The organism is Streptomyces sp. NPDC050806 (assembly GCF_055586425.1).
Genome location: NZ_JBVJIF010000005.1, coordinates 1 through 691,196, shown reverse-complemented (window position 1 = coordinate 691,196; position 691,196 = coordinate 1). Strand labels below are relative to the sequence as shown.

Below are 691,196 nucleotides of genomic sequence, written 5' to 3'. Positions count from 1 at the left end.
CACTCAGCCCACGACCCTTCTGCTGAACTCCCGTACGCAGTAGCTGGGTGAAGAATCGCGAGGAAGGCCACCTCACACCCCGCGATCACTCCAAAGAGTGACGATTCGACCGGGTCAAAAGTTAAGGAACAAGCTCAGGGCGTGTCGCCGGAGTAGTAGAAGCGGCAGCTCACTCCAGGGCCCAGTGTGCGCGGTTCGCCGGGGCGCGGGTCGTACAGGGCGCGGCCGCCGGACCACCGCGACAGCTCGGTGGACAGGGCGGCGCCGTCGTCGACTTCCTCCGGCCGCCAGCCGGTGATGTCCAGCAGGAGCCCATCCAGCGGCCCTCCGATCAGCGCCGCGTACGTCTGGTGCGGCAGCGGGCCAGGGCCGGGGTCGTCGTGGTCGTGGCCGTAGACCCGGCCACGCAACAGCTGCTCATCGCCGTTCATCCCCCCAGCCTTGCAGCCACCACCGACAACGCGGGCCGGACGACAGCGGGCCCAGCCTGGGCGGAGGCCGGACCCGCCGTGCTCAGCGTGGCTTCGGCGGCGCGGCCAGGGCCCGGCGGTCCTCGCCGTGGCCGACGACCCACCACACTGCACGACCGGGCCCCCGTCGGGTCAGCAGCGACAGGGTCGTAGTCGCCACGGTGATCCGGTAGTTCACGCTCCAGAGACGGCGGGCGCGGTCGCAGAAGGCGGCCTCCCTCGTTGCCGGGGCCGCGCGCTGCGGGGCGTGGGCGAAGACGAACAGCACCGGCGGGAGGGGGCGCTGCAGGGTCGGGCCGGCGTAGGTCTCCTGCCAGTGGCTGCGCGGGGCACGGGCGGCATTGCCTCGTCCGCTCGGTGGCGCGCCTCGGTAGGCGTCGGAGCGTTCCAGCTTGGCGACCAGGCGGGCGTAGGACATCGTGCGGTCGATCTCCACGAACGCGCTGGAGCCGTTGTTCAGGAGCACCACGCCGTCGGGCACCAGGGAGACGGCCGGCGTGGGGTGGGCGACTTCCACTCGCCAGTCGGCATGGTGGGCCGCCTGCGCCTGGTGGAAGGCGATGACGGTGTCGACCAGGGCGAGGGCGTGCTCACGCAATCCGGTCCTCGCGGCCGCGCACCGCCCGGTGGCCCGGCCGGCCTTCGGCGGCAGTTCGCCGGAGGCGGCGGCTTCGGCCAGGCCCGCCGGGGTGCAGTACCAGTAGCTGTGCTGGGCGCGGTGGGTCCGGGCGACCAGGGCGTCCGCGCGGAGGTTGCGCAGCGCGCGGCGGAGGTAGTCCGTGTCCTGGTGGTCGGGCAGCAGCAGCATCTTGAGCTGGCGGGGTGTGGCCAGGCGCAACTGAGCGAGGGTGAGGAGGACTTCGCCCCGGATCTGCGCTCCGGCCTTCGGCATGGTCCTGGGACGGGGCCGGGGCACTTCTCCAGGCACATCAGTGCTGGGAGAAGAGGAGTTGCAACCGGCCGAGACGGCTGAAAAAAGGGGTCTGATCAGCAACAATCGCCAGACGACGAGTTGCGGCTGCGGGGCTGGGGGTGTGGCTCGCTGCGGGGCTTGCTGCCGCTGTCGTGTCCGCCGACGTCGGCGGGGTGGGGGCGGTGGTCATCGCGTCCTCGGGATTCTCCGGCCGTACGCGGCCGGATCGGTGACAGGTCCGGCCCGCACGCGCGAGGCGTGAGGGCCGGGACCACCGTGCGGAAGCACCCCTTTGTCCGCGGTCTGACAGCCACCGGCGATGGGCGTCCGTTTTCGCCTTGACCGGGCCTGAACCGGGTGGATTTGTCCGTGGCAGGAGACTGCCCGGCACCGGATCAGCAAGCAGGGCGGGTGCTGGCACGAATCCCCTGCGACTGGACATCCGGTTTAAGCGGGGAGCAGTCCTTCATACGAGTGGAGAGCCCCGCCCCCTTCTAGCGCGTCACTCAGAGTTTCTGCGTGAATACTGCTCGTCACATTAGCGGCCCGTTTGGGCTCATCCTGTGGGAGTACACCATGCTTCAGAACAAGGCCCGTCGTTACGCCGTCCTGGGGGCCGCCGGCCTGGTGCTGGCAGCCGGCGGAGCGGGCGTGGCTGCGGCCGTGGCGGACACGGCCAAGGCACCGCACGTCCAAGCAGCTGCGTTTGTCGACAAGGATGGAACGCTGCTCCGGGGCAAGGGCATCGACTCCGTAACCAAGCCCAGCACGGGCCGGTACTGCATCAAGCTGGCCGACTCCGACATCGACGTCACCAAGATCGTCCCCAACGTCTCCACAGCCGGCGGCGGCACCTGGGACGCAGCCGTATTCGTGAGCAGGGGAACGACCAGCACGTGCGGCGACGACCGGAATACCGTGCAGGTGAGCACCGGCAAGACCGCTGGCTCATTGCATGACCAGCCCTTCACCATCACCATCCCCTGATCCGGGACGAACGTAGCCCAGGCAGCGCAGAAGACACCTCCGGGGCTACGCCCCCCACATCGGCGCGACCCCGAAGGGGCTGAACGGGCGCACCTGCCCACGCCCGCGAGGTGCAGCACGGGTCGCCCCACAGATGTCGGGCATGCGACAGATCTCAAGGACAGGTCCTCTACGCGGCACGCGTAGAGGACCTGCAGTGCGCCGGCTGCGGCCGGAACGCGGTGTGGGCGTTCCGGCCATGAGCAGGTCAATGTCCGCTCGGCCGCTCTCCGGTCGGCGCAGGCGCGGTACTCCGGGTGGGCATTTCGCCTGTTGCCTGGCTGTTCGCGGGTGCGAGCAGGACGACCAGTACGGCGACGGTGGCTGCGGCCGCTGTGACGGCTGCAGCCACGTCTCCCGATGGCCGGGGAGTATTCAAGTTGTTCACGGTGCGGCGGTACACGACATAGCCAACGAGACAGCCGATCACGAAGATCAAGCCGTTCACGGGGGCGATCTGCAGGTTCACCTCAGGCCCTTCGGGGTCTGGGGCCCGTTCGCGCTTCGCAAGGAAGGTTCGTCGTCAGCGGGCCCCGAGCGCATTCGGTAAGCCCCGGCTCACGCGCAGTCTTGCTGCCTATGCGTTAAAACGGACATTCAGGGCTTTTTTAAGCCCGCTGGCGAACCAGTCTGCCGCGGCTCCATGGCGCTTCAGCACCTGTGGATACGGCAGGACAACTATAGAGGCCGGCTGCACCGTGAACGCGCATCAGTCGGCAATTCGAGGTGGCTGATTACACGACACAGATGATGTCTAGAACGGACAGGTGCCGCGCGGGGAAGTTGATCCAGTAAACGAGGGACAGTGGTCCGATCGCTGCGCAGCGGGTGTCTTCGCCTTCGGCGTCGCTGCGGTTCTGCTGCGGCAGGCGTGGCTACCAGGGCTCCGGACCGGGTTCGTCGGGGCGCATGAGGTCCTGGGCGGCAGCAAGATTGGCGACGATCGCGACCAGCTTCCAGCTCTGTCCGTCCCACCGCAGGACCGCGCGGGGCGCGTCGGGGGCGAGGTGGGCGGCGCGCGGCGGGCCGGGGGTGAGGGTGACGGCGCGCATGCGGCCGGGTTGGTAGGTGCGCTTCAGCAGGCGCCGGCCGAAGATGTCCCATCCGGATTCGGGTTCACTCATCATCGCCGTCCTGGGCATGGTCGTCGCCGGGGTCCTGGATGGGCATTCCGCCGATGTTGGCGGCCTCTTCTTCGGTGAGTGCGCCGTTGTTCTCGGCATCTTCCCGCCCCATGGGAGCAGTGTCCTGCGGGTTGTGCGGCGTGCCAACCCTGGTCCGCGCCATGGTGGACGTGCCAGGACGTGGTACGTGTAGAAAGCGCCTGTCCCCGGCAGCTCCAATGCCGGGGACAGACGCTTTCTCGGTTCTTGTTCGCCTTTTCTCTTCACGGAAAAGGTCGGTGGTTATTTGAACCGCATGTCGATGTAGTCGATGTCGGTGAGGACGACATCGAGGCTCTGGGCGCGGCGTCCGCCGTCGCGGAAATACACGTCGGCAAGTCCTTCGGCGATGATTTCGCGGAGCTCTTGGTCGCTGTCGCCGCGTTGGGCGGTGAAGATGCGGTTCGCGTAGTGGGCGGGAAGGTCGACGCGGATGATCCTCTCGCGGGCTTCGTCGGTGGTGCCGGCGGGCGCCTCGTAGCCGAAGGTGGCGCGGGTCTCGATGGCAAGTCCCCCGGTGGTCGAGGCGTGCTTGCGGGCCCGCTGACGGACTCGGGGCTGCCAGGACTTGGCGACCTCCCGCTCCAGCGCCTCCCGAAGGGCCGCTCGCGGCTTCTTGCGCTGGCCTGCGAGATAGCGCTCCACTGTGCGCTGGGAGACGCCCAGCCGCCGGGCCACGGCTTTCGTGGAGCCCTTCTCCGCCTTGACCAGCAGCCGCATGCGCGCCTGGGCGGATTTGGGCGGCGCCTTGGTGACGGTCTCGTAGGAGGCACGTTCGACCGCGTCGTCGATGGCGGTATCGATGGCACGGGCCGCGGAGGCGCTGACGTGGATACGGGTGCCTGGCGGGCTGGTGGTCATCGGTCACTCCCCCGTGTCGACGGTGTCGCCCTTGATGTGGCGGGCCGGGTTGTAGCCCTGCTTCATCAGGTCGGTGGCCCAGGTCAGGGTCTGGGTGCCTTCGTGCTTGGCCAGGCCCGGAGTGACGCCCAGCCGGAAGGTGCCCGAGGGCCGGCCGGTTTCCGGGTTGGTGGCCGGCGGCAGCAGGTCGGCGGGGAACGGGCTGGCGGCGGGGTAGGCGGCGCAGTCGGAGAGCACACCGAGCGGGTAGGCGCCGGTGAGCTCGGCGAGCTTGACCATCTTGCGGTGCATGTTGATGCGCGCCTTGGAGATGACCATCGCACGGATGTCCGGGCGCCAGGTGGGGCGCTCCAGGGCCGGCCAGCGCTCCCCCATCTCGTAGTGGAGGCCGCGGGGCCCTTCGCGCAGCTTGCCGATACCGTCCTTGGCGGTCTGCTTGATGGCAGAGAAGCCCATCGCGGTGCGCTGGTGGCGATCGATCAGGTCCAGGAGTTCGTCGTCGTCCGCGGCGGCCAGGCGGTCCAGGACGCCTGGGTCGGCCAGCAGCAGCTGCATCGGCTGCTGGCCGCGGGTGGCGAGGGCTTCGGTCAGCTCCGGCGGGCCGGCCAGGGCCTCCCGCGCGGCGGCCAGGTCCCGCACCGCGGCCAAGTCGTCGGCGTCGGCGTTCTTCAGGAGCTGGTGCAGGGCCATCGGGGCCAGGAACGCGCCTGCGTCCAGGTCCTTGGTGATGCCGACGTCGGCCATGGTCGCCACGTACGCGGCGCTGAGCCGGTCATACCAGGGCTTGAGGTAGGGGCCGGTGCGCGTCCGCAGGTACGCCTCGATCGGCTCCACGGTGTGGCCGAGCTGGACGGCGTACTCCACGGTCGGCGTGGCGTACCAGGCCGGCCCTGTGGGGCGCCGGCCGGTCTTGGTGAAGGGGTTGGGCAGGCGCGGGTCCAGCTCGATGTGGGAGAGGTCGACCAGCCAGCAACCCACCGCCTTCTTCTCGAACCGTGGCCGGAGGTGATGGACGGGCTCGCTCAAGCCGACGGTCAGGGAGGCGGCGGCGGCGAGGAAGGCCGCGTTGATGTCCAGGCCGACCGTCCACGGCAGCGACCGCTCCGCCTGTGAGAGCAGGGCCGGATCACGTACCCAGTCAAAGGCCTCTTCCTCCAGGAAGCCGCCCTCCCAGCCCTGGGCCAGGGGGTGTTCGGGGCGTGCCTCGGGCGGGGCCGGGTCGACCGGCTCGCTCAGGCCCTCGGGGTTGGGGGCGGAGACCCACGCGCCGTTCTCGTCCTTGACCGCGCGGGTTGCGGGGCGCAGACGCGTCATCAGCTCCAGCCCGCACACGCCTGTCGACCCGAGGGGGGTGATGACGCGGTCGGCGTAGGTGCCCAGGACGTCGGCCAGGTCCGGCGGCGGCAGCTGGTCGGCCGCACCCCACGCCCGCGCGGCCAGGGCTCCCCAGGGGAGGATCGCCAGCTGAACGCACTGCCGCTTCTCCCCCTTGGCTGTGATCGGCCGGTAGATCCGCGCCCACGGACCGAACCCCCGTCCCGTCAGCTTCCACCCCGACTTGGTGATCTGCTTGACCACACTGTGGTTCTCTGCAAGGCGCTTGGTGCGCTTGGCCTCGAAGGAATCCAGCGCCGGCGGCAGACCGAAATGGTCGGCGGCCGCCGCCGTCAGGAGGAGAAGCGGATCAGTGTCCCTACCGAACTCGCCGGTGAGCGGCGGGGCGCCCAGACCTGCCTCGGTCAGCGTCCACTCCGCCAGCGCCGGGATGGTCTTCGCCGGGCAGTCCAGCAGTACGCCGCCCACGCCGTAAGCGGTCAGCGCACCGTCCTCCGCAACGTCCACAACCGCCAACGGGCCGCCTGGAAACCGTTCCTCGCTCCTGCGGGGCGCCCGCTTGGTCGCCGACGGACGGCGGGATGCCGAACGCCACGCGGCCGCGGTCTTCTTCGGTGTCTGCGCGGGGGGCGGAGCGGGGGCAGTTTCTGTGACCTCCGGGGCCGGAGAGGTCGCGGCGGAGGGGACCGCGGTGGGCCGGGGGGCGGTGCGTGCCTCCGGCTCGGCAGACTCGGCTTGTGGTGCGGTGGCCGGGTACTTTTCCGCCCAGCCCTCCAACAGCCGCCGGTACGCCTGCAGCCGCGGCGGCCGCGGCTCGGACCGGCCCGCCTCCCAGTTCTTGATCGTCTGCGTCGACGACTTCAGCACCTGCGCCAGACGCGCCTGCGTGACCCCCGCCGCCTCGCGCAGCCGGGCCCGCTCTCCCGGCGGCGGCAACCGCGGCTCCCCGGCCAACAGCGCCTCCACCGCCTCGAACAGCTCTTCCTCGCTGGGCATGCTCCACCTCCAGCGCAGACACTAGCGCAAAATTAGCCATCAAATTAGCTCCCACATTACCCCTCCAGCGTGATGCACGAACGCTCAATCGTTGCCACAAGGCGCAGCGCCTGCCTTGCGGAACAAGGCAGGGGCGGATGTCAACACGGCCGTAGCGCACCGCCGATTCGCCCCAGGCGCGGACGCTCCCTCGAGCCCTCCCCGGCACACGAAGAGCGGAACTGCCGCACGACCAGGCGAAGGGCGCGGCCGACTCTTCAACGCCACGCACTGCCGAATGCGCCCCGGCCAAGGCGCCCATGTGCGACGCGCACCTCTGCGGCTCAGGGATCGACGCGGTAGGCCTTCTCCCCCAGCATCAGCGGAGCGTCGGCCGGGCCTTTGATGCAGGGGCCGCGCCGGATGACGCGGTGTTCCCGGCGGCTGGGGTACCACTGCCGCACCTTGTGCATCCGCACCGGCCACCGGTGGTGATAGCTCCTGACGCTCTTCTCCTCCGCGCTGCTTACCGAGCGCGGAGAGGGGCGCCTGAGGCGGATGACACGGACTTCGGGGGTGCACCGGCCGGTGCCCTCCTCGCCGGGTGCCGCGGCCGCAGCCGGGAGGCCGCTCTGCAGATTCTGGGTGTACTTCTTTGCCGTCTGCTGGCTGCAGCCTTGCATTCGAAGACGCCAGGCCGCGGAAACGCCTTTGAATTGTGTACTTCAGAGGCGCGCCCGGCGCGAGCACGGTTCGCATGAGCCCGCGCGCCTGTCGAGACCCGCGCTTCCCGTGCCAGAGCGCAGCACGCAAGGCGGCCTCGGCAGGGGCCGCGCAGTCATCGCCAGATGCTCAGGACGAGCCAGCTCACCAGGGCGATGGCAAGGACGAGCCCGGCAGCCAGGGTGGTGGCATGGGGCGAGGGCCGGCACAGCAGACGGATACCCTCCGGTGCGGGAAAGGCGTAGTACACCCGGTAACGGTCTCCGTGCAGGGCTGCCCGGACCATCGGCAGCCACCGCACCTCCATGCGCTGGGCGACCTCATCCGTCCGGTGGACACGGAAAGCCTCTGCGGCCTTGCGGTGCCCGGGCTCCAGGTCCTCGGGGAGCGGTTCGTCCGCGCCCAGGTGGGCGGAGTTCCAGTCGCCGGCGGTGCGGGCCACGGAGCGGACGAAGGGCGGCAGGGACTCGGGGCGGCGGAGTTGCTCGGTGGCGGGGGTGCGGGTGATGACGCCTTCGGTCCAGGTGACCGTCCGGCCCTGGCCGCCGCATGCCGCGTGCTCGGTGGTGCCCTGGCCGTGGCAGGCCGGGCATGTGATCTTTGCGGTGCCGGTGCAGCGGGGGCAGGTGGTGCGGCCGCGGCCACGGCAGCCGGTGCAGGCCTTGCCCGCCGCACCGCACCGGACGCAGTCGGCCGAGGCTTCCTGGGGTGCGGCAAGGGCGGCGCGGGGTCGGTCCCACTGCCCGGTGCCGCCGCAGGCCCGGCAGGAGGTCGTATCCCGGCATTCGCCGCACGGCACGTCCGGCTCGCACGTCAGATGGCCGCGGCCGGTGCACCGTGCGCAGCTCACGGTGCCGTTGCCGCAGGCGCATAAGCGTTCCTCCACCGAGTCCTGCCGGACGAGCACGAGCCTGCGGGACTTGCCGGGATCGGCGGACGGAGCGAGACGGTAGTCGCTCAAGACGGTGTAGACGGGGCGGGCGGAGAGGTCGATGTCGCCGTGGTGTTCGCGGCGGGCTTCGGTGCGGGACTCCAGGGACCGGGTGATACAGCACTCCAGCAGTGAGCACCCACTGAAGGTGATCTCTCCCGAAGGCATCGGCCGTCGGCGAGTGATGTACTGCCGCAACGCCTCGGTCACCTGGTGGGCCGTCAATCGGTCCTCCACTGCCGTGTCCTCCCTCTCCGTGCCGGACGCCCGCCGCCCGCACAGACACCGACTCGGGCCCGACGCCTGGTACGGGGGAAGCTAACAAGCCGTACTGACATCCGACCCCGGAATGCTCACCTCCACTCCCCCGCCGGCGTCGCCGCAGCGGAGCTCCCTCACCATGCGGCCAACGCGCTGCGCCCGGGAAAAGCCACGTACGCCCAAGACTCCGCCCCGGCCATACAGTGCCGTGCACTACTGGAACGACCTCGCAAGCGGCTCCGAGGCGGACCCGGCTCGCTTGCCTGCAGCCTCCGAGGGGCATGTGCTCGGCAGCCGCACGCCTCATATAAGTCAGCCCGGTCAACGCGCCGAACCCCTTCTTCTCGGCCTCGCCGCACTCGCCGTCAAAGGCCGCGTCACACGAGGGCGCGCCTGATACGCCGGACTGGTCGATCTCAGGTTGGCGGCCACCGGCGTAGTCCCCGCTCCACTGGAACCCGGCCTGAACCACCTGCACGAGCGCACCTGGAAATCAGGACCGGCGACCAGGCGGATGACCGGAACACCGCGCTGAAACCGTCCAGCACCGCCATCGGCGGCCCGACCGACCACCACCCCACCATCCTCGCCGTGCCCCTCCTCCAGCTCAACAACCACCCCACCCAAGACACCACCATCCACCAGCGCACCAACGAAACCTGCCAGCGGAACTCCGTCCGCCAACCCGGCCCACGCCGAACACAGACAAAACCGCTCACGTCGGCCGGAGCATAGGCTGTTGCTATGAGCCTTGGTCTGGATGATGAGATCCGCAGCCCTGAGGAACTGGCCGCGTTTGTTCGCGGCCTGCACCAGGAGTACTTGAGCCGAGGGCAGGAGTGGGAGAACGGCACTCTGGAGAGTTTTCTTGAGGCTCTTGCTGCGTGGATTGACGGCGCGGGCGGCTTCTACCGCAACTTCGGCCAAGACCTCCCGCCCGAGGGCGACTGGACGTTCTTCGCGCGAAGTCTCCAGGCAGCCACAGTATTCGAGTGACCGGTGGACGTATTCGCGGCCAGCTGGACCGTGCGTTTGGTCGTCGAACAGGACTGGTACTTGAGGTGAGTCCTCAAGTACCGCGTCAACGTCAGCGGTCAGACCGGCACCGGCACCCTGACCTGGACCAGCAACGTCAAGACGGAGAAGTCACCATGGTTCTCTCACGCGACCTCGTCCAAGGCTGGGCCGAGGCGATCCTGGCGCAGCTCCAGGCTCCGGCCGAGCACACCCTGAGCGTCACCGGCCCGGGGTGTGCCACCGATGCCGGCGCCGGGGCACATACGGGTGCTGCGGGCGGCGCGGCGGAGGAGTTCGGTTCCTCGCTGTCCCTCGTCCTGGACGGCGGCCGGAATGGCAGTGACTCCGGCAGCGACATCGCCGGATTGCTGGTCACGCTCGCCTTCGCCGACGGCTCCTCGGTCTCCGTCCACTTCGAAGAGCCGATGCCGGAGGCCGAAGCCCTCACCCTCCTGACCGACCAGCTCCAGGACGCGGTGCTGGAAGAAACCGGCGGCGCCCCGAACCCGCCCTGCCCCGGCCACGGTCACCCCGCGGTGGCCCGAGTGGTGAACGGCGTTGCCAGTTGGGCCTGCCCGTCCGGCACCGCAGCGCGGCCCATCCTCCCCCAGCCTTTGACCTGACCGTTCCGGTCTCCCCGGCCCCGTAGGCCGGAGCGGGCTCCGTAGGCCGGAGCGGGCTCCGTAGGCCGGAGCGGGCTCCGGTGCGATGTCCGGCGAGGGAGCGGACGTCGCCCAGTCGATGCTCGTCACGATCTTCAACCTCGCCGTGGCCGGCGGCGGCGTGGCCGGCGGCTTCCTCCTGGAATCCGCCGGAGTCGCCTCCTTCCCCTGGGTGGTGCTGCTCCTGGCCCTCTGCGCCCTCGTAGTCGTCGGCACCGCCAGGTCACACGGCTTCACCCCCGGCCGACGCGCCTGGACCGGATAACCCTGCTGCGCGACACACAGCCGCCTTCTCATCAGCCCCACGCCCCTCAACGAGACGTCCCGCCCACGCCCTCACCTGCATACACGCCCGAAACACCGTGATCTATGGTGGAGGTGGGACTCCGGAGCAGCACCGCTTCGGAGACGGTTGCCATGCAGGTGATGCGGTCCAGTGACCGAGGAGCGGACACATGAGAGTCGACACGAACAGCATCGGCTTAGTCACCCTTGTTCGGGCAGCCCGTATGCCCTGTGGTGAGCCGCCTGCCGGCTCGGCGCAGTATCTGTTGCGCGCGCAGCGCAGCCTCCTCGCCTGCCGCTTCTCCTCCCCCGGCCGGACGGCCGGGGCCGTGTCATGACCAGGGACGTCATCGCCCTCACTCCGCAGCTGCCCGATGCGCGGACCCTCGCGGCCGCTCTGCTCTCAGGCGGGCCGGACCTGCGGTTGCAGACCCTCGGCGAGGGGGCTGTGGTGCAGCTGACCGACGAGGAAGGGCATCCGCTGGTCTCCCTCGAGACCCCGATGCTGCTGGCCGTGCCCCACGAGGCGCAGCGTCTTCTGGGCGTGCCGGCGGATGAGTTGGGCGAGGCGGTGTGGTGGACCGAGGTCCGGGCGACGGTCGGCACCGAGCAGGCGCAGCGTCTTGCCGCGGTCGCCGCCGGGCGGCTGGTCGCCGTTTCGGGCGGCGTGCTGTGGCCGCCGGACGCCGCGGAGGAGGGCATCGGCGTCGTGGACACCCGCGGCGTTCGGGCCTCTCCCCCACCGCACCCCGAGCAGCCCGCGGTGGATGTCCTGACCGACACCGCCACCGTCCTGTTTCAGGATCGTCCGGTGCTCGCGCTGTCCTCCTGGCTCGGCAATGCTCTGCTCGCCGCTGCGTCGGAGGGGCGCGAGATTCAGATGGTCACCCCGCCGCAGACGCTGCTGACGCTCCCTGCCCGCCTCGCCCTGACCGAAGCCCAGGGGCGCTGGGTGGTACGGGAGGAGACCGGCGGCTACTACGACGCTCTGACCGGAGCGGTGCTGCGCTGGCAGGACGACGCCTTCGCGCCGGTGCCGGCCGACTCCCGTGAGGAGGGCAGGGCTGGTACGGCGGCAGCTTTCGCGCCGGTGCCCAACCCAGAGGAGCAGCAGCTGCTGTCCCTGCGCACCTGCCACAGGGCCGAGGAACGCCTGGTGCTCGGCGGGGGGCGCTGGAGGCCGCCTGGCAGCACCTGACCGGAGCCGCTCCGGCCGCCTGGGGCACCGCCGAGCCAGCCGGTCTGCCCTGGTCCCGGCAGAACCTCACCGCCTTCGCCCGCGAACGCGCCCCCCGGCCCACCCGCCTGGTGGTTGCCGGCGCACCGGAGCGCCCGGCGATGGCGACCGTGCACGTGCTGCGTACCGCGGACGGGGTGGAGGAGGACATCAGCCTCGGCATCGGCTACGGCAGCGGCGAGACGCCACCGTACGACGCCCTGGCCGGCCTCGCCGATGACCTGGCCGCCCATCACCCTCTGCGGTCGGCTCTGTTCCAGGTGCGCACCGGGCGGCGGGATGTGCTGGAAGGACGACGACAAAAAGATCGCCGAGCACGCCGACCCGCTGCACGCGTTGAACGCCGCGGTTGCCGCCTTCCAGGCCGCCGAACGCCGCGCACCCAACACAATCGGCACCCGCTTCTTCGGCTCCACCCACTACCGCGCCGATGACGGCTCCGGCAAGAAGGGCATGTACGGCTACCGGGCCGGCGACCTGGACAAGGCCAAAGACCTGCCCTGGGGCACCCCGGAGGAGGAAACCCACCGCGCCTGGGAGCTGGATTACTGGGGCGCCCAGGCGGCCGAGGGCTTCGCCGTCGACGACCTGGGCGGCGACTCAACGACGCCCCCCAGGACATCACCCGCCGCGGGCAGTCCACGCCCGACGCCCCCTCCGCCCACGAAAAAGCCCCCGAGCGCGAAAAAGTCACCGTCGGCGCCGACCACCAGCCACCCCGCGCCCACGCCCACACCGGCGACGGCCCCTCCGCCCACCACGAGTTCGCCACCGGCGGACACAGTCGCAATCCCGACTCGGGCGGGCACCACAGCCCTCCGTCCGGCGGACACGGCGACGGCACTGGCGGCGGCCACGGCGGCACTGCGGGTGCGGGCGGGCACCACGCCCCCTCGGCCGGCGGTCATGGCGATTCCCCCTCCGGCGGCCACGGTGACGGGCGTCCGGGCGGGCACGAAGGTCCGCCGGGTCATGACAGCGGCCCCGGCGCCCCTGAACACGAAGGATCAGGTGGTGGTCATGGCGGCGGTCCCGACGAAGGGGGCGGGCCCGATAGCCGTGGCCCCGACGACCCCGATGACTGGCAGCGCCAGCCGGAGGACTCCGGCCCGTACCAGCGTGGCGGTGAGACGGAGAAGCAGCTCCTCAGGCACGTGCGGGCAGCAGCCAAACAGGGCGATGTGCCCACCATCATGGACAACTTCGGGACGCGGACGGAAACGTTCATGGCTATCAGCACAAGCGCGTCAGTAATCCGAAAAAGCTCCTCAACAAGGTCTTCAGTAACATGAATCAACTGGAGTTCTCCGGAGCAGACCTTAAGACCTTCGTGGTAGACACCAAGGGGACGTTGGCTGATCATGTGCGTCTTCGTACACAGCAGTGTCTTATGGATGTCTACGGTGACAAGGGCATCCAATTCGTCATTCGCGTTGAGGACGGGGTCCTGAGGATTCCGCCGAAGGGTACGTTGATGCCGGAAGGAACACTGTGATCGCCACCTCTCCCGTTGCCCGCTGGACCTGGGGGCGGTTCGACCAAGCCGGAGACAAGGTCGTCGCATGTCTGAACGACCTCCTGCGCGCCTACGGCGATCACCTGCTCCCGGACGACCAGCGGGGCGTTGCCGGCGGCCAGCAGCGCCACGCCCTGGCCGTTGGCGACCCCCTCGTGGGTCTCCTCGGCGCTGCCCACGACCCCGCCGATGCGCGGCGCGCGACCGTCCCGGGCGTCCAGGGCCAGCCAGTAGTCCCGCAGCGCGCCGGCCTCGGGCGGGAGGGCGAGGAACGGTTCCTCCAGCAGATCGGTGAAGTCCACCGCTCCCTCGCGGTCGGCTGCGGCCCGTACCGCCAGGGGGTGTTCCTGCGGCAGTGCCACCAGGCGTGGCTCCTGAGCCACCACCGCATACCGGTAGCGGTCGCCGTCCGGCAGCGGCAGCCAGACGAAGGCGACATCGCTGGAACCATCCGCCAACCCGGCCGTGGGATCGCCCCAGTTGACCTGCCGCAGGACGGGCCGTGCGGCCGGGTACCGGGAGACCAGTCGGGTACGCAGGGCGGGCAGCAGTCCGCGGCCCGGGCTGGTGGACATGCCGATCACCAGGGTGTGCAGCTCGGCGGCCCTCGCCTCGTCCATCGCCGTCTCGGCAGTCTCCCAGGCCGCCAGCATCCCGCGGGCATGGGGCAGCAGCGCTTGTCCCACCGCAGTCAGCCGCACCGCGCGCCGGTTGCGGTGGAACAGGGGCGCGCCGACCTGCTTCTCCAGCATCCGTATCTGTTTGCTGAGCGCGGGCTGGGAGACGAAGAGACGCTCGGCGGCGCGAGTGAAGTTCAACTCCTCGGCGACCGCGGTGAAGTAGCGCAGATCGCGTCCATGGACGTCCATAACTCATGGCTATCACAACAAGTCTTGGACGTGGCACCGGATTTTGACCAAGGATGGGGGTTGTCGGCGGGGAGGTCCCGAACGGCAGTTGACCGGGGAGACGAAGAAATGACCGAGAACAGCAAGGTCTGGCTGGTCACTGGCGCGAGCAGCGGTTTCGGGCGGGCCATCGCCGAGGCCGCGGTCGCCGCCGGTGACACGGTGATCGGCACGGCCCGACGGGCCGAGGGACTCGCCGACCTGGTCGCCGCGCACCCCGACCGGGTGGAGGCCATCGGCCTGGACGTCACCGACGGCGAGCGGATCGACGCGGTGGCCGCCGACATCCTGGAGCGCTACGGCCGGGTGGACGTACTGGTGAACAACGCCGGGCGTACGCAGGTCGGGGCGTTTGAGGAAACCACCGACCAGGAGCTGCGCGACCTGTTCGAGCTGCACGTCTTCGGCCCGGCGCGGCTGACCCGGGCGCTGCTTCCGCAGATGCGGGAGCGGGGCAGCGGATCCATCGTGAACATCAGCAGCTTCGGCGGACAGCTGTCCTTCGCCGGGTTCTCCGCCTACAGCGCCACCAAGGCGGCGCTGGAGCAGCTGTCGGAGGGGCTGGCCGACGAAGTGGCACCGTTCGGCATCAAGGTGCTGATCGTGGAGCCCGGCGCGTTCCGCACCAACCTGTTCGGCAAGGGCGCCGCCCACCTCTCCCAGGAGCACCCGGCGTACGCGGAGAAGGTCGGCGCCACCCGCAAGGCGGTACTGGGCGGTGACGGAACGCAGCCCGGGGACCCGGAAAAGGCCGCAGCCGCGATCCGGCTGGCCCTGGATGACGAGAACACCCCCTTGCGACTCGCCCTCGGCGGCGACGCCGTGGACGCCCTCACCGGCCACCTGGACTCGATGCGCGCTGAACTCGCCGCCTGGGAGAAGGTCTCTCGCGGGACGGACTTCGACACGCAGTGACCCTCCAACCCTCCGCGGCGGCGCGCGGCCGACCGCCGCAGTCAGCCGACCGGCCGGCCGACTGACTGGCACCTACCGCCGTGCCGGGCGGCGCACTCCCGCCGCCCGGCGTCCGCCCGCTGCACCGCACCAGCGTGCTCCCGCCACCAGCCGACCCCACAGCGATCGCTCCTGCCTCACCTCCCGACCGCACCCCTGCAGGCTCGGCTGCGCACCTTCAAGAAGGTCTCAGGAGCGCCCTGCCGACCTCCCTGCTCGCCGCCTCCCCCGCCTCCGGCGCCCCGGCCCATGCGCCGGCACGGGCCGGGGCGGATCCCCAGGAGGTGCCCGGTGCCGCCCTGCTGGGCTTCTTCCTCATCTCGCTGGACCTGCGTTGATCGTCACCGTCGCGCTGCCCGACATCGGCCGCAGCCTCGGCGGCAGCATGCCCGGCCTGCAGTGGGTGGTGGACGGATACACCCTGCTCTTCGCGGCCCTGACGCTCTTCCGCGGCCCGGATGCTCTCCGCGGGCGCCCGGTGCGACCGCATCGAGGCCCGGCGAGCCTACGGAGCGGCCCCGCGCTCTTCACGCCGGCCGCCCGCCACAGCCTCGCCGCAGCCACGTGCGGATCCGCGCCCGGGCGCGGCGCTGTGGTGACCGCGCGGCCGGTACAGAGGCCGCGGCAGCGGCGGCCGGCTGGTACGGAGGCGCCACAGCGGTGATGATGCCGACGTCGTCGCCGCCGGCCCGACACGCCTTACCCGACCCGGCGCAGCGGGCACGAGCCATCGCCCTCCCACCGTGGCCCGCACGCTCGCGGTGACAGCCGGACCGGCGCCCGGCGGAGCGCTCACCGCCTCCGCGGGATGACGGTGAATCCTCGTCGCCAACCTGCCCGCCGGACTGCTCGCCCCCCCTGCTCGCCCGGGTACCAACCTCCCCGCGCCTCCCCGCGCCCGCCCGCCTCGGCCCGGTCGAGCAGATGACAGCAGTGACCGCGACGAGTGCGCTGACCTACGGCTCAACAAAGGCGGCGCCGCCGAGGCCTCGGCCACCCACTGGTGGCGGTCTCGCTGCTGGTGGCCGCGGCAGCGGCGGCCACTCTCCTGACCGCCCAGGCCACAGGCACACACCTAACACTCCCACCGGCACCGCTCCGCTCACAACTGGCGGCGGCCTCCATGACCGTCGGCCTCATACTCAATGCCGCCCACCACGGCGGAGCCTTCACCTTCAGCCTCTACCAGCAGCAACAACACGGCCAATCCGCAATACACACGGACCCGCTGCTCATTCCCAAGACGACACTGATCGCAGCTGTGAACCTGGCATCGGCCAAGCCGGCCGGACTGTACGGCCCACGAGCACCGATGCCTGCACAACAACTACCGGATACGGCGAGGCTGTTGGCGCTGTACACAGTCGGCACGCACACCCACGCAGGGATGGCAGCAGCACCCAGATGCCGGCCGACCTCGAGGGGACACTGACGGTGCCGACACTGACCACGATACTGCTCGACACGGTGCCGACAGACCGGACGGGGACCGCCACCACCGCGCCCAGCACCGGCCGCCAGGACGACGCAGCAATCGCGGTGGCAGTCTTCGGAACACTCCTCACGGGAACGCATACCTTTCCGGCCGGGATAGGGTGCAGCACGCCGCTCGCAGCAGCCGGACTCACACTCACGACGGGTACAACGCCGACGCCACCCCACAAGGAACACCGAGCCGCCGCAACGTGAAACCCGCCGCAGGCGAGACGACCTCGTCATACCGCCCGCACATCATCTAATTCGACGCGAACTTCCGGCAGTTCGCCGGCTCACCGAGCCCAGGCCGTCCGGGCGTGGCAGGGGGCGTGCAGAAAGCAAGGACCTGGCCGTCTCACGCGAGGGTGGATTCGACGGGGCCTTGCGAACTGCCGGCCGTAAACGTGCTGGAAGGCGGCCAGCCAGTGGCCGACGGGGTGTCAGAAGTCGTACAGCTTGGTCGTGCTCCAGTTCAGCACATCTGCCTCCATCCAGCTGAACTGCGGCTTCCCGCCCTTGATGGCGACAGAGTAGGAGGGGCCGTCCTGGCCGTCCTGGCCGTCCGCGCAGCGCAGCGCGAGGGCGAACGACTGCGCCGTGTAATTCTTCGAACCGTAGTCGAAGAGATTCAACGCGCTGTATACCTTGCCGCCAGGCTGGAGCGTGAGGTGCTCCGTCCCGCCCGGCTTGTCCTTCTTCGAGTGCGGCAGGACGGGGTCAACGTCACCGAGCTTCACCGCCGGACAGGAGGTGACCCAGCACGCTTGCTGCCCTTGTTGGAGACAGTGGCCTGCTCCACGCCGCCCTTACCTTCCCCGCCCGCCGCGGACCGGCTCTGCGTCGTACTGGGGGCATTGTCGCTGCCGGCCGCCGTCGAGCCGTCGGCGCCGCCGCAGGCCGTCAGCCCCAGCGCCAGCGCGGCGGTGACGGCGGCCAGGACGGCGGTACGAATCCGGGCAGTACGCATGATCGGGTTCTCGTGCATGCCGTGCGGGAGCCTTCCATCGTCGTTCCCGCGATGTGCACACCACCCTTCCCGCAACCACAGACATCCCGGAAACGCCTCACCCACGCCCCGCCAACACACCGCACGCGAACCGGCGCAGCCGAGCCGCGGACAGCCAGCGGCTGTGCCGGTGCGCCCGCCGTCCGTCACGGGAGAGGACACGCTTAGATGGTGGCAACGGCCTCGCACCCGATCGAGGTCGGCATACGCGTACGCGAAAGGATGTAACTCATGGCCAGGGCTTCCGCACGACACATTCTCGTACCCTCTGAAGACAAGGCGAACGAGCTGAAGACACAGCTTGAAGCCGGAGCGGACTTCGCCGAGCTCGCCAAGGCGAACTCCACCTGCCCCTCCGGCCGCCAAGGCGGTGAGCTCGGTTCGTTCGGCCCGGGGCAGATGGTCCCCGAGTTCGACACCGTCGTCTTCTCCGCCCCCATCAACACAGTCCAGGGACCGGTCAAGACCCAGTTCGGATTCCACCTCATCGAGGTGACCAACCGCCAGGACTGACGCCACCGCTGCCCATGCGGTAGAACTACCGACGCCGCCGTGCGACTGCCCCCTCAGAAGAGTGCCTGTGTTCAAACCCTTGACCGGTGACTCTCTGCGGCGGGTCGGCATGTTCGTATACCGGCAGGCACGGAGGAGCGATTGGTCATGGGCGGTGTGGTTCCGGTGCGTGCGTGGGGTGTTCCCAGGCGCGTTCCCGGGGAGCCGGCGCCTCGCCGACCGGCCGGGAGGGACACGGTCGGTCGGCGAGGGTGAGAGTGGACTACTTGACGGTGATGTCGTCGAAGGCGATGCCGATGGTGTCGGCTTCGTTGTCGTCGTCGCTGTCGAAGCTCCACGTCGCCCAGGCGTTGGTCAGGCGGATGCGTCGCGCCTGGGGGCTGGCGGGGTCGCCGGCGATGATGACAACGTCCTGGTGGGTGCTGGTGTCCTCCACGGCGTCGACCCACGCACAGGTCGCCGGGTGCTGATTGGCCCCGCGCACGAGAACCAGGTCACCGGAGCGGGGTCGGCTGGCGCCGGTGTCGGAGGTGAGGAAGTCTTCGAGTTCGACGGGTTCCTCACCGAGGGTCAGGTTGAGGATGTCCGCGAGCTCCTCGGTCTGCGCCTCGCCGAGGTCGAGATGGTAGCTGGTCATGCTGGTTCTCCCGGTGGTGAGGCCGTCAGTACAGCTCGGGCGAGGTGCGGGCCATCATCCTGACCTTGAAGACTTTGCCGTCGGAGAGGAAGAAGATGAACCGCCCGTTGTCGCCCGGCTTGATGAGGTGGGTGGGCTTTTCGCACATCAGGTGGTACTTGCCCGGGACGAGCGCGAACTCCCCCTTGGCGGGGATGGTGAACTTGTCGACCTTCACCATCTTGCTGGACTCGGGCTCGATGACGGTCTTGTAGACCGTGATCTTCTTGTAGTCGGGGCTCTTGATCTTTGTGACGTCGAGAGGCGTGTCCGACGAACTCTTCAAGGTGATGTAGCCGGCGGCCGGCAGTTCGTTCGGAAGCCAGCGCAGCCAGACAGACTTCTCCGCAGCTACCACATCGACGCTGACGGGCATCTTCATGTTGCCTCCCTTTCCCTGGGGGCCTTCACCCCCACCCTGATCACGCTACGTGCCCCATCAGATGCAAGAAGTGATGCAATCGAAGTTGGCTGAACCGCTACGAACATGACGCAATCCATCCGTACAGGTGCGAACAGACAAGCGCATGACTCAGTGGCGGACTCACCGAGGAGCGCTGGGCTCTGCCCTAGAAGTGCTGTCGAGCTGCGGATCCGCTGTCGAGCACGAGCTCAACCGGCCGTCGTGACCGGGGGCCGTATGCCGAGCCACTGTTCGGCTCCCCATGCCTGGAACCGCTCTGCCTCGGTGAACCCCAGCTTCGCCGCGAGACGCATCGAGCCGGCGTTGGCGGTCTGGGTGCCACTCACGACCGGAAGCAGGGGGAAGGGCTTCGGAGCCACTCCGAGGAGCAGTGGGCCTCGGGTGAGGCGTACAACTACGCGATCACCTCGGGTGGAGTGGTCATCGGCAGCTGCGGGTTGCATCGCCGGATCGGACCTGGCGGTCTGGAAATCGGGTATTGGCTCCATCGCGCATGGACGGGGAAGGGACTGGCCACTATGGCCGCGACTGCCCTCGTGCAGGCTGGACGGGAGCTGCCGGGCATCGACCGCATCGAAATCCACCACGACGAGGCCAATTCCGCGAGTGGCTCCGTCGCTCGCCGCTTGGACTTCACTGAGGTTGAGCGCGTGCGGACGCCGAATGGGCCGCAAGCCCCCGGCGAGACGGGCGTCCTTGTGGTGTGGCGCCTTCAGATACGGGCCGACAGTCGTGCTGGGGGAACGCCCCGTAGGCGGTGCCGCCTTTGGCCGCAGCCACTGTGGGAGTGAGGAGCCCGCCGGACGCCGTGACCGGACCGCCTGCTGGTGCGGCATCGGTCATGAGTGTCCGGCGAGGAGCGCATCGATCACGCCCGAATCGGTCACCGCAGAACCGGTCACCTCTCGGCCGGTCCCGGAATCGGTCATGGCCCGCCCACACTGGCGACGCAGTCGAGCACAGCGGCACGCATGTCGGCGCTGCTGCGGAACCACGGCCTTCTGGAGCCGAGCCGCGTGGAATGGCTCTGGTTCGTCTACGACGTCGGCGGCATCGGCATCGGCATCGGCATCGGCATCAAGACGACACTCCCCGTGAGGGGCCGGCTCGACCCCGCCGACCTCGCCCAGCGCCTCGAACCCAGCCGGCCCTCGGTCTTCGTAGGTACAGGCGAAGGGGACTCGTCGCCTTCACGGCACACGTCGCGCACGTCGAGGCCCTGCCGGAGAGCTGGGACGGCGACGGCGGCGCAGCCACCGAGGCCCGACCAGGCGCATTTAACTCGAATACGAAGGCGAGGCGCGCCAAGCTCAGCGACGACAAGCTGCCCGGCTCGCCGAACACGGGCTGGACTGGGCACAGGGGCCGCACGCACGAATAGGCGCGGCCGCCTCTGCGGTGGTCATCTCGGGTTCCGGTCGACCACAGGCATGTCAGGCATATCAGGCAAATGCTTTGTCCAGGGGCGTGCCTGACAGATGCCTGAGGGGCGTTCAGGCATGTTGGATGTATACGGCGCGCAGGCCTCCACCTCACTTCGCCAACCAAGGTTGGATCACCGCGAGCATGACGCGCGCGACAGCCGGGCTCAAGGTGCCCCGCGGTCCCGCGGTCCCACGGGCCCGCGGGCCTGCAGCTCGCACTCGCCGAGCACCCGCGTCGCCGGGCCGTGGCCACGGGAAGGGCGCCCCGCCCGGGACGCCCCTTGCCGTAGCCGCAACCGACCTACGGCTTGGTGTAGGAGAACACCACCGCACCGTCGTGACCACGCTCGCCGGCCTGACCGGGCCGGCCCATCTCGCCGTCCGCGCCGTCGCACCCGGCGCAGTCGCCGCCGATGCCGCCGTCGCCTCCTCGACCGCCGTCGCCGCCCTTGCCGCCCTGGCCGTAGCCCTGGGCGCTCGTGCTCCCGCCTGCTCCCCCGAGGCCGCCGGGCCCACCCAGCTCACCGATGTTCGCGTCCGGGTCGCCATCACGTCCGGCAGATCCCACGCGGCCGTCCATGCCGGGGGCGACCTCCAGCGCCGTCCGTGTGCCGCCTACGCAGCCATAGGTGAACGGGTTCACAGGGGCGTCCCCGCCCCAGCCGCCCTGTCCGCCGGCCGCGCCGCCGTTGCCATGGCCGCCGGGAATGGCGAGCTTGCCTCCTCCCGCCCAGCCGCCTCCGCGCGCTGATCCCACCGCGCCCCGCGTGCGCTGTGAGTCACCGCCGCCGGCGCTGACCCTCGCGCGAAGGCCCGAGAATTTCACGAAGCTCAGGGCGCCCGGCTTCCCTGCTTCGGTGGTGGATACCGCGTCGGGGGCGTCGTGGCCACCGCCGGCGAAGACACCGGAAGTGCCTCGGGCCCCTCCGGCGGAGCCCGAAGTGCCGGGCGTCCCGTCGCCGCCGGCTGCGACCTCCAAAGTGACCTTTGACCCAGGCTTGGTCTTGACCACGCAGGTGACGTGTCCGCCGCCCTGGCCTCCGCCGCCGCCGTTACCACCGGCCCCGCCGCCGCCCGTGCCGCCGCGGCCAATGCCGGTGGCCGGCTTGCCGCCCGCTCCGCCACCTCCGCCGCCGCCCGCGCCTCCGGTACCGCCCGAGCCACCGGTCCCGGAGCCCCACACGTCCACGGTGACCGAGGTGACACCCTCGGGCACCGTCCACGCATGTTTTCCGGCGGTGGCGAAGGTCTCGGTGACCGGCACCGGTTCGGCGTGCGCGGTCGGAGTCAGCGACAGGGCGAGGGCAGCAGGAACGGCGAACGCACCCAGAGCGCGCCATTTGGTGAGCATCAATTCCCCTTCTAAGCGGTCAGAGATCACCGTACGGAGCGGTTCCGCTTCTCTGAGCGAGATCCCGTGTGCAGCGTCCGGAGCTCGACGGTGCGGGACCGAAACACGATCACCGGTGCAGCGACCACCACAACGACAGAGATACGAGCACCCCTTAGCACTGAGCTTGTCGTTCCGTTCCGGCCTGACCGTCCACCGCGCCGCGGCCGACTACCGGGGCCAGGGCAAGACCGACACCAAAGACGCACACGTCATCGCCAACCAGGCCCGGATGCGCCAGGACCCGGATCCGCTGCGGTCCGGCGACGAAATCGCCCTGAGCAGGAAGAGTGTGCGGCCTGCGGCAGCTGGGCACTGGGGTTCTTACTCATTGCTGCCCATTCATCGCACTCAGTGGCATGATCCGGCGTGTGGATTACCAAATGTGCGTCGACATGCTCGCAAAGGTGCAGGAGAACCCCAACGGGCTTCCCCGGGAGGTACGACAGGCGAACGTCTCCGGCCTGTTGGAGGCGCTGGGCCGTCCTGAGCAGGGACTGCGCGGGATGCTGGTGGTCGGGACGAACGGCAAGGGGTCGACGTGTGCGTTCGCGGTGTCGGCGGTGGCCGCGACCGGTGCACACGTGGGCAGCATGCCCAGCCCGCACCTGCAAGAGCCCAGGGAGCGGATCCGGATCGACGGGGTTCCGGTGACGCGCGCCGAATACGCTGCGGCATTCACCGAGGTCTGGCAGGCGATCGAGCGGCACGGCCTGCCTGTCCTGGCCCAGGGCATCTTCGCGACCACCGCGGCCGTGCACTTCCGACGGGCGGGGGTCGCGCTGACCGTGGCCGAGGCAGGCATCGGCGGGCGCCGGGCGGCGGCTGCGGAACTCGGCCTGGACGTGAAGGTCGTCACCGGCATCGGGCTCGACCACACCCGGCTGCTCGGCGCCTCCCTGTCCCAGATCACTCAGGCCAAGGTCGCAGCCGCCAAGGACGGGGACCATGTCGTCCTCGGGCGCCTGGCCCCCGAGGCAGCCACTGCCGCTGAGCGGGTCCTCAAAGAGCGGACGGGACTGTCCGTGTGGCGCATGGACCACGAGATCCATTACACCGCCCGCGCCGCCGATCACGCCGGCCCTCACGGCTCGGCGACACTGGTCGATGTATCCACTCCCCGCGCCGTGCACCGCGATCTGCCGTGCCCGCTCTCCGGAGCACACCAGCACCACAACCTCGCGGTCGCCATCGCCGCAGTGGACGCCATGGCCGAACGCGGCCACATCCGCGAGCCGGACGGGGAACAGCTCCGCTCACGACTGGCAGCCACACGCTGGCCCGGACGCCTTGAACTGGTCGAGACCCGGCTGGACAACTGGACGGGCCGTGTCCTGCTGGAAGGCGCCACCAATCCCCAAGGGGTCGCGACCGTAGCCCCGGAGATCCTGCTCCATGCCCGTGGCAACGGACACTCGGGACCACCCGTGCTGGTCTTCGCCTCGATGGGCGACAAGGACGTCTCCGGCATGCTCGCCCCACTCCCCTCCCACTGGCCCTTGGTCCTCACCCGCACCGACGCACCCCAGGCGGCGAGTCCCACCGCCTTGCGCACTCGGCTCGCACCCAGTCGCCGAGGACCGTGCCTGACCGCCGAAGACACTCCCTCGGCGCTGCGCCGGGCCGCCGAACTCGCCGGACCCGGCGGCCTGATCGTCGTCTTCGGTTCGCTGCGCCTGGTAGGGGAATCCCGCACCGCACTCGGTCTGCAGCCCGCGTGAAGGGTGCGCGGCTCTTCGCCCGGGCGACGCGGGCGAAGAGCCGCGCACCGGCCGGAGGACTCACCGTGTCCGTGCGGTGCCGCACACCCTCACCGGGCCGGCCGGCTCACAGGCACCGGCCGTTGGACGGGGCGCGGCCGGAGTCAACGCGCGCCGATGGGCTAAGGATGCTTTCTGTGGCGTATCGGCCGGGCTCGGCGCAGAAGGCGACGCCGCCGTTCATGGGGGGGGCGCATGTCGTTGATGTGGTGGTACACCGGCAGGCGCTCCGGCAGGGGGTATGCCAGCCCGTCGAGGAAACCGGGGATGCCGGCCGGGCGCCAACGCCGCCGCAGGTCAGCGAAGGCGAGGCGGACGCGACCATAATTCCCAACATGAGACCGGAACTCAGGGCCGCACCGATGTCTCCAGTCCAAAATCGACCACGACGGACAGCACATCGGCGTACCGCCCCCGTAGAGCCGCTGCTCACGGCTCCATAGGTCTCAATTTTCGTGTCGGAATCTCACGGCTGATGCCGGATGCAAGTCGGATCCGATGTCGCGCTGGGACGTGCAGGTCTCGCCTGTACCCCGGTCGCGTTGAAACGCCGACGCCTGGAGAACCACGGCCACGCCGGGAACATCTGGCCCGGCCGGCACGGTTGCATCGACCGAGGGACCGGCGCCGCACGGGCGGGAAACACGGAGGCCACAAGGTCGTCCGCCCCACCAGGGCCCGGGCCCCAGGTTCGCGGTGCGCCCGCCGTGCACTCGGAACACGACGGATTTCTGCAGGAGGACTGTTTCATGACTGACCGGCCCTTGACGCTCATGGCCGTACACGCCCACCCCGACGACGAGGCCACCTCCACCGGAGGGGTCCTCGCGCAGTACGCGGCGGAGGGCATCCGCACGGTTCTCGTGACGTGTACCGACGGCGGCTGCGGTGACGGACCGGGAGGTGTCAAGCCGGGCGACCCCGAGCACGATCCGGCGGCCGTCGCCCTGATGCGCCGCCAAGAACTTCAGGAGAGCTGTGACGCCCTGAAGATCAGCGATCTGGAGATGCTGAACTACGCCGACTCCGGAATGATCGGCTGGCCGAGCAACGACGCCCCCGGGTCCTTCTGGCAGACCCCGGTGGAGGAAGGTGCCGCCCGACTCGCGGAACTCATGCGGCACTACCGGCCCGATGTGGTTGTCACCTACGACGAGAACGGCTTCTACGGCCACCCCGACCACATCCAGGCCCACCGCATCACGATGGCGGCGCTGGAGATGACCGAGCTGACACCGAAGGTGTACTGGACGACGATGCCCCGCTCGGGGATGCAGCGGTTCGGTGAGATCATGCGCGAGCTTCATCCGGACATGCCGGAGCCGGACCCTGCCGAGGCCGCCGCGATGGCCGAGATCGGACTCCCCGACGATGAGATCACCACGTGGGTGGACGCCACCGCATTCAGCGGTCAGAAGTTCGATGCGCTGGCCGCCCACGCCAGTCAGGGCGAGAACATCATCTTCCTCAAGATGGGCAAGGAGCGGTTCGGCGAGTTGATGGGCATGGAGACCTTCGTACGTGTCAAGGACGCCACCGGCGCGGCCGTACCCGAGACCGACCTCTTCGCCGGACTGCGCTGATCTGGACGTCAGCCAGCCGAAGCCCGGGAAGGCTCATTGGACGCACGGCGCGATCGTGCGGGTCGCATCACCCAGAGGCTTGTCCACGCGAGTTCCGCTCGGGCAGCCCGCGTCCAGACTCGTGCCAGTGGCGTCACGCGTGCCGGCACTGCCGACACCTCGTTGACCTCCTTGACCACGGCGTCGGCCAGGCCCTCGGACGTGGCCAGGCGGTGGGCCGAGCGGCACGGCATCACGCCGTGCCGCTCGGCCCACCGCTCTGTCAGTACCTGGCGCTCGTCCTTCGGCAGATCCAGGCCGGAGCATCGCCGGTAGCTGCCCGTTAACGACGGTTTCACCGAAGTTGCGCTGCTGCTTGGGTGAGGAAGCTGAGCGCCGCGTCCTTACCTGACGCTCCGTCAGCCCATATTCGCCACCCCGCCTCTTCCGGACTCTCGAAGACCTCGGCAAACGTGAGCGAGGCATGGAGGCGGAAGCCGTCCCGCTCCCACCACGCTTCGGTGAATCCCGACGCGGCCTCCAACAGCGGGAGCCGCATGCGCTCGGCAGCGGCCCAGACGGTGGTCGCGCCCAACCCCTGGGGGCCATCGACGCGAGTCCAAGTAGTGCACTCCTGGTGCAGAGCATCCGCCTCGATCAGCGCATCGCCGCTGCGGAAGACCGGCACGGCCTTGCCGACGTGCGGTCCCGGAAAGCAGTAGGCGATCACGCCGTCCGCGAGCATCCACACTGCCAACGGGCTCGCGACGGCGTGGTCGATGAACCACGCGATGGGCTCTCCGTCCTCAGCGTCGTACTCCGGGCAAGGCTCGAACACCACATGGTGTCCGAACGACCTGCTGTAGTAGCGCAATCCCCCGTACCGCTTCTGCGCTGCCCGCAGCCGGGCCAGAGCCGCGTCGTCGGTGAGGCCGAAGTACTCGCTCAGCTGGGCTCGCAGTTCCTCGTCGGACTGGCCCGTTGGATCAGCAAAGGGCACCTTGGAAGCGTGCCTCCGTAGAAAGCACCGCGCTCGATCCGACAGACCGTGAGGATCATCGAGTACATGCATCACAGAAGAGAACTCCCGGAACCGATCCACCTCCCAAGCCTCATTACGCCACCATGCCCCTGAACAGGCGGAAACGGAAGAAACGGCAGAGCTGACGAAGCATTACTGAGAGGAACACTACTGGTGGGAGGCCGACGGGGACGCGGAGGAGACGGTAACCACGGCGGGCGAGGCATGGCCCGTTGCCCGCAGAGCATCGCCAGCTGCTTCAGTCAGCCACGCTGCGACCTCCGGTGACCACTCACGCGCGCGGATCACAAACTGCGCCATCGGCCGGGTTCCCTGCAGCAGCTCGCCACTCGTCCCGCGGCGCACCAGACGCGCCGCGTCGGACCTGGACAGCGTACGCGCCTCGGCCACTGTGCCAAGGCGCTCCTGCACAGCGGTGAGCACGCGCGCCGGCTCCTTCGGGGCGTTCCATGCCGCGGTGGGGACCGCGGAGACCGCTACATGGACATCGACGGGCGCGGACGGGGAGGCCAGGGAAAACCACTCCCGCATGTCGTCCAAGTCTTCGGACGCGTCCCCGGCGGTGATCTGGAGCGGAAGGTAAGTGCACAGCGCGGTGAAAGCGACGTCTCCCACCCGCCCGAGCGCGTCGAACAACATCCGGGTCATCGGCAGCACAGGCAGACGCGGGTGGCGGACGTCCTCAGGAATGTCGGCCCGCATCCAAGCGAGCTCGCGGACCTCATCGCCGCCGGCCCAGTCACCGCCCTTGTCACACTCCAGCCAGCGCTCCGGGTCGTGGAACAGCTTCTTGCCCTGCGGCGTGCGCCAGCCGTAGGGCGCGTGCCACCCATAGGCCTCCGCACGCACCAGGGCAAGATCCATCACCTGCTCGCGGAACTCCTCCGCGTCGCCGCTCTCCAGCCAGGGATGCCGGTTGAGGACCCCGTGCGCTCCCACAGTCATTCCACAGTGCATGACAGACAGCTCCCCAACCGGCTTCCCAGTGCTCACATCACACGCCGCAGCGCAGCTTCACGGTCTTGGTGTACGCCTTCTCCGGCGAGTCGTTGACACCGATGATGTCGACATCGATCAAGCTACGCCACTGACGCGTCTTGTGGTTGTTGCACTTCTTTCGAGCAGTGGTGCTCGGCTTCCGGCTCCGCGGCTTGGCCGGCTTGATGGTCTTCACGCCCTTGGCGACCGTGTGCCAGCGGCTGCCCTTCTTGGCCCGCGTCTGCAGCCACACGGTGACCTTGGCCTTGCTGCCGTCGCCGCTGAACTTCCGCCACCAGCCGTGCGCCGAGGCAGTACGCGGCGCGGAGCTGGAAACGTGCACCCTGTCCCCGTAGGTGCGGAAGACTCCGGCCCCTTGAGTGTGGACGTCACCGCTGATGCGGGCCGCGCCTGCTCCGTCGGAGTCCGCGTAGGCCGGGACGGCTGCACCGGTGGTCAATCCGGTGGTCAACAGTACGGCCATGGTGGTGGCTATGGCACCTCTGCGAATGTGCACGAAGAGTTCCCCCTACTCCGTAGTACATGTTGCGGTCGTGCTTGATCCAAGCGTGCGTGACTCGTGCGCCGCAAGCGTTTAAAGATCAACTTGCGGTGCGAGTGCGCGCACGACGGCACGTGGCCCCCAGCGCCGTTCTCACAGCGCAGCGAAGTACTGCGGCGGGCACAGGGGCACTGCACGAAGAGAGGAACGCACGGAACACGGAACAGGGGTGCCGGACGGCCGCCCGGCGGAGCCGACCCCGCCGCCGGCCGGCCCTCGACACCAGCCTCATGCGACGGACGATCATCGCGCCTCGTCACGCTGCGCCCCGGACGCTGCGCCCCAGAGCGTGTCCGTCGATGGAGCTTCTCCGTAACGGGGTCAGGTGCACGCCCAACGTGGCACCCACACATCAGCAGATGTCTCAGGTGCCGCCGAGCGCAGATAGTCGCGCAGCTCGGTCAGTACCGGGTGCTTGTCTCCGGTGCGGAACAGCAGGGTGTGCGGGTAGGCCGGTGTCGGGTCGTGCAGGGGGATGCGTCGCAGGTCGTGGGTTTGGGGCCACAGGTAGCGGTCCCCGGCACCGACGAGGGTGGCCAGGGAGGCCGAGTCCGCCAAGGCGTCCATGAGGGCCTCGTCGCCGAAGTTGGCGGTGCCCTGCAAGGTCGGCAGGTCGGATCGCGGGAGCTTTCGCCAGCGGGTGGGCGGGCCCGACCAACAGTTGCAGGGGCGCGTCCAAGAGCCGTTCGACGCTGATTCCGGCAGGGACCTGGTCGGCTGGTAGCGCGCGGAAGGAGGCGTCGGCCGTTCCTTCCAGTACGGCCTGGGCCGCCTGGGCCGCGTTCTCCTGGCTCAGGGTGACTGCGTCCAGGTTGGGCTCGGGGCGGGAGCGGTAGAACCGGTAGACGGCCTGGGCCGGCGCGATGCGCCGGTTGAGGACGTCGACCCGTAGGGGCCTGCTTCCCGGGCGCACGGCTTGCTCGGCCTGCTCCACGGCAGCCAGGACCTTCTTGGCATGGGGCAGGAAGACTTGGCCATCCAAGCTCAGCCGGGATCCGTGAGAGGTCCGCACCAGGAGTGACACAGCGAGGTGTCTCTCGAGGGACGCGATCCGCTTGGACACCGCCTGCTGGCTGATTCCCAGCTCGTCGGCTGCCGCCTGAAATTGCCCGCCGTCGGCTACCGCCACGAACGTACGAACCGCTTTGACATCCACCCCATGATCGTAGCGACACAACCAATGGTTGTGCCCAGCGCTCCAGCAGGTTGTTTGCCCGCAGAGCTGCAGCGTTGGTTCACTCGCCGCCATCACACGATGGTTGTCACATGATGGTTGTTGCTGGGGAAGGATGACATGGACTTTGCACAGAAGGTGCAGCGGGCGATCGCCATGGCCGAGCAGATCAACACGCTCGCGTATGCCCAGCAGGAGGAGATCCACGAGCGGTGGAGCGAGCTCACTGGGCAGGCGGTGGACGAGGCCTTCAACCTGATCCCGCCCGTCTACACCGACCACGGTGTGAATATCCGGGTAGGCCGCAACGTCTTCGTCAACCAGGGCTGCCGCTTCAACGACATCGGTGGCATCCAGATCGATGACGAGGTGATGCTCGGCCCGAACGTCAGCCTGATCACCTCGGGGCACCCGCTGGACCCGGCACAGCGGCGTACCGGGGTCACGTCGGCCCCGATCCGTATCGAACGCAACGCCTGGATCGGGGCTTCCGCTGTGATCCTGGAGGGAGTGACCATCGGCGCTGACGCCGTGGTGGCAGCCGGTGCGGTCGTGACCCGCGATGTTCCCGTCCGGAGCGTTGTCGCGGGGGTACCGGCGACGGTGATCAAGAAGATCGATTGATTGACCGGGGCCCGGCGATCTCGGTGACGCTGATGCCGACATGGCTGAGGTCGCGCAAGCCGTCCTCGCCTGGACCCAGCCAGCTCAGAGTGAGGACGGAAAGGTGAGGCTGCCGGCGGTCAGATCTGGTTGAGGCCGCCGTCGACGAAGAGTTCGGTGCCGGTGACGAAACTGCTCTGGTCGCTGGCGAGGAAGAGCGCCGCGGCGGCTGCCTCATCCGGGCGGCCCATGCGCCCCAGGGGGGTTTGGCTCGCGAAGAAGTCCCAGAGCTTGGCTGCCTCATCCGGATGGGGGGCGAGGCCGGCGTTGCCGGGTGTTTCGATGGGCCCGGGGACGAGGGTGTTGACACGGATCTTGCGATGCTTGAGCTCATTGGCCCAGGTGCGGGAAAAGGAACGGATGGCTGCCTTGGACGCGGCATAGACGCCGAACGCTTCGCCACCGGAACCCGCCGCGGTGGAGCCGGTGAGGATCACTGAGGCCCCGTCATTCAGGAGGGGAAGCGCCTTTTGGACGGTGAAGAGCATGCCCCTCACATTGGTGCCGAATATGGTGTCGAAGTGCTCTTCGGTGACCTGTTCCAGAGTGGAGAATTCGCCACCGCCGGCGTTGGCGAAGAGCACGTCCACGCGCCGCCCCTGCTCGGCGACGGCGGCGTAGAGCCGGTCGATGTCGGCGAGATCGGACACGTCACCCCGGACTCCGGTGGCGTTCGGGCCGATCTCGGAAAGTGCCGTATCAAGTGCCTCCTGCCGTCGCCCAGTAATGAACACATGCGCGCCCTCGGCGGCGAATCGCTTGGCGCTGGCCAATCCGATTCCGCTGTTGCCACCGGTGATGAGGGCGGTCTTTCCGTCAAGTTGCCCCATGGCGGATCAATGCTCCAGTTCTGTGGGGTCGGAGGGGTCGGAGCCGGCCAAGACGTCCCTGAGCACGTCGGCCAGCGTGATGTGTGCCAATTCGGCGCGAACGGCTTCCTCGACGCGCGCGTACGCGAGACGCATCACGGGCCGGATGCCGGAACCGATCGGACAGTCGGGATTGGGCTCAGAGCGGTGTACGGCGAACAGCGGCGCCGGCTCGATCGCCTCATACACGTCCCGCAGGGTCATCTCTTCCAGCGGCCTGGCGAGTACCCACCCCGCTTCAGCACCCCGTCGAGAATGCACCAGCCCCGCATCGCGCATCCGGCCGAGCAGTCGCCGGATCACGACGGGGTTGGTATTGACGCTGCCCGCGATCCGCTCGGATGTCGCGATGCCACCCTCGCGTCGACGGTGCAGTTCGATCCACGTCAGAGCGTGCGCTGCCACGGTGAGCTGACTATTGCCCGCCACGAGATCATCACCTCCTTCAAAGTAACCATAATAGTTACATCGGGTACCGTCAAAGAGTCACCGGCCGAAGGTACGAGCGGGGACTTTGAGGGCCCGAGCAGCAGGGGCAACCGCCGTATGAGCAGGTCGCCCGGCCGATGGGCGGGCAGGAGCAGGCCGCGGAGGAAGGACGAACGAGAGCCGAGTAGGGCGCTGGCGCCGTCAGCTCGGCGGGGCCGGGCGTCGTCAGCCCGGCGGGCCCGAGCGCCGTCAGCCCGGCGGGGCCGGCTGCTCGACCACGAGAACGCCGCGCGGCTTCACCACTTCACCAGCCCAACCGCCAAGCTCGTCTCGACGACGCCCCTTCAGCGCATAGGGGGCTTGGCATTGTTGGAGGTAGGCGTGAGTAGACGTGAGCCGTGGACGCGACGAAACAAGCGGAGGAGCAGGACGAACGCGCTGTCCCCTCCGGTTGCCCGTCAGGCTGGCTTACTCCGCGTTGCTTCGGCGAAGGCCAGCCCTTGCAGTGCAAGTCGTTGGGTTTCGTGTCGGCCTTCGGCCGTGGCCTCCACGTCGAACCCGTGCGCGACCTGCGGTGGGTAGCCGATGAGTTCGAGCGCCCGGCTGGGCAGCGCCTGCTGGGACGCCTCTTCCGACTCCCACAACAGAACGGCTCCCCACCGGTTGGTGTCCGGATCGGAGAGCCACATCTTGAAGCGAAGCCCGGGCACCTCGGAGAACGCGGCGACGGATTCCTCACGCAGGTATTCACGCATGGACTCGATGGTCTGCCCGGAAGCGGACAGGTCCCACCACACGATGTCGGCACGCATAGCGCTCCTTTCTTTCAAGAACGGAATCCGGCCGTCGACCGGCCGCGGGCACGCGCGGCTGCGGCGTCATGCCGGCAATTCCTGCCGCCGTCCGGGCCGAAATCGGCGCGCCCCACACCCTGCCCGCCCGCCTCGTGGCGACGTCACAGGCGGTCCAGGCGCTGTGGAGGGTGGGGCGGCCAGGGCCCGAGAGCAGGCAGCTCCTCCGCCGCCACCGGTGGGACCACGGGCGTACGTCCGGCCAGCCAAGCCGCCAGGTCGCGCACGCCTCCGGTAACCACCGTGCCCGGCGGCACGTCACCGGCGGACCACTGGCGGCCCACATCCTCGGCATGAACGCGGGTGCCTGCCGGAAGACGGCCGAGGAGGAAGTCGATGGCGTGTGCGGCCAGCTCCTCGGGCCAGTCGTCCGGCCGCACACCGAGTTCCAGATCGACCATGTGGATCCATGCCTCGCGCCAGCGTGCGAAGACGGTGGCGGCGAGGTCCGCGTTGCGGAATGTGACGGGCCGACTCCAGTCCACATCGGCGGCGCGCGCCCAGGATGCCTCCAGCCCGGCCGTGTGCGCGGCGAGTTGCGCGCGGTGATCGGCTGCGCTGCGGCCCGCCGTCGCCTCGATGATCGCGTTGCGTTCGTCGACCCCGCCCTCGTAACCCACTACGAGTTCACCGCGCAGGGCGTGTTCCGCGAGGCGCGCGAACATTCTCGCATTGTCGGCGAGATGGGCGAGGACGTGGCCGCGTGACCAGCCCGGAAGGGCAGACGCCTCGGCGACCTGCTGGTCGCTCAGCCCGGCCACCACCCTTTCCAGTGTCCGGTGGGCTTCGATCACAGCCGCGACAGGAGGTTGCATGACCCTACGCCCTACAGGGCCGGGGTCTGGTTGAGGTCTGCCGGGGCCTGGGCAGCGAGTTCCTTGAGTGGTTCCCCGCTCAGCCGGCATACCGTCCACTCGTTCAGCAGCTCCACGCCCAGCGACTTGTAGAAGTCGATCGTCGGTTCGTTCCAAGCCAGAACCCACCATTCGAAGCGCTCGTAGCCGTTGTGCTGACAGACCGCGGCCAGGGAGGCGAGCAGAGCCTTACCGTGTCCTCCCCCTCGTGCGTGCGACCGTACGTAGAGGTCCTCCAGGTGCATGCCGCGCGTGCCGGTCCAGGTCGAGAAACGGGGGAACCACAGGGCATAGCCCACGGTCTGCCTCGTCTCGTCGTCCTCAGCGATCAGTACGGAAGCAGCCGGAGATTCTCCGAACAGCGCGTCGCGGAGCTGCTCCTCGGTCGCTCGGGCTTGCTCAGCAGCTCGTTCGTACTCGGCGAGTTCACGGATCATCGCGCGGATCTCCGCGATGTCGTTCACAGTGGCGGCCCGGATCATGCCGGAGATCATCGGCCACCGCACCCAGCCGTGTCCATCGAATTCCGTGTCTGCTTCGCGGCAGGCACCCGACCGCGGTCTTCCTCTCGACGGACGATCCGCGGAACACGTCCGCAACTGGGCCGACAATGGGCCGGTGACGCACCGGCACACTGGGCGCTGCTGCCTCGATGATGACTTCCATTCGGCCAGTGGTGCTTCGTTAGGTTCGGTTGAGAGGTCGGCCGCAAGCGGTGCACGTTCCGGTCCAGCACCGCAGGAGGCCCTGAAGACGTCAAGGACCTGGTAGAGCGTCGGGTCGAGGTGTGGGCTTTGGGTCAAGGCGCCGGAGGGTGAGGAAGGCCTGGGCGGCGGTGACCATGGTGACGTGGCGGTGCCGGCCGCGCCAGGTGCGCCCTTCGAAGCGATCCAGGCCGTGGCCACGAGGTCTACCGGGACAAGTTCCACCGCTTCCAGATCACCACGCCCATCGCCCGGCACGGCACCGGGCACTGCTCCGGTCCGGGCAGGTACCGCTGGGTCGTAGAGGAAGCGATCGCGCTGCTGCGCTGGTTCCACTGCCTGCGCATCCGCTGGAGATCCGCGACGACAATCACCACGCGTTCGTCACCCGCGGCTGCGCCGTCATCTGCTGCTAACGACTCCGCACCGCCCTTTAGCGGGAGTTGGGCAAACAGTACGTACCAGGAGATGGCCTGCCCGATGCATCAGAACGCACTCACTGCAGTCGGGCCCATCTCGCCTCACATCCGGGATCTCAGCACATCGACTTCACAGCCCGGCGCGAACGGGTCGAAGTCATGCTCGACCAGCCAGCGAACCCCCAGCAGACTTCGCAACGACCACCACGCGCGGATCACGTCGAGGTCGACTTCGGTGCCATAGCCGGTGGCGACGTCTTCGAGGCGCTCCTCGTGTCCGAGCGTCAAGGTAGCGAGGTCGTACAGGGCATCACCCTGGCCCGCCTCGGACCAGTCGATGATGCCCGTGACCTCGTTGCCCTCGACAAACACGTGAGCTACCTGCAGGTCGCCGTGGGTGAACGCCGGAGTCCACGGCCGGAGCGCGGCCTCGGCGACCTGGCGGTTACAGGTGACCAAGTCGGCGGGGAGGACGCCGTTCGTCACGAGCCACTCGCACTCGCCGTCGAGCTCCGCCGCCAACTCGTCCAGGTCCCGACCGGCCCGGCCGGGCCGGGGTGGCAAGGGCGCGTCGTGCAGTTTCCGGATGGCGGCACCCGCCGCGGCCCATGCCGCCGGGGACGCGGTCGACGGCTCGCCGAGGCGGGCGAGCGCCGCCCCCGGGACCGCAGCGATCGCGAGCACGGGCGGCTTGCGCCACAGGACCTTCGGCGTCGGGACCGGCACCAAGGCCATCGCCTCGACCTCGACGTCGATGCGCGCTTGATCGGCGTCCACCTTCAGGAACACGTCACCGACGCGCAGGGTCGCGCGCTCGGAATGGGCGACGATGACCTTGACCTCATCCATGACCACCAGGATCCCGGATGACTGTCCACCTCGCCGGGATTATCGCGTCGGCTGCGCGGCCGGCCGCGTCCCGCTTCCCGCCCGACGATCTCATGCGGGACACCGCTGGCCAGGTCAAGGCAACCATGGCCGTAGCGACCATCGTCTGCTCGGGCATGTCGTGATCAACGCCGCCTTCGGTGTCGCGATCTGCTCGACACGCGAGGAGATCGGTCCACATCGGCATCGGCTACCCGAGCATCAACTGGTGAGTGCCTCGTGCGGGAAGGACGAGATGACGACGCGACTGGCGAACTTCCAACGGCCCGCGGTTCGGACGCAGCGATCGTCGTACGTGATGTGGGCTCGAACGTAGCGATCGTCGTACGTGATGTGGGCTCGGGCGCAGGGCGGCGAGCATCGCACTGACCGCCTTGCCCGGTCGGCAGCGTACGTGCCGACGGCCCTCAGCTACCCCTGCGCCCCTGCGGCTCACATTCGGCATCCGCCATCGGCGCCACATCCGGCGTCACTGCCTCACTTCGCCCTGGTCCCGATGGCGCGCCGGCCGCGGTTCGCACGTCCCCCGTCGTGCGTCCCGCGGCCCGGCCATCACCCATTCCAGGCGCTGCGGAATTGTTCGGCAGGCCCTCTGAGCTGCCCTGAGCAATCCGGCTTCCGCTCCGTCCGCCCTTGGTCGGAGCCGTCCGCCCGACCTGCGGTTCGCCATGTGTCATCGACGTCCCACAGCCCGAACACCACCAGGACATCGAAGCCGCCGAAAGCGGCCGGCGAGTCGCCTGGCGAGTACCTGCCTCTTGGGCCGGCAGGTGCCTCCAGACTGCCCCGTTGCCGCTGAGAGATCGTTAGCAGGCAATGTCCAGGACTTAGCAATGCGTCTCAGCCTGCATGCCGAGCGCACTGTGCCGGTATTCCCTGGGTGGCATGCCGAAGCGCGCGCGGAAGGCGCGGGTGAAGTCGGCAGCGCGGACAAAACCCCAGCGGGTGGCGATCTGATGGATGGTGTGGTGGCGCAGCGTGGGGTCGGCCAGGTCGCGGCGGGCACGTTCCAGGCGCTGGTGCCGGATCCAGGCAGCGACGGTCAGGTCCTGCTCCTTGAAGAGGCGGTGCAGGTGGCTGAGGGAGATGTGGTGCGCGGCGGCGATCTGACGAGGCGTGAGCTGGGGGTCGGCCAGGTGCTGCTGGATGAAGGAGTGGATGCGCATGGTCAGTGTCCGTCGGCGGGTCTCCGGGGTGAGGGCGGCCTCGGCCTGGAGTTCGTGAGCCAAGAGCCCGGAGACCAAATCGAGCACGATGGCCCCCAATCGGGGACTGTCGGAGGGCTGGAAGGAGCCGTTGTCCGTGGTGATGCCGGTCAGGAACTGCGACAGCAGGCCGCCGAACCCTTCCCGCGCCGATATGCGACGTCCGAGCAGCTTGCCTACCCCATTGCCGGGCAGCGCCAGCAGCTGCTTGGGGACCTCGATCCCCACTCCCTTCACCGGGCCTGCGTGGGAGTCGAAAGGCTGCGAGAAGTCGGCCACGCACAGTTCACCGGGGCCCGGGGTGGTCTCCTGCCCGGCCTGGACCATACCGATGGTCCCGCTCGCGACGATCGTCAGGTGGAGCATCTCGGGATCGGCCTGCCGGATCAGCTTGGGGGTGCGGTGAAAGGTCACCGACTGGAAGGCCGTCGGCCACACGGACACGGCCCCGAGCTCCATCACCCGCATGGATGCCCCGAAGTCGTCCGCATGGTCACTGCTCATGTCCATCGGCGCGACGGTCTGGATCATTAGCTCACGCCAGTAGTCGAACCGCTCCTGGGCAGGTACGTCCTCGCTGCGGAACACCGTCTCGTACACCGTCTTCGCTCCCCTGCCGATTGCGTTCCTGGTCCACTCGCCCGGCCCTCGAGCGAGCACGACAACATCATCTGCCACAGGTGGAAGTGCGTCCTGTCGGGAGATCTTCAGCGGCCGCCCGGGACGAGATGGTGGGGTGGTGGGGTGGTGGGGTGGTGCCGAGGCAGCTCAAGCACAGGGCCCAGCGACACCGTCCGCGGCGAGGATCCGCGATCGGGGCAGCGCGAGCGCCTGGAACAACCGGGCATCGCCGCGCCACTGCCACCGCAGGAGGCGCCGGCAACCATCAGCGGCCTGTGACGCCCTCGAAGAGCGGCCTGTTGAAAGGGTGTTGCAGTGTTGCAGACCCTGTGTCGGCCGCAGGCACCGAGAGGCGTTTGCGGACCGGCGACCGGCACGCATTGCTCATCGGCTCGTCGGATCGTCGATACCGGGCCCGTCCCCCGTAGCCGTCCCTGTCGACAACATGCCCCGACACGCAGGGAGATGGGTAACTGGCTGCCTGCTATGGTGCGCCGATGTCATCGATCAGGCAGGTCCAGGTCACGTTCGACTGCGCGGAACCTGAGCGCCTGGCGCGCTTCTGGTGCGAGGTGTTGGGGTACGTCGTGCCGCCGCCACCGGAGGGGTTTGCCACGTGGGAGGACTTCAAGCGCGCGCAGCCACCCGAGCAGCAGGACGCATGGTTTGCCTGTATTGACCCTTCAGGCGTGGGTCCGCGACTGTACTTTCAGCGTGTTCCCGAAGGCAAGGCCGTCAAGAACCGGGTACATCTTGATGTGCGGGTCGGCACCGGCCTTGTGGGGAAGGAGCGACTCGCCGCGCTTGAGGCCGAGTGCGCACGACTGATCCCGCTCGGCGCTGTACACGTACAAACGCTGTACGACGGCAATGATTCTTGCATCCCGATGCTGGACATCGAGGGCAACGAGTTCTGCATCGACTGAGGGGGCCGCGCAGGCGCCGGTGTCGCTCCCCTCTCCAACAGCCCGCACACAATCCCACCTACCGCCGCCCCACACAAACACTTCCGGGAGTTCTGCGATGCACCGCCGCCAGCCGCTGCCGGAGCCGGTGGCGTGGCACCCCACCCGTTCTGCCTCGGATGCACGGGGTGGCCTTCACGAGCCCAAGGCGCTCGCCCCGGCCAAGACCGATGCGCAACTCTGGGTGATGGCCAGCGTCACCTCGTAGGAGGAGAGTCGGGGCCACAACGCCTGCGGTGGTCGCTCTCGGCGCCTGTCTGTCAGCGCAGTGCGACCGCCGGGCCAGTTCGTTCGGTGGCGATTTTGATGGCGAAGCCCGCCAGCGCGGTGCCCATCGCATAGCGGTGCAGGCGCTGCCAGAGAGGGTGCCGGGCGAAGAACCCGGCAACGGAGCCGGCCGTCACGATGAAGAACGCATTGCCCGCGACCCCCACTGCGATCTGGGTCAGCCCCAACAGCAGCCCCTGCAGGCCGACATGTCCCCGCTCGGGGTCGACGAACTGCGGCAGCAGCGAGATGTAGAGGATGGCCACCTTGGGATTGAGCAGGCAGGTGAGGAAGCCCATCAGGAAGAGCTTGCGGGTTCCGTCCTGCGCCAACTCCTGTGTCGCGACAGCGGATCGGCCGCCCGGCCGGATGGCCTTCCAGGCCAGCCAGAGCAGGTACCCCGCTCCAGCCAGCTTGATCGCCAGGTAGATCTCCGGCACCAGCGCGAAGACCGTGGCGATACCGGCGGATACGGCGAAGAGGTAGGCGAGGAAGCCGAGGGCGACCCCGGCCAGCGAGATCAGTCCCGCCCGGCGACCCTGGCTGATCGAGCGGGATACCAGGTAGATCATGTTCGGCCCTGGCGTCAGCACCATGCCGAACTCCACCAACGCGATTCCCGCTATTGCGCCCAGCCCGATCACAGCACTACCTCCGTACACACGTTCGCCTATGGGCAACCTAGCAGCCCACGGCCATGTGCGGCGCAGAGTGCCGAGCCGAGAGGCCTGTCACCTCGCCACACGAACTGTCAACAAAGAGCGGAGTCGCGGCACCAGTTGGCCCTCGCGCACTGGAAGACGTGGCAACGTAAAACCGGGAATACAGAGGAAGGGACGTCGCGGCTTGTGTCAGACGACCGGTGGGGCCAGGTTGGGCCGTTGCTGCCGGTGTGGCTGCAACGACTTCGCAAACTCAGCGTTCACCACTCGATGACCGGCGATGCCCACAGGGAATCCTGTTCGTGCTGCACGCGGGGTCCGTGGAGGTGGCTGCCGCGTGAACTCGACCTCGGCTGGGGCGTCACCTGCTGGCGCCGACTGCGGGACTGGCACAAGGCCAGGTCGCATCAAGCGCCGCTCAGAGCAGCCCGGAACCCCGGACGACCGCACACCGGCCCACACCGAGGCATCCAGAAATGCAGAAACCGGTCCACGAGACTCCGCCGGAGCCCGTGGACCGGTCATCGTCAGGCATGCTCAGGCGAGGGTGATGTTCTCCGCCTGGGGGCCCTTCTGGCCCTGGGTGACCTCGAAGGTCACGGCCTGGCCCTCCTGCAACTCACGGAAGCCGGTGGCGTTGATGTTGGAGTAGTGCGCAAAGACGTCCGGACCCCCGCCGTCCTGCGCGATGAAACCGAAGCCCTTTTCAGAGTTGAACCACTTCACGGTTCCGCTTGCCATGCTCGTGCCTCTCCATCGTTGTCGGGTCCGCACCGCGCGGCCCGGAGGTGATCGCCCTGGTCCGGCACCACACACCAAGAAGCCCGCGCCGGAGCACGGGCAGGACCACGACAGCTGACGTCGACGCTACACGCCGAAACCGCCTACCACCAGAGAGCAATGATCTTCAGCCAACATCAACCTCCAACATCAACCACCGCTACTCACCCGCGCGCCACGCCCGGCGCCCTGACCACGCGTGATGCGCTTGATGCGTCGACCGTGTGCCGGTACGGGCCCGGACAGGAGGGTTGGAGGGGTGTAGGCGTGACGTCGACGGCGTCCTCGCGAGCGAGGTTCGGAGTTGCTGAGCCACCTGGGCAGTCAGGCGCAGTCGGGCAGTGAGATCAGGGGTGGCGGCCCTTCGGCGTCAGAAACTGAGTGTTCGCCTCTACCCGTCACAACAAGCCGCAGATCGAGGGTTCCGGCATAGCCACGAGGTGGAACCGGTTCGCCCTGCTGCATCGCCATACCGCCGCACCGCTTCCACGCTGCGTACTGACAACTCTGATACCGCGATCCGCCACACGCTGCAGCGGGCATGTTCAATCAAACGGGCATGTTCAATCATGGGTGGATGGCTGGCTTCTATCATGTGTGTTTCGTCGCCCCGGACATCGAACGGGCGATGCAGGACTTTCGGCGTTCCACTGGGGTCGAGTGGAGTGACCCGGTGTCCGACCGGATGGGTGAGTGGGACTACCGCATCGTCTTCAGCAAGGGCGGGCCACCGTTCATCGAGCTCATCACGGGGCCCGCGGGCAGCCCCTGGGACGCGTCCCAGGGGGCCAGGTTCGATCATGTCGGCTTCTGGTCCAGCGATGTCGGGGAATCGTCCCGGCGCTTGGAGAAGGAAGGCATGCCCGTGGACTTCTCGGGCTGCCCCTACGGCCGGCCCTTCGCCTATCACCGTATGGACAGCATCGGAGCGCGCATCGAGTTCGTCGACGCCGGCCGGCAGGCCGCCTTCCTCGACGCCTGGCACCCGGGCGGTGAGGCCATGCCCGTATGTGAGGAGAACCCCACGGGCTGAGCCGGCGCGCAGCGTGCGCGGTCAGGCGGCCGCAGGCTCGTTGCGCCGGCCGCACTGTTGCATCTCGCCGACCCGCGGTCGTTCCCACCCCCGCCGCGTCGCTGCGTACGACGAGTACGCCGCAGTCGACGTCGGGTCGGGTCAGGTCGGAATGGCGAATTGCCGCCTCTTGACGCACGTACTCTCTGCGGCTAGCTTTCCGTAGGAACTGCGTCATGATCACCAGGAACTGCATCATGATCACCGAAAGGAGGCGACCGGCAGATGTACACCAGCTCTGATCTGGGTCGCCTCGCCCAGTGCACGGTCTGGGTTCCGGGCCGCATCGCGCACGGCTGCTGACTACGCCGTCCTCACGTGCCTTCTGACGGCACTTTCCGGGTGTCCCGCCACCTCTTCTCCGGGTACCCGTCTCCCTCCTTTCCGCATGCCGACACTGTCGCTGCGTGCGTCTAGCTTCCGCTTCTCTCGTGTGGCGGGCCCGACACAGAAAGCTGCCTTGAATTGGCGAACATAATGAATCGACCGGTCGTGTGCCGAAGGGAAGGCCTGGCATGGTAGGGGCGCAGATCACGGTCAATGGAGAAGAAACACCGATTTCACCTGCCGCCCCTCACACCACGGTGTTGGATTTCCTGCGCGAGCGTGGCCTCACAGGTACCAAGGAGGGCTGCGCCGAAGGTGAATGCGGCGCGTGTTCGGTCCTGGTGGCGCGTCCCGGGGTGGACAAGCCCACCGACTGGGTGGCGGTCAACGCCTGCCTCGTCCCGGTCGCGGCGCTGGACGGCCAGGAAGTCATCACTTCCGAAGGCCTCGCAACGGACGGCGAGCCCGGTACCCCGCCTACTCTGCACCCGGTTCAGGAGGAGATGGCCGTCCGCGGCGGCTCCCAGTGCGGCTACTGCACGCCAGGGTTCATCTGCAGCATGGCAGCCGAGTACTACCGGCCGGGCCGCTGCGCACACGCGGGGCAGGAACAGCAGCAGGGGCAGGGGCAGGCCGAGAACGTCGACGCCGAGCACGGTCCGAACGGCTTTGATCTGCACTCGCTGAGTGGAAACCTTTGCCGCTGCACCGGCTACCGGCCGATCCGCGATGCCGCGTACGCGGTCGGCCTGCCCAGCGACGAAGACCCGCTGGCACAGCGTCGTGAGCAGTCCCCGCCAGTGCCGGTCGCCACCGAGTACGCGCGGGACGACAGGGTTTTCCTGCGCCGGAACACGCTCGCCGAGACACTGGACGTGCTGCGCGAACGGCCGGACGCCATCGTGGTCGCCGGGTCCACCGACTGGGGTGTGGAGGTCAACATCCGTGCCCGCAGGGCGGATTGCGTGATCGCCGTCGACCGGCTTGCCGAAATGCGCGAGCTGCGCGTCGAACCGGATCGCATCGAGATCGGCGCGGCGCTCACCCTCACCGAGATCGAACGCCGCCTGGACGGTGACGTCCCTCTGCTGGCGGAGCTGTTCCCGCAGTTCGCGTCCCGGCTGATCCGCAACGGAGCGACCCTCGGCGGCAACCTGGGGACCGGGTCCCCCATCGGCGACAGCCCGCCGGCGCTGCTCGCACTTGAGGCGTCGCTGGTGCTCGCTGACGCCGACGGCGAGCGCGTGGTCCCGCTGGCGGACTACTTCACCGGTTATCGGCAGAGCGTGCGGCGTCGCGATGAGCTGATCCGGGCGGTACGCATCCCGCTGCCGCTGTCACCCGTCGTGGCCTTCCACAAGATTGCCAAGCGGCGCTTTGACGACATCTCCAGCGTGGCGGTCGCCTTCGCGCTGGACATCGAGGGCGGAGTCGTCCGCAAGGCGCGCATCGGGCTGGGCGGCGTGGCCGCCACTCCGATCCGCGCCCTCACCACCGAGGCGGCCCTGGAGGGCAAGCCGTGGACGGAGGAGACTGTGGCGGGCGCGGCCAGTGTGCTCCAGGCAGAGGGCACACCGATGAATGACCATCGCGCCAGTGCCGACTACCGCTCCGCGATGCTCGGCCAGAGCATGCTCAAGCTGTACGCGCAGACCACCGAGGCGGTGCCGTCATGAGCCATCTGTCCGAGCGTCCCGAGAAGCCCGTCGTCGGCGTTCCCATGCCGCACGAGAGCGCCAGCCTGCACGTCACCGGCACCGCGCTCTACACCGACGACCTGGTCCAGCGCACCAAGGACGTGCTGCACGCCTACCCGGTGCAGGTCATGAAGGCCCACGGCAGGATCACCGCGCTGCGCACCGAGCCCGCGCTCGCCGTGCCCGGGGTGGTACGCGTACTCACCGGGGCCGACGTGCCCGGCGTCAACGACGCCGGCATGAAGCACGACGAACCGCTCTTCCCCGACGAGGTCATGTTCCACGGCCACGCCGTCGCCTGGGTGCTCGGCGAGACCCTGGAAGCGGCCCGGCTCGGAGCGGCGGCCGTCGAGGTGGAACTCGATGAACTCCCGTCCCTGGTAACGCTGCAGGAAGCAATCGCGGCGGGCAGCTATCACGGCGCACAGCCCTTGATGGTGCACGGCGACACCGACGCGGGCTTCGCCGAATCCGCCCACGTGTTCACCGGCGAGTTCCAGTTCTCCGGGCAGGAGCACTTCTACCTCGAAACGCACGCCGCGCTGGCCCAGATCGACGAGAACGGGCAGGTGTTCATCCAGAGCAGCACCCAGCACCCCTCCGAGACTCAGGAGATCGTGGCGCACGTGCTCGGCGTGGCCAGCCACGAGGTGACGGTGCAGTGTCTGCGGATGGGCGGCGGCTTCGGCGGCAAGGAGATGCAGCCGCACGGGTTCGCCGCTGTCGCCGCGCTCGGCGCCAAGCTGACCGGCCGGCCGGTCCGGTTCCGGCTCAACCGGACCCAGGACCTGACCATGTCGGGTAAGCGCCATGGTTTCCACTCCACGTGGAAGATCGGCTTCGACGCGGACGGCCGTATTCAGGCCCTGGACGCCACTCTGACCGCGGACGGCGGCTGGAGCCTGGACCTGTCCGAGCCGGTCCTGGCCCGCGCGTTGTGCCACATCGACAACACCTACTGGATCCCCAACGCACGCGTCGCAGGCCGTATCGCCAGGACCAACACGGTCTCCAACACCGCTTTCCGCGGCTTCGGCGGACCGCAGGGCATGCTGGTGATCGAGGACATCCTGGGCCGTGTCGCACCGCAGCTCGGCCTGGACCCCATGGAACTGCGGGAACGCAACTTCTACCAGCCCGGCCAAGGCCAGACGACGCCGTACGGACAGCCGGTCACGCAGCCCGAACGCATCTCCACCGTCTGGCGCCAGGTGCAGAACGAGGCCGGCATCGCCGATCGCAAGCGCGAGATCGCCGCCTTCAATGCCGCACACCCGCACACCAAGCGAGCCCTTGCGCTCACCGGTATCAAGTTCGGCATCTCGTTCAACCTCACCGCCTTCAACCAGGGCGGCGCACTGGTACTGATCTACAAGGACGGCTCCGTCCTGATCAACCACGGCGGCACCGAGATGGGCCAGGGCCTGCACACCAAGATGTTGCAGGTGGCCGCAACCACACTGGGCATCCCGCTGCACAAGGTCCGGCTGGCCCCCACACGCACCGACAAGGTGCCCAACACCTCGGCCACCGCCGCGAGTGCCGGTGCCGACCTCAACGGTGGAGCGGTGAAGAACGCCTGCGAGCAGTTGCGCGAGCGGTTGCAGCAGGTGGCCGCCACTCAACTGGGCGCGAACGCTTCGGACGTACGCATCGTCGAGGGCGTCGCGCGAGCCCTGGGCAATGACACGGAGCTGGCCTGGGACGACCTGGTGCGTACCGCGTACTTCCAGCGCGTTCAGCTGTCGGCGGCCGGCTTCTACCGGACCGAGGGGCTGCACTGGGACGCCAAGACCTTCCAGGGCTCACCGTTCAAGTACTTCGCTCATGGCGCTGCCGCGACGGAGGTGGAGGTGGACGGCTTCACCGGCGGATACCGGATCCGCCGCGTGGACATCGTGCACGATGTCGGCGACAGCCTGTCCCCGATGATCGACATCGGTCAGGTGGAGGGTGGCTTCGTACAGGGTGCGGGCTGGCTGACCCTTGAGGACCTGCGCTGGGACACCGGTGAGGGCCCGAACCGTGGACGGCTGCTCACCCAGGCCGCGAGCACCTACAAGCTGCCGAGCTTCTCGGAGATGCCCGAGGAATTCAACGTCACGCTCCTGGAGAACGCCACCGAAGACGGTGCCGTCTACGGGTCCAAGGCCGTGGGAGAGCCTCCGCTGATGCTGGCGTTCTCGGTGCGCGAAGCACTGCGGCAGGCCGCTGCCGCGTTCGGGCCGAGCGGGGCCAGTATCGAGTTGGCATCGCCCGCAACTCCGGAAGCCGTGTACTGGGCGATCCAGACTGCTCGTCGGGCTGCTCGCCGAGCTGGAGCCTCTCAGGAGGGGGTTGCCACCAGCGGGCGGGCCGCCGGCCGCCGAGCAGGAATCGGCGCAGAAGAGTTGAGCGGTGCCTGACATGGCCTGGGTCGCTGCGGTCGCGCGGTTGCGGGCACGCCGGGAGTCCGGCGTACTCGTGACCGTGGCGACCGTGCGCGGCCACGCCCCGCGCGACGCCGGTGCGAAACTCGTCGTGGGCCGGAGTGAGACGTGGGGGTCGATCGGCGGGGGCAATGTCGAGGCCGTTGCCATCGACCGCGCCCGGGAGATGCTCGCCGCGTCCAAGCCGGAGCCGGAGCTGCTTGATTTCGCCCTCAATGACAAGGTGGTCAACCGGCACGGCGTGCAGTGCTGCGGTGGCACGGTTTCGATCCTGCTGGAGCCGCTGCCGGCCGTGCAGGCGGTGGCGATCTTCGGCCTCGGGCACGTCGGACTGGAACTGGCGCGCATCCTGTCGCGCCAGGATCTCGACCTCCATCTGATCGACACGCGCTCCGACATGCTCACCAAGGAACGGCTCGGCCCGCTGTCGGACGCGGTGGCGCAGGTCCATGTGCATCACACGCCGTTGCTGCCCGAGGAAGTGCTGGCGGAGCTGCCGCACGGCGCCCACGTCCTGATCATGACCCACGATCACGCCGAGGACGCGGCGTTGTGCGACGCCGCTCTGCGCAGGCCGCAACTCGGCTCCATCGGACTGATCGGGTCGGCGGCCAAGTGGGGCCGGTTCCGCAAGCGTCTCGCCACGGAGGGCGGTCACGACGAAGCAACCATAGATCGCATCAAGACCCCGATCGGGATGGCAGACATCACCGGCAAGGAACCAGCGACCATCGCCGTGAGCGTAGCTGCCGATCTGCTGCGCACTTTCGAAACCGAGGGGGCCTGAACTCGGGCTCGTGGCGGTGCTCTCGGCCGCAGACAAGACCTCATCGCTCATTGACTCAGAATCTCTCATTGACTCAGAGTTCTGGCGGCTCAGAATCCTGGCGTCCGGACGGCGGGAACCGTCCTGACGGCAGGACCGGCTCTCATGGGCAACCGAGTTCCCCACGGCATACTTAGCTTATGGATCATCTGACGGCGCAAAGCTTCGTTGGCTCCTGGGTAACGGCGTGGAACGCGCACGACCTGGACGCTCTGCTGACACACTTCACCGACGACGTGACTTTCCACTCGCCGGTGGCCGCACAGTTGCTCGGCGGTGACGGGATCATCCGCGGCAAAGAGGCGCTGCGCGCCTACTGGGCGGCAGGGCTGCGACGCATACCCGACCTGCGGTTCGAGGTGGTCGGCAGCTACGTCGGCGTGAACAGCCTGGTCATCAACTACCGCAACCAAAAGGGCGGCCTCGTCAACGAGGTACTGCTCTTCGACGGTCCGCTGGTGAATGAGGGGTACGGCACCTACCTCGGCGAGGACGCCAATCCTGCCGGCGCCCGGTGAGTCGGGGCTGCGCCCAGTAGGCCCCGGCGGGTCACCGCTTGGGGCAAACCGGGCGCAGCGGAAGCATTCCCACGTTCCATGCTCCCCCGCCCCCGCCCTCAAGGCCTACGGACTGGGGTCCGGGGCGGCTGCCCGGATCTCGTCGAAACGGCGTCCCATCGCCTCGCTGAAGGCTGCCGCTTTGTCGATGTCATCCATGGATTTGTTGAATTCCGGCTCGTCGCCCTGGGCGAAGCTGTGCGAGCAGGACTTTGCCGCTTTCCGTACGAGGGTGTTGTGTTTCTGCCACTGCGCGTCGGCCCGGGCGTCCGGGATCGGGAAGTACTTTCCCGCGTCCTTGGCGATCCGGCCGAATTTTCGGCAGATCGGGTCGAAAGCGGATTCTTCGATGATTCCCCCTGCGTCGGCGCCTTTGGTGAACGCATCGCCGAGGGCTTGATGGGCCTCACCGAAGCGGTTCAGGAGGTCTCCCCCGCCGAATTTCAGCCAGTACTCCAGTTGCGCTCTTCGGATCACCGGGGTACTGGCCGCGGCGCGGGGTACCTGCGCATAGGCGCGGTTCCGCTTCTTCAGCCCCTCACCCGATGTTCCCTCCGGTCCGGTCTCCGCCGCAGCCGCCACCGTGGCGGACGTGACGACGGCACACATGGCGGCCACGGCAGTCCGCCGGACGTAGAGCCTTCGCCGGCTCTCCGGCTGCCGAGCAGCCGTACCAGCAGGCACCGCCCGCTGCCGGCCGCCGTACGAACGTCCCTGGTCGCGGCCTCGGAGTCGTTGAAACGCCAGCACTGCCGTAGCGGCGACGGTGACGGCGAGTGCGGTGGATACGAGCACAGGTGCCAGGAGTGGCCGAATGACGGTCCATGCGGGAGACGGCACCCAATGGCAATGGGAGGCGAGGGTGCTGAGCGGCTCGATGCATCCGTCGACCGACATCAGGAGGTAGGCCCCCAAAAGGCCGGTCAGCGCGGTGATTTCGGCGGTCAGCAGGGTGCTGTAGAGCGGGTAGCGGCCCAGCCGGTTGGCGAGGAGTGCACCGGTCGTCGCCGAGAAGGCCACCAGGACGACGAGCATCCAGGCGCTCAGGCTCACGGAGTACAGGCCGCCGCGCTCTCCCGACGGCGGCTGCCAGGTGTGCATGTATGCCTTGGCGACAGCGATCCCGCCCCAGCAGACCAGACCGCCCAGCATCGCGGCCAGCAGCACGGGCCGCAGCGGCGGTAGGGCCGGCCTGGGCTCTTCCGTCGTGCTCTCTCCCGAAGCCAGCCCCTCTCGGTAGCTCCGTCCTGTCGTCCAGGCCAGCAGCGGGACCACGCACAGCGCGCAGACAGCGGCCAGAACGAGGGGCTGGACGAATCCGGTGAACACTTCGAACCACACGGAAAGCGCAAGCACCATGCCCTGGTGCTCAGCGACCGGCCCGGGGAAGGTCAGTTCCGTCTCCCGGCGGGCCGCATCCATGTCGAACCATCCGCCGACCAGATTTATCCCGAACGTGGCCCACCAGACCATCCATGCCGTCAGCAGCAGACACCCCACCGCCATGACCAGCAGCATCGCCGGCCCTCTCACCCGCCGGGGCCATGCCCTCAGCCACAGCTGCGACGCCTCCGCAGTCCACCAGGCGAAAAGCACACCCGCGGCCACCACCGCGGCAAGGACTTCGGCATGGGGCGGAAACCAGCGCGTAGTCGATATCTGCTGCGTCGCCACTGCCCCGATCACCATTCCCGCACCCAGCCACAATCCAGCACGCACGCCGGACAGCACACGCCTTTCGGTGAGCACGGCATGGGCCACAGCACGCCACAGCGCAATCCCCGCGACACCGGTGACCGCGGCGGCCCCCAGCAGCGGCACCAGGTACTCACGCCATCCACTACCGCCGCCCAGCACGGTCCCTGCCTGATTGGTGATCACCGGCGCGGCGATGCCGGTCAGGAGCATCGGCAGTGCCTGCACGCCGAACAGCATCGCGGGATCCTCCAGCGCGCCCCGCCGCAGGTCCCAGCGGGGATGGGTCCGCCACACCTCGGCAAAGCGGGCCCAGCCGCGCCTGAGCCGGCCTTCGGGCCCGGGAGGCATCGGAACCGCCCAGCCGCCCGAGTCCGCGCCCCCGCTCACCGCCGCCAGGTCGGCGTACACCTCGCGCATCCGCAGTACGTCGGCGCGGGCCAGGTACACCAGCACGGTCAGGAACACGCAGAGGATGAGCGCCCGCCACACGGTCATCTGCTCGGCATGCCGGATGGGCGACTGGAACGACGTGGCGAGGGCCGCCGCGCACCACACCAGGTACGGCAGCAGGACCAGGGCGAGAAACACCCGCCACAGGGCGACGGTGGCGTACGTCAACGTGACGTCACCGTTGCGCACATGGGCGAACTCGTGCAGCAGCACCGCGCGGAAGCCCTCCGGGTCGCCGGACCTGCGGGCCAGCAGACCGGCGTGGAGGCAGACGGTCGGACGCCGGTTGCTTCCGTAGACCGCCGCGCCGGCCGACAGCGCGGTGGGCGCGACGACGAACCGCGGCGTGCGGGCCAGCCCGGCCTGGGCCGCCACTTCACGCAACGCACCGCGGATCTCCCCCGTACGGTCGACGTCCTCCAGCGGAACGTGCCGGCCGCGCCACATCTTCCAGGCCGGCAGGGCCCGGAACACCAGCGCGGACGCTACAAGTACCAGGACGGGCCACAGGAGGCCGAGGAGGTCCGGCGCCGGCTCCGGGGCGTACCGGGCCTGGCAGGCCTCAAGGGCGTCGGCGTGCAGGAGCATGCCGATGCTGCTGGCCATGTCGTCGATCCGGTTCAGGTCGACGCCTGCGGCGAGCATGCAGCCGAACGAGTTCGCGTCCGTCTCGCTGAGGCGACGGGAGAGCGAGACGCTGATCATCATCGAGCCGCTGCTCACCAGCAGCAGGATCACCAGCAGCACGAAGCGCGGGGTGGTGCCGGCGCCGATCGCCCGCTCGTCGAACCGGCGCCGTAGGTCCGGCGTGGTCATCGCGGCTGGTCCTCGCCCGCGGCGTCGTTCGCCGCATCGTCGGCGGGCCCGTCCTGCCCGTCCCCCTGCCCGTCCTGTGCGGTGAGCGTGAGTCTGACCACCACCGCGTCGGCGATCGTCTCCGCGCGCCGCTCGCTCAGACCACGCTCAGCACCCACCTTGATTACCAACTCACGAACTTCGCGCAGCTGTTCACGGCTCAAGGCCGGGATCACCGCTGGCTCCGCCGACCTGCGGAAGATCCGCCGGCCGACCGCCTTCACGCCCCTGGTGGCGCCGATCGCGGCCTGGCCGCCGAGCTGACGCGCCGCTTCGTGCACCGCGAGCCACACCACGGGCGTGACCAGTACGGCCACCTCGTCCAGCCCGAACCCGAGCGGATCCTGCTCGCTGCGCCCGCGGCCCATCCGCCGGGCCACGACCTCCTCGTCCAGCGCCGCCAGCCCGTCCACCACGGGCAATTCCTCCGCGGCGACCTCCGCCACCACGTCCCTGACCACATCGCCGGCCCGCACCCCACCAGAGGTCATGTCCCCCGCCCTCCGTACCACCGCCCGAAAACCGAAGCCTCAGGATGCACTCCCACAACACATTCGCCAACAGCCGTGCATGGCAGCGGACATCGCGACGGGGGGCTGCCAGCGGCCGCCCTCACGATCGATGGTGAGACACCGGCCCAAGGTCTGCGGTGAGGGGAAGGAACAGAGCCGCCAGGGACAAGGCAGCAGTCAGTAAGCCGGTGGAAGCCCTACATGCCCACCACCGTTGCGCCATCCAGCGCAACTGCGCCTTGTCAGTCATCGACACAAAGCCCTGCGTCTCCATCAAAGAGCCGTCCTCATCAAAGAACCGTCTGCGGGCGCCGCAAAACGGCGACAAGTCGCTGAATCACATCTGTCCCTGCTTCATCGCCAGTGGCAAGCTTCTCGCCCAGGCAGCTCTTACGGCAGGGGGAACGAGTGAGAGACGAACGATTAGAACCGGAAGGCATTACCGAGGTGGCCGCGTTCATGGCGGGGCTGCGTCGGATGCGCGCGCAGTCCGGGCTGACGTTCCGGGAACTGGCCCGCCGGGCCGAAGCAGAGGGGCGCGCCCTGCCCGCCAGCACGCTCGCTGCCGCTCTTGGCCGGGAGAAGCTGCCGAGGGCGGAAGTCGTGGAGGGGCTCGTGCGGGCCTGCGGCTGTCCCCCGGACACCGTCGCCGCCTGGCTGGCGGCGCGCAGCCGGCTTGCCTGTCCCGGCCCGGAAACCCCTGCGAGCACCGCGTCGGCCACAGCTCCTGACCAGGGCATCCCGGCCGATGCGGCGACTGCGGTACGGCGCAGGCGTGCGGGCCTGCGCCGGCGGACGGGACCGTACATCGCTGCGGCGGGTGTCGCCACCGCTGTCGCCCTGGGGCTGATCCTGCACGCGCAGACCGGCTCCGCAGCCGATGGGACCGGTGGGACCGATAGCACCGGGCCGGGGCGGGTCGCTGCTCTGGGTGAGACCACCGCGCCACCGGCCCGTTCGGCGTCCGTGCCGGAGGGCAAGTACCTTATCCGCGCCGCGCATTCGGGGCTCTGTCTCTCCGAACGCGTCGGCGAGGGGTCGGGGCAGGTCCATCAGGACGAATGCGCCGATGCCATTCCGGATTACGCCCTGGAACGCTTCCCGGACGGCACGTATCAGATCCTCTCCCAGCACCCCGAGTTCGGGCCGGGATGCATGGGCGTGACGGACCGGCGTACCGCCGACCTCGCCCCGGTCGCCGACGACTTCTGCGGACGCCGGGGTCCTGCCGAGCGCTTCGTACTGGAACGGGTGGACGACGACGCCGTCACCGGCGCGGCAAAGGCCGGCCTCGGCGCCTCAGCCGACAGCGACTTGTACCGGCTGCGCCCACGCCATTCGCAGAAGTGCCTGGGGTTCACACCGTCGGCGACGTCCAGCGGGCGCGAAGGGCAGCCGCTGCTCCAGTTGTCGTGCGACCCGAAAGCCGAGGGGCAGTTGTTCGCCTTCGACCCGGTGACGTGACGAGGATGACCGCACCGGTGGCGCCGTTCCCGGCAGTGGCGCTGTTCCCGGCGGTCGCGCTGTTCCCGGCGGTGGCGCGGCGGCCCCGTCGATGGTGCCGTTCCTGGCGGTGGCGCTAGCCCGGCCGGCCGTGATGTCCGTGAAGTTCCTGGTGTCGGTGACGACGGTCCTGGCGGGAGCGCCGGGCGGCTCGGCCGAGCGGTCGTACGACGACACCGAGTACCTCCGCGGTCGGGTAGTAGCCGAAGCGGCGTGAGTCGAAGCTCTGTGCCTGGTTGTCCCCGAGGAGTACGAGCCTGCCTGGCGGAACAGTGGTCTCGGGAACGTCCGCCAGGGACGGGACACGGTCGCGCGGTACCGCGTCACCAGGCAGCGCGGCGACCCGCTTGATGATCCACTCGAAGTAATCGGGGTCGTCGGGGCCCATCACAGCGCGCCCGAGCACCGCGAGCTCCCCCACCGCCCGGACGGGGCCGCGTCGGACGAGGACGCGGTCCCCGCCCAGGAGCGTGGGCTGCATGCTCGCGCCCCGGACCGTCACCACCACCCATCGGCCGCGCAGCAGCGCACGACCGACGGCCAGGGCGACCCAGGGGGCGGGCGCCAGGACGAGCAGCCACACCGGAGGTGTGGGCCGGCGCAGCACCGCCAGCAGTGCGGCCGCGGTCAGCAAGGTCAGTCCGATGAGCAGTGGGCCGCGTACGGGGCGGGCGAAGTCTTCGCCCCGGCGGTGCGCAGGAGGCGCGGCAGGTGCAGGAGGCGGGGAAGGCGCAGGAATGATCACGGTCGTGGGTCCTCAGTCGCGCGTGGCAGTCCGGTAGCCGGATGCCTGGAGTGTGAACAGCCGTGCGTACGTCCCGTCGAGTTCGAGGAGTTCCTTGTGGCTGCCCGCCTCCGCGACGCGGCCGTCCTCCAGAACGACGATCCGGTCGGCGCCCCGTAGTGCCCCGAGGCGGTGCGAGATGAGCAGATTGGTTCGGCCGGTGCGCGTACGCTGCAGGGAAGTGTGGATCTCGGCCTCGGCCTCGGCGTCGAGACCGGAGGACGGCTCGTCGAGGATCAGAAGTTCGCTGGCATCGCGCAGCAACGCCCTTGCCAGCGCGAGCCGTTGGAACTGCCCACCGGACAGCACCACACCCGTCTCCGGGTCGTTCTTGTCGCCTTCCATCATGAATGTGCGGGAGAGCAGGGTGTCATAGCCGTACGGAAGACGGCTGAGGGTGTCGTGGATGCCTGCCTCTTGTGCGGCGCTGGTCAGGCGCTCGCGGTCGTCCAGCGCGCTGAGGTCACCCAGGGCGATGCTCTCGGCGGCGGTGAGGTCGTAGTTCATGTAGTCCTGGAACACGACCCCGATCCTGCGGCGCAGTTCCACCGGGTCCACCTCGCGCAGGTCCACGCCGTTCCACCGGATCGCACCTCTCACCGGGTCGTAGAGCCGGCAGACCAGTTTCACCAGGGTGGTCTTGCCCGCGCCGTTCAGGCCGACCAGCGCAACGGACTGTCCGTACGGGATGCGGAGGCTGACGCCCCGCAGGATCCACGGGTGGTCCGCCGAGTAACGGAACCACACGTCGTCGAACTCGATCTCCCCGCTCAAGGGCGGCAGCTCGCGGGGCTTCTCGGCGACCGGCAGGTCCTCCGCCGCGGTGGTGACGGCGATGAAGTGGCCGAGCATCAGCAGCGAATGGTGGGTTCCGGCGAGCGCCCCCGCCAGACCCACCAGCGCGGACTGCACGGCGACGACGGCGGTGAGGAACATCGCCACATCCCCCAGGGACAGTGCGCCCCGGCTCGTTGCCGCCACCGCCCAGATCAGGCCGCCGCCCGAGACGAGGGCGCCCAGTACTCCCAGCCCCGCCTGCCAGGCGACTTCCCTGCGGTCCACGATCCGCCGTTCGGCGTTGGCGGCGCGGCGCTCTGCCAGCATCCGGCTCCGCAGGTGGGAGGCGGTTCCGAACAGCCGGATCTCCTTGGCTGCCGCCACACTCGACAGCAGGTGGCTGAAGAACATCTCGCGGCGTTCGATGGGACCGACCGTGGCCGATACCCGTGCGCGCTGCCGGGACAGTGCCACCTCCGCGATCAGGGTGGGGATGCCGGCGAAGAGCACCAGGACCGTCATGCCCGGATTCAGGGTCCACAACGACATCAGGAACCCTGCGAGCACAAGCGCCGACTGGCCCAGACGCAGCAGGCCGTCCACCGCCTGGAGGGGCATCGTCCCGCCTGCCTGTTCGGCCAGGCGCAGCCGGTCGAGGAAAGCGGGGTCCTCGAAGCGGGCGAGACCCACGAACCGCTCGACCGCACGGAACAGCTGGTCCTGTGCCCGCAGACCGACCGAGCGGTCGAGTTCGGTACGCAGGTACTCGGCGCCCTGGGGCCCGACAGCGAGGAGGACTCCCGCAAGGCCGAACCCCACCGCCGACCACATCGGATCGAAGGCAGGGGTACGGCCCGACAGGCCGTCGAGGATCAGCTTTGTCAGCCAGGCAGCCGCGACCGGGAGGACGCCGCCCACCAGGGTCATGATCACGTAGAGGGAGAAGGTTCCGGGCGCCGCGGCGCAGGCCAGGCGGCAGGCCGTCCGCAGCGCTTCCGGCCCTCCGCCCTCCCTCGGGGCCGCCTCCGGGGCCTCCGGGGCGCCGCCCTTTCCCGGGGTGTTCCCGGAAGCGCCCGGCGTGCCGTCGGCTGCGGAGGCGGCGATCGCAGGCTCGGCCATCAGATGAGAGCACCCACCGGCTGGTCCAGGTCGACGCTGTTGGCACTGACCCGTACCTGGCCGAGCTCGTCCCGTGCGACGCGCAACATCGTCGGGAAGGCCGATACCTTGAACGCTCCGGCGACGGGGCCCATGCCATTGGTCACCACGACGCGCGCGACCGGAGCCAGCGCCGCGGCGAACTCTTTTTCCTTGCCGCCGTCCTCGTCCACCACCACGAGTGTCTGGTTCCGGCCGCCGGGCAGCTTCTTGGCGTACTCGACGAATCGCGGCATCTTCTCCCGGCAGGGCGAACAGTCGTGCATGAAGAAGGCCACGAGGCAGTCGTCGGCGAGGTCGTCGCGTCCGACTTCCTCACCGTCGAGCGTGACAGCGGCGAACTCACCGACCTCCAGCCCGACGGGTACGTCCGACTCGCTCGGGCCACCCCGCTGGGCCAGCATGTCGCTGTGCGCGCGCAGCCGCTTGACCACACCGATCGTCAGCAGGATGTTCAGGCAGCACAGCAGCCCCAGGACCACAACGAGGGCTATGAACAGCGCATTCATCGTTTCACTCCATTTCGGATGCGCGGACGCATCGGATGCATCGGATGCTTCAGGGATGACGAGCGGGGGCGGAGGGAGCCGAGCGCCCCGAGCGGGAACGGTCACGGGCCGGGACGGGGACAACTGGCCGGTCACGGGCCGGGACGGGTACGACGGGCCGGTCACGGGCCGGGACGGTTACGGCGCCACCCGGCCGGAACAACGAGACGATCTCATCGAGCACGGTGACCAGGCCACCCAACGCGACTCCGGCACAGACAGCGACCAGCACCCCGGCCCACACAAGCGGCCCGTGGGCCGCGGTCGATGCGAAGGCACCGGTGACTGCTGCCGCGGCGAGCAGCACATTGCGCAGTACGTGGTGCGGTGCGAGCGTCGCCGAAGACGCACCGAAACAGCGGCACGGGCTGCTGTTGCCACGCCGCAGCAGTACCGCGATCGCGCCGGAGAAGACGATCAGGAGCAGGCCCGCCAGAGCGAAGCCCGCGCCGACGAGGAGGCGCGAGGGGGCGGCGAGGCAGACCACCAGGCCGAGTTCACCCGACACGACGCAGACGGCGGCCGGCGCCGTCAGACGGTCCGGTAGCAGTCTCATGGCCCGCAGGGACGCCCGGAATTCCCGGTGCGACGATGGGCCCAGCTTGCTCAGGGACGAGATCAGGAACACGACGCCGACGAAGCAGCGCAGGCCGATGGCCAGGTAGTGCATGACAGACATCCACCTCTGCTGGGAAGGGCGGCTCTGCTGGGAAGAGCGGCGCCACGTGGGCGCCGCCCCGTTTCAGGTCCGGTCAGCAGGAGCGCGCGCCGCACCAGGTGCTCTTGACGACACAGCCCTGTCCGTCGCAGCAGTACGCCTTGCACTGCTGATTGCTCGGGCACTGCCAGCACGCCTTGAACCACTTGCAGCCGCATTGCGCCGCAGACGCCTCGATGCTGGGCACGAACCGCTCCAGCAGACCTGCTCCGATGGCTTCCAGCTTCTTCAGCACGGGAATGTTCCTCTCTTCCGGGTCGCTCAGCCCTTCGTGGGCCGAGCCGGAACGAGATTCGCCAACCCCGAAGCGCCTGGGCAATCGCTCCGGCGAACCGGGACAGTACGGAACGGTTCCGTCCCTGTCCGATAGCGAACATGCAGGTCAGAGTGGCGTTCCGGACTGTCCCGAACAGTCCGGTACACCGCCGTACGGCCATGCGCCCGCCCGCCTGGCCGGCCAGGCGGGCGGCGTGATCGGTGGCTAGCTCAGATGCCGGGTGAAGAACCGGGCCGCGGCTTCCCCCGCGAACTGCGGGACGCCGGTGTGTCCGCCCAGATTGGCGTGGAGCGTCTTCTCCTTGGAGCCGAAGGCGTCGAACAGATCCAGGGCAGACTGCCGGTCGTTCCCTTCGTCATCCCACTGCAACAGGACATGCAACGGAATGGTGACCTGGCGGGCCTCCTCGAACATGGCGCGAGGCACAAAGCTCCCGGCGAACAGAACGGCGGCCGCGATGCGCGGCTCGACGACCGCCAGCCGGGTCCCGATGGCGATCACTCCCCCCGAGTACCCGACCGGTCCGCCGATCTCGGGCAGCGAAAGGAGGGCGTCCAGGGCGGCCTGCCATTCCGGGACCGCCCTTTCGACCAGCGGGAGAATGAGGGCGTCGATGATCTGGTCGCTGACCGGCTCGCCGGCCTCCAGCGCCCGGCGCAGGTCCGCACGGGCCTGCTCCGCATCGGTGGAACGGGGTCGGTCACCGCTTCCGGGGAGCTCGATGGTGGCCGTGGCGAAGCCGTCGGCCGCGGAGTGCCGGGCCCGGGCCACCAGTCGCGGGTACATCTTGTGCAGCCCGCCGGGGTGGCCGAGCAGGATCAGCGGCGCCGGTGCGGATGCGGATCCGGATCCGGGCGTCCACAGGACGCCAGGGATCTCGCCGAGGGTGAATTCGCGTTCGAGGAGGCCGTCGTCGAGGCGTCGCTCGGAAGTGAATCGCATGGTCGTGCCTTTCGGGAGTGCTCTGGAACGGCGCTCCCGGACGACCTGCCTATCGCCCGACCGTGACCCCGGAGGGGAGCACCCATGTCAATACTGCGTTCACGGGTACCACCTCCTCGATCTCTCGCACGGCCTCCGGAAAAGTAGCAGTGGTCGGCGTGGTCCGCCAACGGATTTCCGCATCGCCCCCGTGGCCCGCCGCGAAGGCTGCATGTGGGCGTTCTAGCCGAACAGCCTGTTCAGGTGTTGGTCCACGGCCGTGAGCACCTCCTGGGGATCGATCACGTCCAGTTCGATCAAGGTGGCGAATCCAGTAAGGGCGAGGAGCAGGTTGGTCTCGGTCGTCGGGTCACGGTCGGAACCGATGTGCCCGTTCGTGATCGCCTCGCGGATCAACTGCTCTACTTGTAGGCGCGCTTGGAGCCTGCCATCACGCGTGCGTGCGAGAAGCTTCTCGTCGTGCAGCGCCTCCAGAACGTACGCGGCGTTCATCCGACTGGTCGTGCGGGCGTCGGCGTGCAACGGCAGCATCTCCGTGAGTGTCAGTCGCAGCACGTCGCCCGGGTGCGGCGAGCCCCCCAGTTCTTCCAGTCACCGGCTGACACGCAGCGAGGTCTGTTCAGCGGCGAAGTCCATGGCGAAGGAGAGCAAGGCCCCGGAAGAACTGATGGAGACGGTGTACTCCGACGCCACTTTCCGCATGCCGTCGCTGCTGCTGGCCGAGGCGAACGCCGCGGCGGGCGGCAGTTCGTTCCTCCTCGAACTGCAACTCACCTCACCGGCCTTCGGCGGCGCCTGCCACAGCCTCGACGTCCCCCTGGCGTTCGGCACGATGGAGAGCCCCACCGGCAAACAACTCTTCGGCGACGAACCTGCGCCCGAGGCCGTCGCGGTATCGCGTGAACTCCAGGAGGCATGGGCCGTGTTTGCCACCACCGGTGAACCCGGGTGGCCCTCCTACGATCCCGACCAGCAGCTCATCCGCGTATTGGCCACCGAATCGAGGACCGTTCGCTACCCCGAGCAGACGTCCCGCCAGATTCGGCGCGGCGGAGCTCCCCTGCCCCCCTTCGACCTCACGTAGAGCCGGCCCCGCGTCCGCACCGGCGTGCGCCGCGTACGGGCACCGCGTACGGATGCCGCCTACGGACACCGCGTACGGATGCAGGGCCGGGGGCCCGAAACGTGCAGCGGTGAGCGGTCGCCGCCGTTACACCTCGGGCGCGTCGCCGAAGTCCGGGATCGGCAGCCGCTCGCCGCCCTGCCGTGCGGACTCGTGGGCGATGATGCCCGGCAGGGTGTAGCGGGCGGCCACCCAGGCGTTCACGGTCGGCAGGGTGCGGTCGTTGACGGCGGTGACGAAGTCGTCGACGAGGAAGTGATGGCTGCCTTCATGGCCGTTGTGCAGGGTGTCGAACTCCCGCGGCAGCCGGCCCCTGTCGTGCACGGGCGCCGAGCCGGAGGTGAAGGCGTCGCGCAGGGCGGGTGCCACGTTGCGCAGCATCGGGTCGTCGGGCGACAGGGTGGGCTTGGGCTGGAGCAGGTCGGAGACGTCGGTGACCCCCTTCTTGTCCTGCCACGTGCTGAAGGTGGCCAGCTGCTCGAAGCTGCCGTCGGTACCGAAGAACCGGAAGCGTGATTCGCGGATGTGTGACGGGTAGCCGACCCGGCGGAACTCGTTGGTGCGGAACGAACCGCCGCCCGCGACCTCGAACAGCGCGGTGGCGTTCGAGATGTCGTTGCCGAACTGGCTGACGTCCTTGTCGAAGACGCCGTCCCCACGTTCGTCGGTGACCCCGATGGCGGAGACGCTCACCGCGTGCGTCCGCCAGGCCCCCAGGACACCGCCGATGGCGTGGGTCGGGTAGAGCAGCGGCGGGTAGCTGGCGGTGGCTTTCCAGTTCTCACCGCCGCTGTACTGGTACGCCTCGTAGAAGCCGAGGTCCATGTCGTGGACGTAGTCGCCCTCGGCGTAGAAGAGGCGGCCGAAGGCGCCGTCGGCGATCTGGTTGCGAGCGTAGACCGTCGCCGGGTTGTACTGGCTGGTCTCGCCCATCATGTACGTCAGGCCGGTCTCGTGTACCGCGTCGATGATGGCCGCGATCTCCTCCTGGGTGACGGCCATCGGCACCGCCGAGTACACATGCTTGCCGGCCCGCAGGGCCTGCACGACGAGCGGTCCGTGGGTCCAGCGCTGGGTGAAGACCGCCACCGCGTCCAGGTCCGAGTCGAGCATCGCCTCGAACGAGGGGAACGTCCCGGCCAGCCCCTGGTCGGCGACCAGCCGCTCGGCGCGCTCCGGCAGCAGGTCGGTGACGTGCACCTCGCTGACTCCGGGGTGGGCCTGGAACAGCGTGGCGAACGCTCCGGAGAACTGCCCGGCGCCGACGATGCCGAGGGAGAAAGTCATCTGCATTCCTTCACTGGGGTGGTCGCTGACGTGATCGGTGAAGTGGTCGCTGACGCGAGCCGTGAGGTGATCGGTGAAGTGGTCGCTGTCGCGAGTCGTGAGGTGATGGGTGAGCTGGTCGGTGAGGCGAGCCGTGACGTGATGGGTGAGCTGGCCGGTGATAGCTTGCGGCGTCACTGGGACAGCAGGTGGTTGATCCGGTCGTTGGTCCCGTCAAGGCTGCCGACCGGGGCCCCGTTGGCATAGATGTCCTGCATGGCGGGGCGCATCAGCGCGTACACATCCGCGGCGTGCTGCGTGACGGGGAAGGAGAACGTCTCCTTGTCGGCCACCGGCCGCGTGAAGGCCGTGACGTCGATGCCCTTGTTCTTGTACGCGGCGACGGCGGTGTCCGTGGCTTCGGGCCGCGCGGGGAAGACGACGCCGTGTTGCCCGACGGTCTTCTGGCAGGCCGCGGAGGACATGTAGGCCACCCACTTTTCGGCGCCCTTCTTGTTCCGCGCGTCCTTGGTGATGGAGTCGGCGAGGCCGTTCATCATCGTGGCGCGCTTCCCGGACGGCCCGACCGGGGTCCGCGCGGTGCCGATGTCGATGCCCTTGAAGTCGTGGAAGGTGGTGAGCATCCACGAGCCGTGCAGGGCCGTCGCCGCCCGGCCCGCGCCGACCTGCGCCTCGGGCCCGTTGGTGTCGGAGAAGTCGGTGAAGGGCGCGAGGTAGCCCTTCTTCGCCAGGCCGAAGTACCACTCGATGGCCGACTGGAACGTCCGCTGGTCGTAGTTGTAGTGGGTGCCCCACACCTTCTTGTCCGTGTAGTGCCAGCCGGCCGAGGCGGCGAAGCTGCTCCACTGGGTCTGGCCGTCACCGTCGCCCGCGTCGTTCGTGGCCAGGCCGTAGACCTTGACGTGTTTCCGGTCGAAGCCCGGCTCGTCGCCGCGGACGCCGTTGACGTCCACGGTGAGGTGGGCGATGGCCTTCTCGAATGTGCCGCCGTCCTTCGGGTTCCAGGTCAGATGGTCCAGCTCCGCGGCGGAGAGGCCGGCGTCCGCGGCCATCTTCTTGTTGTAGAAGAGGGCGACGGTGTCCCAGTCCTTGGGGGCTCCGTAGCGGTGGCCGTCCCGGCCCTTCCACGCCGCACCGAGCCCGGGCTGGTAGTCGGAGTCCTTGATACGGTTGGTCAGCGGCAGCTCGTCCAGCGGTGCGAGCACCTGCAGGTCCGCGAACTGGGCGAACTTCTGCACGTGGTCGGTGAAGACGTCCGGCTGGGTGCCCGCGATGAACGCGGCGGCGAGTTTGGTCCAGTAGTCGTCCCATCCCACCTGACTGATCTTGACGTCGAGCCCGGGGTTCTCCTTCTCGAAGTCCCGCGCGCACGCCTCGTAGGACGGCAGCTGATTGGCGTCCCACAGCCAGTACGTGACGGTGTTGCGCGCGGTGGTGTCCGCACGGGCGTCCGCCGCGCACCCGGAGGCGAGCAGGGCCAGTGCGGCGGTCCCGGCGAGCGCGGCGGTGCACCGTTGTCGCTGCCTGCCGGCCCGGGTCCGTCTAAGGGATCTCGCACGAAGTCTCGTACCGAAGCGCATGCGTTCCCCTTACTTGATTCCGTTACCTGGTTCCGTTGCTTGATTCCGCACTTGTTACTTGATTCCGCTGAAGCCGATGGAGTTGACGATGCGCCGGGCGCAGGCCGCGAAGAGGACGAGCATCGGGAGCGCGGCGATGAGCGTCGCCGCCATCAGCCCAGACCAGTCCGTCCCGGTCTGCGGTGTCTGGGCCCGGAAGACGGCGAGCGCGACGGTCAGCACGCGGGAGTCGTCGCTGTAGGACACCATCAGGGGCCAGAAGTAGTCGTTCCAGGCGGTGATGTACGTCAGGACGCTGAGCGTGACGACGGGCGTGGACGCCATCGGCAGCAGCAGCCGGAAGAAGATACGGATCTTTCCCGCGCCGTCGAGCAAGGCCGCCTCCTCGACCTCGCGGGGCAGGTTCATGAAGAACTGCCGCAGGAAGAAGACGGCGAACGGCGTCATGAAGAGGCTGGGCAGGGCGATGCCGAACAGGGTGTCCACCAGGCCGAGCTGTTTGATGAGCACGAAGTTCGGCAGCAGGGTGAAGATCGTGGGAACCATCAGCCCGGCGAGGAAGAGCCCGAACACCCGGTCTCTGCCGCGCCACCGCAGCCGGGAGAAGGCGTAGGCGGCCATGGCGGAGAAGAAGATCTGGCAGCCGGTGACCGCCGTCGCGACGATCACCGAGTTGAGCAGGTAGCGCCAGAAGTCGATCGAACCGCCCGCGCCGCCCTGGGCCAGCGCCTCTTCCGTGCTCTGCAGGCCGAGTACGCGGGCGAAACCACCGCCGGTGAGGCCGACCGGCAGCGGGGAGGCGGGGTCGGCGGTGAGCGCGGCGTTGGAGGAGAGCGCGGTGCGCAGGATCCAGTAGAAGGGCACCAGGGTGATCGCGACGATCGCGGCCATCACGGCCCAGGCGAGGATCCGTCCGGGCGAGGGCCTGCGCCGGGCACGTACGCGGGGCGGTGCGGTGCGCGGGTCGCCCGGCGCGTCGGCAGGCGTGGTGGCGGTGGTGTCGGCGGCCATGAGGCGGCTCCTTACTGGCCGGGGCGGTCCGGGTCTCACTGGCCGAGGTCGGTCCGGCCGGCCCGGGTGAGCCGGTACTGGACGACGGTGATCACGCTCAGGACGGCCAGCAGCGCGACGGACATGGCCGAGGCGTAGCCGAACTGGAAGCGGCCGAAGGCGGAGTTGTAGATGTAGAGCTGCAGGACGTTGCTGGCGTTGGCGGGGCCGCCGAGCGTCGTCACCGCGACCGTGTCGAACACCTGGAACGACCCGATGACGGTCATGATCAGGACGACGGCGAGTACGGGCCGCAGCAGCGGCAACGTGACCCGCCAGAACATCCGCCACTCGTTCGCCCCGTCCACCTTCGCCGCCTCGTAGACATCGTTGGGGATCGCCTGCAGTCCCGCGAAGAGCAGCAGGGCCGTGTAGCCGACGTGCCGCCAGACGTTGATGAGCGCGATCGTCGGGATCGCCCAGGTACCGTCCGCCAGAAAGGGGATGTGGCCGACGCCGAGAGCGCCGATGACGCGGTTGGCGATGCCGAGCTGCGTGTCGAGCATCCACAGCCACACGATGCCGGCGACGACGTTGGACACCAGATAGGGCGTCAGCACGATCCCGCGCAGCACGGCCGACTGCGTGAGCCGCTGCATGAGCACGGCGATGGCCAGCGCCGCCACCGTCTGCACCCCGATGTTGATCACTACGTACTCGACAGTGACCCACAAGGACTCCCAGAAGAGCGGGTCGTTGACCATACGGACGTAGTTGTCCAGGCCGACCCACTCGGCGGGCGTCAGCAGGTTGAAGCGGGTGAAGCTGAGCCACACGCCGCGCAGGGCGGGCCACAGCAGGAACACCAGGAAGCCCAGCATGGCGGGGGCGATGAAGACCGCGGCGAGAGCGCCGTCCCCTCGCCCGCCGCCATCCCGTTCGTGGGCGCGGCGCTTCTTCGCCGTACGGGTCCCGCTGCGTACGCCGACGGCGGTACGCCTGCGCAGGCGCCACGGCGGGCTGTTGGAGGCGACGGTCATCCGGACTCCCTCGTCTGCGGCTCATCTCGCGACATTACTTTTGGTGCGGAACTATCCAAGCGTCAAGAGGTGCGTAAGAAGAGGCTCTGGACGACCCCAGCGACGATCCCACCCCATCAACCCCCTTGCCCTTACTTCCGCCTCAAAATTAATCTACGAGTACGCTGACGCTGTCACTTCACCCTTCGCGCGAGGTACCCATGAGCACACGTACCGCCAGCTGGCTCCCGCTGAGTCCCGGGGAACGGGCGGTGGCGCTGGAGGTGCTGACTCATGGACCGCTGTCCCGCACGGAGATCGCCAGACGTCTCGACCTGTCGGCCGGCAGCCTCACGCGGCTCACCAAGCCGCTGATCGAGTCGGGTCTGCTGGTCGAGACCGAACCGTCGGCCGAAGAGTCCGCGCAGGCCGCGGCGGCGCGGCAGGGCCGCCCCTCGCAGCCGCTGGACGTCATCGCCGACTCGCGCCACTTCGTCGGCTTCAAGGTCACGGCGGACACGGTCTACGGCGTCGTGACGACCCTGCGCAGCGACATCGTCGCCGAGCAGTCCCACCCGGTCACCAGCCACGATCCGGGCGAGATCGCGGACATCCTGCACGACATGACGAACGCCTTCGCCGCCGACTTCCCGCGTCTGGCCGGCATCGGCATCGGCGTGGGCGGCCGGGTCCACGGGCGTTCGGTGGTGGCCGAATCCGCCTTCCTGGGCTGGACGGACGTGCCCCTCGCCGAGCTGATCGAAGAACGCACCGGCCTGCCTGTGGTGGCCGAGAACGACGTCGCCGCGCTGATCGAGGCCGAGGCGTGGTTCGGCGCGGGCCGCGGCCTGGCCCGCTTCGCCGTGCTCACCATCGGCGCCGGCCTCGGATACGGGCTGGTGCTGGACGGCAGGATGATCCGCTCGGCCGACGAGGGACGGGGCGTCGGCAAGCACTGGATCATTGATCCCAACGGCCCGCTCACTCCGGACGGCGAGCGCGGCAGCGCCATCTCACTGCTGACCATCCCGAACATCTGCTACCAGGTACGGGCCGCCCTCGGGCGCGACGTCACGTACGAAGAGGTGCTCGCACTGGCCGCCGCCGGGGACCCCGCTGCGGCGCGTGTGATCGGCGAGGCGGCCCGCGCCCTCGGCACCCTGGTGGCCCAGATCGCCAACTTCGCCATGCCGCAGAAGATCCTGCTGGCCGGTGAGGGGGTCGGCCTCGCGGATGTGGCGGGCCCGGCCGTCCAGGAAGCCATCGCGGCGAACCGCCACCCGCAGGCCGACCCGGTCGTCCTGGAGGCAAAGGTCTCCGACTTCCACCAGTGGGCGCGAGGCGCGGCCGTACTGGCCATCCAGGTCCTGGTCCTGGGCGCGGCAGAAGGGTGAGGCCGCACGGAATTCATGGTGATCGATACGTTCAATAAGCGAACGTTATACGTTGCGGCCGCCCGCCCATCGGCTGGAGGGGCGGCGTTGTGCCCGAGGGGGCGCCACACCGGACCGCACAGCCGGTGTCGCGCCCCCCTTGGGCCGTGGTGAGGCGTTCAGGTGGCCTGGAACTCGACCTTGCCCAGGCCGTCGAACTCTGCCGTGACGACGGCCGGGCGCTTCAGTGGTACCGCCTCCAGGCAGCTGCCGGGCAGGATGACCTGGCCGGGTTCGAAGGCGATGCCGTACTGGGAGAGCTCGTTGGCCACCCAGGCGATGGCGGCGATCGGGTTGCCGAGGACGGCGGAGGCCGGGCCGGAGCCGACACGCTCGCCGTCGTAGCGCAGTTCGCCCGTCATCGTCGAGAAGTCGATCTGCCCCAGGGTCTTGGGCGTGGTGCCGAGGACGATGCCGCCGACGGAGCCGTTGTCGGCGAGGGTGTCGCCGATCTGGATGCGCCAGTCGGTGAAGCGGGAGTCGATGATCTCGATGGCGGGAACGACGTACTCGGTGGCGCGGAGGACGTCCGCGACCGTGACGTGGGGTCCTTCGAGCCGGTCCTTGAGGAGGAACGCGGGCTCGACCTCGGCGTACGGCTCGATGAACCGGTCGAGGCAGACCGGCATGTTCTCGAAGTGGAAGTCGCTCGCGAGCAGGTGGCCGTAGTCGGGTTGGCCGACGCCGAAGGCCTCCTGCATGACTTTGGCGATGTTGCCGAGTTTGTAGCCGACGAGGCGGTCGCCGGCCTCCGTCCGCCTCTGCACGTTGTGCTTCTGCACTGCCATCGCGTCGGCGAGGGCGAGGTCGGGGCGGGTGTCGGTGATCGGCTCGATCGCCTTGTGGTCCTGGCGGGCGGCCTCGATGGCGTCGGCGATTTCGATGAGGTCGTGCTGCATGGGCTCGCTTTCTGAAATGCGCGCGGACGGGAGCTGCGGGGAGGTGTCCGCTGCTTCTGGTGGTGCGGAAGGCGGTGGGGCCGTCAGCGTTTGGTGCGCGGTGCCGACGTCACGGTGAGCGGCTTGCCCTTCGTTTCGGGGGCGGTGAGCTGGGTGACGACAGCGCCGACGGCGCACAGCCCGGCAGCGACGAGCATGGTCGAGCCCACGCCGATGGTGTCCAGGGCGACGGGCACGAGGAAGGTGCCGGCCGCCGCGCCGATGCGGCTGGTGGCGGTGGCGAGGCCGATGCCGGCGCCGCGGATGTCGGTGGAGAAGACCTCGTTCGGGTAGACGCCGGTGACCGCTGTCGACATCGCGTTGGTGTACGAGAAGAGCAGGAAGCAGACGAGGATCAGCAGCGGGGACGCGGCCGGGAAGAAGCCGACCAGCGCGAGCGCCGCGGCACCCATCCAGAACTGCGGGATGACCAGCAGCCGGCGCCCGACCCGCTCGATCAGGACGAAGGTGGTCGCGGCGCCCGCGAGGGCGAGGCCGTTCACCCAGAGCGCGCCGAGGAATCCGTCTCCCATGCCGAAGCCCGACAGGACGGTGGGCGCGAAGGAGGCGATGGCGAAGTAGGGGGTGACAGTGCAGAACCAGAAGACGCAGACGAAAGCCGTGGCCTTGCGGTATTCGGCGGAGAAGAGACGCCAGAAGTTCGCCTTGCGGGTCTCTTCGCCGGCCAGGTCGGCGATCTCCTGGGCGTCCTCGAAGTACTCCTCGGCGATCTTCTGGGCCTCTTCGGTGCGGCCCTTGCTCATCAGCCAGCGCGGCGACTCGGGGGTGCCGATGCGGGCGATCAGGAGGAGGACGGCCGGCACGGCGCTGGTGCCGAGGATGATGCGCCAGTCCAGGTCCAGGGCGTGGCCGACGCCGTAGCCCACGGCGTACGCCGCCAGATAGCCCAGGTACCAGGCGAATTCCTGGAAGGCGAGCAGCTTGCCGCGCAGGCGGGTCGGGGAGAATTCGGCGAGCAGCGGCCAGCCGATCGAGTACTCGGCGCCGATGCCGATGCCCATGAGGAGACGTACGGCGAGCAGCTGCCAGCCGTTGTCGACGAAGAACTGCAGCACCGAGCTGGCGACGAACACCACCAGGTCCAGGGTGAACATGCGGGCGCGGCCGAACCTGTCGGAGAGATAGCCGCCGAGCGGGCCGCCGAAGAAGATGCCGATGAGGGCGGAGGCGGCCACCAGGCCCTGCCAGGTCAGGGAGAGCCCCAGGTCTTTGCTGATGGCGGCGTTGACGGCGCCGATACCGCCGAGTACGTAGCCGTCCAGGAACATCCCGCCGGAGGAGACGCCGGCCAGCCGGCGCAGGAATCTCTTCCGTTTGCGGTCGCTGGTCGGGCTGTGCGGCGGGCTCACGGTGATGGCCGTCATCGGCGACTCCAACTTCGGTGGAACGAGTGGAACGAGGGGCCGTTGCGTGGCGGGCGGTCAGGGACGCTGCTGCGGGACTCCGTCGGGCAGGGGCGCGCCGAGGGCCGGCCGGACAGCCGCTGAAGGTGCGCGGCGCCGGAAGGCCCCAAGCCCGGTGCTGCGGGAACGTCGGTACGCGCACGCCGAGGCAAGAGGGCGGCGTGGCCGGCTGCACCATCCGTCCCGAACGCTGCGTTCACAAATCACCGGCCGCACTGCCGACCGAAAACTTCCATGGGCCCCGGGGCGTGTCAAGAGGTGTGCGCGAGGTTGCCCACGGCAGCGGCGACCGAACGCCAGGCTCGCTCAAGTCGCCTTCCACCTGTACGAAGGCGGCGTCGCAGGCAGTCGATCAGGCCCTGTGGGGGCGGGCGCGAGGAGGGCTTGAATTTTCCTTCTCCGACGCCTTGACGGACTCGCCAGTCACTCTCAATATGAACGTGGCGTTCGGAAAATGAACGTCCACACGGCCTCGCAGTAGAGCGAGGAGCCGTGGGAGAGCTCCTCGCTCGCGCTCCGGGAGGGACACCATGAGCACACAGCCCCTGAAGCTTTTCGCCTTCGACGTCTGCGCCCCCGCCCACCTGACGGCCGGATCCTGGCGGGACGCCGCCGACCAGGGTTTCCGCTACACGGACCTGAGCTACTGGACGGACACGGCGAAGATGCTGGAGGAGGCCCGGTTCGACGGGCTCTTCTTCGCGGACAACGTCGGCTACCACGACGTCTACGGGGGCAGCCCGGACGCGGCGTTCCGTGACGCGGCCCAGTTCCCGATCAACGACCCGACGCTGCTGATCTCGGCGATGGCCTCGCACACCCGCCACCTGGGCTTCGGCGTCACCGCCTCGCTCACCTACGAGGCGCCGTACTCACTGGCCCGCCGTTTCTCCACCCTGGACCACCTCACCGACGGCCGGGTCGGCTGGAACATCGTCACCTCGTACAGCGACGCCGCGGCCCGCAACTTCGGTCTCTCGCAGCAGATACCGCACGACCAGCGCTACGACATGGCCGACGAATACATGGAGGTCGCCTACAAGCTGTGGGAGGGCTCCTGGCAGGACGACGCCGTCATCCGCGACGCCGCGAACGCCGGCTACATCGACCCGGCCCGCATCCACTCCATCCGGCACAAGGGCCAGTACTTCGACGTACCCGGCATCCACCTGTGCGAGCCGTCCCCGCAGCGCACCCCGATGCTTTTCCAGGCAGGCACCTCCTCGCGCGGCATGAAGTTCGCCGCCACCAATGCCGAGGCCGTCTTCGTCAACACGATGACGCCCGAGATGACCCGCCGCAGCGTCGACAAGATCCGTGCCGCGGTCGCCGAGGCGGGCCGTGACCCGCGCTCGGTCAAGGTTCTCGCGCTGCTCACCGTCATCGTCGCGCCGACGGACGCCGAGGCGCAGGCCAAGTACGAGCAGCACGTCCGCAACGTCTCCTACGACGGCGCGCTCGCCCGCTTCGCCGGCTGGACAGGCATCGACCTCTCCGGCGCCGACCCGGACATGCCGCTGGAGTACGTGAACGTCGAGGCCTCCCGGTCGATAGTCGAGATGTTCACCAAGGCCGACCCGAACCGGAAGTGGACCACCCGCCAGGTCGCCGAGTTCATCGGCATCGGCGGCACCGGCGCCGTGATCGTCGGTTCGCCGGAGACGGTCGCCGCTGAGATGCGCAAGTGGCACGAGGCCGCCGACGTCGACGGCTTCAACCTCTCCTACGCCAGCAAGCCCGGCAGCTGGGAGGACTTCATCGAGCTGGCGCTCCCCGTCCTGCGCAACGAGGGTCTGGTCCGCACCGAGTACGACAAGGACGCCGCCACCCTGCGCGAGTCCTTCTACGGTGCCGGCCGGCGCTACACGCTCGACGGCCACCCGGCCACGAAGATCCGCGCCGCCGCGCCCGGCACCGGCGCCGACTTCGCGCACTGATCCCCTCGGTCCGTCCCGCACGGGCCGCCACCCGCACACCTCATTTCCGCCCCGCACGATGACGTCGAAGGGACCGCTGTCATGACCGCCACCTCCATGGCCACCGCCGCCTCCGCCCCGGCCGCCTCTTCCCCCTCGGCCTCCGCCGAGAACGCCGTCGACCAGCGGGCTTTCCGCGACGTGATGGGACACCTGCCGACCGGCGTAGTCGCGATCACGGGCGTCGAGGCGGAGACCTCGCAGCCCGCCGGGATGATCGTCGGCACCTTCCAGTCGCTCTCGCTCACCCCGGCCCTGGTGACCTTCAGCGTCGACCGGTCCTCCACCAGCTGGCCCAAGATCCGCACCGGCGGCCGGTTCAGCGCCAGTGTCCTGGCCGAGCACCAGACGGACGTCTGCAAGGCGCTCTCGCGCAAGTCCGGCGACAAGTTCGAGGGCGTGGAGTGGGTCCGCTCGCCGGAGGGCTCCCCGCAGTTCCTCGGCGCCTCGGCCTGGATCGACTGCGAGATCGAGCAGGAGCTGGACGGCGGCGACCACGTCATCGTCATCGGCCGCGTCCTGCGCATGGACCGCGGATTCACCGATCCGCTCATCTTCCACAAGGGCAAGCTCGGCGGATACCGCGCTCCGGTCGCTGCCTGAGCCCACGCACGCGCCGGACAGGCACCCCCCGCGGCCACACCGTTGCCGCACAACCGCACACCCCGCACAGGCCCCGGGCCGTTCCGACGACCCGGGCCCCCGCACCCGCGAAGGACTCCCGTGAACCACCCCCAGTCCGCCGAACCCGAGACCCCGGCAGGCGAACTCGACCACCTGCTCGGCCTGGCCGCCAAGGCAGCCCCCGTCTGGGCCGCCTTCACCCCGCGTGAGCGGGCCACGGTCCTCGCCACCGTCGCAGACGCCCTTGAGGCGAACGCCGATCACCTGGTGACACTCGCCGACCAGGAGACCGGACTCGGCCACGCCCGGCTCTCCGGCGAGGTCAAGCGCGCCACGGGCCAGCTGCGCTCGTACGGCGAGTACACCGTCAGCGGCGCCCCGTTCGGCGTCACCATCGACCACGCCGATCCCGACGCCATCCCGCCGCGCCCTGAACTCCGCCGCCATCTGGTCCCCCTGGGCCCGGTCGAGGTGTTCGCGGGCGGCAACTTCCCCTTCGCCTTCTCGGTCGCCGGGACGGACACCGCCGCCGCGCTCGCGGCCGGCTGTCCGGTCCTGCTCAAGGCACACCCCGGCCACCCACAGACCTCCGCGACGACGGCCGCCCTGGTGCGCGAGGCGCTCGCCGAGGCGGGAGCACCGCTGGGCACCTTCGGGATGTTCACCGGCCGCGAGGCAGGTGTGACCGTGCTGCGCGACGAACGCGTCCAGGCCGCCGCCTTCACGGGGTCGGTCCGCGGCGGCCGCGCCCTGTTCGACATCGCCTCCTCCCGTCCCCGTCCCATCCCCTTCCACGGCGAACTCGGCAGTGTGAATCCGGTCGTCGTCACGGCGGGTGCGCTCGCCGAGCGCCGCTCCGAGATCGCCTCCGGGTTCGTCGCCTCCTTCACGCTGGGCACGGGCCAGTTCTGCACCAAGCCCGGCGTCCTGCTGATGCCCCGCGACCCGGAGGCCGTCCAGTACATCGCCGCCCAGGTGCGGACGGCACACGCGCTCCCGATGCTGTCGCCGCAGATCGCGGAGGGCTACCGGCGCCGCCGCGACGAGGTCGCCACCGCTCAGCAGGCCCGCACGCTGGTCGACGGCACCCTCACCACCGACGCGGACGGCCGCCCCCAGGCCTCCCCCAGCCTTTTCGTCGTGCCCTCCGTCGAGCGCTTCCTCCGAGAGGCGGACAACCTGCTGGAGGAGTGCTTCGGACCGGCGGCCGTGATCGTCCCGTACGACACCGAGGACGAGGCCGCGCAGGTGCTGGACGCGCTGGAGGGCAGCCTCACCCTCACCTTCCACACTGCGCCCGATGACCGGCCGGCCGGCCTGGTCACGCTGGCTCAGCGCAAGGCGGGCCGGGTGCTGTTCAACGGCTGGCCCACCGGCGTCGCCGTCACCGCCGCCCAGCAGCACGGCGGCCCGTACCCGTCCGCCACCTCGGCGCACACCTCGGTCGGCCCCTACGCCATCGACCGCTTCCTGCGCCCCGTCGCCTACCAGGACGCTCCGGCGGACCTCCTCCCGCCCGCCCTGCGTGACGACAACCCGCTCCGGTTCCTCCGCACCGTCGACGGAAAGCCCGAGACGGCCGCCCCTTGAGCAGCTGAGCAGCAGGACGCCTCTAAGGGAGCGGAGGAGGTGGGGTGCGTGTTTTTGGCAGTCGCCCACTGGAACCTGCGCCCCGAAACGCATTGACGGCACACCGAACGACCCGGAAGGGGACCCCATGGGAACGGAATCGCACGAGCAGGTCGACGTCGCGGTCATCGGAGCCGGCGTTGCCGGCCTGGTCGCGGCCCGCGAGCTCGGCCGCCAGGGGCTGAAGACCGTCGTCCTGGAGGCGCGGGACCGCCTCGGCGGCCGCACCTGGACCGACCACCGCCTCGGCCGCGACCTGGAGATCGGCGGCACGTGGCTGCACTGGACCCAGCCGCACGCCTGGGCCGAGGTCAACCGCTACGGCCTGGAGGTCACCCGTGGACCGCGCTCCGAGGAGACGTTCTGGCTCGCCGGCGACGAGGTCCGGCGCGGCACCCTCGACGACTTCATGAACCTGATCGACCCGGGCATGACGCGTCTTCTCGAAGAGACCATGACCTGGATCCCGCGCCCGGACGACCCGCTGCGCAACCCCGACCTGGTCAAGGCCGACGCGTGGACCGTCCAGGAGAAGCTCGACGAGCTGAACCTGCCGGTGGCGGAGAAGAACGCCAACGAATCGGCCTGGGTCGGCCACTTCAACGCCCCGCTCGACCAGTGCTCCTTCGTCAACGCGCTGCGCTGGACGGCCGCTTCGGCCGGTGCCTGGCACCTGATGCACGAGTCCTCGGCAATCTTCCGCCTGGCCGGCGGCACCAAGGGCCTGGTCGCGGCGATCGCGGCGGACGCCGAGGCCTCCGGCAACGTCGAGATCAGGCTTTCGTCGCCGGTGACGTCCCTTGCCCACGACGCCGACGGGGCGACCGTCTCGTACGGTGAAGGGCACACCGTCCGCGCCCGCCGCGTGATCGTCACCCTCGGCCAGAACCTCCTCGACGGCCTCGACGTCACTCCGGCCCTGCCCGAGGAGAAGCTCGTCCCCGCCCGTGAGAAGGCCGCCTCCCAGGGCGCCAAGGCGTGGATCCGCGTCCGCGGCCCGATCAAGCCGTTCTTCGCGTACTCCTCGCAGCATCACCCGCTCACGGTCGTCCGCACCGAGTTTCTCGGCGAGGACGACGCCGTACTGGTCGCCTTCGGCGCCGACGCCACCCGTATCGACGTCAACGACCGCGACGCGATCGACGCCGCGCTGAAGGTATGGCGTGACGACCTGGAGGTACTGGAGGTCGGCGGCCACGACTGGATGGCCGACGAGCACTCCCGCGAGACCTGGCTGATCCAGCGCCCCGGCCAGTTCACCGGCCACCACGCCGCGCTGCAGGCACCGTCCGGCGTGCTGCACTTCGCGAGCGGCGACATCGCCAACATCTGGGCAGGCTTCATCGACGGTGCCGTCGAGAGCGCCACCCGCGTCTCCCGGCAGGTCCGCGAGAGCCTCGCCTGACCGGCATCACCGGACTCCGGATCGGTACAAGGGGGCCGGTCCGGGCCGTCCGCGGCGCTTACCCGGTACAGCCGCCGCGGACGTGACGCGGCCCCGCCGGGCCTTCCTCCCGGCGGGGCCCCTCGGTGCTCCGCACGGAGGCACCGCACTGTACGGACGGCGGTACTCCCGCACGGGGTGCCGTCGAGCACGGAAGGAGGGCGCGCGTGCGAGGCGAGCCCATGGAAGAGCAGCGCGCTTACGCGTCCGAACCGGGCGGCCTTCCGCCCTGGGCACTGCGACGAGCCGCGTCCGTCCTGTCCGTCGAGGCGGCCCGCGCGGGGGACGCACTGCCCGCGGGGACAGCGACGGCGAGGCTGACCGTGGCCGAGCTGGCCCGCCGCACCGGGCTCAGCCGCAGCCTCGCCCGCCGCTGCCTGCACCGGCTGCGATCGGATGCGCAGGCTCGCTGAAGCTCGTACGTCCTTAGTCCGTCTCGTCCCACAGCACCGCCGCGAGCCGCTCCACCGTGGTCCGCATCAGCTCCAGCGTGCTGGGGATCTGCTCCCGGGTGAAGCGGTAGCGGGGGCCGTTCACGGTCAGGATCGCGATCAGCTCGCCCGCCGGGTCACGCACCGGTCGTGACAACGACAGCAGGCCCTCCTCCAGCTCGTTGTCGATGATCCCGTAACCCTGCTCCCGGACCTGGTCCAGCTCCCGCAACAGCTGAGTCCGGTCCGTGATCGTCTCCTCCGTGAACGCCTCCAGCCGCTCCGGCAGCAGCGCCGACACCCGCTCCCGTCCCAGCTCGGCCAGCAGCACCTTCCCCGTCGAGCTGGCGTGCATCGGGTAGTGCTGACCGCGCATGTCCTTGTTCATCACGCTGACGACGTGTGAGCCGTACGCCTCGGCGATCAGCTCAAGGCCGTCGTTCGGCGTGGCGACGGACAGGGTGACCGACTCGTTGAGGTGGTCCGCCAGCTCCTGCAACAGCGGCTGCGCGCGCTGGGCCACACCGGAGTGCGGGTCCGCGTACCGGCCGAGCCGGGCCAGCTCCCAGCCGAGCACGTAGTTGTTGTCGATGCGGTCCACGAGACCGGTCTGCTCAAGGCTGAGCAGCAGCCGGAAGGCGGTCGGCCGGGAGATCCCCACGGCTTTCGCCAACGTGGTGACGGTGGCGCCGGTACGCGGTTGGGCCGCCAGTTCACGCAACAATCGCGCCGCCTTGACCACGGACTTGTTGGTCAGCTCTGCGGGGGCGGCGGAGTCGTCGCTCATGGGAACCTCTCGACGGCTGGACAATCACGGACTGTGCGGCAGCGGACCACCTTCACTCTACTGACCACTCGTTCGCATTTTGAACGCACTGGTAAACATGGCGCTGGTCACACCTCCGGAGCTGGGGTGACAGAGCGCGGCCACGGCACTCAGGCGTCGATCACCAAGTCGTCCAGCGGTGTCGAGCAGCACAGCAGGATCTTGTTGTCGGCGATCTCGCGGGGGCGGATGCCGCCGTTGTGCTGCATGTCGACCGAGCCCGCGAGCAGTGTGGTCTTGCAGGTGCCGCACATGCCCTGCGCGCACGAGGCCGGCAGGGTGATGCCGGCGCGGGACGCGGCGGCCAGTACGGGGGTGCCCCGGTCGCAGTCGATCGTGCGCCCGCTGCGGGTGAGCTCGATCTTGAAGGACTGCCCGGTGTCGTGCTCGGGGACGGCCGGTGCGTCGAAGGTGAAGCTCTCCTCGTGATACCGGGCCATGTCGAAACCCGTCGTGCTGAGCATGCGCCGCACTGCTTCCATGTAGCCGGCCGGACCGCAGGTGAAGACCTCACGTTCGAGAAAGTCCGGGGCCATGTCCCGGAGCAGCTCCGCGTTCAGCTGCTTCCCGCGGTCGTCGAGGAGATGGGTCACCCGGAAGTTGGGTGCGGTGGCCGCGAGGAAGTCGAGTTCGCGACGGAAGATGATGTCGTCGAAGGTGCGGGCGCTGTGAATGAACACCACGTCCACGGGGTGGGTCAGGTCGTACAGCGTCCGCGTCATCGACATCACGGGGGTGACGCCGCTGCCCGCCGAGAGGAAGAGGTATTTCGGCGCCGGATGGCGGGCGCAGGAGAACCGACCGTGCGGGCCCCGCGCCCGCACGGTGGTGCCCGGGGTCAGGTGGTCGTGGAGCCAGTTGGAGACCAGGCCGTCCGGGACCCGCTTCACCGTGATCGCCACGAGATCGGGGCGGGTCGGCGGGGACGAGATGGTGTAGCAGCGCTCGACGGGGCGGTGGTCGATGTCGAGGAGGAGGGTGAGGAACTGGCCGGGGTCGTGCCGGAACAACCGGGGCTCGGTGGGTGCGAAGACGAAGGTCCGGACGTCGGCGGTGACGTCGTGGCGGTGTTTGCACACCAGCAGCCCGTCGCTCCAGGCCGGCGGGGGATTCCCGGTCGTCATGGCCGCTGTTGTCATCGCTCCCCCAGGTGTGCCTTCAGCCGGCCGATGTACCAGTTGATGAAGTCCTCGACCTGCGATTCGGTCGGGCTGTAGGGGCCGGGTACGTAGGCGGGGCTGCTGATGCCCCGGTGGGCGCGGGCGATGAAGGCCGCGTCCTGTTCGTTCGTGGCGGCCCATACGTGCGTCAGGGTGTCGAGGTCGTAGTCGACGCCCTCCACGGCCTCGGCGTGTACCAGCCAGGTGGTGCGTACGAGGGTCCGGTCCGGCGCGAGTGGGATAACGGAGAACGTGACGGCGTGGTCCGCCGCGAAGTGGAACCAGGCGTTGGGCTGCAGGTGAAAGGCGAGGCGGCCGAGGCGGGCCGTGGGGAAGTCGGACAGCAGGCGCTTGACCGCGGCCTTCCCGTCCATGGTGAAGGACTCGCCGGCGAGGTCGAGCGGTTCGCGCTGGATGCGGAAGCCGGTGGGGCGGCTGTCCAGTTCCTCGATCGTGGCGTAGGGCAGGCCCAGCGATGCGTAGGTCGCGTGTACCTCGGCTTCGGCCTTCACGAAGCGCTCGTAGGTCGGGCGGAGTGCCGGCGGGACGTTCTCCTCCGTGAAGTTGTAGAGGGGGAAGTAGCAGCGCTGCAGCTCGGGGTGGCCGGTGCAGTGGTAGCACTCCCGGTTGTTCTCCATGGTGAGCTTCCAGTTGCCGTGCTCGACGAGGTCGATCTGCTTGGCCACCTTCGCGTGCCGCAGGTGGTGCGGCGCGATGTAGGGCTCGATGCGGTGGGCGACCTCGTCGAAGTCGGCGGGTGGCTGCGCGGCGAGGCTGATGAAGACGAGGCCTGCGAGGGTGCGGACGTGGACGGGCTTGAGGCCGAAGCACGAGGGGTCGAATCCGGGCGGCTGCGACTCGGCGTGGAGCAGCGTTCCGTCCACGCCGTATGTCCAGTGGTGGTAGCCGCAGACGATGTTGCCGACGGTGCCGCGGTCCTGGTCGAGGATGCGTGCGCCTCGGTGCCTGCAGACGTTGTGGAAGGCCCGTACCGCCTCGTCGTCGTCGCGGACGAGGAGGACGGAGTACGGGCCGACGGTGACGGTGACGTAGTCGCCGGGTTCGGGAAGTTCGGCCTCCGCGGCGGCGAAGATCCAGCTGCGGGCGAAGACGGCTTCGATGTCGAGGCCGAAGAACTCGTCGCTGAGGTAGAAGGGGGCTTCGAGGCTCTGGCCGGCGGTGCGTCGGGCGACGAGGCCGGCGGCACTGGTGACGGAAGCTGGTGCGCTCATCTCAGGTCTCCCCTTGCTCGTCAGAGGGGCAGGCACAGTCGCAGGGCGTCGTAGACGGCGGCGTGGATATTGCGGCTGGTGACGGCGTCACCGATGCGGAACAGCTGGTACCGGCCCGTGCCGTTGCGGACGACCGCCTGCTCCTCGTGCGCCAGCAGGGCACGGTGGTCGACCTCGCCGAAGTTGCGGGAGCCGGGCAGCAGGTCGGTGTACAGCTCGTCGTTGGGCAGGGTGCCGTGCTCGACCACCACGTGGTCGACGGTCCGTTCGGTCTCGGTCTCGGTGTACTCGCTGTAGAGGGTCGCGATGAGCCGCCCTTCGCCGGTGCGGCGCACGCAACGCAGCCGTTGGGCGAGGGTGGTGCTGACGCCGTGTGCGGTGAAGGCCTTGAGGTATGCCGGCGAGTTCATGCTGCCGACGTCCGGTGCCAGCATGCGTTCCGGAGTCACGTAGGAGAGCCGGGCGCCGGACGGCGCCAGCAGCTCCACGGCGTCCATCGCCGGATAGCCGCCATGGTCGTCGTAGACGAGTACGTCGCTGCCGCTTCGCGGGCGGAGGGACCCCGACATCACGTCCCAGGCGTCGGCCACCAGGTCTTCGCCGTCGGTGAGGAAGGACCGGTCGGGCATGCCGCCGGTGGCCACGACGACGAGGTCGGGGTCTTCCGCGAGCACGTCCCGGGCCTCGGCATACGCGCCCAGGCGCAGGTCAACGCCGAGGTGTTTGCACTCGGCGATCCGCCAGTCGACGATGCCGAGCAGGTCGCGGCGGCGCGGGTTCGACGCGGCGAGCCGGACCTGGCCGCCGGGCTCGTCGCTCGCCTCGAACAACACGGCGTCGTGGCCGCGTTCGCCCAGGACGCGAGCGGCTTCGAGCCCGGCCGGGCCGGCCCCGACGATCACTGCCTTCCTACGCCGGCCGGTGGTCGGGGGAATGAGGTGGGGCAGCTGCAGTTCGCGGCCGGTGGCCGGGTTGTGAATGCACTTGGTGTCCCCGGAGTCGTAGATCGCGTCCAAGCAGTAACTCGCGCCGACGCAGGGCCGGATGCGGTCCTCCTGACCCGAGGCGACCTTCGCCACCAGATGCGGATCGGCGATCTGCGCCCGGGTCATTCCGACCAGGTCCAGCAGCCCTTCACGAACGGCGTACCGAGCGGTGGCCACGTCTGCGATGCGGGCCGCGTGCATCACGGGGATGTCCAGGCGCCGCTTCACCTCGCCGGTGAAGTCCAGGTACGGCGCCGACGGCGTGCCCATGGACGGGATCGTCTTCGCGAGAGAGGCGTCGCTCTCGATGGTGCCCCGGATGGCACTGACGAAGTCGATACCGTCGTCGCTGAACTGCTCCGCCGCGACCAGCGCCTCGTCGAACGTCAGGCCGCCGGGATGGCGCTCGTCGAGCGCCATCCGGATACCGACGACGAAGTGCGGGCCGACGGCCTCGCGCACGGCGCGGATCACCCGGCGGGGGAAGACCGTACGGTGCTCCAGGCTGCCACCGAACTCGTCGTCACGGTGGTTCGTCGCGGGCGACAGGAAGCCGTCGAGGAAGTGGCCGTAGGACTGGAGCTCGATGCCGTCCAGCCCGCCCGCCTGGCAGCGCAGCGCGGCGGCGACGTAGTCGGCGACGATGCGGTCGAGGTCCCATGGCTCGGCAGCCTTGGGGAACGCGCGGTGCGCGGGCTCCCGCAACGGCGAAGCGGCTACCACGGGCAGCCAGTCGCCGGCGTAGTTGCTGGTACGGCGCCCGAGGTGGGTGACCTGGCACATGACGGCCGCTCCCGCGCCGTGCACGTCGTCGGCGAGCCTGCGCAGCCAGGGCACGATCTCGTCCCGGTACAGCAGCAGGTTGCCGAACGCGGGCGGGCTGTTCGGGGAGACGACCGCGGAGCCGCCGATCATCGTCAGCCCCACACCGCCGCGGGCCTTTTCCAGGTGGTAGGCCCGGTAGCGGTCCTTGGGCAGACCGTCTTCCCCGAAGGCGGGTTCGTGGGACGTGCTGACCACGCGGTTGCGCAGGGTGAGGTGCTTCAGCCGGAAGGGCTGGAGCAGTGGATCCGTGTTCATGGGCTGTGCGCGCACAATCGCTCCTGAGGAAGCTCTGACCGACTGACGACGGGGCCTTGGACCTGCCGCACTCGAAGGACTCACGAGGTGTCGCCACCGCACTATCCTTTGTCTCGCATTGCGAAACAGTGACGCTATGCGAGACAACGGTGAGGCCTGGGCATCCCGCCGTCAAGGCCTTCCGCCGTGCGCTCAGCCGCGCCGGATGTAGCCCTTACGCCAGGAGATCCTGTCGCCGGCCGCGATGACCTGCTCGGCGAGCCGGGGAATCGTATGGTCGTTGATGCGGAACGTCGGACCGGAGATGGTCACGGCAGCGACTACCTGCCCGTTCAGCGACCTGATGGGGGCCGAGAGGGCGGCGAGTCCGATGTCGTGCTCCTCGCTCACGACTCCGTACCCCAGTTCACGTACGGTCTGCAGCTCCTCCTTGAGGCGCGCCGGCTCCGTCACGGTGTGCGGCGTGAACTTCTCCAGCGGCTGCGCGAGGATCTCGGCGGCTTCCTCCTGGGGCATGTGCGCCAGGAAGACCTTGCCCGCCGAGGTCGCATGTACGGGCGTGCGCTTGCCGACCCAGTCAATGCTGGTGATGGCCGCGCTGCTGATCACCTGGTCGATGCTGACGACCGCCTGCCCGTCGTACACCGCGAGATTCACCGTTTCCCCGACGGCCGCGGCAAGCTCCTGACAGATCGGGCGGCTCAACAGCGACAGGTCGCTCCCCTTGGTGGCCCCGCCCGCGAGTTCGACGACGGTGTACCCGATGCGGTATCGCCCGCGTTCGCCGCCCTGCTCGACGAGTCCCCGGGCCTCCAGGGTGGCGAGCAGTCGGAACACGGTCGACTTGTGGACCCCCAGCGCCTCAGCGATCTCCGTGACGCCGGACGGGCCTTGCGAGGCCAGCACTTGGAGGATCGACACCGCCCGGTCCACCGACTGCACCGACGTGTCCCGCGCCCGCCCCTTGCCATCCATGACGGAAGCCTAGCCGAGCCCCCTCGTCGGCCGTAGGGCGTGACCAGGCATGACACCAGCACGGGGCGTGGCCGGTGCCAACAGCGGTCGCACTCGACCGGCAGAACGCTTCCGCCCTCGGCGGTTGTGTGTCCGTATCTGTGGGATATATGGCGCTGCGGACATGGCGGTCGCACCGCCGTGTCGAGAAGACTCGACCCTGCCGGAGAGCCGGCAGACCCGAGCAGAACCTGGCGCGGGCGGGCCGAACGATGAGGAAGACGGGTGAGTGGTCATGACGACGAACGCTGACGCGGACAGCACGGCCGAGGTGCGCGTGCCGGACACCAAGTTGGCACGGGAAGCGACCCAACTGGTCCGCGAGAGCACCAGCGAACTGATCTACCACCACTCACGACGGGTGTACTTCTTCGGCAGCCTCCAGGGCCGCAACCGCGACCTGAGCTTCGACCCCGAGCTGCTGTACATCGGCGCGATGTTCCACGACCTGGGGCTCAACGAGCGGTTTCACACCAGCGGACGCCGTTTCGAGGTCGACGGTGCCGACGAGGCGCGCCGCTTCCTGCAGGCGCACGGAGTACCGGAGGACAGCGTGCGCCGGGTGTGGACGGCCATCGCCCTGCACACCACCCCCGGCATCCCCGAGTTCATGGAGCCGGAAGTCGCCCTGGTCACGGCCGGTGTGGAGTACGACGTCCTGGGCATCGGCTACCCGGACATCCCCACCGCGGAGCGCGAGAGGATCGTGGCACTGCACCCTCGCCCCGACTTCAAAAAGCGCATCCTCGGCGCGTTCACCGACGGCATCCGCCACAAGCCCGAGACGACCTTCGGCAACGTCAAAGCCGATGTGCTCCAGCACTACGTGCCCGGCTTCGAGCGCGGCGACTTCGTACGCACCATCCTGGACTCCCCGTGGGCGGAGTAGCGCCCGTCGCACCGGGCACGGCCCGGGTCGTCGTCATCGTGGCCTTCGACCAGGTCCAGCTGCTCGATGTCAGCGGACCACTGGAGGTCCTCGCCACCGCCAATCGCTACGGCGCCCGCTATGACGTGCACGTGGTGTCCCCTGCCGGGCTCGACGTACCCACTTCCTGCGGGCTGCGGATCGGGGTGACCACGCGCACCGAGCAGCTTCCCCACAACGTGCACACGGTGCTGGTGCCCGGGCGCAGAGACTGGCGGCGCGCCACCGCCGACGACGCACTGATGTCACTCGTCAGCACTCTCGCCGCGCGGGCACGGCGGGTGGCGTCGGTCTGTGCCGGCGCGCTTCTGCTGGCTCAGGCCGGGCTCCTGGACGGACGGCGCGCCGCCACCCACTGGGAGCTGGCACCGCAGCTGGCGGCCGCCTTCCCGCGCGTACGGGTGGCGGCGGACCCGGTGTTCGTACGCGACGGCCACGTCGTCACCTCCGCCGGGGTCACCGCGGGGATCGACCTGGCCCTCGCCCTGGTCGAGGAGGATTACGGAGCGGACATCGCGCGGGAGGCGGCGCGCCAGTTGGTGGTCTTCATGGCCCGGCCGGGCGGGCAGTCCCAGTTCAGCATCCGAATGACGCCACAGCGGACGAAGCATCCCCTGGTACGCCGGGTGATGGACGAGATCACCGCGGGTCCCTCGCTCCCACGCGGCATCGACGCGCTCGCAGCGGAGCTGGACATCAGCGGTCGGCACCTGTCCCGCCTGTTCCGCCAGGAGACGGGCATGACACCTGGGCAGTACGTCGACGCCGTCCGCGTGGAGGCCGCCCAGGCCCTGCTGTCCTCCGGCACCGCCTCGGTGGAGGAGGTCGCGCAGCAGGCCGGCTTCGGCTCATCGGAAACCATGCGCCGGGTGTTCCAGCACACCCTCGGCGTCTCCCCCACCGTCTACCGGGCTCGCTTCCGCACCACCACCGCTCCCCCGGCTTGACCCACCGCCGCTTCCTTGCACTTGTACCGCTGCGCAGGGCGAACCGGAGCGTCCAGCGTCCTCCGCACCGCTCCCCTGATTACCCGACCGAGCGCCTGGTGGCGAACCCGATCGCGGCGGCGACGGCGGCCAGGGCGGCGACGCTGGCGAGAGCGGTCGGCAGGGAGAGCCAGTCGGCTATGAAGCCGATCGCGGGAGGGCCGAGGAGCATGCCGCCGTAGCCGAAGGTGGACGCGATCGCGACACCGCTGGGGCCGGCGACGGCACCGGCGCGTTCCACGGCTATGGGAAAGAGGTTGGCCAGCCCGAGGCCGGTGACGGCGAAACCGAGGAGCGCGGCCCACACCGACGGTGCGAAACACCCGAGCAGCATGCCGGCCGTGGCGGTGCAGCCGCCGGCAACGATGGTGCGGGTACGGCCCAGCCGTTCGATGAGGGTGGTCCCCGTCAGCCGCCCGATCGTCATCGCCAGCGCGAAGCACGAGTAGCCGGCCGCCGCGACACCCGGGGAAGCAGCCAGGTCCTGCTGGAAGTGCAACGCGCCCCAGTCGGCCATGGCGCCCTCGCCGTATGCCGTGCACAGGGCGACCAGCCCCAGGACGGCGACCACGCCACGGGTGCGGGCGTTCAGGCCTCGCGCTTCGCGCTCGGCGGCGGGCGGCGCCTTCGGGCAGCCTCGGTCCGCCGGTGCCGGGCGCTCGTGCCGGAGCAGCGTACGACCGCAGACAGCGGTGACCAGCAGGCCGATCGCTGTCAGGCACAGCAGGTGGTGGGCCGGGGTCAGATATCCGGCCACGGTTCCGCCGAGACCGGCCCCCACCATGCCGCCGAGGCTGAAGGCCGCGTGGAACGTGGGCATGACCGGCCGCTGCAGAGCGGCGACCAGATCGACCGCCGCGCTGTTGAAGGCGACATTGATGCCTCCGTAGGCGGCACCGAAGATCATCAGGACAGCGCCCAGTGCCGGGGCGGAGTGGGTCAGCGGCGGCAGGGCGACGCTGAGCGAGAGCAGCACGGCGCAGACGACGGTGACCAGGTGACTGCCGTAACGGCGGCACAGGCGTCCGGTGAGGGTCATCGTCACGACAGCACCTGCCGAGACACCGAGGAGGGCCAGGCCGAGCGCTCCGGTGGAGGCATGGGTCTGGTGCTTGATGTCGGGGATGCGCACCACCCATCCGGCGAAGACAAAGCCGTCGAGGGCGAAGAAAGCGGTGACGGCGACGCGAAGACGCGTGAGCGCGTTGTCCCGCACAGCGGTACGCAGGTGCATTTTGTTCATCAGGGGCACAAATTCAGGCTAGGAGGGCGCTCCCAGCAAGACAAGAGGCACCCTCCTGCTCCCCGTCCTTACCGTCGCTCAGGGCCGCACACGCCGAGCAGTCCTCACCGGCGGTGGACGCTGACGGCATAGCCGCCGCCCTCGTAAGGGTCAGCGTCCCAGGTGGCGAAGCGGTCAACGAGGGTGAGACCGGCTGCGGCGCAGCAGTCGTCGTACTCCGACAGCGTGATGCTGGGCGGCACCGGCAGGTGGGCCGCGTCCAAGCCGAAGCCGGCAACCATCAGACCGCCCGGCCCCAGGGCCGCGGCCAGGCGCTTGACCACCGTGGCCTCGGTGCCTGGAGCGAGCAACGGGAAGATGTTGCCCGCAGCGACGACGAGGTCGAAGTCCGCCGCGATGCCGAGCCGGTCCGGCTCGAACCCGGCCAGGTCGGCTTGGAACCAGGGCAGGTCCGGCGCCTGTTCCCGCGCTACCGCCAGCATCGACCCGTCGAGATCCACGCCGACACAGTCGTAGCCGAGTTCCGCCAGTCGGATCATGACCCGGCCGGTACCGCATCCGGCGTCCAGTACCCGCGCTCCGGCAGGCACGAGAGCCGCACAGAACCGCGCCTCACCGTGCACGTCCTTCCCACTGCGGGCCAGCGCCGCGAACCGTGCGGCGTAGTCATTTCCGGACGTCTCCCCGGTCAGCTCATCCCAACGGCTCATGAGATCAACAATAGATCCACTGCGAGACAAACGGAGCCGAGGTGGCGTACGGCTTCACCACTACAAGTAGCCGGTGTGACCGGACCCTGGGGTCGGCTCACACCGGCACTGTTACCGCGGTTGCGCCTTCATGGCACCGGCGGCAGGAAGACGAGACAGAGTCCGTCGTAACCGGCGACTTGAATGTCGACCGAGCGCAGGTCGTTGACCACGTTGACGTCCTTGCCCGTCAGGGCGTCATGGGCCGTCCAGCCCGGCTCGAAGTACTCCGAGGCCACGGAGCCGGCGGCCGGTTCGGACCCGAAGTTGAGTACGGTCGCCTGGATCCTCCCGGCCTCGTCCAGACGGTGCACCATGACGAGCAGCGCGGGGTGCACCACCGACGGGATCTCGATCTGATCGGCCGTGGAAACGCCTGTCTCCTCCCGCACCCGCAGCAGGTGTTTGAGGCGTGCGGCGAAGGAATCGGAGTCGGCGAGTTGCGCGGGGAGGCTGCCGTAGAGGCTGCGGGCCTTGGGCATGCCCGAACCGGATGCGGTTGCTTCGGGCCGGTAACCCATCAGATCGTAGGCGCCCCGGTGGATCCATCGGGTGTCGCCGGTCGCGAGCAGGGGCGCGACGGCCTCCCGGTCCAGGGTGAGCAGGCCGCACAGGTCCCAGCCGGAGAGCGCGAAGACGCCGGGCTGCAGGGCATTGAACATCGCCAGCAGCAGGTGTGCGCGCTTGATGCCCTCCACGTCTTCCTGAGTGAGGCGGTCGAGCGTCGTGTGCCCGAGAGCAGCCGCGATGACGCTGACCGTCGTGGAGGCGATGCCATTGGTGGTGAAGACCGCGTTGTACGGAGCATCGGGCCCGACCAGTTTCTGCACCAGCTCGCCGCGCACGTGCTCGGCGAGCTGATCGCCTGTCACCTCGACACCGTGATAGGCGAACAGCTCGTCCTTCGACGTGGTGAAGTGCACCAGTTCGTAGGTGAGTTCGTCGTGGTTCTGCAGTGCGTGGACGAGGCCGGCGGCCGCCACCCCCTTCTCCAGGGAAAGGTTCAGCGTCAGGCGCAGGAACTCGGTGTCCCCGGTGGCCAGCGCGTGGTGGTAGGCCGGACGGTTGACGAAGTCGTACGAGAGGTCCGCGCCCGCCTCAGAGGTGACCTTGATGTCGTCGATCGTCAGGTTGAGCTCCTGGAAGGTGAAGCCGCCCAGCTTGCGCACCATGCTGGCGATCAGCTGATTGGCGGCCTCCGACAGCGGGTGCCCTTCCGACCAGGCCGGCAGACCCTCGGCGCTCTTCTCCACGCCCAGGAAGCCGTTGGCGTCCAGGCGGAGTGCGCCGGAGCCCAGGTCGCCGAGGGAGTGAAGGGCGTCCCCGATGACGAGCCTTATACCGGCGAAGGTGGGGTCGAGCCAGTTGATGGAGGGCTGCCCCTCCTTGAAGTAGTGCAGGTAGACCCAGCGCCGGCTGACGCCGTCCGGCCCGATGACCGCGCGCGTGGCGCTCCAGTTGGTGTCCTTCACGCCGGGGTCGTGGAAGATGACCCGCTGGAGGCGGCCGATGATGTAGCCCGCCTTCTCCAGCGCCTCCTCGGCCTCGACGTCGAGGTTGACCGAGTCGCGTTCCGGCGGCACTTCGGGCAGCAGGTACCAGTCCTCGGGCTCGATCTGGACCATGTGGTAGATGCCCGGGTAGTCGTCGACGTTCATCTCGGCCAGCCGGAAGTCCGGGCCCTTGCCGGTGTGCCCCGGCACGATGTCGTCGATGACCGTGCCGCCCTGTTCCGCCGCGGCCTCGCACATCCGCCGGAAGTCGTCCTCCGTGCCGAACGCCTCGTCGATGGCCGTACTGATGCGGTCGAAGTGCCCGTCGACGGTGGGCGTGGCGTCCCATCCCGAGATGCCGCCGGCCCGCTTCACCGGACCGGTGTGGACGGCCCGCACACCGAGGTCGGAGAAGGCACGCCACAGCTCGGGGTCGGCCAGGGTGCCCAGGAAGCTGTCGCCGGGGCGGGTGATGAAGGAGATGGGGTACGCCGTGAACCACACCGGGGCGGCTTCGACGGCTGCCTTGGGATTGGGCCGTGCGAAGGGGTTCTGCCACATGATGCCCTGGCCGGTGAGCTGTACGGACAGGTCTCTGGCGTCCTGCAGCATGGAGTGCCGGCGCAGCCAGGCCACGTATTCGGGGTTGGTACCGACCGGGTCCTGCCGGCGTTCGGGAGGCTGCGGCTGTTGCTGCTGCCGCAGCCGCGCGCGCGGCCGCAGCGACCGGGGCCGTGCCGGGTAGAACTGCTCCGAGTAGGTGATCTCTGTCGGTTCGTGCCGGGTCTCGTGCGGATCGCCGGCCGTCGCCTGCTCGTCGGTCATTGACACCTTCTTTCTGCCGCTCAGCTCGTTTGCATGCGTTTCCGACCTGCGGATATGAGGGGGTCGGACGAGGTGGACGACCCGCGCAGCAGCGATCGCCGCGCAAGCTGCACGTGTCGTCGAGCGCATGCCGGCGGCAGGGGGCACGTGAGCGACCGGTTCACGAGACCTTCTTGTGGAGAGATGAGGGACTGGCGGGCGGGTGCCGTTGCCCGTTGCTCAGCGGGCAGGGCGAGCTGACGCTCTGCCGCGTCGAGAACGGCGACGATGTTGCGGGCGTAGGCCGCGTCGAGCGGATGAGCTCGTCCGTCGCGACCGGCCACTGCTTCCTGAGACTGGCCCACCGCTCGGTGGCAGGCTTCCCGCAACATGCCGGTCGGCAGTTTCAGGGATTCGCGGCCCGCCGGGCCCCAGACGGTGATGACCGGCTGTCGGGCCCTGCTCGGGTGCGGTGACAGTCAGGGTCATTGAACTGACGGGTCCACCGGTATGTTCATTGCCCATATGTACCGTATCGCGCATTCCTCGTACTGCAGCGACTCGTTCCTCCTGGAACAGGAAGGTCATGAAGCCGAGGCTGGTGGCGCCGTCGCACCCCCAGAATCCGATGAGGTCCGCATCAGGGCGTTCGGCCGGCACCGTGCCGTGAGACCACCGGGCCCAGCAGCCGGTACCGCGGACGGCGGACCGGGGCGGGGAGCCGGGCGGCTGCCACCCTACGGCCGGGGCCGTGGCCGGCGCCTGGTCGGGACCCGTCATGGTGTTCTCCCGTGGAACGTTCGGGGGGAGAGCCTACGGTACGTCAGGAGGTTCGCGGAAAACCGAGGTTGAGGCTGCATGAGCTCGGATCGAGCCAACTGAGGTGATGGCCTTGCCGCGGGTGAGGCAGCTGACTTCCTCCTCCAGCAAGCGTGAGCGTCGCGGTCATGCCTGGAGATGACCCGAACGGCCACCGTGCGGGCGCGGGCGCGGGTGGGGCCCGGCTGTGCCGTCGGACCCCACCCGCTTACGGACGCGGCGTCAGATCATGCGCCGGTCAGGAGCCGCCGACGTAGTCGTGCTGCCAGCTGGTGGCCTTGAAGCGGTGCTTGTCGCCGGGCTTGAAGGCGAACTTCACCTTCTTGCCCTTCGAGCACGACGGCTTGGACTGGTCGGTGTCCTTGAGCCGGCCGTTCTTGTACCACCACACGACGGCCTTGTAGCAGCCGGAACTGGTGTTTTTCCTGATCCAGCCCGAGGCGCCCTTGCTGTTGAGCTTGTTGAACTTGACCGTGGCGATCCTGTCCTTGGCGTCCACGGTCCGGTGCTGCGCCGGCGCAGCCGGCGTTTCGGCAGTGGTGGCGGCGGTGGCCGTCCCGGCAGGACCGAGCAGCATGATTCCCACCGAGGCCACACCGACGGCGGCCTTGGTCCGTGCGTACATCTGTCGCTCTCCTTGCTGCGCCGTTTTCCCCCGGGACGGCGCCTTCCCCGGTTGCTGCATGGAGCGCTCCAGCCACGACCGTAAGGGTGAACACTGCTGATCCCGCAATGCTTTCCGTCAACGTCATCACTTCGGCACAACAGGTGCCTTTCGTTCCGCCGGCACCCCTGACTGCGGGATCGCCCCTGGTGCCCACCTGGAGCGTCGCGTACCGCGTCACCCCGTGATGGCCGCCACCACGACCGCGATGTCCTTACGGCTCGTGGGCTCCTCGTCCACAGAGTTATGGATGATGAGCCCCTCGATCAGGGCGTCCAGCGCGCGGGCCGTCCGGGCGTCGAAGTGGCGGCTGAGCGCGGCACGGCTCGCCTGCATCCAGGACCGCATCACCGACCGCAGCTCGGGGTTGCGGGAAGCGAAGGCGTAGAGCTCATAACTGAGGAGCAGCTCTCTCTCGCTGCCCACCTGCTGCCCGCAAATGATCTCCACGACGGCTTCCCGCGCCTCCTGCGGCGTACGGGCACGTTCGAGCAACGCCCCGTACCGCGAGGACTCGGACTCGGCAAGCCGCGTGAACGCCTCACCGAGCAGCTGCTGCAGGGAGTCGAAGTAATACGTCACCGAGCCCAGCGGCACCGCCGCGGCCTGCGCGACGCTCCGGTACGTCACGCTGACGACGCCGCGCTCCGCGACCAGCTCCAAGGCCGCGTCGATGATCCGGTCCCTACGACCGGGATCATTGGGGCCACGCGAGGACCCTGTCATACCACTGTGCTCCTTCCGGCCACCCACACATCAATGTACATTCGTACACACTTCTTCGAGACTCTCGAACTTTGAACACGGCCCCGCCTCCTCGCCTTCACGGAGCTGTCGCTATGGACCTCGCCACTCGCCGATGGCGCCGATCCCTCTTCCTCTTCTTCTTCCTGACCGGCCTGTCGATCTCCTCCTGGGTGACGCGCACTCCTGACATCCGCGACCGGCTGGGAGCGTCGACCGCCGAGATGGGCATCATCCTCTTCGGCCTCTCAGCGGGCTCGATGGTCGGGATTCTGTCCTCCGGCCCACTCGTGAGCAGGTTCGGTACCAGGCCCGTCATCGGCGTCGGCAACTTTCTCATCGTCGTCAGCGTGTCGCTCATCGGCTGCGGCAGCCTGGCCTCCTGGGCACCCGCCGTGTTCGTGGGACTGTTCATCTTCGGTGCGGGCATGGGCTCGGCCGAGATCGCGACCAACGTGGACGGGGTCGAGATCGAGCGGACCACAGGCACCACCGCGATGACGACCCTGCACGGTTGCTTCAGTCTCGGCACCGTCGTCGGCGCGGTGTGCGGCATTGCCGCCACCACGCAGCAACTGCCCACGTACTGGCATCTCCTGGCGGTCACCGGCCTTTCCCTCGCGATGTTCCTGTACGCCCTCAGGGCCGTCCCCTCGGGCACCGGGGTACGCACGCGCACGACCACAACGCACGAGGAATCGGCCGTGGCCGCGCCGAAGGTGTGGCGGGACCCCCGTCTGGTCCTGATCGGAGTGATCGTGCTGGCGATGGCGCTGGCGGAAGGCGCCGCGAACGACTGGCTGCCGCTGCTCATGGTGGACGGTCACGGACTCGACGCCGCACAGGGCTCACTGGTGTACGCCGGCTTCGCCGCGGCGATGACCACCGGGCGCTTTTGCGGCAGCTTCTTCCTCGACCGCTTCGGACGGGCCATGGTGGTCCGGGCGGGCGCGGTGTCAGGCGCTGTCGGCGTCGCCCTGGTGATCTTCGCCGACAACGCCCTGCTCGCCGGCGCCGCCGTGCTCTTCTGGGGACTGGGCGCCAGCCTCGGCTTCCCTGTCGCCCTGTCGGCCGCCGGCGACTCCGGCCCCAACTCCACGGCACGCGTGAGCCTGGTGGCCACCATTGGGTACGTCGCGTTCCTCGTCGGGCCCCCGAGCCTCGGGTTCCTAGGTGAACACTACGGACTGCGCACGGCCATGATCGTCGTACTCGCCTGCGTCACCCTGGCGATCTTCATCGCCCCGGCAGCCGGCGGTCGCGCCTTCTCCACACAGGCCGGCGGATCGGTCCGTGAAGCGACGACGTGCTCGGAGCGTCCGTCCCAGCATCGGAGGTGAACGGGGAATAGCGGCCCGGACCGGCCGGTTACCGGAAGCGCAAGATCGATACGGCAGTTCGGGAGGGGTCATGGCAGTTCACGGCACGGTGGTCACCGGTTTCGAGGGAGTACGGGAGGAGTTCGCCACCTTCCTCGCGGGCGAGGAGCACGCGCCGGGCGCGCAGCTGGTGGTGCTCCGGGACGGCGAACGAGTGGTGGACCTGTGGTCGGACGGAGTGACCGGGGAGTCGCTGCTCGGCGTGTTCTCGTCCACCAAGGGCGCGGCGTACCTGGTGACCGCGCTTCTGGTCCAGGAGGGTGTCCTGGACCTGGACCGCACCGTGGCCTCGTACTGGCCGGACTTCGCCGCCGAGGGCAAGGACGGGATCACCCTGCGCGACCTGCTCGCGCACCGGGCCGGAGTGATCGGCCTCGATGCCGGCTTCACCCCGGAGGAGCTGGCCGACGACCGGGCGATCGCGGCACGCCTGGCCGGGCAGCGCCCGTTATGGCAGCCGGGGAAGTTCTTCGGCTACCACGCGTTCGTGATAGGCGCGCTGATCGGCGAGGTGGTGTTCCGGGCCACCGGGCGCACCCTGCAGGAGTGGTACGAGGAGCGGATTCGCGCCCCGTACGGCCTCGGCCTGTGGCTGGGCCTCCCAGCGGCCGAGGAGTCGCGTTTCCTCACCACCCTGCCGATGCTGCCGACGCCGGAGCAGGCGGCCGAGATCGAGGCCGCCGCGCACAGCCCGTACAGCCTGGGCGGCATCGCCTTCAACGAGCACGCGCCGGGCAACCGCGAGCTGTACGACTTCCCGAACTCCCGCACCGTCCGCGCGAACGGCCAGGCGTCGGCGGGCGGCATCGGCACCGCACGCGGCCTGGCCGGCATGTACGCGGCGGCCGCGTTCGGCCTGGACGGCCGAGGTCCGCTCCTGAAGCCGGACACGGCCGCCGAGTTCGCCCGGATCCACTCCGAGGGCAAGGACCTGGTGAGCGGCGAACCGCAGGCGTTCGGCCTGGGCTTCCAGACCTACGGCCCCGACTTCCCCTCCGTCGGCGCCGGCACCTTCGGCCACAGCGGCGCCGCGGGCTCCCTCGCCCTCGCCGACCCGCGGCAGGGCTTCGCCTACGCGTACACCCGCCGCCGGTTCGCCTTCCCGGGCGGCGCGGCCCCCGAGAACGAGCGCCTGCTGTGGTCGGTGGTCCGGGCGCTCGGATGACGAAGGCGGGGCGCGGCCCCGTTGGGGCCGGCCGCGCAGAGACCGGGGCAGCGGCGTTGACCGGGATGTTCGTGTCGAGGTGGCCCGTGCAGGGCCCTGCCTCGCGTGGAGTCCGGAGCCTGTGACCGGACGCCACGGCGTCGTGCCCCTCTCTCGCGCCCGCCGGGGTGCATGCTCGCCCTATGAGCGACCTCTCCGCACCCGGCACAGTACGGATGGCCACCGCCCAGGGCCGCTGGGTCCTGCTCGCGGCCGTCCTCGGCTCGGGCATGGCAATGCTCGACAGTACCGTCGTCAACGTCGCCCTGCCCCGCATCGGTACCGACCTGAACGCCTCACTGGCGACCCTCCAGTGGACCGTCAACGCCTACCTGCTCACCCTGGCCGCCCTGCTCCTGCTCGGCGGCGCGCTCGGCGACCGCTACGGCCGGCGCCGGATCTTCCTCATCGGCATGGTGTGGTTCGCCGCCTCCTCACTGCTGTGCGGACTGGCACCCAACGCCGCGGTGCTCCTCACCGCGCGCGCTCTCCAGGGCGTCGGCGGCGCCCTGCTCACCCCTGGCTCGCTCGCCCTCATCCAGGCCGTCTTCCACCCCGACGAGCGGTCCCGTGCGGTCGGCGCCTGGTCCGGCCTGGGCGGCGTGGCCACCGCGGCCGGCCCCTTCCTCGGCGGCTGGCTCGTGGACGGCCCCGGCTGGCGATGGGTGTTCTTCCTCAACGTGCCCGTGGCGGCAGTGTGCGTACCCCTCGCCGCCCGCCACGTGCCCGAGACCCGGGACCCCACCGCGCACGGCCGGTTCGACTTCAGAGGCGCCGTGCTCGGCGCACTCGCGCTGGGTTCGGTGACCTACGCCCTGATTGCCGCACCCGGCCGGGGCACGGCACCCGACGTACTGCTCGCCGCGATCGCCGGCGTGCTGCTCGCCGTGGCCTTCCTCCTCGTCGAACGCAGGGCCCCCGATCCCATGCTGCCCCCTTGGCTCTTCGGGCTGCGGCAGTTCACCGCGGTCAACGCGGTCACTGTGTGCGTGTACGCGGCCTTCGGCGGGTTCTTCTTCCTCACCGTGGTGTATCTGCAGGTGGGCGCGGGGTATTCCGCGTTCGTCGCAGGGACCGCTCTGCTGCCCACCACCGTGTTGATGCTGCTGCTCTCCGCCCGCTCCGGCGAACTGGCCCAGCGCATCGGGCCCCGCATCCCGCTCACGCTCGGCCCGCTGGTGTGCGCCACCGGGATGCTTCTGATGACACGGGCGGGCACCGACGCCTCGTACCGCACCGAAGTCCTGCCCGCCGTGACCGTTCTGGGCCTTGGCATGGTCCTCCTGGTCGCACCGCTCACCGCCACCGTGCTGGCCTCCGTCGACGTCACACGCGCGGGACTGGCCAGCGGAGTCAACAACGCGGCGGCACGCGCGTCCGGCCTGCTCGCCGTTGCGGCCCTGCCCCTGCTGGCCGGCATGGGACCGGAGGCCTACCGCTCGGCCACCGCGTTCGCGGCCGGCTACCGGCGGTCCCTCTTCCTCTGCGCGGCCCTCCTCGTCATCGGCGCGGCCCTCGCCTGGTTCACCCTGCGTTCCCGCGACCAGGACCGCGCCAGGGAGGAGACGGCACGGACGGCCCGGAAGAGCCAAGCACAGGAACAGGAGAGCAACGTCCAGGAACAGCACTGCCGCCCTCAGTGCACCTACCACTGCGGCGTATCGGCACCGCCCCTCGACCCCGGCACCCCCCGATCGGCCCCACCACGTACGAGCGACGACTGACTTCCCCGGCTGCCCGGGGTCATCGAGTACGCGCCCATGGCCCGTAGGTGAGCCTACGTGCACGTACTCCGGGCCCCTGTGGACCCGGAGTACGTGCACGGCGTCATCAGGCGCTCTCCGTTTCTCCACGGAGAGGACGCTCAGAGGCCCATGGAGGCCCGGAACTCCTCGAACGAGACCTTGCGGTCACCGTCGGTGTCGATGGCGTCGATGAGTGCCTGCGCGGCCTCGTCGGTGACGCCCTGCTCGCCGAGGTCCTCGACGACCTTCCGGTACTCCTCTGCGGTCAGCTGACCGTCACCGTCGAGGTCGTAACGCTCGAAGACCTTCTGCGCTGCGGCTGTCATGTCCACCACGTGGGCGCCTTTCTCTCGCTGTTCCAAGACCGGGCCCACCCTAGTAGGCGTGGTCAGGTGCGTTCTCCGGTGGTGCGTCCGGATGATCGCCTGTCCCGGTCGAGTGCGACGGCTGAGCAGCCGGCCGTTTTCCGGCCGATGCGTGGCGAGCGGTGGGCGCCGCAGGAAGCCGGCTGTCAGACGACGATGTCGCCGGGCCGTGGCGGGACGGCGGCCAGGGCGGCGAGAGTTTCCTCGTCGAGTGTGATGGCGCCGACGGCGACGTTGGCTTCAAGGTGTTCGGCGTTGGCGGTACCGGGGATGAGCAGCACGTTCGGGGCGTGGTGGAGCAGCCAGGCCAGTGCGACCTGGGCAGGTGTGACGCCGAGGGCACGCGCGGCGGTGATGACGGCGGGCTCGTCGGTCACTTTCGGCATGCCCGCGAAGGCGCTGCCGAGGGGGAAGTAGGGAACCCAGGCGATGCCTTCCTCGACGCACAGGCGGAGCATGTCCTCGTCGTCGCGGGCCACGAGGCTGTAGGCGTTCTGGACGCATGCGATGCCCGCCGGCAGGGCGGCGCGCAGGACGTCCAGGGAGACGCTGCTGAGGCCGATCGCGCCGATCTTGCCTTCGTCGCGCAGGGCGGTCATCACGGCGAGCTGGTCGTCGAGGGGTACGACCTGGTCCCCTTCGGCGCGCAGGCCGGGGCCGGTGTCCGTACGGCGGAGGTTGACCAGGGGGATCTGTTCCATCCCCAGCGTCGCCAGGTTGTCCTCGACGGCGGCGCGCAGCTGCTCGGGGCGCTGGGCGAGGCGGAGGGGAAGCGGGCCCTCGGTGTCGGGCTCGGCGCCGACCTTGCTCACCACTATGACGTCGTCCTCCGGCCGGACGGCTTCGCGGATCACCTCGTTCACGAAGCCGTGGCCGTAGAACTGTGCGGTGTCGATGTGGTCGATGCCGAGTTCGACGCAGCGGCGCAGTATCGCGACCGCTGCCTTGCGGTCGTTGCGCAGGCGCTCCAGCTGCATCGCGCCGAAGCCGATCCGGGAGACGGTACGGCCTGCGAGGTCCCCGGGGCCGCCGGCGCGCCGCGCGCCGGTCGCGGTGACGGGAAGAGATCGGGCGGGGGAAGCCATGGGCTGTCTCCTTCGCGTGGGATCATAGGCGAAACGGAGTCACTCCGTTTCGCTCACCGCTTCACCGTACCACTAACCGGAGGTCCTCCGTTTTGCCTGAGACCGAGCCCCCGAGCAGCGGCAGCAGCGCGTCGGCGCCCGGCCGGCCGGCGCGCGCCGACGCGCGGCGCAACCGCGACAAGCTCCTCGCCGCAGCCCGTGACGCCTTCGCCGCAACGCCGGACGCCGTTCCACTGGACGCCGTCGCCCGCGCGGCCGGCGTCGGGATCGGCACGCTCTACCGGCACTTCCCCACCCGCGAGGCACTCGTGGAGGCCGTGTACGCCGCGGAACTCGACAAGGTCGTCGCCGGCGCACCGCCACTCCTCGACGAGCTGGAGCCCGCGGCCGCACTGCGCGCATGGCTGACGCAATACGCGGCGTTCTTCAAAATAAAGCGCGGCATGTCCGACACACTGCGTGCCGGCTGGGCATCGGGCACCATCGCCACACCCGCGACCCGGGAACGCATCACCGCCACCATCGCCATGATCCTGAGCCGCGGCGCAGAGGCCGGTTCGCTGCGCTCGGACGTCGACCCGGAGGACGTCACGATCATGCTCCTCGGCGTCTTCCTCTCCACCACGGCGACCGACTCGACGGAGCGGACCGACCAACTCCTCGACCTGATCGTCGACGCACTCCGCCCGCTGGATCAGACGACGCTCGCTTGATCACCGGCACCAAGGTCGACGTACACCGGCGGGGTCAGCCTGTAGCGACCTCCGTCCTCACCGGCCGGCCAGCGCGACGAGGACGGTGGCGGCCAGCGCCGCTCGCGCGAGCATGCCGGATACGTACGTGCTCTCCGAACGGGCGTGCGCGCCATGGCCGACCGCGCCGATGCCGTCGAGTACCGGTACACCGGCGGCGGCGAGGAAGTTGCCGTCGCTCGCTCCGCCGACCGAGGCCTCGGGCAGGTCGTACCCGAGCAGTCGTGCGCAGGCCTTCGCCAGGTGCGCGAGTGCGGCGACTTGCTCACTTCGTTCGAAAACGGGGCGGTTCCAGTCCCCCGTGATCTGCAATTGGGTGCGGGGGTCAACGGGTTGGAGGTCGGCGAGCGCCTGCGTGATGCGCTGCTGTTCGGTGGCGGATGCCACGCGCACGTCGAGGTGAGCGGTGGCTCTGCCCGCCGTCACATTGCTGCGTGTGCCGCCCTCGATCACCCCGACGTTGAGGGAGGTGCCGGCCTCGTGGTCGCGCAGGTGCGTCAAGTGCAGGATCTGGTGGGCGAGTTCATCTACGGCGCTGGCTCCGGCGGTGGGGTCCAGCCCGGCGTGGGCCTCGGTGCCGGTGACGGTGAGGGCGAACAGGCCGACGCCTTTGCGGGCGGTCTTGATGGCGCCGTCGGCTGCGCCTTCGAAGACCATGGCGAGCCGGGCACCGCGGGCTTCCGACACGATCGCCTCGTGCGAAGCGAGACTTCCGGTCTCCTCGTCGCCGTTGAGAATGAGGGTGAGGGCCGGGCGGGGCAGGTCGAGGGCGTCGAGCGCGCACAGCGCCCATACGGCCTGGACGAGGCCGGCCTTCATGTCGAAGACGCCGGGCCCGGTGAGGAGGTCGCCCTCCCGGCGGAAGGGCCAGGTGTCCAGGGTGCCGGTCGGCCACACGGTGTCGTAGTGCCCCACCAGCACGACGGTCCGGTCATCGGCCGCGGTCGCCCCGCGCGCCGGATAGCGGCGTATCAGGATGTCTCCGGCCTCGTCACGCGGGAGGATCTCCTCCGTCTCCGGTACGCCCAGACGCCGGTCCAGCCAGTCGCGCAGCCAAGCGAGACAGGTGTCCAAGGCGTCCAGGTCGTCGCTGGCACTGCCTTGCGCGGTGTACGCCGCGAGGTCGGCGACCAGGTCTTCGCGGTGGTGCTCCAGCCAGCCCTGCACTGCCACGGCTCGGTCACTGTCGGCCAGGCGGTCGGCAGCCGACTGTGTGGCGAGCCTGTCGAGTGCGGCGATCCGGTCCTCGGTCATCTTCTGGGGTGCGCCTTCGAGTTCGTGCAGTCCGTCCATGACGGCCTGCAGCAGGGTCGTGGGCAGGCCCTCGTGTGCGGCGTGCGCGATGATGCCGGTGTAGTGCGTGGTGACTTCGACGGGCCGGTGGCGTACGGCCAGGTCGCGCCAGATGCCGCTGCGGTCCTTGGTCTGGGTGCGCAGCCAGGCGGTGAGGCGGTCGAAGGCGGCGTCGCGTGCCGCGGCGTCACTTGTCTGCCGGAAGGGGTGGGGGTCGAAGGCGTCGAACGGCTCCAGTTCGACGCCGCGTTGGTCGGCCACGGCGAAGATCTCCCCCGTCAGCCCGGCCATGGCCGGACGGTGGCGGTCGATGAGGTCCGCCATGGGTGCGTCGGCGAGCGCTGTGGCCGCGAGCATGGCGCCGAATCCGGCCTTGGCCCACAGGTAGCCCTCGACGTTGTCGCTGGCCTGGGCAGGGCCCCAGCTCTGCAGGTCGGCGACCAGCTCACGGACGCGGTCGCTGACGGGCGCGCCGTTGGGTTCGCCGATGACCAGGGCTCCGGCGCCACCGTCCTGGATCACGCCCGGTTCGATGACGTCGGCGAAGATGTTGACGAAGGCGGCGATGGTGCGGTGGGCGCCGATGCGGCGGGCGATCAGGTCCTCGTTGAAGCCGTTCTGTACGGAGACGACGTACCCGTTCGGAGCCAGGCGAGGGGCGATCCAGTCGATGGCACTCTGGGTGGCCTGCGCCTTCACGGCCAGGAGGACACGCTCCAGGGGACGGGTGAGCTCCTCCGATCCGGCGACCGTCTCCGATCCGGCAACCTTCTCCGCCCCGGCGACCGTCTCCGGTCCGGTGAACTCCTCTGGCGTGGCGGCAGTGACCGGGATGCTGGTTCGGCCCTCGCCCCGGGCGAGTACGAGTCCGTGCGTACGTATGGCGTCGATGTGGGTGCCGTCGGTGTCGACGACGGTGACCGGGTGGCCCGCGCGGGCGAGGGCGAACGCGAGGGTGCCGCCGATCGCTCCCGCACCGACGATGGTGTAGGCGGCGCGTTCACGACTGCGGGCCACTTGTTCGACATTGCCGGCGGCTCGTTCAGGGCTGTGGTCGCTCATCGGGCGTGTTCCTCGTGTTCCTCTGTCGTGGTGGCGGCCGCAACGGGCTCGGCGGCCGCGGTGGCGCGGGCGTCGTGGGACTGCCAGATGCGGGGCAGGTGAAGGGCTCCCGCGCTCGACCCGCCGTCGACACGGAGGATCTCTCCGGTGATCCAGGAGGAATCGGGTCCCGCCAGCCAGCACACGGCTCGCGCGATGTCCTGCGGCGTACCGGGACGGCCGAGCGGGTTGGCGCTGATGGCGTTGGCGTACTCGGCGGAGACCGGGTTGCAGTCGCTGTCGACCAGGACGAAGCCGGGGCTGACCGCGTTGACGCGAATGGCATGGCTGCCCAGTTCCAGTGCGGCGGCCCGGGTGGCCATGTCCAGGGCCGCCTTGGAGCTGGCGTACGGTCCGCCGCCCGGCCGTGAGCGCAGGGCCGCGCCGGACGAGATGTTGATGACGGAACCGGGCCGGCCCGCCGATATGGCGAGGCGGGCGAAGGCGGCGGTCGCCAGCACGGGAGCGCGGAGGTTGACCGCGAACAGCCGGTCCCAGGCAGCTGCGTCGACGTCGGCCATGTCCAGGGAGGGGTAGCGGCCCGCGGCGTTGACCAGGACGTCCACCGGGCCGTGAGCGGCCCAGGCCTGTTCGACCAGGGCGGCGGGGGCGTCGGGGTCGGTCAGGTCCGCCACCCGGGCCGCCGTGCTCGCGCCGAAGCGGGAGGCCGTGGCGTGGAGTGCGTCGTGGTCGCGGTCGGCGAGCGTCAGGGAAGCACCCCGTACGGCGAATTCCTCGGCAATCGCGCTGCCGATGCCGCCCGCAGCGCCGGTGATGAGTACGTGCGGCGGCATCAGTGGAATTCCTTGTCCTTGGTCTCGGGCATCGTGAGATAGACGACGAGGGAGATCAGCGCGGCGGCGGCCACGTAGATCCACAACATGTCGCTGTGCCCGCTCTCGTGCAGCCACGTGGTGATGTAGGGGGCCGTTCCGCCGAAGACGGCGACGGCGAGCGCGTAGGGCAGGGCGATGCCGGTGGCGCGCACTTCCGCCGGGAACTGCTCGGCCATGATGACGGCGCAGTTGGCGGAGTAGCCGAGGATCATCAGCATGCCCACGAGCTGGACCAGGAAGAGGCTGAGGAAGCTGTTGTGGAGCAGGTGCAACAGCGGCCAGGCCAGGACGACGAAGCCGCCGGCGAATCCGGCCATCGTCGGCTTGCGCCCGATGCGGTCCGAGAGCAGTCCGGCGAACGGAAGCGCGATCACAAAGATGATCAGGCACAGGGTCTGCGAGAGCAGGGCCGTCTTCAGCGGGATACCGGTGGTCACATTCGCGTACGTGGGAAGGTAGTTGACCCAGATGTAGTAGGTGAGGGTGCCCGCGATCGTGATGCCGACGACGCGGAGGGTGGCTGCCGGGTGCTCGACGAACATGGCCTTGACGGGGTTGGTACGGGTGCGGCCGCTCCCCTGGGCCTGCGTGAAGGACTCGGTGTCCTCGACGGAGATCCGCAGCCACAGGCCCACCAGCCCCAGCAGTCCTCCGAAGATGAACGCCACGCGCCAGCCCCAGGAGTGCAGCGTTTCGTCGCTCAGCACCGAGGTGGTGAGGGTGCCCAGGAGCGAGGCGATCAGGACGCCGCCGGCGACCGAGACCTGCTGCCAGGACCCGGCGAAGGCGCGGCGGCCCCGGGCCGCGGATTCGACGAGGAAGGCGGAGGACGAGCCGAATTCGCCACCGGCGGAGAAGCCCTGCACAAGGCGGGCGATGAGCAGCAGCAGCGGCGAGAGCACGCCGATGGCCTCGTAGGACGGGGTGATGGCGATGATGAATCCGGCGCCCGCCATGAGGGCGACGGTGAGTGTCATGCCCTTCTTGCGGCCATGGCGGTCCGCGTAGGCGCCGAGTACCGCGGCACCGACCGGGCGCATGACGAACCCGACCGCGAACACCGCGAGGGTCGACAGCAGTGCGACGGCGCCGTTTCCCTTGGGGAAGAACTCATCAGCGATGATCTTCGCGAAGATCGAGTAGAGCGCCCAGTCCACCCACTCGACGGTGTTGCCGATGGTGCCCGCGACGATGGCCTTGCGCTGGGCGCCACTCAGTTTCCCGGTAGGTACGCCGCCGCTGTTCTCTCTTCGGGAACCGGCGGGCACGACAGATCCGGTGTTCATGGCGTGTGCTCCGGGGCGTCGGGGGCGGGACGGGAAGGGGTGGAGCTGTGCAGCATGCCGCGGGCGGCGTCGGCCAGTTGGGCGTGGGTGGCGAACCAGACGTCGCGGTGTGCGGTGATGTGGTCGAGCAGTTCCCGCAGCACCACCAGGCGTGAGCGGTGGCCGATGACATGTGGGTGCAGCGTGAGCTGGAAGACGCCGCCGTCACGGTAGGCGGCGTCGAACTCGTCCCGCCAGATCTCCCCGACGTCACGGGGCCGGCTGTAGGGGCGGGCGGATCCGTAGCGGTCCATGGTGAAGTACGGCGCGTCGTCCCGGATCCAGTCGACGGGGATCTCGACCAGTCCGGTGGGCCGCCCGCCGGCGACGATCTCGTACGGCTCGTCGTCGGCCATGAGCGAGGAGTCGTAGGCGAATCCGAGTTCGAGCATGATGTCGAGGGTGGATTCCGAGAAGTCCCAGGAGGGGGTCCGGATCCCGACCGGGCGCTGCCCGGTCAGCGTCGTGAGGGTGTCCAGGGCGCGTGCGGTCAGCTCCCGCTCATCGTTGTGGTCCAGGAGCATGTTCCGCTCGTGGATCCACCCGTGGACGGCCAGTTCGTGCCCGTCCCGGGTGTAGGCGCGGGCTTCCTCCGGGTGGAGGAGCGCCGAGACGGCCGGCATGAAGAACGTCGCGGGTACTCCGTAGTGCGCCAGCAGCCGCAGGATCCGCGGGGCGCCGGCGCGCGCACCGTACTCGCCCTGGGCCAGCCGGCCGGGGCTGGTCTCGCCGTCGCGCAGGGGGATCGTCTCGTGGTCGGAGTCGAAGGAGAGGGCGACTGCGACGCGAGCACCATCGGGCCAGCTGTCGGGAAGCAGACACCGGCCGGCGCGTACGGCATCGACGTGACCGCGCCATGTGCTCTCGGACCAGCGCCAGCTCTCTGCGGGCAGGCTGAAGCCTTCTGGGGGCATGATGACTCCACGGTGTTGATACGGGAGGGGTAGAGGGCCGGAGAGAAACGGGTGATTCGGCCGCTGCGGGCGGCAGCGACGTGTCGTGCGGAACCGGCGGGGCCGGCGGAGCCGGCGGCTCAGGTGGTCGGCCGGATGGTCAGGTGGTCACTCGCATGGTCGGGTCGTCACTCGCGTCGTCAGGTGGCCACTCCCATGGTCAGGTGGCCACTCGCACGGTCAGGTGGTGCGGTCCATCCGGTGCCACGAGTACTTCATCGTGACGAGGTGCAGCGTCACGTCGGAGGCGATGAGGCCGGGCAACGTCCCGATGACGTCGCTGGTGTAGTGCAAGAGGTCGGCACGCCGAGGCAGCACCATGTGCCCGGCGAGGTTGAAGCGCCCGGTCGCCGCTCCCAGGAATTTCGTTCCCGGGTGCCTGGCGAGTTGCCTGCCCGCGACATCCAGCTGGTCGGGCTTGATGGAGAGCCACACCATGAACTCCGCGTCGTAGCCGAGGAGGGATGGTTCGACGAGCGTGCGGAACTGGAGGATGCCGCGGGAGATGAGCCGGTCGAGAGCGCGCGCGACACTGGACTCGGCACGGTCCAGGCGCCGGGCCAGCACGCTGATCTGTGTCCGGCCGTCCTCCCTCAGCGCTGTGATGATTTCCTGCTCCAGCGGGGTGAGCGCTTGTGGCGCGCGGTCCCGGTCGGTGCGGTCGCAGGAGGCCGAAGACGAGGCCGGTCTCAGATCGGCGGCTGCCGCGGGGGGAAGCAGCCCGGTGTCCCACATCGCCGCCGAGGTGAACGCCCGGATGACGGGGACCGCCTCGGTGCTGGTGATGAGGTCCGCCGCGGGCAGATCGGTGAAGAGCATCCGCATCATCTCCTCGTTGTCGCGGGCGACGAAGTCGACGATGAGATCGGCCGACCCGGTGACGACGGCCACGAAGCGGACGTCGGGGCTCGCGGCGAAGCGGTCCGCGACCTCCAGTCCGCGCCCCGGGCGGGCCTGTACCCGGACCAGCATGGAGGAGCCCTCCCGTGTCCGGTCCAGTTCCAGGGTGCCGATGACTCGTAGCAGCCCTCGCTCACGCAGGGCCGTGTAGCGGCGCTGGGCGGTGGTCTCGCTGGCACCCACCCAACGCGCTACCGCGCTCCACGGGGCACGACCGTTGAGCTGGAGGGCTGCGATGACGCGGCGGTCCAGCTCGTCGATGGAGTCCGCGAGGGCTTCCTGGGGCATGCGCTGAAGCTAACCAGCGGCTTTCCGCCAGTCAATGGCGGAATCCTGCATCAATGCTGGTCAACGCGCTGATATCCGGCATCGCGAACTCCGGACGGAAGCAAAAGCGCAGATCCGGCCCGCTCAGGCGGGTGCACGCGGCATGAAGGATTTCCCCACGACTGCCGCAGGAAAACTCCACCGGCCGGCCCACAAGGGGTGTCAGCCCGGACTGGCGCCAGCCGGGACTGGTGCCAGCCGGGACTGGTGCCAGCCGAGACTGGCGTCAGTCCGGAATGATGTGAAAGCATCAGCCCATGATGACGTCAGTCGACACTGACCTGATCCGGGTACTGGCCGACCCGCTCAGGCTCCAGATCGTGAACCTGCTCGCCAAAGAGACTCTGTGCACCACCCACCTGGTGGAGGAGACCGGTGCCCGGCAGACCAACCTCTCCAACCATCTGAGGGTGCTGCGCGAGGCAGGGGTCGTGGACACCGAGCCGTGCGGACGCTTCACCTACTACCGGCTCCGTCCGGACGTCATCGCCCGTCTCGCCGGCCGGCTCGCCGAGCTGGCCGAGACCGCCCGTTCCACCGCCGATAACAAGAGGGCCTGTCCTTGAGCCGCACCGACGCCCCCACGACGCCCACGACACCCACAACGGCCGAGGACTCCTCGGTCGTCGCCAAGCTGTCCACCCTCGACCGGTTCCTCGCCGTCTGGATCCTCACCGCGATGGCCATCGGCCTCGGGCTCGGCCGGCTCGTCCCCGGCCTGAACGACGCCCTGGCGAAGGTCGAGATCGGCGGCATCTCCCTGCCGATCGCGCTGGGCCTGCTGGTCATGATGTACCCGGTCCTCGCCAAGGTCCGCTACGACAGGCTGGACGCGGTCACCGGCGACAAGCGACTGATGGCCTCCTCACTGGTCATCAACTGGATCCTCGGCCCCGCGGTGATGTTCGCGCTGGCCTGGATCTTCCTGCCGGACCTGCCCGAGTACCGCACCGGTCTGATCATCGTCGGGCTCGCCCGCTGCATCGCCATGGTCATCATCTGGAACGACCTGGCCTGCGGCGACCGCGAGGCCGCCGCCGTCCTCGTCGCGCTGAATTCCGTCTTCCAGGTCATCGCCTTCGGCCTGCTGGGCTGGTTCTACCTCGACCTGCTGCCCCAGTGGCTGGGCCTGGGCGACGGGCAGGGCCTGGACGTCCCCGTCTGGCACATCGCCCTGAACGTCATCGTCTTCCTCGGCGTCCCGCTGCTCGCCGGCTTCCTCACCCGCCGTATCGGCGAGAACAAGCTCGGCCGCGAGAAGTACGAGTCCCACTTCCTGCCGAAGATCGGGCCATGGGCACTGTACGGCCTGCTCTTCACGATCGTCGTGCTCTTCGCCCTGCAGGGGAAGACCATCACTTCGCAGCCGCTGGACGTGGTCCGGATCGCGCTGCCGCTGCTGGTGTACTTCGCGCTGATGTGGTTCGGCACGTTCGCCCTCGGCAAGGGGATCGGTCTGCGCTACGACCGCACCGCGACCCTCGCCTTCACCGCGGCGGGCAACAACTTCGAGCTGGCCATCGCGGTGGCCATCGCCACCTTCGGCGTCACCTCCGGCCAAGCCCTCTCCGGCGTCGTCGGCCCCCTCATCGAGGTCCCGGTCCTGGTCGCCCTGGTCTACGTCTCCCTGGCCTGGCGCAAGAAGTTCGCAGCCGCACACGAGAGTTGATGACGCAAGCCGTCCGGCAGCCCTCTCATCCGGGCGCCCTGAGCCGCACGAACCGCTGGCGGGGCCTGCTGCCGGCGCTACGGGAGGACTCCTTGTACGGCTGACGGGAGGTTGCGGGCGGTGCTCGGCGGCCTGGGTGATGGCTGCCCCGCAGTGAACTGCCCGCCCCGCCTCCCCTGTTCAGGTGGTCATCGCGTTGTAGTGCGCGGCGATGCGGTCGCCCGGGAGTTCGTACGAGTAGACCGCCACCTTGCCGATGCCACCGGGGAAGAAGGAGCGGAGACCCGCGGTGGCGATGCGCAGGGGGGACGTGGTGTTCGCGGGCTCGATCTTGAGCTTGGCGAGGGAGTCCTGGTCCCTCCGGTCGCCGTTCTTGTAGATCTTGGTGTATCCCATGGGGTACGGCGCATCGCGCACGACGGTGTTGATGACCAGCACGTAGTGGATCCACTCCCCCACCTGCACCGGGTCCTGGAAGTAGGAGCCCACGCCCTCCCCGCCTCCACGGTTGAAGGCATAGCCGGAGATGCGGTTGGCACGGTCCTCCGTGTTGTCCAGGGAGTACATGCGAGCGGCCCACTCCACGTTGTTGCCACCGCCGTAGGTGATCTTTCCCAGCCAGTGGACGTAACCACTGCTCTCCACGTTCGGCGGGGTGAGATCGTCCGGGCGCATCCAGGCCTCGATGGTGAGGATGCCGGTGGTGGGTACGGACAGCGAGTCGTCGTCGGGCACCTCGACGTACTCCGCCGGCGTGCCGTCGAAGACCGAGGCGGTGTCCCCGTTGGGGAGGGGGCCGGTACCCGGGGTTCCGTGGTACGCGGCGGTGAGGTGACCCGCCAGGGATGTTTCCTTTTCCCGGCCGCCCAGCGGGAGATAGAGGACGGGGGTGTCGGAGAGGACGATGTCGTCATAGGCGCTCATGAGCACGTCCTTGGAAGAGCGCTGACATTCCGGAAGTCACGGCCGGGAGCCGTGGCGCCGCTGTGAACAGCGGTGATGGCACAGACAGCTTGCCTGCGCACCTCCATGGTCGTACGAGGACTGTTCTTCGTCAGGCGCCGCTTTCGGCCAACTCCTCGATTGCTGGGCCGTGTGCAGTCGCGGACCGACGCCGACGGCGCACCGGCGGCGACGAGCATCGTTGGGTGTCCCTGGCAGTCACCTCAGGGAGAACCCTGAACCGGGCCCTGGCGCCCTTTCTCCCTGTGCCGCGTACGTTCGCGGCACCGCCGGCTTCTGGCTGGTCGACGGCTGATGCACGAGGGCCGAAGGAGTCGATGAGCATGTCACAGTACGGGCTCATGCCGAGCGAAAGTGATGGCTACGAAACTGAGTTCGCCACCGAGATGCAGAACCCCGGTGAATTCGAACTTCAAGGCGCTGAGGCCGAGTTCGGCATCGCGTCCGAGCAGTGGGAAATCCCGCAGGAGGGCAGTGAGCCCGCTGAGAGCAGCCTGCCGTCCATGGAGAGCCCGCTCGGCGAGACGGACGAGGTCCAGCTGGCCGCGGAGCTGATGGAGGTGACGACCGAGGCCGAACTCGAGCAGTTCCTCGGGAAGCTTTTCAAGAACGTGTCACGTGGGGTGGGCGGCTTTCTGCGGTCCCCCGTAGGGCGCTCGCTGGGCGGCATCTTCAAGAACGTGGCGAAGGCCGCACTCCCCATCGCCGGCAGGGCATTGGGGTCGTTCGTCGCACCGGGCGTCGGCACGCTCATCGGCGGCAAGCTGGGTTCGATGGCGAGCAACCTCTTCGAGGTGGACACAGAAGGCGCCGACCGCGAGGAGCAGGAGTTCGAGATCGCCCGCCGCTTCGTACGGCTGGCAGCCACCGCAGCGGGCAACGCCGCACTCGATCCCCGACGGGTCGCGCCCCAGATGCTGGCGCGGGACGCCGTCCTGTCGGCCGCCCGCCGTTATGCTCCCGGCCTGGCCCGGAGCTTCCGTGCCTTCGCGGCCCCGGCCGCCTGGTACTGGCCGGCGCCGGTGCCCACCTGCTCCTGTGGGCATGGCCAAGCCGGCTACTCGCCCCAGAGCGCGGGCCAGGAGATGCCGGTGAGCGAAGCGACCAGCCCGGATGGGATGGTCGCCGACGGTCAGGCAGCTGCCCGGGCACGGTCCGGTCGCTGGATACGCCAGGGGCGCAAGATCGTCATCCTGGGGGCCTGAGCACCATGGAGGCGTACGCGGACGCGGGCTCGTATCTGTCGGGAGAGGCGCGTGCCCTGCTGGCCCGGCTCGACCGGGTGCGTCCCTTCACGTTGTACGAGACGATGGTGCCCGCCGCCGCCCTGTCGCCGGCCGCCCAGACAGCCATCGAGCACTTCCTGGCCCGAGGCCAGGCGGATCTCCGACGCCGGGTCCAGGCATTTCTCGCCTGGCTCGACAGTACGGGCCGGGCGGCACCGCCCGGAGTGGCACAGCGCCGCTTCGTTGCGCTGCGCGGTGCTTTCCATGACGTCCTGGGCCAGTTCGATCTGTTCCAGGAAGTCATCACCCAGCGCAGCGAACGGGAGACCGGTGTCTGGCTCTCCGGGCTGGACGTCGCCGCGGCTGAAGCGCTCACCGTGCCGGGTACGGCCCTCGACACGCCGGTGCCGGTCGCCTGTTACCTGGACCGGGGGCCGGGTGGCGCGATCCGCCGGATCAACACCCGCGTACCCGGCCGCGCCCGCAGCCCCCTCGCACTGATCAGAATCCCCCGCGAACGCATGATCGGCCATGGGATAGGAGCTTCCCTCCTGCACGAGGTCGGTCATCAGGTGGCGGCGTTGCTCGATCTCGTCGGTTCGCTGCGCGCCGCACTGTACGTCGCGGAGCGCCGGTGCCGGGACGCGGCTTCCCGCACCGCCTTCGCATACTGGGGCCGTACGGTCTCGGAGATCGTGGCCGACTTCTTCGCGGTGGGAAAGCTCGGGATCGCCGCAACGCTCGGGCTGATGTCGGTCGTGAGTCTTCCCCGGCGTTTTGTCTTCGTTCCCGTACCGGGTGACCCCCACCCGTTCCCGTACATCCGGGTGAGACTGAGTTGCGCCATGGGTGACGCACTGCATCCACACCCGCAGTGGCGCAGGCTCAGCAATCTGTGGGGGACGCTCTATCCCCTGCCTCAGGTGCCCGATGAGCTGCGCATTCTCGTTCGGGCCCTGGAGAGCTCGATGCCGCGCTTCGTCGATCTGCTGCTGCGGCACCGCCCGCCCTCATTGAGCGGCGCGCGGCTGGCCGAGCTGGTCCCGCAGTCCGCGCGTACGCCACAGCTCCTTGCGGCCAGGTACCGGAGTTGGGTCCTGGAGCCGTTGTTGATGCGCGCCGCACCACCGTCCGTCGTCTTCGCGGTGCTGGGCCAGGCCAGGAGCACCGCACTGATCACCCCTGAGGAGGAGAGCCGCCTCCTGGGTGACCTGATCACGCATTGGGCGCTGTCCAGCACCCTCGGTACTGCCACGAGGTGTGCGGCGCTGCCCGGCAAGGCATTCAGCGAGAGTTGAGGGGGCCGGTCATGCCCGTAACCATCGAACCTTCTTCTGCAACCGTCGAGCAAGGCGGACGCATCGAGTTCATCACGAAGGAGCAACCCCCCAACCTCCCCGTCGATTGGGAAGTCCTCGGAGTGCAGGACTCTCCGGTGAAGGACCGCCGTAACCCGTACCGTGCATGGTGGAATGTGTCGCCGGAGCAGTCTCCGGGTGACTACATCGTCCGCGTGGTCATCACCCTCAAACCAGGCCAGACGGTCGGCACCACCGACCCCAACGCCCGTGCCAACGCGTTGACGGCTCTGAACGACGTCGACGTTGGAGAGATCACCATCCAAGTGGTCCCCGCCATTCGGCCTCCTTTCTCCTCAGGGGACAACGTCCAGGTCCAGATGAACCCCGCGGCGACCTTCCCCGAGGACGACCAGGCGCTGTGGAGCCTCATCCGCAACAGCACGGACCGCATCTCGTTCGAGGAGTACGACGCCTGGCTGGAGCCGATCATGTGCAACCCCGGGCTCCTCAACGCCGCACTCAGTAGGATCGTTCCACCGCGGGAGAAGCCCGACTTGGGAGCGCTGCCGTTCCCCGGTGTCGACGCCTACCAGTTGCTCAAGAGGGCCACCGAGGTCTTCCTGCTCGTCGAGTCCGGTGTCTTCGTCTCGTCCAACAAGGACGTCATCGACAAACTGATCGGCCGACTCGACCTGCGGGAAGAACGGGAGCGGTACGGCGAACGGGTTCTGCCGGACGACCCGTTCAGGCAGGCCATAATGAACCGCTGGCGGAGGTACATCTCCGCCGATCCCAAGGCATCAGCGGGCCATAACGATCCCGCGGTACTGCCCTACTTGGGGGTGATCCAGCGAAACCTCCCAGGGGTGCTTCTCCGGAGCGCCCACAGCTTCGGCACCGACACCTGCTACGGCATCCTTGAGGACAAGCTGCGCTACCCCTTCCTCCTGGAGTACATCTGGTCCTACTGGCATGAAGAGGGCATGCTGTGCTCCTCCCTGGACGCGGTGGCCAACCGCTTCCAGAACCTGCGGGGCACACTGGGGCCCGACCCCTTGGCCCAGCTGGAGACCGATCCGCTGCGCGCGCTCGGTCAGCTGCTCTGGGGCTACGTGCAGGACGAACAGCACCGGCTGACGGCGGTACGGCGGGCCTACGAGTACGACCACCAGTACGGCATCACCCAGCTTCCGCTCGGTGCACCGGCACTGCGACCGGCGGACAGCAGGCCTCGCTTCCTGGAAGCCCTCCACACCCTGCTGAATCTCACCTCGGCGTTCTTCCGGGAGGACGACGACACCACCGTGCTCGCCGACGGTTTCCCCGTGCTCAACGCTCTCAAAGACGTGCATCTGCTGCTCACTGAAGGCCAGCACAATCAGTACGGAGACCTGCCGTGGACAGCACGGCAGGAGATGCTGATCCAGGAGTGGCTGCTCTCGCGGCCGGAGATGCGTGAGTTCCTCCCCACGCGGACGATGGTGGCCTACCCGGAGCGGTGGATGGGGCAGGTCGACTGCATGAAGCGCCTGCAGGGCTGGTCAGCGGACAGTGTCATCCACTTCCGTGACCTGGGGCGGTTCGGTGAACAGCTGCTGCTGTCGGTACGGTTCGGCAACTGGAACGCCGTGATCGACCGGTCACAGGCTGCCCAGTGGGCCCGCTACTGGCGTACGGAGATTCAGGGATACGTGCACGCGTACCGCTCGGTCACCGGTGTCGACCTCGGTGTCGAACGGGCCGATGCACGCATCGACGTGACCATGCCCGCCGTCCATCTGCGCCGCCGGCTGGCCGACCAGTCCGGCAGGCGGGCCGTTACCGGTGCCGCGTCCGCCACCGCACCGCCCGTTGCGTACACACCGCGAGCCCGGCTTTCTCCGCAGTCCGTGCGGCAACTACCCGCCGCTCAGCCCCGTGCCGCCTTTCCCGGCCGGCCGTCCTCCGGTGCGCCCGCTCAGCTTCCGCCGGGCGCACCGAGGCGGCCCCTGCCCGGGCGACCGGAAGGCAGGTAGGGACATGACAGCTGTGCCTCCGATCGCACCGGAGCAGAGCGCCGAAGAGGTCGCGTCGCCCGCCCTCGCCCGCAAGGTGGAACGGAACCGGCAGTACGCGGCATCCCTGGGGTGGGGAGCACACCTGCCCGCACTCCGGCGCGCGCTCAACCCGAAGCGCACTGGATGGGACGAGGCCGCTCTGGTGGCCGAGGCAGCCAAGTGGCAGGCCAGGACCGGCCTCGCCGCTGATGGCCTGGTCGGCCCTGCCACCTGGTCCTTGCTGCGAGTCGCCGCGGGGCTGGGCAAGGACCCGGCGCTATCTGCTCAGCTGCCGGACAACGGCCCCGGCTTCTACGCCACGGCCCCGGCCGACCGACGCTACGGGAGGACGGAGACGGTACGGGCCCTGCAAGCAGTGGCAGCGGCCTGGCAGCAGGCGCGCCCCCGCGGCCCGAGGATCGGGGTCGGTGACATCGGTCTGCGTGGTGGCGGTCCGATCACGGGGCATGGATCACACCGGCTCGGCCTGGACGTCGACATCCGGCCGCTGCGGGACGACGGTCGGGAAACACCGGTCGTGCAGGGGCGCCCCGGCTATTCTCGGGCACTCACTCAGGAGCTCGTCGACCGGGTGCGCACCAACGGTGTACTCCGCGTGCACTTCATCCTGTTCAACGACCCGGGTGTGCGGGGCGTACAGCGGTGGGACAACCACGACAACCACTTGCACGTGCGCTTCGCTCCCCCGAAAGCACCACCGGCGGCACAGACCGCCGCGCCGGCCACCTCGGTACCGGTCCGGCAGCAGGCCGGCGGTGCGGCGGTCCGGCCGGCCGCGCCGGGCACCATGACTCTCGGCACTCTGACGACACTGGCGCCCGGCCCAGCGGGTACGGCGCCTCCCTACCGGTTCACCCCGGAGGACCTGCTGTGGACGGCACGCTTCATCATCGGGGAAAGCGGCGGCCGTGACGACTTGGAGACCCATGCGGTCCTGTACGCCATGTTCAACCGCTACGCACTGCTGACCCGCCGACGCTACGCCACCTTCGAGGCATTCCTCAGGGCCTATTCGACACCTCTGCAACCGGTCCTCAAGGACTGGCGCGCTGCCCGTCGCCATATGCACCGCCCCGACTACGTCCGTACCGGTGACACCTACAAAGCACCCGCCCCGCCGGGAATCCCCCGTGGCCAGCTGCGAGGGTTCCACCGACTGCAGCAGTCGCGGTGGGACCAGCTGCCCGACGCCGCCCGTACCGTTGCCTTTCGCGCCCTCACCGGGGCGATTCCCAACCCCATCGGCAACGCGACCGAGTTCGGCAGCACCTGGCAGTACTTCCGCGACGCACACCGCCGAAGCCCGAACCTCACGGAATGGCAGCAGTACACAGCGGCGCTCGCGCAGCGGAAGGGCTGGTCGTGGATCGGCCCGGTCCCCGGCATCGACCAGACGAGGAACGCTTTCTTCACCGACCGCAGGCTCGCCGGGCTCCCCCGCGGAGCCGTCCGCATCCTGCCGCCCTGACGGGAGAGCGGTAATGATCGTGGACTGCCATTGTCATGCGGGGCGAGGATCCGGCCTCAGCGGCCCCTGGGACACCGTCCCGTCGCTCGCCGACTACGAGTCCCGCGCCCGTGGAGCCGGCATCCGCCGTACCGTGCTGCTGCCCGTCTTCCACGAGGACTACGCGGTGGCCAACCATGACCTGGCCCGGATCGTGAGCGAGCGGCCTGAGCGCTACATCGGCTTCGCCATGGTGCACCCGGCACGGGACGCCGGCCGGGTGCACGCCCTGGTGTCGGAAGCCCTCGACCGCTGGGGATTCCGCGGTATCAAGGTGCACCGCCGGGACGGACGGATCACCCGCGAGGTGTGCGAAACGGCGCGCTGCTTCCGGCTTCCCGTGATCTACGACGTCATGGGTGAGACAGCACCCCTGGAACTGCTGGCCCGGGCCTTTCCCGACGTCAGCTTCGTCATCCCGCATCTGGGCAGCTTCGCCGACGACTGGAGTGCGCAGCTCTCCCTCATCGATCACTTGGTCCGCCACCCCAACATCCATGCCGACACCTCGGGGGTGCGCCGCTTCGATGTGCTTCGCCAGGCGGTGCTCAGGGCAGGCCCGGAGAAGATACTCTTCGGCTCCGACGGCCCGTGGCTGCACCCTGGTCTGGAGCTGGAGAAGATCCGCGCTCTGCGCCTCCCCCGCGCTGCCCAGGACCGGATCACCGGCGGCAATCTCCTGCGGCTGCTTCACGGCACGCCGGCGCTCGGGCATTCCCGCAGCTGGGAGGAGCCGTGCGATTCGTCATCGAGCTGTATTACCGAGCGGACGAGGTGTACGGCCGACTGCTCGCCGAGGGAGCGGCCGCACCCGTACCCTTCCGCACCTGGCTGGAACTACTGAGGCTGCTGGAGCGGCCCACCGGGCGCGATGAGCAGCCCGGCGATGCCGGGCGCGGACCACCACAGGACGGTGGGCACGATGCGACTTGAATCGCCACGCCGGGGCCGCCACCGTGGTGAGTAGAGCAGAGCCCACTGACACACGTCAGGGCAGGGGGTGGCCATGCCGAATGCTGATCCACTGCGTACGCCTGATGATGCCGCCTCCGACATCCCCTTCTTCGGCAGGGAGGAGGAACTTGCCGCCCTGGACTCGTGTCTGAGGGCCGCCGCGAACGGCACCGGCCGACTGGTCCTCGTCGAGGGCCGGCCGGGTATCGGGAAGACGGCGCTGGTCCGGCACTTCCTTCGACTGGCGGACCACGTGACGACACTGGCCGCCGGCGGTGTCGAGGACGAATCGGCTCTCGCCTACGGGGTACTGGGACGCTTCCTCTCGCCCGCTCCGGCCTCCGCGAGTGTGGCCACCACCGAAGCCCTCCGCGAGAGGGCGGATGTCTTCGCTGCGGGATCCTGTCTACTGGACCGGGTGAGCTGTCTTGAGAACGGCCGTACTGCTGTCCTGGTTCTGGACGACGCCCACTGGGCCGACACACCGTCCCTGCGAGCACTCGCCTTCGCCCTGCGCCGGCTGGACACCGACCGGGTCATGGCGGTGCTGACCGTACCGGACCTGGGTGACGCCCGGCTCCCGGAGGGACTGCATCGCCTGCTCGACGACGACAGCACGCTGCGACTGCTGCTGGGCGGCCTGACCGTGACCCAGCTCGCGGCGCTCAGCGAGAAGCTCCTCACCGAGCCCCTGCCCTTGTCCGCTGTCAAGCGACTGCACGAACACACGCATGGCAACCCCCTGCACGCGTGTGCCCTGCTGCGTCAGGTTCCCCCGGCGCTGCTGGCATCCCCCGACACGGACCTGCCTGCGCCCCGCTCCTTCGGGCTGCTCGTCGTGGCGCGCCTGGCACGCTGTGCCCACCCCACTCAGCAACTCGTCGCGGCGGCCAGCGTGCTCGGCATGACCAGCCCTCTCCCGCTGGCCGCCCGCCTCGCAGCCGTCGAGGACCCTTTACCTGCGATGGAGGAGGCAGCGGCCCAGGACCTTCTCCACCTGCCCCTCACCGTCGGCGCCCCGAGCCTCGTCTTTCCCCACCCCCTGATACGTGCCGCCGTGTATCACCACATCGGCCCCGCATGCCGGGCCGCCTTGCACACCCGGGCGGCGCTACTTGCGGAGGACGACTTCAGCACCCTGAAGCACCGCGTGCTGGCTGCTGCCTTTCCCGATCCGCCGCTCGCCGCCGACCTGGCCGCAGGCGCCCGCAGGGCGATGCACGCGGGTTCCGGAGACACTGCCGCGTTGCTGGCCGGCCACGCTGCCCGGCTGGCGGCGACGGACACCGCACGCGTCCGGCTCGCCGTCGAGGCAACGGACGCCCTGCTGCATGGCGGACGAGTCCCGGAAGCCACCGAGGCGGTCGGCACACTGCCGGGCGATTCCTCGTCCGCGTCGCACCGCTACGCCCGAGGACGTATCGCACTCGTACGAGGCGAGGCACGCGACGCCCGTGCCCTGCTCGAAGACGCATGGAACCGGTGCACCGAACCCGCCTTGGCCCGCCGGATCGCGGAACAGCTCACCTGCACCTGTCTCATCCAGTGCAGCTCGGCGTCCGTGCTGCACTGGGCGGGCCTTGCGCAGACCCTGCCACCGACCGCATTCGGTAGTGGGATGCTGCGGTTCGCGCAGGTGGCTGCCCTCGGTATGGCCGGCGCCACGACCGAGGGTCTCGCCCACGTGCAGGGGCTTCCGGACCGCGTCCTGGTCCAGGAGGACGACGCCGAGCTGCTGATCGGCCGGGGCGCGCTGTGCCTCTGGTCGGACGATGTCAAAGGAGGCCATGCCGATCTACGAGCGGCCCTCCCGCTCTGCCGGCGTGGTCCCGCCGCACTTCAAGTGCTGGCCGGTGTGCTCCTGGGCGAGGCCGAATTCCGGCTCGGCCGGTGGGACGATGCACTCCTCCACCTTGAGTCGGCATCCTCCACCTGCACCGACACCGGACAGCTGTGGCTGGAACCCATGGCATACGGGCAGACCGCCGTCGTACTGGCCGCCCGGGGAGAGCAGGGGCGCTCCGCCCGGTACCTCCTTCCCCTGCACTCCGGCAACGGACGGTGTCACAACGAGCTGGGCAGGCTCCATAGCGCCAGGGCGCAGGCACAACTCGCAGCGTTACGCGGCGCTCCTGAGCAGGCGGTGAGTGCCCTGCGCCCGCTGCTTGGGGAAGCTGCCGACGTGGATCCCGGCGTAGTGCCCTGGACAGAGCTCCTCGCGGAATCCCTTGTCGAGCTCGGGGAGTACCAGGAAGCGGAGGATGTCCTGGGGCGTCTGGAGGATGCGGCCTCCGCGCCCCGCCGCCACTCGGCGCTGGCATCCGTCGGCCGCATCAGAGGCACTCTTCTCGCCGCCCGGCACGACAAGGAAGCCGCGGAGCGTGCGTACCTCGACGGTCTCGGGCACGCGGACGAGGTGAGGAACCCTTTCGAGCGCGCTCGTGCTGCCCTGGACTTCGGTGCCTTCCTCCGCCGTTCCGGACGCCGTTCCGAAGCCGCGGTCCATCTCCGCCGCTCCATGGCAGCCTTCACGGAACTGGGTTCCGCACCGTACCTCGCCCGCTGCGAGAGGGAGTTCGCCGCCTGCGGGTACCGTGCCAGGTCCATCTCCACCCGGATGCCTCCGCTGACCCCTCAGGAGTTGACCATCGCCCGGCTGGTCACCACCGGCCGGACCAACCGCCAGATCGCCCGTGAACTGATGCTCAGCATCAAGACCGTCGAATGCCACCTCAGCCATATCTATGCCAAGCTCGACAACAGCTCACGCGTGGCCCTCATCAACCGGCTCTCTGCTGAGTGGTGAATAAGTGGCAGGCCCGCCGCCGAGTTTCATGTCGGCAGTGCTCGCGCTGTCTCTTCGCCGGCGAGCCGTTCTTGCAGGAGACCGTGGCGGAATAGGTGAACGCCACCGCTCTGGCGCAGTACGCCGTGATCACGGGCGTCATCGAGGAACCGCATGACGCCGAACGGCAGTCGTCGGCGGAGCGCCAGCCAGACGCGAGTGAAGACGAACTGGCACCACGCACTGCTCACCAGCGAGATTTCAGCGGTCATCAAGGAGCAACCGGCGAGCACGGCCAACGCCACCCTCAACCCTGTTCGTGCGCCCTGATCCGAAGCAACCAGCGCACCCATGGTCGCGGCCAGGACCGAACCGTAGATGATGCCGGCGATCAGTGAGGTGCCAAGCGCGTAGGCACGGTCACGGCGCAACACCGCAGCCGGGCTGGGCTGTTCGGCGCCGACGAGGGGAGGCACGTCCCAGAGCCACAGCAGGGCCAGTCCGCTCAGACCGCCCGCCACGGCGATGGCGCCTGCAGACGTGGCGGCGAGCAGCATCCCCGCGCCGGGCTCTCCCCCGGCCCAGCCACCCAGCAGGGCAAGCGCACCGAGGACGCCCGCCGGTCCGAGCCCGATCGTCAGCACCCCCACACTGAAGCGACGATGCAGGGGCGTACGGCGCTCGGCGGAGCGCCACTGAGCGACAGCGGGCGGGGGCGGCGTCGTCCTGCTGGTGCAAGCGCCACCCATGATCAGGCCGACGATCCCGAAACCCGGGCCGAAGAGGGTACCGAGACTCACCATGCCCAGAGAGGCTGCCGCCACTACGGTCATCCCCCGCAGCACCTGGCTCGGCACTGCCCGGTGCAGCTCCCACCAGGCCAGCTCCTGCGTGTGAAGGCGGGACAGATGCCGGGCGAGGAAACACAGCCGTTCCGGGGTATCGGGCGGCAGGGTACGGCCGTACGCGGTGCGGATGAACGCATCCAGTAGGTGATTCTCGATCTGCTCACGGACGGCAAACCGGCGGTCGTCGACCAGCTCTGACGGGGTGGCGTCCGCCTCGCTGTACGTGGTCCGGACCAGCGTGACCATCAACGGGGAAGAGAGCGCCTGCGCCAGCCGGCCGTGCGGTTGGTCGGCCAGTCGGTCGAACACCGGCTGCCAGATATCGGTGTGCTGCCGGCGGGTGGACAGGCGGAGGTGGTCACAGATCTCGGCAGTGGACAGAGGTTGAAGTTCCACGACAGCCGCGCCGGTGAGTACCCGGTTGGTCAGGGCAGTTTCGTACTCGTGCGGCCGACTGGTGAGGACAAGGGGTTCTCCTTCCGTCAGGCTGCTGTTGAGCTCTCTGATGGCAGCGGTGCGCAGGGGCGGTGACAGCTCGTCCAGTCCGTCCAGCAGCGGCATGATGCGGTGGGCGTCCACCAGCCGCCGGGCCAGCGTCGGTGCGCTCTCCGCCTGCACGCGCAGGTACGGGTAGTCGCGGCTCAATTGCTCGGCGATCCACTCACGGAACCCGGTACGCACCGGATTCCAGGAGTGCAGCGGTACCACGACCGGAATGGGGCTGCCGGGCTGCCATCGCTCCAGCAGACGCCTGGCAAGGCGGGTGACCAGGACCGTTTTGCCGGCCCCTGCCTCACCGAGCAGGACGAGCCGTCGCGACGGGATGCGTGCGAAGACTTCAGGGGCGTCCCGCAAGGGATCGTCCAGCGCACCTGAGAGGTCCAGTGGGCCGGCCGCATCGGGAGAGCGCCGCACGACTTCCCAGTGGTCGGTCACCGGTCGGTGAGTGTTGAACCAGCGCACCGGCAAGGGCAGTGGATCCTGCAAGCGGCGGTCCGCCTCGTCCGCCAAGTAGCGCTGCAGCAAGTCCTCGTGGATCTGCTCTTCGGAGTCCCGGCCCGGTCCGTTGTGCTGTCGGCGATGCAACGCCCAGGCGAAGAGGGGGCTGAGAAGGGCCGCCATCGAGCCCGCGACCGCAAGTACGTCCTTGAGGCCACCCAGCGAGTAGGCGGACCACACCCAGGTCGCCATGGTGAGGAGGACCGCGGTGGCCGAACCCGCCGCGGCCCATCGCAGGTATGTCGCCCTCCTGTGGCCCATGCCCCATGGTCCTGCGTCGGCCAGAGGTCGCATAGAGAGGACGCGGCGAAGGGGCTCTGCAGCCCCCGGCCCGGTGCAGCCGGTCCGCTCTGCAGCCGGCTCTGGAGCCGGTCCGGAGCCGGTCTGGGAGCCAAGATCGATTGTCAGTGGTGGGTGAGAAGGTAGGGGTACCGAGTGGGAAGAGGGGGACCAGTCATGTCAGCAGTGATGTCCGGAAGCCAGAACTACATCAACCACGTTGCTCTTGTGTTGGATGCCAGTTCGTCCATGTCGCACCTGAGCCGCAAGGTCGTCGACGTCGCCGACCAGCAGATTGCCTATCTTGCCCGCCGATCGAAGGAACTGGACCAGGAAACCCGCGTCACGGTGTACGTCTTCGCTGACAAGGTGGAGTGCGTCATCTACGACAAGGACGTGCTGCGGATGCCGTCCTTGAAGCAGCTCTACCGGGTCGGCGGCATGACGGCTCTGCTGGCGGCCACACTGAAGTCGCAGCAGGAGCTGGCACAGACCGCTCAGCTGTACGGCGACCACAGCTTCCTCACCTTCGTACTGACCGACGGACAGGAAAACGCAAGCCACCGCTGCCCGGATGCGCCCGCCGGGAATCCGCATGATCTGGTGCAGTCAGTAGCCAAGTTGATGGCGACACAGGAGGACAACTGGACGCTGGCCGTCCTGGTGCCGGACCAGATGGGCAAGCGCGAGGCCATGCAGTGCGGCTTCCCGAAGGACAACATCGCCATCTGGGACGCCACCAGCACCCAGGGCCTGGAGGAGGCAGGGCAGGTCATCCAGCAGGCCACCGAGAACTTCATGGTGGGCCGGGCCAACGGCATCCGGGGATCGCGGGCGGTGTTCTCCACGGGCGCGGAGGCAGTCAACAAGGACACCATCAAGAAGGCCGGCCTCACCCCGGTCAACCCGTCGGAGTACCAGCTGATTCCGGTGGCTCGCGCGGCGGCGATACGGGAGTGGGTCATCGAGTGCGGCCACACTTACCGCACGGGTTGCGCGTTCTACCAGCTGAGTAAGTCCGAGAAGATCCAGGCACGGAAGCAGATCGCGGTGCTGGAGAAGAAGACGGACCGGGTGTACACGGGGCCGCAGGCCCGATCGCTGCTCGGCCTGCCGGACACGGAAGTCCGCATCACCCCGGACCACAACGACGACTTCACGATATTCGTGCAGAGCACCAGCGTGAACCGCAAGCTCGTACCGCACACACGACTCCTGCTGATGATCTGAGCCTGAGGCATCGGAGGGGCTCCGCCGGTCCGGCCGGCGGAGCCCCTCCGCGTTCAGTGGTGCAGTGGTGCAGTGGTGCACAAGCTACGCCTAAGCAGGCCCGGCGTCACAGCGGCAATGATCTGACCCTGTAGTTCTCACCGCCGTAGAGGGACTCGTAACGAATGTCGATGAGCATTCTCCGGGCAATGAGGTCCCAGAACCAACCGTGCTCGTCTCCATCGAAATCGTCGATGTGCATAAGGAAAACCTTCTGCCCTACGAGGACGGCTCCTCCCCCGACCAAAGTGGAGACCTTGGGTTGCATCGGGAACGACCGGATCACCGTGCGGTACGTCTCCAGGTCCCACTGCCCGATGACCTCCCCGTCGAACGTCACTACGGTCTCGATCACGATTGCCGGTCCGAGTCCGGCGTTGATGACCTCAAGACGCGCAATGTTGTCCTTGAATTCCTTCACCCTTCGGATCTGCAGCAGGGGCCGCACGGACTGCCGGTTGTGTTCCCGGACCACCTTGGTTTGAGCAAAGCTGATCGCGAGTGAACCCAGCGCTATCACGGCCGCGCAGACAGCAATGCCCGTATCGGTGTCCACCGTCGCCCCCACTCCCTTGCAGCTTTCGGTGGAGGACGAGCTCGACGTACACGCGGTTCCGCTCATGAGGCGTTCTCCGCACCTGGCACACCAGCAGGGACGCGGCGAAGCCTTCGAATACTCGCCCAGCGTGGAATTCAGCGGGGCGCTTCTCCACGACGTACGCGAGTCGTGCCGCCGGGCCCCGCCCCCGCAAGACCGCGCTCGGACGCGAAGAAATGCACCAGCGCCATGGCCGTCTCCTCCGGCTGATCCTCGGCGATGAAGTGGCCGGCGTCGGCGATCGTGACACGTTGGGCGCCGGGGATGGCGGCGGCGAGCCGGTCACCCGTGGCGGGTGGCAGCCACTGGTCCTCCGCGCCCCACAAAACGAGGGTGGGGGCGCCGACTTCGCCCAAGCGGGCCACGGCCTCGCGGGTGTCCTCGAAACTGACGGCGCAGACCTGATCGATCCAGCGCTGCTGCCCTTCGGCACCCGCCCAGGGGGCACGGTAGGCCTCTGCGACTTCTTCGGACATCGGGCGGTGGACGGCGGTGCCGAGGCGGGCGGTGACGAGGTCGTCGAAGATATGGAGCGGCATTGTTCGGTACGCCTCGGCATACCGCTGCTGATGTTCGGTGAAGGGGGTGTTCCAGGGACCGAGGACGGCGGCGTCGAGGAGCGCGATCCGGGAGGCCGGTACGCCTTCGAGCAGGTGGGCGCGCATGACGACACCACCGCCGATGTCGTGTCCGACGAGTGCGGGAGCTGCGAGGCCCCAGTGCTCGACGAGTTCGGCGAGGGTGCGGGCCTGTTGAGCGATGGAGGGAGTGACTTCGGGATTGAGGTCGCGATCGAGGCGGGAGGCGCCGAAGCCGAGAAGGTCCCAGACGTAGACGGTGTGGTGGCGGGCGAGAGTGGGGACGACGTTCCGCCATAGGTAGGAGGAGGCAGGCGTGCCGTGGACGAGGACGACGGGTGGGCCGGCGCCGAAGACGCCGGTGGCTACGGCGCCTGCGGTGACCGGTACGTACTGGTGGAGTTGCCACGGGCGGGAGTGGGAGTACGTGGTGTGGGAGTACGTGGTCATGCCGACCTCTCCATAGCGGTAATGGGTATACTCGCCTTTCTTCGGTTACCGTAACATGGAGTAAGGCTTGAAGTTTCTTTTTTCCGATTACGCGCTCGGGGCGGGCGTCGCCACCGGCCTGGTCAACACCTCCGCCCTGGTTCGCAGAAGCACCGGCGAAACACTCACGGAACCGGCCGCGCTCGGCCGGTTCCTCAGCGAGCACCGAGCCCCCGTGGACGCCACGGTCTCCGGTGATCATCCGACCCAGCAGGACCTGGATGACGTGCTGGCACTCCGTCATGAGCTGCGCACCCTCTTGGAGTCCGACAGCGAGGACCGTGTCGCCGAAGGCGCGAACGCAATGGTCACCGCGGCAGGGGCGGGACCGCTCCTGGAGCGGGACGCGGACGGCCACTGGCAGTGGTACATCGCCACCAAGCCGCAGGCCTCACTCGCCGAAGGGCTCGCCGCAATGATCGGCACCGGCCTCCTCGGGGTGTTGCGCACCCTGTCCCACGACCGCATCCGCCACTGCGCCTCGCCCGTGTGCGACGGGATGTTCGTCGACACCAGTAAGGCAGGTCGGCGCCGGTACTGCATGCCCGACCTGTGCGGCAATCGCCTCAACGTCGCCAAGCACCGCGCCCGCCGACAAGCCGGCACGAGCCAGAGCAGCGAGTAACGCCACGACCTGGAGAGACGAGGGCCCATCACGTCGGCCGGCTGAAAGAACCACGCGCGGGCGACCCTGCATCAGTGCAGCCTGCGATGCGCGGCCCGCATGTGAAATTCCCTCCTCCCGGTCCAACCAGAAGGGAGTTGAGCGGTGTCAACTCCTGCGTTACGCGGGATAGTTGAGCTTCACATCGTGCTCATGCTCCCCACCGGACAAAGGAGAAGAAGAGATGATCACACCGAGACGACTGTTACGCACAAGAGCCATCCTGTTCAAAGGCGCAGCCGTCATCCTCGCCGCACTCGCCGTGCTGGCCGTGCAGGCGGGTCCGGCTGCCGCCGATGAAGCGGCCTGCAAGCAGTATCAGGTCGGCGGCGCCATCTTGGCGAAGTACGTCGAGATGGGCGGGGAGGGCTCGCCTCTGGGGTGCCCGACATCCGATGAGCTGACCACCCCGAACGGGCGCGGCAAGTACAACACTTTCACCGGCGGTTCGATCTACTGGACCGCCACGACCGGCGCCCACCCCGTCTGGGGCGCCATCCGCGACAAGTGGGGAGCCTTGGGCTGGGAGGCGGGCAAGCTGGGATTTCCGCTCAGTGACGAGCTGACCAACCCGGACGGCCAGGGCAAGCGCCAGCAGTTCGAGGGCGGCACCGTCTACTGGCATCCGACACTGTCCAACGGCGCGCACCCCGTGTGGGGAAGAATCGGGGAGCTGTGGGGAGAGTACGGATGGGAGGGCGGGGCGTTCGGCTACCCCACGTCCGACGAAGGATGGGACGAGGCCTACAAGTCGGTTTACCAGACATTCTCCTCCGACAACCTGACCCTCTTCTGGAGCGCCGGCGGCGGCGTGGAAGGGTGCGTCAATGAGTGCGTGGGCTACTCGGGCACCACAGGAACCGACTGGTTCAAGGAAACCCGGGTGGAAATTCCCGTCGGAACCGGCGACGTCGTCGTCCGCGCGTACCCCACGGAGGACGGTTTCCTCAACGCCCGCACCGATTTCGTCGGGGCCTGGGAGCAGGCGTGGAGCCTGGCGCCCTACCCGAACGGAGTCAGCGAAACGAAGCACCGGTCCCTCTACGAACAGTTCGCCTGCCATGCGGTCTTCGCGGACAAGGACGCGCCCGGACACTGGAACACCGGGCCGAGCTGGGACCTGGAATCCTGGCGCAGCGACGTCAGCATGGACTATGCGACAAGCCCGCTCTACGTCCTGAAACATCGGTGCAACTGGGAATGACTAACAGCGGCTCGTAGACGGACTGTCTTCGATGCCGCCCGACACACCTCGCCTGGCCCCGTCACACCTCACGTGGCCTTGAAGGTGCCCATCGGGCCTCCCCACGCTCGGGCATGTCACTTGAGGAGCAGCCGGCGCGGTGCGTGGGCGGTCAGGAAGCCGGTCAGGAGAGCCTTGCCCCCGTGTCTCATAAGAGTCCTTTGGAGGTAATGACGCGATTCTGACTGACGTGACGGCCGGTCGGCAGGAAGGATCAAGCGCGGCCAGGGGGTCGAGCCGCTGAGCGCCGGCCCCGTCCTGCGTCTACCCACTGAGGAGCATTTGTTGATCACGCGCCGTTCGGCCACGCTCGCCGCGCTGGCCGTTGCTGCCGCAACGCTCACAGCACCCAGCGCACATGCTGCCGACACCCCCGGCACATCCGCGCCCGCCGCCGCAGCCTCCATCACCCGCGACGAAGTGCTGGCCCGTACGAAGTTCTGGTTCGACCGCCAGGTGCCCTACAGCCAGAAGCGCACCGCCCCCGACCCGCAGGGCAGGGGGTACCGCACCGATTCCAGCGGCTACGCCTCCATGGTTCTGAAGCTGCCCGCGCCGGGACGCAACACCCAGGGGCTGGCCGACCCCGCCATCACCCAGAAGATCACCAAGGCTCAGCTCCAGGTCGGCGACCTGCTCCTCAACAAGACCAGGCACGTCGTGATCTTCGCCGGCTGGGCCAACGCGGCCAAGACCAAGTACTGGACGTACGAGCAGACCCCGCCGAAGGTCCAGAACCGCATCGCCCCGTACCCGTACTACGCCAACAACGGCAAGTTCGAGCCCTACCGCTACAGGTACATCAAGTAGCACTCGAAGCCGGCGGTCCCCCGCCCGCCTGCCTCAAGGCGGGTGACAGCGCCGTTATCGCTCAGCGCCGGCCATCGGCTTCGGCTGTCGCTGATATCGGCGTTATCACCCGCCTCAGCTGGATGTTCAACTGCCGGAGGCCGCCCGTCCGGCGAGCTCAACGCCTGGGCTTCACGACGTACCCCAGACGTACCCGAGTGACGCACCCCACTGACGCACCCCCAGTGCGGTGACGCCGACTCCGATGGCGCGGGAGCAACAACGAAAGTGCGGGGGAAACGATGACTTTCGTCGATGCCGCGCGGGGTACCGCGCTTTCTAATCTCCTGCCATGCGAACAACAACCGACCGCCGACACCGGCTCAGCAGGACCGCCCGGACGACCGCCATAGCCGTCGCCTCCGCTGCACTGCTCGTGCCCGTAGCCACCACGAGTGCCGCCACCGCCGCACCGCCCGCTGCCGGGTCCGGGGCTGGGGCCGGAGCCGGATCCGGAACCGAGCAACACGCAGCCACCCAGCAGGCGTTGAAGGCTGTGGTGGAGGAGGGCCTGCCGGGAGTGGCCGCCGAAGCCCGGACAGGGAAGGACACGTGGTTCGGGACGGCCGGGTACGCGGACACCACAACGCACCGCAAGCGTTCCCGCGCGGACCACTTCCGGGCCGCGAGTATCACGAAGGTCTTCATCGCCACCGTCCTGCTGCAGCTCCAGCAGGAGCGGCGGCTCGACCTCGACGACACCGTGGATGCCTGGTTGCCGGGGGTCGTACGCGGCAACGGTAACGACGGCCGGAAGATCCGACTGCGGCAGTTGCTGAACCACACCAGCGGCCTGGGCAACTACACCGACGACCCCGAATTCGCGCACCGCACCGCCGGCCCCGGATTCCCTGAACACCGCTACGACACTTACCGTCCCGAAGACCTGGTCGCACTCGCGATGAAGAGTCCCCCGTACGACACGCCGGGCGCGGCCCACTACAGCAACACCAACTACATACTTGCGGGAATGATCATCGAGAAGGCGACCGGGCACTCCTACGCGTACGAGGCCGAACGCCGCATCGTGCGCCCGCTGGGGCTGCGTGAGACCACCTTCCCGGGCCTGCGGGCGACCATGCCGCGCCCGCACCCGGTCGGCTACTCGCGGCTGCACAGCAAGGAACCCGATGCCCCGATCGTCGACGCCACCGAACAGAACATGTCGTGGCTCGGCGCGGCGGGCGAGGTGATCTCCACGACCGGCGACCTGAACACCCTCCTTCACGCCCTGCTGCGCGGCAGGCTTCTGGCTCCGGAAGCCATGCGGGAAATGCTCACCACCGTGCACTCCGAGGAGGACGGCTTCGACTACGGACTCGGTGTGGAGTCCGTGACCCTCTCCTGCGGAGTGCGGATCTACGGCAAGACCGGCCGCACCAACGGCTCCCTGTCCGGACTGGCCGCCACCAAGGACGGCAAGCATCAGCTGGCCTTCAACATCAACGGTGACTGGCCCAAGAACGCCACGACGTACGTCGGCGTCGTCGACGCCGAATTCTGCGCTACCCGTACGCCCTGACCCGACCCGCGCCAAGCCCCCGGAGCAGGGCCCGGGGGCCAAGGGATTGAGCCCCTACCGCACCGGATAGTTCATAGGCACGTACTGTGCGCCTCTCACGATCCACGCGATCCCTGCGACCCCAGCGACCGCCCGACCCCACGATCCCCACGACCCTCACAATCCCCAAGATCCCTACGAGAAGAAGAGTCCTGCATGACCGACGGCCCGTCCGCACCCGCGTTCCTCAGCTATGCCGGCGCCCTCCTCGACCTGCTGTCCGCCACGCCCGCCCGCCCCGTCGTCACGGCTGCCGACGGACGGCAGATCACCGGCGGCGAGCTGCGCGACAGCACCTACCGGCTGGCCTGGGAACTGGCCGAACGGGGCTTCGGCCCGGGGACGACCGTTTCCCTCCTCACGGGCAATACTCCGGAAGCCCTCACAGCGCGCTATGCGGCACACCTCGCCGGCGCCCGGGTCGTCCACCTCCACAACGGCCTGGCCCCCGCCGTGCTCGCCCGCATCGCCGAGAGCACCGAGACGACACTGCTGCTCATCGACTCGACCCGGCGCACATCGGCGAAGGAACTGCTGCCCCTGCTCGACGGACCCGCTGTACTGGGACTGGGCCCCGGCCCCTTCGGTGAGGACGTACTGGAGGACGTACTGGCGGCCGCTGCTCGGCGCGAGGCCCGCGCTTTCACCTCGCCGGTCGGACCGGAAGACGACCTGTACATCCAGCACACGGGTGGAACTACGGGTATTCCCAAGGGAATTCGTACGACTCACGGTCCGTACGGGAGGGGGGTGGGGTTCCCACTGCCCGATGCGGGGGATCCGCCGCGTTACCTCGCCTGCACGGCTCTCGCCCGGCTCGCCGGCTTCCTCACGGACAAGACACTGATGCAAGGCGGCTCCGTCGTCCTGCAGCACCCCTTCGAGCCCGGTGCCGTACTCGCCGCGATCGCGCGCGAACGCATCACCCACCTGTGGCTCCTGCCGGCCCAGCTGCACCAGCTCCTCGACCACCCGGACCTGCCCGGGACGGACCTTTCCAGCCTCACCCGGATCACCTACGGCGGCTCGCCCTCCTCCGCCACCCGCTTGCGTCGGGCTGCCGAGGTCTTCGGCCCGATCCTGTACGGCTGGTACGCCCAGAGCGAGGTGCCCGCCATCAGCGAAGCGCGGCCGCACGAGCACACCGTCACCGGTCCGGGCGGCCGTATCACCGTCGGCCGCCCCGTACCGGGCGTCGACGTCGCCATCCGCGACGAAGCGGGCAGAACTCTGCCGCCGGGTGCGGAAGGCGAGATCCAGGTACGGTCCCCCATCGTCATGTCCGGCTACTGGAAGCAGCCCGAACTCACCGCCGAAGTCCTTCGGGACGGCTGGCTGCGCACCGGAGACATCGGTTCCCTCGACGAGGACGGCTACCTCTTCGTCGCCGGCCGGCGGGACAACGTCATCATCGTGGTGGGCGGCCACGTCCATCCCACCGAGGTCGAGGACCTCCTCCTCTCCCATCCGGCCGTCGCCCAGTGCGCGGTGTTCGGCGTCCGCGACGTCGACGAGACGGAACGTATCCACGCGGCCGTCGTCCCGGTGCCCGGGCACAACCCCGACCTGGAGGAGATCCACGCCTTCGTCAGCGCCCACAAGGGGCCCCTGTACGCGCCCGATGCACTTCACCTGCTGACCGAGATTCCGCTCACCTCGGCGGACAAGCCCGATATCGGGCTGCTGCGCACGACGCTGGCAGCAAGTCCCGTACCCGACGCGAAAGACTGAGCCGCCGCACCACTGGAGGGCACTTCCCCGGCGGACACGCAGGCACGTAGGCACGTAGGCACGTACGCCGTCCTCACCGAGAAACGGGGGCGGACGTCGCACCGGCGCCCGCCCCCGCACGTCAGCCCGCGGTGTTCGTGTGCCAGATCGCCCGGCCGTTGGCGTAGATGACGACATTGCCATCGTCCTGCACCGAGAGCTGGGCACCGTCGTTTCCACCGGTGTCGGAGTGCCACAGCCGACTGCCGGAAGCGTCGTACACGGCGAAGTCGCCGCTCGTTTCCAGCGCGGCCGTGTCCCCGTTCGGGTACACGTTCTCGGCCTGCCAGGCCGCCTTGCCGTTGCGGTAGAGGACGAAGTTGCCGTCCTCCTGAAGGCGCAGAAGGGTGTTGCCGTCACCGGATGTCCAGGCCTGGTTGCGACAGATCAGCGTCCTGGGCCGGAAGTCCGCATTCGCCATGTCTTCCCCCTCGCATCGGTCCGGGGCCGTTCCCCGGGCCGCCCGTCACAGTAACTTCGCGAAACCGAGGTATCGCGGGGGAAATAAGCCGACTTATTCGGTCGGTACGGACACCACGAATACCGCCACCTGCCATGTCGCGACATGCCCGTACCCGGCGGGCGATGGCCGTACGAAGGCAGGCATGCATGTAGGCATGCAGCAAACGGCCCCGCCGCTCGCAACACGAGGACGGGGCCGACATGGAGCGCTGGGCAGGCCTTGCACCTGCATCTCCCCACAGGAAGTGGGGCGCCTTTCCTTGGACCACCAACGCTGGACACTCCGCCAGACATCTGGCGGCGCGCTCAAGATCAACTATACCCCGTCCGCGGCCAACAAGGAAACCGGCCGCGGACGAAAGGGGGCCCACGGCCGCCCCGACCACCTCCGACCACCTCCGACCACCTGGTCGGCACTCCCCCGCCACTCCGACGGCGTAACGAGCCACAGCCTCCCGCTTCCCACTGGGCACCGACGCCAAGCACCGACGGGCTCACCGTCCTGCCGGGCGACTCCCGCGCAGCGGTGATAGCAAGGGGACAGGATTGCGGCTCGACGAGCAGGGAGCGACGGATGAGCACGGAGAGAGTCGCATCCGCATCCGCATCTGCATCCGATGTCATCGAGGTCGTCCTCGCACCGGAGGACCCGTCCGACGGTGCAGAGGACGAATTGCGGGCCGCCCTCGCCGAAAGCCCGCGGCGGATCCCGCACCGCTATGGGTACGACGCGACCGGTTCACAGCTGTTCGAGGAAATCCGGCGGCTGCCCGCGTACTACCCTCCCCGTTCGGAGGACAGGCTGCTCCGAGACCATGCGGATGAGGTGGTGCGCCTGTCCGGGGCCACCGAACTCGTCGACCTCGGAGCCGGCAGCGCGGAGAAGTCGGAGCTCCTCCTGTCAGCCATGGCTGCGCACGGCCTTCTCCGCGCGTACACGGGGATCGATGTGAGCCCGGGGCCGATGAAGGCCGCGGGTCGACGGTTCGCAACCCGGTGGCCGGCCGTGCGGGTCACGACGGTGCACGGAGATTTCAGCGCTGCCCTGCCGTGGCTCCGGGGCCGCGGGACCGGCCGCCTCGTGGCAATGCTCGGCAATACCTTTGGCTGCCTGACGCCGCCCGAGCGGTCCCGCTTCCTGCGGTCGCTGCGGGACTGTTGCGGGCCGCACGACCACGTACTGCTCTGCGTTGACCTCTACCAGCCCGTCGAGGCCGTACGGCGGGCGTACGGAGCGGGGTTCGACGGGGAGCGGCCGGTGCGCCGGTTGTTCGCGCTCAACACGCTGGCTCACCTCAACAACGAGTACGGCGCCGACTTCGAGCTCGCCTCCTACGAGCCGACCGTGGTCTACGACGTCCCCCTCAAGCAGGTGAGGGGCGAGATCCGCAGTGTGGCGCAGCAGCGTGTGTCGCTCCCCCGGCTCAACATCTCGCTCGACTTCGCAAAGGACGAGACGTTCTTCCACGACGTGATCCAGAAGTTCGAACTCAGCGTATTGGAAGCAGAGTTGGCTGCATTTGGTTTCGAGTGCCGGCGGCACTGGGTGGAGGAGGAGTACCAGTACGGGGCTCTTCTGCTGCGCTGAAGCAGCGGCGCACTTCCACCTGTAGGGGGCTTCCGGGTGGAGGTGGCGAGGGCCAGTCCCCTACGGCCGTCGTGAAGGCAGTGCCCGAAGCTCGGGCCAGCGGGTGAGCATGCTTGTACGCATAGCTGCGGTGAGCCGGCCGAAGTCCTCCAATTCACCGTCCTCGGATGTCATCCGGCCGACTACCTGAAGGCGGTGCGCCAGCCGTTGACGGGCGGTCGCAGTGCCCCATTTCCAGTCGCGGCTCGGGACTTTGCCCAGGTGGTCGATGGTTCCGCGCTGGGCCCGCTGGACCAGCGCGTCGCCGCGCAGCAGCCAGCCGGCGCACGCGTCGGTGAGATTGCCGTCGGCCTCGGTGCCCGTCGCGTCGCGCCATGCCGTGCGGTACGCGCTCTCCGCCGCGTCCAGCAGTGCCGGCGTCGGGGCGGTGACGCACCAGCAGGTGGGGAAGCCGATGCGGAGGTAGGCGAGTTCCACGATTCCGTTGCCCAGCGCGGCCTGTTCGAAGTCGATGAATCTGACACCACTGCTGGTGTGCAGGTCGTTGCCGGGGCAGGGATCGCCGTGCAGCAACGCGCTACGGCCGGGAGCCCGGTTCAGGCGCTCCAGCAGGCCGTCGAGCCCGGTTCGTACGCCGGGCGGCACCGCGACATCCAGCGCCCGCGCCAGCGCCAGGAACGAGTCGATGTCGTACCCGCTCGGGCCCGACCAAGCGGGCAGGCCGTCCGCCGCGTCGGTGGTGGGGATCGCGTGGAGCCGGGCCAGTGCCGTCGCGTAGTCGACCACCCAGTCCTCGCGCGGCGCTCGCTCGTCGACGTACTCCAGGACCAGCAGCCGCTCGCCGGGATCGTTGGCGAGAAGCAGCGGCACCACGGGCGGGTCGGCCCTGGACGCGAGCCGCAACGCCGCCGCTTCGCGGGTGTAGCCCTCGGTGGCTTCCGGGCCGCCGATGAGCTGCTTGATGACCACACGGGTGCCGGACAACTCGGCTCGCCATACCCGTGATCGCGGACTGCTGGCCAGCTTGCGGACCCGCCGGGGCGCACCCAGCTCGGCCCTGAGCCTTTCCCCGAACGGCGGTCGTGACCACATGGAGTCATCCTTCCATGCACTTGGGCAAGCCTGGCCGATGATCCTCCGGTTGACGGGGACCTCAATGGCAGACCGACGACACCGGCCAAGGGCCTGGCCGGAGGAGCTACCGAAGGTCGCGGCGGCCGGAGCAGTCGGCCGTGGCACACGCGTGCGACGCCACCCGCGCGACGGCCCTGGCGCTCACTGCCGCAGAGGCTGCCCGGCCGGTCGGGTGAGGATCCCGGCGAGCCGGTCGGTCATCTCCGGCAGCAGCCAGTAGTACACCCATGTTCCGCGCCGTTCGCAGTCGATCAGACCGGCCTGCCGCAGCAGCTTGAGGTGGTGGGAGATCGTCGGCTGGGACAGGTCGAAGGCCGACGTCAGGTCGCAGACGCATATCTCTCCCCCGGCGCGGGAGGCGATCATCGACAGCAGCCGCAGCCTGATCGGGTCACCCAGGGCCTTGAACACCCTCGCGAGTTCCACGGCCTGGTCCGCGTCCAGCGGGGCGGTCAGCAGACCTGGGCAGCAGGCTCCGGCCTCGCCGAGTACCTCAAGCTCCTGTTTCGACATACCTCTATATTGACGAACCTCAATACAAGGCGCAAGCTTGTTGCATCGAAGGATGTCAATTCAGCAGGATGCCCGTTCAGCAGGGTCAGGAGGCCCCCATGTCCCGCGTTCAGCTCGCCCTCAATGTCGCCGACCTCGAAGCGTCGGTGGAGTTCTACTCCAAGCTGTTCGGCGTCGAGCCGGCCAAGCGCCGCTCCGGGTACGCGAACTTCGCGATCACCGAGCCGCCGCTGAAACTCGTATTGATCGAGGGACAGGCGGGCCAGGACACCCGCCTCGACCACCTCGGCGTCGAGGTCGAGTCCACCGACCAGGTCGCCGCTGCCACCGCCCGCCTCAAAGACGCGGGGCTGGCGACCTTCGAGGAGAACGACACCTCCTGCTGCTACGCCCTCCAGGACAAGGTCTGGGCGACCGGCCCCGGCAAGGAACCCTGGGAGGTCTACGTCGTCAAGGCCGACGCCGACCAACTGGGCAAGAGCCCCGCCCTGGACGACGACGCATGCTGCGGCAACGAGACCAAGACCGCCGTTCCCACCGAGGCCGCTTCAGGCTGCGCCTGTAAGGGCTGAGATGTGAGGCGGAGCCTGCGGAGGACGGCGGGCCGGCCACGTACGACAGCCCGCTCGATGCCGTCGTCACGGCTGCACCCCAGAAACATGCACGCCCCCGCCCGCCCCGCTTCATCGACGCGACTGACCGTCACCCGGCTCGGTGTCGGTGAACATGTCGACGAGGCTGTACGGGGCGTTCTCGTTGAGGTAGAGCGGGAGCAGATGATCGGCCTCTGCGGCGGCTTCGGCACTGCGAGGGAACAGGGAGTTCTCGTACTCGGTGAGTGCGGCCTCGACGTCGTCGGGGTGAGCGGCGATGGCGCTGCCGAGTTCCGCGCCGTCGAACATGGCGAGGTTGGCGCCTTCACCGGAAGGAATCATCAGGTGGGCGGCGTCTCCGAGCAGGGTGACGCCCGGGACACGGTCCCACCGGTGTCCGCTCGGGAGCGCGTGGATGGTTCGCAGGACCGGCGTGGTCTCACCGTCGGTGAGGAGCGCAGTGATTTCCGGCGCCCAGCCGTCGAACTCCTCGGCGATGCGGGCCGTGGCAGCGCCAGCGTCGGCGAAGTCGATGCCGTCGATCCACCGCTGGTCCTTGTTGAGCTGGACGTAGGTGTGCAGCACTCCACCCGGTTCCCGGTGGGCGACGATGCCCTTGCCGGGCGCGAGCGCGAACATGGAACCGCCGCCGACCGCCTTCGCGCTCGCGGGATGGCGCTCGTCGCTGTCGAACAGGTACGTCTCGATGAAAACCGTGCCGACGTACTCGGGCTTCGCCTCCGACAGCAAGGGGCGCACGCGCGACCACGCACCGTCCGCACCGACCAGGAGGCCGGTCGTCAGGGTCGAGCCGTCGGCGAAGGTGAGTTCGTGCCGACCGTCACCGAGGCTCCGGATCGCGGTGACTTTCCGCCCCCATTCGACGGTGCCGGCGGGCAGCGAATCAAGCAGGAGCTGCCGCAGCCTGCCGCGGAGCACCTCAGGCCGTCCACCGTCGCCGTCGTCAGGCTGGTCGAACAGCACGGTGCCGTGTCTGTCGAGCACCCGCACCGCCTCACCGCCCTCGTGGATGAGGTCGATGAATTGGTCGAACAGACCGGCATCCTTGAGGGCGAGCTGCCCGTTGTGATCGTGGATGTCGAGCATGCCGCCCTGGGCACGGGCGGTCGGCGAGTTCTCCGCCTCGTAGACGGTCGCCGGGATGCCGTGTACGTGGAGGACGCGGGCGAGCGTGAGCCCTCCGAGTCCCGCGCCGATGATCGTGATTTCAGTGGTCATGGTGCTGCCCTTCTACGCGCGGACCGGCCGAGCGGATGCCCGGCAGGCCACCTCCGGAACCTCTGAGCCTGCGATGAGCCCCTGATGAGCCCTTGAACCTCTGGAACGACGTTCCAGCAGCTCCAGAGTGGAACGGCATTCCATGCATTGTCAAGGTGGAACGATGTTCCAGAGCGTCTAGACTGGAGGCATGGCAACCAGGGCACACCGTCCGGAACGACGGCAGGAACCGCTCTCCCGGGAGCGCATCGTCAGTGCCGCCGTGGACCTGCTCGACACGGTGGGTGAGCGTGGACTCACGTTCCGGGCACTGGGCGAGCGCCTCGCGACCGGGCCCGGAGCGATCTACTGGCACATCGACGGCAAAACCGAACTGCTCGACGCCGCCACCGACGCTGTCGTCGCCGCCACGATCGTCGGCGACGACACCGACATCGACACAACACCGCAGGATTCGATCCGCGCCCTCGCACTCGGCGTGTTCGATGCGATCGAGGCCCACCCGTGGGTCGGCACGCACCTTGCCCGCACGTCGTGGCACTCGCCGATGCTGCGGATCTTCGAACACATCGGACGCCAGGTCCAGGCGCTCCGGGTGCCCGAAGCCGCCCAGTTCACCGCGGCGTCCACGCTGAGGGACTACATCCTCGGGGTGGCGGGCCAGAACGCCGCCAACACCCGAGCGGTCCAGCCGGGCACGGACCGGGCCGAGTTCCTCGATGCGGTGGCGACCGCATGGACAGAACTCGACCCCGACCAGTACGCATTCACCCGAAGCGTCGCCGGGCAGCTGCGCCGGCATGACGACCGGGCGGAGTTCCTCGCCGGAGTCGATCTCATCCTCACCGGAATCACGGCACGCCAGTAACGGAACAGGGGGCAGACGACGGCCCAGATATCCGCCCAGCCGCGCATGCGCACATGGCAGGCTGTTGCTGTCCGGCGCGGACAGCGCTTCCACTCATCGGGTGCCGCGGAGGCCAACCGCGCCGGAGAGGGGCGGAAATGGGTAACGGGGAATGAGTAAGTGGTCAGCTGGTACGGCCCTGCCCGGCCTTGTGGTGGAGGTGGCGAAACGGCTGCGGGATGAGGCCGTGGAGGAACTGCCGTCGCTGCAATGGGCGGCGGAGCAATGCCGGACGGTGTTCGAGGTCCGGGCGGCCGGGGTGCTACTGGCGGATCGGGGCGGCGGGTTGCGGGTGGCGGCCGCGACCAGCCCGCCGGTGCGGGCGCTGCAGCGGCTGGCGACGGCCAGAGACCAAGGGCCGGGACCGGCGTGCTTTCGCCGCGGTGTGCTGGTGCTCGTACCCGAATTGCCGGCCGTACGAAGCAGGTGACCGCAGTACGCGAGTGCGGCGCGAGGTGCCGGGATTTGCTCGGTGGGCTCGTTCCCACTGCATGACCGGCGGGCCGGCGGCGGGCTGCTGGGCGTGTTGAACTTGTTCGACGTACTGCCCGGCCCGCTGCGTAGCCCGCCGGCGGCGGTGCAGGTCGTCGCGGGTGCTGCCGCTCTGGCCCTGACGCAGCGACGAGTTGCGAATCAACCCCCGCTCGGGGAGAGGAAGATGGGCCAGGACGTGCCCGGCCGGCTGCTGATCGAGCAGGCCGCGGGGGTCTTGGCCGAACGATGGCAGAGCGACGTAACCATCGCTCTTGAGGCACTGCGCAAGCATGCCCGAAGGCAGCAGATGCCGCTCGCCGTGGCTGCCAGGGCAGTCCTGGAGGGAGGGCCCGGCACCGTCCCGCCGGCTTGATCGCTCAGCCCTGCCGCGATGGGTTCCGTGCTGACCGCGAGATGGGTTCCGTGCTGCCATGCAATGGGTTCCGTGCTGCCACGACGGGCAAGGAACAGCGTCGGCCCCTTGATCTTTACCGACGTCGCGGGGCACCCTTGCCTGCTTGGCGGGCCACCCCCTGCCTGCTTGCCTGCTTTCGTACCGGGGCCCGAGGTCGCAGGCCCCCAGGCCTGGAGGACACTGGGCCCACGCCTTCACGCCGCATCCCGCACCTTCCGCTGCCGCCACCGTCGGCAGGCAGCACTGGCCGAGAGAGTGACCGTGACAGACAAGCACCGCAGGGCAGACCCGATGGCGGATTGCCTGGAGCAGATCACCGCCGACGCCCTGCCACTGGACCAGTGTGCCCGCGCCCTGGGGCTGGACGGCCTGGCACTTCTCCTGAGCCATACGGAGGGCATGGTGCCCGAGCCGGTGCTGATCCACGGCCGGCTGACCGAGCTGCTGGAGGACGTTCAACTGGTCTACGGCCAGGGCCCCGGCGACGACGCCGTGCGGTACGGCCGCCGCGTGCTGGTTCCCGACCTTGCCGCCCTGCCGCCGGGCCCATGGCCAGGCCTCGTAACAAGCATCCAACAACTCGGCATCAGCGCGGTCTTCGCCTTCCCGCTGCTCCTGGGCGGCATGGCCATCGGAGCACTCACCGGCCACCGCACCACAGCAGGGCCCATGTCCCGCCGTCAGCTGACCGACGCCCGCACCCTGGCCGAGGGCGCCGCCCGGGCCACCTCACGCGAGCCCCACTGGCTCACCGAATCGCCCCTCCCCTTCGCCGCAGCCCACCAGGCAGCCGGGGCGCTCGCCCAACGCCACGGACTCTCACCCGACCATGCCTGGCTGCTCCTGCGCAGTCAGGCCCTGGCCCACGACCAGACCTTGCTGGAAACCTCCCATGCCGTCCTCCGCGGCCACCTTCTCTGAGCGGTCGCTTCGCGATCAGGCAGGGGTCTCCGGCTGCGGGCCGGTGGCGCGGGCGCGCAGCTCTTCGTTGATGCGCTGGGCCTCTTCGAGCTGGTCTTCCAGGATGATGATGCGACAGGCCGCTTCGATCTGGGTGCCGGTATCGACGAGTTCGCGAGCGCGGGCAGCGATACGCAGCTGGTAGCGGGAGTAACGGCGGTGGCCGCCTTCGGAACGCAACGGCGTGATCAGGCGGTGCTCGCCGAGGATGCGGAGGAAGGCGGGGGTGGTGCCGAGCATCTCGGCGGCCCGGCCCATGGTGTAGGCGGGATAATCATCGTCGTCGAACTTGTCGGCGACGTGGGTACTGCGAGGGGGCATAGACCTCTTCTTTCGGGGACACGTACGGGGGGCCAGGGCGCCATGGCGGCACCTTGGCCCCGAGCGTTCAACACCATCTGCCACTCCGCGGCCCGCGACACCCGGTGGGTGCCTCCTTGCGGCTCCCGCTCCGCTTCGCTGCCGTGCGCTCTTCACGTTCTGGAGTATGAACTGGAGTATGAAACTCTCTGAAGTACGGAACGGACGCTACACCTGGCGAACGCTCATGTCTACTGTGAACACGGCAGGTTTTCTACAGGCATCAGCGCTGATTTTCTGTCTCCGCCGGGTCGCGAAGATGCCCCTGCGGTGAAAAACCAACGCACTGAGGGCTCGACCGGCGTGGCCGGTCGAGCCCTCAGTGCTGCGTAAACCGCGTCAGTGCGTCATCCGCGTGATGTCGACTTGCGGCTCTCATGCCTCCGGCGCGCGGGGGATCCCGAGCATCGCCGAAGCCCGCTGGATCGGACTCGTGGTGTCCTCGCGGAGTTCCGCCTGGGCAATGCTGGAGCAGGTGAAGCCGAGCCGGGTCATGGCCCGGACCACTTCGCCGGCGCTGAAATCACGGCGGTCCTGCTTGGTGATCACCGCACCCACCTGCTTGACGGGGTAGGTGCGGCGGCCGATGATCACGGTCTCGCCGGTTGCCGGTTCGGGCTCAATGCCCTTCATCGACTCCAGCACACCGTTCTTGGTGAGGTCGAAGGGGAAGCGGGCGATGATGCAGCGCATGTTGCCTCACAGAGAAGAGGAAGCGGTCCGAACAGGAGAGGCGGTGCAGCGGGAAGAGGCGCGTGTACCCCGTTCCTGAATCAGCATCAAAGAAGCTCCTGCGGTGGTGGTGAGCTTGCTGATCACGAAGGATTCAGGCCGCCACGCCGGTGGTGGAGGACGCCGAAGGGCCGCGCCGGGTCTGCGAAGCGGGGCGGCGCCGGCCACGGGAGGCGGACCCGCGCTTGGGGCGTTCGGCCACGGGTGCGGCGATGACGACCGGGACTCCGGAGGGCGACTGAGCGCCGGTGATGCGGTTCAGCGCCGCTCCGCCCGAGCGGACCTGTGTGGTCTGCGGGGTGATGCCGGCGGCCGCCATCAGACGGCTCATGGTGCGGCGCTGCTTCGAGGTGACCAACGTGACCACGCTGCCGGACTCACCGGCGCGGGCGGTGCGCCCACCGCGGTGCAGATAGTCCTTGTGGTCGGCCGGCGGGTCGACGTTGACGACGAGGTCGAGGTTGTCGACGTGGATGCCGCGTGCCGCGACGTTCGTTGCCACAAGCACGGTGACGTGGCCGGTCTTGAACTGTTCCAGCGTGCGAGTGCGCTGGGACTGGGACTTTCCGGCGTGCAGGGCGGCGGCACGTACACCGCTGTTGAGAAGGTGCTTGGTCAGGCGGTCGACGGTGTGCCTGGTGTCCAGGAACATGATCACCCGGCCGTCGCGGGCGGCGATCTCGGTGGTGACCGCGTGCTTGTCGGCGCCGTCGATGTGCAGCACATGGTGCTCCATCGTGGTGACAGCACCGGCGGAGGGGTCGACGGAGTGGACGACGGGGTCGTCCAGGTAGCGGCGGACCAGCAGGTCGACGTTGCGGTCCAGGGTGGCGGAGAACAGCATCCGCTGGCCATCGTGGCGCACCTGGTCGAGCAGCGCGGTGACCTGCGGCATGAAGCCCATATCGGCCATCTGGTCGGCCTCGTCCAGCACCGTGATGCCCACCTGGCTCAGCCGGCAGTCGCCGCGCTCGATGAGGTCCTTCAGCCGCCCGGGGGTCGCAACGATGATCTCCGCGCCACCGTGCAGTGCACGGGCCTGCTTGCCGATCGACATACCACCGACGATGGTGGCCAGCCGCAGCTTCACCGCGCGGGCGTACGGGGCGAGCGCGCTCGTCACCTGCTGTGCCAGCTCACGCGTCGGTACGAGAATCAGCCCCAGCGGCTGGCGGGGCTCGGCGCGCTGTCCGGCCGTGCGCGCCAGCAGCGCCAGTCCAAAGGCGAGAGTCTTGCCGGAGCCGGTACGTCCGCGGCCCAGTACATCGCGACCCGCAAGAGAGTTCGGCAGCGTCGCCCCCTGGATCGGGAACGGTACGGACACTCCCTCCGAGCCGAGTGCGGCGAGCAGCTGCTTGGGCATGTCCAGCTCAGCGAAGCCGTTCACGGCAGGCAGCGCCGGGGTCACGGTCTTGGGGAGTGCGAACTCTCCCTGGCTCGCGACGGGCCGGCGGCTCTGACCGCCGGAACGATTCGACCCGCCGGAACGGCCTCCTCCCGACGTACCGAATCGACTGCCGCCCCTCCTGGGATCGGCGCCGCCGTTGCGGGAGCGAGCAAAACGGTCGTTCGTGCGTGTGCGGTTCATGAGGAACCTTCCTCGATACGGCACACATCAAGAAATCTCGCAGCGGTGGAGCGGCGTGGAGAATTGCAAGAATGAGCCGAGTGGAACGCGAAAGCGAATCTCGCCGACGGAAATGCCGCAGGAGCGTAAGTTTTTCTTCGGTGGCGTGTCCCGAATGCGACGGCGGCGCGGAAAAAGCCTTGCAGCTGGGGCCCGCACCCCGAAGGATGCGGGCCCCAGCTGCAAATATACGCCGTCAGCGTCAGGCGGAAACGATGTTCTCCGCCGTCGGGCCCTTCTGGCCCTGCGCGATGTCGAAGGTCACCTTCTGGCCTTCGCGCAGCTCACGGAAGCCCTGGGCAACGATGTTCGAGTAGTGGGCGAACACGTCGGCGCCACCGTCCTCCTGCTCGATGAACCCGAAACCCTTTTCGGCGTTGAACCACTTCACGGTACCAGCGGCCATGTCATTTCTCCTTTGGGGCAGTGCACCGGCATCCACAGTGCGCGAATGCCATGTCGCCGCGATGATCACCCCGACCGGAAAAGACCGGAAGTACAAAAGTGCTCTCCGCCGGCCGACAGCCGACTGGAGGGCACTTGAAGTTTTGGGAACCACAACTGCAACTGACACCAACAGTAGCACGCTGCGATCGTCCCGGTACGTCGGCGAAAACCGCTCCGCCTGTTACGGCAAAAATGCTGCTCGCGCAGGCAGCCAAATTCTCATCCGGCGAGCACAGATATTGATTGCCCGGAGGCCCATGTTCGGGAAGAGGTCGCCGGTACGTCCGGCGCCGGGAGTCGGCGTGGTGGCAGCCCCGGCACCGGTGCACAGCGTTGACCAGCGTCTGTGCGCCGATGAACACCGTCTATCCCTGCTGCCGGCGCACCATCTCGGTGATCCAAGTGGGCGCGAACGGCGACGTGCAGCCCGGGGAGGTCGGGTAGTCCTTGAGCACCTCCAGGCGCTCGCCAATGCCGATGGCACGGGTGCGGTGCTCGGGGTGCGCGATACCGATCTGCGCCAGGCAATGGTTCATCGCCCACTGCAGGCGGTCCGGGGCGTCCTTCATCTCCGCCTCGATCACGTCGAGCAGTCCGGAGAGGTCGGGGCCCTCGGATTTCTTCGCCACGCGTTCGGTGGTCAGCGCCCAGCCGGCACTCGCGACCACGGGATCCGGATCGCCGAACCAGGCCAGGCGCAGCTCTTCCGCGTGCGGGCTCTTCTTCACCACGTAATTCACGAGCCAGTCGTGCACTTTGGGTGTGCGCGCCTCGCGCACCATGGTGTCCAGCTCGTCACGCGCGAACGCCTTCGGGCGGCAGATCAGAAGCGCCAGCAGCCTCGCCGCGGTGTCGTCCGTCTCCCAGAGCCGGCACGCGAGCTCCTGCTGCGTCTTCAGCCGCTTCGCGAGCGCACGCAGTTTGGTGAGGTTCACACCGTGGTCGTCACCGTGCTTTTCGTTCACCGCACGGACCTTCGGGTCCTCGAGCGCGGCCAGCTCGGCCATCACCTCAGCGACCGTTGTCCCGGTCGACGCCGCCTCGGCCACCTCAGCCTCCCGTCTCTCACATGCGGGATTCACCCACGTGCGGGGGTTCACCCTACGACGGAAGCCGACCGCCGGTCGTACACACCGCTTCGGCTCGCGCATCATCACCGGAGGCTCAGAGGTCTCGGCGCCCAGAGGTCTCGGCGCCCAGAGGTCTCGGTGCTCAGATGCGCCAGGCCCGGATCCGCTCGGCTGCCGTGAAGACGTCGCAGCCGCCGGTGAGCAGGTCTTGCGCAAGGGTGACGAGGTCGCCGTAGGGCGGGTCGATGCCCTCCCCCGAGGCGTGCATGTACGCGAGTGTGATCGCACAGGCGTAGCGGACGTTGTACGCCGGCAACGCCTTGAGGAGCAGCAACGTCTGGAAGAGGGCGGCCGCGCGCCAGGCGGGGTCGGAGTCGATGCCGAGCCGGGGTGGGTCGACGCGGTGGCGGGCGACGGCGGCCACCAAAGCGGAGAAGTCGGAGACCGTGGTCTGCTCGGGCAGGGCGGCTTCGTACTGCTGGAGCAGCCAGCGGACATCTATGTGGAGTACAGGCGCCATGGGGTTAGGCGGCCCGGCCCTTCGGGCCCGCGGTCGGGCCGTCGTCGATACCGGCGGCCGCGATGGCCTCGGCCAGCGCGGGGTCCGCAAAGCGACGCTGGAATTCCTGCGCGGCGGTCTTGCGGGCGCGGTGCTGGGCGATCGCGTCGGCCGTGGCGGAGCGTACGAACGCCTTCATCGGCACGCCGGTCTCCTGAGCGATCTCCCGCAGGTCCGCGAGGTCCTGCTCGGGGAAATCCACGTTGAGAGCAGACATGCCCCAACGGTAGAGCTCCGGTACCCCGACGGCAAGGCCCCCAGCTCAGAGGCCATGGCCAGCGGTACCTGAACCAGTACCTCATGCCCTGGGTCCGGTCAGGCGGGCCACGACCGGTGGCCCGGTGAGGCATCGGCTCCCTCAGCGCTCATTCAGCCCCTGGGGAGCAGGCTCAGCAGGGCCTCGTATGCCCGCTGGATCAGGTGGTTGCCGTGGCCCGGGGCGCAGTTGGCGAGTGCTACCAGTGCGGTGTCGTGTGCGGGGCTGAAGCCGGCGAATGCCGTGCAGCCGCGGGTGCCTCCGGAGTGGTGGTACAGGAGGGAGCCGTCGGGACGAGTGCGGGTGTTCCACAGCAGGGCGAGGCCGGTGCCGTTCGGCAGCGTGAGGCGGGGGCGGGTGACGTCAGCGAGCGCCGTCCGCAGAGGTGCCGGAGTGGCAGTGGGTACGGCGTCACCGTGAGAGAGCAGCAGTGCCCTGGTGAGGGTGAGGAGGTCGCGCGCGCTGGAGCGGACGGCTCCGGCGGCCGGCAGGCCCGGGATGTCGAACGGCGGGCGGGGGCGGCCCCGCCAATAGCCCGTGGCTGCGGCGCGGGGAGTCGGACCGGGCGTGCAGTTCGTGTGGTGCAGGGCGAGCGGCCCGAGGATCCGCGCGGCCAGTAGTTCCTCGTACGGCAGGCCACCGGCGGCGGCACACATCGCGTGGCCGAGGAGGCCGACACCGAAGTTGGAGTACCGCACACGTGTGCCCGGCCGGGACCGCAGCCGGGTACGGGCGAGGGCGTCGAGGAGGTCCGCGCGGGTGAAGTCGGCGTAGGGGTTGCTCAGGAGCCGGGGCAGGGCGGTGCGCAGCAGTCCGGGTGGCAGGCGGGGCAGACCGGAGGTGTGGGTGGCCAGGTGAAGCAGCGTGATGGCGGTGCCGCCGGCGGGGAGGTGCGTGCCTGCGGGCAGGTAGTGGGCAGCGGCATCCCGGAAGGCCACTTCGCCGCGGGCCTTCTGCTCGGCCAGGAGCAGGGCGGTGAAGGTCTTGGTGAGCGAGCCGACTTCGAAACGGGTGTCCGCCGTTGCGGGGTGGTCGCCGTGGTGTGTGGTGGTTCCTGTCGCCACGACCGCCTGCTGCCCGGCGCGGTGGATGCCCACGGTGACGGCGCCGGCGTCCGGCGCGGCGGACAGCAGTGCGCGTACCGCGTCCTGCCCGACGGGGGACGGCCCTACGAGCGACTGCCCGCCGAGTGGGTCCCCGGCGGGGCCTTCGGACGTCACGCGCGACGGGTCGTGCGTATCCGGTGGCGTGCGCGGCGCTGCCGTCATGAGGACGGGTGGTGCGGCTCGTCCAGTACGCGGGTGAGGGCGAGCGTGCCGGCGATGACGGCCACGATGGTGGGGTGCTGGTGCGCATCGAAGCGCTGAGCGGGATCGTCCTCGACGGCCTTGTCGTCGCGGGGCACCATGCCGTCCTCGTACTGGACGTCGGCCAGCCGCTGCCAGTCGTCGGGATCGGTGTGCGGCGTGGGCAGGCAGTTTTCGACGATCATCAGCTCGGCCATCAGGTCCCACTGGCCGGTCTCCGCCCAGATGTCTATCCACACGGGCAGCCAGTTGGCCAGGTAGCCGGCTATGGGGGTGGGCAACGCGCCGGGTATTCGTCCCCAGTCACTGAGGTGAAAGGCGGTGTGGGTCACCGAGTAGCCGGTCATCCAGTCGATGTGCCAGGGCTCGGGGGTGTGGCCGAGCCAGGTGGCCTCGGTCATGGCGGTCCAGTCGCTCCCCTGGTTCCCTTCACCGTCGTGGGTCAAGCCGGCGACGCGGGCGGAGTTGGCGACTCCCAGGCGCCGGTTGGGCACCAGTTCACCGGCGCGTGTGGAGCGGAGCGCCATGGTGTGGGCGGCAAGCTGTTCCAGCTGCGCGTTTCGGTACCCGCCTCGTACGAAGTGGGCGTAGGTCTCCAGCGGGTCGGTCATCAGGGGGTGGCGCAGCAGCCGCTCGTACAGCAGCCGCCCCTCCCCCAGCTGCTCCCAGCAGAATTCCAGGAGTTCGCGCGCGAGGGCGAGCTGCGAGGATCCGGCCGCGCCGCTGCGCAGGACGAGCGAGGTGGCGAGTGCTGTCTCGCCGACGGCCTTGTAGGCATCGGCGTCATCGATGAGGTCGGGGCCGGGCAGGTCGGTGAGCGCGCCGTACTGTCGATTGGCGTGCAACCAGCCCAGGGCCCGGGAACTGACGGCGTGCGCCGTCTGCGTCACATCGGTGGTCACAGCGGTTCCTCCCTCAGCAGTTCCCGCGCGATCGCGGTGTCGAGTGCGAGGCGTCCGCCCACGCCCAGCAGCGTGAGGTGCTGGGTGAACGGCACGGGGTCGAGCGGCAGGGGTACGCCCTCGTGGTGCAGCCAGGCGAGCCAGCGGGCGAGGCGTGCGGCGGTGGGGAAGTCGCGTCGCAGCATCGAGCGGCAGGCGCCGCGGGCCAGGCCCGTCACGCCGGCCCGGGCGGACGCATGCACCGGTCCGTCCAGCCCGGGCAGAGCCAGCGGTGCCAGTGCGGCCATCCGTACCGCCCAGGGCACCCAGCCCTCGCGGGCGGTCTCATCGGGGTCGGTGTCTTCCGGACCGGCGACTGCGGGGTGCCGGCGCGGAAGGGCGTCGTCGCAGGCAGGAGGCGCTTCGGGGAGCGGAGCGGTGTGCGCCGAGGAGTGGCCGGGGGCCACCCGGGCAAGCGCGGCGACCAGACCCCAGTCGGTCCACGCCCGCAACCACGGTGCTTCGGGGCCTCCCGGCGGTGGGGGCGGCGCCGGACGGGCCGGGGGCAGCGCCGAGAGGGCGAGATCGATGACGTACGACTCCTCGTCCGGCAGCGCCCACTGCCGCAGTACGTACGGTGCGAGCACGTCGGCGCCGAGAATGCGCACTGCCCCGAGGGCGACCGCTGTATCTCCTTCGGACTCCGCTGCCGCTTCCTCCACATAACCCGCGGCCACGCCCGTGCTCTCGACGCCCTCCAGGGCGTCGAGAGCACGAAGCGCCAAACGGTCGGCGGATTCGCGGTGCGCAGTCCGTGACCGCTGGGGAATCACCGGCGGTTCGGGTCCTTCGGCTCCTTGGGCGAAAGAAGCAGCCCGAGCAGCAGCAGGCCGATGCCGCCACCTTCCGGCGAGGGGACAGGAGCGTCGCTCAGCGGCGCCTCAGGCTGCGCCGCGACCGCCTCCAGGGTTTCCCCATCGAGGGTCAGACCGGTTGTGCGAACGGTTTGGGAAAGCATCTCGGCTCCCTCCAACAGACTCCATCACCCGTCTGGGCAACAGTTCGACTGTATGCACACAAACACGCCCATTCAGGGTTGAAGTAGGCCGGACGAGTGAACAGGGCGGCGGTGACCAGGGACGGAGGGGGCAGTGGGGCCGGTGGAGGCCCATCGCAGTCGGACGACCACTTGCCATTGCCCGGCCATGACGGCTGGTGGTCGCTACCTCCTCACCCCGCGGTGGGCGCCGGCCGGCTGCCGGCCGCTGGAGGCAGGGGGTCGCCGACGAGGGGCGAGGGTTCGGTGAGGCGGGTACCGATCAGGACCATGCGGAGGGCCTGTTCAGCGGCATCGGCAAGGAGCGCGGCGGTACTGTCCATGGCTTCGCGTCGGGACATGGGACCGGAGAGGATGCAGGCGTAGGCGTCGATGCCGACCGGGTGGGTCTGCGCGGCGCCGTGGCCGATGATGCCGGCCAGCGCGATGACCTGCTTGCCCAGCCGTTTGGCGCGGCGGGCGACTTCGGCCGGGATCTTGCCGCGCGGAGTCTGATGGTCGAGCGCTCCCTCCGCGGTGATGACCAGGTCGGCCAGGGCAAGTTGGGCGTCCAGTTCCGCGTAGCCCGGGAGGACGTCGAAGCGGGGCAGCAGCCGGGCGCCGAGGACGGCCGCCAAGCCCGCGCCGAGCCCACCGGAGGCCCCTCCGCCCGGCATTTCTCGTACGTCCGTACCGCATCGGCGTGCCAGCAGCGCGGCCCAGTGGTCCATGGCCGAGGCCAGTTCTTCGACCTGGGCCGCCGTAGCGCCCTTTTGCGGCCCGAAAGTCCGGGCGACGCCGGCTTCACCGGTGAGGAGGTTGTACGGATTGCAGGCGACGAAGATCTCCGTACCGGTCAAACGTACGTCCAGGCCGTCGAGTTCCAGCGTCGAGGCGCGGAGCAGCCCGCTGCCGCCCGCAGGAACCTGGTGGCCGTCGGCGTCGAGCACGCGGGCGCCCAGGGCGGTCAGGGCGCCCGCGCCGCCGTCGCAGGTTCCCGAATCTCCACAGCCCACCACGATCCGTTCGCAGCGCTGGTCGAGGGCGGCACGGATCAGCTCCCCGACCCCGAAGGTGGTGGTGCGGCCGGGGTCGCGGGCGTCGGCGGGGACGAGCGCAAGCCCGGCCGCGGCGGCCATTTCGACGACAGCGGTCAGCGGACCCGCGCCGCCCAGGACGGCGATGTGCGAGGAGACGGCCTCCCCGGTGGGTCCGGTGACCGTCACCGGTACCAGCTTCCCGCCACTGGCGGCGGCCAGCGTACGGGCGGTGCCCTCGCCGCCATCGACCAGAGGGACTGCCGAGACGCAGGCGCCGGGCAGCACGCGCTGGATACCGGCGCTGATCGCCGCACCGACCGCTTCGACGGCCAGGGATTCCTTGAAGCCGCTGGGAGCGACCAGAACTCGCAAGAACATGAGTCTTCCCGTTTCCTCAGCGGCGGTCCCGGTCAGGGCCGCCATCCTGTACGCGCGCCTTGTACACGCGCCGCGGTGTGTTCAGCGCATGTGTTCAGCGCAGGGGCAGGCCCAGCCAGGGCCAGATGGTCAGGGCACAGCCGACGGTCACCGCGGCGGTGGCGGGGCCGAGCCAGGCCGACAGACGCAGCAGATCCCGCTCGCCGAAGACCGAAGGGACGCCGCTTTGGGCGAACAGGGCAAGGGGCTTGGCCGAAGCGATCGTGGTGTGACAGAACCCGGCAGCGGCGGTGGAGGCGAAGGCCAGTGCGGCTGGTTGCAGGCCCGCGGTCGAGGCCAGTGGGATGACCAGCGGCACCAGCACCGACGACCGCGCCGAGCGCGACTGGAGCATCAGATGAGAGGCCGCGCTGACCACGACGACAACCACCAAAACCATGCCCGGGCCTGCGGCAGCGGGGAAGAACAGCGAGGTGAGCCAGTCCGCCGCTCCCGAAGAGGCCAGTGCGCCCCCCAGCACGGTGGTGGTCACCATGAACAGCAGCAATGACCACGGAACCGCGTCGAGGGCCGCCGACATACCGATGGTGCCCCACTTGGGCGCGGTGATCATGACCGCGCCGGCCAGTGCCGTGACGGCGGGCGGGATGCCGTGCAGGTACTCGGTGCACCACAGGGCCATGACCACGAGCAGAATCGCGGCGGCGCGGGCCTGGTCGCGTCCGAGCCGTCCCCATCGGCCCAGCCGTCCGGGGGGCCGCGACTGCTGTTCGCCCCCTGCTTCGCCGACCGTTTCGCCGGACGAGTCACCGGACGATTCACCGGCCGCCGAAGAGTCATCACGCAGACGTACCAACGGGGCGCGGCGCTCCTCCCGGTCGGTCATCGTCCGCAAGAGTCCCTCCGTGGCCAGGTGAGAGCAGATCAGTGCGAACGGCAGTCCCAGCACCAGCCACCGCACGTAGCTGATGCCGCCGCCCGTCGTGCCGGCCAGTAGCTGGCTGGTGATCAGATGGGCGCCCGCGCCGGTCAGGGTGGCCATGGCCGACAGCAGCACCACCGTGGGGAACAACAGGGACAGCGCGCGTACGACGGTGACGCGCTCCTGCACGGAGGCGGCCAGCGCCACGAAGACGGGGAGCACCAGGGCCGCCCGGCCCGCGGTGGCCGGAAGAGCGAAGGCCGTCAGCACCAGCACTGCCGCCACCAGGTGGAACAGCTGCCGCACCGTACGGGCGCGGGAGCACAGGGCCAGCGCCACGCGGGCCGGTAGGCCCGTTGCGCCGATACCCGCCGCCAGGACGAAGGCGGCGATCAGCAACCACACAGTCTCGTTCCCGAGCCCGGCGAAGAGCCGCGCCGGCGCCACGACACCGGCGACCACGAGCATCAGTACGGCGACCAGTCCGACGAAAGTGGTATCGCCCCGGCCCGACACCCACGCCACGGTGGCCCCGGCGAAGACCGTCAGCGCGATCGCCGCCGGCGCGGGCGGTCCCGCGCCCGACCAGACGATGACCAGTGCGGCGGCCACTGCCAGCAGGACGCCCGCCCACACGATGGCGGGCAACTGCCTGCAGAGTCCGGCCAGCGCTGTGGTCGCCCTGCCGGCGGCCCCGGGGGCCTGCAACAGCAGACACATTCGCTTGTACAGCTCTTGCACGATGGGTTTCCCTGGTCGGTCCCGGTGTGATGCCGAGCAGCGGCCAGCGATACGGACCCCGTCATGACAGGCGTGGCAGCAGAGCCGACGAGCCGGCCCCTGCGGTAGCGCCTGGCAAGCGGGCCGACCGGCCGGAGCCGAGCACGGCGCGTACGCCATGGCGGAGGCCGGCACAGTGCCGGTGACCGGCACCGGCGCGAGAACGACCGCACGCCGGTCCTGTCCATCTGACCTCCCACAACAACCGGTATCACAATCCGACAATTACGACATCAGTGATCGTGGGCATCGTTCCCGCTCCGCTCCCCGATGCCTCCCCGGTTCACCCAACCGCCACCGATTGACACGAGGCAGCAGCCCTGCAGCGCCCCCTGCAGCAGCCTTGGCCTGCGTCAACGGACGTCGTTGAGACGGCCGGTCACCACCAGGCCGCCGTCGGGGGTGCGCCGCGCGAGCCGACCGGTACGGAGGTAGCCGTCGGCGGTGAAGGCGCGTGCGTTCTTGTCGTGCGCCCGGTAATAGCCTCGCGGGGTGTACGGCCCACGGGCGAGGAGTTCGCCGGGCTCCCCCTCGGGCACGTCCTTGCCGTCGACGTCGACAAGGCGGATCTCATCGTCGGGCGAGAGCGGGCGGCCGTGCGCGGCGAGCACGGTCTCGTCCGGGTCGGTCGGCAGGGTGAAGGTGAGCAGGCCCTCCGCCATGCCGAAGACCTGTTGCAGACGGCAGCCGCCCAATCCTGGACCGATCCGTTGGGCGGTCGCCGGGGGCAAGGGCGCGCCACCGGCCTGTACGAGCCGCAGGCTGCTCAAGTCGCGCACGTCGGCCTGGACGGTGGGCAGTGCGTCGAGCCAGAGCTGAGCGACGGCCGGCACCACCGATGTGAGGGTGACCCGCTCGCGCTCGATGACCGCGAAGCATTCGGTGGGATCCGGGCTCTCGACGAGTACAACGGTGCCGCCGGCGGAGAGAGTGCCGACGATGCCGGGGCAGCCTAGGGCGAAGTTGGACTCGGCGGGCAGCGCGGCGAGGTACACGTCACTCCCGGCGAGCGACACCAGTCCGGCGGCGGCCCGCGCCTGGTAGGCGTAGTCGTTGTGGGTACGAGGAATGAGCCTGGGCGCCGCGGTGGTATCGCCGGAGAGCAGGAAGAAGGCCACCTGGTCGGCAGTCTGCGCGAGTCCCCGCTCGGGCGGGGCGTCGACGGATTCCAGCGGGAAGTAGTGGCAGCCCGACGTGTCGACCGCCATCCCGCCGTACGGCGACGAGGCTCCCGGCGGCTCGTAGGTGAACACCCTTCGCAGGAAGGGACCTTGGGTCGCAATGTCCGCCGCCATGGCCGTGTGGTCGAAGCCATGCCGTGTCGAGGGGCCGACGTAGCCGGCGGCCTCGGCGGTCCGCACGAGGTGGGACACCTCGGCGGCGCGGTGCGAGACCGGACAGAGCACGGGGATCGCGCCGGTGCGCATCAGCGCGAACACGGTGATGACGAACTCGGGAACGTTCGGCAGCTGGACGACGACCCGTTGCCCGGGCCTGAGGCCGCGCAGCCGGAATCCGGCAGCCATGCGGTCCACGCGCCGGTTCAGGTTCGCGTACGTGACGCGGGTGCCGCCGTGTACGAGCGCGGTCCGCGGTCCGTACTCCAGGGCCCAGTCGCGCAGCAGGTTGTCCAGCGTACAGCCACGCCAGTGCCCGGCCGCCCAGTAACGGTCGACGAACTCCTCCGGCCAGGGCGTACAACCGTCGAGCATGGATGCCATTCGCTTACCTCTGCGCCGGTTCCCGAACCGGAAACCGTGCGGGTCGTGATGCGCCGCGGCGGGGCAGGGCGGCGATCTCGACACATGACCCCGCTCCCAGAACCGGGGAGCAGCCCGCCGTCGTGATCCTTGGCAGTCCAGACCCTCAACGCCCCCATGCGCAATGCGCTTTCCCCACCATGGACCCCGGCTACGCTCAGCAGAACATCCAACGAGCACGATCGTTCAGTTGGCACGCGGTCGATCGGTACGCAATCGGTCACCCGGCGCGTGGATGTCCGGTGGGTTGTAGCCGTCGTGGTCCTTGAGGGCGTGCGCACGTCCGTCTGCATGGGAGGAGGGGTACGGGCTGCCGCCCGTGTGCCGAGTGAGAAGCTGGGGGCATGACCTCATCCGATCCCGGCGTCCGGGCCGTACCCGATGCGCTCGCCTACCTCGCAGGCAACTGGAGCGTGGAGCGTGAGCTGTACGCCGGTGAACACGTCGGCCACTTCTCCGGACGGGCCGAGTTCCGCACCGACGACGCCGATGACGTCGACGACGGGTGGCTGCACGTGGAGGAAGGCGTCATGGAATGGGACGGCGCACGGCGGGACGCCAGCCGAACCCTCCGGATGACGCCGCTCCCGGACGGCTCCGCCGAGGTGTCCTTCGCGGACGGCCGTCCCTTCCACACGCTGGACCTGCGCCGCGGCCACTGGACGGCCGTGCACCAGTGCGCCGCGGATCGCTACGAAGGCACCTTCACCGTCCTGTCACCGGACGAATGGCACCTGCGCTGGGAAGTCCACGGCCCCGCCAAGGACCAGCTCCTCGTCTCGGTCTACCGCCGCGCCGGTACGTGAGGGCCCCTCGCAAGCCGCTCACGTCACACCGGTCCGCTCCCCCACCTCCTCATCCCCGTCACCCCCTCGCCCCCGACTCGCTCGCGGTCACACGTGGGTCACACGTCCCAGGTGACCGGGAGGCTCTTCACCCCGTAGATGTCCGCGGCCTCCGGGCGCAGGCTGACTTCTTCCGCCGGTACGGCCAGGCGCAGCGTGGGGAAGCGGCTCAGCAGCGCGGAGAACGCGACCCGCATCTCGACGCGGGCGAGCTGCTGCCCCAGACACTGGTGGACGCCGTGACCGAAGGCCAGGTGCCCGCCTTCCTGCCGCTGCAGGTCGAGCGCATGGGGATCCGTGAAGCGCTCCGGGTCGCGGTTGGCGGTGTTGTACGACAGGACGACCGTCGTGCCGGCCTTGATGGTCTGGCCGCCCAGCTCGACGTCTTCCAGGGCCGTCCGCCAGAACTGCTTGGCGACGCTCAGGTACCGCAGCAGTTCCTCCACGGCCCGGTCGGCGAGCGCAGGGTCTGAGCGCAGTGCGGCCAGCTGGTCCGGGTGCTGGAGCAGCGCGAAGGTGCCCAGCGCCAGCATGTTCGCGGTGGTGTCGAACCCGGCCGACAGCAGAATCAGGCCGATCCCCTTCAGCTCCTCATCGGTCAGGTCGCTGTCCGTGAGGTCGCTGAGCACGTCGTCGGTGGGGTTCGCACGCTTGGCGACCACCAGCTCCGCGAGGTAGTTCTGGACCGCGGCGTAGGCCGCCATCAGGTCCTCGTCACTCGTCTCTCCGTTCATGAACGAGTCGATCTGCTCCTGGAAGGAGCCCCGGTCCTCGTACGGCACGCCCAACAGCTCGCATATGACGATGGCGGGGATGGGCTTGGCGAATGCGGTCACCAGGTCCGCCGGCGGCCCGGTCTTCTCCATGGCGTCCAGACAGTCGGCGGTGACCTGCTCCACGCGCTCGGTGAGCAGGCGCATGCGCCGTACGGTGAACTTGCCCATCAGCGGCTTGCGGTAGCGCCGATGCTGCGGGTCGTCCATGAGGAGGAACTCGCCGGGCGGCGCCGGCGGAATCTCGAAGTCGACCACGTTCAGCAGCTCCTTGCGCGCACTGAACCGAGGGTCGGCAAGGACCGACCTGACCATGTCGTATCCGGTGACCAGCCAGCCGGGCTTCCCACCGGGGTGGGTGAAGCGGCTGATGGGACCGTGTCGGCGGGCATCGAGCAGTTCCGCCGGCGGGTCGAAGGGGCAGCCGGACTGACGCACCGTCGGCATCGTCGGGACGGTGTGGACGGATTCACCCATGACCATTCCTCATTTCGCGATAGTACGCGTTTGGGATTACTTGAAAGCTACGTTGCGTTCGGAGGGCCGTCAATCCACTAAAGACCCTTATCCCAGCTAGCAGGCGGTAAATTGATGCAATGACGCTGAGCTCGAATGCAATGATGCGTTGCAATGGATGGCGGCGAAGGCAATACTGACGGCATGCCAGGAGGACGGTTGACCCAGCAGGAACGCCAGCGCATCGCGGCCGGGCTCGCCGACGGACTCTCGTACGCCGAGATCGCCAGGCGGCTCGACCGGCCGACCTCGACGATCAGCCGGGAGGTCGGACGCAACGGCGGCGCCGGTGGCTACCGGCCCCAGCATGCGCACCGGGCGACGGTTCAGCGGGCCCGGCGTGGCACGCCCACTCCCCCACGCGGTGCCGGGCCGCCGGCCGGCGCGGTGGAAGAGGAGATCATTGAGCTGGCGGTCAGGTCGGGACTGCCGAGAATGACAGCGCGGGTGCATGTCGACCTGTTGCTGTCCGAGGACGGCAGGCGCACCGCGGCCGAGCTGACCCGCAGGCTGCAGGTGAGCCCGGCCTCCGTCTCCGTGGCTGTCAACTCCCTGGTGGAGCAGGGTTATGTCCGGCGCGAGCACGATCCGCAGCGGCGCCGCGACATCTACGTCATCGACGACAACGCCTGGTACAACTCGATCGTCATCAGCGCGCGGCACACGCTCGAATCGGCGCAGGCCGCGCTGGCGGCGGCGGAGACGTTCGGGCTCGGCACGCCCGTGGGACAACGGATGGCCAAGGCGGGGACATTCCTGGAGCGGGTCATCACGGACATGCTGGAGTCCGCCGACCGCTGGCGCCCTCTCCTGGCCTGACGGGCCCGCCTGGCCTGACGGGCCCGCCTGGCCTGACGGGCCCGCCTGGCCTGACGGGCCTCGCCTTGCCCGTCCGTCAACCGCTGAACACCGCTTTGATGAGCCTGTCCAACGCCTCCTGGATCACCACTGCCGGGTTGGACTCGGCATCGCCGGTCGTCAGCCCCGCGGTCAGGGTCTTGCTGCCATCGGGCGTGCTGATCATCAGCGCGCCGTAGCCCCCTGGGGCGCCGCCGTTGTGGTGGACGATGGTGCCGCCGTGGTCCGGACCCAGTTCCTGTACGAACAGCCCCAGACCGTAACCGAGTTCACCATGCGGCTTGAGCATCTCGGCCAGCAGCCGGTCGGGCAGCAGCTTGCCGCCCAGCAGCGCGGAGAAGAACGTGTGGAGGTCCTGGGTGCTGGAGATCATGTCACCCGCGCCGGCCAGCAGGGAGGAGTTCTGCCGGCTGACGTCGACCACCTTCCATTCGTCGCCGTCCTGGTAGCGGTAGTAACCGTGGGCGTGCGGCCCGGGGAGCTCCGGCGAGGTGCCCGGCACCACGGTGTCCCGCAGCCCGAGCGGCCGCAGGATCCCCCGTTGCATCTCCTCGGCGTACGAGCGGCCGGTGACCTGCTCGATCAGCAGCACGGCCAGCGTGTAGTTGGTGTTGGAGTAGCTCTGACCCGCCCCCGGCTCGAACCGCACCGGCTTGGAGAGCGCGAACCGCACGAGCTCCTCCGGCCGATGGGTGCGGAGCCGGTTCTCCACCCACTCCTTGCCCATCGAGGGGATACCCGGCACGAACGTCCCGTCGGCGTCGAGCTCGCCGGTGTAGCTGTACAACCCGCTGGTGTGCTGCAGCAGCATCCGCACCGTGATCCGCCGGTCCAGCCCGAGCCGGGGCAGATGGTCGGCCACCGGATCATCCAGTCCGATCGCGCCGTCGGCGACCAGTCGCAGCACCAGGGTCGCGGTGAAGGTCTTGGTGGAACTGCCCACCCAGAAAAGCCCGTTCGTCTGCGGCTTGGCGTCCTCGCCCAGCTTGCGCACCCCGGCGCTGCCGACCCACTCGCCCCGCTCGTCGTGCACCCGCATCTGCATGCCGGCGAACCCGGCATCGACGAACTCCTGGATGGCCTTCTGCAGCTCCGGACGGTCCTGCCCGCTGCCGTTCTCGACGGTGTGAAGGGCTTCACTCATGGTCTTTCCTCATCTCTCAAAGGGACGTATTCGGTGCGGATGGAGAGCGCAACGGCGGCCACCGCGACTCCCCACGGCCTTGTTGCCGTGGGACTTCTGTTTTCGGGCTTGGGGCTTGGGGCTTGGGAGTTGCGCAGCCCGTTCACCGTGATGGCCGGGGTTGGGTATCGGTCGTGAGGGTGTTTCTCAGAGGCTGCGGGCGGTGATGTCGCCGTGGGCGGTGGTCGCGTGGATGTTCAGTCCGGCGGCGGCGCCGTCGGTGTTCTTGAGCGTGTTGTGGATCCGGCCGTAGGAGGTGCCGGCGTCGAGCGCGGCGGAGACACAGCGGGCGGCGCCGACCGAGATGTCGCCGGCCTCGGTGCGCAGGGTGACCGCGCCGCTCACGGCCTCGGCGATGCGGATGTCGCCCTTTGCTGTGGTGACCTCCGCGGGCCCGCCCAGGCGGCCGACCGAGATGTCGCCCGCGAGGAGGGCGAGGCGGACACTCTTGGTCTCATCGAGCTTGACCGAGCCGTGCGCGCCTTCGAAGGTGACGTCGCCGAGCCGTCCCACGCCCCGGAATTCGGCGCTGGCCGCCTTCGCCTCGACGCGGGAGCCGGCGGGCAGTTGGACGGTCACCTCGATGGATCCGGAGGGGCCGAGGATCCGGTTCTTCGGCGCCGGGGCCTCGATCCGCAGGACGCCTTCGCGGTACGCGACCTCGATCTGCTCCGCCGCCTTCACGTCGCGGCTCTTCGAGGCGTCCGCCGGCAGGACCTCGACCGTGGTGTCGGCCCGGTCGGCGGCGATGAACCGGACGCGCCCCGCGGGGATGTCCAGGACGGCGGCCACCGGGGCCGGAGTGTCGAACTTCTGGATCGTGCTCTGCTTCGTCTGCATCGTGTGCTCCTTCGGCTCCTGTTTCCGACCTGTTTCTGATATTGGAAACGCTACGTTGCATTCACAGATCAAGCAATACTGTTATTGCGAACAACCGCTATTTACGCAGCTCATCGCCCGTATTTCGTTGCAACAGCACGGAGGGTAACGCAATAGCCACCACCCATTCGTTGCAATGAATGAGAAGTGAACGCTATGCTGCACAGCCGGCGCTCCTGAGACACCAGGAGCCACTAAGGGCGACGAAGGAGACGGCGATGCCGGGAGGCAGGCTCAGCCAGCAGGAACGCCAGCAGATTGCCCTGGGGCTGGCCGATGGCCTCGCCTATGCGGAGGTCGCCAGACGTCTCGACCGCCCCACCTCGACCATCACACGCGAGGTGATGCGCAACGGCGGCCCCACCGCCTACCGCGCCGATCTCGCCCACCGCGCCACCCAACACCGCGCCCACCGGCGCAGGCAGGCCGCACCCCGGGGCGCCAAGGTTCCCGAACAGGCCCATGGCCGCGATGCCGAGGCGGTGCGCGAGTACGAGGAGGCCTTCACCACCGTCCTCATACAGACGGGCTCGCCCAAGATGATGGCCCGGGTGCTGGCCTGCCTCTGCATCAGCGACGCGGGGAGCCTCACCGCATCCGAACTCGCCCAGCGCCTGCAGGTCAGCCCGGCGTCCATCTCCAAAGCGATCGCATACCTCGAGAACCAGGGTCTCGTCCGCCGGGAACGCGATGACAGCCGCCGCGAGCGCTACGTAGTCGATGACGACGTCTGGTACCAATCCATGCTGGCCAGCGCCCGCGGCACCGCCCACGTCGCCGAAACCGCACGACAGGGCGTCAGCATTCTCGGCTCCGGCACCCCGGCGGCCGTCCGCCTCGAAAACATCGCCCGCTTCGTCGACTTCGTCTCCGAGAGCATCATCAGCGCCGCGGACCAGGCCCGCGACGTCCTGCACACAAAGCCCGAAACGGCCTCGGACAGCGCGACCAGCGCCACTTGAGCGCCGTTCAGGCCGTCACTCCTCCAGGTCCGGCACCGGCGAGACCGTCGCGCCGGCCGACAGCAGTTTCTCCGCCAGCACACGGCAGCGCCTCCCCAGTTCCGGAGGGTCGAGTACCTCGAAGTCATGCCCCAGCAGGAGCACGTGCATGAGCACGGCATCAAGGCTGCCGCCCCCGCTGAGTACCTCGCAGCGCTCGCTCCCCCGCCCTCGTACGACGGCTGCCGACGCCGGAATCTGTGCGCGTACCGTGTCGGCCGACGCGTGCACGAGAAAGCGCGCCTGGTGCGGGTAGACCCGGCTGGCCACCCCCTCCTGCACGTACGCCGCCGCGTCCGGCGCCGCGCGCGGGCGGAAGCGCCAGGTCCGTGCGGACACCTCGGTCATCCGGTCGAGACGGAAGCTGCGCCAGTCGTCGCGTTCGAGGTCGTAGGCGAGGAGGTACCAGCGCCGGTCGGAGGCGACCAGGCGATAAGGCTCCACCCGCCGCTGTCGCACCTCGCCCCCGGAGGGATAGCCAAAACCGGCCTCGGTCTCGTCGCGGCAGGCTCTGGCCAGCGTCATCAGCACCTCGGGGTCGACCGGCGCGCGGCCGGTACCGAAGAACTCCACCGAGCCGGAGAGCGTGCGCACCTCGTGCCGCAGCCTGGTGGGCAGCACCCGGTCGAGCTTGGTCAGTGCGCGGAGCGCGGCGTCACCGGCGGCCGCACCGCCCGCATGGGCGAGCAGCGAGACCGCGGTGGCGATCGCCTCTTCGTCATCGAGCAACAGCGGCGGCAGGTCCTGCCCGGGACCTGGCTGATAACCGCCGCCGACCCCCTGGCTGGCCTGCACCGGATAGCCGAGGGCACGCAACCGCTCGACATCACGCAGTACCGTGCGCGGCGTGACCCCGAGCCGCTCGGCGAGTTCGGGACCCGTCCAGACCTGGCGCTGCTGCAGCAGCCCGAGCAGAGCGAGCACCCGCTCCGTCGTCCCCCGCTCCTCACCACTCCCCACATCCATGCCCGTCACCCTGCCAGAAATAGCGGACCGATCCTGTCCGCTAGAGGTGTCACAGTGGGCCCTGCCCGTGGCTTTCCGCTGCGCGGCCTCTCCTTGCACGCGCCCCCCGCTACGAACGGAGCATCCCCATGAGCCGCCACATCCAGATCACCTTCGACGCTCACGACCCGCGGGCCCTGTCGAACTTCTGGCGCGACGCGCTGGGCTATGTCCATCCCTGCCCGCCCGGGGTGGATCTGCCCGAGGGCACCGACCCGCTGGCCGCATGGGACGACTTTCTCGCGCGGCTCGGCGTGCCGGAGGACCAACGCAACACGAAGTCGGCCATCGAGGACCCGGACGGGCACGGCCCGCGACTGTTCTTCCAGCAGGTACCGGAGGGGAAGATCGCCAAGAACCGCGTCCACCTCGACGTTCGTGCGGCTCCCGGATTGCAGGGAGAGGAACGGATGGCGGCGCTGGAGGCCGAGTGCGACCGGCTCATCGCGCTGGGAGCGAAGCGGGTACGCCGCGATGAGCCGGCTCCCCCGATGAGCGCCGGACTCATCGTGATGACCGACCCCGAAGGCAACGAATTCTGCCTGGACTGACGCATACCTCAGCGGGGGCCAGGCCACGAACTCGGCTCTCTCAGTGAGTGGGAGGCGGAGGCAGACAGCCGCTCTCCAGGTAGTGGCCGTTGACGTTCGCCCACACGCGGTCCTTGCTGACGGTCCCCGTGACGCAGGCGGTTTTCCCGATCCAGATGCCGTAAGAGCTCCCTCCGGCCTTGTCCGACCAAAGGCTGCGCAACCCTGTTACCGAGAGGGGATCAGAGGCGGCCAGCTTGTCGAGTACGGGCTGAACCTCTGCGGGGCTGATCTTGCCCCATCGGCGCAGCTCTTCAAGAGCCCGTTTGACCTCGGTGGCCCTCTGCCCTGCTCGCTTCTCGTCCTGCGGGCTCATCTCGCCGGGTATCCGGACGCGGTTGTTGTCCGCGTAGTTCGGCGGTGCGTCGGACCGTGGCGCTCCCGTCTCGGAGGTGCCGGTGTTATCGGAGGTATCGGTGGCCTGCGACTGGGAGGCGCCGGTGCCGTTGAGGTTGGAGAACAGCTCGTCCCCGCTGAGCCCGCATCCCGCCAGGAGGAGAACGCCGGCTGCTGCGGTGACCACCGCGGCAGTGTGTTTGCGCAGAGGCATAGGTACGGGCATGGGGCAATGCTCACTGCCCGGCCCTTGAGGCACATGAGTACCGGTACTCATGTGCGTCCGATGGTGGCTCGGCAAATGGCACGCTGGCCCACCGGCTGTGGGCCCGGGTTACTGTGCCCATGGCGAGCGCGCCGCGGAAGCGACGCTGGTGCGGCTCCAGGGGCCGGCCCGGGTGAGCCGGTCCTCGATGTCGCCGACCGTCTCCTCCAACCATTGCTCGACGAGGTGGGCCAGCTCGGGATCCACTACACCGGCACTGTACGGTGCGCTGGGTCGGGCCCGGCCCAGCGGCGCCGGCCCGGTTGCAGCCGCTCATGCGAACGCGGGAAGTCGAACGAATCGGGACCGCGATCCCCGCACGGCGGGACCGCGGACCGTACACGGCATGGCAGCGGCCCGTACGCGGCATGATGGGATCATGCGAACTCTGCCTGTGCTGGTCTATGACGGAGACTGCGGCTTCTGTACGTCCGCGGTAGGGCTTGCCGAGCGGTACGTTCGGCCCCGTTGCGAAGCCACCCCGTGGCAGCGGGCTCCCCTGGCCTCCTTCGGTGTTTCGCAGCAACGGGCCGAGTACGAGGCGCTCTGGGTGACGCCGACGAATGCGGTCCACGGTGGCGCGCAGGCAGTGGCCAAGCTGCTGTTGAGCGCAGGCAGCGGGTGGGCCGTTCTCGGAGCGGTGCTCACCTTGCCGCCCATGCGCTGGATCGCCCATGGCGTCTACCGGCTCATCTCGAACAACCGCCAACGCCTCCCAGGAGGCACTCCGGCCTGCGCTCTACCCGCCAGCCGGCAGTGATCCTGCACCACTCATCCGCTCACAACGGCGCCGGCTTCCAATGGCTGGGCGACGGAGCGCCGGATCTGGAACGAAGAGGACACCAGCTGGGGCCGCATGCCTCTCCAAACAGCAGCCTCTCCCCGGTGCCGCGAGCGCACGCGGTCACAGCACTAGCCTTGGCTGCGCATCATCGACATCAGCAGCCCGTGGGTCTCGTCGTCGGCGGCGGCCACGAGCCCACGGCCTGTCTCACCGATCGGGGCACCGTCGATCCCGGTGACTACGCAGCCGGCAGCCCGGCACAGAGCGATGCCGGCCGCGAAATGCACGCTGCTGGAGAGGTCTCCGCCGTCGGTGACGTACGCGGCGCGCTTACCGGCGGCGACCCAGGCAAGCGCCAGCGTCGTGGATACGACGCGGGGCCGGAATCGTTCGACGAACTCGGGGTGGGCGAGGAGATCCACTGCCCGGAATCCGGGTGCACTCGGGAACGGCGGATCCAGGTTGACGTCCACCAATCGGGTAGCGGACGTGGGCGTCAGTAGTGCGTCGTCGGCCCCGTCATGGCGCACCCGGGCGGTTTCCCCGTCGGTGAAGAAGACCTCGCCGCTGAACGGGTCGGCCACCGCCGCCGCCCCATCGCGCAGCGCCACGTTGACGGCCACCAGCATGTTGCCGACGGCGTAGTTCAGCGTGCCGCACAGGGGATCCACCAACCACTGGCGCACAGCGGCGGCGGTGCCCTGCTGCCCGCCTTCCTCGCCGAGCACCGCGTCATCGGGCCGTGCGGCACGGATGACACCGAGGATCGCCCCCTCGGCCGCCACATCGGCGGCAGTGGCAAAGTCCCCTGCCCCCTTGTCGATGCGGTGGAGCCGCTGACCGTACATGCTGCGGACCACGTCCGCGCCGGCCCGCGCCCCGGCTATCGCGACCGCAGCGTCGTCGGAGCTCGTGTATGAGTTGATCACGCCGTGCAGACTATCGAGGCGAGGCCACCACCTCTGTCGCCCCTGTCGCGCCTGCCGCCCCGGCGAACCTCCTTGTTTGGAGGGCGAGTTGGTCAGCGTCTCTTGCCGAGTGGTCTCGGTGCCCGTCCGAGACAGCCGGCGAGGTGGTCCAAGGCCGGTGCGTCATCAGGCACCGGCTGCGGCGGGCCGAAGGAACCACCGGCGGTACGGGGCAGGTCGCCGTAGATCTCGCGTACGACCGGCAGTGCGGCTCGTGCGAGGTCCGGCAGCAGGTCGCGGTCGCGGCCGAGCGCGGCGGCCAGGTCCCATCCGTGCACGAGCAGTTCGATGACGAGTTGCTCGACCAGGCGACGTCCGGGGGCAGGGCCGAAGGCGCGCGTCAGCATGCCCGGCTGCCGGAAGGCGGTGAGGGCTTCCTCCGCAGCGGTCTCGAAGGCGGCTACGTGGTCGGTGCCGAGGTGGTCGTCGGTATGTCCGCCGGCAGGGGGCATGCCCTGGGCCAGACCACCCCACAGGATGTTCTCCCACACCAGGTGGTCCAGGAGGTCACGTACCGTCCAGCCCCCGCAGGGAGTCGGCAGGTCGAAGTCGGCCGATGGCGTATCGCGGACGAGTGCGGCGACGGTGTACTGAACGCGGGCGCAGGCGTCCAGGACACCGCGCGGCCAGGGGTCGGAGTCGTCCCGGTACAGGGCATTGAGCTGCGTGTCGCGTGCGCCCGGCGTGGGGTTGGCGCGCAGGGCGGTGGTCAGCCAGTCGCCGGCTCGGGCGAGGCTCGGTGGTGCCGGGCGGCCGCCCAGTACGCACAGCAGCTGCCAGAAGCGTTCTACGGCCGGCTCGGAGGCGGCGGTGAGTTGTTCGCGGAGGAGGCCGCGGGCCTCGGCACCGTCGGCGGTCACCGTCGGGTCGGTGTTCGCGCGGCTGGGCAGCCAGGCGGCGACGATGTCGGCCACGACGGGGTCGGCGGCCGGCGAATCCGGTGCGGTGCCCGCGTCGATCGCTTCCCGTACTCGCGCGGTCCAGGTGTCGGTCAGTCGGCGCATCTCCTCCGCCGCCGCGAGGTCGTCCTCGCCCCGTCCCTGGTCGGCGCCCCGTCCCTGGTCGGCGGCGTGCTGCGCCATGCGCCGCATCGCCGGCTGCAGCTGTCCTCCGGCGATCAGCTCGCCCAGCTCCAGCCATGCCTCGATCTGGTCGTCGGTAGGGTTCTCCGGGAGGTCGGCGCCGGCTGCCAGCAGCCCTTCCCGGAAGTGGGGCACGTCCAGGTCACCGAGGGTCTCGGTGAGGAAGTGATGGATCAGCGCGCGGCGCTCGTCAGGTGACATGTGGGCGGTACGGGTCATGAGAGCGAGCCCTTCGCGGGTGGTGCGGTGGGTGACGGTGCGCAGGACGGCCTGATGCGTACGGAGCCGGCGGATCTGCGACTCCAATGCCTCCACGTGTGCGGCGGCCACCTCCGCGAGACCGTCCTCGCGATCCAGGACGGCACGGATCTCGCCGAGCCCCATACCCAGATCTCGCAACGTCCGGGCCAGCTGCAGGCGTGCCACGGCTGTGGCGTCGTAACACCGGTATCCGGCGGCGGTCCGTCCCGCCGGCGGTACCACTCCCAGGTCCGACCAGTGCCGGATCACCTTCACCGGCAGGCCGGTCTTACGCGCGACGGTCCCGATGCTCCACATGAGCCGCTGTTCGTCGTTGTGCATGGCGCCCACCTTCGACTCTCCCACGATGGGAGAGTCAAGCAGCGTCATCGGACGACATCACCATCACCGCACATCACACACGGCGTGCCGCACCGCACCTCCCGGCCCTATCGCCCACCGAAGCGCCCCTCACCTCACCTCCCACCGGAGGTCCCACACCTCTCACCGGAGCCCCGCTCCTCTCACTGGAACCTCGCTCCTCACCTCCCGCAGAAGGCCCCCACACTTCATCTCCGCTTGCCCTGAGCCGCGATCGACGAGAGCGACCGACCCGCGCTACACCGCACCATCCCGTCGCTGCTCGCGGCTTTCAAGACGCCTGATGACCACGTTGGCCAGGGCCACGACGAGTGTGGCCAGCAGGGCGGGGAGCCAGGGGTGCTGCACGTGCAGTCCGGGCGTGAAGGACTCGACGAACAGCACGGCAAGGAAGGTCGCCCCTGCCGACAAGCCCATCTCCACGCTTCGCTTGGCCGCTGCGGAGAGCGGGAGGAGACGCGCGGCTAGGCGAAGCGGGTAGACGAAGATGCCGGCGAGCAGCCCACAGGGCAAGCACAGCAACGCACCCCAGAACAGGGGCGCGACTCCCTCGGATTCGATGAGACTGCGGGAGAGCAGCGCGACGAGGAGGACGCCCATCAGGACGACAAGGGCCACGACGGCCGCGATGCCGAGCCCCAGCCCGGTCATGCCGAAGGCGGCGAGTACTTTCTCGCGAGGGGACAGGGAAGCCCAGGTGGGTTCTTCCTCTTCTTGCTGATGGTCTTTCACTGTGCACTCCTTGCTGCACCCGGACGGTGGTGCGGGCGGCACCTCGACGAATTGCCGGGGTGCCGCCCGCATGGTCGGTTCCTCAGAGGGCGACCATCATGATGGCCTTGGCGATGTCATGGGCGACGTCGGTGGGAACGCCTGCCTTCACCATGGCGATGGAAAGGGCGGTCTCGCTCCAGCCCTCGACATCCTCGATCGCGTCGGCGATCTTGTTGCCATTGCGGGAGATGAAGGCGCCGCTCTTCTTGCTGACCTTTCCGACGATCTTGCCTGCCCAGCTGCCGCCGTGGCGCAGACCGGCGACGATCAGCTTGCGCACGATGGTGCCCATGCCCAGGGCACGCTTCGTACGCTTGTGGGCATCGGGGTTCTCCAGCTGCTTGGCGTACTCCTCGAACTCCCGGATCCGGTGGGCATCGGCGCCGTCGGCACGCATACGGGAGATGAGGTCACGGACGTCCTCAGCGGTCGGCTGCAGCGGCTCGGCAGCCTGCGCCGCGACTGCCCGGCCACGGTGTGCCTCGACCGCGCTCGCGGCGGGGGCGGCAACGCCGATGGTGACGGCGGTCAGGGCGGTGGCCGCGGCTATGCGGATGTGATTGTTCTTCACGTACACTTTCCTTGCAGGGCAGGGGGAAGAGGGCGACGGATACGCCGCTTGGCGTGGAAACTGAACGGCCCCCGTTTTCTTCTTCCCCCTGGTCTTCTTTCTTTTGCCTCCCCCGACCCTTCCCCTCCTGTTCCAGTCCTGTTCCGGTCCTACTCCAGTTCCGTTCCAGCAGGTCAGGCCGGGCGAGGCATTGACGGTAACTCACTTTTTTCGATGATCCAAAACGGATAACCGGCAGCCGTCGACGCGCCCCCCCCAGCGAAACGTCGTTCAACATTGCACAAATCTCAACGCATCAATTCAAAGATGCCGGGAAAAGCGCCATGGTTGCTCGTGAGAGCAAAATCCACGATGACGGGGACACTCGAAAATCCGTTACCGGAGATGCCGGAGATGCCGACGGACCGAGGCCGTAGGAACTGAAATCCCCTGCCATGCCCACGAATCCGCGCATCGCGGGGGTCCCGCCAACGGGGCTCCAGATGGCGAACCGGGCGGCGACCACGCGTTAGCCGGATGTTAGCGGAGCGGCAGCCACACGTCAGCGGCCCAGGTCAGAGTGGGTGGCGTACCGAGGAAACAACGGCACCGACTCCCCCGGGGGACCTGAAATGAGCTCCAACACCACTGCCCGCACCGCCCGTCGCCGCACCGTGCGCATTGCCGCCGCGGCCGTGATCGCAGCTGCCGGCCTCTCCCTGACCGCCTGCTCCGGCTCGGATGCCGCTGGCACGAAGCCCGCGGCCCACACGGAAACGGGTACCGCGGCCCAGTCCGGCGGCGCGAGCTCCTCCGCCGGATCGCAGGGCTCCGATGCTCAGGCGGACTCTGGTGACAAGGTCGACTCCAAGGCGGGTGCCGCGGGCAAGCAGTCGGGCAGCGCGCACGCCGCCACATCCAAGTCGAAGTCCCCGGTCCGCACGGTGACCCTGGTGGACGGCAGCAAGGCCGAGGTCTACCGGCTCAGCGAGCAGCACTACCGCGCCAAGATCGTCAACGACGGTTCGGTCCTGGCCACGCTGGAGACGGGCGAGCACGATGCCGGGCTCGACGCCAACGACATGTTCGTCGTGCTCACGCTGGGCGGCGAAGTCCACTCGTGGATGGGCGGCGGGCACCAGGGGCCGGGCACGTTCAAGCTCGCGGGCGGTTGGACGGCCAAGGTCACGAAGGTCGGCGAACTCCGGTACCGCGCGGAGATCCTCGGCACGGACGGCGCGGTGTACGGCACGATGGAGGCGAACGAGCAGGACACCGGCCTCGACGCCAACGGCGTGTACATCGTGCTCAGCGCCGGCGGTGTGATCAGCGCCCACGCGTAACCACCGGACCGGCTGCCGCCACGGCCCGGGACCCCTTGGGTGCGTTGACAAGCCGCTCGATCTCGTTCATCTGGGCATATCGATCCAGTCGAACCATCGGACCCAACAGACCCAACGGGCCGACCGCCTCCGCTACCACGCGGAGGCGGTCGGCGCGCTCATCCCGAAGGACCCGCCACCACTCCCCTCAGCCGCGAGGGCTGCTGATCCGTTCGGGCTGGATCACATAGATCACTCTGACCTGGTCGCGACCGCCGAACCACGGGTACGGCCCACCGAGGTACTTCTGCGCGAGCGCTTCGATGTGGTCGACCGCCCCCTCCTTGGTCACGCGCACCACCCGTCCGCGGATCTGGACGTAGGAGCTCGGGTCCGAGGGGTCGGCGACTGCGACGGCCACCCGCGGGTCACGGGCGATGTTCCGGGTCTTCTGGTGTGACTCGACACTGTTGATCAAAACGTGCTCGCCGTCGGTGTCGACCCATGTCTGGGTGAGCTGGGGCGAGCCGTCGGGCATCGATGTCGCGATGTAGCAGGTGCTGGGACGGCGCAGGAGCGCCACCACCTCATCGCCGAGGGGCACAGGCACAAGTTCTCCAGTGATGGTCCATTGGGGTACTGGAACAACGCTAGCCCTGGCAGAAGACCCTTCCCGCACGCCCCGCCCGTGAGCCGGCCGCGGTGCGCAACCCGCGGAAGCTGACACGGCTCGACGTCGCCGCCGTCCTGGCCGGGTGAGCCGCTGCGGATGTTCCGGTTCTGTGTGTTCGGGCGAGGGGAATCGCCCGGGCACGCACGGCCGGACAGTGGTCGGAAGTCGGAGGTCGGACGTCGAGGTACGCCGGTGCTCGGGCGCTCGTGGCCGTGTCAGTCGACCAGCAGCACAAGTTTTCCGCGTACGTGCCCGTCCTCGCTGACGCGGTGTGCCTCCGCGATCTCGGCAAGCGGGAAGGTCCCCGCGACCCGGAGCGAGAAGCGCCCGGTCTCGATCAGTTCGCCGATGTCGTCGAGCGCGTGGAGCGCCCGGCCGGTGTCCCCGCGACTGAACGTCACAGCGTGCTCCTGGGCGCCGGCGAAGTCGGCGACCGTCACGACATGCTCGGCGCCGCCGGCGAGTTCAATGAGCTCGGGCAGCACGCCGCTCCCGGCGACGTCGAGCGCGAGGTCTACGCCGCCTGGCGGGGAGTCGATGTCACTGGGGGCGGAGTCGACGCCACCGGGCGCGGAGTCAACGCCGCCACCGGGCGCAAGCGCGCGAACCCGCTCGACGAGGCCTGCGCCATAGGCGACGGGCTCGGCTCCCAGCGTGCGCAGGTAGTCGTGGTTTGACGGGCTGGCAGTGCCGATCACGCGTGCGCCGCGCACCACGGCCAGCTGCACCGCGGCGCTGCCGACGCTTCCGGAGGCGCCATTGACGAGCAGTGTGCTGCCGCTGCCGACGCCGAGCTGGTCGAGCGCGCGCGTGGCCGTTTCGATGGCGGCCGGCAGCGCGGCAGCGCCGGCGAAGTCGAGCGACGGCGGGATCGGTGCGTAGTAGGACAGCACAGCCAGCTCGGCCTGGGCCGTCGCATCGGCGGAGAAGCCGAAAACCCGGTCGCCGACGGCCACGTCCGCAACGCCCTCGCCCAGCTCGTCGACGACGCCTGCCGCCTCGTGGCCCATGGTCTGCGGGAGCTCCTCATCCATCAGGCCCCTGCGCTTCTTCCAGTCGCTCGGGTTGATGCCGGCCGCGCGCACCGCGATCCGGATCTGACCGGGGCCCGGGTGCGGATCAGGGAGATCCACAATTTCGAGTACCTCCGGGCCCCCGAACCGGTTGAAACGGGCTGCCCTCATCATTCGCTCCGATCCTGACCAGGCGACCAGGCGACCCGTTCTCCAGTGCACACTGCTCGCTGGTCGCCGATTCGTCGACTCGCTGACTCGCTGACTCGCTGAGAACAACGTACGTCACGGTTGATGGTCTCCTTGCGGGGCATCCCATGCGGCGGGTCATCCCATGTGGTGGGTCGTTCGCCTCCGCTTAAATCGCAGGCGTTGCCGGCGTTCTGCGCAGTACGGTCCGAGCATGGACGACGAAGACGGCTACTTCCCCGCAAGTGTTGCGGCGACGTACGACGAGTCGACAGCTGAGATGTCCGAGCCGGGAGTCGTGGCCACCACGGTCGATGTGCTCGCGAATCTCGCAGGTGACGGCCGCGCCCTGGAGCTCGGCATCGGAACGGGACGCATTGCGTTGCCGCTTGCCGACAGAGGAGTTCCGGTCCATGGCATCGACTTGTCGCGGGCGATGGTTGACCGGCTCCGTGCGAAGCCGGGCGGTGACGCCATCGGTGTGACGATCGGCGACTTCGCGACGACAAAGGTGGACGGCTCGTTCTCCGTCGCGTACCTGGCCTTCAACACGATCATGAACCTGACGACGCAGGCGGAACAGGTGGCCTGTTTCCGCAACGTTGCGGCTCACCTCGCTCCTGGCGGCTGTTTCGTCATCGAAGTCATCGTTCCCGAACTCCGAAAGCTGCCGGCCGGGCAGAACGTCGTGCCCTTCCATGTGAGCCCGACCCGTTGGGCCTTCGACATCTACGATGTTGCCACCCAAGCGACGAGTTCGAATTATGTCGAGGTCGTCGACGGGCGCGGCACGTACAGGTCGATTCCCTTCCGGTATGTGTGGCCGTCGGAACTCGACCTGATGGCTCAGCTCGCCGGCCTGCGGCTGCGTGAGCGGTGGGGCGGCTGGGCGAGGGAGCCCTTCACGAGCGAGAGCGGCCAGCACGTCTCAGTATGGGAGAAGCCGGTGGGATGATGGCTGGTGGTCGGCGTCCGCTGGGCAGTGTCCGCTGGGCGGCGTCAGCTTCCCTCAGCGGCACCTTCATCGAGACGAGATACCAAGGGAGCGTGCCGTGGACCAGGAGAACGTGAGCGCCACCCTGACCGTCGCCGGGTCCGTTGCGAGGGTGTTCGCGGTGCTGGCGGACCCGACGACCCATGCTGCGATCGATGGCACCGGCTGGGTTCAGGAATCCGTCGACCGGGCTCCACTGACCGAGGTGGGGCAGGTTTTCCGGATGGACATGTATCACGCCGACCATCCGAATGGTGACTACCGGGTGGCGAACAAGGTCCATGTGCTCGATCCGCCGCGCGCCATTGGCTGGCTGACGGGGCAGGAGAAGGACGACGGTCGCCTGGAGTTCGGCGGCTGGTTCTGGCGTTATGACCTCGCGCCGCTCGGTTCGTCCGAGACTGAGGTCACGCTCACCTACGACTGGTCGGCGGTGCCGCAGTCCATCCGGGAGTACCTCCAGTTCCCGCCGTTCGGCCCGGAACATCTCACCAACTCGCTGCGCCACCTGGCCGAGCTGGTCTCCGGTGAGTGATCAGGCCCCGTCCTCTCAGTGATCAGGCCCCGTCCTCCTGGTCAACCCGGTGGTCAACCCGGTCCGCAGAGCTCGGACGATGCACTGCCGTGTTGTCGCCGGACAGCCCCGTACGGCGGGTCATTGCCCACAGGAGCAGGGCAGCGAGGCTGAACGACGTGCCGAGGGCCGTCACCGCCGGCCAGCCCGCCGCCGCGTAGGCGAGGGAGGAGCCCAGGGCGCCGAGACCGCTGCCCGCGGAGTAGAAGACCATGTAGCCGCCGATGATCCTGCTGCCCGCGTCGGGTCGGACGGCGTGGATCAGGGTCTGGTTGGTGACGTGGACGGCCTGCACGGCGAAGTCCAGCAGGACAGCGCCGATCGCCAGCGCCCACAGCGAGTGCCGGGTCAGGGCGATCGGGAGCCAGGAAAGCGCCAGGACGGCGAGGCCGATGCCGGTCGTACGGTGGGCGAAGCCCTGGTCGTTCCAGCGTCCGGCCACTCCGGCGGCTATGGCTCCGGCCGCCCCGGCGAGCCCGAACGCGCCGATCGCGGTGTGCGACAGCGACCACGGCGGCTCGCTCAGGGGCTGTGCCATGCCGCTCCACAGCGTGCTGAAGGCCGCGAAGACCAGCAGGGCGAGCGCACCCCGGATCCGCAGCACCGGATGGCGCACGAACAGGGCGACGGTCGAGGCTACCAACCGTAGGTACGACGTCTTCCCTACGCCAAGGGTCGGCGCGCCTGCCGAAGGAGCACTTGCGGAAGGGATGCTTGCGGAAGGGATGCTTGCAGAAGACGCGCCTGCGGAAGTCACGCCTGCGGGCAGTACGCGGAGCAGTAGTACGGCGAGTACGGCGGTGACGCACGCGGATGCCAGGTAGACCGCCCGCCAGCCGGCGAGGTCGGCGAGGATGCCGGCGGCGGCGCGGGCCAGGAGGATTCCGGTGACGATGCCGCCGGTGACAGTTCCGACGGCGCGGCCGCGCCGGGCACGTGGCGTCAGGGCGGCAGCCGCAGCGACCATCGTCTGGGCGACGACGGCGAGCAGTCCGACCATGGCGAGGGCGCCGAGGAGTGCCGCAACGCCCGGCGCCAGCCCGGCGGCCAGCAGGGCGAGCGCCAGCAGCCCGAGCTGACCGGTGATCAGCCGCCGATGGCCGAGCAGGTCGCCGAGTGGCACGAGCGTGAGCAGGCCCGCCGCGTAACCGAGTTGAGTCACGGTGACGATCGCACCGAGCTGCCCTGAACCGAACCCGAACCGTTCGCCGAGTGTCACCAGCAGGGGCTGGGCGAAGTAGACGGTGGCGACGGAGCTGCCGCAGGCGAGGGCGAGCAGGGGCACGAGCCGGGCGGGCGACGGCGACGCATCCGGGACCGACGCCACGAATGGGACTTCGCAGGATGGAACTGGAACTTCGCGGAGTGGGGCCTCGTGGCATGGGGCCCCATGGGATGGGCGGGACCGTGCCTGGTGGCCGCCGGTCCCGCCGCACCCGTCGACCGCACCGGAGCACTGCATCGCCATACCGACAGACCTTCCGCTCGGTTACTCGGTTACTCGGTTGCATCTTGCTACCAGCGTGACGTTAGCCGTGCGAGGTAGCATGTTGCAACCACTCCTGGAGAAGGTCCGGGGAGCTGGAGGTGAGGAGCCGCGAATGGTCGCCCGTACCCGTTTCGACGCCGACCCCTGCCCGGTCGCCCGGTCGGTGAATGCCATTGGCGACTGGTGGTCGCTGCTGATCGTGCGGGACGCCTTCGACGGCAGCCGCCGCTTCGGTGAGTTCCATCGCAGCCTCGGCATCGCCAAGAACATCCTGGCGGCGCGGCTACGCGCGCTGGAGGAGGCCGGGGTGCTGCGCAGTGCGCCCGCGGCAGATGGCGGGTCCCACCGCGAGTACCTCCTCACCGACAAGGGCCGCGCCCTGTTCCCGGTGATCGTCGCCCTGCGCCAGTGGGGCGAGGAGCAGTGCTTCACCACCGGCGAGGACCACTCCCGCCTGCTGGACCGCCGGACCGGCCGGCCGTTGCGCTCGTTGCAGATCCAAGCGGCGGACGGGCGACAGGTAGGGCCGGACGACACCGTTGTGGAGAAGGTGCACGAGACGGAGGGCGCCGAAGAAGACCTTTCGGCGGAGGCGGGCGGAGCCCACTGAGCGGGGTGTCAGCCACGAGGCGGCGCGTCGATTAGGCGTGCGGTCCGGGACCGCGTACAGTTGCGTTCACCGACGCGGGGTGGAGCAGCTCGGTAGCTCGCTGGGCTCATAACCCAGAGGTCGCAGGTTCAAATCCTGTCCCCGCTACTCGCCCTTGGGCCCGCCGGAGCATCTCCGGCGGGCCCAAGGTGTCTTCCGAGCCGCAGGCGGCGGCCTTCCGAGGTGATGGCCATGCCGCCGTGCCGCTTGTCGAGGATCAGGTGCGCTGCCGGATGTCGGAGGATGTCCACCCGCGGTAGGGCTGCAGCGCTTCCTCTGCCAGACCCTTCTTGATGACCTGTGCGCGGACCAGGTTGTTCACCGCTTCCATGATGGATTCGGTGATGGGTGTCGCGTCACCACCCGCGATGATGCCCGGGTCGAAGTGTTCCTTGATGGTGGAGTTGTCGCGGGAGTGGCCCGCTCGCAGGTTCCGGCCGTTGTTCGAGGTCGCACCGACGACGCCTTCGAAGCCGGCGTTCGCCGAAGCGAACTGGCGGAAGTCGTTCATGATGCCCTGCACCATGCCGGAGGGGGCGCACGCGGTGATGAACTGCTGCACAGCGGTGTCGATCTGCACCACGCGCATTCCGTTGGCGCCGGCGGCGCGTCGGGCTTCGGCAGCATGCTCGATGATGTGACCGACGTAGTGATCGGACAGCCGGTGGTTCCGCGAGATGGGGACGGGGTTGGCGCCACTGGTGCTGCCGGTGCGCTGGTTCTGTTCCCAGTTGGTGGCGAGATCGCGGTCGAAGTGGTTTTCGCCCTGAAGGCCGTCCATGCGCTGCTGCGCTCGCGGCGAGTTCGGGCGGTCGCCCACGCCCTGGTAGCTCAGCATCTCCTCGGTGGCCGCGTTGGAGATGCCCGGGCGGTTGTAGCCCTGCATGTGCTGCCCCTTCGGCCACCGCTGTACGGCGTGCTCGGCGGAGGGGCCGGATGATGCCTGCGTCTGCTCGGCCCGCTGGACGGCAGGCGCTGTCGCCTCCGCGGGCGGGGCCGACATCACCTTGGCGGCCGTCTCCTCGGCTTCGCGTTCGAAGCGGTCGGAGGGATCGCTGACACTCAGCCCCGCGCCGTTGTCCGTCCCGGCGACCGGACCCTTTCGCTGCTGGATGACGTGCGTCAGCTCGTGGGCCAGGGTGTGTCGATCGCTGCCCCCGTCCCCGACCACGATGTGGCTGCCGGAGGTGTAGGCCCGGGCACCGATCTCGTTCGCCGAGGCGGCTGCTGCCGGACCGGTGTGCAGCCGTACGTCTGAGAAGTCCGCCCCGAGCCGCGCTTCCATGTCGGTTCGGGTGCTTTCGTCCAGCGGGCTACCGGGGGCGCGCAGCACTTCGTGGACGGCCGAACGCTGGACCGGCGCCTCCTGCTCGTGGTGGCCGCAGCCCGGACCGTGGGCGTGCCGTTCCTGTTCGATCGCTCGGGCGACTGCCGCGTTGCCGGCACTGCGCTGCAGCGCTCGGAGGGCCTCCGGGCTGTGCGTGCCGGCGGCGATGGCAGATGTGGCCGGGGTACGCGTGGCGGCGGCCTTCCGCTGCGCCTCTCCCGGCTTCCGGTCCTGTGCGTGCATCAATACCCTCTCCCTGCAGAACATTCAGCCTCGATCGCCGTAGGCGGGCAGAGCAAGGTCCGTCGGGGCACTGGTTGCCGCAGAAGGGCAGACCGGGACGGTGCGTTCGGGCAACGGTGCTTTCGGCGCGCTTTCCCCGGCGGCCTTCAGCCGAGTTGCTCGGCCAGTCCGACGATGATGCCCTCGGGGCCACGGACGTAGCAGAGCCGATAGCTGTCCTCGTACCGAGCCACTTCGCCGACGAGTTCAGCGCCGTGTGTGCGCAGCCGGGCAACGGCCTCATCGATGTCGTCGACCGCGAACATGATGCGACGAATCCCCAGCGTGTTCGCCGGGGAGTCCTCTGGCTCGTTCCTGATCGCCTTCGGCGTGTGGAACATCGCCAGCTCGATTTTGCCGTGCCCGTCCGGGGTCCGCAGCATCGCGACGTCCTGCCGGACGTCATCGAGCCCGATGACACGCTCCACCCAACGTCCCTCGACCGGCCCCTTGCCCTCCAGCTCCATGCCGAGTTCGACGAAGAACGCAATGACGGCGTCAAGGTCGTCGACAACGATGAGGACGTTGTCCATCCGCTGGATCGTCATGCCGGATCTCCTTGTGTGAGGTGTGCGTCCACGGTGGGCGCATCCATACCGGGGACGGAGTCGCCACGCCGTTCTCGACACCCTCCGCTGCTCCGCTTCGAGATCCTCCGGAGGCGTCAGTTGTTGGTCGTCGCAAGCTGAAAGCCGAGACCGACGAAGGCGGCGGCGAAGCTGCGACGCATCCAGGTGAGGACCTTCGGGCGGGAGATCACGTGATCGCGAACCGCTGCGGCGAATGCCCCGTAGACGGCGAAGACGACGAAGGTCATCGCCATGAAGACCGCGCTCAGTTCGAGCATGTGGGGAAGGGAGTTCCTCGCGTCCACCGGAACGAACTGAGGGAGGAAGGCCAGGAAGAAGATGGACAGCTTGGGATTCAGGACGTTGATGAGAATGGCGGTACCGGTGATCCTGGCGGCTGACGTGCTGCCGGAACGGGTGTCATCGACCTTCAATGTGCCGTGTTCGCGCAGCGTGTTCCAGGCCATGTACAGGAGGTAGGCCACGCCCGCGTATTTGAAGGCCTCGAAGACGACGGCGCTGGTGTGGAGGATGGCCGCGAGCCCCGCGATCGCGGCCGCCAGGTGCGGGACGATCCCGAGCGTGCATCCGAAGGCCGCGATGACGCTCTTGCGGAACCCCTGGGAGAGCCCCGTTGCGATGGTGTACAGGGCGCCCGTACCGGGCGAGACGACGATGATTAACGAGGTGATCAGGAACTCGATGCTCACGGGATCGCTCCTTGGTCCATGCCGCGCCCGGCGTAGTCAACGACCGGAACGGTACCCGTTGTTGAGGCAAGGAGTTCAGGAGTTACGGATGAGGAGGGCGGCATGCCGCACGTCTGGTGTCGTCGCCGGCAGAACGGGCTGAGGTGCGCCACCGCACCGCGTCGGTACGTACGCCGCCGCACCGCACGGATGCGCCGCCGCACCGCGTTAGCCGTCCGTTAGCGGAACGCCAACGCGATCTTCGAGGCTGATTGCCGTCAGAGCGTGTGCCTGGCGCTGTGAACGGTGAAGCAGTCCGATCTACGGGGGAGCACCCATGCGCAAGAACCTCATCCGCACCACCAGCCTGGCCGCTGTGGCGGCCGCCGCCGTCCTCTCGCTGAGCGCTTGCGAGGAGGGGGCCGATTCCGCCGGTGCTTCGCCCGTGCCCAGCGCGGCGCAGACGCAGTCCGGAGACAAGGGGCAGGAAGCCGACGGCGGCACGGGCGGCAGCGCCGAGGACACCGGCTCCAAGGGCAGCTCGGCAGGGTCGGGCAGTGGGGGTTCGACGAGCGGCAATGGGGCTGGCGACGGCGGCAGCGCGTCCGACGGCGGGGGCAGTGGGGGCACCGACAAGGGCGGATACGGGCAGGTCTGCGGCGCCAACGACCTGACGTGGAACGCCAAGTCCGAGACCCAGGCCGGCGGGTACATTCTCATCTCGGTGAAGGCCAAGTCGGGTATCACCTGCACCCTCCCGGCTGCGCTTCCGGTGGTGGCCTTCGGGTCCGACGGCACCGAAGCAGGCCCGGCCGAGCAGGCCGTCGGAGAGCCGGTGAAGCTCAGCGGCGGCACCGTCGCCTACGCGGGGGTGAACCCCAAGACCACGAACAACGATTACGGCAAGGAACTGACCGAGATCATCGCCGCGGTGAGCAAGGACGACAAGACCGACCCGGTCAGCCTGTCCACCGGCAGCATCACCGTCGACCGGCCGATCGTCACCAACTGGCACACCGCGCCCCGGGACGCCGTTCCCGGTGACGGCTTGGACAGCCACTGACGACACCACACGGTGCGCGGAACAGGGACAGCGCCCCCATACGCGTTGCGGGGGGGCGCTGTACGCGGTGAGGCCGGAGACGACGGCGGCGGCTATGGCGGACGCTCCCCCGGCCCGTTCCTCCCAACCCCCGGGCTGCGGCTGCGGCCGCTCGGGTGAATCTCCGGAGGTACCGCGTCATCGTCACATCGGAGGGAAATATACCGGCTGACCGCTGAGAGCGAACGCCGGAAGAAGCGTAGAACCATGCGTGCCCGCACCGCACACGTCACCGCGCTACCGCGAATTACCGATGTCTTGAGCAGTGACAGCCGCAGCGCGGGATTCCTGCCGCTTGGACGACCGTCAGCGGGCTCGGAGGAGCGTTTTCGTTGACCACAGCGACCGAGGTATTCGCCGTCCGGCCGTACACCCGCCACTGCCAGGTCATTCATGACGAAGGAGCACACGCCGTCATCGGCGTCTCCCCCGGGAACTCCTACTTCTCACATCAGCGAGTCATCGACCTCGCATCCTGGGGCCTGCGCCACTTCGATCAGGTCGACCTGATCTACACGGACCTGCACGTCGCCGACATGTATGAAGCGCTGGGGTACGGTCCGGTCGAAGCTCGCCGCAAGGCTGTCAAGAACCTGCGTGGCGTGCGCGCCAAGGTCGACGCCGCCGGCGCCGCAACCGATCCCGACGGGACTCGGTTGCGGGGCAGGCCGCTGTCCGCACTGTTGGACCTGCCCGCCTATCAGCAGCTCCGTACGGGCATCGGCGGCCTCCTGACGTCGGATCCAGAATTCCGCACCGCATGCTTCCGGCTCGCCGACGCGTTTCTCCACAGCAGGACGCCGGACGGCCAGGCAGCCACCGACGGACAGCGAGAGGCGTGCCCGGCCTACATCTGCGCCGAGGCACCGCTGTTCCTCGATACCCCGGCGATCCTCGGGGTGCAGTCATCGCTCAACTGCTACCACCAGCTTCTCCCCATGGCTGAACTGCTGTACGCGCGCGGGCCCGGTCTGCGTGCCTCCCGTAACCAAGGGCACGGCATCGTCACTCCCCTCGCAACAGGAGATCGTCATGACCACCACCACTGACAGCCTGCCGCGGTTTCCCTTCGACGCCCGCGGCGACCGGCTGCCTGCCCAGCTCGACGGTCTTTGGCGCGATGCACCGGTCATCAAGGTGCGCACCATCGCTGGAGACGAAGCCTGGCTGGTGTCCTCGCACGCACTGTGCAAGCAGGTGCTGGAAGACGAGCGCTTCAGCCTCAAAGACACATCGGCACCGGGAGTACCGCGTCAGTACGCACTGACCATTCCGCCCGAGGTCGTCAACAACATGGGCAACATCACCGGCGCTGGGCCGCGCAAGGCGGTGATGAAGGCCCTCAATCCCAAGGCTCCCGGCGTGGAGGAATGGCTGCCGGCCACGCTCGTAAGCTGCTCGACGGGCTCCTCGTGGAGGGAGCGCCGGGCGACCTCCGCGCCCAGTTCACGGTGCCGTACTCCACCGGCCTCCACTGTCACATTCTCGGGATTCCGCAGTCCGACGCGGCTCGGCTCTACCGCAGCCTGCACATCGCCTTCATGAACTCGGCCACGCCGATCGTCGGGGCGAGGATGAACTGGGACCGCGACCTCGCCCACATGACCGCGCGTCTGAACGATCCGGACACCCGCGGCCTGATGGGGGACTTGGCGGCGCTGCGTCATGACCCCGACTACGGGCACCTGACGGATGACATGCTGGCGACGGTCGGTGTCACGATGTTCGGGGCCGGAACGATCTCCACCATGGGGTTTCTGACCATGGCACTGGTCTCCCTCATGCAGCGCCCGGACCTGAAGAAACTGCTCGTGGACGACCCTTCGCTGATCCCGGCCGGAGTGGAGGAACTGCTGCGCGTCAACCTCTCGATCGGTGACGGGCTGCCTCGCCTGGCTCTGGACACCGTGCGGCTCGGCGACGTCGAGGTGAAGAAGGGCGAACTTGTCCTGGTCCTGGTCGAGGGCGCCAACCATGACCCGTCCGCATTCCCGGACCCGCACGCAGCGGACCTGGGGCGCCCCAACGCGGGTGCACACCTGTCGTTCGGTGGCGGGCAGCACTACTGCCCGGCGTCCGCACTGGCCAAGCGGCACGCCCAGATCGCCTTGGAGGTCCTGCTCGACCGGATGCCGAAGCTGGAACTCGCGGTACCGATCGAGCAGTTGGTGTGGCGCACCGGCTTCATGAAGCGCATCCCGGAAAGACTGCCCATGACCTGGTGAGCCGGCAGCGAGCATCGGCGATTCGGCGCGTGGCCGCGGGGGCCGCACATGGCATGAGCCGACCCGCACCGCGTTCGGCCGGTCGGAAACCGGGTGCGGGCCGCCAGTGCGATGGTGTGTCATCGGGGACATGGCGATGGTGTTGGGCAAGCCGGAAGTCGAGGGGCTGAGCGAGGTTGTGAGCGTGCTGCGGGACTGGCAGTACGACACGGCGCCGATGCAACTGCATCCGGGGGACCTGGGCTGGTTCTGGCGGTCGGGTGCGGAAGCGACCGCCGCGGCGGTCAGGACGTGGAGCCGGGGCGGACGGATTCTCGCCGTCGGGCTGCTGGACGGTCCCGGGATGTTACGGCTGACGATCGCGCCGGACGCTCAGCGGGAGGAGGAGCTGGCGCGGCAGTTGGTCGATGACGTGACCGAGCCGGACCGCGGCGTGCTGCCGAGGGGAAGGGTGAGCATCGAGGCGCCGATGGGTGCCCTGGTCCAAGATCTGCTGTTGGAGGAAGGCTGGAGCCCCGACGAACCGTGGACGCCGCTGCGCCGCGACCTCTCGGATCCGGTGGAGGACCCAGGTGTGCGGGTCGAGGTGGCGGGGCCGGAGCTGGCGCACGTGTTCGCCGCCGTACATCGGTCAGCGTTCACCGGGTCGAGGTTCGCTGAGGAACGCTGGCACGCGATGGCGGCCGGATTGCCGTACGCCGACGCCGGATGTCTGGTCGCGTACGACGACCAGGGCAATGCGGTGGCGGCAGTGGCGGTGTGGTCGGCTGGCCCGGGAAGGCCCGGGCTGCTCGAACCGATGGGCGTACACCGGGAGCATCGCCGTCACGGCTACGGCGCGGCGATCACCGTCGCCGCGGCGGCCGCACTCCAGGAGCTGGGGTCGTCGAGCGCGATCGTGTGCACCCCGAGCGTCAATTTCGGCGCCATCGCCACCTACCAGGCAGCCGGCTTCCAGCAACGCCCCGAGGTCCGGGACCGATCCCGGGACGTCTGAGTCCCGAGGGGAAGAACGACCGCTGAACGCCGTGGGCGACGTCCAGCGGTCGTCGTTCGAAAACTTCGGAAATGACTTACTGATCGCTGCCGGAGGACTGAGTGGTGTTGGTGGCGCACTGCTGGTTCTGCGGGGAGGAGAGAACGTTGACGTCCTGTACCGCGACCGGCACCAGGATGCCCACCAGCGCTCCGACATTGGCCTTCGCCGGCACCCCGACGCACAGCTCGTTCAACGTGCCCTGGACAGCGCCGAACTGCCCGCTCAGGCTGCCATGAGTCGTCGAGTTGCCGAACGCGGTCTGTGCGCCGTTGCCGCTGAGGTTCGTCGGACCGTCGTCGATCGCGACGGCGGTTCCGGCTCCGCCGGCGATCGCAGCGGCGGCGAGGCTGCAGGCGGTCATGGTGCTACGGATGTACATGGCTCTCTCCACAGAATGACGACGTGTCCAAAGCCAGGAGTACATCCTGCGGCGCGGCGCGTTCACATCCATTCACCTGATCGTCGGCGTGCCCAAGACAAGCCTTCAATCGCCTTGTCCGGCAAGCCAGTACCACCCGGCGATCCCGATGGGAACAACGTCGAAGCGTTCTGCCATCGGCCTGGCTGAGCGCACCTACCGCGAGGGCCGCTGCATGGAAGGCGTCCACCGTGGCGCGGTCGGCCGCGGCGAACGCGATGTGCAGTTCACGCGCGGGCGCGGAGTCGGTCGCGGGGACCAGCTCCCGGCCACTCCCCCGGTCGGGGCCGGCCGCTGGCACGGGTGGGCGCCCTGTCATCCGCCCTCAAGCCTGAAACTGAAGAGCGCTTCAGGGTTTCAGGTTGTGTTCAGGTTCGGTTCGGCACTGTGGTGAATGTCGGAAGGGCGCGACAGGGCCCGCCGGCGGAACCACACCGCACCACGATCCGGAGGAACGTCCCCATGAAGGCCACCGCCAAGCGCACGCTCACCCCCCGCGCCATCGTCCTCGGCACGGCCGCTGCCGTCGCACTGATCGGTGGCACGGGTGCCGTGACCGCCTTCGCCGACGACGACGCCCCGGCCCCGCACTCCTCGGTCCAGCTCTCCCAGAAGGAGCGCCACCTGGACGACACCGCCAAGGACCGCGCGCAGGTCAAGGCCGACAAGGTCAGCCAGTCCGAGGCCACCGCCAAGGCCCTCAAGGCCGTCCCCGGCACCGCGACCTCCGCCGAACTCGACACCGCGGACCGTAACGGCTCCCTCATCTGGGAGGTCGATGTCCTGGGCAAGGACCACAAGAACCATGACGTCACCATCGACGCCGGCAACGGCAAGGTCCTCAACCAGCACACCGACCGCGACGACGACGCCGCCCAGGACGCCGCCGAGACCCAGGCCCAGGTCAAGGCCGACAAGATCGGCCACGACAAGGCCACCGACAAGGCCCTGAAGGCCGTCCCCGGCACCGTCACCTCCTACAGCCTCGACGACAACGACCGCAACGGTGCCACCGTCTGGGAGGTCGACGTCCTCGGCAAGGACCACAAGAGCCACGACGTCACCATCGACGCGGCCAGCGGCAAGGTCCTCAACCAGCACGTCGACCAGGACGACCACGGCAACAACAACGACGACGACTGATCAGGCATTCGGTCAGGCACCAGACCACCTGCCTGGCGCCTTCCGATAATCCGAAGGGGCCGTGCCCGCCAACGTCCGGCGGACACGGCCCCTTCATCGGGTTCCGGCATTTCCGTACGAAAAGGAATCTTTCGATCCGGGTGCGCGGCGATGAGCGCACAGCTACTGTGACCGTGCACGGCCTGGTGCGCGGTGCATCCCCCGTCGTCGCGCACCAGGCCTGTTTGCGGACATGCCCCTACGCCCAGGGGCGCGCCAGGCGCGCTCGATTCCGTGAAACCCGGAGGCAGTCGAATCCGCGGACTGGGCTGCCGTTATTGAACTGGGCTGCCGCTATTGAGATGCGAGCCTCTTGAGCCAGTGCCCGACGGGGACGACATCCGCCCACTGCGGAAAAAGCCGCTCGACGAGGACCCGGTGCACCTCTGGATCGGGGTCCAGGCAGGCGTCGGGCAGAACAGCGAGGCCGAAGTCCAGGTCGTTCGCCTGGCACAGGGTGGACAGCACCACAGCGCTGGTGGCGATGCCGGTGAGCACAAGGCTGTCGATACCGCGCGCCCGCAACACCACGTCGAGATCGCTGCCCGAGAACGCGCTCGCCCGCCTCTTGGTGACCACCACGTCGCCCGGCCGGGGCGCGACCTCGGGGTGGATCTCGGTACCCGGGGCACCCTCGACGTACAGGCCGGCCTGGGCGATGGCAGCGAGAGCCCTATTTCGGGTCCCGACCTCGGGGAAACCGGGACGTAGTCCGATGACCACGTAGATCACGGGCATGTTCGCCGCCCGGGCTCCGTCGATCGCCCCGCGCAGGCGTGGCAGGTACCCGGAGTCGTCGTCCACCGCGTCCACGATGGCCCGTTGGACGTCCATCACGAGTAAGGCGCTGCTGCTCATGTCGTCTCCAGGCGGCGTTGAAACGGGCCGGGTGCTGATGTGACGCTCGGATCCTACGCGGCGTGGGCATGGTGGTGGCGCGCCCGCCGGGCTGGGTTCGAGCATTCAGCGCGAGGGGAAACGACGTTTGCCTCGCGTCACGGGCAAGTGACGCGGACGACGGTCAGGTGCCCCTCCCCCTGTACGCCCGGTACGGCAGCACGGGCGCTGAGTGGGCGGTCTCCCTGCGGGGTCCGGGCGGGGAGACCGTTGGGGGGATGGGTACAGCAAAGCGCATATATGCGTCTGAGGGAACGGTCCTGCACCGCATCACTCATATGGAGCACGCGAGAGCTTCGACCCGTTCGACCTGTCGGGATTGGCGGCATCGGCCTCGATCTTCGGCGCCGTCCCCATCCGCTGCCACGTGCCACTCCCCGACCAGCGATGATGCTTCGCGCGTGGGGCGGCGGTCGCCCGGCAGTCGTCTCAGTGCTGGATCAGGCCGCCGACCGGGACGGGCGGGACATGGCCGGTTGCCGGAAGGGTCTGCGCCAGGGCGAGGCCGATGTCGACGAGCGATGATCTGCGCAGGCCGGCGACGTCGGGGAGCGGAGTCCAGACCGACTCTGCGACCTCGCCGTTCGGCTCGGGCCGGAGTTGGCCGCCGGTGATGCGGACCTGGTAGAAGATGCCGACATTCTGGTGTTCCGGTCCGCCGGGGACGGCGCGCTCGGCGGCGGGAATGATCCTTGAGTCCACGCCCAGCAGGCGTTCGACGACGGCGTCGCAGCCGGTCTCCTCGGCGACCTCCCGGATCACCGCGTCGTACGGATCCTCCCCGTGCTCGACCCTGCCGCCCGGAAGAGTCCAGTTGGGACCGCCCCTCGGTGGTACATGACAGGCGAGCAGCACTCGGCCGTCTTCGATGCACACGGCGTACGCCGCCAGGCGGAAACTCATCTTCTAGCTCCGGTGCTAGCAAGCGCGGTTCGCTTTACGTGCTGGAACGGGTCGCCCAGTTCTCATCGATGCGGCCCAACCAGGCGTCTTGGTCGTCGGCCAAGGGGGTGGTCAGGGGAAGGGGGAGGAAGCGGCAGGAGAAGACCATGCCGGCATCGCTGTCCTGGCCCTCAACGCGATGGATCCAGGCATCGGGGCTCGCCGCCGGCGCTGCGAGATGGAAGAAGGTCGTCCGGCGGGGCTGCCCCGTGTCGGGATGCGGCTTGTCCTCAACGGTGACCTGTCCCATGACTGTCGCCGTCAGCAGGCCTGTCTCTTCACGGACCTCGCGGAGCACGGCGTCCTCCAGCGCCTCCCCCGGCCGTACACCGCCCGCAGGGACCTGGGTGCCGGCCCCGGGTGCGTCGACATGGTCAAAGACCAGCAGCTCCGGCAGGTCGCGGTGTCGGATCACGTATGCGGCGACGCGGACGCGTGGACGGGCCGTCCTCACGGTTGAACAATCCGGTCGAGCAGCCAGGTCTCGATGTCGCTGAGCGCGGTCCGGGCCACTGCTGTGGGGTGCCCTGTGAAGCCGTGGGGTGACTCCGGGTAGATACGGAGTTCGACGTCGTTTCCAGCGGCGGAGAGCCGGCCCGCCATCGCGAGGTTGTCCTCCAGCAGTACGTCCGCGCTGCCGATGACCAGCAGCGCAGGGGGAAGGTCGCGCAGGTCGCCGTAGAGGGGAGAGATGTCCGGGAGGGTGCGGTCCACGACATGGCCGGCGTAGGCCTGGAGGAAGTACTCGTCCGCGATCCTGCGTCCGGCCGGCGTCCGTGCGCTCAAGTCGTAGGTGCCGAACTGGAGCGCGGCGCCTACGAATCTGTCGACGGTCCCCTTGTCCCTCAGCCGGAGCAGGGTCGTCAGTGCGAGTGTCGCTCCCGCCGAGCTTCCACCGATCATCAGTCGAGTAGTTCCGAACCGGTCACCCGCTTGTTCGACGAGCCAGCGTGCCGCCGCTTCGCAGTCGTCAGGTGCGGCCGGCCAGGGATGCTCAGGGGCCAGCCGATAGTCGACACTGACGACCGCGAGGTGCAGGGCTTCGGCCAGCTCACGGTTCCGTACGTCTCCTCGCGCGGCGGAATCCATGTAGAAGCCGCCGCCGTGGATGTCCAGGTAGACGCCTCGTGCCCGCTTGCCGGCGGGGGTGAAGATCCGTACCGGGACACGCACTCCCCCGGCTTCGACCGTCTCTTCGATGGCCGGTGGATCGGCCGGGAGCGGCGTGGACCGCTTCGCTCGTACCTCCTGCAGCTCCTCCGGAGTGCTGGGACCACGACCGGCTGCCCTCGATCCGTAGAAGTCCCGGGCTTCCTCGACCTGCTCCGCCGGTAGGTCGGCCAATAGATCGTCCAGCGAGAATCGCACGCGGCCCTCCACATCACCCAGGGGTCTTGCCGTCCTGCCCCAGGCTATTGCAGGCCCCAGCACCAGCCTCGGCCGACGTCCAGTGCTACGGACGTCGCCCGAGGATGCGCTCGCCGTCAGGGACTGCGCTCGCCGTCAGTGGTTCTGGCCGGCTACCGCCTTGGAGCGGTCGGTGTCGGTCGGCGCCTGGTGGGAGCCGCCGGCCGTGTCACTCGTCCAGAGGGGCTTGAGCCGGTACGTCAGCAGATAGACCAGCGAGGCCGCGACGGCGGCGACGAGCATGCTCAGGTCGCCGGCTTCCGGGAACGCCTTCGCGAACGCGCCGGTGTAGAGGTGGGACTGCCAGAACGGCACCGACGCGGCGACACCGCCCACCCATGCCACGAAGCCCCAGTTCAGCACGCGGGAGCGGTCGTAGAGCTCCGAGATGCGGCGGATGTCGGCCCGGCCGCCCAGGTAGTAGTCGAGGAGGAGCACGGCGGCGAAGGGGGCGATGAAGTATGCCGTCAGGTTGAGGAAGACCTTGAACTTGTCCTCCGTCCCGGACGCACCCCACAGGCTGACGACGTACGCCACCGCGCAGATGCCGATGACCGCCTGGGAGCGGGTGACGGGCACCTTCAGGGTCTGGACGGAGATGGCACCGCCGTAGACGTTGAGGAAGTTCTGTGCCAGTGCCGAGAGGCCGACCGCCAGCAGGGCGGGGACGGCGAACGGGCCTGCCAGCTGGTGGAGGGCGGTGATGGTGTCCGAGCTGCTGGCGCTGCCGCCGACGACCACTCCCAGGATGCCGAGCCAGCAGAGGGTGACGAAGTTGCCGAGGCCGGTGTACCAGGCGGTGCGCTTGACGACCTGCGGGGTGTCGGGCAGGTAGCGGGAGTAGTCCGAGGCGAAGGGTGCCCAGGCGACGAGGAAGGCGAAGAACCAGCCGCCGAAAGTGATCAGGCCGCCGGTGTTGCCGATGAAGCCCGGTGCTTGCGGGTTGGCCTCGAAGACGTTGCCGCCGCGGACGAGGGCGACCACGGTGATCAGTGCGAACAGCGGGGTCAGAACGTAGGTCAGCGCCTTCTGAAGGAAGTTGATCATGTTGTAGCCGTAGACGGCCACCACCATCTCGATCAACGTCAGCAGCGCCGCGCAGAGCCAGTACGGCAGATGTGTCAGCTCGGCGAAGGCCTTGCCGCCGAGGATCACCGTCACGGCCGCCCAGCCGACGCCGGCGAAGACGTTGATGTAGGCGACGGGCAGGAAGTTGCCGAAGAAGCCGAGCGGTCCGCGGGCCTGGATCTGCTGCGGTACGCCGAGCCGGACGCCCATCCGGGACATGACGGCCATGAGCAGGCAGCCGAGCCCGGACCCGACGACGATGGCGGCGACGGCGGCGGGAAAACTCAGCCCGAACGAGGCCGCGTTGAACCCGAGCAAAATGATCGGGAAGTTGAGGCCGGCGGCGAACCAGACGAAGAACTGCGAACTGGGCTTCCCATGCCGCTCGTTGGCGGGAATGTGATCGACCCCGAAGGGTTCGACCTTGGTGACCGAGCTGCCGTAGACCGGTGCGGCGGCTTCCGGCGGCGGGGAGTCATGGGTCATGCCGTACTCCTGACTGGGCGGAGTTGAAAAACGGGCGTCACGGCACGGGGCCGTGTGCGGGGACGCGGCGGATGCGGTCTGCAGGAGTGACGGTGCGTTCAAGGCTGCGGCTCATCACAGTCCCCTCAGTGAAACTCTTGCATGGCAGAGGACCGTAGGTACGCGGCCAGGCAGTGTCAACACTGGAGGCCGAATCACTTATGAAGCGACTCCTTGACCTGGGCATTGCCACATAAGCAAGGGGTGCGGAGGTCGAGGAATGGCATGTCTTGACGAGCCACGCTCGGCGAACTTAGCCTCTCTTGCATGGCACAGCCAGAACGGAAGGACTGCGTATGAGGTTCTCGATCTTTCACAATCTGGGAGCCCCAGGGCGCCTGGGTGAGTACGCCCAGGTCATGAACGAGGCCCGGGAGTTCGCAAGCGCCGCCGACCAGGGAGGCTTCTGGTCCACCTGGTACACCGAGCACCACTTCGGGCACGAGGCGATCGAGATCACCCCGAATCCGGTCCTGATGGGCGCCGACATCGCCGCACGCACGGAGCGCATCCGCATCGGCCAGGCAGCGAACATCGCCACCTTCTGGCACCCCCTGCGCCTCGCCGAAGACATCGCCATGCTGGATCAGCTCTCCGGCGGCCGCGTCGAGGTCGGCCTCGGCCGCGGGCTGTACGGCCGCGAGGCGCTCAACCTCAATGCGCTCGCCGACCCGCGTGACCAGGAACAGAACCGGTCACTGTACGACGAGACGGTAGAGGTGCTGCGCAAGGCGTGGAGCGGCGACTTCTTCTCGCACAAGGGCCGCTGCTACGAGTTCCCGGCGCCCGGTGTGCGGTGGAACCATCCCCTGTCACCCGCGACCGATGACTACACCTCCGCCGGTGTGATCACGAAGATGCAGGTCACGCCCGCTCCCCTGCAGCGTCCCCACCCGCCGCTGTGGCAGGTCATCGACAGTCCCCGGTCGATCAAGGCCGCCGCCACCGATGGCGTCCAGGGCATGTTCTGGCTGCCGCCGGTTTCGGCGCTCAAGGAGCGTTTCGAGCTGTACCGCGACACCGCCAGTGCGGCATCGGGCCGGGAGTACGCGCTCGGCGAGGGCATCGGCCTGGTCCGCGATGTCTACGTCGCGGACACCATGGAGCAGGCCCGCGCCGACTTCGAGGAGGCACTGATGACGACGTACCGCTGGATCACGCACTGGCGCGGGCTGGGCAACCTGATGGAGGCCGGCGAGGAGCTGACCGACGCCCACCGGCTCTCGTTCGAGTTCCTGCACAGCCGCAATCTGCTGGTCGGCACCCCCGAGTACGTCACCGAGAAGATCGCGGAACTCCGCGCCGAGGTGGGCCTGGAGCACCTGCTGCTGTGGACCACCCACCCCGGACTGGAACACCGCAAGGCGATGCGCAGCCTGGAACTGTTCACGGAGAAGGTCATGCCGGAGTTCACCTCATGAGCGGCCTGGTGCGGAAGGTGGTGACGGTCGTCGACGAGGTCCTGCTGGAGCTCGGACGCCCGGTCGCCACACCGGTGCGGCGCGTCGCGGCCGCCGCGGTCATCCGCAACCCCTGGGCCGGACGCGGCTTCGTAGCCGATCTGCAGCCGGCGGTCGAAGAAGTGGCCCCGGAATTGGGCCAGTTGCTCACCGGCAAGCTGATCGAGACGCTGGGCGGTGTCGACCGGATCGAAGCCTTCGGCAAGGCGGCCATGGTCGGCCTGGACGGGGAGATCGAACACGGCGGTGCGCTGATCCATACGCCCTACTTCGGCAATGTCCTGCGGGAACTGACCGAAGGCACCTCGATCATCGTCTTCAACGACGACCGGCTGCCCGCCGGCGAGCCCCTCACCGTGCCGCTGTGGCACAAGACGGCCGCCGCGACCCGTACGCACTACCAGACCGTTCAGATCCGGATCCCGGACGCTCCTCGTGCCGACGAGATCGTTGTGATCGCCGGCGCCTCGTCCGGACCGCGCCCCAACGCCCGGATCGGGGACCGCCGCACCGACCCCGTCGTCCGCCTCGCCGACCTGGACAACGCGGCCCGATGACCGTACGCAAGATCATCACCTGCACCGAGGACAGGCCGCGGCCGGCGCGGTATTCGACATCCCGCTCAAGCACATCACTGACGCCACCGTTCGTCCGCACCACCAGACGATCGAGGCCCGCGTGCCGGACGGCCCCCGGGCGAACGAGATCGTGATCGGACTCGCGGCGGCCTCCCGGGGGCGCCCGCAGGCCCGGCTGGCGCCCTTGTCCACCGAGCAATGACTGGTCCAGGCCCTCGGTAGGAGCCCACTACGGCCGTCGGCCGGGAAAGCGCCCGGGGAGAGACGCCCACGATGCATGCGGGTCTCTCCCCGGGCGCTTGTCGCTGGGTACGCCCTGGCCGGCCCACCCGTACACGCCATCACCGGTACTGGTACTTGTATGGCACCAGCACTGTGTCGCGTGAGTTGACGTGCAAAGCGGGGGCCCACTAGCGTCTTGTGCCATGCAAGGATCAACGGGGACTGCCAAGCGCCTGCCACGCACGAGCATGCAGGCGCGAGTGGCTGACGAGCTCCGCCAGATGATTATCAGCGGCGAGCTGCAGCCGGGGGCCAGCCTTTCCGAGATGACTCTGTCGGAGAACTTCGGCGTCAGTCGCACTCCGATCCGCGAGGCACTCAAGCAGCTGCAGATCGAGGGCCTGGTGCAGGTGCGGCCGCGGGTCGGCACCTTCGTGGCCGTGCCGTCGCGGCGCGAGGTCACCGAGCTGTTCCAGATGAAGGAACTGCTGGAGGGCGCTGCGGCCCGGCTGCTGGCCCTCCGCGGTCGGGTACCGGAAGTGGACCGGCTCCAGGCCACCATGCAGGAGGCCGACGAGGCGGTCCGAGCGGGTGACGCCGAGCGGTACGCGGAGCTGGTGCACGAATTCCACGAACTGATCGTCATCGGCGCCGACAACAGCAAGCTCGTCGCGCACTATCGCACGCTCATGAACCAGTTGGCCTACACCCGTCTGGTCCGCACATCACTGGCACAGCCCGGCCGGCTGAGCGAATCCGATCACGAGCACCATCGCGTCCTCGATCTCATCCTCGCCAAGGACGGCGACGGCGCCGAACGCGTGATGCGTGAGCACGTGCGCCGAAGCCATCAGGCGGTCATGGCCGGCATCGACGAACAGGAACGCGGCTGAGCGCAGAAGCGCCCCGGCCGGTCATGCCCTTGCGAGCATGACCGGCCGGGGCATGAGGCACCGGCGCTTCCCCCGGTAACCGGCGCCTCACTGGAAGGCCGGCACGACTTCCTTGATGAACATCTCCAGGGACTCGCGCTTCTCCTCGTGCGACATGCTGTTGTCGATCCAGAAGCTGTACTCGTCGACGCCCAGCTCCTCGTAATGACGCAGCCGCTCGATGACCTCGGCCGGGGTGCCGACCATGGCGGTCTTGTGCAGCGACTCCGGGTCGAACTCGGGCCGCTCCTCGAACTTCGACTCCGGGCTGGGCTCCAGGAACCCGTTCTCCGGGGTGGTCTTGTTGCCGAACCAGGCATCGAAGGTCCGGTAGTACCGGTTGATCGCCTCAGCGGCCGGGCGCCAGCCGTCGGGCTCCTCGGGCGAATGGACGTGCGTGTGGCGCAGCACCATCAGCTCGGGACGCGGCACCTCGGGGTGGTTCGCCACCGCGGTGTCGAACTTCTCCTTCAGGGCGACGACCTCCTCATCACCCTTCATCAGCGGGGTGACCATGACGTTGCAGCCCTGGGCCACCGCGAAGTCGTGGGAGGCGGGGTCGCGGGCGGCTATCCACATGGGCGGAGTGGGCTGCTGCACCGGCTTGGGCACGCTGGTCGAGGTCGGGAACTGCCAGATCTCGCCGTCGTGGGCGTAGTCGCCCTGCCAGAGGGCCCGGACGGCGGGCACCAGCTCGCGCAGGTGCTTCCCGCCTTCGGCGGCCGGCAGCCCGCCCGCCATGCGGTCGAACTCGAATTGGTGGGCACCGCGGGCGAGTCCCACCTCCATGCGGCCATTGCTGATGACGTCGAGCAGCGCGGTTTCGCCGGCGACCCGGAGCGGGTGCCAGAACGGGGCGACGATGGTCCCCGCGCCCAGCCGGATGGTCGAGGTCTGCGCGGCCAGGTGTGCCAGCAGTGGCATCGGGCTCGGGGAGATCACGTACTCCATCGCGTGATGCTCGCCGATCCACACGGTGCTGAACCCGCCGGCCTCGGCCATCAGGGTCAGCTCGGAGAGATTCTCGAAGAGCTGCCGGTGGCTGTCCTTCTCGTCCCAGCGCTCCATGTGCACGAAGAGTGAAAATCGCATGGCTGATCCTCGTCAGTGTCTACGGAAGCGACCCGGCGCCCGGCGCGGCGTCCTGATCGCTGTGGTCTTCGGCCGTCGCAGCGGTGTGCCGCGCAGCCGCGGCGTCAAGCTCGGTGAGGGTGAGGTCTCCGGTGGCCCAGTACGTCCGGGGCACCTCGTGGACGACGACCCGGATGTGCTCGGGGCGGGTGTTCACGGTACGGAGGACCGCGGCATGCACCTCGTGCATCATGCTCCGGAGCTGCTCCGGTGTGCGGCCCTCGGCAATGGTGATCGCGATCTGGGGCATGTCAGCTCCGCATCGTGAACGGGTCGGCCACGGGCTCCTCGCTCGTGTTGATCCACACGCTCTTGAGCCGGGTGTATTCCTTGATCGTCTCGGTACCGTGCTCGACGCCGACGCCACTGGTCTTGAAGCCCTGCCGCGGGGACATCGGCGACATGGCCCGGTAGGTGTTCACCCAGACCGTTCCGGCATCCAGCCGCGCCGCCATCCGGTGGGCCCGCGAGAGGTTCTGCGTCCAGACGCCGGCCGCGAGGCCGTACTCGGTGTCGTTCGCCAGCCGGACGACTTCCTCCTCGGAGTCGAACGGCATGACCGCCAGGACGGGCCCGAAGATCTCCTCACGCACGACGCGCATGCTGTTGTCGACGTCCACCAGCACGGTGGGCTCGTAGAAGTAGCCGCCGAGGCCGCCGTCGGTGGGGTTGCCGCCGGTCAGCACGCGGGCACCCTCGCTGCGCCCGAGGTCGACGTACCCTGCGACCTTGTTCCGCTGCTCGGCGAAGGCGAGCGGGCCCAGTTCGGTCTTCTCGTCCAGCGGGTCGCCGATACGGATGGTCTTCGCCCGCTCGCACACCCGCTCAAGGAGTTCGCCGTAGACGGACCGGTGGGCGAACACCCGGCTGCCGGCGATGCAGGTCTGTCCGGCGGCCGCGAAGATACCGGCGACCACGCCCATCGCGGCGTTCGCGATGTTCGCGTCCTCGAACACGATGTTGGGTGACTTGCCGCCGAGTTCCAGGGTCGAGCCGATGAAACGGCTCGCGGTCGCCGCGGCGATTCGCGACCCGGTGGCGGTGCTGCCCGTGAAGGAGATCTTCCCGAGGCCGGGGTGATCGACCAGCGCCTGGCCGGCCTCCGCGCCGAATCCGGTGACGACGTTCACCGCGCCCGGCGGGAACCCGGCCTCCAGCGCCAGCTCGGCGAGCTTGAGCACCGTGGCCGAGGTGTACTCCGACGGCTTGATCACCACGGTGTTGCCGGCGCAGAGCGCAGGTGCCAGCTTGCTGCTGGTCAACGTGAGGGGGGAGTTCCAGGGCGTGATCGCACCGACGACGCCCAGCGGCTCGCGCGCCGTGTAGTTCAGTACCTGACGGTCGGAGGTGGGGATGAAATCGCCATGGATCTTGTCCGCCAGGCCGGCGTAGTAGTGGTAGTACTCCGGCAGGGTGGCCAGCTGCCCACGCATCTCGCGCAACAGCTTGCCGTTGTCCTCCGACTCCATCCGTGCCAGTTCTTCGGCGTTCTCCGCGATCAGGTCGCCGAGACGGCGCAGCAGCTGTCCACGGCGGGTCTGGCTGAGGTCCCGCCAGCGCGGGTCCTCGAACGCGGCCTGCGCGGCGGCCACGGCCCGTTCCATGTCAGCGGCGTTCCCGCGGGCTGCCCGGTAGAGCGTCTGGCGGGTGGCCGGGTTGGTGCTCTCGAAGTACTCGCCGGACGCGGGCTCGACCCACGTGCCGCCGATGAAGTGCTGCAGCGTGGTGAGGTCAGGCATGTGCGCACTCTCCGATGAAGGTGGTGAGGCAGTCGACGAAGGTCTCGGGGCGCTCGACGGGCAGCATGTGACGCGCTTCGGGGACGACCACCGCTCGGCAGTGCGGAAGTGCCGAGGCGAGCCGGTGGGTCATCTCGGGGGTGGAGCCGGGATCGTTCTCCCCCGTGACCGCCAGCGCTCGCGTGGTGATGCTCGCCAGGTCAGGGCCGAGTTCGGCATCTGCCGTGGCGAACACGCGGTAGCAGTTGAGGAAGGACCGGACGTCACTGCCCCGCAGCGTTGCCTCGGTACGCGCAACCCAGTGGGGGTCGACGCCGGTGCCGGCGTACCACCGCTCCAGGGATGCGGCGGTACTCGCCGTGAAGTCCGACTCCGCCCGGCCGAGCCGGGCGAGGACGGCATCCCGCTCCTCGGGGGTCCGCCGGCACACCGAACTGACCGAGGTCAGCGTGGCTGCCAGCTCCGGCCGGTGCAGCGCCAGGTGCTGGGCGACGAGCGCGCCCAGGGAGAAACCGACGAGGTGTGAGCCGGCCGGGATCCGGTCGGCGACCCCGTCCGCCAGGTCAGCGAGTGTCACCTTGTCGTCCGCCGGAGGGCGGGTTCCGTGGCCCGGCAGATCGGGGGTGAGTACGGTGAATCGGTCGGCAAGCAGTGTGGCGGCGGGCTCCCACATGGTGTGGTCGAGCCCGACCCCGTGCAGCAGTACGACGGTGGGCTTGCTCATGCGCGCCTACTGTTCGGTCGAGAGCGACGCCAGGCGCTGCTGGGGGCGTCCCTGGGCAGCGGCGGCAAGCGCGACGAGGATTTCGTCGCGGTGGGGAGCGTCGGCGACCCGGGCTTCGACGGTCTGATGGTGCGAGCGGATGGTCGCGTCGGTGATGTGCTTCAGCGGGATGTCGAAGACGGCACCGGCATCCGCACGCTTCTCGACTGCCGGCAGCAGGGTCGTGGCGTTGGCGGCCTTGCGGAAGTGGTCGCCGAACTTGAGCGTGTGAATAAGAGCCGAGCCGTGCTCGATTTCGCCGTTCAGGCCGACGATGGCCGCCTTGCCGTAGGCCTCGGCAGGTTCGCCAAGCGCGTCGAGCACCGCCGGGGCCAGCAGCGCACCGAGGTCGGAAGCGGTGGCCTCGATGCCGGGAGCAAGATCCTCGACAAAGCCCTGACCGGCCCATGGGTTCTCGATCACCGCTGCGACGACGGCGACCCGGGCGGCGGGGGTGACCTGGCGGCCTCCTTCTGTGCGGATCTCCTCGACAGTGGTCACGATCTTGCGAACGTTCATGGCAGGACTTCCTTCAAGGTTGCAACGATGATGGCGGCGCCGGTTTGCGGTGGCCGAGGCGCCGGTTTGCGGTGCCCGATAAGGCTTGCGGTGCGCGGGAATGCTTGCGGTGCCCCTGTGCCTGGGCCGGGCAACGCTCGCTCGGTACAGCGCTGACGAGGGCGTTCCGCCCGTACGCGAGATGCCGGACAGCGGTGCTGAGTACGGGCGGGCCGGTGCGAGACGCTGCGTCCCACGAACCCCGGTGCGCGTGCCGGATGGGGGGCCGTGCCCGGATGAGAGGCCGTGCCCGCCGGTGTCCCGTGCTACCGCAGTGGCACTTGCTCGCCGCGTGGCTGTGCGGGTCGCGCACGCCCGTCGCGGTAGAGCACCAGCGTACGGAGACCGACGCTCCCGTCAGACCGATCCGCGATGGGCTCTTGCATGGCACAGACGGTAGGCATCCCACTTGCATGGGTCAAGAGGGCAAGACCAAAGACTTCTCCATGCCAGCACCTGGACCGCTTCGCCGACACCAAGAGGGCCGCCTGAACTGCCCACTGTCCAATATGCACCTGCGCTGAGGCGATCCGTCCCCACAGGACCCTTGACACTGAATCTTCGAGCCGTCTTACTACTTCTTGTATGCCAGACCGGCGCCCCTCCGGACACCGGGACGCAAGGAGCCGCATCCCAACTCCCCCACTCCGTTCGGTGCGTCCCTGCGCACCGAGCTCTGGCCGCCCCGCCCTTCCTCAAGCGCCCGCGGGCCCCGGCCCTGGCGGCGGCCTGCCCGGAAAGAGCCGGGCGCGCACCGAAAGGAGAAGAGAATGTCGACCACTGAAGCACGTCGAAAGCTCATCGAGCAGGTGTGGGCCGCGGCCTGGGGCCAGGGGGATGTCGACGCCCTCGACCAGCTGCTCGGCCCCTCCTACCTCCGCCACGGCGGAGACGGACACGCCCAGAACCTGAGCGCCTTCAAAGCGTCCATCGTCTCCACCAGGTCGGCATTTCCCGACCTGGTCACCGCCCTCGACGACGTCGTGGTCGACGGCGACAAGGCGGCGATCCGCTGGCACAGCAGCGGAACCCACGAGAACGCGCTTCTCGGTGTGCCCGCCACCAAGCGGCACGTCGAGGTGAGCGGCGCCACGTTCGCCCGATTCGAAGGAGATCGCATCGTCGAGGAGTTCGTGACATGGGACCCCCGAGCGCTGCTCTCGGCGCTCGGCATCATCCGAGTGGGACAGGACTGACGACCGCAATGACCAGGAGCACTTCCATGACCACGCTTTCCGCGCAGCCCGACATCGACCTGATGAAGCAGGTCAACCGGCAGTTCGTCACCGGCGTCACGGTCGTGACCGCGATGGACGAGGACACCCCCAGGGGGCTGGCGGTCAACGCGTTCTCCAGCATCTCGCTCGACCCCGCCACGGTGATGGTGTGCGTACAGCACACCTCCTCCACGCACGACTGCCTCTTCCGGGCCAACCACCTTGCGATCAACATTCTCTCCACTGACCAGCTGGACGTCGTCAACACGTTCGCAAGGAAGTCCGACAACAAGTTCAGGGACCTGGAGTGGGAGGCCGGCCCGTTCGGAAGCCCGTTGATCTCTCGCAGCAGCGCAGAGATGGAAGTCGAGATCCGGGAGCGGCTCCAGGCCAGTACCCACACCGTCTTCATCTGCCGTGTGGTGCACGCCGCGGTCACGGAGACGCCCCCGATGGTCTACAGCGCGGGCACGTTCTTCGACGGTGGCGCCCTCGCGCCGCTGGGATGACCGGCGGATGATGCCAACGACGGGGGCCGGCCCGGTGAACTGCGGCACCGACGGAGCGAAAAGCGGTTCCATGCAGGTCAGGGTCACCGCCGAGATGCGGCGCCGCATCATCATGGGCGACATCGAGCCCGGCGCTCCACTCTCGGAGATCGCACTGGCCGAGGAGTTCGGTGTGAGCCGTACGCCGGCCCGCGAGGCCCTCAAGCAGCTCCAGGCCGAAGGGTTGGTCGAGGTGCGGCCGCGCGTCGGCACCTTCGTCACCACCCCGTCCCGCCGCGAAATCACCGAGCTCTTCGAAATGAAGGAACTCATCGAGGGGGCGGCCGCCCGCCTCCTCGCCCGACGCGGCCGGGTGCCGGAGATCGACATGCTGGAGCGGAACCTGCGCGAGGCCGATGAAGCGGTGGCGCAGGACGACCGGGAACGGCACGCCCAACTGGTTCAGGAATTTCATGACTTGCTCATCGTCGGAGCCGACAACAGCAAGCTGGAGGCCCACTACCGGATGCTGATGAACCAATTGGCCTACTCCCGACTGGTCAAAACATCACTGAGCCAGCCAGGGCGTGCCCTGGAATCCGACCGCGAGCACCATCTCGTCCTGGAGCTGATCCTTGAGAAGGACGTCGACAGCGTCGAACACATCATGCGCGAGCACGTCAGGGCCAGTCGCCGCGCGCTACTGGCAGGACTGCCCATCGGCAATGCGAGCGTGAGCACGAACAGGAGGTGACCAAGGGCGTGGGCCGGTGTCGGCCTACCCCTCCGGTGCGTAGGGCAAGGTGTGCAGTACGGCCTCGGGCCGGCAGACGGGGCAGGGCCGGGTGCGCTCGGGATCACTCAGCCGTGTCAGAGCATCCTGGTCCGAGATCCAGGTGTCACCGGCCTGAGCGCAGTCGGAGCGGTGCACCCACTCCACTCCATCGCGGTCGATCGAGATGCGCCAGCGTCCCGGCGGCCCCGACGACTGCCGGGCCGGGTCCAGAACGCTGTAGTCCTGCCCCTCGATCGGCTCCACCGTGGGGTAGCCGGCCGTGAAGCTGATGACGCGGCCCTGCTGGACAGGGCCGCCGACGGCAGGCAACCGATCCGGGACGACGATCTCCAGCGTGTACCACCAGGCGCCGGTCGGGTCCTGCTCGCGACTGCGGACGGTCGCGTGGATGTCCTGGCCGTCCGGCAGGTGCACGCGCGCGTACGGCCCATCCGGCCCGTCGTCGTCCACTTCCCCAGCCATTTCTTCCTCCGCCATGGCCCGGATCATAGGACGGTCACGTGCGTGCTCACGTGAGTCACTCGCCCACAGGTCGAGGAAGCCAAGGCACCCGCGGTCTATTTCTTGAAGCTCTTCGCCCACTTGCGGGACTGGAAGAAGCCCATCGCCAGGAATACCAGTCCGAAGCAGAACCACATACCGGATTCCAGGACCGCTCCGACACCGACCTCCCTGAACCGCCACTCGCTGCTCCAGGCCTCGGCCACAGCAAGCTTCGTACCGGCCCGGTAGTCGTCCGCGTTCTCCAGCTTTCCGCTCCACCCGTCGTCGGCGCTCCCGCCACGAGGGGCGAAGTCACCTCCGCACTCGTAATCGGAATTCTTCCGGCTGGGATCGGTGTCGACGCAGTAGTCGACCGTGAACGTGCCGCGTGTGCCGACCAGTCCCGTGCCCCGCACCCCCTGGACACCGTTGACGACGACAGTTCCGGCGCCGACGAGGAGGATCGCGAGACCGAGCAGCAACCCGATGGCGCGCCAACCCCACGCCGGTTTCGGCTCCCGCTTCGGCTCTCTCGCCGGCTCGCTCTGCTGCCCCTTGCTCGCCTCACGCGATATCCCACTGCCCACCGGAGCACCCTAGTACGATCACGGCGCCGCCGATGCTCAGGGGCAACGCGCTGTCGGGCGCCCTGAGTGCTGCCGCACCAACCCTGACGGCCGCTACGCCACCGCAGTCAAAGGGGGCGGCGGCCACGGCCACGGCCACGGCCACGGCCACTGACGGTATACCTGCCCAGCGTCGGACCCCGCGCCCTCGTCGTGACGCCGTACAGCCCGCGCCCCGTGCCAGTGGTACGGGGCGCGGGTGCGTCGTACGGGATCACCACACCGTGGTCCGTCGTGCGGGCCGACCGGCGCCGTGCAAGGGACTGATGGCCCATGGCCTCCTGGGCGGCGGTGGCGACACGCTGATGGCGGGATTGCAGGAGGGGCTGCGACGAAGAGGAGTACCCGGCACTTTGCCCAGCACCATGCGTGGCACTTTGCGGGAGCGTGAATCATGAACTTCATACCGGGGCCCGATGACGGTGAACGTAAACCCATCAAGGTCTTCCTGTTGGACGATCACGAAGTCGTCCGCCGTGGCTTGCGCGATCTCCTCGACACCGAGCCGGACATGGCGGTGGTGGGCGACGCGGCGGACGCCCGTCAGGCGCTTGCCCGTGTCCCGGCGCTCCGGCCCGATGTTGCCGTACTCGACGTCCGGCTGGGCTCCTCCGAAGAGCACGGCGATGACGAAGGCATCATGGTCTGCCGGGAGTTACGTGCCCGGCTGCCCGGACTCGCCTGTCTGATGCTGACCTCCTTCGACGACGACGAAGCGCTCTTCGACGCCATCATGGCCGGTGCCGCTGGTTACGCCCTCAAGCAGATCAAGGGGTCGGACCTGGTGGCCGCCGTGCGGACGGTGGCTTCCGGTAAATCCATGCTCTCCCCCGAAGTGACGGCCCGCGTCCTGACTCGTGTCCGAGGCCCGGCGACGCCCACCGGACCTCCTGAGCTCGCCCGTCTGACCCCGCGGGAGCGGGAGATCCTGGACCTGGTCGGCGATGGCCTCACCAACCGTCAGATCGCCGACCGGCTCTACCTCGCCGAGAAGAGCGTGAAGAACCGGATATCCACCATCCTGTCGAAGCTCAAGGTGGAGCGACGCATCCAGGCCGCGGTGATCGCGGAGCGTGTGCGCGACCGGGAGGATCCACCGCGCCACCCTCCTGACCAGCACACATGATCACGCTGTGGTCAGCGGAACCTGCCATACGATCCGCGTTCCACCATCGGCCGGTGTCTCCAGAACCATACTGCCGCCCAGCAGGTCCGCGCGGCCCCGCATGTTGGCCAGGCCGTTTCCGCCCCTCGACACGCATTCCAGTCCCACTCCGTCATCCGTGACGGTGAGTACCACCTCGTCGGCCACGGACAGCGTCACGTCCGCACGACGAGCGCGCGCGTGCCGGGCCGTGTTGCTCAGCGCCTCGGTCAGTACGGCGAGGATGTGTTCGGCGACCTCGGCGGGGATGTCGGTGTCGACCGGGCCGTCCATCCTCAGCGAGGGGGTGAATCCGAGGGCCTCGCCGGCCTTGGCGACCACGTCGAGGGTGCGTCGCCGCAGTCCCGCCTCCTCCCGTGGCTGGGCCGAGGTGCGCAGGCCGAAGATGGTGGAGCGGATGATCTTTATCGTCTCGTCGAGGTCGTCAACGGCCCGCCCGACGCGCAGTGCCGCTTCCGGCCGCTCGATCAGACGGGTGGCGCTCTGCAGCGTCATCCCGGTGGCGAACAGCCGTTGCACGGCGAGGTCGTGCAGGTCACGGGCGATACGGTCGCGCTCCCGTAGCGCGTCCAGCTGCTCCGACTCCCGCCGCCTGCGGTCCAGCTCAAGAGCGAGCGCGGCCTGCTCGGCGAAGCCGGAGAGCAAGGTGACGTCATGTTCCGTGAAGGCCGGGCGCCCCCGCACGCGGCTCAACCGGATCGAGCCCGCCTCCTGCTGGTCCCTCAACAGCGGTACCGCCACTGCCGGGCCGGTGACCTGTGACCCGGCAGGCGCGGTGCAATCGCGGGAGTCGGCGCTCAGGTCGCCGGTGACCGCCGGCTCTCCGGTGCGGGCCGCCAGCCCCACGAGTGAGCCGTTGCGCGGCACGACGGCGTCGGCAAGATGAGCGGCATCCGCGCCGTGCACCACCACTGCCCGCAGCCCTCCCGTATCCGCGTCCGGCAGGAAGACGGCCACACAGTCCGCGTCGGCGAGCTCCCCGCTGTGGCGGGCGATCAGGTTCAGCGCTTCCTTGGTGTCGGCTCCGGACAGCAGGGCCCTGGTGATCTCGCCGAGCACCTCCAGCCACCGTTCGCGCGTCCGGCTCTCGTGGTACAGCCGTGCGTTGTCGATGGCCACTCCGGCGGCCACCGCGAGCATCGTCAGCACTGCCTCGTCATCGGCGTCGAACTGCGCCCCGCCCCGTTTCTCGGTGAGGTAGAGGTTGCCGAAGATCTCGTCACGGACGCGAATCGGTACGCCGAGGAAGGTACGCATCGGTGGGTGGTTCGGAGGGAATCCGTAGCTGCTGGGGTGCTCGGCGAGATCGGTGAGCCGCAGCGGCTCGGGGTGGCGGATCAGCTCCCCGAGGATGCCGTGCCCCGAGGGTAATGCCCCTATTTTGGCCGCAAGTGGTTCCGATATTCCCACCGGAAGGAACCGGGAGAGCCGTTGGCCGTTCTCGACGACGCCCAGCGCGCCGTACTCGGCGTCGGCGAGCACGACGCCCGCCTCGATGATGTGCTTCAGCACTTGTTCGACGTCCAGGTCGCTGCCGACGCTGAGCACCGCCTCCAGCAGGCTCTGCATGCGCTCGTGCGTGGCACGGGCGCTGTCCAGGCGGGACTGCAACTCGTCAAGCAACTGGTCCAGACGCAACTGCGGCAACACAGAGTGGCGCTCGTGGCCCCCCGAGTTCGGCATGGAGCGCGCCTCCCCGCTCCCTCGCGACCGATTCGCTCCCCTCTCCGCAGAGTAGCCCGTCGGCGGCGTTTTGCCTCCTGCGGGCACAGGGCCCTTCGAGTCGGCGAGTGGACGGTCGGACACAGCTCAGCTCTCCGGTACGACCGCTACCGGGCACTGCGCGTGATGCAGCACCGTATGGTTCACCGGCCCGAGCTGCAGCCCGGCGCGGCCTTGGCGTCGGCGGGCACCCACCACGAGCAGGTCGGCGCTCTCCGACGCCGCCACCAAGGATGCGCCCGCAGGCCCCTCGACGGTGCGGCGCTCCACCGTCACCTGGCGGTGTTCGGCCGGCTGTTCCGTCAGCACCTCCTCGAACAGGAGCTCCGCCTGTCGCTCATGGTCTGCCCGGCACTCACTGTGCGGTGCCCGGTGCTCGGGCACCTCCCCGATGCCGCATCGCCACGCGTGCACGGCTTCGACCGCACACCTGCGCGCCGCGGCCTCGCGCAACGCGAAGGCCACGGCTGCCGCCTCGCGACGCCCCTCCCCGATACCCAACACCACCTTGCGCATCGCGCCGCGCACACGGTTGGTGCGGCCGCGCACGACCACCACAGGACAGCTCGCTCGCGCCGCCACGACAAGTCCGACCGAACCGAGCAGCAACGACGCCAGCCGACCGCGGCCTCGGTGCCCGACGACCACGGCCCTCGCACGGTGAGCTTCCGCCAGCAACGCCATCGTGGGGTCGTCCGGCAGAAGATGCGTGGTGACCTTGAGCCCTGGCACGCGGCGGTTGGCTCGCTCCGCGGCGACACCGATGACCTGTTCCTCCATGACCCGTTCGGCCGAGGGTTCGGTCGACAGGTCGAGGAGCTGTCCCTCGTACCTCTCCCATCGGGAGGCGTACACAATGCGCAGTGGGCAGTCGTACCGGGCGGCCGCACCCGCTGCCCAGTCCACTGCCTCCAGACTCGGGTCGGATCCGTCGCATCCCACTACCAGCGGCTGCTCCATGGCTGTGCCCTTCTCCAGAACCGGCCACTCGGCATCAGCTTCGGCCGGCCGGCGCCCCGGAGGCAGGGGCCGATGCGGGTCCGCCCGAGGGACATTCGGCCCCACCGGTGTGGCCGGTTCGCCTGCACTTCGAGCACCGCCGGCGTTTTGGCACAGTGACCGGACGTGCCCTCTCCCACTGCCGATCGGCACGGCGTCCCGGGCCGTTCAGCCGCCGCCGGGGCCCGCCGGCCCCCTGCGGACGATGCCGGAGGCACCGGACGATGAAGGCACAAGCAAGCCGACGATGCACGATGCAGGTGACGACGGAGGACGGCGGTGGAACGCCATGACCGGGGAGATGCACGCGGGACGGCCCGGCCTACGGGGCCTTGCTCGCGCTCGTCCACGAGCAGCTTGTCGGCACCGCGAGGTTCCCGCCCACCGTGCTGGTGCCCCCCACAATCGCCGCGGCGACCGGTGAGGATGCCGTACGGGCCCTTCTCGGGTCCACCGGCTCCCAGGGTCTGCCGGTCGCCGCGGTGCTGCGGGACCGGGTCGCCCGCGTCCACCTGCTGCACCGGCTCCCCCGTACCGCACACGATCCGTACCTGCGCCGCCCGCGAGCGCGTTGCCCGGGCCCGCCGCGCGGCGCAGCTGAGATCCACCGTCTCGCGCGACCGGAAGGAAGGGAGAGGCAGGATGCACAACCGACCGATCAGCGATGTCATGAGCCGCGACGTGGTCGCCGTACCGCCCAACGCCCCGTTCAAGCAGGTCGCGGCGCTGCTCGCCCAACACGGCATCAGCGGAGTACCGGTCGTCGATGGTGACGACAGGGTCCTCGGTGTGGTGTCCGAGGCCGACCTGATGGCACGGCAAGCAGCTCCGCTCAACGAGGCCAAGCCCCGACTCGGGCGCCTGCCCCTGCGCGGCAGGCGCATGGTCCGGGCCGAGAGCCGCGCGGTCACGGCCGGCGACCTCATGACCAAACCTGCCATCACCGTCGGCCCGCGCCAGTCCCTCACCGAAGCAGCCGGTCTCATGGCCCGCCACCACTGCAATCGCCTGCCCGTCATCGACGTGGAGGGGCGCCTGATGGGCATCGTCACGCGCGGCGATCTGGTGAGTGTGTTCCTGCGCCCCGACGACGACATCCGCACGGAAATCATCGAAGAGGTGCTGGTGCGCACCCTGTGGCTGAAGCCGCACACCGTGGAGGTCACCGTGCACAACGGCGTGGTCACCCTGACCGGCACCCTGCAACGCAGCAGCGAAATCCCGCTTGCTGTCCGGTTCGCCTCCCGTGTCGACGGGGTCGTCGACGTCATCGACCGCCTCGGCTACCAGGAGGACGACTCCCACCTGCGCCCGAGCGAACAGGCTCTGCACGGCATAGCGGAGGAGTGGCTGCGACGGACCTGACGACCCACTGGTCAGTCATGCGAGTCATGTGCGGGGAGACGAGGAGATTCCCCCGGCGCACCATGGGCCGGTCGCTGTGATGCGGAAGATGTGGAAGACCCCGAACCCGCCCTCGACGCCCGGATCTGCACGTGGTGATGTGCTGTGCGATGTGCACTGTCACCTGTACGCGGTGCTGAGCTGCACTGTTGATGGGGAATCGAACCCCCGCGTTGCTCTTCACGCGCCAGGAGGGGCCGGAAAACCGCCGGCCCTCGGTGTGTGCACGCCTCCGGAACGCCTACCTGCTCCACACCCCGACCTGCCGGGACTGCTCAGTCCAGCAGATCGGCCTCCCAGTTCTTGCGCTGAATCCGCACGTCGATCTCCCGGATCGCTCGTGCCAAATCGTCTGCCTGTCCGCGCAGCTCGGCGACCGGGAGCGCGGAGAGCATCTTCAGCTCGGACCGAAGCTGCCGGCCGTACCCCCGCTCGCCCGTACCCGCTGCCGCGTCCGCCGCCGCGGTGATCACCGAGTGACGCAGCCGCAGTACGTCCCGGCGGGCGAGCGCGTCGGTGAGCGTACCGTCCTCCCCCATGTACACCGCGGCGTTGGTCCGGTTGATGCGCCGGATCAACGTCTCGAGGGAGTCCATCACCTCACCGGCCTCGGCCAGCAGCAGAGCCGCTTCTTCCGCAGGTGTCTCACCCTCCTGGTAGCGCGCGCTGCTGACAACGCGCGCTCGCAGCTGTTCTACGCGCCGCGTCGCTTCCGCCCGTTCTGCCAGCGCCTCGGCAAGCTTCACTGTCTCCACCTCCCGTCCGTCGTGATCTTGCTTGAGCATACGACCGCGAGCAGCGCGAACGCACCGGGTTTTCGTGCGCAGAACTCATGGAGGGGGCAGAGGGAGATCAGCCGCAGTGGCCGCGGCCGTTGGCACCCACGCCGGCGATCGCGGCGTTCCACAGGATGCACTGGCCACGGGCGTCCAGGTACACCGGCCCCGCATAGGACGTGTAGTTGCCGCTGTCCACCACGTACGGCGCGTCGCGCCCGGCGTCGATGGCGAGCGAGACGGCCATCCACACCGGCGGATTGCCGGGCGTGTTCCGGATGGTGACGGCGCAGTTCTTGCCCGTCGACTCGTTCCAGGTCACGAAGACCGTGCCGGCGTCGCCGACCGGCGTCGAGTCGATGACCTGGTAACCGCTTCCGCAGGCGCCGTTGTACACCGCCTGCGCCGAGGCCGGAGAGGCGACGGCCTCGGTGGTCGTCCGGGGCGCCGCGGACGCCGGCGTCGCGAAGGCGGCCACCGCGCCGACCGTGACAGTGGTCAGCGCGGCTGTCGTGGCAGCGCGACGGAAGAGATTCATGGTGTTCCCCCAGTTCGTCATGTGTGGCGCTCCCTGCGCCTGCCACATCAGACAAGGCTGCCCGCGGGATCGTTGTGCTCCGTGTGTCACCGTTCTGTCACTGTGCAGGGAGCGTCCAGCAATTTCGCCAGGCTCCGCAACCGACCGGCAACGGCAACCGGCAACCGGCAACAACACGAACGGCCGCCGGTGTGGGGTCGGCGGCCGTTCGCTGCGGGGGGTGGTGTGAGAGGGGCGTCGTGCGGGTGAGCGTGCTGGGACCGTCTACGGGTAATCCACCACGTACGCCTCCTGGTTGCCCGTGTTCGCGGGACCGCCCTGATCGTTGATGACGTGGTTGATCGTGCCGGTACCACCGAGCGAGACCGCCACCATGTGGTGGAACTTCACGCCGTCCGCCTTGGGCACCTGGAAGGCGCGGTCGGCGGCCACCGATTTGTTGACGTTGAAGTAGCAGTAGCTGCCCAGCCCGTACGCCTGGTGGTCGGTGACGCCGTCGGCCACCTTGTACGCGGCGTAGCCCTTCGTGCCGCCGTCCATCCAGGCCGCCTGGTCCGGCGGGTCGTACGGCATCTCGTTCTGGAAGAAGTACGTCCGGCCGCCGTCGCCGTTCCAGACCACCTGGTCCTTCTGGTAGTGCTCGACGAACAGGCCGTACATCGTGACGTCGTCACCGTTGACGGTCAGGCCGTTGTCCGCGGTGTTCTGCGTCCAGCCGACTCCGTCGCCATGGTCGGCCCGCCAGATCCAGGTGTGGTCGCCGATGACGTCCGAGCTGTTGACGACGAGGCTCTTGGCCGCCTTGCCGACGCCCGCGCCGCCGACGCGGAAGTAGACGTCGTGGAGGGAGGAAGGGTTGGCGGAGTGGTCCGCCGAAGCGCCCTTCTGGCCCATCTCCATCAACGTGTCGGAGCTTTCCTTGCCGGCGTCGATCAGCACGCCGGCGATCTTCGCGCCGTCCACGTCGGCCACCGAGAGGGCGGTGACCCCGCCGTCCGGGACGAGCGTGGCGAGGCCGAGGCCGAGTACCACGGTGTCCGGCTTCGTCACCTTGATCGTGTCGTCCAGGTGGTAGACCCCGGGCGTGAACAGCAGTTGCTTGCCCTCGTCCAGCGCGGCGTTGATCTCGGATGTCTGCACGCCGGGCTTGGCGATGAAGAAGTCGCCGATCGGGAGGGACTTGCCCTTCGGCGCGCCGCCGGACCACGTGGTGCCCTGGGTGTTTGTGGCGACGTCGGGGACGAAGACCTGGTAGGCGCCCGCGTCGTCGACGTAGAGGAACGGCTTCTCGCGGGACTTCGGGGTCTTGTCCACCGTGGTGTACGGCGGCTCGGGGAAGGCGCCGGCCGGTGGGTTGGTCGCACCGACGAACACCATGTTCCAGTTGGAGCCTTCCCAGCCGCTCCACTCGGTGTTGCGCGACAGGTACTGCTGCTGCGACCCGGAGGAGACCGTACCGTCGACCTTGGTGTCGGCGAGCAGGCCACCGCTGGACCAGCCGTGGTTGCGCGGGTCCAGCTGAAGGTTGCCCTTCACGTGCATGCGGCGGAACGGCGCGGCCTGTGAGACGGCCCATCGGTCGGTGCCGTTGGCCGGGGTGACGGCCAGGTTCTCGGCGCCGCGCCAGAAGTTCTGCGTGGCGTTGTCGTCGAACCAGTCGGCCTCGGCGTGCACATCACCGTTGATGTCGGTGTCGTCGGGCGACAGGCCGAGCCCGGCGATCTGCGTGTAGAAGCCGATATTGGCGTCCACGTCGTACTTACCCGGCTTGAACAGCAGCGCGTGCCGTTCCTGGCCGAACTGGTTCTTCTCCTGCTCCTTGAAGACGGTGTCGAGCCGGGACTGGATCTCGTCCTTGGACATCGAGGGGTCGAAGACATCGACGTTGGGGCCGAGGTCGGGAGCGTCCGCCGCGGTGAGGTGCTTCTGCTTTTGCGTCTGCGTCTGCGTCGTGGAGTGTTCGGGACCGGCGCTCGCGCTCTGCGTGGTGACGAGGGTTGCGGTGCCGGTCGCGAGGAGCAGCGCGGTGGCAGCTGCGGGGAGGGCGCGGCGCCGTCGGTGGCGTGGCCGCTCCGCTCCAGTGGATCCCTTGCGGTTCATGTTCAGCTTCACGGTGTCTCCCCGCCCCGTCAGCCCGTGTATCCGGCGAATATCCTGGTGAACTCCCAGGGCTCCTGGTCCACTCCGGAGCAGGTGTCGTCGTTGGGATAGGCGCCGGGGCACGGACGGTCGCGGTTGGCCGACCAGTAGGTGAGCCGGGCGAGGTGGTGTTCCTGGGCGTAGGCGCGGATGGCCTCGAAGTTCTCCGGGGTGACCCGCTCGTTGACGTCGGTGATGCCGTTCATCGACGAGACGCCGCTGTGCCGGTAGGCCTCGTCGTCGCTGTAGCCGTAGGCGTCCTTGACGGTGTTCTTCAGGCCCTCGGCGGCCTTCTTGGTCAGCTCGCCCATGTCCTGGTCGCCGGCGTCGCCGAAGTCGAACGGCATGATCGTCCAGCCGTCCACCTCCAGACCGGCGTCGGCGGCCCGCTTGATCATGCTGTCGTCCGGGCCGTCCTGGGCACTGGGGAACGTGACGTACGTCGTCAGGCCGGCGTTGTCGGCCTTCACCTGCTTCAGCGCGTCGATCGTCTTCTGCTGCACCTGGGGGTCGTTGTAGGCGTCGCCCTCGATGTCGATGTCGATCGCCTTCAGGTCGTAGGCGTCGATCACCTTCTGGTAAGCGCCGGCCAGCGCAGCGGCGTCCTGGCAGCTCTGCTCCAGCTTGCTGCCACTGGCCCCGCCGAAGGAGGGGATGACGTCACCGCCCTTGGCGCGGATCGCGTCCACGGTCTTCGCGTCGACGCCGCCGGTGAGGGGGCGGCTGCCGTCCCACCGCGGATCGCACGCGCCGCTGCTGAGAACGAAGGCCAGCGTGAACCACTTGACGCCGGTCGCGTCCATCACCGTCGCGGGATCGGGCGTATCGCCCCAACCGTTGTACAGATACGGGGCCACGGCCTGCGGTGCGTCGGCGGCCTCGGGGCCGTCGGCCGGTACGGCGTCGGCTGCCGCCATGGTCGCGCCGCCGATGACCGCAGCGGCGGCCACGGCGATCGCGCTCCGGCGGGCGAGGCGACGCGGTGACACGGAACGCAGGCGCCGGGTACTGCTGCCGTGACTGCCGTCTTGCCTGCTTCTGTGCCTGGTTCCGTGCCGTGCTGCTGAACTCATAGCGGCTCCTGTGCGGTGTGGGGGGAGCGGGCGTCGGCCCGTGACGGCCGCACTGCCGTCGGACGTACGTGTGCCACAAAGTCGTGCGTGTGCACCAAAGTCGTGCGTGTGCCACGAAGTGTTGAAGACCTGGACACTCAGGAGAGGGTTGGCTGCCCCTCCATACGCAGCGCACATCGGCCCGGCCGACCGGCAATGACGCCATGGCCGGCCCAACTCGACCTGGTCCAGACCTTGTTCACGCCTTGAGTTAACTCGTCACAAGAAGGGTCGTCAAGGGATTCGGAATCATCCGCTTCACTTCAAGAGATGAAGGAAACCGCGGCCTGGGAGAACGGCGCAGCCCAGTGCCGGGACAGCCGCGGTGCAAGGGCACATCACGGCCGCCCCGGCCCCCGTTCACGCGAGGTGATGGACCTCCTGGAGGCCGTAGACCGGGGTGGGGAGGCCCTCGTAGCGGGCCTTCAGCTGGAGCGCGAGGTACAGCGAGTAGTGGCGGGACTGGTGCAGGTTTCCGCCGTGGAACCACAGACCCGGTTGTTGGGTGGGCTTCCACATGTTGCGTTGTTCGCCTTCCCACGGGCCGGGGTCCTTGGTCGTGTCCGAGCCCAGCCCCCAGCACTTGCCGACCCGGTCCGCCATCTCCTGGCCGCACAGGTCGGCGACCCAGCCGTTCATGGAGCCGTAGCCGGTCGCGTAGACGATGAGGTCGGCGTCCAGTTCCGTGCCGTCGGCGAGCACGACGCCGGTACGGGTGAGGTGGTCGACCTGGCCGCGGGCGAGCTTGATCCTGCCGTCGGCCACGAGTTCGGCCGCGCCCACATCGATGTAGTAGCCGGAGCCGCGGCGCAGGTACTTCATGAACAGTCCCGACCCGTCGTCGCCCCAATCGTGCTCGAAGCCGGCCTTGGCGAGGCGCTCGTAGAAGTCGGCATCCCGTTCGCGGATCTGGTCGTAGACCGGGATCTGGAACTCATGCATGATCCGGTAGGGCAGCGATGCGAACACCATGTCGGCCTTCTCGGTGGTCACCCCGGCCCGTACCGCGCGTTCGGAGTAGAGGTCCCCGAGCCCCAGTTCCATCAGGGAATCCGACCGCACGACGTGCGTCGAGGAACGCTGCACCATCGTCACGTCGGCGCCGTGTTCCCACAGCGCCGCGCAGATGTCGTGCGCGGAGTTGTTCGACCCGATGACGACCGCCTTCTTGCCCGCGTACCGGTCCGGGCCCGGGTGCTGCGACGAGTGGTGCTGATCGCCCACGAAAAGGTCCATGCCGGGGAACGACGGGAGATTGGGCTTGCCCGACATGCCGGTGGCGAAGACGAGGTGGCGAGGGGTGAGCACGGTCTCTGCGCCGTCCCGGTCCACCACGACCCGCCAGGTCCCGGTCGCCTCGTCGAAGGCGGCCGAGGTGACCTCCGACCGCGTCCAGTACGGCACGTCCATCACACGGGTGTACATCTCCAGCCAGTCCGCGATCTTGTCCTTCGGCGCGAACACCGGCCAGTTGTCCGGGAAGGGCAGGTAGGGAAGGTGGTCGTACCAGACGGGGTCGTGCAGACACAGGCTCTTGTACCGCTTGCGCCAGGAGTCGCCCGGCCGGTCGTTGCGCTCCACGACCAGGGCGGGCACGCCGAGCTGACGCAGCCGGGCACCGAGCGCGATGCCGCCCTGGCCACCGCCGATCACCACCACGTACGGCTGCCGGCCGTAGCCCAGCCGGCCCTGCTCCAGCTCCCGTTCCTCGGCCCAGGAGCGGCGCTGGGCGATCGCACCGTGCAGCGTGCCCTTGGGACGCAGGTCACCGCGCGGTTCCGGGAAGTCCTTGAGCTCGCGAAGGCTGGTCAGCAACGTCCACGCGCCCTCGTCCGTCAGCCGCAGATGCCCCTTCGCCTGCCCCACCGCGGTCTCGAACTCGATCCACGCCTCGGTGACGCCGTCGGCTTCCGCCGGCGCTTCGGTGGTGCGGAATCCGGACGGGTCGGTGCTGTCGAGGCATGCGGTGAGCAGGTCCGCTACGCCGGCCCGGCCCTCCACGGTCTTGATGTTCCAGGTGAAGGCCACCAGGTCTCGCCAGTAGCTGGTGGTGGCGAACAGTGAGGCCGCGGCCGCCAGGTCCCGGGCCGTGAGTGCGGCCTCGAACCGGGCGAGCCAGTCGTCCACGCGTGCCTGGGGAGAACGGCCCTGTTGCACCGCGTCCAGCGTCTGTGCCATCGGAACTCCCTTCGACCGGAGGTTCATAACGTAACGCCGATCACACCGCGGCCGGAGTACCGGCGGCAACGGTTGCGCGGAGTTGCACGCGCGCAGGACCGTGGTCATCGCGCCGGGCCGGCTCACCTCCGCCGGGCGGAGGTGAGCCGGCTCCGCCGACTCCTCGGAGCCGTCGTGGGGGTGAGCGTTCAGCTGCGGGCCCGGCGGGCCCGTCGCACCAGGAACCCGCCACCGAGAAGTGCGACTGCGCTGCCGGCAGCCGTCAGGCCGAGCCACTCGGCCCCGGTCTCGGCCAAGGTGGCGTGCGCGGGGGCCGGCGCATGAGGAGTCGTTTCGCCTGAGGCAGGCTCGTCGGTCGACGGCTCGTGCGGGCGCGGTGCCTGCGGCTTGGCCGGAGGCGTTGCCTTCTCCGGAGGAGTTTCCTTCTCCGGGGGCGTGGGCGGCTTGTGGTCGGTGGGCGGCTGGTGCGGGTGTTCCGTCGGCGGCCGGTGGTGGGGCGGACGCTGCGCCGGGCCGTCGTTCGAGCACGTGTTGCCGGTGACCGGGTTGAGTACGCCGACGACATCGATGGTGTTGCCACAGGCGTTGACCGGCAGGTCGACCGGCACCTGGATGCCGTTGCCCGAGCCCACCCCCGGCGAGTCGCCGGTCGTGCCATGGGCCTCAGCGCCGCCTTGCTGGTGTCCGCCGTGCTGGTGCCCCTCGTGCTGGCCGGCGTTGTCCTGCCGGCCGTTTGCACAGGTGTTGCCTGCCGCCGGATTCAGCAGGCCGACGACGTTCACGGTGTTTCCGCACAGATTGACCGGGACGTGTACCGGCAGCTGGGCCAGGGTGCCCGCCAGCACGCCCGGTGAACCGGAGGCCGCGCCTGTCGCTCCGGCGTCCGCGTGGGCGGTGCCGCCGACCGCTGCGAAAAGTCCCGCTGCGGTTGCCGCGACGAGCGCGACGCTCTGCAATGTCTGTCGCATTGATTCTTCTCTTGTCTTGAGTTGTGTCACACGGGCGAGGACCTGTGTGCGCTCTTGCAAGGGATGCCACGCGCGGCGTATTGGGTGGCCGGCCTCATGGCCGGCTGCTGACGGCACAGCAGCGATCGGCGAAGGCGACGCTGGGCAGCGCCGAATCCGCCGAACCGGTATCTGTCTGTGCAGGAACCCCCTCCCCCACCTCAATAAATGCTGCTGTTGCACGCATGCTCTTCACACATATGTCAGCTGCATTCCTCTATCGCCACGCGTACGAGCGATGATTGATATCGCTAACGACACTCCCTGGAAGAGGAAACGCGGGAAGGCGTGAATCTCTCGTGAATCACTCGTATGCCGCAATCACTCGGGCCCCCGGCCACGTGATGTGGCCGGGGGAAGCGGGTCAGTTCACGTAGACCTCGGCGCGGTCGACGCTCACGAAGGACGCCTGGGAGTCGGTGTTGTGCCCGCCGGTCACGCGGACGCGGAGAGTGTGGTTGCCGTTCGCGAGGCGGGGGCTCATGTACTGCAGCGCCTCACCGACCCGGGGTGAGCCGTGGAAGTCCACCTGCTGCTCCGGACCGCCGTCGATGCTGATCGCCGCGTACCCGTTGCCGACGTCCTTGACGGACAGCAGCGCGATACGGGTGCCGGTGAAGGAGAAGGTGGCCGTGGCGTCGGCCTGGTCGCTCCAGTGGTCGTCGCTCCAGAAGCACTGCGTGCCGCAGCCCGTACCGGAGTTCCAGGAACCGCTGTAGGTCAGTTTGCCCGGCCCGCTGGACCGGCCGTCGTCATTGATCCAGTAGTTGCCCGACCCGGGGTCGCCCGAGGGCAGATCCTGCGTGGCTCCGAGCGCGAGCGGCCGGCCGAGGTCGGGGCTGCCGTCCGCGCGCCAGGTGATCTTCTGAGCCCGGGTCGTACGGTTGCCGTACGTGTACGCTGAGGTGGTCTTGGCGTGGTAGACGATCCAGTCTTCCGTGCCGTCAGGGGACTGGAAGAAGGCGTGGTGGCCGGGGCCGAACACGCCGCGGTCGTCGGCCCGGGAGAAGGCCGCGCCCTGATGCTGCCGCCAGTTGCCGGGGACGAGCGGATCGGCGTCCGAGGGCAGCGACATCATCCAGACCTGGTAGTCGGGCTTGCCGGTGTCGCAGGTGGAGTACGTCATCCACGTACGGCCGTTGCGGTAGAGGAACTCGGGGCCCTCCCGCACCTCGGGGCAGCCGCCGGCCCCGTTGAGGGCGACGGCGTCACCGGAGACCGTGTAGGGGTTGGACATCGGGGCGATGTTGAGTCCGTTGTGCTGGTACTGATTGAGGCCGCTGTAGGCCAGATACAGGCGGCCGTTGTGCTGCAGGATGCCCGCGTCGATGGCGAAGTCGTTCGCGTGGTTGGGCGGCGCGAGCTTGGCCTTGAAGTGGTACGGCCCGGTGGGGTCGTCGCGTTCGGACTCCAGGACGTACAGGCGGTGGTGCTCGTCCACGCCGTCGTCGGCCGTGTAGTACATGTACCAGCGGTCACCGAACCGGTAGAACTCCGGGGCCCAGATGTTGCGGTTGCGGGAGGAGTCCGAGTCGGTCCAGACGGTGACGGGATCGGACGAGAGCAGGTTGCCGAGGGAGGACGAGCGCCACATCCGGATGCTGTCGCCCTGCGTCGTGGTCAGGTAGTAGGACCCTTTCCAGTGGGTCATAAACGGGTCGGGTCCCGTGTTGAGCGGATTGCGGAACGTACCGGCCGCCGCGGCCCCCGCGCGCTCGGCGGCCGGTGCGGCCGAGGCCGGAAGCAACCCCGCGACCAGCGCGAGCAGGGCGACGGCGAGCAGCCCCGCACGGGCGAGCAGGGCGCGGAGTGGTCTCTTGGGCATGCGGACACCTTTCGGGGAGCATCAGCCGCACCCGGCGCTGAAGCCGCCTGCCGTCAGGCAGCGGCATAAGTGGGTGCGGGCATCGGGGTGGGGAGCGGTCATCGTCCCGGTCTCGAAGGTGATCACCTTCTTGCCGTGGTCCTGGGCGAACGTCATCACTCTTGAAGATGTGGCTGCCGTGGCCCCAGTTGCTCCAGAACGCCTCTGGGTTGCCGGTCTGGGTTTTACATCGATGAAAGGACGCTGTAAACCCCTCGTGCGCGGCACCCTGAGGGACGCGAGGGGACCAGCGCTGCTGCGGGTGCCGCCTCAGCCTCCCGAGCTCTCCCGTACGACCAGTCGGTGTCCCGCCACCTTCTCGACGGCGGCGTCGCCGGTATTTCCGCTGTCGGTATGTCCGCTGTCGATGCGGTCCAGCAGCATGCCCACCGCGTCCTGTGCGATGCCGGGCTTGTCCGGGGCCACGGTGGTGAGGGTGGGGATGCTGTAGCGGGCGGCCTCGATGTCGTCAAAGCCCACGACGTCCAGGTCCTTCGGCACCGACCAGCCGTCCTCGTGCAGGGCGCGTACGGCACCGAGCGCCAGATGGTCGTTGAGGCAGAGCAGCGCGTCCGGCCGCTCCGGCCCCCGCATGAGGGCGCGGGCGGCGCTCGCCCCGTCCGCCCAGCGGTAGGCGGGCACCGGCACCACGAGGTCGTCCGGCACCGGGACGTCCGCGGCATCCAGCGCCTTCTGGTACCCCATCGTGCGCAGCCGGCCGGTGTTCCGCGGGCCGCGCAGCGCGCCGCCGATCACCGCGATCCGGCGGCGGCCGCGCGACAGCAGGTGTTCGGTCGCCTCGCGGGCCGCCGCCACGTTGTCGATGGCGACGTGGTCGGCGCTGCCGGGCGGATTGCACTCGCCGAGCAGCACCAGTGGCAGCCGGGTGTCGCGCCGGGCGAGGTCGCGGGGCTGCAGGGCGAGCGGGCTGAGGATGACGCCGTCGGTGAACTCCGCGTCAAATCCCTGTACGGCGGCGATCTCGCGCTCCCGCCGGCCGCCGGTCTCCAGGATGAGGAGGGTGCCGCCGCGCCGCTCGGCCTCCAGCATGATGTGGTGCGCGAGTTCCGCGAAGTAGGCGATGTCCAGGTCGGGGACGGCGAGGGCGATCATGCCCGTGCGCCCGCGGCGCAACTGGCGGCCCGCGATGTTGACCCGGTAACCGAGGGCGTCGATGGCCTCCCGGACCACGGTCCGGGTTCGGTCGGAGACGTGCTCGTAGTCGTTGAGGACGTTCGACACCGTCTTCGGGGAGACGCCGGCGTACTCCGCGACGTCCTTGATCCTTGGCCTGCCCATATGCCCTGCTTCCTTCCGCCACCGGGGATCGTATCCGGCCGTCGCGGGCGGGCCGCCGGGCGGATGCGGCAGGCGTGTCCGTACGAAAACTTTGCCGATCGCCAGTATTTACATCGATGTAAGTGCATGGTGGCATGAGCTCGATCCGAGTGCACCGGCACGAGCGAGGAGCAGTATGAGCAGGCCCCTGCCCACGGACGTCCCGCGTCCCGAGTATCCGCGCCCCCAGTTCGCCCGGGCCGCATGGCTGAACCTCAACGGCCGCTGGCAGTTCGAGGTGGACCGGGCGGACAGCGGGCTGGAGCGTGGGCTGCGCGACCGTGACCTCTCGGGCGAGATCACGGTGCCGTTCTGCCCCGAGTCCGCGCTGTCCGGTATCGGCGACACCGACTTCATGGAGGCCGTCTGGTACCGACGCACCGTGACGGTCCCGGCCGAGTGGGCCGGATCCGATGTGCTGTTGCACTTCGGAGCGGTGGACCAGGACGCCACGGTCTGGGTCAACGGCATCGAGGTGGCACGCCATCGCGGCGGATTCACCCCGTTCAGCGCGGAGCTGCGCGGCGTGGCCGCGCCCGGCGAGGACGCGGTGATCGTGGTGCGGGCGCGGGACAGCCGGCACGGTCCGCAGGCCCGGGGCAAACAGGCCACCTGGTACGCCAACACGCACTGCCACTACACCCGGACCACCGGCATCTGGCAGACGGTGTGGCTGGAGCCGGTCCCGGCCCGCACCCGCTTCAAGCGCCCCCGCATCACCCCCGACCTGGGCTCGGGCTCCTTCCATCTGGAGCTGCCGGTCACCGCCAATCTGCCGGGGCACCGGGTGCGTGCTGTGCTGTCCGACGAGCGGGGCGAAGTGGTGCGCGCCGAGGCCCGCGCGAACTCGACCTGTGCCCGCGGCTGGTGCTGACGGTGCCGCAGGACCGGGTGCGGACCTGGTCGCCGGCCGACCCGCACCTGTACGACCTGCGGCTCCAGCTGCTCGACACCGAGGGCGCCGTCGTCGACGAGGCCACGTCGTACGCGGGGCTGCGGTCGGTCGCCCTGCACGGCAAGCGGGTCCTGCTCAACGGCGAGCCCGTGTTCCAGCGGCTCGTGCTCGACCAGGGCTACTACCCGGACGGGCTGATGACCGCACCCAGCGACGCCGACCTGGTGCGCGACATCGAGCTGGGTTTGCGGGCCGGATTCAACGGAGCCCGGTTGCACCAGAAGGTGTTCGAGGAGCGGTACCTCTTCCACGCCGACCGGCTGGGCTATCTGGTGTGGGGCGAGTTCGGCGACTGGGGCTGCGAGACCGGCGTCCGTGACGACAATCAGCGCCCTGACGCCAGTTATGTCACGCAGTGGCTGGAGGCGCTGGAGCGGGACCACTCGCACCCCTCGATCATCGGCTGGTGCCCGCTGAACGAGACGTACCAGCATCTGCACGACCGGATCACCGGGCTCGACGACGTCACACGGGCGATGTTCCTGGCCACGAAGCAGGCCGATCCCAGCCGGCCGGTCATCGACGCCTCCGGCTACGCGCACCGGGTGCCGGAGACCGACGTCTACGACTCGCACTGCTACGAGCAGAACGTCGAGGCGTTCGCCAAGACGATGTCGGGGCTCGCCGAGGACCGTCCGTACATCAACACCGGCCCCGACGGACGCACTTGGTCGGTCCCCTATCGCGGGCAGCCGTACTTCTGCAGTGAGTTCGGCGGCATCTGGTGGGACCCCGCCGCGGCGGACACCGCTGCCGGCGACGAGACCGGCACGTCCTGGGGATACGGCGAACGGCCGCGCAGCGCCGAGGAGGTCATCACGCGCTTCACCGGCCTAATGGACGTGCTGCTCGACGACCCGGACATGTTCGGCTACTGCTACACGCAGCTCACCGACGTCTTCCAGGAACGCAACGGCGTCTACGGGTTCGACCGCAGCGAGAAGTTCGACGCGGCCGCACTGCGCCGCGTCCAGCAGCGCGCGGCGGCCTGCGAGACCACCGGCTGAGCACCACCACCTTGCCGTACACCGATGCAGAGAGAGGCAGCTCCATGGTCGACCTGTCCCGACGGGACGTGCTGCGGGCTTCGCTGGCCTCGGCCGCCGCGCTGGCCGCCGGCGGGACCCTCGCCGGCTGCGGTACGGCCGCGGCCGCCGGTGACCCGCGTACCGTGCACCTGTGGGACCTGTTCAGCGGCGCCGACGGGGTCCTGCTGAACGATCTGTTGCGTACCGCCCGGCCGGACATGCCCGGTACCCGCGTCGAGCGCACCGTGCTGGAGTGGGGCACGCCGTACTACACCAAACTCGCGATGGCCTCGGCCGGCGGGCGCGGGCCGGACGTCGCCATCGCGCACATGTCGCGCCTGGCGGGTTACGCGCCCACGGGGCTGGTCGATCCATGGGACACCGATCTGCTCGCCGAATTCGGTATTCGCGAGGAGGACTTCGCCGACGCGGTGTGGCGCCGCACGCAGCACCGCGGCCGGACGTACGCCGTGCCACTGGACACCCACCCCTTCATCGTCTTCTTCCATCCCGCCGTCGCACGCAAGGCCGGGCTGGTGACGGGCGACGGATCGCTGGACCAGGAGGCGTTCTCCTCTCCGGCGCGCTTCCTGGAGGCGGGCAGGGAGCTGGCGAGGGCGTCCGGCAAGCAGGGCGTTTCCTTCGGATACGTCAATGACACGGCTCAGGGCTGGCGGCTGTTCTACGGGCTGTACCGGCAGACCGGGAACGACTTCGCACTGCCCGAAGGCGGCCCCGTGACGGCCGACGCGGACGCCATGGCCGAGGTCATCGCGTTCATGGCGAAGCTGGTCGACGGGCGCGCCAACCCCCGCCGCCTGGACTACCCGGCGGCGCTGGCCTCCTTCACCAACGGGCGGACGGCCATGACGCTGACCGGAGAGTGGGAGCTCGGCACCTTCCGTGCCGCCGACCCGAGAGTCGGTGCCGCGCCCTTTCCCACGGTGTTCGGCAGCCCCGCGGTCTACGCCGATTCCCACTCCTTCGTACTGCCCCGGCACCCCGGTCGCGACGAGGCACACCGCAGGCGGGCGCACCAGGCGGTGGCGGCGATCCTCAAGGCGGGCCAGACCTGGGCGAAGGCCGGTCACATCCCCGCTTACGAGCCGGTGACACGCACCCGGGCGTACGAGCGGCTCGAACCGCAGTCGCGGTACGCGCGCGCCGCCGACCACGTGGTGCTCGACCCGGCGGTCTGGTTCACCGGTGCCGGGTCCGACTTCCAGAACGCCATGTCACAGGTGCTGCAGCAGGCGCTGCTCGACGGCCTGGCGCCCGACCGGGCGGCCCGCGCCATGATCAAGCGCATCAATACGGCCCTGTCCCGGCCGAGCCCCGCCTGAGCCGCCGCGAAGGAGCCATCGATGTCCACCCAGTACGCCTCGCCCGGCCGGCCGCGGGCCGCCGCCGGTTCCTCCGAAGAGCCCGGCACCAGAGCCGAGGGGCTCGGCACCGGACTGCGCCGAGCCGTCCCTCCTGGTCTGCTCTTCGCCCTGCCCTTCCTTCTCCTGTTCGCCGTCTTCATGCTCTGGCCGCTGGCGGACGGCCTCTGGATGAGCCTCACCGACGCCTCGCTGTCCGCCCACTCCCCCTCGTTCGTCGGCCTGGACAACTACGGGGAGGCCCTGGGCGACGCGGAGATGTGGCGCTCGGTGTGGCACACCGTGTGGTTCACCGCGGTCTCCACGGTGCCGCTGGTGACGGTGGCGCTCGGCATGGCGCTACTGGTGCACACCGGACTGCCCGGCCAGTGGGTGTGGCGGCTGGCGTTCTTCGCCCCCTACCTGCTGCCGGTGGGCGTCATCAGCCTGCTGTGGACGTGGCTCTACCAGCCGGACCTCGGCCTCTACAACCACCTGCTCGGCGCGGTCGGCCTGGACGGCCTCAGCTGGCTGAGCGACGAGTCGACCGCCCTGTACGCGATCGTGCTCGCCACGTTGTGGTGGACGGTCGGCTTCAACTTCCTGCTCTTCCTCGCGGCGCTGCAGTCGGTGCCGGACCATCTGTACGAGGCGGCGGCGCTGGACGGAGCCGGCGCGTGGCGGCGGCTGTGGCATGTGACGCTTCCTCAGCTGCGGCGCATCACCTCCGTGATCGCCGTGCTCCAGGTGCTCGCCTCGCTGAAGGTCTTCGACCAGGTGTACCTGCTGACCAAGGGCGGACCCAACGGCTCCACCCGCCCGGTCGTCGAGTACCTCTACGACATGGGCTTCACCGGCTACCGGCTCGGCTACGCCTCCGCCATCAGCTATGTCTTCTTCGCCCTCGTCGTCCTGGCCTCCGCCGCGCAGTTCCTCGCCTTCCGCCGCAGGGAGAAGTGACATGACCGCCACCGAAGCCCGGGTGCGCCCGGGGCGCCGCGCCCTCTCCCCCGTTCCCGCCGTGCCCCGGGCCGGGCGGACGCGGCGGCCGGCACCGCAGCGCGGCCCCAACCTCACCCTGGGAGCGAGCAGGCTCTCGCGGACGCTCGCGCTGGCCACCCTCTCGGTACTGGCCCTCACCTGGCTGCTGCCGATGGCCTGGGCGGTGTTCACCTCGGTCAAGTCCGAGCGGGACGCCAGCGACCCGCTGCACTGGATATGGCCGCAGGCCGGCTTCACCCTGGACGGCTTCCGTACCGTGATCGAGCGCGGTGACCTGCCGCTGTGGATGCTGAACAGCTTCGTCATCTCCGCGGCGGTCACCCTCGTCACCGTGGTGGTGTCGGCGATGGCCGGCTACGCCTTCTCCCGGACCCTGTTCCGGGGCCGCCGGTGGCTCTTCACGATCTCCACGGCGGCGATCCTCGTGCCGCCGCAGCTGCTGATGGTCCCGTGGTTCCAGCAGATGCTCACCCTGAACCTGGTCGACACCTACGCGGCCGTGATCCTGCCGCAGACGGTCGCCCCGGTGATGGTCTTCATCCTGAAGAAGCACTTCGACACCATCCCCCGTGAACTGGAGGAGGCGGCCCGGCTCGACGGCGCGGGGCACGCCCGGATCTTCTGGTCGGTGATGCTGCCCCTGTCCCGCCCGATGCTCGCGGCCGTCGCCATCTTCGTGTTCATCGGCGCATGGAACAACTTCATGTGGCCGTTCATCTCCACATCCGACCCGGCACTGATGACACTGCCCGTCGGCATCACCTCGGTGAAGGACGCCTACGGCGTCAACTACGCGCAGACCATGGCGTCGGCGGTGCTGGCCGCACTGCCGCTGGTACTGGTCTTCGTCTTCTTCCAGCGGCACATCGTGAAGTCGGTGGCCACCACGGGCCTGGGAGGCCAGTGACCAAACCCATTGCGTGCACCGTTCGTTCAGCGACGAAAGGGAGAACTCATGAGCTCAGGAATACGGCGTCGGAGCGTTCTGTCCGCGGCCGCGCTGGGTGGCGTGGTCGGTTCCCTCGGCCTGTCGGGGCCGGCGTCGGCGCAGCCGGCCGTCGGTACCGGGCCGTCGGCGACAACGTTGTCCGCCGAGGACGGCTACGACCTCTGGCTGCGTTACCGGCAGGTGGCGGACCCCGGACAGCTCAAGCGCTACCGAGCCGCCCTGGGGACCCTCGTCCGGCAGGGGGGCGGCCCGCTCCAGCGATCGGCGGTGGACGAGTTGGCCCGCGGGCTGACCGGGCTGCTCGGCACGCGGGTGAAGCCACGCTCCCACGCCCCGTCCGACGCGGCACTCGTGGTGGGTACGCCGACGAGTTCCCCCCTGATCAGGGAGCTCGTCCCGGCGGCGGAGCTGGCCGAGCTGGGCGATGAGGGCTACGTCATCCGCCGCGTCACCAAGCGCGGCAGGATCCGCACCGTGGTGGCGGCCCACACCGACCGGGGCGTGCTCTACGGCGCTTTCCACCTGCTGCGGCTCGTGCAGACCCGACGACCGCTGGAGCACGTCGATCTCACGGAGCGGCCCGCCGCACCGTTGCGCGTGGCCGACCACTGGGACAACATCGACGGTTCGATCGAGCGCGGCTATGCGGGCCTGTCCTTCTTCGACTGGGAAAGACTGCCGCAACTCGACGCCCGGTACACGGACTACGCGCGCGTCCTCGCCTCGCTCGGCATCAACGGCGCCGTGATCAACAACGTCAACACGCCCGCGGACTATCTAGCCGAGCCGTTCCTGACCAAGCTGGCCGCACTGGCCGGCGTACTGCGCCGCTACGGCGTGACGCTGTACGTCACGGCGAACTTCGCCGCCCCCATCGACCTGGGCGGGCTGGAAACGGCCGACCCCTTCGACCCGGGCGTACGCAGTTGGTGGCAGCAGAAGGCCAAGGAGATCTACGGCAAGATCGAGGATTTCGGCGGCTTCCTCGTGAAGGCCAACTCCGAGGGGCGTCCCGGACCGCTGGACTACGGACGCACCCACGCCGACGGGGCCAACCTGCTGGCAGGCGCTCTCGCACCGCACGGCGGCATCGTGATGTGGCGGTCGTTCGTCCACGACGGCGACGAACAGTGGGACCGGCAGGCCTACCAGGACTTCACACCGCTGGACGGGAAGTTCGCGGACAACGCCATCGTGCAGATCAAGAACGGCCCCATCGACTTCCAGGTCCGCGAACCCGCCCATCCCCTCTTCGGTTCGCTGCCGCGTACGAACTCGATGATCGAGCTCCAGGTGACGCAGGAGTACACCGGGCACTCCACCCACCTGTGCTATCTGGTGCCGCAATGGAAGGAAGTCCTGGACTTCGACACGCGCAAGGGCGGCGAGGGCAGCACCGTGGCGCGTGTCGTGACCGGCCGAGTGCACTCCTACACGCACTTCGGTTTCGCCGGTGTGATGAATTTCGGCGACGCCAGGAACTGGACCGGCTCCCACCTCGCCGCCGCCAACACCCACGGCTACGGACGGCTCGCCTGGAACCCGGAGCTGTCGGTTGAGGACCTGGCCGACGAATGGATCCGGATGACGTTCGGCAACGACCCCCACGTCATCACCACGGTCTCCGCCCTGCTGCTGGGCTCCTGGCACACGTACGAGGACTACACCTCACCGCTGGGCACCGGCTACATCACGCATCCGCCGGACGGCTCGGTGACGGGGCACTTCGACCCCAGCCCGACCACGACCACCCAGTTCCACAAGTCCAACCGCGAGGGCATCGGCTATGACCGTACGGCCGCCACCGGCAACGGCTACACCGAGCTGTACGCACCGGCGATACGGGACACCTACGAGTCGCTGGAGAACTGCCCCGAGGAGCTGCTCCTCTTCCTCCACCACGTCCCCTACACCCACCGGCTGGACAACGGCACAACCGTCATCCAGCACATCTACGACACGCACTTCGACGGTGCGGCACGGGTCGCCGGCATGCGCAAGGACTGGGAAGGACTGCGCCGCCGCATCGACCACCAACGCTTCACCGACGTACTCCGCCAGTTCGACCGGCAGCTGACCGAGGCCACGAAGTGGCGGGACACCCTGGTCGCCTACTGGTTCGAACTCAGCCGGATCCGCGACGAGCGGCGCAGCTGGCTCCAAGCGGTCATCGCCCCGGCCGACACGGTACTGCTGGGCGGCGAACGCAACGACCTGCCGGTGCAGCTGGTCAATGCGACCGGCTCCGGCCTGCGCACGACGGTGTCGCTGGACGTCCCCGAGGGCTGGCAATCGGAGCAGGCAACGAGCTACGTCGCCGCTGAGGGCGACACCACGGTGAAGATGACCGTCGTGCCGTCGCCGGCACCCGCACTCGCCACACTGCACGCGCGCCCGAGATCGGGCTCCGTGCCGGTCCTCGACTCCTCGCTGCGCAGCCTGGCCAGGACCGTCGTCGTGCCACCCGCCGCCCGATGCGTACACGCTCTGGACGCCGGTCCCGGCTCGGCGCCGGTACTGAAGGAGTACACCCGCCTTGCGCCCGACAGCACCTGGCACGAGGGCGCGGACTTCGGCTGGGTGGGCAACACGCCGGACGCCACCGACACCGGGCTCTTCGACGTCGTGCGCCGGGACTACGTACGCGACAGCGCACCGACCGTGCTGCGACTGAAGCTGCCCGCAGGGCGCTGCACGGCGTATCTGCTCACCGGCGATCCGAACACCTTCAACAGGCCGCTGATCGTCCGCGTGGACGGCGAGGAGCAGGCCCGCAGCGAGCAGCTCGACGGCCGGGAATTCACCTGGCTCCGCATCCCTCTGGACGGCGGCCCCTTCGGGCGCGACGTGGACCTGGAGATCTCCGCGAAGGAGGACCAGACCTGGCATCTCAGCGCCTGCGTGGTAGTGGCCGACGACCGGGAGTGAGCGTGCCCGCACGGCCGGCAGCCCACCAAAAACCAGAGGCCGGGTCGGGGCGCGCTCACTACGATCCGGATCATGAGTACTCACCATGCCGGTCCTACGTTCGTCCTGGTGCACGGGGCCTGCTCCAGTTCGTTCATGTGGGCACCGGTACAACGGGAGTTGGCGCTGCACGGTCACCGCAGCTTCGCCGTCGACCTGCCGGGCCATGGGTTCGACGCCCAGTACCCGGTGGCCTACCAGGCCCCGCAGGACCTCGACGCCTGGGCGGTCGAGCCCTCGAAGCTGGCCGAGGTCACCTTGCAGGACAACGTGGACATGGTCGTCGACGTGGTCCGCAAGGTGGCCCGGCACGGGCCTGTGGTGCTGGTGGGCGCCAGTCTCGGCGGAACCACCGTCACGCAAGTGGGCAACACGATCCCCGACCTGGTGGACAGGCTCGTCACCAGCTGATGGCAATGAGGGGCCGTCCGCACGCCCCCAATGGGGCCTTTTGCGCCGACCGTTCCCACCAATGACGCAGGCGATCGAGGCGCCCTTGCGCCAGGGTGCGGCCGTATAGTCGGCTACCTCTCATGAGGAGCATGAGAAACAGGAGCATGGGGACACTGGCAGCCGTCACCCTGGTCGCGGGAACCCTGTGTGCCGCCGTGCCGCATTCGTATGCGGAGGGCGCGAGTACCGGTGCCGGCCATCAGCAGGCACCGGCCGGTTCGCCTCCCGAGCTGGGCGTCGACCTGGACACGGTCACGATCCCGCAGTTGCAGACACGTATGGCCCGCGGATCGCTCACCTCGTCGGCGCTGATCAGCGCCTACCTGTGGCGGATCAAGACCGTCGACCCCAAGATCCACGCGGTGCTGCGTACCGACCCGACGGCTCTGCGCCAGGCTGCCGCCAGCGATGCCCGGCATCGGCACGGACGCGCTCTCGGCCCGCTCGACGGCATCCCCGTCCTGCTCAAGGACAACGTGGACACCCGCGGTATGCCGACGACGGCCGGGTCGCTCGCGCTGGCCGGCAGCCCACCGCGCACCGACGCGCTCCTGGTGAAGCGGCTGCGGGAAGCGGGGGCGGTGATCCTCGGCAAGACCAACCTCTCCGAGTGGGCCAACTTCCGTGCGGAGAAGCCGACATCGGGCTGGTCGGCGGTGGGCGGGCAGACCCATAACCCGTACGTGCTCGACAGGAATCCGTGCGGGTCCTCCGCCGGTTCGGGTGCCGCGCTCGCCGCGTCCCTGGCGCAGGTGGCGATCGGCACCGAGACGGACGGCTCCATCGTCTGCCCGGCCGGCATGAACGGGGCGGTCGGCCACAAGCCCAGCCTCGGCCTGGTCAGCCAGGACGGCGTGGTACCGATCTCCGCCGAGCAGGACACCGCGGGGCCCATGGCGCGCAACGTGACCGACACCGCGCTCACCCTGTCGGTGCTCAGCGGCGACCGTACCGCTTCGCGTCCCGGTGGTTCCTTCGGCCTCGCGAACGGGTCGGCGCGCTCGGGCGACCTGCGCGGCAAGCGGATCGGCCTGTGGCGGCTGCCCTCGCTCGGGCCGGAGGTGGACGCGCTGATGACCCGTACCGCGAAGAAGCTGCGTGCGGCGGGGGCCGAGGTCGTCGAGGTGACGCCCCCGTACCAGAAGCGACTCGCCGAGCTCGAATTCCCGGCTCTGCTCAGCGAGTTCCACCGGGACATCGATGCCTACCTCGCCACCCGCAAGGGGCCGCAGAGCCTCGCCGAACTCATCGAATTCAACCGCACCCACCCCGCGGAGCAGACCTGCTTCGCCGGCCAGCAGCTGTTCGAGCAGGCCCTCGCCGCGCCTCCCACCACCGACCCCTCGTACCGGGCCAAGCGCGCCGAGCTGAAGGATCTCTCGCGGCGCTCCATCGACGAGACCATGGCCGCCCATCGGCTGGACGCCATCGCCTCGCCGACGAATCCGCCGGCCTGGACGACCGACTGCGCGCGGGGCGACAACGACGTGATCCCGTCCTCCACCCCGGCGGCCGTCGCCGGCTACCCGTCCTTGTCGGTACCCGCCGGTTTCGTGAACGAGCTGCCTGTCGGAGTGCTGCTGATGGCCGGTGACCAGCAGGACGCCAGGCTGCTGTCGCTGGGGGCCGCGGTGGAGCACAGGCTGTCCGCCTGGCGAGCTCCGCAGTACCTGCCGTCGGTGGGCCCCGACGCCACTCCGCCGTCGTCATAGCCGGAAGGCCCGGAAGGAAGGCGGCAGGGCTCGCACTTCCTTCCGAGCCGGGTTCGGCCGGGGGCCAACCGCTCCACCTCACTGATCAGGCGTTCCGCCAGAGCGTCAGCTCGGTCGAGACGTCCGGCAGGTCGCTCTCCGCGCTGGACGTGATCCTGGTGACCCTGAGCATGGCGAGGTTTCCCTCGCTGGTCTCGGTGCACAGCACGGTCCCCACCCGGATCGTCCGCTGCCTGCTCAGGTCCTCGGCGTCGATACGCGAGGGCAGCGCATTGCCCTGGAGGCCCTGACGGCACTGCTCGAAGGTCGTACCCGCGCTGATACCGGTGGTGGTCCTGAACTCCCAATCGCCGCCGCTCACTTCGCTCAGCTGCAGCTCGTCGTCGCTGGTGGTGAACTCGTCCGGGTCGTTGACCTTCGGCTCGTCGAGGTCGACTCCGACGACATCGGGTTCCGCCGGTGCCCGCAGCGCGAACGGCTGTGCGTCGATGAGCTTTTCCCGGCTCTCCACCGAGGACGGCGACTGGTTCGGCGACGGCTCCTCCGTGCTCCTGGAGGGCGACTCCGTCGGCTCGGAGGACTCGGAACCGACACTCGGACTCGGCGTCGGCTCGTGCCCGCCGCCTCCGTCCGGCAGCGCCGCCTTGATCACGAGGCCGGCCACGGCCAGCACTGCCACGGTCGCCACTGCTGCCAGGAGCACCGCGCGCGGGCTTCGGCCCGCGCCCGGAACGCCCGGCGGTCGATCGGGCTGCGGCGGAATGCCGTAATAGGCGTTGTTGATGACCGTCTGATCCCGGCCCGCCTGATGGTTGACACCGTGATCACGCGCGGTCGCGCCCATACGGACCCGCGGCTGATCACCGTGTTCACCGGCTCCAGTGGCTTCACCGGATCCGCTGGATTCGCCTGCACCGGACGACCGACCGTCCCCTGCTTGGTCGTTGACCACCGTTGTTCAACGCCCCCCGTACCGCGCCACGCCGATCACCTCTGTCACACAGAGATTACCCACGATGGGCGACGGGACGAAGCCGGTTACGCTCCCCCGGCAGGCTCCACCATGCGCAGCAGATAGGTGTCCATGATCCACCCGTGTCGTTCACGGGCCTCGGCGCGCAGTTGCCGGATGCGGCCGGCCACTTCACTCAGCGGGCCGGCGACCAGAAGCTCGTCCGGCGTGCCGAGGTACGCCCCCCAGTAGATCCAGACGTCCGCACCGTCGAACCGGGTGAACGACTCGTGTGCGTCGAGCATGACGACGATGTCTCCGTCGTCGTTCTGGGCCACGTCGGAGAGCCTGCGGGCCGGGGTGATGTGCACCGGTCGCCCCACCTGGTTCAGCGGAATGCGGTGGCGTGCGGCCAGCGACGACACACTGCTGATGCCGGGAATGACCTCCACATCGAAGGCGACGGAGCCCCGGGCCTCGATGGTGGAGAGAATGCCGAGTGTGCTGTCGTACAGCGATGGGTCACCCCACACCAAAAAGGCCGCGGTCTCCCCCGCCGTCATCTCCTCGCGCATCAGCCGCTCGAAGAGGTCCGCCCGCCGGGTGCGCCAGCCCTCGACCGCCGAGGTGTAGTCCGAGCGGTCCATGGGATGCCGGTCCCGGCTGGGGTCCGCCACCTCCACGACTCTGTACTCGGCCTGGGCGTGCTCCTCCAGCATGCTGTGGCGCAGGTCGGTCAGTGCGGTTGTGTCCGGTCCCTTGCCGACGATGAAGAAGACGTCGGCCCGGCGGATCGCCTTGACCGCCCCGAGGGTCAGGTGGTCCGGGTCGCCCGCTCCGATGCCGATGACGAGAATCCGGCGTTGCTCCGTGGTCATGGGCGCAGTCTCGCAGGTCCGGAGGCCGACCATGGTGCTCGCCGAGCGACGCCCTTGATGGTGGCCCTGCGGTGACTCGGCGCAGCCGCTCAACGCCGCTGCCGCCCGAGAGCGTGCGGCTCCCGGGCGGCAGGTCGCGTTGCGCACCGGCCAGGGCGTCAGCCGCGGGCGAGGTCCGCGATCTCGGTCGGCGTCAGTGTCCTGCCGTATACGCGGAAGTCGTCGACCGCCGCTTCGAGGTACGGGTCGGGGTACTGGGACCGGCCGATGAAGGCGGAGCGTATGTGGTTGCCGAATCCGTCGGGCTGGGCGGTGACCTGCTCGTTTCGGCCTACCTCGGTGCCGTTGACGTACAGGACCGCCGTCCCCTTGCCATACGCCACCGCGAGGTGTGTCCAGGTGTCCGTCGGCAGCGGATCGGCATCGATGCGCTGTTCGGCTCCGCCGCCGGCCACGGTGACCGCGAACCGCAGGGTGCCCGTGTCGCTGCGCGGGGTCAGGAACATGTTGGCGGTCACGCCGGTGCCGATGTCGAAGATCCGGGTCCAGGTCTCCGGCGTGCCGTCGAGTCTGACCCAGGTCGCGAGGGAGTACGCGGCTGCTCCCGCGAGGACGTCCTCCGCGAGTTGCACGTGGCCGCCCGATCCGTCCAGCGCGACGGCGCCGCCGGTCCTGCCGGTGGTGATCCAGGAGGCGCCGCCTGCCAGGTGTGCGGTCATGCTGTTGCCGGTGGCGTCCGCTGCGGTGGTGCCGGAGGTCTCGTCGAAGCGGTGCCAGGCGGCGAACTCCGGTGGCGGCGGCGGTGGTTCGCCGGTCAGCCAGTAGACGTTGTAGTGCTCGTGGTGGGTGCGCGCGACAGGCAGGAGGGTGACGTCCGCGTCGTCGGCCCGTGCGGTGAACCGCATCGGGGCCGCCGCCTTCTTCCGCACGGACCGGGTGTCGAGGCGCGGCATCCGCAGCGCGTCACGGTCGCCGTACAGTCCGGCGAGTACCACCGGTCCGTACAGCACGGCCCGCACATCGGGATCGTCGGGTGTCGGCTCGATCGTGAGCCGCATCGGGAGGGCGACCTCCACCCGGTCCCCGGGCTGCCAGCGGCGGTCCAGGACGAACCAGCTGCCCGGCTTCGGGCGGTCCGCCAGGGATCGGCCGTTGAGTCTGATCCGGGCCTTCGACGCCCAGGAGGGGATACGGATGCGCAGTGCGTGCTTCGTCCGGCCGGCGGTGACGGTGAGGACCGTGGAGTCCTGGTCCGGGAACCCTGTGGTCTGTCGCCAGGTGATGCCCTTGTCCCGCCACGTCACCTCGGAGGGGACGAAGAGGTTGACGAGCAGGCTGTCGTCACCGTGCGTGTAGACGCTCTCCGCGAACTTCGCCTGGGTCTCCATGCCACTTCCGTGGTCGCAGGAGAAGTTGTCGTAGTCCGTGGAGTAGGCGTCCGGATCGGTGCCCATGAAGGACGGCTGCTGTTTGAAGGCTCCCGGCGCCAGGCCGGTGTAGTAGATGTTGAAGCCGTGGGCCGAGTCGGGGTCCTGCTCTCCGAGCATCTGGTTGAACAGGGTGCGCTCGTAGTAGTCGAGCAGGTCGATGCGCTCGGGTGCGTGGAAGTGCATCAGCCGGGTGAGCTTGAGCATGTTGTAGCTGTTGCAGTTCTCGCAGCAGTTGTTGGACAGCTGCGAGGCAATGGCGTCCGGCTCGTGAAAGGCCTCGCCGTTGCTGTTGCCGCCGATGACATACGTGTGGTGGTCGGTGACGATCTGCCAGAAGTTCTCGGCGATCGTGCGGTACCGGGCGTCGAGGCCCTCCTCCCAGAGCCTGAACGCGCCGACCATCTTCGGTATCTGCGTGTTGGCGTGCAGTCCGGCGAGCCGGTCCTCGTCCTTCGCGAGCGGGTCGAAGACGACTTCGTGCGTGAACCGCTCGGCGACCTTCAGCCAGGCCGCATCGCCGGTGACCTCGTGCAGATCGGCGAACACATCGTTCATCCCGCCGAACTCGGTCTGCAGGACCCGCTGCATCTGACCGTGGCTGAGCTTCGCCGTCCGGGCGTCCACCCAGGCGGCCTGGCGCAGCACCACATCGCGGGCCTGCTCGTTGCCCGCGAGGCGGTACTGGTCGACGAGTCCCGCCATGATCTTGTGGATCGTGTAGTACGGCGCCCAGACACTGGTACCGGCTTCGAGGCGGTCGAAGAAGCTCTCCGGGAAGGCCGACAAGTACCCCTTGCCGTAACCGGCCTTGACCGACGCGGCCTGGCACTGGGCGAGTGCGGCGACCAGCTTGCGGCCCTTGTCGCGTACCGCTTCGTCCCCGGTGTTGGCGTACGTCAGGGCCAGCCCGGACAGCAGGTGCCCGGTGGTGTGGCCGCGCAGCTCGACGTCCGGGGCCTCCCAGCCACCACAGGGCTGCGCGTCGCTCGGCAGTCCGACGTTGCGGCGGAAGGTGTGCAGTAGCCGGTCGATGTCGACGAAGTGCAGGTAGGCGGTGTTGCGCGCCTGGTTGTCACGGAAGGCGCCGGGGAGAAGGCGCACGGCGTCGAGCGGAAACGGCCGGACCCTGCCGGTGCCGGTGCCGATCGCGTGTCCGTGGCCGGCGACGGTACGGGGGGTGCTCGCGTACGCCGGACCGGTACCGGCCGAGGCGAGCATGACGGCAGCGGCCCCGGCGGCGGTCGCGACGAAATGCCGTCTGCCGAGGGGACCGGGCGAAACACCCTCCGTCATCGCACACTCCCTCTCAGGACCGGTGAATCACCTACAGGGGCGGGGCGTTGGCGGGGCGCTCTGTCGGGGGTACGGGCGCGGGTCGGCTCTTCGGTGCAGCTCACGTGGCTCTCCTCGCACAGCTCGCTGTTCGGGATTTCGAACGATGATCGCGACTTCGGACGTGAAGATAGAGTCGGCGCGCATGGTCGTCAACACCCCGTGCGGGCCTCCGTCGGCAGGCCCGCGGGAGACCGGTACGTACAACGGGGCCGAGGTATTGAACGGTCGTCCAAATCGCCCTATGTTCCTCGGCATGGCTCCTCTCACCGCAGATCTCACCGCAGCAGAGGCCGAGGCGATCGCCTCCGGCTATGACCGGGATCCCGCGAACTCCATGTCCCTACGGGCGGATGCCTATACCGACCCCAAGTGGCACGACGTGGACCTCAAGGCCATCTTCAGCCGCACGTGGCAGTGGGTCTGCCACGTCGAGAAGCTGACGCGTCCGGGCAGTTACGTCACCACCACCATCGCCGGCATGCCGCTGGTCGTCGTCCGCGACCGGTCGATGCGGCTGCGCGCCTTCTACAACGTCTGCAAGCACCGCGCGCACGAACTCCTGTCGGGCGAAGGAACCACACGCGCCATCGTGTGCCCCTACCACGCGTGGACGTACGACCTCGGCGGCGCCCTGGTCGGGGCCCGGCAGACAGGCAGGATGGACACCTTCGACAAGTCGGGGATCTGCCTCGACCGGGTCCAGGTCGAGGAGTTCTGCGGCTTCGTCTACGTCAATCTCGACCCGGCCGCACCGCCGCTGGCGCAGCAGGCTCCCGACCTCGCCGCCGAGATCACCCGGCGGGCACCGGACATCGCCGGACTCACACACGCCAAGCGGCTGAACTACGAGGTCAAGACCAACTGGAAGAACGTCATCGACAACTTCCTGGAGTGCTACCACTGCCACGTCGCGCACAAGGAGTTCGTGTCCCTCGTGGACATGGACACCTATGACGTGCAGACCCACAACATCTGGTCGAGCCACTTCGCGGACGCGGGCAAGTCCGAGAACATCGCGTACGACGTGTCCGACGCGACCGTCACGGAGCACGCGGTGTGGTGGCTGTGGCCCAACACCTGCCTGCTGCGCTACCCCGGGCGGGGCAACTTCATGGTCTTCCAGGTGCTGCCGGCCGGACCCGACCGAACCGTGGAGACCTGGGACTTCTTCCTGGAGAGCCCGGATCTCGACGCGGCGGAACAGCAGTCGGTGCAGTACATCGACGAGGTGCTGCAAGTACAGGACATCAACCTGGTCGAGAGCGTCCAGCGCGGCATGGGCACGCCCGCCTTCGACCAGGGCCGGATCGTCTACGACCCCGAACGGGCGCCCGGACTCTCCGAGCACGGCGTGCATCACTTCCACGGTCTCGTCCTCGACGCCTACCGCACGCCGGCGAACGGCCGCAGCGCGCCCTGACCGCGAGAGCCACGCGCCCCTCGCACCCGCACGCGGGACGGCCTCGTCTGTGGCTCGGTGCGGTGCAGCGGCTAGTCTCGTGCGGGTGAGTGAGACGTCTGCGGAGCTCGAGAAGAAGGCCGGCCGGGAGGAGCGCATCCTCGACGCCGTCCTGACCCTCTTGTCGCGGCAGGGGATCTCGGGCGTCAGCATGCGTGCGGTATCGCGGCAGGCCGGCGTCTCCCTCGGGCTGGTCAACTACTACTACGACGACAAGGTCACTCTCATCTGCGCGGCGCTGCGCCACATCGAGAGACAGGACATGGCCATCGTCGCCGCCGACCCCACGCGCACCCCGCAGGAGAATCTCCGCGCCATCCTGCGTCGTGTCGCCAACCCCGAATTCCTGACGACGGAGTACCTCTCCCTGCGCCTGCAGCTGTGGTCACTCGGGCAGGCCGACCCGGTCTTCGGGCAGATCAACACGGCCGCCCAGAAGCGTTACCGCAAGGCCGTCGCCACCCTCATCCGATCCGCCCGGCCGGAGCTGTCCAGGGCAGAGGCCAACAAGCGGGCCGCGGACATCGACGTCGTCCAGAACGGCATGTGGCTCACTGCCCTGCTCGGTCTCGACCGGGCGTCCATCCGTCGCAGCGTCACCCGATGCGAAGAGATCGCCTTCGAGTGATTGCCGTGGCTGTCCGGCGCTCCCGATCACTACGGTTCACGGTTCGTCTTCCGTTCTGCCCGGGCTCGGGCACCGTGCGGCTGGGCTCCGCCGAGGCCGTGCGGGTCGGGCTCGGCCGCCACGCTTCGCAGCAGCGGATCGGGGAGGCCGGTGGCCGCCAGACGTTCCAGTGCCTGACGGCGTTCGGTGATCGGTGCTCTGCGGTCGCCGCGGTCGTCGGTGGTGGCGGCGAGCAGGCGGTCGAAGAGGGCGTGCAGGCGTCGGACGATCTGCGGGTTGGCGGAGCCGTAGAGAAGTGTCTCGTCCAGGGCGAGCGAGAGCAGGTCGGGCCACTCGGGTGCGAGGCTGTGGACGCGCGGCCGGCCGTGCTTGTCCAGCAGCCACGCGGGGCCGAGAGGGCGGTCGGCCAGACGTACAAGGACGTCCTCGATCTGGTCCAGTGCCTGGACCGCCGTGGTCGGGTCGTTCACGGCGGGTGACAGCGCCCTGATGGCGATGTCGGCGAGGAGACGGAAGCCGTACGCGGGGTCCTGCTCCACGGTGCGGCTGGGTCCGAAGCGGATATGGGCGGCCACCTGGCGGGTCAGCCGCCGGTACCGCGCCGTGTCCGTGCCGGTGCCGATGCCGGCTCCGATGTCGGTGTCGGTGCCCGTGGCGGCGTCGGCAGCGAGGGCATCGAAGGGCTCCAGGTGGGCGACCGTTGTGCCGGTGCCGACGAATTCACCCACCGCGTGCGCGAAGCGCACGCGGATGTTGTGCCTGGCAGCGAGGCGGATCAGGTGGGGTTCGTCCAGCGCGAAGATCATCAATGGCCGCCCGCCGTACACGATGGGCACCTCCGAGGGCAGCGCACGGCTCTCCGCCGACGATGCCCCCGCGCTCGGCCCGAGGACCGCGGACCGCCCAGCCGGGGACCGCCCGGCCACGGACCGTCCGGCCACGGACGGCCGCTCGTCGGTGGAAAACAGCCGCGCCTCCGTGGGGTACGACCCCGCCTCGGGCGGATAGACCTGGTCGACGACGGTGCGCAGCCGTGCCCCGACGGCTCGCGCGAGTCCACCGCCGGTCACGGCGTGCCGCAGGGAGGAGAGCAGGGACAGTACGGTCACGGCGTCGACCAGGACGAGGCCGACGGCGAGCGTCACCGTCAGCCGGGGGACGTTCTCGCCGCGGATCTGGCTCAGCGCCACCAGCGCGTACAGAGCGGTGCCGATCAGCAGGCCGAACAGGACGAGGTACCGGCTGAAGTGGCCGAGGGCCGCGACGAGGCGGGGCGACATGGCCTGCACGGTCTGGACGACGAGCGTGATGGCCGTGACGACGAAGCCGGCCAGGGTGATCATGCCGCCGGCGATCGCGGCGAGCGTTGCCTGCGCCGTGGAGGCGTCGAAGGTCAGCCCGGCCGCGGGCAGCCGGCGTTCCCAGAGAGGCAGCGTCCAGCCCAGCAGGGCGCCCGCCATGACCAGGAGGAGCGCGAGGGCATGGCTCCGCGTGCGGCGGACGCGGTGCGTCCCCCGGCTGCCGTGCGCGAACCGCGTGCGCAGGGGGTATGTCATCGGCGGCCGGGGGTGGTGGGGAACAGCTCGCTCATCGACTCCCTCGGTTCTCGGCGCGGGACATCGGACTTCGAGCATCGGACGGCGACGGCGGCCGCGCCAGCCCACGGGTCTGCTCGCGTGGGCCCGCTCGGACGGCTGCACACGCGTACCGTCCTTCCGACGGCGTACATGCGGTTGTCCGGGCCGGACTGCCAGGGAAGAGTGACACTGCCGCGCGCGTCGTCGAGTCACCGGCCTCCGCACAGCCTGTCGGGTCGTTGTGCCACTGGCCTCCGCACAGCCCGCGAAGGAGCTGCGATGCCTGGAAACACCGAGCCCAAGTCCGCGGAACCGGTCATCGCGGAAGCCAACCGGGCGGTTCGGCAGCGCTTTGCCTTCGATGACGAGCAGGACCTTCAGGACGCGCGCCGCGGCTTCATGGGGACCGCGTCCGACAACCTGATCCGCTCCCCCGACGGCCGCACCGTCTGGGACCTCGACGCGTACGGCTTCTTGGATCAGGACTGCCCGGACACGGCCAACCCGAGCCTGTGGCGGCAGAGCCGGCTGACTGCCGACCACGGTCTGTTCGAAGTCGTCGCGGGCATCTACCAGGTACGCGGCTTCGATCTGTCGAACATGACCCTGGTGGAGGGCGAGCGGGGCGTCTTCGTGATCGACCCGCTGCTGTGTGCCGAGACCGCCGCCGCGGCCCTCGCGCTGTACCGCGCTCATCGCGGAGACCGGCCCGTCACCGGCGTGCTGTACACGCACAGTCACGCCGACCACTTCGGCGGGGTGCGTGGCGTCATCCCCGGCGGGGAGGCGGCGAGGGGTCTTCCGGTGCTCGCGCCCGAGGGCTTCCTCGACCACGCTGTCAGCGAGAACGTCTACGCCGGTACGGCGATGAACCGCCGTGCCACCTACATGTACGGTGCCGCGCTTCCCAAGGGCGAGCGCGGCCAGATCGGCACGGGCCTGGGCCAGACCATCTCCACCGGGGCGGTCGGCCTGATCCCGCCCACCCTGTACCTCGCCCGCACCGGGCAGACGGAGACGATCGACGGCATCCGGATGGTTTTCCAGCTCACTCCCGGCACCGAAGCCCCAGCGGAGCTGAACATCCACTTTCCGGACCACGCGGCGCTGTGCATGGCGGAGAACGCCACCCACAACCTGCACAACCTGCTCACCCTGCGCGGCGCGCAGGTCCGTGATCCGCGTCATTGGGCCCGCTACCTCACCGAGGCCATCGGCCTCTTCGTGGACGGCTCGGACGTCGCGTTCGCCTCGCACCACTGGCCGGTGTGGGGTCGCGAGCGTGTCCTGACGTACCTGTCGGAACAGCGAGACCTGTACGCCTACCTGCACGATCAGACGCTGCGCATGCTCAACCAGGGTCTGACGGCTCCGGAGGTCGCCGAGGTGATCGAGATGCCTCCGGCTCTGGAGCGGGCCTGGCACACGCACGGTTACTACGGTTCGGTCAGCCACAACACCAAGGCCGTCTACCAGCGCTATCTGGGCTGGTTCGACGGCAATCCGGGGCGCCTGTGGCAGCACCCACCGGTCGAGGCGGCGCGGCGGTACGTGGAGTTCATGGGCGGTGCGGACGAGGTTCTGCGACGCGCCCGGCAGTGCTACGCCGACGGCGACTTCCGGTGGGTGGTCCAGGTCGTCGATCATGTGCTCTTCGCGGACCCGGACAATGCATCGGCCCGCGAGCTGCAGGCCAACGCCCTGGAGCAGCTCGGCTACGGCAGTGAGAACGGTACGTGGCGCAACTTCTTCCTCACCGGGGCCCTGGAACTGCGCAAGGGACCGGTCGGCACCCCCACCTCGACCGTCGCCCCCGACCTGCTGGCGGCCCTGACGCTGGAACAGCTCTTCGACTCCCTCGCCATCCGGGTGAACGGCCCACGCAGCTGGGAAACGGAGATCACCATCCGCTGGAACGTCAAGGCCGCCGACCCCATCACCCTCCAACTGCGCAACGGCGTCCTCACCCAGGTCACCGGCACCGGTCCTGCCGCGGCCGATCCGGACGTGGAGATCGCCCTCGACGAAGCGGTCCTGCGCGCGGTGCTCGTCGGCGCCCTCACCCCCGACGAACTGGCCGAACGCGCAGGCGTCGAGATCACCGGCGACCTGGGGAAGCTGACGGAACTCCTCGGCTTCCTCACCGACCCCGACCCCGACTTCGCCATCGTCACCCCCTGACGCGGCGACACGGCAGCAGCCCATGACGCATCCCGGTACCCTCGTCCTGATCATGACCGTCGCCGTACTGGCGCCGCTGCTGGTGTACGCCACACAACGCCGGCTCTCCGTACCCCTGGTCATCTTCGAGATCGCCCTGGGCATCCTCATCGGCCCGGACGTCCTCGGCTGGGCACACCCCGACAAGGTCACCGACACGCTCGCCCACCTCGGACTGGCCATGCTGATCTTCCTGGCCGGTTACGAGATCGAGTTCGCCGATGTACGCGGTGACACACTGCGACGCGCGTTGTGGGCCTGGCTGCTCTCCCTGGTCGTCGGCATCGGACTGGCACTCCTGATCAGCGGCGGGGAGTTGTTCAAGGCGTTCGTCATCGGTACGGCACTGACCAGTACGGCGCTAGGTACGGTCCTGCCGATGCTGCGCGACCGCGGGGAGCTGCGGGGCCGGTTCGGCACGGTGATGTCGGCGTTCGGGGCGGTCGGCGAGTTCGGTCCCGTGGTCGCCGTGGCGCTGTTGCTCAGCGGGCGCCGGCCGGCCGAGTCGGCAGCGCTGCTGGCAGCGTTCGGTGTGCTCACGGCCGGCGCCGTCTTCTGGGCGCTGCGTCCCCGGTCACGCTGGTTCGTCCGGCTCACCGAGCGGACATTGCACAGCAGCGGCCAGTTCGCGGTCCGGTTCGTCATGCTCCTGCTGGCCTGCATGCTGGGCCTGGCCGAGGTGTTCGGCCTCGACGTGCTGCTGGGCGCCTTCGCCGCCGGGGTGCTCACCCGCCTGGTACTGCACCGGGCCGCGCCCGAGAGCAGTGCGGAGGTGCTCGGCAAGGTGGAGGCGATGGGGTTCGGCTTCCTGGTACCACTGTTCTACGTCGTCACCGGCATCGAGTTCGACCTGGACGCCCTGCTGCACAACCCCGGCACCCTCCTGCTGGTACCGCTCTTCCTGCTGCTGTTCCTGCTGGTGCGCGGTGGGCCGGTGTACCTGTTCGCTCCCCGGGACCTGAGCCGTCGGGACCGGGTGGCCCTGCCCTTGTTCGCCTCGACGTGCCTGCCGCTCGTCGTCGCGATCACCACCATCGGCCTGGACCAGAAGCTTCTCGGCTCGGACCAGGCCGCAGCACTGGTCGGCGCGGCGATGCTCTCCGTACTGCTGCTGCCCCTGCTCGCGATGCGCCTGCGCTCACCGGCCGATGGAGGGGGCCGAACCGGGCGTTCCTCGGCGGCGGCGAAGGAGTCGGAGGCGTGGTGACCGAGCACAACGCCGCCACCCGGCTGTCTCGCTCGCCTCATGCCACTGGCCTCCCACACGCCTATCACCCGTTCGGAGCATGCTCTGTGGCGACCGGCGGGCGGGGTGGACAAGGTCGAAGGAGGCTGCGGCGTTCCATGCCGCCGGACGGAAGGGCACGACCATGAGCGATCAGCCGTCCTCAGCACACCCCCCGCCCGGCTACGGCCAGGGCCGGACCCCGGGGTCGTCCGAGGCCGCCCCCGGCCTGCGGGACAACAGCGGCTGGGTGACCGGTGGCGTCACCTTCGCGGGCGTCCTCATGCTGGTCAACGGCGTACTGTTCATCCTTCAGGGCATCGCCGCGATCGCCAAGGACAACCTGTACGTCAGCCTCGACAGCTACATCTACCGGATCAACCTCACCGGCTGGGGCTGGATCCTCCTGATCCTGGGCGTGGTCGCGGTCCTCGTCGGGTGCGGCATCCTCGGTGGCCAGATCTGGGCCCGCATGACCGGCATCATGCTGGCCTCGCTGAGCCTGGTGGCCCAGTTCCTCTTCCTGCCGTACGCCCCCATCTGGTCCGTCATCATGATGGCGCTCGACGTCTTCGTGATCTGGGCCCTCGCGGTCTACCACCCCGCCCGCGCGGAGACGTGACAGGCCGTCCCCCGCCACCCTGATGTGCTACTCGCCCGTCTCCCCATCGATGAGCTCACGGGCGATGTCGAGGTGGCCGACGTGGCGGGCGTACTCCTGAAGCAGGTGGAACAGGATTCGTCCGAGGGACGGAGCCTGGTCGGGTGTGGGGAGCCGCCCTCCGACGCGTGCCTTTTCGGTCAGAGCGGCGGCCGCGATCAGCGAGCTCGCCGCGTTCACCTCGTCGCGGTAAGCGGTGATGACCGTGCCGGCGGGCGTGGGAGCAGTTCACGGGCATCGGAGACGTCGACCGCCGGACCGTCGAGCGGCGCGGGAGGTTGTTCCGGACGATTCTGCATGCCCCGAACGTAGCGCAGGACGCACCCTCGCCCGACGCTGTCACAGGCACGCAGGCAGCAGCGGTCGGCGGGCCTTCTCCCCCGGTCGCGCGACGGTGGCGTGGGGCATCCCGCACCCCTTGGTCTCCCCATCGGGTTCTGTCCGTACGGTCATCAGCGGAGCCATCCACTCGGGCCGCCGGGCGCGATGCGGGGAACTGCACCCGTCGCGACGAGGGTCCACTCGATGGAGGTCGCCGACGGGCATCACCTGGGATCCCCTGCCCTCCCCCAGAGCGGCACCGGCTGCGAGCGCCCCCGCGCACATGACGTACGGTTCCGGCCCGGCGGCGTCCACCAGGGCTGAACACGCCTCCGGCAAGGCGTGCTGGCCGGCCGGCGTCCGACGGGTACGACCGCGGCGTAAGCCAATGTCGGGCAGGCGCCGCGCAGAAGTGTGCCGCTCTCCGGCACGCTGCCGGTCGAGTCCGGCGCGATTACCAGGACTTTGCGACTCCAGCACCGCTCGGCCCGCCTTCAACGACCTTCAGCAGCTAGCAACACCGCAGCCCCCGCCTACGGTTGGCCCCCGGGAAGACGTGCATCCCGAACTCGTGAGGGCTCGCGCTCGATGCTCTGATCGCGAGTACGAGGAACTCCCTCGGGACGGCGCCGATGCACGCGAGCCGTAGAGCGAGACGACGCGTTTCGCTCAGGACGGAACACTGTGGAACGGGACCGGGGGCGAAATTCCGCGATGACTCGACAGCTGACAGAACGATTACCGGAGCACCCGCCAAGCGGAGCGGCGACCACACCCGACGTGCTCCCCGTCGCCCACCTCGGACTGCTCGGGGGCTTCCGGCTTCAGTACGGTGGTGAAGCCGCCGAGGCGGCCGAGGTCAGCACAAGCGGCCAGCGGCTGCTGGCATACCTGGGGTTGCGGCAGCGGGCGGCCCGCACCGTCCTCGCCGGCACACTGTGGCCGGACGTCACAGAAGATCACGCGCTGGGCAGCCTGCGCACCACACTGTGGCGACTGCGTCAGCAGCGGCCGTCAGTGGTCCGCAGTCACCAGGACACCCTTGCGCTGGAGGACTCGGTGCGCGTTGACGTACGCGACCTGTGCTGGTGCGCCCAGCACGCCGTGCAGTCGGAGGCGAGGGCGGACGGGCGGCCGAACGTCGCCTCGCTCCTCGCCGGAGACCTGCTGCCCGGCTGGGACGAGGACTGGGTCGTGCTGGAGCGCGAACGGCTCCAGCAGATGCGCTTGCACGCTCTCGAAACACTGGCCGGCCACCTCATCGAACGCGGCGGGTACGCACTGGCGCTGGAGGCAGCCTTGGAGTGCGTACGGACGGACCCGCTGCGTGAGAGTGCGCACCGCGCTGTGGTGACCGTGCATCTGGCCGAACGCAACCTCGGTGATGCGGTCCGGCACTACCAGGCCTTCCGCCGTCTCCTGCGCCGGGAGCTCGGGGTCGAGCCCTCGGACCGGTTCCGTGCGCTGATGCGGCGGGCACCGACCTGACGCGCTGCGGTGCACCGCCCCGCTCACCTGCGGTGTGACGGCGAAGTGACGCATCCGGGGCAGTCTGTCCGGCAACCACAACCGAACGTCGGCAGCGGAGAGAGAGGGGGTGCGCAATGCGTTGCTCGGCCTATGAGCCTCCCATGCTGGTGAAGGTCGGTTCGTTCGCAGACCTGACCCGCGGTCGGAAGGGGAAACACCGCGACTGTCGGGGCTGGTACTGCCCCTACCACTGATGCGCTAGGAGTGGCATGACCCACTTACCCGGGTCGGTGCACGGCGAGGCGTGGTTCGTGGTCCTGCCCGACCACGCGGCCGCTCTCGCCGTGTCCCACACCCCGGCACTCGCCGGACTCCGGCGTATCGACCACGGCCCGGGGCGCCCCTGGCTGCTCGGGCAGTGGCGCGACGGAGCCATCACCCTTGCCGAAGCCGGCCCGCTCCGGGTGGCCCTGATCGGATACTGCTCCATGACGGAGGCGGAGCTGACCGCGGCGATCCGGCCGTTGCGCACCGTCCATGACGTGGACCGCCTACTGCCTCAGCTGTCCGGCACCTTCCACCTGGTGGCGGCCGACCCGGACGGCGTACGAGTACAGGGCACGCTCTCCGGCACCCGCCGCGTCTTCCGTGCCCGCGCCGGGCATCACCACCTTGCCGCCAGTCGCAGCGACGTGCTCGCCCGGGTGCTCGGCACGGGAATCGACGACCGGCAGATCGCCGTGCGTCTGCTGTCACCCGCCGCTCCGCACCCGCTGCAGGGCCAGTCCGTATGGTCCGATGTGCAGGCCGTGCCGGAGGACGCGTACCTTCACCTGAGGGCCGACCGGCCCGCCACGACGACAACATGCCGGCGGCCCCCTGAGGCCGGCCTCTCCCTCTCCGAGGGAGCGCCACGGCTGCGCGACGCCCTCAGCGCCGCGGTGGCCGCTGCGGTCCGAGGCGGTGGGGCCCGCAGCTGTGACCTCTCCGGCGGCCTGGACAGTACCCCGATCTGCTTCCTGGCGGCACGCCTGGCCGACCGTCTCACCACCTTCACCTTCCCGGCCGCCGGGGCCGCCGACGATGACCCGTACTGGGTGAAGACGGCGCTGGCAGCGCTGCCGGATGTCGAAGCGGTCTTCGTCCCCGAGGAGGAGGCGCCCTTGCCGTTCGCGGGCGTGAGCACACCGGGCACGGTGCTGGACGAGCCCCACCTGGGGCTGGAGGATCGTGCACTTCTGCTGGACGTCACACGCCGCCTGCCCCACCACTCCGCCGGTCTCCACCTGACCGGACACGGCGGTGACGAGGTGCTCGAATGCATGCTGAGTTACCTGCACGACCTCGCACACACACGTCCACGCCTCGCATGGGCCCACCTCCGGGGATACCGTGCACGCCACCGGTGGCCACTGCGCGACTCACTGGCCGCACTGGCCGATCAGCGCAGCTACCGTCAGTGGCTCGCCGCCGCCCTCCCCCGCCTCACCGAACCACCGCCGCGGCCGACGCCGGCCGAACACCTGGGCTGGGGCCAAGCCCCTCGGCTCCCGTCATGGGCCACCGCCAGGGCCGCCGACGCGGTCCGCTCCGTCGCCGAGGAGTCACCGTGGACACCGCTCGCGGCGCCCCGGGGGCGGCACTCGACGCTGGAGGCCGTGCGCTTCAGCGGCCGGGCCACCCGGCTGGACGGCTGGCTGATGGCGGACAACGGCCTGCCGATGGCCGCTCCCCTGCTGGACGACCGGGTCGTCGAAGCATGCCTGGCCGTCCGGCCGCACGAACGCACCACGCCCTGGCACTACAAACCACTCATGACGGAGGCCATGCGCGGACTGCTCCCCCACGAACTGCTGCGCCGCACGACGAAGGGCGGCGGCGGCGCGGAGGAGCTGGAGTACGAGGGCCTGCGTCGCTACCGCGACGAACTGCTCGCCCTCACCGAGGACTCCAGGCTGGCCGCCCGAGGACTCATCGATGCGGTGGCACTGCGCCGGATGTGCGCGAGTTCCTTCATGCCCGGCCTGAGCCCTCACATGCTGGCGCTGGCTCTCGCCTGCGAGGCGTGGCTGCGCGATGTGGAGTTCGCCGCCGGCCGCCGTGACCATGCCTGAGGAGGACGTATGACCATGCGCCTGTCTCCGCACGTGTCCCTCACGAAGAACGACGACGGAGCCGTGCTGCTCGACGAACGCCGCGGCGACTACTGGCAGCTCAACCGTACCGGCACCGCGGTCCTGGACACCCTCCTGGCGGGTGGTACGCCTGCCGACGCGGCACGCGTGCTGGCTGATGATCACCTGGTCCCGGCAGGCCGGGCACGCGACGATGTCACGGCCCTGATCGACTCGCTGCGCACCGCCCGTCTCGTGGAGACCTCATGAGTGAACCGGAAGGCACCGTCCTCACCACCGCCAGGACCACGGTGCATCCGGCCGAACGGCGGCGCGCTCGCCGGCACATGACGCTACTGCGCAGGGCAACGGCAGGCGTCGCCGTCGGCACGGCGCGGCTTCTGGCACGACAGCCACCGGCGCGCATCCGTACCGTCCTCGCCGTACTGAGCAGGGGAGCCGCTCCCGCCTCGTACGAGCAGGCGGAGCAAGCCCGACGGGACGTGGTCGCGGTGAGCGGCATGTGTGCGGGGCAGGCATGCGTGGCGCGCTCGCTCGCCACCGTGCTGCTCTGCCGGACGACCGGCGTATGGCCCACGTGGTGCACCGGAGCCCGGACGTTCCCTTTCCGGGCACACGCCTGGGTCGAGGCCGACGGCCGGCCCGTGGCAGAGCCGGCCGAGGTCGGCCGGTACCGGACCCTGATACGCATCGGACCACGCCCGTCGGAACGATGTCCACTGCCGACGGGTGCCGGGACGGGTGATGTTCCTGCGTGACGCGTCCGCCGGCGTGTCCCTGCGGACCCTCCTCGCCACCGCTCGCGGTCACGGCAGGGGCGTTCTCCTGGCTCTGCTCCTCACCATCGTCTCCTCCGCACTGAGCCTGGCTCAGCCGCTTCTGGCCATGCGCGCCGTCGAAGCCACCCGCAGCGGGCCGGGTCTCGTCCCCCTTCTGATCCTGCTCGCCTTCGTGTTCGTGGCGGAGGCGGTGGCCGGCGGCGGCGCGCACTACCTCCTGCAACGCGTCGGCGAGAGCATCGTTCTGGGGCTGCGTACCGGGCTCGTCTCGCGATTGCTGCGGCTGCCGATGCGCACGTACGACAACCACCGCATGGCCGACCTCATCTCCCGTGTCAACGCGGACACCACCCTGCTGCGTGACGTGGTCGCCTTCGGATCGGTCGACGTACTCTCCGGGCTGCTCTTCGTCATCGGGGCGACCGTGATGATGGTGTGGATCGATGCGTTCCTCTTCGTTCTCGTCTGCGTCACCATCGGCGTCTGCAGCGGCCTCACCACATTGCTGGTGCGAGGCATCAGGACAGCCACCGAACGCACCCAGGAAAGCGTGGGCCGGATGGCAGCGGACCTCGACCGGGCGCTGTCCGCCATCCGCACCGTCAAGATCAACCATGCCGAGGAGCGCGAGGCCCGACGCGTCACCGAGCAAGCGCGTGCCGCGTGGCGCGCAGGGGTGCACGTCGTCAAACTCGACTCGGTCATCGATCCCCTGGTCGGGCTGTCCACCAACGGTACGTTCATCCTCGTTCTGGTCGTCGGCAGTGTGCGGGTCTCGCACGGGAGTCTCGAACTGGCCCAACTCGTCGCGTTCCTGCTCTACCTCACCTACCTGGACGCACCGCTCTCCGCCCTCTTCGAGACCGCCGGCCTGATACAGAGGGGCCGCGGCGCCCTGAAGCGCATCGACGGCATGGCCCGCCTGCCGGTCGAGGACCTGTTCCCAGCCAACGGCCACCATGCCGCGCGTCCCGGCTGCCGCACGGCGACGCCCGTACTGGAGCTGCGCGACGTCCACTTCGCCTACGGCGACCGTCCTGTCCTGCGGGGCGTCTCCCTCAGCGTGCCGCAGTGCTCCCGTACTGCCCTTGTCGGCCCCTCCGGTGCCGGTAAGTCGACCGTCTTCGCCCTCGTTGCCCGCTTCTACGACCCCGACCGGGGAGATATCCTCCTGGACGGCCTGGACACCCGCCGACAGCTCGCCCTCGGCACCTGCCGGGCCCGCATCGGCCTGGTCGAGCAGGACTCTCCCGTTCTCCACGGCACCCTGCGCGACAACCTCTGCTACGGGGCTCCGCACGCCACCGAGGCCGAGCTGCTCCGCGCCGTGGAGCTGGCCAACCTCGACGATCTGCTGCGTCGGCTGCCGGCCGGCCTCGACACCCCGGTCGGCGACCGCGGCACACTCCTCTCCGGCGGCGAGCGCCAACGCGTCGCCATCGCCCGGGCGCTGCTGCCCCGCCCCTCCCTGCTTCTCCTGGACGAACCCACCTCGCAGATGGACGCGCTGAACGAGGCCGCGCTGACCGACACGCTGGAACAGGTGACGGCGGAGGCGACGCTTCTCATCATCGCCCACCGCCTCTCCACGGTCCGCTCCGCCGACCACATCGCCGTACTCGACGCCGGCCGAATCCGCGCCACCGGCACGCACGACGAACTCCTACGGTCCGACCGTCTCTACCGCACGCTGGCACAGAGCCAGTTGCTCACGCCGGGTCAGCGTAGGCTGTAAGGGATTGCTCGGTGCACGGGGACAGCCGGCCACGGGGACTGCGATGAGTGATCAGCAGACAGCGCCTGCACGGTCTTACGAACTGCTCGGTCCGCTACGTGTGCGGCTCGACACCGCACCGCTGCAACTCGGCGAGGCCCAGCAGCGCGTGGTACTCGCGGTGCTCCTGCTGCACGCCAACCAACCGGTGCCGACGGATCGGCTCATGGAAGCGGTGTGGGGACTCGCGCCCCCGGCACGCGCGCTGAATCTGCTGCAGCGGCATGTCTCCGCACTGCGCCGGGTGCTCGAACCGGGCCGCCGGCCTCGCGGGCCCTCCTCCCTTCTCACCTGGACCGACGCCGGATACCTGCTGACCGTGCCCGCCGACGCACTGGACCTGCACGCCTTCGGCCGGGAAGTGGCACGTGCGCACACCGCTCGTGCCACGGGCGATACGGCTGTAGCGGCCGATGCACTGCATGGTGCGCTGCGGCTCTGGCGGGGCCGGCTGTGTGAGGGACTGACCGCACCGTTGCTGGACATCGAGCGGGACCGGCTGGAGGAGCAACGACTCACCGTGCTGGAGGAGCGTATCGAGGTGGACCTGGCACTGGGCCGGCACGCGGAGCTGGTGGCCGAGCTGACCGGACTGGTCCGGCGTCACCCGTTGCGGGAACGGTTGCACGCACACCTCATGATCGCCCTGTACCGCTCCGGCCGCCAGGCCGAGGCACTGTCCGTGTACCGCGACGCCCGGCTGTTGCTGATCGACGAACTGGGCGTCGACCCCGGCCCCGAGCTGCGGCGTCTGGAGCAGGCGGTGCTCGCCGCCGACCCCGCTCTGGACCCACCGCCGATGGTGCGCGCCGAAACGGCACGGGCGCCTCGCATGCTGCCTGGTGACGTCATGGGCTTCACCGGGCGGCAGGAGCAGTTGGCTGAGCTCGATGCGCTGGCGCATCCGGGCTCGGACACTCCCGCGGTGGCGATCGGTGCGGTCACCGGTGCGGCCGGGGTGGGCAAGACGGCCTTGGTGGTGCACTGGGCCCACCGAGTGCAAGAAGCATTTCCCGATGGGCAGTTGTACGTCGACCTGCGCGGGTACGACCCCGAACAGCCGGTGACTCCAGGCGATGCGCTGGCCCGGTTCTTGACCGCACTCGGACTCGACGGGCAGAGCATCCCTTTGACGATGGAGGACCGGGCGGCCCGTTACCGCAGCGAGTTGGCCGGGCGGCGCATCCTGGTGCTCCTGGACAACGCTTCCTCCGGAGAACACGTCAAGCCGCTGTTGCCCGGGACCCCGACGTGTGCAGTGCTCGTGACCAGCCGGGATTCCCTCGCCGACCTGGTCGCCTTGCACGGTGCCCGACGGCTCACCCTCGACACACTGCCCACGACCGACGCCCACACGCTGCTGCGCCGGCTGATCGGCGCCCGCGTACAGGCTGCTCCCCTGGCCGCGGCACAGCTGGCCGCCTTGTGCGTACGGCTGCCGCTGGCTCTCCGCATCGCCGCCGAACTTGCCGGCTCACGTCCACACGACGACCTGTCCGTCCTGGTCACCGAGCTGACCGACCAGCAACGGCGACTGGACTTCCTGGACTCCGGCGGTGACCCCCGCGCCACCGTACGCGCCGTCTTCTCCTGGTCCTACCAGCAGCTGCCCGCCCCCGCTGCCCGCACCTTCCGCCTCCTCGGCCTGCACCCCGGCCCCGACATCGATCCCACGGCGGCGGCCGCCCTCACCGGCGCCGGTCCGGAGGAGACCCGCCGTTCGCTCGGCGTGCTGGTTCGCGCGCACCTCCTCCACCACACCGGAAGCACCCGCTACGGCATGCATGATCTACTGCGCGCCTACTCCGCCGAACTCGCCATCCGCGCAGACTCGGATGGCGACAGGAACGCCTGCCTGACCCGTCTGTTCGATCACTACCTGTCCAGCGCCACCGGTGCCATGGCCGCCTTCCATCCGGCAGCCCCACACCATCGCCCACCACCGGATTCCCTGCCCGCCCCACTGCCGCCGGTCACCGGCCCGGACACGGCCCGGGACTGGCTGGAGGCCGAACGCGACAACCTGGTCTCCGTGTGCCTCCACGCCGCGCGTACCGGCCGACACCCACATGCCCTTGGCCTGGCCGACACGCTCTCCCGTTACCTCGACGTCAGCAGCCGGTATGCCGAAGCACACGCCGTGCACACCCACGCGCATCAGGCCGCCCGCCGGGCCGGCGACCGGACGGCTGAAGCCCGCGCGGTGTACCGGCTCGGAATGGTCTGCTTCTGGCAGGGCCACTACCACCAGGCAAGTGATCACCTGGCCCAGGCCCTCGCCCTGTTCCGGCAGACCGGCAACACCGTCGGCGAAGGCGACGCACTGAGCCATCTTGGTCTCGTCCGCTGGCGGCAGGGCCACTACCAGGAGGCCACCGATCACCAGCAGCGCGCCATCGCTCTCTTCCGACAGGCCGGCGACAGCGACGGAGAGGCCCTGGCACTGCTCTTTCTCGGCCTGTCCGCCTGGAAGCAGGGCGAGTGCGGCCCTGCCGTCGACCGGCTTCAACAGGCACTGACCCTGTGCCGCCGGCTCGGTAACCGTTCCGGGGAGGCCTATGCCCTCACGGCCCAAGGCCGGCTCCGCTGTTCTCAGGGCGACCATGATCGAGCTACCGAGCTGCGCGACCAAGCCCTGCGCCTCTTCCGGCAGCTCGGTAACCGTTCCGGCGAGGCAGCGGCGCTCAACGGCCTCGGCGAGAGCCTGCATGCCGGCGGCCGCACGGCCGGGGCCCGCGCCCGGCACACCGCCGCTCTGACTGTGGCGACTGCCATCGGCGCTCGGTTCGAGCAGGCCCGCGCCCACGACGGCCTTGCCGCCACCCACCGGGCCACCGGCGACCGGGCCAAGGCCCATTGTCATTGGGAAGACGCCCTGGCCCTCTACACCACTCTCGGCGTTCCCGAGGCCGGCACCGTTCTCGACCGGCTGGCCTCACTGGAGCCCAAGGACGCCGGTGAGGGCTCGACACTGACGATGCCCGGGCAGTAGGGGGCCCAAGAGGACCCCGGGAGCCCCTGGTGGGATGTTCACCGAACCGGACATCAGCGTTCGGGCATCCGACGTGGTTGTCTCCGATCAGCGCCGCCACCAGGGACGCAATCGCTCCGCATCGGCGATCGCCGCCGCCACCGCCCGGCCGACCTCGCGCGTCGCCCTCAGGACCTCGTCCAAGGTCTCCGCGCGGTTCGCCGCGGCTGTCAGCTCAGCCAGCAACGCTTCCCGGCCCCGGTACGGAGGAAGCGCCTCGGCTGCGTCCGCGATCAGGCCTCGCAGGCGCAGTCCCGCCCAACGCTCTGCCGCGGCTGAATCGAGCCGCAGCTCCGGCAGGTCGCGGAGCTGCTCGGGGACATCCGGTTCCGCATGCGTTCCTGACGTGGCCCGCAGGCCGTGCGAAGGGCCGTCCTTGATATCGGTCACGCTGCCTCTTCCCGCCGAGGAACGATCATGAACCTGTCGCCGCGGGCGCTGTAGACGACCTGTACGTCCTCACCTGCCGCGTTGCGGCCTGCGGCCTCCGCATCGAGCCTCGGCAACGACCGCGGGTCGCCCGCAGGTAACCATCGGCACTCCGCGCTTCGTCCCGGAACGTACTCGCCCCTCAACATCCTGGCGTTCCCCAGCGAAGCGGTTGCCCAAGAATTCGTCGAGTGCTTCATGATGTGCCCACTGTCCCTGTCGTCCAAGCAATTCTGCCGGGCCGGCCAACGGACTGGCCTCTTCGAAGGCCCGTGGCTTCATGGTTCCTGACCGAGTTGCAGAACTCGTTGCACCGGCCGCTGCAGCGGCCCGCGGACTGTGGAGCGCCGCACGGCAGGAAACCGGTCCGGACGTCACGGTCGAGCTCCGGCCGTCTGCCCGGCGGGGGCCGCCGCACGGCGGGGGCGGGCGACGAGTTCACCGCCGCAGTTGGGGCACGTGTTCCGCATGGCGTCGCTGCAGGACACGCAGAACGTGCACTCATACGAGCATATGCGGGCCGGTGAGGTCTGCGACAGCGCCGTGTCACATCGTTCGCAGCGGTCGCGCATTTCCAGTGCCATGGCTCTCCTGACGAGTTCGCGTATCCGTTGCCTGGTGCGCCGGCAGCGGAGGAAGTCGGGTGGCCATTCTCGGAACAGGGATATTGATGTGAAAGCGGCGGCAGGGACAGCTTTGCGGAAGATCGGGCCACTGGCGGAGCACCCGACGGCCGCGCGAAGGAATCGCCGTACGGGTCGGCCCCGCGTCCACGCCGCGAGGTGGCACGGCGAGAATCAGCCATGTTCCGCCGGGGAGACGTGAACTTCCGTACTGGAAGGTCAAGTTCGGAGGGGCGCCGGTACGGTTTGGCTGACACAGGGCGGTTCACCGGGTGCGATGCGGCCGGGTCAGGAATCCCGCTCGAATGGACGGGGGTCCGATGCTTTCGTGGGCCGAGGGCGCGCTGTACGGCGCCGGCGGCGGGCTGATCGTCGAGGCGGTCGTGACCTTCGGGCGGCTGCACGCATGGCAGCAGGCGCGGCATGCGGCGAGGGTGGCCACCGAGGCGCTGCCACAGCTCAGTACGTACATCGACCCGCCCGCTGATGCACTCGCCGCGCTCTTCCGCATCGTGCTGGGCGGCGCGGCCGGCTGGCTGCTTCACGGCGAGCTGGCCGGGGTGTACGCGGCCATCGCCGTGGGCGCTTCCGCGCCTGCCGTACTCGCCCAGATGGGCAGCGCCACCACCATGGCCGAAGCGCTCCAGACCGGGGCCGCTCCCGGGAGCGCGTCCGGAGTCCCGTCAGGGACCGTCCCCGGGCCCGGAGTCGCCGCACCCACCGCCCCGGCCCCGTCCATCGCCCCGGCTTCTTCCGCCGCCCCGGCTCCTTCGGCCGTCCCAGCGCAGCCCGAGCCACCGGAGCCCGACCGGACACGAGGGGAGGCCGCCCCGTGAGTCGTGGATCGGTCGCCCGGCGCTCCTGGTCCTCGTTCACCGGCGGACGCGGCACCAGCACCGGCCCCCGGAGGGCAGCGGAACGCGGACGTGGCGGGTACAGCATCTGGCAGCGCGCCTGGGCGTCGTTCACCGGCGTCAACCTTCCCCCACGTCGCCCCGTCCAGGGCCCCACCTCCGCCGCTGCCTCCGCCCTCGCTTCGCCACAGCCGCTCGCGCACCGGCCCCCGGCCCGCCCCCTTGCGCCGGGATGGTTCACGCTGCCGTCGCTTCCCGCAGTCGGCGCGCTGACCGCCTCCGGGAGTGACGCCGTGGTCCTTGACACCTCCTCCCCCGACGGCCGTACGAGGTTCCTGCTGCGCCGTACCGACGGCGACTCAGCCGAGTACCGACTTGAGGTGGTCGTGCGCGACGGCGCCGACGAGGACCGGCCGCTGCTGGCCACAGTCGCCTACGCGCAGCCGGGCGGGGACGAGCACATCCTTCTCGTGCCCGTGGTGCGGGGGCGCTTCGGACCCGCGGCCTCGTACGTCCGCCTCAGCGGCTTCGGACCGGACACCACGTGGGCCGCGACCGGCCCGTACCCCGTTCCGCCGGCGGCGGACTGGGCCCCGGCCACCGTCACGGACTCCATCGGCGCGGCGCTCAACGAGACGACCCGGGACGCCTGGCGTCGCGTGCGGGAGTTCGTGGACGGAGACATGAGCGACGTCATCGGTGGTGCGCTGCAATGACGTCCAAGAAGGCGGCATCACAGGTGTCCGAGAAGACAGCGGCAGGGCCGTTCAAGAAGGCGGTGTCCGGCGCCGCCGGGCGGCAGCGCGCCGCGCTCGACGCCGTACTCCGGGAGGCAGCGAGTTCGCAGGCCGCCGTGCACGAACTGCTCGGAGAGCGGCAGTTGTGGTGGAAGGCCTGCAGTGAGGCGGTCCGCGCGGACCCCGACTGGCTGCGCTCCGGACCGGCCGAGGAGCTTGCCGCCTGGATCGACGCGACAGCCCCGGACCGGTCGGCCGACGGGATGACACCCGCCGGCCACGCCCATCTGCTGGCCCTCGCGCTGAGCGCACCGGAGGGCGGGGCGGCGCGGCACGACGAGGCCCTGGCCCGCGTGCGGAGCATGTGGGCAGGCAGCGGCCTGTTGTCCGGCCACGCCGCGCCCGGCCCCGCGCAGCCGTCCGGCCGCGGGGTCGACGGCCTTCCGGCGGACACCGCCGAGCGGCTGAACGCCGTACTCGAACGCGTCCCGCAGCTGCCCGGCGGCGAAGCCGAGCGAGCCCCCGCGCCGGACGGCACGCTGATCACCGCCGCGCTGCTGATGGCGGGCTGCGAGCCGCGCAGACGGCCGCTCGTACAAGTACCGGTGGTGTTCGGCGAGACGGATCCCGAGGACGGCGAGGAGCCCGGCGCCACGGGCGTACTGCAGCTCTGCGAGTTCCCCGCCGGGCCTCCGGGTCTGTACCCCGACCCTCGCTCCATGACGGGGCTGCGCAGCTCCGACGGCCAGTTCGCGACCGCCCTCGGCCGGGCGTGGGCACTGGCCGGGCCCGGCCGCGGCTCGCGGTGTGTGCTGTGGCGCCTCGTCATCACGGACCGTCCTGCCCTCCCCCCACGGATCGAGGGCCCCTCCCTCGGCGTCGCCTTCGCCCTGGGCCTACGGGAACTCCTGCGACATCCCCGGACCCGGCGGCCCAGCGTGGCCGGGCTGCGCGGCATCTTCTACGGTCTGCGTCCGCGCACCGCGGTGACGGGGGCGCTGGGCAACGGTGAGCGTCTCACCGGCGTCAGCGGTATGGAGAGCAAGCTGCTGGCCGCACGGCGCAAGGGGCTGCGGCTGGTCGCCCCCGCCGCGAACCGGACCGACGCCGCGAACGCGCCCGAGCCCGCGGATGTGAAGTTCGCCGAAACGCTCCGGCAGGCCGACCGGTACGCCCGCCGCTTCCGCACCGCCCGCCTGGTCACCGCGATGGCCCTGGTCGCGGCGGCCGTGACGTCCGGGGTGGTGGTGGAGCACCGGGAGTCCGCGGCCAGGGACCGGCTGACCACCGCACACCGGCTGGCCGATGTGTCGGAGGACCTGCTGCGCAGCGACGTGGGGCTCGCCGGGCTGTTCGCCGAGCGGGCCTACCGGCAGCACGCCGATACGCTGACCCGCCGCGCCCTCTTCCGCGCGGTCACCGAGAGCCCTCATCTGACCGGAAGCGTGCGGGCCGCCGGGACGGTCTCGGCAGTGGCGGCCTCGGGAGGCGGTCAGCGTGCCGTCTCCGGGACGCGGGACGGAGACGTAGAGGTGTGGGCGCTCGACAACGGGCGGTTCGGCGACTACCACGAGCGCCTGGGCCGCTTCCCCGGCCCGGTGGAGACGGTCGCCTCCGACGCCGTCGGCGAGATCGTCGTGGCGGCCGACCGTCGCACGGTCAAGGTGTGGGCGAACGGGACGACCTCCACCGCCCCCCGCCTGCCCGACGGGCAACGGCCCACGGCGCTCGCGGTCTCCCCGTCGGGACGCTTCGTCGCGGTCACCACCACGACCTCGGAATTCGAGCTCCCGACGACTCTCTCGGTCATGGACCGGACCTCGGGGCGGACGAGGCACCTGCGGCTCGACGACATGACTTCGGGCCCGACGGCGCTCGCCTTCGACGGGGAGGCGGAGCTGGTGATCCTTGAGGACGCCTACGGTAAATGGAGCCGGATCTCCATGAAGCGGCTCACCCGCACCGCCGGAAGCTCCCTCAGCTTCGGCACTTACAACGTGGCCTCCGCACTCGCACCCGACGGCAGCCACATCAGCTACAGCAACAAGGGCTCCCCGCTGCCGGTCTGGCCGACCCGGGGCAAACCCGACGCCTTCAAACCGGATCTGGAGGCGAAGACGGAACCGGGCCTCACGACAGCCCTGGCCGTCAGCCCCGGCGGCTCCCACGTGGCCACGGCCATCGGTTCCACCCTGCGCGTGAGCCGAACGCACGCGCCTGGCGGGAAGGCGTCCGATCCGCTCGCCCTCACGGGCGCCGGCACGGTCCCCCGGGGCGGCCTCGGCTTCGTCGGCTCCGGCAGCAGCAGGCTCGTCTCGGCGTCCCGCGACCTGCTCAACCTGTGGGACCTGAACCAGCGCACACGTATCGCGCGAGCCACCGAAGTCCCGATCCCGGGCTCCTGCCTGGCCTGTGATGCACCCCGCGTGTCCGTGTCGCCGGACGGGCGCGACGCGGCGGTCATGGACAGCGAAGGAACGCGGCTGTCCACGCTGAGGCTCGATGTTCCCGCCGCGAAAGAGCGGCAGCGGATGCTGCCACCCAAGGCGAGGATCCCCGGGTTCGCGGAGCTGCTGTGGCGGCCCGACAGCCAACGTCTGACCGTGGTGGCACCGGACGGCAGCGCGGAGATCCTCGCCCGCGGACGCACCTGGCGGTCTGTCGGCACCTGGCCCGCCCTGCCGAACCCGCTCCAGCTCTCCGACCCTCCCACGCTGCTGCGGTTGCTGCCCGGCGGCCGGCAGGTGGCCGAGGTGCACGCCTCCGGCACGGTCCGCTTCAGAGACCCGGAGTCCGGCAAGGTGCTGCGCGAGGTCCCGGGCCCGAGATCCATGGCGCCGACGGCCAACTCCAGCGTCGAGCTGGGCCGCACCTACGTGGCACTGGACGCGCGGGCCGCGTATGCCGCGGTGATCGACCGGTCGGGCGAGACCGACAGCGCCCGGATCCGCGTCATCAGCACCGAGTCCGGCCGCATCCGTACGATCCCCCTGGCCGATGTCCGGGGCATCACTTACGCCGGCGACCGCCTGCTCGTCCAGCGCGGCGGCAGCGCCCTGGAGTTGTGGACCGCGTCCGGCAGCCGGCGCCTCGGCACGGTCGAGGGCGCGGCCGACCCCGCGATCGGCCCGGTCACCGGCGGGAACCTCGTCGCCGGGACGACGTCGGAGGACCACACCGTCCGCCTTCTCGACCTGCCGTCCGAGAGCGCCCTCGGAACGCTCCCGCTGCCCGAGGGCAACAAGGCGGAGTCGACGGGCCTCACCCTCACGGCGGACGGCACGAAGCTCATCACCGCCACGGAGGCCGACTTCTCGGAGAGCGATGCCCCCGAACCCGACGGCCCCACCACCAACGACATGGGGCAGCTCATCGAATGGAGGCTCGATCCGCGTGTCTGGATCCGCACCGTCTGCTCGTCGGCCGGCAGACACCTCCGGCCGGCGGACTGGGAGCAGCACATGGGCACGGAGGCACCGTCATCGCTGCGCTGCAGGGAGTGACGCACGGCGGAGGACCGCCGCGGCGCTCGCGCTGACGGCGGCGCTCGCGGTGGCCGGCTGCGGGCCGGATTCCCACGGCCGCGCGGACGAGGGCACTCGAACTCCCTCCCCCTCTGCTCCTGCCGTGCTCCTCCTGCCGGGCAACGCCTCCCCCAGCGACATGATCCGGACCGACGACGGGACGCTGTGGGTCACCGAGTCGGCGCTCGCCGCGATCGCGGAGGTCGCCCCGTCGGGGAAGATCACCCAGCACCCCCTGCCCCGCGACGGCGGCTTGCCGCCCTCCCCGGCCGACCTCCAGGAGTCCCCGGACGGCGGGATCTGGTACACGGCCGGCGACCAGATCGGACGCCTCGGCCCGTCCGGCGAGTTCACCTGGTGGAACGACAGTGCCGACGCCCCCGGCAATGGACCCGGTGCCGACGGCAAGGGTCCCGGCTTCCCCGAGGCCCTGACACTCGGCCCCGACGACACCATCTGGTTCGAGCACTCCGACCGCGGCTCGAAGGTCTTCAGCCGCGCGGACGCGAAGCGGGGGCTGGACCGCATCGCGCGGCTGAACACCCAGTTCGACGTCGGCGCTGGCGGCATGGCCCTGGGGCCGGACGGTGCGGTGTGGTTCTCCCAGAAGAGCGAGTACAGCGCGAAGCGGCACGAGAGCATCGGACGGCTCACCGCCGAGGGTGACTACAAGAAGTGGCCGCTGCCCAAGAACTCGGTCCCCAACGACATCGTCGCCGGCCCCGATGAAGCGCTGTGGTTCACCGACCGGCGCAGCATCGGGCGCATCGACACCGACGGCGGCCGCACCCGGTTCCCGGTACGCGCCTCCACCCACCCGAGTGACATCGTCCTCGGGCCGGACAAGGCCCTCTGGTTCACGACGGACCACCGAGTCGGGCGCATCATCACCAAGGGCAAACTCAAGGGCAAGGTCACCCTCTGGCCCGTACGAGGAGCGAAGGACCTGAGCGCCATCGTCCCCGCCCCCGACGACGGCTTCTGGCTGGCGGACCGCGACACCGCCACGCTCCTCCGCTTCACACCGCCCCGCTGAACCAGCAACATCTATGGGGTAGTTGAATGGCCCTTATCGAGTTGACCATGAGAAGCGGCGGCTTCGTGCGGAGGAGACGGGGGTTTCGCGTGTTGATAGCGGAGGAGGACACGTTTGATCCCGAGGAGATGCTCAACCTCTACGACTCGGTGGGCTGGGAGGGCTGTACCAGCGATGTCGACAGGCTCTGTCGCGGCCTGAGGAACTCGCACCTCGTCATCACGGCACGAAGTGCTGACGGAACGCTCCTCGGCCTGGCCCGGACGGTCTCCGACGACGAGCACATCTGTTATGTCCAGGACGTCGTGGTCAACCCTGCCTTCCACAGACAGGGCATCGGCCGTGGTCTGGTCGGGCACCTGATGCGGCGCTATGCGCACTGCCGCTTCTTCCTCCTGTCCACCGACCATGAGTCGTCGCCGGAGGGCAAGCGCAACCATGCGTTCTACCGGAGCCTGGGTTTCCTGTCCTACGAGGAGAAGGAGCTGGCGGGCTTTGGGTTGCCCAGGAACCGGAGCCGTGCTGACCGGCATGAAACGGATTCATGAGGGCCATCGTGCGACAGGTCACGGCGCCGGCTGCCGGACAGGACGGTCAGGGCGATCGGGGCGGTCAGGTCGTCTCCCGTATCGCGCGAGCCAGGACGTGCAGGCCCTCGTCGAGTTCGTCGGGGGTCACCGTGAGGGGCGGCAGGAGTTTGAGCACCTCGCTGTCCGGGCCGGAGGTTTCGACCAGCAGGCCGAGTTCGAAGGCCCGCGCGGCGGCCCGCGCCGCGCGATGCGTGTCGTGGAACTCCAGGCCCCACACCAATCCCCGGCCGCGTACCCCCTTCACCTCTTCGAGGTGCTCGGCACTGACCGTTGCCAGCTCCTGCGCGACCTGCTCGCCACGGAGCAGCGTCTGCTTCTCCAGCTGGTCGTCCCTCCAGTAGGTGTTGAGCGCGGCGGTGGCGGTGACGAAGGCTGGGTTGTTGCCGCGGAAGGTTCCGTTGTGTTCGCCCGGTTCCCAGATGTCGAGTTCCGGCTTGAAGAGGCACAACGCCATGGGCAGTCCGTAACCGCTGATGGACTTGGACACGGTGACGATGTCGGGGACGATGCCCGATTCCTCGAAGGAGAAGAACGCGCCGGTGCGGCCACAGCCCATCTGGACGTCATCCACGATCAGCAGCATGTCGTGGTGCCGGCACAGCTCGGCGAGTTCGCGAAGCCACCCGGGCCCGGCCACGTTGATGCCGCCCTCGCCCTGCACCGTCTCGACGATCACAGCGGCGGGACGGTCCAGTCCGGAGCCCTTGTCCGCCAGGAGCCGCTCGAACCAGGCGAAGGAAGAGACGTCGTCGAGATAGCCGTCGTAGGGCAGCGGGGTGCTGTGTACCAGCGGTACGCCCGCGCCCGCCCGTTTGAAGGCGTTGCCGGTGACGGCGAGCGCGCCGAGGGTCATACCGTGGAAGGCGTTCGTGAACGACACGACCGTCTCGCGCCCCTTGACCTTGCGGGCCAGCTTGAGCGCTGCCTCGACGGCGTTGGCGCCGGTCGGGCCCGGGAACATCACCTTGTACGGCAGTTCGCGGGGGTGCAGGATCACGTCCTGGAAGGTCTGCAGGAACGCGCGTTTGGCCGTGGTCGACATGTCCAGGCCGTGGGTGACACCGTCACGCTGAAGGTAGTCGAGCAACGCGCCCTTGAGGATGGGGTTGTTGTGGCCGTAGTTCAGCGAACCCGCCCCGGTGAAGAAGTCGACGTAGACACGGCCCCGCTCGTCGTACAGGTACGAGCCGCGGGCACGTTCGAAGACGGTCGGCCAGCCGCGGCAGTAGCTGCGGACTTCCGACTCCAGGGTCTCGAAGACGTCAGGACCGGGGTGGGTGACGGTGCGAGGAAGGGTCATTGCACATCCTTGAGGGGCAGAGGAGTGGACAGGCGAGTCCGGGCGGGCCGGGGAACTCGGCTGCGGCCGGCCAGAATCTCCTGCAGCAGCGCTTCCCTCTGGTGCGGCGCACCCGGGGGGCCGGTGAGGGTCCGCTGCCACCTGCGGGTGGATTCGTGCGGACTCTGGTAGGGGTCCGCGTACGGACCGAGGTCGTCGGAGCGGCAGGAGGCCCGGCAGTCGAGTACGACGCCGGATTCTTCGGGAAGCGGTCGGGACAGGCCGATACGGACGGACGCCTCGGGGAAGTCCACCGTCACGGCGTCGTGGTCGCACACGATCCGGAGCGCCTCGGTCAGTCGCTCGTCACCGATGATCAGGATGAACCGGAGGGCGAGGCCCTGCCGCTCCACGGCAGTCCACGGCCGGCGCCGCTGCGCCTGGCGGACCGGTACTGCACGAAGTGAGACGCCTGGGTCGGACATGGTGAGCTGTCTCCTGCCTACAGCCCGCCATGCGCTGTCCAGCGACGGACGAGGGGCTGCTGGTGGGGTGCGGGGCGTGCCGTGTCACGCCTGTCGTTCGTGAGGGGTAACGGGAACGGCGAGCACTGGGCTGCTTGTTACGCAAAGCGCTCTCTGTCAATCCGGCGTTCGCCACCCTGGGCTCCTTCGGCACGGGCTCGGCCGAAGGCGGAGTCGATGGGACATCGGAAGAGTTGCAAAGGGCGTTCAAGAAACGGTTAAAGAGAATGTCGAATCGCAGCTCGGACGGGTGCCCGGCAGTGATCGCCGCGGTCATGCGCGGATGCTGTACAAGCATTGCCACTGTGTAACGCGGGAGTTTCCGCCAACGCCCGCGAGCCATCGGAGCGGCTTGAAACCACGGTGCAGATTGCGCCATTTCAGCGCGCCACAACGAGACTCGGACACCCATGAAGGCGGCATGGGAACCAAGAGGTGACTGCGGGTAGCGACCCCCTGCTCCCCCGCATAATTCCACGCCTGGAATGGTCCGCCGCCCCTGCGCCAGCCGTCACAAAAGGAGCGAAACGGGAGTTCACCTTTCGCCACCAGAAGCGTTGTATGCAAAGTCCAGTCGTAGCTTTAACGCCACGGGAGGCCGGATCCGTCTGGTTGACCTGTGAAGCGCTGTGTATGTTCGTGTTGGCTTCTGTGAATTTCGATGGGTCACCGGCATCTGGCACGCAAAGAGATTGGTGGGCACTGGTGTATCGCTCGAAGCTTATGGACGAACTGGATCCTGGACCGTTAGCAAGAACCCGCCCGCTGAACGAGGATGTTGGAGTCGCGGTTCACAGTGGAGTCCTCGGCCCACTGCGCCTGGGTGTCTCCGCTTCGGCCGAAGGCGTCTCGATCGCACCAAAGATTCGCACGGTTATGGCCATGCTGCTGGTCCACGCGGACCAGGTGGTTCCGTTGTCCGCCTTCAAGCGCGAGCTCTGGCGGGAGCGACCGCCCGCCACCGGACTCCGTACCCTGCAGACCTACATCCTGAACTGCAGGAAAACGTTGTCTCAACTCACCGGGTGCCCGTCCTCCCAAGTCGCCCGGGAGATCCTGGTGACCGGGGCGGGCGGCTACGGAATGAAGAGCACCCATATCCGGCTGGACTGGCTGGATTTCCAGCGGATGCGGAACCTGGGAACCAGAGCGCTGGAGCGGGGCGAGACCCAGGCCGGCATCGCACTGCTCGATGACGCGCTGGAGCTGTGGCGGGGCGACGCCCTGGTCGACACCCCGGCGGGCCCGGTACTCGATTCGAAGCGACGGTTCTTCGAGGAGTCCCGGCTCGATGCCATAGCGATACGGGCAGAAGCGCAGATCAAGGCCGGCCTGCACCAGCGAGCCATCACCCAGCTCGCCGCGGTGACCACCATGCACCCTCTCCATGAGGGACTGCACGCCCAGTACGTCCGCGCGCTCGCCCTGGTCGGACGCCGGGCCGAGGCACTCGAAGTGCTGCGGGCGCTGCGCACCCGGCTGGTGAGCGAGATCGGCATCGAGCCCGGCACGCCGCTCAAGGACCTCCAACTGGCCATCCTGTCATCGGAGCCCAGCGCCGTGTGAGCGAGAGGTGCGTGGCCGCGGGGCGGTGCACCACCGCGCCCGGCCACGTTCCGCCGGCCCTCGGCCACCTCGATGCGGGTGCTCGCCGCTGTCGTGGCTCTCACCGCCGGGCCACGTCCCTGACCGCGCCGACCTGCCGCATCAAGGACTTCACGGGTACGTCCGTCGCGGTCAGCGCATGCACGTCCTCCCACGGGCAGAAGCCGGACCGGCTGTCGCCCAGTGAAACGATCAGGTCGCCTGCGCAACGCGCGACGCGGTCGCGCAGTTGCCGCCTCACCGGCCCACTCCGGGCCCCTCGGCCGGCCCTCCCCATCCGGTACGTCTCTCCGGCCTTCGCGGGCCCGTGATGGCAGCCACGGCGCCTCGCCGCCCCGCCTCCCCCTCACCGCTTCCGGGCGCTCCCGGGGCCCCCGCTGCCCCTCTGGCCTGCTTCTTTGCCGTGTTCATGCGCGTTCGTTGAGCGCTTGTGGGGCTCGCTTTCGACAAGACCTCGACAGGGGCTTGCAAGGCTGACAACGCGATCGGCCCCCGCGACGAAGTTCGGTTGCGGCGGCACTCCGCGATGGCCCCCCCGCACCGCCGACTGCCCCACACAGCGCACCTCGTCCTCGCGGCACCCAGCTGACCGATCACCACTCGCCACCCCCGATGGATCCAGGAGAGACCTTGGACAGCCAGGCCTCGGCCCCGCCTCTCACCGCAACCGCAGACCCCGATCCACAGGTCCGCCCCGAACTGCCCCTGGCGCCGGGTGCGGTCACCCGGGCACGGGAACTGGTACTGCGCAACCCCGCGGACCTCGACTCGGCGACCGCCCTCCTCGACCACGTCGCCCGGCACGCCCGGACCCGACCGGACGCCTGCGCGGTCCAGGACCGCGAACGCACGCTGACCTACACCGAGTTGGTCGCCCGGGTCGCCGCGGCGCGGGACGCGATGCGTATCCGGGGGGTGCGCGCCGGCGATGTCGTCGCCTGCGTCGGGCCGCGCAGTGCGCACACGCCGGTGGCCTTCCTCGCGCTGGAGAGCCTCGGGGCGTCGTATCTGCCGATCGACCTGGGCTGGCCGGAGGGCCGCGTCCGGGACGTGCTCGACCGCAGCCGGCCGGCCCTGCTGCTGGACTACTCCGACGGAACCGCCTCCGCCGCCCACTCGGCCGCCGTCGCCGAAGGGATCGGCACCCTCAGCCTGCCGACCGAGGGCAGGCCCGGCGGCCTGGGCGAGGGTCCGTACGGCGACCGTAGCGGCGAGGCCCGCTACACGATCTTCACCTCCGGCACCACCGGTCGCCCGAAGGGCGCCACCATCGAACACCGGGGCCTGCTCAACCACCTGTGGTCCAAGGTGGCCGACCTGGCCCTGGGGCCCGAGGACGCCATCGCCTTCTCCGCACCGCTGGTGTTCGACATCTCCATCTGGCAGATGCTCTGCCCCTTCCTGGTCGGCGGCAGGGTCGTCGTGCTCGACGACGCGGCGATGCGTATGCCGCGCTGGCTGCTCGGTGCCCTCGACACCACGGGCGTGACCGTCGTGGAGCTGGTACCCACCGTCATCGGCCGGCTGATCGACGAGATACGGCGCAAGGACGGACCGGCGCTGCCGGGCCTGCGGTGGCTGCTGTCCACCGGCGAAGAGGTCTACCCCGCCCTCGCGGAGCAGGTGCTCGACACGCTCCCGCACGTGTCCCTGGTCAACGCCTACGGGCCGGCGGAGTGCTCCGACGACGTCACCCTGCACGTGGTGACCCGCGCGGACCTGGCCCGGCCCCGGCTCCCGGTCGGCACGCCCGTGGCCAACTGCACCCTCCACGTCCTGCTCCAGGACGGCGACGGCACCTGGCGGCCGGCCGAACCGGGGGAAAGCGGCGAGCTGTTCGTCGGCGGCACCTGCGTCGGGCTCGGCTACCTCAACGACCCCGCCACCACCGAACGCGCCTTCTTCCGCGACCCCTTCGACCCGGACTCGGCGACCGGACGGATCTACCGCACCGGCGACCTCGCCCGCGTCGAGGACGGGCTCGTGCACTACCTGGGCCGCGACGACCGGCAGGTGAAGGTCGGCGGCGTACGGATGGAACTGGGTGAGATCGAAGCCACCCTCAGCCGGCACCCCGCCGTCGAGAGCTGCGCCGTCACCGTCTCCGACGAGGGGCCCGTCAGCGAACTCGTCGCCCACTACACCCTGCGCAAGGAGGTGCCGCAGCAGGAACTGAAGCAGGCGCTCAGCGCGGCCCTGCCCCCGGTGATGGTGCCGCGGCACTGGCGGAAATGGGACGCGCTCCCCCTGAGCCGCAACGGAAAGATCGACTACCGGTCGCTCACGGCGACCCCCGCCGGACCCCGGAAAGAGGCACGATGACCACGGCAACATCAACGGCCACGGCAACAGCGACGACATTCGAGGGTGCGGGCCGGACCGGCGTCCCCGACCTCGCGGAACGCCTCGCGGCGGTGACCCAGGTCGCCGAGCAGCACCTGGACCGGACCGACCGGGACGCGACGTTCCCCGATGAGGCGCTGGCGCAGCTGCGCGACACCCGCCTGCTGGGCCTGCTGGTGCCCAAGGAGGAGGGCGGCCTCGGCGGCACCCTCGGCGACCTCATCGAGGCCGGCCTGGTGCTCGGGCGTACCGACATGTCGCTGGCCATGATTTTCGTGATGCACTGTCAGCAGGCCGAAGCGGTGGTCCGGCACGCCGCGTCGCCGCTGCGCGAGGAGCTGATCCCGCTCCTCGCCGCCGGCAAGCTGTACCTGGCCTCCGTGACCACCGAGAGCGGCAAGGGCGCGGACCTCTTCAAGTCCGAGGAGCCGCTGCACGAGACGGACGGCACGCTGGAGGTCGACCGGGCGGTCCCCATCTCCACCGGCGGCACGTCCGCCGACGGGTTCCTGATCACCATGCGCAGCCCGTACGCCACGGCCGATCACCATGTCTCCCTCGTCTACGCCCACCGCCACCAGCTGGACGTGCAGGTGGTCGGAGGATGGAGCCCCTTGGGCATGCGGGCCACCCACAGCCTGCCGCTCAAGCTCAGCGGCCGGATCCCCGGCCATCAGGTGATCGGCGAGCACGGTGCCTTCCACCGCATCGTGCAGTCCGTCTTCGGCCCGCTCGCCCACCTCGGCTGGTCGGCCGCCTGGCTGGGCACCGCCTCCGGGGCGCTGTCCCGGGTGCTGCGCCTGCTGCGCGACCCGGCCGGCCGCAAGCGCTTCGACCTCACCTCCGAGTTGCTGCTCACCCGGCTCTCCCGGGCCCGGCAGCGGCTGGAGACCGTGCACGCGCTGCTGCGCCGGACCCAGGAGCTGGCCGAGTCCGGTACGGACTGGTCGGTCACCAGCCACCAGCTGCTGCTGAACAACCTGAAGATCACGGCGGCCGAGGAGTGCCACGCCGCCGTGGAGGAACTCATCGACGCGGTCGGCCTCAAGCACGGCTACCTCCAGGACTCGCCGACCCGCCTGGAAAAGGCCCTGCGCGACCTGCGCTCGGCCGTCCTCAACTTCAGCAACGACCGGCTGCACCTCGCCGACGGGCGGCTGTGCCTGCTGGACCCGGACGTCAGGTTCCACTGAGCGACCGGTCCCTTCGCGGTCACCTCACCCACATCCCACCCGCACCCCACCCTCCGAGGATTCGCCATGCCCGAGAACACCGCCGGAGCCCCGACCCAGAACTGGAACACCGCCCTGAAGTACATCGCGGGGCGCAAGGCAGCCGAGGAGTCCCTGGGATTCGTCGCGCACGTCAGCACCACCGTCCGCGACACCGAGGACGCAACCGGCGTCCTCCCGGCCGTCGCCCGCGCCTGCGCGCCCTTCTTCGCCACCGCGGTCTCGCTGGACGCCGGGCCCACCCACGGGCAGGCCGTCGTCCAGGGCCCGGACGAGCTGACCGCCGTCCTCAAGACGCTGCGCGATCTCGCCGTGGAGGCGGGGCAGCGGCAGCTCGTCATCAGCGAGCACGAGAAGCTCGCCGGCAAGACCGACCCGCGCCACCTGGAGCTGCTGCGGGAGGGGGGCGGTGACTCGGCGGTGGTGGTCTCGCTGGACTACCGCGGGCTGTCCGGCGGCCACGTCGTCTTCGTCCGGGAGGCGAAGCACCGCCGTGGGGTCTACGGCCCCTCGGATCTCGCCCTGGCAAACGAAGTGGCGGACCGCGTAGGGGCGTTCAACGCGCTCATCGGCCTGACCACCCCCGCCGGGCAGTGACCCCACCGGACCGAACGCCGCACGGCACATGGAGGGCTGATGACAGCGACCTGGACGGACGTACGCGACTGGATTCTCGAACGGAATCCGGACCTGACGGACCTGGCGCCCGAGACCGACATCATCGACTCGCGCCTCGTCGACTCCCTGCAGTTCGTCGAGCTCGTCCTGTACATCGAGGACCTGCGCGGAACGGCACTGGACGCGGACGCCGTCAGTCTCGATTCCTTTCGCACCCTCAAGGAGATCGAGCAGAACTTCCTCCAATGACACTGACCGCCGACCTCCGTGCGGGGAGCGACGATGGGCGCTAGTACCCAACGATCCATAGTCTTCCAGGGCGATGCGGACAGGGCCGACGACCTCGTCGTCTTCCTGCCGCCGGCGGGCAGCGTCACCTCGCCGTACTTCCCGATCGGTGATCTTCTCGCGGACACCCTGCCCTCCGTGCACTGCGAGACGCCGGGACGTGGCCGGCTGGCCGCCGAGGAGCCGCCCGGCTCCGTGCACGGCGCGGCCGACCGCTGGGCCACGGAACTGGCCGAGGCCCTGCCGGGGCGCCGGCTGCACTTCTTCGGACACAGCCTGGGCGCGCTGTACGCCTACGAACTGACGCTGCGTTTCGAGGCCCGGCCCGTCTGCGAGGCCGCCAGCCTGTCCGCGTCGGGCGCCCGCGAGCCGGGCAGCACGCCCCGCTCGCTGCTGACCACCGCGTTCGCCGCCCTCCGGGCACCGGACCGGCAGGAGGGCGCCGGGGAGCAGTGGATGGACCGGGACCTGCGGATGCGGGGTGAGTACCGGACCGCTCACCAGGCGGTGCGGGCACCTCTGGCCCTGCTGTGCGGCACCTCGGACCCCTTCGCCCGCCCGGCCGAGATGGAGCGGTGGCAACGCTTCACGAGCGGCCCGTACCTGGGGCTGTCCACCTTCCGCGGCGGCCACGACTACTACCTGTCCGACCCGCGGGCGATCGCGGAGGCCATCGCGCGGACCGTCCACCACAGCCGGCACCCGGAAGGCAGCACGCACCGGAGTGACTGACCGGCCCACCGAACCCTGTCCCCTCACACCGGCACGCCGGAAGCAATCCCTCGTACCTCAACACACCGTAACCAGTACCTCACCTCAGCACCCCGAACGAATGGAGTCAGCAATGCCGAACGACCAGCGGCCCTCGGTCGACCAGCTGATCGATGTCATCGCGAACAGCTCGGTGGGCATCACGGTCACCGACCGCTCCGGCGCCGTCGTCCTGCACAACCGGGCCCAGTCCGTGCTGATGGGCGGGGAGGCCGACCACCTCGGCGGCCGCATCCTGCTCGACGGCTCGGCGGACGGCCTCCAGGAGCTGATCCAGCGCCTGGAGAAGGACCAGCGCGTGGAGAACGTCCAGGTCACCTACCGTGGCATCGACGGCGGGCACGAGCAGACCGCCCGCCTGAACGCCGTGCTGACCGGCAGCGGCGCCGACACCCACATCCACTGGGTGAGCCGGCCGGAGCTGGGCGAGCGGCTCCCGGTCTCCAACAACACCGTCGAGGACGTCACCTCCGACGCCGCCACCTGGATCCGCGCCGTCAACGCGCGCCCGCTGCCCACCCTGGCCCCCGCCAAGGACCAGGAGGACGTGCTGCGCGAGTTCTACGAGGTCGCCCCGGTGGCGATCCACCTGATCGGCGTCAACGGCCAGGTCATGCACGCCAACCCGGCGGACGTCGCCCTCGTCGGATACACCCCCTCGCCGAACGAGTACGTCGGTCAGCACATCCGCACCATCTACGAGGACCAGGGGCTGCTCGACGACTTCCTCGGCCGCTGGGACGAGGACTCGCCGATCATCAACTTCCGGGCCAACTTCCTCACCAGGGAAGGCGCCCCGCAGCCCGTACTGATCTTCTCGACCGCCCAGGCCGAGGGCGGCAGCGTCACCAACACGCGCTGCTTCGTCTTCAGCGACCCGGAGCCGCAGCGCGAGCGGGACACCATCAGCGCCTTCGGCTGGCCGGCCTGACGCGTGGCGGGCGGGCGCGGTCACGTACCGCGCCCGCCCGCCGGTTCCGCACCCGCCAGGTTTCCCGACCGGACCACACGACACCAGGGGTGGCTGTGTCCCACGTATTGGTCATATCCGGCAGCCCGTCAGCGACCTCCAAGACCGAAGCCATCGGCGACCACGTGGCGCGGCGCCTCGCCGAGTCCGAGTGGCACGTCGGGCACCTGAAGGTCCGCACCCTGCCGGCCGCACCGCTGATGAACGCCGACACCACGGATCCCGCGATCGCCGAGGCCCTCGAACAGGTCGCCCGGGCCGATGGCATCGTCCTCGCCACACCGACGTACAAAGCGAGCTTCTCGGGCCTGCTCAAGACCTTCCTGGACCTGCTGCCCCAGTACGGGTTCCGGCAGAAGGCCGTGCTGCCACTGGCCACCGGCGGCAGCATCGCCCATCTCCTCGTCCTCGACTACGCCCTGCGGCCCGTGGCCGTCTCGCTGGGCGCACGGCACGTGGTGCAGAGCTTCTTCCTCCTCAACGAGCACCTCACCTTCCACGAGGGCGAGCCGCAGCTGGCTCCGGACGGCACACGCCTCCTCGACGAGGTGATCGAGCAGTTCCGCAAGTCCCTGATCGCACCGACCTGAACCGGCCGGCCCCGCGACTCTAGGCGGGATCGGCGGCCGCGAAGGCCGCCACCTCGCCCTCGTGGAGCAGCACCACCGCCGCACAGGTGCACCGGCAGTACTCGACGCTGCCGGCCGACGTGGCGTGACTGGACATCAGCTGCCAGTCGGGCTGCTCCAGCCCGGTACGGCACCCCCAGGCGGCCAGCGGGCAGGACTCCTGGGCCGGTGGCCGGGCAGCCTCGGCCGGTGCGGTCGAGGAGGGCGTCACGTGGCGGCTCGCTGGGTCCCGGTCTCCTGGGTGCCGGCCTCCGGCGCGGCTTCCTCACCACTGTCTCCCAACAGGGGCTTGGGCACGGCGGGTTCGGGCAAGGTGCGGAACAGCAGCCAGCTCAGCGCCGGCATCACGATAAGGGGCATCAGGGCCGTACGCAGCGACGTGGCGTCGGCGATGCTGCCGATGATCGGGCTGGTCAGACCGCCGACGCTGACCATGAGGCCGAGGGTGATGCCGCTGGCCGTTCCGACGCGGGTGGGCAGATAGTCCTGGGCGAGGGTGACCTGCAGCGAGAACGGCACGTACAGGCCGATCGAGGTCAGCGCCACGAACAGGTAGATCGCCGGGCCCGGCACGAACACCACGCCGGCGACGGCGGCGGCCGTGACCAGGTACGCCGTGCTCACCACCGTGACCCGGTCCCAGCGGTGCGCCAGGTTGCTGCCGACGACCGTGCCGACGGCACCTCCGAGGTAGAGCACGAACAGGGCGGCCGACCCGGCGACCGTACCGCCGCCCGTCTGCTCCCGGACGTGGAACGCGATGAAGGTGCTCAGCCCGACGAACGCGATCGACCGGCACACCACGGCCAGTGACAGCCGCACGAACGAGTTCCAGTCGTCCCGGCCCTCCGCGGCCCCCTTGCCGCCGGCGGCCTGCGGCACCTTCGCCAGCGCCCGCAGCACCGGCAGCGTCAGCACGCTGCCGACCAGCGCGGGCAGGATCAGCAGCGGGGACAGCCGCAGTCCGCCGGTGGCGATCACAGCGGTGACCAGGAGCGGAGCAGCGGAGAAGCCGACGTTGCCGCCCAGGGAGAACCACCCCATGGAGCTGTGGCGGCCCTTGCTGGCGACCCGCGCGAGGCGTGCGGATTCCGGATGGTAGGCGGCGACTCCGATGCCGGACAGCGCCACGAACACCAGCGTGAGCGCGTACGAGCCGGTGATCCCGCTCAGCGCCACACCGAGTCCGCCGAGCAGCGTGCTCACCGGCAGCAGCCAGGGGATGGGGTGCCGGTCGGTGAGCGCTCCGAAGAAGGGCTGCGCCACCGAGGACAGGAGGCTGGCGGCGAGCACGATGCCCGAGGCCGCGGCGTACGTGTAGGCGCGCTCGGCGACGAAGAACGGGACCAGGGCGGCCACGGCGCCCTGGTAGACGTCCACACAGGCATGTCCCACCGACAGCAGCACGATCGACTTGTTCCTTGGCATAGCGCCATGGTCGGCCGTGGCCGCCATGCCGTACTTCCGATATTCTGCCAATCAATGAGGGAAATCCGCCATGAGTCGGTGGCACCCACCAACGCCCGCTGGCTGGCCCCCGGCGCAGGCATCGACGCCCATCGCCACGACGACCACCAGATCGTCTACGCGGGCCGGGGCGTACTCGCCGTCACCACCGGCGCGGGCTCATGGACGGCCCCGGCCACCCGGGCGATCTGGGTACCGGCCGGCACCGTGCACTCCCACCAGGCACAGGGCGAGCTCGAACTGCACCTGATCGGCCTGCCCGCCGACACCAACCCGCTCGGCCTGGACGAGCCCACCGTGCTGACCGTCGGCCCACTGCTGCGCGAGCTGATCCTCGCCTGCACCCGCGATCCCGCGGACGACAGCCCGGAACAGCGCCGCCTGCGTGCCGTCCTCTGCGACCAGCTGCGGGTCTCCCCCCAGCAGCCCCTCCACGTGCCGACACCCACCGCGCCACAGCTCAAGGCGCTCTGCGCGATCCTGCACGCCGACCCGGCCGACAACCGCACTCTGGCGGCCCTGGGCAGGCAGGTCGGCGCCAGCGAGCGGACGCTGTCCCGCCTGTTCAAGGCCGACCTGGGCATGACGTTCCCGCAGTGGCGCACCCAGCTGCGGCTCGGCCACGCCCTGGCGCTGCTCGCCCAGGACACGCCGGTGACGGTCGTGGCGCACCAGTGCGGCTGGTCCTCGGCCAGCGCGTTCATCGACATCTTCCGCCGTACCTTCGGTCACACACCGGGCCGCGCCGCGACCACGGCCCGCCGTGATCGCTGAGGGTGAAGACGCGCGCACCGTACGCGGTCATCAAGGGGCATCGGCGCGCCCGGAACGGCGATCCCGGGCCGGAAAGGATCACCGAACGGGGAGGCAGGTGTGCGGGCGATTCGGGCGCAGGAGTACCGTCGGGGGCGCCCCCGGGCCGCGAAGTGAGGAGTTCGTTCACACCATGCCGTCATCCCCGACGCCGTTGCCGATGCCGTCCCCCGTGCCGTCCCGCCGGGCCCCGTCCCCCCAGCAGGACCTGCAGGGACACCCGAACCGGACCGCCCTGGTCGAGGACCTGATGCAGCGCTTCCCGCACATCCCGCGCGAAGCGGTGATCAAGGAGGACCTGCTCCGGGGCGGAATGGCCTTCGACGACTCGGCGCTCAGCGACACGACCGACGAAGCGACCGGCGAGGTCAAGCCGAAGTCCTACTTCATCTTCTCCTTCGACCACCGCACGCTCCCCGAGCTGGGTGAGGCCGCGCTGCGGCGGCCTCCGGAGGAGGTCGTGCTCACCGGCGGCCCGTACGACCTGCGCCGTACCGTCGTCTCGGTGCGCGTGAACCCGGACTCGCCCTACCGGGTGCGGGCCGGCGAGGACGGCGCCCTCGGGCTCTACCTCGACGGGAAGCGGATCTCGGACGTCGGCCTGCCGCCGATGCCGGACTACTACCGGCACACGCTGGCCAACGGCAAGTCGGTGATGGAGGTGGCACCCACCATCCAGTGGGGCTACCTGATCTATCTGACGGTCTTCCGGGTGTGCCAGTACTTCGGCGCCAAGGAGGAGTGCCAGTACTGCGACATCAACCACAACTGGCGCCAGCACAAGGCCGCAGGCCGCCCGTACACGGGAGTCAAGCCCGTCGAGGAGGTGCTGGAGGCGCTCCAGATCATCTCCGACCACGACACCCTCGGCGCCTCCAGCGCCTACACCCTCACCGGTGGCTCGATCACCTCGAAGGTGCAGGGCATGGACGAGGCGGACTTCTACGGGATGTACGCCAAGGCCATCGAGGAGCGGTTCCCCGGCCGCTGGACCGGCAAGGTCGTCGCGCAGGCGCTGCCCAAGGACGACGTCAAGCGCTTCCACGACTACGGCATCCGCATCTACCACCCGAACTTCGAGGTCTGGGACAAGCGCCTCTTCGAGCTGTACTGCCCCGGCAAGGAGCGGTACGTCGGCCGCGAGGAGTGGCACCGCCGCATCCTGGACTCGGCGGACGTGTTCGGACCGCGCAACGTCATCCCGAACTTCGTCGCCGGCGTCGAGATGGCGGCGCCGTACGGCTTCAACACCGTGGACGAGGCCGTCGCCTCCACCACCGAGGGCCTGGACTTCTTCATGTCCAACGGCATCACCCCGCGGTTCACCACCTGGTGCCCGGAGCCGACGACGCCGCTGGGCCGGAGCAACCCGCAGGGCGCGCCGCTGGAGTACCACATCCGGCTGCTGGACGCGTACCGCTCGGCGATGCAGCGGCACGGCCTGTCCTCGCCTCCCGGCTACGGTCCGGCGGGCGCCGGCCGGGCGGTGTTCTCGGTCAGCTCCTTCATGGACACGCTGCCCGCCGAGGAAGGCGCTCCCGTCTCCGGCGAGTGACCGCGCGACGGATCACGCTCGGGCAGCAGCCCCTCATGCGCTCCGGCTGCCTCAGGGCTGCCGGAGCGCCTTCGCGGGCGCAGCCCCACGAATGACCGGCCCGGTGTGCCGCCACGCACCGGGCCGGCCGCTGTCGCCGGACGGTCGCTACGCGCCCGTCACGGTGCCCACGGGGCCTCCACCGTCCAGGTGGTGTCCTCGGTGAACAGGGTGGGGGTGTCCCAGGCGTGGGTGCCGCCCGGGGTGGCCAGCCGCAGTTCGCTGTCGTAGTGGCGCAGGTACTGGTCGGGGAAGTTGTACGCGGACAGCCGCACTCCCCCGTTGGCGCCCCGGACGGGGCAGAACGTGGCGTCGGCCCGGTACAGATCGCCGCTGCCCGCCTCCTTGTAGACGCGGTACTCGCGGTGGCGCAGATATTCGCCGGGGTAGTTGCGCGATTCGAAGGAGTAGCAGGTGCTGTTGGCGAGGCCGGGGACGATCTTCCACGTGGCGTCGTTCTTCAGCAGCCCGTCGCTGCCACTGCCCACGACCTCCGTGAAGACGGCGCCGTCCTTGTGCCGCACGTACCGGTCGGTGAGGCCCGCTGTCGTCACGCGGAGCGACTTGTACTGGCCGTTGGGCAGGGTGACGGGTGCCGAGGGTGAGCGGGAGGCGTTGATGAGGGCCTGGTTGGCGGCCCGGACCCGGGCCTCGTCGACCTTGACGACCTGCCGGTCATAGGTGAGCAGGCCGTTCGCCTCGTTCTCCACGTCGGTGATCTCGGTGTAGACCGCGGCGGACAGTCCGCGTGGCATGCGGACCTCGCGGATGGCGTCGAGCAGCCCGATGAACCGGTTGTTGAGGTGGGCGGGGTCGGGCTGGTCCTCGTAGCTGAAGCCGCCGCCCGGGTACCACTCGTGGCCCGCCACCTTGTAGCCGAGGCCGCCGTACTCGCCGAGGACGGCGGCGCGGGTGGCGCTGGGCACGGTGGTGCCGGGGCCGACGTAGACGTGGTGGTCGACGACGTCGCCGTTGCCGCCGTCGACGGAGCCGCAGCAGTTGACGCCGCTCATGTTGTCGACCAGCCGGGAGGGGTCGTACGCCTTGACGTGGTCGGCGATGCGGGCCTGGTCGTACTGGCCCCAGCCCTCGTTCTCGTTGACCCACAGCACGAGCGACGGGGAGCTGCGGTGCTGGTCGATGATTCGGTCGTACTCCGCCTCCCACTGGGTGCGGGCGGCCGAGTCCGGGGTGCGCAGGTCCATGGCGGGCATGTCCTGCCAGACCAGCAGGCCCAGCTTGTCCGCCCAGTAGAACCACCGTTGCGGTTCCACCTTGATGTGCTTGCGGACCATGTTGAATCCCAGGTCCTTGTGCTTCTGGAGGTCGTACTTGAGCGCGGCGTCCGTGGGTGCGGTGTAGATGCCGTCCGGCCAGTAGCCCTGGTCCAGGGGGCCGGTCTGGAAGACGAACTTGCCGTTGAGTACGGGGCGCAGCACTCCGTCGACCTTCGCCACGCCGATCGAGCGCATGCCGGCGTAGCCGCCGACCGAGTCGACGGTCGACGTGCCGGAGAGCAGGTCGGCCTTGACGTCGTAGAGGAAGGGGTCCTCCGGCGTCCACAGGTGCGGGTCGGGAACCGGCACGGTGAACTCACTGCCGACCGGCCCGGTGGCGGTGCCCACCGTGCGCCCGCCCGTGGAGACCGTGACGCGGGCCCGGTGGCCGTTGGTTCCGGCGCCGCGGACGGTGACCTTCAGGCGGTTGTCGGCGAGGTCGGGGACCATGTCGACGCGGGTGACGTGCGCGGCGGAGGTGGGCTCCAGCCAGACCGTCTGCCAGATGCCGGAAGCGGCGGTGTAGAAGATGCCGCCGCCGGGGTGCGGGGTGACGTCGTTGATGCGCTGCTTGCCGACGGCCTGGCCTCCGGTCTGGGTGGGGTCCCAGACGGAGACGACGACGGTGTTGGTGCCGCCGTTCAGGAGGTCGGTGATGTCGTAGGAGAAGGCGTCGTAGCCGCCGCTGTGCGTGGCGCCGGCCTGCCGGCCGTTGACCCAGACGGTCGTACGCCAGTCGCTGGCACCGAAGTTGAGCTGGACGCGGCGGCCATTCCAGTCCGACGGCACGGTGAAGGTGCGCTTGTACCAGAGCTTGTCGTTCTGCGTGATCTTCCGCTGGATGCCGGAGAGCGCCGACTCGGCAACGAACGGGACCCGGATCTGCTCGGACCAGGTCGTGGGCTGCCCCGCGTCCTTGCCGGTCACCGCGAAGTCCCAGATGCCGTTGAGGTTGGCCCAGTCGGGGCGGGTGAGCTGGGGGCGCGGGTACTCCGGCAGCGGCTTGTCGGTGGGGACCTGGTTCGTCCACGGGGTGGTCATGGGCGAGGGCTTGGGGGTCCAGGCCCGGGGTGCGGCGGCCGCGGTGCCGGAGGCCGCCAGGGCCGTGCCCAGCAGGGTCAGCGCGGCCAGTGCGGTGGTGGCCCGTTGGGCCCACCGTCTGAGCCGGGGCGCGGGGGAACGACGTGCGGGTGAGCGACGCATCGTGACTCCTTGAGGGGTGGGGGTGGGAGACGTGCGCGTACGGGCCTTCACATCAGCTGCCGCCTGCGGCCGAGCCAGGTCTGGGCGATGACCACGACGGCCAGGAACGCGCCGCTGACGACCTGCTGGTAGGAGGAGTCCAGCGAGCCGATCTGATTGATGACGTTCTGGATCACCTTCAGCAGCAGAACGCCGACCAGCGAGCCGCTGATGTAGCCGAGGCCGCCGGTCAGCAGGGTGCCGCCGATGACGACGGCGGAGATGGCGTCCAGCTCCATGCCGTTGCCGAGGATGGTCACGCCGGAGGCGAGCCAGGCGGCGTTGAGCGCGCCGGCCAGCCCGGCCAGCACACCGGACAGGGCGTAGACAATGATCTTGGTGCGGGCCACCGGGGCACCCATCAGGGCCGCCGCGTCCTCGTTGCCGCCCACCGCGTACACGTGCTGGCCGAACCCGGTACGGCGCAGCACGACGGCGCCCGCTACGAACAGGGCCAGCATGATCCATACGGGGTTGCCGAGGCCGAGGGTGGTGCCCTGGCCCAGTTCGGCGAGGAACGATCCCTTGCCGATGAGGTAGGTGTCGGCACCCTCGTCCGTGAGGGCCAGCAGCAGACCGCGCGCTCCGAGCATGGCGGCCAGGGTGACGATGAAGGGCGCCAGCCGGGAGCGCGCCACCAGCAGACCGTTGACGAGGCCGATCGCACCGCAGACCACCAGCGGCAGCAACAGGGCGAGCAGGGAGCCGTTGCGTGCGCCCCAGGCGGCCAGCACACCGCCGAGGGCGAACAGGGAGCCGACGGACAGGTCGATGCCGCCAGTGATGATCACGAAGGTCATGCCCAGGGCGACGACGGCGAGGAACGCCGAGCTGGTCGCCATGTTCGCGATGTTGTCGCCGGTGGCGAAGGAGTCGAGACCGAACGACGCCACCAGGAAGACGATCACCAGGACGGCCAGCGCACCGTGCTGCTGGCCCAGCGCGCTCAGCCGCTCGGAGCGGGCGTGTCCGACCGGTTCGGAAGCGGCCGTCGGTTCGTTGCTCGCCGTGGTCACGGGAGTGCCGGTCTCCGTGGCGGTCATCGCTTCCCCCGTCCCCGTGCCGCGTAGACCGCGCACACGATCACTATGGCCTGGGCGATCTGTGTCCACGAGGGGGGCAGATCGTGCTTGATGAGGGTGGCGGTGAGCAACTGGATGAGGACGGCTCCCGCCACGGTGCCGCCGATGTTGACCCGGCCGCCGCTCAGCGGGGTGCCACCGACCACGACGGCGGTGATGGCGGAGAGTTCCATCAGGTTGCCGAGGGAGGTCGGGTCGCTGGCCTGGAGCCGGGCGGTGGCGAGGACGCCGGCCACGGCCGCGAGCAGCGCGGAGAGTACGTACACCACGATCAGCACGCGACGTACCGGCAGGCCGGCGAGCTGGGCCGCGGGGCGGCTGTCGCCGATGGCGAGGAGACGGCGTCCGAAGGTGGTGCGGCGCACCACGAAGGCCACCAGCAGCGCCAGGACGGCGGCGATCAGGATGAGGTAGGGAATGCCCACGATGTCGGCGGAGCCCAGGGAGGCCAGGGCGGGGTTGTGGAGGTCCTTCAGCTGCGGCAGCAGCACCAGGGCGAGGCCCCGGCCGCCGACCATGAGGGCCAGAGTGGCCACGATGGGCTGTACTCCCACCAAGGCGACCAGCGCCCCGTTGGCGAGGCCGGCTCCGGCGGCGAACAGTGCCACCACCAACAGGGCCGGCAGCAGGCCGTAGCCGAGGTAGAGCGCCGTCACCGAGGCCGCCAGTGCCATCACGGCACCGACCGACAGGTCGACGCCCTCGGTGCCGATGACCAGGGCCATGCCCAGCGCGACGATGATGACCGGGGCGACCTGCACGGCCTGCGTACGGAAGTTCTCCGCTGACAGGAAGTGCGGTGTGATGACGATGTTGACGACCAGCAGCAGTGCCACTCCGACGTACACGCCGTAGGTCTGCAGCCACTGCAGGACGCGGGCCTTGTCCAGCGGGGCGATCCGCAGGGTGGCTTCAGCCATCGGTGGCCGCCTTCCCGGCCGCGTCCGGCGCCGGAGCGTCCCCGGCGATGGTCCGCATCAGCTTGTCCTCGGTGACGTCGTCGCCGGTCAGTTCGCCGACGACCGCACCGTCCTTCAGTACGACCACGCGGTCGGACCCTTCGATCAGTTCCTCCAGGTCGGAGGAGATGAGCAGGACGCCCAGGCCGTCGGCGGCCAGTTCGTCCACAAGTTTCTGCACCTCGGCCTTGGCGCCGACGTCGATGCCCCGGGTGGGCTCGTCGAGCAGCAGCACCTTGGGGTTCATCGCCAGCCAACGGGCCAGGAGCACCTTCTGCTGATTGCCGCCGGAGAGTTCGCCGACCTTCTGGTACGGCGAGGACGCCTTGATCCGCAGCCGTTCGACGAACGTGTCGACGACGCTGTCCAGGCGGGCCTCGGAGACCAGTCCGAAGCGCGAGAGACGGGGCAGGGCGGCCAGTGCGATGTTCTCGCGGACGGAGAGGCCGGGGACGATGCCTTCACTCTTGCGGTCCTCGGGCAGCAGGCTGATGCCCGCCCGGATGGCGGCAGGGGTGGAACCGCCCCGCAGCGGGACGCCGGCCACCATGACGTTCCCCGAACGCACCGGCAGGGCGCCGGAGATGGCCTTCGCCGTCTCGGTGCGTCCGGAGCCGAGCAGCCCGCCCAGTCCGACGACCTCGCCCGGCCGGATGCGTACGGATACGTCGTGCAGCTTGTGCGCGACCGTCAGGCCGTCCGCTTCCAGCACGGGCCGGGCGTCGGCGACCTGGTGATCGCCGGCGAACTTCGTCAGCCCCTCCTTGCGCACCTCGCCCAGCTCCCGGCCGAGCATGGTCGACACCAGCGCCAGCCGGTCCAGGCCGGCCAGGGGGCCGTGGTGGACGCGACGGCCGTCGCGCAGCACGGTGACCGTGTCGCACACCGCGTACAGCTCATCGAGGCGGTGGCTGACGTAGACCACCGCGATGCCGTCGTCACGCAGCCGCCGGATCACCGAGAAGAGGGTCTCCACCTCGCGCGGTTCGAGGGAGGAGGTCGGTTCGTCCATGATGACGATCCGCGCGTCGGTCGCCACCGCACGGGCCAGCGCCACCATCTGCTGAGCGCCGACGCCGAGGGTACGCAGCGGCTGCCGGACGTCCACCCGCACGCCGTAGGTGCGCAGCGTTTCCCCGGCCACCCGGTGCATCCGGGCGAAGTCCAGCAGGCCCAGCCGGGTGCGTGGCTCGCGGCCCAGGAAGAGGTTGCGGGCCACGCTCAGCAGCGGGATGAGGTTGACCTCTTGGTAGATGGTCGAGATGCCGGCCTTCTGGGCCTCCAGTGGGGTGGCGAAGGAGACCTTGCGGCCCTGGAAGGTGATGTCCCCCGCGTCGGGCCGGTGGACGCCGGTGAGGAGCTTGATGAGAGTCGACTTGCCGGCGCCGTTCTCGCCGATCAGGGCGTGGACCTCACCGGGACGCAGGGTGAGGTCCACGTCGTCCAGGGCCCGGACGCCGGGGAAGGACTTGCTCAGTCCGCGGACGGCGAGGACTTCGGCCGGGGCAGACACCTGTGCCTCCTGAAAGGGTGGTGAGGCGAGTGGGAGGGGAAGGGGCGGGACCGAGCAGGGCCATGAGCGACCGCCCGTGTCATGGCGTCAGTACGCCTTGCCGATGTCCTGCTTGGCGTTGTCCGCGGTGTAGGCGCTGTCCTGGATGACGACGTCCTGGGGCACCTTCTCGCCCTTGGTGAAGGTGTCCAGCGTCTGGAACGCCAGCGGGCCGAACCGCGGGTTGGACTCGACGACACCGCTGATCCAGCCGTCCACCACCCCCTGGACCGCGCTGCGGGTACCGTCGACCGTGACGATCTTGATGTCCCCGGACTTCTTGCCCGCTCCCTTGAGCGCGGCCATCGCGCCCAGGCCCATCTCGTCGTTCTCCGCGTAGATGCCCTTGATCCCCGGCTTGGACTGGATGAGCTGCTCGGTGACCTGCTGGCCCTTCTCGCGGGTGAAGTCACCGGTCTGCTCGAAGACGACCTTCAGGCCCGGGGCCTTCTTCTCGATCTGCTCCTTGAACCCCTTGGTGCGCTCGGTGGTGACGTTGTTCCCCGCGGAGCCGAGCAGGATCGCGACCTCTCCCTTGCCGCCGGTCGCCTCGATCATCTGATCGGCGGCGCGCCGGCCCTGCTCGACGAAGTCGGAGGCGATGAAGGAGACGTAGTCCTTGCAGGCAGTCGCATTGATCTTGCGGTCGATCGTGACGATCGGGACCTTCTTGGCGGCGGCCGCCTTCAGCACCGGGTCCCAGCCGTCGGAGTTGAGCGGTGCGATGACCAGCAGGTCGACGCCCTTGGCGAGCAGGTCCTGCACATCGCTGATCTGCTTGGAGAACTGCGACTGGGCGTTGGCCGTCAGCAGCTTGACGCCGCGTCTGGAGGCCTCGTCCTTGATGGACTTCGTCTCGGCGATGCGGAACGGGTTGGCCTCCTTCTCCGACTGGGAGAAGCCGACGGTCGCGCCCTTCAGGTCCAGCTTCTCGGCGCCGTAGGCGTCGATGGTGCAGCTCTTGCTGCCGGGCTTCGGCGTGACGACCTTCTGCCCGGCATCGGCGGCCGACGAGGACTTTTTGCCGTCCGACACGTCGTCCTCCGACTTCGCGCAGCCGGTGGCGGCCAAGGCCACCGCGGCGGCGGCGACCACGAGCGCAGGACGGGCGAGGAGGTGCGGGCGGTGAGTGGTGTGCTGCATGAAGACCCCGTTCCGGGTGGAGCCGAGAGGAATTGGGGAAGCCGAACGACGAGCGGAAGTGGCGCTTCTCCCCCAGGCGTTGGACGTTTTAGGTCCGTCGCAAGGGGTTTTTACATCGTTGGAAGGATGCTGTAAACCCTTCGTGCACGACAGGAGGACTTCGGCAGGCAAGTCGCCGACCTTCGAAGGCCGTTGGCGCGGCACTCAAGCATGTCGGCCGCCGCTCGCCGTACGGCGCCCCAGCGTGCTCTCCCGCTCGACGAGGCGGTGGCTCGCCCGGATGCGCCTGTGCTCGGGCGTCCTGCCGCTGAGCCGTGCGAGCACCGACTCCACCGCGAGCCGGCCGATGGCCCCCTTGTCCGGCGACACGGACGTGAGCGTCACCGTGCCGAAGCGCCCCTCGACCACGTCGTCGAACCCGGCCACCGCGACGTCCTCGGGCACGCGCAGCCCCCACTCGTGGAGCACCCGCATCGCGCCGATGGCCATCGGGTCGTTGTAGGCGAAGACCGCGTCGGGACGTCGCCCGGCCCGCAGAATGCCGGTCATGGCCGCGGCGCCGGCCGCGAACCCCCAGCCTTCGGTGACGGCCACGAGCCCGTCGTCGTCGGGCAGGCCCGCGGCGGTCAGCTCCTCGCGCCAGCCGCGGACCCGCAGTTCGGCGGGCTCACTGCGGCCGCGCCGGGCGCCGATGAACGCCACCTCCCGGCGTCCCAGGGCGACCATGTGGCGGACGGCGGCGCGGGCCGCCGCGACGTTGTCGATGGCGATGTGGTCGTACGGCAGGTCGTACTCGCGCTCGCCGAGCAGCACCAGCGGCGCGTCCTCCGCGCGGTCGCACAGGTCGTCGGCCTCCAGCTCGATGGGGCTGAGGATCAGTCCGTCGATGACCCGCGCCCGGAAGGCCTGGCTGACGAGGATCTCCTGCTCGCGGCGGCCACCGGTGTGGTCCAGCAGCACGATGTAGTCGTGCTCGGCCGCCGCGTCGATGACCGCGGCGGCAAGCTCGGCGAAGTAGGGGTTGCCGAACTCGGGCAGCGCGAGGGCGATGATGCCCGTACGCCCCTTGCGGAGGTGCCTGGCCGCGAGGTTGGGCCGGTAACCGAGCGCGTCGATGGACCGCTGGACGCGCTCTCGCATCGCCGGTGTCACGTGCGGGTAATCGTTCACCACGTTCGAGACGGTCTTGATGGAGACCCCCGCGTGCGCGGCGACGTCCTTGAGGCTGACCCGCACGTCGATCCCTTCCCGAACGGCCCGGCTCCGGTGGCCGGTGCGGGTCCCGTGTCAGTCACCATCGTGAGCCGTGCGCCAAGCCTTGGTGTGCAATTTTACAACGTTATACGGCGCGCGTGCCGCGCTGACAAGACGAGGCACCAGGTCCGTGTGGTGCCGCTGTCCGGTGCCGGTGTGTGCCCGCTGCCGGCCGGCCGGGGAAGAAGCCGGCAGCGGGCGCTGCGTCCAAGGACAGACCGCCTACTCGAAGAACTTGATGCTCCAGCCGGTGTCCGAGTTCGGCCCCGGCACGTTGGCGCGGCTGTAAGTGGCGTTGCCCCACCAGGTGAACGTGCCGGTGTACCAGTACCGGTTCTCCCACGAGTACGGCGTTCCCTTCGGAACGGCGTGGAACATCAGGGGGAACTTCGGGCCCGCGGGCGGGCTGGTGTTGATGTCGCCGTTGAGCAGGACGAAGCTGTGGTGGCCGGGGCCGTTGACGTACAGGGTCGGGTCCCAGCCGGACATCATCGTCGCGCGGTTGGAGCCGAAGAGGCAGCCGTTCGACTTGTACCAGTCCCACACGTAGGTCGGGTCGCCGCCGGCCCGCAGACGCAGGTCGGCGAGGCAGTACTGCTCACTCCAGCTGCCGTTGGCGGAGTACACGATGTGCAACTGCCCGCTCGGGTCCTTGATGGCTTCGGGCGCTTCGTTGATGAACGGGTTGCCGACCACTCGCTCCCAGCTCTCCCGCGGCTGCGAGATGACGTACCGGGCGCCGGTGGGTACGGTGGGGCTGCTCATCCGGGCGATGTAGAGGTTCTGCTCGACGTTGGTGTCACCGGCCCAGCCCGACCAGACGAACCAGCGCTGTCCGTTGAAGGTGAACAGGGTCCCGTCGATGGCCCACTTGTCGTCCGGCAGCGCCAGCTTCGTCTCGGCGCTGTAGCCACTGTCCGCGGCGGCGGAGCTGATGACGTACATCCGGTGCGCCGCACCTCGGCCGGCCGAGAAGTAGATGTAGTAGCGGCCGCCGTCCCGCACGATCTCGGGAGCCCAGACCTCTCCGAGGCTCCGGGTGTCCGACCAGACCTGCCGGGCGGGCGCCGAGGCGAGATCGGCCGTCGACGGAGCTTGGCGCACGGCGATGCCGCCGCCGGTCGACTGCACCGAGATGTAGGTGCTGTCGACCCGGATCACGCTCGGGTCGGCGGCCCGAAGACCGGTCTGGTCCGCCCGGGCCGGCTCGGCGGACGACAAGGACATCACGGTGGCGAGGGCGCCGGCCAGCACGAATGCGGCGGCGCCGGATAGACAACGAGAAAGCTTCATGGTCCCGTCCCATCGATTCCGCCTCTCCCAGGCCGCTTTACATCGATAGAAGAGGGCTCCGACAGCATTGCGACTAGCGCTGGACATGTCAACGCGTCGGCGAATGCGGGGCGTTGGGTCATTCACCCGCTACGGGGGATGCCGCCCGGCGCCATCTGCTGCTCAATGACGTGCACCCCCTATCGAGGGAGGCATACGATGACCGAGACCGGGCCCATACAGCTGTTGGTGATCACCTTCGGCCCGGATGCGGCGTTCGAGGGGCGAATCCTCGACGAGCTGACGGAACTCACGGCTGCGGGCCAGATACTCGTCCTGGACCTGCTGGTCGTACGGAAGGACACCAACGACGACCTCGTCGCCCTCGGCTATCAGGCCGAGGGGATGGGTGACACGATCAGCGCGCTGCTCGGACTCGGACCGGGCAGCATGCGGGAGGCGGAGAAGGCGTTTCCTTCACTGGCCCCGGGGCGAGCCTTCGGGCTGGCCGCGGATGACATCCGAGAGGTGGCGGATGCGCTGACTCCGGGTGCCACAGCGGGTTTCCTCCTCCTGGAACACCGGTGGGCGAGGAAGCTGAAAGCTGCGATCCGCGAGCAGGGCGGCGTTCCGCTCGCGGAGGGCTTCCTCACCGAGGAGGCGATGGCCCCCGTAGCCGCTGAACTGCTCGCCGCCGCCGCGCGCCTCGACGAAGGGGCGGCAGAGGAACCAACGGAACGGACGACCGAACCGGCGACCGAACGGACGACGGGTGAATCCGCGGGCGGGCTCACCGTCGACACCCCCGACGAAACGCACAGGGCCGGTGCCCGGCCCGTTGCCCAGGAGGTTCCCATGACCGGACTGGTGGTGCTCGGCTTCTCCGACAAGGAACAGGCCGAAGCCGTCATGCGTCTCAGCAGCCAGCTCTCCCGTGAAGAACTGCTCGACCTGGAGGACGCCGCGCTGGCCTGGCGCAGCCAGGACGGCAAGGTGCACGTCCAGCAGTCCCACAACACCACCGCCAAGGGAGCGGGCACGGGTGCCCTGTGGGGAACGCTGTTCGGGATGCTCTTCCTGATGCCGGTCTTCGGCGCGGCGGCGGGCGCGGCGACCGGCGCCGTCGCGGGCAAGCTCCGGGACGTCGGTCTGAACGACGCGTTCATCAAGGAGACGGCCGGCGCCCTGGAGCCCGGACGTGCCGCGGTCTTCGCACTCGTACGGAAGTCCACTCCCGACCGGGTGCGGGAAGCCCTCCGGCCCTTCAACCCCACGGTTCTGCACACCTCGCTCACCAAGGAACGCGAAGACGAACTCATCGCCGCACTCCACGGCGTATGACCGCCGGCAGGCGAAAGGAAGGAGAAGTCCATGAGCGGTTCCGTCACCCTCGCGTACGACTATCCGCTCCTCGGGGTTTTCTGGACCACGTTCGTGCTGTTCATGTGGGTGCTGTGGTTCTTCCTGCTCTTCCGCGTCATCGGCGATGTCTTCCGTGACGACGGGCTGAACGGGTGGGCCAAGGCGGCCTGGATCATCTTCGTGGTCGTGCTGCCGTTCATCGGTGTCCTGGTCTACGTTCTCGCCCGGGGCCGCGGCATGGGCCGGCGTGAAGTGAACAGGGCACAGGCGCAGCAGGAAGCCTTCGACAACTACGTCCGCCGGACTGCGGCGACCGGCACGCCCCGGACCAGCCAGGCCGACGAGCTGGCGAAGCTCTCCCGGATCAGGGAACGCGGCGACATCTCGGACGACGAGTTCCAGCGGGCGAAGGACAGGATCCTGCACTGACCTCGGTCATGCACTGACATCGGTCACACCGGTCGCTGCTCTGTCCTGGTGCGGCCTTCCGGACGGAGGGTAGCCATGGCGGAAAACACTCCAGGGCCACCGGCCGGCCCGTCCCGGAGGGCGGATGCCGCGGCGGCGGACGGCCCACGCCCGTCGCCGGGGTCCCGCAAACGCCGGGAGGCGCTGTCCGTCACCCTCCCCGGTTGTTGGGGAGCGCTCCTGTTCGCCTGTCTCTCCTACACCCCGTCACTGCTCCCGCGCGGCGGCATCCTGCAGGGCCTGATATGCGGCATCAACGCCGCCCTCGGGTACGGCGCCGGCGTGCTCGCCGCGTGGGTGTGGCGCGCGTTCGCCGATCGCGGGCCACGGCCCCCGCAGCCCAGGTCCTGGGCCGCCTTCTTCGTCAGTGCGGCCATCCTGTTCGGTCTCTTCTTCGGCTTCGGGCAGTACTGGCAGCACGAAATCCGCCGGCTGATGGGGGTCACCCACTACAACATCCCGCTCGCCGTGATCTCCCCCCTCATCGCGGCCCTGGTCTTCGCCCTGCTCCTGCTGACCGCACGCGGCATCCGCGGCCTGTACCGCAGGCTGAAGGGGCTGCTGAGGCGCTGGATCGGGCCGCGCGCTGCGACCGCGGTCGGCTGGATCCTGGTCGCCGGACTCGTCTGGGCGGTCGTCACCGGCCTGCTGCTCAACGGCTTCGTCGGCGTTGCCAACAAGGCGTTCTCGCTGCGCGACACCACGACCGAGGAGGGGGTGCACCAGCCCTCGTCGAACCTGCGCTCGGGCGGACCCGGCTCGCTCGTACCGTGGGACTCGCTGGGCCGGCAAGGGCGGAACTTCACCGCCACCGGCCCTTCGGCGAAGGACATCGCGAGGTTCACCGGCGGCCCCGCAAGGCAACCGATCCGGTCCTATGCCGGGCTGGCATCGGCCGGCAGTGCGGAGTCCCGGGCCGCCGAAGCGGTCGCGGACCTGACCCGGCAGGGCGGCTTCCGGCGCGCGAACCTGCTCGTGGTGACGACGACCGGGAGCGGCTGGGTCGATCCCGCGGCGGTGGACACGTTCGAGTACCTCAGCGGCGGCGACTCGGCCACCGTGGCGATCCAGTACTCCTACCTCCCGTCCTGGCTCTCCTATCTGGTCGACCAGACCAAGGCACGCGAGGCGGGCCGCGCCCTCTTCGACGCCGTCTACGACGACTGGTCGAAGCTGCCGCCGGGTGACCGCCCCCGGCTGTTCGTCGCCGGGGAGAGCCTGGGGTCGTTCGGCGGCGAGACCGCGTTCAGCGGCGAGTACGACCTGCGCAACCGCACGAACGGCACACTCTTCGCCGGCCCTCCCGCCTTCAACACACTGTTCCGGGAATTCAGCGACCGTCGTGACGCCGGCAGCCCCGAGGTCCTCCCCGTCTACAAGGACGGACGCACCGTACGGTTCGCCAACGATCCGGCGACCGGGATCCCCCCGGCGAACCGGCCCTGGAAGGACAGCCGGGTCCTCTACCTCATGCACCCGTCCGACCCGATCGTCTGGTGGAGCCCGCGCCTCATCCACAGCGAACCGGACTGGATCGGCCAGCACCCGGGCGACGACGTACTCAAGCAGATGGTGTGGCTTCCCCTCGTGACCTTCTGGCAGGTCACCGCGGACCTTCCGTTCTCCACCGATGTCCCGGGCGGCCACGGTCACGCGTACACCACCGAGTACGTCGACGCGTGGAACGCCGTCCTGCGGCCGGCGGACGTCACCGCCCAGGACCTCGACCGTCTCAAGGACATCATCGCGGCCGGGAAGTGACAGCGTGGCGGTGCACGCCGCCGCCATACGGCGCGTGCCTGCCACAGGCAGGTCAGCGCAGCAGCAGGAAGCCCGCCAGATAGCCGAAGGCGTTGACCGCCCAATGCAGGCCCATGGGCGCCAGCAGGCTGCCACTGCGGCGGCGCAGCTCGCAGAAGAGCACGCCCGCGGCCCCGGTGAACAGCACCGCGGCCACGACGGCGGCCACCGCACCGAGCGCGGACCGTCCGAACACCGGCGCCAGCGCGGGCTTCACGCTCGCCAGTTGCAGCGACGGCAGGACGTGCCACAACCCGAACAGCACACTCGACACCGCCGTCGCCCACACCGCACCCCGGGCCCGGCGCACCAGTCCGTACAGCACGCCCCGGAAGGCGACCTCCTCCAGCAGCACCGTTCCGAGGGGCACGGTGACGAGGACACGCATCGCCACCTGACCGCCGGTCAGCGTGCTGTACCGCTCGTCCGCGAACAGGGCACGGGTGGCCGGCAGCAGCGCCGCCGCCGCGTAAACCACGCCGACCAGCCCGATCAGCACCGCGGCCCAGCGCGCGCCACGTCCCAGCGTGGCAGGGTCCAGCCCCGCATCCGCCCAGGTGCCTCCGGCTCGGAAGAGCACCCCCAGCAGCAGCGCGCCGGCGACGAGGGCGGTCAGCCACCCCCACGCGGGCAGCCAGTGGTTGTTGGCCAGATTGGCGGCCACCAGCACCGCCACGGTGACAGCCACGGCCGTGCCGGTGCCCATCGGCCGCGGTGTGCGGGAGGGACGGGGACCCCTCCCCTTCGCCCCGCGCCGGAAGTCACGCATGCCGCCGCCGGTCCCGTGCGGGAGCCGGATTCCGTGCGGCCCGAGGCAGCCGTGCCGCCAGTGCGGCGCCGGACAGGGCGAACACCCCCATGGCGGCCATGGCCGCGGTCAGGCCGTCCTCACGGGCCAGTGCGTTGATGCGTACCAGCTCGTCGGCGGGCGGCCCGGTGATGCCCCGCTGGTCCAGCTCGGCTCGCAGCTGCTGGTCGCTCACCGCGGTCGCCTGGACGCTGTGCTCCAGTGCGTGCTCCACGGTGGCCTTCTGGCTGCTGGTGAGGGCGGTGCTGGTCCGGGCCGAGGCCAGCACGGTACTGAGCAGAACGCCGATCATCAGCGCGCCGGCCAGTGCGATGCCCAGCGACTGGCCCAGGTAGGAGAAGCTGCGGGAGAGTCCGGCGACATCGCTGACCCGGTCCTCGGCCGCGGAGGACTGCACGAGATCCGGGAGCAGCGTGCACAGGCCGAGTCCGAGACCGGTGACCGCCAGCCCGGGAGCGATCTTCAGGCCGGAGCTGACCGGCTCGAACGCGAAGACGATCATTGCGGCACCGGCGGCGATCAGCAGGAAACCGACGATGATGAGCGGCTTGCGTGTCGTGCGTCCCCTGCCGACGGCACGGGTGCCGGCCGCCGCGCCCAGGACGAGCATCACGGTCGCCGGGAGCAGCGTCAGTCCGCTCTCCAGGGCGTCGTAGTCCAGCGTCGTCTGCACGAAGACGGGGACGAGGAAGAACACCCCCGCCAGCACGAGGAACTGCAGGCCCAGGGACAACGACCCCACGCGTGTGGTCCGGTTGCGCAGGACGGCGGGACGGACGAGCGGATCCCGTCCGGTGCGTATGCGGTGGCCCTCCCACCAGGCGAACAGCGCGAGCACGACGAGGCCGGACAGTCCGAGCACCAGCGTGGGCGAGACCTGGCCTTCGTCGAGTACGGTGCGGCCGGACACGACGACGTCGGTGCGTGCGGTGAGCAGCCCGTACCGGCTGGCCAGCAGGGTGCCGAGCACGATCAGTCCGAAGCCCAGCGCCGACAGAACGGCGCCCAGGATGTCGAAGGACGGCTGCCTGACGGCTTTCGAGGGCGGTGTCCGGTGCCGGCTGATGAGGACGACAGCGACCGCCGTCACGACGGTCTCCAGGAGGAACGAGACCCGCCAGCTCAGATAGCGCGTGATCACGCCGCCGAGAAGGGGGCCGAGCGCGGCGCCCACTCCTGCCGCCGCGCCGACGAGGGTGAGGGCGCGGGTACGCGCGGCGCCGGTGAAGGCCAGGGTGGCGATGGACAGGATCGCCGGGAAGACCAGGGCCGCGCCGATGCCTTCGAGCAGCGACCAGCCCAGGAGCATGACCGGCAGCCCCGGGCTCAGCGCGGTGACCAGGGCGCCGCATCCGTAGAGGGTGGCGCCGAGGGTGAACATGCGCAGGTGCCCGACCCGGCTGCCGAGTTTGCTGCCGGTGATCATCAGCGCGGCCATGACCAGGGCGTAGAGCGAGATCGCGGACTGCACTCCGGTCAGTGTGGTGTCGAGGTCGGTGACGATGTCGGAGACGGCGACGTTCATGGCGGTCGAGTCGTACGCCATGAGCAGCTGCTGGGTCGCGATGACGGCAAGGACGACCCGGGCGGCGCCCGCTCCCTCCCCGGTCCCCCGCCGAGCGGCCTCCCCGGCCCCCGCGGATTCCCGACGGTCAGCCACGGCCCGGCTCGACCGCGAAGAGATGCACGCCCCAGGCGTCCAGGTCGACGAAGAGTCCGGGGCCGGTCACTTCGCGACCGGAACGTTCGTACCGGGAGTCGTCCAGCAGACCGGCCAACCGCACCTGACTGTCTGCCAGTTCGGCCCACGGCAGCCGTACCCTGGCCTGGGAGCGATGTCCGGCGAAGTTGACGACGCTCACGAACCGGCCGGTCTCCCCGGTCCAGCACCAGGCGAGCAGAGCACGGTGGGAGGCGTTGTCCGGCCAGCCCTCGCACTCCAGGAGGCGCCAGTGGCCGTTGCGCATTCCGGTGTTGCGGACGGCTGCCAGGAGCCGCTCGTGGAAGGCCCGCAGCCCGGCGTCGGGCGGCTCCTCGGGGCGCCGGGTCAGGAAGACCGGAAGGTGCGTGCGGCGGCCGGTGAACTGGCCCTCGTGCCACAGCGTCGCGCCGGGGAGGGTGGCCGTCATGACGGCCGCGGCGCGTTCCTCCGGCGGGCCGAGGTGCGCTGCCACCCTCGGCTCGTCGTGGTTCTCCAGGAAGCGTACGAGGCGGCGCTGGTAGTCCTCGCCCGCTCGCAGGTGCGCGCGCACGGCATCCGCGCTCCCGTGCAGGATCCGGTCGTACAGGCGCTTGTCGTAGCAGAAGTCGAACCCCTGCTGCTGCAGGGCCCATTCGAGGTCCCAGTACGCCTCGGCGACGAAGGTCATGCCGGGGCGTCGCTGCCGCACGCCGGACAGGACGGCGGGCCAGAAGTCCTCCTCGGGCGGCGGGCCGGCATGGCGTTGCCAGGTCCTGGCGAAGACGTCGTTCATCAGCAGCATGGCCATGTCGCAGCGGACGCCGTCGCAGAGCTCACCGATCCGGGCGAGCACGTCCGTGGTGGCCGCGCGCAGCTCCGGCGCGAACGCGTTGAGCTGGACCACGTCCGGCCAGGGCGGGAAGAACGGGTCCCGGCCACGGGCGAGGATCCGGCCGCCGGCCTCCAGGTAGGCGGCCGGGTCGCGGCGCAGATCCTCGGCGGTGCCCTGGACGAAGTACTCGGGGTGCTCGCTCACCCAGGGGCTGTCGGGCGCGAGGTGGTTCGGTACGTAGTCGAGGATCAGACCGATGCCCCGGCGGGCCAGCTCGGCGCGTGCCGAGGCGAGCCCCGCGTTGCCGCCCAGCGTCTCGTCGACGACATAGCGGCGGATGCAGTACGGCGATCCGGCGATGTCCTCCTCCGTCACATCCGGCAGTGCCTGCTTGAAGGCACTGCGCAGCGCCGGGTCGCGCAGGGCGATGTCCCGGCCCACGTCGCTGCGTTCCCACACCCCCATGAGCCAGACGGCGTCGACGCCCTGCGGGGTGATCTCGTCCCAGGCGTCCTTGGGCACGTCGCCGAGGCCGGCCGGGCGGCCGGGACGGGCCTGGAGTTCGCGGAGCCACACTCGGGTGTTGACCTCGTGGATGACCGGCTGCGCCGGGAGTTTGGTCATGGTGTCCGCCTCCGGGCGGGGTCGGCCTGGAAGTCCTCGGGCGTGAGGTTCCCGAAGGTGCTCATCAAGGTGGCGACCAGGCCCGTCCAGCCGGTCTGGTGGGCAGCGCCGATGCCCGCGCCGTTGTCGCCGTGGAAGTACTCGTGGAAGGAGATCAGGTCGCGCCAGTGCGGATCGTTCCGGAACTTTTCCTGACCGCCGTACACGGGCCTGTGGCCGTCGGCGTCGCGCAGGAAGAGCCGGGTGAGCCGCGCCGAGATCTCCTCGGCGACCTCGTAGAGGTTCATCCGGACGCCGGATCCGGTGGGGCATTCGACGGTGAAGTCGTCTCCGTGGAACGCGTACAGGTTGAGCAGCCCGCGGATGATGAGGGCGTTCATGGGGAACCACACGGGCCCGCGCCAGTTCGAGTTGCCGCCGAACATCCCGGAGTCCGATTCGGCGGGCAGATAGCCGACCCGGTATTCCTCGCCGTGCACCCAGAAGGTGTAAGGGTGCTCGGCGTGGTGGCGGGAGAGGGACCTGATGCCGTACGGGCTCAGGAACTCGTCCTCGGAGAGCAGGTACGCCAGGACTCGCAGCAGCTTCTTCTCGTCGACGACGGAGAGCAGCCGGGGGCCGCCGGGGACGCCGCTCCGAGCCGAGGCCAGGGTGGCGGTGAGCGAGGGATGCCGGTCGGCGAAGCGGCGCAGCCGGTCGCCCAGTCCGCGTACCTTGGCCAGCTGGGCGGGCCGGAACACGGTGGCGGCGCACAGCGGGAGCAGGCCCACCATCGAACGGACCTTCAGCCGGACCGCCTGCCCGTCCGGCAGCCGCAGGACGTCGTAGAAGAAGCCGTCCTCCTCGTCCCACAGATCGTCCGGCAGGTCACCGGTGCGGTCCATGGCGCCCGAGATCCACATGAAGTGCTCGGCGAACTTGAGCACGTGCTCCTCGTAGACGGCCGGGTTGTGCTCGACCAGTTCCGCGGCGATCTGCAGCATGTTCTGGCAGTACAGGGCCATCCACGCGGTGCCGTCGGCCTGTTCCAGCTGCCCTCCGGTGGGCAGTGGCGCACTGCGGTCGAACACGCCGATGTTGTCCAGGCCGAGGAAGCCGCCCTGGAACACATTGCGGCCCGCGGGGTCCTTGCGGTTGACCCACCAGGTGAAATTGGTGAGCAGTTTCTGGAAGACGCGCTCAAGGAAGTCCCGGTCGGCCAGGCCGGTACGGCGCTGTTCCAGGACGTAGAGGAAGTAGGCGGCCCAGGCGTGGACCGGCGGATTGACGTCGGTGAAGTTCCATTCGTACGCCGGGATCTGACCGTTGGGGTGCAGATGCGTGCCGCGCAGCAGCAGTTCGAGCTGCTCCTTCGCGAAGTCCGCGTCCACCACCGCCAGCGCGAGGGTGTGGAAGGCCAGGTCCCAGGCGGCGAACCACGGGTACTCCCACTTGTCCGGCATGGCCACGATGTCGTCGCTGACCATGTGGAACCACTCGTGATTACGCATCGCCCGGGGCGGCATGTGCCACGGCTCCAGGCCGTGGTCGGCGAGCCAGGCCTCCACATCGAAGTGGTAGTACTGCTTGCTCCACAGCATCCCGGCCAGCGCCTGGCGCATGACACGCGCCTCGTCCTCGGTCGCGCCGTCCGGGAGCAGCGTGCGGTAGAAGGCGTCCGCCTCGGCCCGCCGGTCGCGGAAGACGCGGTCGAAGTCACGGGCCAGGGGCATCGGAGAGCCGGTGGGCGCCAGGCGCAGCCGTACGGTCTCGCTGCCGCCCGCCGCGATGGTCAGGGTGTAGTGCGCCGCGGCCTTGGTGCCTTCGCGCGCGGGGTTGACCGCCTCGGTCTCGCCGCCCACGACGTACCGCCCGATGCCGTCCTTGACGTAGGGCGAGGCGTTGGGCGATCCGAAGAGCCGTTCGTTGTTGGTCTCGTTCTCGGTGCACAGCAGCGGTACCTGGCCGCCGCACCTCAGCTCGTAGCTGCCCAGGCCGGGGTGGTCCGCCCGGAGCGCGGTCGTGCCGCGCGGGCTCTCGACGGCGGCCAGCCGGGGCTTGCCGGCCCCCTCCCGCCAGGACCAGGTGTTGCGGAACCAGAGCGTCGGCAGCAGGTGCAGTGCGGCCTCGTCCGGTCCGCGGTTCTCGGCGGTGATCCGGATCAGGATGTCGTCCGGCGCGGCCTTGGCGTACTCCACGGTGACGTCGAAGTACCGGTCGTCGTCGAAGATCCCGGTGTCCAGCAGTTCGTACTCGAACTCCTGCCGGCCGCGGGCCCGGTTGGTGGCCACCAGGTCGTTGTACGGGAACTCGCCCTGCGGGTACTTGTACAGGTACCGCAGGTAGGAATGGCTGGGCGTGCTGTCGAGATAGAAGTAGTACTCCTTCACGTCCTCGCCGTGATTGCCCTCGCTGTTGGTCAGCCCGAACGCCCGCTCCTTGAGGATCGGATCGCGCCCGTTCCACAGCGTGACCGCGAAGCACAGCCGCTGCTTCTCGTCGCAGATGCCGCCGAGGCCGTCCTCGCCCCACCGGTAGGCGCGCGACCGTGCGTGCTCGTGCGGGAAGGAGGACCAGGCGTCCCCCGACTCGCTGTAGTCCTCCCGGACCGTGCCCCACTGCCTTTCGCTGAGGTACGGCCCCCACAACCGCCACTTCCCGCCGGTCTCGGCGGCCGCTCCGGTCCGCTGCGTCTGCGCCTTCGTCGTCATCCGCGTACTCCCTCACCGCACGGTGGGACTCCGGGACGGCGTCAGTCTGGCGAGGGTTATCCGGTCGTGCATCACCTGATGCGGGTGAGCGTCCCGGCCCGGCGGCCGGCTCGCGCGCGTCAGCGCAGCAGCAGCTGCAGCCCGCCGAGCACCGTCGCTCCGATCACCAGGCGCTCGAAGAGCCGCTGGTTGATGCGGTTCACGCACCGCTTGCCGAGGTAGGCACCGGGGAGCACGAAGAGCACGAGGGCCGCGTCCAGGAGCAGTGACCGGGCGTCGATCAGGCCGAGGCCGGCGCTGAAGGGCAGCTTGGAGGTGTTGACGATCAGGAAGAACCAGGCCGAGGTGCCGAGGAAGCCGAGCTTCTTGAAGCCGGTGGAGATCAGATAGAGGGACATCACCGGGCCGCCCGCGTTGGCCACCATGGTGGTGAATCCCCCGAGCACACCGTACGAGCGGGTCTTGAGGCGGCCACCGCCCGCCGCGCCCTCGTCCTCCCGCTCCCCCGCTGTGCTCGCGGCGCGTCTGCGCCATACCGTGACCGCGGCCATGAACAGCAGGATCGCGCCGATCGAGATACGCACCACCGCATCGTCCGCCCACAGCATGAACAGCGTCCCCAGCACCACGCCCCCGGCAACCGCGGGGAACATCCGCCACAGCGTGGGCCAGTGGGCATGGCGCCGGTAGGTGAGCACCGCCAGCACATCCCCGACGATCAGCAGCGGCAGCAGCACTCCGGTGGATGCGCGGGCGGGCAGTACGGCCGCGAACACGGCGAGGCTGATCGTATTGGCCCCGCTGACGGCGGTCTTGGAGAAGCCGACGAGGGCTGCGGCAGCAGCGAGCGCGAGGAATTCCCAGAGGGTGACAGTGAGCATAGGGAGACCGATGCTATGCCCATCGATTCCGGGGCCGCATGACCGGGGACACATGCATGACCGGGGTCGGGTGCGCGGAAGCGGAGTCGTCGCCGTCCGTACCGGTCATGGGCGCAGTCGCCGCTGTGCTTCGTACAGATTCTGCGGCCGGACCGCTTCGGGGCTGCCGTAGGCCGCCAGCCTGCCGTGCAGGTCACCGGCGAAGTCCGGGACGTCGATCTGGTCGAATTCACGGACCGGGGAGATGCCGACGGTGGCGCTGTACGGGGCCAGTCCGTCGATCTTCACCAGGCCGGCCCGTCCATTGGTGACGCGGATGTTCCAGTGGGTGAACCGTGCGCCGAAGAGGGGGCCCGCGCTGGCGTCCCCGCCGTGCCGGCCGTTGTTGTCCAGCGTGATGTCGGTACGGACGTTCGCGAAGGGCATCCCGCGGTGGCTGTCGAACGTACCCATCTCCATCCGGCCGCGTGACCAGACGTTGTAGCTGGACAGGCCCTCGACGTTGATGCCGTGCAGCTGGGTGCCCGGCGGCGCGGGGACGGTGCGCTCCTCGATGGTGAAGTCCTCGACGAGGTTGTCGTGCGAGCCCTCGCGGCAGAAGTACGGATGGTGTGCGCCGCGGCCCGTCACCCGGGTGGTGCGCAGGGTGCAGGCGGAGGCCGCGACGAATCCGAAGCCGTTGTCGACGTGGCGGACGGTCACGTCCTGCGCCCAGCAGTCGTACGCGCACTGGAGGACGACACCGTTGTAGCCCTTGTCGAGCAGGTGCGGCGATTGCGGCGTCTCGACGGCTTCGAGGGTGAGCCCTTCGACGCCGGCACCCGTCAGTGCCCGGACGTGGGTGGTGAGCTGCGGGTGCCACTCCGGGCGTATGTCGAGCGGGATCGGACGCTCGAAGGTCACCGTGCGCGCGTTGACGTGTGCGATGCGCACCGGCCACTCGTAGGGGACATAGCTGGTGAGCTTGGTCTTGTCGTCCCAGACGTACGCCTCGGGGCCGGGGCCGCCCCCGGCCATGTGCTCCAGGAGGGTGTGGTCCGGATCGTCGGCCAGGCGCAGCAGGACCAGGTCGCCGCGGGAGAGGCGGGCCGTGTCGTCGACCGTCACCGTCCAGGAACCGCGGCGGGCGGGGTGCACGGCGGTGAGCGGGCGCCACTCGTCACGCCGGTTGCCCGTCCAGCCCTCGAACGGCCACTCCTGCTTCTTGACCGCCGTGACCAGCGAGTCCCAACGGGCGGTCGGGCAGAGCCAGATGAGGCCGCCCGCCCAGGACCAGCTGGACTTGTCACCGCCGTACCGGCTGCCGTACGGGCCGATCAGCTCGGTCAGGTTCTTGGTGGCGTGGAGTGTGGTGCGGCCGCTGCCCGCGCCGCGCAGGACGACGCCGTCGTGGCCGATGCGGATGACGTCGTCGATGCGGTAGGTGCCGGGCGGGAGGGTGACGGTGCCGCCCCCGCGCCGGCCCACCGTCTCGATCGCGCGATTGATGGCGGGAGCGGCGTCGGCCGAGCCGTCGGCGGCCGCACCGAGATCGCGTACGACATCGATGTCCCGCACGCCGGCGCTCCGGGCGGCGACGGGGCGGCCGTCCGGTCCCGCACCGGCCCGGCAGCCCGCCCGGCCCACGTACGGAATCTGCGGGTGCGTGAAGGGCCGATCGCTGAACTCGCCCCAGAGGTCCGCACGGTGACCGGCCGCCGTGGCCGCGGCGGTGGGCAGTGCGGCCGACGCGGCGACGCCGATCGCACTGCCCAGCAGGGTGCGTCTACTGATCTCCATGAGCCCGCCTTCCATGGATATGAACGATGTTCATAAGAGCGACGAGCGTGAGGATGCCACGGGCGCACCGGAAGGCGGAAGGGGCACGCGAGGGGCTGTTGGTGAGAAGGACTCAGCGGACCTGCTCGTGCCGGTGCGCGGGTTTGTTCGGCGGGCGGGTGGGCGCCTTGTCGGGACGCCGCTGAGTCGGCTGCTGGGCCGGCCGCCGGGTCACGGACGCCGCGATGCGGGGGGTGAGCGGTGAGTTCGTGGTGCGGGACGCGAAGGGCATGGTCCGGGCTCCTGCCTGGTCGAAACAGTCGATCGTGGATCGTCGATTCCCAGGAGAAGCGCGTTCCGGAAGGCACACCCGGGTGGATACACACCACTTCCCAAGGGCATGCCTCCGTTCCGAAGCATGTTCGACGCGTGCCCGTCCTCTCCCCCGGCAAACGTTGAGCTCTACCGCCGGGGCACCGCGGAAGGACCGGTGTCGCGGGGTGCGCCGGCCGGTACGTGGGTGCCGAATCGGCGGCGGTGGTAGGTGAGCGGCCCGGCGTCTTCGCTGACGCGCGCCTCGGTGACCAGGCCCGCTGCGATGATGTGGTCGCCGCCCGGGAGGAATTGGTCCACGGCGCAGGCGAGCCAGATGCTGACATCGGCGAGCCGTGGCAGCCCGGATTCCTCGTACCAACGGACCCCGGCGAACCTGTCGGAGCCCTTGCGGGCGAAGGCGCCCGCAAGGTTTTCCTGGCCTGCGCCGAGGACGTTGAGGGCGAAGCGGTGTGTGCGGCGCAGCACGGCCAGCAGGCTGGAGTTCTCGTCCAGTGCGACCATCGCCATCGGCGGGTTCCTGGACAGGGAGGCGAACGCGCTCACGGTGGTGCCGTACGGCGTGCCTCCCTCGGCGGTGGTGACGACGGAGACGGGCGTGGCGACCTCGGCTATGGCCTGCCGGAAGAGCGTGTCGGAGACGAGGTCGGCGCCGGGGCTGCGGGTGGTGGGTGCGGTGTCGTGTTGAGGCATGTCGGTTGCTTTCGGGGGCCGGCGGGGCTGGGCAGGGGGCCCGGCGAGGCGGCCGGGCCGGGACCGGTGCTCAGAGGCGGATGATCGTGGACAGCGGCGGGAGGCGGTTGCCGAGCTCGTAGCCGCCGATGTAAACGTTCTTCGCGTCGGTGGGGTCGTGGGAGGCGAAGGTGCGGGCGTTGCGCCAGTAGCGGTCGAGCCGGTAGGCGTGGGAAGTGCTGCGGGCGCCCGTGACCTCGTGAATCCCGGCGGCTGCTTCGAGGGAGGCATCGACGGCGGCGACCTTGGCCCGGAAGCAGTCGATGGCGACGGCGTCCATGTCCGCGCCGTCCTCGGATGTCTCCAGTTGGTCCGCCGCGGTGTGCAGCAGTGCGCGGGAGGCGGCCAGCCTGCTGGAGAGGGCGCCGATGCGGCGCAGGATCAGTGGGTCATCGGCCGGGGTGGCGAACTGGGGCAGCGAGCCGCGCTTCATGGTGCGCGTGTGCTGGACGAGGGCGTCCAGGGCGCCCTCGCCGATGCCTTGCATCAGTGCCGCGTGCAGCAGCATGGCCGCGCCCAGGAAGACCGAGGTCGGCTGCCCGTCGGCCGGCTGGTGCCAGCCGTCGGGCACGAAGACGTCCCGGTAGGTGATCGTCTGGCTGCGGGTGCCGCGCTGCCCCATGTTGTCCCAGTCGTCGTGCAACTGCACCGAGGGGTCGTTGAGGTCCACCAGGACCTGGTGACGCGCGGGCCGTTCCCCTTCCATCAGGCAGCTGACCATGGCCATGCCCAGGCCACCGCTGTTGGAATTGAAGGACTTGGAACCGCTGAGCACCACACCGCCATCGGCGAGGCGCGCGGTCACCTTGCCCGTCACGCCCGTTTCGGCAGCCGAGGAGACGAGCCGCAGGCCGTCGTCGAGTATCCGGCGTGCCAGTTCCCCGCGGGTCGGCTTGGGAAGGCCGTTGTCGGGGCCGAGCAGTTCGCGGGCCACCAGGACAGTGGTGAGCCAGTTCTGTCCGGTGGGGCCGTCACCCGCGCTGACCTCCCGTACCGCCCGGATGACCGCACCCCACCCGCCGCGTTCCGTACCGTCCCAGAGCCCGCCGTACTCGGTGGGAACGGCCAGCCGCGCCGCCCCGATCCCGGCCAGCAGCGCCAGGTTGGCGGTGGGGTCCGCGTTGTCACGGTCGCTGGCGAAACCGCCCTCGGCCAATTCGCCGCGGCGCTCGCGGATGGCGGTGATCAGGGCATGGGCCTGCGCGGCGCTCTCCGACTGCAGAGGCATGGGTGGCATCGGTGGCTCCTCGTCGTGGACTGAAATGCGAACGAGAACTCGCATTCGCATTTACGATACTAGCGACGAGAGCGCGTCACCTGTCAAGAACGATCGCCCGAGCCACCGCCGATACGATGCCGACCATGAGTGATGAGCCGAAGCACCGAGCGCACTACCGGGAACCCCGGCAGGCGCGCAGCGCCGCGACCCTGGCCCGGGTGCTGCAGGCGGCCGAGGAGCTCGTCACCTCGGTGGGCCTGGAGGAGATGACGATCACCGGCGTCGCGGCACGCGCCGGCGTCTCGGTCGGCTCGATCTACCGCCGCTTCGAAGGCAAGGAGCAGTTGGTCACCGCGCTGACGGAGCGGATGCTCGAACGGCGCGAAGAGCATGTGGCCGAGCAACTGCGCACGGCCGAGCCCTCCCTGCCCGGGGTCATGGACGCGTACACACACGCGCTGCTGCAGTCCTTCGCCGACACCAGCGGCCTCTTCCCCGACCTGCTGCGCGTCCGGGGAACCTACGCACTGGACCGCGGCGCCCGCACCATCACCGAGGTCCACCGCCTCCTGCTCGAAGCCGCGGCTCCCTACGCCGGCCAGATCCGGCGCTCGGACCCGCAGGCAGCACTGGACACCGTGGCCCGCGCCCTCCTCGGCGCCTGCTTCCACAACTCCGTACGCCCCGACCGTCCGGCGGACGAGACGGCCCAGAACGCCTACGCGGACGAACTCAGCGACATGGCGCTCGCCTACCTGCTCACCCCCGACCGCCGCCGCGCCGGACAGTCGCCCGCTCGCGCCTGATCCCCCAACCTGCCGACAGAGCGAGGGAGTTGGGAACGGATTGTGCGGTACGCGTCAGCCTTGGAGCCATTCCAGTGTCTCGGCGTAGAAGGCCGCCGTGCGGTCGGGCCGGTCGTCGCCGAGCAGGTCGGAGGCCACGTCGTAGCCGCGCCGGGCCAGGTGCCAGGCGAGGATCGCGTACGGCGCGCGGTAGGCGGCAAGGTCCTGCGGGGCGATGGCGATGTGCCGGCCGGGGACGGCGGGAGAGAGCGTGTCGCGCTCGTACACGCAGTCCAGCGCGGTGATGCCCCAGCGGCCGTCGCGTCGCTCGAGGCGGTAGATGATGCGGGTGAAGGAAACGAGGTCGGCGGCGACGTCGTCGACGACCGTCCGCACCTCGATGCAGGCCGGTACCTCGACGAAGGCCCGGTCGCCCACGATCCGGACGGCCGGCGGGGACAGGCGGTGCACGCTGGCGTCTCCCCTGCCGGACATGGCCTCGGAAGCGGCTGCGAACCCTGGGCCGTCGCCCCGGTACCAGCTGAGGAACACCGTGGAATCGGGCCAGTAGCAGGCCAGCATCCGGTCCCACCAGCCGCGGTCGCGTGCTTGGCGTTCCAGCAGCACGGTCTGGGTGACGACGTCGATGTCCGACATGGAGTTCTCCGTACGGTGCGTCGGGTGCGGTGTGGGGTATTCGGCCGGTCGCTTGGGGGGGCGGGCCCGGTCAGTCGACGGTTCGCTCTGCCGCGAGCCGGTCCTTGGCCGCCGTGAGGTCCGCTTCGGAGTAGTGCGTACCGGCGCGCACCACGCCGACGACGCGGTGCAGGTTGGCCGTGTCCTCGACGGGGTTGGCGTCGAGGAGGACGAGGTCGGCGTTCCTGCCGGTCTCGACGGTGCCCATCGTGTCCGTGGTGCCGAGGAACTCCGCAGCGGACAGGGTGAGCATCTGCAGCATCCGCAGCGGCGGGATTCCCGCCTCCGCGAGCAGGTCGATCTCGTCGTGGAGCGCGGCGCCGGGGACGACCCAGACGGCTCCGGAGGAGTCGGTGCCGACGAGCATCCTGACACCCTCGGCGTCGAAGACCCGCGCCATGTCGTACTCGTAGCGGTGGGACGCGGCGAAGGTGGCACGCTGCTCGGGCGTGAACTGCTTGCGGAACCTGGCGACCACGCCGTCCCAGGTCTTCAGGGTGGCGCGGGACATGTACCGCAGGTCGGGGTCGGTGGCGAAGGCGTCGTCGTCGCAGAGCTTGCTGGTCTTCTGGCGGATCAGGGTGGGCACGTGCCAGGTCCCGTCCGCGGCGAAGCGCGCGGCGAGTTCGCGTGTACGGTCCTCGTCGTACGTCCGGACGGCCCGGTCCACCAGGGCGACGTCTTCGGGCCGGTTGAGGTTGACGGGATTGAGTACCACCCGCTTCATGAGGGCGTTCACGGCCTTGTCCATGAACGGCAGTTTGATCTTCGGCAGGCTCAGCCGCTGCCGTGCGCCCGCGGCCTTCTGGAGGGTGTGTTCCTCGGTGGAGCAGCACGCCAGAACGCCGAGCCCGGAGCCGAAGTGCTCGATCGATTTCATCCCGAGCCGTGAGGCGCGCAGGACGTCGATGCCGCCGGGCAGGTGGCCGACGATCGGCACTCCGAGCCGCAGCGCCTCGGCCTGGGCGTCAAAGAAACGCTCCTTGGTCATGGCGGCGGATTTGATGAAGTCCGCGCCCGCCGCGACCTGCTCGCGCACGGTCGCGACGGCCTGCTCGGGCGTTGCGGTGTTCAGCATGGTCAGGAGCGGGCCGGGCATGGCGAGCAGTGCCGGCGATGCCGGGGGGAAGCTCAGCGTGCCCGACGCGCGGGCGTGCAGCAGGTCGAGGTCGCCGGACATCTGGCGGTAGCCGGTGATGCCGTGGACCAGCATGAGTTCGAGGGTGGCGGCCACGTCACCGCCACGGCCCAGCGGATGGGCGTGCATGTCGTTGTACCCCGGGACGAGGTACCGGCCGTGGGCGTCGACGGCCGTCGTGTGGTCGGGTGCGGTGAGGCCGCGTCCTACGGCGGTGATGACACCACCCTGGATCAGCACGTCGGTCTCGGGATGGAGCGAGCCGTCGCGGGTGTCGACGACGGTCGCGGAGCGCAGGAGAAGAGGGGTGGGAGGCACGGGCTGCCGGTCCTTCGCGTCTCGGGCGGTCATCGGGCGTCCGCGGCGAACAGGCGGCGCGCGTTGCGTGTGGTGAGGTCCCGCCAGGTGTCGGTGGCGGACGGCTGTACCGCGGAGTCGACGGACGCGACCTGGGCGAACACCAGGTCGGCAGGGGTCCAGCAGGAGTCACTGCCGTACAGAAGGCGTTCGGTGCCGAAGGCCGCGTCGAAGGCCGGGATCTGGCGCGGGAAGGGCGTACCGGCCATGTCGTACCAGAGGCGGCCCAGCTGTTCCACGGTGCTCGGTGCGGCCGCGGGTCCGTCGCCCTCGGAACCGACGCCCGCCAGGGTGCGGAACAGCTCCATGCGGTCGGCGAGCAGGGGCAGGACTCCGCCGCCGTGGGTCAGGATCCAACGGATCCGCGGGTAACGGGCCAGGACACCGCTGAAGAGCAGGTCGCTCGCGGTGCGGGCGGTGTCGAAGAGGAACTCCAACATGGGCCGCGGCCGGCCCAGGGAGAGGTCGTCGGCGTGGGGCGGTGAGGTGGGGTGGACGAAGACGAGGGCGCCGCGCCGGTCGAGGTCCGCCCAGAGCGGCTCGAACCGGGGATTCCCGAGGTAGCGGCCGTGGTGGTTGCTTTCCACGGTTACGCCGTCCGCACCCAGTACGTCGAGTGCGTGGGCGGCCTCGGCGAGCGAACCTTCGACGTCGGGCAGGGGCAGGGAGGCGAAGTGACCGAACCGCTGAGGGTGCTCGGTACGGACCCGGGCACCGAACTCGTTGACCTCGCGCGCGAGGGAGCGGGCCGCGCCGTCGTCCCCGAAGTGCACGCCCGGGGAGGACACCGACAGGTAGGACTTCTCGATCCCTGCGCGCTCCATCATGGCGAGCTGCCCTTCGACGCTCCATGTGGGCCAGCCGGGCATTCCGTCGGGGTGCTCGATACCGGCGGAGCGGGCAGCGTCGACGTAACCGTCGGTGACGAAGTGGGCGTGGACATCAATGAGCCCGGTCGGGGTCATGGGGGTCTCCTCGTGGTGGATTCCGTACTCGTGCCACGCTAGAAACGAGGCCGTAGATTGGCATGAGTGATGCCGATGAATGAAACACCGATTTCCGATGGTGGTGGCCGGCCCCGGCGCGGAGGCCGGCCGGCTCAGGGGCAACCGGTGATCGACCGGGCATTCGCCCTGCTCAGCGCCTTTGACAGCAACCATCGTGCGCAGACTCTCGCCGAGCTCGCACAGCGCAGCGGCATCCCCCGCAGCAGTGCCCTGCGGCTCGCCCGCTCCCTCATCCAGGTGGGTGCGCTGGAACGTCTCGACGACGGCCGCTTCGTCGTGGGGCTGCGCTTGCTGGAGACCGCTTCCCTGGCTCCGCGTGGTCACGGGCTGCGGTCGGTGGCGATGCCCTTCATGGAGGACCTCTTCCACGTCACCCGGCAGCACGTACTGCTCGCCGTGCGGGACGGGAACGAGGCGCTGCTCGTCGAGCGGCTGTCGGCGCTCGACGCCGGCCCCGTGCGGTACCGCGTGGGCGGCCGCCTTCCTCTGACGTGCACCGGTGTCGGGCTGGTGCTGCTCGCCTTCGCGCCGCCGTCCGTCCAGGAGCACGCCATCGCCACGTACGAGCCGGGGCAGGGTCACGACGACATCGACACCCCCGCCGAACTGCGTCGCGTGCTGGCGGAGGTACGCCGCGGTGATCATGCCTTCGGGCACCAGAGCCGCCCCTGGCGGGTGAGTACGGTAGCCGCGCCGGTGCGGGACGGCGCGGAGGTGGTGGCGGCGTTGTCGGTCGTCGCACCGAGCACCGGTTTCGCGGATTCGGGCTACGGCCCGGCCGTCCGGGCGACGGCCCGCGCGATCTCCCGCCGGCTCTCGGAGGACAGTCATCGGGCGTCTGCTCCCGGGGGTGCGGACGCGGCGCTGTGACAGCCGGGGGTGGACCCGTGCCTGGCCGCCGACCGGCACGGCGCTCGGTTCGCGGGTGGCGCGCCGCCCGGTTCGGTTGCGGCACCGCACTCGGGCACGGAGATTCAGCTGCCCCACCAGTCGAAGGACCGGGTGGCCATGTGCCCCTCGCCGGCGCGGTCCAGGCGGACCAGCCGGCCGCGGTGGAAGATCAGGGGGCCGCGGGTCCCGCCGGCCGCGGCCAGGCGCTGTACCCGGCCCACCACCGCCACGTGGTCACCTGCGGGGAAGCTGTCCTCGACAGCGCACTCGATCCAGGCCGCCGCCCCGCCGAGGCGCGGTGCCGCACGCGCGGCGAGCTGCCAGTCGCCGGTGGCGAACCGGTCCGCCGTGCGGCCGGCAAAGGCCGCGCAGACCTGCTGCTGGTCTTCGGCCAGTACGTTCACGCAGAAGGCCCCGGACGCGACGATCGCCTCCGCACTGGCCGAGTGCCGGCCGCAGTAGAAGGCCACCAGTGGGGGTTCGAGGGAGACGGAGGTGAAGCTGCCCACCGTGACACCCACCGGGCCCTGCGGTGTCGTGGCGGTCACCACGCTCACCGAGGTCGGTACCTGGCCGAGCACGTGACGGAACGCCGTGGGGTCGGCCGTAGTGGCGGGCAGGTCAGGCGCGGCAAGGGCGGATGCGGACACAACGACCTCCAGGGATGCGGGGACCGGACCGTGCGCCGCCAGCGGTGACACGCGGGATCGGCGGCGCGGATGCCACTCCAGTGAATCCACCGCTGCCTCCGCAGGGCATTGGGCCGGGCGGCCAAGCCGGGCTGGTGATCCTGGGCGCCGGGCGCAACCCGCCGCCGGACTGGTCCCCCGGCCCAACCGACGCGACGGACTCTGCGGTCCCGGCCACAGGACAGCGACGCGTAGCCGGCGTGGAATCCCGGCAACGGCGCCTCGCCTCATGAGGTGCCACCCGAGCCGCGAAACACAGGAGGATCCCATGGCCACGACCACAGCCGGACCGCGTACCACGGCGGCGCCCACCGCGGCGCTGACGGAGAGCGCGGCAGCACTGGTGCCGCTGTTGCGGGAGAACGCCGCCCGTACGGAGGCGGACCGTATGGTCGCCGAGGAGAACATCGCGGCCCTGTCCGAGGCCGGGCTGTTCCGCCTGACCGTGCCGCGGCGGTTCGGCGGCCACGAGGCGGATTTCCGTACCTTTCTGGAGGTCACCGCCGAGCTCGCGCGCGGCTGCGGGTCCACGGCCTGGGTGACCACGCTGATCAACGTCTGCAACTGGATGGTCGGCCTCTACCCCGAGCGGGCGCAGCGGGATGTCTGGGGCGAGAATCCCGACGCGCGGGTGTGCGGGGTGCTCGCTCCCAGCGCCACCAGCCGGGCGGTCGACGGCGGGCTGATCGTGAGCGGCCGCTGGGGTTTCGCCTCCGGCAGCTTGCACTCGCAGTGGGCGTCGCTCGGCATTCCCGTGGTGGACGGCTCCGGACAGCAGATCGACCAGGGCGCCGCCCTCATCCCGCTGGACGAGCTGACGATCGAGGACACCTGGTACGTGGCCGGCATGCGGGGCACCGGCAGCAACACCCTCGTCGCCCAGGACGTCTTCGTCCCCACGCACCGCATCCTGTCGGTGACCCGGAGCGTGCAGGGCGGCTACCCCACCGAGCACAAGGACGAGGCGCTGTACCGGTCGGCGTTGGTTCCGGTGCTCGCGCTGGTGCTGGCGGGGCCGCAGGTGGGTCTGGCGCAGGCCGGGCTGGACCTGGTCACGGCCTCCCTCGCCAAGGGCAGGGGGATCTCCTACACCTTCTACGAGCGCGCCGGCGAGGCTCCTTCGACCCAGATCCAGCTGGCCGAGGCGGCCCAGTTGGTCGACACCGCCCGTCTGCATCTGATGCGGGCCGCCGACGACATCGACAGCTGGGCGGCCCGGGACGCGTACATGCCGTTCGAGACGCGGGCGCGGGTGCGGATGGACACCGGTTACGTGGCCCGGCGTTCCCGTGAGGCGCTCGATCTGCTGCTGAGCATCCAGGGCGCCGGCAGCTTCGCCGAGGCCAATCCGCTGCAGCGGATCTGGCGTGACCAGGAGACGGGCAGCCGGCACGCGGTGATCAACCCGGCTATCGCGAGCGAGCTGTACGGGCGCGCGCTCCTGGGCGTCGAAGAGCAGGTCACTCCCCTGATCTGAGCTGCTCATGAGGGCTCGTCAGGAGCGGCGACGGCCTCAGGAGCGGTGGTGACCGTCCCCGTCATGGGCGCTGTTGCCCGCCGGCCGGAGCACTGCGGGGCCGAGCGTCCGGGCGGCCTCCAGGGCCGACATGACCTCGGGCAGCCGGGGCGTGAGGTCGTGGCCGAGCAGTTGCTGGGCGCGCTTGACCCGGTAGGTGACGGTGTTGCGCGCGATGTGCAGCTGCGCGGCGGCGACCGTCAGGCTGCGTTCGTTGCGCAAGTACAGGTGCAGCGTCCGGCGCAGCTGGTCCGCCTGGCGGCTGTCCGCTGCCAGGTCCCCCAGTTCGTCGCTCACGAAGCGGCGCAGGGCGGACAGGTCGGCGGAGAGCAGTGCCGCCAGCTGGATGTCCGGGTGGTCGACGACGGGAGCCGTGCCATGGGGGTTGAGCTGCATGACCCGGACGGTGTGCCGGGCGTCTTCGTGCGACTGGCGGAACCCCGGCAGTCCGTTCCGCACCGAGCCGCAGGCGAAGCGGATGCCTTCCGGGGCCGGAAACCCACCGGGCGTCGGGGCGGCGGATGCGGCCTGCGGGGTGCCCCACGCCCACACGGTGGTCCGGCCGGTGGGGAGCACCAGTGTCGACGCACAACCGCGCGAATGCAGCAGTTCGGCCGCCGCCCGTTGCAGATCGCCGGCGGCGTCCGCGGCCGGGCTGTCGCACCATGCGATGACGGCCAGGTGGCGGCCCTCCAGCCGGTAGGTGAGCAGCTCGCTCGCGGCTGCTTGCCGTACCGGTTGCCCGTCGAGGATCGTACGGACGGTTTCCTCGCGGGCCGCGGCACCGCTGGTCAGCCACCGGTCGTGCTCGGACAGGTACTCGGCGGTCATCCGCGAGGAGAACTCGTCGACGAAGCCGAAGAGCAGCTCGGAGACGCGGCGGAACTGCTCCGCACGTTCGGCGGGCGGGGTGAGTTCCTGGCATGCGGTCATCAGGGCGTGTGTCAGGGCCGCGTGTGCGACGCGGATGCCGCGCAACACCTTGTCCAGGCCGAGGCGCCGCCGGGCGAACTCACGGTCCCCCAGCAGGGACTCCTCGGGAATCCTCCGCTCCACCGCGGGGTCGGCCAGCAGGAGCAGCGCGTAGAGTGTCGCGGCTTCGGTGCCCATCCGCAGCGTTTCGAAGGGGGCCGGCCCGCCCCCGAGTTCGGGGACCTCACGGATGATGACGCGGGCCAGCTCGTCGCCGACGTCGATGGCCCAGGCCACGGGCCGAGGACCGAGGCGGTCGGTCGCCTCGGCGATGCCGTGCGCCGAGCTGGCGGGAGAGTGCGGTGCGTCCGCGCGGCCGGGGGCGAGGCGGTGGATCCAGCCGGCGGGGCCGGGTGCGGGGTGAGCCGTCATGACGCCGTCCTTGCCGTCGTGCGAGCAGCGTGGCGCGTACCGGGTACGGCACGGCATGGACCTGCCGGGCTACGCCACCGTGGCGGGGTTGTTCTCGATCACCGTACGCAGTGCCTGCGAGGTGCGGTCGATGTGCCGCGCCAGCAGTTCGACCGCATCGTCGGCGTCCCTGCGCAATACGGCGTCGACGATCGCTTGGTGCTCGCCCGCGACATCGCGCTCGGTGTCGTGGCCCACGGGCAGCGACCAGCGGCGGTACAGCGTGGCCGCGTCCCGCAGGCTGAGGGCCGCGGCCAGCAGCCGGGCATTGCCGCACGCTTGGAGCAGCGTCTGGTGGAACTGCTCGTGGACGGCGAACCAGTCGCTGTTCATGGTGCCGTCCGGCCGCACGCCGCTGACTCCGGTCAGGTGATGGTGTGCGGCGACCACGGTCGCCTCCCACTTGAGGTCGCCGCGTTCGATGGCCCGGCGCAGCACCAGCGTTTCGAGCTCGATCCGGGCCTCGGTGAGTTCATTGAGGTCCTCCAGGGACACCGTGACCACACGGAAGCCCTGCTGGGGAGCGGCGTGCACGAGGCCCTGCTCCGACAGGCGCGTGAGGGCTTCACGCACGACCGACTGGCTGACGGAGAAGTGCTGCGCCAGTTCCACCAGGCGCAGCCGCTGCCCGGGCTGGAACACCCCTTGGAAGATGTCCTCGCGGATCCGCGCGTAGACGATGCCGCCTCTAGTTGCCTTCTCACCAGCCATGACCGCACACCGTAGCAGCAAAACGACAACGTGAAAAAATATCGTTAATCTATTGCCTCAGCGAGATTGCCGGAGAAGACTGCCGCTGCAGACACCCGTACGGCATGGAGGACCGCATGCGCCTGGCACACATCAACGGACGACTCGTCATCAAGGGCCCGGAGCGCTACGTCGACGCCGCGGAGGCCAGCGGAGGACGCTTCGGCCCCGACGCACAGACCGCACTGGCCGACTGGGACGCCTTCGCCACCTGGGCGCGGGAGTTCCTGGCGTCACCGGACGCGGCGACGGCACCCGGGGTCGGCACGGACGCCGACACGGTGTGGGGACCTCCCGTCCCCCGGCCGGCCCAGATCTTCGCGGTCGGCCTGAACTACCGCGACCACATCGCGGAGTCGAAGCTGGAGGTACCGGCCGAACCCGCCGTCTTCACCAAGTTCCCCACGTCCCTGACCGGCCACGAGACGGCCGTCGCCCTCCCCGACGGGCTGGTCGACTGGGAGGCGGAACTCGTCGTCGTCATCGGCCGCCACTGCCATCGCGCGACCCGCGAGACCGCATGGTCCCACGTGGCGGGAATGACAGTGGGTCAGGACCTCTCCGAGCGGCGCCTGCAACTCACTGGACCCGCACCGCAGTTCTCGCTCGGCAAGTCCTACCCCGGCTTCGCCCCGCTCGGCCCCGAACTCGTCAGCACCGACGAGTTCGCCGACCCCGACGACCTGGAGCTGGGCTGCCGGCTCGAAGGCGGCGAAGTCCTGCAGAAGAGCCGCACCTCCGAGATGGTCTTCGACGTCCCGGAGCTGGTCACCCGACTGTCGGCCGTGTGCCCCCTGCTGCCGGGCGACCTGATCTTCACCGGTACCCCGGCCGGCGTCGGCGGTGCCCGCACCCCGCAGAAGTTCCTCGCTCCGGGAGACGTGCTGGTCACCTGGCTCGAAGGGGTCGGGACCCTGCGCAACCCGATGGTCGCCCGCTGACCTCCCGTACGAGCTCTCGCAGGTCCGCACCACCGTTCCGCCTCGCCGATCCGAAGGAGCCGCAACCATGTCACTGCACCGACTGACCCAGATCCTCATGGGCGTGCCGAACGTCGAGCAGGCGACCGCCTACTACGAGGAGTTCGGCCTCTCCCCCACCACCGACGCCCCCGCCGACGCGAGGACGCCGAAGCCGTCCCACGTGCTGGCGACCGTCGACGGCGGCGAGCAGCTGCGCATCGTCCACTCCCCGCGCCGCCGCCTGATCGAGCTCGGCGTGGGCGCCGACGACCCCGACGACCTCGACCGGGTCGCCGCCTCACTCGCCCGGCTGGACGTGCCGGTGCACCGCACGGCCGGGTCCGTGACGGCCGCGGACCCGGGCACCGAGGTCCTCGTACGCGTGGAACTCGCCCCACGCCTTCGGCAGGCCCCCGCCCCGGCACCCACGTACAACGCGCCCGGCACCACCGACCGCCTGCACGAGCGCGCCCCGGGCATCCTGCGCGAGGGGCCGGTCCGGCCGCGCAAGCTCGGCCATGTCGTCCTCGGCTCCACGGACCAGGAGGCCTCGCAGCGCTTCTTCCAGCAGGGCCTCGGCTTCAAGGTCAGCGACACCGTCAAGGGCCTGGCCGCCTTCATGCGCTGCTCCACCGACCACCACAACGTGCTCGTGCAGCAGGCGCCCGTCGCCTTCCTGCACCACACCTCCTGGCAGGTCGACGACGTCGACGAGATCGGCCGCGGTGCCACCGCCATGCTGGCGGCGGACCCCGACCGCCACACCTGGGGGCCCGGCCGCCACTACATCGGCTCGAACTTCTTCTGGTACCTCAAGGACCCGGCCGGCACCTTCTCCGAGTACTACTCCGACCTCGACTGCATCGTCGACGACGCCCTGTGGAAGCCAGGCGTCTTCGAAGGCGCGAAATCCCTGTACGCCTGGGGTCCGCCCCCGCCCCCGTCGTTCCTCGCCCCCGAGGACCTGGCGGCCCTGATGACCGGCGCCCACGCGCCGGCGCAGTGAGGACGGCCGCCATGCAGCAGCACACCGATTGCCGGGCCCGCAGCGACGTCCTCGTCATCGGAGCCGGCCCCACCGGCCTCACCACGGCCCTGTTCCTGGCCCGCGACGGGTGGCGGGTCACCGTCCTGGAACGGTGGCCCACCCCCTACGCCCTGCCGCGCGCCGTGCACTTCGACGACGAGGTCGCCCGGCTGCTCGCCGACGCCGGGCTCGGCGAACGGCTGGGCGCACTGTCCGAACCCGCCGACACCTACGAGTGGCGCAACGCGGACGGCGCAGCCCTGCTCCGCTTCGACTGGTCGGGCACCGGCCCGTCCGGCTGGCCACGCGCTTCGATGACGTACCAGCCGGACTTGGAACGGGCCCTGGCCGAGGCGGTCGAGGCGTGTCCGAACGTGACGGTCCTCCGCGGCCACGAGGCGGTCGGCCTGGCCGAGAGCGAGCAGGAGGTCACCGTCACCGCGCGGGACGGCGACGGCCGGCAGCGCGAGCTGACCGCCGACTGGGTCGTGGGCGCGGACGGCGCCAACAGCTTCGTCCGCGGCCACATGCCCACTCAGGTGACGGATCTCGGCTTCTTCTACGACTGGCTCATCGTCGACGTATGCCCCCGCACCCACCGCACATGGGACCCCGTCAACCTGCAGATCTGCGACCCGGCGCGGCCCACGACCCTGGTGTCGGGCGGGCCGGGCCGCCGGCGCTGGGAATTCATGCGCATGCCCGGCGAGACGGTGGCGGAACTCGACACCGAGGCCACGGCCTGGCGGCTGCTCGCCCCCTTCGGCATGACCCCGGACACCTGCGCCCTGGAGCGGCACGCCGTCTACACCTTCCAGGCGCAGTGGGCCGACCGCTGGCGCTCCGGACGCCTGCTGCTGGCCGGGGACGCCGCCCACCTGATGCCGCCGTTCGCGGGCCAGGGAATGTGCTCCGGCCTGCGGGACGCGGCCAACCTCTCCTTCAAACTCGACCTGGTCCTGCGGGGCGCCGCCGACCCGGCCGTGCTGGACACGTACGGCACCGAGCGCAGCGCCCACGTCCAGCACGCCATCGGCATGTCGGTGGAACTGGGCAAGGTGATCTGTGTCACGGACCCCGGGGTCGCGGCACAACGCGACGCGTACCTGATCGGCAACGGCGCCGACCCGTCGAGGGCCCTGCCGCCACTGCCCACGACGCGTCTGACCGACGGCCTCATCGCCCGGGGAGAGCCCGGTGCCGCCGGGAAACTGACCCGGCAGGCACGCATCTCCTACCGGGGACGCACCGGCCTGCTCAATGAAGTGGCCGGCCGCGGCTTCGTCGTCGCCTCCACCACCGACCCGCGCACCGTGCTGCCCGCGCACCAACTGGCGTTCCTCGACCGGATCGGGGCGAGTCTGCTGCACCTCGCTCCGCCCGGGGAGAGTCCCGACGAGGAGGTGGCCGCCATCGATGTGGACGGCTTCTACCTTCCCCATCTCGCCGAGGAAGGCCGGGCGGGAGTGGTGATCCGCCCCGATCACTACCTCTTCGGCACCACCACGACGGCGGACGGTCTTCCCCGGCTCATCGACGAGCTCACAGATCAGCTGACCGCCCCGCGCACCTCCACGGGTGACGTCCCGGTCCCGACACCCCCCGCACTCACCACCGGAGGTGAGTGGTGAGCACGTCCCCGATACCCGCCTCCGGCGAGCCGATCTGGCTGCCCGATCCGTCCGAGGCAGCCCGCTCCCGCCTCGCGCGCTTCACCGACTTCGTCGCCCGGCGCACCGGCATCACCCACGCCGACTACGAGTCCCTGTGGACCTGGTCGGTCCAGGATCTGCCCGGCTTCTGGGCGGCCGTCGCCGAGTTCTTCGACCTCCGCTTCGGCGGAGCGTGGGAGTGCGTCCTCGACGACGCCCCGATGCCGGCCACGCGCTGGTTCCCCGGCGCCCGGCTGAACTACGCCCGGCACGCACTGCGCACCGGCGAGCCCCACGCCACCGCGGTGATCTCGGTGGGTGAGGACGGCACCACCACGTACACCACCTGGGCCGACCTGCGCGCCCAGGTCGGCGCGCTGGCCGCCTGGCTTCGCCGGCAAGGCGTCACAGCCGGTGACCGCGTGGTGGGCTACCTGCCCAACGCCCTGCACACCGTGGTCGCGTTCCTGGCCACGGCCGCCATCGGTGCCGTGTGGTCGGCCTGCGGCCAGGACTACGGTGCCGACGGCGCGGCGAACCGCTTCGCGCAGCTCGAACCGGTCGTCCTCTTCGCCGCTGACGGCTACCGGTGGAACGGCAGGCAGCACGACCGCCGCGCGGAATCCGCCGCACTGCGCGCCGCGCTGCCGTCCGTCCGCGTCACCGTGCAGGTGCCGAACCTCGGTCTGCCCTCCGCGACGGACGCGGCCACGAACGCAGATACAAGGACGGAAGCGGAAGCGGGCACAGGTACGGTTCGCTGGGAGGACGCTCTCGCCGCCCCCGCGGAGTGCGCATTCGAGGACGTGCCCTTCGACGCGCCGCTGTGGGTGCTGTTCTCCTCCGGCACCACCGGCACCCCCAAGGGCATCGTCCACGGCCACGGCGGAGTCCTGATCGACCACCACAAACTCCTGGGCCTCCACCTCGACCTCGGCCCCGGCGACCGGTTCCTGTGGTACACCACCACCAACTGGATGATGTGGAACATGGTCGTCTCCGGCCTGCTCGTCGGTGCCACCCTCGTGCTGTACGACGGAAGCCCGGCCCACCCGGATCCGGGCCGCCTGTGGGAACTGGCCGCCGAGCACCGCACCTCCGTCCTGGGCGTCAGCCCCGGCCATCTCCAGGGCTCCGCCAAGGCCGGCCTCGAACCCGGGCGCGACCTCGATCTTTCCGCGCTGCGCGTCCTCGGCTCCACCGGCGCCCCCCTGCCCGCCCAGTCGTACCACTGGGTGCACGATCACGTGGGTCCCCGCGTCCAGGTCGCCTCCACCAGCGGCGGCACCGACGTCGTCAGCGGCTTCACCGGCAGCGCCCCCACCACCCCCGTGTGGCCGGGCGAGATGTCGGCCCCACTGCTCGGCGTCGCGCTGCAGTCCTTCGACGCACACGGGCGGCCCGTCACCGGAGAGGTGGGCGAGCTGGTGATCACCCGGCCCATGCCCTCGATGCCGCTCCGCTTCTGGAACGACCCCGACGGCTCCCGCTACCACCGGGCGTACTTCGGCTCCTACCCCGGCGTGTGGCGGCACGGCGACTGGATCACCCGCACCGCACACGGCAGTGTCATCGTCTCCGGCCGCTCCGACTCCACCCTCAACCGGCATGGAGTACGACTGGGCAGTGCCGATATCTACGCCGTCGTGGACGAGCTGCCCGGCATCCGCGAAAGCCTCGTCATCGGCGCCGAACTCGCCGCCGGGGGCTACTGGATGCCCCTGTTCGTCGTCCTGGAACCGGGCCACGAACTCACCGCGGACCTGCGCGACACCCTCACTGCCGCGATCCGCACCCACGCCTCACCACGGCACGTCCCCGACACGGTCATCGAGGTGCCGGCGCTGCCGCACACCCGTACCGGAAAGAAGCTGGAAGTCCCCGTCAAACGCCTGCTGCAGGGCGCGCCCCTCGACCAGGTCGCCGGCCGTGAGGCCGTCGACGACATCTCGGCACTGGAGTACTTCACACGGTTCGTGCCATCCGCCGCGGCCGTCGGGCCGACGCCGGGAGCCCCGCGTCAGCAGACCGGCGACTGATCTATCTTGGCGTTCATGCAGTCATACACGATCGGCCAGGCGGCACGGCTGCTCGGCGTGAGTCCGGACACCGCGCGGCGGTGGGCGGACTCGGGCCGGGTGGCGACCCATCGCGACGAGGGCGGAAAGCGGCTCATCGACGGCAAGGACCTGGCCGTCTTCTCCGTGGAACTCGCCAAGGGCGGCAGTGGTGAGGAGGACGCCTCCTACACCTCGGTACGGAACGCCTTCCCCGGCATCGTCACCGCGATCAAACTGGGCGACGTCGCCGCGCAGGTGGAGATCCAGGCCGGTCCGCACCGGCTGGTGTCGCTGCTCACGCGGGAGGCCGTGGAGGAGCTGGGGCTGGAGGTCGGCATGGAGGCCACCGCGCGGGTGAAGTCGACGAACGTCCACATCGACCGCGTCTGAGCGAGCCGCGCCGAGCCGACGGCCGGGGGCACGGTCACCGCGCGGGTGACGTCGACGCGCGTGCGCGTCGTGGGGGCGGGGCGGACGTGGTGCTCGGTTCCGGCGTCCGGCACAGCAGGGCCGCCCACAGGTCGAGGCGGTCCCGGAGACTGGAGAGGTTCCGGCCGGTGAAGTGCTCAATGCGCTGGATCCGGTAATGCACGGTGTTGACGTGCAGGTGCAGCGCCTCGGCCGTACGGGCCCAGGAGCCGTCGTGCGTGAGGAACACCTCCAGGGTGTGCAGCAGCGCGGCGGAGGAATTCGCCGTAGTGAGCAGCGGCCCGAGGACGGTGCGGCTGTAGGAGGTGCGGACCTCGGCCGGTATGCCGGTGAGCAGCGCGTCCAGCGTGGTGAGGGCGGTGGCGTCGGTCAGGGACGAGGTGGTGGGGCCGGTCGTCCGTGCGGAGGTCAGGGCGTAGCGGGCCTCGGCCAGCGCGCCGGACAGTCCGGACACTTCGGTGGCCCGTGAGGCCAGGCCGCCGTGCAGGAGGACGTCCGGCTCGCAGGCCGCCACCAGTGGCCAGGTGTCCGCCAGGCCGGCGGCGGCTTCCTCGGACAGCACCGCGAACGCGGTCCCGTCGGGCAGTCGTCCCACCGTGGCGAACGCCGGGGCCGTCTGCGCGACCGCTTCCGCCAGGGCCCCTTCCGCCAGTCCCTTGTTGCGGGTGCCGGTGTCGGCCACGACCACGCGGTACGGGCCCTCCGCCGGCAGCCCGCAGGCCCGCGCCGCGCCGGCCACGTCGCCCGCTTCGGGGGCGGTGAGCAGCCTGCCCAGTGCGTCCGCCGTCCGGTGCTCGGCGGCTCGGCGACGGGCCCACGCTTCCTGGCAGCGGCGCAGGACGGTGGCGATCTCGTGCACCAGCCGCAGCGGTGCGACGGTGGCCTCGGGAAGGTGCAGCGACCAGCGCTCGTACGGGGTGACCGCGTCGGCCTCCACGGGCACGGTCACACCGCTGTCGCCGCCGGGCAGTGCCGCGGCCTCCCGCGCCGGAAGCGGGGCGGCGCCCGGGGTGGCGGCGACGGTCCGGCCTGTCGAGGACAGCAGGTAGGCCGCGGTCCGGTCGAGGTGCGCGAAGGCGGCGGTGAGGATCAGGCCGGGGTCGGCGTCCTGGGCGACGAGCCGGTTCAGCCGGCCGCGCACGTGCTCGGGCAGGGCGTGGTGGCGGCTCAGTTCGCCCCACTGCCGCAGGTACACGGTGTCCGTGATCGCCCGGAACATCACATGGGCGGGCACGCTCGCCACCGGTACTCCGTGCCGTTCGCACGCCTCGATCAGTTCGTCGGGCACCGAGCCGTGGGTCTCCTCACCGGCGAGCAACGCGGCGGCTCCCGCGTGCTTCAGGCCGGAGACGAAGCGTTCGGCCTTGTCCCTTCCCCCGTCCGCGCTCCACCAGACGAGCCCGCTGAGCACGACCTCGTCGGGCCGGACGAAGCGAGCGGGGTCCTCCAGGTCGGTGACGGTGACTCCGCTGATCTCCCGGCGCAGCGGCTCGTCCTCGGCCCAGAGGAGTCGCAGACCGAGGGAGTCGTCCTGCAGGAGGTGTTCGACGTGCATGTGCTCCGGCTCCTCGTACGGCTGCCGGGTGGCGTCGCCTGACACCCGGTATCTCACATTCACCACGTGTATGCGAGTCATTGCATCGTAAATGCAAGGCGATGTGAGCGGTATTCCTCTTGGTTGATTCACCAGGAGCCGGCCTGAAAAACCTGTCGTTTCCGTGCTGTGAACCAGTCGTCCCGGCCCGGTCCGCGTTGCTTCACTGACGGCCATGGACCTGAACACGGTGGTGGAGATCCGGGACTCGCGGCGCCCGGCGCCCTGGCGGCCGGGCGACGCCTGGCTCGGCGGCGGCACGTACTTGTTCTCGGAACCGCAGCCGCACCTGCGCCGCCTGATCGACCTCGGCCGCACCGGCTGGACGCCCGTGCAACAGCACCCCGACGGCACGCTGGAGATCGCCGCCACCTGCACCATCGCCCAGCTGTCCGAGTTCGCGAAGGGTTACACCGCCGAGGCGGCACCGCTGTTCGAGCAGTGCTGCCGCGCGTTCCTCGCCTCGTTCAAGATCTGGAACATGGCCACCGTCGGCGGCAACCTCTGCAACGCCCTCCCGGCCGGCCCCATGACCTCCCTCACCGCCGCGCTGGACGGCGAGTGCCTGCTGCTCGCGCAGGACGGCGTGCGGCGCCGGGTACGCGTCGCCGACTTCGTCACCGGCGCGGGACGCAAGGTACTGGCGGACGGCGAACTGCTGCGGTCCGTCACCCTGCCCGCCCGGACGCTGGCCTGCCGTACCGCGTTCCGCCAGGCGTCGCTGTACGGGCTGGGACGCTCCGGCGCACTGATCATCGGCGCGCTGGACCCACTGGACGGCTCGCTCGCCATCACACTCACCGCGTCGACGGTCCGGCCCGTGCGGCTGTGGTTCCCGCTGCCGCCGACCGCCGAGGCGCTGCGGGCCGCGATCGGCTCGGCCGTCGCCGACGACGAGTGGTTCGACGACATCCACGGACTGCCCGAGTGGCGGCGGCACATGACATTCCGCTACGCGGAGGAGATCCGCCGGGAACTGGGAGGAACGGCACGATGAGGATCGAGGTCAACGGACGGACCCACGAGGAAGAACCGCGCGCGGGCCAGTGCCTGCGCACCTACCTGCGCGCAGGCGGCTGGTTCGGTGTGAAGAAGGGCTGCGACGCGGGCGACTGCGGCGCCTGCACGGTCCATGTGGACGGCAAGCCGGTGCACAGCTGCCTGTACCCGGCCTTCCGCGCCGACGGCCGCACCGTCACCACGGTCGAGGGCCTGGCCTCCCCGGAAGGCGATCTCCACCCCGTCCAGCAGAAGTTTCTGGACGCCCAGGGATTCCAGTGCGGCTTCTGCACGGCCGGCTTCCTGATGACCACGGCAGCGCTGGACGAGGACAAGCGGGACGACCTGCCACGGGCGTTCAAGGGAAACCTGTGCCGCTGCACCGGCTACCGGGCCATCGAGGACGCCGTACGCGGGGTCAAGAACGTCGAGGCTCCGGCGCCCGGCGAGTCCGTCGGCCGCAGCCTGCCCGCCCCGGCCGGCCCGCAGGTCGTCACCGGCACCGCCCGCTACACCTTCGACCTCGACGTGCCCGGCCTGCTGCACATGAAGCTGCTGCGCTCCCCGCACGCCCACGCCCGCATCGTCGCCATCGACACCGCCGCCGCCCTGCGCGTACCCGGCGTCCAGGCCGTGTTCACCCACCACGACGCCCCGGAACGGCATTTCTCCACAGCCCGCCACGAGCACCCCGAGGAGGACCCGGACGACACCCGCGTCCTGGACGACACGGTCCGCTACGTCGGCCAGCGCGTCGCCGCCGTGGTCGCCGACAGCGAGGCCGCCGCCGAGGAGGGCTGCCGCCGGATCGAGGTGACGTACGAGGTACTGTCGGCCGTCCTGGACCCGGAGGACGCGATGCGGCCGGGCGCCCCCGTCGTGCACGACAAGGACGCCGGGTCGGCGCGTATCGCACGCCCCCGGAACAATGTCGTCGGCGAGGCGCACGGCGAGACCGGCGACGTCGCGGCCGGATTCGCCGCGGCCGACATCGTGTACGAGGACACCTTCCGCACGCAGCGCGCGCAGCACGCCAGCCTGGAGACGCACGGGGCCGTGGCCTGGTTCGACGAGGACGGCCGGCTCACCGTGCGCACCAGCTCCCAGACGCCGTTCCTCACCCGCCGTGCCCTGTGCGCGCTCTACGACCTGCCACTGGAGCAGGTGCGGGTGGTCGCGGGCCGGGTCGGCGGCGGGTTCGGCGGCAAGCAGGAGATGCTCGTCGAGGACATCGTGGCGCTGGCCGTGCTCGCACTGCGCCGCCCGGTGAAGCTGGAGTACACCCGCGCCGAGCAGTTCTTCGGCGCCACCACCCGGCATCCCTTCACCATTCGGGTCAAGGCGGGTGCCCGCCGCGACGGCACCCTCACCGCACTCCAGCTGCGGGTCGTCGCCAACACGGGCGCCTACGGAAACCACGGCCCGGCGGTGATGTTCCACAGCGTCGGCGAGTCCATGGCCGTCTACCGGTCCCCCCACAAGAAGGTCGACGCCTACTCCGTCTACACCCACACCGTCCCGGCCGGCGCCTTCCGCGGCTACGGTCTCGGCCAGGTGATGTTCGCCGTCGAGTCCGCCTTCGACGAACTGGCCCGACGACTCGATCTGGACCCGCTGGAGTTCAGGGCCCGCAACGTCATCGGGGCCGACGAGCCGATGGTCACCCCCGGCGGCCACGAAGAGGACCTGCACATCGCCAGCTACGGCCTCGACCAGTGCGTCGCCATCGTGCGCCGTGCCCAGGCGGAGACCGACGCCGGAACGCCGGCGCCGGACGGCTGGCTGGTCGGCGAGGGAGCGGCGCTCGCGATGATCGCCACCGGGCCGCCCGGCGGCCACATCGCCGACGCCAAGGCAGCCCTGCTCCCCGACGGCACCTTCGACCTGGCCTTCGGCACCGCCGAATTCGGCAACGGCACGACCACCGTCCACAAACAGATCGCGGCCGGGGAACTCGCCACCACCGTCGACCGCATCACCATCCGCCAGTCCGACACCGACGTCGTACGCCACGACACCGGCGCCTTCGCCTCCACCGGCACCGTCGTCGCCGGCAAGGCCACCCTGCGCGCCTCCCGCGCCCTCGCCGACATGCTCCTCGACTTCGCCGCCGCCCAGCTGCGCGTCCCGCGCGCCGACTGCCGGCTCGCGGAGGAGGCCGTGCTGTACAGCGGCGGGCGCCTGCCGCTGAAGGAGCTGTACGCGGCGGCCCGCGCGGTCGGCGTCGAGTTCACCGCCGACGGGCACTTCGGCGGCACCCCGCGCTCGGTCGCCTTCAACGCCCAGTGGTTCAAGATCGCCGTCGACCCCGGCACCGGCGAGATACGCATCCTGCGCAGCGTGCACGCCGCCGACGCGGGCAAGGTCATGAACCCGATGCAGTGCCGCGGCCAGGTCGAAGGGGGCGTCGCCCAGGCACTGGGCGCCACGCTCTTCGAAAACGTCCGCATCGACGAGCACGGCAAGGTCGACACGGCCGCCTTCCGCCGCTACCGGCTGCCCCAGTACGCCGACATCCCGCGCACCGAGGTCCACTTCATGGAAACCGCCGACGCCATCGGCCCGTTGGGCGCAAAGTCGATGAGCGAGAGCCCCTTCAACCCGGTCGCCCCGGCCTTCGCCAACGCACTGCGCGACGCCACCGGCGTCCGCTTCACCGAACTGCCGCTGACCCGCGACCGGGTATGGCTGGCGCTGCGCGACGCGGGAGTGACGGACCAGGACAAGGACGCGACGGCTCGGAGGCGTAGCGGGTCAGCGGCGTAACGAAGGGAGCGTACCGATCAGAGCGTGAGCAGCTCCTCGTAGAACCCGCCGAAGCCCCGCTCCCGGTCGATGAGATGGATCTCCTGGATCCACTGGCAGCGGCGCCCGGCCTTGTCGGTACGCCGCAGCGGGGTGTCGTTCCCGGGCGTGACGTACGACTCGACGTCCGCGCCGTCGATCTTCTCGTGCGGGAACTCGCCCACCAGGTGCCCGGCGTGCCAGCCGCCCAGCTCCCACCCGGCCTCGGCGGCGAGCCGGGCGACCTCGGCGTGCAGCGCGGCACCGGTGATCTCCGGGTCGGCCTCGAAGAACCGCTTGCCGGCCTTGAAGACCTCGGGCAGGTCAGCGCGCAGCCGGTGCTTGACCGGGTCGTCGCCGAAGACGAAGGTCCGGCCGAAGTCCGCCTCGTACTCCTCGAAGATCGGCCCGAAGTCGGCGAACACGATGTCGTCCGCGCCGATCACCCGGTCCGGCGGGTTCTCCTTGTACGGCAGGAGGGTGTTCGGCCCGGACCGCACGATCCGCTTGTGCCAGTGCCGGGTCGTGCCGAACATGTCATTCGCCAGATCCCTGATCCGGTCGCTGACCGCCCGCTCCCCCCGGCCCGGCGCCACCAGCCCGCGCTCCTCGATCTCCGCGAAGAGCCGTACGGCCTTCGCCTGGGCATCCAGCAGGCGCGCGGCGCGCGCGGCTTCGTCGTCCGACATGCAACCGAACGTAACCGCCCGGTTCCTCTTCCCGCAATGCACACGGATCATCGCCCGCACGCGGCGCCGGCGTGCCGGTCCACGGCCCGACGGCCGCGTTCCTCACGGCTGCAGCCGCTCCCACGACCAGCCCTCGTCGGGCGCTCGGTCATAGCGAAGCCTGCGGTGCAGCCGGTCCGGGCTGCCGTACCAGAACTCGATTTTCTCCGGGACCAGGCGGTAGCCGACCCATCCCTCCGGACGCGGCACCGGCCCGCCGGCGGTGAGCAGGTCCCGAGCACGGGCCCGCAGAGCGTCGTCATCGATGAGCGGGCGGCTCTGCTCCGATACGGCCGAGGCGGCTCGGGCAGCCTCGGGTCGTGCGGCGAACAGGGCGTCGGAGGCGGCAGGAGAGAGCATTTCGACGGGGCCGGCCACCGCGAGCTGCTGCAGTGTCTCCCGCCAGTAGAAGGACAACAAAGCCCAGGGCCGCTCGGCCAGTTCACGCCCCTTGCGACTGCCCCGGGCGCTCCCGAAGACCAGACCGCGACCGTCGAACTCCTTGATCAGCAGCACCCGGACCGAAGGCCGCCCGCTGTCGTCGGCGGTGGCCAGCACCGCCGCGTTCGGCTCCCGCACGCCCCGCTGCACGGCGCTGTCCAGCCATGTACTGAGCAGGGCGAGCGGTTCGGCGGGCGGGGCGTCGAACTCAGGAAGGGCCAGAGCGTTGTCCCCGCTCAGGGTAGTGGGCCGTCCGATGCTCTCGATCATGCTCCGCCGTCCCCTGGATCGTGTCGATGCCGCTCGCGGCGACCTGTGTCCGGTACCGGGGCCGGCCGAGAAGGTCCGAAACCGGCACACGGGCCGCCACCTCCCGGAGGACCGTACCCGCACAGCCGGCACGTACAAACGCACATGCCATGCCATCTGCAGGAAGCTTCGGCTCATGCGAAGTGACAGGAGACTTTTGCCTCGCATCTGCGGCAGTATGATCGCGCCGAAAGACCGAAAGTGAGTCCGTTCAGGACCAGAGGGAGTGGACCCGTGATGACCCGTTCCGCGCGTCGGACCCGCCGGATGCTTCAGGTGACCGGCGTGGGCGCCGCCGCCCTGCTGGCCCTGAGTGCCTGCTCGTCGTCCGGCTCGGACTCCGCCAAGAAGTCGGACTCCTCCTCGGACAAGCTGTCCGGCGAGGTGACGGTCTTCGCCGCCGCGTCGCTGAAGGAGAGCTTCACGACGCTGAAGAAGGAGTTCGAGAAGGAGCACCCGGGGACGAAGGTCACCTTCAGCTTCGGCGGCAGCGACAGCCTCGCGGCGGGCATCACCAGCGGTGCCCCGGCAGACGTGTTCGCCGCTGCCAGCCCCAAGACGATGAAGACCGTGACGGACAAGGGCGACGCGGACGGCAAGCCGGCCACCTTCGTACGGAACCAGCTGGAGATCGCCACCCTGCCGGGCAACCCCGACAAGGTCTCCTCCCTGAAGGACCTCACCAAGTCCGGCCGGAAGGTCGTCCTGTGCGACAAGACGGTGCCGTGCGGTTCCGCCGCGCAGAAGGCGCTGGACGCCAGCCACCTCAAGCTCACCCCCGTCTCCTACGAGCAGGACGTCAAGTCCGCCCTGAACAAGGTCGTGCTCAAGGAGGCCGACGCCGCGGTGGTCTACAAGACCGATGTGAAGGCCGCGGGTGACAAGGTGGAGGGCGTGGAGTTCCCCGAGTCCGCCAAGGCCATCAACGACTACCCCATCGCCCTGCTCAAGAACTCGAAGAACGCCGAGGCCGCCAAGGCGTTCATCGCGCTCGTACAGTCCGACAAGGGCCAGCAGGTCCTGAACAAGGCCGGGTTCCTCAAGCCGTGACCTCGCTCGACAAGACCGGCGCCGCGGCCGACCCCCGCACGGGTGGGCCGCGGCGTCGCCGCGCCCGCGGGGGTGCCCCGCTCCCCCTCCTCGTGCCCGCACTGATCGGCCTCGCGTTCCTGACCCTCCCGCTCGTCGCCCTGCTGGTCAGGGCTCCTTGGCGGGGCATGCCGGACCTGCTGACCAGCGCCGAGGTGTGGCAGGCGCTCAAGCTCTCCCTCATCTGCGCGACGGCGGCCACCGCGGTGAGCCTGGTGATCGGCGTACCGCTGGCCTGGCTGCTCGCGCGGGTCGAGTTCCCGGGGCGTGGCTTCGTCCGGGCCCTGGTGACGCTGCCGCTCGTCCTGCCACCGGTGGTGGGCGGTGTGGCCCTGCTGATGGCCCTCGGCCGCAACGGGATCATGGGGCAGTGGCTGGACGACACCTTCGGCATCACCCTGCCGTTCACCACTGCCGGAGTGGTGCTCGCCGAAGCGTTCGTGGCCATGCCGTTCCTGGTCATCAGCGTGGAGGGCACCTTGCGCGCCGCCGACCCGCGCTACGAGGAGGCGGCCACCACGCTCGGCGCCTCGCGCTTCACCGCATTCCGCCGGGTCACCCTGCCGCTCATCGCTCCCGGCATCGCCGCGGGTGCGGTGCTGGCCTGGGCCCGCGCGCTCGGCGAGTTCGGCGCGACGATCACCTTCGCCGGCAACTTCCCCGACCGTACGCAGACCATGCCGCTGGCCGTCTATCTCGCCCTGCAGAACGACCCGGACGCGGCCATCGCGCTCAGCCTGGTCCTGCTGGCCGTGTCGATCGCGGTGCTGGCGGGGCTGCGGGACCGCTGGATGACCGCCTCATGACCGACACCCACGACACCCACGAATCCCGCGACACTCATGGCACATCCGCGGAGAACGCCGTCGGCTTCCCCGGGCCGGCCGCCGAGGGGCTGGACGCCCGGCTGGTGGTCGAACGCGGTGCCTTCCGCCTCGATGTGACACTGACGGCCGCGCCCGGTGACGTCGTCGCGCTCCTCGGCCCGAACGGCGCCGGCAAGACGACCGCCCTGCGCGCACTCGCCGGTCTCGTACCGCTCTCCGAAGGCCATCTCCGCCTGGACGGCGCCGAGTTGGACCGTACACCGCCGGAGTCCCGGCCGGTCGGCGTCGTCTTCCAGGACTACCTGCTCTTCCCCCACCTCAGCGCGCTGGACAACGTGGCCTTCGGGCCGCGCTGCCACGGCGCGTCCAAGGCGGCGGCCCGTACCCAGGCCGCCGCCTGGCTGGACCGCATGGGCCTCGCCCAGCACGCCTCCGTCAAACCGCGACGGCTCTCCGGCGGCCAGGCCCAGCGCGTCGCACTGGCCCGCGCGCTGGCCACCCGCCCCAGGCTGCTGCTCCTCGACGAGCCGCTCGCCGCCCTCGACGCCCGCACCCGGCTCGACGTCCGCGCCAAGCTCCGCCATCACCTCGCCGACTTCGAAGCGGTCGCCGTACTCGTCACCCACGACCCGCTGGACGCCATGGTCCTGGCCGACCATCTCGTCGTCGTGGAGGACGGCCGCATCGTCCAGGAGGGCACCCCCTCCGACATCGCCCGCCACCCGCGCACCGACTACATCGCCCACCTGGTCGGCCTGAACCTCTACCGGGGACAGGCCCAGGGGCACACGGTGCGGGTGGACGGCGGCCCGGAGATCACCACGACGGAGGACCTCACCGGCTCGGTGTGCGTCGCCTTCCCGCCCAGCGCGGTGACCCTGTACCGGGACCGCCCCGCCGGCTCCAGCGCCCGCAACCTCTGGCGCTGCGAGGTGGCCGGCCTGGAGACCCACGGCGACCAGATTCGCGCCGACCTCACCGGCGAGCTGCCCCTGGCAGCCGCGCTGACCACGGCCGCCGCCGCCGAACTCGACCTGCGCGCCGGCGCCACGGTGTGGGCCACGGTCAAGGCGGCGCAGACCCACGCGTACCCGGCCTGAGACGTCTACTGACAAGGCGTCCTCGCCACGGTGACCGCGGCGCAGTGAGCTTCGCCGCGGTCACCGGGTGCCCCTCTTCAGAGGGTGCCGTCGTTAAAGGGTGCCGTCTTTAGAGGGTGCCCGACGCCTTGATGGCAATCTTGGCGCTGGTGGCGCCGGTGCGGGAGCCCAGGGCCTCGACCTGCTTGACGATGTCCTGGCCCTCGACGACCTCGCCGAAGACGACGTGCTTGCCGTCCAGCCAGTCGGTGATGACGGTCGTGATGAAGAACTGCGAGCCGTTGCTGTTGGGGCCCGCGTTGGCCATGCTCAGCAGGAACGGGCGGTCGTGCTTGAGCTGGAAGTTCTCGTCCGCGAACTTCTCGCCGTAGATGCTCTTGCCACCGGTGCCATTGTGGTTGGTGAAGTCACCGCCCTGGAGCATGAACGCGGGTATGACGCGGTGGAAGGTCGACTCGGCGTAACCGTAGCCGTTCTCGCCCGTGGCAAGCTCACGGAAGTTCCGCGCGGTCTTCGGCACGACATCGTCGAAAAGCCGGAAGACGATCCGGCCGATGAAGTCGTCGTTGACGGTGACGTCGAAGTAGACGTTGGCTCCGTTGTCAGCCATAACTGTGCTCCTTATGAATATCGGAATGAGGCGATCCGGGAGAGCTTAACCTCCCGGCATGCGCCTTTCGCGACGCGCCCGCAGCACCCGGCATGTTCAGGACAAATGCCCCAGGTTTTGCCGGTGCCCACCGCCCGACCAGCCAGTATCGTGAGGCCCACCGAGCCCCGGGAGGGTGAGCATGACAGCACTCAAGAGGCGACTCGTCGTTCTCCTCACGGCCGCCCTGCTGCTGGCCGGCTGCGGTGAGTCCGCCGCGTCTGAGGACTCACCCCCGTCCAAGGACGTGAGCCTCGTCATCACCGGTGGCATCGCCGGGGTCAGCCAGGGCATCGAGGTGCACCCCGCCGGCTCGGTCGTCCTCACCGGCCGCAAGGGCGACCACGCGGCCCCTGACCTGACGCGCGCCGAGCACAGAAAGCTCGACTCACTCCTGACCGCCGTCGACTTCGCCGACCTGCCCGCCCGCAGCATCTCCGCGACCTCCCAGGACCGCTTCGAGTACCGGCTGAGGTACGACGGCCACAGCCTGGTCACCGACCGCAGCACCGACCTGGGCCCGGCCGACGACCTCATCCGTCATCTGGCGGCCTGCATGCGGGCGCGCCAGTAGCGACGCCATCGCCGCTGTTTCGCCTGCTGTTGCCGAATCGGCAAGAACGCTCGATCGGGCAGTGCGGGCTCCCGCAGGATCGGTGACGAGCCCGGCAGAAACGTACGGAGCCGGCCGGGTTCACCACTGACCTACGGTCCTGGAGGAGATGCATGTCGCAGCACGTCGCGGAGGTCACCCACCGGTCGGTCGCCGCACCGGCGGGCCGGATTCACCTCGCGGAGCAGGGCAGCGGGCCGCTGGTGCTGCTCGTGCACGGCTTCCCGGAATGCTGGTACTCCTGGCGCCACCAGCTGCCTGCCCTCGCGGCGGCGGGATACCGCGCGGTGGCCATCGACGTACGCGGCTACGGCCGCTCCGCCCGGCCGGCCGCGACCGACGCGTACCGGATGGTCGACCTGGTGGCGGACAACGTGGCGGTGGTGCGCGCCCTGGGCGAGGAGTCGGCGGTCGTCATCGGCCACGACTGGGGTGCGACCATCGCCGCGAACTCCGCGCTGCTCCATCCGGAGGTCTTCACGGCGGCAGGGCTGCTGAGCGTTCCCTACACCCCGCGCGGCGGGCCCCGCCCCAGCGAGGTCTTCGCCCGGACGGGCGGGGAGGAGGAGTTCTACGTCTCCTACTTCCAGCAGCCCGGCCGCGCCGAGGCCGAGATCGAACCCGACGTACGCGGCTGGCTCGCCGGCTTCTACGCGGCCCTGTCCGCCGACACCATGCCCGGCCCGGGCGCCCCCGATCCCCACTTCGTCAGCCCGGCGGGGACACTGCGGGACCGTTTCCCCACCGGCGTCCTGCCCGCCTGGCTCAGCGCGAGCGACCTGGACGTGTATGCCGGGGAATTCGAGCGCACCGGCCTGACCGGCGCGCTCAACCGCTACCGCAACATGGACCGCGACTGGGAGGACCTCGCCGCCTACGACGGTGCTCCCGTGCTCCAGCCGTCGCTGTTCCTCGGCGGCGGCCTGGACGCCTCCACCACCTGGCTGGCCGACGCGATCGCGGCGTACCCGGTCACCCTGCCGGGCCTGGTCGCCTCCCACCTCCTCGAAGGCTGCGGCCACTGGATCCAGCAAGAACGCCCGGCCGAGGTCAACCGTCTGCTGACCCACTGGCTCGCCGCCCTGCCCTCCTGACACGCCCGCGGCCACCGGGGCTGAGCGCTCGCGCGCGGTCAGCCCCGGTTCCGTCGGCCGACGGGTCCGGTCATCCGAACTGGCCGGGCTGGTAGTCACCGGCCGGCATCTGGAGCATGACGTTGCCGCGGTTGAAGGCATTGATGACGGCGACCACACCCACCAGTGCGGCCAGCTGGTCCTCGTCGTAGTGCTTGGCGGCATTCGCCCACACCGCGTCCGAGACGCCCCCGGCCGCATCGGCGATACGGGTGGCCTCCTCCGCCAGCTCCAGCGCGGCCCGCTCGGCCTCGGTGAACACCGTGGCCTCCCGCCAGGCCGCGACCAGGTTCAGGCGCTCAGCGGACTCCCCGGCGTGCACGGCGTCCTTGAAGTGCATGTCGGTGCAGAAACCGCAGCCGTTGATCTGGCTCGCGCGGAGCTTCACCAGCTCCTGCGTCGAGGCGGGCAGCGTCGACTCCTCCAGCGCCTTGCCCGCGGCGATCAGATGCTTGAAGACCTTGCCCAGGACCGGGCTGGTGAAGGGGTTCAGACGTGCTTCCATGATCGACTCCCACGCATCGTTCCGACGGTTGCACACCTATGACGGGGCGGCCCGGCCCGCTGTGACATGCCTCTGTGTGACGTGGGCCACTCCCCCACTCCCGCCGGCACGCACCCGCGCACCGGCCCCCTCACACCGTCACCCCACCGTCACACCGTGGCGGCCACCACTGGAGAGGTCGACCCGCTGCGTGCGCCACAGCACCGGCTCCCTACCCTTTTGCCGAGCACGAACGAAGGAGCACTGTGGTGGGGACCATCGAAACCCAGGTGGCCATCGTCGGCGCCGGTCCTTCCGGCCTGACCCTGGCGGCGCTGTTGCGCGAGTGGGGCGTCGCCTGCGTGGTGATCGACAAGTTCGACCGCGATCAGCTGGTGGCCAGGGCCCGCGCCGGTTTCCTGGAGCGCCGCACCGTACAGCTCCTGGACCGGCTCGGCTGCTCGAAGCGGCTGCGCACCGAGGGCCTGCCGCACACCGCGTGCGAGTTCCGCTGCGACGGCGAGGTCATCCGGCTGGACTACGCGGACCTGTGCGGCGACACCCCGAGCTTCGTCTACCCGCAGCAGGAAGTGGTGGCCGATCTGCTCGACGGGTACGAGTCGGCGGGCGGAGCCGCTCTGCTGGGCCGTCCGGTCGTCGGCCTCGGCACCGAGCGGGAGCTGCCGGTGGTGCGGTGCGCGGACGGCACGGTGGTACGCGCCGAGGTAGTGGTGGAGGCAGCCGGTCAGTACGGTCCCGTGCGTGCCGCCCTGCCCACCGATGCCTTCACCGAGTACGACGTCCGGCACGGCGTACGGCTCCTGGGCGTCCTGGCGCGGACGCCGCCCTTCGCGCCGCACACCGTCTACGGCCAGCACACCGACGGGTTCGCGGGGCAGATGCTGCGGTCGCCGGAGGTGACGCGCCTGTACCTGGAGGTGACGGAGGAAGAGAACCTGGAGGACTGGCCCGAGGAACGCATCTGGCGGGAGCTGGACGACCGGCTGTCGCTGCCGCCCGGGGCGCTGCGGCGGGGGCCGGTGCTGGAGCGGTCCGTCGTGGAGATGCGGACGTGGGTACTGGAGCCCATGCACCTGGGCCGGGTGGCGCTGGTGGGCGACGCGGCGCACATCGTGCCGCCCTCCGGGGGCAAGGGAATGAACCTGGCCATGGCCGACGCCGCCGATCTCGCGGGGGCCCTGAGTCGTCACTTCCGTGCGGACGCCGCCGGGGACGCCCCCGGGGACATCAGCGAGGTGCTGGCGGCCTACTCGCGGCGGCGCCTGGCCGACGTGTGGCAGGTGCAGGAGTTCAGCCACTTCATGCTCCACCTGCAGCACGGTCCGCGGCCCGGCACCCCGGACGCGGGTTACGTCGAAGCGCTGCGGCGGGCCCGGCTGTTCCGGCTGCGGGACGACCCGGCCTACGCGCGCGCCTTCCTGGACCGCTACATGGGCCCGGAACTCGACCCGGCACTCTGAACCGCACGGCAGCGTCGGAGCTCGCTTTCTCCGCGGTGACGTCGTGCGACTTCCCGTGGAATCGGGATATCCGCACTGTGGAATCGGGATATCCCCGCCGGTGTTGGCGCAAGCTACTGGGGCAGGCCATCGGCCGGCCCGCTGGAGGCCGAGCGCGATGCTGACGTGACGAGGAGCAGGCGGGCGTATGACGGACGGCATGGGTGCGGTGGAGGCGGCGAACCAGCCGCGGGAGCAAGCCGGTTCGGGTCCGGGTTCCGGGCTGAGGGCGCGTCATGCGGTGGTGATCGGGGGTGGCCTGGCGGGCCTGCTGTCCGCGCATGTCCTCGCGGGCCACGCGGGACAGGTCACCTTGATCGAGCGCGATCGCTTCCCGAAGCAGGAGCGGGAGCTGAAGCGTGACCAGGAGCGGGGCGAGGAACTGGCGGAGGGCCGCCCCGGTGTGCCGCAGGGCCGGCACCCGCACATCCTCCTGGAGAGCGGCCAGCAGGCAATGGACAGCCTCCTGCCCGGCTTCACCGAGCAGTTGGAGGCCGCCGGATCGCCCCGGGTGGGGCTGCCCGCTGACATGGTCCAGTGGCAGGAGCGCTGGTTCGCGCGACTGCCCGCCACCCAGTCCATCTTCACCGGATCGCGCGCCCAGTTGGAGCAGTTGGTGCGGGAGCGGGTGTTCGCCAACCCCGCGATCCGGTTGGTCGACGGCACCGACGTCGTCGGATTGACGGGCGACGCCGAGCGGGTCCGGGGCGTGAAGCTGCGCGAACGCGACCGCAACACTCGGCGCGAACTGGCCGCCGACCTGGTCGTGGACGCCTCCGGACGCGGCTCGCACGCCGACCGCTGGCTGACGGACATCGGGGCCGAGCCTCCCCATGAGGAACGACTGGACACCGGACTCGCCTACGCCTCCCGCCTCTACCGCGACACCCGCGGCGAACTCACCCGCAACGGGGCAGGCTCGGGGACAGGGACGGGGACGAGCCAGGGGAACGGGCGCCGCACCGACGCGCTGGCCTACTACGTCTTCCCGACCCCGACCCACCCCAACGGCGGAGGCATTCTGCCCGTAGAAGGCGGCCGCCACCTCGCCATCCTCTTCGGCCTGCGTGGCGACGAACCACCCACCGACGAAAAGGAGTTCACCCAGTACGCCGCAACGCGCCTGCCGCACCCCTTCATTCACGACTGGCTGACGCATTCCGAACCGCTCTCCCCCGTCCACGGCTTCCGCAAGACCGCCAACGTCCGGCGCCGCTACGACCTTCCGGGCCGTCGCCCTGCCGGGTTCCTCGCCGTGGGGGACGCGCTGTGCACCTTCAACCCGATCTACGGGCAGGGCATGGCCGTTGCTGCCATGACCGCCGTGGCCCTGCGCGACGCCCTGGCGGACCCCCGCCGCACACCCACGACGCTGCGCGTCCAGCGAGCGCTCCTGGACACCTCGCGACAGGCCTGGGAGATCTCGGCCGGCGCCGACAAGACGATGCCGGGAGCGGTCGGGGACGAGGCCATGACCCGGACGCCGCTGGCGCAGCGCCCGGCGAACTGGTACCTCAAGCGAGTTCAGGAGCACTACGCCACCGAACCCACGGTCGCGGCCGCCTTCCGCTCCGTACTCGACCTGTCGTCCCCCTTCACCGCACTGTTCGCACCGAAGGTCGCCCGCGCGGTGCTCCTGCGCCCGGCCCCGCCCGCACCGGTGGACCCGCCCCTGCACCGCCCTTCCCGGGACGGAGGCAGCGAGTGAGTGACGCCGTCGCGCTCGGCACGTGTTCGACGAATCCGCCGAGTCCACGCTCGTCGCGTCGCTTGCCGACCGCCCGTGGGATGTCGTGGTCGTCGGTGGTGGGATCCGTAAGACGGAGCAGCTGCTGAGATCGGTCGCCATCGCACATGTCACAGTTCGCCGGGCTGTCTCGTCCAAGAGGGTGCACCCCCGCACCGACACCCACACAGGAGTGAGTGCACCATGGAAGCTCGGTTGAACCTCATGGCCCACCCGGTCTCGGCAAAGGTCATGAAACACCTCATCGCCGCGGGCCAGTCACTCATGGAGACGACGCTGCCGGCCGCGACGCGCCAATTGGTGATGCTCCGCGCCAGCCAGATCAACGGCTGCGCCGGGTGCATCGACATGCACACCAAGGAAGCCGTCGCGGCCGGGGAGACCGCGGTACGCCTCAACCTGGTCGCCGCGTGGCGCGAGGCCACGGTCTTCACCGAGGCCGAGCGCACCGCGCTGGAGCTGACGGAGCAGGGTACTCGCCTTGCCGATGCCGCGGGTGGCGTCAGCGAGGCGGTCTGGGCGAACGCCGCCAAGCACTACGACGAGGACCAACTCGCCGCCCTGGTGGCCCAGATCGCCGTCATCAACGCCTTCAACCGCGGAAATGTCATCACTCAGCAGCCGGCCGGTGACTACCAGGTGGGCCAGTACCACTGACGGGACCTGCTGGGCTTACGGGCGAGGCTGCCTGGGTGGCCGTTGGACCTTTTTCCAGCCCTCGGGGGTCACCCAGTAGAAGTCGCCACCGTCGGCGTCCATGCGCGAGTGGGCGTGGACCTCCAGATGGCTCAGATCAAGGCGGTAGGTGAAGCCGCCCAGCATGCCGACCACCTTGAAGGCGATCTCCACGGCCGGCCCCTCCGTCAGGGGAGACAACGGCGGCAGCAGGTGTTCGATCTCTTCGAAGCAGCTGCCGGTGGTCTCGCGCAGCAGTGAGTGGAAGTGGTGCTCCAGCGTCTCCGCCGGCTCGGGCAGCTTGCGCACCGCGACCGGTTCCAGCAGCTCCAGCAGTTGCGTGTGCCCCTGCTCGCGCGCGATGTCCACGGCGCGCCGCCCGTCCCGGGTGCGCTGGGTGCGCCAGGCACCGTGCGCGAGCAGCCGGGAGACGACGGCGATGCTCGCACCGTGCCAGGCCGCCTGGTGCAGCGGGGCGAAGCCGCTGTGGTTCCCCGGCCGGGGCAGGTTGACTCGCCGCGGGTGCCTCTCCAGCTCCTCGAACACGGTGTTCCAGTCGGCGTCCCGGGCAGCGTCGGCGAACCCGTCCCGTTCGGTCAGGTACCAGTCGTTGAAGCGCTCACGGTCGGTGAGGCCATCCCACTCCATGCTGATCACGCGGACACGCTAACCGACCCCGCCGAGGCCGCGTGGGCCGCCCCAGGAGCGGTCCCGGCCGTGTGAGTCCCGTCCCTGGGGACCGTCCGTGGGTTCAGCCGGCGTCAAGGCCGTCGATGAGGCGGTTGAGGAAGCGGGTGAAGGTGGCTTCGGGCGTGACAGGGCGTTCGGAGGCGGCGAGCGCTTCGGCGAGTTCCGGGTGGTGGCCGTCGGCGGCGACGGCGGCGAGGTAACGGGCTTCGGCGGCGCTCCGGTCCGGCGAGCGCGCGGCCGCGGCCTGGGTGATCTCGTGGCTGACGTGCCCGGACACGAAGGCGGTGAGCTGAGCGAATGCCTCCATCCTCGCCGCACCGTCGAGTCCGGTGGGCCGCAGGGCGGCGAGAACGCGCTCCAGAAACGCCAGGCCGTTGGGGCCGAGCGTACGGCGGCTGGTCAGGGCCGCGGGCAGCCAGGGGTGCCGCAGCATGAGGGCGCGCTGAAGGTGGGCGATGTTCTTCAGGTCGGCTCGCCAGTCACCGGTGGGTGCTGCCACGTGCGGCGATTCGCCGCTGACGTGGTCGACCATGAGTTCCAGCAGGGTCTCCTTGTCGGGGGCGTAGCTGTAGAGCGACATGACACCGGCTCCGACCTTGGCGGCGACCCGCCGCATGGTGACCGCGTCGAGTCCCTCCGCGTCCGCCAGGGCGACGGCCGCCGCCGTGATCTGTTCGCGGCTGAAGGAGGGCTTGCGGCCCCTGCGGGGCTCGGAGGAGCGCAGCCAGAGCTGCTGCGGATCGATACCTGTGGCGCTGCGTTCTCCGTCCTGGGGCACGGTCTCGCGCTCCTTTCCCCTGGTCATTGCGGCTGGTCGCGGCAGCCGGCCGTTGCGGCGGCACTTGCGGAGGACATCCAAGCATCCTCTATTCTCGTACACTGTACGGAATAATGGAGGAGGGGAACGATGTCAGCACGCAATCCCGACGCCGTGGCCAGCTCGCCCTGGGTGCCGCCTGCCGCCAAGCCACCGCTGTCCGCACGGATGATGCGGGCGACCTGGCGAGGGCTCCCGGCGAAACGGCACGAGGTGGGTTGGGAGCCGGGGCTGGCGGTGCCGTCCGCCGAGGGCGGCCCGCTCCTCACCGACCACTACTTCCCGCGCGCCGAGGGCGACTTCCCCACCCTCCTGGTCCGCTCGCCCTACGGACGGGGCCTGCCGTGGGCTCCGCTGTACGGCCTGCTCTTCGCCGAACAGGGATTCCACGTGGTCCTGCAGAGCTGTCGCGGTACCGGTGGTTCGGCAGGGGCGTTCGACCTCTGGCGCAACGAGGCCGCCGACGGCCGGGCGACGGTGGCCTGGCTCCGCGAGCAGCCCTGGTTCAACGGAAGCCTGGGCACGGTGGGCGCAAGCTATCTGGGCCATGTGCAGTGGGCCCTCGCCCTGGACCCGCCGCCGGAGCTGAAGGCGATGGTGGTGCAGGTGGGGCTGCACGATCCGCATGCCTTTTTCCACGGCGGGGGCGTCCGCCACCTGGAGAACGCGCTCGTGTCCGGCGTCGGCATGACCTACCAGCACCGAGGCACCCGCGCCTTCCTCAACTCACTGCTGCGCCTACGGCGCCGGATCCGCGAGATATCCACCGCGCGGCCGCCGTACGAGCCGTACGCCTCCGGCCTGGGGGCCGAAACGGCCTGGCTGGAGGAGGCGTTGGCCCGCTCGGACGCCGACGACCCGTTCTGGCAGGGTACGTCCGTCGGGGAGGCGGCGGAGCGGCTTCGCGTGCCCACCGGCCTGATCACCGGGTGGTACGACGCGCTGGCCGACCAGACCTTCGAGCAGTACGGCCGGCTGCGTGCGGCCGGCTGCGAGACGAATCTGCTCGTCGGCCCCTGGACACACACGTCCGCGTTCCAGCAGGGCCTGCCCGTCGTGTTCGGCGAGAGCCTCGCCTGGCTGCGTGCGCACCTGGAAGGCGACGCGTCCGGCCTGCGCCCGACACGAGTGCGCGTACGCGTCGGCGGCGAAGACGCCTGGCGGGACCTCGACGACTGGCCGTCCGAACCGGCCGCCACCTCCTGGTACCCCGCCCCGGAAGGGCGTCTCGTACAGCAGGCTTCCACGGACTCCGCACCACTGGAGTCGTTCCGCTACGACCCGGCCGACCCCACCCCCTCCCTCGGCGGCCCGCTGCTCTCCCGCACCGCCGGCCCTCGCGACAACAGCACCCTGGAGGCCCGGGATGACGTCCTGACCTTCACCACTCCCCCGTTGACCAAAGCCGTCGACATCCTCGGCCCGGTCACCGCGCGGCTGACCGTCTCCACCGACACCGGCCATCCCCACGTTTTCGCCCGCCTGTGCGACGTGGACCCGCAAGGACGCTCCGTCAACCTCTGCGACGGACTGGGGGTCCTCCCGGCAGCTCCGCAGGAGTCCGCGCAGGTCGGCGTGGAGATGGGCGCCACGGCCCATCGCTTCGCCGTCGGCCACCGCATCCGCTGGCAGGTCAGCGGCGGCGCCCACCCGCGCTATGCCTCAGCGGGCGCCATCGCACAGGCACCGGTGCGCATCACGCTTCACACCGACTCGGAGCTGTTGCTCCCCCACGGCACCGAGGTCACCTGATGGCGCTCAGACCGCAGAGCGGCGCTTACGTCGCAGAAAAACGCTCACGTCGTAGGAACCGTAGCCCCGCCTCCTGCGCGCGCCGCCTCGACGGCCGCCTGGTGGAGCTCCCGGGACTCGGCCTCCGAGGAGCAGTGGGCGGGTCCGCCGACCATCGTGAACCAGTCCGAGGCACCGGTGTACTGAACCGCGACCAGCGCGAGACCGTCATCGGCGGACCAGGTGGTGTGCACGGTGACGTCGCCGGTGACAGCGCCGTTTTCCACTGTGGCGACACCACCCGGTCCGGCGATCACCCCGGTCGTTGTCCACGAGCTCCACTCCGTCACTGCTCTCCTCGTCGTCCGGGCGCACCGCTCCGCCGCCGGAAAGTGTCTCCTTCTTGATAGCCGCAATGAGCCTCGGAAAGACGAGGGCGCGCAGCTCAGCACCCGACTGGCGGAGCCACGAGGAAAGGCGCCGTCGCTCGCGCCGCGCCTGCAAGAGCCGCTATCTTGTCGCGCGTCCTGGGCCGAGGGCAGGGTACCCGCGGACTACACAGTGATCTGACGAGGTGAGAACCGTGCATCCGGTGCTCCGGACCACGTGCGAGAGTCAGTTGTTCGAGGCGACCGCGGCCCCGTACGTGGTGCTCGACAAGAACCTGCACATCCAGGGCGTCAATTCGGCCTATCTGCGCGCTACCAGGCGGTCGCGCGACGAGTTGATCGGTACGTTCATGTTCGACGCGTTCCCGGACAACCCCGAGGACGCCACCGCGACCGGCGTACGCAACCTCACCCGCTCGCTGGAACGCGTACTGCGCGGCGGCGCTCCGGACGAGATGGGGGTGCAGCGCTACGACATCCCCGACCGCGACCGTCCCGGCACGTTCCGCGTCAAGACGTGGAGCCCGATCAATTCGCCGCTGACGGACGCCGACGGGAACGTCATCGGTGCGCTGCACCACGTCGAGGACATCACCGCCGCGCACGACGCCCTGCGCGAGGGCCGCGGAACCGATCTGTGGGACGGCGGGCGGCAGCCGCCGGCGATGCTGCGGCGCGCCATGCTGGCCCTCGCCCAGTACGAGCGGACCCTCGCCGCGCTGAGGGCCCCGCATGCCGCGTCCGGTGACCTGTCCGGCGGCATGCGCGGTGACCTGCCGGCCGGCGTCTCCCACGACTCGCCGGACGAGGACTCCGGCGCTCCGGCACATCACGTCGCCAGTACCCCGTCGCACCGCGCGCCCGGTGGTCCGCCGCACGGCACGGCGTCTCGTGACGCGTTATGGCACAGCATCGTCCACGCCGCACGCCAGGAATCGCGCAGGAACTGCGCGGCGGCGGTGTGCTCCGCGGCGGTGCGGGAACTGCCCACGATCGACGCCGCGGCGATCACACTGCACGGCAGGGGCCCGGTGCCGTTCCACCTCGCCGTCAGTTCCTTCTTGGCGCAGCGCGTCGAGGAGATCCAGTGGGTGACCAGCGAAGGTCCGTCGTTGACCGCGTTCGAGACCGGCGAACCCGTCCTGGTGGCCGATGTGGAGTTGCTCGGCTCTTCGTGGCCTCTGTTCACCGACGCAGCGTGCGGCGCCGGCGTCACGGCGGCCTTCGCGTACCCCCTGCGCTCGACGTCCGCCACGCTGGGCACCCTCACCCTCTACCGCAAGGGCCGCACCGAACCCACGGGCCCGCCCGCTCAAGCGGAAACCTTCGCCGAGATCGCCACTGTCGTGCTGCTCGCCGACCTGGACACCGAGATCGCCGAGGAGCTACGGGCCACCAGTGATGCCGACGACATCAACACCGCGATCGGCGTCCTGGCTGCGGTCCACGGCATCAGCATGCGCGACGCGGCGGTGATGCTGCGGGCCACAGCACAGTCCAGGCGGCTCCCCCTCGCCGACATCGCCCGCGCGGCCCTCGTCCGGCATCTGCCGGGCGGCCCCGGGAATCGTCCGTGACCGGTCGCCCCGGACGGTCTTACGCGTCGGCGTCGGTGAACTTTCTACGGGGTCGCAGCCCCCTGTCGATCACGTCGGCGGCGACGTCGGTCAGGGGCCGGCGGCTGCTGCGGGCGTGGCGGCGGATGGCTTCGAATGCTTCGGGCATCGAACAGTGCAGATGGACGCTGAGGACGCCCTTGGCCTGCTCGATGAGGACGCGGCTGTGCAGGGCGGTGTACAGCTGACTGTTGAGGGTGGTCTCGGCCTCGAACCGGTAGCGGTGGACCAGCCCGACGGCCGCTTGATCGGTGAGCGCCCGCGCCAGGCACAGCTCCTTCCCGGCCGGCGCACTGGTGTGGAGGGTGAGCAGAGCCCCCAGCGCACGCTCGCGCAGCCGCAGTGGCAGGGCGGCGGCATGGGAGTAGCCCGCTCTTCGGGCCTCGTGAGCGAAGTCGGACTGCGGCCCGGAAACACGGGCCAGGTCCACGGCGAGCACGGTCTCCGCGGTGTGGTGAGCGCGCGTCATCGGGCTGTCGGTGGCGGCGGTGAACAGGAGGTCCGCCGTGTGCGGCGGTACGGGGGTCCAGGCGCACGGGTGCAGGAAGTCGTCGCTGGGCCGGGTGAGGAACAGGACGGCGCTGGCGATGTCGAGGAGCTCGACACACCGGTCGGTCAGCGTCTGGAAGAACTCGACCAGGTCGAAGTCGTCGGACAACGTGTCAGAGAGCAGGATGAAGGTCTCCGCCAATCTTTGTTCACGGTCAGTGCTCACTTCTTACTCCGGTGAGGACGCTTCGGGGTTAGATTTGCCGCCCTCCGAACCGCTGTGGGCGGCAAGCCGCAGCTCACGGTGGATCACGGCGTGGGCGATGTCGTTGATGTCGCGGTTCGCGGCGAAGGCCTCGGCTCGCAGCCGGGCCAGGGCGGCAGGCATGGAGATGTCCAGCAGCGTGGCGATCATGCCGGTGGCCTGGTGCACCTCGGCCCGGTGCAGGGCCATGAGTCCGGCCGGGCCCGGCCGGGTGTCCGCCGCGCCGGGATCGGGATGGGTCAGGTGCAGGCGGAGGACGAACTCGGTCAGGGCGTCGCAGAGGATCAGTGCGTCATCGACCAGCTCCCGGCTGATCATGCCTGGCGTGGCCCGGTAGCCGGTGAAGGCACCTACCCGTAACGCGCCCAGACGCAGGGGGAACGCGAACACGGCACGTACCGGGAGGCCGGCGATGGCCGGCAGAAAGGCCGCCCACCGGTCACCGGGCGTCTCCCGGACATCGGCCAGCAGGCACATCGCACCGTCACGCGCCGCGTCGAGCCCTGGCCCCTCCCCCAGTGTGAACTGGGTGTTCTCCAGCTGCTCGCTGACCTCGTCGCTGAAGCACACCAGCTCCGCGCCGTCGGTCACCAGCGTCGCCGCCACTCCGTCCAGCTCCAGAGCCTCGGCCGCCTGCCCCGCCCACTGCGGCGCAAGAGTGTCCTCGTCGCTGTGTGCCAGCGCTTCCACCAACCTGCAGATGACGACACCGATCACGACGCAGCGACCCTTCCCCAGTCCTACGCTGCCTGCCAGCAGGATGCGAAAAGCACGAGGGAAGACACAACGGTGGCGTCGCATCATTTGCGAACAAAACGGCTCCGGGTCCATCAGCGACGACGCCACTCGCCGGCACCGCCCCTGTGACGCGATTTGGTGGTGGCGGCCTGGCGCACCGTCGTCCGCTCACCCCGCTCCGTGACACCATCTGCGGCGGGCATCGATTCATCGCTGTGAGCGCCGCGTTGACAAGCATGCGCACCGGCGCGGCCGGCCGCCCCACGTCCGTGTGGTCTTCCCGGGAGGATGCCGTGATCCGCCTCATCGTCGCCAACGGCGACAGCTACACCCAGGGCGTGGGCCTGGACGATCCGTCGCGTGAGACGTGGCCGGTGGTCCTTGCCGGAATGCTCGGCACCGGCCATGTCAACCTCGCCCGGTTCGCGTCGCCGAACCGGCGTACCGTCCGGAGCACGGTGCACCGGCTCGACGCGTTGCGCACCGAGCGGGGGCTGGCCCCGCCCGAGGTGCTGGCCATCATCGCCTGGACGGAACTCCGCCGTCACGACTACTACTCGGCGACGGAACGTGTGGACCACCGCGACCATGCGACCGACCGGGGCTGGCACCGCATGGGCATGTGGCGCCGCGGCGCACATCGGCCCACCGACGCCTTCTTCGACCACCTCTGGTCGGAGGAGGGTGCGATCGCGGAATTCCTGCTGGACTGGGTCCTGTTCGACCACTACCTCCGTGAGCGCGGCTACCACCGGCGGTACGTCTTCACGTTCCCCTTCAGCGGCCCGGTTCCGGACATCGCGACGGAGTTCGCCGGCCAGTTGCCGGCGGACACCGTGCTGGGCGGCCTGCCACCGCGGCCCGGCACGTCCTTCGACGAGGCAGTGGCGGGACTCCCCCGCGCCGACGACGGGCACCCGCTGTCCGAAGGACACGCGTGGTTCGCCCGGCAACTCGCCGACTGGCTCACGGCGACACCGCCGGATACCCGGCCGGAGCGCCGGCTCTTCCCCGTATCGGCAGCGCGCGGACCTGGCGACCGCACGCTGTGATCACCGCTGCTCCCAGTGCCCGGGCCATGGCCTCGCGGGCGGGCTTGGGACGGTAGGCGTCGTCGTACAGGGTGGGGGTCCCGTAGCGGCTGCGGCTGCCTTGCGGCACCCAGGAGTCCGCGTCACCGACGCCCCAGACGGTGAGGCCTGTGCAGGCCGGCACGGCGAGGCATTCCTCGACGACGGCTCGGTAGGTTGCGGCCTGTGCGGCGAGCTTCGCGGGGGTGACCGGCGGCAGCATACGCACACTGAGTTCGGTGACGGCGACCTCCAGACCGAGGTCGGCGAAGCTGTTGAGCGTGCGGGCCAGGCCGGGCACCTCCTGCCCCAGGAGCAGATGGCACTGGAAGCCGACGCCGTGCAGGGGGATGCCCCGGTCGAGGAGTGACGCGGCGAGGTCGTGCAGCCCCTTGGCCTTGGGGCCTTCCGCCAAGGCGTTGAACTCGTTGACGTAGAGCCGGGCTGCGGGGTCCGTGGCATGCGCCCAGGTGAGGGCGTGGGCGACGTAGTCGGGTCCGAGCGCCTCGTACCAGAGGGTGCGGCGCGGGGAGCCGTCGTCCTCGATGGGTTCGTTGACGACGTCCCAGGCGGTGACGGTGCCGGCGTAGCGCCGGGTGAGGGTGGTGACGTGGGTACGGAGGAGGGTGGCGAGCTCTGCCGGTGTGAAGTGGCCCTCCGTGAGCCAGTGCGGCAGCTGGTCGTGCCAGACCAGCGGGTGGCCGCGCAGCTCCTGGCCGTGCTGTGCGGCGAAGCGGGCGATGGCGTCGGCCCGGGCCCAGGTGCGGGTGTGCCGATCCCGCTCCAGGTGGTCCCACTTCATGGCGTTCTCGGGTGTGACGCTGCTGAACTCCGTTGCTGCGAGCTCCCGGTAGCGGGGTACGGCGAGGCCGCGTTCGGTGAGGGCGGCGCCCAGGCTGAGGCCGTGCCGGGCGGCAAGGTCGCGGAGGGGCAAGACGAGCGTCAAGACAGGGCCGACGCCGACGCTGCCGTGGCTCCGGCCTCGGATCCGGACGCCGATGCAGATCCTGATGCCGCCGAACGGAACCAGGAGATGGTGCGGAGCAGCCCCGCCGTCAGGTCGGTCGTCGGCTTCCAGCCGAGTTCCTGCCGTGCCCGGGTGATGTCGGGGCGGCGCAGCGACGGGTCGTCCTGAGGGCGTTCGGTGAACACGATCGGTGAGGCGGAGCCCGTCATCCGGACCACCCGGGTGGCGAGGTCGAGCATGGAGATCTCGTACGGATTGCCGAGGTTGACCGGGCCGGGAATCGCCGCGGTGGACAGCAGCAGGAGTCCTTCGACAAGGTCGTCGACATAGCAGAGGGAACGGGTCTGCAGGCCGTCGCCCGCGACGGTGACCGGGTCGTCGCGCAACGCCTGGGTGACGAAGGCGGGCACGGCGCGGCCGTCGGCGGATCGCATGCGCGGCCCGTAGGTGTTGAAGATGCGGGCGATTCCTGTGCTGGTTCCGCAGGTGCGGCGGTGGGCTTCCGTCAGCGCTTCCGCGAAGCGTTTGGCCTCGTCGTAGACGCTGCGCTGGCCGATGGGGTTGACGTTGCCCCAGTACGTCTCGGGCTGCGGGTGGACGAGCGGGTCGCCGTAGACCTCGGATGTCGAGGCGAGAACGAAGCGGGCGCACTTCTCCCGGGCGAGGCGCAGGAGGTTGTCCGTACCGGTGGAGCCGGTCGCGAGGGTGGCGAGGGGATGGCGGAGGTAGTCGAGGGGCGAGGCGGGTGAGGCGAGGTGGAAGACCACGTCGACGGCCTCGGGCAGACCGGTGCTGTGGGTGATGTCGTGGCGCTGAAAACGGAACGGGCCGCGCTCCTCCAGCCCGGAGATGTTGCGGAGGTCGCCGGTGAGGAGGTTGTCGAGACAGATGACCTCGTGTCCCCCGTCGAGCAGGTGCCGGCACAGGTGGGAGCCCACGAAGCCGGCCCCGCCGGCGACGACCACCGTACTGCGGCGGCTCATGCCCGGCTCCCGGGAAGCCGCCGCCCCAACAGATACGCCTCCAGGACGCGGCCCCCTTCCCGAAAGCACTGTCCGGCTCCGCGCAGCACCGCGTCGGCCTCGTCCGTGTCCCGCGGCGCGCCATCGGGGCAGGCGACCCAGGCCCGGTGAAGCTCCTCGGCGGTGGGGGCGGGGGCGGCAGCGGGGTGCGGGGACCGCATAAAGGCGGCGAGGTCATGTTCGTACGCCCTGTCGTTGCCGTCGCCGTCACGCGCGCTGTCGTCGCGCCCGCGAAGGCTTGCGTGAGTCCGCAGGAGGTCGCCGTGCCACTCGGGCACCCGGAGCCGCTCACCCGGGGCAACACCGAACCGGTGATAGTCGGGCACCACGTCCGGCGCGGAAGAGGCCCCGGAGGAGACCAGGGCCTCCTGCGACATCGCCGCCCGCTCCCACCCCGCGGTGAGTTTGTCGTGGTCCACCGTGATCAGGGGGCGGCCCCACTCGTTGCCGAGCTCTTCGAGGTAGCCGATGAGGAAGGAGGCGCCCAGGATGAGGTCGTACGCCGTGAACGCCTCGCGCAGAGCGGGGTCGGCCAGCTCGCTGAAGCAGCGGTGGATGCGCTCGGGCTCGTCGCACATGGCCGCGTACCAGCGGCGCACGCCGCCGAGCGCCGTACCCGGGTGCCGTTTGCGGGTGCACAGGCGGACATGGGCCCGGCCGTAGCGGAGCCACCTGCGCGAGATCTCCTCCACGGCACCGGACAGCCGGTGGGCGACCGGCGGCGCCCCGGCCAGCCACCGTATGGTGCGACCGGCGGCGCGCAGCCTGATCCCGAAGTCGGCGTCCTCGGCGGCATTGTTGAAGTTCGCGTCGTCGAACCGCATGCCGAGCGGGAGCCGGTCGCGCCGCACGCCGCAGTTGGCCGTCACCACGTACCCGGCACCGCCCGCGCCGTCCGGTGGCGCGTCGAAGAGACGCTGGTGGTTCATGTACGCGAGCAACGGGCCCGGCCCTTCGGCACGGACCGGCGCGGCCACGGCGACCTCGCCGGGAGCAACCAGCGCCGTGGCGAGATCCGTACACCAGGTGGACGGCAGCCGGCAGTCGTCGTCGGTGAAGAGCACCGTGTCGTGGAGCGCCGCGCTCAGGGCGCCGTTACGTGCGGCGGGCGCGCTGCGGCGGGCCAACCGGACCACCCGTACCTGTGGGGAGCCGAGGTGGGCCAGCTGGTCGGGGGACGGGGGCGTGCCGTTGACCACGACCAGCACTTCGGCATGCGGACCGCACGATGTCGCGGCGGCCAGCGCGGACTCGACGGTGGCACGCACGGAGGGGCGTTCGAGGGTGGTCGGGATGGCGACGGTGACGCTCAAGGGTGGCTCCATGGAGGGGTGGATGCGGCTCATGGCGTTGCTATCGATGGCGCAGCAGTTCGGTCAGAAGCTGCTGGTCCTTGCCACCGATCCACAGCTCGTCTCCGATGAACCGGCCGGCGGGGTACGTCTCCAGTGCGCAGTGGTAGTACGGGCGGCCCGCGTCGTGGAGCAGGACGGCCGTGCGGTCCCCGAGGAACTGCCGGGCGGCCAGCAGGCAGCGACGGCGCTTGCGCCCGTCCACCAGAACGACGTCGTACTCCCCCGGGCCCCTGGAGACCTTGGTGGGGTGGTCGACGTAGTCGTCGAGGTCGGCCTCGCGGTCCGCGTGGTGGCTGATTCCGAAGTGCGGGTGCACCGGCCCCCTGTCCCAGCACAGCACCTCGATGCGGATGTCGTGGGTACGGATGTCGTCGGTCTCGCCGGCGATGGCCGTCCCGTCGTCCATGTACCGCACGGCGGCTCCCGGCCGGGCTGCCAGGTGCGGGAGCAGCTCGGTGTCGAAGTAGCCCCGGTGGTGTTCCAGGCTGGTCCAGTGGCACGCCATACCGGCGTCGGCGAGCAGCTGCGGGAGGGCCAGGGTGCTGCGTCCCGAGCCCCATTCCAGGACTCGCAGGGGTTGTCCGTCCCTGAGTGCGGCGGCGTTGAGCAGCACGGTCCTGATCAGTTCGCCGTCGGTCTCGCTGGTCAGGCCGTACGGGCTCGCGTGGTCGGCGGAGGCGGTCGCGGGGCCGGACACGGTCATGGTGAAGTCGTCGATGTGGAAGGGCGCGGTGCCGTGGACCGTTTCGGCGTAGAGGATGAGCCGGGTGGCCTCGTGGGTGAGGGTGTAGGTGCCGCTGAGCCGGGTCCAGCCGCCAGCCGTGACCGGCGTCTCCGGGACGACGGTGTCGTACCGGACGGTGTCGGAGGTGTGCCGCTCGATGGTGAGCTTGAGCGCGGCGGGTGCCTCGCCGGGGGCGAGCCGGGCCCACAGCCGGAAGGTGTAGGTGGAGCCGGGTGTCGGCGGGGCGGGGAGCGCCAGCCGGGGGCCTTCCCAGGGCTCGGTGCGGCTGCCGCACCGCAGGCTGTGGGTTCCGCTGTGTGCCAAGGTGTCGCCGGCCTGCACTCGCGCGCTGCCGACGCGGCAGGACCAGCCCTGTGTCGTGCCGTCATCGAAGGAACAGGTGATCGGTGCGTCGGTGGCTGCCGGCACCTCGGCAGTAGGTGCGGCGGGGGTGCCCGGAGCAGGTGGTCCAGCGTGAGCATCCGAGACGGCGCCATCACGGTACGCCTCCCACAGTGCGTGGTTGACGAGGGGCGCCGCCGCCTGCTTCAGCGAACCGGACCAGTGCAGGAAGAAGGGCTGCCGGCCGTCCGGCCAGGCCACTCGGCCGTCCTCGACGGCACCGACCGGATGGCCGCCCCACCACTCCAGGGGAAGGTCCGTCGCGCCGGCCCACGTCAGACCGCTGAGGCTGCTGAAGCGATAACCGGACGTCACCATGAGGTAGTTCAGCACCGGCTGGTCGTTGAGACCGGGACACATGTGTGGCACGAGCTCACGTATCTCCGGCAACCGCTCGACGACGTCCGCGAGAGACAGGCACTCCTTGCGGGAGGCGAGGAAGCCGGTGGCCCCGGCGAAGGAGATCTGCTCCTCGGTCAGCCTTCCGGTGGCCTCGATCGAGTCGTTCCATACGAACCGGCGTGTCGTGGGGTCGTTGCCGTGGGCGGTGAGAAAGCCGTAGTCGGCGAGGAGGTCGAAGACGAAGTCGGCGCTGTGCAGCACGACGGTGTCGGAGTCGAAGTAGGCGAACTCGTCGAACGGCCCCTCCCACATGGCCAGTTTCCGGAAGTGTCCGCGGGGCGTGCCACGGATGGCGGTACCGACCGTGTCACACGCTTCGAGTACTGCGCGATTTTCCAACACCGAGAAGTCATGGCTCGACCGCAGTGCGCGCAGTGCGGCGATGTCGTCGGCGAAGGGAATGAGGCACAGCGGAAGGGTCGGGTTGAAGCGCCGGAAGCTGTTGAGGAAGGCGGTGGCGTAGTCCAGGAAACCGTCGTTCGCCAGAAAATACACACCGCGGCGGTGGGCCATGGGGCTACCTTCCCAGGTCATCGGCTGGTGCCGGCGGAACAGCACCGCAGAGCCCGAACGTCGCCCCACGGGTGGGGAGTTCGAGCACGCCCCAAACAGTAGGTGAGCCCACTGAAGCGGGTGAGGCGCCGATCGGCCGAACTGCCGTGGCCGATTCGCACGGCGGCAGACCGAGCGGCGCCGCAGAGCGGAGGAACGCCCTCGCAGGGCTATGGTGGCCACGTAGCGACCCAAAGACAGACAAATCTCCACACTCTGCGAGGCGTCCCGTCATGAGCCTGAGCATCCGCAATCAGATCCCCGGCACCGTCACCTCCGTCACTCCGGGCGAAGCCATGGCCACGGTCAGGGTGCGCCTCGACGGCGGCCAGGACATCACCGCCGCCATCACCCTCGACGCCGTGAAGGACCTCGGTCTCGCCGAAGGCGCCGCGGTGCACACCCTCGTCAAGGCCACGGAGGTCGCACTGGCCACCGGTCCGGTGGAGGGCCTGTCCATCCGCAACCGGCTGTCCGGCACCGTGCGCGAGGTTTCGACCGGCGCCGCCATGGCCTCGGTCAGGGTCTCGGTCGGCAGCGCCGAACTGACCGCCGCGATCACCAAGGACGCGGTCACCGACCTCGCCCTCACCCAGGGCTCCGCCGTCACCGTCCTGTTCAAGTCGACGGAGGTCTCGCTCTCCGCCGGATGACGCGGCGGGGAAACCACGGGCGCGGCGTACAGGACAGTGGTCAGTACACGTCCCGTACGTAGCGTTTGTCGGCGGCGAGCTGTCTGACGTACGTCGCCGCCTCGGCCTCCGTCAGGCCGCCATGGACAGTGGCGATCTCCCGCAGGGCCCGGTCGACGTCCCTGGCCATGCGGGAGGCGTCGCCGCAGACGTAGAAGTGTGCGCCGTCGCGCAGCCAGGACCACAGCAGCGGACCGTGTTCGCGCATCCGGTCCTGGACGTAGACCTTGGCGCGCTCGTCCCGGGAAAAGGCGGTGTCCAGGCGGGTGAGTGTGCCCTCGGCGAGGAACGCGCTCAGCTCCTGCTCGTAATAGAAGTCCGTCGCACGGTGCTGCTCGCCGAAGAACAGCCAGTTCGGGGCGCGGTGGCCGCGGGCCCGGCGCTCCTCCAGAAAGCCGATGAAGGGCGCTACACCGGTGCCGGGGCCCACCATCACCGCCGGCGTGCCGGGGTCGGCAGGCGGGCGGAAGTGCGGCGCCGGCCGCACACTGACCGGCACCGGGGCGCCGCGCTCGGCGTCGGCGAGGAAGGGCGAACACACACCGTGGCGGGGGTGGCCGCTCAGATTCTCGTAGCGGACGACGGAGACCGTCAGCGACACCAGGTGGGGGCCGGTGAGCGGGCTGGAGGATATGGAGTACAGGCGAGGCTGCAGGCGTCCCAGCACGTCGGCCCACTCCTGTGCACCGGCCCTGACACCGAACTCGGCGACGACGTCGACTGCCTGTCGTCCCCAGGACCACTTCGCCAGCTCGCCCTTGTTGCCGGGCCGCAGCAGCTTCCGCAACTCGCGTGGGTTGCGTACCCGGTCCGCCGCGAAGCGCAGCAGGCCGGGCGTGATGCGGGTGATGTCGGCATGCCGCAGCAGCGCCTCGGCGAAGGGCACGTCTCCGACACTCTTGACCTCGACGGTCGCCTCCGCGTCCAGCCCGGTGACGGCCAGCCACTCCGTCACGAGTTCCGCCCGGTTGAGCGCGTGCACCGCCAGCGCGTCCCCGGCTTCATAGATCAGCGGGGTGTCACTGTCACGGGTGTCGAAGGTGAAGCGCCGCACCTCCTTGCCCGCACCGGGCAGGCTCAGCAGACGGTTGCCGGCGAGACGAGCGGTGACAAGGGCAGGGCGGCGGCCGCCCGGCCGGAAAACCACCGGGGCGGAAGGGGCTGCTTCCGCCCCGGAAACCGGCGGCCGAGTCGCCTGCAGCGCGTCGAGTACCCCGTCGAGCCAGGCATCGGCTGCGCTCTCGTAGTCCGGTTCGCAGTCGGTGCGCGGGGCCAGCCGTACCGCGCCCAGTTCCGTCATACGAGCGTCGAGGCGGCGGCCGTGGCCGCAGAAGTCGTCGTAGGAGGAGTCGCCGAAGGCCAGGACCGCGTAGCGGCTGCCCGTCAGGCGCGGCGCGTCGGGCGAGGCGAGAGTGTCCCAGAACGCCACACCGTTGTCCGGGGCCTCGCCGTCGCCGAAGGTGCTCGTGACCAGCAGCAGGTCGCCATCGGACGGCAGTGTGGCGGGGTCGGCCTCCGCCATGGACAGCAGGGCGGCGGAATGGCCGGCGGCGGTGAGCCGGTCGGCCGTGTTGATCGCGAACTTCTCCGCGTTGCCGGTCTGCGACGCCCACAGGATCACGACCTGTCGGCGCGGGACGTCCGCGGACGGTCCGGAGGATCGCGGCACGGAGGCCGGCTCCCTTCTCCCCGTCCCCGCGCCCGCCAGGGCCGGTGGCCGCACCGTCACCGGGGCGGCCACCCTGGTCAGCGACACCGCGCACACCTTCAGTTCGGGCTGGAAGGACAGCGGGTCGACGGCGTCGCTGGTCACCGCGTTGATGCTCAGGTACTCCCCGAACAGGTCGTTCCAGTGGAACGGCGCGAAGCAGCAGCCCGGCCGTACTCGATCGGTGACCACAGCGGGCAGCACGGCCCGTCCGCGCCGCGAGGCGACCTCCACCGAATCGCCCTCGGCCAGTCCGAGCCCGGCCGCGTCCCGCGGGTGCACCTCCACGAACGGGCCCGGGTCGAGCTTGTTCAGCTTGGCCACCTTGCCCGTCTTGGTCAGTGTGTGCCACTGGTGCGGCAGACGGCCGGTGTTCAGCACGTACGGATAGTCGTCGTCGGGCATCTCCGCCGCCGGGATGTGCGGGCGCGCGTAGAAGGCCGCCCGGCCGCTCTCGGTCGGGAAGACCGGCGAGCCGTCCGCACCGACGTACCGGACCGGGTTGCGGTCGGGCCCCTCCGCGCTCGCCGCCGGCCACTGCACCGGTGTGGCGCGCAGCCGCTCGTAGCTCACTCCGCGCAGGTCCCAGCCGGTCGCCGGGTTCCAGGCGCGCTTGATCTCCTCGAAGACCTCCTCGGCGCTGTCGTACGCGAAGCCCTTCTCGTACCCCATCGCGCGGGCCACAGCGGCGATGATCCGCCAGTCGGCCATCGCCTCGCCGGGCGGATCGGTGGCCGGCCGGGCGAGGGTGAGGTTGCGCTCGCTGTTGATCAGGACGCCTTCGGCCTCGGTCCATAACGCGGCCGGCAGTACGACATCGGCGTACGCGTTGGTCTCCGTCTCGGCGAACGCGTCCTGGGTGATGACGAGTTCGGCGGCCTCCAGGCCCGCGATGACCGTCTTGCGGTTGGCGACGGAGGCGACCGGGTTGGTGCAGATGATCCAGCAGGCTTTGATGTCGCCGTCGGCCAGCCGCTGGAACATCTCGACGGTGCCCCGGCCCACGCCGTCGGCCCGCAGTGTGCCCGGCGCCAGCTCCCACAGTTCCTCGGCGAAAGCGCGGTCCGCGTCTACAAGTACCGACCGCTGTCCGGGCAGCCCCGGTCCCATGTATCCCATCTCCCGGCCGCCCATGGCGTTGGGCTGGCCGGTGAGGGAGAAGGGCCCGCTGCCGGGACGGCAGATCCTGCCGGTCGCGAGATGGAGGTTCACCAGCGCGTTGGTGTTCCAGGTGCCGTGCGTGGACTGGTTGAGGCCCATCGTCCAGCAGCTCATCCACTCCCCCGCCGCACCGATCAGTCGCGCCGCCCGGCGGAGGTCGTCCTCCGCGATGCCGGTGATCCCGGCGACGGTGGCGGGCGGGTAATCGGCGAGGAAGTCGGGCATCGCCTCCCAGCCCTCGGTGTGCGCGGCGATGAACTCGGCGTCGGTGTCACCGTTGATGTGCAGCAGGTGCAGCAGTCCGTTGAGGAGTGCGAGATCCGTACCCGGCTCGATCTGCAGGAACAGGTCGGCCTTGGCCGCGGTGGCGGTGCGCCGCGGGTCGACAACGATCAGCTTGGCGCCCGCCGACTTCACTCGGTCCATCATCCGCAGGAAGAGGATGGGATGGCAGTCGGCCATGTTGGAACCGATGACGAAGAACACGTCGGCCCGGTCGAAGTCCTCGTACGAGCCGGGCGGCCCGTCCGCGCCCAGCGACAGCTTGTAACCGGTACCGGCGCTTGCCATGCACAGCCGGGAGTTGGACTCGATCCGGTTGGTCCCCAGGAAGCCCTTGGCCAGCTTGTTCGCCAGGTACTGCGCCTCCAGGCCCAGCTGCCCGGAGACGTACAGGGCGACGGCATCCGGGCCGTGTTCGTCGACGATCGCACGCAGGCGGCGGGCGGTCTCGGCGACGGCGACCGCCACCGGCGCGGGCCGCGGCTCCCTCCCGCGGTCCGGCCGGACGAGGGCCGTGGTCAGGCGCCCCGGTGCGGCGAGCATGTCTGCGGTGGTCGCGCCCTTGGTGCACAGCCGGCCGAAGTTCGCCGGGTGCTCCTTGTCCCCCGTCGCCTTCAGGACCGTACGCCGCCCGTCCGGTCCCCGGCCGACTTCGAGGACCATGCCGCAGCCCACCCCGCAGTACGAGCAGACCGTCCGCACCGTCGTCGTGCCCTCACTCCGCGAACCCGGCGTGGCCACGGGCGCCTCCCTTGCTCTGCTCGGCCCGATGTCACTCCTGGCGACATTCGGACCGAGCATCACACGGGCCTCTCCACACCCGATCAAGAAACGTTCAAGGCCGCCGTACAGGCACTCGACACGACGGTGCTCGTCCTCTCCCTCCCCGGGCCCCGGCTCCCCGGGCAGTCACCCCGTGACCACCTCACCGCCCTGCACGACGTGGCGGATGTGCTTGGGGTCGGCCAGGACGCCGATGTCGGTGAGCGGGTCGCCGTCGAGTACGAGGAGGTCGGCGTGGGCTCCCGGTTCGAGGGTCCCGATCCGGCCGGTCATATTGACGAGTTCGGCCGCGTTCGCCGTGGCCGCCCGGATGATGTCGATCGGGTCCTGCACCTGCGCGCGCAGCCGGAACTCCTCGTTCTGGTGCCGGTGCATGCCGCCGAGCAGGTCGGTGCCATAGACCAGGTTCACCCCGCCCCGCGCGGCACGCTCCAGGGCGGCGAGGCCGGCGCCCAGTACCTCGTCCACCTTGCGCCAGCTGGACTCCGGCAATCCGTGCTCCCTGCCCTCCTCCTTCAGCGCCCAGTACGTGACCAGCGTCGGCACCAGGTACGCGTCGTGCGCCACGAACAGTTCCACACTGCGGTCGTCGAGCAGGTTGCCGTGCTCGATGGACCGGATGCCCGCCTCCAGGGCACGGTTGATGGCGCGCGCGGTGTAGGCGTGGGCGGCCACGTAGCGGTTGGCGGCCCGTGCCTCTTCGACGATGGCCCGCAGTTCGTCGTCGGAGTACTGGGTGGAGTCGATGCGATCGGTCGGCGAGGCGACACCGCCGGAGGCCATCACCTTGATGTGGTGCGCGCCTTTGCGGAGCTCGTCGCGTGCGGCGGCCCGTACCGCGTCGACGCCGTCGGCGACCCGGCCGAGCCCCGCGCAGCAGGGGTGGTCGTCGCTCCGGTGCGTACCGCGGCCCCGTACGTCACCGTGCCCGCCGGTCTGGCTCAACGCCCGTCCGCAGAAAAGCAGTCGGGGTCCGCGGATGAGGCCCTCCGCCTGTGCGTCGGCCAAGCCGTAGTCGGCGCCGGAGGCATCCCGGACCGTGGTGAAGCCGCGGTCCAGCATCTGCCCCATGATCCGTGCGCTGTGCGCGGCCACGTAGGACGGCGACAGGGAGGGCAGCTCGCCCAGCCCCGCGGTGAGTGCGGTGACGTGCACATGGGCGTCGATCAGGCCGGGCATGACGACAGCCCCGCCCAGATCGAGGGTCCGGGCATCGGGCGCCTTCAGCCCCGCCCCCGTCTCCACGATCCGCCCGTCGGCGCAGCGGAGGTCGCCCTCGGTGTACGCACCGTTGACGACATCGAGCAGAGTGGCGTTGCGCAGCAGCAGGGAATCGGTCATGTCCGGCCTCCGGCCTGGTCGACAAGGGCGCGCGGGGCAGGCACCACCAGTGGAGCCAGCATGCCGTGCGCGACGGAATCGGATACTTCGCCACAGCTGCCCGAGGAGCAGCAGCACAACTCGCCCGCCGGCGGGATGAGTCGATGGGCCCTCACTTCACCATGTCCTTCGCCGTCGCGGTGGGTTCGCCGCCTTCGGTGAGGTCCTCCAGCGACCGGCCGGCCGTGGACAGGCCGAAGACCACCACGCACACGACCCCGAGTACGAGCACAGCGGTGGTCAGGCCGAACACGCCGGCGAAGCCGAGGGACGCGGCGGACAGACCGATGATGGTCGGGGCGAGGATGCTGCCGATCCGGCCGAAGGCGCTGGACAGGCCGGTGCCGCTGGCCCGGATCCAGGTCGGGAAGACCTCGGGGGTGTAGGAGTACACGCCCGCGTAGGTGCCGTTGAGGAAGAACGACAGCACCGCGCCGGCCAGCGTGATCATCACGGGATCGTCCATCTGGCTCAGCCAGAACGCGCTGAGGGCCGAGCCTGCCAGGTACAGCGCGATGGTGTTCTTGCGGTCCAGCCGTTCGGACAGCCACGCGGCCGAGAAGTAGCCGGGCACTTGGGCCAGGTAGATGATGATCGAGAACTCGAAGCTCTTGGTCACGGTGATTCCGCGCTGCACGAGCAGTGTGGGGATCCAGGAGAAGAACCCGTAGTACGAGAACGTGACCACGAACCAGATCAGCCAGATGATCGCCGTACGACGGGCCATCGCCGGGCTCCACAGGAATTTCAGCGCGCTGAGCAGATTGACCTTGGGTGTGACCGTTGCGGGCCCGGCCGCGGCCTCGGCCACCGGGGGCAGCGGCCGGCCGGTGGCTGCCTCGACTCGTCGTTCCAGATCAGCGACGATCTCCTCGGCCTCGGTGTGACGGCCGTTGGCCACCAGGAACCGGGGTGACTCGGGCAGGGACCGGCGCCACCACAGCAGCATCACGATGGGCAACGCGGTGATGAGCTGCGCAACTCGCCACCCCTCGGGCAGGGTGGGGACGACGAACCGGCCGAGCAGCGCGGCGGCGACGAAGCCGAAGGAGAAGAACCCGGCCAGCGCGCCGACGAACCACCCTCGCCGGTTCGCAGGAACGAACTCGGACAGGAACGGGGCGATGATCGCGCTCTCCGCACCCGCGCCGGCGCCGGCGAGCACCCGAGCGGGCAGGAAGATCTCGTACGTCGGTGCGACCGCGGCGACGACGGAGAAGGCCACGTAGAAGGCCAGGGCGTACATCATGACCTTCTTGCGGCCGATGCGGTCGCCGAGCAGCCCGGCGGCCACCGCGCCGAACAGGAACCCGAAGGGCGCCGCCGAGCCGATCAGCCCGAGCTGGCCGTTGTCCAGGCTCCAGGCCGCCTGCGCGCTCGGGAGCAGGAAGGCGACCACGGCCGAGTCCATGCCGTCGAAGGTGTAGCCCAGGCCGCCGATCAACAGCAGGTAGTAGTGCGGGCGGCTCAGCGGGAGCCGATCCAGTCGTGCCAGCAGCGACATGCCACACCTTCCGGCGATCAGCAGCGATGAGACGGCGAGCAAAGTAACCTGCGTATTCCGCCATACGCAATACTCTTTGCACAGCCACGAAGAAGCACACGTCACCCCGGGGCCCCCGAGGGGACCCTGGCGAGATCGCGCTAGCGTGAGCATGGAGCCCGAGTCATGGGGAGGGTCATGTGACAGAGCCGGCGACCACCGGAGCCGCCGCCGCGCACCAGGCCCCGGCCGCGGACGGTTTCGACGACTGGCTGCGGGCGCACCTTCCCGACCGGGGGCTGAGCCCCAAGGCCGCCGCGGTCGTCGAGGTGCTGTTGTCGCAGCCGCGCCGGGCCTCGTACGCCTCGACCGTGGAGCTCGCACAGCTGGCGGGCGTCAACGTCGCCACCGTGACCAGAACCGCGCAGGCCCTGGGCTTCGCCGGCTGGCCGGCCCTCCAGCAGGAGCTGCGGGCCCGGTACCTGTCCTCGCTCAGCGCCCCCCAGGTGGCGGCGGAACACCGCGGCGTCACCGCACCGTCCGCGGCCTCACTGCGACGCGACCTGGACAGCCTCGCGCTGCTCAACCGGCGCTTCGACGAGGAGGCGATCCGCACCGTCGCCGAGGCCGTCGCCGCGGCCCGCCGGACCGTGGTGATCGCGGACGGCAGCTACGCCGCCGTGGGCATGGCACTGTCCCACAACGCCCGGATCGCCGGGTACGAGGTGATGTCGGTGACCCACGGGGACGCCGAACTCGCCAACACCGTGGCGACATTGCGCGCCGACGACGTACTGATCGCCATCAGCTTCTGGCGGCTCTACGAGAGCACCATCCTCGCCGCCGACGAGGCGCGCTCCAAGGGGGCCCGGGTGTTCGCGGTCACCGACGCGGCGAGCCCGGCCCTGGCCGAGGCGGCCGAACGCGTGCTGATGGTGCCGGCCGAGGGCGTGGCCTTCTTCCCCTCCCTCACCGCGGGGATGGCAGTGGTACAGGCCCTGGTCGCCCAGCTCGCCGCGGTCGACCCGGCCCGCACCAGCGCATCGGTCGAACAGGCCGAAGCAGCCTGGGCCCGCTTCGCCCTCCTCCACCGCCGCCCAACCCCACCGGACCCGACACCACAACGCCCGGCGAGGGACGCCTGAGGAGGCGCCGTTGACGACGGTGCGGGGTGCGGTCCTGCACGTGCTCGAAGGGGGCCAAGTGGTGTCGGGGGGGGGGCGAGACAGGCCGAGGTCAGGAGGCGGGCAGCCGCCACAGCTGCGTACGCGCTCTTGCTTGTTCGGCGGGCCTCTCGCGGACGAGGTGGCAGAGGTTCTCGAAGTATTCCAGCCAGCGGTTGGGGTCCGGCAGAGCGCTCTGCGCGCGTCTGGCCCGTTCCACCGCCACCAGCGGCTCCATGTGCTCCCACACCGAGATCACCGACCCTCCCAGGTAACCCGATACGGGCTCGACCTCGACCACACCGTGCGCCACGAGTGCGCCCAAGTTGTCGTAGTACCAGCCCAGTTCCCGTACCAGGTCTCGCCCTTCCTCCGGCAGGCCGGCCAAGCCGAGGGACAGGTCACAGGCGGGCAGCTCCTCATGCACGAACGACCTCGCCCGGGCCAGCCGTAGAGTCCGGTGCTCCCGAAACAGGTCCACGACCACCGGCAGTGTGTTGGCGTGCTGCGAAAGCCGTAACTGCCGCCAGGACACCGCTCCGGACACGCCGAGCGCCACCAACGACACGATCAACGCCGCAACCTCCACCGAGCCTCCACGTCATCACTATCAGTGCTTGCGCGTCGGCCGAATTTACCTTCCAGCGACCGGGGCCAGGCTGGCGGCATCGGCCGGCGGTCACTCGTGGAGGGAGCGGGCTCCTGGGCTGGTGGCGTTGAAGCGTTGGCCCGCGGCGATCTCTTCGCCGATCACCGACCAGGCGGTGTCGTCGTCCTGGAAGGGAAGCGGGTCCATGCCGCTCGTCTCCTGACGGATACGCTCGACCTCGCGCTCCAGGCGCTCGAAGCCGGCTTCCTCGTCGCCGTCGTCGCCGCTGAAGGTGAACTCCTCCAGCAGGCGCTGGAACCGGAGGGTGACCTGGAGGAGGGAGGAGGCGTCCGTGTGGAGTTCCTGCGCGGTCCCCTCGTCGGCGTCAAAGGCATGCACCTTGCCGGAACCGGGGTCGAGGGCGAGGTGGGCGTTGAGCAGCCAGCCGATGACGGGCCATTCGCCCACGTTCTGCGGGGCGTCCTCGAAGTCCTCGAAGTCCTCGATGCAGATGACGTCCTGGACGAGGGGCAGCCGGCCGTTGTTCTCGTCGGGCTCACGCAGGAGAAGTGTCCCGGTGGGGACGCCGACGGTCTGCAGGAGACGGGCGCCCTCGGTGTCCGCGGTGGAGGGCGGGAACGCGGTGGCGGGCAGGGTCACGAGCCGGTCCTCGCCGAAGATGTCGGCGAGTTCGCCGGGGGTGACGTCGAAAAGCACTGCCGGAACTCCGAACTGGGCGGCGGCACGGGCGCCGAAGGGGGATGATGAGCGGGGACGACGGGCGGGGACGCTGAGCGGGGCTGGGGCTTGACCGGGCCCCGGGCCCTCGAAGAGTATCTTGACCGGCCGTGGCGCCCCCGCGCCCTCCGGAAGCCGGGCGTACACGCTTCCGTGACTGGGCGCCCTGATTGGCCCGGCTGGTCCACCAGGGCGCCCGAAGAAGCCCGGCGCCCGGTCAGCGGGTGGCGAGGTACTCCAGCGTGTCGATCACACGGTTCGAGAAGCCCCACTCGTTGTCGTACCACGCGACCACCTTGACGTGGCGGCCGTCGACGCGGGTGAGGGCCGAGTCAAAGATCGACGAGGCGGGATTGCCCGTGATGTCGGACGACACGAGCGGGTCGTCCGAGTACTCGAGGATGCCGGCGAGCGGCCCCTGCGCCGCGTCGCGGTACGCCGCCAGCACGTCGTCGCGGGTCACGTCGCGGGCGACGGTCGTGTTGAGTTCGACGATCGAGCCCACCGGCACCGGTACGCGGATCGAGTCGCCCGACAGCTTGCCGTCGAGGTTCGGCAGCACCAGGCCGATCGCCTTGGCGGCGCCGGTCGTGGTCGGCACGATGTTGACGCCGGCGGCCCGGGCTCGGCGGGCATCGCGGTGCGGACCGTCCTGCAGGTTCTGCTCCTGCGTGTAGGCGTGCACCGTCGTCATGAATCCGTGCTCGATACCGGCGAGATCGTCCAGCACCTTGGCCAGCGGAGCCAGCGCGTTGGTGGTGCAGGAGGCGTTCGAGACGATCGCGTGCACCTCCGGGTCGTAAGCATCGGTGTTCACCCCGAACGCGAGCGTGACGTCGGCGCCGTCCGACGGCGCGCTGACGAGTACCTTCCTCGCCCCCGCGTCGAGGTGGGCGCGGGCGGCCTTGGCCGAGGTGAAGCGGCCGGTTGCCTCCAGGACGATGTCGACGCCGAGTTCGGCCCACGGCAGCTTCGCGGGTTCGCGCTCGGCCAGCACCGTGATCCGACGGCCGTCGACGACGAGGGTGTCCCCGTCGACGGTGACCGGGCGACCGAGCCGGCCGGCCGTGCTGTCGTAGGCGAGCAGCCGGGCGAGCGTGGCGGGCTCCGTCAGGTCGTTGACGGCGACGATTTCAAGGGTGCTGTCGCGTTCCAGCAGTGCGCGCAGCACGTTGCGTCCGATGCGGCCGAATCCGTTGATGGCGATGCGAGTCATGAGTGAGGTCCCTTCCCTTCCTCCTCAGGCTCGCCCGCGGCCGGCGCCGCTGACAGTGGCGGGATCGCCAGGGTTCAAAAGGATCCCGCCACGGACGGTGCAAAAGGATCCCGCGCCACGGCTCCCGCCATGCGGTGCCGGGCGGCGCAGGGTGGGTTACTCGCCGCGGGTGAAGGTGCGCCGGTACTCGCTCGGTGTGGTGCCGAGGATGCGCTGGAAGTGCAGGCGCAGGTTCGCGCCGGTGCCGAGCCCGATGTCGGCGGCGATCTGTTCGACACTGCGCTGCGAGCGTTCGAGCAGTTCGCGGGCCAGGTCGATGCGGGCGCGCATCACCCACTGCATCGGCGTGCAGCCGGTCTCCTCGACGAAGCGCCGGGAGAACGTGCGGGGTGAGACCCCCGCCTGCCGCGCCAGCGTGTCGAGGGTGAGGGGCTCGCCGAGCCGGTGCAGCGCCCACTCGCGGGTGGCGGCGAACCGTTCGCCGAGCGGCTCGGGGACGCTGCGCGGCACGTACTGGGCCTGGCCGCCGCTGCGGTAGGGGGCCGCGACCAGACGCCGGGCCGCGTGGTTGGACGCGGCCACTCCGAGGTCGCCGCGCAGGATGTGCAGGCAGAGGTCGATGCCGGAGGCGGCGCCGGCCGAGGTGAGCACGCTGCCCTCGTCGACGAACAGCACGTTCTCGTCGACCTGGACGAGCGGATGCCTGGCCATGAGCGCCCGCGTGTAGTGCCAGTGCGTCGTGGCGCGTCTGCCGTCGAGCAGGCCCGTGGCGGCGAGCGCGAAGGCGCCGGTCGAGATGGCGGCGAGCCGCGCGCCCCGGTCGTGGGCGGCGATCAGCGCGTCGACGACGGCCTGCGGCGGGTCGTCGCGGTCCGGGAACCGGTAGCCGGGGACGAAGACGATGTCCGCCCACGCCAGCGCGTCGAGTCCGTGGGCGACGGCGTACGCAAGGCCGTCACCACCGGTCACGGGACCGGGTGTCGCCCCGCACACCCGCACCTCGTACGGCATGCTCGCGCGGGTCGTGAAAACCTGCGCGGGAATTCCGACGTCGAGCGGCTTCGCGCCTTCGAGCACAAGGACGGCGACGCGATGCAGGCGGGAGGCTGGCACAGGAAGAGGTTACGTTCATTGCAGTCCACCCTTCGCATCTCGATGACCGCACGCTTCACGAACGCCGCCCTCAGACCGTACGGAAGCCCTGAACCGCGCGGGCTCCCCGGGTGCCGAGCGGAGGGCCAGCGGCAGTGGATTGCTCGGGGGCATGCGGGAAGTGCAAGGATGGCGGGCATGGACTTCCTGCGCAGGAACAACGTCACCGTTACGGGCAATCCGGAGGGGCCGGCGGTGGTGCTGGCTCACGGATTCGGCTGTGACCAGAACATGTGGCGTCTGACGGTGCCGGCCCTGGCGGACGACTACCGCGTGGTGCTGTTCGACTACGTGGGCTCCGGCCGGTCCGACCTGTCGGCTTTCCGGGAGGACCGTTACGCGGACCTGGACGGCTACGCGCAGGACGTCGTGGAGATCTGCGAGGCACTTGACCTGCGCGGAGCGGCGTTCGTGGGGCACTCGGTCAGCGCCATGACCGGTGTGCTGGCCGCCGCCAAGGCTCCGGAACGCATCGGCTCCCTGGTCATGGTCGCGCCCTCGCCCCGCTACATCGACGATGACGGCTACCGCGGCGGGTTCAGCGCCGAGGACATCGAGGAACTGCTGGTGTCGCTGGAGTCCAACTATCTGGGCTGGTCGGCCACCATGGCCCCGCTCATCATGGGCAACCCGGACCGCCCCGAGCTGGGCGAGGAGCTGACCAACAGCTTCTGTGCCACCGATCCGGACATGGCCCGCGTCTTCGCGCGCACCACCTTCCTGTCCGACTCCCGCGACGAGCTGACAACGGTCGGTGTGCCGACGCTGGTACTGGAATGCACCCAGGACGTCATCGCCCCTCGCGAGGTCGGCGCCTTCGTCCACACGCAGATCCCCGGCTCGACACTGATGACGCTCGACGCCACCGGCCACTGCCCGCACCTGTCCGCGCCCGACGCCACCAACCAGGCAATCACCGGCTTCCTCGCGGGCCTGCGGTGGTGAGCCGAACCGGGCAACAGCCGGACCCGTCCGAGGCCGGCGACGAGGAAAGCGCCGAAGCTTCTGGCCACGAGGGGGCGGCCGAGTCCGCGGCCGGGGGTCCGGGAGACGGCGCAGCCGACAACGCGACGTTCGCCGCGCTCCTGGAAGACAGCGCGGAGGAGCTCTACGAGACCGCTCCGTGCGGCTACCTCTCCACGCTGATGGACGGCACCATCGCGAAGATCAACACAACGCTGCTGGACTGGCTCGGGCTGGACCGGCAGGCCGTGGTGGGGCGGTTGCGGTTCCCCGACCTGCTCACCGTGGGCGGCAAGCTGTACCACGAGACACACTTCGCCCCGCTGCTGCGCATGCAGGGCGAACTCAGCGGCATCGCGCTGGAGATCAAGGCCACCGACGGCACACGGATGCCCGTCCTGGTCTCCTCGGCGGTGAAGTTCAGCAGCGAGGGCGAACCGCTGCTCATCCGTACCACCCTCTTCGACGCCCGCGACCGCCGCGCCTACGAACAGGAACTCCTGCGCCGCCAGCAGGAAGCGGAGGCGGCCCGCAAACAGGCGGAGGCCGACCGGGCACGGCTGCAGGAGGCGCTCGCCGCGCTCCAGCAGAGCCTGCTGCCCGCCTCGCTCCCCGCGGTGCCCGGGATGGCGTCGGCCTCGTACTACCACACCGCCTCCCCCGACCAGCTCGGCGGCGACTTCTACGACCTGTTCCCCCTCGACGGCAAGCGCTGGGCGTTCTTCCTGGGCGACGTGAGCGGCAAGGGCCCCGGGGCCGCCGCCCTCACCTCGCTGACCCGCTACACCCTGCGCGCCGCCGCCCTGCACGATCCCGACCCGGCCGCCGCGCTGACCACGCTCAACACCGTGCTGCACGAGCGGTACACCGGCAGTGACGCGCGCTACTGCACCACCATCTTCGGCGTCCTCGAACCCGACGACGTCAGCGGCCACGTCACCGTACGGCTCGCCTCCGGCGGCCACCCGCCGGCCCTGGTCCTGCGCGCCGACGGCGAGTGCGACTACCTGCCCACTCCCGGCGGGCTGCTCGTCGGCGTCCTGCCGGACCCGCACTTCACCGCCGCCACGGCAGTGCTCGGTCGCGGCGACACCATGCTGCTGTACACCGACGGTCTGACCGAGGCCCGTACCGGCCCCGACCGCGAGCTGTACGGAGACGAAGCCCTGCGCACGTTCGCCGCCGGCCACGCCGGGGCATCGCCGCAGGCCCTGATCAAGGCCCTGACGGAGCTGCTGGACAGCTTCGATGAGGGCCTGGACGACGACACCGCCCTGCTCGCCCTGGGCATTCCCCACGCACCCCGGCCGGCTTCCACTCCTGGCCCGGCCCCGACGACGAACGCCTGAAATGAGCTCACTGCGAATCGCTGTCCGAGAAGCCACCGCCGGTCCCGTAGTGGAGATCGACGGCGAACTGGACCACGTCACCTCCGATGAACTGCGTACGCGCGTCAGCGGCCTCACCTTGAAGGCGGAGGGGCGCCTGACGATCCACCTGGCGGGGATGGAGTTCTGCGACTCCAGCGGCATCACCGCTTTGCTGGCCGCCCGCAACCACGCCCTCGCGGCCGGTGCGGACATAGTCCTGACCGCCGTGCCCGCCAACACCATGCGGATCCTCCGCATCGCCGGCCTCGACCAGGTCTTCCGCATCGAGACCGCCGACAGTACCGACACCGACACGGCCGGCGCGCTCTGACCGTTTCACGACGCGGCCGGGGCGAGCCGGGAACCCGAACGGGCGGCCGTTGACGGTACATCGAAGAGGCGGAGACCCGGCCGACACACCGTAGAGGTCAGTCGACCGGCACCGGTGCCTGCATGCGGCTCCACACAATGCCTTCGACACCTCGCAAGAAGGTCTCGGAGATCAGCGCAGGGTCGAAGAGGCAGCCCGCCGCCATGGCGCCGTCCCGCAACATGGCCAGGTGACGCGCATCGGCGTCCGCGGGAGTGTCACCGATGCGCGCCAACAGGTCTGTGACGGTGTCGAGGAACCACTGCCGGTGCCGCAGAACGGCCTGGTGGACCGGGTGGGCCGGGTCGGGATACTCGGCCACCGCGTTGAGGAAGGCACATCCCCGGAACCCCTGGGACCGGATGCCGTCGGTGATGGCCCTGGCGACGGCGCGCACGGCGTCGGCGGCCGGCCCGGTGTCTGCCCGGGCGGCGGCGAGCTGCCCGCGCATCATCCGGTCGGCCTGGTCGAGGTAGGCCAGGACAAGGTCTTCCTTGCCCGAGAAGTGCCGGTAGAGCGTTGCGCGGGTCACCTGCGCCTCGGCGATGATCCTGTCGATACCGACGGAGTGGATGCCCTCCGCGTAGAAGATCCGGGTCGCCGTGTTCAGCAGTCGCGTGCGCGCTTCCGATGTCTTGCCACTGCCGTCGTTGCTGGTCCGCGTCATGCGCACAGTCTACGCACCGCGAGGGAGAACGTTCGGTCTTGACTCCGAGGCGCATCCCCGCGCATCATCTCGCACAAGAAGACAGAACGTTCTCCCTCGCGAACGTTCTCCCTTGCAGGCGTTTTCCCTCACAGGGGAATGTCCGCGCTCCGGCCACGCCCCGTCGCCCCGCCCCAGGAAGGCACTCCCATGGACACCCTCGTCGGCCCCGCCTCCGCCCCTCCCAGCGCTTCTGCGGCCCTGCGCAAGCTGTACTTCCTGCGCTTCGCGTTCGCCGCGGCGTGGGCCGGGCTGCTGTTCGCGACCGCCTCGAAGCTGGGCCCGCTGACCGCGGCCCTACTGGTGATCTATCCCCTGTTCGACGTGGCGGCCGCGGTCGTCGACGTACGGTCCGCCAAGGCGAACGGCGGTCCTGTCCGAGGCCTGTACGTCAACATCGCGCTGAGCACGCTGACCGGCATCGGCCTGGCCCTCGCCGCCACGTCCGGCATACCCGCCGTCCTGCGGGTCTGGGGCGTCTGGGCCATCACCGCAGGACTCGTCCAGCTCGTCGTCGGCGCCCGTCGACGACGGCTGGGAGGTCAATGGGCGATGATCGTCAGCGGCGCCATCTCCACCCTCGCCGGCGCGTCGTTCTTCGCACAGGCCGGCACCGATGGCGCCTCGCTGAGCAGCCTCGCCGGCTACGCCTTCCTCGGCGGCGTCTTCTTCCTCGTCTCCGCGCTCCGCATGACACGCGCCGACAAGGTCAACGCGACAGCCTGACGCGCACCACCACGCACCGCGGCCCGATCGGCACTTCCACCGATCGGGCCGTACTCGCCGGACGGCTTCACGGTACGCAGACCGACACCACCCAGGCCAACACGCAAACTACCGCTCGCGCCCTCGGCGGGCCCGACGGGCGAACGCCGATCAACGCGCGAGCCCGATGGCGAATCTCCACCGGAGGGCATGGCAGGCGTGGCCCGCGTGCATAAGAAATCGAACACGTGGTCTAATTCGAGCCATGGCGCGAAGCACCCCTTTTCCTCAGGACCTGATCGACGCGCAGCGCGACTGGAACCGCACGTATGCCGCCCTCGCCGCGCGGCCGGCTCATACGACGGCGCTGCGCCGGCGGCTGCAGCTGCTCTCCGCCCGGATCGCGGCGCATCCGTTCTGGACGGCGACCGAGCGACGCTCGGCGGCTACCCGGGCGGAGCTGCGCAGGCAGGCCCGTGCACTTGAGGAGCGGGAGGCGGAGTCGTGCGGGAGGAGCTGAGCGAGCGGCAGGAGCGCATGCTGGCCTGCATCCGGGAGTGGATCGCCGAGCACGGCGAGGCTCCGACGGTGCGGGAGATCGGCCGTCGGGTGGGGCTGTCGAGCCCGTCGTCGGCGCTGTACCAGCTGCGGCAGCTGGAGGAGCGCGGCCTGATAGTGCGTACCGGAGAGCGCACGCGTTCCTATCGGCTGCGCTGAGCGGTCCGCGCCTGCCCCCCGGCTCCTGCGTGGTTCAGTAACCGGCTACAGGCGCGCTCGCGTGGCTGACCGGGACGGTGTGGGTGACCCACGACGTTCCGGTGTGGACGTGCAGCAGGAAGGACGTGGGCTCGGCGAGGTAGTGGAACGAGGAATCGCTCAGGGTCAGTCCGGTCTGGAGGTGGGTGCTGGGCGCGATGGCCAGCGTGCTGCCGGCGAAGGCGGCGGTGATGGGCCGGTGGATATGGCCCGCCAGGACGCGTACGACACGCGGATGGCGGCTCACGACCTCGGCCAGCTCGGCACCGTCCTCCAGCCGGAAGCCGTCCATGAAGGGGAGGCCGACCGGGACCGGCGGGTGATGCAGACACACCAGCGCCGGGACGTCGGCCCGACGCGCCAGCACCTCCTCCAGCCAGGCCAGCTGGTCGCCGCCCAGGCGGCCGCCGGCAGCCCCGGGAACGTGGGAGTCCAGGACGACGACGGTGAATCCCGGGTGTTCCACGGCGTAGTGCGTCTGCTTCGCACCGCCGAGGAAGTCGGTGCCACCGAAGGCGTCCCGCAGGGCCTCGGGATCGTCGTGATTGCCCGCGACCAGATGCAGCGGCAGCGGGAAGTTGCGGATGACCTCGTGCAGGGCCGCGTACTCCTGCGGGCGGCCTCCGTCGACCAGGTCCCCCGTGATCACCACGGCGTCCGGCAGCGGATCGAGCGCCAGCACACGGCCGAGCGCACGGTTCAGTCCCGCGGCCGGCGCACCGCCCAGCACGCCGGCCGTGAGGTGTGGATCGCTGAGGTGAGCAATCATCAGTGTCATGCCCGCACGTTTCACCGTGCGGTCAGCCTCCGGCTACCGATCACGCTCAGGGCGAAACGCGAGAACGCGAGGAGCACGAGTGCACGGGAGCGTGAGAATACGAGAACAACCCGTACTGGGCGCGCACTTGGGGGCGGCCGCCCCGTGAAAGTCATTCCTCCAGCGCTGCCGCGATGTGGTCGAGGTCGGCGAGCAGGGCGGCCATGCGGTCCTGCGGGATCGCGTCGACCATGCGTTGCTCGACGGCGTAGACGGCGGTTTGCACCGCGGCCAGCCGCGTACGCCCTTCCTCGGTGAGCCGAGCGGGCCGGGCGCGGCCGTGGTCGGCGGCGTCGGGACGGGCGATCAGCCCCGCTTCCTGCAAGCCCCGCAGGACGACGTTTCCGGACTGCCGCGTGACGAAGGTCGCGCGGGCGAGGTCGGCGTTGGACATGCCGGGGCGCAGGGCCAGGAGTTCGAGGGTGGAGTACTGCGGCACGGTCAGTCCGTGCTCACGCAGGACCTTGTCCATGGCGCCACGCAGGGCGGACTGGGCGCGTTTCAGCAGGTATCCCACGTGCTGGGTGACGTCCTCCGCGCGGTGGGGCGGCTCGGGCGGCATGCTCTCTTTCATGTCAGCATTTTGACATAGGTCGATCCGTCGCCCTAGTCTCACTCATGTCAAAGTCCTGACATGCGGCAGCGGCATCGCCATCTGGTGCGCGTGGTGGCGTTGTGCGCGTTCCGGCACACGGACATACGGATCGAGAAAAGGAATCCCATGACTGTCAGCATCGACGGCCCCGACTTCGTCGCCCTCCAGGTCCGCGACCTGGAGGCGGCCGCCACCTTCTGCGAGCGACACCTGGGGCTGCGCCGGGCCGCGTTCTCGCCGCCGCACGCGGTCGTGTTCGACACCAAACCGACCCCGTTCGCCGTGCGCGAGCCGCTCCCGGGCGTCGACCTCGCCGAAACCGTACGGCCCGGCCTCGGCGTGGCGCTCTGGTTCCGAACCTCGGACGCCCACGCGCTCCACGATCAGCTCACCGCCGCCGGAGTCAAGATCCTGACCCCCGTCACCGACAGCCCCTTCGGGCCGATGTTCTCCTTCGAGGGCCCCGAGGGGTACGCACTCACCGCACACGGAGGCTGACCGCAACTTCCGACCGTCCCGGCCACAGCGCTCAGCCGGTCACAGCGCTCAGCCGGACACGGCACTCAGGGGGCAGCGCTCAGGCCGACTCGCCGGGCCGCAGGTACCGGTAGTCGGTGGTGGTCGCCTCGGCGAGCCAGCCGTTGACACTGCTGAGGCCGCGGTCGTTGAGCTGTGCGTCGTGCATCGCGATCGCCCGCCGCGGCGCGATCGCCTTGACGAAGTCGATCGCTTCCGCCGTCTTCACCCACGAGCCGTGGACCGGGACCAGCAGCGTGTCGATCGGCTGGTCCGGCACGTGCAGAGAGTCGCCGGGGTGGTGGACCGCCTCGTCGATGACGTAGCCGAGGTTCGCGCAGCCCGGTTGACCGTCGTACACGGACGCGTGGCGGCCGCCGACCGCCTGCACACGGAAGCCGGCGGCCAGGAACTCCGCACCGGGCGACACCCGGGTCACCTCCAGCCCCCGTATGTCCGACTCGGCAGGGGCGTGGACCGGGACGCCGAGGCCGGCCAGCCGCAGGACATCGATGTGGTCGGCGTGTTCGTGCGTCACCAGCACGGCGTCCGCGCCCGTGAGCGCCGCCGGCTCGCTCCACGTTCCGGGATCGACGACCAGCACGCGGCCATCCCTCGCCAGCCGTACACAGGCGTGGGTGTACTTGGTTACCCGCATGGCAAGCGAACCTACTGCGGTGCGCCCAACGGCGGCAGGCACACAGCCGGCTGACGCATTAACAGTCCGCGTCAACAGTCAGCGTGGAGCGCCGCCGAATCCGATCTCGTTTCCGTCCGGGTCCCGATAGGTGACCTTGCGTACGCCGTTGGAGTAGGTCTCGCGGTCGGTGGGCTCCAGCCCCCGGTCGGCGATGCCTGCCACGCGTGCGTCGAGGTCGTCGACGAAGAGCGTGTGCATGGCGTGGCCCGCGTGCCCGGGCCGGTGCTCGACGTACACATACCGGTGTTCCGCCAGCTCCCATACGGCTTCGGAGTCGTTCGGGAGGAACGCCGGCGGGGCGCCGAGCAGCCGCTCGTACCAGGCCAGCGCTGCCGCGTAGTCACTCACTGGGATGCCTGCGAAGAGGTCGACGGCCATGCCCGCCATGCTAGGTCCACCGGCGCCCCGCATCGCGGCCCGACTCGCCCCGTCGGCATGAGGCCGGCTTCGAGGCACCGGCCGCCGCGGAAATTCAGATGTCTGCGGCCGCACGGAGGAGTAATGTGCCACCTCGGCTAGTGACCATTACTCAGTAGGTGATGCAGGTGCTGTAGGTGATGACCGCTCAGCAGGTGAACCACCGAGTGAACTCTTGCTCCGGCCGTCGATACGGCCGCCACGGCTTCGGGAGGGCATGATGGTTGCGGACATTGTCAGAACCTGGGTGGCGGGCTGGGCCGTGTCCCGAAGGACGCCTCCGCCGGTCGAGATGCCCTGGGGGTTCTACATCTCGGTGGCCGACAGCCCCTCCGAGGTGGGACGCCATGTCCTGCCCAGAACCGAGGAGCCGTTGGTCCGCGACGCCGCCGCCTCGGTGTCCGAGCCGCGGACCTGGATGAAGATGCCGGCGGAGCCGGAGGAGATCGAGCCGTGGATGTCCCGGGGGTGGGTGGTGGCCTGGGAGTGCACGGGACATCTGATGGCCGTTGACCTGGTCGCCACGCGTCCGGTCGCGCCCGAGGGGTACACCGCGTCCGTGGATACCGTCGGCGGCGTCACCTGCGTCCGGGTGCTGGACGCGGCCGGCAGGCCGGCGGCCCAGGGGCAGCTGGCGGCCTTGGGGGAAGCGGTGGTCGTCGACCGCGTGCTGACCGAGAAGACCCACCGGCGGCACGGGCTGGGCGCCTTCGTGATGCGTACGCTCGCCGACCGTGCCGTGGCGGACGGCGCGACGCTGGGCGTGCTCGGCGCGACCGATGCCGGGCGCGCACTGTACGAGTCGCTGGGCTGGAAGAAGCACGCGACGCTGGCGGAGTGCGTCTACCGGCCCTGAGTCCGGGCGCGAGCCCACCGTACGCGCAGGTGGTGAGCGGTGCGGTTGGCCCACCCCGTGGTGTGGGCCCCCGTGGTGTGGGCCTTCCCATGATGTGCGTCCCCCCGTCGTGTGGGTCATCCCGCGGTGTCCGACACCGGATACGGCACGAATGTGGTGCTGTTCTGGTCGATCTCCAGGGGACGGCCGAGGGGCGGGGCCGCGCGTTGGGGGCAGTCGAGGCGTTCGCAGACGCGGCAGCCCATGCCGATGGGGGTGGCGGCCGAGGCGTTGGCGAGGTCCAGCCCCGCTGAATAGACGAGACGGTGGGCGTGCCGGATCTCGCAGCCCAGGCCGATGGCGTAGGTCTTGCCCGGTTCGCCCCAGCCGCCGCGGTGCCGGGTGACGGCACGCGCCGTCCAGAGGTAGCGCTGGCCGTCCGGCATCTCCGCGACCTGGACGTGGATGCGGCCGGGCGCCGCGAACGCCTCGTAGACGTTCCACAGCGGGCAGGTGCCGCCCGCCCGGGAGAAGTGGAAGCCGGTCGCGGACTGCCGCTTGGACATGTTGCCGGCCCGGTCGACGCGGACGAAGGAGAAGGGCACGCCGCGCAGCCGCGGGCGCTGGAGCGTGCTCAGGCGGTGGCAGACGGTCTCGTAGCCGAGACCGTAGCGATCGGTGAGGCGCTCGATGTCGTAGCGCACCTCCTCGGCCGCCGCGTGGAAGGCGGAGTACGGGAGGATCAGCGCGGCGGCGAAGTAGTTGGCGATGCCGATGCGGGCCAGTGCGTGGGCGGGTGAGCCGGGCGGGAAGTCCTCGGCCGCCTGCCGGTCCAGCCCGTCGTCGTACTCCAGCAGGGCCAGTTGGGTCGCGAGGCGGAAGGCGCGCTGCCCGGGGCGCAGCCGGGGCGACAGGTGCAGGGTGCGGGTCGCCTCGTCGTAGTGGTGCAGGTGGCGGGCGGTGCCGGACGCGGCGAGGCGGACGCCGTGCGTGTCGGCCAGCCGCGCCGTGAGCGCGCGGACGACGTCGCCGGGCCGGATGCCGATCTCCTCGGCGAGCCGCTCGGCCGCGAGGTCGGTGTCGTGCAGGTAGTTCTGGCGGCGGTAGAAGAAGTCCCGGATCTCTTCGTGCGGTGAGTGCGGCAGCGCGCGGCCGGTGTCGCGGCCGTCGGCGGCACCCGCCAGCCGTTCGGCCAGCGCCTGATTGCGGCGCCCCAGGTCAACCAGTACCTGTGCCACCGAGGGCATGCGCGAGGCCAGGTCGGCGAGGTCGGACGGGGACACCCGGGAGTCGGCGACCTCACCGGCCAACGCCTCGCGCAGGTCCGCCAGCAGCCGGCTCGTGTCGCGCTCGGAGAAGAAGCCGGGGTCGATGCCGAAGGTCTCGGTGAGCCGCAGCAGTACCGGGACGGTGAGCGGGCGGGAGTCGTGCTCCATCTGGTTCAGGTAGCTCGGGGAGATGCTCAGTGTGCGGGCGAGTTCCGCCTGGCTCATCCGGCGTTCCTCGCGCAGTCTCCGCAGCCGCGCCCCCGCGTAGGTCTTGCTCACCAGCGCTCCTCCTCCGTGTGCGGAACGGTCACAGCGTACGGGGAAAGGCGCACGGTGGAGCCTTCGCAATGTTGGCAAAAAACGGTGAGAAGATTCGCAAAGGTTGGCATGGGTCCACACTTGTTGGCACTCAGTGCCAGTGCGAGAGTCGCAGTGTGGCCCACCGGAACCGACCGGCACCGCCCGCAACCGGGACCCGATTCCTGCTCTGACGTCGGCAATCCCGGCACTGTTGGCAGCCTGGACCGGCAGCATTGCTCACCAGCACCTCCCCCGGTGACGGTGGGCCGCAATCCGCTTCGAGACACGCAGTGCCGCTCGTACGAGAAGAACGTACGGGATTGGCAGACACAACAGACCGCAGACACAACACACCGCACACAACAGACCGAGGAGACGGTGACAGTCATGGCAGAGGCGAGGACGCAGGCGGCCGGGGAACTCGCGCGGCGCTGGGCCACCGACCCCCGGTGGCAAAGCATCGAGCGCACCTACACCGCCGAGGACGTGGTCCGGCTCGCCGGCAGCGTCCGCGAGGAGCACACTCTCGCGCGGCGCGGTGCCGAGCGGCTGTGGCGGCAGCTGCACGAGAGCGACTACGTCCACGCCCTGGGCGCGCTGACGGGCGGTCAGGCCGTGCAGCAGGTGAAGGCCGGCCTCCAGGCGATCTATCTGTCCGGCTGGCAGGTCGCCGCCGACGCCAACCTGGCCGGCCAGACCTACCCCGACCAGAGCCTCTACCCGGCGAACTCGGTGCCGCAGGTGGTGCGCCGGATCAACAACGCACTGCTGCGCGCCGACCAGATCGCCACCGCCGAGAACACCGGGGACACGACGGACTGGCTCGCCCCGATCGTCGCCGACGCAGAGGCCGGCTTCGGCGGCCCGCTGAACGCCTTCGAGCTGACCAAGGCCATGATCGCGGCGGGTGCGGCCGGCATCCACTACGAGGACCAGCTCGCCTCCGAGAAGAAGTGCGGCCACCTCGGCGGCAAGGTCCTGGTGCCCACCTCCCAGCACGTCCGCACCCTCAACGCGGCCCGGCTGGCCGCCGACCTCTCCGACGTACCCACCGTCATCGTCGCCCGCACCGACGCACTCGCCGCCAACCTCATCACCAGCGACGTCGACGAGCGCGACGCCGAATTCCTGACGGGCGAGCGGACCGCCGAGGGCTTCCACCGGGTCCGCAACGGCATGGCTCCCGTCATCGCCCGCGGGCTCGCCTACGCCCCGTACGCCGACCTGATCTGGGTCGAGACCGGTACCCCGGACCTGGCGCAGGCCCGCGAGTTCGCCGAGGCGATCCACGCGCGGTACCCGGACCAGATGCTGGCCTACAACTGCTCGCCGTCCTTCAACTGGAAGGCCGCGCTGGACGACGACCAGATCGCCAAGTTCCAGCGGGAGCTGGGCGCGATGGGCTATAAGTTCCAGTTCATCACGCTGGCCGGCTTCCACTCGCTCAACCACGGCATGTTCGACCTGGCCCGCGGCTACGCCGAGCACGGCATGACCGCCTATGTCGACCTGCAGGAAAAGGAGTTCGCCGCGCAGGAGCACGGCTTCACCGCCGTCAAGCACCAGCGCGAGGTCGGCACCGGCTACTTCGACCTGGTCTCCACCGCCGTCAACCCCACCTCCTCCACCACCGCGCTGGCCGGCTCCACGGAGGCGGAGCAGTTCCACTAGGCCGCCCCTCCGAGGTCGCCGCCCGGTCCGCCCGGCCGAGCGGGGGTCGGACGACCGTCCCCGTCCGCCCCCGCTCCCTCCCTCCCGCAGGAGAACCCGATGACCATCACCGCACCGCCCGCCCACCGTGTCCGCGTCCTCGCCGCGCCCGGCGACCGCCACGACGAGATCCTCACGCCCGCCGCCCTGGACTTCGTCGGCCGGCTGGCCGCGGCGTTCGGCGGACGCCGCCGGGAGCTGATGAAGGAACGCCGCCGACAGGCGCTCCGCCTCGCCAGCGGCTCCCCGCTCGACTTCCCCCTGGTCACGTCCGCCGTCCGGGCCGACCCCGACTGGCGGGTCGCACCGCCGGCACCCGGCCTGACCGACCGCCGCGTCGAGATCACCGGCCCGCCCGAGCCCCGGATGGCGGTCAACGCGCTGAAGTCGGGCGCCCGGGTGTGGATGGCCGACTTCGAGGACGCCACCTCACCCAACTGGGAAAACATCATCGGCGGCCAGATCGCTCTGCTCGACGCGGTCCAGCGGCGTATCGACTTCACCACCCCCGACGGCAGGGAGTACCGGCTCGCCGGCCACGACCGGCTCGCCACCCTCGTGGTCCGGCCGCGCGGCTGGCACCTGGACGAGGCGCACCTGGAGTACGACGGAGCGCCGGTGCCCGCCGCACTCGTCGACTTCGGGCTGTACTTCTTCCACTGCGCACAACACCGGATCGACGCCGGCCAGGGCCCGTACTTCTACCTGCCGAAGCTGGAGAACCGCCACGAGGCCCGGCTGTGGAACGACATCTTCGTCACGGCCCAGGAACTCCTGGGCATTCCGCGGGGCACGGTCCGCGCCACCGTGCTCATCGAGACGATCACCGCCGCGTTCGAGATGGAGGAGATCCTCTACGAACTGCGCGAGCACAGCTCGGGCCTCAACGCGGGCCGCTGGGACTACCTGTTCAGCATCGTCAAGACCTTCGGACACCGCACCGACTTCCTGCTGCCGGACCGCGCGAAGGTGACGATGACCGCTCCGTTCATGCGCGCGTACACGGAGCTGCTGGTACGCACCTGCCACAAACGGGGCGCCCACGCGATCGGGGGCATGGCGGCCCAGGTGCCGAGCAAGGACCCGGCCACTCACGAAGCGGCGCTCGCCAAGGTGCGGCTGGACAAGGAACGCGAGGCGGAGGACGGTTTCGACGGCTCCTGGGTCGCCCATCCCGGCCTCGTGCCGGTGTGCCGCGAGGCGTACGACGGTGTGCTGGGTGACCGGCCCCACCAGATCGACCGGACGCGGGACGACGTGGAGGTGACGGCGGCGCAGCTGCTGTCCGTGCGCCGGATCAGCGAGCGGCCCACCGCGGAAGGCGTGCGTACCAACATCGCGGTCGCCCTGCGGTACTTCGCCGCCTGGCTGCACGGCCGCGGTGCGGTCGCCCTGGACGGTCTCATGGAGGACGCGGCCACCGCCGAGATCGCCCGCGTCCAGATCTGGCAGTGGCTGCGGCACCGGGTCCTGGACCGGGAGACGGTCCTGCGGCTGCTCGACGAGGAAGTCGAGTCGCTCGGCGCCGAGTACCCGTGGGCGCCCGTCGACGAGGTGCGGGAGCTGTTCGAACGCAACGCGCTGGCAAGCCAGTTGCCGCTCTTCTTCACTCCGGACGCCTACACCGCCCACCTCGTGCGCCACGTGGAGCAGCCGTGAGCGCGGGCATCCGGCGCGTCGGGGCCGTCGGCGGCGGGCCGCTGGGCGCGGGCATCGCGGAGGTGTACGCGGGCAGTTCGACCGGACCCGAGCCCCGCCTCGACCAGTCCGGCCGGGGTTTCCCCATGTACGGCCGGGACCGAGATCCCGGCACGTCCGGGCGGAGGGTGCCCGGACCACCGGGCTGAGGGGCCCGGAAGGCACCGCCGGCCGAGGGAACCGGCGAGTGCGCGGGGAACGGGCGGGAAGTGCGCGTGCGGCGCTTCCCGCCCGCTGCCCGTGTCCAGCACCGTGCCCGTGTGTCTCAGCTCACCATCCGAATGACGGACGTGATCCGCCGGGGAGCGGGGGCGGCCCGTAGGGTGTCCGGTGCAGTTGGTTCGCCCCGTCCGCCAGGCGGGATGCGTCGCAAGAGGGAACCCGGTGGAAATCCGGGACTGCCCCGCAGCGGTGTGTGGGAACGACCGCCGTCATACGCACTGGGCCCGAGTGGGCCTGGGAAGCGACGGCCAGTAGATGTCCTCCTCGGTGAGGACGCGCCCATGAGTCCGAAGACCTGCCAGCTGCCCGCGTACGGACGATTCGTACGCGGACATCCCGGTGACCTCGTGGGCGGGTCGGCGTTTCTTACCAGGCGAATGGCCGCGCACTGCCGCGCGAGGCCGTACCGCCCGGTGGGTCACCCCTTCGCGTTCTCGTCCCGTTGCCGGGATCTCAGGGATTCATCTCGCGAAGGAGATCTCCGTGACAGCGAAGTCCGCAGCCGCGGCAGCACGGGCCACCGTGTACGGCTACCCGCGCCAGGGCCAGAACCGGGAACTGAAGAAGGCGATCGAGGGGTACTGGAAGGGCCGCGTCACCGCCGCCGAGCTCCGCGCCACCGCCGCCGAGCTGCGCCGCACCAACTGGCGGCAGCTGGCCGACGCCGGCATCGACGAGGTCCCGACCGGCGACTTCTCGTACTACGACCACGTGCTGGACATCACCGTCATGGTGGGTGCCGTACCCGACCGCCACCGCGACGCCGTCGCAGCGGACCGCCTCGACGGCTACTTCGCGATGGCGCGCGGTACGCGGGACGTCGCACCGCTGGAGATGACCAAGTGGTTCGACACCAACTACCACTACCTGGTCCCCGAGCTGGGTCCGGACACGGTGTTCTCCGCCGACTCCGCCAAGCAGGTCGCCGAGCTGAAGGAAGCCGTCGCCCTGGGCCTGACGGCCCGTCCGGTCCTGGTCGGCCCGGTCACCTATCTGCTCCTCGCCAAGCCGGCGCCCGGTGTGGCCGCCGGCTTCGATCCGCTGACGCTGCTGGACCGGCTGCTCCCCGTCTACGCCGAGGTCCTCGCCGACCTGCGTGCCGCCGGCGCCGAGTGGGTACAGCTGGACGAGCCCGCCCTGGTACAGGACCGCACCCCGGCCGAGCTGAACGCCGCCGAGCGTGCCTACCGTGACCTGGGCGCCCTCACCGACCGCCCGAAGCTGCTGATCGCCACGTACTTCGACCGCCTCGGCAACGCGCTGCCGGTGCTCGCGAAGACGCCCGTCGAGGGCCTCGCCCTGGACTTCACCGGGGCGGCCGCCGCCAACCTGGACGCCCTCGCCGCCGTCGGCGGGCTGCCGGGCAAGCGGCTGGTCGCCGGTGTGGTCAACGGCCGCAACATCTGGGTCAACGACCTGGAGAACTCGCTCGCCACGCTCGGCACGCTCCTCGGCCTCGCCGACCGCGTCGACGTGTCGGCCTCCTGCTCCCTGCTGCACGTCCCCCTCGACACGGGCGCCGAGCGGGACATCGCACCGCAGATCCTGCGCTGGCTCGCCTTCGCCCGCCAGAAGACCACCGAGATCGTCACCCTCGCCAAGGGCCTCGCCCAGGGTACGGACACGATCGCGGCCGAACTCGCCGCCAACCGCGCCGACCTGGCCTCCCGCGCCGGCTCCCCCATCACCCGCGACCCGGCCGTACGCTCCCGTACCGCGGCCGTCACGGCGGCCGACGGCCGGCGCTCCCAGCCGTACGCCCGACGGGCCGCTGCCCAGCGCGCCCACCTCGGCCTGCCCCTGCTGCCGACGACCACCATCGGCTCCTTCCCTCAGACCGGCGAGGTGCGCACCGCCCGCGCCGACCTGCGTGCGGGCCGCATCGACACGGCCGGCTACGAGGAGCGCATCAAGGCGGAGATCCAGGAGGTCATCTCCTTCCAGGAGAAGGCAGGGCTGGATGTGCTGGTGCACGGCGAGGCCGAGCGCAACGACATGGTCCAGTACTTCGCGGAGCAGCTCACCGGCTACCTCGCGACGCAGCACGGCTGGGTCCAGTCGTACGGCACCCGCTACGTCCGCCCGCCGATCCTGGCCGGTGACATCTCCCGTCCCGAGCCCATGACGGTGCGCTGGACGGAGTACGCCCGGTCCCTCACCGACCGCCCGGTCAAGGGCATGCTCACCGGCCCGGTCACCATGCTCGCCTGGTCCTTCGTCCGAGACGACCAGTCCCTCGCCGACACCGCCCGGCAGGTTGCGCTCGCGCTGCGCGACGAGGTGGGCGACCTGGAGACGGCGGGCACCTCCGTCATCCAGGTGGACGAACCGGCACTGCGCGAGACCCTGCCACTGCGCGCCGCCGACCATCCCGCCTACCTGGCGTGGGCGACCGAGGCGTTCCGGCTCACCACCAGTGGTGTGCGCCCTGACACGCAGATCCACACGCACATGTGCTACGCGGAGTTCGGCGACATCGTCCAGGCCATCGACGACCTCGACGCCGATGTCATCAGCCTGGAGGCCGCCCGCTCGCACATGCAGGTCGCGCGCGAGCTGGCCGCCCACGGCTACCCGCGCGAGGCCGGGCCCGGTGTGTACGACATCCACTCCCCGCGCGTGCCCAGCGCCGAGGAGTCGGCCGCGCTGCTCCGCACCGGCCTGGAGGCGATCCCCGCCGAACGGCTGTGGGTCAACCCCGACTGCGGCCTGAAGACCCGCGGCTGGTCCGAGACCCGCGCCTCGCTGGAGAACCTGGTCGCCGCGGCCCGCACCGTCCGCGGCGAGCTGCCCGCGCGCTGATTCCGGTGAACCGCTGACGGTCCTCCCGGACCGGCGTACTTCGGTACGCGCGTCCGGGAGGACCTGAGGAAGCGTCAGCGGTGGCGGAACTCCGGTGGCCGTTTGTCGGCGAAGGCGCTCATGCCCTCCTTCTGGTCGGCGGTGGCGAACACCGCGTGGAAGAGACGGCGTTCGAAGCGGACACCCTCGGCGAGGGTCGTCTCGAAGGCCCGGCCGACTGCCTCCTTCGCCATCATCGCCACCGGCAGCGACATGCCGGCGACGGTCTCGGCGACCGCGAGGGCCTCGCCGAGCAGGTCGGCGGCGGGCACGACACGGGAGACGAGCCCGGCGCGCTCGGCCTCGGCCGCGTCCATGGTGCGCCCGGTCAGGCACATCTCCATGGCCTTGGCCTTGCCGACGGCCCGGGTCAGCCGCTGGGAGCCGCCGATGCCCGGAATCACACCGAGCTTGATCTCCGGCTGGCCGAAGACCGCGGTGTCGGCGGCGAGCAGGATGTCGCAGAGCATGGCGAGCTCGCAGCCGCCACCGAGCGCGTAGCCGGAGACGGCCGCGACGGTCGGTGTGCGCAGCTGTCCGAGCCGGTCCCAGGCGGCGAACCAGTCGGCGAGGTACATGTCCAGGTAGTCGTGGGGCCGCATCTCCTTGATGTCGGCGCCGGCCGCGAACGCCTTCTCGGAGCCGGTGATCACCACGCAGCCGCAGTCCGGGTCGCGGTCGAGGGCCTCGGTGGCGGCCACGACCTCGTTCATGACCTGGAGGTTCAGTGCGTTGAGTGCCTTCGGCCGGTTGAGGGTGAGCAGGGCGGTACGGCCCTTGCGTTCGACGCGGATCGCCTCGTGCTCCGCGGGCGGGTGCGTGGTCACGGCTGCCCTCCGTCGTGTTCCCTTATCGTGCGGACGATGCCGGAGAAGTCCTCCGTGTTTCCGGCGCGCTCCGCGTAGGACGCGTACAACTCCGCCGCGCGCAAACCCAGTTCGGCGTTGACGCCGCCCGCTCGTACCGCGTTGGCGGCCAGGCCCAGGTCCTTGGCCATCAGGGCGGCGGCGAAGCCGGGCCGGTAGTCCCGGTTGGCCGGGCTCGTCGGTACGGGGCCGGGGACCGGGCAGTTGACGCTGAGCGCCCAGCACTGGCCGGATGCCGTCGACGCCACGTCGTACAGGGCCTGGTGGGAGAGGCCGAGGCGCTCGCCCAGGACGAATGCCTCACTCACGGCGATCATGGAGACGCCGAGAATCATGTTGTTGCAGATCTTGGCGGCCTGGCCGGCGCCCGCGCCACCGCAGTGGACGGCCTTCTTGCCCATGGCCTCCAGCAGCGGACGCGCCTCGGCGAATTCCTCTCCTCCCCCACCGGCCATGAAGGTCAGCGTGGCGGCCTCGGCGCCGACCACCCCGCCGGACACCGGGGCGTCCAGGGCCCGCATGCCGGATGCGGCAGCCCGCTGGTGGGCCGCGCGGGCGTCGGCGACATCGATGGTCGAGCAGTCGACGAAGAGGGTGCCGGGTCGGGCGGCGGTGAGGGTGTCGTCGTAGAGGCCGAGGACGTGACGGCCGGCGGGCAGCATCGTGAGAACCACGTCCGCCGCCGCTACCGCCCCGGCCGCGGACGCCGCCGGTACCACTCCTGCCGCCGCTGCGCTGTCCAGTGCGGCGGCGTCCAGGTCGTGCCCGAGCACCCGGTGGCCGGAATTCACGAGACCGGCCGCCATGGGGCCACCCATGTGGCCGAGTCCGATGAACGCGACGGTCCTGCCCACCGGGCCACCTCCGGCACGGTCCGCCGGTGCACGTCCGGTCGGGTTCACCAGATCACCTCCGTCGTGGTGCCGTCTCCCGCGGCGAGTCCGAGTTCGCGCGCGCCGAGTGTGACGAAGAAGCGCTCGACGTCGGCGTCGGTGACCTCGGCGAGAGTGGCCGGTGACCAGCGCGGATTCCGGTCCTTGTCGATGACCTGGGCACGGATGCCCTCCACCAGGTCGGGGGTGGCCAAGGCCGCGCAGGAGACCCGGTACTCCTGGTCGAGGACCCGCTCCAGCGGGCCGAGCCGACGGGCCCTGCGCAGTGCCGCGAGAGTGACCTTCAGCGCGGTGGGCGACCTGCCGATCAGGGTTTCGGCGGCTTCCTTCGCGGCCGGGTCGCCGTGGTCGAGCAGCCGTCCGACGATCTCCTCGACCGTGTCGGCGGCGTAGCAGGTGTCGATCCACTCCTGCCGCTCGGGCAGGTCCCCCTGCGGCGGGGTCTGTACGTGGCGGCCCAGCGCCTCCCGTACGGGCAGTCGGGACAGGTCGTCGACGAACCGTCCGAGGGCGGCGGACGGTACGTAGTGGTCGGCGAGTCCGCACAGCAGGGCGTCCCCGGCGCCGACCTGCGTGCCCGTCAGGGCGAGGTGGGTGCCCAGTTCGCCGGGGGCCAGGGCGAGCAGGTAGGTGCCGCCGACGTCCGGTACGAAGCCGATGCCGGTCTCGGGCATCGCGATCCGGGACCGTTCGGTGACGAGGCGGACGCTGCCGTGTGCGGAGATGCCGACGCCGCCGCCCATGACGATGCCGTCCATGACGGCGACGTACGGCTTGGGGTAGCGGGCGATGCGGGCGTTGAGGCGGTACTCGTCGCGCCAGAACGCGGCGGAGGCGCTGCCGTCGCCGTGGCGTGCGTCGTCGTGGATCGCACGGATGTCGCCGCCCGCGCACAGGCCCCGCTCCCCCGCGCCGGTGACCACCACCGTCTCGACGGCCGGGTCGTCCTCCCAGGCGGTGAGTGCCCGGTCGATGCGGCGGACCATGGTGTGGGTCAGGGCGTTGAGGGCCTTGGGACGGTTGAGGGTGAGGTGGGCGGCCCGTCCGGCGGTGTGCAGCAGGACGGGTGCTTCGGTGCCGGTCGCGTCGGTCATCCGAACGCCTCCGTCAGGCCGCGGGCCACAATGACGCGCATGATCTCGTTGGTTCCTTCCAGGATCCGGTGGACCCGCAGGTCTCGGACGATCTTCTCAATGCCGTACTCGCTGAGGTATCCGTAACCGCCGTGCAGCTGCAGCGCCCGGTCCGCAACGGAGTAGCCGGTGTCGGTGGCGAACCTCTTCGCCATCGCGCACAGGTACGGGGCCTGTGGGTCACCGCGGTCGAGCGCCTGGGCGGCCTGCTGGACGAGGGCGCGCGCCGCGGTGAGTTCGGTCGCCATGTCGGCGAGGCGGAAGCGCAGCGCCTGAGCGTCGAGGAGCCGCTGCCCGAATGCCTCGCGGTCGGCGAGGTGGGCGAGGGCCGCGTTGAGGGCGCTGCGGGCGCCGCCGAGGGAGCAGGCGGCGATGCCGAGGCGCCCGCCGTTGAGGCCGTTCATGGCGATGCGGAAGCCCTGGCCCTCGCCGCCCAGGAGGCGGTCGGCGGGCAGCCGGACGGCGTCCAGCACGACCTGCCGGGTGGGCTGGGCGTTCCAGCCCATCTTCCGCTCGTTCGGGCCGAAGGAGACGCCGGGGTCGTCCTTGTCGACGACGAACGCGGACACCCCGTCGGCGCCGTCGCCACCGGTGCGGGCCATCACCACGTACAGCTGGGCGGCTCCCGCACCCGAGATGAACTGCTTGACCCCGCTGAGCAGCCAGTGTTCTCCGTCCCGCACGGCCCGGGTGGTGAGGGCCGCGGCGTCCGATCCGGCGCCCGGTTCGGTCAGGCAGTAGCCGGCCAGGTCGTCCATGGCGCACAGCCGGGGAAGCCATCGCTCGCGCTGTGCGGCGTCACCGTAGTGGTCGATCATCCAGGCGACCATGTTGTGGATGGACAGGTAGCCGGCGACGGACGGGCAGCCGGAGGCGAGGGCTTCGAAGACGAGGACGCCGTCGGCACGGCCGAGGCCGGAGCCGCCGGACTGCTCGCGGACGTGGACACCGCCGAGGCCGAGTCCGGCGGCCTTGCGGAGGACGTCGACGGGGAAGTGCTTGTCGCGGTCCCATTCGAGGGCGTGCGGGGCGAGGTGGTCCTGGGTGAAGTCGAGGGTGGTCTCGACGAGGGCCTGTTGGTCCTCGGTGAGCAGAGTGCTGGTCATTGCGGGTCAGCCCATCGTCGGGATCGTGAAGCTGGCGCCTTCGCGGAGGCCGGCGGGCCAGCGCGAGGTGACCGTCTTGGTACGGGTGTAGAAGCGGATGGCGTCGGGGCCGTGCTGGTTGAGGTCGCCGAAGCCGGACCGCTTCCAGCCGCCGAAGGTGTGGTACGCGACGGGCACCGGGATGGGGACGTTGACGCCGACCATGCCGGTGTCGACGCGCCTGGCGAAGTCGCGGGCGGTGTCGCCGTCGCGGGTGAAGACGGCCACGCCGTTGCCGTACTCGTGCTCGCTGGGCAGGCGCAGGGCCTCTTCGTAGTCGGCGGCGCGTACGACGGTCAGGACGGGACCAAAGATCTCCTCCTGGTGGATGCGCATCGCGGGGGTGACCCGGTCGAACAGGGAGGCCCCGGCGAAGAAGCCGTTCTCGTGTCCGGGCAGGGTGAAGTCCCTTCCGTCGACGACCAGTTCGGCGCCTTCCTCGACACCGAGGTCGACGTACGAACGGACCCGGTCGACGGCGTCCCTGCCGACGAGCGGTCCGAAGTCGGAGTCGGGGTCGTCGCTGCGGCCGATGCGGAGCCCGGCGATGCGTTCCCTCAGGCGGGCGACCAACGCGTCGGCGGTCTCCTCCCCCACGGGGACGGCCACGGAGATGGCCATGCAGCGCTCACCGGCGGAGCCGTATCCGGCGCCGATCAGCGCGTCCACGGCCTGGTCGAGGTCGGCGTCCGGCATCACGACCATGTGGTTCTTGGCGCCGCCGAAGCACTGGGCGCGCTTGCCGTGGGCGGCGGCGGTGGCATAGACGTGCGCGGCGACGGGTGTGGAGCCGACGAAGCCGAGGGCGGCGACGCGGGGGTCTTCGAGGAGGGTGTCGACGGCTTCCCGGCCGCCGTTGACGACGTTGAGCACGCCGGGTGGCAGGCCGGCCTCCAGGAAGAGTTCGGCGAGGCGCAGCGGGACGGACGGATCCCGCTCGGAAGGCTTGAGGATGAAGGCGTTGCCGCAGGCCAGGGCCGGTGCGGCCTTCCAGAGCGGAATCATCGCCGGGAAGTTGAACGGGGTGATGCCGGCGACCACCCCGAGGGGTGCGCGCAGCGAGTGGACGTCGATGCCGGTGCCGGCGTTGTCGGTGAACTCGCCCTTCATCAGGTGGGGAATGCCTGCCGCGAACTCCACCACCTCCAGTCCCCGTTGAATGTCACCGTGGGCGTCGGCGACCGTCTTGCCGTGTTCGGAGGACAGCAGCCGGGCCAGCGCGTCCTTCTCCTGCTCGACGAGCTGGAGGAACCGCATGAGGACGCGGGCGCGGCGCTGGGGGTTCCAGCCGCCCCACTCCCGCTGTGCCCGCGCGGCATCGGTGATCGCCGCTTCGGTCTCGGCCCTGCTCGCGAGGGGCACGCGGGCCTGGACCTCGCCGGTGTTGGGGTCGTGCACGTCGCCGTAGGACCCCGAGGTTCCCGGGATGTGCTTGCCGCCGACGTAGTGGGTCAGCTCGCGCACGGAGGCGCGGTCGGTTGCGCGGATCATGGGTGCCTGCTCTCGTCAGGTGATCCGGGATGGCGCGCGGTGCCGTCGCACGCGGACGCGGTGGCGTACGCGGGCGGGGCTGCGCGAGATCGCGTATGGCGGAGGGGCCGTCAGGCCGTGGCGGCCGTGTGCGGTGGGGCTCCTCGGTGAATCACGGTGGGCCGGGTGGGACCGCCGGGATCGTGAACGCGCACCGATGCCATGCGTGTCAGCTCCATCCTCGTGGACAACACGGAACATCCCGCGGCCGGTATCCTGACTCCCGGATCAGCGCGCGCCGCCCGCCTTCCCGACGTCTCTCTCGTCAGTGGCGTGCTGCTCGACGGCGTACTCCCCGGTCACAGTGGCGGGACCGCGCCGGAATCGCACCGGCTTCCCTGCACCGCGGGCCTTGGCGGCGACTATATAGTTGGACGTCCTGGTAATTCCACCCCCGCCGGCCCGTCCGCCGCTTCTCGACGAGGGCCCGGTCCCCTACCCCGGCAGGGCGGCGGTTCATGCCACCCGGCGGAAGAGAACAAGGTCACAGCCCTGCCCTCTGCCGCTCCATTGTTAACGTGGCCTAACATCCGAGCATGACGGTCCTGCCTGACGACGGGCTTTCCCTGGCGGCCGAGTTCCCTGACGCGACACATGAGCAGTGGCAGCACCTGGTAGCGGGTGTGCTGCGCAAGTCGGGCAAGGAAGTCTCTGGCGCCGAGGCGGAGTACGCCCTGTCCACCGCGCTGGAGGACGGGCTTCGCACCCGCCCCCTCTACACCGCGCGCGACCACGCGCCCGACCCCGGCCTGCCCGGCTTCGCACCCTTCGTACGCGGCGGCCGGGCCGAGGGCAACACGGCCGGCGGCTGGGACGTACGCCAGCGCCACACGGCCGCGGAGGGCGAAGCCGTCCTGACCGACCTGGAGAACGGCGTCACCTCCCTGTGGCTGACCGTCGGCGGGTCCGGCATTCCCGTTGCCTCGTTGGGCCGCGTCCTCGACGGCGTGTACCTCGACCTGGCGCCCGTCGTCCTGGACGCGGGCGACGAGGTCGCACCGGCCGCGCGGGAGCTGCTGCGGCTGTACGAGAACCGTGGCGTCGCCGCCGACGCCGCGCGGGGCAACCTGGGCGGTGACCCGCTGGGCCACGAGGCCCGCACCGGACGCTCGTACGACATCGCCCCGGTGACCGAACTGGCCCGATCGTGTGCCGCGCGGTACCCCGGGCTACGGGCGCTGACCGTCGACGCCCTGCCGTACCACGAGGCAGGCGGATCGGCGGCGCAGGAACTGGGCTGCTCCCTGGCGACGGGCGTCGCGTACCTGCGCGAGCTGACCGACGCCGGGCTGAGCACGGAAGAGGCCTGCGCGCAGCTGGAGTTCCGGTACGCCGCGACCGCCGACCAGTTCCTGACCGTCGCCAAGCTGCGCGCGGCGCGCCGGCTGTGGGCCCGGGTGGCCGAGGCCTGCGGGGCGCCGCAGGCGGGCGCGCAGCTCCAGCACGTGGTGACCTCGCCGGTGATGATGACGCGTCGCGACCCGTGGGTGAACATGCTGCGCGCCACGGTCGCCACCCTCGCCGCCGGAGTGGCGGGCGCCGACGCCGTGACCGTACTGCCCTTCGACCACGCGCTCGGGCTGCCGGACGCGTTCGCGCGCCGTATCGCCCGCAACACCTCCACCATCCTCATCGAGGAGTCGCACCTCGCCAGGGTGATCGACCCGGCGGGCGGCTCCTGGTACGTGGAACGGCTCACGGACGAACTCGCGCACGCGGCCTGGGACTTCTTCCAGGAGATCGAGCGGTCCGGCGGGCAGGCGGCGGCGCTGCGCTCCGGCATGGTCGGCGAACGGCTGGCCGAGACCTGGTCGCAGCGCTCCGCCAAGCTCGCCGCGCGACGCGAACCCCTCACCGGAGTCAGCGAGTTCCCGCACCTGGCGGAGAAGCCGGTCGTCCGCGAACCCGCGCCCGAGCCGCCCGCCGGGGGCCTGCCCCGGGTACGGCGGGACGAGGCGTACGAGGCGCTGCGGGCACGCTCCGACGCCCACCTCGCCGCCACCGGCACGCGGCCCCGCGTCTTCCTCGCCGCGCTCGGCCCGGCCGCCGCCCACACCGCCCGGCTGACCTTCGCCGCCAACCTCTTCCAGGCGGGCGGCATCGAGCCCGTCACCGAAGGCACCTTCGAGGAGAGCGGAGCCCGGGAAGTGTGCCTGTGCTCCAGCGACACGCTCTACGAGGAGCAGGCCGAAGCCACCGCACGGACGCTCCGGGAAGCGGGCGCGCACCACGTGTTCCTCGCGGGCCGCCCCGGCACGTACGCGGGTGTCGACACCTACGTGTCCGCCGGCGGCGACGCCGTTGCCGTGCTCTCCGCCACGCTCGACCGCATGGGAGTGTCCTGATGTCCATCCCCGACTTCTCCGCGATCGAGCTGGGGACACCCGCCACCGGGAGCGCGGCCACCGACGAGTGGCGCGCGGCCTTCAAGAAGGCCGCCGACGGCGACGACCGGCTCTGGGAAACGCCGGAAGGCATCCCGGTGAAGCCGCTCTACACCGGGCAGGACCTGGAGGGCCTGGACTTCCTGGCCACCTTCCCGGGCACCGCCCCGTACCTGCGCGGCCCGTACCCGACGATGTACGTCAACCAGCCCTGGACCATCCGCCAGTACGCGGGCTTCTCCACGGCCGAGGAGTCCAACGCCTTCTACCGGCGGAACCTGGCGGCAGGTCAGAAGGGCCTGTCGGTCGCCTTCGACCTGCCCACGCACCGCGGGTACGACAGCGACCACCCGCGGGTGACCGGTGACGTCGGCATGGCGGGCGTGGCCATCGACTCCATCTACGACATGCGCCAGCTCTTCGACGGCATCCCGCTCGACAGGATGACGGTGTCGATGACGATGAACGGCGCGGTGCTGCCGGTCCTCGCGCTGTACATCGTCGCCGCCGAGGAGCAGGGCGTACCGCCGGAGAAGCTGGCGGGGACCATTCAGAACGACATCCTCAAGGAGTTCATGGTCCGCAACACCTACATCTATCCGCCCAAGCCCTCGATGCGGATCATCTCCGACATCTTCGCGTACACCTCGCAGCGGATGCCCCGCTACAACTCCATCTCCATCTCCGGCTACCACATCCAGGAGGCCGGCGCGACGGCCGACCTGGAACTGGCCTACACCCTCGCCGACGGCGTGGAGTACATCCGGGCCGGCCGGGACGCGGGCCTGGACGTGGACGCCTTCGCACCCCGGCTCTCCTTCTTCTGGGCGATCGGCATGAACTTCTTCATGGAGATCGCCAAGCTGCGCGCGGCCCGCCTGCTCTGGGCCAAGCTGGTCAAGCAGTTCGACCCGAAGAACACCAAGTCCCTCTCCCTCCGCACCCACTCCCAGACCTCAGGCTGGTCGCTCACCGCCCAGGACGTCTTCAACAACGTCACGCGCACCTGTGTGGAGGCCATGGCCGCCACACAGGGCCACACGCAGTCGCTGCACACCAACGCGCTCGACGAGGCGCTCGCGCTGCCCACCGACTTCTCGGCGCGCATCGCCCGCAACACCCAGCTGCTGATCCAGCAGGAGTCCGGTACGACCCGCGTGATCGACCCGTGGGGCGGCAGCGCGTACGTCGAGAAGCTGACGTACGACCTCGCCCGCCGCGCCTGGCAGCACATCCAGGAGGTCGAGCAGGCGGGCGGCATGGCACAGGCCATCGACGCGGGCATCCCCAAGCTGCGCGTCGAGGAGGCCGCGGCCCGCACCCAGGCCCGCATCGACTCCGGCCGCCAGCCGGTGATCGGTGTGAACAAGTACCGCGTCGAGGCCGACGAGCAGATCGAGGTCCTGAAGGTCGACAACTCCTCCGTCCGCACCCAGCAGATCGAGAAGCTGCGGCGGCTGCGCGCGGAGCGCGACGAGCGGGCCTGCCAGGACGCGCTGGACGCGCTCACCCGGGCGGCCGGCGGCGAGGGCAACCTGCTGGAGCTGGCGGTGAACGCGGCCCGCGCGAAGGCGACCGTCGGCGAGATCAGTGACGCCCTGGAGAAGGTGTACGGGCGGCACGCGGGCCAGATCCGTACGATCTCCGGTGTGTACCGCAACGAAGCAGGCGAGTCCCCGAACGTGGAGCGCACCCGGGCCCTGGTGGACACCTTCGCCGACGACGAGGGCCGCCGGCCGCGCATCCTGGTGGCCAAGATGGGCCAGGACGGCCACGACCGCGGCCAGAAGGTCATCGCCACGGCCTTCGCCGACCTCGGCTTCGACGTGGATGTCGGCCCGCTGTTCCAGACCCCGGCCGAGGTGGCCCGCCAGGCCGTCGAGGCGGACGTGCACATCGTCGGGGTGTCCTCCCTGGCCGCCGGCCACCTCACGCTCGTCCCCGCGCTTCGCGAAGCGCTCGCCGAGGAGGGCCGCGACGACATCATGATCGTCGTCGGCGGGGTGATCCCGCCGCAGGACGTGTCGACGCTGCTGGAGATGGGAGCCGCGGCGGTGTTCCCGCCCGGCACGGTGATTCCCGACGCGGCGTACGACCTGGTGACGCGGCTCGCGGCCGCCCTCGGCCACGGCGACCTGTGAGCCGGTGAGTCCATGGCCATCGATCTCGACACGTACGTCAAGGGCGTCCTCGACGGCAAGCGGGCGATCGTCGCCCGCGCCATCACCCTGGTCGAGTCCACCCGCCCCCAACACCGCGCCCTGGCACAGGAGTTGCTGACCGAACTGCTGCCGCACAGCGGGCAGGCCCGGCGGATCGGCATCAGTGGCGTACCGGGCGTCGGCAAGTCGACGTTCATCGACGCCTTCGGCACGATGCTGACCGGCCTGGGGCACCGGGTGGCCGTACTCGCCGTCGACCCGTCCTCCAGCCGCACCGGCGGCTCGATCCTCGGCGACAAGACCCGGATGGAGCGCCTGGCCGTCGACCCGGCGGCCTACGTCCGCCCCTCCCCCACCGCCGGCACGCTCGGCGGCGTCGCCAAGGCGACACGCGAATCCATCGTGGTGATGGAAGCGGCCGGTTACGACGTCGTACTGGTCGAAACGGTCGGCGTCGGCCAGTCCGAAACGGCCGTCGCCAACATGGTCGACTCCTTCCTCCTCCTCACCCTCGCCCGCACCGGCGACCAGCTCCAGGGCATCAAGAAGGGCGTCCTGGAGCTGGCCGACGTCATCGCCGTCAACAAGGCGGACGGCCCCCACGAACGCGACGCCCGCGCCGCCGCGCGGGAACTGGCGGGCGCGCTCAGACTCATGCACGGGAAGGACGCTGCCTGGACACCCCCCGTGCTCAGTTGCAGCGCACGCGAATCGACCGGCCTCGACACCGTCTGGGACCGCCTGCAACAACACCGCACGCTCCTGGACTCCACCGGCCGATTGACCGCCAGACGCCGCGACCAGCAGATCGACTGGACCTGGACGATGGTCCGCGACGAACTCCTCACCCGCCTCCACACCCACCCCGCCGTACAAACCCTCGCCCCCGACTTGGAACAACAAGTCCGAAACGGCGAACTGACGGCCACACTGGCGGCTGAACGAATCCTGGGGGCGTTTGGGGGGAGGGAGGGCTGAGGGGGCTGAGGGGTGGTCACCGAGGCCCGGACCTGCATGGTGTTCAGGCCGGTTCTCCTGTCCCCGGCTCCGAACGGATGACGGTGGGGGCAGTCGTAGCATGGCTTGCCGCTGCTTGGCCGGGCGGCACGACAGACTGAGAAGGGTCGCCCATTGCCGCGTATCCCGGAGTCCGTCCATGTCCCAGCCCGCCGCCGAGCCGGCCGAAGCCGAGACCTTCCCGGCCTCGTGCGGTCACACGCATCTGTTTCCGGGCGCCCGCTGTCGCCTGCAGGGACTTCCCGACCCGCAGGCATTCACCGCCCGCCCCTGGCCCCTCGACGTGGACCTGCGTTTCTCCGACGCGGTGGCCGTCGACGCGGAGCTGCGTATCGATGACCGGACCGATGACCGGGCAGGGCCCGTACTCGTCGTTCCGGCCTACACCACCGGCGCAGGCACGCGCATCGACGGACGCAGCTGGCTGGTCCGGAAACTCACCCCGGCCGGTGACGAGGCAGAGCTGACGATCGGCGCCCGCGTCCCGGGGTGAACACACACAGCCCGGGCGCGACAGGGCCGGTTGGTCTCACTGCACGCGGACCTCGATCGGGACGCGTCGCTCGTCGGTTCGCTTGTCGGCTTCGCTCGTTCAGGACGGAAGCTGACCGCAACGGTTTCTAGTGTGGCCCTGGCCGACGCAGCAGGAAACAAGGAAGCGAGAGAGGCAGCGACATGACGACCGGTAATGAACCCAACGCCAACGCCCACGCCCACGAGCTGGACGAGGAAGCATCCGTCACCGGTGAGCGCGCCGAGTGGCTTGAGGCACTGGCCAAGCAGCGGCATTTCCTGCGGTTCACGACCCGTGACCTCACCGACGAGCAGGCCGGGCTGCGGACCACCGCCAGTGCGTTGTGTCTGGGCGGCCTGATCAAGCACGTCACCGAAGTCGAGCGGAACTGGGCGGACTTCATCCTCAAGGGTCCATCGGCAATGCCGGACTTCACGGCGATGACCGAGTCCGACTGGGCCCGTCGCGACGAGGGGTTCCGATTGCTGCCCGGTGAAACGCTGGCCGGCGTACTGGACGAGTACGCGGAAGTGGCTCGCCGCACCGACGATCTGGTGGTCACCCTGCCCGACTTGAGCGTGGCCTGGCCGCTCCCGAAGGCCCCGTGGTTCGAGCCCGGTGCGCAGTGGTCGGCCCGCCGGGTGCTGATGCACATCATCGCCGAGACCGCTCAGCACGCGGGCCACGCCGACATCATCCGCGAGACGCTGGACGGCGCCAAGAGCATGGGATGACGACCGGGGCGGTAATCGGCAGGCGATGCTGCCGGCGAATGCCTAGGCTGCGGGGATGTCCGACTCCCACACTGACGCGTTGCTGCTCGGACCGCGGGGCCGTCGGCTGTGCATGGCACTCGCACAGCGGCACGGCGCTGTCCGGGAGGCCCTCTTCCACGCGGCTCATGACCCTGCCGACCAGGCGAAGCGCGGCGAGCTGACCCGGCTGTCGGGCGAGCTGGACCCGGCCGGGACGGTCGCGGAGGCGGGCGCGTCCGGGCTGATGAGCGCGTTGGGCGACAGCACGGCCACGGCGATGTACTGGCAGGAGCCGGACGAGGAGGACCGTCTGCTCGCGGACCCGGGCATCGCCGAGGCGCTGCGACCGCTCGCGCGGGCGATCGGTGGTGCACCGTGGACCGACTGGTGGTCGGAGGCCGTCGCACTGCATGACCAGGCATACGTGCAGTGGATGGAACAGGGCCGCGACAAGGACCGCCCGCCGCCCACCCGTGGCACGGGCCAGGCGCTGCGAAAGTGGAAGGCGGCGGCGGTCGAGGACGAGCGGCGGGCGCAGTCGCTTCCCGAGGACCCGACGGCCGCCTACAGCGGCTGCTGGTGGTCGCTTCCTTCGGATGCCGGGATCACCGTGTCCTCGCGTGCGCTGCCCCGGCTGGGCGCCGTACAGCTCATGGCGGTCGAGGACGGGGCCGGCTGGACGCGGGCGCGGGTGTGGCCCGTACGCACCTCGGACGACAGCCGGATCTACGAGGTCACCGGGCCGCAGTCGTGGACGGAGCTGGTCGAGAGGTACCCCCTTCCGGTGCCCCGCTCCCGACGGCACGACTGGTGGCGGACCACGGGCCGTGCGGCCGAGTGGTACATCCCCGACTGGGCGGCGGTCGCCGACGACTTCGACGCGGTGCACCTCACGGTGCTGGGGTATCTGGCCACGGCGGGGCGGGCGCTGGATCTGAGGCTGCCCGGCGACACCGGAGAGCCCAGTGCCACCGTGCTCGCGGGTGGGGGCCCGGATACGACGTACTGGCTCACCGACTCCACAGCGGTCGACCGCGACGGTGCCTCGACCGACTGGGTGCTGCGTGACCCCTATGACGTTGACGATGGCGATGGGGATGGGGACGGCGACGGAAACGGCAGCGGCAGCGGCAGCGGCAATGCCGACGGCGACGGCGACACCGACTGCGATGAGGATCCGGTCTGGGAGCCTCTCTCCGCGCCGCGGGGCTGACGTCCCCCGCTCGCTCCGGCCAAGCGGCTCAGGCGCTCCAGGCCGGGCCCCGTACCGCAAGGCTCGCAGGCGCCTGAAGGTGATCTGTTGGGCGGCTTCAGAAATTCTCGATGGACGTCGGTCGCACCAGGCGGCAGATTGAGTGCCGCCGCTGATCAGCCGTATCTCCCGCCCTCCTCGATGCCTGGAGTCGTGCCATGAAGGCACTCGTCAAACAACACGCCGAACCCGGCCTGTGGCTCACGGACGTACCCGAGCCCGAGACCGGTCCCGGTGACGTACTGATCAAGGTGCTGCGTACCGGCATCTGCGGTACGGATCTGCACATCCGTTCCTGGGACGGCTGGGCCCAGCAGGCCGTGTCGACGCCCCTGGTGGTCGGTCACGAGTTCGTGGGCGAGGTGGCGGCCGTGGGCGCGGACGTCACCGACATCGCCATCGGAGATCTGGTCAGCGGCGAGGGTCATCTGGTCTGCGGCAGGTGCCGCAACTGTCTGGCCGGGCGCCGTCACCTGTGCCGGTCGACCCTCGGCCTCGGGGTGGGGCGTGACGGCGCGTTCGCCGAGTACGTCGCGCTGCCCGCGTCCAACGTGTGGGTGCATCGCACGAAGGTCGATCTCGATGTCGCCGCCATCTTCGACCCGTTCGGCAACGCCGTGCACACCGCGCTGTCCTTCCCGCTGGTCGGCGAGGACGTACTGATCACCGGCGCGGGCCCGATCGGCATCATGGCCGCCGCCGTCGCCCGGCACGCCGGCGCCCGCAACGTCGTGATCACCGACGTCAGCGAGCCACGCCTGGAGCTGGCCCGCAAGGTGGGCGCGACCCTCGCCCTCAACGTCGGCAGGACCGACCTCTCCGAGGCCCAGCGACGGCTCGGGCTGCGGGAGGGCTTCGACATCGGCCTGGAGATGTCCGGCCGCCCCGAGGCGCTGCGGGAGATGGTCGCCAACATGACGCACGGTGGCCGCATCGCGATGCTGGGTCTGCCCGCCGAGGAGTTCCCCGTCGACTGGTCGAAGATCGTCACCTCGATGATCACCGTCAAGGGCATCTACGGCCGCGAGATGTACGAGACCTGGTACGCCATGACCGTACTGCTCGAAGGCGGTCTCGACCTCACCCCCGTGATCACCGGCTCCTACGCCTACCAGGACTTCGAGGCCGCCTTCGACGAGGCCGCCACCGCGCGCAGCGGAAAGATCATCCTCGACTGGACCGCCTGAGCCGCACCCGAACAGCCACCCCCGCCTCCCCTCCCCTCGCCGCCTCGCCTCGCCTCGCCAAGGAGAACCCCTCATGTACGCGTCCGTCCGTGACGACCTGCGCGCCACCCTCGACGACATCCGTGCCGCGGGCCTGGAAAAGCCCGAACGTGTCATCGGCACCCCGCAGTCGGCCTCCGTCGCCGTCACCGGGTCCACCGGCGACGTGCTGAACTTCTGCGCCAACAACTACCTCGGCCTGGCCGACCACCCCGAGGTGGTCGCCGCCGCCAAGGACGCGCTGGACCGCTGGGGCTACGGCATGGCCTCCGTACGCTTCATCTGCGGCACTCAGGACGTGCACAAGGAGCTGGAGGCCCGGCTCTCGGCGTTCCTCGGGCAGGAGGACACGATCCTCTACTCCTCCTGCTTCGACGCGAACGGCGGCGTCTTCGAGACCCTGCTGGGCGCCGAGGACGCCGTCATCTCCGACGCCCTCAACCACGCCTCCATCATCGACGGCATCCGGCTCTCCAAGGCGCGCCGCTACCGCTACGCCAACCGCGACATGGCGGAGCTGGAGGCCAGGCTGAAGGAGGCGTCGGACGCCCGCCGCCGTCTCATCGTCACCGACGGTGTGTTCTCCATGGACGGCTACGTCGCCCCGCTGCAGGAGATCTGCGACCTGGCCGACCGCTACGACGCCATGGTCATGGTCGACGACTCCCACGCCGTCGGCTTCACCGGCCCCGGCGGCGCCGGCACCCCGGCCCTGCACGGAGTCACCGACCGGGTGGACATCATCACCGGCACCCTCGGCAAGGCACTCGGCGGCGCCTCCGGCGGTTACGTCGCCGCGCGCGCCGAGATCGTCGCCCTGCTGCGTCAGCGCTCGCGGCCGTACCTGTTCTCCAACTCCCTCGCCCCGGTCATCGCCGCCGCCTCGCTGAAGGTCCTGGACCTGCTGGAATCGGCGGGTGACCTGCGCGAGAAGCTGGCCGCGAACACCCAGCTCTTCCGTACGAGGATGACCGAGGCGGGCTTCGAGATCCTGCCCGGCGACCACCCCATCGCGCCCGTCATGATCGGCGACGCGGGCCGGGCGGCCCGCTTGGCCGAGCTGCTGCTGGAGCGCGGCGTGTACGTCATCGGCTTCTCGTACCCCGTCGTCCCGATGGACCAGGCGCGTATCCGGGTCCAGCTCTCGGCCGCGCACTCGACCGAAGACATCGAGCGGGCGGTGGCGGCGTTCGCCGACGCCTGGGCGACGATGGACCGGTGATCGACCCGCGCAGACTGAGAATCCTCCGGGCCGCGGCGGACCACCGTACGGTGACCGCCACGGCCGCGGCCCTCTACCTCACCCCCTCGGCCGTCTCCCAGCAGCTCGCAGCGCTGGAGCAGGAGAGCGGCCACACGCTGCTCACCCGCAGCGGCAAGGGGGTGCGGCTGACGGCGGCCGGGGAAATCCTGCTCACCCACGCCAACGCCGTCCTCAACCAGCTCGAACAGGCCGAATCGGAGCTGGCCGCCTACGCGGGCGGTACGGCCGGGGAGGTGACGGTGGCGGCCTTCGCCACCGGCATCGCCGAGGTGCTGGCCCCGGCCATCGCCCGGCTCCGCACCGACCACCCCGGCATCCGGCTGCGGGTACGGGACGCCGAGGGCGATGAAGCCCTGCCCATGCTGCTCGACGGCGAGGCCGACCTCGCACTGGCGGTCGAATACCGCGGCGCGCCCCGCGAGGACGACCAGCGCCTGTCGCGCGTAGCGCTCTACGCCGAGCCCTTCGACGCCGTACTCCCCGCCTCGCACCCGCTCGCCCAGCACCCGGACGTGCCGCTCTCGGCGCTCGCCGACGACGAGTGGATCGGGCCCTACCCCGGCAACCCCTGCCACGAGGTGATGCTGCTCGCCTGCGAGCTCGCCGGGTTCCCGCTCGCGCTGACACACTCCTCGGACGACTTCCGGGCGGTGGCGGCGCTGGTGGGCGCGGGGGCCGGCGTGGCGCTCGTACCCCGTTCCGCACTGCGCGGTATCGAGCTGAAGGGCGCCGTCTCACGCCCGGTGACCGGCCCCGCAGCCACCCGCCGCGTCTTCGCCGCGGTACGCCGGGGCGCCGAGGCACACCCACTGTTCCGCCCCGTACTGGAAGCCTTGGCCGGCGCGGCGGACGGCCTCTCCACCTGCTGAGCCCAGGCGGTCGGGGCGGAGCCCGGTCTCGTCACTCCCGGTCTCGTCACTCCTGGTCTCGCTTCGCGTGGTCCGCGCCGTCTTCCGGGTGCGGCAGCAGGGGGAACAGCCGGGTGATGAGTGCCACCGGCAGAGCGTCGTCGGGCCGGGCCAGGGGGCGTTGCTCGCGGTCTTGGTAGGGCGCGAGCGCCCGCCGGATCGTATCGGCGACCCGGCTCATCTCCTCAGGCGTCAGGTAGGCGATGGCGCTGAAGGCTTCGTCATGGCGCCACTCCGGCGGCGCGTCCTCGCGCTGAGTCAGCCATCGCTGCCAGCTCTCGTCCTCCAGCCCCCGGGCCAAGTCGCCGAACGGCTCAGCTCCAGGTGCGGCCCCGTCGGCAGCGTCGACGCGCTGCCGCAGACGCCACGGACGGGCACGGCCGCCACTGTGCGGGGCCTCTTCAATGCGCCCATGACGTGCGAGTTGCCGCAGATGGAACGAGCAGAGACCGGAGCTGTGGCCGAGCCGGGACGCGGCCTCGGTCGCCGTGACGGTGCCGACCTCGGCGAGCAGATCCAGCAGGGCCGTACGGACCTCGTGCTCGGGCAACCCTGCCTGCGCACGCGGCCCTTCGCACCCACGCAGCCCCTTCCGCTCACCCGATTTTTCGCGCTCACCCGATTCTTCGCCGGTGCTGCCGCCTGTCCGGTCCCGCGGGGCGTTGACGTCATCTTCAGTCACTTTGCAAAGAATGCTACTTTGCAAAGCGCTTCGCAAGCCCGCCCCTTGCGGCATCCGCGACGCACCCAGAAGAGGAGAAACAGGCATGTCTGTTCATCACGAGTGGTCCCGTCCTCCCGCCGCCGACCGGCGAGTCCGCGTACAGGGCCGGCCGGTCGACACCTTTCCGGCGCTTCCCCCGGAGGCGGAGCGGGGGTCGGTTCGGAGGATCACGGTGGTGGGCGAGGAGGTGCTGAGCCGTCCTTGCCGGGAGGTGACCGAGTTCGGGACCGCGGAACTGTCGGCCCTGATCGACGACATGTTCCTGACCATGTACGTGGCCGACGGCGCCGGGCTGGCCGCCAACCAAGTCGGCCTCGGGCTGCGGCTTTTCGTGTACGACTGCCCGGACGACCACGGGGTCCGGCACGTCGGCCACATCATCAACCCCGCTCTGGAACTGCCCGATCCGGGCAGCCGGCGACTTGTCGACGACTCCGAGGGCTGCCTGTCCGTACCGGGCGCCACCATGACGGTTCCCCGTACCGACCATGCTGTTGTCCGCGGTTTCGACAAGGAAGGCGAGCCACTCGTCATCGAAGGAACGGGCTATTTCGCCCGGTGCCTGCAGCACGAGGCCGACCACCTCGTCGGACACACATACCTGGACCGTCTCTCCAAGCGGGACCGCAAAGACGCACTGCACCAGATGACGGACCGCAGCGAGGACGTCTTCGCACGACGTGCGACCAAGGCCGCCGACTTGAACCATGCCCTGCACGGCTGAGCCTGGTCGGCATGTCCGTCCGGTCCGGCCCAGTCGGCCCAGTCGGCCTAGTCCGTCTGGTCGGACAGTTCCTTGAGGAAGTACACGTCCTCATGGCCGCCCGGGACGCCGGGGAGGCGGCCGGTCTCGCGATAGCCGTGGCGCGCGTAGAAGTCCGGGGCCTGGAAGGAGTACGAGGAGACGGTCATTCGCGCGCAGCCACGCCGACGGGCCTCGGCCTCGGCTGCCTGGAGCAGCCGGGTTCCCCAGCCGGCGTGGCGGTGGTCCTCATGAACCCACAGCAGTTCAATGCCGCCCAGGTCGCCCCAGGTCCAGCCGGTGAGCCCGCCGATGGTTGCGCCGTCCGCGCCGGTGACCCGAACGCTGAAGTCCGTCTCCTCATCCACCCCTGTCGCAGCGTTGTTGAACTCAGTCAGTCGGTCCCCGAGCAGTTCCTCAAGCTCTTTGTCGGAATCGCCGGTTCGCAGGACGGGCTCATCGTTGGTCATTCCGCCAGTGTGAACCATGGCGTGGGCAGAGGACGGGCGGGCCACGGAAGGCGGCGGGAGCACGACGGCCAGGGGCCGGTTCCCGGCAGTCCTGTCCGCCTCACTCCGCCCAGCCGATCCGCTCCACCTCGTTCCGCGGCCAGAAGGGACGCCGGCCGCGCGCAACCGGGAAACGACGGAGGTCCCGACGGTACTGCCCGTGCCCTCTCCGTCCTCGTTCCGGATCAGCCAGTAGTACCGGGCAGCGGCAGACTACGAGAATGAACGCTGCAATCCGCATTCTTCCCCCGAGAGATACACGCTCATAGTAGAACTCCTGCGCTATGTAAGGGAGTTACTGTCCTCGGTTACGCGTACTACTCCTGAGGTGCCGGCAGACGTCAGGCGGTGATCGAGCGTCGGCACCCGGCCGCGTTCACCGATGAGCGGCCAGCACTGCCGCGAGGCCCTCTTGCAGATCTTTGACGAAGTACTCGGGAACCTCCAGCGACGGGAAATGTCCCCCGATTTCGGGCTCCCTCCAGCGGACGATCCGCCGGTACCGCTCCTGCGCCCAGGGGCGCGGACACTTCTCGACGTCGCGGGGATAGGCGGTGATTGCCGACGGGACGTCGACCCGAAGTCCGGGGTCCAGCGAATTGTGGCTTTCGTAGTAGATGCGGGCCGACGATGCGCCGGTCCGCGTCAGCCAGTACAGGGTGACGTCGTCAAGAACACGGTCTCTGGAAATCCTCTCGAACGGACTGTCTCCGGTGTCCGACCACTCGGCGAACTTGTCAAGGATCCAGGCAAGAAGCCCGACCGGTGAGTCGACGAGCGAGTAGCCGATGGTCTGCGGCCGGGTCGCCTGCTGCTTCGCGTACGCCGCGCGATGGCGCCAGAAATCGCGGGTATCCTCGACCCATTTGCGCTCGACCGCCGTCAGCCCGTCCATCGTCAAACCGGGCGGTCCCTCCGCGAACGTGGTGTGGATGCCGAGAACGTGCGCCGGGAACCTGCCGCCGAGGACCGTGGTGATATTTCCTCCCCAGTCGCCGCCGTGGGCTGCGAACTTGCCGTAGCCGAGCCTTCCCATCAGTTCCACCCAGGCGGCCGCGATCTTTTCGGTTCCCCACCCGGTGGTGGCCGGCTTGTCGCTGTAACCAAAGCCTGGCAGCGACGGGACCACGACGTGGAACGCCGGCGCGTCTGCGTCTGTCGGATCCGCCAGCTCGTCCACTACGTCGATGAACCGGGCAATGCTGTCCGGCCAGCCGTGCGTCAAGATCAGAGGAGTGGCATCCGCGCGCGCGGACCGTCGGTGCAGGAAGTGGATTCCCAGATCATCAATGGTCGTGCGGAACTGACCTATCCGGTTGAGGCGCGCTTCAAATGACCGCCAGTCGTACCCGGTGCGCCAGTAGTCCACGACATCGACGAGGTCGGCGAGAGGAACGCCCTGTTCCCATCGGCGAGGGCCGGGCTCGGCGCGATGGACCGTCTCGGCCTCCGGCAGCCGCGCCGCGGCCAGTCGCGCGCGCAGATCGTCGAGGTCGGCGTCGGTTGCGTGGGCTTCAAACGCTTGCACGTCGCTGGTTGGACGGGGCATGAGACCTCCTGGCCATCGTGGAACCGGCTACGACCCACCGCGAACCGGCTAAGGCGGTTCTAGCAGTTCTCCGAGCCACCCCGCAACCGGCTAAGGTGGTTCCATGCGTGCTGCGTTTCCTGACTTCCGCCTCGGCAATGTGCTGGCGACCAGCTTCACGGGGACCCTGTCGGAGCGTCATGGCGACGCCGTGGAGCGCATCCCCACGCCGCACCGGCTCATCGACTGGCTGGCGGTGAACGGCCTCGCCGTGGACTCATGCACCACTGCCCAGCTGGGCCTCGCCCGGGAACTGAGGGAAGCGATCCACGCCGCCGCGACAGCGGCCGCGATCCAGGACGCTCTCCCTGCGTCTGCTGTCCAAGTCATCAATGACTGCAGCGCTCAGGGTCGAGCCGCGGCGATCCTGACACCAGAGGGCGATCGCCGTTGGCGGCTCAGCTCGGCTTCGTGCGTGGAAGACGCCCTCAGTGTGATCGCCGCTGACGCGATCAGCATCATCGCGGGCGAACGAGACGGAAAATTGGCCTTGTGTGCCTCACCGACGTGCCAGGCCGCCTTCTTCGACACGAGCCAGAGCCGCACACGCAAATGGTGCGACATGAACACATGCGGAAATCGCCAGAAGAAGGCGCGCTTCAATGCCAACCAGCGTAAGAAGACCAGATCAGCGGAGTGACCGTAATCGGTCCCTCCAACTAGGTCCCACCCCGTCCTGCTGCGGAACCGGCCCGCCATGGCCGACCTCGTGCCCCACCTGCACCCCTGCACCCATAAATGCGATGAGCCGCGATGCTGTCAGTGCTTTGCGGCCAGGAGAATCAGTCCAGCGTCGGTGGAACGGAATCCGCAGGCGTCGAAGTAGAAGCGTCGCAGTTCCGGGTCGAAATCGACGTGGAGCCACTGGCAGCCCGCCGCGCGCATGCTCCGCCGCGAGCCGCACGACTGCGGTTCCAATGCCTCGGCGCTGATGCGAGCCTCGTGTCTTTGTGTCGATCAGAAACGCGTGGTCTCCGCCGTCCCATGCCACGTTCACGAATCCGACCAGGAGACCGTCGCTGTCACGGGCACCCACCCAGCCGAGACTGTGCTGCCTGATCCGGTCCCACCAGCCGGAAACTGCATTGCCGCCGTGCGACCGGACGAGGTCGGCCATCTCCTCGTCGGTGAGGGCATCGCGCCATGTGTAAGAGATCGCTTCGCCTTCGCTCATCCGGTCAGCATCGCTCACGGTGCTCCGCCTGCGCTTCCCATTTGATGGTCGACGGATACGTCGATGGACGCGTCGATTGACGCTCAGTACTCCAGCCGTAGATCGTGATGTGCCTTGCTCGGTGCTGTCTGCCGCTGGAGAAAATCAGGTGGCCTCGACGCTCCATCTGGATAGAGTCGGGCAATGCCCGAGTTGCAGCGGCTGCGTGCCGGCCATGCCACGGCGGTCCTGGCCTTCGAGCTGGCGAACCGCGCCTACTTCGCTGCCTCGGTCCCCGACCGCGGCGACGAATTCTTCGACCAGTTCACCGACCGGTACAGCGCTTTGTTGGCCGAACAGGAAGCCGGCATCTGCGCCTTCCACGTGCTCGTCGGCGAGGACGGCTCGGTACTCGGCAGGTTCAACCTGGTCGACATCGAAGACCACACTGCGGAACTCGGCTACCGGGTCGCGCAGCACGCAGCCGGGCGAGGCGTGGCGACCACAACCGTCCTGGAGCTGTGCCAACTGGCTGCAAGCCAGTACCGGTTGCGCACACTGCGAGCGGCCACCGTCCGCCAGAATGCCGCATCCCAAAAGGTGCTGACCAAAGCCGGGTTCGTCCCCGTCGGCCCCGCCGACCCGGCCCACCTCGGTGGCAAGCCAGGCACCTGGTATCAGCGCGACCTGGTGCACGCGATCCTGCCGGGAGACCGGCTGCGGGAAGGCCGTGGCCACCGCTGATCATCAGTGTGCGAAGACTGACGATCGTGCGGTGGCCGCTGGGCGCAGCGCAGCCCCTTTGGCTCGCCGGATCTCCATCTCATGCGCGCCGACGGTGAGTTCGTCTCTGCACGCGTCCAGGAACGCGGCGTCGTAGCCCCAGTGTGCCTTGGATCGTAGCGCCAAGTCGCTGAGCGTCTCGGCTTCCGTCGCCAATGCCGGTCTGATCAGTACGCCCATCCACTCCCCCGTACCAGTGGCTCTGTGATCTGCAGTTGAGGACACCGAGGCAGGGAGGCCGCAGCCGCTGCCCGTTACTGGCCCACCCTTCCGTCGATGCGCTCGCGCAGCAGGTCGGCGTGTCCGCAGTGCCGGGCGTACTCCTCGATCCGGTGGACCATCAACTCCCGTACTGCGATGCCGTCCTTCCCCAGGCGCACGCCCAGGTCCGGGTGCTCGGCCAGCGCGGCGTCGGTCGCGGCCTGCTCGCGGGCCAGCGCTTCGTACGCAGCGTCGACCTCGGCCTGCTCGGCGACGGCCCCGTCGAAATCGCCATCGGGATCGCCGTAGAGCTTCGGGAGTGGTTCACCGGCGCTGATCCAGTTGAGCCAGTCCCGTTCCGTCTCCGCGAGGTGGCGGAGGAGGCCGAGCAGCGACAACGTCGACGGCGGAACCGACCGTCGGGCCAGTTGCTCCGGGTTCAGTCCCTCGCACTTCATCCGCAGGGTGATGCGGTAGTTCTTGAGGAAGTCCTGCAGCGTCGCAAGCTCGCCGTCAGGGCTGACACTGTCGCTGTCGCGGGGGTCGTCGTCGGGGTCGAGCCACATGTCGGGGTAGACGGTTGCCTGGCTCCATCGCGCGGGTTGATCGCTCATGCGGTCCATGTTCGGCGGTGAGGGCCCGAGCTCGCTAGTGTCCCGCGTTCGAAGTGTGAGGCGGGGGTGTTGGTTTCGTGGCTGCCTTTGTCGTGGCTGCCTCTGTCGTGGTTGCCAGTGTTGTGGCTGCCAGTGTTGTGGTTGCCAGTGGGTGCCGCGGGGTGGCGTCGTCAGGTGGGTGATGTTGGTGGGCAGGGTCCGGTGCTCATCGTGGTCGTCGTGGGCGTGAGCGTGGGCTGTTCGCTCGGCACGCTTGTGCCGCTTGTGCCGCTTGTCCGGGGCCTGAGCAGGTGGCGGGTCAGTGCGAGTGCGGCCAGCAGCGCGACCAGTGCGCATACGGCGGGCCAGCCGGCCCGGGTCCAGGCGCGGACGCCGAGCCAGGAACCGGCGCTGCCGCCCAGGTAGGCGCAGGTCATGTACGCGGTGTTGAGTCTGCTGCGTGCATCGGGACGGACGGCGTAGACACGGGCCTGGTTGGCGACCATGCCGGACTGCATGGCGACGTCCAGGAGCAGTGTGCCAAGGGTCAATGCCGCCAGTCCCAGCGCGCCTCCCCAGGTGCCTGCGGCGAGGATCGCGGCTGCGAGCAGGAAACCGAGCGCGCAGATGAGGTTGACCGGGTCGGGCCCTCGACGGTCCACCAGGCGGCCGACGATCGGGGTACAGCACATGGTTGCCGCGCCGACCAGGGCGAGCAGCCCGACGGTCTGGGCGCCCAGACCGTACGCCGGGCCGGTGAGCAGGAGCGCCAGGCAGGTCCACACGGCGGAGAAGCCGCCGAAGACCGTGGCCTGGTACAGGCAGGAACGGCGCAGCTCCGGTTCGGTACGCAGCAGACACAGCGGTTCGCGCAGCAGCGCGTGGTAGGGCTGGCGGACGGTGGAGGTGGGAGGCGTGGCGGGGAGGGTGAGTGCGAGGGCGAGGGAGAGGAGGAGGGTCAGGACCGCCGCTACGAGGTAGGGGGCACGCCAGCCCAGCCACTCGCCGAGCGTGCCGCTGAACGTACGGGCCAGCAGCATGCCGCCGGTGGAGCCGCTGAGCAGGGTGCCGATGACCGCGCCTTGGCGGTCGGCGGCCACCAGGCCGACCGCCAGCGGGCCCACGATTTGCGCGGCCACGGTGGTGAGACCGACGAGCGCGCCGGCGGCGACGAGGGGCGGCAGAGCGGGTGCGCAGCCCGCCGCGAGCAGGCCCAGGCCGGTGAGGACGAGCAGGGTGACGAGGTACTTGCGGTGGGGAATCCGGTCGCCGAGCGGTACCAGCAAAACGATCCCGGCGGTGTAGCCGACCTGGGTGGCGGTCACCGCGACAGCGGCCGCATCGGGTGACACCTGCAGCCCGGTGACGAGGAGCGGGGTGACGGCCTGCGGAAAGTAGATGTTGCCGACCGCCATGGCACAGGTGACGGACAGGAGCAGCAGCAGACGACGGCTCACGTCAGGCCACCGGCCCGTCCACCGGCCGGTGCGGCGGCCCATGCGTCGGTCCGTGCACCGGCCCGTGCGTCGGGCCATCCGTCGGGCCATCCGGTGGTCCGTCGAACCGTCCGTCGGCGGCCTCGGTGGGTGACGTCGGTAGGCGTCGCGATGGTGGGGGTGTCATGGAGTGAAGTGCACGGCATCGGGGTTCTGCCGCCAATGGATGTAGCGTATGGCTTAATGATCAGCTTCGTGCTCGGTGTCGAGGACCTCGCGGACACCCGGTTCGCCCTCTCTCCCCTGCACGAAACGCTGCTCAGCCTGCGGGTACTGCGGGATCCCGGCCTCTCCGCGCTGCACCTCCCCTGGCGCAGGTCCGTCATCGGCAGGCTCGGCGCACTCGACACCGGTCTGCTGATGTCGTTGGTGGCTCAGCGGCGTACCATTCCCGACTTCCTGACGCCACAGCCCGCCGGCCTAGCACCGCGCTTCGAGGAACAACTCGCCGTCGTCCGCCAGGCGCCGCCCGCTCAGGTACGCCATGACCTGCTGCTCGCGCACGCACCGGACCCGCTCCCCGAGGCCCTGCGCGCCGCCACCGCTGCGGACGATGCCGCTGTCACCGGACTCCGCGACACCATCTGCGGGCTTCTGCGCCGGTACTGGGAGGTCGCCATCGAGCCGATGTGGCCCCAGATGCGGCTGGTGCTGGAGGCCGACATGACGTACCGCGCCCGGCAACTCGCGCTGGGCGGTGCGCGGTTGCTGTTCGCGGACATGCACCCGAACCTGCGGTGGGAGGGCGGGGCACTGCACATCGACAAGATGATCAGCGAGCATCGCGTCGCGGCCTCCGGGCAGGGGCTGCTCCTCGTACCGTCCGTATTCGCACACAAGCCCGCGCCGCCGGTCAGCCCGGAGGTGCCACCGCGGCTGGTGTACCCGAGCCGCGGGGTGGCCACCCTGTGGGAGCCGGCACCGGCCGCCGACATGACCGCCCTTGTGTCCCTGCTCGGCGCGCCCCGGGCGCGGCTGCTCGGCCTGCTGGAGGAGCCGCTGGCGACGGTGGAGATCGCCCGCCGCCTCAGGGTGACGCCCAGCGCCGTCTCCCAGCATCTGCGCGTGCTGCACGCCACGGGGCTGGTCAACCGGGCTCGCGACGGACGGCAGGTCCTGTACCGGCGCAGCACGCTCGGCGACCAGCTCGCCGCCCGCGCAAGCACCACCACTCCGTAGCTACGCGAGCGCCACCACTCCGTAGCTCGACGAGCACCGCCACTCCGTAGCTCGGCGAATTGCTTGGCGGTCGGGCGTACGCCATACAGCTCTCGCCCGTGCGCGGAATTTCTGTGCGAAACGGAGAATGAGCGCGGAGTCGGCTGGTACCCGTACGTCGTCAGGGCACCTGCGAAGGAGCGAGGACACGAGATGGCACACGGCGGAAACGTCATCGATGAGCTGACCACCGACCACCGGGAGGTCGAGGAGTTCTTCTCCCGGATCGAGGCACTGCCGCCCGGTGACCCGCAGCGCAAGGAACTGGCGGACCAGGCCACCATCGAATTGGTACGTCACTCCATCGCCGAGGAAATGCACCTCTACCCGATGGTGCGCCACTGCCTCGCGAATGGCGACGGCATCGCCGACAAGGAACTCGAGGACCATGCGGCGGCCGAGCACATCATGAAGCAGCTGGAGAGCTGTCAGGCCGACGAACCGGCATTCGACCGGCTCATGAGCTTCCTGATGAGCGAGATCCGCAACCACATCGAGGACGAGGAGCACAATCTCTTCCCGCAGTTGCGGCAGGCGGCGAGCGCGGAAGAGCTCGACGAACTGGGCGACAAGATCCGCCGGGCGAAGAAGACCGCGCCGACCCGCCCGCATCCCGCGACGCCGTCCACTCCCCCGGTCAACAAGATCCTCGCCCCCGGTACGGGGCTGGTCGACCGGGCCCGCGACGCCCTCTCCGGGCGCGGGAAGACCCACTGAGCTCGACCACGCGTCGCACTCTCGGGTGACTTTCGGATGACGGTGGACCACAGATCCGAGAAGAGCAGGAAGGTCTATCGCACCGACCCGTACGAGCAGGACGAATGGCGTCGCACAGTCCGCGGTCCGCGGTCTGCGGTCCGCCCATGCCACACGGGGAATTCCGCGTGAGCACGGCCGCGTGGGGAAGCCCACGTCCTCGCCGTGACTCGCGTCATTTCCGGGGGATGACCGGAGAGATAGCGTGTGAGGGCCCGGCACCCTCTGCACTCGGACGGCTCAGCAGTGCTCGCAGATCTCTCTCCGGTCATAGCGGCGACGGCTCAGTGGCTGACACGCGCGTATCCGTCGGGCGGCGGCCCCCTTAGCTCGGCCCTCGCGGAAGCCCAGGCGCGGCAGGCCGTGACGGTAGCGGCCTGGCTGCGGTACCCCACGCCGATGGACATCGCGCTGGTGAGCGTCACCGGACCGGGCGGTTCCGCTCGGCTCGACTGGCTCGCCGGCACGGACGCCCCCGGCCCGTACGGCGCGGACGACGCCTGGCGCACCTGGGTGGACGAGGTGGTCGCGAGCTGGGCGGTGTGCCTGCTCAGCGCTCCGGAACTGGCCGCGGCCGCGGTGACCTCCCTCGCGGACTCCTGGCACCTGAACGGGGCGCCGGTCGAGTTCCGGCGCCTGACCGAACCTGATGAGAACGACCGGCGAGCCGCCTCCCTGCTGCGCCATCCGGACCTGCACGCTCCTGTGGCGGACTTGCACCGTCGCCGGCTCCTCGATCTTCTGGGGCAGGGGCCGGGCCAAGAGGCCGGCCAGGGGGCGGAACCACCCAGCAGTTGACGGCAGGGGCACACGGAGGAGGACCCGGTGGAGTTGGACGCTGTCGCCGACGAGCTGTACGGGCTGCCGCCGGAGGAGTTCACCGCTGCCCGCAACGAGCGGGCCCAGGCCGCTCGGCAGTCCGGTGACCGCCGGCTGGCCGACGACATCCGCCGGTTGCGGCGGCCGACCCTTGCCGCTTGGGCCTCGAACCTGTTCGTCCGGGAGCAGCCGGACGAGGTGGAGCCACTGTTGCGGCTCGGTGAGGAACTGCGGCGCGCACACCAGAACCTGGACGGCAAGCGGCTGCGGGAGCTGTCCGCGCAACAGCGGGAGCTGGTCTCCGCGCTCGGCCGGCAAGCGCGGCAGCTGGCCACGCGAGCCGGGCAGCGCCTCGGCGAAGCGGCTCAGCGCGAGGTCGAGGGAACCCTGCACGCGGCGATGGCCGACCCCGAAGCCGCACGGGAGTGGTCCGAGGGGCGGCTGACCCGGTCACTGACCCCGCCGACCGGCTTCCCCACCGTCGGCGTCATCGCAGCACCCACTGAGCAGCCCACCGGCAAGACCTCCCGCAAGCCGACGACTGGCGCGGGCGGTGAGCCGACGACCGGCTCGCGCAGTAAGCCGACGGCCAAGGCGGAGCGCGGCTCGGAAGGCAGACCGGCGAAGACCGGGCGGGGCTCGCACGGTAAACCGGCGGCCAAGGCCGGCGGCGGGTCCGCGAGCAAGTCCGGTCCAGAGGCCACCGGCAGCCGAGTCGTGGACCTCAGCGCCGCCCGCGCCCGCCGCGAGCAGAAGGAGGAGCTCCGGCGCGCCCGGAAGGACGCGAAGGACGCCGCGCGTGAGGCCCACGCACAGGAGGTAGAACTCACCGCCGCGCAGGACGTGTTGGAGTCCGCCGAGGACCGGCGGCAGCGGGCCGAGGAGCGGATTACGGAACTGCGGCAGCAGATCCAAGAGGCCGAGCACGAGGCGAAGGAAGCCCGCGCCGCGCGCAAGGAAGCCGACCAGCGGCTGCGCAAGGCCGATCGCGCGGCCGGCGCGGCGCGGCGTACCGCCGAGGACGCCGCCTCCCGCGCCGACCGGCCGGCCGAGGAGACGACGCAGGAGGCGAAGCGGCAGACGGCGCGGGAAGCGAAGCGGGAGACAACGCGTACCGGTCGCTGAACGGCTCCCCGACCGGCAGGCGTATCAGCCGGTCAGTTCGCCGTCGCGGGCCACCACGCGGCCTCCGTGCACCACCATGTCCCGGTTCGGTGTGTCCACGACGATCTGCGGCAGGCATTCGCCGCGTACGAGGATGAAGTCGGCCGGGGAGCCGGGCTTGAGGTCCGCGTGCGGCAGATGCATGACGTCCGAGCCGCCGTCGGTGCCTACCCGGTAGCAGTCGTTGAGTTCCTCGTCGAGGCGGATGTCGGTGATCAGGCCGAGCTGGTGTGCGCGGTCGAGCATGTCCCCGTTGCCGAACGGGCTCCACGCGTCGCGCACCCCGTCGGTGCCGAGGCCGACCGCGACGCCGTGCTCGCGCAGCCGCGCGATCGGCAGCACCGTCGATTCCGAGTACGCCACCGTCGTCAGCGAGATGTCCAGGTCGGCCAGGTCACCCGCGAGGGAACCGAGTTCGCGGTCGCTGAGGCTCGGCAGGCAGAAGACATGGCTGACCGTGACCTTGCCCCGCAGCGACAGCGCGCGGGTGCGGTCGATGATGCCGCGCAGCGGCTTGAGGCCGTTCTCGCCGCGGTCGTGCAGATGGATGTCCAGGCCGGTACCGTGCCGGTCGGCGATGCCGAAGACCAGGTCGAGCTGCTCGTCGAGGGCGTCGTCGAAGCCGATCGGGTCGATGCCGCCGAGCATGTCCACCAGGCCCGTACGGGCGGCCTCCTCCAGCAGCTTCGCGGTCCCGGGCTTGCGGATGACGCCGTGCTGCGGGAACGCCACGATCTGTACGTCGAGAGCGCCCTTCAGCCGGTCGCGGGCCGTTGCCACGCCTTCCGCGCAGGCCAGGTCGTACTCCGGCGCCACGTCCGCATGGGCCCGCATCGCGCGGGTGCCGGTGGCGACCGCGCGCGCCATCAGTCCGTAGGCGCGTTCCCCGACGGGGCGGCTCTGGGTGCGGAACAGCTCCGCGTCCTGGTCGGCGTAGTCGGCGATCCCGTCCGCCGGCTTGCGGGACACCCACGCCCCGCCCCATGTCGTCTTGTCGGGGTGCACGTGGGCGTTCACGAGCGACGGGAGCGCGATCCGGCCGCCACCGTCGACGACCTGGGCCCCGGCCGGTGCCGGACGATCGGTGATCTTGCCGTTGACGACCGTGAGGTCTACCGCCTTGGCCGACCCGAAGGGCCGTACGTTGCGGAAGACCACCGGTCGGCCGTGCCGGTCACCGTGCTCACCCGGGGCGGCGTACGCGGCCGCTGAGGGGGAGGTGACCGCGGCGGTGCCGGCCAGTGCGGCCGCTCCGGCGATCATGCTGCGCCGGGACACTCCGCCGGAGGTAGGGATGATCGACGTCATGAAGGCAGGGCTCCTTGGGCCGAGGGCGGGATGGAGACGTGCGGGGGAAGGGAAGGCGAGGGGTTGTGCGAGGGATTACGGACGCGGACGTGTCAGACCGTGACGCCCGCGTGGACGACGCGTGCCGGGCGCTTGAGCACCGTCACATCGGCGAGGGGGTCGCCGTCGAGAAGGACCGCGTCACCGGCGAAGCCGGGGGCGAGACGGCCGGCCGTGGCTTGCATGCCGAGCAGCCGGGCCGCGCTCGTCGTGGCCGTGCGGATGGCGTCGAGAGCGGACAGGCCCGCTTCGCGCATCAGCTCCACCTCGCGGCCGATGGGCGTGACCTCGCCGCCCGAGGAGTCCGTGCCCGCGGCCAGCGGTACCCCCATCTCGTGCGCGGCCAGAACGGCACGCTTCAGTACGGGCAGGTACGTCCGGCCGCGCTCGTCCAGCACCGGGTCCGACGAGCCGATCATGCCGGCGATCGCGGTGAGGGTGGGTGTGAAGTAGGTACCCCTGCGGTGCATTTCGTGCAGGGTGTGCTCGCCGACGAACACGCCGTGCTCCAGCGAGCGGATGCCTGCCGTCACCGCGTCGTGGCAGCCCTTCTTGCTGTAGCTGTGGCAGAGCACGCCCTTGCCGCCGCGCCGGGCGGCGGTGACGATCTCGGAGAGCTGCTCGTACGAGTACACCTGGGTCAGCGGGTCCTGTTCGGGCAGGCCCGCCCGCTCGTTGACGCGGGTCTTGATGACGTCGGCGCCGCGCTTGAGGTTCACCGCGACGACCCGGCGCAGGGCCTCGGCCGACCGTACGCCGTCCTTGAGGCGCGCCAGCTCGGTGAGGTCCGGGTCGGCCAGTACGGTGTCGCCGAGGTCGGGCGTGACGAAGATGCCCGCGGCCTGGAGACGCGGGGCCTGCGCGGGCACCTGCCGGGCCAGCTCGCGTACGGCGATGTCCTGGTAGAAGTTGGTCGAACCGCTGCGGGCGCTGGTGGCGCCGGCCCGGATCGCGTCCCGCGCCTCGGCGGCGGTGTTGAGATGGATGTGCGCCTCGACCAGGCCCGGCAGGATCCACTTCCCGTCCGCTTCGAGGACCTCCGCCCCCTCCGGCACCTTGACGGCCTTCCGGGTACCGGCCGCACGGACGACCCCGCCCTTGATGACGACGACGGCGTCCTCGGTGACCTCACCGGTCGCCGGGTCCAGCAGTGTGCCGCCCCGCAGGACGAGGTCACCGCCGCGCGAGCGGCCGCGCCGGGGAGCCGCCGAGGCGGACGTGGTGAGCGCCGCGGTACCCGCGAGCGCGGCGGCCCCCGCGAGGACGCCTCGTCGGGTGAGCCTGCTGGACGGAGGCGGCAGGGGTGCAACACACATGGGGGCTCCTTGGCGAGCGAGCGATCTTCGGACGGCCAGCGAATTTGTATACCAAGGGGATGGAGGGCGACAAGGGATTCACGGCCTCGGACCAGCAGGAGGCACAGGAATGCCCCAGTTGAAGCAGATATCGGAGTGCCGGAGGGCCGATGAATAACTCGCGACCATCCGGAAGGGGGATTGCGAATTGATCATCGGTATACAAAACATCTGCGGCGCTTGGAGGCAGCGCCGCTGCGAGGACCGAGGACCTCGGCCTACCCAGTCCTCTTCGTCGACCAGGCTGTTTAGGATGCAGTCGTGGATATGTCCAAGCGCCTCGAACCGTCCCCCTCCATGGCCGACCGTGTGTACGCGGTGCTGCACGAGGCGATCATGAGTGGCGAGTATCCCGTCGGCTACCGCCTGCGCATCCGCGATCTCGCCGCCGAGGTGGGTACGAGCGAGATGCCGGTGCGCGAGGCGATCCGGCGCCTTGAGGAAGCCGGCTTTGCCGAGCGCGTCCCGCACAAGGGGTCCGTGGTGAAGGGCCTGGACCTCACCGAACTGGTCCACGTCTACGACGTAAGGCGCCTCTTGGAGGTCGAGGCCGCGCGCGGTGGTACCGAGCGGATCGATGCGGCGCACATCGCGCGCATGCGTGAGGAGTTGAAGCGGATGCGGCGTGCCGTCACCGAGGGCGACGTCATACCGTACCTGGACCACGACGAGGCGGTGCTCGCCGTCCTCTACGAGGCGTCCGGCAACCCCGTGCTCGTCAACACCATCCGTACGATGTGGCAGCACTGCCGCGCCTACAAGACGGTCGGCGCCCGGGCGAGTCTCGCCACGCCCGGTGACGACGCGTTGTGGCGTTACCAGGAGCGGCTGGTCGACGCCGTCGAGGCGCATGACGTCGAGGCGGCTGCCGCCATCACCAACGAGTCGCTGGTCAATGCCACCGATCGCATCCGGGCGCAGCTGAAGACACCGGAGTAGCCGGACGACGGCCGGTCGGGAAGCCGACCGGAGGCCAAACGAGGCGTCCCGCCTGCCTGGCGGGCAAGCCCCGGCTGCGCCGGGGCTGAGTCGCGGCCGCACCCGCCAGCCCCTCTTGACCTGTCCCCAGCCCCTCTTGACCTGTCCAGTCTGCTCCCCTACCTTTTTCGCGAGGTTGATATATCAGCCGCATATTAGATGGCTCCCAGAACGGTGCGCAGATGGCAACGAACCTGTCGATCACCACCTCGGTCACCGCCCCTGCCCCCCTCCCGGCCCGCCGCCCGGAGGTGTCCTGATGGCCCTGAGCGCATTCGATCTGTACTCGGTCGGCATCGGCCCTTCCTCGTCCCACACGGTGGGGCCGATGCGGGCTGCCCGGCGCTTCGTGGAACTCCTGGACGGTGCGGGGCTGCTGCCGTCCGTCGGCCGCGTACGGGCTGAACTGTTCGGGTCGCTGGGCGCCACCGGCCACGGGCACGGCTCCGACAAGGCGGTCCTGCTCGGGCTGGAGGGCGAGGACCCCGCCACCGTGGACACCGACCGGGCCGACAGCCGGGTCGCGCAGGTGCGGGACAGCGGCGCCCTGCTCCTGGCCGGCAAGCACCGGATCGGCTTCGACAGCGACGCGGACCTGGTGCTGCACCGGCGCAAGTCCCTGCCCGCGCACCCCAACGGCATGGTGTTCCGCGCCCTCGCCGGGGACGGCCGGGTGCTGGACGAGCGGACCTACTACTCCGTGGGCGGCGGCTTCGTCGTCGACGAGGACGCCACCGGCGCCGACCGTGTCGTGGAGGACACCACCGCGGTGCGCTTCCCCTTCGGCTCGGCAGCCGAACTGCTCGCCCACTGCGCTCGGGAAGGCCTCGCCGTCAGCGACATCATGCTCGCCAACGAGCAGGCCTGGCGCCCCGAGTCCGAGGTGCGCGCCGGCCTGCTGCACCTGTGGTCGGTCATGCGCGCGTGCGTGGACCGGGGCTGCCGCAACGAAGGGGTGCTGCCGGGCGGCCTGCGCGTACCACGCCGGGCACCGGCGCTGTACCAGGAGCTGAACTCCGGCGCCGGCGGCCGGGATCCGCTGCACGTGATGGACTGGGTGAACCTGTACGCCCTGGCCGTCAACGAAGAGAACGCCTCCGGCGGCCGCATCGTGACGGCCCCCACCAACGGCGCGGCCGGCATCCTCCCCGCCGTACTGCACTACTACGTACGGTTCGTGCCCGGCGCCGACGACGAGGGCGTGGTGCGCTTCCTGCTGACGGCGGCCGCGATCGGCATCCTGTTCAAGCAGAACGCCTCCATCTCGGGCGCCGAGGTGGGCTGTCAGGGCGAGGTCGGCTCGGCCTGCTCGATGGCGGCCGGGGCACTGTGCGAGGTACTCGGCGGGACGCCCACCCAGGTGGAGAACGCCGCCGAGGTCGGCATCGAGCACAACCTGGGGCTCACCTGCGATCCCGTCGGCGGTCTGGTGCAGATCCCCTGCATCGAACGCAACGCCGTGGCCAGTATGAAGGCCATCAACGCGGCGCGGCTCGCCCTGGCCGGCGACGGCACCCACCGGGTCAGCCTCGACAAGGCCATCAAGACCATGCGCGACACCGGCCGAGACATGAAGGCCAAGTACAAGGAAACCGCCCGCGGCGGCCTCGCCGTCAACGTCATCGAATGCTGACACCATGACTCCTTCTCCGGCTTCCGCCCTGTCCCCCGCCCCTGCGCCGACCGGCTCCGAAACGGCGGTCGAGCACGTCCTCACCCTCGACTGCCCCGAGAGCCCCGGCATCGTCCATGCCGTCTCCCGGTTCCTGGTCGAGCACGACAGCGACATCATCGACAACCAGCAGTTCGGCGACCGCCGCGACGGCCACTTCTACATGCGGGTGCACTTCGCCACGCTGGGCGGCGAGCACAGCACGGAGACCCTGCGCCGGGAATTCGCCACCGTGGCCCCGCCCTTCGCGATGCGGTGGCGCCTCGAACCCCACGGCGCCCGGCGCCGCGTACTGCTCATGGTGTCCCGCTACGGACACTGCCTGAACGACCTGCTCTTCCGTGCGCGCAGCGGCGACCTGCCCCTGGACGTGGTCGCGGTGGTCTCCCGCCCACTACGTCACCCGCCGACCTCGACGAAGGCCCGATCATCGCCCAGGAAGTCATCGACGTCGACCACAGTCACACCCCCGACGACCTCGCCGCCATCGGCCGCGACGCGGAGTCGGCGGCCCTGGCCCGGGCGGTCCGATGGCACTGCGAGGGCAGGGTGTTCGTCCAGGGCAGACGCACGGTGGTACTCCGCTGACCGCGGCGGGCCCGTGGTCCCGGTACGGGACGGGCTGCGCTCGATGCGGAATGTGCGCAGTGCCGCGGGGTGCCCGGGCCAGGTGTTCGTGGTCGCTGGCCGGCCGTACCACCGTTCGCCCAGCGCTGGGGCACCCGCTACACCTCGCGGGGCAAGGTCATCTGGACCGAACAGGACTTGAATGACGGCGCGTTGACGCCGCGAGCGGAGACGTCGACGGAGGATCTCCTCGATCAGTACGACGATCCGTTCGACGACCCGAACTCATGACGCGAGGCGTCGCCGGCTCTGATCACCCGGCTTCGGCCGCGGCGCGCAGCATGTTGGCCGTCTCCGCATCGAGGTGCACCACGTCGGGCAGAGCGGCTCTTTCGAGCGCGGGCAGGCGCACCGCGTGTTCGTCGCGGAGCCTGCTGAGGTGAGCGGCGGTGCGGTCGGGCGCGCCGCCGAACGCCCCGGGGTTCAGGCACAGGATGAAGACGCCGATGCCCGGGGGCTGTGTGCCGCTGTCGAAGGGCGGTGCGTCCACCGAGAACGTCCCGCCGGCGAGCGTCGCGAGGAGTTCCACCAGGAGGGCGACGTTCCCACCGCGGTGGCCGCCGAACGGGAGGAGCGCCCCCGCCAGTGCCGCAGACGCGTCGGTGGTCGCCGTGCCGTCGGGTCCCACGGCCCATCCGGCGGGGATCGGTTCGCCGGCCTCGGCGGCCCGCCTGACGTTCACGTACGCGGTCTGCGCGGAGGCCTGGTCGATGACCAGCGGGGGTTCGCCGGCGCGTGGAAAGGCGTAGGCGAGCGGGTTCGTGCCGAGCACCGCGCTGCCGGATCCGCCCAGCGTCATGAGGGCCGGGCTGTTCGCGCAGGCCACGGCGGCCAGTCCGCGCTCGGCGGCCCGGCGGCCGTAGTGCCCGAGTTCGCCGCAGGTGTAGGAGCGCCGGATCCACAACGCGGCGATGCCGGCTTCCTCGGCGGCGTCGAACAGGGCGGGCGCCGCGGCCTCGAAGGCGACCTGGGCCAGGCCGTCCCGTGCGTCGGCGACCAGGCAGGACGGTGTCACGCGTAAGACGTCCGGGGTGGCGCCGGGCGCGATGCGGCCGGCGCGGTACGACTCCAGGTAGTCGAAGAGATGCGTCACACCGACGGCCGGGTTCCCCGCGCGTTCGGCGTCGACCACGGCCCGGGCCAGGATCCGGGCGGCTTCGGGCTCCTCCCCCGCTGCCCGCAGCGCCCGGGTGCAGAGCGTGACGAGTTCGTCCTGGGTGACAGTGGTGGTCGCGGTCATGCGTTCTCCGGTGAGAGCGGGGGTGGGCGGGCGCGGCGTCCGGTGAAGGGTCGCCGCGCGACGGCGTGGGTGTCCGGGCGCGCCGTGCGGAGGGGTGGCGGCTGCCGACGGCATCGCCGGTGCGGTACGGGAAGTGGCGGTCGTCCGCGGGTGGTTGGGGAGACCGTCGGTGGATGGTGCGGTGTGCGGGGACGCCGGATCGGCCGATGCCGAGCACGGCCGAGCGCTTGCACCGGTGCGTCCGTACGACGCGGTGGGGTGCGGCGCGAGTGGAGAGTATGCGAGAGCGCGTAGAGCGTTGACAAGGGCGTTGCTGAGGTTTTCCGCGCCACTGCCGACTTCCGGATGTCCGAGGGAAGAACTCTCCGCAATCTCTTGTGTGATCTGTGATCACAACCTAGGGTTCCGCAGAAGCCGAGCGGCAGCCACCAGGGTGGCTCCCTCAGGCCGCCCCGCGAGTACCCCTAGCCCGCCTTCCCGCGTCCCTGGGCACCGCCACGGGCCAACCCCCCTCGACCGGCTGCGGGGCGGCGAATCTCGCCCCCGGCCCCAAGCCCTCGCGCCCTCCGGACGACCGAACTGCTGGAGTCTTCGACATGGAAATGCTCTCCACCATCAGCGGGTGGATCTGGAACCCCATGGCCTATTTCGCCTTGGGTCTCGGCGTCTTCTTCACCCTGCTCACCAGGGGCGTGCAGTTCCGTCGCCTGCCGGACATGATCAAACAGTTGCGGTCCAGCGAGTCCGGCGAGGGCGAGCTGTCCTCGCTCCAGACACTGGCGCTGAGCCTGTCGAGCCGGGTCGGCGTCGGCAGCATCGCGGGCGTCGCCACGGCCGTGGCCTCCGGCGGGCCCGGCGCCATCCTGTGGATGGTGATCACGGCGCTCTTCGGCTCCACCTGCGCCTACGCCGAGTCCGTCCTGGCCCAGGTCTACAAGCGCCGGATCCAGGGCGAGGACCGCGGCGGCATGCCGTACTACATCAAGTACGGGCTGCGCGCGCCGGCGCTGGCCGCGGTCGTGGCCGTGGCGACGCTGGCCGGCTACGGCTTCGTCTTCCCCGGCATCCAGGCCAACAACATCGGCTCCAGCGCCGAGCTGGCCTTCGGCATCGAGCCGTGGATGACCGGTCTCCTCGTCACCGCCGTGCTCGGCGTCGTCGTCGTGGGCGGCACCCGCCGCATCGTGAACGTCGCCCAGGCGGTCGTCCCCTTCATGTCGCTGGGCTACGTCCTGACGGCCGTCGTCGTCATCGCGCTGAACCTGGAGCGGGTACCGGAGGCGGCGCTGCTCATCGTCCGCAGCGCGATGGGGACCGACCAGCTCTTCGGCGGCCTGATCGGCTACGCGGTGGCCTGGGGTGTGCGCCGGGCGGTGTTCGCCTCGGCGCTCGGTCTCGGTGAGGGCACCTTCGCCTCCGCTGCCGCCAGCGCCTCGCACCCGGGCAAGCAGGGCATCATCCAGGCGTTCAGCATCTACGTCGACATCCTGCTGATCTGTATGGCGAGCGGCCTGCTGATCGTCATCACCGGTGCCTACAACGTGACGGACCCGGCCGGCGGCTTCGTCGTCAACAACCTCCCCGGTGCCGTCGCCGGGCCGAACTTCCTCCAGGAGGCGATCGATACCGGCCTGCCGGGCTGGGGCTCGGTCTTCGTCGCGGTGGCGATCCTGATGTTCGCCTTCACCTCGATGGTGTTCTTCTACTACGTCGCCTCCACCAGCGTGGCGTTCCTCTTCGGCGAGAAGGGCAACCGGTTCGTGGAGACCTTGCTGAAGGTCGGCACACTAGCGATCAGCTTCTTCGGCACGGTGATCAACGCCGACACCATGTGGGCGGCCGGGGACATCGGGTACGGACTCATCGGCTGGCTGAACATGGGCTGCGTGCTCCTGCTGACCCCGGTCGTGCGCAAGGTGATCCGGGACTACGACCAGCAGCGGCGGGACGGCCTGGACCCCGTCTTCGACCCTGAGCGGCTCGGCATCAGCGGTGCGTCGTTCTGGGTCCAGGAGAAGCCGCAGGCGCGGGAGACGGAGCCGGCCTGACAAAAGCGGGCGCGTACGGGCGGACGACCCCCCGCTCGTACCGCCCCGACCAGGGGGTGTCCGGTGGGAGGCCGGGCACCCCCTGCTGGCGTTTTCGCAGTTCGGCGCGGGTTTCTGCGGTGCCGTGCGGACCACCCCGGCGAGCCCCCGCGGGCCACCCCGGCGGGGCCGGAAATCACCCCGCGGAAACTTGCCCGCAATCCATTGTGTGATCTGTGATCACATCTTAGTGTGAGGGCAGTCGCGCACGGGAGTACGCAGGTGCTCCACGGCGGCGGCCCCCTCATCTTCTGCCCATCCGGCACTCCCCCTCCGCCCCTGTCGGGCCCCCTGCCCCCGCGCGCGGCCCCAGCGTTGAGAAAGAGGAATCCCATGAAGGACGTGGTCATCGTCGGCGGCGGTATCGCCGGCCTCTCCGCCGCGTGGCGTCTGCGGCACTGGGACACGCTGCTGCTGGAGTCCGAGAGCCGCATCGGCGGCCGGATCCGCTCCGAGCGGCGCGGACAGTACTTCCTCAACTGGGGCGGCCACGTCTACGCCGGTGGCAACTCCGCGACGGGGTGGCTGCTGAACAACACCGGCGTCGAGGCCGTCGACGTGCCCGGCTCACTGTCGGGCCTCTCCATGAACGGCAAGACGATCATCAAGGGGCGGGTGGAGACCTACCCGTTCCGCATCCCGATGCCCCTCTCGGCGCGAGTCGGCATGGTCAGGACCGGCGCCAAGGTCGCGCTCTCGGTGGCCCGGTACGCCCGCATCGTGGGCCGTCGCCCCGGCGAGAGCGAGGCCACCCGCCAGCAGCGCATCTACGACTTCCGCAACGAGCGCTCCTTCAAGGACTTCATCGGCGACGTACCGGCCGACACCCAGGCCCTGTTCGAGCCGACGGTCACCCGTTCCGCCGCCGACATCGACCAGCTCTCCGCCGGTGCCGGCATCGGCTACTTCAGCCTGGTGTGGGGCATCGGCGGCGGCCTCACGCAGAGCATCGTCGGCGGCCCCTCCACCCTCACCGAGGCGATCGCCGCCTCCCTCGGGGCGAACCTGCGGCTGAACTCCGCCGTCGACGAGATCGTGCACAAGAAGGACTCCGTCGTCGTCCGCTACCGGGAGAACGGCGTCGAGCAGGAGGTGGAGGCCCGTACCGTCGTCCTGGCCACCCCCGCGACGGTCGCCCACCGCATCGCCGTCGACCTGGACAAGGACGTCCGCGAGGCCCTTTCCAAGGTGGTCTACGGCCCCTACGTCAGCGCCGCGTTCCTCTCGAACGAGACCGGCCGGCAGCAGTGGGACGACGCCTACGCCATCGCCACCCCGAAGCGCTCCTTCAACGTGGCGCTCAACATGTCCAACATCGTCCGCGGCCACGAGCGCGAACGGCAGCCCGGCAGCAGCCTGATGACCTTCTCCCCCGGCACCCTGGCGCGCAACCTGCTCGAACACGACGACGAGACCATCCGGCGCACCTACCTCGACGACCTCGACCAGGTGCTGCCCGGCTTCGCCGACCACGTCGTCGAGGCCCACGTACAGCGCTTCCCCACCGGCGCCCCGTACTGCTTCCCCGGCCGCGCCAAGCTCCAGCCCGCCCTCACCCGGCGCGGCAGCCGCGTACTTCTGGCCGGCGACTACCTCGGGACCCTCTACACCGAGACCGCCATCTCCTCCGGCCTCTCCGCCGCGCACGAGGCCCGCAGCATCCTCGCCACCGACCGGCAGACCGCGCACCACGCCCTCGCCGGCGCCCTCTGACCCCAGCAACGCCACTGATTTTCCGGCTACTCACGCACCAAGGAGACTCCTCATGACCGAGCAACTGACCGGCATCCTCACCGCACTGGCCACCCCCTTCGCCGCCGACGGATCCCTCGACGAGCAGCTGCTGCGCCGCCTGGTCGACCGCAGTGTGGACGGCGGCGTCGACGGCGTCGTCGCCTGCGGCTCCACCGGTGAGTTCGCGGCGATGACCGGCGACGAGCGGCGCCTGCTCGTCGAGACCGTGATCAGCCAGGCGGACGGCCGCACCCCGGTCGTCGCGCAAACCGGCGCAGTCGGCACCCGCGAGGCCGTCGCGCTCTCGCGGCACGCGGAGACCGCCGGAGCCGACGTCCTGATGGTCGTCACCCCCTACTACGAGCCGCTGACCATGGACGAGACGCTGCACTACCTGCGCACCGTCGCCGACTCCGTGCAGATCCCGATCATGCTCTACAACCTGCCGGGCGCCACCGGCGTGAACCTGGACCCCGACACGGTCGGCGCGCTCGCCCGCAAGCACCAGAACATCCAGTACATCAAGGACACCACCGGCGACATGTCGCAGGCGGGCAAGCTCATCCACCACCACGGCGACGTGATCTCCACGTTCATCGGCTGGGACGCCCTGCTGCTCACCGCCGTGGCCGAGGGCGCGGCCGGCATCATGGCCGGCACCGCGAACGTCATGCCCGCCGAACTGGTCGCGGTCCACCGTGCGTTGCGCGACGGCGACCTGCCCCGCGCCCGTGAGCAGTGGGACGCGATCTACCCGCTGATGGACACCCTGATGTCCGCCCCCTTCATTCCCGCGGTCAAGGCCGCGCTGGAGGAGCTCGGCCTGCCGGTCGGCCCGCCCCGCGAGCCGATGCTCCCCGTGGACGGTGCGACCCGCGCGCGGATCGCCGAGGCGCTCAAGGCGCTCCCCGGCCGCACGGCCGCACGGTAAAGGCCGGCCCGGCCGCCGCACGCCCCACCTCCGACCGGCTCACGACGTAAGGAAGCCACTCCCATGACCGCACACGTCCGCCGCAACGCCGAGGCAGCGCGCCTCATCAGCGCGGCCGACCTGCCTCCGGCCCGCCACTACATCGACGGCTCCTTCAGCGACGCGCCGTGCGAGCAGTTCACCGACGTGGTCGACCCGTGTTCCGAGGAGGTGATCACCCGCATCCCCGAGGGCAGTGCCGCCGACGTCGACCGTGCGGTCGCCGCCGCCCTCGGCGCTCAGGAGCAGTGGGCCCGTATGGTGCCCGGCGACCGCTCCGCGCTGCTGCACCGGATCGCCGACCGGATCGCCGAGCACTCCGACGTGCTCGTACGGCTGGAGATGGCGAACGCGGGCAAGCCCCTCGCCGTGGCGCGCGACGACGTCGACGGCACGATCGACACCTTCCGGTTCATGGCGGGTGCCCTGCGTGCGACCACGTCGATGGCCGCCGGGGAGTACGCCGCCGACCACCTGTCGGTCATCCTCCGCGAGCCGCTGGGTGTCGTCGGGGTCGTCACGCCGTGGAACTACCCGCTGATGATGGCGGCGTGGAAGCTCGCGCCGTCGCTGGCCGCGGGCAACAGTGTGGTGATCAAGCCGTCCGAGCAGACGCCGCTGACCACCCTGAAGTTCGCCGAGCTGGTCGGCGACCTGCTGCCGGCGGGCGTCGTCAACGTCGTGACCGGTCTGGGCCCGACGGTCGGTGCCCGGCTGGCGGAGCACCCGGACATCGCGATGGTGGCGCTGACCGGTTCGGTCGGCAGCGGGCGGGCCGTCGCCCGCGCGGCCGCCGACACGCTCAAGCGGGTGCACCTGGAGCTCGGCGGCAAGGCGCCCGTCGTGGTCTTCGAGGACGCCGACCTCAAGGCCGCCGCTTCGGCCCTGCGGGTCGCCGGGTACTGGAACTCCGGCCAGGAGTGCGGGGCCGGCTGCCGGGTCCTGGTCCATGAGTCGGTCGCCGACCGCTTCGTGGAGCACCTCGTGCGCGAGGCGGGCGACATCACCGTCGGCGATCCGCGCGCCGGCGAGGACGTGGAAATGGGCTCGCTGGTCTCCAAGGCCCACTTCGACCGGGTGCTGGCCCACCTGGAGCGGGCCGTCGACAAGGGCGCCGAGGTCGCGGTGGGCGGCGGCGCGCTGGAGGGCCCCGGCTACTTCATCGCCCCGACCGTCCTCACCGGTCTCCCGGCGGACGCGGAGATCACCCGCGAGGAGGTCTTCGGCCCCGTCGTCACCGTGGAGACCTTCACCGACGAGGACGAGGCCGTACGCCGTGCGAACGACGTCCCCTTCGGCCTCGCCGCCTCGGTGTGGACGGAGAACGCCCGCCGCAGCCACGGCGTCGCCGGCCGCCTGGACTTCGGCACCGTCTGGGTCAACTCGCACCTGACCCTGGCCAACGAGGTCCCCTGGGGCGGCTTCAAGGGCTCCGGCTACGGCCGCGATCTGTCGCTGTACGCCCTGGACGACTACTCCCGCACCAAGCACGTGATGCACCACCACGGCCGCTGAACCACCCGACAGCGCCGCCGGGCCCCGCCGCCGGAACGCGGGGCCCGGCGGCGCTGTGTCGTAGCGTCCCCGCATCGCTAAGCGAGGGCGATGATGGCGAGGCTGGTCAGGGCCATGGGGCCGATCATGTGGACGAAGTAGTCGCCGGCGTTCAGGTGGAGGGCGCTGATGCCTCGGGTGACGGCGCCGCCCCAGGGAGTGGTGCCGGAGATGGTGCCCAGCGCCATGGTGGCGAGGGTGGCGAGGACGAGCGGGCTGATGCCGAGCCGGCGGTAGATCGGCAGGAAGGCCGAGCAGACGATCATGTAGCTGGTGGTGCCGTCGCCGTCGAGGGCGACGACGAGCGCGAGCACGGCGGTGCCGACGAGGATACGGGCCGGGTCTCCCTTGGACGCGCGGATGATGAAGGCCGATATCGGGTCGAAGAGCTTGGCCTCCATCATCAGGCCGAAGTAGAGGACCGCGAAGAGGAGCAGGGCCGCGGTGGGGGCGACGGTGTCCAGGCCGTTCATGATCATGTCACCGAGTTGTGCGCCCTTGCCGGCGATCACGGCGGCGGCGATCGGCGTGAGCATGATGGCGGTGAAGGCGGAGAGGTGCTTGCGCATCACGAGCAGCATGAAGCTGCCCAGGGCGGCGAAGCCGACGGCCTCGGCGCCGCCCTGTGGACCTCCGACCTGGACCGGGCCCGCGAGCTGGCCCGCGTCCTCGACGCGGGCGCCGTCTTCATCAACGGCATGGTCGCCTCCGACCCGCGGCTGCCCTTCGGCGGCATCAAGCGGTCCGGCTACGGCCGGGAGCTGGGCGCCGAGGGCATCCGCGAATTCGTCAACCTCAAGACCGTCTGGATCGGCCCCGCCGCACCGGCCGCCTGAGGCCCTTCCCCGAAAACGCAGCAGACACCATGAGTTCCACCCCCGCCACCGACCAGCCCTGCTGCGGCTCCTTCCCGCCCGCCGTCCTGCGCCCGGCCGAGCTGCCCTCCTTCGGCCGCGGCGGCTGCGCCCGTACGATCCCCCTGGTCACCCGGGCGGTCGGCGCGGAGGTCTTCCTCACCGGCCAGACGCTCCTCGAGGGCGGCGCCGGCATCCCGCTGCACACCCACAACTGCCCCGAGAGCGTCACCATCCTCGAAGGCGACGCCGTCGTGGAGATCGACGGCGCCGAACACCACGTGACCCGCTTCGACACCACGTACGTCGCCGCCGGCACGCCCCACCGCTTCCGCAACGCCTCCGCAACGCCTCCGCAACGCCTCCGCCACCAAGCCCATGCGCATCCTGTGGATCTACGCCTCGGTCGACGCCACCCGCACTCTCGTCGAAACCGGCGTCATCGCGCGCGTCGACGCCGAGCACACCGAGCCTTCCACGCCCCGCGCCTGACACCCCAGCGCTCCATCCCTCCAACACGCCATCGTCCCCGCACCCCAACACCCCGGCGCCCCGGCGCCTCAACGGACCCCAACGCCCCAGGAAAAGGAGCCCGCGCACCATGGTCACCGAGATCGCCCGGATCGAGATCCGCCCCGGCCAGGAGAAGGCCTTCGAGGAGGCAGTGGCCGAGGCCGTACCCGTCTTCCTCGCGGCCGACGGCTGCGGGGAATCGACCTGCACCGCAGCGCCGAGCACCCCACGCGCTACCGGCTCGTGGTCCAGTGGGAAACGGTCGAACACCACACCGTCACCTTCCGCGGCTCCGAGGGCTTCGCCCGGTGGCGGGCGCTCGCCGGCCCCCATTTCGCCGCTCCGCCCGAGGTGGAACACGTCCACTCCGTCCTCACCCCGTGACGTTGCCCTCTTGCCGACCGCCTCCCCGGGCGCCAGGATGCGGAGTCCCGGTGAGCCCTCGGGCCACTCGCCGACCGCCCGCATCGGAGGCCACATGCGTCTGCGCCGCGCCGTCCCGCCCCTGCTCGCCTTCCTCCTCGCCGTCGGTACGGCCCTGGTCCCGGATACTCCGGCATCGGCCGAGGCAGCAGCGGGGAAGGCCGAGTCGACGGCGGTCGCCGCGCCCGCCGGCACGGTCACCACACCGGACGGCCGCACCCGGCTCACCGACCGGCAGGGCCGCATCCTCGCGCTGCGGGGCCTGAACCTCGGCAAGACCGACACCATCACGGAAAAGCGCGTCGCCCGCCTGGCCGCCGAAGGGTTCACGCTGCAGCGGCTCAACATCCAGTGGGAGAAGGTGGAGCCGGCACGGGGCCGGTACGACACCGCCTACCTGCGCTACCTCGACCGCGTACTGGGCTGGGCCGACCGGCACGGAGTGCTGGTGCTCGTGGACTGGCACCAGGACGTGTTCGGCCCGGCCTTCGGGCACAACGGCATCCCCGACTGGGCCACACGCACCGACGGACTCCCCTTCGAACCCAACCCCGACGACTGGTTCTCCGACTACTTCCAGCCCGCCGTCCAGGCCGCCTTCACCCACCTCTACGACGATCCCGACCTGCGTGCCGCGCAGGCCAGGGCGTACGCCCGGGTCGCCGCGACGCTGCGCGGCCACCGCTCGCTCCTGGGCTACGACCTGTTCAACGAGCCCTTCGGTCCGGTCCCCGGCGACCCGACCGACCCCGCGAACCAGCTGGCCGCCTCCGTCGCCCTCGAACAGGACCGGCTCCCGGCGATGTACCGCCGCCTGATCCGGGCCGTACGGGCCGTCGACCACCAGGCGTGGCTGTTCGTCGAGCCGACCGTCCTGGTCGGCCAGGGCGTCCCGACCAGCCTGCCCGGCTTCACCGATCCGCGGCCCGGGGCCGACCGCATCGGCTACGCGCCGCACTTCTACGACATGGCGGTGGAGTCCGGGCAGGACTGGGATCCGTCCGGCGGATTCATCGAGAAGTACGAGGCGGCCATCGCCGCCTACCCGGCCGCGCACCGGCTGCCCGTGCTGGTGGGCGAGTGGGGCCCGCCCCGGGCCACCACGCCCGGCAACGCGGAACTGATCCAACGTCAGGTCGCCTCGATGCCGGGCTTCGCCTCCGGCTGGGCCATGTGGTACGACTGCGACGCCGCCGAAGGAGGCGGCTACTGCGTACGCGACGCCGACGGCCGCCCGGCACCGGGCAAGGAGCCGGCGTCCGCACCGTACGCCCGGGCCGTCGCGGGAACTCCGGGCCAGGAGTCGTACGCCCCGGCAACCGGCACGTACCGCCTCCACCTCACCGCCGGCCGGACGACGCACCGCGCATGGACCGAAATCACCCTGCCCGCCACGGCCTACCCGCACGGTGCCCGGGTCTCCGTCGAGGACGCACCGGACGCCGTGGTGCGTATCGCGGACGGCATCGCCCGCGTACGGCTGCCCTCCACTCGCCCCGGCACGACGGTCACGGTGACGGTGACCGCCCGCTAGCCCGCGACCGGGGCCCCGTACCGGGCTCTCGGGCTACCCCGTGATGTCCCACGTCTCCCGGTAGACCGGGTCCGTGTGGTCCTGGATCCTGCGGTACACCTCGCCCAGGCGGGTGTAGAGGGCGTGGTTCGCGGGGTCGGGGGTGAAGACCGCTCCGGCGCGTACCATCGCGTCCCTCGCGTCGTCGAACGTGGCGTGGGCGCCCGTGCCGACGGCCGCGCACATCGCGGCGCCGAGGCCGGCCGCGTTGTGCACCTCGGCGCGGTGGGCCGGGACGCCGAACACGTCGGCGAAGATCTGCATCATCAGGTCGGAGCTCGATCCGCCGCCGGAGAGCAAGGTGTGCGTCCAGGCCGTGCCCAGCTCGCCGGCCATACGGCCGGCCGTGCCGTGGAGGGTGAGGGCGAGGCCCTCCAGGATCGAGCGGTACATGTGGTAGCGGCCCTGCCGGCCGTCGAAGCCCAGGACGGTGCCCTTGCGGTAGGGGGCTTCGGTGGGGGCGAGCCAGTCCAGGACGGTCAGCAGGCCGTCGCAGCCGGGCGGCACCTCGGCGGCCCTGGCGTTCAGATGTTCCTCGACCGACAGGCCCGCCGCGCGGGCGCCGGCCGCCGCCTCCTCGCCGAGGAGGTCACGGAACCAGCTGACCGTCCACATGCCCCGTCGTACGCCGAAGGACTCGTAGAGGTAGGAGTGCGGTACGGAGGCGTAGTTGGTCCAGAAGCCGGTGGCGTCGGGAAGGTTGCGGGGGCCGGTCGTCATGCCGGCCACATAGGTGCCGAGGGAGACGAGCAGGGTGCCGGAGTCGTGCAGGCCGCAGCCCAGCGCCTCGACCGCCTTGTCGTTGGCGGTGGCGACGACGGGCAGCCCTTCGGGGATGCCGGTGTGCCGGGCCGCGGCGGCGGTCAAGGTGCCGAGGACGTCGCCCGGCATGACGAGGTCGAAGAGCATGTCGCGCTGCATGCCGGTCTTGGCCCACGGCTCCTCGTCGTCGCTCCACTGCCAGGTGTCGGAGTCCAGTGGCCACATGCCGGCGTAGTTGGCGGCGGTGTCCCGGAAGACGCCGGTCAGGCGGTGCCCCACGTAGCCGGAGGAGGTCGTCACCCAGCGCGCGTCGGGCACGGTGTGCTCGTACGGGCGGGACACACGGTCGTCCATCCAGCTCATGACGGGCTGGGCCAGGGTGCCGTCCGCCCTCAGGACGGCACGGCAGAAGCGGATGGTGCACAGGCCCACGCCGGCGATGGCGGCGGTGTCCCCGGGGAAGGCGGCCATGGCGCGGCGGGCCGCCGCACCGATCGACGTCCACAGGTCGTCGTCCGGGTGTTCCACGATGCCGGGGCCCGGGGTGTCGTAGGGGCGCAGGGCCTGCCGGCCCTCGGACACCACGCGGCCGCGCTCGTCGAAGACGGTCACTTTGGAGCTCTGCGAGCCGTTGTCGATGCCGATGAAGTAGCGCGTCATGCTCACTTCCGGGAGGTGCGCGGGCCCGGGGCCGCCGGACGGCGGCCCCGGGCGGGGTGGTCAGGAGTCGAGCGGGAAGATGGTGCCGCGGTTCATCACGCCGTTGGGGTCGAAGGCCGCCTTGAGCTTGGTGAGCATGTGGTACGCGGTGCCGTGCTCCTGCTCCGTCCAGGGCGCCCGGTACTTGCCGATGCCATGGTGGTGCACCATCGAGCCGCCCACCTTCAGCGCCTCCTCCACGATGATGGCGTTGAGGGGCTTGTGGTACTTCTCGATCTCCTCGCGGGGCTCGCAGTTGATCCGGTAGTCGTAGACGAAGTACAGGTTGGTGCCGGTCTGGTAGCTGTGCGAGGAGTGCGCGCCCAGCATGGTGAGGTCGTCGGCGTCGGGGAACTCCGTGCGGATGCGGCCGATGACGTTCTCGTACAGCTCGACGGTGCGGGACCAGTCCACCGAGACCTCGGTGGTGTAGCCCAGCTCACCCCGCTCGCGCATGGTCTGCTTCTCGGCCTCGATCTTGTCGGGGCCCCAGTTGAGGTGGTCGAACCAGTTCTCGATGAGGGCGGGGTCGACCGTCTCGTGCGCGTAGTGCGCGGCGACCCGCTCGATCTCCTCGCTGGTGGCCCGCACGATGCCCTTGGGGCCCTCGGCGACGAAGACGACGACGCACTTGCCGTGGTAGAAGTGCGCGAAGTGCTGGCGGGCGTCCTCGGGCGAGTACACGCGCACCACCGAGGGGTGGAAGCCGTTGGTGACCACCTCACGGATGATGGAGATGCCGGTGGCCAGGTCGTCGACGAGGAAGCCGTGGAACTCGTTGTTCTCGGGCGTGTACTTGAAGATCTTGACGGTGACCTCGGTGATGTAGCACAGCGCGCCCTCATTGCCGATGACGATGTGCCGGATGTCCGGGCCCGCGGCGCGGCGCGGGACGTTCTTGATGCGGGTGACCGTGCCGTCGGGGAAGACCGCCTCCAGGCCGACGACCATGTCCTCGATGGCGCCGTACAGCGTGGAGAACTGTCCGATGGACCGGGTCGACACCAGGCCGCCGTACTGCGCGAGCGGCTTGGACTGCGGGGAGTGACCGGTGGTGTAGCCCTGCTCCCGGAGGGTGTCCTCCAGGACCTGGAGCGGTACGCCGCACTCGACCGTGGCCTGCATGTTCTCGGTGTCGATCGCGACGATGGCGTTCATGGCGGAGCCGTCGAGGACGATGGTGTCCTCCACTGCGGTCTCCAGGCCGCCTTCGGTGCCGGTGCGGCCGGTGCGCGCCACGACGTTGATGCGGTTCTCGTCGGCGAAGGCGAGGACCCGTGCGACGTCCTCGGTGCGGGTGGCATTGACGATGGCCGCGGGGAACGGGCCGTCGTAGATGCCGTGCACGGAGGTGTACTTCTTGAAGCGGTCCACGCTCGCCTCGCGCAGCTGCTGCTGGTCGGTGACGACGTGGTCCTCGCCGACCATCTCCTGGAGACGGGCGACGATGTCCTCGCGCCCCAGCTTCGACAGGGACTTGGCCATGGGATTCTTCCTCTGGGTTGCAGGGTGGTGCGGTGTGGGGGCAGGGGTGCCGGTGGTGACCGGGCGGCCGTTCGGGGTGGGCAGGGTCAGCGGACCAGGTAGCCGCCGTCGACGGGCAGCACGTGCCCGTTGACGTAGTCGGAGGCGCGGCTCGCCAGGAAGACGGTGGTGCCCATCAGGTCGGCGACGTCACCCCAGCGGCCGGCGGGGATGTGGTCGAGCACGCGCTGGTTGGTCTCCGGGTTCGACCGGGTGTCCTCGGTGATCTTCGTGGCGAAGTAGCCCGGCGCGATCGCGTTGACCTGGATGTTGTGCTGGGCCAGCTCATCGCAGTACGCCTTGGTGAGTCCGGCGATGGCGTGCTTGGTGGCGGCGTAGGCGGGCGACCACTGGCCGCCGAGGAACGAGAACATCGACGCGATGTTGATGATCTTCCCGGAGCCCTGCGGGATCATGTGGCGCATCGCTTCGCGGGTCAGGTCGAAGGGGGCCGTGAGGTTCACCCCGACCATGGGGTCCCACTCCCGGCGGCCGAACTCCTCCACGGGTGCGTTCCGGCAGATGCCGGCGCAGTTCACGAGGATGTCGACAGAGCCGAGGGAGGACACACAGGCGTCCACGACCTGCCTGGGCACGCCGTCCCGCGTGATGTCGCACTCCATGAACTCCATCCGGCGGCCCGCTCCCTCGATGAGCTTGCGGGTGGTGCCGTCGTCCTCGGTGATGCTCGGTACGAAGACGTCGGCACCGGCCTTCGCCAGGGCGAGGGAGAAGGCCTGCCCGAGGCCCGAATTGCCGCCGGTGACAATGGCGTTGCGGCCTGCCAGGGAGAAGAAGTCCGTGGAGAACTCGGTGATGTCCATGGTTGTTGCCTGTCGTTCGGTGTTCACGGGGAAGCAGCGGTGGGGAGCGCGGGTCAGGTGGTCACGGGTACCGCGTCGTCCACGGCGGCGGGCTGCGCGGCCGCCGCGGCGCGGCGTACCCGGGCGCGCTCGGTGAAGGTCGTCAGCAGGGTGCCGAGCAGCGCCACGGCGAGGAGGAAGACGAACAGCGCGGTGAAGCCGCCGCCGTGCTCCGGTATCGCGGGACGTGCGGAGGGGTCGCCGATCCACCAGGCACACAGCGTCGGGAGGAACGCGTCGGGGAGGTAGGCGAGGCCCGACGCGAGGCCGATGACGCCGCCGCGCTCCGTCTCCGGCACCTCGGCCTCGCCGACCTGCGCCCAGTACACCCCGCGGCTGGCGAAGACGAGCAGGCACAGGACGAACATCAGGGCCAGCGCCGGCCACATGAACGTGGTGGAGCGGGGCATGACGAGGAAGAGCAGCGCGATCACGGCGCAGCCGACGAACATCCAGCGCAGGAAGCGCGGCGTCGAGCGGGTGACCTTGTCCACCACCACTCCCCCGGCCGGGCCGGCGACGAACTGGAAGACGTAGGTCCGTACGACACCGATCACGCCGATCAGTCCGGCGGCGACGCCGTAGCGGTACTCCAGCAGCGGGGAGAAGTACCCCAGCGTGGTGTAGAAGCAGTACATCAGCATGACGCTGCTGCCGATGAGCCAGGTGAAGGGGTTCTTGGCGGCCCGCCACAGCTGACGCAGGGTCACCGCGCTGCGGCCCAGTTCCGCCAGCCGTTCCTCGTCGGCCCGTACCAGGAAGTGCACGAGGAGCGCGAAGACGAAGCAGAGGACGCCGTAGATGCGGATGAGCCACAGGACGCCCGCCGACTCCGCCACGGAGACGGCCACGATGCCCGTCCCGGCGAGGCCGACGACCGTGGAGGTGACCCCGCGGATTCCCTCCAGGAAACCGAAGAGGCGGCCCTGCTCGGTGGTGTCCCCGAGCATTCCGATCGCCTTCACCAGGGCCGCCCAGTAAAGCCCCATTCCCATGACGGCCATGAACACGTGGGCGGCCAGCGTTCCCCAGTATCCGGGCACCGTACCGAGAAACAGATCGGCAAGTCCGGTACCGGCCAGCGCGGTGATGATGAGCTTTTTCGGCGCGAACCGGTCCGCGAACCAGCCACCGAAGAAGTACATGACCATCGCCGTGACGCCGAAAATCGAGACGACATTGCCGTAGTCCTGCGCCGACAGTTCCAGCGCCTGCGCTGTGGGGCCGAGGAAGACGAATCGGATGTAGGCGACCTGGAAGATGACTCCGCAGGTCATGGAGAGGGTCAGAAAACTGATCCATTTCTGTGCCCCGGTCATCGCCGCACCTTTGGGACCCTGAGACGGGCGCTTTCGCGCTGGGTTCACGGTGGCCACCTCTTTGTGGAACGGTCCCGGCAGCTCCGCTTCCGGGCACAAAAAAAGAACAGTAATCCCCACCGGGTGAGGAGTTACTGTTCTCTGGTCTCTAGTAACTGCCCCGGACACGTCCGGGGCCGATATGCGATTGTGTGGCGACTGCCCTCTTCGGAAGTCGCAGGTTGAACGCTAAGTCGGCTCAACCGGGGGTGTCAACCCCCAATTTCCGTGGTGTTCACATGACCCATACGTCATGGTTCGAGGAGGCCACGGCGGCCGCGCCGGCCTTGAGGGCGGCGAAGACGTCGTCACGGTCGCACACGAGCCCGCCCGCGATGAGCGGCACGTCGATGTCGCCCACCACCCAGCCGATGACCCGGGGCATGCAGCCCGGCAGGATCTCCACACAGTCCGCCTTGGAGAGCCGTACCTGCCGGGCGAGGTTGCGGTACGACAGGGAGTCGATGAGGAAGAAGCGGTGCACGGCGAAGAGGCCCGCCTCGCGGGCGGCCCGGACCATGTGCGCCTTGGAGCTGAGCACGCCGTCGGCGGCGGTCCGCTCCTTGACGTAGGTCACCACGATCTCCTTGCCGCCGAACCCCTCCAGCAGGTCGACGTTGACCAGGACGGTCTTCCCGTGTTCCTTGAGAGTCGCCACCAGCTCGGGCAGATTCATGAGCGAGCCGTAGAGCAGGAAGACGACGGCGCAGTCGGACCGCAGGACGGCGCGGAAATCCGCTTCGTCCTTCACGCTGGCGACGACCGGGTGGTCCTCCAGCACGCGGGACATCGGTTCTTGCATGACGACCTCTTCCGTGCGGCGGCGGCCCGCAGTGCGGGTGCCTGGTGGGCGGGGTGACGGTGCGCCACGTGGCCCCGGCCGTCATCCCCGGAGCAGGGTAACGGGCGGGCGCGGGATGTCACGGACGGGGCGGACGGCCCGGTGAAAAGCCCGGTCAACTCCGCGGCACTGCACCCCTTGACACGGCGGAAGTGCCCGTCACAGACTCCCGGTACGCACTTCTGGGACAGGTTCCATATGTGGAACCGTCATCCCCTGCAGGCCACCCTCGCCTGCCCGTTGCGCACCTTCTCTTCTTCTCTCTTCTCCCCCGGCCCCGAGGGCCGCGTGCGACACAAGGAGCTGTCCCATGGAGATCACCGCTGCCGTGCTCGGTGAGCTGAACGCGCCCCACGACTTCTGCCGGATCACCCTCGATCCCCCGAAGCAGGGCGAGGTCCTCGTCAAGATCGCGGCCACCGGCGTCTGCGCCAGCGACGCCCACACCCGCAGCGGCCACACCCCCTCGCCGCTCCCGACTGTGCTCGGACACGAAGGCGCCGGGGTGGTCGTCGAGACCGGCGCCGGCGTCACGCACGTGGCACCCGGCGACCACGTCGCACTGTCCTGGATGCCCAGCTGCGGAGCGTGCCGCTTCTGCCAGGCCGGCCGCCCCGTCCTCTGCTCGGCCAGCGCCCCGGCGCTCCTGGCCGGCACCCTGCTGGACGGCACCGTACGCATGCACGACGGCGACCAGGACATCCACCACTACTCCTTCCTCTCCACCTTCGCCGACCACACCGTCGTACCGGCGGCCAGCGCCATCAAGATTCCCGAAGCGGTGCCCTTCGAGGTCGCGGCGCTCGCCGGATGCGGAGTCCTCACCGGATACGGGGCCGTCGTCAACCGCGCCCGGGTCGCCCCCGGAGATGCCGTACTGGTCTACGGCGCCGGCGGCGTAGGACTCAGCGCCATCATGGCCGCGCAGCTCTCCGGCGCCGACCAGATCATCGTGGTCGACCCCGACCCGGAGAAGCGCGAGGGCGCCATGATCTTCGGCGCCACCCGCACCCTCGCCCCGTCCGACCCCGTCGTCACCACCGTCCGCGCCCTCACCGGCGGCGCCGGCTCCGATGTCACCATCGACGCGGTGGGCAAGGAGGGGCTGCTGGAGCAGGCCTTCGACGCCACCGCTCCCGGCGGCACCGTGGTCTGCGTCGGCGTGCCCTCCGCCGACGCCTACGCCAGCGTCCCCGGCGCCCGCTTCGTCCGCGAGGAGAAGTACCTGACCGGCAGCCTCTACGGGTCGAGCCGCCCCACCCAGGACATCCCCAAGCTCCTCTCGCTCTTCCAGAGCGGCCGGCTGCCCATCGACAAGCTCGTCTCGCAGACCTACCGCTTCGAGGAGCTGGACACCGCCTTCGCCGACATGGCCGGCGGCCGGAACCGGCGCGGTGTGGTCGTCGTCGACGAGCGGCTCGCCCGGTAACACGGGCCCACCGCAGCGCACCGGCAGCACGAGAGGGAAAGGTGGACCCCATGACCAACCTGGAGAACACCGGAAACACCCCCTCCCCATACCGGGCCCCCGCCGTGGCCCAGGCATTCGCCCTGCTGGACGAGCTGGCCGGCCGGAGCGAAGGGCTGCGCCTGAGCGACCTCGTACGGGAGCTGGACCTGCCCAAGAGCACCGTCCACCGGGTCCTCGCCACCCTCCACGACCTGGGTGTCGTGGCCAAGGAGGACGACGGCCGGTACGTCCTGGGCGCCCGGCTGGCGGCGTACGCACGACCCGCCCAGTACGTCTACACCGGGCTGATCGCACCGTTCTACGCCGTCGCCGAACGCATCAGGGACAAGCACGACGAGACCATCCAGCTCGGCGTCCTCACGGGCGCGGAGGTCACCTTCGTCGCGTTCGTCGAGACGACCCAGCCGGTCCGGCTCTTCACCCGGGTCGGGCGGCGACTGCCCGCATACGCCTCCGCCTGCGGAAAAGCGATCCTCGCCTTCCGCGACGAGGCCGCGCTGCGCCCGGTGCTCGACGCCGGCCTGCACCCGATCACCCCCTCCACCGTCCACGACGAGAAGCAGCTGCGGGCCGAACTGACGGCGGCCAGGCACAACGGCTGGGCCAGCGAGGTCGAGGAGACCTCCCGCAACCTCTCCTGCTTCTCCGTCCCCGTACTCGACCATGACGACGCCGCGGTCGCCGCCGTCACCGCGTGCGTCCCGACCAACTCCGTGGACCCCGCATACGCGGAACGCCTGCTCACCGACCTCCGCGCGGGGGCCGAGGAGCTACGGCGCTACCTCTGACCGGGGGTGGCGGCCCCGCTGCCACCCCCTACGCACCATCACACCGGAAGGCCCACCTCATGACCGACTCCGCCCGCACGGCGGTCGCCGCCATCGACACCCGGCTCCACATCGCCGGCAAGTGGCGTGCGACGGACGCCCGCTTCACCGTCGAGGACCCCGCCGACGGCACCGCCCTGGCCCAGGTCTGCGATGCCACCGTGGACGACGGCCGGGCGGCACTGGACGCCGCCGTCGCCGCGCAGCCCGAACTCGCCGCCGCTTCCCCGCGGCAGCGCGCCGAGTGGCTGCGTACGGCGTTCGACGCGGTGACCGCGCGGGCCGACGAATTCGCCGCGGTCATCACGGCGGAGATGGGCAAGCCGCTGGCCGAAGCGCGCGGCGAAGTGGCGTACGGGGCCGAGTTCCTGCGCTGGTTCTCCGAGCAGGCGCCCGCCGTGCACGGCGACTTCGGACCCAACCCGGCAGGCACCGGACGCATCGTCACCACCCGCCGTCCCGTCGGCCCCTCGCTGCTGGTCACACCGTGGAACTTCCCGCTGGCCATGCTCACCCGCAAGGTCGGCGCCGCCCTGGCCGCCGGCTGCACCACGATCCTCAAGCCGGCCGCGCAGACCCCGCTGACGGCCGCGTTGTTCGTCGAGGTCCTGGCCGGTCTCGGGATGCCCGACGGAGCGGTCAACCTGCTGCCCACCACCGACCCGGCGGCGCTGTCCGCCGCGCTGATGGCCGACCCGCGGCTGCGCAAGGTCTCCTTCACCGGCTCCACCGCCGTCGGCTCCACCCTCATCGGGCAGTCGGCGGCGCACGTCCAGCGCACGTCGATGGAGCTGGGCGGCAACGGCCCGTTCCTGGTCTTCGCCGACGCCGACGTGGACGCCGCGGTCGCGGGCGCCATGACCGCCAAGTTCCGCAACGGCGGGATGTCCTGCGTCGCCGCCAACCGCTTCCTCGTCCACCGCGACGTCGCCGAGGAGTTCACCGAGAAGTTCACCGCGCGCGTCGCGGAGCTGCGGCCCGGCGGCGGCTTCGACACCGCCGCCACCCTCGGCCCGCTCATCGACGCACGGCAGCGGGACAAGGTCGCCGCGCTCGTACGCGACGCCGTCGACTCCGGCGCCACCGTACTCACCGGCGGCGCCCCGATCGAGGGCGAGGGCTACTTCTTCCGGCCCACCGTCCTCACCGATGTCGCGGCGGACGCGCGCATCGCCCAGGAGGAGATCTTCGGGCCCGTCGCCCCGGTCTCCGTCTTCGACACCGACGACGAGGCCGTGGCCTGGGCGAACGCCACCCCGTACGGCCTGTCGGCCTACCTGTACACCCGTGACCTCACGCGCGCCCTCAAGGTCGGCGAGGCCCTGGAGGCCGGCATGGTCGGCGTCAACACCGGTGTCGTCTCGGAGGCCGGCGCTCCCTTCGGCGGTGTGAAGGCCTCCGGTCTCGGCCGCGAGGGCGGCCATGTGGGGATCGAGGAGTACCTCGAGACCCAGTACCTGGCCGTGGCCCTCTGAAGGAAGCAGCAGACCGTGACCTCGATGTCGCCCGCGGCCTCCCGCGGCGGAATCGCACCGCAGCCCGCAGACGGCCGTCGCCGCCGTTTCCTGCGCCGGCTGACCGTCGCCACCGGCGGCGGCATGTTCCTCGACGGATTCGTCTTCGCCTGCATCGCCGTGGTGGTCGCCGGTCCGGCGTTCCGCCGGGACCTGGGCACCACTCCCCTGTGGCTGAGCATGATCTCCGCCTCCACGCTCGTCGGCACCATCGCCGGCGGGCCGGTCATCGGGCACCTCACCGACCGGATCGGCCGGCGGCGGATGTTCACCGTCGACCTGTCGCTGTTCCTCGTCGCGTCGGTGCTGATGTACTTCGTCACAGCGCCGTGGCAGATCGTCGCGCTCGGCGTCGTCCTGGGCTTCGCTGTGGGCGGTGACTACGCGATCGGCTCCCCGCTGCTGGGGGAGTTCACGCCGGCGGAGAGCCGCGGGAGCTACCTCGGCGTCCTGGAGATCCTCTGGAACGTGGGATACGTCGCCGCGTTCTCCCTCGGCTTCCTGATCACCAGGTCCGATCCGGACGCCTGGCGGTGGGCGCTCGGCCTGAGCGCCGTCCCCGCGGCGGCGGTGCTGGCCCTGCGGCACGGCCTGCCCGAGTCCCCCCGGTGGTTGATCGCCCGCGGCCGCCACGAGGAAGCCGCGGAGATCCTCACCGAGCACCTCGGCATGGCCCCGGACGACGCGGAGTTCGCCGACGAGCCGACGGAGGAGGCCGGCGCGGGCGCCTTCCGCGCCCTGTTCCAGCCGGACTACATCGCCCGTACGCTCTTCTGCTGCGTGTTCTGGATCTGCATCGTCCTGCCGTACTTCGCGCTGACGTTCTTCCAGGCCGACGTGCTCGCCACCCTCGGCATCTCCGACCCCCTGCTCACGGCCCTGTTCGGCACCTGCGTGGCGCTGGTCGGAGCGGCGCTGGGCTGGTGGCTCATCGACCGGGTCGGGCGGCGCGCCATCCTCATCACGCCGATGTTCGTCACGGCGGCGGCGCTGGCGGCCATGGCGTTCCACGGGCACCTGCCGCACGCGGTCACGGTCTGCTGCTTCTTCCTGTACCTGTTCGTCTACGGGGTGATGAGCATCCTCCCCGGCGTCTATCCGCTGGAGGTCTTCCCGACCTCCGTCCGCACCACGGGAATGGGGGTGTCCGCCGCGGCTTCCCGCATCGGCGCCGCGGTGGGCACGTTCCTGCTCCCCCTCTCCCTCACCGCCCTCGGCACCACGCCGACGCTGCTCATGACCGCCGGCGTCTGCCTGGCCGGCGGTCTCACCTCGACGGTCCTCGCTCCGGAGACCAACGGCCGCTCCCTCGCCCGCACGGGCGGGCGCCAAGGCCACGAGGCAACCACGGAACCCCACACCACCCGCACGGCCGACACACCGGCCGCGCACCCCGTACGAAAGGCCTGACACCGTGACCGTAACCGATCTCGACGGACGCATCGCCCAGGGCTGGGGCGGCACCAACCCCGACGGCGTGCACGTCAACGTGCTGCTGGCGGAGCGTGGTTCGGCGACCGCCGCGTCCATGACGTCCACCTTCGCCGGGCCCACCACCGGCTTCACACCGATCCTCGTCTGCGTCGGCCCGGACCAGCCGTCCTACGAGACCGTCAACCCGCCCACCATCATGCTGTCGAAGACCGCTCCGGAGACCGAACTGCTCTCCTCCCTGGTCTCGGGCGCCTGCCAGGTCGGCACAGCCCAGGCCGTCCTCGACACGGTGGCCGCCGACCTCCTCCCCGCGGACCAGAGCGTGCTCGTGTTCGTCTCCCTCTGGCTCAACCCGGAGGCGAAGTCCCACGAGAAGGTACGGGACGCGGCCCGCCGGGCGACCGCAGCGGCCCTGCGGGAAACCGTCCTGGGCCGGGCGCCCGAGGACGCGGCCCGCCTGGTGGCCGACCGCGACCGGCTCACGCACCCGTTCTACGGCGTCGTCTGAGCGGCCCAGCGAGATTCCCGCGAGGTCGGCAACCTCGGCGTCCGCTGCGACGACTACGGCGTACGGCACCACCACTCAGCACGCCTGGACGAGCGGAGACACGAGGATGAGACGACCAGTCGCACGGCGGCGACTCCACGCGGCACTGGCCACGATGGCCCTGGCGGCCGCGTCCGGCGCGGTTCTGCCGGTACCCGAAGCGTCGGCCGCGGCCGGCGGCGCCACCGGCTACGCCACCCAGAACGGCGGTACCACCGGAGGCGCGGGCGGGCAGACCGTACGGGCCACCACGGGGACCGCGATCCACGCGGCACTGTGCAACCGGGCCGACAGCAGCACCCCGATCACCATCGAGGTCGAGGGCACCATCAACCACGGCAACACCGCCAAGGTGTCGGGCGACAGCTGCAACACCGCGGCGGGCGTGATCGAGCTCAAGCAGATCAGCAACGTCACGCTGGTCGGAGTCGGCAAAGGAGCCGTCTTCGACCAGCTGGGCATCCATATCCGCGAGGCCGGCAACATCATCATCCGGAACGTGACCGTCAAGAACGTCAAGAAGTCGGGCTCCCCCACGTCCAACGGCGGCGACGCCATCGGCATGGAGAAGGACGTCCGCAACGTCTGGGTCGATCACAGCACTCTGGAGGCATCGGGCGGCGAGTCGGAGGGGTACGACGGCCTCTTCGACATGAAGGACAACACCCAGTACGTCACCCTGTCCTACAGCATCCTGCGCAACTCGGGCCGCGGCGGCCTCATCGGGTCCAGCGAGAGCGACGTCTCCAACGGCTACGTCACGTACCACCACAACCTGTACGAGAACATCGACTCCCGCGCGCCCCTGCTCCGCGGCGGCATCGCGCACCTCTACAACAACCACTACGTGAGCCTCAACGAGTCCGGCATCAACTCCCGGGCCGGGGCACGCGCCAAGGTGGACAACAACTACTTCGAGGACTCCAAGGACGTCCTCGGCACCTTCTACACCGACGCCGCCGGCTACTGGCAGGTCAGCGGCAACACCTTCGACAACGTGACCTGGTCCAGCCCCGGCGAGGACAACAACCCCGCCGGCCCGAACCCGCAGTCCAACACCTCGGTCGCCATCCCCTACTCCTACCGCCTCGACGACACCGCGTGCGTACCCGGCATCGTGGAACGCACCGCGGGAGCCGGCAAGAACCTCCAGGAGTCCGACGGCACCTGCTGACGGCACTCACCAGCTGCCACTCCCCGGCACACCACAGCCCCCACTCGTGGCCCACTGTCGGCTACGGGTGGGGCGCGCCCCGTTCTCGCACGAGGACTCTCCTCTCCCGACGCGGCGTGCCGCCGGCCAATTGCGTGGGATCGACGGGACTCTGTGCGTACGTTGGGAGTCGTTTGCGTACGTGGCGAGTCGTTGAGGAGATGCCGTGGCGTTGAGTCGTGAAGAGCGTGAGCAGTTCCTGGCCGAGCCGTATGTCGGTGCTCTTTCCGTGACGGCCGAGGAGGGGCGGGCGCCGCTCACCGTGCCGATCTGGTACCACTACGAGCCGGGCGGCGAGCTCTGGATCCTGACCGGGAGGGATTCGCGCAAGGCCCGGCTCATCGACGTTGCCGGCCGTTTCACCATGATGGTGGACCGGGTGGAGCCCACCGTCCGGTACGTCTCCGTCGAAGGCCCCGTCACGGCGGTGGATCCCGGCACCCGTGAGGACCACCTCACGCTTGCCTCCCGGTACCTGCCCACGGAGAAGGCCGAGGCGTTCGTGGACTTCGCGGAGCGGGAGCTGGGGCCGCAGGTGCTCATCCGCATGCGTCCGCAGCGCTGGGTCAGCTCCGACATGGGCGCTGCCTGAGACGGCCGGCGAGCCGTCTACAGCCATCCGCGTTCGCGGGCGAGGCGCGCGGCCATGTGGCGGTTCTCGGCGCCGATCTTGGTGACGGCGGCGGAGAGGTGGTTGCGGACGGTGCCGACGGACAGCATGGCGCGGGCGGCGATGTCGGCAACGGGGGTACCCTCCTCGGCCATCGCGAGGAGTTCGGCTTCGCGGGGCGTGAGGGGGGAATCGCCGGCGGCGATGGCGTCGGCGGCCAGCTCCTGGTCGACGTAGCGGCCGCCGGTGTGCACGGTACGGATGATCTGCGCCAGCTGCTGCGCGGAGACGGTCTTGGGCACGAACCCGCGGACGCCGGCGCTGAGGGCGCGTTTGAGGGCATGGGCTCCCGCGTGGCTGGTGACGATCATCGTGGCGCAGTCGGGCAGGTTCTCGCGCAGCCGGTCGGCGACGGTGATGCCGTCGCCGCGGGGCATCTGCAGGTCCAGTACGGCGACGTCGGGCCGGTGGGCCCGGGCCATGGCCAGCGCCTCGTCGCCCGAGCCCGCCTCGGCCACCACCGCGATGTCGTCCTCCAGGGCGAGCAGGGAGGCGAGGGCGCCCCGGATGAGGTGCTCGTCCTCGGCGAGCAACACCCTGATCATGCTTCTTCCTCCCACGGGACGGTCGCGGGTACGGTCACGGTCAGGCGGAAGACGCCTCCGGGGCGCGCCTGCGTCGTGAGTGTGCCGTTCAGTTCCACCAGTCGCTCCCTGAGCCCCGCGAGCCCGCTGCCGGCGCCCTGACCGGCCGCATCGCCTTCATCCGTACCGTCGTTCTCGATGACCAGCACGATCGTGCCGTCTGCGCTGTCGCGCAAGGACACTTCGCACCGCGTGGCGCCCTGCGCGTGGCGCAGCACATTGGTGGTCGCCTCGCGCACCACCCATCCGAGCGCCGACTGGATCTCGGCCGGCAGCCGCGCGGCGGGCCCGTCCTCGATGCGGCAGGGAATCCCTGCCGCATCGAGGACGGAGCGGGCGCCGGCGAGTTCGGTGTGCAGGTCGACCATGCGATATCCGCGTACGACCGAACGGATCTCGCGCTGGGAGTCCTGGGCGATGCGCTGCACCTCGACCATCTGGTCGACGGCCTCGGGCTTGCCGCGCCGCGCGAGCTGCACCGCCAGTTCGCTCTTGAGCGCGACCACGGCGAGGTTGCGGCCGAGTACGTCGTGCAGGTCCCGGCCAAAACGCAGCCGCTCCTCGGCCACCGCCAGGCGCGCCTGCGTCACGCGGGCGGCGGCCAGCTCGTCCACCAGATGCACGCTCCAGCCGGTGGTCCGGTACGCCAGCGCCGTGAAGGGCACCATGAACGCGGAGGCGCCCACCGCGAGGGCCAGCGATTCGCCCCGCACCCCGATCGCGGCCACCGCGATCAGCGTCGCTGCCGCCACGGTCGCCACCAGGAGCGCCCCGCCGCGCAAGCTGAGCGCCAACAGGGGCGGCCCGGAGTAGAACATCAGCAGCCACAGCACGTACGGAGCCAGGTCTCCGCCGTCGATCCGGCCGCTCGCCTCCAGCCGGCACCCCACGGCGACCGTCACCACTGTCACGCCCGTGTACAGGCCGACCAACGGATACGGGCGCCGGACGAGTCCGAGGTAGTGGCGCATGCCCACCCTGCACAACACGATCTGGAGCCAGACGTGCGCAGCGGCCAGGACCGCCACCACGGTCAGCGACAGTCCGTCGGCCTCCGACCCGACGAGCCAGAACACCCACAGCGCGGCTTCGAAGACGGCGAAGGAGGTGATGGAGCCCAGCGCGTAGCGGCGGTAGCGGGCGGGGCCGTTCGCCCCGCCGAAACGCTCCACCCAGTGCTGCACGCTGGTCACGGCCGGGCCCGTCGGCGCGGGGCGCTGGGAACTCAACGCCGCGGCTCCCAGCGGAAGAAGCGGCGCACGCCCAGGGCCGCCACGCCGATCCAGGCCAGGGCGCTCAGGATGAGTCGGAGCTGGTCCATGCCGCCAAGATCTCCTGTCCAGCCGCCGCGCAGCAAGTCCATCACCGGAGTGAACGGCAGCCACGCGCCGATCTGCGCGGCGATGTCGGGCAGCACGTCGCGCGGCAGGAACAACCCCGACCCGGCCATGCTGACCAGCATGAACGGCAGGAACGTCAGCTGGGCGCTCTCGGCCGTACGGGTGAAGGCGGCGGTGAGTGCGGCGCCGACCACGAGCAGGACGATGCCGAGGACCAGGCCGAGGACCGCCAGGTGCCAGGCGGCCGGGGCGGGCGCGTCCAGCAGCACGGTGAGTCCGACACCGAGCAGCACACACTGCACCAGAGCCAGCAGAACGGCGGGGAGCGCGCCACCGGTGAGGATCTCCGCGTCACGGACCTCCCCGGTACGCAGGCGTTTGAGGACCAGGCCCTCGCGGCGGGTGACGTACACGCCGACGAGGTTGGTGTAGAGGGCGAAGAACAGCGCCATGCCGAGCGTGCCGGGCAGCAGCACGGTCGCGATCGACAGGCCGGTGTCGTCGAGGTTGAGGCTCTTGACCATGCCGCGCATCGAGAACGCTAGGGTGCCGGGCAGGATCAGCGCGGTGACCAGGGAGGCCCTGCTGCGCAGCAGCAGTGTCAGTTCGCCGCGGCCCAGCGCGGCCATCCGGGCCGCGGTGCCGCGGCGCGGACCTCGTGCGGTGGTGTCCGGGGGCGGGCTCGTGGCGGGGGCCGTCGGCGTCAGGGTGCCGGAGGTGTGGGTCATCGGCTCGTCTCCTCGTCGTTCAGGCCCTTGGCGATCTCCATGAAGGCTTCCTCCAGCGACGCGGAGCGCGCGTCGAGGCCGTACAGTTCCACGCCCTGCTCGCGGGCCCAGCACAGCAGCTCCGTCGTGGTGCGCTGCAGATCGAACGTCTCCAGGCGCATGCGCTGCCCGGAGATGTCGTGGGCCGTGACGCCGATGGTGTCGAGCGGCGGCAGATCGCCCGGGAAGCGGCCCCACGGCAGCTCGAAGCTGATCCGGGAGGGCCGCTGTGACACTACGTCAGCGACCCGGCCGGTGGTGGCGATCCGGCCCGCGTGCATGATCGCCAGCCGGTCGGCCAGCTGCTCGGCCTCCTCCAGGTAGTGCGTGGTCAGCAGCACGGTGGTGCCCTGGCGCTTCAGTTCGCCGATCAGGTTCCAGGTGTCGTGGCGGGACTGGGCATCGAGGCCGGTGGTCGGCTCGTCGAGGAAGAGCACCTCGGGCCGCCCCAGCAGCGCCAGCGCGAGGTCGAGGCGCCGGCGTTCGCCGCCGGAGAGCTGCTTGACGCGTACCGTGCGCCGCTCGCCCAGGCGGGTCAGTGCCAGCGCCTCGTCCACCGGGCGGGCGCCACTGGTGCACCCCGCCCACATGCGCAGGGTCTCCGCGACGGTCAGTTCGGTGGGAAACCCGCCCTCCTGGAGCATCACCCCGATCCGTGGCCGCACCGCGGCACGGTCGGCATGCGGGTCGCGGCCCAGCACCCGTACGGTCCCCGCGGTGGGCGCGGCCTGGCCCTCAAGGACCTCCAGGGTCGAGGTCTTCCCCGCCCCATTGGTCCCCAGCAGGGCGAACAGCTCGCCGCGCGCGACCGAGACGTCGATGCCGCGCACCGCGTCGAAGCCCTGGTAGCTCCGCCGCAGGCCGACTGTTTCGATGACTGTGTCCATGCCTCAACCTTGGCGGCGATCCGCCGCCCCGCCCCGTGCGGTCTGTCACGACCGTGCATGACAGATGTCATGCACGGCCGCCCTCGGCCCCCCGCGGGCGCTGACGTATCCGAGCGGGAGGTCAGGGTGCACGTCGTCGACCGGGCATCGACTCAGGACGCGGCGATGAGCAGGTCGGAGGCCTTCTCGCCAACCATGATCGTCGGTGCGTTGGTGTTGCCGGACGGGACGGACGGCATGACCGAGGCGTCCGCCACCCGGAGCCCCTCGACGCCGCGGACGCGCAGCTCGGGGTCGACCACGGCGAGGGAGTCCTGGCCCATCCGGCAGGTGCCGACCTGATGGTGGTACGTGCCGACCGCCCGCCGCACGAACTCCCGCAGATCGTCCCGCGTACGTGCCTCCGGCCCCGGGGCCAGCTCCGCCTTGCGCCAGGCGTCGAACGCGCGCTGACCGCCGATCTCCCGGCACAGCTCCACCGCGTCGACCATCGCTTCGAGGTCGTACCGCTCGGCGAGGACGTTCGGATCGACCAGCGGGGCGGTTTCCGGATCGGGCGAAGCCAGCCGCAGCGTGCCGCGGGACAGCGGCCGGACGATGCCCGGGGCGAGGGTGTACCCGTGTTCCGGTACGGGGTACGACTCGGCCGGGTAGACCAGGTGCAGGAACACCGGCTGCAGGTCGGGGCCCGGGCGGCGCGGGTCGGTGGCGGTGAACAGCTGGCTCTCCAGCAGGTTCGCCTGTCCCGGCGGCAGCGGGCGGGACGCCTCGTACACATTGCTGACGAGGAGATGGTCGTGCAGGTTCTCGCCGACGCCCGGCAGGTCGACGGCGACGTCGATGCCGACCTCGCGCAGGTGCGCTGCGGGGCCGATGCCGGACAGCAGCAGGGTCTGCGCCGAACCGATGACTCCGCCGCTGAGTACGACCTCGGCGGTGGCGTACGCCCGGTGCAGGTCTCCCCCGGCGGCGTACTCGACACCGATCGCACGGCCGCCCTCCAACAACACGCGGTGCACGTGGGCGCCGGTGGTGACGGTCAGCCGGGGATTGTCCCGCACCGGTACGGCGAAGCTCTGCCAGGCGCTCATGCGGCGGCCGTCGCGGATGGTCGCGTGGTTGAACCCGACGCCGGCCATCGTGTCGCCGTTGAAGTCGTCCGTCCGCTCGTGCCCGAGGGCGACGGCGGCCTCGACGAACGCTGCCGCGGTGGGGTGCGGTTCGGCGATCCTGCTGACGGGCAGCGGGCCGCCCTTGCCGTGCCAGGCGCTCTCGCCGTCGACGTGGTCCTCGGACCGCTTGAACAGGGGCAGCACGCTGTCCCAGTCCCAGCCGGGGCAGCCCTCGTAGGCCCAGGCGTCGTAGTCACTGCGGTGTCCGCGGATGTAGATCATGCCGTTGAGCGAACTCGACCCGCCGAGCACCTTGCCGCGGGGCCAGTACAGCGGCCGGTTGTTCGCGTGCTTCTGGGGCACGGTCATCACCGCCCAGTCCAGCGGCGACTGGAGCAACTGCGGCCAGCCCTGCGGACTGTGCACCCGCTCGTCACTGTCGACCGGCCCGGCCTCCAGTACGTGAACCGAGTGGCCGGCGTCCAGCAGCCGCCGGACGATCACACTGCCGGCCGACCCGGCCCCCACCACCACGAAGTCGTGCTCAGTACGTGGCTCCACCATGACGGTCTCCTCCCGCAACATCACACACACTGCGGGAAAACCGTACGAGCCCAGGAACCACACGGCTAGCCGCCAAGCGCACGGGCAGTCCCCAACGCACGCCCTCACCCGGTCAATTCCGTCTGCCCCACCACCGAGGTACCGGTGAAAGCGGTGTGCCGGATATACCACTCGGTACCCAACAGCCTCTCCTGCTCGCCCGGTTGAAGACCGGCGATCACGCCCGGCGCGGCTCCCCGCTCCACCTCGGAACGGTGCGCCAGCACAGCGGCGACCTTCCGTTCCAGCCAGGGGCCGACATCCACGGTCGCGGTGATCTGTTCGTCCGGGACGCTGTACATCACCTCGCCGCCACCGATCGCGTCTCGCAGCGCGGGCACGGCGGAGTGCGGGTGCGTGGCCAGGTACAGGGCACGCGGCTGCCAGGGGGCGCCGGCGTCCGGGTACAGCTGCTCAAGCCCGGCGGCCTGGGTGGCGAGCGCGGTCACCCGATGGGTGTGCACGTGATCCGGGTGGCCGGGCAGCCCGCCGTAGGCATCGTGCGTGACCACGATGTCCGGGCGGAATTCCCGGATGTGCACCACCAACCGCCGCACGGCCTCGTCCAGCGGCGCATCGCAGAAACGCACGCATCCCGGGGCCGACGGCGGGAATCGCGCATCGGCATAGCCGAGCATCCGCGGCTCACCCGCGCCGAGAATCCGCAGCGCCTCGGCCAGCTCCCCGGCCCGCCAGGTGTCCGCGGCCCAGGTAGCCGTGACCACACCGGTACGCGCCCCCGCGGCCGCATGCCGGGCCAGCACCCCGCCCGCCGACAACGACTCGTCATCCGGATGAGCAAAAACCCCCAACAGACTCGGCACGGGCTCGGGCTGGGCCATAAGCAGATCACCTTCCGATGCACGGGGAGCCCGATGGTACGCCCCGGAAGGGGGCAGCTACTGACCGCAGCCCGGACCGGCTCGGCGGCCGGTTCGGCTGCGGGCGCCTGGGCCGGAGAGGCCGCCCCGGCGGTGACGCGCTGGGGCGGCCCCGTGGTGGGTTACTCCCGGGTGATCTTGAAGGTGCTGGTGGTGTTCTTCACGTCCTGTACGTTGTCCGTCAGGCGCAGGTTGCGGAAGACGGCCTCGCCGACGGCCGGGCCCTGGCCCGGCTCCGGCATTTCGTTGGCCCAGATGCCGACGCCGGACTTGTCGTCGAACTCGTCACCGCTCTTGTGGGCCCCGGAGATCGAGACGTCGGTCAGGATGGTGTCCTTGACCGGGAACTGCGGCTGTCCTCCTACGTAGTTGGTCTGGAACATGATGCCGTGGTACGTCGGGTCGACGATGTCCACGTCGGTGACCCGGATGCCCTGGAAGACCTTCGAGGCGGAGAAGAGCCAGATGCCGGGGAACGTCTGCCGGCCCCAGAAGTGGCCGCCGGCCCGCTCGATCGTGATGTTCTCCAGGTTGGTGGGGTCGGTGCCGAAGCCGTTCATCGGGTAGCCGAAGTCCAGTGAGGAGATCGTGATGCCCGAGTAGACGAGGGTGTCGGCGATCCGGATGTTGCGGAAGGTGTTGTGGTAGCCGCCGTAGACGGCGATGCCCGCGGCGCGCCAGGTCAGCAGCGAGGTGAGGTTCTCGTAGACGTTGTTCTTCTCGTCCGCGCCACCGGCGTCGATGGCCGAGAAGAGCGCGAAGCTGTCGTCACCGGTGGCTCGCGCCTCGCTGTTCGACACGACGTTGTCGGTGCTGCCGTTGGTCATGTTGACGCCGTCCGCGAAGGTGTTGCGGATACGGGCGTTCTTGATGGTCATGTGGTCGGTGTTGGCGCCCCAGTAGAGGCAGACCATGTGCTCGGCCCAGATGTTGTCGATGGTGATGTCGGAGACGTTCGAGAAGTCGAAGACCTTGCCGGGGCCGTCGATCCGCGAGGTGTAGTTCCCGAAGTACGCGAAGCCGGAGAAGACGGAGCCCTTCGCGGTGGCGTCGGCGCGGAAGCCGATGTCGGTGTTGGCCTGCGAGGAGGGCGCACGGAAGCGGGTGAACCACGGGCCCGCGCCGACGACCTTCACCGCCTTGCCGTACACCTGGAACTTGCTGGACGTCTCGTAGTCGCCGGGCGGCAGGTAGACGCCGACCAGCTTGCCGGTGGTGTCCATGCGTACCTTGTCCAGGGCGTTCTGCACGTCCTGGTGGGTGAAGCCGGCCGGGGCCGTGTAAGCCGCCGGGTCGGGGTTGGGGGCCGCGGTGACCTGCTCCAGGTCGACGAAGTCGATGGCGTACCGGGAGGTGTTGGCGGCGTCCTTCTGGAGCCTGATCTTGGCGCCGGCCGGGACGGTCTCGCCCAGCAGGAGCTGCGCCTCGTCGTAGATGTGCCGCGGGCCGCCGGCGCCGGGGTCGTTGCCGGGGCCGGTCTCCGCGCCGTACAGCCAGGCGTACCTGGACGTCAGCGAGATGGCCTTGCGGAAGGCGCCGTTGACGTAGACGTTCAGCGTCGCGTCGGTGCCGCCGCCGCCCGGTGCGTCCGGGATGGAGAAGCGGGTGACGAGGCTGTTGGTGGCGGCCTTGGTGGTGAACTCGACGTACTCACCGGTGTTGTTCAGGGTCACCGCCTTGCGCCCGGACGCCTCACCCGCGAGGTCGCCGACCTTGCGGTTGGGGCCGACGGACTTGGCCCCGCCGCCGAGCACGCCGTCCTCGGCCTCGTACGTCTCGTACGGCATCGAGGCGCCGCGGCCGACGAACAGGGGTCTGGTGCTGGTGTTGTTCTCCCGCTTGGCCGGGATCTCGTTGGCGTCATCGGCCACCGTGACCTTGACGGTGTACTTGCCGTTCGCGGCCGTCCAGGTGCCGAGCTTGACGGGGGCGGTGGTGCTGCCTGCCGCGATCGTGCCGGTGTAGGCGCCGGTCAGCGTCTTGACGGTGGTGCCGGAGGCGTTGACCACGGACAGGGTGATGCCGTGGCTCCCATCGGCCGAGGGCTGGGTGCCCTGGTTCTTCAGGGCGACGGAGAAGGCGACGTTGTCGTCGGCGGACGGGGCGCCGGGCGACCAGGTCACCGCGGAGGCGGCCAGGTCGGAGCTGGCGACCGGCTTGACCGTGAGCGGGGAGGAGCTGGTGTAGCCGTTGTTTCCCTCGTTCTCCTCGATGACGGTGTTGGCCGGGTCGACGGAGGCGCTGAGGGGGTAGGTGCCCGCCGCGCGCGTACCGATGTTCTTGGTGACCGTCTTCGTCTCGCCCGCGGCCAGCGCGCCGACGGAGGCGGTTCCGGCCTTGTCCCCACCGAGCTGGAAGGCGACGTCGGTGGCGGTGGAGGCCTGCGTCCCGCGGTTGCGTACGGTGGCGCCGAGCGTGATCGCGTCCGACTCGACCGGGGACTGCGGTGACGTGGTCAGCTGGGTGACCTCCAGGTCCGGGTTGGGCGCGGGGACGCCCATGACCTGGAACTCCGCCACCTGGCCACCCGGGGCACCGGAGTTGGCGGTGAACTTCAGCTGCACATCGGCGATCCTCGCGGTCACCGGGATGGTGATGCTGTTGCCGCCACTGGCCGGGTTGAAGGTGTAGTCCTTCGCGGCGACCAGGCTGGTGAAGCCACTGGCCTTCTGCTCGCGGCCCAGCACCTCGATGCGCTGGGTGCGGGTGGACCAGATGCTGTCCGGGTTGAGCCTGACGACGACGGAGCTGACGTCGGCGTTGGCCCCGAGCTTCACTCCGAGGGTGGTCGGGTAGCTGCCCGGCGCGCCTTCCCAGTACGTACTCGTCCGGCCGTCGTTGGCGTTCTTCGCGACGTAGGTCTGGGTGTAGGAGGAGGCGGTGACCTCCTTGCCGACGGCGAGGTTGGTGGCCTCGGCGGCGCGAGTGCCGTTCTTCCGTGCTCCGCCCTTCCGCGCCTGGTCGTCCCGGCGTTCCGGCGCTGCCGGTGCCGTGGCGACTCCGGTGCGGCCCTTCTTGCGGGTCACGGCCCGGCTGTCGGGCGACTGGTTGCCGGCGGCGTCGCGGGCACGGACGGTGTACGTCACGGCGACGCCGGCCGTGTCCGTATCGGTGTACGTGGTCACCGTGCCCGGCAGGCTGGTGCGCAGCCGGCCGTCGGCGTACACGTCGTACGCGGTGACCTTCTTGTCGTCCGTCGCCCGTGGCCAGGCGAGCGCGGTGTGGCCGGGGCGCGAGGCGGCGGCCAGGGAGAGTCCACCGGGTGCGGACGGGGGCCGGTTGTCGCCGCCCGCCGGGCCGCGCACTTCGAGTTCCGCGAGCCTCCCGCCGCTGGGCAGCAGGACACGGACGTAGCGCGTCGCGGTGGTGCCGAGGGTGAACGTGACGGAGCGCTTGCCACTGCCGCCGAGTCGGTGTCGCTGTACTTGGGTCAGGTCGGTGAAGTCCTTGCCGTTGGTGCTGCCCTGCAGCGTGAAGGCCTGGGCCGGGGCCGGCCCGCCGCCGGGCAGCCGCAGGGTCACCTGGTCGATGCGCCGGGTGACGCCGAGGTCGGCCTGCACCCACTGCGGGCGCTTGCCCTTCGCGCTCTGCCAGTACGTCGACGGATCGCCGTCGAGGGCCTGCGCGGCGCCGTGGCCCCGCTGCGCGCTGCTCGCCTTGGCCTTCGCGCCTTCCGCGACGTTCGGTGCGGGGGCCGCGGTGGCCGCCGGCAACGGCAGGACGGTCACCAGCAGTCCGGTGGCGAGGAGGGCGACGGCGCGCCGTCTGCCCCGGTGTGGTCGTGGCAGCTGTGGTCGTGACATGGATCCCCGATCTTCTGCCTCGCACGCGCCCGGCGGCGAGGGAGCGGCTCTGGTGGGGGCTCCGGTACGGAGGTACGGAGCCGGGTCTTGCAGAAGCGTCAAGCGATCAAGTTGCTCAGATCTTGCGTTCAGCGGCTGGAGAATCCCAGAGAATTGTCGAGTGGTCTACGTCTCTGCCTGACTTTCTTTCCGTTGCACACACGGTTCGGCGCGGTACGGAACCAGCGTTCACACCAACTTCCCTGGCCAGGGCGGGATTGGTACGGACCGATGTCTCGACGCAACTCAGCTGCCCCTCGGGACGCGGACTTTCATCTCCTTGCGTACAGGCAGCAATCCGCTTGCATGGCTTGCGATAGCGTTGCGGTCATGACGCGACGACTTGCTCAGGTTGCCAAGAAGGTCGGGGTCAGCGAGGCCACTGTCAGCCGGGTCCTGAACGGCAAGCCCGGGGTCTCCGAAGCCACCCGCCAATCGGTGCTTTCCGCCCTCGACGTACTGGGTTACGAGCGGCCGACCCAGCTGCGCGGCGAGCGGGCCCGGCTGGTCGGGCTGGTCCTGCCGGAACTGCAGAACCCGATCTTCCCGGCGTTCGCCGAGGTGATCGGCGGGGCGCTGGCGCAGCAGGGCCTGACACCGGTGCTGTGCACGCAGACCAAGGGCGGCGTCTCCGAGGCGGACTACGTCGACCTGCTGCTGCAACAGCAGGTGTCCGGCGTGGTCTTCGCCGGCGGGCTCTACGCCCAGGCCAACGCGCCGCACGAGCACTACGAGCAGCTCGCCGAGCGCAGGATTCCGGTGGTGCTGGTCAACGCGGCCATCGACGACCTGGGCTTCCCGTGCGTCTCCTGCGACGACGCGGTCGCCGTGGAGCAGGCCTGGCGGCACCTCGACTCCCTGGGGCACGAGCGCATCGGGCTGGTGCTGGGCCCCGACGACCACATGCCCTCGCGCCGCAAGCTGGCGATGGCACGGGCGGCGGCCGCAGCAGCCGGGCGGGCCCTCCCCGACGAGTACGTGGCACGGGCGATGTTCTCCCTGGAGGGCGGCCAGGCCGCGGCCAACCGCCTGCTGGAGCGCGGCGTCACCGGCATCGTCTGCGCCAGCGACCCGCTCGCCCTCGGGGCGGTGCGCGCCGCCCGGCGCCGCAAGCTCGACGTACCGGCGGATGTGTCCGTGGTCGGTTACGACGACTCGGCGTTCATGAGCTGCACCGAGCCCCCGTTGACCACGGTGCGCCAGCCCATCGAGGCGATGGGCCGGGCCGCGGTGGACCTGCTGTGCGCGCAGATCCAGGGCGGTGCCGTGTCGCAGGAGGAGCTGCTGTTCGAGCCCGAGTTGGTCGTCCGCGGGTCCACGGGACAGGCCGCGCGGAAGCGCACCGCATAACCACAACGGCGGGCCCGCGCCGGTCACTTCGGAAGCGGACCCGGCGTCTGTCAATTTTTTACAGAGTCTGCTCGACATATTGCGGCCCACCGTCGGCGGTGATTGAGTGTGCGCGCCGCACAGCCCTCTGCTGTGCGCTTCCCGCACTCCTGCCGTAAGGGGTCCACCGATGAGACGTTCCGGGTTCCGTCGTGCCTGCACTGCCGCAACTGCCACCGCGCTCGCGCTCACCGGGGTCGCCGCCTGCGGCTCCGGCGGTGCCGAGGCCACGGACGGCCGGACGCGCATCACGGTGAACTGCTGGCCGCAGCCGAGCGCGAAGATCGACCACAAGCGCTTCGCCGAGGACGTGAAGACCTTCGAGAAGCAGCACCCGGACATCGATGTCGTCGCCCACGACGCGTTCCCGTGCCAGGACCCCAAGACCTTCGACGCCAAGCTGGCCGGCGGCCAGATGGAAGACGTCTTCTACACCTACTTCACCGACACCCGGCACGTCGTCGGCATCAACCAGGCCGCCGACCTCACGCCCTACCTCAAGGACCTCAAGGGCTACGAGGACATCCAGCAGGCGCTGCGCGACGCGTACACCGTGGACGGCAAGGTGTACGGCATCCCGCGCACCAACTACTCGATGGGCCTGCTCTACAACCGCACGCTGTTCAAGAAGGCCGGCCTGGACCCGGACAAGCCGCCGACCACCTGGGCGGAGGTCCGCACCGCCGCAAAGAGGATCGCCGGACTCGGCGGCGGCACGGTCGGCTACGCCGACTACAGCGCGCAGAACCAGGGCGGCTGGCACTTCACCGCCGAGATCTACTCCCAGGGCGGCAACGTCGTCTCCCCCGACGGCAAGAAATCCGCCGTCGACTCCCCCGAGGGCCGGGCGGTACTCCAGAACCTCCAGGACATGCGCTGGAAGGACCGCTCCATGGGGTCCAAGCAGCTGCTCATCATCAACGACACGCTGCAGATGATGGGTTCGGGCAAGCTCGGGATGTACCTCGCGGCGCCCGACAACGTACCGCGCATCGTCAAGGAAGCGGGCGGCGACTACAAGGACCTCGCCTTCGCGCCGATGCCGGGCGGCAAGGGCACACTCATCGGCGGCGACGGCTACATGTTCCACAAGAAGGCCACTCCGGCCCAGATCAAGGCCGGTCTGAAGTGGCTGGAGTGGACCTTCCTCACGCCCGGCAACGGCTTCGTCAACAACTACGAGCGACTGGCTAAGGACGGCTCCCCGGTGGGCCTGCCCGAACCGCGGCTGTTCACCGGCGCCACCGACGCCACGGACCAGAAGCTGAAGAAGAAGTCCGCCAACGTCCCGGTCGGGAACTACACGAGCTTCGTGGCCGGCAACCAGAAGCTCGACATGAAGCTGGAGCCGCCGAAGGCACAGCAGATCTACACCGTGCTGGACGGCGCCGTCTCCGCGGTCCTCACCAAGGAGGACGCCGACATCGACCAGCTGCTCAAGGACGCCCAGTCGAAGATCGACGGCATTCTGGCCCGAGGCTGACACCGCCATGTCGACCGCATCTCCCCGCACGGCCCGCCTGCCTGCCGCCCCGCCACCCGCACGGAGCACCGCGCCCACACCGCGGAAGGCGCCCGCCGGCCCCCGGCGCCCGCTCCGCCGCCGGCTCGCCGACCAGGCCACGGCGTACGCCTTCCTCCTCGGCGGCCTGCTCTGCTTCGCGCTGTTCTCCTGGTACCCGGCGCTCCGCTCGGTGGTCATCGCCTTCCAGAAGTACACCCCGGGCGCCGATCCGGAGTGGGTGGGCACCGCCAACTTCACCCGGGTGTTCCAGGACCCGGAGTTCGGCGCGGCCTGGCGCAACACCGCCACGTTCACCGTGCTCGCACTGCTCATCGGCTTCGCGGTGCCCTTCGTCATGGCACTGGTCATCAACGAACTCCGGCACGCCCGCGCCTTCTTCCGGGTCGTCGTCTATCTCCCGGTGATGATCCCGCCGGTGGTCAGCTCCCTGCTGTGGAAGTGGTTCTACGACCCCGGCGCCGGCCTGGCCAACGAAGCGCTGCGTTTTCTGCACCTGCCCACCTCGAACTGGTCCAACGGCGCCGACACCGCGCTCGTCTCCCTGGTGCTCGTCGCCACCTGGGCCAACCTCGGCGGCACGGTGCTCATCTACCTGGCCGCACTGCAGAACATCCCCGGTGAGCTGTACGAGGCGGCGGAGCTGGACGGCGCGAGCGTGTGGCAGCGGGTCCGCCACGTCACCGTCCCGCAGACCCGCTTCGTCATCCTCATGCTGATGCTGCTCCAGATCATCGCCACGATGCAGGTCTTCACGGAGCCCTTCGTCATCACCGGCGGCGGCCCGGAGAACTCCACCGTCACCATCCTCTACCTCATCTACAAGTACGCCTTCCTCTACAACGACTTCGGCGGCGCCTGCGCGCTCAGCGTCATGCTGCTGCTCCTCCTCGGCGCGTTCTCCGCCCTCTACCTGCGGTTCACCCGCACCGACGACCGATAAGGAGGGCGCCCCATGAGGCAGACCGACCAGCGTGCCGTGCGCACCCTCGTCTCCCCGCTCACCCTGGCCTCACCACGCGGCAGGACTTTGTACTGGACCGTGTTCGCCGGCGTGGTCCTGGCCTTCGCGCTGGCGTTCCTCTTCCCCGTGTACTGGATGGTCACCGGCGCCATGAAGTCGCCGGACGAACTGGTACGCACCCCGCCCACACTCGTCCCCGAGTCCTGGCACCTCTCGGGCTACACCGACGCCTGGGAGCTGATGTCGCTCCCCCGGCACCTCTGGAACACCGTCGTCCAGGCCTCGGGCGCCTGGCTGCTGCAGATCGTCCTGTGCACCGCGGCCGCGTTCGCGCTCTCCAAGCTCCGCCCCGCGTTCGGCAAGGTGGTGCTGGGCGGCATCCTCGCCACCTTGATGGTTCCGGTGCAGGCGCTGGTCGTACCGAAGTACCTCACCGTCGCCGACCTGCCGCTGCTGCACATCAGCCTGCTCAACGACCCCCTGGCGGTCTGGCTGCCCGCCGTCGCCAACGCCTTCAACCTCTACCTGCTCAAGCGCTTCTTCGACCAGATACCGCGCGACGTGCTGGAGGCCGCGGAGATCGACGGGGCGGGGAAGCTGCGTACGCTGTGGTCGATCCTGCTGCCCATGTCCCGCCCGGTGCTCGGCGTGGTGTCCATCTTCGCGCTGGTCGCGGTCTGGCAGGACTTCCTCTGGCCGCTGATGGTCTTCTCCGACACCGGCGAGCAGCCGATCAGCGTGGCGCTCGTCCAGCTCTCCCAGAACGTACCGCTGACCGTCCTCATCGGCGCGATGGTCATCGCCGCGCTGCCGATGATCGTGATGTTCCTGGTGTTCCAGCGGCACATCATCGCCGGCATCGGCGCCGGCAGCACCAAGGGCTGACGCCCGCACCCCGTTTCGCCCGGCGGGCGGTACGGAATCCGACCTCTCGCCGCCCCTCCCCCGCATCCTTGTGAATGCGCCCTGTCCGAAAGGAAACCCCCTTATGGAAGGCAGCCGGTCCTGCGACGACTGGTGGCGGTCCGCCGTCATCTACCAGGTGTACGTCCGCAGCTTCGCGGACGGTGACGGCGACGGCACCGGCGACCTGGCAGGCGTACGGGCCCGGCTGCCGTACCTCGCCGAACTGGGCGTCGACGCGCTGTGGTTCACACCGTGGTACGTCTCGCCGCTGGCCGACGGCGGGTACGACGTCGCCGACTACCGGGCCATCGACCCGGCCTTCGGCACCCTCGCCGAAGCCGAGAAGCTGATCGCGGAAGCGCGGGACCTGGGCATCCGCTCCATCGTCGACATCGTGCCCAACCACGTCTCCGACCAGCACCCGTGGTTCCGGGCCGCGCTGGCAGCGGGCCCCGGCAGCCCCGAACGCCGGCTCTTCCACTTCCGGCCCGGCCGCGGCGCGCACGGAGAGCTGCCGCCCAACAACTGGACCAGCGAGTTCGGCGGCGTGCCGTGGACCCGGCTGGACGACGGCGAGTGGTACCTCCACCTCTTCGCCACCCAGCAGCCCGACCTCAACTGGGCACACCCCGCCGTCCGCCAGGAGCACGAGGACGTCCTGCGCTTCTGGTTCGAGCGGGGCGTTGCGGGGGTGCGCATCGACTCGGCGGCGCTGCTCGCCAAGGACCCCGAGCTGCCCGACATCACACCGGACCGCACCCCGCACCCGTACGTGGACCGGGACGAGCTGCACGACATCTACCGCTCCTGGCGTGCGGTCGCCGACGCCTACGGCGGGATCTTCGTCGGCGAGGTCTGGCTGCCGGACTCCGAGCGCTTCGCCCGCTACCTGCGCCCCGGAGAACTGCACACCGCCTTCAACTTCACTTTTCTCACCGCGCCTTGGGACGCGACGAGCCTGCGTGCCGCCATCGACAACACCCTGGCGGAACACGCGCCCGTGGGCGCGCCCGCCACCTGGGTGCTGTGCAACCACGACGTGACCCGTACGGTCACCCGCTACGGCCGCGCCGACACCGGTTTCGCCTTCGCCGACAAAACCTTCGGCACCCCCACCGACCTGCGCCTGGGCACTCGCCGCGCCCGGGCCGCCGCGCTGCTCTCGCTCGCCCTGCCCGGCGCCGTCTACCTCTACCAGGGCGAGGAACTGGGCCTTCCCGAGGCGGACATCCCGCTCGACCGGATCCAGGACCCCATGCACGCACGCTCCGGCGGCACCGATCCGGGCCGGGACGGCTGCCGGGTGCCACTGCCGTGGGCGGCCGGCGAGCCGTACGCGGGGTTCGGCTCGGCGGGCGAGCCCTGGCTTCCCCAGCCGCCGGGCTGGTCCGCGTACGCCGCCGACGTCCAGGCCGCCGACCCCGGATCGATGCTCTCCCTCTACCGGGAAGCACTCCGCCTGCGCCGTACGGAGACGGGTTTCGGCGACGGCGCACTGCACTGGCTGCCGTCGGCGGAAGGCGTCCTCGCCTTCGCCCGCCCCACCGGCCTGACCTGCGTCGTCAACCTCTCCCCCGAACCGGCCGCCCTTCCCCGCCACCGTGAGGTGCTCCTCACCAGCGGCCCCTTGGACGCCGAGGGCCGGCTACCGCAGGACACCGCGGTGTGGCTGCGAGGCTGAGGAGGCTCCGGCCGGGCCGGCGGAGTGGACACCGATCTCGTCCAGCTCGCGGTCGCGCCGGTCGGGGGCGAAGGCGATCGCCACCATCGCGATGAGCGTGGTGACGATGGCGAACGCGATCACCATCCACAGGCTGCCGTCGGCCCACAGGACCATCGCGCTCGCCAGCGCCGGGGTGAAGCTGGCGAGCAGGACCGAGGCCATCTGGTACCCGATCGAGATGCCCGAGTACCGCACCGCGGTGGGGAACATCTCGCAGTACAGCGCGGGCAGCGGCGCGTAGACCATGGCGTGCCCGAGCGCCAGGAACAGCACCACACCGGCGACGATGGCCCACAGTTGGCCGGTGTGGACGAGCGCGAAGACCGGCCAGGTGGTGATCACGATCAGTGCCCCGCCGACGAGGAAGGTCCGCACCCGTCCGAAGCGGTCGGACAGCGCTCCGAAGACCGGAATCATCACGATGTTCACCGCCGCGCCGATCATCGACGCCGTCAGGCCGTAGCTCTTGGGCACGCCGAGTGTGGTGGTGACGTACGACAGGATGAAGGTGGTGAACAGGTAGTAGTTCCCGGCCTCGGCGAACCGGCCGAACACCGTGATCAGCAGCGGCTTGCGGTGGTCGCGGAACACGACAGCGGCGGGCGCCTTGCGGCGTTCCAGCTCGGCGTCCATCTTGGCCTTCTCGGCGAGGAAGGCCGGGCTCTCGGCGGCGCGCAGCCGGATGAAGAACCCGACGGTCGCGAGGATGGCGCTGAGCAGGAACGGCACTCGCCAGCCCCACTCGCCGAAGGCGTCGCCGGAGATCCACGACGCGAACGACACCGCCGCCGTCCCCAGCAGGAGCCCCGCCGAGACACCGATCTGCGGCCAGGAGCCGAAGTACCCGCGCCGGGCCCGCGGTGCGTTCTCCACGGCGACGATCGCCGCCCCGCCCCACTCGCCGCCGACCGCGAAGCCCTGGGCCAGCCGCAGTACGCACAGCAGCAACGGCGCCGCCACGCCGACCTGGTCATAGGTCGGCATGACGCCGATCGCCGTGGTGGCCACCGTCATGATGGAGAACGTGAGGATCAGCGTGGACTTGCGTCCGAGCCGGTCCCCGAGATGCCCGGCGACGAACGCACCGATCGGACGGGCCAGGAACCCCACGCCGAACGAGGCAAGAGACACGATCTGACCGATGCCGGGCGAGAGGTTCGGGAAGAACAACTGCCCGAACACCAGCGCGGCGGTGACACCGTAGACCGTGTACTCGTACCACTCGACGATCGCGCCGATGGTGCCGGACTGCAGTGAGCGACGGCGGACCTGCTCCGGCGTCAGATGGGCGGCGGTGGCCATGGGATCTCCGTTGATCGGGGGCGTGCGGCGGGGCGGAGGCGTCAGACGCCGGCGCCTTCGAAGTGGCCGGTCCAGGACAGCGGGGCACCGGCGTACTTGGCGGCCCGGACGTCACCGGAGCGGGCGTGGCCCTCGAACAGCTCGACGCGGGCCGCGCGACCGCACAGCACCCCGAGGTCGGCCGACGCCTGCTGGTCGCGCACCTCCTGGTAGGTGACGGTGCGGAGGTACATGCCCACCCACAGACCGCCGGTGTAACGCGCGGCGCCGCGCGTCGGCAGCACGTGGTTGGTGCCGATCACCTTGTCCCCGTAGGAGACGCAGGTGCCCTCGCCGAGGAACAGGGCTCCGTAGGCGTGCATCTTGTCGAGCGCTTCGCGCGGGTTCTCGGTGAGGACCTGCACGTGCTCGTAGGCGAAGCCGTCGGCGACGCGGTAGGCCTCGTCGAGGTCGTCGGCGAGGATGATCTGACCGTGGTCCCGCCAGGCCGGGCCGGCGATGTCACCGGTCGGCATGTCGGGCAGGATCTCGTTGATGTGCCGCCCGGTCTCGCTCGCGACGCGCTCGCTGGTGGTCACCAGCACGGCGGGCGAGTCGGGGCCGTGCTCGGCCTGCGAGAGCAGGTCGACGGCGACGACGAACGGATCGGCGGTGTCGTCGGCCACGACGAGGATCTCGGTGGGGCCCGCGAACAGGTCGATGCCGACCTCGCCGAACAGCTGGCGCTTGGCCTCCGCCACGTAGGCGTTGCCCGGGCCGGCCAGCATGTCGACGGGCGAGACCGTCTCGGTGCCCACGCTCATCGCGGCGATGGCCTGGACGCCACCCAGGATGTAGATCTCGTCCGCCCCGGCGAAGTGCATCGCGGCGACGGTGGCGGCGGGGATCTCGCCGCGGATCGGCGGGGTGCAGGCGACCACACGGGGCACACCGGCGGCCTTGGCGGTCACGATGGTCATGTGCGCGGAGGCGGTCAGGGGGTACCGGCCGCCGGGGATGTACGCGCCGACGGACTGGATCGGCACGTGCCGGTGGCCGAGGAACACGCCCGGGGAGGTCTCGACCTCGATCTCCGACATCGACTCGCGCTGTGCCTCGGCGAAGCGGCGGACGTTGGCCTGGACCGTCTTGATGTCCTCGATGACCTGGTCGTCGAGCGTGCCGATGATCTCGGCGAGCTGCTCCTCACCGAGCCGGAAGGACTCCGGCTCCCAGCGGTCGAAGCGCGCCGACAGCTCCCGGACGGCCTCGTCACCGCGCTTCCGGACGTCGGCGATCAGCTCTCGTACGGCCTGTCCGACGGTGTCGTCGCCCGACGGCGCGGTGGACGAGGTGGTGGCGGCCTTGATGGTGCGGGACACGCCCAGCTCCTTTGCTCGCGGTGTGGATACGTATCCAATGGATGCGTATCCACAGAATGCGAGACGGATGGCGGAGCGGTCAAGGGGTGTCCGGGAAGCGAACGAAAGCGAGCCCCTCGGGCGGGGCCGCGCACCGGGGGCTCAGGGCGCCCGGCGGGACGTACGTACGGCGGCGCGGCGCGCCTCAGGTCCTCACACCGGGGCGGTGGTGGAACGCCCGACGAACTCCACCGGCAGGACCTCGTGCCGGTGCGGTGCGTCCGGATTCGCCAGCCGGTCCAGCAGCAACTCCACGCCGACCTGCGCGATCCGCTCCAGCGGCTGACGCACCGTCGTCAGGTCGATGCGTTCCCACGACGACAGCGGCACGTCGTCACAGCCCACCACACTCAGCTCGCGCGGTACCGCAACGCCCGCCGCCGCGGCCGCGTTCAGCGCCGCGTACGCCATGACATCGTTGTGGCAGAACAGCGCGGTGGGCGGCTCGGCACCGGCCAGCAGCGCACGCACCGCGTCATAGGCGGTGTCGTAGTCGTAAGCGCCGTCCAGTTCGGTCAGGGCGACCTCCCCGCGGTCCCGCACGCTCTCCCGGAACCCGCGGCCGCGCTGCTCCGCCGTGCTCGCCCCGGCCAGGCCGCACACCATCCCGATACGGCGATGCCCCAGGTCCAGCAGGTGCTCGGCCGCCAGCCGGCCGGCGGTGACGTTGTCGGCCTCCACCTGGTCGGCTTCGAAGGCTTCGAGGGTGCGGTGACACAGCACAACCGGTATGCCATGGCCCCGGAGGCGGTGCGCCAGCGGGTCGTCCCGCACGGCCGAGGTGAACACCACACCGTCCACGCCCTCACGCCGCAGCAGCGCCAGGCCCTCGTCGGCGGTCATCACATCCGTCACCAGCGACAGCCGCAGCCCCCGCCCGTGCAGCACCCGCTCCATCGCCTTGACCATCACCGGATAGAACGGGTTCGTCAGGTCGCGGATGACCACGCCGATGAGCCCCGAGCGGGCCCCCACGAGACTGCGTGCGGCCTGACTGGGCTGGAAGTCGTACTTGGCCACGACGTCGAGCACCCGCTGCCGGGTCTCGGGAGCCACACTTCCGCCGTTGAGGACGCGGGACACGGTCGACTGCGCCACACCCGCCTCACGGGCGATCTGCACGCTCGTGACGGTCGGCCGCCGTGCCATGGGTCCCCTCACCTCCAGCTGGTATCGGAGCCACCCTACCGCCCCCCTCTGTGGCGGTACGGGGCTTCGCACGCGGCGGGCCCGGGCTTCGCACCTGCGGAAATTCCCCGCCCGCCGCAACGCGGCATTCCCTCACAGGAGTTGATCCTCGCACGGGACTGGCTGCGGCCCCACCCGACTGCGACCTCTGGCGTCTGCAGAAGGGTGGGGCCGGCGGAGTGTGCCCGGCCGCTACGCATCAACGGCGGGATATGGGCCGCGCACCCGCGCCTCCAGCACAGTGCCCGGCCCGCCTCCGCGCACGGCCAGCCAGGCATTCGCGTGAACGCTCCGCGGCAGCGAGGGTCCCGCACCCCACGCCGGAGCTCGCGCCGCCGGCGGTCAGGCGCCCGTGACGACCCGTACGAAGACGGCCGGTTCAGCGCCCTCGTTCCGGTAGGCGTACTCCTGGTCGGTGGGGATGACCGCGCTCTGCCCGGACCCCAGCTCCTGGGGGCCGGCCGCGAGGGCGAGGGTCAGGCGGCCGGACAGGACGTGGTGGACCTCCTGGGCACCGGGACGGTCGGGCTCGGCGTCGTAGTGTCCCCCGGGCGCCAGGGTCCAGCGCCACAGCTCGGCCCGCGGTTCTTCGGTCGCGCCGAGCAGGAGCGCCTGACTGCCGTCCGGGGCCTGCCACACGAGCGTCCCCTCGACCTCCGCACTCGCCGCACCGTCCGCGGGCAGGGCCAGGGCGGCGAAATCGGTGTCCAGGGCGCGTGCGACCCGGTCGACGGTGGCGAGGCTCGGGTTGGCCTGACCCAGCTCCATCTGAGTGAGCATCCGCCGGCTGACCCCGCTGGCCTCCGCCAGCCGCTGCACACTCCAGCCGCGCTGCTTGCGCAGCGCGCGGATGCGCCCGCCGATCCGGGTGACGAACTCCTGCGTGGCACTGCTGCCGACGGCGACCCCACTCCTCATGGCGAGCAGTATAGTGCGCAAAAAGTTGCCAAGATCCACACGTGGGCAATATATTGCCCACCATGCCCCCTCCACCAACACGTCCGGAGCGCGCGTGATTCCGCCCGCGGGGCCCGCCTCGGCCACCTGCCGGAGCAACGACAACGACACGACGGAGGAGCAGTCGCGGTGAAGATCCGTGAGTTCGCGGTCGAGCAGTGGATGAACGCGTACGAGGAGACCTGCCGGTACAACCTGGCCGAGACCTGCGTCCGCTCCCTCACCACCGGTGAGCTGCTGGACCTGTCCGGCCGACGCGAGGAGGTGCTGGCCGAACTGGCAGCCACCCCACTCACCTACGGGCCGATCCCGGGCAGCCCGCGCCTGCGCGCCCTCGTCGCGGACCTGTACGCGGCCCAGGCCCCGGACAACGTGCTGATCACCCATGGCGCCATCGGCGCCAACGCGCTCATACACACCGCTCTCGTCGGTCCCGGCGATCACGTCGTCGCCGTGGTCCCCACCTACCAGCAGCACTACTCCATCCCGGACAGCTACGGCGCTCGCGTCGACCTCTTGCCGCTGCGCGAGGAACACGGCTGGCTGCCCGACCTCGACACACTCGACCACCTGGTCACCCCCCACACCCGGCTCATCGCGGTCAACAACCCGAACAACCCCACCGGCGCACTGATCGACGAAGCAGGGCTGACCCGCATCGCCGAGATCGCCGGCCGCGTCGGCGCGTGGGTGCTGTGCGACGAGGTGTACCGGGGTGTGGACCAGCACGGTGACGGCTTCACCGCCTCGATCGCCGACCTGTACGCACGCGGCATCTCCACCGGCAGTATGTCCAAGCCGTACTCCCTGGCCGGCCTGCGCCTGGGCTGGATCGTCGGCCCCACCGGGCTGCTCGCCGATGTCGCCACGCACCGGGACTACACCACCATCAGCGTCGGACGCATCGACGACCTGCTGGCGTGCGTCGCGCTGGAGAACAAGGACGCGATCCTCGCCCGCTCGCACCGCATCACCCGCACCAACCTGGCGATCCTCGACGAGTGGGTCAACGGCCGCGACGACATCGGCTACGTACGGCCGGCCTCGGGCACCACCGCCCTGCTCCGCTACGACGCCCCGCTCGGCTCCTACGAGTTCTGCACCCGCCTGCTGAAGGACACCGGGGTCATGTTCACCCCCGGCGCGGCATTCGACATCGAACACACCGTACGCATCGGCTTCGCCGACGACACCGAGACCCTGCGCACCGGCCTGCGACTGGTCGCGCAGTTCCTCGACGGGCTCACGCCCGTGGGGTGAGCGACGGACGATGTGCCGTCGCCGGCGGGCCGTACTCCCGGACCGTACGCCGACGCCGCAGCGTACGCGGCGGTGTGCTGCCGGCCGGGCCGCCATGTGGGCGAAAGGGGGCGTCCGGACGTTCGGTACGGGGGTGCGGTGCGGGATGTCACCGGAGGAGAAGCCTGCGGTGCAACGGCGAAAGGTCCGGCAATGGTGAGACAGGTGGACAGTGGCGCGGGCCCGGGTGGGCTGTGCATCGGTGCGGTCGTGCCGCGGACGGGCCGGCTGGCCAAGCTGGGCGATCCACTGTCCTTTGTACTCGACCGCCTGGCACCGCGGCTGTCGCAGCCGGCCGGCGGCTCACGCCGGAGGCCGATCCGGCTCGCGTGGCGTGACAGCCTCTCCGATCCCGAGGCGGCGCGGCGGGCGGTATCGGAGCTGGTGCACCGGGAGCAGGTACAGCTGGTGGTGACCATGGCGGGCACGAAGGTACTGCCGGCCGTGGCCGACGCCTGCGAGGAAGCGGGCGTGGCATGTGTGACCACCACTTTCCCCTGGCAGGCATTCGTCTACGGACGCGGCGGCGATCCGCGACGGCCGTTCTCCTGGACGTACCACTTCGCCTGGGGGCTGGACGACATCGCGGCCGTCTTCGCCGAGATGTGGGAACAGCTGGGTACGCGGCACACCGTCGGCTGCCTGTGGAACGACGACCTTCAGGGGCGGCTGCTGCGCCACGCGGAGCACGGATTCGTACCGGTGGCGGCCGGCCGGGGCCACCGCCTGGTCGACCCGGGCGGCTATCAGGAACCGGCGCGCGACTTCACACCGTCCCTCGATTCCTTCCACGAGCAGGGCGCCGACATCGTCACCAGCGCGGCCACCGCCGAGGATCTCGCGCTGTTCCACCGTCAGGCGCGCGAGCGCGGGGCGCGGCCGCGCCTGATCACCTGCTCGCGCTGGCTGGCCTACCCGCGCGGCTCGACGCTCGCCGAGCTCGACCGGGCGGGCGTCGCCACCCTCGTGTACTGGTCACCCCGGCACTCCTACCGGTCCTCCCTGGACGGCACCACCGCGGCCCGGCTGGCCGAGGAGTACGAACAGCGCACCGGCAACCGGTGGCTCCAGCCGCTGGGGCTGGCCCACGCCCTGCTGGAAGTGGCTGCCCACGCCCTGGCGACCGCCGACGATCCCCACGACCGACGCTCGGTCGCCGAGGCGGTGGGGCGCACCCGCCTGTCCACCACCGCCGGGCTGCTGGACTGGACGAGCGGGCCCACTCCCAACGTCGCGCTGGTACCGCTGGCCGGCGGGCAGTGGAAAGCGGGAGGCCACCACGGCCATGAACTCGCCGTGGTGGCCAACTCCCGCTGCCCCGACGTTCCGGTGGAGGCCGACCTCACCCCCGCGTACTGAGCGCCGTACGGCCGCCGTTGTTCAGCAGCTGAGGTTGCCGCCCGCTTCGACGCCGAGGACCTGGGTGAAGCGCTGGTAGTTGTCGATGCGGCTCTGCACCTGGCCCGGGTTGCCGCCGTTGCATTCCAGGCTGCCGTTGATGGCGCGGATCGTCTCGCCGAAGCCGGCGCCGTTGACCATGGCGTCGTGCGGCGTCATGGTGCCGGGACCCTTCTGGGTGTTCCAGTACCACAGGCCGGTCTTCCAGGCGACGGCCGCGTCGTTCTGCACCAGGTCCGGGTTGTTGAGCAGGTCGATGCCGAGCGCGTCACCCGCGGCCTTGTAGTTGAAGTTCCAGCTGAGCTGGATGGGCCCGCGGCCGTAGTACTTGTCGTTACCGGCCGGGCAGCCGTAGGGCTGGGTGGTGTCGCAGTAGTGCGGGTAGTTGGCCTCGTTCTGCTCGACGACGTGGACCAGCCCGCCGGTCTCGTGGCTGACGTTGGCGAGGAAGGCGGCGGCCTCCTGCTTCTTCACCGTTTCGCTGCCGGTGTTGGAGAAGCCCGGGTAGGCACTGAGCGCGGCGGTGAGGCCGTTGTACGTGTAGAACTGGTTCCGGTTCGGGAACATCTGATTGAACTGGGCCTCGCTGACCACGAATTCGGCAGCAGCGATGTTCTTGTCGGCCTTCTGGGCGGAGGCCGTGGGGGCCAGCGTCAGGGTGCAGAGAGCGGCGGCCGCACCGGTGGCGGTCAGCAGTCCGAGTATGCGACGGTGCACGGTGTCGACTCCTGAGGGGTGGGGGGTGTGGGGCGGGCGGGCCGGCCCCACGCGGGACCGGCCCCGAACTGCCTGTCAGCCGCCGACGTTGACGTCGATGCAGGCGTAGAAGGCGTTGTCGGTGTCGGCCACGTTCCAGACGGCCAGGACCTTCTGCTTGCCGCTGAGGTTGCCGAAGTCGACCTGGTGGTTCACGACCTCGCCCGGCTTGGCGCCGCCGTCGTCGAACAGGGCGATCCGCTGGCCGCCGACGTAGTACTCCCAGGTGCTGGTGGAGTGGCGCGCGGTGAGCTTCCACGAGAACGTGGTGTTCTTCGACACCGGCGTGACGGTCCAGCCCTTGCTGTCGTCGTCCAGCTCGGCGAACCGGCTGTTGCCGCCACTGCAGCTGGACAGGCCCTTGGGGCCCTCGACGCTCTGCGGCTCGTACGTGATGTCCCCGCAGGACACCGTGCCGGCGGCGCACTGCGCCTGGCGGCTGGGCGGGTCGGAGATGTAGCCGTGGGCGCTCGCCGAGCCGGCGGGGAGGCTCAGGGCGATGACGGGGGCGAGAGCGGCGCCGATCAGGGCAGCCGTCTTCCGGGTGGTGCGCATGGGGGAACTCCTTCACATCAGGCTCTGCTCCGGACGCACGCGGTCGTGTGGGGTGCCGCGTGCGGTGGGGCAGGCCTCTCGTGGGTGGGGCCAAGAGGCGCGAAGGTGACGCGCTCTCACCGTCCGCGCAGGGAGAAGTTGCGTCCCGTACGGGACCAACTCCCGGCTCGAAGCGGCGAGTTCTTTGGACTAGACCATACAAGCGGCGGTCATCACCGTGTCAAGGGTGTGACACAGAGGTATCCGTGGGGCGTCCGGGCACGCGTCAGGGCGGCGGGGCGGGCCGCACCGCCCCCGCCAGGATCAGTCTTCTCACTCCCCCTCGCCCCCGCCCTCCCTCCTGTCGACGGCGACGAGACCATCCAGGATCCGCAGTGCCTGGCTCAGTCCGCCCGGGCGGTGGATGCCCGGAGTCGGGCGCGCCGGCCAGCCGGGACCGGCGGCGAGGACGGCCGGGTGGAAGCGCGATCCCTTCAGGCCGCGGCCGGGGCCGTGCGCCAGCGGGAACAGTGCGGGGTCGGCGGTGGAGCGGGTCTGCGACCACAACACAACGGCGCACGGCCCGGCCCTCCGTACCGCCTCGGCCAGCGCGCCTGCCGGTACCGCGCAGCCGAACATGCGTACAGGGACGCCACGATCCCCCAGCGCCGCGGTCAGCGCTTCCAGCCCCAGGGTGTGACCTTCCCTCGGGACACAGGCCAGCACCACCGGCCGCCCGCCCGGCGCCGTCGCGGCGAATCCGGTGGACCGGCGCAGCGCCGTGGAAAGATGCCAGGACAGCAGGTGTTCCGCCTCCACGTACCGTTCGCCGTGCGGGTCGCCGGAACAGGCCCACTTGCGGCCGATGGACCGCAGGGCCGGGGACATGACGCGTTCCCAGGCACCGACCAGGCCGTACTCGGCGAGCGTGTCGGTCAGCAGTTCGTCCAGCAACTGGGCGTCGAGACGGACGGCGGCGCGGCCGAGGCCTCGCACCCGGCGCCGGGCATCCGCGTCGTCGTGCGTCGTCGCCGTTCCGGCGGTGGAAGTGCTCCCGGCCCCGGAGAACGTGGAGCGGCTCCGGGAGCGGCCCTGCTGGGGCAGGGCCAACGTCTCCTCCGACGCCCTCCGCGGTACGTCTCCAGCGGCACGGGCCAGTTCGGCGGCCTCCGCCGTCGGCACACCGCGGGCGGTCAGCTCGCACAGCCGCTCCAGCACCGCGATGTCCCGCTCGGTCCAGCGCCGGTGTCTGCCGCCCTGGTGACCGGAGGGGCCCAGGCCGTAGCGCCGGTCCCACGAACGCAGCGTGGCCGGGGCGACACCCAGCCGGAGGGCGACATCTCCGGTGGTCAATCTCGCCTGGCGCGTTTGAGGTGGTGCGGTCTCCATGACGGAACGGTAGGGCTTCAGGGCGTGGCGTGCCGCCCACTCGGCCCATCACACACCGAGCAGGCGGCACAAGTGCCACACTCCCACGCCCAAGCGTGAAGGGCGGCTACCGCGGCACGAGCGGGGACCGGGCCCGTGCCACTCCGCCGCGTGCGGCGTCACCGGCCGGGGACTCGGTGCCGGACCGGTGACGCCTGGACGCGGGGTTGCGGTGTCCTTGTACTCCTTGCGCTGGCATGGTGCGCCCGGCGGGCGGCAGGCGCCAGCTGCATCGTTCGTGCCACGCTTCCGCGCTCGCGGCGTGCCTTGACGGCTCACGACGACCGCTGAAGATGACCGCTGAAGATGGCGGCCAGGGATGGCCGCTAGGGGTGGCCGCTGACGAAGCAGAACTCGTTGCCCTCAGGGTCGGTCAGTACCTGGAACTGCCCATAGGGGTTGGTCACCGGCTCGCCGACGGCCACCGCGCCCACCTCGACCGCTTCGGCCGTCGCCGTGGGGATGTCGCCCGCCAGCAGGTCCAGATGTACGCGGTTCTTCGTGTCCTTCGGCTCCGGTACCCGTTGGAAGGCCAGGCGCGGCATTCCGGGCGGATCCACATAGCTCCAGTCCGCGTTCCGCCGCACCGGTTCGCCGCCCAGCAGCCGGGCCCAGAACGTGGCCAGCTCCTGCGGAGCGTGACAGTCAAAAACAATCTCGTCCAGTCGTGCGCGCATCCCCGCACTCTAGGCGTGGCCCGGTGTGTCAGAGCGGCTCGTCCAGCAGCGTTTCCAGTGTGACCGTGGTTCCGGCGTCGCAGGCGACGACGTCGAACCAGTCCGCGAGCGCACGAGCCACCCACAGACCACGGCCGTGCTCGGCACCGCCCTTGTCGAAGGCCTCGGCGCTCGGAGCGGAAGGCGCCGCGCCCGGCCCCTTGTCGGCGATGACGCACCGCAGTCCGGTGCCGGTGTGGGTCAGGACGATGCGTGCCCTACCGCCGCCATGGACGATGGCGTTGGCCGCGATCTCGTTCACGGCGAGGATGAAGTCGCTGGTCCGGTGCGGCGTGAGCCCCATCTCCGTGGCACACTGCCGCACGCGGTGACGCAGCCCGGCCAAGTCGGTGGCCGCTTCGAAAGTCAGGTCGAGCACAGTGGCAGGCATAGTGGCTCCCTCGACGGGTACGGCCCGTGGAGCCGGACGGCCGTCACCGTCCTGGCCGTCGCTGTCGCAGTTGAGGGTCACTGCGAGGAACTCCTCTCGTCGATGACGAGTTGAGGAACGCGGGCGCTCCCGCACAGTCGGATCACCGTGCTCTGCTCCGGCCGGCAGCGCACTTCCAGGGCCTGGCCGTCAAGGTGCCGGCTCGCCAATTGCACCAGTGCCGAAGCACTGCGGACGTCCATGAAGCACAGCTCGGTGAGGTCGAGTACGGTGACCCGCTCCGGCCCGGAGAATGCGTCGGCCAGGGCCGCCATGAGCTGCTCGCGCGTATTCAGGTCGGCCTCCCCGGCGACCCGCAGCTCGCTTCCCGAGCGCGTGGCGTCCAGGGCGCCCAGCCGCGGCAGTACGTTGTGGGAGTGGGCGCGCAGGACGCGGTCCAGCAGGTCGTGGCCGAACTTCCGCCGGTCGTACTCGCAGATGGCCGTGAAGCCGATGTCGGCGAAGAGGGGTGAGAGCCCGGCTTCGTACTCGACCAGCAGATCGTGGTCGCAGCCCGGTGCGGCCGCCCATCCCATGTCGCCCATGATCCGGATGCCGGAGTAACCCTGGTTCCGGGCCTGCATGGTCAGTTCCATCCAGAGGCGGACCCGCTCCGCCGGAGCAAAACCGCCACTGTCGCCGGGGCTCGCCCCTGGCACCTCGTTGCACACGACCAGTTGTCCGTTCGTGAGCGCGGCTCCATGGTGAAAGCCATGGGCATGCAGCTGCTCGGCCGCGATGTCGGGAGTGGTTGCCGGATCCGTGAAGAGGACGACGTTCTCGTCGCGGGATACGCCGATGTCGGCGTAGGCCGCCCGGATCTCCCACAAGGATTCGTCATCGTCAAAACCCAGGCATGCGTGATCCCCGGAGACCATACGGGTGACCGAGACTGCCCCGACTGCAGAGCTCACGTCCATACACAGAGACTCTAAAACCTGGATCGGGGTCGAGGTGAGCGGTGACCGCAGTTGCCCGAACCCACCCCCTTCGCGACCAGGTCGGTCTGTACCGGCATGCCGCGTGATCAGCGATGCCACCGACACGTCACGTTCCCTCGTTGTCGCAGGCACGAGCGGGCAGGACGAAGGCCCGCACCCTGCGGGGTACGGGCCTTCCGTTGCGCATGGTGGTCAGGAGGAGCGGCGCAGCCAGTCCTCGAAACGGGTCTCCGCCAGACGGGCGCGGCCTTCGACGGGGACGAGGCTGCGCTCCCTCAGCTCGGACCCGAAGTAGCGGGCGTGCGGGTCGGCGACGACCTTGCGCGGGTCCTTCCACGTACGCAGCGCCTCGGCGATCAGCTCGTCGAATCGGACCACCTCGGGCCCGGCCACCTCGGTGATGCCGTTCAGCGGAGCGTCTACGGCAGTCCTGGCCACCGCTTCGGCGACGTCGTCCGCCGCCATGGGCTGCAAGAGCACATGCGGGAGGCGTACGGTGCCGCCCTCGGTGGCGGTGTCCGCGATGCCCCTGACGAACTCGAAGAACTGCGTCGCCCGGACGATCGAGTAGGGGATCGGCCCCTGCTTGAGCAGCTGCTCCTGGGCCACCTTCGCCCGGAAGTATCCGTTGCCCGGCAGGTCGTCGATGCCGACGATCGAGAGTGCCACATGGTGGGCCACGCCTGCCTTGCCTTCGGCGGAGAGCAGGTTGCGGGTGGAGGTGGTGAAGAACTCCAGCACCGCCGACTCCTCGAAGGAGGGTGAGTTGGACACGTCCACGACCACCTGGGCTCCGGTCAGCGCCTCGGCGAGCCCTTCGCCGGTGAGGGTGTTGACGCCCGTGCTGGGCGCGGCGGCCACCGCCTCGTGTCCACGGTCAGTGAGCTTGGCGATCACTTTGCTGCCGATGAGGCCGGTGCCTCCGATGACCACGATCTTCACGGTGCGTGCTCCCTGGGTGATGGCGATCCGTGTGGCGGCGAGTTGCTCGGTGGCCTGTTGGCGGTACTCGTCAGGTCTACGGAGGACTACTACGACGCGCGCAGGTGTGCTCGTTGCTTCAGTTCGTCGTCGTCGACCAGGACGAGCATGGGCTCTCCCGGCACGCAGAACATCGTGACGAGGAAGCGCAGACGTGTGTCGTTGCGGTTGTTGCCGTCCTGGTAGTGGATGACGTCTCCGCCGGGCTCCCAGAACGTCTCCCCTGCCCGGACGATCCGTTCCGGCTCACCCTCCAGCTCGAAGCGCATCTCGCCCTCCAGTACGTAACCGAAGGCCGGGCCGGAGTGGCGGTGCGGCGGGGTGCCGGGGTCGCCGGGCGGGAACTCGATCTGCACGGTCATCGCATGCGCGCCCGCCGGCACGGCGGGCGGGGTGACCTCCTGCAGCACGGTCAGCGCGGTCTTCCACGCCTCGGAGCGCGGCTGCCGCTCACCGGTGTCGGACATGGCGGATCTCCTCCTGCTGTCTTGCCGGCGGGTTCGCGGGACACGTGCCCGAGGAGGCACCATTCTTCAGAGCCCCGGCAGGCTCGGTGAGCGCTGATCCGGACACATCCCGGGCACCGCGTCACGCCACACCGCCCTTCGGGAGCACGCGGCAGCCCTTCGGGCGTACATGGCCGCTCTTCGGGCGTACGTGCCGTGGCGGACCGTACGTGCCGTGGCGGACGGCGCGGGGGAACTTACGATGGTCGTCATGGTTGCCGAGTCGCGGGGTGAGAGTGTGGGCAAGAGGGGGACGGCCGGCGGCCCGTCGATGGATGCCGAGCTCACCGCGCAGACACTCGAACGTGCCGCTCTGGAACTGCTGGAGCGCGACGGTGTACTCGGCGGTCTGAACCTGCGCGAGGTCGCCGATCACGCGGGCGTCAACCGCGGTCTGGTCTACCACTACTTCGGCTCCCGCCGGGACTTGCTGCGCTCGGCGCTGCGGCGGAACCTCCGTGAACGCATCCTCGCCATCCGCCTCCTGGACCGCCCCGCGCGTTTTGGTGCCCGTGCCCGGCATGCCCTGAAGGGCACCGTACGTTACGCCTCCGCCCTCCGGCTGGCGGTCCTGCTGCTTCTCGACAACGACACGCAGCTCAGGCTGATGCCGGATCTGTCGCGTACCCAGGAACTGCTCCGGCGGGACCAGGACGCGGGGCTGATCGAGGGGGATGTCGACCTGGTGGCCCTGCATGCCACGCTCAACTCCCTCACGATGGGGTACTCCCTCTCGCGCGCACGGCTGGCGAAGGAGTTCGGGGTGGGTGTCCGCGAGCTCGACGAGCGGGTCTTCACCCTCGTGGAGCGACTCTCCAGTGCCGTGGACGGCCCTTCCGAAGACCCCGGCAAGAGCTGACCGCTCCCCTCAACCAGCCCGTTTCCGCAGCTCATCACGGTATCCAGTGCTGCGGTCACGGCTGCCGGCGTTTAGCGCTTCGCTAAAAACTCTCGTCCCTCCCGTTGACGAAACGCTAAAGACCCGGGTTTTATCGGTGGCGTTGGACATACCGCTCGGTATGCCCAGACGCCCATCGACGTCCATAGGAGGCGGGTGGCCATGGCGGCTCCGCAGGTGGTCGGACGGCACGCTAGGAGCGGCACGCACAGGACCGGGCCGCGCAACATGCGGGGCTGGGCGGTCACGGCGATGGTGATCGCGCTGATGGTCATCAACTTCGCGGACAAGGCGGTGCTCGGGCTCGCCGCCGGGCCGATCATGCGGGAGTTCCACCTCACCTCCGGTGAGTACGGCGCGATCGCCAGCAGCTTCTATCTGCTGTTCAGCCTGTCGGCGGTGATCGTGGGGTTCGTCTCCAACCGGGTGCGTACGACCTGGATCCTGGCATCGCTCGCGGTGCTGTGGTCGCTGACCGCGCTCCCGGTACTGCTGGCCGCCGGTGTGCCCGCGCTGTACGCCAGCCGCATCGCCCTGGGCGCCGCCGAAGGGCCGACGGCGCCGATGGCGGTGCACGCGGTGCAGAAGTGGTTCCCCGAGCGCTCCCGGTCGGTCCCGACGGCGCTGATCAATATGGGCGGAGCGCTGGGACTGATCGTCGCCACTCCCCTCCTGGTGCACTTCATCACGCACCACGGCTGGCGGTCGGCCTTCGCCGTGCTCGCCGCGGCCGGACTGGTCTGGGTCGTGGTGTGGGCGTTCGTCGGCCGCGAAGGCCCGTTGGCCACCTACGGCGCCGCGGCGCACGGCACCGGAGACGAGGCCACCGCCCAGGACGCGGCTGCCGCCCGGGAGGAGCCGCACGTCTCCTACCGGCGGCTCTTCCTCAACGGCACCTGGCTCGGGACTCTGGCCGCGGGGATCGGCGCCTACTGGACGCTGGCGCTCGGGGTGGCGTGGCTTCCGGCGTACCTGGAGAGAGGCCTCGGGTACAACGCGGCAGCGGCCGGGAACCTCGTGGTCATCCCGCACATCGTCAGCGCGGTCGTACTGCTGGGCATCCCCTGGATCACGGGACGGTGGATGCGCAACGGTGCCTCCGGACGGATCGCGCGGGGCATCACCGGCGGGCTGGTGGTGAGCACCGCCGGGGTGTGCATGCTCGCCCTGCCGCACACGGAGGGCGGTGTCGCCGTACTCCTGATGGCCGTGGCATTCGGCCTGCCCAGCGCCTTGTTCCCGTTGAACTTCCTCATCGGGGCGCAGGTCGTACCCGTCCGCCGCCGGGGCGCGGTGCTGTCCACCGGCACCGCGCTGGTGACCCTGGCCGGGGTCGTCGCCCCTGCCGTCACCGGCCGGATCATCGACGCGACGGCCTCGGCGGGCGCGGGCTTCCAGGGCGCCTTCACCATCTGCGCCGGGCTGCTGATCGCCGGCGGCCTGATCGGCGCACTGTGCATCAACCCCGAGCGCGAAGCCCGCCGCTTCGGGCTGACCGGCTGATCCCCGTACCCCGCACGGAGGTGACCGATGTCCGATCCACTGGACGCACTCTTCTTCCCCGCCCGCATCGGTGTGATCGGGCTGTCGTCCCGGCCCGGTACCTGGGGCCGCCGCGTCGTCGAACTGCTGCAGGCCGGCGGCTACGCGGGGGAGCTCTACGCCGTCGAGCCGCGGGACCCGAACCCCGGGCTCCCCGTCATCGACGACCTGATGGCCGAGGGACACACCCTGGACCTGCTCGTCGTCACCGTACCTGCGGAGTCCGCCGTCGACGTGGTCGGCCGGGCCCGGCGCGGAGGCGTGGGCGCGGTGGTCCTGTTCTCCGCCGGTTTCGCCGAGGCCGGTACGGAAGGCCGTGCGCGGCAGGAACGGCTGCGGGCCGCCGCGGACGGCATGCCGCTGCTCGGGCCGAACTGTCTCGGCCTGATCAGCAAGCCCGCCGCGGCCGAGGTGACCGCGAGTGCCTACGTGGAACGCCCGGCGCCGGCGCCGGGGCCGCTGGCCATCGTCACCCAGAGCGGCGCGATGGGGTTCGTGCTGGCCGCTCTCCTCAACCAGCGGGGCACCGGGTACTCCTACTACGCGAGTGTGGGCAACGAAGCGTGCCTGCACCTCAACGATGTCGGTTCCTACCTCCTGGAACGGCCCGACGTGCGGGTCCTCGGCCTGTATGTGGAGCAGATCCGGGACCCTGCCGCGCTGGCCCGGCTCGGGCAGCGGGCCACCGAACTCGACAAGCGTGTCGTGGTCCTCAAGGCCGGTGCGAGCGCGGCCGGCAGCCGGGCCACGCTCTCGCACACCGCCGCGGTGGCGGGTGACCACCTGCTCTTCGGCGCGTTGTGCCGCGACGCGGGGATCGTCATGGCCGAGGACGACGAGTCGTTCGCCGACCTGATGGCGGCGGCACAACTCCCCGTGGCGCTGCCTCCGAAACCCCGGTTCGCCGTGCTGTCCATGTCCGGTGGTGCCGGTGCGGTGCTCGCCGACCGGCTGACCGCGCTCGGCGCCGAGGTGCCCGAACTAGGACCGCGCACGCGCGCCGCGGTGGCATCCCTGGAGCTTGCGGGCGTGGCCGCGATCGACAATCCCATCGACCTGGGCGGGCAGTTCTACCGGAGCGCGGACTCGTTCGACGCGCTGCTCGCGACGCTGGACCAGGACCCTTCGCTGGACGGCATCGTCTGCTACTTCACCTTCGGCGACCACTTCCTGGCGGAGTACCGCAAGCTCGCCGACACCCTCGCCGGCCTGCGCACCCCCGGCTGGCTGATCTGGGCGAGCCCACCCGCCGGCGCGCTGGACGGAACGCCTACAGGAGTCGTGCACTCCAGCATCGCGAGCTTCACGCGAGCGCTCCCCGGCCTCGTCCGCGACCACGCCCCCAGTCCCCTCGACCAAGGCCCGGCAGCGGATACCGCGGACGCGGCAGCAAGGGCCGCCTCCCGGCTGCCGCGCGAGCCCGGTGTGGTGACCGAGATCCTGGCCGGTGAAATCCTGGGCGAGTTGGGGGTTCCGTACGTGGACTCGGTCGACGCCGGGGCCCCGGAGTGCACGGACCTCTCGGCAGCCGGTGGCCCTGCCGCCGCCACCGGTAGGGGCACGGCTTCTTCCCCGTACGAGGGTGGCCCCTTCGTCGTCAAGGTCGACTCCCCCGATGCCCCGCACCGTGCCCGACTCGGCCTCGTACGCCTCGGGACCCCGCAGGCCGACGTCACCGAGGTGGCCGCAACGCTGCTGAAACGGGCCGATGAGCTGGGCCTGCGCGACGCACGGGCGGTGGTGCAGCCGCAGCTCTCCCACTGCGGCGAACTGTCCGTGGGGGCGATCCGTGACCCGCAGTACGGGCCGGCCCTCGTCGTCGGGCCGGGTGGCGACCGGGCGGAGGCCACGGGCGAGCAACGGCACGTCATCCGGCTGCCCGCGACACCTCGGACCGTACGCCGGGTGACCGCGGCACTGGCCGGGCGGCATCCGGGACTGGACACCGCCGCCTTCGCTGAGGTGCTGTCACTGGTCGCGGAGTTCGTGGTGCGCGCACCGGCGGTGGCCGAACTCGACATCAACCCACTGCTCGTACGCCATGACGGCTCCCCCATCGCCGTCGACTCACTCATCGTGCTCTCCGCCGACGCGGCGGCGAACCCCCTCACGTAACGACGAACGGCCAACGCCTCGCGCACCCACCGAAGACAGAAGGGCAACACAGCCATGCCTGCGACCGCACCCCACCGGACGACATCGACAGTGGAGCACCGCACGCCGACCTTCGCCCCGCGCGCCACGGACGCCTTCACGACCGCATTCGAGGCATACCTGTGGGGCTACCCACTGGTCCTCATGGAACGCACCCGGAAGCTGCTGACACACCGGGAGCACCGCCGCGGCGCCCCGGCCAACACCTTCCAGCACCGCTCCAAGCCGGCGACCCCGCGCGATCGTGAAATCGTCAAGCCGAACAATGACACGCTGTACTCCTCCGCCTGGCTCGACCTCTCGCACGGACCACTGATCCTGGAGGTCCCCGACGTCAACGGGCGGTACTACAGCTTCCAGTTCCTGGACGCCTATACCAACACATGGGCGTACGTGGGCCGACGCGTCACCGGCACCGAAGCGAGCCGCCATCTCATCGTCGGACCGCAAGGCCACGAAAGCCTCCCCGGCCTGCCGGACCTCCCCGTCCTGGAGGCCCCGACCAACACGGTGTGGCTGCTCGGGCGCACGATCGTCGACGGCGAGCCGGACCTCGAGACCGCAACCGATCTCATCACCCGGTACCGGCTCACCCCGGTCGCCGGCGAGGGCGACGCGGCGGCCGAATGGTCCACGGGGCCGATACCCTCGCCCCACGACATCGGCGCCGCGGGCATCTCCTTCTTCGACGAGCTCGGCTCCGCTCTCCTTCTCAATCCCCCGCCCGCCTCGGAAACCGGCCTCCTGGACCGGTTCGCCTCCCTCGGCATCGGCCCCGGGCTCCGCCCCTCCGAGACCGCTGACGACCTGACCCGGCCGGCGCTGGAACAGGCGGTCCGCTTCGCCGACCGCCTCCTCGAAGCCCGGGAGTCGATGCGAGGAGGGAAGGCAACAAAGGGAACGGATGGTGAGCGGGGCGACAAGAGCGGGGCCGCACGGACCGGCTGGTCCTACGACCTCGGCATCGGGACCTACGGGCAGAACTACCTGCTCCGCGCCCTCATCGCCCGCCACGGCCTCGGCGCGCTCACCGCGGAGGAGGCGGTCTACGCCAGTACCCGCAGGGACGCCGCCGGCCACCGGCTCAGCGGTCAGCACGCCTACCGCCTTCACTTCCCGGCCGACCGGCTCCCGCCCGTGGCCGCCTTCTGGTCCCTCACCGCCTACGACCAGGACAATTTCCTCGTCGAGAACGCCATCGACCGGTACGCGATCGGCGACCGCACGCCCGGCCTCGCCCACGGCGACGACGGGTCCCTCGACATCCTCGTCCAGCACCACGAACCCGCCGAGGGCACCTCGAACTGGCTGCCCGCGCCGCCCGGAGACTTCGAGCTGACTCTGCGCTTCTATCAGCCGCGGCAGGAGATGCTGCAGGGCCGATACGTGCTGCCCCCGATCCAGCGGCGCTGACGCACGCCGCACGCACCGCGTACTCAAGTACCGGCGTACGCCACGTACACCGCTCGCACCGCGCCTCGACGCGCACCGTTACGTACTCAAGGAGCTCGCTTCATGCTGGCCACGAATGAGGAGTCGAACCCACTGCTCGGACACCGTGACGTGCGGGCCATCGCGCCCGGCGTCCACACCATCGGGCTCCAGGGCAACAGCCTGGCCGTGGAGACCGACGAAGGGCTGCTGATCGTCGACTCCGGGCCGTCGCCCCACCTCGTCCGCCCCGTGGTCGACCGGCTCCGCGAACTGACCGGCAAGCCGGTCCGCTGGATCGCCTACAGCCACGGCCACCTCGGCTACAACTACGGCGTGCCCGGGTTCGTCGAGGCCGCCGAGGAACGGGGCGAGCCGCGTCCGACAGTGATCGCGCACGCCAACGTCGTTCGCCGGTACCGCCGTTACCAGGAAACCGCGGGACTGCAGAACCACATCAACGCACGCCAGTTCCGTCGCCCCATCGAGGACTTCCCCTCGTCTCCCCCACTGACGTTCCCCGACCGGACCTTCACCGAATCGCTCACCCTGGACGCCACGGGACGCGCGGTCCGGCTGCTGTGGGCACCGTCGGAGACGGACGACGCGTTGGCGGTGTGGCTGCCGGAGGAGCGGATCCTGTACGCCGGCGCCGCAGTGATCAACGGCATTCCCAACATCGGCACCCCCATGCGGACGATGCGCGACACCATCCGCTGGGCCGACACCCTCGACCGGCTCGCCGCTCTCGATCCGGCGCTCGTGATCCCCGAATTCGGCCCGGCCATCCGCGACGGCGCCGTCGAGCAACTGACCGCGACCGCCGCCGCGTTGCGCTGGCTGCGCCGCGCAGTGGTGGACCGCCTCAACCAGGGCATGGGCGTCGACGACATCCTGCACGACATCGACTACCCGGCCGAACTCTTCGACGTGCCCTGGATGCGGGAGAACTACGGCCACCGAGAGTTCATCGCGCGCGACATCGTCCGCTCGGAAACCGGCTGGTGGGACGGCAACCCCACCCATCTGCACCCCTGCCGGCCCGCGACGGCCGCCGCCGTACGCGCCGACGCCATCGCCGACAAACAGGCGGTACTCGACCATGCCGCCCGGCTCCGTGACTCCGGGCGGGTGCAGGAGGCGCTGCACGTCATCGACCTGCTGGCACTCGCTCCCGGCGACGACCCCCACGTCGCCCTGGCCCGCAAGCTCAAGGCCGATCTCTGCGCCCTGCGCAAGGAGGACGCCACGAGCTACGTCTCCCGGAGCTGCTACACCGCTTCCTCCTGAACCGCGCGGGCGACGGCGATCCACCACCACGGGGACGCCACGGGACACCACAAGGAAAGCGGCCCGCCGCTCCGGGAAGAGCGACGGGCCGCGGTGCTGCGAGATGCTCACATGCCGGGGTGCTGCGGCGTCGGCACGGCGTCGGCGCGGACGACGATCACGCTGGCGATCTTGTCGGCGAACGTCTGGCTCCTGGCGTCCCAGATGGCCCACCACCAGCCCAGCCCGAACACCACGTTGTTGAGGAACTGGAGCAGGCGGCGGCCGAAGGCCAGGCCCACGCCGAGCATCCGGCCGTCGGCGGCGCGGATGGCCCGGATGCCGAGGACCTTCTTGCCCACGGTCTGTCCGGTGCGGCCTTCGAGCCGCAGCTGGAGGACCACGGCGACGATCATCGCCAGGACGCCGACCCAGCCGAGGACGACCGCCAGTGCGTCCCCGCTCTCGCCGGTGCTCTCCTCGATCGCGGTGCTGATGCCGACCATTACCCACAGCGGGCCGAAGTTGATCAGAACATCGAGCAGGAACGCGCCCGCGCGCTGGAACCAGCCCGCGTACGGCGGCTGCTGCTGCGGCCCGGTCGGGGCCCACGGCTGCTGCTGCGGCGGGTACGGCGCCCCGGCCTGCTGCGGATACCCGTACGGCTGTTGCGGCGGGTATCCGTACGCCGGCTGCTGGGGCGGGTAGCCGTACGACGCCTGCGGCGGCGGCCCGGGGTGACTCACTGCTCGTACTCCTTCGGTTCACTGCTGACCCATGAGGGACTTGCAGGACACAGCGTATGGGGCGTCAGTGACAACGATCATCCGGCGGGGTGCAGGGCGACGGCCCGGAGGAGCGCGTCCCGGCAGGCGAGGATGGCGGGGTGCCCGCTGCGGCCCCGGCGTACCACGGTGAAGACGCGGCGGGCGCGCTGGCCGCGCGGGAGGCGCCGGAGGGGGACGGCCGGCGGGTGGCCGCGCCAGAGGAGGTCGGGAAGGAAGGCGGCGGCGTGCTTCTGCTCGACGAGGCGGAGGTGGAGCAGGAGGTCCGTGGTCTCGAACCGCACATCGGGCTCGAATCCGGCGTTGCGGCACAACGTCATGGCCCAGTGCCGGGCGGCGGTGCCTTCGGGCTCCATCACCCAGGGGTGGTCCGCGAGTGAGCGCAAGGCCGCCGGCGGACTGTCGGCGGTGCCCGGCCCGTCGGCCGCTGCGGGCAACGCGAGATGGAGCGGGTCCTCGAAGAGGTCTTGCTGTTCGAGGTCGGCGGGCCGCGGATTGGGGTTGCCGGGGTACTCCTCGGCGAGGACCAGGTCGAAATCGCGGGCCTGGAGGGCGGGCAGCGCCCTTTCCGGTTCCATGTGCGTGACGTGGACGCGCAGGTGCGGGTGGAGGTCGCGCAGCAGGTCGAGCGTGGTCGGCACCAGGGCGAGGGCAGCCGTCTGGAACGACGCGATGCGCAGCGTGCCGGTCAGGGCGGCGAGGGAGGTGGCGATGTCCGCCTCCGCGCGCTCCAGACGTTCCAGGACCGCATCGGTGTGGGCGACGAGGATCTCGGCCTGCTCGGTCAGCCGTACCCGCCGCCCGACCGGTTCCAGCAGCCGGACGCCGACCTCGGCTTCCAGCTGGGCGAGCTGCTGGGAGACGGAGGACGGGGCGTAGGACAGGGCCGCGGCGACGGCCGCGAGCGTGCCGCGCTGCTTGAGTTCGCGCAGCAGGCGCAGTCGGTGCAGGTCGAACATCGGCAGACCGGTCTCCTTGCCGTCGCGCAGTGCAGCCACTGGTCGGCTTTTCCGAAGAGTATCCGTCGGAAACATTCGCTGGACCGATCGGAGGGGCGTACCGGACCCTGATCATGTGACTGATCACGTGGCGAGAAACGCGTCCCCTCTCCGTACGCTGCCGTGGTACGAGCGGCCCAGCGCCCGTACGTGGCGGTGTGCCCCCGCACCCGCCGAAGTGCGGAGCTTCCACTCCTCCCTGCCCGACTACTCCCCCACTCCGCTGACCGACCTCCCGCCCCTCGCGGCGGAGCTGGGGGTCGGCCGGGTCTTCGTCAAGGACGAGTCGTCCCGGCTGGGACTGCCCGCATTCAAAGCGCTCGGCGCGTCCTGGGCGGTCCACCGCACACTCGCCGAGCGGGCCTCGAACGGCGCGGAAGCGGGCCCGGTGACGCTGGTGACCGCCACCGACGGCAACCACGGCCGGGCGGTGGCCCGTACGGCGCGCCTGCTCGGGCAGCGCGCCCATGCCTTCGTTCCGCAGGGCGTGCATCCGCGGGCCGTGGCGGCCATCGCCGCCGAGCAGGCGCAGGTCACGGAGGTCCCGGGGCCGTACGACGAGGCAGTACGGCTGGCGGCCAGGGCGGCTGCCGCATCGGACGCGGTCCTGGTCCAGGACACCGCCTGGCCGGGGTACGAACGGATCCCGGGCTGGATCGTCGAGGGCTACAGCACCCTCTGCACCGAGATCGACGAGCAGCTGGCGGCCGCGGGAATCGCCCAGGGGCCCGGCCTCGTCGCCGTACCGGTGGGTGTGGGTTCGCTGGGCCAGGCGGTGGTCACCCATTACCGCAGCCGCCCGTCCGAGCGTGCGCCTGCGCTGCTGTCCGTGGAGCCGGAAGCCGCGGCCTGCGTCCTGGAAAGCCTCGTCCTCGGTGAACCCGTCAGTGTCACCACCGGCGAGACCATCATGGCCGGGCTGAACTGCGGCACACCCTCCAGCATCGCCTGGCCCTGCCTGCACGGCGGACTGGACGCCGCCGTCGCCGTCCCCGACGCCGACAGCGCCCGCGCGGCCGCCGACCTCGCCGCGCTCGGCGTCTCCTCGGGCCCCTGCGGGGCCGCGGCGCTCGCCGGCCTGCGTGCCGCACTCACCGGCGTGGGCGCCGACGTACGCCGCGCGGCACTGGGCCTCGACCCGCGCTCAGTGGTCGTACTCCTGAGCACCGAGGGCACCGCCGCCAACCCGCACTCCCCGGTTGATCCATGCTGACCCCACTCATGGCCGCACTCGGCGTCCTCGGCCTGCTGACCATCGTGCCGGGCCCGGACATGGCGGTCGTCACCCGCCGCGCCGTCGTGGCCGGGCCCCGGGACGGGCTGCGGACGGTCGGCGGCATCGCGACCGGGCTGCTGGTCTGGGGCGCGCTGACCGTCGCCGGGCTCGCTGCCGTACTGGCCGCCTCGCCTGCCGCATACCTCGTACTCAAGCTCCTGGGCGCCGGTTACCTGGTCTTCCTGGGCGCGCAGACGCTGTGGCAGCACCGCCGCGCCGCCCTCTCCTCTCCCGCCACACCGGATGCCGACGCCCGGGCCACCACCGGCAGTCCATGGCGGACCGGCCTGATCAGCAACGTCCTCAACCCGAAGATCGCGGTCTTCTACACCGGGCTTCTGCCCACCCTGGCACCTGCCGGGCTCCCCACCGCCTGGGCCATGACGCTCCTGGTCCTCCTCCACGCCGGTCTCACCCTGGCCTGGCTGAGCGGCTATGTGCTCCTGCTGTCCAAGGCCGGGCCCGTACTCCACAGGCCGCGGGTCCGCCGTGCTCTCGAACGGACCACGGGCGTCGTACTGATCGGCTTCGGCCTCGCGGTCGCCGCGGCCTCCGGCTGACCGCGGAACCTGGAAGGATGCGGTTCACGCAGGCCACCGGGGACTGACAGAGCATCATGAAGAGAAAGTGACTCTGCCGATGTACACCACTTCACTCAACGGCACCGTGCTCGCCTACGGTGTCCAGGGACCCACCGACGGCACGCCCGTGCTGCTCATTCACGGGCATCCCTTCAACCGGACGCTGTGGGATCCGCAGGCCGACGCCCTTGCCTCGGCCGGTTACCGGGTGATCACCCCGGACCTGCGAGGTTATGGGCAGAGTCCCGTGAGCGGCGACCTCGTGTACCTGTCCGACTTCGCCGACGACCTCGCCGCTCTCCTCGACCATCTGGGCATACCCACGGCAGTGGTCGGCGGCGTCTCCATGGGCGGCCAGATCACGATGGAGATGCAGGCCCGCCATCCCGACCGTGTCGCCGCCATGGTGCTCTCCGACAGCTCGGCGCCGGCGGAGACGCCGGACGGGAAGCTGTTCCGCAATCACCTGGCCGACCGCCTCCTCGCCGAGGGCATGGACGGGTACGCCGGTGAAGTCATCGACAAGATGCTCGCCGCGTACAACGTCTCCGCCCTCCCCCAGGTCGCCGACCGGGTGCTGACGATGATGCGCGCGACCGATCCGCGCGGCGCGGCGGCAGCGTTGCGGGGCAGGGCCGAACGCCCCGACTACCGACCCGGCTTGAGCGGTGTCGACGTACCGGTGCTGCTCCTCGTGGGGGCCGATGACGTCTACACCCCGCTGGCGGACGCCGAAGAGATCCGAAGCCATGTGCCGCACGCCCGGCTCGCGGTCATCGACCGAGCGGGCCACCTGCCCGGGGCCGAACAGCCGGAGGTCTTCAACCGGCACCTGCTCGCCTTCCTGGCCCGGGAGGTACCCGGCGTCCCGCGGTAGGCCCCTCCTACGGGGCCCGTTCAGCCGAGGATGAGGGGGAGGCGCGTGGCCATCTCGCCGAGTGCTGCCGTCTCCCTCTCGGCCGGCGTGCGTCGGCCGGTGCCGACCAGCAGCGCGTCCCTGTCGGAGAGCGCGGCCGGAAAGTCGGCGCCGGCAATCCTCTCCAGTGCTGTGCGTGCCGCCGCGAGGGTCTCGGCGGGCGGCCCGGCGGCCGAGGGCAGGTGGGCGATCAGGTCGAGGTGGTGCAGCGTCCATTCGAGTACGTACGCGGACAGGTAGTCGCCGACGGTCAGTACCTTGTCCTGCGTGCTGACGCGGGCGGTGGTGTCGGCGAGTCCGGCGGCGCGCCCGGCGGCCGAACCGACGTCGTCGAGGTGGAACTTGAGCCACCTCGGCTCGCCGTACGCGGCGGCCAGCCGGGGGATCAGCGCGTCGAGCGGGTCCTCGCCGGTCGGGGGTGCGTCGGCGAGGTCCCAGTAGGTGGCCGCGTCCACGGTCGGTTCGGTGTCGGCGGGTGTGACCAGGGTGATCAGGACGTCCTGGGCATCGATGACCAGGTGGCACACCAGGTCCCGGACGAGCCAGCCGGTACAGCCGGACGGCCGCTCGAAGTCCTCGTCCGGGGTGTCGGCGACGGCCGTGAGCAACGCCGTCCACGCGCGTGAGAAGAGATCCACGGCGGCACGGTAAGGCCGGACCGGAGCGGTGGACAAGCGATTCGGGCGGGCGGTTCGCCACCCGGCGAGAGGTTCGGCTCGCGCACCCACCTCTCCGTAATTTCGTAATAGCGTAATATCGAGCCATGGCTGACCCTCGCCCGGCGGGAGGTGCTGTTCACCGGTGCGCCGGAACTGCCCACGGGCGAACACTACGCAGGGCAGCAAGGCGCGGTCGCCGAGGAGTTGCTCGAAGCTGCTCGTGCTGATGTCCGCGGTGGTTCCGGCACCGAAATCAACGACGGAGGGGTAGTTGATGAACCGACGGAAGCTTCTGGGCATGGCGACGGCCGCGGCCGGTGTTTCGCTGTTGCCGGGCACGGCCATGGCCGCCCAGGGCGATCTGGCCGCGCGGGTGCGGCGTTACCTGGATCGCGCGTTGGAGAAGGACAGCCCGAGCGTGGTGTGCGGCGTCATCCGCGGCACACAGGAGTACATAGCGGGGGCGTCCCGGAACGGGCGCGACGCGGCACCGGACCGCAGAACGGTGTTCCAGCTCGGCTCGATCGGCAAGACGCTCACCGCCACGGCTCTCGCGCGCGCGGTGAGTGCGGGCACGGTCCGTCTCGACGCGCCGCTCACCCTTCCCCCCGAATTCCACATCCCGGCCCGGGGCCCTCGTCGGATCACCCTGGCCGACCTGGCGACCCACTCCTCCGGCCTGCCCCAGCTGCCGCCGAATCTGCTGACGGAAGCGGACCCGTACGACCCGTACGCGCACTACACACTGGACGACCTGGCCGCCGGTCTGGCCAGAACGACCCTGCTCACCGACCCGGGCACCGCCTACCAGTACTCGAACCTCGGCTTCGGGCTGCTCGGCCAGGCCCTCGCCTTCGACGACGTGGACGCGATGGTGCGGCGCCGCGTGACCGGACCGCTGCGCCTGTCCGACACGACGACGGAGCTGCGGCCGGACATGGCGGCACGCAAGGCCGTGGGCCATCTCGCGGGTGAACCCGTCCCCGACTGGCACGATCACGTTCTCAGCGGTGCGGGCACCTCCCTCTACAGCACCGCCGGCGACATGGTCCGCTTCCTGCGCGCACAGCTGCGGCCGGAGCGCTCGCCGTTCGGAGAGGCCATCGAACTGACCCAGCGTCCGCACTTCACCGCGACCGAGCACCTGCGGCTCGGGCTCGGCTGGCACATCGGCTCGCTGTCCAACGGCCGGGCCATGACCTGGCACAACGGCGGCACGGGCGGCTTCAGCACCTGTACCGCGTTCAGCAGGCGGAGCGGCACGGCAGTGGTGATGATGGTGAACACCTTCAGCGAGGGGAGCGAGGCCGACGGCGGGCTCCGCCCCGTCGACTCGCTGACCTTCGGCCTCCTCTCCGAGCTCGACGGGAGCTGACCTTCCCAAGGCTCGGTCGGTTGGGTAGGCCGGTCGGTGTGTGGGCCGATAGGCAGGTGGACCGGTAGATGTGAGCCGGCAGGCGGGTGGGTCGTTCAGGTGCGGGGAGCGGCGCCCTCCGGCCCCGGAAGGGCGGGGGGCAGGCCGGGCTCGCCCCCGGCCAGGGCCCGGGCGACGCCGGTGTCCAGATCGGCGTGCAGGCCGGTGTCGAAAGCCCGTTGGTAGGCGTGGGCACCGAGCGCCTGCCGGGCGCGCTGTTCGCAGGCCCGGCGGTCGGCCTCCCATGCGGGGATGCCCAGCTGCGGCCGGCCGAGGGTGCCCCAGATCTGCTGGGCGAGGCCGAGCAGATAGGCGGCGTGCTTATTCCGGCCGAGGCCGGCCGTGGCCTGGGCCAGCACCTCGATGGCCATGCCCCTGCCCACGCCTTCGTGCAGCCGGTGCTTCACCTGGAGGGCAGACCTGGCGTATGCCTCCGCGGTCAGGTGCCGGCCCAGGGCCAGCTCGGCCTGGGCGTAGTTGATCTCGACCCAGGAGCGCAGACAGCACTCGTCGTGCGAGGCGCAGTAGGCGTGCAGCCCGTCCAGTACGGCTACGGCCCGCTCGATGCGGCCGGTGGAAATGTACGCGTGGCCGCTGGCGGCCATCGTCATCACGACGGGGTAGTCGACCTCGTCCATGCGCTGACGCGGGACCGGCAGCGACTCGCTCAGGGTCACCAGTTCCCTGTAGTCACTCCGCAGGATCGCCAGGAGAACGGCGGTGGCGGTCGCGGTGGCGGCTTCGGCCTCGCCGAACCGGCCTGCCTGATCGGCGCACTGGGCGGCCCAGATCTCGGCAGCGGCTCGGTCACCCAACTGGAACAAGAGCATGCAACAGCCGAACAGTGCCCTGACGCGCGTACGACTCGGAGCCGTGTCCGCGGTCAGTGCCCTGCTCAGGTAGTACTGACCCTCCGTGACGAACCCGCAGCCGTACCAGAAGAACCACAGCGCGCCGGCCAGTTCCAGCGCGGTGTGGTGGTCCGCGGGCCGGGACAGGCAGAACTCCAGCGCGGCACGGAGGTTGCCGTGCTCGGCGGTCATCCGGTCGCACCAGGCGAACTGGTCGGGACCGAACCAGGCGGCGTCCCCGGCCCGTGCCAGCCGCACGTAGTGGTCGCGGTGCCTGCGGTGCAGCGCGTCCTCCTCGCCCAGCCGGCTCAACCAGCTGCCGCCGTACTCGCGGAGGGTGTCGAGCATCCGGTACCGCTCCCCCGCCTCGGCCGGGTGCCAGGTCAGGATCGACTTCTCCACCAGGGAGCCGAGCAGGGCCGGAATGTCCGCTGCCGGCAGCCGGGTGTCGGCACACACCTGCTCGGCCGCCTCGGCGTCGAAGCTCCCGGCGAACACCGACAGCCGGGCCCACAGCAGCCGCTCGGCCGGGGTGCACAGCTGATGGCTCCAGCCGATCGCGGTACGCAGCGCCTGGTGCCAGGGAGGAATGGTGTCCTGCACCGCGTGCTCGGTCTCGCCGAGGAGTGCGTACCGCTCCTCCTCCAGCCGCCGGTTCAGCTCCGCCAGCGGCAGATGGCGCAGCCGCGCCGCGGCCAGCTCGATCGCCAGCGGCAGTCCCTCCAGCCGCCGGCAGAGGGTCACGAGCTCGGCCCGGTTGGCGGGGGTGAGCACGAAGCCGGGCACCGCGCGGGCGGCACGGTCGGCGAGCAGTACGAGCGCGTCGGCCTCGGCGCCGTCGGCGGCGGTGCCGTCTGCTGCCGGATCAGCCGGGCCCGCGGGGTCCGCTCGATACTCCAGGCCCGTCGGGTCCACCGGGCCCGCAGGGTCGACGCCTCCGCCCTCCCGCTTCGCCGGCGCCGGGAGCGGGAGTGGTTCGAGTGTGAACACCTCTTCGGTGAGCAGGTTGAGGGGGCGGCGGCTGGTGGCCAGGATCCGCAGTCCCGGTGCGGCGTGCAGCAGCGCCTCGGTGACCATCTGGCACTCCTCGACCAGATGCTCGCACGTGTCCAGCACCAGCAGCAGCTGACGGCCCGCCAGGTGGTCGGCCAGCATGTCGATCACCGATCGGGGGGAGTGGTCGGCGAGCGGCAACGCCTCGGCGATGGTGTGCGGCAGCAGTTTTCCCTGGCGCAGCGGTGACAGCTCGACCCACCACGCCCCGTCGGCGAACAACGGCTGGAGCGTCGCCGCGGTACGCAGCGCCAGCCGGGTCTTGCCCACCCCGCCCACACCGGTCACCGTCATCAGCCGGGAGCGCCCGACCCGCCGCGCCACCTGCCTCAGCTCCGCCCGGCGCCCGACCAAGGGGCTCGCCTCGACCGGCAGATTCCCCACCCGCTGTTCCGTGACCAACCGGCCATCCCCTCGTCCGGCCCCGGTGCGTTCCGCGGCCTCGTGCGTCCCAGGTGCGCGTTCCGCTCGCCCCGTGTGCTGTTCCCGGTGCTAACAGAATGCCGTGGTGGGGTGCGGCACTTCTCCGGAACCAGCACGGGCTCCCCGACGGGGTGAAAGGGTGCGGCCCAACATCCCAGCAAAGGGTGCGGACCAACACCCGACCGTCGCCGTCGGCGGTCCCCGAGAGTGACTACAGCTGGTAGATCCGGAGTGACTACAACTGGTAGATCCGGCCGGTCTGCGCGCCCTCCACCGAGCGTACGTACGCCTGGGCGACACGCTCCAGCGGTACCGAGCCCATGCCCGGGAAGAAGTCGCCGTAGGTGTCCGGGGGCTCGGTGAAGACGGTCGGGGAGACCGCGTTCACCCGACGCGGGGCGATCTCGATGGCGGCGGCGCGTACGAAGGCCTCGACGGCGCCGTTGGCGAGGGAGGCGGCGGCGCCGGTGCGGATCGGTTCGTGGGCGAGGACGCCGGTGATCAGGGTGAAGGAGCCACGCGCGGCGACGTGCGTCAGGCCCTGGCGGACCAGCTCGGCCTGGGAGAGCACCTTGCCGGTGAAGGCGGCCTGCCAGTCGTCCGGGCCGAGTTCGGCCAGCGGCTCGTACGGCACCGAGCCGGCCGCGCTGACCACGGCGTCCAGCGGTCCGGCCGCCTCGTAGAGGGCGGTGACCTGCGCCGGGTCGGTGATGTCGAAGCGGAGGTCGCCCGAGGAGCGGCCGACGGTGCGGACCTTGTGGCCACGGTCTGCGAGGGTCTGGTGCACGGCGCGGCCGAGGGTGCCGCTCGCGCCGATCATGCGCCTGACCGAGCCCGGCACACGGTTGTGCGAGAGCGCGCACCGAATCCTCGGCCAGCTCGACGACGCCCTCGCCGACGCGGCCGGGCACGGTACACCGCGTCCCCTGCGGCTGGCTTTCGCGTGGGCGGCGCTGGGCAGCCACACCGTGCCGCTGCTCCGCGCCTGGCGCGAGCGGCATCCCGAGGTTCCGGTCCACATCAGGCGGGCCGACGATCCGGCGGCACTGCTCCGCCGCGGCGACGCGGACCTGGCGTTCCTACGGCTGCGCCCGGAGCCGGACGACTCGTACGTGGTCCACAGCGCGCTGATCCGTGAGCGCCGGATGGCCGCCGTGCCTGTGGGGCATCCGCTCGCGGACCGCACGGACGTGGCGTTGGCCGAACTGTGCGAGGAGACGGTGGCCCTGTGCGCAACGGCCGCGACGACCAGCGCCGAGCTGTGGCCGGCGGGACGGCGACCGCGCACCGTGACCGTGCCGGGCGTGGACGAGTGGCTGACCACGATCGCCACCGGCGCGGCGGTCGGCGTCACGGCCGAGGGCACCGTGCACCAGCACCCTCATCCGGGAGTGTGCTACCTGCCGGTGCGCGACGCGGACCCGGTCACCGTCCTCCTCGCATGGCCAGCGCGCCCCGCCCACCCGGCGACGGACGCCTTCCGCCGCCATGTGCGACGGACGCCTTCCGCCGCCATGTGGAACGGCAGGTGACGGAAGCCGGCCGGCCCGACTGACATGAGCCCTGCCTACGAGCCCTCCTACCGCCCGCCCTCCGGATACAGCGTCTGCAGCAGGTCGTCGACGAAGCGATCGAGGTCGTCCAGGCCGGCGGCGGCCAGCGTGTCGGGGCCGTCCGCGAGAAGGTGGAGCACGGCGGCGTGCACCGCGATCCTCGACGCCGAGGCGCTGACGCGGATCATCGCGGAGCACCGCCTGAGCGACCTGCCGTCCGCCCTGCGCGCCTACGACACCGAGCGCCGCCGCGGCGCCCAGCGCGTCGCCTTCGCCTCCCGGTCCCTCCACCGCCTCATAACCACCCGCCACACGGGTCTCCGGGACACACTGATGCGCGTGCTGCCCGGCTAGGGCTGCCACAAGGGTCAGCGCACCAGTGGCGCGGCGTGCGCGACGAATGCCTCGATGGCCTGCTTGGCCTCGGCGTCCCGGCTGTTCCGGTCCGCTTGGTCCACCGCGTTGGACACCTCCCGGGTGCACTCGTACGCCCGCTCGGCCGCGCGGATCACCTCGGTGTCATCAGTGAGCAGTTTGACCCGGTAGAGGGCTTGCCGGGCCTCGGTTCTCAGGCGGTGTGCCTCGTCCCGCGCCGCGAGAAACGCCTCCCCTTCCGGCTCCTTCTTCTTGCGGTACCAGCGGTCCGCCTGGCCATGGCGGTACTGCTCCGCCGCCTCGGCGAACGCGCTGTAGGTGGCCATGCGCTCCTGCCGCAACGCCTCGGACCGGGTGAACAGCTCACTGCGCCGCGACGCCCGCCGCTGGAACGCATGCGTGATGACGGACCCCAGCAACGTGCCCACAACCGCTACGACAGTCGTCCAGATGGCTTCCACGACACCAGTCGATCACAACAACTCCGGCACGGGACAAGGGGCAAGGGGCAAGCGGTGTGCCGCTCTTCCGTGTTGGCCCGCCTTCGCCCGTCTTCTTCCGTCACACAACGGGCACCTCGTCGGCGCCCCCGCGCGCTCAGGCGGCGAGTCGCTGGGCCTGGGGCCGGGCCACCGCGCGTGCGGGAGCGGTCGGCAGACGCACCGGGGTGGGCGCGATGCGGGCGGGCTCCGTCGGGGTGTGGGTGGTCAGGACCCGGTACGTCGTCTTGGTCGGGTCCTCCAGCGGCTCACCCAGGGACAGCCGGCCCGCGGAATACAGCTCGTCGCAGACGGCGGTCGGCAGCGCCACGTAGCAGCCCCCCTTGTTGGTACGGGAGTCGTACGGCTGCCAGTAGCCGTACCGGCGCCGTCCACCGGCCCGTACGGTGACGAACACCGGGGTACGGGAGTCGGCGATGGTGCGCAGGACGTCGGCGGTGGCAGCGCCGGACGGGCCGGCGGAGCGGGAGCGCGGGGCGGGGTGCGAGGAAGGACGGGAGACGGCCCGGGCGGGGCGCTGGGGCCGGGACGGGGGCCGGTACGGAGACTGGTGCTGGGCCTGGAACATGATCACCCTCCCGTGACCGCAGTGCGCAGAACACCGAGTCGTCCGGCCGGGGCAGGCCGCCTCGACAGCGGTCTGCCGCTGGATATGGCAGATATGACAGATGCGGCGGGTTCGACAGGTGCTGCCCGGCCACGCGTGAGCATGAGCTTCCCGGTCGGTACCCGGCAGAGGTCGGGAGACATCAGGGCGCACCTTTCCGAGGACGGAGACTCATGATCACGTACCCCCATTCAATCAGGTGTTGATCATTCCACCCAACTTCCTTATGGGTGCGTGTCTTTATGTGCTCCGTACTTTTCGGGGCCCGCTCGGCCCCGGTGGGCCTTCACCGCCCTTTCGCCGACCCCTGCACCATCACTGGCGTTGGAGGCTGCGGGCCGCGCCGGCGGCGACGGTCGTGGCGAACACCCAGCCCACGGCGGTCAGGAAGAAGGCCGGCCATTGCCAGGGTCCGGTCGGCGCGAAGGCCTTTTCCTGGCCGAAGTCGACGACCGGGAGCAGCAGGTCGGCCGCGTACACGAAGGCATTGAATTCCGGGCCCTTGCCCGGCTCCAAGGGCGCCGGCGGATTCAGTCCGTAGGTGACGGTGCCGAGCAGCAGCAGCGCGACCAGCCAGGCCACCGCCCGGGCGGGCCGGAAGCCGTAGCCCACGGTCACGTCCTGGAGGTACCCCCACAGCCGTCCGGGCCAGGACCGGCTCCGGCGGTGCCGGCGGTGTCCGGCGAGCAGCACGGTCCGTGCTTCGCCGTCCTCGCCGGTATCGCGGTAGACCCGGGCGAGCTGCTCGTAACCGTGCCGGACAAAACCGTCCTCGTCGCGCTCCAGCAGCGGCAGCCGGCGGGCGGCCGGCAACCGGGGCGTGAGCGCCTGGTAGGTCAGTCCTTCCAGGCGTACGATGCCGGGCCACACCGCGGGGTCCGCCTCGATCGCCTTGAAGGTGGAGTCGTGCAGCTTGACGGCGCCCTCGATGGGCCGGGCGTCGCGGAAGGTGAGCTGACGGGCCTCACAGCTGCTGAGCCCCAGTGCGACTCCCCCGGGGTTGTGCAGCCGCGCCTCGATGAAGGAGATCCAGCCGCCGGCCCTGGTGCCGGTGAGTCTGACCCGGCCCTCGGCGACCAGACCGCCGGCGTTCAGGAGGGTGCCCAGGCTGAGGCCGGGCGCGTCCAGCGCGGTGCTCCCCGGGTTGTGCAGCCGCGCGTCCTCCAGGTCCAGGGCACACGCCACCTGCGCCGCCTCCAGTACGACGGCGCCGTGTGCCACCAGGCGCGGGGCGCTGATGTCGCCCTCGACGTGGGCGCGCCCGAGCCGCAAGGGGCCGGTGACGTGGCAGCCGGCGAGCAGGAGATCGCCCTCGACGCGCAGTCCGGTCGCGGTGAGCCCGGGGAGCCGTGAGCCACGGAGGTCGAGTTGGCGCAGGCGGGTGCCGCGCAGGTCGGGTGCGTGCGTGAACTGGCAGTTCGTCAGCCGCACCAGATACGGGATCTCGGCGAACGCGAGGTCGAGCCGGCCGGTGACGGTGACACCGTCGAGCACCAGCGCGGGTATCCCGCCCTCCGTGTCCGGGGCGGAGAGGAGCAGTGCGCGCAGGACGGCAGCTCGTACCGTTCCGGCTCGTACCGCTGTTCCGGCCGGCTCCCCACGGGCGAAGGCGCGCTGGATACGGGTTTCCAAGGGAGTCAGGTCTATGAGGGCCACGCGGCGACGTTACCGAGACGGAGGAGGCCGTAGGCGTTCATCGACTACGTACGAGTTCGTCGATTCCGGAGGTGTTCGGCGATCGCTTTTGGGGCATTCGGGAGTCAGGTGGACGTCCGGGTCTGCAGGCCGGACCCCTGCCAGGGTATGTCAGTTCGGACCAGGAGCAGGTGTGCCCGCCGGGCTCCATGGCCAGTCACCAGCTGGCCATGGAGCGCAGTCCCCCGCTGCGGAACAGCCCCTCGTCACTTCCCCGCTGCGAGTTCGCCGCTGAGCCGGCCGTGCAGATGCGCACTGGGGTCGTTCAGGCCGGTGATCTCGACGGTCTTGCCGCGCTGGGCGTACTTGGTCTCGATCGCATCCAGCGCGGCCACGGATGAGGCGTCCCAGACATGGGCGGCGGACAGGTCGATGACGACGTTGTCCGGGTCACCGGCGTAGTCGAACCGGCCGACGAGGTCGTTGGAAGAGGCGAAGAACAGTTCGCCGGTGACCCGGTAGACGGCGGTGCTGCCGTCGGGGTCGGTCACGGCGGTGACCTCGGCGAGGTGGGCGACCCGCTTGGCGAAGACGACCATCGCGGTGATCGAGCCGACGACGACGCCGATGGAGAGGTTGCTGGTCGCGACCACGACGACGACCGTGATCACCATGACGGTGGTCTCGCCGACGGGCATCCGCTTGAGCGTGGCGGGCTTGATCGAATGCCAGTCGAAGGTGCCGACCGAGACCAGGACCATCACGGCGACCAGCGCGGCCATGGGGATCTCGGACACGACCGGCCCGAGGACGATGCAGAGGATCAGCAGGAAGAAGCCGGCGAGGAAGGTGGAGAGCCGGGTACGCGCCCCGTTCTTGACGTTGATCATCGTCTGGCCGATCATCGCGCAGCCGCCCATGCCGCCGAAGAACCCGGTGACGATGTTGGCGATGCCCTGGCCGATGGATTCGCGGGTCTTGTTGGAGCGGGTGTCGGTCAGCTCGTCCACCAGCTTCGCCGTCATCAGCGACTCCATCAGTCCGACCAGCGCCATCGCGAGGGCGTACGGGGCGATGACGGTCAGGGTGTGGAGGCTGAAGGGGACGTCGGGCAGCCCCGGAACGGGCAGGGACGACGGCAGCTTGCCCTTGTCGCCGACGGTGGGCACGGCGATGCCGGCCGCCACGGTGATCACGGTGAGGATGACGATGGAGACCAGCGGCGCGGGCACGGCCTTGGTGAGCCGGGGGAAGAACAACATGAGGAGCAGACCGGCGACCACCAGCGGGTAGACCGCCCACGGCACGTCTCGCAGGTTCGGTATCTGGGCGGTGAACAGCAGGATGCCCAGTGCGTTGACGAAGCCGACCATCACCGAGCGCGGTACGAACCGCATCAGCTTGGCGACGCCCAGCGTGCCGAGGACGATCTGGAAGACACCGGCCAGGATGACGGTCGCGATCAGGTGGCCGAGGCCGTGCTCGCGGGCTACCGGGGCCACCACCAGGGCCACGGCGCCGGTGGAGGCAGAGATCATCGCGGGTCGGCCGCCGACGAAGGCGATCACCATCGCCATGGTGCAGGCCGCGAACAGTCCCACCCTCGGATCCACCCCGGCGATCACCGAGAACGAGATCGCCTCCGGAATCAGCGCCAGGCCGACGACCAGCCCGGCCAGCACCTCGGTACGGAAGACCTTGGGCGAGGCCGGCCAGACGGGGCGGCCGGCCGCCTGCAGCCGCCCACGGGCGGAGGCGAGAGAAGACAACAACGCAGTACCTGTCATGCTCGGGCACGCGCGCTCGGCGGGCCGGTGCGGCGTGCGGAAAGGCGGGGCAGCCCGGACGGCACCCTGGCAGGAGACGCACGTGCGCGAGCCCATGGCTGCCGACGCCGCAGCATGCCCGGATCGTTCTTCCGGGGTCGACACCGGCCCCGAAACGGCAACGGAGAGCAGCAGCACTCACCGCTCTCCGGCCACAATTCTACCCAGGGCGGCTCCCGCCTTTACACCGGCCTTACGGCCGTCACGTGCCCAGGGGCACGTCCGCGCCGGTCAGGGTGGCCCGTATGCCGTCCTTCGTCACGGAGATGCCGCGCAGCCGGAGGTCGCCCGGCAGGTCGTCCGGCAGCTGGGCCGAGAACTCCATGTCCTTGGCGACCTTCGGCTCCCGCACCTTCTGCAGGCCGCGGATGAGCGACGGATCGATGCCGGCGGGTGCGAGGACCGAGGGATGCTCGGCGAGGGCGTCCAGCGCCCGGCCCTTCATCAGCTGGTCCGGGCGGAGGCGCTGCCCGGTCGCCTGCTGGAGGTCGCGCTGGTCCATCCTGTCGGCAGCGGGCGTGGTCAGCTGCAGGCCGCCGCCCTCGCCCGGGGTGTACGTGAGCAGGCCGGGCACCACCACTCGTGCGTTCGCCACGGTCAGGGTCAGGCCGTGATCCCCGGTACGCCGCAGGTGTGCCCGCGCCCGGATCTCCGCCTGCTTGCCCGCCACCGGCAGATCGCCGTTGACCTGCACGCTGTTCTTCTGAGGACCGGGGGCCAGCTGAACCTGCGAGGCGCCGACCTCGCGGTTCAGGTCGTCGAAGTCGAGGAAGACGTCGCCGCGCACCCGGCTGAGGACCGCGCCCTTGACCGAGGTCGGGAGGCTGCCGACGATCCGTATGTCGTCCACCGTCCCCTTCACCTGTGCGACGGAGACCCGCCCGGCGGGTACGTCGGGCACATTGACCTCGACGTGGTCGAGGTGCTTGGTGGCAAGCTGGCCGAGGAACGGGAAGCTGTCGATGTGCACCTCGGGCTCGGCACGCAGCTTCAGGGCGTCCTGCACCTTCTCCGCTGCCAGGTTCTCCGCGTAGAGCACGGCCCAGCGATCGCCGAGGGCCAGGAACGCGAGCACGACGGCCAGGGCGACGACCGTTTTCACGGTCCTCCGCACGATGCGACGGCCGCGGGACGGCCGGCCTCCGGCAACCGGAGGTGTCTCAGGAGGAGTCGCTCTGTACGTATCCGCGGTTTCCCTCGGTGTTGTCTCGGTCTGTGGCATCGCGTGTTCGGGAGATCCGTTCGAGGTCACCGCCACATGCGATCACAGGGCGGATGCGTTCGTCCAAGTCCCGTACGACTGCACGCAAGTCGGACTCATCCCGGGAGCATGGCGCGCCGGCTGATCCCCCGGGTCGGCGACCACGGTGGCGGGGGCGTCCCGACGCCGCATCAGAGCCTCGCCCTGCGCCGAGTGTCGGCCGGAGGCCGTTGGCCGGAACCGTCCGGACGGGTATGCGATCCCTAGTGCCAGGTCACAGGGGTTGGGCACAATCGACCGGGCCGGACGCGCCGACCGCATCCCTCAGTGCTCGCGGTCGTTAACCGGCCGAATCCCCGACGAGAGGAAGCCCGTTGGCATCGCTGTCCCAGCCCCGTCTGCGCCTCGCGGTCCTGGCAGTGTCCACCATCCTGCTCGGTACCGCCGCGACCGCCTCGGCCTCGGCCCCCGCGGTCACCTCCGCTCCCCCGGCCGGCGGCGAGCCGGCGGGCGGCCGCCCGTACATCGAGACCAGCCTGTTCTTCGGTACCGCCCATCCGGACGGCAGCCCGCCCGTCACCGACAAGCAGTTCCAGGGCTTCGTGGACGAATTCGTCACGCCGCGCTTCCCGGACGGGCTGACCGTCCAGGAAGGCGAAGGCCAGTACCGGGACGCGCACGGAACCATCGAGCGTGAGCGCTCCTACGAGCTGATCCTCTTCTACCCCACGGGCCAGGCGGGACCCAGCGGCCGCAAGATCGAGGAGATCCGCTCCGCGTACGAGAAGAAGTTCGCCCAGGAGTCGGTGGCTCGCGTCGACGACCGCACGACAGTCGACTTCTGACCCGGGGACGCGGGCCGCGCCGCCTGGCCCGGCGCCCGGACCGTACCGGCCCTTGGTGGGCGCAGCCCGGCCCGGCATCCGCCGTTCGAGTGAGGAGGCGAACGGCGGATGCCGGGTCGGGCGCGCTCCGTGCGTCTACTGGGAGGAGTCCTGGCCCCGGTCCTTGCCCATCTGGTCCTTCATCTTGTCCTGGGCGGTGTCGACGTGCCGGCTGTACTTGCCCTGGGTCCTCTCGTCGAGGAGGTCACCGCCCTTGTCGACGCCCCGTCCGGCTTGGTCCTCGTGGCCCTTCAGCATCTGCTTGAGCTTGTCGATCATCGACATTGTGGCCCTCCTTCGGTTTCCCGTCCCTTTCAGGGTCGTGGACCATCGCCCGGGCCGCATCTTCTGGTCCTGACCTGCGGGTCATCGGCGGGAGTGAGCCATCCGGAGGCCTGCGGAGCGCATGGCGCGGAGCCGCGCCCGGACGCGGGGCGGCCGCGTGACGTGACCGAATCCGGACACCGCGGCGCGCGGCGCGCTCCCGCTGGACAGGGCGGCGCCGCGCGGTGCCGTGGTCACTTCGGTCAGGCAGTGGCGTGACGCCGCTTGCTGCCGTCGGAGGACGTGGTGCGGTCGGCTTCGTCCTGGACCAGCAAGGAGAGCAGAGCGGCCACCGTCAGGCCGGATTCGGCCGGGTGGCGAAGTACCTTGCTCGGGTCGATCTGGTACGTGTTGGCGCGTCCCTCCCGGGTGTGGGAGAGGTAACCGTCCTGCTCAAGGTCGGCAATGATCTTCTGGACGGCACGTTCGGTGAGCCGGCAGTGAGCCGCGATGTCGCGGATACGAGCGTTGTGATTGTCGGCAATCGCTGCCAGCACCCGCGCGTGATTGGTGAGAAACGTCCATCCGGTGTGTGGCTCGGGCACTCCATCCATGCTCCAACTCTAGCGACTAGGTATACACGCATTCAAAAGCACGTACTTGGTTTCCGGTATTAGTTGACGTGCATAGGCCGCGAACGGCAGCCTGGGGGCGGCGGTAGGCACTATGAGGGAGAGAGGCCATGCCGGAGCCTGCGTACTCTGAGCAGCCCCTCATCGGGGAGAACACCGGCAGCGCGCATGGTCGCCACAAGCCCGCGGACAGCCCGCCCTTCCCGGCGACGATCGACGTCGTGCCCGACGGCGACCGGATGACCGTGACGGTGCGCGGCGAGCTCGATCTCGACGCTTGCCGGCAGCTCCTGCCCGACCTGAACCGGGCCCTCAGCCGCTCGGTCAGCGGCCTCGACCTGGACCTGACCGGGGTGGGCTGCTGCGACTGCTCCGGCCTCAACCTCCTGCTCGCCCTGCGCGAGCGCGCACTGGACGACGGGAAGACGGTCGTCATCACCGCCGGCAGTCCCGCGGTCGAGCGAGTGTTCCGCCTGGCCGGCTCCTGGCACCACTTCACACCCCCTACCTCGAACGACAAGCACATGACTGAGTGCGCCGACCACGACGCAGACCCGCAGCGGAACGCCGATCAGGATCCGCACGCACTGGTCGCCCAATTGCGGCGAGCGATGCAGACCCGGCCGACCATCGACCTGGCCCGCGGCATCCTGATGGCCTCCTTCCGCCTGAGCCCGGAGGCGGCCTGGGACGTACTGGTCACCGCCTCGCAGAACACCAACACCAAGCTGCACCGGCTGGCCGGTGACCTGGTGAGCACCGTCCAGGGGCCGGAGCTGCCCGAGTGGGTACGCACACACCTGGCGGCCGCGGTCGCCAAGGCGAACGCCGCGGGCCCGAACCCGTCGGCGGAACCGACCCCGCCCGCCGCGCCCGCGACCGCATGCCTCGAGTCCGGCCCGCTGCCGGACAGTTGACCGCCGTATGACGACGTCTGCATCACGCCCCCCGGTATGACGACGCCCCGCTGATCGGCGTGATCAGCGGGGCGAGCCGGTCGGGCACCTCGGCCGGGCCCGGTCTCAGGATCAGAAGTCGTACGGTTTGTCGGTGTTCCAGTTCAGCACGTCGGCGTCGGACCAGGTGAACTTCGACGGCGCGCCCTTGCTGTTGAGCGCCTTCAGCTCCGCGGCCGGGCCGGTGTCACCGGTCTGGTCGCGCAGGGCAAGGGAGAGCTTCGACGAGGTGTGGGTCTTGGCGCTGTCAGCGAAGAGGGCCACGGCCGAGTAGACCTTGCCGCCGGGACGCACCGTGATCCGGGCGCTGCCGCCCGGGGCGTCCTTCTTCGAGTGCGGCAGGACGTTCGAGGTGTCACCGAGCATGACGGACGGGTAGGACGTGACCCAGCAGGCCTTGGAGCCGGTGTTCCGCGCCGTGATCAGCAGGTGCTCGCCCAACTGCTTCGGGAAGCGGTGCAGTACGTCGTAGGACAGCTCGCTGCCGCTGCACTGACGGGTGGCGGCGGTGGCCTTGGTGATCTGGTCGGCGGCCGGGACGGCGGTGTCGGTGGCGGAACGGGTGCCGACGTCGGCGGAGCTCTTCGCGGGGTACGCCTCCGCTGAGGTCTTCTCCTTCGCGCCGCTGTCCTTGGCGCTGTCCGAGCCGCCACAGGCGGTCACGCTCAGGGCCAGGGCGGCGGTGACGGCGGCCAGCCCGGCGACGCGGAGTCGGTTGGTACGCATGTGGGTCCCCCCGTGCAATGGTGTGCTGGTGGTGGCGGTGTGGTCGAGGCGCGTGGGCGTGGGACGGGCTTCATGAAGCCTTTCCCGCTCTGAGAACCAGCCTGGCGCCGGCCGCTGACGTTTCACTCACGCGAGGCTGTTGTTCCGCTAACGCGCCGGTCGGAGGCGGTAACACCGCTTGGTAGAGGCTGTGGCGCGTGAGGCTGCGGCCGCCGGCCGGGAGAGGCGGGCACGGGGTTCTGGGTAGTGTCTCCCGCGGGCACCGCGTCGTCGCCACGGGCCGTCGGGGCGGTGTGTCAGCAGCCGGAGATTCGAGGGGGAACCGATGACCGACTCGACCAGTCGCCGAGACCCGGCGGCGCCCGCGCCGGTACACGTCACCGTATGGGGCGAAGAGAACGCCGACCGCCCGCCCGTCGTCTTTGTGCACGGGATCCTGACCTGGGGCGACGACGACCGGTACGGCTTCGCGGCCCAGCGGCCCCTGGCCGGCCGGCATCGCCTGCTCCTGATGGACCGCAGAGGATACGGGCGCAGTCCGGACATCGAGCGCAGCGACTGGGCGGTGGACGCCGAGGACGTCATCGGCCTGCTCGGGGCCGGTGGTACCGGCGCTCACCTGGTCGGGCACGCGTACGGCGGTGTCGGCGCCCTGGCCGCCGCCGTACGCCGCCCGGACCTGGTCCGCTCGCTCACGCTGATCCAGCCCGGCGCCCTGCGGCCCGCCGAGCGCCACCCGGTCGTCGCCGAGGCGCTGGCGCGCGCCCGGGCGGCCACCGCGGCGCTCCCCGCCGGCCTCACGCCGGAGGAGTTCCTGCGGGGCGCCACCGAGTCGGTCGGCATGGCGACACCCGAGGCGACACCGGCGCGGCTGCGCGCCGCCGCCGCCACGATGGCCGAACTCCCCTGCTGGGACGCGGACATCGCGCTCGGACCGGTGGCCGCGGCGGCGTTCCCGAAGCTGCTGGTCTCCGGCGACTGGGAAGGGGCGCCCGAGCAGTACCGCAAGTACGCGGGCGAGCCGCTGATCGCCTGCGCCGCGTACCTCGCCGAAGCCCTCGCGGCCGACCACCTGGTCGTGCCCGGCTACTACCCGCACACCCAGCAGCCGGAGCGCGTGAACACCGCGCTGCAAGAGCTGTGGGACCGGGCCGAGCGGACGTGACCGGCGAAGCGGGGCGGCACACTTGAAGCTCGTATGAACGGCGGACCATTTTTCAGACGTACACCAGACATTTACTCCTCTTCCTTAGATTTCCGGCTGTCACGGATTCCGGTCGGCAACTGCGCGCCGGCCGCCCGGCCTGGGGGAGGAACGTGGACAAGGTCTTCGACAGCACGGCATTCGCGGCACGGGACGCGCTCGCCGCGTGGGCGGAGGTCACCCGGAGCACGGTGATGCCGACGGCCTTCCGGCTGGTCGACGTCGAGGTGTTCAGCGGCTGGTTCAAGGCGATGCCGCTGGGACCGGTGCAGCTCTCGGGAATGGCGTACACCTCCTTCTGCTCGAACCGCACCCCGAAGCTGATCCGCGTCTCCGACCCGGAAACCCTCCAGATCGCCCTCGTGCGCTCCGGCCCCCATGTGATCGAGCAGAACCGCCGCCGTGCCCCGGGCCGGCCGGGAGAGCTGCTGGTCTTTGACAGCTCGCGTCCATTCGACTCCTACGCCGACGGCGAGGCGCTCCTCATACAGTTCCCGCGCGAGCTGCTCCCCCTGCGCGCCGACCATCTCGCTCCGCTCATCGCGTCCCCCCTCCCGGGCGACCAGGGACTCGGCCGGCTGCTTGCGGACTTCCTGGTCCGGCTGGCGGAGGACGGCGCCGACTACACACCGCAGGACACGGCCCGACTCGGCGCCGTGGGGCTCGACCTGGCGACCGCGTTCCTCGCGCACCACACGGACCGCGAACGCGACGTGCCGCCGTCCTGCCGGCAACGCGCCCTCTATCTGCGCATCACCTCCTTCGTCCAGCACCGGCTGGGCGATCCCACCCTCGCCGCGAGCGACATCGCGGCGGCCCACCACATCTCGGTCCGCTCTCTGCACCGGCTGTTCCAGCAACACGGCACGAGCATCCGTACCTGGATACGCGGCCAGCGCCTGGAGCACTGCCGACGCGATCTGGCCGACCCGCTGAAGCGGCACGTACCGATCCAGGCCGTGGCGGCCCGCTGGGGATTCCCCCGCCCCGCGGACTTCACCCGCGCCTTCCGCGCGCACTACGGCACCACGCCCAGCGACTACCGGAATCGCGCGCACCGCTGCGGCGGCACCGAACCCGGCACACCGAACCCGGCACACCGGGCCGAGGCGAACCCGGCACCCCGACCCAGCCCGAACCTGGCACACCCGGCCAAGGCCCTGGCGCACAGCGCTAAGGCGCCGGAGGCGGCAACCGGCGAAGCTGTTCCTCGCGTGCATGACATGCCACGGCATACGGCACGCGGATGAACACTCCAAACACTCCATCACACGGAACTCACAGGGGGAATTCCCGTGCGAATGCGCACTCGTATCGCTCCGTTCGCGATGACCGCCGTACTGCTCGGAGGGGTGGCTGCTGCGGCGACGACCGGCCCGGCAAGCGCCTCGGAGCCGAAGGCGAACGCGGCGATCCAGTCCTGCTACGGCACCGCGAAGAACTACACCAGCACGCCGGGCAGCAGCGGCCGCAACGCGCACTGGCCCGCCACGGGCACGTACGCGTACACCACCAAGAACTGCGCCGACATCAACCTGAAGGTCAAGGCCACCCGCCAGGTCACGACCTGCTTCAAGGCGACCGGCAAGTGCAACGGCTGGAAGACGGCCACGGCGGGCAAGTGGATGCAGGCCGCCACGGACGTGAAGGACGGCTCCGGCTTCTACATCCAGTTCAAGGGGGCGGCCCGCAGCGCCGGGCAGATCGCCTACTGAGAACATGCGGAGGGCCCGCACTCTGCGGGCCCTCCGGGGTATCCGTGGGGGACGGATAGTTGATCGTGTCGTACCCGTCCGCTGGGCGGTGATGCGCCGTCGGTGGTGTCAGGTGGCTGTGGCGGGCGATGTCCACCCGGTTGGCGCAGCGGGTGGCTCAGCCGTTGCGGCCCTGGCCCAGGGCGCGGGCACACCAGCCGATGATCACGGCGTTCACCAGCGCACCGACGATGACGGGGAGAAAGAACATCGAGAAGTCGTCGGGCAGCGCGAGCATCACCAGGCTCACCGGGGCGGTGGCGATCGTCGGCACCACTCCGGCGAAGGAGGCGTCGGGGTTGTCGCCGTAGCTCACCACGACGGCCCAGACGAGCAGGGCCGCGCACACGGCGAGGTAGAGCCGGGCGACAAGGCTGCCCAGCGCCTGGCGTACGGTCCGCAGGACGGGGTGGGTGGCAGCGGGATCGTTCATGGTGACGGTCTGCTCCTTGTGCGCGGTGTTCACGGTGGTGGTGTTCCCGGTGGTGGTGTCGACTGTGTGGGTATTCATGGCGGCGGTGTTCCGCTGTAAGTGATGGCGGGCGTCAGGGATGCGTTCCCGGTGGGATCGCACGGACGAGGCCCAGGTCGTACGCGAGGATCGTCGCCTGCACCCGGTCGCGTACCTGGAGCTTGCGCAGCAGTGCGTTCACATGGGACTTGACGGTGCCGACGGTGATGCCGAGTTCGGCGGCGATCTCGGCGTTGTTCAGGCCGGAGGCGACCAGGGTGAGGACGCGGCGTTCGCGTGCGGTCAGCTGCGCCAGGGCGGCCGTGTCGTGCCCGGCCCGCGACCCGGTGGGCGGGCCGGACGCGTAGTGCCCGATGAGCCGGCGGGTGGCGGAAGGGGCGAGCACGCTCTCCCCGCCGGCCACGACGCGGATGCCCTGCAGCAGTTCGGCTGCCTGCACGTCCTTGAGAAGGAAGCCGGAGGCACCGGCGCGCAGTGCGTCGAAGACGTAGGCGTCGAGGTCGAAGGTGGTCAGTACGAGGACGCGCGGCGGATTGTCGCGCCCGGTGAGGATCCGGGTGGCGGTGATGCCGTCGAGGCCGGGCATCCGTACGTCCATGACGACCACGTCCGGCGTGAGCTGTTCGGCGAGGCTCACCGCGGCGGCGCCGTCCCCGGCCTCTCCGACGACCGTCATGTCCTCCTCGGCGTCGATGACGGCGGCGAAGCCGGCCCGGACCACCGCCTGGTCGTCGACGACCAACACGTCGATGGTCATCGGGATGCCTCCTGGTCTCCGTTGCCGTCCCCGGCTCCGTCCTTGCCGGCCCCGGCTCCGTTCTTGCCGTCCCCGGTTGCGTGTTCGTCGTCCGAGGTGGTGGTCAAGGGCAGCCGCAGGACGACCGTGCCCGGCCGTTCGGTGGTCAGGGTGCCGCCGAGGGCGGCGGCCCGCGTCGCCAGCCGGTGCCGCGCGGCGGCGCGGGTGGCGCCGGACACGCCGGTCGCCGTGAGGGTCAGGGCGTCGTCGTCGGCGTCGAGGACGAGCACGGCGGGCTCGTCCCCGCCTGCCTCCAGAACGGCTGACCCCGGCCCGCCCGCCTCCAGAACGGTCTCGGCGGCACGGTAGGCCGCGATGTCCACCGCTGCCGGCAGCCGCGCCGGCACCCGGTCGCCGATCCGTACCTCCACCCGGCGGCCGGTGGCCCGGCACTGGCCGACGAGGAGGTCGAGGGCCTGGAGCGTGGGCTGCGGCCGGAGTTCGGCGTGCTGCTCCCCGTCCCGAACCGTTTCGAGCAGGGCCCGCATGGCGGCCAGGGCCTCGCGGGCACGCTCCGCCGTCGCGGCCAGTCGTCCCGCTTCCGCCTCCGCGACCACCTCGGCGGTGCGTGCCAGCACGGTGGTCTCCAGCCCGGTGGTGATGCGGCGGCGTTCGGCCCAAGCGTCGCGTACGGCCTCCTCGGTCCACGCGGCGAGACGCTGCTCGTGGGTGTCGCGGGCGGCTCCTCGGCGCGTGCCGTACCGGGTGCCGGCAGCCCAGGCGGCGGCCGCCACCACGGCGGTTGCGGCCCCTGCGACCGCCCAAGCGGGCGCGGTGCCGCCGCGCGCGAGTACGGCGGCGATCATCGTGGCCGCGTGTACGGCAGCGGCCACGACCGGTACCGCGAAGCGCCGCGCCCCCGCACTCCGGCTCAGGCAATCGTCCGACGCAACGTCAGCTGCCACCACGACGAGTGCCACGCAGGTGGCGACCATGCTCAGCGCGGGCGGCACGGCCGCCGGCCCCGCGTACCCGCTCACGGCCATCGCCGCCGGCCACAGCCCGGCGAGGACCAGCAGTACACCCCACGCGGCGCGCGGAGCCCGGCGCAGCCACAGCAGCGTGACCGCCTGCGCGGCGGCGAGCAGCGCGAAGAGCGCGCCGGCGGAGACGCCGGGCCCGGCAGGCGTCGCGCTCTCCCGGATGACGAGGAACGGCAGCAGCGGCTGGAAACACAGCCCGGCGGCCGCGACGAACTGCGCGAGGCGGTACGTACGCGGAACCGACGGCACCGGTGACGTCCCCTTTCCCTCCGGCAGCACCGCCCGTACCTCCCACCCGCCGTCCGGAGTCGGCCCGCTGGTGAGCGTGCCGCCCGCTTCCCGTGCCCGGCCGCGGAGGAAGTTCTGGCCGCGCCCGCCGCCGAGGCGCTTGCCGTGTGTGGTGGCGGGGCCGGTGGCCTCCGGCGGCGCGTTGCGCACCACGATCTCCGTCCCCGCATCGTCGTGCGTGCAGCGCACGGTGGTGGGGGCTCCCGAGGCGTGGCGCACCACGTTGGTGAGCGCCTCGCGCACGATGCCGTACACGGTGTCGCCGCGGGAGCCGTCAGGGAGCGCCTCGATGTCGCAGGTCACCGGCTGGCCGAGGGCGCGGAAGCCGGCCACCAGTTCCCGCAGCCGCTCCCCCGGCGCCGGGCCGTCCTGCGGCGCCAGGGCCGGGGCGCGCACCGCGCTCAGCGCCCGCGTCACCTCGCGGCCGGCCTCGGCGGCGAACTCCACTGCCTGGTCCGCCAGTTCGGGACGTCGGTCGCGCAGCCCGAGCGCCGCTTCCACCGTCACCACGACTGCCGTCAGGTGATGGGCGCTGACGTCGTGCAACTCCCGCTCCATGCGGCTGCGTTCGGCCGCGGGGAGCCGGTGTCGCTCGGCCTCCGCCCGATGCAGGCGCCGCTCGGCGGCCTGCCGCGCGGTGCGCAGCCGCCGCGCGTACAGGCCCGTGCCGGTGGCCGCCGCGTAGAGCAGCGTGGTGAGTACGAGGTCGAGCCCCTGGCCGCCACCGCCGATCCCGTGCAGGGTGAGGCCGTGCACGAGCTGCCAGAGGGCGAGCGTCACGACGCACAACAGTGCGGTGGTGGTGTCCCGCTCGGTGGCCACCGCGAACAGGGCCAGCGCGACACCGGCGGTGCCGTACACGGCCACCGCGCCGGCGGGCAGTGGCTCGGCGGTGAGCGCGCAGGCGGCGGCGACCAGGACGAGGACGGGCACCGGGCGCGTACGGCGGGCCGTGAGCGCGACGGTCACCAGCCCGCCCGCCAGGACGGCCGCGAGGAACTCCGCGGCCGTCGGCGTGGCCCCGCGCACCAGCGCGGCACCGGGCCACACCACCGCCTGGGCACCGAGCAGCAGGACCGGAAGCAGCCGGTCGTCAGTTCGTTTCATGATGTGCCCAGGCTAGGGTCGCGTGCGGCCCGTCGGCATCGGGCCGCAGGACGATCACGGTCTCTGACCAGAGATAGAGACCGGGCCGCGGCATCCACCCTCGGGGCGGCCCGAAGGCGGGTGGCACCTTCCCGGGGAAACGGGTGGCACTTTCCCGGGGAAAGGTGTCACTCATGCCACTGGGAGACGGATCGGCTGCTGGATAGCTTCGGACGCGTTCCCGGAAAGTGCTGGGACTTACGTATCGAAGGACCCCGCATGCACGCTCAGATCGTCCTCTTCGACGGCTTCGATCCGCTCGATGTCATCGCGCCCTACGAGGTGCTGTACGCCGGTGGCGCCGCTTCCGGCGGCGGGGTGAGCGTGGAGCTGGTCTCCGCCGAAGGCCCGCGCGAGGTGGTCAGCGGCACCGGCGGGCTGACGTTGCGCGCCACCGCCGCCCTCGACCCCGCGCGAGCGGGCCTGATCCTGGTGCCCGGTGCCGCGGGCCGCGTCGGAGAGCCCGGCGAGGCCCCGGACCAGGACGCCGGGGCCGGGGAACGGCGGCAGGACGAACTCATCCCCGTACTGCTGGGCCGCACCCTGACCACCGAGCTGCCCACGCTGTTGCGGGCGGCGATGGAGAACCCGGAGGTAACGGTCGGCGCGGTGTGCGGCGGCTCGCTCGTACTGGCCATGGCCGGCCTGATCGAAGGCCGCCACGCCACGTCGCACCACATGGGCCTGGACCTGCTCGACGCCACCGGTGTCCACGCGGTGGAAGCCCGCGTCGTCGACGACGGCGACCTGGTCACCGGTGCGGGTGTCACCTCCGGACTCGACCTGGGCCTGTACCTCCTGGAACGGGAAGTGGGCCCGCGGATCGCGCACGCCGTCGAAGAACTCTTCGCACACGAACGCCGCGGCACCGTATGGCGCGCCCAGGGCCCGATACCCGCCGGCTTCTGACCGCCCGGCTGCTCGCCCCACACCCCACAACACCCCCGCACCCCATATGCCCCTATCCGCATCGCGGCCTCACACTCCCGCATCGACCCCCGTATCGACCCCCGTATCGCAGCCTCACCGCCCGCACATCGCACCGTAAGGAACCACTGCGGCATGTCCGTCGAAGGCATCTGGGACCTGTCCCTCTCCACCCCCATCGGCAAGATCGAGGCCGAGGTCGAACTCCGCCGGGAAGGCGGTGTGCTGACCGGCACCGCGCGCGGCGCGGGAGAGGAGACCCCGCTCAGCGACGTCGTCCTCGACGGCGACCGGCTCACCTGGAAGCAGGCCATCACCAAGCCCATGCGGCTCAACCTGAACTTCGCCGTCACCGTCGACGGCAACACCCTGTCGGGGACCTCCCGGGCCGGGCACCTCCCGGCCTCGAAGGTCACCGGCGAGCGCCGCGCCACCCGCGCCGGGACGGGCCGCTGACCGGTGGTCCTGATGGTCATCCGCCCCGGCTCCACCGCAGGAGCTCGGCCACGCGACATCCGGCCGGTAGGCCGTGCTCGCCGAAGCCGGGCCGCGCGAGTCGGCAGTCCACAGCCGACGCGCGGGGGCGCAAGTGCCGGAGCTCGCGGCGGTCGCCGAGAATCCGCTCACTCTGGCACATCGTCCGAATTCGCTCCGGCGCCCCCGGCCGCGCTCCTCCCGCGGCTAGGCTGAGCCGGACAGCCCCGCGTACACCACGCGACCTCCAACGCGTAGCGACCGCGCAGAGCAAGCGATCGTGGGCAGGCAGGTGCAGCATGTCCTGGTCCGAGCCGGCGCACCACGCGCGCTTCAGCGTCACCATGTCCACCGAGCGGACTCTCATACGTATCGCGGGCGAACTGGACAGCCCCTCCGTGGCGGCACTGATCCACCGGCTGCCGGGCCCGGAGGAGTGTGCCGCACAGGTCGTACTGGACCTGAGCCGGGTGACGTTCTGCGGACTGGCGGGGGTGGACCTGCTGCTGGAGCTGTACTACCGAGCGACGGACGCGTCCCGCCAATTGGTGCTGCAGGCGGCGAACAGCAGCGTACTGCGCACCGTCCGGCTCAGCCGGGACCCGATGGCCGCACAGATCGTACGGGCCTGTGCGGCCGGGCACCGGCTGAACCACCACCCCGACCACGCGGTCCTGGTCGAGGCGCTGGCACTCGCCTTACGGATCACCGAGGCGCCGCTGGGCAACGCCCAGGCGTGCGACCGCGGGAGCGGCGCGCTGCGCATCATCGGGCAGCGTGGCTTCGCCCGCCCCTTCCTCAGCTTCTTCGAGTCGGTGTCCGACCGCGAAAGCGCGTGCGGCGTGGCCGCCCAGAACCGCTCCCCCGTCTACGTCGAGGAGGTCTCCAACTCGCCCCTCTTCGCGGGCACGGCCGCCGTGGACGTGCTCGGCGAGGTACCCGTCGGCGCCGTGGCCTCACTACCGGTCCTGGGACCGACCAGCACCGTGATCGGGATCGTCTCCCTCCATCACTCCAAGCCCAGCCGCTGGCCGTACGAGCAACGCCGCATGCTTGCCTCCCTGGCCCGCTCGGCCGGCCGGCTCTGCACGCGTCCCGGGGCCTGATCCCCGCCGGACGGGCTATGCCCTGCTGAGTTGAGTGGCGAGGTCGGCCAAGTCATCGGCGTACAGGTCGAATCGGTCCGAGGGGGCGGGCGGGTCACCGACGGGGCGGGAGACGTAGGCGGTGCGCAGGCCGTGGTGTTGCGCCGCGCGCAGGTCCCAGGCGTGGGTGGCGACCATCAGCAGCCGCTCCGGCGGCCGCCCGGAGACGGTGACGGCCAGTTGGTACACCGCCGGATCCGGCTTGTACGTACGGGCGTCCTCGGCGGACAGCGCCTGGTGCCAGCGCAGTCCGGCGTGCGCGTTGAGCGCCAGCAACGCCTTCCGGCTCGCGTTGGAGAGTCCGATCAGCGGGAACTGTTCGGCGAGCCGGGCGAGCCCCGGCACGGTGTCGGGCCACGGCGGGAGCCGACGCCCCGCCAGCGCGAGCGCAGCCACGGCGCCACCTCCCTGATCACCGTCTCCCTCGGCATCGGCGACGAGTTGCGCGGCTTCCCGGTCGAGTGTGTCGCTGGTGACGTAGGGCCGTTCGCCGTCGACGATGCGACGCTGCTCGCGCTCGATGTGCCGCTGCCACAGCGACAGCAGCCGCTCGGTCCCGGCGTCGTCGAGAGACCGGTCGAGCGCACTGATGCCCGCGCGAAGACCGGCGGGTTCGTCGACGAGCGTGCCGAGCACGTCGAACACAACGGCATCGATCTCCAGCTCTGACATGGCGAGGACTCCCGAAGCAGCAGCGAGGTGGACCGTCAGCCACGGTAACGGGGCAACGGTAAGTGGCGCAAGCGTAATTTAGCGCTTACATTCCTGCGGCTGACTCACTTAGCTATTTGCCTAATACATTTAGGCAACTGCATAATCGATGACGACGAAGGAGAGGATCACCATGGTGCGGGTCGGGCTGACCGCGGAGCGGCTTGCGCAGGCAGGGGCGGAGCTGGCCGATGAGGTCGGGTTTGAACAGGTGACCGTCTCGGCGCTCGCCAGGCGGTTCGACGTCAAGGTCGCGAGTCTCTACTCGCATGTGAAGGGCTCCCAGGACCTCAAGACCAGGATCGCGTTGCTCGCCCTGGAAGAACTCGCCGATCAGGCCGCCGACGCCTTGGCCGGACGGGCGGGGAAGGACGCGCTGACCGCCCTGGCGAACGTCTACCGCGACTACGCACGCGAGCACCCCGGGCGCTACGCCGCGGCCCAGCTCAGGCTCGACCCGGCGGTCGCCGCCGCAAGCGCGGGCGTCCGGCACGCCCAGATGACGCGGGCGATCCTGCGCGGTTACGACTTGACGGAGCCCGATCAGACACATGCGGTCCGGCTGCTGGGCAGCGTCTTCCACGGCTACGTCAGCCTGGAGCTGGGCGGCGGGTTCGATCACAGCGCCCCCGACACTCAGGAGACCTGGACCCGGATCCTGGACGCGCTCGACGCCACTCTGCGGCACTGGCCCACGGCCTGACCAGCGCGTACACCACCACATACGCACATAGAGGTCCACCACACACGCACATCGAGGTTGAGGTCATGCACACCGAGGACAACTGGTTCAGTACCCCCGTGACCGGGGATCTGCTGCGCGGCGCCGTGGAGGTGGAGCGCACCGAACACGGCGTGCTGCCGCACCGGCTGCCTGCCTGGGCCCGCGCCCAGAACTCCGACGGCCAGCTGGCCATGGCAGAGGCCCAGCCCTCCGGCGTACGGCTGGTCTTCCGTACCCGGGCCACCGCCATCGAACTGGAGGCACTGCCCACCAAGCGCGTCTACGTGGGCGTGCCGCCCCGCCCGGACGGCGTGTACGAGCTGCTCGTGGACGGCAGCCCGGCCGGCGCGGGCAGTGTGGCGGGCGGCTCCACCCTGACCATCGACATGACGGCCGGCACCTTCGAGCACAGCCCGGGGCAGCCCGGTACCGTCCGCTTCACCGGGCTGCCCGACCGCGTCAAGGACATCGAGATCTGGCTGCCGCACAACGAGTCAGCCGAGCTCATCGCGGTGCGTACCGACGCGCCCGTCGAGCCCGCACGGGACCCGGGCCGCAGGGTGTGGCTGCACCACGGCAGCTCGATCAGCCATGGCTCCGACGCCGCCGGGCCCACCACCACGTGGCCGGCGCTCGCCGCCCGCCTCGGCGGCGTAGAGCTGATCAATCTGGGGCTGGGCGGCAGCGCCCTGCTCGACCCGTTCACCGCGCGTACGCTGCGGGACACCGCCGCCGACCTGATCAGCGTCAAGCTCGGCATCAACGTGGTCAACGCCGACCTGATGCGACTGCGTGCCTTCGCGCCGGCGGTGCACGGCTTCCTCGACACCATCCGCGAAGGCCACCCGACCACACCGCTGCTGGTCGTATCGCCGATTCTGTGCCCGATCCACGAGGACACGCCTGGCCCCAGCGTCCCGGACTTCAGCAGGATCAGCACGGGCCGGCTCCTGTTCCGGGCCACGGGCGATCCTGCCGAGCGGTCGGCCGGCAAGCTGACGCTCAATGTCATCCGGGACGAACTGGCCCGCATCGTGAAGCAGCGGGCGGCCGACGACCCGAACCTGCACTACCTCGACGGCCGCGAGCTCTACGGCGAGGCGGACTTCGCCGAACTGCCACTGCCCGACCAGCTTCACCCCGACGCCGCCAGCCACCGCCGCATCGGCGAACGCTTCACCGAGCTGGCCTTCGCCCCCGATGGCGCGTTCGCGTCGGCTGACGTCCGCACGTCCGGTGACACCCGCACATCCAGCAACACCCGCGCATCCGGTGACACCGACACGGGCCGCGGCCTCTGACCGTCACCGGGGCAAGTCGCCGTCCAGCGTCCGGAAGTGGCCCGCACGGGCAAGGGTCTCCAACTGGTCCAGTGAGCGGCGGGCCTCGGCCGCGGTGTCCGGATCGCGCTGCTCGATACCGCTCGCCGCGAACTCGTCCTCGTCCAGCCGCAGTACGGTCGTACCGTCCGCCGACAGCCACAGGTCGAGGTCCAGGTCCTCGACCACGATGCCGTCCGACCCGACGGCCGCGGGCCGGGTGACATCGCAGTACCAGCCCTTCACCGTGCCGTCGGCGCTCCGCACCTCCTTGACGGCGTACCAGCGGTCGCGCCAGTAGTGCTCGGTGAACACGTCACCCGGCTCGAAGCGTACGAACCCGAAGTCGCGGACCCCGTCCCCCGCCCAGGGCGCGCGCACGACGACATGGGTGCCGTCATCGCTCAGCACGGCCGCCGGGTAGCGCACCTTGGTCCGCTCCCCCTTCACCAGTCCGACCAGCACCTCGCCACCCACCGGCAGCATTCCGTCGTCCCGCATGTCCGCGACCGTACATCCCCGCCGCTGCGGCCCCGCCCTGGTTTTCCGTGCCCATGGTTCCTCCCGGCGGCAAAACCCGCCACCGCCACGCGCAGGATCGCCGAAACGCGCGCCCTCGCCGCGCCGCGGCGATAATCGGGCGGGGGATCCAGACGGCGGGCGGACGTGGAAGGGAGTCGGCCGTGCAGACGGGCGCACCGCAGGACACCGGCGGATTGCACTGCCTGGTGACCGGGGCCACCGGGTACATCGGCGGGCGGCTGGTCCCCGAACTGCTGAAGGCCGGCCACCGGGTGCGGTGCCTGGCCCGCACTCCGGGCAAGCTGCGTGACCATCCGTGGGCGGACTCCGCCGAGGTGGAGGTGGTCAAGGGCGATGTCACCGACGCCGACTCGGTCGCCGCGGCGATGGACGGTATCGACGTCGCCTACTACCTGGTGCATTCGCTCGGCACCGGACCCGAGTTCGAGGAGAAGGACCGCCGTGCGGCGGAGATCTTCGCCGAGCAGGCCCGTGCCGCGGGCGTGCGGCGCATCGTCTACCTGGGCGGTCTGACCCCGCGCGACGTCCCGGAGCAGGAGCTGTCCCGGCACCTGCGTTCCCGGGCCCAGGTGGGACACATCTTCCTCGACGCGTCGGTGCCCGCCACGGTGCTGCGTGCCGCGGTGATCATCGGATCCGGCTCCGCGTCCTTCGAAATGCTGCGGTACCTGACCGAGCGACTGCCGGTCATGGTCACACCGAGCTGGGTGCGTACCCGCATCCAGCCGATCGGCGTCCGGGATGTGCTGCGCTACCTGGTGGGTTCGGCCCGCATGCCGTCCGAGGTGAACCGTGCGTTCGACATCGGCGGCCCGGACGTCGTGACGTACCGCGAGATGATGAGCCGGTACGCCACCGTCGCCGGGCTCCGCCGACGGCTGATCATGCCCGTTCCGATGCTCACCCCGCGGCTGTCCAGCCTGTGGGTGGGCGTCGTGACCCCCGTACCCACCTCCCTCGCGCGCCCGCTCACCGAGTCGCTGCGCCACGAGGTGGTGTGCCGCGAGCACGACATCGCCCAGTACGTCCCCGACCGCGCCGGACAGCCGCTGCCGTCACCACTGCCGTTCGACGAATCGCTGGCGCTCGCGCTGCGGCGGGTGCGGGAGGCGGACGTCGTCACGCGCTGGTCGTCGGCCTCGGTGCCCGGTGCGCCGAGCGACCCGCTGCCCACCGACCCCGACTGGGCCGGCGGCAGCCTGTACGAGGACGAACGGCAGCTGACCGTGGACGCTCCGCCCGAAGCGCTGTGGCGGGTGATCGAGGGCATCGGCGGTGACAACGGCTGGTACTCCTTCCCCCTCGCCTGGGCGGTACGCGGCTGGCTGGACCGGTCCGTCGGCGGTGTCGGGCTGCGCCGTGGGCGCCGGGACGCCGAACGGTTGCGGATCGGTGACTCCCTCGACTTCTGGCGGGTGGAGGAGATCGAACCCGGCCACCTGCTGCGGCTCCGCGCCGAGATGCGCTTGCCGGGACTGGCCTGGCTGGAGATGTACGCCGAGCGCGACGACGACGGCCGCACCCGCTACCGGCAGCGCGCCCTGTTCCATCCGCGCGGACTGTCCGGACACGCCTACTGGTGGAGCGTGGCGCCCTTCCACTCCCTTGTCTTCGGCGGGATGGCGCGCAACATCTCCCAGGCCGCCGCCAAGGGCATGAGCGCACACTAGGCGTGCACGGCGTTGGCTGTTCGCGGTTTCAGCCGTTCACGGTTTCCGCTGTTCACGCCCGTGGTCGTTCACGCCCGTGGTCGTTCACGCCCGTCAGTTGCGGTTGAGTACGCGTGACACGCCCGCCACGACGGCGGTGGTCAGCAGCCAGCCGACCGCGATCAGCGCGTAGGCGAAGAACTGCTGGGGGGCGGTGGTCCAGTACCAGGCGTTGCGCTGACCCAGGGCTCCGATGGGAACGAGCAGGTCGAGGGTGTAGACGAGGGGCTGGAAGGGCGCGCCCTCGCCCTGTTTGACGGGGGTCGGCTCGGCGACGCTGAAGACCGCCGTGCCCAACAGGGTGAGAGCGGTGAGCCAGAGGCCCGCCAGCCAGGGCCGGTACCCGTAACCGACCGTGGCATCGAGCAACTGCCCCCATGCCCGCCCAGCGAGGCGCAGGGTGCTGCGGCGGTGGCGTTGCTTGGCGAGCAGGACGGTGCGCGCGTCGTGGTCGTGCCCGAGCGACTGGTACACGGCGGCCAGCTGCTGGTACGGCTGCGGCCGGTATCCGTCGGGGTCCCGTGCGATGAGGGGCAGACGCGCGCCGGCCGGCAGCTGCGGCCGCAGGGACCGGTACTCCAGTCCGTCGAGGTGGAGGGGGCATATGACGTCCTCGACGGGCAGGTGCAGGACACCGACCTGGGCGTGCTGCAGGTCGACCGTGCCGTGCAGGCGTGCGGCGGACAGGTCGAGTTCGGCGGCCTGCAGGTGACGGTACGTCACCCCGCGGCAGTCCGCCTCCCTGGGGTCGGTTCCCCGGGGGCCGGAGCCCCGGGCACCGGTTCCCCCAACGGTCGCGGTGTGGAAGCTGACGCGGCCGCCCGTGGTCGCGCCGGTCAGGTCGATCGCACCGTCCGCGTGGAACCCGTCGGTGAAGGCCGCATCGGAGCCGACGTGGATGCCCGGGGCGTACAACGCGTCCCCGCCGGGGTGGTGCAGTCGCGCGCCCTGTAAGTGGAGTCCCTCGCCCACGCGCGCCGCGGACAGCCGCATCTCGCCCTCGGCCCGGTAGCCGCTGTGACAGACGATGCCGCCGCCGGTCTCCAGCCACGAACCGTCGAGCACCACGGCTCCGGGGTGGGCCAGGAGTGCGCCTTGCAGGAGCAGACTGCCGTCGATGCGGGCGTTGGTCAGACGGAGGGCGCCGCTGATGCGGGTGTGCATCAGATCGAGGTGCCCGCCCACCGTGATGCTGTTGGCGCCGAGCCCGGGGAGGTGCGAGCGGGCGAAGCCGGTGACGTGCAGCTTCGCTCCGTACAGCTGCGGTGCCTGCTCGAACCGGCACTCCTCCAGCCGCAGCACGCAGCGGGCCTCGCAGAACACGAGGTCCAGCCGGCCCGCTATCCGCGCCCCGACCAGATGCACCACGGGAGTCTCGCCCGCCCGGGGTTCGACACTGCCGAGCAGCAGCGCACGGATCACCGACGCGCGTACGGTGCGCTCCGGCCCCCACCCGGAACCGTCCCCTTCGGCATCGGCCCCGTCGGCCGCCCCGTCCCGCAGATCGACCTTGGTGCCCGTCGCGAACGCCTGCCACAGACGACGTTCCGGATCCGTCAGGTCCTCTTCGCGCATGGGTGCCGGCTCCCTCTCCCGGGACAGGGGTCCGTTCATCTTGGACGCCGGGCAACACCGGATCAAGGTGCCGGCCGAGCGGGCCCGGCGAACAGGGCCGCCACGCGCTCCTCCGCCACCGCGGCAGCCCCGCCCTCCGGCTCAGCTCAGCCGGGTGGTGGCGTACGCCTCGATGACGTCCCGCTGGTAGGCGGCCAGGCCCGGCGCGATCGCCTCGTACGCCGCGCGCCACTGCGCGTTCTCCACGCAGGCGCGCCCGATGGCGCGGTACTCCTCGGCGCCGACCGTCCGCAGCTCGGCCAGCGCCCGGTACTGGGCGTCGGCCTCGGCCTGCACCGGGGCGGCATCGGCGGGCAGGCCGGCGGCCAGCAGTTCGGCGAACCGGATCATCTGTGCCGTGCGCGCACGGTGCCCCGCCTCGATCTCGTCCTGGCTCATCGTCGCGGTGTGCCGCGCGACGGCCTCGGCCAGCCCGGGGAAGTCCCGCAGGTTCTCCCCGTACTGGCTGGGCCTGATGCCTTCGAAGAGGTTCTCCGGCCTGTTGATGCTCGTCATGGGACTGCCGTCCTTCCTGGACTGCTCCAGTTCCGTGATCGTGCGGGAGACGGTGCCGGCCAGGGCGTCCAGCCGGTCCCGCTCGGCGAGCAGCCGACGGTGGTGGTCACGCAGCGCCTCCACCTCGTCCACCTGCGCGGCGAGGACCCGGCCGATCTCGGGCAGCCCCAGTCCCAGCGCTCGCAGTACGAGGATCTGCTGCAGCCGCAGCAACTCGTACTCGCCGTAGTACCGGTGACCGTTGCTGCCGGTCCGGGCGGGCGGCAGCAGACCGATCTCGTCGTAGTGCCGCAGCGTCCGAGCCGTCACGCCCGACATCCGGGCAACCTCCGCGATCGGCCAGGCCATCGCCGGCTCCCTCCCGCGTGCTCACAAGGCCGGTCGTTCCGACCCTGGTCAGGACGGTAGAAGCTACCGCTGCGGCAACTTCAAGCCCCGTGCCGGGTCTGCGGCGGAGTGCGGCTGTGCGGCTACGCGGCGCAGAACTCGTTGCCCTCCGGGTCGCGCATGACCCACCAGTGTCCCGCGGGCCCCATGTCCACCTCGCTGACGCGGCTCGCGCCCAGGCCCTCCAGCCGTACCACCAGCTCTTCGAGACCGTTGGGTGTGCCCGGGACGGCGCTGTGGACGTCGACGTGCAGACGGTTCTTTCCCGCCTTGTCCTCGGGCACGTCCTGGAAGAGCAGCCGACGCCCGTGCCCGACACCGCTGCTCTCGTCGAACGGGTCGTCGGGGTGACGGATCCCGGCATAGCCGCGGAAAATCCTGTGGCCGCGGTGCTCGGCGACCGCCTCCGCGCCGAGCAGGCCACCGGCCAGCAGCTCATCGATCAGGGGGCTGGGGTCCTCCACCTCGTACCGCAGCGCCGCGGCCCAGAAATCCGCCAGTACGGGCGCGTTCCCGCTGTCGACGACCAACGTCCAGTTCAGTGCCATACGCCCAGTTATATGCGGTGGTACGTGGCCACGACCGCACGCCATCCACAGACACGGCCGACGCGTCGCGTAGTTCCTTCGTCATGGGCTCTGGCATGACTGACGTGATGTCAGGCGCGCGTGGATCGACGTACTCTCCGACCGCCGGCTCGGCCCCGCACTGGAGTCCGGAAGGCGCGGATGTGAGGGTACGGACTATGAAAACTCGTACTGCCGTGCGGTCTTTGGCGCTCTGCGCCGCCTGTGTCGTCCTCGCACCGCTCACCGGGTGCGGCAGTGGTTCCGCCGACCGCCGGCCGGCCGCCACCGACAGTGGCGGCGCGGCCGCCGCGGTGCCCACCGCGCCCGCCGCGAGCCGGGCACCGGCAGCGGGCAAGGGCTCGAAGGACCCCGACGACCTCAACGGGGACGGCCACCGCGACCTGGTCGTGCCCATGTCGCTCACTGCCGACCCCGGGCGCACCCGGTCCGAGGAACGGGTCGGTGTGGTCTACGGCTCGGCCGACGGACTCGACCCCACGACCCGCACCGTGTACGGGCGCCACGACCTCGGCCTGCCCGAGCAGGAGGTGAGTACGGCCGGGCCCGACAGCATCCCGGCCGAGGCGGTGGTCACCGCCGACCTGGACGGTGACGGCTTCTCCGACGTCGTCACCGACATCGATGGCGCGCGCGTGACGGACGGGCACGTGTCAGCGCCGCGCAGTGTTCCGTACGTGGCCTGGGGCGGCCCCGGTGGGCCCACGGGGAAGTTCCCGGCCACCCCACTGCGGCTCCCGGCCGGCGCGTCGAAGCTCGGCGTGGGCTCCCTCGTACGCGGCGACTTCGACGGGGACGGGCATCACGACCTCGCGGCACTCGCGGCGAACCAGTCCTCCGTCGTGCTGCTGTACGGCCCGTTCACCCGCTCCGGCGCGCCCGCGCGCACCGACACCCGGCTGCCGTGGGCGGACGGCGACCTCGTCGCGGACGACATCGACCCCACCGGCAAGCCGCGCGCGACCTCCCTGCTGCTCCACACCATCAGCGACGGCGAGCAGTCCGCGAACATCCTGTATGCGGCCCGCCGAGGCACCGGCCCCTCGCCCGAAGGCCAACGGCTGCGCCGCGGCAACGCCCACGCGTTCGGTGACTTCGACGGCGACGGGCAGCGCGATGTGGCGGTCGGGGACGACGGCAGCCGCAACGACGAACCCGGTTCCGGGGCCGAGGCTCCGGAGGTCGACGGGTCGCTCGCCGTGTACCCCGGCGCGGGCGGCTCTCCGGTCACCCACCGGCTGCCCACCGCGCCCGAAGGCGCCGCCACCGATTACGGGCCCGGTGGTTTCGTGGCCGCCGATCCGGACGGTGACGGCCGTGACGGCGTCCTCGTCGCCACCTACGAGGGCGCCACACTGATCGACGGGGACCGGCGGATCCCCGTACGGCGGCAGGGCCCCGCCCGGCCCGGCGGCAAGAAGACACCCGCCGAGCGGCGGCACGCCAGGCCCGCCGGCGCCGCCGACTTCGACGGTGACGGCAAGGACGAGCTGATCCTGCACTGGGCCGCCGACCCGGTCTTCGGCCTCTACGGAGAACACCCCACCCACTGGTGGATCACCCGCGGCACGACCGCCGGCAACCAGACGACGTTCGCCACGGTCCAATGCTTCGGCCAGGGCATCGACGCGAAGGGATCCGACCGGCGCGACTGCGCGAAGAGCTGATGCCAGTGCGATGCCAGTGCGATGTCCATGCGACGCCCGTGTGATCTCAGTGGGGCGCTCTGCACTGCGCGTGAACCGGCTGCGATACAACGCCTGGCGGTCGGCTCGATGGCGCGTGCGGTGGGGCGTGAGGGGGCCCCGGGCTGATTGCGGTGTGTGTGGGTGGTCGTGGGGCGGCCCGGTGGTTGGCGTGCGAGGATTCGGGGAGCTTTGGTGGTCGGGGTGGAGGGTGAGATGTTCGCGATTTCTCTGGGGGACGGGGCCGAGCTGGGACCGTTGGAGCCGTGGCAGGCCGCGGAGTTCCTCGCGCACATGGACCGCGGGCGCGAGTACATCGGCCGGCACATCGGGCTCCCCGATGTCGCGGCCGACCTCGACTCCGCCCGGCGTTGGCTCCAGTTCTACGCGGACAAGGCCGCGGCCGACACCGGCCGCCTGTACGGCATCCGGCTGGACGGGCTGCTCGTCGGCGGTGTGCTCTTCCGGGTCTTCGACGCGGAGGCGGGCACCTGTGAGGCCGGTTGCTGGCTGGAGCCGGATGCCGCCGGGCGGGGCCTGGTCACTCGCGCGGTGCGCGTCATCATTGACTGGGCGGTTCACGAACGGGGGATGCACCGCGTCGAGTGGCACGCGTCCGCGGCGAACACACCGAGCATCAACGTGGCCAAGCGGCTCGGTATGAGCCGTGACGGAGTGCTGCGCGAGAACCACCCCTACCGGGGCGTCCGGCAGGACACCGAGGTGTGGTCGGTGCTGGCTCCCGAGTGGTGTGCCGCGACAAACAGCCACTGAAGGACGCTTTTCTGCCGTCCTTCTGCGCAGCTGAGATGCCACGCGAGCGGCGTCGATGCCCGTTCTTCCGAGCCTTTTGAGCGTTGCTGCCGCCCCTGTTCGCGGTGGGCTTCCGGCGGGCCGTACATGTGTTGTGCTGGGGCCGCGTCCGCGACGGGGCCGTTGGCATCGCACACTTTTCCGCGCGTTGCGGTGGCCCGGTCACGCGTTCCCCAATTCGGGGCGGATGCGCATCGACTGCGCCCGCGCAGGTGCATTGATGCGTACTCTCTCGGGAACCCGACAACGTCACAGCGGCACACAACACCACGACAGCCCCGTAGGCTGCTCGCAGCACCATCGCGAAATAGCCATGGTGGCCGGAAACAGAAAGGCAGCATCATGACTTCCACCGTCAGCACGCCTGGCAGCATCCAAGACACAACGGCTCTGCTGGAGTCCGAACTCCCTCGCCTCGAGGCCCAGCAGCAGTCCCTGGAGCAGGAACTCGCCGCCGTCACCACGCGGTTGGACTCGGTGCGTACCGCGCTGCAGGCCCTCCAGTCCCTGTCGGCCAACGGTGGCGCGCAGGCGCCGGCCACGGCCGCCGCCACGGTGCCCGCCCCGGCTGCGGCGCCGAAGGCGGAGACGGAAGCGCCCGCCGAGCCGACGAGCACCGCATCGGAGAAGGCGGCCGCCGCGCCGGCGAAGGAGGAGAAGACCACGGCCCCGGCCCCCACCGTGCCCAAGGCCCGTAAGGCGCCCGCCGGCACCGGCCGGAAGAAGGCGGCGAAGGCCCCGGCAGCCGCGCAGGGCCGCAAGCGCAGCACGGCCGGCAAGGCCGCCGCGGCGCAGACCGTGAAGGCCGCCAAGTCCTCGACCACCGCGAAGGCCGGCAGCACCGCCAAGGCGGCCAAGGCCACCAAGTCCGTGAAGGACACGAAGGACGCCAAGGCCCAGGACAGCACGGCGAAGGACGCCAAGGGCAAGGACGCCGCCGCCAAGCCCGCCGCCGCGGCGAAGAAGGCGCCGGCCGCGGCCGGCGCCGCCAAGGACGGTCTGACCGAGCAGGTCGTCAGCGCCCTCACCGAGAGCGGTACGACCCCCGTGCGCGCCCGGGACATCGCTCAGGCCGTGGGTCGCGCCGACTCCCCGGCCGGTGTCAACGCCGTACGCAGCACCCTGGACCGGCTGGTCGCCACCTCCCGTGCCCAGCGTGCCGGGCGCGGCCTCTACCGGGCGTCCGCCGGCTGAGAGCGGTCGCTCCCCCGCCCCGTCGCCTCAGGGCGAGCCGAGCCGGCCACTCGCAGGACGGGCCGCGCCGGTCACTCGGCCTCGGGGCGGGAGGCCGCCCGTTGGCGGACGCCCGAGCGGACCGCCCAGAAGAACACCGCCGTGGCCATCACGGCGACGGCGAGCGAGTCGTACGGGGCGGGGAGCAGAGCGGAGCCCTCGAAGGTGCCGAGCCCGGAGAGCACCGTGAGGGCGACGAGGTAGGCCACCAACCATGCGCCGGCACGCAGTTCGGCGGTGAGTGGGCGGTGGCGCGGGCCGGCGTCGGCGCTCTCCCCCGCTCCCGGGCGGCGCATGGCGAGGAAGATCAGCAGGCCGCCCAGCACCAGGGGCAGTGCCAGGCGGAGGTCGTCCCAGCCCGACCAGTAGACGAACTCACTGGCCACGACGAAGCTGAGCGGTGCGATCCAGCGCAGCCCCGGGACCCAGCCGGCGGTGCGGCCGCCCGGTTCGGCGCGGAAGACGGCGACGGCCACCGCGGACGCGGCGTAGATCAGCAGATACATGTCGCCCATCACACTGACGATGTCCTGCCAGCCGCCGAACGGCAGGAGGAACACCATGATGACGACCAGGTTGACCACCAGGGCGCGGCGCGGGACACCGAACCGCTCGTTGACCTTCATGAAGTACCGCGGAATCGTGCCGTTCTTCGCCAGTGCGTAGGTGTGCCGCGCGTTGAGCGCCACGCCCACGTACGCCGAGCCGCCGGGCGAGATCACCGCGTCCGCGTAGAGCAGGCTGGACAGCCGGTGCAGGTTGAGGACCAGCGCGAGCTGACCGAACGGCGAGTCGAAGGACACACCCTGCCAGCCGTTGCCGAGCAGATGCTCGGGGACGGTGAAGAGGAAGGCCACCTGGAGGGCCAGGTACATCAGCACGGCGAGGCCGATGCTGGTGAGCACCGCTGCCGGGATGGTGCGGCGGGGGTTGCGGGTCTCGCCGGAGAAGTCCAGTGGGGCCTGGAAGCCGTTGACGGAGTAGACGATGCCGCCGCCGGCCAGTGCGGTCAGGCAGGCGACGTAGCCGTACGGCGCGAAGCCGCCGTGGTCGGTGAGGCGGCCGGAGTGCCAGCCCGAGGCGACCAGTGCGAGCACGGTGAGGATCGGTACGACGATCTTGAACACCGAGACGAGGTTGTTGAGGCGCGCGAACAGCCGGACGGCGAACCAGTTCCCCGCCGTCAGCAGGATGCTGAGAGCGGCGGCCAGGGCCACCCCGGAGAGGGTGAGGGTGTGGCCGTTGTAGATGCCCGGGAGGTAGTGGGCGGCGTACTGCATGATCGCGCTGATCTCGGCGGCGGTGGCGCCGACGGACAGCAGGACGGACCAGCCGACGAGGGTGCCGACGAGGCGTCCGCTGGCGAACAGCGGCCAGCGGACGGTTCCGCCGCCCTCCGGCCGGGACGCGCCGAGTTCGATCATGACCATCGCGACCAGGCCGCACAGCAGTCCGGCCCCCACCCAGGACAGCAGCGCCGCGGGACCGGCGACCTGCGCCGCGTACATCGCGGCGAACAGCCAGCCGGAGCCGACGATATTGGAGAAGCCGATGCCGGTCAGCCCCCAGAAGCCCAGGTCACGGCGCAAACGGCGCTCCTCGGCCTGGACCCCCTGCGGTCCGGCGGCCACGGCCCCGCCGCCCCCGTCCGCCGGCACCTGATGCCCCGTCACAACACTCTCCTCCTTGATCAGCACTGCTCGCTCGCCGGACCCTACTCGACGGACAAGGGCGCGGAAGACTTCATTCCGACGAGTCCGCGCCGCGGCCGGGCGAGGCACGGCCTACGGAGGAGGCACGGCCGGTGCGTGGCGGGTCACGGTGTGGAGGGTCAAGGCGCGGCGGGTCACGGTGTGGCGGCGGCGCGTACGGGTTCGTAGGCTCGGCCCATGCTCAGACTTGGATTTCCGGTCATCGGTGTGGTGGATGTGCCCCGCGCCGTGGAGTTCTGGACGGCAGCGCTGGACCTGGTGGCGACCGAGGAGTGGCGGAGCGAGAACTGGCGGACGCTGAACCACGCCGACGGGTCCGGGCGCGCGCTGGCGCTGATGCGCAGTGGCTCACCGGCCGAGCCGTATCCGCGCCTCCACCTGGACCTGTTCGTCGACACCACCGCCGAACAGGAAGCCGAGGTCGAACGGCTCGTCGCGCTGGGGGCGAGCAGGGTGGACTGGGACCAGTACCCACCCGCCCCCGACTTCGTCGTCCTCGCGGACCCGGACGGCAACGCCTTCTGCGTCGTCGACCTGAGCAAGGCACCGAGCGGCAGTCACCTGCCGGACGAGTAGCCGGCCCGGACCGCGAACTGCAGGGTCAGCGCCCCGGCCAGCGACGCGCCCGAGAGTGTGGCGGAGGTGAAGAACGCCGCCGTGACCCACCCGGCGTTGGCCCCGGTGACCGTCCCGTCGCCGGCCACGCATGTCTTCTCCGGCGGAAAACTCTGCGTGTGCAGGTCGGCGCAGTAGTTCTGCAGGTCCTCGTTCACCACGTTCGCGTTGAACCAGCAGAGGGCCCAGGTGAGGAGGAAGAGCGCGAACGCGACGGCGAACGCACCCCACGGCCACATGGGACGAGCGGGACGCGCCGGCCGGCCGGGCGACCCCGCCGGCAACGAGTGTGTGTTCGACATGACCGGGGAGCGTAGCGCTACGACACGCTCCGCGTACTCAGTACGGCAACGCAGTGCCGGTGGGTGCTGCCGGGCGCGTGGTGCGGGTGACGATCTGCAGTCGTACCAGGGCGACGCCCAGCGCCAGGAGGAGCAGAACCAGCAGGCAGACCGGCCGGAAGGCGACCATCTGGAAGTTCAGGGCCGCGGCGAGTGCGACGCCGGCGGCGGTGGCCACGAGGCCGATGACGGGGATCGCGACGGCGAAGGCCCGTACGGTCTGGCGGCGGTGGGAGTCGCCGGAGCGGCGCAGCACGGCGGAGACCGCGGCCAGCGACCCGGCGTAGGCGATGCAGCCGCTCAGGACGTACAGGGTGAGGATGACGGGAGACGACACGTACAGCGACGGCTCCGCGCTCGTGGGGCTCGGCGAGAGGGCCCGCACCACCCAGTTGTCCCCCGAGGAAGCGCGTGCGAAGGCGAAGGCGGGGAGGCTCGACGAAGGGGCGAAGACGAAGAACAGGGCGGTGAAGCCGCCCGGCAGCGCGCCGAGGAGCGCCGCCGCCAGCACGCGCCCGAGGTGCCGTCTGGGCCGGATCAGGCCCCGTTCGGCGGCCCATGTGCGGGCCAGGGCGGCGACGTCGCCGCCCACGTACTCCTCGGCGGTGCGGCCGTCGGCCACGGCTTCCGCGAGATCGGCGCTCAGTTCCTCGGCCATCTCCCGCGCGGCCTCCTCCGGCACGCCCAGTCGCCGCCACACCCGCCGGGCCTGTGCCACTGCGTCACGCTTCATCGTCCCCACCCTCATGCCCCTGATCGTCCTGTCCGGTTGTGTGCGTGGTTTCTGTTGTGTGCGTCGTTGCGGGCAGTACGCGGTCCACGCCGGCGGCGAAGTCGGCCCACTGGGCACTCCACTCCGCCAGTTCACGGCGGCCGTCGGCGGCGAGGTGGTAGTAGGTGCGCACCGGTCCGCCCTCCCCCGGCTGCCGCGTGACGTCCACCAGTCCCCGTGACCGGAGCCGGGCCAGGGCCGGGTAGATCGACCCGCTGGCCACCTCCAGGCCGTGCTCGGCCAGACGCACCGTCATCTCGTATCCGTATGTCGGGCGTTGGGCGATCACGGCGAGCAGGCACATGTCCAGCACGCCACGCAACCACTGCTGCCGAAGCCCCTCGTTGACTGCCACGGCGAGTATCTTGCTCCACAAGTATCCTGCAGAGCAAGGTAGCTGCGCCGGATCGGTCACGGTGAAGGGCGGAACGGGCGGTTCAGGTCTCGTCGGTGGGCGGTGGGAGGAAGTCGTCGACGAAGTCCTCGCCGGACAGTGCCGCGTCCACCCGTGAATTGATGTACGCGCCGGTCATCGGGCACTCCAGCGCGCGGTCGGTCCGGCAGCCCAGCATGTGCTCCAGCACCGCGGCGGCCCGGGTCAGGCTGCGGATGCGGGCGAGCATGACCTCGCGTTGCGCACTGATCAGCGTACGGCGGTCCGCCACGCTGTCACTGCCCACGACGGCAGCGGTGTCGGCGACCGACATCAGGCCGTCGTCGCGCCACAGTTGCACATACGCGAGCTGTTCCAGGGCCGCCCGGTCGTAGCACCGCACGCGGCCGCGCCGCTCGGTGGAGCGGACCAGGCCGCACTCCTCGTAGTAGCGCAGCGCCGACACCGACAGGCCGAAGGCCCGGGCCACCTCGCTGATCGACCACAGTTCGGGCATCGCTCCTCGCCACCCTCCGGGTTGCACTCAAGTGCGCTTGAGCGTGAACACTACCGTTGCCGTCTCCCGGGACCCACCGCTCAAGGGGCTGTCATGACCGTTTCCTCCGCCGCCGCAGCCGCCACTGGCGCCGCCTCTCCGACCGCACCGCCACCTGGCGGCGCACGGGCCTCCGGCGCCCTGCTCGTCGTCGGCTTCGTACTGCTCAGCCTGAACACACGGGTCGCCTTCGGGCAGGTCGGCCCCCTCGCGCCGGTCGCCGGGTTCAGCAGTGGGACCGTCACCCTGCTCGGCCTGCTGCCGCCGCTGTGCATGGGACTCTTCGCCCCGCTGGGCGCGTTCGCGCGCCGGCGTTACGGTGCGGAGCGCGGGCTCTTCCTGGCCAGTGCCGTCCTGGTCGTCGGGGCGGTGGTGCGCATGGCGGGTCCGGTCGGGCTGGTCGCCGGTACGGTGCTGGTCAGCCTCGCCACCGCCGTGGTGAACGTCCTGATTCCGGTGTGGGTGCACGCGCGGTTCGCCCCGCGGCGGGTCGGCACGATGATGGGCGTCTACGCGCTGTCGATGGGGATCGGCTCGGCGGTCGTCGCCGCCCTCGTCGTCCCGGTCGCGCGGGCCGGCGGGGGCGCCTGGCAGCCGGCGATCGGCATCGCCGTGGTGCCCGCGCTGCTCGCCCTGATCGGGATCGCCCCGCAGGCGGCCCGGCGCCACACCCCACCGGCCACCACCACCTCCGGCAGCGCCGGTGAAACCACCTCCACCAGCACCGATGGAGCCGCCTCCGGTACCGCCGGGCGGCGCCCGGTGGCCCGTACCGCGCTCGGCTGGAGCCTGACGGCGTTCTTCGGGCTCCAGACGCTGATGTTCTACACCACGCTCGCCTGGCTGCCGTCCGTCCTCGTGGCATCGGGCGCGAGCCGGACGGCGGCCGGTACGTACCAGGCACTCTTCATCCTCGGCATCGCGGCGGGCGGGTTCGCGGCACCCGCGCTGGCCGGCCGGCGCACGGACCAGCGGCCGCACATCGCGGCCGCCCTCGCCGTCCCGATGGTGGGTTTCGCCGGCCTGCTGCTGGCCCCGGCCGCCGCGCCCGCCCTGTGGGCGGCCGTTCTCGGTGCCGGACTGGGCGCGGCGCAGTCCCTCGCGGGCGTGCTCTACGTACGCCGGGGCACCGACCCGCAGCATGTCACCGCGCTGTCGGCCATGGCGCAGACCTGCGGGTACCTCGTGGCGGCCACCGGACCGGCGCTCGCCGCCTGGCTGCACGCCACCATGGGTTCCTGGCAGCCGCTGCTCCTCGCCTTCCTCGGTGTGCTGCCGGTGAACGCCGTCCTCAGCATGCGCGCCGGACACGATCCGCGGTGACCGGGCCCCAAGGCGGCCGGAGCCCGGTCACCGTCCCGGTCGTCCGTCAGCGGTAGCCGTAGGACGCCCAGTTGTCGAGGACGTGCTGTTGCAGCTCAGCGGGGAACGAGGTGCGGAAGGAGGCCGTGGTGCCGCGCGCGGCGCCGCGGAACTGCTCCGGCTGCAGGCAGCTGATGACCGCCTTGCCGCCCCGGCCCGAGGCGGCTTCCTCGGGGGTGAGGTAGGGCACCATCGGGATGCCGGGGGCCTCGGGGAAGCAGTGCTCGTTCTCGCCGGGGCGGTAGCGGGTGGCCATCGCCCACACCACCTGGTCGATGTCGGTGATGTCGATGTCGTCGCCGACCAGGATCACCTTGGGGACCAGCCAGCCCGCGTGGGAGCCGAACAGCACCTCGGCCACCCTGCCGACCAGTTCGTGTTCGCCGATGTCCGGGCGCGCCAGTCGCCCGGTGTCGACGGAGAGGACGATCCAGCAGGTGGCGGCCTCGTACGAGCACCAGGCCAGGTCGATGGGGAGGCCGGCGGAGCGGAGCACGTCCAGGCTCGCGGCGGAGATCATCGTCCCCCAGATGGTGTGGTTCTCCTCCGGGGGCAGGCCCGCAGCGCAGATGGGCAGGACCGGGTCGTCCCGGTGGGTGACCGCCTCGACATGGAAGACCGGCTGCGGCTTGCTGTGGCCGAAGGAGTAGCCGTGGTACTCCTTCGGCCCCTCGGGCGCCGTCTCGTCGTGGCTGATCCAGCCCTCCAGGACGATCTCGGCGTTGGCCGGTACGTACAGGTCGTGGGTCTCGGTCTCGACGACCTCCACGGGGCTGCCGGTCAGCGCGCCGACGTAACCGTCCTCGTCGACCCGGGCCGGCAGCGGCATCCCGGCGGCGGCGAGGGCCGCGGGCGGTGCGCCGAGGACCATGGCCCACGGCGTGGGCCGGCCCCGCTCCCGCCACATGTCGTGGATCATGCCGATGTGCTGCTGCGGCATCGCCGGGCCGACCAGGGTGTTGCGGCCGTTCAGCATGGTGCGGGCGACCGACCAGCTCGTCCATGTCCCGTCCGGGCTGCGGACGACGTGGAAGCCGTAGGTGCCGAAGTACCGTCCGCCGTCCTCCTGGTGCAGCAGCGGTACCGGGAACGCCGCCAGGTCGACGGCGTCGCCGGTACGGATGTTCTCCTTGCACGGGCCGTCCGCCACGACGACCGGCGGCAGCGGGTCCGCGTGCATCGCCGCGATCAGCCGCTCCAGGATGTCGCGCGGTGTGCTGTCGCGCGCCAGGCCGAAGTGGGCCGCGAGCCGGCCGTACGCGCCCTTGCCGGTTCCGTCGGCGGTGTTCAGGCCGGCCGGTGCGCCGAGGATGCGGAAGCCGGGCGCGGCACCGGTGAGGCGGTTGAACAAGGGGGCTGGGGCCTTGGTCTCGTAGACCCGCCGGGTCACCGCGCCCACCTCCAGCTCCGGGTCGACCGGCTGGTCGATGGCTACGGCGTCGCCGTCCGCCAGCAGTGTGCCGAGGAAGTCGCGGAAGTTGAGCGCCGGGCCGTGTTGTGTCATGGACGGTGCCTTTCACCTGGGCGAGCGCGTGCGATTCCGACGTTAGGTACGGAAAATGCACTGGTCGGCACGGACTGAGGACAGGACATGAGCAGAAGCGGACACCTTGCCATCACGGAGGCCCGGTTCCCGGCCACCCCGGGCGGCCCGCCGGGCGTGGAGGTGGTCGACTTCGCCGGGCTGGCCGCCGCGGCGCGCGGGCGCGGCGAGGACGAGTACGCGCCGCTCAGGCCCGTCTTCCATCAGCTGATCACGGTGAAGTCCGGTGTGCTGCTCTGCTCCGTGGACTTCGCGGAGTACGTGGTGGAGGAGGGCGGCTGGGTCTGGGTGCGGCCGGGGCAGGTGCTCCGGTTCCGGTCCGACCTCACGGCGGCGGAGGGAACGGTCGTCCTCTTCCAGCCCGGTTTCCTCAGCACGGCCACCGCCGGCGCCGCCCACGTGGACCAGCGTCCCCGGCAGCTTCCGCTGGTCCCCACGGGCACCGCGCGCGGTCCCGTACGGCACACCCTGGAGATGCTGGAGAGCGAATACCACCGGCTGACGGACCTGCCGCTGGAAGTGCATGTCGAGGTGGTGCGGCACCTGCTGTCGATCCTCGTGCTGCGCCTGTCCCACCTGCCCGGTGACCGGTCGGACCCGACGGCGGCCGGCACGGCGTTCCGCCGCTTCCAGCAGGCCGTGGAGCGTGACTTCACCCGCAGCCATCACGTCGCGGACTACGCGGCCGCGCTGGGCTACAGCGTCCGCACCCTGACCCGCGCCACCCGCGCCGCCGTCGGGTGCGGCGCGAAGCGGTTCATCGACGACCGCATCGTCCTCGAAGCCAAGCGGCTGCTGCTGCACACCGACCTGTCGGCCGCGGCGGTCGGCGAGCGCCTGGGGTTTCCGGGGGCCACGGTGTTCAACCGGTTCTTCCGCGAGCGCGCGGGCGAAACCCCGGCCGCCTTCCGGCTGCGGGCCACCGGTACGCGGCCGCCCGCCCGTTGACGCCGGATCCGCGGGCCGCGGCGCCGGTCAGGCGCCGAGGGCCATGCGGTGGAGGTGTTCCAGGGCGTCGCGGACGACGGTGCGCTGGTGCCAGGCCAGCCAGCGGCCCGCCTGGTCGCCGATGCGGTCCAGGGCGCGGGCCTGGGCCGGGCGCAGGAGCTGGACGGGCCGCTCGTGGTGGCTGGAGACCATGCCGAGGCAGATGCCGCGCCCGGTGGTCAGCGGCGTGCTGTGGGCGGCGCGGCTGCCGGCCTGGAGGATCTTGTAGCGGGCCTCTTCGTCGAAGATCGGATCGGTGGCCACGTCGGTGACGGTGACCCGGGTGACGTTGCGTGCCGCCAGTGAGCAGGAGGTGCCGTCCTTGCCCACGACGTCGAAGTAGTCGACGAACTCCTCGTTCAGGCCCGCGTGCTTCTCGATCCGCAGCCCGCCGGCGTGGCGGTCGGCGAGCTGCACGTTGCCCATCGGGGTGTCCGAGATCAGCAGGGTCTGGTGGAGTACGGCCGAGATGACGGCGCTGCGGTTGGCGGACTCGGAGTTCACCTGGGGCAGTGCCGCCAGTTTTGGTGCGCGGGTGCGGACACCGTCGGCGAACCAGCGCGTCGCGCCGCTCTCGGGGCGGGGCGCGTTGAGCACCGCGGAGGCCAGGGACCGCAGCTTGACGTTGTGCCGCTGGGAGGCCGCCTGCAGCAGTGTGAAAGCGGCCTGGCCGTCGCGCAGCCGGTACCGCTCCTGGAGGATGCCCTGGGCCTGCGCGATGAGGGGGTGCGTGCGGACCTTGGCCTGGAGGTCGCGTACCTTGCCGCGCAGCCGGTCGAACTCCTGCTGGGGAAGGTCGTCCAGTGCCACGGCCGGGACGGGGACCTCCGCACTCGCGCCGCCGTTCCACAGGGCGTCCGGCAGGTCGGGCACGCAGGCGGTCATGAGGTCGTGGATCGCCGGCAGCACGACCACACCGGAGTCGGCGACCTCGTCGACGTCGAGGGCCCGGGCGGCTTCTTCGGACGGAGCGGCCACCATGAGGTGAATGTCCCGGCGGCTCAGTTCCTCCGCGCACTTGGCCAGGGCGCAGGCGGCGGCGAAGGTCATCTCCTGTACGCCGGACAGGTCGACCGCGACCGCCTGCGGCTGTCCTTCGGTATCCAGGATGGCCGGGAAGAGCGGGTGGTCACCGGATTCGAGCACTCCGTCGGCACCGAGCATCCGGAGCCATCCGGCCGCGGCAGGCAGACGAACCACACCGGACCAGATATCCCGTGCTCCCTTGTCGTTCATCACGCCTCCACATGCAACCGCACACCTCGTGCACGGCCCCGGAGGGGCCGCCGGTCCCAGTGGAACATCTTTCCCGGCGTACGTCGTCGACGGACCGTACCCGGCAGTCGGCCGAGACACTTGTCACCATCCGGCGGCCGGGCACAGACTGTCCGTCCGGCTCGTAGGCACACGCCCCCGACCAGCAAAAACGGCAAAGGCAGCGAGACCCGTAAGAACAGCAGGAACCGCACCGGCGGCATGAGGAAGCGGAGCACCGTGACGACGTCGATCACCGAAATTGAGACCTACGGCGTGGAACGGATACCTGACGAGGACCGCTCAGCGCGTCCCCTCGACCTCTTCAGGCTGGCCTTCGGCGGGGCCAACACCTTCGCCACGTGCGTCCTCGGCGCCTTCCCCGTCCTCTTCGGGCTGTCGTTCGTGCAGGGGCTCGCGGCGACCGTCCTCGGACTGGTCGCCGGGGCGGCGCTGCTGGCTCCGATGGCGCTGTTCGGCCCGGCCAACGGGACCAACAACGCCGTCTCCTCCTCCGCCCACCTCGGGGTGCACGGCCGGATCGTCGGGTCCTTCCTCTCCCTCCTCACCGCCGTGGCGTTCTTCTCCATTTCGGTGTGGTCCTCCGGTGACGCGCTCGTCGGCGGCGCGCACCGGCTCGCCGGGGTCCCGGAGTCGGGCGTGATGTACGGCCTCGCCTACGCGCTGTTCGGCGGGCTCGTCCTCGTGGTGTGCCTGTACGGCTTCCGTTTCATGCTGCTGGTCAACAAGGTCGCCGTGGTGGCGGCGTCGGCGATGTTCGTCCTCGGCGCCTTCGCGTTCGCCGGGGACTTCGATCCCGGTTACGCGGGTTCCTTCGCCTCGACCGCCGATCCGCTGTTCTGGCCGTCGTTCATCGGCGCGGCGCTGATCGTGCTCTCCAACCCGGTGTCCTTCGGTGCTTTCCTCGGCGACTGGTCCCGTTACATCCCCGCGCGCACCCCGCGCCGCCGGGTCATGGGCGCGGCGTTCCTCGCCCAGCTGGCCACGCTGCTGCCGTTCGTCTTCGGGCTGGCCACCGCATCGGTCATCGCCGAGAAGGGCGCGCGGTACCTCGATCCGGCCGCGCCGAACTACGTGGGCGGTCTGCTCGCCGTGTCGCCGGGCTGGTACTTCCTGCCGCTCTGTCTGATCGCGCTGATCGGCGGCCTGTCCACGGGAACCACCGCGCTCTACGGGACCGGGCTGGACTTCTCCAGTGTCTTTCCGCGCTTCAGCCGGGTGCAGGCCACGCTGTTCATCGGGGCGCTGTCGATCGCGTTCATCTTCGCGGGGCGCTTCGCGCTGAATCTCACCCAGTCCATCTCGACGTTCGCCACGCTGATCATCACCTGCACCGCACCGTGGATGGTCGTCATGATCCTCGGCTATGTCACCCGCCGCGGCTGGTACGACGCGGACGCCATCCAGGTCTTCAACCGCCGCCAGCGGGGCGGCCGTTACTGGTTCACGCACGGCTGGAACTGGCGCGCCATGTCCGTCTGGCTGGTGTCGGCCGCGGTGGGGCTGCTGTTCACCAATCTGCCCGGTCAGTTCGTCGGCCCGCTCGGGGACCTCGCGGGCGGTGCCGACATCTCCCTGCCGGTCGGGCTCGTCCTCGCGGCGGTGATGTACCTCGCGCTGCTCGCCGTCTTCCCCGAGCCGCGCGAGGTGTACGGTCCGGCCGGGCCCCGGTTCGCCCGGGCTTCGGCCGCCGGGGTGCCGCCGATCACCGGCGGCCCGGAGACGCCCGCCGACGTACCGGCAACTGCCCACTGAGCGGCCGCAGTACGGGTTCGCCGCGGGCCGTGCCGGCGCACGGCCCGGCACCTACACTCGACGACCATGATCACCACTACGACCACCTCCCCCGCCACTCCTTCCGCCGGTCAACCGGCGCTGTTCGACACGATGTCGACCATGCGCGCGATGCGCCGGCTGAAGCCCGACCCGGTGCCCGACGAGCTGCTGGACCAGCTCATACAGGCGGCGGTCTGGGGGCCCAGCGGCGGCAACATGCAGCGGTACGAGTACGTCGTCGTCACCGACCCTGCGGTCATGGCGCGGCTGGCGCCGCTGTGGAAGCGGTGCGTCGACGCCTATCTGGCCACCACCGGCAAGCACGGCCCCGAGGGGATGCCGGAGGCGGCGTACGCGCGGATGGTCGCGGCCATCGAGTACCAGCGCGACCACTTCGCGGAGACGCCCGCGCTGGTCATCCCCTGCTACCGCATGCCCGAGCTGCAGACGGACGACGAGGGGGTACAGGCGTACGTGGCGGCGCTGGGCCCGACCGCGGCGGCGGACCTGGCACAGACACAGGAGCGCTTCACGGCACTCGCTGAGGGTTCGTGCGTTTATCCGGGTGTGCAGAACCTGCTGCTCGCCGCGCGTGGCCTCGGCCTGGCCGCCAACATCACCATCTGGCACCTGATGCTGGAGGCCGAGTGGAAGGACGCGCTGGGCATCCCCGCCGACATGCGGACCTTCGCCGCGATTCCGGTGGGGTGGCCGCTGGGCAATTTCGGTCCGGTGCGGCGTCGCCCCGTCTCGGAGGTCGTGCACCGCGACGGCTGGTGAGCCCGGCCGGGCGGCTCCGCGAGGCGGGCCACCCGGTGCCGTCGTACTGACGGTGCCACCGGGTGGCCCGTCTCACCCGGCGCCGGCTCGCCTCACCCGCTTTATTAGGTGTAGTATGCATCTATATGAGTGAGGTAAAGGCATGGGGTTCCGCCCTCCGGCGCAGCTTCCGAGCGGCGCTGAAGGTGGAACGCGTATTCTCCGATCCCTGGGCGATCGGCCGGGCCGTGCTCGCCGTCGCCGCCGCTTCCGTCATCGGCTCGCTGCTGCACGACCCGCTGGCCTGGGCGATGATGACCGTGGGCACCTTCATCTGCGGCATCGGCACACTGCTGGCCCCCGTCCGGCACCGTGCGGTGAACGCCCTCGCACTCGGCGCGGGCTTCACCCTCGCCACACTGATCGGAGTGTTCCTCCACCCGATGGGCTGGTGGTTCCTGATCGTCCTCGCGGTCGCCTCCTACGTCGCCGGCCTGTGGCGCGCCCTGGGCGTGGCCCCCGGCATCCGGGCCTGCCTCGTCACCATCGGGCTCATGATCACCGCGGACCTCTCCCCCGGCATCTCCGCCGGGCTGACGATGGTCCAGTGGATCGCGGCCGGTGCCGGACTGGTGGTCCTCGTCCAGCTGCTGCCGCCGTACGGCCGGCGCCACCCGGCGCAGCGCAAGGCGGTGGCGGCCGTGTACCGGACGCTGGCGGACACCGCCCGGGCCGGCGAGCCCGCGCCGTACCTCTCGTCCGCGCCCTTCACCGCGGCCCGGTCGGCCCTCGACCTGCTCCCGGCCTTCGCCCGCCCCGCCGCCGCCCCGCTCTACGGGCTGCTCGCGGAGGCGGAGAACATCCGGCGCGCGCTGCTCTTCCTGCCGCGTTCGGGGCGTGCGGCGCGCCTGCCGCGGCCGGCCGTCGCCGAGGCGCTCGACGCGGTCGCCCGTACGGTGCAGACCGCACAGCGCCAGGACGCCGACGCCGAGACCGCGCGGCTGCTGGACTCCTGGACCGGGCCGGAGGCCGAGGCGCTGCGCCCCCGCCTCCGGGAGGCGGCCCGGCTGGCCGACCACTGGCTGGAGTCGCGCGGCCCCGAGGGGCTGGACCAGGTCCTGGACGCCTTTCCCGCCGAGAACGCGCTGCGTTCCGGGTGGCGCCGGCTGCGCGCCGAGCTGCGTCCGGGCGCCCCGCTGTTCCTGCACGCCATCCGCATCGCGGTCGGTACCACGGCCGGTGAGGCGGTGGGCCGCGCGTTCGGCGACTTCTGGGGGCACGCCCTGCCCGACCACGGCTTCTGGGCGGCGCTCACCACGATGCTGGTGCTCTTCCCCGACTACGGGCACACCTTCGCCCGCGGCTGGGCCCGGCCGATCGGCTCGATCCTCGGCGGGCTCGTCGCCTGGGTCGTCCTGCTGCCCGGCGGCTGGCACGCCGGCTGGCTGGTGGCCGCGGCGACCGTCCTCGCCGCGTGCGTCTTCCTCACCCTCCGTGTCGGACAGCTCGTACTGAACTTCTTCATCACGGCCTGGATCGTCTTCCTCATCACCCGCCTCGGCTCGGCCGCCCACCTGATCGAGTGGGGCCGCCCCGCCGACACCCTGGTCGGCGCGCTGCTCGGCCTGGTGGTCTTCGTGGCGATCCCGACCTACCACCACCACCGCACGCACGAGCTGCTGGCCGACTGGCTGCGGGTGCAGCGGCGGCTGCTGCCCGCGCTGGTCACCGGGTACGCCGAGGCCGGTGCCGTGGACTCCGCGGAGATCGACGTCCTGCGGCGGCAGGCCCGGCAGGCCCGCGAGCGCCTGGACGCGGCGGTGGCCAGCCTGGGCCACGAGCCGCGCCGGCACCGCTCCCGCTGGTCCGCCACCGAGCTGACCGCGATCCAGCACGCGGTCTACGAGATCGGCCAGTGCGCCTCGGTCCTCTACGACCGGCAGCCGGGCAGCGCCGCGGACGCCGTACCGGAGACCGCCGAGTTCGCCGCGGTCCTCGATCACCACTTGGCGGAGCTGGCCGCCGTGGTCGCCGCGAAGGGCCGCCCGGCCGAGGGCGCGCTGCGCGCCGCCTTCGACGCGACGGCCACCCGCAGCGGCCTCGCCGACCTGGTCGACGCCACCGCGCCGGACGGTGTGGCGCACGCCCGCGGCCGCGCCCTCACCCTGTGCCTGCGCACCGTGACCGCCGTCGAGGAGCTGGTCTCCCGGCTGGCGTCCGGCCCGCGGGACCAGGCGCCCGCCTCGTCCACCGGTCCGGCGGCCCGCCGGACCGCCACCACCCTCGCAGGGAGCTGACCCACCGATGACCACCGGCCACGCACAGACGCTCACCCGGCGGATCGAGGCCGCCGTCGCCGCACCGGCGACCGGCGACGCGTTCGACGTCGGGGCCGCCCTCGCCGAGGTCCTCGCGGGCATCGGCATGAGCCCGCTGGACACCGGGGGCGACATCACCTTCCACGGCGCCGACCCCGTCGTACCGAGCACCCTGCGCCTCGGCGCGGCGGCCGGCATCGCGCTGGCGGCCAAGTCCGCCGCGATCGCCAAGCTCTGGCGGCTGCGCGGCGGTGCCGGGCAGGACATCTCCGTCGACCTGCGCAGCGCCCCGCACCGGCTGTGCCCGTTCTACGACCGCCGCTGGGAGCTGCTGAACGGCTATCCGCCGGCCTCCACCTCCATTGTGAACCAGGCGCTCGGCTTCTCCTTCTACCCCACCGCCGACGGGCGCTGGGTGATGCCGCTGAACCCCTACCCCGGCATCAAGACGGCCGCCCAGAAGCTGCTGGGCACCCCGGACGACCCGGAGGCGGTGGCCGCCGCCATCGCCAAGTGGAACGCCGACGACCTGGAGCGGGCCGGCGTCGGGGCGGGGGTCGTGATGCCGGTGCTGCGCTCCCCGCTGGAGATCCTGGACGAGCCGCAGTACCGCGACCACCTCGCGCACATGCCGCTGATCGAGATCGAGAAGATCGGCGACAGCCCGGCCCGCCCCCTGCCGGAGGGCGTCGAGCAGCCGCTGTCGGGCATCCGGGCGCTGGGCATGGGCCATGTGATCGCCGGTGCGGGCGCGGGGCGTGCGCTGGCGCTGCACGGCGCCGACGTACTGAACATCTGGCGTCCGGGCGAGCACGAGCACGACGCGACGTACGCCACGGCCAACGTCGGCGTCCGCTCCGCCACGCTCGACCCGCGCTCCGCCGACGGCTCGGCGCGGCTGCGCGAACTGCTGGGCGGGGCCGATGTGTTCTACGCCAACCGCCGCCCCGGCTACCTGGAGAGCATCGGGCTGGGCCCGGAGCAGGCCGCGGCCGTCCGGCCCGGGATCGTGCACGCGACGGCCACCCTCAACGGCCCCACCGGTCCCTGGGCCGACCGGGTCGGCTTCGACCAGACGGCCGGCAGCCTGGTCGGCATGATGAACCTGGAGGGCGACGGCGAACGCCCCGGCCTGCCGCCGATCCTGGTGGTCAATGACTACATCGTCTCCTGGCTGATGGCCGCCGGGGTCAGCGAGGCACTGGCCCGCCGGGCGCGCGAGGGCGGCAGCTACCGGGTGCACGTCTCGCTGACCCGTGCCGCGCTGTGGATCCTCAGCCTCGGCGTCTTCGACAAGGCGTACGCGACGGAGGTCGCCGGCACCGGGGAGCGCCACGCCTACCTCGACCCCGAGACATTCACCGCCGACACCCCGCTCGGCGCGTACCAGGGCGTCACGGACCAGGTGCGGATGTCCGGTACGCCGGGCCGTTACCCGTTCACACTGGTCGCCCGGGGCTCGTGCCGGCCGGAGTGGCTCGCGGGCTGAGCGCTTCGGGCCCCGTCTCAAGGGGACGCACGCCCTTGGCAAGAACTGTGCCAAGCCGGAACGCACCGTGGTTCGCTCACCTCCTTATCGACGAGCGGGGACCGGGCCGCCTGCCGTAAAGGCGTCGCCGGCGGCCCGGCCCCGGACGTCTCGACGGGTGGGAGTGATGGGTGCATGGGTCCGACCAGCCGGTCGCTCGGTTACGCGGTGGCGGTGGCCGCCGTGGTGTGTGTGGTCCTCACGGTGTGGCTGTGGCCGCGGCTGGCCGGGCGCGGGCTGCGGCCCGTACTGGGCCGGTTCGCCGCCATCGCCGTCACCCAGCTCGCGCTCGTCTGCGCGCTGGCGCTGGGCGTCAACTCCGCTTTCGAGTTCTACGGCTCGTGGGACGAGCTGCTGGGACGCAACGAGAAGGCGCCGGCTCCGGCCATCCAGCACGGCGGCCGGGACGTGGCCGCCGGGGTGCGCGGCGGGCTGGTGCAGGCCGCCGGTCCGCAGGGGCTGGACCGGGTGACGGGGCTGCCCGCCGGCTCGCCGGAGAAGGTGGGCCGGGTGGAGTCCGTACGGGTCATGGGGCGCCGCACGCGGGTGGTGAATCCGGCCTTCGTCTACCTGCCGCCGCAGTACTTCCAACGGCAGTTCCAGCGGCAGCGGTTCCCCGTCGTCGTCGCCATCAGCGGCTACCCGGGCGGCATCATGAACCTCGCGCAGTACCTCCGGGTGCCGCAGACCGCGGGGCGGCTGATCGCCCGGGACGCGATGCCGCCGACCGTCGTCGTGATGATCCGGCCGACCGTCGCGCCGCCGCGGGACACCCAGTGCGTGGACGTGCCGGGCGGCCCGCAGGCCGAGACGTTCTTCACCAAGGACCTGCCGGACGCGCTGAAATCGGCCTATCGCGTCGGCCACGACCCGAGCGCGTGGGGCGCCCTCGGCTACTCCTCCGGCGGCAGCTGCGCCCTCCAGCTCGCCATGCGCCACCCCGGCGTCTACACCGCGGCCGCCGCGCTCTCCGCCGACTACCGGATCCGGGACGACCTGACCACCGGCAGCCTCTTCGGCTCCGGTCAGCGCGCGGCCCAGCGGCAGCGCGAGCACGACCTGCTGTGGCGGCTGGACCGGCTGCCGGCGCCCCGGATCTCCGTACTGGTGGCCAGCAGCCGGCAGGGCGAGCCGGGATACGCCGACACGATGCGGTTCGTGCGCGCGGCGAAGCCGCCGATGACCGTGGACTCCCTCGTCCTGCCGCGGGGCAGTCACCACTTCACGACCTGGCGGCGCGAGATCACACCGGCGATGCGGTGGATGGGCTCCATGCTGACCTTCCCGCAGGACGTGGCGCCGCGGCCGCGGAAGAGCGGCCGTCCCTCGTCATGACCCTTGACAACGGCATTGGTCTGAACCATTTTTAGCGCAGACACGGTGGCCGCCGTCTCGTACGTGCAGTGACCCGCACGACTTCCTGGTCCGCTTCCTTCGCACCGGAGACAGCCATGCCCCGTACCGCAGATGTCCGACCCGGCCGACACAGACGCCGGTTCACCACTCTCCTCGCCGCCGTCGCGGCCGCCGTGTGCGCGGCGGGCGGCACACAGGCGGTCGCCGCTCCACAGGCGGACGTCAACGTCGCCAAGAACGCCGGCTACGAGTCCGGGCTGTCCGACTGGACCTGCTCGAACGGCAGCGGCACGACCGTCGCGAGCCCCGTGCACGGCGGCACGAGCGCGCTGAAGGCCACCCCCGCCGGCTCCGACAACGCCAAGTGCACGCAGACGGTCGCGGTGAAGCCCGGCGCGACGTACCGGCTCAGCGCGTACGTCCAGGGCGCCTACGTCTACCTCGGCGCTTCTGGCACCGGCACCACCGACGTCTCGACCTGGACGACGGGCGGTTCGTCCTGGCAGCAGCTCCAGACCAGCTTCACCGCCGGCCCGAACACCACGTCCGTCACCGTCTACACACACGGCTGGTACGGGCAGGCCCCCTACTTCGCCGACGACATCAGCGTCTTCGGGCCCGACGGCGGAGGCGGCACCGACCCGGTGCCCGGCATACCGGCCACGCCCAGCGGCCTCAGCGTCGGCGCCGTGACCAAGTCCTCCGTCGCGCTCTCCTGGAACGCCGCCAAGGACGCCACCGGCTACACCGTCTACCGCGACGGCGCCAAGGCGCAGACCGTCAGCGGCACCTCCGCGACCATCACGGGGCTGAGCCCGGCCACCGCGTACCGCTTCCAGGTCGCGGCGACCAACGCGACCGGTGAATCCGCCAAGTCGGCCGAGGTCACCGGCACCACCGCGCCCGACGGCGGCTCCGGCGGCAACCCGGCGGTGCCCAAGCACGCCGTCACGGGCTACTGGCAGAACTTCAACAACGGCGCCGCCGTCCAGAAGATCAGCGACGTGCCGGCCCAGTACGACATCATCGCGGTCTCCTTCGCCGACGCCACCGGCACGCCCGGCGCGGTCACCTTCAACCTCGACACCGCGGGCCTGAACGGCTACACCGTCGACCAGTTCAAGGCCGACATCAAGGCCAAGCAGGCGGCCGGCAAGTCGGTCATCATCTCGGTGGGCGGCGAGAAGGGCACGATCTCGGTCAACGACGCCACCTCCGCTGCGAACTTCGCCAACAGCGTGTACGCGCTGATGCAGGAGTACGGCTTCAACGGCGTCGACATCGACCTGGAGAACGGCCTGAACCCCACCTACATGTCGCAGGCCCTGCGCTCCCTGTCACAGAAGGCGGGCAGCGGGCTCGTCCTCACGATGGCGCCGCAGACCATCGACATGCAGTCGACGTCCGGCAGCTACTTCAAGACGGCGCTGAACATCAAGGACATCCTGACCGTCGTCAACATGCAGTACTACAACAGCGGTTCGATGCTGGGGTGTGACGGCAAGGTCTACAGCCAGGGCTCGGTGGACTTCCTGACCGCGCTGGCCTGCATCCAGCTCGAAGGCGGCCTGGACCCCTCGCAGGTCGGGATCGGCGTGCCGGCCTCCACGCGCGGCGCGGGCAGCGGCTATGTCGCCCCGAGCGTCGTCAACGCCGCGCTGGACTGCCTCACCAAGGGCACCGGCTGCGGTACCTTCAAGCCCGCGAAGACCTACCCCGCCCTGCGCGGCGCGATGACCTGGTCCACCAACTGGGACGCGACCAGCGGCAACGCCTGGTCCAACGCGGTCGGCCCGCACGTGCACGCGCTGCCGTAACGCCGGCCCGCACGTCCCCACGTACGCGGACGGGTCGCAGTTCACCTGACCGTGACCCAGACATCACCTTCCGTTCGCCCGCATGACACGCACCCCATACGAAAGATCGGCGAGCATTCATGCTCAGTTCGTTGTGTCGAGTGAATGTGGCGCCGTGAGGGGAACAAGAGTGCAAAGCCGACGTCCGGTCCGTACGGGACGCACGAGTCGATGGAGCACTCTGCTCGCCGGGGCCTGCGCGAGCACCCTGCTGCTCGCCGGGTGCGGGGCGCAGGCCACCGGTGGGGCGGACGGGAACGGCCGGGCCGCCGAGCCGGTGCCCGCGGGGGTCGACTGCACCGGCGACGGCCGGCTGCGCGGCTCCGGCTCGACGGCGCAGCAGAGCGCGATGGAGCACTGGATCGACGAGTACCAGCGGGCCTGCCGCGGTGCCCGCATCGCGTACAACCCGCTGGGCTCGGGGGCCGGCGTCGCGCAGTTCCAGCGGCGGGCGACCGCGTTCGGCGGCACCGACGGCGTGCTCAGCAAGCAGGAGATCGCCTGGTCGCGGGAGACCTGCCGGGGCGGCCGGGCCATTCACCTCCCGATGGTCGGCGGCCCCGTCGCCATCGGCTTCAACCTGCCGGGCGTGGACCATCTGGTGCTGGACGCCCCGACGCTCGCCAAGATCTTCGACTCCCGCATCACCACCTGGGACGCGCCGGCCATCCGGAAGCTGAACCCCGACACGGAGCTGCCGTCGCTGCCCATCCGGCCGATGCACCGCTCGGACGACTCCGGCACCACACAGAACTTCCAGGACTACCTGGCCGGTGCGGCGCCCGACGCCTGGCCGCACTCCGGCGCCAAGTCCTGGCAGGGCAAGGGCGGCGGGGCCGGCAGCGGGTCCTCGCGCATCGCCTCGGAGGTGGCGTCCTCCCCCGGCACCATCGGCTACTTCGAGCTGTCCTTCGCCGCCTCGCGCGGCATCACCACGGTCAGCATCGACACGGGCGCCGGCGAGCCGGTGGCGCCCACCACGAAGACCGCCTCGGCCGGGATCGGCGCCGCTGAGATCGTCGGCGAGGGCAACGACAAGACCCTCGCCTTCGACTACGACGCACCGAAGCCCGGCGCGTACCCGATCGTCCTGATGACCTACGAGGTCGTCTGCGACAAGGGCAACCAGGCCGGTTCGCTGCCGGTCCTGAAGTCGTTCCTGGGCTACACCGCCGGCGCCGAGGGCCAGAAGCACCTCGCCGCGCTGCACTACGCCCCGCTCCCGGACGCCGTCGCCAAGGAGGTCCGCCGGGCGGTGCGCACCCTGTCCTGAGCGCCTGGCGGTGCGGCCGTCAGGCGCTTTTCCGCTGGTCCCGGGGGTGGCGCCACAGTGGGTACGGGAGCCCGGCCAGGCGGTTGATGAGGAAGCCCTGGGCGGTGAGCACGAGCACCGCGAGCATGATGGTGGCCAGTTCGGCGGGGCTGCGGAGCAGGCCGAGGGCGACGATGAGGGTGGTGGCGCCGGCGGGCGGGTGGTCGGCGCGGAAGACCGGCATGAGGGTGCAGGTCAGGCCGAGGGCGATGACGGCGGCCAGCACCCGCCGCCAGTCGACGTGCATCAGGTCGGGGCCGGTGTCCAGCAGCCCGGTGACGGCCAGTGCGAACCAGCCCGCGAGGACGCCGATGAGGTGGCCGTACACGGTGTTGCGCGGCGAGGCCGCCGGCGCCTCGGGCGTGCGGAACAGCAGGAAGGCGGTCGGGCCGAGGGAGGGGAAGAGGAACGGCTGCCCGGTGACCAGCGCGATGACGGCCATCAGCAGCAGTGCGACGAAGGCGTTCACACCGCAGTACGCCGCGCGCAGCCACCGGGAGGGGTAGCGCCGCTCCAGCACGTCGAGGTGGAGCGCGTCGAGGTGCAGGCCCTCGATGCGTGATGCGGCGCCGGACAGACGCTTTCCTGGGCGGGTCACGATCCGGTGCGCTCCCATCCGCGGCGCGGCCGGGCCGTCCCGGGCCCCCGGGCCACGTCCCGCGAGCGGTAGACGATGTACGGGCGGAAGAGGTACGCCACCGGCGCGGTGAACGCGTGCACCAGGCGGGTGAACGGCAGCAGCGCGAAGAGCAGCAGGGCGACGGTGACGTGGATGTGGTACTCCGTCGGCGCCTCGGCCATCAGCGCGGTGTCGGGCAGGAAGGTGAACAGGCTGCGCAGCCAGGGCGAGACGGTGGTGCGGTAGTCGTAGGTGTCGCCGAAGGCGTTGATCAGGGTGGTGGCGAGCCCGGTGCCCAGGGCCGCGACGAGGAAGACGTACATGACCTTGTCGTTGCGGGTGGTGGCGAGGAAGACCGGGCCCGTGGTCCGGCGCCGCCAGATGAGCAGCACCAGCCCGCCGAAGGTGAGCACTCCGGCCACGACACCGAGGGCGAGGGCCAGGGCGTGGTAGGTGGCTTCGTCCACGCCGACGGCGGCCGTCCAGCTCTCGGGGATCAGCAGCCCGATGACATGGCCGGCGACGACGAAGAACAGGCCGATGTGGAAGACCGGGCTGCCGATCCGCAGCAGCCGGGACTCGTACAGCTCCGAGGAACGGGTGGTCCAGCCGAACCGGTCGTAGCGGTACCGCCAGACGGTGCCGGAGATCAGCAGTCCGACGGCGAGGTAGGGCAGTGCGCCCCACAGGAAGGTGGTCAGGGCAGCCATCGATGGCCTCCGGGGCTGTCGTAGGGCTGGAGGCCGACCAGTTCCGGGCCTGCGAGGTCGGCGGGGACACGGTCGGCGGGTGACCGCGCGGACAGTGCGCGCGCCTCTTGTTCGGTACGGGGCGAAGGCCCCGGGAGGGTGGCGCACACGGCCCGGAGGAGGAGGGCGTACGGGGTGCCCGCCTTGGTGAGGGCGAGCCGCAGCAGTTCGAGGCCGGTGCGGTGTTCCTGGAGGAGGGCCGTGCCGTCCGCCGGTTCGTGGGCGGCGTACTCCAGGACGACGGGGAGGTGGTCGGGGAGTTCGGCCCCGCCCGGGTTCAGGCCGTGTGCCCGGTAGCGCGCCTTGAGGGCCGCGAGGGAGTGGCCGCGGCGGCGGGTGTCGCCGTCGCTCCACCACGTGAGGTGCAGGGAGCGGCGGTTACGGGTGTCGAAGACGGCGACGTAGTGTTCGCCGGCCCGGAGGGGGTCCTGGTCCGCCAGCTGCGCGACGAAGGTGCGGACGTCCGTCGCCGCGTCCGAGGGGGCCGTCGCGTCCAGGGCCGCCCGCACGAGCGGCAGGCGGTCCAGGACGGTGCGGTCGGGGTAGTCCAGGCAGAGGCCGGCGGCGCGGCGGAGCACGGCGTGGTCGCGGCCGTCCGTGTGCTCGGGGGCCGGTGCGGCACGGCGGCGGAGGGCGGCGCCGATGCGCGGTGTCTTCATCGCTCCTCCGTGCCGGTGTCGCCGTCGGCGGTGCCGCGCTCCTGCTGCGGCGGGAAGAGCCCCTCGGGCCGGCCGTTGCCGTCCCAGTTCAGGAGGTTGACCCGGGCGCCGGGCCCGGCGGCGTCGGCGGGCCGGTCGTCGGTGGCGCGGGAGCGCAGCGCGTGGAAGTTCTCCACGGCGGCGGGCGCCGGCCGCCCGGACGCCTCGCCGAACGGGCCCGAACCGTGGCCGCCGCCCATGCCGGGGCCGCCCTCGAAGTCCAGGCTGCAGCCGCCGAGGGCCGACTCCTCCAGGGCGTGGGCCTCCCCCACCGCGGCGGTCGGGATGACGTACCGGTCCTCGTACTTGGCCAGGGCGAGGAGCCGGTACATGTCGTCGAGCTGCTCGGTGCTCATGCCGACCGATGCGGCGATGGCCGGGTCCGGCGCGTCGCCGAGGTTGAGGCGGCGCCGGTGCGCCCGCATGGCGGCCAGTCTGCGCAGGGCGGCGTCGACCGGCGCGGTGTCGCCGGCGGTGAACAGTTCGGCGAGGTAGCTGACGGGGATGCGGAGCGTGTCGATGGCACCGAAGAGGTTCTGTTCGTCCTCGCCGTCGTGGCCGGAGGCGGTCAGCGACTCCACCACCGGCGAGAGCGGCGGCACGTACCAGACCATCGGCATGGTGCGGTATTCGGGATGGAGCGGCAGCGCGACGCGGTGGGTGGCGATCAGGTCGTACACCGGGGAGCGGCGGGCGGCGTCCAGCCAGGCGAGCGGGAGTCCCGCGCGCTCGGCGGCGTCGGCGACGGCGGGGTCGTGCGGGTCGAGGAAGAGGTCCAACTGGGCTTCGTACAGATCCTGTTCACGCGGTGTGGCGGCGGCCTCGCGCACCCGGTCGGCGTCGTAGAGCAGCACGCCGAGATTGCGCAGCCGGCCGACGCAGGTCTCGGAGCAGACGGTGGGCAGCCCGGCCTCGACACGCGGATAGCAGAAGGTGCACTTCTCGGCCTTGCCGGTGCGGTGGTTGAAGTAGATCTTCTTGTACGGGCAGCCGGTCACGCACATCCGCCAGCCGCGGCAGCGGTCCTGGTCGACGAGGACGATGCCGTCCTCCTCGCGCTTGTAGAGCGCGCCGGAGGGGCAGGTCGCCACGCACGAGGGGTTCAGGCAGTGCTCGCAGATGCGCGGCAGGTAGAACATGAAGGCCTGCTCGAACTCCAGCCGCACCTTCTCGGACATCCGCGCCAGTACCGGGTCGTCCGGGCCGTGCTGGGGCATGCCGCCGAGGTTGTCGTCCCAGTTCGCCGACCACGGGACGGTGTCCATCCGCTCGCCGCTGATCAGGGAGCGGGGCGCCGCCACGGGGAAGTCGTCGCCGGCCGGTGCCTCGGTGAGGGTGCGGTAGTCGTACGTCCACGGCTCGTAGTAGTCGCGGATGCTGGGCAGTACGGGGTTGGCGAAGATCGAGACGAGGCGGCGCAGCCGGCCGCCGGAGCGGGGCCGCAGCCGGCCGCGGCGGGTCAGTTCCCAGCCGCCGCGCCACCGCTCCTGGTCCTCGTGGCGGCGGGGGTAGCCCTGGCCCGGGCGGGTCTCGACGTTGTTGAACCAGGCGTACTCCACGCCGGCCCGGTTGGTCCAGGTCTGTTTGCAGGTCACCGAGCAGGTGTGGCAGCCGATGCACTTGTCGAGGTTCATCACCATGGCGATCTGGGCCATGACCCGCATCAGTAGCGCACCTCCTGGGAGCGGCGGCGGATCACGGTGACCTCGTCGCGCTGGTTGCCGGTGGGTCCGAAGTAGTTGAACGCGAAGGTGAGCTGGGCGTATCCGCCGATGAGGTGGGTGGGTTTGAGGAGCACCCGGGTCAGGGAGTTGTGGGTGCCGCCGCGCCGGCCGGTGGCTTCGCTGCGGGGGACGGCGACGGTGCGGTCCTGGGCGTGGTGGACGTAGACGGTGCCGGTGGGCATGCGGTGGGAGACGACGGCGCGGGCGACGAGGACGCCGTTGCGGTTGACGGCCTCGATCCAGTCGTTGTCGGCCACGCCGATGGCCTCGGCGTCGGCGGGGCTGATCCAGAGGAGCTGGCCGCCGCGGGAGAGGGCCTGCATGAGCAGGTTGTCCTGGTACTCGGAGTGGATGGACCACTTGTTGTGCGGGGTGAGGTAACGCACCGTCACCTCGTGCTCGCCGTCGGGTCCCAGCCGTGGTTCGCCGAACAGGCGGTGGATGTCCAGCGGCGGCCGGTACAGCGGCAGCGCCTCGCCCAGTTCGTGGATCCAGTCGTGGTCGAGGTAGAAGTGCTGACGGCCGGTGAGGGTGTGCCAGGGCTTGCCGTACTCGGTGTTGATGGTGAACGGGCTGTACCGCCGGCCGCCGGATTCCACGCCGGACCACTCGGGGCTGGTGAGGCTCTGCTGCGGCTGCGCTCCGGTGTCGGCGAAGCGGATCCGGCGCTCCCGCTCGCCCTGCCCCAGTTCCGCGATCCCGGGGCTGCCCACACGCCGTGCGAGGGTACGGAAGCCCTGGTCGGCGAGGCGGCCGTTGGTGGTGGCGGAGAGGGCGAGGACCGCCTCGCACATCTTCTCCGCGGTGTCGAGGAGGGGGCGGCCGTCGGCGGATCCGCCGCGCGCCGTGCCGCACCGCCGGGCCAGTTCGGCCAGCTCCTCGCCGACGTCGTACGTGAGGCCCTTGGCGGTCAGCCCTTTGGCGTCCGCGAGCGGCCCGAGGGCGCGCATCCGGTCGGCGACGGCACCGTAGTCGCGCTCGACGACGGTGAGCGCCGGCATCGTCCGGCCCGGTACCGGCGCGGTGCCCTCGGCCCGCCAGTCGTGGGCGGCGCCCATCGGGTCGCCCAGTTCGGCGGGTGTGTCGTGCTGGTGCGGGGTGGCGACCACGTCGTGGCGTACGCCGAGGTGGCGGGCGGCGAGCCCGGAGAACGCCTCGGCCAGGGCCTGGAAGGTGTCGTGGTCGGTGCGGGCCTGCCACGGCGGGTCGATGGCCGGGTTGAAGGAGTGCACGAAGGGGTGCATGTCGGTGGTGGACAGGTCGTGCTTCTCGTACCAGGTGGCGGCGGGAAACACCACGTCGGACAGCAGGGCCGTCGACGTCATCCGGAAGTCCAGGTTGACCAGCAGGTCGAGCTTGCCCTCAGGGGCTTCCGGGCGCCACCGTACGTCGCGCGGACGGGCGTCCTCGGGCGCCTGCTCCGCACGGAGGTTGGCGTGCGTGCCGAGCAGATGGCGCTGGAAGTACTCGGCGCCCTTGGCGGAGGAGCCGAGCAGGTTGGACCGCCAAGTCAGCAGGATGCGCGGCCAGTTGGCGGGGTGATCGGGGTCCTCGCAGGCGAAGCCGAGGCGTCCGGCGGCCAGCTCGGCGGCGATGTGCGCGCCCGGATCGCCGCCCGCGGCGGCGGCTTCGTCGGCCAGGTCGAGGGGGTTGCGGTCGAAGGTGGGGTACGAGGGCATCCAGCCCAGCCGTGCCGAGCGGGCCAGCACGTCCACCGCCGACATCCCCGCGAACCGCCCCTCGCCCAGCGGCGACGCCAGCACATCGGCGCGGAACGGGTCGTAGCGCCACTGGTCGGTGTGGAGGAAGAAGAAGCCGGTGCCGATCATCTGGCGGGGCGGGCGCTGCCAGTCGCCGGCACCGGCCAGCGCGGTCCAGCCGGTGAGCGGCCGGCACTTCTCCTGGCCGACGTAGTGCGCCCAGCCGCCGCCGTTGCGGCCCTGGCAGCCGGTGAGCAGCAGCAGGGTCAGGAAGGTGCGGTAGATGGTCTCGGAGTGGAACCAGTGGTTGGTCCCCGCGCCCATGAGGATCATGCAGCGGCCGCGGGTGCGTTCCGCGGTCCGCGCGAACTCCCGGGCGATGCGCACCACCGCGGCCGCCGGTACGGAGGTCAGCGCCTCCTGCCAGGCCGGGGTGCCCGGGCTCGCCGCGTCCTCGTACCCCGTCGGCCACTCCCCCGGCAGTCCGTCCCGGCCCACCCCGTACCCGGCCAGCAGCAGGTCGAAGACCGTGGTGACCAGCGGTCCGTCCGGAGTGAGGCGGCGCGCCGGTACACCGCGCCGCAGCACGTCCCCCGAGCCGTCCGTCGTGTCGAAGCGCGGCAGCAGCACCTCGACACCGTCCGCCGCCGGGTCATCGTGCAGGCTCAGCCGGGGCACCACGTCGCCCAGTTCCAGGTTCCACCGGCCCTCCTCCCCCGACCAGCGGTCGGCCACCGTCCCGTCCGGGACGACGGGGCGGCCGGTGGCGTCGTCCAGCAGCACCGTGCGCCACGCGGCACGCTCGGCCGCAGCCTGCTCGCCGCCCAGTTCCGAGGCGCGCAGGAAGCGGGAAGGTACGTACGCACCGTCCCGTTCCCGCAGTGTCACCAGGAACGGGAGGTCGGTGAAGCGGCGGACGTAGTCGGTGAAGTACGGCACCTGCCGCTCGACGAAGCACTCGCGGAGGATGACCTGGCCCATCGCGAAGGCCAGCGCGCCGTCGGTGCCGGGGTGCGGGTGCAGCCACTCGTCGGCGAACTTGGCGTTGTCCGCGAAGTCCGGCGCGACGACCACGACCTTCTGGCCGTTGTAGCGGGCCTCGGCCATCCAGTGGGCGTCCGGCGTGCGGGTGACCGGCACGTTCGAGCCCCACATCAGCAGGTACGCCGCGTCCCACCAGTCACCCGACTCCGGTACGTCGGTCTGGTCGCCGAACACCTGCGGCGAGGCCACCGGAAGGTCCGCGTACCAGTCGTAGAACGACAGCATCTGACCGCCGATCAGCGACACGAACCGGGCGCCCGCCGCGTGCGAGACGATCGACATCGCCGGGATCGGCGAGAACCCCGCGATCCGGTCCGGACCGTGCTCGCGGATGGTGTGCACATGGGCGGCGGCGACCATCTCCAGCGTCTCCGCCCAGGTCGTCCGTACCATCCCGCCCTTGCCGCGGGCCTGCTGGTATCGGCGCCGCCGCTCCGGGTCGCCGACCACGTCCGCCCAGGCCAGCACCGGATCGCCGAGCCGCTGCCGGGCCTCCCGGTACATCTCCGCCAGCACTCCGCGGACGTAGGGGTAGCGCACGCGGGTGGGTGAGTAGGTGTACCAGGAGAAGGCGGCACCCCGGGGGCAGCCGCGGGGCTCGTACTCGGGGCGGTCGGGGCCGGCGGTGGGGTAATCGGTCTCCTGGGTCTCCCAGGTGATGATCCCGTCCTTGACGTACACCCGCCAGCTGCACGAGCCGGTGCAGTTCACGCCGTGCGTGGACCGCACCACCTTGTCGTGCGCCCAGCGGTCCCGGTAGAAGACGTCACCGTCCCGGCCACCCTTGAGATGCACCGCGCCCAGGTCACGCGTGTACTCGCCACGGGTGAAGAAGCCGCCGAGCCGCAGCAGCGCGTCGGCCGCTCCGCCCGTCGGCGCTGACCCCTCCGCGGCCACCTCGCTCATCGCATCTCCTCGGCGCCGGGTGGCACCACCCGGCCGGCAGACATCTACGGGCATACTGCTTCAACGACGCAATCGCCGCACAAGGTAGTCCGTACAACGCCCGCCCGCGCGCAGGCCACGCCGCGCGTATCCGCCACAAAGGGGGACCGGCCCCGAGGAGTGCGCCGAGGGGTTCAGCAGCCGGTGCGGATCGGGGTGAACCGCAGGTGCGCGTGCTCGTCCTTGCCGAGGGCCGTGTGGTACGTCGCCGGTGTGACCCCGTACCAGACGTGGTCCTTGCCGGCCCGTCCGTTGACGTCGTCGAGCCGTACGCACCACCGCTCGTGGCGGACCACCCGCCGGTAGGACTCGGTGCCCTGACGGACCTTCCGGCAGTCCTGGTGGCGCTCGGTGGTGTACCAGGTCTTCTTCTTGCCGCGGCTGCTGCGCTTGGTGTGCTTGACCCGCTCGGTGGCGGAGTCGCACTTCTTCACCAAGTGCGGCCGCTCGGCCTTGACCGTCTTCTTCTGCACATGGCGGACACCGGCCCGCAGTCCGGAGACGCCGTCCTGCTGCGGCCGGGCGTCCCCGGCGCTCTCCCCCGCACTGTGGCTGCCGGCCGTACCGTGGCCGCCGCTTCCCCCTTGACCTCCCGTGCCGCAGGCGCCGAGCCCGGCCACCAGAAACACCGTCACACCGGCACGTATCAGTCGCTGCTTGCTGAGCATGTCTCCCTCTGGATCTTCGCGGCAGCGCTCAGAGTATCCGTCGCGGCAGGTCAGCCATGGTGTGCGCAGCCGCTCCAGGTTCGCCGTACATTTATTGAGCTATGCTGAAGAAATGTCCTCCGGCGAAATGCCCTCCGGTGAAGAGCTCGATCACGCGGCCGTTGAACTGCGCAACAGCCTGATGCGCATCACGCGGCGCCTCCGGGCGCAGCGTCCGCCCGGTGAACTGACGCTCGGCGCGATGGCCGTACTGGGCCGGCTGGAGCGCGACGGGCCGGCCACCGCGAGCGAGCTGGCCGCAGCGGAGCGCGTCACCCCGCAGACGATGGCGCGCCCGGTGGCAAGGCTCGTGGACATGGCGCTGGTCGAGCGGCGCCCCGACCCGGCCGACGGGCGACAGACCCTGCTGCACCCCACCGAACAGGGCCTGGAGTTCGTCCGGGCCGACCGGGAGCGCCGGGACGTCTGGCTGGCCCGCGCGATGGCGACGCACCTCAACGACGTCGAACGCGACCTGCTCCGGCTCACCACCCGCCTGCTGGACCGGCTGGCCACCGCCCCCGACGAGACCGGCCCCGCGCCCTCGGACGGGACGGCGGCCCCCGTGACCCCCACCCCCACGCGCCCGTAGAAGGACCGCTCCGGTGCCCCCCTCTTGTGAGAACTCCCCCGCTCCCCGTACCTCGGGCGAAGAGATAGCCAGCACTGCTGAAGATCAGCCCGGCCGGGACGGTGACAGCACCGCGCCCGAGGCCCGGCCGCAGCTGCCGCAGCGCATGGTCGGCCCCATCGCCTTCGGCACGATCCTCCAGCCGCTGAACTCCTCGATGATCGCCGTGGCGCTGGTCGGCATCCAGGCGCACTTCGGCGCCGGACCCGCCACCGCGTGGCTGGTCTCCGGGCTCTACCTCGCCACCGCCGTGGCCGCCCCCGCCGCGGGCCGGCTGGCCGACACCCTCGGGCCGCGCAAGGTATCCCTCGCCGGGCTCGCGCTGGTCGCGCTCGCCTCGGTCGCCGCGCCCTTCGCGCCGTCCGTCGGCGTACTGGTGGCCTGCCGCGTCGTCATCGGCATCGGCACCGCGGCGCAGTACCCGTGCGGGCTCGCGATGGTCCGCCGCGCCGCCGACCGGATGCGGGCCGATTCGCACAACGCGCTGGCGGCGCTGACGGTCTGCTCACAGGTCATGGTCGCGCTCGGCCCGACGCTGGGCGGTGTACTGGTGGGCGGGTTCGGCTGGTCCGGCATCTTCTGGGCCAACGTGCCGCTCACGGTGATCGGCGCGACCGCCATCCTGCTGTGGGCCCCCGCCGACCCGGTACGCGAGTCGAGTGCGCTGCGGCGGACCCTGGCCGAGCTGGACCTGCCGGGGATGCTGCTCTTCGTGGCCGCCATGGGCATGCTGATGTACTGGCTGCTGTCCCTCGCGCAGACGCCGCTCTGGTGGGCGCTGGGCGGTGCGGTGGCCGCCGGGCTGTGCACCGTGTGGCGCTCGCTGCGGGCGCCGGTGCCGTTCCTGGACCTGCGGCTGCTCTCGAACCGCGACCTGTCCTTCACCTACGTACGGACGATCGCCACCTACACCGCGTACTACGGCATCTTCTACGGCCTGCCGCAGTGGCTGGAGGAATCCCGGGACCTGGGCGCCTCCGGGGCCGGCCTGGTCATGCTGCCGCTGGCGCTGATGGGCATCGTCTCCACGGTCACCGCCACGCGGGTGCAGAAGCGGCGCGGGCCCGGCCCGCTGCTGCTCATCGGTTCGGCAGTGCTCACGGTGGGCGGTCTGCTGCTGACGCTGCCCACGCACGCCTCCCCGGTCTGGCTGCTGGTCCTGCTGTGCCTGGTGCTCGGCATCCCCAACGGCTACAACTCGATGGCCAACCAGAACGCCGTGTACGAGGCCGCGCCCGCCGCCCAGGCCGGTGCCGCGGGCGGGCTGTACCGTACGGCGCAGTACGTCGGCGCCAACCTCGCCGCCGCAATGCTCGCCCTGCTGATCGGCACCCACTCCACCGACGGCGGCCTGCACCACACCGGTCTGGCCATCGCCGCGATCAGCGGCTGCCTCGCCGTCGCCGCGCTGGGGCGCCTGCGGCGCGGCCGGGCGCGGGGCCTCAGCGCAGCGGCAGGCGCATGATCGTCAGGTCCAGCCAGCGGCCGAACTTGGTGCCGACCTCGCGCACCGTGCCGACGGTCTCGAAACCGAAGCGTTCGTGCAGACGGATCGAGGCGGTGTTGCCGGCCTCGATGTCGGCGATCATGACGTGGTAGCCGGCCTGTCGCGCTCCGTCGATGAGGACGGTCAGCAGCCCGGTCCCGATGCCCAGGCCGTGCCGGTCCCCGCGGACGTAGACGGAGTTCTCCGCCGAGTGCCGGTAGCCTTCCAGCGCCCGCCAGGGGCAGTAGACCGCGAACCCCACGACCTCGCCCGCGTACTCGGCGACGAACGCGGCGTCCTTCTCCAGGTACGCGGCGAACCAGGCGGCGCCCTCGGCGGGGGTCTGGGGCGTCTCGGTCCACAGCGCGGTCGAGGTGGCGACGGCGTCGTTGCGGATGGCGAGCACGGCCGCCAGGTCGTCGGGCCGGGCCGCGCGGACCCGTACCGCGTCCGGTGCCGCTCCCGCCTCCGCGAGCGCCACTCCGTTCTCATATATTGGATCCATGTCCAATATGATAGATCCACTGGTGGCGCGCATCGGTGCGCGGGTCCGTGACGAGCGCGAACGGCGCCGGTGGACCCTGGCCCAGCTGGCCGAGGCCTCGGGCGTCTCCCGAGCGATGATCAACCGGATCGAGCGCGGCGAGAGCAGCCCGACGGCCGTCGTCCTCGGCAAGCTGTCCGGCGCCTTCCGGATCAGCGTGTCCGCGCTGATGGCCCTGGCCGAGGGCACGCCGGAGCACCCGGCGGACGGACCGGACGACAGCGCCGGGGCGAACACCGGCGCCATGGCCGAGTGGCGCGACCCGGCGACCGGGTACAGCCGGCGCCAGATCTCCGGGCCGCGGTTCCCGGCGGACATCGCGGAGGTACGGCTGCCCGCCGGCGCGCGCATCCCGTATCCGGCCGAGACCTTCGCCTTCGTACGGCAGATCGTCTGGGTGCTGGACGGCCGGCTGACCTTCCACGAGGGCGACGCGGTGCACGCGCTGGAAGCCGGGCAGCGGCTCGAACTCGGCGCTCCGGCCGCCTGCGCCTTCGTCAACGACAGCGCGGAGGAGTGCCGGTACGCGGTGATCCGCGTACGGTCCGAGGCGCCCTGAGGCGGAGCCGTCCCGCGCCCGCTCAGCGAGCGGCGTGCGGCACGGTCCCGGCGGCCGGTTCCGCCCGAGCGGCTCCGCCGTCTTCGCCCTCCCGGCCCGCTCCCGGCGTCGCGCCCGGTTCCTCCCGGCCCTCCTCCGGCGTCGCGTCCCGCTTCCCCCGGCGCTTGCCGCCCGCGGAGAGGAGCACGCTGGTCAGGACCCCCGCGAGCAGGCCCCAGAACGCCGAGCCGATGCCCAGCAGGGTCACCCCGGACGCGGTGGCGAGGAAGGTGACCACGGCCGCTTCCCGGGCGCCGGGCTCGGAGACGGCGGCGGTCAGCGAGCTGGTGACGGTGCCGAGCAGGCCGATGCCGGCGATGCCGAGCACCAGCGCGTGCGGCATGGCGGCGAGCAGGGACGCCACCGTGGCGCCGAGGAGGCCGACGCAGAGGTAGAAGACGCCGGCCCAGACACCGGCGACGTAGCGCCGCCGGCGGTCGGGGTGGGCCTCCTCGCTCGTGCAGATGGCGGCGGTGATCGCCGCGAGGTTGAGGCCGTACGCGCCGAACGGCGCCAGCAGGAAGTTCGCGGTGCCGGTCCAGGTCATGAGCGGCGAGACCGGTACGTCGTAGCCCGCGCCCCGGAGGACCGCGACGCCGGGCAGATTCTGCGAGGCCATGGTGACCACGAACAGCGGGACACCGACGCTGACCAGGACCTTCCAGTCGAATTCCGGGGCCACGAACACGGGCGCGGCGACGGAGAGCCGTACCCGGTCGGTGTGCCAGCCGCCGGTGAACACCGTGGCGACGACGCCCGCCGCGAGGGCGAGCAGTACGGCGTAGCGCGGCAGCAGCCGGCGGCCCAGCAGGTAGGCCAGGAACATCGGGAAGGCCACGGCGAAGCTGGTGTGCATGGTGGTGAAGAGGCCGGTACCGAACTGGAAGAGGACGCCGGCCAGGAGCGCGGCGGCCAGCGGTACGGGGATGCGGTTCATGGCGCGCGCGAACCAGCCGGTCACTCCGCTGACGAGGATGAGCAGCGCGGAGAAGAGGAACGCGCCGACGGCCTGCGCCATGGAGACCCCGCTGAGGCCGGTGGTCAGCAGGGCGGCGCCCGGCGTCGACCAGGCGGTCACCACGGGCGCCCGGTAGCGCACCGACAGACCGATACAGGTGCAGGCCAGGCCCACGCCGAGGGCGAGCATCCAGGAGGAGATCTCGCGGGAGTCGGCGCCGGCCGCCTTGGCCGCGGTGAAGACGAGGGCGGCCGAACTGGTGACGCCCACCAGCACGGCGATCAGTCCGGCGACCACCGCCGAGGGCGGGGCGGCAGCGCGTATTCGAGCCATCAGGGACATCGTTTCCAGGGTTCTGTGCTGACCGGTGCGACTGTTGTGGCCGGTCCGGCTGTTCCGGCGGTCCGGTCATCTCGACCGTCCGGGTGTTCTGTTTACGGAACGTTCTGTTCACGGAACAGTAGAGAGTAGGCTGGGCGCCCGTCAACGACCTCCCGGCAGGGGCGAGGACAAGGGCGAAGAGGAGCGGACGCGCACGGTATGGGCCTGAACGACGAGGTGGGGCGCCGGCTGCGGGAGCTCCGACAGCAGCAGCGACTGTCCCTGTCCGAACTGGCCCGGCGCTCCGGCGTGGGCAAGGGCACACTCTCGGAGCTGGAGGGCGGGCAGCGCAACCCCACGCTGGAGACCCTGTACGCGCTCACCACCGCACTCAACAGCCCGCTCAGCGCCGTCCTCGGCGACCCTCCGCGGCACGCCTTCGAGGCGCGGACCGAGGGCGTCTCGGGCAGTGCGGTCACCGCGGTGCTCGTCGAACGCTTCGAGGAGCCCCCGGCCGTCACCGACATCTTCCGCATCCGCATCGCCGCCGGCAGCGTCCAGGAGTCGGCCGCCCACATCGCGGACACCTCGGAGAGCCTGATGGTGCTGACCGGTACGGCCGTGGTGGGCGATCCGTCGGAACCGCAGACGGCGGGGCCCGGCGAGTACGCGCACTGGCGCGCCGACAGCCCGCACCTCTACAGCGCCCCGGACGGCGACGTGCACGGCATCCTCTTCGTCCGCTACCCGCGGGCGACGCCGTCCCACTGACGCCACTCCCTCGCATCACACGCAGCCGCGCCCCCCTCGATCCACCCTCCACCATTTTTAGTAAGGAGGGTTGCCCAAAGTTCGCCCCGAGGTTACGTTGCTGCACAGATGGTCAGTAAGGGGCCCTCACCAAAACCCCACCCAAAGGAGTCCGGCCGTGACCGACGTGCGCACCTCCCCCTCCGACGAGCGGGACCGGGGGCTGCCCGACCTGCCCCACTGGGAGACGGTCCCCGACGACCTCCCCGCGGCGATCCGCCGGCTCAAGCCGGCCCTGCGCGCCCGCATCGAGGCCTCCGGCCGCGGCGTCGAGGAGGTCTTCGCCGCCGTGGAGCGCCGGGTCGCCGCCCGGGTGGCCGAGATCAAGGACGCGAAGGAGCGTGGCGAGGAGGTGTGGCCGGTCATCGAGTACGCCGACATCGCGGACGGCACCGTGTCCGCCGACCGGCTCGCCCGGCTCAAGGAACGCGGCTGCCTGGTCGTCCGGGGCCACTTCGACCGCGACCAAGCTTTGGCGTGGGACGCCGGCATCGTCGACTACGTCGAGCGGAACGAGTTCTTCGCGCACTACACCGGCCCCGGTGACGACTTCTTCGGCAGCGTCGGCTCCAAGCCCGAGATCTACCCGATCTACTGGTCGCAGGCGCAGATGGAGGCCCGGCAGAGCGATCGCATGGCCCGCGTGCAGACCTTCCTCAACTCCCTCTGGAAGCACGAGTCCGAGGGCGTGCGGTGGTTCGAGCCGGACCGCGACGCGCTGTACCCCGACCGCATCCGGCGCCGCCCGCCGGGCACCGACTCCGCCGGGCTCGGCACCCACTGCGACCCCGGGACCCTCGACCTGTGGATGACCCGGGCGTACCAGCAGGCCTTCCGCCACCTCTTCGACGGCAGCGTCGAGGAGTACGACCCGTGGGACGCCGCGCACCGCACCGCCGGGCCGCAGTACCCCGGCTCCACGATGTGTTCGGCGTTCCGTACCTTCCAGGGCTGGACCGCCCTGTCGGACATGGACCACGATCAGGGCGTACTGCACACCGTCCCGATCCCGGAGGCGATGGCGTACCTGATGCTGCGTCCGCTGCTGCCGGACGTGCCGGAGGACGACATGTGCGGGGTCACCACCAACCAGGTCTTCCCCGCGACCGAGAAGTGGCACCCGCTGCTGATGGAGGCCCTCACCGGCATCCCGGACGTCCGGGCGGGCGACTCCGTGTGGTGGCACTGCGACATGATCCACAGTGTCGCCCCGGTCACCGCCCAGCAGGGCTGGGGCAACGTCATGTACATCCCCGCCGCCCCCTGGTGCCCCCGCAACGAGCGGTACGCGGCCGAGGTCCGGCAGGCCTTCCGCACCGGCTCCAGCCCCGCCGACTTCCCCGAAGAACACTACGAACGCACCTGGCACGGCCGCTTCACCCCGGACCGGCTCAACGCGACGGGCCGCCGCGGGCTGGCACTCGACAGTGCTGCTCGCTGACAGCGCGAGCCGCATCGCGCTGCGGCCCGTGCGGTACCAGTTCCCGGGAGGACTCGCCATCGGACCTGGCTGAAGGCGAGGACCGGTTCGAGGAAGGCCAGTCCCGGTTCGAGGCCGCCGTCCGGGTCCGGCACCAGGTCCGTGTCCGCGACCCGGCCGTCGGCGAGGACGGCCAAGGCCTCCTCCGGGTCCACCTGTCGCTGGCGGCCGTGCCGCCGTGGCGGCGGGACGACGAGGACCTGGAGGTGTACCGGTACGGGATCGAGATCGCGACGGACCGGGCGGCGGTGCTCCGGGCGGCGGCGGAGTGGGAGCGGCTGCTCCTCCCCTTCCCCAAGCGGTAGGCGCGCCGGTCCGTGCAGGCGTGGGTCCCGGTCAGCTGTTCGCCCGGGACCAGAGGTCGGTGCGCGCGCGGTGGATCGCTTGTGTGAGGGCGCCCTGGAGGGAGGCGTGTTCGGCGAGGGTGCCGGTGCGGACGTGCGGGGGCAGGGGGGCGAGGTCGGTGACGGTGTCGCGGACCGGTTCGAGGAGCGCGGGGTGGGCGCCGATGGGGCCGCCGAGGAGGACCAGCTCGGGGTCGACGACCGCGCAGACGGCGGCGACGGCCTCACCGATGGTGCGGCCCTCGCGGGCCACCACGGCCCGGGCCGCCGCGTCGCCCCCGGCCGCCCGGTCCAGGATCGTGCGGGCCGCCTCGACGGCCGCCGCACCGCCGATGCCCGGCTCTCCGGCGGTGGCGAAACCCTCGGCGACCGCGCGGGCGAAGCCGTGGCGATCACCGGCACGATCGGGGCTTCCGCCGAGGTAGCCGATCTCGCCGGCCATGCCCCGGGCCCCGCGCACCAGCTCGTCCCCGATCACCAGCCCCATGCCCATCCCGGCGCCGATGTGGACGTACGCACAGCTGGCGGCTTCCCGTGCCGCGCCGTGCCAACGCTCCGCGAGGGCCGCGAGGTTGACGTCGTTCTCGACCAGCAGCGGCGCGTCGGTGACGCCGGCCAGCGCCGACCGAGGCCGGAACAGCCCCGCGGGATGCGGTGTCTCCGGCAGTGCGACCACCGCGGAGGTCTCCGGGTCGACCGGGTTCGCCAGGGAGAGCCCCACCGCGAGCAGCGGGCCGCGCGCCTCGCCACCGCGGGCCAGCGCCTCGCGCACCATCGTGCGCAGTTGCTCGGCCGCGTCCTCCGGCCGGCCCGATCCGGCCGGCGGCGCCGCGGTCTCGTGGAAGGGCGTGCCGAACAGGTCGGCGGCGGTCAGCCGTACCTCGGTGGAGTTCAGTGCGACGGCGAGGACGAAACCGGCGTCGGCGGCCACCTTGTAGTACGTACCGACCCGGCCCTGCCGGCCCGTCTGGGCGCCGGCCGGCAGCAGCAGGCCCGCGCCCTCCAGCCGGCGCACCGCCTCGGAGACGGTCGGCTTGGAGATGCCGGTCGCCTGGGCGATCTCGGCGCGGGTGATGGGCGCCCGCTCGAACACCGTGTCCAGGACGATCCGGTCGGTGAGTTCGCGCAGCAGCGTCATGCTCGGCAGTGCGGCGCGGCCGAGCCCGCCGAACCCTCTGCGGTATGTCATGCCACCCTCGTCCGCCGCGCGTCGATACTGCCGCCGCTCAGCCTATCGGCAGCGCGTCGCCGAGGGTGCGCGCCTGACCTGGGACGGACCCGCGTTCCCCGGTGCTTCCAGGGCCCGCCGCCCCACCGCCGGGCCGTGTGACAGCTGCGGATACCGTGGCGCTATGGAACTCATAGGTGAGATAGCCGCCGACCGTCCCCTGCTCGTCGTCGCCGTCAAGGAAGAGGCGCAGTTCCTCGGGGCCGATCTGCCGGTTCTGCTCACCGGCATGGGGAAGGTCAACGCGGCGACCGCGCTCGCCACCGTACTGGCGCGCGGCACCCACCCCTCGGGCATCGTCAACCTCGGCACCGCGGGCGCGCTCCGCCCCGGCCTGCGCGGCACCCATGTCATCGGCTCCGTGATCCAGCACGACCTGGACAGCGAACTGCTGGCCACGCTGACCGGCGAGGTCACCGGTCCGCCGCTGGGCCTGGCCGACGCCGGCGGACCCGTGCTGGCCACCGGCGACTCCTTCATCGCCGACGACGCGGCCCGCGACCGGCTGGCGGCCCGGGCCGCACTGGTGGACATGGAGGGGTATGCGCTGGCGCACGTCGCGCAGGAGGCGGGCGTGCCGGTACGGCTCGTCAAGCACGTCAGCGACGAGGCGGGGGACGGCGCCGATCGCACCTGGCAGGAGACGCTGACGGCCTGCGCCCGCGAGCTGGCCGCCTGGGTCGCGGCGAACGTGCCCGCACGGGCCTGAGGCAGCCGCACCCTTCCGGGGCGCCACGGCGGCCGACCGCGGGCCGAGCCTACGGGCTTCGAGTGTGACGAAGGCTACACCGGAAAACGGATGGTGACTCCGGTTCGCGGTGTTCGGAACAGCGGAACGTCCGCCCGTCCGCGGCGTTCGCACCGCTTTCCGACCGAGGAGAACCACGTGACATCCAGCGACCCCACCGCCCGTGCGGCTCAGGTACTCTCCCGCCCCTTCTCCCTGGGCGGGCTCACCGTGCCCAACCGCATCGCCATGGCGCCGATGACCCGTGAGTTCTCCCCCGGCGGCGTGCCCGGCACCGATGTCGCGGACTACTACGCCCGCCGGGCCGCCGGCGGCGTCGGCCTGATCATCACCGAGGGCACGTACGTCGACCACCCGGCCGCCGGTTCCAGCGGCAAGGTCCCCCGCTTCCACGGCGACGACGCGCTCGACGGCTGGCAGCGCGTCGTGGCGGACGTGCACGCGGCGGGCGGCACGATCATGCCGCAGCTGTGGCACGTGGGCATGGCCAGGGAAGCGGGCGCGCCGCCCTTCCCGGACGCCCCGCCGTCCGGCCCCTCGGGGCTGGCCATCGACGGCACGCCGTCCGGGCACGCCATGACGCTGCAGGACCTGGACGACGTCATCGCGGCGTTCGCCAAGGCCGCGGCCGAGGCCGAGCGCATCGGCTTCGACGGGATCGAGCTGCACGGCGCGCACGGTTACCTCATCGACCAGTTCCTGTGGGCACAGACCAACCAGCGCACCGACGCCTACGGCGGCGACGCGGTGGCGCGCACCCGCTTCGCGGCCGAGATCGTCGCGGCCTGCCGGGCGGCCGTCTCGGCGGACTTCCCGATCCTCTTCCGGATGTCGCAGTGGAAGATGAACAACTACCAGGCGCGGCTCGCCGAGACCCCGGAGGAGCTGGACGCCGTCCTCACGCCGCTCACCGCGGCCGGCGTGAGTTCCTTCCACGCCTCGACGCGCCGCTACTGGCTGCCGGAGTTCGAGGACTCGGACCTCAACCTCGCGGGCTGGGTGAAGAAGCTCTCCGGCCTGCCGACGGTCAGCGTCGGATCCGTCGGCCTCGACAACGAGTTCATCCAGGCGTTCCAGGGCAAGCAGGCCGGTGTCGCCGGCATCGAGCGGCTGCTGGACCGCATGGAGCGCGACGAGTTCGACCTCATCGCCGTGGGCCGGGCGCTGCTCGGCGACCCGGAGTGGGCCGCCAAGATCTTCGAGGGCCGCACCGGCGAACTCGTCCCGTTCGACGCCTCGATGCTGCGCACGCTCAGCTGACGGTACGTCCGCCCGCCGGTTCCCCGCCTCACGAGTGGGGACCCGGCGGGCGCCCGCGACCGGCCGTTCCCGCGCGCGATAGCGTCGGGCCCGGACAGAAGGGCTGGTGGTGGGCGTGACGACGCTTTCCGTGACAGGGCATATGGATCTCACCGAGGCGAGCGCCGGGCTGGTGCGGGAGGCGCTGCGCGCGCTGCTCCTGCGGCACGGCGGGGACGGGCTGATCGGGGTGTCCTGCATCGCGGAGGGGGCGGACTCGCTCTTCGCCGATGAGGTGCTGCGGGCCGGCGGGCGGCTCGTCGTCGTCCTGCCCTCCCGCGACTACCGGCGGTCCGTGGTGTCCTCCGCCCACGCCCCGTTCTTCGACCGGCTGCTGGCGGCGGCCGGTGAGGTGTGCGTGATGCCGTACGAGACGGCGGGCCGCGCCGCGTACGAGGCGGCGAACGCGGCCGTACTGGACCGGGCGGACCGGCTGGTGGCCGTGTGGAACGGCGAGCCGCCCACCGGCAAGGGCGGCGGAACCGCCGATGTCGTCCAGGAGGCCCGCGCCCGCGGGATCGCGGTGGACGTCGTCTGGCCGGCCGGCGCGGCGCGCGAGGGCTGAGGTCCGCCTCCTCCGGTCGCGGCCGGGGTCACGCCTCCGGGGCGGGCGGCCGGTAGTCCGCGGCCAGCCCCATCCTGGCCATCAATTCCTGCATCAGCAGCTCGAACATCGGCTCCTGGTCGCCCGGTACGAGGGGCGTGAAGTGGTCGAACACCTCCAGCGCCACCTGGCCGTAGATCGACCGCCAGCAGGAGAGCATCACGACCAGGGCGCCCAGCGGCATGTCGACGCCGGTGGCGGCGCGGTAGGCCGCCATCTGCCGCCGCAGTTCCGGGGCGAGTTCGCCGTCGGCGAGGATCGGGTAGGGGCGGGCGGCCCAGAACTGCAGGAACACCCGCCCCCACACACCGGCGAGTTCCCGTACCCACTCACTGGTCAGATCGCCGTGCACGTCCCCGGCGGCCGTCGTCGGCGTGCCGAACAGCAGGCTGAATTCCTGGCGATGGGCCAGGGACCACCGCCGGAACACCCGGGACGGGGCGATCATCCGGGCCGCGTGGTCGGTCTGTTCCTCGGCGTCCACCGCGGCCCGCAGTTCACGCGTCAGCTCGGTGACGATGTCGCGGGCGGTGTGCCGGACGATGTCCGTCAGGTCGTCGAAGTGCCGGTACAGCGCGGCGGGCGTGACGCCGACGCGGCGGGCGATCTCGGCGAGCGAGAGGGCCTCCACCCCGTCCTTGGTGATGATCTCGCGCGCGACGGCCCGTACGTCCTCGGACATCTGCGCGCGAAGTCGGTCGCGTCGGGTGGGGGTGCGCAACGGGCCGTGCCTTCCTCTGCCGCGGGTCTCCTCGAAGGGCGTCTCGGGGGCGACGATATGCGGTACGGCGCGGGCGGGGTGGGCCCTGGATCGCCATCCGGCCCACCCCACGGGCGCATACCGGCGGAGCTCCGTCACGTCGCCGCGGGGACCCCGTCGAGGTCGCCGTCGTCGGCGGCGGGATCATCGGCCACCACGTCCGGCACCTCGGCCAGATCCCGCACCTTCACCTCGTGGAACGGCGGGTTCTTGCGCGAGGGATGCACCTGGATCACCTCGACCGGGAGCGTGTCCCCCTCGGCGAGCAGCCGGGAATTCATCCGCGTACGCAATTCCGGCGTCATACGGGAGCAGTGCAGGAACGCGGCGAGCGGAAGGTTCGGCCAGTCCTGGAGCGTCATGAGGACGTAGCCGCCGCCCCCACCGGGCTGTTCGGGAACGACCCGGGTCACGGTTCCGAGCTGCCGGTCGCCGTGGCGCGGGTAGGTGTCGGCGGCGGGCCGGCCGGCGGCCGGTGCGGGCTGCCGCGAGAGCGCGAGGTGAATGCGCTGGCGGTCCGCGTCGACCCCGGTGACCACCGCTTCGACCTCCATGCCCAGTTGCAGATCCGCGGCGCGGGTCTGGGCACCGGGCAGCAGCCCGTTCACGCCGTGCGCGACCGCGATATAGGCGCCGGCCAGTTTGATGTCCACCACGCGCCCGACGAACACATTTCCCTTCGGATAGGAATTCTGCAGATCCGGCCAGGGATTACGCTGGTTCACCCGCTGGGAGAAGCGCGGCCGGCCGTCCGCCTCCGTGACGAACGTGCCCGAGAATTCGCGCCCGACCGGATACCGCTTCGCCATGTCCACGGGCACGTCCCGCAGATAGTCGACGTCCTGCTTGTGCATTTCGGCGATCCGGCCGGTGCGGGCGCCCTTGACGATGACGTAGTCCCGGTCCGCGATGAGCACTTCGGCCCGGTCCTGTTCGGCGTGCCCCTCCAGCGGCTTGAGGGTCATCTCCGTGCCGACCGGCTCCGCCAGCGCCTGCCGGATGTGCGCCTTGAGATCCTGCATCATCCGCGGAATTCCGGTGCCGTCGAACGAGTACTGAATGGGCCGCAGCAGACCCGTCACGTCCGTCGGCACGTCCCGCTCGATGTCCTGGGCGAGGACGATCATCCGCTTGTGCAGACACATCGCCCAGCCGAATTCCAGTGCCACGTCGGCGGAGCGGGTCGAGAAGTCGATGACGACGACGCCCGCCTGCTGGATTCCCCGCCAGGCCGACTCCAGTACGCCCTGGCTCGTGCCGAAAATGCTGTCCGCACGGCACGGGGTGAGATCGAGATCGCGGACCGCCGCGGCGTAGGCGTTGTCGTACAGGTCGTCGTAGTCCCGTTCCGGGCCGCCGGCGGCCGATTTGCGGCCGTAAGGCATCGCGAAGAAAACGATGTTGTCGTCGGGTCGGTCCGTTCTCTCGATCTTGATTTTGTCCACCGTGCGTCCCCCTTGGCGCAGTAACCGTGAACAACAAAGTAATGTTGCTTTACCTTCACGGGAATACTCGCGCCTGACGTCTTTTCAGGGGCGCACGGTGGACACGGCGATCGTCAGCTCTTCCCGGCGACGGACCCGTCCGCTTGCGTGTCCTCCGGGAGGGTCACCAGCCAGTGGGTTTCCTGCCGGGGGCGGAGGTAGCAGAGCCAGTACAGGGTGGCGGCGGCCATGATGCCGCCGGTCCACAGCAGGTACTGCGTCTCCTGCTGCGTGAGGATGTAGACCAGGACCACGATCAGCAGCAGCGGCACCACCGGCCACAGCGGCATCCGCCACGCGGCCGTCTTCTTGTGCGCGCCGCGCCGGGCCGCCAGCGCCGCGATCGCGACGAGCAGGTACATGCCCGAGACGGAGACGCCGGTGACGCCGTAGAGGGTGTCGAGGTCGACGAAGCACAGGGCCGCGCCGGGCAGGCCGACGACCAGGGTCGCCACCCACGGGGAGCCGAAGCGGCCGAGCTTGGACAGCGCGTTGTTGACCGGCTGGGGCCAGGCCTTGTCACGGGCCGAGGCGAACAGCACCCGGGAGTTCTGGATGACCATGACAATCCCGGCGTTGATGATCGCCAGGGCGACACAGAGGCTGACGAAGGTGCCGACGGCCGAGTTGCTCCACGCGATGACCATGGTGCTGATGTCACCGGAGGTCAGCGCCTGGAGGCTCGGCGCACCGAGGGTGATGGCGATGACCGGTACGAGGATGACGGCGGCGGAGATCGCCAGCGTGGCCAGCACGGTGCGGGCGACGTTGCGACGCGGGTCCTCCAGCTCCTCGGAGAGGTAGACCGCGGTGGAGAAGCCCTGGGTGACGAAGAGGGCGATGGCCAGTCCGGAGACGACGAGCAGGCCGGTGACCGGGCCGGGCACGCCGCCGGGCCCGGCGACCGCGCCGTGCAGGAGCGCGGAGCCGCCGCGCTCGGTGTGCGCGAAGCCGAGCACCGCGACGACTCCCGCGGCGATGACCTCCAGGACCAGGAAGATGCCGGTGATCCAGGCGTTGGCACGCAGGTCCAGCAGGCCGGCGAGGGTGGCCAGGAGCATCACGGCGGCGCCGGCGACGGGTGCGGGGACGTGCACCACGGGGGCGAGGTAGTCGGCGGTGCCCATGGCGATCACCGGCGGCACGATCATCACGACCAGCAGCGACAGGACGAACACGAGCCAGCCCGCCAGCCGCCCGGTCAGCGTCGAGACCATGGCGTACTCGCCACCGGCGCTCGGGATCAGGGTGCCCAGCTCCGAGTAGCAGAAGGCCACCGCGATGCAGAGCACGGAGCCGATCGCGATGGTCAGGGCCGTGGCGGTGCCGAGGTCGGCGAAGAGGTCCGGCACCACGACGAAGAGCGTGGAGGCGGGCGTGACGCAGGACAGCGTCAGCAGGGTGCCACCGATGACGCCGATCGAGCGCTTGAGGGTGCGCGCCCCGTCGGGGGCGGGACCGTCGGCGGGGCGTGCGTCGACGCCGGGAGCGTCGAGGGTGCCGGTGGCGGCGGTGTCGTCCGCGGGTGGCTGGCTGAGGGTGTCGGTCATGGAGCGGTTCCGATCGACTGGGTGCGGCAGGTGCTGTGCGGGAGCGGTATCGCCTCCGTGGACGGCTGTGTCGTGCTTCGAGTGCTCCCGGCGCACATGGAAGCCCGACTAGATCCGGAGCGTCAAGGCTTGATTGCCTACGGAATTCGTCGCCAATTGCCTCTGTGGATACGCTTTCCACACATCGCGACAGCGACTGACGCTTGAGCCGTCCACACCGGAACCGCACGGGAACCTTTGAATGGCTGGTTGAATCGACAAGAACTCCTGGGATGCGCAGGAGATACGCGCTCCTCGCCAGCCCTGTCACACGCGTCAGCCCAGCACTACGGGAACCGCAGAGCGGCCGCCTCGATCATTTTCCCTGGTCAGGGACGTTCCCCGCGCATGGCCATGACCGCGCCGTCCGGACGGCGCGGTCATGGTGGCGGCGTGCGTCAGGAGATGCCGCTCAGCTTGGCGCGGACCTTCTCCATGATCTTGGCGGGGAGAGTGGCGTACCCCTGGAAGGAGAGGTCCCGCTGACCCTCCAGGCCGGCGGTGTAGGTGAGGAACGCCTTGGTGGCCGGCCAGGTCGCCGCCTTGTTGCCCTTGTCGCAGACGATCTCGTACGTGACCATCGCGATCGGGTAGGCGCCGGCGGCCTTGGTCGTGTGGTCGAGACGGAGGACCAGGTCGCCCTGGGACCCCTCGGTCCGCGCGCCGGCGAGCGCCTTGGAGGCGTTGACGACGGTGGCTTCGACCGGCGCGGCGGCCCCGGTGTCGATCGCGGCGGTGGGGAGCGACCGCTGGATCGCGTAGGCGAGTTCGACGTACCCGATGGCGCCGCGGGTCTGGTTGACCTCGTCGGCCAGCTCCGACGACCCCCCGGCGGCGGTGCCGCCCTCGGCCGGCCACCGCTGGCCCGGCGCGTGGGGCCAGGCGCTCGGCGCCGCGGCGCGCAGATAGGCGGTGAAGTTGTCGGTCGTGCCGGACTCACCGGAGCGGTGCACCGTCTTGATGGCGGTGGCGGGCAGGTCGGCCTTCGGGTTCAGCCGGGCGATCGCCGAGTCGTTCCACTTCGTGATCCGCCCGTCGAAGATCCGGGCGAGGGTGCCGGCGTCCAGTACGAGCCGGTCGACGCCCGGCAGGTTGTACCCGAGCGCGATGGGGCCGCCGAGCATCGGCAGGTGGACGGCGCGGCCGCCGTCCTCGCACGCCTTCTTCGAACTGGCCACCTGTGCGGGTCGCAGCGCGGCGTCCGAGCCGGCGAAGGCGGTACGGCCCTGCAGGAAGTCCGTCTGCCCCGCGCCCGAGCCGGAGTCCTCGTAGTCGATCCGCGTGCCCCGGCACGCCTTCTGGTAGCTCTTGGCCCAGGACCGCATCGCGTTGTGCTGCGCGGTCGAGCCGGAGGCCTTCACCGTCGCCTTCTTGCCGCACCGCACCCCTCCCCCGGGCGACGCGGTGCGGGAGCCGGAGGCGGTCGCCTTTCCGGAGGCACTGGAGGACCCGCCGGACTCCGGCGAGCCGTCCGACCCGCAGGACGTGAGGGCGAGTACGCCCGAAAGCGCCACCACTCCGGCGGCCAGGGGGCGCAGGCCCCGGTGTCGCTGTGCGGGCACGGTCGACCACTCCTCAGGGTTTCGGCACGAGGGCACACGCAGGACCTCTGTACCCCGACGCGACGCCGGTGCCCGGCGGGTGGCGCAGGCTTCACCCGCACGCCATGCTCCTTGAGGAGGCCGTGCCCGGATCTTGACATTCGCGGGGGCCGGAAGCAGCATTTCCGGTATAAGTGAACAACAGTTCACTATACGAACATGCGACCGCTCGGGGGGGCCTTCTCCCCTTGGCCCTCCCCACCTCCGCCTCCCGCCCGCGACAAAGGATCATTGACCCCATGGCCACCACGCGTGAACTGTTCATCGGCGGCAAGGACGTGCCCGCCGCCTCCGGACGCACCGCCGAGGACATCAGCCCCTTCACCGGCGAGGTGTACGCCACCGTCGCCGCCGGCGGGCCCGAGGACATCACGCGGGCCGTGGACGCCGCGGACGCCGCCTTCCCCGAGTGGGCCGCGCTCGCCCCGTTCGCCCGCCGCGCCATCTTCCTCAAGGCCGCCGACCTGCTCGACGCCAAGGGGGAGCAGGCCGCGGAGCTGATGGCACTGGAGGTCGGCGGGACGGCGCCCTGGGCACACTTCAACGTCGCGCTCGCGGCCAACGTGCTGCGCGAGGCCGCCGCCGCGATCACCGCGCCGCGCGGTGAGGTGCTCAGCACCCAGGAGACCGGCGCGCTGGGCATGGCGATCCGCGAACCGCTCGGCGTCGTCGCGGCGTTCGCGCCCTGGAACGCGCCGCTGATCCTCGGCGTACGCGCCGTCGCCGCGCCGCTCGCCGCCGGCAACACCGTCGTGGTGAAGCCGAGCGAGGACGCGCCGCTGGCCTGCGGGCTGTTCGTCGCCGACGTGCTGCGCGAGGCGGGGCTCCCGGACGGTGTGCTGAACGTGGTCACCAACGCGCCGGAGGACGCCGCCGAGGTCGCCGAGGCGCTGATCGCCGACGCGCGCGTACGGGCCGTCAACTTCACCGGCTCGACCGGCGTCGGCCGCATCATCGGTACCCAGGCGGCGCGCCACCTCAAGCCCGCCGTGCTGGAGCTGGGCGGCAAGAACGCCATCCTCGTGCTGGACGACGCGGACGTGGACTACGCGGTCGACGCGGTCACGTTCGGAGTCTTCATGAACGCGGGGCAGATCTGCATGTCCGGCGACCGGATCCTGGTGCACGAGAGCCTGGCCGAGGAGTTCACCCGCAAGTTCACGGCGAAGGTCGCCGAGCTGCCGGCGGGCGACCCCCGCGACCCGCGCACGGTCGTCGGCCCGCTGGTCCGCGCCACCGCCGCGCAGCGGGTCGCTGCGCTGGTGAAGGACGCGGTGGACAAGGGCGCCACGGTGCTGACGGGTGGCGGGGCGCCGGACGGCGCGGTGCACCCGGCGACCGTGCTGACCGGCGTCACCAAGGACATGGACCTCTACTACGGCGAGGCGTTCGGGCCGGTCTGCGTGGTCGAGACGTTCGCCGACGACGCGGCCGCCATCGCCCTCGCCAACGACACCGAGAACGGCCTGACCTGCGGGGTGATCACCGAGAACGCCACCCACGGGCTGGCCGTCGCGCGCCGCATCCGTACCGGCATCGTGCACGTCAACGACCAGTCCGTCGGCGACGAGCCGCAGGCGCCGTTCGGCGGCGTCAAGGACTCCGGGTACGGCCGGTTCGGCGGCCGCTGGGGCATCGAGGCGTTCTCCAGCACCCGCTGGGTCACGGTGGCGACCCAGCAGGCGCACTACCCGTTCTGAGCGGGCGGCCGGCATCAGCGGGGCTCAGCTCCGCAGGTGCCGGTCCAGGAACGACACCACCGTGCCCCAGGTCGGGGTGGCCGGGCGGGGCTTCGTGCTGTGCCCCGCCCGTGTGCTCTCCTCCCGGGCGCCCCGCCGGGTGGCCGGGTCGCTCAGCATTTCCAGGTACGTGCCGTGCGCGGCGTGCGGGAAGGTCAGGAAGCGGGCCTCGGCGCCCGCTGCCGCCAGCGCGTCGTACAGCAGCCTGGACTGGTGGTACGGCACGAAGGTGTCCTGCTCACCGTGGAGGATCAGGAAGGGCGGGACGGCCCGCCGGCCGCTGACGTAGGTGAGCGGGTCGGCCGCCGCGGCCTTCCCGGGGGCGCACTCGGGCAGCGGGCAGCCGAGCAGCAGGGATTCCGGGGACTTCGGGTCGGCGTGACAGGCGGTCAGGCCGAACGCCGCGTTGAACGGTGCGCAGCCGTCCAGCATGTGCGCGTCCATCTGCAGCAGATCGCTCGGCGCGTAGAACGGTACGGCCGCCTGTACCGCGCTGGACGGCCCGGTCACGCCCACGTCGCCCTCCAGTTCCGGTACGTCGCCGGTCACGGCGGCCATCGTGGTGGCCCAGCCGCCGGAGGACTCCCCCATGATGGCGATGCGGGCCGGGTCCAGGTGGTACTCGGCGGCGTGCGCGCGCAGCCAGCGGATCGCCGCCTTGATGTCGTGGAGCTGGGCCGGGAAGCGGGCCTGGGCGCTGGAGCGGACGGCGACGCCGGCCACGGCGTAGCCGTGCGGGTTCAGCCGGGCGGCGACCCGGTCGGCGCCGTCGCGGCCGTTGTCGGCGAGCCAGCCCGAGCCGTGTGTGAAGACGACCAGCGGTGCCGGACGCCCGGTCCGGGGGACGTAAAGGTCGAGCAGGTGCCCCTGGGTGCCGGCGGGTTCGGCGGGCGCGTAGGCCAGGTCCTTGGTGACGTGGACGGGGCGGCCGGGGCCGGCCGCCGCCGCGGGCGGCCCGGCGGCGGCCGCCAGGACGGCGAGCCCTGCCGTGAGGAGCGCGAGCTGTCGGAGCACGGTGCATTCCTTTCCGGTGACGGGGCGTCGGGCTGCCGGTCCGGGGCCGGCCTCAGACTTCGGGGGCGGCGGCCGGCCGGGCGGCCTTCGGGGTGGTGCCGTCGAGGGGCGCGCTTCCAGGGGTTCCCCGGCGGCGGGCGAGCGGGACCAGGGCGATGGCCGCGGCGCCGGCCAGGCCGGCCAGTGCGAAGGCGGTGAAGCCCCAGGACTGGCTGCCGGTGGCGGCGAGGGCGCCGATGAGCCAGGGGCCGAAGGCGGCGCCCGTCCGGCCGACGCCGGTGACCATGCCGAGCCCGGCGGCGCGCTCGCTGTCGCGGTAGACGGTGTCGGTGACGGCGTAGACCATGACCTGGGCGCTGAAGAGCCAGACACCGGTGAGGGCGACGACGGCGTAGGTGACGCCGAGCGGCAGCTGGGACTTGAGGAGCAGCGCACCGGCCGCGGTGAGCGCGAACCAGAGTGCGGAGATCCGTACGGCGCCGAAGCGGTCGGCGGCGCGGCCCGCGACGAACATGCCGACGATGCCACCGCCGTTGATGACCATCAGGAAGGTGACGGAGGAGCTGAGGCCGTAGCCGGAGGCGCGCATCATCTCGGGCAGCCAGGTGGACACGCCGTACACCAGGAGCAGCCCGCAGAAGGAGGCCAGCCACAGCAGGAGGGTGGCCCAGCGGGACTCGGGGGCGAAGAGGGCGCGGACGGCAGCCAGTCGGCCCCTGGCACCGGCGGCCGGCGCCCGGACGGGGGTGGGGCGGGGCAGGCCGTAGCGGTCGGCGACGGCGTCGGCGCGGGTGCGGTCACCGCGTGCGAGGAGCACGCCGGGCGATTCGGGGAGGTACTTCAGCAGCAGGGGCACGGCGATGACGGCTGGGAGGACGCCGGCCCAGAAGACGGCGCGCCAGCCGGCGGCGGGGGCGAGGCCGAGCCCGATACCGGTCGCCGCCATGCCGCCCGCGTGGTACGAGGACATCAGCAGGCCGGTGGTGAGCGCGGCACGGCCGGGCGGCGCGAACTCCAGCACCATCGCGAGGGCGAGCGGGGTGAGGCCGCCGAGGCCGAGGCCCGCGACGAAGCGGCCGGCGCCGAAGATGTCCGGGCCCGTGGCGACGGCGCAGACGGCGGAGCCGAGGGAGAAGAGCAGGACGCTGGCGACGAGGGTGGCGCGGCGGCCGAGCCAGTCGGTGATGTTGCCGGCGGCGAGCGCGCCGAAGAACATGCCGAAGGCGGTCCAGCTGCCGATCGTGCCCGCGCTCGCCGGGGTGAGGCCGAGGCCGGGGTCGTCGAGCATGTGCGGCATGACGGCGCCGTAGACGTTGACGTCCATCCCGTCGAAGAAGACCGCCAGCCAGCACAGGGCCAGGACCGGGAAGACCGTGCGGAAGGTGTGCGGCGGGCGGTCGCCGGCCGGGCGGCCCGGCGTGCCGGAGGAAGTCATGGATGTCCCTGGAGTCTGTGGGGGTGCAGCTCATGCAGGTGTTGTTCGCCTGGTGAAACCTGATTCACCAGGTGAGTGGCATGAGTGTCAGGGCCCGCCCGGCGGCTGTCAATGGCTGGACGTGAGCAGTCCGGTGACCGTGGCGCGCAGCCACTCCACCGCCGGCGCGGGAAGCGTCCTGCGGTACGTGTGGAGCGCGACCTCGACGGGGGGAATGTCGAAGGGCAGCGTGAAGGTACGCACCGGGGCGGCGCGGGTGAAGGCCCGTACGGCCCGGCTCGGCACGACCGCCACGTACCCGGTACGCGCGACCAGTTCGGGCAGCACGGCGAAGTGCGGTACGCGGGCCACGATGTCGCGCGGGTGACCGAGCCGGGCCAGCACCTGGTCGGCGTCGACGTGGCCGGCCGCGGCGGCGACGGCGATGTGCCGCTCCGCCAGGTACTCCCCCAGCCCGGGCCGGTCGCCGATCCGCGGGTGGTCCGTGGCGCAGAGGCCGACGTACCGCTCCTGGAAGAGCGGGTCGCGGCGGATGTCCGGCGCGTCGATGCGGGGCGTGCAGATCACGGCGTCGGCCCGGCCCCGGCGCAGTTCCTCGGCGGCGCCGGCCGAGTCCAGCGGGGTGACCTCGATGCGGCAGTGCGGCGACCGGGTCTCCAGCTCCGCGAGCACGGCCGGGAGCAGGATCAGTTCGCCGAGGTCGGTGGCGCTGAGCCGGAACGTGCGCTGCGAGGTCGCCGGGTCGAAGCCGCCCGCGTCGGCGACCGTCTCCGTGATGACCTCCAGCGCCTGGCGGAGCCGCGGGTACATCCGCTCCGCGGCCTCCGTCGGCCGGAGCCCTTCGGCGGAGCGGACGAACAGCTCGTCGCCGAAGTGGCGCCGCAGCCGCCGCAGGGCGTGGCTGGCCGAGGGCTGGGTGATGAACAGCGCCTCCGCGGTCCGCGTGACGCTCCGGGTCTCGTAGAGCAGCACGAAGGTGTTCACGAGATTGAGGTCCAGGTCCGGCACGCCGCCGACACTAGGGCACGGCACTGCATAGACACGGTCTATGCGGCCATCGATGACAGTCATTGGACCTATGGGGTGCGGCCTTCCTACCGTGCGCAGGTCACTGCCGCAGGAGGGGAGAGCCGATGGCCACCGTGAGCGAAGCGTCGTACGACCTGTTGAGGGCGCACGGTCTGACGACGGTCTTCGGCAATCCGGGCTCCAACGAGCTGCCGTTCCTCGCCGGCCTGCCGGAGGACTTCCGTTACGTCCTCGGGCTGCACGAGGGAGCGGTGCTGGCGATGGCCGACGGGTACGCGCAGGCGCGCGGCGGCGCGGCGTTCGTGAACCTGCACGCGGCGGCCGGTACCGGCAACGCGATGGGCATGCTCACCAACGCGGTGTACGCGCACAGCCCGCTGGTGATCACCGCGGGCCAGCAGGTCCGCTCGACGGTCGGCCAGGAGGTCATGCTGGCCAACGTGGACGCGGCGGCGCTGCCCAAGCCGCTGGTGAAGTGGGCGTGCGAGCCCTCCTGCGCGGCGGATGTGCCGCGCGCGCTGAGTCAGGCGATCCAGCTGGCGAACCTGCCGGCCAAGGGGCCGGTGTACGTGTCGGTGCCGTACGACGACTGGGCACGCGAGGCGCCGGAAGGGGCCCGCCATCTGACGGTGCGTCGGACGGCCGCGGCCGGTTCGCTGAGCGGTGCGCAGCTCGACGGGCTCGTCGCGGCCCTCGACGGGGCCGCGAACCCGGTGCTGGTGCTGGGCCCCGAGGTCGACGCCGAGGAGGCCAACGCCGACGCCGTGCGGCTGGCGGAGCAGCTGAGCGCGCCCGTGTGGATCGCGCCCTCGGCGTCCCGCTGCCCGTTCCCCACCCGGCACCCCGCCTTCCGTGGCGTACTGCCGGCCGCCGTGCGGGGCGTGAGCGACGCGCTGGCGGGGCACGACGTGATCCTGGTGGCCGGGGCGCCGGTGTTCCGGTACCACCAGTTCGCGCCCGGCCCGTACCTCCCCGAGGGCGCGCGGCTGATCCAGCTCACCAGCGACCCGGGCGAGGCCGCGCGGGCGCCGATGGGCGAGGCGCTGGTGGGCGGGGTGCGGGACGCGCTTTCGCGGCTGGCCGGCGCGGTGACCGGCGGGCTGCGCCCGGCGCTGCCGCCGCTGCCGGACTTCCGGCCCGCGCCCGCGGCCGTGTCCGGCGACCGGCTGCATCCGGAGGAACTGTTCGCGCTGTTGCGCCGGACCGCACCCGAGGACGCGGTGTACGTGAAGGAGTCCACCTCCACCACCGGCGCCTTCTGGGCACAGATGGACCTCTCCCGGCCGGGCAGCTACTTCTTCCCCGCCTCCGGCGGCCTGGGTTTCGGGCTCCCGGCCGCTGTCGGCGCGCAGCTCGCGCACGCCGACCGGCAGGTGATCGGGCTGATCGGGGACGGGTCGGCAAACTACGGCATCACGGCACTGTGGACCGCGGCCCGGTACGGCATCCCGGTCATCATCGTGATCCTCAACAACGGTACGTACGGAGCGCTGCGCTGGTTCTCCAAGGTGCTGGACTCCGGCGAGACGCCGGGCATGGACGTGCCCGGCATCGACTTCGTCCAGCTCGCCGGGGGTTACGGGGTTGCCGCGACCGCCGTGCGGACCGGCGACGCCTTCGTACGCGCCCTCAAGGACGCGCTCGGCAGCCGCCGGCCCGCGGTGATCGAGGTGGCGACGGAGCTCACCGAGCCGTGAGCCCCGGCACCTCGGGCGGACTCACGCCGTGACCGGCTCCGGGGCCGGCTCCTCCTTCCCGTGGGAGGGCTCCGCGGCCGGCTCCTCCTTCTTCCGGGAGGCCAGCGCCTCCATGCGGGTGATCAGCGGCGGGAGCAGCGACGAGCCCGCCGTCGCCGCGCCGGCCGCGGACAGCGCGATCGTCCAGGCGACCGGGCCGAGCGGGGTGCAGCCGAAGAAGTGGCTGAGCCCCGGGGTCTGGACGACGGCCGCGAGCGCCGCCATCGAACCCGCGGCCGACGCCACCACCGACCGGTCCCGGCCGCCGATCACCAGTGTCTGACCGAGCTGGGTGGCGACCAGCGCGGTGAGCGCGACCGTACGGGCGCGGGCGGGGCGGCCGGTGAGGCGTGCCGCGAGCCAGCCGGCGGCGGCGCCGGTCGCCGTGGCGAGCGCCCGCTGCGCCGTCTCGTCGGTCAGCGCCGCGCCCAGCGACGCCTCCGGCCCCTCGCGCAGGAGACGGACGGCGGCTTCGGGATGGGGTGCGCGTACGGCGAGGGCGATGGCCGGGAGCAGGTCGGTGAAGAGGTTCACCAGCAGCAGTTGACGTGCCGTCAGTGGCGAGGCGCCGGAGACGGTGGCGCCGAGGACGGTGAAGGCGATCTCACCGAGGTTGCCGCCGACGAGCATGGCGAGCGCCTGGCGCACCGAGGCCCACATCGCACGGCCCTCGATGAGCACGGCGAGGATGGTCTCCAGCCGGTCGTCGGTGACCACCAGGTCGGCGGCGGCGCGCGCCGCCGGGGTACCCCGGCCGCCGAGCGCGATGCCGACGTCGGCGATCCGGATGGCGGGCGCGTCGTTGGCGCCGTCGCCGGTCATGGCGACCGTCCGGCCCAGCCGCTGGAAGGCCTGGACGACGCGCACCTTGTGCACCGGCGTGCTGCGGGCGACGACGCCGACGTCCGGCAGCGCCTTGTCCAGCGCCGCGTCGTCCAGTGCGTCCAGTTCGGCCCCTGTGACGACACGGTGGCCGTTGATGAGACCGAGTTCCTTGGCGATCGACTCGGCGGTCTGCGGATGGTCGCCGGTGATCATGACGATGTGCACGCCGGCGTCCGCGAGTTCGCGCACGGAGTCGCCCGCTGTGCTGCGTACCTGGTCGGAGAAGGCCAGGAAGCCGAGGAAGCCGAGCTTGCCGACCGCCTCGTCGGTGAGCTTCTCCTCGTCCGCCGACTCCTTGCGCACGCGGCGCTCGGCGACCGCGAGGACGCGGTGGCCCTCGGCGGCCAGCTTCTCGCCCTCGGCGAGGAGTTCCTCACGGTCGACGGGCTCCAGCTTGCGGCCCGCCTGGCTCGTACACCGCTGGATCACCTCCTCGGGCGCGCCCTTCACCGACAGCACCCACTCCTTGCCGCTCCGGCCGGCCGCCGCGTGGAAGCCGCGGCTCGGCTCGAACGGCAGCTGCGCGGAGCGCTTCCAGCCCGGGGCGGAACGGGTGCGGTGCACGCCGGCCTCCTCGGCGCCCGCGACCACCGCGTTGTCGGTGACGTGGGCCAGCGGCTGCTTGCGGCGCCGCCGCGGGGTGGCACGCAGCCCGGCCGCCAGGACGTCCTGCTGCTCGGCACCGAGGCGTTCCAGCGCGAGGCTGCGGCCGGCGGCCGAGACGGCGGTGAGCGAGATCTGCCCGTGAGTGAGGGTGCCGGTCTTGTCGAAACACAACACGTCCGTCCGGCCTACCGCCTCGATGGTGCGGGGGTCGCGGACGAGGACTCCCTGGGTCGAAAGCCGCCGGGCCGCCGCTAGTTGGGCGGCCGAGACCAGGAAGGGCAGCCCCTCGGGCACGCTGGCCACCGCGAGGCCGACACCGGCACCGACGGTCTCCCGGGCGGGGCGGCCGCGCATCAGACCCACGGCCATCAGGGTGCCGGCCGCGCCGAGCGCCACCGGCATCGTGGTACGGGTGATCTGCGCGAGGCGGCGCTCCACGCCGACCGGTGCGGCGGCGCCCCGCCCGGCCTGCGCGCCGCGGCCCGCTTCGGTGGCCGCACCGGTGGCGACGACCACGGCCCGCGCCCGCCCCGCCGCCACGGTGGTCCCCTCGTACGCCATCGACGTACGGTCGGCCAGGTCGGCGGCGAGGACGGGAGCGACGTCCTTGGCCACCGGCAGCGACTCGCCGGTCAGCGCCGACTCGTCCGCCTCCAGGCCGCGGGCGGTGAGGAGCCGGCAGTCTGCGGGTACGACATCGCCCGCGGTCAGTGCGACCACGTCGCCCGACACCAGTTCCTCGGAGGGGAGTTGACGCTCCTCGCCGTCCCGGAGCGCGGTGGCCATGACGGCGGAGCGGCGGTGCAGATCGGCGACGGCCCGGTCGGCCAGGTGCCGCTGGACGCCGCCGATGCAGCCGGACAGCAGGGTGACGCCGATGATGATGTACGCGTCCAGCAGCGCACCGACGCCGGCCGACAGGGCGGCACCGCCGAGCAGCACCGGGGTGAGCGGGTTGGCCGTTTCGGTGGCGACCGCCCGCAGCAGCGAGGGCTGCTGGGCCTGATCGTCCGCCGTCCGCGTACGACTGCGGGCCTGACGGTTGGTCAGCCCGTCCTCGGTGCCGCCGGTCATGCCCAGTACGGTGTCCGCGGTCATCGCGTGCCAGGGGCGGCGCGCCGGTATGGGGGCGCCGTTGGCGCGCAGCGCCTGCGCCGCCGACCACACGCCTTGCGCCATGCTCAGCGCGGCGGCCGTGTTGACGGCGAAGAGGCTGCGCTCGGTCATCCCGCGCTTCCGGCGTCCGGCGAGCGTCGTCACCGTGCCGACCACGGCCGCCGCCTGGGCCAGCCGTACGCCGCGCTGCGATACCGGGCGCGCTGCGCCGCACGCCGCCACCAGCACGCCGATCTGCGCGAGGTCCTCCCCCACGTACACATCGGCACCCCACGGGAGCACCCCGTCCCGGCCGATGACACCGGCACCCACGTCGGCGGCGGCCAGCGCGGTGCGGTCCCCGGAGGCCAGCAGGACGCCTGAGCCGTCGCGTTGCAGGTCGCGGACGGAGGCGGCCAACCGGTCACCGCCGGGCACCGTGCCGTGCGCGTCGGACAGCGCGACGTGGGAGGCATGGCGGCCGGCGGTCAGGAGGGTGAGGCCGTGCCGGCGGGCCGCCGTGACGAGCCCTTCGGCGGACTCGTGCAGTTCGGGCACCACGGCGACCAGTGCGCACGGCCGGCCCCGGTGGGCGAGCGCCAGGATGTGTTCGGCGCCGCCACGGCGCAGCCGTTGCTCCGCCTCCCGCATCGCCGCCGTGTCCGGCCGGTCCTTCCCTTCCCGGTCCCCCGGCCGGTGGGGCGCCAGCGTCCAGTCGTCGGTCTCGTGCGCCGCCGTGGGCCGGCGGCCGTCGAACAGGCGGTACGCGGTCGCCGCGAGCTCGCCCGTGGAGCGCTCCTCGTCCAGCGGTAGGAGATCGGCGAGGAGGTGATTGCCCGTCAGCAGCGCGTCGGTGTCCAGGACGACGGTGCGCACCCGGTCCAGGCGCCGCAGCGCGCCGGGGTCGGCCACCAGCGTGCCGCTCCGGGACAGGCCCCGGCCGAGGGTGCCGGCGAAGGCCTCCCGGGCGGTCCAGGGCGGCTTGGGCAGGGCGGCCACGGCCGCGCTCGCCGCGGGCGTCGCCTTCCGGGTCACCGCGAGGGTGCCGGTGAAGACCGCGCCCGCCACCCATCCGGACCGCCGCGCGTACCGCTCGACCGGTCCCTCCCGGAGCGGCGTCTCGCGCGGCAGGTCGGGCACTCCGGCGGCGCGGGCGTGCTGCTCGGTCTCGGTGACGCGCGGCTCCGCCGCTTCCCACGCCTCGCGGTGGGCGACCGTCTCGGCCAGCCGCAGGGAGTGCCGTACGGTGTCCACGCCCAGCCCCGCGAAGCCTCCGGAGCCGGCCTGGGCGAGCGCGCTCAGCCCGGCGAGCACCACGTCGACGTTGCGGGGGCCCACGACGGCCGTCACCCTGCGGCGCAGCGCCGGCTGGGTGTCGACGAGGCTGACCAGCGCGGAGAGCCCGGCCGGCAGCGGGGTGTGCTGCGAGAGCCGGGCGGCGGTGGCGACCGGCACCGCGACTGCCTGCAGAGCGAGGGAGAGGGCGGCGCGCTGGATGTCTCCGGACGCCGCCGGGTGTTCGGGCAGCGGGCCGGTCAGCCCCTGCTCCTCCTCGACCGCCTCGACCGCCTCGGTCAGCGCCTGTGCCGTGGTGAGGTCGGCGGCGCTCCCCGCCTCCAGCGCCACCACGGCGTGCCCCAGTACGGCGTTGACCGCGGCCCACCGGACGGCGGGCAGGGCGGCGAGCCGCTGTTCGAGGGCGGCCGTCGCCGCCGGTGCCGTTGTCCCGTCCGCCTCCCGCAGTCCGCGTACCGCGATGTGTGCCCGCTCGCCGATGATCCTCGTGCGTGGTCGCGCCGGCGCGCCGAGCGCGCCCACCGCGCTCCGCGCCACCGTCCGCGCGATGCCGATCCCCGGAACCTTCACCGTCCGCCACCCGCCTCCTGGCACCCGGTCCCCCGAAGCCAGTGCCCGCCCGCTTCGTTCCGATGCCCCGTCGCGTCCTCGACGCGCGAGAATGGAGTACGCACAGCACACCGTACTCGGGCCAAACAAGGAGTTGGGATGCCCAGTACAGCTGAAAGCACGCGGAAAACCGCTGCGAAACGGACGGCACCGCAAGAGCCCACCGAGGAAACGCACATTCACCGCAGCAAGCAGGGCCTGAGCGTGCACACCCTCGATGTCCGCGCACCGCTGCACGTCCCGTACTTCACGCCCGGGGACGTGGTGAACAACGCGCGGACGGCGACCGAATGGCTGCCGCCCCTGCCGCCTGCCAGGGAACTCTGGTACTACGGCGGCCTGGGCGCACTCGCCGTCGCGGGGGCGCTGGAGTGGCCGGTCGCGCTCGCCGTCGGCGGTGCCACCGTCCTGTTGCGGCGCTCCGGACAGCAGGAATCGGCCGAACGGCGCGAGCCGGCGGAGGAAAGCGGCTCCGCGCAGGCCACACCACCCGCCAAGAAGCGGGACTGACGACCGGGAAGGGGAGGGAAGAGCCGCCGGGCAGACCGGCGCCGGGCCCGGTTCCGTCAGGAGCCGGGCCCGGCACCGTCTTGCGGCCTAGGGGGCCCCGCGCGGGGTGCGTAGCGGCCGGCCGCCTCACATGTCGCGGGTGTCGCGCGGTTCGGCGTACGGCTCCTCGTCCCGCGGATGACCGGCTTCCATGGCGCGGCTCCGCTCCATCTCGGCGTTGAACTCCAGGCCGAGCAGGATGGCCAGGTTGGAGATCCACAGCCAGACGAGGAAGATGATGATCCCGGCCAGGCTGCCGTAGGTCTTGTTGTAGCTGCTGAAGTTGGCGACGTAGAGGGCGAAGAGGCCCGAGGCGACGAGCCAGAGCACGACGGCGAGCAGGCTGCCGGGGGTGACCCAGCGGAACCGCCGGCGGACGTTGGGCGCGGCCCAGTACAGCAGCGCGATGATGAAGCTGATCAGGATCACCATCACGGGCCACTTGGCGATGTTCCAGACCGTGACCGCCGTGCTGCCGAGCCCCAGCGCGTCCCCCGTCTTCCGCGCCAGCGAGCCCGTGAAGACCACGGCCATGCTGATGAGCGCGAGCAGGACGACGGTCACGACGGTGGTCAGGAAGCGGGTCAGCAGGACCTTCCAGGTCGGCCGGCCCTCCTCGATGTCGTAGACGGTGTTCGAGGCGCGGATGAAGGCGGCAATGTACCCGGAGGCCGACCACAGGGCCACCACGATGCCGATGACCAGGGCGATGCCGGCCTTGCCGCCGCTGCCCTGCATCTGCTTGAGCACGTTCGTGACGACGTCGCGGGTGGAGCCCGGGGCGAACTCCCCGACGTTGTCGATCAGCTGCTGGATCGTCCCGCTGCCCAGCAGGCCCAGGATCGACACCAGCGCCAGCGCGGCCGGGAAGATGGCGAGCACGCCGTAGTACGTGAGGGCGGCGGCCAGATCGGTGAGGTTGTCCTTCTGGAACTCCTTCGCGGTGCGTTTCAGCACTGCCTTCCACGACTGTTTGGGCAGGTCGCCGGGGCCCTTGGGGATGCCGGCGCTCGATCCGCCGCCGTCGTTCTCGTCCTGCTGATGCCCTTGCATGGGTACGGGACCTTCCGCATCGGGTGACCGGAACTCCAGCCTCACCCGCCCGGCGGACGCCCGCCCGCCGGGCTGGTCCGTATGGAGTGACCGCGGCCGGAGCCCCCGCGCCTGGTCAGGGCAGGATGGAGTCGACGTAGCCGCCGTCCACCCGGAGCGCGCCGCCGGTCGTCGCCGACGCCTGCTCCGAGCTGAGGTAGACGACCATGTGCGCGATCTCCTCGGGCTCGATCAGCCGCTGGAGGAGCGACTGCGGGCGGTGCTCGCGCATGAAGACCCGCTGTGCCTCGTCCCACGGGAGGTCGCGGTCCACCAGCTCGTACACGAAGTCCGCCACGCCGCCGGTGTGCGTCGGCCCGGCGATGACGGAGTTGACCGTGACGCCGGTGCCCGCCGCCTGCTTGGCGAAGCCGCGGCTCACCGCGAGGAGCGCGGTCTTCGACATGCCGTAGTGGATCATCTCGGCGGGGATCACCACGGCCGAGTCGCTGGCGATGTTCTGGATCCGGCCCCAGCCGCGCCCGGTCATGCCGGGCAGGTACATGCGGGTGAGCCGGACCGCCGCCAGCACGTTCACCTCGAAGTAGCGCCGCCACTCCGCGTCGCTGATCTCCAGCGGGTCCTGCGCGCCGAAGACGCCGAGGTTGTTGACGAGGATGTCCACATCCGGCAGCGTGTCCGCCAGCCGGGCGGTGCCCTCTTCCGTGGTCACGTCGGAAGCCGCCGCGACGAACCGGCCGCCGGGCACTTCGTCACCCAGCCGGGCCACGGCCTCGTCGACCCGGGCGGCGTTCCGCCCGTTGATCCCGACCCGGGCGCCCGAGCGGGCCAGCCCCGCGGCGATCGCCGCGCCGATGCCCTGGGTCGAGCCGGTGACCAGCGCCGTCCGTCCTGACAGGTCGAGCTGCATGGCATTGACTCCGTTTCCTGGCTCGTCTCTCCGCCTGCCGCCCCCGGCCAGCAGGCTGCCACGTCACACCCCCGTCCACCCCCAACGGCACGAAAGGCACCCCGCATGTCCTCGTCCTTCACCCCCGTGTCCGCGCACTCCGACCGCTTCGTCGTGGTCACCGGCGGGCCCGGCGCCGGCAAGAGCACCCTCATCGACCGGCTGGCGGCGGCCGGGTACGCCCGGACGGAGGAGGCCGGCCGGGGAGTGATCCGGGATCAGGCGGCCATCGGCGGGCGCGGCCTGCCGTGGACCGACCCGGCGCTCTTCGCCGAGCTGATGCTGAGCTGGGAGCTGCGCTCCTACCGGCTCGCCACGGCGCACGGGGCGCCGCCCGCCGGGCCCGTCTTCTTCGACCGCGGAGTGCCCGACATCGTCGGCTACCTGCGGCTCCAGGACCTCCCCGTACCCGACCACGTGCACGCCGCCGCGCGGGAGTACCGGTACCACCGCCGGGTGTTCGTCGCGCCCTTCTGGCCGGAGATCTACGCGGCGGACACGGAGCGCAAGCAGTCCCCGGCGGAGGCCGAACGGACGTACCTGGCCATGGTCGAGACCTACCGGGAGTACGGCTACGAGCCGGTCGAACTGGAGCGGGCACCGGTCGAGGAGCGAGTGCGGTCCGTGCTGCGCCGGGTGGCAGGGGCCCGGAACGGCGCGTGACGGAGGACCGCGGCCGGGAACCGGTACGGGGACCGGGACGGCGGAGCCCGGCGCCGACCAGGAAGGAGCGAGGCCATGGCCACCACGGGCGAGGTGCGGGCAGGCCCCGCGCCGAGGAATCTCCGGCTGCCGGGGATCGTACTGGGCGTGGGCCTCGGCGGATTCGTCGACGGCATCCTGCTGCATCAGCTCCTGCAGTGGCACCACATGCTGACCAGCACCAACACCGACCGCATCGGCCTGCGGTACTACTCGCCGCACACGGTGTCCGGGCTGCGGATGAACACCGTGTGGGACGGCGTCTTCCACACCGTCTGCTGGCTCGCGGTGCTCATCGGCCTGGCCGTGCTGTACTCCCGGGTCACCCACGGCCGGCGGCGCGTGTGGGCGTCCCGGGTGCTGTGGGGCTGGATCCTGGCGGGCTGGGGGATCTTCAACGTGGTCGAGGGGCTGCTGGACCACCAGATCCTCGGCATCCACCATGTGCACGGCGGCCCGTACCAGCTCTGGTGGGACGTCGGCTTCCTGGTGCTGGGAGCGCTGCTCTGGCTCGGGGGCTGGGCGCTGCAGCGCAGCGGCCGCTCCTACGACCCCGAATGGGGCGTCTGATGGGCGGTCACACGCACCACACCGGAGGTGCGCACCCGCTGCCCGGCGGCCCGCTCCCGACCGCCGTCGCGGTGGCTCTGCTGCTCCTGCTCGCCGCCGGCTACCTGCTGCTCGTACGGCGGGCCGGCCGGCTGCGCCCCGGCGGGAGCCGGCACCCCTGGCGCACCGCCAGCTTCCTGACCGGGTGCGCCCTGGCGGCGGGGGCGCTGCTGCCGCCGCTGGGCCCGTTCGCGCACGGCGACTTCCGCGGCCACATGGCCCAGCACCTGCTGATCGGAATGTACGCGCCGCTCGCACTGGTCCTCGGCGCGCCCGTCACGCTGCTGCTGCGGACTCTGCCGCCCGCCCGCGCCCGGCGGCTGACCGGGCTGCTGCACAGCCGCCCGGCCCGGTGCGTCGCCCACCCGGTCGTCGCGCTGCTGCTGAGCACCGGCTCGCTCGCGGTCCTGTACGGCACTCCGCTGTACGACGTGACCGCGGCCCACCCCGCGCTGCACTGGCTGGTGCACGCGCACTTCCTGCTCTCCGGCTGCCTCTTCGCCTGGGTGGTGGCGGGGCCCGACCCGGCTCCGGCGCGGCCGGGCGTACCGGCCCGGCTGGTCCTGCTCGGCGTGGCGGTCGCCCTGCACGCGACGTTCTCGCAGCTCCTGTACGGCGGCTTCCTCATCGGCGTGCACGCACCGGTCGACCAGGTGCGGGGCGGCGCCGAGCTGATGTACTACGGCGGCGACCTCGCCGAGCTGCTGCTGGCGTGCGCCCTGGTCGCCACCTGGCGCCCGGCACGCGGCGAGCGGCGCCCCGCCGCTCCGCGGCTTAGCCCGACCGAGTCACTTTCCTCGCCCTAGCCGGGGTCCTTCGGTGCGCCCCGCCGTCCGCCGCCGTGGACTCTGGACCATGGTGCGGGTCCAGAGTCCAGGCGTAGCGGCACGGCCCGGGAGCGAGGAGATCAGCAGATGGCTGACCTGTACATCGACGGTGAGTGGACCGGGGCGGCGGCGGGCGGCCGGCGAGACGTGGTCAATCCGTTCGACGCGTCCGTGGTGCGCACCGTCGACGACGCGGACGGTACGGACGTCGACCGGGCGGTGCGGGCCGCGCGGCGCGCGTTCGACGACGGGGAGTGGTCGGACTCCCCGACCCGGCGCCGCGCCGACGTGCTGCACCGCGTGTACGAGCTGCTGCTGCGCGACCTGGAGGACATCGCCCGCACCGAGACCCAGGACACCGGCAAGACGATCGCGGAGTCCCGGCTCGACATCGAGGACATCGCGAACGCCTTCCGCTACTTCGCCGAGATCGCCGACAAGGACGGCGGCCGGGTGGTGGACGTCGGCCCCGACGTGCTCAGCCGGGTGGTGTACCAGCCGGTCGGCGTGTGCGCGCTGATCGCGCCGTGGAACTACCCCCTGCTCCAGGCGACCTGGAAGGTCGCGCCGGCGCTCGCGGCCGGCAACACCTTCGTACTGAAGCCGAGCGAGACGACGCCGCTGACGACCATCATCCTGTTCCGGCTGCTGGCGGAGGCGGGGGCGCCGCCCGGGGTGGCCAACCTCGTCCTCGGGCCCGGCTCGACGGTCGGCGCCGCGATGACCCAGCACCCGGACGTGGACCTGGTCTCCTTCACCGGCGGGCTGTCCACCGGCCGCACGATCATGGCGGGCGCCGCGGCCGACGTGAAGAACGTCGCGCTGGAGCTGGGCGGCAAGAACCCCAATGTGATCTTCGAGGACGCCGACTTCGACGCTGCGCTGGACTACGCGCTGGACGCCGCGTTCCTCCACTCCGGCCAGGTCTGCTCGGCCGGCTCGCGCCTCATCGTGCAGGAAGGGCTGTACGACCGGTTCGTCGAGGCACTGGCCGACCGGGCCCGGCGCATCCGGCTCGGCAACGGCATGAACGAGGACACCGAGAGCGGACCGCTCAGCTCCCCCGAGCACCGCGCAAAGGTCGAGAACTATCTGGAGGTCGCGCGCTCCGAGGGCGCGCGGCTGGTGTGCGGCGGCGGCCGTCCGGACGACCCCGAGCTCTCCCGCGGGTTCTTCGTACTGCCCACGATCTACGCCGACTGCGACCGGTCGATGCGGATCGTGCAGGAGGAGGTGTTCGGCCCGGTGGTGACGGTCGAGCGGTTCCGGGACGAGGAGGACGCGGTACGCCTCGCCAACGACACCAAGTACGGGCTGGCGGGCGCGGTGTGGACCAGCGACGCGAGCCGGGCGCAGCGGGTGGCGCAGCGGCTGCGGCACGGCACGGTCTGGATCAACGACTTCCATCCGTACGTGCCGCAGGCCGAGTGGGGCGGGTTCGGCCACTCCGGTGTCGGCCGCGAGCTGGGGCCGACCGGGCTGCGCGAGTACCAGGAGGCGAAGCACATCTACCAGAACCTCCGGCCGGCCCCCTCCGGCTGGTTCAAGGGCTGAGGGCGGCGCGGTGACCGGAAGGACCGAGGAGCGGAACATGGGTGACGGTACGGAGTTCGACTACGTCATCGTGGGCGGCGGAACGGCGGGCTGTGTGCTCGCGGCACGGCTGACGGAGGACCCGGACTGCCGGGTGTGCGTGGTCGAGGGCGGGCCCAGCGACGTGGGCGACGAGAAGATCCTGCGGCTGCGCAACTGGATCAACCTGCTGGACTCGGAGTACGACTACGGCTACACCACCGAGGAACAGCCGCGCGGCAACTCCCACATCCTGCACTCGCGGGCGCGCGTGCTGGGCGGCTGCTCCTCGCACAACACCCTGATCAGCTTTCTGCCGCTGCCCGAGGACATGGACGAGTGGGCGGCGCTGGGCTGTACGGGCTGGGACGCCGCGACGGTCCTGCCGTACCGCGACCGGCTGCGGAACAACATCGTCCCGGTGGCGGAGCAGGACCGCAATCCGATCGCGAAGGACTTCGTGACGGCCGCTTCCGCGTCGCTGGGCGTGCCGGTCGTGGACGACTTCAACGCCCGGCCGTTCGCCGACGGAGTGGGGTTCTTCTCGCTGGCGTACGAGCCGGAGGAGAACAAGCGCTCGTCGGCGTCGGTGGCGTACCTCCACCCGGTCATGGACCGGCCGAACCTGACGCTGAAGCTGGAGACCTGGGCGTACGAAGTGGTGCCGGACGGCGACGGCCGGCTGACGTGCGTACGCGTGCGGGCGGCGGACGGCACGGAGTCGACACTGCGGGCTCGGCGGGAACTGCTGCTGTGCGCGGGCGCCATCGACACACCGCGGCTGCTGATGCTCTCCGGCATCGGCCCCGCGGACCGGCTGCGGGAGCTGGGCATCGGGGTACGGGCCGATCTGCCGGGGGTGGGCGAGAACCTGCTCGACCATCCGGAGTCGGTGATCATCTGGGAGACGGACGGGCCGCTGCCGCCGAACTCGGCGATGGACTCCGACGCCGGGCTGTTCCTGCGCCGCGATCCGGCGGGCGGGCCGCGCCCGGACCTGATGTTCCACTTCTACCAGGTGCCGTTCAGCGTCAACACGGAGCGGCTGGGCTATCCGCCGGTGGAGCACGGCGTGTGCATGACGCCGAACGTGCCGCGGGCCCGGTCGGTGGGCCGGATGTGGCTGCGCAGCGCGGACCCGGCGGAGAAGCCGGCCCTGGACTTCCGGTACTTCACCGACCCGGAGGGCCACGACGAGAAGACGATCGTGGACGGGCTGAAGGTGGCGCGGGAGGTGGCGGCGACGGCACCGCTGCGGGACTGGCTGAAGCGGGAGGTCTCACCGGGCCCTGACGTGACGTCGGACGAGGCGCTGTCGGAGTACGGGCGGCGCGCCGCGCACACCGTCTACCACCCGGCGGGCACCTGCAGGATGGGCGGCGACGGCGATCCGATGGCGGTACTCGATCCACAGCTGCGGGTCCGTGGCACGGACGGCCTCCGGGTCGTCGACGCCTCGCTGTTCCCCACCATGCCGACGATCAACCCGATGGTGACGGTGCTGCTGGCGGCCGAGCGGGCGGCCGACCTGATCCGTGGCGGCGCGGGCGGGGGGCGGCACTGATGGCATCGGCGAGCACACCGGCGGACGACGCACACGGCAAGGGAACCCCGGACGCGGTGGCGGACGGGACGCCGGACGACGGCTCCGTACCCGATTCCGAATTCCGCAAGGACATGGGGCCGTGGGCGAACTTCGCGCTCGGCTTCACCTACCTCTCCCCCGTCGTCAGCACGTACACCCTCTTCGCCACCGCGCTCGGCGAGGGCGGCCCGCCGATGGTGTGGGCGTTCGTGCTGGCCGGCTGCGGGCAGTTCCTCGTCGCGCTGGTCTTCGGCGAGGTCGTCGCGCAGTTCCCCATCGCGGGCGGGGTCTATCCCTGGGCCCGGCATCTGTGGGGCAAGCGCTGGGCGTGGATGACCGGCTGGGTCTACATGTGGGCGCTGCTGGTGACCATCACCTCGGTCGCGTACGGGGCAGGGCCGTACATCGCGATCCTGATCGGTTTTGAACCGACCGTGCACACCACGGTGTTGTGCACGGTGGTGCTCATCATCATCGCCGTACTGATCAACTACGCGGGCACCCGGTGGCTTTCGTGGGCGGCCATGATCGGCTTCGCCGCGGAGCTGATCGGTGCGCTGATCGTCGGCATCTATCTGCTCGTCACGCACCGCGAGCACAACCTGGGCGTGCTCTTCGACACCTACGGCACGGAGGGCGACGGCAGCTATCTGCCGGTCTTCCTGGCGGCCGCGATCATCGGCTTCTACCAGTACTACGGCTTCGAGGCGTGCGGTGACACCGCCGAGGAGGTCGCCCACCCGGGCAAGGTGATCCCCAAGGCGATGCGCCGCACCATCTACGTGGGCGGCGCCGCGGCCACCTTCACCTGCCTGTCCCTCCTGCTCTCCGTCACCGACTACCGCGCGGTCATCGACGGCAAGGACACCGACCCGGTCGTGCACCTGCTGTACGACGCGCTCGGTGAGTTCGGGGCCCGCCTGGTGATGGCCGTCGTCCTGATCTCCTTCCTCTCCTGCACGATCAGCCTGCAGGCGGCGGCCGGGCGACTGATCTACTCCTACGCGCGCGACCAGATGATCGTCGGTCACCGGCTGCTGCGGAAGTTCTCCCCCGCCAGGGCAGTACCGGGCTGGGCGCTGCTGGTGTCGGCCGTCATCCCGGCGATCATCGCCTTCGGCTCACTGGTGTCGGCGGACGCCCTCACCAAGATCGTGTCGTTCGCGATCCTGGGCATCTACGGGGCGTTCCAGATGGTGGTGCTGGCCGCCCTGCGGGCCCGCCTGAAGGGCTGGAAGCCGGCCGGCGAGTACCGGCTCGGCCGCTGGGGCCTGCTGGTGAACGCCGGTGCCCTGGTCTACGGCGTCTTCGCCATCGTCAACATCTGCTGGGCCCGCACCCCCGAGGCGCCCTGGTACGACAACTACATCGTGCTCCTCTGCGGCGGCGTCGTCGTCCTGGCCGGCGTCCTCTACATGTTCACCACCCACCACTACGGCCGCAGCGACGCCCCCTGCGGCGACGCGATCCCCGAAGAACGCCGCTGAGCAGCCGTCACCGCCGATCTGTCACCGCCGGGCCGGGGCCGGGTCGGTACCGGGCAGCCCGGCGCTGTAGTCGGGCAGCTCTACCGTGCTGCTGACCTGCTGCCCGGCCTTGAGCATCCGATCCAGCAGGAAGCGCCGGGACAGCAGGGTGTTGCGCAGCCACAGCCCGGTGGCAGTGCGCGGCGCGAGGAACGGCCCGGTGCGGTCGCCGCCCTTCTGGCAGCCCTCGGCGTACGGCCGGATCCGCCGCTCGTACCGGGCGAAGGCGGCGCGGTGGTCGCCGTCGGCCCGGGCCAGCTCGCCGGCCAGGACGTACGCGGCGACCAGTGCGGTGCCCGTTCCCATGCCGCCGAGCGTGGCACCGCACGCGGCGTCCCCGACGAGCGCGACGCGCCCCTGGGACCAGGCCGGCACATCGGCCCGGCTGATGGCGTCGAAGTACAGCTCGGGCGCGGCACGCAGGGACTCCAGCAGCCGCGGCACGTGCCATCCGAGGCCGGCGAAGGCGTCGGCGACCAGAGCCTTCTGCTGCTCGACGGAGCGCCGGTCGTACGAGAGCGCGGGCGAGGCGAAGACGAACATCGCACCGGCCCGTGCCGGGTCCCGGTGGTCGGCGCCGACGGAGGCGAGCCGCCCCGGTGCGTTGTGGCCGACCGCTCCCTCCCCCGCCGTCAGCCCGAGGTCGTTGGGGAGTTGCCAGGTGGCGGCGTAGTGACCGAGGTGGCGTACGTACCGTTCCTCGGGGCCGAAGGCGAGCCGCCGGACGGTCGAGTGCAGCCCGTCGGCGCCGATCACCAGGTCGAACTCGCGGGCCGGACCGTCGCGGAAGGCGACGTGCACGCCCGAGGCGGTCTCGGTGAGCCCGGTGATGGTGTCGCCGAAGACGTACTCCGTGGCGGGGGCGCTGCGCTCGTACAGCACCCGGGACAGATCCCCGCGCAGCACCTCCAGCTCGCCGCCCATGAACTCGGCCGGCAGCCGCAGCAGTTGACGCCCCTGCGCGTCGACGAAGCGGATTGCGCTGCCGCCCGTCCGCAGCCGCCGCAGCTCCGGCAGCAGCCCCATGCGGCGGAGCACGGTCAGGTGCGTCTCCCCGCGGAAGTCCACGGCGTGACCGCCCGTGCGCAGGGCGGGGGCCATCTCGACGACGGTGGGCCGGAAGCCGTGGCGCGCCAGCCAGTGGGCGAGCGCGGGCCCGGCGACGCTCGCGCCGGAGATCAGGACGGTTCCGCGGTGCGGTGTCGATGACATGGCTCTCCCCGTTCGTCCGCAATCCGTGTCCGATGGACACAGTTATTACTGTGTACCATGGACACGGTTTTCAGGGAACGGCCTGCGGGAAAGCCGCGAGACGAATCGCACGGGAACGGGGACGCGCATGACCGAGGGCACACCTGACGGCGATGACGGAGCGGCCCGGCACACCGCGACCGTGCGGCTGTTGTGGGGGCCGCAGCCGCAGCCCGCGCGGGGACCGCGGCGGACGCTGGACCTGGCGGGGATCGCGCGGGCCGGCGTCGCGGTCGCCGACGCCGAGGGCCTGACCGCCGTGTCCATGCAACGGGTCGCCGCGCAGCTGGCCGTGACGAAGATGGCGCTGTACCGGTACGTGCCGGGCAAGGCCGAACTGGTCGCGCTGATGGTCGACGCCGCGCTCGCGCCGCTACCACCCGAGGACGAACCGCGCCCCGACTGGCGGGGGCAGCTGACCGCGTGGGCGCAGCACCTGCTGCACGGCTTCGCCCGGCACCCCTGGCTGCTGGACGCGACAGTGGGGCCACGCGTGCTGGGCCCGGTCGAGCTGGCGTGGATGGAGCGGGCCGTCGCCGCGCTGGACGGCACCCCGCTCACCGGCGCCGAACGCCTGGATGCCGCCGTCCTGCTCACCGGCCACGTCCGCACCATCGCCCAACACGGCGGCGCGGCGGGCCCGGACGGCGACGCCGAGGCGCAACTGCACGCACTGCTGGGCGAGGTGCTCCGCGACCACGGCGACCGGTTCCCCGCCGTGACCGCGGCCCTCGGCGCCGCGTCGGCCCACGGGGCCGCGGACCGGGACCAGGCCTGGGAGTTCGGCCTCCGGCGCATCCTGGACGGCCTGGCAGCGCTGATCACCGAGCGGTCGCCGGACTGAGACCGGCGCGGGGCCTCTGCGGTCTCCGCGGCAGCTCCGGGCGCAGCCCCACGCAGCGGGGCACGGGCACACGCTTCCGTACGCCGGTCAGTCCCGTCCGCAAGCCCGTCCGCGGGCGCACGGGACTCGCCCGCCGCACGTCGACCTCAGCGCCACGTAGGCCGCGCCCGCGGCCAGCGCCGCCGTGGCCAGGCGGCGGCCGGCCGTGCGGCGGGTGCCGTGCCAGCCGCCGTGGACGGAGCCGCCCGGGAGGGCGTGCGGGACGGTGCCCGCGGTGTCGGGGGCCTGCTCGGTGCGGGAGAGGTGGGACCGGTTCATCTGGTACGCCACGGCCTTCTCCGTCGGACCGGGAAAGAGTTTGGTCCAGCAGGCCAGCGCCGCGGCGGCGGGGCCCACGTAGACCTCGCGGCGCGGGGAGCGGACCAGGCGGAGGATCGCGCGGGCCGCCCGTTCGGGGGTGTAGACGGGGGCCATCGGCGTGACCTTGCGGCCGGAGTAGTTGGCGGCGCTCCGGAAGAACGGCGTGTCCATGGTGGCGGGCAGGACCGTACAGACGTGGACGTCGCGGTGGCCCTCCAGCCACAGCTCCTGGCGGAGGCTGGTGCTCAGCGCCCGGACGGCGGCCTTCGCCAGCGCGTACGGCGCGTTGTAGGGGACCGGGGAGACGCCGACGACGGAGGAGACGTTGATCAGGGTGCCGCTGCCCTGGCGGCGCATCGCGGTGAGCGCGGCGCGCGCCCCGTAGACGTAGCCCAGTACATCGGTGTCGATCACCTTGCGGCAGACGTCCGCCGGGATCTCGTCGAGCGCGCCGAAGGCGGCTACCGCGGCGTTGTTGAGCCAGACGTCGATCCGCCCGAAGGCGGCCACGGCCTCCTGCGCCAGCCGGTCCACCGCGGCGGCGTCGGTCACGTCGGTGGGTACGGGGAGCGCGCGGCCCCGGCCACGCCGGCGGCACCGGCGGGCGACCTCGTTCAGCTCCTCGGCACGCCGGGCGGCCAGGACGACGTGCCAGCCGCGGGCGGCGAACGCCTCGGCGCAGGCCCGTCCGACCCCGCTGGAGGCCCCGGTGATCACCACGACGCCGCCCTCACCCTCGGCCCCCATGGCCGCCTCCTCCATCTGTACGGCCGCGGACCGGTCCGCGGTGCTTGTCGAGGCCATCAAGTACCCGGATCGTCATAATGCACACATAACGGATCACCTGTCAGTGTGATGACGAAGCAGGCTGTCACCGCCGGCCCGGCCGGCCGACCCGGATGGAGCATCCATGGCCGTACGGCACCAGCTCATCGCCCGGAAGCCGGCCGCCGTATGGGAGGTGCTGGCGGACAGCCGCCGCTACGGCGACTGGGTCGTCGGCCCCACGGACTCCGGCCCGCTGGACGACACCTGGCCGGAGGTCGGCTCGACCATCGCCTACAAGCTCCGGCTGGGCGTCCTGGAGATGACCGGCCGTACCGTCGTCCGCCGCCACGAGCCGCCCCGGTGGCTGGAGCTGGAGGCGCACTGCGACCCGCTCGGCTCGGCCCGGATCGCGCTGGACATCCGCCCCTGGGGCGAGGAGACGCTGGTCATCCTCGACGAACACCCACTGCGCGGTTTCGGCGGGCTGGTGCACAACTTCGCGCTGGACGCGCTGCTGCAACTGCGCCACCGCAACATGCTCAAGCGGCTGGCGAAGGTGGTCGAGGGGCTGCCGCCGGAGGCGGACCACAGCGGTGCCGGGCGGGGCCCGGCCGCCGAGCGCCCGGCGGGGCGGTGACATGGCCGACGCGGTGGTGATCGGGGCCGGACCCAACGGTCTGGTGGCGGCCAACCTCCTTGCCGACGCGGGCTGGAGCGTCACGGTGCTGGAGGCGCAGCCCGAGCCCGGCGGCGCCGTCCGCAGCGACCGCGGCGTCCACCCGGACTACATCAGCGACGTCTTCAGCGCCTTCTACCCGCTGGCCGCCGCCTCGCCCGTCCTGCGCGGGCTGGAGCTGCACCGGGACGGCCTGCGCTGGAGCCACGCCCCGCACGTCCTCGCCCATCCGCTGCCCGACGGCCGGTGCGCCGTCCTCGACCGCAACCGCGCGGTGACGGCGGGCGGGCTGGAGGAGTTCGGGGCCGGGGACGGCGAGGCCTGGGTCCGCCTGTGCCACCTGTGGGACCGGCTGGGCCAGGACATCCTGCACGCGCTGTTCACCCCGTTCCCGCCGGTCCGTGCCACCGCCCGGCTCGCGGTGCGGCTGCGCGGCGCCGGCGGGCTGCGGCTGGCCCGCAGCCTGGTGCTGCCGGTACGCCGGCTGGGCGAGGAGGAGTTCCGGGGCGAGGGCGGCCGGCTGCTGCTGGCGGGCAACGCGCTCCACGCGGACCTGGCTCCGGAGGCGGCGGGCAGCGGCGGATACGGCTGGCTGCTGACGATGCTCGGGCAGGCGGTCGGCTTCCCGGTGCCGGTCGGCGGGGCGGGCGCGCTGACGGCGGCGCTGGTCCGGCGGCTGGCCCGACGGGGTGTCACGGTGCGCTGCGGCGAGCCGGTCACCGAGGTGGTGGTGCGCGGCGGGCGGGCGGTCGGGGTGCGGACCGCAGGCGGTGACCGGGTCCCGGCGGAACGGGCGGTGCTGGCGGACGTGCCCGCGCCGGTGCTCTACCGCGAACTGGTCGGCGCGGGGCACCTGCCGCCCCGGATCTTCGACGATCTGCGCCGCTTCCAGTGGGACTTCGCGACGTTCAAGGTCGACTGGGCGCTGAACGGCCCGGTGCCGTGGTCGGCGCCAGGCTGCGCGCTGGCCGGCACGGTGCATGTGGCGGACGGCGTGGACGACCTGACGCGGTTCGCCGCGCAGCTCGCCATGGGCCTGGTGCCGGACCGGCCGTTCGCGCTGTTCGGGCAGATGACGACGGCGGACGCCGCCCGTTCGCCGGCCGGTACGGAGTCGGCGTGGGCGTACACCCACGTCCCGCAGACGGTGAAGGGGGACGCCGGGCCTGACGGGCTGACGGGCGACTGGAACGCGGGCGAACAGGAGCGGATGGCCGACCGCATCGAGGCGCAGGTGGAACGGTTCGCGCCGGGCTTCCGCGACCGGATCCGGGCCCGCCGCATCCTCGCGCCGCCCACGCTCCAGGCGGCGAACAACAATCTGCGCGGCGGCGCGATCAACGGCGGTACGGCCGGCATGCACCAGCAGCTCTTCTTCCGCCCGCTGCCCGGCACCGGCCGCCCGGAGACCCCGGTGCCCGGCCTCTACCTGGCCTCCGCCTCCGCCCACCCCGGCGGCGGAGTGCACGGCGCCCCCGGCGCCAACGCCGCCCACGCCGCCCTCCACGCAGGCCCCCGCCCCCGCCTCCTCGCAGCCGCACAGAACGCCCTCTCCAGACGCGGCCGCGGGGGCGAGAGGGGACGGACTTAGAGATTCCGCGGGTAAGGGCGCCGTCGCGAGCGCTGCGTTCCCCCCCCCGCCCGGGCCAGCGGATCATGCCCACGCCTCCGAGTTTGTGTTAGAGCGCACTCCAAGTCCTAGGTTCCGAGGCATGCGATACATCAAACTCGGAACGACCGGGCTGGAAGTCTCCGCCATCACCCTCGGGTGCATGAGCTTCGGCGAGCCGGACCGGGGCGGCGAGCCCTGGTCGCTGGGCGCGGACGCCAGCCGGGACATCATCAAGCAGGCCCTCGAGGGCGGCGTCAACTTCCTCGACACGGCCAATGGGTACAGCGCCGGAAGCAGCGAGGAGATCGTCGGCCAGGCGGTCAGGGACTTCACCCGGCGCGAGGAGGTCGTTCTCTCCACCAAGGTCTGGATGCGGATGCGCCCCGGCCCGAACGGCGCCGGGCTCTCCCGCAAGGCGATCTTCGCCGAGCTCGACGCCTCCCTGAAGCGGCTGGGGACCGACTACATCGACCTGTACCAGATCCACCGCTGGGACTACGGCACCCCGATCGAGGAAACCCTCGAGGCGCTGCACGACGCGGTCAAGTCCGGGAAGGTCCGCTACATCGGAGCCTCTTCCATGTACGCCTGGCAGTTCGCCAAGGCCCTTTACCTGGCCGACCTGAACGGCTGGACCCGGTTCGTGTCGATGCAGGACCACTACAACCTCATCCACCGAGAAGCAGAGCGGGAGATGCTCCCGCTCTGCGCCGACCAGGGCATCGGCGTGATCCCGTGGAGCCCGCTGGCACGGGGCAGGCTGACGCGGGTCCGGGACACCGCCACGGCGCGTGCCGAGACCGACGAGGGCGGCAAGATCCTCTACCGCGACGGGGACCAGGCAGTGGCCGAGCGCGTCCACGAGATCGCGGGCAAGCGGGGTCTGTCCCCGGCCCAGGTCGCCCTGGCCTGGGTCATGCGCAACCCGGCGGTGACCTCGCCCATCGTCGGGGTCACCAAGCCGGCCCAGCTCGCCGACGCGCTCGCCGCGGTGGACGTCGAACTCGACGAAGACGAGGCCGCCTACTTGGAGGAGCCCTACCAGCCGCACGAGGCTGCCTACCTGGAGGAGTCCTTCTACAAGTCGCGCCCTGTGGCGGGCTCCCGGTAGTCCGGGCTACCGCCGTGCCTTCGACGAGTCCTTGGCCTCGGCCTTCACAGCCCTGTGGTGGGCCCGGCGGTGCTTGCGGGCGGTCGCGCGCAACTGCATGATCCGCGCGCTGCCCGCCGGCGCGGTGTGCAGGATGCCCGCCACCGCGGCCGGCAGCAGGGCCACGCACAGCGGAACGTGCCCGTGGGCACCGAAGCATCTGACGTCCACCGACTGCTCCTGAGTTTGGTCAATTGGCAAGAGGTCTCGCGGGCAGGGGCGTCAGGCTGATGTGACGCGGGCACCGGGACCCGTTTTGACGTCGGACTTCTCCATCTCTACATCTGAAAACGGAGCACCGGTGCCCGCCGTCGAAGCATGGGCGATCGAGCCCTTGTGGGTCCAGTTCGAGGCCCTCCTGCCACCGCATCTCGAGAAACATCCGTGGGGCCGTCACCACCCACGGATCCCGGACCGGATCGTGTTCGACCGGGGAAAACTCGGGATCAAGTGGTCGCGGATGACCGACGGAAGCGGGATCCCGCTGGGCTGTGTCGTGGCCGGCGCGAACCGGCACGACTCCCCGTTGCTGTGCTCGACGCCAGAGAAGCTCGGGCGTTTCGAGCTCGCGTTGCCTGAGCAGATCACGGTGCACCTTGACGCGGGCTACGACTCCACGGTCACCCGCAAACTGCTGACCGATCTCGGCTGCGAGTGGCTGATCCAGCCCAAGGGCGTCGTGATCCCGATCAATCACACTCGCCGCTGGGCCGTCGAGCGCACCAACTCCTGGTACAGCCGCGGCTTCAACTTCACCCTGTCCTGCACGGAACGTCGAACGGTCGTCATCAACGCGCTGCTCGCGTTGATGACCGCGATCATCGTGATCCGACGCCTCATCCGCGAAGCCCGGACCGGCCGACGCTGGGACACACGGCCGGCCCGCCGACCATGACGCCTTGTCCTCTACCCGCGGAATCTCTTAGCCGCCGCAGCCAAAGGGCGGACGTCGGCGCCGGCTTCGGCGCTGGTCGCGGGGCGGCCCCGGGTGCCGGACGGACAGTCGCTGTGCGGGGCGTCGGTCATTTCGTACAGCGCATGCGCTCGTCGGGGCAGGCGGCCGTAGCCAGGATGGCCGTATCACTTCATGACATGGCGCAGAGGATCCAGGCTTCCGCCTCTTCGAAACGGCCGGCCTCTCTCAGCAGGACAACGAGGTTGCGCAGGGCCACGGTGTCTCCTGATTCGACGGCTCTACGGCACCACGCTTCGGCCTCCTTCACCCGGCCCGCCCCCTTCAGCAGAAAGACGAGGTTGCGCATGGCCACGGTGTCCCCGGATTCGGCCGCTCGGCGGCACCGGGCTTCGGCCTCCTCGCCCCTGTCCGCCTCTTCCAGTAGGACCCCGATGCCGGCTCCGAGGTCTGGTTCTTCGGCGACTCGGCGGTACCAGGCTTCGGCCTCCTCAACCCGGTCCGCCCTTTTCAGTAGAGCTCCGAGGTCGGTGTCGGCGTCTTCTGCTGCGGCGACTTCGCGGTACCAGGTGTCGGCCTGCTCCAGCCGGTCCGCCTCGTCCAGCAGGACACCGAGGTCGGTGTCGGCGTTCTCCGTTTCGGCGACTTGCCGATACCAGACATCGGCCTCCTCGACCCGGCCTTCATCGTCCAGCACGACACCGAGGTGGAACATGGCGCGGGTGTCCCCGGCTTCGGCGGCTCCGCGGTACCAGGGCTCCGCCTCCCCGACCCGGCCCTCCTCGTCCAGCAAGACACCGAGGTGGAACATGGCGCGTGTGTTCCCGGCTGCGGCCGCTTGCCGGTACCAAGCCTCCGCTTCCTCAACCCGTTTCGCCTTGTCCCACATGAGGTCGAGGTTGACCGCACTCCGGCCGTCCTCGTCCAGGAAGGCCCCGAGGTCGACCATGGCATCGGTGTCCCCGGCCTCGGCGGCTCGGCGGTACCAGGCTTCCGCCCCCTTCTGCCGGCCGTCCTCGTCCAGTAGGACACCGAGGTGGAACATGGCGTCCACGTCACCGGCCTTTGCGGCTCGGTGGAACCGGGCTTCCGCCGCTTCCTTCCGGCCTGTCTCCTCCGGCTGGGCCGGGAGGTTGGCCATGGCGTCGGTGTTGCCGGCTTCGGCGGCTCGGCGGAACCAGGCTTCCGCCACTTTGTTCCGGCCCGTCTCCTGCAGTAAGGCCCCGAGGCTGACCATGGCGTGCGTGCTCCCGGCCTCGACGGCTCGGCGGAACCAGGCTTCCGCCCCCTTGTTCCGGCCCGTCTCCTTCAGCAGGACCCCGAGCTTGACCATCGCATCGGTGTCACCGGCCTCGGCCGCTCGGCGGAACCGGACTTCATCGGGCATGTTGTTCCCGACAACGTCCGGTCCATTGATCACGCTGCCTTGCCGGCCACCCGAAGTGGTGTGGTGCGTGGCCTCCCGCCGTGTCGGCTGCGCAGGCGATCCCGGCCGCAACCCTTCGCCGATGGTGCGGCCGGCGGTGTGACGCCGATGTTGAGGTCGTGGTACCCGCCCCTGGGCCGGGTCAGGAGGGGAAGGCAAGGCGGGCGGCTGCAGGTGGGTGGCCGGCTGTTGCCCCGCAAGAGGGTTTACGGTCGACGGGCCGGGGCTGGGGGGAAGTGGTACACGCGGGACCGACGGTTGGGCAGCGCGGTTGCGAGCGAGAGCGATGCGTGCTCCAGCGTCGCGGCTGGTTTGCTGCGGCACGGGTCGGGACTTCTCCTCCAAGTTGCGACGGAGGTGCTCCCACAGGCTGATCATGTCGATCGGGTCCGGTGCTCCGGGAATGCCCTCGGCCAATGCGGTGATCAGCTCACCGGTGAAGGCTGTGTACGTCTCTTCCGGTGGGGCGAGCGCCGTGTGGTTCGCGGACGAAGCGGTGAGCACACAGGTGCCCGCGACCCTTGCATGGCCGGCGATGTCGTCACTCGCGCTCATGCGGCCGGCCAGTGCGCGTCCGCTGTAGCAGCAGTCGAGGATCACCACGGTGCGCCGGGCACGAGCCTCCCGGACCGCACGTCGCAAGAACTCGAATCGCAGCGCCTTGTCCGGGCGTTCGGGGTCCGACTTCGGCAGGGCCAGCAGCAGTTCGTCGCTGTGCGGATCGATCAGACCATGCCCTGCGTAGTAGACGAGCAATGTATCCGTGGCTCGGCGTTCGGTTTCTTGCACCGCGTCCAGAATCTGCTCGCCGTGGCCCGGCTGGGCGAGCACGGTGCAACGGTCGGAGGGCAGGCCCCACACCGCGGGGTCGGTCAAAACCTCACGCAGGCCGACCAAATTACTGGCAACTGCCGGTAAGTCGTCCAGGACGTCGTATTCGGGCACACCCACCAGTAGCGCTGCTGAGCTGGCCGTGTCCGCGAGGGCGGGCACCGGTTACTCCAGGTTCTCGGGGTTCGAGTCCTGATTGTCTTCGGGCCCGGCTGTATCCCAGGTCCTGAGGATCTGTTCGACGACCTCTGGCGATGAGCCCTGTACGGTGACGACTACGCCGTCTCGTTCCATCCGCACCTCGGGTGGGCGCGGACGTGATCCGCGCCAAGCGGCGACGGCGACCAGCAGGCTGCCCAGGGCGATGGTGTTGCTGACGACGACATTGACGACCTCCAGAGGCCCGCCCATGTGCCCCTGGCCTGGTTGCGCAGGCGCTATGGATGCCTTGGCCCGCCCCCGCAGTTCGGGGTCCATCAGCAGCCAGCGGTACAGCGACGTCGTATGGTCGGCGAGATCAGTGCCCCGCGTGTCTTTGTCGTTTGCACCCTCTACAAACGTAAGACGAACCTCCACCGGCCCGGCTCCCCCTCGCTCGCGCTGATCAACAACGATGCACCATAGTAAAGATGATTGCCCCGCGCAGGTGGCCCTCTCAGCCGCCGCAGCCGGCGGCCGGCAGCCGGCGCCGGCTGCCCCACGCGGCCAGGCCGAAGAGCAGGCCGCCGAGCGCGAACCATGGGTTCCACAGCGCCAGGGTCCAGAAGCGTTGGCCCGCGCTGACGGTGGCGTCGAGCTGCGGGGAGTCGGTGAGCAGCAGGAACTCGATCACGGCTGCGCGGACGACGAGCAGCGCGGCCGCGCCCCGGCCCAGCCACCTCACCGCCGGCCCGACGCGCCGGTGCAGCCGCGGGCGGCTGAGCAGCCATCCCAGCGCGCCACCGGCCAGGCACAGCATGCCCACGCCCCACAGACCGGCCGCGACGAACCACAACGGGCGTTGGGTGGCCAGTGCCTGCCCGGCGGAGACGCTCAGCCCCCGCTCTCCGCCGAGGGCCCAGTAGAAGTGCAGGCCCGCGAAGAGCACCGCCCATGAGCACGCGAGGCGGCCCCACAGGCCGGCTGTTCTCGTGCCCGCCCGCATCCGGATTCCCCCGTCATGGCCACCGCTGCCCGTAACTTCCAGGAGCGTATCGCCCTGTACAGACGGGGTGCGTCCCGCATGCCGGACGCCGTTCGTCCCGTAGAACTCCGTTGCTGCACGGGTCTTGTGGCGGCATGCGGCGCGGGCCTAGTGTCGCCAGCCGGTAAGCGCTTTCTATCCGAGGGAGCTTCACGGCATGCCCGTTGCGGAACCGGCCGCCGAGCCGTCACCCACCGGCACCATCCCCTCCTTTCCCCTCCGGGCCGCGGTCGTCGGCACCGGCGGCATCGTCACCGGGAGCCACCTCCCGGCCCTGCGTGAACTGGGGGACCGCGTACGGCTGGTGGCCGCCGTCGACACCGACCCGGCACGGCTCGCGGCCTTCCGCGACCTGGCGGGCGAGGAAGTCAACGGCTACGGCGGCCTCGACGAGATGCTCGCCGCCGAACGCCCCGCGCTCGTCCTCCTCGGCACCCCGCCCGCGCTCCACGCCGAACAGGCCCGCGCCGCGCTGCGTGCGGGCGCCTGGGTGCTGTGCGAGAAGCCGCTGTGCCTGTCGCTCGCGGAGTACGACACGATCGCCGCAGCGGAGGGCACAGCGGAGGACGGTCCCGGCGGCCCGTACGCCTCCGTCGTCTTCCAGCACCGGTACGGCTCCGGCGCGGTGCACGCGCGCGAACTGCTGCGCTCCGGGGAGCTGGGACGACCGCTGGTCGCGCACTGCCAGACCACCTGGTACCGGGACCGGGCGTACTACGCCGTGCCCTGGCGCGGCCGGTGGGCCACCGAGGGCGGCGGGCCGACCATGGGACACGGCATCCACCAGATGGACCTGCTGCTGCACCTGCTCGGCGACTGGACCGAGGTCCGCGCGATGGCGGGCCGGCTGGTGCACGAGGTGGAGAGCGAGGACGTCTCCACCGCGCTCGTCCGGTTCGCCGACGGGACGATGGCCACCGTCGTCAACAGCGTGCTGAGCCCGGACGAGGTGAGCCGCATCCGCATCGACTGCGCGGACGCCACGGTCGAGCTGACGCACCTGTACGGGCACTCCAACGACGACTGGGCGTACACCCCGGCCGTGCACCGCCGCGACGACGCGCGGCGCACGGCCCACTGGCGCACCCCCGCCGCCGACGTACCCAGCTCGCACGCCGCGCAGCTCGACGGCTTCCTCGACGCCATGGAGAAGGGCGTCCGGCCGCCCGGCAGCGGCGCCGAGGCGCGCCGCACCCTGGAGTTCCTCGCCGCGCTCTACAAGTCGGCCTTCACCGGCCGGCCGGTCCACGCGGGCGAGATCGGCCCGGACGACCCGTACTACCACGCCATGCACGGCAACCACCCCGACTGGGCACCGAAGGAGCAGTGACCGCAGCATGAGCGCAGCACCGATCCCGAACACCGGCACCGCGACGCCGATCACCGTCACCCACACCCACGGCGAGCGCATCCGTGTGGCCGCCGGCGGCACCGAGCTGCTGTCGTACGTCTACGCCCCGGACCCGGAGGCCTTCGAGTCCCGCAAGCCGTACGTGCATCCGCTGCGCACCCTCGCCGGAAACCTGGTCAGCGGCTACCGGCCGCACGACCACCGCTGGCACAAGGGCCTGCAGATGACCGCCAGCCATCTGTCCGGGCAGAACTTCTGGGGCGGCAACTCCTATGTCCACGGCGAGGGTTACCTGCCGCTCCACGAGCGCGTGGGCTCGATGCGCCACGACGGCTTCGACGCGTTCGACGTCGCCGGGGACCGGCTGGCCTTCACCGAGTCGCTGACCTGGGTGGAGAACGGTGGCGACGAGTGGGCACGGGAGCGGCGTACGGTCGCGGTGCACTCGGCCGACGCGGAGGCGGGCGCGTACGCGATCGACTGGTCGATCCGGCTGACCAACATCCGTGACGAGCCGCTGCGCTTCGGGTCGCCGACGACGGCGGGCCGCGAGATGGCGGGCTACACCGGGCTGCACTGGCGCGGGCCGCGCGACTTCACGGGCGGGCAGGTGCTGACGCCGGCCGGCTCCGGCACGGACGAGGAGACGATGGGCACGCCGGCCGCGGAACAGCCGTGGCTCGCGCTGGTCGGCACGCACGACGACGTGGACGCGCGGTCCACGCTGGTCTTCGCGCACGCGCCGGAGAACACCGAGGGAGTGCACGCCTCGCACTGGTTCGTCCGCTCCGAGCCGGTGCCCACGGTGGCGTTCTCCTGGGCGTTCTTCGAGGAGTTCGCACTGGCGCCGGGCGAGTCCTTCGCGTACCGGTACCGGGTGCTGGTCGCCGACGGGGCGTGGGAACCCGACCGCATCGAAGCACACCTGAAGTCGCTGGCCTGGTGAGCGGGGAGGAGCCGGAGATGGTCATGGACGCACCGCTGCCGGGCGGCATCGGGCTGTCGCACATCGGCGCCTACGAGTGGGAGGCGGCCGACGGTGTGTGCGGGGGCAGTCCGCACCTCCACCTGGCCTGCACGGAGGCGTACGTCGTCACCGGCGGGCGGGGTGCCGTGCAGACGCTGAGCGTGGTGGACGGGTACCGCGAGACGCCGCTGGAGCCGGGCGTGATCGCCTGGTTCACGCCCGGGACCGTGCACCGCATGGTCAACGGTGCCGGCCTGCGGGTGACGGTGCTGATGCAGAACGGCGGGCTGCCGGAGGCCGGCGACGCGGTCTTCACCTTCCCCACCGAGGTACTGGCCGACCCCGCGGCTTACGCGGCGGCCGCCGCACTGCCCGCGAAGGAGGGACCCGAGGCGGAGGCCGCGGCACGCAAGCGCCGGGACCTGGCCGTCGAGGGGTACCGGGCGCTGCGCACGGCGCTGGCGGACGGTGACGACGAGCCGCTGCGCGCGTTCCACGAGGCGGCGGCCCGGCTCGTCGCGCCCAAGGTGGCGGACTGGCGGGCGCGGTGGCGCGAGGGGGCGCTGGCCGCGGCCGAACGCACCGGAACGCACCTGGACGCGCTCGGGGCGGGAGACGCGGCGCATCTGGCCGAGGACGGGGTGCGTGCCGCGAGTCCGACCCGGCGCGGCGGGTACGGCATGTGCGGCCGCCGCGACGAGTACGAACTGCCCGGCACCACGCTCCCCTACTACGGCGAGTGACCATGCGGCGGATCAGAACGGCCGCGGCCGCGGTCCTCGTCCTGTGCCTGGCCCTCGCGGGCTGCGGCGGCGGTGGCGCGTCCACCGCCGCCGGCGGCAAGGTCACGCTGCGCTTCACCTGGTGGGGCAACGCGGACCGGGCAGCCCGCACCGAGCAGGCGGTCGCCGCCTTCGAGAAGGCGCACCCGGACATCGACATCCAGACCTCGTACTCCACCTACGAGTCCTACAAGCAGAAGCTGGCCACGCAGGCGGCCGGCGGCGACGTGCCCGACCTCATCCAGCTGGACTACCGGCAGATCAGCCAGTACGCGGGCTCCGAGATCCTGCTGGACCTCGGCACCCAGCGCAAGACGCTGCCCACCAAGGAGATGGACTCCGGCCTGCTGAAGACCGGGCAGGTCGGCGGCGTGCAGTACGCGCTGCCCATGGGCGTCGGTACGCAGGCCATGGCGTACGACAGGACGGCCTGGCGGAAGGCCGGGCTCGCCACCCCGAAACCGGGCTGGACCTGGGACGACTGGGTGAGCGCTGTGCGGAAGCTGAAGGCCGCCGGATACGAGCGCCCCATGACGGACCCCGGTCAGATGGAGGACTGGTTCGAGGTCTGGCTGCGGGGACACGGGAAGCGGCTGTACGGCGCGGACGGGCAGGCCGCTTTCAGCGCGGCGGACCTGGCCCGGTTCTGGACCCTCACGTCCAAGCTGCGCAAGGAAGGGCTGGTCAGCAGCGCCGAGGACACCACGCAGATGGCAGGGGGCTCGGTCGAGGACTCCCCGATGGGCCGCAAGCGGGCCGTGGCGGAGTTCAACTGGGATGCCCCGTCGGCCGGTTACGAGGCGCTGTACGGGGACCGGCTGGCGCTCGCACCGATGCCGGCGGGCCCGGACGGAACGCCCGGTCAGTACTACAAGCCGTCGATGCTCCTCGGGATCGCCGCCGACAGCGCGCACCCGCGCGAGGCGGCGCTCTTCATCGACTTCCTGCTCAACTCCGACAAGGCCGCCGACATCCTCGGCGTGGACCGCGGCACCCCGGTCAACGACCGCCAGCGAACCCGGATCCTGCCCAAGGTCACCGGCTTCCAGCGGCAGGTCGCCGGGCTCCAGGAGTCCCTCCAGGGCAAGCTCGAGGACCCGCCGGCCGCACCGCCGCGCGGCGACAACGGCCTGCAGTCGACCTTCGGGCGCGACTACGACCAGGTCTCCTTCGAGCAGGCGTCACCCCGGGAGGTCGCCGAGGACTTCCTGACCGAGGCACGGACGGAGCTGAGGCCGTGAGCACACGAGCGATGGACCAGGGGGCCGCACTCCCCCGGCAGCGCCCGGCCACCGGAAGACCTGCCGGACCTCCGGGCCGCCCGGGAAAACGGCGGCCGAAGCGGGAACGGGAGGGCGCCGCCTGGGTGTTCCTCTCCCCCTGGGTGCTGGGCGCCACCGTCCTCACCCTCCTCCCCATGGCGGTCTCCCTCTACCTCTCCTTCACCGACTACGACCTCTTCGACCCGCCGTCCTGGGTGGGCCTGCGCAACTACACGCAGATGTTCACCGAGGACCCGCGGCTGCTGCGTTCGGTCGGCAACACCCTGCTGTACGTCGTGGTGGCCGTGCCGTTGCAGCTCGGGCTGGCGCTGGCCGTGGCGCTGGCGCTCAAGTCGATGAAGCGCGGCAAGGGCTTCTACCGGTCGGCGTTCTACGCCCCGTCGCTGCTCGGCGCGTCGATGAGCATCGCGCTGGTGTGGCGGGCGCTGTTCAACGACGGCGGCACCGTCGACAACGTGCTCGGCTCGCTCGGTCTGCACACCGGCGGCTGGATCAACCGGCCCGGCTGGGCGCTGCTGTCCGTGGCGCTGCTGACGGTGTGGCAGTTCGGCGCGCCGATGGTCATCTTCCTGGCGGGGCTGCAGCAGATACCGAAGGAACTGTACGAGGCGGCGTCGGTGGACGGCGCGGGCCGGTGGCGGCAGTTCGTCTCGATCACCCTGCCGATGCTGTCCCCGGTCCTCTTCTTCAACCTGGTCCTGCAGACCATCCAGGCGTTCCAGGTGTTCACCCCGGCGTTCGCGGTGAGCGGCGGCCGGGGCGGTCCCGCCGACTCCACGCTCTTCTACACGCTGTACCTGTACGACCGCGGCTTCACCGCCTCGCACATGGGTTACGCCTCCGCGATGGCGTGGGTGCTGCTGATCGCCATCGGCATCGTCACCGCGGTGCTCTTCCGCACCTCCCGGTCCTGGGTCTTCTACGCGAACGAGGAGGGCGGCCGATGACCGTCAACCGGCCCCGCGCCGCCCTGCACGCGGGCTGTCTCGTGGTCCTGGCCGTCATGCTGTACCCGCTGGGCTGGCTGGTCGCGACGTCGTTCAAACCGGCCGACGAGGTGCTCGCCAGTCTCGCGCTGCTGCCGTCCCGGCTCGCCACCGAGAACTACACGACGGCCGCCGCCGGCATCCAGGGCGTCAGCCTGCTGAAGCTGTTCGGCAATTCGCTGACCATCTCCGTCGGCGCCGTGCTGGGCAACGTCCTCAGCTGCTCGCTCGCCGCGTACGCCTTCGCGCGGCTGCGGTTCAAGCTGCGCGGGCCGCTGTTCGCCTTCATGATCGCCACGATCATGCTGCCGCACCACGCGGTGCTCATCCCGCAGTACATCGTCTTCAACCAGCTCGGCATGGTGAACACCTTCTGGCCGATGGTGCTGCCGAAGTTCCTGGCCACCGACGCGTTCTTCGTCTTCCTCATCGTGCAGTTCATGCGCGGCCTGCCACGCGAGCTGGAGGAGGCCGCGAAGATCGACGGCTGCGGTCCGTTCCGTACGTTCGCGCGGGTGGTGCTGCCGCTCACCCGGCCCGCGCTGATCACCACCGCGATCTTCACCTTCATCTGGACCTGGAACGACTTCTTCACCCAGCTCATCTACCTCTTCGAGCCCAGCAAGTACACGCTCACGCTCGCGCTGCGCACCTTCGTGGACACCTCCAGCCAGTCCGCGTACGGCCCGATGTTCGCGATGTCGGTCTTCGCGCTGCTCCCGATCGTGCTGTTCTTCCTCGCCTTCCAGCGGTTCCTGGTCGAGGGCATGGCGAACTCGGGGGTCAAGGGATGAGCACCGCGTCGGATCAGGCGTCCGGGCGGCGGGAGCCCGGCGAGCTGTTCGGCCCGCGCTTCGAGCTGTTCGCCGACGTGCTCGCCATCGGCCTGGTCACGGCGGTGGCCTGCCTGCCGCTGGTGACCGTACCGGCCGCGCTGGCGACGGCCTGCACACTGCTGCGGCGGCGCCAGCGGTACGCCGAACCGTGTACGGCCGGCCACTACGTCCGGGCGCTTCGGGCCCGGCGGTGGCGCGCCGACCTGGCCGCCGGCGGACTGCTGCTCGCGTTCGGCGCGCTGTTCGCTGCGGACGCGGCGCTGGCGGCCGCCGGGCTGCCGGGGGCCGTGCCGTTCGCGCTGTTCCTGGCGGCGGTGGGCACGGTCCTGGCGGTGCTCGCGCTCCGTGCCTGCGCGCGGGAGGAGGCGGCCGACAGCTGGCCGGCGGCACTGCGCGCGGCCGCCCGGAGCACCGTACGTGACCTGCCCGGCTCCGCTCTGGTCCTCCTCGCGCTGGCCACCGCCGCGGTCTGCGCCTGGGTGCTGCCGCCGCTGCTCTTCCTCGTGCCGGGGCCGCTCGCGGCGGCGCTGACGGCGGTGGAACGCCGCGGAGGGGAGTGACCGGGCGAGCGGACCACCGTGAACGTCAAGCGAAGAGCGGCGTTCACCGGTTCGGTCGGTACGGGGCACCGGCGGGAGGATTCCCGGCGTACCCGGGCAGATCCCGTGCACCGGGGCAGCCGCGCCGGGAGATCCCCAGCGAGGAGCGCACATGGCGGACGGCCGGACGGTCAATGCCTTCTTCAGCCTGCAGATCCCGACCCAGCTGGTGGAGGGCGTCATCGCCCTGCAGCAGCAACGCGAGGCGGTCCAGCCGCAGGAACGCGAGGAGATCCACATCACGCTGGCGTTCCTCCACGACGCCGACGCGGCGAAGCTGGCCGACGCGGCGGCGCTGACCAGCGGCCAGGCGTGGCCGGTCCCCCGCATCCGCTTCACCGGCGAGGTGCGGCACGGCAGCTGGGACCTGCAGAAGAACCCCGACTACCACTACGACGAGGCCACCGTCCAGAAGGGGGAGCAGATCCGCCTGGGCGTCGAACCGGTGCAGGAACTCCTCGACCTCTACGCCGACCTGACGGGCAACCTGGGCGGCGCGGAGGACTCCTACTGGCCGCATGTCACGCTCGGCGTGGCGCGCGTGGACATCCCCACCTCCGAGCTGGCCGACCTGGACATCCCGACCGCCAGCGGTCCCGCCAGGAGCCTGGACCTGCGGCAGGCGGGCAGCGCCACGCACTTCAGGATCCTGGTGCGCAGGGACCTCTCCTAGCCGGCCGTCACCCGGCCCGGTACCGGCACGTGCTCCGGCAGCAGGCCGTCCGCCCGCAGTGCGTTCCACACGTCGGACGGCACAGGGCGGCGCGACAGCGTGGCCGCGTCGGTGATTTCGGCCGGCGAGCGGGCGCCGACGAGGACGCTTGCGACGGCCGGGTGGCCGAAGGGGAAGTGCAGGGCGGCGGCGCGGAGCGGTACATCGTGCCGTTCCGCGACGGCCTTCATGCGCAGCGCACGGTCCAGTACGGGCCGTGCGGCGGGCGCGTAGTCGTAGGTGGCGCCGGGGCGCGGGTCGGCGAGCAGGCCGGAGTTGAAGACACCGCCGATGACGACGGAGCGGTGGCGCGCGGACGCTTCCGGGAGCACCTCGGCCAGGCCCGAGGGGTCGAGCAGGGTGTAGCGGCCGGCCAGCAGCACGGCGTCGACGTCGGTGTCACGGAGGAAGCGGGCGAGCATGGCGGTCTGGTTCATGCCCGCACCGATGGCACCGACGACGCCCTCGGCGCGGAGGCGTTCGAGGGCCGGGTACGCCTCCCCGAACGCCTGCTCCGCGTGGTCGTCCGGGTCGTGCAGGTAGGCGATGTCGACCCGTTCCAGGCCGAGGCGGTGCAGGCTCTCCTCGATGCTGCGCCGGACGCCGTCGGCGCTGAAGTCCCAGACCCGGTGGTGGGTGGCGGGCACGGCGAACCCGTGGGCCAGATCGTCACCGCCCGGGCCGCCGGGCCGCAGCAGCCGGCCTACCTTCGTGGAGACCACGTACGCGGCACGGGGCCGGTCGCGCAGGGCCGCACCGAGCCGCCGTTCGGCGAGCCCGAGTCCGTAGTGCGGCGCGGTGTCGAAGGCCCGGACGCCGGCGTCCCAGGCGGCGTCCACGGTGGCGGCGGCCTGCTCGGGGGCGACGCGGGTGTAGAGGTTCCCGAGGGGCGCGGCGCCGAGCGACAGCGCGGTGACGGGGACCCCGCTGCGCCCGAGGGTGCGGCGGGGCTGCGGAATCCCGGCCGGCCGCGACGCGGTCACGCAAGGCTCCGCCCCCGGCCCGGCGCCGGGCCGGTCGCCCTCCGGTACGCCCCGGCGCTCGTCGCTCACCGCTGCGTCTCCGGGCGCAGCCGCAGGCCCGCCATGCCGCCGTCGACGGCGAGCGCGGTGCCGGTGACCGAGGCGGCGGCGGGGGAGGCCAAGTAGACGATGGCGGCGGCCACTTCGTCGGCGGTGACGAGGCGGCCCATGGGCTGCCGGGCGTTGAGCGCGGCGCGTTCGGCCTCGGGGTCGTCGGCCGCGTCCAGCAGCCGCCCGACCCACGGGGTGTCGGCGGTGCCGGGGTTGACGCAGTTGACGCGTATCCCCTCGCGGACATGGTCGGCGGCCATGGCGAGGGTGAGCGAGAGGACGGCGCCCTTGGAGGCCGAGTACAGGGCGCGCTGCGGCAGCCCCGCGGTGGCGGCGATGGAGCAGGTGTTGACGATGGCGGCGTGTGCCGACTCCCGGAGGTACGGGAGGGCCGCGCGGCTGGTGCGCACGATTCCGAGCACGTTGACGTCCAGGACCCGGTGCCACTCGGCGTCGCTATTGTCCTCGACGGTGCCGGCCGCGCCGATGCCGGCGTTGTTGACCAGGATGTCGAGGCCGCCCAGGTCGCTCACCGCGGCCCGGACCGCCGCACGTACGGAGTCGTCGTCGCCGACGTCGGCGCGGTGGCCGGTCAGCGGTTCCTCGACCTTGTCGGCGGCGAGGTCCAGTACGGCGACGCGGGCACCGCGCGCGGCGAGCAGCCGGGCGGTGGCCAGGCCGATGCCCGAGGCCCCGCCGGTGACCAGTGCGGTGCGGCCGCTCATGTCGTTCATGCCTGCTCCTTTTCGTGTGGCGCCGGATGTGCCGTGGTGCGTGCCGCGCGGTCGGCCGTCCAGAACGTGCCGTCGGGGTAGCTGTACGTGGTGAGCGTGCCGGGGTGCAGGTCGGCGGAGAAGCCGGGTGCGGTGGGCGCCGTGTAGCGCGCGTCCCGGATCTCCACGGGGGTCACGAAGTGTTCGTGGAGGTGGTCGACGTACTCGATGGCGCGGTCCTCGGTGGTGCCGGAGAGCGCGAGGTAGTCGAACATCGAGAGGTGCTGGACCAGTTCGCACAGGCCGACGCCGCCGGCGTGCGGGCAGACCGGCACCTCGTACTTCGCGGCCAGCAGCAGCACCGCCAGGTTCTCGTTGACGCCGCCGACGCGGGCCGCGTCGATCTGCAGCACGTCGAGCGCGCCGGCCTGGAGGAGCTGTTTGAAGACGATGCGGTTCTGGACGTGTTCGCCGGTGGCGACGCGGACGGGCGCGACCGCCCGGCGGACGGCGGCGTGTCCGAGGACGTCGTCGGGGCTGGTGGGCTCCTCGATCCAGTACGGGTCGATCTCGGCCAGCGCGTGGGTCCAGGCGATGGCCTCGGCCACGTCCCAGCGCTGATTGGCGTCGATCGCGATGCGGATGTCCGGGCCGACGGCGGCACGCGCGGTGCGGCAGCGGCGCAGGTCGTCGGCGAGGTCGGCACCGACCTTCAGCTTGATCTGGGTGAAGCCGGCCGCGACGGCCTCCTCGGCGAGCCGGGTGAGCTTGGCGTCGGAGTAGCCGAGCCAGCCCGGTGAGGTGGTGTAGGCGGGGTAGCCGCGCTCGCGCAGGTCGGCCTCGCGGGCGGCCATGCCCTCCCGGCCGGTCCGTAGCAACGCCAGCGCCTCGCCGGGGGTGAGGGCGTCGGTGAGGTAGCGGAAGTCGACCTGGGAGACGAGCCATTCGGGCTCGGCGTGGGCGAGGAACCGCCAGAGCGGCTCGCCCCGGCGCTTGGCGGCCAGGTCCCACACGGCGTTGACCACCGCGCCGATCGCCATGTGCATCACGCCCTTCTCCGGGCCGAGCCAGCGCAGCTGGCTGTCGCCGACGAGGTCGCGGCTGAGCGATCCGGGGTCGGCGCACAGCTCTGCCACGGAACGGCCGACGAGGTACGGGCGGAGCGCGGCGATGGCCACGGCCTGGACGTCGTTGCCACGGCCGATGGTGAAGGCGAAGCCGTGGCCCGCCAGGCCGTCGGGCGCGTCGGTGCCGAGGACGACGTACGCGGCTGAGTAGTCGGGGTCGGGGTTCATGGCGTCCGAGCCGTCCAGTTCCCGGGAGGTGGGGAAGCGGACGTCGTGGACGGTGAGGGAGGTGATCCGCGGGGTGGCGGTGGGCGCGCCGGCGGGTGCGGTGGCCCGGATTTCCGCGTCCGGCGGGCCGAGGCGGGTCGGTCTCATCGGTGGCGTCCCTTCCGTCGGCCGCACTGCCGAAATACATCGGATGTCTGTACCGGCGACGCGAACATACGGCCACGCCGAGCCGCGGCACAAGAGGTCATCCGATGTCCAGGCCGTAGACGCGCCGGGCGGTGCCGCCGAGCACGGCCGCGCGCTCCGTCACGGTGCAGCCGCCGAGCAGCTCGTCGGTGAGGGCGCGTACCGCGCCGTAGCCGCCGGCGAGTTCGCACACCGGCCAGTCCGATCCGAACAGCACCCGGTCGGCGCCGAACTCCGCCAGCACGTGCTCGGCGTACGGCCGCAGCAGTGCGGTCGTCCAGGTGTGCCACGGCGCCTCGGTGACCAGCCCGGACAGCTTGCACACGGTGTTCGGGCAGGCGGCGGTCCCGGTGATCCAGGCGGCCCAGGGCCGCCACTCCCCCGCCGTGATGCCCGGCTTCCCGGCATGGTCGAGCACGAACCGCACCTCGTCCAGCGCGCGCACGCAGTCCAGTGCCGCCTGCCGCTGCGGCGCCCGAACCAGGACGTCGTAGGCCAGGCCGCGGGCGCCGAGCGTCGCGAGCGAGCGCCGGACGTCGGCGCGCTCCAGCCAGCGCGGGTCGGGCTCGTCCTCGACCTGGTGCCGCACGCCGACCAGCAATGGGTCGTCGGGCAGGGCGAGTTCGGGTACCGCGAGGTCGGCCCAGCCGACGACGCCCGCGACGAGTCCGTCCGACGCACGGGCCGTGGCGAGGAAGTCGTCGGTCTCCTCGACGGTGGCCACGGTCTGGACGAGGACGGTGCCGGTCACCTCGTGTGCCGCGGTCCGGTCGCGGAGGTCGTCGAGGGTGTAGGGGCGGTGGATCGGCGCGTGCGCGTCCGGGTCCAGCCAGGGGTAGGCACGTGCGGCCGGGTCCCAGAGGTGGTGATGTCCGTCGATCACGTGGTGTGCGTCGGTCACGTGGTGCCCGTCGGTCACGGCAGCTCCCAGACCAGGTCGAGGCCGTGGTCGTCGCCCGCGTAGCTGTCCTGGACGTCGAGGAGGTCCGCCATCCTGGCCTGCCAGGGCACGTTGGCCGGATCGTCGGCCAGCGCGTGGCGCATCGCGCGGTAGTCCTCGACCTCCACGAGGTGGAACAGATCGAGCCCGTCGCGCCAGATCCGCCAGGCGTGCACGCCGGCCGCGCGCAGCGCGTCGTCCAGGTCGGCGGGGATGGTCGCGTGCACCCGCTCGTACTCGGCTTCCTTGCCCGGCTTGAGCCGGGTGTGCAGGGCGATCTGCTCCATGGTTCCGGTCCCGGTCCTTTCCACGGTGGGTGGCGACTCGACGGATACATCGGAGGGATACATCGGAGGAATGAGTCAGGCAAGAGGTCGGATCTCTTGGCGATGCATTCGGTGCAACCCATTGCCGTGACCCGGTTCACAGGCTAGCTTTCGTCGCCGAGCCTGACACCCCCTCCGGATAGATCCCATGTATGGCGTACGGAAGGACGATCTTGTGAGCCAGGTCCAGTCCCCGGCCGGAACCGCCCCGCACAGCGGCGAGAAGGTGCCCCGGCGGGTGCACTGGATCTCCGTACTCGGCGGCCTCTCCGGCCTGTTGTACGGCTACGACTCCGGGGCCATATCCGGGGCGCTGCAACCGCTGACCGACCGCTTCGGCCTGGACGCCACCGGGCAGGGCCTGGTCACCAGCCTGCTGCTGCTCGGCGCGCTGCCCGCCATCGTCGGCGGCTCGCTCGCCGCCCGCCGCTGGGACCGCCGCCATCTGCTGATCCTGGCGGGCGTCATCTTCGTCGCCGGCTCCGTCGCCTGCGGTGTGGCCCCCAACGCGGGCACGCTGATGGTCTCCCGGTTCGTCCTCGGCTTCGCCGTCGGACTGGCCAATATGTTCGGCCTCATCTACCTCAGCGAGCTGGCGCCCAAGCATCTGCGAGGCCGCATCACCGCGCTGTACCAGCTGGCCGTCAACGTCGGCATCCTGCTCGCCTACGGAGTCGGGGACGCCCTGTCGGCGGCCGGCGCGTGGGAGTGGATGCTCGGCCTGGGAGCCGTGCCCGCGGTGGTCTTCCTGGTCGGCATGTTCCTCAGCCCGGCCGGGCCGCGCTGGCTGATGACGCACGGGCGCGAGGAGGAGGCGCGCGGTGTGCTGCGGCGGCTGCGCGCGACGCCGGAGACCGCGGAGTCCGAGGTCACCGAGATCCGCGAGAGCCTGGCCCAGCAGCACGCCGGGCTGCGGGAGTTGGCCGGCACCTACCGTCCGGCGCTCCGCATCACCCTGGTCCTGACCTTCTTCCAGGTCTTCACCGGCATCAACGCGGTCGTCTACTACGCGCCCGTCATCTTCTCCCACCTCACCGACGGCAACGGCGGGCAGGCCGGCACGATCGCCAACTACGGCGTCGGCGCCGCGCTGGTGCTGTCCACCGCGGCGTCGCTGCCCTTCATCGAACGGCTGGGCAGGGTGAAGCTGCTGACCATCTCGCTGGCGGCGCAGGTGCCGCCGATGGTGGCGCTCGCCCTCTTCCCCGACGTGTCCGTGCTCGCCGTGATCTGCGTCTTCGTCTACACCTTCGCGTTCGGGTTCGGGCTCGGACCGGTGTTCTGGCTCTACTGCCCCGAGGTGCTGCCGCTGCGGGCCCGCGCGCTCGGCATGGGTGTGATCACCTTCACCCAGTACCTGCTCAACTTCGCCTTCGCGCTGGCCTTCCCCGACGTGCTCAAGGCCATCGGCAGCACGGTCTTCGGCGTCTTCGCCGTGCTGTCCGCGCTCGCCGCGTGGTACGTCGCCCGGCGCGTCCCGGAGACCGCGGGGCGCTCCCTGGAGGAGATCGAACAGTACTGGCAGCGCCGCCCGGCCTGACTCCGTACCGCCCGTTCGGCCACCACACCCCACGGAGGACCACGATGAGCCCGTCCCGGAGAACGATCCTCGCCATGGGCGCCGCGCTGCCCGCTGCCGCGTTCCTCTCCCGGACCGCAGCGGCGGCCGGCGCCCCGCGCCCCGCCGGCGGCATCACCCCGGCGCCCGTCATCCCCGTCTCCCCCGGTGACACCGCCGAACGGATCGTCGCCAAGGCCGCGCACGTGGTGCCCACCCCCCACCAGCTCGCCTGGCAGCGCAACGAGCTCACCGTCTTCACGCACTACGGCATGAACACCTTCACCGGCCGCGAGTGGGGGTCGGGGTGCGAGGACCCGGCGTGGTTCGCGCCGGAACGGGTGGACGTGGCGCAGTGGATGCGTGCGTACCGCGCGGCGGGCGCGAAGCTCGTGATGCTCACCGCCAAGCACCACGACGGCTTCGTCCTCTACCCGACGCGCTACACCCGGCACTCCGTCGCGGCCAGTGCCTGGAAGGGCGATGTGCTCGGCGCGTACGTACGGGCCGCCCGGGCCGCCGGCCTCAAGGTCGGCGTCTACCTCTCCCCCGCCGACGGCGCCGAGCTGCCGCACGCCTGGCACGCCGACTGGGTGACGAGGATCCGCGCCAAGCAGCAGGCCGGCGAGCCGCTCAGCATCGAGGAACAGGCCACCCTGGAGGACGCCGACCGCACCCCGGGCGGCCACGGCCGGTACGGCAACGGCAGCGCGCGCACCCCGCGCACCCTTCCCGCCCTCGTCGACGGCGACGACCGCGCCGGCGCGGTCGCCAGGGGCGAACTCCCGACGTTCGACATCACGGTCAACGACTACGACGCGTACTACCTGAACCAGGTCTACGAACTCTTCACCCAGTACGGCCCCATCGACGAACTCTGGCTGGACGGGGCCAATCCGTGGACCGACGCCGGCATCAGCCAGGAGTACGACTTCGCCACCTTCTACGACATCATCGGCAAGCTGTCCCCGAAGACGGTGGTCTTCAAGGCGCCGTGCGGCATCCGCTGGATCGGCAACGAGAAGGGCATCGCCCGGGAGTCCGAGTGGAGCGTGCTGCCCGTCACCGGCGACGGCGTCGGCATGCAGGTCCCCGGCGGCGAGTCCGGCGCCGACCTCGGCTCCCGGGAACGGCTCACCGGCAACCCGGACGTGACATCGCTGCGCTGGTTCCCCGGCGAGGCGGACGTCTCCCTCCGCCCGGGCTGGTACCACCACCCCGGCCAGCGCCCGAAGACCGCCGCCGAACTGGTCGCCCTGTACGAGAAGTCCGTCGGACGCAACGCCGTCCTGCTGCTCAACGTCCCGCCGGCGAAGGACGGGCGGGTGGACCCCGCCGACATCGCCGAGCTGACGGCGTTCCGCAGCGCGCTGGACCGTACGTACGGCACCAACCTGCTCTCCGGGGCGCGCGGCCGGACCGCCACCGCGCTCACCGGCCCCGGCCTCACCACCGGCTGGTCGCCGGCCGGGGGCGCGGTCACCGGCACGCTGGAGCTGACGCTCCCGGAGGCCGTCGCGTTCGACCGGGTCCGCCTGGGCGAGGACATCACCCGCGGGCAGCGGGTCGAGGAGTTCGCCGTGGACGCGTGGGAGGGATCGGGCTGGCGGCAGGCGGCGGCCGCCACGACGATCGGGTACAGCCGCATTCTTGTCCTGTCCTCGCCGGTGACGGCCCGCCGCATACGGGTACGCATCACGGCGGCACGGGCCACTCCCCGGCTGGCGTTCCTGGGCCTCTTCCGGAGCGCGGGGCCGGCCTGACGGCCCGGCACACGACGACAGGAGGGGCAGGGATGGCCGAGCCGACACCCGCCGAACTCGCCGAGCACTACGGACTGCGGCCGCTCCCCACCGAGGGCGGACTGTTCCGCAGTACGTGGGCGGGGCCTGCGGACGCCACCGGGCGGCCCGCCGGCACGGCCATCCTCGTGCTGCTCACCACCGCCGACGAGGGCTTCTCCGCCCTGCACCGCCTCCCCATCGACGAGATCTGGCACTTCTACCGGGGCGACGCCGTCGAACTGCTGCTCCTCGGGCCGGAGGGCGCCGAACGGGTGGTGCGGCTCGGCGGGGACGAGGGCGAGGTGCAGACCGTGGTGCCCGCGGGTACATGGATGGGCGCCCGGGTCCTCCCGGGCGGGCGCTGGTCCTTGTGCGGTACGACGATGGCGCCCGGCTTCCTGCCCAGCGACTACGAAGGCGGCGACGTGGACGACCTCACCAGGCAGTACCCCCGGCAGGCGGAACGGATCCGGGCCCTGTGCCGGCCCGGCGCCCCGCTGCGGATGCCGGACGGCGCGCCGGGCGAGGCCGGCGATGCCTGACACGGAGACAACAGGCAGCCTGGCCGGCCGGGTCGCCCTGGTCACCGGCGCCGGCGGGCTGATCGGCGGCGGCATCGCCCGGCGGCTCGCGCAGGCCGGCGCGGCCGTGGTGGTCCACTGGCACCACAGCGAACAGCAGGCCGGGGCGATCGTCGAGGAGATCAGCGCAGCGGGCGGCAGCGCTCGTGCCGTACGGGCGGACCTGACGCGGGAGGAGGAGTGCCGGCGGCTGGTCGACACGGCGGCGTCCTGGCGCGGCCAACTGGACGTCCTGGTGAACAACGCCGGGATCCAGCCGGTGCAGCCGCTCGCGGAGATGACGGCGGAGGACTGGCGGCGGATCTCCGAGACCAACGTGACCAGCGCCTTCTGCTGCACCCAGGCCGCGGTGCGGGCCATGACGCGCAAGGGCGGGGGCGGCGGTTCGATCGTCCACATCGCCTCGATCGAGGGGTCGAGTCCGGCGCCGGGGCATGCGCACTACAGCGCGTCGAAGGCCGCCCTCATCATGTTCGCCCGCTCCGCCGCGCTGGAGTACGGCCATCTCGGCGTCCGCGTCAACACCGTCTCCCCCGGCCTGATCGGCCGTCCGGGGCTGGCCGACGACTGGCCGGACGGGGTCGAACGGTGGACCCGCGCGGCGCCGCTCACCCGGCTCGGCCGGCCCGAGGACATCGGCGACGCCTGCGTGTTCCTCGCCTCGAACGCGGCCTCCTGGATCACCGGCACCGACCTGGTCGTGGACGGCGGGGTCAGCGCCCGTCCGGCGTGGTGACGCGCTCCTCGGGTGCGCTGTGGCCGGTGTCGTGCTCGTCCGGCTCGTCCAGGTCACAGCCGTGATCGCAGATCAGGTCGATGACGGAGCGCAGCAGTTCGGAGGAGTCGTCCGAGCGCCAGACCAGGTGGAAGCGGTGCTCCGGGCCGGGCTCGGCCAGCGGCAGCACCGCGATGCCGGGGCAGGCGATGTTGGCGGGGTCGTCGATGTCGGCGGGGTGGGCGTGCACCAGGCCCGATGCCGTGCCGGCCGCCACCAGGGAGAGCCGTTGCTCCTGTTCGCGGAGCCGGTGGTGCTGCCACAGCGGGGCCACGCCGCGGTCGGCGAAGAAGCGTACGGTCGCGTCGTGCACGCCGGGTGCCGTGTCGCGCTCGTTGATCAGGAAGGGCATGCCCTCGAACGCCGTGAGCGGTACCGGCACCTGCCGGGTCAGCGGGCCGGGCGCGGGGACGGCCACATGGTCGTCGCGGTACCTGCCGACGATCAGGGACGAGGTGCCCCGCGGCGGCAGCGGGTCGCGGACCAGGGCAAGACCGAGGTCGCCCCGTACGACCGCGTCCAGGGCCTCCAGGCTCCACAGGGGGACGGACACCACGGCCACATCGGCGTGTTCCCGCGCCACCTTGCCGATGAGCGCGTCCACGAGCCGGGCCGTGCCCGGTGCGCAGCCGATGCGCAGTTCGCCGAGGCGGGCGGCGCGCAGGGCCCGCGCGGCGTCCGTGACCCCGGCCGCCGCGGAGAGCGCACGGCGGGCCGTGGGCAGCAGTTCACCGCCTGCCGCGGCGAGCGACACCCGGCCGCTCGTCCGGTCGAACAGGATCAGGCCGAGCTCGCGCTCCAGGTCCCGGATCCGCCGGCGTACGGCGGCGGGTGAGACGTGCAGCCGGGCCGCGGCCCTGCCGTAGTGCAACTCGTCGGCCACCAGGGCGAAATACTCCAGGTCACGCAGTTCCACGTGTCGCTCCCCACCTCGCTCGGCCGACGGGTACCCGCGCCGGCCCGGTCTGCACCGGGCCGGCGCGGGTCACCGACTGGAAGCGCCTGTCAGTCGTCGTCCTTGTCGTCGCCCATGTCGTGGCCCATGTGGTGGCCACCGTCGTGGTCCCAGTCGCCGGTCTGGACGAGCGAGGTGTGCGTCCCGGCACCGGTGCTCTGGGAGCCGTGGTGGCCCGCCGTCGCGTTCGAGTAACCCGAGTCGGTGGACGCAATCTTGCTGTTCAGGAACTCGTCGCTGTCGGCGGCGGCGGTGCCACCGGCCATCAGCACGAGTGCGGCGACCGGGCCGACGACGGCGGCCATGCGCTTCACAGTGCGGTTCATGTTCGATGCCTCCATTGGGTTAAGCACGGAAAGACGGCCCCTTGCGCCGCCTCGCGATCGATGAGTAACCGTGCGTACGCGGCAGCACACGTGGCATCACCTGAATGGAACGGACCAGTTCCCGGAGGCACTCCTTTGTGCTAATCGCCCTGCTGCATGCTGTGCAGCGAAGCGACCAGGGTGTCCACCTCCCGGGGTGTGTTGTAGAGGGCGAGTGAGGCGCGTGCCGCGCTGTCCAGGCCGTAGTGGCGCAGCGCGGGCTGGGCGCAGTGGTGGCCGGCGCGGACGGCGATGCCGTCCCGGTCCAGCCACTCGGCGACCGTCGCCGGGTCGTACCCGGCGACGGTGAAGGTGAGGACGGAGATCCGCTCCGGCGCCGAACCCAGCAGTTCCAGCCCGGGGACGGTGGCCAGGGCCTGTACGGCGTACTCCGTCAGGGCCTGCTCGTACGCCGTGACGGCGGTGCGGTCCTGGGTCGTGAGCCAGTCGATGGCGGCGTGGAGGCCGAGGGCGCCGGCGATGTTGCCGGTGCCGGCCTCCAGGAGGTGCGGCACGGCGGCGAAGGTCGTCCGGCCGAACCCGACCGACTCGATCATGTTGCCGCCGCCCTGCCACGGCCGCATCGCCGCCAGCACCTCCGGCTTGCCGTACAGCGCGCCGATGCCGGTGGGGCCGAACAGCTTGTGGCCCGAGAAGACGTAGAAGTCGGCGTCCAGCGCCTGGACGTCCACCGGGAAGTGGGCGACCGACTGGGCGCCGTCCACCAGCACCTTGGCACCGTACCGGTGTGCCAGTGCGGTCATCTCCCGCACGGGCGGGACGGTGCCGAGCACGTTGGACGCGTGGCTGAGCGCGACCAGTTGGGTGCGGTAGGAGAGCAGATCGGCGAAGGCGTCCTGGTCGATCTGCCCGTCCGGCAGCAGCGGTACGGGCACCACCCGGGCCCGCCGCTCCTTGGCGATCAGCTGCCACGGCACGATGTTGGAGTGGTGCTCCAGGACCGGGACGAGGATCTCGTCGCCGGCGCCGAGGTTCGCCCGCCCCCAGGTCTGGGCGACCAGGTTCACCGCCTCGGTCGTGCCGCGGGTGAAGACGATGTCGTCCGGGGACGCCGCGCCGAGGAACGACGCGACGGCCGCGCGGCTCCCCTCGTACGCCTCGGTCGCCTCGCGGGCCATGGTGTGGGCGCCGCGGTGGATGTTGGAGTTGGCGGTGGCGTAGAAGCCGGCGAGCGTCTCGATGACCTGGCGCGGTTTCTGGGTGGTGGCGCCGTTGTCGAGCCAGACCAGCGGGTGGCCGTTGACCGTACGGTGCAGTACCGGGAAGTCGCGCCGCACGGACTCGGGGTCGAAGCCGGGCCCGGTGGGCGCCTTCGGCGCGCCGGGGGCCTCGGGAGCGGTCGCCTCAGGAGTAGTCATGGTACTTGGACACCTCGACGTTCTGGAGCACGGCGATGGCGTCCTCGACGAGGACCGCGGTGTTGAAGTACGCGGTCATCAGGTAGGAGGTGATCGCCCTCTTGTCGGTGCCCATGTTCCGCATGGCCAGGCCGGGTTCGACCTCGTCGGGCACCTCCGAGGGGCGCAGCCCCACCACCCCCTGCTCGGCCTCGCCGGTCCTGATGAGCAGGATCTCGGTGGTGCCGGCGGCGGCGCCGGACCCGTTGCTGAAGCCGACCTTGTCGGAGGGCAGCAGCGGCACGCCCCGCCAGGTCAGCAGCGGGCTGCCGAAGCGCGTGTCCATCACCGGGGGCACGCCCCGGCGCGTACACTCCCGGCCGAACGCCGCGATGGCCCGGGGGTGGGCGATGAAGTAACCCGGCTGCTTCCAGACCTTGGTGAGCAGTTCGTCCAGGTCGTCGGGGGTCGGCGCGCCAGTGCGGGTCTGAACGCGCTGGCCGGGGCTGACCTGGTGGAACAGGCCGAATTCGGGGTGGTTCAGCAGCATGGCTTCCTGGCGCTCGCGCAGCGCCTGGATGGTCAGGTCGGCCTGGGCCCGCACCTGGTCGTTGGGGTCGTTGTAGAGGTCGGAGACGCGGGTGTGGACGCGCAGCACGGTCTGGGCGACGGTCATGTGGTACTCGCGCGGCGTGTCCTCGTACTCGACGTAGGTGCCCGGCAGTTCGGGCTCGCCCACGTGGCCGCCGGCCAGCTCGATGGGGGCTTCCCGGCCCGCGAGCCGCTCGCCGCCGTCGCGGTACGTGTCGAGCGCGGCGCACAGCCCCTCGTCGCGGTCCGCCAGGCGGGCCAGCACGGAGCGTTCGACGCACAGCGCGACGCCGGGGGTGAGGGCCTTGACCTGGTACGGCATGGGCTCTTCGCGGGTCCACGCATCGAGGTCGAAGAACTGGCCGTCGCCGATCACCTCCAGGACGGTCTCATCGCCGTAGCGGGTGGTCACCCGCTTCTCGGCGCGGCCCATGACCAGCACCCAGAGGCGGTCGCAGCTGTCGCCCTCGTTCCGCAGTAACTGCCCCGCGTCGAAGGTGACTTCGGTGAATCCGCGGGCCAGCTCGTCGAGCAGGGCCGGGTCGGCCTCGCGCAGGAAGGGTATTTCCCGCAGGTCCTCGCTGATCACCCGGCGGTTGCCGTCGTTGTCCGTGTCGACGGTGATCCGGTCGTCGCCGAGCAGGAAGGTGCGGCGCCGGTTGACGCGGAAGACACCGGAGTCGACGTCCACCCAGGGCAGCGCGCGGAGCAGGTAGCGCGGGGTCCTGCCGCGCATCTGCGGCCGGGTCTTGGTGGTCGTGGCGAGTTGCCGTGCGGCGTCCGGGCTGAGGCTGAGGCGGTGGTCGTTCATGGGGACTCCTGGAAGTCGGTGGGGGGTCGCCCCGTGCGAAGTCCCGGTCTCCGATGCGCTCCGACCGGGACGGGGCGATCGTCACGTTGGACACTCGCCGCCCACAAGAAGGCACCGCACCCACGCGGTCCGGAAATGATCGGCCAGCCCTTTGTGCCGATTGGTCCCGAATGCAACTATTATTCGGAGAGTGTGCCGTGACCAGCGCACCAGCCCCGTACCGGCACGAACCGCACCTCGTCGGCGCACCGCGCGCCCACGCCGACAGCCGTGCGGGAACGGCTTGATGCCGTCCGTACCCCCGTCACCAGTCGGCGTCGTCCAGCACCAGCCGGCCCGCCTTGCGGTACTCGCGGCGCGCGCCGTCCAGCAGGTCGGCGTTGCGCACCGGGCCGCTCCGGTCGGCCGCCGCGTAGGCCGCGGTGACCACGGCGCTGCGGATGGCACCACCGGCCAGCTCGAACTCCCGGGCGCACGGGCCCGGATCGATGTCCTCGGCGCAGGGGACGTGCGAGAGGCTGTGCCGCCACAGGGCGAGGCGCTGGTCGGGGGCGGGGAACGGGAAGTCGACGATCAGGTCCAGCCGGCGGGTGAACGCCTCGTCGATGTTGGCGCGCAGGTTGGTGGTGAGCAGCGCGATGCCGTCGAAGGACTCCAGCCGCTGGAGGAGGTAGGCGCTCTCCATGTTCGCGTACCGGTCGCCGGCCTCCTTGACCTCCGACCGCTTGCCGAACACGGCGTCGGCCTCGTCGAAGAGCAGCACGGCGTCGGTGCGGTCGGCCTCGGCGAAGATCCGTTCCAGGTTCTTCTCGGTCTCCCCCACGTACTTGTCGACGACGGAGGAGAGCTGGACGACGTAGAGGTCCAGCCCCAGGTCGGCTGCGACCACCTCGGCGGAGAGCGTCTTGCCGGTACCGGAGTCGCCCGCGAACAGCCCCAGTACACCGCGTCCCCGCCCGCCGCCGGCGTTCAGCCGCCAGTCGCCGAGGACCCGGTCGCGGTGACGGGCCCGCCGGGTCAGCTCGCGCAGCGCGGTCAACTGGGTGTCCGGCAGCACCAGGTCGTCCCAGCCGACCTCGGGGCGGATCCGGCGGGCGTGCCGCTCCAGGCCGGAGGCGGACTGCCGGCGCGCCGCGAGCCGCAGGTGCGCGGCGGTCAGCGGGGAGCCGTCGAACTCCGCCAGCGCCACCGCGGCCCGGGCGGCCCTGCGGACACCTGCTTCCCCGAGCCGGTAGGCGGCGACGACCGGCGCGAGGTCGAACTCCGGCTCCACGGCGGGGTTTTCGGCGCCTTCGGAGGGGGCCACCGGCCCGCCGGCGGCTTCGAGGGCCGCGGTCCAGGCCGCCACGTCGCCCGCGCGCTGCCGGGGCACGTCCAGGACGAGCGGGTCGCGGCCGTCGTCGGACCACCGGGGGTCGTACGGGCGGGTGTCGGCCAGGAGCACGGTGACGTCGTCCGCCGCGAGCGCGCGCAGCAGGGTACGCGGCTGTTCGGGCAGGGCGGGCACGACGATCGCGCGGCCGGTCAGCCGCGCCTCCCGCAGCAGTTCCGTGTACGGCGTCTCGTCCTCCGGTGTGACGTGGAGGGCGCCGAGCCCGGCGGTGTGCAGTGCGGCGGTGGCGCAGGCCGGGCCGTCGCCGGCGCGGTGTTCGCGCAGGTAGACGGTGAGCGGCCCGCGCGCCAGCCGCTCGGCCAGCGCGCGGGCGAGCGGGCCGGGGTCGGGCGCCGCGGCCGGTGCCCGGACGCTGCCGGCGAGTTCCGCGTCCGGTGTGTCGTCGCCCAGGAGGTGGGCCAGGACCCGGTCGGGGACGCGCAGGCCGCGGCTGAGGAAGGGGCGCTCCGGCTCCTCGACGCTGAGCAGGCCCAGGGCCCGCAGCGGCGCGGTGGGGTGAAGCCGGGCGCGCGCCGCCGCGGCGTGCGGGGGCACCCCGCACAGGTCCAGCGCCAGCCCCGTGGTCGCCCGGCGGCGGGACACGTCGTCGTTGAGGTAGCCGTAGAGCGGCTCGAAACCGCGGTCGAGGTCGGGGGCGAGGGCGACGAGCAGGATGCGGGTGTCCAGCTCGGTCAGGCCCAGGCGGCCGGCGAGCAGGTGCAGCCGGTCGTCCGCCGCGGCCGCCGGCGGTTCCGGTGCGGCCGCCGGAGCGGGCGCGTCCGGCCCGGCGGCCCGGTCCGCTGCCGGGCCCTCACCGGTGCGCAGCAGGTGGAGCACCGCGTCCTCGGAGAGGTACAGCCCGCGCAGCGGGTCGTCGGCGGTCGGGTCGGTGGCGCGGCGCCGGTCGACGAGCAGCGCCACGCGTTCGCGCAGCCGGGCGAGGCGGGCGAGCAGCGGATCGGCGGAGCGGGCGTCGGCGGACAGGGGGTCGGACGCGGGGGCGGGCGTGCTCACTGCGCGGCCCCTCCTGCGGCCAGGTGGCCGGGCCGGTGCCGGCGTTCGGCGTTGTCGTCGAGCGAGCCGTCGATGTTGCGGACGCGCACCGCAGCGCCTTCGGTGACCGGCGGTCCCGCGTCGTATTCCGGGTACGCGGGGAACGGCACGGTGAGGACGACGTCCAGCGACGGCTTCAGCTCACCGCCGAGCGCGGTCCAGACGTCGGACATGGAACGGGCATCGCTCTGCGGGGTGCCGACGGTCAGCGGGACGGTCAGACCCAGTTCCGCGAGCGGGCCGGTCAGCCGGTCCGGGGACAGGGTCTCGTGCGGCATCAGGGTGGCGAGCACCGCGGAGAGCAGGCGGTGCTCGTCCTGTGGGCGCTTGGTCCAGGCGGTGACGAGGTAGGCGAGCCGGAACCAGCGCGGCGGCTGCCGCCGGGACCGCACCGCTCCCTGGTCGTCACGGACGGGTACGGTGCCGCGCTGACGCCGCTGGACGTCCTCGCGGATGTCGTAGAGGTAGGCGTCGATCACCGGGCCGTTGCGCCGGGCCGCCCAGTCCCGGGTGGGCGCTTCGAAGGCGATCTCGACGCCGGAGCCTGCCAGCGCACCGCCGGTCAGCAGCCCCTTGAGTACCTCGTCCACCTCGTGGATCACGGTCGTGCCCTTCACTTGCCGCGTGTCTCGTGCTCACCCCATCGTCACCGCGCGGGGCCGGTACCGGCAGCCGTTCCGGGGCCGCGCACGGGGCACCCAACGATGCCCCGGGGGCCCTTGACGGACGTCCGATCCGTCAGATGTAGCCTTCTCGGAGAGCAAACGCCACGGCATGGGCCCGATTGCGAAGGTGCAACCGGGTTGTCAGGCCGTGCATCACGTTTTTGACGGTGCGTTCGGAGTACGAGAGCTTGCCAGCGATCTCACCGGTGCCCAGGCCCTCGGCGACCAGGCGCAGCACGTCGACCTCGCGTGCGGTGAGCCCGGAAGCGGGAAAGTCGGCCGGTCCGGCCGCGTTCCGCTGCATGCTGCCTATCTGGCTTATCAGCCGTCCGAGCAGGTCAGACGGCAGATCACCGTCCCCGCGGGCCGCGGCGAGGATCGCCTTCAGGAGCCGGTTCCCGGTGGCCTCGCGCCGCCAGACGATGGTGCCGACGCCGCACTCAATCACCTGCAGCAACTCGGCTTCCCTGATCAGCTCGGTAACCAAAACGGCCCGGGAACCGTCTGTCCGTACGAGCCTGCGCAGCCGCGCCAGCGCAGTTTCGTCCAGTTTCTCGGTGAGCAGTACCGCTACCGAGCCCTCCGGAAGGGGTGTCGTCGTGTCGTCGACGAGTTCGACCTCCGGCTGCGCGCGCAGCTGGCTGACGGCCCCCGCGTGGGAGAGCGGATCCGAAGCGTGGACGACGACCGGGACCCTGGTCCGAACGTGCACAGACATTCCCTTACATACTTGCCCTGCGGTACGTACTCTGCAGTGGGTACGAGCTTCTCTGCGTCCGTGCGCCCGGCGGTCGGGTGCCCTTTCGGACAGGCCCCGTTCCGCGAGCGGCACGCACGTGATCAAGCCTGCGGCCGACGCCGCGCGAGCCGCAATCGTGGCCGACCACGAGACGAACCACGAGATCAGCGGCGGTCGGTGCCGGTGACCGCGCTCATCGAACGCGAGACCGCGCTCGGCCTGGTGTCCGCCGAGGCCGCCCGCGCCCGCGCCGGTACGGGGCGGCTGCTGCTGTTCCGGGGGCCCACAGGGGCCGGCCGAAGTGCCCTTCTGGACGCCGCGGCCCGGCACGGAGAGGACCACGGGATGCGGGTCCTGCGGACCGATTGTTCCGCCGAGAGCGCCGACACCGCGTTCGGGCCCGTACTGCACCTGCTGGAGCCGCCGCCGTGCGCGGGGCTGGACGAGGACGCGCAGCGGCCCTCGCGCCACGACGGGCTGCCCGCCCGGCTGTGGCGGCTGCTGCGCTCGTACGCGTCCGCCTCGCCGCTGCTGCTCACCGTGGACAACGTGCACCTCGCCGACTCCGCTTCACGGCGCTGGCTGGCCGAGGCCGCCCGGCGGCTCGACGGACTGCCCGTGCTGCTGGTGGCGAGCGAGCGTGTCCAGTACGACATCGCGCCGCCCGGCCACGGCCTGGCGCATGCCCTGTCGCCCTCGCAGCTGCGGGCGCACGCGCCTGCCCCGCTGTCCCCGAAGGCCTCGGCGGAACTGGTACGCGCGGCCTTCGGCGCGGACGCGGCGGACGCCTGGGTGGACGGCTGCGTCCGTGCGGGGGCCGGCCTCCCGTTGCTGCTGCGGGCTTTGCTGGACGACCTGCGTGCGGTGGTGCCCGACGGCGGCCGGGACGGGGTGGCGCTGCCCGCCAGCTGCGCCGACCTCTACCCGGGGGCCTACGCGGCCGCCGTGCTGTGGTGGCTGGACAGCGCCGGGCCGGAGACCGCCGCCGTGGCCCGCGCCCTGGCCGAACTGGAGGAGACCGGCGGCGGCATCGCCCAGGTCACCGACGGGCTGCTGGCCGAGGTGAGCGGGGCGGGCGCGGCCCGGGTGGCGGGCTGGCTCACCGCCATGACCCGGCTGGGCCTGCTGCGCCGCGACCCCGGGCACGGCGGCCCCCTCTTCGCCCACCCCCTGCTGCGCGGCGCGGTGTTGGACGGCTGGCCGGAGGAGGACCGGCTCGACGTGCACCGGCGGGCCGCCGCGTACCGGTACCGCCGGGGCGACCGCGCCGAGGCGGTGGCCTGGCACCTGCTGCGGGCGCACCCGGAAGGCGTGGGCTGGGTGACCGAGATGCTGCTGGACGCGGCGACGGAGGCCTCGCGCGCCGGCCGGGACGCCGACGCCGCCGCGTACCTGCGGGGCGCGCTGGACACCCCGATGTCGCGCGAGCGCCGCGCCGAAGTGCTCACGCGTCTCGGCGCGCTGGAGTTCTCCACCGTGCGGTCGGCGGGGGTGCCCCGGCTCACCGAGGCACTGCGTCTTCAGCAGGCGCCCAGGGAACGGGTGCTGACGGCGGTCACGCTGGGCACCGCGCTCGTCCACCGGGGCGAGGCACGCGCCGCCTTCGATGTCCTGCGGGGCATCGACGACCAGGACGATCCGGTGCTGGCCCGTACGGTGCAGACGGCGGCCGCGCTGCTCTCCGACCACGACCGGGACATCCGGCGCGAGGTGCACCAGCGGCTGCGGGAGACCGCGAAGCGGCGGCCCACCGCGCTCAGTCCGGCCGTGCACACCCTGCTGGTGCGGTACGAGGCCGCCGCCGGCATGCTGTCGGCCGAGGATGCGATGCGGCGGATACGGCAGTTCGTCGCGGCACCCGAGGACCGGCTGCTGCTGCCGTACCGCATGAGCGCGGCCTCCACCGTGGCCCAGTGGGCGGATGCGCTGGAGGAAGCGGACCGCTACGTGCAGGACGGGCTGACCCAGCGCCTCTCGCCCCTGCACCCGGCCCACCACGCCCTCGTCAACACGCGTGCGGACACCGAGGCGGCGCGCGGCGCATTCTCGGCGGAGGACTACCCCGAGGGGCGGCCGTCGGGTGTGGCCCCGGGGCGCGCGGTGCCCACCAACATCCGGGCGCACTCCGTCATCTCGCTGGTCCGGTCCGGCCGGCTGGCGGACGCCCGCCGGATCGCGGCGGATGTACATGTCGACGAATCGACCGACGGCTGGCAGCTCAACCGCTTCCTCTACGCGCGTGGCGTGCTGCGCGCGGCAGAGGGGGACCAGGTGGGCGCCCTGGACGACTTCCTCGACTGCGGCCGGCGCCAGTCGGCCCGGGACATCCTCAGCCCGGCCGTCTCTCCCTGGCGTTCGGCCGCCGCCGAATGTCACCTGGCGCTCGGCCGGCCGCAGGCGGCGCTGCCGCTCGCCGAGGAGGAGTACCGGCTGGCGGCCGTCTGGGACACCCCGCGCGTGGTGGGCCGGGCACTGCGTGTCCTGGGCGCCGCCACGGGCGGACGGCACGGCCTGGAGCTCACCGAACAGGCCGTCACCGTCCTGCGGGACGGCGCTCCGACGCCGGTGCCGGACGCCGAGGGCGGTGCGGCGGACGCCGGGCCGCCGCAGGGCCTGCACCTCGAACTGGTTCCGGCGCTGATCACGCACGGCCGTCAGCTCGCCGCCGCCGGGCATCCGCGCCGGGCCCGCCCCCTGCTGCGGGAGGCCGCGGCCACCGCCGACCACATGGGCGCCGCGCCGCTCCTCGCCCGGGCCGAGCGGGCGCTGCGCGACAGCGGCGCCCGGCGCGGGCCCGCCCGGCACACCGGCGCGGGCGCCCTCACCGACAGCGAGCGCCGGATCGCCGCGCTCGCCGCCGACGGCCGCACGAACGACGAGATCGCCGGCCTGCTGCACCTCGCCCGCCGCACCGTCGAAACCCACCTGACGAGCACCTATCGCAAACTGGGCATACGGCGCCGCACCGCGCTCCGGGACGCGCTGGCCGACGACGACGCCGGGGAGAACGGCGGCCGGCACGCGGGGTGAGGCCCCCGCGGTCCACGCCTCCCCGGCCGGGGCGGGCCGTCCGGCCGGGGAGCGCCGCCGCCCGGTCAGTCGCCGTACCTCACGACGTCGACGACTGGGAGCGTGCGAAGAACTCGATCTCGGCAAGCGAGACCTGCTTCTTGGACCCGGTTCCGTAGGAGGAGGCCACGGTGAACCGTACGGAGCTGATCTCGCCGACGCGGAAGGGGATGCGCTGCGCGCCGCTGGCCTGGTCGAGGTTGAGGGTCCGGGTGAAGTGCTTCCCTTCCGCCGTGGTCACGCGGGCTTCGAGCCGGTGCGGGAGGGCCGCCTTGGTGAGGTCCGCGGGACGGGTCGAGATGCCGGGAGTGATCATCAGGTCGAGCAGCCGGACCGGATCGTGGAACCGCGCCTCGACCCACTCCCCCTCCCCCGACTGCGAGACGCCCGGCCCCCACCAGGTGTTGTTGAACTTGTCGCCGACCAGCTCCGGGCCGTGATCGGGGAAGGACCTGGACGCCGCCCAGTCCTCCGGGGAGACCTGCGCCCGCTTGGCGAAGTGGTCGCGTACGGCGTCCACCGCGGTGCCGATGTTGAACAGGCCGTAGACCACCAGGCCGACCACGATCAGACGCAGGGCCCAGGTGAGGATGGCCCCCAGGTCCCGGCGGAGGCGCGGCCGGGAACCGGCCCACGGCGCCGGCCGGTTGCGGCGGTCCAGTATCCGGCGCCACCACGGGAGCCGGACCGGTGCGTCCGGGCGCGCGGCGAGCGACATGGCGCAGCGCCGGCAGAAGTGGCGGTCGGGGCGGTTGCCGGTGGAGCACCACGGGCAGGGCGGGCCGCCGTCCTCACCGGGGTCCATGGCGGGCCCCTGCGCGACCGGGCGGGCCGCTTCGGGGCGGCCGGGCAGCACCGGCGCCGCGACCGGCGTCGCCGCCACCCGCTCCTCGGGGTCGGCCACCGGGATGAGCAGCGCCCTGGCCCGCTCGTCGGCGGCCGCCTGGTCGTGCGGGGGCTGCGCGCGGTCGGCGGGGGCGGCAGCTCCGGGGTACGGAGAGGCAGCCGCCGCCGGGCCTTCGGGCGTGGCGGTGGTGTCGGGCCGCGCGGGCTCCGGGGACGCGGCGGCGTACGGTGCAGCGGCGGCGCTCCGGGGATCGGCGGCGTACGGTGCCGGGCCGGCACTCCGGGGGTCGGCGGCGCCCTGGGGCGCGGCGGTGCCGGCGCCGCCGACGGCGTCCTGACGGAGCGTCGTCTCCTCGGGCCCGACGGTGTCGGGGGACGGGGCGGCGGGGCCGCCGCTCCCGGCGGGCGTGCCCGGGGCGCCGGGACGGCCCTCGTCCAGCTTCGGCGGCTTCCAGCCCAGTACCGTGCCGCAGCCGTCGCAGAACGACTGGCCCGGTGCCGTACGGGTGCCGCACTCGGGGCAGTCCGCCGGCCCGCCGGCGGCGGAGGAGGCAGAGTTGTGCTCGGTCACCTGTCGGATGTCCTTTCGGCTGCGGTCACCTGGACCGTGTAGGGCATGTGCGCGGGGCGGGCAGCGGCGACGAGCCGCTCCAGCCGGTGTTCGTCGTGCGGTCCCGGGTCGGGGAGCTGGAGCTTGACGTGCAGGCTCGGGCGGCGCCCGCCGGGGAACGGGCCGAGGGGCCGGGCGTCCCAGGTGGCACCGCCGCTCTCGGCGATCTGCGGTGTCACGCCGAACGTGAGCCGGACCGCCTCCTCCAGACCGCGCCGGGTGCCGCGGATGCGGTGCAGGCGTACGGCGGCGGCGACGGCGGCGCGCAGCTGCGCCGGGTCCTCGGGCAGGTCCGGTCCGCCGTCGGGCGCGGCACCGACCCACTCGCCGAGCCAGCGGGCGAAGTCGACCGGCGCGAGCGAGGGGGTGAAGTAGGAGTCCAGGCAGTCCAGGACGTTGTGGATGGGCGCGAGTACCTCGTCGAGGCCGGCGACGAAGCGCTGGGCCAGGTCGTCCTCGGCGAAGACGGCGGGCAGCATGTCGCTCAGCGGCGCTGACGAGCCGAGCCCGTCGACGGAGCCCCTCATGAGGCGTCCCCGATCACCCGGACGCGGTGGTCGAAGGAGAAGACCAGCGCGGAGGGCTCCAGGGTGATCCGGTCGGTGGGGTCGCCGCGCTTGCCGGTGAGCGGGTCGGCGGGGTGCAGCAGCACCTGGTCGACGAGTTCCACACCGGGCACCCGCTGCAGGACCGCGAAGACCTCGCCGGCCTGCACCGGCCGCCCGAAGGGCCAGCCGGTGCCGTGCGCGCCGCCGGTCAGCGGGTCCAGGTGGCGGTAGAGCGCGTCGTGGGCATCGCGGCGGACCCGGTCGGTGTCGGTGCCGCGGAAGGCGTGCAGCGTCGCGACGACGGTGACGCCCTGGTAGTACGGCGGGCCCACGGCGAGCCGGGTGCCGATCAGCCGCCGGTCGTCGAGGTACCGGGTGATCCGGCCGAGCAGCGCGTCGTTGGGGACGAGCTGCTCGAAGCGGAGCCGGCCGCCCGGGTCCGGCACCGCCTGCGGGATGACCAGGACGCGTACGGCGTGCGCGCCGTGCTCGTCCGGTTCGGCGGCCAGGCAGGTGATGCGGGCGGTCTCGGGAGCCGCGCGGCGGGCGAGCTCCTCGTAGTCGCGCAGGGTGACGGCGCGGTCCTGGGCGCTCAGCGCGATGGGCGCGCGGACCTTCGCCTCCTCCACGGTCTCGCCGTCCACGCCGCCGCTCGCGGCCTCGCGGTTGGTGACCTCGGCGACGTACGGGACGGAGTCGCGCAGCACCTGGATGGCGCCGCGGGCGACGTTGCCCGACTTGCCGCCGCCGGTGCGGTACTGGCGGGCGCGGACGACGGCGCCCTTGGGCGGTACGGCACCGTACTGGCGCAGCGTGCCGTCCGGTTCGCGTACGGCGGGGCCGAAGGCGATCTCACCGGTGGCGGCGTCGAGGGTGACGTGCCGGTCCTCGGGGCCGGAAGCGGCGAAGTGGCCGACGACCTGCCAGTCGGTCCAGCCGTCGCGCTCGGCGACCTGGAGGTGCAGCGGCGGCACGTCACCGACGACGGGCGCGTGGGCGAGCCGCATCCGCTGGGCGGGCAGCCCGGCGGCCTCGCCGAGGAGTTCGTCGCGGACGGTGTCGGCGTGCACGGCGGACGTGGTGCCGCCGATGGTGAACGCCTCGGCCACCCGGACGGTGGGCGAGACGGTGTAGAAGGGCTGGCCCGCGACGGGGTCGGTGACCCGGCAGCGCAGCCAGCCGGCCTCCCGCCGGCCGGCCCGGGACAGCACGTGCCCGCCGGGTACGTGCAGGACCACTTCACCGGGTCGGTTCAGGCCGCCGGTGGTGTCCCGCTCGACCTCGCAGGGCGCCCAGCCGTCCGCGGTCCACGCCTCCCAGACCAGCGGGGGCTGCCGGGGGTCCACACCGACACCGTCGACGCGGCTCTCCAGGGTCAGCACGACGGCGCAGTGCGGTACGGCGGCGCTCAGCCCGAACAGCATCCGGTCGCCGGGGCGCGGGGCCTCGGCGAAGCAGTTCACGTCCTTGCCCTCGACGAGGTCGGTGGTCCGCTCGGTGACCTCACCGTCCTGCGGGTGGACCACGAGGTGCGACAACTCGCTCGGCACGATGACCAGTTCATGCTCGGTGGCGAAGACGGACGCCTCCTCGCTCTCGGTGCGCGCGGTGGCGACCTCGGTCCCGAGGGCGAGCCGTACGGGCTGCTCCTGGGGCGCGGAGAGCCAGAACGTCACGTCCGCCCGTGCCGCGGCGGGCGGGAAGAGGGTGATGCCGAGCAGGTCCAGGAAGGCCAAGTGGTTCTTCTCGGGCACCCGGTTGAGCCGGTAGACGATCTGGTCGGCCATGTGCGCGACCGTCTCCACGAGCGTCACTCCGGGGTCGGAGACGTTGTGGTCGGTCCACTCCGGGGCGCGCTGCTGGATGTAGCGCTTGGCGTCGTCGACGAACTGCTGGAAGCGCCGGTCGTCGAGGTTCGGGGAGGGCAGGGCCATCAGCGGTCGCTTCCAATGTGCTCGTCGGACTTGCGGAGGGAGATACCGGTCGCGCCGGCCGGGTCGGTGGAGCCGGAAGCGGCCGGCTCGTCGTGCGAGGGGATGACGTAGAACGGGAAGACCAGGCTGCGCGGGTTGTTGGTGCCGCGGATCGAGTAGCGCACGTCGATGAAGAGCACCCCCTGGTCGTCGCCGGCGGTCACGGTGACGTCGTCCACCTCGATGCGCGGCTCCCAGCGGTCGAGGCTGGCGTACACCTCGTGCTGGATGCGGCCCGCGGTCGCCTCGTTGACCGGTGCGAAGACCATGTCGTGGATGGCGCAGCCGAATTCGGGGCGCATCGGGCGCTCCCCCGGCGCGGTGGCCAGTACGAGCCGCATGGCCTCCTCGACCTCGCGCTCCCCGCTGACCAGGGCGATGCCGCCCGTGGGGCTGATGCGCAGGGGGAACGACCAGCCGGAACCTACGAACTGTCCGGACATCAGTGGGCCACCTGCCTTCTCTGTTCCATGACCTTCCCGGTGCTGCGCTCGGCCGTCACGGGATCGGGTACGGCTTGTTGTTGACCAGCACGACGCCCTGGAGCATGAGCGTGGCGGCGCGGATGCCGACGTTGGCGACGGAGTTGACCTGGATGGTGCCGCCGGCGCTGACCGTCGCCGCGCCCAGCGCCTTCAGGCTCAGCGCGCCCATCGCGTCCACGTTGACCGCGCCGGCGAGGGACTTGAGGTTGACCAGCCCCCGGCCCTGGATGTTGAGCATGCCGCCGCTCTTGATGGTCAGATTGCGGCGGGCGCTCAGGTCCAGGTCCGTGCCCGCCTCCACCGACACCGACCGGCTGCCCTTGATGGTGACGCTGCCGGAGCTGTCGATGGCGATCTCGGTGCCCGTACGGTCCAGGTTGACCGTCAGCTTGTTGTCCCCGGTGCTCAGCCGCACGCCGCGCTTGCCGCCGGTGCGCTGGTCGAGCAGGTCGACGCGGTTGCCGCTGCGGTCGGCCAGCGTGCGCCGGCTGACGGTGCCGCGCGTCGCGTCGTACAGCGGTACGTCGACGGGGTCCGGCTTGTCCTTGCCGTTGTAGAGCCCCCCGATGACGTACGGATGGTCCAGGGCTCCCCGGTCGAACGCGACCAGCACCTCGTCACCGACGTCCGGGCCGATCACCCCGCCGCCCTTGGTGCCGCCGAACTGCACGGTCCGCGTCCAGTCGCTGGTGTACTTGTCGTCCAGCCAGGGGAACTGCAGCTTGACCCGCCCCTGCTTCAGCGGGTCCTTGATGTCGGTGACCAGCGCGTTGGCGACGCTCGGCAGCTTCGGCTGCGTGCTCGTGCCGCCCGAGGCCAGGCCGTACAGGGACCGCCACTGACGGCCGCTGACGGTCAGCACGGTCTCGTAGTGCCGGCCGTCCCCGAAGGAGTGGCGGGCCGCGGTCACCGTGTACTTGCCCTCGAAGGGTTCCCCCACGTCGGCGAGCGCGACGGGCACGCCGGGCCGCAGCTTCGGGTTGCCGCGCACCGTCACCTCCAGCTCCGCGAAGGCCCCGGTCACGTCGTCGGCCACGGCCTGCGCCGCGTACCGGACCTGGGCCTGGGTGTCGAGCGGGGTGTCGGTCTCCACCAGGGTGGCGGCGCCGAACGCCGAGGAGGCCCGGCCCGGGGTGGTCCCGATCGACACGCCGGGGGTGGTGCTGGCGGGCGCCCGGCCGACCAGGTCCCGCTTGGTCGTCACGTCCCAGCCCCGCGCCTCCACCCGGCTCACCTGGTCGGCGGAGGTCACCGCTGCCCGGCAGCGCAGGATGTCCACGCCCGCCTCCAGGACGAACGGGCTCTTCTCGCTCGGCGTGCTCACCGGGGGCGCGCCGGACGCCGGATCGGCCTTGACGAACTGCAGCTTGCCCTTGGAGCTCAGCGACAGCACCCGCTCGCTCTCGTCGGCCAGCCGGCACGCGAAGTCCCAGTCGGTGACGTTGGCCTGGGTGAGGAACTCGTACTTGGCGGTGGTGCCGTCGATCCGGCCGACCGGCACCCGGTCCTGGCCGGCCAGCTTGCGGACGATGTCGGAGGCGGTCATGGACCGGTAACCCATCACCCGGCGCTGCCGCAGCATCCGGTGGCCCAGATCGTAACCGCGTACGACCGTGAAGGTGCCGGTCCCGTCGTAGTCCGTCTCCAGCCCCGTGACCTCGCCGGTGAGCAGCACGGACTGCGCGCCCTGGCCGTCGGCCACCGGCGCCAGCTCGGCCTTGGCCCCGATCTTGATGCCCGCCTCGCCGAGCAGCTTCCGCTTCGGGTCCCGGAAGGTGAGCTCGAAGGCACCGGGCACCCCGGCCCCGAAGTCGACCCAGCCCGCGACGAGGAGCCGGGCGTGCTGCGGCTTCAGCGGCGCGCCGCCGACCTTGACGTGGAAGACGTTGGAGTAACCGATCTGGGTCATCAGGAGCCGACCTCTTCAGCGGCGGGAAGCATCAGTTCGGTCCCCGGCCGCAGCTGTGCGGGATTGTCGATGTCGTTGGCCTCGGCGATGGTGCGCCAGGCGGTGGCGTCGCCGTACTCACGGAAGGCGAGGAACTGCAGCGAGTCGCCGGCCACCACGCGGTGCACCCGGCGCGCGGTGAGCGCGCCGGAGGTGGGGTTCTGGCCCGCGGTCTGGCTCGGGATCTCGTGCAGCTGCACCTGGCAGGTGGCGCGGATCGGCACACCGGTGGTGCCGAACAGGGTGTATTGCGCCTCCACGGCACTGACGTACGCGGTGAACCGGGCCGTCGAGAACGACCCCCACTCGAACACCACCCACGGCGTCGACGGCTGCTTCGCCGCGATGCTGGCCGAGGTCACCTCACAGCACGAGAACAGCGCCTCGACGTTCTTGCGGACCTCGTTGCTGTCCGGCTCACCGGACTTGTCCAGGAACACCTCGACCGTCATCTCGCGCGGCGCGGCCCCCATGAACTCCGGGAGCGCGCCGTCCCGCACGGCGGCGGTCGGCGTGGTCTTCCACTCGGCGCGCCGGCTCAGCGCGAGCTGCGCCGGGTTGAAGTCGAAGTGGAACGTGCTGATCAGACCGCCCGGCTTGGTGCTGTAGCCGAGCGGCGGCTGATGGATGGCGAGCGTCGCCCGTACCAGGCTCTTGCCCGCGCCGCCCTTTCCCTTGCCCGCCATCTACGCCGCCCCCGCATCCGTGAAGCCGTGGTGTGCGATCTCCAGCGTCTCGGTCGCCACGGCCGGGCTGGCCGGGTCCAGGGACGGCCCGCGCCAGCTGACCGGCAGTACGTCGAGGAGCCCCCAGCGGGCGACGACCGAGCCGTCCGCGCGCAACGCGGCGATCTGCGCGGTCGGCCGCACCACACCGCTGGTGACGGAGGAGACCCAGGCGGCCACCTTCGCGGTGTCCGGCGTGAGCGGCCGGGTGAGCGTGATGTGCGAGAAGCTCACGCGGGACGGCAGTTGCCAGACGAAGCCGTTGTTGCCGCCCTCCTGCCGCTGCTCGATCTCCACCTCGGAGGACAGGCCCTCGCACCCGTTGAAGTCGCCCAGGCTCTCACCGTCGATGGTCAGATTGAAGAAGATCGTGGAACCGGGGTCCTGGTCCTGCGGCATCGAGCTGGGCCTTCCTGGTGCGGCTCATGGGTTGTGCGGGTCGGTGGCTGTCGGGGCGGCGGCGGTGGGCGGGGGCGGGGGAAACCCGGTCAACGACGGGGATCGCGCAGCCTCCCGATCCGCTCGCGGTCGAGCCGCAGCTCGGTACGGAGGAGCCGGGTCAGCGGCCCGATGAGACGGTGCGTCAGCTCATCGACCTGCCCGTCCGTCAGCGCCCGTGCGTCGAACCCACCGGCGTCCGGCGTTCCCGCGCCACCGTTCTGCCGCGACGTGTTGGCCGCGCGGTGCGACGCCCCGCCGACCGGCCGCGACGTGCTCCGCGACTGCCGCGCGCCCTTCCCGGCCCGCTGCACGGCGGTGGGGCCGGACGCGGACGAGGACGAGGACGCGGCTTCGGATGCGGCCGGTGCCGCGGGCGCGGGGGCCGCCGTGGGCATCGGCGAAGGCTTCGCCGGCTGCCGGGGCGGGGCCGCGGGGGCCGCGGTCGGAGTCGAGGTGGGGGTGCTCACTGACGCTTTCTGTACCGGGAGTACGGCGGGGGGCGCGGGGGGTGCACCGGCCGGCGTCGCGGCCGGGGGTGTCGTGCCCGGCCGCACCACTGCCTGCGGCGCTGCTCCCTGCGGTGCTGCTGCCCGCAGCGGCACCGCCGGTGGTGCCGCTGCCAGTGGTGCCGATGCCACCGGTGTCGGCGCCGGTCCTGTCGTGGGGCGGGCCGTGATGGGTGCCACGGGTGGTGTTGCCACCGGAGGTGTCGCGGTGGTCCGCTGCACCGGGCGCTGCATGGGCAGTGTCGGCGCCGGCCGGACCAGCGGGACTGCCCGGCCGGCCCCCTGCGATGCCGCAGGCGCGTGGGACGCCTGCGCGGACGGCACGCCCGGCTGCCCCACCGGACCGGGGGACACCGGAGAGGCGGGGTGCGCCGGGACCGCGCCCGGCGCGGCCGGACCGGCCGCGACCGCCGGCTGACGTGTCGTCAGGCGCTGGACCGGAGGCCGCTGGGACGCGGGGGCGGCCGGGCCGGGAGCGGCACCGGCCGCAAGGCCGGGGGCCATTCCGGGGGCCATACCGAGGGCCGGGCCGGGGGCCGACGCGGAGACGGACGGGGAAGCCGGCGCGGGGGCTGCCGCGGGGCTCTGGACCGTACGCTGGACCGGTGCCCCGGTGCCACCCGCGGCGGACTGGCCGCCCACTGCCCGTACGGACTTCCTCGGCTCGCTCCCGCGGCCCGCTGCCGTGCCCCCTTCGGGGAGGCGGCGCAGCGCAACGGGTGCGACGGGTGCCCCCGACGCGGCCGGTGTCGCCGGAGCGGCCGGGGCGGCCGACGGGCCGGAAGGAAGCACCGGCCGGGAAGCGGACAGCGGCTTCGCCGCCGCCACCCCGAGGAGCGGCGCGTCGGCCTGCCGCCGCTGAACGGGACGCTCCACGGGAGCGTCCCGTCCCGGCTCCGACTGTTGCGTACGTTCCGTCGCGGGCGCGGCAGCGGGCACGGCAGCGCGCTGCACGACCGGGACGGGGCCGGCCTCTGCCGGGTGACCGGCTGTCGGCCCGGTGGGCGGCTTCGGCGCCGGGTTCGTCTCGCTCACCGGGGCACCGAGGCCCGGGCGGCGTACGGGTACGTCCGACGAGGCCGCGGCAGCACGCGGCACGGCGACCGGTGCGCTCGGCATGCCACCGGAGGTACCGGCCGCCGGAGCCTCCTTCCGCGCCCGCTGCACCGGGCTGCCGAGCCCGACGCCCCGGGTCGGCCGGGCCGCCGAGGTCGGAGGAGTCGGCGGGGCCGACGGGGTCGACGGGGTCCGGGACGTCGAAGGAGCCTGCGCGTCCCGCTGTACGGGGGCGACGACCGGCTCCGGCCCGCTCTTCGAAGCAGCACGGTCCGCACCGGACGCCCGCGTCGCGCCAGGGGCGGCCGCGCCGGAAGCACCCGGCTGCGCCTCGGCCACGGGCGCCGCGTCCTTCGCAGGCCCGCTCGCGGACGCCGCCGACGACCGCTGTACCGCGGCCGTGTTTGTCGCGTTGTCCGCCACGGTGTTCGTCGCGTCGTTCGTCGCGTTGTTCGTCGCGGACGGCCGCTCGGCACGCGGCGGCGTCGCCGGCGTCGAGGGTCGTACGGAGGTGTGCTCGGGCACCGACCGTCGGACCGGCTCGCCCAGGGGCGCCGGCCGTCGGGCCGTGCCACTCGCCGGAGTCGGCCGCCGGGCAGGTCCGCTCTCCGCAGCCGACGGCCGTGCCGGGCCGGAACCCGGAGTCGCCGCAGGCCGCGTACCGGCGGCGGGCGTCGGCCGAGGGGCCGCCCCGCTGTCCGGTACGGCCCGCTGCACCGCCGGGCGCTCCGCCGGAACGGCAGGCGCCGGACGGTCCGGCGACTTCGCCACCGCCCGGTCCGAGGACTTCGCCACCGGCCGCTCCGACGGCTGCGCTGCCGGATGTTCTTGCGGCTGGGGTGCCGGACGGCTCGACGATGCCACCGGCGGCAGCGCAGGACCGCTGTCCGACACCGACGCCCTCTGCACAACGGGCCCCGGGGCCGACTGGCTCAGGCCCTCGGCCGCAGCAGGAGCCGGCTCCGACGGAACGGCAGGCGCCGGAGCCGCAGGCACCTGGGCCGTACGGCTCGCCCCCTCAGAGGCCGACCCCCCAGAGGCCGCCCCCCCGGAGGCAGGAGCCTCGGGGGCATGAGCCTCGGGGGCATGAGCTTCAGCAGCCGAAGTCGCACGGCTCGAAGTCGCACGGTTCGCAGCCGTACGGCTCGGCTCCGTACGGCTCGGCTTGGTGGACGGCAGCACGCGTCGCTGCACCGGGCCGGGCGTCGACGCCCTGATCAACGACGGCGTGCCGGGGGCCGGTACGCGCCCCGGCGTCGGCGGCGCGACCGGTGCCACTCGCGGCCCCCTGGCCCGCTGCACCGACGGCGCTGCCTCGGCCGGCCGGGGCCGAGAGGCCGGAGGGGGCGAGGAGTTCGCGGACGTCCGAGGGGTCGCGGAGGTCTCGGGGGACGGCAGGGCGAAGCCCGGGGTGGCGCTCTGCGGGGCCGGGTTCGCCTCCTCCGGCTCGGGGTGCGCGACCGGGAAGGACAGGGCGGGGTTGCCCAGGCCCGGGACAGGCGTCACGGCCGGGGTCAGGGCGCCCTGGACCAGGCCGGTCGGCGCACTGTCCAGGACGGCGTGCGAGAGCGTGCCCATGAAGGCGGGGTTCTGCCAGGACGCCAGCGAGCCGGCGAAGTCCGGCGCCGACACCGTGTGTCCGCCCGGGTTCCCCAGCGCACGCTGGATCGGCGGCAGGCCGACGGGCCCCGTCGGCCCACCGGTCCCGCCGACGGCAGCCGGCCCCGTGGCCCGGCCGTCGGCGACGGCCGGGCCGGTACGTACGTCCTCGGCCGCGGCCGGCGCGCTGCCGGCCGTCGCCGCTCCCCCGTCCGGCACGTCACCCGTGGTGGCGCCGGCGTTCTCCCGGCCCCGCCGGAACCGGTCGAGCATTCCCATCAGCGTTCCGCCTCCGCGCGCGTCACCAGCGTGGCGATCTGCTCCACGTAACGGCGGCGGTCCCGGTGTTCAAGGTCCAGGATCTCCGCCAGACTCCAGTGGAAGTGGTACGCGACGTACGCGATCTCCTCATGCATGCGGTCGGTCGCGTACGTCACGATTCCCCCAGGCGGCTCCCGCCGAGTTCGACCTCGAACGGCTGCTCACAGTGCGGGCACGACACCCCGGCCCGCGTGTGGCCCTCGGCGTTGATCTGCCGGTAGAAGTCCTGGAGGAAGGCGAGGTCGGAGGCGAACATGTTCTCCACCACCCCGTCGTGCACCAGCGGCAGCGTCCCCAGCCGGGTGATGACCCGGCCGAGCAGCACCACCGAGAGGTAGGCGGGGTTCTCCTGCACCCGCAGGTCCCGCAGCGGTACGAGTTCGTCCTTGGCGGTGGCCAGGCGCATCACCCCGTGCCGGTGCACGGTCCCCGACTCGTCGACGTAGCCGCGCGGCAGCTCGAAAGCGAACTCGGTGCTCAGGGTGGGCTGCGGCGCCGCCGCCGGAGCGGCGGCCGGGGCCGCGGGGGCGGCGGCCGCGGCCCCGGTCTCCGCCCCGGCTTCCGGCGCGGTTTCGGCGCCGGAAGCCGCCGGTGCCGGCGAGGCCGGCGTCCTGGGAGCGGTACGGCGCATTACTCGATGACCAGTTCTTCGAACGTGATGGTTACGGTCTCGGTGAGGGCCGACGCCTCACCGGCCTTCACGGTGCTGGTGTCGACCTTGCTGCACCAGGCGTTGCGCATGTTGTAACGCTTGACCGGGTTGTTCTGGTAGTCCATCACCATGATGGTGGCGTTCTTACGGGCCGTGGCCATGACGCCCGCCACCGACTCGGTGATCCACTGGTTGAACGCCGCCGACTGGGTCATACCGCGTACGACCGTGCAGGTGCCGGCCTTCTTCACGCCGGGCAGCTTCTTCGTGACGGGCTTGCCCTGCGCGGAGACCTGCTGGTACTCGATGACGTCCTGCTCGATGGTGAGGCCGTTGACCTCCTGGAGGTACTCGACCATCACACCGTCGATCTGCAGGCCGAAATTGTGTGAAGTGAGCGCGTCACCTGGCTGGAGACTCATGAACTGTCGGGTGTCCTTTGCTGATTACTGACCGACGGGAGAGAAAGGCGAGGGAGGGGAGGGCGGCCGGTGGGCCGCCCTCGCCGCTACTCCTCCAGTTCGCCGCTGCCGCTGGAGAACTGGGCCAGGCGGAAGATCACGAATTCCGCCGGCTTGACGGGCGCGATGCCGATCTCGCAGATGACCCGGCCGAGGTCGACCGACTCCTGCGGGTTGGTCTCGGCGTCACACTTGACGTAGAAGGCCTCCTCCGGCCGGGAGCCGAAGAGGGCGCCCTCGCGCCACTCCGTGACGAGGAAGGCGGAGACGTTGCGCCGGATCCGGGCCCACAGCTGCTGGTCGTTCGGCTCGAACACCACCCACTGGGTGCCGATCAGGATCGACTCCTCCAGGTAGTTGAAGTACCGGCGGATGTTCAGGTAGCGCCAGGCCGGGTCGGAGGCGAGGGTGCGGGCGCCCCAGACGCGGATGCCGCGGCCGGGGAAGGCACGGATGCAGTTGACGCCGATCGGGTTGAGCAGGTCCTGCTCACCGCGGGTGATCTGCATCTCCAGGTCCACGGCGCCGCGGACGATCTCGTTGGCGGGCGCCTTGTGCACGCCGCGCTCGGAGTCGTTGCGGGCCCAGATGCCGGAGATGTGACCGCTCGGCGGGACGACCTTCGACTCGCCGGTAGCGGGGTCGAAGACCTTGATCCAGGGGTAGTAGAGCGCCGCGTACTTGGAGTCGTAGCCGGCGGTCTCCTGACGCCAGACGCGGATGCCGCGGGCGTTCAGGCCGGGGGGCGGGTCGATGACCGCGACGCGGTCGCCCATCAGCTCGCAGTGCGCGATCAGGCCGAGCTGAACGGCCTTGACGGCCTCCAGGTCGATCGCACCGCGCTGGTAGGCGGCCATCAGGTCGGGCACGGCCACCATCGAGATCTCGTCGACCGCTTCCAGGCCACCGAAGCCGGTGCGGTCGGCGGAGTCGCCGAGGTACTGGGCCGGGCCGGGGTGGCCGGCGGTCGCGGCGGCGGGCGCCGGAGCGGCGGCGGGCGCGGGGGCCGGCGCGGGCAGGGCCACGGTCTGGTTCTCGGGCCGGGCCAGCTGTGCGGCGGGCGCCGCCTCCTGCACGGAGATCAGCTTGGAGCGGTCCTTGACCTGCGTGACGACGTAGTTGCGGCCGCCCTTCTTGGCGGTGACGTCGAAGGTCTCGGCGGCCTTGCCGCCGTCCTTGACGACCAGCCGGAAGCGTTCGGCCGGCCCCTCGCCCTCGGCGTCCGTGACCTCGACGGAGAGGCCGTCGCCGCTGCCGGGCGTGAGGGCCATGACCTTGAACGTGCCGAGCTGCTGCGGCTCGCCGGACGGCAGCGCCGCCGGGGCCGTGCCCTGCTCGACCGCGGCGGGCGCCTGGCCGTTGTCGCCGCCCGGGGCACCGCCGACGCGCACGATGTACGCGGCGGAGCCGCCGTTGTTGAAGAAGCCGTAGACGGAGTGCGCGAGGTAGTACCCGTCGGTGAATTCACCGAACTCCGCGACGTACTGGGTCCAGTTGGTGACCAGGGTCGGCTGGTTCAGTGGTCCACTCGGCGCGAGTCCGACGAAGGCGGCGACGGAGGTGCCCACCCCCTCGATCGGGCGCGAGCCGCCGGCCACCTCCTCGACGTAGACGCCCGGCGACAGGTACGACGACATGCTTTGGCTCTCCTCGGGGTACTGGACACAGGATCCGGAATTCACCCTCCGGGACCAGCAGTGGGAGAGGAAACGTCCTTCGGTACCTAACTGGGGGCACCACGCGTGCCCGAGCGGGCAGCCGCACACATCCCCGCGGTGCGCCGTCGGCCACCCACCGGCGCACCGGAGCGCCCGGCGGCCGGGCCAACGGGGCAGCCGGTCGCGCGCGTTCGGGCATCAGGCGTGCCCTGTGGCCTCATGACCCCACACACGCCCCTGCCGTAGCGTCGCGGGCGTGAGCATCTGGACCTCCCTCGAACCTTCGTCCGCCACCGTGGATCCCGGCAGCACCGCATCCGTACGACTGAGACTCCGCAACACCGGAGACGTCGTCGATGAGTACCGCTTCGTGCCGGTCGGTGACATCGCGCCGTACACGACGGTGGAACCCGCATCGGTACGGCTGTACCCGGGGACGACGGGGACGGTGGAGCTGACGTTCGCACCGCCGCGCACCCCCGACGCCACGGCCGGCCCGCATCCCTTCGGCGTCCAGGTCGTCCCCACCGAACACCCGGAAGCCACCACCGTCATCGAGGGCAACGTCACGGTCACGCCCTTCACGGAGGTGCGTGCCGAGCTGGTCCCGCACACCGTCAAGGGCCGGTTCCGTGGCCGCCCGAAGCTGGCCGTGGACAACCTCGGCAACACCAAGCTCACCGCGTCGATCGCGGGCGCCGACCGCAGCGACGAGCTGTCGTACGACATCCGGCCGGCCAATGTGCAGGTCGAGCCGGGCCGCGCCGCGTTCGTGGACGCGATACTCAAGCCCCGCCAGATCACCTGGGCGGGGACGAAGCAGCAGCGGCCCTTCAGCCTGGCGGTGCGGCGCTCGGGCAGCGAGCCGGTGTCGGTCGACGGCACGTACGTGCAGCGCAGTGTCTTTCCGTACTGGCTGATGACGGTGCTGGGCCTGCTGCTCGCGCTCACCATCACCGGGCTCATCCTGTGGTTCTCCTTCCAGCCGAACGTCAACAGCCTCGCCCAGGAGAAGCCGACGGACGACGCGGCCGTCACGCTCCCGAAGCAGCCCCCCGCCCAGCCCACGCAGGACCCCCAGCCGGAGAAGACGCAGGAGCAGCCCCAGACGCCGGAGAAGCCGGCCGACGACAAGCCGGCCGACAACGGCGGCGGGGGCGGGGGCGGCGCGCCGGATGACGGCATGCCGGTGAACCGCTCGAAGATCCTCATCAAGAACTGGACCAACGGGACCTGCGCCGACCTCCCCACGTTCGAGGCCAAGGACGGCGGCCCGGTGCACCAGTCGGGCTGTAACAACAGCCCGGACGACAACCAGCTGTGGACCCTGGACAAGAAGTTCGACAACGGCGGGCCGAACGGCGCGGCGCTCTTCGTCATCCGCAACGAGAAGGACAACCTCTGCATGGACCTGCCCGGCAAGGGCGGGGCCCCCGCCGCCTCGCGGGTGGATGAGTGGCGGTGCGACGGCTCGAAGGACGACAACCAGCTGTGGTGGGTGGAGAAGCGGACGGAGAACCGCTGGTGGATCCACAACTTCGCCAGCGGCAACATGTGCCTGGACTCGCAGGACAAGGACAACGAGGACCGCAACCTCAGCGTCTGGCACTGCCAGACGGAGGACAAGAACAACCACCAGTGGCTCTTCACGCCCCACTAGTCGGCCCTGCGCCCGGTACCCGCGGCTACGCGTGGTGCCGGGCGTAGTGCTGTGCGATCTCATCACTCGTCGTGAGCCACACTTCGGGGTGCCCGGCGACGTATTCGAGCGCCTGGTCCAGGTACGTGCTCCGGAACGGCTGCCCGACGACGAACGGATGCAGGGCCGGCGCCATCACCCGGCCACTGTCCGCCGAGTCCTCGTACAGCTGGTCCAGCTGGTCCTTCACGATCCGCGCGAAGTCCGGACCGCTGAGGCTCTTCCCGACGAACTGGCTGGAAGGCGGAGTTGTTCTTCCCGTGCGCGAGCCAGGCCCACGCCGGTCCAGACTCTTCAGCATCCGCCAGAACCCCACCCGGGAGGCGCTCGGGTCGCGTTCTGCGTGGGGATGAACGTCGAGCACTATCAGGTGGACTGCCCGTCGACGAGTAGGTCTCCCCCTTCGCTCCGCGACGTCCCGTAACCCGTGGCTACGCTCAGACCTTCACATTGATGTGAAGGTCAATGCGGGCACATGCGGATCGGTGAGCTGTCGGAGCGGACGGGTACGCCGCGTCGGCTGCTGCGTTACTACGAGGAGCAGGGGCTGATCGTCGCGGACCGCTGTGCCAACGGCTACCGCACGTACGACGAGCGCTTCGTGGACCGGGTCCGCCAGATCAGAGGGCTGCTGGACGCCGGGCTGCCCACCCGGATCATCAAACAGGTCCTCCCCTGCCTGGACCAGCCGCGGACCATCCACTTCTCCGACGCCACACCGGAGATGCTCGCCACGCTGGAGCGGGAGAAGGACCGCATGACCGACCGCATCAGGTGCCTGACGCGCAATCGGGACGCGCTGGCCGAGTACCTCGACGCGGTGCGGGGCGGGGGTCCTCCGTAGCGCTCAGAAAGGAATTAGCGCACCGCGACCAGGACGTGGTCCGTGCTGCACTGCCAGACGGTGTCCGCGTCCCGGAAGCCTGCCGTGCGGAGCAGGGCGAGGTGGCGGGCCAGGGTGAGGCCGTTGTGGGGGCTGTGCGGCGGGTGGTGCTGACGGCGGCGGGCGGCGAGGAGGTCCGTGAGGGCCGGGTCGCGCGCCGCCGCCGCCCACCACGACTCCCAGTCCTCGTGGGACGGCGTGCCCAGCCGTTCGGCCCGGCGGCGGCGCACATGCTGGGCGATCCGGGCGGTGGTGCCGTGGTCCGCGCCGGCCGTGTCGCTGTTGACGAGGACGCCGCCGGGCCGCAGCAGCGCGGCGAGGTCCTCGTACGTGCGTCGCAGCGCGTCCTCGGGGAGGCAGTGCAGCGCGGTGGTGGAGACGGCGGCGTCCAGCGGCCCGGGGAGTGCCAGCGCCGCGGTCCAGCCCGGTTCTCCGATGGCCGCGCGGACGAACCGGGCGGCGTCCGCGTGGTGCGTGCGGCCCAGTTCCAGCAGCAGCGGGTCGCTGTCCACGGCCACGATGCCGGCGTGCGGCAGCCGCCGGGCCAGCCGGGCGGCCAGCGATCCCGGGCCGCAGCCGAGGTCGGCGACGAGCGGCCGGGCGCGCCCGGCGAGTACGTGCTCGACCACGTCGGCGACCACCGTGAACCGCTCCTCGCGGTCGATCGCGTACCGCTGCTGCTGGCGCTCCCAGCGCTCCACCCACCGCTCGGCCGTCGCCGTGCCCAGTCCCATCGGGGCCGCGCCACCTTCACCGTCTCGCACCGTCTTCCGGACCAGCCCGAAGATACAGGTGAAAATGGTTCCCCTTGGCGCAATTCACTGGAGCGTCGTCAGGACGGCGAGCAGCCGGTCGACCTCCTCCGGGGTGTTGTAGACGTGCAGGCTCACCCGCACCGCGTGCTCGCGCTCGCCCGCGCTGCCCTGGCAGAGCCCGTCGGAGCGGACCATGAAGCCGTGGCTGAAGAGGACGAAGCCCAGGTCGCCGGAGTCCACGGCGCGGTGCCGGAAGGTGACGATGCCCTGGCGCCGCTGGACGTCGGAGTCCGCGGCCAGGCTGCGCCGGCAACCGAGCACGTCGTACGCCGGCAGCCGGCGCAGCCCGTCGGTCAGCCGGGCGGCCAGGGCGAGGGTCCAGCGCTCGACACGGTGCTGGCCCGCCGCGTCGAGCCAGTCCAGTGCCGCCCGCAGGCTCACGGCACCGGTGGTGTCGGGGCTGCCGTCCCAGCCGCCGGGCGCGAAGCGGGGACCGCGCGCGTTGCGGGCCCAGAGGGCTCCCGAGCCGGGCAGGGCCAGGGCCTTGTGACCGGAGAAGGCCAGGAAGTCCACGTCCAGTTCGGCGAGGGAGACGGGGAGGTGGCCGACGCTCTGCGCGGCGTCCAGGCAGATCACCACGTCCGGGCCGACGGCCCGGCGGATCCGGTGCACGTTCATGTTACCGCCGTAGACGTGGTGGACGTGGGTGGCCGCGACGAACCGGGTGCGCGGGGTGACCGAGCGGGCCAGCGCCGCGGGGTCGTAGTCGCCGGATTCCGGCTGGTAGGGCATCGGCCGGACATGGATGCGGATGCCCTGCCGGGCCAGCAGGTCGCGAGCCTCCAGCCAGGGCGCGAGGTTGGCCCGGTGGTCGGCGAACGGTACGACGATCTCGTCCTGGTCGGCGAGGTACCCGGTGAGCCAGTCCCGGGCCACGGTGCGCAGCGCGTCGGTGGTGCCGCCGGTCAGGTGCACGCCGGAGCGGTCCGGATCCGGGTCGGCCAGGAACTCCTTGATACGGTCCCGGGTCTCGCGCACGATCGCGGTCGTGCGATTGGCCCAGGTGTAGGTCCCCCGCCCGGCGTTGGCGTTGCTGGTGGTGAGGTAGGTGTGGACGGCGTCCAGCACGGCTCGCGGTTTCTGCGCGGTGGCCGCGCTGTCCAAGTAGGCCAGTTCCGGGTGCCCGGTGACGATGGGGAACTGGGCACGGAGCGCGGCCTGCCACTCCCCCAGCTCGGCCAGGGCGGCGGTGCCCGTGGCGCCGGCGGTCACGGCGGCCTCACTCCCGTACGAGCGGGGCACCCGCGTCGCGCCAGGCGATGATGCCGCCGGTCAGACTGCGGACGTCGGGGTGGCCCATGCGGGTCAGCAGCGCGGCGTACCGGGCCGACTGCTCGCCCACCGGGCAGGCGAGCAGGACGGCGCGCCGCTTGCTGAACGGCAGCCCGCCGTGCAGGAGTTCCGCGAAGAGTTCGTCGACGATGTTCACCGAGCCCTCGATGTGCAGCGCCGCGTACGAGAAGGGGCTGCGCAGGTCGATGACGAGGGGGTCGTCCCGGGCGATCCAGCGCTCGGCGGCCGCCGCGTCGATGCCGGTGGCGGCCGCGGCCTCGGCGTCGGTGAGGGTGGCGAGCGAGTTGCGGTGGGCCGGCCTTCCCAGGAGGTCGGGCCGCCGGTGGCGCACGTAGCTCAGGTAACTCTCGATGCGGTCGCAGACGATGAAGACCGCTGTCCGGCGCTCCGTCAGCTCCGCGTCGAGGGTGCGGAGGTGGCGTACGGCTCCGGCGTAGGCGGCGCCGCCGGTCGGTCCGGCCGGCATCGCGCACCGCCGGGCCAGCGTCACCATGCCGTCGATGGCCTCGTCCGCGGTGACGGTCGCGATCGTGTCGTACACGTCCGGATCGAAGAGACCGACGCTCTGCACCTCGTCGATGGTGCGGATGCCGGGGATGAAGTCGGCCTTGTGCGCGACGAGGCCGAGGACGTGGACGCCGGGGTCGTACGCGCGCAGCACGCGGGCGACGCCGGTGGAGGAGCCGGCGGTGCCCACACACGCGACGAAGTGGTCGGGGGCCCGGCCGTCCAGGTCGGCGACGATCTCCGGGCCGGTGCCCGTCGCGTGCGCCTCGGTGTTGCGGGCGTTGTAGTACTGGTCGGTGTAGACGTAGCCGTCGGGCGAGCCGGTGAGCTCCTGGTGGAAGCGGGTGAGCGGGTCGTCCGTACTGGAGGGGTCCAGGCACTCCGTCTGCCCCGGCAGCTCCTCGACCTCGGCGCCGAGCAACAGCAGCAGGTCCCGCATTTCCGGGACCCGGATCCGGTTGGTGACGGTCTTGAACGGCACGCCGTGCAGCCCCGCGAGCAGGGACAGGGCCTTGGCGGTGTTGCCGCTCGACAGCTCGACGACCGTGCGGTGGCCGTCCGCCGCCGCCGTCAGACCGGGCCGGACCATGTGCCAGGCGGCCCGGTCCTTGACCGAGCCGAAGGGGTTCAGCATCTCCAGCTTGGCGTACAGGTCGATGTGGCGCAGGCCGTGCACGGCCGGGTCCACACGGACCAGCGGGGTGTCGCCGATGGCGTCGGTGATGCTGTCGAGTCTCATGCGCCTCCTCCTGCGTGCCCGCCCGGCCGGGCGGCGGTGTGGTGCGGTGCGTCCTGGGCGACCGGCCAGTACTCCTCGTCGAGGCACCAGCGCCACGGAGCCTCGCCGGACCCGTGCCGACCGTCCTCTTCGCGGCCGTCCCCGTTGTCCTGCCAGGCGGCGACCTTGCGGGCCACGGGCTGGCGCTGTGCCTCGCCGGCCCGGAAGTCCATGCAGTATCCGGCGGTGTTCGCGAAGGCCAGCAGGTCACCGGGGTGCGGCAGGCGCGGCAGGAAGACCGTCCGCCGCGTGATCATGTCGGCCTCCAGACACAGGTTGCCGGCGAGCAGGACCCCGACCGGCCCGTCGGCGGCCGGCGGCCGCCCGCCCTCCGCCGGTACGAGGACGGGGTCCATCAGCACCCCGTGTTCCTCCAGCGCCACGTCGTCGGCGTTGGCCGCGAGCCGCACCAGCCGCTCGCCGGTCTCCGTACGCCGCACCTCAAGGACCCGCGCCAGGGTGACCCCGCACTGGTCGGCGAGGGCGCGCCCCGGTTCGGTGTAGAGGTCGTACAGCCCCTCCAGGAGGAGCGTGGCGAGCGGCCGGCCCAGGGTCGGCGCCGGCCGGGACAGCAGCGCGTCGAGGTACTGCTCGGCGGCGACGGGGCGGTGTGCCGGGTAGAGGGCGAGGGAGCCGCGCAGCGTCCCGGCTTCGTGCCGCAGGCCGTAGCCGTGCCGGCGCCAGGTCAGGGCCGGGCGCCGGCCCATGACCGCCCGGGTCAGCTCCGTCGTGTACCGCTCCCACTGCTCGCCGTCGGCGAGGTAGCTGACCCCGAAGCCGCCTCCGATGTCGATGATCCGGGGGTCCAGCCCGCGGCTGCGGCACTCGTCCATCGCCCGTACGCACCCTTCGAGAGCGACGGCCTTCTCGTCGAGGCTGGTGGTGTCGAGGTGGTACCCGATGCCGACCGGGCGCAGCTCGACCGGGTACCGCTCCAGCGCGGCCAGCGCTTCGCCCAGTTCACCGGCCGGCGTGCCGAACCGGCTGGGGCGGGTGAGGAGCCGACTGCCCTCGGAGGCGAACCCCGAGAGCCGGAGCAGCACTCTGGCGGGCGGGAGTGCGTACCGTCGTACCAGGGCGGCGAGTTCGTCCAGTTCCGCGCGCCCGTCGACGTGCACGAGGACGCCGGTGCGGGCCGCGAGCCAGAGGAATTCCGGGTTCTTGGGGCCGGTGGCCATGATCCGGTCCGGGGTGAAGCCGGCGCCGAGGGCGTGCCGCAGTTCGCCGAGCGAGGCGACGTCGAGTCCGGCGTCGGTGGCGGCGAGCCGCCGTACGAGGGCGCTGGAGCGGTTGGCCTTGTGGGCGAAGAAGATCTGGCCGGACAGCCGGTGGGTACGGTAGACGGAGCGGAAGCGGGCGAGGTTGCCGGCGATCCGGTCCGGGAGCACCACGTTGAGCGGCGAGCCGAGCCCGGCGACGAGGGTGTGCAGGAACCGGCCGGACGCCAGCAGCGACACGAGCCGGGGCGTCAGCCGTGGCTCCAGGTACAAGGGGACGCCCATCCCAGGCTCCTCCTGATGCGGACCGCAGTGCGGCTGCCCCGTTCGGCGGCGCCGGGCCGCAGGCGGCGACCGCGACAGTTTCCGCGGGTCCCTTTTCCCTGCCGCCGTCGCGCTACGCCCGATGCCGCGCCGGGCCCGGCGCACGACTAAGGCGTCCACACCGCGCGGGCCGCCGCCCGGTACGCGGCCGGCGCCGCCACCCGCCCTGGAAGCGCCGCGCCGGCCGGCCTCCGCCGCGGCGCCGCGGGCCGGCGGGACGGTCGCCCCGGTCTCATGCGCAGCCTGGACACGGCAGGTCCGTCCGGCGTACAGCGCCTACCGCCGTCCGCCGACGGCCGCTCCCCCGCACCGGGCATCCGCGGCCGGTCCCGGCCGCCACGCACTCCGGGAGGGGCCGACATCAGCGGTAAAATGGGACGACTGATCTAGCATTCGGACGGATTGCAGGCATTTCCGGAAAAGCACGCAATGGTCATTTCACTGCGCGGCAGATCAGGAGGAAGTCATGACGACGGCCACGCACACCACCCACCAGAGCCACACCCATGAGCACGGAGCCGGCTGCGGGCATGTCGCCGTCCCGCACGGCGACCACGTCGACTACGTGCACGACGGCTGTCTGCACCGCCCCCACCAGGACCACGTCGACGAGTGCGAGCCCGCCGGGCACGCCGAGCACCAGGGCCACACCCATCAGCACGGCGAGGGCTGCGGCCACGTCGCGGTCCCGCACGGCGACCACGTGGACTACATCCACGACGGCCACCGGCACGCTCCGCACAACGGCCACTGGGACGACCACTGACCGGAGCGCCCGGCCCGGGAGCCGGGCGCGTGCGGTGCCGGGCGGTCAGGTGACCGTCAGCGTGACCTTCTCCTTCGCGGTCGAGCCGGTGCCGACGTACAGGTCGAAGGCGCCCGGCTCCAGGGTGAAACGGCCCCGGGTGTCGTTGGTCCAGAAGCCGAGGTCCGCGGCGCCGAGGCGGAAGCGCACCGTGGTCCGCCCGCCCGGTTCGAGGGTCACCCGGCGGAAGCCGCGGAGCCTGCGGACCGGCTGGGTGAGCGAGGCCGCCCTGTCGTGGACGTAAAGCTGCACGACCTCGTCACCGGCCCGCTTCCCGGTGTTGCGTACGGAGACCGAGACCTCCAGCGTGTCGCCCTTGTCCAGGGCCTGCGCGGTGACGCGCGGGCGGCTGAGCTCCGGCGCGCCGAGGGCGAACTCGGTGTAGCTGAGCCCGTGGCCGAAGGCGAACTGCGGTCCTTCGGGGAGGTCCAGGTACTTGGACGTGTACTTGTTGTCCGGGTCGTACGGACGCCCCGTGGACTCGTGGTTGTAGTGGATCGGGATCTGGCCGACCGTGCGGGGGAAGGAGACCGGGAGCTTTCCGCCGGGGTTCACGGTGCCGAAGAGGACGTCCGCTACGGCGTGCCCGGCCTCGGTACCCGGGTGCCAGGCCTCCAGTACGGCCGGAGCCTTGTCCAGCCAGCCGCCCACGGTCAGCGGGCGGCCGTTGACGAGTACCACGACGAACGGCTTACCGGTGGCGGCGACCGCCTCGATCAGCTTCTCCTGTGCGCCCGGCAGTGAGATGTCGCTGCGCGCCGCGGCCTCGCCGCTGATCGACGGGGGCTCGCCGACGACCACCACGGTCACGTCGGCGGCCTTGGCGGCGGCCACCGCCGCGGGGATGCCGGAGGTGTCCTCGCCCGCGGCGTCCACCCCCTTGGCGTACGTGACCTTCGCCTTCGGCGCGGCCTTCCTGACCGCGTCCACCACCTTCACCGCGGGGAACTTCTCCTGGGAGGCCGGGATCACCCAGGTACCGAGGAGGTCACCGGAGTCGCCGAACGGGCCGACCACCGCGATGGAGGAGGCCCCGGAGGACAGCGGCAGCACCGACTTCTCGTTCTTGAGCAGCACCATGGAGCGGGCCGCCGCCGCGCGGGCCGCCTTGCGGGCGGCGGCCGACGGTTCGGTGATCTCGTCCTTCTCCTCGACGTAGGGGTGGTCGAAGAGGCCCAGCCGGAACTTCAGCTGCAGCACCCGGTACACCGCGTCGTCCAGCCGACTTTCCTCGATCTTCCCGGCGCGCAGCAGCTTCTTGCCGTTGTCGACGAAGTGCGTGCTGGTCATCTCCATGTCGACGCCGGCGTTCAGGGAGAGCCGCGCGGCGTCCGCGCCGTCCTCGGCGAAGCCGTGCGCGATGAGTTCCTGGATGCCGGTGAAGTCGCTGACCACCAGGCCGTCGAAGCCCCACTCCTCCTTGAGGATGTCGGTGAGGGTGTGGGCGTTGCCGTGTGCGGGGACGCCGCTGATGGTGTTGAACGAGGCCATCACGGTCGCCGCGCCGGCGTCCAGCGCGGCCTTGAACGGCGGCAGGTAGAGGTTGCGCAGCCGGGACTCGGAGACGTCGACCGTGTTGTAGTCGCGGCCGCCCTCCGCGCCGCCGTACGCGACGAAGTGCTTGGCGCAGGCGGCCAGCCGGTCCTTGTCCTTGAGGCCCTTGGCGTCCTTGCCCTGGTACCCGCGTACCTTGGCGGCGGCGAACGCCGAGGTGAGGTACGGGTCCTCGCCGTTGCCCTCCGCGATGCGGCCCCAGCGCGGCTCGTGGGTGACGTCCATCATGGGCGCGAACGTCCAGTGCACGCCGCTGGATCGGGCCTCCTTCGCGGACACCTCGGCGTCCGACGCGGTGACCTCGGGGTCGAAGCTCGCCGCCTGGGCGAGCGGGATCGGGAAGTTGGTCCACATGCCGTGGATCACGTCCAGGCCGAAGACCAGCGGGATGCCGAGCCGGGACTCCTCGACGGCGATCTTCTGCAGGGCGTTGGTGGTCTTCGCGCCGAAGATGCTGAAGACGGAGCCGAGCATGCCCTTGCGTGCGGCGTCCTCGACCGCCTTGGTCTCGCCGCCGCCGGGGCCGGTGTCCCAGGTCCACGGCAGCTGCTGGAGCTGGCCGAACTTCTCGTCGACCGTCATCCGGCCCAGCAGTTCCCGGATCTTCCGGTCGTACGGCCCGGACGCCCTGGGGCCGTCCGCCGCAGCGCCCAATGCCGTGTCCGCCGCGGCCGTTCCTCCCTCGGCCGGGGCGGCGGCCTGCGCGCTCCCCGCCCCGAGCAGCCCGCCGGCAACGGCCGTACCACCGGCCGCACTCAGAAGCGTGCGTCGTCGCATCCCCTGCATGGGTTCACCTCTTCGGCAATGGGCAGGCCTCATCGCCTGCCCTGAATTCAGAAGGTGAATGGACGTTAAAATCTGGTGACGGACGGGTCAAGAGGTGCGACGGAAGCGGTCGCGGCGTGTCAGAGGCCGAACGGACGCGGGTTCCCCGTCCTTCGTCGCCCTGCCGGGCCGGCCGGGCGACGAAGGAGCCTGGAGCCCCTACTCGTCCGACAGCTTCAGGTTCGGCACCCGCCAGGCCGCGATGACGAACGCCAGCAGGGTCACCGCGGCGCCGGTCAGGAAGACGACCCGCATGGCGGCGACGTAGCCCTCCAGGAAGGGTGCGGCCAGGCGCGGGTCGAGGGTGTGGAGGAAGGCGGAGTCCTCCAGGTTCAGGCCGCCGTGCGGGCGCAGTACGCCGCTCAGGGCGCGCGCGTTGTCCGGCTCCGCCGCGAGCCGGTGCAGCGACGGGTCGCGGAACGCCGCGTCGAGCCGTTCGCCGATGCGCGAGCCGGCCAGGGAGAAGAGGATCGAGAGGAAGGCGGCGGCGCCGACCGTGCCGCCGTTGGAGCGGAAGAAGTTCACCGAGGCGGTCGCCGCGCCCATGTCCGTGCGCGGCACCTCGGACTGGGCCAGCGTCGTCATGGTCTGCATCGCCGCACCCAGCCCCGCGCCCATGAAGAGCATGCCGATGGCGACGTACCAGAGCGGGCTGTCGGCCCGCAGCGTGGCGTAGACGAGCATGGCGGCGGTGAAGCAGCCGACGCCGGTCACCAGGTGCACCTTCAGACGTCCGGTACGGGATATCAGCCGGCCGACGGTGAGGGTGACCGCGACGTTGGCGACCGTGGTCGGCAGCATCGCGAGGCCCGCCGCCATCGGACTCATGCCCTGGGCCAGCTGGAGGTAGAGCGGCAGCGTCGTCATCGCCCCGAACATGCCGATGCCGACGATGAAGTGCAGGAGCGTGCCGAGCCGGAAGCTGCGGACCCGGAAGAGGCGGAGCGGCAGCAGCGCCGCCTCGCCCATACGCCGTTCGATCAGCACGAAGGCGACGAGTCCGGCCACGCCGGTCGCGTACAGGACGAGCGCCGGCGGCGAGGCCCAGCCCCAGGCGCGGCCCTGTTCGGCGACGACGAGCAGCGGTACGACGCCGAGGGCCAGGGTCAGCGCGCCGCCGTAGTCCAGGCGGTGCCGTACGGGCCGGTGCGGCACCCGGCGCAGTACGCGCATGATGACGGTCAGGGCCAGCGCCGCCAGCGGCACGTTGACCAGGAAGATCCACCGCCAGCCGGTGATGCCGAGCACGCTGCCGGCGCCCGCGAAGACCCCGCCGACGACGGGCCCGACGATGCTGGACCCGGCGAAGACCGCCATGAACCAGCCCTGGTAGCGGCCCCGTTCGCGCGGCGAGGTGATATCCGCGATCACGGTCATGGCGAGCGACATCAGCCCGCCGCCGCCCAGCCCCTGGACCGCGCGGAACACCGCGAGCTGGTGGATGGAGGCGGCGCATCCGCACAGCAGCGACCCGACGGCGAAGAGCACGATCGCGACGAGGTAGACCGGCCGGCGGCCGTGGATGTCGGACAGCTTGCCGTACAGCGGGGTGGCGATGGTGCCGGTCACGAGGTACGCGGTGGTCACCCACGCCTGCGCGGTCAGCCCGTGCAGATCGTCGGCGATGGTACGCAGGGCCGAGGAGACCACGGTCTGGTCCAGCGCGCCGAGGAACATCCCGAGCATCAGGCCGGACAGGACGGTGACGATCTCGCGGTGCGACAGCCGCGCGGGCGGCCCGGCCTGCTCGGCCGGTCCGCCCGCGGGCTGCGACTCCCCCTTGTGGAGCGCGTCGGAAGAAGTCACGCGTGGTCCCCGACGAGCCTTTCCAGGTCGGCCACCGCGTGCCCGACCTCGGGCAGCGCCAGCATCTCCAGCCGTGCCCGGCGGGCGGTGGCGGCGGCACGGGAGTCGGCCAGCACCTCCCGGCAGACCGTGGCGATGCCGTCCGGAGTGGGGTCGGTGACCCCCCGGCCCAGGCCCAGCTCTTCTACGCGCTGCGCGTTGGGGTGCTGGTCGCCGAACTGCGGCAGGACCGCCAGCGGGGTGGCCGTCCGCATCGCCTCACGGATGCTGTTGAAGCCGCCGTGGGTGAGGAACAGGTCGGCGCACTCCAGGAGCAGCGGCTGCGGCAGCCGCTCGGTGAGGTGCACGTGCGGGGGCAGCTCCGTGGTGTCCACCTGGATGCCCGCGGTCGCGACGACGACGGTGCACTCGTCCAGCTTCGCCGCCGCCTCGATGATGCTCTGCAGCGTCTTGACGGGGTCGGGCAACTCGATCGGCGAATCCTGCGGCTGCTCGTCCCGCTCCAGCCGCTCCTGCATCATGGGCAGTGCCGTACCGATGGCGGCCCACACCAGCGGCCGGTCGGTGGGCAGTTCGGCGAACCAGCGGGGCAGTGCGGCGTCGCGGTCGACGTCCACCGTCTGACGGTACGCCAGGGGGGCCGGCACGTGCCGGGCGAAGGAGAAGGCGGCCGGTACGTAGTCGACGCGGCCGTGCCGGACGAGGGACAGCGGGTCCTCGCTCCGCGGCAGGCCGAACTTCTCGCGGGTGGCGTTGAGGCCTTCGTGGAGGTCCGCCGGGTCGAGGACGTTGCTGGCGCCGGAGGGGGTGGGCAGCTGGGGGATGCCGAGCTCTTCGGCGACCAGACAGGCGCCGAGGTCCATGCCGTCACGGAGGATGAGGTGGGGACGGAACTCCAGCGCCACGGGGCGCAGCTTCTCGCGGAGCTGCTCGGCCATCGGCCCGGCGAGCACCCGCGTCATGAAGCGCATGATGACGGCCTGCTGCTGCTCGGGGTCCGCCTCCGCGCCGGGCGCACCACGGGGGAAATCGCGTTCCGGGTCGGCGAACGACTGCGGCGAGAAGACCGGCAAGCAGGTCACGACGTGGTGGCCGTCCGGTTCGAAGAGCGGGGCGAGTTCCGTGGTGGTCGCCACCCGTACCTCGTGTCCGGCAGCCGCGAGGGCCCGGAGCAGAGGCAGCTGGGCGCGGCCGTGCGAGGGACTGCCGGTGGTGGTGCACAAGACTCGCATGGGAGACCTTTCCGGTCGGTCAAGGGTGGGGGGTGGAGCGCGGACGCCGGGGCGGTGGCCCCCGGTCAGCCCGCCAGCGTGTACGGGCTGCCGATGCTCTGCCGGACCAGCCCGGCACGGTCCAGCCGGTCGTGTTCGAGGAAGTTGCGGAAGTCGTGGACGATCCGGCCGTCGAGGCGGGCGGCGACCGCGTCCCAGTCGAGTTCGAGGAACTCCGGCCATTCGGTGAGCACGAGGCAGGCCGCGGCACCGTCGGCCGCCTTCAGCGGGTCGTCGGTGAGGGTGAGCAGGTCGCTGAGGTCGGGCCGGGTCTCGCACAGCGCCGGGTCGTAGGCGTACAGCTCGGCGCCGCGCTCGCGCAGCTGCCGCGCGATGGCCAGTGCGGGCGAGTCGCGCAGGTCGGAGGTGCCGGCCTTGAACGCCAGGCCGTACAGGGCCAGCCGTACGCCGTCGAGCGAGCCGTCGCCCGCGCCGGACTGTGCCGCGACGCGCTCCACGAGGCGGTGCTGGTGCTCGACGTTGGTCTCGATGGTGGCGCGCAGCAGCGGGAAGTCGATGCCGGCGGCCTCGCAGACGGAGAGCAGGGCGTGGGTGTCCTTGGGCAGGCAGGAGCCGCCCCAGCCGGGTCCGGGCTGGAGGAAGGCGGCGCCGATCCGCGGGTCGTGGCCGATGCCCGCGGTCACGTCGCCGATGTCGGCGCCGAAGCGCTCGCAGAGCGTCGCCAGGTTGTTGGCGAAGGACAGCTTCATGGCGAGGAAGAAGTTGGCCGCGTACTTGGTGAGTTCGGCGCTGGCGGCGTCGGTGACCACCAGCGGGGCCGCGAGGTCGGCGTACAGCTCCGCCACCCGCCGCGCGGCCTCGGCGTGCGCGCTCCCGACCACGATGCGGTCCGGGTGCAGGAAGTCGTGCACGGCGCGTCCCTCGCGGAGGAACTCCGGGTTGCTGACCACGGCCACGTCCGGCCGGGCGAGCAGCGCGGCGACCCGCTCGGCGGTCCCGACCGGCACCGTCGACTTGTTGACGACGACCGCGCGGTGCGGCAGTTCGGTACGGATCTCCCCCGCGACGGCCTCGACGGCGGCCAGGTCGGCGGCGCCGCCCGCGCCCATCGGCGTCGGCAGGCAGAGGAACACCACGTCGGCGTCGCGCACCGCGGCGGGGGTGTCCCCGACGAAGGTGAGACGGTCCGATTCCAGCCCGTCCTGGACGAGTTCCGGCAGACCCGGCTCCAGGATGTCGACCTCCGCCCGCCGGAGCCGTTCGACCTTCCCCGGGTCGGCGTCCGCGCACACCACCCGGTGCCCGAGAGAGGCCAGACAGGCCCCGGTGGTCAGCCCCACATATCCGGTCCCGATGACCGCGACGCGCCTCACACTCACTGATAATCACCTTTTCGAATGATCGTCGGCGATTCGACCCTACGACACGCAGGCCCGCAGCGGTCAACGATTGATGACAACGAACGATGACTTCCGGACACGCGCCGGAACCTGGACCATGTGCTCCTGAACGACGAGCCGAAGAAGGTACGAACACGTGGACGGATCGACAGCGAAGGCAACGGACGAGACCGGCGGGCGGCCCGCGCGGACGCGCAAGCACTGCGCCACCGCCACCCGCGGTGCCCTGCTGGAGGCGGCGGCGCTGCGCTTCGGGAGGTACGGCTACGACGGCGCCAGCATCCGGGACATCGCCAAGGACGCCGGGGTGGACGCGGCCCTGGTGTACCGCTATTTCGGCTCCAAGGAAGCCCTGTTCGCCGCGGTCTCCATCGACACCGCGATATTCGACCCGCTGCTGCAGGTGCCGCTCGACGAGGTCGCGGCCTGGATGTGCGACTTCGTCACCAACGGGCCGACGGACGAGGAGGTGCCGCACCCGGTGCTGTCGGCACTCCGCTCCTCCAGCCGCGGGGAGACGGTGGAGCAGTTCCGCGAGGGTGTGGCCGAAGTATTCTCCCGCAACTTCGCCGAGCGCCTGGAGGGGCCGGACGCCGCGCTCCGCGCCGAACTGCTCGCCGCGTGGCTGCTCGGCACGAGCCTGATGCGCAAGGCCTTCCGCACCCCGGCGCTGGACTCCGCTTCGGAAGCCTCGCTCCACACCCATCTCCGCGCCGGCGTCGCCCGGCTGCTCCATCCGGACCGGGGCGACTGCGGCTGCGAGTGCTCCTGCCCCTGCGGGCTCTGAGCCCCCACTCCCCCGCCCCACCACCACACGGGTCACGGCCGAACCAACGGCCGTGACCCGTCGGCGTTTTCCGGCACCCCTCGCCGCATCTCCGTCTCCCTTCCCCCACCTCGATAGTTCTGATAGGAGTATTTCTATTAGAACTACTTCGGAGACACTCGATGAGGAGGAGCCCGTCGTGAAGTTCTCGATGATCTTCGAGGCCCAGATGGCCGACCCGTCCCCCGCGCACGAGCGCCAGGTGATCCAGGACTGCGTCCAACAAGCGGTGTACGCCGAGGAGATGGGCTTTGACCGGATCTGGGCGGTCGAACACCACTCGCTGACGCAGTACGCGCACATGAGCGCGTCCGAGGTCTTCCTCTCCTGGGTGGCGGCGAAGACCTCCCGCATCCGGATCGGCCACGGCGTGGTCACCATGCCGTTCGGCTACCAGCACCCGATACGGGTGGCCGAACGCGCCGCCATGCTCGACGTCCTCTCCGGCGGCCGCGTCGACATCGGCTCCGGACGAGGCGCCACCAAGCAGGAGATGTCCATGTACGGCGTGCGGCCGGAGGACACCTATCCGCAGATGGAGGAGGCGCTGCGCATCGTCAGCAACGTCTGGCGCGAGGAGACCTTCGAGTGGCACGGGTCCCTCGACATCGGCCCCGGCGCGGTGCTGCCCCGCCCCGTCCAGGCCCCGCACCCGCCGCTGTTCATGGCGTGCAGCAAGCACGACACGCTCAAGCTCGCCGCTGAACTGGGCATCGGTGCGCTGGTGCTGGGCTTCGCGGGCGCCGACGACATCCGCGAGATGCGCAAGGTCTACGACGAGGCCATCGCCGTACGGGGCACCGAGCGGTTCGTCTCCACCGAGGTCAACAACCATTTCTCCGCGCTCTGTCCCACGATCGTCCTGGACGACGCGGACGCCGCCTATCGCATCGGCACCCGCGGGCAGCGCTTCTTCGCCGAGTCCATCGCCCACTGGTACGGCAACGGCCCCGAGCCCACCGTGGTCTACGAGGACGACGAGGACCACGCCGCGGCGATGTCCCGCCGCCGGGACGAGCTGGTCGCCAAGCTGCACGAGGCCGACATCCCCGCGCGGCCCGCCGACACCGGCACCTACAACGCCGAGCACGCCTACGGCACCGCCGAGACCGCGATCGACTACGTCGAGCAGCTGCGCAGGATCGGCGTCGACGAGGTGATGTGCCTGATCCAGATGGGCACCGTGCCGCAGGAGGCGTGCATGGAGACCATCCGGCAGTGGGGCGAGAAGGTCATCCCGCGCTTCCGCGCCCTCGAAGCGGCGGCGGGCTGATGTCCGCGCGGCTGGCGGGCCGGACCGTCCTCGTCACGGGAGCGGGCCGGGGTCAGGGCGCCGCCGAGGCGCGGCTGTTCGCGGAGCACGGCGCGCGCGTCGTGCTCACGGACATCACGGAGGAGGCGGGCCGGGAGACCGCAGCACAGCTCGGGGACCAGGGGCTGTTCGTCCCGCACGACGTGACCGACACGGCCGGCTGGCAGCGGGTCGTGGCGGCGGCGCTGGACGCCTTCGGGCGGGTCGACGCGCTGGTGAACAACGCGGCCCTGTGGCGCACCGCGCCGATCGAGGAGGAGACCGAGGCAAATCTCCAACGGCTCCTCCAGGTCAATCTCATCGGCCCGTTCCTCGGCATCCAGGCGGTGGTGCCGGCGATGCGCGCGACCGGCGACGGCGGCTCGATCGTCAACATCTCCTCCACCGCGGGCCTGGTCGGCATCCAGGGCCATGCGTCGTACGGGGCGACCAAGTTCGGGCTGCGAGGGCTCACCAAATCCGCCGCGCTCGACCTGGCCCGGCACCGTATCCGGGTCAACTCGGTGCACCCGGGCATGGTGGACACCCCGATGGTCGCCGGCGCGCTCGGCGCGGACGCCGGGGAGCGGGAGTGGCCGAACGTGCCGCTGCGGCGGATGGGCCGCCCGGAGGAGGTGGCGGAGCTGGTGCTGTACCTGGTGTCGGACGCCTCGGCGTACGTGACGGGCGCCGAGTTCGCCGTCGACGGCGGGCTCACCGCCCAGTAGGCGGCACACGAAGAAGCCCGCCGGTCGCCGCCGGCGGGCTCCTTCGTGCGTCGTACGGCGGTCAGCGCGTCGTACGGTGCTCAGCGCGCGTCCATCGCCTCCGCGATGGCGTTCACCGCGATCCAGCTGAACGTCATCGCGGGCCCGATGGTCGCGCCCGGCCCCGGATAGGTCTCCCCCATCACCGCCGCCGAGGCGTTGCCTGAGGCGTACAGGCCCTCGATGACCGAGCCGTCAGCGCGCAGCACGCGGGCCGACGCGTCGGTGACCGGGCCGCCCTTGGTGCCGATGTCCCCGGGGTGGACGGGGACCGCGTAGAACGGGGGTTTTTCGAGCGGGGCCAGGTTGGGGTTGGGCAGGGTGGGGTCGCCGTAGTAGCGGTCGTACACGCTCGCGCCGCGCCGGAAGTCGGCGTCCTGGCCCGCGCGGGCGAAGCCGTTGAAGCGGTCGAGCGTGGCCCGCAGCCGCTCGGCGGGGAGACCGGTCAGCGCGGCGAGTTCCGCCACCGTGCCGGCCTTCTTCACGAAGCCGCTCGCGAGCCACTTCCTGGGGAACGGCTGTCCCGGCAGCAGGCCCATGAAGACGTAGCGGGCCTTGGAGGTGGCGTCGAGGATCAGCCAGGACGGCACGGTGGAGGCGTCCGGCCGGTGGTGCGCGTACATGGCGTCCACGAACTCGTGGTACGGCGCGGCCTCGTTGGCGTACCGCTGGCCCGCCCGGTCCACGATCACCATGCCCGGGATGCCGCGGTCCGCGACCAGGAAGAACGGCTTCTCGCCCGGCGCCACCACGGACGGCGCGCCCCACACCTTGTCCATCAGATCGGTGGCGGCGCCCACCGCGACGGCCGCTTCGAGAGCGTCGCCGGTCTGTCCCTCGGCCGCCGCCGACCACTCCGGGGAGGTCGGCGCCGGGAGGTACTTCTCGCGCAGCCGGGTGCTGTGCGAGAAGCCGCCGGAGGCCAGGACGACACCGCCGGTAGCCCGTACGGTGACTTCTCCCCCGCCGCGGTCGACGCGTACGCCCGTCACCCGGCCGTCCTCTGCCACGAGGGAGGTGAGCGGCGCGGAGAGCCACAGGTCCGCGCCGAGCCGGTCGAGCGAGTGGCGCATGCGGGCGATCAGCGCCTCCCCGAGCGCGACCGGCTTGCGGCCCGTGGCCCGGTCCCGCAGCGCCTGGAGGCCCACCTTCAGCGAGGTCCGCCGGCCCGCCCAGGTGCGGGCCGCCATGTTCAGGAAGCGGAAGTCGTAGGAGGTGATGGTGAGGCCGTAGGTGGGCAGCCCGGCGCGCCGCAGGGTGCGGAGCTGTTCCGGGGTCAGCCGCTTGAGGTCGAAGACCTCCGGTTCGACGGAGCGGCCCTGCGGGGCACCGCCGAGCCGCTCCGGGTAGTAGTCGCTGTAGCCGGGGGTGTACCGGAACCGGACGGCGGTGCGGTCGTGGAACTCGCGCAGCATCGCCGGGCCGTACTCCAGGTACGCCTCCTTGCGCTCGGCGGGCACCCGGTCCCCGACGGTCGCGTCGAGGTAGGCGCGCGCCTTCTCCCTCGTGTCGCCGACTCCCGCGGCGTCCAGATGGAAGTTGCCCGGTATCCAGACGGCGCCGCCGGACAGCGCCGTGGAGCCGCCGTACCGGTCGGTCTTCTCGGCCACCAGCACGGTGAGGCCGCGCAGCCGGGCGGTGAGCGCCGCGGCCAGCCCCGCGGCACCGGACCCGATCACCACGACGTCGTAGGTGTGGTCCCAGGAAACGGAAGCGTGGCTCGTCATCGGAATGCCCCCACGGCGTAGCGGCTGCGGAAGTACAGGAGTGGCCGGCCGTCCTCCCGGGCGTCGAGGGCCAGGACGCGCGCGGTGACCAGGTGGTGGTCGCCCGCCTCGTACACGGCCTCCAGCTCGCACTCCACGAAGGCGAGCGCGCCCTCGATGCGTACGGTGCCGTGGTCGCCGGTGCTCCAGGGCACACCGGCGAACTTGTCGGGACCGCTGCGGCCGAACGCCGCGCAGGTCTCGCGCTGGTGCTCGGCGAGGATGTTGACGCAGAACCGGCCGGTCCGCTCGATCACCGGCCAGCTGGTGGATGCCCTGCCCACCGCCAGCATGACCAGCGGCGGGTCGAGGGAGAGCGAGGCGAAGGACTGACAGGCGAAGCCCGCGGGCCGCCCGTCGGGCCCGAGCCCCGCCACGATCGTGATCCCGGTCGCGAAGCGCCCCAGGACGTCCCGGAAGCCGGCCGCGTCCACGGCACGCTCGCTCAGCCGTTCCATCGGTGTCCCCAGAAGCTGTCGGCGGTGATCTCCTTGGCCACCCAGGTCGCCGGGTCCACGACCAGGCCGTCCCAGCCGTACTCGACCTGGAAGCCGCCGGGCGCCTGGGCGTAGAAGGAGACCATTTGGTCGTTGGTGTGCCGGCCGAGGGTGGAGGCGATGGGGATGTCGGCGGCGTGCATGCGGTCCAGGCCGCGGCCCACGTCGTCCAGGGTCTCCAGCTCCACCATGAAGTGCACGATGCCCGGGGGCAGCGCGCCGGGGTACAGGCCCAGGCTGTGGTGGCGGCGGTTGGGGCTCAGGAAGTGCATCCAGTGGAATTCCCGCTGCTCGGCGGCGGTCGGTACGCCCTCGGGCGGCAGCCTCATCGAGTCGCGCAGCTGGAAGCCGAGCAGGTTCTCGTAGAAGTCCAGCGCCGCCTCGATGTCCGGTACCGGCAGGACGACGTGGCCCAGACCGAGGTCGCCGGTGACGAAGCGGTTGCCGTACGGGGTGCCGAGCGGGGTGTGGTCCTGCGCCTGCCCCCAGAAGAGCTCCAGGGGGTTGCCGCACGGGTCGGCGCACTGGATGAGTCCTTGGACGCGTCGTTCGGCGAGCAGCGCGTCGTCGGCGTGCTTGACGGTGACGCCCGCCGCCTCCAGCTCCCGTGCCGCCTGCGCGAGCGCGGCGGCGTTCGCCACCTCCCAGCCGGCCGCCTGCAGCCGGTCGGTGGTGGAGCGGACGACGGCGATGCGGTGGGCGCGGTCGTCCATCCGCAGGCAGAGCGTGTCGTCGTCGGTGCCGGTGGCCGCCACCATGCCGAGGAGGTCCAGCGCATAGGTGCGCCACTCCTCGAACCGGGTGGTCTCCACGCGCAGATACCCCAGTGCGCGGATGTCCATGATCGGTCTCCTTCGGAGCGTCGGTGCGAGAAGCTGCTGTTCAATGGGTGAAGAAGTCGACGGCGAGCCGGTTGAACTCGTCCGCCTGCTCGGTCTGCGCCCAGTGGCCGCAGTGCGGGAAGACGTGCAGCCGGGCGTCGGGGATCGTCTTGAGGGCCACCAGCGCGCCGTCGAGCGGATTGGTGCGGTCCTCGCGGCCCCAGGTGAGGAGGACGGGCTGAGTGATCCGGTGGGCCTCGCGCCAGAGCATCCAGTCCTGCGCCCAGGCGGGGTTGGCGAAGGCGGCGGCCATCCGCGCGTTGCCGAGCTTCGTCTCGGGGTCGGTGGCCGAGGCCCAGCGCTCCTCGACCAGCTCGTCGGTGACGATGGACTGGTCGTACGCCATGACGCTCAGGAAGGCGCGCAGCTGCTCCTTGCTCGGCTCGGGTGCCGACTGGAACTCGAAGAGCCGCTTGATGCCTTCGGTCGGGTCGGGCGCGAAGAGGTTGAGGGAGATCCCGCCGGGGCCCATCAGCAGCAGCTTGCCGACCTTGTCCGGATGGTTCAGCGCCATGCGGACGGAGGTGCCGCCGCCGAGCGAGTTGCCGATGAAGTGCGCCCGTTCGATGCCCAGTTCGTCCATCAGGGCGGCAACGGCGCCGGCGCTGTAGCTGAAGTAGTCCCGGTCGGGCTCGGGCTTGGCGGACCGGCCGAAGCAGGGCTGGTCGACCAGGAGAGTACGGAAGGTACGGGCGAACACCGGGAGGTTGCCGCCGAAGTTGCTCCAGCCGGAGGCGCCGGGGCCACCGCCGTGCAGCATGATCACGACCGGTGCGTCCGGCCGGTCGGCGGGCCCCGCCTCGTGGTAGTGCAGCGCGATCCCGGCCGCCTCGGCCGTCCGCGACGTCGACTCGTACGTGAGCTGCGCGGTCATCCCATCCCCCATCAGAGCATCGTGTCCTGGATCTCGATGCCGAGCGCCGCCTGCCCGAAGAGGACCAGCGCCCGCTCGGGGTCGTTGGCGGCGTGCCCCCGGCCGGTGTGGACGTCGCGCCAGGCGCGCTGCACGGGGCTCGGGCCGGTCCGCATCGCACCGCCGCCGGCGTTCTCCACCAACAGGTCCACCGCCGACACGGCCCGTTCGGTGGCCATCACCTGGTCGCGGCGGACGCGGGCGCGCAGCTCCGGCGTCGGGTCCGCGCCGCGCTCGGCGCACCCGTACAGCTCGCTCATGTTGCGGCGCAGCTGGAGCCAGGCGGCGTCGATGTCGCCGGCCGCGCGGGCGATCCGGACCTGCGCGAAGGGGTCCTCGGCGACCTTCTGGCCGTAGGAGACCCGGATGCGCTCCCGGGTGACCGCCGCGTACGCCTCGTACGCGCCCTCGGCGATCCCGACGAGCGGGGTGGAGATCGCGGTGGTGAAGACGGAGGCGTACGGCAGCCGGAACAGCGGCTCGGGGTTCAGTGCCCGGCCCGGTGTCCGCAGCGCGCTGACCGGGCCGAAGCTGAGCGCCCGGTGCTCGGGCACGAAGGCGTCCTCGATGACGATGTCGTTGCTGCCGGTGCCGCGCAGGCCCACGGTGTCCCAGACCCGGTCGACGGTGTACTGGGTACGCGGCACGAGGAAGGTCCGCATGTCGACGGGTGCGCCGTCCTCGCCGAGGACCAGTCCGCCGAGCAGTGCCCAGTCGGCGTGGTCGCAGCCGGAGGAGAAGTGCCAGCGGCCGGAGATCCGGAAGCCGCCGTCGGCGACGGTGACCCTGCCGGTGGGGGCGTAGGAGGAGGCGATACGGGTGCCGCGGCCGACGCCCCAGACCTCTTCCTGGGCCCTGGGGTCGTACAGGCCGACGTGCCAGGGGTGGACGCCGAGTACGGAGGCGACCCATCCGGTGGAGCCGCACGCCTTGGCGATCTCCTTGACCGCTTCGTAGAAGAGCGCCGGGTTCGCCGCGTGGCCGCCGTACGCCCGGGGCTGGAGCAGCCGGAAGAAGCCGGTCTCCTCCAGCTCCTTGATCGAGGCGTCCGGCACCCGGCAGAGCTGCTCGGCCTCGGGGGCGCGCTCCCGGAGCACAGGGGCGAGTTCCCGGACGGCGGCGAGGACCGCGTGCGCGCTCATGGCGTCTTCGCTCATGGCGTCCCCTCTCAGGTCGTGTCTCGGGCCGTGAGTGCGGCCGTGTGATGCGGAGGTGCGAAGGTGCCGCGAATCTACGGCCGACTATTTCTTTTAGAAATAGTGGGTTCCCGCTCAGCGGGAACCGTGGCAGGCTCTCGGCACCCCTCCCCCGCTCCTCACAGGAGTCGCCGATGACCGTGCAAGCGCCGTCGCTTCTGGAGAAAGCCGCACTCGTCCTGGGCGCCTTCAAGGGCGCCACGCCCCGGCTGACGCTCACCGAGGTGGTGCGCCGGTCCGGGCTGCCCCGCTCCTCCGTGCACCGGATACTGGACCAACTGGTGCGGCTGGGCTGGCTGGAACGGGACGGCCGGGACTACCGGCTGGGCATGGGGATGCTGGAGCTGGGCGCGACGGCCGCGCACCACAACCGGCTGCGCCGGGCCGCGCTGCCGCATCTGCACGCGCTGCACGAGAGGACCGGGCACGTGGTGCACCTCGCGGTCCTCGACGGCCCCGAAGTGGTGTACCTGGAGCGGCTCGGCGGCACGGCGGACGCCTCGGTGCCGTCCCGGATCGGCGGCCGGCAGCCGGCGTACTGCACGGGGACCGGCAAGGCGATCCTGGCGTTCAGCGAGGAGGCGCTGGTCGCCGAGGTGCTGCGGGCCGGGCTGCGGGCGCGTACGCCGCAGACGCTCGTCCGGCCGCGGTCCTTCCGCGCGGAACTGGCGCGCGTCCGCGAACGCGGCGTGGCCTACGACCGGGAGGAGGCGTTCCGCGGCGTGGCGTGCGTGGCGGCACCGCTGCGGGGCGCCGGGCGCGCGGTCGCCGCGGTCTCGGTGTGCGGCAACGGCATCCACCGCGAACTGGAGCGGCTGGCGCCCATGGTGCTCGGGACGGCGCGGTCGGTGTGGGCAGCTCTGTACGGGCCGGGGCGGGCGGTGCAGCCGCGTGCGGCCGAGGAGGCGGCCCCGCCCCTGGACCCGGGCCAGATGGACACGCTGATGTCGTGGCTGCGATTCGCCGAGTGGATGTGAGCCGCGGGGATGTGAGCCGTGTGGAGGTGAACCGTGTCGATGTGGGCCGCGGGGCCGGCGCCGGGGTCAGGAGTAGCTGATCCCGACCCGGTCGGTGACGGGCAGGGCCTGACAGGCCAGGACGTATCCGTCGGTGAGGTCCTGCTCGTCGAGGACGTCGTTGCGGGCCATCTTCACCTCGCCGGAGACGACCCGGCAGGCACAGGCACCGCAGGCCGCCTCCCGGCAGGAGTACGGCGCGTCGACGCCGGCGGCGAGCAGGGCGTCGAGCAGCGGCGTCCGCTCGGGCCAGCCGACGACGTGCGTCTCGCCGTCCAGTTCCACTTCGGCCGTGCGGTGTTCCTCGTCGGTCCCGGTCTCCGGCGCCCCGTCCGGCGCGGCGAAGACGTCGGTACCGAGGGAGAAGAACCGCTCCCGGTGCACCCGCCCGCCGCCGACCGCGGTCTCCACCGCGTCCATCAGCGGTCCCGGTCCGCAGACGTACGTGTCCCGGTCCGCGTACGGCGCGACCAGGCCGGCCAACCGGCTCGCGGCCGGCAGGCCCTGGAGCGAGGCCAGCCAGTGGAGCACCACCAGCCGGTCCGGGTACTCCTCTGCCAGCTCCCGCAGTTCGTCACGGAAGATGACGGCGTCCTCGTCCCGGTTGGCGTAGAGCAGCGTCACCCGGCCCCGCCCCCGCACCAGCGCCGACTTGGCGATGGCGATGACGGGCGTGATGCCGCTCCCGCCCGCGACCAGCAGCAGGTCCCGGTCGAGGGAGTCCGGCGTGAAGGTACCGGCCGGGGGCAGGACCTCCAGCTCGTCCCCGGCCGTCACGCGGTCGCAGAGCCAGTGCGAGCCGTACCCCCCGGCCACCCGCTTGACGGTGATCCTCAGCGGCTCGCCGGTGTCCGGTGAACTGGCGAGGGAGTAGCAGCGCGCCACGGCCGCCGCACCGTCGCCCGGACCCGGCAACCGCACCGTCAGGAACTGCCCGGGCCGGTAGGCGAACCGGTCCGCCGCCCCCGCCGGTGGCCGGAGCACGAAGGAACGGGCGTCGGCCGTCTCGTCGATCACCTCGGTGACGCGCAGCCGGTACGTACGCGGCTCAGGCATCGGCGGCCTCCGGACCCGCGTCGTCCCGGCGGGTGACGGTCAGCACGCCCGCCGCCACCGCTCTGCCGATGCTGTCGCGCAGCGCCGGGCAGGTGCGGATCCGGGCGCCGGTCTCGCCCGCCGCGACCCGGCTGCCGAACTCCGGGCAGACGGCCGCCGCTTCGGCCGTCCACTGCACGGACGTGTGGGCGTGGCTGAACTTCTCGCAGCGGACCTGATTGCCGCAGGCCGCGCACTCCACCGGCTGCACGTCAGGCTCCGCTCGCGGTCCGCGTTCCCGCGGCGTCACCGGGCGCGGTCGCCGCCCGTCGCGCCAGGTTCTCGTCGACCTCGGCGCGCCACGCCTTGTTGGCCCGTTCGGTGTCGACCTCGAACTCGAACCGCTGGACCATCTCGTCCCGCACCTCCCCCGCGTCCACGTAGAACTGCTCGTACCAGCGGCGCAGCTGGTACACCGGACCGTCCTCCTCGGTCAGCAGCGGGTTGTCGATCCGGGTCTTGTTCCGCCAGATCTCGACATCCTGCTCGAACCCGGTCGCCAGGCCCTCCACGGTGAGCCGGGCAGCCTCGGCGGCCTCCGCGTCCGTCATGCCGGGCAACTTCTTCACAATGGCGCCGTACTGCAGCTGGAAGCTGTCCGCGTCGATCGGGTAGTGGCAGTTGATCAGCACCATCTCCGTCTCGACGCCCTCTGCCACCGGCGTCCAGAGATAGTCGATCATGTAGGAGGGGCCGTAGTAGGAGGCGTCGGAGCGGAGCGGGGCGCTCAGCCCGCCGAGAGCGACGTCCTCGCGCGGGGAACTCTCCATGTACTGGGTGGCGATGTGCCCCTCGAAGACGTTCTTGAAGTACGTCGGGAAGGAGTAGTGCACGTAGTAGAAGTGCGCCATGTCCACGATGTTGTCCACGATCTCGCGGCAGTTGGCGCCCTCCACCCGGATCGTGTGCCAGGTCCAGTCGCTCCACTCATCGCTGAAGGCGCCCTCGATGCGCGGGATGGTCACCTCGGGCGGCGGCGGATTGCCCTCGGGGTCGTACCAGACGAACAGCTGGCGGTTCTCCTCCAGCGTGGTCCACGCGCGGGTGCGGGCGCGCGGCGGCACCCGGCGCGCGTACGGCACCCCGGCGCACCGGCCATTGCCGGACCAGCGCCAGTCGTGAAAGGGACAGGCAACGGCGTCGCCCTTCACCGAACCGTGGGCCAGGTTGCCGCCCATGTGCGGGCAGTAGGCGTTGAGCACATGCAGCGCGCCGTCGTTCTCCCCCTGGAACACCACCAGCCTGGTGCCGAACGCCTCGACCTCGTGCGGCACACCGTCCTTGAAGGCATCGGCGAGACCGAGACAGTGCCAGCCGCGAGCGAAACGGGCGGGCGGGCGGCCCGCGTCGATGACGCGGACCTCGTCATGGGGAGCAGTCATCTTCTCGTCCTCCTGCACGGCGACGGGCTGTCCGGGGAGGCTAGGCCGCCCCGGGACCGCCGTGGGAGGCGCTTTTCCCGGTGAGCGGGAAAGCGGTCCGGGCGCTTTCGGCGGCACCGGCCCGCCCCCGCTCGCCGCGTCAGCGCGCCCCGTACACCGGCTGCGGCGGCTCGGCCTCCGCGAGGAGTTTGCGGGCTGCCTCGCCTGCTTCCGTGGGGGTCCAGCGGGCGTTCTTGTCGGCGGTGGGGCCGGGGCGCCAGCCCTCCATGACGGTGATGCGGCCGCCCTCCGCCTCGAAGACCCGGCCGGTCACTCCGGTGGAGTCGGTGGAGCCGAGCCAGACGACGAGCGGGGAGACGTTCTCCGGGGCCATCGCGTCGAAGGCGCCCTCGCGCGGCGCTGCCATGGTGTCGGCGAAGGTCTGCTCGGTCATCCGGGTACGGGCGGCCGGGGCGATCGCGTTGACCTGGACGCCGTACCGGGCCATCTCCGCCGCGGCGACGAGGGTGAGCCCCACGATGCCGGCCTTGGCGGCCGCGTAGTTGCCCTGGCCGACGCTGCCGAGCAGGCCGGCGCCCGAGCTGGTGTTGATCACCCGGGCCGCGGGGGTACGGCCGGCCTTGGCCTCCCCGCGCCAGTGCGCCGCGGCGTGCCGCAGCGTCAGGAAGTGGCCCTTGAGATGGACCCGCAGCACCGCGTCCCAGTCATCCTCGTCGAGGTTGACCAGCATCCGGTCGCGAAGGAACCCGGCGTTGTTGACGAGGGTGTCGAGCCGGCCGTACGTGTCGAGCGCGGCGGCGACGAGCGAGGCGGCGCCGTCCGTAGTGGCGATGTCGCCGCCGTGTGCGACCGCCTCGCCGCCGCGGGCCCGGATCCCGTCGACGACCTCCTGGGCGGGGCCTGCGGCGCCACCGCTGCCGTCCAGGCCGACGCCGAGGTCGTTGACGACGACCCGGGCGCCCTCGGCGGCCAGGGCGAGGGCGTGCGCACGGCCCAGGCCGCGGCCCGCTCCGGTGACGACGGCGACGCGTCCGGTGCACAGTCCGGTCATGGTGATCCTGCCTTTCGAGGCGGGGGCGGGGCTTTCAGAGAAACGGGGGCGGCGGTCCGTAGCGGGGGCGGTCAGTTGTTGGCGGTGGCGGCGTCGAGGAAGGCCGGGCGTTCGCCGCCGCCGTGGGCGTGCAGGCTCGCGCCGCTGATGTACGCGGCCCGGTCCGAGGCGAGGAAGACACAGGCGTCGCCGATCTCGGTGGGTTCGGCGAGCCTGCCGAGGGGGACGGTGCGGCCGACCGCGGCCACGCCGGCCTCGTCCCCGTAGTGCAGGTGGGACAGTTCGGTGCGGACCATGCCGACGACGACGGTGTTGACCCGTACCGCCGGGGCCCACTCCACGGCCATGGAGCGGGCCAGGTTCTCCAGGCCCGCCTTGGCGGCGCCGTACGCCGCGGTCCCCGGTGAGGGGCGGGTACCGCTGACGCTGCCGATCATGGTGATCGAGCCGCCCGTACCCGTCGCGCGCATCACGTCGTACGCGGCGAGCGAGGCGGTCAGGGGGGCGAGCAGGTTCAGTTCGACGACCCGGGCGGCATGCCGGGCACCGCCGTCGGCGAGGGTGCGGAACGGGGTGCCCCCGGCGTTGTTGACCAGGGTGTCCAGCCGGCCGTACTCGTCGCCGACCCGCTGGAGGAAGGCGCCGACGGCGTCGGGGTCGCGCAGGTCGACGGGGAGGAAGCGGGCGGTGCGCCCGGCCGCCCGTACGGGTTCGTCGGGAGGCCGCCGGGCGCAGGTCACCACCTCGGCCCCGGCCTCCAGCAGGGCGCGGCCGATTCCCGCGCCGACGCCTCGTGTTCCACCCGTCACGACGGCGACGGCCCCGGTGAGATCGATGATCGCTGGCATTGAGCACCTCCCGCGGCGCGCCGACCGCTGCTACCTTGCCTGCACGCGCCCTAACAAACGTTTGGTGGAAAGGTAGCTGATCTGCTCATGGGTGTCTCCACCTCCACGCCCGAAGAGGGCATCGCGGTCGTCACCGTGGACTTCCCACCGGTGAACGCCCTTCCCGTACAAGGCTGGTACGACCTGGCCGCTGCGGTCCGCGCGGCGGGCGCGGACCCGAAGGTGCGCTGTGTCGTCCTCGCCGCCGCCGGACGCGGCTTCAACGCCGGTGTGGACATCAAGGAGATGCAGCGCACGCCCGGTCACGACGCACTACTCGGCGCCAACCGGGGCTGTTACGAAGCATTCGCCGCCGTGTACGACTGCGAAGTACCGGTGGTCGCGGCCGTACAGGGCTTCTGCCTGGGCGGCGGCATCGGACTGGTGGGCAACGCGGACGCCGTCGTGGCGAGCGACGACGCGACGTTCGGCCTGCCCGAGCTGGACCGGGGCGCGCTGGGTGCGGCCACCCATCTCGCCCGGCTGGTCCCGCAGCACCTGATGCGGACGCTGTACTACACCTCGCGCACCGTCACCGCCGAGGAGCTGCGGCAGCACGGCTCCGTCTGGCGCGTCGTGCCACGCGAGCAACTGGACCACGCAGCACGGGAGTTGGCGGGCGAGATCGCCGCCAAGGACGGCACCCTGATCCGCCTCGCCAAGGCCGCCATCAACGGCATCGACCCGGTCGACGTACGCCGCAGCTACCGCTTCGAGCAGGGCTTCACCTTTGAGGCCAACCTCAGCGGCATCGCCGACCGCGTACGCGACACCTTCGGCGGCGACACCGGAACCAGTACGGCCAGGGGCACGGAATCCAGTACGGCAAGGGAGCAGCGGTCATGAGCGCGGACAAGACGATGACCGCCGACGAGGTGGTCGGCCGCCTCTCCAGCGGCATGACCCTCGGCATCGGCGGCTGGGGGTCCCGGCGCAAGCCGATGGCGCTGGTGCGCGCACTGCTGCGCTCGGACGTCACCGACCTGACCGTGGTGTCCTACGGCGGCCCGGACGTCGGGCTGCTCGCGGCCGCCGGGAAGATCCGCAGGCTGGTCACCGCCTTCGGCACCCTGGACTCCGTCCCGCTGGAGCCGCACTTCTGCGCGGCCCGGCAGCGCGGCGGCCTCGAACTGACCGAGCTGGACGAGGCGATGGTCATGTGGGGGCTCACCGCCGCCGCGCACCGGCTGCCGTTCATGCCGATCCGGGCCGGGCTCGGCTCCGACGTGATGACGGTCAACCCGTCGCTGCGCACGGTCACCTCGCCGTACGAGGACGGCGAGGAGCTGGTCGCCGTGCCGGCGCTGCGGCTGGACGCCGCGCTGGTGCACCTCGACCGGGCCGACGCGCGTGGCAACGGCCAGTACCTCGGCCCCGATCCGTACTTCGACGACCTGTTCTGCCAGGCGGCGGACGCCGCGTACCTGTCCTGCGAGCGCATCGTCGACACCGCGGAGCTGCTCAAGGCCGCCGGGCCGCAGTCGCTGCTGGTCAAGCGGGCGTTCGTGACCGGGGTGACCGAGACCCCGAACGGCGCGCACTTCACGTCCTGCGAGCCCGACTACAAACGCGACGAGGCGTTCCAGCGGGAGTACGTACGGGCAGCCAAGGACCCGGAGGCCTGGCAAGGCTTCGTCCGGCGGTTCCTGTCCGGTGACGAGCACGCGTACCAGGCCGCGGTCGCGGCGTTCCACGAGGAGGGGTCCGCATGACCACGGTGAACGCGACCCGGGCCGAGTACTGCGTACTGGCCTGCGCGGAGGTCTGGCGCGACGCGGGCGAGGTGCTCGCCAGCCCGATGGGCACCGTCCCGTCGATCGGCGCCCGGCTGGCGAGGCTCACCTTCTCCCCCGGCCTGCTGCTGACGGACGGGGAAGCGCTGCTGATGGCGGACGTGCCGGCGGTCGGGTCACGGTCGGAGGTGACCGAGGGCTGGCTGCCCTACCGGCAGCACCTGGCGCTGGTGGCCACCGGGCGGCGGCACGTGATGATGGGCGCGAGCCAGCTCGACCGGTACGGCAACCAGAACATCAGCTGCATCGGCGACTGGGACCGGCCGAAGCGACAGCTGCTGGGGGTGCGCGGTGCGCCGGTCAATACGCTGAACAATCCGACCAGTTACTGGGTGCCGCGGCATTCGCGCCGGGTGTTCGTGGAGCGGGTCGACATGGTCAGCGGCGTCGGCTACGACCGGGCCGCGGCGGCCGGTACCACCGCCACCCGGTACCACCGCATCCCGGAGGTCGTCACCGACCTGGGCGTCTTCGACTTCGAGACGCCGGACCGCACGATGCGGCTGCGCTCTCTGCACCCCGGCGTCACGGTCGAGCAGGTCCGCGAGGCCACCGGTTTCCCGCTCGACGTCCCCGCACCGGTGCCGTACACCCGCGAGCCCACGGCCACCGAACTGCGCCTGATCCGCGAGGTCATCGACCCCGACGGACTGCGGGACCGGGAGGTCCCCGCATGACGGCACCGGAGCGCCCCCGCGCGGCGGACGCCACGCTCGCCACGCCGTTCACGCGGCTGGTCGGTGTGCGGCACCCCGTCGTGCAGACCGGCATGGGCTGGGTGGCGGGCCCCCGGCTCGTCTCGGCCGCGGCGAACGCGGGCGCGCTGGGCATCCTGGCGTCGGCCACCATGACCGTGGACCAGTTGCGCGCCGCCGTCCGGGAGGTCGCCTCGCGTACGCAGGCGCCGTTCGGGGTGAACCTGCGCGCGGACGCGGGCGACGCGGCCGACCGCGTCCGGATCATCATCGAGGAGGGCGTACGGGTCGCCTCCTTCGCCCTCGCCCCTTCCCAGGAGCTGATCGCCCGGCTCAAGGACGCCGGGGTGATCGTCATGCCGTCCGTCGGCGCCCGGCGGCACGCCGAGAAAGTCGCCGCCTGGGGCGCCGACGCCGTCATCGTGCAGGGCGGCGAGGGCGGTGGTCACACCGGGGAGGTCGCCACCGGCGTACTGCTGCCGCAGGTCGTGGACGCGGTGGACATCCCGGTGGTGGCGGCCGGTGGTTTCCGGGACGGGCGGGGGCTGGTGGCGGCGCTGGCGTACGGCGCCGCCGGCATCGCCATGGGCACCCGCTTCCTCCTCACCTCCGACAGCACCGTCCCGGACGCCGTCAAGGCCCGGTACCTCGCCGCGACCGTCAAGGACGTCACCGTCACCACCGCCGTCGACGGCCTCCCCCACCGGATGCTGCGCAGCGAACTGGTCGACGCGCTGGAGCGCTCGGGCCGGGCCGCCGCGCTGCTGCGCGCGGTGCGCCACGCCGCGGCCTTCAAGCGCGAGTCCGGCACGAGCTGGCGCCGGATGGTCCGCGACGGCCTGGCCATGAAGCACGGCAAGGACCTGACGTGGAGCCAGGTCCTGCTGGCCGCCAACACCCCGATGCTACTCAAGGGCTCCATGGTGGACGGCCGTACGGACCTGGGCGTGATGGCGGCCGGGCAGGTCGCGGGGCTCATCGACGACCTGCCGTCCTGTGCCGAGCTGGTCGCCCGCGTCATGGCGGAGGCCCACGCCACGCTCCGCGCCCTGCCACCGGCGGACTGACCCCGGCCGGCGCTCCGCCCGAGGAACTTCCGGCACACCGCACCCCGGACACCCCCTCTCCCCCTTGGAGTGACCCATGCGCGCCACTCACCTCCGCCGTACGGCGGCAGCGCTGCTCACCGCCGCCCTCGGCTTCCTCCCCGCCTGCGCGGCGGACCCGGCCCCCGAGCGGTCCGCCGCCTCCCCGGCCACGTCCCCCGGCCCGGCCGCCGGCACCGTCCACCGCGTCGAGCTGCGGGGCGCGGTCAACGTGCGCGACCTCGGCGGCTACCGCACCCGCGACGGCCGGCACGTCCGGTACGGCCGGGTGTTCCGGGCCGACGGGCTAGGAAAGCTGACCCCCGCGGACGGCAGAAAACTCACCGGCCTGGGCCTGCGCACCGTCGTGGACCTGCGCGTCCCCGCGGAGACCGCGCGCGACGGCGCCGACCGGCTGCCACGCGGCCTGAAGCTGATCTCCCGGCCGGTGCCGGACCGCCGGCTGAACGACACGACCAACGAGGCACTGGGCAGCAAGGACCCGGACACACAGCGGAGGCTGCTCGGGGGCGGCCGGGCGGAGCGGCTGATGCGCGCCACGTACCGGTCGTTCGTCACCGACGCGCAGAGCCGCCGCCAGTTCGCGGCGACCGTGCGCGACCTCGCGGACGGCAGGGGCACCCCGCTGCTCTTCCACTGCACCGCCGGCAAGGACCGCACCGGCTGGCTGAGCTACGTACTGCTCCGCGCGGTCGGCGTACCGGACGCCACCGCGACCGGTGACTACCTCCTCTCCAACGACCTGCGGGCCGCGGCCGACCGCCGGACCCGCGCGGGGCTGGAGAAGAGCGGGCGGATGCGGGACGCGGACCTGCTCACCCCGCTGCTGGCCGTCCGCGAGGACTACCTCCGGGCCGCCGTCGACCAGGCCCGGCGGGACTACGGCGGCCTCGACGGCTACCTCACCGAGGGGCTGGACCTGGACTCCCGGACCCTGGCGCGGCTCCGCTCCCGCCTGGTGGACTGAACCACGCGGCCGAGAGCGTGGACCGAACCGCGCGGCCGAGGGCTCAGCGCCGGCCCGTGCGTACCGCTCCCGCACTCGCCGCGACCACCATCCCGATCGCGGCGCACTGCGGCAGCGTCAGCCCCTGGTCCAGTACGAAGTAGCCGGCCGCCGCCCCGACGGCCGGCGCCAGGCTGGTGAGCACCGCGAACGTGGCGGCGGGCAGCCGGCGCAGGGCGAGCAGCTCCAGGGCGTAGGGCACGCCCGAGCTCATCACCGCGATCACCACGCCCATGCCGAGGACCGCCGGGTCCAGCAGCTTCCCGCCCGAGGCGCCGATGCCCAGCGGCAGGGCTACCAGCGCGGCGACGGTCATGGCGATGGCCAGGCCGTCCAGCCGCGGGAAGCGGGCGCCGGCGCGGGCGTTGAGCACGATGTACGCCGCCCACAGCGCCCCGGCGGCCAGCGCGAAGGCCACGCCCGAGGGGGCGAGCCCGTGGAAGCCGCCGTCGCTCAGCAGGTAGACCCCGGCGAGCGCGAGTCCGGCCCACAGCAGCCCGGCGACGCGGCGCGAGGCGACGACGGACAGCAGCAGCGGTCCGAGCACTTCGAGGGTGACCGCCGCGCCCAGCGGGATCCGGGCGAGCGCCTGGTAGAAGAGGATGTTCATGCCGCCGAGCGCCAGGCCGTAGCCGACGACGACGGCCCAGTCGGCGCGCTTGTGGCCGCGCAGCCGGGGCCGGGTGACGAGCAGGAGGAGCACGGCGGCGAGCGCGATGCGCAGGGCGACCGTGCCGAGCGCACCGGCCCGGGGGAACAGCAGCGCGGCGACGGCCGACCCGAACTGGACGGACAGCGTCCCGACCAGCACCAGGCCGACGCCGGCGAGGCTGCCGCGCCCGGGAGCCCCGCGTACATGACCGGGCGCGGTGGTCGTCGCGGAAGAGGTGCGTGCCGTGGAGGACATGGCCTTCACGCTAGGAGCCTGGCCGCCGCGCGTGAAATGCCGATTCCCCAGTGGTTATGCTCCTGTGTAATGACCATTGAGCTGCGGCACCTGCGCGCCTTCCTCGCCATCGCCGAGGAGGGCAACATCACCCGGGCCGCCGCCCGCCTCCATCTGGGCCAGCCCGCGCTCTCCCGCACCCTGCGGCGGCTGGAGGAGCACCTGGGCAGCCGCCTCGTGGACCGCTCCACGCACCACCTGGAACTGACTCCGGCGGGGCGTACGTTCCGCGACAAGACCGCAGCGGCGCTCGCCGCGGTCGACGCGGCGCTCGATCCCCGGGGACTGACGTCCTGGCCGCTGCGGGTCGGCCACACCTGGGCGGCGTTCGGCGACCACACCGTCCCGCTGCTGCGCCGCTGGGACGAGACGCATCCGGACGTCCCGCTGGAGCTGCGCCGTATCGACGAGCGCACGGCCGGTCTCACCCAGGGCAGGGTGGACGCGGCCGTGCTGCGCGGCGCCGTCACCGCTCCCGGGCTCGTCACGGAGCTGCTGCTGTGGGAGGAGCGGGTGGTGGTCATGCCGTCCGACAGTCCGCTGGCGGGGCTCGCCCGGGTCACCCTGGCGGATCTCGCCCGTCATCCGGTCGCCCTCAACACCGTTTCCGGCACCACCACGCTGGACATGTGGCCGCCGACGGCCCGCCCGGTGGGGACCATCGAGGTGAGCAACACCGACGAGTGGCTCGTGGCGATCGCCGCGGGCCGTGCCGTGGGGATCTCCACGACAGCCACCCCGCGCAACCACACCCATCCGTCGGTGATCTACCGCCCGCTCGCGGACGTCCCGCCGGTCCCCGTCGTCTTCGCGCGCCGCGAAGGCCCGGGCCATCCGGCCATCCCGGACCTGCTGGCGCTGGCCCGCGAGGTCGTGGCGTCCGCAGAGGGCTGAGGCCGCACGCGTGCCCTCGCCCCCCGGCCCGGGTCAGAGCCGCTCGATCACGGTCACGTTGGCCTGGCCGCCGCCCTCGCACATGGTCTGGAGGCCGTAGCGGCCGCCGGTGCGCTCCAGTTCGTGGAGGAGGGTGGTCATGAGCTTGGTGCCGGTGGCGCCGAGGGGGTGGCCGAGGGCGATGGCGCCGCCGTTGACGTTGACCTTCTCCGGGTCGGCGCCGGTCTCCTTCAGCCACGCCAGTACGACCGGCGCGAACGCCTCGTTGATCTCGACCAGGTCGATGTCGTCGATGGTCAGACCGGTCTTCTTCAGGGCGTGTGCGGTGGCCGGGATCGGCGCGGAGAGCATCCGGATCGGGTCCTCGCCCCGTACGGAGAGGTGGTGGACGCGGGCGCGCGGGGTCAGGCCGTGCTCCCGTACGGCCCGTTCGGAGGCCAGCAGCATCGCCGAGGCGCCGTCGGAGACCTGCGAGGAGACGGCCGCGGTCAGCCGGCCGTCCTCGACCACCGGCTTGAGCCCGGCCATCTTCTCCAGTGAGGTGTCCCGGCGCGGCCCTTCGTCGGCGGTGACGGTCCCGTACGGGACGAGTTCGCGCTCGAAGCGGCCCTCGTCGATGGCGCGGACGGCCCGCTGGTGGGAGCGGTACGCGAACTCCTCCATGGCCTCGCGGGTGATGCCCCACTTCTCCGCGATCAGTTCGGCGCCGTGGAACTGGTTGACCGGCGCGTCGCCGTAGCGGGCCCGCCAGCCCTCACTGCCCGCGTACGGCCCTGCGGTCAGCCCGAGCGGCTCGGCGGCCTGCCGGCCGGCGAAGGCGATCGGGATCATCGACATGTTCTGCGTGCCGCCCGCGACGACCAGGTCCTGCGTGCCGGAGAGCACCCCCTGCGCGGCGAAGTGGATCGCCTGCTGCGAGGAACCGCACTGCCGGTCGACGGTGACGCCGGGCACCTCTTCGGGAAGCCCGGCGGCCAGCCAGCACGTGCGGGCGATGTCACCGGCCTGCGGCCCGACGGTGTCCAGGCAGCCGAAAACGACGTCCTCGACGGCGGCGGGGTCAATGCCGGTGCGCGTCATGAGGTCCTTGAGCACATGGGCCCCGAGGTCGGCCGGGTGGACGGCGGCGAGCCCGCCGTTCCGCCGTCCGACGGGCGTGCGTATCGCGTCGATGATGTAGGCCTCGGCCATGGCTGCTGCTCCTCGGTCGGTTCACAGGGGCGCGTGGGGGTTACGTGCGTACGGCGACGCCGTCCAGGACCATGGACAGGTACTGGCGGGCGATCTCCTCCGGGCTGTGCTGTCCGCCCGGGCGGTACCAGCTCACCGCGACCCAGACGGTGTCGCGGATGAAGCGGTAGGTGAGCCGGATGTCGAGGTCGGCGCGGAACACTCCGGCGGCCACCCCGCGCTCCAGCGTGCCCAGCCACGCCTTCTCGAACTTCACCTGCGAATCGGCGAGGTAGGAGAAGCGCGGCTGCGCGGCGAGGGCCCGGGCCTCCTTCTGGTAGATGGCGACCGCGGCGCGGTGCCGGTCGATCTCCCGGAAGGACTCGGTGACCAGGGCCTCGATGGTTTCCCGGGGGCCGAGGCCGGCGTCGAGCACGGTGTCGTAGCCGGTCCACAGCTCGTCCAGGAAGGTGGCGAGGATCTCGTCCAGCATCGATTCCTTGGAATCGAAGTGGTAGTAGAGGCTGCCGGCCAGCATGCCGGCCGCGTCCGCGATCTTCCGTACGGTGGTGGCGTTGTAACCCTGCTCGGCGAACACCTCGGCGGCCGTTTCCAGCAGCTCGCGGCGGCGCTCGGGGGACGGGCTCACGTTCGACTTCTTCTTGGCGGTTGGCACCGCACCATTGTCGCCCGCCCCTCACGCGCGCTGGCTGCTGACCGGCACGACCTCGCCGGTCATGTACGACGCGTAGTCGCTGGCCAGGAAGACGATCACGTTGGCGACCTCCCAGGGCTCCGCGTACCGTCCGAACGCCTCCCGCTCGGTCAGCTCCGCCAGCAGTTCGGGGGTGGTGACCTTCGCCAGGTGCGGGTGCATGGCCAGGCTCGGCGACACGGCGTTGACCCGGACGCCGTACTCGGCCGCCTCCACCGCGGCGCAGCGGGTCAGCGCCATCACGCCCGCCTTGGCGGCGGCGTAGTGGGCCTGGCCGCGCTGGGCGCGCCAGCCGACGACCGAGGCGTTGTTGACGACGGCACCGCCCTGTCCGGCGGCCTTCATACGGCGCAGCGCGGCGCGGGTGCAGCGGAAGGTGCCGTTGAGGGTGACGTCGAGGACGCGGTCCCACTGCTCGTCGGCCATGTCGACCAGGTCGGCGGTGCCGCCGAGCCCGGCGTTGTTCACCACGATGTCGAGGCGGCCGTGGCGTTCCTCGGCGAGGTCGAGGAGCGCGGTGACCTGGTCCTCGTCGGTGACGTCGCAGGGCAGCGCGGCGACCCGGTCCGCGCCGAACTCCGCGGCGAGCGCCGCCTCGGATTCCTTGAGCCGGCGGGCGTGCGCGTCGGAGACGACGACACTGGCGCCTTCCTCCAGGAGGCGGCGGGCCGTGGCGCCGCCGATGCCCGCACCCGCCGCGGCGGTGACCACGGCGGTGCGGCCGGCGAGGAGTGCGTGGCCGGGGACGTACGGGGGCGGCGGGGTCACGGGCGTGCCTCCTTGGGCAGGCCGAGGACGCGCTCGGCGATGACGTTGCGCTGGATCTCGTTGGAGCCGGCGTAGAGGGTGTCGGCGCGGGAGAAGAGGAACAGCCGCTGCCAGTCGGTGAGGTCGTACGGTTCCCCGGCCGCGAGCATGCCGTCGGCGCCGCAGATGTCCATGGCGAGTTCGCCCAGCTCCCGGTGCCAGGTCGCCCAGAAGATCTTGCCGATGGAGGCCTCGGGTCCGGGCGCCCCGGCAGCGACGCCGTCGAGCATCCGCAGGGCGTTGCAGCGGATGGTCTCCAGTCCGGTCCAGGCACGGGCGATCCGGTCGCGGATCAGCGGGTCGGCGGCGGCGCCGTTGGCCTTGGCCAGTTCGGTGACGGCCGTCAGTTCGCGGCGGAAGCCGACCTGCTGGCCGAGGGTGGAGACGCCGCGTTCGAAGCCGAGGGTGGCCATGGCGACGCGCCAGCCGTCGCCCGGCGCGCCGACGAGGTGCGCGGCGTCCGTGCGCGCCCCGTCGAAGAAGACCTCGTTGAACTCCGAGGTGCCGGTGAGCTGGGTGATGGGCCGGACCTCGACGCCGGGCTGGTCGAGCGGCACCAGCAGGTACGACAGGCCGTGGTGGCGGGTCGAGCCGGGCTCGGTGCGGGCGAGGACGAAGCACCAGTCGGACTCGTGCGCGAGCGAGGTCCAGATCTTCTGCCCGGTGACGACCCAGCCCTTGTCGTCCCGCTCGGCCCGGGTCCGTACGTTGGCCAGGTCCGAGCCGGCGTCCGGCTCGCTGTAGCCCTGGCACCACAGCTCCTCGGCCGAGACGATCCGCGGGAGGAAGCGGTCCCGCTGCGCGGGGGTGCCGAAGGCGATGAGGGTGGGGCCGAGCAGCTGCTCGCCGATGTGGTTGACGCGTGCGGGGGCGTCGGCGAGGGCGTACTCCTCGTGGAAGGCGACCTGTTGGGCGAGGGTCGCGCCGCGGCCGCCGTACTCCTCGGGCCAGCCGACGCAGGTCCAGCCCTCGGCCGCCATGTGCCGTTCCCAGGCGAGGCGTTCGGCGAAGGCCTCGTGTTCCCTCCCCGGGCCGCCGCGGCCGCGCAGGTCCGCGAACTCGCCGGTGAGGTGGGCCCGCAGCCAGGAGCGGACCTCGGTGCGGAACTCCTCGACGCTGCTCATGCCGCTAAGTTAACCTACCAAACACTTGTTAGGGAAGGAGTCGCAGATGCCCGCTGTGCCCGACGACGAGCCCGTACGCTACGAGCGGCAGGGACCGGTGGCGACGGTCACCATGAACCGCCCCGCCTACCGCAACGCCCAGAACTCCGCGATGACGTACGCCCTGGACCGCGCCTTCTACCGCGCGGCCGACGACGACGAGGTCAAGGCCGTGGTCCTCGCGGGCGACGGCAAGCACTTCTCCGCCGGCCACGACATCGGCACCCCCGAGCGCGACGCGCACCTGCCCTTCGACCGCAAGGCCGGCCTGTGGTGGGACCACAGCGACAAGGAGGGCGCGGAGAGCCGCTTCGCCCGCGAGTCCGAGGTCTACCTCGGGATGTGCCGCCGCTGGCGCGAACTGCCCAAGCCGGTGATCGCGAGCGTGCAGGGCGCCTGCGTGGCCGGCGGCCTGATGCTCGCCTGGATCTGCGACCTGATCGTGGCCTCCGAGGACGCCTTCTTCGCCGATCCCGTGGTCCGCATGGGCATACCGGGCGTGGAGTACTTCGCCCACCCCTGGGTCATGCCACCCCGCATCGCCAAGGAATTCCTCTACACCGGCGACCGGATGACGGCACAGCGCGCCTACGAGATCGGCATGATCAACCGCGTCGTGCCGCGCGAGGAACTGGCCGGCACCACACAGCAGTTGGCCCGTCGGATCGCCGAGATGCCACGGATGGGGCTCGCCCTCACCAAGCGCGCGGTCAACCAGGCGGAGGACCTCCAGGGCCTGCACACCGGCCTCGACTCCGTCTTCGGCCTGCACCACCTCGCCCACGCGCACAACGCCGAGACCGCGCGGGACTCCCTCGGCGGCATGGACATCCGGGGCATGAAGGAGGCGTCCTCCTGATGGACCTGGACCTCTCCCCCGCGGACGAGGCCTTCCGCGCGGAGGCCCGCGCCTGGCTCGCCGCGCACGTGCCGCGCACCCCGCTGCCCTCCCTGGAGACGGCGGAGGGCTTCGCCGCCCACCGGGAGTGGGAGCGCGAACTGTCCGACGGGCGCTGGTCGGTGGTCTCCTGGCCCGAGGAGTACGGCGGCCGGGGCGCGTCCCTGCTGCGCTGGCTGCTCTTCGAGGAGGAGTACTACGCCGCCGGGGCGCCCGGCCGGGTCGCCCAGAACGGCATCAACCTGCTGGCCCCGACGCTCTTCGCGCACGGGACACCCGAGCAGCTGGCGCGCGTGCTGCCCGCCATGGCGAGCGGCGAGACCGTCTGGGCCCAGGCGTGGTCCGAGCCGGAGGCGGGCTCGGACCTGGCGTCGCTGCGCTCGACGGCGGTGCGGACCGACGGGGGGTGGCTGATCGGCGGACAGAAGACCTGGTCGTCCCGGGCCGCCTTCGCCGACCGGGCCTTCGGCCTCTTCCGCAGCGACCCGTCCGGCGCCGCCGCGGGCAAGCCGCACCGAGGACTGACGTACCTGATGTTCCCGCTGGACGCACCCGGGGTGACCGTGCGCCCCATCGGACGGCTCGACGGCAAGCCGGCCTTCGCCGAACTCTTCCTCGACGAGGTGTTCGTGCCGGACGCGGACGTGATCGGGGAGCCGGGGCAGGGCTGGCGGGTGGCGATGAGCACCGCGGGCAACGAGCGCGGGCTGACGCTGCGCAGTCCGGGCCGCTTCAGCGCGGCGGCCGACCGGCTGGTGGCGCTGTGGCGCGAGCGGGCCGGCCCGGCCGACACCGCGCTCCGCGACCGGGTGGCCGACGCGGTGATCGGCGCCCGCGCCTACCAGCTCTTCACGTACCGCAACGCGTCCCGCATCGCGGCCGGAGGAGATCTGGGGGCGGAGTCCAGCCTGAACAAAATCTTCTGGTCCGAGTACGACATCGCGCTGCACGAAACGGCGCTCGACCTGCTCGGCCCGTACGGCGAACTGGCCGACACCGCGGCGGACGCGCCCGCGCACGGCGGCTGGGCCGAGGGCTACACCTTCTCCCTCGCCGGGCCGGTCTACGCCGGCACCAACGAGATCCAGCGCGACATCATCGCCGAGCGGCTGCTCGGTCTGCCGAAAGGACGCCGGTGATGCGGTTCCTCCTCGACGAAGCGCAGCGGGACTTCGCCCGTTCCCTGGACGCCCTGCTCACGGCGGCCGGCACGCCCGCGGTGGTCCGGGCCTGGTCGGCCGGGGACACCGGTCCCGGCCGCGCGCTGTGGTCCCGGCTCGCCGACGCCGGTGTCTTCGCCCTCGCCGTACCGGAGAAGCACGGCGGCGTGGGCCCTCTACCGGTCGAACTTGCCGTGTCTTTCACGGAGTTGGGCCGTCATGCGGTGCCCGGTCCGGTCGTGGAGACGGTAGCGGCGGCGGCCTTCCTGGACCGGCTGGGCGACGAGCCGACGGCAGCGGAGCTGCTGCCCGGCATCGCCTCGGGCGCGACCGTCGCCTCGTTCTGCCTGCTCTCCCCCGCCGGCGGCATCGGCGGCGGCCCGTACGCGCTGGACGCCGACGCCGCTGACCTGGTGCTCGCCGTGTCCGGGGAGACCGTGCGGCAGGCCGGGACGACGGGGCCCGTCCAGCAGTCCGCCGATCCGGCGCGCCGGCTGGCCGAGCCGGCCGGCGGGACCGTCCTGGCGCACGGGCCCGAGGTGGCCGCGGCGGCCGCGTACGCCGCCGACGTCGCCGCGCTCGCCACGGCGGCGCAGGCGCTGGGCCTGGCCCGTGCGCTGCTGGTGCGCACCGTCGCCCACGTCCGGCAGCGGACCCAGTTCGGGGTCGCCGTCGGGTCGTTCCAGGCGGTGAAGCACCGGCTGGCGGACACGCTGACCGACGTGGAGTTCGCCGAGCCCCTGCTGTACGGAGCGGCACTGGGCATGGCCGCCGGCGATCCGGCGGACGTGCCCGCGGCGAAGGTCACCGCCTGCGAAGCCGCGTACGCCGCGGCCCGCACCGCCCTCCAGCTGCACGGCGCGGTCGGCTACACCGAGGAACTCGACCTCTCCCTCTGGATCCGCAAGGCCAGGGCCCTGCGCTCGGCCTGGGGCACCCCCGCCGCCTGCCGCGCCCGGGTCCTCGCCGCCGCGGCCGCCGCGCCGACGCACGCGCCGGAAGGGGCCGGGGCATGAGGGAACTGACCCTGACCGAGGAGCAGGAGGAGCTGCGGTCCGCGGTGCGGGCACTGCTCGCGCGCCACGAGGGCGCGGCGGCCTGGCGCCCGCTGACGGCGCAGATCGGCGTCGCGGGGCTCGCCGTTCCCGAGGAGTACGGCGGGGCCGGGTACGGGGCGCGCGAGGTCCACGTCGTCATGGCCGAGCTGGGCCGGGCGCTGTCCCCCGTGCCGTACCTCGGGTCGGCGGTGCTCACCGTCCAGGCCCTGCTGGCCTCCGGCGACCGGGCGGCCTGCAAGGAGCTGCTGCCGCGGCTGGACGAGGGCCGGGCCGTCGGGGCGCTGGCGTGGGCCGAGCGGGGGTCCTGGGACCCGGCGGCGGTCCGGGCACGGGCCGAGCGGGGGCCGGACGGGGCGTGGGCCCTCACCGGGACCAAGGAGTACGTGCTGGACGGCGCCGCGGCCGAGGTGCTGCTCGTGGCGGCGCGTACCGAAGCCGGGGTGTCGCTCTTCGAGGTGGCGGCGGACGGCGCGGGCGTGCTGCGCGAGGCAGCGGTGACGATGGATCAGACGCGGGCGCTGGCGCGCGTGGTCCTCGACGGTGCGCGGGGGCGGCTGCTCGGCGCGGCGGACGACGGTGAGCGGGTCCTGCGGCAGGTACGGGACGCGGCCTGTACTGCGCTGGCCGCCGAGCAGGTCGGCGCGGCCGAGCGCTGCCTGGAACTGACCGTCGCACACGCCGAGGACCGCGTGCAGTTCGGCCGTCCCATCGGCTCCTTCCAGGCGGTCAAGCACCGGCTGGCGGACGCGTACGTGCTGGTGGAGTCGGCGCGGTCGGCCGCGCTGGGGGCGGCGTTCGCGGCGGACGCGGGGGCGCCGGAAGCCGGCCGGGCAGCGGCCGTCGCGAAGTCGGTCTGCTCGGAGGCGTTCTCGGCGGTGGCGGCCGAGATGATCCAGCTGCACGGCGGCATCGGCATCACCTGGGAACACGAAGCGCACCGGTACTTCAAGCGCGCGCACGCCACCGGACAGCTCTTCGGCCCGCCGGCCGAGCACCGCGCCCGGCTCGCCGCCGAACTGGGACTGTGACGTTGATCGCTGACAGCGGCGGAGAGGGAGACGGTTCACGGCCCGCCGCCCTCCTCCCGCTCCCGCAGCTCCGCCAGGTCGGCGAGCATCGCGGCGGTCCGGTCGCGCTCCGCGGCGTAGTACCGCTCGGCCCATTTCAGGGTGAGCGCGGTGTAGGCCCAGGCGTCCTCGGTGCCGGCGCCCTCGGCGTCCGCCGCGGCCCGCCGCCGCATGGTCTCCGCGTACTCCTCGTGCCGGCCGAGCACGTCGCGCATCCGGTCCGGGCCCGTCAGATGCCCGAGCCAGAGGCGCAGCATGACGCCGTGCTTCAGTACGGGCGGTTCGACCGGTGCCTCCCGCGTCCAGGCGCTGACCGCCGCGCTGCCCTCCGCCGTGATGCGGTAGACGCGCTTGCCGCGCCCGCCGTTCTCCGGCACCACCGTCCGCGAGGCCGCGTAACCGGCCTTCTCCAGCCGCTTGAGCTCACCGTAGATCTGGCTGTACGACGGGCTCCAGTAGAAGAACCCCAGCGACCAGTCCGACCAGTTCTTCAGGTCGTAGCCGGACAGCTCCTCGCCGAAGGAGAGCAGTCCGAGCACTGCCCAGCTCGTCGCCGGGAGCCGCCGCGCCGCACCGTCGTCTCGCTCTTCCGCCACCCCGGCAGTCTAGGGAGCGGCCGTCCCGCTTCTCCCACTGGACGGGACTTCGCGGTAGCCACTCCCGGCGGGCGCCGTGTGTGATGGCCCGCACGACAGCGGCGGACGCCGCGGAACGCGGCGGAGCGGGAGGGCGTGAGCGTGATCGAGGTCGAGGCGGACAGCCCCCGAGGACAGCAGCCGGACCCGGCAGGGCCCGGCACGGTCGCGCGGCTGGTGGACCGTGCGGCGGACGCCTTCGGCGCGGCCGAGGCGCTGGCGGACGGCGAGGTGCGGTGGAGCTTCACGCGGCTGCGGGACGAGGTGCACACGGCCGCGCGGGCCGCCATGGCCCACGGTGTGACGCCCGGCGACCGGGTGGCCGTCTGGGCGCCGAACAGCCGGCAGTGGATCGTGGCGGCGCTCGGCGCGGTCGCGGCGGGTGCCGTGCTGGTGCCGGTGAACACCCGCTACAAGGCGGCCGAGGCCGCCGACATCATCCGCCGCAGCGGTGCCCGACTCCTCTTCACCGAGCGCGACTTCCTCGGTACGGACTACGTGGCGATGCTGCACGGCTCGGGCGCGGACCTCGGCGCGCTGCGGCACACCGTCGTGCTGCGCGAGGCCGCCGCGCCCACCGGTCCGGCGTACGGCGCGTTGCCGTGGGACGCCTACCTCACCGCGGGCACGGCGGTACCGGACGCCGAACGGGCCGCGCGCACCGCCGCCGTACGCCCCGGCGACCTCTCCGACATCCTCTACACCTCCGGCACGACGGGCCGGCCCAAGGGCGTGATGATCACGCACGGGCAGACCGTCCGGGTCTACGAGACCTGGTCCCGCACCGTGACGCTCCGCCCCGGCGACCGCTATCTGCTGGTCAACCCCTTCTTCCACACGATGGGTTACAAGGCGGGGGTGCTCGGCTGCCTGCTGCGGGGCGTGACGATGCTCCCCGAGCCGGTCTTCGACACCGGCCGCGTCCTGCGCCGGATGGCGGCGGAGCGGGTGAGCGTGCTGCTCGGCCCGCCGACCGTCTTCCACAGCCTCGTACGGCACCCCGAGCGCGACCGGTACGACCTGTCGGCGCTGCGGCTGGCCGGTACCGGCGCCGCCATGATCCCCACCACGCTGATCGAGGAGATCCGCCGGGACCTGGGCGCCACGGACGTGTTCACCGCGTACGGGCTCAGCGAGTCGACCGGGGTGGCCTCGATCTGTCCCGCCGACGCCGACGCCGCGACGGTGGCCCGGACGGTCGGCGTCGCGCTCCCCGGCACCGAGCTGCGGGTCGTCGCCCCGGACGGACAGGCGCTGCCGCCGGGCCGGCCCGGCGAGGTCGTCACCCGCGGCTACCACGTCATGGCCGGCTACCTCGACGACCCGGAGGCCACCGCGCGCGCCGTCGACGCCGACGGCTGGCTGCACACCGGCGATGTCGGCGTGCTGGACGCGCGTGGCTACCTGACCCTCACCGACCGGCTCAAGGACATGTACGTCGTCGGGGGCTTCAACGCCTACCCGGCGGAGGTGGAGAACGTCCTCGGCACCCATCCCGGCATCGCCGAGGCCGCCGTCGTCGGGGCGCCTGACGAGCGGCTGGGCGAGGTCGGCGTCGCCTTCGTCGTCCCCGATCCCGCGCAGCGACCGCCAGCCCCGGAGGCGCTCACGGCCTGGGCCCGCGAGCGGCTCGCCAACTTCAAGGTCCCGCGCCGCTTCCACCTCGTACCGGAACTCCCGCGCAACGCGAGCGGCAAGGTCCTGAAGACCGAACTGCGCCGGGCGGCCCGGGAGGAGCCGGGGGACGAGGCCGGTTCCGGTTGACGCACCGCCGCCCACCTGCGGCATCGGTCCTATACTCGCGCCCGTGACCGAGTCCACCGCACCCTTCGACCCCGCCGGACTGCCGCCCACCAGCTGGGCGGTGCTGGGGCTGCTCTCCTTCGGGGAGGAGCTGTCCGGCTACGACCTGAAGAAGTGGGCCGACGCGAGCCTGCACTTCTTCTACTGGAGCCCGTCGGCCAGCCAGGTCTACGGCGAGCTCAAGCGCCTGGAGAAGCACGGTTACGTCACGTCACGGACGGTGTCCCAGGACGACGGCGTGCGCGGCAAGCGCATGTACAGCATCACCGCCAGCGGCAAGGAGGCCGCCGCCCGGTGGGTGAGCGAGGCGCCGGTCGAGCCGCCCGTGCTCAAGCACGGGGTGATGCTGCGGCTGTGGCTCGGCCACATGACGGAGCCCGAGCAGCTGCGGGACATCCTGGAACAGCACCGCGCCTACGCCGAGAAGATGACGCACCGGGCCCGCGCCACGGCCGAGGGCTCGGCCAAGGAGCCGTCCTGGGCGTACACCGAGCTGGTCCTGCGGTGGTCGGAGAAGTACTACGAAGCGGAGCGGGAGTTCGCGGAGTCGGCGCTGCGCGACCTCGACGAGGTGGCGGCGACGGTACGCGCGGCCGAGGAGCCCGCGTCCGGGTCGGGCCCGCGCAGGCACGGCAGGAAGACGGACTGACGCCCGCCGAGAGGGCGTTGGTCACGGCACGACACGGCACGGCGCGACTCCGGAAGCATTGACAATTCGATCAGCACTATTTCTAATCGAAATACTGCTGCCGGACACCGCTTCCGGCTCGACCGCGACGACGAGGTGAGAGCGCACGTGCCGTTGGATCCCGTGGCCAAGGCAATCATCGAACTGACCGAGGCGCATTTCCCGCGCCTGGGCACCGAGGTGTTCGACGCCGCCGAGGCACGCCGCATCCTCGCCGCCCAGCCGGCCCCGCCGGCCGAGCCCGTGCCGGTCGCGCGCGTCGAGGACCGGCGACTGCCCGGCCCGGCCGGCGCCCCCGAGGTCCCGGTACGCCTGTACTGGCCGCGGGCGGCGGACGGCGTACCCCTGCCCGTGGTGGTGTTCTGCCACGGCGGCGGCTTCGTGATCTGCGACCTGGACTCGCACGACCGGATGTGCCGCGAGATGGCCAACGCGACGGGCGCGCTCGTCGTCTCCGTGGACTACCGGCGGGCGCCCGAAGACCGCTTCCCGGCAGCGGCCGAGGACGCGTACGCGGTGCTGTGCTGGACCGCCGCGCACGCCGCGGACCTGGGCGGCGACCCCGCCCGCATCGCCGTGGCCGGCGACAGCGCCGGCGGCAACCTCGCCGCCGTGCTCCCGCTGATGGCCCGCGACCGCGGCGGCCCGATGCCCCTCTTCCAGCTGCTGGTCTACCCGATGCTCGACCCCGCGCAGAACACCCCGTCCTACCGCGACAACGCCCACGGCTACTTCGTCACCGCCGACCACCTCCGCTGGTACTGGCAGCAGTACCTGGGCGACCGGGCCGACGGCGCCCACCCCTACGCCTCGCCCCTCGCCGCCCCCGACCTCACCGGCCTCCCACCGGCCCACCTCCTCACCGCCGAGTACGACCCGCTGCGCGACGAGGGCGAGACATACGCACAGCGCCTGCGAGAGGCCGGCGTCCCGGTGGACATCCGGCGCTACGACGGCGTCTTCCACGGCTTCTTCGGGATGTCGGGCCACCTCACCGCCGCCACCGAGGCGAACGACGCGGCGTACTCAGCGCTGCGCGCCGCACTGAAGGACTGACGCGCGGGCTCGTGGACCGCCTTACGCGGCGTGTGCGCCTCACCCCTGCAATCGGGACTTGCGCGTTCGCTCAACGCTTCAGGCCGCCGACGAAGAACTCCCAGGCTCCCGGCCCCACCACGAAGCCAGGGCGGCTGGTGTCCTTGGAATCTCGGACGTGGACGACACCGGCGGGCCCCAGAGCGATCTCCACACAGGAGCTGTCCCAGCCCTGTGGCGAGCCTGAACGGCTCGACTTGTGCCAGACGAGGCCCCGGGTGCGGTCACTGGCCACAGCAACTCCTCTTCACGTTGGATCGGCCGCCGGCCCGGCGGGAGCCGGCGCTGTGTGAGCTGGGCTTGCCTCGACACGTCGATCGCCGCGCGGCGAGCCCCGGTGGTCACTCGACCGTAGTGTCCCGCTGCCCGGACGCCGGGCGAGGATCGGCCGCCCGTATGCATTCCGCCAGCCCGCTGTACGGAACGCTGTCCCCCGCGTGTCGGCGTACCGTCGAATAGCTCATGCTCTTCTGGCCCAGCCGCTCCACCGCCGGGCGGCCGAGGACGGAGAACTCCCACTGGGTGACGTCCAGTGGCGCCGTCCAGCCCCACGAAGGGCTCATGGCCACCGAGCGCCGGCGGCACCGGCGGGGTCCGCCATGTCTCCTCGGGCGAATCGCCTGATGGCGTCCCGCACATCCGCGCCCCCACTGCTCACACTGGAATTGATGGGATGGTCTGAACTGGTCGGCCGGTGAAGCCGGACTCGCGGCTCGGTCGGCAGGCTAGGCAGGCGCCTGTGCTCGCAGGGCCGTCAGGAGCAGGTCCATGGTGTGTTCGACGGCAGGGGTCGCCATGGTGGGGAGGTGGGCGCGTACCGCGTGGAGGTGGGGGTAGTCGTCGGCGGGCAGGTCGGCGTATGCCTCGCTCCAGGCCTGTGCGTCGCCGGCCCGTTGGTCCGGCGGGAGGCGCAGCACTGCCGCGTCCAGCGCCGCGTGGCCCAGCACGGTGTCGATGAAGGCGTGGTAGTGGCGTACGGCGGTGGCGTCGTCGAAGCCGGCCCGGCGCAGTAGGCCGATGCCCGTCTCCACGGCGCGCTGTTCGTTGGGGCGGCGGGTGACGCGGTAGGTGCTGAGGACGGCCACGCGCGGGTGGCGCAGCGCAGCGCGGTAGGCGCACCGGCCGAATTCCCGCAGGGCTTCGGCCCAGTCCCCGTGGTCGTCGGACCGGAAGGCGTCGAGGGCCTCGCCGATGAGCCGGTCCCCCAGGGCCAGCAGCAGGTCCTCGGCGCCGCGGTAGTAGCGGTAGACCGCGCTGGGGTCGGCGCCGAGGGCGGTGCCGAGCCTGCGGATGGTGAGGGCCTCGGTGCCGTGTTCGTCGAGGAGTTCCCGCGCCTTGTCGAGGATCATCTCCGCCGACAGGACCACGCCGCTCTTGGTGGGGCGCCGGCGCCGGCGTTCGGCGGTGACGCGGTCGGGTGGTGCCACGGTCGGCCCTTCGTCGTCGGAGCCGGGCGGTGCCCGGGTGCGCGGCCCAGTCAATCACCTCCCTCGTCGCCGCCTTGCGGGCAGCTTACGTCAACAGCATTGACATACGACTGGCGGCGGCTGTTTCATCGGCGCACGCGGTGCTCCGCCGCGCCGGGCCCCGGTCGCCGGGTGCCCCTCCCTCCCCCGCCCAAGGAGCGTGTCCCCGTGCCTTCAGCTGTGCCGCCCGCTCCGCCGGGCACCCGCATGCGCCGCTCGCTCGGCGTCAAGGACGGCGTGGCCATCGCCGCCTCCAGCACCGCCGCGACCACCAGCATCGGCATCGGGATGGGCACCCTCGCCGTGTACGCGGGCCGGCAGACGCCCGCCCTGCTGACCCTGGCGTTCCTGCCGATCCTGGGCATCGCCCTCTCGTACGCCCGCCTCAACCGCTCCGAGCCCAACTGCGGCAATGGCTACACCTGGGTCGGCCGCTCCATCGGCCCCTGGCCGGGCTTCCTCACCGGCTGGGTCGTCATGGTCGGCAACGTCGTCTTCATGGCGTACACGGGGGCGATCACCGGCTCGGTGATCCTGCAGTTTCTCGCCAAGCTGGGCGTGCACGCCGTGTTCGGCGTCGCGCTGAACCCCAACTCCACGGCGACGAGTACCGTCATCGGCCTCGTCGCGCTGGTCGTCGTGACGGTCACCGCCGTCACCGGCGTCCGCTCCGCCACCCGGCTGCAACTCTGGCTGCTGGTCTTCGAGTACGCGGTACTGCTGGCCTTCTGCGCCTGGGGGCTGGCCGTCGGCGACCAGCCCTTCTCCTTCTCCTGGCTGAACCCGTTCGAGATCGGCTCGGCCACCTCACTCGCCCAGGGCCTGATCCTCGCCGTCTTCGTCTACTGGGGCTGGGACGCGGCGTTCACCGTGAACGAGGAGACGAAGAGCGCCGGCGACGCGGCACGCGGCGGCCTGATCGCCCTCACCGTGATGCTGGCGCTGTTCGTCTTCGCCGCCGTCTCCTTCCAGCGCGTCATGAGCGACGGCGAGCTGGTGCGCAACGGCCCGCAGGCGCTCACCTTCCTCGGCGCGCGCCTGGCCCCCGAACCCTGGGCGTCGCTGCCGCTGGCCGCCCTGATGTGCTCCGCCTTCGCCTCCTTGCAGTCCAGCATCATCCCCACCGCGCGCGGCGCGCTCGCCATGGGCCGCGACCGCACCCTCGGCGGCGTCTGGACGAAGGTCAGCCCCCGCTTCGGCACGCCCGCCGTGGGTACGGTCCTCATCATGGCCATCGCCGCGGCCGCCGCCGTCCTCGCCCTCGGCATCCCCAAGCTGAACGAAATGATCCTCGCCGCGGTCAACTCGATCGGGCTGGTCGTCTCCCTCTACTACGGCCTGACCGCACTGGCCTGCGCGCTGCGCTTCCGCGCCGACCTGCGCGCCGGCGGGCGCGCCGCGCTGACCGGCGTGGTGATCCCCGCCGTCAGCGGGCTGACGCTCTTCGGGCTGGGCGGCTACCTCGCCCACCACTACGCGACCATGAGCGACCACTTCGAGGCCCGCCCGGACAACGGCTGGTTCATGCTCCTCGTGCCCGGCCTGATCGTCGCCTCCGGGCTGGTGGTCGCGGCGCGGGCCAAGTGGGGGCGGCGCTCGCCGTACTTCCTCACCGGGCGCGGCACGGACGCGGAAGCGATCGACCTGGCCGGGGACCGGGGCGGAACCGGACCGGCCGGACCCGCCGCGGCACCGGCCGAACCTGCCCGCTGATCCCCCGCCCCCCCCCCGCTGTTCTCCCCCGTACGACATCACCGCCCCACCGACCCAGGAGCCCGGTCATGCCCCACTCGCACCCCGCCGACCTCGTCTTCACCGGCGGCCCCGTGCACACCGTGGACCCGGCGCGCAGCCGCGCCACCACCGTCGCCGTACGCGGCGAACGCATCGTCGCCGTCGGCCACGACGAGGTGCGCGCGCTCATCGGCCCGCGCACCGAGGTCGTAAACCTGCGCGGACGGCTGCTCATACCCGGCTTCCAGGACGCGCACGTCCACCCGGTGGGCGGCGGCGTCGAACTGGGGCAGTGCGACCTGAGCGGCGCGGTCACCGCCGAGGACTACCGGCGCCGCATCCGCGCGTACGCCGACGCGCACCCGGACGCCGAGTGGATCACCGGCGGCGGCTGGTCCATGGAGGCGTTCCCCGGCGGCACGCCCACCCGCCAGTTCCTCGACGCGCTGGTGCCCGACCGCCCCGTCTACCTGGTCAACCGCGACCACCACGGCGGCTGGGCCAACACCCGCGCGCTGGAACGCGCCGGGCTCGACGCCCGGACTCCCGACCCGGCGGACGGACGCCTGGAGCGGGAGAACGACGGGCACCCCACCGGAATGCTCCAGGAAGGCGCCATGACACTGGTCGCGGCCGTCGTGCCGGAGCCGTCCCTCGACACGCTCACCGAGGGCCTGCTGCGGGCGCAGGCGCTGCTGCACTCGTACGGCATCACCGCCTGGCAGGACGCGCTGCTCGGCAACCACGCCGGGATGGCCGACCCGGCCCCCGCCTACGCGGCCGCCGGCAGCGCCGGCCGGCTGACCGCCCGGGTGACCGGCTCGCTGTGGTGGGACCGGGCCCGCGGCACCGAGCAGCTCCCCGAACTCCTGGAGAAGCGCGAGGAGTTGACGGCCGGGCGGCTGCGCGCCACGACTGTGAAGATCATGCAGGACGGCATCGCCGAGAACCACACGGCCGCCCTCCTCCACCCCTACCTCACCGCCTGCGGCTGCGCCTCCGACAACAGCGGCATCTCGTTCATCGAGCCCGAAGCGCTGCGCCGTTACGTCACCGAACTGGACGCGCACGGCTTCCAGGTCCACTTCCACGCCCTCGGCGACCGCGCCGTCCGGGAATCCCTCGACGCCGTCGCGGCGGCGCGTGCGGCCAACGGCTGGACCGACACCCGGCCGCACCTCGCGCACCTGCAGATCGTCCACCCCGACGACGTGCCGCGCTTCCGCCGGCTCGGCGCCACCGCCAACATCCAGGCGCTCTGGGCCGCCCACGAACCGCAGATGGACGACCTGACCATCCCCTTCCTGGGCGCGGAGCGGGCCGCCCTGCAGTACCCCTTCGGCGACCTGCACCGCTCCGGCGCGACGCTCGCCGCCGGCAGCGACTGGCCGGTCAGCAGCCCCGACCCGATGGCCGCGCTGCACACCGCCGTCCACCGCCGCCAGCCGGGCGCCGGGCCCGACGCCCCGGCGTTCCTCCCCGAGCAGCGCCTCGACCTCGGGGCCGCGCTCGCCGCGTACACCGCCGGCAGCGCCCATGTGAACCACCTCGACGACACCGGCACGATCCGCGCCGGCCACCTCGCCGACCTCGCCGTCCTCGACCGCGATCCCTTCGAGGATCCGGCGGAGATCGCGGCGACCCGGGTCCTCCAGACGTACGTCGGAGGTGTCCGCGTGCACGCGGCCGACGACGCCTGAGGACCGCGCCGCACCAGGGGCCTGCGTCAGGGACGCCCGGCCGGCGGGACCTCCTCGCCGGGCGGCACCGGCCCCGGCGGGGTGCCGTCGCCGAAGGGCCGGCCGCCCAGCTGCTCGCGGTGGTGCGGGGTGAGCCAGCCGGCGAGGTCGGGGCCGCGGGGCACGACCTGCGTCGGGTTGATCCCCGTGTGCACCTGGTAGTAGTGCCGCTTGATGTGGTCGAAGTCGACGGTGTCGCCGAACCCGGGCGTCTGGTAGAGGTCGCGCACGTAGGCCCGGAGCACCGGGTCCTCGGCCAGCTTGTAGCGGTTGCACTTGAAGTGGCCGTGGTAGACGGCGTCGAACCGCACCAGCGTGGTGAAGAGCCGGATGTCCGCCTCGGTGAGGGTGTCCCCGACGAGGTAGCGGCGGTCGGCGAGCCGCCGCGACAGCCACTCCAGGCGGCGGAAGACGTCCTCGTACGCCGCCTCGTACTCGCGCTGCCCGGTCGCGAACCCGGCCCGGTACACCCCGTTGTTGACGTCCCGGTAGACGCCGTCCATGACCTCGTCGATCTCGTCGCGCAGCGGCTCCGGGTAGAGGTCGGGCGCGCCGGGGCGGTGCAGCGCGGTCCACTCGGTCGCGAGATCGAGGGTGATCTGCTGGAAGTCGTTGGTGACCAGCTTGCCGCTGGGCACGTCCACGATCGCGGGCACGCTGACGCCGCCGGGGTAGCCGGTCTCGCGCGCGTCGTACGCCTCGCTGAGGTAGCGGATGCCCAGTACGGGGTCGCGGCCGTCCGGGTCCAGGGTGAAGCGCCAGCTGCGGTCGTCCTGGATCGGGTCGGTGACGGCCAGCGAGAGCGCGTCCTCCAGCCCCAGCAGCCGGCGAGAGACCAGGGCGCGGCTGGCCCAGGGGCAGGCGCGGCTGACCACCAGGCGGTAGCGGCCGGGCTCGACGGGCCAGCCGTCCCGGCCGTCGGCGGTGATGCGGTCGGCGAAGTGGCTCCGGGACCGCTTGAAGGACTTCCTGCCGTACTCGGTGTTGCCGTCCGATGCGCTCCCTGGTGCTTCGTCGTCCTGGTGTGTGCTGGCGTCGGCGGAACGGTGCGCGGTCATCGCGGTCCGTCTCCTTCCCGTGTGCGGGTGGCCGGTTTCTGGAGGGAGGGTTCCCGCCATGATCCGATCCTCACCGCACGCCGGCCCGGTGTGGCACGACCGGGCGCGTCGGCCGCGCCGCGGGACACCGGACGCTCAGCCGGCGGGGGTGCCGATGACGACGGTCGCGTACTGCTCCGCCGACGTGACCACCCGCGGTGCCAGGCCGCTATGGCGGAACACCCCGGCCGCCGACGCCGCCTGGCGTGCGCTCGTCTCGACGAGGAGGTGGCCGCCCGGCGCCAGCCAGCCCGGCGCCCCGGCCGTCACCCGGCGCAGGATGTCCAGCCCGTCGGCGCCGCCGTCCAGGGCCACCAGCGGCTCGTGGTCCCGGGCCTCCGGCGGCAGCAGCCCGACCTCGTCCGTGGGGACGTAGGGGACGTTGGCGACGAGGACGTCGATCCGGCCACGCACGGTGCCCGGCAGCGCGTCGTACAGATCGCCCCGGCTCACCGTGCCCACGGTGCCGGGGATGTTGCGGCGGGCGCAGCGGACCGCGGCCGGGTCGATGTCCGCCGCGTACAGCTCCACGCCGGGGGCCGGGACCGCGGCGGCCAGCGCGGCGCCCACGGCGCCGGAGCCGCAGCACAGGTCGGCCACGACCGCGCGCGCACCGGGCGGCGCCGCGGTGGCGAGCGCGACGGCCCGCTCGGCGAGGAACTCGGTACGTCTGCGGGGCACGAAAACGCCGGGTGTCACGGCCACCCGCAGGCCGCAGAACTCCGCCCAGCCCAGCACCTGTTCGAGCGGCAGGCCGGCGGCGCGCCGCTCCACCATGGCATCGAGGTCGGCGGGGGTGGCGGCGGTGGCGAGCAGCAGGTCCGCCTCGTCCTCGGCGAAGACCGAGCCGGTTTCGCGAAGGCGGCTGACGGCGGCGGAACGGAGGGAGTGCATACGGGGAGAAACGAGAAGCGACACGGGAAGCCTTTCGGGTGCCTGGCGGATGCCGGGCGGGCTCCCTCCTCCGGTCGCTACGGCAGGAGTGCCGCGGGGACCGTGCGGACGCGAGCAGGGAGGACCCGTCCTGTTACTGCGGTAATGGGTCTCACCTCCTCGGTCCTGGGCCGGCATGATCACCGGCGTCGGCCAGATTACCCGATTCCGGCCCGCCCGCACGACGAATTCCGGCCGTCGCAGGGGGACCTGACGGGCAGGCGGGGCGGGGGTGGCCGACGGGCCGCGCGGCCACCTGGCTACGGGGTCTCGGTGGCGTGGTGGTGCGGCGGCCCGCCGGCCCGGTCTCCGGTGTCGCGACACTGTGAGACACGGTGTCACCACTGCCCAGGTATCCATGGCTGCATACCAAGGGGCACGAACGCGGACACGCCGACGAACGGCGCGGACACGCCGATGAACGGGTGAATAGGACAGGACAGTACGTGCATGGGGATGTACTGGGGCCTTCCTCCCTTCCTTATGTTGTCCATAGGAGAGAAATGCGCATCCGTGCCACCCTGGCCGCCCTGACCTTCGCGACCGCCGGCCTCGCCGCCAGTGCGGGCAGTGCCGTCGCCCTCGGTCACGACGACGGGGCCACCAACGCGAGCGGCAACGGCGCCTCGACGTCGTACGGCAACTCGGCCACCGGCGGTAACCTCAGCCCGCAGGCGGGTCTGGTGCAGAACTCGCTGAACGACCTGTGCGTCGGCCTTCCGGTGAAGGCCAACGTCGGTGCGCTGGTCGGCCTCGTGCCGATCGCCGTGCAGGACGTCAACGTGCTGTCGAACCCGCAGAACCAGCAGTGCACCAAGAACTCCACGCAGAACAAGGGCGACGAGCCGCTGTCGCACATCGTGGACGACGTGCCGATCCTGTCCGGGAACGGCAACGGCAACGGCTGAGCCGCGTCCGGCAACACCCCGCGGGGCACCACCGTCACGGCGACGGAGGTGCCCCGCGGGGCGTTCCGGTCCGTACGGCCCGCGGCCCCGGCGCACCGTCCCCGTGCGGACATGCGGGGGCGCCGGCCGGCGACGAGAATGGGAGGGCCGGGACCTGCGGCGCGTCCGGCGTCGCGCCGGCCGTCCGGCATGGGAGGTACCTCCATGACCACTGCCGGAGACATCATGCATCCCGGCGCCCAGTGGATCCCCGAGGACGTGACCCTGGACCGCGCGGCGCAGCTGATGCGGGAGCTCGATGTGGGCGCCCTGCCGATCAGCGACGCGGACGAGCGGCTGTGCGGCATCCTCACCGACCGCGACATCGTGGTCGGCTGCGTGGCCATGGGCCACGATCCGACCCGGGTCACCGCGGGCGAGATGGCGCAGGGCACGCCCCGCTGGATCGACGCGAACGCCGACGTCACCGAGGTGCTGGACGAGATGCGGGGCCACCGGATCCGCCGGCTCCCGGTGATCGAGAACAAGCGGCTGGTCGGCATGATCAGCGAGGCCGATCTGGCCGGTCACCTCACCGACGACCAGCTGGCCGACTGGACCCAGAGCATCACGGCACAGCGCTGACCCGCTCCCCTTTCCGCACCGTCCCCCGCTCGCCGTGGACCCGTACCGCGGGTCCACGGCCCTGCCGCGCCGCACGGCTGTCCGGGGGGGGCCCGGGGTCTTGCCGGTACACGGGACACGACCGGGTCCGATGGGCGTACGGTGGTCACCGGCGCGACGAAGGTCGCGCGAGGAGGTCGGCCGTGGAAGCGACGTTGAAGACGGTGATCGGCGGCGAGGTAGTGGAGCTGCCCGGCACCATTGCCGGCATCCGGGCCGTCCTCGACGAGGAGCAGGCCCGCGCGTTCGACCAGGAGATCCCGCACGTCCCGGCCGCCGAGCTGCCCGCCCGGCTGGCCCGCTGGGCCCTGGGCGGCACCGGCGCCGACCTGGAGGACCAGGAGCTCTTCGAGCGTCTGGAGCGGGGCGAGGACATCGGTGCCGTACCGGCCGACGACAGCCGGCCGGAGGTGGCGTGAGCCGTCGCCGCCTGCAGTACGCGCCGCCGGCCGACCAAGCCCGCGACGCCATGGACACCTCCTTACGGACCCGCTTCGACGCGGGGATGCGCCGGCTCGCCGACGATCCCTACGGGCACGGCTCCGGGGCGATCGACAAGGAGCGGGAGCGGCGGGAGGCGACCGTCGCCGGCGTGGTGATCCGCTATTACGTGAGCGAGAGCGTGCTGACCGTCACGGTCGTCCGCATCGTCTACTTCTGAGCCCCTTCCGGCGCCGGGTACGCGCACGGTCCCCCGCCCTCCAGCAGTCGCGCCACCTCGTCGTGGGCCTCGTCGACGATGCGGACGACGGCTTGCGCGGCGTCGGCGGCACGGCCCTCGGCGACCGCCTCGGCGACCTCCTGGTGGCGGCGGACGGCGGCGGTGTCGAGGTCCGGCGGCAGCAGCTCCAGCTCCCGGCGGGACACGAACAGCTCCTCGGTCACTTCGGCGAGTTGAGCGAACATGCCGTTGCCCGACGCGGTCAGCAGCGCGCGGTGGAAGGCCGCGTCGGCGGCGACGAAGGCCGCGCGGTCGCCGGTCCGGGCGGCGTCCGCCATGGCGCGGGCGTGCCCGGTCAGCTCGGAGCGGACGGCGGGGGCCGCGCCGGAGGCGGCGAGGGCGGCGGCGGACGGCTCGACGGCGGCCCGCAGTTCGGCCAGTTCGCGCAGCTGGGCCGCGCGCCGGGGCGAGGCCAGCCGCCAGCGGATGATCTGCGGGTCGTAGAGGTTCCACTCGGCGAGCGGGCGTACGGTGATGCCGACGCGGGGGCGGCTGGTGACCACCCGCTTGGACTCCAGGACGCGGACCGATTCACGCGCCACCGTGCGCGAGACGCCGTACCGTTCCTGTACGTCCTCCAGGCGCAGGACCTCGCCCGCGCGGACCTCGTCCGCGGCGAGCGACCGGCCGATGAGGTCGACCACCTGCCCGTGCAAGCCCTGAAGTTCCACGCCGTTCCCCGTTTTCTCGTGTGCCCGCCGCGGGACGGCCGGCCGGTGGCCGCCCCGCAGATTGTCACACCTTCCGCGGCTCCCGGCGGGCCGGGGTCAGAACGCCTGGCGGGGCGGCGCCGATTCGCTGGCCCCGCGCAGGAAGTCCAGGTCGACGCCGGTGTCGGCCTGGGTGACGTGCCGGTCGTAGAGGTAGCGCCAGCCGCGCTCGGCGTGCGCGCGCGGCGGCTGCCAGGCGGCGCGGCGGCGCTCCAGCTCGGCGTCCTCGACCAGGACGTCGAGCCGGCGTGCCGGCACGTCCAGGCGTACCGGGTCGCCGGTGCGGACGAGGGCGAGCGGGCCGCCCACGGCCGCCTCGGGAGCGACGTGCAGGACGCAGGTGCCGTACGCGGTGCCGGACATGCGGGCGTCGGAGATCCGCACCATGTCGCGCACGCCCTCGTCGAGCAGCTTCTTCGGCAGCTGCACGTTGCCCACCTCGGGCATGCCGGGGTAGCCCTTCGGCCCGTTGTTGCGGACGACCAGGACGGTGTCGGCGGTGACGTCGAGCGCCGGGTCCTCGGCGACGGCGAGGTAGTCCTCCAGCGAGTCGAAGACCAGCGCGGGCCCGGTGTGGACGAGCAGCTCGGGGTCGGCGGCGGACTGCTTGATGACGGCGCCGCCGGGCGCGAGGTTGCCGCGCAGTACGGCCGTGCCGTTGCCGGCGGGCTGGACGGGCCGGTCGAGCGGGCGGATGACCTCACGGTCGTACACCTCGGCGCCGGCGCAGTTGTCCAGCAGGCAGCGGCCGGTGACGGTGACGGTGTCGCGGTGCAGGTGGCCGGCGATGTCGTTGATGAGGGCCGGCAGTCCGCCCGCGTACGCGAACTCCTCCATCAGGAAGCGGCCGGAGGGCATCAGGTCGACGAGCAGCGGGAGTTCGGCCCCGAGCCGGTCGAAGTCGTCCAGGGCGAGGGGGACGTCGAGGCGTCCGGCGAGGGCGAGGAGGTGGAGGACGGCGTTGGTGGAGCCGCCGATGGCGGCGTTGACGCGGATGGCGTTCTCGAAGGCGGCGCGGGTCATGATGCGCCGCGGGGTGAGGTCGCTGCCGGCCAGCGCGACGGCACGGACGCCGGTCTCCTCGGCGAGGGTGCCGCGGCGGGAGTCGACGGCCGGCAGCCCGGAGCCGCCGGGGAGCATCATGCCGAGCGCTTCGGTGAGACAGGCCATGGTGGAGGCGGTACCCATGGTCATGCAGTGGCCCGCACTGCGGTTCAGCGAGCTCTCGAACTCGGTGAACTCCTCCTGGCTGATGGTGCCCGCGCGCAGCTCCTCGGTCATCCGCCACACATCCGTACCGGAGCCCACGTCACGCCCCCGGAAGCGGCCGTTGAGCATCGGGCCGCCGGTGAAGACGATGGCGGGCACACCGGCGCTCGCGGCACCCATGAGCGCTGCGGGTGTCGTCTTGTCGCAGCCGGTGAGGAGGACGACGGCATCCATCGGGTTGGCGCGGATCTGCTCCTCGATCTCCATGGCCGCGAGGTTGCGGTAGAGCATGGTGGTGGGCCGCATGATCGGCTCGCCCAGCGACATGGCGGGGAACTCCAGCGGAAAGCCGCCGGCCTGGAGCACGCCGCGCTTGACGGCATCCGCGATGAGCTGCAAGTGGCCGTTGCAGGGGTTCAGTTCGGAGTAGGTGTTGCAGATGCCGATGACCGGCCGGCCGTCGAAGTTGTGCCCGCCGCGGCCCATGCCGCGCAGCGCGTGCCGGGTGATGAAGCCGTTCTTGCCACCGTCCCCGAACCAGGCGCGGGAGCGGAGCGGGGCTGCTGCGGGCTGCTGCCGGTCGTGCACGGTCATGTGACGTCCTTCCGACGCGGTCCGGGGTGGCCGCGGCCGAGTCGCCCCCTCACCACCCGTCCAATGGTGCTATCAAAGCACGATAGAACCCGGCCGCGTCCATACCCGTGCACCGCCCCGTCCCGGCCGCCGACGGCTCTCTGGCGGCCCGTCAGCCGCCCGCCGCCCGCCGTTCTCCGGCGGGCCGCCGCCGCAGACCGTGCCGCACCCACACGTTGGGTTCGACGTAGACGGCGTGGTCCTGCGCGGTGTCGCAGTGGACGGGGGTCAGCGCCCCGGGGACGTCGACGTCGCCGTCGCGGTCGAAGGGCAGCCCGGTCCACTGCCGCCACTGGGCCAGCGAGCCGCTGACGGTCATCGAGGCGGGGGCGATCCGCTCGATCGTGCCGCCGGCCTTGACGTGGACGCGCAGCCACGGGTCGGCGGGCAGGCCGTCCGCACGCCGCCGGCCGACGTACTCGGCCATGGGGACGCGGGGCTCCAGATGCTTGGCCGTCGGGCGGACCGGGGCCATCAATACGTCGTGTCCCTGCCGGACGGCAGCGTCGCGCAGCGCGGCCAGCATCCGGTACGACAGGCGGCGGCCGAGGTACCCGGTGTCCACCGTGATCTCCAGGGCACTGGCCATCGTCGGGGCGCGGCCGTGCCGCCGGTCCTCGAAGGCCCACCCCAGCACCCGGTCCCACCCCTGGTCCGGCGCCGCCGCACGCCCCTCGCCCGCCGCGTCGAAGGGCACGGCGAGCCCCCGCGCCACGATCCGGCCGCCGTCCGTGGCCACCACGCAGTACTCGGGGAAGTCCACCAGGACCCGGCTCAGCAACGCGCCCACGACCGGCTCGTGCGCGGTGAACACCGGCCAGGTCTCGGCTATTTCGTCAACCCGGGCGCCCAGCGACGGGCGCTCCGCGAGCGGGGTGATCCGGATGTCGTCGATGTCTGTCACGGCCGGACCTTCGCACACCGCGGCGAGGGTGACCACGGGTTTTCCGCCGCGGCGCGCGGATCTGCTCAGCCGCCTTCCGGACGCCGGAGGGCGTGCCCGGGTGGCCGGGGAGCCGTTCCTGACGCTCGCCGCCGCGGGCCCGGCGATCCGGGTCGCGCCGCCCCCGGCGCGACCGTCGGACACCGTGCGCACCACGGCCGCCGGACTCTCCCGGCGGCCGGGCGGATCCCTTGCGCACCCCCTGCCACCAGGCCCGATGCTTATAGGCCGTTTGGGGGCCGCTTTGCGACACGCGGCCGTGAAAACTCATAGAGTCACAATTAGCGTCATATTCTCCAGTTCTGTGCAGAAGCGTGACGACGTGGTCGTGTCAGGCATGGTTCCGGAAACGGCGGCGTGTGCAGCGCCCCCCGTATGGGCAGCACGCCGGCTGAAGGTGTGCTTCCTCCTTTTCAACCTCTACGGCATCGGCGGCACCATCCGCTCCACCGTCAACCTCTCCGGCGCGCTGGCGGAGGCCGGGCACGACGTCGAGATCGTCTCGATGATCCGGAGCCGGTCGGCGCCGGCTCTGCCGGTCCACCCGCGGGTACGGGTCGTGCCGCTGGTCGAGGCCCGCCGGGACCAGCCCGGCTTCGATCCCGCGCACGACCCCAAGGGCAACCCCTCACGCGTCTATCCCGCCAGCGACGGCCCGTACAAGCTGTGCAGCGCGCTGGTCGACGAGCGGATCGAGAACCACCTCGGCCGCACCGACGCGGACGTGATCATCGGGACCCGACCCGGCATCAACGTGTACCTGGCCCGCTTCGGGCCCGCCCGGGCCCTCCTCGTCGGCCAGGAACACCTCACCCACGACATGCACCGGCCGGACCAGCGCGCGGCGCAGAACGCGGCGGTGGCGCACCTGGACGCGTTCATCACGGTCTCCCGGCAGGACGCCCGGATCTACCGCGAGGCGCTGCCCGACGTCGCCACGGAGATCCGCTGCATCCCCAACGCGGTGCCGCAGCCGGACGTCTCGCCCTCCTCCGGGCGGAACAAGCTCGTGGTCGCGGCCGGCCGGCTCATCCGGATCAAGAACTACCGGCTGCTGATCGACGCCTTCGCGCGCGTCGTGGAGCACCGGCCGGACTGGAAGCTGCGGCTGTACGGGCGCGGCCCGGAGGCCCGGGCGCTGCGGGCGCGCATCCACGAACTGGGGCTGTGCGAGCAGGTGACGATGATGGGCGCGCACGCGCCGATCGAACCGGAGTGGGCCAAGGGCTCGATCGCGGCCGTCTCCTCGGACGGCGAGTCCTTCGGCATGACGATCGTGGAGGCGATGCACGCGGGGCTGCCGGTGGTCTCCACGGACTGCCCGTTCGGGCCCGGCGAGATCATCGCCGACGGGGTGGACGGGCTGCTCGTGCGGCCGGGGAACGCCGACGAGTTCGCGGCCGCGCTGCTGGACCTGATCGCGGACGACGAGCGGCGGGCCGCGATGGCCGCGGCCGCCCGCGCCAAGGCGCTGGACTACGCGCCCTCGGCGATCGCGCACGCCTACGTCAAGCTCTTCGAGGACCTCGCCGCGCGCACCGGCAAGGGCGGCGGCGCACCGCAGGCACGGCAGAAGCCCCACGGCTCGCACGCGCTGCGCGGAGGCGCCGGACCGGCGGCGCACGACCGGCTGCTGCGCGCCGGCAGGGAGCTCGCCGGGCGCGCGGTACGCCCCCTCCTCCAGCGGCCCGCCACGGCCGGACCGCTGCTCGGTGTGGTGCGGCGGATCTCCCCCGCCGCTGCCGCGCGGGCCGACGGCACGGCGCGCAAGCTGCGTCCCGTGGCGCGCTGCGCGGCGGCCGAGGACGGTGCGCTGGAACTGACCTTCCCCGCCACGGGGCTGGCCGGCCCCGCCGACCTCGTGCTGCGCCGCCGCGACTCCGCCGAGGAGATCCGGGTCCCGCTGCCGCCGCCCGCCCGGGAGGGCCGGGGCGGCCCGTACCGGACCAGGCTGCGGCTGCCCCGCATGTCACTCGCCGAGGGGTACTGGGAGGTGTGGGTGCGGCGGCGCGCCGACGGGGTGCAGCGGCACGTGCGCACGCCGATGGTCGAGCGGGCCGCGCTGGTCGGCCGGGCCCCGGAGGTGACCGCCGATGCCGTGCGGTCCTGGATCCCGTACGCCACCGACAGCGGCCGGCTGGTGCTGCGCGTGTGGCGGCGCGCCGCGCACGCGGAGGCGGTGTGGGTCGCGGTAGGGCCCTCGGTCACGTACGTCGAGGCGGAGCTGCTGGGCGCCGTGCTGCGGCCGGGCGCTGTGGTGACGGCGACGCGCCGCGGTGACCGGCCCACGGTGCTGCGGCTGCCCGCGACGGAGCTGGGCGCCGGCCGGTTCTGCTGCCTGCTGCCGCACGTGGACTTCACCGGGCACGTGACCGGGGCGACGCCGCGGGACCGGGAGTTCTGGGACCTGCGGCTGGTGCTGCCGGACGGCATGGCCGTACGGATCGGGCGGATCGGCGGGGACATCGTCGCCCGCAAGGACATCGACACCCATCCGTCGGTGTACCGCGGCGAGGGCGCGGCCCGCGCGCGGGTCCGCCCCTACTTCACCGACGCCAACGACCTGGCCCTGGTCACCGCGCCGGCCCCGGGCCCGGACACCGCGGCCGCCCACGCGGCGGCACCCCGGTGCACGCATCTGCAGGAGGTCGGCGACCTGCCGGCCGGGGACACCGCCTGACGGCCCGTAGGAACGGTGCCCCGACGGCCGCGGCCCCGACCGTGCCGGCGCCGGGCCGGCCGGCGGGTGTCCCGCCGGCCTGCCTCACCGTACGGGCGACCGGGTCGCGCCGGCGAAGACGGACCAGGTCACCGGGCGGGTCGTGAAGGGGCCGAAGGTACGGACGCGCGGGCTCGGCGCGCTGCCCCGGCGGGCGGCGCGGTGCCCGGCCCCGCCGGTCTGCTCGGCGCCGTCGGCCGTGGCCGGGAAGGGCGCCCCGAACACGCCGTGCCAGACGCGGATCGCGCCCTCGTGGTCACCGGACCGTTCCCGGCGGCGGGCCTCGGCGGCCTGCGCGGCGAGCGCGGCCAGTACCTCGGCGCGGGCCCGGCGCTGCTCCTGCGACCAGCCCTCGGTCAGGTCCGTGGAGCCGGTGGGGTCCAGGACGGGGCCGGAGACGGCCTGCGCGCCGTGCGTGAGCGCCGTGGCGACCGCGTCGGTGTGCTGCCGCGGCCCCGAGACCGCCTCGTACGCGAGCGCCTCCCACAGCAGGCCGCGCGTCTCGCGCAGCGCCGGGTGGCCGTTCCTTAACGCCTTCAGCATCCGGACCTGGTGGACGAAGCGGCCGTCGGTGGCGTGGTCGTGCCTGCCTATGACGCGGTTGAGCGTGCGGACGGCCGACCGCTCCCAGGAGTCCCGCTCCCAGTCGGCGGTGAGCAGGTCGGTGCAGCGCGGGTCGGCGAGCGCGGGGGTCAGGCCGAAGGTGACGTCCAGGTCGGCGAAGGTGACCTGGAGGGCGCGGGAGGTGCGGTCCTCGTCGCCGAACCGGGAGCCGGGGAACGCCTCGGTGACCGCGTCGCAGAGCATCGCCATGGCGTCGGCGGCGCCGCCGGGGCGCTTGACGAGGCGGGCGAAGCGCCGGTGGAAGACCATCACCATGCCGACGTCGTCCAGCGGGGCGATACGGGTCTTGCGGGCGAAGCTGCCCTGCAGGCAACTGCTCTCGATCAGGCCCGCGTTCTTCAGCGCCGCGGTGATCTGGCGGTGCCGGCGCCGGGCCCTCTCGTAGCGGCCGGGTTCCAGGGCAAGAGCCTGGTCGAAGTAGCCGAAGGCGGTCCTGGCGGTGTGCGTCATCGCGCGGGGCTCGTTTCTCTCGACGTCAACGGGACGAGGGGGCATTCCGGTTGGGCGCCGACGGCCGGGCCGGCGGCGTCCGGGGACCAGCGAGCGTAGCGGGGAATCGTTTCAGCGGAAGGGGTCGAACGTGTCACATCATGCACGGGAAAAATCGTTCCTCTCCGCGCCCGGCCGACGACCGGGCAGACCGCCGCAGTTGTCTCGCGCCACTCCACGTCACTTCCGCCCGACGGGTTCCGGTTCCCCGCGCGCACGCCGGTCCGACCGGACGGCTGCGCGCCTCCCGGCGAGCGGTGTGACGCTCTATTCAACTACGCATATATCTGTCGCGGCGCACCGCGAAACAGCCCGTCCTGATCGATGATGAACTTAATCCCCCTTCCTTCGACCGAAGTCGACAGCGCATATTTCACACCCTGTCGCCATCTCGACTGCTTCCGACCGCCAGTCGAGGCCTTCCGGCATATGCCGGAGACCTGGGGCGAACTACCCCTCCGGACGATCGACGACACCGTTCAGCCCGTCAGATCGTCGGCCAGCAGATCCATCAGAAGCGAGTCGTGCCAGGTGCCGTCGGGTCCGCGCTCGTACCGGCGCATGATCCCGACCGGCTGGAACCCCACCTTCCGGTAACTCCGGATGGCCGCCCCGTTGTCCGCCGCCGGATCGATGGTGATCCGGTGATGACCACGCTCCGTCAACAGGTGGCGCGCGAGCGTGCGCACGGCGTCCGTCCCCAGCCCCCGGCCGTGCAGCGCGGACGTCAGATAGATGTCGATATTCGCATGCCGATAGTCCGGATCCGACTCCTGGGACCACTGGATCGCGCCAATGATCCGGGCTCCGTACTCGATCGCGTACGCGAACTCGTCGGACGAGGCGAGATCGTCGGCGACCGCGGCCGCCAGATCGCTCCCGCCACGCCACCACGCGTACACCTGGGGTTCGGCCCGGATCGCGGCCAGGGCCGGGATGTCGTCCGATGTGGCGGGACGCAGCACCACGTCGGCGCCGTACAGAGTCGTCTGCATACGCCATGACGCTAGCGGCCGGGCACCGCCGCCGCACCGGTGCCGACCGGTCGCCGTGATCTTCACGGCACGGAGTCCGGCACGGGTCTACTCGGCGCTCCGGGCGGCATGCCGCTCCCGCAAAGTGGTCTTGAGCACCTTGCCCGCCGCCGACACCGGCAGCGCGTCGGTGAAGTGCACCTCGCGCACCCGCTGGTACGGCGCGACGCGCTCGGCGACGTACGCCATCAGCTCTTCCGCCGTGGCCGTCGCGCCGTTCCGCAGCACCACGTAGGCGGCCGGTATCTCGCCCGCGTCCGCCGCCGGCGCGCCGATCACGGCGACCGCCGCCACCGCGGGATGCCCGGCCAGGATGTCCTCCAGATGCAGCGGATAGACGTTGTATCCCTTGTAGATGAGCATGTCCTTGGCGCGCCCCGACAGGAAGAGGTGGCCCCGCTCGTCCAGCCGGCCGATGTCGCCGGTACGCAGCCAGCCGTCGGCGTACTGCTCGGCGGTGAGTTCCGGGTGCCCCTCGTACCCGTCGGTGATCTGCGGGCCGCGCGCCCACAGCTCACCGGTCTCCCCCACCGGCAGCTCGCGCGCCGGGTCGAGCAGATCGCGGATGGACAGCCGGGTGTCGGGGAGCGCGACGCCGACCGTGCCGTGCGGGGTCCCGGCCTCGGCGTCCAGCGGCCACATGGCCAGCGCCATGGTGGCCTCGGTCAGCCCGTACCCCTCGGTGAACAGCGCTTCCGGGAAGAGCCCGGCGAGCCGCCGCCGGGTCTCCGGGTCCATCGGCGCGGCCCCGGAATTGATGTGGCGTACGCACTTCAGGCGCCGCCCGGTGCTCGCCGGAGAGGCCAGCAGGGCCCGGTACATCGTGGGTGAGCCGCCCACCGAACCCACCTGGTGCGCCTCGATGTCGTCCAGGTAGCGCACGGGGTCGAAGCGGTCGTGCAGCACGGCCGTGGTGCCGATGGCGGTGTGGGCGGCCATGCCTATCAGGCCCATCGCATGGAAGAGCGGAGCCACGGAGAGCGTCGTGTCGGCGCCGTGCACGGAGTGGTGGGGTGTGGCCGCCGCCTCGTCGCGGAGGACGCCGACCACTCCGCCGTCGTCGTACAGCCGCCCGGCGGCCCGTACCCACACGGTCTGCGCGACGTTGGCGATCACATTGCGGTGCAGCACGCGGACGGCCTTCGACCGGCCGGTGGTACCGCCGGTGAACGCCAGGTGCGCCAGATCCTCGGGGGCCCGGCGCACGGGCTCGGCCGTCCCGTGCGCCAGGAGGTCGTCGACGGCCAGCACGGTCCGGCCCGCCGGGGCTTCGGGAGCAGCGGCCGGTAGCCCGGTGCTGGCCGGCCCCCCGGTGTCACCCGGGCCCGGCACGGCGGCGGTGAAGCGCACGCCCGGCGCGTCGGCGGCGTACACGGACGGCAGTGCACCGGCGTACGCGATCACGGCGCGGGCGCCCGAGTCGGCGAGCTGCGCGGCGAGCGGGACCGCGGGCTGGGCGGGGTTGGCCGGGCTGACGACCGCGCCGGCCAGCAGCGTGCCCCAGTACGCCACCGGGAACCACGAGCAGTTGGGAATCATCAGCAGCACGGTCTCGCCCGGCGCCACGCCGTGCTCGCGCAGCCCGCGCGCGAACCGCAACGCCCGGTCGTACAGCTCGGCATACGTCAGGTCCGCCCGCCCGTCGGTCAGCGCGAGCCGGTCGGGGAAGCGCCGCGCGGCCCCGGCGAGTACGGCTCCGGCGGGCAGGGGCGGGTAGGCCAGTGCGGTACGCGACACGGTGCGACTCCTCTGGGGTGTCGGTCTCTGCGGGCGGCTGCTACGGGCGGCGGTACTCAGCGGCTCGGCCGTCTCAGCGCCCAGTCCAGCGCGGCGGGCGCTTCTCGGCGAACGCGCGGGCGCCTTCCTTGGCGTCCTGCGAGGCGAACACCGGCTCGACGAGGGCCCGCTGCCGCTCCGCCGTCCCGTCCGCCGGCCAGGACGGCGCCCCGGCGATCACCTGCTTGGAGACCCGGACGGCCAGCGGCCCGTTGGCGGCGACTTCCCGGGCCAGTTCCAGCGCGCCGGCCAGCGCCCCGCCGGGCTCGGTGAGCCGGTTGACCAGTCCGTACGCGTGGGCCTTCGGAGCGGGCAGGAAGGCGCCGGTCAGGGCGAGTTCCATGGCGACCTGGTACGGGAGGCGCTGCGGCAGCCGCAGCAGTCCACCGGCAGCGGCGACCAGCCCGCGCTTGACCTCGGGAAGCCCGAAGCGGGCGTCCTCGGCGGCCACCACGAGGTCGCAGGCGAGGACCACCTCGCAGCCGCCCGCCAGCGCGTACCCCTCGACCGCGGCGATCAGCGGCTTGCGGGGCGGCGCGTCGGTGAGCCCGGCGAAGCCCCGCCCCTCGATGCCGGGCCGCTCACCGGCCAGGAACGCCTTGAGGTCCATTCCGGCGCAGAAGGTACCGCCCGCGCCCGTGAGGACACCGACGGCGAGGTCGTCCCGGGCGTCCAGCTCGTCCAGGGCCGCGGCGACGCCTTCGGAGACGGCCAGGTTCACCGCGTTGCGGGCCTCCGGGCGGTCGATCGTGATGACGGCGATGCCGTCGGCGTACTCGGTGCGGACCACATCGGACATGAGGGCTCCTGACGGCACGGCGGGCACGGAGATCACACGCAGACGAACGATCGTTAAGCTAAGACGGCGTACCCGGCCCTGTCCAGGTCCCGTCGGAGAGCTATCAGGGAACCTCTGGCCGCCCACCGGAGGGGCAACAGCCGTGACCCGCCCGCATTTCCTCCGTGACCGAGCCGCATACCCTCCGCGACCGAGATCATCATTCCCCTGTCCGGCCAGATGCTTGGCTTGTAAACTTAACGTTCGTTCGCCATCGTTGGGGTACGTCGAAGGGACCGGACTGCTGTGACAGCCGACGCAACAGCCGAGATCACCGGCACCGCGCAGTGGCGGGCCTGGCAGGACGGAGTGCTGCCGCCCGTCGAACGTGTCCGGGACGGCCTGTGGTCCCTGCCCGTACCCATTCCCGACAACCCGCTGCGCTACGTCCTGGTCTACGCCCTCGAACTCCGCGACGGACTCGCGCTGATCGACGCGGGCTGGGACGCCGACATCTCCTGGCAGGCCCTCAACGACGGCCTGGCGAGCATCGGCCACGACGTGCGCGACGTCCGGGCCGTCCTCGTCACGCACAACCACGCCGACCATCTCGGACTGGCCGGCCGGGTGCGCGAGGCCTCCGGCGCGTACGTCGCCCTGCACGAACTGGACGCCCGTACGGTCGGACCGGAGCTGGACACGTACGACAAGTGGCGGCGCGGCTACGTCGGCCACCTCGTCCGGCACGGCATGCCGGGCACCGACGCCCATGCCACCGCCGACGCGATCGACCCCGACCGGCTGCTCCGCGCCCCGCGTCCGGACGTCCTCCTCCAGGACGGCGAGCGCATCACCCTCCCCGGCCTCGACCTGCGGGTCGTCTGGACGCCTGGCCACAGCCCGGGGCACTCCTGCTTCTACGCGCCCGACCGGCAGCTGCTGTTCTCGGGCGATCACGTGCTGCCGCGGATCACGCCCTCGATCGGCTATCTCCTGCAGAGCGTCGGCGATCCCCTCGCGGACTTCCTCCGCTCACTGGACAAGCTGACCGGGTACGACGTGGCCGAGGTCCTGCCCGCGCACGAGTACCGGTTCCGGCAGCTGGACCACCGGCTCGCGCACATCGCCCGGCACCACACCGAACGCCTGGCGGAGACCCTGGCCGCGGTCACCGCGTCCCCCGGCGCCACCGCCTGGCAGCTCGCCGCGGACCTGAAGTGGTCCCGCAGCTGGCAGGAGTTCGGCCTCCAGCAACGCCGCTTCGCCCTCGCCGAGACCCTGGCCCACCTCAAGCTCCTGGCGAACCGGGGCGAGATCACCGAACACCCCGCCGCTCCGGAACATCCGGCCCACTGGACGCCGGTGGAGCCGGCGGCCTGACCGGCCGTCGGCCCCGCGACGCCCGCCTCGGAGCGGTTCGCGCACCGTCCTCAGAGCAGTTCGAGCACCGTGGCGTTGGCCATGCCGCCGCCCTCGCACATCGACTGGAGGCCGTAGCGGATGCCCTGGTCACGCATGTGGTGGACGAGCGTGGTCATCAGGCGGGCGCCGGAGCCGCCGAGCGGGTGGCCGAGCGCGATGGCGCCGCCGTTGACGTTCAGCCGCTCGTAGTCGGCGCCGACGGTGCGCTGCCAGCCGAGCGACACCGAAGCGAACGCCTCGTTGATCTCGAAGGCGCCGATGTCGCCGATCGACAGGCCGGAGCGCTTCAGCGCCTTCTCCGTCGCCGGGATCGGGCCCTTGAGCATCGTGACCGGGTCGACGCCGGCCAGTACGGCGGTGTGGATCCGGGCCATCGGGGTCCAGCCGTGCTCTCGCGCGATCTCGCCGGTGGTGATCAGCAGCGCGGCCGAGCCGTCGGATATCTGCGAGGCGTTCCCCGCGGAGATGACGCCGTTCTCCTTGAACGGGGTGGTGAGGCCGGCCAGCTTGTCCAGGCTGCCACCGCGGCGCACCCCCTCGTCGGTGTCGACGACCCGCTCGCCGCCGTCGCCGTCCGGGACCGTGACGGGCGCGAGCTGCCCGGCGAAGCGGCCCTCGTCGATGGCGCGGGCGGCCTTGGCGTGCGAGTCCAGGGCGTGCTGGTCCAGTTCGGTACGGGACAGCCCGAACTCCTCGGCGATCATCTCGGCGCCGACGCCCTGGTGGAAGCGGACGTGGTCGTAGCGCTCGGCGACCAGCGGCCCGAACGGCCTGCCGTACTCGTTGCCGGCCCGCGCTGCGCCCATCGGGACCCGCGACATCGCCTCCACGCCGCCCGCCACCGCGATGTCGTACTGCCCCGCGATGACGCCGGCGGCGGCCTGGTGCACGGCCTGCTGCGAGGACCCGCACTGACGGTCCACGGTCAACCCCGGCACCGACTCGGGCCAGCCGGCCGCGAGCACGGAGTACCGGCCGACGCACCCCGCCTGCTCGCCGACCTGGGAGACACAGCCCCAGACCACGTCGTCCACCAGTGCCGGGTCCAGCCCGGTGCGCCGGGCCAGCGCGTCGAGGACATGGGCCGACAGGTCGACGGGGTGGACGCCGGAGAGGGCGCCGCCCGGCTTGCCCTTGCCGATGGGGGTACGTACGGCGTCGACGATGACGGCATCGCGCATGGGGAAGCTCCGTCCTGGAGGAGGAAGGGGGAAGGGACTGCGGGAGCGGCTACTTGGGGGACATGCGGATCGCGCCGTCCAGGCGGATGACCTCGCCGTTGAGCATCGGATTGGCGATGATCGCCTCGGCGAGCCGTGCGTACTCGCCGGCCGTGCCGAGCCGCCGCGGATGCGGCACCTGCTTGCCCAGCGCCTCCCTGACGTGCTCCGGCGCGCGGCCGAGCAGCGGGGTGTCGAAGAGCCCCGGCGCGATGGTCATCACCCGGATCGCGCGCGCCGCGAGGTCGCGGGCGAGCGGCAGGGTCATGCCGACGATGCCCCCCTTGGAGGCGGAGTACGCGTGCTGGCCGATCTGGCCTTCGTACGCGGCGACGGAGGCGGTGTTGATGATGACGCCGCGCTCGCCGTCGACCGGTTCGGTCCGCGCCATCTCGGCGGCGGCCAGGCGCAGGACGTTGAACGTGCCGACGAGGTTGACGTGGACGATCCGGGTGAAGCGTTCGAGGGTGTCGACCGTGCCGTCCTTGCCGACGACGCGTACGGAGCCGCCGATGCCGGCGCAGTTGACGGTGACGCGCAGCGGGGCGCGCGCGGCGGCCGCGGCGACGGCTTCGGCGGCACTGTCCTCGCTGGTCACGTCGCCGGGGACGAAGACCGCGCCGATCTCCTTGGCGACGGATTCGCCGTCGGAGGACGGCAGGTCGAGCAGGACGACCTCGGCGCCGCCGGCCCGCAGGCGCCGGGCGGTGGCCAGGCCCAGGCCCGAGGCGCCGCCGGTGACGACGGCGGAGATTCCGGTGGTCTGCATGCGGGGTGCCTTTCTGAACGCCCTTCGCGGCCGGAAGGGGGCGGGCTCGTGGTCCGGGAGGGAGGCGGCGGGGAGGGGCCGGCGGTCAGAGGCCGAGCGACTTGGCGATGATCGTCTTCATGACCTCGCTGGTGCCGCCGTAGATGCGCGAGACCCTGGTGTCCGCGTACAGCCGGGCGATCGGGTACTCGGTCATGTAGCCGTAGCCGCCGTGCAGCTGAAGGCACTTGTCGATCACCCGGCCGGCCACCTCGGTGCAGAACCGCTTGGCCTTGGCGGCGTCGGCGACGCTCAGCTCGCCCGCGTCGTTCAGCTCCAGCGCCCGGTCGGCGAAGGTCTGCGCGGCCTCGGTCTCGGCGGCGCACTCCGCGAGCACGAACTTGGTGTTCTGGAAGGAGGCGACGGGCTTCCCGAAGACGGTGCGGTCCTTGACGTACTCGGTCGCGAAGCGCACCGCCGCCGTCGCCGCGGCGGTGCTGCCGAGGGCGATGGTCAGGCGTTCCTGCGGGAGGTTGTGGGTGAGGTAGGCGAAGCCCCGCCCCTCCTCGCCGAGCAGGTTCTCCGCCGGGACCCGCACGTCGGTGAAGGAGAGTTCGGCGGTGTCGGAGGACTTCAGGCCGATCTTGTCCAGCTTGCGGCCGACGGCGAAGCCCTCGCTCGCGGACTCCACGCACAGGATGGACAGGCCGGCCCTGCGGTCGTCGGGGTCGGGCGGCGAGGTGCGGCAGACCACCAGGACCAGATCGGCGAGGGCGCCGCCGGTGATGAAGGTCTTGGCGCCGTTGAGCACGTAGTGACCGCCGTCGGCGGAGAGCGCGGCCGTGGTCCGCATGCCCGCGAGGTCCGAGCCGGTGCCGGGTTCGGTCATGGCGATGGCGGTCATCATGTCGCCGGCGGCGAAGCCGGGCAGCCAGCGGCGCTTCTGCTCCTCGGTGGCGTACGCGAGGAGGTACGGCAGGATGAGGTTGGAGTGCACGGAGTGGCCGCCGAAGGAGACTCCGGCGCGGGCGGCCTCCTCCATCACGACCGCGTTGAACTTGAAGCTCGCCTCGCCTCCGCCGCCGTACTCCTCGGGCACCTGGACGCCGAGCACACCCAGCTCGCCGAGGCGGCGGTAGAAGTCCCGGTCGGGGTGGCCCTGTTGCTCCCAGGCAGGGAAGACGGGGACCACTTCCTTCGCGATGAAGCTCCGCAGAGTCTCCCGAAAAGCCTCGTGGTCCTCGTTGAACACCGTCCGCCGCACCCCTGGGCCCCTTCCGTCGCACCTCCGTGGTGCGCCCGTGTCCCGGGCGCGCCCCGCTGACGAACGATCGTTAAGTTACGGCTGCACGGAAGTCCTGTCCAGGGCGCGGACGGAAGCCCCGTCGGTCCTGCCCGGCGCGGGCGGCAGCGCTGCCGCCGTACGGCGCCCCGGCCCGGCACCTCCGCAGGCCGGCCGCTGTACCACGTCCGCCGCGCCCCGGGCCGCTGCGGACCAACCGCACCATGCGTCACACAGCTTCCCGCTGCGGCGCTCGCACATCCGCGGCCGCTGCCGTACCCGGCACACGTGGCCCGGCCGGGACCCGGCCCGCGGCCCGGTCACGGGGCAACGTCGCTGGTGGGCGCGGGTTAACGGCGGGTTGACGGGCCTGGACGGTACGGTCGGCCGGGCAGCGGGCCGCCACGGCCGCGCCGGAAAACCGACCGGGAAGTCGACGCAAAGAGACCGCTAAAGGTCCGAGACCGATCGGCCGGCCCTCGCCCGCCACCGGCTCACCGCAGCCCCGTCAGCGCCTCGAAGGAGGCTCACCAGAGCCATCTCTCCAGGAACTCGACCCAGATGTAGCCGACGAACCCGTCGAAGGCCGGCGGGTCGATGGCCTTCAGCTGCACGGCCAGCCGGCCCAGCTCGGCCACCGCGGCGTTCTCCTCGCCGTGCGGGTCGTTCAGGATCGCCGACCTGCTGACGTGCAGCCCGTAGTGGTGCAGCGTACGAAGCCACAGCTCTATCGAGGAGTTGGCGAACCACGCCTCACCGTCGGGCAGTACGTAGTACACCGCGCCGGAATCGGGATCGACACCGAACGCCCAGGTCAGCGCGGACGAACGACTGCCGTGCGTGTTCTGCGTCAGCCGGTACAGCAGCCGGCCGTCACGGGTGCGCAGCTGCGGTTCGGGCTCGTACTGGAAGGACGCCGTACCGATGAGGTTGTCCACCACCGGTATGCCGGTGGTCACCAGTAACTCCTTCTGCCGCTCAGGTATCCGCCACCCCGCCACGGCGTCCGGCTCGGCACGGACGACATGCCCGGCACCGGCCCACGCCACCAGCTCTTCATATTTCGGCACAGGAGCCCCTCCCCCACGGCTGATCGCACGCGGCGGGACTCTACCGGGAACAACCGTCCGGCGAGTCGGACATCTGACCAGTCGGCACGGCGCGAAGGAGCAGATTGGGGCGGGAAAGAGAGTTGAACGGTCGTTAAGCGGGGGCCCGCGGAGGGTCAGCGGGACCTGCGCGGCAGGCTGCCCGCCGGCCGGTACTCGACCAGGACGAGCGCCAACTCCACGTACCGTTCGGCGAGTTCGTCCACTCCGACATCGCCGCCCTCGTGATACCACTGTGCCACCGCGTTGCACATGGCGATCACGCCGCGCCGGGCGTCCTCCGGATGCGGCGTACGGAAAACTCCTTGCGACACGCCGGCGTCGACCACTTCGTGAAAGAGCCGCGAGCCGTCGTACTGCCGCTGCCGCGCCTCCTTCAGCCGGTCCTCGGACAGGTGACGCCACTCGGTGAGCAGCAGACTGCTCTCCAGCCGGCGTTCGGCGCGGTAGCGGACGGTCGCCCGGACCAGCGCCGCCAGCCGCTCCCCCGCGTCCTCGCCGGTCCGCGCCAGCTCCTCGTCGCAGGAGGCGAAGTACCGCAGGCTGCTCTCGTGCAGCAGGGCGTGCAGCAGCTCCTGCTTGCCGGAGTAGTAGTGGTACATCGCGGAGAGGCTGACGCCGGCCCGCCGGGCGATGTCGCGGATGGACGCCGCGCCGTATCCGCGCCCGGCGAACTCGTGCCGCGCGGCGTCGAGAATGGCCCTCTGACCGGCAGGCTGCACCGTCGCCCCCCTCAGGACTTAACGAACGTTGCCTCAGTGTACGGGGCGGAGGGCACGCCCATCCGCACACAGGAGAACGCCGCCCGGTGGCGCTACCGGGCGGCGTTCCGTCAGATGTCCCCGCGGGTCAGCCCTGGGTGGGGAGGCCGGAGAGGCGTTCGACGCCGCGGAGGAGGGCGGAGTGGTCCAGGCCGCCGTCGCCCTGGGCGCGCAGGGAGGCCACCAGGTTGGCGACGACGGAGCCGACGGGGAGGGCGGCGCCGACGGTGCGGGCGGCGTCGGTGACGATGCCCATGTCCTTGTGGTGGAGGTCGATGCGGAAGCCGGGCTTGAAGTCGCGGTTCTTGAAGTTGTCCTTCTTGCGGGTCAGGACAGTGGAGCCGGCGAGGCCGCCGTTGAGGACGTCCAGGGCGGCGGGCAGGTCCACGCCGGACTTCTCCAGGAAGACCACGGCCTCGGCGCAGGCCTG

The 691,196-nt window shown here is 70.9% G+C and carries 625 protein-coding genes, 2 tRNA genes, 10 pseudogenes and 2 riboswitches; of the genes and pseudogenes, 292 read left to right on the top strand and 345 right to left on the bottom strand.

Annotation, left to right across the window (positions count from 1 at the left end):
* Positions 1 to 134: 134 nt before the first annotated feature.
* Complete coding sequence (locus ACZ6WH_RS19265) at positions 135 to 431, bottom strand: hypothetical protein (RefSeq protein ID WP_469729618.1); 297 nt, start codon at positions 429 to 431, stop codon at positions 135 to 137.
* Positions 432 to 513: 82 nt separating this feature from the next.
* A complete protein-coding gene (locus ACZ6WH_RS19260; RefSeq protein ID WP_469729617.1) occupies positions 514 to 1,362 on the bottom strand; it encodes a replication-relaxation family protein in 849 nt (282 codons plus the stop codon).
* A 597-nt stretch (positions 1,363 to 1,959) separates the two neighbouring features.
* Here ACZ6WH_RS19260 and ACZ6WH_RS19255 point away from each other — a divergent pair.
* Positions 1,960 to 2,370: a hypothetical protein gene (locus tag ACZ6WH_RS19255; protein WP_469729616.1), complete on the top strand. Its 411-nt coding sequence runs from the start codon at positions 1,960 to 1,962 to the stop codon at positions 2,368 to 2,370.
* Positions 2,371 to 2,617: 247 nt separating this feature from the next.
* Here the strand turns inward: ACZ6WH_RS19255 and ACZ6WH_RS19250 are convergent, their stop codons facing one another.
* The 6 genes from ACZ6WH_RS19250 to ACZ6WH_RS19225 form a co-directional block, all read right to left on the bottom strand.
* Entirely contained in the window at positions 2,618 to 2,878 is a 261-nt protein-coding gene (locus ACZ6WH_RS19250) for a hypothetical protein (RefSeq protein WP_469729615.1), read from the bottom strand.
* 406 nt (positions 2,879 to 3,284) lie between these two features.
* Positions 3,285 to 3,533 carry a DUF6087 family protein gene (locus ACZ6WH_RS19245; protein WP_469729614.1) on the bottom strand — a complete coding sequence of 83 codons (249 nt, stop codon included), beginning with the start codon at positions 3,531 to 3,533 and terminating at the stop codon, positions 3,285 to 3,287.
* Positions 3,534 to 3,815: 282 nt separating this feature from the next.
* The gene (tpg, locus tag ACZ6WH_RS19240) at positions 3,816 to 4,433 is read right to left on the bottom strand and encodes a telomere-protecting terminal protein Tpg (protein WP_469729613.1); all 618 of its coding nucleotides are present in this window, start codon (positions 4,431 to 4,433) and stop codon (positions 3,816 to 3,818) included.
* A 3-nt stretch (positions 4,434 to 4,436) separates the two neighbouring features.
* The gene (tap, locus tag ACZ6WH_RS19235; RefSeq protein WP_469729612.1) at positions 4,437 to 6,764 is read right to left on the bottom strand and encodes a telomere-associated protein Tap; all 2,328 of its coding nucleotides are present in this window, start codon (positions 6,762 to 6,764) and stop codon (positions 4,437 to 4,439) included.
* A 323-nt stretch (positions 6,765 to 7,087) separates the two neighbouring features.
* Positions 7,088 to 7,222 (bottom strand): hypothetical protein, encoded by a 135-nt coding sequence (locus tag ACZ6WH_RS19230; RefSeq protein WP_469729611.1) that lies wholly within the window; start codon positions 7,220 to 7,222, stop codon positions 7,088 to 7,090.
* Positions 7,223 to 7,581: 359 nt separating this feature from the next.
* Entirely contained in the window at positions 7,582 to 8,634 is a 1,053-nt protein-coding gene (locus tag ACZ6WH_RS19225) for a hypothetical protein (RefSeq protein WP_469729610.1), read from the bottom strand.
* Between the two features lie 768 nt (positions 8,635 to 9,402).
* Here ACZ6WH_RS19225 and ACZ6WH_RS19220 point away from each other — a divergent pair.
* The 5 genes from ACZ6WH_RS19220 (at position 9,403) to ACZ6WH_RS19200 (ending at position 12,293) form a co-directional block, all read left to right on the top strand.
* Positions 9,403 to 9,654, top strand: a complete 252-nt coding sequence (locus ACZ6WH_RS19220) for a DUF7660 family protein (RefSeq protein WP_469729609.1) — start codon at positions 9,403 to 9,405, stop codon at positions 9,652 to 9,654.
* Between the two features lie 155 nt (positions 9,655 to 9,809).
* The gene (locus tag ACZ6WH_RS19215; RefSeq protein WP_469729608.1) at positions 9,810 to 10,298 is read left to right on the top strand and encodes a hypothetical protein; all 489 of its coding nucleotides are present in this window, start codon (positions 9,810 to 9,812) and stop codon (positions 10,296 to 10,298) included.
* An 85-nt stretch (positions 10,299 to 10,383) separates the two neighbouring features.
* The gene (locus ACZ6WH_RS19210) at positions 10,384 to 10,602 is read left to right on the top strand and encodes a hypothetical protein (RefSeq protein ID WP_469729607.1); all 219 of its coding nucleotides are present in this window, start codon (positions 10,384 to 10,386) and stop codon (positions 10,600 to 10,602) included.
* 354 nt (positions 10,603 to 10,956) lie between these two features.
* Positions 10,957 to 11,820 carry a DUF6177 family protein gene (locus ACZ6WH_RS19205; RefSeq protein WP_469729606.1) on the top strand — a complete coding sequence of 288 codons (864 nt, stop codon included), beginning with the start codon at positions 10,957 to 10,959 and terminating at the stop codon, positions 11,818 to 11,820.
* Entirely contained in the window at positions 11,754 to 12,293 is a 540-nt protein-coding gene (locus ACZ6WH_RS19200; RefSeq protein WP_469729646.1) for a DUF6177 family protein, read from the top strand. Before ACZ6WH_RS19205 ends, ACZ6WH_RS19200 begins: the two co-directional genes overlap by 67 nt.
* A 573-nt stretch (positions 12,294 to 12,866) precedes the next feature.
* On the opposite strand, the gene ACZ6WH_RS19195 is transcribed toward ACZ6WH_RS19200, so the two are convergent.
* Positions 12,867 to 13,013, bottom strand: a complete 147-nt coding sequence (locus ACZ6WH_RS19195) for a hypothetical protein (RefSeq protein ID WP_469729605.1) — start codon at positions 13,011 to 13,013, stop codon at positions 12,867 to 12,869.
* A gap of 244 nt (positions 13,014 to 13,257) precedes the next feature.
* On the bottom strand, positions 13,258 to 14,244 hold the full coding sequence (locus ACZ6WH_RS19190) for a LysR family transcriptional regulator (RefSeq protein ID WP_469729604.1): 987 nt from the start codon (positions 14,242 to 14,244) through the stop codon (positions 13,258 to 13,260).
* 108 nt (positions 14,245 to 14,352) lie between these two features.
* Between ACZ6WH_RS19190 and ACZ6WH_RS19185 the strand changes: the two genes are divergently transcribed.
* Together ACZ6WH_RS19185 and ACZ6WH_RS19180 are read left to right on the top strand one after the other, a co-directional pair.
* A complete protein-coding gene (locus ACZ6WH_RS19185; RefSeq protein ID WP_469729603.1) occupies positions 14,353 to 15,198 on the top strand; it encodes an oxidoreductase in 846 nt (281 codons plus the stop codon).
* Between the two features lie 134 nt (positions 15,199 to 15,332).
* Positions 15,333 to 15,575: a hypothetical protein gene (locus ACZ6WH_RS19180; RefSeq protein ID WP_469729602.1), complete on the top strand. Its 243-nt coding sequence runs from the start codon at positions 15,333 to 15,335 to the stop codon at positions 15,573 to 15,575.
* A 1,578-nt stretch (positions 15,576 to 17,153) separates the two neighbouring features.
* Here the strand turns inward: ACZ6WH_RS19180 and ACZ6WH_RS19175 are convergent.
* Positions 17,154 to 17,450 carry a hypothetical protein gene (locus ACZ6WH_RS19175; RefSeq protein ID WP_469729601.1) on the bottom strand — a complete coding sequence of 99 codons (297 nt, stop codon included), beginning with the start codon at positions 17,448 to 17,450 and terminating at the stop codon, positions 17,154 to 17,156.
* Complete coding sequence (locus ACZ6WH_RS19170; RefSeq protein WP_469729600.1) at positions 17,447 to 17,680, bottom strand: hypothetical protein; 234 nt, start codon at positions 17,678 to 17,680, stop codon at positions 17,447 to 17,449. Before ACZ6WH_RS19170 ends, ACZ6WH_RS19175 begins: the two co-directional genes overlap by 4 nt.
* 270 nt (positions 17,681 to 17,950) lie before the next feature.
* Here ACZ6WH_RS19170 and ACZ6WH_RS19165 point away from each other — a divergent pair, with 270 nt between their 5' ends.
* A complete protein-coding gene (locus ACZ6WH_RS19165) occupies positions 17,951 to 18,232 on the top strand; it encodes a peptidylprolyl isomerase (RefSeq protein WP_469729599.1) in 282 nt (93 codons plus the stop codon).
* Between the two features lie 262 nt (positions 18,233 to 18,494).
* Here ACZ6WH_RS19165 and ACZ6WH_RS19160 read toward each other — a convergent pair whose 3' ends face one another.
* The 3 genes and pseudogenes from ACZ6WH_RS19160 to ACZ6WH_RS19150 form a co-directional block, all read right to left on the bottom strand.
* The gene (locus ACZ6WH_RS19160; RefSeq protein WP_469729598.1) at positions 18,495 to 18,869 is read right to left on the bottom strand and encodes a hypothetical protein; all 375 of its coding nucleotides are present in this window, start codon (positions 18,867 to 18,869) and stop codon (positions 18,495 to 18,497) included.
* Positions 18,870 to 18,894: 25 nt separating this feature from the next.
* Positions 18,895 to 19,290: a copper chaperone PCu(A)C gene (locus tag ACZ6WH_RS19155; RefSeq protein WP_469729597.1), complete on the bottom strand. Its 396-nt coding sequence runs from the start codon at positions 19,288 to 19,290 to the stop codon at positions 18,895 to 18,897.
* A 230-nt stretch (positions 19,291 to 19,520) separates the two neighbouring features.
* Positions 19,521 to 19,664: pseudogene (locus ACZ6WH_RS19150) on the bottom strand (GNAT family N-acetyltransferase); the annotation flags it as partial.
* Here ACZ6WH_RS19150 and ACZ6WH_RS19145 point away from each other — a divergent pair.
* The gene (locus ACZ6WH_RS19145) at positions 19,644 to 20,123 is read left to right on the top strand and encodes a GNAT family N-acetyltransferase (RefSeq protein WP_469729645.1); all 480 of its coding nucleotides are present in this window, start codon (positions 19,644 to 19,646) and stop codon (positions 20,121 to 20,123) included. The pseudogene ACZ6WH_RS19150 and the gene ACZ6WH_RS19145 overlap by 21 nt on opposite strands.
* A gap of 934 nt (positions 20,124 to 21,057) precedes the next feature.
* Here ACZ6WH_RS19145 and ACZ6WH_RS19140 read toward each other — a convergent pair.
* Positions 21,058 to 22,107: a hypothetical protein gene (locus ACZ6WH_RS19140; protein WP_469729596.1), complete on the bottom strand. Its 1,050-nt coding sequence runs from the start codon at positions 22,105 to 22,107 to the stop codon at positions 21,058 to 21,060.
* A 181-nt stretch (positions 22,108 to 22,288) separates the two neighbouring features.
* Between ACZ6WH_RS19140 and ACZ6WH_RS19135 the strand changes: the two are divergent.
* The 3 genes and pseudogenes from ACZ6WH_RS19135 to ACZ6WH_RS19125 all read left to right on the top strand — a co-directional run.
* A pseudogene (locus ACZ6WH_RS19135) lies at positions 22,289 to 22,426 on the top strand (IS110 family transposase); the annotation flags it as partial.
* A gap of 91 nt (positions 22,427 to 22,517) precedes the next feature.
* Positions 22,518 to 23,867 (top strand): bifunctional folylpolyglutamate synthase/dihydrofolate synthase, encoded by a 1,350-nt coding sequence (locus ACZ6WH_RS19130; RefSeq protein ID WP_469729595.1) that lies wholly within the window; start codon positions 22,518 to 22,520, stop codon positions 23,865 to 23,867.
* 788 nt (positions 23,868 to 24,655) lie between these two features.
* Positions 24,656 to 25,489: a PIG-L family deacetylase gene (locus tag ACZ6WH_RS19125; protein WP_469729594.1), complete on the top strand. Its 834-nt coding sequence runs from the start codon at positions 24,656 to 24,658 to the stop codon at positions 25,487 to 25,489.
* 334 nt (positions 25,490 to 25,823) lie between these two features.
* On the opposite strand, the gene ACZ6WH_RS19120 is transcribed toward ACZ6WH_RS19125, so the two are convergent.
* The 4 genes and pseudogenes from ACZ6WH_RS19120 to ACZ6WH_RS19105 all read right to left on the bottom strand — a co-directional run bounded on the left by ACZ6WH_RS19120 (position 25,824) and on the right by ACZ6WH_RS19105 (position 29,206).
* A complete protein-coding gene (locus ACZ6WH_RS19120; protein ID WP_469729593.1) occupies positions 25,824 to 26,468 on the bottom strand; it encodes a hypothetical protein in 645 nt (214 codons plus the stop codon).
* A gap of 189 nt (positions 26,469 to 26,657) precedes the next feature.
* Positions 26,658 to 27,455: a hypothetical protein gene (locus ACZ6WH_RS19115; protein WP_469729592.1), complete on the bottom strand. Its 798-nt coding sequence runs from the start codon at positions 27,453 to 27,455 to the stop codon at positions 26,658 to 26,660.
* 49 nt (positions 27,456 to 27,504) lie between these two features.
* Positions 27,505 to 28,005 carry a hypothetical protein gene (locus ACZ6WH_RS19110; RefSeq protein WP_469729591.1) on the bottom strand — a complete coding sequence of 167 codons (501 nt, stop codon included), beginning with the start codon at positions 28,003 to 28,005 and terminating at the stop codon, positions 27,505 to 27,507.
* Positions 28,006 to 28,371: 366 nt separating this feature from the next.
* A pseudogene (locus ACZ6WH_RS19105) lies at positions 28,372 to 29,206 on the bottom strand (LysR family transcriptional regulator).
* A 138-nt stretch (positions 29,207 to 29,344) separates the two neighbouring features.
* Between ACZ6WH_RS19105 and ACZ6WH_RS19100 the strand changes: the two are divergent.
* The gene (locus tag ACZ6WH_RS19100) at positions 29,345 to 29,848 is read left to right on the top strand and encodes a DapH/DapD/GlmU-related protein (protein ID WP_469729590.1); all 504 of its coding nucleotides are present in this window, start codon (positions 29,345 to 29,347) and stop codon (positions 29,846 to 29,848) included.
* Positions 29,849 to 29,967: 119 nt separating this feature from the next.
* Here the strand turns inward: ACZ6WH_RS19100 and ACZ6WH_RS19095 are convergent, their stop codons facing one another.
* From ACZ6WH_RS19095 to ACZ6WH_RS19070, 6 genes are all read right to left on the bottom strand, one after another.
* Positions 29,968 to 30,717, bottom strand: a complete 750-nt coding sequence (locus ACZ6WH_RS19095; RefSeq protein WP_469729589.1) for an SDR family NAD(P)-dependent oxidoreductase — start codon at positions 30,715 to 30,717, stop codon at positions 29,968 to 29,970.
* A 6-nt stretch (positions 30,718 to 30,723) separates the two neighbouring features.
* Positions 30,724 to 31,185 carry an Rrf2 family transcriptional regulator gene (locus tag ACZ6WH_RS19090; RefSeq protein WP_432863742.1) on the bottom strand — a complete coding sequence of 154 codons (462 nt, stop codon included), beginning with the start codon at positions 31,183 to 31,185 and terminating at the stop codon, positions 30,724 to 30,726.
* 458 nt (positions 31,186 to 31,643) lie between these two features.
* A complete protein-coding gene (locus ACZ6WH_RS19085; protein ID WP_469729588.1) occupies positions 31,644 to 31,997 on the bottom strand; it encodes a hypothetical protein in 354 nt (117 codons plus the stop codon).
* 143 nt (positions 31,998 to 32,140) lie between these two features.
* Complete coding sequence (locus ACZ6WH_RS19080; protein ID WP_469729587.1) at positions 32,141 to 32,830, bottom strand: maleylpyruvate isomerase family mycothiol-dependent enzyme; 690 nt, start codon at positions 32,828 to 32,830, stop codon at positions 32,141 to 32,143.
* A 32-nt stretch (positions 32,831 to 32,862) separates the two neighbouring features.
* Positions 32,863 to 33,372, bottom strand: coding sequence for a GNAT family N-acetyltransferase (locus ACZ6WH_RS19075; protein WP_469729586.1), 510 nt, complete (start codon positions 33,370 to 33,372; stop codon positions 32,863 to 32,865).
* A gap of 743 nt (positions 33,373 to 34,115) precedes the next feature.
* Entirely contained in the window at positions 34,116 to 34,862 is a 747-nt protein-coding gene (locus tag ACZ6WH_RS19070; protein ID WP_469729585.1) for a phosphotransferase family protein, read from the bottom strand.
* Positions 34,863 to 34,879: 17 nt separating this feature from the next.
* Here ACZ6WH_RS19070 and ACZ6WH_RS19065 point away from each other — a divergent pair, with 17 nt between their 5' ends.
* Complete coding sequence (locus ACZ6WH_RS19065) at positions 34,880 to 35,026, top strand: hypothetical protein (protein WP_469729584.1); 147 nt, start codon at positions 34,880 to 34,882, stop codon at positions 35,024 to 35,026.
* A gap of 702 nt (positions 35,027 to 35,728) precedes the next feature.
* Here ACZ6WH_RS19065 and ACZ6WH_RS19060 read toward each other — a convergent pair.
* The gene (locus ACZ6WH_RS19060; RefSeq protein ID WP_469729644.1) at positions 35,729 to 36,727 is read right to left on the bottom strand and encodes an AraC-like ligand-binding domain-containing protein; all 999 of its coding nucleotides are present in this window, start codon (positions 36,725 to 36,727) and stop codon (positions 35,729 to 35,731) included.
* A gap of 497 nt (positions 36,728 to 37,224) precedes the next feature.
* On the opposite strand from ACZ6WH_RS19060, the gene ACZ6WH_RS19055 reads away from it, so the two are divergent.
* The gene (locus ACZ6WH_RS19055) at positions 37,225 to 37,653 is read left to right on the top strand and encodes a VOC family protein (RefSeq protein ID WP_432863725.1); all 429 of its coding nucleotides are present in this window, start codon (positions 37,225 to 37,227) and stop codon (positions 37,651 to 37,653) included.
* A 299-nt stretch (positions 37,654 to 37,952) separates the two neighbouring features.
* Here the strand turns inward: ACZ6WH_RS19055 and ACZ6WH_RS19050 are convergent, their stop codons facing one another.
* Positions 37,953 to 38,603 carry a LysE family translocator gene (locus ACZ6WH_RS19050; protein WP_469729583.1) on the bottom strand — a complete coding sequence of 217 codons (651 nt, stop codon included), beginning with the start codon at positions 38,601 to 38,603 and terminating at the stop codon, positions 37,953 to 37,955.
* A gap of 555 nt (positions 38,604 to 39,158) precedes the next feature.
* Entirely contained in the window at positions 39,159 to 39,362 is a 204-nt protein-coding gene (locus tag ACZ6WH_RS19045) for a cold-shock protein (protein WP_361550724.1), read from the bottom strand.
* 598 nt (positions 39,363 to 39,960) lie between these two features.
* Between ACZ6WH_RS19045 and ACZ6WH_RS19040 the strand changes: the two genes are divergently transcribed.
* The 5 genes from ACZ6WH_RS19040 (at position 39,961) to ACZ6WH_RS19020 (ending at position 46,270) form a co-directional block, all read left to right on the top strand.
* Positions 39,961 to 40,434 carry a VOC family protein gene (locus ACZ6WH_RS19040; protein ID WP_469729643.1) on the top strand — a complete coding sequence of 158 codons (474 nt, stop codon included), beginning with the start codon at positions 39,961 to 39,963 and terminating at the stop codon, positions 40,432 to 40,434.
* 554 nt (positions 40,435 to 40,988) lie between these two features.
* On the top strand, positions 40,989 to 42,476 hold the full coding sequence (locus ACZ6WH_RS19035; protein WP_469729582.1) for a xanthine dehydrogenase small subunit: 1,488 nt from the start codon (positions 40,989 to 40,991) through the stop codon (positions 42,474 to 42,476).
* Positions 42,473 to 44,902: a xanthine dehydrogenase molybdopterin binding subunit gene (xdhB, locus tag ACZ6WH_RS19030; RefSeq protein WP_469729581.1), complete on the top strand. Its 2,430-nt coding sequence runs from the start codon at positions 42,473 to 42,475 to the stop codon at positions 44,900 to 44,902. The genes ACZ6WH_RS19035 and xdhB overlap by 4 nt, the downstream gene beginning before the upstream one ends.
* 1 nt (position 44,903) lies before the next feature.
* Positions 44,904 to 45,713 carry a xanthine dehydrogenase accessory protein XdhC gene (gene xdhC / locus ACZ6WH_RS19025; RefSeq protein WP_469729580.1) on the top strand — a complete coding sequence of 270 codons (810 nt, stop codon included), beginning with the start codon at positions 44,904 to 44,906 and terminating at the stop codon, positions 45,711 to 45,713.
* A gap of 179 nt (positions 45,714 to 45,892) precedes the next feature.
* Complete coding sequence (locus tag ACZ6WH_RS19020) at positions 45,893 to 46,270, top strand: nuclear transport factor 2 family protein (RefSeq protein ID WP_469729579.1); 378 nt, start codon at positions 45,893 to 45,895, stop codon at positions 46,268 to 46,270.
* Between the two features lie 105 nt (positions 46,271 to 46,375).
* Here ACZ6WH_RS19020 and ACZ6WH_RS19015 read toward each other — a convergent pair whose 3' ends face one another.
* Positions 46,376 to 49,195 carry a M48 family metallopeptidase gene (locus ACZ6WH_RS19015; RefSeq protein WP_469729578.1) on the bottom strand — a complete coding sequence of 940 codons (2,820 nt, stop codon included), beginning with the start codon at positions 49,193 to 49,195 and terminating at the stop codon, positions 46,376 to 46,378.
* 74 nt (positions 49,196 to 49,269) lie between these two features.
* Positions 49,270 to 49,803, bottom strand: a complete 534-nt coding sequence (locus ACZ6WH_RS19010) for a hypothetical protein (protein ID WP_469729577.1) — start codon at positions 49,801 to 49,803, stop codon at positions 49,270 to 49,272.
* A 429-nt stretch (positions 49,804 to 50,232) separates the two neighbouring features.
* Here ACZ6WH_RS19010 and ACZ6WH_RS19005 point away from each other — a divergent pair, with 429 nt between their 5' ends.
* The gene (locus ACZ6WH_RS19005; RefSeq protein ID WP_469729576.1) at positions 50,233 to 51,288 is read left to right on the top strand and encodes a helix-turn-helix domain-containing protein; all 1,056 of its coding nucleotides are present in this window, start codon (positions 50,233 to 50,235) and stop codon (positions 51,286 to 51,288) included.
* 115 nt (positions 51,289 to 51,403) lie between these two features.
* On the opposite strand, the gene ACZ6WH_RS19000 is transcribed toward ACZ6WH_RS19005, so the two are convergent.
* From ACZ6WH_RS19000 to ACZ6WH_RS18970, 7 genes are all read right to left on the bottom strand, one after another.
* Entirely contained in the window at positions 51,404 to 51,961 is a 558-nt protein-coding gene (locus tag ACZ6WH_RS19000) for a S26 family signal peptidase (RefSeq protein ID WP_469729575.1), read from the bottom strand.
* A gap of 123 nt (positions 51,962 to 52,084) precedes the next feature.
* Entirely contained in the window at positions 52,085 to 54,007 is a 1,923-nt protein-coding gene (locus tag ACZ6WH_RS18995) for an ABC transporter ATP-binding protein (RefSeq protein WP_469729574.1), read from the bottom strand.
* Positions 54,007 to 54,555 (bottom strand): TlpA family protein disulfide reductase, encoded by a 549-nt coding sequence (locus ACZ6WH_RS18990; RefSeq protein WP_469729573.1) that lies wholly within the window; start codon positions 54,553 to 54,555, stop codon positions 54,007 to 54,009. Before ACZ6WH_RS18990 ends, ACZ6WH_RS18995 begins: the two co-directional genes overlap by 1 nt.
* A gap of 49 nt (positions 54,556 to 54,604) precedes the next feature.
* Complete coding sequence (locus ACZ6WH_RS18985) at positions 54,605 to 55,264, bottom strand: MauE/DoxX family redox-associated membrane protein (protein WP_469729572.1); 660 nt, start codon at positions 55,262 to 55,264, stop codon at positions 54,605 to 54,607.
* Between the two features lie 82 nt (positions 55,265 to 55,346).
* Positions 55,347 to 55,547 (bottom strand): hypothetical protein, encoded by a 201-nt coding sequence (locus ACZ6WH_RS18980; RefSeq protein ID WP_361555028.1) that lies wholly within the window; start codon positions 55,545 to 55,547, stop codon positions 55,347 to 55,349.
* A 246-nt stretch (positions 55,548 to 55,793) separates the two neighbouring features.
* Positions 55,794 to 56,531, bottom strand: a complete 738-nt coding sequence (locus tag ACZ6WH_RS18975; protein ID WP_469729571.1) for a dienelactone hydrolase family protein — start codon at positions 56,529 to 56,531, stop codon at positions 55,794 to 55,796.
* Between the two features lie 222 nt (positions 56,532 to 56,753).
* Positions 56,754 to 57,086: a TetR family transcriptional regulator C-terminal domain-containing protein gene (locus ACZ6WH_RS18970; protein ID WP_469729570.1), complete on the bottom strand. Its 333-nt coding sequence runs from the start codon at positions 57,084 to 57,086 to the stop codon at positions 56,754 to 56,756.
* A 79-nt stretch (positions 57,087 to 57,165) separates the two neighbouring features.
* On the opposite strand from ACZ6WH_RS18970, the gene ACZ6WH_RS18965 reads away from it, so the two are divergent.
* Entirely contained in the window at positions 57,166 to 57,615 is a 450-nt protein-coding gene (locus ACZ6WH_RS18965) for a carboxylesterase family protein (protein ID WP_469729569.1), read from the top strand.
* A 126-nt stretch (positions 57,616 to 57,741) separates the two neighbouring features.
* Here the strand turns inward: ACZ6WH_RS18965 and ACZ6WH_RS18960 are convergent, their stop codons facing one another.
* The 4 genes from ACZ6WH_RS18960 to ACZ6WH_RS18945 all read right to left on the bottom strand — a co-directional run bounded on the left by ACZ6WH_RS18960 (position 57,742) and on the right by ACZ6WH_RS18945 (position 62,551).
* The gene (locus tag ACZ6WH_RS18960; protein WP_469729642.1) at positions 57,742 to 58,941 is read right to left on the bottom strand and encodes a Gfo/Idh/MocA family protein; all 1,200 of its coding nucleotides are present in this window, start codon (positions 58,939 to 58,941) and stop codon (positions 57,742 to 57,744) included.
* Positions 58,942 to 59,114: 173 nt separating this feature from the next.
* Complete coding sequence (locus tag ACZ6WH_RS18955) at positions 59,115 to 60,521, bottom strand: ABC transporter substrate-binding protein (protein WP_469729568.1); 1,407 nt, start codon at positions 60,519 to 60,521, stop codon at positions 59,115 to 59,117.
* Positions 60,522 to 60,575: 54 nt separating this feature from the next.
* On the bottom strand, positions 60,576 to 61,532 hold the full coding sequence (locus tag ACZ6WH_RS18950) for a carbohydrate ABC transporter permease (protein WP_469729567.1): 957 nt from the start codon (positions 61,530 to 61,532) through the stop codon (positions 60,576 to 60,578).
* A gap of 35 nt (positions 61,533 to 61,567) precedes the next feature.
* Positions 61,568 to 62,551, bottom strand: a complete 984-nt coding sequence (locus ACZ6WH_RS18945; RefSeq protein ID WP_469729566.1) for a carbohydrate ABC transporter permease — start codon at positions 62,549 to 62,551, stop codon at positions 61,568 to 61,570.
* Positions 62,552 to 62,751: 200 nt separating this feature from the next.
* Between ACZ6WH_RS18945 and ACZ6WH_RS18940 the strand changes: the two genes are divergently transcribed.
* Positions 62,752 to 63,924, top strand: a complete 1,173-nt coding sequence (locus tag ACZ6WH_RS18940) for an ROK family protein (protein ID WP_469729565.1) — start codon at positions 62,752 to 62,754, stop codon at positions 63,922 to 63,924.
* A gap of 158 nt (positions 63,925 to 64,082) precedes the next feature.
* On the opposite strand, the gene ACZ6WH_RS18935 is transcribed toward ACZ6WH_RS18940, so the two are convergent.
* Positions 64,083 to 64,862, bottom strand: coding sequence for a 2-keto-4-pentenoate hydratase (locus ACZ6WH_RS18935; RefSeq protein ID WP_469729564.1), 780 nt, complete (start codon positions 64,860 to 64,862; stop codon positions 64,083 to 64,085).
* An 83-nt stretch (positions 64,863 to 64,945) separates the two neighbouring features.
* Positions 64,946 to 66,286, bottom strand: a complete 1,341-nt coding sequence (locus ACZ6WH_RS18930; protein WP_469729563.1) for an MFS transporter — start codon at positions 66,284 to 66,286, stop codon at positions 64,946 to 64,948.
* A gap of 569 nt (positions 66,287 to 66,855) precedes the next feature.
* Here ACZ6WH_RS18930 and ACZ6WH_RS18925 point away from each other — a divergent pair.
* The 5 genes from ACZ6WH_RS18925 to ACZ6WH_RS18905 all read left to right on the top strand — a co-directional run bounded on the left by ACZ6WH_RS18925 (position 66,856) and on the right by ACZ6WH_RS18905 (position 72,411).
* Positions 66,856 to 68,262: an LLM class flavin-dependent oxidoreductase gene (locus tag ACZ6WH_RS18925; protein WP_469729562.1), complete on the top strand. Its 1,407-nt coding sequence runs from the start codon at positions 66,856 to 66,858 to the stop codon at positions 68,260 to 68,262.
* Between the two features lie 81 nt (positions 68,263 to 68,343).
* Positions 68,344 to 68,904, top strand: a complete 561-nt coding sequence (locus ACZ6WH_RS18920; protein WP_469729561.1) for a flavin reductase family protein — start codon at positions 68,344 to 68,346, stop codon at positions 68,902 to 68,904.
* Positions 68,905 to 69,024: 120 nt separating this feature from the next.
* Positions 69,025 to 70,515, top strand: coding sequence for an aldehyde dehydrogenase (NADP(+)) (locus tag ACZ6WH_RS18915; protein ID WP_469729560.1), 1,491 nt, complete (start codon positions 69,025 to 69,027; stop codon positions 70,513 to 70,515).
* A 127-nt stretch (positions 70,516 to 70,642) separates the two neighbouring features.
* Positions 70,643 to 71,959 carry a flavin monoamine oxidase family protein gene (locus tag ACZ6WH_RS18910; RefSeq protein ID WP_469729559.1) on the top strand — a complete coding sequence of 439 codons (1,317 nt, stop codon included), beginning with the start codon at positions 70,643 to 70,645 and terminating at the stop codon, positions 71,957 to 71,959.
* A gap of 206 nt (positions 71,960 to 72,165) precedes the next feature.
* The gene (locus tag ACZ6WH_RS18905; RefSeq protein ID WP_469729558.1) at positions 72,166 to 72,411 is read left to right on the top strand and encodes a winged helix-turn-helix transcriptional regulator; all 246 of its coding nucleotides are present in this window, start codon (positions 72,166 to 72,168) and stop codon (positions 72,409 to 72,411) included.
* 13 nt (positions 72,412 to 72,424) lie between these two features.
* Here ACZ6WH_RS18905 and ACZ6WH_RS18900 read toward each other — a convergent pair whose 3' ends face one another.
* The 5 genes from ACZ6WH_RS18900 to ACZ6WH_RS18880 all read right to left on the bottom strand — a co-directional run bounded on the left by ACZ6WH_RS18900 (position 72,425) and on the right by ACZ6WH_RS18880 (position 78,688).
* A complete protein-coding gene (locus ACZ6WH_RS18900; protein ID WP_469729557.1) occupies positions 72,425 to 73,216 on the bottom strand; it encodes an IclR family transcriptional regulator in 792 nt (263 codons plus the stop codon).
* Between the two features lie 149 nt (positions 73,217 to 73,365).
* On the bottom strand, positions 73,366 to 74,379 hold the full coding sequence (locus ACZ6WH_RS18895) for an FAD-binding oxidoreductase (protein WP_469729556.1): 1,014 nt from the start codon (positions 74,377 to 74,379) through the stop codon (positions 73,366 to 73,368).
* A gap of 11 nt (positions 74,380 to 74,390) precedes the next feature.
* Positions 74,391 to 75,647, bottom strand: a complete 1,257-nt coding sequence (locus tag ACZ6WH_RS18890; RefSeq protein WP_469729555.1) for an aromatic ring-hydroxylating oxygenase subunit alpha — start codon at positions 75,645 to 75,647, stop codon at positions 74,391 to 74,393.
* Positions 75,648 to 75,667: 20 nt separating this feature from the next.
* A complete protein-coding gene (locus tag ACZ6WH_RS18885) occupies positions 75,668 to 77,713 on the bottom strand; it encodes an oxidoreductase (protein WP_469729554.1) in 2,046 nt (681 codons plus the stop codon).
* A 192-nt stretch (positions 77,714 to 77,905) separates the two neighbouring features.
* On the bottom strand, positions 77,906 to 78,688 hold the full coding sequence (locus ACZ6WH_RS18880) for an IclR family transcriptional regulator (RefSeq protein ID WP_469729553.1): 783 nt from the start codon (positions 78,686 to 78,688) through the stop codon (positions 77,906 to 77,908).
* A gap of 274 nt (positions 78,689 to 78,962) precedes the next feature.
* Here ACZ6WH_RS18880 and ACZ6WH_RS18875 point away from each other — a divergent pair, with 274 nt between their 5' ends.
* Both ACZ6WH_RS18875 and ACZ6WH_RS18870 read left to right on the top strand, forming a co-directional pair.
* Positions 78,963 to 79,616: an HD domain-containing protein gene (locus tag ACZ6WH_RS18875; RefSeq protein WP_469729552.1), complete on the top strand. Its 654-nt coding sequence runs from the start codon at positions 78,963 to 78,965 to the stop codon at positions 79,614 to 79,616.
* Positions 79,604 to 80,602: a GlxA family transcriptional regulator gene (locus tag ACZ6WH_RS18870; protein ID WP_469729551.1), complete on the top strand. Its 999-nt coding sequence runs from the start codon at positions 79,604 to 79,606 to the stop codon at positions 80,600 to 80,602. Before ACZ6WH_RS18875 ends, ACZ6WH_RS18870 begins: the two co-directional genes overlap by 13 nt.
* A gap of 79 nt (positions 80,603 to 80,681) precedes the next feature.
* Here the strand turns inward: ACZ6WH_RS18870 and ACZ6WH_RS18865 are convergent, their stop codons facing one another.
* The 5 genes from ACZ6WH_RS18865 to ACZ6WH_RS18845 all read right to left on the bottom strand — a co-directional run bounded on the left by ACZ6WH_RS18865 (position 80,682) and on the right by ACZ6WH_RS18845 (position 87,139).
* The gene (locus tag ACZ6WH_RS18865; RefSeq protein ID WP_469729641.1) at positions 80,682 to 81,884 is read right to left on the bottom strand and encodes an MFS transporter; all 1,203 of its coding nucleotides are present in this window, start codon (positions 81,882 to 81,884) and stop codon (positions 80,682 to 80,684) included.
* A 104-nt stretch (positions 81,885 to 81,988) separates the two neighbouring features.
* Positions 81,989 to 82,594 (bottom strand): class I SAM-dependent methyltransferase, encoded by a 606-nt coding sequence (locus ACZ6WH_RS18860; protein WP_469729550.1) that lies wholly within the window; start codon positions 82,592 to 82,594, stop codon positions 81,989 to 81,991.
* A 128-nt stretch (positions 82,595 to 82,722) separates the two neighbouring features.
* On the bottom strand, positions 82,723 to 84,951 hold the full coding sequence (treS, locus tag ACZ6WH_RS18855) for a maltose alpha-D-glucosyltransferase (RefSeq protein WP_469729549.1): 2,229 nt from the start codon (positions 84,949 to 84,951) through the stop codon (positions 82,723 to 82,725).
* Positions 84,952 to 85,987: 1,036 nt separating this feature from the next.
* Positions 85,988 to 86,374: a hypothetical protein gene (locus tag ACZ6WH_RS18850; RefSeq protein ID WP_469729548.1), complete on the bottom strand. Its 387-nt coding sequence runs from the start codon at positions 86,372 to 86,374 to the stop codon at positions 85,988 to 85,990.
* Between the two features lie 216 nt (positions 86,375 to 86,590).
* Positions 86,591 to 87,139, bottom strand: coding sequence for a TetR/AcrR family transcriptional regulator (locus ACZ6WH_RS18845; protein WP_469729547.1), 549 nt, complete (start codon positions 87,137 to 87,139; stop codon positions 86,591 to 86,593).
* 113 nt (positions 87,140 to 87,252) lie between these two features.
* Between ACZ6WH_RS18845 and ACZ6WH_RS18840 the strand changes: the two genes are divergently transcribed.
* The 3 genes from ACZ6WH_RS18840 to ACZ6WH_RS18830 all read left to right on the top strand — a co-directional run bounded on the left by ACZ6WH_RS18840 (position 87,253) and on the right by ACZ6WH_RS18830 (position 91,464).
* Positions 87,253 to 88,497 carry an MFS transporter gene (locus ACZ6WH_RS18840; RefSeq protein ID WP_469729546.1) on the top strand — a complete coding sequence of 415 codons (1,245 nt, stop codon included), beginning with the start codon at positions 87,253 to 87,255 and terminating at the stop codon, positions 88,495 to 88,497.
* Between the two features lie 70 nt (positions 88,498 to 88,567).
* Positions 88,568 to 89,701, top strand: a complete 1,134-nt coding sequence (locus tag ACZ6WH_RS18835) for a serine hydrolase domain-containing protein (protein ID WP_469729545.1) — start codon at positions 88,568 to 88,570, stop codon at positions 89,699 to 89,701.
* Positions 89,702 to 89,883: 182 nt separating this feature from the next.
* A complete protein-coding gene (locus tag ACZ6WH_RS18830; RefSeq protein ID WP_469729544.1) occupies positions 89,884 to 91,464 on the top strand; it encodes an MFS transporter in 1,581 nt (526 codons plus the stop codon).
* Between the two features lie 140 nt (positions 91,465 to 91,604).
* Here ACZ6WH_RS18830 and ACZ6WH_RS18825 read toward each other — a convergent pair whose 3' ends face one another.
* Both ACZ6WH_RS18825 and ACZ6WH_RS18820 read right to left on the bottom strand, forming a co-directional pair.
* On the bottom strand, positions 91,605 to 91,811 hold the full coding sequence (locus tag ACZ6WH_RS18825; RefSeq protein WP_432863599.1) for an EF-hand domain-containing protein: 207 nt from the start codon (positions 91,809 to 91,811) through the stop codon (positions 91,605 to 91,607).
* Positions 91,812 to 91,996: 185 nt separating this feature from the next.
* Positions 91,997 to 92,935 carry an aldo/keto reductase gene (locus ACZ6WH_RS18820; protein ID WP_469729543.1) on the bottom strand — a complete coding sequence of 313 codons (939 nt, stop codon included), beginning with the start codon at positions 92,933 to 92,935 and terminating at the stop codon, positions 91,997 to 91,999.
* A 92-nt stretch (positions 92,936 to 93,027) separates the two neighbouring features.
* Here ACZ6WH_RS18820 and ACZ6WH_RS18815 point away from each other — a divergent pair, with 92 nt between their 5' ends.
* On the top strand, positions 93,028 to 93,648 hold the full coding sequence (locus ACZ6WH_RS18815; protein WP_469729542.1) for a TetR/AcrR family transcriptional regulator: 621 nt from the start codon (positions 93,028 to 93,030) through the stop codon (positions 93,646 to 93,648).
* A gap of 57 nt (positions 93,649 to 93,705) precedes the next feature.
* Here the strand turns inward: ACZ6WH_RS18815 and ACZ6WH_RS18810 are convergent, their stop codons facing one another.
* The 5 genes from ACZ6WH_RS18810 to ACZ6WH_RS18790 form a co-directional block, all read right to left on the bottom strand.
* Positions 93,706 to 96,042, bottom strand: a complete 2,337-nt coding sequence (locus ACZ6WH_RS18810; RefSeq protein WP_469729541.1) for a M20/M25/M40 family metallo-hydrolase — start codon at positions 96,040 to 96,042, stop codon at positions 93,706 to 93,708.
* The gene (locus tag ACZ6WH_RS18805) at positions 96,039 to 96,875 is read right to left on the bottom strand and encodes an SDR family NAD(P)-dependent oxidoreductase (RefSeq protein WP_469729540.1); all 837 of its coding nucleotides are present in this window, start codon (positions 96,873 to 96,875) and stop codon (positions 96,039 to 96,041) included. Before ACZ6WH_RS18805 ends, ACZ6WH_RS18810 begins: the two co-directional genes overlap by 4 nt.
* Positions 96,875 to 98,203: an MFS transporter gene (locus ACZ6WH_RS18800; RefSeq protein ID WP_469729539.1), complete on the bottom strand. Its 1,329-nt coding sequence runs from the start codon at positions 98,201 to 98,203 to the stop codon at positions 96,875 to 96,877. Before ACZ6WH_RS18800 ends, ACZ6WH_RS18805 begins: the two co-directional genes overlap by 1 nt.
* A complete protein-coding gene (locus ACZ6WH_RS18795) occupies positions 98,200 to 99,156 on the bottom strand; it encodes a polysaccharide deacetylase family protein (protein WP_469729538.1) in 957 nt (318 codons plus the stop codon). The genes ACZ6WH_RS18800 and ACZ6WH_RS18795 overlap by 4 nt, the downstream gene beginning before the upstream one ends.
* A gap of 219 nt (positions 99,157 to 99,375) precedes the next feature.
* Positions 99,376 to 100,383, bottom strand: coding sequence for an Lrp/AsnC family transcriptional regulator (locus ACZ6WH_RS18790; RefSeq protein ID WP_469729537.1), 1,008 nt, complete (start codon positions 100,381 to 100,383; stop codon positions 99,376 to 99,378).
* A gap of 296 nt (positions 100,384 to 100,679) precedes the next feature.
* Between ACZ6WH_RS18790 and ACZ6WH_RS18785 the strand changes: the two genes are divergently transcribed.
* Both ACZ6WH_RS18785 and arsB read left to right on the top strand, forming a co-directional pair.
* Complete coding sequence (locus tag ACZ6WH_RS18785) at positions 100,680 to 100,988, top strand: ArsR/SmtB family transcription factor (RefSeq protein WP_469729536.1); 309 nt, start codon at positions 100,680 to 100,682, stop codon at positions 100,986 to 100,988.
* Positions 100,985 to 102,091, top strand: coding sequence for an ACR3 family arsenite efflux transporter (arsB, locus tag ACZ6WH_RS18780; RefSeq protein ID WP_469729535.1), 1,107 nt, complete (start codon positions 100,985 to 100,987; stop codon positions 102,089 to 102,091). The genes ACZ6WH_RS18785 and arsB overlap by 4 nt, the downstream gene beginning before the upstream one ends.
* Positions 102,092 to 102,271: 180 nt before the next feature.
* Here the strand turns inward: arsB and ACZ6WH_RS18775 are convergent, their stop codons facing one another.
* Positions 102,272 to 103,015: a LamG-like jellyroll fold domain-containing protein gene (locus tag ACZ6WH_RS18775; protein WP_469729534.1), complete on the bottom strand. Its 744-nt coding sequence runs from the start codon at positions 103,013 to 103,015 to the stop codon at positions 102,272 to 102,274.
* A gap of 362 nt (positions 103,016 to 103,377) precedes the next feature.
* On the opposite strand from ACZ6WH_RS18775, the gene ACZ6WH_RS18770 reads away from it, so the two are divergent.
* The 6 genes from ACZ6WH_RS18770 to ACZ6WH_RS18745 all read left to right on the top strand — a co-directional run bounded on the left by ACZ6WH_RS18770 (position 103,378) and on the right by ACZ6WH_RS18745 (position 112,905).
* Positions 103,378 to 104,259 carry a hypothetical protein gene (locus tag ACZ6WH_RS18770; RefSeq protein WP_469729533.1) on the top strand — a complete coding sequence of 294 codons (882 nt, stop codon included), beginning with the start codon at positions 103,378 to 103,380 and terminating at the stop codon, positions 104,257 to 104,259.
* A 5-nt stretch (positions 104,260 to 104,264) separates the two neighbouring features.
* A complete protein-coding gene (locus tag ACZ6WH_RS18765) occupies positions 104,265 to 105,578 on the top strand; it encodes a hypothetical protein (RefSeq protein WP_469729532.1) in 1,314 nt (437 codons plus the stop codon).
* Between the two features lie 137 nt (positions 105,579 to 105,715).
* On the top strand, positions 105,716 to 107,596 hold the full coding sequence (locus tag ACZ6WH_RS18760; protein WP_469729531.1) for a hypothetical protein: 1,881 nt from the start codon (positions 105,716 to 105,718) through the stop codon (positions 107,594 to 107,596).
* A 4-nt stretch (positions 107,597 to 107,600) separates the two neighbouring features.
* Positions 107,601 to 109,106, top strand: a complete 1,506-nt coding sequence (locus tag ACZ6WH_RS18755; RefSeq protein ID WP_469729530.1) for a penicillin-insensitive murein endopeptidase — start codon at positions 107,601 to 107,603, stop codon at positions 109,104 to 109,106.
* 13 nt (positions 109,107 to 109,119) lie between these two features.
* Positions 109,120 to 109,989 carry an amidohydrolase family protein gene (locus tag ACZ6WH_RS18750; RefSeq protein ID WP_469729529.1) on the top strand — a complete coding sequence of 290 codons (870 nt, stop codon included), beginning with the start codon at positions 109,120 to 109,122 and terminating at the stop codon, positions 109,987 to 109,989.
* Positions 109,990 to 110,151: 162 nt separating this feature from the next.
* Complete coding sequence (locus ACZ6WH_RS18745; protein WP_469729528.1) at positions 110,152 to 112,905, top strand: helix-turn-helix transcriptional regulator; 2,754 nt, start codon at positions 110,152 to 110,154, stop codon at positions 112,903 to 112,905.
* 26 nt (positions 112,906 to 112,931) lie between these two features.
* Here the strand turns inward: ACZ6WH_RS18745 and ACZ6WH_RS18740 are convergent, their stop codons facing one another.
* A complete protein-coding gene (locus tag ACZ6WH_RS18740; protein ID WP_469729527.1) occupies positions 112,932 to 114,923 on the bottom strand; it encodes an NACHT domain-containing protein in 1,992 nt (663 codons plus the stop codon).
* 276 nt (positions 114,924 to 115,199) lie between these two features.
* Here ACZ6WH_RS18740 and ACZ6WH_RS18735 point away from each other — a divergent pair, with 276 nt between their 5' ends.
* A complete protein-coding gene (locus ACZ6WH_RS18735; protein ID WP_469729640.1) occupies positions 115,200 to 116,240 on the top strand; it encodes a vWA domain-containing protein in 1,041 nt (346 codons plus the stop codon).
* A gap of 106 nt (positions 116,241 to 116,346) precedes the next feature.
* Here the strand turns inward: ACZ6WH_RS18735 and ACZ6WH_RS18730 are convergent, their stop codons facing one another.
* Entirely contained in the window at positions 116,347 to 116,835 is a 489-nt protein-coding gene (locus ACZ6WH_RS18730) for a hypothetical protein (RefSeq protein ID WP_469729526.1), read from the bottom strand.
* Positions 116,836 to 116,972: 137 nt separating this feature from the next.
* The gene (locus ACZ6WH_RS18725) at positions 116,973 to 117,905 is read right to left on the bottom strand and encodes an alpha/beta fold hydrolase (protein WP_469729525.1); all 933 of its coding nucleotides are present in this window, start codon (positions 117,903 to 117,905) and stop codon (positions 116,973 to 116,975) included.
* A gap of 67 nt (positions 117,906 to 117,972) precedes the next feature.
* On the opposite strand from ACZ6WH_RS18725, the gene ACZ6WH_RS18720 reads away from it, so the two are divergent.
* From ACZ6WH_RS18720 to ACZ6WH_RS18700, 5 genes are all read left to right on the top strand, one after another.
* Positions 117,973 to 118,569: a CGNR zinc finger domain-containing protein gene (locus ACZ6WH_RS18720; RefSeq protein ID WP_469729524.1), complete on the top strand. Its 597-nt coding sequence runs from the start codon at positions 117,973 to 117,975 to the stop codon at positions 118,567 to 118,569.
* A 223-nt stretch (positions 118,570 to 118,792) separates the two neighbouring features.
* Entirely contained in the window at positions 118,793 to 119,812 is a 1,020-nt protein-coding gene (locus ACZ6WH_RS18715) for a DUF2599 domain-containing protein (protein WP_469729523.1), read from the top strand.
* A gap of 324 nt (positions 119,813 to 120,136) precedes the next feature.
* Positions 120,137 to 120,661 carry a hypothetical protein gene (locus tag ACZ6WH_RS18710; RefSeq protein WP_469729522.1) on the top strand — a complete coding sequence of 175 codons (525 nt, stop codon included), beginning with the start codon at positions 120,137 to 120,139 and terminating at the stop codon, positions 120,659 to 120,661.
* A gap of 331 nt (positions 120,662 to 120,992) precedes the next feature.
* The gene (locus ACZ6WH_RS18705; protein WP_469729521.1) at positions 120,993 to 122,222 is read left to right on the top strand and encodes a serine hydrolase domain-containing protein; all 1,230 of its coding nucleotides are present in this window, start codon (positions 120,993 to 120,995) and stop codon (positions 122,220 to 122,222) included.
* A gap of 195 nt (positions 122,223 to 122,417) precedes the next feature.
* Complete coding sequence (locus ACZ6WH_RS18700) at positions 122,418 to 123,992, top strand: AMP-binding protein (protein ID WP_469729520.1); 1,575 nt, start codon at positions 122,418 to 122,420, stop codon at positions 123,990 to 123,992.
* A gap of 121 nt (positions 123,993 to 124,113) precedes the next feature.
* Here the strand turns inward: ACZ6WH_RS18700 and ACZ6WH_RS18695 are convergent, their stop codons facing one another.
* Together ACZ6WH_RS18695 and ACZ6WH_RS18690 are read right to left on the bottom strand one after the other, a co-directional pair.
* The gene (locus ACZ6WH_RS18695; RefSeq protein WP_469729519.1) at positions 124,114 to 124,452 is read right to left on the bottom strand and encodes a hypothetical protein; all 339 of its coding nucleotides are present in this window, start codon (positions 124,450 to 124,452) and stop codon (positions 124,114 to 124,116) included.
* 243 nt (positions 124,453 to 124,695) lie between these two features.
* Positions 124,696 to 124,768 (bottom strand) — tRNA-Gly (locus ACZ6WH_RS18690).
* A 398-nt stretch (positions 124,769 to 125,166) separates the two neighbouring features.
* On the opposite strand from ACZ6WH_RS18690, the gene ACZ6WH_RS18685 reads away from it, so the two are divergent.
* Positions 125,167 to 126,081, top strand: coding sequence for an L-histidine N(alpha)-methyltransferase (locus ACZ6WH_RS18685; RefSeq protein WP_469729518.1), 915 nt, complete (start codon positions 125,167 to 125,169; stop codon positions 126,079 to 126,081).
* 60 nt (positions 126,082 to 126,141) lie between these two features.
* Here ACZ6WH_RS18685 and ACZ6WH_RS18680 read toward each other — a convergent pair whose 3' ends face one another.
* Positions 126,142 to 127,173, bottom strand: coding sequence for a phosphotransferase (locus ACZ6WH_RS18680; RefSeq protein ID WP_469729517.1), 1,032 nt, complete (start codon positions 127,171 to 127,173; stop codon positions 126,142 to 126,144).
* A gap of 183 nt (positions 127,174 to 127,356) precedes the next feature.
* Positions 127,357 to 127,728 carry an ArsR/SmtB family transcription factor gene (locus ACZ6WH_RS18675; protein WP_469729516.1) on the bottom strand — a complete coding sequence of 124 codons (372 nt, stop codon included), beginning with the start codon at positions 127,726 to 127,728 and terminating at the stop codon, positions 127,357 to 127,359.
* 98 nt (positions 127,729 to 127,826) lie between these two features.
* Here ACZ6WH_RS18675 and ACZ6WH_RS18670 point away from each other — a divergent pair, with 98 nt between their 5' ends.
* On the top strand, positions 127,827 to 128,300 hold the full coding sequence (locus ACZ6WH_RS18670) for an ArsI/CadI family heavy metal resistance metalloenzyme (protein WP_469729515.1): 474 nt from the start codon (positions 127,827 to 127,829) through the stop codon (positions 128,298 to 128,300).
* Positions 128,301 to 128,411: 111 nt separating this feature from the next.
* On the opposite strand, the gene ACZ6WH_RS18665 is transcribed toward ACZ6WH_RS18670, so the two are convergent.
* Positions 128,412 to 129,560 carry an FAD-dependent oxidoreductase gene (locus ACZ6WH_RS18665; protein WP_469729514.1) on the bottom strand — a complete coding sequence of 383 codons (1,149 nt, stop codon included), beginning with the start codon at positions 129,558 to 129,560 and terminating at the stop codon, positions 128,412 to 128,414.
* Between the two features lie 190 nt (positions 129,561 to 129,750).
* Here ACZ6WH_RS18665 and ACZ6WH_RS18660 point away from each other — a divergent pair, with 190 nt between their 5' ends.
* From ACZ6WH_RS18660 to ACZ6WH_RS18645, 4 genes are all read left to right on the top strand, one after another.
* Positions 129,751 to 130,428 (top strand): TetR/AcrR family transcriptional regulator, encoded by a 678-nt coding sequence (locus ACZ6WH_RS18660; protein WP_469729513.1) that lies wholly within the window; start codon positions 129,751 to 129,753, stop codon positions 130,426 to 130,428.
* Positions 130,429 to 130,579: 151 nt separating this feature from the next.
* Positions 130,580 to 130,897: a hypothetical protein gene (locus ACZ6WH_RS18655; RefSeq protein ID WP_469729512.1), complete on the top strand. Its 318-nt coding sequence runs from the start codon at positions 130,580 to 130,582 to the stop codon at positions 130,895 to 130,897.
* A 228-nt stretch (positions 130,898 to 131,125) separates the two neighbouring features.
* Positions 131,126 to 131,314 carry an ANTAR domain-containing protein gene (locus tag ACZ6WH_RS18650; RefSeq protein ID WP_469729511.1) on the top strand — a complete coding sequence of 63 codons (189 nt, stop codon included), beginning with the start codon at positions 131,126 to 131,128 and terminating at the stop codon, positions 131,312 to 131,314.
* A 303-nt stretch (positions 131,315 to 131,617) separates the two neighbouring features.
* Positions 131,618 to 132,277: a GAF domain-containing protein gene (locus tag ACZ6WH_RS18645; protein ID WP_469729510.1), complete on the top strand. Its 660-nt coding sequence runs from the start codon at positions 131,618 to 131,620 to the stop codon at positions 132,275 to 132,277.
* Positions 132,278 to 132,292: 15 nt separating this feature from the next.
* Here the strand turns inward: ACZ6WH_RS18645 and ACZ6WH_RS18640 are convergent, their stop codons facing one another.
* From ACZ6WH_RS18640 to ACZ6WH_RS18575, 14 genes are all read right to left on the bottom strand, one after another.
* Entirely contained in the window at positions 132,293 to 132,637 is a 345-nt protein-coding gene (locus ACZ6WH_RS18640) for a MerR family transcriptional regulator (protein WP_469729509.1), read from the bottom strand.
* Positions 132,638 to 133,051: 414 nt separating this feature from the next.
* Positions 133,052 to 133,369, bottom strand: coding sequence for an SCO5918 family protein (locus ACZ6WH_RS18635; protein ID WP_469729508.1), 318 nt, complete (start codon positions 133,367 to 133,369; stop codon positions 133,052 to 133,054).
* A 133-nt stretch (positions 133,370 to 133,502) separates the two neighbouring features.
* Positions 133,503 to 134,996, bottom strand: coding sequence for a DEAD/DEAH box helicase (locus ACZ6WH_RS18630; RefSeq protein ID WP_469729507.1), 1,494 nt, complete (start codon positions 134,994 to 134,996; stop codon positions 133,503 to 133,505).
* A 241-nt stretch (positions 134,997 to 135,237) separates the two neighbouring features.
* On the bottom strand, positions 135,238 to 135,441 hold the full coding sequence (locus ACZ6WH_RS18625) for a cold-shock protein (protein ID WP_052865238.1): 204 nt from the start codon (positions 135,439 to 135,441) through the stop codon (positions 135,238 to 135,240).
* Between the two features lie 406 nt (positions 135,442 to 135,847).
* Complete coding sequence (locus tag ACZ6WH_RS18620; RefSeq protein ID WP_469729639.1) at positions 135,848 to 136,489, bottom strand: DNA alkylation repair protein; 642 nt, start codon at positions 136,487 to 136,489, stop codon at positions 135,848 to 135,850.
* Between the two features lie 205 nt (positions 136,490 to 136,694).
* Positions 136,695 to 137,072, bottom strand: coding sequence for a toxin Doc (locus tag ACZ6WH_RS18615; protein WP_432863509.1), 378 nt, complete (start codon positions 137,070 to 137,072; stop codon positions 136,695 to 136,697).
* Between the two features lie 4 nt (positions 137,073 to 137,076).
* The gene (locus tag ACZ6WH_RS18610) at positions 137,077 to 137,328 is read right to left on the bottom strand and encodes a hypothetical protein (RefSeq protein WP_432863506.1); all 252 of its coding nucleotides are present in this window, start codon (positions 137,326 to 137,328) and stop codon (positions 137,077 to 137,079) included.
* A gap of 152 nt (positions 137,329 to 137,480) precedes the next feature.
* Positions 137,481 to 138,587: a serine hydrolase domain-containing protein gene (locus ACZ6WH_RS18605; protein ID WP_469729506.1), complete on the bottom strand. Its 1,107-nt coding sequence runs from the start codon at positions 138,585 to 138,587 to the stop codon at positions 137,481 to 137,483.
* Positions 138,588 to 138,631: 44 nt separating this feature from the next.
* Complete coding sequence (locus ACZ6WH_RS18600; RefSeq protein WP_469729505.1) at positions 138,632 to 139,576, bottom strand: DUF6895 family protein; 945 nt, start codon at positions 139,574 to 139,576, stop codon at positions 138,632 to 138,634.
* On the bottom strand, positions 139,573 to 140,340 hold the full coding sequence (locus ACZ6WH_RS18595; RefSeq protein WP_469729504.1) for a hypothetical protein: 768 nt from the start codon (positions 140,338 to 140,340) through the stop codon (positions 139,573 to 139,575). Before ACZ6WH_RS18595 ends, ACZ6WH_RS18600 begins: the two co-directional genes overlap by 4 nt.
* Before the next feature lie 44 nt (positions 140,341 to 140,384).
* Positions 140,385 to 140,573 carry a hypothetical protein gene (locus tag ACZ6WH_RS18590; protein ID WP_469729503.1) on the bottom strand — a complete coding sequence of 63 codons (189 nt, stop codon included), beginning with the start codon at positions 140,571 to 140,573 and terminating at the stop codon, positions 140,385 to 140,387.
* 212 nt (positions 140,574 to 140,785) lie between these two features.
* Complete coding sequence (locus tag ACZ6WH_RS18585; RefSeq protein WP_469729502.1) at positions 140,786 to 142,009, bottom strand: glycerate kinase family protein; 1,224 nt, start codon at positions 142,007 to 142,009, stop codon at positions 140,786 to 140,788.
* A 94-nt stretch (positions 142,010 to 142,103) separates the two neighbouring features.
* Complete coding sequence (locus ACZ6WH_RS18580; RefSeq protein WP_469729501.1) at positions 142,104 to 143,672, bottom strand: SLC13 family permease; 1,569 nt, start codon at positions 143,670 to 143,672, stop codon at positions 142,104 to 142,106.
* A 392-nt stretch (positions 143,673 to 144,064) separates the two neighbouring features.
* The gene (locus ACZ6WH_RS18575) at positions 144,065 to 145,432 is read right to left on the bottom strand and encodes a (2,3-dihydroxybenzoyl)adenylate synthase (protein WP_469729500.1); all 1,368 of its coding nucleotides are present in this window, start codon (positions 145,430 to 145,432) and stop codon (positions 144,065 to 144,067) included.
* A gap of 383 nt (positions 145,433 to 145,815) precedes the next feature.
* Here ACZ6WH_RS18575 and ACZ6WH_RS18570 point away from each other — a divergent pair, with 383 nt between their 5' ends.
* Positions 145,816 to 146,277, top strand: a complete 462-nt coding sequence (locus ACZ6WH_RS18570; RefSeq protein WP_469729499.1) for a DUF6314 family protein — start codon at positions 145,816 to 145,818, stop codon at positions 146,275 to 146,277.
* Between the two features lie 98 nt (positions 146,278 to 146,375).
* On the opposite strand, the gene ACZ6WH_RS18565 is transcribed toward ACZ6WH_RS18570, so the two are convergent.
* Positions 146,376 to 147,566, bottom strand: coding sequence for a cytochrome P450 (locus ACZ6WH_RS18565; RefSeq protein WP_469729498.1), 1,191 nt, complete (start codon positions 147,564 to 147,566; stop codon positions 146,376 to 146,378).
* A gap of 183 nt (positions 147,567 to 147,749) precedes the next feature.
* Here ACZ6WH_RS18565 and ACZ6WH_RS18560 point away from each other — a divergent pair, with 183 nt between their 5' ends.
* On the top strand, positions 147,750 to 148,424 hold the full coding sequence (locus ACZ6WH_RS18560) for a GbsR/MarR family transcriptional regulator (RefSeq protein WP_469729497.1): 675 nt from the start codon (positions 147,750 to 147,752) through the stop codon (positions 148,422 to 148,424).
* Positions 148,425 to 148,500: 76 nt separating this feature from the next.
* Here ACZ6WH_RS18560 and ACZ6WH_RS18555 read toward each other — a convergent pair whose 3' ends face one another.
* Both ACZ6WH_RS18555 and ACZ6WH_RS18550 read right to left on the bottom strand, forming a co-directional pair.
* A complete protein-coding gene (locus tag ACZ6WH_RS18555) occupies positions 148,501 to 149,607 on the bottom strand; it encodes a serine hydrolase domain-containing protein (RefSeq protein WP_469729496.1) in 1,107 nt (368 codons plus the stop codon).
* Between the two features lie 186 nt (positions 149,608 to 149,793).
* Positions 149,794 to 150,465: a DUF4097 family beta strand repeat-containing protein gene (locus ACZ6WH_RS18550; RefSeq protein WP_469729638.1), complete on the bottom strand. Its 672-nt coding sequence runs from the start codon at positions 150,463 to 150,465 to the stop codon at positions 149,794 to 149,796.
* 278 nt (positions 150,466 to 150,743) lie between these two features.
* On the opposite strand from ACZ6WH_RS18550, the gene ACZ6WH_RS18545 reads away from it, so the two are divergent.
* Complete coding sequence (locus tag ACZ6WH_RS18545) at positions 150,744 to 151,487, top strand: GbsR/MarR family transcriptional regulator (protein WP_469729495.1); 744 nt, start codon at positions 150,744 to 150,746, stop codon at positions 151,485 to 151,487.
* A gap of 15 nt (positions 151,488 to 151,502) precedes the next feature.
* Here ACZ6WH_RS18545 and ACZ6WH_RS18540 read toward each other — a convergent pair whose 3' ends face one another.
* Complete coding sequence (locus ACZ6WH_RS18540; RefSeq protein ID WP_469729494.1) at positions 151,503 to 152,492, bottom strand: helix-turn-helix transcriptional regulator; 990 nt, start codon at positions 152,490 to 152,492, stop codon at positions 151,503 to 151,505.
* A gap of 128 nt (positions 152,493 to 152,620) precedes the next feature.
* Here ACZ6WH_RS18540 and ACZ6WH_RS18535 point away from each other — a divergent pair, with 128 nt between their 5' ends.
* Positions 152,621 to 153,082 carry a VOC family protein gene (locus tag ACZ6WH_RS18535; protein ID WP_469729493.1) on the top strand — a complete coding sequence of 154 codons (462 nt, stop codon included), beginning with the start codon at positions 152,621 to 152,623 and terminating at the stop codon, positions 153,080 to 153,082.
* 40 nt (positions 153,083 to 153,122) lie between these two features.
* Here ACZ6WH_RS18535 and ACZ6WH_RS18530 read toward each other — a convergent pair whose 3' ends face one another.
* Together ACZ6WH_RS18530 and ACZ6WH_RS18525 are read right to left on the bottom strand one after the other, a co-directional pair.
* Entirely contained in the window at positions 153,123 to 153,644 is a 522-nt protein-coding gene (locus ACZ6WH_RS18530) for a hypothetical protein (protein WP_469729492.1), read from the bottom strand.
* A gap of 147 nt (positions 153,645 to 153,791) precedes the next feature.
* Positions 153,792 to 153,929, bottom strand: a complete 138-nt coding sequence (locus ACZ6WH_RS18525; RefSeq protein WP_469729491.1) for a hypothetical protein — start codon at positions 153,927 to 153,929, stop codon at positions 153,792 to 153,794.
* A gap of 172 nt (positions 153,930 to 154,101) precedes the next feature.
* Between ACZ6WH_RS18525 and ACZ6WH_RS18520 the strand changes: the two genes are divergently transcribed.
* Positions 154,102 to 154,482 carry a thiol-disulfide oxidoreductase DCC family protein gene (locus ACZ6WH_RS18520; protein WP_469729490.1) on the top strand — a complete coding sequence of 127 codons (381 nt, stop codon included), beginning with the start codon at positions 154,102 to 154,104 and terminating at the stop codon, positions 154,480 to 154,482.
* 152 nt (positions 154,483 to 154,634) lie between these two features.
* Here the strand turns inward: ACZ6WH_RS18520 and ACZ6WH_RS18515 are convergent, their stop codons facing one another.
* From ACZ6WH_RS18515 to ACZ6WH_RS18500, 4 genes are all read right to left on the bottom strand, one after another.
* Positions 154,635 to 155,435 (bottom strand): inositol monophosphatase family protein, encoded by an 801-nt coding sequence (locus ACZ6WH_RS18515; protein WP_469729489.1) that lies wholly within the window; start codon positions 155,433 to 155,435, stop codon positions 154,635 to 154,637.
* Positions 155,436 to 155,527: 92 nt separating this feature from the next.
* Entirely contained in the window at positions 155,528 to 157,138 is a 1,611-nt protein-coding gene (locus ACZ6WH_RS18510) for a TIGR03086 family metal-binding protein (RefSeq protein WP_469729488.1), read from the bottom strand.
* A gap of 276 nt (positions 157,139 to 157,414) precedes the next feature.
* Positions 157,415 to 157,909 carry a hypothetical protein gene (locus ACZ6WH_RS18505; protein ID WP_469729487.1) on the bottom strand — a complete coding sequence of 165 codons (495 nt, stop codon included), beginning with the start codon at positions 157,907 to 157,909 and terminating at the stop codon, positions 157,415 to 157,417.
* 82 nt (positions 157,910 to 157,991) lie between these two features.
* A complete protein-coding gene (locus tag ACZ6WH_RS18500; RefSeq protein ID WP_469729486.1) occupies positions 157,992 to 158,522 on the bottom strand; it encodes a hypothetical protein in 531 nt (176 codons plus the stop codon).
* Between the two features lie 611 nt (positions 158,523 to 159,133).
* Between ACZ6WH_RS18500 and ACZ6WH_RS18495 the strand changes: the two genes are divergently transcribed.
* A complete protein-coding gene (locus tag ACZ6WH_RS18495) occupies positions 159,134 to 159,844 on the top strand; it encodes a hypothetical protein (RefSeq protein ID WP_469729485.1) in 711 nt (236 codons plus the stop codon).
* Between the two features lie 187 nt (positions 159,845 to 160,031).
* On the opposite strand, the gene ACZ6WH_RS18490 is transcribed toward ACZ6WH_RS18495, so the two are convergent.
* A complete protein-coding gene (locus tag ACZ6WH_RS18490) occupies positions 160,032 to 160,433 on the bottom strand; it encodes a PPOX class F420-dependent oxidoreductase (protein WP_469729484.1) in 402 nt (133 codons plus the stop codon).
* A 278-nt stretch (positions 160,434 to 160,711) separates the two neighbouring features.
* A complete protein-coding gene (locus tag ACZ6WH_RS18485) occupies positions 160,712 to 161,680 on the bottom strand; it encodes an NADP-dependent oxidoreductase (protein ID WP_469729637.1) in 969 nt (322 codons plus the stop codon).
* A 232-nt stretch (positions 161,681 to 161,912) separates the two neighbouring features.
* Between ACZ6WH_RS18485 and ACZ6WH_RS18480 the strand changes: the two genes are divergently transcribed.
* Positions 161,913 to 162,653, top strand: coding sequence for a class I SAM-dependent DNA methyltransferase (locus ACZ6WH_RS18480; RefSeq protein WP_469729483.1), 741 nt, complete (start codon positions 161,913 to 161,915; stop codon positions 162,651 to 162,653).
* A 97-nt stretch (positions 162,654 to 162,750) separates the two neighbouring features.
* Entirely contained in the window at positions 162,751 to 163,227 is a 477-nt protein-coding gene (locus tag ACZ6WH_RS18475) for an SRPBCC family protein (protein ID WP_469729482.1), read from the top strand.
* A 22-nt stretch (positions 163,228 to 163,249) separates the two neighbouring features.
* Here ACZ6WH_RS18475 and ACZ6WH_RS18470 read toward each other — a convergent pair whose 3' ends face one another.
* On the bottom strand, positions 163,250 to 164,593 hold the full coding sequence (locus ACZ6WH_RS18470; RefSeq protein ID WP_469729481.1) for an MFS transporter: 1,344 nt from the start codon (positions 164,591 to 164,593) through the stop codon (positions 163,250 to 163,252).
* Between the two features lie 274 nt (positions 164,594 to 164,867).
* On the opposite strand from ACZ6WH_RS18470, the gene ACZ6WH_RS18465 reads away from it, so the two are divergent.
* Positions 164,868 to 165,365, top strand: coding sequence for a winged helix-turn-helix transcriptional regulator (locus ACZ6WH_RS18465; RefSeq protein WP_469729480.1), 498 nt, complete (start codon positions 164,868 to 164,870; stop codon positions 165,363 to 165,365).
* Positions 165,366 to 165,438: 73 nt separating this feature from the next.
* Positions 165,439 to 165,512: transfer RNA gene (locus ACZ6WH_RS18460), tRNA-Met, on the top strand.
* 109 nt (positions 165,513 to 165,621) lie between these two features.
* On the opposite strand, the gene ACZ6WH_RS18455 is transcribed toward ACZ6WH_RS18460, so the two are convergent.
* The 3 genes from ACZ6WH_RS18455 to ACZ6WH_RS18445 form a co-directional block, all read right to left on the bottom strand.
* Positions 165,622 to 166,974 carry an eCIS core domain-containing protein gene (locus ACZ6WH_RS18455; protein ID WP_469729479.1) on the bottom strand — a complete coding sequence of 451 codons (1,353 nt, stop codon included), beginning with the start codon at positions 166,972 to 166,974 and terminating at the stop codon, positions 165,622 to 165,624.
* Positions 166,975 to 167,120: 146 nt separating this feature from the next.
* Positions 167,121 to 167,561: a VOC family protein gene (locus ACZ6WH_RS18450; protein WP_469729478.1), complete on the bottom strand. Its 441-nt coding sequence runs from the start codon at positions 167,559 to 167,561 to the stop codon at positions 167,121 to 167,123.
* Between the two features lie 116 nt (positions 167,562 to 167,677).
* Entirely contained in the window at positions 167,678 to 168,292 is a 615-nt protein-coding gene (locus tag ACZ6WH_RS18445) for a LysE family translocator (RefSeq protein ID WP_469729477.1), read from the bottom strand.
* 316 nt (positions 168,293 to 168,608) lie between these two features.
* Here ACZ6WH_RS18445 and ACZ6WH_RS18440 point away from each other — a divergent pair, with 316 nt between their 5' ends.
* The 5 genes from ACZ6WH_RS18440 to ACZ6WH_RS18420 all read left to right on the top strand — a co-directional run bounded on the left by ACZ6WH_RS18440 (position 168,609) and on the right by ACZ6WH_RS18420 (position 172,595).
* The gene (locus tag ACZ6WH_RS18440; protein WP_469729476.1) at positions 168,609 to 169,334 is read left to right on the top strand and encodes a DUF4232 domain-containing protein; all 726 of its coding nucleotides are present in this window, start codon (positions 168,609 to 168,611) and stop codon (positions 169,332 to 169,334) included.
* Between the two features lie 371 nt (positions 169,335 to 169,705).
* On the top strand, positions 169,706 to 170,422 hold the full coding sequence (locus ACZ6WH_RS18435) for a cyclodityrosine synthase (RefSeq protein WP_469729475.1): 717 nt from the start codon (positions 169,706 to 169,708) through the stop codon (positions 170,420 to 170,422).
* A complete protein-coding gene (locus ACZ6WH_RS18430; protein WP_469729474.1) occupies positions 170,406 to 170,918 on the top strand; it encodes a hypothetical protein in 513 nt (170 codons plus the stop codon). The genes ACZ6WH_RS18435 and ACZ6WH_RS18430 overlap by 17 nt, the downstream gene beginning before the upstream one ends.
* Entirely contained in the window at positions 170,915 to 171,598 is a 684-nt protein-coding gene (locus ACZ6WH_RS18425; protein ID WP_469729473.1) for a cytochrome P450, read from the top strand. The genes ACZ6WH_RS18430 and ACZ6WH_RS18425 overlap by 4 nt, the downstream gene beginning before the upstream one ends.
* A gap of 130 nt (positions 171,599 to 171,728) precedes the next feature.
* Positions 171,729 to 172,595: a GNAT family N-acetyltransferase gene (locus tag ACZ6WH_RS18420; protein ID WP_469729472.1), complete on the top strand. Its 867-nt coding sequence runs from the start codon at positions 171,729 to 171,731 to the stop codon at positions 172,593 to 172,595.
* 76 nt (positions 172,596 to 172,671) lie between these two features.
* Here ACZ6WH_RS18420 and ACZ6WH_RS18415 read toward each other — a convergent pair whose 3' ends face one another.
* Positions 172,672 to 173,016 (bottom strand): rodlin, encoded by a 345-nt coding sequence (locus tag ACZ6WH_RS18415; RefSeq protein ID WP_432863406.1) that lies wholly within the window; start codon positions 173,014 to 173,016, stop codon positions 172,672 to 172,674.
* A gap of 501 nt (positions 173,017 to 173,517) precedes the next feature.
* Between ACZ6WH_RS18415 and ACZ6WH_RS18410 the strand changes: the two genes are divergently transcribed.
* Positions 173,518 to 174,198, top strand: coding sequence for a PepSY domain-containing protein (locus ACZ6WH_RS18410; protein ID WP_469729471.1), 681 nt, complete (start codon positions 173,518 to 173,520; stop codon positions 174,196 to 174,198).
* Between the two features lie 333 nt (positions 174,199 to 174,531).
* Here ACZ6WH_RS18410 and ACZ6WH_RS18405 read toward each other — a convergent pair whose 3' ends face one another.
* The 5 genes from ACZ6WH_RS18405 to ACZ6WH_RS18385 all read right to left on the bottom strand — a co-directional run bounded on the left by ACZ6WH_RS18405 (position 174,532) and on the right by ACZ6WH_RS18385 (position 179,037).
* Complete coding sequence (locus tag ACZ6WH_RS18405; RefSeq protein ID WP_469729470.1) at positions 174,532 to 175,095, bottom strand: cysteine hydrolase family protein; 564 nt, start codon at positions 175,093 to 175,095, stop codon at positions 174,532 to 174,534.
* A gap of 468 nt (positions 175,096 to 175,563) precedes the next feature.
* A complete protein-coding gene (locus tag ACZ6WH_RS18400) occupies positions 175,564 to 176,037 on the bottom strand; it encodes an NUDIX hydrolase (protein WP_469729469.1) in 474 nt (157 codons plus the stop codon).
* A 34-nt stretch (positions 176,038 to 176,071) separates the two neighbouring features.
* The gene (locus tag ACZ6WH_RS18395) at positions 176,072 to 176,530 is read right to left on the bottom strand and encodes an NUDIX hydrolase (RefSeq protein WP_469729468.1); all 459 of its coding nucleotides are present in this window, start codon (positions 176,528 to 176,530) and stop codon (positions 176,072 to 176,074) included.
* Positions 176,527 to 177,444: an alpha/beta hydrolase gene (locus ACZ6WH_RS18390; RefSeq protein WP_469729467.1), complete on the bottom strand. Its 918-nt coding sequence runs from the start codon at positions 177,442 to 177,444 to the stop codon at positions 176,527 to 176,529. The genes ACZ6WH_RS18395 and ACZ6WH_RS18390 overlap by 4 nt, the downstream gene beginning before the upstream one ends.
* Positions 177,445 to 177,579: 135 nt before the next feature.
* The gene (locus tag ACZ6WH_RS18385; RefSeq protein WP_469729466.1) at positions 177,580 to 179,037 is read right to left on the bottom strand and encodes a purine-cytosine permease family protein; all 1,458 of its coding nucleotides are present in this window, start codon (positions 179,035 to 179,037) and stop codon (positions 177,580 to 177,582) included.
* Positions 179,038 to 179,372: 335 nt separating this feature from the next.
* Here ACZ6WH_RS18385 and ACZ6WH_RS18380 point away from each other — a divergent pair, with 335 nt between their 5' ends.
* From ACZ6WH_RS18380 to ACZ6WH_RS18365, 4 genes are all read left to right on the top strand, one after another.
* Positions 179,373 to 180,497 carry an LLM class flavin-dependent oxidoreductase gene (locus ACZ6WH_RS18380; protein WP_469729465.1) on the top strand — a complete coding sequence of 375 codons (1,125 nt, stop codon included), beginning with the start codon at positions 179,373 to 179,375 and terminating at the stop codon, positions 180,495 to 180,497.
* Positions 180,494 to 181,093 carry an amino acid synthesis family protein gene (locus ACZ6WH_RS18375; RefSeq protein WP_469729464.1) on the top strand — a complete coding sequence of 200 codons (600 nt, stop codon included), beginning with the start codon at positions 180,494 to 180,496 and terminating at the stop codon, positions 181,091 to 181,093. Before ACZ6WH_RS18380 ends, ACZ6WH_RS18375 begins: the two co-directional genes overlap by 4 nt.
* Before the next feature lie 19 nt (positions 181,094 to 181,112).
* Positions 181,113 to 181,316 carry an amino acid synthesis family protein gene (locus tag ACZ6WH_RS18370; protein ID WP_469729636.1) on the top strand — a complete coding sequence of 68 codons (204 nt, stop codon included), beginning with the start codon at positions 181,113 to 181,115 and terminating at the stop codon, positions 181,314 to 181,316.
* Between the two features lie 280 nt (positions 181,317 to 181,596).
* The gene (locus ACZ6WH_RS18365; protein WP_469729463.1) at positions 181,597 to 182,229 is read left to right on the top strand and encodes a GntR family transcriptional regulator; all 633 of its coding nucleotides are present in this window, start codon (positions 181,597 to 181,599) and stop codon (positions 182,227 to 182,229) included.
* 87 nt (positions 182,230 to 182,316) lie between these two features.
* Here the strand turns inward: ACZ6WH_RS18365 and ACZ6WH_RS18360 are convergent, their stop codons facing one another.
* Genes ACZ6WH_RS18360 through ACZ6WH_RS18340 form a run of 5 tightly spaced genes read right to left on the bottom strand, consistent with a single transcriptional unit; the run spans position 182,317 to position 186,420 of the window.
* Positions 182,317 to 183,360, bottom strand: a complete 1,044-nt coding sequence (locus ACZ6WH_RS18360; protein ID WP_469729462.1) for an LLM class flavin-dependent oxidoreductase — start codon at positions 183,358 to 183,360, stop codon at positions 182,317 to 182,319.
* 19 nt (positions 183,361 to 183,379) lie between these two features.
* Positions 183,380 to 183,649 carry a tautomerase family protein gene (locus ACZ6WH_RS18355; protein ID WP_469729461.1) on the bottom strand — a complete coding sequence of 90 codons (270 nt, stop codon included), beginning with the start codon at positions 183,647 to 183,649 and terminating at the stop codon, positions 183,380 to 183,382.
* A 1-nt stretch (position 183,650) separates the two neighbouring features.
* Positions 183,651 to 185,138, bottom strand: coding sequence for an aldehyde dehydrogenase (locus ACZ6WH_RS18350; RefSeq protein ID WP_469729460.1), 1,488 nt, complete (start codon positions 185,136 to 185,138; stop codon positions 183,651 to 183,653).
* A complete protein-coding gene (locus ACZ6WH_RS18345; RefSeq protein WP_469729459.1) occupies positions 185,131 to 185,862 on the bottom strand; it encodes an alpha/beta fold hydrolase in 732 nt (243 codons plus the stop codon). Before ACZ6WH_RS18345 ends, ACZ6WH_RS18350 begins: the two co-directional genes overlap by 8 nt.
* A gap of 6 nt (positions 185,863 to 185,868) precedes the next feature.
* Positions 185,869 to 186,420 (bottom strand): amino acid synthesis family protein, encoded by a 552-nt coding sequence (locus ACZ6WH_RS18340; protein ID WP_469729458.1) that lies wholly within the window; start codon positions 186,418 to 186,420, stop codon positions 185,869 to 185,871.
* Positions 186,421 to 187,229: 809 nt separating this feature from the next.
* Here ACZ6WH_RS18340 and ACZ6WH_RS18335 point away from each other — a divergent pair.
* Genes ACZ6WH_RS18335 through ACZ6WH_RS18325 form a run of 3 tightly spaced genes read left to right on the top strand, consistent with a single transcriptional unit; the run spans position 187,230 to position 188,918 of the window.
* Positions 187,230 to 187,655 (top strand): ester cyclase, encoded by a 426-nt coding sequence (locus tag ACZ6WH_RS18335; protein ID WP_469729457.1) that lies wholly within the window; start codon positions 187,230 to 187,232, stop codon positions 187,653 to 187,655.
* Between the two features lie 26 nt (positions 187,656 to 187,681).
* Entirely contained in the window at positions 187,682 to 188,185 is a 504-nt protein-coding gene (locus tag ACZ6WH_RS18330) for a flavin reductase family protein (protein ID WP_469729456.1), read from the top strand.
* A complete protein-coding gene (locus ACZ6WH_RS18325; protein WP_469729455.1) occupies positions 188,160 to 188,918 on the top strand; it encodes a GntR family transcriptional regulator in 759 nt (252 codons plus the stop codon). Before ACZ6WH_RS18330 ends, ACZ6WH_RS18325 begins: the two co-directional genes overlap by 26 nt.
* 24 nt (positions 188,919 to 188,942) lie before the next feature.
* Here the strand turns inward: ACZ6WH_RS18325 and ACZ6WH_RS18320 are convergent, their stop codons facing one another.
* Both ACZ6WH_RS18320 and ACZ6WH_RS18315 read right to left on the bottom strand, forming a co-directional pair.
* Complete coding sequence (locus tag ACZ6WH_RS18320; RefSeq protein ID WP_469729454.1) at positions 188,943 to 189,437, bottom strand: DUF6233 domain-containing protein; 495 nt, start codon at positions 189,435 to 189,437, stop codon at positions 188,943 to 188,945.
* A gap of 80 nt (positions 189,438 to 189,517) precedes the next feature.
* Positions 189,518 to 190,030 (bottom strand): hypothetical protein, encoded by a 513-nt coding sequence (locus ACZ6WH_RS18315; protein WP_469729453.1) that lies wholly within the window; start codon positions 190,028 to 190,030, stop codon positions 189,518 to 189,520.
* A gap of 433 nt (positions 190,031 to 190,463) precedes the next feature.
* On the opposite strand from ACZ6WH_RS18315, the gene ACZ6WH_RS18310 reads away from it, so the two are divergent.
* Entirely contained in the window at positions 190,464 to 191,195 is a 732-nt protein-coding gene (locus tag ACZ6WH_RS18310; protein WP_432863350.1) for a response regulator, read from the top strand.
* Here ACZ6WH_RS18310 and ACZ6WH_RS18305 read toward each other — a convergent pair whose 3' ends face one another.
* The gene (locus tag ACZ6WH_RS18305; protein ID WP_469729452.1) at positions 191,196 to 192,917 is read right to left on the bottom strand and encodes a sensor histidine kinase; all 1,722 of its coding nucleotides are present in this window, start codon (positions 192,915 to 192,917) and stop codon (positions 191,196 to 191,198) included.
* A gap of 126 nt (positions 192,918 to 193,043) precedes the next feature.
* Positions 193,044 to 193,916 carry a universal stress protein gene (locus ACZ6WH_RS18300; protein WP_469729451.1) on the bottom strand — a complete coding sequence of 291 codons (873 nt, stop codon included), beginning with the start codon at positions 193,914 to 193,916 and terminating at the stop codon, positions 193,044 to 193,046.
* 681 nt (positions 193,917 to 194,597) lie between these two features.
* On the opposite strand from ACZ6WH_RS18300, the gene ACZ6WH_RS18295 reads away from it, so the two are divergent.
* On the top strand, positions 194,598 to 195,320 hold the full coding sequence (locus ACZ6WH_RS18295) for a CBS domain-containing protein (RefSeq protein WP_469729450.1): 723 nt from the start codon (positions 194,598 to 194,600) through the stop codon (positions 195,318 to 195,320).
* A 314-nt stretch (positions 195,321 to 195,634) separates the two neighbouring features.
* On the opposite strand, the gene ACZ6WH_RS18290 is transcribed toward ACZ6WH_RS18295, so the two are convergent.
* The 9 genes from ACZ6WH_RS18290 to ACZ6WH_RS18250 all read right to left on the bottom strand — a co-directional run bounded on the left by ACZ6WH_RS18290 (position 195,635) and on the right by ACZ6WH_RS18250 (position 206,272).
* Positions 195,635 to 196,105, bottom strand: a complete 471-nt coding sequence (locus tag ACZ6WH_RS18290; protein ID WP_469729449.1) for a DIP1984 family protein — start codon at positions 196,103 to 196,105, stop codon at positions 195,635 to 195,637.
* Positions 196,106 to 196,211: 106 nt separating this feature from the next.
* Complete coding sequence (locus ACZ6WH_RS18285; RefSeq protein WP_469729448.1) at positions 196,212 to 196,694, bottom strand: spore-associated protein A; 483 nt, start codon at positions 196,692 to 196,694, stop codon at positions 196,212 to 196,214.
* 243 nt (positions 196,695 to 196,937) lie between these two features.
* A complete protein-coding gene (locus tag ACZ6WH_RS18280; RefSeq protein WP_469729635.1) occupies positions 196,938 to 198,773 on the bottom strand; it encodes a coagulation factor 5/8 type domain-containing protein in 1,836 nt (611 codons plus the stop codon).
* 29 nt (positions 198,774 to 198,802) lie between these two features.
* On the bottom strand, positions 198,803 to 199,801 hold the full coding sequence (locus tag ACZ6WH_RS18275; protein WP_469729447.1) for a chitinase: 999 nt from the start codon (positions 199,799 to 199,801) through the stop codon (positions 198,803 to 198,805).
* Between the two features lie 483 nt (positions 199,802 to 200,284).
* Positions 200,285 to 202,102 (bottom strand): NAD(P)-binding domain-containing protein, encoded by a 1,818-nt coding sequence (locus tag ACZ6WH_RS18270; protein ID WP_469729446.1) that lies wholly within the window; start codon positions 202,100 to 202,102, stop codon positions 200,285 to 200,287.
* Positions 202,103 to 202,290: 188 nt separating this feature from the next.
* Positions 202,291 to 203,100, bottom strand: a complete 810-nt coding sequence (locus ACZ6WH_RS18265; RefSeq protein WP_469729445.1) for a chaplin — start codon at positions 203,098 to 203,100, stop codon at positions 202,291 to 202,293.
* 373 nt (positions 203,101 to 203,473) lie between these two features.
* Positions 203,474 to 204,934 carry a family 43 glycosylhydrolase gene (locus tag ACZ6WH_RS18260; RefSeq protein WP_469729444.1) on the bottom strand — a complete coding sequence of 487 codons (1,461 nt, stop codon included), beginning with the start codon at positions 204,932 to 204,934 and terminating at the stop codon, positions 203,474 to 203,476.
* Between the two features lie 21 nt (positions 204,935 to 204,955).
* Entirely contained in the window at positions 204,956 to 205,090 is a 135-nt protein-coding gene (locus tag ACZ6WH_RS18255) for a hypothetical protein (RefSeq protein WP_469729443.1), read from the bottom strand.
* Between the two features lie 153 nt (positions 205,091 to 205,243).
* Complete coding sequence (locus tag ACZ6WH_RS18250; protein ID WP_469729442.1) at positions 205,244 to 206,272, bottom strand: LacI family DNA-binding transcriptional regulator; 1,029 nt, start codon at positions 206,270 to 206,272, stop codon at positions 205,244 to 205,246.
* A gap of 175 nt (positions 206,273 to 206,447) precedes the next feature.
* On the opposite strand from ACZ6WH_RS18250, the pseudogene ACZ6WH_RS18245 reads away from it, so the two are divergent.
* The 7 genes and pseudogenes from ACZ6WH_RS18245 (at position 206,448) to ACZ6WH_RS18215 (ending at position 216,738) form a co-directional block, all read left to right on the top strand.
* Positions 206,448 to 208,273, top strand: a pseudogene (locus tag ACZ6WH_RS18245) (glycoside hydrolase family 2 protein).
* Between the two features lie 44 nt (positions 208,274 to 208,317).
* The gene (locus ACZ6WH_RS18240; RefSeq protein ID WP_469729441.1) at positions 208,318 to 209,637 is read left to right on the top strand and encodes an extracellular solute-binding protein; all 1,320 of its coding nucleotides are present in this window, start codon (positions 208,318 to 208,320) and stop codon (positions 209,635 to 209,637) included.
* Between the two features lie 21 nt (positions 209,638 to 209,658).
* The gene (locus ACZ6WH_RS18235; RefSeq protein WP_469729440.1) at positions 209,659 to 210,615 is read left to right on the top strand and encodes a carbohydrate ABC transporter permease; all 957 of its coding nucleotides are present in this window, start codon (positions 209,659 to 209,661) and stop codon (positions 210,613 to 210,615) included.
* 1 nt (position 210,616) lies between these two features.
* Positions 210,617 to 211,564 carry a carbohydrate ABC transporter permease gene (locus tag ACZ6WH_RS18230; protein WP_469729439.1) on the top strand — a complete coding sequence of 316 codons (948 nt, stop codon included), beginning with the start codon at positions 210,617 to 210,619 and terminating at the stop codon, positions 211,562 to 211,564.
* A 48-nt stretch (positions 211,565 to 211,612) separates the two neighbouring features.
* A complete protein-coding gene (locus tag ACZ6WH_RS18225; RefSeq protein WP_469729438.1) occupies positions 211,613 to 214,534 on the top strand; it encodes an alpha-glucuronidase family glycosyl hydrolase in 2,922 nt (973 codons plus the stop codon).
* A gap of 72 nt (positions 214,535 to 214,606) precedes the next feature.
* A pseudogene (locus ACZ6WH_RS18220) lies at positions 214,607 to 214,975 on the top strand (alpha/beta fold hydrolase); the annotation flags it as partial.
* A 140-nt stretch (positions 214,976 to 215,115) separates the two neighbouring features.
* Positions 215,116 to 216,738, top strand: a complete 1,623-nt coding sequence (locus ACZ6WH_RS18215) for an amidase (RefSeq protein WP_469729437.1) — start codon at positions 215,116 to 215,118, stop codon at positions 216,736 to 216,738.
* Between the two features lie 85 nt (positions 216,739 to 216,823).
* Here ACZ6WH_RS18215 and ACZ6WH_RS18210 read toward each other — a convergent pair whose 3' ends face one another.
* The 3 genes from ACZ6WH_RS18210 to ACZ6WH_RS18200 form a co-directional block, all read right to left on the bottom strand.
* Positions 216,824 to 217,426, bottom strand: coding sequence for a hypothetical protein (locus tag ACZ6WH_RS18210; protein WP_469729436.1), 603 nt, complete (start codon positions 217,424 to 217,426; stop codon positions 216,824 to 216,826).
* 350 nt (positions 217,427 to 217,776) lie between these two features.
* Positions 217,777 to 218,568 (bottom strand): precorrin-6A synthase (deacetylating), encoded by a 792-nt coding sequence (gene cobF, locus ACZ6WH_RS18205; protein ID WP_469729435.1) that lies wholly within the window; start codon positions 218,566 to 218,568, stop codon positions 217,777 to 217,779.
* A 158-nt stretch (positions 218,569 to 218,726) separates the two neighbouring features.
* A complete protein-coding gene (locus tag ACZ6WH_RS18200) occupies positions 218,727 to 221,291 on the bottom strand; it encodes a beta-L-arabinofuranosidase domain-containing protein (protein WP_469729434.1) in 2,565 nt (854 codons plus the stop codon).
* Positions 221,292 to 221,586: 295 nt separating this feature from the next.
* Between ACZ6WH_RS18200 and ACZ6WH_RS18195 the strand changes: the two genes are divergently transcribed.
* Positions 221,587 to 222,753, top strand: coding sequence for an aromatic ring-hydroxylating oxygenase subunit alpha (locus ACZ6WH_RS18195; protein ID WP_469729433.1), 1,167 nt, complete (start codon positions 221,587 to 221,589; stop codon positions 222,751 to 222,753).
* 85 nt (positions 222,754 to 222,838) lie between these two features.
* Positions 222,839 to 223,420: a TetR/AcrR family transcriptional regulator gene (locus ACZ6WH_RS18190; protein ID WP_469729432.1), complete on the top strand. Its 582-nt coding sequence runs from the start codon at positions 222,839 to 222,841 to the stop codon at positions 223,418 to 223,420.
* Between the two features lie 29 nt (positions 223,421 to 223,449).
* Here ACZ6WH_RS18190 and ACZ6WH_RS18185 read toward each other — a convergent pair whose 3' ends face one another.
* Positions 223,450 to 224,976, bottom strand: a complete 1,527-nt coding sequence (locus tag ACZ6WH_RS18185) for a DUF2254 family protein (protein WP_469729431.1) — start codon at positions 224,974 to 224,976, stop codon at positions 223,450 to 223,452.
* A 300-nt stretch (positions 224,977 to 225,276) separates the two neighbouring features.
* Between ACZ6WH_RS18185 and ACZ6WH_RS18180 the strand changes: the two genes are divergently transcribed.
* The 3 genes from ACZ6WH_RS18180 (at position 225,277) to ACZ6WH_RS18170 (ending at position 229,064) form a co-directional block, all read left to right on the top strand.
* The gene (locus tag ACZ6WH_RS18180) at positions 225,277 to 227,178 is read left to right on the top strand and encodes an alkyl/aryl-sulfatase (protein WP_469729430.1); all 1,902 of its coding nucleotides are present in this window, start codon (positions 225,277 to 225,279) and stop codon (positions 227,176 to 227,178) included.
* Between the two features lie 22 nt (positions 227,179 to 227,200).
* Complete coding sequence (locus ACZ6WH_RS18175) at positions 227,201 to 228,424, top strand: cation:proton antiporter (protein WP_469729429.1); 1,224 nt, start codon at positions 227,201 to 227,203, stop codon at positions 228,422 to 228,424.
* 163 nt (positions 228,425 to 228,587) lie between these two features.
* Positions 228,588 to 229,064, top strand: coding sequence for a DUF7144 family membrane protein (locus tag ACZ6WH_RS18170; protein WP_469729428.1), 477 nt, complete (start codon positions 228,588 to 228,590; stop codon positions 229,062 to 229,064).
* 27 nt (positions 229,065 to 229,091) lie between these two features.
* On the opposite strand, the gene ACZ6WH_RS18165 is transcribed toward ACZ6WH_RS18170, so the two are convergent.
* On the bottom strand, positions 229,092 to 229,304 hold the full coding sequence (locus ACZ6WH_RS18165) for a mycothiol transferase (protein WP_469729634.1): 213 nt from the start codon (positions 229,302 to 229,304) through the stop codon (positions 229,092 to 229,094).
* A gap of 900 nt (positions 229,305 to 230,204) precedes the next feature.
* On the opposite strand from ACZ6WH_RS18165, the gene ACZ6WH_RS18160 reads away from it, so the two are divergent.
* The 7 genes from ACZ6WH_RS18160 (at position 230,205) to ACZ6WH_RS18130 (ending at position 238,574) form a co-directional block, all read left to right on the top strand.
* The gene (locus ACZ6WH_RS18160) at positions 230,205 to 230,912 is read left to right on the top strand and encodes an AfsR/SARP family transcriptional regulator (RefSeq protein ID WP_469729427.1); all 708 of its coding nucleotides are present in this window, start codon (positions 230,205 to 230,207) and stop codon (positions 230,910 to 230,912) included.
* 116 nt (positions 230,913 to 231,028) lie between these two features.
* Positions 231,029 to 231,148, top strand: a complete 120-nt coding sequence (locus tag ACZ6WH_RS18155; RefSeq protein WP_469729426.1) for a lasso RiPP family leader peptide-containing protein — start codon at positions 231,029 to 231,031, stop codon at positions 231,146 to 231,148.
* A gap of 15 nt (positions 231,149 to 231,163) precedes the next feature.
* Entirely contained in the window at positions 231,164 to 233,008 is a 1,845-nt protein-coding gene (locus ACZ6WH_RS18150; protein ID WP_469729425.1) for an asparagine synthase-related protein, read from the top strand.
* Positions 233,009 to 233,017: 9 nt separating this feature from the next.
* The gene (locus ACZ6WH_RS18145; protein WP_469729424.1) at positions 233,018 to 233,278 is read left to right on the top strand and encodes a lasso peptide biosynthesis PqqD family chaperone; all 261 of its coding nucleotides are present in this window, start codon (positions 233,018 to 233,020) and stop codon (positions 233,276 to 233,278) included.
* Positions 233,275 to 233,787: a lasso peptide biosynthesis B2 protein gene (locus ACZ6WH_RS18140; protein ID WP_469729423.1), complete on the top strand. Its 513-nt coding sequence runs from the start codon at positions 233,275 to 233,277 to the stop codon at positions 233,785 to 233,787. Before ACZ6WH_RS18145 ends, ACZ6WH_RS18140 begins: the two co-directional genes overlap by 4 nt.
* The gene (locus tag ACZ6WH_RS18135; RefSeq protein ID WP_469729422.1) at positions 233,774 to 235,543 is read left to right on the top strand and encodes an ABC transporter ATP-binding protein; all 1,770 of its coding nucleotides are present in this window, start codon (positions 233,774 to 233,776) and stop codon (positions 235,541 to 235,543) included. The genes ACZ6WH_RS18140 and ACZ6WH_RS18135 overlap by 14 nt, the downstream gene beginning before the upstream one ends.
* Positions 235,544 to 235,586: 43 nt before the next feature.
* The gene (locus ACZ6WH_RS18130; RefSeq protein ID WP_469729421.1) at positions 235,587 to 238,574 is read left to right on the top strand and encodes an AfsR/SARP family transcriptional regulator; all 2,988 of its coding nucleotides are present in this window, start codon (positions 235,587 to 235,589) and stop codon (positions 238,572 to 238,574) included.
* Between the two features lie 87 nt (positions 238,575 to 238,661).
* Here the strand turns inward: ACZ6WH_RS18130 and ACZ6WH_RS18125 are convergent, their stop codons facing one another.
* Together ACZ6WH_RS18125 and ACZ6WH_RS18120 are read right to left on the bottom strand one after the other, a co-directional pair.
* Positions 238,662 to 239,003 carry a hypothetical protein gene (locus ACZ6WH_RS18125; protein WP_469729420.1) on the bottom strand — a complete coding sequence of 114 codons (342 nt, stop codon included), beginning with the start codon at positions 239,001 to 239,003 and terminating at the stop codon, positions 238,662 to 238,664.
* 413 nt (positions 239,004 to 239,416) lie between these two features.
* The gene (locus tag ACZ6WH_RS18120) at positions 239,417 to 239,626 is read right to left on the bottom strand and encodes a DUF1272 domain-containing protein (RefSeq protein ID WP_469729419.1); all 210 of its coding nucleotides are present in this window, start codon (positions 239,624 to 239,626) and stop codon (positions 239,417 to 239,419) included.
* Positions 239,627 to 239,985: 359 nt separating this feature from the next.
* On the opposite strand from ACZ6WH_RS18120, the gene ACZ6WH_RS18115 reads away from it, so the two are divergent.
* From ACZ6WH_RS18115 to ACZ6WH_RS18095, 5 genes are all read left to right on the top strand, one after another.
* Positions 239,986 to 240,501 carry a hypothetical protein gene (locus ACZ6WH_RS18115; RefSeq protein WP_469729418.1) on the top strand — a complete coding sequence of 172 codons (516 nt, stop codon included), beginning with the start codon at positions 239,986 to 239,988 and terminating at the stop codon, positions 240,499 to 240,501.
* Positions 240,498 to 241,235, top strand: coding sequence for a hypothetical protein (locus ACZ6WH_RS18110; RefSeq protein WP_469729417.1), 738 nt, complete (start codon positions 240,498 to 240,500; stop codon positions 241,233 to 241,235). The genes ACZ6WH_RS18115 and ACZ6WH_RS18110 overlap by 4 nt, the downstream gene beginning before the upstream one ends.
* On the top strand, positions 241,232 to 244,759 hold the full coding sequence (locus ACZ6WH_RS18105) for a WD40 repeat domain-containing protein (protein ID WP_469729416.1): 3,528 nt from the start codon (positions 241,232 to 241,234) through the stop codon (positions 244,757 to 244,759). The genes ACZ6WH_RS18110 and ACZ6WH_RS18105 overlap by 4 nt, the downstream gene beginning before the upstream one ends.
* 124 nt (positions 244,760 to 244,883) lie before the next feature.
* The gene (locus ACZ6WH_RS18100; RefSeq protein WP_469729415.1) at positions 244,884 to 245,816 is read left to right on the top strand and encodes a Vgb family protein; all 933 of its coding nucleotides are present in this window, start codon (positions 244,884 to 244,886) and stop codon (positions 245,814 to 245,816) included.
* 26 nt (positions 245,817 to 245,842) lie between these two features.
* Positions 245,843 to 246,364 carry a GNAT family N-acetyltransferase gene (locus ACZ6WH_RS18095; RefSeq protein WP_469729414.1) on the top strand — a complete coding sequence of 174 codons (522 nt, stop codon included), beginning with the start codon at positions 245,843 to 245,845 and terminating at the stop codon, positions 246,362 to 246,364.
* 64 nt (positions 246,365 to 246,428) lie between these two features.
* Here ACZ6WH_RS18095 and ectB read toward each other — a convergent pair whose 3' ends face one another.
* Together ectB and ACZ6WH_RS18085 are read right to left on the bottom strand one after the other, a co-directional pair.
* Complete coding sequence (gene ectB, locus ACZ6WH_RS18090; protein ID WP_469729413.1) at positions 246,429 to 247,706, bottom strand: diaminobutyrate--2-oxoglutarate transaminase; 1,278 nt, start codon at positions 247,704 to 247,706, stop codon at positions 246,429 to 246,431.
* On the bottom strand, positions 247,703 to 248,170 hold the full coding sequence (locus tag ACZ6WH_RS18085; protein WP_469729412.1) for a hypothetical protein: 468 nt from the start codon (positions 248,168 to 248,170) through the stop codon (positions 247,703 to 247,705). Before ACZ6WH_RS18085 ends, ectB begins: the two co-directional genes overlap by 4 nt.
* 921 nt (positions 248,171 to 249,091) lie before the next feature.
* Between ACZ6WH_RS18085 and ACZ6WH_RS18080 the strand changes: the two genes are divergently transcribed.
* Positions 249,092 to 249,775, top strand: coding sequence for an AfsR/SARP family transcriptional regulator (locus ACZ6WH_RS18080; RefSeq protein ID WP_432863235.1), 684 nt, complete (start codon positions 249,092 to 249,094; stop codon positions 249,773 to 249,775).
* A 100-nt stretch (positions 249,776 to 249,875) separates the two neighbouring features.
* On the opposite strand, the gene ACZ6WH_RS18075 is transcribed toward ACZ6WH_RS18080, so the two are convergent.
* Positions 249,876 to 250,055, bottom strand: a complete 180-nt coding sequence (locus ACZ6WH_RS18075) for a hypothetical protein (protein WP_469729411.1) — start codon at positions 250,053 to 250,055, stop codon at positions 249,876 to 249,878.
* 389 nt (positions 250,056 to 250,444) lie between these two features.
* Here ACZ6WH_RS18075 and ACZ6WH_RS18070 point away from each other — a divergent pair, with 389 nt between their 5' ends.
* The 7 genes from ACZ6WH_RS18070 (at position 250,445) to ssuE (ending at position 256,626) form a co-directional block, all read left to right on the top strand.
* On the top strand, positions 250,445 to 252,136 hold the full coding sequence (locus ACZ6WH_RS18070) for an amino acid adenylation domain-containing protein (RefSeq protein WP_469729410.1): 1,692 nt from the start codon (positions 250,445 to 250,447) through the stop codon (positions 252,134 to 252,136).
* The gene (locus ACZ6WH_RS18065) at positions 252,133 to 253,350 is read left to right on the top strand and encodes an acyl-CoA dehydrogenase family protein (protein WP_469729409.1); all 1,218 of its coding nucleotides are present in this window, start codon (positions 252,133 to 252,135) and stop codon (positions 253,348 to 253,350) included. Before ACZ6WH_RS18070 ends, ACZ6WH_RS18065 begins: the two co-directional genes overlap by 4 nt.
* A 66-nt stretch (positions 253,351 to 253,416) precedes the next feature.
* The gene (locus tag ACZ6WH_RS18060) at positions 253,417 to 253,986 is read left to right on the top strand and encodes a hypothetical protein (RefSeq protein ID WP_469729408.1); all 570 of its coding nucleotides are present in this window, start codon (positions 253,417 to 253,419) and stop codon (positions 253,984 to 253,986) included.
* A gap of 39 nt (positions 253,987 to 254,025) precedes the next feature.
* Entirely contained in the window at positions 254,026 to 254,256 is a 231-nt protein-coding gene (locus ACZ6WH_RS18055; protein ID WP_361554287.1) for a phosphopantetheine-binding protein, read from the top strand.
* A gap of 33 nt (positions 254,257 to 254,289) precedes the next feature.
* Positions 254,290 to 255,027 carry a thioesterase II family protein gene (locus ACZ6WH_RS18050; protein WP_469729407.1) on the top strand — a complete coding sequence of 246 codons (738 nt, stop codon included), beginning with the start codon at positions 254,290 to 254,292 and terminating at the stop codon, positions 255,025 to 255,027.
* 112 nt (positions 255,028 to 255,139) lie between these two features.
* A complete protein-coding gene (locus ACZ6WH_RS18045; RefSeq protein ID WP_469729406.1) occupies positions 255,140 to 255,997 on the top strand; it encodes a PAS domain-containing protein in 858 nt (285 codons plus the stop codon).
* 95 nt (positions 255,998 to 256,092) lie between these two features.
* Positions 256,093 to 256,626, top strand: coding sequence for an NADPH-dependent FMN reductase (gene ssuE, locus ACZ6WH_RS18040; protein ID WP_469729405.1), 534 nt, complete (start codon positions 256,093 to 256,095; stop codon positions 256,624 to 256,626).
* Positions 256,627 to 256,645: 19 nt separating this feature from the next.
* Here the strand turns inward: ssuE and ACZ6WH_RS18035 are convergent, their stop codons facing one another.
* Entirely contained in the window at positions 256,646 to 256,876 is a 231-nt protein-coding gene (locus ACZ6WH_RS18035) for a hypothetical protein (protein ID WP_469729404.1), read from the bottom strand.
* Positions 256,873 to 258,093, bottom strand: a complete 1,221-nt coding sequence (locus ACZ6WH_RS18030) for an MFS transporter (protein WP_469729403.1) — start codon at positions 258,091 to 258,093, stop codon at positions 256,873 to 256,875. Before ACZ6WH_RS18030 ends, ACZ6WH_RS18035 begins: the two co-directional genes overlap by 4 nt.
* 54 nt (positions 258,094 to 258,147) lie before the next feature.
* Between ACZ6WH_RS18030 and ACZ6WH_RS18025 the strand changes: the two genes are divergently transcribed.
* Together ACZ6WH_RS18025 and ACZ6WH_RS18020 are read left to right on the top strand one after the other, a co-directional pair.
* The gene (locus ACZ6WH_RS18025; protein WP_469729402.1) at positions 258,148 to 258,906 is read left to right on the top strand and encodes an AraC family transcriptional regulator; all 759 of its coding nucleotides are present in this window, start codon (positions 258,148 to 258,150) and stop codon (positions 258,904 to 258,906) included.
* Positions 258,907 to 259,105: 199 nt separating this feature from the next.
* Entirely contained in the window at positions 259,106 to 260,500 is a 1,395-nt protein-coding gene (locus ACZ6WH_RS18020) for a radical SAM protein (protein ID WP_469729633.1), read from the top strand.
* Positions 260,501 to 260,658: 158 nt separating this feature from the next.
* Here ACZ6WH_RS18020 and ACZ6WH_RS18015 read toward each other — a convergent pair whose 3' ends face one another.
* The 7 genes from ACZ6WH_RS18015 to ACZ6WH_RS17985 form a co-directional block, all read right to left on the bottom strand.
* Positions 260,659 to 263,019 (bottom strand): AbfB domain-containing protein, encoded by a 2,361-nt coding sequence (locus ACZ6WH_RS18015; protein WP_469729401.1) that lies wholly within the window; start codon positions 263,017 to 263,019, stop codon positions 260,659 to 260,661.
* Between the two features lie 47 nt (positions 263,020 to 263,066).
* Complete coding sequence (locus tag ACZ6WH_RS18010) at positions 263,067 to 264,101, bottom strand: ABC transporter permease (RefSeq protein ID WP_469729400.1); 1,035 nt, start codon at positions 264,099 to 264,101, stop codon at positions 263,067 to 263,069.
* Positions 264,098 to 265,060 (bottom strand): ABC transporter permease, encoded by a 963-nt coding sequence (locus ACZ6WH_RS18005; RefSeq protein WP_469729399.1) that lies wholly within the window; start codon positions 265,058 to 265,060, stop codon positions 264,098 to 264,100. The genes ACZ6WH_RS18010 and ACZ6WH_RS18005 overlap by 4 nt, the downstream gene beginning before the upstream one ends.
* A complete protein-coding gene (locus tag ACZ6WH_RS18000; protein WP_469729398.1) occupies positions 265,053 to 266,612 on the bottom strand; it encodes a sugar ABC transporter ATP-binding protein in 1,560 nt (519 codons plus the stop codon). The genes ACZ6WH_RS18005 and ACZ6WH_RS18000 overlap by 8 nt, the downstream gene beginning before the upstream one ends.
* Positions 266,613 to 266,699: 87 nt before the next feature.
* Positions 266,700 to 267,794 carry an ABC transporter substrate-binding protein gene (locus ACZ6WH_RS17995; protein ID WP_432863199.1) on the bottom strand — a complete coding sequence of 365 codons (1,095 nt, stop codon included), beginning with the start codon at positions 267,792 to 267,794 and terminating at the stop codon, positions 266,700 to 266,702.
* 204 nt (positions 267,795 to 267,998) lie between these two features.
* The gene (locus tag ACZ6WH_RS17990) at positions 267,999 to 269,030 is read right to left on the bottom strand and encodes a LacI family DNA-binding transcriptional regulator (protein ID WP_469729397.1); all 1,032 of its coding nucleotides are present in this window, start codon (positions 269,028 to 269,030) and stop codon (positions 267,999 to 268,001) included.
* A gap of 240 nt (positions 269,031 to 269,270) precedes the next feature.
* A complete protein-coding gene (locus ACZ6WH_RS17985; protein ID WP_469729396.1) occupies positions 269,271 to 270,341 on the bottom strand; it encodes a glycoside hydrolase family 43 protein in 1,071 nt (356 codons plus the stop codon).
* Positions 270,342 to 270,539: 198 nt separating this feature from the next.
* On the opposite strand from ACZ6WH_RS17985, the gene ACZ6WH_RS17980 reads away from it, so the two are divergent.
* The 3 genes from ACZ6WH_RS17980 to ACZ6WH_RS17970 all read left to right on the top strand — a co-directional run bounded on the left by ACZ6WH_RS17980 (position 270,540) and on the right by ACZ6WH_RS17970 (position 273,911).
* A complete protein-coding gene (locus tag ACZ6WH_RS17980) occupies positions 270,540 to 271,661 on the top strand; it encodes a DUF1269 domain-containing protein (protein ID WP_469729395.1) in 1,122 nt (373 codons plus the stop codon).
* A gap of 30 nt (positions 271,662 to 271,691) precedes the next feature.
* Positions 271,692 to 272,111 carry an SHOCT domain-containing protein gene (locus tag ACZ6WH_RS17975; RefSeq protein ID WP_432863194.1) on the top strand — a complete coding sequence of 140 codons (420 nt, stop codon included), beginning with the start codon at positions 271,692 to 271,694 and terminating at the stop codon, positions 272,109 to 272,111.
* 75 nt (positions 272,112 to 272,186) lie between these two features.
* Positions 272,187 to 273,911: an alpha/beta hydrolase gene (locus ACZ6WH_RS17970; protein WP_469729394.1), complete on the top strand. Its 1,725-nt coding sequence runs from the start codon at positions 272,187 to 272,189 to the stop codon at positions 273,909 to 273,911.
* A gap of 52 nt (positions 273,912 to 273,963) precedes the next feature.
* On the opposite strand, the gene ACZ6WH_RS17965 is transcribed toward ACZ6WH_RS17970, so the two are convergent.
* The 9 genes from ACZ6WH_RS17965 to ACZ6WH_RS17925 all read right to left on the bottom strand — a co-directional run bounded on the left by ACZ6WH_RS17965 (position 273,964) and on the right by ACZ6WH_RS17925 (position 285,526).
* The gene (locus ACZ6WH_RS17965) at positions 273,964 to 274,656 is read right to left on the bottom strand and encodes a lysostaphin resistance A-like protein (RefSeq protein WP_469729393.1); all 693 of its coding nucleotides are present in this window, start codon (positions 274,654 to 274,656) and stop codon (positions 273,964 to 273,966) included.
* Positions 274,657 to 274,711: 55 nt separating this feature from the next.
* Positions 274,712 to 276,418 carry an MFS transporter gene (locus ACZ6WH_RS17960; RefSeq protein WP_469729392.1) on the bottom strand — a complete coding sequence of 569 codons (1,707 nt, stop codon included), beginning with the start codon at positions 276,416 to 276,418 and terminating at the stop codon, positions 274,712 to 274,714.
* Complete coding sequence (locus ACZ6WH_RS17955; protein WP_469729391.1) at positions 276,411 to 277,895, bottom strand: alpha-amylase; 1,485 nt, start codon at positions 277,893 to 277,895, stop codon at positions 276,411 to 276,413. The genes ACZ6WH_RS17960 and ACZ6WH_RS17955 overlap by 8 nt, the downstream gene beginning before the upstream one ends.
* Complete coding sequence (locus ACZ6WH_RS17950; RefSeq protein ID WP_469729390.1) at positions 277,892 to 280,585, bottom strand: MGH1-like glycoside hydrolase domain-containing protein; 2,694 nt, start codon at positions 280,583 to 280,585, stop codon at positions 277,892 to 277,894. Before ACZ6WH_RS17950 ends, ACZ6WH_RS17955 begins: the two co-directional genes overlap by 4 nt.
* A 119-nt stretch (positions 280,586 to 280,704) precedes the next feature.
* The gene (locus ACZ6WH_RS17945; RefSeq protein ID WP_469729389.1) at positions 280,705 to 281,466 is read right to left on the bottom strand and encodes a sulfite exporter TauE/SafE family protein; all 762 of its coding nucleotides are present in this window, start codon (positions 281,464 to 281,466) and stop codon (positions 280,705 to 280,707) included.
* 105 nt (positions 281,467 to 281,571) lie between these two features.
* Positions 281,572 to 283,245, bottom strand: coding sequence for a glycosyl hydrolase family 28-related protein (locus ACZ6WH_RS17940; RefSeq protein WP_469729388.1), 1,674 nt, complete (start codon positions 283,243 to 283,245; stop codon positions 281,572 to 281,574).
* A gap of 112 nt (positions 283,246 to 283,357) precedes the next feature.
* On the bottom strand, positions 283,358 to 283,516 hold the full coding sequence (locus ACZ6WH_RS17935) for a hypothetical protein (RefSeq protein ID WP_469729387.1): 159 nt from the start codon (positions 283,514 to 283,516) through the stop codon (positions 283,358 to 283,360).
* A gap of 170 nt (positions 283,517 to 283,686) precedes the next feature.
* On the bottom strand, positions 283,687 to 284,250 hold the full coding sequence (locus ACZ6WH_RS17930; protein WP_469729386.1) for a flavin reductase family protein: 564 nt from the start codon (positions 284,248 to 284,250) through the stop codon (positions 283,687 to 283,689).
* Between the two features lie 70 nt (positions 284,251 to 284,320).
* On the bottom strand, positions 284,321 to 285,526 hold the full coding sequence (locus ACZ6WH_RS17925; RefSeq protein ID WP_469729385.1) for an acyl-CoA dehydrogenase family protein: 1,206 nt from the start codon (positions 285,524 to 285,526) through the stop codon (positions 284,321 to 284,323).
* Positions 285,527 to 285,651: 125 nt separating this feature from the next.
* Between ACZ6WH_RS17925 and ACZ6WH_RS17920 the strand changes: the two genes are divergently transcribed.
* Entirely contained in the window at positions 285,652 to 286,314 is a 663-nt protein-coding gene (locus tag ACZ6WH_RS17920; protein ID WP_469729384.1) for a TetR/AcrR family transcriptional regulator, read from the top strand.
* 54 nt (positions 286,315 to 286,368) lie between these two features.
* Here the strand turns inward: ACZ6WH_RS17920 and ACZ6WH_RS17915 are convergent, their stop codons facing one another.
* The 3 genes from ACZ6WH_RS17915 to ACZ6WH_RS17905 form a co-directional block, all read right to left on the bottom strand.
* Positions 286,369 to 286,950: a nuclear transport factor 2 family protein gene (locus ACZ6WH_RS17915; RefSeq protein WP_469729383.1), complete on the bottom strand. Its 582-nt coding sequence runs from the start codon at positions 286,948 to 286,950 to the stop codon at positions 286,369 to 286,371.
* 70 nt (positions 286,951 to 287,020) lie between these two features.
* Positions 287,021 to 288,478, bottom strand: coding sequence for an amidohydrolase family protein (locus tag ACZ6WH_RS17910; RefSeq protein WP_469729382.1), 1,458 nt, complete (start codon positions 288,476 to 288,478; stop codon positions 287,021 to 287,023).
* On the bottom strand, positions 288,475 to 289,449 hold the full coding sequence (locus tag ACZ6WH_RS17905; RefSeq protein WP_469729381.1) for an amidohydrolase family protein: 975 nt from the start codon (positions 289,447 to 289,449) through the stop codon (positions 288,475 to 288,477). The genes ACZ6WH_RS17910 and ACZ6WH_RS17905 overlap by 4 nt, the downstream gene beginning before the upstream one ends.
* Before the next feature lie 147 nt (positions 289,450 to 289,596).
* Here ACZ6WH_RS17905 and ACZ6WH_RS17900 point away from each other — a divergent pair, with 147 nt between their 5' ends.
* Positions 289,597 to 290,361: an IclR family transcriptional regulator gene (locus ACZ6WH_RS17900; protein ID WP_469729380.1), complete on the top strand. Its 765-nt coding sequence runs from the start codon at positions 289,597 to 289,599 to the stop codon at positions 290,359 to 290,361.
* A 104-nt stretch (positions 290,362 to 290,465) separates the two neighbouring features.
* Here the strand turns inward: ACZ6WH_RS17900 and ACZ6WH_RS17895 are convergent, their stop codons facing one another.
* Positions 290,466 to 291,032: a flavin reductase family protein gene (locus ACZ6WH_RS17895; protein ID WP_469729379.1), complete on the bottom strand. Its 567-nt coding sequence runs from the start codon at positions 291,030 to 291,032 to the stop codon at positions 290,466 to 290,468.
* A 307-nt stretch (positions 291,033 to 291,339) separates the two neighbouring features.
* Between ACZ6WH_RS17895 and ACZ6WH_RS17890 the strand changes: the two genes are divergently transcribed.
* On the top strand, positions 291,340 to 292,548 hold the full coding sequence (locus ACZ6WH_RS17890; RefSeq protein ID WP_469729378.1) for an acyl-CoA dehydrogenase family protein: 1,209 nt from the start codon (positions 291,340 to 291,342) through the stop codon (positions 292,546 to 292,548).
* Positions 292,549 to 292,584: 36 nt separating this feature from the next.
* Here ACZ6WH_RS17890 and ACZ6WH_RS17885 read toward each other — a convergent pair whose 3' ends face one another.
* Together ACZ6WH_RS17885 and ACZ6WH_RS17880 are read right to left on the bottom strand one after the other, a co-directional pair.
* Positions 292,585 to 293,931, bottom strand: a complete 1,347-nt coding sequence (locus ACZ6WH_RS17885) for a PucR family transcriptional regulator (protein ID WP_469729377.1) — start codon at positions 293,929 to 293,931, stop codon at positions 292,585 to 292,587.
* A gap of 69 nt (positions 293,932 to 294,000) precedes the next feature.
* Positions 294,001 to 294,681 carry a GntR family transcriptional regulator gene (locus ACZ6WH_RS17880; RefSeq protein WP_469729376.1) on the bottom strand — a complete coding sequence of 227 codons (681 nt, stop codon included), beginning with the start codon at positions 294,679 to 294,681 and terminating at the stop codon, positions 294,001 to 294,003.
* Positions 294,682 to 294,797: 116 nt separating this feature from the next.
* On the opposite strand from ACZ6WH_RS17880, the gene ACZ6WH_RS17875 reads away from it, so the two are divergent.
* The 5 genes from ACZ6WH_RS17875 to ACZ6WH_RS17855 all read left to right on the top strand — a co-directional run bounded on the left by ACZ6WH_RS17875 (position 294,798) and on the right by ACZ6WH_RS17855 (position 300,811).
* Positions 294,798 to 295,661 (top strand): fumarylacetoacetate hydrolase family protein, encoded by an 864-nt coding sequence (locus ACZ6WH_RS17875; protein WP_469729375.1) that lies wholly within the window; start codon positions 294,798 to 294,800, stop codon positions 295,659 to 295,661.
* 67 nt (positions 295,662 to 295,728) lie between these two features.
* Positions 295,729 to 296,688: a VOC family protein gene (locus ACZ6WH_RS17870; protein ID WP_469729374.1), complete on the top strand. Its 960-nt coding sequence runs from the start codon at positions 295,729 to 295,731 to the stop codon at positions 296,686 to 296,688.
* 11 nt (positions 296,689 to 296,699) lie between these two features.
* Entirely contained in the window at positions 296,700 to 298,340 is a 1,641-nt protein-coding gene (gene mhpA / locus ACZ6WH_RS17865) for a bifunctional 3-(3-hydroxy-phenyl)propionate/3-hydroxycinnamic acid hydroxylase MhpA (protein WP_469729373.1), read from the top strand.
* Positions 298,337 to 300,400 (top strand): acetoacetate--CoA ligase, encoded by a 2,064-nt coding sequence (locus tag ACZ6WH_RS17860; protein WP_469729372.1) that lies wholly within the window; start codon positions 298,337 to 298,339, stop codon positions 300,398 to 300,400. Before mhpA ends, ACZ6WH_RS17860 begins: the two co-directional genes overlap by 4 nt.
* 15 nt (positions 300,401 to 300,415) lie before the next feature.
* Positions 300,416 to 300,811 carry a TOBE domain-containing protein gene (locus ACZ6WH_RS17855; RefSeq protein ID WP_432863128.1) on the top strand — a complete coding sequence of 132 codons (396 nt, stop codon included), beginning with the start codon at positions 300,416 to 300,418 and terminating at the stop codon, positions 300,809 to 300,811.
* Between the two features lie 34 nt (positions 300,812 to 300,845).
* On the opposite strand, the gene ACZ6WH_RS17850 is transcribed toward ACZ6WH_RS17855, so the two are convergent.
* Entirely contained in the window at positions 300,846 to 302,450 is a 1,605-nt protein-coding gene (locus tag ACZ6WH_RS17850; protein WP_469729371.1) for a PucR family transcriptional regulator, read from the bottom strand.
* Positions 302,451 to 302,619: 169 nt separating this feature from the next.
* On the opposite strand from ACZ6WH_RS17850, the gene ACZ6WH_RS17845 reads away from it, so the two are divergent.
* Complete coding sequence (locus tag ACZ6WH_RS17845) at positions 302,620 to 303,441, top strand: FAD binding domain-containing protein (protein ID WP_469729370.1); 822 nt, start codon at positions 302,620 to 302,622, stop codon at positions 303,439 to 303,441.
* Positions 303,438 to 306,209 carry a molybdopterin-dependent oxidoreductase gene (locus ACZ6WH_RS17840; RefSeq protein ID WP_469729369.1) on the top strand — a complete coding sequence of 924 codons (2,772 nt, stop codon included), beginning with the start codon at positions 303,438 to 303,440 and terminating at the stop codon, positions 306,207 to 306,209. Before ACZ6WH_RS17845 ends, ACZ6WH_RS17840 begins: the two co-directional genes overlap by 4 nt.
* A gap of 17 nt (positions 306,210 to 306,226) precedes the next feature.
* On the opposite strand, the gene ACZ6WH_RS17835 is transcribed toward ACZ6WH_RS17840, so the two are convergent.
* Together ACZ6WH_RS17835 and phzG are read right to left on the bottom strand one after the other, a co-directional pair.
* On the bottom strand, positions 306,227 to 306,916 hold the full coding sequence (locus ACZ6WH_RS17835; RefSeq protein ID WP_469729368.1) for a M24 family metallopeptidase: 690 nt from the start codon (positions 306,914 to 306,916) through the stop codon (positions 306,227 to 306,229).
* Between the two features lie 102 nt (positions 306,917 to 307,018).
* Positions 307,019 to 307,666, bottom strand: coding sequence for a phenazine biosynthesis FMN-dependent oxidase PhzG (gene phzG / locus ACZ6WH_RS17830; protein ID WP_469729367.1), 648 nt, complete (start codon positions 307,664 to 307,666; stop codon positions 307,019 to 307,021).
* 276 nt (positions 307,667 to 307,942) lie between these two features.
* Between phzG and modA the strand changes: the two genes are divergently transcribed.
* From modA to ACZ6WH_RS17815, 3 genes are read left to right on the top strand one after another with little or no spacing between them, the layout of a single operon-like run.
* Positions 307,943 to 308,755, top strand: coding sequence for a molybdate ABC transporter substrate-binding protein (gene modA, locus ACZ6WH_RS17825; protein WP_469729366.1), 813 nt, complete (start codon positions 307,943 to 307,945; stop codon positions 308,753 to 308,755).
* Entirely contained in the window at positions 308,752 to 309,600 is an 849-nt protein-coding gene (gene modB, locus ACZ6WH_RS17820; protein WP_469729365.1) for a molybdate ABC transporter permease subunit, read from the top strand. The genes modA and modB overlap by 4 nt, the downstream gene beginning before the upstream one ends.
* Positions 309,597 to 310,721: an ABC transporter ATP-binding protein gene (locus ACZ6WH_RS17815; protein ID WP_469729364.1), complete on the top strand. Its 1,125-nt coding sequence runs from the start codon at positions 309,597 to 309,599 to the stop codon at positions 310,719 to 310,721. The genes modB and ACZ6WH_RS17815 overlap by 4 nt, the downstream gene beginning before the upstream one ends.
* A gap of 109 nt (positions 310,722 to 310,830) precedes the next feature.
* Here ACZ6WH_RS17815 and ACZ6WH_RS17810 read toward each other — a convergent pair whose 3' ends face one another.
* Positions 310,831 to 311,331 carry a peptidylprolyl isomerase gene (locus ACZ6WH_RS17810; protein WP_469729363.1) on the bottom strand — a complete coding sequence of 167 codons (501 nt, stop codon included), beginning with the start codon at positions 311,329 to 311,331 and terminating at the stop codon, positions 310,831 to 310,833.
* A gap of 181 nt (positions 311,332 to 311,512) precedes the next feature.
* On the opposite strand from ACZ6WH_RS17810, the gene ACZ6WH_RS17805 reads away from it, so the two are divergent.
* Together ACZ6WH_RS17805 and ACZ6WH_RS17800 are read left to right on the top strand one after the other, a co-directional pair.
* Complete coding sequence (locus ACZ6WH_RS17805) at positions 311,513 to 311,944, top strand: hypothetical protein (protein ID WP_469729362.1); 432 nt, start codon at positions 311,513 to 311,515, stop codon at positions 311,942 to 311,944.
* A 152-nt stretch (positions 311,945 to 312,096) separates the two neighbouring features.
* Entirely contained in the window at positions 312,097 to 313,077 is a 981-nt protein-coding gene (locus tag ACZ6WH_RS17800) for an alpha/beta fold hydrolase (protein WP_469729361.1), read from the top strand.
* A 70-nt stretch (positions 313,078 to 313,147) separates the two neighbouring features.
* On the opposite strand, the gene ACZ6WH_RS17795 is transcribed toward ACZ6WH_RS17800, so the two are convergent.
* A complete protein-coding gene (locus ACZ6WH_RS17795; RefSeq protein WP_362210483.1) occupies positions 313,148 to 313,621 on the bottom strand; it encodes a carboxymuconolactone decarboxylase family protein in 474 nt (157 codons plus the stop codon).
* Between the two features lie 248 nt (positions 313,622 to 313,869).
* Here ACZ6WH_RS17795 and ACZ6WH_RS17790 point away from each other — a divergent pair, with 248 nt between their 5' ends.
* The 3 genes from ACZ6WH_RS17790 (at position 313,870) to ACZ6WH_RS17780 (ending at position 317,524) form a co-directional block, all read left to right on the top strand.
* The gene (locus tag ACZ6WH_RS17790; protein WP_469729360.1) at positions 313,870 to 315,081 is read left to right on the top strand and encodes an FAD-dependent monooxygenase; all 1,212 of its coding nucleotides are present in this window, start codon (positions 313,870 to 313,872) and stop codon (positions 315,079 to 315,081) included.
* Between the two features lie 187 nt (positions 315,082 to 315,268).
* Positions 315,269 to 316,828 (top strand): FAD-dependent oxidoreductase, encoded by a 1,560-nt coding sequence (locus ACZ6WH_RS17785; protein WP_469729359.1) that lies wholly within the window; start codon positions 315,269 to 315,271, stop codon positions 316,826 to 316,828.
* A 222-nt stretch (positions 316,829 to 317,050) separates the two neighbouring features.
* Complete coding sequence (locus tag ACZ6WH_RS17780; protein WP_469729358.1) at positions 317,051 to 317,524, top strand: carboxymuconolactone decarboxylase family protein; 474 nt, start codon at positions 317,051 to 317,053, stop codon at positions 317,522 to 317,524.
* Positions 317,525 to 317,539: 15 nt separating this feature from the next.
* Here ACZ6WH_RS17780 and ACZ6WH_RS17775 read toward each other — a convergent pair whose 3' ends face one another.
* Positions 317,540 to 318,190: an ankyrin repeat domain-containing protein gene (locus tag ACZ6WH_RS17775; protein WP_469729632.1), complete on the bottom strand. Its 651-nt coding sequence runs from the start codon at positions 318,188 to 318,190 to the stop codon at positions 317,540 to 317,542.
* Between the two features lie 103 nt (positions 318,191 to 318,293).
* Positions 318,294 to 319,037: a TetR/AcrR family transcriptional regulator C-terminal domain-containing protein gene (locus ACZ6WH_RS17770; protein ID WP_469729357.1), complete on the bottom strand. Its 744-nt coding sequence runs from the start codon at positions 319,035 to 319,037 to the stop codon at positions 318,294 to 318,296.
* A gap of 102 nt (positions 319,038 to 319,139) precedes the next feature.
* On the opposite strand from ACZ6WH_RS17770, the gene ACZ6WH_RS17765 reads away from it, so the two are divergent.
* A complete protein-coding gene (locus ACZ6WH_RS17765) occupies positions 319,140 to 320,801 on the top strand; it encodes a CocE/NonD family hydrolase (RefSeq protein ID WP_469729356.1) in 1,662 nt (553 codons plus the stop codon).
* Positions 320,802 to 320,845: 44 nt separating this feature from the next.
* On the opposite strand, the gene ACZ6WH_RS17760 is transcribed toward ACZ6WH_RS17765, so the two are convergent.
* Complete coding sequence (locus ACZ6WH_RS17760; protein ID WP_432863087.1) at positions 320,846 to 321,130, bottom strand: hypothetical protein; 285 nt, start codon at positions 321,128 to 321,130, stop codon at positions 320,846 to 320,848.
* 233 nt (positions 321,131 to 321,363) lie between these two features.
* On the opposite strand from ACZ6WH_RS17760, the gene ACZ6WH_RS17755 reads away from it, so the two are divergent.
* Positions 321,364 to 322,746: a PAS domain-containing protein gene (locus ACZ6WH_RS17755; RefSeq protein WP_469729355.1), complete on the top strand. Its 1,383-nt coding sequence runs from the start codon at positions 321,364 to 321,366 to the stop codon at positions 322,744 to 322,746.
* A gap of 19 nt (positions 322,747 to 322,765) precedes the next feature.
* Here ACZ6WH_RS17755 and ACZ6WH_RS17750 read toward each other — a convergent pair whose 3' ends face one another.
* Both ACZ6WH_RS17750 and ACZ6WH_RS17745 read right to left on the bottom strand, forming a co-directional pair.
* The gene (locus ACZ6WH_RS17750; RefSeq protein WP_469729354.1) at positions 322,766 to 323,500 is read right to left on the bottom strand and encodes a GAF and ANTAR domain-containing protein; all 735 of its coding nucleotides are present in this window, start codon (positions 323,498 to 323,500) and stop codon (positions 322,766 to 322,768) included.
* Between the two features lie 3 nt (positions 323,501 to 323,503).
* Positions 323,504 to 324,256, bottom strand: coding sequence for an ANTAR domain-containing protein (locus ACZ6WH_RS17745; protein ID WP_469729353.1), 753 nt, complete (start codon positions 324,254 to 324,256; stop codon positions 323,504 to 323,506).
* A gap of 314 nt (positions 324,257 to 324,570) precedes the next feature.
* Here ACZ6WH_RS17745 and ACZ6WH_RS17740 point away from each other — a divergent pair, with 314 nt between their 5' ends.
* Positions 324,571 to 325,329: a DUF6071 family protein gene (locus ACZ6WH_RS17740; protein ID WP_469729352.1), complete on the top strand. Its 759-nt coding sequence runs from the start codon at positions 324,571 to 324,573 to the stop codon at positions 325,327 to 325,329.
* On the opposite strand, the gene ACZ6WH_RS17735 is transcribed toward ACZ6WH_RS17740, so the two are convergent.
* The 4 genes from ACZ6WH_RS17735 to ACZ6WH_RS17720 are packed head-to-tail and all read right to left on the bottom strand — an operon-like array spanning position 325,244 to position 330,732.
* Positions 325,244 to 326,281: an endo-1,4-beta-xylanase gene (locus ACZ6WH_RS17735; RefSeq protein WP_469729351.1), complete on the bottom strand. Its 1,038-nt coding sequence runs from the start codon at positions 326,279 to 326,281 to the stop codon at positions 325,244 to 325,246. The genes ACZ6WH_RS17740 and ACZ6WH_RS17735 overlap by 86 nt on opposite strands.
* Before the next feature lie 8 nt (positions 326,282 to 326,289).
* Positions 326,290 to 327,297: a UDP-glucuronic acid decarboxylase family protein gene (locus tag ACZ6WH_RS17730; RefSeq protein WP_469729350.1), complete on the bottom strand. Its 1,008-nt coding sequence runs from the start codon at positions 327,295 to 327,297 to the stop codon at positions 326,290 to 326,292.
* The gene (locus tag ACZ6WH_RS17725; RefSeq protein WP_469729349.1) at positions 327,294 to 328,649 is read right to left on the bottom strand and encodes a glycosyltransferase family 2 protein; all 1,356 of its coding nucleotides are present in this window, start codon (positions 328,647 to 328,649) and stop codon (positions 327,294 to 327,296) included. The genes ACZ6WH_RS17730 and ACZ6WH_RS17725 overlap by 4 nt, the downstream gene beginning before the upstream one ends.
* A gap of 40 nt (positions 328,650 to 328,689) precedes the next feature.
* Complete coding sequence (locus ACZ6WH_RS17720) at positions 328,690 to 330,732, bottom strand: carbohydrate binding domain-containing protein (RefSeq protein WP_469729348.1); 2,043 nt, start codon at positions 330,730 to 330,732, stop codon at positions 328,690 to 328,692.
* Positions 330,733 to 331,004: 272 nt separating this feature from the next.
* Here ACZ6WH_RS17720 and ACZ6WH_RS17715 point away from each other — a divergent pair, with 272 nt between their 5' ends.
* Positions 331,005 to 331,424 (top strand): TOBE domain-containing protein, encoded by a 420-nt coding sequence (locus ACZ6WH_RS17715; RefSeq protein ID WP_469729347.1) that lies wholly within the window; start codon positions 331,005 to 331,007, stop codon positions 331,422 to 331,424.
* Positions 331,425 to 331,464: 40 nt separating this feature from the next.
* Here the strand turns inward: ACZ6WH_RS17715 and ACZ6WH_RS17710 are convergent, their stop codons facing one another.
* The 3 genes from ACZ6WH_RS17710 to ACZ6WH_RS17700 form a co-directional block, all read right to left on the bottom strand.
* Positions 331,465 to 335,277 (bottom strand): molybdopterin-dependent oxidoreductase, encoded by a 3,813-nt coding sequence (locus ACZ6WH_RS17710; RefSeq protein ID WP_469729631.1) that lies wholly within the window; start codon positions 335,275 to 335,277, stop codon positions 331,465 to 331,467.
* A 246-nt stretch (positions 335,278 to 335,523) separates the two neighbouring features.
* Positions 335,524 to 336,738 carry a metal-dependent hydrolase family protein gene (locus ACZ6WH_RS17705; RefSeq protein WP_469729346.1) on the bottom strand — a complete coding sequence of 405 codons (1,215 nt, stop codon included), beginning with the start codon at positions 336,736 to 336,738 and terminating at the stop codon, positions 335,524 to 335,526.
* A 151-nt stretch (positions 336,739 to 336,889) separates the two neighbouring features.
* Positions 336,890 to 338,281: an MFS transporter gene (locus ACZ6WH_RS17700; protein WP_469729345.1), complete on the bottom strand. Its 1,392-nt coding sequence runs from the start codon at positions 338,279 to 338,281 to the stop codon at positions 336,890 to 336,892.
* A 179-nt stretch (positions 338,282 to 338,460) separates the two neighbouring features.
* Here ACZ6WH_RS17700 and ACZ6WH_RS17695 point away from each other — a divergent pair, with 179 nt between their 5' ends.
* A complete protein-coding gene (locus ACZ6WH_RS17695) occupies positions 338,461 to 339,405 on the top strand; it encodes a MurR/RpiR family transcriptional regulator (RefSeq protein ID WP_469729344.1) in 945 nt (314 codons plus the stop codon).
* Between the two features lie 91 nt (positions 339,406 to 339,496).
* On the opposite strand, the gene ACZ6WH_RS17690 is transcribed toward ACZ6WH_RS17695, so the two are convergent.
* The 4 genes from ACZ6WH_RS17690 to ACZ6WH_RS17675 all read right to left on the bottom strand — a co-directional run bounded on the left by ACZ6WH_RS17690 (position 339,497) and on the right by ACZ6WH_RS17675 (position 343,079).
* Positions 339,497 to 340,012 carry a DUF4760 domain-containing protein gene (locus tag ACZ6WH_RS17690; protein ID WP_469729343.1) on the bottom strand — a complete coding sequence of 172 codons (516 nt, stop codon included), beginning with the start codon at positions 340,010 to 340,012 and terminating at the stop codon, positions 339,497 to 339,499.
* Positions 340,013 to 340,102: 90 nt separating this feature from the next.
* Positions 340,103 to 340,729 carry an SUKH-4 family immunity protein gene (locus ACZ6WH_RS17685; protein WP_469729342.1) on the bottom strand — a complete coding sequence of 209 codons (627 nt, stop codon included), beginning with the start codon at positions 340,727 to 340,729 and terminating at the stop codon, positions 340,103 to 340,105.
* Between the two features lie 238 nt (positions 340,730 to 340,967).
* Positions 340,968 to 341,966, bottom strand: coding sequence for a type I glyceraldehyde-3-phosphate dehydrogenase (gene gap, locus ACZ6WH_RS17680; RefSeq protein ID WP_469729341.1), 999 nt, complete (start codon positions 341,964 to 341,966; stop codon positions 340,968 to 340,970).
* A gap of 156 nt (positions 341,967 to 342,122) precedes the next feature.
* Positions 342,123 to 343,079 (bottom strand): GlxA family transcriptional regulator, encoded by a 957-nt coding sequence (locus tag ACZ6WH_RS17675; protein ID WP_469729340.1) that lies wholly within the window; start codon positions 343,077 to 343,079, stop codon positions 342,123 to 342,125.
* A gap of 177 nt (positions 343,080 to 343,256) precedes the next feature.
* Here ACZ6WH_RS17675 and ACZ6WH_RS17670 point away from each other — a divergent pair, with 177 nt between their 5' ends.
* Genes ACZ6WH_RS17670 through ACZ6WH_RS17660 form a run of 3 tightly spaced genes read left to right on the top strand, consistent with a single transcriptional unit; the run spans position 343,257 to position 345,782 of the window.
* Positions 343,257 to 344,063, top strand: a complete 807-nt coding sequence (locus tag ACZ6WH_RS17670; protein WP_469729339.1) for an alpha/beta fold hydrolase — start codon at positions 343,257 to 343,259, stop codon at positions 344,061 to 344,063.
* On the top strand, positions 344,060 to 345,430 hold the full coding sequence (locus ACZ6WH_RS17665) for a PP2C family protein-serine/threonine phosphatase (RefSeq protein WP_469729338.1): 1,371 nt from the start codon (positions 344,060 to 344,062) through the stop codon (positions 345,428 to 345,430). Before ACZ6WH_RS17670 ends, ACZ6WH_RS17665 begins: the two co-directional genes overlap by 4 nt.
* Position 345,431: 1 nt before the next feature.
* Positions 345,432 to 345,782, top strand: a complete 351-nt coding sequence (locus ACZ6WH_RS17660; RefSeq protein WP_469729337.1) for an STAS domain-containing protein — start codon at positions 345,432 to 345,434, stop codon at positions 345,780 to 345,782.
* 97 nt (positions 345,783 to 345,879) lie between these two features.
* Here the strand turns inward: ACZ6WH_RS17660 and ACZ6WH_RS17655 are convergent, their stop codons facing one another.
* Positions 345,880 to 346,488, bottom strand: coding sequence for a TetR/AcrR family transcriptional regulator (locus ACZ6WH_RS17655; RefSeq protein ID WP_469729336.1), 609 nt, complete (start codon positions 346,486 to 346,488; stop codon positions 345,880 to 345,882).
* Positions 346,489 to 346,677: 189 nt separating this feature from the next.
* On the opposite strand from ACZ6WH_RS17655, the gene ACZ6WH_RS17650 reads away from it, so the two are divergent.
* From ACZ6WH_RS17650 to ACZ6WH_RS17640, 3 genes are all read left to right on the top strand, one after another.
* Entirely contained in the window at positions 346,678 to 347,253 is a 576-nt protein-coding gene (locus ACZ6WH_RS17650) for a hypothetical protein (RefSeq protein ID WP_469729335.1), read from the top strand.
* Between the two features lie 244 nt (positions 347,254 to 347,497).
* Entirely contained in the window at positions 347,498 to 347,752 is a 255-nt protein-coding gene (locus ACZ6WH_RS17645) for a hypothetical protein (protein ID WP_399707115.1), read from the top strand.
* Entirely contained in the window at positions 347,737 to 347,949 is a 213-nt protein-coding gene (locus ACZ6WH_RS17640) for a LexA family protein (protein WP_361554113.1), read from the top strand. The genes ACZ6WH_RS17645 and ACZ6WH_RS17640 overlap by 16 nt, the downstream gene beginning before the upstream one ends.
* 34 nt (positions 347,950 to 347,983) lie before the next feature.
* Here the strand turns inward: ACZ6WH_RS17640 and ACZ6WH_RS17635 are convergent, their stop codons facing one another.
* Positions 347,984 to 348,766: a phosphodiesterase gene (locus ACZ6WH_RS17635; protein ID WP_469729334.1), complete on the bottom strand. Its 783-nt coding sequence runs from the start codon at positions 348,764 to 348,766 to the stop codon at positions 347,984 to 347,986.
* Between the two features lie 151 nt (positions 348,767 to 348,917).
* Positions 348,918 to 349,379 carry a MarR family winged helix-turn-helix transcriptional regulator gene (locus ACZ6WH_RS17630; RefSeq protein WP_469729333.1) on the bottom strand — a complete coding sequence of 154 codons (462 nt, stop codon included), beginning with the start codon at positions 349,377 to 349,379 and terminating at the stop codon, positions 348,918 to 348,920.
* 147 nt (positions 349,380 to 349,526) lie between these two features.
* Between ACZ6WH_RS17630 and ACZ6WH_RS17625 the strand changes: the two genes are divergently transcribed.
* Positions 349,527 to 349,898: a VOC family protein gene (locus ACZ6WH_RS17625; protein WP_469729332.1), complete on the top strand. Its 372-nt coding sequence runs from the start codon at positions 349,527 to 349,529 to the stop codon at positions 349,896 to 349,898.
* 79 nt (positions 349,899 to 349,977) lie between these two features.
* On the opposite strand, the gene ACZ6WH_RS17620 is transcribed toward ACZ6WH_RS17625, so the two are convergent.
* Positions 349,978 to 350,574 carry an MBL fold metallo-hydrolase gene (locus ACZ6WH_RS17620; protein ID WP_469729331.1) on the bottom strand — a complete coding sequence of 199 codons (597 nt, stop codon included), beginning with the start codon at positions 350,572 to 350,574 and terminating at the stop codon, positions 349,978 to 349,980.
* 78 nt (positions 350,575 to 350,652) lie between these two features.
* Positions 350,653 to 350,994, bottom strand: a complete 342-nt coding sequence (locus tag ACZ6WH_RS17615; RefSeq protein ID WP_469729330.1) for a VOC family protein — start codon at positions 350,992 to 350,994, stop codon at positions 350,653 to 350,655.
* A 259-nt stretch (positions 350,995 to 351,253) separates the two neighbouring features.
* On the opposite strand from ACZ6WH_RS17615, the gene ACZ6WH_RS17610 reads away from it, so the two are divergent.
* Positions 351,254 to 351,889 (top strand): GNAT family N-acetyltransferase, encoded by a 636-nt coding sequence (locus ACZ6WH_RS17610; protein WP_469729329.1) that lies wholly within the window; start codon positions 351,254 to 351,256, stop codon positions 351,887 to 351,889.
* Between the two features lie 116 nt (positions 351,890 to 352,005).
* On the opposite strand, the gene ACZ6WH_RS17605 is transcribed toward ACZ6WH_RS17610, so the two are convergent.
* Positions 352,006 to 353,415, bottom strand: coding sequence for a short-chain fatty acyl-CoA regulator family protein (locus ACZ6WH_RS17605; RefSeq protein ID WP_469729328.1), 1,410 nt, complete (start codon positions 353,413 to 353,415; stop codon positions 352,006 to 352,008).
* 408 nt (positions 353,416 to 353,823) lie between these two features.
* Between ACZ6WH_RS17605 and aceA the strand changes: the two genes are divergently transcribed.
* The 4 genes from aceA to metE all read left to right on the top strand — a co-directional run bounded on the left by aceA (position 353,824) and on the right by metE (position 359,868).
* Positions 353,824 to 355,107: an isocitrate lyase gene (gene aceA, locus ACZ6WH_RS17600; RefSeq protein ID WP_469729327.1), complete on the top strand. Its 1,284-nt coding sequence runs from the start codon at positions 353,824 to 353,826 to the stop codon at positions 355,105 to 355,107.
* 99 nt (positions 355,108 to 355,206) lie between these two features.
* Positions 355,207 to 356,805: a malate synthase A gene (aceB, locus tag ACZ6WH_RS17595; RefSeq protein ID WP_469729326.1), complete on the top strand. Its 1,599-nt coding sequence runs from the start codon at positions 355,207 to 355,209 to the stop codon at positions 356,803 to 356,805.
* Complete coding sequence (locus tag ACZ6WH_RS17590) at positions 356,802 to 356,993, top strand: hypothetical protein (protein ID WP_469729325.1); 192 nt, start codon at positions 356,802 to 356,804, stop codon at positions 356,991 to 356,993. The genes aceB and ACZ6WH_RS17590 overlap by 4 nt, the downstream gene beginning before the upstream one ends.
* 171 nt (positions 356,994 to 357,164) lie before the next feature.
* A riboswitch (cobalamin riboswitch) is annotated at positions 357,165 to 357,383 on the top strand.
* A gap of 166 nt (positions 357,384 to 357,549) precedes the next feature.
* Positions 357,550 to 359,868 (top strand): 5-methyltetrahydropteroyltriglutamate--homocysteine S-methyltransferase, encoded by a 2,319-nt coding sequence (gene metE / locus ACZ6WH_RS17585; protein ID WP_469729324.1) that lies wholly within the window; start codon positions 357,550 to 357,552, stop codon positions 359,866 to 359,868.
* A 74-nt stretch (positions 359,869 to 359,942) separates the two neighbouring features.
* On the opposite strand, the gene ACZ6WH_RS17580 is transcribed toward metE, so the two are convergent.
* The 5 genes and pseudogenes from ACZ6WH_RS17580 to ACZ6WH_RS17560 all read right to left on the bottom strand — a co-directional run bounded on the left by ACZ6WH_RS17580 (position 359,943) and on the right by ACZ6WH_RS17560 (position 365,435).
* Positions 359,943 to 360,734 (bottom strand): enoyl-CoA hydratase, encoded by a 792-nt coding sequence (locus ACZ6WH_RS17580; protein WP_469729323.1) that lies wholly within the window; start codon positions 360,732 to 360,734, stop codon positions 359,943 to 359,945.
* Positions 360,731 to 361,795: a 3-hydroxyisobutyrate dehydrogenase gene (mmsB, locus tag ACZ6WH_RS17575; RefSeq protein ID WP_469729630.1), complete on the bottom strand. Its 1,065-nt coding sequence runs from the start codon at positions 361,793 to 361,795 to the stop codon at positions 360,731 to 360,733. Before mmsB ends, ACZ6WH_RS17580 begins: the two co-directional genes overlap by 4 nt.
* Positions 361,726 to 362,760 (bottom strand): annotated as a pseudogene (locus tag ACZ6WH_RS17570) (enoyl-CoA hydratase/isomerase family protein); the annotation flags it as partial. The gene mmsB and the pseudogene ACZ6WH_RS17570, both read right to left, overlap by 70 nt.
* On the bottom strand, positions 362,757 to 363,905 hold the full coding sequence (locus ACZ6WH_RS17565; RefSeq protein ID WP_469729322.1) for an acyl-CoA dehydrogenase family protein: 1,149 nt from the start codon (positions 363,903 to 363,905) through the stop codon (positions 362,757 to 362,759). The gene ACZ6WH_RS17565 and the pseudogene ACZ6WH_RS17570, both read right to left, overlap by 4 nt.
* Positions 363,906 to 363,911: 6 nt before the next feature.
* A complete protein-coding gene (locus tag ACZ6WH_RS17560; protein ID WP_469729321.1) occupies positions 363,912 to 365,435 on the bottom strand; it encodes a CoA-acylating methylmalonate-semialdehyde dehydrogenase in 1,524 nt (507 codons plus the stop codon).
* Between the two features lie 228 nt (positions 365,436 to 365,663).
* Positions 365,664 to 365,837, bottom strand: a riboswitch (cobalamin riboswitch).
* Positions 365,838 to 366,010: 173 nt separating this feature from the next.
* Between ACZ6WH_RS17560 and ACZ6WH_RS17555 the strand changes: the two genes are divergently transcribed.
* The 9 genes from ACZ6WH_RS17555 (at position 366,011) to ACZ6WH_RS17515 (ending at position 376,917) form a co-directional block, all read left to right on the top strand.
* Positions 366,011 to 367,819 (top strand): methylmalonyl-CoA mutase family protein, encoded by a 1,809-nt coding sequence (locus ACZ6WH_RS17555; protein WP_469729320.1) that lies wholly within the window; start codon positions 366,011 to 366,013, stop codon positions 367,817 to 367,819.
* Positions 367,819 to 369,999 (top strand): methylmalonyl-CoA mutase, encoded by a 2,181-nt coding sequence (gene scpA / locus ACZ6WH_RS17550; protein WP_432862994.1) that lies wholly within the window; start codon positions 367,819 to 367,821, stop codon positions 369,997 to 369,999. Before ACZ6WH_RS17555 ends, scpA begins: the two co-directional genes overlap by 1 nt.
* A gap of 12 nt (positions 370,000 to 370,011) precedes the next feature.
* Complete coding sequence (meaB, locus tag ACZ6WH_RS17545) at positions 370,012 to 370,998, top strand: methylmalonyl Co-A mutase-associated GTPase MeaB (RefSeq protein WP_469729319.1); 987 nt, start codon at positions 370,012 to 370,014, stop codon at positions 370,996 to 370,998.
* Between the two features lie 178 nt (positions 370,999 to 371,176).
* Complete coding sequence (locus ACZ6WH_RS17540; RefSeq protein ID WP_469729318.1) at positions 371,177 to 371,530, top strand: hypothetical protein; 354 nt, start codon at positions 371,177 to 371,179, stop codon at positions 371,528 to 371,530.
* Between the two features lie 182 nt (positions 371,531 to 371,712).
* Entirely contained in the window at positions 371,713 to 372,285 is a 573-nt protein-coding gene (locus ACZ6WH_RS17535) for a DinB family protein (protein ID WP_469729317.1), read from the top strand.
* Between the two features lie 55 nt (positions 372,286 to 372,340).
* Complete coding sequence (locus ACZ6WH_RS17530) at positions 372,341 to 373,519, top strand: hypothetical protein (RefSeq protein WP_469729316.1); 1,179 nt, start codon at positions 372,341 to 372,343, stop codon at positions 373,517 to 373,519.
* A gap of 197 nt (positions 373,520 to 373,716) precedes the next feature.
* Complete coding sequence (gene tdh / locus ACZ6WH_RS17525; protein ID WP_469729315.1) at positions 373,717 to 374,745, top strand: L-threonine 3-dehydrogenase; 1,029 nt, start codon at positions 373,717 to 373,719, stop codon at positions 374,743 to 374,745.
* A 73-nt stretch (positions 374,746 to 374,818) separates the two neighbouring features.
* On the top strand, positions 374,819 to 376,006 hold the full coding sequence (locus ACZ6WH_RS17520) for a glycine C-acetyltransferase (RefSeq protein WP_469729314.1): 1,188 nt from the start codon (positions 374,819 to 374,821) through the stop codon (positions 376,004 to 376,006).
* The gene (locus tag ACZ6WH_RS17515) at positions 376,003 to 376,917 is read left to right on the top strand and encodes a LysR family transcriptional regulator (protein WP_469729313.1); all 915 of its coding nucleotides are present in this window, start codon (positions 376,003 to 376,005) and stop codon (positions 376,915 to 376,917) included. Before ACZ6WH_RS17520 ends, ACZ6WH_RS17515 begins: the two co-directional genes overlap by 4 nt.
* Positions 376,918 to 376,963: 46 nt before the next feature.
* On the opposite strand, the gene ACZ6WH_RS17510 is transcribed toward ACZ6WH_RS17515, so the two are convergent.
* Positions 376,964 to 377,638 (bottom strand): ArsR family transcriptional regulator, encoded by a 675-nt coding sequence (locus tag ACZ6WH_RS17510; protein WP_469729312.1) that lies wholly within the window; start codon positions 377,636 to 377,638, stop codon positions 376,964 to 376,966.
* Between the two features lie 85 nt (positions 377,639 to 377,723).
* Here ACZ6WH_RS17510 and def point away from each other — a divergent pair, with 85 nt between their 5' ends.
* Complete coding sequence (def, locus tag ACZ6WH_RS17505; protein ID WP_469729311.1) at positions 377,724 to 378,404, top strand: peptide deformylase; 681 nt, start codon at positions 377,724 to 377,726, stop codon at positions 378,402 to 378,404.
* A 47-nt stretch (positions 378,405 to 378,451) separates the two neighbouring features.
* Here def and ACZ6WH_RS17500 read toward each other — a convergent pair whose 3' ends face one another.
* Both ACZ6WH_RS17500 and ACZ6WH_RS17495 read right to left on the bottom strand, forming a co-directional pair.
* Complete coding sequence (locus ACZ6WH_RS17500) at positions 378,452 to 378,892, bottom strand: GNAT family N-acetyltransferase (protein WP_469729310.1); 441 nt, start codon at positions 378,890 to 378,892, stop codon at positions 378,452 to 378,454.
* Between the two features lie 415 nt (positions 378,893 to 379,307).
* A complete protein-coding gene (locus tag ACZ6WH_RS17495; protein WP_469729309.1) occupies positions 379,308 to 380,480 on the bottom strand; it encodes an epoxide hydrolase family protein in 1,173 nt (390 codons plus the stop codon).
* A 103-nt stretch (positions 380,481 to 380,583) separates the two neighbouring features.
* Between ACZ6WH_RS17495 and ACZ6WH_RS17490 the strand changes: the two genes are divergently transcribed.
* Positions 380,584 to 381,159, top strand: a complete 576-nt coding sequence (locus ACZ6WH_RS17490) for a CGNR zinc finger domain-containing protein (protein WP_469729308.1) — start codon at positions 380,584 to 380,586, stop codon at positions 381,157 to 381,159.
* Positions 381,160 to 381,278: 119 nt separating this feature from the next.
* Here ACZ6WH_RS17490 and ACZ6WH_RS17485 read toward each other — a convergent pair.
* A pseudogene (locus ACZ6WH_RS17485) lies at positions 381,279 to 381,693 on the bottom strand (GNAT family N-acetyltransferase).
* 183 nt (positions 381,694 to 381,876) lie between these two features.
* On the opposite strand from ACZ6WH_RS17485, the gene ACZ6WH_RS17480 reads away from it, so the two are divergent.
* Positions 381,877 to 382,416, top strand: a complete 540-nt coding sequence (locus tag ACZ6WH_RS17480; RefSeq protein ID WP_469729307.1) for a GNAT family N-acetyltransferase — start codon at positions 381,877 to 381,879, stop codon at positions 382,414 to 382,416.
* Between the two features lie 293 nt (positions 382,417 to 382,709).
* Here ACZ6WH_RS17480 and ACZ6WH_RS17475 read toward each other — a convergent pair whose 3' ends face one another.
* Both ACZ6WH_RS17475 and ACZ6WH_RS17470 read right to left on the bottom strand, forming a co-directional pair.
* A complete protein-coding gene (locus tag ACZ6WH_RS17475) occupies positions 382,710 to 383,279 on the bottom strand; it encodes a mycothiol transferase (RefSeq protein WP_469729306.1) in 570 nt (189 codons plus the stop codon).
* Positions 383,280 to 383,440: 161 nt separating this feature from the next.
* A complete protein-coding gene (locus ACZ6WH_RS17470) occupies positions 383,441 to 384,748 on the bottom strand; it encodes an MFS transporter (RefSeq protein WP_469729305.1) in 1,308 nt (435 codons plus the stop codon).
* A 180-nt stretch (positions 384,749 to 384,928) separates the two neighbouring features.
* Here ACZ6WH_RS17470 and ACZ6WH_RS17465 point away from each other — a divergent pair, with 180 nt between their 5' ends.
* The 4 genes from ACZ6WH_RS17465 to ACZ6WH_RS17450 all read left to right on the top strand — a co-directional run bounded on the left by ACZ6WH_RS17465 (position 384,929) and on the right by ACZ6WH_RS17450 (position 388,663).
* The gene (locus ACZ6WH_RS17465; protein ID WP_469729304.1) at positions 384,929 to 385,924 is read left to right on the top strand and encodes an ArsR/SmtB family transcription factor; all 996 of its coding nucleotides are present in this window, start codon (positions 384,929 to 384,931) and stop codon (positions 385,922 to 385,924) included.
* Positions 385,925 to 386,116: 192 nt separating this feature from the next.
* Positions 386,117 to 386,680, top strand: coding sequence for a hemerythrin domain-containing protein (locus ACZ6WH_RS17460; RefSeq protein WP_469729303.1), 564 nt, complete (start codon positions 386,117 to 386,119; stop codon positions 386,678 to 386,680).
* 285 nt (positions 386,681 to 386,965) lie between these two features.
* Positions 386,966 to 387,517, top strand: coding sequence for a hypothetical protein (locus tag ACZ6WH_RS17455; protein WP_432862946.1), 552 nt, complete (start codon positions 386,966 to 386,968; stop codon positions 387,515 to 387,517).
* 27 nt (positions 387,518 to 387,544) lie between these two features.
* Entirely contained in the window at positions 387,545 to 388,663 is a 1,119-nt protein-coding gene (locus tag ACZ6WH_RS17450; protein ID WP_469729302.1) for a hypothetical protein, read from the top strand.
* Positions 388,664 to 388,687: 24 nt separating this feature from the next.
* On the opposite strand, the gene ACZ6WH_RS17445 is transcribed toward ACZ6WH_RS17450, so the two are convergent.
* On the bottom strand, positions 388,688 to 390,010 hold the full coding sequence (locus ACZ6WH_RS17445) for an amidohydrolase (RefSeq protein WP_469729301.1): 1,323 nt from the start codon (positions 390,008 to 390,010) through the stop codon (positions 388,688 to 388,690).
* 92 nt (positions 390,011 to 390,102) lie between these two features.
* Complete coding sequence (locus tag ACZ6WH_RS17440; RefSeq protein ID WP_469729300.1) at positions 390,103 to 391,365, bottom strand: amidohydrolase family protein; 1,263 nt, start codon at positions 391,363 to 391,365, stop codon at positions 390,103 to 390,105.
* 306 nt (positions 391,366 to 391,671) lie between these two features.
* Between ACZ6WH_RS17440 and ACZ6WH_RS17435 the strand changes: the two genes are divergently transcribed.
* From ACZ6WH_RS17435 to ACZ6WH_RS17425, 3 genes and pseudogenes are all read left to right on the top strand, one after another.
* Positions 391,672 to 392,343: a GntR family transcriptional regulator gene (locus ACZ6WH_RS17435; RefSeq protein WP_432865030.1), complete on the top strand. Its 672-nt coding sequence runs from the start codon at positions 391,672 to 391,674 to the stop codon at positions 392,341 to 392,343.
* A 298-nt stretch (positions 392,344 to 392,641) separates the two neighbouring features.
* Positions 392,642 to 394,015, top strand: a complete 1,374-nt coding sequence (locus ACZ6WH_RS17430; RefSeq protein WP_469729299.1) for an L-serine ammonia-lyase — start codon at positions 392,642 to 392,644, stop codon at positions 394,013 to 394,015.
* A gap of 4 nt (positions 394,016 to 394,019) precedes the next feature.
* Positions 394,020 to 394,642, top strand: a pseudogene (locus ACZ6WH_RS17425) (formyltransferase family protein).
* A 292-nt stretch (positions 394,643 to 394,934) separates the two neighbouring features.
* On the opposite strand, the gene ACZ6WH_RS17420 reads toward ACZ6WH_RS17425, so the two are convergent.
* Complete coding sequence (locus ACZ6WH_RS17420) at positions 394,935 to 395,921, bottom strand: Ldh family oxidoreductase (protein WP_469729298.1); 987 nt, start codon at positions 395,919 to 395,921, stop codon at positions 394,935 to 394,937.
* 596 nt (positions 395,922 to 396,517) lie between these two features.
* Between ACZ6WH_RS17420 and ACZ6WH_RS17415 the strand changes: the two genes are divergently transcribed.
* The 4 genes from ACZ6WH_RS17415 (at position 396,518) to ACZ6WH_RS17400 (ending at position 402,227) form a co-directional block, all read left to right on the top strand.
* Entirely contained in the window at positions 396,518 to 397,969 is a 1,452-nt protein-coding gene (locus ACZ6WH_RS17415) for an alanine/glycine:cation symporter family protein (protein WP_469729297.1), read from the top strand.
* A 372-nt stretch (positions 397,970 to 398,341) separates the two neighbouring features.
* On the top strand, positions 398,342 to 399,721 hold the full coding sequence (locus tag ACZ6WH_RS17410) for a protoporphyrinogen/coproporphyrinogen oxidase (RefSeq protein WP_469729296.1): 1,380 nt from the start codon (positions 398,342 to 398,344) through the stop codon (positions 399,719 to 399,721).
* A gap of 52 nt (positions 399,722 to 399,773) precedes the next feature.
* Positions 399,774 to 400,673, top strand: a complete 900-nt coding sequence (gene dapA / locus ACZ6WH_RS17405) for a 4-hydroxy-tetrahydrodipicolinate synthase (protein WP_469729295.1) — start codon at positions 399,774 to 399,776, stop codon at positions 400,671 to 400,673.
* 63 nt (positions 400,674 to 400,736) lie between these two features.
* On the top strand, positions 400,737 to 402,227 hold the full coding sequence (locus ACZ6WH_RS17400; RefSeq protein WP_469729294.1) for an aminobutyraldehyde dehydrogenase: 1,491 nt from the start codon (positions 400,737 to 400,739) through the stop codon (positions 402,225 to 402,227).
* A 77-nt stretch (positions 402,228 to 402,304) separates the two neighbouring features.
* Here ACZ6WH_RS17400 and ACZ6WH_RS17395 read toward each other — a convergent pair whose 3' ends face one another.
* A complete protein-coding gene (locus ACZ6WH_RS17395) occupies positions 402,305 to 402,835 on the bottom strand; it encodes an SLC13 family permease (RefSeq protein ID WP_469729293.1) in 531 nt (176 codons plus the stop codon).
* On the opposite strand from ACZ6WH_RS17395, the gene ACZ6WH_RS17390 reads away from it, so the two are divergent.
* From ACZ6WH_RS17390 to ACZ6WH_RS17375, 4 genes and pseudogenes are all read left to right on the top strand, one after another.
* Positions 402,824 to 403,102 carry an aldehyde dehydrogenase family protein gene (locus ACZ6WH_RS17390; protein ID WP_469729292.1) on the top strand — a complete coding sequence of 93 codons (279 nt, stop codon included), beginning with the start codon at positions 402,824 to 402,826 and terminating at the stop codon, positions 403,100 to 403,102. The genes ACZ6WH_RS17395 and ACZ6WH_RS17390 overlap by 12 nt on opposite strands.
* A gap of 29 nt (positions 403,103 to 403,131) precedes the next feature.
* Positions 403,132 to 403,413 (top strand): annotated as a pseudogene (locus tag ACZ6WH_RS17385) (cupin domain-containing protein); the annotation flags it as partial.
* Between the two features lie 463 nt (positions 403,414 to 403,876).
* Positions 403,877 to 404,017 (top strand): hypothetical protein, encoded by a 141-nt coding sequence (locus tag ACZ6WH_RS17380; protein ID WP_469729291.1) that lies wholly within the window; start codon positions 403,877 to 403,879, stop codon positions 404,015 to 404,017.
* Between the two features lie 94 nt (positions 404,018 to 404,111).
* Positions 404,112 to 405,590, top strand: coding sequence for a cellulase family glycosylhydrolase (locus ACZ6WH_RS17375; RefSeq protein WP_469729290.1), 1,479 nt, complete (start codon positions 404,112 to 404,114; stop codon positions 405,588 to 405,590).
* A 33-nt stretch (positions 405,591 to 405,623) separates the two neighbouring features.
* Here the strand turns inward: ACZ6WH_RS17375 and ACZ6WH_RS17370 are convergent, their stop codons facing one another.
* From ACZ6WH_RS17370 to ACZ6WH_RS17350, 5 genes are all read right to left on the bottom strand, one after another.
* Positions 405,624 to 407,051, bottom strand: coding sequence for an FGGY-family carbohydrate kinase (locus ACZ6WH_RS17370; RefSeq protein ID WP_469729289.1), 1,428 nt, complete (start codon positions 407,049 to 407,051; stop codon positions 405,624 to 405,626).
* A 60-nt stretch (positions 407,052 to 407,111) separates the two neighbouring features.
* Positions 407,112 to 408,575, bottom strand: a complete 1,464-nt coding sequence (locus ACZ6WH_RS17365) for an FAD-binding oxidoreductase (protein ID WP_469729288.1) — start codon at positions 408,573 to 408,575, stop codon at positions 407,112 to 407,114.
* Positions 408,576 to 408,661: 86 nt separating this feature from the next.
* Complete coding sequence (locus tag ACZ6WH_RS17360) at positions 408,662 to 409,438, bottom strand: SDR family oxidoreductase (RefSeq protein WP_469729287.1); 777 nt, start codon at positions 409,436 to 409,438, stop codon at positions 408,662 to 408,664.
* 53 nt (positions 409,439 to 409,491) lie between these two features.
* Entirely contained in the window at positions 409,492 to 410,796 is a 1,305-nt protein-coding gene (locus ACZ6WH_RS17355; protein WP_469729286.1) for an MFS transporter, read from the bottom strand.
* Positions 410,797 to 411,070: 274 nt separating this feature from the next.
* Positions 411,071 to 411,637: a glycerol-3-phosphate responsive antiterminator gene (locus ACZ6WH_RS17350; protein ID WP_469729285.1), complete on the bottom strand. Its 567-nt coding sequence runs from the start codon at positions 411,635 to 411,637 to the stop codon at positions 411,071 to 411,073.
* 349 nt (positions 411,638 to 411,986) lie between these two features.
* Here ACZ6WH_RS17350 and ACZ6WH_RS17345 point away from each other — a divergent pair, with 349 nt between their 5' ends.
* From ACZ6WH_RS17345 to ACZ6WH_RS17315, 7 genes and pseudogenes are all read left to right on the top strand, one after another.
* Positions 411,987 to 413,105, top strand: coding sequence for a zinc-binding dehydrogenase (locus tag ACZ6WH_RS17345; protein ID WP_469729284.1), 1,119 nt, complete (start codon positions 411,987 to 411,989; stop codon positions 413,103 to 413,105).
* Positions 413,106 to 413,155: 50 nt separating this feature from the next.
* Entirely contained in the window at positions 413,156 to 413,935 is a 780-nt protein-coding gene (locus ACZ6WH_RS17340) for an IclR family transcriptional regulator (RefSeq protein WP_469729283.1), read from the top strand.
* Between the two features lie 59 nt (positions 413,936 to 413,994).
* The gene (locus ACZ6WH_RS17335) at positions 413,995 to 415,449 is read left to right on the top strand and encodes an NAD-dependent succinate-semialdehyde dehydrogenase (RefSeq protein WP_469729282.1); all 1,455 of its coding nucleotides are present in this window, start codon (positions 413,995 to 413,997) and stop codon (positions 415,447 to 415,449) included.
* Positions 415,450 to 415,473: 24 nt separating this feature from the next.
* A complete protein-coding gene (locus tag ACZ6WH_RS17330; protein WP_469729629.1) occupies positions 415,474 to 416,898 on the top strand; it encodes an MFS transporter in 1,425 nt (474 codons plus the stop codon).
* 4 nt (positions 416,899 to 416,902) lie between these two features.
* Entirely contained in the window at positions 416,903 to 417,430 is a 528-nt protein-coding gene (locus ACZ6WH_RS17325; RefSeq protein WP_469729281.1) for a formaldehyde-activating enzyme, read from the top strand.
* A gap of 106 nt (positions 417,431 to 417,536) precedes the next feature.
* Positions 417,537 to 418,640, top strand: a pseudogene (locus ACZ6WH_RS17320) (pectate lyase family protein); the annotation flags it as partial.
* 208 nt (positions 418,641 to 418,848) lie between these two features.
* A complete protein-coding gene (locus tag ACZ6WH_RS17315) occupies positions 418,849 to 419,274 on the top strand; it encodes a pyridoxamine 5'-phosphate oxidase family protein (protein WP_469729280.1) in 426 nt (141 codons plus the stop codon).
* Positions 419,275 to 419,291: 17 nt separating this feature from the next.
* On the opposite strand, the gene ACZ6WH_RS17310 is transcribed toward ACZ6WH_RS17315, so the two are convergent.
* From ACZ6WH_RS17310 to ACZ6WH_RS17280, 7 genes are all read right to left on the bottom strand, one after another.
* Positions 419,292 to 419,897, bottom strand: a complete 606-nt coding sequence (locus ACZ6WH_RS17310; protein WP_432862856.1) for a response regulator transcription factor — start codon at positions 419,895 to 419,897, stop codon at positions 419,292 to 419,294.
* Positions 419,894 to 421,129 carry a sensor histidine kinase gene (locus ACZ6WH_RS17305; RefSeq protein ID WP_469729279.1) on the bottom strand — a complete coding sequence of 412 codons (1,236 nt, stop codon included), beginning with the start codon at positions 421,127 to 421,129 and terminating at the stop codon, positions 419,894 to 419,896. Before ACZ6WH_RS17305 ends, ACZ6WH_RS17310 begins: the two co-directional genes overlap by 4 nt.
* A gap of 32 nt (positions 421,130 to 421,161) precedes the next feature.
* Positions 421,162 to 422,004 (bottom strand): ABC transporter permease, encoded by an 843-nt coding sequence (locus ACZ6WH_RS17300; RefSeq protein WP_469729278.1) that lies wholly within the window; start codon positions 422,002 to 422,004, stop codon positions 421,162 to 421,164.
* The gene (locus tag ACZ6WH_RS17295; RefSeq protein ID WP_469729277.1) at positions 422,001 to 422,930 is read right to left on the bottom strand and encodes an ABC transporter ATP-binding protein; all 930 of its coding nucleotides are present in this window, start codon (positions 422,928 to 422,930) and stop codon (positions 422,001 to 422,003) included. Before ACZ6WH_RS17295 ends, ACZ6WH_RS17300 begins: the two co-directional genes overlap by 4 nt.
* Positions 422,931 to 423,082: 152 nt before the next feature.
* Positions 423,083 to 424,606, bottom strand: a complete 1,524-nt coding sequence (locus tag ACZ6WH_RS17290) for a GMC family oxidoreductase (protein WP_469729276.1) — start codon at positions 424,604 to 424,606, stop codon at positions 423,083 to 423,085.
* A 104-nt stretch (positions 424,607 to 424,710) separates the two neighbouring features.
* Entirely contained in the window at positions 424,711 to 425,487 is a 777-nt protein-coding gene (locus tag ACZ6WH_RS17285; RefSeq protein WP_469729275.1) for a PIG-L deacetylase family protein, read from the bottom strand.
* Between the two features lie 161 nt (positions 425,488 to 425,648).
* Positions 425,649 to 429,329 carry a discoidin domain-containing protein gene (locus tag ACZ6WH_RS17280; RefSeq protein WP_469729274.1) on the bottom strand — a complete coding sequence of 1,227 codons (3,681 nt, stop codon included), beginning with the start codon at positions 429,327 to 429,329 and terminating at the stop codon, positions 425,649 to 425,651.
* A 369-nt stretch (positions 429,330 to 429,698) separates the two neighbouring features.
* Here ACZ6WH_RS17280 and ACZ6WH_RS17275 point away from each other — a divergent pair, with 369 nt between their 5' ends.
* The 5 genes from ACZ6WH_RS17275 to ACZ6WH_RS17255 all read left to right on the top strand — a co-directional run bounded on the left by ACZ6WH_RS17275 (position 429,699) and on the right by ACZ6WH_RS17255 (position 435,830).
* Positions 429,699 to 430,718 (top strand): LacI family DNA-binding transcriptional regulator, encoded by a 1,020-nt coding sequence (locus ACZ6WH_RS17275; RefSeq protein WP_432862842.1) that lies wholly within the window; start codon positions 429,699 to 429,701, stop codon positions 430,716 to 430,718.
* Between the two features lie 169 nt (positions 430,719 to 430,887).
* Positions 430,888 to 432,240, top strand: coding sequence for an extracellular solute-binding protein (locus ACZ6WH_RS17270; RefSeq protein ID WP_469729273.1), 1,353 nt, complete (start codon positions 430,888 to 430,890; stop codon positions 432,238 to 432,240).
* Positions 432,241 to 432,247: 7 nt separating this feature from the next.
* On the top strand, positions 432,248 to 433,222 hold the full coding sequence (locus ACZ6WH_RS17265) for a carbohydrate ABC transporter permease (RefSeq protein WP_469729272.1): 975 nt from the start codon (positions 432,248 to 432,250) through the stop codon (positions 433,220 to 433,222).
* A gap of 12 nt (positions 433,223 to 433,234) precedes the next feature.
* On the top strand, positions 433,235 to 434,128 hold the full coding sequence (locus ACZ6WH_RS17260) for a carbohydrate ABC transporter permease (protein ID WP_469729271.1): 894 nt from the start codon (positions 433,235 to 433,237) through the stop codon (positions 434,126 to 434,128).
* 103 nt (positions 434,129 to 434,231) lie between these two features.
* Positions 434,232 to 435,830, top strand: a complete 1,599-nt coding sequence (locus tag ACZ6WH_RS17255) for a glycoside hydrolase family 13 protein (protein ID WP_469729270.1) — start codon at positions 434,232 to 434,234, stop codon at positions 435,828 to 435,830.
* Here ACZ6WH_RS17255 and ACZ6WH_RS17250 read toward each other — a convergent pair.
* The 4 genes from ACZ6WH_RS17250 to ACZ6WH_RS17235 all read right to left on the bottom strand — a co-directional run bounded on the left by ACZ6WH_RS17250 (position 435,795) and on the right by ACZ6WH_RS17235 (position 440,680).
* Positions 435,795 to 437,174, bottom strand: a complete 1,380-nt coding sequence (locus ACZ6WH_RS17250; RefSeq protein ID WP_469729269.1) for an MFS transporter — start codon at positions 437,172 to 437,174, stop codon at positions 435,795 to 435,797. The two genes, ACZ6WH_RS17255 and ACZ6WH_RS17250, sit on opposite strands and share 36 nt — an antisense overlap.
* A 41-nt stretch (positions 437,175 to 437,215) precedes the next feature.
* A complete protein-coding gene (gene hisD / locus ACZ6WH_RS17245; RefSeq protein WP_469729268.1) occupies positions 437,216 to 438,535 on the bottom strand; it encodes a histidinol dehydrogenase in 1,320 nt (439 codons plus the stop codon).
* Between the two features lie 192 nt (positions 438,536 to 438,727).
* Complete coding sequence (locus ACZ6WH_RS17240) at positions 438,728 to 439,723, bottom strand: LacI family DNA-binding transcriptional regulator (protein WP_469729267.1); 996 nt, start codon at positions 439,721 to 439,723, stop codon at positions 438,728 to 438,730.
* Positions 439,724 to 440,104: 381 nt separating this feature from the next.
* A complete protein-coding gene (locus ACZ6WH_RS17235) occupies positions 440,105 to 440,680 on the bottom strand; it encodes a helix-turn-helix domain-containing protein (protein ID WP_469729266.1) in 576 nt (191 codons plus the stop codon).
* Between the two features lie 168 nt (positions 440,681 to 440,848).
* Here ACZ6WH_RS17235 and ACZ6WH_RS17230 point away from each other — a divergent pair, with 168 nt between their 5' ends.
* Both ACZ6WH_RS17230 and ACZ6WH_RS17225 read left to right on the top strand, forming a co-directional pair.
* Positions 440,849 to 441,979: an aminotransferase gene (locus ACZ6WH_RS17230; RefSeq protein WP_469729265.1), complete on the top strand. Its 1,131-nt coding sequence runs from the start codon at positions 440,849 to 440,851 to the stop codon at positions 441,977 to 441,979.
* Between the two features lie 192 nt (positions 441,980 to 442,171).
* On the top strand, positions 442,172 to 443,377 hold the full coding sequence (locus ACZ6WH_RS17225; RefSeq protein ID WP_469729264.1) for an ABC transporter substrate-binding protein: 1,206 nt from the start codon (positions 442,172 to 442,174) through the stop codon (positions 443,375 to 443,377).
* A gap of 21 nt (positions 443,378 to 443,398) precedes the next feature.
* On the opposite strand, the gene ACZ6WH_RS17220 is transcribed toward ACZ6WH_RS17225, so the two are convergent.
* The 8 genes from ACZ6WH_RS17220 to ACZ6WH_RS17185 all read right to left on the bottom strand — a co-directional run bounded on the left by ACZ6WH_RS17220 (position 443,399) and on the right by ACZ6WH_RS17185 (position 449,669).
* Positions 443,399 to 444,133: a chitinase gene (locus ACZ6WH_RS17220; RefSeq protein WP_432862815.1), complete on the bottom strand. Its 735-nt coding sequence runs from the start codon at positions 444,131 to 444,133 to the stop codon at positions 443,399 to 443,401.
* Positions 444,134 to 444,208: 75 nt separating this feature from the next.
* A complete protein-coding gene (locus tag ACZ6WH_RS17215; protein ID WP_361561954.1) occupies positions 444,209 to 444,727 on the bottom strand; it encodes a lytic polysaccharide monooxygenase auxiliary activity family 9 protein in 519 nt (172 codons plus the stop codon).
* 312 nt (positions 444,728 to 445,039) lie between these two features.
* On the bottom strand, positions 445,040 to 446,095 hold the full coding sequence (locus ACZ6WH_RS17210; protein ID WP_469729263.1) for a MerR family transcriptional regulator: 1,056 nt from the start codon (positions 446,093 to 446,095) through the stop codon (positions 445,040 to 445,042).
* A gap of 365 nt (positions 446,096 to 446,460) precedes the next feature.
* On the bottom strand, positions 446,461 to 446,811 hold the full coding sequence (locus ACZ6WH_RS17205) for a VOC family protein (protein ID WP_469729262.1): 351 nt from the start codon (positions 446,809 to 446,811) through the stop codon (positions 446,461 to 446,463).
* 28 nt (positions 446,812 to 446,839) lie between these two features.
* A complete protein-coding gene (locus ACZ6WH_RS17200) occupies positions 446,840 to 447,241 on the bottom strand; it encodes an ATP-binding protein (protein WP_469729261.1) in 402 nt (133 codons plus the stop codon).
* A gap of 77 nt (positions 447,242 to 447,318) precedes the next feature.
* A complete protein-coding gene (locus tag ACZ6WH_RS17195) occupies positions 447,319 to 448,158 on the bottom strand; it encodes an MEDS domain-containing protein (protein WP_469729628.1) in 840 nt (279 codons plus the stop codon).
* Between the two features lie 255 nt (positions 448,159 to 448,413).
* Positions 448,414 to 449,163 carry an SDR family oxidoreductase gene (locus tag ACZ6WH_RS17190; protein WP_469729260.1) on the bottom strand — a complete coding sequence of 250 codons (750 nt, stop codon included), beginning with the start codon at positions 449,161 to 449,163 and terminating at the stop codon, positions 448,414 to 448,416.
* Between the two features lie 89 nt (positions 449,164 to 449,252).
* Positions 449,253 to 449,669 carry a cupin domain-containing protein gene (locus ACZ6WH_RS17185; protein ID WP_432862796.1) on the bottom strand — a complete coding sequence of 139 codons (417 nt, stop codon included), beginning with the start codon at positions 449,667 to 449,669 and terminating at the stop codon, positions 449,253 to 449,255.
* Positions 449,670 to 449,919: 250 nt separating this feature from the next.
* On the opposite strand from ACZ6WH_RS17185, the gene ACZ6WH_RS17180 reads away from it, so the two are divergent.
* From ACZ6WH_RS17180 to ACZ6WH_RS17160, 5 genes are all read left to right on the top strand, one after another.
* Positions 449,920 to 450,567 (top strand): TetR/AcrR family transcriptional regulator, encoded by a 648-nt coding sequence (locus tag ACZ6WH_RS17180; protein ID WP_469729259.1) that lies wholly within the window; start codon positions 449,920 to 449,922, stop codon positions 450,565 to 450,567.
* A gap of 267 nt (positions 450,568 to 450,834) precedes the next feature.
* On the top strand, positions 450,835 to 452,109 hold the full coding sequence (locus tag ACZ6WH_RS17175) for an MFS transporter (RefSeq protein WP_469729258.1): 1,275 nt from the start codon (positions 450,835 to 450,837) through the stop codon (positions 452,107 to 452,109).
* 27 nt (positions 452,110 to 452,136) lie between these two features.
* Entirely contained in the window at positions 452,137 to 454,263 is a 2,127-nt protein-coding gene (locus ACZ6WH_RS17170; RefSeq protein WP_469729257.1) for an acetate--CoA ligase family protein, read from the top strand.
* 54 nt (positions 454,264 to 454,317) lie between these two features.
* A complete protein-coding gene (locus ACZ6WH_RS17165) occupies positions 454,318 to 455,715 on the top strand; it encodes a DUF1254 domain-containing protein (protein WP_469729256.1) in 1,398 nt (465 codons plus the stop codon).
* Between the two features lie 102 nt (positions 455,716 to 455,817).
* Positions 455,818 to 457,023 (top strand): alkyl sulfatase dimerization domain-containing protein, encoded by a 1,206-nt coding sequence (locus tag ACZ6WH_RS17160; protein ID WP_469729255.1) that lies wholly within the window; start codon positions 455,818 to 455,820, stop codon positions 457,021 to 457,023.
* A 107-nt stretch (positions 457,024 to 457,130) separates the two neighbouring features.
* On the opposite strand, the gene ACZ6WH_RS17155 is transcribed toward ACZ6WH_RS17160, so the two are convergent.
* Positions 457,131 to 457,748, bottom strand: a complete 618-nt coding sequence (locus tag ACZ6WH_RS17155) for an RDD family protein (protein ID WP_469729254.1) — start codon at positions 457,746 to 457,748, stop codon at positions 457,131 to 457,133.
* 77 nt (positions 457,749 to 457,825) lie between these two features.
* Positions 457,826 to 458,746, bottom strand: a complete 921-nt coding sequence (locus tag ACZ6WH_RS17150) for a LysR family transcriptional regulator (RefSeq protein ID WP_469729627.1) — start codon at positions 458,744 to 458,746, stop codon at positions 457,826 to 457,828.
* Positions 458,747 to 458,873: 127 nt separating this feature from the next.
* Here ACZ6WH_RS17150 and ACZ6WH_RS17145 point away from each other — a divergent pair, with 127 nt between their 5' ends.
* The 3 genes from ACZ6WH_RS17145 to ACZ6WH_RS17135 all read left to right on the top strand — a co-directional run bounded on the left by ACZ6WH_RS17145 (position 458,874) and on the right by ACZ6WH_RS17135 (position 461,519).
* Positions 458,874 to 459,998 (top strand): diaminopropionate ammonia-lyase, encoded by a 1,125-nt coding sequence (locus tag ACZ6WH_RS17145; protein ID WP_469729253.1) that lies wholly within the window; start codon positions 458,874 to 458,876, stop codon positions 459,996 to 459,998.
* Positions 459,992 to 460,621 carry a LysE family translocator gene (locus ACZ6WH_RS17140; protein WP_469729252.1) on the top strand — a complete coding sequence of 210 codons (630 nt, stop codon included), beginning with the start codon at positions 459,992 to 459,994 and terminating at the stop codon, positions 460,619 to 460,621. The genes ACZ6WH_RS17145 and ACZ6WH_RS17140 overlap by 7 nt, the downstream gene beginning before the upstream one ends.
* A 79-nt stretch (positions 460,622 to 460,700) precedes the next feature.
* On the top strand, positions 460,701 to 461,519 hold the full coding sequence (locus ACZ6WH_RS17135; protein ID WP_469729251.1) for an alpha/beta fold hydrolase: 819 nt from the start codon (positions 460,701 to 460,703) through the stop codon (positions 461,517 to 461,519).
* 20 nt (positions 461,520 to 461,539) lie between these two features.
* Here ACZ6WH_RS17135 and ACZ6WH_RS17130 read toward each other — a convergent pair whose 3' ends face one another.
* Complete coding sequence (locus ACZ6WH_RS17130; protein ID WP_469729250.1) at positions 461,540 to 462,196, bottom strand: maleylpyruvate isomerase N-terminal domain-containing protein; 657 nt, start codon at positions 462,194 to 462,196, stop codon at positions 461,540 to 461,542.
* A gap of 295 nt (positions 462,197 to 462,491) precedes the next feature.
* On the opposite strand from ACZ6WH_RS17130, the gene ACZ6WH_RS17125 reads away from it, so the two are divergent.
* Entirely contained in the window at positions 462,492 to 463,592 is a 1,101-nt protein-coding gene (locus tag ACZ6WH_RS17125) for a serine hydrolase domain-containing protein (RefSeq protein WP_469729249.1), read from the top strand.
* Between the two features lie 95 nt (positions 463,593 to 463,687).
* On the opposite strand, the gene ACZ6WH_RS17120 is transcribed toward ACZ6WH_RS17125, so the two are convergent.
* Together ACZ6WH_RS17120 and ACZ6WH_RS17115 are read right to left on the bottom strand one after the other, a co-directional pair.
* Entirely contained in the window at positions 463,688 to 465,919 is a 2,232-nt protein-coding gene (locus tag ACZ6WH_RS17120) for an ATP-binding protein (protein ID WP_469729248.1), read from the bottom strand.
* 274 nt (positions 465,920 to 466,193) lie between these two features.
* Entirely contained in the window at positions 466,194 to 466,778 is a 585-nt protein-coding gene (locus ACZ6WH_RS17115; RefSeq protein WP_469729247.1) for a short chain dehydrogenase, read from the bottom strand.
* On the opposite strand from ACZ6WH_RS17115, the gene ACZ6WH_RS17110 reads away from it, so the two are divergent.
* Entirely contained in the window at positions 466,777 to 467,490 is a 714-nt protein-coding gene (locus tag ACZ6WH_RS17110; RefSeq protein ID WP_469729246.1) for a LysR family substrate-binding domain-containing protein, read from the top strand. The two genes, ACZ6WH_RS17115 and ACZ6WH_RS17110, sit on opposite strands and share 2 nt — an antisense overlap.
* A gap of 47 nt (positions 467,491 to 467,537) precedes the next feature.
* Here the strand turns inward: ACZ6WH_RS17110 and ACZ6WH_RS17105 are convergent, their stop codons facing one another.
* From ACZ6WH_RS17105 to ACZ6WH_RS17080, 6 genes are all read right to left on the bottom strand, one after another.
* Positions 467,538 to 467,699 (bottom strand): hypothetical protein, encoded by a 162-nt coding sequence (locus ACZ6WH_RS17105; RefSeq protein ID WP_469729245.1) that lies wholly within the window; start codon positions 467,697 to 467,699, stop codon positions 467,538 to 467,540.
* A 180-nt stretch (positions 467,700 to 467,879) separates the two neighbouring features.
* Positions 467,880 to 468,347 (bottom strand): hypothetical protein, encoded by a 468-nt coding sequence (locus tag ACZ6WH_RS17100; protein ID WP_469729244.1) that lies wholly within the window; start codon positions 468,345 to 468,347, stop codon positions 467,880 to 467,882.
* A 136-nt stretch (positions 468,348 to 468,483) separates the two neighbouring features.
* On the bottom strand, positions 468,484 to 468,954 hold the full coding sequence (locus ACZ6WH_RS17095; RefSeq protein WP_469729243.1) for a hypothetical protein: 471 nt from the start codon (positions 468,952 to 468,954) through the stop codon (positions 468,484 to 468,486).
* Between the two features lie 354 nt (positions 468,955 to 469,308).
* A complete protein-coding gene (locus ACZ6WH_RS17090) occupies positions 469,309 to 470,649 on the bottom strand; it encodes a membrane-associated oxidoreductase (RefSeq protein WP_469729242.1) in 1,341 nt (446 codons plus the stop codon).
* A gap of 245 nt (positions 470,650 to 470,894) precedes the next feature.
* Positions 470,895 to 472,415, bottom strand: coding sequence for a SulP family inorganic anion transporter (locus ACZ6WH_RS17085; RefSeq protein ID WP_469729241.1), 1,521 nt, complete (start codon positions 472,413 to 472,415; stop codon positions 470,895 to 470,897).
* Between the two features lie 241 nt (positions 472,416 to 472,656).
* A complete protein-coding gene (locus ACZ6WH_RS17080) occupies positions 472,657 to 473,556 on the bottom strand; it encodes an LmeA family phospholipid-binding protein (RefSeq protein ID WP_469729240.1) in 900 nt (299 codons plus the stop codon).
* A gap of 473 nt (positions 473,557 to 474,029) precedes the next feature.
* Here ACZ6WH_RS17080 and ACZ6WH_RS17075 point away from each other — a divergent pair, with 473 nt between their 5' ends.
* Positions 474,030 to 474,500, top strand: coding sequence for a DUF3574 domain-containing protein (locus ACZ6WH_RS17075; RefSeq protein WP_469729239.1), 471 nt, complete (start codon positions 474,030 to 474,032; stop codon positions 474,498 to 474,500).
* Between the two features lie 135 nt (positions 474,501 to 474,635).
* Here the strand turns inward: ACZ6WH_RS17075 and ACZ6WH_RS17070 are convergent, their stop codons facing one another.
* Together ACZ6WH_RS17070 and ACZ6WH_RS17065 are read right to left on the bottom strand one after the other, a co-directional pair.
* Positions 474,636 to 474,824: an antitoxin gene (locus ACZ6WH_RS17070; protein ID WP_469729238.1), complete on the bottom strand. Its 189-nt coding sequence runs from the start codon at positions 474,822 to 474,824 to the stop codon at positions 474,636 to 474,638.
* A gap of 242 nt (positions 474,825 to 475,066) precedes the next feature.
* A complete protein-coding gene (locus ACZ6WH_RS17065) occupies positions 475,067 to 475,417 on the bottom strand; it encodes a helix-turn-helix transcriptional regulator (RefSeq protein ID WP_432862729.1) in 351 nt (116 codons plus the stop codon).
* Between the two features lie 128 nt (positions 475,418 to 475,545).
* Between ACZ6WH_RS17065 and ACZ6WH_RS17060 the strand changes: the two genes are divergently transcribed.
* Positions 475,546 to 476,352, top strand: a complete 807-nt coding sequence (locus tag ACZ6WH_RS17060; protein WP_469729237.1) for an ANTAR domain-containing protein — start codon at positions 475,546 to 475,548, stop codon at positions 476,350 to 476,352.
* A 111-nt stretch (positions 476,353 to 476,463) separates the two neighbouring features.
* On the opposite strand, the gene ACZ6WH_RS17055 is transcribed toward ACZ6WH_RS17060, so the two are convergent.
* Entirely contained in the window at positions 476,464 to 477,117 is a 654-nt protein-coding gene (locus ACZ6WH_RS17055) for a DUF4232 domain-containing protein (RefSeq protein ID WP_469729236.1), read from the bottom strand.
* 325 nt (positions 477,118 to 477,442) lie between these two features.
* Here ACZ6WH_RS17055 and ACZ6WH_RS17050 point away from each other — a divergent pair, with 325 nt between their 5' ends.
* The 3 genes from ACZ6WH_RS17050 to ACZ6WH_RS17040 all read left to right on the top strand — a co-directional run bounded on the left by ACZ6WH_RS17050 (position 477,443) and on the right by ACZ6WH_RS17040 (position 480,036).
* Positions 477,443 to 478,282 carry an alpha/beta fold hydrolase gene (locus ACZ6WH_RS17050; protein ID WP_469729235.1) on the top strand — a complete coding sequence of 280 codons (840 nt, stop codon included), beginning with the start codon at positions 477,443 to 477,445 and terminating at the stop codon, positions 478,280 to 478,282.
* A 152-nt stretch (positions 478,283 to 478,434) separates the two neighbouring features.
* Positions 478,435 to 479,571, top strand: a complete 1,137-nt coding sequence (locus tag ACZ6WH_RS17045; protein ID WP_469729234.1) for a helix-turn-helix domain-containing protein — start codon at positions 478,435 to 478,437, stop codon at positions 479,569 to 479,571.
* Between the two features lie 51 nt (positions 479,572 to 479,622).
* Positions 479,623 to 480,036 carry a hypothetical protein gene (locus tag ACZ6WH_RS17040; RefSeq protein ID WP_469729233.1) on the top strand — a complete coding sequence of 138 codons (414 nt, stop codon included), beginning with the start codon at positions 479,623 to 479,625 and terminating at the stop codon, positions 480,034 to 480,036.
* 157 nt (positions 480,037 to 480,193) lie between these two features.
* On the opposite strand, the gene ACZ6WH_RS17035 is transcribed toward ACZ6WH_RS17040, so the two are convergent.
* Genes ACZ6WH_RS17035 through ACZ6WH_RS17025 form a run of 3 tightly spaced genes read right to left on the bottom strand, consistent with a single transcriptional unit; the run spans position 480,194 to position 483,721 of the window.
* A complete protein-coding gene (locus tag ACZ6WH_RS17035; protein ID WP_469729232.1) occupies positions 480,194 to 480,586 on the bottom strand; it encodes an SCO4225 family membrane protein in 393 nt (130 codons plus the stop codon).
* A gap of 34 nt (positions 480,587 to 480,620) precedes the next feature.
* Positions 480,621 to 481,304, bottom strand: coding sequence for a response regulator (locus tag ACZ6WH_RS17030; protein WP_469729231.1), 684 nt, complete (start codon positions 481,302 to 481,304; stop codon positions 480,621 to 480,623).
* On the bottom strand, positions 481,301 to 483,721 hold the full coding sequence (locus tag ACZ6WH_RS17025) for an ATP-binding protein (RefSeq protein ID WP_469729230.1): 2,421 nt from the start codon (positions 483,719 to 483,721) through the stop codon (positions 481,301 to 481,303). The genes ACZ6WH_RS17030 and ACZ6WH_RS17025 overlap by 4 nt, the downstream gene beginning before the upstream one ends.
* A gap of 258 nt (positions 483,722 to 483,979) precedes the next feature.
* On the opposite strand from ACZ6WH_RS17025, the gene ACZ6WH_RS17020 reads away from it, so the two are divergent.
* The 3 genes from ACZ6WH_RS17020 (at position 483,980) to ACZ6WH_RS17010 (ending at position 486,267) form a co-directional block, all read left to right on the top strand.
* On the top strand, positions 483,980 to 484,669 hold the full coding sequence (locus ACZ6WH_RS17020; protein WP_469729229.1) for a DJ-1/PfpI family protein: 690 nt from the start codon (positions 483,980 to 483,982) through the stop codon (positions 484,667 to 484,669).
* A 153-nt stretch (positions 484,670 to 484,822) separates the two neighbouring features.
* Entirely contained in the window at positions 484,823 to 485,143 is a 321-nt protein-coding gene (locus tag ACZ6WH_RS17015) for a hypothetical protein (protein ID WP_469729228.1), read from the top strand.
* 317 nt (positions 485,144 to 485,460) lie between these two features.
* Positions 485,461 to 486,267, top strand: coding sequence for an STAS domain-containing protein (locus tag ACZ6WH_RS17010; RefSeq protein ID WP_469729227.1), 807 nt, complete (start codon positions 485,461 to 485,463; stop codon positions 486,265 to 486,267).
* A gap of 15 nt (positions 486,268 to 486,282) precedes the next feature.
* On the opposite strand, the gene ACZ6WH_RS17005 is transcribed toward ACZ6WH_RS17010, so the two are convergent.
* Positions 486,283 to 486,978 carry a haloacid dehalogenase type II gene (locus tag ACZ6WH_RS17005; protein ID WP_469729226.1) on the bottom strand — a complete coding sequence of 232 codons (696 nt, stop codon included), beginning with the start codon at positions 486,976 to 486,978 and terminating at the stop codon, positions 486,283 to 486,285.
* Between the two features lie 172 nt (positions 486,979 to 487,150).
* Between ACZ6WH_RS17005 and ACZ6WH_RS17000 the strand changes: the two genes are divergently transcribed.
* Positions 487,151 to 487,720, top strand: a complete 570-nt coding sequence (locus ACZ6WH_RS17000) for a TetR/AcrR family transcriptional regulator (protein ID WP_469729626.1) — start codon at positions 487,151 to 487,153, stop codon at positions 487,718 to 487,720.
* Positions 487,721 to 487,785: 65 nt separating this feature from the next.
* Entirely contained in the window at positions 487,786 to 489,042 is a 1,257-nt protein-coding gene (locus ACZ6WH_RS16995) for a GDSL-type esterase/lipase family protein (protein WP_469729225.1), read from the top strand.
* Positions 489,043 to 489,045: 3 nt separating this feature from the next.
* Here ACZ6WH_RS16995 and ACZ6WH_RS16990 read toward each other — a convergent pair whose 3' ends face one another.
* Positions 489,046 to 489,561 (bottom strand): ribonuclease FAU-1 family protein, encoded by a 516-nt coding sequence (locus ACZ6WH_RS16990; RefSeq protein ID WP_469729224.1) that lies wholly within the window; start codon positions 489,559 to 489,561, stop codon positions 489,046 to 489,048.
* 182 nt (positions 489,562 to 489,743) lie between these two features.
* Between ACZ6WH_RS16990 and ACZ6WH_RS16985 the strand changes: the two genes are divergently transcribed.
* On the top strand, positions 489,744 to 491,273 hold the full coding sequence (locus ACZ6WH_RS16985; protein WP_469729223.1) for an SDR family oxidoreductase: 1,530 nt from the start codon (positions 489,744 to 489,746) through the stop codon (positions 491,271 to 491,273).
* A 93-nt stretch (positions 491,274 to 491,366) separates the two neighbouring features.
* Here the strand turns inward: ACZ6WH_RS16985 and ACZ6WH_RS16980 are convergent, their stop codons facing one another.
* From ACZ6WH_RS16980 to ACZ6WH_RS16970, 3 genes are all read right to left on the bottom strand, one after another.
* Complete coding sequence (locus tag ACZ6WH_RS16980; RefSeq protein WP_469729222.1) at positions 491,367 to 492,887, bottom strand: oxidoreductase; 1,521 nt, start codon at positions 492,885 to 492,887, stop codon at positions 491,367 to 491,369.
* Positions 492,888 to 493,028: 141 nt separating this feature from the next.
* Positions 493,029 to 493,790 carry a MerR family transcriptional regulator gene (locus tag ACZ6WH_RS16975; RefSeq protein WP_469729221.1) on the bottom strand — a complete coding sequence of 254 codons (762 nt, stop codon included), beginning with the start codon at positions 493,788 to 493,790 and terminating at the stop codon, positions 493,029 to 493,031.
* A gap of 122 nt (positions 493,791 to 493,912) precedes the next feature.
* Complete coding sequence (locus ACZ6WH_RS16970) at positions 493,913 to 494,377, bottom strand: VOC family protein (RefSeq protein ID WP_469729220.1); 465 nt, start codon at positions 494,375 to 494,377, stop codon at positions 493,913 to 493,915.
* 197 nt (positions 494,378 to 494,574) lie between these two features.
* On the opposite strand from ACZ6WH_RS16970, the gene ACZ6WH_RS16965 reads away from it, so the two are divergent.
* The 3 genes from ACZ6WH_RS16965 (at position 494,575) to ACZ6WH_RS16955 (ending at position 498,108) form a co-directional block, all read left to right on the top strand.
* Positions 494,575 to 496,083 carry an FG-GAP repeat domain-containing protein gene (locus ACZ6WH_RS16965; RefSeq protein WP_469729219.1) on the top strand — a complete coding sequence of 503 codons (1,509 nt, stop codon included), beginning with the start codon at positions 494,575 to 494,577 and terminating at the stop codon, positions 496,081 to 496,083.
* A gap of 234 nt (positions 496,084 to 496,317) precedes the next feature.
* Positions 496,318 to 496,875: a GNAT family N-acetyltransferase gene (locus ACZ6WH_RS16960; RefSeq protein ID WP_469729218.1), complete on the top strand. Its 558-nt coding sequence runs from the start codon at positions 496,318 to 496,320 to the stop codon at positions 496,873 to 496,875.
* A gap of 381 nt (positions 496,876 to 497,256) precedes the next feature.
* Entirely contained in the window at positions 497,257 to 498,108 is an 852-nt protein-coding gene (locus tag ACZ6WH_RS16955; protein ID WP_469729217.1) for a hypothetical protein, read from the top strand.
* Positions 498,109 to 498,179: 71 nt separating this feature from the next.
* Here the strand turns inward: ACZ6WH_RS16955 and ACZ6WH_RS16950 are convergent, their stop codons facing one another.
* The gene (locus ACZ6WH_RS16950) at positions 498,180 to 499,778 is read right to left on the bottom strand and encodes an APC family permease (RefSeq protein WP_469729625.1); all 1,599 of its coding nucleotides are present in this window, start codon (positions 499,776 to 499,778) and stop codon (positions 498,180 to 498,182) included.
* Positions 499,779 to 500,036: 258 nt separating this feature from the next.
* Between ACZ6WH_RS16950 and ACZ6WH_RS16945 the strand changes: the two genes are divergently transcribed.
* Positions 500,037 to 500,435, top strand: coding sequence for a VOC family protein (locus tag ACZ6WH_RS16945; RefSeq protein ID WP_469729216.1), 399 nt, complete (start codon positions 500,037 to 500,039; stop codon positions 500,433 to 500,435).
* Here ACZ6WH_RS16945 and ACZ6WH_RS16940 read toward each other — a convergent pair.
* The 4 genes from ACZ6WH_RS16940 to ACZ6WH_RS16925 all read right to left on the bottom strand — a co-directional run bounded on the left by ACZ6WH_RS16940 (position 500,417) and on the right by ACZ6WH_RS16925 (position 502,477).
* On the bottom strand, positions 500,417 to 500,776 hold the full coding sequence (locus tag ACZ6WH_RS16940; RefSeq protein WP_469729215.1) for a hypothetical protein: 360 nt from the start codon (positions 500,774 to 500,776) through the stop codon (positions 500,417 to 500,419). The genes ACZ6WH_RS16945 and ACZ6WH_RS16940 overlap by 19 nt on opposite strands.
* A 37-nt stretch (positions 500,777 to 500,813) precedes the next feature.
* Positions 500,814 to 501,548 carry a hypothetical protein gene (locus ACZ6WH_RS16935; protein ID WP_469729214.1) on the bottom strand — a complete coding sequence of 245 codons (735 nt, stop codon included), beginning with the start codon at positions 501,546 to 501,548 and terminating at the stop codon, positions 500,814 to 500,816.
* Positions 501,538 to 501,942 carry a PadR family transcriptional regulator gene (locus ACZ6WH_RS16930; RefSeq protein WP_469729213.1) on the bottom strand — a complete coding sequence of 135 codons (405 nt, stop codon included), beginning with the start codon at positions 501,940 to 501,942 and terminating at the stop codon, positions 501,538 to 501,540. Before ACZ6WH_RS16930 ends, ACZ6WH_RS16935 begins: the two co-directional genes overlap by 11 nt.
* 82 nt (positions 501,943 to 502,024) lie before the next feature.
* Positions 502,025 to 502,477 (bottom strand): MerR family transcriptional regulator, encoded by a 453-nt coding sequence (locus ACZ6WH_RS16925; RefSeq protein ID WP_469729212.1) that lies wholly within the window; start codon positions 502,475 to 502,477, stop codon positions 502,025 to 502,027.
* Between the two features lie 93 nt (positions 502,478 to 502,570).
* Here ACZ6WH_RS16925 and ACZ6WH_RS16920 point away from each other — a divergent pair, with 93 nt between their 5' ends.
* Positions 502,571 to 503,839: an MFS transporter gene (locus ACZ6WH_RS16920; RefSeq protein ID WP_469729211.1), complete on the top strand. Its 1,269-nt coding sequence runs from the start codon at positions 502,571 to 502,573 to the stop codon at positions 503,837 to 503,839.
* 46 nt (positions 503,840 to 503,885) lie between these two features.
* Here ACZ6WH_RS16920 and ACZ6WH_RS16915 read toward each other — a convergent pair whose 3' ends face one another.
* Positions 503,886 to 505,382: a UbiD family decarboxylase gene (locus ACZ6WH_RS16915; RefSeq protein ID WP_469729210.1), complete on the bottom strand. Its 1,497-nt coding sequence runs from the start codon at positions 505,380 to 505,382 to the stop codon at positions 503,886 to 503,888.
* A gap of 87 nt (positions 505,383 to 505,469) precedes the next feature.
* On the opposite strand from ACZ6WH_RS16915, the gene ACZ6WH_RS16910 reads away from it, so the two are divergent.
* Entirely contained in the window at positions 505,470 to 506,369 is a 900-nt protein-coding gene (locus tag ACZ6WH_RS16910) for an AraC family transcriptional regulator (protein WP_469729209.1), read from the top strand.
* Between the two features lie 27 nt (positions 506,370 to 506,396).
* On the opposite strand, the gene ACZ6WH_RS16905 is transcribed toward ACZ6WH_RS16910, so the two are convergent.
* Complete coding sequence (locus tag ACZ6WH_RS16905; protein ID WP_469729208.1) at positions 506,397 to 507,644, bottom strand: ANTAR domain-containing protein; 1,248 nt, start codon at positions 507,642 to 507,644, stop codon at positions 506,397 to 506,399.
* A gap of 258 nt (positions 507,645 to 507,902) precedes the next feature.
* Between ACZ6WH_RS16905 and ACZ6WH_RS16900 the strand changes: the two genes are divergently transcribed.
* The 7 genes from ACZ6WH_RS16900 (at position 507,903) to pstS (ACZ6WH_RS16870) (ending at position 518,549) form a co-directional block, all read left to right on the top strand.
* The gene (locus ACZ6WH_RS16900) at positions 507,903 to 509,438 is read left to right on the top strand and encodes a purine-cytosine permease family protein (protein ID WP_469729207.1); all 1,536 of its coding nucleotides are present in this window, start codon (positions 507,903 to 507,905) and stop codon (positions 509,436 to 509,438) included.
* Between the two features lie 66 nt (positions 509,439 to 509,504).
* The gene (locus ACZ6WH_RS16895; protein ID WP_469729206.1) at positions 509,505 to 510,239 is read left to right on the top strand and encodes a nitroreductase family protein; all 735 of its coding nucleotides are present in this window, start codon (positions 509,505 to 509,507) and stop codon (positions 510,237 to 510,239) included.
* Between the two features lie 185 nt (positions 510,240 to 510,424).
* Positions 510,425 to 512,515, top strand: a complete 2,091-nt coding sequence (locus ACZ6WH_RS16890) for an FUSC family protein (protein ID WP_469729205.1) — start codon at positions 510,425 to 510,427, stop codon at positions 512,513 to 512,515.
* Between the two features lie 7 nt (positions 512,516 to 512,522).
* Positions 512,523 to 514,025, top strand: coding sequence for a CoA transferase (locus ACZ6WH_RS16885; protein ID WP_469729204.1), 1,503 nt, complete (start codon positions 512,523 to 512,525; stop codon positions 514,023 to 514,025).
* A 174-nt stretch (positions 514,026 to 514,199) separates the two neighbouring features.
* Positions 514,200 to 515,399, top strand: coding sequence for an alpha/beta hydrolase (locus ACZ6WH_RS16880; RefSeq protein WP_469729203.1), 1,200 nt, complete (start codon positions 514,200 to 514,202; stop codon positions 515,397 to 515,399).
* A gap of 116 nt (positions 515,400 to 515,515) precedes the next feature.
* A complete protein-coding gene (locus ACZ6WH_RS16875; RefSeq protein WP_469729202.1) occupies positions 515,516 to 517,237 on the top strand; it encodes a chitinase in 1,722 nt (573 codons plus the stop codon).
* 169 nt (positions 517,238 to 517,406) lie between these two features.
* On the top strand, positions 517,407 to 518,549 hold the full coding sequence (pstS, locus tag ACZ6WH_RS16870) for a phosphate ABC transporter substrate-binding protein PstS (protein ID WP_469729201.1): 1,143 nt from the start codon (positions 517,407 to 517,409) through the stop codon (positions 518,547 to 518,549).
* Between the two features lie 19 nt (positions 518,550 to 518,568).
* On the opposite strand, the gene ACZ6WH_RS16865 is transcribed toward pstS (ACZ6WH_RS16870), so the two are convergent.
* The 6 genes from ACZ6WH_RS16865 to ACZ6WH_RS16840 form a co-directional block, all read right to left on the bottom strand.
* On the bottom strand, positions 518,569 to 519,186 hold the full coding sequence (locus ACZ6WH_RS16865; RefSeq protein WP_469729200.1) for an HPP family protein: 618 nt from the start codon (positions 519,184 to 519,186) through the stop codon (positions 518,569 to 518,571).
* Positions 519,183 to 519,908, bottom strand: coding sequence for a respiratory nitrate reductase subunit gamma (gene narI / locus ACZ6WH_RS16860; RefSeq protein ID WP_469729624.1), 726 nt, complete (start codon positions 519,906 to 519,908; stop codon positions 519,183 to 519,185). Before narI ends, ACZ6WH_RS16865 begins: the two co-directional genes overlap by 4 nt.
* Positions 519,905 to 520,615 (bottom strand): nitrate reductase molybdenum cofactor assembly chaperone, encoded by a 711-nt coding sequence (narJ, locus tag ACZ6WH_RS16855; RefSeq protein ID WP_469729199.1) that lies wholly within the window; start codon positions 520,613 to 520,615, stop codon positions 519,905 to 519,907. Before narJ ends, narI begins: the two co-directional genes overlap by 4 nt.
* Positions 520,612 to 522,318 (bottom strand): nitrate reductase subunit beta, encoded by a 1,707-nt coding sequence (gene narH, locus ACZ6WH_RS16850; RefSeq protein WP_469729198.1) that lies wholly within the window; start codon positions 522,316 to 522,318, stop codon positions 520,612 to 520,614. The genes narJ and narH overlap by 4 nt, the downstream gene beginning before the upstream one ends.
* Positions 522,318 to 526,028, bottom strand: coding sequence for a nitrate reductase subunit alpha (locus ACZ6WH_RS16845; RefSeq protein ID WP_469729197.1), 3,711 nt, complete (start codon positions 526,026 to 526,028; stop codon positions 522,318 to 522,320). Before ACZ6WH_RS16845 ends, narH begins: the two co-directional genes overlap by 1 nt.
* A 173-nt stretch (positions 526,029 to 526,201) precedes the next feature.
* On the bottom strand, positions 526,202 to 526,735 hold the full coding sequence (locus tag ACZ6WH_RS16840; RefSeq protein WP_469729196.1) for a hypothetical protein: 534 nt from the start codon (positions 526,733 to 526,735) through the stop codon (positions 526,202 to 526,204).
* A 112-nt stretch (positions 526,736 to 526,847) separates the two neighbouring features.
* Here ACZ6WH_RS16840 and ACZ6WH_RS16835 point away from each other — a divergent pair, with 112 nt between their 5' ends.
* Both ACZ6WH_RS16835 and ACZ6WH_RS16830 read left to right on the top strand, forming a co-directional pair.
* Entirely contained in the window at positions 526,848 to 527,366 is a 519-nt protein-coding gene (locus tag ACZ6WH_RS16835) for a MarR family winged helix-turn-helix transcriptional regulator (protein ID WP_469729195.1), read from the top strand.
* Positions 527,367 to 527,379: 13 nt separating this feature from the next.
* Positions 527,380 to 528,870 (top strand): MFS transporter, encoded by a 1,491-nt coding sequence (locus ACZ6WH_RS16830; RefSeq protein ID WP_469729194.1) that lies wholly within the window; start codon positions 527,380 to 527,382, stop codon positions 528,868 to 528,870.
* Here the strand turns inward: ACZ6WH_RS16830 and ACZ6WH_RS16825 are convergent.
* Entirely contained in the window at positions 528,848 to 529,396 is a 549-nt protein-coding gene (locus ACZ6WH_RS16825) for a GNAT family N-acetyltransferase (protein WP_469729193.1), read from the bottom strand. The genes ACZ6WH_RS16830 and ACZ6WH_RS16825 overlap by 23 nt on opposite strands.
* On the opposite strand from ACZ6WH_RS16825, the gene ACZ6WH_RS16820 reads away from it, so the two are divergent.
* Complete coding sequence (locus tag ACZ6WH_RS16820) at positions 529,395 to 529,994, top strand: helix-turn-helix domain-containing protein (RefSeq protein ID WP_469729192.1); 600 nt, start codon at positions 529,395 to 529,397, stop codon at positions 529,992 to 529,994. The two genes, ACZ6WH_RS16825 and ACZ6WH_RS16820, sit on opposite strands and share 2 nt — an antisense overlap.
* A 22-nt stretch (positions 529,995 to 530,016) precedes the next feature.
* On the opposite strand, the gene ACZ6WH_RS16815 is transcribed toward ACZ6WH_RS16820, so the two are convergent.
* Positions 530,017 to 531,333 (bottom strand): benzoate/H(+) symporter BenE family transporter, encoded by a 1,317-nt coding sequence (locus ACZ6WH_RS16815; RefSeq protein WP_469729191.1) that lies wholly within the window; start codon positions 531,331 to 531,333, stop codon positions 530,017 to 530,019.
* A gap of 198 nt (positions 531,334 to 531,531) precedes the next feature.
* Between ACZ6WH_RS16815 and ACZ6WH_RS16810 the strand changes: the two genes are divergently transcribed.
* The 3 genes from ACZ6WH_RS16810 (at position 531,532) to ACZ6WH_RS16800 (ending at position 533,907) form a co-directional block, all read left to right on the top strand.
* A complete protein-coding gene (locus tag ACZ6WH_RS16810; protein WP_469729190.1) occupies positions 531,532 to 532,083 on the top strand; it encodes a helix-turn-helix domain-containing protein in 552 nt (183 codons plus the stop codon).
* Positions 532,084 to 532,240: 157 nt separating this feature from the next.
* Positions 532,241 to 533,563 (top strand): DUF1479 domain-containing protein, encoded by a 1,323-nt coding sequence (locus ACZ6WH_RS16805; RefSeq protein WP_469729189.1) that lies wholly within the window; start codon positions 532,241 to 532,243, stop codon positions 533,561 to 533,563.
* A gap of 209 nt (positions 533,564 to 533,772) precedes the next feature.
* The gene (locus ACZ6WH_RS16800; RefSeq protein ID WP_469729188.1) at positions 533,773 to 533,907 is read left to right on the top strand and encodes a hypothetical protein; all 135 of its coding nucleotides are present in this window, start codon (positions 533,773 to 533,775) and stop codon (positions 533,905 to 533,907) included.
* 31 nt (positions 533,908 to 533,938) lie between these two features.
* On the opposite strand, the gene ACZ6WH_RS16795 is transcribed toward ACZ6WH_RS16800, so the two are convergent.
* Positions 533,939 to 535,135, bottom strand: a complete 1,197-nt coding sequence (locus ACZ6WH_RS16795) for an ROK family transcriptional regulator (protein WP_469729187.1) — start codon at positions 535,133 to 535,135, stop codon at positions 533,939 to 533,941.
* 163 nt (positions 535,136 to 535,298) lie between these two features.
* Here ACZ6WH_RS16795 and ACZ6WH_RS16790 point away from each other — a divergent pair, with 163 nt between their 5' ends.
* From ACZ6WH_RS16790 to ACZ6WH_RS16780, 3 genes are all read left to right on the top strand, one after another.
* A complete protein-coding gene (locus tag ACZ6WH_RS16790) occupies positions 535,299 to 535,883 on the top strand; it encodes a nucleosidase (RefSeq protein WP_469729186.1) in 585 nt (194 codons plus the stop codon).
* A 177-nt stretch (positions 535,884 to 536,060) separates the two neighbouring features.
* Positions 536,061 to 537,182 carry an NADH:flavin oxidoreductase gene (locus ACZ6WH_RS16785; RefSeq protein WP_432862567.1) on the top strand — a complete coding sequence of 374 codons (1,122 nt, stop codon included), beginning with the start codon at positions 536,061 to 536,063 and terminating at the stop codon, positions 537,180 to 537,182.
* 115 nt (positions 537,183 to 537,297) lie between these two features.
* On the top strand, positions 537,298 to 537,786 hold the full coding sequence (locus tag ACZ6WH_RS16780) for a hypothetical protein (protein WP_469729185.1): 489 nt from the start codon (positions 537,298 to 537,300) through the stop codon (positions 537,784 to 537,786).
* A 28-nt stretch (positions 537,787 to 537,814) separates the two neighbouring features.
* On the opposite strand, the gene ACZ6WH_RS16775 is transcribed toward ACZ6WH_RS16780, so the two are convergent.
* From ACZ6WH_RS16775 to pstS (ACZ6WH_RS16760), 4 genes are all read right to left on the bottom strand, one after another.
* Positions 537,815 to 538,546: a TetR/AcrR family transcriptional regulator gene (locus ACZ6WH_RS16775; protein WP_469729184.1), complete on the bottom strand. Its 732-nt coding sequence runs from the start codon at positions 538,544 to 538,546 to the stop codon at positions 537,815 to 537,817.
* Positions 538,547 to 538,680: 134 nt separating this feature from the next.
* Positions 538,681 to 540,030, bottom strand: a complete 1,350-nt coding sequence (locus tag ACZ6WH_RS16770; RefSeq protein WP_469729183.1) for a S1 RNA-binding domain-containing protein — start codon at positions 540,028 to 540,030, stop codon at positions 538,681 to 538,683.
* A gap of 113 nt (positions 540,031 to 540,143) precedes the next feature.
* The gene (locus tag ACZ6WH_RS16765) at positions 540,144 to 541,619 is read right to left on the bottom strand and encodes an APC family permease (RefSeq protein WP_469729182.1); all 1,476 of its coding nucleotides are present in this window, start codon (positions 541,617 to 541,619) and stop codon (positions 540,144 to 540,146) included.
* Between the two features lie 437 nt (positions 541,620 to 542,056).
* Entirely contained in the window at positions 542,057 to 543,220 is a 1,164-nt protein-coding gene (gene pstS, locus ACZ6WH_RS16760) for a phosphate ABC transporter substrate-binding protein PstS (protein WP_469729181.1), read from the bottom strand.
* A 278-nt stretch (positions 543,221 to 543,498) separates the two neighbouring features.
* Here pstS (ACZ6WH_RS16760) and ACZ6WH_RS16755 point away from each other — a divergent pair, with 278 nt between their 5' ends.
* Positions 543,499 to 544,959 (top strand): aldehyde dehydrogenase family protein, encoded by a 1,461-nt coding sequence (locus tag ACZ6WH_RS16755; protein ID WP_469729180.1) that lies wholly within the window; start codon positions 543,499 to 543,501, stop codon positions 544,957 to 544,959.
* A 24-nt stretch (positions 544,960 to 544,983) separates the two neighbouring features.
* On the opposite strand, the gene ACZ6WH_RS16750 is transcribed toward ACZ6WH_RS16755, so the two are convergent.
* From ACZ6WH_RS16750 to ACZ6WH_RS16740, 3 genes are all read right to left on the bottom strand, one after another.
* Positions 544,984 to 546,012 carry an alpha/beta hydrolase fold domain-containing protein gene (locus ACZ6WH_RS16750; RefSeq protein WP_432862551.1) on the bottom strand — a complete coding sequence of 343 codons (1,029 nt, stop codon included), beginning with the start codon at positions 546,010 to 546,012 and terminating at the stop codon, positions 544,984 to 544,986.
* 52 nt (positions 546,013 to 546,064) lie between these two features.
* The gene (locus ACZ6WH_RS16745) at positions 546,065 to 547,447 is read right to left on the bottom strand and encodes an MFS transporter (RefSeq protein WP_469729179.1); all 1,383 of its coding nucleotides are present in this window, start codon (positions 547,445 to 547,447) and stop codon (positions 546,065 to 546,067) included.
* A gap of 108 nt (positions 547,448 to 547,555) precedes the next feature.
* Entirely contained in the window at positions 547,556 to 548,455 is a 900-nt protein-coding gene (locus tag ACZ6WH_RS16740) for a LysR family transcriptional regulator (protein ID WP_469729178.1), read from the bottom strand.
* 125 nt (positions 548,456 to 548,580) lie between these two features.
* Between ACZ6WH_RS16740 and mdlC the strand changes: the two genes are divergently transcribed.
* Positions 548,581 to 550,173, top strand: coding sequence for a benzoylformate decarboxylase (mdlC, locus tag ACZ6WH_RS16735; RefSeq protein ID WP_469729176.1), 1,593 nt, complete (start codon positions 548,581 to 548,583; stop codon positions 550,171 to 550,173).
* A gap of 21 nt (positions 550,174 to 550,194) precedes the next feature.
* Here the strand turns inward: mdlC and ACZ6WH_RS16730 are convergent, their stop codons facing one another.
* Positions 550,195 to 554,664 (bottom strand): cation-translocating P-type ATPase, encoded by a 4,470-nt coding sequence (locus ACZ6WH_RS16730; RefSeq protein WP_469729174.1) that lies wholly within the window; start codon positions 554,662 to 554,664, stop codon positions 550,195 to 550,197.
* Between the two features lie 138 nt (positions 554,665 to 554,802).
* On the opposite strand from ACZ6WH_RS16730, the gene ACZ6WH_RS16725 reads away from it, so the two are divergent.
* Entirely contained in the window at positions 554,803 to 555,213 is a 411-nt protein-coding gene (locus ACZ6WH_RS16725) for a hypothetical protein (protein ID WP_432862538.1), read from the top strand.
* Between the two features lie 126 nt (positions 555,214 to 555,339).
* On the opposite strand, the gene ACZ6WH_RS16720 is transcribed toward ACZ6WH_RS16725, so the two are convergent.
* Both ACZ6WH_RS16720 and ACZ6WH_RS16715 read right to left on the bottom strand, forming a co-directional pair.
* The gene (locus ACZ6WH_RS16720) at positions 555,340 to 556,305 is read right to left on the bottom strand and encodes a YihY/virulence factor BrkB family protein (RefSeq protein WP_469729172.1); all 966 of its coding nucleotides are present in this window, start codon (positions 556,303 to 556,305) and stop codon (positions 555,340 to 555,342) included.
* Positions 556,306 to 556,420: 115 nt separating this feature from the next.
* Positions 556,421 to 557,215 (bottom strand): SDR family NAD(P)-dependent oxidoreductase, encoded by a 795-nt coding sequence (locus tag ACZ6WH_RS16715; protein WP_469729170.1) that lies wholly within the window; start codon positions 557,213 to 557,215, stop codon positions 556,421 to 556,423.
* A 105-nt stretch (positions 557,216 to 557,320) separates the two neighbouring features.
* Here ACZ6WH_RS16715 and ACZ6WH_RS16710 point away from each other — a divergent pair, with 105 nt between their 5' ends.
* From ACZ6WH_RS16710 to ACZ6WH_RS16685, 6 genes are all read left to right on the top strand, one after another.
* Positions 557,321 to 557,917 carry an AAA family ATPase gene (locus tag ACZ6WH_RS16710; protein ID WP_469729168.1) on the top strand — a complete coding sequence of 199 codons (597 nt, stop codon included), beginning with the start codon at positions 557,321 to 557,323 and terminating at the stop codon, positions 557,915 to 557,917.
* Between the two features lie 75 nt (positions 557,918 to 557,992).
* Positions 557,993 to 558,526, top strand: coding sequence for a DUF2243 domain-containing protein (locus ACZ6WH_RS16705; protein ID WP_432862530.1), 534 nt, complete (start codon positions 557,993 to 557,995; stop codon positions 558,524 to 558,526).
* A complete protein-coding gene (locus ACZ6WH_RS16700; RefSeq protein WP_469729166.1) occupies positions 558,526 to 559,371 on the top strand; it encodes a cytochrome c oxidase assembly protein in 846 nt (281 codons plus the stop codon). The genes ACZ6WH_RS16705 and ACZ6WH_RS16700 overlap by 1 nt, the downstream gene beginning before the upstream one ends.
* A gap of 108 nt (positions 559,372 to 559,479) precedes the next feature.
* Positions 559,480 to 560,946 carry an aldehyde dehydrogenase family protein gene (locus tag ACZ6WH_RS16695; RefSeq protein ID WP_469729164.1) on the top strand — a complete coding sequence of 489 codons (1,467 nt, stop codon included), beginning with the start codon at positions 559,480 to 559,482 and terminating at the stop codon, positions 560,944 to 560,946.
* Between the two features lie 37 nt (positions 560,947 to 560,983).
* Positions 560,984 to 562,528, top strand: a complete 1,545-nt coding sequence (locus ACZ6WH_RS16690; protein ID WP_469729162.1) for a GMC family oxidoreductase — start codon at positions 560,984 to 560,986, stop codon at positions 562,526 to 562,528.
* Positions 562,528 to 564,036, top strand: a complete 1,509-nt coding sequence (locus ACZ6WH_RS16685; protein ID WP_469729161.1) for an APC family permease — start codon at positions 562,528 to 562,530, stop codon at positions 564,034 to 564,036. Before ACZ6WH_RS16690 ends, ACZ6WH_RS16685 begins: the two co-directional genes overlap by 1 nt.
* A 21-nt stretch (positions 564,037 to 564,057) precedes the next feature.
* On the opposite strand, the gene ACZ6WH_RS16680 is transcribed toward ACZ6WH_RS16685, so the two are convergent.
* On the bottom strand, positions 564,058 to 565,287 hold the full coding sequence (locus ACZ6WH_RS16680; protein ID WP_469729159.1) for an FAD-dependent monooxygenase: 1,230 nt from the start codon (positions 565,285 to 565,287) through the stop codon (positions 564,058 to 564,060).
* Positions 565,288 to 565,414: 127 nt separating this feature from the next.
* On the opposite strand from ACZ6WH_RS16680, the gene ACZ6WH_RS16675 reads away from it, so the two are divergent.
* Positions 565,415 to 566,170 carry a TetR/AcrR family transcriptional regulator C-terminal domain-containing protein gene (locus tag ACZ6WH_RS16675; protein WP_469729158.1) on the top strand — a complete coding sequence of 252 codons (756 nt, stop codon included), beginning with the start codon at positions 565,415 to 565,417 and terminating at the stop codon, positions 566,168 to 566,170.
* Between the two features lie 87 nt (positions 566,171 to 566,257).
* On the opposite strand, the gene ACZ6WH_RS16670 is transcribed toward ACZ6WH_RS16675, so the two are convergent.
* Positions 566,258 to 567,334: an SDR family oxidoreductase gene (locus ACZ6WH_RS16670; RefSeq protein WP_469729156.1), complete on the bottom strand. Its 1,077-nt coding sequence runs from the start codon at positions 567,332 to 567,334 to the stop codon at positions 566,258 to 566,260.
* Positions 567,335 to 567,440: 106 nt separating this feature from the next.
* Between ACZ6WH_RS16670 and ACZ6WH_RS16665 the strand changes: the two genes are divergently transcribed.
* The 3 genes from ACZ6WH_RS16665 to ACZ6WH_RS16655 all read left to right on the top strand — a co-directional run bounded on the left by ACZ6WH_RS16665 (position 567,441) and on the right by ACZ6WH_RS16655 (position 570,697).
* Entirely contained in the window at positions 567,441 to 567,935 is a 495-nt protein-coding gene (locus tag ACZ6WH_RS16665; RefSeq protein ID WP_469729154.1) for an SRPBCC family protein, read from the top strand.
* A gap of 1 nt (position 567,936) precedes the next feature.
* Positions 567,937 to 569,565: a phytoene desaturase family protein gene (locus ACZ6WH_RS16660; protein ID WP_469729152.1), complete on the top strand. Its 1,629-nt coding sequence runs from the start codon at positions 567,937 to 567,939 to the stop codon at positions 569,563 to 569,565.
* Between the two features lie 121 nt (positions 569,566 to 569,686).
* On the top strand, positions 569,687 to 570,697 hold the full coding sequence (locus tag ACZ6WH_RS16655) for an aldo/keto reductase (protein ID WP_469729150.1): 1,011 nt from the start codon (positions 569,687 to 569,689) through the stop codon (positions 570,695 to 570,697).
* 6 nt (positions 570,698 to 570,703) lie between these two features.
* On the opposite strand, the gene ACZ6WH_RS16650 is transcribed toward ACZ6WH_RS16655, so the two are convergent.
* Positions 570,704 to 570,907, bottom strand: a complete 204-nt coding sequence (locus ACZ6WH_RS16650) for a LapA family protein (protein ID WP_469729148.1) — start codon at positions 570,905 to 570,907, stop codon at positions 570,704 to 570,706.
* Positions 570,908 to 571,037: 130 nt separating this feature from the next.
* Between ACZ6WH_RS16650 and ACZ6WH_RS16645 the strand changes: the two genes are divergently transcribed.
* Positions 571,038 to 571,631: a transposase gene (locus tag ACZ6WH_RS16645; protein WP_469729146.1), complete on the top strand. Its 594-nt coding sequence runs from the start codon at positions 571,038 to 571,040 to the stop codon at positions 571,629 to 571,631.
* Between the two features lie 190 nt (positions 571,632 to 571,821).
* Here ACZ6WH_RS16645 and ACZ6WH_RS16640 read toward each other — a convergent pair whose 3' ends face one another.
* The 3 genes from ACZ6WH_RS16640 to ACZ6WH_RS16630 form a co-directional block, all read right to left on the bottom strand.
* Positions 571,822 to 574,068 (bottom strand): caspase, EACC1-associated type, encoded by a 2,247-nt coding sequence (locus ACZ6WH_RS16640; RefSeq protein WP_469729144.1) that lies wholly within the window; start codon positions 574,066 to 574,068, stop codon positions 571,822 to 571,824.
* A 3-nt stretch (positions 574,069 to 574,071) separates the two neighbouring features.
* On the bottom strand, positions 574,072 to 574,482 hold the full coding sequence (locus ACZ6WH_RS16635; protein WP_469729142.1) for an effector-associated constant component EACC1: 411 nt from the start codon (positions 574,480 to 574,482) through the stop codon (positions 574,072 to 574,074).
* Positions 574,483 to 574,561: 79 nt separating this feature from the next.
* A complete protein-coding gene (locus ACZ6WH_RS16630) occupies positions 574,562 to 575,050 on the bottom strand; it encodes a DUF3995 domain-containing protein (RefSeq protein ID WP_469729140.1) in 489 nt (162 codons plus the stop codon).
* A gap of 196 nt (positions 575,051 to 575,246) precedes the next feature.
* Between ACZ6WH_RS16630 and ACZ6WH_RS16625 the strand changes: the two genes are divergently transcribed.
* The 8 genes from ACZ6WH_RS16625 (at position 575,247) to ACZ6WH_RS16590 (ending at position 582,566) form a co-directional block, all read left to right on the top strand.
* The gene (locus ACZ6WH_RS16625) at positions 575,247 to 576,419 is read left to right on the top strand and encodes a Gfo/Idh/MocA family protein (RefSeq protein ID WP_469729139.1); all 1,173 of its coding nucleotides are present in this window, start codon (positions 575,247 to 575,249) and stop codon (positions 576,417 to 576,419) included.
* Positions 576,420 to 576,426: 7 nt separating this feature from the next.
* Positions 576,427 to 577,386: a DUF6807 domain-containing protein gene (locus ACZ6WH_RS16620; protein WP_469729137.1), complete on the top strand. Its 960-nt coding sequence runs from the start codon at positions 576,427 to 576,429 to the stop codon at positions 577,384 to 577,386.
* Positions 577,387 to 577,403: 17 nt separating this feature from the next.
* Entirely contained in the window at positions 577,404 to 578,150 is a 747-nt protein-coding gene (locus ACZ6WH_RS16615) for a cupin (protein ID WP_469729135.1), read from the top strand.
* A gap of 2 nt (positions 578,151 to 578,152) precedes the next feature.
* Positions 578,153 to 579,430: an ABC transporter substrate-binding protein gene (locus ACZ6WH_RS16610; RefSeq protein WP_469729133.1), complete on the top strand. Its 1,278-nt coding sequence runs from the start codon at positions 578,153 to 578,155 to the stop codon at positions 579,428 to 579,430.
* An 11-nt stretch (positions 579,431 to 579,441) separates the two neighbouring features.
* Entirely contained in the window at positions 579,442 to 580,419 is a 978-nt protein-coding gene (locus ACZ6WH_RS16605) for a carbohydrate ABC transporter permease (protein WP_469729623.1), read from the top strand.
* Entirely contained in the window at positions 580,416 to 581,252 is an 837-nt protein-coding gene (locus ACZ6WH_RS16600) for a carbohydrate ABC transporter permease (protein WP_432862498.1), read from the top strand. The genes ACZ6WH_RS16605 and ACZ6WH_RS16600 overlap by 4 nt, the downstream gene beginning before the upstream one ends.
* The gene (locus ACZ6WH_RS16595; protein ID WP_469729131.1) at positions 581,249 to 581,854 is read left to right on the top strand and encodes a hypothetical protein; all 606 of its coding nucleotides are present in this window, start codon (positions 581,249 to 581,251) and stop codon (positions 581,852 to 581,854) included. The genes ACZ6WH_RS16600 and ACZ6WH_RS16595 overlap by 4 nt, the downstream gene beginning before the upstream one ends.
* 151 nt (positions 581,855 to 582,005) lie before the next feature.
* Positions 582,006 to 582,566 (top strand): hypothetical protein, encoded by a 561-nt coding sequence (locus ACZ6WH_RS16590; protein ID WP_432862492.1) that lies wholly within the window; start codon positions 582,006 to 582,008, stop codon positions 582,564 to 582,566.
* Here ACZ6WH_RS16590 and ACZ6WH_RS16585 read toward each other — a convergent pair.
* The 5 genes from ACZ6WH_RS16585 to ACZ6WH_RS16565 all read right to left on the bottom strand — a co-directional run bounded on the left by ACZ6WH_RS16585 (position 582,563) and on the right by ACZ6WH_RS16565 (position 587,099).
* The gene (locus tag ACZ6WH_RS16585; RefSeq protein ID WP_469729129.1) at positions 582,563 to 583,588 is read right to left on the bottom strand and encodes an aldo/keto reductase; all 1,026 of its coding nucleotides are present in this window, start codon (positions 583,586 to 583,588) and stop codon (positions 582,563 to 582,565) included. The two genes, ACZ6WH_RS16590 and ACZ6WH_RS16585, sit on opposite strands and share 4 nt — an antisense overlap.
* 65 nt (positions 583,589 to 583,653) lie before the next feature.
* Positions 583,654 to 584,412 carry an SDR family NAD(P)-dependent oxidoreductase gene (locus tag ACZ6WH_RS16580; protein WP_469729127.1) on the bottom strand — a complete coding sequence of 253 codons (759 nt, stop codon included), beginning with the start codon at positions 584,410 to 584,412 and terminating at the stop codon, positions 583,654 to 583,656.
* The gene (locus ACZ6WH_RS16575; RefSeq protein ID WP_469729125.1) at positions 584,409 to 585,833 is read right to left on the bottom strand and encodes an L-fuconate dehydratase; all 1,425 of its coding nucleotides are present in this window, start codon (positions 585,831 to 585,833) and stop codon (positions 584,409 to 584,411) included. Before ACZ6WH_RS16575 ends, ACZ6WH_RS16580 begins: the two co-directional genes overlap by 4 nt.
* A 97-nt stretch (positions 585,834 to 585,930) precedes the next feature.
* A complete protein-coding gene (locus ACZ6WH_RS16570) occupies positions 585,931 to 586,791 on the bottom strand; it encodes an amidohydrolase family protein (protein WP_469729123.1) in 861 nt (286 codons plus the stop codon).
* Positions 586,788 to 587,099 carry an L-rhamnose mutarotase gene (locus ACZ6WH_RS16565; RefSeq protein ID WP_469729122.1) on the bottom strand — a complete coding sequence of 104 codons (312 nt, stop codon included), beginning with the start codon at positions 587,097 to 587,099 and terminating at the stop codon, positions 586,788 to 586,790. The genes ACZ6WH_RS16570 and ACZ6WH_RS16565 overlap by 4 nt, the downstream gene beginning before the upstream one ends.
* Positions 587,100 to 587,313: 214 nt before the next feature.
* Between ACZ6WH_RS16565 and ACZ6WH_RS16560 the strand changes: the two genes are divergently transcribed.
* From ACZ6WH_RS16560 to ACZ6WH_RS16545, 4 genes are read left to right on the top strand one after another with little or no spacing between them, the layout of a single operon-like run.
* Positions 587,314 to 588,678, top strand: a complete 1,365-nt coding sequence (locus ACZ6WH_RS16560) for a sugar porter family MFS transporter (RefSeq protein ID WP_432862477.1) — start codon at positions 587,314 to 587,316, stop codon at positions 588,676 to 588,678.
* Between the two features lie 44 nt (positions 588,679 to 588,722).
* Positions 588,723 to 590,459, top strand: a complete 1,737-nt coding sequence (locus ACZ6WH_RS16555; protein ID WP_469729120.1) for an alpha-L-fucosidase — start codon at positions 588,723 to 588,725, stop codon at positions 590,457 to 590,459.
* A 32-nt stretch (positions 590,460 to 590,491) separates the two neighbouring features.
* Positions 590,492 to 591,022 carry a cupin domain-containing protein gene (locus tag ACZ6WH_RS16550; RefSeq protein ID WP_469729118.1) on the top strand — a complete coding sequence of 177 codons (531 nt, stop codon included), beginning with the start codon at positions 590,492 to 590,494 and terminating at the stop codon, positions 591,020 to 591,022.
* Positions 591,015 to 591,797 carry an SDR family NAD(P)-dependent oxidoreductase gene (locus ACZ6WH_RS16545; RefSeq protein ID WP_469729116.1) on the top strand — a complete coding sequence of 261 codons (783 nt, stop codon included), beginning with the start codon at positions 591,015 to 591,017 and terminating at the stop codon, positions 591,795 to 591,797. Before ACZ6WH_RS16550 ends, ACZ6WH_RS16545 begins: the two co-directional genes overlap by 8 nt.
* On the opposite strand, the gene ACZ6WH_RS16540 is transcribed toward ACZ6WH_RS16545, so the two are convergent.
* The 7 genes from ACZ6WH_RS16540 to ACZ6WH_RS16510 form a co-directional block, all read right to left on the bottom strand.
* Positions 591,775 to 592,752 carry a LysR family transcriptional regulator gene (locus ACZ6WH_RS16540; protein WP_469729114.1) on the bottom strand — a complete coding sequence of 326 codons (978 nt, stop codon included), beginning with the start codon at positions 592,750 to 592,752 and terminating at the stop codon, positions 591,775 to 591,777. The genes ACZ6WH_RS16545 and ACZ6WH_RS16540 overlap by 23 nt on opposite strands.
* A gap of 89 nt (positions 592,753 to 592,841) precedes the next feature.
* Entirely contained in the window at positions 592,842 to 593,117 is a 276-nt protein-coding gene (locus ACZ6WH_RS16535; protein ID WP_469729112.1) for a hypothetical protein, read from the bottom strand.
* 140 nt (positions 593,118 to 593,257) lie between these two features.
* Entirely contained in the window at positions 593,258 to 594,535 is a 1,278-nt protein-coding gene (locus ACZ6WH_RS16530) for a SufS family cysteine desulfurase (RefSeq protein WP_469729111.1), read from the bottom strand.
* Positions 594,522 to 595,916 carry a family 2B encapsulin nanocompartment shell protein gene (locus ACZ6WH_RS16525; RefSeq protein WP_469729109.1) on the bottom strand — a complete coding sequence of 465 codons (1,395 nt, stop codon included), beginning with the start codon at positions 595,914 to 595,916 and terminating at the stop codon, positions 594,522 to 594,524. The genes ACZ6WH_RS16530 and ACZ6WH_RS16525 overlap by 14 nt, the downstream gene beginning before the upstream one ends.
* Before the next feature lie 304 nt (positions 595,917 to 596,220).
* Positions 596,221 to 598,302, bottom strand: coding sequence for an ATP-binding protein (locus tag ACZ6WH_RS16520; protein ID WP_469729107.1), 2,082 nt, complete (start codon positions 598,300 to 598,302; stop codon positions 596,221 to 596,223).
* Positions 598,299 to 598,943: a Pvc16 family protein gene (locus tag ACZ6WH_RS16515; protein ID WP_469729622.1), complete on the bottom strand. Its 645-nt coding sequence runs from the start codon at positions 598,941 to 598,943 to the stop codon at positions 598,299 to 598,301. Before ACZ6WH_RS16515 ends, ACZ6WH_RS16520 begins: the two co-directional genes overlap by 4 nt.
* 136 nt (positions 598,944 to 599,079) lie before the next feature.
* Positions 599,080 to 599,724 (bottom strand): helix-turn-helix transcriptional regulator, encoded by a 645-nt coding sequence (locus ACZ6WH_RS16510; RefSeq protein WP_361561814.1) that lies wholly within the window; start codon positions 599,722 to 599,724, stop codon positions 599,080 to 599,082.
* A gap of 204 nt (positions 599,725 to 599,928) precedes the next feature.
* On the opposite strand from ACZ6WH_RS16510, the gene ACZ6WH_RS16505 reads away from it, so the two are divergent.
* Entirely contained in the window at positions 599,929 to 602,775 is a 2,847-nt protein-coding gene (locus ACZ6WH_RS16505) for an AAA family ATPase (protein WP_469729105.1), read from the top strand.
* Between the two features lie 79 nt (positions 602,776 to 602,854).
* Here the strand turns inward: ACZ6WH_RS16505 and ACZ6WH_RS16500 are convergent, their stop codons facing one another.
* The 8 genes from ACZ6WH_RS16500 to ACZ6WH_RS16465 all read right to left on the bottom strand — a co-directional run bounded on the left by ACZ6WH_RS16500 (position 602,855) and on the right by ACZ6WH_RS16465 (position 610,785).
* The gene (locus ACZ6WH_RS16500) at positions 602,855 to 604,231 is read right to left on the bottom strand and encodes a zinc ribbon domain-containing protein (protein WP_469729103.1); all 1,377 of its coding nucleotides are present in this window, start codon (positions 604,229 to 604,231) and stop codon (positions 602,855 to 602,857) included.
* Positions 604,228 to 604,797, bottom strand: coding sequence for a phage tail protein (locus ACZ6WH_RS16495; RefSeq protein WP_432862450.1), 570 nt, complete (start codon positions 604,795 to 604,797; stop codon positions 604,228 to 604,230). Before ACZ6WH_RS16495 ends, ACZ6WH_RS16500 begins: the two co-directional genes overlap by 4 nt.
* Positions 604,794 to 606,752 carry a putative baseplate assembly protein gene (locus ACZ6WH_RS16490; protein WP_432862447.1) on the bottom strand — a complete coding sequence of 653 codons (1,959 nt, stop codon included), beginning with the start codon at positions 606,750 to 606,752 and terminating at the stop codon, positions 604,794 to 604,796. Before ACZ6WH_RS16490 ends, ACZ6WH_RS16495 begins: the two co-directional genes overlap by 4 nt.
* On the bottom strand, positions 606,752 to 607,234 hold the full coding sequence (locus tag ACZ6WH_RS16485; protein WP_399707458.1) for a GPW/gp25 family protein: 483 nt from the start codon (positions 607,232 to 607,234) through the stop codon (positions 606,752 to 606,754). The genes ACZ6WH_RS16490 and ACZ6WH_RS16485 overlap by 1 nt, the downstream gene beginning before the upstream one ends.
* A 55-nt stretch (positions 607,235 to 607,289) precedes the next feature.
* Positions 607,290 to 609,185: a VgrG-related protein gene (locus ACZ6WH_RS16480; protein WP_469729100.1), complete on the bottom strand. Its 1,896-nt coding sequence runs from the start codon at positions 609,183 to 609,185 to the stop codon at positions 607,290 to 607,292.
* The gene (locus tag ACZ6WH_RS16475; RefSeq protein WP_432862440.1) at positions 609,185 to 609,910 is read right to left on the bottom strand and encodes a CIS tube protein; all 726 of its coding nucleotides are present in this window, start codon (positions 609,908 to 609,910) and stop codon (positions 609,185 to 609,187) included. The genes ACZ6WH_RS16480 and ACZ6WH_RS16475 overlap by 1 nt, the downstream gene beginning before the upstream one ends.
* Complete coding sequence (locus ACZ6WH_RS16470) at positions 609,911 to 610,348, bottom strand: phage tail protein (protein ID WP_030613525.1); 438 nt, start codon at positions 610,346 to 610,348, stop codon at positions 609,911 to 609,913.
* 89 nt (positions 610,349 to 610,437) lie between these two features.
* On the bottom strand, positions 610,438 to 610,785 hold the full coding sequence (locus ACZ6WH_RS16465) for a hypothetical protein (protein WP_469729098.1): 348 nt from the start codon (positions 610,783 to 610,785) through the stop codon (positions 610,438 to 610,440).
* Positions 610,786 to 611,896: 1,111 nt separating this feature from the next.
* On the opposite strand from ACZ6WH_RS16465, the gene ACZ6WH_RS16460 reads away from it, so the two are divergent.
* A complete protein-coding gene (locus tag ACZ6WH_RS16460; protein WP_469729096.1) occupies positions 611,897 to 613,027 on the top strand; it encodes a hypothetical protein in 1,131 nt (376 codons plus the stop codon).
* A gap of 802 nt (positions 613,028 to 613,829) precedes the next feature.
* Here ACZ6WH_RS16460 and ACZ6WH_RS16455 read toward each other — a convergent pair.
* The 4 genes from ACZ6WH_RS16455 to ACZ6WH_RS16440 form a co-directional block, all read right to left on the bottom strand.
* A complete protein-coding gene (locus ACZ6WH_RS16455; RefSeq protein WP_361561804.1) occupies positions 613,830 to 613,988 on the bottom strand; it encodes a DUF6760 family protein in 159 nt (52 codons plus the stop codon).
* Positions 613,985 to 614,503, bottom strand: coding sequence for a hypothetical protein (locus ACZ6WH_RS16450; RefSeq protein WP_361561803.1), 519 nt, complete (start codon positions 614,501 to 614,503; stop codon positions 613,985 to 613,987). The genes ACZ6WH_RS16455 and ACZ6WH_RS16450 overlap by 4 nt, the downstream gene beginning before the upstream one ends.
* The gene (locus ACZ6WH_RS16445; protein WP_361561802.1) at positions 614,503 to 614,946 is read right to left on the bottom strand and encodes a phage tail protein; all 444 of its coding nucleotides are present in this window, start codon (positions 614,944 to 614,946) and stop codon (positions 614,503 to 614,505) included. The genes ACZ6WH_RS16450 and ACZ6WH_RS16445 overlap by 1 nt, the downstream gene beginning before the upstream one ends.
* Before the next feature lie 86 nt (positions 614,947 to 615,032).
* Entirely contained in the window at positions 615,033 to 616,622 is a 1,590-nt protein-coding gene (locus tag ACZ6WH_RS16440; RefSeq protein ID WP_432862432.1) for a phage tail sheath family protein, read from the bottom strand.
* A gap of 277 nt (positions 616,623 to 616,899) precedes the next feature.
* Here ACZ6WH_RS16440 and ACZ6WH_RS16435 point away from each other — a divergent pair, with 277 nt between their 5' ends.
* Positions 616,900 to 618,303 (top strand): RICIN domain-containing protein, encoded by a 1,404-nt coding sequence (locus ACZ6WH_RS16435; protein ID WP_469729093.1) that lies wholly within the window; start codon positions 616,900 to 616,902, stop codon positions 618,301 to 618,303.
* 25 nt (positions 618,304 to 618,328) lie between these two features.
* Here the strand turns inward: ACZ6WH_RS16435 and ACZ6WH_RS16430 are convergent, their stop codons facing one another.
* Positions 618,329 to 618,532, bottom strand: coding sequence for a hypothetical protein (locus ACZ6WH_RS16430; RefSeq protein WP_469729091.1), 204 nt, complete (start codon positions 618,530 to 618,532; stop codon positions 618,329 to 618,331).
* Between the two features lie 285 nt (positions 618,533 to 618,817).
* Here ACZ6WH_RS16430 and ACZ6WH_RS16425 point away from each other — a divergent pair, with 285 nt between their 5' ends.
* Positions 618,818 to 619,186 (top strand): MerR family transcriptional regulator, encoded by a 369-nt coding sequence (locus ACZ6WH_RS16425; RefSeq protein ID WP_469729089.1) that lies wholly within the window; start codon positions 618,818 to 618,820, stop codon positions 619,184 to 619,186.
* Positions 619,187 to 619,200: 14 nt separating this feature from the next.
* Here the strand turns inward: ACZ6WH_RS16425 and ACZ6WH_RS16420 are convergent, their stop codons facing one another.
* The 4 genes from ACZ6WH_RS16420 to ACZ6WH_RS16405 form a co-directional block, all read right to left on the bottom strand.
* Entirely contained in the window at positions 619,201 to 619,959 is a 759-nt protein-coding gene (locus tag ACZ6WH_RS16420; protein ID WP_469729087.1) for a class I SAM-dependent methyltransferase, read from the bottom strand.
* 84 nt (positions 619,960 to 620,043) lie between these two features.
* Positions 620,044 to 621,252, bottom strand: a complete 1,209-nt coding sequence (locus ACZ6WH_RS16415; RefSeq protein ID WP_469729085.1) for an aminotransferase class V-fold PLP-dependent enzyme — start codon at positions 621,250 to 621,252, stop codon at positions 620,044 to 620,046.
* A 7-nt stretch (positions 621,253 to 621,259) separates the two neighbouring features.
* Positions 621,260 to 622,579 carry a pyridoxal-phosphate dependent enzyme gene (locus ACZ6WH_RS16410; RefSeq protein WP_469729084.1) on the bottom strand — a complete coding sequence of 440 codons (1,320 nt, stop codon included), beginning with the start codon at positions 622,577 to 622,579 and terminating at the stop codon, positions 621,260 to 621,262.
* The gene (locus ACZ6WH_RS16405) at positions 622,576 to 624,120 is read right to left on the bottom strand and encodes a Y4yA family PLP-dependent enzyme (RefSeq protein WP_469729082.1); all 1,545 of its coding nucleotides are present in this window, start codon (positions 624,118 to 624,120) and stop codon (positions 622,576 to 622,578) included. The genes ACZ6WH_RS16410 and ACZ6WH_RS16405 overlap by 4 nt, the downstream gene beginning before the upstream one ends.
* Positions 624,121 to 624,625: 505 nt before the next feature.
* Here ACZ6WH_RS16405 and ACZ6WH_RS16400 point away from each other — a divergent pair.
* Positions 624,626 to 624,925: a hypothetical protein gene (locus ACZ6WH_RS16400; RefSeq protein ID WP_469729080.1), complete on the top strand. Its 300-nt coding sequence runs from the start codon at positions 624,626 to 624,628 to the stop codon at positions 624,923 to 624,925.
* A gap of 45 nt (positions 624,926 to 624,970) precedes the next feature.
* On the opposite strand, the gene ACZ6WH_RS16395 is transcribed toward ACZ6WH_RS16400, so the two are convergent.
* The 4 genes from ACZ6WH_RS16395 to ACZ6WH_RS16380 form a co-directional block, all read right to left on the bottom strand.
* Positions 624,971 to 627,304: a glycoside hydrolase family 3 N-terminal domain-containing protein gene (locus ACZ6WH_RS16395; protein WP_469729079.1), complete on the bottom strand. Its 2,334-nt coding sequence runs from the start codon at positions 627,302 to 627,304 to the stop codon at positions 624,971 to 624,973.
* Positions 627,305 to 627,502: 198 nt separating this feature from the next.
* Entirely contained in the window at positions 627,503 to 629,149 is a 1,647-nt protein-coding gene (locus ACZ6WH_RS16390) for an MDR family MFS transporter (protein WP_469729078.1), read from the bottom strand.
* Positions 629,146 to 630,381, bottom strand: a complete 1,236-nt coding sequence (locus tag ACZ6WH_RS16385) for a glycosyltransferase (protein WP_469729077.1) — start codon at positions 630,379 to 630,381, stop codon at positions 629,146 to 629,148. The genes ACZ6WH_RS16390 and ACZ6WH_RS16385 overlap by 4 nt, the downstream gene beginning before the upstream one ends.
* A gap of 65 nt (positions 630,382 to 630,446) precedes the next feature.
* Positions 630,447 to 631,760 (bottom strand): UDP-glucose dehydrogenase family protein, encoded by a 1,314-nt coding sequence (locus ACZ6WH_RS16380; protein WP_469729076.1) that lies wholly within the window; start codon positions 631,758 to 631,760, stop codon positions 630,447 to 630,449.
* 157 nt (positions 631,761 to 631,917) lie between these two features.
* Here ACZ6WH_RS16380 and ACZ6WH_RS16375 point away from each other — a divergent pair, with 157 nt between their 5' ends.
* The 3 genes from ACZ6WH_RS16375 to ACZ6WH_RS16365 all read left to right on the top strand — a co-directional run bounded on the left by ACZ6WH_RS16375 (position 631,918) and on the right by ACZ6WH_RS16365 (position 634,626).
* A complete protein-coding gene (locus ACZ6WH_RS16375; protein ID WP_432862396.1) occupies positions 631,918 to 632,568 on the top strand; it encodes a TetR/AcrR family transcriptional regulator in 651 nt (216 codons plus the stop codon).
* A 178-nt stretch (positions 632,569 to 632,746) separates the two neighbouring features.
* The gene (locus ACZ6WH_RS16370; RefSeq protein WP_469729075.1) at positions 632,747 to 633,880 is read left to right on the top strand and encodes an LLM class flavin-dependent oxidoreductase; all 1,134 of its coding nucleotides are present in this window, start codon (positions 632,747 to 632,749) and stop codon (positions 633,878 to 633,880) included.
* The gene (locus ACZ6WH_RS16365) at positions 633,880 to 634,626 is read left to right on the top strand and encodes a glucose 1-dehydrogenase (RefSeq protein WP_469729074.1); all 747 of its coding nucleotides are present in this window, start codon (positions 633,880 to 633,882) and stop codon (positions 634,624 to 634,626) included. Before ACZ6WH_RS16370 ends, ACZ6WH_RS16365 begins: the two co-directional genes overlap by 1 nt.
* Before the next feature lie 80 nt (positions 634,627 to 634,706).
* Here the strand turns inward: ACZ6WH_RS16365 and ACZ6WH_RS16360 are convergent, their stop codons facing one another.
* Genes ACZ6WH_RS16360 through hsaA form a run of 5 tightly spaced genes read right to left on the bottom strand, consistent with a single transcriptional unit; the run spans position 634,707 to position 639,879 of the window.
* Positions 634,707 to 636,392 (bottom strand): FAD-dependent oxidoreductase, encoded by a 1,686-nt coding sequence (locus tag ACZ6WH_RS16360; protein WP_469729072.1) that lies wholly within the window; start codon positions 636,390 to 636,392, stop codon positions 634,707 to 634,709.
* On the bottom strand, positions 636,389 to 636,889 hold the full coding sequence (locus ACZ6WH_RS16355; RefSeq protein ID WP_469729070.1) for a flavin reductase family protein: 501 nt from the start codon (positions 636,887 to 636,889) through the stop codon (positions 636,389 to 636,391). Before ACZ6WH_RS16355 ends, ACZ6WH_RS16360 begins: the two co-directional genes overlap by 4 nt.
* Entirely contained in the window at positions 636,877 to 637,770 is an 894-nt protein-coding gene (locus ACZ6WH_RS16350) for a VOC family protein (RefSeq protein WP_469729069.1), read from the bottom strand. The genes ACZ6WH_RS16355 and ACZ6WH_RS16350 overlap by 13 nt, the downstream gene beginning before the upstream one ends.
* Positions 637,771 to 637,810: 40 nt before the next feature.
* Positions 637,811 to 638,695, bottom strand: a complete 885-nt coding sequence (gene hsaD, locus ACZ6WH_RS16345) for a 4,5:9,10-diseco-3-hydroxy-5,9,17-trioxoandrosta-1(10),2-diene-4-oate hydrolase (RefSeq protein WP_469729068.1) — start codon at positions 638,693 to 638,695, stop codon at positions 637,811 to 637,813.
* A complete protein-coding gene (gene hsaA, locus ACZ6WH_RS16340) occupies positions 638,695 to 639,879 on the bottom strand; it encodes a 3-hydroxy-9,10-secoandrosta-1,3,5(10)-triene-9,17-dione monooxygenase oxygenase subunit (protein WP_469729067.1) in 1,185 nt (394 codons plus the stop codon). Before hsaA ends, hsaD begins: the two co-directional genes overlap by 1 nt.
* A gap of 173 nt (positions 639,880 to 640,052) precedes the next feature.
* On the opposite strand from hsaA, the gene ACZ6WH_RS16335 reads away from it, so the two are divergent.
* The gene (locus ACZ6WH_RS16335) at positions 640,053 to 640,895 is read left to right on the top strand and encodes an IclR family transcriptional regulator (protein ID WP_469729065.1); all 843 of its coding nucleotides are present in this window, start codon (positions 640,053 to 640,055) and stop codon (positions 640,893 to 640,895) included.
* Between the two features lie 66 nt (positions 640,896 to 640,961).
* On the opposite strand, the gene ACZ6WH_RS16330 is transcribed toward ACZ6WH_RS16335, so the two are convergent.
* From ACZ6WH_RS16330 to ACZ6WH_RS16310, 5 genes are all read right to left on the bottom strand, one after another.
* Complete coding sequence (locus ACZ6WH_RS16330; protein ID WP_469729063.1) at positions 640,962 to 641,990, bottom strand: 2Fe-2S iron-sulfur cluster-binding protein; 1,029 nt, start codon at positions 641,988 to 641,990, stop codon at positions 640,962 to 640,964.
* Positions 641,983 to 642,240 (bottom strand): hypothetical protein, encoded by a 258-nt coding sequence (locus ACZ6WH_RS16325; protein WP_432862371.1) that lies wholly within the window; start codon positions 642,238 to 642,240, stop codon positions 641,983 to 641,985. Before ACZ6WH_RS16325 ends, ACZ6WH_RS16330 begins: the two co-directional genes overlap by 8 nt.
* A gap of 1 nt (position 642,241) precedes the next feature.
* Positions 642,242 to 643,411 (bottom strand): Rieske 2Fe-2S domain-containing protein, encoded by a 1,170-nt coding sequence (locus ACZ6WH_RS16320; RefSeq protein ID WP_469729061.1) that lies wholly within the window; start codon positions 643,409 to 643,411, stop codon positions 642,242 to 642,244.
* Between the two features lie 139 nt (positions 643,412 to 643,550).
* Complete coding sequence (locus tag ACZ6WH_RS16315; RefSeq protein WP_469729059.1) at positions 643,551 to 644,462, bottom strand: SDR family oxidoreductase; 912 nt, start codon at positions 644,460 to 644,462, stop codon at positions 643,551 to 643,553.
* Positions 644,463 to 644,533: 71 nt separating this feature from the next.
* Complete coding sequence (locus ACZ6WH_RS16310; protein ID WP_469729057.1) at positions 644,534 to 645,310, bottom strand: SDR family oxidoreductase; 777 nt, start codon at positions 645,308 to 645,310, stop codon at positions 644,534 to 644,536.
* Between the two features lie 87 nt (positions 645,311 to 645,397).
* Here ACZ6WH_RS16310 and ACZ6WH_RS16305 point away from each other — a divergent pair, with 87 nt between their 5' ends.
* From ACZ6WH_RS16305 to ACZ6WH_RS16285, 5 genes are all read left to right on the top strand, one after another.
* On the top strand, positions 645,398 to 646,195 hold the full coding sequence (locus ACZ6WH_RS16305; protein ID WP_469729055.1) for an enoyl-CoA hydratase family protein: 798 nt from the start codon (positions 645,398 to 645,400) through the stop codon (positions 646,193 to 646,195).
* Positions 646,192 to 647,061 (top strand): CoA transferase subunit A, encoded by an 870-nt coding sequence (locus ACZ6WH_RS16300; protein WP_469729053.1) that lies wholly within the window; start codon positions 646,192 to 646,194, stop codon positions 647,059 to 647,061. The genes ACZ6WH_RS16305 and ACZ6WH_RS16300 overlap by 4 nt, the downstream gene beginning before the upstream one ends.
* Entirely contained in the window at positions 647,058 to 647,819 is a 762-nt protein-coding gene (locus ACZ6WH_RS16295; RefSeq protein WP_469729051.1) for a CoA-transferase subunit beta, read from the top strand. The genes ACZ6WH_RS16300 and ACZ6WH_RS16295 overlap by 4 nt, the downstream gene beginning before the upstream one ends.
* On the top strand, positions 647,816 to 648,904 hold the full coding sequence (locus ACZ6WH_RS16290; protein WP_469729049.1) for an NAD(P)H-dependent flavin oxidoreductase: 1,089 nt from the start codon (positions 647,816 to 647,818) through the stop codon (positions 648,902 to 648,904). Before ACZ6WH_RS16295 ends, ACZ6WH_RS16290 begins: the two co-directional genes overlap by 4 nt.
* Before the next feature lie 76 nt (positions 648,905 to 648,980).
* A complete protein-coding gene (locus tag ACZ6WH_RS16285) occupies positions 648,981 to 649,910 on the top strand; it encodes a tyrosine-protein phosphatase (RefSeq protein ID WP_469729047.1) in 930 nt (309 codons plus the stop codon).
* A 43-nt stretch (positions 649,911 to 649,953) separates the two neighbouring features.
* On the opposite strand, the gene ACZ6WH_RS16280 is transcribed toward ACZ6WH_RS16285, so the two are convergent.
* Complete coding sequence (locus tag ACZ6WH_RS16280; RefSeq protein WP_469729045.1) at positions 649,954 to 650,856, bottom strand: EamA family transporter; 903 nt, start codon at positions 650,854 to 650,856, stop codon at positions 649,954 to 649,956.
* A 69-nt stretch (positions 650,857 to 650,925) separates the two neighbouring features.
* On the opposite strand from ACZ6WH_RS16280, the gene ACZ6WH_RS16275 reads away from it, so the two are divergent.
* Positions 650,926 to 651,789, top strand: coding sequence for a LysR family transcriptional regulator (locus ACZ6WH_RS16275; RefSeq protein ID WP_432862344.1), 864 nt, complete (start codon positions 650,926 to 650,928; stop codon positions 651,787 to 651,789).
* Positions 651,790 to 651,822: 33 nt separating this feature from the next.
* Here the strand turns inward: ACZ6WH_RS16275 and ACZ6WH_RS16270 are convergent, their stop codons facing one another.
* The 4 genes from ACZ6WH_RS16270 to ACZ6WH_RS16255 are packed head-to-tail and all read right to left on the bottom strand — an operon-like array spanning position 651,823 to position 655,605.
* Entirely contained in the window at positions 651,823 to 652,980 is a 1,158-nt protein-coding gene (locus ACZ6WH_RS16270; protein ID WP_469729043.1) for an acetyl-CoA C-acetyltransferase, read from the bottom strand.
* A 40-nt stretch (positions 652,981 to 653,020) separates the two neighbouring features.
* Positions 653,021 to 653,635 carry a TetR/AcrR family transcriptional regulator gene (locus ACZ6WH_RS16265; RefSeq protein ID WP_432862339.1) on the bottom strand — a complete coding sequence of 205 codons (615 nt, stop codon included), beginning with the start codon at positions 653,633 to 653,635 and terminating at the stop codon, positions 653,021 to 653,023.
* A gap of 21 nt (positions 653,636 to 653,656) precedes the next feature.
* Positions 653,657 to 654,442 carry an SDR family oxidoreductase gene (locus ACZ6WH_RS16260; protein WP_469729041.1) on the bottom strand — a complete coding sequence of 262 codons (786 nt, stop codon included), beginning with the start codon at positions 654,440 to 654,442 and terminating at the stop codon, positions 653,657 to 653,659.
* Positions 654,439 to 655,605, bottom strand: coding sequence for an acyl-CoA dehydrogenase family protein (locus tag ACZ6WH_RS16255; RefSeq protein ID WP_469729039.1), 1,167 nt, complete (start codon positions 655,603 to 655,605; stop codon positions 654,439 to 654,441). The genes ACZ6WH_RS16260 and ACZ6WH_RS16255 overlap by 4 nt, the downstream gene beginning before the upstream one ends.
* Positions 655,606 to 655,651: 46 nt before the next feature.
* On the opposite strand from ACZ6WH_RS16255, the gene ACZ6WH_RS16250 reads away from it, so the two are divergent.
* From ACZ6WH_RS16250 to ACZ6WH_RS16235, 4 genes are read left to right on the top strand one after another with little or no spacing between them, the layout of a single operon-like run.
* Entirely contained in the window at positions 655,652 to 656,503 is an 852-nt protein-coding gene (locus tag ACZ6WH_RS16250) for an enoyl-CoA hydratase (RefSeq protein ID WP_469729037.1), read from the top strand.
* Entirely contained in the window at positions 656,503 to 657,681 is a 1,179-nt protein-coding gene (locus ACZ6WH_RS16245; RefSeq protein WP_469729035.1) for an acyl-CoA dehydrogenase family protein, read from the top strand. Before ACZ6WH_RS16250 ends, ACZ6WH_RS16245 begins: the two co-directional genes overlap by 1 nt.
* Positions 657,681 to 658,718 carry an acyl-CoA dehydrogenase family protein gene (locus ACZ6WH_RS16240; protein ID WP_469729033.1) on the top strand — a complete coding sequence of 346 codons (1,038 nt, stop codon included), beginning with the start codon at positions 657,681 to 657,683 and terminating at the stop codon, positions 658,716 to 658,718. Before ACZ6WH_RS16245 ends, ACZ6WH_RS16240 begins: the two co-directional genes overlap by 1 nt.
* A 5-nt stretch (positions 658,719 to 658,723) precedes the next feature.
* Entirely contained in the window at positions 658,724 to 659,788 is a 1,065-nt protein-coding gene (locus tag ACZ6WH_RS16235) for an acyl-CoA dehydrogenase family protein (RefSeq protein ID WP_469729621.1), read from the top strand.
* A gap of 35 nt (positions 659,789 to 659,823) precedes the next feature.
* Here ACZ6WH_RS16235 and ACZ6WH_RS16230 read toward each other — a convergent pair whose 3' ends face one another.
* Positions 659,824 to 660,423, bottom strand: coding sequence for a PadR family transcriptional regulator (locus tag ACZ6WH_RS16230; RefSeq protein ID WP_469729032.1), 600 nt, complete (start codon positions 660,421 to 660,423; stop codon positions 659,824 to 659,826).
* Positions 660,424 to 660,564: 141 nt separating this feature from the next.
* Here ACZ6WH_RS16230 and ACZ6WH_RS16225 point away from each other — a divergent pair, with 141 nt between their 5' ends.
* From ACZ6WH_RS16225 to ACZ6WH_RS16215, 3 genes are all read left to right on the top strand, one after another.
* A complete protein-coding gene (locus tag ACZ6WH_RS16225) occupies positions 660,565 to 662,226 on the top strand; it encodes a FadD3 family acyl-CoA ligase (RefSeq protein ID WP_469729620.1) in 1,662 nt (553 codons plus the stop codon).
* Between the two features lie 43 nt (positions 662,227 to 662,269).
* Positions 662,270 to 662,914 (top strand): PadR family transcriptional regulator, encoded by a 645-nt coding sequence (locus ACZ6WH_RS16220; RefSeq protein WP_469729030.1) that lies wholly within the window; start codon positions 662,270 to 662,272, stop codon positions 662,912 to 662,914.
* Positions 662,915 to 663,061: 147 nt separating this feature from the next.
* Positions 663,062 to 664,009 (top strand): alpha/beta hydrolase, encoded by a 948-nt coding sequence (locus ACZ6WH_RS16215; protein WP_469729028.1) that lies wholly within the window; start codon positions 663,062 to 663,064, stop codon positions 664,007 to 664,009.
* A 70-nt stretch (positions 664,010 to 664,079) separates the two neighbouring features.
* Here ACZ6WH_RS16215 and ACZ6WH_RS16210 read toward each other — a convergent pair whose 3' ends face one another.
* The 3 genes from ACZ6WH_RS16210 to ACZ6WH_RS16200 all read right to left on the bottom strand — a co-directional run bounded on the left by ACZ6WH_RS16210 (position 664,080) and on the right by ACZ6WH_RS16200 (position 665,475).
* Entirely contained in the window at positions 664,080 to 664,283 is a 204-nt protein-coding gene (locus tag ACZ6WH_RS16210) for a DUF397 domain-containing protein (protein WP_469729026.1), read from the bottom strand.
* Positions 664,284 to 664,389: 106 nt separating this feature from the next.
* Positions 664,390 to 664,611 carry a hypothetical protein gene (locus ACZ6WH_RS16205; RefSeq protein WP_469729024.1) on the bottom strand — a complete coding sequence of 74 codons (222 nt, stop codon included), beginning with the start codon at positions 664,609 to 664,611 and terminating at the stop codon, positions 664,390 to 664,392.
* 162 nt (positions 664,612 to 664,773) lie between these two features.
* The gene (locus tag ACZ6WH_RS16200) at positions 664,774 to 665,475 is read right to left on the bottom strand and encodes a TetR/AcrR family transcriptional regulator (protein WP_469729022.1); all 702 of its coding nucleotides are present in this window, start codon (positions 665,473 to 665,475) and stop codon (positions 664,774 to 664,776) included.
* Between the two features lie 246 nt (positions 665,476 to 665,721).
* Between ACZ6WH_RS16200 and ACZ6WH_RS16195 the strand changes: the two genes are divergently transcribed.
* Entirely contained in the window at positions 665,722 to 667,227 is a 1,506-nt protein-coding gene (locus tag ACZ6WH_RS16195; protein WP_469729619.1) for an APC family permease, read from the top strand.
* 68 nt (positions 667,228 to 667,295) lie between these two features.
* Positions 667,296 to 668,948, top strand: a complete 1,653-nt coding sequence (locus ACZ6WH_RS16190) for an amidohydrolase (protein WP_469729020.1) — start codon at positions 667,296 to 667,298, stop codon at positions 668,946 to 668,948.
* Between the two features lie 26 nt (positions 668,949 to 668,974).
* On the opposite strand, the gene ACZ6WH_RS16185 is transcribed toward ACZ6WH_RS16190, so the two are convergent.
* Positions 668,975 to 670,045, bottom strand: a complete 1,071-nt coding sequence (locus tag ACZ6WH_RS16185) for a glutathione S-transferase family protein (protein ID WP_469729018.1) — start codon at positions 670,043 to 670,045, stop codon at positions 668,975 to 668,977.
* 135 nt (positions 670,046 to 670,180) lie between these two features.
* On the bottom strand, positions 670,181 to 670,978 hold the full coding sequence (locus ACZ6WH_RS16180) for a putative protein N(5)-glutamine methyltransferase (RefSeq protein ID WP_469729016.1): 798 nt from the start codon (positions 670,976 to 670,978) through the stop codon (positions 670,181 to 670,183).
* Between the two features lie 542 nt (positions 670,979 to 671,520).
* Here ACZ6WH_RS16180 and ACZ6WH_RS16175 point away from each other — a divergent pair.
* The 4 genes from ACZ6WH_RS16175 to ACZ6WH_RS16160 all read left to right on the top strand — a co-directional run bounded on the left by ACZ6WH_RS16175 (position 671,521) and on the right by ACZ6WH_RS16160 (position 673,249).
* Entirely contained in the window at positions 671,521 to 671,925 is a 405-nt protein-coding gene (locus ACZ6WH_RS16175) for a rodlin (protein WP_469729014.1), read from the top strand.
* Between the two features lie 204 nt (positions 671,926 to 672,129).
* Positions 672,130 to 672,549, top strand: coding sequence for a CBS domain-containing protein (locus ACZ6WH_RS16170; protein WP_432862297.1), 420 nt, complete (start codon positions 672,130 to 672,132; stop codon positions 672,547 to 672,549).
* Between the two features lie 182 nt (positions 672,550 to 672,731).
* Entirely contained in the window at positions 672,732 to 673,007 is a 276-nt protein-coding gene (locus ACZ6WH_RS16165) for a hypothetical protein (RefSeq protein WP_399707580.1), read from the top strand.
* Positions 673,008 to 673,057: 50 nt separating this feature from the next.
* Positions 673,058 to 673,249 carry a hypothetical protein gene (locus ACZ6WH_RS16160; RefSeq protein WP_432864994.1) on the top strand — a complete coding sequence of 64 codons (192 nt, stop codon included), beginning with the start codon at positions 673,058 to 673,060 and terminating at the stop codon, positions 673,247 to 673,249.
* Here ACZ6WH_RS16160 and ACZ6WH_RS16155 read toward each other — a convergent pair.
* The 3 genes from ACZ6WH_RS16155 to ACZ6WH_RS16145 all read right to left on the bottom strand — a co-directional run bounded on the left by ACZ6WH_RS16155 (position 673,240) and on the right by ACZ6WH_RS16145 (position 676,765).
* Positions 673,240 to 673,980, bottom strand: coding sequence for a FadR/GntR family transcriptional regulator (locus ACZ6WH_RS16155; protein WP_469729011.1), 741 nt, complete (start codon positions 673,978 to 673,980; stop codon positions 673,240 to 673,242). The two genes, ACZ6WH_RS16160 and ACZ6WH_RS16155, sit on opposite strands and share 10 nt — an antisense overlap.
* A 96-nt stretch (positions 673,981 to 674,076) precedes the next feature.
* Positions 674,077 to 675,822, bottom strand: coding sequence for an IlvD/Edd family dehydratase (locus ACZ6WH_RS16150; RefSeq protein ID WP_469729009.1), 1,746 nt, complete (start codon positions 675,820 to 675,822; stop codon positions 674,077 to 674,079).
* A 151-nt stretch (positions 675,823 to 675,973) separates the two neighbouring features.
* Complete coding sequence (locus ACZ6WH_RS16145) at positions 675,974 to 676,765, bottom strand: N-acetyltransferase (protein ID WP_469729007.1); 792 nt, start codon at positions 676,763 to 676,765, stop codon at positions 675,974 to 675,976.
* Positions 676,766 to 677,108: 343 nt separating this feature from the next.
* Between ACZ6WH_RS16145 and ACZ6WH_RS16140 the strand changes: the two genes are divergently transcribed.
* Positions 677,109 to 679,484 (top strand): glycosyltransferase, encoded by a 2,376-nt coding sequence (locus ACZ6WH_RS16140; RefSeq protein ID WP_469729005.1) that lies wholly within the window; start codon positions 677,109 to 677,111, stop codon positions 679,482 to 679,484.
* Between the two features lie 84 nt (positions 679,485 to 679,568).
* Here ACZ6WH_RS16140 and ACZ6WH_RS16135 read toward each other — a convergent pair whose 3' ends face one another.
* The 4 genes from ACZ6WH_RS16135 to ACZ6WH_RS16120 all read right to left on the bottom strand — a co-directional run bounded on the left by ACZ6WH_RS16135 (position 679,569) and on the right by ACZ6WH_RS16120 (position 684,245).
* Positions 679,569 to 680,597: an SMODS domain-containing nucleotidyltransferase gene (locus tag ACZ6WH_RS16135; protein ID WP_469729004.1), complete on the bottom strand. Its 1,029-nt coding sequence runs from the start codon at positions 680,595 to 680,597 to the stop codon at positions 679,569 to 679,571.
* A 518-nt stretch (positions 680,598 to 681,115) separates the two neighbouring features.
* On the bottom strand, positions 681,116 to 681,631 hold the full coding sequence (locus ACZ6WH_RS16130; RefSeq protein WP_469729002.1) for a GNAT family N-acetyltransferase: 516 nt from the start codon (positions 681,629 to 681,631) through the stop codon (positions 681,116 to 681,118).
* Positions 681,632 to 681,718: 87 nt separating this feature from the next.
* The gene (locus ACZ6WH_RS16125; protein WP_469729001.1) at positions 681,719 to 683,407 is read right to left on the bottom strand and encodes a class I adenylate-forming enzyme family protein; all 1,689 of its coding nucleotides are present in this window, start codon (positions 683,405 to 683,407) and stop codon (positions 681,719 to 681,721) included.
* Between the two features lie 73 nt (positions 683,408 to 683,480).
* Positions 683,481 to 684,245 carry a crotonase/enoyl-CoA hydratase family protein gene (locus tag ACZ6WH_RS16120; RefSeq protein WP_469728999.1) on the bottom strand — a complete coding sequence of 255 codons (765 nt, stop codon included), beginning with the start codon at positions 684,243 to 684,245 and terminating at the stop codon, positions 683,481 to 683,483.
* Positions 684,246 to 684,530: 285 nt separating this feature from the next.
* Here ACZ6WH_RS16120 and ACZ6WH_RS16115 point away from each other — a divergent pair, with 285 nt between their 5' ends.
* Positions 684,531 to 685,604 (top strand): MBL fold metallo-hydrolase, encoded by a 1,074-nt coding sequence (locus tag ACZ6WH_RS16115; RefSeq protein ID WP_469728998.1) that lies wholly within the window; start codon positions 684,531 to 684,533, stop codon positions 685,602 to 685,604.
* A gap of 50 nt (positions 685,605 to 685,654) precedes the next feature.
* On the opposite strand, the gene ACZ6WH_RS16110 is transcribed toward ACZ6WH_RS16115, so the two are convergent.
* The 6 genes from ACZ6WH_RS16110 to ACZ6WH_RS16085 all read right to left on the bottom strand — a co-directional run.
* Positions 685,655 to 686,827, bottom strand: a complete 1,173-nt coding sequence (locus ACZ6WH_RS16110) for a thiolase family protein (protein ID WP_469728996.1) — start codon at positions 686,825 to 686,827, stop codon at positions 685,655 to 685,657.
* Between the two features lie 49 nt (positions 686,828 to 686,876).
* Positions 686,877 to 687,635 carry an SDR family NAD(P)-dependent oxidoreductase gene (locus ACZ6WH_RS16105; protein ID WP_469728994.1) on the bottom strand — a complete coding sequence of 253 codons (759 nt, stop codon included), beginning with the start codon at positions 687,633 to 687,635 and terminating at the stop codon, positions 686,877 to 686,879.
* Between the two features lie 85 nt (positions 687,636 to 687,720).
* Positions 687,721 to 688,878, bottom strand: coding sequence for an acyl-CoA dehydrogenase family protein (locus ACZ6WH_RS16100; protein WP_469728992.1), 1,158 nt, complete (start codon positions 688,876 to 688,878; stop codon positions 687,721 to 687,723).
* Between the two features lie 545 nt (positions 688,879 to 689,423).
* Positions 689,424 to 689,966, bottom strand: coding sequence for an SUKH-4 family immunity protein (locus ACZ6WH_RS16095; RefSeq protein WP_432862260.1), 543 nt, complete (start codon positions 689,964 to 689,966; stop codon positions 689,424 to 689,426).
* A 155-nt stretch (positions 689,967 to 690,121) separates the two neighbouring features.
* Positions 690,122 to 690,727 carry a TetR/AcrR family transcriptional regulator gene (locus tag ACZ6WH_RS16090; protein WP_399707603.1) on the bottom strand — a complete coding sequence of 202 codons (606 nt, stop codon included), beginning with the start codon at positions 690,725 to 690,727 and terminating at the stop codon, positions 690,122 to 690,124.
* Between the two features lie 127 nt (positions 690,728 to 690,854).
* The coding region (locus ACZ6WH_RS16085) for an NAD-binding protein (protein ID WP_469728990.1) at positions 690,855 to 691,196 on the bottom strand (342 nt) is incomplete at its 5' end.

Excerpts from the sequence above, each read along its gene's own strand:
- ACZ6WH_RS17715 (WP_469729347.1), top strand. The coding sequence starts at position 331,005 with ATGAGCCTGAGCATCCGCAATCAGATCCCCGGCACCGTCACCTCCGTC.
- ACZ6WH_RS18380 (WP_469729465.1), top strand. The coding sequence starts at position 179,373 with ATGAGGTTCTCGATCTTTCACAATCTGGGAGCCCCAGGGCGCCTGGGT.
- mdlC (WP_469729176.1), top strand. The coding sequence starts at position 548,581 with ATGGCCACCGTGAGCGAAGCGTCGTACGACCTGTTGAGGGCGCACGGT.
- ACZ6WH_RS16715 (WP_469729170.1), bottom strand. The coding sequence starts at position 557,215 with ATGCAGCTCGACCTGTCAGGACGGACGGCGCTGGTCACCGGCTCGACC.
- ACZ6WH_RS16575 (WP_469729125.1), bottom strand. The coding sequence starts at position 585,833 with ATGAGACCGACCCGCCTCGGCCCGCCGGACGCGGAAATCCGGGCCACC.
- ACZ6WH_RS16690 (WP_469729162.1), top strand. The coding sequence starts at position 560,984 with ATGGGTGACGGTACGGAGTTCGACTACGTCATCGTGGGCGGCGGAACG.
- ACZ6WH_RS16495 (WP_432862450.1), bottom strand. The coding sequence starts at position 604,797 with ATGAGGGGCTCCGTCGACGGGCTCGGCTCGTCAGCGCCGCTGAGCGAC.
- ACZ6WH_RS16600 (WP_432862498.1), top strand. The coding sequence starts at position 580,416 with ATGACCGTCAACCGGCCCCGCGCCGCCCTGCACGCGGGCTGTCTCGTG.
- ACZ6WH_RS18740 (WP_469729527.1), bottom strand. The coding sequence starts at position 114,923 with ATGGCGACCTGGGTGTGGTCCGCCTACTCGCTGGGTGGCCTCAAGGAC.
- ACZ6WH_RS18250 (WP_469729442.1), bottom strand. The coding sequence starts at position 206,272 with ATGGGCAGGCCAAGGATCAAGGACGTCGCGGAGTACGCCGGCGTCTCC.
- ACZ6WH_RS17260 (WP_469729271.1), top strand. The coding sequence starts at position 433,235 with ATGAGGCAGACCGACCAGCGTGCCGTGCGCACCCTCGTCTCCCCGCTC.
- ACZ6WH_RS19085 (WP_469729588.1), bottom strand. The coding sequence starts at position 31,997 with ATGCGTGCCGACATCGTGTGGTGGGACCTGTCCGCTTCCGGGCAGACC.
- ACZ6WH_RS16175 (WP_469729014.1), top strand. The coding sequence starts at position 671,521 with ATGCGCATCCGTGCCACCCTGGCCGCCCTGACCTTCGCGACCGCCGGC.
- ACZ6WH_RS18175 (WP_469729429.1), top strand. The coding sequence starts at position 227,201 with ATGACGCATCCCGGTACCCTCGTCCTGATCATGACCGTCGCCGTACTG.
- gap (WP_469729341.1), bottom strand. The coding sequence starts at position 341,966 with ATGACTCGCATCGCCATCAACGGATTCGGCCGCATCGGACGCAACGTG.
- ACZ6WH_RS16190 (WP_469729020.1), top strand. The coding sequence starts at position 667,296 with ATGCCCCACTCGCACCCCGCCGACCTCGTCTTCACCGGCGGCCCCGTG.
- ACZ6WH_RS17335 (WP_469729282.1), top strand. The coding sequence starts at position 413,995 with ATGACCGACTCCGCCCGCACGGCGGTCGCCGCCATCGACACCCGGCTC.
- ACZ6WH_RS16835 (WP_469729195.1), top strand. The coding sequence starts at position 526,848 with ATGTCCTCCGGCGAAATGCCCTCCGGTGAAGAGCTCGATCACGCGGCC.
- ACZ6WH_RS17555 (WP_469729320.1), top strand. The coding sequence starts at position 366,011 with ATGACGGTCCTGCCTGACGACGGGCTTTCCCTGGCGGCCGAGTTCCCT.
- ACZ6WH_RS17300 (WP_469729278.1), bottom strand. The coding sequence starts at position 422,004 with ATGACCCACACCTCCGGCACCCTGACGCCGACGGCCCCCGCCACGAGC.
- ACZ6WH_RS17890 (WP_469729378.1), top strand. The coding sequence starts at position 291,340 with ATGGCCACGACCACAGCCGGACCGCGTACCACGGCGGCGCCCACCGCG.
- ACZ6WH_RS16705 (WP_432862530.1), top strand. The coding sequence starts at position 557,993 with ATGGCCACCACGGGCGAGGTGCGGGCAGGCCCCGCGCCGAGGAATCTC.
- ACZ6WH_RS17180 (WP_469729259.1), top strand. The coding sequence starts at position 449,920 with ATGGTTGCCGAGTCGCGGGGTGAGAGTGTGGGCAAGAGGGGGACGGCC.
- ACZ6WH_RS18005 (WP_469729399.1), bottom strand. The coding sequence starts at position 265,060 with ATGGCTGAAGCCACCCTGCGGATCGCCCCGCTGGACAAGGCCCGCGTC.
- ACZ6WH_RS17835 (WP_469729368.1), bottom strand. The coding sequence starts at position 306,916 with ATGTCGGACGACGAAGCCGCGCGCGCCGCGCGCCTGCTGGATGCCCAG.
- ACZ6WH_RS18950 (WP_469729567.1), bottom strand. The coding sequence starts at position 61,532 with ATGGCCGCCGACACCACCGCCACCACGCCTGCCGACGCGCCGGGCGAC.
- ACZ6WH_RS17805 (WP_469729362.1), top strand. The coding sequence starts at position 311,513 with ATGACAGCACTCAAGAGGCGACTCGTCGTTCTCCTCACGGCCGCCCTG.
- ACZ6WH_RS16905 (WP_469729208.1), bottom strand. The coding sequence starts at position 507,644 with ATGAACGACAAGGGAGCACGGGATATCTGGTCCGGTGTGGTTCGTCTG.
- ACZ6WH_RS17000 (WP_469729626.1), top strand. The coding sequence starts at position 487,151 with ATGGTGCGGGTCGGGCTGACCGCGGAGCGGCTTGCGCAGGCAGGGGCG.
- ACZ6WH_RS18555 (WP_469729496.1), bottom strand. The coding sequence starts at position 149,607 with ATGAGTGAAGCCCTTCACACCGTCGAGAACGGCAGCGGGCAGGACCGT.
- ACZ6WH_RS17625 (WP_469729332.1), top strand. The coding sequence starts at position 349,527 with ATGACTGTCAGCATCGACGGCCCCGACTTCGTCGCCCTCCAGGTCCGC.
- ACZ6WH_RS17205 (WP_469729262.1), bottom strand. The coding sequence starts at position 446,811 with ATGCGCGCACGACTGGACGAGATTGTTTTTGACTGTCACGCTCCGCAG.
- ACZ6WH_RS16285 (WP_469729047.1), top strand. The coding sequence starts at position 648,981 with ATGCGCGCCACTCACCTCCGCCGTACGGCGGCAGCGCTGCTCACCGCC.
- ACZ6WH_RS16980 (WP_469729222.1), bottom strand. The coding sequence starts at position 492,887 with ATGCGCGAAGAGGACCTGACGGATCCGGAACGTCGTCTGTGGCAGGCG.
- ACZ6WH_RS18725 (WP_469729525.1), bottom strand. The coding sequence starts at position 117,905 with ATGACCACGTACTCCCACACCACGTACTCCCACTCCCGCCCGTGGCAA.
- ACZ6WH_RS18310 (WP_432863350.1), top strand. The coding sequence starts at position 190,464 with ATGAACTTCATACCGGGGCCCGATGACGGTGAACGTAAACCCATCAAG.
- ACZ6WH_RS16970 (WP_469729220.1), bottom strand. The coding sequence starts at position 494,377 with ATGGCACTGAACTGGACGTTGGTCGTCGACAGCGGGAACGCGCCCGTA.
- ACZ6WH_RS18545 (WP_469729495.1), top strand. The coding sequence starts at position 150,744 with ATGCCGGGAGGCAGGCTCAGCCAGCAGGAACGCCAGCAGATTGCCCTG.
- ACZ6WH_RS16475 (WP_432862440.1), bottom strand. The coding sequence starts at position 609,910 with ATGGCGGGCAAGGGAAAGGGCGGCGCGGGCAAGAGCCTGGTACGGGCG.
- ACZ6WH_RS16180 (WP_469729016.1), bottom strand. The coding sequence starts at position 670,978 with ATGCACTCCCTCCGTTCCGCCGCCGTCAGCCGCCTTCGCGAAACCGGC.
- ACZ6WH_RS16360 (WP_469729072.1), bottom strand. The coding sequence starts at position 636,392 with ATGACGAGCCACGCTTCCGTTTCCTGGGACCACACCTACGACGTCGTG.
- ACZ6WH_RS19220 (WP_469729609.1), top strand. The coding sequence starts at position 9,403 with ATGAGCCTTGGTCTGGATGATGAGATCCGCAGCCCTGAGGAACTGGCC.
- ACZ6WH_RS18995 (WP_469729574.1), bottom strand. The coding sequence starts at position 54,007 with ATGGCCGAGCCTGCGATCGCCGCCTCCGCAGCCGACGGCACGCCGGGC.
- ACZ6WH_RS16755 (WP_469729180.1), top strand. The coding sequence starts at position 543,499 with ATGGCCACCACGCGTGAACTGTTCATCGGCGGCAAGGACGTGCCCGCC.
- ACZ6WH_RS18990 (WP_469729573.1), bottom strand. The coding sequence starts at position 54,555 with ATGAATGCGCTGTTCATAGCCCTCGTTGTGGTCCTGGGGCTGCTGTGC.
- ACZ6WH_RS16450 (WP_361561803.1), bottom strand. The coding sequence starts at position 614,503 with ATGCGCCGTACCGCTCCCAGGACGCCGGCCTCGCCGGCACCGGCGGCT.
- ACZ6WH_RS16310 (WP_469729057.1), bottom strand. The coding sequence starts at position 645,310 with ATGCCAGCGATCATCGATCTCACCGGGGCCGTCGCCGTCGTGACGGGT.
- ACZ6WH_RS16365 (WP_469729074.1), top strand. The coding sequence starts at position 633,880 with ATGTCCGCGCGGCTGGCGGGCCGGACCGTCCTCGTCACGGGAGCGGGC.
- ACZ6WH_RS18845 (WP_469729547.1), bottom strand. The coding sequence starts at position 87,139 with ATGACAGGGTCCTCGCGTGGCCCCAATGATCCCGGTCGTAGGGACCGG.
- ACZ6WH_RS16485 (WP_399707458.1), bottom strand. The coding sequence starts at position 607,234 with ATGTCCGGACAGTTCGTAGGTTCCGGCTGGTCGTTCCCCCTGCGCATC.
- ACZ6WH_RS18795 (WP_469729538.1), bottom strand. The coding sequence starts at position 99,156 with ATGCCCCCAGAAGGCTTCAGCCTGCCCGCAGAGAGCTGGCGCTGGTCC.
- ACZ6WH_RS17880 (WP_469729376.1), bottom strand. The coding sequence starts at position 294,681 with ATGGCTGGTGAGAAGGCAACTAGAGGCGGCATCGTCTACGCGCGGATC.
- ACZ6WH_RS16480 (WP_469729100.1), bottom strand. The coding sequence starts at position 609,185 with ATGACCCAGATCGGTTACTCCAACGTCTTCCACGTCAAGGTCGGCGGC.
- ACZ6WH_RS18140 (WP_469729423.1), top strand. The coding sequence starts at position 233,275 with ATGAGTGAACCGGAAGGCACCGTCCTCACCACCGCCAGGACCACGGTG.
- ACZ6WH_RS19215 (WP_469729608.1), top strand. The coding sequence starts at position 9,810 with ATGGTTCTCTCACGCGACCTCGTCCAAGGCTGGGCCGAGGCGATCCTG.
- ACZ6WH_RS16300 (WP_469729053.1), top strand. The coding sequence starts at position 646,192 with ATGAGCGCGGACAAGACGATGACCGCCGACGAGGTGGTCGGCCGCCTC.
- ACZ6WH_RS18840 (WP_469729546.1), top strand. The coding sequence starts at position 87,253 with ATGGACCTCGCCACTCGCCGATGGCGCCGATCCCTCTTCCTCTTCTTC.
- scpA (WP_432862994.1), top strand. The coding sequence starts at position 367,819 with ATGTCCATCCCCGACTTCTCCGCGATCGAGCTGGGGACACCCGCCACC.
- ACZ6WH_RS18510 (WP_469729488.1), bottom strand. The coding sequence starts at position 157,138 with ATGCACAACGACGAACAGCGGCTCATGTGGAGCATCGGGACCGTCGCG.
- ACZ6WH_RS19170 (WP_469729600.1), bottom strand. The coding sequence starts at position 17,680 with ATGCGTACTGCCCGGATTCGTACCGCCGTCCTGGCCGCCGTCACCGCC.
- ACZ6WH_RS16685 (WP_469729161.1), top strand. The coding sequence starts at position 562,528 with ATGGCATCGGCGAGCACACCGGCGGACGACGCACACGGCAAGGGAACC.
- ACZ6WH_RS17035 (WP_469729232.1), bottom strand. The coding sequence starts at position 480,586 with ATGAATACCCACACAGTCGACACCACCACCGGGAACACCACCACCGTG.
- ACZ6WH_RS17295 (WP_469729277.1), bottom strand. The coding sequence starts at position 422,930 with ATGGACACAGTCATCGAAACAGTCGGCCTGCGGCGGAGCTACCAGGGC.
- ACZ6WH_RS17265 (WP_469729272.1), top strand. The coding sequence starts at position 432,248 with ATGTCGACCGCATCTCCCCGCACGGCCCGCCTGCCTGCCGCCCCGCCA.
- ACZ6WH_RS16170 (WP_432862297.1), top strand. The coding sequence starts at position 672,130 with ATGACCACTGCCGGAGACATCATGCATCCCGGCGCCCAGTGGATCCCC.
- ACZ6WH_RS16920 (WP_469729211.1), top strand. The coding sequence starts at position 502,571 with ATGACCGTTTCCTCCGCCGCCGCAGCCGCCACTGGCGCCGCCTCTCCG.
- ACZ6WH_RS17005 (WP_469729226.1), bottom strand. The coding sequence starts at position 486,978 with ATGTCAGAGCTGGAGATCGATGCCGTTGTGTTCGACGTGCTCGGCACG.
- ACZ6WH_RS16255 (WP_469729039.1), bottom strand. The coding sequence starts at position 655,605 with ATGAGCAGCGTCGAGGAGTTCCGCACCGAGGTCCGCTCCTGGCTGCGG.
- ACZ6WH_RS16295 (WP_469729051.1), top strand. The coding sequence starts at position 647,058 with ATGACCACGGTGAACGCGACCCGGGCCGAGTACTGCGTACTGGCCTGC.
- ACZ6WH_RS18630 (WP_469729507.1), bottom strand. The coding sequence starts at position 134,996 with ATGAACCGCACACGCACGAACGACCGTTTTGCTCGCTCCCGCAACGGC.
- ACZ6WH_RS16110 (WP_469728996.1), bottom strand. The coding sequence starts at position 686,827 with ATGCGCGATGCCGTCATCGTCGACGCCGTACGTACCCCCATCGGCAAG.
- ACZ6WH_RS17235 (WP_469729266.1), bottom strand. The coding sequence starts at position 440,680 with ATGAGGAGTGGGGTCGCCGTCGGCAGCAGTGCCACGCAGGAGTTCGTC.
- ACZ6WH_RS18535 (WP_469729493.1), top strand. The coding sequence starts at position 152,621 with ATGAGCCGCCACATCCAGATCACCTTCGACGCTCACGACCCGCGGGCC.
- ACZ6WH_RS17935 (WP_469729387.1), bottom strand. The coding sequence starts at position 283,516 with ATGCCCTTCGCGTCCCGCACCACGAACTCACCGCTCACCCCCCGCATC.
- ACZ6WH_RS19160 (WP_469729598.1), bottom strand. The coding sequence starts at position 18,869 with ATGACCAGCTACCATCTCGACCTCGGCGAGGCGCAGACCGAGGAGCTC.
- ACZ6WH_RS19065 (WP_469729584.1), top strand. The coding sequence starts at position 34,880 with ATGACTGTCCACCTCGCCGGGATTATCGCGTCGGCTGCGCGGCCGGCC.
- ACZ6WH_RS17520 (WP_469729314.1), top strand. The coding sequence starts at position 374,819 with ATGTACGCGTCCGTCCGTGACGACCTGCGCGCCACCCTCGACGACATC.
- ACZ6WH_RS17255 (WP_469729270.1), top strand. The coding sequence starts at position 434,232 with ATGGAAGGCAGCCGGTCCTGCGACGACTGGTGGCGGTCCGCCGTCATC.
- ACZ6WH_RS16135 (WP_469729004.1), bottom strand. The coding sequence starts at position 680,597 with ATGACGCACACCGCCAGGACCGCCTTCGGCTACTTCGACCAGGCTCTT.
- ACZ6WH_RS16335 (WP_469729065.1), top strand. The coding sequence starts at position 640,053 with ATGACCGTGCAAGCGCCGTCGCTTCTGGAGAAAGCCGCACTCGTCCTG.
- ACZ6WH_RS17700 (WP_469729345.1), bottom strand. The coding sequence starts at position 338,281 with ATGTCGCTGCTGGCACGACTGGATCGGCTCCCGCTGAGCCGCCCGCAC.
- ACZ6WH_RS17270 (WP_469729273.1), top strand. The coding sequence starts at position 430,888 with ATGAGACGTTCCGGGTTCCGTCGTGCCTGCACTGCCGCAACTGCCACC.
- ACZ6WH_RS17435 (WP_432865030.1), top strand. The coding sequence starts at position 391,672 with ATGTCCAAGCGCCTCGAACCGTCCCCCTCCATGGCCGACCGTGTGTAC.
- ACZ6WH_RS18700 (WP_469729520.1), top strand. The coding sequence starts at position 122,418 with ATGACCGACGGCCCGTCCGCACCCGCGTTCCTCAGCTATGCCGGCGCC.
- ACZ6WH_RS18170 (WP_469729428.1), top strand. The coding sequence starts at position 228,588 with ATGAGCGATCAGCCGTCCTCAGCACACCCCCCGCCCGGCTACGGCCAG.
- ACZ6WH_RS17970 (WP_469729394.1), top strand. The coding sequence starts at position 272,187 with ATGGCGGAAAACACTCCAGGGCCACCGGCCGGCCCGTCCCGGAGGGCG.
- ACZ6WH_RS17440 (WP_469729300.1), bottom strand. The coding sequence starts at position 391,365 with ATGTGTGTTGCACCCCTGCCGCCTCCGTCCAGCAGGCTCACCCGACGA.
- ACZ6WH_RS17815 (WP_469729364.1), top strand. The coding sequence starts at position 309,597 with ATGACCGACACCCACGACACCCACGAATCCCGCGACACTCATGGCACA.
- ACZ6WH_RS17885 (WP_469729377.1), bottom strand. The coding sequence starts at position 293,931 with ATGACGGCTCACCCCGCACCCGGCCCCGCCGGCTGGATCCACCGCCTC.
- ACZ6WH_RS19260 (WP_469729617.1), bottom strand. The coding sequence starts at position 1,362 with ATGCCGAAGGCCGGAGCGCAGATCCGGGGCGAAGTCCTCCTCACCCTC.
- ACZ6WH_RS18650 (WP_469729511.1), top strand. The coding sequence starts at position 131,126 with ATGGGCCAGGACGTGCCCGGCCGGCTGCTGATCGAGCAGGCCGCGGGG.
- ACZ6WH_RS17985 (WP_469729396.1), bottom strand. The coding sequence starts at position 270,341 with ATGAAGCTTTCTCGTTGTCTATCCGGCGCCGCCGCATTCGTGCTGGCC.
- ACZ6WH_RS18610 (WP_432863506.1), bottom strand. The coding sequence starts at position 137,328 with ATGTCTGCTCTCAACGTGGATTTCCCCGAGCAGGACCTCGCGGACCTG.
- ACZ6WH_RS17215 (WP_361561954.1), bottom strand. The coding sequence starts at position 444,727 with ATGCGCACCACCCGGAAGACGGCTGCCCTGATCGGCGCCGCTCTCGCC.
- ACZ6WH_RS18215 (WP_469729437.1), top strand. The coding sequence starts at position 215,116 with ATGAGAAACAGGAGCATGGGGACACTGGCAGCCGTCACCCTGGTCGCG.
- ACZ6WH_RS18015 (WP_469729401.1), bottom strand. The coding sequence starts at position 263,019 with ATGCGTCGCTCACCCGCACGTCGTTCCCCCGCGCCCCGGCTCAGACGG.
- ACZ6WH_RS16425 (WP_469729089.1), top strand. The coding sequence starts at position 618,818 with ATGCGGATCGGTGAGCTGTCGGAGCGGACGGGTACGCCGCGTCGGCTG.
- ACZ6WH_RS17135 (WP_469729251.1), top strand. The coding sequence starts at position 460,701 with ATGTACACCACTTCACTCAACGGCACCGTGCTCGCCTACGGTGTCCAG.
- cobF (WP_469729435.1), bottom strand. The coding sequence starts at position 218,568 with ATGACCACGGAGCAACGCCGGATTCTCGTCATCGGCATCGGAGCGGGC.
- ACZ6WH_RS18230 (WP_469729439.1), top strand. The coding sequence starts at position 210,617 with ATGACCGCCACCGAAGCCCGGGTGCGCCCGGGGCGCCGCGCCCTCTCC.
- ACZ6WH_RS16385 (WP_469729077.1), bottom strand. The coding sequence starts at position 630,381 with ATGCGAGTCTTGTGCACCACCACCGGCAGTCCCTCGCACGGCCGCGCC.
- ACZ6WH_RS18540 (WP_469729494.1), bottom strand. The coding sequence starts at position 152,492 with ATGGATGTGGGGAGTGGTGAGGAGCGGGGGACGACGGAGCGGGTGCTC.
- modA (WP_469729366.1), top strand. The coding sequence starts at position 307,943 with ATGACCCGTTCCGCGCGTCGGACCCGCCGGATGCTTCAGGTGACCGGC.
- ACZ6WH_RS17730 (WP_469729350.1), bottom strand. The coding sequence starts at position 327,297 with ATGAGCCGCCGCAGTACGGTGGTCGTCGCCGGCGGGGCCGGCTTCGTG.
- ACZ6WH_RS17375 (WP_469729290.1), top strand. The coding sequence starts at position 404,112 with ATGCGTCTGCGCCGCGCCGTCCCGCCCCTGCTCGCCTTCCTCCTCGCC.
- ACZ6WH_RS18375 (WP_469729464.1), top strand. The coding sequence starts at position 180,494 with ATGAGCGGCCTGGTGCGGAAGGTGGTGACGGTCGTCGACGAGGTCCTG.
- ACZ6WH_RS17925 (WP_469729385.1), bottom strand. The coding sequence starts at position 285,526 with ATGCCACCCATGCCTCTGCAGTCGGAGAGCGCCGCGCAGGCCCATGCC.
- ACZ6WH_RS17330 (WP_469729629.1), top strand. The coding sequence starts at position 415,474 with ATGTCGCCCGCGGCCTCCCGCGGCGGAATCGCACCGCAGCCCGCAGAC.
- ACZ6WH_RS18095 (WP_469729414.1), top strand. The coding sequence starts at position 245,843 with ATGGCCCTTATCGAGTTGACCATGAGAAGCGGCGGCTTCGTGCGGAGG.
- ACZ6WH_RS18565 (WP_469729498.1), bottom strand. The coding sequence starts at position 147,566 with ATGGGTGAATCCGTCCACACCGTCCCGACGATGCCGACGGTGCGTCAG.
- ACZ6WH_RS19245 (WP_469729614.1), bottom strand. The coding sequence starts at position 3,533 with ATGAGTGAACCCGAATCCGGATGGGACATCTTCGGCCGGCGCCTGCTG.
- ACZ6WH_RS17540 (WP_469729318.1), top strand. The coding sequence starts at position 371,177 with ATGTCCCAGCCCGCCGCCGAGCCGGCCGAAGCCGAGACCTTCCCGGCC.
- ACZ6WH_RS18010 (WP_469729400.1), bottom strand. The coding sequence starts at position 264,101 with ATGACCGCCACGGAGACCGGCACTCCCGTGACCACGGCGAGCAACGAA.
- ACZ6WH_RS17905 (WP_469729381.1), bottom strand. The coding sequence starts at position 289,449 with ATGACCCCGACCGGGCTCATTGATGTCCACGCCCACTTCGTCACCGAC.
- ACZ6WH_RS17785 (WP_469729359.1), top strand. The coding sequence starts at position 315,269 with ATGACGGACGGCATGGGTGCGGTGGAGGCGGCGAACCAGCCGCGGGAG.
- ACZ6WH_RS19095 (WP_469729589.1), bottom strand. The coding sequence starts at position 30,717 with ATGGGGCAACTTGACGGAAAGACCGCCCTCATCACCGGTGGCAACAGC.
- ACZ6WH_RS17920 (WP_469729384.1), top strand. The coding sequence starts at position 285,652 with ATGAGTGATGAGCCGAAGCACCGAGCGCACTACCGGGAACCCCGGCAG.
- ACZ6WH_RS16790 (WP_469729186.1), top strand. The coding sequence starts at position 535,299 with ATGGAACTCATAGGTGAGATAGCCGCCGACCGTCCCCTGCTCGTCGTC.
- ACZ6WH_RS16290 (WP_469729049.1), top strand. The coding sequence starts at position 647,816 with ATGACGGCACCGGAGCGCCCCCGCGCGGCGGACGCCACGCTCGCCACG.
- ACZ6WH_RS17025 (WP_469729230.1), bottom strand. The coding sequence starts at position 483,721 with ATGAAACGAACTGACGACCGGCTGCTTCCGGTCCTGCTGCTCGGTGCC.
- ACZ6WH_RS19055 (WP_432863725.1), top strand. The coding sequence starts at position 37,225 with ATGTCATCGATCAGGCAGGTCCAGGTCACGTTCGACTGCGCGGAACCT.
- ACZ6WH_RS17150 (WP_469729627.1), bottom strand. The coding sequence starts at position 458,746 with ATGTTCGACCTGCACCGACTGCGCCTGCTGCGCGAACTCAAGCAGCGC.
- ACZ6WH_RS16315 (WP_469729059.1), bottom strand. The coding sequence starts at position 644,462 with ATGACCGGACTGTGCACCGGACGCGTCGCCGTCGTCACCGGAGCGGGC.
- ACZ6WH_RS17975 (WP_432863194.1), top strand. The coding sequence starts at position 271,692 with ATGAGCGGTTCCGTCACCCTCGCGTACGACTATCCGCTCCTCGGGGTT.
- ACZ6WH_RS18360 (WP_469729462.1), bottom strand. The coding sequence starts at position 183,360 with ATGCGATTTTCACTCTTCGTGCACATGGAGCGCTGGGACGAGAAGGAC.
- ACZ6WH_RS17195 (WP_469729628.1), bottom strand. The coding sequence starts at position 448,158 with ATGGTCTCCGGGGATCACGCATGCCTGGGTTTTGACGATGACGAATCC.
- ACZ6WH_RS16420 (WP_469729087.1), bottom strand. The coding sequence starts at position 619,959 with ATGGGACTGGGCACGGCGACGGCCGAGCGGTGGGTGGAGCGCTGGGAG.
- ACZ6WH_RS16405 (WP_469729082.1), bottom strand. The coding sequence starts at position 624,120 with ATGGGCGTCCCCTTGTACCTGGAGCCACGGCTGACGCCCCGGCTCGTG.
- ACZ6WH_RS16605 (WP_469729623.1), top strand. The coding sequence starts at position 579,442 with ATGGACCAGGGGGCCGCACTCCCCCGGCAGCGCCCGGCCACCGGAAGA.
- xdhB (WP_469729581.1), top strand. The coding sequence starts at position 42,473 with ATGAGCCATCTGTCCGAGCGTCCCGAGAAGCCCGTCGTCGGCGTTCCC.
- ACZ6WH_RS17055 (WP_469729236.1), bottom strand. The coding sequence starts at position 477,117 with ATGCGTACCAACCGACTCCGCGTCGCCGGGCTGGCCGCCGTCACCGCC.
- ACZ6WH_RS18635 (WP_469729508.1), bottom strand. The coding sequence starts at position 133,369 with ATGCGCTGCATCATCGCCCGCTTCCCCTTCGACCTCACCAAGAACGGT.
- ACZ6WH_RS17430 (WP_469729299.1), top strand. The coding sequence starts at position 392,642 with ATGGCCCTGAGCGCATTCGATCTGTACTCGGTCGGCATCGGCCCTTCC.
- ACZ6WH_RS18850 (WP_469729548.1), bottom strand. The coding sequence starts at position 86,374 with ATGTACGCACGGACCAAGGCCGCCGTCGGTGTGGCCTCGGTGGGAATC.
- tpg (WP_469729613.1), bottom strand. The coding sequence starts at position 4,433 with ATGACCACCAGCCCGCCAGGCACCCGTATCCACGTCAGCGCCTCCGCG.
- ACZ6WH_RS18810 (WP_469729541.1), bottom strand. The coding sequence starts at position 96,042 with ATGAGCGACCACAGCCCTGAACGAGCCGCCGGCAATGTCGAACAAGTG.
- ACZ6WH_RS18835 (WP_469729545.1), top strand. The coding sequence starts at position 88,568 with ATGGCAGTTCACGGCACGGTGGTCACCGGTTTCGAGGGAGTACGGGAG.
- ACZ6WH_RS18925 (WP_469729562.1), top strand. The coding sequence starts at position 66,856 with ATGAGCACACAGCCCCTGAAGCTTTTCGCCTTCGACGTCTGCGCCCCC.
- ACZ6WH_RS17020 (WP_469729229.1), top strand. The coding sequence starts at position 483,980 with ATGCACGCTCAGATCGTCCTCTTCGACGGCTTCGATCCGCTCGATGTC.
- ACZ6WH_RS18965 (WP_469729569.1), top strand. The coding sequence starts at position 57,166 with ATGGCGAAGGAGAGCAAGGCCCCGGAAGAACTGATGGAGACGGTGTAC.
- ACZ6WH_RS16820 (WP_469729192.1), top strand. The coding sequence starts at position 529,395 with ATGTCCAATATGATAGATCCACTGGTGGCGCGCATCGGTGCGCGGGTC.
- ACZ6WH_RS18060 (WP_469729408.1), top strand. The coding sequence starts at position 253,417 with ATGCCCGAGAACACCGCCGGAGCCCCGACCCAGAACTGGAACACCGCC.
- ACZ6WH_RS17420 (WP_469729298.1), bottom strand. The coding sequence starts at position 395,921 with ATGACCGCGACCACCACTGTCACCCAGGACGAACTCGTCACGCTCTGC.
- ACZ6WH_RS17200 (WP_469729261.1), bottom strand. The coding sequence starts at position 447,241 with ATGCCTGCCACTGTGCTCGACCTGACTTTCGAAGCGGCCACCGACTTG.
- ACZ6WH_RS16625 (WP_469729139.1), top strand. The coding sequence starts at position 575,247 with ATGCCCGTTGCGGAACCGGCCGCCGAGCCGTCACCCACCGGCACCATC.
- ACZ6WH_RS16965 (WP_469729219.1), top strand. The coding sequence starts at position 494,575 with ATGAAAACTCGTACTGCCGTGCGGTCTTTGGCGCTCTGCGCCGCCTGT.
- ACZ6WH_RS19045 (WP_361550724.1), bottom strand. The coding sequence starts at position 39,362 with ATGGCAAGCGGAACCGTGAAGTGGTTCAACTCTGAAAAGGGCTTCGGT.
- narJ (WP_469729199.1), bottom strand. The coding sequence starts at position 520,615 with ATGAAGACACCGCGCATCGGCGCCGCCCTCCGCCGCCGTGCCGCACCG.
- ACZ6WH_RS18410 (WP_469729471.1), top strand. The coding sequence starts at position 173,518 with ATGAAGGCCACCGCCAAGCGCACGCTCACCCCCCGCGCCATCGTCCTC.
- ACZ6WH_RS19125 (WP_469729594.1), top strand. The coding sequence starts at position 24,656 with ATGACTGACCGGCCCTTGACGCTCATGGCCGTACACGCCCACCCCGAC.
- ACZ6WH_RS18860 (WP_469729550.1), bottom strand. The coding sequence starts at position 82,594 with ATGAGCCGTTGGGATGAGCTGACCGGGGAGACGTCCGGAAATGACTAC.
- ACZ6WH_RS17915 (WP_469729383.1), bottom strand. The coding sequence starts at position 286,950 with ATGTCGGACATCGACGTCGTCACCCAGACCGTGCTGCTGGAACGCCAA.
- ACZ6WH_RS18945 (WP_469729566.1), bottom strand. The coding sequence starts at position 62,551 with ATGACCGTCGCCTCCAACAGCCCGCCGTGGCGCCTGCGCAGGCGTACC.
- ACZ6WH_RS19115 (WP_469729592.1), bottom strand. The coding sequence starts at position 27,455 with ATGACTGTGGGAGCGCACGGGGTCCTCAACCGGCATCCCTGGCTGGAG.
- ACZ6WH_RS18340 (WP_469729458.1), bottom strand. The coding sequence starts at position 186,420 with ATGAACGTTCGCAAGATCGTGACCACTGTCGAGGAGATCCGCACAGAA.
- ACZ6WH_RS16765 (WP_469729182.1), bottom strand. The coding sequence starts at position 541,619 with ATGACCGACACCCTCAGCCAGCCACCCGCGGACGACACCGCCGCCACC.
- ACZ6WH_RS16940 (WP_469729215.1), bottom strand. The coding sequence starts at position 500,776 with ATGTCGAACACACACTCGTTGCCGGCGGGGTCGCCCGGCCGGCCGGCG.
- ACZ6WH_RS18920 (WP_469729561.1), top strand. The coding sequence starts at position 68,344 with ATGACCGCCACCTCCATGGCCACCGCCGCCTCCGCCCCGGCCGCCTCT.
- ACZ6WH_RS19035 (WP_469729582.1), top strand. The coding sequence starts at position 40,989 with ATGGTAGGGGCGCAGATCACGGTCAATGGAGAAGAAACACCGATTTCA.
- ACZ6WH_RS16995 (WP_469729225.1), top strand. The coding sequence starts at position 487,786 with ATGCACACCGAGGACAACTGGTTCAGTACCCCCGTGACCGGGGATCTG.
- ACZ6WH_RS16945 (WP_469729216.1), top strand. The coding sequence starts at position 500,037 with ATGCTCAGACTTGGATTTCCGGTCATCGGTGTGGTGGATGTGCCCCGC.
- ACZ6WH_RS17370 (WP_469729289.1), bottom strand. The coding sequence starts at position 407,051 with ATGACGCGCTACTTCATCGGCATCGACAACGGCTCGCAGAGCTCCAAA.
- aceA (WP_469729327.1), top strand. The coding sequence starts at position 353,824 with ATGGCAGAGGCGAGGACGCAGGCGGCCGGGGAACTCGCGCGGCGCTGG.
- ACZ6WH_RS16535 (WP_469729112.1), bottom strand. The coding sequence starts at position 593,117 with ATGAACCGCACTGTGAAGCGCATGGCCGCCGTCGTCGGCCCGGTCGCC.
- ACZ6WH_RS18750 (WP_469729529.1), top strand. The coding sequence starts at position 109,120 with ATGATCGTGGACTGCCATTGTCATGCGGGGCGAGGATCCGGCCTCAGC.
- ACZ6WH_RS17635 (WP_469729334.1), bottom strand. The coding sequence starts at position 348,766 with ATGACACTGATGATTGCTCACCTCAGCGATCCACACCTCACGGCCGGC.
- ACZ6WH_RS18400 (WP_469729469.1), bottom strand. The coding sequence starts at position 176,037 with ATGAGTTTCCGCCTGGCGGCGTACGCCGTGTGCATCGAAGACGGCCGA.
- ACZ6WH_RS16185 (WP_469729018.1), bottom strand. The coding sequence starts at position 670,045 with ATGACCGCGCACCGTTCCGCCGACGCCAGCACACACCAGGACGACGAA.
- ACZ6WH_RS19010 (WP_469729577.1), bottom strand. The coding sequence starts at position 49,803 with ATGACCTCTGGTGGGGTGCGGGCCGGCGATGTGGTCAGGGACGTGGTG.
- ACZ6WH_RS16925 (WP_469729212.1), bottom strand. The coding sequence starts at position 502,477 with ATGCCCGAACTGTGGTCGATCAGCGAGGTGGCCCGGGCCTTCGGCCTG.
- ACZ6WH_RS18615 (WP_432863509.1), bottom strand. The coding sequence starts at position 137,072 with ATGGCGCCTGTACTCCACATAGATGTCCGCTGGCTGCTCCAGCAGTAC.
- ACZ6WH_RS16815 (WP_469729191.1), bottom strand. The coding sequence starts at position 531,333 with ATGTCCCTGATGGCTCGAATACGCGCTGCCGCCCCGCCCTCGGCGGTG.
- ACZ6WH_RS16275 (WP_432862344.1), top strand. The coding sequence starts at position 650,926 with ATGACCATTGAGCTGCGGCACCTGCGCGCCTTCCTCGCCATCGCCGAG.
- ACZ6WH_RS17650 (WP_469729335.1), top strand. The coding sequence starts at position 346,678 with ATGGACACCCTCGTCGGCCCCGCCTCCGCCCCTCCCAGCGCTTCTGCG.
- ACZ6WH_RS17875 (WP_469729375.1), top strand. The coding sequence starts at position 294,798 with ATGCGCCTGGCACACATCAACGGACGACTCGTCATCAAGGGCCCGGAG.
- ACZ6WH_RS18620 (WP_469729639.1), bottom strand. The coding sequence starts at position 136,489 with ATGGCCGAGCTGGCCGCGCTCGAGGACCCGAAGGTCCGTGCGGTGAAC.
- ACZ6WH_RS16910 (WP_469729209.1), top strand. The coding sequence starts at position 505,470 with ATGAGCAGAAGCGGACACCTTGCCATCACGGAGGCCCGGTTCCCGGCC.
- ACZ6WH_RS16810 (WP_469729190.1), top strand. The coding sequence starts at position 531,532 with ATGGGCCTGAACGACGAGGTGGGGCGCCGGCTGCGGGAGCTCCGACAG.
- ACZ6WH_RS18660 (WP_469729513.1), top strand. The coding sequence starts at position 129,751 with ATGGCAACCAGGGCACACCGTCCGGAACGACGGCAGGAACCGCTCTCC.
- ACZ6WH_RS17620 (WP_469729331.1), bottom strand. The coding sequence starts at position 350,574 with ATGCGGGTAACCAAGTACACCCACGCCTGTGTACGGCTGGCGAGGGAT.
- ACZ6WH_RS18055 (WP_361554287.1), top strand. The coding sequence starts at position 254,026 with ATGACAGCGACCTGGACGGACGTACGCGACTGGATTCTCGAACGGAAT.
- ACZ6WH_RS17810 (WP_469729363.1), bottom strand. The coding sequence starts at position 311,331 with ATGGCTGACAACGGAGCCAACGTCTACTTCGACGTCACCGTCAACGAC.
- ACZ6WH_RS18235 (WP_469729440.1), top strand. The coding sequence starts at position 209,659 with ATGTCCACCCAGTACGCCTCGCCCGGCCGGCCGCGGGCCGCCGCCGGT.
- ACZ6WH_RS16305 (WP_469729055.1), top strand. The coding sequence starts at position 645,398 with ATGGGTGTCTCCACCTCCACGCCCGAAGAGGGCATCGCGGTCGTCACC.
- ACZ6WH_RS18975 (WP_469729571.1), bottom strand. The coding sequence starts at position 56,531 with ATGCGATTCACTTCCGAGCGACGCCTCGACGACGGCCTCCTCGAACGC.
- xdhC (WP_469729580.1), top strand. The coding sequence starts at position 44,904 with ATGGCCTGGGTCGCTGCGGTCGCGCGGTTGCGGGCACGCCGGGAGTCC.
- ACZ6WH_RS19070 (WP_469729585.1), bottom strand. The coding sequence starts at position 34,862 with ATGGATGAGGTCAAGGTCATCGTCGCCCATTCCGAGCGCGCGACCCTG.
- ACZ6WH_RS17460 (WP_469729303.1), top strand. The coding sequence starts at position 386,117 with ATGGCACACGGCGGAAACGTCATCGATGAGCTGACCACCGACCACCGG.
- ACZ6WH_RS16875 (WP_469729202.1), top strand. The coding sequence starts at position 515,516 with ATGCCCCGTACCGCAGATGTCCGACCCGGCCGACACAGACGCCGGTTC.
- ACZ6WH_RS16350 (WP_469729069.1), bottom strand. The coding sequence starts at position 637,770 with ATGGACATCCGCGCACTGGGGTATCTGCGCGTGGAGACCACCCGGTTC.
- ACZ6WH_RS18455 (WP_469729479.1), bottom strand. The coding sequence starts at position 166,974 with ATGCACGCACAGGACCGGAAGCCGGGAGAGGCGCAGCGGAAGGCCGCC.
- ACZ6WH_RS16410 (WP_469729084.1), bottom strand. The coding sequence starts at position 622,579 with ATGAGACTCGACAGCATCACCGACGCCATCGGCGACACCCCGCTGGTC.
- ACZ6WH_RS16205 (WP_469729024.1), bottom strand. The coding sequence starts at position 664,611 with ATGAGCCCTTCGTGGGGCTGGACGGCGCCACTGGACGTCACCCAGTGG.
- narH (WP_469729198.1), bottom strand. The coding sequence starts at position 522,318 with ATGCGGGTCATGGCCCAGATCGCCATGGTGATGAACCTCGACAAGTGC.
- ACZ6WH_RS18520 (WP_469729490.1), top strand. The coding sequence starts at position 154,102 with ATGCGAACTCTGCCTGTGCTGGTCTATGACGGAGACTGCGGCTTCTGT.
- ACZ6WH_RS18885 (WP_469729554.1), bottom strand. The coding sequence starts at position 77,713 with ATGAACACGGATCCACTGCTCCAGCCCTTCCGGCTGAAGCACCTCACC.
- ACZ6WH_RS18670 (WP_469729515.1), top strand. The coding sequence starts at position 127,827 with ATGTCCCGCGTTCAGCTCGCCCTCAATGTCGCCGACCTCGAAGCGTCG.
- ACZ6WH_RS16885 (WP_469729204.1), top strand. The coding sequence starts at position 512,523 with ATGACCACCGGCCACGCACAGACGCTCACCCGGCGGATCGAGGCCGCC.
- ACZ6WH_RS17655 (WP_469729336.1), bottom strand. The coding sequence starts at position 346,488 with ATGACGCGGACCAGCAACGACGGCAGTGGCAAGACATCGGAAGCGCGC.
- ACZ6WH_RS16845 (WP_469729197.1), bottom strand. The coding sequence starts at position 526,028 with ATGAGCGAGGTGGCCGCGGAGGGGTCAGCGCCGACGGGCGGAGCGGCC.
- ACZ6WH_RS18335 (WP_469729457.1), top strand. The coding sequence starts at position 187,230 with ATGTCGACCACTGAAGCACGTCGAAAGCTCATCGAGCAGGTGTGGGCC.
- ACZ6WH_RS17350 (WP_469729285.1), bottom strand. The coding sequence starts at position 411,637 with ATGCAAGAACCGATGTCCCGCGTGCTGGAGGACCACCCGGTCGTCGCC.
- ACZ6WH_RS17565 (WP_469729322.1), bottom strand. The coding sequence starts at position 363,905 with ATGACCAGCACTCTGCTCACCGAGGACCAACAGGCCCTCGTCGAGACC.
- ACZ6WH_RS16665 (WP_469729154.1), top strand. The coding sequence starts at position 567,441 with ATGGCCGTACGGCACCAGCTCATCGCCCGGAAGCCGGCCGCCGTATGG.
- ACZ6WH_RS18935 (WP_469729564.1), bottom strand. The coding sequence starts at position 64,862 with ATGCAGCACGACCTCATCGAAATCGCCGACGCCATCGAGGCCGCCCGC.
- mhpA (WP_469729373.1), top strand. The coding sequence starts at position 296,700 with ATGCAGCAGCACACCGATTGCCGGGCCCGCAGCGACGTCCTCGTCATC.
- ACZ6WH_RS17500 (WP_469729310.1), bottom strand. The coding sequence starts at position 378,892 with ATGACCAACGATGAGCCCGTCCTGCGAACCGGCGATTCCGACAAAGAG.
- ACZ6WH_RS16245 (WP_469729035.1), top strand. The coding sequence starts at position 656,503 with ATGGACCTGGACCTCTCCCCCGCGGACGAGGCCTTCCGCGCGGAGGCC.
- ACZ6WH_RS17840 (WP_469729369.1), top strand. The coding sequence starts at position 303,438 with ATGAGGATCGAGGTCAACGGACGGACCCACGAGGAAGAACCGCGCGCG.
- ACZ6WH_RS18875 (WP_469729552.1), top strand. The coding sequence starts at position 78,963 with ATGACGACGAACGCTGACGCGGACAGCACGGCCGAGGTGCGCGTGCCG.
- ACZ6WH_RS18770 (WP_469729533.1), top strand. The coding sequence starts at position 103,378 with ATGTCACAGTACGGGCTCATGCCGAGCGAAAGTGATGGCTACGAAACT.
- ACZ6WH_RS16355 (WP_469729070.1), bottom strand. The coding sequence starts at position 636,889 with ATGGAACGGCTGAGCGAGCGTGCCGTGGACGCGGCCGGCTTCCGGGAC.
- ACZ6WH_RS18485 (WP_469729637.1), bottom strand. The coding sequence starts at position 161,680 with ATGAGGGCAGCCCGTTTCAACCGGTTCGGGGGCCCGGAGGTACTCGAA.
- ACZ6WH_RS18910 (WP_469729559.1), top strand. The coding sequence starts at position 70,643 with ATGGGAACGGAATCGCACGAGCAGGTCGACGTCGCGGTCATCGGAGCC.
- ACZ6WH_RS18900 (WP_469729557.1), bottom strand. The coding sequence starts at position 73,216 with ATGAGCGACGACTCCGCCGCCCCCGCAGAGCTGACCAACAAGTCCGTG.
- ACZ6WH_RS17185 (WP_432862796.1), bottom strand. The coding sequence starts at position 449,669 with ATGTCCGACACCGGTGAGCGGCAGCCGCGCTCCGAGGCGTGGAAGACC.
- ACZ6WH_RS17530 (WP_469729316.1), top strand. The coding sequence starts at position 372,341 with ATGTCCGACTCCCACACTGACGCGTTGCTGCTCGGACCGCGGGGCCGT.
- ACZ6WH_RS18135 (WP_469729422.1), top strand. The coding sequence starts at position 233,774 with ATGTTCCTGCGTGACGCGTCCGCCGGCGTGTCCCTGCGGACCCTCCTC.
- ACZ6WH_RS16590 (WP_432862492.1), top strand. The coding sequence starts at position 582,006 with ATGGCGGACGGCCGGACGGTCAATGCCTTCTTCAGCCTGCAGATCCCG.
- ACZ6WH_RS18800 (WP_469729539.1), bottom strand. The coding sequence starts at position 98,203 with ATGAACACCGGATCTGTCGTGCCCGCCGGTTCCCGAAGAGAGAACAGC.
- ACZ6WH_RS16655 (WP_469729150.1), top strand. The coding sequence starts at position 569,687 with ATGCGATACATCAAACTCGGAACGACCGGGCTGGAAGTCTCCGCCATC.
- ACZ6WH_RS18865 (WP_469729641.1), bottom strand. The coding sequence starts at position 81,884 with ATGAACAAAATGCACCTGCGTACCGCTGTGCGGGACAACGCGCTCACG.
- ACZ6WH_RS17720 (WP_469729348.1), bottom strand. The coding sequence starts at position 330,732 with ATGGCCCACCGCCGCGGTGTGTATTTTCTGGCGAACGACGGTTTCCTG.
- ACZ6WH_RS16550 (WP_469729118.1), top strand. The coding sequence starts at position 590,492 with ATGGCCGAGCCGACACCCGCCGAACTCGCCGAGCACTACGGACTGCGG.
- ACZ6WH_RS17465 (WP_469729304.1), top strand. The coding sequence starts at position 384,929 with ATGATCAGCTTCGTGCTCGGTGTCGAGGACCTCGCGGACACCCGGTTC.
- ACZ6WH_RS16695 (WP_469729164.1), top strand. The coding sequence starts at position 559,480 with ATGGCTGACCTGTACATCGACGGTGAGTGGACCGGGGCGGCGGCGGGC.
- ACZ6WH_RS18985 (WP_469729572.1), bottom strand. The coding sequence starts at position 55,264 with ATGCACTACCTGGCCATCGGCCTGCGCTGCTTCGTCGGCGTCGTGTTC.
- ACZ6WH_RS17645 (WP_399707115.1), top strand. The coding sequence starts at position 347,498 with ATGGCGCGAAGCACCCCTTTTCCTCAGGACCTGATCGACGCGCAGCGC.
- ACZ6WH_RS17125 (WP_469729249.1), top strand. The coding sequence starts at position 462,492 with ATGAACCGACGGAAGCTTCTGGGCATGGCGACGGCCGCGGCCGGTGTT.
- ACZ6WH_RS18665 (WP_469729514.1), bottom strand. The coding sequence starts at position 129,560 with ATGACCACTGAAATCACGATCATCGGCGCGGGACTCGGAGGGCTCACG.
- ACZ6WH_RS18025 (WP_469729402.1), top strand. The coding sequence starts at position 258,148 with ATGAGGGAAATCCGCCATGAGTCGGTGGCACCCACCAACGCCCGCTGG.
- ACZ6WH_RS17340 (WP_469729283.1), top strand. The coding sequence starts at position 413,156 with ATGACCAACCTGGAGAACACCGGAAACACCCCCTCCCCATACCGGGCC.
- ACZ6WH_RS19190 (WP_469729604.1), bottom strand. The coding sequence starts at position 14,244 with ATGGACGTCCATGGACGCGATCTGCGCTACTTCACCGCGGTCGCCGAG.
- ACZ6WH_RS17345 (WP_469729284.1), top strand. The coding sequence starts at position 411,987 with ATGGAGATCACCGCTGCCGTGCTCGGTGAGCTGAACGCGCCCCACGAC.
- ACZ6WH_RS18820 (WP_469729543.1), bottom strand. The coding sequence starts at position 92,935 with ATGGCTTCCCCCGCCCGATCTCTTCCCGTCACCGCGACCGGCGCGCGG.
- ACZ6WH_RS17940 (WP_469729388.1), bottom strand. The coding sequence starts at position 283,245 with ATGGAGATCAGTAGACGCACCCTGCTGGGCAGTGCGATCGGCGTCGCC.
- ACZ6WH_RS18225 (WP_469729438.1), top strand. The coding sequence starts at position 211,613 with ATGAGCTCAGGAATACGGCGTCGGAGCGTTCTGTCCGCGGCCGCGCTG.
- ACZ6WH_RS17140 (WP_469729252.1), top strand. The coding sequence starts at position 459,992 with ATGCTGACCCCACTCATGGCCGCACTCGGCGTCCTCGGCCTGCTGACC.
- tdh (WP_469729315.1), top strand. The coding sequence starts at position 373,717 with ATGAAGGCACTCGTCAAACAACACGCCGAACCCGGCCTGTGGCTCACG.
- ACZ6WH_RS18320 (WP_469729454.1), bottom strand. The coding sequence starts at position 189,437 with ATGGCGGAGGAAGAAATGGCTGGGGAAGTGGACGACGACGGGCCGGAT.
- ACZ6WH_RS16935 (WP_469729214.1), bottom strand. The coding sequence starts at position 501,548 with ATGAAGCGTGACGCAGTGGCACAGGCCCGGCGGGTGTGGCGGCGACTG.
- hsaA (WP_469729067.1), bottom strand. The coding sequence starts at position 639,879 with ATGAGCGAAGACGCCATGAGCGCGCACGCGGTCCTCGCCGCCGTCCGG.
- ACZ6WH_RS16530 (WP_469729111.1), bottom strand. The coding sequence starts at position 594,535 with ATGACTACTCCTGAGGCGACCGCTCCCGAGGCCCCCGGCGCGCCGAAG.
- ACZ6WH_RS17065 (WP_432862729.1), bottom strand. The coding sequence starts at position 475,417 with ATGGATGGAGTGCCCGAGCCACACACCGGATGGACGTTTCTCACCAAT.
- ACZ6WH_RS19265 (WP_469729618.1), bottom strand. The coding sequence starts at position 431 with ATGAACGGCGATGAGCAGCTGTTGCGTGGCCGGGTCTACGGCCACGAC.
- ACZ6WH_RS16240 (WP_469729033.1), top strand. The coding sequence starts at position 657,681 with ATGCGGTTCCTCCTCGACGAAGCGCAGCGGGACTTCGCCCGTTCCCTG.
- ACZ6WH_RS17490 (WP_469729308.1), top strand. The coding sequence starts at position 380,584 with ATGCGTGCTGCGTTTCCTGACTTCCGCCTCGGCAATGTGCTGGCGACC.
- ACZ6WH_RS18330 (WP_469729456.1), top strand. The coding sequence starts at position 187,682 with ATGACCACGCTTTCCGCGCAGCCCGACATCGACCTGATGAAGCAGGTC.
- ACZ6WH_RS16660 (WP_469729152.1), top strand. The coding sequence starts at position 567,937 with ATGGCCGACGCGGTGGTGATCGGGGCCGGACCCAACGGTCTGGTGGCG.
- ACZ6WH_RS18680 (WP_469729517.1), bottom strand. The coding sequence starts at position 127,173 with ATGTGGTCACGACCGCCGTTCGGGGAAAGGCTCAGGGCCGAGCTGGGT.
- ACZ6WH_RS18960 (WP_469729642.1), bottom strand. The coding sequence starts at position 58,941 with ATGACTTTCTCCCTCGGCATCGTCGGCGCCGGGCAGTTCTCCGGAGCG.
- ACZ6WH_RS17955 (WP_469729391.1), bottom strand. The coding sequence starts at position 277,895 with ATGACCAAACTCCCGGCGCAGCCGGTCATCCACGAGGTCAACACCCGA.
- ACZ6WH_RS16725 (WP_432862538.1), top strand. The coding sequence starts at position 554,803 with ATGCCCAGTACAGCTGAAAGCACGCGGAAAACCGCTGCGAAACGGACG.
- ACZ6WH_RS17280 (WP_469729274.1), bottom strand. The coding sequence starts at position 429,329 with ATGTCACGACCACAGCTGCCACGACCACACCGGGGCAGACGGCGCGCC.
- ACZ6WH_RS17795 (WP_362210483.1), bottom strand. The coding sequence starts at position 313,621 with ATGGAAGCACGTCTGAACCCCTTCACCAGCCCGGTCCTGGGCAAGGTC.
- dapA (WP_469729295.1), top strand. The coding sequence starts at position 399,774 with ATGACCGAGCAACTGACCGGCATCCTCACCGCACTGGCCACCCCCTTC.
- ACZ6WH_RS17800 (WP_469729361.1), top strand. The coding sequence starts at position 312,097 with ATGTCGCAGCACGTCGCGGAGGTCACCCACCGGTCGGTCGCCGCACCG.
- ACZ6WH_RS18185 (WP_469729431.1), bottom strand. The coding sequence starts at position 224,976 with ATGACATACCCCCTGCGCACGCGGTTCGCGCACGGCAGCCGGGGGACG.
- ACZ6WH_RS17710 (WP_469729631.1), bottom strand. The coding sequence starts at position 335,277 with ATGGTCCTCGAAGTCGGCCGGGGACCGGACGGGCGGCGTACGGTCCTG.
- ACZ6WH_RS16880 (WP_469729203.1), top strand. The coding sequence starts at position 514,200 with ATGGGTCCGACCAGCCGGTCGCTCGGTTACGCGGTGGCGGTGGCCGCC.
- ACZ6WH_RS16745 (WP_469729179.1), bottom strand. The coding sequence starts at position 547,447 with ATGACTTCCTCCGGCACGCCGGGCCGCCCGGCCGGCGACCGCCCGCCG.
- ACZ6WH_RS18385 (WP_469729466.1), bottom strand. The coding sequence starts at position 179,037 with ATGACCCATGACTCCCCGCCGCCGGAAGCCGCCGCACCGGTCTACGGC.
- ACZ6WH_RS17980 (WP_469729395.1), top strand. The coding sequence starts at position 270,540 with ATGACCGAGACCGGGCCCATACAGCTGTTGGTGATCACCTTCGGCCCG.
- ACZ6WH_RS18695 (WP_469729519.1), bottom strand. The coding sequence starts at position 124,452 with ATGGCGAATGCGGACTTCCGGCCCAGGACGCTGATCTGTCGCAACCAG.
- ACZ6WH_RS18415 (WP_432863406.1), bottom strand. The coding sequence starts at position 173,016 with ATGTACATCCGTAGCACCATGACCGCCTGCAGCCTCGCCGCCGCTGCG.
- ACZ6WH_RS17470 (WP_469729305.1), bottom strand. The coding sequence starts at position 384,748 with ATGGGCCGCCGCACCGGCCGGTGGACGGGCCGGTGGCCTGACGTGAGC.
- ACZ6WH_RS18930 (WP_469729563.1), bottom strand. The coding sequence starts at position 66,286 with ATGACGGCCATCACCGTGAGCCCGCCGCACAGCCCGACCAGCGACCGC.
- ACZ6WH_RS16710 (WP_469729168.1), top strand. The coding sequence starts at position 557,321 with ATGTCCTCGTCCTTCACCCCCGTGTCCGCGCACTCCGACCGCTTCGTC.
- ACZ6WH_RS18775 (WP_469729534.1), bottom strand. The coding sequence starts at position 103,015 with ATGAGCGCCTATGACGACATCGTCCTCTCCGACACCCCCGTCCTCTAT.
- ACZ6WH_RS17060 (WP_469729237.1), top strand. The coding sequence starts at position 475,546 with ATGCCGGAGCCTGCGTACTCTGAGCAGCCCCTCATCGGGGAGAACACC.
- ACZ6WH_RS17910 (WP_469729382.1), bottom strand. The coding sequence starts at position 288,478 with ATGACCGCCCGAGACGCGAAGGACCGGCAGCCCGTGCCTCCCACCCCT.
- ACZ6WH_RS19210 (WP_469729607.1), top strand. The coding sequence starts at position 10,384 with ATGTCCGGCGAGGGAGCGGACGTCGCCCAGTCGATGCTCGTCACGATC.
- ACZ6WH_RS16960 (WP_469729218.1), top strand. The coding sequence starts at position 496,318 with ATGTTCGCGATTTCTCTGGGGGACGGGGCCGAGCTGGGACCGTTGGAG.
- ACZ6WH_RS17950 (WP_469729390.1), bottom strand. The coding sequence starts at position 280,585 with ATGACGACGAAGGCGCAGACGCAGCGGACCGGAGCGGCCGCCGAGACC.
- ACZ6WH_RS16555 (WP_469729120.1), top strand. The coding sequence starts at position 588,723 with ATGAGCCCGTCCCGGAGAACGATCCTCGCCATGGGCGCCGCGCTGCCC.
- ACZ6WH_RS16270 (WP_469729043.1), bottom strand. The coding sequence starts at position 652,980 with ATGGCCGAGGCCTACATCATCGACGCGATACGCACGCCCGTCGGACGG.
- ACZ6WH_RS16330 (WP_469729063.1), bottom strand. The coding sequence starts at position 641,990 with ATGCCTGAGCCGCGTACGTACCGGCTGCGCGTCACCGAGGTGATCGAC.
- ACZ6WH_RS18440 (WP_469729476.1), top strand. The coding sequence starts at position 168,609 with ATGCGCAAGAACCTCATCCGCACCACCAGCCTGGCCGCTGTGGCGGCC.
- ACZ6WH_RS17105 (WP_469729245.1), bottom strand. The coding sequence starts at position 467,699 with ATGATCCGCGTCAGCGCCTCGGCGTCGAGGATCGCGGTGCACGCCGCC.
- ACZ6WH_RS18765 (WP_469729532.1), top strand. The coding sequence starts at position 104,265 with ATGGAGGCGTACGCGGACGCGGGCTCGTATCTGTCGGGAGAGGCGCGT.
- ACZ6WH_RS16195 (WP_469729619.1), top strand. The coding sequence starts at position 665,722 with ATGCGCCGCTCGCTCGGCGTCAAGGACGGCGTGGCCATCGCCGCCTCC.
- ACZ6WH_RS17560 (WP_469729321.1), bottom strand. The coding sequence starts at position 365,435 with ATGATCCGCGCAACCGACCGCGCCTCCGTGCGCGAGCTGACCCACTAC.
- ACZ6WH_RS17410 (WP_469729296.1), top strand. The coding sequence starts at position 398,342 with ATGAAGGACGTGGTCATCGTCGGCGGCGGTATCGCCGGCCTCTCCGCC.
- ACZ6WH_RS18745 (WP_469729528.1), top strand. The coding sequence starts at position 110,152 with ATGCCGAATGCTGATCCACTGCGTACGCCTGATGATGCCGCCTCCGAC.
- ACZ6WH_RS17015 (WP_469729228.1), top strand. The coding sequence starts at position 484,823 with ATGTCCGTCGAAGGCATCTGGGACCTGTCCCTCTCCACCCCCATCGGC.
- ACZ6WH_RS17095 (WP_469729243.1), bottom strand. The coding sequence starts at position 468,954 with ATGTTCCAGGCCCAGCACCAGTCTCCGTACCGGCCCCCGTCCCGGCCC.
- ACZ6WH_RS18465 (WP_469729480.1), top strand. The coding sequence starts at position 164,868 with ATGGTCGCCCGTACCCGTTTCGACGCCGACCCCTGCCCGGTCGCCCGG.
- ACZ6WH_RS16620 (WP_469729137.1), top strand. The coding sequence starts at position 576,427 with ATGAGCGCAGCACCGATCCCGAACACCGGCACCGCGACGCCGATCACC.
- ACZ6WH_RS16545 (WP_469729116.1), top strand. The coding sequence starts at position 591,015 with ATGCCTGACACGGAGACAACAGGCAGCCTGGCCGGCCGGGTCGCCCTG.
- ACZ6WH_RS18705 (WP_469729521.1), top strand. The coding sequence starts at position 120,993 with ATGCGAACAACAACCGACCGCCGACACCGGCTCAGCAGGACCGCCCGG.
- ACZ6WH_RS17355 (WP_469729286.1), bottom strand. The coding sequence starts at position 410,796 with ATGACCGGGGCACAGAAATGGATCAGTTTTCTGACCCTCTCCATGACC.
- ACZ6WH_RS16680 (WP_469729159.1), bottom strand. The coding sequence starts at position 565,287 with ATGTCATCGACACCGCACCGCGGAACCGTCCTGATCTCCGGCGCGAGC.
- ACZ6WH_RS16150 (WP_469729009.1), bottom strand. The coding sequence starts at position 675,822 with ATGACCGTGCACGACCGGCAGCAGCCCGCAGCAGCCCCGCTCCGCTCC.
- ACZ6WH_RS16630 (WP_469729140.1), bottom strand. The coding sequence starts at position 575,050 with ATGCGGGCGGGCACGAGAACAGCCGGCCTGTGGGGCCGCCTCGCGTGC.
- ACZ6WH_RS16580 (WP_469729127.1), bottom strand. The coding sequence starts at position 584,412 with ATGAACGACATGAGCGGCCGCACCGCACTGGTCACCGGCGGGGCCTCG.
- ACZ6WH_RS16510 (WP_361561814.1), bottom strand. The coding sequence starts at position 599,724 with ATGTCTGTGCACGTTCGGACCAGGGTCCCGGTCGTCGTCCACGCTTCG.
- ACZ6WH_RS18405 (WP_469729470.1), bottom strand. The coding sequence starts at position 175,095 with ATGAGCAGCAGCGCCTTACTCGTGATGGACGTCCAACGGGCCATCGTG.
- ACZ6WH_RS17930 (WP_469729386.1), bottom strand. The coding sequence starts at position 284,250 with ATGCCTCAACACGACACCGCACCCACCACCCGCAGCCCCGGCGCCGAC.
- ACZ6WH_RS18030 (WP_469729403.1), bottom strand. The coding sequence starts at position 258,093 with ATGCCAAGGAACAAGTCGATCGTGCTGCTGTCGGTGGGACATGCCTGT.
- ACZ6WH_RS18280 (WP_469729635.1), bottom strand. The coding sequence starts at position 198,773 with ATGAACCGCAAGGGATCCACTGGAGCGGAGCGGCCACGCCACCGACGG.
- ACZ6WH_RS19205 (WP_469729606.1), top strand. The coding sequence starts at position 10,957 with ATGACCAGGGACGTCATCGCCCTCACTCCGCAGCTGCCCGATGCGCGG.
- ACZ6WH_RS16445 (WP_361561802.1), bottom strand. The coding sequence starts at position 614,946 with ATGAGTCTCCAGCCAGGTGACGCGCTCACTTCACACAATTTCGGCCTG.
- ACZ6WH_RS18130 (WP_469729421.1), top strand. The coding sequence starts at position 235,587 with ATGAGTGATCAGCAGACAGCGCCTGCACGGTCTTACGAACTGCTCGGT.
- ACZ6WH_RS18355 (WP_469729461.1), bottom strand. The coding sequence starts at position 183,649 with ATGCCCCAGATCGCGATCACCATTGCCGAGGGCCGCACACCGGAGCAG.
- ACZ6WH_RS17160 (WP_469729255.1), top strand. The coding sequence starts at position 455,818 with ATGCTGGCCACGAATGAGGAGTCGAACCCACTGCTCGGACACCGTGAC.
- ACZ6WH_RS18480 (WP_469729483.1), top strand. The coding sequence starts at position 161,913 with ATGGACGACGAAGACGGCTACTTCCCCGCAAGTGTTGCGGCGACGTAC.
- ACZ6WH_RS18300 (WP_469729451.1), bottom strand. The coding sequence starts at position 193,916 with ATGGAGCAGCCGCTGGTAGTGGGATGCGACGGATCCGACCCGAGTCTG.
- ACZ6WH_RS17415 (WP_469729297.1), top strand. The coding sequence starts at position 396,518 with ATGGAAATGCTCTCCACCATCAGCGGGTGGATCTGGAACCCCATGGCC.
- ACZ6WH_RS18590 (WP_469729503.1), bottom strand. The coding sequence starts at position 140,573 with ATGCTTTCCCAAACCGTTCGCACAACCGGTCTGACCCTCGATGGGGAA.
- ACZ6WH_RS18675 (WP_469729516.1), bottom strand. The coding sequence starts at position 127,728 with ATGTCGAAACAGGAGCTTGAGGTACTCGGCGAGGCCGGAGCCTGCTGC.
- tap (WP_469729612.1), bottom strand. The coding sequence starts at position 6,764 with ATGCCCAGCGAGGAAGAGCTGTTCGAGGCGGTGGAGGCGCTGTTGGCC.
- ACZ6WH_RS18825 (WP_432863599.1), bottom strand. The coding sequence starts at position 91,811 with ATGACAGCCGCAGCGCAGAAGGTCTTCGAGCGTTACGACCTCGACGGT.
- ACZ6WH_RS16470 (WP_030613525.1), bottom strand. The coding sequence starts at position 610,348 with ATGCCGCAGGACCAGGACCCCGGTTCCACGATCTTCTTCAATCTGACC.
- ACZ6WH_RS17070 (WP_469729238.1), bottom strand. The coding sequence starts at position 474,824 with ATGTCGATGATCGACAAGCTCAAGCAGATGCTGAAGGGCCACGAGGAC.
- ACZ6WH_RS17705 (WP_469729346.1), bottom strand. The coding sequence starts at position 336,738 with ATGACCGATTCCCTGCTGCTGCGCAACGCCACTCTGCTCGATGTCGTC.
- ACZ6WH_RS18345 (WP_469729459.1), bottom strand. The coding sequence starts at position 185,862 with ATGAGCAAGCCCACCGTCGTACTGCTGCACGGGGTCGGGCTCGACCAC.
- ACZ6WH_RS18155 (WP_469729426.1), top strand. The coding sequence starts at position 231,029 with ATGCGTTGCTCGGCCTATGAGCCTCCCATGCTGGTGAAGGTCGGTTCG.
- ACZ6WH_RS16130 (WP_469729002.1), bottom strand. The coding sequence starts at position 681,631 with ATGCAGACGACTCTGTACGGCGCCGACGTGGTGCTGCGTCCCGCCACA.
- ACZ6WH_RS16120 (WP_469728999.1), bottom strand. The coding sequence starts at position 684,245 with ATGTCCGATGTGGTCCGCACCGAGTACGCCGACGGCATCGCCGTCATC.
- ACZ6WH_RS17610 (WP_469729329.1), top strand. The coding sequence starts at position 351,254 with ATGGTTGCGGACATTGTCAGAACCTGGGTGGCGGGCTGGGCCGTGTCC.
- ACZ6WH_RS16955 (WP_469729217.1), top strand. The coding sequence starts at position 497,257 with ATGACTTCCACCGTCAGCACGCCTGGCAGCATCCAAGACACAACGGCT.
- ACZ6WH_RS16895 (WP_469729206.1), top strand. The coding sequence starts at position 509,505 with ATGATCACCACTACGACCACCTCCCCCGCCACTCCTTCCGCCGGTCAA.
- ACZ6WH_RS18145 (WP_469729424.1), top strand. The coding sequence starts at position 233,018 with ATGACCATGCGCCTGTCTCCGCACGTGTCCCTCACGAAGAACGACGAC.
- ACZ6WH_RS17395 (WP_469729293.1), bottom strand. The coding sequence starts at position 402,835 with ATGCGCAAGCACCTCTCCGCCTTCACCGCCATCATGCTCACGCCGATC.
- ACZ6WH_RS18285 (WP_469729448.1), bottom strand. The coding sequence starts at position 196,694 with ATGACGAACTGGGGGAACACCATGAATCTCTTCCGTCGCGCTGCCACG.
- ACZ6WH_RS18940 (WP_469729565.1), top strand. The coding sequence starts at position 62,752 with ATGAGCACACGTACCGCCAGCTGGCTCCCGCTGAGTCCCGGGGAACGG.
- ACZ6WH_RS19185 (WP_469729603.1), top strand. The coding sequence starts at position 14,353 with ATGACCGAGAACAGCAAGGTCTGGCTGGTCACTGGCGCGAGCAGCGGT.
- ACZ6WH_RS18105 (WP_469729416.1), top strand. The coding sequence starts at position 241,232 with ATGACGTCCAAGAAGGCGGCATCACAGGTGTCCGAGAAGACAGCGGCA.
- ACZ6WH_RS19100 (WP_469729590.1), top strand. The coding sequence starts at position 29,345 with ATGGACTTTGCACAGAAGGTGCAGCGGGCGATCGCCATGGCCGAGCAG.
- ACZ6WH_RS18240 (WP_469729441.1), top strand. The coding sequence starts at position 208,318 with ATGGTCGACCTGTCCCGACGGGACGTGCTGCGGGCTTCGCTGGCCTCG.
- ACZ6WH_RS19165 (WP_469729599.1), top strand. The coding sequence starts at position 17,951 with ATGGCCAGGGCTTCCGCACGACACATTCTCGTACCCTCTGAAGACAAG.
- ACZ6WH_RS17250 (WP_469729269.1), bottom strand. The coding sequence starts at position 437,174 with ATGGCCACCGCCGCCCATCTGACGCCGGAGCAGGTCCGCCGTCGCTCA.
- ACZ6WH_RS17085 (WP_469729241.1), bottom strand. The coding sequence starts at position 472,415 with ATGACAGGTACTGCGTTGTTGTCTTCTCTCGCCTCCGCCCGTGGGCGG.
- ACZ6WH_RS16840 (WP_469729196.1), bottom strand. The coding sequence starts at position 526,735 with ATGCTCAGCAAGCAGCGACTGATACGTGCCGGTGTGACGGTGTTTCTG.
- ACZ6WH_RS18350 (WP_469729460.1), bottom strand. The coding sequence starts at position 185,138 with ATGCCTGACCTCACCACGCTGCAGCACTTCATCGGCGGCACGTGGGTC.
- ACZ6WH_RS17995 (WP_432863199.1), bottom strand. The coding sequence starts at position 267,794 with ATGCAGCACACCACTCACCGCCCGCACCTCCTCGCCCGTCCTGCGCTC.
- ACZ6WH_RS18200 (WP_469729434.1), bottom strand. The coding sequence starts at position 221,291 with ATGACGGAGGGTGTTTCGCCCGGTCCCCTCGGCAGACGGCATTTCGTC.
- ACZ6WH_RS18065 (WP_469729409.1), top strand. The coding sequence starts at position 252,133 with ATGACCACGGCAACATCAACGGCCACGGCAACAGCGACGACATTCGAG.
- ACZ6WH_RS19155 (WP_469729597.1), bottom strand. The coding sequence starts at position 19,290 with ATGAAGATGCCCGTCAGCGTCGATGTGGTAGCTGCGGAGAAGTCTGTC.
- ACZ6WH_RS17240 (WP_469729267.1), bottom strand. The coding sequence starts at position 439,723 with ATGGCACGGCGGCCGACCGTCACGAGCGTGCAGATCGCCCGTGAGGCG.
- ACZ6WH_RS17110 (WP_469729246.1), top strand. The coding sequence starts at position 466,777 with ATGCGCCTGACCGAGCCCGGCACACGGTTGTGCGAGAGCGCGCACCGA.
- ACZ6WH_RS16490 (WP_432862447.1), bottom strand. The coding sequence starts at position 606,752 with ATGGCCCTGCCCTCCCCGAACCTCGACGACCGGCGCTTCCAGCAGTTC.
- ACZ6WH_RS18560 (WP_469729497.1), top strand. The coding sequence starts at position 147,750 with ATGCCAGGAGGACGGTTGACCCAGCAGGAACGCCAGCGCATCGCGGCC.
- ACZ6WH_RS17040 (WP_469729233.1), top strand. The coding sequence starts at position 479,623 with ATGCGCACTCGTATCGCTCCGTTCGCGATGACCGCCGTACTGCTCGGA.
- ACZ6WH_RS17945 (WP_469729389.1), bottom strand. The coding sequence starts at position 281,466 with ATGCTCACTGTCACCCTCTGGGAATTCCTCGCGCTCGCTGCTGCCGCA.
- ACZ6WH_RS17480 (WP_469729307.1), top strand. The coding sequence starts at position 381,877 with ATGCCCGAGTTGCAGCGGCTGCGTGCCGGCCATGCCACGGCGGTCCTG.
- ACZ6WH_RS16320 (WP_469729061.1), bottom strand. The coding sequence starts at position 643,411 with ATGACTGCTCCCCATGACGAGGTCCGCGTCATCGACGCGGGCCGCCCG.
- ACZ6WH_RS18120 (WP_469729419.1), bottom strand. The coding sequence starts at position 239,626 with ATGGCACTGGAAATGCGCGACCGCTGCGAACGATGTGACACGGCGCTG.
- ACZ6WH_RS16990 (WP_469729224.1), bottom strand. The coding sequence starts at position 489,561 with ATGCGGGACGACGGAATGCTGCCGGTGGGTGGCGAGGTGCTGGTCGGA.
- ACZ6WH_RS17775 (WP_469729632.1), bottom strand. The coding sequence starts at position 318,190 with ATGGAGTGGGATGGCCTCACCGACCGTGAGCGCTTCAACGACTGGTAC.
- ACZ6WH_RS18570 (WP_469729499.1), top strand. The coding sequence starts at position 145,816 with ATGACCTCATCCGATCCCGGCGTCCGGGCCGTACCCGATGCGCTCGCC.
- ACZ6WH_RS16465 (WP_469729098.1), bottom strand. The coding sequence starts at position 610,785 with ATGCCCACGGCGGCCCCCGCGCCCGCGGCACCGGCCGCATCCGAAGCC.
- ACZ6WH_RS18805 (WP_469729540.1), bottom strand. The coding sequence starts at position 96,875 with ATGCCGCCGCACGTACTCATCACCGGCGCTGCGGGCGGCATCGGCAGC.
- ACZ6WH_RS16250 (WP_469729037.1), top strand. The coding sequence starts at position 655,652 with ATGCCCGCTGTGCCCGACGACGAGCCCGTACGCTACGAGCGGCAGGGA.
- ACZ6WH_RS18085 (WP_469729412.1), bottom strand. The coding sequence starts at position 248,170 with ATGTCCGACCCAGGCGTCTCACTTCGTGCAGTACCGGTCCGCCAGGCG.
- ACZ6WH_RS18295 (WP_469729450.1), top strand. The coding sequence starts at position 194,598 with ATGCACAACCGACCGATCAGCGATGTCATGAGCCGCGACGTGGTCGCC.
- ACZ6WH_RS16280 (WP_469729045.1), bottom strand. The coding sequence starts at position 650,856 with ATGTCCTCCACGGCACGCACCTCTTCCGCGACGACCACCGCGCCCGGT.
- ACZ6WH_RS18655 (WP_469729512.1), top strand. The coding sequence starts at position 130,580 with ATGAGTAAGTGGTCAGCTGGTACGGCCCTGCCCGGCCTTGTGGTGGAG.
- ACZ6WH_RS18150 (WP_469729425.1), top strand. The coding sequence starts at position 231,164 with ATGACCCACTTACCCGGGTCGGTGCACGGCGAGGCGTGGTTCGTGGTC.
- ACZ6WH_RS18890 (WP_469729555.1), bottom strand. The coding sequence starts at position 75,647 with ATGAGCGCACCAGCTTCCGTCACCAGTGCCGCCGGCCTCGTCGCCCGA.
- ACZ6WH_RS17670 (WP_469729339.1), top strand. The coding sequence starts at position 343,257 with ATGGACTTCCTGCGCAGGAACAACGTCACCGTTACGGGCAATCCGGAG.
- ACZ6WH_RS18785 (WP_469729536.1), top strand. The coding sequence starts at position 100,680 with ATGATGACGTCAGTCGACACTGACCTGATCCGGGTACTGGCCGACCCG.
- ACZ6WH_RS19255 (WP_469729616.1), top strand. The coding sequence starts at position 1,960 with ATGCTTCAGAACAAGGCCCGTCGTTACGCCGTCCTGGGGGCCGCCGGC.
- ACZ6WH_RS16440 (WP_432862432.1), bottom strand. The coding sequence starts at position 616,622 with ATGTCGTCGTACCTGTCGCCGGGCGTCTACGTCGAGGAGGTGGCCGGC.
- ACZ6WH_RS17615 (WP_469729330.1), bottom strand. The coding sequence starts at position 350,994 with ATGGCCGTCGACCTCTTCGCAGGCATCCCAGTGAGTGACTACGCGGCA.
- ACZ6WH_RS17535 (WP_469729317.1), top strand. The coding sequence starts at position 371,713 with ATGACGACCGGTAATGAACCCAACGCCAACGCCCACGCCCACGAGCTG.
- ACZ6WH_RS17170 (WP_469729257.1), top strand. The coding sequence starts at position 452,137 with ATGTCCGATCCACTGGACGCACTCTTCTTCCCCGCCCGCATCGGTGTG.
- ACZ6WH_RS18790 (WP_469729537.1), bottom strand. The coding sequence starts at position 100,383 with ATGCCCCAGGAAGCCCTCGCGGACTCCATCGACGAGCTGGACCGCCGC.
- ACZ6WH_RS17225 (WP_469729264.1), top strand. The coding sequence starts at position 442,172 with ATGGTGAGACAGGTGGACAGTGGCGCGGGCCCGGGTGGGCTGTGCATC.
- ACZ6WH_RS18735 (WP_469729640.1), top strand. The coding sequence starts at position 115,200 with ATGTCCGGAAGCCAGAACTACATCAACCACGTTGCTCTTGTGTTGGAT.
- ACZ6WH_RS17365 (WP_469729288.1), bottom strand. The coding sequence starts at position 408,575 with ATGGCCAAGTCCCTGTCGAAGCTGGGGCGCGAGGACATCGTCGCCCGT.
- ACZ6WH_RS18575 (WP_469729500.1), bottom strand. The coding sequence starts at position 145,432 with ATGGCATCCATGCTCGACGGTTGTACGCCCTGGCCGGAGGAGTTCGTC.
- ACZ6WH_RS16720 (WP_469729172.1), bottom strand. The coding sequence starts at position 556,305 with ATGCAAGGGCATCAGCAGGACGAGAACGACGGCGGCGGATCGAGCGCC.
- ACZ6WH_RS18585 (WP_469729502.1), bottom strand. The coding sequence starts at position 142,009 with ATGTTCTTGCGAGTTCTGGTCGCTCCCAGCGGCTTCAAGGAATCCCTG.
- ACZ6WH_RS18260 (WP_469729444.1), bottom strand. The coding sequence starts at position 204,934 with ATGCCCAAGAGACCACTCCGCGCCCTGCTCGCCCGTGCGGGGCTGCTC.
- ACZ6WH_RS19075 (WP_469729586.1), bottom strand. The coding sequence starts at position 33,372 with ATGATCCGGGCCGCCACTGTGAACGACATCGCGGAGATCCGCGCGATG.
- ACZ6WH_RS17275 (WP_432862842.1), top strand. The coding sequence starts at position 429,699 with ATGACGCGACGACTTGCTCAGGTTGCCAAGAAGGTCGGGGTCAGCGAG.
- ACZ6WH_RS16565 (WP_469729122.1), bottom strand. The coding sequence starts at position 587,099 with ATGGAGCAGATCGCCCTGCACACCCGGCTCAAGCCGGGCAAGGAAGCC.
- ACZ6WH_RS17495 (WP_469729309.1), bottom strand. The coding sequence starts at position 380,480 with ATGCCCCGTCCAACCAGCGACGTGCAAGCGTTTGAAGCCCACGCAACC.
- ACZ6WH_RS16795 (WP_469729187.1), bottom strand. The coding sequence starts at position 535,135 with ATGACATACCGCAGAGGGTTCGGCGGGCTCGGCCGCGCCGCACTGCCG.
- ACZ6WH_RS17475 (WP_469729306.1), bottom strand. The coding sequence starts at position 383,279 with ATGGACCGCATGAGCGATCAACCCGCGCGATGGAGCCAGGCAACCGTC.
- ACZ6WH_RS18420 (WP_469729472.1), top strand. The coding sequence starts at position 171,729 with ATGGCGATGGTGTTGGGCAAGCCGGAAGTCGAGGGGCTGAGCGAGGTT.
- ACZ6WH_RS17630 (WP_469729333.1), bottom strand. The coding sequence starts at position 349,379 with ATGAAAGAGAGCATGCCGCCCGAGCCGCCCCACCGCGCGGAGGACGTC.
- ACZ6WH_RS17845 (WP_469729370.1), top strand. The coding sequence starts at position 302,620 with ATGGACCTGAACACGGTGGTGGAGATCCGGGACTCGCGGCGCCCGGCG.
- ACZ6WH_RS18045 (WP_469729406.1), top strand. The coding sequence starts at position 255,140 with ATGCCGAACGACCAGCGGCCCTCGGTCGACCAGCTGATCGATGTCATC.
- ACZ6WH_RS18880 (WP_469729553.1), bottom strand. The coding sequence starts at position 78,688 with ATGGATGGCAAGGGGCGGGCGCGGGACACGTCGGTGCAGTCGGTGGAC.
- ACZ6WH_RS17660 (WP_469729337.1), top strand. The coding sequence starts at position 345,432 with ATGAGCTCACTGCGAATCGCTGTCCGAGAAGCCACCGCCGGTCCCGTA.
- ACZ6WH_RS18305 (WP_469729452.1), bottom strand. The coding sequence starts at position 192,917 with ATGCCGAACTCGGGGGGCCACGAGCGCCACTCTGTGTTGCCGCAGTTG.
- ACZ6WH_RS17870 (WP_469729374.1), top strand. The coding sequence starts at position 295,729 with ATGTCACTGCACCGACTGACCCAGATCCTCATGGGCGTGCCGAACGTC.
- ACZ6WH_RS16615 (WP_469729135.1), top strand. The coding sequence starts at position 577,404 with ATGGTCATGGACGCACCGCTGCCGGGCGGCATCGGGCTGTCGCACATC.
- ACZ6WH_RS17010 (WP_469729227.1), top strand. The coding sequence starts at position 485,461 with ATGTCCTGGTCCGAGCCGGCGCACCACGCGCGCTTCAGCGTCACCATG.
- ACZ6WH_RS17310 (WP_432862856.1), bottom strand. The coding sequence starts at position 419,897 with ATGATCAGGGTGTTGCTCGCCGAGGACGAGCACCTCATCCGGGGCGCC.
- ACZ6WH_RS16595 (WP_469729131.1), top strand. The coding sequence starts at position 581,249 with ATGAGCACCGCGTCGGATCAGGCGTCCGGGCGGCGGGAGCCCGGCGAG.
- aceB (WP_469729326.1), top strand. The coding sequence starts at position 355,207 with ATGACCATCACCGCACCGCCCGCCCACCGTGTCCGCGTCCTCGCCGCG.
- ACZ6WH_RS17445 (WP_469729301.1), bottom strand. The coding sequence starts at position 390,010 with ATGACGTCGATCATCCCTACCTCCGGCGGAGTGTCCCGGCGCAGCATG.
- ACZ6WH_RS18830 (WP_469729544.1), top strand. The coding sequence starts at position 89,884 with ATGAGCGACCTCTCCGCACCCGGCACAGTACGGATGGCCACCGCCCAG.
- ACZ6WH_RS19040 (WP_469729643.1), top strand. The coding sequence starts at position 39,961 with ATGTTCAATCATGGGTGGATGGCTGGCTTCTATCATGTGTGTTTCGTC.
- ACZ6WH_RS17360 (WP_469729287.1), bottom strand. The coding sequence starts at position 409,438 with ATGGACATCACCGAGTTCTCCACGGACTTCTTCTCCCTGGCAGGCCGC.
- ectB (WP_469729413.1), bottom strand. The coding sequence starts at position 247,706 with ATGACCCTTCCTCGCACCGTCACCCACCCCGGTCCTGACGTCTTCGAG.
- ACZ6WH_RS18080 (WP_432863235.1), top strand. The coding sequence starts at position 249,092 with ATGCTGCTGGTCCACGCGGACCAGGTGGTTCCGTTGTCCGCCTTCAAG.
- ACZ6WH_RS18640 (WP_469729509.1), bottom strand. The coding sequence starts at position 132,637 with ATGCCCCCTCGCAGTACCCACGTCGCCGACAAGTTCGACGACGATGAT.
- ACZ6WH_RS18255 (WP_469729443.1), bottom strand. The coding sequence starts at position 205,090 with ATGACGTTCGCCCAGGACCACGGCAAGAAGGTGATCACCTTCGAGACC.
- ACZ6WH_RS18020 (WP_469729633.1), top strand. The coding sequence starts at position 259,106 with ATGCCGTCCCCCGTGCCGTCCCGCCGGGCCCCGTCCCCCCAGCAGGAC.
- ACZ6WH_RS18050 (WP_469729407.1), top strand. The coding sequence starts at position 254,290 with ATGGGCGCTAGTACCCAACGATCCATAGTCTTCCAGGGCGATGCGGAC.
- ACZ6WH_RS18755 (WP_469729530.1), top strand. The coding sequence starts at position 107,601 with ATGACAGCTGTGCCTCCGATCGCACCGGAGCAGAGCGCCGAAGAGGTC.
- ACZ6WH_RS16675 (WP_469729158.1), top strand. The coding sequence starts at position 565,415 with ATGACCGAGGGCACACCTGACGGCGATGACGGAGCGGCCCGGCACACC.
- ACZ6WH_RS17115 (WP_469729247.1), bottom strand. The coding sequence starts at position 466,778 with ATGATCGGCGCGAGCGGCACCCTCGGCCGCGCCGTGCACCAGACCCTC.
- ACZ6WH_RS16105 (WP_469728994.1), bottom strand. The coding sequence starts at position 687,635 with ATGCAGACCACCGGAATCTCCGCCGTCGTCACCGGCGGCGCCTCGGGC.
- meaB (WP_469729319.1), top strand. The coding sequence starts at position 370,012 with ATGGCCATCGATCTCGACACGTACGTCAAGGGCGTCCTCGACGGCAAG.
- ACZ6WH_RS16160 (WP_432864994.1), top strand. The coding sequence starts at position 673,058 with ATGGACACCTCCTTACGGACCCGCTTCGACGCGGGGATGCGCCGGCTC.
- phzG (WP_469729367.1), bottom strand. The coding sequence starts at position 307,666 with ATGATCGAGAGCATCGGACGGCCCACTACCCTGAGCGGGGACAACGCT.
- ACZ6WH_RS16525 (WP_469729109.1), bottom strand. The coding sequence starts at position 595,916 with ATGAACGACCACCGCCTCAGCCTCAGCCCGGACGCCGCACGGCAACTC.
- ACZ6WH_RS19140 (WP_469729596.1), bottom strand. The coding sequence starts at position 22,107 with ATGCTCACCAAATGGCGCGCTCTGGGTGCGTTCGCCGTTCCTGCTGCC.
- ACZ6WH_RS18495 (WP_469729485.1), top strand. The coding sequence starts at position 159,134 with ATGAGCTCCAACACCACTGCCCGCACCGCCCGTCGCCGCACCGTGCGC.
- ACZ6WH_RS18955 (WP_469729568.1), bottom strand. The coding sequence starts at position 60,521 with ATGCGCTTCGGTACGAGACTTCGTGCGAGATCCCTTAGACGGACCCGG.
- ACZ6WH_RS17780 (WP_469729358.1), top strand. The coding sequence starts at position 317,051 with ATGGAAGCTCGGTTGAACCTCATGGCCCACCCGGTCTCGGCAAAGGTC.
- ACZ6WH_RS17175 (WP_469729258.1), top strand. The coding sequence starts at position 450,835 with ATGCGGGGCTGGGCGGTCACGGCGATGGTGATCGCGCTGATGGTCATC.
- ACZ6WH_RS16395 (WP_469729079.1), bottom strand. The coding sequence starts at position 627,304 with ATGCAGGGGATGCGACGACGCACGCTTCTGAGTGCGGCCGGTGGTACG.
- ACZ6WH_RS17050 (WP_469729235.1), top strand. The coding sequence starts at position 477,443 with ATGACCGACTCGACCAGTCGCCGAGACCCGGCGGCGCCCGCGCCGGTA.
- ACZ6WH_RS17290 (WP_469729276.1), bottom strand. The coding sequence starts at position 424,606 with ATGGTGGAGCCACGTACTGAGCACGACTTCGTGGTGGTGGGGGCCGGG.
- ACZ6WH_RS19020 (WP_469729579.1), top strand. The coding sequence starts at position 45,893 with ATGGATCATCTGACGGCGCAAAGCTTCGTTGGCTCCTGGGTAACGGCG.
- ACZ6WH_RS16700 (WP_469729166.1), top strand. The coding sequence starts at position 558,526 with ATGGGCGGTCACACGCACCACACCGGAGGTGCGCACCCGCTGCCCGGC.
- ACZ6WH_RS18425 (WP_469729473.1), top strand. The coding sequence starts at position 170,915 with ATGAACTCGGCCACGCCGATCGTCGGGGCGAGGATGAACTGGGACCGC.
- ACZ6WH_RS17965 (WP_469729393.1), bottom strand. The coding sequence starts at position 274,656 with ATGGGCACCGGCACGGCCGTGGCTGTCACCGTGGCGGTGCTGGTGGCC.
- ACZ6WH_RS18115 (WP_469729418.1), top strand. The coding sequence starts at position 239,986 with ATGCTTTCGTGGGCCGAGGGCGCGCTGTACGGCGCCGGCGGCGGGCTG.
- ACZ6WH_RS16610 (WP_469729133.1), top strand. The coding sequence starts at position 578,153 with ATGCGGCGGATCAGAACGGCCGCGGCCGCGGTCCTCGTCCTGTGCCTG.
- def (WP_469729311.1), top strand. The coding sequence starts at position 377,724 with ATGTCTGTTCATCACGAGTGGTCCCGTCCTCCCGCCGCCGACCGGCGA.
- ACZ6WH_RS16670 (WP_469729156.1), bottom strand. The coding sequence starts at position 567,334 with ATGGCCTCGACAAGCACCGCGGACCGGTCCGCGGCCGTACAGATGGAG.
- ACZ6WH_RS16825 (WP_469729193.1), bottom strand. The coding sequence starts at position 529,396 with ATGGATCCAATATATGAGAACGGAGTGGCGCTCGCGGAGGCGGGAGCG.
- ACZ6WH_RS18195 (WP_469729433.1), top strand. The coding sequence starts at position 221,587 with ATGGCTCCTCTCACCGCAGATCTCACCGCAGCAGAGGCCGAGGCGATC.
- ACZ6WH_RS17165 (WP_469729256.1), top strand. The coding sequence starts at position 454,318 with ATGCCTGCGACCGCACCCCACCGGACGACATCGACAGTGGAGCACCGC.
- ACZ6WH_RS18450 (WP_469729478.1), bottom strand. The coding sequence starts at position 167,561 with ATGACGATCCAGCGGATGGACAACGTCCTCATCGTTGTCGACGACCTT.
- ACZ6WH_RS17285 (WP_469729275.1), bottom strand. The coding sequence starts at position 425,487 with ATGGCCCAGCCCGAGCCCGTGCCGAGTCTGTTGGGGGTTTTTGCTCAT.
- ACZ6WH_RS18625 (WP_052865238.1), bottom strand. The coding sequence starts at position 135,441 with ATGGCCGCTGGTACCGTGAAGTGGTTCAACGCCGAAAAGGGTTTCGGG.
- ACZ6WH_RS18270 (WP_469729446.1), bottom strand. The coding sequence starts at position 202,102 with ATGGCACAGACGCTGGACGCGGTGCAACAGGGCCGTTCTCCCCAGGCA.
- hsaD (WP_469729068.1), bottom strand. The coding sequence starts at position 638,695 with ATGGGGGATGGGATGACCGCGCAGCTCACGTACGAGTCGACGTCGCGG.
- ACZ6WH_RS18895 (WP_469729556.1), bottom strand. The coding sequence starts at position 74,379 with ATGACGACCGGGAATCCCCCGCCGGCCTGGAGCGACGGGCTGCTGGTG.
- ACZ6WH_RS17400 (WP_469729294.1), top strand. The coding sequence starts at position 400,737 with ATGACCGCACACGTCCGCCGCAACGCCGAGGCAGCGCGCCTCATCAGC.
- ACZ6WH_RS17210 (WP_469729263.1), bottom strand. The coding sequence starts at position 446,095 with ATGGAGACCGCACCACCTCAAACGCGCCAGGCGAGATTGACCACCGGA.
- ACZ6WH_RS17030 (WP_469729231.1), bottom strand. The coding sequence starts at position 481,304 with ATGACCATCGACGTGTTGGTCGTCGACGACCAGGCGGTGGTCCGGGCC.
- ACZ6WH_RS18180 (WP_469729430.1), top strand. The coding sequence starts at position 225,277 with ATGCCTGGAAACACCGAGCCCAAGTCCGCGGAACCGGTCATCGCGGAA.
- ACZ6WH_RS16400 (WP_469729080.1), top strand. The coding sequence starts at position 624,626 with ATGACGACGGCCACGCACACCACCCACCAGAGCCACACCCATGAGCAC.
- ACZ6WH_RS17765 (WP_469729356.1), top strand. The coding sequence starts at position 319,140 with ATGTCAGCACGCAATCCCGACGCCGTGGCCAGCTCGCCCTGGGTGCCG.
- ACZ6WH_RS16915 (WP_469729210.1), bottom strand. The coding sequence starts at position 505,382 with ATGACACAACACGGCCCGGCGCTCAACTTCCGCGACTTCCTCGGCACA.
- ACZ6WH_RS17855 (WP_432863128.1), top strand. The coding sequence starts at position 300,416 with ATGCAGTCATACACGATCGGCCAGGCGGCACGGCTGCTCGGCGTGAGT.
- ACZ6WH_RS18715 (WP_469729523.1), top strand. The coding sequence starts at position 118,793 with ATGATCACACCGAGACGACTGTTACGCACAAGAGCCATCCTGTTCAAA.
- treS (WP_469729549.1), bottom strand. The coding sequence starts at position 84,951 with ATGACCGACGAGCAGGCGACGGCCGGCGATCCGCACGAGACCCGGCAC.
- ACZ6WH_RS16975 (WP_469729221.1), bottom strand. The coding sequence starts at position 493,790 with ATGGCCTGGCCGATCGCGGAGGTTGCCCGGATGTCGGGCGTGACGGCT.
- ACZ6WH_RS18430 (WP_469729474.1), top strand. The coding sequence starts at position 170,406 with ATGACCACCACCACTGACAGCCTGCCGCGGTTTCCCTTCGACGCCCGC.
- ACZ6WH_RS17770 (WP_469729357.1), bottom strand. The coding sequence starts at position 319,037 with ATGACCAGGGGAAAGGAGCGCGAGACCGTGCCCCAGGACGGAGAACGC.